636 protein-coding genes, 27 tRNA genes, 11 rRNA genes, 1 other RNA gene, 8 pseudogenes, 1 CRISPR repeat array, 9 riboswitches and 2 other annotated features (2 of these 695 running past the window's edge) are annotated in these 743,115 nt (G+C 38.1%); of the genes and pseudogenes, 489 read left to right on the forward strand and 194 right to left on the reverse strand.

Going from position 1 to position 743,115, the window contains the following annotated elements; translation table 11 throughout:
• The 3 genes from MHH70_RS14110 to MHH70_RS14120 all read left to right on the forward strand — a co-directional run.
• A protein-coding gene (locus MHH70_RS14110; protein ID WP_066169116.1) for a DEAD/DEAH box helicase crosses the window boundary here: on the forward strand, window positions 1-968 show its 3' portion. It extends 538 nt beyond the left edge of the window; 968 of the gene's 1,506 nt are visible here — the last part of the coding sequence; the start codon falls outside the window, past its left edge; it ends in the stop codon at window positions 966-968.
• A gap of 118 nt (window positions 969-1,086) precedes the next feature.
• Complete coding sequence (locus MHH70_RS14115; protein ID WP_066169114.1) at window positions 1,087-1,566, forward strand: PH domain-containing protein; 480 nt, start codon at window positions 1,087-1,089, stop codon at window positions 1,564-1,566.
• Window positions 1,559-3,007, forward strand: a complete 1,449-nt coding sequence (locus MHH70_RS14120; protein ID WP_342471794.1) for a PH domain-containing protein — start codon at window positions 1,559-1,561, stop codon at window positions 3,005-3,007. Before MHH70_RS14115 ends, MHH70_RS14120 begins: the two co-directional genes overlap by 8 nt.
• A 111-nt stretch (window positions 3,008-3,118) precedes the next feature.
• Here MHH70_RS14120 and MHH70_RS14125 read toward each other — a convergent pair whose 3' ends face one another.
• Window positions 3,119-3,721 (reverse strand): rhomboid family intramembrane serine protease, encoded by a 603-nt coding sequence (locus MHH70_RS14125; protein WP_107943336.1) that lies wholly within the window; start codon window positions 3,719-3,721, stop codon window positions 3,119-3,121.
• A 62-nt stretch (window positions 3,722-3,783) separates the two neighbouring features.
• On the opposite strand from MHH70_RS14125, the gene acpS reads away from it, so the two are divergent.
• The 32 genes from acpS to MHH70_RS14285 all read left to right on the forward strand — a co-directional run bounded on the left by acpS (window position 3,784) and on the right by MHH70_RS14285 (window position 28,343).
• Entirely contained in the window at window positions 3,784-4,137 is a 354-nt protein-coding gene (gene acpS / locus MHH70_RS14130) for a holo-ACP synthase (protein WP_066169110.1), read from the forward strand.
• 90 nt (window positions 4,138-4,227) lie between these two features.
• Entirely contained in the window at window positions 4,228-5,211 is a 984-nt protein-coding gene (locus tag MHH70_RS14135; RefSeq protein ID WP_066169108.1) for an outer membrane lipoprotein carrier protein LolA, read from the forward strand.
• 162 nt (window positions 5,212-5,373) lie between these two features.
• Window positions 5,374-6,492, forward strand: coding sequence for an alanine racemase (gene alr / locus MHH70_RS14140; RefSeq protein ID WP_066169106.1), 1,119 nt, complete (start codon window positions 5,374-5,376; stop codon window positions 6,490-6,492).
• 198 nt (window positions 6,493-6,690) lie between these two features.
• The gene (locus MHH70_RS14145; RefSeq protein WP_235616079.1) at window positions 6,691-6,912 is read left to right on the forward strand and encodes a hypothetical protein; all 222 of its coding nucleotides are present in this window, start codon (window positions 6,691-6,693) and stop codon (window positions 6,910-6,912) included.
• Window positions 6,913-6,916: 4 nt separating this feature from the next.
• Window positions 6,917-7,267 (forward strand): type II toxin-antitoxin system PemK/MazF family toxin, encoded by a 351-nt coding sequence (locus MHH70_RS14150; RefSeq protein WP_042476940.1) that lies wholly within the window; start codon window positions 6,917-6,919, stop codon window positions 7,265-7,267.
• 656 nt (window positions 7,268-7,923) lie between these two features.
• Window positions 7,924-8,316, forward strand: a complete 393-nt coding sequence (locus MHH70_RS14155) for an anti-sigma regulatory factor (protein ID WP_066169105.1) — start codon at window positions 7,924-7,926, stop codon at window positions 8,314-8,316.
• 13 nt (window positions 8,317-8,329) lie between these two features.
• A complete protein-coding gene (locus MHH70_RS14160) occupies window positions 8,330-9,325 on the forward strand; it encodes a PP2C family protein-serine/threonine phosphatase (protein WP_066169103.1) in 996 nt (331 codons plus the stop codon).
• Between the two features lie 73 nt (window positions 9,326-9,398).
• Window positions 9,399-9,743, forward strand: a complete 345-nt coding sequence (locus MHH70_RS14165) for an STAS domain-containing protein (RefSeq protein WP_066169101.1) — start codon at window positions 9,399-9,401, stop codon at window positions 9,741-9,743.
• Window positions 9,730-10,200 (forward strand): anti-sigma B factor RsbW, encoded by a 471-nt coding sequence (rsbW, locus tag MHH70_RS14170; protein WP_066169099.1) that lies wholly within the window; start codon window positions 9,730-9,732, stop codon window positions 10,198-10,200. Before MHH70_RS14165 ends, rsbW begins: the two co-directional genes overlap by 14 nt.
• The gene (gene sigB / locus MHH70_RS14175; RefSeq protein ID WP_066169097.1) at window positions 10,178-10,957 is read left to right on the forward strand and encodes an RNA polymerase sigma factor SigB; all 780 of its coding nucleotides are present in this window, start codon (window positions 10,178-10,180) and stop codon (window positions 10,955-10,957) included. The genes rsbW and sigB overlap by 23 nt, the downstream gene beginning before the upstream one ends.
• Window positions 10,958-11,180: 223 nt before the next feature.
• Window positions 11,181-13,352 (forward strand): Tex family protein, encoded by a 2,172-nt coding sequence (locus tag MHH70_RS14180; RefSeq protein WP_342471795.1) that lies wholly within the window; start codon window positions 11,181-11,183, stop codon window positions 13,350-13,352.
• A gap of 297 nt (window positions 13,353-13,649) precedes the next feature.
• The gene (locus MHH70_RS14185) at window positions 13,650-14,099 is read left to right on the forward strand and encodes a SprT family protein (protein WP_342471796.1); all 450 of its coding nucleotides are present in this window, start codon (window positions 13,650-13,652) and stop codon (window positions 14,097-14,099) included.
• Between the two features lie 194 nt (window positions 14,100-14,293).
• A tRNA-Asn gene (locus tag MHH70_RS14190) sits at window positions 14,294-14,368 on the forward strand.
• Between the two features lie 2 nt (window positions 14,369-14,370).
• Window positions 14,371-14,445, forward strand: a tRNA-Glu gene (locus tag MHH70_RS14195).
• 27 nt (window positions 14,446-14,472) lie between these two features.
• Window positions 14,473-14,548: transfer RNA gene (locus tag MHH70_RS14200), tRNA-Asp, on the forward strand.
• 6 nt (window positions 14,549-14,554) lie between these two features.
• Window positions 14,555-14,629 (forward strand) — tRNA-Gln (locus tag MHH70_RS14205).
• A gap of 6 nt (window positions 14,630-14,635) precedes the next feature.
• Window positions 14,636-14,711, forward strand: a tRNA-Lys gene (locus MHH70_RS14210).
• A gap of 45 nt (window positions 14,712-14,756) precedes the next feature.
• Window positions 14,757-14,842 (forward strand) — tRNA-Leu (locus MHH70_RS14215).
• Between the two features lie 17 nt (window positions 14,843-14,859).
• A tRNA-Arg gene (locus MHH70_RS14220) sits at window positions 14,860-14,936 on the forward strand.
• A 9-nt stretch (window positions 14,937-14,945) separates the two neighbouring features.
• Window positions 14,946-15,019, forward strand: a tRNA-Gly gene (locus MHH70_RS14225).
• A 232-nt stretch (window positions 15,020-15,251) separates the two neighbouring features.
• Window positions 15,252-16,806, forward strand: a 16S ribosomal RNA gene (locus MHH70_RS14230).
• Between the two features lie 516 nt (window positions 16,807-17,322).
• Window positions 17,323-20,250 (forward strand): 23S ribosomal RNA (locus tag MHH70_RS14235).
• 250 nt (window positions 20,251-20,500) lie between these two features.
• Window positions 20,501-20,616, forward strand: a 5S ribosomal RNA gene (gene rrf, locus MHH70_RS14240).
• The 16S, 23S and 5S rRNA genes sit together here with 8 tRNA genes alongside, the layout of an rRNA operon.
• Window positions 20,617-21,765: 1,149 nt before the next feature.
• Window positions 21,766-22,347, forward strand: a complete 582-nt coding sequence (locus MHH70_RS14245; protein WP_066165686.1) for a 50S ribosomal protein L25/general stress protein Ctc — start codon at window positions 21,766-21,768, stop codon at window positions 22,345-22,347.
• Between the two features lie 275 nt (window positions 22,348-22,622).
• Window positions 22,623-23,519 carry a patatin-like phospholipase family protein gene (locus MHH70_RS14250; protein WP_066165690.1) on the forward strand — a complete coding sequence of 299 codons (897 nt, stop codon included), beginning with the start codon at window positions 22,623-22,625 and terminating at the stop codon, window positions 23,517-23,519.
• A gap of 89 nt (window positions 23,520-23,608) precedes the next feature.
• Window positions 23,609-23,684 (forward strand) — tRNA-Asp (locus MHH70_RS14255).
• A 138-nt stretch (window positions 23,685-23,822) separates the two neighbouring features.
• Window positions 23,823-24,152, forward strand: a complete 330-nt coding sequence (locus MHH70_RS14260) for a hypothetical protein (RefSeq protein WP_066165693.1) — start codon at window positions 23,823-23,825, stop codon at window positions 24,150-24,152.
• A 331-nt stretch (window positions 24,153-24,483) separates the two neighbouring features.
• Window positions 24,484-24,936: a tRNA (adenosine(37)-N6)-threonylcarbamoyltransferase complex ATPase subunit type 1 TsaE gene (gene tsaE / locus MHH70_RS14265; RefSeq protein WP_107943723.1), complete on the forward strand. Its 453-nt coding sequence runs from the start codon at window positions 24,484-24,486 to the stop codon at window positions 24,934-24,936.
• Entirely contained in the window at window positions 24,933-25,634 is a 702-nt protein-coding gene (gene tsaB, locus MHH70_RS14270) for a tRNA (adenosine(37)-N6)-threonylcarbamoyltransferase complex dimerization subunit type 1 TsaB (RefSeq protein ID WP_342471797.1), read from the forward strand. Before tsaE ends, tsaB begins: the two co-directional genes overlap by 4 nt.
• Window positions 25,635-25,637: 3 nt before the next feature.
• Window positions 25,638-26,078, forward strand: coding sequence for a ribosomal protein S18-alanine N-acetyltransferase (gene rimI, locus MHH70_RS14275; RefSeq protein ID WP_342471798.1), 441 nt, complete (start codon window positions 25,638-25,640; stop codon window positions 26,076-26,078).
• Window positions 26,079-27,095, forward strand: coding sequence for a tRNA (adenosine(37)-N6)-threonylcarbamoyltransferase complex transferase subunit TsaD (gene tsaD / locus MHH70_RS14280; RefSeq protein WP_342471799.1), 1,017 nt, complete (start codon window positions 26,079-26,081; stop codon window positions 27,093-27,095). It abuts the gene before it with no gap.
• Between the two features lie 876 nt (window positions 27,096-27,971).
• Complete coding sequence (locus MHH70_RS14285) at window positions 27,972-28,343, forward strand: hypothetical protein (RefSeq protein WP_342471800.1); 372 nt, start codon at window positions 27,972-27,974, stop codon at window positions 28,341-28,343.
• Window positions 28,344-28,488: 145 nt separating this feature from the next.
• Here the strand turns inward: MHH70_RS14285 and MHH70_RS14290 are convergent, their stop codons facing one another.
• Window positions 28,489-30,420 carry an ABC-F family ATP-binding cassette domain-containing protein gene (locus MHH70_RS14290; RefSeq protein ID WP_066165713.1) on the reverse strand — a complete coding sequence of 644 codons (1,932 nt, stop codon included), beginning with the start codon at window positions 30,418-30,420 and terminating at the stop codon, window positions 28,489-28,491.
• A 129-nt stretch (window positions 30,421-30,549) separates the two neighbouring features.
• Here MHH70_RS14290 and MHH70_RS14295 point away from each other — a divergent pair, with 129 nt between their 5' ends.
• The 3 genes from MHH70_RS14295 to tatC all read left to right on the forward strand — a co-directional run bounded on the left by MHH70_RS14295 (window position 30,550) and on the right by tatC (window position 32,306).
• Window positions 30,550-31,176, forward strand: coding sequence for a redox-sensing transcriptional repressor Rex (locus tag MHH70_RS14295; RefSeq protein WP_066165716.1), 627 nt, complete (start codon window positions 30,550-30,552; stop codon window positions 31,174-31,176).
• A gap of 77 nt (window positions 31,177-31,253) precedes the next feature.
• Window positions 31,254-31,466, forward strand: coding sequence for a twin-arginine translocase TatA/TatE family subunit (locus MHH70_RS14300; RefSeq protein ID WP_042479204.1), 213 nt, complete (start codon window positions 31,254-31,256; stop codon window positions 31,464-31,466).
• Window positions 31,467-31,484: 18 nt separating this feature from the next.
• Window positions 31,485-32,306, forward strand: a complete 822-nt coding sequence (gene tatC, locus MHH70_RS14305; protein WP_066165719.1) for a twin-arginine translocase subunit TatC — start codon at window positions 31,485-31,487, stop codon at window positions 32,304-32,306.
• A 367-nt stretch (window positions 32,307-32,673) separates the two neighbouring features.
• Here tatC and MHH70_RS14310 read toward each other — a convergent pair whose 3' ends face one another.
• Window positions 32,674-33,423, reverse strand: a complete 750-nt coding sequence (locus MHH70_RS14310; RefSeq protein ID WP_342471801.1) for a type II CAAX endopeptidase family protein — start codon at window positions 33,421-33,423, stop codon at window positions 32,674-32,676.
• 194 nt (window positions 33,424-33,617) lie between these two features.
• Between MHH70_RS14310 and groES the strand changes: the two genes are divergently transcribed.
• From groES to MHH70_RS14325, 3 genes are all read left to right on the forward strand, one after another.
• Complete coding sequence (groES, locus tag MHH70_RS14315; protein WP_066165722.1) at window positions 33,618-33,902, forward strand: co-chaperone GroES; 285 nt, start codon at window positions 33,618-33,620, stop codon at window positions 33,900-33,902.
• A gap of 130 nt (window positions 33,903-34,032) precedes the next feature.
• A complete protein-coding gene (groL, locus tag MHH70_RS14320) occupies window positions 34,033-35,673 on the forward strand; it encodes a chaperonin GroEL (protein WP_066165724.1) in 1,641 nt (546 codons plus the stop codon).
• Between the two features lie 141 nt (window positions 35,674-35,814).
• A complete protein-coding gene (locus tag MHH70_RS14325; protein ID WP_342471802.1) occupies window positions 35,815-36,366 on the forward strand; it encodes a GNAT family N-acetyltransferase in 552 nt (183 codons plus the stop codon).
• A gap of 77 nt (window positions 36,367-36,443) precedes the next feature.
• On the opposite strand, the gene MHH70_RS14330 is transcribed toward MHH70_RS14325, so the two are convergent.
• The gene (locus MHH70_RS14330; RefSeq protein ID WP_342471803.1) at window positions 36,444-37,244 is read right to left on the reverse strand and encodes a YwqG family protein; all 801 of its coding nucleotides are present in this window, start codon (window positions 37,242-37,244) and stop codon (window positions 36,444-36,446) included.
• 229 nt (window positions 37,245-37,473) lie between these two features.
• On the reverse strand, window positions 37,474-37,938 hold the full coding sequence (locus MHH70_RS14335; RefSeq protein ID WP_107943729.1) for a YusW family protein: 465 nt from the start codon (window positions 37,936-37,938) through the stop codon (window positions 37,474-37,476).
• Window positions 37,939-38,392: 454 nt separating this feature from the next.
• Here MHH70_RS14335 and MHH70_RS14340 point away from each other — a divergent pair, with 454 nt between their 5' ends.
• A complete protein-coding gene (locus MHH70_RS14340; RefSeq protein ID WP_066165856.1) occupies window positions 38,393-39,682 on the forward strand; it encodes a glycoside hydrolase family 18 protein in 1,290 nt (429 codons plus the stop codon).
• 252 nt (window positions 39,683-39,934) lie between these two features.
• Complete coding sequence (locus MHH70_RS14345; protein ID WP_066165859.1) at window positions 39,935-41,287, forward strand: S-layer homology domain-containing protein; 1,353 nt, start codon at window positions 39,935-39,937, stop codon at window positions 41,285-41,287.
• Between the two features lie 155 nt (window positions 41,288-41,442).
• Here MHH70_RS14345 and MHH70_RS14350 read toward each other — a convergent pair whose 3' ends face one another.
• A complete protein-coding gene (locus MHH70_RS14350; RefSeq protein WP_066165759.1) occupies window positions 41,443-42,189 on the reverse strand; it encodes an alpha/beta fold hydrolase in 747 nt (248 codons plus the stop codon).
• A gap of 187 nt (window positions 42,190-42,376) precedes the next feature.
• Between MHH70_RS14350 and MHH70_RS14355 the strand changes: the two genes are divergently transcribed.
• From MHH70_RS14355 to MHH70_RS14400, 10 genes are all read left to right on the forward strand, one after another.
• The gene (locus MHH70_RS14355; protein WP_066165762.1) at window positions 42,377-43,273 is read left to right on the forward strand and encodes a LysR family transcriptional regulator; all 897 of its coding nucleotides are present in this window, start codon (window positions 42,377-42,379) and stop codon (window positions 43,271-43,273) included.
• A gap of 10 nt (window positions 43,274-43,283) precedes the next feature.
• Window positions 43,284-44,111 carry a tetratricopeptide repeat protein gene (locus MHH70_RS14360; RefSeq protein ID WP_066165765.1) on the forward strand — a complete coding sequence of 276 codons (828 nt, stop codon included), beginning with the start codon at window positions 43,284-43,286 and terminating at the stop codon, window positions 44,109-44,111.
• 285 nt (window positions 44,112-44,396) lie between these two features.
• Window positions 44,397-44,879 (forward strand): hypothetical protein, encoded by a 483-nt coding sequence (locus MHH70_RS14365; RefSeq protein WP_066165767.1) that lies wholly within the window; start codon window positions 44,397-44,399, stop codon window positions 44,877-44,879.
• Between the two features lie 17 nt (window positions 44,880-44,896).
• Window positions 44,897-46,186 carry a globin-coupled sensor protein gene (locus tag MHH70_RS14370; protein ID WP_066165770.1) on the forward strand — a complete coding sequence of 430 codons (1,290 nt, stop codon included), beginning with the start codon at window positions 44,897-44,899 and terminating at the stop codon, window positions 46,184-46,186.
• Between the two features lie 291 nt (window positions 46,187-46,477).
• Window positions 46,478-47,875, forward strand: coding sequence for a protoporphyrinogen oxidase (gene hemG / locus MHH70_RS14375; protein WP_342471804.1), 1,398 nt, complete (start codon window positions 46,478-46,480; stop codon window positions 47,873-47,875).
• A gap of 99 nt (window positions 47,876-47,974) precedes the next feature.
• Window positions 47,975-48,075: riboswitch (SAM riboswitch) on the forward strand.
• Window positions 48,076-48,215: 140 nt separating this feature from the next.
• Window positions 48,216-50,060 (forward strand): bifunctional homocysteine S-methyltransferase/methylenetetrahydrofolate reductase, encoded by a 1,845-nt coding sequence (locus MHH70_RS14380; RefSeq protein WP_342471805.1) that lies wholly within the window; start codon window positions 48,216-48,218, stop codon window positions 50,058-50,060.
• Window positions 50,053-53,484 carry a methionine synthase gene (gene metH / locus MHH70_RS14385; RefSeq protein ID WP_107943738.1) on the forward strand — a complete coding sequence of 1,144 codons (3,432 nt, stop codon included), beginning with the start codon at window positions 50,053-50,055 and terminating at the stop codon, window positions 53,482-53,484. The genes MHH70_RS14380 and metH overlap by 8 nt, the downstream gene beginning before the upstream one ends.
• Before the next feature lie 340 nt (window positions 53,485-53,824).
• Window positions 53,825-54,790, forward strand: a complete 966-nt coding sequence (locus tag MHH70_RS14390; RefSeq protein WP_342473212.1) for a fatty acid desaturase — start codon at window positions 53,825-53,827, stop codon at window positions 54,788-54,790.
• Between the two features lie 246 nt (window positions 54,791-55,036).
• Window positions 55,037-56,170, forward strand: coding sequence for a sensor histidine kinase (locus MHH70_RS14395; protein ID WP_342471806.1), 1,134 nt, complete (start codon window positions 55,037-55,039; stop codon window positions 56,168-56,170).
• Window positions 56,167-56,772, forward strand: a complete 606-nt coding sequence (locus tag MHH70_RS14400; protein WP_066165783.1) for a response regulator transcription factor — start codon at window positions 56,167-56,169, stop codon at window positions 56,770-56,772. Before MHH70_RS14395 ends, MHH70_RS14400 begins: the two co-directional genes overlap by 4 nt.
• Before the next feature lie 202 nt (window positions 56,773-56,974).
• On the opposite strand, the gene MHH70_RS14405 is transcribed toward MHH70_RS14400, so the two are convergent.
• The 3 genes from MHH70_RS14405 to MHH70_RS14415 form a co-directional block, all read right to left on the reverse strand.
• Window positions 56,975-57,949 carry a proline dehydrogenase family protein gene (locus MHH70_RS14405; protein WP_066165786.1) on the reverse strand — a complete coding sequence of 325 codons (975 nt, stop codon included), beginning with the start codon at window positions 57,947-57,949 and terminating at the stop codon, window positions 56,975-56,977.
• 86 nt (window positions 57,950-58,035) lie between these two features.
• On the reverse strand, window positions 58,036-58,794 hold the full coding sequence (gene fetB / locus MHH70_RS14410; protein ID WP_066165788.1) for an iron export ABC transporter permease subunit FetB: 759 nt from the start codon (window positions 58,792-58,794) through the stop codon (window positions 58,036-58,038).
• Window positions 58,791-59,513, reverse strand: a complete 723-nt coding sequence (locus tag MHH70_RS14415; RefSeq protein ID WP_107943742.1) for a phosphate ABC transporter ATP-binding protein — start codon at window positions 59,511-59,513, stop codon at window positions 58,791-58,793. Before MHH70_RS14415 ends, fetB begins: the two co-directional genes overlap by 4 nt.
• A 124-nt stretch (window positions 59,514-59,637) precedes the next feature.
• Here MHH70_RS14415 and MHH70_RS14420 point away from each other — a divergent pair, with 124 nt between their 5' ends.
• The 16 genes from MHH70_RS14420 to MHH70_RS14495 all read left to right on the forward strand — a co-directional run bounded on the left by MHH70_RS14420 (window position 59,638) and on the right by MHH70_RS14495 (window position 80,780).
• On the forward strand, window positions 59,638-61,107 hold the full coding sequence (locus MHH70_RS14420) for a nicotinate phosphoribosyltransferase (RefSeq protein ID WP_066165793.1): 1,470 nt from the start codon (window positions 59,638-59,640) through the stop codon (window positions 61,105-61,107).
• A 13-nt stretch (window positions 61,108-61,120) separates the two neighbouring features.
• Window positions 61,121-61,945: an ammonia-dependent NAD(+) synthetase gene (gene nadE, locus MHH70_RS14425; protein WP_066165796.1), complete on the forward strand. Its 825-nt coding sequence runs from the start codon at window positions 61,121-61,123 to the stop codon at window positions 61,943-61,945.
• A gap of 152 nt (window positions 61,946-62,097) precedes the next feature.
• Window positions 62,098-62,430, forward strand: coding sequence for a hypothetical protein (locus MHH70_RS14430; protein ID WP_066165799.1), 333 nt, complete (start codon window positions 62,098-62,100; stop codon window positions 62,428-62,430).
• A gap of 401 nt (window positions 62,431-62,831) precedes the next feature.
• Window positions 62,832-63,776, forward strand: coding sequence for a MoxR family ATPase (locus MHH70_RS14435; RefSeq protein ID WP_342471807.1), 945 nt, complete (start codon window positions 62,832-62,834; stop codon window positions 63,774-63,776).
• Window positions 63,773-64,960, forward strand: coding sequence for a DUF58 domain-containing protein (locus MHH70_RS14440; protein WP_107943744.1), 1,188 nt, complete (start codon window positions 63,773-63,775; stop codon window positions 64,958-64,960). The genes MHH70_RS14435 and MHH70_RS14440 overlap by 4 nt, the downstream gene beginning before the upstream one ends.
• Entirely contained in the window at window positions 64,957-67,113 is a 2,157-nt protein-coding gene (locus MHH70_RS14445) for a transglutaminaseTgpA domain-containing protein (protein ID WP_342471808.1), read from the forward strand. Before MHH70_RS14440 ends, MHH70_RS14445 begins: the two co-directional genes overlap by 4 nt.
• Window positions 67,114-67,399: 286 nt before the next feature.
• Complete coding sequence (guaA, locus tag MHH70_RS14450; protein WP_107943746.1) at window positions 67,400-68,704, forward strand: glutamine-hydrolyzing GMP synthase; 1,305 nt, start codon at window positions 67,400-67,402, stop codon at window positions 68,702-68,704.
• A 23-nt stretch (window positions 68,705-68,727) separates the two neighbouring features.
• Complete coding sequence (locus MHH70_RS14455) at window positions 68,728-69,051, forward strand: WYL domain-containing protein (protein WP_107943747.1); 324 nt, start codon at window positions 68,728-68,730, stop codon at window positions 69,049-69,051.
• Window positions 69,052-69,445: 394 nt separating this feature from the next.
• The gene (guaA, locus tag MHH70_RS14460) at window positions 69,446-70,999 is read left to right on the forward strand and encodes a glutamine-hydrolyzing GMP synthase (RefSeq protein WP_342473213.1); all 1,554 of its coding nucleotides are present in this window, start codon (window positions 69,446-69,448) and stop codon (window positions 70,997-70,999) included.
• Between the two features lie 866 nt (window positions 71,000-71,865).
• A complete protein-coding gene (locus tag MHH70_RS14465; protein ID WP_342471809.1) occupies window positions 71,866-72,558 on the forward strand; it encodes a response regulator transcription factor in 693 nt (230 codons plus the stop codon).
• A 242-nt stretch (window positions 72,559-72,800) separates the two neighbouring features.
• Window positions 72,801-73,862 (forward strand): siderophore ABC transporter substrate-binding protein, encoded by a 1,062-nt coding sequence (locus MHH70_RS14470; protein ID WP_342471810.1) that lies wholly within the window; start codon window positions 72,801-72,803, stop codon window positions 73,860-73,862.
• A 19-nt stretch (window positions 73,863-73,881) separates the two neighbouring features.
• Window positions 73,882-74,901 (forward strand): iron chelate uptake ABC transporter family permease subunit, encoded by a 1,020-nt coding sequence (locus tag MHH70_RS14475; RefSeq protein ID WP_342471811.1) that lies wholly within the window; start codon window positions 73,882-73,884, stop codon window positions 74,899-74,901.
• Window positions 74,898-75,962 carry an iron chelate uptake ABC transporter family permease subunit gene (locus tag MHH70_RS14480; RefSeq protein WP_107943751.1) on the forward strand — a complete coding sequence of 355 codons (1,065 nt, stop codon included), beginning with the start codon at window positions 74,898-74,900 and terminating at the stop codon, window positions 75,960-75,962. Before MHH70_RS14475 ends, MHH70_RS14480 begins: the two co-directional genes overlap by 4 nt.
• Window positions 75,959-76,711 carry an ATP-binding cassette domain-containing protein gene (locus tag MHH70_RS14485; protein ID WP_066165835.1) on the forward strand — a complete coding sequence of 251 codons (753 nt, stop codon included), beginning with the start codon at window positions 75,959-75,961 and terminating at the stop codon, window positions 76,709-76,711. Before MHH70_RS14480 ends, MHH70_RS14485 begins: the two co-directional genes overlap by 4 nt.
• 306 nt (window positions 76,712-77,017) lie before the next feature.
• A complete protein-coding gene (locus tag MHH70_RS14490) occupies window positions 77,018-77,554 on the forward strand; it encodes a DUF420 domain-containing protein (protein ID WP_066165837.1) in 537 nt (178 codons plus the stop codon).
• A gap of 157 nt (window positions 77,555-77,711) precedes the next feature.
• Window positions 77,712-80,780, forward strand: coding sequence for an ATP-binding protein (locus tag MHH70_RS14495; RefSeq protein ID WP_342471812.1), 3,069 nt, complete (start codon window positions 77,712-77,714; stop codon window positions 80,778-80,780).
• A 218-nt stretch (window positions 80,781-80,998) separates the two neighbouring features.
• Here the strand turns inward: MHH70_RS14495 and MHH70_RS14500 are convergent, their stop codons facing one another.
• From MHH70_RS14500 to MHH70_RS14510, 3 genes are all read right to left on the reverse strand, one after another.
• Window positions 80,999-82,255: an MFS transporter gene (locus MHH70_RS14500; RefSeq protein WP_107943754.1), complete on the reverse strand. Its 1,257-nt coding sequence runs from the start codon at window positions 82,253-82,255 to the stop codon at window positions 80,999-81,001.
• A gap of 23 nt (window positions 82,256-82,278) precedes the next feature.
• A complete protein-coding gene (locus MHH70_RS14505) occupies window positions 82,279-82,929 on the reverse strand; it encodes a metalloregulator ArsR/SmtB family transcription factor (RefSeq protein WP_107943755.1) in 651 nt (216 codons plus the stop codon).
• Window positions 82,930-83,260: 331 nt separating this feature from the next.
• Window positions 83,261-84,415: an alanine--glyoxylate aminotransferase family protein gene (locus MHH70_RS14510; protein WP_107943756.1), complete on the reverse strand. Its 1,155-nt coding sequence runs from the start codon at window positions 84,413-84,415 to the stop codon at window positions 83,261-83,263.
• A 305-nt stretch (window positions 84,416-84,720) separates the two neighbouring features.
• Window positions 84,721-84,821: riboswitch (purine riboswitch) on the forward strand.
• Window positions 84,822-84,934: 113 nt separating this feature from the next.
• Here MHH70_RS14510 and MHH70_RS14515 point away from each other — a divergent pair.
• The 5 genes from MHH70_RS14515 to rrf (MHH70_RS14535) all read left to right on the forward strand — a co-directional run bounded on the left by MHH70_RS14515 (window position 84,935) and on the right by rrf (MHH70_RS14535) (window position 92,321).
• Window positions 84,935-86,266: an NCS2 family permease gene (locus MHH70_RS14515; RefSeq protein ID WP_107943757.1), complete on the forward strand. Its 1,332-nt coding sequence runs from the start codon at window positions 84,935-84,937 to the stop codon at window positions 86,264-86,266.
• 120 nt (window positions 86,267-86,386) lie between these two features.
• Window positions 86,387-86,680 carry a DUF5316 family protein gene (locus MHH70_RS14520; RefSeq protein WP_342471813.1) on the forward strand — a complete coding sequence of 98 codons (294 nt, stop codon included), beginning with the start codon at window positions 86,387-86,389 and terminating at the stop codon, window positions 86,678-86,680.
• 530 nt (window positions 86,681-87,210) lie between these two features.
• Window positions 87,211-88,765, forward strand: a 16S ribosomal RNA gene (locus MHH70_RS14525).
• 392 nt (window positions 88,766-89,157) lie between these two features.
• Window positions 89,158-92,085: ribosomal RNA gene (locus tag MHH70_RS14530) — 23S ribosomal RNA — on the forward strand.
• Window positions 92,086-92,205: 120 nt separating this feature from the next.
• Window positions 92,206-92,321 (forward strand): 5S ribosomal RNA (gene rrf, locus MHH70_RS14535).
• 1,031 nt (window positions 92,322-93,352) lie between these two features.
• Here rrf (MHH70_RS14535) and MHH70_RS14540 read toward each other — a convergent pair.
• Together MHH70_RS14540 and MHH70_RS14545 are read right to left on the reverse strand one after the other, a co-directional pair.
• On the reverse strand, window positions 93,353-95,419 hold the full coding sequence (locus MHH70_RS14540) for a catalase (protein ID WP_107943584.1): 2,067 nt from the start codon (window positions 95,417-95,419) through the stop codon (window positions 93,353-93,355).
• A 469-nt stretch (window positions 95,420-95,888) separates the two neighbouring features.
• On the reverse strand, window positions 95,889-96,818 hold the full coding sequence (locus tag MHH70_RS14545; RefSeq protein ID WP_342471814.1) for an LCP family protein: 930 nt from the start codon (window positions 96,816-96,818) through the stop codon (window positions 95,889-95,891).
• 124 nt (window positions 96,819-96,942) lie between these two features.
• Here MHH70_RS14545 and MHH70_RS14550 point away from each other — a divergent pair, with 124 nt between their 5' ends.
• The 12 genes from MHH70_RS14550 to purD all read left to right on the forward strand — a co-directional run bounded on the left by MHH70_RS14550 (window position 96,943) and on the right by purD (window position 109,294).
• Complete coding sequence (locus tag MHH70_RS14550) at window positions 96,943-97,353, forward strand: hypothetical protein (RefSeq protein ID WP_342471815.1); 411 nt, start codon at window positions 96,943-96,945, stop codon at window positions 97,351-97,353.
• Window positions 97,354-97,419: 66 nt separating this feature from the next.
• Window positions 97,420-97,608: an NETI motif-containing protein gene (locus tag MHH70_RS14555; protein ID WP_066164536.1), complete on the forward strand. Its 189-nt coding sequence runs from the start codon at window positions 97,420-97,422 to the stop codon at window positions 97,606-97,608.
• 86 nt (window positions 97,609-97,694) lie between these two features.
• Window positions 97,695-97,794: riboswitch (purine riboswitch) on the forward strand.
• A 125-nt stretch (window positions 97,795-97,919) separates the two neighbouring features.
• Complete coding sequence (gene purE, locus MHH70_RS14560; RefSeq protein ID WP_066164539.1) at window positions 97,920-98,408, forward strand: 5-(carboxyamino)imidazole ribonucleotide mutase; 489 nt, start codon at window positions 97,920-97,922, stop codon at window positions 98,406-98,408.
• Entirely contained in the window at window positions 98,405-99,535 is a 1,131-nt protein-coding gene (gene purK / locus MHH70_RS14565) for a 5-(carboxyamino)imidazole ribonucleotide synthase (RefSeq protein ID WP_342471816.1), read from the forward strand. The genes purE and purK overlap by 4 nt, the downstream gene beginning before the upstream one ends.
• Window positions 99,536-99,592: 57 nt before the next feature.
• On the forward strand, window positions 99,593-99,838 hold the full coding sequence (purS, locus tag MHH70_RS14570) for a phosphoribosylformylglycinamidine synthase subunit PurS (protein WP_066164545.1): 246 nt from the start codon (window positions 99,593-99,595) through the stop codon (window positions 99,836-99,838).
• Window positions 99,839-99,841: 3 nt separating this feature from the next.
• Window positions 99,842-100,525, forward strand: coding sequence for a phosphoribosylformylglycinamidine synthase subunit PurQ (gene purQ, locus MHH70_RS14575; protein WP_342471817.1), 684 nt, complete (start codon window positions 99,842-99,844; stop codon window positions 100,523-100,525).
• On the forward strand, window positions 100,512-102,743 hold the full coding sequence (gene purL / locus MHH70_RS14580) for a phosphoribosylformylglycinamidine synthase subunit PurL (protein ID WP_342471818.1): 2,232 nt from the start codon (window positions 100,512-100,514) through the stop codon (window positions 102,741-102,743). The genes purQ and purL overlap by 14 nt, the downstream gene beginning before the upstream one ends.
• The gene (gene purF / locus MHH70_RS14585; RefSeq protein WP_066164946.1) at window positions 102,719-104,143 is read left to right on the forward strand and encodes an amidophosphoribosyltransferase; all 1,425 of its coding nucleotides are present in this window, start codon (window positions 102,719-102,721) and stop codon (window positions 104,141-104,143) included. The genes purL and purF overlap by 25 nt, the downstream gene beginning before the upstream one ends.
• Before the next feature lie 158 nt (window positions 104,144-104,301).
• Window positions 104,302-105,357: a phosphoribosylformylglycinamidine cyclo-ligase gene (gene purM / locus MHH70_RS14590; RefSeq protein ID WP_342471819.1), complete on the forward strand. Its 1,056-nt coding sequence runs from the start codon at window positions 104,302-104,304 to the stop codon at window positions 105,355-105,357.
• A complete protein-coding gene (gene purN / locus MHH70_RS14595; protein ID WP_066164556.1) occupies window positions 105,357-105,914 on the forward strand; it encodes a phosphoribosylglycinamide formyltransferase in 558 nt (185 codons plus the stop codon). The genes purM and purN overlap by 1 nt, the downstream gene beginning before the upstream one ends.
• A gap of 220 nt (window positions 105,915-106,134) precedes the next feature.
• Window positions 106,135-107,661, forward strand: a complete 1,527-nt coding sequence (gene purH / locus MHH70_RS14600; RefSeq protein WP_107943588.1) for a bifunctional phosphoribosylaminoimidazolecarboxamide formyltransferase/IMP cyclohydrolase — start codon at window positions 106,135-106,137, stop codon at window positions 107,659-107,661.
• Window positions 107,662-108,037: 376 nt separating this feature from the next.
• A complete protein-coding gene (gene purD / locus MHH70_RS14605; protein WP_342471820.1) occupies window positions 108,038-109,294 on the forward strand; it encodes a phosphoribosylamine--glycine ligase in 1,257 nt (418 codons plus the stop codon).
• A gap of 175 nt (window positions 109,295-109,469) precedes the next feature.
• Here purD and MHH70_RS14610 read toward each other — a convergent pair whose 3' ends face one another.
• Window positions 109,470-109,685, reverse strand: a complete 216-nt coding sequence (locus MHH70_RS14610; RefSeq protein ID WP_066164566.1) for a DUF2892 domain-containing protein — start codon at window positions 109,683-109,685, stop codon at window positions 109,470-109,472.
• 205 nt (window positions 109,686-109,890) lie between these two features.
• On the opposite strand from MHH70_RS14610, the gene MHH70_RS14615 reads away from it, so the two are divergent.
• The 17 genes from MHH70_RS14615 to MHH70_RS14695 all read left to right on the forward strand — a co-directional run bounded on the left by MHH70_RS14615 (window position 109,891) and on the right by MHH70_RS14695 (window position 131,118).
• Window positions 109,891-111,621, forward strand: coding sequence for an adenine deaminase C-terminal domain-containing protein (locus MHH70_RS14615; protein ID WP_107943590.1), 1,731 nt, complete (start codon window positions 109,891-109,893; stop codon window positions 111,619-111,621).
• Between the two features lie 14 nt (window positions 111,622-111,635).
• Window positions 111,636-112,706, forward strand: a complete 1,071-nt coding sequence (locus tag MHH70_RS14620; RefSeq protein ID WP_342471822.1) for a DUF3048 domain-containing protein — start codon at window positions 111,636-111,638, stop codon at window positions 112,704-112,706.
• A gap of 18 nt (window positions 112,707-112,724) precedes the next feature.
• Window positions 112,725-113,039 (forward strand): YerC/YecD family TrpR-related protein, encoded by a 315-nt coding sequence (locus tag MHH70_RS14625; protein WP_066164574.1) that lies wholly within the window; start codon window positions 112,725-112,727, stop codon window positions 113,037-113,039.
• Between the two features lie 667 nt (window positions 113,040-113,706).
• Window positions 113,707-114,399 (forward strand): heptaprenylglyceryl phosphate synthase, encoded by a 693-nt coding sequence (locus MHH70_RS14630; RefSeq protein WP_107943591.1) that lies wholly within the window; start codon window positions 113,707-113,709, stop codon window positions 114,397-114,399.
• A gap of 32 nt (window positions 114,400-114,431) precedes the next feature.
• Window positions 114,432-116,678: a DNA helicase PcrA gene (gene pcrA, locus MHH70_RS14635; protein ID WP_342471823.1), complete on the forward strand. Its 2,247-nt coding sequence runs from the start codon at window positions 114,432-114,434 to the stop codon at window positions 116,676-116,678.
• Between the two features lie 11 nt (window positions 116,679-116,689).
• Window positions 116,690-118,687 carry an NAD-dependent DNA ligase LigA gene (ligA, locus tag MHH70_RS14640; RefSeq protein ID WP_107943593.1) on the forward strand — a complete coding sequence of 666 codons (1,998 nt, stop codon included), beginning with the start codon at window positions 116,690-116,692 and terminating at the stop codon, window positions 118,685-118,687.
• 16 nt (window positions 118,688-118,703) lie between these two features.
• Window positions 118,704-119,876, forward strand: a complete 1,173-nt coding sequence (locus tag MHH70_RS14645) for a CamS family sex pheromone protein (RefSeq protein WP_342471824.1) — start codon at window positions 118,704-118,706, stop codon at window positions 119,874-119,876.
• A 68-nt stretch (window positions 119,877-119,944) separates the two neighbouring features.
• Window positions 119,945-120,235, forward strand: a complete 291-nt coding sequence (gatC, locus tag MHH70_RS14650) for an Asp-tRNA(Asn)/Glu-tRNA(Gln) amidotransferase subunit GatC (protein ID WP_066164584.1) — start codon at window positions 119,945-119,947, stop codon at window positions 120,233-120,235.
• A 39-nt stretch (window positions 120,236-120,274) separates the two neighbouring features.
• Complete coding sequence (gene gatA / locus MHH70_RS14655) at window positions 120,275-121,738, forward strand: Asp-tRNA(Asn)/Glu-tRNA(Gln) amidotransferase subunit GatA (RefSeq protein WP_342471825.1); 1,464 nt, start codon at window positions 120,275-120,277, stop codon at window positions 121,736-121,738.
• Between the two features lies 1 nt (window position 121,739).
• Window positions 121,740-123,167 (forward strand): Asp-tRNA(Asn)/Glu-tRNA(Gln) amidotransferase subunit GatB, encoded by a 1,428-nt coding sequence (gatB, locus tag MHH70_RS14660; RefSeq protein ID WP_066164590.1) that lies wholly within the window; start codon window positions 121,740-121,742, stop codon window positions 123,165-123,167.
• Window positions 123,168-123,641: 474 nt separating this feature from the next.
• A complete protein-coding gene (locus MHH70_RS14665) occupies window positions 123,642-124,277 on the forward strand; it encodes a hypothetical protein (protein WP_342471826.1) in 636 nt (211 codons plus the stop codon).
• 721 nt (window positions 124,278-124,998) lie between these two features.
• On the forward strand, window positions 124,999-125,553 hold the full coding sequence (locus MHH70_RS14670; protein WP_066164618.1) for a thioredoxin family protein: 555 nt from the start codon (window positions 124,999-125,001) through the stop codon (window positions 125,551-125,553).
• A 70-nt stretch (window positions 125,554-125,623) separates the two neighbouring features.
• Window positions 125,624-126,538 carry a diacylglycerol kinase gene (locus MHH70_RS14675; RefSeq protein ID WP_066164622.1) on the forward strand — a complete coding sequence of 305 codons (915 nt, stop codon included), beginning with the start codon at window positions 125,624-125,626 and terminating at the stop codon, window positions 126,536-126,538.
• A gap of 175 nt (window positions 126,539-126,713) precedes the next feature.
• Entirely contained in the window at window positions 126,714-127,742 is a 1,029-nt protein-coding gene (locus MHH70_RS14680) for a TFIIB-type zinc ribbon-containing protein (RefSeq protein WP_066164625.1), read from the forward strand.
• The gene (locus MHH70_RS14685) at window positions 127,739-128,506 is read left to right on the forward strand and encodes a TPM domain-containing protein (protein ID WP_342471827.1); all 768 of its coding nucleotides are present in this window, start codon (window positions 127,739-127,741) and stop codon (window positions 128,504-128,506) included. The genes MHH70_RS14680 and MHH70_RS14685 overlap by 4 nt, the downstream gene beginning before the upstream one ends.
• 630 nt (window positions 128,507-129,136) lie before the next feature.
• The gene (gene tnpB / locus MHH70_RS14690; protein WP_342471828.1) at window positions 129,137-129,490 is read left to right on the forward strand and encodes an IS66 family insertion sequence element accessory protein TnpB; all 354 of its coding nucleotides are present in this window, start codon (window positions 129,137-129,139) and stop codon (window positions 129,488-129,490) included.
• Window positions 129,491-129,552: 62 nt separating this feature from the next.
• Window positions 129,553-131,118 (forward strand): IS66 family transposase, encoded by a 1,566-nt coding sequence (locus MHH70_RS14695; protein ID WP_342471829.1) that lies wholly within the window; start codon window positions 129,553-129,555, stop codon window positions 131,116-131,118.
• Window positions 131,119-131,298: 180 nt separating this feature from the next.
• On the opposite strand, the gene MHH70_RS14700 is transcribed toward MHH70_RS14695, so the two are convergent.
• The 4 genes from MHH70_RS14700 to MHH70_RS14715 are packed head-to-tail and all read right to left on the reverse strand — an operon-like array spanning window position 131,299 to window position 134,970.
• Window positions 131,299-131,685, reverse strand: a complete 387-nt coding sequence (locus tag MHH70_RS14700) for an STAS domain-containing protein (protein ID WP_066164628.1) — start codon at window positions 131,683-131,685, stop codon at window positions 131,299-131,301.
• A 17-nt stretch (window positions 131,686-131,702) separates the two neighbouring features.
• Window positions 131,703-133,397, reverse strand: a complete 1,695-nt coding sequence (locus MHH70_RS14705; RefSeq protein ID WP_107943601.1) for a methyl-accepting chemotaxis protein — start codon at window positions 133,395-133,397, stop codon at window positions 131,703-131,705.
• Between the two features lie 22 nt (window positions 133,398-133,419).
• The gene (locus MHH70_RS14710; protein ID WP_107943602.1) at window positions 133,420-133,833 is read right to left on the reverse strand and encodes an ATP-binding protein; all 414 of its coding nucleotides are present in this window, start codon (window positions 133,831-133,833) and stop codon (window positions 133,420-133,422) included.
• 15 nt (window positions 133,834-133,848) lie between these two features.
• Window positions 133,849-134,970, reverse strand: coding sequence for a SpoIIE family protein phosphatase (locus MHH70_RS14715; protein ID WP_107943603.1), 1,122 nt, complete (start codon window positions 134,968-134,970; stop codon window positions 133,849-133,851).
• A 166-nt stretch (window positions 134,971-135,136) separates the two neighbouring features.
• On the opposite strand from MHH70_RS14715, the gene rlmD (MHH70_RS14720) reads away from it, so the two are divergent.
• Entirely contained in the window at window positions 135,137-136,504 is a 1,368-nt protein-coding gene (rlmD, locus tag MHH70_RS14720; RefSeq protein ID WP_342471831.1) for a 23S rRNA (uracil(1939)-C(5))-methyltransferase RlmD, read from the forward strand.
• A gap of 197 nt (window positions 136,505-136,701) precedes the next feature.
• On the opposite strand, the gene MHH70_RS14725 is transcribed toward rlmD (MHH70_RS14720), so the two are convergent.
• The 6 genes from MHH70_RS14725 to MHH70_RS14750 are packed head-to-tail and all read right to left on the reverse strand — an operon-like array spanning window position 136,702 to window position 145,004.
• Window positions 136,702-139,212, reverse strand: coding sequence for a DEAD/DEAH box helicase family protein (locus MHH70_RS14725; protein WP_342471832.1), 2,511 nt, complete (start codon window positions 139,210-139,212; stop codon window positions 136,702-136,704).
• Window positions 139,213-141,663 (reverse strand): site-specific DNA-methyltransferase, encoded by a 2,451-nt coding sequence (locus MHH70_RS14730; protein WP_342471833.1) that lies wholly within the window; start codon window positions 141,661-141,663, stop codon window positions 139,213-139,215.
• A 19-nt stretch (window positions 141,664-141,682) separates the two neighbouring features.
• Window positions 141,683-143,323 carry a DUF2326 domain-containing protein gene (locus tag MHH70_RS14735; RefSeq protein ID WP_342471834.1) on the reverse strand — a complete coding sequence of 547 codons (1,641 nt, stop codon included), beginning with the start codon at window positions 143,321-143,323 and terminating at the stop codon, window positions 141,683-141,685.
• Window positions 143,301-143,540: an ABC-three component system middle component 7 gene (locus MHH70_RS14740; RefSeq protein ID WP_342471835.1), complete on the reverse strand. Its 240-nt coding sequence runs from the start codon at window positions 143,538-143,540 to the stop codon at window positions 143,301-143,303. Before MHH70_RS14740 ends, MHH70_RS14735 begins: the two co-directional genes overlap by 23 nt.
• Window positions 143,524-144,762: an ABC-three component system protein gene (locus MHH70_RS14745; protein WP_342471836.1), complete on the reverse strand. Its 1,239-nt coding sequence runs from the start codon at window positions 144,760-144,762 to the stop codon at window positions 143,524-143,526. Before MHH70_RS14745 ends, MHH70_RS14740 begins: the two co-directional genes overlap by 17 nt.
• A gap of 23 nt (window positions 144,763-144,785) precedes the next feature.
• The gene (locus tag MHH70_RS14750) at window positions 144,786-145,004 is read right to left on the reverse strand and encodes a helix-turn-helix transcriptional regulator (RefSeq protein ID WP_188497529.1); all 219 of its coding nucleotides are present in this window, start codon (window positions 145,002-145,004) and stop codon (window positions 144,786-144,788) included.
• Window positions 145,005-145,494: 490 nt separating this feature from the next.
• Here MHH70_RS14750 and MHH70_RS14755 point away from each other — a divergent pair, with 490 nt between their 5' ends.
• The 6 genes from MHH70_RS14755 to MHH70_RS14780 all read left to right on the forward strand — a co-directional run bounded on the left by MHH70_RS14755 (window position 145,495) and on the right by MHH70_RS14780 (window position 150,281).
• Window positions 145,495-146,028, forward strand: a complete 534-nt coding sequence (locus MHH70_RS14755; RefSeq protein ID WP_342471837.1) for a sigma-70 family RNA polymerase sigma factor — start codon at window positions 145,495-145,497, stop codon at window positions 146,026-146,028.
• 47 nt (window positions 146,029-146,075) lie between these two features.
• Window positions 146,076-146,294: a hypothetical protein gene (locus tag MHH70_RS14760; protein ID WP_063442190.1), complete on the forward strand. Its 219-nt coding sequence runs from the start codon at window positions 146,076-146,078 to the stop codon at window positions 146,292-146,294.
• Entirely contained in the window at window positions 146,269-146,592 is a 324-nt protein-coding gene (locus tag MHH70_RS14765) for an rRNA biogenesis protein rrp5 (RefSeq protein WP_342471838.1), read from the forward strand. Before MHH70_RS14760 ends, MHH70_RS14765 begins: the two co-directional genes overlap by 26 nt.
• A complete protein-coding gene (locus tag MHH70_RS14770) occupies window positions 146,585-147,721 on the forward strand; it encodes a DUF2800 domain-containing protein (protein ID WP_342471839.1) in 1,137 nt (378 codons plus the stop codon). Before MHH70_RS14765 ends, MHH70_RS14770 begins: the two co-directional genes overlap by 8 nt.
• Window positions 147,722-147,725: 4 nt before the next feature.
• Window positions 147,726-148,274: a DUF2815 family protein gene (locus MHH70_RS14775; RefSeq protein ID WP_342471840.1), complete on the forward strand. Its 549-nt coding sequence runs from the start codon at window positions 147,726-147,728 to the stop codon at window positions 148,272-148,274.
• 72 nt (window positions 148,275-148,346) lie between these two features.
• Window positions 148,347-150,281 (forward strand): DNA polymerase, encoded by a 1,935-nt coding sequence (locus tag MHH70_RS14780; RefSeq protein WP_342471841.1) that lies wholly within the window; start codon window positions 148,347-148,349, stop codon window positions 150,279-150,281.
• A gap of 284 nt (window positions 150,282-150,565) precedes the next feature.
• Here the strand turns inward: MHH70_RS14780 and MHH70_RS14785 are convergent, their stop codons facing one another.
• On the reverse strand, window positions 150,566-151,165 hold the full coding sequence (locus MHH70_RS14785) for a TetR/AcrR family transcriptional regulator (protein WP_015926218.1): 600 nt from the start codon (window positions 151,163-151,165) through the stop codon (window positions 150,566-150,568).
• A gap of 103 nt (window positions 151,166-151,268) precedes the next feature.
• On the opposite strand from MHH70_RS14785, the gene MHH70_RS14790 reads away from it, so the two are divergent.
• The 12 genes and pseudogenes from MHH70_RS14790 (at window position 151,269) to MHH70_RS14845 (ending at window position 161,827) form a co-directional block, all read left to right on the forward strand.
• Window positions 151,269-151,982, forward strand: a complete 714-nt coding sequence (locus MHH70_RS14790) for a GAP family protein (protein WP_015926217.1) — start codon at window positions 151,269-151,271, stop codon at window positions 151,980-151,982.
• A 25-nt stretch (window positions 151,983-152,007) separates the two neighbouring features.
• On the forward strand, window positions 152,008-152,226 hold the full coding sequence (locus MHH70_RS14795; RefSeq protein WP_000658732.1) for a hypothetical protein: 219 nt from the start codon (window positions 152,008-152,010) through the stop codon (window positions 152,224-152,226).
• Between the two features lie 384 nt (window positions 152,227-152,610).
• Entirely contained in the window at window positions 152,611-153,363 is a 753-nt protein-coding gene (locus MHH70_RS14800) for a phage antirepressor Ant (protein WP_000344037.1), read from the forward strand.
• Window positions 153,363-153,797: a DUF4406 domain-containing protein gene (locus MHH70_RS14805; protein WP_342471842.1), complete on the forward strand. Its 435-nt coding sequence runs from the start codon at window positions 153,363-153,365 to the stop codon at window positions 153,795-153,797. The genes MHH70_RS14800 and MHH70_RS14805 overlap by 1 nt, the downstream gene beginning before the upstream one ends.
• On the forward strand, window positions 153,794-154,882 hold the full coding sequence (locus MHH70_RS14810; protein WP_342471843.1) for a virulence-associated E family protein: 1,089 nt from the start codon (window positions 153,794-153,796) through the stop codon (window positions 154,880-154,882). The genes MHH70_RS14805 and MHH70_RS14810 overlap by 4 nt, the downstream gene beginning before the upstream one ends.
• A 37-nt stretch (window positions 154,883-154,919) precedes the next feature.
• Window positions 154,920-155,186: a zinc ribbon domain-containing protein gene (locus MHH70_RS14815; protein ID WP_342473214.1), complete on the forward strand. Its 267-nt coding sequence runs from the start codon at window positions 154,920-154,922 to the stop codon at window positions 155,184-155,186.
• Window positions 155,187-155,382: 196 nt separating this feature from the next.
• Window positions 155,383-155,685, forward strand: a pseudogene (locus MHH70_RS14820) (recombinase family protein); the annotation flags it as partial.
• Window positions 155,686-155,799: 114 nt separating this feature from the next.
• A complete protein-coding gene (locus MHH70_RS14825) occupies window positions 155,800-157,005 on the forward strand; it encodes a hypothetical protein (protein WP_342471844.1) in 1,206 nt (401 codons plus the stop codon).
• A 93-nt stretch (window positions 157,006-157,098) separates the two neighbouring features.
• Window positions 157,099-158,022 carry a hypothetical protein gene (locus MHH70_RS14830; RefSeq protein WP_342471845.1) on the forward strand — a complete coding sequence of 308 codons (924 nt, stop codon included), beginning with the start codon at window positions 157,099-157,101 and terminating at the stop codon, window positions 158,020-158,022.
• A 72-nt stretch (window positions 158,023-158,094) separates the two neighbouring features.
• Window positions 158,095-159,000: a hypothetical protein gene (locus tag MHH70_RS14835; RefSeq protein WP_191708030.1), complete on the forward strand. Its 906-nt coding sequence runs from the start codon at window positions 158,095-158,097 to the stop codon at window positions 158,998-159,000.
• A 290-nt stretch (window positions 159,001-159,290) separates the two neighbouring features.
• Window positions 159,291-160,730: a hypothetical protein gene (locus MHH70_RS14840; RefSeq protein ID WP_342471846.1), complete on the forward strand. Its 1,440-nt coding sequence runs from the start codon at window positions 159,291-159,293 to the stop codon at window positions 160,728-160,730.
• On the forward strand, window positions 160,727-161,827 hold the full coding sequence (locus tag MHH70_RS14845; protein ID WP_342471848.1) for a hypothetical protein: 1,101 nt from the start codon (window positions 160,727-160,729) through the stop codon (window positions 161,825-161,827). The genes MHH70_RS14840 and MHH70_RS14845 overlap by 4 nt, the downstream gene beginning before the upstream one ends.
• A 615-nt stretch (window positions 161,828-162,442) precedes the next feature.
• Here MHH70_RS14845 and MHH70_RS14850 read toward each other — a convergent pair.
• Window positions 162,443-163,681 carry an IS110 family transposase gene (locus MHH70_RS14850; protein ID WP_342471849.1) on the reverse strand — a complete coding sequence of 413 codons (1,239 nt, stop codon included), beginning with the start codon at window positions 163,679-163,681 and terminating at the stop codon, window positions 162,443-162,445.
• A gap of 922 nt (window positions 163,682-164,603) precedes the next feature.
• Here MHH70_RS14850 and MHH70_RS14855 point away from each other — a divergent pair.
• From MHH70_RS14855 to MHH70_RS14875, 5 genes are all read left to right on the forward strand, one after another.
• Window positions 164,604-164,750: a hypothetical protein gene (locus tag MHH70_RS14855; RefSeq protein ID WP_161956447.1), complete on the forward strand. Its 147-nt coding sequence runs from the start codon at window positions 164,604-164,606 to the stop codon at window positions 164,748-164,750.
• 163 nt (window positions 164,751-164,913) lie between these two features.
• Window positions 164,914-165,150 carry a thioredoxin family protein gene (locus tag MHH70_RS14860; RefSeq protein ID WP_066164642.1) on the forward strand — a complete coding sequence of 79 codons (237 nt, stop codon included), beginning with the start codon at window positions 164,914-164,916 and terminating at the stop codon, window positions 165,148-165,150.
• A 391-nt stretch (window positions 165,151-165,541) separates the two neighbouring features.
• Window positions 165,542-166,789 (forward strand): serine hydroxymethyltransferase, encoded by a 1,248-nt coding sequence (gene glyA, locus MHH70_RS14865; RefSeq protein WP_342471850.1) that lies wholly within the window; start codon window positions 165,542-165,544, stop codon window positions 166,787-166,789.
• Window positions 166,790-166,801: 12 nt separating this feature from the next.
• Window positions 166,802-168,109, forward strand: a complete 1,308-nt coding sequence (gene hemL / locus MHH70_RS14870; RefSeq protein WP_342471851.1) for a glutamate-1-semialdehyde 2,1-aminomutase — start codon at window positions 166,802-166,804, stop codon at window positions 168,107-168,109.
• 9 nt (window positions 168,110-168,118) lie between these two features.
• Entirely contained in the window at window positions 168,119-169,336 is a 1,218-nt protein-coding gene (locus MHH70_RS14875) for a cysteine desulfurase (RefSeq protein ID WP_107943607.1), read from the forward strand.
• A 591-nt stretch (window positions 169,337-169,927) separates the two neighbouring features.
• Here MHH70_RS14875 and MHH70_RS14880 read toward each other — a convergent pair.
• Window positions 169,928-170,824: a LysR substrate-binding domain-containing protein gene (locus MHH70_RS14880; protein WP_342471852.1), complete on the reverse strand. Its 897-nt coding sequence runs from the start codon at window positions 170,822-170,824 to the stop codon at window positions 169,928-169,930.
• Window positions 170,825-171,300: 476 nt separating this feature from the next.
• Here MHH70_RS14880 and MHH70_RS14885 point away from each other — a divergent pair, with 476 nt between their 5' ends.
• A complete protein-coding gene (locus MHH70_RS14885) occupies window positions 171,301-171,843 on the forward strand; it encodes a DoxX family protein (protein WP_107943608.1) in 543 nt (180 codons plus the stop codon).
• Between the two features lie 84 nt (window positions 171,844-171,927).
• Here MHH70_RS14885 and MHH70_RS14890 read toward each other — a convergent pair whose 3' ends face one another.
• Window positions 171,928-173,109: a GTP-binding protein gene (locus MHH70_RS14890; RefSeq protein ID WP_066164664.1), complete on the reverse strand. Its 1,182-nt coding sequence runs from the start codon at window positions 173,107-173,109 to the stop codon at window positions 171,928-171,930.
• Window positions 173,110-173,279: 170 nt separating this feature from the next.
• Between MHH70_RS14890 and MHH70_RS14895 the strand changes: the two genes are divergently transcribed.
• The 4 genes from MHH70_RS14895 to MHH70_RS14910 all read left to right on the forward strand — a co-directional run bounded on the left by MHH70_RS14895 (window position 173,280) and on the right by MHH70_RS14910 (window position 177,768).
• The gene (locus MHH70_RS14895; RefSeq protein ID WP_107943610.1) at window positions 173,280-173,972 is read left to right on the forward strand and encodes a metal-binding protein ZinT; all 693 of its coding nucleotides are present in this window, start codon (window positions 173,280-173,282) and stop codon (window positions 173,970-173,972) included.
• Between the two features lie 598 nt (window positions 173,973-174,570).
• Window positions 174,571-175,695: a serine hydrolase gene (locus tag MHH70_RS14900; protein WP_342471853.1), complete on the forward strand. Its 1,125-nt coding sequence runs from the start codon at window positions 174,571-174,573 to the stop codon at window positions 175,693-175,695.
• A 90-nt stretch (window positions 175,696-175,785) separates the two neighbouring features.
• The gene (locus MHH70_RS14905; protein WP_066164675.1) at window positions 175,786-176,283 is read left to right on the forward strand and encodes a DUF1456 family protein; all 498 of its coding nucleotides are present in this window, start codon (window positions 175,786-175,788) and stop codon (window positions 176,281-176,283) included.
• Between the two features lie 258 nt (window positions 176,284-176,541).
• Window positions 176,542-177,768 carry an IS110 family transposase gene (locus MHH70_RS14910; RefSeq protein ID WP_342473200.1) on the forward strand — a complete coding sequence of 409 codons (1,227 nt, stop codon included), beginning with the start codon at window positions 176,542-176,544 and terminating at the stop codon, window positions 177,766-177,768.
• Between the two features lie 259 nt (window positions 177,769-178,027).
• On the opposite strand, the gene MHH70_RS14915 is transcribed toward MHH70_RS14910, so the two are convergent.
• The gene (locus MHH70_RS14915) at window positions 178,028-178,423 is read right to left on the reverse strand and encodes a helix-turn-helix transcriptional regulator (protein ID WP_066164679.1); all 396 of its coding nucleotides are present in this window, start codon (window positions 178,421-178,423) and stop codon (window positions 178,028-178,030) included.
• 142 nt (window positions 178,424-178,565) lie between these two features.
• Between MHH70_RS14915 and MHH70_RS14920 the strand changes: the two genes are divergently transcribed.
• From MHH70_RS14920 to MHH70_RS14930, 3 genes are all read left to right on the forward strand, one after another.
• Window positions 178,566-179,174 carry a restriction endonuclease subunit S gene (locus MHH70_RS14920; RefSeq protein ID WP_066164681.1) on the forward strand — a complete coding sequence of 203 codons (609 nt, stop codon included), beginning with the start codon at window positions 178,566-178,568 and terminating at the stop codon, window positions 179,172-179,174.
• A gap of 172 nt (window positions 179,175-179,346) precedes the next feature.
• The gene (locus MHH70_RS14925) at window positions 179,347-180,459 is read left to right on the forward strand and encodes a GGDEF domain-containing protein (RefSeq protein ID WP_342471854.1); all 1,113 of its coding nucleotides are present in this window, start codon (window positions 179,347-179,349) and stop codon (window positions 180,457-180,459) included.
• Between the two features lie 69 nt (window positions 180,460-180,528).
• Complete coding sequence (locus tag MHH70_RS14930; protein WP_342473216.1) at window positions 180,529-182,424, forward strand: PrkA family serine protein kinase; 1,896 nt, start codon at window positions 180,529-180,531, stop codon at window positions 182,422-182,424.
• Window positions 182,425-182,600: 176 nt separating this feature from the next.
• On the opposite strand, the gene MHH70_RS14935 is transcribed toward MHH70_RS14930, so the two are convergent.
• Window positions 182,601-183,437 carry an alpha/beta hydrolase gene (locus MHH70_RS14935; protein WP_342471855.1) on the reverse strand — a complete coding sequence of 279 codons (837 nt, stop codon included), beginning with the start codon at window positions 183,435-183,437 and terminating at the stop codon, window positions 182,601-182,603.
• A 528-nt stretch (window positions 183,438-183,965) separates the two neighbouring features.
• Between MHH70_RS14935 and yhbH the strand changes: the two genes are divergently transcribed.
• The 3 genes from yhbH (at window position 183,966) to MHH70_RS14950 (ending at window position 186,874) form a co-directional block, all read left to right on the forward strand.
• A complete protein-coding gene (gene yhbH / locus MHH70_RS14940) occupies window positions 183,966-185,117 on the forward strand; it encodes a sporulation protein YhbH (RefSeq protein WP_342473217.1) in 1,152 nt (383 codons plus the stop codon).
• Window positions 185,117-186,481: a SpoVR family protein gene (locus MHH70_RS14945; RefSeq protein WP_342471856.1), complete on the forward strand. Its 1,365-nt coding sequence runs from the start codon at window positions 185,117-185,119 to the stop codon at window positions 186,479-186,481. Before yhbH ends, MHH70_RS14945 begins: the two co-directional genes overlap by 1 nt.
• A 90-nt stretch (window positions 186,482-186,571) precedes the next feature.
• Complete coding sequence (locus MHH70_RS14950) at window positions 186,572-186,874, forward strand: DUF1805 domain-containing protein (protein WP_066164960.1); 303 nt, start codon at window positions 186,572-186,574, stop codon at window positions 186,872-186,874.
• 336 nt (window positions 186,875-187,210) lie between these two features.
• Here the strand turns inward: MHH70_RS14950 and MHH70_RS14955 are convergent, their stop codons facing one another.
• On the reverse strand, window positions 187,211-188,869 hold the full coding sequence (locus MHH70_RS14955; RefSeq protein WP_342473218.1) for a ribonuclease J: 1,659 nt from the start codon (window positions 188,867-188,869) through the stop codon (window positions 187,211-187,213).
• A gap of 153 nt (window positions 188,870-189,022) precedes the next feature.
• On the opposite strand from MHH70_RS14955, the gene MHH70_RS14960 reads away from it, so the two are divergent.
• Together MHH70_RS14960 and MHH70_RS14965 are read left to right on the forward strand one after the other, a co-directional pair.
• Entirely contained in the window at window positions 189,023-189,895 is an 873-nt protein-coding gene (locus MHH70_RS14960) for a radical SAM/SPASM domain-containing protein (protein ID WP_107943616.1), read from the forward strand.
• A gap of 70 nt (window positions 189,896-189,965) precedes the next feature.
• Window positions 189,966-191,717, forward strand: coding sequence for a methyl-accepting chemotaxis protein (locus MHH70_RS14965; RefSeq protein WP_342471857.1), 1,752 nt, complete (start codon window positions 189,966-189,968; stop codon window positions 191,715-191,717).
• A gap of 648 nt (window positions 191,718-192,365) precedes the next feature.
• On the opposite strand, the gene MHH70_RS14970 is transcribed toward MHH70_RS14965, so the two are convergent.
• Window positions 192,366-192,941: a metallophosphoesterase family protein gene (locus MHH70_RS14970; RefSeq protein WP_342471858.1), complete on the reverse strand. Its 576-nt coding sequence runs from the start codon at window positions 192,939-192,941 to the stop codon at window positions 192,366-192,368.
• Window positions 192,942-193,570: 629 nt separating this feature from the next.
• Entirely contained in the window at window positions 193,571-196,630 is a 3,060-nt protein-coding gene (locus MHH70_RS14975; protein ID WP_342471859.1) for an ATP-binding protein, read from the reverse strand.
• Between the two features lie 186 nt (window positions 196,631-196,816).
• On the opposite strand from MHH70_RS14975, the gene MHH70_RS14980 reads away from it, so the two are divergent.
• The gene (locus tag MHH70_RS14980) at window positions 196,817-197,971 is read left to right on the forward strand and encodes a response regulator (protein WP_342471860.1); all 1,155 of its coding nucleotides are present in this window, start codon (window positions 196,817-196,819) and stop codon (window positions 197,969-197,971) included.
• A gap of 562 nt (window positions 197,972-198,533) precedes the next feature.
• On the opposite strand, the gene MHH70_RS14985 is transcribed toward MHH70_RS14980, so the two are convergent.
• Window positions 198,534-201,596, reverse strand: a complete 3,063-nt coding sequence (locus MHH70_RS14985; protein WP_342471861.1) for an ATP-binding protein — start codon at window positions 201,594-201,596, stop codon at window positions 198,534-198,536.
• Between the two features lie 348 nt (window positions 201,597-201,944).
• On the opposite strand from MHH70_RS14985, the gene MHH70_RS14990 reads away from it, so the two are divergent.
• Window positions 201,945-203,093, forward strand: a complete 1,149-nt coding sequence (locus MHH70_RS14990) for a response regulator (protein ID WP_342471862.1) — start codon at window positions 201,945-201,947, stop codon at window positions 203,091-203,093.
• Window positions 203,094-203,245: 152 nt separating this feature from the next.
• Here MHH70_RS14990 and MHH70_RS14995 read toward each other — a convergent pair whose 3' ends face one another.
• Window positions 203,246-203,590 carry a hypothetical protein gene (locus MHH70_RS14995; protein WP_342471863.1) on the reverse strand — a complete coding sequence of 115 codons (345 nt, stop codon included), beginning with the start codon at window positions 203,588-203,590 and terminating at the stop codon, window positions 203,246-203,248.
• A 512-nt stretch (window positions 203,591-204,102) separates the two neighbouring features.
• On the opposite strand from MHH70_RS14995, the gene MHH70_RS15000 reads away from it, so the two are divergent.
• The 5 genes from MHH70_RS15000 (at window position 204,103) to MHH70_RS15020 (ending at window position 209,369) form a co-directional block, all read left to right on the forward strand.
• On the forward strand, window positions 204,103-205,323 hold the full coding sequence (locus MHH70_RS15000; RefSeq protein ID WP_342471864.1) for an ATP-grasp domain-containing protein: 1,221 nt from the start codon (window positions 204,103-204,105) through the stop codon (window positions 205,321-205,323).
• Window positions 205,324-206,022, forward strand: a complete 699-nt coding sequence (locus MHH70_RS15005) for an amino acid racemase (protein ID WP_342471865.1) — start codon at window positions 205,324-205,326, stop codon at window positions 206,020-206,022.
• Between the two features lie 144 nt (window positions 206,023-206,166).
• Window positions 206,167-207,303: a DEAD/DEAH box helicase gene (locus tag MHH70_RS15010; protein ID WP_066164724.1), complete on the forward strand. Its 1,137-nt coding sequence runs from the start codon at window positions 206,167-206,169 to the stop codon at window positions 207,301-207,303.
• Between the two features lie 14 nt (window positions 207,304-207,317).
• A complete protein-coding gene (locus MHH70_RS15015) occupies window positions 207,318-208,547 on the forward strand; it encodes an aminopeptidase (RefSeq protein ID WP_342471866.1) in 1,230 nt (409 codons plus the stop codon).
• Between the two features lie 12 nt (window positions 208,548-208,559).
• Window positions 208,560-209,369, forward strand: a complete 810-nt coding sequence (locus MHH70_RS15020) for an SGNH/GDSL hydrolase family protein (protein ID WP_342471867.1) — start codon at window positions 208,560-208,562, stop codon at window positions 209,367-209,369.
• Window positions 209,370-209,460: 91 nt separating this feature from the next.
• Here the strand turns inward: MHH70_RS15020 and MHH70_RS15025 are convergent, their stop codons facing one another.
• Complete coding sequence (locus MHH70_RS15025) at window positions 209,461-211,095, reverse strand: glutathione ABC transporter substrate-binding protein (protein ID WP_342471868.1); 1,635 nt, start codon at window positions 211,093-211,095, stop codon at window positions 209,461-209,463.
• A gap of 656 nt (window positions 211,096-211,751) precedes the next feature.
• Between MHH70_RS15025 and nikC (MHH70_RS15030) the strand changes: the two genes are divergently transcribed.
• The 6 genes from nikC (MHH70_RS15030) to MHH70_RS15055 all read left to right on the forward strand — a co-directional run bounded on the left by nikC (MHH70_RS15030) (window position 211,752) and on the right by MHH70_RS15055 (window position 219,988).
• A complete protein-coding gene (gene nikC / locus MHH70_RS15030; protein ID WP_107943628.1) occupies window positions 211,752-212,642 on the forward strand; it encodes a nickel transporter permease in 891 nt (296 codons plus the stop codon).
• Window positions 212,643-212,655: 13 nt separating this feature from the next.
• On the forward strand, window positions 212,656-213,621 hold the full coding sequence (locus MHH70_RS15035) for an ABC transporter permease (RefSeq protein WP_066164738.1): 966 nt from the start codon (window positions 212,656-212,658) through the stop codon (window positions 213,619-213,621).
• 26 nt (window positions 213,622-213,647) lie between these two features.
• Entirely contained in the window at window positions 213,648-214,682 is a 1,035-nt protein-coding gene (locus MHH70_RS15040) for an ABC transporter ATP-binding protein (RefSeq protein WP_107943629.1), read from the forward strand.
• Window positions 214,654-215,667, forward strand: coding sequence for a dipeptide ABC transporter ATP-binding protein (locus tag MHH70_RS15045; RefSeq protein WP_107943630.1), 1,014 nt, complete (start codon window positions 214,654-214,656; stop codon window positions 215,665-215,667). The genes MHH70_RS15040 and MHH70_RS15045 overlap by 29 nt, the downstream gene beginning before the upstream one ends.
• Before the next feature lie 80 nt (window positions 215,668-215,747).
• On the forward strand, window positions 215,748-216,908 hold the full coding sequence (locus tag MHH70_RS15050) for an exonuclease SbcCD subunit D (protein WP_342471869.1): 1,161 nt from the start codon (window positions 215,748-215,750) through the stop codon (window positions 216,906-216,908).
• Window positions 216,905-219,988: an SMC family ATPase gene (locus tag MHH70_RS15055; protein WP_342471870.1), complete on the forward strand. Its 3,084-nt coding sequence runs from the start codon at window positions 216,905-216,907 to the stop codon at window positions 219,986-219,988. Before MHH70_RS15050 ends, MHH70_RS15055 begins: the two co-directional genes overlap by 4 nt.
• A 100-nt stretch (window positions 219,989-220,088) precedes the next feature.
• On the opposite strand, the gene MHH70_RS15060 is transcribed toward MHH70_RS15055, so the two are convergent.
• Both MHH70_RS15060 and MHH70_RS15065 read right to left on the reverse strand, forming a co-directional pair.
• Window positions 220,089-220,199, reverse strand: a complete 111-nt coding sequence (locus tag MHH70_RS15060; RefSeq protein ID WP_235616092.1) for a hypothetical protein — start codon at window positions 220,197-220,199, stop codon at window positions 220,089-220,091.
• Window positions 220,200-220,276: 77 nt separating this feature from the next.
• Window positions 220,277-220,603, reverse strand: a complete 327-nt coding sequence (locus MHH70_RS15065; RefSeq protein WP_066164752.1) for a DUF4870 domain-containing protein — start codon at window positions 220,601-220,603, stop codon at window positions 220,277-220,279.
• 182 nt (window positions 220,604-220,785) lie between these two features.
• On the opposite strand from MHH70_RS15065, the gene MHH70_RS15070 reads away from it, so the two are divergent.
• From MHH70_RS15070 to thiT, 4 genes are all read left to right on the forward strand, one after another.
• Complete coding sequence (locus MHH70_RS15070) at window positions 220,786-221,538, forward strand: DeoR/GlpR family DNA-binding transcription regulator (RefSeq protein ID WP_342471871.1); 753 nt, start codon at window positions 220,786-220,788, stop codon at window positions 221,536-221,538.
• Window positions 221,535-222,446, forward strand: a complete 912-nt coding sequence (pfkB, locus tag MHH70_RS15075; RefSeq protein WP_342471872.1) for a 1-phosphofructokinase — start codon at window positions 221,535-221,537, stop codon at window positions 222,444-222,446. The genes MHH70_RS15070 and pfkB overlap by 4 nt, the downstream gene beginning before the upstream one ends.
• Before the next feature lie 13 nt (window positions 222,447-222,459).
• Entirely contained in the window at window positions 222,460-224,331 is a 1,872-nt protein-coding gene (locus MHH70_RS15080; RefSeq protein ID WP_342471873.1) for a fructose-specific PTS transporter subunit EIIC, read from the forward strand.
• Between the two features lie 102 nt (window positions 224,332-224,433).
• Window positions 224,434-224,541, forward strand: a riboswitch (TPP riboswitch).
• A 91-nt stretch (window positions 224,542-224,632) separates the two neighbouring features.
• On the forward strand, window positions 224,633-225,187 hold the full coding sequence (thiT, locus tag MHH70_RS15085; protein WP_342471874.1) for an energy-coupled thiamine transporter ThiT: 555 nt from the start codon (window positions 224,633-224,635) through the stop codon (window positions 225,185-225,187).
• 1,112 nt (window positions 225,188-226,299) lie between these two features.
• Here the strand turns inward: thiT and MHH70_RS15090 are convergent.
• On the reverse strand, window positions 226,300-226,764 hold the full coding sequence (locus MHH70_RS15090) for a hypothetical protein (RefSeq protein ID WP_342471875.1): 465 nt from the start codon (window positions 226,762-226,764) through the stop codon (window positions 226,300-226,302).
• 147 nt (window positions 226,765-226,911) lie between these two features.
• Between MHH70_RS15090 and map the strand changes: the two genes are divergently transcribed.
• Both map and MHH70_RS15100 read left to right on the forward strand, forming a co-directional pair.
• Complete coding sequence (gene map / locus MHH70_RS15095; protein WP_066164776.1) at window positions 226,912-227,664, forward strand: type I methionyl aminopeptidase; 753 nt, start codon at window positions 226,912-226,914, stop codon at window positions 227,662-227,664.
• 128 nt (window positions 227,665-227,792) lie between these two features.
• Complete coding sequence (locus MHH70_RS15100) at window positions 227,793-227,999, forward strand: hypothetical protein (protein ID WP_107943638.1); 207 nt, start codon at window positions 227,793-227,795, stop codon at window positions 227,997-227,999.
• A 17-nt stretch (window positions 228,000-228,016) separates the two neighbouring features.
• Here MHH70_RS15100 and MHH70_RS15105 read toward each other — a convergent pair whose 3' ends face one another.
• The gene (locus MHH70_RS15105) at window positions 228,017-228,718 is read right to left on the reverse strand and encodes a hypothetical protein (protein ID WP_342471876.1); all 702 of its coding nucleotides are present in this window, start codon (window positions 228,716-228,718) and stop codon (window positions 228,017-228,019) included.
• A 249-nt stretch (window positions 228,719-228,967) separates the two neighbouring features.
• On the opposite strand from MHH70_RS15105, the gene MHH70_RS15110 reads away from it, so the two are divergent.
• Together MHH70_RS15110 and MHH70_RS15115 are read left to right on the forward strand one after the other, a co-directional pair.
• Window positions 228,968-229,786 (forward strand): polyphosphate kinase, encoded by an 819-nt coding sequence (locus MHH70_RS15110; RefSeq protein WP_066164969.1) that lies wholly within the window; start codon window positions 228,968-228,970, stop codon window positions 229,784-229,786.
• Window positions 229,787-230,444: 658 nt separating this feature from the next.
• Window positions 230,445-231,053 (forward strand): GNAT family protein, encoded by a 609-nt coding sequence (locus MHH70_RS15115; RefSeq protein WP_342471877.1) that lies wholly within the window; start codon window positions 230,445-230,447, stop codon window positions 231,051-231,053.
• A 158-nt stretch (window positions 231,054-231,211) separates the two neighbouring features.
• Here MHH70_RS15115 and MHH70_RS15120 read toward each other — a convergent pair whose 3' ends face one another.
• The 3 genes from MHH70_RS15120 to MHH70_RS15130 form a co-directional block, all read right to left on the reverse strand.
• Window positions 231,212-231,778, reverse strand: coding sequence for a carbonic anhydrase (locus MHH70_RS15120; protein ID WP_066164779.1), 567 nt, complete (start codon window positions 231,776-231,778; stop codon window positions 231,212-231,214).
• A gap of 742 nt (window positions 231,779-232,520) precedes the next feature.
• Window positions 232,521-232,679: a hypothetical protein gene (locus MHH70_RS15125; RefSeq protein ID WP_201261965.1), complete on the reverse strand. Its 159-nt coding sequence runs from the start codon at window positions 232,677-232,679 to the stop codon at window positions 232,521-232,523.
• 130 nt (window positions 232,680-232,809) lie between these two features.
• Window positions 232,810-234,045, reverse strand: coding sequence for an aminopeptidase (locus tag MHH70_RS15130; protein WP_066164781.1), 1,236 nt, complete (start codon window positions 234,043-234,045; stop codon window positions 232,810-232,812).
• Window positions 234,046-234,226: 181 nt separating this feature from the next.
• Here MHH70_RS15130 and motA point away from each other — a divergent pair, with 181 nt between their 5' ends.
• From motA to MHH70_RS15150, 4 genes are all read left to right on the forward strand, one after another.
• Window positions 234,227-235,027, forward strand: a complete 801-nt coding sequence (gene motA / locus MHH70_RS15135; protein ID WP_066164783.1) for a flagellar motor stator protein MotA — start codon at window positions 234,227-234,229, stop codon at window positions 235,025-235,027.
• Window positions 235,011-235,778, forward strand: coding sequence for a flagellar motor protein MotB (motB, locus tag MHH70_RS15140; protein WP_066164786.1), 768 nt, complete (start codon window positions 235,011-235,013; stop codon window positions 235,776-235,778). Before motA ends, motB begins: the two co-directional genes overlap by 17 nt.
• Before the next feature lie 125 nt (window positions 235,779-235,903).
• Window positions 235,904-236,992 carry a carbohydrate kinase gene (locus tag MHH70_RS15145; RefSeq protein ID WP_066164789.1) on the forward strand — a complete coding sequence of 363 codons (1,089 nt, stop codon included), beginning with the start codon at window positions 235,904-235,906 and terminating at the stop codon, window positions 236,990-236,992.
• Window positions 236,989-237,900, forward strand: coding sequence for a pseudouridine-5'-phosphate glycosidase (locus MHH70_RS15150; RefSeq protein ID WP_066164793.1), 912 nt, complete (start codon window positions 236,989-236,991; stop codon window positions 237,898-237,900). The genes MHH70_RS15145 and MHH70_RS15150 overlap by 4 nt, the downstream gene beginning before the upstream one ends.
• Before the next feature lie 134 nt (window positions 237,901-238,034).
• Here MHH70_RS15150 and MHH70_RS15155 read toward each other — a convergent pair whose 3' ends face one another.
• Together MHH70_RS15155 and MHH70_RS15160 are read right to left on the reverse strand one after the other, a co-directional pair.
• Window positions 238,035-238,724: a response regulator transcription factor gene (locus MHH70_RS15155; RefSeq protein ID WP_066164796.1), complete on the reverse strand. Its 690-nt coding sequence runs from the start codon at window positions 238,722-238,724 to the stop codon at window positions 238,035-238,037.
• Window positions 238,725-238,730: 6 nt separating this feature from the next.
• Window positions 238,731-241,751 carry an ATP-binding protein gene (locus MHH70_RS15160; RefSeq protein WP_342471878.1) on the reverse strand — a complete coding sequence of 1,007 codons (3,021 nt, stop codon included), beginning with the start codon at window positions 241,749-241,751 and terminating at the stop codon, window positions 238,731-238,733.
• A 198-nt stretch (window positions 241,752-241,949) separates the two neighbouring features.
• On the opposite strand from MHH70_RS15160, the gene MHH70_RS15165 reads away from it, so the two are divergent.
• A complete protein-coding gene (locus MHH70_RS15165) occupies window positions 241,950-244,877 on the forward strand; it encodes an S-layer homology domain-containing protein (protein WP_342471879.1) in 2,928 nt (975 codons plus the stop codon).
• A 144-nt stretch (window positions 244,878-245,021) separates the two neighbouring features.
• Window positions 245,022-249,485: a leucine-rich repeat protein gene (locus MHH70_RS15170; RefSeq protein WP_342471880.1), complete on the forward strand. Its 4,464-nt coding sequence runs from the start codon at window positions 245,022-245,024 to the stop codon at window positions 249,483-249,485.
• Window positions 249,486-249,960: 475 nt separating this feature from the next.
• On the opposite strand, the gene MHH70_RS15175 is transcribed toward MHH70_RS15170, so the two are convergent.
• The gene (locus MHH70_RS15175; RefSeq protein ID WP_066164815.1) at window positions 249,961-250,182 is read right to left on the reverse strand and encodes a DUF1128 domain-containing protein; all 222 of its coding nucleotides are present in this window, start codon (window positions 250,180-250,182) and stop codon (window positions 249,961-249,963) included.
• 177 nt (window positions 250,183-250,359) lie between these two features.
• Here MHH70_RS15175 and MHH70_RS15180 point away from each other — a divergent pair, with 177 nt between their 5' ends.
• Both MHH70_RS15180 and MHH70_RS15185 read left to right on the forward strand, forming a co-directional pair.
• Entirely contained in the window at window positions 250,360-250,680 is a 321-nt protein-coding gene (locus MHH70_RS15180; RefSeq protein ID WP_342471881.1) for a YtxH domain-containing protein, read from the forward strand.
• A gap of 26 nt (window positions 250,681-250,706) precedes the next feature.
• The gene (locus tag MHH70_RS15185; protein WP_066164821.1) at window positions 250,707-251,645 is read left to right on the forward strand and encodes a YihY/virulence factor BrkB family protein; all 939 of its coding nucleotides are present in this window, start codon (window positions 250,707-250,709) and stop codon (window positions 251,643-251,645) included.
• 78 nt (window positions 251,646-251,723) lie between these two features.
• On the opposite strand, the gene MHH70_RS15190 is transcribed toward MHH70_RS15185, so the two are convergent.
• The 3 genes from MHH70_RS15190 to MHH70_RS15200 all read right to left on the reverse strand — a co-directional run bounded on the left by MHH70_RS15190 (window position 251,724) and on the right by MHH70_RS15200 (window position 256,550).
• Window positions 251,724-253,622 carry a heavy metal translocating P-type ATPase gene (locus MHH70_RS15190; RefSeq protein WP_107943644.1) on the reverse strand — a complete coding sequence of 633 codons (1,899 nt, stop codon included), beginning with the start codon at window positions 253,620-253,622 and terminating at the stop codon, window positions 251,724-251,726.
• A gap of 804 nt (window positions 253,623-254,426) precedes the next feature.
• Entirely contained in the window at window positions 254,427-255,974 is a 1,548-nt protein-coding gene (locus tag MHH70_RS15195; protein WP_342471882.1) for a fumarate hydratase, read from the reverse strand.
• 381 nt (window positions 255,975-256,355) lie between these two features.
• Window positions 256,356-256,550 carry an SE1561 family protein gene (locus MHH70_RS15200; RefSeq protein ID WP_201261966.1) on the reverse strand — a complete coding sequence of 65 codons (195 nt, stop codon included), beginning with the start codon at window positions 256,548-256,550 and terminating at the stop codon, window positions 256,356-256,358.
• A gap of 387 nt (window positions 256,551-256,937) precedes the next feature.
• On the opposite strand from MHH70_RS15200, the gene MHH70_RS15205 reads away from it, so the two are divergent.
• The 3 genes from MHH70_RS15205 (at window position 256,938) to nagZ (ending at window position 261,657) form a co-directional block, all read left to right on the forward strand.
• Window positions 256,938-258,125 (forward strand): MFS transporter, encoded by a 1,188-nt coding sequence (locus tag MHH70_RS15205; RefSeq protein ID WP_342471883.1) that lies wholly within the window; start codon window positions 256,938-256,940, stop codon window positions 258,123-258,125.
• Entirely contained in the window at window positions 258,119-259,834 is a 1,716-nt protein-coding gene (locus MHH70_RS15210) for an ABC transporter ATP-binding protein (RefSeq protein WP_342471884.1), read from the forward strand. Before MHH70_RS15205 ends, MHH70_RS15210 begins: the two co-directional genes overlap by 7 nt.
• Window positions 259,835-260,061: 227 nt before the next feature.
• Window positions 260,062-261,657: a beta-N-acetylhexosaminidase gene (gene nagZ / locus MHH70_RS15215; protein ID WP_342471885.1), complete on the forward strand. Its 1,596-nt coding sequence runs from the start codon at window positions 260,062-260,064 to the stop codon at window positions 261,655-261,657.
• A 418-nt stretch (window positions 261,658-262,075) separates the two neighbouring features.
• Here nagZ and MHH70_RS15220 read toward each other — a convergent pair whose 3' ends face one another.
• The 15 genes from MHH70_RS15220 to MHH70_RS15290 all read right to left on the reverse strand — a co-directional run bounded on the left by MHH70_RS15220 (window position 262,076) and on the right by MHH70_RS15290 (window position 277,218).
• A complete protein-coding gene (locus tag MHH70_RS15220; RefSeq protein WP_342471886.1) occupies window positions 262,076-262,771 on the reverse strand; it encodes a transglutaminase-like domain-containing protein in 696 nt (231 codons plus the stop codon).
• Between the two features lie 46 nt (window positions 262,772-262,817).
• On the reverse strand, window positions 262,818-263,570 hold the full coding sequence (locus MHH70_RS15225) for a helix-turn-helix domain-containing protein (protein ID WP_342471887.1): 753 nt from the start codon (window positions 263,568-263,570) through the stop codon (window positions 262,818-262,820).
• A 26-nt stretch (window positions 263,571-263,596) separates the two neighbouring features.
• Window positions 263,597-264,049, reverse strand: coding sequence for an NUDIX hydrolase (locus MHH70_RS15230; RefSeq protein WP_342471888.1), 453 nt, complete (start codon window positions 264,047-264,049; stop codon window positions 263,597-263,599).
• Entirely contained in the window at window positions 264,042-264,668 is a 627-nt protein-coding gene (locus tag MHH70_RS15235) for a histidine phosphatase family protein (RefSeq protein ID WP_066164850.1), read from the reverse strand. The genes MHH70_RS15230 and MHH70_RS15235 overlap by 8 nt, the downstream gene beginning before the upstream one ends.
• A 34-nt stretch (window positions 264,669-264,702) precedes the next feature.
• Complete coding sequence (locus MHH70_RS15240; RefSeq protein ID WP_107943653.1) at window positions 264,703-264,939, reverse strand: hypothetical protein; 237 nt, start codon at window positions 264,937-264,939, stop codon at window positions 264,703-264,705.
• A gap of 71 nt (window positions 264,940-265,010) precedes the next feature.
• Window positions 265,011-265,322: a hypothetical protein gene (locus MHH70_RS15245; RefSeq protein WP_342471889.1), complete on the reverse strand. Its 312-nt coding sequence runs from the start codon at window positions 265,320-265,322 to the stop codon at window positions 265,011-265,013.
• Window positions 265,323-265,619: 297 nt separating this feature from the next.
• The gene (locus tag MHH70_RS15250; RefSeq protein ID WP_107943656.1) at window positions 265,620-266,495 is read right to left on the reverse strand and encodes an ABC transporter permease; all 876 of its coding nucleotides are present in this window, start codon (window positions 266,493-266,495) and stop codon (window positions 265,620-265,622) included.
• Window positions 266,464-267,420: an ABC transporter ATP-binding protein gene (locus MHH70_RS15255; RefSeq protein ID WP_201261967.1), complete on the reverse strand. Its 957-nt coding sequence runs from the start codon at window positions 267,418-267,420 to the stop codon at window positions 266,464-266,466. The genes MHH70_RS15250 and MHH70_RS15255 overlap by 32 nt, the downstream gene beginning before the upstream one ends.
• Entirely contained in the window at window positions 267,417-267,827 is a 411-nt protein-coding gene (locus MHH70_RS15260; protein WP_342471890.1) for a DUF3021 domain-containing protein, read from the reverse strand. Before MHH70_RS15260 ends, MHH70_RS15255 begins: the two co-directional genes overlap by 4 nt.
• A gap of 4 nt (window positions 267,828-267,831) precedes the next feature.
• A complete protein-coding gene (locus MHH70_RS15265) occupies window positions 267,832-268,287 on the reverse strand; it encodes a LytTR family DNA-binding domain-containing protein (protein ID WP_066164863.1) in 456 nt (151 codons plus the stop codon).
• Window positions 268,288-268,765: 478 nt separating this feature from the next.
• Window positions 268,766-269,620: a malate synthase gene (locus MHH70_RS15270; RefSeq protein WP_342471891.1), complete on the reverse strand. Its 855-nt coding sequence runs from the start codon at window positions 269,618-269,620 to the stop codon at window positions 268,766-268,768.
• A 647-nt stretch (window positions 269,621-270,267) separates the two neighbouring features.
• Window positions 270,268-273,378, reverse strand: a complete 3,111-nt coding sequence (locus MHH70_RS15275) for an ATP-binding protein (protein ID WP_342473219.1) — start codon at window positions 273,376-273,378, stop codon at window positions 270,268-270,270.
• 578 nt (window positions 273,379-273,956) lie between these two features.
• Window positions 273,957-275,330 carry a 23S rRNA (uracil(1939)-C(5))-methyltransferase RlmD gene (rlmD, locus tag MHH70_RS15280; RefSeq protein ID WP_342471892.1) on the reverse strand — a complete coding sequence of 458 codons (1,374 nt, stop codon included), beginning with the start codon at window positions 275,328-275,330 and terminating at the stop codon, window positions 273,957-273,959.
• A gap of 65 nt (window positions 275,331-275,395) precedes the next feature.
• Window positions 275,396-276,193, reverse strand: a complete 798-nt coding sequence (locus MHH70_RS15285) for a polysaccharide deacetylase family protein (protein ID WP_066164877.1) — start codon at window positions 276,191-276,193, stop codon at window positions 275,396-275,398.
• Between the two features lie 125 nt (window positions 276,194-276,318).
• Entirely contained in the window at window positions 276,319-277,218 is a 900-nt protein-coding gene (locus MHH70_RS15290; RefSeq protein WP_342471894.1) for a TIGR01777 family oxidoreductase, read from the reverse strand.
• A gap of 96 nt (window positions 277,219-277,314) precedes the next feature.
• Between MHH70_RS15290 and recX the strand changes: the two genes are divergently transcribed.
• From recX to MHH70_RS15305, 3 genes are read left to right on the forward strand one after another with little or no spacing between them, the layout of a single operon-like run.
• Window positions 277,315-278,118, forward strand: coding sequence for a recombination regulator RecX (gene recX / locus MHH70_RS15295; RefSeq protein WP_342471895.1), 804 nt, complete (start codon window positions 277,315-277,317; stop codon window positions 278,116-278,118).
• The gene (locus MHH70_RS15300) at window positions 278,118-278,444 is read left to right on the forward strand and encodes a YfhH family protein (RefSeq protein WP_066164886.1); all 327 of its coding nucleotides are present in this window, start codon (window positions 278,118-278,120) and stop codon (window positions 278,442-278,444) included. The genes recX and MHH70_RS15300 overlap by 1 nt, the downstream gene beginning before the upstream one ends.
• A gap of 1 nt (window position 278,445) precedes the next feature.
• Window positions 278,446-278,706, forward strand: coding sequence for a YfhJ family protein (locus tag MHH70_RS15305; RefSeq protein WP_107943665.1), 261 nt, complete (start codon window positions 278,446-278,448; stop codon window positions 278,704-278,706).
• Window positions 278,707-279,097: 391 nt separating this feature from the next.
• Here the strand turns inward: MHH70_RS15305 and MHH70_RS15310 are convergent, their stop codons facing one another.
• On the reverse strand, window positions 279,098-280,084 hold the full coding sequence (locus MHH70_RS15310; protein ID WP_342471896.1) for a metal-dependent hydrolase: 987 nt from the start codon (window positions 280,082-280,084) through the stop codon (window positions 279,098-279,100).
• Between the two features lie 247 nt (window positions 280,085-280,331).
• On the opposite strand from MHH70_RS15310, the gene mutY reads away from it, so the two are divergent.
• From mutY to nikC (MHH70_RS15355), 9 genes are all read left to right on the forward strand, one after another.
• On the forward strand, window positions 280,332-281,363 hold the full coding sequence (gene mutY, locus MHH70_RS15315) for an A/G-specific adenine glycosylase (protein ID WP_066164898.1): 1,032 nt from the start codon (window positions 280,332-280,334) through the stop codon (window positions 281,361-281,363).
• Between the two features lie 46 nt (window positions 281,364-281,409).
• On the forward strand, window positions 281,410-281,577 hold the full coding sequence (locus MHH70_RS15320; RefSeq protein WP_161485065.1) for a hypothetical protein: 168 nt from the start codon (window positions 281,410-281,412) through the stop codon (window positions 281,575-281,577).
• Window positions 281,578-281,813: 236 nt separating this feature from the next.
• Window positions 281,814-282,365 carry a DUF402 domain-containing protein gene (locus MHH70_RS15325; protein ID WP_066164901.1) on the forward strand — a complete coding sequence of 184 codons (552 nt, stop codon included), beginning with the start codon at window positions 281,814-281,816 and terminating at the stop codon, window positions 282,363-282,365.
• 346 nt (window positions 282,366-282,711) lie between these two features.
• Window positions 282,712-284,457 (forward strand): ABC transporter ATP-binding protein, encoded by a 1,746-nt coding sequence (locus tag MHH70_RS15330; protein ID WP_342471897.1) that lies wholly within the window; start codon window positions 282,712-282,714, stop codon window positions 284,455-284,457.
• Window positions 284,458-284,773: 316 nt separating this feature from the next.
• The gene (locus tag MHH70_RS15335) at window positions 284,774-285,817 is read left to right on the forward strand and encodes an ABC transporter ATP-binding protein (RefSeq protein ID WP_066164907.1); all 1,044 of its coding nucleotides are present in this window, start codon (window positions 284,774-284,776) and stop codon (window positions 285,815-285,817) included.
• Window positions 285,792-286,760 carry a dipeptide ABC transporter ATP-binding protein gene (locus MHH70_RS15340; protein ID WP_066164910.1) on the forward strand — a complete coding sequence of 323 codons (969 nt, stop codon included), beginning with the start codon at window positions 285,792-285,794 and terminating at the stop codon, window positions 286,758-286,760. The genes MHH70_RS15335 and MHH70_RS15340 overlap by 26 nt, the downstream gene beginning before the upstream one ends.
• 45 nt (window positions 286,761-286,805) lie before the next feature.
• On the forward strand, window positions 286,806-288,449 hold the full coding sequence (locus MHH70_RS15345) for an ABC transporter substrate-binding protein (protein ID WP_342471898.1): 1,644 nt from the start codon (window positions 286,806-286,808) through the stop codon (window positions 288,447-288,449).
• Between the two features lie 477 nt (window positions 288,450-288,926).
• Window positions 288,927-289,931, forward strand: coding sequence for an ABC transporter permease (locus MHH70_RS15350; RefSeq protein WP_066164916.1), 1,005 nt, complete (start codon window positions 288,927-288,929; stop codon window positions 289,929-289,931).
• Between the two features lie 14 nt (window positions 289,932-289,945).
• Window positions 289,946-290,839 (forward strand): nickel transporter permease, encoded by an 894-nt coding sequence (nikC, locus tag MHH70_RS15355; protein WP_342471899.1) that lies wholly within the window; start codon window positions 289,946-289,948, stop codon window positions 290,837-290,839.
• 178 nt (window positions 290,840-291,017) lie between these two features.
• Here the strand turns inward: nikC (MHH70_RS15355) and MHH70_RS15360 are convergent, their stop codons facing one another.
• Both MHH70_RS15360 and MHH70_RS15365 read right to left on the reverse strand, forming a co-directional pair.
• A complete protein-coding gene (locus tag MHH70_RS15360) occupies window positions 291,018-292,109 on the reverse strand; it encodes an aromatic acid exporter family protein (protein WP_066164921.1) in 1,092 nt (363 codons plus the stop codon).
• A gap of 228 nt (window positions 292,110-292,337) precedes the next feature.
• Window positions 292,338-293,624, reverse strand: coding sequence for a glutamate-1-semialdehyde 2,1-aminomutase (locus MHH70_RS15365; protein WP_342471900.1), 1,287 nt, complete (start codon window positions 293,622-293,624; stop codon window positions 292,338-292,340).
• 186 nt (window positions 293,625-293,810) lie between these two features.
• Here MHH70_RS15365 and bcp point away from each other — a divergent pair, with 186 nt between their 5' ends.
• From bcp to MHH70_RS15385, 4 genes are all read left to right on the forward strand, one after another.
• Window positions 293,811-294,281, forward strand: coding sequence for a thioredoxin-dependent thiol peroxidase (gene bcp / locus MHH70_RS15370; RefSeq protein ID WP_066164926.1), 471 nt, complete (start codon window positions 293,811-293,813; stop codon window positions 294,279-294,281).
• Window positions 294,281-295,225, forward strand: coding sequence for an NAD(P)-dependent oxidoreductase (locus tag MHH70_RS15375; RefSeq protein WP_342471901.1), 945 nt, complete (start codon window positions 294,281-294,283; stop codon window positions 295,223-295,225). Before bcp ends, MHH70_RS15375 begins: the two co-directional genes overlap by 1 nt.
• Window positions 295,226-295,526: 301 nt before the next feature.
• A complete protein-coding gene (perR, locus tag MHH70_RS15380; RefSeq protein WP_201261968.1) occupies window positions 295,527-295,973 on the forward strand; it encodes a peroxide-responsive transcriptional repressor PerR in 447 nt (148 codons plus the stop codon).
• Between the two features lie 283 nt (window positions 295,974-296,256).
• Window positions 296,257-296,493, forward strand: a binding site (T-box leader).
• Window positions 296,494-296,668: 175 nt separating this feature from the next.
• Window positions 296,669-298,240, forward strand: a complete 1,572-nt coding sequence (locus tag MHH70_RS15385; protein WP_342471902.1) for a 2-isopropylmalate synthase — start codon at window positions 296,669-296,671, stop codon at window positions 298,238-298,240.
• Window positions 298,241-298,305: 65 nt separating this feature from the next.
• Here the strand turns inward: MHH70_RS15385 and MHH70_RS15390 are convergent, their stop codons facing one another.
• Complete coding sequence (locus tag MHH70_RS15390) at window positions 298,306-298,653, reverse strand: YgzB family protein (RefSeq protein WP_066164938.1); 348 nt, start codon at window positions 298,651-298,653, stop codon at window positions 298,306-298,308.
• Between the two features lie 137 nt (window positions 298,654-298,790).
• On the opposite strand from MHH70_RS15390, the gene MHH70_RS15395 reads away from it, so the two are divergent.
• From MHH70_RS15395 to MHH70_RS15500, 22 genes are all read left to right on the forward strand, one after another.
• On the forward strand, window positions 298,791-299,693 hold the full coding sequence (locus MHH70_RS15395; RefSeq protein WP_066164941.1) for a nucleotidyltransferase-like protein: 903 nt from the start codon (window positions 298,791-298,793) through the stop codon (window positions 299,691-299,693).
• 478 nt (window positions 299,694-300,171) lie between these two features.
• Window positions 300,172-301,726, forward strand: a 16S ribosomal RNA gene (locus MHH70_RS15400).
• 516 nt (window positions 301,727-302,242) lie between these two features.
• A 23S ribosomal RNA gene (locus MHH70_RS15405) occupies window positions 302,243-305,170 on the forward strand.
• 108 nt (window positions 305,171-305,278) lie between these two features.
• Window positions 305,279-305,394: ribosomal RNA gene (gene rrf / locus MHH70_RS15410) — 5S ribosomal RNA — on the forward strand.
• 15 nt (window positions 305,395-305,409) lie between these two features.
• Window positions 305,410-305,484: transfer RNA gene (locus tag MHH70_RS15415), tRNA-Asn, on the forward strand.
• A gap of 7 nt (window positions 305,485-305,491) precedes the next feature.
• Window positions 305,492-305,583: transfer RNA gene (locus MHH70_RS15420), tRNA-Ser, on the forward strand.
• Between the two features lie 20 nt (window positions 305,584-305,603).
• Window positions 305,604-305,678, forward strand: a tRNA-Glu gene (locus tag MHH70_RS15425).
• Window positions 305,679-305,689: 11 nt separating this feature from the next.
• Window positions 305,690-305,765 (forward strand) — tRNA-Val (locus tag MHH70_RS15430).
• Between the two features lie 10 nt (window positions 305,766-305,775).
• Window positions 305,776-305,852, forward strand: a tRNA-Met gene (locus tag MHH70_RS15435).
• Between the two features lie 3 nt (window positions 305,853-305,855).
• Window positions 305,856-305,931, forward strand: a tRNA-Asp gene (locus MHH70_RS15440).
• 16 nt (window positions 305,932-305,947) lie between these two features.
• Window positions 305,948-306,023, forward strand: a tRNA-Phe gene (locus MHH70_RS15445).
• 13 nt (window positions 306,024-306,036) lie between these two features.
• Window positions 306,037-306,112 (forward strand) — tRNA-Thr (locus MHH70_RS15450).
• Window positions 306,113-306,115: 3 nt separating this feature from the next.
• Window positions 306,116-306,199, forward strand: a tRNA-Tyr gene (locus tag MHH70_RS15455).
• Window positions 306,200-306,210: 11 nt separating this feature from the next.
• A tRNA-Trp gene (locus MHH70_RS15460) sits at window positions 306,211-306,284 on the forward strand.
• A gap of 33 nt (window positions 306,285-306,317) precedes the next feature.
• Window positions 306,318-306,393 (forward strand) — tRNA-His (locus MHH70_RS15465).
• A 30-nt stretch (window positions 306,394-306,423) separates the two neighbouring features.
• Window positions 306,424-306,499, forward strand: a tRNA-His gene (locus tag MHH70_RS15470).
• Between the two features lie 18 nt (window positions 306,500-306,517).
• Window positions 306,518-306,592 (forward strand) — tRNA-Gln (locus MHH70_RS15475).
• A gap of 3 nt (window positions 306,593-306,595) precedes the next feature.
• Window positions 306,596-306,670 (forward strand) — tRNA-Gly (locus MHH70_RS15480).
• Between the two features lie 6 nt (window positions 306,671-306,676).
• Window positions 306,677-306,750: transfer RNA gene (locus tag MHH70_RS15485), tRNA-Cys, on the forward strand.
• Window positions 306,751-306,800: 50 nt separating this feature from the next.
• Window positions 306,801-306,875, forward strand: a tRNA-Gly gene (locus MHH70_RS15490).
• A 54-nt stretch (window positions 306,876-306,929) separates the two neighbouring features.
• A tRNA-Leu gene (locus tag MHH70_RS15495) sits at window positions 306,930-307,012 on the forward strand.
• Window positions 307,013-307,118: 106 nt separating this feature from the next.
• Window positions 307,119-308,021, forward strand: coding sequence for an LD-carboxypeptidase (locus MHH70_RS15500; protein WP_066167409.1), 903 nt, complete (start codon window positions 307,119-307,121; stop codon window positions 308,019-308,021).
• A gap of 216 nt (window positions 308,022-308,237) precedes the next feature.
• Here MHH70_RS15500 and MHH70_RS15505 read toward each other — a convergent pair whose 3' ends face one another.
• Both MHH70_RS15505 and MHH70_RS15510 read right to left on the reverse strand, forming a co-directional pair.
• Complete coding sequence (locus MHH70_RS15505; RefSeq protein ID WP_342471903.1) at window positions 308,238-308,744, reverse strand: hypothetical protein; 507 nt, start codon at window positions 308,742-308,744, stop codon at window positions 308,238-308,240.
• Window positions 308,728-309,426, reverse strand: coding sequence for a phenylalanine--tRNA ligase beta subunit-related protein (locus MHH70_RS15510; RefSeq protein ID WP_342471904.1), 699 nt, complete (start codon window positions 309,424-309,426; stop codon window positions 308,728-308,730). The genes MHH70_RS15505 and MHH70_RS15510 overlap by 17 nt, the downstream gene beginning before the upstream one ends.
• 62 nt (window positions 309,427-309,488) lie before the next feature.
• Between MHH70_RS15510 and queG the strand changes: the two genes are divergently transcribed.
• On the forward strand, window positions 309,489-310,628 hold the full coding sequence (gene queG, locus MHH70_RS15515) for a tRNA epoxyqueuosine(34) reductase QueG (RefSeq protein WP_342471905.1): 1,140 nt from the start codon (window positions 309,489-309,491) through the stop codon (window positions 310,626-310,628).
• 14 nt (window positions 310,629-310,642) lie between these two features.
• Entirely contained in the window at window positions 310,643-311,116 is a 474-nt protein-coding gene (gene trmL / locus MHH70_RS15520; RefSeq protein WP_107943799.1) for a tRNA (uridine(34)/cytosine(34)/5-carboxymethylaminomethyluridine(34)-2'-O)-methyltransferase TrmL, read from the forward strand.
• Window positions 311,117-311,235: 119 nt separating this feature from the next.
• On the opposite strand, the gene MHH70_RS15525 is transcribed toward trmL, so the two are convergent.
• Together MHH70_RS15525 and MHH70_RS15530 are read right to left on the reverse strand one after the other, a co-directional pair.
• Window positions 311,236-312,590 (reverse strand): IS3 family transposase gene (locus MHH70_RS15525; protein ID WP_342471680.1). Its coding sequence is split into 2 segments (ribosomal slippage): window positions 311,236-312,137 and window positions 312,137-312,590, totalling 1,356 coding nucleotides; the frame shifts between segments, so codons are not numbered across the junction.
• A gap of 47 nt (window positions 312,591-312,637) precedes the next feature.
• Window positions 312,638-313,522 (reverse strand): VOC family protein, encoded by an 885-nt coding sequence (locus MHH70_RS15530; protein WP_342471906.1) that lies wholly within the window; start codon window positions 313,520-313,522, stop codon window positions 312,638-312,640.
• Window positions 313,523-313,896: 374 nt separating this feature from the next.
• Between MHH70_RS15530 and MHH70_RS15535 the strand changes: the two genes are divergently transcribed.
• The 4 genes from MHH70_RS15535 (at window position 313,897) to MHH70_RS15550 (ending at window position 316,302) form a co-directional block, all read left to right on the forward strand.
• Window positions 313,897-314,061, forward strand: a complete 165-nt coding sequence (locus MHH70_RS15535) for a hypothetical protein (protein ID WP_066167365.1) — start codon at window positions 313,897-313,899, stop codon at window positions 314,059-314,061.
• Between the two features lie 273 nt (window positions 314,062-314,334).
• Window positions 314,335-315,165 (forward strand): aldo/keto reductase, encoded by an 831-nt coding sequence (locus tag MHH70_RS15540; RefSeq protein ID WP_342471907.1) that lies wholly within the window; start codon window positions 314,335-314,337, stop codon window positions 315,163-315,165.
• Between the two features lie 13 nt (window positions 315,166-315,178).
• Window positions 315,179-316,000 carry an aldo/keto reductase gene (locus tag MHH70_RS15545; RefSeq protein WP_342471908.1) on the forward strand — a complete coding sequence of 274 codons (822 nt, stop codon included), beginning with the start codon at window positions 315,179-315,181 and terminating at the stop codon, window positions 315,998-316,000.
• Between the two features lie 77 nt (window positions 316,001-316,077).
• Window positions 316,078-316,302: a phosphate-starvation-inducible protein PsiE gene (locus tag MHH70_RS15550; protein ID WP_066167356.1), complete on the forward strand. Its 225-nt coding sequence runs from the start codon at window positions 316,078-316,080 to the stop codon at window positions 316,300-316,302.
• 488 nt (window positions 316,303-316,790) lie between these two features.
• Here MHH70_RS15550 and MHH70_RS15555 read toward each other — a convergent pair whose 3' ends face one another.
• The 4 genes from MHH70_RS15555 to MHH70_RS15570 form a co-directional block, all read right to left on the reverse strand.
• Entirely contained in the window at window positions 316,791-317,411 is a 621-nt protein-coding gene (locus MHH70_RS15555) for a LysE family translocator (RefSeq protein ID WP_342471909.1), read from the reverse strand.
• A 68-nt stretch (window positions 317,412-317,479) separates the two neighbouring features.
• Window positions 317,480-318,316, reverse strand: a complete 837-nt coding sequence (locus tag MHH70_RS15560) for an RluA family pseudouridine synthase (protein ID WP_342471910.1) — start codon at window positions 318,314-318,316, stop codon at window positions 317,480-317,482.
• Between the two features lie 312 nt (window positions 318,317-318,628).
• The gene (locus tag MHH70_RS15565; protein WP_342471911.1) at window positions 318,629-319,099 is read right to left on the reverse strand and encodes a thioredoxin family protein; all 471 of its coding nucleotides are present in this window, start codon (window positions 319,097-319,099) and stop codon (window positions 318,629-318,631) included.
• 1 nt (window position 319,100) lies between these two features.
• Window positions 319,101-319,526 (reverse strand): disulfide oxidoreductase, encoded by a 426-nt coding sequence (locus tag MHH70_RS15570; RefSeq protein WP_066167345.1) that lies wholly within the window; start codon window positions 319,524-319,526, stop codon window positions 319,101-319,103.
• Window positions 319,527-319,725: 199 nt separating this feature from the next.
• On the opposite strand from MHH70_RS15570, the gene MHH70_RS15575 reads away from it, so the two are divergent.
• Together MHH70_RS15575 and MHH70_RS15580 are read left to right on the forward strand one after the other, a co-directional pair.
• Window positions 319,726-320,838, forward strand: coding sequence for a GAF domain-containing sensor histidine kinase (locus tag MHH70_RS15575; RefSeq protein WP_066167342.1), 1,113 nt, complete (start codon window positions 319,726-319,728; stop codon window positions 320,836-320,838).
• Between the two features lie 11 nt (window positions 320,839-320,849).
• The gene (locus MHH70_RS15580; RefSeq protein ID WP_342471912.1) at window positions 320,850-321,500 is read left to right on the forward strand and encodes a response regulator transcription factor; all 651 of its coding nucleotides are present in this window, start codon (window positions 320,850-320,852) and stop codon (window positions 321,498-321,500) included.
• A gap of 636 nt (window positions 321,501-322,136) precedes the next feature.
• Here the strand turns inward: MHH70_RS15580 and MHH70_RS15585 are convergent.
• Together MHH70_RS15585 and MHH70_RS15590 are read right to left on the reverse strand one after the other, a co-directional pair.
• Window positions 322,137-323,036: a cation diffusion facilitator family transporter gene (locus tag MHH70_RS15585; protein ID WP_342471913.1), complete on the reverse strand. Its 900-nt coding sequence runs from the start codon at window positions 323,034-323,036 to the stop codon at window positions 322,137-322,139.
• Between the two features lie 245 nt (window positions 323,037-323,281).
• The gene (locus tag MHH70_RS15590) at window positions 323,282-324,634 is read right to left on the reverse strand and encodes a hemolysin family protein (protein WP_066167323.1); all 1,353 of its coding nucleotides are present in this window, start codon (window positions 324,632-324,634) and stop codon (window positions 323,282-323,284) included.
• A gap of 266 nt (window positions 324,635-324,900) precedes the next feature.
• Between MHH70_RS15590 and MHH70_RS15595 the strand changes: the two genes are divergently transcribed.
• The 5 genes from MHH70_RS15595 to MHH70_RS15615 all read left to right on the forward strand — a co-directional run bounded on the left by MHH70_RS15595 (window position 324,901) and on the right by MHH70_RS15615 (window position 331,736).
• Window positions 324,901-325,341, forward strand: a complete 441-nt coding sequence (locus tag MHH70_RS15595) for a DUF4871 domain-containing protein (protein WP_342471914.1) — start codon at window positions 324,901-324,903, stop codon at window positions 325,339-325,341.
• 421 nt (window positions 325,342-325,762) lie between these two features.
• Window positions 325,763-327,505, forward strand: coding sequence for an ABC transporter ATP-binding protein (locus MHH70_RS15600; protein WP_066167318.1), 1,743 nt, complete (start codon window positions 325,763-325,765; stop codon window positions 327,503-327,505).
• Complete coding sequence (locus tag MHH70_RS15605; protein WP_066167315.1) at window positions 327,502-329,238, forward strand: ABC transporter ATP-binding protein; 1,737 nt, start codon at window positions 327,502-327,504, stop codon at window positions 329,236-329,238. The genes MHH70_RS15600 and MHH70_RS15605 overlap by 4 nt, the downstream gene beginning before the upstream one ends.
• 270 nt (window positions 329,239-329,508) lie before the next feature.
• The gene (locus tag MHH70_RS15610; RefSeq protein ID WP_342471915.1) at window positions 329,509-330,789 is read left to right on the forward strand and encodes an MFS transporter; all 1,281 of its coding nucleotides are present in this window, start codon (window positions 329,509-329,511) and stop codon (window positions 330,787-330,789) included.
• A gap of 671 nt (window positions 330,790-331,460) precedes the next feature.
• On the forward strand, window positions 331,461-331,736 hold the full coding sequence (locus MHH70_RS15615) for an IS3 family transposase (RefSeq protein WP_342471916.1): 276 nt from the start codon (window positions 331,461-331,463) through the stop codon (window positions 331,734-331,736).
• A 281-nt stretch (window positions 331,737-332,017) separates the two neighbouring features.
• Here MHH70_RS15615 and MHH70_RS15620 read toward each other — a convergent pair.
• From MHH70_RS15620 to MHH70_RS15630, 3 genes and pseudogenes are all read right to left on the reverse strand, one after another.
• Window positions 332,018-333,281: pseudogene (locus MHH70_RS15620) on the reverse strand (IS3 family transposase).
• 101 nt (window positions 333,282-333,382) lie between these two features.
• On the reverse strand, window positions 333,383-333,739 hold the full coding sequence (locus MHH70_RS15625; RefSeq protein WP_342471917.1) for a hypothetical protein: 357 nt from the start codon (window positions 333,737-333,739) through the stop codon (window positions 333,383-333,385).
• A 75-nt stretch (window positions 333,740-333,814) separates the two neighbouring features.
• Window positions 333,815-334,303, reverse strand: a complete 489-nt coding sequence (locus tag MHH70_RS15630; protein WP_107943314.1) for a hypothetical protein — start codon at window positions 334,301-334,303, stop codon at window positions 333,815-333,817.
• Window positions 334,304-334,628: 325 nt separating this feature from the next.
• On the opposite strand from MHH70_RS15630, the gene MHH70_RS15635 reads away from it, so the two are divergent.
• Window positions 334,629-335,018, forward strand: a complete 390-nt coding sequence (locus tag MHH70_RS15635) for a hypothetical protein (protein WP_107943313.1) — start codon at window positions 334,629-334,631, stop codon at window positions 335,016-335,018.
• A 127-nt stretch (window positions 335,019-335,145) separates the two neighbouring features.
• Here the strand turns inward: MHH70_RS15635 and MHH70_RS15640 are convergent, their stop codons facing one another.
• From MHH70_RS15640 to MHH70_RS15650, 3 genes are all read right to left on the reverse strand, one after another.
• Window positions 335,146-335,706, reverse strand: coding sequence for a manganese efflux pump (locus MHH70_RS15640; protein WP_066167307.1), 561 nt, complete (start codon window positions 335,704-335,706; stop codon window positions 335,146-335,148).
• Between the two features lie 116 nt (window positions 335,707-335,822).
• Complete coding sequence (locus MHH70_RS15645) at window positions 335,823-336,566, reverse strand: DUF475 domain-containing protein (protein ID WP_066167304.1); 744 nt, start codon at window positions 336,564-336,566, stop codon at window positions 335,823-335,825.
• A 153-nt stretch (window positions 336,567-336,719) separates the two neighbouring features.
• The gene (locus MHH70_RS15650) at window positions 336,720-336,929 is read right to left on the reverse strand and encodes a YheE family protein (protein ID WP_107943311.1); all 210 of its coding nucleotides are present in this window, start codon (window positions 336,927-336,929) and stop codon (window positions 336,720-336,722) included.
• A gap of 123 nt (window positions 336,930-337,052) precedes the next feature.
• Here MHH70_RS15650 and MHH70_RS15655 point away from each other — a divergent pair, with 123 nt between their 5' ends.
• From MHH70_RS15655 to MHH70_RS15690, 8 genes are all read left to right on the forward strand, one after another.
• Window positions 337,053-338,198: a DUF445 family protein gene (locus MHH70_RS15655; protein ID WP_342471918.1), complete on the forward strand. Its 1,146-nt coding sequence runs from the start codon at window positions 337,053-337,055 to the stop codon at window positions 338,196-338,198.
• An 18-nt stretch (window positions 338,199-338,216) separates the two neighbouring features.
• Window positions 338,217-338,561: a YlbF family regulator gene (locus MHH70_RS15660; protein WP_066167297.1), complete on the forward strand. Its 345-nt coding sequence runs from the start codon at window positions 338,217-338,219 to the stop codon at window positions 338,559-338,561.
• Between the two features lie 303 nt (window positions 338,562-338,864).
• Window positions 338,865-340,376 carry a coproporphyrinogen III oxidase gene (locus MHH70_RS15665; protein WP_342471919.1) on the forward strand — a complete coding sequence of 504 codons (1,512 nt, stop codon included), beginning with the start codon at window positions 338,865-338,867 and terminating at the stop codon, window positions 340,374-340,376.
• A gap of 119 nt (window positions 340,377-340,495) precedes the next feature.
• On the forward strand, window positions 340,496-341,920 hold the full coding sequence (locus tag MHH70_RS15670) for a GGDEF domain-containing protein (RefSeq protein ID WP_342471920.1): 1,425 nt from the start codon (window positions 340,496-340,498) through the stop codon (window positions 341,918-341,920).
• A gap of 19 nt (window positions 341,921-341,939) precedes the next feature.
• Window positions 341,940-343,124, forward strand: coding sequence for an MBL fold metallo-hydrolase (locus MHH70_RS15675; RefSeq protein WP_107943307.1), 1,185 nt, complete (start codon window positions 341,940-341,942; stop codon window positions 343,122-343,124).
• The gene (locus tag MHH70_RS15680; protein ID WP_066167285.1) at window positions 343,111-343,359 is read left to right on the forward strand and encodes a DUF3006 domain-containing protein; all 249 of its coding nucleotides are present in this window, start codon (window positions 343,111-343,113) and stop codon (window positions 343,357-343,359) included. Before MHH70_RS15675 ends, MHH70_RS15680 begins: the two co-directional genes overlap by 14 nt.
• 258 nt (window positions 343,360-343,617) lie before the next feature.
• Window positions 343,618-344,406 carry an HAD family hydrolase gene (locus MHH70_RS15685; protein WP_342471921.1) on the forward strand — a complete coding sequence of 263 codons (789 nt, stop codon included), beginning with the start codon at window positions 343,618-343,620 and terminating at the stop codon, window positions 344,404-344,406.
• A 1,100-nt stretch (window positions 344,407-345,506) separates the two neighbouring features.
• Complete coding sequence (locus MHH70_RS15690; RefSeq protein ID WP_107943305.1) at window positions 345,507-345,845, forward strand: DNA polymerase III subunit delta; 339 nt, start codon at window positions 345,507-345,509, stop codon at window positions 345,843-345,845.
• Between the two features lie 139 nt (window positions 345,846-345,984).
• Here MHH70_RS15690 and MHH70_RS15695 read toward each other — a convergent pair whose 3' ends face one another.
• Both MHH70_RS15695 and serA read right to left on the reverse strand, forming a co-directional pair.
• Window positions 345,985-347,244 carry a polysaccharide deacetylase family protein gene (locus MHH70_RS15695; RefSeq protein ID WP_342471922.1) on the reverse strand — a complete coding sequence of 420 codons (1,260 nt, stop codon included), beginning with the start codon at window positions 347,242-347,244 and terminating at the stop codon, window positions 345,985-345,987.
• A 215-nt stretch (window positions 347,245-347,459) separates the two neighbouring features.
• Window positions 347,460-349,082: a phosphoglycerate dehydrogenase gene (gene serA / locus MHH70_RS15700; RefSeq protein WP_066167273.1), complete on the reverse strand. Its 1,623-nt coding sequence runs from the start codon at window positions 349,080-349,082 to the stop codon at window positions 347,460-347,462.
• Between the two features lie 238 nt (window positions 349,083-349,320).
• Window positions 349,321-349,565 (reverse strand) — a binding site (T-box leader).
• A 348-nt stretch (window positions 349,566-349,913) separates the two neighbouring features.
• On the opposite strand from serA, the gene MHH70_RS15705 reads away from it, so the two are divergent.
• Window positions 349,914-350,696, forward strand: coding sequence for an enoyl-CoA hydratase (locus MHH70_RS15705; protein WP_342471923.1), 783 nt, complete (start codon window positions 349,914-349,916; stop codon window positions 350,694-350,696).
• Between the two features lie 444 nt (window positions 350,697-351,140).
• A complete protein-coding gene (locus MHH70_RS15710) occupies window positions 351,141-352,319 on the forward strand; it encodes a hypothetical protein (RefSeq protein ID WP_342471924.1) in 1,179 nt (392 codons plus the stop codon).
• A gap of 256 nt (window positions 352,320-352,575) precedes the next feature.
• Here the strand turns inward: MHH70_RS15710 and MHH70_RS15715 are convergent, their stop codons facing one another.
• Window positions 352,576-352,761: a YhzD family protein gene (locus tag MHH70_RS15715; protein WP_066167266.1), complete on the reverse strand. Its 186-nt coding sequence runs from the start codon at window positions 352,759-352,761 to the stop codon at window positions 352,576-352,578.
• A gap of 185 nt (window positions 352,762-352,946) precedes the next feature.
• Between MHH70_RS15715 and yhaM the strand changes: the two genes are divergently transcribed.
• Entirely contained in the window at window positions 352,947-353,882 is a 936-nt protein-coding gene (gene yhaM / locus MHH70_RS15720; RefSeq protein WP_066167263.1) for a 3'-5' exoribonuclease YhaM, read from the forward strand.
• 208 nt (window positions 353,883-354,090) lie between these two features.
• Here the strand turns inward: yhaM and serC are convergent, their stop codons facing one another.
• Window positions 354,091-355,182 (reverse strand): 3-phosphoserine/phosphohydroxythreonine transaminase, encoded by a 1,092-nt coding sequence (gene serC / locus MHH70_RS15725; protein ID WP_342471925.1) that lies wholly within the window; start codon window positions 355,180-355,182, stop codon window positions 354,091-354,093.
• Between the two features lie 224 nt (window positions 355,183-355,406).
• On the opposite strand from serC, the gene MHH70_RS15730 reads away from it, so the two are divergent.
• Window positions 355,407-355,745, forward strand: a complete 339-nt coding sequence (locus MHH70_RS15730) for a zinc ribbon domain-containing protein YjdM (RefSeq protein ID WP_066167254.1) — start codon at window positions 355,407-355,409, stop codon at window positions 355,743-355,745.
• Between the two features lie 105 nt (window positions 355,746-355,850).
• On the opposite strand, the gene MHH70_RS15735 is transcribed toward MHH70_RS15730, so the two are convergent.
• The gene (locus tag MHH70_RS15735) at window positions 355,851-356,693 is read right to left on the reverse strand and encodes a peptidylprolyl isomerase (protein WP_107943300.1); all 843 of its coding nucleotides are present in this window, start codon (window positions 356,691-356,693) and stop codon (window positions 355,851-355,853) included.
• A gap of 151 nt (window positions 356,694-356,844) precedes the next feature.
• Here MHH70_RS15735 and MHH70_RS15740 point away from each other — a divergent pair, with 151 nt between their 5' ends.
• On the forward strand, window positions 356,845-356,949 hold the full coding sequence (locus MHH70_RS15740) for a YjcZ family sporulation protein (protein WP_082799037.1): 105 nt from the start codon (window positions 356,845-356,847) through the stop codon (window positions 356,947-356,949).
• A gap of 120 nt (window positions 356,950-357,069) precedes the next feature.
• Here MHH70_RS15740 and MHH70_RS15745 read toward each other — a convergent pair whose 3' ends face one another.
• The 6 genes from MHH70_RS15745 to MHH70_RS15770 form a co-directional block, all read right to left on the reverse strand.
• A complete protein-coding gene (locus MHH70_RS15745; protein WP_066167248.1) occupies window positions 357,070-357,255 on the reverse strand; it encodes a hypothetical protein in 186 nt (61 codons plus the stop codon).
• A gap of 69 nt (window positions 357,256-357,324) precedes the next feature.
• On the reverse strand, window positions 357,325-357,867 hold the full coding sequence (locus MHH70_RS15750) for a DUF3267 domain-containing protein (protein WP_342471926.1): 543 nt from the start codon (window positions 357,865-357,867) through the stop codon (window positions 357,325-357,327).
• Between the two features lie 545 nt (window positions 357,868-358,412).
• Window positions 358,413-358,961 carry an HTH-type transcriptional regulator Hpr gene (locus MHH70_RS15755; protein WP_066167242.1) on the reverse strand — a complete coding sequence of 183 codons (549 nt, stop codon included), beginning with the start codon at window positions 358,959-358,961 and terminating at the stop codon, window positions 358,413-358,415.
• A 161-nt stretch (window positions 358,962-359,122) separates the two neighbouring features.
• Entirely contained in the window at window positions 359,123-359,509 is a 387-nt protein-coding gene (locus MHH70_RS15760) for a YtxH domain-containing protein (protein ID WP_066167239.1), read from the reverse strand.
• A gap of 254 nt (window positions 359,510-359,763) precedes the next feature.
• Window positions 359,764-360,291, reverse strand: a complete 528-nt coding sequence (locus MHH70_RS15765; RefSeq protein ID WP_066167236.1) for a tryptophan transporter — start codon at window positions 360,289-360,291, stop codon at window positions 359,764-359,766.
• A gap of 320 nt (window positions 360,292-360,611) precedes the next feature.
• A complete protein-coding gene (locus MHH70_RS15770; RefSeq protein ID WP_066167233.1) occupies window positions 360,612-361,025 on the reverse strand; it encodes an HIT family protein in 414 nt (137 codons plus the stop codon).
• A gap of 116 nt (window positions 361,026-361,141) precedes the next feature.
• On the opposite strand from MHH70_RS15770, the gene MHH70_RS15775 reads away from it, so the two are divergent.
• Both MHH70_RS15775 and MHH70_RS15780 read left to right on the forward strand, forming a co-directional pair.
• Window positions 361,142-361,891, forward strand: coding sequence for an ABC transporter ATP-binding protein (locus tag MHH70_RS15775; RefSeq protein ID WP_342471928.1), 750 nt, complete (start codon window positions 361,142-361,144; stop codon window positions 361,889-361,891).
• The gene (locus MHH70_RS15780; RefSeq protein WP_342471929.1) at window positions 361,875-363,059 is read left to right on the forward strand and encodes an ABC transporter permease; all 1,185 of its coding nucleotides are present in this window, start codon (window positions 361,875-361,877) and stop codon (window positions 363,057-363,059) included. The genes MHH70_RS15775 and MHH70_RS15780 overlap by 17 nt, the downstream gene beginning before the upstream one ends.
• A 308-nt stretch (window positions 363,060-363,367) precedes the next feature.
• On the opposite strand, the gene MHH70_RS15785 is transcribed toward MHH70_RS15780, so the two are convergent.
• Entirely contained in the window at window positions 363,368-363,874 is a 507-nt protein-coding gene (locus MHH70_RS15785; RefSeq protein ID WP_066167224.1) for an antibiotic biosynthesis monooxygenase, read from the reverse strand.
• 206 nt (window positions 363,875-364,080) lie between these two features.
• On the opposite strand from MHH70_RS15785, the gene hemE reads away from it, so the two are divergent.
• The 3 genes from hemE (at window position 364,081) to hemY (ending at window position 368,080) form a co-directional block, all read left to right on the forward strand.
• Window positions 364,081-365,130, forward strand: a complete 1,050-nt coding sequence (gene hemE / locus MHH70_RS15790; protein ID WP_066167221.1) for a uroporphyrinogen decarboxylase — start codon at window positions 364,081-364,083, stop codon at window positions 365,128-365,130.
• A gap of 181 nt (window positions 365,131-365,311) precedes the next feature.
• Window positions 365,312-366,241 (forward strand): ferrochelatase, encoded by a 930-nt coding sequence (gene hemH, locus MHH70_RS15795; RefSeq protein ID WP_107943295.1) that lies wholly within the window; start codon window positions 365,312-365,314, stop codon window positions 366,239-366,241.
• Window positions 366,242-366,646: 405 nt separating this feature from the next.
• Window positions 366,647-368,080, forward strand: coding sequence for a protoporphyrinogen oxidase (hemY, locus tag MHH70_RS15800; protein WP_107943294.1), 1,434 nt, complete (start codon window positions 366,647-366,649; stop codon window positions 368,078-368,080).
• A 232-nt stretch (window positions 368,081-368,312) separates the two neighbouring features.
• Here hemY and MHH70_RS15805 read toward each other — a convergent pair whose 3' ends face one another.
• On the reverse strand, window positions 368,313-368,678 hold the full coding sequence (locus MHH70_RS15805; protein ID WP_107943293.1) for a hypothetical protein: 366 nt from the start codon (window positions 368,676-368,678) through the stop codon (window positions 368,313-368,315).
• A 136-nt stretch (window positions 368,679-368,814) separates the two neighbouring features.
• On the opposite strand from MHH70_RS15805, the gene MHH70_RS15810 reads away from it, so the two are divergent.
• From MHH70_RS15810 to MHH70_RS15845, 8 genes are all read left to right on the forward strand, one after another.
• Window positions 368,815-369,819, forward strand: a complete 1,005-nt coding sequence (locus MHH70_RS15810; RefSeq protein WP_342471930.1) for a permease — start codon at window positions 368,815-368,817, stop codon at window positions 369,817-369,819.
• Window positions 369,820-369,829: 10 nt separating this feature from the next.
• Window positions 369,830-370,732, forward strand: a complete 903-nt coding sequence (locus MHH70_RS15815; protein WP_107943292.1) for a TIGR03943 family protein — start codon at window positions 369,830-369,832, stop codon at window positions 370,730-370,732.
• Window positions 370,733-371,045: 313 nt separating this feature from the next.
• On the forward strand, window positions 371,046-371,993 hold the full coding sequence (locus MHH70_RS15820) for a YncE family protein (protein WP_342471932.1): 948 nt from the start codon (window positions 371,046-371,048) through the stop codon (window positions 371,991-371,993).
• Entirely contained in the window at window positions 371,994-372,686 is a 693-nt protein-coding gene (locus MHH70_RS15825; protein WP_066167196.1) for a response regulator transcription factor, read from the forward strand.
• Entirely contained in the window at window positions 372,683-374,071 is a 1,389-nt protein-coding gene (locus MHH70_RS15830) for a HAMP domain-containing sensor histidine kinase (RefSeq protein ID WP_342471933.1), read from the forward strand. Before MHH70_RS15825 ends, MHH70_RS15830 begins: the two co-directional genes overlap by 4 nt.
• A gap of 3 nt (window positions 374,072-374,074) precedes the next feature.
• Window positions 374,075-374,572, forward strand: coding sequence for a FixH family protein (locus MHH70_RS15835; protein ID WP_066167191.1), 498 nt, complete (start codon window positions 374,075-374,077; stop codon window positions 374,570-374,572).
• A 166-nt stretch (window positions 374,573-374,738) separates the two neighbouring features.
• A complete protein-coding gene (locus MHH70_RS15840; RefSeq protein WP_066167188.1) occupies window positions 374,739-375,308 on the forward strand; it encodes a TetR/AcrR family transcriptional regulator in 570 nt (189 codons plus the stop codon).
• Window positions 375,309-375,573: 265 nt separating this feature from the next.
• Window positions 375,574-377,754 carry a YhgE/Pip domain-containing protein gene (locus MHH70_RS15845; RefSeq protein WP_342471934.1) on the forward strand — a complete coding sequence of 727 codons (2,181 nt, stop codon included), beginning with the start codon at window positions 375,574-375,576 and terminating at the stop codon, window positions 377,752-377,754.
• 310 nt (window positions 377,755-378,064) lie between these two features.
• On the opposite strand, the gene yhfH is transcribed toward MHH70_RS15845, so the two are convergent.
• The gene (yhfH, locus tag MHH70_RS15850; protein ID WP_082799036.1) at window positions 378,065-378,190 is read right to left on the reverse strand and encodes a protein YhfH; all 126 of its coding nucleotides are present in this window, start codon (window positions 378,188-378,190) and stop codon (window positions 378,065-378,067) included.
• A 143-nt stretch (window positions 378,191-378,333) separates the two neighbouring features.
• Between yhfH and MHH70_RS15855 the strand changes: the two genes are divergently transcribed.
• The 9 genes from MHH70_RS15855 to MHH70_RS15895 all read left to right on the forward strand — a co-directional run bounded on the left by MHH70_RS15855 (window position 378,334) and on the right by MHH70_RS15895 (window position 389,355).
• Complete coding sequence (locus tag MHH70_RS15855) at window positions 378,334-379,326, forward strand: lipoate--protein ligase (RefSeq protein WP_342471936.1); 993 nt, start codon at window positions 378,334-378,336, stop codon at window positions 379,324-379,326.
• A 313-nt stretch (window positions 379,327-379,639) separates the two neighbouring features.
• Window positions 379,640-380,344 (forward strand): response regulator transcription factor, encoded by a 705-nt coding sequence (locus MHH70_RS15860; RefSeq protein ID WP_342471937.1) that lies wholly within the window; start codon window positions 379,640-379,642, stop codon window positions 380,342-380,344.
• Window positions 380,344-381,342, forward strand: coding sequence for a sensor histidine kinase (locus MHH70_RS15865; RefSeq protein ID WP_066167175.1), 999 nt, complete (start codon window positions 380,344-380,346; stop codon window positions 381,340-381,342). Before MHH70_RS15860 ends, MHH70_RS15865 begins: the two co-directional genes overlap by 1 nt.
• A 2-nt stretch (window positions 381,343-381,344) precedes the next feature.
• Window positions 381,345-382,118 (forward strand): ABC transporter ATP-binding protein, encoded by a 774-nt coding sequence (locus MHH70_RS15870; protein ID WP_107943286.1) that lies wholly within the window; start codon window positions 381,345-381,347, stop codon window positions 382,116-382,118.
• Window positions 382,090-384,021 carry an ABC transporter permease gene (locus tag MHH70_RS15875; RefSeq protein WP_066167168.1) on the forward strand — a complete coding sequence of 644 codons (1,932 nt, stop codon included), beginning with the start codon at window positions 382,090-382,092 and terminating at the stop codon, window positions 384,019-384,021. Before MHH70_RS15870 ends, MHH70_RS15875 begins: the two co-directional genes overlap by 29 nt.
• A 192-nt stretch (window positions 384,022-384,213) precedes the next feature.
• Window positions 384,214-385,764 (forward strand): fatty acid--CoA ligase family protein, encoded by a 1,551-nt coding sequence (locus MHH70_RS15880; RefSeq protein WP_107943331.1) that lies wholly within the window; start codon window positions 384,214-384,216, stop codon window positions 385,762-385,764.
• A gap of 286 nt (window positions 385,765-386,050) precedes the next feature.
• Window positions 386,051-388,030 (forward strand): S9 family peptidase, encoded by a 1,980-nt coding sequence (locus MHH70_RS15885; protein ID WP_066167162.1) that lies wholly within the window; start codon window positions 386,051-386,053, stop codon window positions 388,028-388,030.
• Between the two features lie 202 nt (window positions 388,031-388,232).
• Window positions 388,233-388,880, forward strand: coding sequence for a DedA family protein (locus tag MHH70_RS15890; protein WP_342471938.1), 648 nt, complete (start codon window positions 388,233-388,235; stop codon window positions 388,878-388,880).
• Between the two features lie 10 nt (window positions 388,881-388,890).
• Window positions 388,891-389,355 carry an S-ribosylhomocysteine lyase gene (locus MHH70_RS15895; protein WP_342471939.1) on the forward strand — a complete coding sequence of 155 codons (465 nt, stop codon included), beginning with the start codon at window positions 388,891-388,893 and terminating at the stop codon, window positions 389,353-389,355.
• 67 nt (window positions 389,356-389,422) lie between these two features.
• On the opposite strand, the gene MHH70_RS15900 is transcribed toward MHH70_RS15895, so the two are convergent.
• On the reverse strand, window positions 389,423-390,199 hold the full coding sequence (locus tag MHH70_RS15900) for an enoyl-CoA hydratase-related protein (RefSeq protein WP_342471940.1): 777 nt from the start codon (window positions 390,197-390,199) through the stop codon (window positions 389,423-389,425).
• A 416-nt stretch (window positions 390,200-390,615) separates the two neighbouring features.
• Between MHH70_RS15900 and MHH70_RS15905 the strand changes: the two genes are divergently transcribed.
• The 22 genes from MHH70_RS15905 (at window position 390,616) to MHH70_RS16010 (ending at window position 409,632) form a co-directional block, all read left to right on the forward strand.
• Window positions 390,616-391,854 (forward strand): HDOD domain-containing protein, encoded by a 1,239-nt coding sequence (locus tag MHH70_RS15905; RefSeq protein WP_066167150.1) that lies wholly within the window; start codon window positions 390,616-390,618, stop codon window positions 391,852-391,854.
• Between the two features lie 48 nt (window positions 391,855-391,902).
• On the forward strand, window positions 391,903-392,757 hold the full coding sequence (locus MHH70_RS15910; protein WP_066167147.1) for a YitT family protein: 855 nt from the start codon (window positions 391,903-391,905) through the stop codon (window positions 392,755-392,757).
• Between the two features lie 43 nt (window positions 392,758-392,800).
• Window positions 392,801-393,115: a cytochrome c gene (locus MHH70_RS15915; protein ID WP_066167144.1), complete on the forward strand. Its 315-nt coding sequence runs from the start codon at window positions 392,801-392,803 to the stop codon at window positions 393,113-393,115.
• A gap of 319 nt (window positions 393,116-393,434) precedes the next feature.
• Window positions 393,435-394,376 carry an HPr(Ser) kinase/phosphatase gene (gene hprK / locus MHH70_RS15920; RefSeq protein ID WP_066167141.1) on the forward strand — a complete coding sequence of 314 codons (942 nt, stop codon included), beginning with the start codon at window positions 393,435-393,437 and terminating at the stop codon, window positions 394,374-394,376.
• Window positions 394,377-394,391: 15 nt separating this feature from the next.
• Window positions 394,392-395,210 carry a prolipoprotein diacylglyceryl transferase gene (gene lgt / locus MHH70_RS15925; protein ID WP_066167139.1) on the forward strand — a complete coding sequence of 273 codons (819 nt, stop codon included), beginning with the start codon at window positions 394,392-394,394 and terminating at the stop codon, window positions 395,208-395,210.
• A 10-nt stretch (window positions 395,211-395,220) separates the two neighbouring features.
• Complete coding sequence (gene ppaX, locus MHH70_RS15930) at window positions 395,221-395,868, forward strand: pyrophosphatase PpaX (protein ID WP_342471941.1); 648 nt, start codon at window positions 395,221-395,223, stop codon at window positions 395,866-395,868.
• The gene (locus MHH70_RS15935; protein ID WP_342471942.1) at window positions 395,865-396,401 is read left to right on the forward strand and encodes an acyltransferase; all 537 of its coding nucleotides are present in this window, start codon (window positions 395,865-395,867) and stop codon (window positions 396,399-396,401) included. The genes ppaX and MHH70_RS15935 overlap by 4 nt, the downstream gene beginning before the upstream one ends.
• Window positions 396,402-396,728: 327 nt before the next feature.
• A complete protein-coding gene (locus MHH70_RS15940) occupies window positions 396,729-397,886 on the forward strand; it encodes an ATP phosphoribosyltransferase regulatory subunit (RefSeq protein WP_342471943.1) in 1,158 nt (385 codons plus the stop codon).
• Entirely contained in the window at window positions 397,886-398,509 is a 624-nt protein-coding gene (gene hisG / locus MHH70_RS15945) for an ATP phosphoribosyltransferase (RefSeq protein WP_066167126.1), read from the forward strand. Before MHH70_RS15940 ends, hisG begins: the two co-directional genes overlap by 1 nt.
• Before the next feature lie 16 nt (window positions 398,510-398,525).
• A complete protein-coding gene (hisD, locus tag MHH70_RS15950) occupies window positions 398,526-399,806 on the forward strand; it encodes a histidinol dehydrogenase (RefSeq protein WP_342471944.1) in 1,281 nt (426 codons plus the stop codon).
• 1 nt (window position 399,807) lies between these two features.
• Complete coding sequence (gene hisB, locus MHH70_RS15955) at window positions 399,808-400,398, forward strand: imidazoleglycerol-phosphate dehydratase HisB (RefSeq protein WP_107943277.1); 591 nt, start codon at window positions 399,808-399,810, stop codon at window positions 400,396-400,398.
• Entirely contained in the window at window positions 400,395-401,003 is a 609-nt protein-coding gene (hisH, locus tag MHH70_RS15960) for an imidazole glycerol phosphate synthase subunit HisH (RefSeq protein ID WP_342471945.1), read from the forward strand. Before hisB ends, hisH begins: the two co-directional genes overlap by 4 nt.
• On the forward strand, window positions 400,997-401,755 hold the full coding sequence (gene hisF, locus MHH70_RS15965; protein WP_066167114.1) for an imidazole glycerol phosphate synthase subunit HisF: 759 nt from the start codon (window positions 400,997-400,999) through the stop codon (window positions 401,753-401,755). The genes hisH and hisF overlap by 7 nt, the downstream gene beginning before the upstream one ends.
• A complete protein-coding gene (gene hisIE / locus MHH70_RS15970; protein WP_066167111.1) occupies window positions 401,752-402,369 on the forward strand; it encodes a bifunctional phosphoribosyl-AMP cyclohydrolase/phosphoribosyl-ATP diphosphatase HisIE in 618 nt (205 codons plus the stop codon). The genes hisF and hisIE overlap by 4 nt, the downstream gene beginning before the upstream one ends.
• 150 nt (window positions 402,370-402,519) lie before the next feature.
• Window positions 402,520-404,040 (forward strand): tetratricopeptide repeat protein, encoded by a 1,521-nt coding sequence (locus MHH70_RS15975; protein WP_342471946.1) that lies wholly within the window; start codon window positions 402,520-402,522, stop codon window positions 404,038-404,040.
• Between the two features lie 78 nt (window positions 404,041-404,118).
• On the forward strand, window positions 404,119-405,063 hold the full coding sequence (gene trxB, locus MHH70_RS15980) for a thioredoxin-disulfide reductase (protein WP_066167105.1): 945 nt from the start codon (window positions 404,119-404,121) through the stop codon (window positions 405,061-405,063).
• A 414-nt stretch (window positions 405,064-405,477) separates the two neighbouring features.
• Window positions 405,478-405,942: an 8-oxo-dGTP diphosphatase gene (locus tag MHH70_RS15985; RefSeq protein ID WP_066167102.1), complete on the forward strand. Its 465-nt coding sequence runs from the start codon at window positions 405,478-405,480 to the stop codon at window positions 405,940-405,942.
• Window positions 405,943-405,966: 24 nt separating this feature from the next.
• Complete coding sequence (rapZ, locus tag MHH70_RS15990; protein ID WP_342471947.1) at window positions 405,967-406,848, forward strand: RNase adapter RapZ; 882 nt, start codon at window positions 405,967-405,969, stop codon at window positions 406,846-406,848.
• 4 nt (window positions 406,849-406,852) lie between these two features.
• Window positions 406,853-407,830: a YvcK family protein gene (locus MHH70_RS15995; protein ID WP_066167096.1), complete on the forward strand. Its 978-nt coding sequence runs from the start codon at window positions 406,853-406,855 to the stop codon at window positions 407,828-407,830.
• A 41-nt stretch (window positions 407,831-407,871) separates the two neighbouring features.
• The gene (gene whiA, locus MHH70_RS16000) at window positions 407,872-408,813 is read left to right on the forward strand and encodes a DNA-binding protein WhiA (RefSeq protein ID WP_066167093.1); all 942 of its coding nucleotides are present in this window, start codon (window positions 407,872-407,874) and stop codon (window positions 408,811-408,813) included.
• A gap of 126 nt (window positions 408,814-408,939) precedes the next feature.
• Window positions 408,940-409,197 carry an HPr family phosphocarrier protein gene (locus MHH70_RS16005; RefSeq protein WP_107943273.1) on the forward strand — a complete coding sequence of 86 codons (258 nt, stop codon included), beginning with the start codon at window positions 408,940-408,942 and terminating at the stop codon, window positions 409,195-409,197.
• 24 nt (window positions 409,198-409,221) lie between these two features.
• Window positions 409,222-409,632: a GNAT family N-acetyltransferase gene (locus MHH70_RS16010; RefSeq protein WP_066167088.1), complete on the forward strand. Its 411-nt coding sequence runs from the start codon at window positions 409,222-409,224 to the stop codon at window positions 409,630-409,632.
• Between the two features lie 345 nt (window positions 409,633-409,977).
• Here MHH70_RS16010 and MHH70_RS16015 read toward each other — a convergent pair.
• A tRNA-Arg gene (locus tag MHH70_RS16015) sits at window positions 409,978-410,052 on the reverse strand.
• A 227-nt stretch (window positions 410,053-410,279) separates the two neighbouring features.
• Between MHH70_RS16015 and clpP the strand changes: the two genes are divergently transcribed.
• Window positions 410,280-410,870, forward strand: coding sequence for an ATP-dependent Clp endopeptidase proteolytic subunit ClpP (gene clpP, locus MHH70_RS16020; protein ID WP_066167087.1), 591 nt, complete (start codon window positions 410,280-410,282; stop codon window positions 410,868-410,870).
• Here the strand turns inward: clpP and MHH70_RS16025 are convergent.
• A complete protein-coding gene (locus tag MHH70_RS16025; RefSeq protein WP_066167083.1) occupies window positions 410,832-411,053 on the reverse strand; it encodes a hypothetical protein in 222 nt (73 codons plus the stop codon). The genes clpP and MHH70_RS16025 overlap by 39 nt on opposite strands.
• 344 nt (window positions 411,054-411,397) lie before the next feature.
• Window positions 411,398-412,015 (reverse strand): spore coat protein, encoded by a 618-nt coding sequence (locus MHH70_RS16030; RefSeq protein ID WP_201261942.1) that lies wholly within the window; start codon window positions 412,013-412,015, stop codon window positions 411,398-411,400.
• A gap of 89 nt (window positions 412,016-412,104) precedes the next feature.
• Here MHH70_RS16030 and MHH70_RS16035 point away from each other — a divergent pair, with 89 nt between their 5' ends.
• From MHH70_RS16035 to MHH70_RS16075, 9 genes and pseudogenes are all read left to right on the forward strand, one after another.
• The gene (locus MHH70_RS16035) at window positions 412,105-412,341 is read left to right on the forward strand and encodes a glutaredoxin family protein (RefSeq protein WP_342471948.1); all 237 of its coding nucleotides are present in this window, start codon (window positions 412,105-412,107) and stop codon (window positions 412,339-412,341) included.
• Window positions 412,342-412,552: 211 nt separating this feature from the next.
• Window positions 412,553-413,590, forward strand: coding sequence for a sugar-binding domain-containing protein (locus MHH70_RS16040; RefSeq protein ID WP_066167072.1), 1,038 nt, complete (start codon window positions 412,553-412,555; stop codon window positions 413,588-413,590).
• Between the two features lie 44 nt (window positions 413,591-413,634).
• A complete protein-coding gene (gene gap, locus MHH70_RS16045; protein WP_066167068.1) occupies window positions 413,635-414,648 on the forward strand; it encodes a type I glyceraldehyde-3-phosphate dehydrogenase in 1,014 nt (337 codons plus the stop codon).
• Between the two features lie 534 nt (window positions 414,649-415,182).
• Entirely contained in the window at window positions 415,183-416,364 is a 1,182-nt protein-coding gene (locus MHH70_RS16050) for a phosphoglycerate kinase (protein WP_201261945.1), read from the forward strand.
• Window positions 416,365-416,391: 27 nt separating this feature from the next.
• Complete coding sequence (tpiA, locus tag MHH70_RS16055; RefSeq protein WP_066167061.1) at window positions 416,392-417,153, forward strand: triose-phosphate isomerase; 762 nt, start codon at window positions 416,392-416,394, stop codon at window positions 417,151-417,153.
• Window positions 417,146-418,684: a 2,3-bisphosphoglycerate-independent phosphoglycerate mutase gene (gene gpmI / locus MHH70_RS16060; RefSeq protein WP_342471949.1), complete on the forward strand. Its 1,539-nt coding sequence runs from the start codon at window positions 417,146-417,148 to the stop codon at window positions 418,682-418,684. The genes tpiA and gpmI overlap by 8 nt, the downstream gene beginning before the upstream one ends.
• A gap of 25 nt (window positions 418,685-418,709) precedes the next feature.
• Entirely contained in the window at window positions 418,710-420,002 is a 1,293-nt protein-coding gene (gene eno, locus MHH70_RS16065) for a phosphopyruvate hydratase (RefSeq protein ID WP_107943267.1), read from the forward strand.
• A gap of 106 nt (window positions 420,003-420,108) precedes the next feature.
• The gene (locus MHH70_RS16070; RefSeq protein WP_342471950.1) at window positions 420,109-420,411 is read left to right on the forward strand and encodes a hypothetical protein; all 303 of its coding nucleotides are present in this window, start codon (window positions 420,109-420,111) and stop codon (window positions 420,409-420,411) included.
• A 160-nt stretch (window positions 420,412-420,571) separates the two neighbouring features.
• Window positions 420,572-420,655, forward strand: a pseudogene (locus MHH70_RS16075) (diadenosine tetraphosphate hydrolase); the annotation flags it as partial.
• A gap of 106 nt (window positions 420,656-420,761) precedes the next feature.
• On the opposite strand, the gene MHH70_RS16080 reads toward MHH70_RS16075, so the two are convergent.
• The 4 genes from MHH70_RS16080 to MHH70_RS16095 all read right to left on the reverse strand — a co-directional run bounded on the left by MHH70_RS16080 (window position 420,762) and on the right by MHH70_RS16095 (window position 424,198).
• On the reverse strand, window positions 420,762-421,511 hold the full coding sequence (locus tag MHH70_RS16080) for a PepSY domain-containing protein (protein WP_342471951.1): 750 nt from the start codon (window positions 421,509-421,511) through the stop codon (window positions 420,762-420,764).
• 90 nt (window positions 421,512-421,601) lie between these two features.
• Entirely contained in the window at window positions 421,602-422,183 is a 582-nt protein-coding gene (locus tag MHH70_RS16085; RefSeq protein WP_342471952.1) for a PepSY domain-containing protein, read from the reverse strand.
• Window positions 422,176-423,522 (reverse strand): ATP-binding protein, encoded by a 1,347-nt coding sequence (locus tag MHH70_RS16090; protein ID WP_342471953.1) that lies wholly within the window; start codon window positions 423,520-423,522, stop codon window positions 422,176-422,178. Before MHH70_RS16090 ends, MHH70_RS16085 begins: the two co-directional genes overlap by 8 nt.
• Window positions 423,509-424,198 (reverse strand): response regulator transcription factor, encoded by a 690-nt coding sequence (locus MHH70_RS16095; RefSeq protein ID WP_342473221.1) that lies wholly within the window; start codon window positions 424,196-424,198, stop codon window positions 423,509-423,511. The genes MHH70_RS16090 and MHH70_RS16095 overlap by 14 nt, the downstream gene beginning before the upstream one ends.
• A 430-nt stretch (window positions 424,199-424,628) precedes the next feature.
• Between MHH70_RS16095 and secG the strand changes: the two genes are divergently transcribed.
• From secG to MHH70_RS16145, 10 genes are all read left to right on the forward strand, one after another.
• Window positions 424,629-424,856, forward strand: coding sequence for a preprotein translocase subunit SecG (gene secG, locus MHH70_RS16100; protein ID WP_066167045.1), 228 nt, complete (start codon window positions 424,629-424,631; stop codon window positions 424,854-424,856).
• A gap of 241 nt (window positions 424,857-425,097) precedes the next feature.
• On the forward strand, window positions 425,098-425,847 hold the full coding sequence (locus MHH70_RS16105) for a carboxylesterase (RefSeq protein WP_342471954.1): 750 nt from the start codon (window positions 425,098-425,100) through the stop codon (window positions 425,845-425,847).
• Between the two features lie 37 nt (window positions 425,848-425,884).
• Window positions 425,885-428,275, forward strand: a complete 2,391-nt coding sequence (gene rnr, locus MHH70_RS16110) for a ribonuclease R (RefSeq protein WP_342473222.1) — start codon at window positions 425,885-425,887, stop codon at window positions 428,273-428,275.
• Between the two features lie 96 nt (window positions 428,276-428,371).
• Window positions 428,372-428,836 (forward strand): SsrA-binding protein SmpB, encoded by a 465-nt coding sequence (smpB, locus tag MHH70_RS16115; RefSeq protein WP_066167037.1) that lies wholly within the window; start codon window positions 428,372-428,374, stop codon window positions 428,834-428,836.
• A 347-nt stretch (window positions 428,837-429,183) separates the two neighbouring features.
• Window positions 429,184-429,541: a transfer-messenger RNA gene (gene ssrA, locus MHH70_RS16120) on the forward strand.
• A gap of 164 nt (window positions 429,542-429,705) precedes the next feature.
• Window positions 429,706-430,680 carry a site-specific integrase gene (locus MHH70_RS16125; RefSeq protein WP_342471955.1) on the forward strand — a complete coding sequence of 325 codons (975 nt, stop codon included), beginning with the start codon at window positions 429,706-429,708 and terminating at the stop codon, window positions 430,678-430,680.
• Window positions 430,681-430,691: 11 nt separating this feature from the next.
• A complete protein-coding gene (locus MHH70_RS16130; protein ID WP_342471956.1) occupies window positions 430,692-430,898 on the forward strand; it encodes a hypothetical protein in 207 nt (68 codons plus the stop codon).
• Between the two features lie 155 nt (window positions 430,899-431,053).
• Window positions 431,054-431,503: a hypothetical protein gene (locus MHH70_RS16135; RefSeq protein WP_342471957.1), complete on the forward strand. Its 450-nt coding sequence runs from the start codon at window positions 431,054-431,056 to the stop codon at window positions 431,501-431,503.
• A gap of 682 nt (window positions 431,504-432,185) precedes the next feature.
• Window positions 432,186-432,686, forward strand: a complete 501-nt coding sequence (locus MHH70_RS16140; RefSeq protein ID WP_342471958.1) for a hypothetical protein — start codon at window positions 432,186-432,188, stop codon at window positions 432,684-432,686.
• A gap of 71 nt (window positions 432,687-432,757) precedes the next feature.
• Window positions 432,758-436,600 carry an exonuclease domain-containing protein gene (locus MHH70_RS16145; RefSeq protein WP_342471959.1) on the forward strand — a complete coding sequence of 1,281 codons (3,843 nt, stop codon included), beginning with the start codon at window positions 432,758-432,760 and terminating at the stop codon, window positions 436,598-436,600.
• 80 nt (window positions 436,601-436,680) lie between these two features.
• Here the strand turns inward: MHH70_RS16145 and MHH70_RS16150 are convergent, their stop codons facing one another.
• Genes MHH70_RS16150 through MHH70_RS16160 form a run of 3 tightly spaced genes read right to left on the reverse strand, consistent with a single transcriptional unit; the run spans window position 436,681 to window position 438,839 of the window.
• Window positions 436,681-438,240 (reverse strand): IS66 family transposase, encoded by a 1,560-nt coding sequence (locus tag MHH70_RS16150; protein WP_342471960.1) that lies wholly within the window; start codon window positions 438,238-438,240, stop codon window positions 436,681-436,683.
• Window positions 438,241-438,294: 54 nt separating this feature from the next.
• Window positions 438,295-438,648, reverse strand: coding sequence for an IS66 family insertion sequence element accessory protein TnpB (gene tnpB, locus MHH70_RS16155; protein WP_342473160.1), 354 nt, complete (start codon window positions 438,646-438,648; stop codon window positions 438,295-438,297).
• Complete coding sequence (locus MHH70_RS16160) at window positions 438,648-438,839, reverse strand: hypothetical protein (protein ID WP_342471961.1); 192 nt, start codon at window positions 438,837-438,839, stop codon at window positions 438,648-438,650. Before MHH70_RS16160 ends, tnpB (MHH70_RS16155) begins: the two co-directional genes overlap by 1 nt.
• Window positions 438,840-438,956: 117 nt before the next feature.
• Between MHH70_RS16160 and MHH70_RS16165 the strand changes: the two genes are divergently transcribed.
• Window positions 438,957-439,181 (forward strand): hypothetical protein, encoded by a 225-nt coding sequence (locus MHH70_RS16165; protein ID WP_342471962.1) that lies wholly within the window; start codon window positions 438,957-438,959, stop codon window positions 439,179-439,181.
• Window positions 439,182-439,305: 124 nt separating this feature from the next.
• On the opposite strand, the gene MHH70_RS16170 is transcribed toward MHH70_RS16165, so the two are convergent.
• Both MHH70_RS16170 and MHH70_RS16175 read right to left on the reverse strand, forming a co-directional pair.
• The gene (locus tag MHH70_RS16170) at window positions 439,306-440,109 is read right to left on the reverse strand and encodes an alpha/beta hydrolase (protein ID WP_342471963.1); all 804 of its coding nucleotides are present in this window, start codon (window positions 440,107-440,109) and stop codon (window positions 439,306-439,308) included.
• Between the two features lie 186 nt (window positions 440,110-440,295).
• Complete coding sequence (locus tag MHH70_RS16175) at window positions 440,296-440,469, reverse strand: Arc family DNA-binding protein (protein WP_342471964.1); 174 nt, start codon at window positions 440,467-440,469, stop codon at window positions 440,296-440,298.
• Between the two features lie 502 nt (window positions 440,470-440,971).
• Here MHH70_RS16175 and MHH70_RS16180 point away from each other — a divergent pair.
• The 16 genes from MHH70_RS16180 (at window position 440,972) to MHH70_RS16255 (ending at window position 459,229) form a co-directional block, all read left to right on the forward strand.
• Window positions 440,972-442,312, forward strand: a complete 1,341-nt coding sequence (locus tag MHH70_RS16180) for an S-layer homology domain-containing protein (RefSeq protein ID WP_342471965.1) — start codon at window positions 440,972-440,974, stop codon at window positions 442,310-442,312.
• 191 nt (window positions 442,313-442,503) lie between these two features.
• Window positions 442,504-443,127 (forward strand): hypothetical protein, encoded by a 624-nt coding sequence (locus MHH70_RS16185; RefSeq protein WP_342471966.1) that lies wholly within the window; start codon window positions 442,504-442,506, stop codon window positions 443,125-443,127.
• Between the two features lie 421 nt (window positions 443,128-443,548).
• Window positions 443,549-443,953: a hypothetical protein gene (locus MHH70_RS16190; RefSeq protein WP_342471967.1), complete on the forward strand. Its 405-nt coding sequence runs from the start codon at window positions 443,549-443,551 to the stop codon at window positions 443,951-443,953.
• 109 nt (window positions 443,954-444,062) lie between these two features.
• Window positions 444,063-444,614 (forward strand): hypothetical protein, encoded by a 552-nt coding sequence (locus tag MHH70_RS16195; protein ID WP_342471968.1) that lies wholly within the window; start codon window positions 444,063-444,065, stop codon window positions 444,612-444,614.
• A 602-nt stretch (window positions 444,615-445,216) separates the two neighbouring features.
• Window positions 445,217-446,569, forward strand: a complete 1,353-nt coding sequence (locus MHH70_RS16200) for a hypothetical protein (protein WP_342471969.1) — start codon at window positions 445,217-445,219, stop codon at window positions 446,567-446,569.
• A gap of 136 nt (window positions 446,570-446,705) precedes the next feature.
• A complete protein-coding gene (locus tag MHH70_RS16205; RefSeq protein WP_342471970.1) occupies window positions 446,706-448,745 on the forward strand; it encodes a phage/plasmid primase, P4 family in 2,040 nt (679 codons plus the stop codon).
• A gap of 28 nt (window positions 448,746-448,773) precedes the next feature.
• Entirely contained in the window at window positions 448,774-449,334 is a 561-nt protein-coding gene (locus tag MHH70_RS16210) for a hypothetical protein (RefSeq protein WP_342471971.1), read from the forward strand.
• Window positions 449,335-449,425: 91 nt separating this feature from the next.
• Entirely contained in the window at window positions 449,426-449,674 is a 249-nt protein-coding gene (locus tag MHH70_RS16215) for a DUF4145 domain-containing protein (RefSeq protein ID WP_342471972.1), read from the forward strand.
• Window positions 449,675-449,998: 324 nt separating this feature from the next.
• A complete protein-coding gene (locus MHH70_RS16220) occupies window positions 449,999-450,271 on the forward strand; it encodes a hypothetical protein (RefSeq protein WP_342471973.1) in 273 nt (90 codons plus the stop codon).
• Entirely contained in the window at window positions 450,261-451,277 is a 1,017-nt protein-coding gene (locus MHH70_RS16225; RefSeq protein ID WP_342471974.1) for a reverse transcriptase family protein, read from the forward strand. The genes MHH70_RS16220 and MHH70_RS16225 overlap by 11 nt, the downstream gene beginning before the upstream one ends.
• Before the next feature lie 391 nt (window positions 451,278-451,668).
• On the forward strand, window positions 451,669-454,824 hold the full coding sequence (locus MHH70_RS16230) for a metallophosphoesterase (RefSeq protein WP_342471975.1): 3,156 nt from the start codon (window positions 451,669-451,671) through the stop codon (window positions 454,822-454,824).
• 256 nt (window positions 454,825-455,080) lie between these two features.
• Complete coding sequence (locus tag MHH70_RS16235) at window positions 455,081-455,662, forward strand: tyrosine-type recombinase/integrase (RefSeq protein WP_342471976.1); 582 nt, start codon at window positions 455,081-455,083, stop codon at window positions 455,660-455,662.
• Window positions 455,663-455,857: 195 nt separating this feature from the next.
• A complete protein-coding gene (locus MHH70_RS16240; protein ID WP_342471977.1) occupies window positions 455,858-456,277 on the forward strand; it encodes a YbjN domain-containing protein in 420 nt (139 codons plus the stop codon).
• A gap of 18 nt (window positions 456,278-456,295) precedes the next feature.
• Window positions 456,296-457,048, forward strand: coding sequence for a DUF3990 domain-containing protein (locus MHH70_RS16245; protein ID WP_342471978.1), 753 nt, complete (start codon window positions 456,296-456,298; stop codon window positions 457,046-457,048).
• Window positions 457,045-457,299: a hypothetical protein gene (locus MHH70_RS16250; protein ID WP_342471979.1), complete on the forward strand. Its 255-nt coding sequence runs from the start codon at window positions 457,045-457,047 to the stop codon at window positions 457,297-457,299. The genes MHH70_RS16245 and MHH70_RS16250 overlap by 4 nt, the downstream gene beginning before the upstream one ends.
• A gap of 424 nt (window positions 457,300-457,723) precedes the next feature.
• Complete coding sequence (locus MHH70_RS16255; protein ID WP_342471980.1) at window positions 457,724-459,229, forward strand: PIN-like domain-containing protein; 1,506 nt, start codon at window positions 457,724-457,726, stop codon at window positions 459,227-459,229.
• A gap of 44 nt (window positions 459,230-459,273) precedes the next feature.
• Here MHH70_RS16255 and MHH70_RS16260 read toward each other — a convergent pair whose 3' ends face one another.
• From MHH70_RS16260 to MHH70_RS16275, 4 genes are all read right to left on the reverse strand, one after another.
• Window positions 459,274-460,230: a site-specific integrase gene (locus tag MHH70_RS16260; RefSeq protein ID WP_342471981.1), complete on the reverse strand. Its 957-nt coding sequence runs from the start codon at window positions 460,228-460,230 to the stop codon at window positions 459,274-459,276.
• A 170-nt stretch (window positions 460,231-460,400) separates the two neighbouring features.
• The gene (locus MHH70_RS16265; RefSeq protein WP_342473200.1) at window positions 460,401-461,627 is read right to left on the reverse strand and encodes an IS110 family transposase; all 1,227 of its coding nucleotides are present in this window, start codon (window positions 461,625-461,627) and stop codon (window positions 460,401-460,403) included.
• Window positions 461,628-461,811: 184 nt separating this feature from the next.
• Window positions 461,812-462,072, reverse strand: a complete 261-nt coding sequence (locus MHH70_RS16270) for an Arm DNA-binding domain-containing protein (protein ID WP_342471982.1) — start codon at window positions 462,070-462,072, stop codon at window positions 461,812-461,814.
• A gap of 51 nt (window positions 462,073-462,123) precedes the next feature.
• A complete protein-coding gene (locus MHH70_RS16275; protein WP_342471983.1) occupies window positions 462,124-462,582 on the reverse strand; it encodes a helix-turn-helix transcriptional regulator in 459 nt (152 codons plus the stop codon).
• A gap of 124 nt (window positions 462,583-462,706) precedes the next feature.
• Between MHH70_RS16275 and MHH70_RS16280 the strand changes: the two genes are divergently transcribed.
• The gene (locus MHH70_RS16280) at window positions 462,707-462,991 is read left to right on the forward strand and encodes a helix-turn-helix domain-containing protein (protein ID WP_342471984.1); all 285 of its coding nucleotides are present in this window, start codon (window positions 462,707-462,709) and stop codon (window positions 462,989-462,991) included.
• 77 nt (window positions 462,992-463,068) lie between these two features.
• On the opposite strand, the gene MHH70_RS16285 is transcribed toward MHH70_RS16280, so the two are convergent.
• The 4 genes from MHH70_RS16285 to MHH70_RS16300 form a co-directional block, all read right to left on the reverse strand.
• Complete coding sequence (locus tag MHH70_RS16285; RefSeq protein WP_342471985.1) at window positions 463,069-463,659, reverse strand: hypothetical protein; 591 nt, start codon at window positions 463,657-463,659, stop codon at window positions 463,069-463,071.
• Window positions 463,660-464,116: 457 nt separating this feature from the next.
• Window positions 464,117-464,278: a helix-turn-helix domain-containing protein gene (locus tag MHH70_RS16290; protein WP_342471986.1), complete on the reverse strand. Its 162-nt coding sequence runs from the start codon at window positions 464,276-464,278 to the stop codon at window positions 464,117-464,119.
• 189 nt (window positions 464,279-464,467) lie between these two features.
• The gene (locus tag MHH70_RS16295) at window positions 464,468-465,100 is read right to left on the reverse strand and encodes a hypothetical protein (RefSeq protein ID WP_342471987.1); all 633 of its coding nucleotides are present in this window, start codon (window positions 465,098-465,100) and stop codon (window positions 464,468-464,470) included.
• Between the two features lie 15 nt (window positions 465,101-465,115).
• Window positions 465,116-465,946: a hypothetical protein gene (locus MHH70_RS16300; RefSeq protein ID WP_342471988.1), complete on the reverse strand. Its 831-nt coding sequence runs from the start codon at window positions 465,944-465,946 to the stop codon at window positions 465,116-465,118.
• A gap of 335 nt (window positions 465,947-466,281) precedes the next feature.
• Between MHH70_RS16300 and MHH70_RS16305 the strand changes: the two genes are divergently transcribed.
• The 5 genes from MHH70_RS16305 (at window position 466,282) to MHH70_RS16325 (ending at window position 475,176) form a co-directional block, all read left to right on the forward strand.
• Window positions 466,282-468,294 (forward strand): class I SAM-dependent DNA methyltransferase, encoded by a 2,013-nt coding sequence (locus MHH70_RS16305; protein WP_342471989.1) that lies wholly within the window; start codon window positions 466,282-466,284, stop codon window positions 468,292-468,294.
• Window positions 468,291-469,607, forward strand: coding sequence for a restriction endonuclease subunit S (locus tag MHH70_RS16310; protein WP_342471990.1), 1,317 nt, complete (start codon window positions 468,291-468,293; stop codon window positions 469,605-469,607). The genes MHH70_RS16305 and MHH70_RS16310 overlap by 4 nt, the downstream gene beginning before the upstream one ends.
• A gap of 14 nt (window positions 469,608-469,621) precedes the next feature.
• Window positions 469,622-472,609, forward strand: coding sequence for a type I restriction endonuclease (locus tag MHH70_RS16315; RefSeq protein ID WP_342471991.1), 2,988 nt, complete (start codon window positions 469,622-469,624; stop codon window positions 472,607-472,609).
• 120 nt (window positions 472,610-472,729) lie between these two features.
• Entirely contained in the window at window positions 472,730-473,428 is a 699-nt protein-coding gene (locus MHH70_RS16320) for a RusA family crossover junction endodeoxyribonuclease (RefSeq protein WP_342471992.1), read from the forward strand.
• 26 nt (window positions 473,429-473,454) lie between these two features.
• Complete coding sequence (locus MHH70_RS16325) at window positions 473,455-475,176, forward strand: hypothetical protein (protein ID WP_342471993.1); 1,722 nt, start codon at window positions 473,455-473,457, stop codon at window positions 475,174-475,176.
• Window positions 475,177-475,748: 572 nt separating this feature from the next.
• Here the strand turns inward: MHH70_RS16325 and MHH70_RS16330 are convergent.
• Window positions 475,749-476,081 carry a DUF5694 domain-containing protein gene (locus MHH70_RS16330; protein WP_342471994.1) on the reverse strand — a complete coding sequence of 111 codons (333 nt, stop codon included), beginning with the start codon at window positions 476,079-476,081 and terminating at the stop codon, window positions 475,749-475,751.
• Between the two features lie 833 nt (window positions 476,082-476,914).
• Here MHH70_RS16330 and MHH70_RS16335 point away from each other — a divergent pair.
• The 23 genes and pseudogenes from MHH70_RS16335 (at window position 476,915) to MHH70_RS16445 (ending at window position 503,519) form a co-directional block, all read left to right on the forward strand.
• Window positions 476,915-477,304 (forward strand): DUF2500 domain-containing protein, encoded by a 390-nt coding sequence (locus tag MHH70_RS16335; protein ID WP_342471995.1) that lies wholly within the window; start codon window positions 476,915-476,917, stop codon window positions 477,302-477,304.
• Window positions 477,305-478,472: 1,168 nt separating this feature from the next.
• Window positions 478,473-480,848, forward strand: a complete 2,376-nt coding sequence (gene cas3, locus MHH70_RS16340; protein WP_342471996.1) for a CRISPR-associated helicase Cas3' — start codon at window positions 478,473-478,475, stop codon at window positions 480,846-480,848.
• A 12-nt stretch (window positions 480,849-480,860) separates the two neighbouring features.
• A complete protein-coding gene (cas5c, locus tag MHH70_RS16345) occupies window positions 480,861-481,586 on the forward strand; it encodes a type I-C CRISPR-associated protein Cas5c (protein ID WP_342471997.1) in 726 nt (241 codons plus the stop codon).
• Window positions 481,583-483,496, forward strand: coding sequence for a type I-C CRISPR-associated protein Cas8c/Csd1 (gene cas8c, locus MHH70_RS16350; protein ID WP_342471998.1), 1,914 nt, complete (start codon window positions 481,583-481,585; stop codon window positions 483,494-483,496). Before cas5c ends, cas8c begins: the two co-directional genes overlap by 4 nt.
• Window positions 483,493-484,326 (forward strand): type I-C CRISPR-associated protein Cas7/Csd2, encoded by an 834-nt coding sequence (gene cas7c / locus MHH70_RS16355; protein ID WP_342471999.1) that lies wholly within the window; start codon window positions 483,493-483,495, stop codon window positions 484,324-484,326. The genes cas8c and cas7c overlap by 4 nt, the downstream gene beginning before the upstream one ends.
• Window positions 484,316-484,969 carry a CRISPR-associated protein Cas4 gene (gene cas4, locus MHH70_RS16360; protein WP_342473223.1) on the forward strand — a complete coding sequence of 218 codons (654 nt, stop codon included), beginning with the start codon at window positions 484,316-484,318 and terminating at the stop codon, window positions 484,967-484,969. Before cas7c ends, cas4 begins: the two co-directional genes overlap by 11 nt.
• Window positions 484,966-485,997: a type I-C CRISPR-associated endonuclease Cas1c gene (gene cas1c / locus MHH70_RS16365; RefSeq protein WP_342472000.1), complete on the forward strand. Its 1,032-nt coding sequence runs from the start codon at window positions 484,966-484,968 to the stop codon at window positions 485,995-485,997. The genes cas4 and cas1c overlap by 4 nt, the downstream gene beginning before the upstream one ends.
• A 9-nt stretch (window positions 485,998-486,006) precedes the next feature.
• Entirely contained in the window at window positions 486,007-486,297 is a 291-nt protein-coding gene (gene cas2, locus MHH70_RS16370) for a CRISPR-associated endonuclease Cas2 (RefSeq protein ID WP_342472001.1), read from the forward strand.
• A 163-nt stretch (window positions 486,298-486,460) separates the two neighbouring features.
• Window positions 486,461-488,486: direct repeats of the CRISPR family, unit length 33 nt; unit sequence GTCTCTCTCTGTATGGAGAGAGTGGATTGAAAT.
• Between the two features lie 849 nt (window positions 488,487-489,335).
• Window positions 489,336-490,766, forward strand: a complete 1,431-nt coding sequence (locus MHH70_RS16375) for a PTS mannitol transporter subunit IICBA (RefSeq protein WP_066166975.1) — start codon at window positions 489,336-489,338, stop codon at window positions 490,764-490,766.
• Window positions 490,767-490,903: 137 nt separating this feature from the next.
• On the forward strand, window positions 490,904-493,006 hold the full coding sequence (locus MHH70_RS16380; RefSeq protein ID WP_342472002.1) for a BglG family transcription antiterminator: 2,103 nt from the start codon (window positions 490,904-490,906) through the stop codon (window positions 493,004-493,006).
• A gap of 15 nt (window positions 493,007-493,021) precedes the next feature.
• Entirely contained in the window at window positions 493,022-493,459 is a 438-nt protein-coding gene (locus MHH70_RS16385) for a PTS sugar transporter subunit IIA (protein WP_066166969.1), read from the forward strand.
• A 1-nt stretch (window position 493,460) separates the two neighbouring features.
• Window positions 493,461-494,621, forward strand: coding sequence for a mannitol-1-phosphate 5-dehydrogenase (locus tag MHH70_RS16390; RefSeq protein WP_342472003.1), 1,161 nt, complete (start codon window positions 493,461-493,463; stop codon window positions 494,619-494,621).
• Between the two features lie 23 nt (window positions 494,622-494,644).
• On the forward strand, window positions 494,645-494,914 hold the full coding sequence (locus MHH70_RS16395; protein ID WP_107943236.1) for a phosphocarrier protein HPr: 270 nt from the start codon (window positions 494,645-494,647) through the stop codon (window positions 494,912-494,914).
• Window positions 494,911-496,629, forward strand: a complete 1,719-nt coding sequence (ptsP, locus tag MHH70_RS16400) for a phosphoenolpyruvate--protein phosphotransferase (protein WP_342472004.1) — start codon at window positions 494,911-494,913, stop codon at window positions 496,627-496,629. The genes MHH70_RS16395 and ptsP overlap by 4 nt, the downstream gene beginning before the upstream one ends.
• 606 nt (window positions 496,630-497,235) lie before the next feature.
• Window positions 497,236-497,469, forward strand: a complete 234-nt coding sequence (locus MHH70_RS16405) for a glutaredoxin family protein (protein ID WP_066166957.1) — start codon at window positions 497,236-497,238, stop codon at window positions 497,467-497,469.
• A 120-nt stretch (window positions 497,470-497,589) separates the two neighbouring features.
• Entirely contained in the window at window positions 497,590-498,195 is a 606-nt protein-coding gene (locus tag MHH70_RS16410) for a carboxymuconolactone decarboxylase family protein (RefSeq protein WP_342472005.1), read from the forward strand.
• Between the two features lie 244 nt (window positions 498,196-498,439).
• Window positions 498,440-498,853: an OsmC family protein gene (locus MHH70_RS16415; protein ID WP_342472006.1), complete on the forward strand. Its 414-nt coding sequence runs from the start codon at window positions 498,440-498,442 to the stop codon at window positions 498,851-498,853.
• Window positions 498,846-499,481, forward strand: coding sequence for a TlpA disulfide reductase family protein (locus MHH70_RS16420; RefSeq protein WP_342472007.1), 636 nt, complete (start codon window positions 498,846-498,848; stop codon window positions 499,479-499,481). The genes MHH70_RS16415 and MHH70_RS16420 overlap by 8 nt, the downstream gene beginning before the upstream one ends.
• Before the next feature lie 82 nt (window positions 499,482-499,563).
• Window positions 499,564-500,199, forward strand: coding sequence for a hypothetical protein (locus MHH70_RS16425; RefSeq protein WP_342472008.1), 636 nt, complete (start codon window positions 499,564-499,566; stop codon window positions 500,197-500,199).
• A gap of 4 nt (window positions 500,200-500,203) precedes the next feature.
• Window positions 500,204-500,959: a cytochrome c biogenesis protein CcdA gene (locus tag MHH70_RS16430; RefSeq protein ID WP_342472009.1), complete on the forward strand. Its 756-nt coding sequence runs from the start codon at window positions 500,204-500,206 to the stop codon at window positions 500,957-500,959.
• A 16-nt stretch (window positions 500,960-500,975) separates the two neighbouring features.
• Window positions 500,976-501,545 carry a TlpA disulfide reductase family protein gene (locus tag MHH70_RS16435; protein WP_342472010.1) on the forward strand — a complete coding sequence of 190 codons (570 nt, stop codon included), beginning with the start codon at window positions 500,976-500,978 and terminating at the stop codon, window positions 501,543-501,545.
• Between the two features lie 14 nt (window positions 501,546-501,559).
• A pseudogene (locus tag MHH70_RS16440) lies at window positions 501,560-502,243 on the forward strand (response regulator transcription factor).
• 359 nt (window positions 502,244-502,602) lie between these two features.
• A riboswitch (SAM riboswitch) is annotated at window positions 502,603-502,706 on the forward strand.
• 75 nt (window positions 502,707-502,781) lie between these two features.
• Window positions 502,782-503,519 (forward strand): cyclase family protein, encoded by a 738-nt coding sequence (locus MHH70_RS16445; protein ID WP_342472011.1) that lies wholly within the window; start codon window positions 502,782-502,784, stop codon window positions 503,517-503,519.
• A 286-nt stretch (window positions 503,520-503,805) separates the two neighbouring features.
• On the opposite strand, the gene MHH70_RS16450 is transcribed toward MHH70_RS16445, so the two are convergent.
• From MHH70_RS16450 to MHH70_RS16475, 6 genes are all read right to left on the reverse strand, one after another.
• Window positions 503,806-504,162, reverse strand: coding sequence for a helix-turn-helix transcriptional regulator (locus MHH70_RS16450; RefSeq protein ID WP_066166926.1), 357 nt, complete (start codon window positions 504,160-504,162; stop codon window positions 503,806-503,808).
• A gap of 694 nt (window positions 504,163-504,856) precedes the next feature.
• Window positions 504,857-505,636 (reverse strand): IclR family transcriptional regulator, encoded by a 780-nt coding sequence (locus MHH70_RS16455; RefSeq protein ID WP_342472012.1) that lies wholly within the window; start codon window positions 505,634-505,636, stop codon window positions 504,857-504,859.
• 26 nt (window positions 505,637-505,662) lie between these two features.
• Window positions 505,663-506,649 (reverse strand): ABC transporter ATP-binding protein, encoded by a 987-nt coding sequence (locus tag MHH70_RS16460; protein WP_342472013.1) that lies wholly within the window; start codon window positions 506,647-506,649, stop codon window positions 505,663-505,665.
• A gap of 33 nt (window positions 506,650-506,682) precedes the next feature.
• A complete protein-coding gene (locus MHH70_RS16465) occupies window positions 506,683-507,603 on the reverse strand; it encodes a glycine betaine ABC transporter substrate-binding protein (RefSeq protein ID WP_107943228.1) in 921 nt (306 codons plus the stop codon).
• A 22-nt stretch (window positions 507,604-507,625) separates the two neighbouring features.
• A complete protein-coding gene (locus MHH70_RS16470; protein ID WP_342472014.1) occupies window positions 507,626-508,261 on the reverse strand; it encodes an ABC transporter permease in 636 nt (211 codons plus the stop codon).
• A gap of 14 nt (window positions 508,262-508,275) precedes the next feature.
• Window positions 508,276-508,896: an ABC transporter permease gene (locus tag MHH70_RS16475; protein WP_107943227.1), complete on the reverse strand. Its 621-nt coding sequence runs from the start codon at window positions 508,894-508,896 to the stop codon at window positions 508,276-508,278.
• A 574-nt stretch (window positions 508,897-509,470) separates the two neighbouring features.
• On the opposite strand from MHH70_RS16475, the gene MHH70_RS16480 reads away from it, so the two are divergent.
• From MHH70_RS16480 to MHH70_RS16495, 4 genes are all read left to right on the forward strand, one after another.
• The gene (locus MHH70_RS16480) at window positions 509,471-510,262 is read left to right on the forward strand and encodes an SDR family NAD(P)-dependent oxidoreductase (RefSeq protein ID WP_342472015.1); all 792 of its coding nucleotides are present in this window, start codon (window positions 509,471-509,473) and stop codon (window positions 510,260-510,262) included.
• Between the two features lie 137 nt (window positions 510,263-510,399).
• Window positions 510,400-511,890 (forward strand): FAD-binding oxidoreductase, encoded by a 1,491-nt coding sequence (locus MHH70_RS16485; protein WP_342472016.1) that lies wholly within the window; start codon window positions 510,400-510,402, stop codon window positions 511,888-511,890.
• 12 nt (window positions 511,891-511,902) lie between these two features.
• A complete protein-coding gene (locus MHH70_RS16490) occupies window positions 511,903-513,333 on the forward strand; it encodes an FGGY family carbohydrate kinase (RefSeq protein WP_342472017.1) in 1,431 nt (476 codons plus the stop codon).
• Between the two features lie 205 nt (window positions 513,334-513,538).
• Window positions 513,539-514,738 (forward strand): iron-containing alcohol dehydrogenase, encoded by a 1,200-nt coding sequence (locus MHH70_RS16495; protein ID WP_342472018.1) that lies wholly within the window; start codon window positions 513,539-513,541, stop codon window positions 514,736-514,738.
• 153 nt (window positions 514,739-514,891) lie between these two features.
• On the opposite strand, the gene MHH70_RS16500 is transcribed toward MHH70_RS16495, so the two are convergent.
• Window positions 514,892-515,215, reverse strand: coding sequence for a helix-turn-helix domain-containing protein (locus MHH70_RS16500; RefSeq protein ID WP_342472019.1), 324 nt, complete (start codon window positions 515,213-515,215; stop codon window positions 514,892-514,894).
• 139 nt (window positions 515,216-515,354) lie between these two features.
• Here MHH70_RS16500 and MHH70_RS16505 point away from each other — a divergent pair, with 139 nt between their 5' ends.
• From MHH70_RS16505 to MHH70_RS16520, 4 genes are all read left to right on the forward strand, one after another.
• Window positions 515,355-515,753 (forward strand): DoxX family protein, encoded by a 399-nt coding sequence (locus tag MHH70_RS16505; protein ID WP_342472020.1) that lies wholly within the window; start codon window positions 515,355-515,357, stop codon window positions 515,751-515,753.
• Window positions 515,754-515,763: 10 nt separating this feature from the next.
• Window positions 515,764-516,612 carry a VOC family protein gene (locus tag MHH70_RS16510; protein WP_342472021.1) on the forward strand — a complete coding sequence of 283 codons (849 nt, stop codon included), beginning with the start codon at window positions 515,764-515,766 and terminating at the stop codon, window positions 516,610-516,612.
• A 266-nt stretch (window positions 516,613-516,878) separates the two neighbouring features.
• Entirely contained in the window at window positions 516,879-517,940 is a 1,062-nt protein-coding gene (locus tag MHH70_RS16515; protein WP_342472022.1) for an LLM class flavin-dependent oxidoreductase, read from the forward strand.
• 35 nt (window positions 517,941-517,975) lie between these two features.
• Entirely contained in the window at window positions 517,976-518,608 is a 633-nt protein-coding gene (locus MHH70_RS16520; protein ID WP_342472023.1) for an NAD(P)-dependent oxidoreductase, read from the forward strand.
• 843 nt (window positions 518,609-519,451) lie between these two features.
• Here the strand turns inward: MHH70_RS16520 and MHH70_RS16525 are convergent.
• Window positions 519,452-520,234, reverse strand: coding sequence for an SDR family oxidoreductase (locus tag MHH70_RS16525; RefSeq protein ID WP_342472024.1), 783 nt, complete (start codon window positions 520,232-520,234; stop codon window positions 519,452-519,454).
• Window positions 520,235-520,271: 37 nt separating this feature from the next.
• Window positions 520,272-521,045, reverse strand: coding sequence for a glucose 1-dehydrogenase (locus tag MHH70_RS16530; protein WP_066166896.1), 774 nt, complete (start codon window positions 521,043-521,045; stop codon window positions 520,272-520,274).
• A gap of 139 nt (window positions 521,046-521,184) precedes the next feature.
• On the opposite strand from MHH70_RS16530, the gene MHH70_RS16535 reads away from it, so the two are divergent.
• From MHH70_RS16535 to MHH70_RS16545, 3 genes are all read left to right on the forward strand, one after another.
• Window positions 521,185-521,802: a TetR/AcrR family transcriptional regulator gene (locus MHH70_RS16535; RefSeq protein ID WP_066166893.1), complete on the forward strand. Its 618-nt coding sequence runs from the start codon at window positions 521,185-521,187 to the stop codon at window positions 521,800-521,802.
• 338 nt (window positions 521,803-522,140) lie between these two features.
• Entirely contained in the window at window positions 522,141-522,338 is a 198-nt protein-coding gene (locus MHH70_RS16540) for a hypothetical protein (protein ID WP_342472025.1), read from the forward strand.
• A gap of 29 nt (window positions 522,339-522,367) precedes the next feature.
• The gene (locus tag MHH70_RS16545) at window positions 522,368-523,096 is read left to right on the forward strand and encodes an alpha/beta hydrolase-fold protein (protein ID WP_342472026.1); all 729 of its coding nucleotides are present in this window, start codon (window positions 522,368-522,370) and stop codon (window positions 523,094-523,096) included.
• Window positions 523,097-523,479: 383 nt separating this feature from the next.
• On the opposite strand, the gene MHH70_RS16550 is transcribed toward MHH70_RS16545, so the two are convergent.
• Both MHH70_RS16550 and MHH70_RS16555 read right to left on the reverse strand, forming a co-directional pair.
• Entirely contained in the window at window positions 523,480-524,133 is a 654-nt protein-coding gene (locus MHH70_RS16550) for a hypothetical protein (RefSeq protein WP_342472027.1), read from the reverse strand.
• A 19-nt stretch (window positions 524,134-524,152) separates the two neighbouring features.
• Window positions 524,153-525,055: an AraC family transcriptional regulator gene (locus MHH70_RS16555; protein ID WP_342472028.1), complete on the reverse strand. Its 903-nt coding sequence runs from the start codon at window positions 525,053-525,055 to the stop codon at window positions 524,153-524,155.
• 312 nt (window positions 525,056-525,367) lie between these two features.
• On the opposite strand from MHH70_RS16555, the gene MHH70_RS16560 reads away from it, so the two are divergent.
• Window positions 525,368-526,606, forward strand: coding sequence for a hydantoinase/carbamoylase family amidase (locus MHH70_RS16560; protein ID WP_342472029.1), 1,239 nt, complete (start codon window positions 525,368-525,370; stop codon window positions 526,604-526,606).
• Window positions 526,607-526,784: 178 nt separating this feature from the next.
• Here the strand turns inward: MHH70_RS16560 and MHH70_RS16565 are convergent, their stop codons facing one another.
• Window positions 526,785-528,023 carry an IS110 family transposase gene (locus MHH70_RS16565; RefSeq protein ID WP_342471849.1) on the reverse strand — a complete coding sequence of 413 codons (1,239 nt, stop codon included), beginning with the start codon at window positions 528,021-528,023 and terminating at the stop codon, window positions 526,785-526,787.
• A gap of 617 nt (window positions 528,024-528,640) precedes the next feature.
• Here MHH70_RS16565 and MHH70_RS16570 point away from each other — a divergent pair.
• Together MHH70_RS16570 and dpaL are read left to right on the forward strand one after the other, a co-directional pair.
• On the forward strand, window positions 528,641-529,807 hold the full coding sequence (locus tag MHH70_RS16570; protein ID WP_342472030.1) for a M20 aminoacylase family protein: 1,167 nt from the start codon (window positions 528,641-528,643) through the stop codon (window positions 529,805-529,807).
• On the forward strand, window positions 529,804-530,997 hold the full coding sequence (gene dpaL, locus MHH70_RS16575; protein WP_342472031.1) for a diaminopropionate ammonia-lyase: 1,194 nt from the start codon (window positions 529,804-529,806) through the stop codon (window positions 530,995-530,997). Before MHH70_RS16570 ends, dpaL begins: the two co-directional genes overlap by 4 nt.
• A 293-nt stretch (window positions 530,998-531,290) precedes the next feature.
• Here the strand turns inward: dpaL and MHH70_RS16580 are convergent, their stop codons facing one another.
• Window positions 531,291-533,216: a DUF2207 domain-containing protein gene (locus MHH70_RS16580; RefSeq protein WP_342472032.1), complete on the reverse strand. Its 1,926-nt coding sequence runs from the start codon at window positions 533,214-533,216 to the stop codon at window positions 531,291-531,293.
• A gap of 212 nt (window positions 533,217-533,428) precedes the next feature.
• Between MHH70_RS16580 and MHH70_RS16585 the strand changes: the two genes are divergently transcribed.
• The gene (locus MHH70_RS16585; RefSeq protein WP_066166863.1) at window positions 533,429-535,141 is read left to right on the forward strand and encodes a methyl-accepting chemotaxis protein; all 1,713 of its coding nucleotides are present in this window, start codon (window positions 533,429-533,431) and stop codon (window positions 535,139-535,141) included.
• 412 nt (window positions 535,142-535,553) lie between these two features.
• On the opposite strand, the gene MHH70_RS16590 is transcribed toward MHH70_RS16585, so the two are convergent.
• Window positions 535,554-536,831, reverse strand: coding sequence for a trypsin-like peptidase domain-containing protein (locus MHH70_RS16590; RefSeq protein ID WP_342472034.1), 1,278 nt, complete (start codon window positions 536,829-536,831; stop codon window positions 535,554-535,556).
• Between the two features lie 205 nt (window positions 536,832-537,036).
• On the opposite strand from MHH70_RS16590, the gene MHH70_RS16595 reads away from it, so the two are divergent.
• On the forward strand, window positions 537,037-538,359 hold the full coding sequence (locus MHH70_RS16595) for a transglutaminase domain-containing protein (RefSeq protein ID WP_342473224.1): 1,323 nt from the start codon (window positions 537,037-537,039) through the stop codon (window positions 538,357-538,359).
• Window positions 538,360-538,550: 191 nt separating this feature from the next.
• On the opposite strand, the pseudogene MHH70_RS16600 reads toward MHH70_RS16595, so the two are convergent.
• Window positions 538,551-539,018, reverse strand: a pseudogene (locus MHH70_RS16600) (transposase); the annotation flags it as partial.
• A 222-nt stretch (window positions 539,019-539,240) separates the two neighbouring features.
• Here MHH70_RS16600 and MHH70_RS16605 point away from each other — a divergent pair.
• The 6 genes from MHH70_RS16605 (at window position 539,241) to MHH70_RS16630 (ending at window position 547,187) form a co-directional block, all read left to right on the forward strand.
• Window positions 539,241-539,879, forward strand: a complete 639-nt coding sequence (locus MHH70_RS16605; RefSeq protein ID WP_107943205.1) for a hypothetical protein — start codon at window positions 539,241-539,243, stop codon at window positions 539,877-539,879.
• Window positions 539,880-540,398: 519 nt separating this feature from the next.
• A complete protein-coding gene (gene sstT / locus MHH70_RS16610; RefSeq protein ID WP_342472035.1) occupies window positions 540,399-541,610 on the forward strand; it encodes a serine/threonine transporter SstT in 1,212 nt (403 codons plus the stop codon).
• Between the two features lie 140 nt (window positions 541,611-541,750).
• Window positions 541,751-542,140, forward strand: a complete 390-nt coding sequence (locus MHH70_RS16615) for a MerR family transcriptional regulator (RefSeq protein ID WP_235616057.1) — start codon at window positions 541,751-541,753, stop codon at window positions 542,138-542,140.
• Complete coding sequence (locus MHH70_RS16620; protein WP_066166853.1) at window positions 542,133-543,623, forward strand: long-chain-fatty-acid--CoA ligase; 1,491 nt, start codon at window positions 542,133-542,135, stop codon at window positions 543,621-543,623. The genes MHH70_RS16615 and MHH70_RS16620 overlap by 8 nt, the downstream gene beginning before the upstream one ends.
• Window positions 543,624-543,636: 13 nt before the next feature.
• Window positions 543,637-545,307 carry an acyl-CoA dehydrogenase family protein gene (locus MHH70_RS16625; RefSeq protein WP_342472036.1) on the forward strand — a complete coding sequence of 557 codons (1,671 nt, stop codon included), beginning with the start codon at window positions 543,637-543,639 and terminating at the stop codon, window positions 545,305-545,307.
• A gap of 467 nt (window positions 545,308-545,774) precedes the next feature.
• Window positions 545,775-547,187, forward strand: a complete 1,413-nt coding sequence (locus MHH70_RS16630; protein WP_342472037.1) for a sugar phosphate isomerase — start codon at window positions 545,775-545,777, stop codon at window positions 547,185-547,187.
• A gap of 60 nt (window positions 547,188-547,247) precedes the next feature.
• Here the strand turns inward: MHH70_RS16630 and MHH70_RS16635 are convergent, their stop codons facing one another.
• Window positions 547,248-548,072, reverse strand: a complete 825-nt coding sequence (locus MHH70_RS16635; protein ID WP_066166844.1) for a methyl-accepting chemotaxis protein — start codon at window positions 548,070-548,072, stop codon at window positions 547,248-547,250.
• A gap of 313 nt (window positions 548,073-548,385) precedes the next feature.
• On the opposite strand from MHH70_RS16635, the gene MHH70_RS16640 reads away from it, so the two are divergent.
• From MHH70_RS16640 to MHH70_RS16655, 4 genes are all read left to right on the forward strand, one after another.
• Complete coding sequence (locus MHH70_RS16640; protein WP_066166839.1) at window positions 548,386-548,730, forward strand: DUF3307 domain-containing protein; 345 nt, start codon at window positions 548,386-548,388, stop codon at window positions 548,728-548,730.
• Window positions 548,731-548,739: 9 nt separating this feature from the next.
• Window positions 548,740-550,503: an adenylate/guanylate cyclase domain-containing protein gene (locus MHH70_RS16645; RefSeq protein WP_342472038.1), complete on the forward strand. Its 1,764-nt coding sequence runs from the start codon at window positions 548,740-548,742 to the stop codon at window positions 550,501-550,503.
• Window positions 550,500-551,966 carry a FecR family protein gene (locus MHH70_RS16650; protein ID WP_342472039.1) on the forward strand — a complete coding sequence of 489 codons (1,467 nt, stop codon included), beginning with the start codon at window positions 550,500-550,502 and terminating at the stop codon, window positions 551,964-551,966. Before MHH70_RS16645 ends, MHH70_RS16650 begins: the two co-directional genes overlap by 4 nt.
• 145 nt (window positions 551,967-552,111) lie before the next feature.
• Entirely contained in the window at window positions 552,112-553,968 is a 1,857-nt protein-coding gene (locus MHH70_RS16655) for a patatin-like phospholipase family protein (RefSeq protein ID WP_342472040.1), read from the forward strand.
• A 201-nt stretch (window positions 553,969-554,169) separates the two neighbouring features.
• Here the strand turns inward: MHH70_RS16655 and MHH70_RS16660 are convergent, their stop codons facing one another.
• The 5 genes from MHH70_RS16660 to MHH70_RS16680 form a co-directional block, all read right to left on the reverse strand.
• A complete protein-coding gene (locus MHH70_RS16660; RefSeq protein WP_066167432.1) occupies window positions 554,170-555,228 on the reverse strand; it encodes a hypothetical protein in 1,059 nt (352 codons plus the stop codon).
• A gap of 497 nt (window positions 555,229-555,725) precedes the next feature.
• Window positions 555,726-556,832: an o-succinylbenzoate synthase gene (gene menC / locus MHH70_RS16665; RefSeq protein WP_107943198.1), complete on the reverse strand. Its 1,107-nt coding sequence runs from the start codon at window positions 556,830-556,832 to the stop codon at window positions 555,726-555,728.
• Complete coding sequence (locus tag MHH70_RS16670; RefSeq protein ID WP_107943197.1) at window positions 556,833-557,642, reverse strand: GNAT family N-acetyltransferase; 810 nt, start codon at window positions 557,640-557,642, stop codon at window positions 556,833-556,835.
• Window positions 557,639-558,775, reverse strand: coding sequence for an amidohydrolase (locus MHH70_RS16675; protein WP_342472041.1), 1,137 nt, complete (start codon window positions 558,773-558,775; stop codon window positions 557,639-557,641). The genes MHH70_RS16670 and MHH70_RS16675 overlap by 4 nt, the downstream gene beginning before the upstream one ends.
• Window positions 558,776-558,780: 5 nt before the next feature.
• Window positions 558,781-559,635 carry a MurR/RpiR family transcriptional regulator gene (locus tag MHH70_RS16680; protein ID WP_107943195.1) on the reverse strand — a complete coding sequence of 285 codons (855 nt, stop codon included), beginning with the start codon at window positions 559,633-559,635 and terminating at the stop codon, window positions 558,781-558,783.
• A 173-nt stretch (window positions 559,636-559,808) separates the two neighbouring features.
• On the opposite strand from MHH70_RS16680, the gene pdxS reads away from it, so the two are divergent.
• The 12 genes from pdxS to MHH70_RS16740 all read left to right on the forward strand — a co-directional run bounded on the left by pdxS (window position 559,809) and on the right by MHH70_RS16740 (window position 572,302).
• Complete coding sequence (pdxS, locus tag MHH70_RS16685) at window positions 559,809-560,675, forward strand: pyridoxal 5'-phosphate synthase lyase subunit PdxS (protein ID WP_342473225.1); 867 nt, start codon at window positions 559,809-559,811, stop codon at window positions 560,673-560,675.
• 134 nt (window positions 560,676-560,809) lie between these two features.
• Complete coding sequence (locus MHH70_RS16690) at window positions 560,810-561,304, forward strand: LURP-one-related family protein (RefSeq protein ID WP_342472042.1); 495 nt, start codon at window positions 560,810-560,812, stop codon at window positions 561,302-561,304.
• A 350-nt stretch (window positions 561,305-561,654) separates the two neighbouring features.
• Complete coding sequence (locus tag MHH70_RS16695) at window positions 561,655-561,987, forward strand: DUF3870 domain-containing protein (RefSeq protein ID WP_066166812.1); 333 nt, start codon at window positions 561,655-561,657, stop codon at window positions 561,985-561,987.
• Window positions 561,988-562,320: 333 nt separating this feature from the next.
• Entirely contained in the window at window positions 562,321-563,406 is a 1,086-nt protein-coding gene (locus MHH70_RS16700) for a Xaa-Pro peptidase family protein (protein WP_342472043.1), read from the forward strand.
• A gap of 9 nt (window positions 563,407-563,415) precedes the next feature.
• Window positions 563,416-564,999, forward strand: coding sequence for an ABC transporter substrate-binding protein (locus MHH70_RS16705; RefSeq protein WP_082799030.1), 1,584 nt, complete (start codon window positions 563,416-563,418; stop codon window positions 564,997-564,999).
• 27 nt (window positions 565,000-565,026) lie between these two features.
• Entirely contained in the window at window positions 565,027-566,004 is a 978-nt protein-coding gene (locus MHH70_RS16710; protein ID WP_107943191.1) for an ABC transporter permease, read from the forward strand.
• A 14-nt stretch (window positions 566,005-566,018) separates the two neighbouring features.
• Window positions 566,019-566,855 carry a nickel transporter permease gene (gene nikC, locus MHH70_RS16715; protein ID WP_066166800.1) on the forward strand — a complete coding sequence of 279 codons (837 nt, stop codon included), beginning with the start codon at window positions 566,019-566,021 and terminating at the stop codon, window positions 566,853-566,855.
• 22 nt (window positions 566,856-566,877) lie between these two features.
• Entirely contained in the window at window positions 566,878-567,804 is a 927-nt protein-coding gene (locus tag MHH70_RS16720) for a M14 family metallopeptidase (RefSeq protein ID WP_107943190.1), read from the forward strand.
• On the forward strand, window positions 567,797-568,993 hold the full coding sequence (locus tag MHH70_RS16725) for a hypothetical protein (protein ID WP_107943189.1): 1,197 nt from the start codon (window positions 567,797-567,799) through the stop codon (window positions 568,991-568,993). The genes MHH70_RS16720 and MHH70_RS16725 overlap by 8 nt, the downstream gene beginning before the upstream one ends.
• A gap of 14 nt (window positions 568,994-569,007) precedes the next feature.
• A complete protein-coding gene (locus tag MHH70_RS16730; RefSeq protein ID WP_066166791.1) occupies window positions 569,008-570,315 on the forward strand; it encodes an aminotransferase class III-fold pyridoxal phosphate-dependent enzyme in 1,308 nt (435 codons plus the stop codon).
• 30 nt (window positions 570,316-570,345) lie between these two features.
• A complete protein-coding gene (locus MHH70_RS16735; RefSeq protein ID WP_066166789.1) occupies window positions 570,346-571,347 on the forward strand; it encodes an ABC transporter ATP-binding protein in 1,002 nt (333 codons plus the stop codon).
• The gene (locus MHH70_RS16740) at window positions 571,331-572,302 is read left to right on the forward strand and encodes a dipeptide ABC transporter ATP-binding protein (protein WP_066166786.1); all 972 of its coding nucleotides are present in this window, start codon (window positions 571,331-571,333) and stop codon (window positions 572,300-572,302) included. Before MHH70_RS16735 ends, MHH70_RS16740 begins: the two co-directional genes overlap by 17 nt.
• A 155-nt stretch (window positions 572,303-572,457) precedes the next feature.
• Here the strand turns inward: MHH70_RS16740 and MHH70_RS16745 are convergent, their stop codons facing one another.
• The 10 genes and pseudogenes from MHH70_RS16745 to MHH70_RS16790 all read right to left on the reverse strand — a co-directional run bounded on the left by MHH70_RS16745 (window position 572,458) and on the right by MHH70_RS16790 (window position 584,804).
• Window positions 572,458-572,733, reverse strand: coding sequence for a GNAT family N-acetyltransferase (locus MHH70_RS16745; RefSeq protein WP_082799043.1), 276 nt, complete (start codon window positions 572,731-572,733; stop codon window positions 572,458-572,460).
• A 30-nt stretch (window positions 572,734-572,763) separates the two neighbouring features.
• A pseudogene (locus tag MHH70_RS16750) lies at window positions 572,764-572,976 on the reverse strand ((4Fe-4S)-binding protein); the annotation flags it as partial.
• A gap of 379 nt (window positions 572,977-573,355) precedes the next feature.
• Window positions 573,356-573,640 (reverse strand): precorrin-6A/cobalt-precorrin-6A reductase, encoded by a 285-nt coding sequence (locus MHH70_RS16755; RefSeq protein WP_066166780.1) that lies wholly within the window; start codon window positions 573,638-573,640, stop codon window positions 573,356-573,358.
• 163 nt (window positions 573,641-573,803) lie between these two features.
• Window positions 573,804-573,988, reverse strand: a riboswitch (cobalamin riboswitch).
• Window positions 573,989-574,193: 205 nt separating this feature from the next.
• Window positions 574,194-574,895 carry an ECF transporter S component gene (locus tag MHH70_RS16760; protein ID WP_342472044.1) on the reverse strand — a complete coding sequence of 234 codons (702 nt, stop codon included), beginning with the start codon at window positions 574,893-574,895 and terminating at the stop codon, window positions 574,194-574,196.
• Complete coding sequence (locus tag MHH70_RS16765) at window positions 574,874-576,526, reverse strand: energy-coupling factor transporter ATPase (RefSeq protein WP_342472045.1); 1,653 nt, start codon at window positions 576,524-576,526, stop codon at window positions 574,874-574,876. Before MHH70_RS16765 ends, MHH70_RS16760 begins: the two co-directional genes overlap by 22 nt.
• Entirely contained in the window at window positions 576,499-577,380 is an 882-nt protein-coding gene (locus MHH70_RS16770; protein WP_066166773.1) for an energy-coupling factor transporter transmembrane component T, read from the reverse strand. Before MHH70_RS16770 ends, MHH70_RS16765 begins: the two co-directional genes overlap by 28 nt.
• Window positions 577,380-578,222, reverse strand: coding sequence for a DUF4430 domain-containing protein (locus MHH70_RS16775; protein ID WP_342472046.1), 843 nt, complete (start codon window positions 578,220-578,222; stop codon window positions 577,380-577,382). Before MHH70_RS16775 ends, MHH70_RS16770 begins: the two co-directional genes overlap by 1 nt.
• Window position 578,223: 1 nt before the next feature.
• Window positions 578,224-579,765, reverse strand: a complete 1,542-nt coding sequence (locus tag MHH70_RS16780) for an S-layer homology domain-containing protein (protein WP_342472047.1) — start codon at window positions 579,763-579,765, stop codon at window positions 578,224-578,226.
• A gap of 251 nt (window positions 579,766-580,016) precedes the next feature.
• Window positions 580,017-584,000: an S-layer homology domain-containing protein gene (locus MHH70_RS16785; protein WP_342472048.1), complete on the reverse strand. Its 3,984-nt coding sequence runs from the start codon at window positions 583,998-584,000 to the stop codon at window positions 580,017-580,019.
• A 78-nt stretch (window positions 584,001-584,078) separates the two neighbouring features.
• Window positions 584,079-584,804, reverse strand: coding sequence for a DUF4430 domain-containing protein (locus MHH70_RS16790; RefSeq protein WP_342472049.1), 726 nt, complete (start codon window positions 584,802-584,804; stop codon window positions 584,079-584,081).
• A 161-nt stretch (window positions 584,805-584,965) separates the two neighbouring features.
• Window positions 584,966-585,165, reverse strand: a riboswitch (cobalamin riboswitch).
• 321 nt (window positions 585,166-585,486) lie between these two features.
• On the opposite strand from MHH70_RS16790, the gene kynU reads away from it, so the two are divergent.
• From kynU to MHH70_RS16825, 7 genes are all read left to right on the forward strand, one after another.
• Entirely contained in the window at window positions 585,487-586,758 is a 1,272-nt protein-coding gene (kynU, locus tag MHH70_RS16795; protein WP_342472050.1) for a kynureninase, read from the forward strand.
• A complete protein-coding gene (locus MHH70_RS16800; protein ID WP_342472051.1) occupies window positions 586,758-587,381 on the forward strand; it encodes a cyclase family protein in 624 nt (207 codons plus the stop codon). The genes kynU and MHH70_RS16800 overlap by 1 nt, the downstream gene beginning before the upstream one ends.
• A complete protein-coding gene (gene kynA / locus MHH70_RS16805; RefSeq protein WP_342472052.1) occupies window positions 587,381-588,223 on the forward strand; it encodes a tryptophan 2,3-dioxygenase in 843 nt (280 codons plus the stop codon). The genes MHH70_RS16800 and kynA overlap by 1 nt, the downstream gene beginning before the upstream one ends.
• Window positions 588,224-588,882: 659 nt before the next feature.
• Complete coding sequence (locus MHH70_RS16810) at window positions 588,883-590,418, forward strand: hypothetical protein (RefSeq protein ID WP_107943181.1); 1,536 nt, start codon at window positions 588,883-588,885, stop codon at window positions 590,416-590,418.
• Between the two features lie 42 nt (window positions 590,419-590,460).
• Window positions 590,461-591,684 (forward strand): ABC transporter permease, encoded by a 1,224-nt coding sequence (locus tag MHH70_RS16815; RefSeq protein ID WP_342472053.1) that lies wholly within the window; start codon window positions 590,461-590,463, stop codon window positions 591,682-591,684.
• On the forward strand, window positions 591,681-592,787 hold the full coding sequence (locus MHH70_RS16820) for an ABC transporter permease (RefSeq protein ID WP_066166745.1): 1,107 nt from the start codon (window positions 591,681-591,683) through the stop codon (window positions 592,785-592,787). The genes MHH70_RS16815 and MHH70_RS16820 overlap by 4 nt, the downstream gene beginning before the upstream one ends.
• A complete protein-coding gene (locus MHH70_RS16825) occupies window positions 592,780-593,454 on the forward strand; it encodes an ABC transporter ATP-binding protein (RefSeq protein WP_066166742.1) in 675 nt (224 codons plus the stop codon). The genes MHH70_RS16820 and MHH70_RS16825 overlap by 8 nt, the downstream gene beginning before the upstream one ends.
• A 468-nt stretch (window positions 593,455-593,922) precedes the next feature.
• Here MHH70_RS16825 and MHH70_RS16830 read toward each other — a convergent pair whose 3' ends face one another.
• Entirely contained in the window at window positions 593,923-594,201 is a 279-nt protein-coding gene (locus MHH70_RS16830; protein ID WP_342472054.1) for an amphi-Trp domain-containing protein, read from the reverse strand.
• Window positions 594,202-594,330: 129 nt separating this feature from the next.
• Here MHH70_RS16830 and MHH70_RS16835 point away from each other — a divergent pair, with 129 nt between their 5' ends.
• The 4 genes from MHH70_RS16835 to MHH70_RS16850 are packed head-to-tail and all read left to right on the forward strand — an operon-like array spanning window position 594,331 to window position 598,369.
• A complete protein-coding gene (locus MHH70_RS16835) occupies window positions 594,331-595,098 on the forward strand; it encodes an NRDE family protein (RefSeq protein ID WP_161956408.1) in 768 nt (255 codons plus the stop codon).
• 51 nt (window positions 595,099-595,149) lie between these two features.
• Window positions 595,150-596,475, forward strand: a complete 1,326-nt coding sequence (locus tag MHH70_RS16840) for an AAA family ATPase (RefSeq protein ID WP_342472055.1) — start codon at window positions 595,150-595,152, stop codon at window positions 596,473-596,475.
• The gene (locus tag MHH70_RS16845; RefSeq protein WP_107943173.1) at window positions 596,468-597,196 is read left to right on the forward strand and encodes a hypothetical protein; all 729 of its coding nucleotides are present in this window, start codon (window positions 596,468-596,470) and stop codon (window positions 597,194-597,196) included. Before MHH70_RS16840 ends, MHH70_RS16845 begins: the two co-directional genes overlap by 8 nt.
• 24 nt (window positions 597,197-597,220) lie before the next feature.
• The gene (locus MHH70_RS16850; RefSeq protein WP_342472056.1) at window positions 597,221-598,369 is read left to right on the forward strand and encodes a thiolase family protein; all 1,149 of its coding nucleotides are present in this window, start codon (window positions 597,221-597,223) and stop codon (window positions 598,367-598,369) included.
• Window positions 598,370-598,575: 206 nt separating this feature from the next.
• On the opposite strand, the gene MHH70_RS16855 is transcribed toward MHH70_RS16850, so the two are convergent.
• Window positions 598,576-599,109, reverse strand: coding sequence for an N-acetyltransferase (locus MHH70_RS16855; protein WP_107943172.1), 534 nt, complete (start codon window positions 599,107-599,109; stop codon window positions 598,576-598,578).
• A gap of 165 nt (window positions 599,110-599,274) precedes the next feature.
• Here MHH70_RS16855 and MHH70_RS16860 point away from each other — a divergent pair, with 165 nt between their 5' ends.
• Genes MHH70_RS16860 through MHH70_RS16870 form a run of 3 tightly spaced genes read left to right on the forward strand, consistent with a single transcriptional unit; the run spans window position 599,275 to window position 604,150 of the window.
• Window positions 599,275-600,918, forward strand: a complete 1,644-nt coding sequence (locus MHH70_RS16860) for a diguanylate cyclase (RefSeq protein ID WP_342472057.1) — start codon at window positions 599,275-599,277, stop codon at window positions 600,916-600,918.
• 30 nt (window positions 600,919-600,948) lie between these two features.
• Window positions 600,949-601,314 carry a response regulator gene (locus tag MHH70_RS16865; protein ID WP_066166719.1) on the forward strand — a complete coding sequence of 122 codons (366 nt, stop codon included), beginning with the start codon at window positions 600,949-600,951 and terminating at the stop codon, window positions 601,312-601,314.
• Window positions 601,315-601,366: 52 nt separating this feature from the next.
• Window positions 601,367-604,150, forward strand: coding sequence for an ATP-binding protein (locus MHH70_RS16870; RefSeq protein ID WP_342472058.1), 2,784 nt, complete (start codon window positions 601,367-601,369; stop codon window positions 604,148-604,150).
• A gap of 65 nt (window positions 604,151-604,215) precedes the next feature.
• Here MHH70_RS16870 and MHH70_RS16875 read toward each other — a convergent pair whose 3' ends face one another.
• Window positions 604,216-605,001 carry a hypothetical protein gene (locus MHH70_RS16875; protein WP_342472059.1) on the reverse strand — a complete coding sequence of 262 codons (786 nt, stop codon included), beginning with the start codon at window positions 604,999-605,001 and terminating at the stop codon, window positions 604,216-604,218.
• A gap of 692 nt (window positions 605,002-605,693) precedes the next feature.
• Between MHH70_RS16875 and MHH70_RS16880 the strand changes: the two genes are divergently transcribed.
• A complete protein-coding gene (locus MHH70_RS16880) occupies window positions 605,694-606,035 on the forward strand; it encodes an S-Ena type endospore appendage (RefSeq protein WP_342473226.1) in 342 nt (113 codons plus the stop codon).
• Window positions 606,036-606,237: 202 nt separating this feature from the next.
• Window positions 606,238-606,573, forward strand: coding sequence for an S-Ena type endospore appendage (locus tag MHH70_RS16885; protein ID WP_342472060.1), 336 nt, complete (start codon window positions 606,238-606,240; stop codon window positions 606,571-606,573).
• Window positions 606,574-606,639: 66 nt separating this feature from the next.
• Here the strand turns inward: MHH70_RS16885 and MHH70_RS16890 are convergent, their stop codons facing one another.
• Window positions 606,640-607,692 (reverse strand): glycosyltransferase family 2 protein, encoded by a 1,053-nt coding sequence (locus MHH70_RS16890; protein ID WP_342472061.1) that lies wholly within the window; start codon window positions 607,690-607,692, stop codon window positions 606,640-606,642.
• Window positions 607,693-607,839: 147 nt separating this feature from the next.
• Between MHH70_RS16890 and MHH70_RS16895 the strand changes: the two genes are divergently transcribed.
• Window positions 607,840-608,547: a 3D domain-containing protein gene (locus tag MHH70_RS16895; RefSeq protein WP_342472062.1), complete on the forward strand. Its 708-nt coding sequence runs from the start codon at window positions 607,840-607,842 to the stop codon at window positions 608,545-608,547.
• A gap of 138 nt (window positions 608,548-608,685) precedes the next feature.
• Here MHH70_RS16895 and MHH70_RS16900 read toward each other — a convergent pair whose 3' ends face one another.
• Genes MHH70_RS16900 through MHH70_RS16910 form a run of 3 tightly spaced genes read right to left on the reverse strand, consistent with a single transcriptional unit; the run spans window position 608,686 to window position 612,347 of the window.
• A complete protein-coding gene (locus tag MHH70_RS16900; RefSeq protein ID WP_342472063.1) occupies window positions 608,686-609,780 on the reverse strand; it encodes a Ger(x)C family spore germination protein in 1,095 nt (364 codons plus the stop codon).
• On the reverse strand, window positions 609,777-610,856 hold the full coding sequence (locus MHH70_RS16905) for a GerAB/ArcD/ProY family transporter (RefSeq protein WP_342472064.1): 1,080 nt from the start codon (window positions 610,854-610,856) through the stop codon (window positions 609,777-609,779). The genes MHH70_RS16900 and MHH70_RS16905 overlap by 4 nt, the downstream gene beginning before the upstream one ends.
• A gap of 30 nt (window positions 610,857-610,886) precedes the next feature.
• Window positions 610,887-612,347, reverse strand: a complete 1,461-nt coding sequence (locus tag MHH70_RS16910; RefSeq protein WP_107943165.1) for a spore germination protein — start codon at window positions 612,345-612,347, stop codon at window positions 610,887-610,889.
• Between the two features lie 143 nt (window positions 612,348-612,490).
• On the opposite strand from MHH70_RS16910, the gene MHH70_RS16915 reads away from it, so the two are divergent.
• The 3 genes from MHH70_RS16915 to MHH70_RS16925 are packed head-to-tail and all read left to right on the forward strand — an operon-like array spanning window position 612,491 to window position 615,731.
• Entirely contained in the window at window positions 612,491-613,243 is a 753-nt protein-coding gene (locus MHH70_RS16915; protein WP_342472065.1) for a metallophosphoesterase family protein, read from the forward strand.
• Between the two features lie 43 nt (window positions 613,244-613,286).
• A complete protein-coding gene (locus MHH70_RS16920) occupies window positions 613,287-613,721 on the forward strand; it encodes an OsmC family protein (protein ID WP_107943164.1) in 435 nt (144 codons plus the stop codon).
• A gap of 12 nt (window positions 613,722-613,733) precedes the next feature.
• On the forward strand, window positions 613,734-615,731 hold the full coding sequence (locus MHH70_RS16925) for an AarF/UbiB family protein (RefSeq protein ID WP_342472066.1): 1,998 nt from the start codon (window positions 613,734-613,736) through the stop codon (window positions 615,729-615,731).
• 140 nt (window positions 615,732-615,871) lie between these two features.
• Here the strand turns inward: MHH70_RS16925 and MHH70_RS16930 are convergent, their stop codons facing one another.
• Window positions 615,872-617,158 carry an SPFH domain-containing protein gene (locus MHH70_RS16930; protein WP_066166680.1) on the reverse strand — a complete coding sequence of 429 codons (1,287 nt, stop codon included), beginning with the start codon at window positions 617,156-617,158 and terminating at the stop codon, window positions 615,872-615,874.
• 356 nt (window positions 617,159-617,514) lie between these two features.
• Between MHH70_RS16930 and hutH the strand changes: the two genes are divergently transcribed.
• From hutH to thiW, 4 genes and pseudogenes are all read left to right on the forward strand, one after another.
• On the forward strand, window positions 617,515-618,993 hold the full coding sequence (hutH, locus tag MHH70_RS16935; protein WP_342472067.1) for a histidine ammonia-lyase: 1,479 nt from the start codon (window positions 617,515-617,517) through the stop codon (window positions 618,991-618,993).
• Window positions 618,994-619,286: 293 nt separating this feature from the next.
• A pseudogene (locus MHH70_RS16940) lies at window positions 619,287-619,490 on the forward strand (MFS transporter); the annotation flags it as partial.
• Window positions 619,491-619,555: 65 nt separating this feature from the next.
• Window positions 619,556-620,434, forward strand: a complete 879-nt coding sequence (locus MHH70_RS16945; RefSeq protein ID WP_066166674.1) for a 5'-3' exonuclease — start codon at window positions 619,556-619,558, stop codon at window positions 620,432-620,434.
• A 47-nt stretch (window positions 620,435-620,481) separates the two neighbouring features.
• Window positions 620,482-620,589, forward strand: a riboswitch (TPP riboswitch).
• A 158-nt stretch (window positions 620,590-620,747) separates the two neighbouring features.
• Complete coding sequence (thiW, locus tag MHH70_RS16950) at window positions 620,748-621,242, forward strand: energy coupling factor transporter S component ThiW (RefSeq protein ID WP_342472068.1); 495 nt, start codon at window positions 620,748-620,750, stop codon at window positions 621,240-621,242.
• Between the two features lie 859 nt (window positions 621,243-622,101).
• Here the strand turns inward: thiW and MHH70_RS16955 are convergent.
• Window positions 622,102-622,614, reverse strand: a complete 513-nt coding sequence (locus MHH70_RS16955; RefSeq protein ID WP_342472069.1) for a C39 family peptidase — start codon at window positions 622,612-622,614, stop codon at window positions 622,102-622,104.
• A gap of 191 nt (window positions 622,615-622,805) precedes the next feature.
• Here MHH70_RS16955 and MHH70_RS16960 point away from each other — a divergent pair, with 191 nt between their 5' ends.
• The 4 genes from MHH70_RS16960 (at window position 622,806) to MHH70_RS16975 (ending at window position 628,996) form a co-directional block, all read left to right on the forward strand.
• Complete coding sequence (locus tag MHH70_RS16960) at window positions 622,806-623,321, forward strand: sigma-70 family RNA polymerase sigma factor (RefSeq protein ID WP_066166663.1); 516 nt, start codon at window positions 622,806-622,808, stop codon at window positions 623,319-623,321.
• On the forward strand, window positions 623,302-624,525 hold the full coding sequence (locus MHH70_RS16965) for a hypothetical protein (RefSeq protein WP_342472070.1): 1,224 nt from the start codon (window positions 623,302-623,304) through the stop codon (window positions 624,523-624,525). Before MHH70_RS16960 ends, MHH70_RS16965 begins: the two co-directional genes overlap by 20 nt.
• A 364-nt stretch (window positions 624,526-624,889) precedes the next feature.
• A complete protein-coding gene (locus MHH70_RS16970) occupies window positions 624,890-625,753 on the forward strand; it encodes an EamA family transporter (RefSeq protein ID WP_342472071.1) in 864 nt (287 codons plus the stop codon).
• Window positions 625,754-626,428: 675 nt separating this feature from the next.
• Window positions 626,429-628,996, forward strand: a complete 2,568-nt coding sequence (locus MHH70_RS16975; protein WP_342472072.1) for an EAL domain-containing protein — start codon at window positions 626,429-626,431, stop codon at window positions 628,994-628,996.
• A gap of 253 nt (window positions 628,997-629,249) precedes the next feature.
• On the opposite strand, the gene MHH70_RS16980 is transcribed toward MHH70_RS16975, so the two are convergent.
• Window positions 629,250-629,567, reverse strand: a complete 318-nt coding sequence (locus MHH70_RS16980) for a thioredoxin family protein (RefSeq protein WP_066166646.1) — start codon at window positions 629,565-629,567, stop codon at window positions 629,250-629,252.
• Between the two features lie 257 nt (window positions 629,568-629,824).
• On the opposite strand from MHH70_RS16980, the gene MHH70_RS16985 reads away from it, so the two are divergent.
• The 4 genes from MHH70_RS16985 to MHH70_RS17000 all read left to right on the forward strand — a co-directional run bounded on the left by MHH70_RS16985 (window position 629,825) and on the right by MHH70_RS17000 (window position 636,244).
• The gene (locus tag MHH70_RS16985; protein WP_342472073.1) at window positions 629,825-632,209 is read left to right on the forward strand and encodes a 3-hydroxyacyl-CoA dehydrogenase/enoyl-CoA hydratase family protein; all 2,385 of its coding nucleotides are present in this window, start codon (window positions 629,825-629,827) and stop codon (window positions 632,207-632,209) included.
• A gap of 32 nt (window positions 632,210-632,241) precedes the next feature.
• Window positions 632,242-633,414 carry an acetyl-CoA C-acetyltransferase gene (locus tag MHH70_RS16990; RefSeq protein WP_342473227.1) on the forward strand — a complete coding sequence of 391 codons (1,173 nt, stop codon included), beginning with the start codon at window positions 632,242-632,244 and terminating at the stop codon, window positions 633,412-633,414.
• A gap of 96 nt (window positions 633,415-633,510) precedes the next feature.
• A complete protein-coding gene (locus MHH70_RS16995; RefSeq protein ID WP_066166640.1) occupies window positions 633,511-635,283 on the forward strand; it encodes an acyl-CoA dehydrogenase family protein in 1,773 nt (590 codons plus the stop codon).
• Between the two features lie 67 nt (window positions 635,284-635,350).
• On the forward strand, window positions 635,351-636,244 hold the full coding sequence (locus MHH70_RS17000; protein WP_082799025.1) for a phosphotransferase: 894 nt from the start codon (window positions 635,351-635,353) through the stop codon (window positions 636,242-636,244).
• A 40-nt stretch (window positions 636,245-636,284) separates the two neighbouring features.
• Here MHH70_RS17000 and MHH70_RS17005 read toward each other — a convergent pair whose 3' ends face one another.
• Entirely contained in the window at window positions 636,285-636,734 is a 450-nt protein-coding gene (locus MHH70_RS17005; protein ID WP_066166634.1) for a GyrI-like domain-containing protein, read from the reverse strand.
• A gap of 125 nt (window positions 636,735-636,859) precedes the next feature.
• Here MHH70_RS17005 and MHH70_RS17010 point away from each other — a divergent pair, with 125 nt between their 5' ends.
• The 7 genes from MHH70_RS17010 to MHH70_RS17040 all read left to right on the forward strand — a co-directional run bounded on the left by MHH70_RS17010 (window position 636,860) and on the right by MHH70_RS17040 (window position 641,666).
• On the forward strand, window positions 636,860-637,216 hold the full coding sequence (locus tag MHH70_RS17010) for an arsenate reductase family protein (RefSeq protein ID WP_066166631.1): 357 nt from the start codon (window positions 636,860-636,862) through the stop codon (window positions 637,214-637,216).
• 77 nt (window positions 637,217-637,293) lie between these two features.
• Complete coding sequence (gene gcvH / locus MHH70_RS17015) at window positions 637,294-637,674, forward strand: glycine cleavage system protein GcvH (protein ID WP_342472074.1); 381 nt, start codon at window positions 637,294-637,296, stop codon at window positions 637,672-637,674.
• Between the two features lie 65 nt (window positions 637,675-637,739).
• On the forward strand, window positions 637,740-638,057 hold the full coding sequence (locus tag MHH70_RS17020; RefSeq protein ID WP_066166625.1) for a toprim domain-containing protein: 318 nt from the start codon (window positions 637,740-637,742) through the stop codon (window positions 638,055-638,057).
• Window positions 638,058-638,067: 10 nt separating this feature from the next.
• The gene (locus MHH70_RS17025) at window positions 638,068-638,373 is read left to right on the forward strand and encodes a thioredoxin family protein (protein WP_107943151.1); all 306 of its coding nucleotides are present in this window, start codon (window positions 638,068-638,070) and stop codon (window positions 638,371-638,373) included.
• Between the two features lie 59 nt (window positions 638,374-638,432).
• Window positions 638,433-638,538: riboswitch (SAM riboswitch) on the forward strand.
• Window positions 638,539-639,045: 507 nt separating this feature from the next.
• Complete coding sequence (locus tag MHH70_RS17030) at window positions 639,046-640,071, forward strand: methionine ABC transporter ATP-binding protein (protein ID WP_342472075.1); 1,026 nt, start codon at window positions 639,046-639,048, stop codon at window positions 640,069-640,071.
• Complete coding sequence (locus tag MHH70_RS17035; RefSeq protein ID WP_066166615.1) at window positions 640,064-640,732, forward strand: methionine ABC transporter permease; 669 nt, start codon at window positions 640,064-640,066, stop codon at window positions 640,730-640,732. Before MHH70_RS17030 ends, MHH70_RS17035 begins: the two co-directional genes overlap by 8 nt.
• 58 nt (window positions 640,733-640,790) lie before the next feature.
• Window positions 640,791-641,666: a MetQ/NlpA family ABC transporter substrate-binding protein gene (locus MHH70_RS17040; RefSeq protein ID WP_342472076.1), complete on the forward strand. Its 876-nt coding sequence runs from the start codon at window positions 640,791-640,793 to the stop codon at window positions 641,664-641,666.
• Between the two features lie 248 nt (window positions 641,667-641,914).
• Here the strand turns inward: MHH70_RS17040 and MHH70_RS17045 are convergent, their stop codons facing one another.
• On the reverse strand, window positions 641,915-642,817 hold the full coding sequence (locus tag MHH70_RS17045; protein ID WP_066166609.1) for a LysR family transcriptional regulator: 903 nt from the start codon (window positions 642,815-642,817) through the stop codon (window positions 641,915-641,917).
• Window positions 642,818-643,113: 296 nt separating this feature from the next.
• On the opposite strand from MHH70_RS17045, the gene sufC reads away from it, so the two are divergent.
• The 6 genes from sufC to MHH70_RS17075 all read left to right on the forward strand — a co-directional run bounded on the left by sufC (window position 643,114) and on the right by MHH70_RS17075 (window position 648,892).
• Window positions 643,114-643,893 (forward strand): Fe-S cluster assembly ATPase SufC, encoded by a 780-nt coding sequence (sufC, locus tag MHH70_RS17050; protein ID WP_107943146.1) that lies wholly within the window; start codon window positions 643,114-643,116, stop codon window positions 643,891-643,893.
• Window positions 643,894-643,912: 19 nt separating this feature from the next.
• Complete coding sequence (gene sufD / locus MHH70_RS17055; protein ID WP_342472077.1) at window positions 643,913-645,220, forward strand: Fe-S cluster assembly protein SufD; 1,308 nt, start codon at window positions 643,913-643,915, stop codon at window positions 645,218-645,220.
• Window positions 645,220-646,449, forward strand: coding sequence for a cysteine desulfurase (locus MHH70_RS17060; RefSeq protein ID WP_066166601.1), 1,230 nt, complete (start codon window positions 645,220-645,222; stop codon window positions 646,447-646,449). Before sufD ends, MHH70_RS17060 begins: the two co-directional genes overlap by 1 nt.
• Window positions 646,439-646,879, forward strand: coding sequence for a Fe-S cluster assembly sulfur transfer protein SufU (gene sufU / locus MHH70_RS17065; RefSeq protein WP_066166598.1), 441 nt, complete (start codon window positions 646,439-646,441; stop codon window positions 646,877-646,879). The genes MHH70_RS17060 and sufU overlap by 11 nt, the downstream gene beginning before the upstream one ends.
• Before the next feature lie 23 nt (window positions 646,880-646,902).
• Complete coding sequence (gene sufB / locus MHH70_RS17070) at window positions 646,903-648,300, forward strand: Fe-S cluster assembly protein SufB (protein ID WP_066166595.1); 1,398 nt, start codon at window positions 646,903-646,905, stop codon at window positions 648,298-648,300.
• A 157-nt stretch (window positions 648,301-648,457) separates the two neighbouring features.
• Window positions 648,458-648,892, forward strand: coding sequence for a VOC family protein (locus tag MHH70_RS17075; protein WP_066166592.1), 435 nt, complete (start codon window positions 648,458-648,460; stop codon window positions 648,890-648,892).
• 308 nt (window positions 648,893-649,200) lie between these two features.
• Here MHH70_RS17075 and MHH70_RS17080 read toward each other — a convergent pair whose 3' ends face one another.
• Both MHH70_RS17080 and MHH70_RS17085 read right to left on the reverse strand, forming a co-directional pair.
• Entirely contained in the window at window positions 649,201-650,001 is an 801-nt protein-coding gene (locus MHH70_RS17080; RefSeq protein WP_342472078.1) for a hypothetical protein, read from the reverse strand.
• A 430-nt stretch (window positions 650,002-650,431) separates the two neighbouring features.
• The gene (locus MHH70_RS17085; RefSeq protein ID WP_342472079.1) at window positions 650,432-651,541 is read right to left on the reverse strand and encodes a dipeptide epimerase; all 1,110 of its coding nucleotides are present in this window, start codon (window positions 651,539-651,541) and stop codon (window positions 650,432-650,434) included.
• A 37-nt stretch (window positions 651,542-651,578) separates the two neighbouring features.
• Between MHH70_RS17085 and MHH70_RS17090 the strand changes: the two genes are divergently transcribed.
• The 9 genes from MHH70_RS17090 (at window position 651,579) to MHH70_RS17130 (ending at window position 661,311) form a co-directional block, all read left to right on the forward strand.
• On the forward strand, window positions 651,579-652,805 hold the full coding sequence (locus MHH70_RS17090; RefSeq protein WP_342472080.1) for a helix-turn-helix domain-containing protein: 1,227 nt from the start codon (window positions 651,579-651,581) through the stop codon (window positions 652,803-652,805).
• Window positions 652,806-652,994: 189 nt separating this feature from the next.
• Window positions 652,995-654,092 (forward strand): amidohydrolase, encoded by a 1,098-nt coding sequence (locus tag MHH70_RS17095; protein WP_342472081.1) that lies wholly within the window; start codon window positions 652,995-652,997, stop codon window positions 654,090-654,092.
• Window positions 654,093-654,274: 182 nt separating this feature from the next.
• Window positions 654,275-655,132 (forward strand): DUF72 domain-containing protein, encoded by an 858-nt coding sequence (locus tag MHH70_RS17100; protein WP_107943142.1) that lies wholly within the window; start codon window positions 654,275-654,277, stop codon window positions 655,130-655,132.
• Window positions 655,132-655,953, forward strand: a complete 822-nt coding sequence (locus MHH70_RS17105; protein ID WP_066166576.1) for a sulfite exporter TauE/SafE family protein — start codon at window positions 655,132-655,134, stop codon at window positions 655,951-655,953. The genes MHH70_RS17100 and MHH70_RS17105 overlap by 1 nt, the downstream gene beginning before the upstream one ends.
• A gap of 65 nt (window positions 655,954-656,018) precedes the next feature.
• The gene (locus MHH70_RS17110) at window positions 656,019-657,380 is read left to right on the forward strand and encodes a bifunctional UDP-sugar hydrolase/5'-nucleotidase (protein WP_342472082.1); all 1,362 of its coding nucleotides are present in this window, start codon (window positions 656,019-656,021) and stop codon (window positions 657,378-657,380) included.
• A 492-nt stretch (window positions 657,381-657,872) separates the two neighbouring features.
• The gene (locus MHH70_RS17115) at window positions 657,873-658,973 is read left to right on the forward strand and encodes an HD-GYP domain-containing protein (RefSeq protein WP_342472083.1); all 1,101 of its coding nucleotides are present in this window, start codon (window positions 657,873-657,875) and stop codon (window positions 658,971-658,973) included.
• A gap of 63 nt (window positions 658,974-659,036) precedes the next feature.
• Window positions 659,037-659,783, forward strand: a complete 747-nt coding sequence (gene yunB, locus MHH70_RS17120; RefSeq protein WP_066166567.1) for a sporulation protein YunB — start codon at window positions 659,037-659,039, stop codon at window positions 659,781-659,783.
• A gap of 254 nt (window positions 659,784-660,037) precedes the next feature.
• On the forward strand, window positions 660,038-660,955 hold the full coding sequence (gene lipA / locus MHH70_RS17125) for a lipoyl synthase (protein WP_066166563.1): 918 nt from the start codon (window positions 660,038-660,040) through the stop codon (window positions 660,953-660,955).
• A gap of 29 nt (window positions 660,956-660,984) precedes the next feature.
• Complete coding sequence (locus MHH70_RS17130; RefSeq protein WP_066166560.1) at window positions 660,985-661,311, forward strand: YutD family protein; 327 nt, start codon at window positions 660,985-660,987, stop codon at window positions 661,309-661,311.
• A 205-nt stretch (window positions 661,312-661,516) separates the two neighbouring features.
• Here the strand turns inward: MHH70_RS17130 and MHH70_RS17135 are convergent, their stop codons facing one another.
• Window positions 661,517-661,783, reverse strand: coding sequence for a DUF3055 domain-containing protein (locus MHH70_RS17135; RefSeq protein WP_066166557.1), 267 nt, complete (start codon window positions 661,781-661,783; stop codon window positions 661,517-661,519).
• Window positions 661,784-661,874: 91 nt separating this feature from the next.
• Here MHH70_RS17135 and MHH70_RS17140 point away from each other — a divergent pair, with 91 nt between their 5' ends.
• From MHH70_RS17140 to MHH70_RS17170, 7 genes are all read left to right on the forward strand, one after another.
• Complete coding sequence (locus MHH70_RS17140) at window positions 661,875-662,324, forward strand: DUF86 domain-containing protein (RefSeq protein WP_107943141.1); 450 nt, start codon at window positions 661,875-661,877, stop codon at window positions 662,322-662,324.
• Complete coding sequence (locus tag MHH70_RS17145) at window positions 662,325-663,089, forward strand: TIGR01457 family HAD-type hydrolase (RefSeq protein ID WP_107943140.1); 765 nt, start codon at window positions 662,325-662,327, stop codon at window positions 663,087-663,089.
• A gap of 486 nt (window positions 663,090-663,575) precedes the next feature.
• Window positions 663,576-663,806, forward strand: coding sequence for a glutaredoxin (locus MHH70_RS17150; protein ID WP_066166549.1), 231 nt, complete (start codon window positions 663,576-663,578; stop codon window positions 663,804-663,806).
• Window positions 663,803-664,174 (forward strand): class Ib ribonucleoside-diphosphate reductase assembly flavoprotein NrdI, encoded by a 372-nt coding sequence (nrdI, locus tag MHH70_RS17155; protein WP_107943139.1) that lies wholly within the window; start codon window positions 663,803-663,805, stop codon window positions 664,172-664,174. Before MHH70_RS17150 ends, nrdI begins: the two co-directional genes overlap by 4 nt.
• Window positions 664,171-666,264: a class 1b ribonucleoside-diphosphate reductase subunit alpha gene (gene nrdE, locus MHH70_RS17160; protein ID WP_107943138.1), complete on the forward strand. Its 2,094-nt coding sequence runs from the start codon at window positions 664,171-664,173 to the stop codon at window positions 666,262-666,264. Before nrdI ends, nrdE begins: the two co-directional genes overlap by 4 nt.
• Entirely contained in the window at window positions 666,252-667,232 is a 981-nt protein-coding gene (gene nrdF, locus MHH70_RS17165) for a class 1b ribonucleoside-diphosphate reductase subunit beta (protein WP_342472084.1), read from the forward strand. Before nrdE ends, nrdF begins: the two co-directional genes overlap by 13 nt.
• A gap of 308 nt (window positions 667,233-667,540) precedes the next feature.
• Complete coding sequence (locus MHH70_RS17170; RefSeq protein WP_066166537.1) at window positions 667,541-668,056, forward strand: hypothetical protein; 516 nt, start codon at window positions 667,541-667,543, stop codon at window positions 668,054-668,056.
• A 177-nt stretch (window positions 668,057-668,233) separates the two neighbouring features.
• Here MHH70_RS17170 and MHH70_RS17175 read toward each other — a convergent pair whose 3' ends face one another.
• Window positions 668,234-668,470 carry a YuzB family protein gene (locus tag MHH70_RS17175; protein WP_066166534.1) on the reverse strand — a complete coding sequence of 79 codons (237 nt, stop codon included), beginning with the start codon at window positions 668,468-668,470 and terminating at the stop codon, window positions 668,234-668,236.
• 322 nt (window positions 668,471-668,792) lie between these two features.
• Here MHH70_RS17175 and MHH70_RS17180 point away from each other — a divergent pair, with 322 nt between their 5' ends.
• The gene (locus MHH70_RS17180) at window positions 668,793-669,860 is read left to right on the forward strand and encodes an NAD(P)/FAD-dependent oxidoreductase (RefSeq protein ID WP_066166531.1); all 1,068 of its coding nucleotides are present in this window, start codon (window positions 668,793-668,795) and stop codon (window positions 669,858-669,860) included.
• 566 nt (window positions 669,861-670,426) lie between these two features.
• On the opposite strand, the gene MHH70_RS17185 is transcribed toward MHH70_RS17180, so the two are convergent.
• Window positions 670,427-670,753 carry a YuzD family protein gene (locus tag MHH70_RS17185; RefSeq protein WP_066166528.1) on the reverse strand — a complete coding sequence of 109 codons (327 nt, stop codon included), beginning with the start codon at window positions 670,751-670,753 and terminating at the stop codon, window positions 670,427-670,429.
• Window positions 670,754-670,837: 84 nt separating this feature from the next.
• Between MHH70_RS17185 and MHH70_RS17190 the strand changes: the two genes are divergently transcribed.
• Together MHH70_RS17190 and MHH70_RS17195 are read left to right on the forward strand one after the other, a co-directional pair.
• Window positions 670,838-671,074, forward strand: a complete 237-nt coding sequence (locus MHH70_RS17190) for a NifU family protein (RefSeq protein ID WP_107943137.1) — start codon at window positions 670,838-670,840, stop codon at window positions 671,072-671,074.
• Between the two features lie 113 nt (window positions 671,075-671,187).
• Window positions 671,188-672,540 carry a sodium-dependent transporter gene (locus MHH70_RS17195; RefSeq protein WP_342472085.1) on the forward strand — a complete coding sequence of 451 codons (1,353 nt, stop codon included), beginning with the start codon at window positions 671,188-671,190 and terminating at the stop codon, window positions 672,538-672,540.
• Window positions 672,541-672,784: 244 nt separating this feature from the next.
• On the opposite strand, the gene MHH70_RS17200 is transcribed toward MHH70_RS17195, so the two are convergent.
• Complete coding sequence (locus MHH70_RS17200) at window positions 672,785-673,471, reverse strand: DUF2225 domain-containing protein (protein ID WP_066166521.1); 687 nt, start codon at window positions 673,469-673,471, stop codon at window positions 672,785-672,787.
• Window positions 673,472-673,620: 149 nt separating this feature from the next.
• Here MHH70_RS17200 and MHH70_RS17205 point away from each other — a divergent pair, with 149 nt between their 5' ends.
• The 3 genes from MHH70_RS17205 (at window position 673,621) to MHH70_RS17215 (ending at window position 676,969) form a co-directional block, all read left to right on the forward strand.
• Complete coding sequence (locus tag MHH70_RS17205) at window positions 673,621-673,992, forward strand: iron-sulfur cluster assembly accessory protein (protein WP_066166518.1); 372 nt, start codon at window positions 673,621-673,623, stop codon at window positions 673,990-673,992.
• 172 nt (window positions 673,993-674,164) lie between these two features.
• On the forward strand, window positions 674,165-675,190 hold the full coding sequence (locus MHH70_RS17210) for a tyrosine-type recombinase/integrase (protein ID WP_342472086.1): 1,026 nt from the start codon (window positions 674,165-674,167) through the stop codon (window positions 675,188-675,190).
• Between the two features lie 507 nt (window positions 675,191-675,697).
• Window positions 675,698-676,969 (forward strand): hypothetical protein, encoded by a 1,272-nt coding sequence (locus MHH70_RS17215; protein WP_342472087.1) that lies wholly within the window; start codon window positions 675,698-675,700, stop codon window positions 676,967-676,969.
• A gap of 604 nt (window positions 676,970-677,573) precedes the next feature.
• Here MHH70_RS17215 and MHH70_RS17220 read toward each other — a convergent pair.
• Window positions 677,574-677,906 (reverse strand): helix-turn-helix transcriptional regulator, encoded by a 333-nt coding sequence (locus MHH70_RS17220; protein WP_342472088.1) that lies wholly within the window; start codon window positions 677,904-677,906, stop codon window positions 677,574-677,576.
• Between the two features lie 138 nt (window positions 677,907-678,044).
• Between MHH70_RS17220 and MHH70_RS17225 the strand changes: the two genes are divergently transcribed.
• The 6 genes from MHH70_RS17225 to MHH70_RS17250 all read left to right on the forward strand — a co-directional run bounded on the left by MHH70_RS17225 (window position 678,045) and on the right by MHH70_RS17250 (window position 681,478).
• Window positions 678,045-678,209 carry a hypothetical protein gene (locus MHH70_RS17225; protein WP_342472089.1) on the forward strand — a complete coding sequence of 55 codons (165 nt, stop codon included), beginning with the start codon at window positions 678,045-678,047 and terminating at the stop codon, window positions 678,207-678,209.
• 6 nt (window positions 678,210-678,215) lie between these two features.
• On the forward strand, window positions 678,216-678,551 hold the full coding sequence (locus MHH70_RS17230) for a helix-turn-helix transcriptional regulator (RefSeq protein WP_342472090.1): 336 nt from the start codon (window positions 678,216-678,218) through the stop codon (window positions 678,549-678,551).
• A complete protein-coding gene (locus MHH70_RS17235; RefSeq protein WP_342472091.1) occupies window positions 678,548-678,904 on the forward strand; it encodes a hypothetical protein in 357 nt (118 codons plus the stop codon). The genes MHH70_RS17230 and MHH70_RS17235 overlap by 4 nt, the downstream gene beginning before the upstream one ends.
• Window positions 678,905-679,099: 195 nt before the next feature.
• The gene (locus MHH70_RS17240; RefSeq protein WP_342472092.1) at window positions 679,100-679,774 is read left to right on the forward strand and encodes a hypothetical protein; all 675 of its coding nucleotides are present in this window, start codon (window positions 679,100-679,102) and stop codon (window positions 679,772-679,774) included.
• 514 nt (window positions 679,775-680,288) lie between these two features.
• A complete protein-coding gene (locus tag MHH70_RS17245; protein WP_342472093.1) occupies window positions 680,289-680,495 on the forward strand; it encodes a hypothetical protein in 207 nt (68 codons plus the stop codon).
• 416 nt (window positions 680,496-680,911) lie between these two features.
• Window positions 680,912-681,478, forward strand: coding sequence for a hypothetical protein (locus MHH70_RS17250; protein WP_342472094.1), 567 nt, complete (start codon window positions 680,912-680,914; stop codon window positions 681,476-681,478).
• 165 nt (window positions 681,479-681,643) lie between these two features.
• Here MHH70_RS17250 and MHH70_RS17255 read toward each other — a convergent pair whose 3' ends face one another.
• Window positions 681,644-683,479, reverse strand: a complete 1,836-nt coding sequence (locus MHH70_RS17255) for a hypothetical protein (RefSeq protein ID WP_342472095.1) — start codon at window positions 683,477-683,479, stop codon at window positions 681,644-681,646.
• Window positions 683,480-683,902: 423 nt separating this feature from the next.
• Between MHH70_RS17255 and MHH70_RS17260 the strand changes: the two genes are divergently transcribed.
• From MHH70_RS17260 to MHH70_RS17270, 3 genes and pseudogenes are all read left to right on the forward strand, one after another.
• A complete protein-coding gene (locus MHH70_RS17260; RefSeq protein WP_342472096.1) occupies window positions 683,903-684,484 on the forward strand; it encodes a tyrosine-type recombinase/integrase in 582 nt (193 codons plus the stop codon).
• 103 nt (window positions 684,485-684,587) lie between these two features.
• Window positions 684,588-685,166 carry a hypothetical protein gene (locus MHH70_RS17265; protein WP_342472097.1) on the forward strand — a complete coding sequence of 193 codons (579 nt, stop codon included), beginning with the start codon at window positions 684,588-684,590 and terminating at the stop codon, window positions 685,164-685,166.
• Between the two features lie 471 nt (window positions 685,167-685,637).
• A pseudogene (locus tag MHH70_RS17270) lies at window positions 685,638-685,760 on the forward strand (iron-sulfur cluster assembly accessory protein); the annotation flags it as partial.
• Window positions 685,761-685,920: 160 nt separating this feature from the next.
• Here the strand turns inward: MHH70_RS17270 and MHH70_RS17275 are convergent.
• Together MHH70_RS17275 and MHH70_RS17280 are read right to left on the reverse strand one after the other, a co-directional pair.
• Entirely contained in the window at window positions 685,921-686,364 is a 444-nt protein-coding gene (locus MHH70_RS17275) for a GNAT family N-acetyltransferase (protein WP_342472098.1), read from the reverse strand.
• On the reverse strand, window positions 686,361-686,885 hold the full coding sequence (locus tag MHH70_RS17280) for an ATP-binding cassette domain-containing protein (RefSeq protein WP_107943134.1): 525 nt from the start codon (window positions 686,883-686,885) through the stop codon (window positions 686,361-686,363). The genes MHH70_RS17275 and MHH70_RS17280 overlap by 4 nt, the downstream gene beginning before the upstream one ends.
• 152 nt (window positions 686,886-687,037) lie before the next feature.
• Here MHH70_RS17280 and MHH70_RS17285 point away from each other — a divergent pair, with 152 nt between their 5' ends.
• From MHH70_RS17285 to MHH70_RS17300, 4 genes are read left to right on the forward strand one after another with little or no spacing between them, the layout of a single operon-like run.
• Window positions 687,038-688,048, forward strand: coding sequence for an ABC transporter substrate-binding protein (locus MHH70_RS17285; RefSeq protein WP_066166509.1), 1,011 nt, complete (start codon window positions 687,038-687,040; stop codon window positions 688,046-688,048).
• Between the two features lie 21 nt (window positions 688,049-688,069).
• Complete coding sequence (locus MHH70_RS17290; protein WP_066166506.1) at window positions 688,070-689,059, forward strand: iron ABC transporter permease; 990 nt, start codon at window positions 688,070-688,072, stop codon at window positions 689,057-689,059.
• On the forward strand, window positions 689,059-689,838 hold the full coding sequence (locus MHH70_RS17295; RefSeq protein WP_342472099.1) for an ABC transporter ATP-binding protein: 780 nt from the start codon (window positions 689,059-689,061) through the stop codon (window positions 689,836-689,838). Before MHH70_RS17290 ends, MHH70_RS17295 begins: the two co-directional genes overlap by 1 nt.
• 12 nt (window positions 689,839-689,850) lie before the next feature.
• A complete protein-coding gene (locus MHH70_RS17300) occupies window positions 689,851-690,342 on the forward strand; it encodes a pyridoxamine 5'-phosphate oxidase family protein (RefSeq protein ID WP_342472100.1) in 492 nt (163 codons plus the stop codon).
• A 185-nt stretch (window positions 690,343-690,527) separates the two neighbouring features.
• Here MHH70_RS17300 and MHH70_RS17305 read toward each other — a convergent pair whose 3' ends face one another.
• From MHH70_RS17305 to MHH70_RS17325, 5 genes are all read right to left on the reverse strand, one after another.
• Entirely contained in the window at window positions 690,528-690,845 is a 318-nt protein-coding gene (locus MHH70_RS17305) for a metalloregulator ArsR/SmtB family transcription factor (protein WP_342472101.1), read from the reverse strand.
• Complete coding sequence (locus MHH70_RS17310; RefSeq protein WP_107943131.1) at window positions 690,845-691,258, reverse strand: SRPBCC domain-containing protein; 414 nt, start codon at window positions 691,256-691,258, stop codon at window positions 690,845-690,847. Before MHH70_RS17310 ends, MHH70_RS17305 begins: the two co-directional genes overlap by 1 nt.
• 90 nt (window positions 691,259-691,348) lie before the next feature.
• On the reverse strand, window positions 691,349-691,729 hold the full coding sequence (locus MHH70_RS17315; RefSeq protein WP_342472102.1) for a VOC family protein: 381 nt from the start codon (window positions 691,727-691,729) through the stop codon (window positions 691,349-691,351).
• An 18-nt stretch (window positions 691,730-691,747) separates the two neighbouring features.
• Window positions 691,748-692,164: a hypothetical protein gene (locus MHH70_RS17320; RefSeq protein WP_342472103.1), complete on the reverse strand. Its 417-nt coding sequence runs from the start codon at window positions 692,162-692,164 to the stop codon at window positions 691,748-691,750.
• Between the two features lie 107 nt (window positions 692,165-692,271).
• A complete protein-coding gene (locus tag MHH70_RS17325) occupies window positions 692,272-693,591 on the reverse strand; it encodes a DUF3238 domain-containing protein (protein ID WP_342472104.1) in 1,320 nt (439 codons plus the stop codon).
• A 428-nt stretch (window positions 693,592-694,019) separates the two neighbouring features.
• On the opposite strand from MHH70_RS17325, the gene MHH70_RS17330 reads away from it, so the two are divergent.
• The 7 genes from MHH70_RS17330 (at window position 694,020) to MHH70_RS17360 (ending at window position 702,798) form a co-directional block, all read left to right on the forward strand.
• On the forward strand, window positions 694,020-695,216 hold the full coding sequence (locus tag MHH70_RS17330) for an EAL-associated domain-containing protein (RefSeq protein WP_066166489.1): 1,197 nt from the start codon (window positions 694,020-694,022) through the stop codon (window positions 695,214-695,216).
• Between the two features lie 196 nt (window positions 695,217-695,412).
• Complete coding sequence (locus tag MHH70_RS17335; RefSeq protein ID WP_066166487.1) at window positions 695,413-696,624, forward strand: NAD(P)/FAD-dependent oxidoreductase; 1,212 nt, start codon at window positions 695,413-695,415, stop codon at window positions 696,622-696,624.
• Between the two features lie 806 nt (window positions 696,625-697,430).
• Window positions 697,431-697,937 carry an NUDIX hydrolase gene (locus tag MHH70_RS17340; RefSeq protein WP_066166484.1) on the forward strand — a complete coding sequence of 169 codons (507 nt, stop codon included), beginning with the start codon at window positions 697,431-697,433 and terminating at the stop codon, window positions 697,935-697,937.
• The gene (locus MHH70_RS17345) at window positions 697,934-699,670 is read left to right on the forward strand and encodes a sensor histidine kinase (RefSeq protein WP_342472105.1); all 1,737 of its coding nucleotides are present in this window, start codon (window positions 697,934-697,936) and stop codon (window positions 699,668-699,670) included. Before MHH70_RS17340 ends, MHH70_RS17345 begins: the two co-directional genes overlap by 4 nt.
• A 9-nt stretch (window positions 699,671-699,679) precedes the next feature.
• Window positions 699,680-700,411: a LytTR family DNA-binding domain-containing protein gene (locus tag MHH70_RS17350; RefSeq protein ID WP_107943129.1), complete on the forward strand. Its 732-nt coding sequence runs from the start codon at window positions 699,680-699,682 to the stop codon at window positions 700,409-700,411.
• Between the two features lie 128 nt (window positions 700,412-700,539).
• Complete coding sequence (locus tag MHH70_RS17355) at window positions 700,540-702,342, forward strand: carbon starvation protein A (protein WP_342473228.1); 1,803 nt, start codon at window positions 700,540-700,542, stop codon at window positions 702,340-702,342.
• 126 nt (window positions 702,343-702,468) lie between these two features.
• Window positions 702,469-702,798, forward strand: coding sequence for a YuiB family protein (locus MHH70_RS17360; RefSeq protein ID WP_066166473.1), 330 nt, complete (start codon window positions 702,469-702,471; stop codon window positions 702,796-702,798).
• A 203-nt stretch (window positions 702,799-703,001) separates the two neighbouring features.
• Here the strand turns inward: MHH70_RS17360 and MHH70_RS17365 are convergent, their stop codons facing one another.
• Window positions 703,002-703,475: a divergent PAP2 family protein gene (locus MHH70_RS17365; RefSeq protein ID WP_082799023.1), complete on the reverse strand. Its 474-nt coding sequence runs from the start codon at window positions 703,473-703,475 to the stop codon at window positions 703,002-703,004.
• Between the two features lie 390 nt (window positions 703,476-703,865).
• Between MHH70_RS17365 and MHH70_RS17370 the strand changes: the two genes are divergently transcribed.
• A complete protein-coding gene (locus MHH70_RS17370) occupies window positions 703,866-705,365 on the forward strand; it encodes a leucyl aminopeptidase (protein ID WP_342472106.1) in 1,500 nt (499 codons plus the stop codon).
• Window positions 705,366-705,668: 303 nt separating this feature from the next.
• Window positions 705,669-705,872, forward strand: coding sequence for a hypothetical protein (locus tag MHH70_RS17375; RefSeq protein ID WP_066167421.1), 204 nt, complete (start codon window positions 705,669-705,671; stop codon window positions 705,870-705,872).
• Between the two features lie 116 nt (window positions 705,873-705,988).
• On the opposite strand, the gene mnhG is transcribed toward MHH70_RS17375, so the two are convergent.
• The 7 genes from mnhG to MHH70_RS17410 are packed head-to-tail and all read right to left on the reverse strand — an operon-like array spanning window position 705,989 to window position 711,784.
• The gene (mnhG, locus tag MHH70_RS17380; protein WP_066166467.1) at window positions 705,989-706,360 is read right to left on the reverse strand and encodes a monovalent cation/H(+) antiporter subunit G; all 372 of its coding nucleotides are present in this window, start codon (window positions 706,358-706,360) and stop codon (window positions 705,989-705,991) included.
• Window positions 706,344-706,625: a Na(+)/H(+) antiporter subunit F1 gene (locus MHH70_RS17385; RefSeq protein WP_066166464.1), complete on the reverse strand. Its 282-nt coding sequence runs from the start codon at window positions 706,623-706,625 to the stop codon at window positions 706,344-706,346. Before MHH70_RS17385 ends, mnhG begins: the two co-directional genes overlap by 17 nt.
• Window positions 706,622-707,101 carry a Na+/H+ antiporter subunit E gene (locus tag MHH70_RS17390; RefSeq protein WP_066166461.1) on the reverse strand — a complete coding sequence of 160 codons (480 nt, stop codon included), beginning with the start codon at window positions 707,099-707,101 and terminating at the stop codon, window positions 706,622-706,624. The genes MHH70_RS17385 and MHH70_RS17390 overlap by 4 nt, the downstream gene beginning before the upstream one ends.
• Window positions 707,101-708,591: a Na+/H+ antiporter subunit D gene (locus MHH70_RS17395; RefSeq protein ID WP_107943126.1), complete on the reverse strand. Its 1,491-nt coding sequence runs from the start codon at window positions 708,589-708,591 to the stop codon at window positions 707,101-707,103. The genes MHH70_RS17390 and MHH70_RS17395 overlap by 1 nt, the downstream gene beginning before the upstream one ends.
• Window positions 708,584-708,925 (reverse strand): Na(+)/H(+) antiporter subunit C, encoded by a 342-nt coding sequence (locus MHH70_RS17400; RefSeq protein WP_066166452.1) that lies wholly within the window; start codon window positions 708,923-708,925, stop codon window positions 708,584-708,586. The genes MHH70_RS17395 and MHH70_RS17400 overlap by 8 nt, the downstream gene beginning before the upstream one ends.
• Window positions 708,925-709,362: a Na(+)/H(+) antiporter subunit B gene (locus MHH70_RS17405; protein ID WP_066166449.1), complete on the reverse strand. Its 438-nt coding sequence runs from the start codon at window positions 709,360-709,362 to the stop codon at window positions 708,925-708,927. The genes MHH70_RS17400 and MHH70_RS17405 overlap by 1 nt, the downstream gene beginning before the upstream one ends.
• Window positions 709,349-711,784, reverse strand: a complete 2,436-nt coding sequence (locus MHH70_RS17410) for a Na+/H+ antiporter subunit A (protein WP_107943125.1) — start codon at window positions 711,782-711,784, stop codon at window positions 709,349-709,351. Before MHH70_RS17410 ends, MHH70_RS17405 begins: the two co-directional genes overlap by 14 nt.
• Before the next feature lie 170 nt (window positions 711,785-711,954).
• Between MHH70_RS17410 and MHH70_RS17415 the strand changes: the two genes are divergently transcribed.
• Window positions 711,955-712,518 (forward strand): DUF5366 family protein, encoded by a 564-nt coding sequence (locus MHH70_RS17415; RefSeq protein WP_342472107.1) that lies wholly within the window; start codon window positions 711,955-711,957, stop codon window positions 712,516-712,518.
• A 622-nt stretch (window positions 712,519-713,140) separates the two neighbouring features.
• Here the strand turns inward: MHH70_RS17415 and MHH70_RS17420 are convergent.
• Both MHH70_RS17420 and MHH70_RS17425 read right to left on the reverse strand, forming a co-directional pair.
• Entirely contained in the window at window positions 713,141-714,991 is a 1,851-nt protein-coding gene (locus MHH70_RS17420) for a transglycosylase domain-containing protein (RefSeq protein ID WP_342472108.1), read from the reverse strand.
• Between the two features lie 636 nt (window positions 714,992-715,627).
• Complete coding sequence (locus tag MHH70_RS17425) at window positions 715,628-716,845, reverse strand: MFS transporter (RefSeq protein WP_066166437.1); 1,218 nt, start codon at window positions 716,843-716,845, stop codon at window positions 715,628-715,630.
• A 213-nt stretch (window positions 716,846-717,058) separates the two neighbouring features.
• On the opposite strand from MHH70_RS17425, the gene MHH70_RS17430 reads away from it, so the two are divergent.
• Together MHH70_RS17430 and MHH70_RS17435 are read left to right on the forward strand one after the other, a co-directional pair.
• A complete protein-coding gene (locus MHH70_RS17430; RefSeq protein WP_066166434.1) occupies window positions 717,059-717,649 on the forward strand; it encodes a peptidylprolyl isomerase in 591 nt (196 codons plus the stop codon).
• 19 nt (window positions 717,650-717,668) lie between these two features.
• Window positions 717,669-717,890 carry a hypothetical protein gene (locus MHH70_RS17435; protein WP_066166431.1) on the forward strand — a complete coding sequence of 74 codons (222 nt, stop codon included), beginning with the start codon at window positions 717,669-717,671 and terminating at the stop codon, window positions 717,888-717,890.
• Between the two features lie 66 nt (window positions 717,891-717,956).
• Here MHH70_RS17435 and MHH70_RS17440 read toward each other — a convergent pair whose 3' ends face one another.
• Complete coding sequence (locus tag MHH70_RS17440; RefSeq protein ID WP_342472109.1) at window positions 717,957-719,132, reverse strand: MalY/PatB family protein; 1,176 nt, start codon at window positions 719,130-719,132, stop codon at window positions 717,957-717,959.
• 225 nt (window positions 719,133-719,357) lie between these two features.
• Here MHH70_RS17440 and MHH70_RS17445 point away from each other — a divergent pair, with 225 nt between their 5' ends.
• Entirely contained in the window at window positions 719,358-719,618 is a 261-nt protein-coding gene (locus tag MHH70_RS17445) for a DUF1871 family protein (RefSeq protein ID WP_201261934.1), read from the forward strand.
• A gap of 50 nt (window positions 719,619-719,668) precedes the next feature.
• On the opposite strand, the gene MHH70_RS17450 is transcribed toward MHH70_RS17445, so the two are convergent.
• Window positions 719,669-720,994: a sodium-dependent transporter gene (locus MHH70_RS17450; protein WP_066166425.1), complete on the reverse strand. Its 1,326-nt coding sequence runs from the start codon at window positions 720,992-720,994 to the stop codon at window positions 719,669-719,671.
• A gap of 427 nt (window positions 720,995-721,421) precedes the next feature.
• Here MHH70_RS17450 and yugI point away from each other — a divergent pair, with 427 nt between their 5' ends.
• Window positions 721,422-721,793 carry a S1 domain-containing post-transcriptional regulator GSP13 gene (yugI, locus tag MHH70_RS17455; protein ID WP_066167415.1) on the forward strand — a complete coding sequence of 124 codons (372 nt, stop codon included), beginning with the start codon at window positions 721,422-721,424 and terminating at the stop codon, window positions 721,791-721,793.
• 265 nt (window positions 721,794-722,058) lie between these two features.
• Here yugI and MHH70_RS17460 read toward each other — a convergent pair whose 3' ends face one another.
• Window positions 722,059-723,354 (reverse strand): sigma 54-interacting transcriptional regulator, encoded by a 1,296-nt coding sequence (locus tag MHH70_RS17460; protein ID WP_107943120.1) that lies wholly within the window; start codon window positions 723,352-723,354, stop codon window positions 722,059-722,061.
• A 159-nt stretch (window positions 723,355-723,513) separates the two neighbouring features.
• On the opposite strand from MHH70_RS17460, the gene pruA reads away from it, so the two are divergent.
• The 7 genes from pruA to MHH70_RS17495 all read left to right on the forward strand — a co-directional run bounded on the left by pruA (window position 723,514) and on the right by MHH70_RS17495 (window position 737,968).
• A complete protein-coding gene (pruA, locus tag MHH70_RS17465; protein WP_066166419.1) occupies window positions 723,514-725,058 on the forward strand; it encodes an L-glutamate gamma-semialdehyde dehydrogenase in 1,545 nt (514 codons plus the stop codon).
• Between the two features lie 505 nt (window positions 725,059-725,563).
• On the forward strand, window positions 725,564-726,808 hold the full coding sequence (locus MHH70_RS17470; protein WP_342472110.1) for a Glu/Leu/Phe/Val dehydrogenase: 1,245 nt from the start codon (window positions 725,564-725,566) through the stop codon (window positions 726,806-726,808).
• Window positions 726,809-727,025: 217 nt separating this feature from the next.
• Window positions 727,026-731,132: an S-layer homology domain-containing protein gene (locus tag MHH70_RS17475; RefSeq protein WP_342472111.1), complete on the forward strand. Its 4,107-nt coding sequence runs from the start codon at window positions 727,026-727,028 to the stop codon at window positions 731,130-731,132.
• A gap of 408 nt (window positions 731,133-731,540) precedes the next feature.
• Window positions 731,541-734,594 (forward strand): ATP-binding protein, encoded by a 3,054-nt coding sequence (locus MHH70_RS17480; protein WP_342472112.1) that lies wholly within the window; start codon window positions 731,541-731,543, stop codon window positions 734,592-734,594.
• A complete protein-coding gene (locus MHH70_RS17485; RefSeq protein WP_342472113.1) occupies window positions 734,591-735,709 on the forward strand; it encodes a response regulator in 1,119 nt (372 codons plus the stop codon). Before MHH70_RS17480 ends, MHH70_RS17485 begins: the two co-directional genes overlap by 4 nt.
• A gap of 330 nt (window positions 735,710-736,039) precedes the next feature.
• On the forward strand, window positions 736,040-736,684 hold the full coding sequence (locus MHH70_RS17490) for a hypothetical protein (protein WP_342472114.1): 645 nt from the start codon (window positions 736,040-736,042) through the stop codon (window positions 736,682-736,684).
• Window positions 736,685-736,804: 120 nt separating this feature from the next.
• On the forward strand, window positions 736,805-737,968 hold the full coding sequence (locus MHH70_RS17495) for an iron-containing alcohol dehydrogenase (RefSeq protein ID WP_342472115.1): 1,164 nt from the start codon (window positions 736,805-736,807) through the stop codon (window positions 737,966-737,968).
• Window positions 737,969-738,016: 48 nt separating this feature from the next.
• Here the strand turns inward: MHH70_RS17495 and MHH70_RS17500 are convergent, their stop codons facing one another.
• Together MHH70_RS17500 and MHH70_RS17505 are read right to left on the reverse strand one after the other, a co-directional pair.
• Window positions 738,017-738,994: a cation diffusion facilitator family transporter gene (locus MHH70_RS17500; protein ID WP_342472116.1), complete on the reverse strand. Its 978-nt coding sequence runs from the start codon at window positions 738,992-738,994 to the stop codon at window positions 738,017-738,019.
• Between the two features lie 20 nt (window positions 738,995-739,014).
• Entirely contained in the window at window positions 739,015-739,704 is a 690-nt protein-coding gene (locus MHH70_RS17505; protein ID WP_066167412.1) for an MgtC/SapB family protein, read from the reverse strand.
• 130 nt (window positions 739,705-739,834) lie between these two features.
• Between MHH70_RS17505 and MHH70_RS17510 the strand changes: the two genes are divergently transcribed.
• From MHH70_RS17510 to MHH70_RS17520, 3 genes are all read left to right on the forward strand, one after another.
• Window positions 739,835-740,740 carry a DMT family transporter gene (locus tag MHH70_RS17510; protein ID WP_066166394.1) on the forward strand — a complete coding sequence of 302 codons (906 nt, stop codon included), beginning with the start codon at window positions 739,835-739,837 and terminating at the stop codon, window positions 740,738-740,740.
• A 294-nt stretch (window positions 740,741-741,034) separates the two neighbouring features.
• Window positions 741,035-742,589: ribosomal RNA gene (locus MHH70_RS17515) — 16S ribosomal RNA — on the forward strand.
• 517 nt (window positions 742,590-743,106) lie between these two features.
• Window positions 743,107-743,115: ribosomal RNA gene (locus MHH70_RS17520) — 23S ribosomal RNA — on the forward strand; it runs 2,919 nt beyond the window's last position.

The raw sequence follows: 743,115 nt of genomic DNA on the forward strand, positions 1-743,115 counted from the left end.
TATTCTCAGCAACGATGCCTCCAGCGATTCGCAAAATTGCGGAAACATTCATGCAGGAGCCAGAAATCGTAAAAATTAAGGCAAAAGAATTAACGGTTGATAATATCGAGCAATATTTTGTAAAAGCACAAGAGCGTGAAAAATTCGATATTTTATGTCGCGTTATTAATGTGCACCAACCAGAATTAGCAATTATTTTTGGTCGTACAAAGCGTCGAGTTGATGAGTTAACGCAAGCATTAAACTTACGTGGTTATAATGCAGAAGGGATTCATGGTGATTTAAGCCAAGCGAAACGTATTTCTGTATTGCGTCAATTCAAAGAAAACCAAATCGATATTCTTGTGGCGACAGATGTTGCAGCGCGTGGTCTTGATATTTCAGGTGTAACGCATGTTTACAACTTTGATATTCCACAGGACCCAGAAAGCTATGTACACCGTATTGGTCGTACTGGTCGTGCTGGTAAGTCAGGTCTTGCTGTTACATTCGTCACACCGCGTGAGATGGGCTATTTACGCATCGTTGAAGAAACGACGAAAAAGCGTATGACACCATTAAAGCCACCTACAACGAGTGAAGCATTAGTAGGTCAACAACAGCAATCAGTTGAACACTTAGTGGAATTAGTGCAATCTGCTGAGCTTAGCGATTACCGCTTATTGGCGGAGGAACTATTAGAAAATTATAATGCAGTTGATTTAATCGCTGCGGCATTAAAATCTGTGACACGTGAGCCAGATGCAACACCTGTAACAATTACAGAAGAGCGTCCATTGCCGATGCGCCGTGAGCGTGGTTCACAACAAGGTCGTGGTGGCAGTGGTCGCAATGACCGCAACCGCCGTAATGACCGTGGTGGTAGCCGTGACCGTGGACGCGACCGCAATCGTCCATCGTCAGACCGCAACCGTGACCGCCGTCGTGAAAGCAGCGGAAGCCGCCGCCCACGCCGTCGCGAAGACTAGTCATTAGAGTGCCAGGCACAAAAACAATTCTGAATTGTTTGCGTGCCTGGCACTTTTAAATTTTTTTGAAACAAATATAGTATTCATACGTATAATGGAAGGGAGAGGAAGTGGAAAAATGAGAACGGAACCAAAATATCAAATTCCTAAAAAAGGATTAACCGTTTGGCGACTATACGGCATACTAGAAACACTAGTAGCTATTATCATTGCTGGAGCAGTTAGTTTTGCTACATACTATTTTGAATGGCCGAAATATATTTATTTTATAGCTGCGGCGATTGTTATTATAATCGCCTTATTAGAAATATGGATTTTTCCAAATATCCGTTGGCGTATTTGGCGTTATGAAGTGCGTGAGCAGGAGATTGAAATTCAAAGTGGCTTGTTTATTGTCAAACGTACACTAATACCAATGGTGCGTGTACAGCATGTAGATACAGGACAAGGTCCAATATTAAAAAAATATGATTTGGCGAATATTTCAATCTCCTCTGCTGCAACAACGCATGTGATTCCGATGTTAATTACGGCAGATGCAGACGAACTGCGTGCTAAAATTTCGGAACTGGCAAGGGTGGCGGAAGAAGATGTCTAAATATAAATTGCATCCTGTATCGGCTATTATTAACTGTGCAAAAGCTTTAAAGGACTCGTTAATTCCAATTGTTATCATTGTTGTAGCAAACGGCTTTAATTTTAGCTTGAATTTTCGTGACGAGCGCTTCTTTCAATCAATGATACCGCTTATCATCTTATCAGCTATTATTCTTTTCTCATTTTTCAATGGCATTATTAAATGGTGGACATTTACTTATTGGTTTGAGGATAATGAGCTGCGGGTTCAGCACGGCTTATTTATTAAAAAGAAGCGCTTTATCCCATATGACCGTATTCAAAGCTTAAATTATAAAGAAGGTATTTTTCACCGTATTTTTGGTTTAGTGCAGGTGTCGGTTGAAACAGCGGGTAATAAGTCTGGAAAGGCAGAGGCTGAGCTTACAGCTATTACACGCGAGGCTGCAGATTTTATTGAAAATGAAACAAAAAAAATAAAAATAGCGCAGCATGTTGTAGAAGGTGAGGAGTTACAGGCAACACGCCTCATTCATAAAATGTCACCAAAGGATTTAGTGGTTTTAGCAACTACTTCGAATAGTATTGGGGTTGTATTAGCTGGGGTATTGGCTGTTGTTTCGCAGTTTTCGGAGTTTATTCCGTATGATTGGATTTATGAAGAGATGGCGCAATTATTACGCTTTGGCTTTTTATTAATTGTTATACTTGCTATTTTTGGTTTATTAATTGCATGGCTAGTATCTGTAGTAATTACATTTATTAACTATTATAATTTTGAAGTATCTGAGGAAAATGAGCGTCTTATTATAACGCGTGGTTTATTAGAGAAAAAACGTATTACGATTCCTTTAAATCGTGTACAAGCAATTAAAATTGTTGAAAACCCATTTAGACAAATATTTGGCTTAGCGGCGGTGATTGTAGAAAGTGCTGGGGGTGGCTTTGGAGGAGAAAAAGATAAAACAGTTGTCTTATTTCCTTTAATTTCAAGAAAGAAAATGGCACAGCCATTGCAGCAGCTATTTCCTCATTTTGACTTGAATTTAGAGGAAGCGATACGACCACCAAAGCGTGCACGACCGTACTTTTATCGGATTGACTTTGTATGGCTTGTCCCGCTAATGGCTGCATTATCATACTTCTTTTTCCCGTACGGTATGCTGTCTTTATTATTAATAATACCTGTATTGCTGTTAGGGCTATGGCAATTTAAAACAGCTCGCTTTAAAATTTCAAGTGAGCAAATTACGATTATGTATAGAACGATTAGTCGCGTAACGTTTATTGCAGAAAAACGCCGCATTCAAATTGCGGAGCAACAGCAAAATTATTTCCAAAAGAGAAAAAGTGTTGCATCAACGAAAATTGTTGTGATGTCAGGTGCGACAGGGGCATCTGCGAAGGCTTATCATATGGATGAGCAATGCATTGATGAGTTAATGCGCTGGTATGAGCGTTAAGTTTTCCAGCTCATAATACGAAATAAAACGACTGTTAGAAGAGCTTGCATTTGCAATGCTCTTCTGACAGTCGTTTGTATGTCAAAAAAGAAATCAATTAGCAGCCGGGCATTATTGTCGCCAACGTAGCATATTTTTAGGCTTAAAATAAAATAGCCCTAGTGCAAAGCCTGTGACTAGTCCACCTAGGTGACTGGCGATATTAATATTTGGCTGTAAAAACGTCATGATTACACTAATGACGATGATTGGAAGAATAATTTGGCGAAGCTGTGGCATGACATGTCGCATATAGAATAAAAGTCCTCCGAACGCCCCGATAATACCAAAAATTGCCCCGCTAGCCCCAACGCTCGCATAGTCTGCATCCTGTGTTACGAATGTAACGATGCCTCCGAAAATGCCTGCAAGAAAATAAATTGTTAGAAAGCGCATTTTGCCAGCGATTTTTTCTAGCTCAGGCCCAAATAAAAAAAGTGAAAACATATTAAATAAAATATGCAAAAAGCCTGCATGCAAAAACATGGACGTAATCATCCGCCACCATTCTCCTGCAGCGATTAAGCCATTGTGGCTAACACCCGCATAAAAAAGCTCAGTGCCAAGACCGGGAATGCGTGTGACAAGATGAGCTATAATATTTAAAGCAATAATAGTTGAAACGACGGGATACATTTTAATATACTGTTGAAAACTTTCTCTACGAATAAACATTTTTCCACCTCGATGTTAATTATACATTGGTTAGGATAAATAATGAAAGGAATAACATGGCGATGATTAAAGGAATTGGATTAGACATCATTGAGCTAACACGCATTGAAAAAGCGATGCAACGCTCTGAAAAATTTATGCTACGTATTTTAACACCTCGTGAGCAAATGCTTTTTGCAAAGCTATCTACTGCAAGACAGGTAGAATTTTTGGCAGGGCGTTTTGCGGCAAAGGAGGCCTATGCAAAGGCCAATGGTACAGGCATTGGCAAAGGCTGTGAATTACAGCAAATTGAAATTTTAAAAAACAAGCAAGGTGCACCCGAATTATTTTTTGATGCTAAGCGTGTAAAGGGCTTTGTAACAATTACCCATACACAAACAGTAGCAGCTGCTCAAGTTGTCTTAATGGAATAAGACATATTTTGACGTAACACTCCATATGCTGAATTACTAGAGCGAAAGTGGAGAAAGGGTGGGATTGTGCACTACCGAAAAATCATTTTTATGATTGGCTGTTGTATTTTCCTTTTGGCGGCATGTGGTAAAGCATCGCAAGAGGACGTTGTGAAAAAAATTGGAGAAAAATGGGGAGAAACAAAGGGCTACGAATTAACTGCTTCAATGGAAATTAAGACTGGCAATGAGCCTCGTGCATATGATGTGAAAGTGTGGCATACCAAGCCTGACTTTTACAAAGTGGAAGTAACCGCGCAAAATGAGGATATTACACAAATGATTGTTCGAAATGAGGAAGGAGTATTCGTCGTTACACCAGCGCTATCGAAAACATATAAATTTCAAAGTGATTGGCCGAAGCAAAATAGCCAAGCGTACTTAATTGGCGCATTGGCAGAAGATATACAAGCCGATAAAGGGTTGCAAATGGAAAATGGCGAGGATACTTATATTTTTACCGCGGCGACACGTAACTCGGACAAAACAGGTATGTCAACACAGCTAGTAACGGTGGATAAAAAATCAATGCTCCCAAAAAGTGTAGCAATTTTAAATGAGGCAGGCGAGGAACAAATTTCAATTACTTTTAATGATGTTAAATTAGGCGTAACACATAAGGCAGAGGACTATGCTGTTGAAAAATTTCAAGAAAATAAAGAAAAAGAAGCAGCAAGTGCCGATATAACAAATAGTGAGGCGTTTCAAACGCATTATCCAATACTGCAATGGGATCATACGAAGTTAGTTGATTCACAAACGATTCGAGAAGATGGAATAGAGCGTGTTATTTTAACATTTGAAGGTGAAAAAGCATTCACATTGATGCAGCAGCCTGCTGTACCAATAGATTCGACTGTACCTGTCTTTGCTCCTGGAGATCCGGCTGATTTAGGGTTTGCTATTGGTGCAATTACAGATAATTCGATTAGCTGGGAACGTGACGGCATATCATTTTTCATTGCTTCTAGTAAGATGACAAGAGAAGAACTGATTGAAGTAGCAGCTTCTGTTACATCTGGTGAAATGAAGTAGATTAGTTGTTCAGTAATAGCCCTTATTTTAATTTAGTAGGTGGCAATACTACTTGTTGACGCGGTAATTATGTATGGATTTTTATATCTATACATAATTACGCTGAAAAAGGGCTATTACTACTTAAATGTTTAGAATTTGAGTAAAGAGGGTACAAAGCATATGGAAGAAATTCAATATTACCGTCCAACGAAAGCGATAATTGATTTACGAGCTATTCAAAAAAACATCACACAACTAAAAAAACACCTACAACCAGATGTGCAAATCATAGCTGTTATAAAAGCGAATGGCTATGGTCATGGGGATATAGCCGTTGCACAAGCTGCATTGCAGGCAGGCGCTACAATATTGGCGGTTGCTACACCTGAAGAGGCCGTTCATGTTCGTTCACATATAGCTACTGCTGACATATTAGTACTCGGAGCAAGCCCTGTTTCATTTGTTACTTATGCTGCTGAAAATAATATTTCTCTTACTGTTTTTTCGAAAGAGTGGGTCGAGCAAGCAGCACTATTCCACTTAACAAACAAATTAAAGCTACATATAAAAATTGACACAGGCATGGGGAGAATTGGTGTTACTTCTATACAGAAGCTGCAACTTTTGCAAGAAGCGATTGTCGCAGCAGGGCAAATGGAGATAGATGGAGTATTCACCCATTTCGCAACTGCCGATGAGGAAAATACAGGACATTTCGAACAGCAAGTAGAGCTGTTTCACGATATGTTGAAAGTGTTAGCTGTTAAGCCGCGCCTCATACATGTAGCTAATACTGCGACAGTATTAGTCAAAGACAAAGCGCTTCAATATGATGCGATAAGATTCGGTATTTCAATGTATGGCTTAGCACCCTCTCATTATGTAGCAAAATATCTACCATTCCCTTTGAAGCCTGCGCTGTCATTGGAAACAGAATTAGTACATGTTAAAGAGCTAGCGGCAGGACAAACTGTTGGATATGGCGCAACTTATACGGCAGAAGAGGATGTTTTTATCGGCACATTGCCGATAGGCTATGCAGATGGGCTACTTCGTAAATTAACAGGACAAACAGTATTAATTGACGGGCAGCGCGCTCCGATAGTTGGTCGAATTTGCATGGATCAATGTATGATTTTACTTCCAAAAGCATATACTGTTGGAGAGAAAGTGACATTAATAGGTACACAACAAAATGTAACGATCTCACTAGATGAATGGGCAAATAAGCTCGAGACAATCAATTATGAAATACCATGTATTATAACAAACCGAGTGCCGAGGATATATACTAGCTAAAATAATTGTACTTTCGACAAAAACCGCTTTTAAAACAGAGTTTGTCAGTTTTTTAGATTTCTTGTCTTTTCATTGCATGTATTCAGTGATAGAATGAAATTATGAAAAGCAGAAGTTTTGCGGTCTTTTGTGGAGGTGCTTGTTGTGTACACGAAAAATAGAGAGAATATAAATTCTTCAAACGGGCCATTACTAGGAATTGAACAAATATTTGCCCAAAGCGATTTCTATAATGGCGAAATGCTGTATGTTTCAACATCTAAACGAGTGAAGCAGACACAACCAAATCAAATACGGGAAGCTTTAGAAAAGGGCTATGTGGAAATGTCGCATATTAATCTGATGATTTGCAGCGAATGCCTGCATGCAGAATATGAAGCGGAACATATGGTGGAGCGGCGTCTCGTTAGCGGGGGATGACAATTTGAGCGTAAAACGTGGAGACGTTTTTTTTGCAGATCTATCACCTGTTATAGGCTCAGAGCAAGGTGGTACAAGACCTGTACTGATTATTCAAAATGATATTGGTAATAGATTTAGTCCAACTGTCATTATAGCTGCTATTACTGCGCAAATTCAAAAAGCAAAATTACCTACTCATGTCGAAATCGATGCCAAGAAGTATGGCTTTGAACGCGATTCGGTAATTTTGCTTGAGCAATTGCGTACTATTGATAAATCACGGTTAACAGACCGTATTACACAGCTTGATGATGAATTAATGGAAAAAGTTGATATGGCATTAGGTATTAGTTTAGGCCTCGTAAGTTTTTAATACATAATTACAAAACACCGTTGCGGTTGCAGCGGTGTTTTGTTTTGGAGAAAATCGCCTTCATATAAGGGAAGGTTAATTTTTATTAAAAAATCTGCTTAATTCCCCGTTTTTAAACTTCTAAAATGAGCAGATTTCTCTTTAAAATAGCTGTACTTTCAATGAGATTGATTATGAAATGTTCGAAAAGCAGTGCCTTCAAATGCTTCTACAAATAAATTTTACAAAATATGATTATACGGTATAGTTAAAATAGATATTCACTTCTTTCGGCGATGTTTTTGCGACGAGTAACCGTAGGGGCCAAATTCTTTTTGTATCGAAAGCGAAGCGCCAGATACAGGAGTCTCTCAGGTCTACAAGTAGCGAGTGAATACAAGCAATAGACCCATTTCAGCGGGTATCTAAACATCCGCTAACAAAGAGGAACTCAGTCTAAGACCATCGCATACTCAGGTAACGACTGAGTAATCAACATCGTGTTGGCTAGACTTGCAGCGGATGTTGCAGATTTTGAAGGGAGGCTTGCATGATGCAGGTCAGTTAATCATTGTCGCAGGACGTGACAATAATTAACTTCCACCAGTGAACTCAAAAAATTGGGACTAGAGTTAGCAGAGGCGTAATTGATAATGTGATTGAAGGGCAGTGAGTATATGAAATCAACAGTAAATATTACAACTGAATGGGATATTGTTACTGCACGTGAAATAGGGCGCAACGAAGCAAAACGAATAGGCTTTGATACTGTGAATCAAGCTCGTATTACGACAGTTATTAGCGAACTGGCACGCAATATTTATTTATATGCCAGTGTTGGAACGATTACAATAGAAAAAATAGAGGAAGATGGCAAAATTGGTTTAGCGATAACCGCAACTGACCAAGGACCGGGTATCGAGGACGTACGCACTGTAATGCAGGATGGCTTTTCAACATCAGGTAGCATTGGTGCAGGCTTACCAGGTGTTAAAAGATTAATGGATGATATAGAGATTCAATCACAATTAGAAGAAGGGACAACTGTTCGCGTAAAAAAATGGTTGTGATAGGGAACATTGTATGAGAGAACTAAAAATACAATATAAAAAAATTCTCACAGACTATATTGAAAATCAATCAGAGCGAAATTTGTATATTGGGCAAAGCTTTATTCGACAATTGATTCAAAAAAATATAGCACCAGAAGAAGTAATACATATGCATAAGCAAGTAATGGAAGAAATATTTCCAGAGCTGCCTGCGGTGAGTAAGGACGGCTATGATTTTTTAATCGAAATAATGGTTTATTTCGGCTTAACTTTAAAAGAGCATCAAATTTTACTAGAGCAACAGGAAGAAATGCGGATTGAAATGAATGTAGCGGCTAAAATTCAAAGCGTTCTATTAAAAACGACAGTACCGCAAATTGATGCCATCGATATTGGAATGATTTCTATCCCGATACGCAAAATGAACGGTGATTACGTTCATTTTTCAATAGATGAACAAAATTATGTAGGGGTAGCTGTAACGGACGTTGTTGGGAAAGGTGTGCCTGCTGCGCTTTGTATGTCGATGGTGAAGTATGGGCTCGACACGCTGGAGTATGCAGAAACTAACCCCGCCTATGTACTAGAAGTATTGAATCGCATTATTGAAAAAAGCGTAGATGACAGCATGTTCGTTTCAATGTTTTATGGGCGACTTGATTTAGTGCGAAGCATATTTACATATGGCTCGGCAGGGCATGAGCCAGCTATTTATTACAATGCTGCGGATAATGCATTCTATGGTTTAGGGGCAAAGGGGTTGCTGCTAGGTATTATGCCTGAAATGAAATATGAGCAAACTGAGATTCCTCTTTATGAAGGCGACTTTATTATTATGATGACAGATGGTGTCACAGAATTTCGCCATGATGAAGAAATCGATTCAAGAAAAATTATTGAGCGGTTAGCTCTTACGCATCGCCATTTAAGTGCGCAAGAAATGTGTGAAAAATTATATGAAGAATTGCAGGAATTGCAAGAGGATGGATTGGATGATGATTTTACTGTCGTCATTTTAAAAAAATAAATGCGCAAGTAACGTTTAAAATCTTGAGGAAAGGGAATCGTTGTATAGGTTATGACGGAGGTGCTTTAAAGGTATGAATATAAATGTGCAGTTTCAAAAGGATGGGCAAGTAATAAATGGATATATTGATGGTGAAATCGATACGTATACTGCCCCTATTTTACGTGAGGAACTAGAGGCTCTTGAGATTGAGAAAGACTCATTAGTCCAACTAGATTTATCGAAGGTTAGCTATTTAGACAGCACAGGTTTAGGGATTTTCGTTGCATTTTATAAAAGAGTAGTGAAAGAAAATGCGCATTTTAAACTAGTTGGCTTAACAGCTCGCCTAGTTCGTTTATTTGAAATTACTGGTTTAAGTGAGCTAATGGACATCGAAACGAATACAAAGGTGGAGTTTAATAATGAAAGCATTTGATTATATTGAAATAAGAGTTCCTGCTAAACCGCAATATGTCAGTGTTATTCGTTTAACGATTTCAGGTTTGGCGCTACGTCTCGGCTTTAGTTATGACGAAATTGAAGATTTGAAAATTGCGACAGGTGAAGCTGTTACAAATGTCGTTCATCATGCTTATCACGATGCAGAAGAGGGCGAAATTGTCATTGGTTGCGCATTATTCGACAATAAAATCGAAATCATGGTAGCGGATTATGGCAATAGCTTTAATTTTGAAGAAATTAAATCGAAAATCGGCCCGTACAATGAAAATGAAAAAGTATCGATGCTACGTGAAGGGGGCTTAGGACTCTATTTAATGCAAGCGTTAATGGATGAAGTAAAGGTGAACAATGAGGGCGGCGTCACTGTTTTCATGACAAAGTATGTCACAAGAGAGCAGGTGGAGGAATATGACGAGAGAATCATTACCTAATGAAACCTCAAATGAAGAGGTGCTTCGATGGATTGCGCAATATCAAGCCACAAAGGACGATACCGCCCAAACAGAACTAGTGCTTCATTATCAACAATTAGTAGAGGCGTTAGCGCGTAAATATGCTGCTGGCAAAACTTATTATGAGGATACTGTACAGGTTGGTATGCTTGGTTTACTTGGAGCGATGCAGCGCTTCGATACGACTGTGGGACGAAGCTTTGAGGCATTTGCAATACCTACTATTATCGGCGAAATTAAGCGTTTTTTACGCGATAAGACTTGGGATGTGCACGTACCGCGCCGCATTAAAGAATTAGGCCCACGTATCAAATCGACAGTGGAGCATTTAACGACAGAGCTTCAGCGCTCGCCTTCAATTCTAGAAATAGCTACCTATTTGGAGGTGGGGGAAGAGGAGGTGCTTGAAGCAATGGAAATGGGGCGCGGTTACCAAGCGCTTTCAATGGACCATGCGATAGAATCGGATTCAGATGGTAGCACAGTAACATTGTTCGATGTTGTTGGAAAAGAGGATTTGGAGTTCGAAACGGCAAATCGCCGAATCATTGTGTCTGAAATTATGCATGTTTTGAATGAGCGTGAGCAACAAGTAATCGAGCTTACATATTTAAAGCAGCTTAGTCAAAAAGAGGCGGGAGACCAACTGGGTATTTCGCAAATGCATGTGTCCAGAATTCAAAGAGCAGCGATAAAAAAATTACAAGATGCTGTTGCAACAGTCAATAATAGTTAAAATAAAATCAGCGTGTTAGAATAAAGTGATAGGGCAATCAATAGATTGTTAGCTCTCACGAATCATATTTGCATAGGCAGTTCATTGCCCACTTATAGCTTTGAAGTGGGGAGTCTTGTATCTGATGCTTTGCTATCGATAGGGACAAACTGTTCTTGTATGGTTCATTCTAGCGCGCTGATTTTTTGTTAGCGTGAATTTTGTAAGAAGGAACGTGATCAATTTGGACAACAAACAAATGTTTAAGCTAATTGCAGCAGACACAAACGTCTTACCACATCAAGTAGAAGCGGTTATCAAGTTACTTGAAGATAGCAATACCGTACCGTTTATTGCCCGTTACCGAAAGGAAGCAACTGGCTCTTTAGATGAAGTGGAAATTAAAGCAATTGACGACCGTTATCAATATATCCAACAGCTTGAAAAAAGAAAAGAAGAGGTATTACGCTTAATTGATGAACAAGGTAAGCTGACAGAAGAATTGCAGCATGCAATTCAAACTGCAACAGTTCTTCAACGTATAGAAGATTTATATCGACCATATAAACAAAAGCGCAGAACGAAGGCGACGATTGCTAAGGAGAGCGGCTTAGAACCACTTGCAGATTTGATGATGCAATTTACAAATAGCGATATAGAGGAACAAGCACAAAACTTTGTAAATGAAGAAAAGGCGGTGTTGACTGTTGAAGATGCTTTGGCAGGGGCCCGTGCAATTTTAGCGGAACGCTTTGCAGATGACGCGTCGATTCGAGAGCGTTTGCGCAAACTTTCATGGCGTGAGGGGAAAATTGAAACAGCAAGCAAAAACGAAGCTAAGGATGAAAAGCATGTTTTTGAAATGTATTACAGCTACGAGGAGCCAATTAATCGCATCGTTCCGCACCGTATTTTAGCGATTAATCGCGGGGAAAAAGAAGAGATATTAAAAGTATCGATTGTTGTGCCAGTAGAGCGTGCAACGCAAATAATGGAAAACGAATGGATTCCAAAGAATCGTTCATGTTCTTCTATCGCTCAAGTAAAGGAGGCGATTGCTGACAGCTATAAACGTTTAATTCAGCCCTCTATTGAAAGGGAGTTGCGCAATGAGCTTTCTGAAAAGGCGGAGGCGCAGGCGATTCATATTTTTGCAGAAAACTTGCGGAATTTATTGTTGCAGCCACCGATGCGCGGCAAAATGGTTCTTGGCGTTGACCCTGCTTATCGCACAGGCTGTAAGCTAGCAGTTGTAGATGAAACAGGAAAAATGTTAGAAGTGACAGTGATTTATCCACATCCGCCAAAGCCTGATGTTGCCAAATCGAAAAAAGTAGTTAATGAAATACTAGACCGTTATCCGATTGGGATTATTGCGATAGGAAACGGTACTGCCTCACGTGAAACAGAGCAATTCATTGCAGATGTAATAAAGGAGCGGGAGACAACAGATATAGCGTATGTTATTGTCAACGAGGCAGGCGCCTCGGTATACTCAGCATCTGATGTAGCACGTGCAGAATTCCCCGACTTACAAGTTGAGCAGCGCAGCGCGGTATCCATCGCACGCCGCTTACAAGACCCATTATCAGAGCTAGTGAAAATCGAACCAAAGGCAGTAGGAGTTGGACAATATCAGCATGATGTATCGCAAAAACAACTAGCGGAATCCTTAACATTTATAGTGGAGACAGCGGTAAACCAAGTAGGGGTAGACGTTAATACAGCGTCAGCATCCCTGTTGCAGTATGTGTCGGGCTTATCAAAAACGGTTGCAGAAAATATTGTAAATGCGCGTAGCGAAAGTGGGAAATTTACTTCACGTGCACAATTGAAGAAAATTCCTCGCCTCGGTGCTAAAACTTATGAGCAGGCAATCGGTTTTTTACGTATTGTAGATGCTAAAAACCCGCTTGATGCAACGGGCATCCATCCTGAAAGCTATGCGTTAGCAGAGCAAATTTTACAAATGGCAAACTTGACGAAGAAGGATGTAGGGACTGAAAAGGCTGAACATGCAATTTCAACGCTTTCGATTGAGGAAATAAGTGAAGCCTTAAATATCGGAGAAGTAACAGTAAAGGATTTAGTAGATACACTAATGAGGCCTACCCGTGATCCACGTGATGCATTCCCTCAGCCATTATTAAAAACAGATGTTTTACAAATGGAAGATTTAAAAGTAGGAATGGAATTACAAGGAACGGTACGAAATGTAGTTGATTTCGGTGCCTTTGTAGATATTGGTGTTAAGCAGGATGGTCTTGTACACATATCCAAATTGCAAAAACGCCGAATCAAACACCCGCTTGAAGTTGTTGCACTTGGGGATATTGTGACAGTTTGGGTAGAAAGGGTAGAAGTAGACAAGGGGCGCATTTCTTTAACAATGCTACCACCACAGCAAAGCATATAATAAACCGTTAGAAGAGAGCACCTAGAAAGTACACATCTGGCAATTATTCGTCACAGAAAACATGGCTAATGCACAGCTTTCTTGACAGTTCTTTTCATTGCTTAACTTCTTTCAGGAAAATATTTTGTAGCGACGGGTACAGAAATCTTCCACCTCAATAGGTGGCGAGCTGAAAGAAGTTAAAGCCTTCGGCGGATGCCATAAATTTCATGAGATGTGCTTAAAACGAAGTTAGTCAAATTCAAATACAATTACGCTAAGTTGACTTGATTATATGAATTTGTGGAGGTGATAAAGATGGAGGATTCACAATTGCAGCAATTAGTCGAGCAATTATCGCAGCAATATTTCCAAATGCCTTTTCAGCATAAAGCTTCTTTTAATTCACGCCTAAGAACGACAGGGGGGCGCTATATGCTACATAGTCATAATATCGAAATAAATAAACGTTATTATGAGTACTTTGGTATCGATGAGTTAACCGGGATTATTTTGCATGAGCTTTGTCACTATCATTTACATATCCAAGGTAAAGGCTATCAACATCGGGATGCAGATTTTCGTAACCTATTAAAACAAGTAGGGGCTCCTCGTTTTTGCTCCACAATTGAAAAGGAAGAAAACGGCAAAATAACTTATTATCATTATCGCTGTCTTGACTGTGGACAATTATATAGAAGAAAAAGAAAAGTCAATGTAAAATCCTATTGCTGTAGCAAATGTCGAGGCGCGATTTGCTTAACATAAATAATCTATACTGAGTAGCGGTGGCGAATGTGTTGATTAATTGCTAATTAATCGTTTATAATTGAAAAAAATTTATTACTTCAATCAAACAAAAAATTATTTTCGAAAAATATATAAAAAATGTTGACTATAAGAAATAAGGTGTCTATAATAGAAAAAGTCGGCAAGGTTATTGCTGATTGAATAACAATTAATCCGAAGTAGCTCAGTGGTAGAGCAACCGGCTGTTAACCGGTTGGTCGCAGGTTCGAGCCCTGCCTTCGGAGCCAATGGCCCGTTGGTCAAGTGGTTAAGACACCGCCCTTTCACGGCGGTAACACGGGTTCGAATCCCGTACGGGTCACCATTTGCATTTTACATTTGAATTATTTAAGGTCCCGTGGTGTAGCGGTTAACATGCCTGCCTGTCACGCAGGAGATCGCCGGTTCGATCCCGGTCGGGACCGCCATTTCGATGGGGTATAGCCAAGCGGTAAGGCAACGGATTTTGATTCCGTCATGCCTAGGTTCGAATCCTAGTACCCCAGCCATTTCACGAGCCATTAGCTCAGTCGGTAGAGCATCTGACTTTTAATCAGAGGGTCGAAGGTTCGAGTCCTTCATGGCTCACCATTTTCAACTTATTTATATAGAGTAAACTTAAATAGGAAGTTGAACGCGGTCGTGGCGGAATGGCAGACGCGCTAGGTTGAGGGCCTAGTGGGGGCAACCCCGTGGAGGTTCAAGTCCTCTCGGCCGCACCAAGTAAGATAATAATTTAGCGCCCGTAGCTCAATTGGATAGAGCGTCTGACTACGGATCAGAAGGTTATGGGTTCGACTCCTGTCGGGCGCGCCAAAAAAATATGCGGGTGTAGTTTAATGGTAAAACCTCAGCCTTCCAAGCTGATGTCGTGAGTTCGATTCTCATCACCCGCTCCAAAAAAAGTGTTGACAAATAAACGAACGATATGTTAAGATTTAATAACTGTCGGTAATGTTTGTGTCGATAGAGTAAAATGAACCTTGAAAACTGAACAAGCAAGACGTGAATGAATAAAGTTTCATTGAATAGATGAAACACAATTTTGGACATCGAATGAAGATGCCAGCAAATGTTTTAATGTATCGAAAGCGAAGCGACAGATACAAATTTGAGCTTACTCAAATTCTTTTTATGGAGAGTTTGATCCTGGCTCAGGACGAACGCTGGCGGCGTGCCTAATACATGCAAGTCGAGCGGGCGTTATTTTGGTGCTTGCACCGAAGTAACGCTAGCGGCGGACGGGTGAGTAACACGTGGGCAACCTGCCCTGTAGATGGGGATAACTCCGGGAAACCGGGGCTAATACCGAATGATACTTTGAAACCCATGTTTTAAAGTTGAAAGATGGTTCTGCTATCGCTACAGGATGGGCCCGCGGCGCATTAGCTAGTTGGTGAGGTAATGGCTCACCAAGGCAACGATGCGTAGCCGACCTGAGAGGGTGATCGGCCACACTGGGACTGAGACACGGCCCAGACTCCTACGGGAGGCAGCAGTAGGGAATCTTCCACAATGGGCGAAAGCCTGATGGAGCAACGCCGCGTGAGTGAAGAAGGTTTTCGGATCGTAAAACTCTGTTGTAAGGGAAGAACAAGTGCCGTAGTAACTGGCGGCACCTTGACGGTACCTTATTAGAAAGCCACGGCTAACTACGTGCCAGCAGCCGCGGTAATACGTAGGTGGCAAGCGTTGTCCGGAATTATTGGGCGTAAAGCGCGCGCAGGCGGTTTTTTAAGTCTGATGTGAAAGCCCCCGGCTCAACCGGGGAAGGTCATTGGAAACTGGGGAACTTGAGTGCAGAAGAGGAAAGTGGAATTCCAAGTGTAGCGGTGAAATGCGTAGAGATTTGGAGGAACACCAGTGGCGAAGGCGACTTTCTGGTCTGTAACTGACGCTGAGGCGCGAAAGCGTGGGGAGCAAACAGGATTAGATACCCTGGTAGTCCACGCCGTAAACGATGAGTGCTAAGTGTTAGGGGGTTTCCGCCCCTTAGTGCTGCAGCTAACGCATTAAGCACTCCGCCTGGGGAGTACGGTCGCAAGACTGAAACTCAAAGGAATTGACGGGGGCCCGCACAAGCGGTGGAGCATGTGGTTTAATTCGAAGCAACGCGAAGAACCTTACCAGGTCTTGACATCCCGTTGCCCACTATGGAGACATGGTTTTCCCTTCGGGGACAACGGTGACAGGTGGTGCATGGTTGTCGTCAGCTCGTGTCGTGAGATGTTGGGTTAAGTCCCGCAACGAGCGCAACCCTTGATCTTAGTTGCCATCATTCAGTTGGGCACTCTAAGGTGACTGCCGGTGACAAACCGGAGGAAGGTGGGGATGACGTCAAATCATCATGCCCCTTATGACCTGGGCTACACACGTGCTACAATGGACGGTACAACCGGTTGCCAACCCGCGAGGGGGAGCTAATCCGATAAAACCGTTCTCAGTTCGGATTGTAGGCTGCAACTCGCCTACATGAAGCCGGAATCGCTAGTAATCGCGGATCAGCATGCCGCGGTGAATACGTTCCCGGGCCTTGTACACACCGCCCGTCACACCACGAGAGTTTGTAACACCCGAAGTCGGTGAGGTAACCTTTTGGAGCCAGCCGCCGAAGGTGGGATAGATGATTGGGGTGAAGTCGTAACAAGGTAGCCGTATCGGAAGGTGCGGCTGGATCACCTCCTTTCTAAGGATATTTTCGGAATATCTCCTACGGAGATAACATTCACGGATTGCTGTTCAGTTTTGAAGGTTCATCAATGGATGAATACTTCTTATTGTGCACCTGCGGTTTTCCCTCGCAAATACGCGAGGAAGCAAATACAGGTAGCCTATTTGTTCTTTGAAAACTGGATAAAACGACATTGAAAGTAACAAGTTTTAAATAGATCAAGTAATTGATCGTGTAAGTTCTTAAATCTTATTTCTTTTATGAGATAAGTTGTAACTAACATGAAGGTTTCAAGACACGAGTAGGACAAGGAAGCGATTGAGCGATGGAAGGAGCGTACCTAAGTACGTGACTGACAGAGTGAATGAAGCTGACGCAGTCATACGATGTGTATTGAAAGCCGAAAATGAAGGTTTCGAGATACGAGCAAGCCAAGGAAGCAGCTTGAGTGAATGAAGGAGCGTACCTCTGTACGTGACTGAATGAGCGAAAGTAGCTGACGCAGGATGGCGATGTATATCGAAAGCTGAAGGTTAAGTTATTAAGGGCGCACGGTGGATGCCTTGGCACTAGGAGTCGATGAAGGACGGCACTAACACCGATATGCCTCGGGGAGCTGTAAGTAAGCTTTGATCCGGGGATTTCCGAATGGGGAAACCCACTATGTTTAATGGCATAGTATCCATACGTGAATTCATAGCGTATGGAAGACAGACGCAGGGAACTGAAACATCTAAGTACCTGCAGGAAGAGAAAGAAAATTCGATTCCCTGAGTAGCGGCGAGCGAAACGGGAAAAGCCCAAACCAAAGAGCTTGCTCTTTGGGGTTGTAGGACACTCTATACGGAGTTACAAAGGAATGAAGTAGATGAAGCGACTTGGAAAGGTCCGCCAGAGCAGGTAAAAGCCCTGTAGTCGAAAGTTCATTCCCTCCAGAGTGGATCCTGAGTACGGCGGAACACGTGAAATTCCGTCGGAATCCGGGAGGACCATCTCCCAAGGCTAAATACTCCCTAGTGACCGATAGTGAACCAGTACCGTGAGGGAAAGGTGAAAAGCACCCCGGGAGGGGAGTGAAAGAGAACCTGAAACCGTGTGCCTACAAGTAGTTAGAGCCCGTTAATGGGTGATAGCGTGCCTTTTGTAGAATGAACCGGCGAGTTACGATAACGTGCAAGGTTAAGCTGAGAAAGCGGAGCCGCAGCGAAAGCGAGTCTGAATAGGGCGAAGGAGTACGTTGTCGTAGACCCGAAACCAGGTGATCTACCCATGGCCAGGGTGAAGGTAAGGTAACACTTACTGGAGGCCCGAACCCACGTACGTTGAAAAGTGCGGGGATGAGCTGTGGGTAGCGGAGAAATTCCAATCGAACCTGGAGATAGCTGGTTCTCTCCGAAATAGCTTTAGGGCTAGCCTCGTGATGGAGAATACCGGAGGTAGAGCACTGTTTGGACTAGGGGGGCATCTCGCTTTACCGAATTCAGACAAACTCCGAATGCCGGATATTTATACACGGGAGTCAGACTGCGAGTGATAAGATCCGTAGTCAAGAGGGAAACAGCCCAGACCACCAGCTAAGGTCCCAAAGTAATCGTTAAGTGGAAAAGGATGTGGCGTTGCTTAGACAACCAGGATGTTGGCTTAGAAGCAGCCATCATTTAAAGAGTGCGTAATAGCTCACTGGTCGAGTGACACTGCGCCGAAAATGTATCGGGGCTAAACGATTCACCGAAGCTGTGGATTGACATCTACGATGTCAGTGGTAGGAGAGCGTTCTAAGTGCGTTGAAGTCAGACCGGAAGGACTGGTGGAGCGCTTAGAAGTGAGAATGCCGGTATGAGTAGCGAAAGACAGGTGAGAATCCTGTCCACCGTATGACTAAGGTTTCCTGAGGAAGGCTCGTCCGCTCAGGGTTAGTCGGGACCTAAGCCGAGGCCGATAGGCGTAGGCGATGGATAACAGGTTGATATTCCTGTACTACCTCCCCACCGTTTGAGCAATGGGGGGACGCAGGAGGGTAGGGTAAGCAGAGCGTTGGTTGTCTCTGTTCAAGCAGTAAGGCGTGTGTGTAGGCAAATCCGCACACTCTAACGCCAAGCTGTGATGACGAGTCCGTATGGACGAAGTTCCTGATCTCACACTGCCAAGAAAAGCCTCTAGCGAGGTGGGAGGTACCCGTACCGCAAACCGACACAGGTAGTCGAGGAGAGAATCCTAAGGTGTGCGAGAGAACTCTCGTTAAGGAACTCGGCAAAATGACCCCGTAACTTCGGGAGAAGGGGTGCTCTTGAGCGTGCAAGCGCATGAGAGCCGCAGTGAATAGGCCCAGGCGACTGTTTAGCAAAAACACAGGTCTCTGCAAAACCGTAAGGTGACGTATAGGGGCTGACGCCTGCCCGGTGCTGGAAGGTTAAGAGGAGTGGTTAGCGCAAGCGAAGCTATGAATTGAAGCCCCAGTAAACGGCGGCCGTAACTATAACGGTCCTAAGGTAGCGAAATTCCTTGTCGGGTAAGTTCCGACCCGCACGAAAGGCGTAACGATCTGGGCACTGTCTCAACGAGAGACTCGGTGAAATTATAGTACCTGTGAAGATGCAGGTTACCCGCGACAGGACGGAAAGACCCCGTGGAGCTTTACTGTAGCTTGATATTGAATTTTGGTACAACTTGTACAGGATAGGTAGGAGCCAGAGATCTCGGAGCGCCAGCTTCGAAGGAGGCGTCGGTGGGATACTACCCTGGTTGTATTGAAATTCTAACCCGTGCCCCTTAGCGGGGTAGGAGACAGTGTCAGGCGGACAGTTTGACTGGGGCGGTCGCCTCCTAAAAGGTAACGGAGGCGCCCAAAGGTTCCCTCAGAATGGTTGGAAATCATTCGTAGAGTGTAAAGGCACAAGGGAGCTTGACTGCGAGACCTACAAGTCGAGCAGGGTCGAAAGACGGGCTTAGTGATCCGGTGGTTCCGCATGGAAGGGCCATCGCTCAACGGATAAAAGCTACCCCGGGGATAACAGGCTTATCTCCCCCAAGAGTCCACATCGACGGGGAGGTTTGGCACCTCGATGTCGGCTCATCGCATCCTGGGGCTGTAGTCGGTCCCAAGGGTTGGGCTGTTCGCCCATTAAAGCGGTACGCGAGCTGGGTTCAGAACGTCGTGAGACAGTTCGGTCCCTATCCGTCGTGGGCGTAGGAAATTTGAGAGGAGCTGTCCTTAGTACGAGAGGACCGGGATGGACATACCGCTGGTGTACCAGTTGTCGTGCCAACGGCATCGCTGGGTAGCTATGTATGGACGGGATAAGTGCTGAAAGCATCTAAGCATGAAGCCCCCCTCAAGATGAGATTTCCCATTACGCAAGTAAGTAAGATCCCTCAAAGACGATGAGGTAGATAGGTTCGAGGTGGAAGTGTGGCGACACATGGAGCTGACGAATACTAATCGATCGAGGACTTAACCACAATTAAAACTTGTTTCAATGTTCGTTTATCCAGTTTTGAAAGAACAAACACTTTCTAAAAATAAGGATTTCAAGACACAAGCTAATCGAGGAAACAAAGGAGCGATTGAAGGAATGTACTAAAGTACATGACTGAATGAGCGAGTGCAGTTGACGAAGAGTAGCGCAGTAGATTGACAGCCGAGTAAGGAACGTCTACTAAAAGCACCACATCCTGTGGTAACGTAGACGCCAGCACACCCATGTGCAAGTGAAGTAATGATGGCAAAGAGGTCACACCCGTTCCCATACCGAACACGGAAGTTAAGCTCTTTAGCGCCGATGGTAGTTGGGGGCTTCCCCCTGTGAGAGTAGGACATTGCTTCGCAATCAAAACCACTGAGGAATCAGTGGTTTTTTTATATGGAAAAGAAGCCCCCAACTACCAAAGACCGAAGGTCGGCTCGGCGCGTAATCGGAGGCAAACAATGACTTAATTTTTCAATCGAATGTCAACTTGAAGCAGTGCAGAAGAGCAAGGAGTCCGAGGCGCCAAGGAGTGCGGAGCGAAATGTGCATCGCACATGAGCACCGCAAGCGACGCGGGCAACGAAGGAATCCGCGGCTCAGCTGTACTGCGTTGAAGCGTCGCTGGTAGTTGGGGGCGCCCCTGTGAGAGTAGGACATTGCTTCGCCACAAAAAATCACTGAGGAATCAGTGGTTTTTTTGTATGAAAAAAGGAAGTTACCAAGAAGAAAAAGGGCGAACATGGAATAAATCTCAGAAAACATGGAATAAAAGTTGAAAAACGTGGAATAAACTCATAAAAACATGGAATAAACTTCGAAAAACATGGAATAAACTTCGAAAAACATGGAATAACGAACCGCTGGGAGCCTATTATAAATAAATTTAAACTATCGGCTGTCACTTTTTATTAATAAAAGTTATCTGAAAGGCACACCTTTTATTTTAGGTGACGTATTGCAAGAAAATTTTTAGCATTTCACTTAGAAGAACTGTTGCTTTAGCAGACTTTTGCTAGGCAAACAACAATCATTAGCGTTCAAAATGCCGTAACTGCGCGGCTTTTCAGATGCTATTTTGGCGACTTACTGTTAGAGCTGCTAATGTTACTGATAGAACCACGAAACTTACTGATAGAATCTTAAAATACATTTATAAATGTAAAAGACTTGAAGAAGCATCTTTAAGGACAATCATTTTACTTAAATCCTGTTTTGGGGTACATAAAATATTCAATTACCTTATGTTTTTAGTCAGATAGATTGACTGGAAAGTTATAGGGAAAGCGGCAAGTTTGCTTTATACTAAAAATCGCCTATAATGGAAAGTGTAGTTTCTTTAATGCTTGCATAAATAAACTTTCACTTCTTTTTCCAGTAAAGATTACTGGGGTTGTTTCTTTTTTATTTGAGGTAAGGGTTTAGTATGTGATTGAAAAATCACATGCTCAAGTCGATTGATTGTTTAAAACAATTAGCCGAAAAATATATTGGAAGGAATTGAGGAAGTATGAGTATTGTTTTACAAGCTACAAAACGTAAGGTAGGATCTCAGGCTATTTTGCGTGAGATTCGAAAAAATGGCGGGGTGCCAGCAGTTGTCTATGGCTATCAAACAGAAACGACACCGATTTTTGTAGATGCAAAAAAGGTTTCGAAAATGATTGTTGGAAGTGGCTTAAATAATATTTTTAAGTTAGCGGTAGATGAACAAAGTATGAATGCTGTTATAAGTGAAGTACAGCGTTGCGCATTAAAGAATACTATTACTCACGTTGATTTCCAAGCAATTAATATGGATTATGAATTGGAAGTAGATGTACCAATCACATTAATAGGCGAATCTTCTGGCGTGAAAGAGGGAGGCATTTTAATGCAACCCAACTTAACGGTTAGAATATTTGTGAAGCCTGCTGATATTCCAGAATCTATCGAAATCGATATCTCACATTTAACTATTGGTAGTTCGATTGCAGTGGTAGATATTCGAGAGCAAGTCAACTTTAAAATACTCTCAGAAGATGATTATACACTTGTTACAGTTATGCCTCCGAAAGTAGAAGATGTGACTGAAGAGGAAGTTGAACAATAATAAAATAAAGATGATAGGAAAAGACGTGTCTGAAAAGCTATTTATAAGACACGTCTTTTGCGATGAGGACAGTGATAATTCATTGTGACTATCGAAGGAACAAATCTCTAATGGGGCTGTTCGTAAAGCTAAACCCTTTTCGAACAGCCCTATTTCTCACCAGCTTTTTAAATTTTATTAGGATAAGAGTGTTCTTTTAGCAAAACATCTCTGGTTTTTTTACATATAGTAATATTTTGAGATGAATGGACCTACAATAAGGTAGGAGGAGAATAATGCTAATTGATGGCGTTTTTTCTGGTGGAGGCTTGAAGGGCTTTGCTTTAGTTGGGGCATATCAAGTTTTAGAAGAGCAAAACTATCGCTTTAAACGGGTAGCGGGGACTAGTGCGGGGGCAATTATGGCGGCATTTATTGCAGCGGGCTATAGTGCCAAGGAAATAGAGCAGCTATTAGATGAATTAAATTTAACGTCGCTTTTAGATAGTCGCAGAACATTATTCAATTTTCCATTTTTAAAGTGGCTTAATGTATATCGACATCTCGGCATATATCGTGGAATTGCGTTAGAAAAATGGTTTTATAAAAAGCTAGCAAATCGCAATATTTATACATTTTCAGATTTGCCTCCAGGGTCATTGAAAGTAGTTGCTTCAGATTTGTCGAATGGGAAAATGATTGTGTTGCCAGATGATTTAATTAGCTATGGAATTGATGCTAACAGTTTTTCAGTGGCACGTGCTTTGCGAATGAGCTGTAGCATTCCATTCTTTTTTGAACCTGTAATTTTAAAAGTAAGGAATAATGAATCGGTTATAGTAGATGGTGGTGTGTTAAGTAATTTTCCTTTTTGGATATTTGATAATCGCAATGGGAAAAGAATACGGCCTTTACTAGGGATTAAACTTAGTTCAAGTGCAGAGCATCAACAGTCTAGAAAAATTAATAATGGGCTACAATTATTTGAGTCGCTTTTCGCCACAATGAAAGATGCACATGATCAGCGTTATATATCGAGAAGGCATGAACGAAATATTATTTTTATTCCGGTGGAGGAATATAGTGCCACACAGTTTACTATGGATGATGACATGAAAGAAGAGTTAATTGCAATTGGCAGAGCTCGGGCACAGCAATTTTTAATGGGTTGGCCAAAAATACGCCTCTTCTAAAATAAGAGGTGTATTTTTAGAACAAACGATTGAAAAAGATAATAAATAATGTTAATATATTAAATGTCGATAAAATAGATTAATAAATTGGTCCCGTGGTGTAGCGGTTAACATGCCTGCCTGTCACGCAGGAGATCGCCGGTTCGATCCCGGTCGGGACCGCCATTTATATAGTTTTTATAAGCAGCATAGGCTTATAAAGGCTTTTTTTATTTTATGAACCGCTCGAATTTTGTCGAAATATTTGTTTTTGAATTGTTCATAATGGGTATGTATTGTTATAGAGTGTCGGGGGTGAGGCGTATGCTAAAGAAATTTAGTGGCGTGTTGGCTATTGCGCTCGTTTTAAGCAGTTGTGCGGCCTATGAACAAGGAAAGCTAATTGATATAGAAGATTCTAATGCATATATATGGCAAAAATATATGAGTGAGCAGGAATTTAATCAGCTAGAGGAAGGCATGAGCTATCTCGATGTTGTAAATACAGCAAAAGGTATAGGTACACTTCAAAAAGAAGGTATATACATTTGGCAAGATGAAGATAGATTAACACAAGCTTACGAAATACATTTTCAAAATGACCGACTTGTTGAGAAAAAGGTACTTGAATTACGAGGGCATTCAACACGATGAAGGAGGTCGTCCGAAAAGTCATTTTGTGACGAGGATAGTGACAATTTCGCTAGGAACCAAATTATTTTTGTAACGACGGTAAGGCGACAGGTATAGAGTTATCTTACTTTCAGTGGATGTCACAGGACGTGATGCTTTTAGGTCAACTTCCACCAAACCAAACAGCCTCAAAAAAACTGAAATCAATTACACAGAGGCGTAATTGATTTTAGAAGCTGGGCTGTCTGAAAGGTACATCCTTTTCAGACAGCCCTTTAGCATGTAGAAATTTTGAACATTTTTTCGTATTCGAGTAAACTAAGGATAATGTATTTTCGGGAAGGATAATAATATGAAATTTGAAAAGCATATACAATCATTACATGAAACAGAGCAATTCGCACATGCATTATCACAACGATTAGAGCCACAATATACAATCACCTTAGAGGGCGACCTAGGAGCTGGTAAAACAACTTTTACACAGGCATTAGCAAAAGGGTTAGGTATAAAGAGGACAGTGAATAGCCCGACGTTTACAATTATGAAGCAATACGAGGGTCGATTGCCTTTAAACCACTTAGATGTTTATCGTTTAGCGGATAGCGATGAAGATTTAGGCTGGGAGGAAATTTTTTATGGCGATGCTGTCACAGTTGTAGAGTGGGCGCATTTAATCAAAGAGGATTTGCCGAAAGAGCGCTTAGCAATTACAATTAAGCGAATCGGGGAGCACGAAAGATTATTTATTTTGGAGCCGGTGGGTGCTCGTTATGTCGAGCTTTGTGAGGAGTTAATAAAATGATTTGGTTAGGAATTGAAACAGCAAATGCACCGTTATCAATTGCATTAGTACAAGATGGTAAAATACTAGCAGAAATAGTTCAGCATCTTAAAATAACACATTCGGCAGGTGCGATGCCTGCAATTGAGGAGCTCTGTGCTAAAGTATCCATTCAGCCTACAGCAATTGATGCAATCGCAGTATCTGAAGGACCAGGAGCGTATACAGGCGTACGTATCGGTGTGACGCTAGCAAAAACATTGGCATGGACAATGCAAAAGCCATTGGTTGGTGTATCAAGCTTACAAGTGCTAGCTACTAATGGGCGGCTATTTAATGGTATTGTATGTCCTTTGTTTGATGCAAGACGCCAGCATGTCTATGCAGCACTTTATCGTGGTCAAACATCCGAGGTGCTATTGGAGGATGGTCATTATTCTATCGAAAGCTTATTCGAGCAAGTAAAAAAATATAAGGAAAGCGTGCTATTTATCGGTGAGGATGTGGCTTTTTATAAGGAGCAAATTGAACAAGCTCTAGGAAAGCAAGCCATTTTTGCTCCATTTACTTTGCACTTGCCACGTGCATCAGAGCTCGTTGCATTAGCGATGGAAATGGAATTACCAGATATTTCAGCGACGCATTCCTTCGTACCGAAATATCGTCGTATTGCGGAGGCGGAGGCAAATTGGCTGAAAGAGCAAAAGGAGAGCAAATAGACAATGGTGCAATATCGCAAAATGACAATAGCAGATGTTGAAGCTGTGTATGCGATTGAGGTTGATGCATTTCCGACACCATGGACGTTAGATTCCTTTTACTACGAAATGACAGAAAATCAATTTGCTTATTACACAGTGGCTGAGGAAAATGGTGAGATTCTAGGCTTTTGTGGGAGTTGGCTTGTGATTGATGCAGCGCAGATTACAAATGTAGCGGTAGTTGAGTCAGCACGCGGAAGAAAAATTGGAGAAGGTTTAATGCGTGAGGCAATACGTGTGGCACGCGAAGCGAATATGGAAACAATGAGCTTGGAAGTGCGCGTGTCGAATATTGTAGCGCAAAATTTATATTATAAGCTAGGCTTCCAAGATGGGGGCCTGAGAAAAGGATATTATACTGATAATCAAGAGGATGCTCTTGTCATGTGGGTGAAATTATAAATGGAAAATCAATATATATTAGCAATTGAAACAAGCTGTGATGAAACGGCAGCCGCAATTATTAAAAATGGAACAGAAATTGTATCAAATATTGTAGCGTCGCAAATTGATAGCCATAAACGCTTCGGTGGCGTTGTACCTGAAATTGCTTCACGTCACCATGTCGAGCAAGTGACACTCGTTATTGAGGAAGCGTTACTGCAGGCTGATTTGCAACCAAGTGCACTAACAGCGGTCGCAATTACGGAAGGTCCTGGGCTTGTAGGGGCATTATTAATTGGCATTAATGCGGCGAAGGCATTTGCATGGGCACACCAGCTACCGATTGTAGGTGTTCATCACATTGCGGGACATATTTATGCGAATGCGTTAGTACAGCCAATGGAGTTCCCATTAATTGCACTCGTTGTGTCGGGTGGTCATACGGAACTTGTGTATATGAAGGAGCATGGTCATTTCGAGCTAATTGGTGAAACACGCGACGATGCAGCTGGTGAGGCATATGATAAAGTGGCACGTGTGCTGAATTTACCATATCCGGGTGGGCCACATATTGATCGTTTGGCACATGAAACAGAGGAAGCAGTATCCTTCCCACGTGTTTGGTTAGAGGAGGGGAGCTACGATTTTAGCTTTAGCGGGTTGAAATCTGCGGTTATTAACTATAAGCATAATATGAATCAACGCAATGAAGAGATTATAGCAGCCCATGTAGCAAAAGGCTTTCAAGATAGCGTAGTAGAAGTATTGACGACGAAAACATTGCGTGCAGCACGTGAATTTAATGTAAGACAAGTGATTGCGGCAGGTGGTGTTGCTGCCAACAACGGCTTGCGTTCTGCGCTTGAACAAGCCTTTAAGCAGGAAGGAATTCCGTTCTATGTGCCACCATTAAAGCTTTGTACAGATAATGCGGCAATGATTGGAGCAGCAGGTGCGAAAATGTATGAAGCTGGGGTGCGTGGAAACATGATGATGAACGGCCGTCCTGGTATGGAATTAAAAAGCTGGTTGTAAAATTAATTCAGTGTTAGCGCAATGATGTATAAATTCCGCTTTATGGGCAAGTTAGCCATTGTTGCACAATGCGACACCCTCCCTAATGAATCTGCTACAAGAAAGAGTTGTCCGGAAGCAGGCTAGCGTGCCGCTTTCAGACAACTTTTTTCTTTTGGATTGAAATACAAGCCATTTAGAAGAATTGTTTTATAGATTGGAAATACTAATTTTTTAGTTACCTTTAATTGGTCTTTCCTTCAAGTCATTTTTAACTGCATTTTAGCATAATGTAAAAGTATATTGTTTCTTGTTGTCGAATTGCTTAGAATGTAGCATTGTATAAAACGTTTAAGTTTTCTGAAAATTATCCACAGGCTGTAAGTGGAAAAATGCAAAATGTCAATAAGAACATTCGTACTTATGCACAATTTGTGGATAACTTGTGGGTAAGTTGTGATTTATCAATATATAGTATGTGGTTTTCCTCATAGTGATGTGGAAAAATTTAATTTTAATTGTGGACAATGTGGAAAAGTCTGTTGATATGTTGATATGACTACACTTTAAATGTGAATAAAATTGTGGGCAAATTTTATCGAAATTTGTATATTGACCAATATATATGTAATATCATAATATCAATTATGCTTTGGGTAATTACATTTAGTTTGAAATCTGTAATAACTGCAAGAGGCTTATTTTGATTTAGCAAATGTTAGTATATTTGTTGAGTTGAAAGTAAGTGAAACATTTACCTCACTATCTATAGGGGACAGGGGTTTCGCTACGCTTTAGGTACAAAAGAATTTAGCTCCTGCAATTACTTCGTCGCAGTAAACATTACTGAATCATGATAAAATAGAAAGCAAATGTGTAAATAGAGGGGGGAATCTATTGTCGAAGCAAAATAAACGTGCAATGATTATGCTGTTAATTTTTGGTGCGATTTTAGCAAGTGTTACCTTGTGGCTACTTAGTATCACTGTATTCGGTACTTATATTTTATATTCATTCTCAACCTTACTTATTTTTGTAGCAATTACTTGTTATCCTCTAGCGCTCGTTTATGGACGAAGTGATATTGAAAAATTGTTTGAGAGTATTCGTAATGGGAGCTACCGACTATTTCGTGCGAGAAAGCCTTATGCTAATATCTTGAATCTGCTAATTGCAGCAGCTATTACGCTATTTTTTGGCTGGGCATACGGCACGTACGGCGCTTATCGTGATTTAAAATATAGAAAGCCATTAAGAAGGGTAAAATAAAGGGGCTGTCCGAAAAGTGTACATGTTCTCGGATAGCCCTTACTTCTATATTAAATATTTGCTAAAACGTGGTAATAGCAATAAATTATCACTATCCACTTCGCAAAGATGTCGTCTCAAAATGACTTTTCAGACGACATCTTTTTTATAAATTTTCAAGCTCCTCACTGAGCTCAAGCCACTCCATTTCGAGCATTTCGTGATTTTCTTTTACAGCGTCTAACTCGGTTTGTACTTCAAGTGCCTTTTCATGGTCAGAAAAAATGGTAGGATCACATAGCTGTTCTTCTAAAGCAGCAATTTGTTCATCAAATGCTGCCATTTTACTTTCAAGTTCTTCTAATTGACGGCGGATTTGCCGCTCGCGTTTCTTTGCATCTTTATCAATTGTAGATGTCGAAATTTTTGTTGCAACTGCTACCTCCACTGTTGAGGATTCTTTCATTGCAGCAAGCTCAGCTAATTCTTGCTTTTTCTCAACATAGTAATCATAATCACCTAAGTATTCGAAAGAGCCTTCTGCTGATAGCTCAATGACCTTTGTCGCAATGCGATTAATAAAATAGCGGTCATGTGATACAAATAGCAAAGTGCCTGGGTAATCAATTAAAGCATTTTCTAAAATTTCTTTACTATCTAAATCTAAATGGTTTGTCGGCTCATCTAGCACAAGGAAGTTAGCTTTTTGCATCATTAGTTTGGCAAGGGCTAAGCGCGCTTTTTCGCCACCTGATAAAGCATTAACAGGTTTTCCTACATCATCTCCGCTAAATAAAAAGCGCCCAAGCACTGTACGAATATCCTTTTCGTTCATTAATGGCCATTCATCCCAAAGCTCCTGTAGCACCGTTTTATTGGAGTTTAGTTTTGCCTGCTCTTGGTCATAGTAGCCGATTTGGACGTTTGTACCGTAGCGAATTTCACCAGCAAGTGGCTGTAAATCTTCTACAACTGTTTTTAATAAAGTAGATTTACCGACACCATTTGGGCCAACAAGTGCGACGCGGTCTTCGCGGAACAAACGTAGCTGGTTATTACGAGAAATCAACTTGTTTTGATAGCCGACAGCAAGTGCATCCACTGCCAGTACATCATTGCCGCTTTGCTTATCAATTGTGAAGCCGAAACTAGCTGATTTTTCATCGCCATCGGGAGCTTCTAACCAATCTGTACGCTCTAGCATTTTACGACGGCTTTGTGCCATTTTCGTTGTAGATGCACGGGCGATATTTTTTTGGATAAACGCCTCCATCTTAGCTTTTTCATCTTGCTGTCGCTCATACATTTTCATATCACGCTCATAGTTTTTAGCTTTTTCATCTAAATATGCGCTGTAATTACCTGCGTATTTCGCCACGCGTGTACGCGATACTTCGTAAACAATGGAGACGACTTGGTCTAGGAAGTAACGGTCATGTGAAACGATTAAAATTGCACCATCATACCCTTTTAAGTAATTTTCAAGCCATGCTAGTGTTTCGATATCTAAGTGGTTTGTCGGCTCGTCCAAAATGAGCAAATCAGGCTTTGATAAAAGCAGCTTGGCTAAGGCTAAACGCGTACGCTGTCCACCTGATAAGGAGCGAATTGACTTCTGATAGTCCTCCGGATAAAACTGCATACCATGGAGAACAGAGCGTGTATCCGCCTCATATTGATAGCCACCAGCATCCTTAAAATCGTGCTGCAATTGGTCATATTCAGCTATTAGTTTTGCATAGGCTTCCTGATTTTCATAAACAGTTGGTTCAGCCATTTGCTGCTCCAAGGCGCGGAGCTTTTGTTCCATTTGCTGTAGTGTGGTGAAAATGGTCATCATTTCATCCCACATCGATAATTCTGAATCAAGACCAGCATGCTGCTCTAAATAGCCGATTTTAATATCCTTTGGAATAATGATTTCACCAGAGTCATAAGACATTTGCCCTGCGATAATTTTTAATAAAGTGGATTTGCCAGCACCGTTGCGTCCAACAAGTGCAACACGGTCACGATGCTGTACTTCTAGCTTAACGCCGCTTAATATTTCATCCGTAATAAATGATTTATATAGTTGATTTACTTGTAAAACAATCATAGTTACACCTCAGTTCATGCTTTTAGTGTAATAGATACGCATGCTTGGCGCAATGATGGATACTTTACTTATTCGTCCATGTCTAGTAAGATGAAAACGACTTCGAACTAGATTGCAGGAGGATTGTGTGTGAGCAAAGAAACGAAAATTCCACAAGCAACTACGAAGAGGCTTCCTTTATATTACCGATTTTTACAAAACTTTGCGAATGAAGGAAAACAACGCGTATCATCGCAAGAGCTTAGTGAAGCGATGAAAATAGATTCTGCAACGATACGCAGAGATTTTTCTTATTTTGGTGCACTTGGCAAAAAAGGCTATGGCTATGATGTTCAGCATTTATTGCAGTTTTTTAGAGAAACACTTGATCAAGATGAAGCAACGAATGTCGCATTAATCGGAGTAGGAAATTTAGGAAATGCCTTTTTAAAATATAATTTTCAAAAAAACCATAATACACGTATTGTTGTAGCCTTTGACTCAAAAGCGCCACAGGAGGGAACAGAAATTAGTGGTATTCCGGTATTTCACCCTGATCGCTTAGAGGAAATGTACGAGAAATATAATGCGGAATTAGCGATATTAACTGTATCGGCACGCTCTGCACAGGCAATGGCAGACCGTTTAGCACAAATGAATGCAAAAGGCATTTTAAATTTTACGCCGATACGATTAAATGTGCCCGAATCGATGAAATTAATGAATATTGATTTGTCCGTAGAATTGCAGGCACTCATTTATTTAATACGTAATTGACGCAAATAATTCACAAGTAATGTATTAGCAAAATGGGGCATAATACGTTAAAATGTACATATAGAGGAGGTGGCGTAATGGTAATCCATTTGAATGCGATTGGACCAGTAAGCCTTGTTATTATCGGTGTTGTTGCCATCCTAATTTTTGGACCGAAGAAGCTTCCAGAGCTTGGTAAGGCGATGGGCTCTACACTTCGCGAGTTCAGACAAGCAACTAAAGGCTTGGCAGACGATGATGACGATAAAAAGAAAGTTATTGAACATAAAGATAACGATAATGTTAAGTAAGTTAAGGATGTCTTATATATGAATCCAAAAGAACTGACTGTCATAGAGCATATTGAAGAATTAAGAAGTCGCCTTGTTGTTACGGCGTTCTTCTTTGTTTTGGCGCTTGTAGGTAGCTTTTTTTTAACAGAGCCCATTATTAAATTTATTCAAGCGAGCGATGAGGCAGCTCAATTTACATTAAATGCCTTTGCACCGACAGACCCGTTAGCGGTATTTTTAAAGGTGATGTTTATTGTGGCGTTTATTTTCACGTCACCTATCTTGCTTTATCAGCTATGGTCGTTTATTACACCCGGCTTGCTTGAAACGGAGCGCAAGGCGACGCTCAAATATATCCCTTATTCATTTCTCTTATTTTTGATAGGGATAGCCTTTGCTTATTTCGTGCTATTTCCGTATGTCATGCGTTTTATGATGAACTTATCGAATAGCTTAGAAATTCAGCCAACGTTAGGGATTGATAATTTTTTCTCTTTTTTATTAACACTGACTTTACCTTTTGGTGTTATTTTTCAATTGCCAGTTGTGACGTTATTTTTAGCGCGCATCGGTATTTTGAATCCAGCATTAATGGTGAAATTCCGTAAATACTCTTATTTTGTGCTGTTTGTCCTTGCAGCAATTTTAGCGCCACCTGATTTTATTTCGAATTTAATTGTTGCGATTCCATTATTTATTTTATATGAGGTGAGCATCGTCATTTCGAAAATAGGCTATAAGAAGTTTTTAGCAGCAGAGGAGCAGCGCCAACGCGAAGAGCAAGAGGCGACACAGCAAATACAAGTGGAGGCACTGTTAGCAGAACAGCGCCGACAAATGGAAGAGATGAATAAATGATAAGAGGAGAGCGTCCGAAAAGCAGATAAAGCACTGCTTTTCGGACGTTTTCTTATGATACTTCATCAAGGATATAGCTAATTAAAATGGGGAAGAGTTTCCTTGAAAACGTGATAAACACTAGCTATAGTGACTGTTTCTTAGCGTAAAGTGAAGGTTTTTCCATTATATTTAAAAGAGGAGCTGTTGTCTTGGATAGTTACAGGCAATTACACCAAGGCATAATTGATTATAAATCATACTTTTCCTTGTATTTAAAAAAGTCGATTTGTATTGAACTGCACCTCCAATTGTTAGTTGTGTCTAACAATTTGGGTGCAGTTCATATCACAGTTATTGTGACAAATCGACTTTTTAGTGTCTTCTTTTATTTTGGAAGAGAATCTGTCATTTGTTGTATTTTATCTATGTTTAATTGGGCTAGTGTAACTAAGCCGTTCATCGCCATATGTGCAATGATTGGTGCTAATAGGCGTTTTGTTTTATAGTATAAAAATGAAAAAATCAGCCCCATCACTGTGTATACTAATAGATGCGGTAAATCTCGATGAATAACAGCAAAAACAAGTGCACTAATTAATGCAGCAATCCAAAAGTTTTGTGTTTGGATGAGTGAGCCGAAAATGACACGTCGGAATATGAGCTCCTCTAAAATAGGGGCTAATAATACTGAAGTGATAATCATAACTGGCGCAATGCGAGTAATATCCATAATTAATGCTGTATTGTCAGAGCCTGCTTCAATGCCTAGCAAATAAACTTCAATTAGCGAAGCGACAATCTGGCCTAAAAATGCTAAAAAAACACCGATAACTCCCCATCCAATTGTGACACCAATTGAAGCGCGTTGTCCTTTAAAAATAGTAAAGAAATTTTTATCACGTCGAATTAGAAACATCATAATAACTAAAGCAATCAGAAAAGCGATTGTGTTCCACCAAGCGGCTAAAACAAAACTCTTATGTTCTGAAGCGGATACAAAACTTAGGAAAAAGTCTTTAGTACCTGGAATAAATAGAACAAGGCTTGATAATTGAGCAGCAATGTATACCAGCAATAAATAGAGTGCTGTTTTTTGTGTTTTGAATTTTGTTGAACGAATAGAAGTCACGTGCATAAAACCTACTTTCTGTAACTATAATACGGTATGCTTTCTTTATTGTAGAGGAAGTTCAAGAGAATTGAAAATTTTTTGTAGTTCTTACTTGCAAAAAATTTATAGATTATTTAATATAGTAAGTGTGTTAGCACTCCATATGAATGAGTGCTAATAAATCCAAAGATTTAATATTTTGTAGGAGGTTGTTTCACTTGTTAAAACCATTAGGTGATCGTATCATTATCGAACTAGTTGAGGTAGAGGAAAAAACGGCATTCGGTATCGTTTTACCAGACTCGGCAAAGGAAAAACCACAAACTGGTAAAGTAGTAGCAGTTGGGACAGGCCGTGTATTAGATAACGGTGCACGCGTTGAACTTGATGTGAAAGAGGGAGACGAAATTATCTTCTCAAAATTCTCAGGAACTGAAGTAAAATATGACGGTAAAGAGTACTTAATTTTACGCGAAAGTGACGTATTGGCTATTATTGGTTAATTAAAAACTGCTTTTAAAGAGAGTTAGGGGCGGGCAAGTGGATGCTTGCCTCGCATATGAATGAGTAATGAGCTGGCAAACAGCAGCATATAACACGAATGGATAATTATTTTCAGGAGGTTTTTTGATAATGGCAAAAGACATTAAATTCGCAGAAGAAGCACGTTCATTAATGCTTCAAGGTGTAGATAAATTAGCAAATGCAGTAAAGGTAACATTAGGGCCAAAAGGGCGTAATGTTGTATTGGAGAAAAAATTCGGCTCACCTTTAATTACAAATGACGGTGTTTCAATTGCAAAAGAAATCGAACTTGAAAATCCATATGAAAACATGGGTGCAAAGCTTGTAGCAGAAGTAGCATCAAAAACAAATGAAATTGCTGGTGATGGTACAACAACGGCAACAGTATTAGCGCAGGCGATGATTCGCGAAGGCTTGAAAAACGTAACGGCTGGTGCAAACCCTGTAGGTATTCGCAAAGGTATTGATAAAGCGGTAGCAGCAGCATTAACAGAGCTTCAATCAATTTCTCGTCCAGTAGAAAATAAAGAAGCGATTGCACAAGTAGCAGCAATTTCCTCATCAGATGAAGAAATTGGTCAATATATTGCTGATGCAATGGAACGTGTTGGTAACGATGGTGTTATTACAATCGAAGAATCAAAAGGCTTCACAACAGAGCTTGATGTTGTAGAGGGTATGCAATTTGACCGCGGCTACGCATCTCACTATATGGTAACAGACACAGACAAAATGGAAGCCGTATTAGATAATCCATTTATTTTAATTACTGATAAAAAAATCTCCAACATTCAAGAGATTTTACCTGTATTAGAGCAAGTAGTACAACAAGGTCGCCCGATGTTAATTATCGCGGAAGATGTTGAAGGTGAAGCATTAGCAACATTAGTATTAAATAAATTACGTGGTACATTTAATGTGGTAGCTGTTAAAGCACCGGGCTTTGGCGATCGTCGTAAAGCGATGCTAGAAGATATCGCGATTTTAACTGGCGCTCAAGTAATTACACAAGACTTAGGCTTAGACTTAAAATCAGCTGATATGACGTCTTTAGGTCGCGCGGCAAAAGTTGTTGTATCAAAAGATAACACAACAATCGTTGAGGGTGCAGGCGACTCTGCAGCAATCGAAGGACGCGTTGGTCAAATTCGTGCACAGCTTGTAGACACAACTTCAGAATTCGATAAAGAAAAACTACAAGAGCGTTTAGCAAAATTAGCTGGTGGTGTAGCAGTAATTAAAGTTGGTGCTGCAACAGAAACTGAATTAAAAGAGCGTAAACTACGTATCGAGGACGCATTAAACTCAACGCGTGCAGCAGTTGAAGAAGGTATTGTTTCTGGTGGAGGTACTGCATTATTAAATGTTTACAGCGCGGTTGAAAAAGTATTAGACGGAGTAGAAGGCGATGTAGCAACAGGCGTGAAAATCATCTTACGTGCATTAGAAGAACCAGTACGCCAAATTGCTGAAAACGCGGGCTTAGAAGGCTCAATTATTGTTGACCGTTTAAAACGCGAAGAAGTAGGCATCGGCTTCAACGCAGCAACAGGCGAGTGGGTAAACATGGTTGAAGCAGGCGTAGTAGACCCAGCAAAAGTAACGCGCTCAGCACTACAAAATGCAGCATCTGTAGCAGCTCTGTTCTTGACAACTGAAGCAGTAGTAGCAGATATTCCGGAGCCAGCAGGTGCAGGCGGTGGAATGCCTGATATGAGCGGTATGGGCGGAATGCCTGGCATGATGTAAGTGCCTGGCACGCAAACAATTCTGAAAACTTAATACAATTCAAAAACCATCCCTTATTTAATATTAAATAAGAGATGGTTTTTTTGTGCGTGAAAAGTTAGAATAGTCATACAGTTTGTGTCATGAATAGGGGGAATTTTAATGGAATACAATCGAGAAATGATGACAATAACAACAGATAGGCTTGTTCTGAGGTTATTTGACAAAACAGATGCGGAGCGTGTAGCGACCCTGTGCGATAATTATAATATTTATAAAAGCACCTTGTATTTGCCGCATCCATATAAGATAGAGGATGCGCTAACGTGGATTGAGTATCATTATGAGAATTTTGTAGAGGACCGATCTTACGAATTAGCGGTAACGGATAAGGAAACAAGGGAGTTATATGGAGCGATTGCTTTGTCGCATAATAAACATTTTAATCAAGGTGAGCTTGCTTATTGGATTGGCGAGCCGTATTGGGGAAAAGGCTATGCAACAGAGGCAGCACAGGCAATCGTGCAATTTGCATTTAAAGAAAAAAAGATGCACAAAGTGTTTGCGAGATATTTTGCAACAAATCCAGCTTCAGGGAAAGTAATGGAGAAGATTGGGATGAGGCAAGAAGGCATATTAAAGGACCATATTATAAAGGATGGGAAGTACGAGGATTTAGTATTTTACGGAATTATTAATAAATTATCATGCTAAAAGGCAAAACGCCTGCCGAAAAATGATACACGGCAGGCGAAATTGATTGTTAGGAAGGGATTAATGTTGGCTTGTTTTTAATGGCAGTCCCAATTATAAAGGACATTGCTAAAATCTTTACGCTGTAAATCAGCTTCTGTAATAAAGAAATTACCTACACCACAGTCTCCCCACATAATATCGTTACCAATACTATCTATTTGTAATAGCAAAATGGTAGAGTCAGTGTAATCACCATAAGCACGAGGATCTTCTTGTGTGAAAAAAGGGTAACCGCCCATTTTGTGTCCTGTACCGCTAAATGTTTCGTAAAATTTATCCTCTAATTCTCCGTCTTCTTCCACTTGTTGCTGGATTGCTGCATAAACCTCATTACTGCGAAAATCATCAATCATTAAAGGCTCGAAGCTTTCTTCGAATGATAATGCCATTTCCTTTTCGACAGGAAAATATAATTCCTCACCTTGTAGTTTAACAAAAGAAAAATCCTGCATTAATTGTGATTCGTCCTGAATAATTTGCTCGTGAAAAATAACGCGGAAGCCGGCTGGATTTTGTCCATTATCAAAATCCATTCCTAGTACATCATCATAGCCATCAATATAAAATTGGAGAATACCCTCGATTGGGAAATGTGGTAAGTGCTTTGGTACGTCTGCAAAGTTGATTTGAGCAAGTAATTTTAGTGGCTGCCCTTCGTTATTTGTAGGATATTTCATTGTTAAAGGGAAATAAGGATTGCCTTCAAATTTACTTTCATATAGTGATGTTTTACATTCAGTTGTGTTGATTTCAATAACGGGCTGCATCGTTTCTTCAATGATTGTGCGATATTGTTCAAAGTCCTTTGGTAGCTGTAAAGATGGCTTATTAGTCATATAAAGACCTCCCAGATTCAAGTTAATTTCATTTTAGAACAAATGTTCTTTATTGGGAATAGTCTAAATTGATTATATTATATAAAAAATGGCGATTTTGTATCCTACGCTAATAAAAGAAGTCTTAGTACTGCATATTAACAGGCTGTAAGACCTTATTTTAAAACATAATAAAGTTCTCGCAGCCCGTAAAAATCCGATTGGTGAAGTGGGGGATTGAAAGTTCACTTTATTGAGTCAGCTTAAACTCTTTTTCTGTGCCATCAGTAAAGCGTACCTCAAGTTCAAACTCTGTATAGTCTGTAGGCAATTCAAATACCGTTAATATTTCGGAAGCAATTGTGGCATTGTCCGTTGCTGCATCGAATGTTAGCGCTTGGAATAATGGCTCTAGCTTGGCAAAAGCATCATTGCCTTTTAGCTTTTCCCCGTTTATTTTGTCATCAATTTCTGCCTCAGTTCCCTTTTTATCAACCTCATAATCAACCTCGTATTTTTCTGTTAAACCGTAAGTTACCTCTAACGAAAATTGTGTAAAGGCAAAAGGCGAAGCAGCCGCAGGATTATTGCCATTTGCCGCATTATCTGGATTGCTAGGTGTTGTGACAGGTACTTCCGTTACTTTATCATTATTACAGGCGGTTAATAGGAAAATACTTAACGGAATAATCAACCATTTTGCTAATCTTTTCATATGATTTCCTCGCTTTCTTAATCAACTTACTATTATTAATTACCCAAATAAGAAAAAAATAATCCTGCTGAATTTACTTCCGTTTTGGCAGTGACTTTTCAATAAATAAATTTTGTTTAATTTTCGGTAGAACAAACCCCGGAAAACGTAGTATAAAATTGAGACTGTCTGAAAAGTCCCTTTTATTTTGTCAAAGCATTGAATGAAAGCTTCTCATTGCTTCTCTTTTATCGAAGGTAAACATCGTTGAAGCCCGTGTTTATCATATTTTTAAAGGAGGCGCTCTCTATTTTTTTGTAAAAGATAATCGCTACTATCCCAAAAGCCGGCTATGCACGGCTCTTGGGACAGCCTCACTTAAAAAATTCAATTGCAATTAATGATGTTTCCTCATGAAATCCCTTTCCAAATCATAAAATGCAGATAGCATAATTGATTGATAGGAGGAGCCGCGATTCAAATTCATGTGGTAAGAGCTGGGGAAAGTTTGTGGAGCATTGCACAAAGCTATGGTACGACGGTGGATGTAGTTGTTCAGGCCAATCAAATTCCAGAGCCAGATCAGCTTGTTGTAGGGCAGGCATTAGTCGTTCCAATATATGGACATTTTTATACTGTGCGTGCAGGGGACAGTCTATGGTCAATTGCTCAGAGGTTTCAAATGAACTATTTGACGTTAGCACAAATTAATGGCATTAATCCGTATCAAACATTGCCAGTTGGTTTACGATTGTATATCCCACCTAGAACGAAAAGCAATACAGAGGCATTAGCTTATATTGAGCCAAGGGGAGATACAGTTAGTGAGGCGGTACTTAATCAAGCGCGAGAGGCTAGCCCGTATTTGACATACTTAGCTCTTTTTAGCTATGAAGCACGTAGAGACGGTTCATTAAAGGTACCACCAGCAGGGCAAATTCCTGATATTGCACGCCAGTCAGAGGCAGTGATGTCGCTTGTTGTAACGAATTTAGAAGAAGGTAGTTTTAGTGGAGAGCTGGCACAGGATATTTTACAGAGCAGCGCTGTACAGGAGGTTTTGCTGAATAATATTTTGGATGAGGCAAGGCGTGTTGGAAATGTGAAGGATATTCATTTCGACTTTGAAGCATTACCAGCAAGTCAGCGCGAGGCTTATGTACAATTTTTACGACGGGCAACCGAAAAATTCCACCCAGCAGGCTATTTAGTATCGGCAGCCCTTGCGCCAAAAACAAGCGATGAAGCACAGGGACCATGGCAAATTGCACATGATTATGGTGCCATCGGGGGAGTTGTTGATTTCGTTGTACTTATGACGTATGAATGGGGCTATATTACAGGGCCACCAATGGCAGTATCACCTATTAACGAAGTGGAGCGCGTATTAAATTATGCTTTAACGAAAATGCCTGCAAGTAAAATTATGATGGGGCAAAATTTATATGGCTATGATTGGCCTTTACCATTCGTACAGGGGCAAACAAGAGCGACTGCACTGAGTCCACAAAGGGCAATTGAGCTAGCAAAGCGTTATCATGCAGCCATTCAATACGATACAACGGCACAAGCTCCTTACTTCCATTATGTTAACGAGGAGGGGCAATCGCATATTGTTTGGTTTGAAGATGCTAGGTCGATTCAAGCAAAGTTTGATTTAATGAAAAAGCTAAATGTTAGGGGAATTGCTTACTGGCGACTAGGCTTACCATTCCCACAAAATTGGCTATTGCTAGGGGATAATTTTAATATTCAAAAAAGGTAGAGGGCGTCCGAAAAGCGTGTAGAGCACTGCTTTTCGGACGTTTTAGTGATGTTTTGTTAAAAGAGTGAAAACACTGAATCTAGCAACTTCCTTTGAATTTAAAAAGAATAGACAAAACATTATATCAAAAATAAGGTGACCTTTTCGGACATCCCTAGTGTTCAAATATAATGAATATTGTATACTAGTAAAAACGTGGTCAAGCTGTTAAAACTTACGTTTGTGATTATGAATAAAGGGGAGATTATGGAAATGAAGGCATTTAAACTAGTTGCTATTTTATTTTTAGTACTACAATTGGCTTTACCGATATCTGTAAGTGCGCAAGAAGCAGAAAGCTTTGATTATTTAGCATTAGGTGATTCACTTGCAGCTGGTATTCAAGAAACAGGTGAGCTTGGGCTTAGTTATGCAGATTTTCTGGCATACAGTATGACAGAGGAGTATAATTTAAGCTCATATAATAAAGGATTTGCCTATCCTGGTTATACGACAGAGGATGTATTAAACGATATTAAAAACAATGTTACTAAGCCTATTTATAATGTAGATGGGCCACAAAGTGACTCGCTTGCAATACGAGATGCTATTGCGAATGCAGAAGTGATTACAATTAGCGCAGGCGCAAATGATATACTAAAGCATTTTGATAAGGAAACATTAGCGTTTGACTTGCAAAGTGTTTTTGAAGGAATTCAGCAAATGGGAAAAAACTATGAAGCCATTTTAAAGGAAATTGCAGCAATTAATCCTGAGGCAACTGTATTTATTATGGGCTACTATAATCCATTCCCTTATTTAGATGAAAGCTTACAAATTCAATTAGATACACTTGTATCAGCAATTAATAAAACAATTCAAGATGTGTCTTATAATGAATTAGCTATTTTTGTGAATACAGCTGACTATATTGCGGGTGATTTTAAAACATATTTGCCAAATCCGCAAAATATTCATTTAAGCGAAGCAGGCTATCAATTAGTGGCAGATTTATTTTTAACTGAAATTTATTATTCTTTATTTGCCTATGAGGATGATTTTGAAGAGTTTGAATATGTAACCTTTACTGATACGGAGGGACATTGGGCAGAGGAATATGCTTCTTTTGTTGCAACAACAGGCTTAATGAATGGCTATGAGGATGGCTCATTTAAGCCAGACCAAGCGTTGAAGCGTGTGCATATAGCATCTATTATTGCACGCATTATTAATACAGAGGCGACGGAAGCTGCACCTTTCAAAGATATTTCTAGCTATGCGGAAAAAACGCAGCAGGAAATTGCCGTAGTGTACGAAGCGGGCATTATGAAGGGGAATGGCAATTACTTAAAGCCAGAAGAAAAAATAACACGTGCACAAATGGCACTTATTATTGCGCGTCTATATGAATATATATTTGAAGAAACATATGAGCCAGAAAAAATAGCACCATTTAAAGATATTGTGAGCTACGATAGTGAAACACAAAAAGCAATTACATTGTTGTACGACATGGAAATTACACAAGGTGTTAGTGATGGCATGTTTGCGCCAAAGAATGATTTAACGCGTGCACAAGCAGCGAAAATAATTACAGAGTTTGTTTTTGCAACTTTGTTTGAGTGATTAAAGGGGCTGTAGGGAGAGTAGGTTGACACCTGTTTATCCCGACAGCCCCTCCGTATTTATTCAGGAAAAGGGAGGAGGGCTGTCCCGCAAGAGGCTCAGCCCGAATTGCTATATAAACGATTTCTTAAAAGTAGGTACAGCTAAACTATAAGCTATCCTTGCCATTTCAATCCTTCAAAGAAGCGATATACTTCTTCAAAAACGAGTTCGCGCTCTTGACCTAATGTTAAAATATGTCCAGAGTTGACAAATGTTTTGACTGATTTAATACGCGATTTGACAGAGCTATAAATTAGGTCTGCGCTTTCACAATAATATTCATCATCCTGTAAGCCGCGTAAAATATGGACAGGTGTTTGAATGCTTTCAAGTTTTGCACTTGTGTCGTTAATCATGCCTTGTAAATATTTAAGAGATGGCATTTTAACTGCATTTGCAATGCTTGAGCGATTATCAATTGCTTCATCAAATGTACCCGATAATTTCTTATAATTAATCGTATATTCAATTACGCGATTTTGCAGGCTATCTGTGCTTTTGGCAATGGCTGGTGCACTCATTGCAACAATTGCCTTTGTTGGGCGCTCTGCACCAAGCTTTAATGAGAAAATACCACCAAGCGAAACACCTGCTACAGCAATTTCCTCATAGCCAAGATTGCGCAATGTGTCATAGCCCTCAATTACGCTATCCCACCATTCTTTCGGGCTTGTTTGAATTAATGTTGTTGGGTCACTGCCATGTCCTTTATATAATGGTGCATGTACTGTATAGTTGCGGTCTGATAAATAACGACCAAGACGTTTTACATCATTCGTATTACCTGTAAAACCATGTAATAATAGTACTGCACGTTTACCTGCTTCAATTGTGAAAGGCTTTGGGGCAACAATTTTCATAATAAGTTCTCCTTTGTAGATTAGAATATGACAATTTTAAGAAAAATGTATTTTAATTCTTGTAATTTTATTTATTTTTTGTTATACGATGCTGTTATTACAGCTTATTATAGTAGTGAAAAAATATAAATACAATTTATTATTTCTATCATTTTGATTCCATTTGGTTATCAATAGGAGGGTTAAAATGGAAATTCAACAATTATATTATTTTAAAATAGTTGCAACATTGCAGCATATGACGCAGGCCGCAGAGAAACTGAGTATTTCCCAGCCTGCCTTAAGCAAGTCGATTGCTAATATAGAACAAGAATTAGGCGTCCCTTTGTTTGACCGACAAGGTCGCTCAATTTTTTTAAATCGTTATGGGGTATTATTTTTAGAAAGCGTAGATATTATTTTAGCTGAGCATAGTAAAGTAATGCAGGAGTTTGCTGAAATTACGAAACCGGGCTTTGGAGAGGTGTCCTTTGGCTTTATACATACGCTTGGTATGGAGGTTGTACCAGAGCTTATGGCGCAAACCTCAAAAAAATATCCGAATATGCAATTTACCTTAACACAATCAGCATCGCTACGTTTATTAAAGCTTTTAGAGGATGGGGATATTGATTTATGCTTATCGCAAAAAATTGAATCGAAACTTTTAGAAATTGATTGGGTAGAGCTTTGGACCGAGGAGCTTTTTGTTATTGTGCCAGAAAATCATCCTTTAGCAGAGCGGGACTTTATAAAGTTAATTGAAATTAAAGACGACCCATTTATTTCAATTAAACGAGGGAATTCGCTAAGACAAATGGTCGATACATTATTTCAATCGGTTGGAACTACTACAAATACAACTTTCTCTGCTGAAGAAATGCATACTGTTGCAGGATTTGTTGGCTCAGGGCTTGGTGTCTCATTAATTCCAAATGTGAAGGGACTTGACCAATTTAATGTAAAGAAAATACGAGTAAGTGAACCAGCATGTTATCGAAAAATAGGGCTTTCATGGGTGAAAAGTCGCTATCTTTCACCAGCGGCAAATGATTTTAAAAATTTTTTAATTGAATCATTATTACACGAGCAACAAGGCAAATGAGGTGACCAATTTGTTTCAGCAAGAGAAATTAATTACCAAACTACCTAAAGATGAGCAAGCTTTTTGGTTTAAGCAATTAGAGATGGCAAAGCGCGGTGAGCGGGAAGCCATTTATAAACTAGTGCAGCTTTATGGAGACAATGGCTGGCACAAAGAGAAAGTATTATGGCTACAGCAAATAGAAGATGAGGCAGAGGCACAATATGAGCTTGCCAATTATTATTTTGAAGGGCTTGGCGTAGAGGAAAACGAGCATAAAGCATTGAATTATTATAAAAAAGCAGCGTTGCAAAATCATGCTGATGCCGCCAATAACTTGGCGGATATGTATTTGAATGGGGAAGGTGTAGAAGTAGACGAACAATTGGCTTTCTACTGGTTTAGGAAGGCAGCTGAGGCGGGTGTAGTGGAGGCAATGTTTACGTTAGGCATAATGCATGAGCAGGGCTTAGCAACGAAAATAAACGAAGAACGTGCATTCCATTATTATTTAAGCTCCGCAAACGGTGGATATGTAGAGGCCCAGTACCGTGTTGGTATGGTTTATTTAGAAGGTTCGCTAGGACAGCAGTACAATTTACAAAAGGCTATTGCATTTTTTTTAAAGGCAGCTACAGTACATCATATCGATGCATTGTTTAATTTGGGCTATATTTTTGCGGAGCCACAGTTCGGCATGCAAGATGGAGTAAAAGCAATTCATTATTTTAAGCAAGCAGCACTACTCGGTGATACAGAGGCGAAGTTACAGCTAGCTCAGCATTACGAAAGTGGTATAATTGTTGCACGCAATGAACAAGAGGCACGAAGATGGCATCAAGCAGCAAAAGTGAAATAGTCAACATTACCTGTTTGGTAATTCAAAAGTCCTTTTTAAATATTTATATATAGATACTATAGAACTCTTGGTTAGTTTTTTGATAAGGGGTATAATATACTAAAAAATTATTGTAAATAAACATAGTAGGTAAAATGTTTAAAAAATCGATTTAACGTGAAATAGATTATAAAAGCATGTTTGGGCATAGTTAATTCAAGTAAGTGCAAACTTCTGCTCCCTGTCTAAAGTACTGTATTATTATACTTTAAATAAATGAAATTAAGACAGTCTGGATGTGATAATATGAGCGAGCAACTTTCAATACAAGATGTAGGGAATCAGGAAACACGTGATTTACAAAGAGTTTTATTGGAGCAGCAGGAGGATATTACAGCACTGTGTACAATTATGGAGCAGCTAAGGGTACCTGAACATAGTATTTATAGTAAAGATCAACAGCAACATAACGTCACGCTTCAACAAATGCAGGAAAGGCAACAGCAACGCTTTCATCATTTAGATCAAATGATTTTCACACATAAACGTCAGCTTAAAAAAGACCAAGCATCAACTGACGGTATTATTACATTCGGTAAAGAGGTGCGAAAAATGGAGGCGGGTATTCGCACTTTACGTTTATTTTGTGAGGATGTAGTAAAAATGACAGCAGTCGAGTATACAGGCCTAAATCGCGCAGCAGATAGAATCTATTATTTCGATAAGCGTTCAAAAGCTTTACAAGTGGAAATTCACACATTAAGAGAGGAAATCGATAAAAAACAATAATAGAAGTAGGTGTTGCTATGTTCTTGAGAAAAAAAGAGAAGAATGAACGTATGCATCTCAATCATTTTGCTGTTGAAATGCGTATAGACCAAGGTTCTAAAATCGCAAAGCAAATAAAAATGCTGCAAATGACAGACGATGATTTGAAGTTTTTAAAAGCGTTTCAGCCATATGTGGAGGAAAATATTGAGGCCATTGTTGATTATTTTTACGATGCCATCGGTATGGAGCCAAGCTTAACAAAAATTATTGATGATAATAGTTCTGTAGAAAGATTAAAAAAGACGTTGAAAAAACATATTCGCGAGATGTTTAGCGGTCAAATTGATGAGCAATTTTTTTTAAAGCGTCAACGAATTGCACAGGTACATGTGCATATCGGTTTGCCGACAAAGTACTATATAGGCGCATTTCAAAACTTATTTATTAATTTAATGGAAATTGTAGAACAAGAGGTTGAACATCCAAAAGACCAATTTGCTACATTGCGGGCAGTTTCAAAAATATTAAATTTTGAACAGCAAATTGTGTTAGAGGAGTTTGAAAACGTAGTTCAGCAAACTAAGATTAAACATGAGGAGCAAAAAGAATATATAAGCTGCCAAATTGTAGAGGCTACAGAAAATTTGGTAGCTGTTGCAGATCAAACTTCGGCTGCTGTTAGCCAGCTACATGAGCAATCTGAGGGGGTTGTGAATTATGCTGAGCAAGCATTGCAAATATCTAGTAATGCAACGAGTTGTGCTAATGATGGGAATGATCAAATTAACCGGTCACTGCAGCAAATGGAGAAAATTATTCAATCCGTCGATGAAATTGCGCTAGATATTCATGAGTTAGTCACGATTTCTAGGGAAATGGAAGGCATCATAGCGATTGTAACTAGCATAGCAGATCAAACTAATTTGCTTTCTTTAAACGCTGCAATAGAGGCTGCACGTGCAGGTGAGGCGGGAAAAGGCTTTAGCGTTGTAGCAGGCGAAGTGCGAAATTTGTCGGAGCAAACGAAGCTATCTACTAAGAATGTTGCGACTCTTTTACAAAGCTCTAATATTCAGACGGAAAAGCTTTTGTCATCTATGCAGCGCATTCAATCCGCAGTTGCTTTAGGCGAGCAAAGTCTGTCAGAAACTGCGCAGAGATTTACACAAATTTTAGTAGCAATGGAAGAGCAACAGCAAAAAAATAGTCTAGTAGGACGAGAAGTCCATACTATTGGACAAGTCATCGATGATTTAGGAGCTGCATTTAATGAGGTCTCACACTCCGTCGATTCGCTAGCAACAGTTGCGAAAGAGCTTGTATAAAAGTTAATTATTGTTAAAAGGTCGATTTGTTCCACAATTTGTGTGACGAATCGGCTTTTTTGCTTAGCTACATTGGGAAAATTTATGGGCAAATCAAGCATATTTGCAGGCAAAATCAGCAACGAATCTTGTGAATTTTTATAGTTTACGGGCGCAAATATTGGCTAGTCGGGTGAATTATAGCTTTTCGGCTAAACTTATCATTTTTGTCACAGAACGAATCTGAAATTTAACGTAAAAACAGCTATACTAAAAATAAGAGAAATTGACGTTTAGCAAGGAGAGACAACAATGAAAACGATTGTAGTTATTGGTGGCGGTATTACAGGGCTTTCTACAATGCATTACTTGGCACGACAGGTACAGGAGCAAAATATCGATGCAAGGCTTGTTCTTATAGAAGGAAATCAGGAATTAGGTGGAAAAATTCGCTCTCAGCAAATCGATGAGTTCATTATGGAAACAGGTGCGGATTCAATTGTGGCACGCCATCCGGGAGTGCTTGATTTAGTACGTGAAGTGCAGTTTGAGGATGAGCTTGTTTATAATGCGACAGGAATCTCATATATTCATACAAATAATGAGTTACATGCTATTCCAGCGGGCTCTACATTTGGTATTCCGATGAGCGAGGAGTCTTTAATGGCTAGTACATTATTGACAGATGATGAAAAACAGCGCGTTTTACAGGATGCGGAGATTGCAAATGACCGTTTTACAAAGGATAGCTCTATTGGTGAGTTTTTGGAATATTTTTTAGGTGAAGGCATCGTTAAAAAGCAAATTGCGCCCGTCTTAGCAGGGGTTTATTCAGGTAATTTATATGAATTGTCAATTGCCTCGACCTTGCCTTATTTAGTAGATTATAAAAATAATTACGGTAGTATTATGGCTGGCTTTAAAGCGCATCGCGAACAATTTGAAAAAGCAGCAGATAAAAAGTTTATTTCGTTCCAACGGGGGATGTCAGCTTTTATTTATCGCATAGAAGAAAGCTTACCACAGGTGGAGTTTATGAAAGGGGTAGCAGTGACATCGGTTGCGAGGCATGACGGGCATTATAAAATTATGCTAGATACTGGACAAATGATTGCTGCGGATATAGCTGTTTTAGCAGTACCGAATGAAACAGTGAGGCAATTGTTAACAAATGAGCAGTTGACATATCATTTAAAACAATTTACAAATGGCTCTGCTCTTACACTCTATGCTGGATTTAATGTGTCAGACTCTGTTTTACCTGCGGATGGAACGGGCTTTATTGTTTCGCATAATAGCGACTTGCAATGTAATGCCTCTACTTGGACGAGTCGTAAATGGGCACATACATCAGAGAACGGCAATTTACTAGTACGTTTATTTTATAAAGATAGCAATCCCCGCTATGAGGAGCTTGCAACTATGTCAGATGAGCAACTAACGGAAATTGCCCTACAGGATATTAAGCTGAGCTTAAATATTGATGACAAGCCGAGCGTAGTAAATATTACAAAATGGATTGATAAAATGCCACGCTATGACCTTGCACATCGAGATGCCCTAAAAGCGGTAGAGAAGGAAATGGCAGAACATTACCCAAACATGCTGCTTGCAGGCTGCTCTTATTATGGTGTAGGTATCGGCGCATGTATTCAAAACGGACGCCATACAGCAGCGAAGGTAATTGCTAGAATAAGCAAGAATAGATAGCGATATAGTAGGATATTTCGTATGTTTCGTAAAAAACACTTCTCAAATGCGATACACTACTCTATAATGAACAATAAGAATTTAATAAATATTCAAAATTTCTTATCGAGAGAAGCAGAGGGACTGGCCCAATGAAGCTTCAGCAACCAACAATGATGTCAGGTGCTAAATCCAGCAGGTGTTATACCGACAGATGAGAAGGAACGACGTGAACAAGTAGAGCCTTCTTTAAATATACATTTAGAGAAGGCTTTTTTGATTTTTGCAAATATACAAAACTATAGCCTTGAGTAGATGAAAATCTAGAATCAAGGTGAAATTAGGAAAGTGAGGATATAAAATGGGGCTACGTGAAGCATTACAAACTAGAGTATTAACGGCGGACGGTGCAATTGGTACGCTGCTTTATTCATATGGATTGGATTATTGTCATGAGGAAATGAATATTACAAGACCTGAAATTGTAGAAAAGATTCATAGTGAATATATTGCTGCTGGAGCAGATGTTATTCAAACGAATACGTACGGGGCAAACGCTATTAAATTAGCGCGTTATGGCTATGAGGACCGAGTGCAGGAATTTAATGAGGCAGCCGTGAAGCTAGCGAAGGCGGCTGTTGGTGCAGGTGAGCAATTTGTGCTTGGTACGATTGGTGGTGTGCGCGGTATTCGAAAAAGTGACGCGACATTAGAGGAGATTTTAGTGGCGGTTCAAGAGCAAGCGCAAAGTTTGTTAGCAGGTGGGGTAGATGGATTGCTGCTTGAAACGTACTATGACTTTGAGGAATTAGCAGCGACTGTTAATATGCTACGCCAATTAACTGATAAAGTGCTTATTGCCCAATTATCGATGCATGAGCCGGGTATCCTACAAAACGGAATGCGTTTGAATGATGCGTTGACACAGCTTGATGCACTTGGAGCAGATGTTGTCGGTATGAACTGTCGCTTAGGACCGTATCACTCCATTCAAGCGATGGAAACAGTGCAATTGCCAGAGCACGCCTTTCTTTCTGCTTATCCAAATGCTTCTCTACTAGATGTAGAGGATGGGCGCGTTGTGTATGAGTCGGAGGCAGATTATTTTGCACGTGCGGCTGTAGAGTTAGTTGGTCAAGGTGTTCGATTAATTGGTGGTTGCTGTGGTACGACGCCAAAGCATGTGGAGGCAGTGAAGAAGCGTTTAGCAGGTGTCACACCTTTGACTGAAAAAGAAATAAAACCTGTTAGTATAGAGTTTGTGCGTGTGCCAGAGCCGCCTGTCGAGGAGCCTTTACATATAAAAGTAAAGCGCGAACGTTCGGTTATTGTTGAATTGGATACGCCACGTCATTTAGAAATTGATGGTTTTGTTAAGGGGGCAAAGGAGCTCTATGAAGCTGGGGCAGATGTAGTGATGATGGCCGATAATTCCCTTGCTTCACCGCGTATTAGCAATATTGCGATGGCCTCTATTTTAAAATTGCAGCACGGGGTTCGTGCTTTGCCCCATTTGACATGTCGTGACCGCAATTTAATCGGGCTACAATCGCATTTGATGGGCTTAGATGCACTTGGCTTGCACGATATTTTAGCGGTGACAGGTGACCCGACAAAAGTTGGGGATTTCCCCGGGGCAACAAGCGTTTATGACGTATCATCAATGGAGCTAATTTCGTTGATTAAACAGTTAAACGAAGGAATTTCTTTCTCAGGGAAGCCATTGCGTAAACAGGCTAATTTTTCTGTCGCGGCAGCTTTTAATCCGAATGTGCGGGTGTTGGACCGTGCGGTAAGCCGTTTAGAGAAAAAAATCGAGCATGGGGCGGATTACTTTATTTCACAGCCTGTTTACACGAAGGAAAAAATTATTGAAATATACGAGGCGACAAAGCATTTAGAAGCGCCAATTTATATTGGTATTATGCCATTAACGAGCTTTAAGAGTGCGGAGTTTTTACATCATGAGGTACCAGGTATTAAATTATCTGATGAAGCGCTAGCGCGTATGGAAGCTTGCGGTGATGATAAGGCGAGAGCAACCGCTGAAGGTGTGGCGATTGCGCAGGAATTACTTGATACAGCCTGTGAATACTTCAACGGTATTTACTTAATTACACCGTTTTTACGCTATGATATGACACTACAATTAATGGATTATGTGAAACAAGTAGATGCACAAAAAGGAGTTAAAACAAATGTTTAATCATCCGATTGAGGAACAATTAGCAAAGCGCATTTTAATAATTGATGGTGCAATGGGCACAATGCTGCAAAATGAAAATTTAACATATGATGATTTTGGGGGCGAGGAGTTAGATGGCTGTAACGAAAATCTTGTTCTAACACGTCCGGATGTTTTGCACAAAATACACCGTGCTTATTTAGAAGCAGGGGCAGATATCATTAGTACGAATACATTTGGTGGTACGCCCCTCGTATTAAATGAATATGATTTAGGGCATAAGGCAACTGAAATTAATAAACGTGCTGTGGAAATTGCCAAAGAGGAAGCAGAAAAACTTTCTACACCTGAGTGGCCACGCTTCGTAGCAGGTGCAATCGGCCCAACGACGAAAACATTATCGGTTACAGGTGGTATTACCTTCGATGAGCTAGAAGAAAATTTTTATGTACAGGCACATGCACTTATCGAAGCAGGAGCAGATTTAATTTTATTAGAAACGAGCCAAGATATGCTCAACGTAAAGGCCGCAACAATCGGTATAAATCGCGCGTTTAAGGAACTTCAAAAAGAGCTCCCGATTATGATTTCTGGAACAATTGAGCCGATGGGTACAACGCTTGCAGGACAATCAATTGAAGCTTTTTATATTTCAATTGAGCATGTGAAGCCATTATCAGTTGGTCTGAATTGCGCAACAGGGCCAGAGTTTATGACAGACCATATTCGCTCATTATCAGAGTTAAGCACAAGCTATGTAAGCTGTTATCCGAATGCAGGCTTGCCTGATGAAAATGGCTGCTATCATGAAACACCTGAATCATTATCGAAAAAGCTGCAAGGCTTTGCGGAGAAGGGCTGGTTAAATATTGTCGGTGGTTGCTGTGGTACGACACCTGCACATATCGCAGCAATTCGCGAGGCGGTAGATGGTCACCCACCACGTCAGCCTCAGCAATCTATTGGAGGACATGCTGTGTCAGGCATTGAGCCATTGCAATACGACGAGTCAATGCGTCCATTATTTATCGGCGAGCGTACAAACGTTATTGGTTCACGTAAATTTAAAAATTTAATCATTGATGGGAAATTTGAGGAGGCCGCAGAAATTGCACGTGCACAAGTAAAAAGCGGGGCGCATGTAATTGATATTTGCTTGGCCAACCCTGACCGTGATGAGGTAGCGGATATGCGTGACTTTATGCAAGAGGTAGTGAAGAAAATAAAAGTGCCTCTTGTAATTGACTCGACAGATGAGAAGGTAATGGAGGAAGCGCTGAAGTTTTCGCAAGGGAAAGCGATTATCAACTCCATTAACTTAGAGGATGGAGAAGAACGCTTTGATGCAGTAATGCCGCTTGTGAAAAAATATGGGGCTTCCCTCGTAGTCGGTACTATTGATGAGCGAGGAATGGCTGTAACACGTGAGCGTAAATTGGAAGTGGCGGTGCGCTCTTATAAGCTGTTAACTGAAAAGTGGGGCCTTTCACCAGAGGATATTATTTTTGATCCATTAATGTTCCCTGTTGGTACAGGAGACGAGCAGTATATCGGAGCCGCTGAGGAAACGATTGAGGGTATTCGTCTGATTAAAGAAAAATTACCAGGCGTCTTAACAGTGCTAGGGGTAAGTAATGTTTCCTTTGGTTTACCTCCTGTTGGACGTGAAGTATTAAATGCAGTTTATTTATATCACTGTACGCAGGCTGGTCTTGATTATGCAATTGTTAACACTGAAAAACTGGAGCGATATGCATCAATTCCTGAAAATGAAATTAAGCTAGCGAATGATTTAATTTTCAATACGAATGATGAAACACTTGCGGTCTTTACTGATTTTTATCGCGATAAGAAAAAGGAAAAAACAGAGGCAGATATTCCAAAAACAGTGGAAGGTCGCTTAGCTTATTATATTTTAGAGGGTACGAAGGAAGGCTTAATTGCTGATTTAGATGCCGCAATGGAAATTTTCGAAACACCATTAGATATTATTAATGGACCTTTAATGGACGGCATGGCAGAAGTAGGTCGCCTCTTTAATGATAACCAATTAATTGTAGCAGAGGTACTGCAATCAGCAGGGGTGATGAAGGCTGCGGTTGCCCATTTAGAGCAATTCATGGAAAAGAACGATGAATCTGCAAGCAAAGGGAAATTAGTTTTAGCAACGGTAAAAGGTGATGTGCATGATATCGGGAAAAACCTCGTTGATATTATTTTAAGCAATAATGGCTATAAAGTAGTTGACCTAGGGATTAAAGTGACACCATCTGAATTAATTGAAGCAATTCGCAAAGAGCAGCCAGATTTTGTTGGTTTATCAGGCTTACTTGTAAAATCTGCTCAGCAAATGGTATTAACTGCACAGGACTTCAAAGGAGCTGGCATTGATATACCAATTTTAGTAGGTGGTGCTGCATTATCACGTCGCTTTACTGAAACGAAAATTGCCGCAGAATATGACGGACCTGTTATTTATTCAAAGGATGCAATGCAGGGCTTAGACTTTGCCAATCGATTAATGAATAAAGAGGAGCGCAAAGGGCTTTTAGAGGAAATTCGCGATGCGCGTGATAAGCGTATGGAGGCAGATGAAAAGCGCGCTGCTAAGCCAAAGCCAGAGCTACCGAAGAAGTTTGTACGCACGGTGGAGGATGCGTCCGTATTTGTACCAAAGGACTTGACGCGTCGCATTAAGCGTAATTATTCTGTCGCACATCTACAGCCTTACGTAAATTTGCGTACATTGATAGGACATCATCTTGGCTTAAAGGGCAATGTCGACAAATTTTTAGCTGAAGGTGATAGCCGTGCAGTTGAGTTACATGAGCTTGTAACAGGCTATTTACAAAGTGATACTTTCCAGCCATCGGGGATGTATCAGTTTTTCCCTGCTCAAGCAGATGGAGATGATGTAGTTATTTATAGTCCAGAGGATGCGAAAACTGAAATTGAGCGCTTCACTTTTCCGCGCCAGCAAGTAGAGCCATATTTATGTTTAGCTGATTTCTTGAAAACAGTTGATAGTGGTGAAATGGACTATATCGCATTAATGGTTGTCACGGCTGGTTACGGCGTAAGTGATAAGGCACGCGAGCTAAAGGAGCAAGGGCGTTTCTTAGAAAGTCACGCACTACAAGCAACAGCACTTGAGCTTGCAGAAGGCTTTGCAGAACGTATTCACCAAGAAATTCGCGACCAATGGGGCTTCCCAGATGCAACAGACTTTACAATGCGCGACCGTTTCGCTGCAAAATATCAAGGGCAGCGCTTTAGCTTCGGCTATCCCGCTTGTCCAAATTTAGAGGACCAAGAAAAGCTCTTCGGTTTGTTAAAGCCAGAAGAAATTGGTGTGCAGCTAACAGATGGCTTCATGATGGAACCTGAAGCAAGCGTATCTGCAATCGTTTTTGCACATCCAGATGCTCGCTATTTCAATGTCTAAGAGAGGGCGCAAAAAATGCCGTGCGGTTGCCGGCGTTTTTTGCGTTTTATTAACAGCAGTAATTAGTGAATGAACATGTCTGAAAAGGTGTTCCTATGTTTATTTGTCATAAAACAGTTGGCTAACGCATCGTCTTATAGATGATTCCATTACCAATTAGTACCTGGTCATATGACACTTGTCATAAAAAAGTTGTGATATTTATGTCTACTTATCTTTGGAGCGATTGTTTAATATAAAGTTAATAAATCGAACGAAGGTAGGGGTTCACTTGGCACTTACAGATGCTGAAAAAACAAAGCAGCTACGCAAGGAAGTAGCGCCGTTTGCAAAATCAGAAATGAGAAAAAGTATTCAACAACTATTCAATACTTTATTTCCATTAATAGCATTATGGGCACTTGCGTTTTATGTAATGCAATATTCACCTTGGCTAAGCGTAGTATGTAGCGCAATAGCAGCGGGCTTTCTTGTACGTACATTTATTATTTTCCATGATTGTACACATGGCTCATTTTTCAAAAGTAAAAAGGCAAATGACCGAGTAGGCTTTATTACAGGTGTGTTAACATCTTTCCCATATGAAAAATGGAAGCGAGAGCATACAATTCACCATGCGACAAGCTCAAATTTAGATAAGCGCGGAATCGGTGATATTGACATGCTAACAGTGGAAGAATATGTGGAGAAATCGAAGCTAGGTCGCTTTGGCTACCGCTTATATCGCAATCCAATTGTAATGTTTGGCTTAGGTCCACTTTATATGGTCTTAGTATTAAACCGTTTCAACCGTAGCGATGCTAAGAAGAAAGAGCGCATAAATACACATATTACAACACTTGTGTTAATTGCAATTTGTGCGACTTTAATATTCGTATTTGGCTGGGCAGCATTTTTACTTGTTTATGGTGTGACATTATTTATTGCAGGTTCTTTAGGGATTTGGTTATTCTATATCCAACATACGTATGAGGATTCTTATTTCGAATTCGAGGAAGACTGGGATTATGTAAAGGCGGCTGTAGAAGGAAGCTCGTACTATAAGCTCCCAAAAATTTTACAATGGATTACAGGGAATATTGGCTTCCACCACGTGCACCATTTAGCACCACGTATTCCAAACTACCATTTAGAGGCTGCACATGAAAATGTAAAACCGTTGCAGCATGCAACGACGATTACATTAAAAACAAGCTTAGAATCAATCCGTTACAAATTATATGACCCAGATAGCAAGAAGTTTGTAACATTTAAGGAAGCAAACGCACTTATTGCACTGCGCAATAAAAAACCTATACAGGCATAATTACCAAGGGGCTGTTCAGAAAGGCTATACTTTCTGAGCAGCTTTACCATTTGTCCGCATAAGACATAGGTGGGAGATTAACTGCCCGTAAAAGTACGAATGATTCAACTAACAATCAGTGGGGAGAGCTTTCACTGATTGAAGTTTCACTTTATCTAGATTTAAACACCTTTTTCAACTATATGGAAGAGCACTTTGGTATAATACATATTCAAGGAAGTTTATTTTCAGAGAAAGGAGGTTCTTATGCAAAGTTGGTATAGCATTATTCCTAAAAGCCCATGGTTAAGTATTTATATATGGATTATATTTTGCATTATGCCATTTTTCTTTATCGTTAGGTCTTTTTCTATTTGGCATATTTTATTAGGCACTTGTTTAATATTGCTCTATTTCGTATTTCATCGCTTTTCTTTTAAATCGAGGAGCGGGTTAGTGTATATGTGGCTCAGCTTTCAAATGGTACTTAACGTTATTATGACATTGGTCTTTGGCTATGTTTATTTATCGCTTTTCACCGCGTTTTTTATCGGTAATATAAGGCGACCTGTCGGGTTTTATATTATGTATGGTTTACATATTGGCTTTACTGTGCTATCCATAGTAGCGGGCTATTTTATTTATTTAGATATGTTTTTAGCACAGACACCGTTTATTATTTTAGCAGTTATTGGTGTTGTACTACTCCCATTTACACTTTATACACGCAATAAGCAGGAAAATTTAGAGGGTGAGCTTGAAACGGCTCGCGAGCGTATTTCAGAGCTTATTATTCATGAGGAACGTCAGCGTATTGCGCGAGATTTGCACGATACACTTGGGCAAAAGCTATCAATGATTGGTTTGAAAAGTGACTTAGCAATGCGTCTTGTGGAAAAGAAGCCTGAGCAGGCGATAGTTGAAATTAAAGATATCCGTCATACGGCATCAATTGCACTGAAGGAAGTGAGGGAGCTTGTTGCGGATATGCGAGCTGTCAGAATCGAAGAAGAATTGTATCGTATTGAGCAAATTTTGAAGGCAGCTGAAATTGAGTTTGTTCTTCACAATGAAGGGCTTGAGCTACAAATGCCTGTCTTGTCTGAAAATGTTGTAAGTATGGCGATGAAAGAGGCTGTCACAAATGTTGTCAAGCATAGTAAGGCATCGCGCTGTGATATTACAATTGCTCAAACAGATAATGAAGTGGTTATCGTTATAAAGGACAATGGAGTTGGTTTACCAGAGCGCTTTCATGCTGCTGGTAGTGGCTTAAAAGGGATGCAGGAACGATTGGAGTTTATCAATGGAACGGTTGAGCTAGTAAGTGATAATGGAACGCTGTTAACAATTCGCGTACCACTTACGATAACGCATCAAAAAGGGAGTGAGACGAAATGATACGAATAGTCATTGCTGAGGATCAAGGAATGTTACTAGGTGCGATGAAATCCTTGCTTAGCTTAGAGGAAGATATGGAAGTAGTAGGTCTTGCGAAAAACGGTGAAGAGGCGATTAAGCTTGTAACTGAACTACAGCCTGATATTTGTATTATGGACATTGAAATGCCTGTAAAAACCGGGCTTGATGCAGCAGAATTGCTACGAGAGCATGAATGTAAAATTATCATTTTAACAACATTCGCTCGCCCTGGTTATTTTGAACGTGCACGTAAAGCAGGAGTGCGCGGCTATTTATTAAAGGACAGCCCGATTGAGGAGCTTGTACATGCGATTCGCACAATTATGGATGGTCGTAAAATTTACGCACCGGAGCTTGTTGACTTCGTTTATGAGGATGATAGTGAAAATCCTTTAACAGAGCGTGAAAGCCAAGTGTTAGAGTTAGTGGCAGAAGGCAAAACCACCAAGGAAATTGCGGCTGAGCTTTATTTATCCGCAGGTACAGTGCGCAACTATATTTCCACGATTTTAGATAAGCTAGGCGTCAGCAACCGCATTGAAGCAATCGCTCGTTTTAAAGAAAAGGGCTGGAATAAATGAGATATGGAATAAATCCCAGAAAAATATGGTAAGTAAGTGAATTTTTCTAATAATTTTGCCCGAATGAGCATTAAACTATTAGTAATATAAATAAGGGTATGCAAAAAGAATCGTCTGAAAAGATATTTTTAGCGAATATTTATTATAAAAGCAGAGCCTGTCCGAAAAGATATACACTTTTCGGACAGGCCCTTTTTAAAATTTACTTTTTCTTTTTTGTTAAGCGACCTAATGCAAAAGCGCCTGCTGCGACAGCTAAAATTGTGTTTGTTTTTTTGTTAAATACTTGTTTCGTTACAAGATTTAAGTTTTGCGGACGCTCTGCAAGACGGCGCATGAAGTAGCCGTACCAGTCTTTGCCGAATGGTACATACGTACAGAAATTATAGCCTTCTTTTGCTAAAGTGACTTGCATTTCTTTACGGAAGCCGTATAGCATTTGGAATTCGAATTTATCATTTGGGATATTATGGTCTTTTACAAAGCGTTTCACATGTTCGATAACATTGTGGTCATGTGTAGCGATTGACGTAAATTTACCGTTTAGTAAATGATATTCGATTAATTCGATGTAGTTTAAGTCGATATCTAATTTATCTTGGTATGCAACAGACTCAGATTCCTTGTATGCACCTTTTACGATACGGAGGCGATAGTCCTTGAATTTTTCAATATCTTCTTTCGCACGGAAAAAGTATGCTTGGATTACTGTGCCGACATTATCATATGTTTTAGAAAGCTCTTCGACTAAATCGAAAGATACTTGTAAACGGTCATAGTTTTCCATATCAAAGTTAACAAAAATATCGTATTCAGCAGCTTTTGCCACGATTTCACGTAAATTGTCATAACAGAAATCAATATCGATATCTAGACCAAGCTGGGAAGGCTTTAATGAGATATGTGCATCTACACCTTCAGTATGAATCGCTTCAATGACAGCTAAAATTTGCTCTTTCGCTTTTGTAGCTTCAGATTTTTCGAAAACAAATTCACCTAAATTATCTACTGTACATGAAATGCCAAGTGCATTTAATTGTTTAATACTTTCGATTACTTCAGGGATATTCGTGCCTGCAACGACGCTTTGAGCTCCTAATTTTAAGCCATACTTTTGTGCTGCGCTATTTAAAAGCTGGTTTTCTGATAAGTGGATAAAAAAGTCACGTAATAGCATAAACTGTGCTCCTTTTATTTTTAGAATATAAATCTAAATTATTATAACATATTTAGGCGAATATGCTACCAAAGTATAGAACATCATCAATTAAAAGAATTTTTAATTAATTGCATACGTTCATTAAACAAAGAAGGATAGATTAAAAAGCCAAAAACAATGCTAGTTAATGTCGCGCATGTTAACAAAGCAAAGACGATTAAAATTTGAAATTGTACTGCCTGTATCGGGTCAGCGCCACCGATAATTTGTCCACTCATCATACCGGGTAACTGAACAAGACCGATTGTTTTTTGCGCTTCAATTGTTGGAATCATACTCGCTTTAATGGCCTTCGTTAAATGGCGATGCACTGCTTGCTTTGGCGTACCACCAAGCGATAAAATAAGCTCAATTTCATGCTCGTTTGCTTCAATTTCTGCCGAGAAGCGGTTTAAAAACAAAATAGCTAAAACCATTGAATTGCCAATTAGCATTCCGCTAATCGGAATAATATATTGGGCGGTTGGTGGAATAATATGAAAACCTACTAACACACCTTGTGTAATCACTTCAACAACAATTAATGTAACCGCTAATTTCCATGTAATACCCGGAATATTTTTCCCATTTTTACGTGCGTTAAGTGTCGCAACGGTAATCATCAATACAATCATCAGTAACAAATAAATGAAATGCTCGGTATCAAAAACGAATTTCAATACATAGCCGACGACAAGTAGCTGAATAATGGAGCGCACAGTGGCAATTACTGTATCCTTTTCAAGCCCTAAATTTAATGTCTTGGATAAAAGAAGTGGAATGAGGACAAAAATAAGTGTTAATGCTAATGCTGTATAGGTCATGTCGTCCTCCCAAGAAGAAATGCTACAATTCTAGGGTCAGTAGAGTTCATTATTTCTTTCGTTGCACCCGCAGCGACCAATTGACCCTTCATTAATACCCATGTCATATCCCCTAACTCCTGTGCTTGCCGAATACTATGCGTAATCCAAATAATTGTTACACCTCTTTGGCGCAGCTTTAAAATTAATTGCTCAATATCATAAACGGATTGTGGGTCTAAGGCGGATGTAATTTCATCTAACAATAGAATAGTAGAGTTGTTTAATAAAGTTCTAGCAATTGCTATTTTTTGTTTTTGCCCACCAGATAAATCAGTTGCCTGTTTTAGTAAGAAAGATTCATCTAGACCGACATCAATAAGTGCGTTCAAAGCCTCTTCATTTGTTAATATCTCGTGCTGAAGCCGTCTTGGCAATGCTAGATTTTCAAAGACAGTTGTTCGCAAAATAGGGGCCTGCTGTAAAACGATACCTACCTTTCTGCGAAGTGCGGTTGGTTCAAATGTGTCGATGGCTTGTCCTTCCACATAAATATTGCCATTTGTCGGACTAATAAGCGCATTGCATAATTTGAGCAACGTCGTTTTTCCTGCGCCTGATGGACCAATTAATGTAGTAATAGAGCCCTGCTGTACTCGCTGTGAAATATTCGATAAAATCATTTGTTTATTTATTTGGTAGCTAATATTTTCAAATTTGATTACGTGTGAAACGGTCATAGCAGTCTCCTTTTTTCTCATGATATTACGATAAAGTATATCATTAAGCACAAACATTCGAGCCGATTAAAATTCTAAAATAGTGTATACTATGACTAATATGTTTCGGAAGAAGGGATTTTGTATGGGAACGAAGTATCAAGATGATAGCTTAGCGTTACACACGGACTTATATCAAATCAATATGGCTGAAAGTTATTGGGCAGATAATGTGCATAATCGAAAGGCTGTGTTTGAGCTATATTTTAGAAAGTTACCATTTGGCAATGGCTATGCTGTTTTTGCAGGACTTGAGCGTGCGCTTGATTATTTAAAAAACTTCCACTTTACAGAAAGCGATATTGCTTACTTGCGTGAAGAGCTAGGCTATGGGGAAGATTTTTTAAGCTATTTACAAGATATTCGCTTTACAGGAACAGTCTATTCAATGGTAGAAGGGGAGCTTGCTTTTGGCAATGAGCCAATTATGCGCATTGAGGCACCGCTTATTGAAGCGCAGTTAGTTGAAACTGCCCTGCTGAATATCGTTAATTTCCAAACACTTATTGCAACAAAGGCAAGTCGTATTAAGCAAGTGATAAAAGATGAGGTAGGCATGGAGTTTGGAACAAGACGTGCACAGGAAATGGATGCTGCATTGTGGGGGGCAAGAGCTGCTGTAATTGGTGGCTTTGAATCAACATCAAATGTGCGCGCGGGGAAAAAGTTTAATATTCCTGTATCGGGCACGCATGCACATGCGCTTGTACAAGCATATAAAAATGATTATGACGCCTTTCATGCGTATGCGAAGCGACATCGCAATTGCGTCTTTTTAGTAGATACGTATAACACATTAAAATCAGGTGTCCCAAGTGCAATTAAAGTAGCAAAGGAACTTGGGGATAAAATTAATTTTGTCGGCATTCGTTTAGATAGCGGGGACATCGCCTTTTTATCAAAGGAAGCACGTCGTATGCTTGATGAGGCAGGGTTTCCAGATGCGAAAGTAATTGTGTCGAATGATTTAGATGAATATACAATTTTAAATTTAAAGGCACAAGGGGCAAAGGTGGATATGTGGGGGATTGGCACAAAGCTTATTACTGCATATGATCAGCCAGCGTTAGGAGCTGTTTATAAAATAGTAGCAATTGAAAATGAAAACGGTGTGATGGAGGATACAATTAAAATTTCTGCAAACGCTGAAAAAGTAACGACACCGGGCTTGAAAAAAGTCTATCGCATTATCGACCGCGCTACAGGCAAGTCAGAGGGAGATTATATTGCGATGGAGGACGAGCAGCCACAGGAGGAAAATCGCATTAAAATGTTCCATCCTGTGCATACATTTGTCTCAAAATTCGTCACGAATTTTGAAGCGAAAAACTTGCATGTAAAAGTAATTGAAGATGGGAAGATTATTTATCAAAACCCAGCACTTACAACTATTCGCCAATATGCAAAGGACAATTTAGAGCTGCTGTGGGATGAGTATAAGCGTTCATTAAATCCAGAGGAGTATCCTGTAGATTTAAGTCAAAAATGCTGGGATAATAAAATGCGCAATATTAATGAGGCGCGTGCAATGGTTGAAAAGTTGGAGCAATCATAAGGGGTGTTGACAAATGACATTGCAACAGCAAATTATTGAAGAGCTAAAGGTTTTACCAACGATTGACCCACAAGAGGAAGTTCGTAAAACAATTGATTTTCTCAAAAGCTATGCCGAGAAGCATAGTTTTATTAAAGGCTTTGTACTAGGGATTAGTGGAGGTCAGGATTCTACGCTTGCTGGCAAGCTAACCCAGCTAGCGGTAGATGAGCTAAATGCAGAGGCAGGCGAAAATAAATATGCATTTTGGGCAGTTCGCTTACCATACGGTAATCAGTTTGACGAACAAGATTGCCAAGATGCGTTAGAATTTATTCAGCCGACGCATATTTACACAATTAATATTAAAGCGGCAGTAGATGCAAGTGTACACACATTAACTGCTGCTGGTATCCAATTAAGCGATTTTGTGAAGGGCAATGAAAAGGCACGGGAGCGTATGAAAGCACAGTTTTCGATTGCTGCAATGCATAATGCAGTCGTGATTGGCACCGACCATGCGGCTGAAGCAATTACAGGGTTCTACACAAAATTTGGAGATGGTGGCGCAGACTTAATGCCGATTTTCCGTTTAAATAAGCGCCAAGGAAAGCAAATTTTAGCGCACTTAAATTGTCCAGCGCATTTATACGTTAAAGTGGCGACAGCGGATTTAGAGGAGAACCGTCCTGCACTACCTGATGAGGTAGCGCTTGGCATCACCTATGATTTAATTGATGATTATTTGGAAGGTAAAGAAATACCAGCAGATGCGCGCGCCATTTTAGAAGGGCACTATTTGCGTTCACAGCATAAACGACATATGCCAATTACGATTTTTGATGATTTTTGGAAATGAGAAAACAATAGAGCCGAACTATGAATGGAACGCTAAAAGGCACTCCTGAATAGCTCGGCCTTTCTATTTTTTACGCCAGCTTTATTTTTTACACAAAAATACGATATAAATAGTACAAGTAATTCTATTGAAATTGGAAGGAGGTATGTGTAATGCGCACGTCTAGAGTAAGTGCTACGCATAATAATATGTTTCGCGACACGCGCCATTATGTGCAGGCTAGCGATGCTTTTGGACAGGTGATGGATGAAAACAATCGCCCACCGTTTCAGCAGTCCAATCATGAATCTTTCCTAGCGAATAATAAAAAAAATAAGAAAAATAAAGGCATTATTTTAAAAAATAGCCCACGCCTTATTATTAAAGGCATGCAGTATAATGCAGACTCCGCGATGATTCGCAACCGTCTTATCGTAGCGTCTCAAGTGGTTAATTATACGAGCAATATCAAAAGTCGCCATTACACATACCGAAATTCAATTTAGAGTGCGTTTCACCAAACAGTGTAGTTCCCTGCTTGATGAAACGCTTTGTTGATGTTTTAGCAAAGAAACTACGGGATAAAAATCAGGTTTGTTGATTAGCTTTTATTTTACAAAGAATTTTAATAAAATGAAAGATGTAAAAAAGAACCATCTTCAGTGTGCAACAAGTCGGCAACTGTACTGCTCGTTGCATACCCTATCTCCTTTTAGTTGTGTTTAAAAGTGCTTTTAGCTATTCTTAAAGTATTAGCAGAAAGTTTCAACTCCCTGCTGATTAAAATCAAATGATTGGTGGACAACATAGGTTATATTGAAGGATTTTTCATGAAAGTCTAGATATAATTATGCTAATACATGTTTGATTATTCAAAAAATTGCTATTGCTGCAAGGGGGACATAGGATGCATCATCAAATAGAAGCGATTATAAAAAATATAGAAAAGGTCATGATAGGGAAGAAGGAGGTTGCCGAACTTAGCGTTGTTGCTCTGCTCGCTGGAGGACATGTGTTATTAGAGGACGTTCCCGGTGTAGGAAAAACAATGATGGTTCGTTCTTTGGCGAAATCAGTTAGTGCGGAATTCCGCAGAATTCAATTTACACCTGATTTATTGCCTTCGGATGTTGTAGGGGTTTCAGTTTATAATCCGAAAACATTGGAATTTGAATTCCGAGCAGGTCCAATTATCGGTAATATTATATTGGCAGACGAAATTAACAGAACATCGCCAAAAACGCAATCAGCCTTGCTTGAAGCGATGGAGGAGGCGTCTGTGACAATTGATGGTGAAACGCTTAAAATCGCAAAGCCATTTTTCGTTATGGCTACGCAAAATCCAATTGAATACGAGGGGACATACCCATTACCTGAGGCGCAGCTTGATCGCTTTTTATTAAAGATTAAAATGGGCTACCCGACAGTAGCTGAGGAGGTAGAAGTATTAAGAAGGGCACAGTACAAGCAACCAATTGAAGAGATTGAGGCGGTGCTTTCTTTAGAAGAGCTACTAGCATTGCAGCATGAGGTAAAGCAAGTTTATATCGAAGATAGCGTTAAAACGTATATTGTCGAATTAGCTAGCGCAACGCGTCGTGATGGACAAATTTATTTGGGTGTAAGCCCGCGTGCCTCACTTGCTTTAATGAAAGCAGCACAAGCCTACGCTTTATTAAAAGGAAGAGATTTTGTAACGCCTGATGATGTGCAATATTTAGCGCCATTTGTCTTTAGCCACCGTTTGATTTTGCAGCCAGAAGCACGTTATGAAGGGATTACAGCAGAACAGGTTATGGAGCGTATTGTTGAATGGGGCAGAGTACCTGTTCAAAGGTATGGTGAACAATGACGAATGTTTATACAATTATTCGAAATAATATTAAATTAGTAAGTATTGTAATACTCGCGATTGCCTTATTTTGCTATGCGATGTTTCAAGGTGGCTTTGTAAGTTGGTTTATTTTTTTTGTAATAAGCCCATTTTTGCTTTATGCAATCATGCTGTATATCGTACCGTTGAGATTTTCAATAACGGAGCGTAATATTTATCCATCTTACGCAAAGCATGGCGATGATTTGCAAATAACGGTAGGCTTTCGTAACAATACAAGAATTCCATTGGCTTTTTTGACTGTTCGCGAAATGGCGGAGGAGCATCATCTAAACGATAATAGTAAATTAATTTTTGTTGGCTTCAAACGATACTTTGAGTGGACATATGAAGTTAAAAATGTGACGCGTGGTGAATATCGCTTTCAAGGTTTGGCATTTACAGTGACCGATTTTTTCGGCTGGGCAATCCGTCAGAAAAATGTAGAAGCACCGCATGCAATTCTCGTTTATCCGAAAACCGTTGCAATCCCATTTTCTACAATGCAAATGCAGTATGATCAAGGGACAGTAGCCTCTAAATATACGATATTGAAAGATACAACAATGGCAACAGGTGTCCGAAATTATCAGCCAGGTGACCGATTTTCGTGGATTCATTGGAAATCCTTTGCGAAGGATGGGACACTGCGCACAAAGGAATTTGAAGACCGCCAAGCACAGCGTTTACTCGTTTGTATTCAGCAATCATCCGTCAAGCATTTTGAAGAGGCGGTTAGCTTAACTGCCTCTATTATGCAATCAATCGTGAAGCATAACGGGGAGGTCTCATTTGCTACAGCAGGAGAAAATCGATTGTATATGCCTGTTGTACGAACAGACGGACAGCTAGAAAAAGTGATGCGTCATTTAGCTATCGTTCAGGCAAGTGGAGAGGACACAGCGTCAACAATTGTACGTAGCAGATACCAAGGGTTGAATCAATCCATTTTAATTATCGTGACAGGTGAGTTTACGAAGGAATGTCAGCAATTATTATTAAGTAAAGCACAGCATGTACGTGCAATTATTTGCTTTGTTATTGTTACGAAAGATGAATTAAAAAGCATGACAAATACATACCGCACGATAGGACAAAACCGAGTGATTTATTTAACTGAGGATATGTTTAGTCAAGCATTCACGGAGGTGAATAGACCGTGAAAAAGGATGTAAGGTTTTATTTAGAATATGGTATTTATTATTTAATTATTTTCGTCATTTTACGAGAATGGTTGAATCCGATTATGGAGCTGACGAACACAGGATACGATTATTATTTTCTTCTTTTTATTGCTCTTTCACTAGCACTTGCTTTGCTAGGCTTACCACTTTTCATCACATGGTTTATTAAAATAGGCTATATCGCATTTTTTATTATAAGGGCGTATAGTGAGTTTTCATTTTTTTCAACTGAAGGGCTCCACTTTTTATATAGCGATTTGCAGTGGAATATGCTTCAGCTATTGCAAAGAAATTTCACTGAAGTGTCCAATCCATTTCGTACATTACTGTTTTTAATACTAATTTGGATGCTCGTTTATTTAATTCATCATTGGATTACTGTACATATGAGTGTCTTCTATTTCCTATTGTTAACAGTTTTTTTTATTGCAACACTTGATACATTTAGTGATTATGACGGGAAAGCCGCAATTGTAAAAGTTATGTTGCTCGGTTTAATGCTAACCGCCTTTCTTTTCTTGAAGCGTTCTACTACGACGATGGGGACATTGCTGCAAAGAAAATCTTATATGCATTATTTAATGCCTGTTATTGTATTTGTTTGTTTAGCTGGCTTTGTCGCTTTCTTGCTACCAAAAGCATCACCACAATGGTCAGATCCTGTTCCATTTATTAAAAGCCTAACAGGGCAAGGAAATGGGGGCGGAGCTGTAGAAGGAAAGGTCGGCTACGGTGAAAATGATGAGACCTTAGGCGGGGGCTTTTCACAGGATGATACAGTCGTCTTTCGAGCACATGCACAAAAAAGGCAATATTGGCGTGTAGAAACAAAGGATTTCTATACGACAAAAGGCTGGGTTGTGGACAATAGTTCCTATTTTGAAATGGAACTTCCATCTAATACGATATTGCCGCTTTCGATTCCGACTGGTGAGGAGCCAAAACAGGCAGAAATATTCCCGCTAGAGGAATTCCCATTTATTTTGCAGCCATACGGTTTACAACGAGTCGTGTTTGATGGATATACTATTTTAAATGGACAAACAGAAAAGTTGCAAACAGTTGTGCAAGATAATATTGTTGCACTCGACCATTATCAGCTTGTTTATAGTGAGCCTTCATATAGCTTCACCGCATTAAAGGATAAAAATATGCCGAGAATGGTAGTGGATGCGCGTTTTTTACAATTGCCACATAATTTACCGGAGCGTGTGCGTCAGCTAGCTGAGGAAATTACTAGCGATTACGGTACAACGTATGATAAGGCAAGAGCAATTGAGCGCTACTTCCAGCAAAATGATTTTAGCTATGACACGAAAAATATTGCATATCCTGCAGAAGACCAAGACTATGTAGACCAATTTTTGTTTGAAACAAAGCGAGGCTATTGTGACAATTTCTCTACAGCAATGGTTGTCATGCTTCGCGCTGTTGATATCCCGGCAAGATGGGTGAAAGGCTTCGTAGGGGGCGAGCAAGTTGGTCGTTCAGATGATGGGCTCTACATATATGAAGTGCAAAACAACGATGCCCATTCTTGGGTAGAGGTATATGTAGATGGTGTCGGCTGGATGCCGTTCGAGCCAACAATTGGCTTCTCTAGTCCAGCATCTATTGATTATGACGTAGAGCTAACAGAAAACGAAGATGAGCTCGTAACAGAGGAGCAAAGAGAGCTAGAGCAACAACAAAGAGAGGAATTGGAGCAAGCAACACAAAATGAAGAAACAAAAGAAACTACTTCAAGCATATTAAACGAGAAAAATAAAAAATGGTTGATTGTATTAATGATTGCTTTAGCTGCTGTAGGCTTCTTGTTGTATCGCCGCCGCCGTAAATGGTTGCCAACCGTATATGTACAAATGCAGCGCCAGAAAAAGCAGGATGCAGGGAATTTTGATTTATCTTATACGCGCTTATTGAAGCAATTAGAGCGTTATGGCTTTAAACGTCAAAGCAATCAAACATTGAAAAACTTTGCGCAGCAAGTAGACGAGCATTTCGGTACGAAGGATATGTCAATTTTAACAGAGGCTTATGAGCGCATGATTTATAGCGAAAAGGGTGAGGCACTAGATTATGAGCAGCTAAAAGAAAACTGGGCGTATTTAATTAACCGTACAAAGGGCTAGTGATTTACTATACAGATTTTCATCAATTAGCAAGTTCGTAAGGAACACTTCAAACAGCTTTCTGGAAAGTTGTACAGCAGCTACTTTTCAGAAAGCCTTAAAAAGAGTAGAATAAAGTGATACTTCAACCAGCAGGGGGTTTTATCTTGTTTGCTGGTTGTTACAATTTACTAATCAAGCTTTGACAGGTAGTAAACTTGAAAATTAGCGTCCTGTACCTAGCTTTCGAAAAAGATTACTGCCTGTTCATGCGGGGTAAATAGCATTAATAGGAGGTTGTGTCGGGATGAAGCAAGACAATATTTTAGTATTAGATTTAGGAAGCAGTGAAAACACAACGATTGCTCGTTGGATTCGTGATTTAGGTGTGTATAGTGAAATCCATCCACATGATATTACCGCTCAAAATATTCAAGATTTAAAAACGGTTAAAGGAATTATTTTAAATGGCGGTGAAAATAATATCGTTGATGGCGAAGCAATCGACGTATTAGATGAAATTTATAATTTAGACATTCCTGTTATTAGCGTAGACCACCCATCAACTAAAGCATCCAAAACATTAACTAAATGGCCGAACGAGGAAGAAACGAAAGCTTTTTTAAAGGAATTCGTTTTTGATACATGTAAAGCTGAGGCTAACTGGAATATGAAAAATTTCATTGAGGACCAAGTCGCTTTAATTCGTCAGCAGGTTGGCGATAAAAAGGTGCTTTTAGCCCTGTCAGGCGGTGTGGATTCATCTGTTGTAGCAGCATTACTTATTAAAGCAATTGGGAAACAATTAGTTTGCGTGCACGTAAACCATGGTTTAATGCGTAAAAATGAATCTGAGGGCGTTATCGCTATGTTTGAAAAGGACCTTGAAGAAAACCTTGTTTATGTAGATGCAAGCGAGCGTTTTTTAGGAAAATTGAAAGGTGTAAGTGAGCCGGAGGAAAAACGTAAAATTATCGGTAATGAATTTATTCGCGTCTTTGAAGAGGAAGCACGCAAGCTTGAAGGAATTGACTTCCTCGCACAAGGGACAATCTACCCAGATATCGTAGAATCAGGTACAAAAACGCATAAAGTTGTAAAATCGCATCATAATGTAGGTGGACTTCCAGAGGATTTACAATTTGAATTAGTGGAGCCATTATTCCAATTATTTAAGGATGAAGTGCGTGCATGTGGCGTTGAGCTTGGACTTCCTCATGATATGGTGTATCGCCAGCCATTCCCAGGACCGGGGCTTGGCGTGCGCGTGTTAGGTGAAATTGAACCTGAGCGCCTTGAAGCAGTACGTGAATCAGATGCCATTTTACGTGAAGAATTTGCGCTTGCAGGATTGGACCAAAAAGTATGGCAATACTTCACAGTCGTACCAAACTTTAAATCTGTTGGTGTGCGCAACAATGAGCGCACATACGAATATCCAGTCATTATTCGCGCAGTTAATACAGTAGATGCAATGACAGCAACTATTGAACAAATTGACTGGCCAATCCTATTAAAAATTACAGACCGTATCATTAATGAAGTAAAGCATGTCAATCGCGTATGCTACGACCTGTCTCCAAAGCCAGGCGGCACGATTGAGTGGGAGTAATTATAGGAGAGCTGTAAACCCTTTTGTGTCAAGGGTTTACAGCTCTTTTTTGTTTTTATTGCACTATTTTTATCTTTCGTCCTGATAATAAAATTAAAATAGAAATTCATTGTCAGGAGAGAGGTCTCAATATGCTAAAGAATCATCTTTGGGATAGTGTAACGATTTCTCCTATAAACGATAATATGTATCTCTTTGAAGCTTATGTGAATGAAAAGGATTTGAATTTTATTTCCTCTTTATTAAGTAAAATGGGTAAACATATTAAAGTAGTCTCACCAAAACCTTTAATACAGAGATTAATTAATGAGTTAGAGGAAATTTCAGCAATGTATCAGAATAGCTAGAATTTCTAATTTAAAGGTATATTCCTTTTTAAAAGCAGATATTATGTATTCCATTGGAAAATATCCCGGTTTTTATTTTGGGGATAGTGAGGGGATAGGTGCATTCTTTATCTCAATTACCTTTTTCAATTGATTTAAAATGATTAACTTTTTAAAAGATTAAAAGCACTGTTCTTTTGTTTCGATGGATTTTGGTTTTTTCGGAGAGTTTCCTTTAATAAAAAAAGAATATTTCATCAATTTTGCTAGCAGTTGATTTTCCTTTTATTAACGGTTAAAATTTAAAAAATAAAATGTGGTGTTACTACTTACTAGAAATGAACGCGTAGAAAGCATGACTTCCACGCGTTTTTCGTGATTGTAGACTGCATTAAATATACTAGAAGAGGTGAAAATTGTGGCAACTCCTTTAATAAAAGAGCAAGAAAAGATTGTCGTTCTCGATTTCGGAAGTCAGTTCAATCAATTAATTACGCGTCGTATTCGTGAATTCGGTGTTTTTTCGGAATTACATTCACATACAATTACAGCGCAAGAAATTAAAGAAATGAACGCGATAGGAATCGTATTTTCAGGCGGTCCAAATTCTGTTTACGATGATGAAGCGTTCAAAGTAGATTCGGCTATTTTCGATTTAGGCTTACCGATTTTGGGTATTTGCTATGGTATGCAATTAATCGCACATACACAAGGTGGTAAAGTAGAAAGCGCGGAAACTCGTGAATACGGTAAAGCAGAAATTAATATCGTGCAGGAGAACAAATTGTTCGGAAATTTACCAAAGGAGCAAATCGTCTGGATGAGCCACGGTGACCACGTAACAGAAGTACCGGCAGGCTTCGAAATAACGGCTACAAGCCCTGCATGCCCAATAGCTGCTATGGCAAATGTAGAGCGTCAGCTATATGCAGTTCAATTCCACCCAGAGGTACGTCACTCTGTTCATGGCAATGATTTATTGAAAAACTTCGTGTTTAATGTGTGTGGTGCGAAGGGCGACTGGTCGATGGCAAACTTTATCGATATTGAAATTGCTAAAATTCGCGAGCAAGTAGGCGACAAACAAGTACTTTGTGCATTATCAGGTGGTGTAGACTCTTCAGTTGTAGCAGTATTAATCCATAAAGCAATTGGCAATCAATTAACATGTATGTTCGTAGACCACAACTTAAACCGCAAAGGTGAAGTAGAGCAAGTAATGAAAACTTTCACAGAAGACTTTGAGATGAAAGTAATTAAAATTGACGCTCGGGAGCGCTTTATGAGCAAGCTAAAGGGTGTATCAGACCCAGAGCAAAAGCGCAAAATCATCGGTAACGAATTCATTTATGTATTTGACGAGGAATCAGCAAAGCTAGATAACATGGACTTTTTAGCGCAAGGCACGCTTTATACAGATATCATTGAATCAGGCACAGCGACAGCACAAACAATTAAATCTCACCATAATGTAGGGGGATTGCCAGAGGATATGAAGTTTAAGCTAATTGAGCCCCTTAATACATTATTCAAAGATGAGGTACGTGCATTAGGGTTGGAATTAGGTTTGCCGGAAGCAGTAGTATGGCGTCAACCATTCCCAGGCCCGGGTCTAGGTATCCGTGTGCTAGGTGAAGTAACAGAGGAAAAATTAGAAATTGTACGTGAAGCAGACTATATTTTACGTGAAGAAATTAAAAATGCAGGCCTTGAGCGCGATATTTGGCAATACTTCGCGGTACTACCAGATATTCGTTCTGTAGGCGTAATGGGCGACGGTCGCACATACGACTATGCAATCGGCATTCGCGGTGTAACCTCTATCGACGGGATGACATCGGACTGGGCACGCATCCCATATGATGTATTGGAGAAAATTTCTGTACGTATTGTCAATGAAGTAAAGCATGTTAACCGCGTGCTGTATGATATTACAAGTAAGCCACCTGCGACGATTGAGTGGGAATAGTAGTAGGAGAGTTAGAAACCCTTGATTATAAGGGTTCCTAACTCCTTTTTTGTTAATTCTTCGAGCTTCACTACTAAAATAGCGTTTGGTGGTAATTTGTTACAGTTTAGCGAATGACTTGATTGAAAGTTAATTTATTTTGACATTATCTTATAAGTTATAGAAGTATCAAAAATAACTATATTGCTTATAAAAATGCTTAGAGAATAATCATGAGAAGAGAAAGTACGCTTGCTTCTAAAAATAGAATAGAAGTAAAATATTTACTATAAACAAAAAACTCATTACAATATATATTGAATCAAAGCTTTAACAGTTACACGAACATAAGGGACCTTTTTGGCTAACATTAACTAGCCTTTTATAAGGTTTTCATAGGTGCTCGTCTTATCGTCTTAATAGTTTGAGAGTAAGAAATTGTTTCAGGTGTGTTGATTATGAAAATATTGGATATTGATGCGTGTGTTTTAATGCAGAGAATGCACTGTTAATAAAGGATTTACTTGTTGGTTGGAGTGAAGGTGGCGACTCCATCGGGACAAAGTGTAGGGAGGCTAAAACTGCCTCGTCCTGCGGCAACGCCTCCATGACCAACATCCTGTTGGCCTCGCGCTGAAAATCCATTTATTTCGGTGACAATCGAAATAAATTAGTTGAAGCCATGCCTGCGGAAAGCGTCCCCCGCAACGGAAATCAACAAATTTCCTAGGCACTTTTTGTAAAATAAAGGCTAATCAACACACCTGGTAATTTACATAAATCTATCTTAATAAGTTGTTATAATATTTTTTAGAAATTTAAGATTTATAAATCTGATATTCTTTTGAGATAAATTATTTTAGGTAGTGAAGTAGAGGTGACTGTAAATGAAGCGGGTGTTGGTAATCAAGAACGGGCGGTCTTTAGCAAAAAAAATCGTAAGTGGTTTAACACAAGAAGGTTATTTCGTCGTAACACTTCATAATGAAAATGAAGGTTTAAATATAGTATATGAGCAGGATTGGGATATTATCGTATTGGATTGGGATTCATTAAGTATATCTGGACCAGAAATTTGTAGACAAATAAGGGTGGTTAAAACGACACCAATAATTATTGTGACTGATAAGATATCTAGCAAGGACTGCATAGCAGGATTAAAAGCAGGGGCAGATGATTATATAAGAAAACCATTTGCCAAAGAAGAATTAGTGGCAAGAATAAAAGTTATATTAAGACGAGAGGATTGTATTCGGGCAAACGTGACCAATCTCTTTCAGTTTAAAGACCTTTTGGTTGATGAATCTCATAGCATTGTAACAAAAGGTGGTGAGAATCTTCCCCTCACTAAGCGCGAGTACGACTTACTTTTATTTTTAATCAAAAATAAAAATAAAATATTGAGTCGTGAAATGCTGTTAGATCAGGTTTGGGGATATGATGTAGCAGTCAATCAAAATGTAGTAGATTTATATATTGGGTATTTAAGAAAAAAGCTAAAGTGTGAGAAGAAAGACCGCTATATACAAACAATCCATGGCAGAGGCTATTCTATGATTGAAAAGTACGATAAAGGGTAGTTTACAATATTAAATAGATTTGAAAAACACGAGTATCAATGGCTTTAGCCAATGATACTCGTGTTTTATTATTTTGAGAAAATGTATCATTTTTAGTCATTCACAAGATTTTCACATAATTAATGATTATACTAATCCACAGAACGTTCAATTGAAAATGATTATCAATACCAATTACAATTAAACATAATCTATTGACTATATCATTTTCGCAATAAATTATAGGATGAAGGAGTATATGTATGAAGAAATCTATGTTTTCAAAATTAATGATTATGGTGGCAGTTTTAACATTAATGTTAGCTGCTTGCTCAACTTCGAACAATGAAGAAAGTAATCAAAGTAATGAAACGAACCAAAGCAGTGAAAGTAACCAAGGGTCAGAGTCTGCTAATGAGAGTGAAGAAGTTGCTGAGCCTACGACGGTTGAAATCACTGATGTTCATGGAACGGTTACTGTTCCTATAAATCCAAAGAATGTAATTGCTTTAGATAATAGAACTTTTGAAACTTTATCAGATTGGAATATTGAATTAGTTGCTGTGCCAAAGGATGTAATGCCTGCGGATTCACCATATGTAAAAGATGAATCGATTCAAAATATTGGAAATCACCGTGAGCCAAATCTTGAAATTATTGCTGCTGCAAACCCTGAGCTTGTCATCGTTGGTCAACGATTTGCTGGCTATTATGAAGACATCAAAAAATTAGTGCCAAACGCTGCTGTTATTGACCTTAATTTTGATGTTTCTGAGGAAGCAGCTACACCTGGTGCAAATTTAGTAAATGGACTGAAAGATGCTACAATCGCATTAGGACAAATTTTCGATAAAAATGAAGAAGCGAAACAATTAGTAGCTGATTTTGATAAAGCGATTGAAGATGCTAAATCTGCCTATAATGGAACAGATAAAGTAATGAGTGTGATTGTTTCTGGTGGTAATATTGGTTTCGCAGCTCCACATTCTGGACGTGTTTGGGGACCAATGTACGAAATCTTTGGATGGGCTCCAGCATTAGAGGTTGACAAATCTACTTCAGACCACCAAGGCGATGAAGTTTCTGTTGAGGCTATTGCACAAAGCAATCCGGATTGGATTTTCGTATTAGACCGTGATGCGGCAGTATCTGCTGAAAGTGGTTCTGTTCCTGCCAAGGACGTTATTGATAATTCACCTGCACTTCAAAATGTAACAGCTATTTCTAAAGGGCAAATTATTTATGCGCCAAATGACACTTATACAAATGAATCACTCCAAACGTATTTAGAGTTATTTGAAAACCTTGCAAACACTTTGAAATAGTGTAAAGGAGTATAACATAGTGCCGAAAAACATAATTGCCGGGGTTGAGAGTAATTCTCAGCCCCAGCTTTATAACCACAATAAAATATGGACAAAACCTTTTATACTAACGGTCATAGTTGTTATTATTTTAGGGATTATCTCACTGTTTACCGGAGTTTATGATATACGTGGACAAGAGGATGGAATGGAGATGTTTTTCATCACTCGCGTTCCGAGAACGGCCGCATTAATGCTTACGGGAGCCGCCATGGCAATGGCAGGGCTCGTTATGCAACTGATTACACAGAACCGTTTAGTTGAACCTACTACAACAGGAACGATTGAATGGGCAGGTTTAGGGCTTCTTTTTGTATACTTGTTATTCCCCGCACCAACGTTACTTTTAAGAATGACTGGTGCTATCATTTTTTCCTTTATAGGAACGACGATTTTCTTTTTATTTTTAAGAAGAGTTAAGCTGCGCTCGTCTTTAATTGTCCCAATCATTGGGCTGATGCTAGGCGCAGTTATTTCCGCTGTATCTACTTTCATCGGGCTTCTTTTTCAAGCGACGCAAAATATTGAAACATGGTTTGTCGGTTCTTTTGCGGCAGTCCAAGTTGGAAGATATGAATATTTATGGCTTATTGTCATTGTGACATTGCTTATTTTTATTTATGCTAATCGCTTAACTTTAGCTGGGCTAGGGGAAGATGTTGCGACAAGTCTTGGCGTGAATTACAATCGGATTGTTCTTTTAGGTACGGGTCTTATTTCTTTTGCAGTTGGTATTGTTGCCGCTGTTATTGGGAATTTACCTTTTTTAGGTTTAATTGTGCCGAATATTGTTTCAATGTTTAGAGGAGACGACCTGAGAAGTAATTTGCCTTGGGTATGTGTGATTGGGATGGGGACGATCACTGTTTGTGATATTATTTCTCGAACAATTATCAAGCCTTTCGAAGTACCTGTTTCTTTAATACTTGGCACAATCGGGGCAGTCGTATTTATTGCTATTTTATTGAGACAAAGAAAACCAAGGAGGCTAGAAAGATGAACGCGTTAGGTTATAGAAATAAAGAAAATGTTGAAATCGAATCTAGCCTACCTATTGAAAAAAGGTCAGCTCGAGCTTTTCGCTCTAAAAAAGAAGAAAAGCGCTATTGGATTTTGCTTATTACATTGATTGCTTTAGGCATTCTCGCCTCGTATGGGCTTTTAGTTTATAACAATCCTGTTCCAATAGATTCACCGTCCTTTATCCCTGTTGTTATGAGAAGGATTGTGGCGCTTGTGGCAATGATTATTGCGGCAGTTTGTCAGAGTTTATCCACTGTTGCTTTCCAATCGATTACTAATAATCGAATTATCACTCCTTCACTTTTAGGTTTTGAATCGCTTTATTCAACAATTCAGACGAGTACTATATTTTTCTTTGGTGCGAGTGCATTAATAAATTTTAGTGGTGTTGGGTCATTTTTCTTTCAAGTAATTGTGATGGTCTTGATGAGTTTAATTCTTTATGGATGGTTACTTTCTGGAAAGTACGGAAATTTACAACTTATGCTCTTAGTTGGAATTATTATTGGAACAGGGCTGAGTTCTATCTCAACTTTTATGAGAAGACTGTTAGCACCTTCTGAGTTTGATATTTTACAGGCAAGATTATTTGGTTCTGTTAATAATGCAGATGCTGAATATTTCCCAATCGTAATTCCAATGGTCATAATTGTAGCATTATTACTTCTTGCTAATTCTAAGAAGCTAAATGTACTGTCACTTGGGAGGGATGTATCAACTTCATTTGGCGTAAAGCATCAATCGAGTATCATTTATACGCTTATATTAGTTTCGATTTTGATGTCAATTTCAACGGCCTTGATTGGACCACTTACTTTCTATGGATTTTTAGTAGCAACTTTGAGTTATCAAGCAGCGCCAACTTACGACCATCGATATATTTTCCCAATGGCTCTTGCTATCGGATTTTTAGTAATAACGAGTGCATACTTTTTAATGTATCATGTATTCAATGCGCAAGGTGTAGTTTCAGTTATTATTGAACTATTAGGTGGAATCATATTTTTAACTGTTATTTTAAGGAAGAGGGCTCTATGATAAAAATTGATAATGCGAGAAAATTGTATACGGATAAAGTAAAAATAGGACCTTTGAATATTGAAATACCGAAAGCGGGTCTGACGTCATTGATTGGCCCAAATGGCGCGGGAAAGTCTACAACACTTTTAATGATTGGCAGACTTTTAAATATGGATGAAGGGCAAATTATGGTAGCGAATATGGATGTTTCTGCATCAAAATCAAAGGACTTAGCAAAGGTTTTAACGATTTTGCGACAAGAAAATCATTTTGTAACGCGACTTACTGTTAGACAACTAGCTGGATTTGGACGTTTTCCTTATTCAAAGGGGAGATTAACGAAAGAGGATGAGGCGATTATTTCTAAATATATTGATTTTTTAGATTTGACTGATTTGGAAAATCGGTATTTAGATGAGCTTTCGGGTGGGCAAAGACAGAGGGCATATGTCGCAATGGTTTTGTGTCAGGAGACGGAATATGTGCTTTTGGACGAGCCTCTAAACAATCTGGACGTGGCTCGTTCTGTTCAAATGATGGAGCATTTAAGACATGCTGCTATTGAATTCGGAAGAACAATTGTAACTGTAATGCATGATATAAATTTTGCAGCTAAATATTCTGATCGAATTTGTGCGATGAAAGATGGACAAATTGCCACTTTTGGAACGGTAGAAGAGGTAATGAATGCGGAAGTTTTGACCGATATTTTCGAAACGAAAATCGAGATTATCGAAGGTCCATATGGGCCGATAGCTATTTATTAGTAATAAAGTGAACCTTCAATTAGTGGGGGTCTTACAGCCTGCTCCTGCGGTTACTCGTCGCAAACAAATTTGTTAATACGGGATAAAATTGTTTACCGTAGCTCATATAGATTATAGCGGAAGTTGCTATCTGGATTTTACAGATGGCAGCTTTTTTACTGTTATTACATGGCTTTTTGAACGCTCTACTTCTAAGTTTCGCCACTAAATCGTGACAAATAATTCATTTCTTTTAGTTTAGATGTAGTATAATTTATTGTAATGATGCTAAAAAATTGGTTAGGCTATTTTAGGAGTTGAAAACAGATGAATAATGTAAAACAACGAAATTATAATCCGCTGATTTGGGTTTTATCTATTGTTGTAATAGGGGTTATTTTTGGGACATACTTTTTGCCAAAAAGTACGGACGGTACAATTTTGGGCATGCAATTAACGGTATTGCCGATGCTAAATGCGTTTTTGAATAGCTTTACATTTCTCTTTTTACTGATTGCTTTAATTATGATTAAAAAGAAAAATATTCAATTGCATCGAACATTTATTATTGCTGCATTTGTCTCTACATTTCTATTTTGTATTTCGTATTTAACGTATCATGCGATGGCTGAATCGACTAGCTATGGTGGAGACGGTATATTGATGTATATTTATTATTTTGTGCTACTTACACATATCGTTCTTGCAGCATTGATTGTACCACTAGCCTTAGTTACGCTAGGCAGAGGTTTGAATATGCAAAAAGAAAAGCACCGAAAAATTGCGCGCTGGACGATGCCGCTTTGGTTGTATGTTAGTTTTACAGGTGTGTTAGTATATATAATGATATCACCATATTATTAATGAAAAGAACCGATGTTCTTGAAAGTTTATTAATAAAAATCCATTTTGATGAATTTTTTCAAAATGGGTTTTTTGTATTTTCATATGAGGTTAATATATTTATGAGAGAAGTGGTCGGTAAGTAAGGGAATAAGTACATGAAGTGAGGATGAGCTATTTGTTAGTTAGGTATAAACGATATGTATTAGTATGTATAGCAGCCTTATTTTCAATTATGTTGATAGCTAGCTGTAGGGTTGCTGCGTCGGGGGTATTTGATTTCAGTGACCAGCTCCAAACGAAAGATTTTTATACAAATTTAGATGGTGAATGGCACTTTTTTGAAGAAAAATTATTAACGCCAGACGAAGTGAAATTGCAACGGGGGGAAGTCGTTACACTCCCAAGTTCATTTCAAACCCATATGGGAAATACCAATTCATTTGGGACATATAGTACAACAATTAAAATTCCTGAAGAATATGTGGGGCAAGCGTTAGCCATTTATATACCTTATCAATACAGTGCGTACACCTTTTTTGTAGACCAAGATGAAATCTCTAGAAATGGTGTAGTTGGGCAAGACGCATCTTCACATGCTTCGGAAATGTCACCGAGCATAGGCTATTTTTTTGCACAATCAGATGAGGTATTGCTCACGATTCAAGTATCTAGCTTTGAGCATATTCGTGGTGGACTTGAAAACTCGATTTATTTTGGGGAAGCATCAACTGTCTCGCGGAAGTTTAATATAAATACAATCGCCACTCTTTTTATTAACGGCAGTATTTTTATCATTGGTTTGTTTATGGTTCTTTTTTCTTTACATCGTAGACAAGAGCGGGCATTTTTTATATTTGGTATGTTTTCTATGCTTATTTCTGCGCGCGCTTTATTCGCGGTTCCGTTTTACTATACACTGATTTTTTCAGAAATGTCTTGGTTATGGGGGACTAGATTAGAATACATATTGACAGAGGCAAGTTCGCTATTCTATGTCATTTTATTATGGCATTGGCATAAAGAGGAGTTTTCAAAAAGGGTGCTTTACGTGCTAGCTATTGTACATACAGCGCTTATTGTTACAACTTTATTTACACAACCGGTATTTTTCCAAGCGCTCTTTTTCCAAGTCTTTTATTTAGCTGTTCCTACCTTTTTCTATTTAATTTATGTAATTTATAAGAGCATTCGTAATCAAAATAGAAATGCAAAAATCAATTTAATTGGAATGGGCATTATCTTTTTAGCCTTTTTTAATGATTTTGCAATCGGGAAAAATTGGTATCAATCATGGGAATTAATGCTGCCGGCTGTTGGTGTTTATGTATTGCTCAATGTCATCCTTATGAGCAAAGATTTTGCAGAGAGGACGCAGAAAACGGAGCAACAAAACAAGCAATTATTAGCATTAAATGCTTCGAATGAGGAGCTTGCTATTCAACTTCAAAAAGAGATTAAGCGAAAGGACGAATTTCTTGCGAATACATCGCATGAGCTTCGAAATCCATTACACGGAATCATTAATATTACACAGTCTATTTTACGAAATAAATCAAGACAGTTAGATGCTAAAATGCAGGACGATTTGGCTCTTCAACTAACAATTGGGCACCATATGTCAAGGACAATAGAAGATTTATTGGATATTACTCGTCTGAAGGAGCATCGAATTCAACTCCAACTAGAGAATATAGATATTAAAGCAATTTCCATAGGTGTTATCGATATGCTTAAAGTGCTTATCGAAAATAAAAACATTGAAATGGAAGTGAATATTTTAAATGACTTTCCTCATGTAATTGCAGATAAAAACCGTTTGATTCAGATTTTATTTAATCTTCTTCATAATGCCGTTAAATACACAGAGGAAGGTACAATTACTATTACTGCCGATACGAAGGACGGAATGGCCCATATTTATATTGCAGATACGGGCATTGGAATGGATGAACAAACACTCCAAGTTATTTTTGAACCATATGAACAAGGGGATTCTAGTATTACCGCTATTGGGGGTGGGCTCGGTCTTGGGTTAAGCATTTGCAGGCAGTTAGTGGAGCTACATAGGGGGTCATTGCGAGCGAGCTCTGTTTTAGGCGAGGGCTCAGTCTTTGCATTTACATTACCGTTAGCGGGAGGCTCAATTGAAAAGCCGATAGCAACGGCTTTACTTATAGATAAAGATGAGTCTCCTTTAAACGAAATTGCGAGTGCAGTGATTGAAACAGCTACTAAAAGTACATTATCGTCATATAGACCAAAAATTTTAGCAATTGACGATGACCCAGTGAATCTAAGGGTGTTAACAAATATTCTTTCAGAGGATGCATATGAGGTAGAAACTGTTACTAGCGGAAAAGAAGCGTTGAGAAGGCTTGAAGGGAATGACTGGGATTTAATTATTTCAGATGTAATGATGCCGAATATGTCTGGATATGAATTAACTCGTTTGATTCGTGAAAAATTTTCCATGGCTGAGCTTCCAATATTGCTTTTAACCGCTCGTGGACTTACGGAAGATATTTATACTGGATTTTTAGCAGGGGCAAATGATTATGTTGTCAAACCAGTTGATGCTATAGAGTTAAATGCGCGGGTGCATGCGCTAACTAATTTAAAAGTATCTATTAATGAGCGATTAAGAATGGAAGCGGCATGGTTGCAGGCTCAAATACGCCCACATTTTTTATTAAATACACTGAATGCAATTGTTACATTAAGCGAAACAGATATGTCGAGAATGATTCAGCTTCTCGATAAATTCACAATTTATTTGCAAAGTAGCTTCTATTTGAAAAATGTAGATAAACTTGTCTCTCTTGAATCTGAGCTTGAATTGATTGAATCCTATTTATATATTGAAAAGGAGCGGTTTAGGAACAAGTTATATGTAATATGGGAAATAGATGAAGTCGAAAATGTAATGATTCCACCTTTGTCAATTCAAACGTTAGTAGAGAATGCGGTCAACCATGGCATATTAAAGCGAATCGACGGAGGAACAATCATTATACGAATTCGCAAAAATGACAGCTATACGGAAATTTCTGTTATCGATAATGGTGTAGGGATGGATGAGGAACAGGTTAAGCAAATTTTCACGATTCAATCTGACCAAAAAAGAGGGATAGGGCTTGTTAATACTGAGCAACGTTTGAAGCAGTCTTACGGCAAAGGTTTAGAGCTTAAAAGTGCAGTGAATGTGGGGACTACGGTTACTTTTACTGTACCAAATCATATTTGATGTAACTTCCAGGTGCTGTTTAAAAAAGCAGCTCCTTTTTTTCACTCCAATAAAAATTTGATTTTCACATATTTTAATTCAAAGGAAAGCTACTAAACCAGTGCTTTAGAAATGTCTTTCTATTTTTCTTTGATGAAATATCACCGAAAGCGCCTCAAAAGCAGTGCATTGCCTGCTTTTAAGGCGCTTTCCTTAAATGAAAAGAGGGCGCTATAGCCTCATGTTTTGCGATACCATATGATAACAGGTATAAGTAATAATGATAAAATGCCACCGATTAAGGATAGGGTAGTAAAGCTAGAGTTCGCAACAATGATTCCTGAAAGTGCCCCACCCGACGCCCCTGCTAGTGCAATGAAAACATCGATTGTACCTTGTACTTTAGCGCGGGAGGAGGGTTCTGTGGAATCAACAATCTGGGCTGTTCCACTAATTAATCCGAAATTCCAGCCTAAACCTAATAATGAAAGGGCGACTATTAAAATAAACATCGAATCACTTGGTGCATAAGCAGCTAATAGACCTGCAAGTAATAATGTAATACCAGATGCAATACTCATAGCTGTTCTACCAACTTTATCTACTAGAACGCCTGTTACAAGTGAAGGGAGATACATTGCACCAATATGAAAGCCGATAACGATTCCTACTGCACCTAAGCTATGACCATGATGCTGCATATGAACAGGTGTCATTGTCATAATAGCGACCATGACAATTTGAGTAAGAATCATAACAACTGCACCAATAATAATTCCTTTTTTATTGCTGGAAGTAATAGCAGGGGCTATTCCATCAGATTGCTGCTGTTGATGAGCTTCAATTGCTTTAGCTAAGAGTAGGGGGTCTGGGCGAAGCATAATAAAAAGTATGCAGCCCGCCATAATATACGCAACAGCGGATAATATAAATGGCCCAGCTAATGAGGGAATATTAAAGAGCTGCGCGAATTTTCCCATAACTTCAACTAGATTTGGTCCTGCAACAGCACCGAATGTCGTCATAACCATCGTAGTACTTATTGCTTTAGCACGTTGCTTTTTATCTGCTAAGTCAGTTCCTGCATAACGAGCCTGCAAATTTGTCGCGGTTCCCGCGCCATATATGAAAAGCGATAAGAATAATAAAAAAACACTATTAATTAAAGTAGCTATAATAACGCCAATTGCTCCAAGTCCTCCAGCAATAAAGCCTGAAGTAAGACCTACACGCCGCCCATATCGCTGAGAAAGCCTCCCAACTATAAAAGCTGCACCTGCAGAGCCTAATGTAAAAAGGGCAGAGGGTAATCCAGCAAATGCGTCAGTTCCCAGCATTTGTTGGGCTAGCAGGGCACCTACAGTGACACCAGCAGCAAGACCTGCTCCACCAAAAATTTGTGATAAACTCACAACCATTAAAACTTTTTTGTACATCCTTTTTAATTTTTCAGGAGACTCTACATATTCCTTAATCAAATGATTTGTAGTATCCATGTAGGTTAACACCATCTTTCCGGCTAGTTAATTGCATTCATCCAATCTTGTACACTTTCTTGTAAGCGCATAGCATGGATTCCATTTGAATTTAAAATTTCTACAGCTTTAGCTGACATTAAACAATAAGGACCTCTACAGTAAGCAACGATTTCACAGTTTACTGGTAGAGACGAAAGATGTTCTTCGAGTTCTTCAATTGGGATTGAGATTGCGCCAGGAATATGCGCAGCTTCATATTCTTCCTTAGGACGTACATCTAAAAGAAGAACTTGACCAGATTCCATTTTCTCTTTTAATTCGGATAAAGAAATACCTTCTAAGCCTATTGTATTATTCAGGAACTCCTCTTTAATTTGTCTTACTTCTACATATTGCCTTTCAGATAATTGGAATAAAGAATCTAAAAAATGGGATATTTCTATACTAGCTAACTCGTATATCACATAATTGCCATCCTTCTTGAATTTTACTAATCTAGCTCCATATAGAACTTGTAAATGCTGCGAAACATTTGCAATAGACATTCCAGTTGTTTTTGATAAAGCTTCAACAGATTTTGGTCCTTGCTGCAAAAGGTCAAGAATTTCTAATCGTTTAGGACTAGAAACACATTTCCCGATTCTTGCAAACTCTTGATACAAGATATTTTTTAATTGTCGTTCATCAACCATTTAATCTTCCACCTCAACTATTCAATTAATTTATTGAATAGTTGAATTGTACTCTTACTCAAATCAAAATGCAAGTTGTTAATTTGATTGATAGCGAGAAATACAGCAACGAGGAAGGCAAGTTTCCCCGTTGAACTTAAATCTATATGCTTATCATATGAAGCAATCGAGAGCAGAAGTTGAAGTGTTGATTCTAGGGATGTGAATCTTGTACGGGGCTGCTTAAATTTTATAAGTTTGCAAGCCAAAACGAAGCAATATTATGTAGTTCATATTATCTTCAATTTCCTAACAAATAAAGGAGGAGCTAATAAAGCGCCTCCTTCATTTATTATTTTGCATTTTCTAAAAATACTTTTTGTGCGGCAAGTACGCCTGCGCCTGGTGTAAAGTCATATTTAAAGTCTTGTAGAGCAGCTTCGATTAATGAAACGGCTTGTAGCACATCACTAGGGAAGCAATAGCCCATGTGACCAAAACGGAAAATTTCGCCTTGTAACGGGCCCAACCCACCTGCAAAGTCAAGATGATACGTTGATTTCAAATGTGCTACAAGGTCACCTAATGCGATACCTTGAGGTGCTTTAATTGCTGTAATTGTTGGCGAAGCATAGCTGTCCTCTGTTAATAGCTCGATATTTAATGACATCATTGCAGCACGCACCATTTTTTTCATCACATGATGGCGTTTGGCAGTTTGTTCAATTCCACCTTCCTCTGCAATGAGCTTACATGCCTCGTTTAAGCCATATAATAGCGTAATAGCAGGCGTGTTCGGCGTCATATCTTTTTCAGCCCAGTTTTTATAGCTAAGTAAGTTTAAATAATAGGACTGTGTCTGGTTAGCCTCGATAACTTGCCATGCTCGCTTACTTACAGCTACTAATGATAAGCCGGGAGGTAACATCATCGCCTTTTGGGAGCCTGTTACTAAAATATCAATACCCCATTCATCCATTTTCACTGTCACGCCACCAATACAGCTTACTCCATCTACAATAACTAACGCATCTGTTTCTTCGCGTACAACTTTTGTTAATTCTTCAATTGGATTTAAAACCCCTGTAGATGTTTCGTTGTATGTTATAAAAACAGCCTTGACTTTCGGTATATGCTGTAAAAAGTCACGCAGCTCCTGGGCGTTACATGCTTCGCCCCAAGTTTTCTCTAGCTTATGTACTTGGAATTTATGCTGCTCACAAATAGAAACAAAATAATCACCGAATGCACCAACTGTTATGACAACAACATTTTCACCAGCTGAAACAGTATTCACAGCAGCAGCTTCAAGTGCCGCAGTACCACCAGATGGTAAAAATAATATTTCTTCTTTAGTGCCGAATACAGGCTTTACTAAGTTAACAGTTTCACGATAAAGTGCAACAAATTCTGGTGTTCGGTGACTAATAATGCTCTTGTTCATCGCCAACTCTACACGCTTTGGAATTGGTGTAGGGCCAGGGTGACGTAAAATATTTTCATACATAGCTTGCCATCTCCTTTAAAAAGCTGAATTTTCCAACTATATATTATAATAAGAAATATTTAAGAAAATAGACAGTGTTTTGCTATAAGTGGTGTAGCATAGGGCTTTCCTTACTATATAGTATGCAGGAAAATGCAGATTAAATAGTAAGAAAATAAAAATGAAAAGGGATTGTTCATTATTAATGTTTGAAATAATTGGATTTGAAAATAAAAATAATGCGTTTTCACGAACTTTATAAAGATAAATTGGGAAAATGTTCGGAAATGAGTTGAAAAATGAAAAATGAGATGATATATTATTGAATGTAAATTAAATAACGTCGTCGTATAATAGCGGGAATAGGCTCGCGAGTTTCTACCAAATCACCGTAAATGATTTGACTACGATGTAAGTAGATTTGTATTGTAATATACATATACTTTATTCGTAGACATGTCATTTTTGTGGAAATGGCATGTCTCTTTAGTTGGTTTTATTTCCAAGGATTATAGACGATTAACGGAGGCGCAATTCACAATGAAAAAATATTTCGAGTTTGATAAACTTGGAACAAACTACCGTAGAGAGATTCTTGGTGGGTTTACAACATTCTTGGCGATGGCTTATATTCTAATTGTCAATCCATTAACATTAACGCTTGATGATGTTCCAAATTTACCAGAAGCACTACGTATGGACTATGGGGCAGTATTCGTTGCTACAGCAGTTGCAGCAGCTATCGGTTCATTTATTATGGGGATTTTTGCAAGATATCCATTAGCATTGGCTCCGGGTCTTGGCTTAAATGCATTCTTCGCCTATACGGTAATTTTAACGAATGGTAGCCCATGGCAACATGCATTAGCTGCCGTATTTGTATCAGGTGTATTCTTCTTAATTTTAACATTAACAGGTTTGCGTGAAAAATTAATTAATGCTATTCCATTAGAGCTTAAATTAGCTGTTGGTGCAGGTATCGGTTTATTCATTGCATTCATAGGTTTAAAAAATGCTGGCATCGTAGTTGCTAATCCTGCAACATTTGTTGGGATTGGTAATTTAACAGACCCACAAGTTTTATTGGCGATTTTCGGTATTATCATTACGGTTGTTTTCTTGGTTCGTGGTATAAAAGCAGGCGTATTTTTAGGGATGGCCATCACTGCAATCGCAGGTATGATTTTTGGTTTAGTGGAGTTGCCATCAGGCATTCTAGCAGCACCTCCATCAATTGAGCCAACATTTGGAGCGTTATTCTCAGCGTTTGGTGATGCTGAATTTTACACATTATCAATGCTTTCAGTAATTTTAACATTCTTATTTGTAGATTTTTTTGATAACGCAGGTACATTAATGGCTGTAGCAAATCAAGCGGGCTTCGTAAAAGATAATAAATTGCCACGTGCTGGTAAAGCGTTAATTTCTGATTCAATTGCAACAATCATCGGTTCTATTTTCGGTACATCAACAATTACTTCATTCGTTGAATCTTCGTCTGGTGTTGCTGCGGGTGCTCGTACAGGCTTTGCTTCAATCGTAACAGGTGTACTATTCTTGTTATCTTTATTCTTTTTACCACTATTAAGTGTTGTCACTACTGCCGTAACAGCTCCTGCTTTAATTGTTGTAGGTGTTTTAATGGTTGCATCACTTGGTAAAATTGATTGGGAAAAATTCGAGGTGGCTGTACCAGCATTCTTTACGATGTTAATGATGCCTTTAACATTTTCTATCGCAACAGGTGTAGCGATTGGTTTCGTATTTTATCCATTAACAATGATTGTTAAAGGTCGAGCAAAAGATGTTCACCCATTAATGTATGTATTCGGTTTAATCTTCTTACTTTACCTTGCGACAGCGGCTCATTAATAATTAATACCTTAGCTACTCAGACGAATAATGCGTTTGGGTAGCTTTTTGCATCTAAAGGTGAAACCAAAATGTAGTTGTTTGCGTATAACATTAATAACAAAGAATGGAGGGATGAGGTTGAAAAGAAAGTACTTCTTTTACGGTGTTCTAATAGCTGTTGGTGCAGTAATTGTGGCACTTATTTCAGGAGGCACACAAAAGATAGTAGGGTTTGCTGGTGGAGTAGGATTAATTTTATTAATAATTAGTATGTTGTTATCAGGTGCATTTATTAGTGGCGATCGCATGCGAGCTAATCAAACAGCAGATACAAGGGAAAGAAGCAAGCAGCGTGATAATAGTATAGAAAATCTTTTAATCATGTCTTTCCCATCGTTAGTAATAGCTATTCTTTTTTATTGGCTGCTGTAGCTCGATTTATACAGAGGACTAATTTTGTATACAGCCAAATTAAAGTACGAAGGAATTTATGATAGATTTTGAAGATGCGTTTTCTAAATATATTAGAAATAATTGATGTAATCGTACCGAAGTCAAAGAATCAAACTGTACAGATTTGACAAGGGAAATTACTTTACTACGATTTATATAAATAGGAAGAAACTAAATATTTCTATCGGCATTAAAATCTGAATATTTTTTCTTTTAATAAATGGTTGCAATATAGAATGATATAGGTGTATATTAATAAACGTTGTTGCGAAACAAACGCATAACAAAAATAAAAAGTCGTTGACAAATAGATTTATTTGTTTTAATATATTAAGCAGTCGCTTAAAACGACACATGAACCTTGAAAACTGAACAAGCAAGACGTGAATGAATAAAGTTTCATTGAATAGATGAAACACAATTTTGGACATCGAATGAAGATGCCAGCAAATGTTTTAATGTATCGAAAGCGAAGCGACAGATACAAATTTGAGCTTACTCAAATTCTTTTTATGGAGAGTTTGATCCTGGCTCAGGACGAACGCTGGCGGCGTGCCTAATACATGCAAGTCGAGCGAGTGTTACTTTGGTGCTTGCACCGAAGTAACGCTAGCGGCGGACGGGTGAGTAACACGTGGGCAACCTGCCCTGTAGATGGGGATAACTCCGGGAAACCGGGGCTAATACCGAATGATACTTTGAGACCCATGTTTTAAAGTTGAAAGATGGCTCTGCTATCGCTACAGGATGGGCCCGCGGCGCATTAGCTAGTTGGTGAGGTAATGGCTCACCAAGGCAACGATGCGTAGCCGACCTGAGAGGGTGATCGGCCACACTGGGACTGAGACACGGCCCAGACTCCTACGGGAGGCAGCAGTAGGGAATCTTCCACAATGGGCGAAAGCCTGATGGAGCAACGCCGCGTGAGTGAAGAAGGTTTTCGGATCGTAAAACTCTGTTGTAAGGGAAGAACAAGTGCCGTAGTAACTGGCGGCACCTTGACGGTACCTTATTAGAAAGCCACGGCTAACTACGTGCCAGCAGCCGCGGTAATACGTAGGTGGCAAGCGTTGTCCGGAATTATTGGGCGTAAAGCGCGCGCAGGCGGTTTTTTAAGTCTGATGTGAAAGCCCCCGGCTCAACCGGGGAAGGTCATTGGAAACTGGGGAACTTGAGTGCAGAAGAGGAAAGTGGAATTCCAAGTGTAGCGGTGAAATGCGTAGAGATTTGGAGGAACACCAGTGGCGAAGGCGACTTTCTGGTCTGTAACTGACGCTGAGGCGCGAAAGCGTGGGGAGCAAACAGGATTAGATACCCTGGTAGTCCACGCCGTAAACGATGAGTGCTAAGTGTTAGGGGGTTTCCGCCCCTTAGTGCTGCAGCTAACGCATTAAGCACTCCGCCTGGGGAGTACGGTCGCAAGACTGAAACTCAAAGGAATTGACGGGGGCCCGCACAAGCGGTGGAGCATGTGGTTTAATTCGAAGCAACGCGAAGAACCTTACCAGGTCTTGACATCCCGTTGCCCACTATGGAGACATGGTTTTCCCTTCGGGGACAACGGTGACAGGTGGTGCATGGTTGTCGTCAGCTCGTGTCGTGAGATGTTGGGTTAAGTCCCGCAACGAGCGCAACCCTTGATCTTAGTTGCCATCATTCAGTTGGGCACTCTAAGGTGACTGCCGGTGACAAACCGGAGGAAGGTGGGGATGACGTCAAATCATCATGCCCCTTATGACCTGGGCTACACACGTGCTACAATGGACGGTACAACCGGTTGCCAACCCGCGAGGGGGAGCTAATCCGATAAAACCGTTCTCAGTTCGGATTGTAGGCTGCAACTCGCCTACATGAAGCCGGAATCGCTAGTAATCGCGGATCAGCATGCCGCGGTGAATACGTTCCCGGGCCTTGTACACACCGCCCGTCACACCACGAGAGTTTGTAACACCCGAAGTCGGTGAGGTAACCTTTTGGAGCCAGCCGCCGAAGGTGGGATAGATGATTGGGGTGAAGTCGTAACAAGGTAGCCGTATCGGAAGGTGCGGCTGGATCACCTCCTTTCTAAGGATATTTTCGGAATATCTCCTACGGAGATAACATTCACGGATTGCTGTTCAGTTTTGAAGGTTCATCAATGGATGAATACTTCTTATTGTGCTCCTGCGGTTACTCGTCGCAAATACGCGAGGAAGCAAATACAGGTAGCCTATTTGTTCTTTGAAAACTGGATAAAACGACATTGAAAGTAACAAGTTTTAAATAGATCAAGTAATTGATCGTGTAAGTTCTTAAATCTTATTTCTTTTATGAGATAAGTTGTAACTAACATGAGGGTTTCAAGACACGAGTAGGACAAGGAAGCGATTGAGCGATAGAAGGAGCGTACTTAAGTACGTGACTGACAGAGTGAATGAAGCTGACGCAGTCATACGATGTGTATTGAAAGCTGAATAGGTTAAGTTATTAAGGGCGCACGGTGGATGCCTTGGCACTAGGAGTCGATGAAGGACGGCACTAACACCGATATGCCTCGGGGAGCTGTAAGTAAGCTTTGATCCGGGGATTTCCGAATGGGGAAACCCACTATGTTTAATGGCATAGTATCCATACGTGAATTCATAGCGTATGGAAGACAGACGCAGGGAACTGAAACATCTAAGTACCTGCAGGAAGAGAAAGAAAATTCGATTCCCTGAGTAGCGGCGAGCGAAACGGGAAAAGCCCAAACCAAAGAGCTTGCTCTTTGGGGTTGTAGGACACTCTATACGGAGTTACAAAGGAATGAAGTAGATGAAGCGACTTGGAAAGGTCCGCCAGAGCAGGTAAAAGCCCTGTAGTCGAAAGTTCATTCCCTCCAGAGTGGATCCTGAGTACGGCGGAACACGTGAAATTCCGTCGGAATCCGGGAGGACCATCTCCCAAGGCTAAATACTCCCTAGTGACCGATAGTGAACCAGTACCGTGAGGGAAAGGTGAAAAGCACCCCGGGAGGGGAGTGAAAGAGAACCTGAAACCGTGTGCCTACAAGTAGTTAGAGCCCGTTAATGGGTGATAGCGTGCCTTTTGTAGAATGAACCGGCGAGTTACGATAACGTGCAAGGTTAAGCTGAGAAAGCGGAGCCGCAGCGAAAGCGAGTCTGAATAGGGCGAAGGAGTACGTTGTCGTAGACCCGAAACCAGGTGATCTACCCATGGCCAGGGTGAAGGTAAGGTAACACTTACTGGAGGCCCGAACCCACGTACGTTGAAAAGTGCGGGGATGAGCTGTGGGTAGCGGAGAAATTCCAATCGAACCTGGAGATAGCTGGTTCTCTCCGAAATAGCTTTAGGGCTAGCCTCGTGATTGAGAATACCGGAGGTAGAGCACTGTTTGGACTAGGGGGGCATCTCGCTTTACCGAATTCAGACAAACTCCGAATGCCGGATATTTATACACGGGAGTCAGACTGCGAGTGATAAGATCCGTAGTCAAGAGGGAAACAGCCCAGACCACCAGCTAAGGTCCCAAAGTAATCGTTAAGTGGAAAAGGATGTGGCGTTGCTTAGACAACCAGGATGTTGGCTTAGAAGCAGCCATCATTTAAAGAGTGCGTAATAGCTCACTGGTCGAGTGACACTGCGCCGAAAATGTATCGGGGCTAAACGATTCACCGAAGCTGTGGATTGACATCTACGATGTCAGTGGTAGGAGAGCGTTCTAAGTGCGTTGAAGTCAGACCGGAAGGACTGGTGGAGCGCTTAGAAGTGAGAATGCCGGTATGAGTAGCGAAAGACAGGTGAGAATCCTGTCCACCGTATGACTAAGGTTTCCTGAGGAAGGCTCGTCCGCTCAGGGTTAGTCGGGACCTAAGCCGAGGCCGATAGGCGTAGGCGATGGATAACAGGTTGATATTCCTGTACTACCTCCCCACCGTTTGAGCAATGGGGGGACGCAGGAGGGTAGGGTAAGCAGAGCGTTGGTTGTCTCTGTTCAAGCAGTAAGGCGTGTGTGTAGGCAAATCCGCACACTCTAACGCCAAGCTGTGATGACGAGTCCGTATGGACGAAGTTCCTGATCTCACACTGCCAAGAAAAGCCTCTAGCGAGGTGGGAGGTACCCGTACCGCAAACCGACACAGGTAGTCGAGGAGAGAATCCTAAGGTGTGCGAGAGAACTCTCGTTAAGGAACTCGGCAAAATGACCCCGTAACTTCGGGAGAAGGGGTGCTCTTGAGCGTGCAAGCGCATGAGAGCCGCAGTGAATAGGCCCAGGCGACTGTTTAGCAAAAACACAGGTCTCTGCAAAACCGTAAGGTGACGTATAGGGGCTGACGCCTGCCCGGTGCTGGAAGGTTAAGAGGAGTGGTTAGCGCAAGCGAAGCTATGAATTGAAGCCCCAGTAAACGGCGGCCGTAACTATAACGGTCCTAAGGTAGCGAAATTCCTTGTCGGGTAAGTTCCGACCCGCACGAAAGGCGTAACGATCTGGGCACTGTCTCAACGAGAGACTCGGTGAAATTATAGTACCTGTGAAGATGCAGGTTACCCGCGACAGGACGGAAAGACCCCGTGGAGCTTTACTGTAGCTTGATATTGAATTTTGGTACAACTTGTACAGGATAGGTAGGAGCCAGAGATCTCGGAGCGCCAGCTTCGAAGGAGGCGTCGGTGGGATACTACCCTGGTTGTATTGAAATTCTAACCCGTGCCCCTTAGCGGGGTAGGAGACAGTGTCAGGCGGACAGTTTGACTGGGGCGGTCGCCTCCTAAAAGGTAACGGAGGCGCCCAAAGGTTCCCTCAGAATGGTTGGAAATCATTCGTAGAGTGTAAAGGCACAAGGGAGCTTGACTGCGAGACCTACAAGTCGAGCAGGGTCGAAAGACGGGCTTAGTGATCCGGTGGTTCCGCATGGAAGGGCCATCGCTCAACGGATAAAAGCTACCCCGGGGATAACAGGCTTATCTCCCCCAAGAGTCCACATCGACGGGGAGGTTTGGCACCTCGATGTCGGCTCATCGCATCCTGGGGCTGTAGTCGGTCCCAAGGGTTGGGCTGTTCGCCCATTAAAGCGGTACGCGAGCTGGGTTCAGAACGTCGTGAGACAGTTCGGTCCCTATCCGTCGTGGGCGTAGGAAATTTGAGAGGAGCTGTCCTTAGTACGAGAGGACCGGGATGGACATACCGCTGGTGTACCAGTTGTCGTGCCAACGGCATCGCTGGGTAGCTATGTATGGACGGGATAAGTGCTGAAAGCATCTAAGCATGAAGCCCCCCTCAAGATGAGATTTCCCATTACGCAAGTAAGTAAGATCCCTCAAAGACGATGAGGTAGATAGGTTCGAGGTGGAAGTGTGGCGACACATGGAGCTGACGAATACTAATCGATCGAGGACTTAACCACAATTAAAACTTGTTTCAATGTTCGTTTATCCAGTTTTGAAAGAACAAACACTTTCAAGGAATGTCTACTAAAAGCACCACATCCTGTGGTAACGTAGACGCCAGCACATCCATGTGCAAGTGAAGTAATGATGGCAGAGAGGTCACACCCGTTCCCATACCGAACACGGAAGTTAAGCTCTTTAGCGCCGATGGTAGTTGGGGGCTTCCCCCTGTGAGAGTAGGACATTGCTTCGCAATCAAAACCACTGAGGAATCAGTGGTTTTTTTATATGGAAAAGAAGCCCCCAACTACCAAAGACCGAAGGTCAGCTCGGCGCGTAATCGGAGGCAAACAATTGCAAACACTTTTAATCGAATACAAGCTGAAGCAGTGCAGAAGAGCAAGGAGTCCGAGGCGCCAAGGAGCGCGGAGCGGAATGTGCATCGCACATGAGCACCGCAAGCGACGTGGGCAACGAAGGAATCCGCGGCTCAGCTGTGCTGCGTTGAAGTGCCGATGGTAGTTGGGGGTGCCCCTGTGAGAGTAGGACATTGCTTCACAAGACAAACCACTGATAACTTAGTAAATTTTTGTATGGAAAAGAGGAAGTCTTTAGGAAGAAAAAGAGCGAACATGGAATAAATTTTGGGAAACATGGAATAAACTTCGAAAAACGTGGAATAAACTTCGAAAAACGTGGAATAAACTTCGAAAAACGTGGAATAAACTTCGAAAAACGTGGAATAAATTTCGAAAAACATGGAATAACTAACTATCGTGCTTATCTATAAACTTAAAATATCTGCTTTTACTGTCTATTATCAAGCGATTGCTAAATAGTGACCTATTTTTAGCTACTTGCTGATAGCACATAAAAATGCATTGATAAAAAAACAAAACTTATTGATAGAATCTTAAAATACATTAATAATATATTCTTCATATATGAAATACTCTATAATAAAGAGAATTTCTCAATTAGCCTTTGAAGTATGCTGGATTTGTAAAAGAGCCAATTACTGTAATAATAATTATTAAGCTATAACCAAGCTATCTTTAAAAACAGGAGTGTCTCAAAAGTTGAATTTCTCCTCAGTGCATTGAAAATTAACTTTATGCTTATTCTATATTAAATTCAAAAGAAGTAGCTAAACCAAATATTTATATTATTTTCAAAAATATAGTTTCCCCTTTGCTGAAAGCGTCCCAAAAGCAGGTAATACACTGCTTTTAAGACGTCTTCTCTGTTATATCTAATAACAGCCTCTCTATTGATATAAGGTCATTATGTCCTATTCCAGAAGCGCTGGTGGGCGATAGCAGTGACAAACTCCCTTTCGAAATTTGGATTATTTGCGGCAAATACTACTCCAGCTAAATTATTATTTTTCGATGTTTGTATAAAAGTTTGCCCAGTCGTGGCAACACCAATTGGTTTATAGTGTTTATATGCTTCTTGAACAAAATCAGAAACGTCACGCATGAACTTTACTTGATATTCAGAGTTCCCACCGACGATATAAATTGAATCGACTAAATATGGGCTAGATGTGAGAAATGTTTTATTCACTTTAATTTTTGTTCCATCATTTCCAGTAACTGTACCAAGCTGCTCACTTATAATATCAAAGAAAACACCATTATTTTGTAGGAAGTTGAGCACGATTGTTACCTCTTGGCCATTAAATCCATTACCAATTAAAACTCCTACTTTTTGTGTATAGGCATATTTAGGTGTATTACTCTGACTTAGGGAGGGATAACTGGTTGAAACTGGCACTTGGGTTCCGCTTGGACGATTTACACCAACATTATCTGCAACAATATAAGCCATTTCTTGATCAACATTGACAAGCAAATCAACAACTTGCTGACGAACGGATGCTCTGATAACGCTACCAACTTGGTAACTTAATCCATCTATAGTATGCTGTTTTTCAATGGAGGTCAAACTATTCCAGAATATTCTCGGCTGTGTAAAGAAATCAAAAAACGACTCACTGCGCTGGCGTGTGACGTGTCCTTCTACTTTTTCTGGGTAATGGGCATAGCCGCCATCTTTAGGGGGAGTTGTGTATGGCGTGTTATTTGCTATTGAGTTTCTGTGGTAATTCACTTGATCCACATCAATACGATACCTCATATAACCATCTCGTTGATTATTATGAAACGGGCATAATGAACGATTTATAGGGAGATCCTGAAAATTCGCTCCCCCAAGTCGATGATATTGGGCACTTTGATAAGCAATTAATCTTCCTTGCAAAACGGGGTCATTAGAAAAATCAATTCCAGGTACTACATTTGCAGGATTAAATGCTACTTGTTCCACCTCTGCAAAAAAATTATCTACATTTTTATTTAAAGTCATTTTCCCGATAAGATGTACAGGAATAAGCTCCTCTGGCCAGAACTTGGAAGGATCTAAAATATCAAAATCGTACTTAAACTCATCCTCTGGTGCAATCATTTGAACACCCAATTCATATTCGGGATAAGCACCACGATTAATGGCCTCCCTCAGGTCACGGCGATGGAAATCTGGGTCGATACCCCCAATTTTCTGAGCCTCATCCATAAGCAGTGAGTGAACGCCAAGCACAGGCTTCCAAACAAATCTTACAAAGGTCTTTAATCCCTGTTCGTTGACAAATAGATACGTATTAATTGACCAAGATTCCATCATTCGATAACTTCTTAAAATCCCCCTAGGTGACATAACCCATAAAGTCATGTGAAGTGCCTCCGGGTTATTAGCTACATAATCCCAAAAATTATCGTGTGCACCGGCAGCTGTTGGGATGTCACTTCGCGGTTCGGGTTTGTATGCATGTATAACGTCTGGAAACTTCATCGGATCAGTGTTTATGAGTATAGGCATGGCAATTGTAGTTAAATCATAAACTCCCTCTTCTGTATAAAACTTAACACCCAAACATCGTAAATCCCTTGCAGTGTCCTTCGAGCCTCTACCACCTTGTACCGTCGAAAAACGAACAAAAAGAGGTGTTTTCTTTCCAGGTTCCTGCAAAAATCCTGCTTTTGTAAATGGCTTCATTGATTGATAACATTCAAATTCACCATGTGCTCCATATCCTCTTGCGTGAACAACCCTTTCAGGTATTCTTTCGCGAACGAAATGAGTCATTTTTTCGAAATAATGGAAGTCCTCCTGCAATGAAGGTCCGCGTTCACCGGCTGTTAAAATTTGTTCATCATTAGATACTTTCAGCCCTTCATTTGTCGTCATAGGCTTTCCTGTATTTTTTATACGAAACTGCTCCAATTGTATGTTTTTACTATTTTCATTAACGGGTTTATTATTTCCAGACGACGGTTTATTCATATCCATCTTAACATTCACCCCAAACATATAATAAATCAATCTCATTTATATGCTTATGCAACTTTTGATGAACTAGACCAAATTTATTTGGAAATTTCATTGGGTATTATTAATTAATATAATACGGGTCTTTGGTAATGTTGAGGCTAGATGGATTTGGAAATCAACTTAACTATTCCGTATATTATTTTTATGTATAATATTTAAAAAATTAATTAAGGTAAAATTTCAGTAATATTATTTCTTTCTTCGCAAAAGGGGGCGTCCAAAAAGCCGTGCATAGCCGGCATTTTGGACGCTAATGATGGTGTTTTGGCAAAATGTTTGCTCCTCTAAAATAGAGAGCTTTCTTTGAAAATGCTAGAAACACAGGGTTTAGCGGTGCTTCTCCAAAATGAAAGAGAAGTAGCAAAAGTCCTCCTTAACATGCGATTTCTAGACAAAACCCTCTTTTTAGACAGCCCCTTCTTTATAATTATTCAATCTCTAAATGCTGCTGTAGGCTACTGCTTATATCTATTAACTCCTGCTCATCAAATATATAGTACCAAAGCGTATCGATGCGCTGGCCGTCTCCTTTTTCAAATTGTAGCTGATCGATGTCTTTGTTTAAATTGGCATAAAGTTTCTGCAATTGGTATAAATTATTCATTGGAAAATTCATTTGTACATTATCGCCTAGTACATCAAAAATATCATTTAACTTAAATAAGGTAGAAGGGCTTGCTGCTTTTTCAGCAATCGCCTGAATTAATTGTTTTTGGCGTAATTGTCTGCCAAAATCACCACGTGGGTCCTCATAGCGGATGCGAGTGAAGATAAGTGCTTCCTCGCCATCCAATGTTACTTCACCTTTCGGGAAGCTGTATTGACGATGAGATAAATCCAAATCATTATTAACTGTGACTCCACCTAATACGTCAATAATTTGTAAAAAGCCTTCCATATTAACGGCGACATAATAATCAATCGGTATATTTAAAATGTTTTCTACTGTAGCAATTGACATTGGTATGCCACCGCGTGCGTAGGCATGATTAATTTTTTCGACCGTGTTGTTGCCAATAATTTCAACGCGTGCATCACGTGGTATGCTTAGCATTTTAACAGTTTTTTGCTCTGGGTTTACTGTGACGATAATCATCGTATCACTTCGCCCGACATCATACTCTCGTTCATCAATTCCTAACAATAAAACGGAAAAAGGGTCGATATGTGGGAGCTTATCTGAAATAATTGCTTCATTATTATTAGGATGCTCCTGTGCTTGCATTTTTTCAACAGCTTTTTGGAAGGAGAAATATGTGAATGCCCCGTAGCAAGCTGCTCCAGTTATTAAAAAGGCCATTAAAAATAATACAACCTTTTTCCAAGTTTTCATTTTAGGTTTTGTTCTTTTTTGCATAGTAAATCTCCATTTTCTTTAATGAATCATATAGACGTTATTCGTATGGATAAGTTCCTTAAAGTATTTCCATTTGAAACGAAATTTAATATTGCGCGTCAAATAGGAAAAGGAGGCGCTGAAAGTGAAAAGAAAAATAGTAGCGAGCTGTATACTACTTATATGTGTAGTTACTGTTATGATGGGTGTTTCTTATATTCCACAGAAGTTGTTAAAAGTTGAAGAAAAGGAAGTATTGAAAATCGAAATAACGAATGGATTTACTGGTGAAAAAACGGAAGTAATGAATGCGGCGCAAATTTCACAAATCCTTTTGAATTTAACTGATATTACAATTCAAAAAGAGCAGTCTGCCAAAGATTTAAAAGGGTATCATTACAGTATCACAATTTATACGGACAAAGGGCTAGCACAGCAGCTAGCAATTCATGATGAGGAGACAGTTATTTATAAAGATGCCCTCTATAAAACAAAGGGAAAATCAATTGATAAAGCATATATAGAGCATCTACTTAAAGAAGTGACAAACATTTGACAAAATTTCATGCTCATTCATGCTATAGTAGAGATAGTAGATGGACGATTGGAAGGATGAACAACATTGTCAAAAAAGCAGGTTTGGTATGAGGTGCAGGAAGGTGAAACGATTGAGCAATGCCTAGAGAGAATGGAGCGAGATGGCTATTCGATAGGTGGAAGGAAAGAAGAGCCAATGTTTCATTTAGTGGATGGGCAACCAACCTATTTGCGCCAAAAAATTCAATTTAAAGGTATACTACGAAACGAATAGTTGTTAATTCCGAACATTAATGTTTTCTGAAAATTTATCGTTCGCATTTTTGCGTTGATTTTATAGAAAAGGCTTGTTAAAATGTGAACAGGAAAACATTTTACCCGCATATATGCTAAAGGATATGGCTTTAGTGTTTCTACCCGGTACCGTAAATTCCGGACTATGTTGGGAAGCAACTATTCAATTTTAGAATGATATAAAAAGAAAGCAGATTCTTTTATTATTCGATCCTTGAGTAGTTTGCTTTCTAGTACATAGAAAGCAAACTATTCGAGGATTTTTTATTAAAATTTAAGGAGTGCGAGATGATGAGTCCAAAGATTGGCGTTATTATGGGAAGTTCTAGCGATTGGGAAACAATGAAGCATGCATGCGAAATATTGGATGAGCTACAAGTACCTTATGAAAAGCAGGTGGTGTCAGCACATCGCACACCAGATTTAATGTTTGAATATGCAGAGGCAGCCCGTGGACGAGGGATTCAAGTAATCATTGCTGGTGCTGGTGGTGCAGCGCATTTACCAGGAATGGTAGCTGCGAAAACAACATTACCAGTAATTGGTGTGCCAGTACAGTCGAAAGCATTAAATGGTCTTGATTCTTTATTATCAATTGTCCAGATGCCAGGTGGTGTACCGGTTGCAACTGTGGCGATTGGTAAAGCAGGGGCGACGAATGCTGGTCTACTTGCAGCGCAAATTTTATCAATAATAGATGCAGCGCTAGCAGAGCGTTTAGAAAAGCGCCGCGAAGTGATTAAAGAGCAGGTGCTAGAAAGCACAGGTGAATTACAGTGACAAAAGTTATTTATCCAGGGCAAACAATCGGTATTATTGGTGGCGGCCAATTAGGACGTATGATGGCTTTAGCGGCGAAGGAAGCAGGCTTTAAAATTGCTGTTTTAGAGCCAGCGATGGATTCACCTTGTGGACAAGTTGCTGATATTCGCATTGTGGCAGCTTATGACGACGAGGCGGCACTTGAGGAGTTAGCGGAAGTTAGTGATGTTATCACATACGAGTTTGAAAATATCGATTATGAAGGTTTAAAGCGATTAACACAAATTGCTTATGTACCACAAGGCGCTGAGCTTGTGCGTATTACGCAAAATCGCGTAACGGAAAAAGCAGCAATTGTAGAGGCAGGCTGTCCAGTGGCTCCTTATGTTGTTGCAGAGAGCTACGCTGAGCTCGTGGCGAAAATTGACGAAATTGGCTTTCCATGTATCGTGAAAACTGCTCGTGGAGGCTATGATGGGAAAGGTCAGCAGCTATTAAAATCGACTGCTGATTTACCATCAGCGGAAGAGTTATTCGAACATTCTGTTTGCATTGCAGAAGGTTTTGTCCCTTTTGAGAAAGAAATTTCTGTAATTGTGCAACGAAATGGACAAGGGCAAACATGTTGCTTGCCTGTTGGAGAAAATATTCACGTTAATCACATTTTACATGAAACAATTGTCCCTGCGCGTATTGCGCAAACAACTTATGAAAAAGCTACAGAGGCAGCTACAAAAATAGCAGATTCTCTAAATTTAGTTGGTACATTAGCTGTTGAAATGTTCGTTTTAGAAAATGGGGAGCTTGTTATTAACGAGCTAGCACCAAGACCGCATAACTCTGGGCATTATTCAATTGAGGCGTGTAATATTTCTCAATTTGCACAGCATATCCGAGCGGTATGTGGCTGGCCACTGCGTGAGCCGAAGCTATGGGCGCCAACAGTTTCTATTAATGTTTTAGGGCAGCATATTATTCCATTAACGAATTCAATAGCTAAATATCCAAACTGGTCTGTTCACCTTTATGGAAAGGCTGAAGCGAAGATTAATCGGAAAATGGGACATGTTACGATTATGACAGATGATATTGAGGTAACCTTACAAGAAATCAAAGGTGCAGAAATTTGGGCTGATGATGTGTAGTAAGCATTGCCAGCATAGGTAAATCATTATATTCAAGATAAATGGGAGGAAACAACAGTGAAAAAAGTGAAAATTTACGTAACGTTAAAGGAAAGTATTATTGAGCCACAGGGAACTGCAGCAAGCAATACTTTAAAGCAAATAGGCTATGAGGAAGTACAAAGTTTACGTGTAGGAAAATATTTAGAACTAACAATTGCTGATACGAACCGTGACATTGACACAATTGTGAAGGAAGCTTGTGAAAAGGTATTAGTAAATACGATTATGGAAAACTATCGCTACGAAGTCGAGGAGGCCTAATCTATGAAATTTGCAGTACTCGTATTTCCAGGTTCAAACTGTGATTTAGACATGTATCATGCGGTCAAGGATCAATTGGGGGAAGAAGTAGAGTATGTTTCTCATAAAGAAACATCATTGGCAGGCTTCGACGCTCTATTAATACCGGGTGGTGCGTCTTATGGCAACTACTTACGTCCAGGTGCACTAGCTGCTCATTCAAATATTATTCCGGCTTTAAAGGAATTTGTAGCACATGGTAAGCCGGTGCTAGGAGTAAGTAACGGGTTTCAAATTTTAACTGAGGCAGGCATTTTACCGGGAACTTTATTACGCAATAAAGGAATTAACTTTATTTGCCGTACAGTTCAATTAAAGGTTGAAAATAATAATACATTATTTACGAATGAATACGAAGCAGAAGAAATTATTTCAATTCCAATTGCACATGAAGATGGTAATTACTACTGTGATGAGGAAACGTTAGCGAAATTAAAAGAAAACAATCAAATTGTTTTCACTTATTCAGGTAATAATCCAGATGGCTCCTTAGCAAACATTGCGGGTATTGTAAACGAACGAGGAAATGTACTAGGGATGATGCCTTATCCGGAGCGTGCAGTAGAGCAAATTATCGGTGGTACAGATGGATTAAAATTATTCAAATCAATTGTAAAGCAGTGGAGGGAACAACATGTCAACAAATAATTTCGAGCCAACTCCAGAACAAATTAAAGAGCAGCGTATTTATGCAGACATGGGTATGACAGATGAGGAATACGATTTAGCTGTAGAAAAGCTTGGTCGTCAACCAAACTGGACAGAAATCGGTTTATTTTCTGTCATGTGGTCTGAGCACTGTTCTTATAAAAAATCAAAACCTGTATTGCGTAAATTCCCTACAACTGGCCCTCAAGTATTACAAGGTCCTGGTGAAGGAGCGGGAATTGTTGATATTGGTGACGGTCAAGGTGCTGTATTTAAAATGGAATCGCATAACTACCCATCTGCTATCGAACCTTACCAAGGAGCAGCAACAGGTGTAGGTGGGATTTTACGCGATGTTTTCTCAATGGGTGCACGACCAATCGCAGCAATCAATTCTTTACGCTTCGGTGAATTACAGTCAGAGCGTGTAAAATACTTATTTAAAGAGGCAGTAGCAGGTATTGCAGGCTATGGTAATAGCATTGGTGTGCCAACTGTAGGAGGGGAAGTACAGTTTGACCCTTGCTATGAAGGTAACCCACTTGTTAACGCAATGGTTGTCGGTTTAATTGACCATAAAGATATTCAGCGCGGTGTAGCAGCGGGTGTTGGTAACACAATTATGTATGCAGGCGCTCCAACTGGGCGTGATGGTATTCACGGTGCAACGGCTTCTTCCTCTGAATTAGCAGATGATTCAGCAGAAAAAAGCTCACCAGTACAAGCGGGTGACCCATTCGTAGAAAAGCTATTAATGGAAGCTTGCTTAGAGGCTGTAAAATCTGACGCTTTAGTCGGTATTCAAGATATGGGTGCAGCAGGTCTTACTTCTTCATCAGCAGAAATGGCTTCAAAAGCGGGTACTGGTGTTGAAATGAATTTAGATTTAGTGCCTCAGCGAGAAGAAAATATGACAGCATATGAAATGATGCTTTCAGAATCACAGGAGCGTATGCTACTTGTTGTTAAAGCCGGTCGTGAGGACGAAGTGAAGGAAATCTTCGGGCGTCATGATATAGAAGCTGTGGCAATTGGACGCGTGACAGATGATAAAATGCTGCGTTTATTACACAAAGGCGAGGTAGTAGCGGAGTTACAAGCAGATATTCTTGCCGAGGAGGCGCCAGTTTATTATATGCCAGATGCTGAGCCAGCGTATTTTGCTCAATATCAGGCGATGGAAAATGCTGAGCCTGCTGTAACAGATTATAAAGAAACATTAGTAAAATTATTAAAAGCTCCTACAATTGCTTCTAAGGAATGGGCATATAGTCAATTTGATTCTGAGGCACGTACTAGCACAGTTGTTGGACCGGGGTCGGATGCAGCAGTTGTACGTGTGCGCGGAACAAATAAAGGGTTAGCTATTACAGCGGATTGTAATTCTCGTTATATTTACTTAGACCCAGAAACAGGCGGTAAAATTGCGGTAGCGGAGGCTGGACGTAACATCGTATGTTCTGGTGGAGAGCCTCTTGCGATTACGGACTGCTTAAACTTTGGTAATCCAGAGAAACCTGAAGTATTTTGGCAGCTACAAAAGTCAGCAGATGGTATTGCCGCAGCATGTTTAGCGTTAGATGCACCTGTTATCGGCGGAAACGTGTCGATGTATAATGAGCGTTCAGGTGAGGCTATTTACCCGACACCAACAATTGGTATGGTCGGTTTAGTAAAAGATTTAGCGCATGTGACAACACAGGAAGTGAAGCAAGCGGGTGATATCGTTTACTTAATAGGTGAAACGAAAACTGAATTTGGTGGCTCTGAGCTACAAAAATTAGTTGAGGGCAAGATTTCAGGTAAGGCACCAGCAATTGATTTAAAAGTTGAGGCTGCCCGTCAAAAGGCATTATTAGAGGCGATTCGTGCCAATTTAGTACAGTCAGCGCACGACGTATCAGAAGGCGGCGTAGCTGTAGCACTGGCGGAGAAAACATTTGCCGCGCAAGGGCTTGGCGTGAATATAACATTACAAGGTTCAGCAACAACAGTATTATTCGCTGAATCACAATCACGTTTTATCGTGACAGTAAAAGCAGAAAATGCATCTAGCTTTGAAGCAGCAGTAGCAGATGCGAAGAAAATTGGTACAGTAACAAATGACGAAAAAATTACAATTAATGGAGAAACAGCCACTCTTGTGGAAGGGACAGTCGAAGAGTTCCGTTCTGCTTGGAAAGGAGCAATTCCATGCTTGCTGAAATCAGAGGCTTAAACGAAGAGTGTGGTGTATTCGGGATTTGGGGCAACTCAAATCCTGCTCACCTAAGCTATTACGGTTTACATGCCTTACAGCACCGCGGGCAAGAAGGTGCTGGTATCGTTGTAACAGATGGTGAAGGACTTCGTATTCAAAAAGGTGAAGGCTTAGTAAGCGAAGTATTCAATGAAGATAAATTAAAAAGAATAAATGGTAAGGCTGCAATTGCCCATGCGCGTTATGCTACGGGTGGCGCGCGCGGCATTGAAAATGTACAGCCATTATTATTTCATTCTTCTACTGGCAGTCTAGCAATTGCCCATAATGGCAACTTAGTAAATGCGAGTCATTTACAGCAATATTTAGAAAGACAAGGAAGTATTTTCCATTCTAGCTCTGACACAGAAGTCGTGGCTCACTTAATTAAGAAAAGCAAACTCTCTCCATTTCGCGCTAAAGTAAAAGAGGCTTTGAACCTATTAAAAGGTGCTTACTCATTGTTAATTATGACGAAGGAAGAAATGCTTGTTGCAAGAGACCCACATGGTTTGCGTCCATTATCTTTAGGGAAGCTTGGAGATGGTTGGGTTGTTGCTTCTGAAACATCTGCCTTTGATTTAATTGGTGCAGAGTTTGTTCGCTCAATTGAACCGGGGGAATTACTAATTATTAATGACCAAGGTATCACATCTGACCGTTTCGTTGAGATGCAAGGTCGTGCAATGTGTGCGATGGAGTATGTATATTTAGCGCGCCCGGATTCAGATATTGATGGTATTAATGTTCATATGGCACGTAAACGTATGGGCAAACAGCTAGCGCGAGAATGTGCTCATATTGAGGGCGATGTAGTGACAGGTGTGCCAGATTCAAGTATTTCTGCAGCGATTGGCTTTGCGGAAGAGAGTGGGATTCCATATGAGCTTGGTTTAATTAAAAATCGCTATGTAGGACGCACATTTATTCAGCCAACACAAGAATTGCGTGAGCGCGGGGTAAAAATGAAATTATCACCGGTTGTTCAAGTAGTGAAGGGCAAGCGTGTTGTCATGGTAGACGACTCGATTGTTCGTGGAACGACATCAAAACGCATTGTGAGAATGTTGAAGGAGGCAGGAGCAGCGGAGGTGCATGTTGTTATTTCATCACCACCAATGACAGACCCTTGCTTCTATGGTATCGACACATCGACACATGAAGAGCTTATCGCAGCAAGCCATAATGTGGAAGAAATTAGACAGGCTATCGAGGCAGATTCATTAACATTTTTATCTGCGCAGGGCATGATTGATTCTATCGCTCGCCCATTTGAAGATGAAAATGGCGGTTTATGTCTAGCTTGCTTTAGTGGGAAATACCCAACTGAAATTTTCCCTGATACACTTTTACCACATGAAAAAGAATTATTAAGTTAAAAAGAAATACGTATTTCCCTTTCAAATTTGGGCAACCACAAAGTCAGTCCTTTTTTGAATGGGAAATACGTCAATAAAATGCGGATGGAGCTGTTTGAGAAGTCATATAAAGACAGCTTTCAATCATCGGTTAATCCAACAAAGGAGGCGCTTTTCGCATGTCGAAAGCATATGAACAAGCAGGTGTAAATATAGAGGCTGGCTATGAAGCTGTAAAGCGTATGAAATCTCACGTTGAACGTACAAAACGGTTAGGTGTGATGGGCACGTTTGGTGGCTTTGGCGGTATGTTTGATTTGTCTACATTAAACTTGAAGGAGCCTGTATTAATTTCGGGTACTGATGGGGTCGGAACGAAGCTAAAGCTAGCTTTCATGGTTGATAAGCACGACACAATCGGTATCGACTGTGTTGCTATGTGTGTCAACGATATCGTTGCACAAGGCGCAGAGCCATTATATTTCCTAGACTATGTAGCTGTCGGCAAGGCGCAGCCAGCAAGAATTGAACAAATCGTAAAAGGTGTTGCAGATGGTTGTGTGCAATCAGGCGCAGCATTAATCGGTGGCGAAACAGCAGAAATGCCAGGTCTTTATGAGGAAGATGAATATGATTTAGCAGGTTTTGCAGTAGGTGCTTGTGAAAAGAGCGCTATTATTACAGGTGAAAAAATTGCTGAGGGCGATGTGCTTGTAGGGATAGCTTCAAGCGGTGTGCATTCTAATGGTTATTCATTAGTCCGCAAAATTGTTTTTGCAGACAATGGCTATGCAGTAGACCAAGTAATAGAAGGTTATGAGGCATTAGGTCCTATCGGTGAAGCCTTACTTGTGCCAACAAAGCTTTATGCGAAGCCTGTGTTAGCAGCAATTAAAGCAGCGGATGTACATGGGTGTGCACATGTTACAGGTGGTGGCTTCTATGAAAACTTGCCACGTATGATGCCAGAAGGGCTAGCTACAGAGGTTGATTTAGGCTCTTGGCCAGTATTGCCTGTATTTGAATTTTTAAAGGAAAAAGGTCAGTTAGCTGATAAGGATTTATATAATGTATTCAACATGGGTATTGGCTTTGTTATTGCTGTACCAGCAGCAGATGCTGACAAAGTGCTTACGGCTGTTGAAGCGAATGGCGAAAAAGCCTATGTAATCGGTCGCGTTGTAAAGGGTGAGGGCGTGATTTTTAACGGTGAGCATGACGGGAGTTTAGTGTAATGACGAAAATAGCAGTATTTGCGTCAGGCAGCGGTAGCAATTTTCAAGCTATTGCAGAAAGCATTCAGCGCGGTGAGCTAGATGCTAAAATTGAGCTAGTCATAACAGATAAACCAGGTGCCTTTGTAGTAACGCGTGCCAATGAGCTAGGCATCCCAGTGCTAGAGCTAGCACCGAAAACATTTCCTTCAAAGGCCCATTATGAGCAGGCGATTATTGATGCATTACAAGAAAAGAAGATTGAATGGATTGTTTTAGCAGGCTATATGCGCTTAATTGGGGAAACTTTATTAGCAGCGTTTCCTAACCGCATCGTTAATATTCACCCGTCTTTACTTCCATCTTTCCCGGGGAAAGATGCGATTGGACAAGCATTTGAACATGGCGTAAAAGTAACAGGTGTGACAGTCCATTTTGTAGATGCAGGCATGGATACAGGTCCAATCATCGCACAGATAGCAGTAGATATTGCCGAGTCACGCGAGGAAACAGAGGAGCGAATTCATAAAGCAGAGCACAAATTATACACCGCTACACTGCAACAGTTATTTCAATAAAAGACGGGGCTGCGCGGCAAGGTAGCCCCTACATTTTTATCGGCTATAGTAGGATACTTGCCACTAGAAAGGAACTCAGTCTAAAAGCATCACTCGTGCATAATGACTGGGTGGCCGACATCTTGTTGGCTAAACTTGCACGGATGTCGCAGGTCGGCTCGGGGAAATTTGGACGAGAGTTAGCCGAGGTATAATTGATTATAAATTGGAGGATTTTATCGTGGGTAAACGTGCACTTATTAGTGTTTCGAATAAAGAAGGTATTTTAGAATTTGCAAAAGAATTAGTTGCATTAGGTTATGAAATTTTATCAACTGGTGGTACAAAAAGCATGTTACAGGACAATCATGTACCTGTAACAGCAGTCGATGAAGTAACAAAGTTTCCAGAAATTTTGGATGGACGTGTAAAGACATTGAATCCGTTAATTCACGGAGGCCTTTTAGGAAAATTTGATGATGCTTCACACCAAGCGCAAATGAATGAGCATGGAATCGAGCCAATTGAGATTGTTTGTGTAAACTTATATCCTTTTGTTGAAACAATTTCAAAGCCTAATGTATCATTGGATGATGCGATTGAAAATATCGATATTGGTGGACCTACAATGTTACGTTCTGCTGCGAAAAATCATCAATATGTAACGGTAATTGTAGATGCAGCAGATTATGCGCAAGTATTGGAAGAACTTAAGGCAAATGGGGCAACGACGCATGAAACACGCCGCAAGCTTGCAGCAAAAGTATTCCGTCATACAGCAGCATACGACTCATACATTTCAAATTATTTAACAGAGGAAGATTTCCCAGAAAGCCTAACTTTAACTTATGAATTGAAGCAAAATTTACGCTATGGTGAAAACCCACATCAAAAGGCGGCGTTCTATCAAAAGCGTCTAGGCTCTGACTTTTCAATTGCATTTGCAGAACAATTGCACGGTAAAGAGCTTTCTTACAATAATATTCAAGATGCAAATGCGGCATTGCAAATTGTGAAGGAATTCGAGATGCCTGCTGCTGTCGCAGTTAAACATATGAACCCATGCGGTGTCGGCACTGGCGCAACGATTGAAGAAGCATTCAATAAAGCATATGAAGCAGACCCAACGTCTATTTTCGGTGGCATTATTGCATTAAACAAGGAAGTGGACGTAGCAACGGCTGAAAAGCTTGGCGGCATCTTCTTAGAAATTATTATTGCACCTTCATTTACAGAACAAGCATTGAACATTTTGACAGCGAAGAAAAATATCCGTCTAATGACAATTGATTTCTCACAAGCGAAGCAAGACCAATTCAATGTCGTATCCGTAGAGGGCGGCTTGCTTGTCCAAGAGCCAGACCGTTTCGGCTTTAATGATGCAACAATCGATGTAGTAACGGACCGTAAACCAACTGAGGAAGAATGGAATGCCTTAAAATTAGGCTGGGCTGTAGTGAAGCATGTGAAATCAAATGCAATTGTCGTTGCAGACAGCCAAATGACATTAGGTGTGGGTGCTGGTCAAATGAATCGTGTAGGCGCGGCGAAGATTGCTTTTGAGCAAGCAGGTGTGAAGGCACGAGGTGCAGCTTTAGCATCGGATGCCTTCTTCCCTATGGGCGACACAGTGGAGGCGGCACATGCAGCAGGTATTACTGCAATTATTCAACCAGGCGGCTCAATCAAGGACCAAGAATCAATTGACAAGGCAAATGAATATGGCATCACAATGGTATTCACAGGCGTACGCCACTTCAAGCACTAAAAAACAATAGCATAAGTAAAATAGAGCGGTTATAATAGAATAATGTTTCGTTGCTACTTTTGGTCGGAGAAGCAACAGAAGCGTTATGAAAAATGCCTTAGCTTTTAGGTGGGCATAAAAACAGCATGCCTTTGGCCGGACATGCTGTAAAAAAAGCTGCGATTAAATTATCCACTTTGGCCGGGGGAAATTAATCGCAAATTATCATATTTAAGCAACAGCACTATTTTGGTCGGGTACGTTTGTTGTGTAAATAATGATAAAAACGCTCGCTGCAATAGCGGGCGTTTTTTTGTAGGAAAAGAGAATTCACAGATAAGTCATAAAAACGAAAAATAAGTAAAGGCTATGATGATAAACGGGAGGTTAGAGAAAAATGAAAGTTCTTGTAATTGGCAGTGGGGGGCGTGAGCATGCAATTGCTAAGCAGTTTAGTGTTGCGCCATCAGTGGAGAAAGTATTTGTTGCACCTGGTAATGATGGGATGCGAGCGGATGCTGAAGTAGTAGCAATTGATGCAATGGATTTTGCTGCATTAGTAGCGTTTGCAAAGGAGCAAAGCATTGATTTAACATTTGTTGGACCTGAACAGCCATTGGCAGCAGGTATTGTAGATTATTTTCAGCAGGAGGGCTTGACGATTTTTGGTCCGACAAAGGCCGCAGCTCAAATTGAGGGCTCTAAATCCTACGCCAAGGAAATTATGCAAAAATACAATATTCCTACGGCTGCATATGCAACATTTACAGAAGCAGCGCCTGCTATTGTTTATATTAAGGAGCAGGGTGCACCAATCGTTGTAAAGGCGGACGGGCTAGCAGCAGGTAAAGGTGTAATTGTTGCGCTAACGGAGCAAGAGGCAATTGATGCGGTCAATGATATGATTGGCAATCAGCTTTTTGGTGACTCCTCTTCACGTGTTGTAATTGAAGAGTTTTTAGATGGTGAAGAATTTTCATTTATGTCTTTCGTACATAAAGGGCAAATTTATCCGATGGTTATCGCGCAAGACCATAAGCGCGCTTACGATGGGGATAAGGGACCGAACACAGGTGGTATGGGTGCTTATTCACCAGTACCTCAAATTCCACAAGAAGTTGTTTCAAAAGCTTATATTGAGATTGTAGAGCCAACTGTAAAAGCAATGGAGGAAGAAGGCGTATCTTTTACAGGTATTCTTTATGCAGGGCTTATTTTAACGGCAAAAGGTCCAAAAGTAATTGAGTTCAACGCACGTTTTGGAGACCCAGAAACACAGGTGGTACTGCCGCGCATGGCATCTGACTTTGGCTTGTTTATGCAAGCTTTAATGTCTGAAAAATATTTTGATTTACAATGGTCAAATGAAGCAATGTTAGGTGTAGTTATCGCAGCAGAAGGCTACCCTGGTGATGTAGAAAAAGGCAATGCATTACCGAATTTACAAACGATAAGTGAAAAATATGCCGTGTACCATGCTGGTACAAAGCTAGTAAATGGCACATATGTAGGAAATGGTGGTCGTGTCTTACTTGTAGCGGCAAAAGCGGATACATTGCTAGAGGCACAACAAAAAGTATATGCAGCAATTGAAACGGAAAGCTGGGATAAATTCTTCTTCCGCAAAGATATCGGCTGGCGTACATTGCAATAAAAAGAAAAGATGGGAAGTCGCTTTAAAGTTAGTGTTTTATGAATCGCTAAATGATTCATATTAAAGAATAGTGGCTGTCTAGAAAGTGGCGTGTTAGCCATGTTTTCTGCAACGAGTGATGGCAGAAGCATTTTTTCTAGACAGCCCTATCCGTTTAATCCCCTATTACCGACTGTTAGTGCATGTGCTCTTGTTTGCCTCCAAACATTGCTTTCATCGGGCAGTAATGGAAAATTCCTTCAGCAATTTTCATAGCACCTGCCGCAATTACAAGATGACCTGTCCAGCAATTAGGGCGATGAGCAATACGACCAACACCACAGGCTGTCATTGTGACACCACAAATTAGGCGCATAAAAGCGTTACGTTCTGAAATGTTTTCTTCTAACAAAAATAGTCAACTCCTTTTAATTTCTTTCAGCGGATGTCCAAACACCCGCTGAAAGAAATTAAAGTCTCCGGCGGATGTCACAGATTTTAACTTGTTCGCGCTTTGCTTTATGAAAGCGCTGTGATACGATAAAGGCGATGCGTTACGTAAATAGTATGCTTCGTTTTCTATAGAAAATGTATCAGAAAAAAGGGGGCGTTTTGCCATGCCGGAAATTAATTGGAAGATTAAAAATATTCGAGAGCAAGTTGCTGTTATTGATGGCAAGGTTGCACCGACGATAGTATTAAAAAATGCGCGCTATTTGCATAGTATATTTAAAAAATGGATGGAAGGTAATATTTGGATTTTAAATGACCGTATTGTCTATGTGGGAGAACGCATGCCAGTACTTGTAGAAGGAACAGAGATTATCGATGTAGCAGGAAAAACAATTGTACCCGGTTATATTGAGCCACATGTACATCCATTTCAACTATATAATCCACAATCTTTTGCTGATTTTGCCGCACAAACAGGCACGACGGCATTTATCTCGGATAATATGACGTTCGCCGCTTTAATGGACAACAAGAAAGCGTTTTCATTATTGGATCAATTGCGACAATTGCCGTTTTCATTTTATTGGTGGGCACGTTTTGATTCACAAACTGAAACAGAGCTTGAGGGGGAAATGTATTCGACAGCCTCTGTCTTGGAATGGCTAGACCAAGATTCTGTCTTACTTGGTGGGGAATTAACTGCTTGGCCAAAGTTACTGCGTGGTGATGACCAAATGCTACATTGGATTCAAGTGGCAAAGTTAAAAGGAAAGAAAATTGAGGGTCATTTTCCTGGAGCATCTGAAAGAACATTGGTACGTATGAAGCTGTTAGGAGCAGATGGTGACCATGAGGCAATGACGATTGAGGAAGTAGAAAGTCGTCTATTACATGGCTATGCTGTGACACTTCGCCATTCTTCAATTCGACCTGATTTACCGCAATTACTGAAGGATGCTGTTGCTAAGCAATTAAATGTATTTGATCATCTAATGATGACGACAGACGGTTCAACGCCAAGCTTTTATCAGGACGGAATTATGGATAAATGTATTCGAGAGGCACTGGAGGCAGGTGTAGCACCAATTGATGCATATAATATGGCAACATATAATATCGCGCGCTATTATAATATGTCAGGGTTACATGGCTTAGTTGCTACAGGTCGCTATGCATCACTTAATATTTTACAAGACGAATTTTCACCTACACCAGAGGCGGTGCTTTCAAAAGGAGTGTGGCTGAAGCGTGACAACCGTAAAGTATTGTCATTGCCAACGATTGATTGGTCTGCATTTGGTGAATTAAATATGGATTTTGACTTATGTGATGAAGATTTTCAGTTTTCGATGCCAGTCGGAATTGAAATGGTTAACGATGTTATCACAAAGCCATATAGCATTCCGCACCTCAATCACAATGCGGTGTTAGATTCGGCAAATGATGAAAGTTATTTAATGCTTATAGACCGCCAAGGAAAATGGCGCATTAACACAATGATTAAAGGTTTTGCATCAAGTGTACAAGGCTTTGCATCATCGTATTCTACGACAGGTGATATTATTTTAATAGGAAAGAGCATTGAAGAAATGAAGTTTGCCTTTAAGAAATTAAAGGAGCAAAATGGTGGAATTTTATTAACAGAGAATAAAAATATTATTGCATCAATTGACTTAGCGATTTCTGGCAGTCTATATGATGGGGATGTTGAAACGTTAATTGCTAAAGAAGTAGCGTTAAAGGAAGCCCTTAGTGAACGTGGCTATCATCATACGGATGCAATTTATACATTGCTATTTTTACAGTCAACACATTTACCATATATTCGTATTACACGTAAAGGGCTGTTTGATGTGTTAAAAAATCGAGTGCTACTTTCAGCAGTTATGCGTTAATAAGGAGAAAAATAATGGATATAAAATTAAAGCTACTTGCAAGCTTATGTGCAGTTTTCTTAATAGCAGGCTGCGGTAATAAAGCGGAAGAAAAAGAGCCAGAAGAAGTTATTGGTGAGGTAGAGGCTGAAGAAACAGATACGGAAGAGGAATCAACAGAGGAAGTTGCTGAGCTTCCTTTCACAACGCCATTTACGGGTGAGGGTGTTGCGGAGGAGATAGAGCAACGCCCGATTTTAGCAACAATTAATAATCATCCCGCCGCTAGACCACAATCGGGCTTAGCGTCGGCCGATGTTGTTTATGAGATGTTGGCTGAGGGAGATGTTACTCGCTTTTTAGCACTTTACCAATCGACAATACCAGAGCAAATCGGACCTATTCGAAGCGCCCGCTCTTATTTTATTGATATTGCAAAAGGTTTAGACGCATTTTATATAGCGCATGGTTATAGCCCTGAGGCTAAATCAATGCTAGCAAATGGTGTTGTTTCAAATATTAATGGAATGCATTATGATGGTACATATTTCAAGCGTTCATCTAATCGTCAAGCACCCCATAATTCCTATATTTCTGGTGAAAATGTATTAGCAGGAGCAGAAAAGCTTGGCGCTTCAATGATTTACAGTAAAAAAGTGTTTTATCCTTTTTATCGTGATGAAGATAATGTTAAAATAGGTGTTAGAGCAAATGAAGCGATGGTTCGTTATAGCCAAAATAGCTCTTTCAATAGCACATATGTGTATGATCAGGAAACGGGGCAGTATAAAAGATTTTCCGCTAATACTGTTACGACAGATTATTTAACAGGTGAAGAGATTCAGCTATCAAATATACTATTTTTTGAAATGCCGCATCGCGTAATTGACAGTGTTGGTCGTCGTGATATTGATATATCGGCAGGAGGAAATGCGTATATTTTCCAAAATGGTATGATGCGAGAAATCAAGTGGAAAAATAGTGACGGATTTTTAGTGCCACTAGAGGAAGATGGTAGTGAAGTTAAATTAGTGCAAGGGAAATCCTGGATTCACTTTGTTCCAACAACGCCGGGACTAGCATCTGCTGTAACGTATTCGGAATAAAGAGAGGGGGATAAATAGATGCAAATCGAAAAAATTCGTGGACATCAAACAGATCAGTTGTTTAAAGCTGTATTAGAGCTAAAAGATATTGAGGAATGTTATAAATTTTTCGATGACTTATGCACAATTAGTGAAATTCAATCCTTAGCGCAACGCTTTGAGGTAGCGCATTTACTAAGATTGAAAAAGACATATGAAACAATCAAGAAAGAAACGGGTGCTTCTACCGCTACAATTTCACGTGTGCGCCGATGTTTTGATTATGGTAACGATATGTATGATGAAATGTTAGGTCGTCTTTACCCTGATGAAAAACCATTTACACATAAATAAAATGCCATTTGCATCTGCGTACTAAATTGGTGTGCTATTTAAAGTTGAAGAGGCCTTTCAAGGTAAATCGCCTCTTTTTTATTATTAACATCTTTCTGCAACGTTTACTACGACGAATAACCGCAGGAGCACATGTTTTTTGTACCGAAAGCAAGGCGACAGGTATAGGTACAAAAGCCTCTCGTCTCTATAGGTGGCGAGATAGGATTGATTTCAGTAGGTGTCACAGATTTTTAAGGGCGAGGTCTGCATGACGCAGGTCGATTAACCGTTGTCACAGGACGTGACGGTTTTAGGTTAACTTCCACCCAACAACTTGAAAAAATCTGGTCACAATTACGCCGAGGCGTAATTGATTAAAAGAGGTGTTGAAAAAGCAGGTAGGCGATTGCTTTTTCAAAACACCTTTTTTGTTATTTATCCCGTATTAACGGGCAGTAAGCCTCACGCTCCAAGACTTAAGTAAAATCTGGCAAGAGGATAAACGGGAGACCAACTGCCCGTAAAAGCCCGAATGGTTCAGCTAACAATCAGTGGAGAAAAGAATCCACTGATTGAAGCTTCACTTTATCGAGAGTTAAAAAACAGATTAACGTCAGCCGAGGCGCAATTGACCTAATTGCGTTATACTTGTATCGATGAACTTTTAGAGAAAGGATGACATACTGTGGAACATAAAACATGGAGACATGTGTTTAAATTAGACCCAGCAAAATATATTTCTGATGAAGACTTAGAAAAAATATGTGAATCAGGTACAGATGTAATTTTAGTTGGTGGTACGGACGATGTAACATTAGACAGTGTGCTTGATTTATTAGTACGTGTACGTAGGTTTACTGTACCAATCGCACTTGAAATTTCGAATATTGAATCAGTTACACCAGGCTACGATTATTATTTTATTCCATCTGTTTTAAATAGTACAAATACTAAATGGGTAAAGGACTTACACCATGCTGCAATAAAGGAATATGGCGATATTATGGTTTGGGAAGAGCTTGTTGCTGAAGGGTACTGCGTGCTTAACCCAGATTGTAAAGTAGCATATGCAACAGAGGCGCAAACAGATTTGTCAATAGAGGATGTAGTTGCTTATGCACGTATGGCAGAAAATTATTTTAAGCTGCCAATTTTTTATTTAGAGTATAGCGGCATATATGGCGATGTAGAATTTGTGAAGGCAGCTAAAAATGTATTGACAAATACATCTTTATTTTATGGTGGCGGTATTACAACGGCAGAGCAAGCTGCTGAAATGGCTGCGATTGCGAATACGGTCGTTGTAGGCAATATAATTTATGATGATTTACAGGCAGCATTGAAAACGGTTGATGCTGTAAAAAGTGTTATGATATAATAGGAACAAACGTTCTGTAAGGTGGTGCAATAATGGAGCAAATTACAAAGAATTTGCTTGCTGGTATGAATCCGCAGCAGCAAGAGGCGGTAAAAAATACAGAGGGACCTCTGCTTATTATGGCAGGGGCAGGTTCAGGGAAAACACGTGTGTTAACGCATCGAATTGCCTATTTAGTAGTAGAGAAGGAAGTATACCCCTCAAAGATTTTAGCAATTACGTTCACAAATAAGGCTGCGCGCGAGATGCGCGAACGTATTGATAATCTACTTGGAAACGGCACTGGAGAGCGCATGTGGGTATCTACCTTTCACTCGATGTGTGTAAGAATATTGCGTCGTAATATAGATAAACTAGGCTATTCAAAAAGCTTTTCAATTTTAGATAGTGCAGACCAGTTAACAGTTGTAAAAAATGTTCTTAAAGAGCTTAATATAGACCCTAAGCAATACGATCCGCGCGCGGTATTGAATGCGATTAGCTCAGCGAAAAATGCTTGTATTACAGCAAGCGAATTTCAGGCAAATATGAATCCTCATAATCCTTTTGAAAAGGTCGCTGCGAAAGTATATGAGGGCTATGAAAAAAAATTGCGCATTAATCAATCACTTGACTTTGACGATTTGATTATGACGACAATTAAGCTCTTTGAAAGCGTACCAGAAGTATTAGAGTTTTATCAAAATAAATTTCAATATATACATGTGGATGAATATCAGGATACCAATAATTCCCAATACACATTAGTTCAACTGTTAGCAAAAAAATTCCGCAATATTTGTGTTGTTGGTGATTCAGACCAATCTATTTATCGTTGGCGCGGTGCGGATATTACAAATATTTTGTCGTTCGAGAAGGATTATCCTGATGCAAAGGTTATCATGCTTGAGCAAAATTACCGTTCAACGAAGCGCATTTTACAGGCGGCGAATGAAGTAATTGAAAACAATGAAAGCCGCTATAAAAAAACGTTGCGTACAGACAATGATGAGGGCGATAAAATTGTCGTGTACAAGGCATATAATGAAACGGATGAAGCACAATATGTTGTACAAACAATTCAGCAGCTTATTCGGAAGGAAAATCGCAGGCTAGATGATTTTGCTGTCTTATATCGAACGAATGCACAATCGCGTGCAATGGAAGATGTGCTGAAAAAATCGAGCATGAACTATCAAATTGTTGGCGGTACAAAATATTATGATCGTAAGGAAATTAAAGATTTGCTTGCCTATTTAAGATTAATTGCCAATAACGATGATGATATTTCACTTGCACGTATAATTAATGAGCCGAAACGGAATATAGGAGCTACCTCATTTGAAAAAATGGCATTTTATGCATTGGAGCAGGAGCGCTCTATTTTTAATGCAATGCAGGAGCTTGTATTTATGGGCTTAACAGGGCGAGCAGCAGCATCAGCCGAAAAATTTTATGAGATGATTCGAGATTTAACGAATAAGCAAGAGACACTTACAGTAACAGAACTTGTGGAGGAAGTAATTGAACGCTCTGGCTATCGACAAATGTTACAAGGTGAAAAAACGATTGAAGCGCAAAGTCGTTTGGAAAATATAGAGGAGTTTTTAACTGTTACAAAGGCATTTGAGGAGCGTAGTGAGGATAAATCGCTCATTGCTTTTTTAACGGATTTAGCACTTATTGCAGACATTGATTCATTAGATGAAGAAGAAAAGGCAAAAGGCACGATTATTTTAATGACGATGCATGCAGCGAAAGGATTGGAATTCCCTGTTGTCTTCATTATCGGGATGGAGGAAAATATTTTCCCTCATTCTCGAGCATTAGAAAATGCAGAAGAGATGGAGGAAGAGCGTCGCCTCGCTTATGTCGGCATTACAAGAGCGGAAGAAAAGCTGTACCTAACAAGCGCTAGCTCACGTACAATTTTCGGACGCTCTAGCTATAACCCTTCCTCTCGCTTTATCAATGAAATTTCAGAGGGGATATTAGAGCATACTAGTAAATCGGGAGGCTATACACAGACAGATGATTTGCCATTCCGCGCAAATCGTTATGACCGAGCACCGCAATACTCGGCTGCTCCAAAAAGGACCTCACGTATTACTCATCAGCAGGCGACTGGTGGTGACCAGCATGGCTGGAAGGCTGGAGATAAGGCGGTTCACGGTAAATGGGGGACAGGAACAGTAGTGAGTGTAAAAGGGACAGGAGAAAATACCGAGCTCGATATTGCCTTCCCACAAATAGGGATTAAACGATTGCTCGCCAAATTTGCCCCTATTACGAAAGCGTAGGAGGAAACAAGATGATGGATATTGAAAAACGAATTGCTGAGTTAAATACATTATTACATGATTATAATTATGCTTATCATGTGTTAGATAAGCCGGCTGTACCTGATGCTGTCTATGACCAGCTTTTACATGAGCTGATTGCATTAGAGGAAGCAAACCCTTCTCTTATATATCCTGATTCTCCTACACAACGAGTTGGGGGAACTGTGCTTGAGGGCTTTAAAAAAGTGACGCATAATTACCCGATGCTTAGTCTTTCAAATGCTTTTAATGAAGACGGGTTACGCGATTTTGACCGCAAAGTAAGACAAGCGATTGGAGAGCATTTTTCTTATATTTGTGAATTAAAAATAGATGGCTTAGCGATTGCTCTACGCTACGAAAATGGTGTTTTTGTGCAAGGAGCGACACGCGGAGACGGCACAGTTGGTGAAGATATTACAGCAAATTTAAAAACAATTCGTGCCATTCCACTTCGTTTAAAGGAGCCTGTAACAATTGAAGTGCGTGGAGAGGCATATATGCCGAAAAAATCCTTTGACGCTTTAAATAGGGCACGGGCAGAGAGAGGCGAGGAGCTATTTGCTAATCCAAGAAACGCAGCAGCAGGCTCTTTACGTCAGCTCGACCCCAAAATTGCAGCGAGTCGTCAATTGTCTACGTTTATTTATTCAGTTGGTGGTGACGGTGAAGTATACGGCTTAGATAGCCATGGTGAAATGCTTGATTATTTACAGCAATTAGGTTTTCCATCGAACCGAGAGCGTCAAGCGTGTGCAACAATAGAGGAAGTTTTATCGTTTATACAATTATGGACAGAAAAGCGCACTGAACTACCCTATGAAATAGACGGTATAGTTATAAAAGTAAATCGTTTTGCGCAGCAGGATGAGCTAGGCTTTACAGCAAAAAGTCCCCGCTGGGCAATTGCTTATAAATTCCCTGCCGAAGAAGTGGTGACGACACTGCTTGATATTGATTTAACAGTAGGACGTACAGGGGTTATTACGCCTACAGCAATTTTAGAGCCAGTACAAGTGGCTGGCACTACTGTAGGAAGAGCATCGTTGCACAATGAGGATTTAATTCGCGAAAAAGATATACGAATTGGCGATACAGTTATTATTCGGAAGGCAGGCGACATTATACCAGAAGTAGTAGGAGTAATATTAGAGCAACGCCCAGAGCATGCTGTACCTTATGTAATGCCAACAAATTGTATTGCTTGTGATAGTGAGCTTATCCGCATTGAGGGGGAGGTTGCCCTGCGCTGTGTGAATCCAACATGTCCAGCACAAATTGCAGAAGGAATTAAACATTTCGTTTCTCGTAATGCCATGAATGTAGATGGCTTAGGGGAAAAGGTTGTTGAGCAGTTGCTAAGGGAAGGGTATATTCAAAATGTAGCTGACTTATATTTATTACAAATTGATCAGTTAATTGAATTAGAGCGTATGGGGCAAAAATCAGCGAGCAATTTAGTAGAGGCGCTAGAGCGTTCTAAGGAAAATTCTTTAGAGCGTCTACTATTTGGATTAGGAATTCGTCATGTCGGTGAAAAGGCAGCTAAAATTTTAGCTGAGCAATATGAAACAATGGAAGCGCTGGTGGCTGCAACGTCAGAAGAGTTAATGGCAATTCATGAAATTGGTGACAAAATGGCGGATTCTGTTGTAAATTATTTTTCAAATGAGGATGTCCAGCTTCTTATTGCACGCCTAAAAGATGTAGGCGTAAATATGAGCTATAAAGGAAAAAAAGTGCAAATTGAAGCGGGAGCAAACCCATTCGCCGGAAAAACGATTGTTTTAACAGGGAAATTATCGCAATTGACACGAAACGAAGCAAAGGCGAAAATAGAAGAGTTAGGTGGCATTGTCTCAGGAAGTGTAAGTAAAAAAACAGATCTTGTAATCGTAGGGGAAGACGCAGGTTCAAAGCTTGAAAAAGCAGAAAGCCTAGGGATTGAGATTTGGGATGAGCAGCGCCTAATCGAACAATTTCAATAGTAAAGGAGCTTGACTGATGACTCGACTTCGCTGGGTATCGGCGCTCGTAGTAGCAATTATATTAGCTGGCTGTACACCTTCCTTCAAGCAGAATACGGAAGTTTTACAGCAAACAGAGGATGCAGAAGAAGTAGAAACAGCACATATTACAAGTAGACAATTAAGTGAAAACTATTATAGAACGCTTACACCTTATAAGGAAAGTGCGAGCCGTGGCTTAATTGTTTCAAATGTTTACACAAAGTATGATATTAAAGAAGTTGAAAATGGCTTAATGCGTATTTCACAAAATGTTTTTGATACGGAAAAGTACTTTTTTCAAGAAGGGCAAAACTTATCTGCAAATACAGTAAGCTATTGGCTGGCACGCGAAAATCAAACGACGAATCAGCGTGAGGACTTGCAGGGGTTGAATCCTTCTAGCTTAGATGCGAATGGAAAGGAGCTTGAACCAACTATTAAAGCGGTGGAAGCACCTGTATATTTATCGCATATTGTAGAGCAAAACTACTTAACAATGACAGATGATAATAAAGTAGGACTTGGCGGTATATCAATTGGACTTGCACTTAATTCGATTTACTACTACCAAAAAGAGCAGTACGGAGAATATTATGAGGAGCCAATTCCTAATGAAAAACTGGAAAAAGCTGCAATAAAAATTGCGGAAAAGGTCGTATCTCGATTAAGAGCACGCGCAGAGTTGGCAGATGTACCGATTGTCATTGGATTATTTAAGCAACAGCCACGCAATTCAATTGTACCGGGCACATATTTTGCTTATAGCGTTGTGGATAGCGGAAAAAACACTTTAGGTGAATGGCAAAAAATTAATGAGGCATATGTTACATTTCCGATGAGTTCACCTCCTGATATTTATCGTGATATGAATACAAGCTTCCAAAAATTTAAGCAGGATATTGATAAATATTTCTCGAACTTTACAAGCGTTATTGGGACAGGCTTTTATCAGAATAATCAGCTTCAAAATTTAGAAGTTGAAATTCCAATACAATTTTATGGAACAACTGAAATTATTGGGTTCACACAATATTTGACAGATGTTATGTTGAAGCAGTTGCCTAAAGATGTGGCAATAACAGTAAGTGTGACATCCGTAAATGGACCGGAAGTATTAATAAAAAAAGAGCGTGACAGCGATACGCCTTTTGTTCATATTTATGAATAAATTGTGATTTTTATAATAAAAAATGTTATGATAACTCGTATGGTTAACTTTATTCGGAGGTGTAAAAAATGGCGAAACTAACAAAAGAGGAAGTAAAGCATGTTGCTCATTTAGCACGACTTGCCATTACAGAAGAAGAAGCGGAAAAGTTTGCTGAGCAATTAGGTAAAATCACTGATTTTGCAGAGCAGCTAAACGAATTAGATACAACAAATGTGGAGCCGACGACACATGTCTTACCACTGGTAAACGTAATGCGTGAAGATGTAGCAGGGCAAGGTTTAGCACAGGAAAAAATGATGCTAAATGTTAAAGAACAAGAGGCGGGACAAGTAAAGGTACCGTCCATTTTAGACTAAAGAAAAGCGTGTAAACTAAAATGTAGGAGGACTATATAGATGACGTTATTTGAGCGATCAGCGGGAGAGCTGCAAGAAAGCTTACATAAAGGCGAAGTAACAATCGCTGACCTAACAAATGAAGCATATGCCCGCATTGAAGCATTAGATGGGGATGTACAATCATTTTTAGCATTAAATAAAGAGCAAGCAACTGCACAAGCGGCGGAGTTAGATAAAGTGCCATTTGAAGCACGAGGTCCATTGTTCGGTTTACCTATTGGGGTAAAGGATAATATCATAACAGAAGGCTTAGAAACAACATGTGCCTCTAAAATTTTAGAAGGCTTTATTCCAATTTATGATGCGACAGTTGTGAAAAAGCTACGCGAGGCGGGCATGGTAACAGTCGGGAAGTTAAATATGGACGAGTTTGCAATGGGCTCTTCCACTGAAAACTCTTATTACAAGGCGACAAAGAACCCTTGGAATGTTGAGCATGTGCCAGGAGGTTCATCAGGTGCATCTGCGGCAGCGGTTGCAGCAGGAGAGGTTCCTTTCTCACTGGGCTCTGACACAGGTGGCTCGATTCGTCAGCCGGCAGCTTATTGTGGTGTTGTAGGGATGAAACCAACATATGGTCGTGTGTCGCGCTACGGTTTAGTTGCATTTGCATCTTCGCTTGATCAAATTGGTCCTATTACGCGTAACGTACGTGATAATGCATTATTACTTGAGGCAATTTCTGGTGTAGACGAAAATGATTCGACATCAGCCAATGTCCCTGTACCAAATTATGTGTCTGCTTTAAACGGCGACATTAAAGGTTTACGCATCGCTGTACCAAAGGAGTTTTTGGGTGAAGGTGTGGGCGAAGCAGCGCGTAAATCCGTATTGGATGCATTGGAAGTATTAAAGGGCTTAGGTGCAACAGTGGAAGAAGTATCTTTACCACATTCAAAATACGCATTAGCAGCTTACTATATTTTATCATCATCAGAAGCGTCATCGAATCTTTCCCGCTTCGACGGTATCCGCTATGGCTTCCGTGCTGAAGGTGTAAAGAACTTAATGGAGCTATATAAAGAAACGCGTGCACAAGGTTTCGGTGATGAGGTAAAGCGCCGCATTATGCTTGGCACATACTCATTATCGGCAGGCACATACGATGCTTACTATAAAAAGGCGCAACAAGTGCGTACATTAATTAAAGCAGATTACGACAAAGTGTTCGAGAGCTTTGATGTAATTATTGGACCTACAACGCCTACAGCTGCATTTAAAATTGGTGAAAACGTCAATGACCCATTAACGATGTATGCAAATGATATTTTGACAATTCCAATCAACTTAGCAGGTGTACCAGCAATTTCAATACCATGTGGATTCGATAATGACCTGCCATTAGGCTTACAAATTATCGGAAAGCATTTCGATGAAGAAACAATTTATCGTACAGCTTATGCATATGAGCAAGCGACAGACTTCCATAAAAAAACACCTCAAATTTGGGAGGTAAAATAAAATGAACTTTGAAACAATTATTGGTTTAGAAGTACACGTTGAATTAAAAACAGAATCAAAAATTTTCTCAAGCTCACCAAACCATTTCGGTGCGGAACCCAATGCTAATACGTCAGTAATCGACCTAGGTTATCCGGGTGTATTACCTGTCTTAAATAAAAATGTTGTTGATTTTGCAATGCGTGCAGCACTTGCATTAAATATGGAAATCGAGCAGGAAACAAAGTTTGACCGCAAAAACTATTTCTATCCAGATAACCCGAAAGCGTATCAAATTTCACAATTTGATAAGCCAATTGGTAAAAATGGCTGGATTGAAATTGAAGTTGACGGCTATAAAAAACGCATTGGTATTACACGCCTTCATATGGAGGAGGATGCTGGTAAACTAACGCATGCTGATGGCTACTCTTTAGTAGACTTTAACCGTCAAGGAACGCCATTAGTTGAAATCGTTTCTGAGCCGGATATTCGCACACCGAATGAAGCTTACGCTTACTTAGAAAAGCTAAAATCAATTATTCAATATACAGGCGTATCAGATGTGCGTATGGAGGAAGGCTCACTGCGCTGTGATGCAAATATTTCATTACGTCCATACGGTCAAGAGAAATTTGGTACAAAAGCAGAGCTGAAAAACTTAAACTCATTCAACTTTGTGCGTAAAGGCTTAGAGCATGAGGAAGTACGTCAAGCAGAGGTGCTACGTGCTGGTGGAGAAATCGAGCAAGAAACACGCCGCTTTGACGAGAAGACAGGTAAAACAGTTTTAATGCGCGTAAAAGAAGGTGCAGACGATTACCGCTACTTCCCAGAGCCTGACCTAGTGCGCTTATCAATTGATGACGAATGGTTAGAGCGTGTTAAAGCTTCTATTCCAGAGCTGCCAGATGCACGCAAAGCACGCTATGAGTCAGAGCTAGGCTTAACAGCTTATGATGCGGCAGTGCTTGTAATTAACAAGGATATTTCTGATTTCTTTGATGCAACTGTAACAATTGGCGCTGATGCAAAGCTAGCAGCAAACTGGCTAATGGGCGATGTATCTGCGTACTTAAATGCAGAGCAAAAAGAATTAAAGGATACAGCCTTAACGCCAGAAAACTTAGCAGGCATGATTAAGCTTATTTCGGATGGTACAATTTCCTCAAAAATCGCTAAAAAAGTATTTACAGAGCTTGTAACAAACGGCGGTGATGCTGAGAAAATCGTCAAAGAAAAAGGCTTAGTACAAATTTCTGACCCAGCTGTTATTTTAGGCTTCGTAACAGAGGTTTTAGACAATGACCAAAAATCAGTAGAAGACTATAAAGCAGGTAAAGACCGCGCAATTAAAGCGATGTTAGGTCAAATAATGAAAGCATCAAAAGGCCAAGCAAACCCTCAATTAACAAACCAAATTTTATTAGAGGAGCTTGCAAAGCGTTAATCAGTTAAAACTTGTATGCTCCCTATTAGGTAGACAGATTAAATAAAAAATCTGTTGACTGAATGGGGAGTTTTTTTATGTCAAAAAAATTACTTTCATTCTGGTCAAATAATTTAAAACAGCTTTCAATTTGCCTTCTACACTAAATTTGGTTATAGGAAAACTATAACTTAATATATGAAACAATTGAGATGTAGTTCATATATTAGTGATAGCGTTTATTTGACATGCCTTCTCTTAGTGTTACTTGAGCAAATTAATAATCAATAGGTTGATGAATTAGCAAAATATTAGAATTTAATTGCTCCTGCTGCTACTGCTTTTTAATCTCAATTTTAGATGTAGAACTAAATATTCTTGAAAAAATAACTAATTAAAATGGATGGATTTTCAAAATTTCTATATCGTTTTATTGACAGAATATTGTAAAAAGTATATTATTTAATTATTCTAAAAATTGAGGAGAAGGATAAAATGGGAAATAAATCAATGGTAATTTACAAATTTTTCACAACTGTTTTTGCTATCACTTGCATTTTCTTTATCACAAACAATGGTAAAGTGTTAGCAGCTGAGTTAAGTCAAAAAGAAAAAGAAGAACTACATCAACAATATGTTGAAATTTTAAATGAAGTAAAATCCACAGTTCAATGGGGAGACAGTCTAGTAGATATTGAAGTTACTCCAATTAATGACTTCAGGGAAGAAGATTGGGTTTCACTAGAAATATTTAAACAAAGAGCAATCGATGCAACACAAGCTAACGCTGTTAACATTGAGAATCATTCAAATGAAATAATTCCATTCTCAACTTCTAATGCAGCACATACGATTGGTATTAACCATGGTTCAACGTCTGTTAATATAACAGTATCAGCATACTTTACAACACAATTATCTGGTAGTCGACAAGTATTTACGGGCTATGCTAGTTTAAGCAATACTGCTTCAAAAGGTACTTTTTCTAGAACAGGAGTAGATGCTCGAATCATTGATGCTGGTCGAACTTATACATTCACAATTGGTGGAAGTCTAAGTTACCTTGGTCTTACAAGTTATCACACATTAAATACAGATTTTATATGCAATGCAAATGGTGTAGTTTCCTGATAAATAGAAAATATGTTTTTTAATTTAAATATTAAACCAACATATAAAAACTGCACTCCAATTATTAGATGAGTCTAACAATGGGATTGCAGTTCGATATTGTTGCGATTTTTTGTTGCTGCTTGATGATCTTCATCTGGTATTCTAATTACTTCAATCATTGTTATCACCATTCACAATCTTCTAAAATAATTTAGTACCTTCCAGTTCCAATGAGCAATAATCGAATATGCATTTTCCTCCGCACCATCTGAATTCAACTGTTTATGTATCTCCTTCAGCAAGCCATCATATGAAATTATATATTACCGACTATAAGCAGCCTTCTGAATAATTTTGTTGATTATTTGTTAAAGAATAGAGAATATTCACTGGTTATTTTGCTGTTTTTGCACTGTTATAACTTATTTTTCCTTGTTTTACTTTTGTCACAAAGAATTATTCGTATACTATTATATTAACTATAAAGTAATAATATTTCTTTCTCAATCTTCAGTAGAGTACAAAATATCTTGAGATGTCGATTAGAATTATACATCTTTTAGATTAATATAGTTGATTTTTGGTATATTGTTCTTTATACCGTCAAAATAGCTATAATAATTGATATATCAATTATTCAAGTTGTTAAGAAATCTTATTATAGTGAGAATCAATTAGTTGTGAAATTTTAGCAAAAGATGCACAATAGAAAATAAAAGCACTAGGGAGGAATCTCAAAATGAAAACAGAACAACAATATTTTGAAGAGGCGGTTTCTATCCAGCAATACATGGACGAGATGTCGACATTGAAAGATGAAAGTTTTGCTATCTATGACAAATTTACTGTACCGAATGAAGCGTTTATTGAGCAATTAAAAAATAGCAATGTGCATATTTTAGCGATTACCGAGGACTGGTGTGGAGATGCCATGCTAAACAATCCGATTGTACGTAAAGTAGCGGAGGCGGCAGGCATAGAGATGCGTGCAACATTACGCGATGCAGATACAGATTTAATCGATAAATATTTAACGAACGGTGGTCGTGCCATTCCGATTTATTTACTGTTGAATGAAGCAGGGGAAGTGATTGGAAAGTGGGGGCCAAGAGCACCAGAGCTACAGCAATTTGTAATGGACGCTCGTGCACAATTGCCAGATAAGGAAGACCCAACATTTGAAGAGGTGCAAAAAGCGATGTATGTCAATATGCGTAATCAGTATGTAGAGGACAGCACAAATTGGACATATGTTTATGAAGATTTTAAAAAAGCAATTTCGACAATCCTATAGGCAACATTTATATTCAAAAAACGTTACAATGTTGTAGAAGAAAATATAAATTTGTAGGATGGTTAAAGAGATGAAGCGAGCTCGAATCATTTATAATCCAACTTCTGGTCGCGAGGCATTTAAAAAGCATTTACCAGAGGTATTAGAAAAACTAGAATTAGCAGGCTATGAAACTTCCTGTCATGCAACAACTTGTGAAGGGGATGCAACAGCAGCTGCTAAAGAGGCGGTTGAACGGGAGTTCGATATTGTCATCGCAGTAGGTGGCGATGGCACGTTAAATGAAGTGGTAGCGGGAATTAGTGGGTTTGACAAGCGCCCACGCCTCGGTTTAATTCCGATGGGGACAACAAACGATTTCGCACGTGCCATCCATATTCCGCGTAAAATTGACGAGGCTGTGGATATTATTATAAATGGCGATACATTGCCTGTAGATGTAGGCTTATTGAATAATGAGCGTTATTTTATCAACATTGCAGCAGGTGGTCGTATTACTGAGTTGACGTATGAGGTACCGAGCAAAATGAAAACGGTGCTTGGTCAGCTTGCCTATTATTTAAAAGGCATTGAAATGATTCCATCAATTAAAGCAACGCATATGAGAATCGAAATCGATGATGAAGTTTTCGACGGAAATGCGATGATGTTTTTATGTGGCTTAACGAATTCTGTTGGCGGCTTTGAAAAAATTGCACCAGATGCTTCTATTAACGATGGATTATTTACTGTAATGATATTGAAGGAGTGTTCAATTCCTGATTTTATTAAAATAGCCTCATTAGCATTGCGCGGTGAGCACTTAAATGACCCTCATGTTATTTATAGAAAAGCGAGCAGGGTAACTGTGTCATCTGATGAGGGAGTACATTTAAACTTAGATGGTGAATACGGTGGCGATGCGCCAGCTGTTTTCCAAAACTTGAAACGCCATATTGAAATATTTGTTCCAATCGAAGAAATTCGAGAAGAAGATCGCGTATAGTGAAATGCGGGAAAGTAGCTGCCTAAAAAGCAATTTTGAGGCAGCTCTTTTGCGTCAAGAAGGATGGCTGTTCAGAAAGCAGGACAATTCTATTTTTCTTTCAGCCCTCTATTTTTTTCTATGTATTGTAGATTATAATGACTAAAACAAGTAAATTTCAAAAGGGGGGAAGGTAGTGATTTTACATTACACATGCCCAAGCTGTGCTGGGAATATGAGCTTCGATGCAGATACAGGAAAACTTACGTGTCAAAGCTGCGGCAGAGAGGATACAATTGAAAATTATCCTGAGGAATTAATTAAGACAACCTTTGCGGAAGATGAGGCAAAGGAGTACCATTGCAATAACTGTGGGGCAGTGTTGATTACATTGGCAGAAACTACAGCAACGAACTGTAGCTTTTGTCAGTCAGCTGTAGTCATTGCGGATCGTTTATCGGGTAATTTAGCTCCGTCCAAAGTCATCCCCTTTAAAATAAGTGAAAAAGAGGCAGTAAAGGCTTTTAAAAAATGGTGTGGCAGGGGGTTACTAATGCCCAAGGAATTTGCCATGGCAGAGCGTGTAAAAACAATTACAGGGATGTACGTGCCATTTTGGCTTTATGATATAAATAGTCATGCAAAGGTGAAGGCGGTTGGCACAGTAGTACGTACATACTCTAAAGGTGATTATAATTATACGGAAACAAGCTATTTTGATGTTATGCGCGAAGTTAACTTGAATTATTCAAAAATTCCGGCAGATGCCTCGGAAAAAATGAATGATGAATTAATGGATAAAATTGAGCCATTCCCTTTTCATGAGCTGAAGGATTTTAAAACACCTTATTTAGCAGGTTATATTGCAGAGAAATATAATTATACAGATAAAGAGATGCTACCGCGTGTAGAAAAACGTGTTCAAGAATATGTAGATAACTATATTAAGAGCGATTTAAGAAATTATAGTACAGTCAGTTATAAAATGAAGGATATTAATATAAATCAAAAAAATAGCGCCTATGTGTTGTTGCCTGTATGGATGATTTACCATGACTATAATAATTCAGAATATATTTTTGCAATGAACGGTTATACAGGAAAAGTAGTAGGTAAGCCACCTATTAGTAAGGGGAAGGCTGCTGCTTGGTTTGGCGGAATTGCAGCGAGCACTTTCATTATATTGAAAGTGATTGCAACGTTGGTTGGGGAGGGCTATTTATGAGTATGTTAAAAAAATGTTTCGTATTTTTTATTTTACTAGTTACTTTGTGGCAGCCCTCTGCATTTGCTGAATCTACTAATCAAACGCAATACATTTTCGATTATGCCAATCTTTTAACAGCAGAGGAAAAGAAGGAATTAGAAAGCTTAGCTAAGGAGCTTAGCGCGGATTATAAAACCGCTTTTCTTATTTTAACGGTCGATGGGACAAATGGTAAAGGTATTAGGGGTTACATGGAAGACTTTTATGATAATGAAGCGCCAGGCTATAATAAGCCACATGGCAATACGGCGATGCTGTCCATTGATATGCAGGAGCGCGATGTTTTCCTATCAGGATTTAAAAAGGCTGAGGTTTATTTGGACGATGGGCGTTTATCGGTCATTCGTGAAGAATTAACACCGAGCTTGTCAAATGGCGATTATTATGGGGCATTCCGTCATTTTATTATTGCTTCACATGAATATATGGGCTACGGGCCAAATAGCATCCTCTTCCGTTGGTGGTTTCAATTGGGGGCAGCTATTTTACTAGCAGCTATTATCGTCGGTCTAATGGCTTATAGTTCAGGAGGAAGAATGACCACTACTGAGCGTGATTACTTTAATCCGAATGGCTCAGGCATTACGAAAAAACATGACCGCTTTTTACGCACAACCGTTACAAAAACGAAAAAACCTTCAAGTAATTCGGGAGGTGGAAGTGGTGGAGGTGGCACAACAGGCGGCGGTCACTCCTATAGCGGAAGCGGCGGGAAATTTTAGTTTTTTATTGAGGCCAGATCTGCTAGACCTTATATAAAGGAAAACTTAGCCTATCAACATAGTTTCCCACGGATGGGGGGCTGTCCAAAAAGCCGTGCATAGCCGGCATTTTGGACAGTAGTGATGATGTTTCATAAAATGTTGATTCCTATAAACAGAAAACGCCTCTTTTAAAAATGGGATGAACATTGGCTTTAGCGGTGTACTCCTTCAGTAAAAGGGAAGCGATGAAAACCTTGATTTCAATTCGGTGTCAAAACAAAATGGACTTTTCGGACAACTCCTAAGATGAACACCGCCAAAGCAGTGTTTCCTTCCGTTTTCAAAGAAAGCCCTTGCAATTCACTCAAAGTTGCTCCTTAAAAGTAAGCCCGTAATCAAAATACGCATATTTTTCGATCGCACCTCTCGGTACTATTAAAGTATCAAATCAAGGGAGGTGCATTCTTATGCCAACGAACAAAGTATCCATCGTTCCAGTTCATTTGGAACCAACTCCATCTAAACCTTCAACGGACCGAGCTCCGTTAAAACCAATCTGCGTCATTCAAGCCAATCAACTAAAAGTCTCCTTTTATCATGGCGTAAAGAATCACGTTATCCAAACCGTTATGCAGGAGCTGATGAAGAATGATTCATGGCTTCACCAAGGTAAAAAACATCTACATTATTTGCGGTCGAACGGACATGCGCAAAGGGATCGATGGATTAGCCTCGCTTGTCCAAGAGAACTTTAAACTGGATCCGTACAGTGAAGCGGTCTTTCTCTTTTCCGGTTGGAAGCGTGACCGCTATAAATGTCTGTATTTCGATGGGGATGGCTTTGCCTTACTGTATAAACGATTAGATCAAGGCCGACTTCAATGGCCAAAAGATGAAGAACAAGTACGAAACTTAACGCAACAGGAATTGCGCTGGCTGCTCGAAGGGTTATCCCTTTCGCAGCCAAAAGCGATCCAAAAATCGAAGAAAAGTGTCTTTTAATCACAGTATTTCCGGTGATATAATTATCTATAAATAAACTGAACGGAAATGGGGTGAGCGAAATGAACAATCCTTCTCAAGACAAGTTAATTCGATTATTAGAAGAACAATTAGCTTTTACAAAAGAACAAAATAAACAGTTAACAAATCAAATTGACGTGTTAACAGAACAAGTTCGTCAGCTCACAAAAATGATTTACGGCTCACGTTCTGAAAAGTCGAAATACCAAGCGCCAGATGGGCAGTGTTCACTTTTCGATGATGATTCGTCTTTTAGCGAACCTGAGCACACAGGATATGAAAGCACGGAAACGATTACTTACTCGGTAACGCGTTCTAAGAAAAAGAAAAAGCGCAACGATTCATTTAAAGAAGGTGTGATGGTCGAAGAGATTCATCATCACCCTTCTGATTTGACGTGCGTGTGCTGTCAAAGCGAACTGCACGAAATCGGTTCAACGCTTGCCCGTGAAGAAGCGAAATTTATTCCGGCCAAGCTGATTCGCGTGCAGCATTTTGAGCATGCCTATGAGTGCAAACATTGTAAAAAGGACACAGAACGTGCTGCTTTCATCGCCAAAGGGAAAGCTCCTGTAGCGGTGATTCCACGTAGTATCGCCAGTCCCGAGTTACTCGCAAAGATTGTAAGTGATAAATTCTCGTTGTATTTACCGCTTTATCGCCAGGTAAACGAACTGAAACGAATGGGGCTCGAAACGAATGATAGAAACCTATCCAATTGGGTGATTCGTGTAGCGGATGATTGGTTACGGCCAATTTATGAAGAAATGAAAAACGTACTTTCTGCAAAAACATTACTTCATATTGATGAAACAACCGCTCAAGTATTGAATCGCTCGGACGGTAAAAAGGCACAATCGAACGCGTATAATTGGGTATTCCGAACAGTGCCAACAGAAGGACCAGTCATCATCTTATTCCATCACGCTTTAACGAGAAGTCGTGAGGTGTTAAAGGAATATTTAATGGATTTTCAGGGTACTGTAATATGCGATGGCTATTCGGCTTATGATAAGCTGTCGAATATTCAATTCGCCAATTGTTGGTCACACGTTCGACGTTATTGGTTAAAAGTCGAGAGTGCCAATGGACGGAAAGGGCTCGCTTACTGCAATCAGTTGTATGAACTCGAGCGCCGTTTCAAAGGCTTACCACCGAAACAACGCCAAAAAATGCGTTGGAAGTATGCGCGAAAAATCATTCGTAAATTCTTTAAGTGGTTGGAAAAATCTCCATTCTACGGGAAGAATGCCTTAGCAACCACAACGGAGTATACTTTGAACCGGAAACACGCGCTCAAAGCATTTTTATACAACGGGCAGATTGAAATTGATAATAACCCAGCAGAAAACGCGATTCGTCCAAGTGTAGTTGGAAGAAAAAACTGGCTTTTCTCTGTCAGTGAAGCTGGTGCAAGAGCGAATGCGATCTGTTTAAGCTTAGTGGAAACCGCAAAAGCAAATGGCATCGATTTCTACCAGTATCTCGTCAAGCTTTTTACGGACTTGCCAAATTTATCGATTCATCAGCAACCAGAGCTTTTAAAAGATTACATGCCCTGGTCTGAAAAAATACAGGTCGCATGTGGGAAAAATTTAGCAGCATAAAAGCCGACTTTCTGAAAAACTTCAGAAAGTCGGCTACTTGTCGTGCGTGCCGTAAGGTGCGCTTTTTTTAATTGAATTCGGGCTTACCTTTTTTAATTGAATTCGGGCTTACCCTTAAAACAACACAACCGAAAGCGTCCCTTAAGTCGGCAACTGCACGGCTTAGGGGACGCCCTCATTTTAGTATTCGTTTATGGATAATTCGGTATCGCTAGAACCTTGGATGACCTTTAGCGCGGCATCCTCATTATCAACAATAGGGAATATTTTATCGCATTGTGAAATAGCAAAAAGTTTACGAACAAAGCTATCTACAACGATAATAACGATTTTTTGATTTTGTATTGAAACCTTTTTTGCGAAATTGACAATCATTCCAAAGCCTGTACTATCAATGTTTTTTACGTGACTCATATTTAAAATAAAGCCAAGCTCTGTTTGAAAGCTTTGTGATTGCAATTGTTTTTTGATGTCCTCAATTAAGCCGTATTCTAGACTTCCAGAAAATGCTATGGAAATATAGTGAGGCTTGCTCGTTATTTGCATTGTCGCTGCTTTTTGTTCCATCGTCCTTCATCCTCCTATTAAAACTGGAATTTATTCACTTCATCTCGTAAACGGTCAGCAATCGTTGCTAAATTTGCTGTGCTTTCAGCCATTTCAGCTACTGTTGCATATTGCTCTTCTGAAGCAGCTGCGATTTCCTCTGAAGCAGCCGCAGATTCTTCAATAATTCCAGATATATTATAAATGGCATCTTGGACATTGTGAGAATTAGTATTGACATTTGCAAAGGCATTTTTCATTTGTGCCACGCCAGTCTCTGTTGTACTTGTCTTCTCAACAATATCTTTCAAGGCTTCGCCACCTTTATTAATAATAACAACCTGCTCTTCTACGGCAGATAAATTACTTTCCATCGTGCGGACTGTTACTGCTGTTTCAGCCTGAATGTCTTTAATAAGCTCTGTGATTTGTTGCGCTGCTTCCTTCGACTGTTCGGCTAAAATACGTACTTCTGATGCAACAACCGCAAAGCCTTTTCCATGTTCGCCAGCTCTTGCTGCCTCAATTGCAGCATTTAGTGCCAACAAGTTCGTTTGCTCGGAAATATCAGTAATGACAGTAATAATCCCACCAATCTCCTCAGAACGCATACCAAGCTTTTGAATAGAATCTGTTGCATAGCTGACTGTTTCTGTTACAGTGCTTAAATGTTGAATTGCTTTGCTAATAGCCGCCTCGCCTTCATGGGCAATAACTGTTGATTCATGTGCATTAGCAAGACTTTGCTCAGCGCTCGTTAAGCTATTTTCTACTTGGTTAATTGTATCGCGCATCATGCTAACGATTTGCTCTGCCTGCTCGGATTGTGTTGTAATGCCTGCTGCTACTTCATTCATCGTTGTAGCAATTTGACTTGATGCCTCATTCGTTTGTTGAGATGATTCTGCTAAAGCAAGGGAGGAGTTTGCGATTTCATTGGCATTTTGCGCTACATTTGTGACAGTGTCTGTTAAACGCTCTTTCATATTGCTAAATGCCATCGCCAAATCGGCAATTTCATCATTGCCCTTTGCTTTTAATAGGTCGACCTTTAAATTTAAGTTTGCTAATTCATTAGCGTTATTGCGTAAAATATTGATTGGTGTAACAATAAGGCGCTGCATAATAAAGCCAATAACAATTGTGATGATTACGGCTACTACTAAAGAAATCACAATATTTTCAATGGCAGAGGTTGCAGCAATTTTTGTATACGGAGCAGTTGGGACGGCTACAGCCCAAATCCCAATTACTTCTCCATTTTTATTAAAAATCGGATCATATGCGGCTTGGAATGGTTCTCCTAAAACGGTAGCTGTACCAAGAAAACGTTCTTTTTTATTTAATACAACATCAGCAACGGCATCAGAAACTTTTGTGCCTAATGCACGTTCTCCGTTTTCAATAATATTCGTTGAGACACGTGTATCGTGTAGGAAAATAGACATTGCATTGCCGTTTGTTAGTTCACCAATTTGGTCAGGTACCTCGTAGTTTTCTTCCATGCTAACAGAGCCCTTGTAAAGGCTTCCATTTACGATGTCCCAATCGCCCGGAATGCTAGAATCGAGAGAGTAGTAGCTTAATTGAACGTCGGATACGAGCTTTTCATTGGCACTTTCTAATAGGTTTTTCTTTGTCACATAATAGTTCACCGCACCTAAAATGCAGGCCAATAATAAAATACAGGAAAAAATAACGATATTAACTTTATTACGAATTGACCACTTCATTATGTATAGCCCCCAGTAATATTTAATCTATTAAACTTTTTTTAATACCAACTAAAAATTGCGAAGAAGGTAATTGCTCAAACCATAATTTATCAACCATATGGATGATGAAGAAGAAACCCCGTCCACGGTCAGAAAAGCACATTTCTCCTAAATCTGGTTCAAGAATGGATTGCCATTGCTCCTGTGGTATCCCCTCCGCAAAATCAGCTACCGTAATTTTTATTTGCTCATCATTTGATAAAACGTGTAATTGAATATCCTCTTGCCTATTAGCTTTGTTCATCGCTTCCACTGCATTAATGACAAGCTCATGTGTGACAAAGCAAATATCGCGAGCATCTGAAATGTTATAGAGCTGCGTATAATTTTCCATTACTTGATCAATAAAAAAAATCGATTGCTGATTCGGTGCTATGCTAAGCATAAATTCCATTAAACATCACCACACCTATAATGTAATTGTAATTGAAACAACTGTTACATCGTCCTCGAATTGTTGGTCTGTTAATTCATATTTTTGAGCAAATTTTTGCAGTGCATAGCTATTATTTTGAGATGCGTAGGAATGGAAGAAGCTTAAATCGACCTCTTGGTCATCATGTAAAGTGAGTAGTCCATCCGTATATAAAATAATTCGATGCCAGCCCGTTAATCGCACTCGCTTTGCCTTTACTTGAATAGCAGGAAATAGCCCAAGAATAGGTGAGTTTGCTGCTAACGCAACGGTTTCTCCATATTTGCCGAATAATACACCTGCGGGATGAGAGGCATTAACATATTGCAATGTGCGATTTTTTTTATCAATTAACATATAAATTGCAGTTACTAAAAAATTGTCTAAATCATCTGTAGAAAATAATTCATAAATTTGAGCATTAAGCTCCTTCATCACCGACACGGGGTCTATTAGCTTCGTTATTATACCTTTTAATAAGGAGCGAATAGACATTGTAATAAGCGATGCTGCAATGCCATGTCCCATTACATCAAATAAAATAACGGCTGTTAAATCATCATTCAGCTCAAACCAACAATACATATCGCCACCAAGCGACTGCGAAGTAACATATATCCCGTCTAATTCAATATGAGGTAGAGTCAACGCTGGAGGTAAGGCATTTTTCTGCACATTTTTTGCAATTGCTAAATCTTTTGCTAATTTATATTGATGCTGTTTACGTAGCCTTGTCTCTGCGTAATATTTCAATGCTACATGAACACGTGTTTTAAAGTGAGTAAAGTCAAACGGCTTTAAAATAAAATCAAAAATGCCCACTTCAAACAATCTGTCAAGAATTATCGGCTTTTCATAGGAGGTAGAAAGTAGGATAGGCGCACCACTCCACTCCTTTAAAGCCTCAATTTTCTGACAGTGCTCTTCACAATTGTTTAAAGTTAACTTGGCATCATAAACGATTACTTGTATGTCATCTTTTAAGAACAGATGGTCAAATTGAATCGCAGCTTCAGCTGTTGTAAAGCAATGGATATTCATTAGTTCTATACGCTTGAAATATTTTTGTAGTCTAAGGACATCATTACTAAGGGAGCCGATTATTAATACAGCCATTTTACTCAATACTCCTTGGAAAGTTAATCTAAAGGTGCTATTTCTATTATACTATATTTCGGTGCCAGGCACGCAAACAATTTACACACAATTTAGCAATTTACACAATTCTTTTGTCGGAGTAGGTTGCATGCTACAATAAAGGCATTGAAATGGAGGATATATAATGACAGCACCAGTAAAGAAAAATGACCGTTTAACAGTTACGATAGAGGATTTGACACATGATGGAAATGGGGTAGCAAAGGTTGGGGGGTTCCCATTATTTATCGCAGGTGCATTGCCAGAGGAGCTTGTGCAAGTACATGTGCTGAAAGTATTGAAGAACTATGGTTTTGCGAAAGTGCTTGATATACTTGAACCTTCAACTGAGCGTGTGGCGGCCCCTTGTGATTATTTTGCACAATGTGGTGGCTGCCAACTTCAGCATTTGTCTTATGAGGGACAATTGAAATGGAAGCAGCGCATGGTTGAAAATGTGATGAAGCGCCTTGGCAAAATTGACGCCCCAGTATTACCTGTAAAAGGGATGAATGAGCCTTGGCATTATCGTAATAAATCGCAGATTCCTTTTGCTCAGGGGGAAACAATGCCTATCGCGGGCTTTTATAAAACGAAATCACATATGATTGTCGATATGGACCGTTGCCTGATTCAAACAGCTGAGGCGGATATCATAATGGCTGACTTTAAGGACGCATTAATCGCATTAGGAATTTCCCCTTATAATGAAGAAAAACATAAAGGAATGCTACGTCATGTGGTGATTCGTAAAGCGCGTGCAACAAATGAAGTAATGGTCGTACTCGTAACAATGGCACGTAAGTTTCCACAAGCGGAGGCAGCAGTCGCAAAAATTCGGGAGCTACTGCCAAATGTTACATCAATCGTCCAAAACATTAATCCAAATAAAACGAATGTTATTTTTGGCGATGTAACAACTACACTATGGGGTAAGGATGTAATTGAAGATACAATTGGAGATGTACGCTTCGAAATTTCAGCGCGCTCATTTTATCAAGTAAACCCGATTCAAACAGAGGTACTTTACAAGCAGGCGCTAGACTATGCACAGCTAACAGGCAATGAGCGTGTCATTGATGCATATTGTGGCATCGGAACAATCTCGCTATTTTTAGCAAAGCAGGCAAAGCAAGTTATGGGTGTAGAAATTGTGCCACAGGCGATTGAAGATGCTAAGCGCAATGCTGAGTTAAATGGTTTCACAAATACCTACTTCGAAGCAGGTCCAGCCGAGGAAATCATTCCACGCTGGTACAAGGAAGGCAAGGAGGCAGACGTGCTCGTTGTTGACCCACCACGCAAAGGCTGTGATGAAGCACTATTAAACACAATTATCGAACAAAAACCAAAGCGCGTTGTCTATGTATCATGCAACCCTGCCACTTTAGCCCGTGACTTGCGCATTTTAGAGGATGGCGGCTATAAAACACAGGAAGTTCAGCCTGTTGATATGTTTCCGCATAGTACTCACGTTGAGTGTGTTGTCTTGATGTCACGGGTGGAGAAATAGGACTTTTCAAAGCACTGATAAATAAAGGGTTTCCTGACATTGCATTTTTCTCACGGCAACTTTGCCGATGACGCTAATGTCTGGAAACCCTTATTTTTGTTCATTGAGTAAACATATCAACTACCCTGAAAGCGATAGGGTCGAGTTGACAGATTAGATTTTTTGTTGAGGTTGAGGAGACAGTATAGATGTATTATTTAATCTTCTCGTACAGCATCTGTATCGAAAATTCTATCAAGTTCCTCGTTTGATGTTATGCCACGAACTTTATTCCTAATCGTTGTTTTTCCCATATCTAGTCGATAGAAATGTTCACGACCATCTACACCTTTTTTGAGACGGATAAGCTGAATCCTGCCAAATATATCCCAGTGCTTCTCTGCGAATTTTGCTAAACCCACTGCCTTAGGGTAATTATCTTTGCGGCTGGGATCGTGTGGTTCTAGAATATCAAAAACATAACCTTGTGCATCAGATCTTACAATCACTAAATCAGGGAACATAGAAGTGGTAACACCGCTCACTTCGTAAGGGATTTCAAGTGACCACTTTTTGCGGTCAAGATTACGTAACCAGCATACAGCACTATTGTTAAGCTCTTCTGTAACAACTCCGCTTTCCCATGGATTCAGTGATGTTTCAAATGTGCCATCCTCAGAACAATAAAGGTGTTGCTCAAATTTACTGCTATTATCTGGTGTAGAAAAATCGATTGAATCTGGTAATATCCATGGTACAGATATCGGTTGTACAGAAGCATTAGTTAATCTTTCATAGACATTTTTACGTGCCTCATTTAGTCGTGAGATGGCTCTCTTGTTATTTTCATATAATGTAATGAATTCCTCCTCCGCAAATGTGTTTATCCGCTCCATTGCATCGGTATCATTTGTAAGAACGATAATTTCCTTTTTTACATCGATATGATCACGGGTACTATGGCGTATCCAATATTCTTTGTGTAATCCTTCTCCCAGCAATCTACCAGCTTGTTCAAAATGTCGTGAAATATCGAATTCAGATACGGTCATAGTCTGAGTTGCCTCATCAAATGAATAGGCGTTGTCTCCATACTCAAATATCAGTGTGCCAAGAGCAAATCCAGAAATAGACGCTCCTCGGGTGTCAAAGTCTCCACTTTCTTTTATCCGTGAAATCTCCTCGTCCATTTTTGACAACACTGTGTTTTTGACAATTTTCTGGGCTTCCAAGTCAATACCGTCCATGGTTAATGCACGGGAAATCTGTATTAACAATTTAAGTGGCGCCTGCTTACGGGCTGAATCTATTCGATAGGTGATGAGATTATCATTCATCGCATCAAAAACATCAGAATATTCTAGGTTTCGTCCGAGTGTAACAAGCTCCTTATTACTTCCTGTTTCTGTCGGCATAATCGCTTCACTGTCACGTAGAGCATTAACAACGTTCTTTACTGTTTCTTCATCAAAATATGGAAGAAATAGGCTAACACTGTTGAGTTCAGCATCAGAAGAAATCCGTCTTGCCAAAGGTGTACGTATCATACGTCCTAGCAACTGAGCAATATAAGTATAGTCTTGGGCACTGCGGAATGACATCATCGTTTCAGCTCGCGGGCAGTCCCAACCTGTGGAAAGATTCATTTTGAAAAACACGATCAGCACATTTTCTTCTTCTTGAATTCGGGAGGCTTCGATTTGCTGAATTTCAACGTCACGTACTTTAAGAGTACCACGGTCATTAAAAGTATGTACCGCTTCTCCAGGCTGTAATTTGCGTCCTAGCGTTTCTTCTAGTAAATCGATGCAAGCTCCCAAATCAGTGTGGGTTGCTACACGATCATTCCCATCTTCAACTTGAATAACAAGTATAGGGTTTACCATATTCTCATCTTCACGTTCACAGTAAGTCTTCCAGTGAGTGCATTTTTTACGCCAATTATCTACTGCACCTTTAAACATAGTCATATCTGCACTTAGCTGAATATCTGGATAGTGAATGATGATTCTATCTTTCAGAAGACCAGATTCTCGAACTTGTTCAGGAGGAACGATAACTTTTTGAACTGTTGATGTCGTTCCAGCAATCAAGCTATCAAATCTTTGGGGTGTTGCGGTCACACCGATAATTAAAGGCATGACAATAAGCCCGTCATCTTTACTTCCTTTGATAAATTTTTGCATAATTGACTGAGCTTTGTTTTCTGCTTGAACGGATGTATAAGTTCCTCTATGTGCCTCATCAATCACTACATAAAATTGCTTAGGGTTACGCTTTGCAGTATTAGTAAGTGTTTCCCATATGGAATACTGTCTCTTATCAGACGTTCCAGTCAGTAGCTTATCAGAACCAAGTTTTTGTGTATTTAGAAAATAAACGCAGCCGCCTTCGAAGTACTCAGCACTAAAGTTTGAATCAATAGTCACTAGGTCTCGCACAGGGATTTTATCTGACTTACCTTCGATTTTCAGCCTTGTCTGCTCATTAAGTTCTGGGGAATCGGAAAGCCAAACAAACACCGAATCTGGTTCACCGATCTTATCTTCACTTCCATATAAAATTTCTTCAAAAAGTTTCGTCATGATAATAGTTTTTCCTGAACCTGTAGGTGCGGAAAAGGAAATTACTTGCGGATCGCGTACACTCCACATCACATGTGCTTTGGTAATCTTCTCGTGCAATTCGGCAAGAGCCGTTTCCTGGAATGGAAATAATGTATCTCTCATTTATGAATCCCTCCTACTCCCCAATACAAAGTTATCGATGTAATCACGATATAGTTGGTACGTGTTACTTACTTTTATTCCTGCAGTCATTTCACGGAAAGCTTCCTCAGAGTTAGTTACGAAATAGACCACTTTAATGCGATCTTCTCCCGAAAGGATTTCTGCAAAATCTGCATATTTAGTTTCGTCAACTAGAACAGCAAAACCATTTTGCGGGAGTATCAGCATCTCTTGTTCCTCATTAGAATTTACTTCTGGACGATTGCCAATTGCTCCAGTTTTGAGCCAAAGGAGCGTCAATATTTCACTAAATTGGCGACCAAGTGAAACGCCATTTTTATCCAAAAACCCTAATTTAAAGTACTCTACATTGGCAGAGAATCCTTCATTAATGGGGCGCTTCACTTGTGATGTAATACTAATTGGCCCAAGCAAGTCGGTAATTTGTGCTTTGATTCGCCTGAATACTGCAGCTTCCTTTACCACTATGTAAAAGTCAGTGATATGTTCTTGATCTTCTAGTGAATCTAACCACTCATCGACCGCATTTACGTCAAAAAGAATCGATGCTGAATGTTTATCCGAAACAATAAATTTGCTATCCGTTATTACCAGCGTTTGTGGTAGTTGTGATTTTCCTTCTTTATCGCGAAGTAAGGCAATAAGCTGTTTTTTTGCAGTGCTTGTTAGTCCTGATGGGTTTTCCATAAAGGCAAGCTGATAGAACGAGCGACTTTCTTCTTTTGTGGTGGTTTTATTGGTAAAGTATTCTCCGGTGAGTGGAGAGCCATCTGCACGTTTTCCTGTTATACTATATTTTGTCCTCGGCCAAGTTACCGCACGGCAAATCCCATGTTTTTCCCATTCAGGATCGCCAGGCTGATAACCGTTTCTCCGTAAGTCTCGTGCCTCGTCAACTGAAACTTCATTGTTGGTGACCAGAATGCATCTTCTGTGACCACCATCCTCAGCGTTCAACAGATTAACGGCGTGAAGAGTTGTACCACTTCCAGCAAAAAAATCAATAATAAGTGCATTTTTATTATTTCGAACCACCGCATTGAGTGCATCCTTAGTAGAGTAAAGTGACTTAGGGAAGGAAAAGGCTCTTGACTGACCAACAATACTTGAAACTAAGTCAGAACCATAAGCGCCTGCGTCATGATAGGAGCGATGCCATACTGTTTTGATTACACGAGTATCGTCCCTAGCATATTCAATATTCACAACATTAGTAATTGGGTCTCGACCAACAATGCGAATACCACCACGTTCAATTTGTTGCTGATTAGGTTGGCTTATGTAGGAAATTCCCCAAGTTTTACGTTGCGAATCGTATTTACCACAAGCTACATATCCCTTTGAAATTAGATTATTTAACGTATCACTACCAACACTCCATCTTCCAAATGAACCATCTTTTCTAATAGGCCATGCAACTTCAAATCCTTCAATTTTTTCTCCTAGAACTGGTGATTCTGATAATGGTAGGTAATTACCTGCTTTTACAACAGCTTGTCGTTCGCTATCAATCAGCACAGGGTAAAACATACTTTCACGATCACTTCTATTTGCATCTGTTCCTGAACGAAGTAAACCTTTCCAGCGTGGTTTTCTGTTGGGAATAGGTGGGTTTAGCAGATTATCATCGCTATCAGCAACAAACGCGTTAGGAGCAAAACAATATACAATATATTCCTCCACCCTCGAAAAACGACCTTGCGTTACTCCCTTTGGGTTTATTACTGCAGTCACCATTTGTACATAGAAATTCGGAAATAACTCTTCTAATAGCACTCTCAGGTGATGCACTTCATGTTCATCTATAGTGATTATTAATACACCTGTATCGGGATTTAGAATTCGCTTCGCTAGCCGTAGTCGTTTTTGCATCATGGAAAGCCATTTGCTATGCCGCCAGTTGTCAGATGAATCCACATAATCGTTGTTGTATTTCCAATCTTTTGCTCCCGTATTGTATGGAGGGTCAATGTATATGCAATCTACCTGCTTTGGATATAGGTATTCCAGTAACTGGAGAGCGTGGTAGTTGTCCGCTTCGATGAGAGTATGCCACAAATTACTATCAGGAGCATTTTCTACAGAGGCGATAGGCTGGAGCATAGGAAATATAGGCTCACCAAACTGCGCAACCGAGACTAGCTCTGCAAATGGGATATTCGTTATATCGCCTGTTGATTTGTTATGACAAATGGCAGAATCACCATCTATCTTCAATACCGTATATACATCATTAATACGGCCGGTTTTTAATGAGACTGTCGAACCACGTTTAATAGGAACATCATAAAGAGGAGTAGATTCTGGGATATGCTCCTCAAATACAAGTCCAAATTTTTTATTTTTTGAAATGCGGGCAAATTCCTGTTCCAAGCGACTACGCAAGGAAGTGTCTGGAATTTGACGCAGTAAATCATCAATTGCAGCCATTTCTTTTGATCCTCCTATGTTAATAGTCATTCGATTCGTATTTACTCCACGAACGACCAAATAATTCATTTCCGTCAGATAAGCGTAAGATTGCTGTCGATTCTAAGATTTTATGAGCCTTTGTAGTTGTAGAGTCAGCTTTATCAAATGCAATAAAAACCTGACGTTTACTAGTCTGATAACGCTCCAATATGCGTTCCAGATGAACATCCTCGATACGCTTTAAAATATTTGAATCATGGATAAGTGCAGGGATAGGCCGTAATTCAAGTATGCTTAAATCGTACACAACAAGGCTTTTGTATGCTGTTCCCTCACTTGTATTGCTAGGTGTTTCAAAGATGATTCCCTTTTGGGGAGTGATATACAAAAGAGGAGCGGTCTCCTGTCTCTCAGTTACTACGCCATTTATTATTTCCATGCGCAGATTTATGTCATCTTGTATTTCCTCCAACTTTTCTGTTTGTTGCAACAACAGTTGTTCAAGTATTTGTTCCGATTCAGCTCGTGTTTCTTGAAGTTCCTTTTGATGAATTAACTCAGCTGTTTCTTCTTCAAGCTTATCGATACTTTTAGACACATTAACACACTGGGATAGTACCCTCTCAGACATCTCTTTCGCAAGACCAGATTCTTTGATTTTTAGATTAAGGCGCGCAATCTCTTTGTCATATTCACCGATTAGTGGTTGCAGTCGCTCGATTTCCTCATCCATTTCTTCGCTAAGAATTTCCCTAATTTTCTTATGAAAATATTCAATCTCTTCAAAAGCTTTTATATTAGTGTTTGGGAAAAAATGTACCAAGGAATCAAATTCACTTGCGGTGTCTACTTTGTTATCAGCAATATTGCTCTTTATAGCATTAAGCTGTGATTGGAGTCGATTACGCTTGCGAACAAAGCTATTCAACTCTTTTTGAATTGCTGATATTCTCTCAAACGTCTGAGTGTCGAATCCAAACAAGGCTAATTGAGCTTCTTCACTATTTTTCATTAGCTTTTGAAGTCTATTCCTTAACGACTCTATTGTTTTTTGGTTACTCTCGATTTTCTCTATGTCAACCTTTTGGCGCTGGCGAGATTTAAGTTGTGAAGACTTAATTCCGAGTTCTTCCTCCATACTTCTTATGGAAGCAAGAATTCTATAGTGCCCGAATAGCTTTAATAGAAAATCTACAGCCTTTTCATCCTGTTCACGAGGTCTTACAAGTAACGGATACTTTTCAAGTGTATTTTCACGGCCATAGATACGGAAAAAACGCTCGGTTATTTCTGAAAATGTAAGGGAAGGAATCCCAATTTTATATTCCTGAAACAGAAATTTCCGAAAATCTTCTAGCGATAATTTTGTAATGAAATGGCCCTCTTCATCACTCCGATATACATTTTTAGGATCATCCGTACTTCTATAGAAATAGTATGGCTGTTCATTAAACTCGAAAGTGAAATAGATGATATGCGAACCTATTTCCTTTTTTATATCATCAGTTAGGGAGTAGTAGCTTTCACCGCCGAATACATAATCTATAATCCATAGAAAGGTTGATTTTCCGATTGCATTGCTACCACCTGCGCTACCTAAAACTGTATTTAGGCCTGAATTAAACCGGATAACTCGATGATCCGGAGAAAATTTATCACATTGAATTTCCTTTAACATAGCGAAGCATCCTCCCTTCTTCAATTAATTCAATTTTACCTAATGCAAACAAGCAGTTTAAAGCACTTAGGAAATCAGCCAAGTCCTTTTTACCAAAGGTTGTTATTTCAAACAATTCTTTAGGGGACATGTCCTGTTGTGCCAATGCCTCTAAGATATCTGGGAAAAGAGCAATAACGCTATTAGTATAGGGAATTACTTTATTTGGTAATCTCATCGAACACCTCACACCTTTGTACGAAGTAGGAGATAATAATCCCACAAGCTTCTCTGTATTTGCGGCCTGTCTTTTCAAACAATGTTTCAACAAGCAGATAGTAAATGGTGCTTTGCGGTATATCAGATTCATTTGCATCTTCGTACATCCGTCTAACGCTTTTTGCAAATTTATCAACGTTCAATTTGTTTTCACCTGCTAGACGATATAATGAATCGTTTACCCCCTCATATAACTGCCGAACATCAAAAAGCACCCGATCCTTCAACCGTTTTTCGGTGATTTTATTCTCAACCTTAACAGGCTCGATTTTTAGCTGGGTATCATCGGTAACATCCATTAAATCGACTTCCCGAAGTACTTGTTCAATTTGTTTTTCCAGTGTATATCGTGAAGTAGCATCCCTTGCTATCATAAGGTTTTCCAAGTCACGCTTGTCCGAAAGCAAAGCCAATTTCTCTTCTTCGGATGCACTCTGGATTTCACGTTCACACTCAACACACAGAAGCACTTCATCAGTTTCTGAAAGGCGAACGACCTTAGCGTAGTTAATGTCGTTGCCTTCTTTTTTTATACCTAAAACTCTTCCGCACTTTTGGCATTTGCCCCCTGTTTCTGCAAGCAATACGAGAGAGTGGGCATCAATCGCAATTTCGTAAGCAGTCTCAGGATTCAAATTACTATATGTATTAATAAGGCTTATGTCTAATCTTTTATCTTCAAAGGACTGTATGTATTCATTTGTTATCTTGCGAACACTACTTTCACAATTTCGATTTTCGACGTTTAGCACTGTATAAAGTAGGATGCCTGCAAGCAAGTCCTCTAATACAAAGGCATTACGTTTTATGATATCTTCCTTTGTCATGCTGTTTACTAATTCAACAACTGTATCAGGCTTGATAGAGTCATCAGATGCAATAATGTCCTTCAAGGCTAAAACGATTAGGTTCCTCTTATTACTATCCAGCATCTGGAGAATGTTTTGCTTAAAGTAATCTGAGATAGCATGAGGGTCTGCACTAGGAGCGGTATCGGTTACTACAGGCGATAAATTTTTCTTACCTAACATTAAATCTGAAACGGTACCATCTTCACCGGTAATATCATAGGTAGGCGCAATAGAAAGCAGCACGGTACCACACAATCGTTTTTGTGAAATTCTTTTAGCCTTGCATCTCTTTAAAATTGTTGCAAAAGTACCAAAGCATAACTTTTTCATACATTGCGCCTCCTTCAATAGTTTTATTTCTTCGGAGTATCATCATCGATGTAGTCAACAATATCGCCTATGTTAACTTCAAGAGCCTTACATATTCTTCCTAACACATCCATGCTTACCGGTAAATCTTTACCCATTTTTGCTAACGTTGTTGAAGTTAAATTTGTTTTTTCCATCAAATCCTTTTTCAACATCTTTTTATCAATTAAAAGTTTCCATAGTTTATTATAACTAAATGCCATTTTTAACGCCCTCCAAGCACTATTGGATGGTTTTTATTAATGCGTATTTACTATTATAGCAATTTACTAAGCGTGTTTCAATCAATAATCTAAAAATACTAAGTATTTCTTTACGAATGCTTAGTTTTTTTGTCGTGGTGAAAATGAAAAAGATTTGCGGAGTATCAGCGGAGTATCAGCAGAGTGTCAGCTGAGGATTTCAGATGCCCAAATTAATAAAATTTAAATAGATGGTAAGACAAGCTTACTTTTAGCAAAAAAGAAAAACTCGTTCGCTTACCAGCTATAAAAAATATCAAATGCCTGATTTGCAATAAGGGCAAAGGATACATATTGCTACGTTTCAGTCCGTTTAGGATTGTTATGCGTTGCAATAGAAGTACCTTACCTTGTTGCGCTCATTTTCAGTACAAAGGGTCTGTGTACTTCGAGGCACAGACCTATTTTTGTATCCTTTGCCGCCAATGCAGTCCGGCGGAAAGGATGCAAAATGAAAATTAGAATTATGTACGACAACAAACCTACCTATTTGGAGGTACCAGACGAGGACTTTACCTTAATGATTGATGCAGATTACGAGGACAGGCTATCCTGTGCCGAGGATAAGGAAACGGTAACTCGCCGTTCGCCACAGGAGATTATGGACGAGCGTTTTAACAAGCCTGACTACAATAACTGGCACAAGTTTGATAGAAACAGAGGGATGCCAAAGAAGCCATTCCGTAAAGATGACCAAGCTGTAGATGAAACGGATCATATGGACTATTTCTCTGATAACACACATGAAGAGACTCGTGAGAAAAAAGAAGAGTATGAGTATTGCTGTGAGATTATTCGTTCTATTCTTAAGCCGAAACATTCAGAACCTTTTATTGCTGTATATCTTGATGGCATGACAATGACCGACTATGCAAAAAGTGTGGGTGTAAGTAAAAGTGCTATTTCACATCGCTTGGCTACCGCTAAGAAGAATTTAAAAAAAGTTTTTCCAGAATCCTCAACTTTCCCCTCTTGCCACGGCTAATAGATAGAGGGCAACACATAAACGCTCTCAAGAAAGAGGTGAAGAACATGAAACACAACTTGAAAATCAGTGTTTCAAAAACTCCACAATCTGGCGGAATTGTAACTTGCCGTAATGTCACTATAAGGGAGCGTTTCCTTCGTTTCTTACTTGGTGATAAGCAGAAACTTACTATTCTTGTTCCGGGTGACACCGTACAGGAACTCGCCATTAGTGAGATTAAGGAGGGAGGATCAAACCATGAGCAAAATCAAACTACTTCTTGATGTGGTTTCCGATATGCGCTCTTTGGCAGACAGTATACAAGCGGTTGCTGATGCAATGGCAGGCAATGAACCTGTCGAAGATAAAGAACCAACTACAACTGTAAAAGAGCCTAAGCCAAAGAAAAAGGAGATTACTCTGGAAGAAGTCAGAGCAAAACTCGCTGAGAAGAGTCAAGTCGGTCTTACTGCCCAAGTGAGAGAAATCATCCAAAAATACGGTGGCTCTAAATTAAGTGAAGTTGACCCGAAACATTATGCAGATATGTTGAAAGATGCGGAGGTACTAGGTAATGAGTGATCACGCAGTACTTTCCGCATCGGGGTCCCATAGGTGGCTGAATTGCCTTCCATCTGCAAGATTGGAACTAGAATTTGAAAATAACGAATCCAATGCAGCTGCTGAAGGCACCGCCGCCCATGCTCTTTGTGAACATAAACTTAAAAAAGCACTTCACATGAGGAGTAAGCGCCCTGTCTCGGCTTATAACACCGATGAGATGGAAGAACACAGCGATGCCTATGTGGAATTTGTAGTGGAGCAGTTTGAACTGGCAAAACAAAGCTGTACAGACCCGTTAATACTTATTGAGCAACGGCTAGATTTTTCCCGCTATGTACCACAGGGGTTCGGAACTGGTGACTGCATCATCATTGGCGATAAAAAGCTTCATATTATCGATTTTAAGTACGGCATGGGTGTATTGGTAGATGCAGTGGAAAACCCGCAGATGAAATTATATGCCCTTGGTGCTTTGGAAATCTACGATAGCTTGTATGACATCGAGGAGATTTCCATGACCATCTTCCAGCCACGCAGGGAAAATGTCAGCACATGGACAATCCCAGTAAAGGAATTAAAAGACTGGGCAGAAAACGAACTGAGACCAAAGGCCAAAAAAGCTTATGAAGGTGAAGGTGATTACCTTCCAGGTGAATGGTGTACATTCTGCCGAGCGGCTGTTAAATGCCGTGCAAGAGCAGAAGAAAAGCTGAAATTAGCGCAGATGGAATTTAAACTGCCACCGCTGCTTACAGATTCTGAAATTGAGGAAGTTCTCTCTAAATTGTCCGACCTTACAAAGTGGGCCAATGAAATCATTGCTTATGCCACGGATGCTGCCGTTAATCACGGGAAAGAGTGGCATGGTTTTAAGGTAGTCGAGGGCAGGTCTGTCCGCAAATATAAGGACGAAGAAGCTGTAACTGAAGCAGCGAAAGCAAGCGGATATAAGGATATCTATCGTCAGAGTCTCATTACCCTAACGGAAATGCAGAAGCTGATGGGCAAAAAGAAATTTGAGCAAATTCTCGGTGGTCTCATACATAAACCACCAGGCAAGCCAACGCTGGTTCTAAATTCGGATAAGCGGCCAGCTATGAAACTATCAAACGTAAAAAACGAATTTAACGAGATAACGGAGGAATAGGAATATGAATAATCAAAACAGAACGAAGGTTGTTACAAGCGTCAACACACGTCTTAGTTACTTTCACGGCTGGGAGCCGGTATCCATCAATGGCGGAGCGGAAAAGTACAGCGTATCCGTATTGATTCCCAAAACAGATAAGGAAACCATCAATGCTATCAATGCAGCAGTAGATGCAGCCATTGAAGAGGGCCTTGTAAAGTTTGGTGGTAAAAAGCCTAATAAGGCTACTATCAAACTGCCACTTCGAGACGGTGACGTAGAACGTGATGACGAGGCTTATAAAGGGCATTATTTTGTAAATGCCAACAGCAAGACCCCACCCCAAATAGTAGATAAAGCAGTCAGACCTATCCTGGATCGCAACGAGGTTTACAGTGGTTGTTATGCAAGAGTATCCCTGAATTTCTATGCTTTTAACTCTAATGGCAATAAGGGTGTAGCGTGTGGTCTTGGCAACATCCAGAAGATAAGAGATGGAGAGCCTTTAGGCGGAAGAACCAATGCGGCCGATGACTTCACAACGATTGAAGATGATGATTTTCTAGCATAAAAAATAAATACAAACGAGGTGGTGGAGGTTGTTCTTCTGCCACCTCGTTTGCATTGGAAAGGACGGTTATACATGAATTCTATTTCTATTGATATTGAAACGTTTAGTAGTGCCAATCTTCAAAAGTCTGGGGTTTACCGTTATGCCGAAAGTGATGATTTTGAAATTCTACTATTTGGCTATTCGGTGGACGGTGGCGAAGTACAAGTTGTTGACCTTGCCAGTGGGGAGGAAATCCCAGATGAAATTATAAACGCACTTATGGATGATTCCGTTACCAAGTGGGCTTTCAATGCAATGTTTGAGCGTGTGTGTCTATCAAAGTGGCTTAACCTTATTGAATATCTTGACCCCTTATCCTGGAAATGCTCCATGATATGGACGGCATATATGGGACTTCCGCTTTCGCTAGAGGGGGTCGGTGCAGTTTTAGGTTTAGAAAAGCAAAAATTGACTGAAGGTAAAGACCTTATTAAATATTTCTGTACTCCCTGCTCCCCTACTAAATCAAATGGCGGTCGAGTTCGTAATCTGCCGGAACATGACGTGGAAAAATGGGAGCGGTTTAAAGCATATAACCTTCGTGATGTGGAAACTGAGATGTCAATACAGCAGAGATTATCCAAGTTTCCGATGCCTGGGACCATTTGGGAGGAATATCATATCGACCAGGAAATCAATGATCGCGGCATTGCCATTGACATGACTTTCGTAAAACAGGCTGTCGAGATGGATGAGCATTCCCGTGAAAAGCTGATGGCTTTAATGCAGGATATAACCAATTTAGAGAATCCAAACTCTGTGCAACAAATGAAAGATTGGCTTGCCGACAATGGGCTAGAAACAGAGTCCCTAGGTAAAAAAGCTGTTGCTGAGATGTTAAAAACAGCACCTGAACCACTAGGCACTGTTTTAGAACTTCGTCAGCAACTTGCGAAATCATCGTTGAAAAAATACACAGCAATGGAGAACGCAGTATGTAGTGACGGTCGTGCAAGAGGAATGTTTCAGTTTTACGGAGCCAACAGAACAGGAAGATTCTCTGGCAGGCTGATTCAACTGCAAAATCTCCCACAAAACCATATGCCCGATTTGGAACAGACTCGTGCTTTAGTTCGAAGCGGAAACTTTGATGCTCTTACTTTACTCTATGATTCTATCCCAGAGGCACTATCAGAGCTTATTCGTACTGCTTTTATACCTCGAGAGGGCATGAAGTTCATCGTTGCAGATTTTTCAGCGATTGAGGCTCGCGTCATTGCCTGGCTTGCAGGCGAAAAATGGAGAATAGAAGTATTCCAAAATGGTGGTGACATCTACTGTGCCAGTGCTTCTCAAATGTTTAGTGTACCTGTTGAAAAGCATGGTTTGAATGGCCATCTTCGTCAGAAAGGAAAAATCGCTGAACTTGCCCTCGGTTACGGCGGATCTGTTGGAGCATTAAAATCAATGGGTGCTTTGGAGATGGGAATTGAAGAAGAGGAACTACAACCGCTTGTAACGGCTTGGAGACAGTCCAATCCCAATATCACAAAACTCTGGTGGGATGTTGACCGGGCAGTAAAAACTTGTGTTAAGCAAAAAACTCCCACAGAGACACACGGCATTAAATTTATCTATCAAAGCGGGATGCTCTTCATTGTCCTCCCTTCTGGCAGACGGCTTGCCTATGTGAAACCTCGTATGGGAGAGAATATGTTTGGCGGTGAGTCGGTTACTTATGAAGGGGTCGGTGGGACGAAAAAATGGGATAGAATCGAAAGCTATGGACCAAAATTTGTAGAGAATATTGTTCAGGCAATCAGTCGTGACATCTTGTGTCATGCCATGCAGACATTAAAGAATTGTTCCATTGTGGCTCATGTACACGATGAAATTATCATCGAGGCAGATATGGGGACGTCACTTTCCGCTATCTGTGAACAGATGGCTAAGATACCAACATGGGCAAATGGCCTGTTGCTTAGTGCTGATGGTTATGAGTGTCAGTTTTATCAAAAAGATTAAATTAATTGGTAATCGGATAATCGTGTGGGAGGAGGTTAAAAGACCTTCAATTTTTAAATAATGAAAACAGGATAGCACTTATTTTATGACCGGTACGTGCTATCTTGTTTGTTTAATAAACGCTCCATTTTTGTGGAATAAAGGGTTAAAATTCGAATCTTGAAGAAATATAGTGAAAGAACCGATTTTGACTCCTCTCTCTATAAAGTTAATAATAAATCAAGGGGTAAGACTAAATCTATTAAAAACAAATGGGACAATAATTGATACATCGACCGATTAGCTTAATTGATTTTATTGCAGAGTGTCTCTAAATGATAACGAATAACTTCCTTCACCTTTTCTGGAGAGTATACATCAGGTCTTAATAAAGCATGAATCGACAATCCCTCTATTAATGCCGTTAACCTACTCTTTTCTAATTCTGCATTCATTGAATCTGATAATACGCCTTTTAGAGCTAAGATTTCAATCATTGAATTTGCTAATTCATATGTACCGTCCGTCATTTCATCTTTTTTGTCCTTTATTGTATCACTTGTAAGTGAACGTAATGCAAGAATCCACCAAACACTCGTTTCAATTTTCTTTTCTTCATCTATTGGTACTAGCTCTAATAAAACTTCTTCTACTGCCTGCACTGGGTTTTCTGACCATTCTTTATTTTGAGAACGTTTTTTCCCTTCTTCTAAGTAGTAATTCATAATAAATAATAACATTTCATCTTGAGTTGAAAAATAATGTCTTAACGCACCAGAAGACATCCCTGCCTCAGCTGCAACTCTTCGTATAGACGCTTTCTCAACCCCTTCTTTCCTAATAATATTCCATGCAGCCTCAGCAATTTGTTTGCGCTTTTCATCATGATCAACAATTTTTGGCATTATAAAAATCACTTCCTTTATTTAGCACAGTGTGTTATTATCTTTTTATAGCACGGTGTGTTAAATAGATAATACCACAACATTTAAAGGAGGACTAGTTTGTTTGATCGAAACTATTGAAGCATTGATGCCTTCTTCATCATTAGACATTTCTTCAGCATTAATGATTATTTCTTTGTGTGCTTTAATTGATATTTTAAGTCCCGGTGTACTGACTGTAACAGCCTATTTATTACTGACACAACCGAATCAGTTATCTTCTCGTTTATTTGTGTTTTTATTCATCACGCAGTTAGGCTATTTCATCACGGGTTTATTACTCTACTTTGGTGGAAATTCATTATTGAAGAGAATAGAACAATTGTCTCAGTTTGACTTTATCAATTGGTTTTATATCCTACTTGGAGCAGTTCTTGTTCTAATAAGCTTCAGTAAACCAAAAGAGACTACAAAAAAACGTTTAATTTCATTTATCCCCAAAAATACAACAATTAAAGGGATGATTATACTAGGAATCATTGTTTTCCTAATTGAATTTGTAACGGCATTGCCTTACTTTTATTCAATCTTTTTAATGAATCATCAAACAATTGAGACTACACCTGCTATCTTAATAATAATTGGATACAATCTAGTAATGGTGCTTCCTTCTCTATTACTGTTAGGGGTTAATATTATATTTAAAGAAAGATTGCAACAATTTCTTATTAAAATCAGGTCAAAATTAAATGAAGCTCCAATCTCTTCGCTCTTGGTAGCGACAGGAGTCATAGGTGCAGTTTTTTTTAATATCGGTCTTAGAGGCATTTTAAATTAGAAAAAATATTAAAGAGGTGTTCATCATGAAAGAAATTATCAGTGGTCTCAGTCTACTTTTTATTATTCAGGGAATAGGCGGATTAATCAATCATTTGACTAATGGGGGAAAAAGTTGGTTTTTAGTAAATTATATTGATGCGTTTCAAGGGTTTGAAATCGTTTTGGACATTGTATTTATTGCAGTTGGTGGAATCATAGCTTTAGCCACTCGTAAAATAACATCAAGTAAAAGCAATAAGTGAATGATGTAAAATAAAAAATACAGAGTGAGAATTTCTCGCTCTGTATTTTTTATTTTAATTGATTCTCCTCGAGGCTCTACCAACCTTACTCATCCAGGTCATAGATAAAATATGATACCAAAATGATTGTTTTCCTCTTCTCTTATTAGCTCCAAATCCTATAGGCCTATTACAGTTTACGTTACCATTTTTTGTTCATCAATCTAGTCCGTTTGTAAAAGTAGAAAATTACTGAATCAGCTTTTAAATCTATTTTACATACACAAATTTCGAACAAAAATCCGGATGTATAATTTATTTTTTCAAAATCCTCAACAATCATTACCTCCTGTGGCTATTAGGTAGAGGAACTTTCCTCTGACTAGATTGCAGGAGGTAATTCGTATGGACGAATTAGTAAAAATCAATTATGAAAATCAACGACCAACCGTACTCGGTCGTGATTTACATGAAGCCTTGGAAGTAAAGACCGCTTATAAAGATTGGTTTCCAAGAATGTGTGAGTACGGATTTGAGGAAGGATCAGACTTTAGCTCATTTTTGAGCGAAAGTACTGGAGGCAGACCAAGCATTGACCATCAGTTAACAATTGACATGGCAAAAGAGCTATGCATGATACAGCGTACTCCAAAAGGGAAAGAGTGTCGCCAATACTTTCTTGAAATAGAAAGAAGATGGAATTCCCCAGAAGCAATCATGGCAAGGGCACTTCAGATTGCCAATCAACAGCTAACTCAAGTAAGGAAACAAAATAAAGTGCTTGAAGGTACGATTGCCGTTCAGAATCAGCAAATTGCAGAAATGAAACCGAAAGTCTCCTATTACGATGTAGTTTTAAATTGCAAAGACCTCATTTCCACCTCAGCAATTGCCAAAGATTACGGCAAGTCAGCTATTTGGATGAATCGCTATCTTAATAAAAAGGGTGTCCAGTTTAAACAAGGCGGCATCTGGCTTTTATATCAGAAGTATGCGGAAAAAGGCTACACCAGCACCAAGACACATAGCTATCTTGGCAGTAACGGCCAGCAACATACAAAGGTCCATACATACTGGACTCAAAAAGGTAGACTCTTCATTTACGAACTGATGAAGGCGGATGGTATTTTGCCGCAGATAGAAATGGAGGGTGTGTAATGGGAATCAACAAATTCAATCACGAAGGATACCATGACCCAACTCCCCATGAAGCACTGACCAACATAATGAAAAAGGAAAAGGCAGAGAAAAAATCTGCCTTTAAGCCATTTGTATATATCTGTTCTCCCTATTCCGGTGATGTAGAAGGAAACATTAAAAAGGCTCGCAGTTTTTGCAGGTTTGCCTTAGACCAAAACTGTATTCCGATTGCTCCCCATCTTATGTTTCCACAGTTTATGGATGATGAAAACCCAGAGGAACGAGAGCTTGCCATATTTATGGACATCGTGCTTATGGGCAAATGCTCCGAGGTGTGGGTGCTGGGCAATACCATCTCAAGCGGTATGGCGAGGGAAATTGAAGTAGCCAAGAAACGCAAACAAATGGTCAGGTATTTTAGTCCGGAGCATGAGGAGGTTGATAGCTTATGAAAATTGCAGTAGGCAATAGCCGAATGGATAGAAAATGGAAAAAAAGATATATCCTGGAGGATTTTTGTTCCCGTGTAAAGACAACTCAACGTACTACAGAAACGGTAGAAGAATATCGGAAACTTAAAAAAGGTCAACAAGATGATATCAAAGACGTGGGCGGCTTTGTCGGGGGACATTTAAAAGAAGGAAGGCGAAAGAAGGGCAATGTTCTGTGTCGTTCTTTGCTTACCCTTGATATGGATTACGGTAGACCGGATATCTGGGAACAAATCAGTATGCTTTTCGATTTCAAATGTTGTCTTTACTCCACCCATAAGCACACACCGGAAAATCCGAGACTCAGACTTATCGTTCCTCTTGTTCGTGAGATCAGTGAAGAAGAATATGCAGCTGTTGGACATATGGTGGCAAAAGAGATTGGTATTGACCTTTTCGATGATACGACATATGAAGCCCATCGCCTTATGTATTGGCCATCCACTTCCTCTAATGGTGAATTTGTCTATGAAGAACAGGATGGAGCATTACTTGACCCGGATGTTTATCTTTCAAAATATGAAAACTGGCACGATACATCAACTTGGCCAGTATCAATCAGGCAGTCTGAGGTTATTAATCGCAGTCTTAAAGAACAAGCAGATCCGCTTTTAAAAGAAGGTGTGGTAGGAACTTTCTGTCGTGTTTACTCCGTTCATGAAGCAATTGAGAAATTCTTAGGTTCCGTTTATACACCATCTGCTATGGAAGGGCGCTATGACTATATTCCAGCTGACAGTAGTGCGGGTGTAATTATCTATGATGATAAATTTGCATACAGCCACCATGCCACCGATCCAGCAAGCGGCCTGCTCCTTAATGCCTTTGACCTTGTTCGTATTCATAAATTCGGCTCTTTAGATGATAGAGCTTCCACGACTACGGCTCCTGGTAGGATGCCGTCTTTTGTGGCAATGTGCGAGTTTGCTATAAAAGATGAAGCGGTAAAAGCTGAGTTTGCAAAGGAAAGACAGGCTCAGGCTGAAGATGAGTTTAGTGATGAGGATTGGCAGACAGGTTTGGAACTAGATAAGCAAGGTCGGTAAAAAGAGAGTATACAGCAGTAAGTATGCTTTATCGAGTATCGTTTACTGCGGACAGTGCGGTGATATTTATCGGCGGGTACACTGGAATAACCGAGGCTACAAGTCAATTGTTTGGCGATGCGTCAGCCGTTTGGAGGAAAAGGACTCTGAATGCACTGCCCCTACCATAAATGAGGAAACATTGCAGACAGCAGTGGTCAAGGCTATTAACGACCTTTTGGCTAAAAAAGAACCCTTCCTCTCAACGTTACAGAAAAATATAGCTACTATATTTAATGAAGAAAATGATAATGGGGCTGTCTAAAAAGAGGGTTTTGTCTAGAAATCGCATGTGGAGGAGGACTTTTGCTACTTCTCTTTCATTTTGGAGAAGCACCGCTAAACCTTGTGTTTCTAGTATTTTCAAAGAAAGCTCTGTATTTTAGAGGCGTAAACATTTTGCCAAAACACCATCATTCGCGTCCAAAATGCCGGCTATGCACGGCTTTTTGGACGCCCCCAAATTGGAAGAATTGCAACAACAGCTTCTAATACAAGCAAAGTCAAAGAATGACTATGAAGATGTGGCTGATGAAATTTACCGCCTTCGAGAATTGAAGCAAAATGCACTAGTTGAAAATGCAGAGCGAGAAGAGAAAAGGCAACGAATCGCTGAAATGACTGATTTCTTGAATGAGCAATCCTGCGAGCTGGAGGAATATGATGAGCAGTTAGTAAGACGGCTTATTGAGAAAGTAACAATTTACAATAGCGATTTAACTATTGAATTTAAATCAGGAATTGAGAGACAAATAGAAATGTGAAATATAAATCTACCCAAGCCCATGTTAATGCATACATGGGCTTATTTGAGTATCAAATTGACCGAAAACTTTTGTAGATATAAAATGAAGCAAAGGATAAAGAGAGGGAAAATCATGCTATCAATCTCGAGAAAAGATTTATATGAAAAGCTATGGACTATTGGTACCACTAAAACAGCTAAAGAGTTAAATGTACCCTATAATAAATTGAAAAATACATGTGCTAGCAATGATATTCCATTACCTACAGCATCTTATTGGAGCAGTTTACATATGGGGAATAAGAAGCCAGTCCAACCACCACTACCAAATCCAAATGATAACCGAATAGTTGTCATTGAAACAGCTAAAAAACAAATTGCAAAGGTACCTAAAAAAATAACAGTTGCAGTAAATAAAGAAAAGTCCAGTAGCCCTCCTACAGAAAAGAGCGTCGCTTCACCTACAAAGAAGATAGAAAAGGAAAAACCGTCCTATTTTCCTGACCTAGAATCTGACCAGGAAAAGTTAACTAAAATATACAACTCATTAAAGGTTAATAAGACTTTATCCAATAAACCCCATAAAGAAATAGTGGGATACCGTAGAAAAACGCAATCATATAGAGAGGATAAATTAAGAATTAATTCTGCTTCGGGTGAAATCATTCCAGAAGTTTTACCTTTCATTGATAGCTTATTTAAAGCGCTTGAAATGGCTGGAGCAAAAATCGTTAGTAAATATGATGAAACACAAGTATTGTATAAAAAGTATACATTCAGTTTGAAATTTAGACTTCCTTGTAAAAAAGTCACATTATCCCCAGAGGATAAAGACTATTCACGTTACAACACATTTAAATATGAAACAATAGGAAAAATAAATGTTGAAGTAGGTTATAAGTTGTATTGGCGTAAATGGGGCAAGCATGAAAAATTAATAAAACAAACGCAAGCTATGACAACTGAAGATTTATTAAGAAAGGTGTTCTTATACATATTTTCGCTTCCGCCAATTATGGATGAAGAAGAAAAGGCGCATATCCTAGAGGAAGAAAAAAGATTGATAGAAGAACGGGAGAGGGAATTACTTAGAGAACGGAGAGAAAAAGAGCGTAAAAAAACTGAGGATTTGTTGATTAACTCGATAAACTATTTTTACTCGAAACTAATAAAGGAATACATTTCTGCCGAGCTGGATGAAACAACAGATGAATATGAATGGGCTATGGATAAGGCTAATTGGATTCAGGATTCTAGTAAACATCCGGATGATTTGTTAACAGAAAAAGACAAAGAAGAATTATTTAACATAAAAACGACGAATAAATACTTTTTATAAAAGAAGATCAGACCACATGTAGTTCTACTGGGCGCAGGTGCGAGTTGTGCGGCTATCCCAAACGGCGATAACAATGGTAGGAAAATATCCGCAATGAATGGTTTCATTGAAAAACTTGGATTGACAGATATACTAGAAAAAATAACGCTACATACTTCTTCTGACAATTTAGAAGATATTTATATGGAACTTGATGAGCGCAGTAAAGTAGAACCCAATTGCATGGATGCCAAGCAAAAGTTAGAGGCGGTCATCCGTGACTACATGTTAAACTTCAAGTTACCTGATAGTCCTACGGTTTATGATTATTTGATTATGGGACTAACTTCAAAGGATTTAATTGCTACCTTTAATTGGGATCCACTATTAGTGCAGGCTTATGCACGTGCTATGGCTTATACTACCAATTTGCCACAGTTAGCTTTTTTACATGGAAATGTTGCAGTGGGATATTGTTCAGAGGATAATGTCATGGGTAATGTAGGAATGCCGTGTAGATGTGGTGAACCCCTCGCTCCCACAAAACTCTTATTTCCAATAAAGAATAAAGATTATGCTAGTGATACAGCTATATCAAAGTCATGGAAATCATTAAATAATGCTTTAGAGGTAGCATATATGGTTACTATTTTTGGATATAGCGCACCAAAGAGTGATGCAGAAGCTATTGGGATGTTGAATAAAGCATGGGGTGCGGTGAAAGACAGAAATCTTGAAGAAATAGAAATAGTTGATTTGCGTGATGAAGATGAGGTTATCCAATCGTGGGATGATTTTATTCATACGCATCATTATTCATACCATTCCAATCTTTTCACAACAACAATAGGGAGATGTCCAAGAAGAAGTTGTGAAGCAACGTTTGACAGATTGATGATGAATCATTGGTTAAAACCAGATAAAGGGTTTAAACCAGATATGGATTTTAGTGATATAGATAAATTGACTTGTGATTTAATAATTGATGAGGAAAATAAAAAAGGGACAAAGAAACTCCTTTTAGACCCATATGTGTAGATGATGTATTAAATCGCGAAATAAAAGTTACCTATTTAATAAATGGTAAATAGGAATTTAAGGAGATGGCTTATGAAATTATATTCTGAAAGACATGGTATAAGAGCACCACTGGAAAAGACATATTCTATTAACAGGGATATGTATTCATTACTTTTAGATTGCTGCAAAAGATATCAAAAAAACTTAACGCATATTTTCATTCTAAATTGTCATCATGACTTTACAGATAGTGACTATGTTGCATTTGATGAAAAAGGATTTATAACTAGAATTAAAATAAGAATCCCTTCTCTATTTCGGGATGAGTACGATAGAATTTGTGCCCCTGCATATGACGATGAATATGACCAGTATGCACTTTTAGACCTTATTGAGTTTTTTGCACAAAATATTAAGGATATCTCAGAACGATGGAATAATGAGAGATACCGAAACTATAAAACGATAGATTGCCATAACTCTTCAGATGTATTTGAAAATTTCCAGGAGGCAATAAATGAAATATTTACTGAGTCGGGGCTACTTTATGAACTTACAGATGAAAAAATTATAGAAAGAATTGTTGAAAACAGTCCACTTACAACGGAAATTGAAAATACTTTTGCAGCGGTACATGAGGTAGGCACAAGAGAGTTGTTGAAAGATGCTGTTGCATTATATAAGACACCAAATCCAACAGCACGACAAGATTCAGTGGAAAAGATATGGGATGCGTTAGAACGTCTAAAAACTTACTATACAACATTAGATAAGAAACATTCATCCAAAAAAATAGTAAATGATATGGCAAACGGAAATGATGATTTTGCCGATTTGTTTAATAATGAATTTAAGGTGTTGACGGACATTGGAAATAAATATCGCATACGGCATCATGAAACTGATAGGATTGATATTACTGATGTCCGTTATTACGACTATTTTTTCAATCGTTGTTTATCACTAATTGCACTTGCCATACAATATTTGAGGTAAAAGAAATACTGATTATGTACTATTCCTTTGAAAAAGGAAAATTCGGCAAAAAAACGTAGATGTGTTGTTAGGCTGAAATGAAAATCAAACTACATATTCTTACATTTACAATGTGATGACAATTGAATAAAGAAGCAGAAACCGTAATTGGAAAAATGAAAAGTGATTTAAAATGTCGGGTCTATTGACTTTCTCGGCTTTACCCTCAAGGAGATTGATAACCTAAAAATAAGATTCAACCAGATATTCGGATATAACGCAAACTAAAAAAAGGGAGGGAGTATAACAGCATGAATCAAGCAGAAGGAACAGACCGATTCGTTCTTAGAATGAGTGTTGCTGACGATGGGTTTAGCTTTTCATCTTCCATCGAAACAGCATTAATATCTGCGGAAACTGAAATTCAGAGTCTGAAAGAGACAATCATGTCAGTTGAGAGTCTCAGACCGAACTGTGATAAGTTGGATTATGCGTTGGCTGCAAGTTCAGGAGTTCTCTGTGGCATCATTGATATTTTCCTGGTTGGAAAACCTGGAGAGTCACCGGCTGGAGATGTTACTGATAAGTGGTTTGTAAATCGGACAACTGATTTCGCTAAACTTTGCGGATGGGAAGGCAAAGGAAATGATTCACTGTCATCAGCAATTGGCTTTCTTGAGAAGAAATTTAAAATTCCATATGACCAGCGCGGAGCCGGTGATGCTGGAAGTATAGTATTTGACTTGAATCCTTCAAATCATCATTTCAAATCACTTGGCCATAATCCGACTTTGCTTGGTTTGTTTTTTTCGATATTAGATCAGTTTACAAATCAATCGCACTTTGTTTCCGGTGGAGAACTGATATCTTTACAGAATGCTGATGGAAAATTTGAACTTCGCGGCTGTAATGTTCCAGAAAAATTATTTTGTGGGTTCGTCAACTGGTTTGGCCATTTGATTTCCGATATATCTGGATCATCCAGCAGTAAAGGTCGAGGTATGGGAATACCTTCTCCGTTTTGGGCATGGACGAATGATATTATTGCAATAAAGAGAAAACTGAACATTCCCGTTTCACAGTTTGACAACACAATAAATGAGTTGGCTCTGAGCATATACAAAGAAGGATACGATATCCGCTTTCAAGCCACCCAAGTCATTCCAGTCTTTATCAATGAAATCATTGTCAGGTTGGTATATGCGATAAGGCGATTGGTAAAATATTTCGTAACAACAGGGAAAGAAGAACGTTCGGCATCCGCTATGTGGATAGCTTGTGAGCCATTCTCAAATCCCACCGTAAAAAGAATGCTTACAATAGCGCACGGCACCTTCTGCATGATGGATCTCGGCGATGCAACCATACGGGCTTTCATAACCGGAGGTGGTACCTTCAATGCGACTGAATTTTTCCTTCGGCTTAACATAGTGGGGGTGGGCCGTTTCACGATTTCATTGTATGGCGAAGCAAAGCGGGTTGTTGTAATACGAAAAGCTGAGTCCGAAGCTCAGTTTGCAAGAAGAGAAATAACCATCGTAGAAAACTATCTGAACGGACTCTCATTATTATCGGAATTATACGATGATAAGGATCTTGTAGATTTTATTGATGACTTTAAGAATAGCGATATGTATGTTCAGGCATTCCAAAAATCTGTCCGATTGGCAGAACTCAGAAAGGTCCCTGATAATAATATACTCAGAACAAAATCCGATATAGATTTATATTTTGGGGGTAACAGACAATGAGCAAGAAAAAATCGAGGTTAAAACTTGCCCAAGAGCAGGCAGAATCGGCTATCAAGAAAACAAATGATAAAATTGGCGAGTTGGGCACACTCACAAGCCAGCTTTATGATGGATTGAACACCATACAAAAACTCTTTGACGAAATTAGAAATGTTCCAGGCGAGAAGCGATTAGAGTATGAAAAACTGAAAAAAATCCGTCTGAACTGGAAGCAGCAAGCAGAAAAGATTGAATCAGATTACAAAAATGCCGTCGCAAAAAATGCTGGAAAAGGTGCTGCTGGTCTAGGTGCCGGAATCGCAGTTGCGGCTCTTGGCCCTACTGCCGCAATGGGAATTGCGACAACATTCGGTATTGCTTCAACAGGAACAGCCATATCTACATTGAGTGGCGCGGCAGCTACCAACGCGGCATTAGCTTGGTTGGGCGGAGGTGCGCTTGCGGCCGGTGGTGGAGGAATGGCTGCTGGAAATGCATTCCTGGCCCTTGCCGGACCTGTTGGTTGGGCGATTGCCGGAGTTGCACTTGTGGGCAGCGGGTTTCTGCTATGGAAAGGGAAAAGTGATCAGAACCGTCTTGAGGAGATTTTCACCCTCATCAGCAAGCGTGATGTTAAATCATACGAACTTGCTATTGTAGAAATTAATGAGCGAATAAGCCGCATTAAAGATGAAAGCCAAAAACTAAATTGTGCAAGTGAAAGAACAAGAGCATTTGGCTTGGACTACAACTTAATGACAGAGGCACAGCAATATGAATTGGGTTCTTATGTAAATCTGATGAATTCCTCTACTCAATTGTTGGTTAATCCGATAACTGGATTGCAACCAAAATACGACATAGGTGATCTGAAGGAATACATAGCTTTCAGTAAAAAGAAGTTTGATGATAAGCAGAAATCTTTGATTGTTTCTCTCTCCAATCTCTTGTTTAAGATAAATTTTGATGAAAAAGATAAGACACTATTATGGAAGTCTTTCAAAGGAAACAAGAAGTTCTTGTCTTCGATAGAAATGTCAAAGCGGGATTTTGAATTTTCAATTATTGAAACAGTAACTGATGCTCTTAAGCATAAGTATCGTTCAGAAAAAGGTTGATAGCAATATTCAGATACTGAGAAAATACTTGCCTATAAATGTTTGGAGTGAGCCATTTAAATCGACAGAGCAGTAGTGAACATCCTTTATATTTTACGAGTGTAATGGATATGTTCCCGTCTACCGATAGTGACAAAAAAGCAGTGGATATGTTTCCGAGAACGGACACATTCAAATGACATTCATTCTGTCCTCTCGAGCCATGTGGAGTGTGTATCGTTGCTACAAAGAGAAACTATATAGAAATCCTTAGTTTTAAACACTTTCACAAGCATTTCGTGTTTGTAGGAGAAGGTGAAAAAACGAGAAATAAAGTACTGAAAAACCACATTACCGTTTCAGTGGTAATTAATCTGGGGTGTGGGAACACAATAGAATAAAAACATTGTAAGGCGTTCAAATAAAATGAACGTCTTTTTTTTACGCCTAAAAATGGAGAAAAGCACAGTGGTGTAATGTCAACCATTAAAAACAGTAAAATTGGAAATTCTTAAGTGCTGTAACTGCTAAATGACCATTTTTAGGCGCACTCAAATAAACCTCGCGTTTTCCAACTAAAAATAGTTAAAAAATGGAAGTTTGGAAAACGGCTAAAGAAAAGTGAGAAATTGTTGGTTATTCTCTCCTTTCTTCTTTCGGAATGTACAACTGTTTCGTGCGTAGTAGCGAATGCACGAGTCGTACAAGTTTTCTAGCGGTTAAGACGAGAGCGCGTTTGTGTTGATGCTTGGTTACTTCATGGTATTTCTTTTGATAAAAGGCTTTATATTCGGTGTCATGTTTTCGTATGGCGTCTGATGCTTGCACAAGATAATAGCGTAAATACTTATTACCGGTTCGCATTCGGCTGGTATCCTCGGCTTCATACTCGCCTGACTGATACTGTGTCCATACTAAACCTGCATATTTCGCTAAAGCGTGATGATCATCAAAACGATGAATATCCCCAATCTCAGCGATTAAGCCCGCTGCGTACACGGGACCGATGCCTTTTACCGATGTTAATGTTTGTGGAATGCCTTTCATAATGCGCTCGATTTCCTTATCAAGACGCTTCACTTGGCTTTCGATGTGTTGAATGGTGCTTAAAATCACGGATAAAGAGAGATTAACCGGATCGGCCATCACTTTATCTAAACGGTACGAATTACGTGCGAGCTGCTTGAGATATTTCGCAATCTCTTCCGGCTCTGCAAAACGATTTTTGCCTTTCTCTTGAAGGAATTCGACCAGTTCCTCCAAAGGCATATCGGCAATGATGCCAGGGTCCAGTTCTTCAATGACCGCAATGCTTGTCGCACCGAATGTATCGGAGAACGGATTGTCTTGGCGTAAGCCACTAAATTTTAAGTACAGTTGATTTAACATGTACGTTTTATTACGCGCAATTTCATGGACTAAATGGAATCGTGTGCGTGTTAAACGACGCAGTGCATCATAGATTAAGGTTTCTTGCATTTCATGTGGCAATCGTCCAAAGCGTAGATGATCCGCAATAACCCAGGCGTCTACTTTGTCGTTCTTCGGTAACGTATCATAGCCCTTCTTAAAACGAGCTACTTTACGGGCGTTGAGCATATAAATCGCTGTTTGAAGATGGGGTAAGACTTTCTTACATTGTGCTTTTAAGTAATGGGCAAGGTGCCAACTATATTGATCCGTGGCTTCCATCCCAATTTTTAATTGATCTGTTTGATTTTTTTCCGCTGTTCGTACAATTTTATGAATCAAGGTGTCCGCACCTATAACATCATTTTGAACAGAAAAATCAGCGAGTGTGTGTCCCTCTCCATGCATGAAATGGACATGATGGGAGCGCAAACTCACGTCAATACCGACTAGCATTTGTGACATGCCAATCACCTCCTAAGGGGGAATTAATCAAGATACACTCAGACCTGGGTGCCCACCCGAATCATCGATGTCTGCCTCGTTATCAGCAATCGCAAGCAGAAGACCATAAATGAGCGCTACACTCTCTTCTAAACCTTGCGTCGCAGCCAGTGGTTAGACCTTCAATAATGAACGATGGGTAGCAGGCTTATTAAGCAGTACAATGGATGTCTGCAAGGAGGGAAAGCTATTTCCTGCGAATACCTTGTCTGTTCCATTGTCGCATGGACACAGGGCTGAGTGAACTATTTTGGATGAATAAAAAAGGACGAAGTACTGAAATGGAGCTTCCTCCATCCTTCGCCCATGTGCTATAAAATTAGGTTAAAAAAGTGTATGACAAATAAACAGGTAAGCACCTGTAGGCAATACTTAAAATAGTATTTAACAAAAAATGATGATTTCCTTTTGGCTCCCTCGGTAAAGCAGGGGTCAAACAGGTAAAACATAAAACAAGAGTGAGGGAGCCAATCGGCGACCACTTCCTATAGGAAATCCAACAGATCCCCCAGCTGTCCGGATCAACTGGAAATTCTATCGGAAAGAGCTCTTACTACTAATATACGAGGGGGTGGAATATGAAGAAACTAACTTTAGGAAGTTTATTTGATAGTATCGGGGTATTTCCATTTTACAATTTGGTATGAAGGAGAGGAAAAAGAATGATTTATTCGTCAACTTGCTCCATTTCAAAAGTCTTAAAGCCTATAGGAAAATAAAGATTTTTATATAAAATGATTTCCATATTTTGGTTGGATCAAACTAAATTTAGAATAAGCAGTGATTCACAATGAATACTTTTTTCCTCTCGCTCCCGTCCTTTTATTGGATTCAAGCCGCTTTGTATAAGTTAAAACAAATTTATAATGAAAAGAAGTTGCTAATGATGGAACTAAAATATGTCATTCCAAACATGGAAAAACGTCGGGAAATGTTTTTGCCAAATGAAGATGGTACGGTGACAACGGAAGGAAAAGAACGCACTTTTAATAACAATCTATTCAGTCTTCTTAATTTTTTAGATTTTTAAATAATAAAGAACTTTGATAAAAATTGGACAATGTTACTAAAGAATTCAATTAGTTTTACCTATGGATACCATAGGTAATTTGAGATTGTTTACTTTTAGGCCTCTTTCTATAATTTGAATTAAGTAGCAATGCTACGAAAAAGTTATAGGGAGATGAATATATATGACAAAAGCAATTTTTTATCATGCGGGGTGTCCAGTTTGTGTAGAGGCGGAGCAAATGATTCTTGATTATCTTGACAAATCAAAGACTACTACAGAAGTTGTGCATCTTGGCACTGACCAGAATCGTATAGAAGAAGCAGAAAAGGCTGGTGTAAAATCAGTGCCAGCATTGGTAATCGGTGAAGCTGTATATCATATCAATTTTGGTGCAAGTTTAGCTGATGTTAAGGGATAAATACTAAAAGAAGGTGCTTCTTGGGCACCTTCCCCTAGTTTCAAAAAGGTTTTTTAAAACATACATTTAATAAGCTAAATTTGAAAAGGGATGAAATGTTACGATGTTTAATCCTCAATATCAAAGAATGAGAGATTAATTTAATAAGAGGTTAACTAGCATTATTTAATATCCAACAAATAAAATTTTCAAGATGTCACTCTCGTTGTTAAGAATAACAATGAGATTTTTTAATCAATCTTGCGATAAAAAAGTACAGAATATTAAATCATATATGTTGAACTTGCAAATTAAGATTCCAATTAAAAGAATAAATAAAGAATTTGAATTCTAAATTCATATGTAAAAAAATCATTTTGTAATAAATCCATACATAAGGGAGGAAATATAAATGGAGAATTTGCTTAAAGAAGATCCAGCTATAGCAAAAGCAATTCAGCAGGAGCTATATCGGCAGCGCGATAAAATTGAATTGATTGCTTCAGAAAACTTTGTTAGTGAAGCTGTTATGGAAGCGATGGGTACAGTCCTCACAAATAAATATGCGGAAGGATATCCTGGACAAAGATATTATGGAGGTTGCGAGTATGTTGACATTGTAGAAGAATTGGCTAGAGAAAGAGTTAAAGAATTATTTGATGCAGAACACGTCAATGTACAGCCGCACTCAGGTTCGCAGGCTAATGCAGCAGTTTATTTTGCAGCTGTAAATCCAGGAGATACGATTTTGGGCATGAATTTATCACATGGTGGTCATTTAACACATGGAAGTCCCGTTAACTTTTCTGGTCAGCTATATCATTTTGTTTCTTATGGCGTCGACGAACAAACTCACCTAATAAACTATGATGAAGTGAGGAAACTTGCCCATGAACATAAACCTCGAATGATTGTAGTGGGAGCAAGTGCTTATCCACGTACAATTGATTTCAAAGCTTTTTCTGAAATTGCTAAAGAGGTAGATGCGTTATTTCTTGTAGATATGGCGCATATTGCAGGTATTATTGCAGCTGGTTTACATCCAAACCCTGTACCATATGCTGATTTTGTAACAACGACAACGCATAAAACCCTACGAGGTCCAAGGGGAGGAGTCATCATATGTAAGAAATCCTGGGCACAAGCAATTGATAAAGCAGTCTTTCCAGTTATTCAGGGTGGTCCGCTTATGCATATGATTGCTGCCAAAGCGATAGCATTTAAAGAAAATTGCTCCTCTGAATTTAAAGAATATATGAAACATGTACTACAGAATGCAAAAGTATTAGCTCAAGCGCTAATAGCAGAGGGTTTAAACGTTGTATCGGGAGGTACTGACAATCATCTTATCCTCTTAGATCTTCGCAATATCGACATTACTGGAATGGATGCGCAGCTACTCCTTGATGAGATTGGCATCACGGTAAACAAAAACGCCATTCCATTTGATACGGCAAGTCCACAAATAACGAGTGGAATACGCATTGGTACACCAGCCGTAACTACAAGAGGAATGGGACCAGATGAGATGATAGAGATAGCAAGTATTATTTCACGAGCATTGAAAAACCCACAAGATTCAAAATTAATTAAACAGCTTAGTGATGAGGTCAAGAAAATAACTTCGAGGTTCACCTTATATGAACAGAAGATTCACTGAGAGGGGAAATAAATGAATATAAAAAGAGTGGATTCTTATTCCAAAGCATTATTCGAACAAGCAAAAAATGTGATTCCTGGAGGAGTAAACAGCCCGGTACGTGCATTTTCATTAGTTGACTCTCTTCCTGTTTTCATTAAAAAGGGTCAAGGATCTCACATAGTTGATGTTGATGGAAATAAGTATATTGATTATATATGTTCATGGGGACCTTTGATACTTGGGCATACCCATCCGGCAGTGGAGAAAGAGATACAGAAAGCAGTAAGCGATGGATCAAGTTTTGGATTGTCTACTGAAATTGAAGTGAAAATGGCTAGATTAATATGTGAAATTGTTCCATCTATTGAAATGGTACGAATGGTTAACTCTGGAACAGAGGCTGTAATGAGTGCATTACGTTTGGCAAGGGGATATACGAAGAGGCAAAAAATTGTTAAATTTCAAGGTGGTTACCATGGACATGCAGATGCTTTGCTAATCAAAGCTGGTTCAGGTGTCGCTACATTAGGATTGCCTGATAGTCCGGGGGTATCCAATAACGTCGCTGCTGATACTATTACATTACCTTATAACGATATGGAGAGTATTCATCATATTTTTGAACAATTCGGAGAACAAATTTCAGCCGTTATTGTCGAGCCAGTTGCCGGAAATATGGGAGTCGTGCCGCCAAAACCTGGATTTCTTCAATTGTTACGTGAAATTACTAAACAGTACGGTAGCTTGCTTATCTTTGATGAAGTAATGACTGGTTTTCGCGTAGACTATCATGGGGCACAGAGCCTGTACGGAGTCATTCCTGATATTACTTGTTTGGGAAAAATCATCGGAGGAGGATTACCTGTAGGCGCTTATGGAGGCAAACGCGAAATCATGGAGCAGATAGCCCCTGTCGGACCGATTTATCAAGCAGGAACATTATCGGGGAATCCACTTGCCATGTCAGCTGGATATAAAACCCTTCAGTTATTGGAGAAGAGTGAAATCTATGATGAGTTGGAAAGAAAAGCAGCAAGATTAGAAGAAGGTTTCAAACAAAACGCGGAATTGACAAATATGCCATTAAAGATTAATAGGGTAGGCTCTATGCTTTCTACCTTTTTTACAGAACAAGAGGTTGTTGATTATGAAACAGCTAAGAGTTCAGATATGCAAGTTTTTAAAAAATATTATACGAGTATGCTGAATTTGGGGATTTTGACTGCCCCTACACCCTATGAGGTGATGTTCATATCGGCAGCACATTCCGATGAAGATATTGAAGATACAATCAAGGCTCATTATCAAGCACTTAGTAACGTCAAAAGTATAGGGTGAGGAATAATAATGGAATCAATCAATATACGAAAACAGTTCCCGATATTGAATCAAAAGATTCATGGGCATCCGCTAGTTTATTTGGATAACGCAGCGACAACACAGAAACCGCTCCAAGTCATTGAATCATTGCGACAATACTATGTACAAGATAATGCTAATGTACACAGAGGAGTGCATACATTAAGTTCACGTGCTACAGATGCTTATGAAGGAGCACGTAGAATAGTAGCCAATTTTCTTAATGCAAAGACGGAAAAAGAAGTTATCTTCACTCGTGGCACGACATCCTCTATAAATCTAGTAGCTAGTAGTTATGCGCGGGCTGTCTGCAAGGAAGGGGATGAAATTGTGATTTCCGAAATGGAACATCACAGTAATTTGCTACCTTGGCTACAAGTAGCAAAAGCAACGAAAGCTAAGTTGAAATATATCCCACTACAAAATGACGGAACATTTTCTATTGGAGATGCCGAGAAAGTAATTACATCCCATACGAAAGTTGTAGCCGTTTCGCATGTTTCTAATGTATTGGGAATTGCTAACCCAGTGAAACAAATGGCTGCAATTGCTCATAAACATGGTGCTGTCCTCATAGTGGATGGTGCACAAAGTGTCCCTCATATTAAGGTGGATGTTCAGGATTTGGGCTGCGATTTCTATGCCTTTTCAGGTCATAAGATGTGTGGACCAACTGGTATTGGAGTGTTGTATGGTAAAAAGAAATTGCTTGAGAAGATGGAACCAATTGAATTTGGAGGAGAGATGATTGATTATGTTGATTTATATAATGCATCTTGGAAAGAATCGCCGTGGAAATTTGAAGGAGGAACTCCAATTATCGCAGGTGCAATTGGTTTAGCTGCAGCTATTGACTTTCTAGAAGGAATAGGAATAGATGCGATAGAAAAGCATGATAAACAATTAACTAGCTATGCGGTGGGACAAATGAAACAAATTGAAGATGTGACAATGTATGGACCTGATGATGGGCGTTTAGGGTTGGTTACGTTTAATTTAGGAAATGTACATTCGCATGATTTAGCTACGGTTCTTGATACTTATGGTATAGCAATACGCGCTGGGCATCATTGCTGCCAACCGTTAATGCGACACTTTGGAGCTAGTGCTACTGCACGTGCCAGCTTTTACTTATACAATACGGAAGAAGATGTCGACCGCTTCATTTTAGCACTAAAGAAAACAAAAGAGTTTTTTAAAAGGTAATTTTATTTAAATAGCAGCGTAAATATACTCTATTTCGATGGATGGGTAAACGCTTGGTCACAAATGAAAGGCAAAGAAAATTTAGATTTATAAACAACAGGGGATTTGATTATATGTGGGTGCCTAGAACTTTTCAATAGCGGGTTCTGAGGCAAGGGGAGGTGCTGGGATTTAAGCTAATTTAAAAACTTTCTAGGAAAAATGGGTGCTTGGTCTAAGCTCTACCACTAGTATAGTTGTGCACCATCCATATACGACGCAAAATATATTTCTTATACAATTAAATGATATTGAAGCACAGGTATATACAGCGCTTGGGAGATAAGTATTGTAGTGTTTGCCAGACCAATTCGGCACTTACATGATATAAGAGGGCTTGATTTCTTAATTGGTATTGAATGCCAAGAAGCGATTGCCTCAATAATTCAAAAGTTGCTGCAACAACGACAATTAGTGATAACTAAGAGAACCTATGTAATCATCCTGGCATCAAGTTTATTAATTATGAAAGAAGAAATTGACCAAGCCGTTAATCCCATTAAATTTGTACTAAAAAATATTGAAAACATAAAAATTATTCCTGATAATTTTCTAGTTAAAGCGTTCATCTTTAATTGTGTTAATCAATTGTTCCATAAAAACACGACTAGCAGCACATAAATGTTTGTTCTTGCGATAGGCGATGCCAATCTGTGTAGTGATTACCGGATCTTGAATAGGAATCGTTTTAATATGAATATTATCAATATAATCTAGGTAAGCCTTTGGTAGTATCGTAACGCCAACGCCTTTACTTACCATTTGAATGATAGATTCCATTGTCGTCATTTCAAGCACAGTTTTGGGTGTGAAATTCATTAAGCGGCACTGTTCGTTCACAACTTGTCGTAGAAAATAGGTTTCAGGCAATAAAATAGATGGTATCTCCTTTAAAACTTGAAGTGATACACATTGCTCTTTTGCAATGAAATGATCTATAGGTGCAGCAAAAGCAAGATTTTCTTGATAGAGAGGAATACCTTCTAGGTCTTCATGTTCCAATGGTAAAAAAACGATACCCAAATCCAATTCATTTTGTAAAAGTCCTTTGTAAATATCTCCGGTCCGTAGTCCTTGTACAGAAAGCTCTATATTAGGATAAGCATTGTGAAACCTGATAACTGTTGGGGGCAGCAAGTAATTAACAACTGTGAGTAGAGAGCCAATTTTGAGTGTTCCCCTCTCCAATCCCTGAAGTTCGCTAATTGCAGCACGTGCCTGCGAAATTTCATGAAAAACATTGTAGCTGTGATGGAGCAATGTTTTGCCTGCATCAGTAAGTATATTTTTTTTGCCAATGCGATCAAATAAAGGCATCCCTACTTCATGTTCTAACAAGCTAATTTGCTGACTAAGAGAAGGTTGGGCGATCCCCAGTTTCTCAGCCGCACGTGTAAAATGCAGTTCTTGACATAATACGATAAAGTATTCCAATTGTCTTAGTTCCATCGAACTTCCTCCCAATTATTTATATTCAAAATGATAGGTTTTAACTATAATTATATATTAATCCATTATGTATTTCTAAAAGAAATTAATCATGAATATTTTTATTGGTGTGAAATATATACAAAAGAACGATTTTCTATTCCATTAAGCCGTGGAGAAAAGGTAGTTATTGATTATATTTTACCAGTGAAATCAAAATTAAACGAAACAAAATTTTAGGGAATTGATTTTTGACAAAGAAAAAACATAGAAAATTATTAAGCATTCATTGAAAATAATAGTGACATGATAGTGAATATAAATCTCGCAAAGAATTTATTATTCTCCTACATATAGATTAATGAATATAACAAAAGATTACTGATAAATAATGGGTATTTTAATATATTTAGTCTTGCAATATCATTATTTACAGAACTCTATAGAAAGTTTTACTATTAAAATATATAATGAATCTATAAGGAGAGGAAAAATTTATGAGAAATAAAACTACTATTTATATCCCTGAAAATCCAGTTTCAAGCTTTTTGTTTAGTGATACCCGCTCTGCAATTATTTGGTTAATTATTCGTCTTTATGTCGGGTATATATGGCTGACAGCAGGTTGGGGGAAAATCCAGAACGATGCATGGGTTGGTGAAAATGGAGGGAAGGCACTTGAAGGATTTGTAATGGGGGCACTTTCCAAATCACAAGAAACAGCAGATGTAACAGGATGGTATGCATCTTTTTTAGAAAACAGTGTGCTACCGAATGCAAAACTACTTTCGTTCGTTGTTGCGTACGGAGAGCTTTTAGTAGGTCTAGGATTGATTTTTGGCTTATTAACTGGGATTGCAGCCTTTTTTGGCGCATTTATGAATGTGAGTTTCTTATTTGCAGGAACTTTAAGTAGCAATCCATTGCTATTTATCCTTGCAACATGGCTAGTGCTTGCATGGAAGGTTGCCGGATGGTATGGACTGGACCGTTGGGCTTTACCGAAATTAGGCACACCTTGGAATAAAAAACTACAATGACTACCAATTAAATATGTTCATAAGCGCAGTTCAAATTTGAACTGCGCTTATTTTATGGTTTTGTAGTTACTCCCTAGCGACAAATTAAATACTTGCAACAAAAGGGGGTAATGGGTCAATAAACTGCAGCCAATTTTGCTGCATTTCATTATCAGTTAACAAGCATTCATCTAATTGCTGCGTAATTTTTGAAGCATCTAAATCGATACCAATAAAGACGATTTCATTTTGTTTATCACCGAATTGCTCATGCCAACGTAGCTGTAATTCGGGGTCCTGTTCAAAAGCTATTTTTTGCATATGCTTTGGTAAATCCACAAGCCATTGCCCAGCAGCCTGAAATTGAATTGATGCTCCTGCTTGGGAAACTAATCCAGCAAGATTGCGGCCAGCAAGCCAGAAAAAACCTTTAGAGCGGATAATTTCACTTGGGAAGCTAGCTAACCAATCATGCCAGCGTTCAGGGTGAAACGGACGTTGACGTCGATAAACAAAGGAAGATATGCCGTATTCCTCGGTTTCGGGGATATGTTCATTATTAAGCTCTTTAATCCAGCCAGCGCTCATGCTCGCATTTTCAAAATCAAATAATTTACGATTTAGTATATCATTTAATGGGACTTGTCCGTTCATAGCAGTAATAACTTCAGCATCTGGATTGAGCTTTTTTAACAGTTCCTTCAGCGCGCCAATATATGATGGATTGACAATATCTGCTTTGGAAATAATAAGAATATTAGCGAATTCTATTTGATCAATAAGTAAATCAGAAACATCACGTTGGTCCAATTTGTCATCTGTTTGAGCTCGCTCTAACAATGTTTCACCGCTTTCATAGTCATCCATAAAACGTGCTGCGTCCACGACTGTTATCATGGCATCAATATAGCAACGATTATTCAATGTAATATTGAGAGAATCATCAGCTATCGTTAAAGTTTGTGCTACAGGTAATGGCTCTGAAATACCTGTTGATTCAATTATTATTCCATCTAACTCTTGATTTTGCAGCAATTTATCTACTTCAATTAATAAATCTTCACGTAAAGTGCAGCAAATACAGCCATTTGTTAATTCAATAAAGCTCTCCTCTGTGCGAGAAAATCCACCATCTTCAATGAGCTGTGCATCGATATTAATCTCACTCATATCGTTGACAATAACAGCAAGTTTGCGCCCCTCCCGATTAGCTAAAATATAATTTAATAATGTCGTTTTGCCAGCTCCTAAATAACCGCTTAGTACAGTAACAGGAATTTTTTTCATTAATGAACACCCCTAAAAAGTAATGATTACGATTTATAATATATAATTTATTTAGGATATTTGTCAATATAAATAGTAATGATTACGTTTTGTGAATAAAATTGTTTACAAATAGTAATGATTACTATATAGTTTTAAATCGTAGTCATTACGATTTAAGGAGGAGTATTATGAATAAAAGATGGTTAATGCCATTTGCGGCTGCTACAATGGCTTTTACTTTAGTTGCATGTCAAGAGGAGGCAAAGGAGGATAGGGAAGTAGGCTCTGAGGCTACAGACCATAGCCATGACCATAATCATGACCACGGGGAACAAACAGAGCAAGACAAACAAATTGCTAAAGGCTATTTTGAAGATAGTGATATTACAAATCGTCCATTAACAAATTGGCAAGGTGAGTGGCAGTCGGTTTATCCATATTTACAAGATGGCACACTTGATAAGGTCTTTGAGCATAAAGCATTACATGGAGATAAAACGGCAGAAGAATATAAGGAATATTACACAATTGGTTATCAAACAGATGTCACGCATATTGATATTACTAATAAGACTATGACATTTCATAAAGATGGGGAAATGCTGACAGGGACATATGAGTACGATGGATATGAAATTTTAACATACGAAAAAGGGAATCGTGGCGTTCGTTATATATTTAAGCAAATTGACAATGATTCCAAAGCACCGAAATATGTTCAGTTCAGCGATCATATTATTTCTGATAAAGTATCAGGACATTTCCATATTTACTTTGGCGAGGATCGTGCAAAATTATTAGAAGAAATGGAAAATTGGCCAACATACTATCCAAAAGCATTAACTAGAGAAGAAATTGTTGAAGAAATGAATGCCCATTAATAAAATTTTGTAAACACTTTAGGCAAAGAAAATGAAGGCGTCTGAAAAGCGTGCAAAGCACTGTTTTTCAGATGCTTCTTTTGCTTTTTATCAGGCGTGTTGATTATAAAAAGGATATGGATGCGTGTGTTTTAAGGTAGAGAATGCACTGTTAATAAAGGATTTACTTGTTGATTGGAGTGAAGGGGGGCGAGTGCTCCTGCGATTACTCGTCGCAAAGCAAAGCCTTCCAGCAGGACAAAGTGTAGGGAGGCTAAAACCGCCGCGTCCTGCGGCAACGCCTCCATGACCAACATCCTGTTGACCTCGAGCTGAAAATCCATTTATTTCGGTGATAACCGAAATAAATTAGTTGAGGTCGTGCCTGCGGAAAGCGTCCCCCGCAACGGAAATCAACAAATTTCCTAGGCTCTTTTTGTAAAATAAAGGCTAATCAACACATCTGGCTCTTTATTAAAATAATACCTATTTTCCCCATTGCTTTTAAGCTACCTCGTGCCCCGTTTATTTTTTTCAACAAACTGACAGCGATAGCATGAAACTTTAAAAGAGATAAAACGTAAAGGTATTAATTAGAAATAAAGGGAGGGGCACTCAATTGAAAATAGTTATATGGAGCATTGTAAGTATCGTCATTGTGCTTGTTCTAATAGTCGGCATAGGGATGTATATGTTCGATAAAGAAATAAAAGCTGAACAACCTGAATATATCATTGATTTTCTAAAAGAAAATGCAGCGAAAGGTAATGTTGCCATGGTGATTAATTACAATGATGAGCATTGGGTTAATATTAATGAGAAGGAGCCATTACCTTTAGCAAGTACGGTAAAAATTATTGTTGCAATTGAGTATGCACAGCAGGCAGCTGACGGGAAAATTGACCCGAATCAAATCATCAGCTTAGAGGAGCTGGATAGATTTTATATTGCTAAAACAGATGGGGGGGCACATGAGGCTTGGCTAACCGAGGTGCAAAAGGAATATGAGAAAGAGGGAGTTCCATTGTATGAGGTAGCAAATGGAATGATTGCCTATAGCTCAAATGCCAATACGGATTATTTAATCTATCGATTAGGCTTGGAAAATTTGAATGAAACATTAAAGAAATTAGAGCTAGTTCATCATGATGAGATTTATCCATTAACAAGTCCGTTATACATACCATTTCAGTTAATGAGCGAGCAAAGCTTGTCTAGTAAGGAATTGCTAGTAGCGATGCAAGAGATGGATATGGATGAGTACCGACAACGAGCAACTGCTATTCATAAAAATTGGCTTACAGAGCCATTGACTGAGCAAGAGAAGGAACAAGTACAAAAAACATTGACAATGGATATTCAAAAGGTTTGGTCAGACCGACTACATCGTTCTACAACAAAGGACTATGCTGCGATTATGAAAAAGCTAAATGATAAATCTTATTTTAGCGAAGAGGTTTATAAATATCTTGATCCGGTCATGGAGCAATTAATGCAACGACCGAGTAATAGTGAGTTATTTGCACAGCTAGGGCAAAAGGGCGGTTCAACAGCATTTGTTTTAACAATTGCTATGTATGCAACAGATAAGGAACAAAACAGGACAGAGTTAGCCTTCTTTGCAAATGATTTATCAATATGGGAGCAAACAAAGTTAGCTAAAAACTTGAATAGCTTTCAATTAGCCTTTTTAACAGAAGAACAGTTTCGTGTAAAGGTGAGAAGTGAACTAGTTGGGCTTTGAGAAACCTTTGTTGTTTACTAATGCTAACGAATATCAAATTTTTTTGATACAATAAGGTGAAACTTCAAGCAGTAAGGAGACATATATTTTATGACAAACAACGATATTTTAATTCGCCTACGCTATGCGTTTGATATTAAAAATATAGATATGATAGAAATTTTTAGGCTTGGTGGTATAGGAGTCACAAAGGATGATGTGATGAATATGCTAATTAAGGTGAAAGAAGATGATGAAGCACCTGAAAATTATAAAAAATGTAATAATAAAATGCTTGAAGCATTTTTGAATGGTTTTATTACATTTAAACGGGGCCCTCAGCTTACGGCTGAAGGGGAACCAGTAGCACCACCAAAAGCGACAGGTCAGGAAAGCTCGAATAATATACTATTTAAAAAAGTGAAAATCGCCTTGGCATTAACGAGCGAAGATGTTATTGCGCTAATCGATGATGGTGGAGGTATTAAAGTGTCGAAGGGTGAGATTGGGGCAATTTTACGCAATCCAAGTCATAAAAATTATAAAGAATGTGGCGATAGCTTTGCACGTTACTTTTTAAGAGGGCTAACAAATAAATATCGCGCATAGTATTGCATCATAAAAAACATACTAACATTAGTAGTACAAACCAAGGCCATGGTTTGTGCTACTATTTTTTTATAGTAGAAGTGAAGGAAAGTCGAACAGCTCTTGGGATCATTTTAGAATCCGTATTAAAAACCGACTGACTTCACACCCTTATTTGAATCAGTTTAGTATGTTGGGTCCAAGAGATCGTGTAGAAGAAAATGGAATCGGTAAGGCACTGTGAAGACTTCTATGATTGGCTAAAAAGGAGAAAGTATGATGAAACATGTGGTTGCGTTAGATGTGAGTAAAGGAAAAAGTACCATTGCGATTTATAATCCGTATCGTCAATGTGAATTTGAAGGTGAACTGAATCATACACGTATGGACTTTGAACAATTACATAAGCGAATGAAAGAAATAGCGGAGCGTGACGGTCAAGCACCTGAAATCGTTTTTGAAGCGACAGGTGTTTATTCAAAACCATTGGAAACGTTTCTAATCGATTATGGCTACACCTATTGTCGGATGAATCCACTTGAAGCGAATCTACAAATGGCTTCGATGCGTCGAAATAAAACCGATAGTAGTGATGCGCATGAGTTAGCGAAAACCCATTTTAAAATGGAGCGTGAGCCGACCTATGTGCAGGATGATTATTATGAACAGATGCGTGGACTTACACGTTATTATGATGAGATTGATGAAGAAATCACGCGATTAAAAAGTCGAATGCATGCGTTATTACATTTGAGTTTTCCGGAGTTGGAAGCACTCATTACACCAAGTTCGGCCCTGTTTTTAAATATTGTTCAGCTCTATCCACATCCAGCCCTGTTACTGGCGCATTCGAAAACAGTCATTAAAAATCGGTTAAAAGCCAATACACGAAAAAACCTATCATTCGCACGTGCTAAGGCAAAAGCAGAATGTTTACTAGAGGCTGCTCAAAATAGTTATCCAGCCATTAAAGCTACCGATATTCGTTGTGATCAAATTCGTGACTACGCAGCTCGTATCATGGATTTAGTTGAGAAGAAGGAAACACTTGTGAAACAAATGGTGGAGATGTCACAGGAACGCAAAGAATACCAAGTGCTTCGTTCGATTCCGGGCGTTGGCGATACAACAGCTTGCCGATTAATCGGTGAATTAGGGGATATTCGCCGCTTTCAGAATGCGAAACAACTAAATGCGTATGTAGGTATTGATATTATGCGTTATCAATCGGGTAACACGCAGTATCGTGATCGTATCAATAAAAGAGGAAATAAGAAGCTACGAAAGATTTTATTTTTTATGATTTGTACGATGATTACGTTACGGAAAAAGACTAACAATCACCTGGTAGATTATTACGATAAATTAAAAACGCAACCTCAGAGAAAGCCTCATAAGGTTGCGATTGTCGCCTGTATCAATAAGTTTCTGAAAATGACGTTTCAGTTAATGACACAAGGCATTCTGTACGATTATGAGTCCGCACTACCAGCTCAGAAATCGTAACCAAAGTAAATTAACTATAGCACAATGACCTTTCGAAAAAAAGAAAATTCGTGAGGTCTCTTTGGCATGCGCAATTTTTTTGTGAGGGTGGGGGTACCCCCACCCTCACAAAAAAGTCTTTTCAAAACTTTAATTATTTTCTTAAAAACTATTGACTGGAGGTAAGAAGAAAGGGCTGTCCGAAAGTTTTTTTCGGGCAGCCTTTAAATATTTGCTAAAAATTATTACTTCTGCGATTACCAGCCGTAAAGGGAGTGCCTCAAAATGGCTTGTCTGACACACCCTTCTTTTTTATTTGGGCATCCATCGTATCTAAAAAATCCTTAGTAATGCGAACGACATATTTTACTTCGTCTAAGTTACGGTCTCTAAGAAGTGAATGATGGATGCTCAACATTAAATTTTTCTCTTCGATATCTGCAACATTTGCTAAAGTTTGAAAATTAAAAAGTTCATCTGGTGCAATATCTAATGCATGCATTAAGCTTTCTAGCGTGCTTAATGTAATATTTGATTGCCCATTTTCGATATTGGAAATACGTCCTTTACTAAAGCCAATTTTACCTGTTCTTTCTGCTACTTCCTCTTGACTCAATCCCTTTGCAATTCGAATTGCACGAAGCTGTTCTCCCACTAGCTTTAAAAAATCTGACATATCATTTCACCTCTAAGTTAAAAGCTAGTGAAAAACATTTTAAATGGAGATACCTTTAAAATAGTACATTAAGTAAAAGTTATATTATAATGGTACAAATGAAGTAGGATATATTAATTATATAAATAGGAGGAGTATTTCAATGCAACAATATAAATTGGGGGATATTGTAAAGGTTGTAGCAGGAACAGCTATACCACCTACATGTTTTTTCAATAATGAGGGCATATCGTTAATAAATAGTAAAAATTGGGGACTGCTGGCAAGTATGCAACACTTACCGAAAATTCAGCCTGATGCGAAACAGGATATGTATTTAACGAAAGTGCCGGCAGGAGCAATTTTAATATATCCAGTGCAAGGCGCATATCATATTTGCCAGCAGGAGCTCTACATTGGAGAAAATATTATGGCTATTATCCCAAACGAATCAATTATTTTAAGTGAATATTTATTTTATTATTTACAGGCACAATCATTGGAATTTGAAGAGTTTGAGCAGCAAATTATAGAGCTTCCTACAATTGAAACGCAGCAGGAGATTATCACTCACTTAGTGAGATGGCAAGCTATTTCTGAGCAAGTACAAACTATACTTACAGCATTGCCGCAATTAGAGCAATATATGCTAACAGAAAATCTATATTGGCTACGACTACAAAAAGAACAGCAAGAATTAACAGAGAAATTTAATTGGATGGGCGATATACATAAAATATTACTGTATACGATGCGAAAACAGGTAAATTGAATATTTAATTTCTTTCAGCGGGCATCCCGACACTCGCTGAAAAAGAGAAACTCAATCTTCGAATGCATCGATTGAGTGACCGACCTCATGTTGACCAGAGTTTTTAAAAAGGAAATCCGCTGAATCAAAACTAAAGTTAACCTGATAATTTCTGTATAGGGGGAGGAGTGTAATGGAAATCGCCATACAACAAATTAATAAAAAATTTACAATGCAAAATATGTATCGTGCTAAATATTTTGCTTGGATAGCCATTATATTTGAGTCGCTATTAATTGTAATAAACGTTGTGCAAAGTAAAGTTACTTGGAATATTTATTTGTTTTTTTATTTGCTTTTGCTTGTATGCTCTATTTTATTTCTTTTGTTGTTAAATACAATAGATAAAAAACTACATCATTATCGGTTAATCAAATACACTATGTGGGGTTATTATTGCTTTACACTGATGTGGGGAGCCACAATTACTTTGTTAGACCAAAATTCTTACGGGCAAGTAACTGCCTATTTAATTAATTTATTTGGTGTCGCAATTATGTACCATGTACGTCTAAAATATTTTATTTTTCTCCAAAGCATTCCTACGCTCTACTTGCTAGGTGGCTTAGCTATTACACAGCTTGATAAAGCAGTTGTATTTGCGCATATGATTAATATTGTATTATTTATTGTTATTAGTGCGGTAGGCTCTTATTTCATTTATCAAGGCTATTATAAGCTGTTTGAGCAGGAGCAACTATTATTACAAGCAAATAATCAATTGGCAGGGATGAATGGTGATTTGCAATTATTAGCTACACATGACGAGCTAACAGAGATGCCCAATCGCCGTGGCTTATATGATTATGTAGAGGCTACAATGGGCACTGGGCCACGCCATGTAACAGCGATGTTATTGGATATCGATGCCTTCAAGCATTTTAATGACTATTATGGCCATTTAGAGGGGGATAAGGTATTGCGGGAAGTTGCCGCGATTTTGAAGGAGCTTGCGGGGGAAGGTTATTTCGTAGGACGCTTTGGCGGAGAGGAATTCATTTATTTAATGTTTGATATGGAACGTAAAACGGCGCTACATTTTGCGAATAAAATATGCAAAGTGGTTGAGCGACAGCGTATTCAACATAAGGCTTCACCAATTTTGCCATATGTGACCGTTAGTATTGGGATTGCTGTGAATCCCCTTTGCACAAAGGATGATTTGCATCAATTATTTCAGGATGCGGATGCTGCATTATATAGCGCTAAAAAAGCTGGACGTAATCGCGCGGAGCTATCTATATAGAATAATTGGTAATCAACAACCGGCCACGTTCATACGATGTAAAATAAAGGCTTGAATGGAGGAAAAGCGATTAGCATTTTAAATAAAATTAAAAATTACAGGGAAGAAGAAAATCGCCTGAAGTGGGAAGGTAGCTTTGCGGATTATTTGGAAATTATTAAAGAGCGACCAGAAGTTGCACAAACTGCTCATTCACGTGTTTATAATATGTTAAAAACTGCAGGTGTCGAGGAGCAGGATGGACAAAAGATGTATCATTTTTTTGGCCACGAAATATTTGGATTAGAGACGGCTCTTGAACGATTGGTAGAGGAATATTTCCACCCTGCTGCAAAACGACTCGATGTGCGCAAGCGAATTTTATTGTTGATGGGGCCTGTGAGTGGCGGGAAATCCACGATTGTGACGATGCTAAAACGAGGCTTGGAGCGCTTTACACGTACAGAGAGCGGAGCGGTTTATGCCATTAAAGGCTGTCCAATGCATGAGGACCCATTACATTTAATTCCCCATCATTTGCGAGATGCTTTTTATGAGGAGTACGGGATTCGGATTGAAGGAAGCTTGTCACCATTAAATACGATGCGCCTTGAGCAGGAATATGGCGGACGCATTGAGGAAGTGCGAGTGGAGCGTATTTTCTTTTCGGAGGATCGCAGAGTAGGAATAGGTACATTTACCCCATCTGATCCAAAATCGCAGGATATTGCCGATTTAACGGGGAGCATCGATTTTTCGACGATTGCCGAATATGGCTCGGAGTCTGACCCGCGTGCTTATCGCTTCGATGGGGAGCTGAATAAAGCAAATCGAGGTATGATGGAGTTTCAGGAGATGCTTAAGCTCGATGAAAAGTTTTTATGGCATTTATTATCATTAACGCAGGAGGGCAATTTTAAAGCAGGACGCTTTGCTTTAATTAGCGCGGATGAATTGATTGTTGCCCACACAAATGAAACCGAATACCGCACATTTATCGCCAATAAAAAGAATGAGGCTTTACATTCACGTATTATCGTTATGCCGATTCCTTATAATTTAAAGGTGAGCCAAGAGGAGCGTATTTATGAAAAAATGATTCATGACAGCGATATGGCACATGTACATATCGCACCACATGCGCTCAAAGTTGCTGCGATTTTTTCTGTTTTAACGAGATTAGAAGTGCCGAAAAAACAAGGTGTCGATGTTGTTAAAAAGATGCGTCTTTATAACGGGGAGAGCATCGAAGGTTATAACGAGGTCGATATCGAGGAATTGAAAAAGGAATATCCAAATGAAGGAATGCAAGGCATTGACCCACGCTATGTAATTAATCGGATTTCCTCCGCTATTATTCGTAAGGAAGTACCATCAATCAATGCATTAGATGTGCTACGTGCCTTGAAGGACGGCTTAGACCAGCATGCCTCTATTTCAGAGGAGGACCGTAAAAAATATATGAATTATATTGCGGTCGCTCGTCGAGAGTATGATGAAATCGCGAAAAAGGAAGTGCAAAAAGCCTTTGTTTATTCCTACGAGGAATCTGCTAAAACATTATTGAACAACTATCTTGATAATGTCGAGGCATTTTGCAATAAAAACAAGCTGCGAGACCCATTAACAGGTGAAGAAATGAATCCAGATGAAAAGCTAATGCGCTCAATTGAGGAGCAAATCGGTGTATCTGAAAACGCGAAAAAGGCATTTCGCGAGGAAATTTTAATTCGCTTATCCGCCTTTGCAAGAAAGGGCAAGCGCTTCGATTATTATTCGCATGACCGCCTACGTGAAGCGATTCAGAAAAAGTTATTCGCTGATTTGAAGGACGTCGTAAAAATTACAACCTCCTCACAAACACCAGACGAGGCACAATTGAAAAAAATCAACGAGGTTGTCGCAACGCTCGTCGATGAGCACGGCTACAACACAACCTCAGCCAACGAGCTACTGCGCTACGTAGGCAGTTTATTGAATCGTTAAGGAAAGGGAGCGCCCAAAAGGTTGTGCAGTTGCCGACTTAATCCAAATTTTAAGAACGTGGAATAAATCTAAAAAAACGTGGAATAAAGGCTCGGAAACGTGGAATAAAACCTTAAAAACATGGAATAGAAACCAAAAAGAGCAGTGTGGGAAGCGATTTTCCCATACTGCTCTTTTTACTTAAAAGTCGTTGCTATAAATTGATGGAATTCTTTTTCTTCTTCGATGAAAGGCGAGTGATTACTCTGTCTAAAGGTTTGCAGTGTAGCATTCGGCATAAGTTCGGCTGCCTCTGCAGAAAATTCATACGGGCATTGTGCATCGTGCAAACCGCAGTAAATATAGGCTTTCGTAACAGTATCCGGCAATTCAGGTCGCAGGTCATATGTAGGTAGCTCTTCATATGAAAAGTAATCAAGCCGTTTTGATACGGTTTTTCCACTATTAGGACGGCTTAACATCGTGTCATAATGCTTTTCATGATAGAGGGACATTAAAGCCCATTCTTTGTTACCAGCACGTCTTTCTTCAAGTGTCGATTGTGGATTTCTAAGCATCGCAATAATTTCCTTAATGCGCGGATTATTAGAGTTAGTTGGGCAATAGATACTGCTAGGATGTCGCATATATTCAGAAGAAGCACATAACCCTCCAGCAACAATATGTACAAGACTATTTGGATACATCGTGGCGTATTTTAATGCCAGCATTCCCCCAGTTGAGTGCCCAGCAAATATCCATTTCTCCAATCTAAGCGCCAGACGAATTGCTTCTAAATCATCAACTGTATGTCCCATGCTATAGTTAAACTTAGAAAGGTCATCTGTAGAATTGCCACAGCCTCTTAAATTAACTAAATAGACTGTCGCATGCTCCGTGAACAAATCTGCAAATATATTACCTCGTACATCATATTCACTATATAGATGTGTAACACATACTGGTTGTCCATGCCCTTTTTTAAACACCTCAAAAGTGCCACGCACTGTTTCAATCATACATTGCTCCCACATTTGCAATACCTTCTTTCTAGTTTTCTCTATTTCTATTATACAGCGATTAACGTCTTTCAACACTGTTTTCTGGAACGAGTAACCGCAGGAGCAAACTCTTTTTGTATCGACAGCGAAGTATCGAATGCAGAAATTGCCATCTTCATAGATGGCAGTTAAAATGCATCTATTAGGCTATTTTTCAGCAGGTGTTCAAACATTTGTTGAAAAATAGGAACCCAGTCTAAGGTCATTACAAACTAAAATAACGGCTGAGTAATCAACATCGTGTTGGCTAGACTTCTGGCGAATATCACAGATTGGTCTGCACGGCGTAGGTCAATTATTGTGGCGGCGTTAGGTTAGCCTTCTCCCCATTTGCTCGAAAAGAGTTTGGACAAGAGCTAGCTGGAGCGTAGTTGATTTTAATCATAACTGATTTATTTCAAGAATAAAGTTCAAAATTTGGTCAAGGGTGCATAGTATAAAGTGAAACTTCAATCAGTAAGAGGTTTCAAAAAAGCGAATTTGCAGATGGGTGTGGATAAAATGAGTGACAAGCAGCAACATCAGTTCATTATCTCAAAAGAAAATTGGTCCCTCCATCGTAAAGGATATCAGGACCAAGAACGCCATCGACAGAAAATTGACGAGGCAATTAAAAATAATTTACCAGAGTTAATTAGTGAGGAAAGCATTATTTTGTCTAAGGGGCGAGAGGTGATTAAAATTCCAATTCGTTCTTTAGATGAATATAAAATTCGTTACAATACAGATAAATCAAAGCATGTTGGGCAAGGACAGGGGGAGAGCCAAGTTGGCGATGTCGTTGCGCGGGATGGTAAAGCACAGCAAGGACAAGGAAAAGAGGCAGGCAAGGAAGCGGGAAAAGACTATTACGAGGCAGAGGTGCGGCTGGAGGATGTGGAGGAAATATTATTTCAACAGCTAGCCTTGCCTAATTTACAACAGAAAGAAGTAGCAAATATAGCGACAAATAAAATTGAGTTTAACGATATTCGTAAAAAGGGTCTAATGGGCAATATCGATAAAAAGCGGACTATTTTAACGGCAATTAAACGTAATGCGATGAAAGGAAAGCCGGCAATTAACCCTATTCACCAAGATGATTTACGCTTTAAAACATGGGATGAGGTTGTGAAACCAGAATCGCGTGCAGTTGTATTAGCAATGATGGATACAAGTGGTTCGATGGGGATTTTTGAAAAGACTTGTGCACGAAATTTTTTCTTTTGGATGACGCGTTTTTTACGTACGAAATATAGTGCTGTTGATATTGAATTTATCGCCCACCATACAGAGGCGAAAGTTGTAACGGAAGAGGAGTTTTTCACGAAAGGTGAAAGCGGCGGCACGATTTGCTCCTCAGCCTATGCTAAAGCATTGCAATTAATAAATGAAAAATACCCACCATCACGCTACAATATTTATCCGGTTCATTTTTCAGATGGAGAAAATCTATCATCAGATAACGAGCGCTGTCTACAATTAATAGAGCAATTAATGGGAATTTCTAGCATGTTTGGTTATGGCGAGGTGAATGCCTATAGTAGAACATCTGCACTAATGTCCGCTTATAGTAAAATTGAGCATCCGAAGTTTCGCCATTATATTATTAAGCGAAAATCAGAGGTTTACGATGCGCTAAAAAGCATTTTTAAAAAAGAAGGAGTGCAGTAATGGAAAAGGCGCTGCAAAAAGCGATTGACGAAATTACTGAGGTGGCAACTGGTTTTGGCTTAGATTTTTTCCCGATGCGCTATGAAATTTGCCCTGCAGATATTATTTATACATTTGGTGCTTACGGTATGCCTACACGTTTTACGCATTGGAGCTTTGGCAAGCAATTTCATCGCATGAAGCTACAATATGATTTAGGCTTAAGTCAAATTTACGAACTTGTTATTAATTCAAATCCTTGCTATGCATTTCTCCTTGATACGAATACATTAACGCAAAATAAATTAATTATTGCACATGTGCTAGCGCATTGCGATTTTTTCAAAAATAATGTGCGTTTTTCCAACACGCGCCGCGACATGGTGGAAAGTATGACCGCAACAGCAGAGCGCATTGCTAAGTATGAGCTGTTGTACGGTAAAGATGAGGTGGAACAGTTTTTAGATGCAGTGCTAGCGATTCAAGAGCATATTGACCCAGCTATTATCCGTCCGCAAATCGTAGAGGAAGAAAAACAGGAAGCCCCAAATATTCGCTATACGCCATACGATGATTTATGGCATATCGACGAGCCACGTCAAAAGCCCGAGTCGCCACAAAAAAAGAAAGCATTCCCACCAGAGCCAGAAAAGGATTTGCTTATTTTTATTGAACAGCATAGTCGAGAGCTTGAGGATTGGCAGCGTGATATATTGACGATGATGCGGGAGGAAATGCTTTATTTTTGGCCACAGCTTGAAACGAAAATTATGAATGAGGGCTGGGCAACCTATTGGCATCAACGTATATTAAGAGAGCTAGATTTAACAACGGCGGAAACGCTAGATTATGCAAAATTGAATGCGGGCGTCGTACAGCCATCAAAAACATCGATTAATCCATACTACCTCGGTCTGAAAATTTTTGAGGATATTGAGGAGCGCTATAATAAACCGACAAAGGAGATGCAAAAGCGCGGTATTAAGCCGAACTCAGGACGGGAGAAAATATTTGAAGTGCGAGAAATCGACTCAGACACATCCTTTCTGCGCAATTATTTAACAAAGGAGCTTGTGGAGCGAGAGGATTTATACGTATTTGCGAAAGAGGGCAACGAATATCGCATTACCGATAAAGAATATGAATCTATAAGCAATCAATTAGTATCGATGCGTGTCAACGGTGGCTTCCCATATATTGTTGTGGTGGATGGAGATTTTAAACGAGGTGGCGAGCTCTATTTAAAGCATTGTTATGAAGGGATGGAGCTAGACCAGCAATATTTAGAGGAAGTGCTACGTTATATTTATAAATTATGGGGGCGCCCAGTGCATTTAGAAACGTATGTTGATGGTGAGATTGTGATGTTCTCATGTAGAAAATAGTGCCAGGCACTCACACAATTTACACACAATTTCGTAGGCACATCTTTTCACTTGTTGCCATATGTATACAACAAGAGAGGAGAGGTGCATATCGTCGCAATTGAAGCTTTGCATATTAAGGGACATTCTTTTACAGCAGTCACGGTTTATTTGCCAAACACAACTTTATTAACCGTGTCGAATGATCAGGGCTATATAATGTGTGGTGCGCTTGATATTACGTTATTAAATGAGCGTTTAGCCGAACGTAAAATTATTGCTGGACGCGCGGTCGGGGTAAAAACAATTGATCAATTGTTAAAGGCGCCCCTCGAATCCGTCACATATGAAGCAGAAAAACAGGGGATTGTACCCGGAATGACGGGAGAGGAAGCGCTACTAAAGATGATTTAACTTCTTTCAACAATATTTACTGCGACGAGTAATCGCAGGAGCCGATGTTTACTACGACAACAATAGTGACAATACCGCAGAAACAAAATTATTTTTATAGTGAAAGGGAGATTTCCGTTTCTTCGCTTTCATTTAGAGAGGGGCTGTCCAAAAAGGCAACCCCGTCTTTTCAATTTTCATTTATTCACTTTCATTCGAAGGGAAATCTGCTAAATCGAGTGATTCTCCTATTTTCAAAGAATCCACTTGCTATTTTATCCGAGTGAATTCTTTCAAGAAACACTACCAACAGCGTGCAAAAAGCTGGCAACTGCACGATTTTTTGCACGCCCTTTTTCAAACGGCAATAATAATTGGCAAAATCATTGGTTTTTTACGTGTTACAGTGAAAAGGTATTGACCAACTGATTTTTTGATGGCGTGCTGCATACCTCTAATATTTATATCTTTAAATGGCTGAATAGATGCGAGGACGAGGTCGTTTATTTCCAACAGTAGGCCCTCTGCATTTTTTGCATAAACAAAGCCTCGTGAAATCGTGTCAGGGGCAGCTAGTGGTTGTCCGTTTTCTTGATCAAGAGTTAAGACGATAACGAGCATGCCATCTTCAGCTAGCTGCTGACGATCGCGCAGGACGATATTTTCAACCTCTCCAGTGCCTACTCCATCCACATATGTTTCTCCAGCGTGAACAAGGCGTGTTTGCTGCGCGGTGGAGTGTATAAAATCGACAACCTCTCCGTTTTTCAAAATGAAAATGTTTTCAGCCTCTACACCAACCGATTGCGCTAACTGTCGGTGTTTGTAAAGCATGCGATATTCCCCGTGTATCGGAATTAAATATTTAGGCTTCATAAGTGTCAGCATGAGCTTTAAATCTTCTTGATAGCCGTGTCCAGAAACGTGCATGCCTGTTGTGCTAGCTGAGCCGTAAATAACATTTGCACCGAGATAAAATAAATCGTCGATAATTTTAGAAACATTTTTTTCATTTCCCGGTATAGGTGAAGTTGCAAAAATAACTGTATCGTTTTGGTGCACTTGCAAGTCGCGCTGTCGCCCATTAGCTAAACGGGCAAGTGCAGCAAGTGGCTCGCCCTGACTCCCAGTACATAAAACGACAATTTGCTCTGGAGCAAGGTGCTGGGCCTCGCGTACATCGACTAATAAGCGATGTGGAATGCGTAAATAACCTCGCTCAATGGCGACAGATACGACATTTACCATACTGCGCCCGAGTAAGACAAGCCTGCGATTTGTGTCAATCGTTGCTTCAACGATTTGCTGTATCCGATTGACGTTGGAGGCAAAGGTCGTCACGAAAATTTTATTTGTCGCCTTCGTGAAAGCATCTTTTAGATTTTCACCTACAAGCTGCTCGGATGGTGTCATACCAGGGCGCTCTGCATTGGTGCTTTCAGAAATAAGCGCCAGTACTCCTTGTTCTCCAATAGCCGCCATTTTATGAATATCAGACGCTTTATCGTTGACGGGCGTGAAATCAAATTTAAAATCTCCCGTATGCACAATATTTCCTTGTGCTGTCTGAAAAACAACGCCTAAGCAATCGGGTATACTATGGTTTATGTTAAAAAAGCTAATTGTTGCTGATGAAAATTGCAGGCTTGCATTTTCATCAATTTCGATTAACTGTGTGTCCCGTAAAAGCTTATGCTCCTTCAATTTCAATTCAATTAAGCCAAGTGTAAAACGACTTGCATAAATAGGCACATTCAATCTTTGTAAAACATATGGAATTCCACCAATATGATCCTCGTGCCCATGAGTTACAATCAGTGCACGAATACGGGCATGCTGCTGCTGTAAATAAGTGATATCTGGAACGATTAAATCCACGCCTAACAAATTATTATTCGCAAATTTAGCGCCGCAATCAATAATAAAAATATCTTCCTCACATTCAATTACATACATGTTTTTGCCAATTTCATTCATACCGCCTAAAGCATAAATTGCTAGTGTATTTTCAGTCATAGTCAAGATACATTCCTCCTCTTCTTAAATATGGCTACGAAAGAGAGGAAATATACAGGAAAGTTGCGTTTGCCAGTGAAGCATTTCACATGCAAAGAAATAAAAATTTGATAAGATAGAGTAGGCGAATAATTTTGAAATGGTGATTTATATATGAAAACATTTAAAAAAGTGTATATCGAAATAACAAGCGTTTGCAATTTAGCCTGTAGCTTTTGCCCACCAACTGCAAGAGCAAAAGGCTTAATTAAATTAGAGCAATTTAATAAAATATTAGATGAAATTAGGCCACATACAAAATATATCTATTTACATGTAAAGGGAGAGCCATTACTTCACCCACGCATTGATCAGTTGCTTGATGCCGCACATGAAAAAGGCTTTAAAGTTAACATTACAACGAATGGCACACTCATTAAAAAAAATTTCCACAAGCTATTAGGGAAGCCTGCTTTGCGCCAAATTAATTTTTCCCTCCACAGTTTTGACGGTCATGAAGGTTCTGAAAATCGAGAAAAATATTTAGGTGATATTTTACATTTTGTACGTGAGGTTCAACAGCATAATGTCATCATCTCCTATCGATTATGGAATTTACAGAAAAATGAGGTTCCCGATATTGTGGCAAGAAGAAACCGAGAAACGTTAGAAATGCTTGAACGCGAATATCATTTAGACTATTTGATTGAGGAGCGTGTGGAGCCGGGGAAGGGTATAAAAATTGCACGCAATATTTATTTAAACCAAGACCATGAATTTAGGTGGCCAAGCCTTCTAGCACCAGAGGATGACGGCAAAGGCTTTTGCCATGCACTTCGTAGCCATGCTGCTATTTTAGTAGATGGGACAGTAGTTCCTTGTTGTCTAGACGGAGAGGGCGTTATTGATTTAGGAAATATCCATGAAACATCGTTTAGCGATATTGTCGATAGTGAGCGGGCGAATCGCATCGTAGAGGGTTTTTCTCGCCGTGAGGCAGTAGAGGAATTATGTAAGAAATGCGGTTATCGTCAAAAATTCGGTTGATTGTCCATTAGCAAATTGTTTAAGTTTCGTCTAGAGGAAAAATATCTGGCAGAAGGGAAATGAATAAGCTATGTTTGGTAGAAAAAAAGGCATTGAACAGTACGATTACTTTCACCAGCAGCAATATTCAGATATTAAAACAAACGAACGTTTTCAGGAAAAGCTAGATTTTCTAGCTGTTTCTCAAATTCGACGAGAATCCGTAAAAAGGATAGCTGATATTTATCATCAGCATCACCAGTATATATTAGATAATTTTTATAGTCGTTTGTTGGATATTGAAGAGTTCAATCAAATTATCCATCAGCATACTTCTATAGAGCGTTTAAAGAAAGTTTTTGACCAACATTTTAAAAGCTTGTTTGAAGATGAACTAAATATTGATTATGTTTTTAAACGTAGGCAAATTGCTTATACACATGCACGGATAGGCGTATTGCCAAACTGGATGATTTCAGCCTACACATTAATTAATCAATTAATCATTCCACTTATTGTGAAAGAATATCGGAATAATCCTGTGCAAATGCTAGATATTATTTTAGCCTACGATAGTTTAGTAACAATTGACCAACAAATTATTGTCGAAACATATATTGAAATACAGGGTAGCTCGGTAGTAAATGGTTTAGGAGAAATTATTCAATACAACACAGAGCTTGAGCAAATTAAGGAGTTAGTAGATTTTCAAGGCACGCAGCAGCAGGACATTATTTCGACAAGTGACTTAATGGGCGAGCTAGACGCAAGTATTGAGGAAGTATCCGCCTCTATTGAGGAAATATCACAAAGCACCCAGCATTCGCTAGGCAAATTAGGTGAGGATATAACTGCGTTAGAGGACATTACTGCTATGCTGCAACAAACGGACAGAGGACAACAGCAGGTGCAGCAAGATGTTGGGCAGTTAATGGAGCGTGTGACACGGGTTACACAATTAATCACATTAATTAAAGGCATTGCTGACCAAACAAATTTACTAGCATTAAATGCGTCAATTGAGGCAGCACGTGCAGGAGAGGCGGGCAAAGGCTTTGCTGTAGTAGCGGATGAAATCAGAAAGCTAGCGGACGATACTAAACAATCTGTAGAAGCAATTAACACTGATATTCAAGAGCTTTTACATATTACGAATAATATTGAACTACTTACAAAGCAATCTGCACAGGATTTACATGAAGGTGTATCCGATGTGCTTCGTATTTCACAAACCTTGTCAGCATTAAATCAAAGCTTACAGGAGCAGGGAGCTCATTTTACTGAGATTGCGACAGCTACGCAGCATCAAGCAACAGTCGCTTCAGATATTTCGACGCGCAATCATAATCTTCGAGACAGCACAGTTCACAGCAAGGACATTACTTTCGATACGGGGGCAGCGATTTATAAGCTTAGCAAAATGATTGAGGAATATCGTTCGACGACAATTGCGAAAAACTTTATTCTCAGCCAAGAGGATATTATCGCACTCAATATTACCGACCATCTTTTATGGCGCTGGCGCATTTATAATTTAATGCTTGGCTTCGAGCAAATGACTGAAAGCGATATTAAATCACCAAAAGAATCACGATTAGGTATATGGTATTACGGTATTGGCAAGGAATTATTAGCAAATGAACGAGCATATAAAGAGTTAGAGCAACCCCATATTGAAGTACATGATATTGCCAAAAAAGCAATCAGAGCCTATCATCAGGGCGACAGAAAATTAGCAGAAAATTATTTAGACGAGCTAACAGTAGTATCCAATATTGTAATTGAGAAATTACAGGAACTACAGGCTATATTCATTAATGAAAAGAAAAAATATATAAAGTAAATCACCGAATACCCGGTTAATAGCGGAAAAGAGGAAGTGGGCTGTCTCAAAGTGGAATTTTTTCTTGACACAGTTAAAAAACGGCTTTCCCCTTATTTTCTTTTAAAATTAAAAGAAAGCTGCGAAGTTCTATTTTATCTATATAATTCTTTGATGAAACATCAGCAAAAGGAGTTGTCCGAAAAGTTCATTTTTTTGACACCGCATTGAAATAAATGTTTTCATCGCTTCCCTTTTACTGAAGGATAACACTGCTAAAACCAATGTTTATCACATTTTTAAAAGAGGCGTTTTCTGTTTATCGCGTATTAACAAATTTTGTTTGCGACGAGTAACCGCAGGAGCAGGCTGTAATACCCCCACTTCAAAACAGCAGATAAAAACAAGATGTTTAAGTGGGGGATCAAACAGCCTGTAAAAACTAAGAATGAGGCCAACACGATGTTGGTCACACAAGCGTTTTCGCAGGATGCGAAGATCCTAGCTTGTGTACCTCTATCACCAATCAGTGGGGGGCAAAGCCCCCACTGATTGAAGGTTCACTTTATATGAATCAACATTTTGTGAAACATCATCGCTATTATCCAAAATGCTGGCTATGCACGGCTTTTTGGACAGCCCCACCTGCTTCTTCCACTTTCTAATCAATTACGTTACCCGCATAAATGTAACAGTCATTGCTTCGCTATCATACAAGCACCAATCCAGTGTTTCAACAACAGCTCCCACATTAATTACATAATGCCTGTCCCCGACAAAGAGGGGTTGATGATAGGGAACTGCTGTGCGTGTACCATCAATATAAATAGCTGCTCGATGGCTATGACCAAAAAAGACTAATGGGGTATTAAATTGTGGGAAGGTCGGCTCAAATTGCTCATTCCACTCAAATTGATGCCCATGAATAAGCATAGCATTCTCTATATAAAGCTTTTCCTCATATTGTAAAAAAGACTGTGAGCCTGTTACAAGCGCGATACGCTCTTCTTGATTGCCAATAACAGAAGGAAAGGTTAGTAACCTCTCAAACTCCTTTTTAATAATTGCCGCTTCCTTTAAAGGAATACTGCGAGCTGTTAATGCCTTGCGCTTGCCTATTATGCACTCATATAAATCGCCTAGAGCGAGCAACGCAGCATCTGGCGCAACCTCCTGTATATGCTGTAAGACAAGCTCTGTATGCTTTTTATGTGAATGTAAATCTCCAAAAATTGCATATTGCAATGAAATCACCTCATTCTTCATCTTAGTTTTTTAAGCCCTTAACGGCAAGGGGCAATATCCCTTGAGATATAGGGTGCTAAGAAGCATTCAAAATATTAAACAGACCTCAAAGGAGGCGTCTCAAATGCCGTGTATAGTTAACATTTTGGATGCTGCCGATGGTGCTTTAGAAAAAGGACTGCGAGAGGGCTTTCTTTGAAAATGAGTAAAACAAAGGATTGAGCGGTGTTTCCCGTAAGTGAAAGAGAAGAAGAAAAAATCCCACTTTCAATGCGAATCCTTCTTGGACAGCTTCGTGTATATTGTGAGGAGAAATTAAAAATGATTGTATTTTGAATGAAAGAAAGTTTGGATTATGGAGGAACTAAAATTTTTCTATAAAAAAGTATCGGGTTAGGGAGTTGCCCGAAAAGTCCATTTTGTTTTGACACTCCATTGAAATCAATGTTTTCATCGCTTCCCTTTTACTGGAGGATAACGCTGCTAAAGCCAATGTTCATCCCATTTTTAAAAGAGGCATTTTCTGTTTATATGAATCAACATTTTGCGAAACATCATCGCTACTGTCCAAAATGCCGGCTATGCACGGCTTTTTGGACAGTCTCTTGCCCGACACTTTATTTTAGCATTTATTTAATTAAAGAGGTGTGGGATTTGGGGATGATAAATGTAACTGTTGTTCCAACTCCAACTATACTTTCTATAACTAGCTCTGTGCCGAAAATTTGTTTTATGCGCTGTTCGGTATTAATGAGACCAACACCGCCTTGCTTGCGAGGACCAGATGTATTAAAGCCAGCTCCGTTATCAATAACCTTTACTTTATATTCCTCGACAGATTCCGTAATACGGATCGTAATCGTACCGCCTTCCCGCTGTGGTGAAATGCCGTGACGGATTGCGTTTTCTACTAATGTTTGAATAGAGAGTGGTGGCACATTTAATATTAAGCCTTTAGGTATATCCCATATAATTTGAATCCTATCCCCAAAGCGAATTTGTTCAATTTCTAAATAAGAGCGTACAAGCTTTAACTCATACTCAATTGGGACAACTAAATCTACATTTTGAAAGTCGAAGCTCATTTGTAAATAATTACCGAATGCAAGTAATAGCTTCTCCATCTTGTTATTATCCACACCGTGCAAGGAAATAATTGCATTTAATGTGTTGAAGAAGAAGTGCGGCTGAATTTGTGCTTGTAGCCATGCAGCCTCAAAGCGCAATCGCTCCTCACTTGACTGCTTTACTTGAATAAGTGCATCGACACGTGATTTGAGCTCAATATATTCAATTGGTTTTTTCACATAGTCATTTGCACCATTTAAGAAAGCAAGTCGAATATCTTCACTTTGTTGACGCGCGGTTAAGAATAAAATAGGTAATTCTGAAATTGAAAATTGCTCGCGAATTTGTTTGGCTAATTCATAGCCTGACATATGTGGCAACATAATATCTGAAATCACTAAATCATAGCTATGTTCACAAATTTTTTCAAGGGCTTCTGTACCATTTAAGGCTGTATCAATTTTATAGGAAGCTGTTGATAACACTTTCAATAATACTTGTAAGCTTAAAGGGTCTGCATCCACAATTAAAATATTTGCCAAGCTAACTGGGGGAGCAGCTTTATCCTCTGTGGAAGCCAGTTCCTGCTCCACAACGGTTAAATCATCCTGTAAAAAAATATACTTCGATAATGTACTGCTAGTAGTAGCCTCAACCCGACTTACTGTTAAGCCCTTTGCAATTGGTAAAGAAAATGTAAAGGAAGAACCTTCATTAATTACAGAAGTCACAGTAAGAGAGCCATCATGTAAGTCTATAATTTCTTTGCAAATGCTTAATCCGAGCCCCAATCCTATATGGCGAGAGGATTTAACATTTGCGTCAGCTTGCTCATACGGTTCAAATATAAGTGCTTGCTTGCTCTTTTCAATTCCAATCCCTGTGTCTGTAATAGAAATAGATAGCTGATTGCCTATCGCTTTGGCATGAATTGTTATAGTGCCTTGTTCGGTAAATTTAATGGCATTATGAATTAAGTTAATAAACACTTGAATAAGTCGATTTTCATCAGCCAGCACTGGTGGTAAATCTGGCGGTAAGTCAATAATGAGCTTTATCGGTTTCCCTTTAATTGTAAGCTGGAACATATCGCAAACGCTTGCCGCAATATGTTGTATGTTAATTGGCTTAATTTGCAAATTAAGCGTTCGTTCTTTTAGATGAATCAAATCTAGTAGGCCGTCCAGCATAAACGACATATGATGACCGATTGTCACTAACAGTCTTAAATCATGCTGCTCTTTTTTTGCTAACAGCGATTGCGCAATACTTAGCATATGCTGGAGCGGTGTACGTAGCTCATGAGATGTATTAGCGAGAAAATCATCCTTGCGATACATCTCTTGTTGAAGCTTAATGGAAAGCTGCTTTGATTGAACAGATATATGGAAATAACGCATAAACCAAAAACCAGATAAAGCTGTAATCGCAATGAGCAAATCAAAAGGATAATGACTATATGGTGTTGTTAATGATCGATTAATAATAATAAATAATGAGTTATTAATAATCGCTGTAGCTGTTAAAAGCAGTATGATTGTGCCTCTCTGCCTAGATATCGCTACTTTATAAATAATCATTGCTAGAATGATAGGTGAAATGAAAAATAATAAATAAAAAATTATTTCTGTATAGAAAATATAGTCAATAGGTGCAACCGCAATAAATAATAAGTAAATAAAGCAGAAGGCGATAACTATATTCAGTAGTTTTGTATTCATAAAGTTTTTTATTAACTCATTTAAAAATAAAATAAACCAAAGCATCGTCATAATATATGAAAAGAAAAACAGCTTCGTCGACGAAATCCAATCGAGCGGTACATACCATAAAAGTAACTTATTGCTAGATACAACAATCGTAACAAATGTTGATAGAACAAGTAATGAAAAATAGAGCAACACAGTTTCTCGTATACCAATAATAAAAAGTAAAATCGTATAAAGTAGATAAAACAGAAAAATGGCACAAACAATAATTTGTGTAACAGCAGAATACCACTTTAAATTTTCGATAGAATGCAAATCACCAAAAACAAGTGATTTTGTTAAACCGCCAGATGTATGCTCATTTGTGTGAAAGCCAGCAATAATAATTTCATTATCTTCAGGTTGTAGTGAAAAATAATAAGTAACAGGTCTAGTATCCGTGCCAGTTTTTCTTAAATTAACCAAGTTACCGTATCCACCAACTTGTGTATTATTAACAGAAAGTGTATAGGAGGATAGGGTAGCAGGTATTGTTAGACCGTAAAGTGTGTCTGAATCTGGTGCGTTGGTAATTTTTAAATAGTATGAGCCATGAGGAGTCGTAGCAGGCTTGCGTTTTATGTACGTATCCCATGTTTCGGGTAAATTTGAGTATAGAGGAGTGGAATTTTTATTTTTTTTCGTAACAAGTATAGTATCAGGGAAAAACTCCCACTCTCCATCAAGATACACTTTGAAGCTTTTGCTGTTATTAATTTGCTCAAAATCCATAACCCCTTGTTGAATTTCGACTTCGTCTGCGAATGAAAAATAGTTGACCCAACTTAAGCGCATAAAAAAAAGCAGTAAAAAAAATAGCAAAGTAATAGCAATGATTTTTAATTTGTAATAATAATCCTGTTTTTTTATCATAATTAATAGAACTCCATATTTTCTTTTAATTTCCAATTAAATGTTGACGAATTAGTACGATATAAAAATATGTTACACTAAATAGAGAGCTTAACCAATAGTTATTATTGTAATAAGTTAGTAGAATTATAAAGAGGTGCCAATTTATTTAACATATTAGTAAAAAACAGGAAAGGGGTACACTTGTTGAGAGTAGTATTAATAGATGACGAGAAATTACCAATATCTCTGTTGAAAAAATCATTATTGGAAAATGAGTTACTGAAAATTGATATCGTTGGAGAATACAATGATCCAATCGAAGCATATGAAAATATTAAAAGCTTGCAGCCTGATGTCATATTTTCAGATATTGAAATGCCTGTTTTAAACGGATTGGAGCTTGCTGAAAAAATTCAAGAAATACAGCCGTCTGTTGAAATTGTATTTATTACTGGATTTGATCGTTATGCGATAGATGCATTTAATATTCATGCAATTGATTATATGTTGAAGCCTGTACAGAAGGAGCGAGTGCATAGAACGCTGGCGAGACTCCAAACAATCCTTAGTGATAAGCAGATGCAGAAGAGCAATAGTACTTCTCTTCAACTTTTTGGAGGGCTTAAGGTTGTAACCTCGGACGGTCAAGAGCAATCAATGAAGTGGCGTACAGCAAAGGCAAAGGAAATCTTTTCTTATATATTATCTCGACATGAAAAATCTATATCAAGGGATATGTTACTCGAATTATTTTGGTCTGAAGTAGATATAGAGAAATCGATAAAGCAGCTCTATACAACGATTTATACTATTAGAAAAACATTAAAGCAATACGGTTTAGATGTGCAAATATCCAGTTTATTGCTTGATTCAGGTTATCAATTACAGCTTGGTAGTGTACTTGTCGATGTAGATGAATGGATAAAGCAGTTGAAGGCACTTCCGAATTTGACAAAGGATACATACGAGGAGCACGAGCGTGTATTTAATGCGTATAAAAATCATTTTTTAATGGATTGTGATTATATTTGGGCTGAAAGTGAGCGAGAGCGCTTGAAGAAAATGTGGCGTCAGCATGCCTCACAGCTCAGTGAATTCTATATACAGGAGCAAATGTATGAACGAGCAATTGCCGTTGAAAAAAAACTGCAATTACTTGATGTAGATGAGGAGTTACAGTACTTCACGTTAATGAAGCTATATGACATATTAAATAACGCTGAGGCAGTCGAAGAGCAATATACATTATTAAAGCAAGTATTAGAGGAGCAATTAGCAATAGAGCCAAGCAAGGAAGTAACGAGCTGGTATCAGCAATGGCAAAATAGACGAAAAAAGAAGTTACAAAATCGAATATAAGGGTAAAGCAGGCTTGTTTTGAGTATTCAAGCTTGCTTTAAATAAATACTTCAATATAGTGAAACTTCAATCAGTGGATGCTTTTCCCCACTGATTGTTAGTTGAACCAATCGGGCATTTACGGGCAGTGGACCTCGGACCTATTCTGAAACTGATTTTCACTTAAGTTTTTTACTGCTCGTTAATGCGGGGTAAAGTGAAACTTCAATCAGTGGATGCTTTTCCTCACTGATTGTTAGTTGAACCAATCGGGCATTTACGGGCAGTGGACCTCGGACCTATTCTGAAACTGATTTTCACTTAAGTCTTTTACTGCCCGTTAATGCGGGGTAAAGTGAAACTTCAATCAGTGGATGCTTTTCCTCACTGATTGTTAGTTGAACCAATCGGGCATTTACGGGCAGTGGACCTCGGACTTATTCTAAAGCTGATTTTCACTTAAGTCTTTTACTGCCCGTTACTGCGGGGTAAAGGTGCAAACGGTTGTCGGTAAATAGAAGTGACGGCTAGCTGCATTCTATTGAAGTATTTGAAAATCTTTGCAGTCCAATTGAAAATAAGTTTAATGATTGTCTTTCGGAATCGGGAAGGAAATTGTTGTCCCTTTTCCGACAACACTATCAATGGTGAGCGTTACGCCAAATAATTGCTTTAAGCGTTGCTCCGTATTAGTAAGTCCAACACTTTCTTTTGGGTCAATTAACTTTTTCTCAAAGCCAACGCCATCGTCGATAATTTCGACTAGATAATGTTCGGCATGTTCTATAATTCGCAGTGTAACTGTACCACCTTCTGGACGGCTTAATAGACCATGGCGCACCGCGTTTTCGACAAGTGTTTGCAGCGCTAAAGGCGGGACAGAAAATGCAATATTATCTGGAATATCCCATACGATTGCAATTCGATTATCAAAACGAATTTGTTCAATTGCCATGTAAGAGCGCACAAGTCTTAATTCATAGTCAATAGGCACGAGTAAGTCAACATTTTCGAAATTAAAGCTCATTTGTAAATAGTCGTTGAAGGCGAGTAATAGCTCCTCCATTTTTTCATTGTCGACATTATGCAATGAAATAATTGCGTTAAGTGTGTTGAAGAAAAAATGTGGCTGAATTTGTGCCTGTAACCATGCAGCCTCGAAGCGTAATCGCTCCTCACTAGATTGTTTTACTTGAATAAGCGCATCGACGCGAGATTTCAACTCAACATATTCAATTGGTTTTTTCACATAGTCATTTGCGCCGTTTAAAAAGGCAAGTCGAATATCTTCACTTTGCTGGCGCGCCGTTAAAAATAAAATAGGTAGCTCTGAAATAGAGAAACTTTGACGAATTTGCTTTGCCAATTCATAGCCTGACATTTGTGGCAATACCGTATCTGAAATTACTAAGTCAAAGCTATGTTTTTTAATTTTAGCAAGTGCATCTATCCCGTTCATTGCTGTTTCGATTTGGTAAAACTCAGTTGTTAAAGCTTTTAATAATACTTGTAAGCTCAAAGGGTCTGCATCGACAAGCAAAATATGGGCTGGGTTAGCTGTTGCTACATGCTCACTAGCTGAAACGGCGAGCTCCTGCACAATTTCAGTTAAATCATTTTGTAAAAAGATATATTTTGATAAATTATTGCTTTGTTCAAGTGAAGACTCACTTTGTCCAAGTTTTAACCCTTTTGCGATTGGTAGAGAAAATGTAAAGGTAGAGCCAATCCCAAATATTGATGTCACATCAAGAGAGCCACCATGCAATTCAATAATTTCTTTACTAATGCTTAGACCGAGCCCTAAGCCAATATGAGCCTGTGAGGTGATATTCGCGTCAACTTGCTCGTAGGGTTCAAAAATTAGAGATTGCTTGCTCTTCTCAATTCCAATCCCAGTATCTATAACAGAAATATAAAGCTGATTGCCTAACACCTTGGCATGAATTGTAATAGAGCCTTCATCAGTAAATTTAATCGCGTTATGAATTAAATTAATGAATACTTGAATAAGGCGATTTTCGTCTGCTAGCACTGGCGGTAAATCTGCTGGTAAATCAATAAGCAGCTTTAGCGGCTTGTCTTTAATGGCTAGTTGGAACATATCACAAACACTCGTTACAATCTGGTTAATATTAACAGGGGTAATTTCCAGTTCAATTGTTTGTTCTTTCAGGTGAATCAAATCTAGTAAACCATCCAACATAAAGGACATATGCTGACCAATTGTTACTAATAGCCTTAGGTCATGCTGTTCTTTTTGGGCTAATAAAGATTGGGCGATACTTAACATATGCTGTAAAGGTGTACGCAGCTCATTGGACGTATTGGCAAGAAAATCATCCTTCCTATACATCTCTTGTTGGAGATTGCTAGCAAGTTGCTCCGATTTAGATGATTTATAAAAATAGCTAATAAACCAAAAGGCTAAGAAAGCTGTTACAACAATTAGTAAATCAAATGGATAATAAGTATAAGATGTCGTTACAAAATGATTCAGGATTAAAAATACACTATGATTAATGAGTGCCGCAGCTATTAAAAGCAACATTATATAGCCTTTGCGCTGAAGTAAAGCAATTTTATAAATAAAAACTGTTAGCAAAATTGCTGTGATAACGAAAAGCATATAAAATATAAATTCCATATAGTAAATAAAATCAATTGGCATTGTTGCAATCAACAATAAATAAACAAAGCAAATGAAAGCAAAAATGTTTAATATTTTAGTTTTAATGTATTTTTTTGTTAATTCATTAAAAAACAATATAAGCCAAAGTAACATCATGGCATAGGAAAACTGTAATATTTTCGCTGATGATACCCAGTCGATTTTTACATACGAAAGAAGAAGCTTATCGCTGGAAAGAATAATAGTCATAAACAAGGAAGTAATTAAAAGTAAAAAATAGCCGACAGCACTTCTCTTTACTCCTAAAATTAATAGTAAAATAGCACATAGGGCATAAAAAACAATAAATGCGCAAACGATTATTTGTGCAATAATTGAATACCATTTTATTTGATCGATAGAATACGAATCGCCAAAAATAAGTGATGTTGTTAATCCACCTGGTAGATGCTGATTCATATGAAAGCCAGAAATAATAATTTCATTATCGCCGGGCTCCAATTGAAAATGATAAGTAGCTGGTCTAGGGTCCTCAGATGGTTTTTTAGGATTCAATGTATGCTTTCCATGGCTACCGGTATATTTTTCGTTCACATAAAGAGTGTAAGGTGAAAGGCTCGCTGGAATGGTTAAGCTATAAATAATAGGCAAGTCAGGCACATTAATTATTTTTAAATAATACGAACCATAAGGCACATGACCTGGCTTTTGCTCAATGTACGGATCCCATGTTTCTGGTAAATGGGAATAAAGGGATGTACCAGATTGCATTGCATCTTTTGAAATAAGTAAAATGTTAGGGAACAAAACCCAATCACCATCTAAATGCATTTTAAACTCTCTAGTGTTTTGGATTTGTTCGAAATCTAATACGCCTTTGTTAATCTCAGCTTCATTGGAAAAGGAAAAGTAATGCAACCAGCTAAAGCGTAAAGAAAAAAGTAATACAATAAATAGTGAAAAAATTATTGTAATTTGTAGTACTCGTTTATATTTTCGATTTCTAGTAAGCATAGAATATCGCTCCATTTTTTATTGAAATACTTTTATTTACGAATAAAATATTTATTAAACATCCGATATATAAGTATGTTACATCAAATATTAGACTTTACCAAGAGTATAATATGATGTACTAAAGTGTAAAAGCCATTTTAAAATGGATTATGATTGGGCTAACTCTTTTCGCGCTAATTACTCGAAGTTAGCTCAAAATGGTACTATACGCGCCAATGATTAACTGACTTATATCACTCTTGAGCTGCAAGGAAGTTTTTATTTGTTTCACAAGGGTGTTTCCTTTAATTTTTGAATTAAGGTCAATATTGTAAAGGTGATAATTGGAAGGAGGAAGGATGTACCTTGAGGGTAATACTTGTAGATGATGAAATTTTACCAATACAACGTTTAAAGAAACTATTAATCAATTGCGAAATACAGCCGATTGAGATTGTCGGTGAATTTACAAATCCATTAGAGGTTTTGGAAAATATAAATGAACTGAAGCCTGATATTATCTTTGCAGATATTGAAATGCCTGTTTTAAACGGCTTAGAGCTTGCCGAGAAAATTCAAGAAATTCAACCGGATGTGGAAGTTGTTTTTATTACGGGATATGATCGTTATGCAATTGATGCGTTTAATGTACATGCGATTGACTATATGCTAAAGCCTGTACGAAAAGAGCGATTGCATAAGACGATGACTAGATTGCAATCAATCTATAGCAATAAGCTAATAACTAAAAACAATAGCACCTTACTTCAACTTTTTGGTGGACTTAAAGTTGTTCTAGCAGACGGGCAAGTGCAGGCAATGAAGTGGCGCACAGCGAAGGCAAAGGAAGTTTTTGCTTATATGGTATCTAATCATGAAAAAACAATTTTGAGAGATGCATTACTAGAAATGTTTTGGGAAGGTGTGGACGTTAATAAGGCTGTAAATCACCTATACACAACAATTTCTACCATTCGCCAAACATTAAAAAAATATAATTTGCACGATATTTCAATCTCTAGCCCGTTATTTGATTCAGGCTATCAGCTGCAATTAGGAAATGTCCTTGTCGATGTTCATGAATGGAGAAAGCAGCTTAAAGCATTACCAGCTCTTTCAAATGCTACATATGAAAAGCATGAGGAGGCTGTAAATGCTTATAAGGAGCACTTTTTAAATGATTGTGATTATATTTGGGCAGAAAGTGAGCGGGAGCATTTAAAACGATTGTGGCTCCAACACGCACTAGAGTTGAGTGAATTTTATATAAAAGAACAAAAATTTGAACGTGCAATTGCAATTGAAAAGAGGTTACAAAAGTTAAATATAGAGGAGGAATCGCATTATTTCACATTGATGAAGCTCTATGATGCAATAGGGAATAAGAGTGCGGTTGAGGGGCAGTATGTATTGTTAGAGAAAATGCTCAAAGAACAGCTTGCGATAGAGCCTGATGTAGAGATAATAAGCTGGTTTCAGCAATGGAAAAATAAACAATATGAGCTGAAAAACTAGGAGCTGTCCCAAAAGTTATTTTGGGCAGCTCCTTTTCTGACGATTTTAGCCTTCAAATTCAATATTCGCTAAAAAACCTATGTGCCTGTCGCTTTACTTTTGGCATAAAGCTCCTGCGGTTACTTGTTGCAAAGGGGGATGAAGATGTCAGCCTAGAACATTTGTGGCAAAAACTCTTTTCTAAAAAGTTGATTTTTACGGAGCCATATTTTCAGGATCATGCGGTGTGTTAGAAGCTTACGCCTTTTGTGCGGCTTTGATTTTGCTTCTTGCAAGCTTTGTAGGAGGAGACATGTTTCAGTCGCGTAGGCTTGTGGCTCGACAAGTATGTTTAATTGATAATCTATCAAGCTAGCCTCCTGTACTTTTGCTAGTAATTTAGCAAAGGCTATATTCATTTCAGCATGCTTTTCCTCTATTGCTAAATGGATTAGCATGTCTAATGTCTGTATAATTTCTAATTCTAGCGCTTGTAGCTGTTCAGCAGTTTGTTGCATCGTATCACTTCCTTCTCTGTATTTATTATGTGGAAAACTAACGCTTGTTTTATTAAATTATAAAAACTCTAGTTGGTCTAGACATAGCAATGAGTAATCAATTACGCCTTGATTAACTCTAGTCCAGATTTTTCCGAGCTGTTTAGTGGAAGTTCACATAAAACCGTCACATCCTGTAGCAATGTTTAACCGGTCTGCATCACGCAGTCCTCTCTGCAAAATTTATGACATCCACCGCAAGTCAGGTTAGCACAATGTTAGTCACTCAGTCGTTATCTTAGCACGCACTTGTTTTAGGCTGAGTTCTTCTATATCAGCGGGTGTCCAAACATCCGCTGAAAGAAGTTGAAAATACAGATTTAAGCTAGGGAAGGTGAATCCACATTTTTGCTATAAATATAATAGCCTGTTTTTATGTTTTTGTCTTTTTGTAAAGAGTTTTTGCGTAAGAAATGGCTAAAATATGATACACTAAAGCCTATAAAACAAAATAAAGAGAGTTGAAAAAATCAATGGAACAACCATTTTTACCAATATTATTAGGATCAGATATGAACGCTTATGGTATGGCTCGTTCTTTTTTTGAGGCATACGGTATTCGCCCGCTTGTACTAGGGCGCTCACATTTAACAGCCACGCAAGATAGCAGTATTTTAAACTTCCAAGCAATTGACCGTTTAAATGAAGATGATGTATTTTTACCTGCCTTAGAAAAAATCGCACAGCAATATGAGGGGAAAAAACTGTTACTATTAGCCTGTGGTGATGATTATGCAAAATTAATTATTAAAAATAAACCAGCACTACAAAACTATTTCACCGTGCCGTGTATCGATGAAGAGCTAATGGATCAAATTTTATTGAAGGAAAACTTCTATAAAATGTGTGATAAATATGGCTTTAAATATCCGGGCACAACAACCGTGACAGTGGAAAACTATGAGCATTTTGAGCCCCCTTTTAGCTACCCAATTATTATTAAAGCCTCGAACTCGGTAGCTTATTGGGCCTGCTCATTCCCAGGAAAAAAGAAAGTATTCGTAGCGCATGATGAGGCTGAGCAAAAGGCTATTTTAAAGGCAATTTATCAATCGAGCTATCAGGATACATTAATTATTCAGGAGTTTATTCCCGGCGATGATTCGTATATGCGTGTACTTAATGCGTATGTAGGGAAGGATGGAAAAGTGAAGCTAATGTGCTTAGGCAACCCAATTTTAGAGGAGCATTCACCCGAAGGTATTGGGAGCTATGCAGCGATTATTACGACGTATGATAAGGAGTTAATGGACCAAGTACGCTTCTTTTTAGAGGATATTGGCTACACAGGCTTTGCTAACTTTGATATGAAATACGATACGCGTGATGGACAGTATAAGCTATTTGAAATCAATTTACGTAACGGTCGCTCTAGCTATTATGTAACAGCGGCTGGCTATAATTTAATGAAATATGTCGCGGATGATTATATGTTAAATATTAAGCAGCAGTTAACATATGGCGACAACCCTCATTTATGGATGATTATTCCGAAAGGCGTATTGTTCAAATATGCTTCCAATGAAAAAATGAAAATGGAAGCGAAAAGCTTAATTCGTCAAGGGAAATTTACTAACTCCTTATTTTATAGCAAGGATATGAATATGAAGCGTTGGGCAAAGCTTACACTCAACAGCTTAAATTACTATCGAAAATATAAGAAATACTTTAACAATAAAGGTTTGACTGAATAGATGAAAAAAACACTAGGTATTATTGGCGGTGTAGGTCCGCTTGCAACAATGTTTATCGGCGAAATGATTGTGCGCCGAACGCTAGCAAATAAAGACCAAGAGCATATACACACAATCATCGATAATGACACAACAATTCCTGATCGCACGGCTTATATTTTAGATAGAACAAAAGAAAACCCTGTACCATACTTGCAGCGAGATGCACAAAAGCTTGCTGCATATGGTGCTGATATTATTTGTATCCCATGCAATACGGCGCATACTTTTTATGACGATATGCAGGAAGCTTGTCCTGTGCCGATTTTGCATATGATTCGAGAGACGGCTAAACGTGCAAGTAAGCATAGGGCAAAGAGAGTAGGGGTTTTAGCGACAGATGGCACTTTAGCGGCAGGCGTATATCAACAAGCATTGCAAGAGGTAGATATTGAGCCAGTTTTGCTAAAAAAGGCAATGCAGCAACAGTTAATGACTGTTATTTATGATTATGTGAAAGCAGGCAAAGATGTGAGTAGGGAATTGTGGCAACCAATTGAAGAGGAATTGTGGCAGCAGCAATGCGATTTTATTGTGTTAGGCTGTACGGAGCTATCAATCGTTAATAAGGAGCTGCGTTTAGGGGCAGGCTATATTGACTCACTACTCGTTCTTGCAGAAGCAGCGATTATTGTATGTGGCTATGAAGTAAATAATTAAAGGCGTGTAGTAACTCTTTTAAAAGGCAAATCACCGATAGCGTCCCAAATGTCAGCAACCGCGAGCATTTGGGACGCTATCGTTTATATGAAAAAATGTGATACACTAACTAATACAATAAGTAAGATGAAGGTGGGTATAATCATGTCGGCGATTCAATTATTAAATGAAACATTACAAAAAAAGTGGACATTTGAGCAAGAAATGAAAATTCAGCAGGAAATGATTCCAGCAATGCTAGATGGGAAAGATATCGTAGCAGAATCACCAACTGGTTCAGGAAAAACATTAGCATATGTACTTCCGATTTTAAATAAAGTAAACGGTAGCAAAAAACAGACACAGGCACTTATCGTTGCACCATCGCAAGAGCTAGCAATGCAAATTGTAAATGTCATACGTGAGTGGACTGAAGGGTCAGAAATTACCGTCCAGCAATTAATTGGTGGAGCAAATGCAGCCCGTCAAATTGAAAAGCTGAAAAAAAAGCCGACAATTGTTGTAGGTACGCCAGGGCGCTTAAATGAGCTAGCCCGTTCGGGAAAGCTAAAATTAAAAGAAATTGAAACGGTTGTACTTGATGAGTGTGATCAGCTATTAAGCCGTGAATATCGCGTTGTTGTAAAGTCATTTATAGATGGGGCAGCATATGGGCGCCAAGTTGTTGTCGTGTCGGCGACAATTACAGAGGAAATTGAAATTGTAGCAGAACGACTAATGTTTGAGCCAGTAAATATTAAAATTAAGCCTGAAGATATGGTCAAGGTCGGTAAGATTGTTCATTCATTTATAAAGGTGGATGAGCGAGATAAAACAGATTTGCTACGTCGCTTAGCAAATATTTCGGGTGTGCGTGCATTAGCATTTGCTAATAATATTGATCAAGTGCTAATGAAGCAAAGTAAATTATCCTATAAAGAAGCACCGATAGTTGCGCTTCATTCTGATATGAAAAAGGAAGAGCGCAAGAAAACATTAGATGCATTTCGCAAAGGCGAAGCTCGCATTTTAATTGCTACAGATATTGCCGCACGAGGATTAGATATTACCGGATTAACACATGTTATACATGTAGATGTTCCCCGTACAATTGAGCAGTATACGCACCGCTCTGGTCGAACAGGGCGTGCTGGTGCAGATGGTGAAGTGTTGACATTGCTATCATATCGCGATGAAAAAACATATAAGAAATGGCTGCGTGAACTAGGACTTAAAGCGATTCAAAAGATATGGCATAAAGGTGAGCTAATCGAAGGAAACTCAAAAACAATTAACAAATAAAGGGGAAATTTACTATGACATTTGAGGAGAAATTAGCTGAGTACGCGGAGCTAGCTGTGCGCGTAGGGGTAAACATTCAACAGGGGCAGTATTTATTAATTAATACATCGACAGATACGTTAGATTTTACACGCTTAGTTGTAGAAAAAGCATATGAGGCAGGTGCAGGGCGTGTACATGTTAATTTAACGGATGCAGTATTTGAGCGCGCATTTTTTGAGCATGCAACAACAGAGGAGATTGACAAGTTTCCACAGTGGATTGTTGCACAGCGTGAGGAATTAATTGCACGTCAAGGAGCATTATTATGGATTGATGCTGAGGACCCAGACTTATTAGCAGGTATTGATGTAGCAAAACTTGCCACACAGCAAAAGGCAGCAGGAAGTGCGCTTGTGAATTATCGAAAAGCGGTAATGAATGATGATATTGCATGGTCGATTATTGCTGTACCATCTACAAAATGGGCGGCAAAAGTATTTCCAAGCTTGGCTGCAGATAAGCAAGTAAACGCTTTATGGGAGGCAATTTTTGCAACGGTGCATATTGGGCAAGGAAATGCTGTGGCGCAATGGCAAAACCATATTGCAAATCTGGAGGCGAGAGCCGAAAAGTTAAATAGTAAAAAATATAAAAAGCTACATTACAAAGCATCTGGTACAAATTTAACAATCGAGCTACCGGAGAAGCATATTTGGCAATGCGGTAGTAGTAAAACCCCACAAGGAACAATTTTTATTGCTAATATGCCAACGGAGGAAGTATACACGCTGCCAGCGAAATATGGTGTAAACGGCACAGTATCAAATACGAAGCCCCTAGTTTATAAAGGGAACATCATTGACCAATTTACGTTGACGTTTGAGGCGGGGAAAATTACCGCTGCGAAGGCAGAGGTTGGTAATGAACTGTTGCAGGAATTAATTCATGCGGACGAAGGCTCGTGCTATTTAGGCGAAGTTGCTTTAGTACCACATGAATCGCCGATTTCAGCTTCAAATATTTTGTATTACAACACATTGTTTGATGAAAATGCATCAAATCATTTAGCGATTGGTGAAGCATATCCGACCTGCTACGAAGGTGGACGTGAGCTTGAACAAGCTCAGCTTGAATCGTTAGGTATCAACACATCTATTACACATGAGGACTTTATGATTGGTAGTGGTGAGATGGATATTGACGGTGAATTAGAGGATGGCACATATGAGCCAATTTTCCGTCAAGGAAGCTGGGCACTTTAAGCAGGTGAGGCAATGAAAAAATGGCTCATTGTTACATTGCTGTTTGTTGGTGCTACAACAGTGCAGGCGCAAGAAGTATATATTCCGCTAGGAGATTCGCTAGCTGCTGGGCAAACCCCTTACCGACAAATTGATACAGGATACACTGATTTAATTGCGATGCAGCTCGCATTGACGAACGAGCTGCAATATTACTCAAAGGAATTAACATTTCCAGGCTACACAGTAGCGAATGTTTTACAACGTATAGAACAGCCAGATGCGCAAGCGTTGTTGGCAAAGGCGACAGTCATTACAATATCAGCAGGAGCGAATGATTTATTGCAAATTGTACAGCATCGCCCGCAGGCAGGTACATTGAGCTTTTCGCAGCTAACAGCCGATTTTTCTTTGAATCAAGTACGCCAAAATATAGGAGTACTTTTAGAGAAGCTAGAGCAATATGCACCACATGCTACAATCTATGTAATGGGCTATTACTTCCCATACCCGCATGTACATCCTACACAAATGGAAGGCACACAGCAGCAGCTACGTATGTTAAACCAAATTTTACAGCAGCAAGCTGAGCAGTATGGCGCATATTTTATTGCCGTTGAACAAGTCTTTGCAGCAAATGCCAAAGCGTACTTGCCAAATATTTCAGATGTCCATCCGACAATGGAAGGCTATTTAGTGATGGCGAATGCATTTTTACAAAAATTTAATCAGACACTATTAACAAAAAAGCAGTTACCACAGCCAAACCCATTGTCATTTGAAAGTTTGCTACAAATAGAAAAAATAACAACAGAATTGGATATGCGAATGAGCCCGTTTTAGGGAAGTGAATTGTTTAAATACGGAAATAAAAAGCTACCTTGGAAAATCGCCTAGCGATTTCCGAGGTAGCTTTTTCGGTTATTATTAGCGATTATTGGCTAATTTTAACGTCTTTTAAGTGGTAAATGCTGTCAGAAGTTACGCGGAAGCCAGTAACTTTGTCAGACACACCTGTTAAAACTGATGGGTGTAAAACGAATGCCATTGGCGCTTCGTCTGAAATCATCTTAATTGCGTCATTGTAGATACCTTGACGAGCATCTTGGTCTGCTTCACGACGACCAGCATCTAATAACTGATCAACTTCAGTGCTTGTGAAGAATGAACGGTTACCCGGGTCACCATGTTGAGAAGAATGGAATAATGCATATAGACCGTAGTCAGCATCACCAGTAGCATTTGACCATCCTAGGATGAACATATCATGCTCTCCAGCAGCTGTTTTTTCTAAATATGCGCCCCACTCCATTACTTCGATGTTTACATCAATGTTTAACTCTTTTAAAGCCTGTTGTAGAACGATTGCTACGTTTTGACGAGCTGGGTTATCATTCGTCCAAATTGTAGTTTTGAAGCCATCAGGATAGCCTGCTTCAGCTAGTAAAGCTTTTGCACCTTCAAGGTCAAATTCAGTTGGTGTTACATCTTCAGTATAGCCAAAAACGCCTGGTGAAATAGGGCTAATAGCTGGAATACCGAAACCTTCATAAATCCCATCAATTAGAGTTTGACGGTCAATTGCTTTTGAAATTGCTTGACGAACAAGCTTGTTATCAAATGGTGCTTTTTGTGTATTGAAACCGATATAAGTTAAAGATGTTGATGGTGTTTCATCAACAGTTGCAACGCCTGAAGCGTTTACGTTTGCCACTTGGTTAGGCTCAACAGTACCGATAATATGAGCATTGCCTGATTGTAGCTCAGCAACACGTGTAGCCATTTCTGGAACTACTTTAATTGTTACAGTGTCAACATGTGCTGGTGTATCCCAGTATTCTGCAAATTTCTCTAATTTAATTTCATTACCTGGTGCCCAAGAAACAAATTTGAATGGACCAGTACCAACTGGGTTTGTACCGATTACAGAACCTGCTGCTGTATCACCTGTCATTGCAGCGTAGTCAGCATCAATTGATTTTGGAGAAATGATGCCACCACCGTTATGCGTTAAATGAGCAAGTAATGGTGAGAATGGGTATTCTGTAATAAATTGTACAGTTGTTTCATCAACTACTTTTACTTCTGTAACCATTTCGTATAAGAATGCACGTGGAGAACCAACTTCTGGGTCTAATACGCGATCAAAGTTCTTCTTAACAGCATCAGCATTGAATGCTTCGCCATCGTGGAAAGTGATACCAGAGCGTAATTTGAATTCCCAAGTTAAATCATCAACTTGTGTCCAAGACTCAGCTAAACCAGGTGCTAAATCACCGTTAGCATCACGTACTACTAAAGTTTCATAAATATTACTTTGAACGTTTGAAGATGACACATCATTTGAACCGTGTGGATCTAAAGATTGAGCATCAGATAATTCAGCAATAATTAAATCGCCACCAGCTTCAGTTGCTGTTTCGCTTCCTTCCGATTGTGATCCTTCGTTGTTGTTTGAAGTACCACCGTTGTCTGTCTCTTCTTTCTTATCGCCACCACAAGCTGCTAAAACAAGTGTTAGCGTTAAAGTTAAGAAGAGTAACCATAGTGACTTTTTTGAAAATGTCATATGGAAAATCCCCCTTCAAAAAAATTATTCTAGAATATTACGTTTTTGTAACATCTGGTTAGAATATACCATACCTTTTTATTAACAGGCAATCAATTGTTTAAAAATAAAGATTTTTCTCTGAATTCAATTAGCAGATAAGCGTTTACAACTTAAAAAAACTTTTATGAAAACCCTTTCAAAGCGCGTGTTTTCATAAGGTCTTATAGTGAAAAATATCGAATTTTGTCAAACTAATTATTCACCAAAAAGTAATTTTATATTTCAAACAATCAAAAAAACTATTGAAAAGGCACTATATTCATATATATACTGTTATTCATACTGATTAAATTTTATCTTCATTCAGCAAATGTTTTTTGGTGTAAAAAAGCGTCAGCATATACTTCTTCTGTTGTACAAATCACCGTAACTATGTGGACTAAAGGGTGTTGCACCAGCAAGTAAGTATAGTAGTTGTGTGCTATGTTTACAGCAATAAGACAAATATTTAATATTTAAGAGGAGAAAGCTCCCGCTGCATGGTAAGATAAGTATTTGGCGGATGTAACAGATTTTTGTATATTCACTTAAATGGTCTGAATGCATTTTAAGCCGAGGTATCTAACGATAAATGCAATTATCTGAACAGTTTGATTAATGAAAGGGTGATCACAATGAGCGTGCAAACTGAAAAGGTTTCAAGCGCAACAAGAAGTAATCCACGAGTAGAGGCTTTTAAAACCTTCTCAAAGAGATTGCTGAAAAATAAGGCTGCAGTAGTTGGGGGCTTAATTATTTTATTCATTATACTAGTCGGTATATTTGGTCCAATGTTTTTGAAAACAGATCCAAATGCGCAAAATTTAGTGAATAAACTTCAACCACCATCAAAGGACCATTGGTTTGGAACTGATAATTTTGGACGAGATATATTTACTCGTATTATTTTCGGTACACAACTCACATTGAAGGTAGGGTTTTTATCAGTATTTATCGGTGGAGTTATCGGTGTAGTATTAGGAATCGTTGCTGGTTATTATGGTGGACTAGTTGATACGATTACGATGCGCCTTATGGATATTCTGCTTGCTTTCCCAGGTATTTTATTAGCATTAGCAATTGTATCTGTATTAGGTGGTAGCTTAACAAATGTAATTATTGCGGTAGGTATTTTCTCTGTGCCAGCATTTGCCCGAATTGTTCGGGGATCTACGCTGCAAGTGAAAAAATTGGAATATATAGATGCTGTAAAGGCACTCGGTGCAAGTGATGGGCGTATTATTTTCCTACATATTTTACCTAATATTATGTCACCAATTATTGTTCAAGCAACAATGCGTATTGCAACAGCTATTTTAACTGCCTCTGGTTTAGCTTTCCTAGGTTTAGGTGCACAGCCGCCAGAGCCTGAATGGGGCGCAATGTTAAACGAAGGGCGTACTTATATGCATAATGCAAGTCATATGGTAATGTTCCCGGGTATGATGATTGTTATTGTTGTATTAGCATTTAATATATTCGGAGACGGTCTACGTGATGCACTAGATCCAAAAATGAAGCAATAAAGGAGGGGCAGCTATGACAAAATATATTATTCGTCGTTTGTTACAAACGATTCCAGTATTACTTGGGGTATCGATTTTAGTATTTTCATTGATGTTCCTTATTCCTGGGGATCCTGCACGCGTAATGGCTGGTGAAGGAGCTTCAGAGCAAACAATTGAAAATCTACGTGAGAAATTAGGGTTAAATGACCCAGCATATGTACAGTATGGTCGCTTTCTGACAAGTGCGGTAAAAGGGGACTTAGGAAACTCAGTTCGTAGTGGTCGCCCTGTAATGGATGAAATTTCAGCTCGCTTTTGGATTACGGTAGAATTAGCAGTATATTCAACGGTTTTGGCTGTGTTTATTGGCTTAATTGCAGGTATTGTTTCTGCTGTACGCCATTACACATTAACAGATATTTTCATAATGATTATCGCCTTATTCGGTTTATCTATGCCGAACTTCTGGCTCGGTTTAGTATTAATTCAATGGTTCGCATTAGGGAATTTACCATTCGGTATACCTATGCCTGAATGGCTCTTCGAAATTGTTCAAATGCGACCTTCTGGTTGGGGTGAGTCATGGCGACAAATGGTGCTGCCAGTTATTACGTTAGGTACTGGTGGAGCAGCTATTATCGCTCGTATGACCCGTTCCTCTATGCTTGAAGTAATCGGACAAGATTATATTCGTACAGCTCGTGCAAAAGGGGTTTCAGAGCGTATTGTTATTTATCGACATGCACTTAAAAATGCTTTAATTCCTGTAGTAACAGTAATTGGACTTGAATTTGGTGGCTTCTTAGGTGGAGCGGTCTTAACAGAAACGATTTTTGCAATTAACGGTATGGGACGTCTAACAATCGATGCGATTAGGCAGCGGGATTTCCCAATTGTGCAAGGAACCGTACTAGTTATTTCGGTCATTTTCGTACTAGTAAACTTACTTGTAGATATTTCATATAAATTCTTAAATAAACGAATCGACTTGAATTAGTTTAAGGTGAAATGAGGTGAATCATTGTGACACAACAATTAGAAAATATTTTAGAAGTGAATGACTTACAAACTGTTTTTTCAACTGACGGTGGTGAGGTACGTGCGGTTGATGGTGTCAGCTTTGTCGTACCAAAAGGAAAAACAATTGGTATTGTGGGGGAATCTGGTTCAGGTAAAAGTATTACATCTTTATCAATTCTTCGCCTTTTAGCGAAAAACGGGAAGATTAAAGATGGCGAGATTCTTTTCAAAGGAAAAGATTTACTGAAGCTATCGGATAAACAAATGCGTGATATTCGAGGAAATCAAATTTCAATGATTTTCCAGGAGCCGATGACTTCGTTAAACCCTGTTTATACAGTAGGACAACAAATAAGTGAAACACTTATTATTCATAAAAAGATTTCCAAGCAAGAGGCAATGAAGCAATCGGTAGATATGCTGAAACTTGTAGGAATTCCTTCTCCTGAAAAGCGTGTAAAACAGTATCCGCATGAGCTTTCAGGGGGGATGCGTCAACGTGTTATGATTGCCATGGCATTGGCGTGTGACCCAGAAATTTTAATTGCGGATGAACCAACAACTGCTCTTGACGTAACAATTCAAGCGCAAATTTTAGAGCTTATTCGTGATTTACAAAATCGCTTAGGCATGTCTGTAATTATGATTACACATGACCTAGGTGTAGTAGCAGAAACATGTGACTATGTAGCTGTTATGTATGCAGGTCAGGTAGTAGAATATTCGGATGTACGTACGTTATTTAAAAATCCGAAGCATCCATATACACTGGGGCTACTAAACTCTTTACCGCGTCACGATGTGGATCAAGAAAAGCTTATTCCGATTAAAGGAATGGTGCCAAGCCCACACGAAATGCCTATAGGCTGTCGTTTTGCACCACGTTGCCCAGTGGCTACAGAGGGTTGTCATACTAAGCCACCTGTGCTTGAAAAGAAGGGCAATAACGAGCAAATTCGTTGCTGGATGTACTCAGAAGAGTGGGATGGCGATTCGGAGGTGACGCTATATGGCGAAAAAAGAACTGTTAAAGGTTGAGGGATTAAAGCAATACTTCCCGATTAAAGGTGGCTTTCTTGGTCGTACAGTGAACCACGTAAAAGCACTGGATGGTGTTTCATTTACAGTTTATGAAGGTGAAACTGTAAGTATTGTAGGAGAATCAGGTTGCGGTAAATCAACAACTGGCCGTGCTATTTTAAGATTGGAGGAGCCTACAGAAGGTGTTGTAGAGTTCCAAGGTACAGATTTAACTAAGATTTCTAAAGGAGAAATGCGTAAGTTCCGCAAAGATTTACAAATTATTTTTCAGGACCCTTACGCTTCGATAAATCCGCGTCAAACAGTAGCGTCTGTTCTGAACGAGGCGATGCAAATTCAAAATGTATTGCCAACCAATCAGCGACGTGCGCGCATCGAGGAGCTTTTGGAAACGGTAGGTTTACGTCCATATCAAGCGGACCGTTATCCACATGAATTCTCTGGTGGTCAGCGTCAACGTATTGGTATTGCGCGTGCGCTTTCTGTAAATCCAAAGCTAATTATTTGTGATGAGGCGGTATCTGCACTAGACGTATCGATTCAGGCACAGGTTTTAAACTTATTAGAGGAATTACAAAATGAATATGGCTTAACATATTTATTTATCTCGCATGATTTAGGGGTAGTACGACATATTTCAGACCGTATTATCGTTATGTATTTAGGGAAAATTGTAGAGATTGCAGATAAGGTTAGCTTGTTTGAAAATCCACAGCACCCATATACGAAAGCATTACTATCAGCAATTCCTGTTCCAGATCCAGATGCTAAAAAAGAGCGGGTTATTTTAAAAGGTGATGTACCATCACCAATCGACCCGCCAAACGGCTGTCGTTTCCATACGCGCTGTCCATTTGCGACAGATAAATGTCGTACAGAGGAGCCAGTGTTACGTACATCTGACTTGATGAAAGAAGGCCATCAAGCGGCATGTCACTATATGGAAGACATCACAAAAGGTGCATTGACGCCAAATTATTAGTAGTATAAGGGGTGTTTGAAAAGTCGGTGTGTATTGACTTTTCAAACACCCCTATTGATTTTTTATAAGGAGTTGCTATCATGAAAATTTTTCATACGGCAGACTGGCATTTAGGAAAGCTTGTACAAGGTGTATATATGACAGACGAGCAGCGCTTTATTTTAGAGCAGTTTATTGCAGCGATTGATGAAGAACAGCCGGATGCTGTTATTATCGCTGGTGATTTGTATGACCGTGCCATACCTCCAGTAGAGGCAGTGGATTTATTAGATGATATATTAAGTAAAATTGCATTGCAGCGAAAAATTCCTGTTCTAGCTATTGCGGGCAATCATGATAGTCCTACTCGCTTACAGTTTGGACGTCAGTTAATGGAACGAGCAGGCTTACATATCGCTGGAGAGATAAATGCTATATGGCAGCCAGTCATTTTAAATGATGAACATGGTGAAGTTCATTTTCACTTCATTCCATTTACGGAGCCAGCAATAGTAAAGACCATATTGCAGGATGATAGCATCACTACATACGATGAAGCGATGAAAAAAGTGATTGAGCAAATTATGCCAACTTTAAATTCGGATGCACGCCATATAGCTATTGCCCATGCCTTCGTAACACCAAATGGTGATAAGCAAGAGAATACAAGCGACTCAGAGCGACCGTTGGTTATCGGTGGCTCAGAATGTGTCGATGCCCATTATTTTGCACCATTTCATTATACGGCGTTAGGGCATTTACATCGCGCACATTATGTGCTGAATGAAACGATACGTTATGCAGGCTCACCTCTTAAGTATTCAGCATCAGAAGCTAATCATGAAAAAGGCTTCCTAATTATAGACTTAGCCGCTGATGGTACAGTTACCGTAACGAAACGCCCACTTATTCCTCGCAAAGATTTACGTATTGTAGAGGGTACTTTGCAGGAAATTTTACGCCATCAAGAAAGTGAGGACTATGTTTTTGTTCGTCTAATTGATACGACACCAGTAATTGGTGCAATGGAACAAATACGTACAGTTTATAAAAATGCATTGCATGTGGAGAGAAAAGCAATGTTTTTGGAACGTGATGAAGAGCAAATACCAATGCGTGACCAACTAGATGAACGTACATTATTTCAAGGCTTTATGAAGGAAATGACAGGCGAGGAACCCTCAGCTATTGCATGCAAATTATTTGATGAAGCTTTACAGGAGCTTTTAAAGGAAGAACGTGAGGAGGAAAAAGTGAAATGAAGCCAATTCGTTTGACTCTTCAAGCATTCGGGCCATATAAGCATAAGGAGGTAATCGATTTTAGTGAGCTACAAAAACATCGTTTATTTGTGATATCTGGACAAACAGGTGCAGGCAAGACGACTATTTTTGATGGTATTACCTTTGCTTTATATGGTGCGGCAAGTGGACAAGATCGTAAAGAAAATAAATCGATGCGCAGTGATTTTGCTGAGGATGATGTGCATACAGCAGTAGAGCTTGTTTTTGAGGTGCGCGGTACTACGTATCGTGTAAAGCGTCAATTAGCGCATATAAAAAAGGGACGTAAGGCAGCGACAGGCGAAGCATATGAATTTATGCGATTACAAGAAAATGGGGTAGAACAACCCGCTGTTGAGCGACAAAAAGTAACGGATATTAATAAAAAAATTGAGGAATTAATTGGCTTATCCTACGACCAATTTAGCCAGATTATTATGTTACCACAAGGTGAATTTCGCAAGCTGCTCACCTCACAATCAGATAATAAAGAGGCAATTTTACGAAAAATCTTCAAGACGGAGCGCTATGGAGAAATTGCTAAAAAACTTGAACAGAAAAAGCAACAGGCTGAGCAGCAGCAAAAAATGGCTATTGCGCGCAGTGAAAGCTATGTAGAACAACTTGTAGGAGCGTTACCGAAACGCGATTCATTGCTTTTTGAGCGTTTGCAAGATGAGTCTAATTTATATCAAATTGATGAGGCTTTAGAGCAGGAGCTACACTACTATGAATTGAAGGCAGATGCTGATGTTAAGCATTATCAAGAAGCATTTGCACAACATGAGAAGCAGCAAAGAATCGTTTTAGAATGGCAGCGACTGAATGAGCGAATCGAGAATTTTGAGCAAAAGAAGCGGGAACTTGCAGCTAAAAAGCTAGAGCAGGCATTATTTGAAAATAAGAAAAGGCAATATGAGGCGGCTACGAAGGCACAGCAGCTTATTCCAATAGCTGAACAATGTACACAGCTACAGCAGGAAGAGGCTAATAAAGCGGCTATGTTAACGACATTATTGGCAAAAAAAGAGCAGTTACAACAAGAGCGGCAACAAGCATATGCCATATTACAAACAGAAAAAGAACGAGATAATGAACGATTAACATATCAGCAGGAGCTGAAGGAGCTAGAAAAAATCAAACCGCTTTATGAGGAAATCGCATTGCTAGCCAGCGCTGTTGAAAAGCAGCAGCAACAGCTCCATTTACAGCAAAAAAATATTCATCATGCTAATGAGCAGATTGAAAAATTGAAGCAACAAATGAATGAACAGCAAAATTCGATTGAAAAGCAAGAAGAGCAAGTGGCAAGGCTACCGAAATTATTAGAACAGCAGCAATATCTGAAGGAAGTGGTAGCCCTATTTAAAAACTTAGGAGATACAACTGCAAAGGAGCAGAAATTGGCTGAGCAGCTCACAAATATAAATCAGCAATATGAGGAAGCTCAGCAACATTATGAACGAGAAATGGAGCGTTGGTTAGCAAATCAAGCGCATATGCTGGCACTTGAGCTAGTATCTGGTGAACCGTGCCCGGTTTGTGGCAGTACGGAGCATCCTGCGATTAATGACAGTGCAACTGAGCAAGTGGAGCAACAACAATTACAGTTATTTAAAGAGCGAGCTGACAAGCTACACAAGCAATGTATGCAGCTTACAACAGAGTATCAATTGGTATTGCAAGGGCAAGAGCAGCTACAACAGCAGCTTCAGCAATTAGATGCTGAAATTGCTGAGGAGTCCACCTATTTAACGCGTTATCAGCAGGGCAAGAATGAAATCATACAATTGCAACATGTAGTAGGAAATTTAGTAGACTGTCGTCAAAAGCTAAAGGATATGCAGCTTACAATTATTCAGCATGAACAAGAGCAAAAACACAATGAGCAACAGCTACAGCAAGTTCAACATGGATTTATTCATCAGCAAACGGTACTAGAGCAAAAACGTTTAAGTATGCCATCAGCGATTAGTAGCATCAAGCAGCTAGAGAATACATATCAGCAAAAGCAACAGCAGCTCTTTGTATTACAGCAAGCATTAAGTAATGCGCAGAAGCATTATGATGAATCCTATGCTAGCTATTTAAAAATAACAGAAACGTACACGCTATCAATTACACATCATGAAGAATTACAGCAAAAGCTTGTATTAGTGACGGAGCAATTCAACAAGAAACTACAAGAATTAGGATTTACGACAGAGGAAGAGTTTGTCAGCTCATGTCGTACAGAGCAGCAAATACAGCAATTACAACAGGAATATATGAACTATACAAATGAGCTACATGCTTTAACGTTGTTTGTCGAGCAAGAAAAGCAGCAATTAGCTAATGCAGAAAAGGTAGATATAACAGCTGCACAGGAACAGCTACAAGCATATAAGGAGGCATATGAGGAGGCGTTACGAACTGCCAATACCTCAAAAAATTACAAGCAACTTTGTTTAGAATATAAAGACAAGCTATTGCAAATAGCGGATGAAATTCATTCGTTAACACAAACGGCGAATGAAGTAATCATGCTTTATAATGTGTTGCGCGGGCAAAATCAGCGGAAAATTTCCTTCGAACGTTATGTACAAATGGGCTATTTAGAGCAAATTACTGAGGCGGCGAATCACCGCCTAAAACATTTATCGAATGGGCAGTATCAATTAGTATGCTCTGACCGCCAAGAATCGCATGGACGACAAAGTGGGCTAAGCTTAGACGTATATGATAGCTATACAGGGCAAACTCGCGATGTTAAATCATTGTCCGGTGGAGAGAAATTTAATGCCTCTCTATGTTTAGCGTTAGGCATGGCTGATATTATTCAAAGCTTTCAGGGCAATGTGCAAATTGATACGATGTTTATTGACGAAGGCTTCGGGTCTCTTGATGAAGAATCATTAATGCGTGCGATTGATACTTTAATCGACTTGCAAAAATCAGGTCGCATGATTGGCGTTATTTCTCATGTAGCTGAGCTAAAGGCAGCCATTTCGACTGTTTTGCATGTTGAGAAATTGAAGGAAGGCTATAGTCGCACCATGATTAAAGTGCCAAGTGTATAGCATAAAAAAAACGGCTGTCTAGAAGTTGTAGATTTTTTGCGACGAATTATCGCGGAACTACATTACTTTCCAGACAGCCGTTATTGATGAAAGAGTTACATTATTTGCGGCGAACGGTAGGCTGTTTCTTATCGTTAAGTATTTTTTTGATGATTGGATAAGCAACTGGTGCCCATTTTATAGCTGTTTTTACAATTTTACCGAGTTTCATAATATATTCGCTCCTTCTATTTTGATTCAGAGAAAGCTTTCAATTAGTGCTTTTATTATACCCTACCAACTCTGCCGTTAAACATTACGGAATACTAGCACCGCTTGGACGATATTCCAAATGACGAATGCTAAATAAATTAATCCATAAAGCAGCATCCCACCAAAGCCTGCAAAAAATAAAGTCGCATCTTCCTGTGCCCCACCAAATATCGTAGTGAAGATAAAGAAAACACCTACAGCAATCCCTATGACAATAGGAATAACATGTGAAATCAGTGCGCGTTTTGCATGGTAGCGAACCTCTTCATCCTTCGATACTAGCCATACAATAATTGGCGCTATAAATGGTGCAAAGAAGATACTCAAATAACTAAGTGCACTTAAAATTTTACGGTCCTCCATGAAATCATCCCCTATAAAAATTTTACTTTAATCTAATTTTATCTACGTATGAAGACAAATAGAAGTTTCAAAAAGATTTTGTGAAGAAATATGAATTTTTTTGAATGAATTTGAAATAAAGTTGTTGATTAATCTTATAATTCTAATTATTATATAGCTAATAGTATGTTGGGGGTGGAACGATGCTAACAGTTGAGCGACAGCATTTAATTCGTGAGCTTTTAAAACAACAAGAGATTGTAACGATGCAAGAATTAATTGAAATAACGAAAGCGTCCGAATCAACAATCCGCAGAGATTTAATTCAATTAGAGCGCGCTAAAATATTAAAGCGCATTCATGGAGGCGCTTCAAGATTGCAAGGCAAATTAATTGAGCCAAGTATTTCTGAAAAATCCTTCAAAAACCTTCAGGAGAAAAAAGCACTTGCTGCTTATGCAGCGAGCTTTGTAGATGATGGTGATTGCATTTATTTAGATGCTGGAACGACGGTTTATGAAATGATTCCTTATTTACAGCAGAAAGAAGTAGTTGTTGTCACAAACAGTGTGCATCATCTTGATTTATTAATAGAAAATAATATTAAAACTTATTTAATCGGTGGTGCAATTAAGCATAAAACAAAGGCAATGATTGGACGTGGTGCGCTAATTAGCCTTGAGCAATATCGTTTTGATAAATGCTTTATTGGGGCAAATGGTGTACACCTTGAATATGGCTATACAACGCCAGATCCAGAAGAAGCGATGCTTAAAAAAGCAGCTATACAATTAGCGCGGGAAGCATATGTGCTAGTAGATGCTTCGAAATTCGAGGAAGTATATTTTGCTAAAATAGCTGACTTGCAGGAAGCGATAATTATTACAAATGAAATTAAAAATAATATGCAAAAAACATTGCATGCAAAAACTAAAGTAAAGGTGGTCGAAGCATGATTTACACGATGACATTAAATCCATCTATTGATTATATCGTGGAAGTAACACCTTTTCAGCTAGGTGCACTCAATCTTATTCAAAAAGAAGCAAAATTTCCAGGGGGCAAAGGAATAAATGTATCGCAAGTGTTGAAGCGATTAGGGACAGATAGCAAGGCATTAGGATTTGTAGGAGGCTTTACAGGTAATTATATTGTGAATGCCTTACAGCAAAAGGGAATAGCGACGGATTTTGTTCATGTTCAAGAGGATACGCGCATTAATATTAAGCTTAAGACGGGACAGGAGACGGAAGTCAATGGACGTGGACCGACAATTCAAGAGCTGGAGCTAGCAAATTTATTGAATAAAATTAATCGATTGGCTGATGGGGATGTACTTGTATTAGCAGGAAGTATTCCACAGTGTCTGCCAGCAACAATTTATGAAACAATGGCAGCGACAGTGACGCAAAAAGGTGCGAAGGTAGTTGTTGATACAACAGGCGAAGTATTATTAAATGTTTTGCCAAATAGCCCATTTTTAATTAAGCCGAACCATCATGAGCTTGGTGAGTTATTTAATGTCACGATAGAAACTATAGAAGAGGCAATTCCTTATGGGAAGCGACTTGTTGAAATGGGCGCACAGCATGTGATTGTTTCAATGGCTGGTGCTGGTGCTTTGTTATTCAGCAAGGAGTTGGCGCTTTATGCAAATGTACCGAAGGGTGTACTGAAAAATTCAGTAGGTGCAGGCGACTCTGTCGTGGCAGGGTTTTTGAGTTGTTATTTTCGCATGGGAGATGTGCAGCAGGCATTTCGGTATGGGGTGGCTTCTGGTAGTGCTACGGCCTTTTCATTAGAGCTATGTACGCAAGCAGAAGTAGAGGAGCTACTGCCGCAAATTCAATTAATTCACGTATAAGGGGGAGAGAAGGATGAGGATTACTGAGCTGTTGAAAAAAGATACGATGATTTTAAATTTAGCTTCAACATCTAAAGAGGCGGTGATTGATGAGCTAGTATCGAAATTAGATGTGGCTAATAGATTAGTAGATGCTAAAGCCTTTAAAGAAGCTATTTTAACACGCGAAGCACAAAGTACGACAGGTATCGGGGAAGGGGTGGCGATACCACATGCTAAAACAAACGCAGTGCGCACGCCAGCACTCGCTTTTGGACGCTCACAGGCGGGTGTTGATTTTGAGGCATTAGACGGTCAGCCAAGTCATTTGTTTTTTATGATAGCTGCCTCAGAGGGGGCGAACAATACGCATTTAGAAACATTATCGCGCTTATCGATGTTATTAATGGATGCGGCATTCCGTGAGCAGTTATTGAAGGCACAATCAGAGGATGAAATTTTAGCACTTATTGATAGTCAGGATCATGAGGATGAAGAACAACCAATAGTGTCAGCAAAGTCAGTAGCTTCACCCGGGGCAAAAATTTTAGCTGTAACTGCGTGCCCAACAGGTATTGCTCATACGTATATGGCTGCTGATGCACTTAAAACAAAGGCTGCTGAAATGGGTGTGGATATTAAAGTTGAAACGAATGGCTCAACAGGTGTGAAAAATGCGCTAACGGCAGAGGAGATTGCGGAAGCGACGACTATTATTGTAGCGGCAGATAAACAGGTTGAGATGGCACGCTTTGCTGGGAAGCATGTGATTCAAGTGCCAGTAGCAGATGGCATTCGAAAAACGCAGCAGTTAATTGAGCGTGCGTTAGAGCAAGATGCACCTATTCATACAGCAACAGGAAAACAGGAAGGAACAGAAAAGGAGAAGCGCTCAGGCTTTTACAAGCACTTAATGAATGGTGTATCAAATATGCTTCCGTTTGTTGTTGGTGGCGGTATTTTAATCGCAATATCGTTTATGTTTGGAATTAAAGCATTTGACCCGACAGATCCTTCTTATCATCCAATTGCCGAAGCATTGAACACAATCGGTGGTGGTAATGCATTTGGTTTAATGATTCCAGTATTAGCGGCATTTATCGCGATGAGTATTGCAGACCGACCAGGCTTTGCACCGGGGATGGTTGGTGGCTTCATGGCAGCAACAGGTGGGGCAGGTTTTTTAGGTGGTTTGATTGCAGGGTTTTTAGCGGGTTATTTAGTGCTTGGTCTGAAAAAAGTATTTGATAAATTGCCTACGTCACTAGAAGGAATTAAGCCTGTACTGCTTTATCCTCTATTTGGCATTTTATTTACAGGACTTATTATGATGTACATTATAATTGAGCCTGTAAAAGGGGTAAATGAGGCAATTACATCGTGGTTATCTAGCCTCGGGACAGGAAACTTAGTTATGCTTGGTTTATTGCTCGGTGGTATGATGGCAGTTGATATGGGTGGACCGATTAATAAAGCGGCCTTTACATTCGGTATCGCTATGATTGATGCGGGAAATTTTGCACCACATGCAGCAGTAATGGCAGGGGGTATGGTGCCACCATTAGGTTTAGCACTTGCGACAACATTTTTCAAACGCAAATTTTCCAAAAGGGAAAGAGATGCAGGGAAAACATGCTATATTATGGGCGCATCTTTCATTACAGAGGGCGCAATTCCATTTGCAGCAGCAGACCCAGTCCGAGTGATTCCAGCTTCAATTATAGGTGCAGCAGTAGCAGGGGCATTAACGATGATATTTGGTATTGGACTTCCTGCGCCACATGGTGGTGTATTCGTTTTCCCTGTTGTTGAAGGAAACCCAATCCTATACTTGCTAGCAGTAATAGTAGGTTCCATTGTCACAGCGCTTATTGTTGGCTTATTGAAAAAGCCAGTAGCTGAATAACTAGATATGCATTAGTTAACTACTTTCAGTAATCCACTAAAACGTATTGAAATACAAAGCGATATTCAGTACAATGAAACTGTTCTAACAAATAAATCATCATATGACCACAAGGGGAGCCGATTAAGTCGGCTGAGATTGTACACTCGTTGTACTGACTCTTTGAACCTGTAAGTTAAAGCTTGCGTAGGGATGTGGATAGAAACCGACTTCTAAGCGATGTTAGGCTCTGTCCTAACATTGCTTTTTTGTTTTCTATTCTTCCTCTTGGTTCCAATGAACAAAAGAAAGGAGACTTGTTATGAACAATAAAAATTTAGTAATTTTAATGGAAATCGCGATTATGGCAGGACTTAGCTTTATTTTAGGCAAGCTGGCATTTAGTCTTCCACAGGGCGGCTCAATAAGCTTTGGCATGCTACCAATTGTATTAGTAGCGTTTAGACATGGTGTACTTGCTGGTATGGCAACAGGATTTCTTGAGGGTATAATCAGTGCGATGATGGGCGGCTATATTTTGCATTGGTTTCAGGCCGTTTTAGATTTTGGGCTAGCCTCAACGGTAGTTGGTTTGGCAGCAGTAATGCGCAAGCCACTATTAAATGCGCTTCATGAAAAAAATAAAAAAGCGATTACACAATATATGACGATAGGCGTTTTGCTCGGTGCTACTCTTTCGTTTATTACGCATGTGTTATCAGGTGTTGTGTTCTTCTCTCAATATGCAGGAGACCAAAACCCATGGATTTACTCAATTATTTATAATGCAACACATATGATTCCGTCTGCTATTTTAACAATAATTGTAGGCTCTTTATTGTTTTCAACTGCGCCAAGATTATTAAAGGTAGCATAAAGTAAAATATCAAGAGGTTATCTGAAAAATCATTTTGAGACGACCACTTTGTACCGAAAGCGAAGCGATAGGTACAAGCATTTTAGCGAATATTTGATATAGAGTTAGGGAGGCTGTCCAAAAAGCCGTGCATAGCGGGCATTTTGGACAGTAGCGATGATGTTTCACAAAATGTTGATTCATATAAAGTGAACCTTCAATTAGTGGGGGCTTTGCCCCCCACTGATTGGTGATAGAGGAACACAAGCTAGGATCTTCGCATCCTGCGAAAACGCTTGTGTGACCAACATCGTGTTGGCCTCATTCTTAGTTTTTACAGGCTGTTTGATCCCCCACTTAAACATCCTGTTTTTATCTGCTGTTTTGAAGTGGGGGTCTTACAGCCTGCTTCTGCGGTTACTCGTCGCAAACAAATTTGTTAATACGCGATAAACAGAAAACGCCTCTTTTAAAAATGGGATGGACATTGGTTTTAGCTGCGCTATCCTTCAGTAAAAGGGAAGCGATGAAAACATCGATTTCAATGCGGTGTCAAAATAAAATAGACTTTTCGGACAACTCCCTTTGGTAGTTGATGAAAATGAATGAAATTTTCAGCCAAGAGCTATAGCAATAAGCAGTCCAAAGGATATTGAGCAAATTAGGATAATTGGGACTAATAGAAGACCTATATATCTTAATAATCTACTCCCTGTTTTCATTTTGAAGCCTAAAACCCCCACTACAAAGCTCAAGATAAAACAAAGCAGTCCTACGCCACAAAATATATAAAACAAGGTTACCTCCCAAGTAGTAAGAGGCGGTGGTCCTCCAGGCGTAGCTATACTTCTATTCCACCCTACTGACACACTTGAAAGAATAAAAAATAGCATGCCTAAAACTGCAAGAATTATTGAATATATGGAAAGCCTATTCATAAAAAACCCTCCTAATCAAACCATTTATAATTGATGATTTTAGCAAAGAAGAAAGGGCTGTCTCAAAAATCGAGCTTCTCCTCAGTACAATGAAAAATTAGCTTTATGCTTATTTTAAATTTTACGCCTTGGCATAATTGATTTGAATAAGCAATACCAAAAACGACCAAAATACCGACTTAGCACGGTTGCCTCCTAAAGCGTTTCTTTTAATAATGCTTTAATACGTCGTTTATCCGCATACATACTTTGATAAATCCAAAGACCTTGCTTATAAAAAATATCAGCAGATAAATGAAAGCCTAAAGAAAGGGCAATTACGTGAAATAATACGGGCATGTAAAAAAGAATATCGATTAACCAACTTGTTTGAAGGTGGCAATATTTCACTAGTAATACATACATTAAATGCAAAAGAGTAGAAAGGAAAACTAAAATACCCAAACCCATTACTATCGATATATAAAATGGGACGTATTGAAATGAGGAGGTATAACGTAAAAAGCCTCCCAATAATACAAAGCAAAAACTTAGTAACGCAATACCTAATAACCTTGTTTCTGTCATTTTAAAATTATTAAGTAATAACTTAACAATGATAGATGTTAAAATGAAAATAGGGATGATAAATAATACTAAATAAATAGCTAAGCTTGTCATTGCATCACCTCATGCGTTTGAGTAAATGCTTAATTATTGTAATTTTCGGAAAATTTATAATTTTGTTAATGGAAGTCCATTATACAATTTATTTGTACATTTGTGGTATAGTAATTAAAGATTTTCTTTAAAGGAAGGGCGTTTAAGATGATTGTAACTACTCAAGAAGAATTAGATGCGTTTAAAAAGATTGGTCGTATCGTCGCGGAAATCCGTGAGGCGATGAAATCTGCTACGAAGCCAGGTGTTACAACAAAAGAACTAGATGAAATAGCTGGACGCATGTTTGAGGAGGCAGGTGCGCTGTCTGGACCTAAAGGAGAGTATGATTTTCCGGGGTATACTTGCATTAGTGTGAATCACGAGGTTGCACATGGTATCCCTGGTGATAAAGTAATTCAAGAGGGCGATTTAGTCAATATTGATGTATCAGGCTCCTACAACGGCTATTTTGCAGATACAGGCATCTCTTTCGTTGTTGGTGAAGGCTATGCCGATAAGGAAAAATTGTGTACTGTAGCAAAATCTGCTTTTGAACGTGCAATGACGAAAGTAAAAGCAGGTTCAAAATTGAATCAAATCGGAAAAGCGGTTGAGCGTGAGGCCAATGCAAATGGGCTAACAGTCATTATGAATTTAACAGGACATGGTTTAGGGCGTTCACTGCACGAAGCACCTGACCATATTTTAAATTACTATGATGCGTGGGATTCAACAATTATGACAGAGGGTATGGTGCTTGCTGTTGAGCCTTTTATCTCAGCGAAGGCAGAGCATATCGTTGAAGCAGGTGATGGTTGGACATTTATTACTCCAGATAAATCACTTGTTGCACAAATTGAGCATTCTATTATTGTGACAAAGAATAAACCAATAATTTTAACAGAGCTAGAAGATTAAAGAAATAGGGGCTGTATGAAAAGCGTATGAATAAACCGCTTATCATACAGCTCTTTGCTGTTTTGTTGAAAACATTAAGAAGCTCCCTCTATGCTAACCACATAATTAACATCTAGGACCAATGTTTTTTGCGACGAGTAACCGTAGGAGCACATGTTTTTTATACCGATAACAAGGCGACAGATATAGAAGTTTCCAAACCCTACAGCTGGCGAGATAATACCTTTGTTAAGCTCATTTCAGCAGGTGTTCAAACATCTGCTGATAAAGAGGAATTCAGTCTTTGTCACTGGACGGCTAAACAGCTTGAAAAAATCAATTATACCGAGGTGTAATTGATTTTTTTACAGCATTAATTATTCTTGCTTTTCGAAAAAATAAGAGAGGCAACGAGCACAGCGCTTAAAAATAGCGCCGCAGCTGTTACAAATAGCTCTTCAAACCCATTATGCCATGCAATACCTAAATAGCCCCAAATAAATATGGAAGGTAGTAGCCTATCAAAATAACGATAACGAAAATGAAGTGCCATTGCAGCCCCGATAGTTAATAAAATAACAGCCCATAAAGCATTACTTAACCCTAAGCCATGCCAATTATTATAAACCATCGTATATGAGAAAAAGACATATGTTAAAAATAGCATCCAGCCAAAAAATAATGAGATTGCTACACGCCCTTGGCGCGGCTTCCTCTTTAAGGAATATGTCCGATAAAGCATAAAGAGCGAAAGAAGCTGTATCATTAATAGTAAAAGCGCGATAATATGATGCTCCGCATGCCAACTGACGAAAAAGCTAATGAGAAAAATATAAGCTAATAGAAGCAATGACAGTTGTATAGAAGTTTGATGGCGTTTGCGTAGAGAGTATATTATTAATCCTATAAAAACAGCTAGCCAATATAAATAAACATAACTAGCGGGAGAAAATAATAGGGGTAAACGATTGATGCTGTCCAATGTTGAAAACCCGAATAAATGACGCCAAAATGTATGTATTGTAAAAAGTATTGTTAAAATTGTAGAGCTGAACAAAAATGTAGTTCGAGCCATATAGCCCTCCCCTTTCCGTAAAAAATTATATATCTTTTATTTCGCTCCCACAACTAAAAGACAGGATAGACGTCCAAAATATCATACAGTAGTTGGCACTTTGGACACTGACTATTTTTTATAGTTTTTTAAATACTTCCACCGCTTACCTATATGCTTGTCGTTCTAAATAGGATAGAATAATAATAATTTACTGATTAAGGAGTGGGAAAATTGAAAAAGTTAAGCGATTTAGATTTAACATTAAGCATGGATAAAAAAATGTATAAAAAGAAACTTAAAGTGCTGCAATATGAAATGCTCAATGCACAACAGTTTTTATTTAATAATAAAATCGGCTTAATTTTTGTATTTGAAGGAATGGATGCTGCTGGCAAAGGTGGCGCAATTAAGCGATTAACAGAGCGTATAGACCCTCGAGGATTAGTCGTGCATCCAATTTCTGCTCCTCAGCCACATGAGCTACGTTATAATTATTTACATCGTTTTTGGCGTAAATTACCACAGCATGGGCAAATTGCGATATTTGACCGTTCCTGGTATGGGCGGGTGCTTGTTGAGCGCCTAGAAGGCTTTGCTACAAAAGACGAGTGGAGTAGGGCATATGAAGAAATAAATAACTTCGAGAAGCTCCTAACGGACGGTGAATATATCGTTATTAAGTTTTGGCTACATATCGATGAGGATGAACAGTTAAAACGTTTTACTGAACGGGCAGAGGATCCTTATAAAGCTTGGAAGCTAACAGATGAGGATTGGCGCAATCGAGAAAAATTTAAAGATTACACAGCAGCCGCAGATGATATATTCGCTAAAACTGATAGCAAGCGAGCTCCTTGGGTTTTAATACCTGGAAATGATAAATTATATGCACGTGTGCAAGTATTAAAGGAAACGCTAGCTCATATAGAGAAGGAAGCGGAAAGAAGAGGCTTGCATTTAGTCAATCAATTGGACAATATCCCGCAACAATTTGAGGAAGAGGCAATTGTAGCAGAGGAGCAGGTAAAAGAAACTGTCACTAAGCCGAAAAATGTTGTAAAAAGTAAAAGGCGAAAGTATAAATAAGTAAGGAGTTGTCCGAAAAGTCCATTTTGTTTTGCCAGCGCATTGAAATCGATGTTTTCATCGCTTCCCTTTTACTGAAGGATAACGCTGCTAAAGTCAATGTTCATCCCATTTTTAAAAGAGGCGTTCTCTGTTTATCGCGTATTAACAAATTTGTTTGCGACGAGTAACCGCAGAAGCAGGCTGTAATACCCCCACTTCAAAACAGCAGATAAAAACAGGATGTTTAAGTGGGGGATCAAACAGCCTGTAAAAACTAAGAATGAGGCCAACACGATGTTGGTCACACAAGCGTTTTCGCAGGATGCGAAGATTCTAGCTTGTGTTCCTCTATCACCAATCAGTGGGGGGCAAAGCCCCCACTGATTGAAGGTTCACTTTATAGGAATCAACATTTTGTGAAACATCATCGCTACTGTCCAAAATGCCCGCTATGCACGGCATTTTGGACAGCCCCATCGGCTAAAATTTTGTGTACCTACCGTTTCGCTTTCGGAACAAAGAAGCCGTTTCAAAATGACTTTTCAGGTGGCTCTATTAGATATTAGCCTCATAAAATTGATGCCTTACAGTCTGTCAATATGAGGTAAAGTATAATCTGTTTTTACTTACGAAAAAATTTTTAGGAGAAGGCGCTTTCTTTAGCGATGTATAAAAAATGTTAAAAGATTTTTTAAGCTTATTTCAAAAGAAAGGTGATACGGTGATTACTATTGCGTGTGAACGATGTGATTTACGAACTTTAGTAGAAGCGGACGCACCTAGTTTGGCTGTATTGTTAGCTGAAAATAAATATTTTTGGTCAACATATGAGCCACTACATCATCCTAATTTTTATACAGTGGAAACACAACGCAAAAAAATTATAGAAAGTTTATATTTGTTAGAGGAAAAGCGTGAGTTTTCTTTTGGGATATTTGTAAAAGGAACAAATCGTTTAATTGGGCACATTTCTTTATATGCAGTAAAACAACTTCCTTATTCAAGCGCTTTTATTGGTTATTCAATGGATCAGCATTTTGCTGGAAAAGGCATTGCGACAGAGGCTGCAAAAGCAGTTGTGAGATTTGCCTTTGAGCAAGTGGGAGTCCATCGTGTCGAGGCGTATGTAGCGCCGGCTAATACAGCTTCTATTCGCGTGTTAGAGAAGGCGGGGTTTGTTAAAGAGGGGCTATTACGTAAGCTATTATTTATTAACGGACAATGGGTAGACCACTATATGTATGCGTTATTGGTAGAGGATTCTAAAGAGCTGTATGAAAAATAAGCATTTTTCATACAGCTCTTGTTTTTTAAAGTAAGCTTTTGGCATTTGAGTAGCGTCTGGGCTAAACATGTGCTTTTCTTAAAGTATAGGCATTCTTTGAAAGTCTGAAAACATAGCCTTTAAACATTTCTCAAAAGTAGATTACACTTTCTTTCTTATTAAAGAAATTCGTGCCCATCCTGTACTAAGTCTAGGCGACCTGTACTTGGGTCGATGACAAGTCCATGAACAGGTATACCTTTAGGCATTAAAGGATGTGAACGGACGATGTCGACACTTTTTAAAACGCTTGTTGTTACATCTCCAAATCCACGTAGCCATTCACGCAAATCAACGCCAGAATAGCTAATAATATCAATCGTTTCTTGGCTAATACCACGTTCTTTCATGCTAGCAAGCACTTGATCTGGGTCAACAGCACTCATGCCACAATCATAGTGACCAATAATATAAATTTCATCTGCCTGTAGGGCATAAACAGCTACTAATAAGCTACGCATAATACCGCCAAATGGATGATTGACGATTGCCCCAGCGCTTTTTACAATTTTCACATCGCCATTGCGCAAATTCATCGCCTTTGGCAACAATTCAACGAGTCGTGTATCCATGCAAGAAAGGATAACGATTTTTTTATCAGGATATTTAGTCGTAATATAAGGCTCATATTGTTTATGTGCTACGAAAAATTCATTAAAATTTAAAATATCTTGTAATGAAGTCATATAGTTGCCCCTTTCCTTTACTACTAAATTGTAAAGCAAAATAGGAAGAATGCCAAATAGTAAAATTGCAGTCTTTTCCTTCAAAAATGACGACATCCACACAAAAAGAAGAGCATGTTAAAAAAGCCATTTTGAACATTCTCTTTGCAATGAAAGAAATAACAATACCGCAGGAGCAATTGTTTTGTATGCTGAAGATGAAGCAATAGGTACAGAAATTTCCTCCTTTCGAAAGATGTGGAATACACGTTGAAAAAGTTAAATAGGGGCTGACCAAAAAGCCGTGCATAGCCGGCGTTTTGGTCAGTAGCGATGATGTTTCACAAAATGTTGATTCCTATAAACAGAGAACGCCTCTTTTAAAAATGGGATGAACATTGACTTTAGCAACGTTATCCTTCAGTAAAAGAGAAGCGATGAAAACATTGATTTCAATGCGCTGGCAAAACAAAATGGACTTTTCGGACAACTCTAATTGTATATAGGAAATATTAAATGTTAAATTTCATTGAGGTATACCTATCGGCTGTATATCTTTATAAAGGGGGAAGGAGGTGTGCATCGCCTGCCTTTGATGATGTTTCAGCAAAAAAGCTATGGTTGGAGAGCTTCTTTGAAAATAGGAGTCATATTAGGTTTAGCAGCCTTTTTTCGGAGGTTAAAGTATGTAGGTAAAAATCAATTTTTTTAGTGCACTTACAAAACGAGGCTGTCTTTTGAGACAGCCCCGTAGTTCATTTTATTATTTTTTACTATCAATACGAGTAGAATCAGCTGAATTTAAGCCTACACGTAAGTAATGAATAAAGAACCATACAGAAATTAAAAGAACTACTGTAAAGCCAAGTACTGTTGTTAAGTACGTGGATGCAAGTGGATGATGATGATTAAAAATAAACATTACTTTATATCTCCCTTCATACAATCATTATTTAATATTATACATGAAAGCATGCTATCAAAGTAGAGCTAATTCATATTATTCGAATTTAATAGCTGAACTTATGTCAACATTTTGAAGGCAATTTCGACTAAAACGCCCAATTTCCATTGCGGAATATTGGCTCTTTTTCACCGTCAGCATTAATACCATCGATATTCATTTCACCTGAGCCAACCATAAAGTCAACATGTGTAATGCTCTGGTTTAAGCCATTTGCTAATAAATCCTCCTGTGACATTGTTTTGCCACCTTCTAGGCAGAATGCGTAGGCGCTGCCGATAGCGAAATGGTTTGAGGCATTTTCATCAAATAAAGTATTAAAGAATAATAGACCTGATGCTGAAATTGGGGATTGATGTGGAACAAGTGCCACCTCCCCTAAATAGTGCGAGCCCTCATCTGTTTCTACTAATTGCTTTAATATTTCTTCACCTTGCTCTGCCTCGACACCAACGATTCGACCATTTTCAAAAGTTAATTTAAAGTTGTCGATAATATTACCGCCATAGCTTAATGGCTTTGTGCTAGAAACATAACCATTTACACCTGTTTTATGCGGTACAGTAAATACTTCTTCCGTTGGCATATTTGCCATAAATTCGTGACCACGCTCGTTAACGCTACCTGCACCACACCATAAATGTCCGTTCGGCAAGTCAATTGTTAAATCTGTGCCGGGAGCTGTATAGTGTAGCTTTTCATATTTTTTAGCGTTTAAATAATCCACTTTTGCATGTAGTGTATTATCATGATTCTTCCATGCTTCAACTGGATTTTCTAAGTCAGCACGAGTCGCTTTGAAAATTGCCTCCCATAGCTCGTCCACTTGCTTATCTGCTGAGAGCTCTGGGAATACTTTAGCAGCCCACTCTTTAGAAGCTGCGGCAATTACCGTCCAACTAATTTTGTCTGATTGCACATATTGGCGATATTTATTTAAAGCCATGCCTGCTGCTTTTTGATTTGCCGCAATACGCTTCGTGTCAATACCTTTTAATAAATCTGGGCTTTGCGAAACAATGGACATAAATGCGGCCCCTTGTTCAGCTAACGATTCGCGTTCAAGTTTTTTCCATTCTGGGAAGAAATCAAAGGAATCCTCTGGCGCCAGCTCATAGCGCAAACGTGCGATTTCATCATCTGTAAAATCAACAAATACTTGACGTGCACCATTTTCGTAAGCTACTTTTGTAATTAAACGAACAAATGGCGCTACCTCTGTAGAAGCTTGAATAAAGAGATATTGATCCTTTTGGATATTTACTCCTATTTTTACAGCGAGTTCAGCATATTTTAATAAATTTTCTTCAAAGACTGTGCTCATTTTCTCATGTCCTCCAATATTTATATGATAAAAATCAAATGTATTGATACCATCTAATCAAATATACCGAAATTTGCAGAAAAATGCATTAATGCATCGAAAAAAAATGCAAATAAGATTATACTAAATGATAGAATACAATTATTAAATAAAAAGTATGGGTTATTGGAGGTTATACATAATGGATCTTTCCTCGTTAATAGGTATAATTTTGGCATTTGTTTCACTACTGACGGGTATGATATTAAAAGGGGTAAGCTTAGGTGCACTAGCAAATCCAGCTGCCATTTTAATCATTATTTTTGGTACAATATCCGCAGTAGTAATTGCCTTTCCTATGAAGGAATTAAAGCGAGTACCAAAACTATTTAAAGTGCTATTTACAGAAACAAAGTTAACAGGTGATATAGAAATCATTAAAATGTTTTCTCAATGGGCTGATTTAGCTCGTCGAGAAGGGTTGCTTGCCCTTGAAAGCAAAGCAGCGGAGATTGAAGACCCATTTCTAAAAAATGGCTTAACGCTTGCTATCGATGGACAAAATGCAGATTATATTCGCGATGTACTATCAGAGGAAGTAGAGGCGATGGAGGATCGCCATGCTAGTGGAGCCGCAATTTTTTCACAAGCGGGTACATATGCACCAACATTAGGGGTATTAGGGGCTGTAGTAGGTTTAATTGCTGCCTTGCGAGATTTAAGTGATATAGATGGATTAGGATATGCTATTTCAGCCGCCTTCGTTGCGACATTATTAGGGATTTTCACAGGTTATGTATTATGGCATCCATTTGCTAACAAATTGAAGCGAAAATCCTCTGTAGAAGCGAAGCAAAAGCGCATGATGATTGAAGGGATTTTATCTGTTCTTGAAGGAGAGGCACCACGTGTAATTGAACAAAAGCTGGCTTCTTACTTACCTTTAGAAGAACGTAAGCAAATCATGGAAAGCGGGGCGGGTGGCCTTGGCAAAGAGGCATAAAAAACATAAAAAGCATGAGGAACATATTGATGAGTCATGGTTAGTTCCATACGCTGATATATTAACACTGTTATTAGCTCTATTTATTGTTCTTTTTGCTTCTAGTTCAGTAGACCAGGAGAAGCTAGAAAGAATGTCGCAAGTATTCGGTCAAATATTTGATGGTGGGGCCGGAGTATTGGATAATCCGTCTATTCCAGATCATCCAGATGCAATAAGTGGTGAAATCACAGAACAAACAGTAAAGTATTTAAGAGACCAAGAAGAGCTGCAGCAAATTCAAGGGCGAATTGATGAATTCATTGCTATTAATGAACTAGAAGAGCAGTTTGAAACGAGCAGGACAGAAGAGGGCGGTGTGCTCATTCGAATTCGCGATAGCGTGCTTTTCGACCCGGGTAAAGCAGATGTCAAGCCAGAATATGCAGCAATTGCACAGGAGCTATCAAAAATTTTACAGTTGGACACACCGCGAAGTATTATTGTCACAGGGCATACAGACAATGTTCCTCATTACAGTGCAGAGTTTAAGTCCAATTGGGAGCTATCTGTCATGCGCGCAGTTAATTTCCTGAAAAATGTAATCGACAGCAATCCCGAGCTAGACTCAGAGCAGTTTAGTATTAGAGGCTTTGGTGAATTCAAGCCGATTGCTAACAACGATACAGTAGATGGGCGTGCCCAAAATCGCCGTGTTGAAGTATTAATCCAGCCATTAATATTAGAGGACGGCAGTGAGATTCATGAATAATTGAAGAAAAAGAGCTATGTGTAAGACTGAAAAAATTAATTTCGTCTTTTATAGCTCTTTTTTTTTGACATTCAATAAACAAAAGTTTATAATTTAAACAAAAGTTTGAGAGGAGGAAAGTTGCAATGAATGACAAGGAGAAACTTGTATTACAGTTAGTCCAAGAAAACCCTTATTTATCGCAGCAGGAAATGGCAGAAGTGTTAAATATGTCACGTCCAGCTCTCGCAAATATTATTTCAGGATTGATAAAAAAAGGCGAAATTATTGGTCGGGCATATGTTTTGCCGGTCAAGCAATCCATTGTTGCTATTGGTGGAGCAAATGTCGACCGCAAATTGCATATTACAAATAAAGTACAGCTAGAGACGTCCAACCCCGTAACAGCAAACGAAAGCGTTGGTGGCGTAGCACGTAATATTGCAGAAAATCTTGGGCGCTTAGGCAATCAAGTGAAATTGTTAACGACACTTGGGCATGATGCCGATGCGCAAATGATTGAACAAGCTAGTCGTGCTTTTATTGAGCTCGATATCATTGAAAAGTTAGAAAAGGAGCAAACCGGCTCTTATACAGCGGTATTAGATAAAGACGGTGATTTAGTTATTGCCTTAGCAAATATGGCTATTTACGAAGCGCTGACACCTAGCCTACTTGACAAGCATATGGCAACATTAATAAATGCTTCAGCTATAATTATTGATTTAAACTGTCCAAAGGAAACGGTAATGTATGTTCAGCAACTTGCCAAGGAGCGTAATATTCCACTAGCAATCGTTCCTGTTTCATCACCTAAAATGAATCGCATGCCAGATGATTTACAAGGTGTGACTTATTTTATTTGCAATAGAGATGAGGCAGAAACATACTTACACATGACTTTAAAGGATGAGGCAAGTTACGAAGAGGCTGTAAGGGCATTGCTGGAAAAAGGTGCAGAGCATGTTGTGCTCACTTTAGGTGGAAAAGGTGTGCTAGTTGGAGAAGGGGATAAGATCCAGCATTATAGTGCATATAAAATTAATGATATTAAGGATGTAACAGGTGCAGGTGATGCCTTTGTAAGTGCTTGTTTACACGGTGTGATGCAAGGTGATACTTTACACGAAGCGGCGCAATTTGCACTGTATCATGCAGCAAAAACATTACAAGCCAATACAACAGTACGCCTAGTAAAACAAAATGAATATAAAAATTGGAGGAATTTAAAATGAAACAATACTTATCTTATTCACAAGAAGTGTTAGAAGCAAAGGAAAAAGGATTACCGATTGTTGCATTAGAATCAACAATTATTTCTCATGGCATGCCTTATCCTCAAAACGTGCAAACTGCGCGTGAAGTGGAGCAAATTATTCGTGATAATGGAGCAGTACCTGCAACAATCGCTTTAATTGACGGGCAAATTAAAATTGGTTTATCCGATGAAGAGCTTGAGATGTTCGGTAATGCGCAAGGTGTAGCGAAAGCGTCACGCCGTGATTTAGGCTATTTAATCGCAACGAAAAAACTAGGTGCAACGACGGTTGCAGCTACAATGATTTGTGCAGAGCTTGCTGGCATTGAGTTATTCGTAACAGGAGGTATCGGTGGTGTACACCGCGGTGCTGAAACGACAATGGATATTTCAGCGGACCTAGAGGAGCTTGCAATGACAAAGGTAGCAGTTGTGTGTGCAGGCGCAAAATCTATTTTAGATATCGGTTTAACATTAGAATATTTAGAAACAAAAGGTGTACCTGTTATCGGCTACGAAACAGATGTATTACCAGCATTCTTTACGAGAGAAAGCGAATTTGCAGTAAATTTCCGTGCTGATTCTGCTGAGGAAGTAGCGGCAATGATGCGCGCGAAATGGGATTTAGGTTTACGCGGTGGTGCAATCGTTGCAAACCCGATTCCTGTCGAACATTCAATGGAAGCCAGCTTTATTAACGGCATTATAACAGGTGCATTAAAAGAAGCAACAGAAAAGGGCATCGCTGGTAAGGATGTTACGCCATTTTTACTAGGTAAAGTAAAAGAGCTAACAGAAGGAAAATCATTAGATGCAAATATCGCATTAGTGAAGCATAACGCAAAAGTTGGCGCAGGAATCGCTGTAGCCTTAATGCAAAAATAATCAATATTATGCTAAAAATAAAAAAGCCTAAATAATTTTGGAAGATGGTGCAGCATCGGACACTTAATTGTTTAGGCTTTTTTTACAAGAGGGCTAGGAATTAATTTACCATGATAATAAGCGATATAGCGTCTCTACTGGAAAGTAAGACGGTAACCTTGTCCTCGCTCCATTACAATTTGTGTATGGTGGCCTGGAATCGCTTCTAGCTTCCTTCTCAAATTGCTAATGTGCACTCGTAAAGCCTGTGTTTGACCGATGCTATCCTCATCCCAAATAAGTTGATAGAGCTCGGATGCTGGGAAAGTTAGCCCAGCGTGCTGGGCTAAAAAGAATAAGATTTGAAATTCCTTTGTTGCTAGCGATAGCATCGTATTGTTAATCGATACTTTTCCCGAGTGTATATGGAAATGAAGAGCACCAATAATTGTAGGCTCTGTAGAATGCTCTATATTGCTTGTTTTTCGACGCTGTTGGATTCTATCAATGGCTTTTAACAATCTACTTTTATCAAGCGGCTTTAAAATATAATCTGCTGCTTGAACATTGAAGGCCTCGAGGGCATAATGCTCATAGGCTGTTACGAAAACAATATCAATTCGCTGTGTTGCATATTCAAATGTACTGGCAAGCTCAATCCCATTCATATCTGCCATATCAATATCTAAAAATAAAATATCGGGCTGCAAAATAGGGATTTGCTCCAACGCTTCTATTGGATTCAAAAATTTCCCGACAATCTGTACAAGCTGACCTTCATGCAAAAGTGCCTCCAATAAATTTATAGCTAATATTTCATCATCAACAATTAAAGCCTTTAACAATAGGAATCACTCCTTTAAGCTATATAAAATAGGGAATCTAATGATAACAGTAGTGCCCTGATTCACTGTACTGTTAATGGTAATAGAGGCGTGCTCGTATTTTTTTAAACGCTTTGCAATATTGCGTAAAGCAACACTTTGACTACGCATCGCATCCTCTGTAAAAATATGCTCTAGTTGCTCTTGCTCAATCCCAATACCGTTATCACTTATTGTAAATATAATTTGCTGCTGTTGCTTTTCGATATGAATTGATAGCTTACCGTCTTCCTTTTTTTTCTTCAAGCCATGGATTAATGCGTTCTCTACTAAAGGCTGTAGTAGCAATGGTGGGATTAAGCTACTTGTTATCTCTTCATCTACTTGTATATCAAGCTGGAGCTGTGCAGGAAATCTCGTTTGATGAATATTGACATAAGCTTGAATAAGGTCTAGCTCTTTTTTTAGCGGCACGAGACTATTCGTATTTTCAAATGAGAAGCTGCTACGTAAAAATATAGCAAAATTTGTAATCATAGCACGTGCCTGCTCTAAATCTAAATAGCTAAGTGATAAAATTGAATTTAATACATTGTAAACGAAATGTGGTTTAATTTGTGCTTGTAAAAATGCGGATTCCATTGTAATTGCTGCTTCAGCAGAATCCTTTAATAAAATTAAATTGCGCACACGTGTCTTTAGCTCGATGATGTCGAGTGGCTTGTGCAAAAAATCATTTGCGCCCGATTGGAAGGCTGCTACCATATCCTCTGGACGAAGAGCGGCAGTCAGCATTAAAATAGGTAGCTCTGTTGATGTGTAGTTTTTTCTAATATGTTGGCAAATTTCGTAGCCAGAAATATTGGGCATCATAATATCTAAAATTAATAAATCAATATCAGGATATTGTGTTAAATAATTAAAAACTTGCTGTCCATCATCAATCGCTATAATGGAGTAGTTTTCCTGTGTAAGAATATCAAGAAGCACCTTCAGATTGACAGCATCGTCATCCACAATGAGAATTCTTTTCATACCTGTTTTTTCAACAATTTGCGGAAATGATAAAAAAGGCTGTTCGTATATTTGTGGAGAGCGCATTGGAAGCTCTTCACTTGACGATTGTCCCTTTGGTAAAGTCACAAAAAAACTAGTGCCTTTTCCAACAGTAGATTCAACATCAATTTTCCCACCCTGTCGCTCAACAAGCTCTTTAGTTACATGCAAGCCTAATCCTGTACCAGCAACAGAATGCTCTAATTGCTGAAAGGACTTAAAGATTACCTTTAAATCTTCTGGAGCGATGCCGCATCCTGTATCCTTCACTTGAATCGTAACGAATGATTGCTCCTCGTAACAGCTAATTTCGATTTGCCCTTTATTTGTATATTTCACTGCATTGTGAAGTAAGTTATATAAAATTTGTCTAAGTCGGTCCTCATCTGCTTGTACAAAATGTCCACGCTTAATACGATTGATAATTTTTACATCCTTACTGAGTGTGTAGGACAACACACCGACTATCATATGAGTAACAGCAAATAAATCGACAGTCGTTATCCGCAATGTCAGCTCATTCTCCTTTAGTTTAGAGAAGTCTAATATATCGTTGACTAAATGTGATAGACGCTCTGAAATATTAAACATAAGTGACACTTGCTCCTTTTGTTCAACTGTTAAGGAGGCTTTCTTCGTACTCGTCAACATAGACTGTGAAATCGCCATTATCCCATGTAAAGGTGTTCGGAATTCGTGAGAGGTTTTAGCAAGAAATTCATCCTTTAATTTATCTACACGTATAAGTGCTTCAGTCAGCTTACCTTTTTCTAAGTAAGAATCAGCAAAGCGATGGGAAATATATAAAGAGAGCATCGTCAAACAAATAAACGGTAGCAATGGTGGTAAAGCATTTAATTCTAAGCTGATATGTGTGTTAAAAGTCGCTACGATAAAATAAAGGAAAATCGCTACTGAGCTTAGCGTCAAATACATAACCCCCGTAGCATGCTTATAAATCGCCATAATTTGCGCATAGAAAATATAAACGATATTCGCAAATATATATAATGAGTTGATGCTTTGTAAATAAGAATTGATTGATGCAGGTAGCATTGCGATAAGCATAAGTGCAACACCTATTATACTTAGGATTCTTACTATTTGACGATTCATATATTTAGGTAGGGCACGATAAAAATATAATAAGATAAAGAACCCTACAAATACGCTTGAAATCATTTGTAAGTTTTGAAATGGAGCATAGCCCATATCGATTAGAGTTAATAAAAGCTTTTCACCATGTGTAAGGGTGTAAAGTGCACCAGCAAAGCAAAAGAGGGCAAAATAAAGCTGCTCAATGCCTAGCCTAGAATAAAGGTAGGAGCCTAAAAAATAAATAAACATTGTTAAAAATGCTGCCATTGTGACAAGGTCATAGAAAAGCGCCGCTTCACGCAGCTTCATAATGCTCATCTGGCCTCCTAAAAACAGCGAACTGACAATCCCTCCACCTGGTACATAATCAAAATTGGCTACATGTAAAAGCAATTCGAGTTCCTGTTGATTAGGTGAAAAATAGGCTGTGTACGGTGTGTTATGTGGTATATAGCCGCTATCTTCCGCAGGCTCTCCGCTTTGCCCAATGCGTTTCCCATTTATATAGAGTGTGTTCGACATGCGGATGGTGCTTGTTTTAACTCCTAAAATTTCCTCATAATCACTAATTAAAATTTTAAGTCGAAAAGTCCCGCTTGCAAAAGACGGTAATTCCTGCCCATCAACAGTATAGTTAGTCCAAATAGAAGGGACATCAACTACATAGCTTTCATACGTATCAAACATGGAGCTATCGACTAATTGATTAGGAATAAATTCCCACTCCCCGTCTAGCTTTATAGGCGCATTATCGCGAAATGTATAATGTCGCAAGTCCATCACACCTTTAGTCGCTTGAGGTCCGTCCGTATTTGGCTGGGTAAATAAATAGACAACACTAGCTATTCCTAGTAAAGCAATAACAATAGCAAATAACAACAATATTTTTTTCATCTTGAAAATCCTTTCAGCATTGAATTTTCTCACTGATTGAACACTGTTTTAGTTGGATTATACTAGATAGCTCGACCTATTAAAACAAGATTTCTTCTAAAAATCTAAGATGAATGTTAAGAAATCTTAACGCTACAAAAATACATGATTCTTTTATACTAGATAGAACGAGACATAATAAAGAGAGGAGAATGGTAGATGATAAAAAAATGGGGCAGCATTTTTATAATTACAATACTTATTTGGTCGCAGTTGGGGGGAGTATCTCCGAAGGCTGCAGATGGATTCGAAATAATAACAAATCCTGATGATACATTAATTATTGTAGGATACGCAGGCCAACTACCTTCGGAGGATTTGGTTATTCCATCTGTATTGGATGGTAAAACGGTAGTAGAAATATATGATGGTGCATTTGCTGGTAGAGCGTTGCAGACATTAGTTATTCCGTCTACAGTAAAAAAAATAGGGAATGGTGCTTTTGGAGTTAATCAAATAACCTCTTTAACTTTTGAGCCAGAATCTGAACTAGAGGAAATAGGGATTGAGGCTTTTCAACAAAATGCACTAACAAATATCACAATTCCTTCTTCTGTTAAAAAGATAGGTAATACGGCATTTGGAAATAATAAATTGGAGAAGATTGGATTTAACGCATCGTCAACTTCGCCAATAGCTATTGATTTTGGAGTATTCAATAATCAATTAGGAAAATTAGATAGTACTTGGTATATAAACGGAAAAGCAAATGAGCCTTGGGATTCTACATTGGCTACAACAATCGATACAGCGATGGTAGTTTATTCTACACCGCAAATATCAGCGACAAAGCCATCTCCGCCAACAATACTCATTGCAACAGCAGGAATTGAAACGGCAACGATATTGTTCCAACCATCAGTAAATGATGGAGGAAGTGCCATTACAGGGTACAAAGTAAAGGTCTATGAAAATGGTATAGAGAAGCCAGCTCTAGAAACAACAACAACTAATCTTACGCCAAATATAGCAAATACATTAATGGTGACAGTGCCAAATTTAACAAATGGTCAATCCTATACTTTTAGAATGGTAGCAACGAACATCATAGGGGATAGTGTGGAATCAGCAGGGTCTAATCCTCCTGTTATACCATCAATGCCAATAACTCCACCCCCAATAACAACAGTGCCATTTGCACCGTATGGTATAATAGCATCTGCTGGGAATGGAAAAGCAAGCGTAAGCTTTGGAGTTCCTATGTATAATGGAGGAAGTCCAATTTTAGGTTACAAAGTGAAGGTTTATGTAGATGGTATAGAGAAGCCAGCCTTACAAACAAATGGTTCATTGAGTCCAATCACAGTGCCAGGCTTAACAAACGGAACAGAATATACTTTTAAAGTAGTAGCAACAAATGCTATAGGAGATAGTGCAAACTCAGGAGAATCCAATACAGTGACCCCAAATGCTGACACATTGACAGATGAACAAGCTGTGACACAAGCTATTTTTGCGTTAGCAGTTGGCTACGCCACAGGAGATAGTTCAGCACATGTTACAAAAGATTTACAATTGCTGACGAGTGGACTGTTTGGTACGACAGTCAGTTGGTCATCTAACCAGCCGCTAATTGTGAAGCCAAATGGTAATGTGATACGCCCATCAGTGGAGGATAATATAGTTATCCTAAAAGCAACAATTGCAAAAGGTAACACAAGTGGAACGAAAACATTTACAGTGACAGTAAAAGGTGTTAGCGCACCAACAACTCCCAATGTAACGCCACCACCGTCAACTGGTGGAGGAACAACAAATAATAACAACGAGACTGGTAATAATAGCAATACGAATTCAACAAGTGAGCAGTTAGTGATCGATGTTCAGGCTGGAGATGGGCATGATGTAGCAAAAACTATCGTTAATCGCACAACCAATTCAGATGGTACAATACAAGACCGTGTTACATTGACTGCACAAAGCACAACAGAGGCATTGGCAAAATTGCAAGAACAGCGTTCAGATACAATGCGTATTATCTTACCGACAGATAATCGCGCCCAGCAAACAGATGTTGTTGTGCCACCGGCAGTATTAACAATGTTAAAAGAAGGGGAAGTGCTGCTAGAAATCGTAGCGACTGACACAAAAATTACGATTCCCCAAAGCTCGCTTCAATCCTTTGAGCAAGAGCTATATTTCCGTGTAGTACCGGTTAAAACAGTCGACGCAAAACAACAGCTAGAAGAACGTGCAAAAACAGGGCAAGCAGTACAACAACTTGCAGGTAACACAATAGTGACATTGCTTGGTCAACCAATGACGATTGAAACAAATATGCAAAACCGTCCTGTGACATTAACATTGCCATTACCAAATGATGTGACACAGGAGCAGCTAGATAATTTAGCGGTGTATATCGAGCATAGTGATGGTACGAAGGAAGTAGTACGCGGACAAATCGTAGCATTTAAAGAAGGTGTGCGCGGCATTCAATTTGAAGTAACGAAGTTCTCAACATTCTCGATTTTATATATGCCACAAGAACAAATAGACGAACAGCCAAATGAGGAGCAATTTGTTTCAAAACCATATATTCGAGGCTATGCAGATGGAACATTCCGTCCGAATGCACCTGTAACACGAGCGCAAATAGCAAGTATGTTAGCGCGCTACTTAACAAATAATGAAATTCCGGAAGTACAAGCAAGCTTCAGAGATACGACAAAGCACGGTGCAAAGGATGCCATTGAATATGTAAAAGAAAAAGAATTGTTCCAAGGTACAACAGCTACAACATTTAATCCAAATGGAACAATTACGCGCGCGCAAATGGCAGCAGTAGTAGTACGCTGGATGGAACAGCAAGGTGAAGAATTAGCGTCTAATACAACTTTGTCATTCACAGATGTTAAAGCAAATCACTGGGCAACTGAACAGATTGCTAAAGTGAATGCATTAGGCATTATGACAGGTACAAGCGATACAACCTTTAACCCTGAAGGTGCCTTAACAAGAGCACAAGCAGTTAAAGTATTGAATCAATTGTTTGAACGTGAAGTACAAACAAGCACTCAATCGCCATTATTCATAGATGTGACACCAGTACATTGGGCGTTTGACGATATTCAAGCAGCAGCACAATAGTAATAGATAAATAAAAGTTCACCAACTGGGAATAAAGGTTGGTGGACTTTTTTTCTTACATGAACATTAAGAAATCTTAACGCCAAGAGTATTCATACTTCTTTTATACTAAATATAACAACATATGTAATGGAGGTTAGCTAAATGAAAAAGATGGGCTTGATTGTATTAATGGTGATGCTTATATTAACTCAATTGCCTGCAGCACCAGCAAAAGCCGATAACAGCTTATTTGTATTTGATAGAAATGAAGGAATGATTACAGGGTATAATGGTACTCCACCAGCCAATCTTTTAATACCTGATGCTTTGGAGGGGGTAGCAGTTACAGGAATCGCTGCTCACGCTTTCGCCGATAAACAATTAACATTCGTACATATTCCTTATACAGTGGAGTATATTGGGGAGGAAGCATTTGCAGGTAATAATTTGAGAATGGTTAGATTTGATTGGGTGACAGCAACAATTGGCACTGACGCATTTAGTAGTCAAGTAATAGACGGGGGCTTTGAGGGATGGTTTACCAACCTTGAACTAACAAATCCATGGAATGGAGATGTGCCGCCTGGAGACTTTACGATTTATTCCACAACACCTGCAACCTTTACCGTTCATTTTGAATCGAATGGCGGTAGTTCATTTTCATCCGTAACTTTTTTGGAAAATGATTTTTTAAATATTTGGCAAAGACCAGAGAAACCAGGCTTAGCATTTGATGGGTGGTATAAAAATCCAGAATTAACAGACAAATTAGATTTTATAGATATGATAACAGGGGACATGACGTTATATGCAAAATGGACGAACCCTTTTACGACAGTCAAAAATAGCGACGATGCATGGACAATAACAGGTTATCAGGGGGATCTACCGACAGATTTAATAATTCCTGAGGAAATTGATGGAATCAATGTTACAAGAATAGGCAACGAAGCATTTAGGAACGGAAATTTGCAGAGTGTTGTATTGCCAAGTACGCTTGAATGGATTAGCGAGAAAGCTTTTTGGGGAAATCAACTAACGAATATAGTGATTCCCGATAATGTAAGCTATATAGGGCAATTTGCATTTTCAGATAATAATCTGCAAAATGTCACATGGCCAAGCGCTCTTGAGTCAATTGCTGACTATGTTTTCAATGGAAATCAGCTAACGAATATAGTGATTCCAGATAGTGTCACATATATCGGCTATGCAGCGTTTGCTGGCAATGCATTGACAAACTTAACGATTTCCGATAGCGTGCAAGCTATAGGAGGCTTTGCCTTTCAGGATAATCAATTAACATCACTTATTATCCCAGATAATGTGAGAGATATAGGTATGTTTGCTTTTGAGAATAATAAATTAACAAACTTAAGATTGTCTGAAAATATGACAATAATTAATTATAGTTCTTTTTCAAGAAATAAATTAACAGAAATAACAATTCCAAATAGCATCACATATATTGATGAATTTGCTTTTTATGAAAATAAATTAGTGAATGTCACGTTACCAGAAAGTATTACGAATATTGAAGCTTTGGCGTTTGGGGATAATCAATTGACCGATATCGCTTTACCGAACAGCGTGGAATCTATCGGAATCGGTGCGTTTATGGATAATAAACTAACGAATATTGTCATACCTGAAAAAGTGACGGTTATTGAGGATTCCGCATTTGAAAATAATAAATTAAATAGTGTCACAATGCCAGAAGGAATAACAGAAATCAAAGGCTTAGCGTTTAAAAGAAATGATTTGACAAGCGTCCAGATACCATCCACTGTAACGCAGATAGGAAAAGAGGCATTTCAACGAAATAAATTAACAAATTTAACGATACCAAATAGTGTCACTTTTATGGGGGAGTGGGCATTTAGTGACAATCAATTGACAAGTGTTCATTTACCTGATGGCATAACAAAAATCGAGGATTATACATTTTTTAATAATAAGCTAACAGAGATTACCCTGCCAGAAAGTGTGACACAAATTGGAGAATTTGCATTTGACGGCAGTAATTTGACAAATGTACTTATTTCGAAAAACGTAACGTCTATTGGGCAAGGGGCCTTTTTAGAGAATAAATTGGAAAAAGTCGTGTTTCAAGGAGCAGTCGATACAATAGGTATTATGGCATTTGGGCAACAAAATTTAAGTAATCCTAAATTTAAAGGCTGGTTTACAGATTATGCTTTAACAGAGCGATGGAATGAAAGTGTTCCACAGGCGATGTCGATGTATTCTGTTGCACCAACTACTTATACAGTACTATTTGAAACAAATGGAGGAAGTCCGATTGCAGCTAAAATAATTGCTGAGGGAGAAAAATTGCCAAGCTTAGAAATATCGACAAAAATAGACTATACATTTGCTGGTTGGTACAAGGATAAGAATTTACAAATTCCTTGGGATATTATGACCGATACAGTAACAGAAGATGTGACATTATATGCGAAATGGGTAGATAACAGTCTATTTACTACATCTGATAATGGCGATGGAACGATAGCTATTACAGGATTTAAAGGTAAAGTTCCTGCTGAGCTAGTAATCCCTCATATGATTTATGGAAAAAACGTTACAGCGATTGCAGCTAATGCTTTTAAAAACAAGCATGAATTGCAACAAGTGACATTACCAGAGAACTTACAAAAAATTGGGAAGTATGCTTTTGCTGAAACGAGTCTTTCAGGCATTACAATTCCTTCCACTGTAACAGTTATAGAAAGTTATGCTTTTAATAACAGTAAGCTGCAAACAGTAATGCTGAACGAGGGACTACAAATAATCGGAACTGATGCGTTTTTAGGTAACGAAATCTCTAATATTAGCATTCCTTCGACCGTTAAAAAAATCAATGATAGAAGCTTTTATGATAATAAAATTGTGAAAATTGAATTTAAAGGCGCAATCCCTACTTTAGGGAATGAACTATTTGATATGCAATTTAACAACACTGTTTTGGCGTGGTATGTAGACGGGCAAATTAGTCAGGTATGGGATAAAACAGTACCACAGGCGATGACACTTTATTTAAAACCATTACTAGAGCTTTACACAGTTACCTTTAACACAAATGGTGGTAGTGCTGTAATATCTAAAACTGTATCGCAAAATGACGTTATAACAGCGCCAGCTGCTCCGACAAAGGCTAATCATACATTTGCGGGCTGGTACAAAGAGCCGACATTCCAAACGGCTTGGAATTTTGCAACAGACAAAGTGACAGCAAATATAACACTTTATGCAAAGTGGAATGTTGCATCACCAAATGTAACAGCGCCATCTACACCAAGTACTACACCAGCGCCATCTACATCAAACCAAATTACGGTAAATGTAGTCGATGCGAGCAACCCAGATGAGGTACTTGTGCAAACGGTGATTAATCGTGATAGCAGTGGGGATGTAGTAAAAGATACAGTGAAATTTACAGCGACAAATGCTAGTGAGTCAATTGAAAAATTAGCGAATCGAGAAAACAAGAAATCACGTATTGTCATTCCAGATGAGCAGCAACAAGTGAGTGAAACAACAATTGATATTGAAAAAGAAGCAGCGCAATTACTTGCACAGGGACAAACAGGATTAGAAATTGATATGGAAACAGTAAAGCTAGCTATTCCTGCAACTTCTTTAGCAGATTTTAATGAAGACCTTTATTTCCGCATTGTGCCAGTTAAATCAAGAGAAAGACAGGAACAGCTAGAAGAACGAGCAGCAAAAGAGGAAGTAGTGCAACAATTAGCGGGTAATGCAGCGGTAACATTGCTTGGTCAACCAATGACAATCGAAACAAATATACAAAACCGTCCTGTGACATTAACATTGCCATTACCAAATGATGTGACACAGGAGCAGCTAGATAATTTAGCGGTGTATATTGAGCATAGTGATGGTACGAAGGAAGTAGTACGCGGACAAATCGTAGCATTTAAAGAAGGTGTGCGCGGCATTCAATTTGAAGTAACGAAGTTTTCGACATTTTCAATTTTATATATGCCGAAAGCAGAGGAAATTGTAGAAGAAAAAATATCGGTACCATATATTCGGGGCTATGCAGATGGAACATTCCGTCCGAATGCACCTGTCACACGAGCGCAAATGGCAAGTATGTTAGCGCGCTACTTAACAAATAATGAAATTCCAGAAGTACAAGCAAGCTTCACAGATACGACAAAGCACGGTGCAAAGGATGCAATTGAGTATGTGAGGGCACAGGGCTTGTTCCAAGGGACAAGTGCAACAACATTCAATCCGAATGGTTCTATTACAAGAGCACAAATGGCAGCAGTAGCTGTGCGTTGGATTGAACAGCACTGTGCAGAGGATAGTACAGTGGCATACTGTGTGACATCAAATGCAGCAATGACGTTTACAGATGTGGCTCCAAACCATTGGGCTGCTTCGGCGATTGCGAAGATAAATGCACTTAATCTTATGACTGGTACGAGTGCAACAACATTCAATCCTGAAGGTGATTTAACACGTGCACAAGCGGTGAAGGTATTAAATCAATTGTTTGAACAACAACTACAAACAGATGTACATGCACCATTATTTACAGATGTTCAACCAGCGCATTGGGCGTTTGAGGAGATTCAAGCAGCCGCGCAGTAATACACGAAGTTCAGTAGAGTTAAATGTGAAAAAAAGGAGGGGCTGTCCAAAAAGCCGCGCATAGCCGGCATTTTGGACAGTAGCGATGATGTTTCACAAAATGTTTATTCCTATAAACAGAGAACGCCCCTTTTAAAAATAAGATAAACATTGGCTTTGGAAGCGTTATCCTTCAGTAAAAGGGAAGCGATGAAAATATTGATTTCAATGCGGTGGCAAAACAAAATGAACTTTTTGGACAACTCCGTCCCTTGTGATTCTTGCAGAGCAACGCTTTTTAGTATTGAAGGTGAAGTGAGTTTGAAAAGCTGATATTTGTTTATTCATTTTAAATGCAACATGAAAGCCGCTTGATTTACTGTTTATAACTTTTTAAAAACAGCTATTTATTTTTTGAATTACTCATTATTTCTATAAGACACAAATATAAGCGTCCCAAAAGCAGGCAACCGCACTGCTTTTGGGACGCTCCTATTTATTTACGCAAAGAGCCTAGCTCAGCGACAATCGCATTCATTTCACTAGGACTGAAAGTATCGCGCTTCATCACCATTTCGTACAAATAGCATAAATCTTCATAGTGCTTTTCATTGAAATGCTCAGATTTCATTGCATCGACATTTACCATGCGTAGTTTTTCTTTAATTTGTTCAACCATATAAATAACATTCTCTTTAGATGGGATTGTTAAGTCCATTGTTAGCCTACCTTTCAAAATAAATGGATTAATCCGACCTATTATAACATATTTTTATGAATAACGGCGAATGTAGGGATGCTTTCAAAAATAGAGAAATTTAGTTACAATAACAGTAAGTAACGTTTTACTTTGAAAAGAATTGGGAATAATACACGAAAGAGCGGAGGAAAAGTAATGAAAAGTAAACTAGTACCAGCTATCATTTTCGGTGCATTGGCGGGAGCAGCACTTAGCATGTTAGATAAACAAACGCGCCAGCATACAATAGAAACATCTAAAAAGGTTAAGGAAACGGTTTCTTATTATTCGCAAAATCGTGATGAATTGCAGGAGTTAATTGAAACGAAAATGGAGCAGGCTCAGTCACTATATGCGGATGTAACAAACAATATCGCCTCTATTATTGAGCATGTAGATGATGCGAAAACATTACCAAATACAGTAAAGAGCTTGGTAACTGAAACGAAGGATGCTTTTTCAAAGAGTAATGCATAGTAAGGAGCAGAGGGAGGGAGAGCTTGATGAAAGAGTTTAAAAAGAATGCATCAGGCACTATTGCCTTCTGGAAATCCTTTATTGCGCCCACAGAGGCTAATATTGATGTCACAACACCAAAAGGTTTTTTTCAAGATATGTTTGCACGTGTGAAACGTGCTGATATATCAGGAATGGGTGCACAACTTGCCTACTTTTTCCTGTTATCATTTTTTCCTTTACTTATATTTTTAGTTACATTGCTACCGTATTTGAACCTACAGCGTCATCAAGTGTTTGAGTTTATGGCAGATATTATGCCCGAGGAAGTATATGTATTGACAGAAAATATAGTTGGTGAGATTTTAACGACGACGAATGGCGGGCTATTATCGCTCGGGATTATCGGTACAGTTTGGTCGGCCTCACGCGGCATTGATGCATTAATTAAAGGCTTGAATCGTGCTTATGATGTAGAAGGAAAATCAGGTGTAGTCAATCGCTTATGGGCGCTTCTTTTTACATTAGCTTTTATAGGCATTATATTAATCGCACTAGTCTTTCCTGTTTTCGGTAAGCAGATTGGTAGCTTTATATTTTCTTATATTGGGATAGAAAGCTCATTTGAATCCACTTGGACATTGCTTCGCTGGATTATGCCAAACATCATTATTTTCGCGGTATTAATATTAATGTATTGGGTTGTGCCAAATACTGACCCGCGTCTTTCATTAATTAGCATTATTCCAGGGGCAGCTTTTGCTACTTTAGGCTGGTTAGCTTTAACATATGGCTTTTCATTTTATGTTAGTAGCTTTAGCAACTTCGGTGCTACATATGGTAGTATCGCAGGGGTGATTGTGCTCATGCTATGGCTCTATTTAACGGGGATGATTTTAATTTTAGGCGGCTTATTAAATGCAGCTTTGCAAAACCTCTTTTTAGCCAAGAAAGCGAAGGAGAATAAGGGAACATTTCTTGTTTGATAAATTTTAACCTTTCAATAAACATAGAAGGAGTTGTCTGTAAGCGGCGCGCTAGCCTGCTTGCAGACAACTCCTCTTCTATATATTTTTTAACATGCGCAAGCCATTTAAAATAACTAAAATGGTGCTTCCTTCATGGCCAAGAACGCCAAGAGGTAAATCAATTACTTGGAAAAAGTTTGATGCAATTAATAAAACGATAACACTTAATGAAAAGATAATGTTTTGCTTTACAATACGTTGCATTTTACGTGATAGCTTAACAGCGTAGGCAATTTTCGATAAATCATTTTTCATTAGTACAACATCGGCTGTTTCAAGGGCAACGTCTGTACCGCCTCCCATTGCAATACCTACTGTAGCAGTAGCAAGCGCTGGAGCATCGTTGATACCGTCACCAACCATCGCGACTGTTTTATATTTTGTAAGATATTCTTTAATATACTGTACTTTCACCTCTGGCAAACATTCAGCAACATACGCATCGACACCAGACTGTGCGGCTATTGCTTTAGCCGTTTTTTCATTATCCCCAGTGAGCATTGTAACATTAATATTGAGCTCTTGCAGTAGCGCAACAGCTTGTTTTGCTTCTTCTCGTACGATGTCCTGCATCGCAACGAGCGCTACAATACCTTCCTCATCTTTTAAAAAGATAACCGTTTTCCCTTGTGAAGCAAGCTTTTCCGCAGCCCCATTTGCGAAGTTTTGTGAAGCCTCGTAACCAACGAAATCAGGCTTTCCTACAATATATTGCTTGTTGTGGATAACTGCTTTGATTCCAAAGCCCGGCACATCCTCAATAGCTGCTTCTATTTTTTCCACGCGTTGCTCATGAGCATATGCGGTAATCGCATGTGCGAGAGGATGATTTGAGTGTTTTTCGATGGCAGCTAAAATCGCTAATGTATGCATGCGTTGTTCTTCATTACGGACGATGAAATCCGTTACAGCAGGTGTACCTTGAGTTAATGTACCTGTTTTATCTACTGCCAAAGCGCGTAATACACTTAAATGCTCTAAGTGTAAACCACCTTTGAATAAAATACCGTGCCTTGCTCCATTTGAAATCGCTGCTAGTGTAGCAGGCATAATCGCAGCAACTAAAGCACACGGTGAAGCAACTACAAGCAGCACCATCGCGCGATAAAATGTTGTCGTCCAATCCCAGCCTAATAAAAAATGAGGTAGGAACATCATTAATGCGACAACTGTCAACACACCTTTTACATATACTCCCTCGAAGCGCTCGATAAATTGTTGAGAGGGAGATTTCTCGCTTTGCGCAGACTGTACAAGCGTAATGATTTTTTGAAATAAAGATTCCGAACTAAGTGTTGATACTTTAATCGTTAACACACCATTTAAGTTAACTGTACCAGCAAAAACTGTATCCTCTATATTTTTTGTTATCGGCATAGATTCCCCAGTGATAGCAGCCTCGTCAACAGTAGATACCCCTTTAAAGACAGTACCGTCAGCAGGTATGCGCTCCCCGGGCTTTACTAAAATATGATCTCCGACTTTTAGTGAGGCAACAGGAACGCTAATTGGTTCAAACCCACCTCTCACTAGCCATGCTTCCTCAGGCTGTAATGCCATGAGTGCAGAAATTTCCTTATGGCTTTTATTCATCGCATAAGTTTCTAACGCTCCACTTACTGCGAAAATAAAAATTAATATCGCTCCTTCTGTCCAATAACCGATAATTGCTGAACCGATAGCAGCTAAAATCATTAAAATTTCCACATTCAATGCTTTATTTTCAATTGTATCTTCTATACCTTCCTTTGCCTTTGCATAGCCACCAATTACGAAGGCGGTTAAGTAAGCGATAATGGCAGCTGTTGATTGACCACTGCTATCCATACGCCAAGCAAGAACGATAATGAAGCCTGCAACAAGTGCAGCAATCAATTCTTTATGCTCTGCTATTTTCTCATTTATTGATAATTTTTCTCGATTAGTAATATCCATATGAACACTCCTTGATAATGAAATTCACTTTCATTTAACAAACTATTAGCTATTTGATAATGTTTTTCATTTAGATTAGTCTAATTTCTAAATTAGAATTATTATAATTAAAGTATATGAGTAATTATAAAAAAAAGCAATAAAAATAATCATGCTGAAGTATAAATGAATATGAAAGGGATAGTGGTAACGGATGAGGAGCGGAGAATAGAGGGCTTAAACGGACATCTGGAAAGGCTAAATATAAATTTAAAATTGACACGCTATTATATGACAAATTAAAAGCAAAAAAGAAGCTGCCCAAAAAGCCGTACATAGCCGGCATTTTGGGCAGTAGCGACGATGCTTCGCAAAATGTTGATTCCTATAAAGTGAACCTTCGATCAGTGGGGGCTTTGCCCCCCACTGATTGGTGATAGAGGAACACAAGCTAGAATCTTCGCATCCTGCGAAAACGCTTGTGTGACCAACATCGTGTTGGCCTCATTCTTAGTTTTTACAGGCTGTTTGATCCCCCACTTAAACATCTTGTTTTTATCTGCTGTTTTGAAGTGGTGGTATTACAGCCTGCTCCTGCGGTTACTCGTCGCAAACAAAATTTGTTAATACGCGATAAACAGAGAAAGTCTCTTTTAAAAATGGAATGAACATTGGCTTTAGCATCGTTATCCTTCAGTAAAAGGGAAGCGATGACAACATTGATTTCAATGCGGTGTCAAAACAAAATAGACTTTTCGGGGAATATTGAATATAGAAGCTAAGGCTGTCCAAAAAGGAATTTCTTTTTGGACAGCCTAATTTTTTTTAGAATATACGCTCAGCGTGTTGTGCTAGCTTCTCAAGTGAAGATTTTTCAACGTCAGCGTGTAACGAGTTTCCATGTGAATCCATTGTAACAACTGCTGTGAAACCATCAACATTTAAGTGCCACATAGCTTCTGGAATGCCAAATTCCATTAAATCAACGCCATCTACGGATTTAATACAATCAGCATAGTACTGAGCAGCGCCTCCGATAGCATTTAAGTAAACGCCACCATGTTCTTGCAATGCTTTTAATGTTTTTGGGCCCATGCCGCCTTTACCCATAACAGCGCGGATACCGAATTTTTTCATAATATCGCCTTGGTATGGTTCCTCGCGAATTGATGTTGTAGGACCTGCTGCTTTAACTACCCAGTTACCTTCGTCGTCTTTTGCCATAACTGGACCACAGTGGTAAATAATTTGACCGTTTAAATCTACAGGAGCCTCCACACCGTCACCAATTAAGTGATGGTGGATGGCATCACGCCCTGTGTACATGCGACCAGAAATTTTTACAACGTCGCCCACTTTAAGAGAACGTATTTTTTCTTCTGTAATTGGTGCGACTAATTCAACAACTTGGCTGTCATTGTCAGTAGTTGCCGCTGTTTGCTCTTCTTCTTTGAATGTGATTTTTTCACCTTCTTGGTAGTGCCAATTGATGATTTCACCAGTTGCTGGATTAATATCAATTGCCATGCGACGGTATGCCCAGCAATTATAAGCTACTGATACGAAGAATGAAGCAGGTAAGCGATCCATTACACCGATTTTACAGCCTAATAATGTTGCTTCGCCACCGAAGCCCATCGTACCTACGCCAAATGTGTTAGATGTTTTTACAATATAATCTTCTAACTTTGCTAAATCTTCGATTGGATTGACATCGTCCACATGACGGAATAATTGTTCTTTTGCTAAGTCATAGCCTGCTGAACGGTCGCCGCCGATAGCTACACCGATAAAGCCAGCTGAACAACCTTGACCTTGTGCTTGCCAAACAGCATGTAAAATACATTTACGAATGCCATCTAAATCGCGTCCTGCACGACCTAAGCCTTCCAATTCGGCAGGTAAGGAATATTGGATATTTTTATTTTCACAGCCGCCACCTTTTAAAATGAGCTTCACTGTAATGTAGTCATTTTCCCATTGCTCGAATTTTACTACTGGGAGGCCAGCGCCAATATTTGTTCCAGAGTTTTTCCCAGTTAATGAATCCACTGAGTTTGGACGTAATTTCGCATCAGCTGTTGCCGCAGCAATCGCCGTTTCGATTGCCTTTCTAATTTCGATTTGGTTTACGCCTACAGGAGTATATACTTTGAATGTTGGTAAACCTGTATCCTGACAAATTGGAGAGACATTATCTTCTGCCATGACAATATTTGTTGTAATCGTATCTAAACTCATTGCAGCACGTGTACCAGCGTTTTCGGCCTCTTTTGCCATTTTAATCGCACGGCGCACGTCTTTTGGTAAGTTTGTAGATGTTTCTGTTACTAAATTGTACAGGCTTTTCTCCAAAGTTTCTAAATATGACATGTTATTTTTCCCCCCGAAAAATAGTAATGAAATGTGTTATTTTCAAATAGTAATAATTTTACTAGATGAAGTGTCCAACATCATTATACTCCTTTCAGACCACTAAAAAAAGGGGAGCGTCTTAAGTGACGATATTCCCCCTTTAACTTCTTTTAGCGCCCGCTGATGAAGAAGAACTCAGTTTAAAACTAGCGTATCCTGCGGCAACGACTGAGTGACCAACATCGTGTTGACCTAAACTCTCACGGATTTTGGAGAGAGGCCTGCGCGATGCAGGTCAGTTAAGCGTTGTCACAGGACGTAACGGCTTTAGGGTAACTTCCACCAAACAGCTCGAAAAATCTGAACGCAATTATGCTGAGGCGTAATTGATTTAGATAATTATTCTTCTATGTCAGTTCGTTGGTGGAATTGCTCCATTTTATCCTCTAAATCATCCATCATTTGAATAAGGCGATCGATATCGTCAAGCTCTGTCGTTTCTGGGTCAATGGCATCTAGCACTTCAAGGAAAATTTCTAGGCGCTCTTTTAAATAGGTAACTTGCTGCTCTTTATTTGTAATAGGCTTCATCATATGCCCCCTTTCTGAATAAGATATCAGCTCTATTATACATATGTTTAGGAAAAGTTTTTTTAAAATTCTTTGTTCAGAATATTTACATTATTCTAACTTTGTGTTAATGTAATCTTAATAAATGAAAGAAAGGGTTGATCGGAAAAAACATGTAGCCAAAATATACGATGAATGGGAGGGAGTTTAAACATTTTCTAGTAAGAAGCTAGGGAATAGTTTATACAAAAATTAGTGGATATAAGTGAAATTTAAAACCCTAGTAAACTTTTAGAGATAAAGTTTGCTAGGGTTTTGTTTTGTTTTCATTCAAACTTTACTTCGACTTCCGTAGAAAAAATGGTACAATATTTTAATAGATGAAAAGAGAATTTTTCGGAGGCAACATGGATGGCAGCAACATATGAAAAGCAACGATTTTGGATTTTAGTAGCCATTGTCTCCATTTCAGGATTTTCGCAAGGAATGCTTCTGCCATTAATTGCGGTAATTTTTGAACAAGATGGTGTCGCTACAACATTAAATGGCTTGAATGCAACAGGCTTATACATAGGCACTTTGCTAATTTCTCCTTTTATTGAAAAGCCGCTACGCAAATTTGGCTATAAGCCGACGATTATAGTCGGGGGAGCGCTTGTTTTTATTTCACTTGCGACATTTCCATTATGGAAGAATATAATGTTTTGGTTTTTCCTTCGGTTGCTTATAGGTATTGGTGATCATGCATTACATTTTGCGACACAAACATGGCTAACGGCCTCTACACCTCAGCATAAATTAGGGCGTAGCATGGCAATATATGGCTTGTCATTTAGCGTTGGTTTCGCTTTAGGCCCGTTCTTTGTTCCTTTAATTAAAATTTCACAGGCGTTGCCGTTTGTTGTATCATCAGTGCTTTGTTTATTGGCTTGGTCACTTGTCTTTTTCTTAGCGAATGAGCATCCTGAAGCTTTAAAGGGGGATACAAAGCAGGCAAGTAGCATGACACGTTATAAGCTGGTATTTCGCTATGCGTGGGTAGCATTTTTACCGCCTTTTATCTATGGATTTTTAGAGTCTTCATTAAATGCTATTTTTCCGGTGTATGCTTTGCGCAAAGGCTTTGAAGTGTCGATGGTTTCCTTTGTGCTTGCAGCATTTTCTATAGGTACAATCGCTTTGCAGCTTCCTTTAGGGATGCTTGGAGATAGAATTGGGCGACGAAAGGTGATTTTAGGTGGTTTACTCAGTGGAGCTGTAATCTTTGCCACATGTAGTTTCGTCGAGCATTCGCAATGGGGTGTCGTCATGTTTTTTGCACTTGCCGGAATGTGTGTCGGCACGATGTTTTCGCTCGGTATAACGTATATGACAGATTTAACACCGAAGGAATTATTGCCAAATGGCAATTTACTATGTGGTATTTTCTTTAGCTTAGGTAGCTTAAGTGGTCCATTTCTCGGTGGGGGCTATTTACAATTAGTAGATAGTATGAGTTTCTTGTTATTCATTGCTGCTATGCTAGCAGCCATATTTATTATCATTTTCTATTTTGGACGTAAATTACCGTTAACACAAGAAAGGACAAAACAATGCTAGGAAAATTTTTCTCGTATTACAAACCGCATAAACGTCTGTTTATGGTCGATTTTTCGAGCGCTATTATCGTTGCGATTTTAGAGCTTGCTTTTCCGCTTGCTGTGCAATGGTTTATTGATAAATTGCTACCGACGGGCGAGTGGGGAATGATTGTAAAAATTAGCGTACTATTATTACTCGTATATATTTTAAGTACGTTCTTGAATTTCATCGTTAACTATTTAGGGCATAAGCTTGGAATTAATATCGAAACAGATATGCGTCAAGAGCTATTTAATCATGTGCAAAGGCAATCATTCCGTTTCTTTGATAATACAAAAACAGGACATATTATGAGCCGTATTACAAATGATTTATTTGATATCGGTGAATTTGCACACCATGGCCCAGAGGATTTCTTTATTGCAATTATGACGTTTATCGGGGCATTTACGATTATGTTCAACATCAATCCGACATTAGCGTTTATTGCACTTGTAATGGTGCCATTTTTAACATGGCTCGTAACGTTTAGTAATATTAAAATGAACAAAGCATGGAAAAAGATGTACGGTGAAATCGCCGATGTTAACGCACGTGTTGAGGATAGTGTATCTGGTGTGCGTGTTGTCAAATCTTTTACAAATGAAGATTTTGAAATGTCTCGCTTCCGCAAGCAAAACGGACTGTTCCGCTCTGCAAAATTATATGCTTATAAAGTGATGGCTGGCACACATTCAGGTATTTATATGATGACTCGACTTTTGACACTTGTCGTACTCGTTGTCGGCGCATGGTTGACTTATAATGAACTGTTAACAGCGGGGGAATTAGTGAGCTTTGTTTTATATACAAATGTCTTAATTAAGCCAATCGATAAAATTAGTGCATTACTTGAGCTTTATCCAAAAGGTATGGCAGGCTTCAAGCGCTTCCGCGATTTAATTGAGCAGGAGCCTGAAGTGTTGGACAAGCCAAATGCGATTGATGTGACGTCATTGCGCGGTGATATTACGTTTGAGCATGTGAGCTTTAACTATGACCAGACGAAGCAGGTGCTAAAAGATATTTCGTTTTCCTTAAATGCTGGTGAAACAATTGCCTTTGTTGGTCCGAGTGGTGCGGGGAAAACGACGATTTGCTCATTAATTCCACGCTTCTATGATATAAGTGATGGGGCAATTACTATTGATGGCTTGGATGTGCGCGATATGACACAAAAATCATTACGCGAGCAAATCGGTATCGTGCAGCAGGATGTTTTCCTATTCACAGGGACGATTCGGGAAAATATTGAGTATGGAAAGCTTGGTGCTTCCTTTGAGGAAATAAAAGCTGCTGCTGATCGTGCCCATTTGAAGGAATTTATTGAAGGCTTACCCGATGGTTACGAAACACAAATTGGCGAGCGCGGCTTGAAACTATCAGGCGGCCAAAAACAGCGTCTAGCGATTGCGCGAATGTTCTTGAAAAACCCACCAATTTTAATTTTGGATGAAGCGACATCCGCTTTAGACACTGAGACAGAAATGATTATTCAAAAATCTCTAGCAGAGCTAGCAGAAAATCGTACAACGCTTGTTATCGCACACCGCCTTGCAACAATTCGCAATGCAGATAAGGTTTTCGTTGTAACTCAGAAGGGTATTGAGGAACAAGGAACATATGATGAGCTTGTAGCAGCAGGTGGCGTTTTTGCGAACTTGCATCATATTCAGTTCAAAAAATAAGGTGCCAGGCACGCACACAATTCTCACACAATTCAGCAAAGAATATAAAAATTTCTAATGTAAATACTAACATTCGTATAAATGAATGTTAGTATTTTTCATCATCCTTTAGCATTATGCTGGATAAGGAGGTTTGCGGTATGTGGAAAAAAAGATGGGGTATACTCCTAGTTCTCATAATAGTTCTAACCGGAGTGCTTTTGTTTATTGGTATGAAGAGAGGGTCAATGCCAGAAAAGGCTGATGATTCTAAACCTACTCCAACTCCAATTCAAGAGGAGGAATCTGAAAATTTGGAGACAATTATTCAGCGTATTATTGATTCTGCGCAAGAGGGCAAAGTGCCAAATGTGTCATTCGTTGTTGGAGAGACAGATAGGCAAGAGGTTCAGCAGGAGTGGGGGAAGCCGCAGCAAGTAGCCGATATAGCAGATGGAATATATGAGGATTATTTACAGAAGGCTGTGACAATCGGCTATCAAGATGCGCAAGCTTTTGATATCCGTTCCTTTCATGCAAATATACAGAAAATTCATTTAGCCGATATTAAAAATAGTATGGGTGAACCAACTGAAGTTCGTTATTACCAGGATCAGACGGCCAATCAGATTATTTTAGTTTACCAAGTAAACCCGGCATATCAACTAAAATGGGTACTACCGAAACCGACAGAAATCGATATCAATCCTAGTGTTCATCATATTTCGGTTTATACAAAACTAAAGGATGAAGTGGCTGAAATGATTGAGCAAATGTCATTGGATGAAAAAATTGGCCAAATGATGTTTGCCGGGGTTTCAGGCATAAAACTTCAACAGGAAACAACAAGCTTGATTCAGGATTTCAAGATTGGAGGAGTGATTCTTTATGCTAATAATCTAGAAACACCCCACCAATCAGTAACGCTTATTAATGACTTGATGAGAGCAAATGTGGATAACCGTCTACCGATTTTTATTGGAACCGATCAGGAGGGAGGCACAGTAGTCCGACTGCCGGGACCACTGAAAAATTTCCCATCGAACAATACAATTGGAAATGTCAACCAACCTGAATTTTCATTTGAAGTTGGTAAATTATTAGGGCAGCAATTAAAAGCATTTGGCTTCAATCTTAACTTTTCGCCAGTGCTAGATGTCAATAGTAATCCAAATAATCCGGTTATCGGTAATCGCTCATTTTCAGATAATCCGGATATTGTTAGTCAATTAGGGGTTCAAACGATGAAAGGGCTAGAATCTCAGCAGGTAATCCCTGTTATTAAGCATTTTCCTGGGCATGGGGACACCACTGTAGATTCCCATTTAGAATTACCGAAGGTGACAAAAAGCTTAGATGATTTGAATAAGCTAGAGCTAATTCCGTTTAAAACGGCAATTGAAAATGGGGCAGATGTAGTTATGGTAGCTCACATTTTATTACCAATGATTGATCAGAAATATCCTTCATCGATGTCAAAGGAAATAATTACAAATATTTTAAGGGAGCAAATTGGATTCGATGGCGTTGTTATGACGGATGATATGACAATGAAAGCTATCACCAATCATTATGATATTGGGCAAGCTGCCGTAGATTCTGTAAAGGCTGGCAATGATATTATTTTAATTGCCCATGGTTTTTCTAGTGTAACATCAGCAATAAAAGAAATTAAGGCGGCAGTGAATAATGGAGAAATAGCTGAAGCTAGAATTAATGATAGCGTCCGCAGAATTATTCAGCTAAAACAGAAATATAAAATCGAAAATATCGAAGTAACAACAGTGGATATCGACAAACTAAATAACGATATTGAAAAAGCATTGAATACCTATATGAAATAACCACAAATTGTGTTGAAGTTAGAAAAGGGCTGCCCAAAAAGTCGGGCTTCTTCTCAGCACACTGAAAAATGAGCTTTATGCTTGTTTTGAAAATTCAAAGGAGTTGTCCGAAAAGTCCATTTTGTTTTGACACTGCATTGAAATCAATGTTTTCATCACTTCCCTTTTACTGAAGGATAACACTGCTAAAGTCAATGTTCATCCCATTTTTAAAAGAGGCGTTCCCTGTTTATAGGAATCAACATTTTGCGAAACATCATCGCCACTGTCCAAACTGCCGTCTATGCACGGCTTTTTGGACAGCCCCATCTTATTTTTCTCTACTTTATCTAATGATTCATTTGATGAGAAAGCATCCCAAAAGCAGCAATGCACTACTTTTGGGATGCCCCTTCTCTAATATCCAAACGACTATAATTCAATTGCGAATTTTATCTACATTGCGGTTCATCAATTTGCGTATAATAGTTTGATAAATCCATTTTTTAAAAGGTGACAGCCGCTGTCGATGTTTTTTGAAAAAATCATCAGGTGAATTAAATACGCCAAAGTCATTATTAATGCCTTCTTTTTGAATATAAGTATCATTCGCATCCCAGTCTATCTGTGGATTTTGAAGATTATTAGTAGCTGCACCGTAGCCACAAAAACTAGTTTCGCAATCAGCGAACTTTTCTTGAAGCTTTTTTAAATAGCTACTATCCAATATAAAGCCCTCGATGTTATACCAATGTCCGTCGTACTGCACCTCCACCCAGCTGTGTACAATATTTTGTGGTGCGAGCTGGTAAATTAGGCCTGTCATAGCCCCTTTTTGCAGTTTTTTATCAATGGTAAAGCCATGAATTCGACAAGGTATTCCAACTGCTCTCAATAATGTCATAAATAATATTCCTTTTGTGTTGCACTGCCCATATCTATCTTTTAAAATTTCTGAAGCGGGAATAGCATCGTCTTTGTTATATCCAAAGGCAATATCGTCGCGCACAAAATTGTATATTTTTTTGATTTTCTGAAAATCACTCTCGTTTGCCCACTGCATAGCTTCTATTAATTTTTGTATTGAGCTATGGGAAAAATTCAGTAATGGGGTTTCTTGCAAGTACTTATTCATTGTGTAATCCTCCTTCTAGTTTGATTACACTTTATCAAAGTACTTATTAGTAAACTTTCAAAAACTCGCTATTTTTAATGATATTTGTTGCAGACATTCCAGTCATCATTTTATTCGTATATGCAAGATGAGATGGGCTATTGAAACCAGCGTCAAGCGCGGCTGTTGTCAGGCTATCTCCATTAAAAATGGCTTCGTATGCTATTTGAAGTTTATGCAAAACAGTATAGCTTTTTAGTGGAATACCTGTTTCTTCTTTAAATAAATGTGCTAATCGACTTTCAGAAAGCCCTGTTTTTTGGGAAAAGTATTTTATTTGATGAAATTCATCTTCATGTGGACAGTTATCCAAAAGAGACAATACTTTCATAACACGACTATCAAAATTCTTCATATGGTGATAATCGAATTGAGCCATGATGTTCTTAACAAAGGAAATAATAGTAGTATGACTTTTTTGTTCAAGAGCATTTTGAAAAGCTTGCTGCATAGTGATGGTGTTTTCGTTTGGGAAAATATAATAGGGCTGCTCTAATAACTTCCTCCTAAGTACACGCCCAAGCTCTGTCGTAGGGTCACTCAGCATCGTAAAATGAGCTTCTCCTTCAGCGTCAAATAAATGAGGTGTATCCATATTTACAATAATGGCACTGCAAGAAATAAGCTGCCCATTCACTTCAATATTAAAATCTTTTTGACTACTTAGAAATATTTGGAGTAGCCAGTGCTTATGGTAATCTGCTTCTATATTATTTGAAATCGCCATAAAATTTCTACCATGTTTTATAATATAGTTCATTGTATCACCTACGATTACTACATATTTTATATGATTAATGTTTTCAGAGCTTTTTCAAAAAACAATTTGGTGTCTTGATGTGTTAATTTGGCAAGTGTTTCATTAGGGCTAAAAAATTCAATGGCTCTAATTTCATTGTCTTGTGGCATTAAATCGGAGCGGTCCCCCGTGTATTCAATGACAAACATCGTTGTTTCTTGCATTTTGTAGCCTGTTTTGTGCGTAAATTCTTCAGCAAAATGAAAAATAATTTTCTCGTCTAATTGTTCCAACACTTTATATTTGACAGAACCTGTTTCTTCTATAAGCTCTCTGAACAGAGCAGCCTCTAAATTTTTATCGTTATGCTCAATACCGCCCTTTGGAAAATCCCACTCACCTTGTATTTGCATATCTCGAATTGTACTTATTTTTACTTTATGTACTAATAATATTTCAGCTTGGTGAAATATGATAGCACCGACAGCCTGCCTAATCATTGAGCAATTCCCTACTTCGATGGTGTATATCGCCTTCCATTATGATATTGATATGCCCATTGGAAATCACAATAACAGATAAGCTTGTATCATGTATATAAGGAGGGGTCCATAATTGTTCAATAGATTGCTTTTTACAATACACTAATAACATTTTAATAAATACAGTATGTGTAACAATTAAAATATTTCCAGCACTATGTTGCGAGATTAGTTGATTTAAAAAGTCTGTGACCCTTGCTTGCAGTTGTTCAAAGCTTTCGCCAGATGTCGGGTTGTACAAGTGGGGCGCATGCCAAAACGCATGATATTCTTCTGGCTGCTGTCTTTCTACATCCTCATGTGTCTGACCTTCCCAATCACCTAAAAAGATTTCTCTCAAGTTTGGCTCTTCAATAATTAGTTGGTTTCGATTGCCTTTAATAAGAGTAGCAGTTTTTGTTGCTCGCTTACTAGGGCTACTATAAATGGCATCAAATTTTACGTCTTTTAAACGATTGCCTAGGGCGAGAGCATTATTAACACCGCTTTCCATTAAGTCAGAATCTTGCCAGCCTTGTAGCCTTCCTTCGGTATTCCATACGGTTTCGCCGTGTCTAGTAATATAAAGCTTTAACAAATCATCAACTCCCTACTTATTTCATTAGCTCTTTTTAAAATATTATTTTTCGCTCAAGTAATTTAGTAGCACCATATGCTAAGCATGCTGCAATAATTGGTGTTACTACATAGCTTGTCCCTGTAACACCAAAGGAAACCTCTGATGATAAAGGAGCTGTTATTAAATCGAGTGTTGGTTTATAAAGCAATGTTAAAAGCATACCTGAAGCGATTTGTAGTGCGATATAAGCTGCTATGAAAATACCGATAAAACTTATAAATTTCTTCAATTAAATCCCTCCTCTAGTTGCTATACGAATGGAGATAAGCAAAGTTTCAGAATATTGTACAATGAAATTCCTTATTTTTTACAATCCAAAATAAACATTGAAGCATCCTGTGCCATAAAGATTTTTTCGCCATAATAAAAAGTTTTAGATTGAATATTGTTATAACCAATTTTAGCCAAAAGTTCTGCTAGCCTTTTTTGCTCAAAGCCATTGTGTACCATGTCTGAAGCGATATTTCCATTTTTATCAAAATCAACGATGAACAAATGCCCATCTGCCTTTAACATTTCATATTGTCTTTTTCTATTAATGTATTTATTAGTTAATGTAAAAGGGAAGCCGATTATTTCTATTATATGTTTAGTCCATTTATCAAATTTCAAGTAAATCATCCTTCCTTGTATGAGGAAAATAGTACCATGAATTATGAGAGGGAAGCTAGAGATTTGCTAGGCCTTTATATTTTATACAGATTATTTATCACGCCTATTAATTATATAAATATTGGGATTGTCAAGGTTATCTCTTAGCTTATCGAAGCGGAGGTGATATGGTTACATGTCGCAAAGTAAATCTTCCGACAGGAAAAGCGCAGGGGATAAATGCACTTTTAGTAAGTTCAGAAGTATGAGTTGGAGCCCTTGCGTGTGGAAAGAGCGCCAACCGTAATGGCAATTAGATTATTTATGCCTTAATTTAAAAATCGAAATAGACACCCCTGTAAGTATAATAGTAGTAAATATAATAATCATATAGCTTGTTGATTGATTAAGCACAGTGCCATGCAGTTCATAGGATACGCCGTAAATTAATTTGTACTGCTCTATTGCTTCAGTAGGTGCTTCTGCAAATACTTTAATTAGTGAGTTTTCCATAAAGGCATTGCGCAATAGTAAAGTAGTATGACTAACGGGGAAGTACATAATGATATTTTGTGCAAAGCTTGGTAGTGCACCAATGGGGACATAGACACCGCATAAAAAACCGATAAGTGTCCCAATGATAGTGCCCAAGGCTGCAAAGGAATTTTGTGTGTTAATAAAAAGTACAAAGAAAAAATTCATTATACTAGCTAGTAGGACAGATAAAATTAATAGTCCGCTAACTTTTAGAAAAGAGGAGATGCTTAACAAAGTACCGCCTGCGGCTACAATAAATATCTCACAAATAATAAAGGCAATGAAAGTGAAAAACAAGCCAATAATAAATGCATTGAGCACATAGCTCATTTGAATTGTCGCGCGGGAAACAGGTGCTGTTAGAAAATCGGCTGTTGCCTTGGATTCAACATCCTTTATTGCAATCCCAAATGCTGCAAGTGTGGATGAAATCGCAATAATTGATAGCAATCCCGCTACAAACCATTCATTCACCATTGTAATAAGCTCGGGCGTTGCTTCTGTTGTTTGTTGAAGTGAATCAATTTGTGTTTTTTGTAAAAATAATGCGTAAAGACTAATAACGATAATAACTGATAATAATGAGAAAAAAACGGCTGCTTTATCACGTCTAAATACTTTATTATTACGTCCAACTAGGCTTAATAGCGCTTCCATTATAAGGTTCCTCCTGTTCCATAATACGTACAAAGACATCGTCCATCGTACCTTTTATTACTTCAAAGGATGCAATGAGAGGCTCTAATCGATTTAATAATGCTAATGCATCTAATGTAGATTGGACTCGAATTGTAAAAATGCCTTGTTTTTCTATATAACTAATACTATTTTCTCTAAGCCATGTCATCCCGTCTGAAAATTCATGGAAGGAAATTGCGAGCTGGTCATAGGCATATTTCACTTTTAAAGCGTCAGGAGTCCCTTCAGCGACAATTTCACCTTGTTTAAGCACAATTACTTTATGAGCCATTGCAGCCTCTTCCATATAATGTGTTGTTAAAAAAACAGTCATATTAGTTTGTTCCTGTAGTTGTTTAATTGTTTGCCAGACAAATTGGCGCGTTTGTGGGTCAAGTCCGGTCGTAGGCTCATCTAAAAACAAAATAGTAGGGCGATGGATGAGTGCTTTCGCAATATCCACTCGCCTTTTTTGCCCACCAGATAATGTGCCATATTTTTGTTTTTCAATATCTTTTAAATTTAAGTAATTCAAAACAAACTGATAGTTTTCGAGTAGCTGTATTTTTGACAGTCCGTACATTTTTCCTCGATGCATTAGGTTTTCATATACTGTCAAACGCTCATCTAACAGACTTTGTTGAAAGACAACACCAATCGACTTGCGAATTTCAGCATTGCTAGAGCTATTATCGAGAGTATGACCATTAATCGTTACTACACCACTAGATTTTTTTAATAAGGTACATAAAATTTCAATTGTTGTTGATTTACCCGCCCCATTTGTACCAAGAAAGGCGAAAAATGTGCCTTGTTCAACCGAAAATGAAATGCCTTTTACAGCTTCCTTTTTAGCATAGGACTTACGTAAGTTTTCAACTTGGATAACGGTTTTCACTTTCATTGCCCCCTTCGCTTTTGAATCATTTTATTAATTTGTTCGATATCCTTCTTCTGTAGTAAATACATCATCGTCCAAACGATAAAATAAATAATTGCCTCTGAGATGAGTACATTGACGATTCCAAAATGAGTAAACCATTCACCGAAATAACCAGCAACTACTACGAAAAGGGTTACGCTAATTAAGTGAGAGAGAAGCTGTGATGCAAAAGGTATACGTTCAGCCTCAAAAAGCAGAGATAGCGGTCCAATGGCAGCACCTAAAACTGTAGCAATAATGATTTGTTGAAGTAGTGCTTCACCTGATATAAGCGTGTTTGAATCAGAAAGTACACTAATTGTTACTAAAATATAAGAGCTACTAAGTGCAATCAGTATGCCGATAACAATCATGCGTAAAATTTTCATTCTATCAATCCTTTCCAATGCCGAGATGGCGCTTCAAGTCTTTTAAATATTTGCGGCTTACAGGAATGCTCGTAGCGTTTTCGAGCAAAAGCTGGGTTGTTCCAATCTTAGCCATTTGGATTGAGGAAATTTTGTGAATATTGACGAGTGTCGATTTATTTACTCTGACAAAATCCTTCGCTAATTGTTTTTCTAGCTCGTATAATTTTCGCTTCGCTTCATATTCTTGCTCATCTGTTTGCAAGTAAATTTTCGAATCTTCGGCATAGATAGAAAAAATATCAGTGATTTTGAGCAAATGAATTTCTTGCTGTAAATAACCATCAATTACACCTGCATGCACAGTATTGGCAGCTTTTAATTGCTTCATCAACTGCTCAATTTGTTCATTATATTCTTTTGCATATATATGAATCTCTGTTTGTTCTAAGGCACTGTTAATTGTTAATTGAATTTTCAATTGGGGGCCTCCTTATTACCTCAAATCGAATTCGCTATAATTAATGTAGCATAGAAAAATTTGCATATGCGAAATTTTCGGATAAGTGGTTAGATTTTCGATATAAGGGGCAGATTTTGGAGAGTAAAATACACGATAGGCTTTAACTTCTTTCAGCAGGGTATAGTGCGATGAGTAACCGCAGGAGCAAATTATTTTGTATCGATAGGAAGGCAACAGGTACAGAAGCCTTCGTGATGAGGTCAGTTAACTTTGGCGTAATTATTAATTAGCTTCACCAAACACTCCATATGTTGAGGGGGGATATGGTAATACAATATGAGGGGGGACAATTTAGTTTAAATATTAACTTATATTACTGGATAGTGTCAGTTACTATCGCTTGAATGTTTATTTACACACTTAATAGCAAACAGAGACAAGCACTGTTTGCTATTAGTAAAGTTTCCTGTTATTCTTATTATCTTTGGGCTAACGTCTAAATACGCATTAATGCACCATCAGGTTTTGATAACTCCTGTTCTGTTATCTGATTCATTTTACAAAAGTGTTTTAAAAACTGTTGTGCTAGCTCTCGTTCCGTTGGGTCACTTTTCAATGAGACTATATCGTGCAAAATTTGAGCCATCCATAAATTGTCGAAATATCGGTATTTGCCTGTTTTCCATGTCATATTCTGCGGAGATTTTTCGTTTACATAGTATTTCCAAAATAGCATCTGATTTGCTTCTTGTTCTGTAAGTTGGAGTTTGTATTTTGAATGAGCAGGAATATAGCCATCTTCACAAAGTTTACCGATAAAATCTTCATTCACCATATAGACACCTAAAATACGTCTGTCTTTTTCAGGCATGTTGGAATCTATTGCCGTTAACAGGACAGCGCTATTTTGATGCAAGCGAATCGGTTTGTTTGGTTTCCCTTTGTTAGTACCGCTTTTTATTGCACCCGAAAAAACCTTCCACTCTGAAAAAGAACTACTCTGTTCTTCTATGTCACACCAAAAAACCATTTGTGATTTGGGATGAAGTTTATGGTTATTCATAAGCTTTTCATATTCCAAGCGGAGCTCCTGTTTTTTTCGTTGAAGTTTTTTTTCTTCTTCCTTCTTCTGTTCTTCCTTTTTTTGTTCTATTTCTCTTTGCTGTATAATTTTTTCAAGTGAATTAGCAGCACTTTCATCATGCAGTTTTAGGTGTTTTCCAAATACATCAGGGAAAATGAACTTTTTACTTTCCGTTGCGAAATGTATTTCGATAGTGGAGTCATTATGTTTAACTATACTCCCTGTGCCAAAACGTTTGTGTGTAACTTTCTTATTGATTAGATTCATTATTTTAGCCCTCCTTATAGAATAAAAAAATCGGTTACTATTAGTTAATAATTAGTGATTTTATCCAACTAACTTCTTTTGAAACCCATACAATTGCTTGAACTTTTCTTCCATAAAAAAGAGATATAAAAAAACGCATCCATAATTCTATCTACAAAAGTACAGCGGAATTAGGAATACGATTGAAAAAACAATTGTAAAATTATTATAACATTTTTCTGAAAAATTCACAAATTTATTATTGACAATGCGCTTTATCGTGAGGTAAAATGAAATTTTGTTCCTTGGAATGAAGGTTGCGATGATTGTTTGAATTGCATCTTGAATTGGTAGATGTGTCTAACAATTGAGGTGTAGCTCACTTTTTAATTATACTAATCTAACCATGCGACAACTTCACGATATGTGAAGTGTATGTGGAAACACAGGGATAATCCCTCTATATATAAAGTACAAAAAACGAAATTGCATGTCGCAACTTCGTTTTTTTGAATAGACTGAAACTAATTATGTCCCTGCTTCTTCTTTTAAATTGATACGTGCATGTGAACACAATTCATTTCAATACAAATATCTTTTTGAATAAAGATACATCATGTTAGTCAAGTATAAAAGAATCGTTGCATATGATTGATTACCATCGGACACTAGATTTTCACAACAAAGGATACTACTGTCCCTTGATTTGGTGCACTTTTAATTTGAAGACCTGTACCAAAAAGTCTCATTAATCGTTGATTCGTATTAATTAAACCAATGCTCGTCTGGTTATCATTCTTTCTTTCCAATAAGCTTTGTAATTGAGTATCATCCATACCAACACCATCATCTTCAATTGAAATCTCAACATAATCTTCATGAACAGATACTCTAATAACGATTTTCCCACCACTGATACGCTTCATAATTCCATGTCTTACGGCATTTTCTACTAAGGGTTGAATTGTCAGGAAAGGAATCTTGAGATCTTTATATTCATCCATTTTCCAAACAACCTGTAATCTATCGCCGAAACGCACTTGTTCAATATTCAGATAAGATCGCACAATATTTAATTCTTCTTCTATTGGGATTAACCCTTCAATATTTTGAAATTGAAATTTACTTCTTAAAAAATCGCTCAAATTATTTAGCATATCATTCATTTTATCTAAGTCGGTGGAACTTAATGCAATGACTGAATTTAATGTATTGAATAGAAAGTGGGGCTGAATTTGAGCTTGTAACCATGCAGCCTCTAATTGTAATTGTTCGCGAACTACTTTTTTTATAGTTGTGAGCGCCTTAACTCTCGATCTAAACTCCAACATTTCAACAGGCTTTGTCACATAATCGTTAGCACCAGCTAAAAAACCAGCTTGTATATTATTTGGCTCACTCCTAGCGGTAAGTAGTAAGATAGGGAGCTCTGTAGGTGAATAACGATTACGAATCTTCTTGGTTAACTCATAGCCAGACATCTGTGGCATCATGATATCAGAAATAACTAAACTAAATTCCTTTCCATCTAATTTCTCAAGAGCTTCTTTTCCACTCGTCGCGATAGTGATTTCATATTGTTCAACTGATAAAATCGATTGAAGCACTTGTAGATTAATCGGATCATCATCAACAATTAATATGGATGGCTGCGCGGACTTTGCCTCCATTAATGTCGTTTGATCTGTAGCAACTGATGTTTCTAGATTCGCCAAGTCGATGGAAGTTTCAATTACATGACTCTCAGACTTTCTTTGAAATGTGGTGTACTGACCTTTCATGGATGAAATATTTTTATTTTTTTCATACTCATCCAACGGGGCCAACTTTAGTGAGAAGGTGAACTTTGACCCTTTTCCAATTGTTGACGATACTTCTAGTTGTCCGTCATGCAGTTCAACTAATTGTTTACTTATATTCAAACCTAATCCAAGGCCGCCTTCATTCATTGCTTCATCTGCCGCTTGCTCATAAGGTTGAAACAAACGTTCCATAAAATTCTCGTTCATTCCTATCCCTGTGTCGGATATCATAATAAACGCTTTTTTATCCTCTACCTTAGCTTGAATGCAAATTTCACCTTCATTCGTGTATTTCACAGCATTGTGAAGTAAATTATAGATAATTTGATTGACCCGATTCTCGTCTGCAATCACAGGTGGAAAATCCTCTGGAATTTGATTAACAATTTTTACTGGCTTGACTTCAACAAGGAATTGCAGCATGTCGATTACACCAGTGACAATGGGCTGAATCGTAATATTTTTTTTCTGTAGACGCGGATACCCCTCCCTAAGGCTTGCGGCATCAAGTAAATCATTTAATAACAATGACATCCGCCGACCGACCGCTAAAATTGTTTCAAGTTCATGGACACTTCTGTTCTTTAATAGATGTCTTTCTCTATTTAATATTGATTGAGACATGTTAATCATCCCATGAAGTGGATTCTTAAACTCATGGGAGGTGTTCGCTAAAAATTCGTCTTTATGCTCATTCATTTTTTGTAATCTTAATGCAAGTTTCTCTGTTTCAGCATGCATTTTAAGATAATCCTTGAACCAAATGGAGGCAAAACAACCAATAGAAATAATCAAATCGAATGGGTAATGAACAATACTTATGCCCGCTTCTCTCCAATAGATACCCCAAATAAAATGGTGAATGGCTGCTGTAAAGGAAAGTAATAATAAAACGTTACCTGTGATATCTATATAAATTTTTTTAATTATCGCAAATAGCGCGACCGCAACTGCAAATCCTGCCAATAGATAATAAACAGGAAACAACATCATAATTTGAGTCGGAGATAAAAACAAAGTAATGATGGCCATCCCGATGCAGACAATCGAGTATATGTATGTCATAATCCGCCTATAAGACAGCTTAGAATGGTCTATGCACTGTAACAACGCAAAGGAAGCAATCGGAATTGTCACATTTGCTAAACGAAAATCCCACTCATATCCAACATTAAATAGTAGGTGAAATAATTTTTCATCATTGCTTATTAAATTCATTAACGTTATACATAACAAAAGCAAAGAAAAGGATAGCAGCTTTTTCTCACGATTTCCTAAAAAATATAGAACAAAGGCATAAACCGAGTGGATTAAGAATATTACTGAAGCTAATACTTGCATGGATAAAGACAAGTTTCTTTCAGTAGACATGGCCGCTTCTGAACCAAATTTTATCGATCGAATCATACCGCTTCGTCGAACATCTTTAAAATTTGCTGCTTGAATAACAATTTCAATTACACCATTTTCATCTGCTGTGAAGGTTGCTGAATAGGGCAAATTTTTTGCTTTGTATTCATCTTCAGTTTTACCTACTTGTCCTGACCCGGCCAAGTGTCGCCCATTAATATATAATTCAGAAGAACTACGTACACTTGGTACGTATAGACTGTAATTCATCCTCTCAGTCGGATTTACAATTATACGTAAGCGATAGGAACCATATCCATAAGGAGTTGATGCTCCATCATAAAGGCCCTCATTCCACCTACCTGGTACTTGAACAAGCTTCCTCTGTTGATTGCTTGAATTAGTTTGCGGTTCATCATCTATCAACCATTGTGACGGGTAAAACTCCCACTCCCCGTCAAGCAACAGAACTTCCTCCTCCTGCGTATTCCAATCCAGCAAATCCAATTGTCCATTCTCTATTTGCGTATGTGAGAGGTTTTGAAACGTAGCCTCCCATAAAATACGAGAGCCTGATAATATGAGTATAAATAATCCTATCATTATGAAAATATGTCTATTTTTCATATATGTTTTCGCAGAATCAACTCTGCCTCCCCTCTCTATCCAACTATCTTGGTTATTTACATGAAGCATTACTTGACCTAGTTTATTAATTAAAAATATTAATCAGTTTAAGCAATTACATTATATTATATTTTACTCAAATTCCATATAACAAGGAGTTGTCCAAGAAGCCTATTTTATTTTGACACCGCATTGAAATCAATGTTTTCATCGCTTCCCTTTTACTGAAGGATAGCGCTGCTAAAGCGAATGTTCATCAAATTTTTAAAAGAGGCGTTCTCTGTTTATCCCGTATTAACAAATTTGTTTGCGACGAGTAACCGCAGGAGCACAGACCCCCACTTCAAAATAGCAGATAAAATCAAGATGTTTAAGTGGGGAATCAAACAGCCTGTAAAAACTAAGAATGAGGCCAACACGATGTTGGTCACACAAGCGTTTTCGCAGGATGCGAAAACCCCCACTGATTGAAGGTTCACTTTATAGGAATCAACATTTTGCGAAACACCATCGCTACTGTCCGAAATGCTGGCTATGCACGGCTTTTTGGACAGCCACTTTGCAACATACATTTTATTTTACTTGCGTAATTCCATGTTACAAACAACCTCAACTTGTGCAGTCTGTGGGAACATATCAACAGGCTGCAAATATTCCACCTCATACAGCTTCGTTAATTGCTGTAAGTCCTTCGCTAATGTGGAAGGGTTGCAAGACGTGTAGACAAGACGCTTCGGCTTAATTTTTAAAACAGATTGGATGAAGCTTGCGTCCAACCCTGTACGCGGTGGGTCTACTGTAATAACATCTGGCGTGAAGCCTTCGCGACGCCAGCGGGCAAGCAAGTCTTCTGCTTTACCTACATAATAACGCGCGTGTTTGAAGCCGTGATTACGGGCGTTGCGCTTTGCGTCAGTTATGCTCTCTGGTACGATATCCATGCCGCGTACTTCCTTTGCATCACGTGCTAGCCATAAGCCAATCGTACCGACACCGCAGTAAGCGTCGACGATTGTTTCATTCCCAGTTAATGCTGCTGCTTTTTTTATTTCATTATATAAGTGCACTGTTTGCTTGGGATTAAGCTGGAAAAAGGCACGTGAAGATAAATCGAATGCTAATTCACCAAGCTCCTCGTGAATTGTTTCTTTCCCATCTAAAATAATTGTTTCATCCCCGAAAATAAGTGATGTTTTCTCACGATTAATATTTTGAGTAATTGATACAATAGATGGATCTAGCTTTTTCATACGTTCGATTAATTCCGCTTTATGTGGAAGCTCATTGCGTGTAGTTACAAGGCATACTTGTGTTTCACCTGTTCGAATACCTGTACGCACAACGATTGTACGTACTAATCCATTTAATGTTTTGCCATCATAAATAGAGATGCCGAGCTTTTGTAAAATTTTACGAGTGCCGACCGTAACTTTCGATGTGGCAGGGTGCTGCACGAGGCAATCATTAATATTAAGGAGCTTGTTGGAGCCTTCTGCGAAGAGTCCAGCATATACGCGCTTGCCTTCTTTTCGCACTTGAAATTGGCTTTTATTGCGGTAATGCCAAGGGTTATCCATACCGATTGTTGGGCGAATATTAGCGTTTGCTGCTACTTGCGGCACATATTTTTCGAGTGCTTGTATGACGATATCACGTTTATTTTTTAGCTGTGCCTCATAATTCATATGCTGAAGCTGGCAGCCCCCACATTCATCATAAACAGGGCAAGGAGCCTCTTGTCTATCAGTGCTTTTTTTACGAATTGCTAAAACTTCCGCCTCGGCAAAATTGCGTTGCAGCTTTGTTACTTTTACCGTTACTTCTTCCCCAGGTAATGCGCCTTTGACAAACACAACATTACGCTTGAAAAAGCCAACGCCCTCTCCATTAATGCCAAGTCTTTTAATTGTTAAAGGGAATTTTTGCCCAAGTGTCATTGTTATTTGGTTCATTGCTTTCACATCCTTATACGAGTTCATCCCACCATTATAACGCATGGTGGGATGAAAAAAAAAGATTAAGGTAATGTGACACCTTCATATTCAAGAACGAGGTCATCTAATGATTGAAATGTGTAGCCTTGAGCCTTTGCATCCTGTATAAATTTGGGCAATGCCTCGGCATTATCCTGTGCGACTGTATGCATTAAAATAACTGCGCCAGGATGTAGCTGCTGCATTAGGGCATCATAGGCATATTTATAGCCGCGGCGCTCATCCTTCAGCCAATCCTTAAAGGCAACAGACCAGAAAATATGACGATAGCCATACTCATTGCCTACCTTTAATAGCTGTTCATTAAATATTCCTTCTGGTGGTCGGGCATAATAAGTACGTTCAATACCTGTTAGCTCCTTTAACTTCTGATCAAACTTTTGCCATTCAGCGACCATTTCGCTATCAGAAAGTCGTGCCATATTTGGATGTCCATAAGAATGATTGCCAATTGTATGACCATCCGCCACCATGCGTTTTACTAAATCCGTGGCGCTCGTTAAATAATGCCCTGTTAAGAAAAAGGTTGCTGGGACATTTTCGGTAGCTAATGTGTCTAAAATACTTTCAGTAAAGCCGTTTTCGTAGCCGTTATCAAAGCTTAAATAAGCAATTTTTTCGTCAGGCTTTCCTTTGTAAATAGCCCCATATTTGTCAAGCAGTGCATCGAGCTGTGCGCCAGCCTGTGCGGGCTCGTTATTTGTTGAACGCTTAAAGCCCCAATGATATTCAGCTGCCTGTGCAGTAGAGTTTGTTGATAGCATAAATGTAACGATTGTTGCGCAAATAAGCATGATGCCTAAAAAATGATGTTTCCACATAGTCGTGCAAGCCTCCCTTTTCAATGTAGCATTTACAGGCTGTGCGCTAATAGCCTGTAAATGCCCGAACTAACAATCAGTAGTGCTGATTGAAGTTTCACTTTCTAAGTAGGTTGCACAAAAAGCTAAGACTTATACAAATCACGAAGTGCTTCTTCAAGTGTAGGGAATTGGAAAGTAAAGCCTGCTGCAACTAGCTTATCGGGCACAACATGTTGACCCTCTAGGACGAGCACACTTTTTTCACCAAGTGCAAGTTGGAGTGCAAAGCTTGGCACAGGTAACCAATGCGGTCTATTTAAAACGCGTCCTACTGTTTTTCCAAAGCTTTTCATCCGCTGTGCATGTGGTGCTGTAAAATTAATCGGACCTTCAAGTGAAGATGTTTCAATCAAATATAAAATAGCTCGTGCCGCATCATTGACATGAATCCATGACAGCCATTGCTTGCCAGAACCAATCGTACCACCAACAAACATTTTATAAGGCATAACGACTAATGGCAGTGCACCGGCGGTTTTATCTAAAATAACACCAAAACGAGCTAAACATGTGCGAATACCTAATTGTTTTGCAAGAAGTGCCTTCTGTTCCCAATCTGCCACTGTTTTTCCTAAAAAATCCTGTGCCCGTTGTGTTGATATTTCATTATATGTAGCCGTTGTAGAAATAGGATAAATACCGACAGCGCTCGCATTTACAATAACTTGAGGAGGTGCTCCTAGCTGCGTCACAATGCGTAGCATCTCTTCGGTAGCGGTCATGCGGCTATTATAAATTGCTTCTTTTTGTTCAGCGGTCCAACGTCCATCATTTAGAGAAACACCTGCTAAATTGACAAACGCCTCAATGCCTTCAAGCTGCTCAAGGGGCAATACACCATTTAACCATTGAACATAGTGTACGCCCTTTTCAAGCTTTGGCTGTCCACGAGTTAAAATGATGACTTCATGCCCTTGTTGTTGTAGCAAAGTTGTAAGTGTATGACCAACTAAGCCTGTACCACCTGCAATTGCAATTTTCATCGTAATCTCCTCCTTTTGCCTTTCATACTGTATTCGTGAAAGGTTGCAAAAAAACCTGTATACTAAAGATAATTCGTAGAAGAAAGGAAAGAAGGCATGTTTATTATTACGAAAATAGGGCGTCAAAAAAACAATGCAGAGCGCTATAATATTTATTTGAATGAAAAATATGCCTTTGCTGTAGACGAGGGAACGCTAATTCAATTTGGATTGACAAAAGGCAAGGTGCTTGAGCAATTTGATATAGATGAAATTACGTATGAGGATGAAATTGCTAAGGCGTTTAGCAAGGCATTGCATTTTTTAAGCTTTCAAATGCGTAGCGAATATGAAGTGAAAAAAAAATTGCTTGATGCAGGGCATGGGGAGGCTGTTGTTTTAGAGGCTGTTCGCAAGCTAGAACGGCTAGGGTTTTTAAACGATGAAACCTATTCGAAAGCCTTGCTAGAAACGAAGAAAAAAACAGCAAGTAAGGGGCCACGTGCAATCAAGCAGGATTTAATGAAAAAAGGGATTGATAAAAAGCTTCAAGAGCAGGTGTTACAAACGTTTACACATGAGGATCAGCTACAACTTGCCCTACAGCTAGCAGAAAAGGAAGTACGTGGAGGCAAAGGGCGAACGCCAGCTCAAATAAAGCAAAAAATACAAGATGTACTTGTACGCAAAGGATATTCGTTTACAATTGTACAAGAAGTGCTTGAACAAATAACGATTGAGCGACAAGATGAGGAGTGGCAGCATTTAATTGAAGAGCAGGGCGATAAAATTTGGCGTAAATATGCAGCGAAGCTCCAAGGCAGTGAGCTACATATGAAAGTGAAGCAGACACTTTATCAAAAAGGCTTTCCAATTGAAATTATTAATAGCTATATAAATCGTAAGGAGTATGAAGAGTAATGGAAAAAAATTATGCAGCTATGACAGAGCAGGAGTTGCGAGTAGAAATTGCGGCATTGAGAGAAAAGGCACGCAAGGCAGAGCAGCTAGGCATTATGAATGAGTTTGCCGTTTATGACCGAAAAGCAATTATGGCAGCATCTTATTTAGTGGATTTAGATAAAATCGTGCTCGGTGAAATGTACCGTATTGACGGTGCGCCGGGAGAGTTTTTTAAAGTTGACCGCTTAAAAGGACGCTTTGCTTGGGGGCATCGTCTAGGCAGTGAGCGCTATGAGGAAGCGTTGCCTGTAGCCATGTTATTGCCGATGAAGGTAGGGAAATAACATGGAGCAGCATATTGAAAAGTTAACAGCGCATTTGCTGAAAAAAAATCCAGCACTATCAAAAGGGCGTGCACGCACATGGGTCGAGTTGCTGTGGAGTGATTTTGAGGCAACTTCCGCAAAAGCGGGTTATGCGTTTCGGGGAGCCGACTATACGGCAAACCTTGTAAAGCAACTAATAGAGAGCTACGGTGACAAGCTACATGAATTTGCGGGCAAAAATCCAAAATATGCACATTTATTAGATAATAGTGATGAGTAAGGGTGACCCAAATGCCGGCAACTACACGGCATTTGGGTCGCTAGTGGTAGTATTTTTGTAAAATGTTTGGTTATGAAAATAGCGAGTGATTTCTTTGAAAAAGAGAGGAATCTGACTTTTGCAGTGTTTTCCTTAGTAAAAGGAGAGAGATAAAATTTTTTTGCAATGCTTTGCTAAAAAATTGTATTATTGGCATTTCCCCTAAGTGAAAAAAGGAGGACACTGTACACTATCAAAACAAATTGTTCTAGACTCTCACTTTAACAACAGGAGAAACATCGCTAGTCCCTATGTTTCTTTTATTTTCAAAGAAAGCTATAAGCAAACAGTTTCTCAAAGCACTACCGACAGTGTTCGAGAAGCCGACAATTGCACGACTTCTCGAACACCTTTAATCACTTGCCCCAATTTGTAGCTTCCTTTGCAGCTTATCCTCTGTGAAAATCCATCCAGTATATGATGTGATGATGTCTAAATCATTATTTAAGTGTGCTACAGCAACAAATGGATAGCGGTTATTGCTGCGATAGCGCAAATCAATTAGTCGCACCTCTGTTAAGTCATTGTCAAGCTCGGAAATTTCCCATCGATAAAGAGGGGAGAAAGAGACAAAGGCTGCTAAATTGGAATCGCTCAAAGCTTTTTCTATAAGCGGTGTTTTAGGTAGTGGATGAATTTCAAATTTATCATAAATATTGACTGTTCGTCCGTAAGCTTTTCCTACATAATAATGCGTTTTAGAGGCAGCTGCTACGCGCCAATTGAAAAAGCGCATTGTCGGTGCAACAATAACATATTCCTCATCCTGAATTGTCGCATGGACGGCTTTTTTAACGGCATTTTGCACGAAAAAGCGTAGAATATAGTATAGAAAAATAATAAAGTACATGATGCTGAACATTAAAACTGGGTTTGCCCCGAAGGCCCATAGCAAAAGACCAATACAATGAATTGTAAAAATAAATGGGTCAAATGTGTTGATAACACCTAATGCCACCCATTTTTTCGAGAATGGGCGTAATGCTTGTGTGCCGTAAGCGTTAAAAATATCAACGAAAACATGAAGAAAGACAGCAAGTTGAATCCAGAGCCATAAGTGAAAACTGTTGGCATCTTGGAAAATTAACGATAAAATAGCCGTTATGAGGAGAGGCCATAATAAAGTAGCGGGAATAGAATGAGTAATTCCTCGATGATGACGTATATATATAGCGTTATTACGCATTTTTAACACAGTATCAATATCGGGTGCTTGTGAACCGATAATTGTACCTACCATTACTGCAGTAAATGTGATGGAATGGTTTGCAACGACGGGGTCAGCTAGCGCTAAGCCGCCAAGTGCAATGCCCATAACTAAATGTGTACCAGAATCCAAAATTTATCATCTCCTTTTATTCCGCATTAACGGGCAGTAAAACTCCCACTTCAAGACTTAAGTGAAAATCGGCTTAAGGATAAGTGAGAGATCAACTGCCCGTAAAAGCCCGATTGGTTCAACTAACAATCAGTGGGATGAGGAAAACCTCCACTGATTGAAGTTTCACTTTATCTAAGGACATCTTATTACTTCTATCATATACCCTTTTTCAATGAAAGAAAATCTAAAATAAGCGGAGGAAACTGTGAATTACGAATATAAGCAACAATTTCGACACGCCTTAGTCGAATGGTTTAATAAAGAAAAAAGAGACTTACCTTGGCGACAGACGACAGAGCCTTACCATATATGGGTATCAGAGGTCATGCTACAACAAACACGTGTAGATACCGTTATTCCTTATTACAATCGTTTTATTGAGCGCTTTCCAACTGCCGAGACGCTTGCCTATGCACCCGAGCAGGAGCTTTTAAAAATGTGGGAAGGGCTAGGTTATTACTCACGTGCTCGCAATTTACAGGCAGGTGTACGTGAAGTTGTTGAAACTTATAATAGCGTTGTACCCGATAACCGAGCAGATATTTCCAAGCTAAAAGGTGTTGGTCCTTATACAGCAGGTGCCATTCTTAGTATTGCTTATGGCAAGCCAGAACATGCAGTCGACGGTAATGTAATGCGTGTTTTAAGCAGGGTATTACATATAAAAGAGGATATCGCTTTACAAAAAACGCGCAAAGTCTTTGAGGAGGCAGTTGATTTTTTAATTGACCCAGAAAATGCATCCTCCTTTAATCAAGGATTGATGGAGCTAGGCGCATTAATTTGTACACCGACTTCTCCTAAATGCTTATTATGCCCTGTACGCGAATATTGTATAGCATTTGAAGCAGGTGATGCAGCAGAGCTGCCTGTGAAAACGAAGAAAGTGAAAATGAAAGAACTTAATTATGATGTAATTGTTATTGAAAACAATGAGGGTAGCTATTTATTAGAGAGGCGACCAGAAAAGGGATTACTTGCTGATATGTGGCAATTTCCGATGTTGGAGCGAGGTAAAGAAAATATAACAGAAAAATATGGGGTGGAAATAGGTGAACAAAAGCCTATACTCCAGTTCAAGCATGTTTTTTCACATTTAACATGGCATATCGATAGCTATTACACAGTAGCAACAGCTATTTTATCTGAAAATAGGGAGTGGTTTACAAAGGAGCAAATAGCAAATTTGCCGATGCCCGTCCCAATGTTAAAAATTTGGTCAAAAATGGATGTATAAATCACTTTATCGCGCGCACAATAATGAGCACGGAGGTGATTTGAAGATGAAACGCAATCGTCAAAACAATGAGCAAGGGCAAAATCAAAACCCTACGCAACGCGAGGAGTTTGCAACAGAGCCAGATTTCCGCGAGATGGAAAAAAATAATCAATATGCTGGTAAACAGCAGCCGAAGAAAAGCTTTGGCAACCAAAACGAAGAAACGAAATAGTTATAAAAGAGGGGTGTCGGGAAAACAAAACTTTCCCGACGCCCTTCTTGCTTGTTTGGCCAATTTGTTGTTTTTAATAATTTTGTGTTTTCTCACTACACGTTTATCTGAACGATTGCTATAATAAAATATGAATGTTACATTATAATATAAATATTTATCTCGATTCAGAAGAAAATAGTCAGTAGGAGTCGAGGCAGAATTGCTTAATGGTGGACAAAAAGGTGGGCTTTGATATGGCATTACCAGTAGAAGGAGAAACGATACAAATACATAGCTACAAACACAATGGTCGCATTCATCGTATCTGGCAGGAGACGATGGTGCTAAAGGGAACTAAAAATGTCGTTATTGGCGCAAATGAAAAGACCCTTGTAACAGAATCAGATGGGCGAACTTGGTTGACGAGAGAGCCGTCGATTTGTTATTTTCATGCAGAGCATTGGTTTAATATTATTTGTATGCTACGCGAAGATGGTGTGTACTATTATTGCAATATGAGTTCACCATTTGTATATGACAGCAATTCCCTTAAATACATCGATTACGATTTAGATGTAAAGGTTTTCCCGGATATGTCATACACATTACTAGATGAGGACGAGTATGAAGAGCATAAAACAGCAATGGCTTATCCTGAAGTAATTGATAAAATTTTAAAGCGTAATGTAGCCAAGCTAATAAGCTGGATTCAACAGCGCAGAGGTCCATTTGCACCTGATTTTATCGAAGTATGGACAAATCGCTATCATCTAAACCGTGAAATTCAAGGGGAAAATAGGTCATAATAGGCGTCCGAAAAGCGTGCTAAAGCACTGCTTTTCGGACGTTTCGTTTGTATTTTATCCCGCATTAACGGGCAGTAAGCCTCCCACTTCAAGACTTGAGTGAAATCGGGTTAATAATAAGTTGGAGAATAACTGCCGGTAAAAGCCCGAATGGTTCAACTAACAATCAGTGGGGAGAACACCCACTGATAGAAATTTCACTTTATCTTGATTTAGCAAATCTTCAACCGCAGGAGCAAGCGTCTTTTAGTACTGAAAGCGAATCGCCAGATACAGATTTTCTTTTAAATTTGTTATAATCAATATTTAGACAATCGAAGTATTAAAAAAGGAAGTGGAGAAGCACTTGGACAGTATGAAAAGATATATGCGCTTTGTGAAGCCATATACTTTGGAATTGATATTAACAATTATTATTGGTGTTTTAAAATTTGCAATCCCATTATTCATTCCGTTGCTTATACAAATTGTGATTGATGATATTATTGGCTCGGATACACTAACAAGGGCGGAAATGACGAAGCAGCTTGTTTATTGGCTAGGTGGAACATTAATTGTGTTCTTTATTATTCGCCCACCAATTGAATATTATCGTCAATATTTTGCACAAAATATTAGCAATAAGGTGTTATTTGATATTCGTAAGGAATTGTATACACATTTGCAAAAATTAAGCTTAAAGTATTATTCAAATACACGAGCAGGGGAAGTTATTTCGCGAGTTATTAATGATGTTGAGCAGACAAAAAACTTTGTGATGATTGGCTTAATGAATTTATGGCTTGACTTGGTAACGATTTTGATTGCCGTAGCGATTATGCTAACGATGGATGTGAAGCTTACATTAGTCGCACTTATTTCCTTCCCACTTTATGCGTTCAGTGTGAAATACTTTTTCGGTAAATTACGTGATTTAACACGTAAACGTTCGCAGGCACTAGCAGGTGTACAAAGTTATTTGCATGAACGTGTAGCAGGAATTAGCATTATTAAAAGCTTTACTTTAGAGCGCCATGAGCAAAAAATATTTGATGAGACGAATGGAGAGTTTTTAAATAAAGCGCTAGACCACTCAAAATGGAATGCAAAATCATTCGCAGTCGTTAATACGATTACAGATATTGCACCGCTATTAGTCATTGCTTATGCAGGCTATCAAGTAATACATGAAAACCTATCGCTCGGTGTGATGGTCGCATTCATCGCTTATATTGAACGTCTATATGGTCCGTTGCGCCGACTTGTAAGCTCTTCAACTACATTAACACAATCGATTGCATCGATGGATCGTGTATTCGAATTGTTTGATGAAAAATATGATATTGTCGATAAAGAGCTCGCTCAGCCTTTAAAAAAGGTAGCGGGGGAAGTGGCATTTAAAGATGTTATTTTCCGCTATGAAGATGAGGGGCAAAACGTTTTACGAAATATCAATTTTACAATTAAAGCTGGTGAAACAGCAGCCTTTGTAGGAATGAGCGGTGGAGGGAAATCAACGATTGTTAGCTTGATTCCAAGGTTTTACGATGTGAAATCGGGTGCTGTAGTAATCGATGGTATGAATGTGCAAGATGTGACACTTGAATCACTACGCTCGCAAATTGGTATTGTATTGCAGGATAATATTTTATTCAGCGACTCTGTTAAGCATAACATTTTAATGGGGAAACCAGATGCTACAGAGGAAGAAATTATTGCGGCAGCTCAGGCGGCAAACGCTCATGACTTCATCATGAATTTGCCAAATGGCTATGATACGCAAGTCGGTGAGCGCGGCGTCAAGCTATCTGGTGGGCAGAAGCAACGTATTGCCATTGCTCGTGTATTTTTGAAAAACCCTCCGATTCTTATATTGGATGAGGCGACATCCGCGCTTGACTTAGAAAGTGAAGCATTAATCCAAGAATCGCTAGAGCGTCTAGCACATAATCGCACAACGATTATTATCGCTCATCGCCTTTCAACAATTACACATGCAAATAAAATTTACGTTATTGAGCATGGACAACTTGTCGAAGAAGGTAATCATGAGCAATTGATGCAGCAGCAGGGCGCTTATTATAGTTTGTTTCAAGTGCAAAAACTTGAATAATAGCTACATAGCATATAGCTAGACATAAAATTCGTGTGAGAAAAACCTTACACGAATTTTTGTTTTAAGGATGATATATAGTAAGTTGAATATGTATATACCTCGCAATTATAGGGATTTGCACGGAGCACGAAATTCTAAAAAGGATTTCGTATTTTTTTGTAGAATAATAGTTACAGAATTTTCTGTACAATGAAGGTGAAATAGAATATTATGAAATAACTAACTATTCGAAAAAATGAATAATTTAATTAAGTTTTCAAAATAGATGGTTTACATACTATTTTATGTATTTTATGAATAAGGGGGCAGCTAGATGAGCCGAAAGCAAATTCTTGAGGTGAAAGATTTAGAGACGAGTTTCTTTACAGACGATGGAAGGATTGCCGCCGTCGATCACATTAGCTTTTCTGTAGAGGAAGGTGAAATTCTAGCTATAGTGGGGGAATCAGGCTGTGGTAAAAGTGTTACCTCATTATCGATTATGGGGTTAGTGCCAAGCCCGCCGGGGAAAATTACAAACGGTGAAATATTACTTGATGGTAAAAATTTAGCGACACTTTCTGAAAAAGAAATGCGAAAAATTAGAGGAAGAGATGTTGCAATGATATTTCAGGAGCCCATGACATCGCTAAATCCGCTATTTACAATTGGCAATCAAATGATTGAAGCGATACGTATTCATAATAAAAAATGGACGAAAAAACAAGTTAAAGATAGAGCGATAGAAATGCTGAAGTTAGTTGGCTTACCACGTGCAGAAGAGCTGCTAAGCTCATACCCGCATCAGCTATCCGGGGGGATGCGTCAAAGGGTTATGATTGCTATGGCGCTTGTTTGTGACCCAAAGGTATTGATAGCGGATGAGCCTACAACAGCTTTAGATGTAACAATTCAAGCGCAAATTTTAAAGCTCATGAGAGATTTGAATAGAAGATTGCAAACGGCTGTTTTATTAATTACGCATGATTTAGGAGTTGTGGCAGAAACATGTGAACGCGTTATTGTCATGTACGCAGGACAAATTGTAGAGCAAGCACCTGTTCAAGAAATTTTTAATAATCCACAGCACCCATATACGAAAGGGCTAATTCAGTCAGTGCCAGATATGCGCTATAAAAAGGATGCATTGTATTCCATTCCTGGCAATGTGCCAAAACCTGGCTCTATTGAACAAGGCTGTCGTTTTGCACCGCGCTGCGCCTACGCCTTCCCACGTTGTAGTGTCGAAAATCCAGAACTTTATAGTAAAAAGAAAGCGCATACAGCGCGCTGCTTTTTACTAGATTCAGAGCATGAAGCAGTGCTTCAGCCAGAGGTGGGGGGACATGTCAATGACGAACGTATTATTGAAAGTTGAGAATTTAACGAAATATTTTCCGATTCGTGCAGGTATGTTAGCACGAAAAGTTGGAGATGTGAAAGCAGTTGATGACATATCATTTGAAGTATACGAAGGTGAAACATTAGGGATTGTGGGAGAATCAGGATGTGGAAAGTCGACAACAGGGCGCGTGATTATGCGGCTGCATGAGCCGACAGGTGGGAAAGTCACTTTTGATGGGGTGGAGTTAACCTCCCTTTCAGGTGAGGAGATGCGAAAGGCTAGGCGCGATATTCAAATGGTATTTCAAGACCCATACGCTTCGCTAAATCCACGTCATACGATAGAGAAAATTTTGGAAGAGCCTTTAATTGTTCATGGTATCGGAAATGCAGAAGAACGTAGGCGTAAAGTAATCGAATACTTAGAAGTAGTAGGCTTAAGCGCATACCATGCGAAACGCTACCCGCATCAATTCAGTGGAGGGCAGCGCCAGCGTATTGGTATTGCCAGAGCACTAATGACAAATCCGAAACTCATCATTGCAGATGAGCCAGTATCGGCACTCGATGTATCAATTCAGGCACAAGTATTAAATTTAATGCAAAAGCTGCAAGAAGATTTAAAACTAACATATATTTTTATTGCACATGATTTAGGTGTTGTCCGCCATATTAGTGATCGTGTGGGAGTAATGTATCTTGGCAGAATGGTGGAGCTAGCAAATAGTGAAGATTTATATGCAGAGCCGCTACATCCTTATTCACAAGCATTGCTCTCCGCTGTGCCGATACCAGATCCTAGCTATGAGCGTGAGCAGGTTATTTTAACAGGGGACATCCCGAGTCCGTCTAATCCACCGACGGGCTGTGCTTTCCATACACGCTGTCCTATGGCGATGGATATTTGTAAGCAAGAAATTCCACAATTTAAGCAAGTTAAATCTGGTCATTCTGTTGCCTGTCATTTATATAAATGATAGATAACGATGATAATAGATATAAAAAATTTAGGAGGGGTTCATTTGAAAAAGAATTTTTGGCTACTTGGTTTATTGTTATTAGTACTTTCTATCTTTTTAGTAGCTTGCGGTGCTGACAAAACAGATGGAGACAATAGCTCGTCATCAAATACTGACAATACAGATAATACGGATAACACAGATGATGGCAATGAAGAAACTTCATCGAAGCCTCAAATTTTAGTATTTGGTCGCGGGGGAGATTCTGTTTCTTTAGATCCAGCAATCGTAACAGATGGTGAATCATTTAAAGTAACACAAAATCTTTTTGAAACATTGTTAAACTTTGGTGAGCAAGATACGACAATTCACCCGGGTTTAGCAACGAAGTGGGATATTAGTGATGATGGTTTAACATACACATTTGAGTTACAGCAAGGTGTTAAATTCCACGATGGGACAGATTTCAATGCAGAAGCAGTCGTGAAAAATGTTAATCGCTGGAAAGGTGGAACAGAGGAAGATTTCTACTATTTCAACTCGATGTTTAAAGCAGAGGGGCAAGATATTATTACAGATGTAAAGGCGGAGGGCGATTATACAGTTGTATTCACACTATCACGTCCACAAGCGCCATTCTTGAAAAATCTTGCGATGAGTCCATTTGGTATCGCCTCACCAACTGCATTTGAGGCGTCGGGCGATAAATTTGGCGATGACCCAGTAGGAACAGGTCCATTTAAGTTTGTAGAATGGAAGCGCAATGATTCTATTACAATTGAAAAATTTGCAGATTACTGGCAAGACGGGCTACCGAAGCTTGATAAAGTTATTTTCCGTTCAATTCCAGATAATTCAGCGCGCTTGAATGCTTTAACAGCAAATGAAATCGATTTAGCAGATGGTATTAATCCATCAGATGGTGCAAATATTGAATCGAATGCAAACTTACAATTAATTGAGCGACCATCTATGAATATTGGTTACTTAGGATTAACAAGCACACGTAAGCCTTTTGATAATAAATTAGTACGTCAAGCAGTAAACTATGCGATTGATAAGCAAGGTATTGTCGATGCGTTCTTTGAAGGGCGTGCACAAGTGGCGAAAAATCCAATGCCACCTTCAATTAGTGGCTATAACGACGATATTGAAGGATATCCATATGACCCAGAAAAAGCGAAAGCATTATTAGCTGAAGCAGGCTATGATGGAACACCGATTGAACTATGGGCGATGCCTGTACCACGTCCATACATGCCTGATGGTGCAAAAGTAGCTGAAGTTATCCAAAAAAATCTTGCGGATATCGGTATGCCAGCGAAAATCGTCACATATGAATGGGCTACGTATTTAGATAAAGCAAAAGATGGGGAAGCAGATGCATTTATGTTGGGATGGACTGGTGATAATGGGGATGCTGATAACTTCATTTATACATTACTAGATGAAGACAATATCGGTAGCAACAACTATTCATACTTCAAAAATGCAGAAACACATAAATTATTAATTCAAGCACAATCTGAAACAGATGAAGATGTGCGTATTGAGCTATACAAAAAAGCACAGGAAATTATTCATGATGAAGCACCTTGGGTTCCGTTAGCGCACTCGACGCCATTACTTGCTGCGAAAGCAGAAGTAAAAGGCTTCTTACCGCATCCAACAGGCTCTGACAAATTATTAAATGTATCAATTGAGTAGTGAGATAGGGGGGCTGACCAAAAAGCCGTGCATAGCCGGCATTTTGGTCAGTAGCGATGATGTTTTATAAAATCTTGACACCTATAAATAGAGAACGCCTCTTTTAAATTGAGATGAACACTGGCTTTAACAGTGTTTGTCTCCAGTAAAGTGGAGTGATGAAAACCTTTATTTTAATGCGGTGTCAAAACAAAATGGAATTTTCAGACGCCCCGATTTTCTAGATGCATCTGCATGAAAACGAAATACTATCAACCTTGCAGAAAAATTGTAAAAAAAGTTGAAATTACTTTTAAACAATTTAAGTTAAAATTAAAAGTAAATTATTCAGTGTTAACTTTTCAAAGGGTGTATTCATTTTTCTAAATGGTGAATGTTTTAATGCAATTACAACTTGATGTCTGAAAAGTGGTACACCAGTCTGCTTTTCGGACAACTGTATATAGACAACAAGATTTTATAGAGGGGTGAAGAATCATGCTTCACTACATTGGCAAACGCTTATTGCATTTAATTCCGGTTCTTCTTGGAATGACGTTTATTGTATTTTTAATTATTCGAGCGATTCCTGGTGACCCAGCCCAAGTAATTTTAGGACAGCAGGCAACGGCTGAAGCAATTGCAGCATTGCGTGAGAAACTAGGTTTAAATAATCCTTGGTACATACAATACTTTGATTATTTAAAAGGTATTTTAACAGGTGATTTAGGTGAATCATTAAGAACTAGACAGGAGATTGTATCGGAAGTATGGCCCTATTTAGCGGCGACATTTGAGCTTGCTATTTTTGCAATGATTATTGCTGTTATTGTCGGAATGAATGCAGGGATTATTTCAGCATGGTTTCAAAATTCATGGTTCGATTATATTGCGATGGTTGTAGCGCTAATTGGCGTATCTATGCCAATTTTCTGGCTAGGTTTAATGGAACAATGGATTTTTAGTATTAATTTAGGATGGCTACCAACATCCGGGCGAGAGGAAGTACGTGATCCTGTATCGGCAATTACGCATTTATATTTAATTGATACGTTGTTGCAAGGTCGCTTTGATCAATTTGTCGTATCGTTAAAACATTTAATTTTACCTGGTGCCGCACTGGCGACAATTCCGACTGCTATTATTGCACGTATGACGAGAGCTTCAATGTTAGAAGTAATGCGCTCAGATTTTGTGCGAACTGCACGTGCAAAAGGACAAAAAATGTTTGTTGTTATTTATAAACATGCATTGAAAAATGCACTAATTCCAGTGCTGACGATTGTCGGACTCCAAACAGGGATGCTATTAGGTGGGGCAATTTTGACAGAAACCATTTTTAGTTGGCCAGGTATAGGACGCTATATTTACGAGGCGATTGGCTACCGTGATTATCCTGTTATCCAGTCAGGGATTTTAATCGTAGCATTTTTATTTATCATGATTAATTTAATCGTTGATATTTTGTATACAGTGATTGATTCAAGGATTAAATACAACTAGGAGGAGGGGAAAATATGTCTGAAATTGCATCGAAAAGCAATGTTACTATGGTACAACAAGATAAGGTAGCTGGACCTTGGAAAGAGGCATGGCGCAGTTTTCGTAAAAGTAAATCGGCGCTAATTGGAACAGCTATCGTCATATTTTTCGTCCTTCTAGCAATTTTGGGTCCATTCATTGCACCGCAAGGGATTAATGATCAAAATTTATCACAACGTTTATTGGCCCCATCGGCTGAGCATTGGTTTGGTACAGACGATTTAGGGCGGGATATTTTTTCACGTATTTTACATGGTGCACGCATTTCTTTAACTGTTGGTTTTTTTGCTGTAATTATATCAGCAACAGTGGGGAGTTTTTTAGGGATTATTGCGGGCTATTATGGAAGATGGGTGGATACAATTATTTCGCGCCTTTTCGATATTATGCTAGCATTTCCTAGTATTTTATTAGCAATTGCAGTTGTATCGATTTTAGGGCCATCTTTGCGCAATGCTTTAATTGCTATTGCGATTATTAATGTACCGAATTTTGGTCGTTTAATTCGGTCACGCGTGCTATCTATTAAAGAGGAGGAATATATCCACGCAGCTAAGGCGATTGGAATGAAAAATTCACGTATTTTATGGCGGCATATTTTGCCGAACTCGATGACCCCTGTTATTGTCCAAGGAACGTTAGCTATTGCAACAGCAATTATCGAAGCGGCAGCATTAGGTTTTTTAGGGCTAGGCGCTGAAGCACCGCAACCTGAATGGGGCAAAATGCTTGCAGATGCACGTATTTTTCTGTTGAATGCACCGTGGGCAATGGTCTTCCCTGGTTTAGCAATTATGCTTACTGTTATTGGCTTTAATTTAATGGGAGATGGCTTGCGAGATGCCCTAGACCCGAAGATGAAGAATTAGATAGCGAGCGTTCAAAACAGCCGGGCAGTTGCCGGCATTTTGAACGCTTTTGTTTGTATTTGCTTTGAAAATATGAAAAACAGGGAGCTTAGCGCTATTTTCCAAGAATGAACTCTTTAAATAAACGCCATCACGAGCATTCCCAAGTCAGTAACTATACAGCTTGGGAAACGCCCTTCTAATAAAACTCTGTCTCTAAATCAATATTTGCTTCTTTGCTGTGATAGTTTCGATAAGACATAATTAATTTATCAAGATGCTCTAAGTTTTCTTCGTAATCTAAAATGCGCGATAAAATGTAAAGGAGGTGGTAGCTTGAAAATTCCTCTTCACTCTCAGACTCCTTTGCTATCGTAATTTGTTTAATAAATAAATCCATAACCTCTGTACGCTGTAAATGCTCCTCCTGCCGCACCCATGTAGAATGGTCTGCGCGCAATTTACCAGTAAATTTTAACAATAACTGCTCGTGATACGTTAATAACAAATCAACACGCTCTTGAATAATAATTAGCAAGGCATCAGGTAAATTTGATAGTTCATTTTCATGTTTATGCAGACGTTGTAATAATTCTAGGCTTTTTTTAGATGCCGTAATCATTTGGCGATAAACAACAAGCTTCCGTGCCTTGACATATTTTTGGTTTTTTAAATATCTACGTTCCTCTTTATAAAGTTCATACAATACATCGATTTGCGATAGACGCGATTTTAATTTTGTTAATGCGATTTTTGTAGATGTATGCTCGCTTGCTTGACGCACAGCGAGACGGCTCCAGCGAATAATATCATCTTGCATAGAATTAATGTTTTTAAATAGTTTTATTTCGTAGCGCGGTGGTAAGAAAACTAAATTTACGATAAATGCTGCAAAAACACCAACCATTACTGTAGTAAATCGGATAAGTGCGAAGGTTAAAAAGTCATCCCCCTGAAATTCCATAATAGCTACAACTGTAACAAGTGCAAGTGTTAATGATTTTTCTAACTTTAGCTTCATGGTAATCCCGATAACTAATATTGCTGCGATTCCGATAGCAACTAAGTGATGACCGAACAACAGCCCGAATACTACAGCAACAATAGCGCCAATTAAATTGCCCTGTACCTGCTCTAAAATAGTTAAATAAGAGCGGTAAATAGATGGTTGAATCGCAAAAATAGCAGCAATCCCAGCGAATACAGGCGATGGCAAATTAAATAATTCAGCTAAAAACAGCGCGAAAACAATAGCAACACCAGTTTTTAAAATTCGAGCACCGAATTTCATAATAGCGATCCCCTTTTCTTTTAGTAAAGCAGGGCTATCCAGAAAGTCAAAACCCACTCTGTGATTACAGAAAATATGGTTTTACATATTCACTTTCATGTCCATACAAAGGCGTTGAATTGAGTGTTTTCAACATTAGAGAGTTTTTCTGAATGAGATACATTTCAATAAAACAACATTTGAAAAGTGGCACGTTAAACCACTTTTCGGACACCCCGGTTTACCTATTTATAGTTGTGAAAAAGCATAATCAACTGCAGCGATTGTTTCAATAATATCTTCTTCTGTATGCTCAGTAGTTAGGAACCATGCCTCATATTTTGAAGGAGCCAAGTTGATGCCTTGTGAAAGCATAAGCTTGAAGAAGCGACCGAAAGTTTCACCATCAGACATTTCTGCTTGTTCATAATTTTCTACTTTTTCGCTTGTAAAGTAAATAGTTAATGCACCCTTTAGACGATTCACTGTAATTGTTACATGATGCTTTTTAGCTGCTTCTAAAATGCCTTTTTCTAAAATAGCCCCTAGCTGGTCCATCTTATCGTAAATAGCAGGCTGTCTTAGTACTTCTAAACATGCGATGCCTGCTTGCATTGATGCTGGGTTCCCAGCCATTGTTCCTGCTTGGTATGCAGGTCCTAATGGCGCAACTGTATCCATAATTTCTTTTTTGCCACCGTAAGCACCTATTGGTAAACCGCCACCAATTACTTTTCCGAGCGCCACTAAATCTGGTGTTAGACCAAGCATCGTATGTGCTGCGCCATAATGGAAGCGGAATGCAGTAATAATTTCATCATGAATAGTCAATGCACCATATTGTTGTGCTATTTCATGAACGAGCTCTAAAAATCCAGGCTTTGGTTCCACGATACCAAAATTACCAACGATTGGCTCAATTAAAATACCAGCTACTTGCTCACCCCACCGTACCATTGCCTGCTTAAATGCCTCTGGGTCATTGAATGGAACTGTAATTACTTCTGTCGCAACACTTTCGGGAACCCCTGCTGAGTCAGGTGAGCCTAATGTTGCCGGACCGGAACCAGCAGCAACCAATACTTGGTCAAAATGACCGTGGTAACAGCCTGCAAATTTAATCATTTTTGTACGCCCTGTATAGGCACGAGCAATACGAACTGTTGTCATCACTGCCTCTGTACCAGAATTGTTAAAACGAACTTTGTCTAATGTTGGAATTGCTTCTTTCAGCATTTTCGCAAACTTTACTTCGTGCTCTGTCGCTGTACCGAAAAGCACGCCTGTTTCTGCTGCATGGGCAATTGCTTTTGCAATATGTGGATGTCCATGTCCTGTAACGATAGGTCCGTATGCTGCTAAATAATCGATATAACGATTGCCATCTATGTCATAAAAATAGGCTCCTTTTCCGTATGCCATCGCAACAGGTGCTCCACCACCCACCGCTTTATAAGAACGTGATGGACTGTTAACGCCACCCACGATATATTGTAATGCTTCCTCATGTAAAGCTTCTGATTTTGCGTATCTCATTTTTTATTCCTCCAAATAGTTTGATTCACTTCTATTGTAGACCGAATTTTCATTTCATGCCAAAGAATTTGAAAGGATGGACATAGTTCGGTACGATAGAAAATGAGTAAAGGTTAACATTGCGCATATGAAATTTCTGAGCAAAGTTAATCAAGGCGCAAATATACTGAAAAGGAGCGGATAAAGATGACATTGTTACATAAGCAGGCACCACAATTTTCACTAGAAAATGAACAGGGACAGCCTGTGCACTTAAACGATTTTTTAGGCAAGAATGTTGTGCTATATTTTTACCCTAAAGATATGACACCAGGCTGTACGACAGAAGCATGTGATTTTCGTGATGCCTACAAAGATTTTTCAGAGTTAAATGCAATCATATTAGGGATCAGTGCAGATGATGCTAAAAAGCATACGAAATTTATTGAGAAATATAATTTACCGTTTTCATTATTAGTCGATAGTGACCATTCTGTTGCAGAAGCATATGGGGTATGGGTGTTGAAAAAAATGTACGGACGTGAATTTATGGGGATAGAGCGCTCCACTTTTTTAATCGATGAAAACGGAGTGGTAGTAAAGGAATGGCGCAAAGTGCGTGTTAAAAATCATATTGAGGATGTTTTAACTTTTTTACGTGAAGGGAGTAATGTGTAATGCATGTTTATTTTACGTTTGAACCGAGAGAGGATTTACAAAAGCCGCTAGTAGCTGAATTCCCAGAGGTAAACTTTGTGTTTGATGCGAAGCTGCGTGAGGAACAGCTGGCAGAGGCGGATATTGTTGTGACATATGGAGAGGATTTAACGGCGGCAAATATTGCACTAGCAAATAAATTACAATGGATTTTTGTGGCGTCTGCTGGTGTAGAAAAAATGCCTGCACAAGCAATTGCTGAACGAGGAATCTTTGTTTCAAATGTACGAGGAATTCATAAGAAACCAATGACCGAATCCGTGTTAGCGCATATTTTAGCGTTAAAACGCGGACTGCCATTTATTTATGAGCAGCAGAAAAAAGGAGAATGGAATAAAAAAACAAGTCTATCAGAGCTAAATGGCTCTACTGCGCTTATCATCGGCCCTGGAGCAATCGGTGCAGAAATCGGGCGCATTTTACAGGCTTTTGGTGTGCACACAATTGGCTGTAATCGCAGTGGGAAATCAATTGAATCAATGGATGAAACATACGCAATTCTTGACTTGAAAGCGCATTTGCAAAAGGCGGATATTGTTATTTCGATGCTACCAAGCACAGAGGAAACGAAGCATTTATTAACATACGAGCATTTTGAGTTGATGAAGGAAAATGCAATTTTTATGAATTTTGGTCGTGGCAATGTAGTAAAAGAGGCGGAGCTAGTACGCGTTCTTCAAAATAAGCTAATAGGGCATGCCGTTTTAGATGTATTTGAAGTGGAGCCATTGCCAAAGGATAGCGAACTATGGAAGCTGGATAATGTAACGATTTCGCCACATTTCTCGAGTCACTCATCCCGCTATGTAGAACGGGCTCTTGAAATTTTTGAGCCAAGCTTAAAAAAATGGCTACAGGGCGAGCGTAATTTAGAAAATAAAATCGATTTATTACGTGGTTATTAAGCCTAATTGAGAATATAATATTTTTAAATGAGAATAAATATTTTTTTGCGTTATAATTCTTAAGACTGCCTCTTTTTTCTTTATTAATTTAATAGTGCCTACTTCAATTTTCTCAAGCTAACGAGAAAATTTTGGAATAATTTGTAGAAGCGTTTGCTGAGATATTATGTGAATATTCGCTTTTTTGAATGAACTTCTACTTAATTAGGGGAAGCAATTGTTGACAGAGTGTAGTTGTATTCGATACACTAATTGTAACAATTATAAATTAATAATTATGTATGAAAAGAGGTGCATGGCGATGTCTAAAATGCATTTAAACAATGCGCTAGACACGTTAAAGGCTACTGGTGTAAGGATTACTCCACAACGTCATGCGATTTTAGAGTATTTAATTCAGTCAATGAATCACCCGACGGCAGATGATATATATAAAGCGCTTGAAGATAGGTTTCCCAATATGAGTGTCGCAACAGTTTATAATAATTTGCGCGTATTTCGAGAAGTAGGTCTTGTAAAGGAACTTACTTATGGAGATGCAGCAAGTCGATTTGATTTTGCAACAGGCGACCACTATCATATGATTTGTGAAACTTGTGGTAAAATTGTGGATTTCCATTACCCAGGCTTAAACGAAGTGGAGCATTTTGCTTCACATGTAACAGGTTTTACAGTGAATTCACATCGTTTGGAAGTGTACGGAACTTGCCCAAACTGTGTTCAAAGCCAAGGTCAAAAAGCATTATAAAGCAGAGCGCCCAGCAGAAGTGCTTGGGCGCTTTTACTATGCATAGAAAACATAGTTATTAGCAAGATTTTCAAAGGGCATATCTATACACCTAAAAAATTTAAAAGGCAGTATATTAGTTTTGATATTAGAATTTATAGATTATCTAGAGGAAAACGTAGATAAATCCTGAAAAATCACAGTTAGCATATGAAAAAATCTATAAAAATGCCGAAAAAATAAAATTTTCAAAATATTATTGACAAATTATTTTCAGTCATATACTATGCTATTTAACAATAAATTTTAAGCATTGATTGGAAATAGTAAAAATGATTGTGTACTTTTAGAGAGCTGATGGTTGGTGAAAATCAGTAGGCGCACATTTTGAACTCGTCCATGAGCTATTCCCTGAACAAATAGTAAGGGTAATCGGTTTCCTCCGTTATTGGGATAAACAGTGTTAGCTGTTGATGAAGCGGGCTTTTCATGAATGGGAAGCCAACTAGAGTGGTACCGCGAGCATAAACTCGTCTCTATTTAATTAGAGACGGGTTTTTTTGTTTTAATTCAGCCATGTTTTTTGCAACGAGCTGAATGCTTTATCAACAATGGATTCAGTAAGGGTTTTTCGAGTAAGCTCGAAAAAACTGAAAGTAATTAAACCGAGCTGTAATTGATTTTCAAAAAATACATGAGAAGAAGGAGTGCTGGAAATGAGCAGAAAAATTTGGGTGTTTGACACGACATTACGTGACGGGGAGCAAGTACCGGGGGCAAAATTGAATTTATTTGAAAAAGTAGAGATTGCGCAACAGCTAAAAAAATTAGGTGTTGATATTATTGAAGCAGGTTTCCCAGCATCTTCCCAAGGAGATTTTGATGCTGTTAAGGCGGTTGCTGAAAAGGTGGGAAATACAAGTGATATTATGGTTACAGCATTAGCACGTGCTGTTAAAGCAGATATAGACTCGGTTTATAACGCGGTGAAATATGCAGAAAATCCAATGATTCATATGGTGCTTGGTACTTCAGATATTCATGTTGAGAAAAAGTTTAGCAAATCAAAGGATCAAATATTACAAATTGGTATTGATGCTGTTAAGTATGCAAAAACGTTACTACCACAAGTACAATATTCAACAGAAGATGCCTCACGCTCAGATTTTGAATATTTATGGAAAACAATCGAGGCAGTTATGAAGGCTGGCGCGACAATGATTAATGTACCTGATACAGTAGGCTATGCTGAGCCAGAGCAATGGGGAGAAATGATTGGCAAACTTGCCTATCGGATGAAAAATACAGATGATTCAGTGTTATTATCCGTGCATTGTCATAATGATTTAGGTATGGCAACGGCAAATACTTTGGCGGCAATTAAAAACGGGGCAGATAAAGTAGAATGTACGATAAACGGCATCGGTGAACGTGCAGGGAATGCAGCTTTGGAAGAAGTCGTAATGGCGATTAAAACACGGGGCGATGTATATGATGTGCATACAAATATTCAGACCAAAGAAATTATGAATACATCTCGTCTTGTATCGAGCTTTATGGGATTGGATGTTCAAGTAAATAAGGCGATTACAGGAGACAATGCTTTCGCTCATTCATCAGGTATTCATCAGGATGGCCTATTAAAATCGCGCGATGCCTATGAAATTGTTCATCCTGAGGATGTTGGGCTAGAGGATATGGAATTGGTATTAACAGCACGCTCTGGTCGACATGCTGTAAAAAATGCACTCGAAAAATTAGGATTCTCCAGTCTTTCGACAAATGAATTTGAAGGTGTTTTTGAAGGTTTTTTAAAGCTAGCAGATGCTAAAAAAGAAGTATATGACCATGATTTATATGTAATTGTGGAAGAATATTATGAAAAACACGATGCAAATCATATAAATGCAACACATTATAGCGAGCAATTTTTCAGCTTCGATGACTTACAAGTTATTAGCAACACAAGCTTTCCTTCAGCTAGTGTGAAAATACGGAAAGGTGATAAAGTGTTTAAGTCAAGCGCTGTTGGTTCTGGTCCTATTGATGCACTTTATTCTGCAATTGCAAGCATTACAAATATTGATGTCAAGCTTGTTGAGTATAATATTAACAGTGTATCTCGCGGACAAGAAGCTTTAGGGAAAGTAAAGATTACTGTAGAGCATAAGGGTGAAAAGTTTATTGCAAAGGCTGCGGATACAGATATTTTAAAAGCCAGCGCGTTAGCATATATGAATGCGATTAATAGCATTATTGTTTCTAAATTAGTTCTTGTTGCAAATTAAGGGATTAATAAATGGCTGTTGGGCAGTGTAGGTATCCACCTAACTTCCCGACAGCCGATTCTGTTTTACTTTCTTTTAGTATTGTATGTTTGATCAAACTCTTTGCCTTCTAATGAAGGGTCTAAAGTCAATGGCTCGTTGCAATACATACACATATCTACTCGACCTAATACTTTTGTATGCTTGCCACATCCAGGGCAAACGACTTGTACCGCGCGTGTTGATAATAATCCAATCCAACCATAAACTACAGTACTTCCAATGATACAAAGCAAGCCAAGCGTCATAAAAATAATGACTAAAATTTGATTTTCTCTAAAGAAAATAGCACCGTACATTATAACAAATCCGATGAAGATTAGTGCTAATGCAAACGAGCGAATTTTATTTATTTTATTTTGATATTTTTTCATAGTAATTTGCCTCCCTAATTACTATAACATACAATGAAATTATTTTAGAATGAGAATATGGAAAATTGAAAGGGTTTCTTTCAATTGTTGTCGAAAGAACATTAACAGATAACAATAAATTGTTTGGGGGGAGTATTATGGAGCAAATTTTACGTCCAATTTATCAAGAACGGGCGAGTCACCCTGATACACTAGGGATTATTTTAATAAATCGAAAAGAAGATGCACTAAATATTACAAATACATTTGATTCCGTACTACTTATTATTGTGAAAAATCAAGAAACCTCTATATTCACAAAGCACTATATGTATGGCGATAAAAAAATGGTTATGCATATATTAACGGAGAAACGTTTAAAAAAATGGTTGTTTGTAGGCTCGCATAAACGATTAGTAGATTGGTTATTTTTCGGGAAAATTATGTTTGACCGCAATGAATTTTTATATAAGCTTCGGTCGGAATTACAGGAGTTTCCTTTTTTTGGACGGAAAATTAAAACGGGTATTCAATTTAGCAAGCTTATTCGTCGTTATTTAGAAGGAAAAGAGTTTTTCGAGAGTGGCAATTATTTAGATTCTTATAGCCATGTGGTTGATTCGTTGCACCATTTAGGGAGATTGTCAATTATTGATAACGGTCTATATCCAGAGGTAACAGTTTGGTCACAGGTGAAAAAAATTGAGCCAGCCATTTATAAATTATATGAAGAATTAGTAATGAGTGATGAAAGCTTAGAGAAACGTTTAGAGTTACTATTTTTAGCGATTGAATTTTTAATCAATTCACGAACGCAGGATGCGGCCCAGCATATTTTAGAAATAATGTTGACGCAACCGTCGTGGACGATACAACAACTGCATGAACATGAGGAACTTTGCTTATATTCTACAGAGCTAGAAGTATTTATAGAATATTTAGTAGATAAGGAATATATTTTAGTGGACCCGACTTCCGCAAAAAGCGAATCAGTGTTCCATCGCAATTATATGGTTGACCGTCAATTTGTAAAAAACAAATATAACTTAGATAAAATATAAGAGATGTCTAGAGGAGTTGTCCTGAAAGGTATTGCCTTTCTGAACAGCTCCTTAAATGTTAGTAGGGTTAGAAAAAAATTTTACCTGATTTGAAATTATATATAGGAAGTTACTCACTATTTTATAAAGCACTATATACAAGAATTATATTCATTTAAAATTTTTCGCGAAAAGTGTTGACTTCTTTTGAATATATAATGTATTATATTATATGTCGCTAAGACATAGCATTTGAGATTTGAAGGAATGAAAAACTTTAAAAAAATGTTGACAAACTAAAGCTCAAATGTTAAATTAAAGAAGTCGCCTCAAAAGACGACGGAATGAACCTTGAAAACTGAACAAGCAAGACGTGAATGAATAAAGTTTCATTGAATAGATGAAACACAATTTTGGACATCGAATGAAGATGCCAGCAAATGTTTTAATGTATCGAAAGCGAAGCGACAGATACAAATTTGAGCTTACTCAAATTCTTTTTATGGAGAGTTTGATCCTGGCTCAGGACGAACGCTGGCGGCGTGCCTAATACATGCAAGTCGAGCGGGCGTTATTTTGGTGCTTGCACCGAAGTAACGCTAGCGGCGGACGGGTGAGTAACACGTGGGCAACCTGCCCTGTAGATGGGGATAACTCCGGGAAACCGGGGCTAATACCGAATGATACTTTGAGACACATGTTTTAAAGTTGAAAGATGGTTCTGCTATCGCTACAGGATGGGCCCGCGGCGCATTAGCTAGTTGGTGAGGTAATGGCTCACCAAGGCAACGATGCGTAGCCGACCTGAGAGGGTGATCGGCCACACTGGGACTGAGACACGGCCCAGACTCCTACGGGAGGCAGCAGTAGGGAATCTTCCACAATGGGCGAAAGCCTGATGGAGCAACGCCGCGTGAGTGAAGAAGGTTTTCGGATCGTAAAACTCTGTTGTAAGGGAAGAACAAGTGCCGTAGTAACTGGCGGCACCTTGACGGTACCTTATTAGAAAGCCACGGCTAACTACGTGCCAGCAGCCGCGGTAATACGTAGGTGGCAAGCGTTGTCCGGAATTATTGGGCGTAAAGCGCGCGCAGGCGGTTTTTTAAGTCTGATGTGAAAGCCCCCGGCTCAACCGGGGAAGGTCATTGGAAACTGGGGAACTTGAGTGCAGAAGAGGAAAGTGGAATTCCAAGTGTAGCGGTGAAATGCGTAGAGATTTGGAGGAACACCAGTGGCGAAGGCGACTTTCTGGTCTGTAACTGACGCTGAGGCGCGAAAGCGTGGGGAGCAAACAGGATTAGATACCCTGGTAGTCCACGCCGTAAACGATGAGTGCTAAGTGTTAGGGGGTTTCCGCCCCTTAGTGCTGCAGCTAACGCATTAAGCACTCCGCCTGGGGAGTACGGTCGCAAGACTGAAACTCAAAGGAATTGACGGGGGCCCGCACAAGCGGTGGAGCATGTGGTTTAATTCGAAGCAACGCGAAGAACCTTACCAGGTCTTGACATCCCGTTGCCCACTATGGAGACATGGTTTTCCCTTCGGGGACAACGGTGACAGGTGGTGCATGGTTGTCGTCAGCTCGTGTCGTGAGATGTTGGGTTAAGTCCCGCAACGAGCGCAACCCTTGATCTTAGTTGCCATCATTCAGTTGGGCACTCTAAGGTGACTGCCGGTGACAAACCGGAGGAAGGTGGGGATGACGTCAAATCATCATGCCCCTTATGACCTGGGCTACACACGTGCTACAATGGACGGTACAACCGGTTGCCAACCCGCGAGGGGGAGCTAATCCGATAAAACCGTTCTCAGTTCGGATTGTAGGCTGCAACTCGCCTACATGAAGCCGGAATCGCTAGTAATCGCGGATCAGCATGCCGCGGTGAATACGTTCCCGGGCCTTGTACACACCGCCCGTCACACCACGAGAGTTTGTAACACCCGAAGTCGGTGAGGTAACCTTTTGGAGCCAGCCGCCGAAGGTGGGATAGATGATTGGGGTGAAGTCGTAACAAGGTAGCCGTATCGGAAGGTGCGGCTGGATCACCTCCTTTCTAAGGATATTTTCGGAATATCTCCTACGGAGATAACATTCACGGATTGCTGTTCAGTTTTGAAGGTTCATCAATGGATGAATACTTCTTATTGTGCACCTGCGGTTACTCCTCGCAAATACGCGAGGAAGCAAATACAGGTAGCCTATTTGTTCTTTGAAAACTGGATAAAACGACATTGAAAGTAACAAGTTTTAAATAGATCAAGTAATTGATCGTGTAAGTTCTTAAATCTTATTTCTTTTATGAGATAAGTTGTAACTAACATGAGGGTTTCAAGACACGAGTAGGACAAGAAAGCGATTGAACGATGGAAGGAGCGTACTTAAGTACGTGACTGACAGAGTGAATGAAGCTGACGCAGTCATACGATGTGTATTGGAAGCCGAAAATGAAGGTTTCGAGATACGAGCAAGCCAAGGAAGCAGCTTGAGCGAATGAAGGAGCGTACCTCTGTACGTGACTGAATGAGCGAAAGTAGCTGACGCAGGATGGCGATGTATATCGAAAGCTGAAGGTTAAGTTATTAAGGGCGCACGGTGGATGCCTTGGCACTAGGAGTCGATGAAGGACGGCACTAACACCGATATGCCTCGGGGAGCTGTAAGTAAGCTTTGATCCGGGGATTTCCGAATGGGGAAACCCACTATGTTTAATAGCATAGTATCCATACGTGAATTCATAGCGTATGGAAGACAGACGCAGGGAACTGAAACATCTAAGTACCTGCAGGAAGAGAAAGAAAATTCGATTCCCTGAGTAGCGGCGAGCGAAACGGGAAAAGCCCAAACCAAAGAGCTTGCTCTTTGGGGTTGTAGGACACTCTATACGGAGTTACAAAGGAATGAAGTAGATGAAGCGACTTGGAAAGGTCCGCCAGAGCAGGTAAAAGCCCTGTAGTCGAAAGTTCATTCCCTCCAGAGTGGATCCTGAGTACGGCGGAACACGTGAAATTCCGTCGGAATCCGGGAGGACCATCTCCCAAGGCTAAATACTCCCTAGTGACCGATAGTGAACCAGTACCGTGAGGGAAAGGTGAAAAGCACCCCGGGAGGGGAGTGAAAGAGAACCTGAAACCGTGTGCCTACAAGTAGTTAGAGCCCGTTAATGGGTGATAGCGTGCCTTTTGTAGAATGAACCGGCGAGTTACGATAACGTGCAAGGTTAAGCTGAGAAAGCGGAGCCGCAGCGAAAGCGAGTCTGAATAGGGCGAAGGAGTACGTTGTCGTAGACCCGAAACCAGGTGATCTACCCATGGCCAGGGTGAAGGTAAGGTAACACTTACTGGAGGCCCGAACCCACGTACGTTGAAAAGTGCGGGGATGAGCTGTGGGTAGCGGAGAAATTCCAATCGAACCTGGAGATAGCTGGTTCTCTCCGAAATAGCTTTAGGGCTAGCCTCGTGATGGAGAATACCGGAGGTAGAGCACTGTTTGGACTAGGGGGGCATCTCGCTTTACCGAATTCAGACAAACTCCGAATGCCGGATATTTATACACGGGAGTCAGACTGCGAGTGATAAGATCCGTAGTCAAGAGGGAAACAGCCCAGACCACCAGCTAAGGTCCCAAAGTAATCGTTAAGTGGAAAAGGATGTGGCGTTGCTTAGACAACCAGGATGTTGGCTTAGAAGCAGCCATCATTTAAAGAGTGCGTAATAGCTCACTGGTCGAGTGACACTGCGCCGAAAATGTATCGGGGCTAAACGATTCACCGAAGCTGTGGATTGACATCTACGATGTCAGTGGTAGGAGAGCGTTCTAAGTGCGTTGAAGTCAGACCGGAAGGACTGGTGGAGCGCTTAGAAGTGAGAATGCCGGTATGAGTAGCGAAAGACAGGTGAGAATCCTGTCCACCGTATGACTAAGGTTTCCTGAGGAAGGCTCGTCCGCTCAGGGTTAGTCGGGACCTAAGCCGAGGCCGATAGGCGTAGGCGATGGATAACAGGTTGATATTCCTGTACTACCTCCCCACCGTTTGAGCAATGGGGGGACGCAGGAGGGTAGGGTAAGCAGAGCGTTGGTTGTCTCTGTTCAAGCAGTAAGGCGTGTGTGTAGGCAAATCCGCACACTCTAACGCCAAGCTGTGATGACGAGTCCGTATGGACGAAGTTCCTGATCTCACACTGCCAAGAAAAGCCTCTAGCGAGGTGGGAGGTACCCGTACCGCAAACCGACACAGGTAGTCGAGGAGAGAATCCTAAGGTGTGCGAGAGAACTCTCGTTAAGGAACTCGGCAAAATGACCCCGTAACTTCGGGAGAAGGGGTGCTCTTGAGCGTGCAAGCGCATGAGAGCCGCAGTGAATAGGCCCAGGCGACTGTTTAGCAAAAACACAGGTCTCTGCAAAACCGTAAGGTGACGTATAGGGGCTGACGCCTGCCCGGTGCTGGAAGGTTAAGAGGAGTGGTTAGCGCAAGCGAAGCTATGAATTGAAGCCCCAGTAAACGGCGGCCGTAACTATAACGGTCCTAAGGTAGCGAAATTCCTTGTCGGGTAAGTTCCGACCCGCACGAAAGGCGTAACGATCTGGGCACTGTCTCAACGAGAGACTCGGTGAAATTATAGTACCTGTGAAGATGCAGGTTACCCGCGACAGGACGGAAAGACCCCGTGGAGCTTTACTGTAGCTTGATATTGAATTTTGGTACAACTTGTACAGGATAGGTAGGAGCCAGAGATCTCGGAGCGCCAGCTTCGAAGGAGGCGTCGGTGGGATACTACCCTGGTTGTATTGAAATTCTAACCCGTGCCCCTTAGCGGGGTAGGAGACAGTGTCAGGCGGACAGTTTGACTGGGGCGGTCGCCTCCTAAAAGGTAACGGAGGCGCCCAAAGGTTCCCTCAGAATGGTTGGAAATCATTCGTAGAGTGTAAAGGCACAAGGGAGCTTGACTGCGAGACCTACAAGTCGAGCAGGGTCGAAAGACGGGCTTAGTGATCCGGTGGTTCCGCATGGAAGGGCCATCGCTCAACGGATAAAAGCTACCCCGGGGATAACAGGCTTATCTCCCCCAAGAGTCCACATCGACGGGGAGGTTTGGCACCTCGATGTCGGCTCATCGCATCCTGGGGCTGTAGTCGGTCCCAAGGGTTGGGCTGTTCGCCCATTAAAGCGGTACGCGAGCTGGGTTCAGAACGTCGTGAGACAGTTCGGTCCCTATCCGTCGTGGGCGTAGGAAATTTGAGAGGAGCTGTCCTTAGTACGAGAGGACCGGGATGGACATACCGCTGGTGTACCAGTTGTCGTGCCAACGGCATCGCTGGGTAGCTATGTATGGACGGGATAAGTGCTGAAAGCATCTAAGCATGAAGCCCCCCTCAAGATGAGATTTCCCATTACGCAAGTAAGTAAGATCCCTCAAAGACGATGAGGTAGATAGGTTCGAGGTGGAAGTGTGGCGACACATGAAGCTGACGAATACTAATCGATCGAGGACTTAACCACAATTAAAACTTGTTTCAATGTTCATTTATCCAGTTTTGAAAGAACAAGAAGATACATACTTGACTTTAATATAAAAGATGTTATAATAATTCTTGTCTTTGAAAATAGTCTAGTGATGATGGCAAAGAGGTCACACCCGTTTCCATACCGAACACGGAAGTTAAGCTCTTTAGCGCCGATGGTAGTTGGGGGCTTCCCCCTGTGAGAGTAGGACATCGCTAGGCTAACCTTGATATTGTTCCGAAGTAGCTCAGTGGTAGAGCAACCGGCTGTTAACCGGTTGGTCGCAGGTTCGAGCCCTGCCTTCGGAGCCATCTTCTTGGAGAGTTGTCCGAGAGGTCGAAGGAGCACGATTGGAAATCGTGTAGGCGGTTAACACTGTCTCAAGGGTTCAAATCCCTTACTCTCCGCCAACCTTTAAACAACGTTTATTGGCCCGTTGGTCAAGTGGTTAAGACACCGCCCTTTCACGGCGGTAACACGGGTTCGAATCCCGTACGGGTCACCACTATTGAATATGGAGGATTAGCTCAGCTGGGAGAGCACCTGCCTTACAAGCAGGGGGTCGGCGGTTCGAACCCGTCATCCTCCACCATTATTATTATCGCGGGGTGGAGCAGTTCGGTAGCTCGTCGGGCTCATAACCCGAAGGTCACAGGTTCAAATCCTGTCCCCGCAACCAAAAGGTCCCGTGGTGTAGCGGTTAACATGCCTGCCTGTCACGCAGGAGATCGCCGGTTCGATCCCGGTCGGGACCGCCATTTTAATATAAAAAGTGGGTCAGTAGCTCAGTTGGTAGAGCATTAGACTGAAGCTCTAAGTGTCGGCGGTTCGATTCCGTCCTGACCCACCATTTATTCCTAAATGCCGGTGTAGCTCAGTTGGTAGAGCAACTGACTTGTAATCAGTAGGTCGTGGGTTCGACTCCTATCGCCGGCACCACTTGGTGGGGTAGCGAAGTGGCTAAACGCGGCGGACTGTAAATCCGCTCCTTAGGGTTCGGCGGTTCGAATCCGTCCCCCACCACCATTTATCTGAATAGGGGCATAGTTCAACGGTAGAATAGAGGTCTCCAAAACCTTTGGTGTGGGTTCGATTCCTACTGCCCCTGCCAGATTTTTTTGTTATGAACAGAACATAAATAATGGCGATTGTGGCGAAGTGGTTAACGCATCGGATTGTGGTTCCGACACTCGTGGGTTCGATTCCCATCAGTCGCCCCATTAATAATCTAAAGTAAATTTTATATAATGGCGATTGTGGCGAAGTGGTTAACGCATCGGATTGTGGTTCCGACATTCGTGGGTTCGATTCCCATCAGTCGCCCCATTTAATAATAAAAGTTGTTGGGGTATAGCCAAGCGGTAAGGCAACGGATTTTGATTCCGTCATGCCTAGGTTCGAATCCTAGTACCCCAGCCATTTGCGGAAGTAGTTCAGTGGTAGAACACCACCTTGCCAAGGTGGGGGTCGCGGGTTCGAACCCCGTCTTCCGCTCCATTTTACGGCGGCATAGCCAAGTGGTAAGGCACAGGTCTGCAACACCTTTATCACCGGTTCAAATCCGGTTGCCGCCTCCAATTTAGTATAAATTGGGGATTTTTTTTCCTCTTTTTTAAATGAATATTTTGCGGAAGTAGTTCAGTGGTAGAACACCACCTTGCCAAGGTGGGGGTCGCGGGTTCGAACCCCGTCTTCCGCTCCAAATCTTTTGTAAGTATGAGAAAATTGATTTATCATACTGGAAAAATACTATAATGCCTGAGTGGTGGAATGGCAGACACGTCGGACTCAAAATCCGATGCCAGCGATGGCGTGTGGGTTCGAGTCCCACCTCAGGTATCATCTAAACTTCAACTTCGGTTGGAGTTTTTTATTTTGCTTATAAGAAATATGCCTCATACCTTTGGCAATGTTATAATACAATTGATTGAAAGAGGTGGAAGATTTGAATATTAGGCCAAAAAAATTAACACAAGGCGATACGGTAGGTGTTTTAGCACTGAGTAGTCCATTAAAGATGGAGCAGCTACCGATTAAGCTTGAATTTCTTGAAAAATTAGGGTTGAAGTATAAACTAGGACAGACGATTGCGGAGTATGAAGGGTTTTTGGCTGGCAGTGATGAGGAACGTCTTGCGGATTTATATGCAATGATAGCGGATGATGAAATTAAGGCTATATTTTGTGTGCGTGGTGGCTATGGTATTGGAAGATTGCTAGATAAAATCGATTATCAGCTATTGCAGGAGCACCCTAAAATTATTTGGGGTTTCTCTGATGTAACGAGCTTGCATTTAGCTGTTAATCAATATGCTAATTTAGTTACTTTCCACGGACCGATGTTAAGTGAGAGTAGCGACATTTTAGATGAGCTGTCAGAGAAAATGTTTCAGCAATTATTTGCACCGATTGAAATTCATTATGATGAACGGATTTCAAAGCTTGAAACGGTTGTCTCAGGCGTGGCTCGTGGCGAATTGATTGGTGGTAATTTGAATCGCTTAGTGAGCACACTTGCGACGAAATTTGAGATAGATTTCTCTAATAAAATTGTCATACTAGAAGATATTCATGAATCGCTTGACCGCATTGATGGTATGTTTAATCAATTGCGTTTAGCTCGCAAGCTAGAGCAAGCGGCTGGCTATATTATTGGTGATTTTAATGGTGTTGATGAGGCTGAGCTACTAAAGATTGTTTCCCACTATTTAAAGCCATTAAATAAGCCTGTATTAGCTGGCTTTAAAATTGGACATTGCAGACCGAATATTGGTCTTCCATTAGGAGTAGAGGCGATAATCGATGCGGATGCAAAAGTGTTAAGGGTATTGCCAGGTGTAGAAGAATAAAAGAAGCTGCACTGTAGGCAAATTGCTTACGGGCAGCTTCTTTTCGTAGCGAGCGTTTAGAAATCAATTCTGCGTTTGTCTGTCCTATTACTTCTAGTTGGTCATTGGTAATTAGTAATCTAGTGACAGGTGAAGTGTAATTGGTTTTTCGTTTAGTTAATCCTAAAAGGAGAAAACGCTCGTTACGACTTGGTTTGGAGTCTCACCGCACCAAGATTAGAAATAGGCTGAATCATCGAATTCAATTTCTACTTGATAGTTTTTTGCATTAATGGCATTCGATAAACGGTGTGCCTGTTTTTCTAGTTCATTCGCACGTGTACGATATGCAGCTGGATCATAAAGAGCAACATTGTATAAAATTGTTTCGCCGATACTTTGCATAAAGCTTTCCTTTTCAGACATGCCAAGTACCTTAGCCTGCTCGGCTTCAGCCCGTAGCTGGGTAGCAAGCTCAATGGCTTCGACTATAGCAAGCTTTTCACCATTATACTCTATGAAATTATCAATATTCGCACGGTAAATAAGACGGTCTAGTGTACGCGCATCTTTACGCACGACAGCAAGCTCTGTTTCTACTTGCTGCAATGTACGGATAGGTGCTTTTGGTTCTTCCCCCTTTTCAACGATTGTATGTGAGACAGAAGAAATTTCCATAGAAAGCTCTCGAATTTTTTTGTTTAATACACTTTTTAATTTAATTGCTTCAGCTAATGAAATCATTTATATCCACCTTTTTTAAAGTATTCGTTAGTAAAGCTGTTGTGAAATCGCCACCGTTTACTTGTGTAAACATTTTGCCAGCAGCAGCTAAAAGCTCCTTGCAATCTTCAGCTGATTGCGAAGGGCGCAAATAGAAGATTTGTAATGCTGATGTTGTTTGCTCGGTCACTGCTGTGCGCTTAGAGTCAACAAAGGGGCTGCCAAATGGACCAAGCTTATCATGTGTATAAAGAATATTTTTTAATGAGTTATGGCGGCCATTAAGTCCCTCATAGCCAGTCTCTTCGTTACCAAGAGCTACCTCAATATCCCCTTGTAGCTTGTCTATATCATAAATACCGATTGGTACTTCATATTGCAAGGAGAAGAAGTTATTTAAGTCGACTGCTGAATGGAATGGAGTTAAATAATTTTGCTTTGAAATGCGGCGCATTAGGCTTTCGGCTGAATGACGATAGCGGTTTGGGTCTGCGCCGAGTGTCTTCCAAAGCTTTCGCCATTCAGCAATACCTGCTCTTTCTGTTACAGATATATCCTGCATTTCTAAAAATAAATTTTCCTGATAAAGTTGTATGCGTCCTTTAATCATTTGAGGAGAATCTGACACGACAATTTTGTTATAATAAATAATGCCGATTTTTAAATTATATGTAGAAAGCGAATCGTGCAATGAAATATTCATAAAATCACCTGCTATATTAAATTTGATATATATATTGTAGCAATAAGGAGAGAAAAAGAAAAATGAATGTCACTGATTTACAGACAGAGTTAATTCTGTATGCTAAATCGATTGGTGTCGATAAAATAGGGTTTACGACAGCTTCTCCATTTCTCGAATTAAAAAATCGTTTGCGTCGTCAACAGCAACTAGGCTATCAGTCAGGTTTTGAAGAACAGGATATTGATAAGAGGACAGAGCCTTTACGCTTATTAGACCAAGCGGAGAGCATTATTGCCATCGCGCTTGCCTATCCTTCAAAAATGAAGGATGCTCCTTTAGGAAAAAAAGGTGAGCGACGGGGAATTTTTTGTCGAGCTTCTTGGGGAATTGATTATCATGTTGCTGTGCGTGAGCGTTTGCAGTTAATTGAGGAGTGGCTAAGGAAACATGTGCCAGATGTAAAAATAAAATCTATGGTAGATACAGGGGAGCTAGTCGACCGCGCAGTTGCAGAGCGTGCAGGAATTGGCTGGAGCGGGAAAAATTGCTCAATTATTACACCAGAGTTTGGCTCTTACGTTTATTTAGGAGAGCTCATTACCAATATCCCATTTGCACCAGATCAGCCGATGGAGGATGAGTGCGGGGAGTGCAGGCTTTGTATTGATGTTTGTCCAACGGGGGCGATAGTAGAAGGCGGACAGTTAAATGCGCAGCGTTGTATTGCTTTTTTAACACAAACGAAAGGGTTTTTACCTGATGAGTTTCGTGGGAAAATTGGCAATCGTTTATATGGATGTGATACATGTCAGACAGTCTGTCCGAAAAATAAAGGTAAGGCTAATTGGATTCATGAGGAGTTTATGCCTAACCCAGAATTGGCAAAGCCATTATTGGAGCCTCTACTAACGATTTCAAATAAGGAGTTTAAAGCGAGGTTTGGACATGTATCTGGCTCGTGGCGTGGCAAAAAGCCAATTCAGCGCAATGCGATTTTAGCTTTGGCTCATTTTAAAGAGCAGCAAGCAGTACCTGAGCTATTGCAAGTAATGAAAAAGGATGAGCGACCCGTTATTCGCGGTACAGCCGCATGGGCTCTTGGAAAAATCGGAGGACAAGGCGTACAAGAAGAATTATTAGCTGCAAAAGAGCGAGAGCAGGATGCAGAGGTGCTAGCAGAAATCGATAAAGGGCTAGCATTATTAACAGAAATTGATTGAGAGAAGGGTTTATTGTGCCATTGCATATCGTTTTATATCAACCAGAAATTCCAGCTAATACAGGAAATATTGCACGGACATGTGCAGGAACGAATACAAGCTTACATCTAATCCGTCCTTTAGGCTTTTCAACTGACGATAAAATGCTAAAGCGCGCAGGCCTTGATTATTGGGAGCATGTTCATGTTGTGTACCATGATTCTTTGGAGGATTTTATTGCTTATAGTGAGGATGGCGATGTGTATTTAATAGAAACATATAGTGACGAGCCATTTACAACACATGATTTTAGCAATCATGAACGCGATATTTATTTTATGTTTGGCAAGGAAACGACAGGCTTACCAAAGGATTTTGCTTATGAGCGTAGAGATATGTGTTTACGAATTCCACAAAGTAACCATATTCGTTCATTAAATTTATCGAACACAGCAGCAATTGTCATTTATGAGGCACTTAGACAGCAAGGCTATCCAGGATTAAAGTAAGAAGGCTTTGAAGCAAGCTAGTGTTGAAAAATACGTATTGTATTTTTCAACGCTTTTTGGATAAATGAAAACCCCCCGCATATGAAGTGACCCCTAAAAGTTAGACACGGTTATTTCGTTTAGGCAGCTTGGGTAAAATGAGTTCGGTACTGCACCGGACTCATTTTTAATTTTGCCTTCATACGTTTCGTGTTGTAATAGTTTATATAGTTTTCAAGTTCCTTTTTAAAATGCTCGACACTTTCAAATTCCTTTAAATAGAGAAATTCCGACTTCATGATGCCAAAGAAATTCTCCATGACAGAATTGTCGTAACAGTTGCCTTTACGCGACATACTCTGCACAATCCCTCTTGATTGAAGGGCGTGGCGATATGGTTTCATTTGATAATGCCAGCCTTGATCAGAATGCAGGAGGAGCTGATGTTCTTCTGGCAACCGCTCTAAAGCCTTTTCTACCATCTCTGAAACTAATGAATATGTAGGTCTAGAGCCAATTGTATACGTAATAATTTCGCCATTAAATAAGTCTAAAACAGGCGATAAATAAAGCTTTTCACCAAATAACTTAAACTCTGTAATATCTGTTACCCATTTCTCATTAGGCGCTTTTGCTGTAAAATGGCGATCTAAAATGTTAGGCGCAATTTTACCAACTGTCCCTTTATATGACTTATATTTTTTCATACGAACGATGCACTTTAAGCTTAGCGCTTTCATCAGGCGTTGCACTTTCTTATGATTCACTTTTTGCCCACGATTCGCTAGCTCATCACGAAGGCGACGATAGCCATAACGGCCTTCATGTTCCTTATAGATTTCTTGAATTTTGGCCTTTAACTCGGCATCTGGATCGGGACGATTCATCTTCTTTACTAAATCATAGTACGTGCTACGTGGAATTTCTGCGAACGCTACAAGCGCCTTCACCGAGTATTTATGCCTTAATTCATAGATGACTTTTACTTTGTCCTCTTTGGTGATTTTTTCTTGGCTTGAACTAAGGCGTTCAACTTTTTTAAATACTCGTTTTCCATACGTAGACGATTGATTTCTGCTTGAAGTGCTTCTGGTGAGCCTTCTACTGGTGCTTGTTTTGGCTGTTTATTTGTTTCTTTTTTCATGGATGGACGCCCCTTTCTCTTTGATTGAAGGGCATCGAATCCTTTTGTTTCAAATTGTTTTTTCCAAACACGAAGTGTAGAAGGAGTAGCTATATGAAAGATAGCTGCCGTTTCAAGTAAGGACGTACCGTTTTCAATCATATAGTTTAGTACGTCTAGTTTAAACTGTGCCGAATAATTTGTATATCGTTTTATAAATGTTTCTACGCCGTTATACTCATATTGTTTTGCCCAATTAAGAATAGCTTTGTGATCTGTTCCCATTGAGTTAGCAATTTCATGTGAACTTTCTTTGCCTTCTAAGTAGCGTAGGACTGCTTGTAATTTTTCTTCTGATGTATATTTAGCCATATAAAAACTGCTCCAATAATTTTGGAACAGTTTTAAAGATAATGAAGTTACTCATCATTTATAGTAAATAATATACGAATGCCATTAGGGTCTTCTACTGAAAAAAATTGAGCGCCGCCATAAGTTGGAGCATTTTCAAAATGCTCTACAGTGAAGCCTGCTGCTGTTAATTTTTCACGAACTCGCTGTGCTACCACATCATTTTCTAAAACAATTGTGAATGATTGTAGTCCAACATGATTTGGTGAAGGCTTCATACCATTCTCACTGTGCCAAGTATTTAAGCCAATATGGTGATGATAGCCGCCTGTTGAAATGAAGAGCGCTTGTTTGCCATAACGTGAAACGACATTGAAATCAAGTACATTTGTATAAAATTGCTCAGATTTTTCTAAATCAGCAACGGATAAATGAATGTGTCCGATAATGGTGTCTTTAGGTAAACCGTTCCATTGCCCATCAGCCGCAGTTAGAATAGGGTTAAAATTTAGCTGCTCTGTAACCATTTTGACTTGATTATCACGCCATTGCCAGTTGCTTGCAGGACGGTCAATATAGATTTCGATACCGTTACCGTCTGGGTCATTTAAGTACAATGCTTCGCTTACATAGTGGTCTGCTGCACCGATACGAATATTGCGCTGTACAAAATGCTGCACAATATTGCCCAAATCTTTGCGGTTAGGTAATAATAGCGCAATATGATACAGCCCTGTTAGCCCGTTGCCTAGAGGAAGGGCATTCTCAACTTCAATTAATGATAAGATGCTTGTCATGCCATCGACAGTTAAATAGGCATTTTGCTCATCTTGCTGTAAAATTTGAAAGCCGATAAGTGATGTATAATAGTCAAGTGATTGCTGTAAATTTGAAACTTTTAATTGTAAATGTGATGCATACATATTTGGTTTTTGGTGAAAGTTTATTGTCATATGGAAGCTCCTCTATGATTAGGATACTTAACTAAGTTACTTTAAGTAAGTTTAAATGTTAAAAGAAAAAAATACAAGAAAAAAACACCCGAAATATATCCGAGTGTTTTGTAGTCGCCTAATAAATAAAGGCTTAAAAATTAGTCCTTTTTAGCAAATGGCTTTCCTTCGTAACCGCCAGTGAAAATTGCAATTAGAAAAGATGCACAAACGCCAAGAATTAATAATAATTTCATGGAAGTATCCTCCTCATGTATATAAACTCTTTTATAAGTATAGCCTATATATATAAACTTTACTATGGTTATTTTGTGTCTAAATAGGTTAAAAACAGACATTATCGGGAATAGAAAATAAAAAAGGAGGGGTCTAAAATGGAGAAAGAGAATAAACAACCAACAAGCGGGCATATGGTGAACAATATGGAGGATTTAAAACAACTAGGTAAGCAAATGGAAAATATGAGAGATGGTCAGCAATTGGAGGAGGATGAGCGCATCGTAGACCCACAACAATTCGATAAAACAGAGGAGAATTAAACAAGCGCTAATAACATTTTGAATTTGCTTATAAACTATGGCAAGCCGCAAATAGAGCTAGAATGTCACAAATCAATGGTAATATTCGAGAATAGGATTAAATAGTATGATTACGTGCAGGATTCACTATTGGAATTAAAGGCGTGTCTGAACATCATTTTTGGACACGCTTTTTGTGATGCAACCTCGTAATTTTTCGTATGAAGATTCGTTTCTCGAAAGAATGGTCGATTAAGTATATAATAAAATTAGAATGCAGAAGGAGGGATGAAAATGCACTTGCAAAGTACAAAAAGACTGGAAAATGGTGTTGAAATGCCGCTTTTTGGTTTAGGTGTGTATAAAATGACAGACCGTGATGAAACAATTTCTTCCATTACGAAAGCATTACAGGTTGGATACCGCGCGATTGATACGGCTTCACTTTATTTCAACGAGGTCGAGGTAGGTGAAGCGATTCGGCATTCGAATGTGCCGCGCGAGGAAATCTTCGTTACGACAAAGGTTTGGAATACAGACCAAGGCTATGACAATACATTGCGGGCTTTCGAAGCATCATTGAAAAAATTAGCGATGGAATATGTTGATTTATATTTAACACATTGGCCAGTGGCGGATAAATTCGTTGATACATATCGAGCAATTGAACGCCTCTATGATGAGAAATTAATACGTGTGCCGGGTGTGTCGAATCATCATTCACATCATTTGGAGCAAATTTTTACTAAGGCAAATACAGCTCCAGCTGTTAATCAAGTAGAAATGCATCCGTATTTATCGCAACAAGATTTGCGTGCATTTTGCGCGGAGCACAATATTGCTGTAACAGCATGGTCACCATTAGGGCGCGGTGGGGTGCTAACGGATGACACGATTCAAGCACTTGCGGTAAAGCATGGAAAAACACCAGCGCAAATTGTGCTGCGCTGGCATTTACAGCATGGCATTATCGTCATACCGAAATCAGTAAAGTCACATCGAATTGAAGAAAACGCGCAAATTTTTGATTTTGAATTATCGGCGCAAGATATGCTGACACTTGATGCATTAAATCAAAATAAACGCTTTGGGAAAGATCCAGATAATTTTACATTTGATATATAAGGGGGACTCATCCATGACAATTTCAAAAACTATAACATTAGCAAATGGTGTGGAAATGCCACGCGTTGGCTACGGTGTATTCCGAATGAAGGAGCATGAAGTCGCATTTAATGGCGTGATTGAGGCATTAAATGCTGGCTATCGTGCTATTGATACAGCAGCGATTTATCAAAATGAAGAAGCAGTTGGGGAAGCAATTAAAGCATCAGGAGTGGAGCGTTCGGAATTATTTATTACGACGAAGGTTTGGAATGCGGATCAAGGCTTTGATAATACTTTACGTGCTTTTGAAACATCCTTAAAAAAATTAAATTTGGAATATATTGATTTATATTTGACGCATTGGCCAAAGCCAACATTGGCAGAAACATATAAAGCAATAGAGCGCCTTTACGAGGAAAAGCTAATTCGTGTGCCAGGCGTTTCTAACCATCATCAACATCATTTGGAGGAAGTATTTGCAGTAGCGAATGTTAAGCCGATGGTGAATCAAGTAGAATGTCACCCATCTTTAGCACAGCATGACTTACGTGCATTTTGTGCACAGCATAATATTGCGGTAACAGCATGGGCTCCACTAGGGACAGGTATTGTCTTCACACATCCTATCGTAAAAGGTTTAGCTGAGAAATATAGTAAAACACCTGCACAAATCGTGCTACGTTGGCATTTAGAGGTAGGTAATATCGTAATTCCAAAATCTATAACACCACAGCGCGTCAAAGAAAATTTAGAGGTATTTGACTTCGCTTTAGCTGTTGATGAAGTTGCAGCAATTTCAGCATTAAATACATTCCATCGTACAGGTGCTGACCCTGATAATTTTGACTTTTAACTGTGAAAGACGCCAAATGAACGACAATCTATGATAAAATATGAATGTATATCTATATAAATAGGGAGGATTTTCCGATGGCATCAGTATCACATGCAAATGCAAAGATTACACCAGAGCGTTTAGAGGAAGCTTTAGCAGTACGTGACCGCTTAATCATTGAATTATTAGTACAAGTACTTGATGAGCAATTAGTTATCGAGCGTCCAATTTTACGTGAGCGCGTAGGTAACCTAGTACAACTATCTGATAGCGATGATGAACTAAAAGAAACAATCTTTGCGCTTATTAACAAACTATAAGAAGTGGGGAAGGCGTTCAAAAAACCGTGCAGTTGCCGGCGTTTTGAACGCTTTTGTTGTTGTAAAATGTCAGTTATCTGTGAAAGTGGAGGAAGCACTAACTTTAGCGATTTACTTTTAAATGCAAAATAACTGTAACGCGAGTTTTCATTGATTCGACTTTCAGATGCCCTATTTTCATGTTAATGAGCGAATTCAGCCGATTTATGAGCAAATCGACACTTTCTGCCTATTAATTTTGAAAGAAAGCTTTTCATTAAATAATAAAGAAGGGGCTGTCCAAAAAGCCGTGCATAGCCGGCATTTTGGACAGTAGCGATGATGTTTCACAAAATATTGATTCCTATAAACAGAAAACGCCTCTTTTAAAAATGTGATAGACATTGGCTTGAGCAGTGTACCCCTTCAATAAAAGGGAAGCGATGAAAACATTGATTTCAATGCGAAGGCAAAACAAAATGGACTTTTAGGACACCCGCTTCTTACTGTCAGCCCTTCTCAAAAGCTAGTTTGACGCCAAAAAGAATGAGTATAGCTCCTGTTGCCCCCTCCATCCATTTTTGTGTGGACGGTTTGTTCATAAATGCTCGAATTTGGTGAAGCAAGTATACATAGCCGACAAACCAAATGGCGGTTAAAGCGGTATATGTAACCCCCATAATGAAAAATGGCAATAATGGCTCTGTATTCGATGCTAAAAATTGCGGTAAAAAAGTTAAGAAAAAAACGGCTACTTTCGGATTGAGCAAGTTTGTTAAAAAGCCTTGCATAAAGCTCGATTTGCTGTCATTTTTATGTGGCACTGCATCCGCAAGCTGTGGCTTTCGTCTCGTCATAGCGACCAATGTTTTAATTCCAAGATAAAGTAAATAAATAGCGCCGATATATTTAATAATAGAAAAGACAACTGCAGATTTCACAATAATTGCTGATAAACCAAGTACAGCAGCAGACGTATGAATCATTAACGCACATAATGTCCCAGCCATTGTTTGCAAGCCAGCCTTTTTACTTGTGAGCAATGTATTTTTCGTAACAATTGCAGTATCGGGTCCTGGTAAAATAATGAGCATTATACACATAAATATGTAGAACAGAAAATTTTCCATGTACATCCTCTTTTCTCATAAATGATATTGCTCAATATTTTAGCAGAAATAATTGAAAATTCATAATACTATTTATCAATTATTAGTATATGTTCATGTGTGAATGGATGATGAAATTCAAGCTGTATAGCGTGTAATTCATAGTCATTCGACGCTGTTTGACGTGCATTATATAATGTATCGCCGACTATTGGATGCCCTAAATGCGCCATATGAACACGTATTTGATGTGTGCGACCTGTCTCTAGCACTACATGTACAATACAGCTATTTTTAAAGCGCTGCACGACTTCGTAGTGAGTCACGGCATGCTGACCAGATGCGGAAACGACGCGGCGCGTATTATGGTGGCGGTCTTTGCCAATCGGTGCAGTAATAACACCGCTGTCTGTGCGAAGATTACCTTGTACTTCAGCCGCATATTTGCGAATAATCGTTTTCTCTTCAATCATACGGTCGAATACAGATTTCGCAATCGGGTGCTTGGCAACAAGGAGCAAACCTTTTGTACCTTGGTCAAGGCGATGTACATGTTCAGCATAACTACCGCCATTTTGTTGAATATGTGTCATGACGTGATTCATACAAGTATAATTATCCTTCACATCATTTGGATGTGTCGCCATCCCTTTTGGCTTCGAAACAATTAAACAATGAGCATCCTCATAGCGAATATTTAATTCACATTGCGACAAGGTGTTATAGCTCGATGGCTGATTCGTAAAATTAAATGTTAGCGCTGTCCCAGCAGCGAGCGGCTCCTTCCATAATGGAGCGGTCCCGTCCTGTAGCGTAATTGCCTTTGCCATGCGTAATTCATGCACGATTTTTTTGCCTAGACGCCAATCCTCACGTAAAAGCTCCTCAATTGTAAGACCGTCCTGTTGAACTGTATAGGTAAACATATATATCCTCCTAAAAAATAAGAGGCGGTCGGATAAATCCAAACACGCCTTTGAAAATAAATTTTATCTCTCATTAAAAGCCCGATTGATTCAACTAACAATGAGATTGTCTGACAAGTCTATTTTATTTTGATCTCGCATTAAAAAAAGGTTTTCATCGCTCCACTTTTATTGAAAATCAACACTGCTAAAGCGAATGTTTAGCCAATTTTTAAAAGATGCCATCTCTATTTAGTTGAGCTTCTCTTTTATCAAACATCATCACTGCTGTCCAAAATGCCGGCTAAGCAAGGCTTTTTGGACAGGGCGATTTTATTGTGCACTAACACTTTTGAAAAAGCTATTGATTGTATCTACATCATGGTCACCAGTCATGCGTGTTACTTCCTGACCTTCATTGAAGTAAATAAGCGTAGGTGTAGCCTCTAAATTATAAAGACTCCATTGCTCAGGGAATTCTAACACATTTAATTGGTCAATATGAATACCTGCATCATCAGCAGCTGGCATTAATTTAGGTGTCATTTGCTGACAGTATACACATTCTGGGCTGAATATATAAGCATAAACAGGCTCACCTGAAGCGATTTTTTGCTCCAATGCATCTGGTAAAATAATGTTTTGATAGTTTTTGTCACTTAATTGGTCAATTGTAGATTGTCTTAAGTTTGTTTTACCGTAAGGGTTATTTTCTAATTTACTGCTGTTTGACATATTTGTTAAAATAATAATCGCTGCGAATAATACAACGATAATTCCACCAAAAATAGCAAGCTTCTTCATATTATTTTTCCTCCTTCAAAACACGTAACATATAAAAGCTAATTGCTGCAATGATAATAAATGCTGTTAATGCTAAAAATGGAATAGTAATAAATCCAAGCCAATTAATATATTGTCCTGTACAAGGAACTAGACCGCATGCAGGGGCAGATTCCTGTAAAAAATCCAGCTTCTGAATGCCATAATGATACAGGGAAATACTCCCACCTATACAAGCAAATACAGCAGTTGTTAGTGCGATACGCGCATTTTTTTGAATGTAAGCAATCGTTGTCATAATTACAATTGGATACATAAGAATTCGCTGATACCAGCACATTTCACAAGGCGTGTATTGCCTAATTTCCGAGAAATAAAGCGAGCCCAGTGTTGCAACTAGCGACACCACCCAAATCGCAAGTAAGCTGTTTTCTAATTTTTTATTCATAGCTAATCTCCTACACGTCAAAATGAATGATACGTACTGCTTATTATAGAGAAAGCGTTAATAGAAGTAAATTGTCTAGTTTCTGAATAATTTGTGAGATGGATTTCACAATTGATTTCAGCCAAAAGTATGAGTGTCATGTGCATGCACTCGACCTCTATTCAATGATATGATAATGGAAAGAAATTAGAGGTGAATCATGGGCTTAAATCATTCAAACATTACAATATTAAAAGAAATTGCAGAACTGTTAAATGAAGAAACCGAAATGATTCCAATGTTGCGAGGAGCTTTATCAAAATTTTTAAACGGTACGCAGTTTGATACAGGGTGGATTTTTTTTATTGATGCTAAAGGGAAATCCACATTAGTTGCACATGAAAATTTGCCACAAGCACTTGCAAAAAATGATTGTAAACATCTAAATAAAGGTGGCTGCTGGTGTGTGTCGCGCTATCGTAATAATGAGCTGATGAAGGCTTCGAATATTATTGAATGTCAGCGTATTGAAAGTGCAATGGGGGATAGTGATGATGATACAGGGGGGATTACACATCACGCAACAGTGCCACTGCAATCTGGACAGGAGCGCTTCGGTATTTTAAATGTCGCATCGAAAAATACGGTAAGCTTTACTGAGGAGGAGCTTGAGCTATTAGAGTCAGTTGCTTTTCAAATGGGCTCCGCAATAAAAAGAATCCATTTAACGAACGAGCAACAGGAAATTGCATTAGTACAGGAGCGTAATCGACTAGCGCGGGATTTACACGATTCTGTCAATCAGTTGTTATTTTCAGTGACATTAACATCGCGAGCTGGTATTGAAATGAGCGACCAACCTGAAATAAAGGAAACATTTAAAGAAATTCAAGAGCTAACACAGGAAGCTTTAACGGAAATGCGCGCACTAATTTGGCAGTTGCGCCCTAGGGGACTTGAAAGTGGATTAATTGAGGCGATTAAAGTATACGCTGAGATGCTTGGTCTAAAGCTAATTGTCAATGTTTCAGGTGTCATTCAACTTCCTTCACGCATTGAAGAAACGTTATTCCGTATTGCACAAGAAGGTTTAAATAATATACGTCGTCATGCTGGTGTTAAAATTGCCGAGTTGTATGTTACGGTGACACCAACAGATATTTTGCTCGTAATGAAAGATGAAGGGAGAGGCTTTGTTATCGATCCAAAGGCTAAAATACCTTCACTTGGTATTCAATCAATTAAAGATAGAGCGCATGCAATTGGCGGTACAGCCGATTGGGTGAGTGAAATTGGCAAAGGGACGGAATTATTAATCCGTCTGCCGTATTAGGGGGGAGTAACATGATACGTGTCTTAATTGCGGATGACCACCATGTAGTAAGAAGAGGTTTGCTCTTTTTTTTAAAAACACAAAAGGATATTGAGGTCGTGGGGGAAGCAAAAAACGGTGCTGAAGCTGTTCAATTAGTGAAAGAGGTACAGCCGGATATCGTCCTAATGGATTTAGTCATGCCTGAAATGGACGGTATTCAAGCAACAAAACGTATTAAAACGTTGTACCCAGCAATTAAAGTGCTGATGCTCACGAGCTTTGCAGACCGAGACCATGTGTTACCAGCCATTGATGCGGGCGCATCGGGCTATCAGCTAAAGGATATCGAGCCGGATGATTTAGTGCATACAATCCGCCAAATTATGCGCGGAGAAAATATGCTGCACCCAGAAGCAACAACTCAGCTAGAGGAAGGCTTGCGTGAGGAGGAGCAAAAGCTTCATATCGCCAACCCGTTAACACCACGCGAACAAGACGTGCTAGCAGAGCTAACGAAGGGCAAAAGCAACCGAGAAATCGCCTCCTCTTTATTCGTAACAGAAAAAACAGTAAAAACACATATTTCTAATATTTTTGCCAAACTACAAGTGCAAGACCGCACACAGGCAGCCCTATATGCAGTAAAGCATGGGCTGACAGAGGGTAGCGGGCAAATGTGAAAAGAGGTATCAGGGAGCATTCATGCTCTCTGGTACCTCTTTATAATAAAGCCCGAGATGCGTATAATAGATAGCTTAGATATGGAGGGGATTGGTATGTCAATATTTATAAGCTCTGCAATCCTAATTCTATTTATATTAGGTTGTTATTATCTTTTTAATTTTATTTTACTGTATATGAAAAAGGTAACTACTGATTTTTTTATACAAATTCTTCCGGGTTGGTTTTTTATATTGTTGATTAGTATTGTTGCATTATATATGTATCCAGATAATTTGCACGGTGTACAATTATTGGTGATAGTTTTTTATATCTCGTTCGTTTTGTGTATAGTCATGGCGATTGCAATTGTGATACTGAGACCATTTTATCCATTAGCATATCATGCGTTTATTCAAAAAGTGAAAACAGATAGACAGATACGTTAAAGCCATCTGGGAGATTTCCATTTTAGTTGGTTTACTTACAACTATGGTGACATGATTTGTTCTAACGACTTACTGTAAGCTCGAAAAACAACTCGAATCAATGTTTATTGAGTTTTCAAAGAAAGCATTCTCTTTGTTCAACAAGCTAATTTCATCGCTAGCGTTAGAGAAGTCGGCAACTGACGGTTTCTCTAACGCCACTCTCCTTTAAAAATGATAATCATCCTCTTTCGGAGCTGGTATTTCATGTGGTTCAATATGCACAAGCACTACACAATATGGATTGAATTTTTTAATCGTATTTTCTATTTGCTCTGTGATTTCATGGCTTTCCCATACATTCAAATAAGGATTAACTGTTACGGTTACATCGACAAATGACATATTGCCATGGGAGCGCCCTTTAAAATCAACTAAGTCGCTTACACCATCCACTTTCCGAATAAGCTCACAAAGTGCCTCCGTATCTTCCGTATTAAAACCATCCGTTAATGTATGCACAGCTTCCCAAAATATTTCTATACCTGTTTTGACAATAATAATGCCGACAAGTAACGCTGTAATGACATCAATAATTGGAAAGCCGATAATAGCTGCACCAATACCGATAGCTGTGCCAATACTAACGAGGGCATCTGAGCGATTATCGTAGGCGGCTGCTTTAACAGCACTGCTATTGATTTTATTCGCTAGCGCAATATTGTAGCGGTAAACACCGTACATAATAACAGCACTAATTAGTGCAATAATTGCTGTTAACATAGAAGGTGTAGTGTGTGTAGGATTCCAAATGTTTTTAATAGAAGATATGAGTACTTGGATACCTACTGCAATCATAATAAATGCTGCGATTAGTGAAGCTACTGTTTCCGCGCGCAAATGCCCGTATTGATGGTTATCATCTGCTGGTTTTTGAGAAATACGTAAACCAACTAATACGGCGATAGAAGCAATAATATCCGTTGTGTTATTTAAGCCATCTGCTTTTAATGCGGCTGAGCTCCCGAGATAGCCGACAATCAATTTCATCGCGCTTAATGCAACATATGTACCAATTGATAACCATGCACCTTTTTCACCCGCACGTAAATTTGTATATAGCTCCACAATGTTTCCTCCTAGAAAGATTTTTAGGCATACTAAAGGGCGTGTCTGAAAAGTTATTTTCAGACACGCCCTAATGGTGACATATGTTTATGTGACCATCGTAGTATTAATAAATAATGTTTAGAAAGTTAAAACTTATTGTAAATCAAAAGTATCGAATCAAGTGTTTTCAATAAGATATAATCTAATAAAACAGCTATCATTGTCCGAAAAGCGTTATGTTAGACCACTTTTCGGATAACTCCTTAAACTTCTTCAATTAAATTATTTTCGGTTACTTCAATCTCTTCTAGCTTTTTGATTTCGAGATATAAAATATGATGACCGTCGGATTCCTTAATTGTAAATTGATAACCGTAAGCTTCGAATGTATCACCTTCGACTACATCAAAATGCTGTGTCATTACCCAGCCACCGATTGTATCAATATCTTCATCTTCAATTGCAATTCCTAAAATATCATTGACATTTTCTAAAAGCATTTTTGCATCAATAATATAATGATTTTCGCTTATTTCCTGTATTTCTGGTATTTCGTCAGCATCGAATTCGTCTTGAATATCACCGACAATTTCCTCGATAATATCTTCAATTGTTACTAAACCAGATGTACCACCGTATTCATCCAATAAAATAGCCAAATGGATGCGTTCTTGCTGGAACTTTAATAATAAGTCACTAATCGGAATTGTGTCAATTACACGAATAACAGGTTGCATATAATCTTCTACTTTTGTTTCCCCATTTACAGGGTCTTTAATGTAAGCAGTTAATAAATGCTTCATGTTGACTAAGCCGACAACATGGTCTTTGTCGCCATCGGTAATTGGATAACGCGTATATTGTTCAACGCCCATTACTTCAAATACTTCTCGTAATGTTTGGTCTTTTTCAATGCTAATAATTTCAGTACGGGGTACCATAATTTCTTTTGCGATTCGATCAGAAAACTCGAAAATGCTATTTACATATTCGTATTCAGAGTGATTAATTTCTCCACCCTTTAAGCTATCTGATAAAATCATGCGAAGCTCTTCCTCGGAGTGGGCTGCTTCTGATTCAGAAACCAATTTTAAACCAAAAAGTCCTGTTAACGCACGAGCTGAGCCGTTTAATGCGCGAATGAAAGGATACATAATGTTATGGAATAAAATAAGTGGTCCTGCTAAATTTAATGTGACAGCCTCCGCTTTTTGAATAGCTAATGTTTTCGGCGCTAATTCCCCTACGACAACGTGTAAAAATGTCACAAGTGAAAAGGCAATAATAAATGAAAGAAGCGATGTAATGCGACCTTCTAAGCCAAATAACTCAAATAACGGATGTAAAATAAACGCAAATGTCGGCTCACCTAGCCATCCTAATCCGAGTGCGGTAATTGTAATACCGAGCTGACAGGCTGACAAATATTCATCTAAATTTGAAATTACTTTTTTCGCCTTCAACGCCTTTTTGTTACCTTCCGCTACAAGCTGGTCGATACGTGTAGCCCTTATTTTTACTATGGCAAACTCACTAGCAACAAAAAATGCCGTAGCAGCAATTAATAGAGCAAATGCTACAAGCCTTATGGTTAGCTCTCCTATATCTCCGTCCAAATAATTCCTTTATTTGCGGCCCAGATGAGGGTGGCAAATAAAGAGTACACCTCCTATAATAGAAAAATTTTTTGAATACTTTTATCATAAAAGATTTCTCACTAAAAAACAATTTTTGCTGACGATTTTTTTCAACTCTGTTTAAAATGGCAAGTAAGGCTTGGTATGTGACGAGCAATAGTAAGGATAACCTTAATTCGAGTGAATATTCCGTTAATTTGTATTATCATATAATTAACTATAAATAAAAAGAGAGGGGACATGGCATGAATGCGAAAATGTGGTTGCTAGTATTTAGCGTATTACTGCTTTTAGTAGCTTGTACAGGTAATAAGAAAGAAGCTTGGCAGGAAAGCGAATTTTTTGAATCAGGAAGTTATCGAATGATTGGAATCAAAGATAAAGCTGGCTTTATTTACAATAAAGAAACGATACCATTTACTGCAAATGAACCGAATAAATATATGTGGCATTTTTGGGGTGATGAGGATGAGTTAAAAGGCGATATTAAAGTAATTGGGATATTTGAAGACGAGCCAGACGAAAAAATTGAAGTTTTACACGAAAAAATTAACTATTTAAGTGCTCACAACGGTGCAGATTATCATATACCTAGTTTGATGGAGTTGCCGAAAGCTGGTATGTGGAAGCTAGAAGTTTATATAGATGATAAAATTTTTGAAACGATTTATGTTGAGGTGGCATAATTTTATTAACGACAGAATTCACAAAAACATTTAATTTTTCAAAAAATATTGACTTAGTAAATTTCTGTATGCTAATCTTAAGGGGCACTAAATAATTTAAGGAAATGGAGGTAAGGATTATGATGATTTTATTAAACAGCACAATAACTAAACATTTTAATCCGGACCTGTAGCATGTTCTTTTTATTATTTGCTTGAACGCGCATAATAACAAGATGATACAGGCACGTCCCTGTATCTCTTATTTTAGGCATGTATCCTAATATAATGGGGATATATGTCTTTTTTTGTGCCTAAGGCGTGCGAAAATAGATGAAGGAGGACATCCGTATGTTCAAACAGTTTCAAGTGAAAATTTTAAAAAGAGAATCGCTAGATAGTGGATAGTGTAACTTTACAGTGAAGGTAGGTAAAAAAGAATATGTTTGATGTATTAGGAAAATTAACATGGTTTTTTAAGCAATATTGGAGGCGTTACACAATTGCGATTGTGCTGCTGATTTTAGCGAGTATCGTTGAAGTACTTCCGCCATGGGTACTCGGTCAGGCAATTGATGAGATGACGGAAGGTATAATGACAAAGGAATTGCTTAGCTTTTATTTAATAGGCATGCTTGTCATTATTGTACTCAGTTATTTAATGAATTTCGTGTGGCAATATCAATTATTCGGCGGTGCGATTACATTGGAGCGGATTTTACGTAAACGATTAATGCACCAATTTTTAAAAATGACGCCAACATTTTATGAGAAAAATCGTACAGGTGATTTAATGGCTCGTGCGACGAACGATTTAAACGCGGTGTCATTAACGGCTGGCTTTGGTATTATGACGTTGATTGATTCGACGGTTTATATGGGTGCAATTATTTTAGCGATGGGCTTTTTCATTTCATGGAAATTAACATTTTTTGCAATGCTACCTGTGCCAATCATGGCGATTTTAATTCAATACTTAGGGAAAATCGTTCATGAGCGTTATATGACTGCGCAAGAGGCGTTTGGTGAGCTCAATGACGATGTATTAGAATCAGTCGCTGGTGTACGTGTTATTCGCGCTTACGTACAAGAAACGAGAGATCAAAAGCACTTTGCTAATAAAAGTGAGGATGTATTCCAAAAAAATATGCATGTAGCAAAAATTAATGCATTATTTGGACCAATTACAAAAGCAGGTACGGCCATTTGTTATGTTGTAGCATTAGGGTACGGGGCTGTCTTAGTATCGAACAACGAATTGACAGTAGGTCAGCTTGTAACGTTTAACGTTTATCTAGGGTTGGCAGTATGGCCAATGTTCGCCATTGGCGAGTTGATTAACGTCATGCAGCAGGGGAATGCCTCGCTTGACCGTGTACAAGAAACACTTGATTACGAGGCAGATGTACAAAATCCAACACAAGCTGTGGCATTACAAGCGCCAACAGCCATTGGTTTTAATAATTTTACATTCCAATATCCTTTATCGCAGGTGAAAAACCTGCAGCAAATTTCAGTTGCCTTAAAGCAAGGGCAAACTTTAGGAATTGTCGGAAAAACAGGCGCGGGTAAAACAACATTTGTTAAGCAACTATTACGAGAATATCCAATTGGTAATGGTCAATTAACAATTGCTGACATTGATTTAGCACAGCAAACGAAGGAGCAAGTGCTCGATTGGATTGGCTACGTGCCACAAGACCATGTCTTATTCTCAAGGACAATTCGTGAAAACATTTTATTTGGTAAAGAAGATGCAACAGAGGCGCAAATTGCAGATGCGATTCGACTTGCGCATTTTGAGCAAGATTTAAAAAACTTGCCGATGGGCATTGAAACGCTCGTAGGAGAGAAGGGTGTTTCACTATCGGGTGGACAAAAGCAGCGTGTATCAATTGCGCGTGCACTCATTAAAAATCCTGAAATATTAATTTTGGACGATTCATTGTCAGCAGTTGACGCAAAAACAGAGGCAAAAATTATTGACAATATTCAAAATGAACGTAGTGGTAAAACGACGATTATTACGACACACCGTTTATCAGGCATCCAACACGCAGACCACATTATCGTGTTAGATGATGGGATGATTACAGAGCAAGGTACACATGAGGAGCTTCTTGCACAGAATGGCTGGTATAAAGAGCAATTTGACCGCCAGCAGCTAGAGGGGGGATCTGAATGAGTACAAGTAAACGTTTGTATCATTACGCTTTAACATTTAAAAAGCCAATTTTAGTCGGTTTGACTTTATTAACATTAGCTGTTTTTGCAGAGCTAGCCGGGCCATTTATCGCAAAACATATAATTGATAATTATATGACGCCGGGGACAATAGCTGTTAAACCATTGACTGGACTATTAGCGGTGTTCTTCGGGCTATCTATAGCGACAGCGATTTTACGTTATTTTATGTATATTTATTTGCAAATCGGGGCGAATCGCGTTGTGCAACAAATGCGCCGAGATGTTTTTGGTCATATTCAAACATTGCCGATTCATTACTTTGACAATTTACCAGCCGGAAAAGTAGTGGCACGTGTGACGAATGATACAGAGGCTGTGCGCAATTTATATGTGCAAGTGCTCTCACAGTTTGCAACAAGCATTATTTCCATTGCAGGGGTTTATATTGCTTTATTTATTTTAGATGTGAAATTGGGGCTAATCGCTTTAATCGTTATTCCACTTGTTTATGGCTGGATGATTGGTTATCGCAAATTTGCCGCAAAGTATAATCATGTTATCCGAACAAAAATCGCAGATATTAATGCGATGATTAATGAGTCGATTAACGGAATGACAATTATTCAGGCATTCCGTCGCGAAAACCAAATGAAAAAGGAGTTCGCGGAGATGAATGATGAGCATTATGAATATAATCGCAAGCTGTTATTTTTAGATTCAGCTACATCATTCAACTTAGTAAACGTCTTTCGATTATTAATGTTTATGGTTTTCATTTATTACTTTGGTACGCAATCAATGACGATGCCAGAGGCAATAACAGCGGGGACATTATACGCACTTGTCGACTATTTGACACGTCTGTTCAACCCAATTGTTAACTTTGTAAACCAGTTCTCACAGCTTGAGCGCTCATTAGTAGCAGGCTCTCGCGTATTTGAGCTATTAGATCAACAGGGTGAACCAGTGAGTGAGCACCGTATCGAGCGTTATGAGGGCAATGTTGTGTTTGAAAATGTTTCATTTGCCTATAAAAATGATGAGTATGTGCTGAAAAATTTAAATTTCGAAGCGAAAAAGGGCGAAACAGTCGCACTTGTTGGGCATACAGGGTCAGGAAAAAGCTCGATTATGAACCTATTATTCCGCTTCTACGACCCACAAAAAGGGTGCATTACAATTGATGGGCAGGATATTACAAGCTTGCCTCGTCAATCAATACGCGACCATATGGGCATTGTACTACAAGACCCGTATTTATTTACAGGGACAATCGCCTCCAATGTCAGCTTAAACGACGAGCGTATTTCACGCGAAACAGTGGAAAAGGCACTAGCTGCTGTTGGCGGTGAACGCGTATTAGCGAATTTAGAAAAAGGACTGGATGAGCCGGTAATCGAAAAAGGAAGCACGCTGTCCTCAGGGCAGCGCCAATTAATTTCCTTCGCCCGCGCACTTGCCTTTAATCCAGCGATATTAATTTTAGATGAGGCTACATCGAATATTGATACAGAAACAGAGGAAATTATTCAGCATGCGATGGAAGTCCTAAAACAGGGACGCACAACATTTATTATCGCTCACCGTCTATCAACAATAAAAAATGCTGATAAAATTCTTGTATTAGACCGTGGCGAAATTGTCGAGCAAGGTACGCATGAGGAGCTATTAGCATTAGGCGGTCGCTACGAAACAATGTATCAGCTACAGGCAAATTCATTAAATGGATAAGGTGCCTGGCACGCAAACAATTCTGACAATTCACTACAATTTAAGGCGCTAACAAATTTTGTTAGCGCCTTATTTTTATCTATTTAAATACTACCTAAAATGCATTTTACCATAATTAAAATAAACCGAGTTTTGTAGTCTTGAAGACAAGATGAATCTTGCGAGCAATGGTGTTGTTTTGATTTTTGTTGTTAAGTATGTTGCTTATTTACTACGAAGAACGTATATTTAGATTATCGAATTAATTGTCTAAAAAACGAGGTGCGACAAGTGAAAAAATGGCTTCATGAGTGGGGCAGAAGCTTAAAATCTTTTAATCGAAATATACGCTTATTTATTTTATCAAATGTGCTTATTCAAATAGGGATGGGCGTATTTAGTGTTATGTACAATTTATATATCCGAGAGCTCGGCTTGCCAGAGTCAGTGAATGGTAGTGTCATTTCTATGACTTCACTGGCGACGGCGCTAATGCTTATACCTGCTGGGCTATTGAGTGATAAAATTGGGCGCAAATGGCTCTTGATTATTGGCTCAACTTTAACGGCTATTTTGCTTGTAGGACGCAGTGTTGTGATTGCTGAGCAGCCAATGCTAATGCTTGCTTTCGGTATGGGGATTGTTTGGGCGCTAGCACAAGTTTCTGGTGTTCCATTTCTAGCTGAAAATTCGAGCCCGCGTGAGCGAATGCAATTGTTCAGTATTCATTTCGCACTTGTAACGGTATCCAATGTTGTCGGTAATTTATTAGGCGGTATTATTGCAGATAGCTTACAATGGCTAGCAAAAATGGGAGAGGTCGAGAGCATTCAAGTTTCACTACTGACTGGCTGTGTTATTTTCTTCTGTGGTTTATTCCCGTTATTCAAGCTAAAGCCTATGGCAACAAATGCACAGAAAGCAAAGGAAGAGTCACAAGAGGCGACATCTGAAATGAGCAAGGAAGTAGGCTGGTCATTTAATTTAAAAATGATTTTATTTTTCGGTACAGCAAATTTACTAGTTGGCTTTGGGGCAGGCTTAGTCATTCCATACTTAAATTTATATTTTGCAAATCGCTTTGATGCTTCTAACTCTTATATTGGATTTATTTTAGCGCTAGGCTCTGCGATGACAACTGTTGCAATGTTAATCGGTCCAATGCTAGTAAAGCGTGTTGGAAAAGTGAGGGCGCTTGTTTTATTCCAGCTCATGTCCATTCCGTTTTTGTTTTTAACGGCTTTTACCAACTCCTTGCTTCTAGCATCTATCGGCTTTTTAATGCGTCAGGCGTTAATGAATGCAGGTAATCCGATTCAAAGTGCGATTGCTATGGAAGTTGTTCATGATAAATATAAAGGGTTAGCCAACTCGGTTAATCAAATGGTCTTTAATTTAGGCTGGGCGGTTATGGGCTTGCCAGCTGCATGGCTTGTTACGACATATGGCTCTTACTGGGGCTATGCCTATGCCTTCACGATTACGGGTGGTCTTTATTTAATCGCCTCTACATTTTTCTATATTACATTTGGACGAAGGTACGTGTTGAGGGAAGAAACCGCAATAAAATAAAGAACCTCCTAAAGTGCTGCATCCCAAAACTTAGAGTAAAAACTAACTTTTGGGGTGATTTTTTTATGGTCAAATATAACGAAGAATTTAAGTTGAAAGTTGTCCAAGATTATTTAACGGGACATTAGGTTTTACTTTAATTACAAGGAAATATTTTATCTTTGATAAAACAGTCGTCATACGCTGGGTACGTGTTTATAAAGCATTTGGTCGAAATGGCTTGACAGTGAAGAAAAAGAAGCAGTTTTATTCTATTCAACTCAAATTAGATTTATTACACTTTATGAAACAAACAGGTGCTTCTTATCTAGATACAGCGATTCGGTGTAAGATGAATAATCCTTCTGTCATCGCCAAATGGAACAGTACATTTCTAAAAGAAGGAATAGGGGCCTGCAAGAAAAAGTGAAGGGGCGCCCGTCTATGTCTAAAAAATCAAAATCAATCTCTCAGGCAAGAAAAAGAAATGTCACGTGAGGAGCAGTTAGAGCGCGAAAATGAACTACTTCGTCTAGAGGTTGCGTACCTAAAAAAGTTGAAGGCGTTTCGAGAGAATTTGGATGCCTTCCTCGAAAAGCAAAAGCAGCGATTGCCTTTGAACTCAAAGAAGAAGGATTCCGATTAAAAGATGTCTTAGTACGTGTGGACATTCAAGAGGCTACGTATAGCAAATGCACCAGAAAGATCCAGATAAAGATTGGAAAACGTTAATTTTAGAGACGTTTAAAAAACATGAAGGTCGATATGGCTACCGTCGTATTCATGTAGAATTGATAGCGCAAGGCTACACAATTGATCATAAAAAAGTACAGCGTATTATGCAGGAATTGGATTTGAAATGTGAGAAATTCGTCCGCAAATCACGCTATAAATCGTATAAAGGCACAGTTGGAAAAGTGGCGAAAAATCGTTTAAATGGCCGTTTCAATACACCTTATGCCCTTTAAAAAGTGGTAACCGACGTAATAGAATTCAAATGTACAAATGATGAAAAATTGTATTTGAGCCCAATTATGGATTTATACAACGGTGAGATTATTGGATTTAGTATGTCTAAACGACTGACACTAGATTTTGTGCTAGATTCTTTGAAACAAGCCCTTCCAATTATTCAAGAACGTGCAGAATATCGAACAACGATTCATTCCAATCAAGGTTGGCACTATCAACAGAACAAATGGGTGAAAAAACTGAAGTGACCCCTTAAAGTTAGACACGGTTATTTCGTTTAGGCAATTTGGGTAAAATAAGTTCGGTACTGCACCGGACTCATTTTTAATTTTGCCTTCATACGTTTCGTGTTGTAATAGTTTATATAGTTTTCAAGTTCCTTTTTAAAATGCTCGACACTTTCAAATTCCTTTAAATAGAGAAATTTCGACTTCATGATGCCAAAGAAATTCTCCATGACAGAATTGTCGTAACAGTTTCCTTTACGCGACATACTCTGCACAATCCCTCTAAAGCCTTTTCTACCATCTCTGAAACTAATGAATATGTAGGTCTAGAGCCAATTGTATACGTAATAATTTCGCCATTAAATAAGTCTAAAACAGGCGATAAATAAAGCTTTTCACCAAATAACTTAAACTCTGTAATATCTGTTACCCATTTCTCATTAGGCGCTTTTGCTGTAAAATGGCGATCTAAAATGTTAGGCGCAATTTTACCAACTGTCCCTTTATATGACTTATATTTTTTCATACGAACGATGCACTTTAAGCTTAGCGCTTTCATCAGGCGTTGCACTTTCTTATGATTCACTTTTTGCCCACGATTCGCTAGCTCATTACGAATGCGACGATAGCCATAACGGCCTTCATGTTCCTTATAGATTTCTTGAATTTTGGCCTTTAACTCGGCATCTGGATCGGGACGATTCATCTTCTTTACTAAATCATAGTACGTGCTACGTGGAATTTCTGCGAACGCTACAAGCGCCTTCACCGAGTATTTATGCCTTAATTCATAGATGACTTTTACTTTGTCCTCTTTGGTGATTTTTTCTTGGCTTGAACTAAGGCGTTCAACTTTTTTAAATACTCGTTTTCCATACGTAGACGATTGATTTCTGCTTGAAGTGCTTCTGGTGAGCCTTCTACTGGTGCTTGTTTTGGCTGTTTATTTGTTTCTTTTTTCATGGATGGACGCCCCTTTCTCTTTGATTGAAGGGCATCGAATCCTTTTGTTTCAAATTGTTTTTTCCAAACACGAAGTGTAGAAGGAGTAGCTATATGAAAGATAGCTGCCGTTTCAAGTAAGGACGTACCGTTTTCAATCATATAGTTTAGTACGTCTAGTTTAAACTGTGCCGAATAATTTGTATATCGTTTTATAAATGTTTCTACGCCGTTATACTCATATTGTTTTGCCCAATTAAGAATTGCTTTGTGATCTGTTCCCATTGATTTAGCAATTTCATGTGAACTTTCTTTGCCTTCTAAGTAGCGTAGGACTGCTTGTAATTTTTCTTCTGATGTATATTTAGCCATATAAAAACTGCTCCTCCAATTGTTAGACGTGTCTAACAATTGGGGAGCAGTTCACTACCGTTTTTAGGGGGGGAATATACTAGATGCTCATGTATAATAAACTATTTATTAACAAGATAAGAAAAAACTCCATCTTCAGTTAAACTAGAAACAATAGCAATATACATATCATCTTGTTGATATTTTATTGTAATTAAATCTTCATTTGCAGAATTTTGATGATAAGCTATTTCATATATTTTATCATTATATTGTTTTTTTATGAATTGATGCTCATCTAAACTATTAAAGATAACAGGTGTTTTTTGTTGGATGATAGACAACACATCATTAGACTCAGTTTGTAAATATTGATCTACTAATACATTATCTAATTTAATACTAGAATTAGATTTTTTGAAGTCCTCTTGTAGACTAGATTCTAAATTTAAAGAGTTAACAATTAAATTTTCTGCCATCTCAGTATATTGAGGTGAAGCCTGGTAATTATTTTCTACTTGGTAGCCTTGATAGCCTCCGACAACCCATGTTTGCTATACTTCTGTTCCACAAGCATATGTTGACGAATCAAGACCAGAAATCGTTGATACACCGACTGCTGCAGAACGATTTAGTGAACCTAGTGGTATATTTCGATTCCAACTAACATTGTGGGTAATACCTTGATCAAGTCGTCGTCCAAAAAGCGAGCTATCATAAACTACTGTAGCAGAACTTTCCGTATTATAAGATGTAGACATGCCACCCCGTACAGCACCTTTGGAAATAGATGTAACAAGTACTGTGTGGCTATTTAAATTAAACGAGCTAGTACTGTATGCTCCAGCGCTAAAATGTAAACGTGCATCATAAACGCCGTTACAATTTTCAGCTAATAGCCCCGTTACTGAATATGTTCTAGCAACATAGGAAGCTGGTCCAGAGCTAGGGAGATAAGTAGCCCAACTATAAGCTAATGATTTACTAGGAGATAAACTTAATAATAAAATTAATACTGTTAGAAATGTAAATATTCTTTTCATTAATAACTCCTCCATTTAAAAATAACTTGTTAATAATTATCCTCTATCAAGCATATATTAAAATATAAAAGTAGAAATTCATAAAATTATATTTTATGAAGGGTATAATTTGACTTTTATAGCTCCTTTTTATAGTATTAAATTACCTGATAGAGATAAATATGGGTATTATTGTAATATAAAACACTTATATTGTCAATTTAGGATTTATTAATCGTATAAACTATTTTATATTTCAATAAAATATTCGATATTGATAAATATTAAAACGATTGAATGTTCTGTAAACTCATGTTGAAATAAGGAATTAACAGGAGGCGATAAAATGAAAAAACAAATTCACTTTATATTGTTATTTATCTTACTGTTAACAGGCTGTGCCAACCAATTAGCGAGACTAGAAGATGCCTTATCAGAGTCTGGGATTGAAAATGTAGATAAAATAATTATTATGGATGTGCCGACGAAAGAAAAACGTATTATAGATAATCCGCAGCTGTTGGAGGAGTTTATTAGTAAGATGGAAGGTACACGAATCATGCCGCAAGAAAAGGAGAAAGAAGAAAATGCTCAGTATGTAGTAGAGTTTTATGAGCAGGAAAATTCGTTTAAATATTATACACCTTTAACGTCAAGAGAGCGTGGCGATTACACAAATACAAATCCGATATCGATTGTAGAAGCCTATTTTAAAAAGGCAGATGCGATGGAGTAATGCTAGTAGAAATTTCGAAGAAATATTACGGTGCGCATCCTACAAGCCAGTAATGGCACTGCTTGTAGGACGCTTTTAAAATTGTAGTGAATTGTCAGAATTGTTTGCGTGCCAGGCACACACTCAATTAAGCAAAGATTTCAAAAATACCAATCGCGATAAGTAACCAGCCTGAAATAGCTGTAGAGTACTGTCCGATAAATGTTTTGGTTAATAAAATACCAAAATGGCTACCAATAGCTACTGTAATAAAGGAAAAAACACCAATGGAAATGACCATCCATATTGTCGAAATGTCATTTGCACCAATTGCGATACCTGTAGCTAAGCAATTGGCAGAGAGCACAAACCCTAAGGGAATCGCTTCTTTTAAAGAAAGGATGGAATTTTTATCTTTATCAAATGATTTCACACGATTTGTTTTAATCAATCGATGTGATAACAATGTCCATACGCCAATAACACATAGTAAAAGGCTACCTAACAAATTGGCAAGATATACTGAAATATAGTCAATCAATGCTACACCGACTGTGACTGCTACATATGTTATAATCATGGACAATATCGCAATTGTAGCGTTTGATACTAGAGGGATTTTTATTCGTTTCATCCCATATGCTAGGCTTATCCCCAAATTATCTAAATTTACTGCTATACCTACAAGAATGATAGTAATCCACTGCATCGAATCCTCCTCGAAACTGCTAATCCATTTTTCCTCCATATTATATGAGTAAAATGCTATTTGGTTCGACACAGTGCTAAACATGGATTAATTTCAGGAAAGATAAAAATGAAAGATTAAGCCACCCTAAGCTTCTTTTTAAAATGAATTACGAAAGTAATGATAAAGACAATGATTAAAACAAGGAAAAACATATGGTGTGGAACATGTATGCCAATTATACTAACGAGCATTTTTAGTGCAACGATGCCAATAATGAGAAAGGCTGCTTCTTCTAATTCAGGTATTTTTTCAATGACGGTTAAAAATAAACCCGCAATTGTTCTCATCATTAAAATGCCTAACATTCCTCCAATCATTAATATCCAAACTTCACTGGATATTGCAAACGCAGCAAATATGGCATCAAGTGAAAAAGCGATATCCATTAACTCTATCATAATGACAGTCGCCCAAAAGCTTCCGAAAATGCGAACTAATAACCCTGATTTTTTAACCTCTTTGACACTGTCTTCTTGCCCTATTTGAGCGAAATGAGCAACACACAGCCACCCCAAATACAAGGCACCTAGCAATTTGATAAACCAAAATTCCACTAAATAAACGCCAATGCCTATAAATAAAAATCGAAAAAAATAAGCACCCATCATCCCATACATCAATGCTCGCTTCCGTTGCTTGTTCGGCAAATGCTTCACTAACACCGCCAAGACAAGCGCATTATCTGCTGAGAGTAAACCTTCAATAATAATGAGTGTAGATATTAATCCCCATGATACAGGGTCCGTTAAAACGTCCTTCCACATATTCCAGTCGAAAAATTGCATATATATAGATAAAATTCCTTGAATAATTTCCAAAGCGTCCCCCCTACTAGCACGATGCTAGTCTAGTATATGCACAATCGTCACTGTTATGAGAAGGGGGATAGCAATGAAAATAAGGCACTAACAAATTTTGTTAGTACCCTAAGTTGTAGTGAATTGTCAGAATTGTTTGCGTGCCAGGCACCTTTAGTCGTACACATGAAATAACATCAGCTCATGTATCATCTTCTCAACAATCACCAAATCCTCCTCGGTTGGTTTTGCGCCGATAAAGCGAATGCTACCATCTTTATGGTACTCTGCTTGATAGCGCTGCTGTTTATAAAAAAAACTAATTAACCAGCCGGGTAGCTGCTTGTTTTCAAATAATGGCTTAAAATTAAAATGTTGAATCATGAAACCACTCCTTCCTATTTATCGTACTAAATAAGTGAAAGCTTATGCAATAGCGATTGTTTTGTAATATGGCATTTCTGTTATACAATATGAGCGTAATTGATATAGAAACGAGAGGATACAATGGATAGTTTATTTGGACTATTAATTTTACTTGCGGGTGTTGGAGCAATTGTTGGAGCGGCGACAAATTATATGGCGATTAAAATGCTGTTTCGTCCGTATAAGCCGATTTATTTTATGCGCTGGCGCCTGCCGTTAACGCCGGGACTTATTCCGAAAAGACGTGATGTGCTAGCAATTCAGTTAGGGAAAACGGTAGCTGATTATTTATTAACACCAGATACGATTAAAAAGAAATTTTTATCGCAAGATGTGCGGGATAATGTACTTGAGTTTGCTCGTCAAAAAGTAGCAGCAGAGGTATTCACACAGGACAGAACGATTAATGACTGGTTAAAGCTTGCGAATTTGCAGCATACTCCGGCTCTATTAGAGCAAAAAGTTGATGCAGTCATTGCCAATCAATTTATATCCGTAAAAAATGTGCTGGCAACAAAAACAATTCAGCAGTTAATGCCTGAGGATTTAGAGCCTGTACTAGATAAAAAAATTGGCGATGCTGTCGAGCAAATTTTGGATAAGGGAGTGGCTTACTTCCAATCGCCTGAGGGTGCAAAAACGATTAAAAATTTATTAGATGACTTTTTAAATTCAAAAGGTTCCTTTGGTGGCATGATTTCAATGTTTATGGGTGATTCTATGTCGCTCGTTGAAAAGGTACAGCGCGAACTAATCCGCTTTTTACAAGCGCCAGGTACAAGCGCTCTTTTATATCGCATTTTTTCAGCAGAATGGGAAAAAATTAAACAACGTCCTGCAATGGACTTTATGAAAGATATAAACTTTGATACGATTGAACAGAGCATTCAAGCATATGCGAAAGAGCAGCTTGCCATTGAAACGCGTCTAGACAAAACAATTAATGATTATTGGCCACAGGGGCAAAACTGGACAAATGACGAGCTGTTACCAAAAGTGATGGATAAAGCATTCCAAGCAGCAGAAGGTAAAATTGAAGATGTATTAAAACGTCTAAACTTAGCGGAAGTTGTGCGTCAACAAGTGGACTCATTCCCGATTGCTAAGCTTGAAGAGCTTGTGTTAGGCATAATTAGCCGCGAACTGCGTATGATTACATGGCTAGGTGGCATTATTGGTGGTATCGTTGGTATTGTGCAAGCGATTATTGTCTTTATGACAAATTAAAAGGAAAGTAGGAATACGATGATTAACATTTATGAGGATATTAACAGATTAGAAGCGACATTTCGCAAAACAGATGAATTTAAGTTATTGCAAGAAACTGTTGAAGCTGTGCGTAACGATGATGAAGCGAAAAACTTATTTACAAATTTCCGCGATATTCAAATGAAGCTACAACAAAAGCAAATGTCTGGGGAAGAGCTACTAGAGGATGAGCTTGCTTATGCACAAAAGGCAGCACAGCTTGCTCAGCAAAATATAAAAATTCTTGCAATGCTTGAAGCCGAAATGGGTTTAAGTCGTGTAATCGAAGAAGTGAACCGTATTTTAACAAAACCAGTTCAAACGCTTTATGATGGGCTATAAAAATAAACGAGGTTGCCTGAAAAGCAGTGCGTTCGCACGCTTTTCAGGCAACCTTGTTTTTTGGTACAATAATAGTTGTATGTTAATTTGGGCGGTGCGTCGTAGAAAGCATGCCTTAATGCTTATAACAGTTGAATGAGACTTTTAAAAAAGACAAGATGATTTTTATTTATAGAAAAAAGTGTTAGATTCCCTGTTTAAAGCCTTTTAAAATAAAACAAACAGAGTATCTGAAAAGTAATGCTTTGCACGCTTTTCAGAGGCCCCCTATACACCAATTTATAATGAGGTAGAGAAAAAACAATGAAAACGATAAAAATAAATGAACAATTTAAAGAAGATTGGAATCGAGTATTAAATCATATTGCTAATCTTTTTTATGAGGATTCTGTTATACAATTTACACAAGATGGTGCGGACATGGAAATTGTCTTTCAGCATCGCGTCGAGGCTGATTTTACAATTCATACAGCAGCACAGCTTACAGTTGATGGAAAGAACTATACAAGTGATTATGCCATTCGTTATACAACGGAAGGAACGGAAAAGGAGCAAAATATTCGTATAAAGCGTGCGTTATCACATGTAATGCTGGATGTGCTTGAACAATACACAGGTATGACGCAGCAATGGGGTATTTTAACAGGAGTTCGTCCAACAAAGCTGTATCATAAGTATCGTAAAGCGGGCATGCATGAGGAAGAAATTTTTGCGGTGCTAAAAAAGGATTATCGTCTATCGGATGCTAAAATTTCTTTAATGAAGGAAATTGTAGCGAGACAGCTACAAATTATTCCTGATTTAGATGAGCTAGGGCAGGAAATTTCAATTTATATTGGCGTGCCATTTTGTCCGACGATGTGTGCTTATTGCACATTTCCCGCATATGCCATTCAAAGCAACCGCAAGCAAGGGCGCGTAGATAAATTTATTGACGGCTTGCATATTGAATTGCGTGAAATGGGTAAATGGTTGACGGAAAAGAATATGCGTATAACATCGATTTATTGGGGCGGTGGAACACCTACTTCAATTGAAGCGGATGAAATGGACGCACTTTATAAAACGATGTTTGAATCGTTCCCAAACCCACAAACGATTCGCGAAATTACAGTAGAGGCTGGGCGTCCTGATACAATTACTCCGGAAAAACTAGAAGTGCTTAAAAAATGGGGAATCGACCGTATTTCTGTCAATCCACAGTCCTATACGCAAGAAACTTTAAAAGCGATTGGTCGTCATCATACAGTGCAAGAAACGATTGATAAGTTTTGGCTATCACGCGAGCATGGGATGAATAATATTAATATGGACTTAATTATCGGGTTGCCGAACGAAGGTATTACTGAATTCGAGCATTCTTTAAATGAATCAGCGAAGATGTTGCCGGAATCTCTTACAGTCCATACGTTAAGCTTTAAGCGCGCATCAGAAATGACACGCAATAAAGACAAGTACCGTGTAGCAGACCGTAATACAGTGAGTCAGATGATGCAAATGGCAACGGACTGGACAAAAGAAAATGGTTATGTCCCATATTATTTATATCGACAAAAAAATATTTTAGGTAATTTAGAAAATGTCGGTTATTGTAAACCGGGCGAGGAGTCTATTTACAATATCGTAATTATGGAGGAAGTGCAGACAATTTTAGGAATCGGCTGTGGTGCTTCATCAAAATTTGTACATCCTGAAACAGGAAAAATAACACAATTCCACAATCCTAAAGACCCGGCAGCGTATATCGTGACTTTTGAAGAATCAATTAAGAAAAAAATTGAAATTTTAAATGATTTATACGTAAAAATTAGGTAAAATAGCAGGGAGTAGCATATTTATTATATGTTATTTCCTGTTTTATTATTTATATTAACTGCGACTATAGCATTATATAACTCCCCTGCTTTTTGGGGGATATTCTGGGAGGTGCACTGATGAATAAAGGTACACTAAAAGAGCTTGCGGGAACAATTAGACACCTACGTGTGGAAGAGCGCTATGAAGAAATAATTATAGCGAGTGATGAAATTGCAAATACATTATTCAAATTAAATGAAGTTGATGACATACTCGATATATTGAAAAATAGGATTGTTGCCTATGTATATACAGGCAACTATGAAGAAGCTTTCGCTGCGCTCTTTCAAGTAGAGCAAATTTGTAGCAACCATCCATCGAACGAGCATTATAGCTTGTACTACGGACTAGCGGGTATTTTATACACAGTGTTAAATCATACAGAAATGGCGAAAGAAGCGATGTTCAAGGCAGAGGTGCTCGCCCGCGAGCAAGAGAAGCATCGGCAACTTTGCCACACATACTCAAATTTATCTAATCTTTACTATGATTTAAAGGATTATGAGCAGGCAAAGGAGTATGCTGTGAAGGCACTTGAGAAATTATCATACTTTGATTATGAGAAAATTGACTTATTGCCAATCATAGGAAATTCAATAATTGCCTTTGCTTATGTTGGAGATGTAGAAGCTGCCAAAGAGCTATATAAGGAAATGCTGGAAATCCAAAATGTATATGGGCAGGACCGTGATGATCGCAATAAAGCATTATTGTATAATGCGGAAATGGCACTTGAATTTTCCAAAGGGTGTATGGAGCGAGCAATTGAAGCTGCTGAAAAAGCGAAGCAGATCTTTATTAGGCAAGGCGATCTTTATATGGTAAAAGTGGTGCAACGAGCCCTTATCGATTATTATAAAAAGAGTAATAAAACGGAGAAGCTTGTTAGCGCCCAAGAGGAATATATTGAATTGCTAGAAAAGCACGAGCAAGAGGCCTATAATCGTGCATTATTGAAATTTCAATTAGATGAAAAGAAGCGTAAATATAAAATGGCATCATTTATTGACCCATTAACGAAAATTTACAATCGGGGTTATATGGAGCATCAAGCTCCTAAGCATCTTTTAGACGCTGCCTACCATAAGCATTATGTTGGCTGTATTATTTTTGATATCGATTATTTTAAGCAAGTAAATGATCGGTATGGTCATTTAATAGGTGATGAAATTATAAAATTCGTTGCAACAAGTGCAGCGCAGCTGTTTGCACAATACGATGCTATTTTTGCACGTTATGGTGGTGATGAATTTATCGCTTGTGTGCGCACCGAAAATGTGCAGCAATTTGAAGAAATTATTAAGACGCTCTATTCGTTTTTTAAGACACAATCTATTTTAATGAAAGACGAGCGTTTGCAAATTAGCATAAGTATAGGTGCTTATATAATAAATGCTACAAAGGTTGGAAATTTCACTGAGCTTTTAAAAACAGCAGATGAAGAATTATATGCAGTGAAACGCAATGGGCGTGATGACTTTAAAATCACTTATGCGAAATAGGAGAAAAGAAGAGGTATAAATGAAAAAATTAATTTTTAGTTTACTGGCTGTTGTTTTTTTACTTATTGGTTGTACATTTGACATTCAACAACCCGAACAGCAGCCGATTTCTGGTCATGAAATGAAGGTGCATTTTATTGATGTAGGACAGGGCGATTCGATATTGATTCAATCGCCAAATGGTAAAACAATGCTGATAGACGGAGGAATAAAAGGAGCTGGGAAAACAGTTGTCGCCTATTTACGAGAGCAAGGTGTAAAAAGATTAGATTATGTTGTAGCTACACATCCTGATGCAGACCATATCGGGGGGCTAATTGCTGTTTTAAACTCCATTTCCATCGGACACTTTCTAGATTCAGGAAAAGTACATACATCGCAAACACTAGAGGAAATGCTCACATTAATATCCGATAAGAACATTTCCTATAGCGTGCCAGAAAAAGGGGAAGTTATCGATTTTGATAAGGAATTAAGCGTAGAAGCAATTTATGCCGATGAAGATGCTTCGGATAATAATGATGCATCCATCGTTTTAAAAATTACATATGGAGAAGTATCATTTTTACTAACAGGGGACGCAGGCATCAATATCGAAAAGCAATTAGTAAAGGAAAATATTAAAGCAACTGTGTTAAAGGCGGGGCATCATGGCTCAAACACAAGTAGCTCATTAGAGTTTATGCAGGCAGTGCGCCCAGAGGCTGTTGTGCTAAGCTACGGACAAGACAATAAATATGGACATCCACATGCTGAAGTAATTGATAATGCACTTGCTGTTCAAAGTAAGCTATACGGCACTGCTGAGGCTGGGACGATTGTTTTTACAACGGATGGGACAAGCTATAATACAACAGCAGAAGAGTGGACAGGCATTGGTGCAACAAGCTCTATTCGTACATCTAAAGCAACTGTTGAATTAATTAGTAAAGATTTAGTAAATGAGGTTGTTGTCATTCAAAATACGGGAAATGAGCCTGTTTCCTTACAAGGCTGGAAGCTTGTATCGGTAGAAGGAAACCAAGTTTTTAACTTTCCGAATATAACGCTTCAACAAAACGCTAAATTATCAATTACGAGTGGGCCTGATGCAAAGGATAGCAAAGGCACACTAAAGTGGACTTCAAAGCAAATATGGGCGAATAGTGGAGATGCAGCACAGCTTATAAATGCAAAGGGAGAGATTGTAAGTGAGCTTGAATAACTATACATTGGATCGCTTTGAAGGAGAGTACGCAATTTTTTTAAAGCGACCAGAGGAGACAGAACAGCTAATTATTCATTGCAGTGAATATAGCGAGCTGTTATCTGAAGGGGATATCGTAGCAATTAGCTATGATAATGGCGTCTATACGATACAGCGACTCGCTGAAGAAACGAACGCACAACAAACAAAAATTGAACAAATGATGCGAGCATTACGTAAAAAGCGCAAATAAGAGAGCGTCCGAAAAGCAGTGCTTTAGCATGCTTTTCGGACGTTTCGTATATGTTTAAAAGCGAACTTTTCTTTGAATGATATATCAGAAGGTTTTGGGGACGTAGAATACCTCCCTAAAAATATGCGGAGCTGATATATTCAAAAAGACCTGTGTATTCGATGAAAGAATGTTCTGAAAGGTTTGATGTATCGACACGAAATAATGACTACAAATATGGTAGGATAATAGAATAATACATAAGTTAGGGAGTGCCTTATGACAATTCAGACGATTATTTTTGATTTGGATGATACATTATTATGGGACAAAAAATCTGTGCAAACAGCATTTGACCATACTTGCGCTTATGCAAGTGAGCGTCACTCGGTTGATGCTAAGCAGTTGGAGCAAGCGGTGCGTGAAAGTGCGAGGGAACTTTACGAGTCATATGAAACATATGATTATACAGTGCTAATTGGCATTAATCCATTTGAGGGATTATGGGGAACATTCGATGACCCGACAGAAATGTTTCAAAAAATGAAGGAACTTGTACCAGCATATCGTGCGCAAGCTTGGACTGGAGGTTTGGCAAAGCTTGGGATAGCGGATGCTACGTTTGGCGCAGAGCTTGGGGAGCGCTTTGTAGAGGAACGTAAAAAAAGTCCTTTTTTATATGAGGATACATTCGCAGTGTTGGACGAGCTAAAGGGAAAATATCAGCTCATTTTGCTAACAAATGGTGCACCAAGCTTACAAAATTTAAAACTTGAAATAACACCAGAGCTAGTACCATATTTTGACCATATTATTATTTCAGGTGATTTCGGAAAAGGAAAGCCAGATGCATCGATTTTTGAATATGTGCTAGAAAAAGCTAGTGCAACTGTCGAAAAGTCTATCATGGTTGGGGATAATTTAATGACAGATATATTAGGTTCATCGCGTATTGGTATGAAAAATGTTTGGATTAATCGAGAAAATAAAGAGCCGCATCCAGATGTGAAGCCTACATATGAAGTAGAATCATTAACGCAACTTTTAAAGCTTATCAAAAAATTGTAGGTCGAGGTGGGGCTGTCTAAAAAGCCGAGCATAACCGGCTTTTTGGACAGTAGCGATGATGTTTCGCAAAATGTTGATTCATATAAACAGCGAACGCCTCTTTTAAAAATGGGATGAACATTGGCTTTAGCAGCGTTATCCTTTAGTAAAAGGGAAACGATGAAAATATTTATTTCAATGCGGTGTCAAAACAAAATAGACTTTTCGCACAACTCCGTTTTTTGTTTATCCCGCAATAACGGGCAGTAAGCCGCTCACTTCCAGACTTAAGTGAAAATCGGCTGAAGGATAAGTGAGAGGTCAACTGCCCGTAAAAGCCCGACTGGTTCAACTAACAATCCGTGGAGAAAAGCCTCCACAGATTGAAGTTTCACTTTATCCCGCAATAACGGGCAGTAAGCCGCTCACTTCCAGACTTAAGTGAAAATCGGCTGAAGGATAAGTGAGAGGTCAACTGCCCGTAAAAGCCCGACTGGTTCAACTAACAATCCGTGGGGAAAAGCCTCCACAGATTGAAGATTCACTTTATCCCGCAATAACGGACAGTAAGCCGCCCACTTCCAGACTTAAGTGAAAAGTAGCTGAAGGATAAGGTAGAGGTCAACTGCCCGTAAAAGCCCGACTGGTTCAACTAACAATCCGTGGAGAAAAGCCTCCACGGATTGAAGATTCACTTTATCCCGCATTAACGGACAGTAAGCCGCCCACTTCCAGACTTAAGTGAAAAGTAGCTGAAGGATAAGGTAGAGGTCAACTGCCCGTAAAAGCTTGACTGGTTCAACTAACAATCCGTGGGGAAAAGCCTCCACGGATTGAAGATTCACTTTATCCCGCAATAACGGGCAGTAAGCCGCTCACTTCCAGACTTAAGTGAAAATCGGCTGAAGGATAAGTGGGAGGTCAACTGCCCGTAAAAGCCCGACTGGTTCAACTAACAATCCGTGGGGAAAAGCCTCCACGGATTGAAGATTCACTTTATTAAAATAATAGTCGTTTAAACAGATTATTATAGCCACTTTTTAAGTATTTACCATTCAAAATATTGAATTTTCTAATTTTTTAGATATAATAGAATATAGCGAATGGAGAGGAAAATGCTTATGAAAATGAATTGTTGTGAAAATTGTGGACGTGTAGCCGGCATAGTAGAAATAAATCAATTATCGATTGAAGGGCATGTGGCAGAGCTTTGTTTGGCATGTCATTATGTGTTGGCACAAGAAAGCCAACGAGCGCGTTTTTTCACTTTAGTACGCAGCAAAGATAAGCAAACCTCGAATAGTGAAATGCAAAAAGTTCATCGCAATTTATCATTTCTTATTGCTACAGGTGTATTTGCAATTGCCTGTTTATCAGGGATAGTCATCGCAGATAATTTAGACTTACTACAAACAGCTTCAGCTCAGAACTATTTGACCTTTGCAGAGTTGAATCGATAAAAATAGAATGGCTGTCAGAAAGTAGCGCATTAGCCTTACTTTCTAACAGCCATTTTTTATTTAGAAAACGATAGGCATTCTTTAATAGATTGAAGCTCCACTACTGAGGAAGCAAAATCGTTGCTTAGAGATGCAGTCTTCATTTAATTGGTGTAATTAGCTCTGATACCGTAACAAACTCATAGCCTTGCTTCGTTAAATAGCTCAGTATGCTGTCTAAAGCGTCGGCCGTCGTTTGGTGAATATCATGCATTAAAATAATGCTGCCATTATATGCACCAGTTTGTACAGCCTTTAATGTTTTTGATGGAGTGCGGTGCTGCCAATCAAGCGTGTCAACAGACCACATAATTAAGGGAACGGATAGTGAGCCTAAAATCTCTTTATTATATGCGCCATATGGTGGTCTGAATAAAGTAGGCTCTTGCCCGATAATTGACTCAACCGTTTTATTTGTTTCATTAATTTGTGCCTTTGCCTGTTCAAAAGATACGGTCGTCAACTTAGGGTGACTCCATGTATGGTTGCCAATCTCATGCCCAGCCTCGTATATTTCCTTTAATACTTTAGGGCTTTTATTGACGCGATGTCCTGTCACAAAAAATGTTGCTTTAGCATCATATTTTTCCAATGTTTTTAATACTTGTGCTGTAACGGTAGGGTGGGGTCCGTCATCGAAAGTTAAGGCAATACGCTTTGTTTTTGTGACAGTCCCTTGACTGTACTTACCTAGTTTAGGAATAGGGATTTCTTTTAAACCGTTTGCCAGTACATAGCCTTGAATATTTTTCTCTGTTACAACATATGCCCAGCCTTGAATGTTTGTATATACGTCCACTTTTGTATTTGTAGGGATGCTAGTGAGATTCGCTCCAGATTTACTAGCAATATTGCGTACAACAAGCCCCTCTTGCTTCTGTACGAGCATTTTTTGAGAAGTAGGCGCTTTAAGTGCTGTCGCGATGATATAGCCAGTTAAATGACCATACTGGACAAAATACCAATTATCTTCATTTGTTGCATAGGCTTGCACGATACTATCTATAGGAACGTTGCCTAAATGCTTCGTTTGCCCTTCTGTTGTTTCTCGTACAATCGGAGGATTTTTTGCCGATGCGAGCATTAAGGTTGGTTGAGCAGATTTTAACGTAACAGAAGGTACATAGCCTTGCTGTCCCTTATATTCAATATGTGCCCACCCTGCATGGACATTATGTAAAATTACAATTGCCCTCGGTGCTAGCGATGCGAGTGGAGTAACGTAGTCATCTGACAATAAGTATGTTTCTTCTACCACTGTTCGAATCGCAATCTCGTCTTGTGCAGCCATTATTTCTATATCAAAAAAAGCTACACTAATGAATAATAAAGCAAGCAAACTATAGACCCATTTTTTCATGAAAAACTCCTCCTTTAGCTAATGGGACTGTCTAAAAAAATCATGCCCGCCTAAATAATTAACGCTTCAAAAGGCATTAACAGCTCTCTACATGGAAATTGTATACATACAATTATATGCTACAAATAACAAAAAAGTAAAAGAGGAAGTTTGAAAAAGTGGTAAGGCTACTGAGAAATGGAGATACTTACCTCAGTAGCCCATCATAAAAAGCACTATAGCGTAATAGCCTTCACTTCATCAATGTTTTCAAGCTGTGCTACATAGACTAAGTCTTCTGCTGTTACAATATTGTCGATTGCTAGCATCATTACTGCTGAGCCACCGACCATATCGCGTCCCACTTGCATTGTTGCGATATTAATATCTTTTTCAGCCAATTTTGTGGCTACGCGACCGATAGCTCCAGGTTTATCTGTATTTTTAATATACAATAGATTGCCTGTTGGAATAACGTCAACAACGAAGCCTTCTACTTTGACGATGCGTGGGCCTAAGCCATTTAACAAAGTTCCCGCTACAGTATGTGTTTCATTGGCTGTTTTAATTTCAACTGTAATTAAGTTTGTGAAGCCTTTTGCAGTCGTTGTTTTATGTTCATTAATGCTTATACCTATACGCTCTGCAAGATAGCGGGCATTGACATTATTAACATGTGTTCCATGATTTGTTGAAAGCAGTCCTTTAATAGCATTAGCTGTTAAAGGGCGTACATCAAAGTTTGCTACGTCGCCAGCATATGAAATGTTTAATTCTTTTATAGATTCATCAGTTACTTGGATAAGGAATTTTCCGAGCTTTTCAACAAGTTCGAAAAACGGTTCGATTTGTGCAAACTTTTCTTTTGAAATTGATGGCATATTAACAGGATTTGTAACAGTGCCTGTTTTGAAAAACTTAATAATATCATTAGATACATCGACAGCAACAGATTCCTGTGCTTCTATAGTAGACGCACCTAAATGCGGTGTAGCAATCACTTCAGGTAGTGTTAATAGCTTATGGTCTGTTGCAGGCTCTGTTATGAAAACATCGAGTGCAGCACCAGCTACTTTTTTAGCAACAATCGCATCGTATAAATCGTCCTCATTAATAATGCCGCCACGTGCACAGTTAATGATACGTACCCCATCTTTCATTATGGCGAAACGCTCTTTATTAATAAGATTACGCGTTTCCGGCAAGAGAGGTGTATGCACTGTAATAAAGTCTGCCACAGCACATACTTCATCGACAGTGCCTTTCGTAATGCCTAGCTCCTTTGCGCGTTCCTCTGTCAAAAATGGATCATAGGCGATAACTTTCATGCGTTGTCCTCTTGCGCGATACGCTACTTCAGCTCCAATGCGCCCCATACCAATAACACCTAATGTTTTATTTTTTAGCTCCACTCCAACATATGATTTGCGGTCCCATACGCCATTTTTTAATGTATTAAATGCTTGTGGAATGTAACGTGCTAAAGCCGTCATCATAGCAATAGTATGCTCAGCCGCAGAATTTGTATTACCATCTGGCGCATTTACAACAATAATGCCGTGCTCAGTAGCCGCTGTTAAATCAATATTATCGACACCAACACCAGCGCGACCAATTAGCTTTAAATTTTTAGCCGCTTGAATTACCTCACGTGTAACAGTAGTTTGAGAGCGAACTAATAACACATCAATATCTGTAATTTTGTTAATTAATTGCTCCTGTGATAAACCTGTATCCACAATAATATTTAATTCTAATTCACCTTCTTGGATTAACGGATAAATACCATCCTCACTTAATGGGTCAGCGATAAACACCGTAATTATTTTTGTTGCTTTTTCTAATGTTTTTGTTGTCATGGTTTATTCTCTCCTTTATTTTAAAAATCAATTACGTATTGGCGTAATTGCGTCTAAACTTTTTCCAAGCCTACTTGAAAAACTCTTCTTCATAATTTGTGACATTCAGCGGAGGCTTTATTTTGATTTAGTTGATGTTTGAGTACTCACTAAACCATGGAGTGGACAAGCGTTTTACTCTCCTCCCACGTAAGGGAGTGAATCAAAATAAAAAACCTTCCGTCCCTCACATTAAAATGTAAGGGGCGAAAGGCTATAATGAACATAGTTACGCGGTACCACCCTTATTCATTGCAAAAATATTCCGAAAATTATAATTGCAATCTTTAAGATGCGTAACGCGCATGATACGGATAAGTTTACTATAATTTTCCACTTATCTATTCAGGAGTGGAACTACATTCGCCTTCTTCACTGATTTGCACCAACCATCAGCTCTCTTAAGAATAAGTACGACGAGCATGTCTCCATCAAAATATTTTGCATAATTAAATTTGATAACATCATAAGCCGAGAATAAATCTTTGTCAACGCCTTTTTCCGAAAAAATAAAAAGAATTTCATAATAAACTGAAATTAATTCACCGAAAGGCGAATGAAATGATAATTTATAACTATGAATGTTCGTGTTTTGGAAGCGTTCTCATTTTATTGGAATGCTTGCTATAGCTGAGATTGCGGAATATTAAGATAATTAAGTTACGCTACTTTAAATGTTTGATTTTTGATAAATTATTTTCGTTCAAAAATTTGTTGAATAAAAAAGGAATTTGAAAAGAAAAGTAGAATTATAAAAGTGAATGGTTATTCATTATTTAAGGGGGATTTTTCATGGGCTATACGACAATTAATTTAGAAATATTAGAACGCAAGGCAATTTTAACATTGAATCGACCACAGGCAATGAACGCGATGGATATTACAATGATGCAGGAATTAGCTGATTGTATGGAGGAGCTACATCAACAGCCGGAAGTCCAAGTTTTAATTGTTAAAGGGGAGGGACGTGCATTTTCAGCAGGTGGCGATATAAAGATGATGCTTGGAGCAAATGAAGCGATTGATTTCGAAACGATTATGTCGTATATTACGCGCTTTGCAATAGGCTATTACACACTACCAATGCTAACGATTGCCCAAATTCATGGTGCAGCAGCTGGCTTAGCCTTTAGTCTAGCGCTAGCAAGTGATGTTATTGTTGCAGAGGATTCCACAAAGCTAGCAATGAATTTTATTAGCATTGGGCTTGTACCTGATGGTGGCGGGCATTTCTTTATGAAGGAGCGTCTAGGTGTAGCAAAGGCGAAGCAGCTTATTTGGGAAGGTAAAGTAATGGAAGCAAAGGAGGCATTTGACCAGCAATTAATTGATTATGTTGTTCCTGACGGCGCTGCAGCGGCAACGGTTGATCAAATTGTCGGTAAAGTGTTAGCATCACCAATTGCCTCTATGCTTGCAACTAAAGAAATTTTACACAAAGAAAAACTACCCGAGCTTGAGCGCATCCTACAAGCTGAAGCAATAGCCCAGGCAAAAATGCGTCAAACAAAAGACCATCAAGAAGGCATTACAGCTTTTGTAGAAAAGCGTCAACCTAATTTTATAGGAGAGTAGCTAGAAGTTTAAAATAAGTTGTTGTGATGTAAAATCTCAACATCTTATTTTTTTAGCTATTATATTTTGAAGCTCGTCGCACAATGCATATAAAAAGAGGGCTAACTGTATTGAAAAATAGTAGTTTCGCAAAGGAGTTGTCCGAAAAGTCCATTTTGTTTTGACACTGCATTGGAATCAATGTTTTCATCGCTTCCCTTTTACTAAAGGATAACGCTGCTAAAGCCAATGTTCATCCCATTTTTAAAAGAGGCGTTCTCTGCTTATATGAATCAACATTTTACGAAACATCATCGCTACTGTCCAAAATGCCGGCTATGCACGGCTTTTGGACAGACCCTTATTCTACTTAAAAAAGGACAAATTTGTTATTCAAATAAAATTCACTGTACAACTTAGCTAAAGATGATTATTATAGAATGGATAAAATCGGGGGAAACATATATGGAATCCAAATATAATACATCTAAGAGCGTAAATGTGTATTGCCCTATAGCGGAACATACGGTAGAAGTTTGTCTACAGTACATAACAAATAGTGAGCGCTTATTGCTAGAAGTTCCATTTGAGCAATATGAGGCAATTGTTGAAGCGATTAGGCAACGAGAAAATGGGGCAAAAAATTTAACACAGATGATTAGAAAAGGTGCATTTACTTATGCACAAATAAAACATATGACAGTTGCGAGAAACATCCATGGCTTAATGATGGATGAAGAGGGACGTATTAATTTCATCAATGATGCAATTAGTATAAGTGCTGTTATAGCTTATGCACAAAGCAAGTGGAACGGGGCTTCACGTAAAGTCGCAATAGGAAATGGGATTCGTACAGGATTAGCCGTTTTAGGAGAAACATTTGCTGAGGAAGTAATTGCATCGCAATTATACAATCATCATGACGTTACAGCTGATTTTAACTTGAATCCAGATATAGCTGGTGCTCTGAAAACAGGCGGTGTGAAAATGGCTTCAAAAAAGATGGCTGCTACTATTACTAAAAAGGCAATGATTGGCTCTATTGCAACAAAAAAAGGCATGATGTTATTGAATGCGAATACTGTGACAGGTGCACTTGTAACGGGGAGGATGTCGGCAGAAGATATCGCCCGTACAGTAAAAGGAAAAATGTCCTCGCAACAATTATTTAAAAATGTTGCGAAAACAGCCGCAATTGTGGCTGGCGGCATTACGGGAACTATAATAGGTAGCGCGGTTGGCCTAACGATTCCAAATGTGAGCACAGCAATTGTTAGCCTAATTGGAGGTATTATTGGGCTGATTATTGGTAGTAGCTCGGCAAGTAAAATAACAAAGCGTGTGTTAGATTTTTTTATACGTGACGATGCTTTGCAAATGCTAGATATTTTTAATGAGCGTTTGATGATACTAGCTGAGGAATATTTGTTAAATAAAGAAGAGTTAGAGCAAGCTTTACTTGATTTTGAAGCATTGCATAATATGTCGAAAACATTGAAAGAAATGTATTTAGCAAACAATCAGCAACAATTTGCAGATAACTTAATTCATCGTGAGCTAACACGTATTATTAAATTGCGCATGTATTTGCATGTACCAACAAACGAAGAAATATACGAAATACTCGAGCCATTAGCGTCATAACGTAGGATTTAGTAAATAGAAAGGGCATACCTCAGCTTTTGAGGCATGCCCTTTTTTTAAAGACTGCGGGAGCTTTTAACAAATAAATCTGAGAAAGTCGCAAATAAATAAAATAAGCTTCTCGAGACCACGTGAGATGTCTGAAAAGCATGTTTTTACGGTTAAAGAGTGTATATATCCTATTATCGTAGTACACTGCTTTTCAAACAACTGTTTGTTTTAATGACAAATAGTTTTAGCGTTTGCCCTTAGCAATTTAGACGTGGAATAAAATAAGTTTGCCTGCCGAATTTACAAGTCGATGTGTTTTATCGGATAGCCCTTTTTCATCGATTTGTTTTTGCCCTTCGATTTTTGCAGCCTCATCATTATCAAATGACCATACTTCATCAAATAATGTTTCTCCTGTTTTTTCAAATGCTGTAAACCGGTAATTTTCCATAGAATTTCCCACCCTTTGTATTGTCATAAATATATTATGAATGAACATTCATTTTCTGTCTATTGTTTTCTTCTATTTTACTCATCCGTGGATAGTTATTAATATTATTTAATCGAATCATGGTACAATAAGAGCAGTGAATCGTACTGTAAACGATGAATGTCAAGAAAAGGAGTGATTTCGTAGTGGAAGGAATTACTAAACTTCAAGTTGGAGAGCCCGTTGACCAATTTTTATTAATTAAGCAGGCTACAAAGGGCGTAACGACAGTAGGGAAGCCTTTTATGTCACTTATTTTACAAGATAAAAGCGGTGATATTGAGGCGAAGCTATGGGATACAAATGAAGAGCATGAAAATATGTATAAAGCTGAAACGATAGTCCGTGTAGGTGGAGAAATCCATGACTACCGAGGTAAAAATCAACTACGTATAAAACAAATTCGTGTAGCACGTCCAGAGGAAGGAATACAAGTTAGCGACTTAGTACCATCAGCAGCTATTCCAAAAGAACAGTTAATGGAGGAGCTAACGCAATTTTTCTTTGAAATTAAAAACCCAAGCATTTCACGCATTACACGTCATTTAATTAAAAAGCATCAGCCTAGTCTCCTTGTGCACCCTGCGGCAACGAAAAATCATCATGACTATGTATCAGGTTTACTTGACCATGTTGTGTCGATGTTGCGCTTAGGAAAGGCGATTGCTGAATTATATCCAACCTTGAATACTGATTTACTGTATGCAGGAATTATTTTACACGATATTGGAAAAGTAGCTGAATTAACAGGGCCAATTGCAACAGCTTATACGATAGAGGGCAATTTGCTTGGCCATATTTCAATTATGGTAAACGAAATTGGACAGGCAGCCGTAGAGCTAGGAATTGAGGGTGAAGAGGTAATGCTGCTCCAACATCTCGTATTATCACATCATGGGAAAGAGGAGTGGGGTAGCCCGAAAAAACCAATGATTCAAGAAGCAGAAATTTTGCATTATATTGATAATATTGATGCGAAAATGAATATGCTGAAGCGTGCATTGGATAAAACAAAGCCGGGCGAATTCACAGAGAGACTGTTTCCACTAGATAACCGCTCATTTTATAAGCCGACAATTTAATTCAAAAACCGCCTTCAAATGTGAGCGTTAATATTAAAAAAATTAGCTTATGCTTATTTGAAATTCAAAAGAAAACAGCTAAGTCCAGTGTTTCTCCTATTTTCAAAGAAACTCTTCTTTATTTTATTTAGAGGTTTCTATGATGAAACATCATCGAAAGCGCCCCAAAAGCAGGAAATATATTGCTTTTGGGGCGCCTCTTTTTTGATTAATGTTTAGCCTGAAAAGCGTGCATAAAGTCTGCCAACGCTTTACATGTTTCATATGGGACCGCGTTATATGTCGATGCGCGGCAGCCGCCAACTGAGCGATGGCCGTTTAAGCCGACGAAGCCTGCTGCCTTTGCCTCAGCTAAAAATTGCTTTTCTAGCTCCTCGTCTGCTAGACGGAACGTGATGTTCATTAGTGAGCGACTTTCTTTTTCAGCATGTCCAATATAGAAGCCGTTAGAGCCATCAATGGCATCGTAAATTAGCTTTGCCTTTGCTTCGTTATGTGTAGCAATTTTTTCTAAGCCACCTTGCTTTTCTACCCATTTCAATACTTCGCCAAGCATATAAATACCGAATGTTGGCGGTGTATTGTATAGGGAATTATTTTCTGTAAACGTTGAGTATTTTAGCGTTGTAGGAATATTATTATGGGCCTTTTCTAGTAAATCCTTGCGAATTATTACAACTGTCACACCTGAAGGACCAAGATTTTTTTGTGCTCCAGCATAAATAAGAGCAAATTTACTCACATCGATAGGCTTCGATAAAATATCGCTCGACATATCAGCGATTAATGGAGCAATTGTTGTCGGAAAGTCCTTCCATTGCGTACCGTAAATTGTGTTATTTGATGTAAGATGAACGTAAGCAGCCGCATCATTAAAATTTATTTGATGTACAGATGGGATATTTTTATAGTGATTATCCTTTGTAGAGGCAACTGCAACAGGAGCTCCAAATAGCTTTGCTTCAGCTAATGCCTTTTCAGACCAAACTCCCGTTAAAATATAATCAGCTTGTTCACCTGACTGTAAAAAGTTCATTGGAATCATTGAAAACTGTAAGCTTGCGCCACCTTGTAAAAAAATTACTTCATAATTATCCGGTACAGCATAAAGCTGACGAAGACGTGCAATAGCCTCATTATGTACTTGCTCAAAATCTTTACTGCGGTGGCTAAGCTCCATAACAGACATACCTGTGTTGTTAAAATTGATTAATTGCTTCTCTGCTATTTGTAATACTTCTAATGGTAAAGCAGATGGACCAGCATTAAAATTAAATGCGCGTTGATTAGTTGTACTCACGTTGACACACTCCTTTTTTCTTTTCAAGCTTAAGTATATAATATACTGTTCTCTTAATATTATGGCAAAATTCTTAAAATTCCTGCTGTAAAATGAAAAAAAGAGTGAATTTTTTGTGTAAAACACGAATATTTCATTGTTAATCACTAGTAATATTTGTGCTTAGCTTGAATTTATTGAGTGAATATGCCAGTATAGAGGGGATTAGTAAAGGAGGAATTTTAATGGAAAATTTACCAAATTGCCCACAGTGTAACTCGGCGTATACATATGAGGATGGGACGTTATATATTTGCCCAGAATGTGCTCATGAATGGACAGCAGCAGAGGAAGCCGCTGTAGAGGAAGGCTTAGTAGTTCGCGATGCCAACGGCAATTTATTAGCCGATGGAGATACTGTCATAGTAGTGAAAGATTTAAAAGTAAAGGGAAGCTCCTCTACATTAAAAATCGGAACACGTGTAAAAAACATCCGCTTAGTAGAAGGCGACCATAATATCGATTGTAAGATTGACGGCTTTGGTCCGATGAAGTTAAAATCGGAATTCGTTAAGAAAAACTAAAAAACATACTATCCAGAGCATTAAGACATAACCGAAAATGGGTTGAAAAAACAAAAGGTGTATAAAAGGTGACCTAACAAATCACTTTTCATACACCTCTTCATTTTATTTTGTTGAATATTTGTCGAATGTGCCTTTTAACTCAGCATCCTTCACTTCTACTTCAGCATCTTTTAATAATTTTGCAATTACATCATCCATGCTATATTGTGCAAGAAGCTCTTCACGAATTTCGTCTTTTTTCTCTTCGAATGTACCATAATCTTCAACATCACGTTTTTCAGTTACTTCAATTACATGGTAACCAAATTGTGATTTTACAGGCTCACTAATTGTGTTTAATTCAAGTGCATATGCTGCGTCATTAAACTCTTTCACCATCATACCTACTGAGAACCAGCCTAAATCGCCACCGTTTGCTGCCGAGCCATCAGATGACATTTCTTCAGCAACAGTTGCAAAATCTTCTCCGCCTTTAATACGCTCAATAGCTTCTTTTGCAGTTTCTTCATCACTCACTAAAATATGGCGAGCTTTTAATTCTTGGCTAGCTTGGTCGTAATACTTTTGAATATCTTCATCCGATACTTCCATATCTTCCAAAGCTTTTTGACTTAATAAGTTGAAGCGAATATTTTCCTTTAAAGCTTCTTCTGATAAATTATTTTGTAGAAGTAATGCTTCAAATTGCTCACCAGCAGATTCTTTTACTGTAGTCAATTCTGCTTCAATTTCCTCATTTGTTACTTTGTATTTGTTAAGTAGGATTTTTTCAACCATAATTTGCTGTAATAATTGTTCGCCAGCTAAGCTTTTTACTTCTTTATAAAATTCGTCTTGTGTTAAATCCCCTACATTTGAAGTAACGATTACTTCTTTTCCGGGGTTACTGCATGCCGCTAAACCTAGGGAGGCTGCAAGCGTTATTGCTAAAAATGTTTTTTTCATGTGAAATTTACGCTCCTAACTTTCTTTTAAATGCAATAGTTACTATAACATAAACGAAAAAAAAACAAAATGGTTGCATACCAAAAGTGCCTAAGATTTAAGTTGAAGAGTGCATACGATAGATGATAGAAAGGTGAAAGGAGGGAGCACAATGGGCGGTGGAGGCTACAATGGCGGCGGTTACGGTTCAGGTTTCGCGCTGATTGTTGTATTATTCATTTTACTTATCATTGTCGGTGCTGCATATCTTTACTAGTTAAAAAAAAGGCTGTAGAAAAAGTATGCTATTGCATGTCTTTTTCTACAGCCTGTTTTATTTTTGCTACAAAGTGAAAGGAGCCGTCTCAAAATGGCTTTTCGAGACGTCACTTCACTGTTAAACAGTAAACAATACTTCCATATAAAAAGAAACTAATAAAATCGTTATGAGAACATTAATCGTACGAAAGATTTTCGGTTGCTTTTCTTCTGGAATTTCTTTGCGTATACAAAGAGCATAGGTCATGCGGTTTATTTGGAATAAGTAAAATACAGAGAATAGTATGATTACTACTAATAGCAAGCCTATTCCTCCTCTCTTTCGATTCATCGTCAAGCATACCAAATATATAACTAGTAAGACAAGTTATTGCTACACGCCAGCAGGCACTAATATTTCATAGCCTTTCGGCGTTTCCTCAATCAATGAATTAGCAGGTGCATGCCACAAATTTTTGACGTTTAATAAATCAATTAAACATATGCTACTATGAAAGCCTAGTAGTAAGCAAGCATAGTGTGAGTATGGTGGAAAAAATATCGCAACTGCTAAAAATGCGCTATTTAGCAAGAGAAAAGGCGTCAGCAACGCGAGTACATAACGATTTTTAGGAATAGGCTCCTTCAAACGTAAGCGCATGATAGGAACGATGCGAAAAATGATTTTCCAGCGAAATTTTATTTTTTTTCGATATTTTAATAATGCTAGATAATGAATTGCTTTATGAACTGGATATAAAAGAAGAACAGCTATAAAAAAGAAAAGCAAATATTTATCTGTATGCGGGGCACGTAATTGTAAGCTTGTCATCACATAGGACGTGCAAAAAACAGAGACAAAAGTTAGGACAGCTAATAATGTTAATCGCACGATGCCATATTCAGATACAGTATTAATTGTTTTCCAACAATGCATAGTACACCTTCTTTCTTAATTATCCTGCAAATATAGTATTACTATTGTAAAGAAAAAGTAAGTAAATTGCTATTTTTTTCAGCTTAAAGCATAGATGAAGCTAGCCCTCCTTAATCAATTATGCTTACGCTTTGGCGCGATTGATTAAGAGAGGGCTAAATAGGAATAATAAAGTGAAACTTCCATCAGCGGGGGTTTTCCTCATCCCCCCACTGATTGTTAGTTGAACGAATCGGGCATTTACGGGCAGTTGATTTCCCACTTATCCTTAAGCAGATTTCATTCAAGTCTTGAAGTGGGCGTCTTATTGCCCGTTAATGCGGGATAAAGTGAACCTTCAATCAGTGGGGGTTTTCTTCATCCCCCACTGATTGAAGGTTCACCAATCGGGTTTTTACAGGCTGTTGGATCCCCCACTTAAACATCTTGATTTTATCTGTTGTTTTGAAGTGGGGGTCTTACAGCCTGTTAATACGGGATAAAATTGCAAAACTGTCTGATAAGCGTGCAAATGCACCACCCTTCAGACAGCCTCGTATTATTTATTATTGCTGGGAAGATGAATGTACTTGGTCAAAATTTTCTTTAAAATTTTTAAAAGAGCGTTCAAAAATTTTAATAAAATCCTCGCCGTAAATATTGCGAATAACCGCCATAACATCTAAAAACTCTGGGAATCTACCATATATTTCGCGCAAAGGTAGAGAGCCATCTAAAATGCAGTGTGGTGTGTCGTGATAGTGTTCATTCATTGAAATGATTAACTGTGAACCGGCTTCTGTTAACTCCACATATGTATTGCGCTTATCATCATCGCGCTTTGAAAATTTCAATAAGCCACGCTCTTCTAATTTTTTTGAAAAATTAAAAGCTGTAGAAACGTGCATTACACCAAATTTTGCAACATCTGAAATAGATGCGCCTTGTAAATGAAACGAAATCCATAAAATATGGTGTTCGTTTATATTTAAGTCATATGGTTTAATCCAAAGTTGCCAATCCTTTTCCACAGCCTTCCATAAAGCTTTAGATAGCTGGGCAGTTCTTTGGCTATAAAGCATTGCTTCTTTCGTTGTATATAATTGTTCAGACAAAATCTTCACCTTCTTCTTTCGTTGCAATTTTAAAATATTATAGCAATAAAAGAAAAAAGTTTAAAGTTTGAAAAATAAAATAATTACATTCATCAAGAGAAACATCTAAAATTATTAAAAATAATAATAAAATGAATATCTTTCTTCGGTCGGATGGTTCTTTATACCTGTTTTTGTTTCTCGTCTTTTTCAGTGAATTGCGATAGATTTTGCTCGATTTCGCCGATAGATTTCTGTAATCCTTCGATTTCTTGTTTTAATAGAGCCGTTTCTGGTTCAATTTGCTGTTTGAAGCTTGTGAATGATTGCGATAATTCTTTTATTATTTGAGGAATATTGTTTTTTACTTCATTTGATAAATTACTAAAAGATTGCTTGACATTTTTTGTTTGAAAATTAACGTCGTTTAAGCGTTCCTTCGTACTCGTTGAAAAGCTTGTAATATTCGTTCGCAGCTCTTTGCCTGATTGTGGGGCGGATAAAATCGTGGCAATCGCACCACCGACGATTCCAGCAGTTAACCCAATTAAAAATGGCTTGGCCTTCATAAAACATCTCTCCTTAATTCTTTTATATTTATATTAAACCATTTCGTGTATTGATTATACAAACGATAGGGGGATGGGGCGTCCGAAAAGCGTGCCGAGCCACTGCTTTTGCAACATTTCAATCGTGTTTCTTGAAAGTAAGAAGCAGCGAGAATATGATAGGCTTGGGATTCGGAGGCTTTTCCTTTCATTAAAACAAATAAAGCATCCAATAAGCGGTGTTTTGCACGCTTTTCGGATGCTTCTTTTTTATTTTACGCATGTGATACGGACGTTTTGAAGTTTGAACGCTTTAGTAATTTGCTGACAATCGGGAAAATGATTGCAAAAGCAATTGCGTTTAAGGCAGTTGCTGGTAATACGACTGTTGCAAATAACACTGAAAAATCAATTGGTACTTCTGTTAATAGCAGCGCCATTGTTAAAAATGTTGTGCCAGAAATAATTGTTCCAGTAGCTACTATGATAATGGATACGGCTGCTTTTTGAACGCTATGACGTAAAATCAGTACGATGATTAAAAAGACAAAGCCTGTTACTGCTTTATCAATAATGTTAGGTACGAAGCCACCTGGGAAAGTTGAAAATAGCCCAGATAGAACGCCAGTTGCGAGCGATAATAAAAATGTTTCCTTCAATGTTGGGAATAGTATAATTCCGATAAACATCATTGTTAGCATAAAGTCAGGCTTCATGCCACCATTAAAACCCGGGATAATCACATAAAGTGTGGCACCAATCCCAACTAACAGCGCCATTAATACTAAATTTTTTGTATTCATTTGTCTCTTCTCCTCTAAGCTATGCTCATTTAATTTGGCATTTTCCTAATATGCACTCGTTGCTATTAGCGAAAACTTACATTTTATTGTACGAATAATTTTATAAAAAAGCAAGAAAGAAAATTAATTACGCTTCTGTTAACTCTCGTCCAGATTTTTTCGAGCTAATTGTAAAATCGTCGCGTCCTGTGCCAACGGTTAACTAACCTACGGCTTGCAGCCTTCCTTTAAATTCTGTGACATCCGCCGGGCTCTCTTTTTTTATTATTTTCTTGCACATCCCGCCTTAGAGAGAAATGGGGGACTTCGGCTCAATCGAATTAGATGAATTCACGTATCGCTTCAGCAGCCTCTGCTAGCTCTTCTTTAGAAGGCTGTGTTGTTGTCCAAACTAAGCGTAAGCCATCCGTCTCATCGTAGCGTGGAATGAAGTGCAGGTGATAATGGAAAACAGTTTGTCCAGCAGCAGCTCCGTTATTGTTTACTGTGTTTAAACCGATAGGATTGAAGGCTGATTGAATTGCTTTTGCTACTTTCGGTGCCGCTGCGTATAAGTGGCTAGCAACATCTTCAGGCATTTCAAATAAATCACGGCAATGCTTTTTCGGAATTAATAATGTATGACCTTTTGTTAAAGGCATAATGTCCATAAAAGCGTATACATGCTCGTCCTCATATACTTTTATACTTGGGATAGACCCGTCAATAATTTTACAAAATAGGCACTCACTCATTGTTTTTGCACTCCTTCATATAAAATAATCAAATTGTACATATATTTTAGCATATATGAACTGCTTGTTCTGCTTATTTTTGTTAAACTAAACTGAAGAGATAGGAGTGACATTTCATGACAATTTTACAAGTGACGAACGTAACAGGTGGCTATACGCGTAAGCCTGTTATTAAAAATTTATCTTTTACAATTGAAAAAGGAGAGCTAGTGGGCTTAATCGGGCTCAATGGCGCGGGCAAAAGTACAACAATCAAACATATTATCGGCACGCTTTTACCGCAGGCAGGAGAAATTCGCCTGAATGGTGTGACGCTAAAACAAAATATGGATGAGTACCGAAAAGCTTTTTCCTATATTCCTGAAACGCCAATTTTATATGATGAGCTGACATTGAAGGAGCATTTAGAGCTTACTGCGATGGCTTATGGCTTGGATGAAAAAACATTAAAGGAGCGCTCTGCCTATTTATTGAAGGAATTTAGAATGGAGAAGCGTTTAAATTGGTTTCCTGCGCATTTTTCAAAGGGGATGCGGCAGAAGGTGATGATTATGTGTGCCTTTTTAATTAACCCGGCACTTTATATTGTTGATGAGCCATTTGTTGGATTAGACCCGCTCGGTATTCAATCTCTTTTAGAGCAAATGGATGCGAAGAAGCGAGAGGGTGCTTCCATTTTAATGTCAACTCATATTTTATCAACGGCAGAAAAGTATTGTGACCGAATTATTTTATTACATGAGGGACATGTGCGTGCACAAGGGACGATGAATGATTTACGCGCGGCGTTTAACATGCCAAATGCGAGCCTAGACGATTTATATATTGCAATGACAAAGGAGCAAGACAATGAACAACATGCATAATATATGGAAGGTGCGCTTCGGGCATTTTGTTAATGAAGTGCAGAAATATATGCGCTTTATTGTGACGGGTCATATTGCAATTGTTTTCGTTTTCGTTGCAGGAGCAGCAGGCTATCAATATAGTGAATGGCTGAAGGTAGCCCCAGCTAGCTTCCCTGCCGAATGGTTAGTAGCTGCCACTGTTGGCATTTTACTTGCATTTAGCCGCCCGACAACGCTTATAAAGGAACCAGACCAAGTTTATTTATTGCCGCTAGAAACACAGATGCCCGTCTATTTTAAAAAGGCTGTCAATTGGACGTTTTGGTCCCAGCTCATTATCCCTGCTGTTGTGTATATTGTTACGATACCACTTTTAAAAACGGTGACGGAACTATCGTCATTGCAAATTTGGCTAGGTCTAGCCTTTATCATTGCTTTAAAGTATTTGAATGTCGTGATTGAGTTCAATTATCGCTTTGCTAACCGTGGACAGGCCATTGTGGTGGATCGTTTAGCAAGGGGGTTATTATCAATCTTAGCCATTGAAACAGCACTCACATCGAGCGTATATTTGGCAGCAATTTATCTAGTCATATTTTTTGCTTATAAAATGTCGCTACAAAAGAGAGTAATAGGGCAGCCTGTACCGTACGAGCATTTTGTGCATTTGGAGCAAAATCGGATGTTGCGCTTTTACCGTTTTGCTAACTACTTTACAGATGTACCTCATTTACGTGGTACAATTCGTCGACATGCTTGGTTGGATAGTGCCTATAAATGGATTGCATTTTCGAGTAAAAACACACAGCTTTATTTAGTATTCCGTACATTTATTCGGATGGACGACCATTTTTATTTATGGCTACGCCTAACTGCGATTGCCGCAGTAATTACAGCTTTTGTTGATATCGCAATCGTGGCATGGATTGTTGTGGCAGCACTTGCCTTTGCGACAACATTGCAATTAAAGGTAGCGCTGCTATCGAATGGCGAGTTTCGCATGGATATGTTATTCCCAATTGCTCCAACACAGCGTTTGAAAGCTGTAGAAAAGCTATTGCGTATAACGAGTGTAGTGCAGTCCATTATTGTAACACTCTGTGCAATCGCTCAACCGCATTTTTATATGATTCCAATTATTATCATTGTCGTAAGTGAATTAACGCTACGATTATCGAAAAAATAGCGAATTTGCGGAAATGTACAATAAAACTTGTAAAACGCAAAATAAATGAATAGTAGGCGCGGGTTGCTGAGTTTCACGGAATTAAGGAGCAAGGAGTTGTCCGAAAAGTCCATTTTGCTTTGCCCTCGCATTGAAATCAATGTTTTCATCGCTTTCCTTTTACAGAGGGATAACGCTGCTAAAGCCAATGTTCATCCCATTTTTCAAAGAGGCATTTTCTGTTTATAGGAATCTACCTTTTGTGAAACATCATCGCTACTGTCCAAAATGCCGGCTATGCACGGCTTTTTGGACAGCCCCCGCTATTCTTATTCTTCGTCAAGGGGAGCAGCGTATTTTGTTACATAGCTTGCGCCGCTAAAGATGTTTTGGGCAGGCGAAGTGGCTGGGCGTTCGCTATGGGCTTTTTTAAAGGCCTGCGAGGATTGCCATGCTTCAAAGGACGCGGGGCCAGCCCATTGTGTGAGAACGATGTACGTATCAGAATCTAATGGTCGTAGTAGCCTAAATGCAATAAAGCCGGGTTCCTGTTCGATTGCGCCAGCGCGATTTAAAAAGCGGTGCTCGAAAACAGGACGACCTTCATCGGAGACAGGGATATTGTTCATAACGAAGTAACCCTTTTGGTGTAATTCTCCCACTGCATCAAGCACCTCATATTTGCGCGGTACTGCAAATACCGATTTTTTCTTATCACTTTCTTGAATGAGCACAGTATTGCCTTCACCGTGCATAATGAAAATGGCTTCATCGGCATGCTTCGCTCGTACTTTCTCCATAAAATCTGCTGTGCCAGAAGTAAAGTAAATATACATATTGAATCGCCTCCGTTTTACATGATTACCTCCATTTAAAGCTATTGAAACAATATTTGTCAAAACAATGCTTATAGAAACAACATTTTTATGACATTTTAATAAGAAAACTATACAATAGACTGTGGACAGCTTACTATTGATAATGGGTATCAATGGATTGAGTCAACAGTAATAAAATTGAGGGGAAAGGAAATTAAGTAAATATGAAAACATTTAATGATACATTGCTAAGAGCAGCGCGCGGGGAACGTACAGAACACACGCCAGTATGGTATATGCGACAAGCAGGGCGTTCGCAGCCAGAGTACCGAGAAATTAAAGAAAAATATTCGCTTGAAGAAATTACAATGCAGCCAGAGCTATGTGCTTACGTAACTCGTTTACCTGTAGAGCAGTATGATGTGGATGCTGCTATTCTTTATAAAGATATTGTCACGCCATTACCAGGAATCGGTGTGGATGTGAAAATTAAAGCGGGTGTTGGACCAGTCATTTCTAATCCCATTCGTTCTGTGCAAGATGTTGAAAAGCTAGGGGAGTTTAATGCACAGGAGCACACACCTTACGTATTAGAAACAATTAAAATGCTGACACAAGAGCAATTGAGCGTACCGTTAATCGGTTTCGGTGGTGCACCGTTTACATTAGCAAGTTATATGATTGAAGGAGGCCCTTCACGCAATTACGCAAAAACAAAATCTTTCATGGTATCAGAGCCGCAAGCTTGGTTCACTTTAATGGACAAGTTGGCAGATATGATTATTGTTGATATTACTGCGCAAGTCGAAGCGGGTGCGAAGGCTATTCAAATTTTTGATTCGTGGGTAGGCGCATTGAATGTAGCTGATTATCGAATCTTTATCAAGCCTGTTATGACGCGTATTTTTAGTGAGCTACGCAAATTAAATGTACCACTTATTCAATTTGGTGTAGGCGCTAGTCATTTAGTAAATGAATGGCATGACTTACCGATTGACGTAGTAGGCTTGGATTGGCGCTTATCCATTCAAGAGGCGCGCGCGAAAGGTATTACAAAGCCAGTACAAGGAAATTTAGACCCAACAATGCTAGTAGCAAGCTGGGATGTACTTGAAGCGAGAGCGAAGGAAATTATCGATCAAGGTTTAGAGGCATCTGGCCATATTTTCAACTTAGGCCATGGCGTATTCCCAGACGTTGAGCCAGCAGTTTTGAAGCGTCTAACTGCGTTTATTCACGAATATAGCCGCGAGCAAATTGCGAAGCGCGGATAAAGTGAAACTTCAATTAGTGGGGGTTTTTCTCATCCCCTACTGATTGTTAGTTGAACCAATTAGGCATTTACGGGCAGTTGATTTCCCACTTATCCTTATGCTGATTTCACTTAAGTCTTGAAGTGGGCGTCTTACTGCCCGTTAATGCGGGATAAATTAATCTATTGAAGAGGTGACACGCATGAAACAAGTACGAGGATTATTAGTAATGGCATACGGTACGCCATATAAGGAAGAAGATATTGAACGCTATTATACACATATCCGCCATGGACGTAAGCCAGCACAAGAGGATATTGATGATTTAGCAGAGCGCTATCGTGCAATTGGTGGTATTTCACCATTAGCAAAAATGACGGAGGCACAAGCTAATGCATTATGTGCACGCTTGAACGAAGTGCAGGACGAAGTAGAATATAAAGTATTTATCGGCTTAAAGCACATCGAGCCATTCGTGGAAGATGCAGTAGAAGCGATGGTAAAAGAAGGTATTACGGATGCTGTTTCAATCGTATTAGCACCGCACTTCTCTACATTTTCTATTAAATCCTATAATGGACGTGCACAGGAAGCGGCTGAAAAACTAGGCGGTACTTTAACAATTAAATCAGTGGAAGCTTGGTATGATGAGCCGAAATTTATTAAATATTGGCAGCAAGCAGTCGATGGTGAACTAGCAAAAATGTCTGAGGAAGAGCGAGCAAACTGCTGTTTAATCGTTTCAAACCATTCCCTGCCTGAGAAAATTAAACTTGCTGGCGATCCGTATGAAGAGCAGTTAATTGAAACAGCACGTTTAATTAAAGAGGCGTCAGCAATTGAAAATATTGCAGTAGGCTGGCAGTCAGAAGGAAAAACCCCAGAACCTTGGTTAGGACCTGACGTACAAGATTTAACACGTGATTTATTTAAAGAGCATGGCTATAAAGCATTCATTTATGCTCCAGTTGGATTTGTTACAGAGCATTTAGAGGTGCTATATGACAATGACTTCGAATGTAAAGTAGTGTGTGATGAGCTAGGCGTAGGCTATTATCGACCAACAATGCCAAATACACATACATTATTTATTGATGCAATGGTAGATGCCATTAATAAAAAATTAGCATAAAAAAATGTGGCTGTCTGAAAAGTAGGTTACTGCCTACCTTTCAGACAGTTGTTTGCACTTTGAATGGTGAGATGCCATTTAAAAAGGCTTACGCACTTGATAAAGGTCTGTAATTTAATTCTAGTGTGGCTACTAGTCACTATTTAGAAATCAATTATGCCTTGGCTAATTTTTGCTAAGATTTTTGGTTATTCCTGACAAGCATAGCTAAATTAAGCTATTAGCCAATTAATACCTTGTAAAATTTGAAGCATTTGCCAGAGGCCTTATCTTGATTCAGCAGGAGTTTGCACGCCTGCGAAAGTGAGTGTTAACGAACATTCATTTTGTCATCTATAGAATTAGAAATCTTCTTCTGAATCAAGATAAAGGATAGTAAAATGCGATACTTATAATAAGAGAGTGATGATAGTGACGAATAGAAAAAAACGGAGGATTGTTGTTGTTGGTGGAGGCATCACTGGATTATCCGCAGCCTTTTATTTGCAGCAAGAAGCGAAAAAAAATAATTTACCAATAGAAATTACAGTAATTGAAGCATCATTGCGCCTTGGGGGAAAAATTCAAACATTGCGTAAAGATGGTTTTATAATTGAGCGAGGTCCCGAATCGTTTTTCGACCAATCTGGTAGCGTGCGTAATTTGGCTGCTGATTTAGGTATTGAGGATGAAATTGTTCGCCATAATACGGGACAAGCCTATGTCGCAGTTGGGGGCGAGTTATACCCTATTCCGAGTGGTATTTTACTTGGGGGAGCGCCCGAGGTATCTTCGTTTATAACATCCGGTTTAATTTCGCTTACAGGTAAAATCCGAGCGATTGGTGATTTATTATTACCGAAATCGCCTGAAAAAGAAGATGAGCCAATTGGCGATTTTTTTAGACGCCGCTTTGGCAAAGAAGTAGTTGAAAATTTAGTAGAGCCATTATTAGCAGGAACATTTGCAGGAGATATCGACCATTTAAGTATTCAGGCGATGTTTCCGCAGTTTTTTCAGTTGGAAAAGGAGCATCGTAGCTTATTACTAGGGTTAAAGAAAAACGGCAAGCATTTGTACCCGCATGTAATCGGCGAGGAAGCTTATTATGAATCATTTCAAAATGGTTTGGAAACGTTAATAGAAGTATTAGAGGAGCAATTAGCAACGTGCAGAATTTTAAAAGGTGTGCGTGTAGAATCGATAGATAAAGCTTTAGATGGCACTATGACTGTACATGTAAACAATGGTGAGCCAATTCAAGCAGATTCCATTATTATGACTTCACCCTTTAATGTTGCGAAAGAAGCCTTTAAAGCACATAATTTAATGCAACATTTGCCGAATATGAATTATGCGACAATTGCTACTGTAACGATGGCATTTAAGCGCGAGCAAATTGAAAAATACAAGGATGCGATGAGCTTTTTCGTATCTAGAAACAGCGATTTTGTTATTACTTCTTGTACGTGGAGTAACCGCAAATGGGATAATGTAGCGCCAGATGGTTATGATTTATTGCGCATTTATATCGGACGTGTTGGGGATGAGGCGGTCGTAGAGCTATCTGATACAGAAATTGAAAAGACAGTATTACAAGATTTATGTCGCTTATTAGGCATTAAAGATAAGCCTCTAACAACTGTTGTAACACGCTGGAAGCAAGGGATGCCGCAATATACAGTTGGACATGAAAAGCGGCTTCATACAATGCAAGAGGAATTAATGCAGCAATTTCCGTACGTTCAATTGGCTGGAAGCTCCTATGAGGGTATCAGTGTCCCAGAATGTGTTGCCCAAGGGAAAGAAGCGGCAGAGAGCATGCTTACAAAGTTGTTTGAATATAAAGAGGGACAGTAGCGATGATGTTTCGCAAAATGTTGATTCATATAAACAGAGAACGCCTCTTTTAAAAATGGGTGAACATTGACTTTAGCAGCGTTATCCTTCTGTAAAAGGGAAGCGATGAAAACATTTATTTCAATGCAGTGTCAAAACAAAATGGACTTTTCGGACAACTCCTGAATAATAGCAGGAGTATATCTGTTTTTTTATAAAGCTGTTTGAAAGGGTAATACTTTTTCAAACAGCTTTATTTATTTAAATGGATTGTAGTTACTTTATCTTCCCACTGAATCGTGATTTCAACCGTAGAACCCTCTGTTGCATATGTGCAGCCCTTTGTAAAGTGAAATATACCATTGTCGTCTAATGTTGGTGTGTCAGTTGTTTCAAATCCATGGTTAATTGTATATTCGATTTTCTCAGGTATAGGCTCATTGCCGATATAGCGAATATACCCTGAAAACTCAACGCATTGCTCCTTCTTTATTTTATCATTTGTCACCTCGAAAATGACTTCCCAATTCTCGTTTTCTCCTGCAAATGTCACTATTTTTGGTATGCAGGCAGATAAAAATAGTACAACAATTATAATAATAAAAAAACGAAATTTCATAATGAACCTCCCTCCAATATTCAAGTGGTAAAAATTTTGTTGATAAAAGTATACAGTAATTATAAGAATATCTAAATGCTATTTTTCATAAATTACTTTACTTTGCAATATACATCCACGAGTCATGGAGGTAATTATGGAAAAAAACGCTTTTATGTCAAAGGGGTTATTGATTACTTGGGGAATATTTATTTTATTATTGTTGTTTCTGATTTCGCCAATAGTAAACCATCTAACGTCCTTTAGCACAACAACTGCTTCGTTATTAAATCTAAATACAATTTTTTTGAGTATTTTAATAGAAGCCCTGCCTTTTGTATTAATAGGGGTATTAATTGCAGGCTTTATTTCAATATTTTTGACAGAGGAGCATATTCAAAGATGGATTCCGAAAAGTAAATGGCTGTCAGTCTTGATGGGCTGCGTTGTAGGAGCATTGTTTCCTGCTTGTGAATGCGGCATAGTGCCAATAGTGAGGAGACTTATTACAAAAGGAGTGCCTATACACGCAGCTATTGGATTTATGCTGACAGGGCCTCTTATTAATCCTATTGTCATTATTTCAACTTACATGGCCTTCGGGAATGATATGAAAATAGCAGGGTTACGAATGATTCTAGGCTTTGCTATAGCGATGGTTATTGCGCTAATTATTAGTATATTATTTAAAGGTAATCAATTTAAAAAAGAGATATTACATGACAACAACGCTATAAAAACAGATAAAGAGCCTTTTTTAAAAAAATTAAACAACATGCTAAAACATGCGGTAGATGAGTTCTTTGATATGGGCAAGTATTTAATTATTGGTGCATTTTTAGCTGCTTTTGTACAAACTTATATGTCTACGAAGGCATTAGTTTCAATTGGAAATGACTTATCTTCCTCGTTATTAGTAATGATGGGACTAGCATTTATCCTTTCTCTTTGTTCTGAGGCAGATGCATTTATAGGTGCATCCTTGAGTTCAATATTTTCTACTCCAGCAATCCTATCATTTTTAATTTTCGGCCCAATGATTGATTTAAAAAATACAATGATGCTGTTAGGTGTTTTTAGAGTGAAATTTGTTATTTGGTTATTCATTTTTATCGCGTCAGTAGTTTATTTTAGTTTATTCGTATTGGCAAATTATATATAGGGGGGACAACGTGAAAATTAGCTATCGACAAGCTTTTAAAGCCTGCATTTTACTGTCATTTTCTGCGATGCTTTTTAGCCTGCATTGGACTGGTGAAATAAAAAAACTTATCAATCCTAAATACGGCAATTTAAGTATAGTAGCGGCAGTTTTATTTTTTATTTTATTTTTAGTACAGTTAACTAGAATTGCCGAAAAAAAGCACCATCATGACAAGCATTGCTGTTCTACACATGACCATGAAAACACGTCCTTCACTACGAGAAAAGCTCTTTCCTACACAATTATTATTATACCGATACTTACAGGCTTCCTTTTGCCAGCTCAAATATTAGGCTCTACAATTGCTGATAAAAAAGGAGGGGTGATGATGCTGACAAAACAGCAGCAAGCTAATATAGGAGATTATGTTAGCTCAAATAAACCGATTGTCGAAAACATATATGACCATGAGCCTGACCCAGCATTAATAGAGGGTAGAAAGGAAATGCAAGAAAATGAATATGAGCTTTTGAAGAAGGAGCTTTTTAAAAAATCAAAAATCAATATGGCTGCAGAAGACTATATTATTTATTATGACGAAATAAATAATAATGTATCGGAATATATAGGAAGAAGAATTCAATTAAATGGTTTTATTTTGAAAGAAGAGGAATTCGCTCAAAATCAAATGGTCATATCAAGATTTTTTATTACACATTGCATTGCAGATGCTAATATAGTAGGTTTCCTTTCTGATTTCCCTGAAGCAACTTCTCTTGCTGAGGATACATGGGTTGAGGTAATTGGAACACTAGATATAACGGAGTTTGACGGGGCATATTTGCCAATTATTAAAATAGAGCAATGGGTAGAAATTCAAGAGCCTGAAACACCTTATTTATATCCTATCGATGTTTACAGCACTTCATAAATTGAGGCGTCCAAAAAGCCGTGCAGTAGCCGGCGTTTTGGACGCTTTATTTAGTGTTTCGGTAAAATATTGCCTCATTAAAATAGAGAAAACTTTCTTTCAATGCGTCGTCGAAATAAAAAGGTCTTATTAGACAGCACTAGTTCAAGCTTCTCAACTAGAGTTAGCCTCGGTGTAATTGATTTAAAATGAGCTTAAGTAGAATTCAATGCACTTACTTAGCTGTTAGAAGATATAATGTTCATAAATTTACCGTAAGTTTTTCATCATTATTTCACAATTATCCAGTACGATGGAGTGGGAGGGTGAGTAGATGAAGTATCAACTAACATGCATGATTGCTTTTGTATTGTTATTAGTTGGCTGTACAGGTGAACGCTATGCGAGCATTAATCCACATCAATCGTTCGTTGCAGCAGTGAATATTTTAGAGCCTTCAATTACTTTTTATGATAAACATGGTGAACTACTCACAACTTGGGCGTTTGAAAAAGCATATACAGGTGCAATATTACTTCAACAAGATCGAGTTTTATTATATGGTCATCAATTGACAGAGGCTGATATTTATGAGCTATCCTCGGGAAAAAAGCTCGCGACAATGGAAACGGGTATTGGAACAACGAATGCCTATTATGCGAAGGACGAGCAAATGATTTTTTTAACGAATAGCCGGACGAATAGTTTAATGCGCTATAATTTATATGGTGAACCGGATGGAGAGCTTGCTTTACGCAACTATCCAATGTCGATGATTGCGCATGAAGGCTTGTTATATGTTGTCAATTACAAAGATACTACTTTATCTGTTGTTTCAATGGAAGATTTAGAGTTGCAGGCAGAATGGCCGATTGAAAAATCATCACATGGCTTTGCGATAATTGATAACACGTTATTCATCGGAGGACATGGTGAAGGTATACGTCCAAATGAGGCGATAAAAGCGCTTGATTTAGCGACAGGTACTGAGCTCTATAGGCGAACAATGCCCATTATGCCTGTGGGCTTTGCACAAAAAGAGGACGAGCTTGCGATTGTCAGTCATGGTAGCAATATGCTTTATGTGGCAGAACCGACAGGTGAAATTAAATGGAAATTAGAGGTGGGAGCAAATCCATTTGCAGTTGCTTATTTTAATAATTATATTATCGTTGCAGGCTACGATGATAATAAATTATATTTTATCAAGCAAGGTCAAATAGATGAAACGATTTCAACAGAAAAAGGGCCGTTTCAACTGCTGGTAAGGGGGGATTCCTAAATGACAACTGTATTAATTGTAGATGATGAGCGGGATATGCGAAATTTGTTAGAAGTCGTTTTGCGCAAGGAGAGCATACAAACTATTACAGCGGCAAACGGCTACGAGGCATATGAGCAATTAAATAAACATTCCATTGACCTCATTTTACTAGATATTATGATGCCAGAACTTGACGGCTTTACTGTCTGCAAAACAATTCGACAAACTTCCAATGTGCCCATTATTTTTTTAACCGCGAAAGATGCGAATGAGGATAAAGTAAACGGCTTAACGATGGGCGCTGATGATTATATTGTCAAACCTTTTACTGCAAGTGAGGTTATTGCTAGAATTTTTGCTGTCCTAAGACGTTCAGAAACAGTGGATTTACAAGCAGGACAAAAGCTGCTCGTATATGGTGTGATTAAAATAGATGAAGTGTCGAGAAAAGTTTTCGTTCAAGATGTAGCAGTGCCATTAACATTAAAGGAATATGAAATACTTTATTTGTTTATGCAAAATCCTAATATCGTTTATTCGCGCGAGCAGTTGCTAGAGCGCATTTGGAATATGGATTATGCGGGGGGGACGCGCACAGTCGACACGCATATTAAAACATTGCGTTTAAAGCTTGGCAAACAATTAAAAGAGGCGAGTGAGTATATCCAAACGGTTTGGGGAATTGGCTATCGATTCGGAGAACCATTATGAAAAAGCTGACGACAAAAATATGGGTATTAATGTGCAGCTTACTTATCGCGACAATTGCTTTTATGTATATTTTATCAAACTTCATTTATGAAGAGCTTTATGTTTCTGATATGGAGCAGTCGATGGTAGAAGTAGGAGAAAAGCTGCAAACGATGTATCGTGGTGGGAAAGTGGACGATGCATTGATAGCACGCGTTGAGGACTTCAATGCGTATTCTCATTTTCAAATATTTGCGGTGCGTAATCCACGTGAACTAAGTGCTTGTGTACCGTTTGACATAGATTATGATACGCTCATTGGGCCGAGTGAGCGCGAGCAATTACTGCAAGGGGAGACGGTGACGAAGGTAGGCTATGAAAAGCGCTTCGACCGCCCTATTATTTCCGTCATACTGCCTTTTACTGAGTACAATCGCTTAGAAGGCATTATTTATTTATATTATCCACTAACAAAAATTAGCGAGTTAGCTAATACTGAAATTGGCTTCTTAATTGGTGGGGCTGCACTGTTTTCCTTATGTGTAGCTTTCTTTATAGCACAGGGGCTACGCCGTATTATGCGACCGCTTCATGAGGTGCAACAGGCAGCGGAAAAAATGACAGAAGGTAATTATGAGACAAGAGTGAATGTAGCATCAAAGGATGAGGTAGGTCAGCTTGCAGAGGCCTTTAATCAAATGGCATATGCTATCCAGCAGGAGGACGGGCAGCAAAAAACCTTTTTAGCGACTGTTTCCCATGAGCTCCGAACGCCTATTAGCTATGTTAAAGGCTATAGCGAGGCGATTGGTCAAAATTATATGACTGAGGAAGAACAGCGTGAAGCCATCCAACTTATTACCCGCGAGGCTAGTCGTATGGAGCGTTTAACGAATGAACTTTTGCAATTAGCGCGTACGACACAGGAGCAAGAGGAACTAGAGCTTTACCCGATTGCCCTAGCAGAAACAGTGCGTGAGGTGACGGCTATTTTACACGCTTCCGCACAGATAAAACAAATTGAACTACGTGAAACACTTGATGAGGAATTAATTGTTTTAGGTGATGAGGAAAAGTTAAAGCAAATTTTTATCAATATTTTAGAAAATGCAATTCGCTATTCTTCGGTAGGTTCAAAGGTGGAAATTACAACAGCTATTGCTGAGCGCTATGCACTAATTTCGATAAAGGATGCCGGTATTGGTATTCCAAAAGAGGATTTACCGCATATAACAGAGCGTTTTTATCGGGTGAATAAGGCAAGAAGTCGGTCTGATGGTGGCAGTGGACTAGGTCTATCAATTGTTGAGCAGCTTATTAAGCAGCACAAAGGACAGTTAACGATAGAAAGTGAATTAAGCATAGGCACATGTGTGCATGTGAAAATACCATTAATGGAGGAATAAATAATGAAAAAGTGGTTTTTAAGTTTATTAGCAGTACCAATGTTTTTAGTAGGCTGTAATGACGAGCCAGAAGTAGATACTTTAGACAACGGCGTTATGCCCCAGGAAATTGTAGTAGAAATTCAAACACCAGAAGCTGTCGCAGTGAATGAGGAAATCGACTTAATCGCTTATGTCACACAAGGAGAAGAGAATGTAGATGATGCAGTTGTTCAATTCGAGGTATGGGAATCGGGCTTAAGAGATGAAGGACATATGATAGATGGCAAGTTAGATAAAGATGGCGTTTATAAAGCGAAATTTAATTTTGAGCATGATGGTGTTTATTATATGTTTGCACATACAACAGCACGAAGCATTCATGTTATGCCGAAACAGCAAATTATTGCTGGTAGTCCAGATATGAGTAAAGTAATAGAAGATAATAGCGATAATTCGATGAACCATGGTGAGCATGGTGACGATGAGGACCATGGAGAAGATGATGAAGGTGGCCATTAATAAAGCATTCATCTCATCGTCTTATAGGGAAGGAAATTTTTTTACTGAAACAAGATAAATACTTGCAAATTTTTTTGAGGCGTGTATAATAATGACCAGATGACCGAAATGGTTTTCTGGTCATTTTATTTTAAAAGATATTCTTTATGAAAAAGGGGGGAATGAATTGGATCGCAGACAGGAAATTTTAGAAGCAGCTACTAAGTCATTTTCTTTATTCGGTTATAAGGGAACGACAATGGAGCAAGTAGCTAAAATTGCAAACGTCGGAAAAGGAACGATTTATACATTTTTCTCTAATAAAGAAGAAATTTTAAAAGAAGTTGTCTTGTCGCTTATTAAAGAAATGAAAATCGCGATGGATGCAACAATTGATACAAATAAATCATTTACTGAAAATGGTCATAGTGTATTAATGAAAATGCTGGAATTTAGAGAGCGCCATGTCCTTTTTGCAAAATTGATTGAGGAAGAAAAGGAATTACGTACACCAGCAGTTAAGCAAATGCTTCAAGATATTGAAAGTGAGGGAGTTTCTTATATTGCTAGTCGCATTGAAATCGGCATTAACAAAGGTGAAGTGCATGATTGCAATGCGCCACTCGTCGCGTATTTATTGTTTAAATCTTATTTAGCATTCGTTGTAGATTGGCAGCAAATACATGATGAGCCAATGAGTGAAGACCAAATTTTGGCTATTTTTAAGCAAACGATTTTCAGAGGCTTACAGAGGTAATCGAAAAATCAGGGGACGTCCGAAAAGCATGCAAAGCACTGCTTTTCAGACGATTCATTTATCCTTTATTAAAATAATGACCGTTTTAAAAGGTTATAAACAGTGAATCTAACGTCTTTTCCTTTGACTTTAAAATGGCTAAGTACAATCAACTTTTTGTTGTATCAAAGATGAGTCAGCTTTTCGGACAGAACTTTGATTTTTTATTACTCTAAAATGACCGTATGACGATTTCGGTCAATTCGTAAAAAGAAAGGTGATAACAGTGTTTAAATCTGAATGGTTGCAAATTTTCAAGACACGCAAAATGTTCATATCAATCATTGCAGTACTATTCATTCCAGTACTGTATAGCGGGATGTTTTTATGGGCATTTTGGAATCCTTATGCACAATTAACGAATTTACCTGTTGCGATTGTAAACGAGGATACTGGTGCAACATTTGAAGGGGAAACGATGCAGCTTGGTGAGGAGCTGACGGATAAGCTTGTTTCAAGTGAGCAATTTAAGTTTGAAGAAATAACAGCGGAGGATGCGGAGGAGCAACTTCAGGATCGTAATTACTATATGCTTATCCGCATTCCAGAAAACTTCTCTCAACACGCAACAACATTGCTTGACGAACAGCCATCAAAATTAGTAATTGACTATATTCCAAACGAGGGCTTTAACTTTTTAAGTGCTCAAATTGGTGAGACAGCCATGGAAAAGATTAAAATTGAAGTCAATTCGCAAGTAGCAAAAACCTATGCTGAAAAATTATTTACTTCCATTACGCAACTAGGCGATGGCTTTGCTGAGGCGGCTGATGGTGCATCTAAATTAGATGAGGGCGCTAAGGAAATTATGAATGGCGCTAATGATTTACAAGGCTATTTAGAGCAGTTAGCATCGAGCACAATTGAGCTTGCTGATGGTACGAGTGAGTTAAAGCAAGGCGCGCAAAAGGCAGCAACAGGAGCAACAAGCTTAGCTGATGGTGTAGCAAAGCTCGCACAAGGTAGCTCACAGCTCGCAGCAGGTGCAGATGAATTATCGACTGGCGCAAAGCAACTCGCACAAGGGATAAATAATTATACGGATGGCGCGGCACAAATTGCGGACAGCCAAAAAACATTAGTAGAAAAACAGCAGTCATTTAATGAAGGATTAGGCTCTTTAACAGAAAGCACAGGCAATTTGCAGGCTGGTGCCAATCAATTAAGTGATAGTGCAACAAAATTAAATGCAGGAATTGACTCGTTATCAGAGCAAATGCAACAAATTTTAGCGACACTACCTGCTGAAAAGGCAGAGAGCTTGCAGGCGACATTAACACAACTAAATGAAGGTAGTACACAATTGGTTGATGGCTTAAACAATTTAACAGTAAGCTCCAACTCATTGCAGCAAGGCGTTTCACAGTTAAATGAAAGCAGCAATCAATTACTTGCAGGTCAACAACAAATTACAGAAGGTGCAAATAATCTTGTAGCAAGTAGCGATGCTTTAAGTAGCGGAATTCATACAATTGTTGATGGTAATGCAGCGATTGCTGAAAAATTAAATGAATTAACAGAAGGTGCTAATGCAGCAAAAACTGGCGCTAACGAATTAGCAGCAGGCTTAAATACGGTCGTTTCTGGTACAGGTAAATTAAACGATGGCACATCGCTACTTGCTGAAAAATCTGGTGAATTAGCTGATGGCTCTACTACTTTAGCAGAAGGTACGAAGGAACTTGCTGAAGGTGCGACAACATTAACGTCTAAATTACAAGAAGCAAGCGAAGAGGCTAATATTGACTCTAGTGATGCGAACTATGAAATGGTCGCACAGCCAGTAGATGTAGAGAAAACTGTAGTAAACCATGTACCTAACTATGGAACTGGTTTCGCACCATACTTTATTTCACTAGGATTATTCGTAGGTGCTCTATTAATTTCGATTGTGTTCCCATTTGTAGAACCCGCAGCTCGCCCGACAAATGCGGTTACGTGGTTCTTCAGTAAAGTTTCTGTACTAGCAGTGGTTGGTATAATCCAATCAGCGATTATAGTTGCAATTGTCGTTGGTATTTTAGGGCTACAGGTAGAAAGTTTGCCGTGGTTTATGTTAACAACAGTATTAACAAGCTTCACATTTTTAGCGATTATTCAAATGCTTGTATCAATTATGGGTGACCCGGGACGCTTTGTAGCTATCCTCATTTTAATCATCCAATTAACAACAAGTGCGGGTACATTCCCATTAGAATTAGTGCCAATGCCATTGCGCGCATTTAACCCATTCTTCCCAATGACGTACTCTGTGCAAGCATTTAAAGTAGCCATCTCCACAGGTGACGCAGCCTTCTTAGGCTTCAACTTTGCCGTATTAGCGGGCTTTGCAGTTGTAAGCTTAGCAATTACGCTTGGCTACTTCGCATTAATTTTTACGCGTCGCTATTCGAAGCAAGAGGCATAATGGAAAGGGTACACCTTTTCAACCATAGCTTTTATAAAAGATATTTGCTGTAAATATGCGGGTGGTGACAATAAATTGTCACTATCTGCTATGGACAGTCCCTAGTCTAGAGGTGATGAATAAAAAGAAAAACAAAGAGAATTACTTGAATAAAAAATAGGTCTAAGATGATTATTTTCCGGTTTTATCCTCATCATGAATATAAAATTGCAAAAGGCAGCAAGAGGGCGAATGAATATTTGCCTTCTTGTTGCCTTTTATGTGTAAGCAGTTCATTTATAGAATCATCATAGGGATGCGATTCACGTGATTAGATTTTATTGCAGTTTTCACAAGCATGGCTGTAGCATTCGCTTTGCTCTTCCATCTTTTTACCGCATTGTATACAAGTTTTCTCTGGTAAGTTTCTGAAAAATTCCACTACGTTTTCTAACATAAGCATTTTCCCTCCCTTGAGTTAACTGTTATAATACTGATTTATTTATATGTATTGTATTATAACAGTGTGCATTCGTCAACACAAAATGCCTAATTTAAGTTAAAATAAAATATGAACATTTGATGAAGGGAAGATACAACATGTATTTTATTGATAATAAAGGCATTACAGACCCGCGTATTAATTTAGCGATTGAGGAGTACATCTTGCGCAATATGGATATTGAGCAAGATGATTTTCTGCTGTTCTATATTAACCAGCCTTCCATTATTATTGGCAAAAACCAAAATACAATTGAAGAAATTAATACAGATTATGTAGAGGATAATAATATTATTGTTGTGCGTCGTTTATCAGGCGGTGGTGCTGTTTATCATGATTTAGGCAATTTGAATTTTAGCTTCTTAACGAAGGATGATGGCGATAGCTTCCACAACTATAAAAAATTCACGCAGCCTGTAGTCGATGCACTTGCAAAATTAGGTGTCAATGCAGAGTTGTCAGGGCGCAATGATATTTTGGCGGAAGGTCGTAAAGTATCGGGCAATGCGCAATATACTACACGTGGTCGCATGTTTAGCCATGGTACATTGATGTTTGATACAGATATTGATCAAGTTGTATCTGCACTAAAAGTAAAGAAGGACAAAATTGAGTCAAAAGGTATTAAATCTGTACGCTCACGTGTTGCCAATATCTCAGAGTTTTTAACAGAAAAAATTTCTGTAGAGCAGTTCCGTATGGAAATTTTAAAATCAATCTTCGATGGTGAGGAAAATATTCGCTATTATGAGTTAACTGATGAGGATTGGAAAAAAATCCATGAACTATCGGCGGAGCGCTATCAAAAATGGGAGTGGAATTACGGCAAATCACCACGCTTCAATATTCAAAAAACACATCGTTTCCCATCTGGCGGCATCGATATCCGCTTAGAGGTAAATCGCGGCATTATTGAAGAAATAAAAATTTATGGGGACTTCTTCGGTGTTGGTGATGTAGCGGAAGTAGAGCAGCTTTTAAAAGGCTGTAAATATGACCGTGCAGCAATCAATGAGGCATTAAAGGAAATTGATATTGCAAAATATTTCGGCGGTATTACAATCGAAGACTTTTTACAGTTAATCTATTAATGAGTGAGAGGGCATCCAAAAAGCCGTGCAGTAGCCGGTGTGTATGGACGCCTTCGTTGTTTTTGCAGAAAGCTTGCCTATTAAGACGGAGAGGATTTCCTTAAAAACGAGAGAAACAAAGGGATTGGCAGCATTTCACCTCAGTGAAAGAGAAGCAATAAACATCTTCCTTTCATTGTGCTTTCAATTTTGATATGAAATCATGTAAGCTTAAGGGAGGGAGTTCACGAAACTTCTCGGTTGCGGGTGCGTCTACGTAAATTGTGTGAGAATTGTGTGAGTGCCTGGCACCTGGAAAAAGGAGGTTTTTTTCATGGAAAAGCATCGGATTTTTATTGTAGAAGACGATAAAAAAATCGCTTCTTTGCTTGCAGAAACGCTACGCAAATATCAATATGAAGTAGCGACAGTACAAGATTTTGATGCGTTAATTGATGAGTTTTTAGCATTTGCACCGCATATGGTGCTACTTGATATAAATTTGCCTGCTTACGATGGTTATTATTGGTGTCGTCAGCTAAGGCAACATACGACATGTCCGATTTTATTTATTTCAGCGCGTTCGGGAGAAATGGATCAAATCTTTGCGCTTGAAAATGGCGGAGATGATTTTATTACGAAGCCATTCAATTATGAAATTGTGTTGGCAAAAATTCGTAGTCATTTACGTCGTACATATGGAGAGTATGCGGTAAGGCAGGAGGAGCGCACAGTAAAGCAAGGTGTGCTTACACTGTATTTAGAAAGCATGGAGCTGCATGTCAAGGATAGTGTTATTCCTTTGCAAAAAAAGGAATGTATCATTTTAGATTTACTTCTCGGACAAGCGCCGAAAGTGGTTTCGCGTGATGCGCTGCTTGAGCAACTATGGGATGACCAAGCATTTGTTGATGAAAATACGCTGAATGTCAATATGACGCGCGTACGTAAGAAGCTGGCGGATTATCATGTGAAATCAATAATCGAAACGGTACGTGGCGCGGGGTATCGTTTCGTGCTTAGTGCGGAGGAAATGTAATGGGGTTAAAGCTTTTTTTACAAGAACACATTTCCTACATTATTTTTCAATTACTGCTCGTGCTATTTGTTTTACTGCTGTACTTTCTAGATGGCTTTCGCAATTTTGAAACAGCACTTTATAGCATTATTATTAGCGCAATATTGATTACATCCTTTTTAGCAGTGCGCTATATGCTACGCCGTCGCTATTTAAGTAAAATTACACAATTGCCCACTACGATGGAGGAGGCGCTTCAAAAAAACGCTAAAACAACGGAATATATGCAGACGGAAAAGTACATGCAACAGCTTTATTATGTTTATCAAAACGAGGTGCAATCTTTGTATGCAAAGCAAACGCGTCAATATAAATTTATGAATCAATGGATCCATCAAATGAAAACGCCGATTGCTGTTTTAGAGCTGTTGTTACAGGAGGAAACCTCGTTAGATAAAAAAAGTGTGCAGGAGGAAGTGGAGCGTCTAAAGCGTGGTCTAGATATGGTGTTAATGAGTGCCCGTATCGATAGCTTTGAGGATGATATGCAAGTGGAGCAAGTGCCATTAAAGTCCATTGTCACGACTGTAGTAAATGAGCATAAGCGCTTATTTATTACAAATCGTGTTTTTCCAGAAGTTCATATAGATGATGAGTTAGTCGTTGCAAGTGATTCGAAATCGTTACAATTTGCCCTTGGGCAATTTATTACTAATGCTGTGAAATATACATTTGAACCGAATAAAAAAATACTAATTTATGCACAGCAACGGGAAGGAAGCATTACTTTGAAGATTAAGGATGAAGGAATCGGTATACCTAAATCAGATTTATCGCGCATAACAAAGGCTTTCTTCACAGGAGAAAACGGACGAAAAACAGGTGAATCTACTGGAATGGGACTTTATTTAGCAAATGAAATATGCGAAAAGCTGGGGCACCAGCTTATTATTACATCAACGGTCGGTGTTGGTACAACCGTCAATATAACATTTTCAAGCGAGCGAAACGGGGGATAATCGTGGCGATATTACAAATTAATGAAGTAACAAAAGTATATGAAGGAAAAGTAACACATCGCGCGCTCAATCAGCTAAGCTTTGAAGTGGAAAAAGGTGAGTTTTTAGCGATTATGGGACCATCTGGTAGCGGCAAAACGACGTTGTTAAATATTATTTCAACAATCGATTATCCGACATCCGGTGAAATTACTTTGGAAAAAATAAAGCCACAAAGCTTAAATAAAACAGAGCTTGCCTATTTTAGGCGTCGTCAGCTCGGCTTTGTTTTCCAAGACTTTAACTTATTACCGATGCTAACAGTAGAGGAAAATATCGTCTTGCCATTAACGCTGGATAATCAGCCACTGCAAGTAATGGAAAAGCGACTTGCTGTTTTAGCTGAGAAATTGGGCATAGAATCGATTTTGGAAAAGCGCCCGAATGAAATTTCAGGGGGACAAGCACAGCGCACAGCTATTGCTAGGGCATTAATCCATCAGCCCTCTATCATACTAGCCGATGAGCCAACAGGAAATCTTGATTCGCATGCATCGCGAGAAGTGCTTGAGCTATTAAGCAAAATTAATGAGGAGCGACAGGCGACAATTGTGATGGTAACACATGACCCGATTGCTGCTAGCTATTGTGATCGTGTGCTGTTTATTAAAGATGGTGAGTTTTTTAACGAAATTTATCGAGATGATCGCCGCCAAACATTTTTCCAGCGTATTTTAAATGTTTTAAGTTTATTAGGAGGGCAAGTGGGTGACCTTTCAACAATTCGCTTACCGTAATGTGTTTCGCAATTTTCGCATCTATGCCGCTTTTTTTATGGCAAGCTTTTTCTCTGTTTTTGTTTTTTTTATTTACTCAATGTTAATGTTTCATCCAGCGAGTGAGCATGGCTTTTTAGGCAATGTTTCCTTGTTAGGAATGGTTGTGGCAGAAGTGATTTTAATGCTATTTTCCTGGTTTTTTATTTTTTACTCGATGAAGGCTTTTTTGGAGGCACGCTCAAAGGAATTTGCCGTTTTACTGCATCTTGGGATGGAAAAAAGGCAATTAAGCAAGCTCGTCTTTTTAGAAACGATGTTAATTGGTGTTATTTCCTGTGTTTTTGGCATCGCATTCGGCTACGCGTTTTCAAAATTTTTCTTTATGATTGTGCGCGAGATTTTATATTTAGATGAGCTACCTTTGTATTTTTCATGGGAGCCATTCGTTTTAACGCTTACTGTATTTTTAAGTGCCTTTGTTGTTATTTCCTTTATCAGTGTGTTAATGACGCGGGAAACAAAGCTGATTGATTTATTAAAAGGACATCAATATATCGATGTCTCCAATTCATACTCAAAAATAGGTGCATTTTTAGGTGTTTTTCTAATTGGTCTTGGTTATACATTAGCAATCATTACAACATTTTTTACATTGCCAATTTTTTTATTAATCATCCCAATTATCGTGACAATCGGTACGTATTTTTTGTTTACTGATACGATACAAGCCTTTATCGAGCGAGTAAAGAGGCGCAAAAAGGTCTATTGGCGAAAAACACGTATGCTATCGCTTGCTGAGCAAGGACATATTATGTATAGCAATCGAAAAATGTTTTTTGTTGTAACACTTGTTTCAACATTAGCCTTTTTATGTGTAGGTGTATTGTCTGCTTTATCATCCTACACGTCTCAATACGATAAGCTAAACCCTTTAGGCATTATTTATAAAGGGAATGTAGACAATGAGTATGAAGTGGCGCATATTTCATCATTAATTTACGAGCTAGAAGAAGCAGGGCTATCGTATAATTTAACGCGCTTTGTTGTGAAAAGACAAACATCTACCCATACTTCCAATCCTGTTGAAGTGTTCAGTGTAACAAATATTAACCATTTGCTATTTTCATATGGCTATTCAATGGTGCGGCTTGAGCCGGGTGAAGCGATGTTTATTGCTTACTCAGACGATTCGATAAAAGAGCTTGGAGATATGACTGTACGTACAACACTAAAAGAAAGCGAGGTTGACCTTGTTATCAACAGTGTTTATCCAGAGCTTATTTTCCCTGACGCGATTATTAGCCGCAATGCCATTATTGTTAGTGATGAAGATTTTGAAAAAATCACACAACCGTTTGAGCGTGCAGATGTTGTTGAATCAAGCTATCATCTTCTAGCATTCGATATCGCTAATTGGGTAGAAGCGGCAAATATCGGTCTAGATTTGCATCATGCTGTTGCAGAGGAATATTTAAAAGAGAATTATACACTGCCATTTTATTTTGAAAATGCAGGGTTAAATTATTCTTATATATTAGCTGCCTATTCCTTGTTTATGTTAGTTGGTCTGCTCGTTGTAGCGGTATTTTTATTAGCTGCTGGGAGCTTTATTTATTTCAAGCTATATACAAGCTTGGAGCGTGAAAAGAAGCAATTTGACGTATTAAAGCGCATGGGTCTAACAGATAGTGAACAAAAAAACTTAATTACGCGTTATTTATTTCCACAATTTTTCCTTCCTTGGGGACTAGCACTTGTGCATAGTGTATTTGCTTTCTTTGTGTTACAAGCTATTTTAAAAAATGTTATGCATGTCTCATTAGGGAAAGAAATTGTTTTGGCGTTTGGCTTTATTGTCCTTATTCAGGTCGTTTATTTTTATTTGATTAGATGGCGTTATATCGCGCATGTACGCTTGTAAAAACGAGCATAAAATGACATGAACGACAGAATTTTTGCACAATCACTTGAAAGCTATTGTCATATTCAGATTTTTATTTTACAATAATATAAAATGAATGATAATTCATTTTATATTGGTTTAGTAGATGTCTGAGCTTCCGCTGAATCAATAGGCGCTTTTGACGGAATTGATATAAGGGGGATGGGTGTATTGAATTTAGTTGAAAAGGTAAGACAGCAAGCTCTCGAACAGCCAGAAAAAACGGCTTATCATTTTATGGGGAAAAATACAAGCTATCACGAGTTTGAGCAGACGGTAAGCCGCTTTGCAAAAGCTTTGCAAGATATGGGGGTAGAAAAGGGAGACCATGTGGCATTGTTGCTTGGCAACACACCTCATTTTTTAATTTCTCTTTATAGTGCGATGCGTATCGGTGCAACAGTAATTCCGATTAATCCAATTTATACGCCAGATGAGATTTCATATATTATCCAAAATGGTGATGTTAAAGTAGTTGTTGCGCTGGACATGTTGCTACCGCTTGTAGATAAAGGGGTACAAGTATTTACGAAAGTGGAGAAATATATTATTTGCGAAACAGCAGCAGACACAGGGGAGAAGGTCGCTGCATTAAGCGAAGGTGCAAAAGCAAAAACAGTTCTGTTTACAGCTTTATTGCAAGCGGCAGAAGGAATAGCTGAGCCAGTAGCATTGGAAACGGATGATAATGCAGTTATTTTATATACATCAGGTACAACTGGTTATCCTAAAGGGGCTATTTTAACGCATGGTAATTTATATTCTAATGCGCGTGATGTTGGCGCTTATTTGAAAATATCTGCTACGGATCGTGTGATTGCAACATTGCCAGTATTCCATGTTTTTGCATTGACAGTTGTCGTCAATGCTCCTTTAGTACAAGGAGCTACAATTCTACTAGCGCCACGTTTTAGCCCAGCTGAAATTTTTGAGCTGGCTAAGGCGCAAGAGGCAACGGTCTTCGCAGGAGTACCGACAATGTATAATTTCCTTTATCAGTTTGCTGAAGGCGATGTAGCTGCATTTAAAACATTGCGGTTAGCTATTTCAGGCGGTGCATCATTACCTGTATCGCTATTGCATAATTTTGAGCAAAAGTTTAATGTACGTATTTCAGAAGGCTACGGATTATCGGAGGCATCGCCAGTAACATGCTTTAATCCACTAGATAAAGAGCGCAAACCAGGCTCAATCGGTCAGTCGATTGTCAATGTTGAAAATAAAGTTGTTGACCCAGAGGGCAATGAAGTACCTGTCGGCGAGGTTGGCGAACTCATTGTGCGTGGACCAAATGTGATGAAAGGCTATTATAAAATGCCTGAAGAAACGGCTGTGACAATCCAAGATGGCTGGCTTTACACAGGCGATTTAGCGCGCAAGGACGAGGAAGATTACTTCTATATCGTTGATCGCAAAAAAGATATGATTATCGTTGGGGGCTATAATGTTTATCCGCGTGAAGTGGAGGAAGTGCTTTATGCACACCCGAATGTTGTGGAGGCTGCAGTTATCGGTTTACCAGATTTAGATTTTGGAGAAGCGGTATATGCATATGTCGTGTTAAAGGATAAGAGCATGAGTGCCGAGGAATTACAGCAATATTGTGCAGAGCATATTGTGAAATATAAAGTACCAAAAGTCATTGAAATTATCGATGAGCTTCCTAAAAATACAACAGGTAAAATTTTACGTCGCTCATTAAAGGAGCAGGCAACGAAATAGAGGGGCGTTCAAAAGACCATGCAGTAGCTGGTCTTTTGAACGCTTTTAATCATGTTTTTTTAGGGTTTACTAGAGAAAATGCAGGATGGGCTTTGAAAGGTGAGGAAACACATGGATTAGCGGTGCTTTACCTACCACTAACCTAAGTAAATAAAAAAATGAGCACCACTAGCAACACGGCTGATTTCATGCCTAAAAAGTTATTAGAATATTGACACATATTTGTGGCGTGGTAAACTTAATATTACGAAGTTCGAAATAACAATAAGGAAGTAGGGATTATGGAATGACAGCATTTTTAACGAAAGAGCATTTATTCACATTGCAATCTGTAACAGCCCCAGTACTAGCACCGAATGAGCAGGAGGCTGTATTTGTACGCACATTAATTGATAAAGAGGATAATAAATATTATGCACATCTATTCCATGTGGAGCTTGCTAACGAAGAAGTAGCGCAATGGACATTTGGCAAGGAGCGTGTCAGCAGCCCGAAATGGTCGCCAAATGGTAAGCAAGTTGCTTTTTTGTCAAATCGCGAAGAGAAAAATCAGCTTTATATTTTAAATCGTAGCGGTGGTGAAGCTAAAAAAGTAGCGAATTTCCCATACGGTGTTAGCTCATTTATTTGGAGCCCATGTGGTGAAAAGCTGTGGGTAACAGCAAGCTTAAAGAACGGCACAGCGTTTACCGATGCCGTAGAAAAGGAAGAGAAAAAGCTTCCAGAGGCATATGTCGTTGATAGAATGAAGCATAAAATGGATGGTGTAGGTGGTAATGGCTTACGTAAGCAAGGAATGAGTACTCATGTTGCTGAAGTAACGCTTGATGGTACGATTACACAGTTTACAGAGGGGAATCATGACCATACATTAAACAACATTTCTCATGATGGTAAAAAGCTTGTCATTGGTGTCAATCGCTCAGAAAATCAAGATTTTGAATTCCGTCAGCCACTATACATAGTAGATGTTGTGACGAAGGAAGAAACGATTTTAGTAGAGCAGGATGGCTATTATGGCGGAGCTACTTATTCGTTTGATAACCGCTATATTGCTTATGTTGGTAGCGATGCATCATTTAAAAATGCGACGCATGCGAAAGTTTATGTGTATGATACAGAAACAGCAAGCACGATTACTTTAACAGAGGGCTTAGATGCACCTGTTGGCGATTATGCTGTTGCTGATTTCCAGCAAGGGGCAGCAGCACCAGCAGTTGTTTGGACAGAAGCCAATGCACTTTATTTCCAAGTATCCACAATGGGCGATATTCGCCTATACTATGCAACATTGGAAGGGGAGCTTTATCCTGCGACACCGGAAAATGAGCATGTTTATGGCTATGCGCTAGCAAAAAGCGGTAATGAGGCAATACTTGCTGTTTCAAATCCTACATTCCCTGGTGAGCTATTTAAACATAATATTACGACAGGGGAGCGTAAGCAGTTAACGCATTTCAATGATGTATTCCTACGAGAAGTCACTTTATCAACACCAGAGTCTATTGTTTTTAAAGGGGCGAAGGACTGGGATGTGCACGGCTGGATTATGAAGCCGGCTAGCTATGTAGAAGGGGAAAAATATCCACTTATTGTAGAAGTTCATGGTGGCCCTCACACATTATATGCAAATACGTTTTTCCATGAAATGCAGCTTCTTGCTGCAGAGGGCTATGGTGTACTATATATTAACCCGCGCGGAAGCCATGGCTATAGTCAAGCATTTGTAGATGCTGTTCGCAATGATTATGGCGGTGGAGATTTTGAGGATATTATGAAAGCGACAGACTATGCGCTAGAAACATATAATTGGATTGACGAAACACGTCTTGGTCTAACAGGCGGTAGCTACGGTGGTTTTATGACAAACTGGGCTGTCGGGCATACAAACCGCTTTAAAGCAGCAGTGACGCAGCGCTCAATTTCAAACTGGATTAGCTTCTTCGGCGTATCGGATATCGGTTACTATTTCACAGACTGGCAAATTGGCAGCGACATGTTAGACGTAGAAAAATTATGGCATCATTCGCCATTAAAATATGCGAAAAACGTTGAAACACCTCTACTCATTTTGCATAGCGAAAAGGATTTCCGCTGTCCAATCGAGCAAGCAGAGCAGTTTTACATTACGTTAAAATCTATGGGCAAAGAGGTAGGCTTCGTTCGATTCCCTGACTGCGACCATAACCTATCGCGCACAGGTACACCAAACCTACGTATCCAGCGTCTAGAGCAAATTGTTGGCTGGTTTGAGAAGTATATTTAATGAGGGTGGCGTTCAGCTAACCGTGCAGTTGCCGGCTAGCTGAACGCCCCTTTCGATATCCTTTTAATTTATCCATCAAAATACCCCTTTTTTACGCAACATGTTAAAAAATTTTTCGTTCTAATTAATGTTATCAACCGCATAGTAAATGATAGTATGCTAAAATAAGAAAGTAAAAATTAATTAGAAAGAGAGCACAAGGATGGCAATTATTCAAGGCTTAATTGATTTTATTTTGCATATTGATGAGCACTTAGTAGAAATAATCCAACAATTTGGCGCATGGTCTTATGGGATTTTATTTTCGATTGTGTTCGTTGAAACAGGCGTAGTTATTATGCCGTTTTTACCTGGAGATTCCCTGCTATTTGCAGCGGGTACACTTGCCGCATTAGGGGCATTTAACTTACCGTTATTAATGACAGTTTTTATCGCGGCTGCTATTATAGGGGATACGGTTAACTATCATATTGGGAAGACTGTAGGTCTTTCTATTCCTCCTAATAGTTTTTTAGGCAAGGTGATTAATAAAGAGCGAATGGAAGCAGCACAGCGATTTTTCAATAAGCATGGTGGTAAAACAATTGTCATTGCGCGCTTCATGCCATTTATTCGGACGTTTATTCCGTTTGTGGCGGGGGCTAGCCGTATGAATTACAAGTATTTTATCGTCTATAATGTTGTAGGAGCACTTGCTTGGGTATTCATCTGTACATTGCTCGGTTATTTCTTCGGCAATATCCCAATTATTAAAGAAAACTTCTCAACGGTATTATTATTAATTATTTTCATTTCTGTATTACCAGCAATTATTAGTGCAATTAATGCACATTGTAAAAAAAATAAGTGAGGTAATGAACATGACAAAAATGAATGTAGAAAGCTTTAATTTGGATCACACAAAGGTAGTGGCACCATATGTGCGTTTAGCTGGGCTAAAGGAAGGAAAAAACGGAGATGTTGTACATAAGTATGATATTCGCTTCAAACAGCCAAATAAAGCATATATGAAAATGGATGCACTTCATTCAATTGAGCATTTAATGGCTGAAAATATTCGCAATCATAGCGAACATGTTGTTGACCTTAGTCCAATGGGTTGCCAAACAGGCTTCTATTTATCGGTAATTAATCATGATAATTATGATGAGATTTTGGACATTTTAGAGAAAACGCTACAGGATGTAGTAAGCGCGACAGAAGTGCCTGCTTGCAATGAGGTTCAATGTGGCTGGGCTGCAAACCATAGTTTAGAAGGCGCGCAACAATTAGCACGTGAAATGCTTGAAAAGCGCGCGGAGTGGTCAACAGTTTTTGCACAATAAAAGGCTGTTCGGAATATAGGCTAATACCTATATTTCGAACAGTCTTATTTTATTTTAGCAATTAATATTATTTACCTTTGAATTGTGGTGCTCTTTTTTCGACGAAAGCATTCAGGGCCTCAAGGCGGTCTTCTGTCGGTAATGTAATTTCGTATGCTTTACGCTCAATTTGCAAACCTGTTTGTAAATCGACCTTCATCCCTTGCTTTACAGCAAATTTTGCTTGCTGCAAGGCGATAGGTGCATTTTGCAAAATGGTATTTGCGAAATTTTCAACTACCTGCATTAAATCTTCTTGCTCTGCTACTTGCGTAAATAATCCGCAAGCTAGCGCTTCCTCACTTGATATTTTTTTTGCTGTTAAAATGTATTCTAATGCTTTTGCCTCCCCGATTAAGCGCGGTAATCGCTGTGTTCCACCCGCACCTGGGATAATCCCTAGCTTTGTTTCTGTTAGTCCAACTACCGCATTTTTTGTCGCAATGCGGAAATCGCAGGAGAGGGCTAATTCAAGGCCACCGCCAAAGGCATATCCATTTAGCGCGCAAATAGTTGGCTGCGGCAATCCTTCAATCGCATTGAACACCTCAGCAAATTTATGTAGATTTCGCTTTACCAATGGTTCAGGCAATGTTTGACGCTCCTTTAAATCAGCACCAACTGAAAAGGCTTTATCACCTGCACCTGTAATAATAACAAGTCGAATATCGGGATGTATACGAATGGATTCTATAATTGCTTGAAGCTCTGATAACATTTCGAAATTAAAAGCATTTAAGACATCAGGTCGATTTAGTTTTACATAGGCAATAGACTGTCGTTGTTCATATTCAATGATGTTCATAAATAAAAAGCTCCCCCTTAAATGTGCTATAGTATTATATTACCTCTCTCGAAATATATAGGCAATTAGCAATTGAACAATAGGCGAAGTATAGGTATGCTATAAGTAAGAAATTCTTTATCGTTAAATAGAAATAGCATTGAAATATCTTGAAAAATTTTGCTGAAAAATAACTGTTAATTTGCTATTATTTGTACATTAGCGCGTATTTTAGTTAAATTGAACGGATTTTTAATTACATCATGATGTAATGGATACGAAATAATCTTTTTAAAAGTTTAAAAAGATTAAATTAAAAGAGCGAATCAAATATGCCTGGAACTGTATACATATTTCCGTAGTCACCCTCTAGTTATTAGGATAGCTTTAGCTATGATGAAAAAAATTATGAAGAAATATAAAGTGAGGAGTTTAACGTGGAAGTTTTTATTGGAAGGCAACCGATTTTTAATGAAAAGGAACAAATAGTGTCTTACGAATTATTGTATCGAAGTAAAAATATAAATGCATTTCCTCTAGACGGAATAGATGCAGATGCTGCGACAATCGATGTTATTATTAATTCCTTTTTAACAATTGGTATAGATAAAGTAACAGATGGTGCACTAGCATTTATTAATTTTACGGAGAAGCTATTATTTAGTCCCTTGATAGATTATATTAATCCGAAAGAAGTCGTTATTGAAATTTTGGAGGATGTTATTATAACACCGAAACTTATTCAACGTGTAAAAGAGTTGAAGGGGAAGGGGTTTAAAATAGCACTTGATGACTTTATTTTAAAAGATGGAGTAACCGTTTATAATGAGCTGTTCAATTATGTAGATTATATAAAGGTTGACTTTTTAATTACCCCTTTAACAAAGCGTATGGAAATTGAGTATAAAGTAAAATCAAAGTTTCCGCATATCAAGCTTTTGGCTGAGAAAGTTGAAACGCGTGAGCAATATGAGATTGCAATGCATTCTGGCTATGTATTATTTCAAGGCTACTTCTTTGAAAAACCACAAATAATGAAGGCAATTGATATACCAGCAAATATTATAAATTATTTTCAAATCATTTCGATTTTAAAAGATGAGGAACCAGATATAAATATTTTGGCTACAAATATTGAAAGGGAAATTTCAATTTCTTATAAGCTATTGCAACTGATTAATAGCTCAAAAAATCGCCCGAAATCTAAGGTGCGTTCAATTAAACAAGCAATTGTACTATTGGGCATAACAGAGTTGCGGAAGCTTGTTTATTTATTGGCAATGCGCGAATTAAATAATTATGAAAAAACAGATGCTTTTAATGAATTAGTTGCCGCATCGTTATTCCGTGCAAAAGCATGTGAAAAGGTTGCGAAGTTAAATTATAAAAAGAACTTCTCGGAATACTTTTTAATTGGGCTATTGTCGTTAATTGATGCCTTGTTAAAACGTCCAATGTATCTGATATTAAGAAAGATGCCATTATCGGAGGAAATTGTTGAAACAATTAACGGCGTGGAAACAGAAATGACGCCTTATTTACAATTTAGTGAAGCGCTTTATAAATTAGATTGGGATAGGTTAGATGAATTGTCACTGCAATTAGGCTTGAATCAGGATGTGGTATTCCAAATTTATGATGAAGCGGAGCAGTGGGCACGAGAGGTTATTAGTTAACAACTTTTGTAGAAATGATGAAAATTGAATGAAGAAAGAGGAAGTCTTGTGAACAATAGTGAACAGTTGACAGTGAAAGATACAATTAGCGAATATCTATTTGTCATTGTAGGAGCTGCGATAATTGCCATTGGCTTTAATGTCTTTTTATTACCAAACCAAGTTGCTTCAGGTGGGGTAAGTGGTATTAGTACAATTTTAAATGGTTTATTTGGTTGGAATGCAGGGCTTGTTCAATACGCATTTAATATCCCTTTATTTATTGCGGGAGTTTTAATTTTAGGAAAGAAATTTGGTGTTAAGTCATTTATTGGAACGATTACTTTACCTGCCCTTGTTATCTTCACAAGTGACTGGGGTCCGTGGACATTAAATCCGCTACTTGGTGCAATTTTTGGTGGAATTGTAGTTGGCTCGGGGCTCGGTCTTGTTTTTAAAGGAAAGGCGTCAACAGGTGGTACGGATTTATTAGCACAAATTATTACGAAATTCACAGGTCTTACTTTAGGGACAAGTGTGTTACTTATAGATGGTGTTATTGCTGTTAGTGCTGCACTTGTGTTTGATTTAGAAAAGGGCTTGTATGCAATAATTGGTTTGTATGTAACAACGAAAACGATTGATATCATTCAGCTTGGCTTTAGTCAATCGAAAATGGCCTATATTATTACAACGAGAGAGGAAGAAATGCGTGACGCGATATACAGAGAAGTGAATCGTGGCGTAACAAAGCTTCCAGCTTTCGGCGGTTATACGGGGGAAGAAAAAACGTTTCTAATGGTCGTTGTTTATCAGACTGAATTCACTAAATTGAAACAAGTTGTCAAGATGGTTGACCCAACAGCCTTCGTTGTTGTCTCAGATGCTTATGAGGTACTTGGCGAAGGTTTCAAACGAGCCTAAGTTTGCTATACTGAAGTAGAGTAATTTGTTGGAGGAGAACAGTATGAAAAAAATAGTATTAACAGTTGCTTTCAGTTCAGCTTTACTGTTAGCTGCATGTGGTGGGGATGAGAAGGAAAGTAACGCGACACCACAACCAGAGGGCGAAAAAATTGTGATGAAAAGCTGTGCGAACTGCCACGGTGGCCAATTGCAAGGCATGCGTAATACTCCTGCATTAAATGATGTTGGTGGTCGCTATTCAGAGGAAGAAATTTTAGATATTATTTTAAATGGTACAAAAAGTGGTATGCCTGCAGGCTTACTTAAAGGGGAAGAAGCTGAAAAAGCTGCCGCATGGCTTGCAGAGCAAAAATAATGAATAGAAATGGCTCTTTTACGACAAGTAACCGCAGGAGCAAATCATTCACTGCGACGAGTAACCGCAGGAGCAATTTCTAATGTGTCGGAAGGCTTGTTAACAAATAGCAGAGCTAGGGCTGTTCGAAAGGATATTACCTTTTCGGGCAGCCTTGTTTGTGCTTCTATCATCATAAAAAAGCGAGCTGAAAAAATGATTTGCCATAAAAATTGTAAAACACTCTTTTTTATTTGAATGGGTGAGGATACATTTTCCGTAAAATGAATGGAACATGTTACAATAAAGGGAGACTAAAAAGAATCGAGAGGTTGTGCCAATGGTTCAAGTTACGACAAAGGATGTTATCGAAAAATTTAATTTGCAAATTGTTAGTGGTCATGAAGGGATTGGGCGTTTTATTACGACGAGTGATATATCAAGACCGGGGCTAGAGATGGCTGGTTATTTTACACATTATCCAGCGAATCGAGTGCAGTTGCTTGGAAAAACAGAGCTCTCTTTTTTTGAAATGCTGCCAGAAAGCGTGAAAAAAGAGCGGATGCGCTTATTATGTGCCCGCAATACTCCGGCTATTATTATTTCAAGAAATTTGGAAGTGCCACAAGAATTAATTGAGGCATCGAATGAAAATCATGTACCTGTGTTAACTTCAAAACAAACGACAACTCATTTTTCAAGTCGGCTAACAAATTACTTAGAAAGTGAACTAGCACCGACAACGGCGATTCACGGCGTGCTTGTTGATATTTATGGAATTGGTGTACTTATTCTTGGGAAGAGCGGTGTAGGGAAAAGTGAAACAGCGTTAGAGCTTGTGAAAAAGGGGCATCGCTTAGTCGCAGATGATTCTGTAGAAATTCGTCAAGAATCTGAAAATATGATTATCGGAAGCCCGCCACCACTATTAGAGCATTTATTAGAAATTCGAGGAATTGGCATTATTAATATAATGACGCTTTTTGGTGCGAGTGCGATTAGACCGTATAAACGAATTACGCTTGTAGTAGAGTTGGAAAACTGGGACCCTGAAAAAGTATATGATCGTTTAGGGCTTGATGAAGAGAAAATGAAAATTATTGATACAGAGCTAACGAAGCTAACGATTCCTGTACAGCCTGGACGCAATGTATCCGTTATTATTGAAGTAGCTGCAATGAATTACCGATTGAAAAAAATGGGTGTTAACGCAGCGGAGGAATTTTCGCGTCGTTTAGATGCAGTTATTGCGTCTAATGGGGAAATGGACGATTTTAAATAGAGAAGGAGTAAAAAGATGGAATTTTTTATAATGAAGATTAATCCAATTGCATTTTCAATTGGACCAATTGATGTTCGATGGTATGGAATTTTAATTGCACTGGGCATTGTTCTAGCCTATTTTTTAGCACAGCGAGAGGCAGTTCGACTTGGTATTCATCAAGAGTTTATTGCGGACATGCTTATTTGGGCAGTGCCAATCGCTATTATTAGTGCACGTATTTATTATGTAGGGATGGAATGGGATGTTTATAAGACCAATCCAATAAAAGCGATTCAAATATGGAATGGTGGGATTGCCATTCATGGTGCTTTAATTGGTGCGTTTATTACAGCTTATATATTTACGAAAAGGCGTAATATAAGCTTCTTGCGAATTGCAGATATTGCAGCACCAAGCATTTTAGTAGGACAAATTATTGGACGCTGGGGCAATTTCATTAATCAAGAGGCACATGGTGGAGAGGTATCGCGCAGCTTTTTAGAAAAGCTATTTTTACCTGATTGGCTAATTGAGCAAATGTATATTGAAAGACTCGGCTCCTACGTCCATCCAACATTTTTATATGAGTCACTATGGAATATAGTAGGCTTTATTATTTTAATCATTGCACGTAAATTCAATTGGCGTCGTGGGGAAATGTTTTTCTTTTATATTATATGGTATTCGATAGGGCGCTTCTTTATCGAATCAATGCGTACAGACAGCTTATATTTAATTGGCGACTTGCGCTCAGCACAGCTTGTGTCGATTATTGGTATCGTAGTAGGCTTAGCACTCATTATTTATCGTCGAATGACAGTGAAGCCAGTTGTACGTTATTTAGATAAATAAGGAGTGATGAATGATGGTAAAGGCATTGTTATTTGATTTTGATGGTACTTTATTAAACACAAATGAATTAATTATTGAATCATTTATGCATGTATTGGAAGACAAATTTCCCGGGCAATATTCGCCAAAAGATTGCATAAAATTTCTCGGCCCTTCATTGCGAGAAACATTTGTTGAAATTGCTCCAGATGCTGTGGATGAAATGATTGATAGTTATCGACAGTGGAATATCCAACATCATGACCAGCTTGTCACACAATATGATGGGGTAGTTTCTACTTTGGAGGAGCTATATGCACAAGAGATAAGGTTAGCCATCGTTTCAACAAAGCGCAGTGAAATGATAGAGCAAGGTTTAAATGTGCTAGGTGTGAGGCATTTATTTGAGCATATTATTGGGTTTGACCATGTTCAGCATGTTAAGCCACATCCAGAGCCGATTTTATTAGCATTGGAGAAAATGCAATTGGCAAAAGAGGATGTTATTATGATTGGTGATAATTCGCACGATATTGAGGCTGGACATAATGCGGGTGTAAAAACGGCTGGTGTAGCTTGGGCTTTTAAAGGAGAGGACTATTTACAGCAATTTTCACCGACATATATGCTTCAGCATATGACGGATTTATTAACGATTGTGAAAGGGCAAAGTTTATGAGAAGAACAGAGCGCTATAAAGTAGATGGTGCGAATTCGCTTTGGCATGTTTATAAAACGGTATCCTTTTGGAAGGTAATGAAATGCTTTATTTTTATTCAAATCGGGCGCATTACACCGTCCATGGCGATGAAAAATTGGCTTTATCGTACTTTTCTTCATATGGACATTGGAGATAAAGCATCATTAGCCTTAATGGTGATGCCTGATACAATGTTTCCAGAGCGTATTTCAATTGGCGCAAATTCGATAATAGGCTTTAATACAACGATTTTAGCACACGAATACTTAATAGATGAGTATCGCTTAGGTGATGTGAAAATAGGAAACAATGTAATGGTCGGTGCAAATACAACGATTTTGCCGGGAGTAGAAATTGGCGATGGTGCGATTGTATCGGCGGCAACGCTCGTACATAAAGATGTGCCAGCGGGAAGCATGGTTGGTGGCAATCCGATGCGCATTATTTTCAGCGCGGAGGAAATGGCTGCACGAAAAAATAATGATAGGGACAAGGCGTCCCAACAGCCGTGAAGTTGCCGGCTGTTGGGACGCCTTTATTGGTGTTTTGGCAAAGTGTTTGCTCATTAAAATAGCGAGGGTTTTCTTTGAAAATGATAGAAACATTCAATTTAGCGGTGTTTGTCCTAAACGAAAGAGAAGGATTGAAAATCTCCTTTCAATGTGCGAACAAAATAAATTCAGGTAATTCGCAAATACATCAATAAAACTGACCGAAATCGCAGCATAATTAAAAATAAAATAATTTTCAATAAAGCTAAAGTAACTCAAGACTTGACAATATTTATGCTTTATTATACTATCACACTAGTGAACTAAAGTGTATTGAGGTGTATGACTATGTCTACGATTAAATTATTTGAAAAACCACTTGGAATGCGTGATACATTTCCGCAAACATATGAGAAGTTAGAGGCAATTCGTGCAAAAGGACGACATTTTTTATACGCGCATGGCTATGATTTTATAAAAACGCCATCAGTGGAGTATTACGATACAGTAGGAAAAGCTTCAGCTATTGAGGATGCTTCTCTTTTTAAGCTAGTAGATAATCAGGGCAATATGCTCGTATTGCGTCCTGATATGACAACGCCAATCGCACGTATTGCAACAGCAAAACTGCTGAAGGAAAAAATTCCGCAGCGCCTTGCTTATTTTGCTAGTGTGTTTCGTGCACAGCAAACAGAGGGAGGACGCCCTGCTGAATTTGAGCAAATGGGAATTGAGTTTATAGGGGATTCTTCTGTTTTTGCGGATGTAGAAGTGATAATACTCGCAATTCAATTGCTTCAACAATTGGGTGTTGAGTCCTTTACGGTGACAATCGGACACGCACATGTATTACAGGCAATTTTGCAGCAATATACAATGAGCGGTGAGCAAGCGAATAGTTTGCGTCAATTATTAGTAGAGCGCAATTATGTAGGCTTTGAAGAAACGGTAAAATCATTTGACTTACAAAGAGAAAATAGCGAGATTTTACTGCAATTTATTGAAGAAGCAGCGAATGCTAAAAGTATTTTTAATATAGAGAAATATGTTGTCGATGAAAACACGCTGACATATATATACGAGCTAGAACGATTGTTAAAGCAGGCAAATGTAATGGACTATATTACATTTGATTTTACGTTGGCGAGCTCGATGAATTATTATACGGGAATGCTGTTTGAAGTATTTGCAGTAGGCAGTGGCTTCCCCCTTGGAAATGGCGGACGCTATGATGGATTGTTAGCCCAATTTGGGTCAGAGGTAGGAGCGACAGGCTTTGGCTTCCGTGTCGACCGATTGTTAGAAGTTGTGCAAACGAATGAACCTACAGTAGCAACAACATTGCTATTATTCGAGCCGCATTTATATAAAGAGGCATTGCAGCATGCGACAAAATTGCGGGCAGTTAGTCGCCGTGTGACGCTACAGGCGATTAGTAGCTTAACAAATGTAACTGCATATAAAGCGCAATTTAGCGAGGTTGTATACGTACAGGAGGAAGAATAATGACGGTGTTAACAATTGCTATGCCGAAGGGTCGCATTTTCACTGAGGCATGTAAAATATTAGAAAGTGCCAACTTTCGATTACCTAAAGATATGGAAGATACGAGAAAGCTAATGATTGAAATTCCTGAGGAAAATATTCGATTTATTTTAGCGAAGCCAATGGACGTACCTGTTTATGTAGAGCACGGTGTAGCAGATATAGGCATTGCGGGAAAGGATGTTTTACTTGAACAGCAGCGCACAATCCATGAACTTTTAGATTTGAAAATTAGTACATGCTATATCGCGGCTGCCGGTTTGCCCAATACAGGGATGAATGAAGTGGCGCCACGCATCGCTACAAAATATCCGCGCATCGCGACAAAGTATTATAAAGAAATTGGCGAGCAAGTTGAGATTATTGAATTAAATGGCTCCATTGAACTTGCACCGATGATAGGGCTAGCTGATAGAATTGTCGATATCGTTTCAACAGGTCGTACACTAAAGGAAAATGGACTTGTTGAATATGAGCGTATCGCGGACATCTCATCACGTCTAATTGCCAATCCTGTAAGCTATCGACTGAAAAGTGCACGCATTCAAGATTTAGTAAGTCGCTTAAGAAAATGTGTTGGATAGGAAGAAGGGCTGAATCATGCAAATTACAACATTAACAGATGATATTTCGTTAAAGCGCCCATTAGAGGGGGGCAATGAGCAACAGCTAGCAGTAGTGCGTGAAGTGTTAGCAAATGTGAAGACACAAGGTGATGCTGCTGTTCGTGCATATAGTGAAAAGTGGGACGGCGTAATGCTAAATGATTTTCGCGTTTCACAGCAGGAAATCGACGAGGCTGTAGCAAATTTCGATAAAACACTTTTAGCAGATTTAATCGAGGCGGCGGATAATATCCGTCTTTACCATAAAGAGCAGCGCCGCACAGGCTATAAGCTCCCTTTAGAGAATGACTCTTATTTAGCACAGCGTATTATTCCATTGGAGGCAGTAGGGCTTTACGTGCCAGGGGGCTCAGCAGCATATCCTTCATCGGTATTAATGAATGTTATTCCTGCACAGGTGGCAGGCGTGAAGCGCATCGTTCTTACTTCCCCAGCTAGTAAAGATGGTAAATTACCAGATGCAGTGCTTGTTGCCGCATCGATTTTAGGTATTTCGGAAATGTATAAAATAGGTGGTGCACAAGCAATCGCTGCATTAGCTTACGGAACAGAGACGATTGCCTCAGTAGATAAAATTACAGGTCCCGGTAATATTTATGTGGCACTAGCTAAGCGCGAGGTGTTTGGTGAAGTGGCAATTGATATGATTGCAGGACCGAGCGAAATTGCGATATTAGCAGATGAAACAGCCTATGCGGATGAGGTAGCAGCCGACTTATTATCACAGGCGGAGCATGATGTATTGGCATGTGCGATTTTAATTACGACATGTGAATCGCTCGCAGAAAGGGTTGCGGTGGAAATCGAACGTCAGCTGACAATATTGCCAAGAGAAAGCATTGCGCGTCAGGCAATTGAGCGCTTTGGTCATATTTATATAGCAGAGACGATGGACATGGCGATTGCTGCTGTCAATTCTTTAGCACCAGAGCATTTAGAAATTATGACAGCTGACGCAGAGACAGATGCACAAAAAGTGACGCATGCGGGTGCAATTTTTATTGGACGCTATAGCTCGGAGCCGGTTGGTGATTATTTTGCAGGGACAAACCATGTGCTACCAACAAACAGCACCGCACGTTTTGCAAGTGGGTTGAATGTAGATGATTTTATTAAGCGCACAAGCGTTGTTTATTATAGTGAAAAGACATGGGCACAAAATGCGCCTAAAATTGCACGTCTTGCAAGATTAGAAGGCTTAGAGGGACATGCCAGAGCGGTAGAAGCGCGCGGCTGGAAAAAAGGAGAGGTATAGCATGAGGTACGCAAAAATAGAACGCAACACAAATGAAACGAAAATTGCAGTGGAATTAAACTTAGATGGAGAAGGACAAGCTAAAATCGCAACAGGCGTACCTTTTATGGACCATATGCTTGATTTATTTATAAAGCATGGCTTATTTGATGGCACAATCACAGCAGACGGTGATACGTATATCGATGCACATCATACAACAGAGGATATCGGCATTGTTTTAGGGCAGGTAGTACGCGAGGCGTTAGGTGATAAAAAAGGGATTAAGCGCTACGGCAATGCCTTTGTACCTATGGATGATGCGCTTGCACAAGTAATTGTTGATTGCTCCAACCGTCCACACTTAGAGTATCGAGTAGCACCGATACTAACCGAAAAAGTAGGAACATTTGATACGGAGCTTGTGCATGAGTTTTTATGGAAATTTGCATTAGAGGCGCGCATGAATGTCCATGTCATCGTACCTTATGGGCATAATACGCACCATATTATAGAGGCGATTTTCAAGGCATTGGCAAGAGCGCTAGACGATGCGATTCAAATTGACTCGCGCGTGAAGGGTGTGCCGTCAACGAAGGGGCTACTAACGTGAAAATCGGCATAATCGATTATGGAATGGGTAATTTATTGAGCGTTGAGCAAGCGTTAAAACGGCTTGAGGTAGAGGTTGTGATTACCGCTAATAAAGAGCAATTGCAATTGATGGATGCGCTTATTCTACCGGGGGTTGGAGCATTTCCTGATGCGATGAAAAAATTACAGCAGGCTGGGCTTACTTCCTTTATTCAAGCGACTACAAAGCCTTTGCTTGGCATTTGCCTAGGCATGCAATTGTTATTTGAGGAAAGCGATGAAGTAACAGCGACAAAAGGGCTCGGTGTTTTTTCAGGACGCATTACAAAGTTTACAAATATACCGCGCATTCCACATATGGGCTGGAATGACTTACAGTTTGTTTATAAGCCAAGCTGGTTGACTGCATTACAACAAGAACGCTTCGTTTATTTTGTGCATTCTTTTTATGTAAGTGATATGAAGCAGAAGGAGCTTGTGGCATTTGCTAATTACTACGATGTGCAAGTACCGGGTATTGTAGTGAAAAATAACTTTACCGGCATGCAATTTCATCCAGAAAAATCAGGACAGTTCGGCTTATTTTTATTGCAGCAATGGTTGGAAGGGGTAAAAAAATGTTAACAAAACGAATTATTCCATGCTTAGATGTAAAGGATGGGCGTGTTGTGAAAGGTGTACAATTCGAGTCATTACGCGATGCAGGTGACCCTGTAGAGCTTGCGACATTTTATGATGAGCAAGGGGCAGATGAGCTTGTCTTTTTAGATATTTCAGCCTCCTATGAGGGGCGGGCTACAATGGAGGATGTCGTGCGGCAAACAGCGGCGAAGCTAGCGATTCCTTTTACGGTTGGTGGAGGCATTCGTACATTGGATGATATGAAGCGCATTTTGCGAGCAGGTGCAGATAAAGTGTCTATTAATACTTCAGCATTGGAGCGACCAGCGCTTATCCAGGAAGGTGCAGCTTATTTTGGTTCACAATGCATCGTTGTGGCAATTGATGCGCGTTTTTGTGATGAAGATGATACATGGATGGTTTATACGCACGGTGGGCGCAATAAAACCTCGTGGCAGGCAGTTGAATGGGCACAGGAGGCAGTACGCTTAGGAGCTGGAGAAATTTTATTGACAAGCATGGACCGTGATGGTGAAAAATCAGGCTTTGATTTAGCGTTAACGAAAGCAATTCGAGATGCTGTAACAGTGCCTATTATAGCGAGTGGCGGTGCTGGCAATGCTGAGCATTTTGTGGAAGTATTACAGAAGGCTGATGCGGATGCAGCATTAGCAGCCTCCATTTTCCACTATAAAGAAACGAGTGTAGCTGCCATTAAAGCGTATTTGCACAATAAAGGAGTTTGTGTACGATGATTGATGTAAAATTTAATGAAAAAGGCTTAGTAACAGCTGTCATTCAGCATGCAAAAACAAAGGAAGTGCTAACGGTTGCTTACATGAACGAGGAATCTTTAGCGAAAACGATTGAAACAAATGAAACATGGTTCTTTTCACGCTCGCGCAATGAACTATGGCATAAAGGGGCGACAAGCGGCAATACGCAAAAGGTCGTTTCCATTATGGCAGATTGTGACCGCGATGCTTTAGTTGTAGAGGTACTACCAGCAGGTCCAGCATGTCACACTGGTACAAACTCTTGCTTTACAGAAGCGATTGTGAAAAACGAAGAGGTCGGCTCAGTTAGTATGCTGTCCAAGCTAAGCGAGCTTATTAAAGAGCGAGAGAGTGAATTGCCAGAGGGAGCCTATACAACCTATTTATTTGACAAGGGCATTGATAAAATCGGCAAAAAAATTGGCGAAGAGGCGATGGAAGTGGTTATTGCTGCTAAAAACCGCGATGCTGCAGAGGTAAAGTGGGAAGCTGCTGATTTAATTTACCACTTACTCGTTTTATTACAGGAGCAGAAAGTAGATATATATGAGGTGTTAAAGGTGCTAGAGGAAAGGCATCAAAAGAAGCAATAAGCTTATGCTGTAAATTTTCCTTCTAAAACAAAAATTATGTGCAGATATGGATAAATCAATGACTATTAAATTGTTTGTGCTATAATAATAGATATTATATGAGGAACGTAATTTACGTTCCTTATTTTTCTTGTTTCGGAGGAAATATTGTTGGAAAATAAAGAACAAAAAAAAGAAAATATCGTCTCCTTTGTGCCAACAGGTGATTATTATTATGAAAAAGCAATAAAGGCACTGGAAAGGGACCAATTTGAAAAAGCATATAAATATTTAAAGCGTGCAGAGGAATTGAGCCCAGACGATATACGCGTTTTAACTCAATATGGTTTATTAGAAATAGAGGCTCAAAATTACGAGCATGCTTACGAATTGATTCATACAGCACATAGCTTGGAACCAAGCAATGCGGAAATCCTTTTTTTATTAGCAGATGTTTCAGGCTGTTTAGGCTTGATACATGATGCTAAAAAATATGCAGAGCAATACCTAGAGCAGGAGCCAGAAGGTATGTATGCGCTTGATGCATATGAAATTTTGGATTTTGTGGAGTTTGAGCAAAATCTCACGGAAGATGTCGATGAGCAAGAGGCAGAAAAATTAATTGGGCAGGAAAAAGCTCGACGTTTTATGGAGCAAGGTGCATTTCCAAAAGCGATTGAAGTGCTAGAGCAGCTCATAGAAAAATTTCCTGACGCATGGCCGGCTTATAATAACCTCTCACTCGCCTATTTTTATGTAGGGGAAGCAGAGCAAGCACACGCGTTATTAAACCAAGTGCTACGTGAAAATCATGGCAATCTACACGCTCTATGTAATTTGGCTGTTTTTGCCTATTATGAAAGAGCTGAAGCTGAGCTTGAAAAGCTAACAGCATTGCTCAAAAAAATTCAGCCCTATGATTGGGAAAATCGTTATAAGCTAGGCGCTACTTTAGCTTTAATTGGTGAGTATGAGACAGCCTATAAATGGCTTCGCTCTATGCATAAAAGAGGCTATGAGGGCGACCCCGGCTTTTATTATTGGCTAGCACAATCCGCTTATTTTTCACAGCAAGAGGAAATAGCGAAAGCTGCTTGGCAATCCTTGCTCGTTTTAGATCCTGCAAAGGAAGGGCTTGAGCCATGGCATATGAGCTCATTAGCGGATGAGGAGCAATCATTAGAAAAAAACCGCGAGTTAATTATTGAGAAAATTAATAGTAAATATCCAGCAGACCGCCTTTTTGGGCTTTTTATATTAAAGCATTCGCCACATAAGCAAGAAATTATTGCGCACCCAAAATGGATTGATATTGAAAAGTACAATGAAGTAGAAAAGCTGACTTTAGCATACTCGCTTGGACATGATTTTCAAATGACAACAGAATCTGAAAAAAGCTTTATTCGCTTTTTAGAAGTAGCTGAAAAATTAATAGAGGTATACGGCAAGCTGAATTTTACTGCAACTTCAGCATTGCAACTTTGGTTTTCAATTGGAGAGCTCGCACTGCGCTCCAGCTACTCCTTTAAAAATCCTGCCGCCATTGCCGCAGCAGTAGACTATATGCTGCAATCTGCAATGGGGGACAATATTACCAAAAAAAATTGTGCGGAAAATTATAATATTAGTGTTGCGACATTAACGAAATATGTTAATGAATTGTTAGCATTTGTACCGACTGAGTTTGAATAGGCATTTTATTTGAATATAGCTTTTGAATTGTATACGATGAATGCAGTCTAGTAGTCAAGTTTTGAGGAGGATTTTTTGATGACAGAGGAAAAAATTTATGATGTAGTCATTATTGGTGCTGGGCCAGCGGGCATGACAGCAGCGGTTTACGCATCTCGTGCTAACTTATCTACGTTAATGATTGAGCGCGGTATTCCAGGTGGTCAAATGGCCAACACAGAGGAAGTTGAAAACTATCCAGGTTTTGATCATATTTTAGGGCCAGAATTATCAACAAAAATGTTTGAGCATGCCAAAAAGTTTGGTGCAGAGTATGCTTATGGGGATGTTACAGAAATTACTGACGGGGAACAATATAAAACGATTGTTTCTGGTAAGAAGGAATATAAAACTCGTTCTATTATTATTGCAACGGGTGCAGAATATAAAAAAATGGGTGTACCGGGGGAGCAAGAGCTTGGTGGACGTGGCGTGAGCTACTGTGCAGTATGTGACGGAGCATTCTTCAAACAAAAGAACTTAATCGTTGTTGGTGGGGGAGACTCTGCCGTTGAAGAAGGTGTTTATTTAACGCGCTTTGCAGAAAAAGTAACGATTGTACATCGCCGTGATAAGTTACGCGCACAAAAAATTCTACAGGATCGTGCATTTGCTAATGATAAGGTAGATTTTATTTGGAATGCAACCGTAAAAGAAATTAATGAGGATAATGGTAAAGTAGGTAGCGTTACATTAACATCTACGGTAGATGGCACTGAAACGGATGTAAAAACAGATGGTGTATTCGTTTATATCGGTATGGTTCCGTTAACTGCACCATTTACACACTTAAATATTTTAAATGAAGCAGGCTATGTTGTAACGAATGAAAAAATGGAAACAGCTGTGCCAGGTATTTTCGCGGCTGGAGATGTGCGTGATAAAATGCTACGTCAAATCGTAACAGCGACAGGAGACGGTAGTATCGCTGCACAATCAGCGCAGCATTTTGTTGAAGAATTAAAGGAAAAACATAATCTTTAATTGAACTTTAATAATGCTGTAACTTTCTTGCAACAATAAAAGGGTATACTAAGGTTATTAGTGAATCTCCCTTTTTGAAATTTTTGTTTAGGTTGTTTCTGCTTATTTGCAGAAGCAACCTCTTTTTGTGCTTTCATCTTTACTACTTACAAAAAATTATTAGGCGTGTTGTTAGCTAAGCGCCCTGTTAAACTTCTTTCAGCAAAAATCTCCAGCAAATGTCACAGATTTTGAAGGGAGGCCTGCATGATGCAAGTCAGTTAACCGTCGTCACAGGACGTGACGGTTTTAGGTTAACTTCCACCAAATAGCTTGAAAAAATCTGGATACAATTACGCTAAGGTGTAATTGATAATGTATAATGAAGTAAAAGGTGAATGATAAAATAATTGCAATTGATTTGGGGTGAAATGTATGCAAAGAATTGCCAATTTACTAGCAATACAAGATGGGAAGGTATTGTTACTGCAAAAGCCAAGACGCGGCTGGTATGTCGCGCCGGGTGGCAAGATGGAAAGTGGTGAGTCGATTTATGAAGCGGCTATTCGTGAATTCCAAGAAGAAACGAATGCAACACCGCAAAATGTCCATTTAAAAGGTGTTTATACGATGGTGATTAAACGGGAGCAAGAAATCGTTAATGAGTGGATGCTTTACACTTTTGTCGCACATGGTATAGAAGGTATACCTTATGAGGAAACGAGGGAAGGCATACTTGGCTGGTTCGATATTGACCAATTGCACCATTTACCAATGGCTGAAGGAGACCGAACAAATTTGTTGTTTGTTGCATCAAATAAAGGGATGCAATATGGGACATTTGAGTATACAGAGCAATTTGAGCTATTAAGTGAAACAATACAAAATTCACAAGAGTAAATAAGCGAAGGGAGAACTGTCGATATGAGTAATCAAACATATGCACAGGAGCTAGTAATTATTTCAGGGATGTCTGGGGCTGGAAAGACGGTAGCGGTGCAAAGCTTTGAAGATTTAGGTTTTTATTGCGTCGATAATATCCCACCAGAACTTTTGACGACATTTTTAGCATTAATGCGTGATTCAGAGAGGAAAATTTCACGTATAGCTGTTGTAATGGATTTGCGTGGGTATCAGTTTTTTGAATCAGTATCGGCTGTTCTGAATGAGCTAGCCAATCAGGAAGATATTCAGGGCAATATTTTATTCTTAGATGCCGATGATGAGGCACTCGTAAGACGCTATAAAGAAACGCGACGCTCACATCCTTTGGCGCCAGCAGGTCTACTTTTAGATGGGATTAAATTAGAGCGTCAATTACTTGAGGAAATTAAAAGTCAGGCAAAAACAATTATTAATACATCGACGCTAAAGCCAAGGGAGCTACGTGAGATTATTACGAGTAAATTTGCGCATTCTAATAAGCCAATTTTTTCAGTAAATGTCATGTCCTTTGGCTTTAAACATGGCATGCCGATTGATGCTGACTTAGTATTCGATGTGCGATTTTTGAAAAATCCTTATTATGTTGAAGAACTCCGCCAAAAAACAGGTTTGCAAACGGAGGTTTCCTCCTATGTTTTGGCGACAGAAGAAACACAGCAACTTATCGTAAAGCTAACGGATTTATTGCAATTCATGGTTCCGCTCTACAAAAAAGAAGGTAAATCGCAGCTAGTCATTGCATTTGGCTGTACAGGTGGTCAGCATCGCTCTGTAACATTAGCAGAATATTTTGGAAAGCTGCTTAGTCAAAAGGAGCATACAATTGTGACGCACCGAGATATTAAACGTAGAAAGGCTTGATGGGATGGAAAAACTCAATAAAAAAGTCGTAGTCATCGGTGGCGGAACAGGGCTTTCCACTGTAATACGTGGTTTAAAAAAGAAGCCCTTTGATATTACAGCTATCGTAACTGTGGCAGATGATGGTGGGTCTTCAGGACGCCTTCGTGATGACTACGATATTCCACCGCCAGGCGATATACGCAATGTAATTGCTGCGCTCTCCGATGTAGAGCCTTTAGTTGAGAAGATGTTTCAATATCGCTTTTCGAACTCGGACGATTTAGGTGGTCATTCATTAGGAAATTTAATGCTTACAGCACTAACGGATATTACAGGTGATTTTAGCCACGCCATTGCTGAAATAAGCAAAGTGCTGAATGTACATGGCAAAGTATTACCTGCCTCTAATAAAAAAGTCACGCTGCATGCGGAGCTAGTTGACGGAACCTATATTGAGGGAGAGTCGCGTATACCGCAAGCTCAATCAGCAATTAAGCGAGTTTTTTTATCCCCGGGCGATGTAGCTCCTTTACCGGCAGCTATTCGTGCGATACATAGCGCAGACTATATTTTAATTGGCCCAGGTAGCCTATATACGAGCATTATTCCCAATTTATTAGTTGAAGAATTAGGGACTGCTGTTATTCGTTCCAAAGCTGAGAAAATATACATTTGCAATTTAATGACACAAAAAGGTGAAACGCTAAACTATAGTGTAGCAGACCATATTGAAGCCATTCATGCGCATATGAAAACACCATTTATTCAAAAGGTGCTAGTCAATGATTTTATAATGCCGCAACCTGTTATTGATAGCTATCAAACTGAAAATGCTAAGCCGGTTGCTGTAGATATTGAACGTATCGAAAAAATGGGAATTGAAGTAATTCAAAAGGAAATTGCGCTCATTAAAAACAATACTGTACGTCACCATGCACTGAATGTAGCACAGTGGCTAGAAGAATGTAGCGAACAAAAGCAGCGAAAAAAGAAATGCTAATAGCGGGACTTTATTCCTTGTAAAGAAAGGGGGAGACATCGATGTCGTTTGCATCAGAAACAAAAAAAGAGCTGACACAAATAGAGGCGGATGATATGAACTTAAAGGCGGAAGTTTCTGCACTCATTCGAATGAATGGCTCATTATCATTTACAAATCGCCAACTTAGCTTAGATGTCCAGACAGAAAATGCTGCAATTGCCAGAAGACTTTATACGATTGTTAAAAAGCTTTATCCATATAATGTAGAGCTACTTGTTCGTAAAAAAATGCGCTTAAAGAAAAATAATGTGTATATTTGCCGGGTGCGTGAAGGTGCTCGTGAATTGTTAACAGATTTGCAAATTATTTCGGATGAATTTCAATTTAACCATACAATTGCCGAATCACTTGTTCAAAAAAATAATCATAAGAGAGCGTATTTGCGTGGCGCTTTTTTAGCAGGGGGTTCTGTTAATAACCCTGAAACATCCTCCTACCATTTGGAAATTTATTCGCTATATAAAGAGCATGGTGAAGCATTGGCGGAGCTAATGAATACGTTCCAGCTAAATGCCAAAACGATTGAGCGAAAAAAAGGCTTTGTAACTTATTTAAAAGAAGCAGAAAAAATTTCTGATTTCTTAAGCCTAGTAGGCGCACATCAAGCAATGTTGAAATTTGAAGATGTACGAATTTTAAGGGATATGCGCAACAGTGTAAATCGCATTGTGAATTGTGAAACAGCGAATTTGAATAAAACGATTGGTGCTGCATTGCGCCAAGTTGAAAATATACGTTATATTGATAATGCCATTGGGCTTGATCAACTGCCTGAAAAGCTGCGTGAAATTGCACGTCTGCGTGTAGAGTATCAAGATGTGACATTGAAGGAGCTAGGCGAAATGGTATCGACGGGTGTTGTAAGTAAGTCAGGTGTCAACCATCGTTTACGTAAAATCGATGAAATTGCAGAGGCAATTAGACGCGGAGAAAAAATTTAAGCTAATAGTAGAAAAATTTTGAAAACGAATACAAAATACGATGCGTATACATTGTTCTTTTCCTATCAATTCGATAAGATAAGGTTACAATAATAGATGAGCGGTAATGGAAAGGGAGAAAAGGGAATGACTGAAAATCAAGTAGAAGTCAAATTAAAATCAGGATTGCAGGCTAGGCAGGCAGCGCTTTTTGTACAGCAAGCAAATCGCTATAAATCTGATGTCTTTTTACAAAAGGACAATAAAAAAGTAAATGCCAAATCGATTATGGGAATTATGAGTTTGGCAATTGCGAGAGGCACACAAGTAACCCTAATAGCTACTGGTGAAGACGCAGAAAAAGCAGTTGCCGCACTGACGGAATTTATTGAGCAAGAAGACTAAGCAACTGTAAGTAGGAGAAAAAATATGTATAAATGTAGAGAAGCATCAAATGAAGAAGTTCAATTTGTTGAGGAGGAATTAACGAAATATAATTTACGAAAAAAGCCGCTATTACAAGAAAAAGAGTTCATTTCTTTTAAGCATGTAGTGGAGGACGATGGCAAAATAATCGGTGGTGTATTTGGTTATTCTTCCTACTATAAAATTGGCTATATTGATACATTGTGGGTTGATGAAAATTATCGTCATAAAGGAATCGGGACAGTGCTTTTAAAAGCAATTGAAGCGGATTTATATGATTTTGGTTGCAAGGTCATTCGTCTTGAAACTTTTGATTTTCAAGGACCTGCATTTTATAAAAAGAATGGTTATGAGGAATTTGGGTCGCTCTATTACCCAAATGCAAATCTTTATGAAATCTTTTTAAAAAAATAAGGAAATATTGTTGCGGTCAGATTGCATTTGCCAACTGACCGTTTTTTAGCGAGAAAGAATGAGGCTGTCCGAAAAGATGTGCACTTTTCGGACAGCCCCGTCCCTTTTCTTTATTCATAAAACCGATAAACCTCTATTGCTCGCTAATTTATATTCAAATGATAGTTGTCATGAATTAAATAAGTCTGTCATAAGTAGTTTAAAGAGAGGTGGATAAGGCTCAATCGGTACAGTGTGATATCGCCTTTATCCATCAACTCCCTCTTATGAGTCAATTAGGCTGCTAAACTAATTGGCTCATAAATCAGGTCTTGCTATACAAAATATTATATTGAAACAGTAAAATGGTGCCCTCGGAGGGAATCGAACCCCCAGCGGAAGAACCGGAATCTTCAGTGTTATCCATTACACCACGAGGACAAGTGCAAAAATTGTGCAAAGCTCTGAATGGTGATAAAATCATCGTATATGCAAAAATTAACGACTTTTCAATTATACAAACGACAGCTGAATATTTCAAGATAAATTTTCGGAGTTTATATTTGACCTTTCTTGACTATTGCGTGTATGATAAGAATACAGTTGAAGGAGCTTAGCTTTTCAACAATGAGCATATGAATTTACCTTTTATAAAGGAGGATTTTTCAATGAATTTAATTCCTACAGTTATTGAACAAACAAACCGTGGTGAGCGAGCTTACGATATTTATTCACGCTTACTAAAAGACCGTATTATTTTATTAGGCAGTGCAATTGATGATAATGTAGCAAACTCAATTGTAGCGCAGTTATTATTTTTAGAGGCAGAAGACCCAGATAAAGATATTTCTTTATACATTAACTCTCCTGGTGGTTCAATTACAGCAGGTATGGCTATTTACGATACAATGAACTTCATTAAACCGAAAGTACAAACAATTTGTATCGGTATGGCTGCGTCGATGGGGGCGTTTTTATTAGCTGCTGGTGAGCCAGGGAAACGTATGGCATTACCAAACGCAGAAGTAATGATTCACCAACCACTTGGCGGTGCACAAGGGCAAGCAACTGAAATTGAAATTGCCGCAAAACGTATTTTACACTTACGTGAAAAATTAAACACAATTATGGCTGAGAAAACAGGTCAAGATTATGCAACAATTTCTCGCGATACAGACCGCGATAACTTCATGACGGCTGAGCAAGCAAAAGCATACGGCTTAATTGATGAAATTATTGAGCGCAACCAAGTGAAATAATAGAGGCGTCCAAAAAAGCCGTGCGATTGCCGGCGTTTTGGACGCTTTTGTTAATGTTTCTTCAAAGGGTTCACACAGGGAGAAACGCAAGAAGATTTTATCACGATTCAGCAGGAAACTCCCACCTCCACAGGCGCAAGATGAATCCTGATTCAGTAGGTGTTCAAATACCTGCTGAATCATGATAAGGCCTCCAGCAGATGTCACAGATTTTGAAGAGGAGCTTTTCGAGCAAGCTCGAAAAAATCTGGACGCAATTACGCCTCGGCGTAATTGATGAAAATCGGAAAAACACTAGATTTAGCAGATTGTTTTCGAGTGAAGGTGAAAAGCAAATTTTCATGGTATATGTAAGAGCCATTGCTTTTTTATCGAAAAATCCTAATTCACCCATCTTCACTTAGAAGAAACACTGTTACTCTCACTATTAAAGATAGTCTTCTTTATTTCCATAAGCATATCTTTTAAAAAGCATCCTCAAAAAACGTCCCACAAGCAGGCGAAAGCACTGCTTGTGGGACGCTCTTTTAGTTTGGCATGTTTTTTGCCATTTGACCTTGACCATACATATTAAGCATCGCTTGCATATCAGGGCCTGACAATTGAGGCACTTGATAATTGCCTTTTTTGTTTTGATAAATAGATATTTCATAGGCCATTTCAATACAGTTTGGTACAGAATCCTGTAGGACACGGCGTAACACAGGGTTACACGTTTCGAGTGCAGCCTTTGTTTTGCCTGTAGCACCAACTTTATGAACGCTTAATAAGCAGCCAGCGATGATAGCATCATCTAGCTCGTTAGCAGCTTGCATTGGTTTTTTTGGTTCACCTGGTGTGATACCATATTTGAAATCATTTCCTGTTTGCATATTGTATGTGCGTGTAGGATGCTGTGGGTCGTGCCCCGTTTTGTATGCTTCGACAGTAATATTATATTCATCGAGCATAAAAGCATATTGCTTGTCCATAATAGAAAGTAGCTCTGGGTCTTGCACATGGTCACGCAGCAAAACGCATTGATTTAAGCCACCAATCATTGCGCTTAAAACTTCATGCACATCAAATAACTCATGTCCGCCATGATTTGTCGAAAGTGGTCCCATTGCTTGTTCCTGCTGTTGCTGTTGAAAATCACCTGTCATTAATTTTTCCTCCTATCGAAATGTCGTACATTTTATAGGTTGCCTAACTTGTGTTATTTTATACATAGTGAATTGAAAGAGGGATGCAAATGAAAACAGTTAATTTTTACTTAAGACCTGATTGTCAGTTATGTGAGGAAGGCTTGCTGACACTAAAGCTTGTACAAGAGGATTATGCATTTGAGCTCACTGTTATTAACATTGAAGAAAACGAGGCACTACATGAGAAGTATATGCTGATGATTCCAGTTGTTACTTGTGATGAGCAGATTCTTCAATACGGTCAGCTTGATTATGTAACACTGTTTGAAGCACTGCACGAGTAACGGTGCTTCAAGTAGTCGTTATTATAATTGATTCGAAATTTTTAGACAAAATAATTTGCTAAAAAATATAGATGTGTATATAATATAGTCGAAAGGTAATTTTTTTTACTCTAAGTGGGACGATTTTTTATTGGTGGGACAAAAAATGACCCGAAGATATACCTACTTATATTAAGCAACAATTGATTGAGGCTTCACTTTATGGAAGGTGATGTTGTTGAACGGTAATTCTTTATATGAAATGCAGCGCAAATTGGTGCCGGAAATGGATGATTTGCTGACGAAGCGCTTTCGATTATTGCAGGCAATTGCATTACAAAGCCCTATCGGAAGAAGAGCTTTAGCTGATATTTTACAGCTTACAGAACGCGATGTTCGTAAAGAGACGCAAATTTTAAATGACCAGCAATTAATTCAAATTCAGGTCAAAGGCATGGTTTGCACAGAACTTGGGTATACCGTTTTAGAGCAATTAAAAACATTGTTTAACGAGTTAATGGGTATTTCCAAAAAAGAGCAACAGCTTCAGACTGCGCTTCAAATTAGCAAAGTTATTATCGTCCCAAGTGATATTGAGCAAGATGTGAGCACTTATTCTTTAATAGGAAAAGAGGCTGCAACACTTGTTATGCAAAAAGCACAGCCGAACTGCAAAATAGCGGTGACAGGAGGTAGCTCAGTTGGCTCGATTGGGCCATATCTACAACCTTCTAAAGCTTTGCAAAGTGCACAATTTATTGCTGCACGAGGTGGGATTGGTGATGAAATGACAATGCAAGCGAACACGCTCGTTGCACAATTTGCCGAGCGGTGTCACGCAACGTATCGCACGCTATTTTTACCAGAGCATTTAAGCGAACAAGCATACAGTGCTATGAAAGATGAACCAATTGTTAAGGAAATGATTGAACTTTACGACAATATTAATATCGTAATTCATGGCATAGGTGATGCAATGGAAATGGCTGACCGCAGGCAAAGTACAGAACAAGACAAACAATTATTGCTGAACAAAGGCGCGATTGGTGAAGCATTTGGCTATTATTTCGACGAACAAGGGCAAATTGTGCACCATATTCGCACAATCGGAATTCAGCTAGAACAAGTGCAGCAAAGTGATTTAATTATCGCGATTGCAGCGGGAGCAAGTAAGGCAAAATCGGTACAGGCATATTTTAAAAATGCAGTAAAAAATACAATTTTCATTACCGATGAAAGTGCAGCAAATGCAATTTTAGAAAATCTATAATGGGCAAATAAGCTCTTATAAATAAATTTTTGGAGGAATTTCACATGGCAGTAAAATTAGCAATTAATGGATTCGGACGTATTGGACGCAAAGTATTTCGTGAAGCAATGAATAACAGTGAAGTGGAAGTAGTTGCAATCAACGACTTAACAGATGCTGGTCAGCTTGCACACTTATTAAAGTATGACTCAGTACACGGTATCTATGATGCTGATGTGAAAGCAGGGGAAAATTCTTTCACTGTTAACGGTACAGAAATTAAAGTATATGCAGAAAAAGACCCAACACAATTACCTTGGGGCGAATTAGGTGTAGACATTGTACTTGAATGTACAGGTATTTTTAACAATAAAGAAAAGTTAAGCTATCATTTACAAGCAGGTGCGAAAAAAGCGATTCTTTCAGCTCCGGCAAAAGGTGATGTACCAACATATGTAATGGGTGTAAACCACGAAGATTACAATCCAGAAACAGATGATGTATTATCGAATGCTTCTTGTACAACAAACTGTCTTGCACCATTGGCAAAAGTATTAGACGAAAAATTTGGTATCGAGCGCGGATTAATGACAACAATCCACTCTTATACAAATGACCAACGCATTCTTGACTTACCACACCCTGACTTACGTCGTGCGCGTGCTGGTGCGTTATCAATGATTCCAACTACAACGGGTGCAGCAGTAGCAGTATCAAAAGTATTACCTCAGTTAAAAGGTAAATTAGATGGCTTCTCAATGCGTGTACCAACACCAAACGTATCTTGTGTAGACTTAGTTGCAACATTAAAAAAAGACGTAACAGTTGAAGAAGTAAATGCAGCATTAAAAGAAGCAGCAGAAGGCGAATTAAAAGGTATTTTAGATTACAATGAGCTACCATTAGTATCAACTGATTACAATGGCAACGTAAGCTCTTCAACAATCGACGGACTATCTACAATGGTGCTAGAAAATAAACTAGTAAAAGTTATTTCATGGTATGATAACGAAAGTGGTTACTCTGCACGTTTATTAGATCTTGCACTATATGTAGCAAGCAAAGGTTTCAAAAAATAATATAGCCTGAGTCAACAAGAAGAAAGGGGTCGTCTGAAAAATCATTTTGAGACGGCCCTTTTGCGACGAGGATAATGACAATTTATCATGAAACTCCCATCTTCATAGGTGGCGAGAGGAATGCTTATCTTGCATTTTATTCAGTGGGTGTTCAAACACCTGCTGAATCATGATAAAGCCTCCCGCGGATGTCACAGATTTTTTTCGAGCTTGCTCGAAAAAAATCTGGACGCAATTACGCCTCGGCGTAATTGATTGTGACTACTGCAGGTGTTTTTTTGTACTAATAGCTTAGTGACAGGTACAATTGTTTCGGCACTGTATTAAAAGAAAGCCCTCTTTATTTTAATGAGCAAACATTTTACCAAAACACTACCTGCCAGCGTTCAAAATGCCGGCAACTGCACGGCTTTTTGGACGCTAGCCGAATTTTCATTTTTCGTTCATATTTAGTTCGTAAATGGCAAGACATTGAATGTAACTTTTGCTACTATAAAACTAAGTGCGCTAAAAGTTGAAGGGAGCTTTTTTATGTTGAGTAAAAAGACGATGAAGGATATTAATATAAAAGGGAAGCGTGTCTTTGTACGTGTTGATTTTAACGTGCCTATGGAAGATAGTCGCATTACAGATGATACGCGTATTCGCGCGGCATTACCGACAATTCAATATTTAGTTGAGCAAGGTGCAAAAGTTATTTTAGCATCGCATTTAGGTCGCCCTAAAGGGGAGATAAATGAGGAAATGCGTCTAACAGCAGTAGGAACACGCCTAGCACAATTAATTGAGCGTCCTGTAACAAAATTAGACGAATCAATCGGTGAAACGGTAGAAGCGGCGATTGCTAAAATGCAAGAGGGTGATATCGTATTATTAGAAAATGTTCGCTTCCATAAAGGCGAGGAGAAGAACGACCCAGAGTTGGCACAAAGCTTTGCTAAACTAGCTGATGTTTATGTAAATGACGCATTTGGTGCAGCGCACCGTGCACACGCAACGACAGAAGGGATTGCTAAATATATCCCTGCAGTATCAGGTTTTCTAATGGAAAAGGAACTGGATGTCTTAGGGAAGGCTTTATCGAATCCAGAGCGTCCATTTACAGCAATTATCGGCGGTGCGAAGGTAAAGGATAAAATCGGTGTAATCGAAAATTTATTAGAAAAAGTAGACCACTTAATTATTGGTGGCGGTCTATCGTTTACATTTATTAAAGCTCTAGGGCATGATATCGGAAACTCTTTACTAGAAGAAGATAAAATCGAGCTAGCGAAAAGCTTTATTGATAAGGCGAAGGAAAAAGGCGTGCAATTACATATGCCGATTGATGCTGTTGTAGCAGATGCATTTTCAAAGGATGCAGCTACTCAGGTAGTAGATATTGATGCAATTCCAGCAGGCTGGATGGGACTTGATATTGGACCAAAAACAGCGGCAAGCTACGCAGATGTTATTGCAAATTCAAAACTAATTATTTGGAATGGGCCAATGGGCGTATTCGAAATGGAAAAATTCGCAAACGGTACAAAAACAGTTGCAAACGCAATGGCTGCAACAGAGGGCTACACTGTAATTGGTGGCGGCGATTCGGCAGCAGCTGTTGAAAAATTCGAAGTAGCAAGCCAGATGAATCATATTTCAACAGGTGGCGGTGCAAGCTTAGAGTTGATGGAAGGTAAGGAACTTCCAGGTATCGTCGCGTTAAATGATAAATAAAATAACTTATTTATTGGAGGCAAAAAGATGCGTAAACCAATTATTGCAGGAAACTGGAAAATGTATAAAACATTTGATGAAGCAGTTGAATTTGTAGAAGCACTACAAGATAAAATTCCATCAAGTGATAAAGTGGACGCAGTCGTTTGTGCACCGGCTCTTTATTTGCCAATACTTGTGCAAATTCAGGCTGAGTCAGAGCTAGCAATTGGCGCACAAAATATGCACTTCGAAAATGAAGGTGCATTTACTGGGGAAATAAGCCCAGCACAGCTAGCGAGTGTAGGTGTGGACTATGTAATTTTAGGTCACTCAGAGCGCCGTGAAATGTTTAATGAAACAGACGAAGCAGTTAATAAAAAGGCGCGTGCAGCTCTAGAGCATAGCATTGTACCAATTATTTGCTGTGGTGAAACGCTAGAGGAGCGAGAAGCGGGGCAAACGACAGCGAAAGTGTCAGCACAAATTCGTGCGGCATTGCAAGGCTTTACAGGCGAAGAAGTGGCACATATGGTTATTGCCTATGAGCCAATTTGGGCAATTGGTACAGGGAAAACAGCAACTGCTGATGATGCCAATGAGACATGTGGCGCTATTCGCGCAGTTGTAGAGGAGCTATATGGAAACAACGTAGCGGAGGCAATTCGCATTCAATACGGTGGCTCTGTAAAACCAGATAATATTGTCGAGCTACTTTCTAAGGAACATATCGATGGTGCATTAGTTGGCGGCGCAAGCTTACAGCCCGAATCATATTTAAAATTATTGGAGGCGGGGGCAAATGCCTAAAAAGCCAGTAGCATTAATTATTTTAGACGGCTTTGCGCTACGTGACGAAGTAAAAGGAAACGCAGTGGCGCAGGCAAACAAACCAAACTTTGACCGTTACTGGAACGTCTATCCGCATACGACATTAACAGCAAGTGGTGAGGCGGTAGGCCTGCCAGATGGTCAAATGGGTAATTCAGAGGTTGGACATTTAAACATCGGTGCAGGTCGAATCGTTTATCAAAGCTTAACGCGTATTAATAAGTCTATCCGTGAAGGTGATTTTTTCCGCAATGAGGCACTTTTGCAAGCGGTAGAACATGTGAAAAAGCATGGCTCAAAGTTGCATTTAATGGGGCTTTTATCTGACGGTGGTGTCCATAGCCATTATGAGCATCTTTTTGCATTGCTCAATTTAGCGAAGGCAAATGGAGCCGAGGATGTATACGTGCACGGCTTTTTAGACGGACGTGATGTTGGTCCAACGACTGCGTTAGAATATATTGAGGAAACAGAAAAGCAAATGGCTGAAATCGGCATCGGTTCATTTGCAACAATTCACGGTCGCTATTATGCGATGGACCGTGACAAACGCTGGGAACGTGTGGAACTATCCTATAAAGCATTAGTAGACGGTGTTGGTCAAACAGCGGCAACTGCAAAGGAGGGTGTGTCGTCCTCCTATACGCGTGAAGTTGTTGATGAATTTGTTGTGCCGTTTGTCATTACGAAAGAAGGGCAACCGACTGCGACAGTTGATACGAATGATGCGATTATCTTTTTCAACTTCCGACCAGACCGTGCAATTCAGCTTTCGACAGTATTTACAAATCCAGCATTTAACGGATTTGAGCAATCAGAAAAGCATCCTGAAAATGTGATGTTCGTATCATTCACACATTATAGTGATGAGGTGAATGCACTCGTTGCTTATGAAAACGATAATTTAGTGAATACTGTAGGGGAAGTAATTGCAGCAAATGGCTTAACGCAGCTTCGCATCGCTGAAACTGAAAAATATCCACATGTAACATTTTTCATGAGCGGTGGACGTGAGGACAAATTCCCTGGCGAGGAGCGTATTTTAATTGCTTCTCCGAAAGTAGCAACATATGACTTAAAGCCAGAGATGAGCGCATATGAAGTAACAGATGCCCTGCTTTCCGCAATAGAAGAGGAGCGCTTTGATGCTATCCTATTAAACTTTGCAAATCCGGATATGGTTGGACATAGCGGCTTGCTAGAGCCAACGATAAAGGCAATTGAAGCAGTTGATGAATGCCTCGGTAAAATTGTTGATGCAATTCTTGCAAAAGGTGGCGCAGCAATTATTACGGCTGACCACGGTAATTCAGATGAGGTAATTACACTGAATGATTTACCGATGACAGCTCATACAACAAATCCTGTTCCAGTTATTGTGACACAGAGAGATATAGTGCTTGAGCAAAACGGCATTTTAGCAGACCTTGCGCCAACAATGCTAGCGCTTCTCGAAGTGGAGCAACCAGCTGAAATGACAGGGAAGTCATTAATGATGACAACAAAATAAGTTTATCCAAAAAGGAGAATGAAACATGCCATTTATTACACAAGTTTATGCTCGCGAAGTATTAGATTCACGCGGTAACCCAACAGTTGAGGTAGAAGTATTTACAGAGTCAGGCGCATTTGGTCGTGCAATCGTACCATCTGGTGCATCAACTGGTGAACATGAGGCAGTTGAATTACGCGACGGCGACACAACACGCTATTTAGGTAAAGGTGTACTAAAAGCGGTTGAAAACGTCAATACAATTATTGCGGAAGCATTAGAGGACAATTTCTCTGTACTAGACCAAGTAGTAGTAGACAAAGCATTAATCGAGCTTGATGGTACAGCAAACAAAGGGAAACTAGGCGCTAACGCTATTTTAGGTGTATCGATGGCGGTTGCTCATGCAGCAGCAAACTATTTAGATATGCCATTATACCAATACTTAGGCGGCTTCAACGCGAAACAATTACCAGTGCCAATGATGAATATTTTAAACGGTGGAGCACACGCGGATAACAACGTCGATATTCAAGAATTTATGGTAATGCCTGTCGGTGCAGAGTCATTCACACATGCACTGCGCATCGGCACTGAAATCTTCCATAGCTTAAAAGCGGTATTAAAAGCAAAAGGCTATAATACGGCTGTTGGTGACGAAGGAGGCTTCGCTCCAAACTTAGGCTCAAACGAAGAAGCAATTACAGTTATTTTAGAAGCTATTGAAAAAGCAGGCTACAAGCCGGGTGAAGAAGTGCGCCTAGCAATGGACGTTGCCTCTTCAGAGCTATTCAATAAAGAAGACGGCAAATATCACTTAGATGGAGAAGGCGTCGTTAAAACATCGGAAGAAATGGTTGACTGGTACGAGGAATTAACAGCAAAATACCCAATCATCTCAATTGAAGACGGCTTAGACGAAAACGACTGGGCTGGTCATAAATTATTAACAGAGCGCATCGGCAACCGCGTACAGCTTGTAGGTGACGATTTATTCGTAACAAACACAGAAAAGCTTTCTCGCGGTATCGAGGAAGGCGTAGGCAACTCTATTTTAATTAAAGTAAACCAAATCGGTACGTTAACAGAAACATTTGATGCAATCGAAATGGCAAAACGCGCAGGCTACACAGCAGTTATCTCTCACCGTTCTGGTGAATCAGAGGATGCAACAATTGCAGACATCGCTGTTGCAACAAACGCTGGTCAAATTAAAACAGGTGCACCATCTCGTACAGACCGCGTAGCAAAATACAACCAATTACTACGCATCGAAGACCAACTAGATGCAACTGCACAATATTTAGGCTTAGATACGTTTTATAATTTAAAATAAAATGAAAAGGGCGGTCGAGAAAGCGGGGAACACCTGCATTTCCCGACTGCCCTGTTTTGTATTTATAGAAAAATTCAGCTCAATTGCAGTAGGAAGGGAAATGCCGATGAAGAAGATTACTTTATCAAATGGAAAAATAGTTGAAGTCGAATGTTTAAGCTGCGCATTAACAAGCGGGGCCGTTAAGCCAGATGGAGGAACTGTAATTGAAACAGCATATTTTCATGCTCATCAAGATGTCGCGTATCCAATAAAAGGATTAATTATAGTAGTCTCTAAAAGACATATAAAGTGTTTTGATGAATTGACTGAGGATGAAAAGGTTGATTATATAAATATTTTGACAAAAATCAGAGCGGCGCAAAGGAAGGTTTTAACGTCTTTCAGCAGAAGCCTTCCACCTCTTTAGATGGTGAGATGAATGCAAGTATAAGACCGATTTCAGCGGGTGCCAAACACTCGCTGAAAGAAGTTAAAGCCTCCGGCGGATGTCAGGGATTTTGAAAGGAGTCAATCGTCCAAGTACAATTCAAAATCCCGACACAATTACGCCGAGGCGTAATTGATATATAGAACATGTGTATTATTTCTACAATGAAGATACAACACATCATTTCCATACATGGATGGTACCTCGCTATGAATGGATGCAATTCAGAAACTAACAAAAGAACTTCAAATTCTATAGAAGAACAAATTTTTAAAAAGGAGCTATCAGGAAGGTAAAACCCTCCCGACAGCTCCTTTATATATGAAATGTTAATCATCAATGCTATATTCTAAAATTTTCCCAGTTTGAGCATCAATTTCGAACTCATGCTCAATATGACCATCTCTAATTTCGATTTCATATACGTACAGACCATCATCTTTATCGAGCTTAGTTTTTATTACGCGACCGGATGCTTGCTTTTGTGCAATCGCAATAGCTTGCTCTGATGAAATCAAGTTGCCTGGCTTAGCATACGAATAATCATCATTGTCATTTTTATAAGAAATGTTTTTATTATCCCATTTCGTATGATTTAAAATTGCGCCTGTTTGTGCATCAATATTAAATTCGTTTGCGATGCTACCATCACGAACGATAATTTCATAAACACCATCGTCTAGCTTCGCTTTTGTGACGTTACCAGAAGCTTGCTTTAGCGCAATATCCATTGCCTGCTGCTTTGTCATTATATTTGCAGAAGTTTTACTAGTTTGTTGTTTTACTGTATTTAATGTTTCACGCTCAACAACAGTTAATGAGCCTGTTTTCGCATTTACTTCAAGTTCTAGCTTTTCCGTCGCTGTTTTGATTTCGATTTCATAATGTGGGATATTATCGTCATTGTCATAATCAAAATCAATAATTTGACCATCAAATTGCTTTAAGGCGATATTTTTAGCTTCCTGTGCTGTAATAGCATTTGATTTTTCTGCTGAGCCTGTTAAATCCTTTTGAGCAAAAAGATAGCCAACTAATATTCCCGCAAATACAGTCGGGATAATCCAATATTTTTTCATTTCAAGTTCACTCCTCAAATTAGTTATAGCTTAATTATAAAAAGTGAAAATGAGATGACTATTAGAGAAAGATTAGAATTTGATGAGAATTTAATCATCAAACTCTACAGATAGAATTTTTCCTGTAATTGCATGAATAATAAATGTCGTTTCATAATCACCATGCTCAATATCGATTTCATATATGCCCCCATCATCGGTCTTTTTAAAATCAACATTATCTACGACACCAGCCTGTTCCTTTAAGGCAATTTGGATAGCCTGCTGCTCGGAAATTAGGTAGTTTTTATTCTGATTATTATTTTGCTCAGGCTTTGCCACTTGCTGCTCCGAAGGTTTTGACTCGCTTTCTTCCTCTGCTAAATTCTCTTGGGCAACCTCTTTATCATCAGTTTGTCCTACAAATTGATGTACTATTGCTAAATTAGAAGGACGACTATTTTCTAAGTTGATATTTACCTGATAGATGCCCTCTTGTGTTGCAAAGGAAACAACTGCAATATCCTCCTGCATGACAATTGATTTCACTTCACCCGCATAGAGCTTGTCGATATGAGCCTGCACATCCGCCTCACTTAACGGTTGCTTTTGGTTAACACTATTTAACCGAGTAAATAATACGTAACTAATGATACATGTAGCAATCAGTATTACAATCATTTTCTTATTCACGTATTATCACTTCCTTAGCTGAAATTGTAATAGTTGTACCAACACCAACTGTACTGTTAACTTCTATATCAAGATTGAGTAAATCTGCAAGCTCTTTGGCAATTGCTAAGCCGAGCCCCGTACCACCAGTTTTGCGACTACGTGCTTTATCAACACGATAAAAGCGTTCGAATAAATGTGGCAAATCTTTTTTGGGGATGCCTTGACCCTCATCTTGAATAATTATTTGCTTTGTAGGCTTCATCGTAATTATTATTGGCTGCTCACTATATTTTCGGGCATTATCAACGAAAATATAGAGAAGCTGTTTTAATTTTACTGCATCTGTTGTCAATATAAAGTTCTGTCCCTGTATGCGAACTTCACGTGCATAAGCCTGCTGCATCGTCGCTGTGATTTCCTGTAACAGTGGCTCTATATGTGTAGTAGCTAAATTAATCTCGATAGTTTCATTGACAGAGGCAAGCTGTAGCATTTGTGTAATCATATCCTGCATATTCGCAGTTTCCTTTGTAATCGCAGTTAAAGCCTCATAAGCAACTTGCTCATTTTGAAAGCCACGACGTTGTAACAGCTTTGCGTAGCTTTCGATAACAGTTAGCGGTGTTTTCAGCTCATGCGAGGCATTGCCAACAAATTGTTGCTGCTTCATATAGTTGTCCTCTAAACGATGCATCAAGGCATTATAGGTAGTCGTCATTTCAGCAATCTCATCTTTTTTATTTTCCTTTAAAGGTAGCTGCTCATAGCGATTTGTCTTAATATTTTGTTGCATCGTTGTCGTTAGCTGCTGAATAGGCTTGGCAATCACTCCCGCTAAGACAGAGCTTGCTAAATAAATAGGTACAATGGCGATAAGTGCCATCGCGATTAAAATCCATTTTAACAACGCGATATTTTGCGCAATACCGTATAATGGTTCAACCAATTCTAGTGTAACAATCTCCCCGGTTGGCCAAAGTAGAGGGTAGTTCATCGAAATAACAGGCGTATCTTTCCAAGAGGAAATGGTATAATCAGCGCCCTTTTCTAATGTGAAAGGGATGCGCTCCACTGTTGTCGTTGCCTGCATATAAATAAGCTGCTTGTCGTTTTCATCGACAATGCGCAAAGCACCATTAGATGGGATATAAGCACGTAGAAAGGAGCTAATATCTATGCTTGTATCCACTTTACTAATCGTACTCATTAATTCATCAGCACGATTTTGTAGCTGTGTATATTCCGTTTGAAAGGCGAACTGCTTGTAAACAAGAAAAATACTAGTAAAGCTCGTTGCCATAATAAGTAGCGTCAGCAATGTCGAAAATAAATTAATTTTCGTTTTAAGCTTCATCATTTACTACCTTCAATACATAGCCCACACCGCGTACAGTATGTATAAGCGATGTGCCAGTCGCATCGATTTTTTGGCGCAAATATCGAACATAGACATCAACAACATTTGTATCACCATAATATTCATAGCCCCATACGGCATTTAAAATTTGCTCTCTACTTTGTACGTGCTGGGGATGCTTCAAAAAATGTACTAATAAATCGTATTCGCGCGGTGTTAAATGAATCGCTTGTCCTGCACGTATCACTTCTCGCGTTTGTTCATTCAGCGACAAATCCGCAAAGCATAGCTCATCCTGCTGCATTTGTGCCATAGGAGATACCCTTAACGCCGCCCGAATACGAGCGAGTAGTTCCTCGAAATCAAAGGGCTTTGTCACATAATCATTCGCACCTAAATCAAGACCCGTCACTTTATCTTGTACAAGCCCTTTTGCTGTTAATAAAATTACAGGTGTAATGTCCTTTTTACGAATGCGTTGTAACACTTCGAAGCCATTCATCTCTGGTAGCATGACATCAAGTAGTACTAAATCCCAATGCTCCTCGCGATACGCAATTAATCCTTCAGTTCCTGTATAAGCGGCTTTCGTTACGTAGCCTTCAAATTCAAGCTCCAGTTGCAGAACTCGTGCAATTTGCGGCTCATCCTCTATAATTAAAATTTTTTGCACGATTAGGACCTCCAATCTTATCATTATCCTAGTAGATAAAAAACATAGATGCAAGTAGGTTAAAATATTAGGTGTGTTGATTATGTAAATAATGTATATTAATTAGCGTATTTTATAGGGGAAATGCTTTTTTCATAGGCATACGCTCGTTGATTGGAGTGGAGGGGGCGACTCCATCGGGACAAAAGTGTAGGGAGGCTAAGGTCGCCACGTCCTGTGGCAACGCCTCCATGACCAACATCGTGTTGGCTCCAAGCTGAAAATCCATTTATTTCGGCGAATGCCGAAATAAATTAGTTGAAGCCACACCCCGAGGAAAGCGTCCCCCGCAACGGAAATCAACACGCCTGTTAAAATATTTCACATTGTCATACAGTGAAGCATTTGGTATAATGTAGTTTGTTGCAATGTTTGGGATGCAGGAGGTGGACGTATGCATACGTTATTATTAACTTTACTTATTATCGTTTCGATTGCTTTAATTGCTGCTGTATTATTACAATCAGGTAAAAGTGCAGGTTTATCAGGGGCCATCTCTGGTGGAGCAGAGCAACTTTTCGGCAAACAAAAAGCGCGTGGGATGGATTTAATTTTACATCGCACAACAATCGTTTTAGCTGTAATTTTCTTTCTTTTAGCATTAGCGATTACAAAAATTTAATTAGTATAAGACAAAACTGCCCTATAAGTGTGAAAGCTTATGAGGCAGTTTTTTTATTTCATTTGAGCAATTGAAAAGCCGATTGAATAGGGCAAGCGTCAATAAAATATGAGAAATCGCCAATAGAATCAAAAAAACTGTAAACAATAAAAGAAAAACTCGATTTTTCGCCATCATTGGTTGTTTTACTTTATAATGTAAAATAGACGGGTAATTGTTGAAAAGTATGGAGGTAAGACAAATGAAATTAACACAGCCAAAACCATTTTTCTTTCAAGCAGGGAAGCGAGCTGTATTGCTATTACATGGCTTTACTGGTACTTCCGCTGATGTACGCATGCTTGGGCGCTTTTTAGAAAAAAGAGGCTACACTTCTCATGCGCCACATTATAGAGGGCATGGTGTGCCACCAGAGGAGCTACTCGTTTCGAATCCAAAGCAGTGGTGGCAGGATGTGCAGGACGGCTATCAATTTTTAAAGGAACAGGGCTATGAAGAAATAGCGGTTGCGGGACTATCCCTTGGAGGTGTTTTTTCATTAAAGCTGGCGATGAGCTTCCCAGTAAAAGGTATCGTGACAATGTGTTCACCGATGACGATGCGCACATTAGATATTATGTTTGATGGTGTGCTAGACTATGCAAAACAATATAAAAAATATGAAGGAAAAGCTGACGAGCAAATCGAAATAGAATTGCAAGCAATTCGTCATCAGGGCATGCCGTCTTTAAAGGATTTGCAAGGGCTCGTTGACGATGTGTACCGCGAAATTGATATGATTTATGCACCGATTTTCGTCGTGCAAGCAACAAAAGATGACGTAATTAATCCAGATTCCGCGAATATGATTTACGAAGGTGTGGAATCCTTAAAGAAATCGATTAAATGGTATGACAATTCAGGACATGTCATTACGCTAGATAAAGAAAAGGAGCAACTGCATGAGGATGTGTACGCCTTTTTACAATCACTTGATTGGCATGTTGAATAATGGAAATAGAGATGTTTGTTAGTAGGGAGGGACAATGATGACGCAAAATAATGATTTACAACAGCGCTTGCTAGAGCTGATGAAAAAGTCTGAGTACAAGCCAATGACTGTTTCAGAAATTGAAGACACCTTTGAAATGATTGAAGCAGATGAATTTAAAGAGCTTGTAAAAACTTTAGTCAAAATGGAAGCACAGGGCTATATAGTGCGCTCGCGCTCCAATCGCTACGGTTTACCTGAGCGCATGAATTTATTACGCGGTCGCTTTATCGGACATGCAAAAGGTTTCGGCTTTGTAACGCCAGAGGAAGAAGGCATGGATGATATTTTTATCCCGCCATATGAAATTAATGGCGCGTTAAATGGCGATACCGTATTAGTTCGTGTGTTAAATGAATCAGCGGGAGACCGCCGTGAAGGAACGGTAACTAAAATTGTTGAGCGTAGCAAAACGACTTTTGTCGGCACATACCAAGCGAACCGTGGCTTTGGCTTCGTCATACCTGACGATAAAAAATTAAATATGGACATTTATGTTGCAAAAGAGGATACACTCGGCGCAGTAGATGGACATAAAGTCGTGGTGGAAGTAACATCATGGCCAGATGAAATCAAATCAGCTTCAGGCATGATTACGAAAATATTAGGCCATAAAAACGACCCAGGTGTCGATATTTTATCAATTCTTTATAAATATGATATTCCACCTGAATTTCCACGCGAAGTAGTAGATGCAGCAGGACAAGTACCTGACGAAGTGGTGGAGCAGGATTTAATTGGACGTCGCGACCTGCGCAATGAAACAATTGTAACGATTGATGGAGCGGATGCGAAGGATTTAGATGATGCCGTAACGGTAACGAAAAATGCGGATGGCACATACAAGCTAGGCGTACACATTGCCGATGTCAGTCATTATGTAACAGAGGGCTCACTTTTAGACCAAGAGGCATATGACCGTGCGACCTCTGTTTATTTAACAGACCGTGTTATTCCGATGATTCCGCACCGTCTATCAAATGGCATTTGCTCGCTTAACCCACAAGTAGACCGCTTAACGCTGTCTTGTGAAATGATTATTGATGGTAGCGGTCAAGTTGTGCAACATGAAATTTTCCAGAGCGTAATTAACACGACCGAGCGTATGACTTATTCTGACGTTTATAAAATATTAGAGGAGCCAGATGAGCATCCAGAAGTAGTGACACGCTATGAGCAGCTTGTGCCGATGTTCCAGCAAATGGCGGAGCTTGCATCGATTTTACGCAGAAAACGCATGGGGCGCGGAGCTATCGACTTTGATTTCAAGGAGTCAAAGGTGCTAGTGGACGAGGAAGGCTGGCCAACTGATATTGTGTTACGTGAGCGCACAGTGGCGGAGCGCTTAATCGAGGAATTTATGCTTGCGGCAAACGAAACGATTGCAGAGCATTTCCACTGGATGGAGTTACCTTTCCTTTATCGTATACATGAGGACCCTAAGCCTGAAAAATTACAGCGCTTCTTCGAGTTTGTAACGAATTTTGGGTTAGTTGTTAAAGGAACAGGTAATTCAGTACATCCGAAGGCATTACAGGAAATTATTCGCTCAATTGAAGGTATGCCTGAGGAGCCTGTTATTTCAACGATGCTATTGCGCTCGTTACAGCAGGCAAAATATTATCCAGAATCGCTAGGGCATTTCGGCTTATCGACAGATTATTATACGCACTTCACATCGCCGATTCGCCGCTACCCAGATTTAATTGTGCATCGCTTAATTCGCACATACTTAATTAATGGCGATACATCGAAGGAAACGATATTGAAATGGCAGCAGGCAATGGATGAAATTGCTGACCATACGTCAGAGCGTGAGCGCCGTGCTGTTGAGGCAGAGCGCGACACCGACTCGCTGAAAAAGGCACAATTTATGTCTGATAAAATTGGTGAGGAATTTGTTGGTATGGTATCATCGTTAACAAACTTCGGCATGTTTGTGGAGCTACCAAATACGGTAGAGGGACTTGTCCATATTAGCAATATGACCGATGATTATTACCGTTTCGATGACCGCCATATGGTATTAATCGGTGAGCGCACAGGGCGTGGCTTCCATATTGGTGATGAAATAACAGTGCGTGTGGCAAACGTAGTCATCGAAGAATCCTCCATCGACTTTGAAGTTGTTGGCATGGTGACATCCTATGGTGGACGCTCACGCAAAGTTGTACCAAAGGTTATCCATGCAGGGCGCAGCGAAAAGAAACGTGGCGAACGCTCAGAACGACGCGACAACAGAAAGCGTAGCGACGAACGTCCAAGTCGCAGAAAAGGGAAAACAGATGAGCGTGACCCGCGCGGTCGCCGTAAAGACGGCAAAACAAAGGACAAACCAAAATTCTACGAGGGCATCGCCAAAAAAGGCAAAAAGAAAAAGAAAAGATAATAAAGGGGACCGCTAGCCGCGCTCACAATGCCGGCTAGCACAACCTGAGATGAGAAGGAGCTGCTTATTCGAGTAGCTCGCTGTGAGGTGTAACAAATGGCAAAAGGAACAGGCAAAGTCCTAGCCCAAAACAAAAAAGCAGGACATGATTATTTTATTGAAGAAACATACGAAGCAGGTCTTGTCCTAACAGGCACAGAAATCAAATCAATCCGTGCAGGCAAAGTCCAGCTAAAGGATTCACATATCCGCGTAAGGGGCGGCGAAGCATGGGTATACAACATGCATATCAGCCCATTCGACCAAGGCAACCGCTTCAACCACGACCCACTACGCAACCGCAAGCTATTATTGCACAAAAGGCAAATTAACCAGCTAGTAGGCGCAGTCAAACGCGACGGCTACACAATCGTACCACTAAAAATGTACATTAAAGACGGCTACGCCAAACTGCTAATCGGTCTAGGCAAAGGGAAAAAAGACCACGACAAACGCGACGACCTCCGTAAAAAAGAAGCAAAGCGCGAAATGGAACGCGTCTTCAAGGACCGTCAGCGCTAGAAGGAAGCGTCCAAAATGCCGTGCAACTACACGGCATTTTGGACGCTGTCGGTGGTGCTTTTTTATAGGGTTTATTTTGAATAGTGCGAAGGCTGGTTTTTGAAAGTGGGGGGAAACAGTGAGAATGGCGGGGGAGTTTGATGAAAGTTTTAGCCGGAAAGAAAACGCTGCATCTAGATGTAAAATTAGGCAGCAAAAAAATCAACGCTATCGCTTGCTGTTTGACTATCTTTGTCTTATAATAGGACTACAATGCCAGCGGGCAACTACTCATACGTTGCTCATTTTACAGCCTGCAACCAATTGCAAAGCTGTCCGTACACGGTTTACAAACCGAATAATTATTCGGGGGCGTTACGGATTCGACAGGGGTGGTTCAAGCTCTGGTCGCGCGTCGGAGGTCTCGGCTCCGTCATCAACGGAAGTTATATAATAACTGGCAAACAACAAAACTTAGCTTTCGCAGCGTAAGCTCGTAGGCGCTCTGCCTGTCCATCGCCCATGTGGACTACGTAGGGCTCAACTTTCAGTGGGATACGGTCTGGTGGTGCCGCTTGAGTCACCGACAAGAGATTCCCAAGCTAGCGTGCAGGACGCCTGTCTGTCGGCATAATGCCATGCGAACCGCAAATAGACAAACTACACGCGTAGAAGCCGGCGTATTGGAGCTTCTGGACGCGGGTTCGACTCCCGCCGTCTCCATTTTTTACCAGCCTATAAACGGCGGTATATCAACGATTTTCGAGATTAGGGATATTGAACGGGAGTTGAACTTTTGGGCAATATCCCTATTTTCATCCCTATGGAAAAATAACATATTTGAACGATTCTTAGACCTTCTAATTAAAATAATTGGGAGGTTTTTTTGTATGTCCAGAAGTAGAAAACATGGCGTATTTGCAGTAAGTGGTGATGTAGTAGTTATATCGAGCAAGCAAAAAGAGCTAAGAAAAGACGATAAAGAAATTCAAAAAGCACTTGAAACAGTCTTTCATCAAATGCGTATTGCTGGTAATAGACCACGCACAATTGAAAGCTATGCGTACATTTTTAATCAATTTGTAGAAGTGTGCCATATCGAATATGTAGAGGATATTAATATTGATAAGCTATATCACTATTTGGATGTTTTAGAGGTTACGCCAGCTACTAAATTAATTCGATTAAAATCCATTAAAGCCGTACTAAGTAAATTCTATAACAATGGTTGGATTAAAGACCGTTTTTGGAGCAATATTCAAATTAAAATTGATAAAGAAGTGAAAAAAGGAGCAAAGGAATCAGATATAGATAGACTTCTCCAATTGATTGACCAAACAACATTCATTGGTTTTAGAGATGCTTGTGCAATTAAGTTGATGTACAAATCAGGTATTCGGATTCGCACATTGGGGGAGCTTAGAGAGCGCCATATTGACTTTGAAAATATGTGCTTAAATCTCGATGGCTCAATATTAAAAAATCACAAATTCCTAAAGTTGCCTATTGATATGGAAGTCGTTGAAATGCTTAAAATGTTGATTGAGCTTAATAAAGGCATTCGTACTCATTTCGGCACAGATAATCGCAATGTCTTTATTACACAAAATGGCACATCAATGAATACAAGTAAATCATCAAATTGTGCTATATCTAAGCAGCTTAATAAATATGCGAAGCGATATAATTTAGAAAATATCAATGCTCATGCTATTAGAAGAGCCTATGCAAAGAATTTACATGATAAAGGTGCAAGCATAGCTTTAATCAGCAAAGCACTTGGACATAGTGATTTAGCTGTTACAACGCAATATTTAGACTTAGATGTTGAAGAAGTAGCAAAAGATTTAAGAGATTATTTATAGGAGCTACGCATATGACAATAATCATTAGCACAGAGATAAGTGGGTTTCATGAGATAAGAGCTACCTATAATGAAGAAGCTAAAACAGTTACATTTGAAACATTTATCAATTTATCCATTGGTAAGTCGATTAAGATAGGAGAGGTTACACTATCAAAACAAGAGATATTCATGATGTTAAAGTATTTTTATGATGCAGAGGATAGATTGTCTTTATAGGATGATTGTATAGTTAGATTTTAAATGTTTATGAATTAAATGATGTTAAGGTGTTGGTTGTAAAATCAGCATCTTTTTTTGTTTTTTGATTGGAATTCTTAATTGTTTAATTTACAATATAATTAACTAATGATATGTAATAAGGAGATGGTTTTGTGAATTGGAAAGATAATAAAAATGATAAAAGCAGATATTATGGTGCTGGGAATAAATATATGTTCTTAAAAATCGGAAAACAAGTATATAATGATACAGGTAGAGAGTTTACAAGGTTAACTACGTCAAAAATTTTAAAGGAATATTTAGACGAACATCAATTAGGTTTCTTCAAATTTGGTGTTGATAAAAAAGGCAATAAAACAAAGTTATTTATCTTATTCAGCAATGAGGAAGATACTTTTTATGGTCTTAGAAATGCAGAGGGCGGTCATAAAACAACCGTTAGTATTAATCAAATTGTGGATGATTTAAAAGTGGATGGCATTGACTTACCGCTTGAACGTCTGAAAATAGAGGCTGTTCCTGAAGCAGATAAAGAAAAATTAGGCGTAGATAAAGAAGCGCATTTGTTTGAGGTGATTCTTCCTACAACAGAGAAGGCATAATATGGCTTTCTAAGGCTGTTTTAGTAATAACTACACATAAGTAATAAACCATAATATCATAGGTCATAGATGTAGCCATGCGAGTATAAACGCATGGTTTTTTTACGTTCATGGATTCTATTTATGCGGTTACATCGGTTACACCAGTTACAGCTTTTTTGACTAAAAGGTTTATTAGGATTTTTTTCTTCTCTACATAAAAAAAATAAATTTATATCTTAACTCTAAAAATAGTGTAACCAGTGTAACCGTAATAGATAAATTAATTATATTAAAATTAAGGTAGTAGTTATAAACATTGATATATCAATGTTTATGAAGGGTTTATGTGCTATTTTTAATGAAAAATTAGCGGTTTTTATGTGTAACCAGCATAGCTATTTTTGTAACTGAGAGGGGTAAAAATGTAACCCATGATAGTAAAAATGTAACTGATGCATAATAAAAATTTGAAACTGCGTAAAATTTGGTTGATGGAATTAATAGTTATGTAATAATATGTGTTTGTAAGATTGAAAGAAAGGATGATGATATGGTTAATTTGAATGATTTGGTAAATATAAAAAATTAGAAAGGTGGTTTATTAAAAGATGATGTATATGATTTACTTATAGAAAATATTGAATGTGAATCAGATAAAATAGATAAAAACCAAAATCGGTATGAAATGTGGAAATTCAAATTGCGCTTAATAGATAGAGATTATAGATTAACAAAAAATGTATTAGTCTATGATGAGGCAAGTGTAAATGATATAGGAAAAAATCAGTTAATGTATTTAATAGGATTGCTTGATATTGATTTTGATAATTTGGCAATAAAAGAGTCAGAATTAAAAGATTTTTTAATGGGAAAGTTAAAGGAATTGAAAGTTGTTAGCACCGTCTACACAAAGAATGGGAGGAATGAAGTTGGGTGGCTGTATGGCATGGAAGATAAAGAAAAAGCGTTAGAAAATTTTCATAGAAGGAATCAAGAATTTAAGAAACTTGATAAAGCTGTTGAAAAAATCGAGAAAATTGATGGGGTAGTAAGCGAAATTGAGAAAGTTGATGAGGTTTCACCAAATGAAGCACATCAAGTTTTGGAAAATGAAGTAAAAGTAAATGAGGAGAAAAGCACACAAGCTAATGTAAATGGAACAGATGATATTAATTATACTGATTTTATCAAGTTTGATTAAATATGTTCATGCGAGTGGAGTGTAAGTGCTTCACTCGCTTTATTTTTCTATAAAATTGAGGAGGTAGAAAGATGGGTAAATATTATAAAGAAAAAAGGATTAATAAAATAGTCGAAGAAAATGAATTTGTAAGTGTCAGTGGAAAAATGGTCAGTGATGTAACGGTTAAGGCATGGAGTAGTGGCGAAGGTGAGAATCTCATTTTTGTTTTAAATGATGGTGACAGCAATTTAAAGTGTATCATCTTTGTGAGGTACGAAGACCATGACAAAAATAATATAGAAACAATTAAAAACTTTTTTGTTAAAGGGCATTTTTACGAATTAAAAGGCAGAACGAGCTTAGACGAAACGTACACAAATTTTAGTGTAACATCTGCTCATATAGGTAATATCAATGCGCCTACTATGCAATTGCAAGTAGATATAGAAGACTGTAAAGATACAACAAATGATATTGGAAAAAGAATAGATACAGATGAAATGGGGCGAGTTGAATTTAAAACGATTAGTCAATATTCCACCATGCAAAGTATCGTAAAAGAAGCAACCGCTATAGAGATGACCAATAGATTTAATTATCAAGGCTTAGGCTTTGTGGAAAAAGGAACGGTAAGAGGCTTTCCTTTGATAGAGCAACAATTGAAGCAATACAAAAAAGTGATAGCGGAGGAATATAAGAACAATCCAAGCAAAGAGAATCAAAAACGCTTAGAGAATATTGAAAAATTAAAGATGTTTTATGGTGTAGATTTTTTAGTTAATCAAAATCGGCATCTGCATTACCTAGTAAATAGTGAGAAATTGCATGAGAAAAACAGTGAGATAACCGATGAGAAATTTTTGAGAAATGTTAAATATCTAGTATTTGATATAGAAACAACAGGTATTTTCCCACTTTTTCATGAAATGATTGAAATAGGAGCAATAATTGTTGAAAACGGTGAGGTCATAAAGGAATTTCATGAGCTGATTAAGCCCACGAATAAAATTAATCAAAAAATCAGCAAACTCACCAATATTACAAATAAAGTGGTAGCTCATGGTGTAGATGAAGAAACTGCACTAAGACGGTTCTATGAATTTATTGGTGATGAGAAATATATATTAGTCGGACATAATGCTAGAGATTTTGATTTAAATTTTATCAATGTAAGAAGCAGAATGTATAAGCTGGATGAGAAATTAAATGATTTTGCCTTAATTGACACCCTATATTTAAGTAAATTTGTGGAGGAAGAAGTATTAGCGAAACAGAGAAAGCGTAAGAATTATAGCTTAAAAGACATGTTAAAAAAATATGGAATCAAGATTGAAAATCATCATAGAGCTGTTTCAGATAGCTTGCATACATTTAAATTGTTCCAAAAGTTGTTAGAGGATATGGAGGCTCACAATAAAGATTTAGTAGCGTGTAATGAACCTTTAAAAACTCAATTGGATATGCGTTTTCCACAAATGGTCACGCTATACGCTTTAAATAGAGAAGGCTTAACCTTTATTAATCAATTAAGTAGCAAGGTTCATACTGATACAGAGAATAGGGTTTTAGGCTGGAATGATATAGATGTTGAAGGGCATCGAGAAAATATTTTAGTTGTAAGCAATGGCTTCTATTGCAAAGACATCTTTGAAAGTCTACTAAACGGTAAATTTAATGAGTGTGTTTTAGATAATTATGATGTGATTGGATTAAATAGCCCATATAGTAATCATCATTATGAAGATATACCAGTAGCCACATTAAAGCAATTAACCAAAATTATTGATGGGATATGTCAAAAGCAAAATAAAATGGCTATCAGTTTGGGGGAAGTGTTGTGTCTTCATAAATATGAAGAGCAATATTTAGACATGTTGTGGTTCGATAATCGAGTAAAGATATTTTTAGATAAGAATGTCACCATCATTCGAGAATTTTTTGATAATAAAATTCAAAAAGAACTAGCTTTTACTGATACTGAACAAGAGATATATAACAAGTTTATTCAAGGTGAATTAATAGGCGATGATTTATTAAATGTTGATATTAAAGGATTAAAACTAAAGGTAGAGGGTGGAAGGTTTCATTCATATATACAAAGTAAGGAATTAGCACGAACAAATGTTTATTATAAATCAACTGAGGAATTATTAAATGAATTTGATTTTTTAGGTAAAAAAAGAGCGAGAGAAATCGTTTCTACAAATACCATCAAATTATTAGATAAATTTTCTCCCTATGAGGTAGTACCAACGCATCCACTAGTAAAGCCGTCTATGTTAGGCGGTAATGAGAAGGAGAAAATGCTTGAGGTCGTAGAAAGAAGGCTTAGAGAGCTATATGGTGAGCATGTTGATAAGGTAATTCAAGAAAGGTTAAATAAAGAGCTAGAAATGGTCTTTAAAGGCGGCTATGAGGTTGTCTTTTATGGCAGTTATTTATTAGTAGAGGAAAGCAAACGCAAAGGCTATTTAGTAGGTAGTCGTGGGAGCGTTGGGAGTATGTTGCTCGCTTATATAATGGGTATAAGTGAGGTCAATCCATTACCACCACATTATCAATGTGATACATGTAAAGAAGTAGAGTTTTGTGGAGATGAAAACGTAGTGTGCGGCTTTGATTTGCCTGTTAAGCAATGTACTTGTGGTGGGTCTTTAAAAGGAAATGGTTTTGGTATTCATTGGAGTAGTTTTATGGGCTATGGCGGTGAAAAAACGCCTGACGTAGACTTGAATTTTAGTAGTGAGATTCAAAAGCATATGATTGATTTTATCACCAGCTTATTTGGTGAGCGCAATATTGTACGAGCTGGCACAATTAGTACACTTGCCGAGGGGAAAAGTAAGAAAATCATTTGGGAATACCATAAAGCGAAGGGCAATATCATTGTTGAAACATTAAGAGAACGATATAACAATGATGTTAGTGATTTTTATGAATTAGATGATGAGGGAAATTTACATCCAATTGATTACATTCATTTTGATAAAAATAATCGCAATATTATTTATATAGAAAAATTAAAACAAGAGGATAATGGTGAGCCATTAGTAGAGATATTAACATTTAATTTCGATAGCTTGGTATTAGAAGAAACACTCGATTTTTTAAATGAAGTAGCATTTAGTAGTGGTCAACATGCTGGAGGAATGTTGGTAATTCCAGAGGAGTTAGATGTACATTATTACAGTGGTATTACCTATAGTAAAGATGGCTATGATGCCAGCCATGTTACCTTGCAATCAGAATATAAGCCATATGAGGATGCAATTTTAAAGTTTGATATTTTGAGCCAAGATGATAGTACAAGGCTATATTACTTGGAAAAAGAAACAGGCATTAGTATTGCTGATATTGATATGTATGATAGTGATGTGATACAAGAATTTGCATTAGGGCACACTGAAATGATTAGTGAATTTAATACAAACTATTCTACCAATGTCACCATGCAAGTAAGCCCTCAAAAATTTAGCGACTTAGTAGCGATTAGCGGTTTAACACACGGTAAGGGCTTATGGGATGGTAATGCGAATGTATTGCTAAAGAACGGCAAGGCAATTGATGAACTAATTACAAGTCGAGAGAACTTTAAAAGGCTTCTCATTCAATATGGCATCGAAGAAACATTAAGTAATCAAATTGTGGAATTCATTCGCAAAGGAAAATTGCATAATAAAAAGAATAGCGCTACCAATTTGATTGAGTGGAAAAAATATGAAGAGGTTTTAAGAGAGTACCATGTAGATGAATGGTTTATCCAAAGCATCAAAAAGGTTAAATATTTATTTCCTCTAGCTCACGCTGCTGCTTATGTCATCAATGCTTATAGATTAGCGTGGTTCAAAAATTATTATCCAATTGCCTTTGCAAAGGTCATGATAAATCAGTCTTTATTAGATAAAGATGTAGATAAGCGTATCTTTTTGTAAGCCCGTAATATAAAAATAGCGCACCTTTACGGTACGCACGACGAACGGCCAACTAGCTGAGAATTTTTTCGGCTAGTTGGCTATTTTGCACATGTGGCTTGAATATTTTCCGACCAAGGTAGGTAATTATGTAAAATTTTAGGCTGTTGATGAAACGGTAAATTTGGTAACTCCGTCATCAACTTCACCAGGTACTGATAAAAATCAATTCCGTTTGCTTTGGCCGTTTCAGCTAAGCTTAAACAAATGGCATTTGCTTTTGCACCAGCTTCACTTACAGAGAAAAGCCAGTTTTTTCGACCAATGACATTTGGACGAATCGCGTTTTCAGCTGGATTATTATCGATGGCAACGTTTCCGTTTTCAAGAAACACCATTAACTCTTCTTTACGGCTTAATGTATATTCAGATGCTTTCGCAATGGCATTTTTACCGAAGAAAGGCGAGCGATCAATCCATTCGAAAAACTCATCGACAATCGGCTTTGCCTCTTGTTGACGAACTTGCACACGCTCTTCTAGTGAAAGATGTTTAATTTTACGCTCAATATGAAACAACTGATCGCAATATTCCACACCGATTCGTCCGTTTTTACTGTCGGCTTTCAGCCAATAACGGCGTACGTGCGCCCAGCAGTTGGCGAACTGTACATAGGGTAATTGCCCATAAGCGGAATACCCATCACAGATGACAGTACCTTTAAAACCCTTGATTAAATCTTCCAAGATTGCCCGTCCACGAGAAAGAGCGCTCTTAAATAAAACGATAATAGGGCCTTCGCTTTGGACACTGCGACATACCCAATTATAAGCGTTTGATTGAGCTGGCTTTCCATCAGAACGTTTGATAATTTGTGCATAGGTTTCATCTATATGAAGCACAGATTTTGCCGTTAATAGTTGCTTCATCAAATTGTAAAGTGGTTGAAGCCAATCTTCTGCCACACGTATTACCCAATTGGACAAATTTTTATCGTTTGTCTGTAAGCCATGGCGTTCCCATTCATTTACCTGACGGTATAGAGGCAAGTACTGGATAAACTTATCGTAAATAAGTTTCGCCAAAACAGTGGGACCGGCAATACTTCTTTGAATCGCGCCCTGCGGGGCTTTGCCACGTTTAATTTGTGCTTTTTGGAGGGCATCTTTTTTACATGCCTTACACTCGTATACATGTTCAAAATGCTGCACACGTTTCATCGTAGCTGGAATGAACTTTGCTTCTTCACGTACCAGTATCGAACTGAACTCTACCATCTCTCCACGACAACAGTCGCAAGCTAAGTTAGATGGGTGATGATGAATTTCTTCCACTTCAATATCCTCACGAAACGAATCATTTCGTTTTTTATTTGTCTTTTTACGAGTCACAGTATAACTAACCGTTTCTGTGCTTTGTTCTCCTGTCTGCTCAGGTTCGCTAAAAGATGGGTCATCTTCAAATAAAGACCCTTGTCCATTTGGTGCTTGATATTTCGATTTCTCTGACTTAGAACCATATAATGCTTTCGTTAATTGACGAACTTGTTCCGTCAACGCTTCTATTTGTCGATTTGATTGAGCTAACTGCTCCTCCAGTAATCGAATGATTCGTTCATTTTGTTCTTCTTGCTTTTGATTAACAGGCGTCAAATCGTTCACCACATTTCCGTTCAAGTTTATATGTGGTTGATTATATCATTTAATATACGATGATTAAAAGATACCTTTTGCAGATTTTGCAATGGCTTTTGGCTGTTGGAGGGATAGTCCTTCCAACAACCAACGAAGTTCTTGTTGCGAAAGATTATGTACTTCATTTTCGTCTTTTGGCCATTGTAATTTTCCATTATCTAATCGTTTATAAAGCACGGCGAAGCCATCCCCGTCAAAATACAAGCATTTATAACGGTCCTTGCTCCATCCAGAAAACAGAAAGATCGAATCACTATAAGGATCCAACTCGAAAGAATCTTGAATGAGCGTTGCGAGACCATCAATGCCTTTACGCATATCAGTCTTGCCACATATTATGTAGATGTTTTGCACGCTCGTAAAATCCTGTTTCATCAACCATGCAGCTCCTTTATAATGGTTTGGATAATGCGCTCATCTACACCATTGAAGAAGGAGATTTCAGCCGCAGCTGTTTTAATGACACAACTTGGCTCAGCAGTGCATTGGCTAGAATGGAACGAAGAAATTTCGATTGGAAGGGGATCGAGTTTGACGGGAACAATAGTTAATTTGTTTGTTGGCATAAGAATGGCACCTCCTTTGATTGATATGTTTATCGTACCGGAGGTGCCGGGTTATTTATATGCGTTATTTGATTACGGGCTTACATCTTTTTAAAGGATAGGGAGCAAATTGAGGCATTGATTAAAAAATATGAAAATCCTAAAATGTTTTATACGCTACCTAAAAAAATAAGAAAAAGTTCGACTCAGATTTATTTTATGCGTTGGTTGTTTGATAATGGTATCGAGCTATTAGGGGTAGATGAAGATAAAACAGAGGATAAGATAGCAATGATAGAAGGAAAGAATATACGTTTACCTTATATGCTGAAACGATTTAGCCTAACAGAAGTGAATAAATAGCGTTTGCACTAGATAACATGATTGCCCATTCAAGACCACAATAATATTGTTGGTCAAAAATGGGCTTTTATTCATTTCATCAACTAACTAGTTAATATAACAGTAAACTCATATTTGCGAAAAGTTATAAAATCTTGAAATTTTCTAACTCAAGTCTATCTAACCAATTATGCACTAATGTGTTAAATACATCAGTTTGTTCGATTTGTAGGTTGTGACCAGCCATATCAAGTACTGAAAAAGTTGCTCTAGGGTAATCTTCAATTAGTCGCCATGCATCGTGGTATCCAACTACATTATCTTGACGACCTGTGATAATCAGTGTGGGATACTCAAGTTTAGATGAAGTATCAAAGGTAAAGCCGTATCCATTTTGACGAATGTGGTTTATGAATTCATAATTTGTTTGTTTAGAAGGAAGTAAAATTTCATTTTGAAACCTCTCCCATTCAGTTTGACCTTGTACTACCGCCATAGAGCAAAATTCATCAGCTTCCTCTGGAGATAATTGTGAAATCAAGTTGCTATCTCTTTTTAGAACTGTTTGCGGTGGTACTATCCTTTCATCGTATTCGGGTATAGTTAATGGTGCTATCAGCAGTAATCCACGAACCATGTCCTGGCGTGAATGGACTATACCTCTGGCAATGTATCCTCCAAATGAATTCCCACAAACAATAAACTGTTGATTGGGGATAATCTCATCCAAAAGACGCAATATCGCTTCTAAAATATCATCAGAGTTCTGAATAGATGGTTGTGATTCAGAATGCCCCATACCTGGTAAGTCTATGTATATTCTCTTCCAACCGCTTCGTTTCTCGAATAACGGCTCTAGTGCATGTAACATTACTTGATGGTCAAGTGTCCAACCATGCAACATAACGATGGGATATCCATCTCCAATTATTTTATAGTAAATCGACATGTATTTGTTTCCCCTTCCCTGTAGACCAAATGTATCGAAATGAATATTTAATCCTTTCATACATATATCACAAACTCAATAAACTCCCTTGTTCAACTGAAATCTGTAAGTTGAACAAGGGTTACAGATTGAATTCTGACAATCAAAAACTGTCTTATCAAATACAAATCATTTTGAATGAATATATCAATCTTCAAAAGTAATTGTACCGTGTTTTTTTTCAAAGTTGGCTACGTGTTCCTTTATTAACACTTCTACTTCACGATTAGCAGAACGAGCATTATGTTCGGCTACATAACGAATTTTCTTTAAAAGTTCAGGTTCAATGCGAATAGTGAATTGAGGTAGCTTAGAAGCCATCGTACCTCTCCTTTCTTGTGTTGTCTATATGGTGTCATTATAGCAACAAAAAAAGTTTTAGAAATACATTGACAACAAAGTGACAACACTTTATGATAATTTCAAGAGGTGATGCTAAGGTGACAACACAAAAGGTGAGAACAGGTTTAAGGTTGCCTTGTGATTTAAACACAAAACTTATTTTAGAGGCAAAGCGTGTAGGCATTTCTAAAAACGCTCTTATCCTCCAAATTTTGTGGGAATGGTCGGAGAAGCGTTAAAAGATGTTAGTTAATGTTCAAATAATTCCACCATGAATTATGGAATGTAAATGGATTTATCAACATGTATCTCAATGGCTATTCCAAGAATGCTTGTATTGAAATTATGTTCATCATTGAAAGGGCTATCTTCATTAATACTTTAGAAATAGCCTTCTTTTTTACGATGGAAACAGGTCAATAGGTCTATGCGTATTTTGAAAATGAACTATAAAACTATCATTTTTTTAGGAGGAGTAAGTATGAGGAACAAAATAAAATTAAGTATGTGTAGTGCATTATTAGTGAGTAGTTTAGTAGGTGGAACTCTAGGTACAAGTGATGTAGTAGTACATGCATCAAGCCATGTAGCGCAACAAATAGGTAATCCGTTTAAAGATGTGAGTAAAAAGGATGCTGCTTATGAAGCCATTCTATGGGCAAGTAAAGAAGGGATTGTTAGCGGCTATAAGGATGGTACATTTAAGCCAAATGATAAAGTCACAGAGGCTCAATTTGCAAAAATGTTAGTGAATTACTTTAAGCTGGATGCTGCAAAAGGCACGTTAATGAGAAATAGTGGGGAACGGCATTGGGCTGATGATTTTTATGACAAATTAGCAAGCTATAGTGTGCCATTAAACGGTTATGTCAACGAGGTACAACGTTTTGAGCCTGTTAAGCGTGGTGTTGTAGCCGAAGCACTCGCTTATCTTGCAAAGGATGAGATGACGTTAAAAGATAGCATTCAATTTTTATACGATAATAAGGTATCAAGCGGTCAAAATCCAACAGAGAAGTTGATTGAGCAACATTTTGGTTATGCCAATCATGTCACTCGTTCACAAGTGGTTATCTTCTTTTATAAGCTACATTTAGCAAATATCAGGTCAGTACAGGGCAAACAAGCACTTAGTCAATATGCTTCTAGTGAGGACATCGAGAAATTAGCAAAGCAAGGTACTGCTTATCTGTTCTATCTCTTAACGAAAGGCAGTATACATGTGGATTTAGAAAGAGCAGCAATTCGTCAAGAAGAAACCGAGGACTATAATAAACGATACAAAGCGTTATTTGAATCAGGTACATTTAAGTTTGCGGAACGTGTAAAAAATAAAAGTGCTGGTCATGAGTTATTTGATTTTAAAGCATTGGACAAATTGGAGAAGGAATTAACACCTGAAACAATTCAATATTTGAATCAACATTATGTAGTGGATGGCGCAACAAGTGGTGATGACCATTATTTAATATTTTTTGTCGATAAAAATAATCACTATTTAACGATTACCTATTCACCAAACGATTTTTATCCAGTGTTATATGGAAAACGTGATTATAGAATCACAGCTACAGGAAATACACCTACTACTAAACAAGCATTGGCGATGGTCGCAAGTGATATTACAGGCACAAAACGAACACTTGCTGAAATCAATTCCTATCAAACGTGGATTGATAAAAAGCAAAATCTAACACATGAATATGGTTTTGATGATAAACGTACAGTACGCTTTGGCATGAAAATTTATTTATCGGGTTTCTCTTATGAAGGTGGAGATTTTACATTCGTCTATTTCCCCGATAAAACAAGAAATGAGTAAAAATAATTATTTAAGAAGCTAATAGATTAATTTACTATATGACAACTTTGCATAACAGAACAATTGATAGCACGAGGCAAAGTTACTGTTCATGCAAAGTTGTGGTTTTAGTAGCGGTTATCTATCTGTATCAATAAAAATCACTGTAAAAAGGAGTGGCACTTTTGAAAAAGAATATCTTTCTATTATTCATGATAACAATACTATTAGTTGGATGTAGCAGTGGAAAAGGGGGGACTAAAACAACTGAAAAAGACGTTGTTCAAGCAACCGAAGATACATATAAAGATTACTATGGTACATATTACAAAGTACAAGCAGGACAGTTAGATGGTCATTATTTTGATGATTATGAAACGGTTCCGCTAGAAGATTTTCATGATAACGATACGATTCAGTTAAAGAGTGACGGCACATATATTACTAAATATGATAGCTATACACAAGACGGTATTCTATTTAGTAAAACTACGAGCAAATATGAGTATCAATTTGATGGCTTTAATGTGGTTCGTAACAGAAATATTAATGAAAATAATTTTAAATCCCAAAAAAGTATTTTACTATATGATGGGGCGCATTATTTTAAAGAATCAGTCTTACAAGAATATGTAGATGCTGGTGCTACAGTTCTGAAAGAAGATGAAGATTCAATCGTCTATGATATTACAAAATGGAGAATAGAAAATAATGAGCGAGATGGTGAGGAAAATCATTTAGAGAATGACTTTGTGACAATTGATGGACTGTTAATTAGTGTCAATTATTATTATGACAGTGACGAAACAAAAGTATCCGTTTATGAAAAAAGATAATAACGTAGTAAAGAAAACATTGATTTCCATTGGGATGATTGATGTTTTTTTGAATTTACAAATACATTGAGATTCAACAGACTACACTTTTGATTAACTAAAACTAAATAATTAATAAATTTACGTTATTTGTATTTTATATGTTTGTACATGATATATTAGTTACGGTTAAAGCAATTTTGAGAGGTGTTAAGAATGTCATTTTTAGAGCTTCAAGTAACCAGTACAAGTAGCAATCATAACCGCTTCTATAGGAGCAATAACACTGTTTTTAAATACTCTACTTGGGAAGTTAAATCTTACTAGTCTAAAACAGAGGCGATATATTGATACTGTCAGTAAAGAGAGAATTGAGTGGTTAAATAAACTTCGAGAGAGTTTTGTTGAATATACAATGGTCATCTCAGAAGTGAGTATGTTTGTGACTTTATTTAATTTGAAAGAAATAACTGTAGAAGATGAGAAAGGAAAAGAATATTTTGATAAGTTATTCCGATTAGAGAAAGTGAAACAAAAACTCTATTTGTTACTAAATCCAACAGAAATTTATTCTGAAAAACTCAATGTACTTTCTAATGAAGTAATCAAATTGTTATTGAGGTATGATGAAAATCCAATAGATGATAAGTATGATGAATTAGGTAATCTAAATGCCAATATAAATTTTATCCAACAAGTAATTTTAAAAGCAGAATGGAAACGAATCGTTATAGAAATAGAGAAGGGGAAAAAATTAGAATCTAAAGAAGTAAGTAAAATTTTTCAAGAAGTTGCTGAAAATATTAATAAGGAGCGAAATGAAAAACTTTTTTCTAAAACCTCATAACAGTTCTATTTATGTATAGTAATTATTATTTGTTAAAAACAACGGAATTTTATCGAAGGAAAACATCTCCTTTTGTCGAATTTAGTAGATGGAAGGATGGGGATGTATTATGACTGATAAGCAAAAAGCAATTGACACTATATCAAATTTTTTAAATGATATAGATAAAAGAATAATGTTAGTAAGAGGTTATGATAACGAAGCTAAGTTAAGAGTGACACTTTCTTGTTTGAATCAAGTATTTGATAAGGGAATTATAAGAACGGGTTCTATGTCTGATATGTCATATCATATTAATAGAGCATTTAAAAAAGATTTGCTACCTAATTCAATTAAATCAACAGCTATTTATAAATTGGGTAAAATGAGTGTGAATTTTAGTAGTTATGCAACTCATACACAAAATAATCCAAAAGGCAATGAAGATACTTTTACTTTGTTTTATCCAGTCGAATCGGTACTTAAAAATTCAAAAAGATACAATAAGTTTTTGGATGAAATAAAACGCACACAATCTAAAAAAATCATACTAGTTACTACCAATGAATGGGGTATAGAGGAATGGGATATTGAAAATCATGTAGACGAAAGCTTCTTCTATAGTGTTGAGAATGATAATCCTCAAATTATGAAAAACTTAAGAAGTAACGGGGCGATATAAGTCTTATTTTTAGCAATCTCATAAGGAGATGTTTTAGACTCGATTACAGATTAAAAATCTCATATAAATGTTCAATAAACGCTACTCATATCGAGTAGCGTATTTTATTGCAAAATTTTATATGTAATTGTATGGAACGCTATGAATTAAAGGCACATATAGACATACCGAGTTACATTTTTAAGGGTGCTGGTTACATATTTCCCCTATGTTGGTTACACTTTTAGCCTTGCTGGTTACATCCATTTTTGCACGAAATTTTAATTATGAAATACATACTTAATTTATAAAAGGGCTTAAAAACGTTGATATATCAAGGTTTATAGCACTAGGAGCTTTATAGAATACTACATAATATTACTTACAATAGAGAATAAATAGATATGGGTTACACCAGTTACACTATTTTGATAGTTATGATATACATATATTTTTTTTCTTTTAAAAATAAATTTTGTAATACATCTTTTATGTAGAAAAGGTGTAACCAGTGTAACTGATGTAACCGATTTTTTAGAAAGTGCGTAAAACTTTATAGACGATACCTAAATGTTTATTTTATGATTTGATTGTAAAAATAAATGTTTAGGAGGTTTTATGGATTGATAGATAGTATGAATGGTTTTTTAGAATATTTATATCCTAGTGATGTTAAATATAAAGGTAAGTTTTTGTTATTCAATATAGATACAAAGATGAGTACATTTATTGATACACATGATAAAGATAGTGTAGTGGATTACATTCAAGCAGAATCAGCTAAAGGGTATACGATTCAGCTTAATTTAGCCTTGCAACTCGAAAAAGAAGCAAAACTAAAAAAAGTAAAAGAGGATAACACCAAACATGAAATAGTAACAACACTCTATAAAAAGTACATCAATCAAAGGTATGGCTACCAAGCCACACAAGCGGAGCGAGCGTTGCGTAATGTTGAGCCAAAGGAAAGAGAGCTAGGTATCAACTTAAATAAAATGAAAGCTGACTTACAAAAGGATTTAGTTAGCTATGATACCATGCGTCAAAAGTTAAATGAGTATAGTCATCATGATTTTCATGGTTATTTTAAACAGGATATTGAGGCACTTACTCAAAATATTTTAAAGCGTGTGAAAGGTACTTTAGAAACCATTAGCGAGGTATTTGGGTTATGGCTAGATGTTGATGTTCAGGTAGATGGACATCATAACGAGCAACACAATCAATATTTTGATAGCTTCCAGCAAGCAACTGATTTCATTACAGCGTTACCTATTAAGCCTACTATGATTGTAAATAGTGGAGGCGGTCTACATGTGTACTACAAATTTGATGAGGTATTAAGGCTTGAAACAATTGAGGAACGCAAGGAAATCAATTTGATTTATAGGCTATTTAGCGAGTATGTCAATCAAGAGGCTAACAAGATAGGGAAGAAAATTGATAAGTCCAATGTGTTAAAAATGATGCGTGTACCATTCACTTATAACCTTAAAAATAAAGACAAACCGAAGCTGGTTACGATTGAATATTTTCAGGATGTTAATCAATTAAAATATGAGGATGTAAAAGGATTTTTAAAAGAAGCAATTGAAAAGGAACAGCGCAAGATAGTTCATGGCAAGCAACAAAGCTTCTATTCATCTAATAAAAAGGCTGATGGTGATTTAATTTATGAGCGCTGTAATTGGGTACGACACAAGGTTGATAAACAGCACGAATGTAGCTATGAGGAATGGAATCTATTGCTGATGTTGTGCGCCAATATAAAGGATGGTTTTGAGAAGGCGCATGAGTGGAGTAGGGATGATGCTAGGTATAATTCGCTTGAAGTTACGAGAAAATATCAAACACTCGTTGAAGAAAAAATGAAGCCGTTCCTTTGTCATAAAGTAAGTAGAAGTAGTTTATGTAAAGGTTGTAGTTTATTTAATCAAGGTAAATCACCTATTGGTTTAGGTTATGATGGTAAGTGAGAAAGATGATGTATTTATATGATTGATTTGATTTTAAAATAAAATTCAAAATGTACGAAAATTGGTTGATGAGAATGATGTTGATATTATAAGATGAAATAGCAGTAAAAATAATATAAATTGGAGGAATGATATTTTGGATTTAAAAGAAAAGATGAAAGTGATGGAGATATTTATAGAAAGGATGGTGAATAAAGGAATTGGTAATTTGAACAATGATGAAATGAAAGAATTGCTTGCAATGGAAAATGAATTAGCTTCATTGCAACAACAAGTAAATGGTGGATTGGCTAGTGAAGAAGTAGACAATAGCTATAGAAAAGACTTTTTCATCAATTTACAACATGTTGATGATGGAGTAGAGAAGGTTTGGGAGATAAAAGATATTTGTTTAAAAATTGAGAAGGAAATAGCTGCTTTAAAACAATTGAAGTCTTCTGTAAATCTTGGTGAAGATGAGCTATTCAATTATTATTTGCTCAGTTTGTTGTATGCGGTGGAGCGAGAGAGTGGCTACGCTCATTATTTTATAAGATATAAAAATAAAATTTTGAGAGAGTTGGATGTGAAAGCGAAGGATTTTGATATAGTCTATCAATCTATCAGTAAGTTATTAGCGGATTATTATAAAAATTTGAAGGATAGCAATATGGAAACAATCAACGCTGAAAAAAATAGAATGAAAAAATATTTGATTGATAATCGGTTAAATTATTGGCTTGTAGCGGAGGAACTGCTAAAAGAAGAGCATTTTATGCGAGAGGGTAATGCGAATTATATCTATGATAAAGGCGTTTATGTGGATTATCACAAGATAATGAATAAGAAAATTAAAGATAAATTAGGCGTGTTGTATAGTGACATTAAGAATAGTAGAGAAGTGCTAAATCAACTGGACATTGAATTAACACAATATGATGATACCGAAAAACATACAAATTATCAATATAAAAATCAACTTGCTACAACAATTAATTTTAGGAATGGATTATATGATTTAAAAACAAATGAGCTAAAGCCTCATACACCTGCTTTTTTATCAAAAAATCAAATTCCCTTCAATTATAGTGAGCAGTATGATGAGCAATCTATGGAGATTTTGATGAATATTCTCCATACGATTGTAGAAGAGGAATCCATTCCTGTTTTATTAGAGTATATTGGCATGTGTATGACAGTGGGGATATTGCATCAACAATTTGTTATTTTGTATGGTGAGGGTGGTAATGGTAAGAGTACATTATTAAGTCTTATCACCAATTTATTAGGTGCAACAAATGTAAGTAACGTGAGCTTAGAGGATTTATCCAATGATAAAAGTTTCACGCTCGGTTTGCTAGAAGGAAAGTTAGCGAATATTGGTGGTGAGCTAGGCAAGAATGGTATGGTGGATATGAAAAATCTAAAGCTATTGACAGGCGAAGATAAAGTACGAATGGAAAAGAAATTTAAAGATAGCGAATTTAAAAGCAGCTACGCAAAGTTGATTTTCTCATGTAACTTCCTCCCACCATTTAATGAGAGTGGTGAGGCAATTAAAAGGCGATTAAGAATTGTTAATTGTCCATATAAAGTTGCTGAAAAAGCTGTTTATAATAGCGAGGAAATAGCTATGTATGTAGCAGATGAAAAGGTTATTCAATGTTTAATACATTTGAGCGTCAAGGCTTATAGCAATGTTATCAATCATACAAAGCAATTAACTGTTACACCAACAATGGAAAGGCTCATTGAGGAGTATCTTAATTCTTTAAAAGTTGTCAAGAAATTTATGATGGAAAATGTCACGCTGCTGGATTATGAAATGCGTCATGGGAAGCATGAATTGATGACGGAATTGACGTATAAAAATCAGCAGAATGAAATAGAGGTATTGAAGCTATTAGAAAGCGATTATCTAACGCTGGACGAGCTATATGAATTATATGTTGAATGGTGTAAAAATAATAATTATCGAGCAAAAAATAAAGGGAATTTTGAATTAGATTTGTTTGCGGATATAGAAGGATTTGAAGAGCGAGTTGTAAAGAAGCCCATTAAGAAAAATGGGAAATCCAAGCGTGTGCAACAATGTTTTGGTGTAATTAAAGGTGAGCTGGAGGATTTTATAGAAAATAAAGTGGAGCAAGGTCATACGAATGGCAATGTGGTCAATTTAAAGGATTTAATGGGATAAGCATAATTAAATAGGAAGGAGCTATTTGATGAAAAATGATAAAAATAAAGTGATTCAAGTGGATTTTGCGAAGAAAGGTCAAGAACAGGATGAGAGCATTTTTATTGGGGAATTCAATGAATGGCTTGGAATGAGCAGTGATGAGATTGATTTAGAAGGCTTTTCATGTGACTATGAGGTATTTATAGAGCGTGATTTTCAGGTATCTTTAGAAGCGTATTATCAAAATGTAGCAGAAGAAAAAGGTGCATTAGAAAAAATTGTTGAAAGAGAAGCAGGCGTAGTTTGGCATTATATTAATAATGCCAATGGCTTGCTAAAAGTAAGCGATTTTTACAACATTAAAGAAAAAATCAATGATACGTTTTTATTTGCACAAATAGCACTTGATAGAGCTGTAGAGATAGAAGGTTTCATTGTCCTAGTATTTAAAGAGTGTGAAATTGATGAGGGGATTTTTACTGATGAGGTTGAAGGTATTTGTACAGTAGAAGAAATGAAGGAATATTTTAATGCTGAGGTTTTTAATAGCTTAAGTGAAGAGCGACAAAAATATTTAAGAGGTATCTTTGGAGATACGGAGGAATAAGGAGAGTGAATGGAATGAATATAGTTCCATTCGCTTTTTGTTATATTTGTATAGTGAGGCATGTTAAAGGAGAAAACGAGGTCAAGTTGTATTGAGGCAAAACTTAGAAGGTAAAATAAATGGACTGTTTACTGGAGGAATATTAACTAAAAATCAAACAGATATTTTGCATTCTATTAGGGATATTGGAAATGAAAGTGCTCATGAGTTAGTTGCCCCTTCAAAAAGTACATTGGAAAAAGTTTTAGAATTAATTGAATTTATGTTTATAACTATCTATGAATTAAAAAATATGAAAAACTTTAATGGAAAGATGGAATGTGAAATAAACTATCTATGATATGGTAAATAAATATGATATAATAATGTGGAATAGTTGCCTATAATTCCTTGCAAATTTAATTTGTTGGTGTATGCCAACGGGAAATATAAACCCCTCCACGACAATGCTGTAGCATATCGCCATCGTATATCATGTATATGTCATTCATATAACATCGTACATTCTATATATGTAATTCGATAACTAATGCAAGGGGGATGGCTATTTTAGCCAGTTATGAAGAGTAGAAATCTTTATTAGACGGTTTCAACCTTTAAAAATCCTAGTAAGTATACGCAAGGGGGAGGCGAAAGCCTTAATACTTATAGGAGGTAAAGTTAAATGAATTACATTAAACGCAAAGCTATTCAGTTGAAATCTTGGGTATCGGAAAGTATGCGAGGAGAAGATGGAAAAATTAGCCGTGTCAAGACTTTCTATTTCTTGTTAGGCTGGTTTGGAGCACCTGATTTTCTTGCTTTTTTGCTTGAAAAAATTGTTTGGGTTCTAAAAGCTCTTTACTACATTATTCCTTACGTTATCCACTTCATTGAAGGTCTAATTTCTGCTCTTTCTTATTCATTAAATAAGAAGGGGTTTTTTTATGGAGTTTAACAGTAGTAAGCTATATAGGCTATCCAACAAGAAATTATTAGCAGATATTTTAAATGTAGACAGAAAGAGCTTGAAAAATGTTTCAATTGAGTTTGTACCATTTAAACTCCCACCAGAATATTCAACTATCAATGGGAAGCAACGTGATTTATATAACCCTAATGACAAACATAAAAAAGCTTTAAGAAAATTAGTGAAATTATTGATGCAGGTCAATTTACCTTCCTATGTGTTTGGGGGCATTCAAGAGAAAAGTCATATACAAAATGCTTTTGTTCATAAAGAAAATAAATATATAATGCTTTTAGATATTCAGAATTTTTTTCCTTCTACTTCGGATTCATATGTTTATGATTTATTTAAAAGGAAATTTCAAATGGAAGATGATTTAGCAAAAATATTAACGGATTTCGTTACAATTCAATGCGAAAGAAAAGCGGGAAGATATCTTCCTCAAGGTTTTCCTACCAGTCCCATTTTAAGTTATTTAGCGTATGTAGACATGTATAATGAATTAGAGGATTTGGCAGTAAAAAATGGTCTAAGCTTTAGCTGCTATTATGATGATTTGACTTTTTCTTCTAATAAATTTATTGATAAATCTGTGAAGCGTAAGTGTGCTCAAATAATAGAAAAATATCAATTTAAAATTCATCCTACAAAATCAAAATTAATAGTTAAGAAGGGTGTAGAAGTAACTGGGGTATTTTTAGATGCGTTAGGAAATTTAAAAGCTCCTAAAAAATTATTAAATAAACTACAAAAATCTTACGAAAAGGTTAAAGAGATGGATGAAAATCCTAGTGAATTTACTAAAATTCAATTTGTAGATGAATTAAATCGACTACAAGGTTTAATAGCAGCAGTTAAGAGTGTAGAAAGCAGTAGAAAAGTCGATTTATTTTTAAATGAGTTAAAGTGCATAAGGAGAAAGTATAATGTACCTTATAGAAAAAGGGATATGAAAAAATGCTTTAAGACGGAATATGCCTTGTTGATAAGATAAGTTTATTAATTCTAAAATTAAGCTTTAAAAATGGTATTAACTTTACATTAATTAAGAAAAATCTCTGTAAATGTTATAGGGGTTTTTGTTTATATAATTTGATATACAATTATTTAATTATAAAAAATATAGACATGCAAAATCATTATTTTTTAATAGCAATTATAATTGTTAATAAGTATATCAAATGGTACTATTGAGCAAAAGATACAATAATTTTAGTGGTAGTATGTTTTTTGAGATTTTTCATTGTAATAATGGAGAAGCATAGGAAGCAGTATTTATAGCAATTTTGTAGAATGTATTGAATTTGTCAGAAAATTTATTTTACTTAAACTAATTGAAAAAATACTTAGAGCGTTTAAATTTATTTTTTAGGAGGGTGTTAAATGTGAGAATTTTACATTTATCGGATATGCATTATACAAATGATAGCGACAATAACTTTGAAATGAATTTATTAAATCCCATGTTAGAAGATTTAAAAAAAATAGCAGATGAAAAAGTTTTTGATTTGATAATTTATTCAGGTGATTTAGTAGATAAAGCTGGGAAAAGTTTTGAAAATGATTTGACTCTAGGATTAATGGAATTTGAACAAAATGTTATAGAGCCCTTATTAAATACACTAAATTTAGATAAGAGCAGATTCATTATTGTTCCTGGAAATCATGATATTGAAAGAAATCTAGATAGTAATTTGATAGAAAAAGGTCTATTAGGGGAATTAAATACATATAAGACAGTAGCAGATTTTATGGCTGAAAGAAGAAAAAGTGATAATTGGGAAGGAATTAAACGAATTAAAACTTTTAAGGAATTTGAAAAAGATTTTTACAATCTTAATGAAATTTCTAAATTTGAAACAATTCATATTTGTGAAATGGAAGGAAATAAAGTTGGTATAGCAGCTTTAAATACTAGTTGGCGTTGTTATGATAGTAAATTTGATAAAGGCAATATAATTTTAGGAGAATCGCAAATTGATAACGCATTAAAAGAATTTAAAGATAACTCATGTAATTTAAAAATTGCTGTACTACATCATCCAATTGATGAGCTTCATCCATTTGAGGCTAAAGAGATTGAAAATAAAATTTATAGGGAGTTTGATATTGTATTTAGTGGTCATGTACATTTCTCAGAATCTCATGTAACACATGATTTGCATGGCAAAACATTAATAATTAAGTCGCCTGCTAATTGGAGTGGGAACGTAAAATCAATAGATGTAAATTATTTAAATGGATATTCAATACTTGATTATAATCCAAAAGAGGAGATTGTATTAATGTATAGAAAATATTCGAACTTTAAAAATGCATTTATAGCAAACAATGACCGTGGAGATGAGAATGGTAAAGTGTTTTATGGGTTACCTAGTCTTACCCAATTAGGTAGTGTTGAAAAAAAAACGAAAATTTTTAATGTAATAAAAGAATATAATTTGGAAGAAATTGATAATCACTTATTAACTTTTAATACTGATACATTTGCACCCAAAACATTGAATGATTTATTTGTTTTGCCCAAATTAACTTATAAAAAAGAAGTGGATGTAGAAGTAGAGTTTAAGAGAGTAAAAGATGAAGAAGTAAAATTTAATGAACTATTAGTTTCAGAAGAAAATTATATAATTTTCGGGACAAAAGAATCGGGGAAGACAATATTATTGGATAAGCTATTACTGGAGTTTTCTGAGGAAAATTCCAAATATAATACTATTCCAATTTATTTTAGTTTTAAGGACATTCACCAAAATAATAATATAGACTCTTTAATTTCCAAATATTTGCACGAACCTATTAAAGATATAAGAAATGGCTCTTTAGATGAATATAAAAAGGTTCTTTTAATAGATAATATGGATTTTAATGACAATGCAGGTGTCATTAAGTTAAAGAAATTCTTAGATAGCAATGCAAATTATAGGTATATTGCTACTTCTTATGCTACTGGGGAACACGAAATACCTGTAAGTGCATTAAAATCAATGCTAACAGAAAATAGTAAGACAATATTTATAAATCAATTTCAAACTAAGGAAATTAAAGAGCTTTTTAAAAAATGGTTTAGTAATAGAGATGATATTATCCCAAACGAAAAAAGTTTAGACAAGATTTTAGAAACTTTTAAATCTTTAAATTTACCTAGAACCCCTATGGCTGTTTCTATGTTTTTATGGATAATTGAAAAACAAGAAAACTATGTTCCAATTAACAATGCTCAAATGTTAGAAAACTTTTTAGAAAAAGTATTTTCTAAATCCGATATTACGGAGGTCAAATCATCAGATTTTAACTATAAAAATAAAGAGACTTTATTAACAGAAATTGCTTATTTTATGTATGAAAAAAATGATATTTTTTATAGAGTAGAGCAAGCAGAATTGATTGATTTTATATCTAAACGATTAAAAGCCAGAATGTATCCCTTTGATGAAATTGAAATATTAGCTGATTTTGTTAACAAAGGTATTTTTTCTAAACAGCGTGATAATCAAAAAAATTATATTAGATTTAAATTTAGTTGTTTTTATCATTATTATTTAATGAAAAATATTAATCGTAAACCTGATTTTAAAAAATATATATTATCAGAAGAAAATATGATTTTTTTCATGGAAGAGATAGAATATTATACAGGATTAAATATGGAAGATACAGAAGTATTTGAAACCATAATTAATAAAATGAATGAAAAATTCAAACACGTAGCAAAAGAGTATTCAAGTTTAGATTCTTACTATGAAACAAATCAAAATTTTATAGAATATATAGAAAAAAAAGAATTAAATAATTGGTTAAAAGAGTCTAAAGAAACTGAAAAAGATTATGAGGAAAGTAACAATAAATTATTGGAAGAATCCTCTAATAATGAAATTGTTAACAAATCAATTGAATTGAGCCCTTTGGAGAAGTATGAAAGATATTGGGTGTTAGCTGCAAAAGTTATAAAAAATAGTGAGGAAATTGAAGAGGCTGAACTTAGAATAAAAGCAATTGAATCTACAGTAAGCTGTGCTATTTTATATATGACAATGTATAAAATCTTATTACAGCTATTAGAGAAGGAAATGCTTATGTTTACTGACGAAGAATTTAAAGAACAATTTTTTGTGGTAAACAGGTTATTACCTGTATTCCAGCAAATTATTGTCACGCAAACAATTGGAACAGGTAAATTAACAATTCCGATTGAACACCTATTGAAGGAAGTTATAAACAGCCAAGAAAAGAGTGAAATTGAGAAATTTGTATATTTATTTCTTTATAGTGATTTGAAAGGTGAAGGATATAAAGAATATATAAACTTATTTATGGATAGTTTTAAATCATGGTATATGAGGGATATGATATTTACTAAACTTTTTGAATATTATATTAGGAAAGATACCCCTAAAGAAGATGAAAAATATTTAACAAATCATATGGCTACATTGGTGGAGGGAAAATCAAATGGAAAAAGAAGGGGCTTTAACAAAAAAGGAAATATAATATCGAAGTTAGAAGATATTAAAATCGAAGCAAATTTAAAGTCTGGTTAAATTGAAATTAATAATTTATTTTTCAAATGAAAATCATGATTTAGATATGAATTGTAAAAGTCTCTGTGAATATTGCAGAGATTTTTTGTTTGTACAAATTATTTATTGCTGAGATGAAGTATTGTAATAAATGTATGCTTTTATAAAAAAGGATACATAAAAAATGTTGATTTAATAGGGTTTCGTTGTTGAAGTAACCTATAATGTATGGTATTATTTCTTTGGTGATAAAAGGATACATTCGTAGGGGGAAATAATGGCTAATACTAATGTGAAAAAGGGAATGTTAATTGATGTTCAACCGCTAAAGTCTAAACAGGAAGTGAATGAGCTAATAGAAGCACTAGGAATGAGTACAAATGGTTTACGAGACCAATTACTCTTTAAGTTAGGTATCTCTACAGGCTTACGTTGTTGTGACTTAGTAGCCCTAAAGGTTGAACAGGTGAAGGGGAAAAGCTCTTTCAAGATTCGTGAGGGTAAAACAAAGAAGGAACGTACAGTTTACCTCAATAGTTTAATGGCTGATATAGCGGATTACATTGATACATTGCCTGTAGGAACAGTTTATCTATTCCCAAGCCGTAAAGGAGACAGTCATGTATCAACTACACAGGCATACCGTATAATTGCTAAAGCGGGGAAAATGATAGGGAATAGCTCTATCGGTACTCATACAATGCGTAAAACGTTTGGATACACGTACTATCAAGCTACAAAAGACGTAGCTACGCTTATGGAGATATTCAACCATAGTTCACAGAAAATCACGCTTAGATACATCGGTATTACAGAAGAATCAATAGAAAATAGCATAAAGAGTATTTCGTTTTTTTAATATGATTTTATACCGATTTCTCAAGTGGAAAATAGAGGTTAATTTCAGTCTTAAGAGTATTTTCAATTGATAACAGATATACGAACTGTTACGATGGGAATAAGAAGTTTTCTGTAATTAAAATATATCTAGAGTTAAGAGTCTAGTAAAAAAGATTAAAAATTATAGTTGAAAGTAATAAGGGGAGAAATAAGGATGGTAAAAGAGAAGAATTTTGAATTGTTAAAAGAAGAAATGGCTAATATTGGATTAAAATATTCTGTTGAAGAAAATGAAGAATATTATGGAATTAAATCTGGTATAAATCTTGAAGATTTAAAAGTCCCTTTTTTTATTACAGTTGATAATACAGATGTTAGTTTAATTGCAGAATTGCCAATAAAAGTTAATGAGCAGACTCTTGAAAGTAGCTTAAGAAATGTTAATAAAATAAATTCTGAAAATCTAAAGTATGGTAAATATGAATTAGATTTGGAGGATAATACAATTTATTTTACAAACTATATATATTCTAAAAATATTGAACTTCCAGTAGAATCAATTAGAAACATTTTGATGGCAGGAATATATGCACTTAGTAAATATGCGATTGAATTGCAAAAAGATTTATTATGATGGAAGTGAATTGTCATTATGGGGAATTTAGGTAAAGATAACGTAGATAAATTATTAGAACTCAAAACGATTATTCAACAAGAACAAAATCCATATAGCTTAGAATCTTTAAGTGAATTGGAAGGTAAGTCACTATACCATGGTACTATTGCAGAGTTTGAAGATGTCTTTTTAAAGAAAGACAAGGTTGATGTCTTTTATGGAAAAAAGGGCACAAAAGATAACGGGTTTGGATTTTATTTAACTTTAAATAAGGAACAAGCTTTTGAACAAGGAAAGAGAAAACAAGCTGAATATAACTTAAAAAATAAAATTAAAAAAAACAATATCAATACAGAGATTATGGTTGTTGAAAAAAAGATTGACTTGCATGAAGTGGAAAAATTTTTCAAAAACCATCAGGATAAGAGTTATTTGTTGCATAAAACATTAGAAATTGATGAAGACTATGGTAAGTTTATTATTAATAACAGGTTGGGGGAAGAACAATTAGCATTAATTATCGGAGAGATGCATAATATTGATAATAAGTATGCATTAATATATGGCGGAATGGCAGATGGAAAGGTGGGTAATTTAATCCAAAAATATTCTGATACTATCACTGCACTAACAGATGACAATGCTAAAAGCGACTACCAACAAAAGTTTCTTGAAGATTTTTTAATAGAAGTGAATAAACCGTTAAAAACGGGTAAAGGAAGTCAACTTTCTATCCATGATAATGAGTTATTTAATTTGGCTATAGATGTAAAGGACATTTTGAAATGACATTAATTCTTGATGGTTCTGTGTATGTCAAAAATAGTGGTGATTATATTATGAATTTTAATATTAGAGATGATGAAAAATATTACTTAGAAAAAATTAAAGAAAAATTAATTGTTAAGTATCATTTAAATGATATAGATGCATTAGAGAAATTAAAAGAATATGATTATTTAAGTGAAATTATTGAATTTGATACAGATTATTTTTTTTATCAGTCTCCAGAATACTGGGCAGATTATTTGATGGAATAATTTGTTTTTTTGTTTTTTCGCGAAGTACTTTTATTTGATAATTAATTTAGATAGAATGGTTTTAGTATGGTCTTTGAACCAAGTTCGTAAATATGTAATACTCCCTAGTGGATAAAAATAGTTGAAATGAGCGCGGCTTTAAAGTTTGCAATCCCTTGTCGTTCTAAGTGTCGGCATAATGCCACGTGAACTGCAAATAGACAAACTACACGCGTAGAAGCCGGCGTATTGGAGCTTCTGGACGCGGGTTCGACTCCCGCCGTCTCCATACATACGATTTCACAGGAAATCAATGAAGGTCAAAACACTTGATATATCAGGGTTTTGACCTTTTTCTTTTATCATCTAATTTCATCTGATAGCATTTAGTCGTAGTTAAAACCGTAGTTAATTTATTTCTTAATATCGAAGGGAAGTTTGTTAAATGACATTCATTAAAGACGGAATTATAGTTTTAGAAGATTTAAAAGAATTTATCGATAAGGGTAAATACATAGTGGTTGTAGATAGTTGTATATTGTTAGATTTTTATAGATACAATTCAAAAACAGCTCAAGAGATTTTAAATAACTTAGAATATTTAGGTGATAAAGTTTGGATTCCTAATCAAGTATATATTGAATTTAAAAGGAATTTTGCTAGCATTCTGGGCCCTAATCATAACAAATATAAAAATATCCCCAAGAGTATTGCCTCTAACGTAAAGGACTTTGAAAATAAGCTTAATAAATTGATTAAAGCTTACGATAAATATAATTTTCCTAAGGTTAATGAGCTTGGTGAAAAAATAAAACAACATTTGGTTAGTATTGAAGGAGAAGCAAATCAATATAAAGAAGAAATAAAAAATGAAATGGAATTGATGAGTGAGTTATTACGTACCAATAAAATATTAGAATATGTAGAAAACTTAAAGAATCAAGGTCAGGTAGGCACTCCATTTCCACCCAAACAAATTTTATCAATAGTTGATGAGGGGCGAAAGCGCTTTGACCTAAATATACCACCTGGATACAAAGATATAAACAAAAGTGAAATAGTAAAAGAGGATTTAAAAGTAGTGGATCCTCTAGCTCCGTTTGGAGATTTAATAGTATGGAAAGCACTTATTGCCAAGGCAAAAGCAGATAAAGTTAATGTATTATTTACAACTTCAGATAGTAAATCTGATTGGTGGGAACTAGACAGTAATAAAAATATAGTTTCACCTAGAGAAGAATTATTAGCTGAGTTTATTGAAGAAACTGAGGGTGAAGTTGAACTTTTAATGCTTCCAATGAAAGAATTTATAAATAAGTTTTCAACGATTAGTAACATTTCATCATTATATTCTAGTGTTGAACTTAGCGCTAATGAAATATTACAGGAAAGATTATGGGAATCTGGAGAAGAAATAAAAGATATATTAATCGACAATGCATATCACGCTCATCTCGGAAATATAGAAGATGTAGAAGATTTTGAAATAGTAGGTGTGAAAATAGAAGATACTGATGTTGAATTTGATGATGAAAAAGTAAGCCTTATCACACAATTTCAAGTTGAAGCAGCAGGTTATTTTATTGAATACATTAGTAGGGAGTATTCTGAATCAACACAGATAACTATGACATTAAAAGGAACTTATTCAGTAGAAATCGAATTAGATATAGAAAATCAAGACTATACTATTGATGATTGGGAAATAAGTGATTTAACTATCTCAAACTCCAAAATTCATTGTGAGGAAGATTATTATGATCCACAACCGTGGGAATACTGTGTAGTTTGTTTGAAAAATTTTGGGGAACATGAATTGCATCCTGATGACAGAATTTGCAATAGTTGTTCTCAAAATAGTAACTATATGTTATGTACAAATTGTGGGACTTTTTATAAACAGGAAGATTATGATGGCGATGGACAATATTGTGGTAGATGTCAAGATTAAATATAACCATGGTGAGAGGTAGAATATGCCTCTCACCGTGGTTATTAAATCATATAAGTTTCAAACTTCTGTATAGCATCCTCTTTCGCATTTGCCGTAACATGTGCATATACATCCATCGTTGTCTTTATATCGGAATGCCCCATGCGATCTTGTACAGACTTTATACTTGCTCCAGCTTCAAATAATAATGAGCAATGTGTGTGTCTAAAAGCATGCGTTGATACATACGGAAGATCACTATTACGCAAAATAGACTTAACCCAGTCATTTGTTTTTGTCGGTTGAATATAGCTGTTACGAGTGTTGCTAAATACTAACTGTTCTTCAGATAGTGTATCGTAACCAAGCATTAAATACGCTTGTTGTTGCTTCTTACGCCATTCCTTTAAAATCACCATCGTAGCCTCGTCCATTTTAATTTTACGGGGCTTTCCTGTTTTAGGTGGCTTAGGATATAGCTTTTGTCCTTTGCCTTGTCCTAGCGCTTTATTAATGTCGATTTCATTGTTTTTGAAATCAATATCAGTCCAAGTTAAAGCCAGTGCCTCACTCTTACGCATGCCAGAGTAAGCAAGTAAACGGAAGAACGCATAAATTTTATAGTTAGGATGTTTTTCAGCAAGTGCTAAAAATTCTTTTAGCTGCTCTTTCGTGTAAAATTTATCTTTATCAGTATGTGCAACACGGCGCTTATTTTTGTGAGGAAGGTCTACTAAATCAAATGGATCTGTTGTAATATATCCACGCTTTTGTGCCTCACGCATTACTAATGAAGCATAGCTTTTTACTTTATCCCCATTCACTAGCTTTTCCATCCATTCATCTACATGGCGCTGGCAAATATCGAGATTTATTTTGTCGATTTTATAATCACCCATAGCAGGTAAAATGTGATTGCGGAATAAGCCATCTGTTTTTACGAATGTACTTTCTTCAACTGTTTTTTCATAGCGCTTAACCCATAGCTCATAAACTTCACGATATGTTTCAGCCTGCACCTTTCTTACCTCCAGTCAATAGTTTTTAAGAAAATAATTAAAGTTTTGAAAAGACTTTTTTGTGAGGGTGGGGGTACCCCCACCCTCACAAAAAAATTGCGCATGCCAAAGAGACCTCACGAATTTTCTTTTTTTCGAAAGGTCATTGTGCTATAGTTAATTTACTTTGGTTACGATTTCTGAGCTGGTAGTGCGGACTCATAATCGTACAGAATGCCTTGTGTCATTAACTGAAACGTCATTTTCAGAAACTTATTGATACAGGCGACAATCGCAACCTTATGAGGCTTTCTCTGAGGTTGCGTTTTTAATTTATCGTAATAATCTACCAGGTGATTGTTAGTCTTTTTCCGTAACGTAATCATCGTACAAATCATAAAAAATAAAATCTTTCGTAGCTTCTTATTTCCTCTTTTATTGATACGATCACGATACTGCGTGTTACCCGATTGATAACGCATAATATCAATACCTACATACGCATTTAGTTGTTTCGCATTCTGAAAGCGGCGAATATCCCCTAATTCACCGATTAATCGGCAAGCTGTTGTATCGCCAACGCCCGGAATCGAACGAAGCACTTGGTATTCTTTGCGTTCCTGTGACATCTCCACCATTTGTTTCACAAGTGTTTCCTTCTTCTCAACTAAATCCATGATACGAGCTGCGTAGTCACGAATTTGATCACAACGAATATCGGTAGCTTTAATGGCTGGATAACTATTTTGAGCAGCCTCTAGTAAACATTCTGCTTTTGCCTTAGCACGTGCGAATGATAGGTTTTTTCGTGTATTGGCTTTTAACCGATTTTTAATGACTGTTTTCGAATGCGCCAGTAACAGGGCTGGATGTGGATAGAGCTGAACAATATTTAAAAACAGGGCCGAACTTGGTGTAATGAGTGCTTCCAACTCCGGAAAACTCAAATGTAATAACGCATGCATTCGACTTTTTAATCGCGTGATTTCTTCATCAATCTCATCATAATAACGTGTAAGTCCACGCATCTGTTCATAATAATCATCCTGCACATAGGTCGGCTCACGCTCCATTTTAAAATGGGTTTTCGCTAACTCATGCGCATCACTACTATCGGTTTTATTTCGACGCATCGAAGCCATTTGTAGATTCGCTTCAAGTGGATTCATCCGACAATAGGTGTAGCCATAATCGATTAGAAACGTTTCCAATGGTTTTGAATAAACACCTGTCGCTTCAAAAACGATTTCAGGTGCTTGACCGTCACGCTCCGCTATTTCTTTCATTCGCTTATGTAATTGTTCAAAGTCCATACGTGTATGATTCAGTTCACCTTCAAATTCACATTGACGATACGGATTATAAATCGCAATGGTACTTTTTCCTTTACTCACATCTAACGCAACCACATGTTTCATCATACTTTCTCCTTTTTAGCCAATCATAGAAGTCTTCACAGTGCCTTACCGATTCCATTTTCTTCTACACGATCTCTTGGACCCAACATACTAAACTGATTCAAATAAGGGTGTGAAGTCAGTCGGTTTTTAATACGGATTCTAAAATGATCCCAGGAGCTTGTTCGACTTTCCTTCACTTCTACTATAAAAAAATAGTAGCACAAACCATGGCCTTGGTTTGTACTACTAATGTTAGTATGTTTTTATACTGCCCATTAGCAATTTCAAGCTTTAAGCGAGCTAATACAAGTTCTGCTTCCTTCTTCGTTTTAAACTTACTACGTGTAGTGCGTAGTTCTTTCCCTGTTAATGGGTCTAACCCAATATAAATTTGAAAGCGATAGCGCTTTTCACCATTTTTTAGCGTATAGCTCTCAATTGATCCTGTTTTACTTTTTGCCATACTCTCAGCCTCCTAATTGTAGGGACAATCGAAGGAGCTATTACAGGCAAATCAGTTTTTTTGTTCTTTGTAATGCGGAAATAAAATATATAGCATCGCTAATGCACGTTCAGCTTCTTCAGCTGTTAGCTCATGTCCATTAAATGTTGGTTTAAGATTTTCAGCCTTTAACGAAAGGTTAGTTTGCTCTAAAAGAACCTTTATATCTGTTGCAGCATGTAATAGTTCAGACGACGATTGACTCTCTGAATCCATTTGTTTTGCCAGATAAAGCTCAAATAGGTCATTGTGGCCCGCGATTTTTAATAAATCGAAATAAGATACGTCCACCGCTTCCGCTATTTTCCCTAATAGCTTTGTGGAAGCCTCGCGCTTGGCAGTTTCTATTTGAGATAAATAGGAATAAGATACACCAACTAAGTCAGCGAATTCACGTATTGAAAGCCCTTTTTCGGTTCTCAACTGCTTCAGCGCTATGCCTAGGTCACGTTTATTAGAAATGATAATCACCTCCTACTGATTAGTATATAATTTTGTTTTACTTTTGTAAACGTATTTGTTTTTGTTATCGAAAAGTAAAACGATGTGTGTTAAATTCTAATCAAATATATTTAACTTAGCAGGAGGTGATATTATGGAATTCGTTAATGAGAAGGTTAATTTACAAGAGCTTGTAAAATTAGTTGGTGAAGAATTAGCACAAAAGTTAGTAGACTCAATTCGCTCAGAGCTTTTTAAAGAGAAACAATTACTCTCTAAAGAATGGCTTACATTAAAAGAAGCAGCGGAATATATCGGTGTTTCCCCTAACACTTTAGCGAAGTTCCGTCTAATGGGCTTAGAAGTTTGTGAAGTAGATGGGGTTAAACGTATATCAAAAAGTGACATAGATCGCTTTATGAAGGAACATAGTTTTTAAAATACTATATGGGATGTCTATTAAATGTATAGTTATAGAAGCAGGAGCTGAAATAAATTAGCTCCTGCATCATGCCGTCAATGAATAATTAAATCATTGTAAGGGATATAAATATAACGGTAATTGCTCAAGTTGAAATTTGTAAACGGCGAAGTATTTGGATTATTATAAAACGTAATTAAATCTGTTAAATCAACATAAGGTAAATCGGAATAATATTTACCAGCTCTAATATAATCAATAAATTTTTCAATTAATGTAGCAGGAAGCTCGATAAGGAATAAACAAGCCTTGTCACCAATTTCGCCATCAAAACGAATGTTGATAGAATCATTTGTTAGGCAATCGGTTTGTTGTGAAGCCAGACTATTAAGTTCATTCAACAAATTCTTTCGATATAAAACCATCTCTCGATCAGATGCGATGTTAAGCAAATAAGAATTATAGCGTTCATCGATAGTTCTTACAAATTCGGCTGTACTTAAAGCACTTAATCGCCAATGCTCTTGAATATCTTTTCTAGCATTGACTTGTGCAGCAGATCGTCCGAAAAGTTCTTTTGCAGGTATTCTTAGTGTTGTCGATGAAAAGTACCGTTGTTTGAAAATATTTTGTACATTGTCATAGGTAAAAAGTTCATGCTTTAAAGGGTTAATAAATGTTGTCATAATGACACCTCCAGTTAATATGATGACAGATGGCTCTGTCTTTCAGCAAGATGTGATTTTATATTTTTAATATTGTATATTCATACTGCATTATTTGTTTTATTAGTTATATATCTGAATATATATGCGTTTGAACCCATATAATGTATTTCAAGAGATTGTTTATTCTGAAAAATGATTATGTGATGAAATTTATACTCCTATATAGGTGAAAAAATTATAAAAAATTGCGCGAGGGGGTACCTTCCTTTCGAGGCAATCGGTTAATGGCGTTAGTCGCCCCCAGGGGTAAAATATACGTTCTACACTTGAGTGAAAACAATGCAAAAGAAAACACGTATACGCCGATTTTAATGGCTTGTATACGTGTTTTTTTGTTGGAATTATGCAATGGTTTTAACGTGAAAGATTTGTTTAGCTACGAGAGCATCAGCTAGTTGTTTGGACCGTTTAACCATTATAAAAATGATTGCTTTGGGATTTTAATGAGAGGGCCTATACGAATGGTATGGAAGGCACCTGATTTCGCTAGTTCGTATGCTTTTGATGTGCCAATGCCTAAGATTGATTGGATATCTTTGACGCTTAACACATCGGGATAGTGTTGTAAATTATTCATCTTAATCACCTCTGTTAAATATTGTTCCTTCGGCTTTTGTATTACATGTATATGTTTATTTTAAAGCGAGAGTAAATAGAAAGCGAACTCACTCACATCGCGTAAATAGTGATTCTATCTGAATAAAGGCGATTATCTCTGATCCTATAGAGCTAGTGCTAGTTTTAATCGTAAATATTCAAGATAACTTCAAATGTTTACATATTCATATGCATATATTTTGCCATAATACGGGTCGAAGAACTGGTAAGTATGTTCCCAATCACAATTACGAATATCGTCTTTATCAAGATAAGCAAATGCTTTACCGTTATACAGGGTCTTCGGCTGTTGTAAGTTATTCATGAACATGTAGTCGCTATAGCCAGTTTTTACAGATTGTAATCCGAGTGTATAAGCGGCTAATAAATCTTCAAAAGGTGTAATGTCCCAAGTAACTGTATTTCCCCAAAGTGCACTTAATTCATCTATAGTATGACCTGAAGATTGGTTTGTAATTAAATGTACTTTTGCAAGTGGTAGGTTATTTGGGAATGGTGTGATATCTAATAATGCCAAATACGTACAATCCTCTCCACCGAAATATTCAATGAAATCTTCAACACGCTCTTTAATTTTTGAAGAAGCTTCATCCAATGTAATTGTTAAAGTGTAATGTGCGACTAAATATTCGTCGATAAAGTTTGTGAGTAGTAAACGTTGAAGTATCGTTTCGTCATTTTCAATTGCAAGAGTTTGAAGCTTAGTATCTGTTTGAGCGAAGTAGGCAAATGTAATACGGCTGCAACCTACTACTTTAATTTTTGGAAAGTTATTTGTCATACATAATCCCTCTTTCTAAATAAATGTTTGCTGTATATTTTCAAGCTTTTCTAATAGCTCTACAGTGAGTTCTTCATCTTGGGCTTCCGCAAAGCTTTCTAGCTCGTCAATGGCAGCATCTGTTACAAGAACAGTTTGTGTAAATCCATATGGGCTTTCAAAGCTGTTAAGGATTTTACCGTTGCGTTGTAAAAGGAAATCCATAATTTTGCGGCTTTTAAATTTTAAGCGTACTGGACGTTCCAATCCATATCCGCCGAGATAACGTTTCTTCCCTCGTGGAAGACGTTTGTCATAAATACCTTTACTTAAATAGGACGCAATTTTCATATTGTCTTCGGCTGTACCATATTGTTCGCGGTAATATAATCCACCATGCGTCCATTTAGATTTAAGGAAGCTTATAAATTGTTTGGGTATTCGGCATAAGATGTGGAAGTGGATATGATCATTTCCTTGAAATTCAGTTACACCTACATAGCGTAAATCTATACCGTTTAACCTTTTACAACGCTTCAGCTTTTTCCAAAATGAGTTGAACTTTTCTCGACATGTGGCGAAGTCTGTAATATCAAACTCACATCTAGGGCTAAATGTTAGCGTTAGCATGCAAAAATTGCTGAAATAATTCGCATTAATAATACCTTTTAAGGTGCGCTTACTATTAGCAACTGAGCAACGTCTTGTTTCTTCAGCCTGCTCATGTTGTTTTAAAGTATAATATTCTTGTCCCTTTGGCTTGCGACCACGATTTTGCTGGTATTTATTTTCTGATGGTACGTATCTTTCTACGACACGTGTAACAGTTGGTGAATGTGTTACATGCACTTCTAATTTATGTGTCATAATCAACCCTCCCTCTATAAATGTTGACTCGTATGGTTCTAATGTTAGTCAAACCCTTGTTATATAAGGGCTTGTAGTAGTTTGATAGAAAGAAAAATGTCCAAAAACAATTACTATTAATAAAGTGGTGTTAAGGCCTTAATTCTTTGTGCATATGCTAGTATTGGGTGTTATCTTTTGTTATTCGAACAGTTATAATTGTAAGTAGAAACAAGTAATTTGACGAATTGGGTATGAGGTAGTTATGAGTTATTCATCGAAAACAATCTGCAAATTCCTCAATTTTGCTCAATTTATCGTAGAATTCAAATAAATTTTAAAATGAGGTATATAAGATGATCAATTTCCAAGATAAAGTAAGCTTCATTTGGTCAATCGCAGAGATTTTGCGTGGACCATATAAGCCAGAGGACTACGGTAAAATCGTATTACCGTTAGCTGTTTTACGTCGTTTTGACTGTGTATTAGAAAGTACAAAAGAAGAAGTATTAGCGAAGGCAGAGCAGTTTGCTTCGATGTCAGAAGAAGCACGTGAGCCGATTTTAAACCGTGTGTCAAAACAAAACTTTCATAATACAAGTAAATATGATTTCAACAAGCTACTAAGCGATTCAGATAATATCGCTGATAACTTACGTGACTACATAAATGGCTTCTCAAAAGTTGCACGTGACATTATGGAGCACTTTGAGTTCGACCGCCAAATCGATAAGTTGGATCAAAACAACTTATTGTACTTAACGATTAAACGTTTCAGTGAGATTGACTTACATCCTGAAACAGTTTCAAATATCGAAATGGGTTATATTTTCGAGGAATTAATCCGTCGCTTTAACGAGAATGCAGAGGCAGGGGATCACTACACGCCACGTGAGGTGATTCGTTTAATGACGCACTTGTTATTCTTACACGACGATGCGAGCATTTTAACGAAGCCAGGCTTAACACAAACGCTATATGACGCTGCGGCGGGTACGGGCGGTATGGGTTCTGTTGCACAAGAATATTTATCGAAAGTAAATCCAACAGCGCATTTAGAGTTTTTCGGACAAGAAATCAACCCAGAGTCGTATGCGATTTGTAAAGCAGATTTACTTATTAAAGGTGAAGATGCACGTAATATTCGTTTAGGGAACACATTATCAAATGACCAATTCCCACGTGATAAATTCGACTATTTAATTTCAAATCCGCCTTATGGTGTTGACTGGAAATCATATCAAAAGCCAATTATTGATGAGCATGAAAAGCTAGGCTTTGATGGTCGTTTCGGCCCTGGTACACCACGTTCAAGTGACGGGCAACTATTATTCTTACTGCACTTAATTTCAAAAATGAAGCCAGTAACAGCTGAAAATCCACAAGGCTCACGCTTAGCAATTATTATGAACGGTTCACCATTATTTACAGGTGATGCTGGCTCAGGTGAAAGTGAAATTCGTCGTTACGTGCTTGAAAATGATTTAGTAGAAGGCATCGTTGCATTGCCGAACGATTTATTTTATAACACAGGCATCGCCACATATATTTGGATTTTAACGAACAATAAAACGCCACTTGCAAAAGGCAAAGTACGTTTAGTGAATGCAGTAGACTTCTCTAAAAAGATGAAGAAAAGCATGGGCAGCAAGCGTAACGAAATTACAGAGGACCAGCTAGCAGAAATCGTTCGTTTATACGGCGCAGCACAGCCGAATGAGTACGTGAAGATTTTTGATAACGAGGACTTCGGCTACTCAAAAATTACAGTTGAGCGTCCGTTACGTTTAAACTTCCAAGTAAGTGAGGAACGTCTTACACTTGTTGTAGAGGAAAAAGGCTTTGCGAACTTAGCAACATCAAAGAAAAAAGGTGATGCTGGTCACACTGAGATTGAAGCGGGTAAAGAGCTGCAAGCACAAATTATTGAAACGCTACGCACATTGCAAAGCGATGAGGTATATAAAAACCGTGAAGCATTTACGAAAGTCGTAAAAGATGCATTAAAAGAAGCTGGTGTTACAGTTGGAGCACCTGTATTAAAAGCGATTTTAGCGGGTCTTTCTGAAAAAGATGAAACAGCAGACGTATGTATGAAAAACAAAACAGACATCGAACCAGATGCCGATTTACGTGATACAGAAAGCGTACCGTTAAAAGAAAGCATCGAGGACTACTTCGCACGTGAAGTATTGCCGCACGTACCAGATGCATGGATTGATGAAACAAAAACAAAGGTCGGCTATGAAATTCCATTCACACGCCAATTCTACAAATACACAGCACTACGCAGCTCAGCAGAAATTATGGACGAAATTCGTGCGTTAGAAGTGGAGATTGCTGAGCAGTTGAAGAAGGTGATGGGATGAGAGCGTACAGCCAATATAAAAATAGTGAAATAGAGTGGTTAGGTGATATACCTAAAGAGTGGAATATAAAAAAAATAAAGTGGATGACTTCTATTAAACGAGGGGCTTCACCACGTCCGATAGATGATCCGAAATATTTTGATGATAATGGCGAATATGCATGGGTACGAATTGCTGATGTTTCAAGTGCAGGAATGTATTTAGAAAAAACTACTCAAAGGGTGTCTGATTTGGGGGCATCTTTAAGTGTTAAAAGAGAACCAGGCGACATTTTTGTTAGTATAGCTGGTACGGTAGGTAAGCCGTGTATCACTAATATTAAATGCTGTATTCATGATGGATTCGTATATTTTCCAGATTATAGTGGAGATAAGAAGTATCTTTATTATGTTTTTGCCTCTGGTGAACCATATAAAGGGTTGGGAAAAATGGGTACCCAATTAAATTTAAACACCGAAACAATAGGTTCAATAAAAATTCCAGATATTCCACTAATGCTTCAATATAAAATTGCATCGTTTTTAGACAAAAAAACGGAGGAAATTGATGCATTATTAATTCTGAAGAATAAACAAATTGAAATGTTAGAACAACAACGCCAATCCATCATCACAGAAGCAGTAACAAAAGGTTTAAATTCGAATGTGAAAATGAAAGATTCAGGTGTTGAGTGGATTGGTGAGATTCCTGAGGATTGGAAGTTAACAAAAATCAAATATGTATCATCATTGTTGAATGGTGACAGGGGCGAAAATTATCCATCGGGGAATGATTTTGTTGATGAAGGGGTGCCGTTTATTACTTCACATAACTTAAACAGTCGATATGTTGATGAATTGACTCTGAAATATATATCTAAAGAAAGATATAATTTATTGAGAGGTATTAAAATCAAAAAAAATGACATTATTTATTGTTTGAGAGGCAGTGTAGGTAAAAACGCTTTAGTAACAAATGATGGGGGAACAATAGCATCCTCATTAATGGGAATTCGAGCTAATAAAAAGGTAAATGCTGAGTTTTTATCATATATATTAAACTCGAAGATGGAAGTTTGGAATAGAAGTATGTTAACTACAGGGTCTGTTTCTGATAACCTTTCAGCTGAAAATGTAGGGACATATTTATTCACCTTGCCAGACCTAAATGAGCAATTAGATATCGTTAATTATTTAAATGAAGAAATGCTGAAATTAGAAAAATTAATGCTGATTATAAATCGCCAAATAGAGAAATTAAAAGAATACCGCCAAGCCCTAATCTACGAGGCAGTGACAGGCAAAATCGATGTACGTGATATAGAACTTGATTAGTGAGGTGAGTTGTGATGGCAGTGGATACTTCAGAAAAAGGCTTTGAAATGAATATTGAGGCAGCATTAATTGCAAATGGTTATAAAAAGCGTGTGCTTGAAGGTGATGCGAGTAGTGCGTTTAAGCAGCATGCAATTGATGTAGAGGAGCTTTTTGCGTTTTTTGAGGATACGCAGGAAAAACGTATGCGTACGCTTGAGAAGTCGTATGGACCATCTTATAAGGAAGAAGTGCTGCGTCGTATTAAAGACCAGCTACATAAGCAAGGGTTAGTCGAATGTTTACGTAAAGGCATTAAAGATCGTGGTGTGACGTTACAGCTTGCGTTTAATAAGCCGCCGACGGATATGAATAAGACATTAAATAAGCAGTATGCGAAAAATCGTTTTAATGTGTCTCGCCAAGTGTATTACAGCGACAAGCATAACAATAGCTTAGATATGGTGCTGTTTTTAAACGGCTTACCTATCGTTGTCATGGAGCTGAAAAACCCGCTGACGAATCAAACGGTGGAGCATGCGATGAAGCAGCTGAAAAACGACCGTGATCCACGTGAGCAGCTGTTTAAGTTTAATGAGCGTGTGGCGGTGTACTTTGCGGTAGACCCTGATGAAGTGTTTATGGCGACGAAACTTGATAAAGGGAAAACATATTTCCTACCATTTAATAAAGGCAACAATGGTGGCAAAGGCAATCCGTTAGTGTATGACAATTACCGTACGCACTATTTATGGGACGAGATTTTAACGCCTGATAGCTTGCTCGATATTTTATACCGTTTCATCTTTATTAAGAAGGATGATATAAAAGATTCAAACGGTGAAACGATTGGCGAGCGTCAAATGCTCATTTTCCCCCGTTTCCACCAATTAGACGTTGTACGTAAGCTAGAAGCAGATGTGAATGTGAAGCAAGTTGGCCAAAACTATTTAATTCAGCACTCAGCAGGTTCGGGCAAAACGAACTCGATTTCATGGCTCGCACACCGTTTAGCGAAGCTGCATACAGATGACAATGAATCGGTGTTTAGTAGCGTGATTGTTATTACCGATCGCCGTGTACTCGATAAGCAATTGCAAGATGCAGTGTATCAGCTAGAGCATAAAGCGGGCATGGTGGAGCGTATTAACCAAGACTCTGACCAACTAGCAAAGGCAATTAATAATGAAACACGCATCATTATTACGACGCTGCAAAAGTTCCCGTACATTTTAGAAAAAGTGGCGGGCTTAGATCGTAAAAAGTATGCGGTCATTATTGATGAGGCCCATTCATCACAAGGTGGTAAAGCATCGACAGCATTAACGAATGTATTATCAGATAAGACGTTAGAATCTGCCTACGAGGAAGACCGAATTGCAGAGGAAAACTTAGATGATGTAGATGAAAAAATCGTTGAAGCCATTATGAAAAGCGGTAAGCAAGATAATGTATCGTTCTTTGCATTTACGGCAACACCGAAGCCAAAGACACTTGAGAAGTTTGGTACGATGGGTATTGATGGTAAGCCGACGGCATTCCATCATTACACAATGCGCCAAGCAATTGAAGAAGGCTTTATTTTAGACGTGCTACAAAACTACACGACGTATAAAACGTTTTGGAAAATTGCCAAGACGGTTGATGATGACCCTGAAGTATCACAGAAGCAAGCAACAAAAAAACTGGCACAATATGTATCACTGCATCCGCATAGCATTGCACAAAAGACGGAAATCATCATCGAGCATTATCGTAATTTCGTGCAACGTAAAATTGGTGGGCGTGCAAAAGCTATGGTTGTTACAGCAAGCCGTTTACATGCGGTGCGCTATAAAATTGCGTTTGATAAATACATTAATGACATGGGCCACACTGATATGAAAACGGTTGTTGCTTTCTCAGGAACGGTGAAGGATGGCGAGATTGGTTATACGGAGCCAGACATGAATAAGTTCTCTGACAAAGAGCTACCTGAGAAGTTCCATTCGGACGAGTATAAGGTGCTGTTAGTAGCGGAGAAATACCAAACAGGTTTCGATGAGCCGCTGCTGCACACAATGTATGTTGACAAGCCACTGAGCGGCATTAAAGCGGTACAAACATTATCTCGTTTAAACCGTACGTGCCCAGGCAAGGAAGATACATTTGTGCTCGACTTTATTAATGATCCCGAAGACATTAAGGAATCATTCCAGCCTTACTATGAGTCAACGAATTTATCGGAAGTAACGGACCCGAATATTTTATATGACCTGCAAGCTGAAATTGAACCATATCAAGTGTTTACAGAAGATGAAGTACAACGAGTAAGCGAACTAGAAGTAACAGATGGTGTGAAGAAGTCGGTAAAAGCACAAACAGAATTAAATGCTGTTCTTGATCAAGGTGTTGAGCGCTACAAGAAGCTGTCAGAAGAAGAGCAAGAAGCATTCAAACAAGCAACGACGAAGTTCACACGTACGTATGGCTTCGTACTGCAAATCGTCACGTTCATTGATATCGACTTGCACAAGCAGTACATTTACTTAACTTATTTACTACGCAAGCTCCCACGCTCAGCAGGAGACAAAGATGTGTACTTAGCGGACGATGTAGCACTTGAATACTATCGCAACCAAAAAGTATTCGAAGGTAACATTGAGTTAGAGCAAACAGGTGGTGTGGACCTTGATCCACAAAAGCATGGTGCAGGTGGCTTGGTAGAGGATGAAAAGGTACGCCTATCGAGCATTTTAGATAAACTAAATGAACGCTTCGGTACTCAGTTCTCTGAAACGGACTTCCTTTCTCGTGAGCAAGTAAAAGAGGACATGCTGAATAGCGATGAACTCCGCCAAAAAGCAAAAAACAACACAAAAGAAAATTTCAAATTCGCTTTCGAAAAAACATTCATGGATTTCGTCATCGACCGCATGAGTAGCAACCAGGAGTTCTTTATGAAAATACTGGAGAACGATGAGTTTAAATCGTACATCATGGAAGATATGATGAATGAGGTTTATGGGGAAGTGAATCAGTAATTTCAAAGACAGATTTCAATTTATTCGTTGAAATCTGCCTTTTTAAATTTAAATATGAAATATTTATATTTATTTGGTAATATGATTCGTAAGTATCTATTTATAATGGAAGGCTAATATTTGAAAGATGAATTAACGCCGTATGAATACGAGCAACAACAATATGAAAAGGGATTAAACCCGTTCTTCGGTGAATATCGCCAAACTTTCAACATCCCACCTATACCATATGGTAATAGAAATAAAAAGCAATTTAAGGTTGCTGTGCAAGAGTATTTTAAAGATATTCATTATTATTTTTATGATGAAGTAAAAGTAGAAATTGAACTTTATTTAAATGAACGAAGAAGATATGAGACACCTGATTCAGGAGATTTAGATAATTATGCGAAATTAATTTGTGATGCAATAAAAGGTAAGGATGGCATCTTGATTGATGATATACAGATTCAACGTTTAAGTATAGGGTGGATTGATACAGTAGGCGAAGAATATTTTGATATGCGTATTTTTTCACGGCCAGATGATTTTATTATGAAAGACATCGAATTTTATGAGATGCCAAATGGAATGTATTATCCCATTAGTAATAAAATATGGACTTTAAACGGAATTAAAGAGTTAACAGGAACAGACAAAGAGGCTATTCAAAAGTTATTATTCAAAAGGTTAAAAAATGTAAGTGTTTTGCGGCATGAGTTACATAAAAGTGGTTTGCAAGGAGAAAAAGCATATTATGAATATATGAAAGCTCATCCTATTTTAAGGGGGTATAATAAAAATCGTTTATTAGAGAGCGGCTTCAATATTTATAGATGAAAATATAAAAGAGGTGAATTACAAAAATGATAAAATTTTTAATGGTGAATCCTACTAATGAAATTGAACGGGTTGAACCATATCTGGATTTAATAAATGAAAAATTAAATTTAGAAACTCAAATTTTACGTGAAAGTTCAATCTATGAAACAGAAGAAAACTTACGAAGAATAAAATTAAAATGCGTAGATAATCATAAGTATTTTTTAGAATTGAAAATACAGACATATAATGGGGCTAAGCATTTATTTGTAGATTTAGAGCCTCAAAAGCTAACATCTAGTTTTGACAAAAGTTTATACAACATAAAATTTGTGGTAAGAACATTACTTAAAAATGATTGGAAAGATTGTATCTGGCTTTCTGATATACAGTCAAGTAATTATGCTAATGAATTATATTTAGAAATACATAATGTAGAAAATAGATTAAGGCAGTTTATTAATTTAGTAATGATTAATCATTTAGGCGTAAAATGGTGGGATACGTATGCACCTAAAAAAGTTAAAGAAAAGTATTCAGCTCGACAAGTGGCATATAAAAGAGTAGCTCCTTCTTATGCAAATGTGAGCGATAAACTCCTATCGATTGATACAGAAGATTTACTTTCTTTAATGACTTATGAAATAAAAAAAATAAACAATAATTCGCTTCAAACGATTAACACATTAATAGATTCAATAAAAGAAACGGGAAATATTAGAATGGTAGCTGCGGAATATGAAAAGTTCGTTGAAGCTATAAAAAAAGAGTGTGAAGTAGAATATAGTATTTGGAAGGAAATATTCAATAAATATTTTCCAGAAGAATTCATCAATGATTGGGAGGATTTTTCAAAAAATCGCAATCATATAGCTCATAACAAATTAATAGATACAGCAGCTTATAAAACAATAAAAAAGAGTATAGATATTGTAGCAAATAGAATCGACACAGCTGAAAAAACATTTGAAAATAGCGTATTATCTGATGAAGAAAAAGAGAAAATTAAAGAGTTAGAAGCTATTTTAGAATTCGATACTAGTACGGTGGAAAAGGATATTATGGAAGCTGAAACTGGAGTATCAATAAATAATATTGAGGAAATTGAAGATATCTTAAATGAAAATATAATGAATATGATATCTGATTTGAAAGATAGTATTTATTTTAGGAATGATTTAAATGTAGAAATAACTGATTTTTCAGTTATAGTTAGTAGTGGAACAATAATAGAAGTATCTAGTGTATTTAATGACTCTAAAGTTAAAATTGATATTGTAAAAGATTTAGATGATAGCCCAGGTTCCGAAAGTAAAGTTTATCTGAAATTGGATGTTGATTCAGAAACAATTGAAGAAGCACAAATTATTTATCAAAATGGAGAAGCAAATTTTGAAGAAGAGTTAGGATATTATATGCCTGTGCATCAAAATGAATTATATGATATTCAAAAGGATCAACTTACTAATAGATTTATAAAAGAAGTTAATGAAATCTTCCCTAATTTAGTTGAAGAGGCTGAGCATGCGAAATATATTGCGGTAAAGGATGGGGGTAACCATCCAGTAGCTGACTTCTCTTGTGACGAATGCGGTGAAGACTATGTTTGCATTGATGAAGATATTGCTGAAATAGGGATGTGTTTGAGTTGTGGTTACAAGCACTCAGTAAACAGTTGTGCACGTTGTGAAAATTATTACAATGAGGATTGGGACGGTAATAGTGAATATTGTCAGTCTTGCATAGATTGGTTTAAAGATCAATAAAATATGTGCATCGTAGTTAAATCCGTAATTAAGGTTGTCTATGGTAGGCTAAAAAACCTTATAAACACCGCTATTACAGCATCTAGCGGTGGTGCTCCCAGAAGCCCCGCCGTCTCCATACATAGGAATCAATAGATTTCAAAACATACTAACTTAGTGTACTCTATTCATTAGAAGGTGGGGAGTATTGGCGCTTACAGTTCGAATGTGAAGAAAACATAACTTTACCGAGATACTCCCACCGAAAATGGCGGTAAGTTTATCCGAATAATGGATTTTTAGTTTAACTTTACCTAGAGTTTTGTATGTATATACAACAATTTAGCTTTTTTAGCTGTTTATCACCGTTGCAACTCAATATTAAGATTCTCTTATATGGGTTATAGATGATGTTTTAGTTAACGCCTAGTTTTGATTAGATACAGCATTGAAATAAAGGTTTTAACCGCTCCTCTTTTACTAAAGAGAAATACTGCTAAAGCCAGTGTTTCCCCATTTTTAAAAAGGGGCTTCTTATTTATTAGAAGGGAAAATATTTTGTAAAACACAATCACAGCTGTCCCAAAAGCCGGCTACGCACGGCTTTTGGGACAGCTGCCATATTGAATCACTGTAATTGATGGATCATCCTCTAATTGTTGCTTTAACAAATAGTTATGTCCAGCGCCATATAAAATAATCGCTCGCTTTGTTTTTGGCTTAAGTGATTTTTTAATATTATGGGCGATTCGTAAGTTGCGGTAATACCAATATTTTGATACCCATTCAAAGGCAATTTCATCGTCTAATTGCATTAAATCTAAATATATTTTATGGTCATTTACTATGTACTCAGGTGAGTTAATGAATTTGTATAGCTTGATTATGTCACCTTGTTGAATAATGGAAGTTAGTTGTTCAATCATGAAATTGACACGGTCCCTTATTTTTTATAAGCTTCCTTTGATTTTCCTTTTGCAATAAGTCCTAAATCAATCGAGTCGTCTGGTTGCTCATTCCAATCAACGGCGTAAATGGTATTGTGCTTAAGCATTTTGGCTAATCGAAAGCTAATTTGGTAAATTTCATTTTCCTTAAAGTCTGTATTCCAATCAGTTGAGTGATAAATTGTATTTAATTGTTTCTGTAAATCAATCGGATATTCTACAAAAATTTGATCTGCTTGAAATTTTGCAATATCCGTTGCTAATTATTCAAAATGAATATTGCTATATTTATTTGTATCGTCTTTAGATAAAGTGTTGATGTCCGTTGTGTAACCTAAGTGAATAGTTCCAACCAATAACATTTCCAACTTAAATCCCCTTCGCTGTATGTAATTTCGCTAATCGATTCCAACATAATAAATTAATTATATAACATTTGTGAATAATTAAAGATACTATTATTCCAATTGAGTGATTTTTACATATGATAAAAGCTAGACTTGCTTTGCATAGTCCCCAAAAATTGATAAGGAAATAGAGCTTGTCAAACCGAGTGCTCTCAAGAAAAAAAGGAGATTATCGAAGCAATCTGAGGATTTTTTGGTAAATAATTTGGCAATTGCCGAAATAAAAGATGAAATACGTCTCAAAAGCCATGAAGCTACTGGCATTTTTGGCGCTTTTTATTATTTTCAAAAGAGAGCTTCTGAGAGTTTTTCGCTGAATGCTATTTTGCTATAATCAGTAATAAAGTGAAACTATACCTTCGCCTAAAGCGTAGACAATAGTAAAAACAATAGGGAGGTTAATAGATGTACTTTGATGAAGATCCTTTTGGGAATATGATGTTTACAATTGGTCCTATATTTATTTTCGTCGTTTTTATTATCATTATTGGGATGTTTATTTTTACTGCTGTGAAAGGTGTTTCTCAGTGGAATGCAAACAACAATTCTCCAAAGCTTACGGTTCCAGCTTTAGTTGTGACGAAAAGAACAGATGTGTCGAGAAATCGTCATCATACAAATGATCATACACATACCACATCCTCAACGTGGTATTATGTGACCTTTCAATTTGAAAGTGGTGATCGCACGGAATTTTCCTTAACTGGCACGCAGTATGGCATGTTGGCTGAGGGGGATTTAGGAAAGCTCACTTTCCAAGGGACACGTTATCTTGGGTTTGAACGTAGGGAATAAAATAGGAGGTGGAGCAGCTTTTGCGTTCAATTTCTCAATTTGTTGGTTATGATGAGCGACTCCATCAGTAATTGGCACAGCTTGTCAAATAGGATAATTTATTGGCATCACAATATATGACGAATGCGCTGACGATTGATGAATATAAAAAAGCATTTTCGCTATCAACAGAAGTCCTATACGATTGAGATTGAGCGATTGTTAGAGGCGTTGTAAAAGCTAGAGACAGCACCGAATCATCCTAAGCAGTGTATGCAAACAGAGCCATTTTTAATTTATAATGCCTAGTTTACAAATTATTTAAGAGATTTTATTATGTCCTTACCAAAAGTCTACCCAATAATCAATTTGAAAGACTTCTCATTTTTGCACAGCGAACAACAGGCAACCTACATGCTTTTAACGCTGACCGATTAGCAAAGCTAGAGCAAGTTACCATTATTCCAAATGTTGTGAGACAAATCATTCAATGTAAACAGGCATCGTATCAGGAAGCCCGGTTGGAGCTGATGTTGGCGGATGTTAGGGCGCATTCGGACTGAGCGATGGAGCCTCTCACATATAATATCGACATAAGAAAAGGAGCGCTTTAAAAGCAGTATTTTACCTGCTTTTGAAGCGCTCTTTTCAACATTAATTAGCTAATTCGCTAATTGAATTAGACAATTACATTTATACTAAAATAGTTTTCAATCCACGCATTGTTGCGACATTAAAATATATGCATCTATATTTTACATTATTCTTGATAAGTGACATAAAGTGAAATCAAATATTCCCTTTCCTATTATAGAAAAAATGAATAAAAGATAATAATCGTGCATATACTTTTAAAGAGACAGGGAGGTGGAACCATAAAATTTAAAATCAATTTTAAAATTCCAAGACTATTTAACATCAAAATTTTTCTACGGCTAAGTTAGAGTTAGTTTAAGGCGGTACGCACAACATCGTAAAGGGGCACCGAAAAATAGTTTCAGATGCCCCTTTACTTAACCATATACAATTTGGCCTAACCTAAAACATTTTTCAATCCTCGTATTAAAAAATACGACATATTTAGTATAACAATTAAATCATTTAAAATAGTGGGGGATTTACCAAAAATAGTTTACTTTGAAAAAAACCCTGTTAAAATAAATCTAAAGTCTAATAGGGAGGTAGGTAAATGTACATTGCACATGTAAGAAAATCAGATGGTGTGGAGCAATTACTAAAGGACCATTTATGTGAAGTGCAGCAAATATGCGAAGCGATTGGTGAGAAATTTCAGATGCCAAAGGTTTTTGGTTTGGCAGGATTATTACATGATGCGGGGAAGTATAGCGATGATTTTCAAATATACTTACGTGATGCGATAGCAAATCCTGAGGAGCCACCTAGACGAGGAAGTGTCAATCATTCAACTGCTGGTGGAAGGTTGTTGATGGAGAAGTTCCATAAAGGACCGCGCTTCATGCCTGTTATGATTGAAATGGTTGCCAATGCTATTTATTCGCATCATGGGCAGTTGCATGATTTTATTGATAGTGAAGGGAATTCTTCTCCCTTTTTAAATCGAGCTGATAATGAAAAAATACCGATGTCGCAAATTAGAGAGCGATTTTTTAATGAAGTTATGTCTGAAGAACAATTTGATCAATACGTGATGCAGGCTGCTTCAGAGTTTCAAAGCTTTCTACAAAAACATTTTCAAAAAGATGAGTTACAGCAAATTTTATATAAATTCTCTCCATTATTAACGATGACCATTTATAGTAGTTTAATTGACGCGGACCGAACGAATTCACGTGAGTTTGATGAAAATAGTCAGATAGCCTCCCAACAACCCATTCAAGAAAAGTTCAAGCAATATTTAATAGAATTAGAGAGTAGCTTTAAAAAGATGCAAGAGGAAGCAATTCCAAATGAAATTACTAAACTGCGCCAAGAAATGTCGGAAAATTGTGCGAATAAGGCAGATTTACCTACTGGCATTTATTCTTTATCTATCCCAACAGGCGGTGGGAAAACGCTCGCAAGCTTACGTTTTGCATTAGAACATGCGATAAAGCACGGAAAAGAACGCATTATTTATATTATTCCATTTACAACCATTATCGAGCAGAACGCGCAGGCTGTCCGCGAGCTACTGAAAACAGATGAAGTATTGGAGCATCATAGCAATGTGGTAGACGATGTGGGTCTTGCAAAAACATATGAAGAAATGCTGCTGCAACGTAAGCTTAATCAAGCAAAGGATAATTGGGATTCTCCGATTGTTTTTACAACGATGGTGCAATACTTAAACAGTTTTTATAGCGGAAAGAGTCGTAATTTAAGGCGGATGCATAATTTGGCGAATGCAGTGCTAATTTTTGATGAAGTGCAGTCGGTACCTGTCAAATGCGTATCACTTTTCAATGAAACGATTAATTTTTTGTCAAAATACGCAAAATCAACGGTGTTACTGTGCACGGCAACGCAACCGGCATTGCAATATGTCGAGCAGCGAATCGAGGTTAATGAAGAAATCATTGACAATTTGCCTAGGATTGAAAAGGCTTTTAAGCGCACAAATATTGTCCGAATGGATGAGCATTTGGAATGGAATACCGAACAGCTTGCCGACTTTATCGAAAAGAAGCTAGAGGACGTAAAAAGTATTTTAATCATTTCTAACAATAAAAAAACAACAAAAAATTTATATGAGAAATTTAAAGATTTACCTTATGTCTATCATTTGAGTACGGGCATGTGTCCAGCTCATCGAAAAGAAAAGCTAAAACAAATGACTAAGAACTTAAAGGCAGGGAAGCAAGTGCTTTGTATGAGCACCCAATTAATAGAAGCCGGCGTAGACGTAAGTTTTGAATGTGTTATGCGTTCATTAGCAGGTGTAGATTCCATCGCACAAGCTGCCGGTCGCTGTAATCGCAATGGGGAGGTGCAGCAGCGTGATGTCTATGTATTCAAGCATGCGGAGGAAGTGTTGTCGAAGCTTCCGACCATTGAAAAGGGACAGCGCTGTGCTAGTCATTTACTGCGGGATATTGAGGAAAGAAATTTATTTGAAGGTGAACTATTATCCTCCCCCGCGATTGAATTTTATTTTAAACAGTATTATGAAAACCTTGCACTAGAGCTAGATTTTCCAGTGCGAAATTTAGATAAAACTTTACATCAATTATTGTTTACGAACGATGTAAAGCGATTAAGGAAATTAGACGTTGTTTTATCACAAAGCTTCGATACTGCTGCAAAGCATTTTGAAGTGATTGAAGCGAATACAGAAGCTATTGTTGTACCATATGGCGAAGGTGCGGAGTTAATTGCTCAGTTGGCAAGTCACGAGCCAGTTGATTATAAAGTATTTTTAAAGAAAGCGCAGCAATTTTCGGTCAATGTTTTCCCGCATGAGTTTAGAGCGCTTCAACAGGAACAGCTTATTCGCCCGGTAGACTTTGGCACATTTAAAATTTGGCTTGCGATGGAAAATGCCTATGATGAAGAATATGGTCTTTCAGTCAGTGGAGAAGCAGGCTTAAATATATTAACACTTTGAGGAGGTGAGCAAATGACAAAAGTTCGAAATCAAATCGAGTATGTTGTTAGAGGGGATTATGCATTATTTACAGATCCATTAATGAAGCTTGGTGGCGAAAAAATGACGACGCAAATACCGACGTATCAGGCACTTGTTGGAATAACAGAGTCGATTTACTGGAAGCCATCCATTATTTGGATTATTGATGAGGTGCGCGTTATGAAGGCGATTCGCATGGAGTCAAAAGGTGTGCGCCCAATTAACTTATCAGGTGGCAATACACTTGCTAACTATAGCTATTTACGTGATGTTGAGTACCAAGTGAGGGCACATTTTATTTTTAATGAGCAACGCCAAGATTTGAAGGAAGATTTTAATGAATTTAAGCATCATAATATTGCGAAGCGCTGTGTTAATGCAGGGGGACGTAGAGATATTTTTCTTGGTACGAGGGAATGTCAAGGCTATGTAGAGCCATGCGAATTTAATTCTGAGGAAGGCTTTTATGATGGTATTGACGAGATGCATTTTGGACTGATGGTGCACGGTTTAAACTATCCAGATGAAACGGGCAGAAATCAATTGGAAACGAGGCTATGGCATCCAGTTATGAAAAAGGGGATTATTCAATTTATTAAACCCGAAGCATGTCCATATGTCCGTCCATTACATGCGATGGAGCCGAAATCTTTCAAATTAGGTGAATCGATGGAATCAGTCGATTTATTGGCACAGCAATTGGAGGTGAAAGAATGAGTTATTTACAAGCTTTGTATAGGACATACGATGAGAATTTAGATGAAGTTGGGAAGCCACAGCGAAAGGATTTCCGCAACGGGCAATCTGCGGAATATATGCTGCTACCGATTTCACACACGACACAAACGGCGCATATTGAAGTGTTAGTTGATTTAGAAGGAAACTTTTATGATGCCTACGTGCTTGATAAAGAAAGCACGGTGCTTCCTTTCACAGAGGAATCTGGCTCAAGATCGGGCCAAAACTATGTTCCGCATTTTCTGCATGACAAGCTAATGTTTGTGGCGGGAGATTATAAAAAATTTGTCGAGGCTGATGAGAAGAAAGCGGCCGCTTATGATGCATATATTACGCAGCTTGCGGGCTGGTGCACTTCATCTTATAGCCATCCATATATTGAAGCAATTTATCGTTATGTTAAAAAAGAAACGGTTATTGAGGATTTAGTAAGGGCAGGAGTTTTGCATACAGATAGTCAAGGTTTGCTAATGAAAAAGTGGACAGGAGAGCAAAGTGAGCGCCCGAAAATTTTTAGTGTGGTTGCTTCTGAGCAAGAAGCTGCATTTGTTCGTTTCAATGTGCATATACCGGGCGAGATTGTCATTCCAATTTGGCGCAATCAGGAAATTTTCTCATTGTTTATTCATTATTATAATACGCTACTGAAAGAAAAAGATTTATGTTATGTAACAGGTGAGCAAATACCGCGGATTGAACGTCATCCGAATAAATTGCGTAATTCAGGTGATAAAGCGAAGCTAATTTCTGCGAATGATGCAGCGGGCTTTACATATCGTGGAAGGTTCACTTCAAGTTTGGAAGCCGCGAATATAAGCTATGATGCATCGCAAAAAGCACATAATGCGCTGAAATGGCTTATTGAAAAACAGGGGAAAACGATTGACGGCCGTGTGTTTTTAGTATGGGGGACGGCACAGTTAGATATCCCAGTTATGTCGGATGATTTATTTGAACAGGAAATTGATTGGACGAAGGATTTTGATTTATTTGAAGCAGTAGAAAATAAGGATATATTAAAGACGCAATTAGCGAAGCAATATGAGGCATTGCTTGCAGGGCTTTCACGTAATATCCAGCTAGAGGAAAGTAAAGGGGAAAAAGTGTATATTTTAACAATTGATGCAGCTACGCCCGGGCGACTGGCTGTGCTTTATTATCGAGAATACGATATTCAGTTATATTTCGACCGATTGGCAGATTGGCATACTAAAGCGAGCTGGCGTCAAACACGTAAAAAGGATAATGAATGGATTCATTTTTACGGTGCACCATCCTTTTATACAATTGCACATGCAGCCTATGGACCACGCCCAAGCGATAAGGTTGTCAAAGGTGTTATGGAGCGCTTAATTCCATGTGTGTTGGATGATCGAAAGATTCCAATTGACATTGTGCGCAGTGCGATTGTACGGGCGTCTAATCCACAGTTTTATAGTGAGAGCTGGGAATGGGAGCAAGCGCTGACCGTTGCATGTTCTTTAACGAGAAAAACATATGAACAGGAGGGCTTTACAGTGGCATTAGATACAAATTGCAAGGATCGTGATTATTTGTTTGGTCGGATGTTGGCGGTTGCTGATGTGCTCGAGCGTCGTGCATTAGGAAAAGAGGAGAACAGGGCGACAAATGCGCTGCGTTATTTAAGTGCTTTTCAAGCGAATCCATTGCGCACGTGGCTGACAATTCAGAAAAATCTTCAGCCATACCAAATGAAGCTGCGAGACAAGGCAAATTATTATACAAGCTTAATCGATAAAATTGCATCGGAAATTCCATTGGAGCAATTTAATGATAATGCGTTAAGCGGACGCTATTTACTAGGTTACTATAGTCAACGTCAAGACTTATACACGAAAAAGGATAAGGAAGGGGAAATGACAGAATGACTACATTAGATCGTAAAATTGATTTTGCCGTTATTTTTTCAGTAACAAATGCCAATCCAAATGGAGACCCTTTAAACGGGAATCGTCCACGTCAAAATTTTGAGGGCTATGGAGAGGTTTCAGATGTGGCGATAAAGCGTAAAATTCGCAATCGTTTACAAGATATGGGCGAAGCTATTTTTGTTCAATCGGATGACCGTGCCAATGATGGGTTTAAATCGCTAAATGATCGCGCAGAATCTGTGGCAGAATTACAAAAAATTAAAAAAGATAAAAAAGGGAATGCAGATACATTCGCATTAATCGCTGCTCAAACTTGGTATGATGTACGTGCTTTTGGACAAGTGTTTGCATTCAAGGGAGATTCATTATCTGTTGGGGTACGTGGTCCTGTCTCGATTCATCCAGCTATTAGTATTGAGCCTATCACTATTACAAGTATGCAAATTACGAAATCAGTGAACTCTGTAACGGGTGATAAAAAAGGCTCCGATACGATGGGGATGAAGCATCGAGTTGACCATGGTATATATAAATTCGTTGGTAGTATTAATACACAGCTCGCTGAAAAAACAGGATTTACGTATGAGGACGCTCAGAAGTTAAAAGAAGCGCTCATCTCATTATTTGAAAACGACGCATCTTCCGCACGACCAGAAGGCTCTTTAGAAGTAATAAAGGTCATTTGGTGGGAGCATAATTCAAAGCTCGGTCAATATTCCGCAGCAAAAGTGCATAATTCTGTTAAGGTGACTGTCGAGGCATCAAAACCTGTAATTGAAATAGCGACGTTAGAAGGGTTAGAGCCATTTGTCTTCGATGGGCATTAATGAAGAAGATTATTTGATGCTATCGGGCATTCAGCATTTTCGCTTTTGTGCGCGGCAATGGGCATTAATCCATGTCGAGCAACAATGGGCGGAAAATGTACGTACGATTGAAGGGCAATATGTTCATCAAAAGGTCGACCAACCTTTTATTCGCGAAAAGCGTCTCGATAAATTAATTGTGCGTGCAATGCCCGTAAAGTCACATGAATTAAGGACGACAGGTATTTGCGATGTGGTGGAATTTATTCAAGACCCAGCGGGCATCTCGCTTATAAATGAAGTCGGAAAGTTTCGTGTTGTACCAGTAGAGTATAAGCGTGGCAAGCCTAAAAAGGGAGAAGAGGATATTATGCAGCTCGTGGCACAAGCAATGTGCCTAGAAGAAATGCTCGCTTGTGAGGTACCTGTCGGCTATTTCTTTTATGATGAAATAAAGCGTCGTGAAGAAATTCAAATTACCGAGGCACATAAGGAGGAAGTACGCCAATTATTTAAACAAATGCATCATTATTTTACACGCCAGCATACGCCAAAAGTAAAGATGGGCAAGCATTGTAAAAGCTGCTCGCTCGAAAATTTATGCATGCCAATATTGAATGAAAAACAAGATGTGAAGTCATATATGAGAAGGTATCTAGTATGAGAAAACTACTGAATACATTGTTTATTACAACGTCTAATGTATATTTGACATTGAAAGGGGAAACAGTCGTAGTTTCCCAAGAGGAAGACGTTTTAGGACGAGTTCCGCTTCATAATTTGGAGGCAATCTGCACATTTGGTTATGCTGGTGCAAGCCCGATGTTAATGCATGCATGTGCGGAAAAAAATGTATCTCTGACATTTTTGAATGCGCACGGCAAGTTTTTAGCACGTGTCATAGGAGAAAGCAAGGGAAATGTAGTGCTGCGAAAGACACAATATCGAATATCAGATAGTGAAATCGCAAGTGCCAAAATTGCTCGAAATTTTATCTTCGCTAAAGTGGCCAATCAAAAGTGGATATTGGAGCGGGCGACACGTGATAACCCGCTACGAATTGACGTTCCAGCTTTCAAACATGTTTCAGAGCGCTTGTCGGAGGATTTAAAGAAAATATTAGCTTGTGAAGACTTGGAGTTATTGCGAGGTATAGAGGGGCAGGCAGCGAGTGCATATTTCGGATTATTCGACCAAATGATTTTACAACAAAAAGAAGCTTTTTATTTCAAAACGAGAAATCGACGCCCGCCAACAGATAATATAAATGCTTTATTATCATTTACTTATACTTTATTAGCAAAGGATGTTTCTGCTGCCCTTGAAACGGTAGGGCTCGATGCATATGTAGGCTTTTTACATCGAGACCGACCAGGTCGTGCATCTCTCGCACTCGATGTAATGGAGGAGTTGCGCGGTGTCATAGCTGATCGTTTCGTATTAAAGGTGATAAATAAGAAGATGTTAGATGAAAAAGATTTTATAAGAAAAGAAGATGGCGCTGTTCTACTTACAGATGAAGGTCGAAAAAAATTTTTACAGGCTTGGCAAGAACGGAAACAGGAAACATTAACACATCCTTTTTTGAAAGAAAAAATAAATTGGGGGCTAGTTCCGCATGCACAGGCTATGTTACTAGCCCGTCATTTGCGCGGTGATTTGGAAGAGTATCCACCGTTTTTATGGAAATGAGGGATTGGTTTGTTAATTTTAGTTACCTATGATGTTGTCACAAAAACAGCCTCAGGACGCAAGCGGTTGCGTAAAGTTGCAAAAGAATGCGAAAATTACGGTGTGCGAGTTCAAAATTCTGTTTTTGAATGTGTAGTAGATGCAACGCAGTTTAAACAACTGAAATTGCGTTTAGTTGATCTAATTGATGAAAATGAAGATAGCTTACGTTTTTATCAACTAGGCAATAATTATAAATCAAAAGTAGAACATATTGGCGCGAAGGAATCGATTGAAGTGGAAGATGTGCTAATATTATAGTTAAGTGCGAATGCCAAGCTCCCATGAAAACCCTGGGGGACTCGCACCAAATTGTAGTTTGATAATATGGTGTTTTGTTAAGTCGACTAGGAGTTTAGTTTTAGCTTATTTTTAGAAAAAGTACTTTTTTGCGAAGATGGATGATTTTTTGTTCATTTTCGCTGTCTCTCTCTGTATGGAGAGAGTGGATTGAAATAGGTGTACCTCGACCAACTGCCCCACCTCCTGGTCTCTCTCTGTATGGAGAGAGTGGATTGAAATGAAGCGCAAGGATGCACAGGTTTACCATGTCCTAGTCTCTCTCTGTATGGAGAGAGTGGATTGAAATCCGCATCTACAGCAGATTGAATATATCCACTACGGTCTCTCTCTGTATGGAGAGAGTGGATTGAAATCCTTATCAAGATGGCATGCGCGAAATCTCGGCAAATGTCTCTCTCTGTATGGAGAGAGTGGATTGAAATACTAATGGGATAGATGAAGTATATGAGGAAGTAGGTCTCTCTCTGTATGGAGAGAGTGGATTGAAATGCCCCATGTCTTTTGCTTAATTTTGCTCCACTGGTCTCTCTCTGTATGGAGAGAGTGGATTGAAATCCGCTTATCAAGCGAGTTATCGATGCCAGCCATTTGTCTCTCTCTGTATGGAGAGAGTGGATTGAAATATCTATCGCATTTTGTACTTCTGGGTAAAACCAGTCTCTCTCTGTATGGAGAGAGTGGATTGAAATGCATTATTTACCTCGTCAAAGCGCTCCTTCGGAGTCTCTCTCTGTATGGAGAGAGTGGATTGAAATAATCAATTTATGCGCATGCAGTGTACGAAAAAGGTCTCTCTCTGTATGGAGAGAGTGGATTGAAATAACCGCTAGTAGGGAGCCCGGCTCAAGTAAGATGTCTCTCTCTGTATGGAGAGAGTGGATTGAAATACCGCACTTTACGTAACGTGGGGCTCGATGTGTGTCTCTCTCTGTATGGAGAGAGTGGATTGAAATAGTCAGACAAAGAATGATGTAGCGCGATTATTCGTCTCTCTCTGTATGGAGAGAGTGGATTGAAATAATTTGTATAGCTGCAGCACGTGCGGCAGCTTTAGTCTCTCTCTGTATGGAGAGAGTGGATTGAAATGCTGTAATAGTAATATCTTTATGTCCCAATCTAGTCTCTCTCTGTATGGAGAGAGTGGATTGAAATTCTAAATTCATTTTCCATTCTCCTTTTCAGCCCCGTCTCTCTCTGTATGGAGAGAGTGGATTGAAATACAAGAAGAAATCGCCAATAAGATAGGCGTCGCTCGTCTCTCTCTGTATGGAGAGAGTGGATTGAAATACACCATGGATGACTTGGAAAAAGACATTCTCAGTCTCTCTCTGTATGGAGAGAGTGGATTGAAATCTGACTTCTCGCCTATCTGCGAGTTATTAATCAAGTCTCTCTCTGTATGGAGAGAGTGGATTGAAATACCTCCAATCTACCAATAGTTTAGCAGATTGGAGTCTCTCTCTGTATGGAGAGAGTGGATTGAAATGTTAGCAGGTAGCATGGTTGTGTTTTGTTTTGAGTCTCTCTCTGTATGGAGAGAGTGGATTGAAATTCTGACATTCGGAGCCGTTAACGTAACAAATATGTCTCTCTCTGTATGGAGAGAGTGGATTGAAATTTATAGCCTGCATTCATTCCTTTGACGTCCGTGTCTCTCTCTGTATGGAGAGAGTGGATTGAAATGAAACAGAATACAGCTATTGTTTGGCAAAAATTAGTCTCTCTCTGTATGGAGAGAGTGGATTGAAATTGATTTTAGTTTTTTAATGATACATATTTCTAAGTCTCTCTCTGTATGGAGAGAGTGGATTGAAATCATTAATTTTATTTGTGTAAACGAATATGCGGAAGTCTCTCTCTGTATGGAGAGAGTGGATTGAAATGCAAGCTCCCTCCGGGTCTGTTGGGTCTGTTGGTCTCTCTCTGTATGGAGAGAGTGGATTGAAATTAGTATATAATCATATGATTTTTTTAAATCGCCGTCTCTCTCTGTATGGAGAGAGTGGATTGAAATTAGTATATAATCATATGATTTTTTTAAATCGCGTCTCTCTCTGTATGGAGAGAGTGGATTGAAATATTGAATGACGCAGTAGAAGAGAATATCATTGAGAGTCTCTCTCTGTATGGAGAGAGTGGATTGAAATACGGGGCGTGTCACAAGCTCGCCTCAAATGGTGGTCCCTGCCTTAATTAGGGGAGTAATTTAAAATTTCATAAGGAAATTAAAAATGCGCATAAGAAATTCAGCAAAAGCAATAATAGTGAAGGACAAGAAATTATTGGCCATAAAGATACAAGAAAATGGTCTTTAATATAGCGTGTTTGAAATTTTAGATGCAAGTGAAGCATTAGATAAGTGAATAGAAATAACTATTATCAAAAATAAAGTGACAAACAATTAAAAAAATGACGGGTAAACTGTTTGAAATAGCTCATTCCCTGAAAGGTGATTTTATTTAATTTACTTTCGAGGGATGAGGCATACTTGAGTTAATAAAAGTGAATTGTAAAATAACTGATTTTTATGGCTATACTAATGGCATTGCTAAAGTGTAGTTAGAAAATACTGTTGTGTGTCCACCACTATTAAAAGTCCTCATTTCGCACAAAAATCAAGCGAATGGCCTCCCTTCATAATTAGCGTAGAAATATTCCTCCATTAAATGAAAGTTGTATTTTTGGGAAGCTGCTAGGGTACGAATTGAATTACCACAAACAATTATTGAATTATCCAAAGTAAGAAAGATTCACTAAGTAAACAATCAATTACAGAGAAATCTATTCCTCCTCATTCATAAAAACCCGAGCACCTAATCCCACGGAAATACAAAGTAAAACCCTTAATTCTCATGCATTTTCAACTCCACAACTTCAATTTTGTCGTAATTAAAGATGACATGATAGCGTTTTCATTTTATTGAATAATCAATGTAAACGCTTTAATATGTTAGACAACAAGACAATGTTAAAAAATCAAAAGGGGAGGTTCAAAAATGAGTACAGAACAACAAGAGCGTTCGGGATTCAAGGTGAAAGTACAACGTTTTGGTAGTTTTTTAAGTGGTATGATTATGCCGAATATCGGTGCGTTTATTGCATGGGGACTTATAACTGCTTTATTTATTGAAACGGGATGGGCTCCGAATGCAGATTTTGCTGAGCTAGTCGGTCCAATGATTAATTATTTACTGCCAATTTTAATAGGGTTTACTGGTGGTAGACTTGTTCATGGTTTGCGAGGAGGAGTAGTCGGAGCTACCGTAACGATGGGGGTAATCGTTGGGGCAGATATTCCGATGTTCCTTGGTGCGATGATTGTCGGTCCTTTAGGTGGATGGGCGATTAAGCAGTTTGATAAGTTAGTTGAAGGGAAAATTAAAGCAGGCTTTGAAATGCTTGTTAATAACTTTTCCGCTGGTATTATCGGTGGTATTTTAACGCTAATTGCCTACAAATTAATCGGTCCGGCTGTTAATGCATTAACTAATTTCCTTGCGGCTGGCGTACAATTTATTTTCGATGCAGGATTCTTGCCACTTGCGAGTATTTTCATAGAACCAGCAAAGGTATTATTCTTAAATAATGCGATTAACCACGGAATATTAGGACCACTTGGAATTGAACAAGCTTCAGAGGCAGGGAAGTCCATTCTATTCTTATTAGAGGCAAACCCGGGACCTGGTCTTGGGATATTACTAGCATTTATGTTCTTTGGAAAAGGGACAGCAAAACAAACTGCACCTGGGGCAGCGATTATTCACTTCCTAGGTGGGATTCATGAAATTTATTTCCCTTATATTTTAATGAAGCCGTACTTACTTTTAGCGGCAATCGCTGGTGGAGCATCAGGTGTCTTCACATTGCAATTATTCAATGCAGGTCTTGTTGCAGCACCGTCACCAGGAAGTATATTCTCGATATTGGCATTAACGCCAAAAGGCAATCATATTGGCGTTTTATTAGGTGTAATCGTTGCAACTGCAGTTTCCTTCTTGATTGCTTCACTTATTCTGAAAGCATCTAAAGATGTAGAGGATGGCGATTTACAAAAGGCAACAGAAAAAACTTCTGCACTCAAAGGAAAAGAGAGCAGAGCGGCAGAGCTTATTCAGCCGACAACTGGTGCTGTTCAGGAAATTTCTCTTGCTAATACAAAACATGTAATCTTTGCTTGTGATGCAGGCATGGGGTCAAGTGCGATGGGAGCATCTATTTTAAGAAATAAAATGAAAAAAGAGGGTCTAGATGTAACAGTAACGAATACGTCTGTTAGTAACCTTCCAGCAGATGCAGAAGTAGTTATCACGCATAAGGATTTGACACATCGTGCGAAAGAACAAGTGCCAAATGCACACCATATTTCTGTTGAGAATTTCTTAAATAGCCCGAAATATGATGAGCTAATAGAACAATTAAAAAAGTAAAGACATATTTGCGGGAGGGGGGTGTCCGAAAAGCAGTGCTTTGCACGCTTTTTGGACGTTCCCATTCTTTGCATTTCATCATAACGGAGCCGTTTCCGCTCCTTTACCAATGATATTGGATTGTTAGAAATGAGGTGTTGATTACGTTTATTTCGAGCAGAGAAAAAATGATTATTGAAGCATTGATTGTGGAACAAGAGGAAATAACGATTAAAGAATTATCGGAAAAAATTGATGTGAGCTCACGAACAATCCAACGAGATTTAAGTAATATTCAAAGCATTTTAGATTCCTATCAGCTTAAACTAATTAGAAAATCAGGGGTTGGGGTTCAAATCATTGGGAAAGAACAAAAAAAGCAAGAATTGGCGCAGCAGCTTAAAAAATTCACGCAACGGGAATATACATTAGAGGAAAGATTAACACTAATCCTCTGTATTTTGTATGAAGCGACAGAACCAGTTAAGCTCTATTCTCTTTCCAAAGATTTGGGCGTTTCCATTTCAACGGTTAGTGCAGATCTCACGAAACTAGAGGAGCAGCTACGTCCAGTACAGCTTTCTATATTGAAAAAAAGAGGGTATGGAGTAGAGCTATCAGGGACGGAAAATGCAAAGCGCAGGGCAATTAGTTACGCATTATCCAAAACCTTAAAGGAAGAGGGCTTATTTTCCTTAATAAAAGAAAAAATCCATCAAAAATCAGATACGTATGAGGACCCTATTTCGGAAAGACTCATACAGCTTGTTGATAGGGAGAAATTAGGCATAATTGAAGAAGCGATGAAGGATTTATATCCAGATTTTGCTTTGTCTATGACAGATAGTGCCTATGTGGGGCTAATTGTTCATCTCGCCTTAGCAATTGAACGTATATTGCAGGGCGAAAATATTACGATTGATAAGGCATATTTAAAGCAAATAGCACTTGAACCAGAGTACCCTATCGCTAAAAGCATTATTAATATGCTAGAGGATTGTTTCCAAGTAGATATACCAGAGGCGGAAGTTGGGTATATTATGATGCATCTTCAAGGCTCTAAGCTACGTCAGCAAGAAGGGGGACTAGTTGCCACTACTAATATCGAATTGTATAGGCAGACAAAAAAGCTTATAGAGGAGATGGAGGGGCAAACAGGCTTCCATTTATCTAATCATACATCCCTTTTGGAAGGATTAGTAACACATTTAAAGCCTGCAATCCACCGTATTGAACAAAATATGGGGATAGTAAATCCTTTACTAGAAGAAATTCAATCGAATTATAGTGATTTGTTTGTTCAAGTTGAGATAGCTGTGAAAAAGGTGTTTCCGAAATTACAAGTTCCTAAAGAGGAGATTGGCTATTTGGTTATGCATTTTGGGTCTGTTTTAATCGAGGTATTAAGCAAGGGAGATTTAAAGGCTTATGTAATATGTTCAAGTGGAATAGGAACCTCTAAATTATTGGCATCTCGGCTATTACGTGAAATTCCAGAGATAACGGAGGTCTCTAATATTTCTATATTCGAGTTAAATAAACTAGCAACGACCATTACAGATAGAGACCTTATTATTTCGACGATTTACTTGCAGGATTTCCACAGAGAATATATTATGGTGAACCCATTTTTAACTGCCGAGGAAATTGACCAAGTCCAGCTGTATGCAAGAAGGAAAATGCTTGTCCAAAAAGCTCCTTCGATCGTAAAGGAAAGTCCAGTAACTGTAGATGCATTAACAGAAAAAATGCAAAGGCTAGGTGGATATTCTGAAGTAATACTAACCGTTTTAAGCGATTTTCAGTTTTCGGTGTTAAAAGAGCAGACGACAGCGCGCTGCTATATACAAGAAATTTGTGCACTGCTGGAGGAGCGCCAAGTGATTGCAGAAAAAGATATGATTGTAGGCGCATTGCTGGAAAGGGAAAAGAATGGTGGCATCGGTATCCCCGGTACGAGACTTGCATTATATCATACACGTAGCAAATATGTTCACAAACCATCGTTTACTGTTCATAAACTTGAATCCGCTATTTGGATAAAAGGAATGGATGGAAATGACGTGAAGGTGGACACACTACTAATATTACTTTCACCTGAAACCTTTGGGAAGGCTGGTTTAGAGGTACTAAGTTTCATCAGTACATTAATCATTCAAAATGAACAAAGCACACAATTATTTGAAACAGGTGAACAATCTGAAATTCATTCATTTTTGGCAACAGAATTTGAACGATTCATCAGGGAAAACATCAATTAATGGAGGCGTTTTATAATGGCATTATCAATTTTAGTAGAAGAAAATATTTTACTTAATCAACAATTAGCAACAAAGGAGGAGGCAATTCGTTTAGCAGGGCAAATTTTAGTAGATCGTGGCTATGTAGGAACAGACTATATCGAAAAAATGTTAGAAAGAGAAGAATCACTATCCACGTTTATGGGCAATTTTGTAGCAATTCCACATGGTACAGATGATGCTAAAAAAGAAGTGAAGGAATCGGGCATTTCAATTATTCAAGTGCCAGAAGGTGTAGATTTTGGGGATGGTAACATCGTGAAATTGATTTTTGGTATTGCTGGTAAAGGCGATGACCATTTAGATATTTTATCGAATATCGCAATTGCTGTTTCGGAAGTAGAGAATGTAGAGAAGATTGTGAGCGCTACTTCAGCGAAGGACATCCTTTCCTTTTTCGAAGGAGTGAACTAATATGAAGGCTGTTCATTTTGGTGCTGGAAATATCGGGAGAGGCTTTATCGGCTTATTGCTACATCAATCAGGCTATAAAACTTGCTTTGTAGACGTGAATGAAGAGATTGTTGATTTATTAAATAATAAGCATCAATATACTGTAAAGCTTGCAGAAGCTTCAGGGGACGAGCTACTAGTCGAAAATGTTCATGCGATTAATAGTTTAAAAAACCCTGAGCTTGTCGTTGATGAGATTGCGAATGCAGATATTGTCACTGCTGCGGTAGGAGCTAACATTCTTCCATTAATTGCAGGATTAATTGCGAAGGGCTTAAAAAAACGCCTTACGCAATATAAAACACCTTTAACAATCATTGCATGTGAAAATATGATTGGTGGTAGTGCTTTTTTAAAGGAAAAGGTATATGAAGGGTTGACGAATGACGAAAAAGTCCAATTCGACATATACTTTAGCTTTCCAAATGCGGCAGTGGACCGAATTGTTCCAAACCAAACAAATGCAGATAAGCTAGCAGTAACAGTAGAGCCGTTCTATGAGTGGGTTGTGGATGAGTCCGAGATAAATGGAGCTACTCCTCAAATTCAAGGAGTTACATTTGTTCAAGACTTAGAGCCATTTATCGAGCGTAAATTGTTCACTGTCAATACAGGACATGCTGTTGTGGCTTATTTTGGTTATTTAGCTGGGATTCGCAATATGCATGAGGCGCTTGCAAATGCTGAAATAAGAGAAATCATTGAACGTGTTTTGCAGGAAACAGGCAGATATTTGATTGCAGCCTACTCCTTTGATGAAAAGGTGCATGCGGCATATGTACAAAAGATTATCGGTCGTTTCGCTAACCCATATATTTCGGATGACACGACAAGGGTAGGGCGTTCACCAATGCGTAAGCTTAAAAACAATGACAGACTTGTACGTCCTGCAATTAAATATGTAGAAATGTTCGACGATATTCCAGAGTATTTAACGAAAGGAATAGCCGCAGCCTTACATTATGATTTTAAAGAAGATGCAGAGGCGAATGAAATACAGGAAATGATTGAACAAAAGGGTATCGAATTTGCAATTGAAAAAGCTACGAGTTTACAGCCAGATACAGGGCTTTTTAAAATGATTCACAAACAGTATGATGACATGTCTTTTAAGAAAAATTAAACGATTTAAGGGAGCGGATACTTATGGCAAATCACACATACACAGTAATAGCGGAATCAGGAATTCACGCTAGACCAGCATCAGGAATTGTTCAAATCGCTTCAAAATATGTTTCAGATATTTTCATGGAGTATAAAGAGAAAAAAGTGAATTTAAAATCGATTCTTGGTGTTATGTCTCTTGGTATAGGGCAAGGAGCAAGCATTTCTATATTTGCCGAAGGAACTGACCAGCAGGAAGCAGTAGAGGCAATAGAAAGCTACCTTAAATCAGAAGGAATTATTGAGCTATGATAGGAAATTTAAAAGGAATTGCTGCATCTGGTGGCGTTGCTATCGGTAAAGCATTTTTAATGATAGAACCAGATTTAACGATTACGAAAACGACTATAGGAAGTAAAGAAGCTGAGGTCACTAAATTTTATGAGGCAGTAAATGCAGCAAAATTAGAGTTAGAAAAAATTCGTAAGCGGGCGGAAATTGATTTAGGGTCCGAAAACGCTGCTATTTTTGATGCACATTTACTCGTGCTTAGTGACCCTGAATTATTAGGAGCTGTTGAAGGGAAAATAAACGACGAAGCAATGAATGCAGAAGCGGCTTTGCAGGAAACTGCCGATACATTTATCATTATGTTTGAACAGCTTGACAACGAGTATATGCGTGAGCGAGCGGCGGATATTCGCGATGTTACAAAGCGAGTAATCGCCAAGCTGTTAAATGTAGAAATTCCGAATCTTGGATTAATGGATGAGGAAGTCATTATCGTTGCGGAAGATTTAGCACCATCGGACACAGCACAGCTAAATAGAGCATTCGCCAAAGGGTTCACAACAAATATGGGCGGGCGCACATCACATTCCGCGATTATGGCTCGCTCTTTAGAAATCCCTGCGGTTGTTGGCACAAAAAGTGTAACAGCTACTATTAAGCAAGGGGATTTAATAATTGTCGATGGAGATAATGGCGAGGTCATCATTAATCCTGACGCTGATATGATTGAGCGCTACAAAGCGAAAAGAAGCGAGCAAGAAGCTGAGAAGCAGGCGCTTTTATTGCTTAAAAATAAGCAAACAATTACACAGGATGGCATACATGTTGAAGTAGCGGCAAACATCGGGACGCCAAAAGATGTAGCAGGCGTACTTGAAAACGGCGGAGAAGGAATCGGACTGTATCGTACGGAGTTTTTGTATATGGAGCGAGATTCATTGCCAACTGAGGAAGAGCAATTTCAAGCATATAAACAAGTGCTTGAACAAATGGGAGATAAGCCAGTTGTTGTTCGGACATTGGATATTGGGGGAGATAAACATCTTCCATATTTAGATTTACCTGAGGAAATGAATCCATTTCTTGGTTTTCGAGCAATTCGACTTTGTCTAGAGGAACAGACGATTTTCAGAACGCAACTACGTGCATTATTGCGTGCAAGTAATTTTGGAAATTTGAAAATCATGTTCCCAATGATTGCAACTTTAGAGGAATTTAGAGAGGCAAAGGGGCTACTACAAGAAGAAAAAGAACTGCTTCACCAAGAAGGAATATTCGTATCAGAGGATATAGAAATTGGCATTATGGTAGAAATCCCTTCGACAGCAGTATTAGCAGACCAATTTGCACAGGAAGTGGACTTTTTCAGTGTTGGCACAAATGATTTAATTCAATATACGATGGCTGCAGACAGAATGAACGAGTCTGTTGCCCATTTATATCAGCCGTATCATCCGGCTATTTTGAGATTAGTTAAAATGGTCATCGATGCGGCACATGCTCATAAAAAATGGGCAGGCATGTGTGGAGAAATGGCTGGGGATTCAATTGCTATTCCGTTATTGCTTGGATTGGGATTAGATGAATTTTCGATGAGTGCACCGTCCATGCTAAAAGCAAGAAAGCAAATCAATCAGCTTTCGCAAGCGAAAATGAAGCAACTTGTAGAAACGGCTTTGACAATGCAAACTTCCGAGCAAGTGAAACAATATGTTAAAGAAACGTTAAAAATATAATTAATTATAAGAAAGGGGACGTCTTAACAGTCATTTTGAGGCGTCCCCTTTGCGGTAGGGGTAGTGACAATTGCAAAGCGATAGGTACAATGGTTTTAGCGAGTATTTAATAGTGAAGCGATGGTTGCCTAAAATGTGCATACTTTTTTGAGAGCGCAATGAAAATTTACTTTTTTACTTTGACTCGGAAGAAAATCCTCTAAACTCATTGTTTTTTTGCATTTTCAAAGAACCCTCTTGTTATTTTAATTGAAGAAACACTACCAGTGGCGTCTAAAATGTTAGCTATGCAGAGCTTTGGGGCGCTACTTTTTGCGTTGTATGTGTAATTCTTATTTGCTCCTGCTACACCTTTAGAAGTACAAGCAATAAGCCATTAATTTCCCTGTAAAAAGTAGATAAGTTTTTTCAGTTGACATATATTTTTTTATCAACTAATATACTGGTAGGGGTATAGATAAAGTAAATAATACCCACTTTAATAAATGGAGTTTCTATTTATTTTTTTAGTAATTTTTATACCCCTATAGGTATGTTGTAGACATAGGAAACCAATTAATTTTTGGTGTGAAAATGGCTACAAATATTAGTTGAGGAGAGATGAAATTGAATACAGTAACGGTTTATACAACAACAAGATGTCCGTATTGTGTTATGTTAAAAAACTTTTTGTCTGAACAAAATATTGCATTTGAAGAGGTGAATGTTGAGACGAAACCCGACATTGTGCAAAAGCTTTTAAACACAACAGGACAAATGGGTGTACCTCAGACGGAAGTGAATGGTCAATGGTTTGTAGGCTATGACCCAAATAATATTATGAAGGCATTAAAAAATTAATCTTAGTATAGGTCGTAATCGGTAAACAACAACTAAAATGATTGAAAAATTCAACTTTATTCAGTTGAGAAAATTAACTCGACTGAATAGGGTTGATTTTAATCTTTTATATAGGAGGAGATGAAAATAGTAGAACAGGAACTTTATAAAAAAATTTATGACGTGAATGAATTTTATACTGCTCTTTATAAAGGACTAAGAACATTCAAATATATGAAAAAGAATAAAAAGAACAATGAGCTGTCCTCACATTTTATTGAAAGGATTATGCTGGCTGTAACAGAAGTGAATGGCTGTGAGATTTGTTCATATGCACATACAAAATATGCTTTAGAACAAGGTATGAGCAATACAGAAATAAAAATGCTTCTTTCAGGGGATACGGATGGGATTTCTGAACAGGAAATGACGGCGATTATTTTTGCGCAGCATTATGCAGATACGAGAGGGAATCCTACTAGGGAAGCATGGAATCATCTAGTGAAAGTCTATGGAACAGATAAGGCATTAGGCATTTTGGGAGCAATTCGTGCAATAATGGCTGGGAATATATACGGAATTGCAATAAGCGCATTTAGAAGTCGTATGAAAGGGAAAAAGATTGAAAAGACCAATTTATTATATGAAATAAAAATGCTGATGAGCATTATTATTTTTTTACCTATTGCTGTAATTCATGGATACATATCAAATCTATTTAAGGCTCCTGTTATTAATTTTAAATAACTTCCTTTATTACAGTAGACATATGAATTTATGACATGCGGGAGTGTTTGGACACCTGCTGAAATGGATTTAAGGAATGCAGTCATCTTACTACCTATAGAGTGGGGGAAACTTCGCCTTACTACCAGAAAAAAATATGTGCTCCTGCGATTACTCGTCGCAAAAAAATATTGCTGAGAGAAGTTAGATTTTAACGAAATTTTCACATTTCCATTCCATACTACAGAAGAAGGGAGATGTGAAAATGAAATTTAGCTTTGAAAATGATTGTTTAGTAGGGTATTTAAAATTTGGTAATTTATATGCGTCGCCAAATAGTTTGAAGGGGTATAAGCCTTATGAATTAATGTTAACATCTTTAGTTACGTGCAGTGGTGCATTACTTGTAAAATTACTTCAAAAAAAACGGATAGCATTTACAGATGTGTCTTTTATAGCAGAAGGAAATCGAGATCCTGATATAGCAAATCGAATTGAGTCCATTAAAATTACAGCATATATTACATTTGAAAATGTTATTGCAAAGGAACAATTAGAGAAAATTGAACAGCTAGTAATAAAAAATTGCGGGATGCTGCAAACGATTATTGATTCTGTAAATGTTACTTATAGCATTCAAACTAAGCCGGCTTATGGAGAGGGGGATGCTTATGATTAAAAAGTATTTCCCTCTCGTAATCATAGTATTATTAGGTTGCTATGCAATTTTCGACTTTTTATTAAAAGAAGAGATGCTGGAAACTGAAGTATCGAGTGAACAAGAAATCTTGGATGAGCCTTCTAAAGATACATCTGATGATTTGGCTGAAGCTAGCTTTATAGAATCTAGCCAAACTACACCCAAAATTGAAGTTGCCCCAAGCTTTGAATTATCAGATTTGACTGGAGCAACTATTAATCTTTCCGACTTCAAAGGAAAAATCGTGATTTTAAACTTCTGGGCCAGTTGGTGTCCGCCATGTAGGGAAGAAATGCCGCATATGCAAAGTTTTTATGAAAAAAATAAAGAGAATAACATAGAAATAATTGCTGTTAACCTTACGAATCTTGATTCGGGACAACAAGCGATTGAACAATTTGTGCAAGATTATGGATTAACATTTCCTGTATTACTAGACGAGAAAGGGAATGTCGGGTTAATGTACGAAATTATGACGATACCGACGAGCTATATTTTAGATGCTGAAGGACGAATTTTCCAAAAAATAATTGGCTCAATGGATGAACAAATAATGGATGATATAGTTAATGCAATTCGAATGTACGACCAAGAACACGGGGAATAGAAATTACCCCGTGTTTTCCTTTTTGAGGGGCATTCATCAAATTTTCATATTTATATATTAACGTATAGGCTGGAGGTGACAAATGGCTATCTTTGTAAAGCTTATTTCTATAGCTACTATTTTCTTTAGCGTTGTTGTAGGTCTAATTCTTTATTATTGGCTAAGTTCATCTAATAAAGAGGAAAAGAAACAACAATCGGAGGAAGTTATTAATTTTTTGATGAATTTTATTATTTTTATGTGGATAGGAAAAATAATAATGAATTTCCCACTTTTTATAAAAGACCCCCTTGCTGTTTTGGCCTATCCAGCTGATTCAACTTCGTTTTATTTTGCAATTATAGGAAGCATTTTACGATTAGTTTATCAACGAAAAAAGATACAGCTTCCAATTTTTATAGCTGCCCTGCTTCCTGTTATTTTAGCCGCATCATTTATGTTTGAGTTTATTCAATTTTTGCAGGATAGCAATTTATACTCTTTAGTGAATATGATTTTTTATATGTTTCTCTTAAGCATTTTTTATTACTTAAATGAACGTATGCCAGCGTTAATTTTATTTTTAATTCTTTTAATGAGTTGGTTTGTTGGAACAATGATGATGTTCTTTACACAGCCATACGTATTGTTCTTAGGGTATTTATTATCTTTGCCGTTTATTTTAATATTCTTTTTATTCAATGTTGGTGTCCTGATTTATATAAAAATAAAGAGGTGACGAAATGATTATAGAGACAGATACAGTCCTTTTAATAGGAATTTTTTTAGCATTTGGGGCGGGGGCCATTTCTTTTTTATCACCATGTGTATTACCTTTATTTCCTGCCTATTTATCCTACATTACAGGAATTAGTGTGATGGAAATTCAAGCAGAACAAACTGTTGCCATTCGAAAAAAACTATTAAGCCATTCTGTTATTTTTTTAATTGGAATTGGCGTTGTTTTTATTAGTTTAGGTGCCAGTGCTTCTTATTTAGGACAGTGGTTACAACAGTTATTCGTAGGAAATATTGCGTTACTTATACAGCGACTTGCTGGGATATTTATAATCTTTATGGGGTTAGTCGTTGCGGGATGGTTAACAATACCAACCTTCATGAAGGAAAGAAAACTCCACTATACAAAAAAATCAACGAGCTATTTAGGGACATTCTTTGTTGGATTAGGTTTTGCAGCAGGCTGGACACCCTGCATCGGTCCGATTTTCGCATCGATTTTGCTGTTAGCTGCAACAAATCCAAGTCATGGTCTTCTCTATACGTTTATGTATGTAATTGGTTTTGCAGTGCCGTTTATTGTTTTAACATTTTTCATCGGTTCATCCAAATGGATTGTAGGCAAAACGGGAATCATTATGAAAGTGGGAGGGATTATGATGATTCTTATGGGCATCCTTTTATTCTTCGGGCTAATGCCTCGTTTAAGCGCTTTTTTATTAAGGTTAATTGATGGAACATGGCTATCTAATTTAGGATAGGAGGGAGCATATAGTAGTGAAAAAAGTAGTATTAAGCTTATTTTTAATTGCAATGGTTGTTTATGCATTAGTTGAATATATATCAGCTCATTCTAGTCGAGTAAGTACAAATACACCTGTTATTTCTTCTAATACTGATATGGAAATTACAGAGACAAATAATGTAGGTATTAGACGTGGGAATATTGCGCCTAATTTTACGTTGGAAACACTGGAAGGTGAGACTCTTTCACTTTCAGAATTTAAGGGGAAAAAGGTATTCCTAAATTTTTGGGCTACTTGGTGTCCACCTTGTCGAGCAGAGATGCCGGATATACAAAAATTTTCTGAAGACGAGGATGTGCTCGTTTTCGCTATTAATTTAACGCATACAGAAGATTCTTTAATAACTGTTAATAATTTCATTCAAGATAAAGGGTTCACTTCTCCAGTTTTAATTGATAAAAATGGAGAAGTCGCTGAACTGTTTCGGGTTCAGGCCTATCCGACATCTTATATGATTGATTCAAACGGGAGAATTCAGTACGTGGCATTAGGCGCACTGAATTACGATTTGATGGTTAAAGAGTTTAGGAAGTTAAAGTAATTGGGGGTGTCATTTTGAAACAAAAGATTTTAGTAGTTGAAGATGACCAAATGATTCGTAATTTAATTAAGATTTATTTACAAAAAGAAGGATATGAAGTGGTGGAAGCAACGGATGGAGAAATGGCGAAGCATGTATTTCTAACTGAGCATCCATGCTTAATTATTTTGGATTTAATGCTTCCAAAAATCAGTGGAGAACAATTATGTGAGTGGATTAAAGAGCAAGAAAGAAATGAAGTATCTATTATTATGTTAAGCGCAAAAGTACAAACTGCCGATAAAATTCATGGGCTTCGATTAGGTGCAGATGGTTATATAACAAAGCCGTTTGACCCAGAAGAATTGCTTGCTCATGTAGAAGCGATATTAAGGAGAACAGGTCAATTTTGTCAAAAAATTTCATACGGTGGGTTATGCATTAAACCAAGAAAGGGGGAGGTTGTTTTATATAATTAAAAAATTCACCTAACAAAACACGAATTCCAATTACTGTATTATTTTATGGAGAATCCGAACATTGTCATACCGCGTGAAAACTTGTTGGAGCACTTATATCCACATCTTGAAAAAGAGGTGATGGAAAGAACCATTGATGCACATATAAAAAAACTTCGCGAAAAGATTGAAGAGAATTCTAGTAAGCCAAAAAGGATTCAAACAGTTCGTGGAATGGGGTATAAATTTGTTACGGAATAAACTGACGTTGTTTTTTGCCAAAGAAGTTTTATGGCGCTTAACTTTAGCGAATAGTTTCATAATCATTGCTTTTATTCTAGATAGGTTCAAGCAATGGAAATATTTGTTTTTACATAGTAGTAATATATAGGGTACAAAAGAATGATTATCTCGAGAGATAATAGGAGTATTTTATATAAAATATGCCGAATTTAGCATATAAAAAGGCATAAGAGGGAATTTGCCCAATTATTGTAGTAGCGATAATTTATCCTTTATCTATGCAAGCACCCTGAGAGTAAGAGGAATAAATTAAAAAATTAATTCATATAAAACTTGTAGGATAAGAAGGGATATGCTACAATAAAAAATAATTTCATAGCTTATCGAGAGAGATTGAGGGATTTGGCCCGATGACGTCTCAGCAACCAGCTACATGTAGTATGGTGCTAATTCCAATGGGCGATAGCCTTAAAGATGAGCGTAAACGATTAATAGGAATCGAAGCTCTCTTTGTAAAAAGGGGGCTTTTTTATTTTAAAGAAAGCAGGGATGTACAATGACAAATGATTTACTACAGGCAATTGAAGTATTAAAGGGGAAGAAATGGGTGGATTTAACACATACATTCGGGCCAGATTCCCCTCATTTTTTCATGTTTGAGGATGCGAAGTTTGAAACGCTGTTTTCACATGATGAAGGCTTTTTTGCGCAGCAATTTTCATTCCCAGGTCAATATGGTACACATATTGACCCACCGATTCATTTCGTGCGTGATACACGCTACTTAGATGAGTTAAATTTGAAGGAGCTTGTGCTACCACTCGTTGTTGTTGATAAGTCAAAGGAAGCGAAGGAGGATAATGATTTCACTTTAAGTGTACAGGATATTTTAGCGTTCGAGGCTGAGCATGGTGAAATTGAAGCAGGTACATTTGTTGCCTTGCGCACAGATTGGAGTAAGCGCTGGCCGGATAAAGAAGCATTTAATAACAAAGATAAGGAAGGGAATAATCATATTCCAGGCTGGGGTTTAGAGGCACTACAGTTTTTATTTAAAGAGCGTAAAGTGAGTGCTGTTGGACATGAAACATTTGATACTGATTCTGCTGCAGATTTCCTCAGAAATGGTAAGCTTGAGGGAGAATATTTTGTACTTGAGCAAGATACGTATCAAATCGAGCTATTAACCAATTTAGATCAGCTTCCAGCAAAGGGAGCCGTTATTTTTAATATCGTACCAAAGCCGGAAAAAGCATCTGGCTTCCCAGTGCGCTCATTTGCAATTTTACCTTAAATAAGGGAGGAGGGCTAAGAAGTTGTCCGAAAAGTCCATTTTGTTTTGCCACCGCATTGAAATCAGTGTTTTCATCGCTTCCCTTTTACTGAAGGATAACACTGCTAAAGCCAATGTTCATCCCATTTTTAAAAGAGGAGTTTTCTATTTATATGAATCAGCATTTTGCGAAGCATCATCGCTACTGTCCAAAATGCCGGCTATGCACGGCTTTTTGGACAGTCCCACGCTACCTCTCCTTTTTAAGAATGCACACGTAAAATAGTAATTCTTCTTGAAATAGCCGTTATTTTTTCTCGTTTAGAGTGGCTATAAATTCTTTTGTTGTGTTGTAAATGTATTGGATTTCTTTAGTGGAAAGCCCCTTTAATAGCTCTTGCTGATAATATATCAACGTTTCCTTTGTTTCAATATCTGGTGATTTCGCTACATCCCCAAAATTGAAAAGTTCGTGTAAATCAATTTCTAAAGCATTAAGTATATTTTCTAAAGTGCTAATTGTTAAATTAGCAACTCCTCGTTCTATTTCAGAAATACGTGGTCGTGTTATACCCGCCCTCTCACCTAATTGCTCCTGAGTAAGGTTTTTACGTTTTCGATAGCGTTTTATTTGAGTTCCCAGTAAAATATTCAGTTTGGACATAGTGTTCACCTCTCCTAGTACTAAGATTAGTGAACTTGTACCAGAAAATATGTACTAATATAGTGTCCTTAATAATATTATGTATACTATAATGGTTCATTTATGATGAAAGGGTATTTTAATGATTAGTTTTTAGCAAAAAGTAAGATTTATTTAGTCGATTAATAAGACTTATAAACGAGAAAATTACGATAAAATCATTTTCCATTTGTAATTTTAACTGCTATTAGCAAAGTTATTTGCGACGAGTAACCGCAGGAGTATATTATTTTTATACCGATAGCTACAGAAATCTCCCACTTCTATAAGTGACAAGATGAATGCAAGCATTAGACTTGTTTCAGTGGCTCTTCAAACACCCGCTGATAATGAGGAGCTAAGTACGTCCCGTAACAGGAACTAAGTGTCTAACATCGTGTAGGTCTAAGCGCCAGTGGATGTTACAGATTTTGAAGGGAGCTTTGCATGATGCAGGTCAGTTAACCGCTGGTGCATGTCGTGATGGTTTTAATTCAACTTCCTTGAAATAATCTGGAAGAGAGGCGTAATTGATAATAGCAAGAAACGGTTTGAAAATCCATGTTTGCAATCTTTTATAACGGCATATGATTTACTATATGTTAGCTCTTTCGATAAAAACAAAAAGTGTCTGAAAAGCAGTGCGTTCGCATGTTTTTCAGACACCTCTCTATAATTATGGGAGATTAAGACTTTTTGAAATTTCATTTGCTTCATGGACGGCACGAACACCGGCAGACATAACTTTGTCTCGGGTAAAACGGAAGCCCGGTCCAGCGATTGAAAGAAAGGCAATCATATTACCTTCCGGGTCGAAAATGGGCGAGGAGATGCCATTTTCATTTTCATCGAGTTCGCCAAAGGTTGTTCCGAAGCCGCGTTCACGAATGATTTGCAGCTCTTTTTTGAGCTCCTGTGGGTCTGTCATTGTAAATGGTGTCACTTGTTTTAATGGTTTTTCTAAGTAAATATTTAATTCTTCTTCTGACCAGCTGCTTAAAAATAACTTTCCATTAGAAGAAGAGTGTAGTGGTGACATTTCATTTACATAATCTGCAATACGAATACTATGGGATGGATTAATTTGTTCAACCGTCAGTATTTGTGATGACTTAGGAACACCTAACAAGACAGATTCTTGGAAGAAATCACGTAATCGCTCCATACTAGGTAATGCACGGCGGATTAAATGACTATAATTATCCGTGTTTGCCGCTAATCGAATGATTTCATAGCCTATTTGATAGCCTTTCGTTAAAGGGTCTCTTTCGATTAGGTTATGGCTTTCTAGTGTTGATAGCATGCGCCAAACTGTAGTACGATTCATGCCTGTTGCACTAACTAAATCTGCTAATTGAATAGGAGAGCGATTATTTGCAATAATTTTTAGTAAAGAAATTGCTCGATCCACTGCCTGTACTGTAGGGCCTTCGATTTTATTCATACGATTATTCATAACAAATTTGCTTCCCACCTTTTATTTCATAGTAGTGAAGGTGATTGACTCTCATCAAGTGTTAAAGCCTTTAATAATTGATCAAAAGAAATCGTATCAATTTTTGTATTCGTATCATCATAAATAGTAAACTCTTTTTTACCTGTTTCTACAAACCTTGCGAAAACGTCTTTAACAGAAGTATTTATATGGAATCCATCCTCGAAAAATACGGAGCTTAACTCACTACTGCTCGAATAATTTATTATATCACATAAACGAAGAAGATTCATACGTCGGTAAATATCGCGATCGCCAACTAATTTTTTGACAAATTCAGTTCGGGGATTTGTAATGATTTCATACGGTGTATCGAATTGTACAATTTCCCCTTTTTCCATAATAATGATTCGGTCTGCTAATCTAATTGCTTCATCTACATCATGAGTGACAAATAGAATCGTTTGCTTCAATTGACGCTGAATTTTATGCAGTTCATCTTGCAGGCTAGTTCGTGTAATCGCATCAATTGCTCCAAACGGCTCATCCATTAGTAAAATCGAAGGATTAGCGGCCATTGCGCGGGCAATACCTACACGTTGCTGCTGACCTCCCGAAAGCTGGCTTGGATAGCGCTTTCTAAATTGACTAGGGTCGAGATGAACTAATGTTAAAAGCTCGTCTACCCGTTTCGTTATTGCTTCTTGTTCCCATTTTAATAATTGTGGGACAACTGAAATATTTTGTTCTATCGTCATATGAGGAAATAAGCCATTCTGTTGAATAACGTATCCAATTTGTCGGCGAAGCTCCTCTGGCTTAAATTTCATTACATCTTGTCCATTTATTTCAATAGAGCCTGAAGTCAGTTCATAAATTCGATTCGTCATTTTTAATAATGTTGTTTTTCCACAACCAGAAGGACCTAAAAATACGATGAATTCGCCCTCATTAATCGTTAAATTAATATTATTTACGGCAGGAGCTTGTGCATTTGGATATTGTTTGCACAAATTTTTATAGACGATACTCATTTTGAACCTCCATTCATATCAAATAGATTGACGTTAATTATTTTTTAATAAGTTATGTTCTTTTAAAAATGCTGTTGCTACATCTTCTACTTCTTCCTTTGCATCGCCATCAATTTGCCAGTTCATTTTTTGAACCGCTTCATCTGTTAATAATGGAGCAAGTTCGTCTAAGCGCTGTTGGATGGATGGATAAGCTTTTAAAATATCTTCGCGAATCAATGGGGCAACATTGTATGCAGGGAAGAAGTCTTGTTCATCTGCAAGTAGCTTTAAATCGTAACCGCTAATTTGGCCATCTGTACCAATGACTACTGTTACATCAGATTCATCTTCTAGTAATGGTTGGTAGCGTAAGTTATAGTCGATTTGGAATTGCTTTTTAAAAGTGAAGCCACCTTGGTCAGCATATAGTTTTTGAAGACCTAATAAGCCATCCTCGCGTAAATCGAATTCTTGTGGGAAAGATAATATTAAGCTATTTGCATTGTCAGCTAAATCACTAAATGTTTCGATTCCGAGCTGTGATGCTAAGTCCTTTTTCATTGCAAAGCCATATGTGCTGTTGTGTGCTGCGGGCTCTAAGTACTCTAAGCCGATTTTTTTGAATTCTTCACGTACATAATTTAAAACCTTTTCTTGGTCACGCTCCACTGGCTGTTGGAACATCACTGTTAATGCTGTCCCTGTATATTCAGGATAGATGCTTAAATCTCCTTTTTTCAGCGCTTCATATGTTGGATTTGTACCACCTAAAAACAATTTACGCTCTACTTTGATGCCCTCATCTTCTAATATTTGCGCATACATTTCACCCATCAGTTGATTTTCCGTGTTGTCTTTTGAACCGACAATAACTGTTGGTTGGTCTGAATCACCTGATTTAGAAGAGCAAGCAGATAAAACTGAAATAGTCATTACTGTGATAAATATTAGAATAAGCTTTTTAAATTTCATAATAGTAAATCCTCCTAAAATATTAGTTGTAGAATACGAGCTTTTTTTGAATAAAACTTAAAATAAACTCACTTGATATGGCTAAAATTGCTACCGGGACAGCACCTAGTAATAAAATACTTTGGCTCATCATCCCTACACCACTAATAATATAGTTTCCTAAACCACCACCTCCAATCATGACAGCTAATGTAGCACTTGCTATAACTTCAACATTTGCCGTACGAATACCCGTTAATACAATGGGGAGCGCTAGCGGTAATTCAATTTTTAAAATCGTTTGGAGTTTAGTCATTCCCATTCCATACGCTGCTTCTCGAATATTCGGATTAATATCACGGAAAGCAATATAAGTATTAATGATAATCGGTGGACACGCTAAAATTGTAAGCGCTAACACAGCGGGTTTAAAACCAACACCTAAAATAGGAAGTGCTAGTGCTAGTATAGCGAGGCTAGGAACAACGCGAATCATATTAATAATATCTATTACAAAAGGTGCTATATTTACTTTCCTTGAAATCCAAATGCCGAGAGGTACGCAAATAACAATAGCAATTAAAATGGCGGTTAAACTTAGCAGAACATGTGAACCTAAATTTGTATAAAATGTTGTTGAATTTGTTGCAAAATAATTTTTTATTTCGGTAAATAGCAAATTATTCACCCCCTTTAACTAATCTTTGGTCTAAACGCTTTATCAAGCATTCTGAAAATAATATCTGCAAGGATAGCTAGTAAAGCAATTGAGATTGTACCTGCAATAATTTTCTCTGTATGCTGTGAGCGCAAGCCTTGGAAAATTAAAGAGCCGAGACCGCCAGCACCAATCCAAGCAGCTATAGATGCGATAGAAATAATAGAAACAGTTGCAACTCGAATACCAGCTAGTACGACAGGGACGGCAAGTGGTACTTCGATTCTTCTTAAAATCTGCCATTTAGTCATGCCCATCCCTTTTGCAGATTCAATAATTAATGGGTCAATTCCATCGATCGCAGCAACAATATTACGTACTAAAATCATTTGACTATAGGCAACAAGCCCAATAATGGCAGTTGTTTTTCCTAATCCTGTATAAGGAATTAATGTTGCAAACAAAGCTAAGCTAGGGATTGTGTAAATTAATCCTAAGAGCGATGTAATAGGTGTGTGGAAGCGTCGGTATTTCAAAACTAAAACGCCTATTGGAATCGCGACAATAAGTGCAATGCCTAAACTAGCAAAGGTTAAAAATAGGTGCTCGCCTAACAGCTTCAATATACTGTTCAAATTGTTGAATAAATAGCCCATACATACCTCCTAATAATTATAATATTCAGAATAATAAGTTCGCATAATGAACTGGTTATTCGTATTTTGCAACTTTACAAAAGTATAAACTGTATAATTTATCTTCGTCAATCTATTTTTTTCTTTATTTTTTGGCTTTTTTCTATATTGACAGTATTTACGAAATAGTCTTATAATTTCATCAATAATCAAATTGCGAAAAATATGTTCATATTACGAACTTATTTTACTTGATTTAAGAAGTGGAGGATAAGACATGGGCATGATGGCTTGAGAAATAGAAAAGCTATTAATCATTGAAAGGTAAATTAGATGAATTATAAGGATATTGAATTTTGTCATGCTAGTAGTTTGCAAATTTATCCCGCATTAACGGGCAGTAAGCCTCCCATTTTCAGACTTAAGTGAAAAACGGCTAAAGGATAAGTGGGAGAACAACTGCCCGTAAAAGCCCGATTGGTTCAACTAACAATCCGTGGAGAAAGGCATCCACGGATTGGAGATTCACATTATGGATTGCGATAAATAGCTAGTGAATAGATGAAAAAGTAACAGCAAATTAAAAGTGAAGGAGATGAAAAAATTGAGTACTATCACACAGTTTTCAATGGATTATTTTAATTTAAAAGGAAAGGTCGCAATTGTCACAGGAGGAAATTCAGGTATTGGTCAAGCATTAGCACTTGCTTTAGCGAAGGCTGGTGCGAATATTTTTGTGGTTAGTGTCGCGGATGACAATGGTGAAACGAAGACATTGATTGAGGCAGAGGGAGTGCAATATCATGCGATGTTTGCTGATATTACTGCAGAGGGGGCTTGCGCGGAAGTTGCCAAATCTTGTGTTGAGCATTTTGGGAAAATTGATATTTTAATGAACAATGCTGGCATTTGTATTAATGAGCCGGATGTCACAAAATTTACGCGTGTGCAATGGGATAAAATGATTGCCCTTAATTTAACGGCTAGCTTTGAATTAGCACATGAAGTAGCGAAATATTTTATACCTCAAAAGTCAGGGAAAATTATTAATACATGCTCTTTATTTTCTTATTTAGGTGGACAATGGTCCCCAGCATATGCAGCAAGTAAGCATGGTTTAGCTGGCTTTACTAAAGCATATTGTGACGAACTCGCTCAGTTTAATATTCAAGTAAACGGTATTGCCCCGGGTTATTTTGCAACCGCTGTCACAGCAGATACTCGTGCAAATGCAGAAGCGAATCAGCGCGTATTAAACCATATTCCTGCCAATCGTTGGGGTGAGTTGAAAGATTTAATGGGGGCGGCTGTATTTTTAGCCTCGGAAGCATCGAATTATGTAAATGGAACTTTATTAAATGTTGATGGTGGTTATCTAGTTAGATAGATGAATGTTGCTTTATCCTGCATTAACGGGCAGTAAGCCCCACTGATTGAAGTTTCGCTTTATCAAATGGGTGTAACACCTATGATTAGCGGCTTGTTAATTATACACATAGTAAAAAATAAAGGAGCGAATGGACGATGACACAGGAAATTTTACAAAAGAAAGAGCATTTACTTGATGCATTGCGTCAGGTGATTGCATCAGAGCGAATTAATGCAGAGGAAGAAGCTTTATATGATGCTTCAGCAGACCGTTATAAAAAATATGCGAAGGCAAAAAAGGCGTTAGATACCCCCCTTCCAATTGCGATTGTTTACCCAATAAATGCGCAGGAAGTACAAGCATTACTTACGTTTTGTAATGAGCATTTTATTAATGTTATCCCACGTAGCGGTAAAACATCGACAGAGGGAGGGTTAGAGAACTGGAAGGATTTAACGATTGTAATTGATTGCTCTAAAATGAATCAAATTATTAAAATCGACCCTTATAATATGCAAGCAACAGTACAAGCAGGTGTACCATTACAAATATTAGAAGATGAATTAAGAAAAATTGGCTACACAACTGGGCATTCCCCGCAATCTAAACCGGTCGCACAGTATGGTGGATTGCTAGCAACACGTAGTATTGGTCAATTTTCAACGCTTTACGGTGCTATCGAGGATATGGTTGTTGGTCTAGAATGTGTTTTCCCAACAGGGCATATTTCCAAAATTAAAAATGTCTCACGCCGAGCTGGTGGTCCAGATATTCGCCATATTGTCATCGGAAATGAAGGAGCATTATGCGTTATTACAGAGGTAACGATTAAAATTTTTAAATATTACCCAAGCAATCATGTATTCCAAAGCTATTTAGTTAAAGATATTGAAACGGGAATCAAAATTTTGCGTGAGGTCATCGTCAATGGCTTCCGCCCATCAGTAGCAAGAGTTTATTCAGAGGAAGATGCAAGGCAGCATTTTGCTCATTTCTATAAAGAAAAATGCGTGCTCATCTTTATGTCTGAAGGACCGAAAAGTATTGTAGAGGCAACAAGTATAGCAATTGAAGAGGCAGTGGAGCAGTTCAAAGACGATGTCATTGAGGAAGTAGAGCCTATACTAATTGAAAAATGGTTCAATCAATTAAACTGGACACAGGAAAATTTAGATGCAGAATTTGAGCGTATGGTGAAATTAAGTGAGCATGATGGCTTTACAACAGAAATTTCAGGTGATTGGGAAACGATTCCTAAAATATACAATAACGTAATTCAGCGCATTCGTACGGAATTCCCTCACGCAAAGGATTTAACGATGCTTGGTGGGCATTCTTCTCATAGCTATCTAAATGGGACAAATATGTACTTTGTTTATAACTACAATATTAATTGCGAGCCTGATGAGGAAATGATTACGTATCATCATCCGCTTCAAACAATTATTGTGGAAGAGACGTTGAAACTTGGGGGCTCGATGTGTCATCATCACGGTATTGGTAAATATCGCTCGGAATGGACAAAAGAAGAGCATGGCTCAGCATACTATATGTTGGAGCAATTAAAGGCTGCCTTTGACCCGAATGGTATTATGAATCATGGTACGATTTTCCCTCAAAAAGAAATTAACAAGTTCATTAAATAATGAGGTGGCTGTTTGAAAAAATATATTTTAGCTATTGATAATGGTTCACAAAGCACAAAGGTAGCTTTATATGATTTGGAAGGGAATGAGGCTTCATATGGCTCGTTTCCGCTACGTGAACCTTTAACACCAGCACCAGGTGTTGTTGAGCATCCAGATGATGATTTATGGCATAGTGTGACGAAGGCGATTGAACAATGCTTAAAGAATTTCCAAGGTGATTTGGAGCATATTATTGGCATTGGTCTTTGTACGATCCGTTGTTGCCGAGTGTTATTAAACGAACAATTTCAATTAGCTTCTCCTGTCATGAGCTGGATGGATGCGCGGCTAAATGCGCCTTATCGACATGAGGACGAGCATGTACATTATGTAACGACGACTTCGGGTTATATTAATTTTCGCTTAACTGGCGAAATAAAAGATAGTGCAGCAAATTATGAGGTTCATTGGCCATTAGATTATAGGACATTAAATTGGTTTGAAGATGAGGCGAAAATTGCAGCTTTTGGTTTGAAGCGTAGCATGTTATTTGAGCTTGTGAAACCAGGAGAGAAATTAGGTAATTTACGTAAAGAACTAGCAGAGAAGTGGGGGCTACCCTCTGCGATTCCGGTAGTAGCAACTGCTAACGATAAAGCGGTAGATGTGCTCGGCTCTGGTATCCATGATGAATCCACGATGATGATTTCATTAGGTACATTTATTTCAGCAATGACGCTAAGCGATTATTATTTTGATAATGCCAAGAGTTTTTTTCCGACGCTTGCTAGCATCCCGTTTAAATATGTGTATGAAACAAATGGGATTAGGCGGGGGATGTGGACAGTTAGTTGGTTTAAAAAATTAATTGGTGAAAATCTATTGCTACAATCAAATAAAAATTCGATGAGCGAAGAAGGTTATTTGAATAAAATGGCAGAAGGCATACCTGTAGGGAGTGATGGTTTAATTACAATACTGGATTGGCTACCACCACCATCAGCACCTTATAGAAAAGGAATTATGCTTGGTTTTGACCAAAGGCATACGGCATTTCATATTTATCGTTCTATTTTAGAGGCAATTGCGTTTAATATAAAAAATAATGTAGATGAAATGCTTGATGAAACGGACGGGAAAATGGAACGAATCATTATTAATGGCGGCGGAGCTAAAAGCGATGTGCTTGCGCAAATTATTGCAGATCTATTTAATTTACCTGTGATGCGCCGTAAAGGCAGTAGCAGTGCATGCTTAGGAGCAGCAATTTGTACAGCCAAGTATTTAAGTATTTATGAAACCTTTAGCGCTGCTAGTGAGGCAATGATTCGAACAGAAAAAATTTTTTATCCAAATAGTAATAACCATGTACTTTATAATCGAATCAATGAGCAAGTGATTAAAAAAGTTCGGCAGCATACGGATGAAATATTAAAGCTTTCCTATCCTATTTTTCAATAAATAAATTTATGTAAGAGGAACCTTCTAATCAACTATGAGATGGAAGGTTCTTTTTGGACAGTAGCGATGATGTTTGACAAAATGTGAACTCCCCTAAATAGAGAACATCTCTTTTAAAAATAGACTTTTCAGACAACTCTATTTCCTTCCCATCGGAATTCCATTAAACTAAATTTAGATGTTACATTGAAGGGATGGGGTTGCTATGAAGGAAACGTATTTTCGTGCTTATCAAATGGTTCATAAGCAAGCTTTGAAAGTGATGAAGTGGCGAAAGCCTGTTTTAATCGAAGGGGAGAATGCCTTACTGAGATTACCGCAAATCATTACCGACAATGATATTAAGAGGGTTTTGATTGTGACAGACAAAGGTATTGTTAAGGCAGGATTGATGAAGCATTTATTAGTCGCATTCGATAAAGTTGGCATTGAATATACAATTTATCAGGATACTGTGCCAAATCCGACGATTGATAATATTGAGGACGCTTTAGCGCTTTATAAGGCACAGCGTTGTCAGGGGATTATTGCATTTGGTGGAGGTTCACCGATGGATTGTGCGAAGGGTGTTGGCGCAAGAGTGGCACGCCCAAATAAAACGATAGAGCAATTAAAGGGGCAGCTAAAAGTGAATAAAGCAATTCCACTACTTTTTGCGATTCCAACGACTGCGGGTACAGGGAGTGAAACGACATTGGCGGCAGTTGTCTCGAATAGCCGTACACATGAAAAATATGCGCTTATGGACTTGTCGCTCATTCCTCATTTTGCGGTGCTTGACCCCGTGTTAACGCTAAATTTACCAAAGCATATAACTGCTACAACAGGGATGGATGCTTTAACACATGCGATTGAGGCTTATATTGGTCGCAGTAATACGAGTGAAACGAAAATGTGTAGCGAGGAGGCAGTGCGGCTTATTTTTAGCAATCTTTTAACGGCTTATGAAGATGGACAAAATATAGCAGCACGTAAAAATATGCAGAAAGCCTCGTTTTTAGCGGGTGTAGCCTTTACGAGGGCATTTGTCGGCTATGTACATGCGATTGCTCATACATTAGGCGGTTTTTATAAAACGCCTCATGGCTTAGCTAATGCTGTGATTTTACCTTATGTTTTAGATTATTATGGGGACGCAGTTTATGACCAGTTAGCTAAACTATCCGACGTTATAGGATTATCAAATAAAGAATATAGTAATGAAGCAAAGGCAAAGCAGCTCATAAGTAAAATTCGGGAATTAAATGCCAAGATGGGAATTCCAGAAAAAATCCAAGATATTGAAGAAAAGGACATTCCGTTAATGGTAGAGCGCGCATATCGAGAGGCGAATCCGTTATACCCCGTACCAAAAATTTTAGATAAGCATCAATTAACTGAGCTTTATTATTTAATTAAAGGGTAAAAACTCCCGAATCGCTCATAAGAAGTATAAATTCGCTCATAAAACATCCGGATTCGCTCGTAAAACGGCAATTTTCGCTCATAACATGTGCATTAATGGAAAAAATCGAAGGCTGTTCGAAAAAGTACGTTTTCGAACAGCCTCTTTTTACGCCTACTGTTTTGATTCGGAGACGACCCATTGCTGTGACCAGTTTTCGATTGTTCTTAAAATCGGCTCTATGGAATGGCCTTTTTCTGTTAATGAATATTCAATGACTACTGGTGTTTCTGGTATAACCTCACGTTTAACGACCTCTTGCTGTTCTAATTCCTTCAAACGCTCAGACAATACTTTGCCGCTAATGCCGATAGCAGATTGAATTTCACTGAATCGTTGCGAGCCTGATAGTAATTGATAAATAACTAATGCAGTCCATCTTTGACTTATTAATGAGATGGCTTTTTCAAATTTGGGGCAAATTGTTGGCTGTTTCATATTTTCATTACACCTCGCTTAATTAGATTATAACACAAAATAATAAATTAATTACAAAACGAAATTAAGTTACTTGACAAAATATAATTACGTAATTAAACTAAGTTACATAAAGTAAGTTGAAAAGGAGAAAACAGTAATGAATGCTAATGAAATAGGGAAAGTTATTTTAAGAGCCGTACTAGGCCTTACGTTTTTTATTCACGGTTTTTCAAAGTTTCAAGGTGGAATTGCCAATACCGCAGGGTTTTTCGATAGCATAGGTGTTCCAGGATTCATGGCGTATGTTGTAGCAGTAATTGAATTGGTAGGTGGCATTATTTTGATTCTCGGTTTAGGAACACGAGTTGTTTCGATGCTACTTGCAGTTATTATGATAGGTGCCATTTTTACTGTGAAGCTTTCAGCCGGTTTTCTTGGTGATGGTCAAATGGCAGGCTACGAGCTAGAATTGCTTTTACTAGCGATGTCTGTTTATTTCATTTTTACAAATCAATCAAAAATTTCTTTAGACCAAAAATTTTCAATTAATGATTAGGGGGATTACGATGAGATTTCATACGAAGCCAACAACATTTGTAGGACATGTCAAAATTAAAGTAACAAATTTAGAGCAATCAATACAGTTTTACCGAGATATTCTTGGATTCGATATTTTAGAGCAAACAGCTTCAGCAGTAAAGCTTACGACAGATGGGAAAACAAGTATTTTATCACTTGAGCAACCTGAAAATGTGATTGCGAAGCAGGGAAGAACAACGGGGCTTTATCATTTTGCACTGCTGTTACCAGAAAAATCAGATTTAGCAAATATTGTTGTACATTTAGTGGAACACGGCATTCGCTTTGGTTCATCAGACCATCTTGTAAGTGAGGCATTGTATTTGAATGACCCTGATGGCAACCAAATTGAAATTTATATAGATAGAGCACCTTCTGAATGGGCTTGGCTAGAGGGAGAGGTAGCAATGACAGTCGACCCATTAGATTTTGAGCGATTGTTGAAAAACGTAACAGCAAATAAATGGGAAGGTATGCCTGAAAAAACAGTAATGGGTCATATTCATTTACATGTTGCAGAATTAAAAGAAGTAGAAGAATTTTATGTGAAAGGTCTCGGATTGGATGTTGTAAATCGCTATGGCGGGCAGGCATTATTCCTTTCAGATGCTAAATATCATCACCATGTTGCGGTCAATGTGTGGAATGGCGTAGGAGCACCAAAGCCAGCTAAAAATAGCGTAGGTCTTGAGTTCTTTACACTTGTTTACGCAAATGAAGAAGCACGTCAAGAGGTAGTTCGTAATTTACAACAAATCGGAAGTGGCGTTGTGGAAGAAAATAATCGCATTATAGCACAAGACCCTTCAGGAAATTCAATTATATTAGCTGTTTAACTCCTCTGGGCAATATTTACGGCGACGAGTAGCCACAGGAGCACATGTTTTTATACCGAAAACGTTAGCGGGAGATACAGAACTTTTACCTCTATAGATGAGAGAGGAGTGTCAGCATTAGACCAGTTTCAGTAGGTAATCAAACACCCGCTGAATCACAGGAACTCAGTCTAAGAACATCGCTTTCTACGATAATGACTGAGTGACCAACATTTGTGAGGGCTTCCGCTTCCGGTGGATGTCACAGATTTTGAATGGAGGAAACTATGGGCCAAGAAAAGAATAGCAACTTTGAAATTGGTATTTATACACTTGCGGATATGGGACCTGACCCATTTACTGGTCATACAGTAAATGCTAAGCAGAGAGTTAATGAGATTATAAAGGCTGCACAGCTCGCTGATGAAGCTGGACTAGATGTTTTTGGGGTCGGAGAGCATCATCGTTTAGACTATGCTGTCTCATCTCCAGCCGTAATACTGGCTGCGATTGCAAGGGAGACGCAGCAAATTAAGCTAACGAGTACGACAAGTGTGCTAAGTACACTTGACCCAGTACGCTTATTTGAGGATTTTGCAACATTGGATTTACTTTCAAATGGTCGTGCTGAAATTTTAGCTGGGCGCGGAGCCTTTATCGAATCATTCCCACTTTTCGGATATAGTACAAACGATTATGATGAATTGTTTACAGAGCATATGGATTTGCTTTTACAATTAAATAATAATAAGACGGTCACTTGGTCGGGCAATTTCCGCTCGCCATTAAAAGATGCAGAAATAGCGCCACGCCCTTTGCAAGAACAGCTACCAATATGGATTGGCGTCGGAGGCACTCCTGAAAGTGCGGTACGTGCTGGGAAGTTTGGTGTTGGCATGGCTTTAGCTATTTTAGGTGGTGACCCAAATCGTTTCAAACCACTTGTGGAGCTTTACCGCCAAGCGGGTAAGGAGGCGGGACATTTGCCTGAAGCTTTGCAAGTTGCTGTAACGGGCCATACGTATATCGCTGAAACGAGCCAGCAAGCAAAGAATGAATTTTATCCGTATTATTCTAATTATTGGTACTATGTAAATCGTCAACGTGGATTTGGTACGAAAATGACGAGGAATGAATTTGAGCAAATGGCAAGCCCCAATACGGCGCTGTTTGTAGGGAGCCCAGAGCAAATAGTTGAAAAGATACTTCGTCAATATGAGCTATTTGGTCATAGACGCTTTTTAGCACAAGTCGATATCGGTGGATTGCCTTTCGAGAAGGTTGAAAAAAACATCGAGCTGCTCTCAACAGAAGTAGCACCGAGAATCCGTAAAATACTAGGTAATTAGCAACAGCATTCAGCACAAAATTGGAGGGAAAGAAAATGAAAATTGCAGTAATTGGAGCAAGTGGAAAAGCAGGAAATCTTATTTTAAAAGAAGCAGCTAGCCGTGGGCATGAAGTGACTGCTATCGTAAGAGATAAAGTAAAATTACAAGATAATAATACAGCAGTTATCGAAAAAGATGTTCTTAAGCTGACAGCAGCAGATTTAACTTCATTTGAAGTAGTTGTCAATGCTTTTGGTGCGCCACTTGGCGAAGAACAAGCGCATATAAATGTAGGACGCACATTAATAGAGGCGTTAAAAGGTTCAGCAACGCGACTAATCGTTGTCGGTGGTGCGGGTAGCTTATATGTCGATGAAAATAAAACGCTAAAGCTAATCGATACAGAGGAATTTCCAGAAGTAGTGAAGCCAACAGCAAAAGGACAAGGGCGCAATTTAGAAGAATTACAGCAAACAACTGATTTAACATGGACATTTATTAGCCCATCTGCTTTTTTTGATGCAGAAGGAAAAAGAACAGGAGCATATCAATTAGGCAAAGATCGTCTCCTTGTAAATTCAAAGGGCGAGAGCTATATTAGCTATGCAGACTATGCCATTGCAGTAGTTGATGAAGTTGAAAATGCCCAACACTTAAAGCAACGTTTTACTGTTGTCGCGGAATAATTAAAGGCTAGCTGTCCAAAATGCCGTGCGTAGCCGGCATTTTGGACAGTGGCAATAATGTTTGAGTAAAATATTAGCTTTAACAGTGATCACCAAAAGCGCTAAACAAGCCAGCAACCGCACGGCATGGTGGACGCCCCAATATGAAAAGAGTTTCACATCGCCTAACTTTTAATAAAAATAAATCCCGTTAAAACCAGTGTCCATCAAGTTTTTCAAAGAAAGCCCTCGCCATCCCGCAAAGCCCTCATTTTATAAAAACACCAACAAAAGCGCTAAACAAGCCAGCAACCGCACGGCATGGTGGACGCCCCAATATGAAAAGAGCTTCACATCGCCTAACTTTTAATAAAAATAAATCCCGTTAAAACCAGTGTCCATCAAGTTTTTCAAAGAAAGCCCTCGCCATCCTGCAATGCCCTCATTTTATAAAAACACCAACAAAAGCGCTAAACAAGCCAGCAACCGCATGGCATGGTGGACGCCCCAATATGAAAAGAGTTTCACATCGTCTAACTTTTAATAAAAATAAATCCCGTTAAAACCAGTGTCCATCAAGTTTTTCAAAGAAAGCCCTCGCCATCCCGCAAAGCCCTCATTTTATAAAAACACCATCAAAAGCGCTAAACAAGCCGGCAACCGCATGGCATGGTGGACGCCCCAATATGAAAAGAGTTTCACATCGTCTAACTTTTAATAAAAATAAATCCCGTTAAAACCAGTGTCCATCAAGTTTTTCAAAGAAAGCCCTCGCCATCCCGCAAAGCCCTCATTTTATAAAAACACCATCAAAAGCGCTAAACAAGCCGGCAACCGCACGGCTTGTTTAGCGCCACACCCATTTTAGTATTTATATGATTGACCGCCGTCGATTGGAACAACAACACCGTTGATAAAATCCGCTTGATTCGATAATAGGAATGCTACAAGATAGCCAACTTCCTCTGGTTTACCGAAACGTCTCATTGGATTTGGTTTTACAAATTCCTTTCCAACCTCTTCCCAATTATCTCCACCTATTTGACGGAGTGAGCCCTCTACCATTGGTGTCATGATTGCTCCCGGCGCAATTGCTTTAATTGAAATTCCGTACTGTCCATATTCAACACCTGAGTTACGTGTTAAACCAACAACTCCATGCTTACTTGCAGCATAGCCAGATTGATTACCAACACCGCGAATACCCCCAACTGAAGCCGTGTTAACAATGGAGCCGAAACCTTGCTCCTTCATTACTTTTAGTACGTATTTCATTCCGTAAAACACGCCATTCAAATTAATGGAAACTACTTTTTGGAATTCTTCAATGCCAAAATCCTCTGTTAAATTTTGCTTGCCTTCTATGCCGGCATTGTTAAAGAAGCCATCGATTTTGCCGAATTTGTCGACAGTTGCTTGTACATATCCTTCGACCGCTTTTTCATCGGCTACGTTTGCTGTTAATAATAATGTTTCAGTACTTGGCTCGACTTCAGCAATTTTTGCTTGTGTCTCCTTTAAGCCAGCTTCATTTAAGTCAACTAATACAAGTTTTGCACCTTCTAAAGCTAGCTGTAATGCAGAAGCTTGACCTAAACCAGAGCCCCCACCTGTAATAATAATTACTTTATCTTCAAATCGTTTCATTGTCATTTTCCCCCTTAATTATTTCCGTATAGAATGATTAAACGTTATATAATGCACCATCAACAGTGTAAGATGAAGAGCTTACATATGATGATTCATCTGATAATAAGAAGGCTACAACATTCGCTACTTCTTCTGGCTCTCCGTAGCGTTTCAAAGGTACGGCATCATTATAAGCAGCACGTGCTGCCTCACTTGCGCCTGGGGCAACTTTTTCTTCAATATGACGCATCATTTGCGTATTGATAACTCCAGGGTTTACTGTATTTACACGGACATTAAATGGCGCTGCCTCAATAGCTGCCACTTTATTAATTCCCATTAATGCATGTTTTGAGGAGTTATAAAGTAGCATATTTGGTGAACCAATTAAGCCTGCTACTGAAGCCGTATTCACGATTGAGCCTTGCTTTTGTTGCTTCATAACAGGAAGTACATATTTAATGCCGAAAAATGCACCCTTTACATTAATGCTATAAACAAAGTCAAAATCTTGCTCTGTAAGCTCTTCGAGAGGTTTTGCTGGACCTTCAACACCTGCGTTATTAGCAAAGCCATCAATTTTGCCAAATTTCGCTAGAGTTTGCTCAACATAATTTTTAACATCTGCTTCTTTTGATACATCCGCTTTTACTAAAAGTGTTTTATCCTCTGGAAGCTCTAGCTCTGTCATCACTTCATGTAATGCACCTTCGTTTAAATCGACAAGCGCTAATTTTGCACCTTCACCAGCTAATTTACGGGCGATTTCTTTTCCGATTCCGCCAGCAGCCCCTGTAATGATGACTACTTTATCTTCAAATCGTTTCACTTAATCTCCTCGTTTCTGTTATATAATTGTTACAATTTCATTGTAGGCAATCAAATTACTTTCACCAATCATTAATACCCTTTAAAATGTAAAGAAATACTACATTTTTAGAAAAAGTGTCGATTTTGAGGTGAATTATTTGAAAACGCATTCAGTTCAAGCAGAAAGAACAAAGCAGTTTTTGAAAAAATCATTTATTAAAATGGTTCACGAAAAAGGCTACAATGCTGTAACAGTGAAGGATATTGTGACAGATGCCGGTTATAATCGAACAACCTTTTATTTGCATTATCAGGATAAGCAAGATTTAGTAGAAGAGTTAATGCAGGAGATGTCTGAGCTAATCCAGCACTATAGTATGTGCAAATATAAAAGAGACATTCCGATTGATGTCATGAAAATGAGTAATTTATCTTTTGATTTGTTTTATTTTATTTATGATTATCGCGATTATTTTTCCTTGCTATTAGTGGAAGATACTTTGCCAAGCATTCATCGCCAATTACCTGATAAAATATATCATATGTTAATACGTCATTTTCAATTTAAGTACAATGATGCCAATACCGACGACCAATATCAAAAGCGCTATATGGCATTTGGTACTGCAGGTATGATTCAAGATTGGATTGAAGGTGGATTTATGAGTAGTCCAGCCGAAATGACAATGAAGATAACATCAATTTTAGGTACTTTTGCAAAGTATTTTACGATTCACTACGACGATACTCAGTGCACACATAGCTCAGAATATTAAGTCGACTTCGAATTATATAGGAAAAATAGGATTGTTTGAAAGAGTGCGAACGCACTTTTCAGATGGTCCTATTTTATTTTGCTATTATGTGATGCGTGTCACAGAAAAGAATATTTGATAATGATTATCATTATTGATAAAATTATGCGATAGAGATGTTGTCTATGCTGTGATGTGCATTACAAAAAAGAGAATTTTAAGAGGTGTTTATAGTGACTTGTTCGAGAACATATTGTTTTTCACATATACCTATTTTTCAAAATTTGAAGTCAAAGGAATTCGAAAAAACTTCTAAAAGGATTACATGCCATGTATTTAAAAGAGGCGAGTATATATTATTGGCAGGAGGTATTAAAAAGGGTATTCGCAAAGGACTAGTGAAAGTCGTCAAGCTTTTGCCAAATGATGTGTTAAAACAGGTATTCAATATTGATGCACATATTTTATATGATGAGCAGGGGACGCCAGTTTGTTTTTCTTATAAGCTAATCAGGGGAATACTTGAAAATACGAAAAAAGAAAAGGTGCTCGCATAGCTTTACTAATTTAAGACGGAGGTATATTCATGTATTCAACTTATTGTAAGTATGATTATCCAATCGAAGTATTTGTACCAGAAACACCTGCTCCAGAGGGTGGCTTTCCTGTCATTTTTGTATTAGATGGACAGCGCTATGCACAGATGATGTTTATTGCGATGGAAAATCAAATGCTTATGAGCGAGAAAACAGAGGTTCAGCCAAATATTATTGTAAGTGTCGGACATAATCAGGATGGAGATAGGAATCGTCGATTTTATGATTTCACTGCACCGGCTGAGCAATATCATTTTCCTACGTATAAAGGAAAGAAAATAGAGCCAGTTCCTGTAGGAGGTGCAGCAGATTTTAAGCAGTTTTTTATTGAGGAGTTAATCCCATATATTTGTGCTAATTATAATGTGAATCGTGCACACTTTTCTTTATATGGGCATTCATTAGGTGGTTTATTTTCACTTTGGTGCTATTTAACAGAATCTAATTTTTTTGAAAAATATGTAGCTGTAAGCCCTTCAATTTGGTGGAATAACCATGAGTTATTGCAAATTTTACATGAAACAACAGAAAATAGATTAACACCTATTGCAATTTTCGTTGGCGGAGAGGAAGGTGAAATGGTGGATGACGCCATGACCTTCTATAATAATCGCCATAGTGCTAGTTTACCAGCCCAATTTTATGTCGCACTAGAAGAAAACCATGCCTCAGTAGTGCCAACAACATTAAGTAAGGCACTGCGCTTTATAAGTAGTTAAACTTGAGAGGAGGGGGGCTGTCCAAAAAGCCGTGCATAGCCGGCATTTTGGACAGGAGCGATGATGTTTCATAAAATGTTGATTCATATAAACAGAGAACCCCCTCTTTTAAAAATGGGATGAACATTGGCTTTAGCAGCGTTATTCTTCAATAAAAGGGAAGCGATGAAAACATTTATTTCACTGCGATGTCAAAACAAAATGGACTCTTCGGACAACTCCTTTAGATTAGTATTCTACAAAAGCACGCTCCCATAAAGTGCATTGAACTCTTTTTATCTAAAAAACAATCCCGCTTTTCAAAGAAAGCCCAATCTTCTCCACTTAAGTACCACTTTATAAAAACGCTAACAACAGCGTATCATAAGCTGGCAACGCACCGCTTATGATACGTCACCCTCTAAATCAACGATTACTTTAATTGAATCTTTCGCAGCAATGGCCGTATCAAAAGCTGCTTGAATTTCACTCAGCGGATACGTATGTGTAATCATCGTCGCAATCGAAGTTTTTCTATTGTTTAAATGATTAGATTGTACCCACATAATAATTGTGCCGAGTAAAGCAGAGACACCGTACCAAGCAACTACCAATCGGTTAACACCAACACCCGGAAAATCAAAGCGTGATAATTCGTCCGTATGCTGTGTCAGCTTTTGCTGAAAAAAACTTAATAAAGCTTGATTAAATTCTGGAATATGAGGCGAAGTAAATAATACTGTGTATGTCGTCCCATGCTCTTGAATAAATGAAAATAAATCGGATAATGCCTGCTGTTCAAAGCCCCTTGTATATGGTTGATAATTTAGAGGCCTCATAAATTCATAGATGGTTAAAATATGATGCTCGATAAATTGCGAATGGAAGTTGGCAAAGTTTTGATAATGCTTATAAAAAGTAACTCGATTAATTTGCGCTTTGCCTGCAAGAATTTGTACTGTGACGTCATTGGAGTCTGTTGTTTTTAAAATATCAATATAGGCATCGAATAATTTTTGTCGAGTTTTTTGTATACGAATATCTTCTTTTACCGTCAAAGTAACGCCTCCCTAGAAATTAAATATTTGTTTGTACTCGATATTTATTGCGGTATTGAAGTGGCGCAAGATGATAATTTTTACGGAATAGCTCTACAAAATAGCTTACTTGGTTAAAGCCAACCTCCTCGCTAATTGCAGAAATTGATTTATTTGTATGAAGAATCAAATCTTGCGCTATATAAAGTCGGTGTTTGTTAATAAATTTTATTGGTGGTAAACGTGTGTATTTTTGAAATAGCCGCGTGCAAGTATTTTTATTAATTAATGCACAGCTTGTTAAGTCATTGATTGTAATAGTATTTCTGTAATTTTTCTGGATGTATTGCAGCATTTGATTGAAAACAGCTATTTCATTTTCCTCATTATTTTTCGTTGCAGCATCATAATGTGTGAGTAAATGTTCTATCAACATTGTTAAAAAAGCGATAACTGAAAAGAGTGCTGGTTTTTGGCTGTCTATCCATTCAGCTAGCTTAACCTTTTGTTCAAGCGATAATGGTAGCAAATAATAGGCAAACGGATTTTTCTCGAAAAATGGCTCCACATGTGCTGTTAGCAGCCTTGGATGAAAAAAGTTTAAATCGAAATTAATGCATAGTACATTGGCGTTTTGGTCAATCGTTTTAGAGCTATGGAGCTGCTTATTATTAATAAGTAAAAGTGAATTTTCTGTTATCGTAATAACTTTATTATTAATTTGATACTCAAGTGAGCCTTGATACACCCAAATCATTTGTAGCGCATTATGCCAATGGATAGGAATATAATCTGAACGTAAATGATGATAATCCTGCGTAAATATAGCAATTGCATAGTCCTCAAAATGATAATTAATTTGTTCCTCTAAATCCTCTGTTAACTTAATTTCAAAGATTGTACCGTCTATAATATTTTGCGCAATTGGTTTTGAGCTCGTCATCTGTTATCCATTCCTTTCATCATTAGATTTTACATAAAATGAAAATTTAATATGCAAGTCGTTATCGAATTTTTATAGATTACGAATATAGGATAAATCTGATAAAAATAATTGTAAAATTTATAGAAAGAATATTCAGACTGTAGTTATAGTAGTTGTAATAGCAATATTTTAACGTATTGGGAGGCAGACGTTAAATATTTAGTGTGTTATTAAATGTGATAAATATTTAGTCTATAGTTTTTTATTTTCGATGGATTGTTAGCCTTATGGACTGAATTGTTAATACAGGAAAAAGAAAGGGGAAGGACGATGGAATATAGCTTAAATGAAGGTGCAATGCGTGTCATTCAAGATTTAAAGGAGCTTGCTGCACTCTCATCAAATGAGCATGGGGCACAGCGCGTAGCATGGACAGTGCTCTGGCAAACGTCACGTGATTGGTACCGCCAAAAGGCTGAAGCGCTCGGAGCAGAGACTTCGATGGATAGCGCAGGCAATATTTGGACGAAGATTGAAGGAGAGAGCACCGAGGCTATTGTTATTGGCAGTCATTTAGATAGTGTACCGAATGGTGGCTGGCTCGATGGGGCGCTTGGTGTATTGGTAGGGCTTGAAGCGTTAAGACGTTACACAATTGATGGCAAGAAGCCTAAAAAAACAATTTATGTTGTAGATTGGGCAGATGAGGAGGGGGCACGCTACGGCTATAGCTGCTTAGGCTCTTCAGCAGCAAGTGGTTCTTTAAATATTAATGAATTAATAGGTCGTGTTGATTTAAGTGGTATAGCTTTTGAAAAGGCAGTAACTGAATTTCAAGTTACACCAGAGAAAATGCTGCAAGCACAGCAGGAGTTTTTAATAAAAAATATTCAAAGCTATTTAGAGCTGCATATCGAGCAAGGTCCTATTTTAGAAAAAGAGCAAAAGGATGTTGCCTGCGTATTTGGAGCCGCAGGAGTAGAGCGTCATTATATTGATTTTTCAGGACAGGCAGCACATGCAGGCTCATTTCCAGTACCTATGCGCCGAGATGCATTTTTAGCAGCGGCTGAGGCTGCATTAGCGTTTAGAAAAATTGCATTAAAATATAATGCGGTTTGCACAGTAGGTCAAGTGCAGGTACAGCCAGATGTTGTAACAATTGTGCCCGGAAAATGTACTATCTCCTTAGATATGCGAACGATTGATGTCAAGGATTTGCAAAAAATGTACGAGGAAGCGCAAGCTACTACTGAAAAAATAGCGAGTACGAATGGTGTTTCTGTCGAATGGCGAAAAGTTTATTCAGTTGCACCACAATTATTTGATAATCAATTGATTCGTTTATGTGAGCAAGCAGTAGAGGAGGAAACAGGTGAGGCAACGAAGATGTATTCAGGCCCTCTACACGATGCAGTTGAAATGGCAAAAGTAGTACCAACCGTAATGATGTTTATAATGTCCGAAGGCGGTTTATCGCACACGAAAGAGGAGCATACACCTGAACCGAAGCTGCAAGTAGGCATTCGTGCATTTTTAAGATTAATTCATTACGTGGTAGAACATTGATGTAAGCACAGTGGTGTAATGTCAACCATTAAAAACAGTAAAATTGGAAATTCTTAAGTGCTGTAACTGCTAAATGACCATTTTTAGGCGCACTCAAATAAACCTCGCGTTTTCCAACTAAAAATAGTTAAAAAATGGAAGTTTGGAAAACGGCTAAAGAAAAGTGAGAAATTGTTGGTTATTCTCTCCTTTCTTCTTTCGGAATGTACAACTGTTTCGTGCGTAGTAGCGAATGCACGAGTCGTACAAGTTTTCTAGCGGTTAAGACGAGAGCGCGTTTGTGTTGATGCTTGGTTACTTCATGGTATTTCTTTTGATAAAAGGCTTTATATTCGGTGTCATGTTTTCGTATGGCGTCTGATGCTTGCACAAGATAATAGCGTAAATACTTATTACCGGTTCGCATTCGGCTGGTATCCTCGGCTTCATACTCGCCTGACTGATACTGTGTCCATACTAAACCTGCATATTTCGCTAAAGCGTGATGATCATCAAAACGATGAATATCCCCAATCTCAGCGATTAAGCCCGCTGCGTACACGGGACCGATGCCTTTTACCGATGTTAATGTTTGTGGAATGCCTTTCATAATGCGCTCGATTTCCTTATCAAGACGCTTCACTTGGCTTTCGATGTGTTGAATGGTGCTTAAAATCACGGATAAAGAGAGATTAACCGGATCGGCCATCACTTTATCTAAACGGTACGAATTACGTGCGAGCTGCTTGAGATATTTCGCAATCTCTTCCGGCTCTGCAAAACGATTTTTGCCTTTCTCTTGAAGGAATTCGACCAGTTCCTCCAAAGGCATATCGGCAATGATGCCAGGGTCCAGTTCTTCAATGACCGCAATGCTTGTCGCACCGAATGTATCGGAGAACGGATTGTCTTGGCGTAAGCCACTAAATTTTAAGTACAGTTGATTTAACATGTACGTTTTATTACGCGCAATTTCATGGACTAAATGGAATCGTGTGCGTGTTAAACGACGCAGTGCATCATAGATTAAGGTTTCTTGCATTTCATGTGGCAATCGTCCAAAGCGTAGATGATCCGCAATAACCCAGGCGTCTACTTTGTCGTTCTTCGGTAACGTATCATAGCCCTTCTTAAAACGAGCTACTTTACGGGCGTTGAGCATATAAATCGCTGTTTGAAGATGGGGTAAGACTTTCTTACATTGTGCTTTTAAGTAATGGGCAAGGTGCCAACTATATTGATCCGTGGCTTCCATCCCAATTTTTAATTGATCTGTTTGATTTTTTTCCGCTGTTCGTACAATTTTATGAATCAAGGTGTCCGCACCTATAACATCATTTTGAACAGAAAAATCAGCGAGTGTGTGTCCCTCTCCATGCATGAAATGGACATGATGGGAGCGCAAACTCACGTCAATACCGACTAGCATTTGTGACATGCCAATCACCTCCTAAGGGGGAATTAATCAAGATACACTCAGACCTGGGTGCCCACCCGAATCATCGATGTCTGCCTCGTTATCAGCAATCGCAAGCAGAAGACCATAAATGAGCGCTACACTCTCTTCTAAACCTTGCGTCGCAGCCAGTGGTTAGACCTTCAATAATGAACGATGGGTAGCAGGCTTATTAAGCAGTACAATGGATGTCTGCAAGGAGGGAAAGCTATTTCCTGCGAATACCTTGTCTGTTCCATTGTCGCATGGACACAGGGCTGAGTGAACTATTTTGGATGAATAAAAAAGGACGAAGTACTGAAATGGAGCTTCCTCCATCCTTCGCCCATGTGCTATAAAATTAGGTTAAAAAAGTGTATGACAAATAAACAGGTAAGCACCTGTAGGCAATACTTAAAATAGTATTTAACAAAAAATGATGATTTCCTTTTGGCTCCCTCGGTAAAGCAGGGGTCAAACAGGTAAAACATAAAACAAGAGTGAGGGAGCCAATCGGCGACCACTTCCTATAGGAAATCCAACAGATCCCCCAGCTGTCCGGATCAACTGGAAATTCTATCGGAAAGAGCTCTTACTACTAATATACGAGGAGGATAAAAATGAACAAAAATGAATTGCAAAAGCAGCTTATACAATGGCGACATCATTTGCATCAATACCCTGAAACGGCGTTTGAGGAAGTTAAAACTTCAGCCTATATTGCACAGGAGCTGAAAAAAATGGAGTTGGACGTTCACGAAAATATCGGTGGTACGGGTATTGTGGCAAGCCTAACTGTCGGCAATGGAAAGAAAATAATTGGTTTGCGAGCAGATATGGATGCATTGAATTTAACGGAAGTGAGGGAGCTTTCTTATCGCTCTAAGCATCATGGGAAAATGCATGCATGTGGGCATGATGGGCATATGACAACATTATTAGGGGCTGCTAAATTACTTACTACTAGGAAGAATTTTAATGGCACTGTTCGTTTCATTTTCCAGCCTGCTGAAGAAATTGGTAAAGGTGCACAGGCGATGATGGACGACCAGCTATTCGAACGCTTTCCAGTAGATGAAATCTATGGTTTACACAATATGCCGGGGCTTCCCGCGGGCACAATACAAACCCGACCGGGCCCCATTATGGCGAGTGAGGATAATTTTATTATTCGTATTAAAGGAAAGGGCTCTCACGCATCAAGTCCACATATGGGAATTGACCCGTTAGTAATTGCCGCAGAAATTATTATTGCACTGCAAACGATTGTTGCCCGTAATGTCAATCCAAATGATACGGCAGTCATTTCTTGCACAGAAATATGGACAGACGGGATTCGCAATGCAATTCCCTCAAATGTAGAAATTAAAGGGGATACGCGTAGCTTCACACCAAAAGTGCAGCAGCTACTAGAACAAAGAATGAGAAGCATTTGTGAGGGAATTTGTGCGATGCATGGCGCTACCTGTGAATTTCAATATACACATGAATTTTCACCGACAATTAATGAGGAAGGCTGCACGGAAACAGCCATCAAAGCAGCTACCAATATCGTAGGAAATGAAAATATCAATGCAAGTTGTGAGCCATTTATGGCATCAGAGGATTTTGGTAAATTTTTAGAAAAGATTCCAGGTTGCTTCGTATTTCTAGGGAGCAGGGTATCGAACGAGGAAATTATACCGCTCCACAATGCTCTATATAATTATAACGATGCTATATTAGCAACAGGTGCAGAATTTTTTGCAGAAATCGTTAAACTTCGTCTAGGAGGGGATTGGGAATGAAATTAGTAAAACATAATCGCAAAACAAAGCCGGGCACAAGCATTGATTTTTTAGGGCTAAAGGAAGCGGAAAAAGTACAGGCATTTCATAGAAGCTTTCCGCAATATGAAGCAACTCCTTTAGCTGTTTTAGATAATTTAGCTAAAGAATTGAATGTTAGTAAATTATTTGTTAAGGATGAATCGTACAGATTTGGTTTAAACGCATTTAAAGCATTAGGTGGTTCGTATGCCATTGGGTTATATTTAGCTAAAAAATTAAATATAAAGCCAGCCGAATTAACTTACGACAAGCTTGTTTCGTCAGAAGTGAAGGAGCAACTGGGCGAATTAACCTTTATTACTGCAACAGATGGTAACCATGGGAGAGGCGTTGCATGGACAGCACAGCAACTAAGGCAAAAATCAGTTGTTTATATGCCGAAAGGCTCTTCGGAAGAAAGGTTGAACCATATTAAAAACTTAGGCTCAAAGGCCTCTATTACAAATGTCAATTATGATGATACAGTTCGATTAGCAGCTGAGCATGCTGAACAAAATAATTGGGTGCTCGTACAAGATACAACGTGGGAAAATTATGAGGAAATTCCGAAAAACATTATGCAAGGCTATATGACGATGGCTATAGAAGCCTATGAGCAGTTAAAGCAATTAGATGAAAAGCCTACCCATATTTTTATACAAGCAGGCGTTGGCTCAATGGCCGCAGCTGTTCAAGGTTTTTTTGCAGATGTTTATGGGGAAGAACGACCAATTACCATTGTTGTAGAACCCGATAAGGCGGATTGCCTATTTAAAACAGCCGAAGCAAACGATGGTCAGCTTCATTATGTTAAAGGTGATATGGATACGATTATGGCAGGGCTAGCATGTGGCGAGCCAAGCACATTAGGCTGGCAAATTTTAAATGATTATGCCGATGCGTTTTTATCTTGCCCTGATTATATTGCTGCGCAGGGGATGAGGATTTTAGCAGCACCTATTAAAGGTGATGTACAAGTAATTTCTGGGGAATCAGGAGCTGTTGGTATAGGAGCATTGAGTGAAATGTTAAGGAAAAGTGAGTACATGCATTTAAAGGAGCAGTTAAATATTAATGGCAGTTCAAAAATATTGTTCTTTAGCACAGAAGGCGATACTGACGCAAAGCATTATCAGAAGGTAGTATGGGACGGGGCTTATCCGGTTTGAGTTTTAAAGAAAAGTAGAATTACTGAGGCTATCTCCAAATTCAAATTTCTCCTCAGTATAGTGAAAAATTAACTCTATCTTTATCTTAAATTTAAAAGTAAGTCGCTAAACTCGGTCTTTCTCCTGTTTTCGAAGAAATATTTTAGCTGAGCCTTTACTAATTTCGGCTGAGGAATAATGGATGAAAACGCGATAAAATAATGCAAGGGGGTACCCAAAAATCATTTGGAATCCCCCCTTACAGTCCCATTCATATTTCAAAACCCAACGAGATGAAAAGGTTTGGGGTTTTTTTAGTCTGCACCAGCACCGCCCCCACCATCGCCGCTCCCCCCTCCACCTCCGCTATATCCTCCTCCATCAGAATAACTGCTGCTACTTGATTTGTCGGAGGACATAAAAGCGAATGGTGGGTTACTTAATTTCCATGTTGTTAGTAGATAGTCAAAAGGGTCGCCATTTGTCAAAATAAATGTGGCTAGCGGTGTCTCGTCAATTTTATCTTTATGAATTGCGATTTTCTCCGTTTTTAAAAGAAGTGCTAGTGCTAACTGTTCATCTAGTGTGATGACAGATGAAATGGGAAAAGGAGCTACCTTTTTAAAAGCGTTAATATGCCTGCGTATTTTTATTGCTTCTTTTGATAAAAAAAACGGTGGAAGTGCAGTGAAAAGAAGAGCACTTGCCAATATAAAAAAGCTATAAGAAAGACGTAATGGGCTATCTATAAAAAAGTAAGAAATAATAAAGGAAATTGCAAAAAATAGATACATTGGCTTTCGGTTATATGTGACATTTCCTTTTCTCAAACAATAGACTGCACTAATAATATAAAATGTTAGTGCCAGGCCTGAAAGGGCTTCAGCAAAACTAGCAAAAATAATGCTAATAAGTACGATGGCTAAAAGTATTTTGCTTATTAATTTGCTCATGCTATTGCTCATTATGCCTGCTTCTTTCATTTCTTTGACAACATCGGTATACCAAATTTGCTCCTTTTGCATAAAACGGGAACGGCGGATATAGTGACCATGCATATCTTTCTTTTCTTTTTTCTCTTGCAATGTCGCACCATAAATATTGCTTATTGAAAAGATGCGAGAGCCACCTTTAACTTTTCGTGTAAAAAGCCAGTCAACTAAGGTCATTTCACTACTCGAAAGGGTTGTATCCCCCTTTTTTAAAGTGAATTTCAACGTTTTTGCCGGTGCGTCCTCATCATGTGCAAAGCGTACAGGTGTAGTCGTCTCACTTATCGTAACGAGTCCCTTTCTGACAAGCGCTAATATCCCAGCGAAAAAAGCATAGTTATCTTTTTGACCAACGCGGTCAATCATATAAAGTTGCAATGGGTCGTGCATCAATATGGTATCGTCAAATGGAGTACTACGTGCTATACGTTGTGGTATTAATCGTAATAGAAAAGCAGCACTTAAACATAAAATAGCGATTATGAATATAAAATGAGCCATTTTCAATAAAAATTGTGCATCCTCAAGTTTCATTTGCTGCAATTGCTGTTCTTCTTTGAGCGCCTGCTGTAAAGACATTGGAGCAGGCTGTTTTGACTGTGCAATCATAATGTTCGAAGGGTACAACAAACGTGCTTCCGTGTATTGTCTTTTTGCTGAGAGAGGAATAAAAAATCGAACAACTTCCTCTGTTTGTCCTGTAATTTCTCCGTCTGCTCCATGAAGGAATGGGTAATAATTTTGCATTGCCTGTGGGAAAACGAAATCGATTGTCACATTATGCAAATCATCTGAATGATTGCTTCCCATGCCAAAGAAAGGGATTGTCAAATCACTATATGTGTCATAGGAGCGAACGGCGTTTTTTAGTTTATATAGGAAAAAAACCGTTATCTTTTCATCATTACTAGGAAGCTCAGCATTGTATGTATTGCCTTCTAAATCAACATTTAAGGGCTGTAGTTGGTCCTTCCCAATAAAGCCAGGTTCCGCATTATGATTTTGCAATAAATGAGCTTCAAAAAATTCAACACCATCATGGCCATCTGCTTGAATGGAACGTTGGATTTTTTTGTATTGCCCAGAAAAAGAATAATTAAAAACTTCATTAATGAGCACATCTCCATTTGGTTCAATCCATGCTTTAATATGTACACGGTCAATTGAAAAAGAACGTGCATCTACATAATGAGCAGTGCTCAAAAAAATAATAAAAGTAAACAGTATAATCATATATTCTTTCTTCAAAAACACACCTCCTTTCTTTATTATATACATACTATTTCTATTATTGTAGAGATTAGTAATAATATGATACGAGAGGGAATTAGAACTATGGGGAGCGGCGTGCTAAATTAAAAGGAAATAGCGATTTTCAAATGCTTTTAAAAAGATTCTTTTGAAATACATCTTTTTTATAGTATGATTGCTTCATACGAATAAAAAAGGAGAAATATATTATGAATCTGCGAAATTCATTGACTTTCCAACTTGGTACAATCATTGCTGGTATTTTAGTCGTGATGTTAAGCATTAGTTCATTTGCTACATATATCACAGCTTATAATAAAATATATGAGGCTGCAGGAATAGAAGCTTATGGCTGTGCTAATATTACGACAGGTTTAATTGCTGCTGCTGATGTTGAGCAAGCTTTAAATGGTAACGATGCGAAAAAGCAAGAAATGAGCGATGCTTTGAATTGGACAACAGCACATAAAAATATTTTTCAAACACAGTATATTTTAACGCTTGAAGGAACACTGCTAGCACTTGACCAGCATCTCGTGCAGGACGGTTTTAAAATTGGCGATGCATTTTATGTTGATGAGAAAGCTGTAAGCGCTTTATTACAGGACAAGCACCCAACATATTCTGAAATATACACTTATGGTGGGATGGAGCGTTTATCAGGCTATGCACCTATTTTCAAAGACCATGACCCAACGAAAGAAATTATTGCTATTAGCGTAATCGATTTTGATGCAAATATTGTTAAAGAGCGTACTTGGGATGTTGTACGCAATGGTATTTTAATAAGCATTTTCCCAATGTTTTTAGCGTCGGTAATTACAGGCTTCTTAATTCGTCGTAAAGTAAAGCCAATTAGCATTTTAATTAATCAAGCGAAAGAAATTGCAAATGGTAATTTAGCCGTTGATAAAACAATGATTAAAAACCATGATGAAGTAGGCGATTTAGCTTTAACTTTAAATCAAATGATAGACAATTTGCAAAGCATGATTTTATCAATGCGCCAGACATCACATACGCTATCTAGTAATGCGGAAAAGTCAGCAAGTACGTTGAACAGCATGACAGATACAATGAAGAGCGTAGCTGACAACATTAGTGAGGTTACAGGCTCAATTACTGGTGGGATGCACAATGCAGAAAAAGCGAGCGATGCACTTGCTGATTTAGCAAAAGAATTGCAGATAATGAAAACGAAGGCAGACCATACTGTAGAAAATTCTCACACGACATTGAAAATTGCACGAGATGGGGAGCAGCGTGCATTAGACATTAACAATGATATTGCCCTTATTCAAAAAGGCTCTGATGAAGTCAGCCAGACAGTTGAAAATTTAGTTGCATCTGCAACAAAAATTCAAGCAATTACGACAACGATTTCAGAGATTGCTGCGCAAACGAATTTGTTAGCACTCAATGCATCAATTGAATCGGCTAGAGCAGGTGAGCATGGCAAAGGCTTTGCTGTTGTGGCAGAGGAAGTACGGAAGCTAGCAGAGCAATCAAATCGTGAAGTGTCACAGGTGGAAACATTGGTGCAGGACATTATGGTCAATATTGAGCATGTGATTGCATCATCTAAGGACAATACGAAATATATCGAAAAAGGAACAGAAACTGTAAAGCTTACGACTGAATCTTTACATGCCATTTCGCAGGCAGTAACAGAAACAGTAGAAGAGATTATTGGTATTTCCTCAATGATGACAGCAGAGGCAGAAAAATCGGAGCATGTCGTACAAATGATTCAACATCTAACGATTGCGATTGGGGAAATTGAAACAGCGATGAACAGTCTAACGAGCGCTACTCTACAAACGACAGATAGCATCGACGAAGTAGCACAAAGCTCTAACGAAACAAACGAAATGGCCCATACATTAAACGAGCACGTGAAAGTATTTACATTGAAGGAATAAAAATTAATTATAGGATGCATCTGTGGCAAGGTTAAATCCCATTAGCTGGAGTGGCAATATAGCAAAATGATGGTTTTTAAAATTTGAGAAAACAGGTAAAGGGATAACGTTGTCTGAGCCTAAGGTGCAGATTTGGAAATGCTGAATAAATAGTAGGGTTGGAGGGGCGTCCCAAAAGCAGGCAATGCACTGCTTTTGAGACGCCTTTTGCGCTGTATTTTCAAAGGAATCACTAAATAAAATAGGGTGTAAGCGCCAATTTTAAAATGATATTTTTCAGCTGTGCGAAAGGGAAGTTCATTCTAAATACATTACACACAAGCAATGATTACGTGATGTATATATTATGTTGCTCATAGCTTCCGATAAATATAGGTTCGTATAATGCACCTGATAATTTCATTGTTCAAAATTAATGAATTGAAATATTAGAAATTTTAAATGCTTCATTTTGATCAATGATGACGGTGTAGGTTTTGTATCGGTCAAAATATTCATAATCGCCAGTGGCACTATAGAAATCAAAGGTTTCATTTGTCTGAACAAGGTATTTTCCACTTTCATATGTGACATTTAAAATATCATTACTAAGGAAGTGGAAAAAATGCCCCTCATAGGAGATATCATTAACATAATCTTCTAGCTCTTCATAAGCAACGCCTGTTACCATGTCTGCAATCCAATAAAAATTACTGTCGTTTAATGCATATTCATAGTACATGCGGAAAGACTGAACGAATTGACCAGCCAATAGGGCATCATAATCCTCTTCATAATACACCTCATTATCGCTCTCTCCATATGAATAATAATTATATATACCAGCTGTAGCCAATATATTTTCGCGTGTCATTGGCTGTGCAATCCATTCATCAAAATAGGACGTCATACTATAAAGAGGAATTGAAAAAGCAAAGTTCATGCTTGTTTCAGATGTATATACTAATGAATTAATACCAACAACCTTACCAGAGGTCGCATCAACTAAAGGTCCTCCGCTACTACCTTTGTCTATTTGAGCATCTACTTGATAAATTTGCTTGTAAATAAAGCGGTCAACTTGCTCATCTCGATTTTGCCCTGTAATATAGCCAGGGGAAGCTGTGTTTTCAAAGCCTTGGGGGCTACCAAATGCAATGACTTCTAAACCAATGGGAGACTCTTTACTTTCAACTGCAAGTGGCTCCTCATTTTCGTAGTCAGGGACATGTAATAGAGCAATATCAAAATGCTCAGAAATACCAATGACTTTTGCTGCATATTCTTGCCCATTAGAATTTCGCACGCTAACATCAATTTCGCCATCTACTACATGCGCATTTGTTGCAACATAACCACCTTTAGCATAAAGGAATCCAGAGCCAAGAGAATTAGAGGTGATAATCGTAAATACTTTTTGTTGAACATTTTTAATAAGCGTAACACGGTCTGTTGAATCAGAAACTTGTTCAATTATTTTATCGTTAGCAATCGGCTGCATGTTAATAACTGCTTTTTGAGAGTGGTTGTTTTCTTGTGTAAGTTTATAAACCTCCCAAACTCCATAGCCAAGCCCTCCAACAGCTAAAATTAACACTACTAAAAAAACTTGCATCCATACCGGCATTTTTGCCTTTTTTAAATCTGCTCCACAGGAAGAACAAAAATTAGCCTGCTCTTCATTTTGAGAATTACACTTTCTACATGTCATTTAACGTCCCTCCTTTATAGTACAAAATATTTATATACTTCTATAATAATATACCTACTTATAAAAATACTCTATATTTCTTGGAAAAGGTAGAACAATCAAAATTAAAAAAGAAAGTACGGAGTGTTGTTTCAATAATTTTAGTTGAAGGTTTCAATAAGTATTTTCCAGCCTATCCTTTATAATAGGAGATAAGAAAGGGGTGATGAGGATACTTGATGAACTGAGTAATTTAATCATATTTGCGGGAATTTGCTTCATCGCTACTTTGCTATTTATTTTTTCATTGAAATCATTTTTTTCTCAAATGGGCGTGCGGCGTCATTTGAAGAGGGAGCTGCGGCGAAATCGTGCAGAACTTCGACAGGCGAAGGGGAACAGGACGCAACGCTTTGAGGTATATAAGCGCGTATATAATAGTGCGATTTATAGTGGGCGTCGCTTTAGGAGGGCGCGGAGGCAAAGGAAGTATGAGCAACGTGTTAATGATGAGCTGAATTTGATGATTAAAAATCCGTTTACAGCACTATTTTCTTGGTTAAAGTCAATTATATTTGGATTTGCTACGCTGTTTTTATTGCTTAGTAGCTTATTATTTGGCTCGATTGCTGTGGATGAATTTAAGGCATCCTCTTTAACATTACCAACAGTTAATCCACAAATCGCATTAAAGCTAGACAGCGATTTTAATTTTGATTTTGAAAGGCAGTTTAATCAGCTTTTTAATATGTTTACGGAGCGTTCAAATTTTACTATTGAGAAGGTTGCAACGACGAATATTACACCTGTTTATAAGGAACAGGATTATCCAGAGGCTGTGACGAATGCAGAGCAGCTAGGGCAAGCGATGGCGTTTTATATGGGACAATTTGAAAATGCTTTTAAGATTGATTATTACGGGGTAGCACCTAATTTACAGCAAGTCGTGGACGATGCGATGCAATGGCTTGGAGAGCATGAGCCTTATTTATCTCGTTTGCGTAGAGAGTTAACTTGGCGGGCTAAAGATTATCGCAACGGATATATCGAATTTCAAGTCGAAACGACATACGATATGACAGCCGAGCAAAATGCACTTGTAAAGGGAATGGTGAAGGAAATTGTGAATGCTATGCCAAGCGATTTATCCGCTGTAAATAAGGTTAAATATGTAAACGATTATATTGTAACGAATACAGTGTACAATTTGAATAGTGAGGCGAGTCCATATACACCATACTCCATTTTAGTGAATGGTGAAGGTGTATGTGAGGGCTATGCATTAACTGCATTGCTTTTATTAGAGGAGCTTGAGATAGAAACAAAATATATTTCGGGTGAGGTTATTTCAGGTGAGCTACATGCTTGGAATTTAGTAAAGCTTGATGGTGAATGGTATCACTTAGATGTTACATGGAATGACCCAGTGCCTGACCAAGGTAATAAAGTGTTTTATAATTATTTTTTAATTTCCGACCAGCAAATTTCAAAAGACCATTTTTGGGATGTTTCTGCATTCCCTGCTACTGCAAAGGAAGGATATATGTAGCGGGGAGCCTTCTAACTAAAAAGATGGATAAAGCTATCCATCAAACATTAAAGAAAAAGAAAATAACTACAATTTTTAAAAGTGCCAAGCCAACAGCTTGGCCACTGAAAAACTTATAAGTGAATGTAATGTTAAAAAGGAGTTAATTCGTTCAAATTTGAACGAATTAACTCCTTTTTCAGTGGTATTTCTTACTCTGCTTCCTTCATTAAAGTTATAATTCTTTTGAGATTCACGGCGAATATGGTTGTTGCCCCTTGTATCTGCATACCAAATAGACCCGCGGAATTGGCTGTTTCATACACGTGTCTATGTTTCAACTCACTATTTTTCGCCTCAATTTTATAGCGCGATGTTGCTTTTTCTTTAAATTCATCGCTATTTTGAAACGCTTCCTGCTCTTCATGTTCTGTTGATTTAATCGTTACGGAATAGGTTTTACTTTTCGCACCTTCCTTGTAACAACCTTCACGTAACGGGCAAACCTTACATTTTTCAATATCAAAGTAGTAAGTTTGTGCTTGGTTTTGCCCTTGGTTTTTCTTTCTTGTCCGTGCTGTTCGAATAGCCATATGCCCTGCTTTACAAACATACATCCCTGCATCTTTATTGAATTCAAACTCATTTTCTTTAGCACGACTTCCATGTGTGATTCGCGGGACAGGTGAGACCCCGCAGTGGAGCGAAGCGACCGAGGAGGCTCACCGCCCGCTCCACGGAAAGCGTGCGCTCGGAACGGAAATCAACCGTTTTAGCGTAATTCCGATTCATGGGGACTTTTTCAGTGGCCTCGCCAACAGCTTGGCGCTTTTTTGCTTACACAAAAAAATTTCTAACAACATATGATGATATAAAGTTTTGTAAGAGAAGGGGGAAATGGATTGCTGAAAGTAGTGAGTGAGGCATTTTTTAAGCACTATATAGACCGAGAATTTTATATAAAAGGTATAAAATGGTATGTATGGATATGCTCATTAAGTCTAATTATGCTTATGATGTTTTTCATACTTTATGCATATCCAAACACACAAAAATTTAGATATATCATCGGTAGTATAGTATGTGGTATTGCTTCAGTAATTTATTTTAAGCATGAGAAAAATAAGAACAGTCACACTCAACTAGGGAATGAAAAGGAAACGTTTCAGGGAAATATCCAATTAATGAGGAAGGTATTAATAGAAAATAATATTATTAAACTTGAGCAACTTAATATGTTAATAAACTTAGCGGAGGCAGAGCTGACAGGTCTACGATTAAGCGAAAAATTGAGAAAATGGCTATACGGTATTATTTCGACCATTCTTATCCCGAGCACTGCCTTTGTATCGACATTAATCGGTAATTATGAGCAAACAATTAACTATGTATTACAGGTTTTTTCACTTGTTTTAATGCTATTAGTTATTTATCAGCCAATTAAATATTTATTGTATTGGTCACTTGATACAGAATTTCATCAAATGCTCATTTTGAAGCGTCATCTCGAGGATGTGAAGATGTTGGATTATGTAAGATAAAGTATCTAAATATACCCCTATAATTTTATATAATGTCAAGCGTGTTGAATATATAAATATTGTTTATAAATTAGCGTGTTTTATTAAGGGAAAATGCCTTTTATTAGGCATACACTCATTGATTGGAGACTAAAGGTAGAGAGGCTAATATCGCCATGTCCTGTGGCAACGCCTCTATAATCAATATCGTGTAGATTTCGAGCTAAAAATCCATTTATTTCAGCGAATGCAGAAATAAATTAGTTGAAGCCGTCCTCCGTAACGAAAATCAATGAATTACTAGGCATTATCTGTAAAATAAAAGATAATCAACACGCTTGATACAATGTAGTAGTATTTTGTTAACAATATTATAATCTTATCTATAATAAATCTACGAATAAATGCTTTTTATTTCATCTCAAAAATACAAAGAAATCACCTTTATGTGCATTTCAAAAATACAGTTGTGTTATTTCAATATAAAATGTATGATTATTTTACAAAAAAAATCACAACTTAGATTGACGGGGGAAAGAAATGAAAACATTGTTCGACAAATGGAATCGTATTAACCTTGTAAGCAGAATTGTTGTCGGTATTATTATCGGTATTGCTTTAGCGTTAGTGGTTCCAGAGACTGTAAGTGGTATTTCGATTTTAGGTACGTTATTTGTTGGTGCATTAAAGGCTGTTGCACCTATCCTTGTGTTTATATTAGTAATTAATGCCCTTTCCTCGCATGTTAGCGGTAAGGCAACAAATATGAAGACGGTTATTGTGCTTTATGCAATTAGTACATTTTTAGCTGGATTTGTAGCAGTAATTGTGAGCTTTATTTTCCCAACAGCGCTGACATTAAAAACAGGAGCTCAGGAAATTGCTCCGCCAAGCGGCGTTATGGAAGTATTGCAATCATTATTATTTAATATCGTGACAAATCCAGTGAGTGCAATTATGAATGCCAATTATCTTGGCATCCTAGCATGGGCTGTCTTACTCGGTATTGCGTTAAAGGTATCAAGCGATTCGACAAAGACTGTATTGGCAAATTTATCAGATGCCGTGACAAAAATTGTGCAATGGATTATTAGCTTAGCGCCAATTGGTATTATGGGGATTGTCTTTGATATTGTTTCAACAACAGGTTTATCGGCATTACAGGAGTATGGTCGATTAATTGTTATTTTAGTCGCAACAATGTTTTTCATAGCGTTAGTTATTAATCCACTAATCGTTTTTATTGTGACGCGTCGCAATCCATATCCACTTGTTTTAACATGTTTAAAAGAGAGTGGTATTACAGCATTCTTTACACGTAGCTCAGCAGCTAATATCCCAGTGAATATGGCATTAGCTGAAAAATTAAAGCTAGATAAAGATACGTATGCGATATCAATTCCGCTAGGGGCAACAATCAATATGGCGGGAGCAGCCGTTACCATTTCCGTTTTAACGATGGCAACAGCACATACATTGGGCATAGAGGTAGATATTTTCACAGCAGTTATTTTAATGGCCTTAGCAGCAGTTTCGGCTGCTGGTGCATCAGGTGTCCCGGGTGGCTCTCTATTATTAATCCCACTAGCATGTAGCCTATTAGGAATTTCAGATGATATTGCTATGCAAGTCGTAGCAATCGGCTTTATCATCGGGGTTGTACAGGATTCCTGTGAAACAGCATTAAACTCATCGTCAGATATTGTATTTACAGCAGCTGCGGAGTATGCGAAAGAGCGCAAGCAATTATAATTGATTCATAGTGTTTTGAAAGGTCAAGCCTTTCAAGGCACTTTTTTTGCGTATAAATTTCAGTTAATTCAGAAAATTATATTGAAGTTTACGTAAACGTCAATGCTATACTAATGAAAAAGTGGTGGGAGGAGATGATTTTGCAGACGATTCAAGAGGTAGCAAAGTTATTTAATGTATCGACAAGGACGCTTCGTTATTATGAAGAGCTCGGGCTACTTCATCCCGAGCGTTCCACAGGCAATCAACGAACCTTTTCTAAAAAGGAGCTAGCAAAGCTCAAGCTTATTTTTCGAGGGAAACGCTATGGGTTTTCGCTAGAGGAAATTAAAGAGATGGTGCTGCTCTTTGATATGGACCGCACAGGTATTCAACAGCTAGAGCGTACAGTTGAATACGGTACATTAAAAATGCAGGAAATTGATAAAAAAATAAAAGAGCTCACCCAAATGAAAGAAGAATTGCAGCAATTGCATAATATGTTCAGTACAAAATTGGCGAATTTAAAGGGAGAGATGGAAGATGAATAGTTCAAATTTATTAGCGCGTAATGCAAGAAAGTATCCAACAAATGAAGCGGTAGTTTGTTTAGGCAAGCGTTTGACGTATCAAGAGTTGGATGAGCAGGCGACGCGATTAGCTAATGCCTTATTAGCACAAGGGGTTCAACAAGGGGAAAAGGTTATTATTTTTATGCCTAATGTACCTGAGTTTGTTGTAAGTTATTTTGCGATTCAACGTATTGGAGCTATTGTTGTTCCAGTTAATGCGAAATTTATGCTCCAGGATGTGGAATATGTAGCGAATCATTCTGAGGCAAAGGCAATAATAGCACATGAGGCAATTTTTGCTGCTATTGAAAATATAGAGGATATAGCTGTAAAAATTAAAACAGGTCAGGATACAGAAGGCTGGCTTCATTATGATACATTGCTGAAACAAGCGAGTAGTGAGGCGATTGAGTGTCAATTGAAGGAGGATGACCCGTCCACAATTTTATATACATCAGGTACAACAGGGAAACCAAAGGGCGTACTATTTAGCTATCGTAACATTTTAGCAGTTGCACATATGATTGCGATTGAGATGGAAGTAAAGCCCGAAAGCCGAATATTGTTAATGATGCCATTAACACATTCAGCGCCATTACATTTATTTTTAATGGCTGGTGTACTAGTAGGCTCAACAAACGTGCTCACACCGACATTTACACCAGATTTATTTATTGATTCTATCGAACAGGAAAAAACAACACATTTCTTTGGAGCACCAGTTGCCTACTTATTAACAGCAGGGCTACCAAGATTACAGGAGGCTGATTTATCCTCAATGCAGTGGTGGGTTTACGGCGGTGCACCACTATCACAAAATGAAGTTCACTTCGTACAAAAAGCATTCCGTACTAACAATTTAACATGTGTCTATGGCTTAACAGAGGCTGGTCCTAGCGGCTCGCTCTTATTTGGTTATGAGCATGCGGAGAAGGCAGGCAGTATTGGACGACGTGCGCCATTTGGGACGGAGCTGCGCATTGTCAATGAAAATGGGGAAGATGTAGTCACTGGTGAAATTGGCGAAATTGTTTTATATGGTGAGGGCAATATGCTTGGCTATTACAAAGATGAGGCGGCAACGAAGGCGACATTTGTTAATGGTTGGCTGAAATCGGGTGATTTAGCAACTGTTGATGAGGATGGCTATATATGGATTGTTGACCGTAAAAAGGATGTCATTATTTCAGGTGGTATCAATATTTATCCAAAGGAAGTGGAGGATTGTCTATTAAGCTACGAAGGAATTTTTGAGGTAGCAGTGATTGGCATTCCGCATCCGCAATGGGGAGAAACGGTGAAGGCAGTTTACGCTGCGAAAACGGAAATTGACGAAGAAGCATTAAAGGCTTATTTAGAAAAGCATCTTACAAAATATAAAATTCCACGAATTTACGAGCGAGTGGAAGCGCTTCCACGCAATGCATCGGGGAAAATATTAAAGCAAACTTTAAAAAGCTAAGAGGTGAAAGCATATGAAGGTTTTACAGCAAGATGTAGCGAAAACAACTAATTTTTTTGAGGATGATGATACTTTACTAAAGGTACTGGAAAATATGCTGGATACAGAATTTTTAGCATATGCAACAAAGGAGCTTTCTCATTTTGGTGTGCTTTGTGCAGGTGAAATTGATGAGCGTGCAACGTTTACAGACCGTCAAGGGGAACCAAGATTACAAAGGTATAATGCCTATGGTGAAGAAGTATCAGAAGTTTTAGTCAATGATGGCTACAAAAAGACACTCGAGCAAACATATAAAACAGGTATTGTTGGCTACGTTCATAAAGCTATTCCCGAGCTCGGTAGAAAGGGGAATTATGTGTACAGCTTTGCTCAGGGTTATTTATTATCTCAAACGGAGCCTGGCTTTTATTGTCCAGTAACATTGACGATGGCGACAGCCTATTTATTAGACCATTATGCAAATGAAGAGGTGAAGGCTCGCTTTTTACCGCATGTTTGTGCAACGGGTGATACAGAGTTATATGAGGGGGCTACATTTTTGACAGAGCGTCAAGGTGGCTCAGATGTTGGGGCAAATATTGTGGAGGCTAGACAGGAGGGAGAGTGTTTCCGTCTATATGGTGAAAAATATTTTGCCTCCAATGCAGGGATGTGTGGTGTGGCGATGGTGCTTGCGCGGCTGGAGGGCGCACCAACAGGCTCAAAAGGCTTAACATTATTTGCAGTACCATGGCGCCAAGAAAATGGGCAGCTCAATCATCTACGCATTCGTCGACTAAAAGATAAGCTAGGTGTAAGAGCGGTGCCTTCGGGGGAAGTGGAATTTGACGGTGCGTACGCTTATATTGTGGGGGAGCAAAATAAAGGAATCTATTATATGCTAGAGGCTTTAAATTTATCAAGAATTTGCAATGCGGTTGCATCGATTGGCATTATGCGACGAGGCTTTATCGAAGCGAAGCATTATGTAACAAATCGCTATGCCTTTGGGAAGCCATTAACGCAATATCCGATGATACAAGATTCACTTAGCAAATATGCAGCGAAATTACATGTTGAGACCGCGACAGTTTTTGATCTTATTCAGCTTTATGATAAGGTGACGAGCGGGCATTGTACGGAGCAGGATATTATTATGAATCGCTTAAACATTGCGGTAATGAAAAAAGAAACAGCGGAGCAGGCTGTTCATTATGCAAGTGAAGCAATCGAACTACATGGTGGCAACGGCTATATTGAGGACTTTGTCACACCGCGTTTATTAAGGGATGCGCAGGTGCTTACTGTCTGGGAGGGAACAGCCAATATTTTGGCATTAGAGCTTATTCGCTTAGTTGATAAATTTAAGGGGCATGAATTATTTGTGAACGTGATGCGTGAGCGTTTGGCACAGCTACTGGCGAATGAATTAACACAAATTGTGGCGGAGCAATTAGATAAACTAGAGGTGATGTTGCAAACATTTAGTTCATTAGATGAGGCAACAAAAACCTTTGAAGCAAAGCAAGTAGCAGAAAAAATGGCGCAGCTTTATGAAAGTGTTGTAGCAGTTGAATGGGCACAGAAATTCGGCGGTAAATATGAAAAGCTAGCCATTATTTATTTACAGCAAGCTTGGGAATTACGTGAATTTGGCACTGCGATGACAACGGTGCAGTATTTCGAGGAGATTATTGGATAATAAATTTACAAGGCTGGGGCTGTCTAAAAGCCGAGCATAGCGGGCATTTTGGACAGTAGTGATGATGTTTCAATTCCTATAAACAGAAAACACCTCTTTTAAAAATGGGATGAACATTGGCTTTAGCAGTGTTAACCTTCAGTCAAAGGAAAGCGATGAAAGCATTTATTTCAGTGCGGTGTCAAAATAAAATGGACTTTTTGGACAATTCCAGCCTAAGTTTTTGCTAAAAAGCTTCGCTTCTGCGTTAGTCATATGAGAAGAGATAATACGTTCTATTTAATGCGATACGCGCGTATGAAAAATACTTTACTGAAAAGGTGTAAAAAAGTCGCCACTTTATTCTGTAAGAGCTCGATTGGTTCAACTAACAATTAGTGGGGGGAGGAAAAACCTCACTGATTGAAGTTTCACTTTATGTTAGTTTTTTGAGCTATTTGGCTATATAACAGTAGGAGGCGACTTTTATGGTATGCGACAATACACATTTTATTTTTTATTACCCTTTCAATTATAGGCAATATGATTTTCGCCGATTTGAGAAAAAGTTGAAGGAGCAGCAATATTATCACTTCAAAATGCAGAACGACCCAGAAAGTCAAAAATATTACGGAAAAAATGTTGATGATTCGAGGGAAGCGTTAAAGCAATTTTTTTATCCTTTTATCGAAGAAAAATTATTAAATGAGCAAACTTCCATTATATATTTTAATCGCTATACAAAATTATTTCAGTTGGATGGAGAAATGATAACAGGCTTTGAAAATATTAAGTATACAATTCATAGTGTAGATATAATGCTATGTCCTTTTAGTGTTGGTATTATGTCTATTCGAATACAACTGCATAATGTAAAAGACATTCAGAGTGCTTTATCATTTGCTCATTATTTTCGTGTACTGAACCCGAAAGTCGAAGAGGATTGCGGAGCAAGTTTACAGTTGGATAAATGGTCTTTTGAAAATACAGAACAAATGATTTTTCAATTACTTGCTCCATTTTTAAATGATTTTTTTGTCGATTATACACATTTGCAGACGACAATTCCCTTTTTCGAGGATGAGCGTATGTATGTAAGTGCATTTATTCAGCTAGAAGAAGGGGAGGAAATCAGTGAGGAATTTTTGTTTAGGGCAGGACAATTAAATGGATATGATAAGAATGGTCAACAATATATGTTTACTAGTAACCATGACTATATTCAACGATTTGTGAAAAAGCATAGCTATGATAGGTATGCACCTCATTATTATATGCTAACAACATTACAGAGTCACATGCATATTTCAAATCAAAATAGTCAATTTACGAAACAAATGATAGCGCAATTTCACAGTATTATTTACTATATTGTCATCATTCATTATTTTTATAAATTAACGCTTCTGAAATTAACTTTTGAAAATAGTGAGTTAAAGTATTCAAGAAATAAACATATCGTTGAACAATTAATTGAGCAAATTACGAAATTTGCTTCTCGCTATTATTTTACAGAAGTATCTATGCGCGCAGAAGGTCATGAACTAACTCATTATTTTCGTGAGGTCTTTCGCATCGACATACAGTATCGTGAAATTAAAGAAACATTGGAAGAGCTCTATCGTGTACAGGAGGATCGTGCAGCAGATAGACTAAATCAATTATTATTTATTTTAACGATTTTTAGTATGATTTCAGGCATTTATGGGATGAATTTAGTTATTGAAGAATTAGACGAGCCGCTTAAATGGTCTAGTATTTTAGGCTTTACATTATTTGAATGGATGGCGTTTATTTTAGCCATTGGTGGTATTGCAATTAGTGTCTTTTTAATATTTGGACAAATCTTTCACATTGCAAGAAGTTTTGTTCAAAAAAGAAACACCCGAAAAAAATCATAACGAGTGAATAAAAAAAGCGGCTAATCACCTTGGAACAAGGGGACAGTCGCTTTTCGTTTATTATTTAAACGTACTTTGCATAAATGCTTTCATATCGTGGCTGAGAACGGTTAATTCTTCGATAATTTCGCTGAAATCATGGACTAACTGAGCCTGTTCATTTGTTGCCTCATTTACTTGTCCCATGTTTTGCTTTAAATTTTCTAAATTGCGGTTAATATTTTTTAATGAACCTTCAATATTTTCAGTTGCACTTGATGTTTCTTGCGACATTTTACGAACTTCTTGCGCTACAATATTAAAGCCAGCACCGTGTTGACCTGCGCGCGCTGCTTCGATTGAGGCATTTAAGCCAAGCAAGTTTGTTTGACGCGAAATATTTTTGATTAAGTCTGTAATTGTATTTGTCTTTTCAGCATCCTCTAATGCGTGCTGAGCTTGACGATTAATCTCCTCACTTGTTGCAGCCAATTCCTCAGAGTGAGAAGCGATTGTATGTACTTTGTCCTGCAACCCCGAAACAATGCTATTCATTTGCTCCATATATTTCTCAAGCTTAATGGCATTTGCAATAGGCAAGCCGAAAGCAAGCGCTCCTACTACTTTATTATTTTCATGAATTGGGAATGAAAAAGCATTTACCGCAACACCATATACATCCTCCGGAATAATGACGTTTGCATTTTTTCCATTGAAGGCGATAAATACATTTTCATCATTCGGGTTAATTTGATCTCCGTCTTTATAACCAGTGTCCACTTGCTTACCAGCTAAATATTTAATAATTTTGTTATCTTCTTTTCGACAAACAGCTACAATTGCTTCTTCTTTTAGTGCAAGGTGGATATAAGGTGCTGACATTGCAAGTGCTTCGATTATTTTCATAATAATTCCCCCAGGTCTAATTAATACAATGGCAATAATTACTTTTACTTTAACATAACAGCGAATAATTCAAAATCATTAATTCAAAAAAATAGCATTTAACTTTGTTAGAGTGTGGTTTACATAGATTAGATGACGAAAATATTCCTCAACTTTTAAAAAAAATTCTAATAATCATTTTTTTTAACCTAATTTTAACCTTGTGAAGTTATATTAATTTTGATGACTTACTTTTTGACTAAATAGAGGGCTTAGAATGTTGCTAGCAAGTAGAATAGCACAGGTAAGAAGCCATAATAGTTGGAGGTGTGTGTTGGACTTTTTAATATTAGTATTTGCACATTTATTAGCTGACTACCCTCTGCAAGGGGAATTTCTAGCGACGATGAAAGGCAAAAACTTTATTGTTTTATGTAGCCATGCAGGTATTTGGACTGGAACGGTTTTAATTGCCGCATATTTAATAGGTTATTCAGTGGAACTTTCAGATGTATTTATTTTATTTACTGTACATGCTGTAGCAGACTTTTTAAAGGCAAGGTCAATTGGAGTTTATAAAAATCTAGACCCAATGAGGATGGGATTATTTATAGACCAATTGATTCATATTTTACAACTTGTTATTTTTATGCTTTTTATGTCAGAAAAAATTTCATAGGAGATGGAGATGAAAATAAAATTAAGTTATATCATAATAGCCATCACGGTTATATTAAGTTTTTTGCTTTATAAAGAAAGTTTAAAAGATCTTGAACTAAAGCTACAAGATATATGGTTGCAGGATGGAAGAGCTGTTGATTCACGTATTTCTATTATTGCTATTGACGATGCCAGCTTGCAGCAAATTGGACATTGGCCTTGGAAACGTGATGTTCATGCGCGATTAGTACAGATTTTAAATGAAGGAAATGTAGCGGTGATTGGCTTTGATATTACCTTCCCCTCACCAGCAAATGATGCTAAAGAGGACGAGCGTCTTATTGAAGAAATTACCGCAAAGAATAATGTCGTGCTCGCTCGTTATGGGCAGTTTGATAACTATGCGACAACAGGCATGATAGAAAGCGTTGCACTAGCAGAGCCCTTTCCTGCATTAAAGGAAGCAGCTAGTGGCTTAGGACATTTAAATACGATTCCAGACCAAGATGGGGTTGTTCGAAAGGCGTTATTACAATTTTCTTATCAAGGGGAAATTATACCGAGTTTTTCGGCAGTGATTGCAAAAAAATATTTAGAGCAGCAAAATCAAGCTTTAGTCATTGATGATAAAGCATTAAATGAGTTTCAACAATTTCATATTGAGTATGCAGGAAAGCCAAATGAATTCGAAGTAATCCCTTATACAATGGTGTTAAATGGGGATGTTCCTCCAGCTTACTTTGAAAATCGTATCGCTTTAATTGGTCCATATACAGTTGGCATTAAGGATGATTTTTTAACGCCAATGAGTCAAAAACAGCATATGTACGGTGTGGAGATTCATGCCAATATTATTCAAAATTTATTGGAAGGTAATTTCAAAAAAGAGTTTGCTTGGCAATGGAATATGGCGCTATTATTCATAGCGGCTAGTCTCGCCTACATTATTTGCAAAATACGCTCCTCACTATTGTCGTTGCTATTATTCGTTTTAACCACAGGGATTGTGTTGTTCAGTGGTAAAATTTTATATGACAAAGGCTGGATTATCTCTCTTGTTTATATTTTAATGTTGTTCATTATTGCCTATATTAGCTCAGTTGGCTTTAATTATTTTACTGAGCAAATGGAACGCAAGCGCATTACATCTATTTTTGGTCGCTATGTCGCACCACAAGTAGTTTCAGAAATTTTAGAGAGTGGGGAAGATGGCCTAAAATTAGGTGGAAGTAGAAAGGATATTACTGTTATTTTCGTTGATATTCGAGGCTTTACAACATTGTCTGAAAGCGTTGAGCCAGAAGAGATTGTCGGAATTTTGAATGAATATTTAAACTTAACTGCGAACTGTATTTTTGACTATGGTGGCACACTAGATAAATTTATTGGTGATGCGACAATGGCCATTTTTAATGCACCTTTACCATTGGAAAATCATGAGTTACAGGCTGTGAAAACAGCATGGGCAATGAAAGAGGGTGCAGCAGTCCTTGAGGATAAGCTAATGGAGCGCTATGGAAAAAGTGTAAAGTTTGGTATCGGCATTCATACAGGGCCCGCAGTTGTCGGCAATATCGGCTCAAAAACGCGCATGGATTATACAGCAATTGGCGATACAGTCAACACGGCTGCCCGTCTTGAAAGCAATGCGAAGTCTGGTCAAATTATTATGAGTGATAAAGTATATGAACAAGTGAAGGAACAAGTTGTAGTGAAACCATTAGGTGAAATTCATGTAAAAGGAAAGATGGAAGGTATTACTATTTATGAGCTAGTGGAGGTAAAGGGATGAATAAAAAAATGGTGATTATCGTTGTTGCAGTTACCAGTATTGTTTTCCTTTCACTATTTGCCTATCTATTTGTTAATAAAGAAACAAAAGTAGTTGGGAAAGTTTTGTCAATCAGTGGGTTAGTTGAAGTGAAAAAAGAGACGGAAGATAAAATATTGAAGGTGTTTGCGAATATGGCCTTTACCGAGGGAGACACGCTCATGACTGGCGTCGATGGACGTGCGGAATTAGCTATTGATAACAATAAGGAAATTTCAATTGCACCAAGCACTGATATTTCTTTTACGCAGCTTGTGACAAGCTTGAATGCTGGAGCTGGTAAAACTTATTTATATTTGCGAGAAGGAAAAGTAAAAATTAAAATCAACGAAAAATTAAAGGGAGACTCCAGATTTAATATTGAGACACCGAATGCCATTATGGGTGTAATGGGTACTGAATTTTTCGTTTATTATGATTCGACTGGCACATGGGTTGGTGTATTGGAAGGTCAGGTTGAAGTGGTAACTGGTGAAAATCGCATTTTATTAGTGCCACTTAATAAAAGTGTATTTATCGGCTATGATGGGGAAATTGAGATTGTCGATTTAGACATGGAGCAAGTTCAGAAGTTTGATATGGAAATTATAAGTAGTGCTAATGAAGATATACAAATTGTGGCTGCACAATTGCCAGTACAAAGTAATGAAAATACGACAAGTCAACAAGAGAATAGTTCACAAACGTTTATCAATAGCGCTCCTGTTCGAGGGAGTGTACAAAATAATAGCTTGTCAGAACAAAACAGCCTATTTAATGTGCAGGCTGTAGGGGAGCAAGCATTACCTTTATTAGACGAAGAGCTGTCGTCAAATGAAGAAGAATCGCCATTGAATGAGGAAGAGCTTCCATTAGTAGAAGAGAATCTGCCGATTGAAGAACAACCGCTAGTAGAAGAACAATTGCCAAATGAGGAACAGCATACAAGCGAGGAGGATTTACCGCTAGTAGAGGGAGAACCATCATCATATGAAGAAGAACTAACGTACGAGGAGGACCCTCCGTACAAAGAAGATCCTCCAAATGAGGAAGAAGACCCTCCGTACGAGCAAGATCCTCCAAATGAGGAAGAGGACCCCCCGTACGAAGAAAATCCTCCATATGAAGAAGAAGACCCTTCGTATGAGGAAGAGTCACCAAATGAGGAGGAAGACCCTCCGTATGAAGAAGAGCCACCAAATGAGGAGGAAGACCCTCCGTATGAAGAAGAGCCACCAAATGAGGAGGAAGACCCTCCGTATGAAGAAGAGCCACCAAATGAGGAGGAAGCCCCTCCATACGAAGAAAATCCTCCAAATGAGGAAGAGGACCCTCCGTATGAAGAAGAACCACCAAATGAGGAGGAAGGTCCTCCGTATGAAGAAGAACCACCATATGAGGAGCAACCACCAGGAGAGAATATCCCACCACCACAGGGAGTGTGATGGCACATAGGATAAATGAAAAGCAAAGGTCCTTTGATTGGGCTGTCCAGAAAGCGCAATATTTTCTAGATAACTTTGCTTTTATGTTCCTATGGGCGGAACGTCAGAAAATAATTATTGAAATAGCTAGTTAGGGGGGAATAATTTGTTATCAGAAGAAATACATCCATTAATTAATGAAGAAATAATGAGGAAACTAGAGCAATCGAACCTTGACTTGCAGAGGAATATTTTTTTAAAAGGGCAACTAATTTTAGAAAAAGGGCAAGTATCTCAGGTGATTCATATTATCGTTTCAGGAAAAGTACGTGTTTTTATTGCACAGGAAAGAAAGATTGAGCTTGCTATTTTAAGTGAGGGCCAATTTTTTGGTGAAATGTCTTGTTTAACGAACGACCCTGTCAGTGCACATGTTGAAGCGATAGATGAGGTACAAACTGTGAGTTTAAATCGTGACGGAATGATGTTGTTAATGGACCAAAATGCTGCATTTAGACTGCAAATTATTGAATCTATGGTAACGCGTATTCAAAATTCTAATGAGCGTGTTGTGGAGGAACATACGAAAAGTTTATTGCTACTTAAGCATCATGAGCATGAGGTGCAGGAGAAATATGATGCATTGATTGGGGAAACGGATTTAATGGTGAAGCTACGCAAAAAAATTATTGCTGCTTCGCAGCAAACAATGCCGGTCATATGTATAGGTGAGCCTGGAACAGAAAAATTAAGTGTTGCTAAACATTTACATGATTTATCAACATATAGGAATTATCCGTTTATTTTAATTGATGCGCAGCATTTCACATTGAAAGAATGGCGGGAAAAATCTCGACTGGCGCAGGGAGGAACACTTGTAGTTGAAAATGCAGAAATACTCGATAGTAATGCAATAAAGGAATTGACTAAGCTTGAGCAACAAACAAGGATTGTTTTTATATCAACGAAAAAGCTAATACTACGCACGGCAATAGAAATTGCTATTCCACCTTTACGTAATCGAGTGGGGGATATTCCATTACTAGCCAAATATTATGCAGAGAAAATGGGCGTTAATCGAGAATATTCGATTTCAGAAGAGGCAATTCGTCTGTTAAAGCTATATCCGTTTGTGCGCAACAATGTGGAAGAATTAAAAGCGGTAATACAAAAAGCATTTGTATTAAGTGAGGGAAGAACAATTTATAGTAAGCATCTGCGTTTTGCTACAAATCGTAAACCAGGAGAAAGACCGAAAATTGGGGTGGCCTTAGGAAGTGGCGCTGCAAGAGGGCAAGCGCATATCGGTGTATTGCAAGTGCTAGAAGAAGCTGGGATACCTATTGATATTATAGCTGGAACGAGCGTTGGGGCGATTGTAGGGGGAGGATATGCAGCAGGAGCCTCTGTGGCAGATATGAAAAAGATTTTGTCAAAGGTGACATGGGGACAATTAGTACGTCCGGCGATGTCGCTACGCTCCTTTGTTGACAATACACCCGTAATTCAATTTATTGAGCAGCATATCGGGCAGCGAATGATTGAAGATTTGCCTATTCCATTTGCTGCTGTTGCCTCAGATGCCTTAACTGGAGAGGCACATATTATGAAAAAAGGCTCTTTAGCCCATGCGTTAAGAGCGAGCTCTTGTATTCCAGCAGTGATGCGACCTGTTCAATATGAAGGTAGAATACTGGTAGATGGTGCAGTTGTTCATCCTGTCCCAGCTGCACTTGTTAAAAGTATGGGGGCAGATATTGTGATTGGTGTCAACATTTGCGCAGAATCCTTTGCTAAAGGGACGTCAAGACATATTGTTGATTCATTGATGAATACGATTGATATGATGAGTGCCAAGCTTGTAAAAGAGGAGCTACAATTAGCGGATGTTATTATTCGCCCAGACCTAGGCTTTAATCAAATAAGATTTGGTAAGGAATTAGCCTTTTGTATATCTGCTGGAAAATCTGCAGCACGTCATTCGATTAATCAGATTCATCAAATAATAGAGGCGAAGAGCTGATAGAGGAAAGTCCAAATAAATCAGGACAAGCCGCAAATAAAACGAGAAGCTACTGAAAAGATAGCTTCTTGTTTTGTAAGTTTAATTGTACTTTTATGCTATTTTACTTTACTTTGCTTATGTATCATCGAAAACGTCCGAAGAGCAGTGCATTACCTGCTTCCCAGACGCCCCTCCACCCCTTCTCGAATTAATCTATTTTTAATTTGCTAGACCCTTCCTATCTTTCCGTAACCATGCAAAAATAATGACAAGAATAAGGACGAATCCTAGATAGCCCATTGTAGCATATACTTTACTTACTAAGTTTGTAAAACCAATAAAGCTTGCCACAAAGCCGGCAGTACCAACAAGAACAACTGCTGGTTTAAACATTTGATGGTCAGGTGCAATAAAGCGCACTGTAAATGCATAAAACATACCGACAGCAGTGTTATACATCATGCCCAGTAGTGCGACTGCCATTAAGATACCGATAAATGGATGGATTTGTTTCGCTAATGCTAGTGTGGGCATATCAACACCTGCAACAATGTCTATTTTCACAAACATAGTGACATTAATTAAAATAATTAGAAAGCCGAGCATAATACCACCTAAAATCCCGCCCATTCCCGCCACTTTACGGTCTTTGACAGTACCACCCATAACGATTAACATAGCAGCACCTGCCGCAAGATTATATGAAACGTATAGCAATGCGCTGACAAACCAATTGGAGCTCGCAGATGCTTGTTCCTTTGCTATTTGATTTGCTTCTGACAAAGATAGGTCCATCGTAAATAAAGAGTAGATTAAAATAATGAAAATAACAGCCATTAAATAAGGAGTTAAAATGGCAATAACATTAATGATATTTTTAACATTTAATAGCAACGTAGCGATTGTCAATACAACCATAATAATGCTACCAATGGCTGTAGGGATGCCAAACATTTGCTGGAATGTTGCTCCAGAGCCAGCAAACATAACAACGGCTACACCAAATAAAAAGAAGGTAATTAAAAAATCAAGTGCAAGCCCAATATAGCGCCCGCCCATATAGTAAATAACACCTTTATGTGAGGTAGTTTGAAGCTGTGAGCCAAGCTGAGCCAATGTCATACCTAAAAATGAAAAGGCAAAAGTGGCGAGTAGTGCCCCCACAATCCCAACTAAGCCAAAGCTCGTAAAAAATTGCATAATTTCTTGCCCTGAGGCAAAGCCTGCACCAACAATTAAGCCAACGAATGCGCCACCAATTTGTAAACTTTTTCTCATTTTTTCACCTTCACTTATATTTTTTAAAAATTCCGACTTTTCATATGCCATATAAAGTGAATCAACAGCGAATAGGAATTTTCACAGATTGCTAGTTTCACTAAATGGATTTTTTATAGGCTGTTTGGAAAGTAAAAAACCTTCCTAAGCTAACAAAATACAGTTTTGCTTATACGATTGTATGTTAAAGCAAAGTCTTTATACGGAGTATTTTCAACCTGATAAAAAATTTATTTGTTTTCGAAATAAGACATATTTCAATAAACAATAGCGGGAGCTGTCCGAAAAGTTTATTTTGTTTTGCCACCGCATTGAAATCAATGTTTTCATCGCTTCCCTTTTACTGAAGGATAGCGCTGCTAAAGCCAATGTTCATCCCATTTTTAAAAGAGGCGTTTTCTGTTTATAGGAATCAACATTTTGCGAAGCATCATCGCTACTGTCCAAAATGCCAGCTATGCACGGCTTTTTGGACAGCTCCCTTTCACAATGAATAGTTAACGGTAAATTTTTGACGCTATCGTGTAAGCATCCACTGTTTCTCTATTTACCTCATAACCAATACCTACTGTTTGAGGTATTTGGATATAGCCGTTTTCAGCGACAACCTCGGGTTCAATAATATCCTTTTCCCAATAGCGGCTTGAGCTTGCTGTGTCACCAGGCAGGGTGAAGTTCGAAAGTGCTGTTAGAGCCACATTATGTGCGCGACCTACGCCAGATTCTAGCATGCCACCACACCATACAGGAATGCCTGCCGTTGCGCAATAATCATGAATTTTTTTGGCTTCTGTTAAGCCGCCAACACGACCGATTTTTATGTTGATAATTTTAGTAGAGCCTAGTTCCACAGCTTTACGTGCATCTTCAAGTGAATGAATGCTTTCATCTAAGCAAATTGGTGTTGTTAGTTGCTCCTGTAATTTCGCATGGTCAATAATATCATCTGAAGCTAAAGGTTGCTCAATCATTGTTAAATTGAATTCATCCAGTTGCTTTAATAATTCAGCATCCTCTAAACGATATGCTGAGTTGGCATCAGCCATAATTGCCACATGGGGGAATGTTTCGCGCAAAGTACGCATTACCTCTACATCCCAGCCTGGTTTCACCTTCACTTTAATCCGCTTATAACCTTCCTTCACGTAGCCGTCTACTAATTCAACAAGTTCTTCAATTGAATTTTGAATGCCGATACTGATGCCCACTTCGATTTTATCTCTCGTACCACCAAGAGCCTGTGCTAATGATTGTTTTGTTTGCTGTGCGTAAATATCCCAAACAGCACCTTCAATCGTCGATTTTGCCATATTGTTTTTACGGATTGGTGCAAAAATTTCACTGACTTCATCTGGGTGAGCGATGTCTTTATTTAAAATTAGAGGAATTAAAAAATCCTCTAGCATATGCCAATTCGTTTTAAGCGTCTCTTCGTTATACCAAGGGGAGTCGAAGGCAACAGATTCACCCCAACCGATTGTACCCGCCTCATCCTTAGCCTCTAAAAGTAAAAAGTTTTTCGTTGTAAATGTGCCAAAACTCGTTGTAAACGGTGATTTTAATTCCATTTGTAAATGGCGTATCGTCATTTCAATAATCTTCATTTATGCTTCCTCCAGTGCTAAAGTTGCTTTTTTTACGAAAATGTATTCATTCCATTTTGGCTGTTTTTCTATGCGAACTGCCGTATAGCCTGCCGCAAATAAACCTTGAAATATTTTGCGTGTGGCGAGTCGCCAATGCAATGCAAGCTCGTTGCTTTGCTTTTTTAACATTTGAAAATCCTGTGGGACAGGTAAAGAATAACTCACAGCATCATAATGTCCTAGCTCAATCACTTGTAATGCTGGCAACCTATGTTCATCAATTAAGATTTCGCCAAGAGGAATAGTTTCCAGCACTAAAGGTTGATGCTTCTCCACTACATAATTGCTCGTTAAATGCCAATGCACCTCGAAACGGTCAGAGGGCAATCCTTTATTAAAGCCATCCTGCATTTCACCATAGCAATTTTCAATATACGTATCGCAAATACCGTTAAGCTTCGATAAATTTAAAAAGCCATTACGTGTTTCAAGAGGATCGTATGTCCAAGTCATTAAATCATAGCCTTTTTTGATAGCTATCTCACGCTGTGCTAGCTTTAGACGCTCACCAATTTGCTGAGAGCGATAGGCATCATCAATGCCGAGCATATGTGAGCATAAATAGCTTTTCCCATTTTTCATACCTGCAAAGCCATAGCTAAAGCCAATTAATCGCTCCATATCAAAAGCCCCAACGATAATCCCTCCATTTTTAACAGCTGTAAATGTTTGGTGTGTTGGAATAGGGGAGATTCCCCATACTTTATACTCTAGCTGCTGGACGAGCTCCATTTCTTCAATCGTTGTTAATTCTTTAATCAAAATCATGATTGTCCGCTTCTTTCTACTTGCTGTAAGGCTAATAATAAAGCTTTCGTAATAATTTCGGCTCCCACATATAGACGTTCTTTATTAAAGGTCATGAGCGGATGGTGGAGACCAGGCGTCACACCACAGCCCAAGCCAAGCATTGTTGTTTTTAAATGCGGCTGCTTGTAAGCGTAATAATGGAAATCCTCACCGCCGGGCGTAATAACATCGCTAGCGCAATTTTCTTCACCAACTGTTTTGATAATTGCTTGCTTCATAATCGCTTTCGCCTCATCGTTCACTTGTGCTGCAACGATATGAGCGGCACAGTTTGTTTCAATTTTTGCGCCATAAAGTGTGCTGATTGCTGTGACAGCTTTATTGAAGCCATCTGTCAGTGCCTCCATTGTGTCATTGGTTTGCGCCCGCGCATCAATACTAAATGTTGCAGTACCAGGAATAATGTTTGCTGATGAACCGCCTGCTTGAAGCTGTGTCATTTTAATTGATGCTGATTGTGTAGGACTAATCCAATGACGCTTAATTGCATCGACAAGAGCAGCCGCTACCTCGATTGCGTTAATCCCTTGCTCGGGGCGAGCACCATGTGCTTCAATACCTGTAATTGTGCCTGTAAACATTTTGGCAGCCCCGTGATAAAGTGCTGGTGCATGAACACCATCTGGAATTTCAACTAATGGTCTTACATGTGTGCCGAATAAATATTGAAGAGGCTCGGTAATTCCTTGTTCTATTATCGCTTTGGCTCCTTGTCCTTTCTCCTCAGCAGGTTGGAAGATGATACGAACTGCGCTAGGTAAAGTGTCTTTTAGCTTGTTTAATAATAATGCTACGCCAATAGCTATCGTCATATGACCGTCATGTCCACAAGAATGATTTGCTTTAAACTCGCCGTTAACCTCCTGCCAAAGAGCATCTATGTCGGTGCGAAAGCCGACTCTAGGAATGCCTTGACCAATGTCAACATAAAGTCCCGTCATATTATCGAAGGTTTGTGGCTGTAAGCCTTCTTCTGTTAAAAACTGTGCTATGTAAGCAGTTGTTTCAACTTCTTGCCAGCTAATTTCTGGATTTGCATGTAAATGAATAAATACTTTTTCCATTTGTTCTGTAATTGTTTGTACTGTCATAGTAATCAACTCCATCTATTTGCTAAAAAGCTATTTTGAAAATCATCATAATTGACTCGTTGCTGATTATAGTATGGTATATCGTGAGACATCATGCCAGCAACTAGCGTATTGAGAAATGCCATCAGCACAGGCATTAAATCAATTGTCGAAAGCTCTACCTGTTGTAAAACAAATGCATCATGTACATATTGATGAATCGGTGCGACGTTCGTATCAGTAATAGCCACTATATAAGCACCTCGTTTCTGAAACTGCTCGGCAATTTGGAGGGGCTCTTTATAATAACGGTGTAAGGAAATAACGATGGCAATTGCTGTTTCATCGACTTCCTGCAATGTTCGAATAAGTGTACTCGTATCAGTTTGAACGAGCTTCACATTTGGGCGTAGCATATTGAGTGTGAACTGTAGCCATTGGGCAGCGAAGGCAGAGGCACCAGCCCCAATTAAATAAATAGTATTAGCTTCATGAATTTTTTTGGTTGCTTCGTGGAATTGCTGAGGGTCAATTTCGTTAGCGACATTTGCAATTTGCTTGCTTATTTGTCCCATCACTTTCTCACAAAGCTGCTCATTCACAAGTGCCTCTTTAGATGTTACATAATTGCCTAATGTACTATTCGTCTTATGTTCAAGTAAATATTTTGTCCATTCTTTTTGGAGCTGTACATAGCCATCAAGACCAAGTGAATAGCAAAAACGTATTACGGTTGTTTCGCTTGCACCAGCCTTTTTTCCAACTTCGGCTGCAGAATGCATACTAATGAAAGTAGGGTTATTTAGTACGAAATTTGCCACTTTTTGCTGTGATTTTGATAATGCATTAAAATGCTGCTCAATTCTCTTTTTAATTGACATCGAAAGAAGTCACTCCTTCATTTTCAATAAACTGAAGTATAGACTTCAATTTAACATAAACAATAAGAGAGTGCAATGAGTTTTCTGAAAGTTCTTTCAAATGATTTTTTCCTGACACTATAAAAAAATACAAAACTGGATATTTTGAAGTGGTCAAAATATGCTAACCTAAAATTAGGAAAAGGAGGAAGATAAAAATGATGAAATATAGTGGTGTAATTATGGATGTTATAAATGCGGAGCAAGCGAAAATTGCAGAAGCTTCCGGAGCTGTAGCCGTTATGGCTTTAGAGCGTGTACCATCAGATATTCGTGCAGCTGGTGGTGTTGCACGTATGGCAGACCCACGCATTGTAGAGGAGGTGCAGGCTGCTGTTTCCATTCCCGTTATGGCAAAGGTACGCATCGGTCATATTACGGAGGCGCGTGTACTAGAGGCGATGAATATTGATTTTATCGATGAAAGTGAAGTTCTAACACCAGCAGATGAAGAGTTTCATTTATTAAAAAGTGAATTTAAAGTACCATTCGTTTGTGGTGCACGCAATCTTGGGGAGGCAGCAAGACGTATCGGTGAAGGGGCAAAAATGCTACGAACAAAAGGTGAACCGGGTACAGGAAATATTGTTGAAGCAGTACGCCATTTACGTGAAGTAAATGCACAAATGCAAAAAATAATTCATATGGACCGAGCAGAATTAATGACAGAGGCTAGAAAGCTTGGTGCTCCTTATGAGGTGTTGCTTGCAATTAAAGAGGCGAAGCGTTTGCCTGTAATAAATTATGCAGCAGGTGGTATAGCAACACCGGCAGACGCAGCACTCATGATGGAGCTAGGTGCAGATGGTGTATTTGTTGGCTCAGGAATTTTTAAGTCAGAGAAGCCAGAGCTCATTGCAAAGGCAATCGTGCAAGCAACGGCTAATTTTCGAGATTACGACCTGATTGCTCGCTTATCAAAAGATTTAGGTACACCGATGAAGGGGATTGATTTATCCACATTACCAGATTGCGAAAGAATGGCTACGCGCAGTTTATAAATGCTGCTTATAGCTGTTGAAAAACGGAAGCATGCTTGTTTTTCAACAGCTTACATATGATAGAGTAAATGAATGAATCTATTGGAAGACGAAAAACGTATATATTAGTTAATACGGAACAGGGGGGAACAGATATGAACCAGCTCTATATTAAACAAAAAGTATTTAGCTTGAGTGGGAAGTTTACAGTGAAAAATGCACAGGGAGAAGATGTGTACTTTGTTGAGGGAAGCTTTCTCCAAATTCCAAAAACGTTTACGATATTTAATTCATCACGAGCTGAGGTAGCAATTATTACGAAAAAGGTTTTTAGCTTTTTACCAACATTTTTTGTTGAAGTAGATGGACGAGAAATGGTGCGAATTAAAAAAGAATTCAGTTTTTTAAAAGCACGTTATTCCATTGTAGCGGAAGGAATTGAGGTGCGGGGCAATTGGTTCGATATGAATTTTTCTATATTTAAGCATGGAGAAGTTGTTGGAAAAGTGAATAAAGAATGGTTTACATGGGGGGATAGCTATAAGGTGGAAGTTTTAGATGAGCAATTGGAGAAGTTAATCATTGCGCTCGTTGTAGCGATTGATTGTGTAAAGGCAGATAATGCAGCGGCTGCATCTGCAGCAACATAAAGCTATTGGAAAAGAACGTATGGCAAAGAGGAAGAAGAATTTTAATTCATATTTCAAAGGCGATATCGTTTATCCCGTATTAACAAATTTGTTTGCGACGAGTAACCGCAGGAGCACAGACCCCCACTTCAAAACAGCAGATAAAATCGAGATGTTTAAGTGGGGGACGTGCGAAACCCCCCTCTGATTGAAGGTTCACTTTATTCGAAGGTGAATTTTACCTTAATAACGTAAGTTTTAATGTACAAATAAATTATGGTAACTCGGTTATATTTAGGATTTCCCGACTGATTGACTTTTCAGAATATTGTTATTAAAATATATTGAAATAGTTAGAGAGGGGAAGGAGTATGCGATCTACAACGATTATTTGTACAGGCTATGCTCGTTTACCGGAGGGAATGGCTGCTAAGAATTTATACGGAGTAATGGGAATTGGCTTTGAAATTGATTCAGAAACTGATCGTATAATAAATGTTTCTTCCACATTTGTCACTTCCATGTGCTCCGATTTTCTTCAATCCATATTTGTTGGGCATGATATGAAATTAGGTTTAGAGGAACAAATCGAACAATTTGAAAATCGCTATTTTGCCCTAGGAAAGAAAGCGGTTTCGGTAGCGATTCGAGATGCATATAATCAATTTTTAATTTATAAAAATAAAATAAAAGTTGACAATTAATTGAGTTCAGACTATTCTGATATTATAAAGTGAAACTTCAATCAGTCGGGGCGTTTCTCATCCCGCACGGATTGTTAGTTGAACCAATCGGGCTTTTACGGGCAGTTGAACTGCCACTTAGCCTTTAACCTATTTTCACTTAAGTTTTTAAGTGGGAGGCTTAATGCGAGTTAAAATTAAATACAGCTATTTCGATTTGCTTGGAAAACCTTCTAGAAGTAACCCTTCTATGAATTCATTTTTCAAACCCAAACAGAAATAATATTCGTATCGTTATGATTATTTAATGGTGCGTATATTAATTCTGTTTTTTTTATTTTAAAGGAGGATGTTATGAGACACGAAATTAGAATGAATCAAATTTATGAAAAGCTTATATTTTCTAAAACTTGCACCATCGTTTGTTCAGCCGAAAATATCCAATATCTTACGGGTGAAGATATGTCTTTTTCTTCAAGACCCTATTATTTGTTGTTAAAGCCGGATGATACGTTTGAGTTATTTATTAATGAGCTGTATAAACAACATCCGCTAAAAATAAGCAATATAAATATTATTTATTACTTAGATAGTGAGGAGGGAGTTGAGCAGTTAAGCAAGCATATATCATTAAATCAAAAAGTGTTTTTTGATTGTGGTCTTAGCTTACATGATTATTTATATTTGCAGACTAAACGCTCTGATTTACAACTATCCATTACTAGCTACATTGAGGATATGAGAATTATTAAGGATGAAAAAGAAATTGATTGTTTAAGCCAAGCGACTTTAATAACGGATGCTGTTTTTTGTCAATTGCAGGAGCTTATTCATTTACCTGCAACTGAACTATCTATTAAGCATCAAATTATTACTTTATTTGCACAATCAAATGTTCATCAGTTAAATTTCAATCCGATTGTAGCAACAGGGAGAAATACGGTAAATCCGCATCACCTGTCAAGGGAAGTAGGGATTCAAGAAGGGGAATCTATTTTGATTGATATTGGCTGCAAATATAATGGGTACCGTTCAGATATGACGAGGATGATGAAATGTGGTGAGTTGTTAGATGCTAAAATAACGGAATATTTCGATATTTTGAAGGAGATACAATCTACGGTGATTGACATGATAAAGCCGGGTTTAGGCATTAAAGAAGTAGATTTATTTGTTAGAGGAGAGTTAAAAAAGAGAAATTTGCTAGATTATTATACGCATAATCTAGGGCATGGAATTGGTCTAGCAGCGTATGAGTACCCATATATTAATCACTTTTCAAATGATGTATTTCAAGAGGGAATGGTTGTAACAATTGGCCCAGGTATTTATATTGAAGGGCAGTTCGGACTGCGAATTGAAGACGTTGTACACGTTCAACATGAAAGAGCAAAAAAACTAAGCAATCTTTCGAATGAATGGCTAAATATTAATTATTAAGGGGGAAAAATGATGAAAGAGAAAGTTAAATTATTGTTTGTGATGTTATTTGCAGTTGCTGTATTAGCAGCATGTAGCTTTAGTAATCCTGAAGAAAATACTTCTTCAGAAAATGGGGGAACTAGCTTTAAAAATGAAATAAAAATTGGTTTAGATGTCGATGCAACAAAATTAGATACTAGATTAGCAAGCGACTCATCTAGTAAGCGTGTAACTGAAGTTGTATATAACGGTTTAATTCGTCTGAATACAAATTTAGAGCCAACACCAGATTTAGCTGAAAGTTGGGAAAATCCTGATGAGCTAACATGGATTTTTAATTTAAGAGAAGGCGTGAAGTTCCATGATGGTGAAGTATTAACAGCCGAAGATGTGAAATATACATTTGATACAATTCTTGACCCAGCCTTCCAATCAAATTCTTTAGCGTTATTTTCACCGATTAAATCAGTTGAAATAGTAGATGATTATAAGGTGCAATTTAATTTATCACAAGCCTACGCACCATTACTTAGTTATTTAGAAATAGGCATTGTGCCAAAACATATTGCTGAAGTGGATAGTGAATCATTAATTACGAAGCCTATTGGTACAGGTCCATATAAATTCGATAGCTGGGATAAAAATAGCAAAATTGTTTTAACAGCGAATAAAGAATATTACGCTGGCACACCTAAAACAGAAAAATTAACTTACTTTATTATTCCTGATAACTCTACTCGAGTAGCCTCACTAGAATCGGGGGATATAGATTTTATTCACTCGCCGCTTTCAGCATCCGATGTCGAGCGCATGAGAGGGAATAATGATTTCATTACTGAAGAAAAAGAAGGCGTTGGCTACACTTATTTAAACTTTAATATGAAAAATGAAAAAACAGCTGATTTGAAAGTTAGACAAGCTATCTCACATCTTATTGATAAAGAAACGATTTCATCGGCGATTTATCGTGGAATGGACAAGCCTGCAAAATCACCATTAGTGCCATCATCTTGGGCATATAGCGATGATGTACCCGATTTTGAATATAGCCCGGAAAAAGCGAAGGAATTATTAAAAGAAGCGGGTTATGAGGATACAAATGGTGATGGCATTGTTGATAAAAATGGCGTTAATTTAGAAATTGAGCTTGCTACGCATACGGAGGACCCAAATCGAATTCAAGTAGTGGAGTATTTGCAAAATGAATTTTCTAAAAACGGCATTAAAACAAGGGTAACAACTACAGAATGGTCAACATTTAGCAATAATATGATGGAAGGTAAATATGAAGTTGCTTTATTAGGTTGGTTAAATTTATTTGACCCTGACCGTGCTACGTACAATCAATTCCATTCATCAAGTGGTAACAACTATGGGAAATATAATAATCCTAAAGTCGATGCATTACTAGAAGAAGGTCGAGAAAATAGCGAGCAAGCGAAACGAAAAGAGATTTATAAAGAAGTCGCAACAATTGTTAATGAAGAAGTAGCTTATAACGTTTTACTATATCAAGGCTATGTTGTTATTCATTCGAAGAAATTAATTGGCTTTGAATCTTCACCAAATGGAAGCTTCTATAGCATGGTTAATGTACAAGTTGAAAATTAATTTTACTGCAGAGGAGAGGGAATAAATATGAAAAAAATAATGAACAAGCTTCTGCAGCTTATTTTAGTACTACTAGGTATAACAATTTTAGTATTTTCCCTGCTTTATTTAATTCCCGGTGACCCAGCTGTTACTTTATTAGGACAAGATGCGACACAAGAGGAAATTAATCGTTTTAAAGAACAAATGGGGCTCAATGCTAGCTATTTAGAGCAGCTAACGAAGTATATAGCTGGCGTTGTTCAAGGGGATTTAGGAAAATCCTATATTCAAAATGAGTCGGTAGTGGACATTGTTTTATCTACCCTTCCTGCAACGTTAGAACTAGCGATAGTAGCGTTAATTATAGCGCTACTTATCGCAATACCGATAGGAATTTTATCAGCAGTGAAAAGGGGCACTTGGATTGATTATTTAGGAATGATTTTCGCTCAAATCGGAGTGTCGATGCCGGTGTTTTGGCTAGGTTTATTATTGATATTAGGCTTTTCTATTCACCTGAATATACTTCCTTCGTTCGGCAGGGGGGACCCAGTTGTTGAGGCATTGCTAAAAACAATAACGACGGGCAATTTATATTATATTTTTGAAAGCTTGAAGTATTTAATTTTACCTGCTCTCGCACTTGGCTTAATGAGCGCTGCTTTTATTACTAGGATGGTGCGAGCTGCGATGCTGGAAGTATTACAGATGGACTATGTTCGCACCGCAGATGCAAAAGGGGTTTCAGACAGCATTATTATTTTAAAACATGCATTTAGAAACGCTTTAATCCCTATTGTCACAATTATTGGCTTACAATTTGGTAATTTGCTAGGGGGCGCAATCGTAACAGAAACGATTTTTGCATGGCCAGGGGTAGGACGGCTTATTATTACAGCGATAAGTCAACGAGATTTTACGGTCGTACAAGGCGGTGTATTGGTCATTGCGTTTTTATTCGCAATTATTAACTTAATCGTAGATGTACTTTATACCCTAATCAATCCTCGGATCCGTTCATAAAGGAGGGAACAATTTTGAATGGCGTTGACATAAAGAGAATTTTAAAAAATAAGTCCATAGTAATTGGGGGCACAATCGTTATATTGCTAGTGCTATGTGCAATTTTTGCTCCTTTGATAGCTACACATGATCCATATGAAATGAATATGAATGAAATATTATTGAAGCCAGGAGAAAAAGGTCATCTTCTTGGAACAGATCAATATGGCAGAGATTTATTAACACGAATTATTTACGGTGCGAGAGTATCATTAATCGTTGGCATAAGTTCAGTAGCTATTTCGATGCTAATTGGAGTAGCGATTGGCTTGATAGCAGGTTATTATGGTGGCTGGATTGATGCCTTCTTTATGAGAATTGTTGATATTTTCCTGTCGTTTCCTGTAGTGCTTTTAGCAATTGCATTAGTCGCTGCATTAGGACCAGGTATTGAAAACGTAATTATAGCAATTGGACTCGTTTATTGGACAAATTATGCTCGAGTTGTGAGGGGGAATGTCCTCTCGATTAAAGAAGAAGAATTTGTACAGGCTGCTAAAACAATTGGGTCATCCAATTTTAGAATTATTTTTTACAATATTTTACCTAATACAATGTCATCAATTATTGTAATAGCTACTTTAGGCTTAGGTGTTGCTATTGTATCTGAAGCTACTCTTAGTTTTTTAGGTTTAGGTATAGAACCACCTGAAGCCAGCTGGGGTTGGACGTTGGCATTTGGAATGAAATATATTCGCGAAACAGCCCATCTGTCATTGTATCCGGGATTAGCTATTATCATTACAGTGTTAGGCTTCAACCTATTAGGTGATGGCATTCGCGATTTAACTGACAATAAACTAGAAAAATAACAAATGGAAGAGGAGAATAGCAATGAAAAAAACATATGAAGAAATCGAAATCACACATTTATCAAATGGTGAGAAGGTGACATTTGGAGTTCATAAATATAAAGGTACAGTTGAAGGCCCAATTGTTGCTATTTCTGGTGCTGTGCATGGAGATGAGTTAATTGGTGCAGAAATCATTCGCCGTGTAGCAAAGGAGTTAGAGAACTATGAGCTAAAGGGGCAAGTATGGCTTATCCCAATCGTTAACCAACTTGCATTTGAAAGTGTTACACGCAATACACCACTCGATATGAATAATTTAAATCGTGTTTTCCCTGGTGATGAAAAAGGCTGGATTACAGACCAACTTGCTTTTAAGTTTACAAAGGAAATATTAGAAAAAATAGATGCATTTATTGATATTCATGCTGGTGGTAAAATCCCGATTGTCGATTATGTCTACATTCATAATGATGAAGGTTTATCAAAAGCCTTTTTATCTCCTTATTTATATAGACCAGCAGTAAGCTATGAAGGCACAACTGCTACCGTAACGACAGAATTAAATATACCTTCTGTCACAATTGAAATTGGTGGGGGACCTAACTACGAAAAGGATATTGCACGTGGTGTAGAAGGAATTATTAATCAATTAGTTTATTTAAAAGTAATAGATGGGGAATTGAAAACAGTAGAAAATCAAGTTGTATTAACTGAAATTGCTAGTATCCGACCAACTCAGGGAGGGATGCTAGTACCCGCTTTTGATTTTAGCTATGTAAATAAAATTATCGAAGGGCAGCAAACAATTGCAGAAATTTATAACCCTAAAACATTTGAGCTACTAGAAACGATTAAAGCACCATTTGAAAAAAATGTGATGATATTAATGCGTGGCTATGTTGGAACGGTTAATTCGGGTGATTATGGATGGATGCTTGGGAATATGGAGTCGAAGGAAAATGACTAAAATGACCATCACTTATTGCGACGAGGATTTTGAATTATCAGAGGAATTCGTGAAAATCACATTAGGTCTAGATGAGTTTTATAAAAAAACACAAAACAGTAGCCAAAATGGTTTTTTGAAAACAGAGGGGCTAGTACCTGTACAGCTTGTTGAATCACAAGTCTATCAATACGGCAGCTTTGCACATATTTTAGAGGATTATAGGTCGCTTTATAGTCGATTGAATAATATTCAAAATGAATTAAGACGTGAATATATGGCAAAGCAAATAAATGGAATGATGTACTATATTCGCTATTTAGAGGGCAAGGCGCATTCATTTCGTAACATAGTAAGAAACTTATTATTTGTAGACTCAAATCCTGTAGCAGGGTGGAAAATAAATAGAATTCAGCAAAGGCTTGAAGCCCAATTGAAAGCAGCAGGCTATAGCGGCACAGTGCAGCAAATGTATAAAAAATGGTTTGAAGACAGAAAAGTTGAAACAGATGATATGCTAGCTGTTTTAACAAATTTAATACAAACCGCCAAAGAGGATGTAAGTCGCAAAATGTTCGATGATATTCATAGCATTGAAGCAAAGCCAAAGCTTGTAAAAGATGTACCATTTTCCGCATATGCAGATTATAAATCACGCGAAATGCTTATTAATGCTGACTATCACTACACATATGAGGATTTAAAGCATTTAGTGACGCATGAAGTGTTTCCAGGGCATTTCACACATATGTATAAAAGAGAACAGGCTGTCAAATGCGGAAAAATCCCATTAGATGCTAGCTTAGTTATTACAAACTCTGCATCCAGCCCTATTTTTGAAGGAATTGCAGATTGTGGTCAAATCTTTTTAGGCTGGGATGAAAATGAACATGATGAAATTGCAAAAACAGCTCAGCAATTAAAGATGTGTACGACATTAAATGCAAGCTATCTATTAAATGAATTACAGCTAGATAAATCAGAGGTTGCTAATTATTTAGCCAGCCAAGCTTTTGGACAAGAAAATTGGATTAAATCGAGAATATCGTTTATTGAGGATTTTATTAGAGGGCCTTTTATTTATTCTTATTATCGAGGGTTAGAAAGTCTACTACCTATCGTACAAAGTGTTCCAATAGAGGAAAAACAAGATTTTTATCATTTACTATATGAAAACATGCTAACTGCTGATGAGTTAAAAATATTTTGATAGGAGAGATTTTGATGAGCTTACAATTATCGCGTAAAATGTACGAGGAAATGAGGAATTATTCACCAAGTGGCGTGAATTCAAACAGCCGTTTTGTTGCACCACATCCTACATATTATAAAAAGGGAAATGGTGCATACTTAACGGATTTAGATGGCAATGAATACCTAGATATTGTGTTAGGCAATGGTGCAATTATTTTAGGGCATAATCATAAAAAATTTATGGAGAAATATCATGCCAATTTAGAATCTGGCATTATTACAGGGGTTGAAACACCATTATCAGTAAAGGTAGCTAAAAAGTTTTTAGAGTTTGTGCCAACTGCTGAGCAAGTTAGATTTTCAAATACAGGTACGGAGGCAGTGCTACATGCAATTATGATGGCTCGCTCTTATACAAATAAGCAAGATGTAGCTGTTGTGGAAGGTGCGTATAATGGTTGGAGTGATGTAGTCAATGTCAGCACTTGGGCAGATTTATCACAGGCGGGAGAAGCAGATAAACCAAATCCGTTACCAGGCTCGACAGGCTTAAATCAAAAAATTGTAGAAAGTACAGTTGTGATTCCTTTTAATAATATTGAAGCAACACAAAAAATTATTGAGGAAAATCATGAGCGTTTAGCTGCGCTTGTGTTAGAGCCAACATTAATTGATATAGGCTATATATCTGGAAATATTGAATTTTTAAAGGCTGTAAGAGAACTATGTACAAAATACAATATTGTTCTTATTTTCGATGAGCTATTAACAGGCTTTAGGGAATCAGAAGGCGGCTATCAAAAAAGAATTGGTGTGACGCCTGATTTATCAACTTTTGGTAAAGCAATTGCAAATGGTTTTCCATTATCAGCGGTAGCTGGTAAAAAAGAAATTATGCAAATTGCGGAGGCGAAACCAGGCGGTTATGCGTTTGTTGGAACATACAATGGTCATCAATCTTCTTTAGCAGCAGCTTTAGCATTTTTCGAAGTATATGAAGAAGAAAATGTATTACAAAAATTGGATGAACGTACAGAAAGATTAATCAAATTCTTTAATTCTAAGGCAAGCGAGCTAAACATTGATGCGCATATGGTTGGAAAGGGTGGGCATATTCATTGGTATTTTACAAAAGAGAAGCCAACAAATTATCGTGAGGCTGCACATGGGAATGCAGAGCAATACATCGCTTTTATTCAATCAATGCAGGGCGACCAATTGTACTGCTTAGCAAAGCCATTGTCTCATCATGCTATTTCATTGGCACATGAGGACAAGGAGTTAACGATACTTGAGGCGGCAATGGAAAAGGCATTGAAACAAGTAGCAAAAATTTAAACAGTGCTATGAAGGTGAGGAGGGATTCAATTGACACAAAAAGTATTAGAGGTAAATAATTTGTCAACTTCATTTCATAAAGAGAAGGACAAAGTGAATATTGTTGATGGGATTTCATTTGATATATATGAACGAGAATCGATAGGCATTGTTGGTGAGAGTGGATGTGGTAAGTCATTAACAGCGCTTTCGATTATGGGTTTAATAAAAAAACCGCTAACAATACAGGCTGATACATTATGCTTTGCGGAGCAATATGATTTAAGCCAATTAACACGAAAAGAATATAAAAAAATACGAGCTGTTGAGTTGTCGATGATCTTCCAAGAACCTATGACTGCTTTAAATCCTGTAATGAAAATAGGGAAACAAATCGAAGAAGTATTAAAAATTCATACGAAATTAAATAAATCAGAGCGAAAAGAAGAAATTATTCAATTAATTAAACAAGTCGGCATATCAAGACCTGAAGAAATCGTAAAAAACTATCCTCACCAGTTATCAGGCGGTATGCGTCAAAGAATTATGATTGCTATGGCAATTATATGCAAGCCTAAATTACTTATAGCAGATGAACCGACTACCGCTTTAGATGTTACGATACAAGCACAAATTATAGATTTAATTAAAGAAATTCAGGCAAATAATAATATGGCATTGATGTTAATCACACATGATTTAGGTGTTGTACATGAATCCTGTGATCGTGTAGCGGTTATGTATGCTGGGCGCATTGTAGAAATAGGTAAGGTTAAGGATGTATTGCATAAGCCTTTACATCCTTATACACAAGGATTATTAGCATCTTTACCAACAACAGCAGCTGGACAAGCACGATTATCGTATATTAAAGGAAACGTGCCAAGACCGGGAAATTGGTCTAAAGGCTGTAGATTTGCGGATCGTTGTCCACAAGCAATGAAAAAATGTCATGAAGTACCACCTGAATTAATAACTCAAGAAAATCAGACGAGCGTTGCTTGTTGGTTATATGAAAACGAGGCGGTGAGTACGAATGGAAATCAAGGATGAAGTAATACTAAATGTAAAAGAGCTCAAAAAATATTATCCGATGAAAAAAAACAAAGCGGGTGCTACAGTTGTAAAGGCTGTTGATAATGTCGATTTTCATATTAAAAAAGGCGAAACATTAGGGATTGTTGGTGAAAGTGGCTGCGGAAAATCAACTTTAGCTAAAGTCATTATTCAATTATTAGAAGCTACAACAGGTGATATTTTGCTTGAGGGCAAGTCTTTAATGAATTGCAAAGGACCAAAATTAAAGGAAGTACGTCGCAGTATGCAAATGATTTTCCAAGACCCTTACGCAAGCTTAAATCCTAGATGGACGATTGAGAGAACCTTATTAGAGCCATTAATTGTTCATAAAATTGGAACAAAGCAGGAACGGCAAAAAATTATTAAAAACATTATGAAAGATGTGGGGTTAGACGAATCCTATTTATCGCGATACCCACATGAATTCAGTGGCGGTCAACGTCAGCGTATCGGGATAGCTAGAGCGCTTGTCTTAAATCCGAAGTTAATTATTGCAGATGAACCTGTCTCAGCACTCGATATATCTGTCCAAGCTCAAATATTGAATTTACTGAAGGATTTACAAGAGGAATATGATTTAACCTATATGTTTATCACGCATGACCTTTCTGTTGTTCAATATATAGCAGACCGAATAATGGTTATGTATTTAGGGAGAATTGTAGAAATTGGCGATACGGAAACGATATTTTCCAAACCTTTACATCCTTATACAGAGGCGCTTATCTCAGCAGTACCTCAAGTAACAGAGGAAAAAAGTAAAGAGCGCATCATTATAAAAGGAGATTTGCCAAGTCCAACATCACCACCAACTGGCTGCCACTTTCATACTCGCTGCCCATTTGCAATGGAAAAATGCAAAACGGAGCAGCCACAACTACAATTTACAAATGACTCAAGGGCAGTAGCGTGTCACTTACATTCTTGATAATAAAGTGAGCCTATAATCAATGGAATTTTATATACAGAAAGAGGGTGTTTGAAAAGCTATTTTGAGACACCTTCTTTTTGTCGTGGAAAGCAATATCACTTTGCTACGGCTTCGCATTCTTCACAGAAGAAGCATGGGGAGCCGTTACTACATTAAGAATGCAAGACATCCGCATAGCTCTCGTGATTTTTTTCAAACTCAGCTTTAGCGAATGGGCATAATGGAAGTATCTTTATATTGTTTGTGCGTGCATGTTCAACAAATGCCTGTACCATTTTTTTACCGACACCTAACCCACGTGCAGCATCATAAACACCCGTATGGTCAATAATATAAAACTTATCGTTGGAATTGACGAATGTCATCTCGCCAAGTTCTACACCATCTTTTGTAGCGATAACTCGTTTTTCTTCAATAGTAATTTCCATAATTGCTTCCTTCCTAAAGACATATTGCAACGCCTTTGTTGGGCATGTGTCAATAATACGAGCTACCTCATCAGCAGATTTAGCATCTACTAGTACCCACGGTTTTCTTTTTGGATTGAACACATCAATGCTCCCTTTAACACAGTTCCCAACATGCTCACATAAATCCTTTGAGTAAAAAACGTCGATTTTTTCTCCACTATATTTACGATAACCAGCGTTTAATAATTGTTGTTCACTCATTTTCACCCATCCTCCCTCATAATGTAATATGAAAGCTTGTTTTTATCTTACTTAAAACATTAAAAGATGGCAATGAAAAATATCACTTATAGTTTGTCCCGCATTAACGGGCAGTAAGACGCCCACTTCAAAACTTATGTGAAAATATGCTAAGGATAAGTGGGAGATTAACTGCCCGTAAATGCCCGAGTGGTTCAACTAACAATCCGTGGAGAAAAGCATCCACGGATTGAAGGTTCACTTTATCCCGCATTAACGGGCAGTAAGACGGCCACTGCAAGATTTAAGTGAAAATACGCTAAAGGATAAGTGAGAGATTAACTACCCGTAAAAGCCCGATTGGTTCAACTAACAATCAATTGCGTCACATTGTAATTGATTACATAAGCAATTGAGGTTGTTCATAACGCACATAGGATACTCCACAATTGATAGCAGCTTCCATAGCTGTTTTTGATGCTTCTTCAGCAAAGGGATGACTAGCATCGACAACACAAGTAATCTCGTGTTGTGTAATCATATCAACTATTTCATTAACTGATAAATCGCTAATTAAAAAGGTGCCAGCCAGGCAAGTACCTTTTGTGATAAGAGTGTGCCCTTGTTGTTGTAAAGTGACAGCTAATTCTCGAGTTTCATTTATTCCTTCTATAAATAAAATCATATGAGCCCTCCTCATGGTCTAACGTGCTTAAAAATAAAAAAGCTGTATCTCTAAAAGTGAAGAGATACAGGCTATGAGATTCCATGTTTAAAAAGTGCGTATATATTCGTATATACACATTCCTTACATTTGATGTCTCGCCTATACTTCTCCCTCCGAAAAGCAAGTGACTAATTAAACGAGCAGGTTTCCTGGCTCGTGCTTCTTTTTACTTTCACATCTTCCCATTCGCTTGAACAGTGATTTTCGTGATTTCATCTGCACTTACAGTAGCGGGGGCTGCATTAGCTTCTCACTAATTTCCCTTTTACCTCAGCATTGCTAAGCACTCATTTAACCATCATATTCGATTATGATTTTACGATAACATATTTTATGCAAATTTCAACTGTTTTATTTTAAGAATGTGCTTAATAGAGCGCTGATTTCCATTGCGGTTGGCGCATTTCCTCCAACTAATGTATTTTCGTTAGAAGGTTTACGGGGGCACTTGTCACTTCTATTTCAACTAGCATGAAAGCAAGCCTAACTCATTCTCATTTTTCAATTGGGCTTATTTGGAAGCCAATACGCCATATTTATTTTTAATACGCTCGAGTTTTTCCCTTATAGGCTTTTCTAATAATAATAAAAAAATCACATTGGAAACAGCATAAACAATCATAAATGGTACAGCGGAAGTTAACGCAAGTACATAAGCTTCCCAGCTGAAAACACCGTACATGGAAATCGTTCCCCAAATGTCCATACCGAAGGAAAAGAAAACGCCTGCAAAAATACCGAATAAAATAAGAGGAATTTTTTTATGCATGATACCTGTTTTACCGAGCAAACCTGCTATAAAGCCAATCATTCCCCACATAAACATTTGAAATGGCGTCCAAGGACCCTGTCCAAAAAACATATTTGATACTAATGCAGAAATGGCTCCTGTTAAAAAACCTGCCTCCGCTCCAAGTGAAAAACCTGTAATCGCTGTGATTGCAGCGACCGGCTTGAAGCCGGGGGTAATGACAAATAACGCTCGACCCGCCACTGAAATAGCAGACATTACGGCTATTACTAAAATTTCGCGCGGCTGAGGCTTTCTCCGTTCAAATGACAGGAAAAAGGGAACAGATGCTAAAATTATAATGACAATTGAAATAAAATAATATTTCCTATCAGCAAATAATGTAATACCCGCATATAAAGTAAGAGGAATTAACACTAAGATGACAAATAGAGAGATGATTAAACGAATGTTTTTTGACATAAAGTAACGACATCCTCACATGTAATGGCATTGCTCAATTGTTCTCTTGTTATTCGATGGGCAGCCGTTGTATAAAAGCTGTTTCCACTATAAAACGCGCGAGGCTCATCCTCTGATACGATATTGCCATCAAAAAACAAGGCACATCTACTGCTATATTGGGCTGAAAATTCAATATCATGTGTCACCATAATAATGGTCATACCTTTTACTTGTAAATCCTTTATTATTTTCGCGAGTTCTTCTTTTGCATGTGCATCTAGTCCTTTTGTCGGTTCATCTAGTAGCAGAATTTTAGGTTCCATTAATAAAAGCTTTGCAAGTGCTAATTTTTGCTGTTCCCCACCGCTTAAATCATACGGATGTCGATGAAGCAAATGTGTTAAGTTAAATAATTGAATCGTCTCTTGTATTTTTCTATCTTCTATTTTATGTAAATAAGCCATATCATCTAGCTCTTGGCGAACTGTTTTTTGTACAAATAATGATTTTGGGTCCTGCGGTAATAAAGTTAAATATTGCTGATACAATTCTTTGTTGCTGTAGCTTTTTAAAGCTTTATTAAATAATAATAATTTGCCACGATAAGGCTTTTGGAGTCCTGCTAAAATAGCAAGCACTGTAGATTTCCCAGTGCCATTACCACCGATAATTGTTAAAAACTCACATTCCCTTACTTGTAGATTAAAATGCTGAACAATATCTAAACCATTTTTTTCGTAGCGAAAGGCAACATCCTTTGCCTCTAATACAATATTTGCTGTATTTTTTTCTGTTGTTGCTAGCATATGCGATGAGGCAGCGTTGAATTGCTGGTTGCTAAGCCAGCGTTGTCCCTCGCGGATTGTAAGAGGGACGGGCCCTACTCCGTTCAGTAGATGGAAAATCTTCATTGCGGTCGGCAGTGCTGTCAGCATCGCATGATTCGCTGGTAGCTTCTTTAAAATTGCCTTTGGTGGACCGTCGAATAAAATGCTGCCCTCATCCATAATAAATACTCGGTCGGCAAGTGGTAACACTTCTTCTAAACGGTGCTCAATTAAAATAATTGTAATGCCTAATTCTTTATTTAAGCGATGCAATGTTTGAATAAATTCCAAGGCAGCTATTGGGTCTAATTGTGATGTTGGCTCATCAAGCAGCAATAATTTTGGCTGCATGACCATAATTGATGCTAAGTTTAAGAGCTGTTTTTGCCCCCCAGAGAGCGCTGTTGTTTTTTGATGAAACCATTTATGGATGCCGAAAAAATTAGCCATCTCAGCTACTCTACGACGAATTGTTGGTGAGTCGAGGCCGAGGCTCTCTAATCCAAAGGCAAGTTCATGCCATACTTTATCTGTCACAATTTGATTATCGGGATGCTGGAACACATAGCCAATATCAGTAGCAGCAACTTCTGCATCTAGCTGCTGTATATCACAGCCTTTGTAGAAAATAGTTCCTGTCTTATTTCCGTGTGGGCGCAACTCTCGCTTAAAATGGCGCAGTAATGTACTTTTTCCGCAGCCTGATTGACCGATAAGTACTATAAATTCTCCTTGCTCAATTGTTAGATTAATATTTTTTAATACAGAATGTGCTTCATTAGGGTATGTAAAGCTCATATTGTCGATTTTAATGAACGCCATTTTAATGCCCCCCAGATTTCGATTGCTAATGGAATGGAAAGTAGAAGGAAATAGCTACTATAAAATAAAATACTTCCACTATCCCATTTAATTGCTCCAAATGTTGGATAAAAATAAAAAGATGTTGTGCCGATGAAGCTTGCGGCTAGATTACTCAGAAAAAGCAATAGAATAAGTGCCAAGACGAAGCCATCGCGCCGTTCAAAAATAAAAAGTGAAAAGGCAGTTCGCTTTTTTATTCCGTAGCCACGCGCCTTCATAGAATCAGCAGTATCAATAGCATTATCCAATGCCCAAGTAATTAAAATAGATATTATACGCACAGTACATTTGATGCGATGCCAAAATGAGCCAGCCGTATAGTCCATGCCAATAACTTTTTGCGCTTGTACGATTTGTGCTAGCTGATGGCGAAAACGCGGAACTAGGCGTAATGAAATCGACAGTGTGAGAGATAAGGCTGGCGCCACTTTTCCGAACAAATAAATAAACTTGTCAGATGTAATCACTGCATTATAGCAACTAAACCAAAGCATAACCGCTACAATCATAGTGGCAATGGCAATCCCATACATAATGGCCTCTACTGTAAGTGCATTGCCATTTATATAGAGTAGGACGAGCTGCCCATTATGGCTAATTAAAGGATTGATAATAGCCATTAAAAAAAATAGAGGGACGTAGAGCTTCCAATCTTTAAAAAAAAGCTGTCTCCGTAAAGCAATATTTAAGCTAATGGCTGAAAAAATAGTTATCGCTAAATAGATTGGGTGCATAAAAAACATAGATAAGCCAATGGCAGCGACAAAAAAGGAAAAGAGGACGATTGGATGAAATGTTTCAAATGCCTTCATCAATTACCATCCCAATAATGCCCTAAGTCGCGTCCTAAATCGACTGTATAATTCCATTCAATCACATCTCCATCCTTTAATACATATTGGCTACATCCATAATTTGGATAGACACCATTTACTTGATACATCCAGCCACTTAATTCGCCAGCGCTAAATTCATATAAATGGTTAATGCCTTCTACATAGACACTGCTATAAATGTTTTCGTTAGCTCCTTGGTATTCCATTTGAATTTTATGCTCCTTTGTTGCACGCTTTAGCACGTCCCAAACAGTATCCTTCTCAGATAACAGCTCATATGTAGTTTGCTTTAAAATGATGCCATCTTTCGGAACGTATTGCTCACTTTGGAGGGCTGGGTCTAACATATCCCAATGCTTTAGCAATGTATCCACTCGAATGGCGATTGTGACAGTGCGCTTTTGAGGCACCGGCTTCTGTTGCTGCTCTGTTTCTTGTTGCTTTGGTTTTTCTGTTGGTGTAGTTGCTGTGTTAGCTGTTGGTTTAGTATCAACTTTTTGCTGCTCACTTTTAGGTGTTGTAGGTTTTATGATTTCCTGTTGTTTTTCAATTTCTTGCTTCGTTTCAATCTCTTGTTTGGTTCCAACTTCCTGCTGTCCAATTGCCTCTGTTTCTTGCTGTGTTGCTAGCTCCTCGTTTTGTGGTGAAGGCTCTTCTTCTGACTGCGGAGCTGGCTCCTGTTTTTCAACCGGAGCAGGGGAATCAACGCTCCGCTCCTGCTCCTGCATCTGCTCGAATTGCTCCACTGTTTGAATATTACAAGCTATTAAAATAAAAGCTAGCAATGATACGAGTATGAATTGTAACGTTTTTTTCATATTAATCATTCACTACCTTTAAGAAATTGACATACATTTTTGCTGCATGTGCACGAGTAATAAAATTAGCAGGATTAAACGAACCATCTGCACCCTGTGCAATTTCAAAATCATATAAAAACGTAATTGCCTGCTGTGATTCCTTTTGTAATTTTGCAATATCACTTAAAGGTGCGATATTTGTAGCTAAATAAGCTTTGCCATTTTGATGTGTATAAGCATTTGCTAGCATTACGGCTAATTCCTCGCGCGAAATAGGGGAGGAGGGTGAAAATTTATTTGACTTGCCTACTAATAAATTGGCCTCATAGGCTGCTGCAATTTCTCGCTTTGTCTCATCACTGTATGAGCTAATATCTGTGAAAGGAGCATTGCTTGTGCTTGTTAAATTGAGTGCTCGAACTAAAATGGATACAGCTTGTACACGTGTTAAATTATTATTTGGCTTAAATGTGTTGTCCTCGTAACCCTTTAGCAAGCCTTGTGCTACTGCCGCCTCAATATCTGATTTTGCCCAATGTGACTCGATATCCTTAAAGCTTACTTTCTGAGGAGGAGCTGTTGGCTGGCTTGGTTGCTCTGGTGTCGACGCATTATTCGGCTTTGTATCTGACATATCATAAAGCTTTGTTTTGCCTGCAAGCAGTCGATTATAAGCGGCTAATGTATAAGCAGCCTGTTCTGTTGCCATTCCATTTGCTGTGGATTCTGCCAATACATGTTTAAAGCCACCATCCTTTGCGTGATAGAACGTGAAAAAGCTTGTAAATAGTCTATTAAAACGCTGTTCCTTATTGGCATCAATATTTAAGCTTGCAAGCGCTGTAATGACTTGTGCTACACTTTCTAAATTAGTTGTGCCCCAGCTTTGGTAGCTCCCATTTTTATCTTGCAAATTTTGTAATGCGTTAAGAGCCTTATCAATGGATGCTTTAACTTCCGTTTTCTCCTTATATGTTGAAAGGGCTTGAATGGCCATCGCTGTCATATCAGGGTCTGCCTTTGTTCCTGATAAATCCCAGCCCCCATCAGGCAATTGCTTCTTTATAATATGCTCGATTAGTTTTGCACGTGTTGTTGTTGCTGTTTTAGGAAGTTCAAAATTCCATGTATCTAAAGCGATAAGTGCAAAATAAGCCCCATTAGGACCTTGCCATACGACTTTTTCAAAATCGGCTAATTTGTCAACTAAATTATACCCACCTACATTTGTCGGGTCTTTTCCGATGGCAGTGAGGGCAATAATTAAACGTGAATACTCCGTATATTTGCGGCTATGTAGTTCACCTTTGACCGCCTGTACATGCTTTACGACATTGTCATAGTATTTATCGTAATAACCTTTTGGGACAGCATATTCACCGCGTGCCAGCGCAATAATAAACCACTCATCCCCAAAAGAGGGATTTGGCGCTTTCGTCACCATAAATTGCCCAGTTGTTTTATAAGCATCTATCGTCGAAGCGTTTTGTGCAGAAACGGGTGCTACAATTAGCATTAGAGCAAGTAACATCATAAATAACATAGATAATTTTTGCTTCATTTAATCGACCTCCATCTTAAAAGGGCCATCCAAAAAGGATATACCTTTTGGACAGCCCTAGCTTCTATGTTGTCACAACAAGGCTGTATGAAAAGTTTGACTTGTCTTTGATACAATGAAAAATTGATTTTTACTTATTCATTTTAATTTAAAAGAAAAGGTGTTCAATTCAGTATTTACAACCTTTTAAATGGTCGTATGAATCGTTTGAAAATCAATGCTTTCAAGGTTCCTCTTTTTTACGGAGAAAATTACATCATATCTATAATCATTAATGTACGTTTTAAAATTTTGGCTGTTTGATCACGTGTTAATGAAGATTTTGGGTCAAACGAGCCATCAGGCTTACCTGTCATAATATCAAGGCTATTTAATAGCTCGATATACGATTGGTATTCAGAGCTAATTAAATTTTGGTCATTGTAATTTGTATCGCTAGCTGTCTGTGTCTGATAGTTCACATATTCAAGTACACGAGCCATTAGGGCAGCAGCTTGTTCACGTGTAATATGCGCTTCTGGGTCAAATGTTGAAGTAGTCGTCCCATTTGTAATACCTGCTTCAAACAAAGCTTGAACATCTCGTTCATACCATTTGCCATCAGTATCGCTAAATGGATTTTCACCTGTTAGCTGTAAGCCAAGTGCGCGACTGACCAATGCTGCAAATTGTGCACGAGTAATCGGTTTATTCGGTTCAAATGTATCAGGTGTTACACCTTGAATAACAAGACGACTTGCTAAATACTCAATTTCCTCTTTGTTTGCTAGATGGGCAATATCATTAAATGTAACTGAGCTTTCCGTAACAACGAATGTACCGCTTGTTTTCGTTAATACAATAATTTGACCATCCACGATTTTATGTGGTACTGCTTTATATTGACCACCAACAAGTTGTAAAACAACTGTCTTTGGCGAAATATCACTAGAAGGAATCGTTACTTTTAAGTAATCTTGCTTTGTTGAAAGTGGTTTTAATCTGCCATCAGCGGTTTCGATTCCAAAGTTGACAGTGAATTGATTATTTTCAGGCTGCTTAGTGACTGAAATTACTACGTTTTCATCTTCCGCAAGTTGAATTCCTGCAAATGTAGCTGTCGGAACTTCTACTTTGAAGTTATTTTCACTTTGAACGATAAGCGTTTGAATATTCTTTTCAAGATATTCTTGAATATTTTCCGATGTAATGACTGCTTTGTTGCTGCCAGCTTCAACTGTAATTTCAGTAACTGCACTGTCCACTACAGTTGTTTCCCCAACATTTTCAGCTTGTTCAGTTTCACAATCTTCCACGCTTTCAGGACATTGCTTTTCTTTGCATTCCTCATCATCCTCAGCGCAGACAGTACCACCAGCGCCGCCACTTTCAATTCCGTCAACATAACCACCAACATCTTTTCCTAAATCAGTTGTATAAAGCCATTCAACAGAATCATTTGCAGAGAGAACGTAATTGGCAGCAGAGTATGAAGGGAAATGACCATTTACTCGATACATCCAACCACTTAAAGCCCCGCGGTCGAATTCATAAAGACCTGCGATACCATCAATATATACGCCATACTCTGTTTGGCGATAGCTTAGTGCAATGCCATTTTCCTCAGTTACACGTCTTAAAACATCAAAAGCCGTTTCTCCAGCAAATAATTTAGTTGCTGTTGCTCTTAACGGTACTTCATTGGAAGAAATTCGAATAGATACCGTTGCATAGCCAATTTCCTCTTTTTCAGAAGGAACAGTTGGTGGATTTCCATTATTATCAGGAGGGGAAGGCTCCTCCTCATCGCTATCATCCCCGTCGTCAGGCTTAGATGGATTATCTTTCGTATCTGACATATCGTATAGCGTTGTTTGTCCACTTAGTAAACGGTTGTAGGCTGCTAATGTATAACCAACCTGCACTGTTGCCATGCCATTTGCATTTGTTTGGCTATGAACATGTTTAAAGCCACCGTCAGTTGATTGATATGTCATTATATTAGAAATGACTTTGTTAAATCGTTCATCCTTATTTACATCAATCCCTAAGCTTACAAGTGCTGTTACAACTTGGGCAGCACTTTCAGGGTTTTCAGAACCTTTGAATGAAGAAAAATCTGCTGATTTATAGCCACCATTAGGTAATTGTATTATTGCTAATTTAGCAATTGCTCGATCAATTACTTCTTTTACTTTTATATTACTTTGATAATATGGTGCAAGTGCTTGTAGTGTCATCCCTGTTACGTCTGCGTCATCATTACTACCACTTAATGCAAAGCCACCAACACCTTTAATTTCCTTCGATAAAATATAATCTATTAATTTATCTCGCGTTGTTGTTGCTGTTTCTGGCAAATCGAATGCCCAAGTATCAAGGGCAATCAATGAATAGACTGCGGAGTTTATGCCAGGACTTATAGCAAAATTATAATCTGTTAACTTTTCTACAAGATTGTAACCACCAACATCTCTAGGATCTTTACCAATTGCAGTAAGTGCAATAATTACTCGAGACCAATCTGTTGATTGGCTACCTATTTTCCCATTTGTTGCTTTTACATGTTTTACGAGATTGCTATAATATTGCTCATAATAATCTTTATATTTATCAGAATTGTCACCACGAGCTAATGTTAAAATTGTCCATTCTGAGCCATAAGTAGGTATAGCTGAGCTTGATAATAAATAATTGGCAACAGCATGATAGGCATCGACTGTAGGAGGTTGCAATTCTATTAAACGTTTTTGTAAAGCCTCTAATATTGCATAGTTTGTGACACGAGTTTTGAATTCATCTAGCAATTGGTCATAGGCCAGCTGTGCCTCAATTACTTTCGATCTGTCAGCCCAAACTAGTGTTTCTACAGAAGGAAGCGCATCAATTTTAGAGATAACTAGATTGATATCACCTTCTGCATTCAGTATTTTTTCTTTTTCTAACAAAGTATTATAGTTGCCTATGCGACTTTGCCAGTTTCCAGGGTCTGTTATACGTAATAAGCTTTGATACGCATCTTTAGCTGCTTTTAATTGCTCAAAAGCGAATGGGCTAGTTACATCAATGGCATCAATTAACAATGCTACATATTTTGCTTCCTTGGCAAAAAGCTCTTGTTTGTTTGTGACGTCATCTTTAAACGGTTGATTTACAGGGGGTAAACTAGGGACCCATGGATTAGGCACTGTTCGGACGCTAGTTATGCCATTATACTTTTTTCTAGCATAGTCTAGAGATTCTTTTATTATCGGATTTACTGTTAAATCTTCTATTTCTGGAAGTGCGTCAATAGCAAGAATTGCATATTTAACTTCTTTTTCAGCTAACGCATGATCAAGAGCTTCTAATGTTGAATCAGTCGGCTTCCATCGACCGCTAATGTTGAAAAGAGATGTATATACTTTACGTATTTCTTCAAGCTGAGCACTAAGATTTGCATCTAAAGTCGTTATTTGCTCAACAGGAGGTGTCGCATTAGTTGGATCGGTCATATAGTTGATGGCGAAGTTAGCTTCTTTTTGACGTAACAGTTGTTGATAAGGCGTCGTATCGAATATATTTCGTATGCCTAACTGTTGTAATTTAGCTTCTTTTTCTCTAATTGCAAGTAGTTGTTGATAAATCGCTTCGGTTGGTTCTAATTCATCAGGCAATGCGATAATTAAATCGCTTATTTCCTTTACTGCCTCTGGAACAACCTGAACTTTAACAGTTTTAGATATTGTATCTACGGTAGCAGTAATCTCTGTATCTCCAATGCCGACAGCTGTTATGAGCCCATCGGCATCAACTGCTGCAACTTCAGGATTACTCGAAGTCCATGTAATTATGGCGCTATCATCTGTAGTTGGGATAGAAGCAGTAAGTTGAGCTGTATCACCCGATTTTAATAATAAAGGTCCCTCTGGATTCAGCTGGATAGCATTAATTAAAAGCGGTGTAAATTCCATAAAAGGAGCTAATCCATCTGAATCACCTAATGGTATCTGTTGCCCAAGCTCGCTTTCAGATTTTAATACATTATCTTGCTCTGTTGAATCTTCCAATTCTATTTCATTATTAGGCTCTATAGCATTATCTTGTTCTATTAAATTATCAAGATTACTATCGCTGATTTCATTAGTATTTTCAATGTTTAGCTCGTTTATTTCTCCTTCTAAATGCTGTGCTTTAATTACACTAACTGGAGAGAATAGTGATAATACTAAAATAAAGACAAGTGCTATATGCAGTTGTTTTTTCCATATAGTCAATTCAAAATCACACCTTTATAAATAGTTAAATACTGACAAGGAAAGAGTGTATCACCTTGTCAGTATTAGTTGACTTAGCTATTGTACTTCGATTTCAAGAGGATCACTTGCTAAACCGCCAAGTAATGCACTAGCAGAGGCCGTAATGATAATAGTGCCTGCATTTGCTTGACCTGCAAATGTAATGACAGCTTGTTGATTTGTATTCACAGTAATCGACTGCGCTGTTAATGCAGTTGTACCTGTATTAATTGTCCAATTTGCTAAATTAGAAGCCGCCACAGTATTAAATAAATCACCAGTTAAATTTACTGTAACAGATGGATTTACATCATCGACAGCAACTGTATTTGTAGTCTTTAATTGAGCCCAAGTTGTGTAATACACACGAACTACATCATTAGCAGATAATACATAAGCGTCTAATCCAACAGTGGGACTGTTACCATTTACTGTATATACCCAGCCATCCCAGCCACCTAGGCTACCAGCTGCTAGTCCTTCGATTGACTCAAGATATGGACCAAAAGTAGGGTGAACTGTTACGACATAAGACTTGTTTTGAGCTGTTAATACTTGCTCTAAAAATGATAATGCAGTTGTACTAGCAGTAACATCTTGAGTTGTAGAAGTAACAATAGGTGTGCCATATAATCCATCAACAGATAAGGAAACATTTGACACTGTTGCTCGTTGTACCTCATTTACCGGCTGTAATACCGCCGCACTTGCTGCTGGTGATACGAGCGAAACTGCCAAAAGCAGGGCAAACGCTAGATGCCACCATTTTTTGAATTGAACCATTTACAAAACCTCCTATTTTTTATTTCGTGAATGTTTTGCAGTTAACTCAAAAATAAAAAGATGCTCCTCCAAAAAGGGGAAGCATCTCATGGAAAACAGAAAATAGGCATAGTGTGCCTGTCCGTCTATTTGCCGTAAGTTCTCCTAGCTTCCGAAGAGAGTTAATACGATGAAATAAAGGCAGGTCTCCTGGCTCGTGTATCCTAGTTCAGAACCTTCCCATCTACTAGAGGCATTTTTCCTCGTTGGACAGTGGTATACTCTGTAGTCATCTACACTTACAGTTGCGGAAACAGCTTCGGTTTTGCACCGAATTCCCTATTAAGCTCATAAATTGAGCACCTTTATTCTGCAATTACTATTCACTTATTGGTAAGTGTAGCATAATTCTCTGGTTTTCGAAATAGTTAGAAAAAGAGAAAAGACCATCTGAAATAATAAACGTTTCAGATGACCTCCTTTAAATTTAAAATATTACATCATATTTGCAATTTGTAGCGTTCTTTTTAGTATTTTTGCCGTTTGTCCACGAGTTAATGGAACTTTTGGCTCAAAATTTCCATTCTCTTTTCCTGTCATAATATTAAGGCTATTTAATAGCTCAATATAAAGGTTTTCTCATATCCCTATGAATGTTACTATCAATTTGAGTGTTAAAAATAAGAAGAGGGGTGGCTGACGCATGACAGCAAACACATGGGCATATGCCAAACGCTTAGATGAAACATATGAAATTGCCTCAATGCGGGAGGAGTTTTATATGCAAGAGGGGCGTATTTATTTCGATGGCAATTCATTAGGGCTGATGTCAAAGCGTGCAGAAAAGACGTTACACAGCTTGATGAATTCATGGAAAGAATACGGTATTGATGGTTGGACAAAGGGCGAGCATGCTTGGTTTTTCCTTGCTGAGAAGCTTGGTGCACAAATGGCACAAATTGTAGGCGCACAAAAGGAAGAGGTAGTTGTCACTGGCTCGACAACGAGCAATTTACATCAGCTCGTTGCGACATTTTACAAGCCAGAGGGAAAGAGAACGAAGATTTTAGCGGATGAATTAAATTTCCCCTCTGATATTTATGCTTTAAAATCACAACTAGCATTAAAGGGTTATGATGAGTCACATTTAATTCGTGTGGCATCACGAGATGGGCAAATGCTAGATGAAGAAGATATTATTGCGGCAATGACAGATGAAGTAGCATTAATTGTTTTACCGGGTGTGCTTTATCGCAGTGGGCAAATTTTAAATATGGAGCAATTAACGAAGGCAGCACATGAACGTGGTATTATAATTGGCTTTGATTTATGTCATTCAGTTGGCTCAGTTGTACATCATTTACATGACTGGAATGTGGATTTTGCTTTTTGGTGCACGTATAAGCATTTGAATGGCGGACCGGGTAGTACAGGGGCTCTTTTTGTGCATGAGAAGCATTTTGGGACAGCACCGGGCTTAGCTGGCTGGTTTGGCTCAAATAAAGAAAAGCAATTTACGATGAGTCATACATTTGAGCCAGCATTTGAGGCTGGGGGCTTTCAGGTAGGAACACCAAATGTGTTGAGTATGGCGCCATTGTTAGGAGCGCTTGGGTTGTTTAATGAAATGGGCATTGATAATGTGCGAAAGCGTTCGTTGGCATTATCAGATTACATGCTGCAATGCGTGGAGGATATGCTTGGTGAATATAGCTTTAAAGTGTGTAGCCCAGTAGAGCATGAAAGGCGTGGTGGTCATATTTATCTAGAGCATCCAGATGCCGCACGCATTTGCAAGGCATTGAAGGAGCGCGGTGTTATTCCTGATTTCCGTGCACCACAGGGGATTCGCTTAGCGGCAGTTGCAATGTATAACACATTTGAAGAAGTGTATAAATGTTTTGAAATTTTAAAGGATATTATGGAAACGAAAGTATATGAGAAATTTACGAATGAAAGAGAGATTGTAGCGTAATGGGGTGGATTGATATAACACAGCCGTTGAACAAAAATATCGCGACATGGGCAGGCGATACAAAATTTATCTATGAAACGGTTGCAACAAAGGAGCATACAGGCTCTGTCAATGTCGGTATGCTACAGATGAGCCTTCACTCAGGCACGCATATGGACGCACCATTTCATTTTGATAACAATGGACAGACATTTGAGCAGCTTGATTTAGAGCGCTGTATCGGAAAAGTGGTCGTTGTGGAATGCTTGGATAGTGAATTTATTGAAATGTCGCATGTTGCAGGGAAAATTACAGGAGTAAATGCTGTATTTTTTAAAACAAAAACGCTAGCTAACGCACATATTTTTCCTCAGGAAGTACCTACACTAACAATAGAAACTGTAGCGTATTTAAAAGAAAGCGACATTAATTTAATTGGAGTGGATGTGCCATCAGTTGATAAAGTAACTTCAAAGGAGCTACCAATACACCATGCGCTAGTAGAGAGTGATATTTATATAGTAGAAAACTTATTGCTTGAGCATATCAAAGCAGGGCGCTATGAGATGATTATTTTACCTCTATTAATAGAAGGAGCAGATGGTAGTCCTGTAAGAGCAGTCATCAAAGAGGAGGAGCAATAATGTCGAACAATTACAAGCCATTTGAAGATGAGAAAAAAATCGTTACGGATTTCAAAGACCGTATGACCTATACAGATTATTTACATTTAAACGAGGTTTTAGCTTGTCAAAAGCCGCTAACAGATGAGCATGATGAAATGCTTTTTATCGTTGTCCATCATGTCAGTGAGCTTTGGATGAAGCAGATTTTACATGAAGTCAAATCGGCAACGCTTGATATTCATAATGGGCGCTTACCTGAATCATTTAAAAAGCTAGCGCGTGTTTCACAAGTGCAAAACCAGCTAAAAAACGTATGGGATGTGCTTGCAACATTAACGCCTGCTGATTACTTAAATTTCCGAGACCAACTCGGGAATTCATCAGGTTTTCAATCCTATCAAAATCGTTTACTAGAGTTTTATTTTGGCTATAAAACACCGCATATTTTGCAAATTTATGCACATGATGAAAAAATATTAGCAATGCTTCAAGAAGCTTATAATGCGCCTAGCCTATATGATGAAGCGATTCGCACGCTGGCAAAGCGCGGATTTATCATTGATGAGGAAGTATTATCACGCGATGTAACAGCAAAGTATGAGGCAAATGACAGTGTGAAAGAGGCATGGAAGGCTGTTTATCGCGAGCCTGAGAAATATTTTGATTTATATGAGCTTGCTGAGGAGCTTGTCGACATTGAGGACTTATTCCAGCAGTGGCGTTTCCGCCATATGAAAACGGTTGAGCGCATTATTGGCTTTAAAATGGGAACAGGTGGCTCAGGTGGTGTTAGCTATTTGAAAAAAGTGTTAGACCAATATTTCTTCCCAGAGCTATGGCAGCTACGCACAGAGCTTTGATAGGAGTAAGTTTAGTTACGTAAAAATTAGCTTGATTAAATAAAGTGAAACTTCAAGCAGTGGAGGTTTTTCTCATCCCCACTGATTGTTAGTTAAACCAATCGGGCTTTTACGGGCAGTATCATTTTCACTTAAGTCTTGAAGTGGAAGCCCTACTGCCTGTTAATGCGTGATAAACCGCTTCTATATACCTAGATAATAATTGAGAAAAATTTAAAAAGAATTTTATAGCTAGTATTTGAAGGTTTTAATATCTTAAGCCCTTATTAAAATACAATTAAATACAAAGGTAGAGCTAAAAACAGGTCTTATAGTTTAGTTCTGTTTTTAGCCTTTTATATACATGTGGACCTAATGTATGATAAATAAACAAATTTTGCTATAACTTTTACGCCATTTTTTGTATACTAGAACTATTCTGTTTTTCAGACATAACTTTTGACATAGAAATTAGAAATATTTCGACAAAAAATACAGTACATACTTGTCTGATTCAGAATGCATTATTTTAATACTCGCTAATAGAGGGAAATTCAGTTCAAGTTAATCCGAAGCCTTTCGTGGAAGTCATAAGCTTTATGGCGTTTTTTTGCATGAACTTGGAGAAATCTGGATTAGAGTTAGTCGAGGCGTATTAATACAGAGAAAGGTGAGAATGTATGGAAGTGCAAGAACAAAAAGTAGCGAGTGGTTCAAAAAAGAAATGGCTAATCGGCGGAGGTGTAGCAGCACTTGTTTTAGCAGGAGGGGTTGGTGCAGGAGCGTTATTTATGAAATCTCCGAAAGCCGCATATCTTGCTGCTGAATCTGAAACTGCTAGTGAAATGGTTGCTTTCTTTGAAGATAAGTATAAAGAAGAATTGAAATGGTCCGAATTAGCAAAAACGGCTGTTATCCAAAATGACCTAAAAATTACTGGTGAAATTCAAAGTGATTATGAGGAAAGTCCAATATTCGATATTATTAACTCTTCAGCAATTAATATTTCGGCAACATCAGATGTGAAAAATAAAAAGTTTGCATTCGGTTTAGGTGGGGAGATTGCAGATGTCAAAGTAGATAATTTTGAATTGTTCGCGACACAGGAGGAATATGTATTCAATGCACCGTTTTTAACAGAGGCAATATCTGTTTCAGCAGAAAAGTTAAATGAACTAGCCGATGGCGAACTAAGCTGTGGGCAAGATGTTTTATTTGAAACAGAAATTATGACGAAGGAGCAACAAGAATATATTAAGAAAAACTTAGCTACTACTATTTTCAAAGAGTTACCGGAAGAAGCTTTTACAAAAGAGAAAAATAAAATTGTTATGGATTTATCAAAGCAAGATGTGAAAAAAGTGATGGAAGCCATTGCAAAAAAGCTAGAAACAGACCCTGAACTTGAGACAATTTTAAAGCAAGTTATGGCAACACAAGGTGTTTGTGATGATGAAACCGTTACAGAAATGAAAAAGCAATTGATTGATGGATTGGGTGAAATTGAGTTCGGCTTTGTTTCAACAATTTGGGTTGAAAAGGGTAAAATTATTGAACGAGAATTGAAATTTAAAGAAACAGATGATTTTGTCATTACTGGAAAGCAAACATTTGGTAATGAGTTTACATTTGACTATCAATTGAAAGGTGCTGAAGAGCAGGTTTCCATTGATGGGAAATTCCAAAAAAGTGATAAAGCATCTGACCGTGTTCAATTAGCTTTAGAAGATGTGAAAATTGTTTATGAGTCAGAGGAAAATAAGGAAAAAAATCAGCACAACTTCGAACGTAAATTTATTTTTGAAGGTGCAGGCGAGTCAGTTACGTTAAATTGGGATGGTACATCGGAGTATAGGGCAGATAGCGTAAATGGGGAGCATACAATCTACATTGAAATGGCTGGTCTTGGTAAAATAGCTATAACAATTGAGCAGGACAGTAAAAAAGTGAAGGCTATCGAATTACCAGCTAAAATAAAGGATGTAAGTAATTTATCAGAGGAAGAGCTTTCTGATTATATGGCTACAGTTCTTGAAAATGCTTTAGTTTGGGCAGAAAACTTTATGGAAGAAACAGGCTTTAATGATTACTTCTATGATGACTATTATTATGATGATTACTACTATGATGAAGATTTCGATTTTGATGAATATTACGGGGAAGATTATGACTTCGAGTTTGATGAAGACTATGAAGAAAATCAAGATGATTATTAAAGAGATAGATTATTTGCGCTAGGCGAGTAAGGGGTATATTACATGAAAGTACTGAAAAATATATTCTTTTTTACAACGCAAAATGTACGTTATTTAAAGAAGAAGTGGTCCTCACTTCTTCTTCTTTTTATCATGCCGATTTGCATGATTTCTTTAATTATTCTACTCATATTACAATTCATGATGCCTAGTGAACAACAGAAATCTACACTAGCGATTGTTGACAATGACCGCACTGAAGAAACGAAGGTGTTAACACAATTGCTTGTGATGGCGCTCAAAGGCAATGACTATATTGAGATAGAGCGCATGTCTGAGAAGGAAGCGCAGCAAGCAATGAAAGAGCGACGAATAACAAGCTATGTGCAATTTCCCACAGGTTTAACAAATGATTTATATGCGGGGAATCCAATTGCTTTACCGCTTGTTGGTAATCCAAACAAGCCGGTAGAAAATGCGATGATTAAAAACTTGCTTCACAGTATGTCTTCTTATATAGAATCAGCCCAAGCGAGTATTTTGACGGTATATGAATATGCGCAAGAAACGTCGATAAGCAAAGAGAAATATAGGCAGTTACAAGAAGAAATATTTATTGAATACGCTATTTTTACATTAGGAAAAAATAATTTACTTGTTCAAAATACAATCAATAACATTGCCACAAGTAAGCCTGTTTATTATTACACAATTTCAACATTATTCATTTGTCTAACAGTTTGGCTAGTGGGCTTTCATATGCTTTTAATGAAAGAGGAAACGCTTAGTATTCAGAAGCGTTTACAAATGTTTGGTGTGACGGTTGCACAAGGTTTTATTGCTAAGGGGATTGTTGCAATAGTCGGCTCGCTAGTATTTTTAATTGTGCTTTATAGCGTGGCAAATTACTGGCTGGAGCTAGCGCTTTATCCGCTTGATTATATGCGGCTTTTATTGTTCGTGTTATTTTATTGTATTTGCTTTACTTATTTATTAGGGCTTGTAGAGCTTATTTGTCATGATGCTAAAGCGAGGCTTATGCTTCAAATTGCTTTAGTAGTGTTTGTTATTCTGATAAGTGGAGCCGTGTTGCCGATTATTTATTTTCCATACGCACTACAGCACTTTATTACATATACATTTCCTTATGAAGCTTTTTCATGGATGATTGATATTGCACTTGAAAATCGCAACTATGCGAACTATAGTAGTCTAGCTATTTTTGCGGCTGTGAGTGCCATACTTTATCATCTACTGGCACGGCTTCTGGAGAGGAGACAACGATGAAAAGAGCTATTTATTTGCGAATATTGCAATTAAAATATGAATGGAAGTCAACAATCGTATGGCTGTTATTTCCCTTTATAGCGACAATCGTTATTTACAACTTGATGCTTTCTCTTTTAGATGACAGCAAAATACCGATAGGTGTTGCGTTAGAGGATGATTCTACTTATGCAGCGGAAGTAGTTGAGCACTTACAGCAAGTAGAGTATTTAGATGTACGCATTATGAAAAAGTCTGAGATGCTACGTCTTTTAGAGCAGCACGAGCTTGATAGTGTTTTTGTCATTCGTGGCAAGTACGAGGAAAATATGAAATTAGGTAGAAAAAAAATCGTTGAAGCGTATGCCTCGAATCGCTCTTATGCATATGAGGCGGCAAAGGAAATCGTTAGCTCGATTGTAATGGAGCAGGCACTTCGTTCAAAGGTAGTACGTGATGTTGAGCAGCTATTGCAAGATAATGATTTAATGCATTTATTTGATGAACAAATAATTGAGGGGAAAGTAAGTGCTCGCCAAGATGGAACCGATTTAATCTCCATTCCTTTTTCCTTTTTTCAGATGGAACAAGATGATATGGAGAAATCGCCGTTTATATCAGCTTGGGTTATTTGGTCTAGCTTCACCATATTGTCAACCTTCTTTTTATTTGATTGGCTAGTGAAGGAGCGGAAGGAACCGTCAATGCTACGTTGGTCACTAAGTGCACAGTCCTATAAAAAATACGTCTTTTTCTTATCTGTAATTTATTTCAGTTTTTTTTATATGATGGATTTATTAGCACTTTTACTATTTAGTTATGAAATATCCGCCTGGGCAATAATGGCACTTTTATTGTTCCGATTGACGTTAAATGGTTACGTTTTTGTTCTCGCACACTTATGTAAAAATGTATTAACCTATTATATTTTATCAATTTTATTTACTTTGCTATTTACTTTAACAAGCAGTGGTATTGTACCGATTCGAGATAGCGGCATAATCCATCAATTACTCAGTGCGACACAGCCTCTTTATGCTTTATTGAAGCAGGAAGTGCCATTGTTAGGATTAGCCTTTTGCAGTATATCTCTTCTTTTGTTTAGGAGGTTAAAAGATGCTTGAGGTGCAAACAATTAATAAGAGTTACAAAAAGAAAAGCGTTTTAGAAAATATTTCATTAACTATTGAACGTGGGGAAATCGTTGGGCTTGTCGGTGAGAATGGTGCTGGAAAGTCAACATTACTGCATATTTTATCCACATTAATGCGACCAGATGCGGGTGAAATATATTGGAACGGATTATCATACCGTCAGCACTATCAAGAGATTAAGCAAAAGATTGGCTTTGTTCCTCAGGATTTAGCAATTTGGGAGCATTTTTCAGTTGAAGATAATATGCGCTATTTTGAGCAATTAAGCTGGAAAAATATCGGTATTGAAGCTTGCAAAAAAATTTGTGAAGAAATGCAGCTTATGCAATGGAAGGAGCCAGTTTCTAGCCTTTCAGGTGGAATGAAGCGCAAATTAAATTTAGCAATTAGTCTTATTCATCAGCCAGAGCTACTGCTATTAGATGAACCAACTGTCGGTATTGATATGCGCTCGAAGCAAGAAATTGGGCGTTTTTTGCAGTTGCTTGCTAAAACACAAGGAACTACGATAATTTATACTTCTCACGATATGAGTGAAATAGAGCAATTTACAGACAGAGTGCTATTAATAGGAAAGGATTATTACTATCAAAACTTACTGTCAGCTAGGGGAATCCATGTTGATTGTTTATCTTGATTCAATTAATTATGCCCCAGCTAACTTTAGTCCAGAAATTCAAGTGTACAATCATCCGCCGATAGTGTGACAGTACGCTTTACTAATCCGCAAATTTTAGGCTATTACCTCGGCGCTACAGCCGCAGATAAAAGTGTTAGCATTAGCAATACAGATTTTATCTCTGTTTTTGAATTCGTTATGAAATTCCAAGAGATATTAGATGATTATAACCAAAAATATAATAAGCATACATTAAATTTATTTTAGGAAAAATGGAGTTTTCCGAAAAGTCCATTTTGTTTTGACACCGCACTGAAATCAATGTTTTCATCGCTTCCCTTTTACTGAAGCGTAACACTGCTAAAGCCAATGTTCATTCCATTTTTAAAAGAGGGGATTATGAATCAACATTTTGCGAAACATCATCGCTACTGTCCAAAATGCCGGCTATGCACGGCTTTTTGGACAGCCCTAGCCCTCAATCAACTATTCAATCGTTATTTTCTTTAATGCTTCGTTACCTGTGTACCAATCAAACTCAATTTCAAATGAATGCTTGTCACCTTTTTTCGTATAGGAGTATTCGATTTTGAGTTGCTCTGATGGGCGGACAGTTGTTGGTTCAGTTCCTCGGACAAATGTAAACTCCCCATTTTCCTTAAGCTTTTGAGCAATTGCTTCAAGCGTTGTGGCAAATTCTTCTACGTTTTGTTGTTCCTTATGCTTAATTAAAACTTCTGTAACGGGCTTGTTCGGCTTTTGCATCAAAATCCCTCCTCATTCTATTATTATTTCTATTATATCATATTTTCTCCACTTATTTGTAAGCGCTGTCAATTGCGTATAGATGTAATCTATTTTATACTTCTCTCAAGTAGTAGAGGGGGATTTTTTATGTGTATTATCGTATTAGGTTATAAAGTGCATCCAGCGCATTCGTTAATTGTAGCTGCGAATCGAGATGAGTTTTACAGACGACCAGCACAAGCAATGCAAAATTGGTTAGATGCACCGCATATTTGGGCTGGTAGAGATTTGGAAAAAATGGGTACATGGCTTGCTGTAAGTAATAATGGACGCTTTGCAGCAGTGACAAATTACCGTGACCCACGCTTACCGCTTACTGGAGAAAAGTCGAGGGGGGAAGTACCTGTCGATTTTATGAATACGCCGCTAAGCGCCCTACAGTTTGCACAGCAGCTACAGAAGGAGCGACATTTGTATGGAGCATTTAATGTATTGCTTTATGATGAAGAAAATTTAGTGCATTACAACACGGTGATGGATGAGCTAATGATTGTTCCACCAGGTATTCATTGTATATCAAATGCGACGCTTAATACACCATGGCCAAAAGTGATGCGTTTAAAGAATGCTTTTAATGAAACAATTGAAACAACTACGGAAGATGAGGCATTATTTGCAATTTTAAAGGACACAATAAGAGCAGAGAATCGGGATTTACCTGCCACAGGCGTGCCGTTTGAAATGGAACAAAAGCTTTCATCTATTTTCATCCATTTTGATGGCTACGGTACGCGAGCTTCTAGCATCGTGAAGAACACTAATAATGGCTGGGATATCGCAGAGCGCAGCTTTATAAATGGACAATTTGCTGGGGATGTGCGATTTGAGATAACAAAACAGCATAGTGAAGTATAATTCCTTTCTATAAAAGGGAATTTACAGATATTAATTGTTGGGGGTATAAAATTGGAAACAATTATAAGAATTAATCATGTAACAATTCAATGCTTAAAAAATGTAAAACACGGCATATTTAAAACGAATTCTACTTTTAATCTAGATGGGGCTGATATCATCGGGTTTTATGGTCAAAATGGCTCTGGAAAAACGGCTGTTGTTGAAGCATTTAGTCTTTTAAAAACATTGCTACAAGCAAAAGCATTGCCTGATAATAGAAAAAAGCTTATTTATTTTAAAGAAAAAAGCATTGAATTACACATTGAATTTCTTATAACCAACCAATTAGGACAATATTTTGTTAAATATTTTGTGGAATTGCAAGAGGGGTACGAAACATTAAAGGTTTTGAAGGAGACTTTATCCTATAAGGAAAATAAAAGTGGAAAACGCTATAAAGAGCTAATATCGAAGCAGGATAACAAAATTTCAATTCGTAATAAAACAATGGAATTGTTTCGCGAAAAGCAAAGAGTTAGCTTGCTAGTAGCCAATCATTTAGCGGATGAAAATGCAACATCCTTTATTTTTAGGGAAGAATTAGCGTGCGTGTTGGCATCGTTTTGTAATGAAGCAGAAAATGAAATAATTAAAAATCTAAAGCAAGATTTTACTGATAATTTCCATGTAATTGATGCGATTCATTACGGTTTACTTGTCGCAAATCTCGTTATGCCTTTTCGTATTCATGTGGAAGGTATAAGAGGAAACATACCGTATGAATTAAGGGATACAATGCTTTTACCTAGAGAAATGTTTACAACGATTGAAAAAGTTGTGGAACAAACAAATATGGTATTAACAACAATTATTCCAGGGCTTTTTATAAAAGTACGTGAAATAAATATTGAAAAAATGAGTAGTGGACAAGATGGTGTTCGTTTTGAATTTTTGTCGGTAAAGGAGGACATTGAGCTTCCTTTACGTAGCGAATCACAAGGGATATTGAAAATTATTTCCATTTTAAGCACATTAATCGCTGTATATAATAATCCAAATGCTTGTGTTGTGATTGATGAATTAGATGCGGGTATTTTTGAATACTTATTAGGAGAAATGCTAGAAGTTCTTAGTGAAAGTGGGAAAGGTCAATTATTTTTCACGTCGCATAATTTGAGAATTTTAGAGGTGCTCCCAATTCAAAATTTATGGTTTACAACATTAAATGAGGAACAGCGTTATATGCAGCTAAAAGGTGTGAAAAAATTAAGCAATGCGCGTGATATTTATTTGAGAGCGATTCAATTAGGCGGGCAAGATGAGGCTATCTATAATGAAACGAATATGTACGATATTAAAAAGTCTTTTAGGAAAGCAGGTAAAATAATTGGCTAGGGCACAAAAAAAGGTTGTTATTTTATTAGTCGAAGGTGACACTGATGAATTACTACTAATTGAGCGTTTAAGACAGTTATTTAAAGAGAAGGAAATTCGCTTTGAGCCACAAAATGGCGATATCTTCTATCAAAGAGAGAAAAAAGAGTTGGCTATTAAAGAAGTAATCGGAGACAGAGTAAAAGAAATATTAATGAAGCGGAAATTTAAAGCTTCCAATATATTAGCAGTGCTGCATATACTTGATACAGATGGCTGTTTTATAGCGCCAGAGCATATTATAGTCGATACGGAGCAAGGCGTTTTGACACAGTATAATAAAGATTGTATAACGGTTAATTCCGAGGAACAAAAGAGCAGAATTGAGGAGCGCAATGAAATTAGGTCGCGCAATGTCCATATAATGAGTTCAGCAACTCATATTGCGCAATATGCCTATCAAGCTTATTATTTTTCGCGCCATTTAGAGCATGTTGCGTTTAATGAAATGAATCCATGTAAAGAGGATAAGGTAGAAAAGATAGAAGATTTTTTAGAACAGCTAGAAATACCAATTGAGCAATTTCTAGCACAGTATATGCCATTTGAGCAGAATGAGGATTATAGCACGTTATATGCAAAAAGCTGGGAGTTTATTATGGACAACATTAATTCGCTTGAGCAGTATACGAACGCTTCGTTAATGTTTCAGTTTTTAGAAAATGATTCGCAGCATATATAATTTAAACAAAGGGGGATTTTTAATATGCGTGAAGTAGTCATTGTAGCCGCAACTCGAACGGCGGTTGGAAAACGTAAAGGGGCACTTAGTCAAATGCGGGCAGATGATTTAGCCGCAGTAGTTTTGGAAGAGGTTGTGAAGCGAGCTGGTATTCAGAAGGCAGATGTAGAGGATGTTATTTTAGGCTGTGTGACGCAAAGCGCGGAGCAGGCAGGGAATATTGCACGGACCGCACTATTAATCGCAGGCTTTCCCGTCCATGTACCTGGCGTGACAATTGACCGTCAATGTGGCTCTAGTCAGCAGGCAGTTCATTTTGCGGCACAGGCCATTTTAGCAGGCGATATGGATATTGTTATTGCTGGTGGTGTGGAAAGTATGACACGTATGATGATGGGCTCAAATTATATGGGAGTAGCACCTAGTGAGCAGCTAACAAAGCAGCATGAAATTATTCACCAAGGCTTATCAGCGGAGCGTATTGCGGAGAAGTGGAGGCTGAGTGCAAAGCAATTAAATAACTATGCTGTGATGAGTCATCAGCGTGCATTAAAGGCAATTGCTGAAGGGAAATTTATAGAGGAAATTATTCCTATTGAAGTGCAAAATGAAACAGGTGAGACCGTTATTTTTAATACGGATGAAGGACCAAGAAAAGATACGACGCTGGAAAGCTTGAGCAGCTTAAAAGCTGTTTTTCAAGAGGATGGCGTTATTACAGCGGGCAATGCAAGCCAAATGAGTGATGGTGCATCGGCAGTTTTACTAATGTCACGTGAGAGAGCAGAGGCGCTAGGCATTAAGCCATTAGCCCGCATTGTTGCCCGTGCAGTCGTAGGCTCTGACCCGACACTCATGCTTACAGGTCCAATGGCAGCAACAGAAAAAGTATTGTTAAAAGCAGGTTTATCTTTAGCTGATATGGATACATATGAGGTGAACGAAGCCTTTGCACCAGTGCCTCTTGCTTGGGCAAGGGATACAGGAGCAAGCATTGACAAATTAAATGTAGACGGTGGTGCAATTGCTTTAGGGCATCCACTTGGTGCAACAGGTACAAAGCTACTGACGACAATGCTTTACCGCATGCAAAGAGAACAGCAACGCTACGGTTTACTAGCAATTTGTGAAGGTATGGGCATGGCGAATGCAACGATTATTGAAAGGCTTTAGTGGGACGTTTGGGACGCTGGCAGCTGTGTTTTAAAAAAATAGCTTACTAAGGTAGGAGAGCAAAAAGGTTTTTGGGAAATGAAGGAAACATTAGATTTAAAGGAGGGGGCTGCCTTTTCGGGCAGCCCTTGACTTAAAAAAAGTATTTTCTTTAGAACAAGGAAGTAAAAGGTATTCATAGGAAATTTGTTTTTGATATGCTTAAGTTAGCTATCGAATGCCTCCGAATAACGCACAGTACCCTGCACATTTTGTAGTGCATCTGGCACTAATTCAAGTGCCATGAAAATCTCGCTTGGTACTTCAAATGGAGCAAAAATATTCCACCCTCGCGCTTGACGGAAGCCGAATTTCGGATAGTATGCCGCATGGCCTAGTACGATAACCGATTGCTGACCGATTTCGGCTGCTTTTTGCAATACCTCCTGTATCAATTGACTACCGACTCCTTTATTTTGACATGCCGGTAAAACCGAGACAGGTGCAAGTGCTAAAGAATCAATAGATTTCTCGCCATCTTCAATCGTAATTTTCGATAGTAAAATGTGACCGATTATTTTATCTTCACTATCAACTGCGACTAACGAAAGCTCCGGTAAAAAAGCGGATGATTGACGAATACGCTGTACAAGGAAATGCTCCTTTTGATTGCTCATATCCTCATCTAAAAAAGCTTGACGTATTACATCCTCAGTAATTTCATAATCTGACGGACGCTCTTGTCGAATTGAAAAGTTCATATATAAATCTCCTTAATAAAATTCTCTCTATTAATTATGCACTATAATTGATTATACATCTATAATATCCAATGAAAATATATAATTTGTTCATTAAATCAACTATCTTTTTCATAGCAATGCGATATACTTTACACAAGATTATGTTGATTGGAGAGTTTGACAATGGGAGCAGAGAAATACCAGCAAATGATGTATCAACGCATGCGCGAAAAATTTCAAAAATGGGCTAAGGCAGACTCCATTATAGAAAAAGAAATATATTCTTTTTTACATATGTTAAAAGGAACTGCTGGCTCAGTTGGATTAAATGAGCTAACGATAATCGCTACTGACAAGCTGGTAAATCTTAATGATACGAGTGAGAAGGAATGGGGAAAGCGCGAGTGGACATTTTATTTAAGTCCGCTAATTGAAGCTCTTTCATTTTATGAAACGAATAATCCTTCACAAGAAATAAAGGAAACATCATTAAACCTTGTGACGAGTGGTATAACAAAAGAGTTTATATTAATTGTTGATGATGATATGGTGTTTATTTCTTATTTAAAAAATATTTTAGAGGAAAAAGGTTTTTCAGTGATGATTGCTCATAATGGCAAGCGTGGAATTGAGTTAATTTATGAGTTACAGCCTGCCATCGTCTTTTTAGACATTATGTTACCAGATATAGATGGCTTCTCTATTTTAAATAATATTAAAAAAATCAAAAAAGACCGCACATTTATTGCAATTATGAGCAGTCATCATAGCAAGGAAAATCGAATTAAAGCGTTTGAGCTAGGTGCAATGGATTTCGTTGCTAAGCCGATTGATGAAGATGTTTTGCTCGCATATGTGACGAATCGTCTAGCTTATAGAAAAGAGCTTGAATATGCCATTGTCATTGATGAATTAACACAAGTGTATAATCGAAAATATTTTGAAAGCCAATTAAAAATGTTAATTCAGCAATACGAGAGAATGAAAGAAGTATTTACGATTGCCATTCTTGATTTAGATTATTTTAAAAAAGTAAATGACACTTATGGACATTTAGTTGGGGATGAAGTGTTAAGGGGCTTTGCAGCGCTCGTAAAGGAATTGAAGAGGGAGCATGATGTGTTCTGTCGCTACGGTGGAGAGGAATTTGTTTTATTAATGCCGAAGACGACAGTTGAGGAAGGCTACAGGCTCGTTGAAAAAGTACGTCAAGCAATGGAAAAGAGGGCTTTTACAGCAAATAATACCGTTTTTCATGTAACATTTTCTTCAGGTATGATGACAGTGGGCCCAAATTATAAGCATGAAAAGAAATTACTAGAGGCAGCAGACCACGCGCTTTATTCAGCAAAGGAAGCGGGGAGAAATTGCGTTGTTTTGTTCGACCATTCAATTATCGATATGAAAAAATCTGAAAAAATTAAAGTCATTGTCATTGATGATGTTTACATTATTCGCGATATAATCGCAAAGCATTTTGAAGGGCTCGTAACAAGCGGCGAAACAATTATCGAAGTAGCTACATATGGTGATGGGCTTGAATTTTTACAATCAAGCTGGTATGACCCGAACTACAAATATGTAATTTTATTAGATTGGATGCTACCGAATATGAGTGGGATTGAGGTATTAAAAGAAATCAGGGCAAATTATAGCTCAAAGGAAGTTATCGTTTCCATGTTGACAGGGCGAATTGGGGAAACGTATGTATTAGAAGCTTTTAAAAATGGTGCAGATGACTATATTCGTAAGCCATTCCAAATTGCTGATGTATCATCACGTATATTACATTTAGCAGAACGTATTTTTAAAGGCAGCAAAGGATAGAAAAAGAAGCTGCTAGAAGGAGGTATGATGATGGCAAGAGTTTTAGTAGTTGATGATGAGGAAATTTTGCGTATGCTTATTCGCGATACGCTAGAGGATATGGGGTATGAAATTGAAGAAGCAGAGAATGGGCAGGAAGCGTTAGAAAGAGTGACACAAGAGCATTATGATTTAATGATTTTAGATTATATGATGCCACATGTTACAGGCATTGAAGTAATTGAACGCTTACCTGCACAAATAAAGGCTAATCTACCAATATTAATGCTGACTGCTAAATCGCAGGAGGAGGATCGCCAAAAGGTGTTTGAAAAAGGGGTGGATTACTTTATGTCAAAGCCATTTAGTCCAGTGAAGTTAATGGAAGTCGTCGAGGATATTTTAAATGGTCAATGACAAGCTGTTATTTAGGAAAAATATACGTAGTCGTTTTTTTAGAAAGCTGCTTTTGATAGCAAGCCTTTTTTTGCTGCTAATTGCTGTACTTTACTTTTATATGAATGAACGCAATAAAAGTTTAGAAAAAGAACAGAGGCTGCTCGTAGAGAAAACAGTCATCGTAGATTCTTTAACTGAAACGTATAAGGATGCTTTTTTTCAAGCGCGAGGGTATTTTGCCTATAAAAACGAGCAATATTTACAGCAAGCATATGCTGATTTAACGGAAATTGACCAACAACTCCAACAATTTGCAACGATGGAGCTAACGTTTGAAGAGCAAGAGCTTTATCAGGAGCTGATGAATTATTTGCTTATTTATCAAGATGATATATTACCAGAGGCTGTTTCCTATGTAGAAAAAGTGGATTATGAGTCTTTACGAACGCTCTCGAATGACCGAATGAATGTTGTTGTTGCTAGAGTAATTAATCTCACCAACGAATATAAAGAAAAAACAGATAAGGAATTAGATGACCTATTTGAAAAAAATATTGGCTATGGGCAAAGTTCTGCAGCTTTATCACTTCTTGTTAGCGTTTTAATTGTGCTACTCATAAGCTTTATTGTGAGAAGGCTGCTCGATAATTTAATTCGACCAATTGAGCAGCTAACGATTGCAACAAATGCGTTTGCTCTTGGACAATCCTTCGATACGAAAGATTTGGAGAAAATGGACGATGAATTAGGTATTTTAGCAAATGCCTTCGTCAATATGACTTTATCCATTCAGGATAAGGAAGAAGAGCTAACGACACAAAATGAAGAATTATTAATGCAGCAGGATGAGTTGCAGGGAAATCAATTGCAGCTACAGCATTCGTTAAATCAGCTTGAAAAATATAATCAGCTTAATCATGCATTAACATTTACGTTAGATAAGCAGCAACTGATTAACAATTTGCATGATTATCTAAATGATATTTATCAATTTGATACGAGCATTTTAACTTGGCTTGAGGGCGATGTTCATGCAATGAAGGGGCTTAGCATTGAGTTTGCTACTAATCTAATGCAGCATTTAGACAGCAATAAGCTTATGCGCCTTGAGCAGGAAGGTTTCTTTGTTATAAAGCGGGAAGTAGCAGCGGGAGAGCGCGGTATAGCACAGGAGCCATATTATGTCTATGACTTATATTCATCCATTTTAAATGCACAAGGCAAGCTTGTCGCAATATTAATGGCGACACGAGAAGGACATGCTTTTTTAGCGGAGGAACAAAGTGGACTAAATGGTTTGTTAAAGCGTGTATCGATTGCCTTTGACCGCATATTAATGTATGAGGAAGTAGAGCGCTCAAGACAATTAAATAAAAATATTATCGAAACGATTAATGAAGGCTTGCAGCTCGTTTCAAGCGCAGGTGATATCGTGTTAATTAACCGTGCCTTTGCACAAATGACGCAAATGCAATCAGCACTAAATACGCAGTTAACTGCCAAAAAGGTGTGGCTAAGCCACTTTGAATCATTTAGCAAAGAGCCAGATGATTTGCGTGCGTTTTTTGAAAAGGCAATTGAGGAAAGCTTCAAGCATACACGCAAACTACGTTACTCTATTTCAACAGAACAGGAAACATTCATCGAAGTATATGCTACATGCTTATTTGAAGGTGCTGAAAAACTAGGGACAATTTTTGTTCATCGTGATATTACGCGTGAATACGAGATTGATAAAATGAAATCTGAGCTTGTCAGCACAGTGAGTCATGAATTGCGTACACCACTTTCGAGTGTGCTTGGCTTTACAGAGCTACTGCTAACAAAAACATTAAAGCCTGAGCGTCAACAAAAATATGTAGAAACCATTCATAAAGAGGCTCAGCGTTTAACAAATTTAATTAATGACTTCCTTGATTTGCAACGGATGGAATCTGGTAGACAGCAATACATGATGAAGCCCTTGCAAGTAAATGAGATTGTTATGGATGTCATTAATCGTTTTCGCCACGAAAAAAAACATCATATCCAATTAATTGATAAAGCACGTGCTATTATGGTGAAGGCAGATGAAGAACGGCTAATTCAAGTATTTGTAAATATTATTAGCAATGCCATTAAGTTTTCACCGAATGGTGGCAATGTAATGATTACACTCGAAAATAAAGGACAAATGCTGCAAGTGGGTGTACAAGATGAAGGAATTGGCATTGCAAAAGAAGATGTTTCACAGTTATTCCAAAAGTTTAAACGGATTGATAATAGTGCTAGACGTAAAATTGGAGGAACTGGGCTTGGCCTAGCAATTTGTCGTGAAATCATTTTGATGCATAACGGTGATATTTGGATTGAATCCGAGGAAGGGCAAGGTACGATAGTTTACTTTACACTACCTCTAGAAAACGAGCATGAGAGCATGATAGATGAGCAATCCCATTTATTGCTATCACAAGGTGCAAATGTCATGCTTGTTGAGGACGATTCTAGCTTAGCTTTACTATTATCTGAGGAATTAAAAAGTAAAGGCTTTACTGTTATTTACCATAATGACCCGCAAAAGGCATATACAGAAGCGTTAAGCACACCATTCATCGGTATCATTGTTGATTTAATGTTAAGTGATGATATGAGTGGATGGGAATTAATTCAGCAATTAAAGGAAACAGAGCAAACAAGCAAAATACCAATTGTTATTTCTTCCGCACTAGATGAAGCGCAGGAATTAGTAGCGAAATATAAGGTGGAAAAATATTTAACAAAGCCTTATCCACCAGAGGAAATATCAAAAGCGCTTGTACCGTTTTTAATATCTCATGAAAATAGGGGAGGCATCCTCTTCCCAAAGCAAGATTAAAAATGAATTTTAGCGCTATCGGGAAATGTAGGCATTCGCATATTTTCCCGATAGCCGCTTTTTGATTAAGCAATGCGATGACAAGACCATACCATACCTGCAGAGTTGACACCTCCTAAATTTAAACCAATTGTTAAACCACTTGCCTCATAATATAAATCAATTGTATCGCCTGCATTTAACAATAAATCCCCAGCGAGTGTGACTGTACCGTTTCCTAAAATAGCACGCAATGTTAGTAAAGTGACTGACACGTTTAACAATGGAAACAATCCACTAATTACATTGCTAGAACCATTTCGACGAAGATAAAATGCAGGGTTGATGCCACTACCTAAAGATAAACTAATCGTTGCAGTTGTCGAATAATTAAGCGTAGCAGCAAAGGCATATTTTCCAGTTGTAGGCACTGTAAAGACGCCTGATGTCGCATTAAAGCCTGCTGTTGTGTAATAAGGAGCGGAAACTGTCCAGTTTGTAATAACAGTTGAGCCAGTTGTTATTAATGAGGGTTTAAAGGCTGAGAATCCCTCGGTAAAAGCAGGCCCAGTGGCTCCAGTAGCGCCAATTTCTCCGGTAGGCCCAGTGGCTCCAGTAGCGCCAGCTTCCCCAGTAGGTCCAGTGGCTCCAGTAGCACCAGCTTCTCCGGTAGGCCCAGTGGCTCCAGTAGCGCCAGTTTCTCCGGTAGGTCCAGTAGGTCCAGTAGCACCAGCTTCTCCGGTAGGCCCAGTGGCTCCAGTAGCGCCAGTTTCCCCGGTAGGTCCGGTAGCTCCGGTGACCCCTTTGCAACCTAAGGGACGGTTGCAATTACAATTTTTTGAAGCGCATTTTTTACAATTTTGTATTTCCATCAATTTTCCTCCTTTCTAGCATATTTCAATTTCTTTCAGCAAATTTTTTTACGACGAGTAAGCGCAGGAGCACATGTTTTTATACTGATAGCAAGGTGATAGGTGTAGAAATCATTCTCTCTATAGGCGATAAAATGAATACAGAGAGAAGCTATCTAAAAAACTGTCTTGTTTTGCAAATACTATGCAATTTTAGTTTTCGTTACTTCATTTTAATTTGTGAGAAACACGGCTAAACTATTTGTTTCTCACGTTTCCAAAGAAAGCTCTAAGTAAATTTTTTGCTAAAGTATCATTGCCAACGCCCAAAATTCTGGGTACGTATGGCTTTTTGGACACTCTATGTTAACTTATTCTCCTTATTTGATTAATGGACGGACAAAAAACTATATTTCCTAAAAAGTGTTCCATAAACTATAAAAAATGCAGTGAAAACGGGGGGAGGGGCAATGCATGGACATGACCAAAATAGAAAAGGGGCGACCATTTATATTATTAGGTGAAAATGGTCAGCCTTTAACAGTTGTAGGATTTTCACAAAACTGTCCGTTTATTTCGCGTTTTTTTCATTAATTGCTGTCATAGAAAATGGTCAGTGTGCCATACTTGAAATCCTTTTCCCTTGCTGTTGTCAAAAAAAGCTTGTTCGCACTAAACAGAGGATTATTGTCGATTTGAATTGCTTTTATTGTATGCCAGTTTGTTTCCATATTTATGATAGTTACGTATGTAACAGCGCTGTACAAACAAAAATCTGCACAACAATTTCAGGCAATCCAGAAGGAAAGCCTAGTTTTTCATGGATAAATAATATGCATAATTTAGATAATACCGTAACCTTAAATGTTCATACGGAACAACCCCTTGAATTAAAGCTCTATAAGCGAGGAGGAGCTATTACTATTGTTACAATAGATAAAACATGTAAAGCATTCACCTTACACAATATGAAAGCAATAGAAATCAAAGCACAGGCTAATAGCACAATTGAATTAACGATAACAGCAAAGAAGTTACAAGAGATTTACCTTTAGTAGTTCGGTTGACCAATGCTTCATAATCACTGACACATATACTAGCTATGATTTTATCCTGATTCAGCTCTTGAAATTACAAGGTCTCTTTTGGGTCAGGATAAAGCTTTTGGCAAATAGCATAGATTTTGAAGGCGGACTCCGTCAAAAATCTAGCTATCTATATGCCAAGCTTTCATTGCTTAGAAAAGGAGGTGAGAATATGGCGAAATTAGGAAGCTGTTGCGGTAGTAAAACAAGTGTCCATGATTCTGTATGTCAAGACTTAACATTAACTGATGAGACAGCAGTTACAGTATGGGAGAATTCCACGCCTTTCGCGATTAATGGCACAATTTTAGTGGAAAACGCAAGCTCATCAACAGAAGATGTTACACTAACAGTTACAAGTAGCCCTGCAACACCAGCAATTCCCCCAATTACTCCTGGTAATTCTATATCAATAACGGCAAATAATATTGCGGATATTCAATTAGCAGGTACGGCTGCTTCAGTAGCTAATGTGAAAATTTCATATTCTTTAAATTATAATTTCTAAATATTCAAGGCTATTGGGAAAGCAGAGTTATCTCTGTTTTTTTCAATAGCCTAATTAAATTTTCTATTATCGTTCAGGAAAGAGCTGCTGAAAATACTGTTCGTTATGAAGTATTTGAGGATGCGTTGGATAAAAGCTTTTTGCCTGTATATGATGTTCATAAGCGAGCTCATATTGCTGTAAACGATCATACAGTACACAGAGCTGTAAATGGGGGAGCCATGTTGTAAAAATGTGATTGCGGAATGGTGTATGACTAGGCTCCTTTATAGTGAGTGCCTGCTCATACCAATAAATTGCCTGCTGATTTTTATGCTGCTCCATAAAATAAAAACCGAAGCGACAGCAAGCCTCTGGGCGTGGTGAATCAAATGTGAGACTTCTAGTAATTGATTGGATTGCACGTTTTTCGTTTTGTAAAGCGCTGTAGCAATCAGCCATTTTAAAGCAGGCTTGTATACAATCTTCTACCCAGCCCTGCTCTGTTGCTAAAAACTGTTCGTAGAACGATATTGCTTTTTCATATTGCCTGTGGTCTTTAAGCTCATTCGCATAATAATAAAGGTCGCGCGTTGAAAATCCTTCTCCAGCAGTAAGCAATCGCTCATAAATAGCTAGATTGCGCGAAGCATCGCGGCTTAATGGCTGATGCGATATGGCAATATCGCTATGAATGATTGTGCCATCCACTGCTAAATATTCATGTACTGCACCAATCCATTGAAATTGCCGCTGTCTTCTTACAAGCCGATTACGTCTCAGTGAGTAGGTGACATTTCCTTCTGTATCAAAGTTGAGGTGATAATGCATTGAGACAGCATCAACAGTAGGAGAGAGCGTCAATTTTAAATGTTGCAATTTGACCAGCTCTTCATTTGTGATAATGTCGTCCGCATCAAGCCATAAAATATAATCCTTTGTCGCCTGCTGAAAGGAGAAATTTCGCGCTGCTGCAAAATGATGAATCCATTGAAAATCGAAAATTCGAGAAGTATATTTTGCGGCAATGCTTTTTGTTGCGTCTGTGGAGCCTGTATCAATAATGTTAATTTCATCAACAGCTGCTTTAATTGAATCAAGACATCGAGCAAGCACCGCTTCCTCGTTTTTTACAATCATACATAAGCTAATTGTAATGTCGATATGTCCTCCTTTTTGTAAGAAAACCCAAATAAATAATCAAATTTGAGAAAAAATGTTTATTTTTATTTATATGCGGCAACACTAACTGAAAATTCATAGCATCCATAAAGGAGGAGCATTGTTTTGAAATACAAACTAGCAGTAATTAGTTTAGTGTTGTCGTTTTTGTTTAATATAGCAGCAATATCGCCAATGGCGGCTATTCCATTGCCTATAAGCGATCATTTATTTGATGACTACAGCATTCACGCATGGGACGCATTAAATATTGAGGAATTACAGGAAGATGAAACGACCACATACACAGTTGTAGAAGGAGATAATTTATACCGTATAGCATTAAAATACGGCGTCTCACTTAATTCCTTAATGGCATGGAACGGTGTTACAAATACACTAATTTTCCCGGGAGACCAGTTGACGATTTATAATGATGGGGACGAGTCTGCTACTACCTATGAGGAAAAAGTCGTAGCTACAACGCCCGCTACACCACCGAATAATCCAGTACAAAATACAGAAGTATTTGAGCAACAGCAAGGTGACGAAATGGTCGTGACCGCAACTGCATATACAGCTTATTGTAAAGGCTGTTCAGGAACAACAGCTTATGGCATTGATTTACGCGCAAATCCAAATCAAAAAGTAATTGCCGTTGACCCAAGGGTAATTCCGCTTGGAACAAAGGTATGGGTAGAGGGCTATGGAGAGGCAATTGCAGGTGATACAGGAGGCGCGATTAAAGGGCATAAAATTGACGTCTTTATCCCTGAATATGAGAATGCAATGCAATGGGGAGTAAAAAAAGTGAAAATTAAAGTTTTAAATTAAAAGGTTATCTGAAAGCAGTGCGCTAGCATGCTTTCAGATAACCTTTTTGCTATTTGATTGAAATATTTGCTACTTAGAAAAATGCATGGTTTTTTAAAAGGGAAAATGCTGCTTTCTATGTCGTTACTCCCTACGTTTTTACTTTAGTGTCCCTGTACTAACAATAATTGTTTTTACATGAATGTCTACTTCTAATTTATCTAGTATTTCATCTGTCATTTCGCGTGTCCATTTGCCATGTGTATATTTACGGAAATATTCACTTAAACCAATTGGGTCGACTTGTTTTTTATTTATATTTTCTATAAATGCTTTAATATCCTTCTCCAATTGTTGATTAATTGATTTTTCTAAGTCACTGACTTCTTTCCATGAATTTAATTTTTCTATATCTTTAATACTGTATTCACTTAAGGTTGCCTTTACTTCTAAATGAATAGTAAGCTTTGGATAATTTCTATCTTTATTGCTTTCAATTTTGCTTTTGCTTTTAACAAGATTTAGCAATACTTTTGTATCATCATGTATATTAATTAAAAGTGGTGCAAGATTTTTTCTACCTTGTAACGCCTGGATAAAGATTGCTTCATCTGGGGGGATGGTGTCTACCATAACATCATCCTTAAATAATGCGATATTTGCTATTTCAATTCTATCACCAAGTAGCTCAAGATATGGGGCGGAAGCGTCCTTTGTCGTATTTGTCGTACCATAAATAAAATCATGAATATTAGTATTTGGATTAAAGGCTGTATTAAGACTAGGTAGTAGCAAATCGTTTAAATAAAAATTTATATTTGGCTTATCTGAATATTCTGCATAAAGAACGTCCTCTGCGCGGTCTTTTACAACAGCAATTAATGCTTTATTACCCACTTCTGCATCGCGATAAATATGCTCAATTACTGTTTTGACCTGCCCTTTGCGAGCAAACTCTTCACTGACTAAAATAACACGAAGCTGGTTTAAGACAACTTTACGATCAGAAGAAGCTTCGATTTTGACGATACCTTGAGTTACTAAATCGGTTTCAGTAGAAAGTATTTTCGTGTCTTTTTTAGCGTCTGGTGAATATTGCGGAATCGCGACAGTGAGCTTTTTTGTTTTTTCGTCAACATAATCAAATGCCATAATCCCAATCATATCTACTTCTTCAATTGGAATTTTCTTCTCTTGCTCAGAGCACCCAGTGACAAATAACAAAAGGAAAATAAGAAGTAATCTATTTTTCATTGCTGCACCTGCTTTTTTCTGAAAAAATAGATGATGGATAAAAAAATCGGCCAAAGCAGTAATAAATATAATATATAGTTATTAATTGTAAATATTTTTTCCTTCAAGTGCTGTGAAAGAGGTATTATAAGCGCAATGAAGATGGCAATTACTAAAATATATAAATGGATTTGAGATTTCGCAAAAATAAGTGATTTAAAGCCCTCATTTGCTGCCCATAAATATAAAGCGACAGTGGAATAAACTAAGAAAATCCAAAGCGTCATTCCGATAATATCAATGCGCTCAATAAAGGAATATTCCCCAGCCTTAAAAATATTTAAAACAGCAAATTCAATATTGCTTAATTGCCATTCAGAAAAATACATAACGCTCACACCTGTCGTAATCAGCATTAAAACACCAGATATCCAAATACCGATTGTTGCATATTTAAAGGCACTTTTCTGCTGAATAATAAACGGATAGTAAAACAAAATAAGCTCATAACCTAAAAAAGATAAATAGCCGTTTTTAGTCGCCTCGTAAAACTCTTGGAATGTGAAATTAAACAAAGGAAAAAAATGACTAAACTCTCCTTTTTGTATAGCCCATTTTGTGAATAAAACCATCGGAATCGTTATAAAGAATGTCAAAATTGAAAAACGAGCAATGGCAAAAATACCACCTCTAACTAAATAAACAAGCAGTGCCAAAAAACAAATAACAGGTAGAGTAATCGTTTGCTCAGGTAATGCAGTGCTTTGAATTAATAGCATATAGCTACTTATAGAATCTATACAAATAATGGTGAATAATAGAACGAGTAAAAAATTAAAAAATTTACCGATTATTTTCCCTAATAAAATTTCATTTATTTGAAATAAATTGTTAGTTGGAAATTTAGAGTTAAGCAATATCATGGGCCATAAAGTAATGGTAGCAATGATGCTGAATAAAATCGGCATAAATGCTTGGCTATAGCCCATGGAACTTAATTTTTGAGGCAGCTGTAATATCCCTGTTCCAATTAAACAACTTTGTACTAAAAACAGTACATGCACTTTAGTTAATACTTTCTTTTGTGTTGACCTCATATTTTTTTCATCCTCATTTTCGTAAATACATTAGCTTTTTTGGCTTTTGGATATACCCATTCGATGTTTTAAAAAAGCCATTGGAAAGCGAATGACACTGTTCAATAAATCTGTCCATTTACGTGGGATAAAAGGAGCCATATAAGGTTCTCCTAAAGAGCGGATGCGTAATAAATGGATGAAAAGCCAAACAAAAACAAGCATTTGCCCAAATAAGCCGAAGCAACCCGCGGCAATAATAAAGAAATAACGTACTAATCGACTTGTGTTACTCATTATAAAAGTAGGAGGCAAAAAGGATAGTAACGCTGATGTTGCAACGAGTACAATTAAAATATTACTAATTAATCCTGCTTCAACAGCCGCTGTTCCGATAACGATACCACCAACAATACCGATTGTTTGTCCAACTTTCGCAGGCATTCGTGAACCAGCCTCTCGCAGGACTTCTATAATTAATTCGATAAATAATACTTCGAATAATGGTGGAAAGGGTACTTTACTTCTAGATTCCTGCAAGTTTAGCAATAGCTCATATGGCAATAAATCCGGGTGAAAGGTCAATGCTGATATATACGTTGGCGTAATCATTATTGTTAAAAAAAAGCCGAAAAAGCGTAAAGAACGAAGTAATGTAGCAGTTGTCCAACGATTATAATAATCCTCAATGCTCGTAAACATTTCGAAAAATGATGTAGGGCATACGATAACGGTTTGGCTATTGTTTATTAAAAGTGCAATTCGACCGTCTAATAAATAATGTGCAATAGTATCTGGTCGCACGCTCATATAATATTGTGGAAAGGGGGAAAATGGATTATCCTCAATTAGCTGCTTCAGCATAGCGGTATCTAATAGTGATGTTGGATTCACGTGCTGAAGGCGCTTTTTCAGTTTCCTTAGCAACTTTTTGTTAACGATATTATCAATATACATAATGGACACTTGATATTGCTTATTACTGCTAAGATACATACTTTCATTTTTTAATAAATGACTTCGAATACGACGTCGAATAAGTGAAATATTTGTTTCTAATGATTCTGTAAAAGAGTCTTGTGGGCCAATCACAGTCGATTCGATTTCTGTATTTGTAATGGCGCGAATAGGTGCGCTATATGTGTCTAATGCTAAATATTGCTGCGTTTCATGAAAATATAAGATAGTATTGCCCGCATTAATTTTTTGCTCAAGTGCAGCGATTTGCTTAAAGTGTATTGGCTCTGCCGTTTGATAAATTTGATAAATTGAATGCGAGAGCGGCACAAGCACAACTGCTTGTAGCGTCATTTTCTCTACAAGAGAGCTTGAATAAATAATTGTTACAAACCCTTCACTTGTTTGTTTTTTTTGGAAAATTATATCATTTGAATTGTCGGATAGAAGATGTAAGAGCTGTAAAGTATATTGTGCGTTAGGGCTATATTTTGTATTAATTTTCTTGAGCCATTTAGCAGATGAAGTTCGAATTATAATTTTCACAAATATCATTCGCCTTTCCTTCTTGATTATCATAGTTTAGACTGTTTATATGAGTTGTATACGAGAATAAATAGAGAATTTGCCGATGATTTGAAGGCGGTAATGATAGAACGCATACATAAACTAGTTATAAAGGTGTTGATAAGGTAAAAATGGAAAAGGTATTTGTCATAGCAGATATACATGGTCACTATAATCGTTTAGAAAAATTATTGACGTTTTGGCGACCGAAGGAGGAACAACTCATTTTTTTAGGAGATTATATAGACCGAGGAAAAGAAAGTTTAGCTGTTTTGAAGAAAGTGAAGGCATTGACAGAACAAGGAGCTATTGCCTTAACAGGTAATCATGAGCGCTTATTTTTAAAATGGTTGGCAGAACCAGAATGGGCACATTACCTAGGAAATAATATAGGGGGAACGGCTACACTTGCTAGCTTACAGCAACCAGAATGGAATGCAAATACGCCTGAAGAAATAGCAAGTTGTATTATAAAATATTATGCTGAGCTACTGGAGTGGATGGATGCATTGCCATTATTTCACCAATGGGATAAATACTTTTTTGTACATGGTGGCATTGATCCAGAAAAAGAGGATGCAGCACAAACAGAGCCACGTGATTTCATATGGATTCGCGAAAAATTCCATCATACACCACATTTAGCAAAAGAGACCGTTGTATTTGGGCATACACCAACGCCTTATTTGAATAACAGTGGCACAGGGGAGTTGTGGATTTCCCCATGTGGGAAAAAAATAGGTCTTGATGGTGGTGTCATCCTAAAGGATGGTCAACTAAATGGAATTGTCCTGACAAAGGGGACGGACGAAGTTATCATTCATTCTATTTCAGAAAATAGTGTTGTAACAGAAACTAAAACTCTGCCAGCAACATCTTATTAAGTAATTGTTCCAGAAAATCTAAAATAATAATAAGGGAGGATAAATGATGCATCATACATTTTTGTTACAAACAAGATGGGACGGAGGGAGAAATGCAGTTGGCACTTTACAGGCTGAGCGTTTATCTACACAGATTTCGATTCCTCCTGAAATGGATGGACCAGGCATCGGAACAAATCCCGATGAAATGTTGCTAGGGGCAGCAGCTACATGCTATATTATTTCGCTTGCTGCAATGCTTGAAAGAACGGGCATTGAAGCAAATTTAAACATGCAATCAGAGGGCATCGTAGATGTGACAAATGGCGTCTTTACATATAAGCAAATTATTCATAATTTAACGATACAGCTTGCTGACAGCACTGAAAAAAATAAAGTGATGGCAGAACGGTTAGCATTAAAAGCTGAATCTACTTGTATGATTAGTAAAGCAATAAGAGGCAATGTGGAAGTATTGGTACAATTGACTATAGCGTAAGGGGAGAAGAGGATGAACGGTCTACAATTTATCGGACAAGTCGTATTATTTTCCATCGTTATATTTTTTCTTAGTGGACGGTTGATTGGTTCACAGGTTAATTTATTTCGCCGTATATTATCCGTTGTATTAAGCGTTATTTTAACCACATTTGTCTTTTGGTACACTTATGTTCGTGATACGGACTATTTAATGGGTGACGTGATGCAAAACGTCATGAATATTGCTACATTGCTATGGGTTGGTAGCATGCTTCTGCTTTCTATGTTATTTTATTTGCTATTTGAGCTATTTGACCCTATTGCTATTGATGAAAATGGTGCGCGCATGACAGATAGAAAATCCTTCATTATGCGTATTATTCAACAATGGCGAAGACAAAAGCGCCTCCGACAAGTAGTACAAATTGCTGTAACAAACGGCATTACGCGCACTGTCAAGTATGCACGTAACCGAGATAATGATCGTGAGTTAGCGATTGCATTGCGTGACACATTAGAGCAATGTGGCGGCATTTTTATTAAATTCGGACAGGTTTTATCGACACGCAAGGAATTATTTTCACCGGTTTTTATTGATGAGCTTGAAAAGCTACAGCAAAATGTACGCCCCTTAACAGCAGAGCAAGTAAATGAAGTGTTGCAGGCAAATTTAACGCAGCCTGTTGAAGAAGTATTTTCATATTTTAGCGAGGAGCCTCTTGCGGCCGCATCGATTGGACAAGTTCATAAGGCTGTGCTGCGTGCAACAAATGAGCAAGTAGCAGTAAAGCTATTGCGTCCCGATGTGAAAGAAATCATGCGTGATGACTTGAGCATTTTAGTAGAATTTGCACAGTGGGTTTCGAGTAAGTCGGTATGGGCAGAAAATCTAGGATTTCGCGATTTAGCGATTGGTTTTGCTGCTTCACTTATGGAGGAAATTGACTTTCAAATTGAAGCACGTAACACCCAGCAAGTAGCGAATGTACTTCGTGCTAGCGCTGATAAGGTGCATATACCTCGCATTTATACACATTATAGTAATGCTAATATTTTAGTGATGGAGTATATTGATGGTAAGTCGGTAGCAGTCGCTGATGAAGTGTATGAGCAGTTTCAAATAAATCGTCATCAATTTGCTCAAAACTTATTCAACAGCTTTTTGGAGCAGGCATTAATTTCAGGTATTTTTCATGCAGACCCTCATCCAGGCAATATTTATATTGCAAAACGTACAGGGATGATGACGCTGTTAGACTTTGGAGCTGTTGGGCGACTGGCTGCGAAGCAACAGGACGGATTAAAGCAATTTTTAATTGGGATTGCATTAAATGACGCAAGTGTTGTCTATGAAGGGGTTGCGGAATTAGTTGAAAATGCAGCAGAAGTCGATCAAGAAGAGATGGAGCAGGCAATTGGGCAAGTATTGCTAAAAATTTCATATACAGAAACTGTACAAACAGATGAGCTTATTTATTCAATTTTCTCCATTGCACGGGAGTTTGGGCTTCATTTTTATCCATCTGTCAGCACCGCATTACGTGCGCTTGTAACATTGGATGGCACGCTTCATACAATCGACCCGAATTTCGACATTTTCCAAGAAGCAAGGGCATTTTCTAGCCATTATATTCAAGCGGCAATGAAACGTCCATTTAAAGAGCCACTAACGACGAAAAAATACTTGGAGGAAGAGTTAGCGCTCATTTTACCAGCAATTCGAAAAATTCCACGTCGCATGAATCAACTTTTTAAAAAAGTAGAGAGTGGTAAAATTATTTTACATCACGATGTCTTTTCAGATAAGCATAATGCTATGTTTGTAACACAATTATTTTCTCGCTTTGTGTTGTTATTTGTCGGCATTACGTTCGGCTTAATTTCGGTAGCACTATTAGCAATTTCTCAATTTATGCATACTGCTTACGCAATTTATCTAAATACAGTTGCTTATGTCGGCTTATTTTTATGTGCTATTTTACTTGTTCGTTTATCAATTCAAGCGATTCGCGATATGAAGCGTACTTAAAAAACGTATCCATTTTAAAACTTAGAAAAAATGCCCTTTAAAGAATGCTTATATTTTTTCTGAATGATTAATATTTTTGTAAAATGGAAAAGGGTTGTCTGAAAGCAGGTTAGCGCACCGCTTTCAGACAACCCCATTATTTATGCGCGGTCATTATCATCAAATACATCACCACATTCTGGACAGAACTTAGGAACCGCTCCTTCTGGCTGCCAGCCGCATTTATCACATTTGAAGCTTGCAGGCTTTGCCGACCCACATTCCTTACAAAACTTTCCTTCATTTTGTGTACCACATGAACAAACCCAGCCACTTTGAGGTTGAGGCTTCCCACATTCTACACAGAATTTTCCACTATTTGCAGCACCACATGAGCAAGTCCAACCTTGTGCTCCGTTTGCCGTAGACGGCGTTGGCGTTTGCTGTCCCATTTTAAATAAGTCTTGTGCATTCACCCCACCCGCCTGAGCAGCCATATTCATACCTGCAAAGCCAACGAAAGCGCCCGCCTCATTTTGGGCAGCCATTTTCATCGCATCGCTTTGGGCACCAATCATTGTGGCAGCAGCCATGTTTGGATTACGCAATACCGCATTTTTTTGTAAATCCTTAATCATCTTTTCATCTTCTTCAGATGCTTTCACCGTATTTACACCGAACGAGATAATTGAAATACCACGTAAATTACCCCATTTTTCAGATAGCACATCGTTTAAAGCTTGTGATAGCTCCATCGTACGTCCTGGTAAAGAGCTATAACGAATACCCATATCTGAAATTTTAGCAAAGGCAGGCTGCAGAGCTGTTAATAACTCAGAGCGCAGTTGGCTGTCAATTGTTTCGCGACGAAACTCTGTTTGCACATTACCAGAAACATTCGTATAGAACAAAATAGGGTCTACAATTTTGAACGAATATTCACCATTACAGCGAATTGAAATATCGATATCTAGCCCGATATTTGTGTCAATAACACGAAACGGAACGGGGGTCGGAGTTCCATATTTATTGCCTGTAATTTCTTTTGTATTGAAAAAATAAACGCGTTGGTCCTTTGGAGCCTGACCACCAAATGCTACACGTTTTCCAAATGATTTAAAAGATTCAATAATGCTCTCTTTTAAATCGCCGTAAAAGATGCTCGGCTCTGTTGATGTATCGTAAACAAATTCGCCAGCTTCAGCACAAAATTCTACGATTTGTCCTTGGTCGACAATAATCATTGCCTGTCCTTCGTTAATCGCAATTATAGAGCCGTTGCTAATAATATTATCGCTGCCTTTAAAGTTAAAGCCGCGTTTGCCTCGTTTATTTATGCCTTTTGTAATAAGGACATCTGCTGGGATAGACTCGCAGTAAAAGTATTCTCTCCATTGGTCTGCTAAAACTCCCTGTGCTGCACCAATACCTGCTTTTAATAAGCCCATAAAAAAACCCCTCTCTTTTCGTTGTATATGAATAGTATACTTTCTTTTCCGCTAAAAAGATTCATTTTTTGAGAACTTCTTTTCGCAAAATACTCCACGTAAATGAAAAAATTTATTGTTGAGAGGAAAATATCACTTTGCTTTAGTAGATAATCAAAGGTTGTAGCCGTATTCAAGCTTTATATCTCTTTGTGCGGTAAATTTGCTTATAATTATTTATAGTAAAATTATATTAATATAAAATATTGCTTTCTTACTCTATTGTAATGAAGGGGTTTTTGAAAAAAATAACTAGAAAAATATTATTTTTTAGCTAATAATATAAAGGGAGAGATAATGACAAAGGGGACGGGAAAATGATTATTTTAAATGGTAGTGACCTAACGATTGAACAAATGAAAGCGATTTTATATAAAGGGGAAAAAATCGCCATCGATGAAGCAGCAAAACAGCGCGTATTAAAAAGCCGTGAGCATGTGGAGCGCATCGTTGCCGACGATAAAACAGTGTATGGTATTAACACAGGCTTCGGCAAGTTTAGTGACGTGAAAATTGCCGAAGCTGAGGTCGGCGCATTACAAATTAATTTAATTCGTTCACATGCTTGTGGCTTTGGCGAACTATTTCCTGAAACGGTGACACGAGCGATGACAGTGTTACGCTTAAATGCTCTATTAAAAGGATTTTCAGGCATTCGCTATGAAGTATTGGAACGTTTGGCGATGATGGTCAATGAACAAATTCATCCAGCCATTCCACAGCAAGGCTCACTTGGGGCATCAGGCGATTTAGCTCCATTATCTCATTTAGTCTTAACGTTAATTGGAGAAGGCGAAGTTTTGCGAGATGGTACAGTGCTTGCAGCGAGTGAAGTTTGGAATAAATACGATGTAGAGCCAATCGTCTTGCAAGCAAAGGAAGGTCTTGCACTTATTAATGGAACACAAGCAATGACAGCACAGGGTGTTGTAAACTATATTGAAGCTGAAAAGTTAGCCTACGCGAGCGAGTGGATTAGCGGCTTAACATTGGAGAGTTTACGAGGTATTAAAGATGCTTTCCATCCTACTGTTCATGAGGTGCGCGGCTTTAAAGAACAAAGCGCTGTAGCAGCTCGTATGCGCGATTGGTTTGAAGGCAGCGAGCTCATGACAACGCAAGGTGAATTGCGTGTACAAGACCCTTATTCTTTACGCTGCATTCCACAAATTCATGGGGCAAGCTGGCAAGTTTTAAACTACGTAAAGGAAAAGCTAGAAATTGAAATGAATGCGGCGACAGATAATCCATTAATTTTTGATGAAGAGGACTGCGTTATTTCAGGAGGGAATTTCCACGGTCAGCCAATTGCTTTTGCGATGGATTTCTTAAAAATTGGTGTTGCTGAATTAGCGAATGTTTCTGAGCGTCGTATCGAGCGTCTTGTCAATCCAGCTCTAAGCGAAGGGTTACCAGCATTTTTAAGTGCACACCAAGGCTTGCAATCGGGAGCGATGATTTTACAATATGCAGCAGCAAGCCTCGTATCAGAAAATAAAACACTTGCACATCCAGCATCTGTTGATTCTATTCCATCTTCTGCAAATCAAGAGGACCATGTTAGCATGGGGACAACAGGCGCGCGCCATGCCTATAATATAATTGCGAATACACGACGTGTTTTAGCTATTGAAGCATTTTGTGCTGCGACAGCTGTTGAATATCGAGATGTGAAGAAAATGGCTCCAAAGTTATATGAAAAATGGCAAGAAATCCGTGAAATTGCGGCAGGTATTACAGAGGACCGTGTATTCAATAAAGATGTAGAGAAAATTGCACAATATTTAATGCCTTAATTTTTGGGGCAAATGCTTTCTGTACCGATAGTTAAGCGACAGATACAGAGGTCACCTACCTTTAAAGATGGGGAGGTGAATGTAAGCATTTGACCGATTTCAGCGGGTAGCTAAACACTCGTTAATAAAGAGAAGTTTTTAAGCAAGCTTAAGAAAATCTAGATTATAGTTAGCTGAAGCGTTATTGATTATTAACGAAGCTGTTTACCGAAAATCCTTTGGATAAGTAGGTAAGCAGCTTTTTTCGATTTCTCTTAGAAAAAGCATTGACAATTGTTTGTGATAATCATTTTTTAACAACCTATTTAACCTTTGTATTGCCGAGCGCTAATCGTAGCATACTGCTTGGTCTATTTATTGCGACAGCAGACTTAGGTATTACTTTAGGAGGGGGAGTGATGGGATCAGTCGCAGATTTACTACCTTATTCACAAATGTATTTAGTTTGTGCTGCACTAGGTGTAGGCATGACTCTTTTCGCCTATGTAAGACGCTAGAAGCAGGCGCAAAATGACTTTTTCGCTAGCGTCATGTTATGCTAAGGGGGAATGGAGGAATACATATGGAAAAACCACATTTACTTATTGTTGATGGCATGGCACTACTATTTCGTTCATTTTTCGCCTCCGCTGCGATGAAACAATATATTCGTTTAGAGGATGGCACGCCAACAAATGGAGTACAAGGCTTTGCCCGTCATGTTTTAACAGCTCAAAACTTGATGAAGCCGACACATTTAGCTGTTTGTTGGGATATGGGCATGCATACATTCCGCAATGATTTATTCGAGGGATATAAAGCAAACCGCCCTGCACCACCAGAAGAAATGCTGCCACAGTTTGATATGGTGAAGGATGTATCAGAAATGATGGGCTGGAAAAACTTCGGCATTAGCGGCTTGGAGGCAGACGATTTAATCGGCTCCATGATTGAGAAATGGAAAGACGATGCGGAGATTACTGTCATTAGCGGTGACCGCGACTTATTACAATTATTAAATGATAAGACAACAATCGCTTTTACTAAAAAGGGTTATACAGAATATGATACGTACACAGAGCAGCGCTTTCGCGAAGAATATGGCATCGCCCCAAAGCAATTTGCTGAGGTGAAGGCGTTTATGGGGGATGCGAGCGATGGCTATCCGGGTGTCAAAGGAATTGGTCCTAAAACAGCACTGCAACTCATTCAAACCTATCATTCAATTGAGGGAGTGCTAGCAGCACTTGACCAACTAAAGCCTGCGCAGCGTACTAAAATCCATGAAAGTATGGACATGCTAAAGCTCTCGCATCAGCTCGCGACAATTAATTGCGATGCAGCCATTGAAGCGGAGCTGAATGACTTAGTAGTTCCTGCGTTTAATGAGGCGGTTGCATCACAGCTGGATAATAAAGGCTTGCGCTTAATTATCCGCCACGCACGTTCGCTTGGTCTATAAAGACATTGACGAATAACAAAATTACCGTAATAATAGAAGAAAATTGCTTGCACCACTAGGGGAGCCTTTTGAAAGGCTGAGATGTATATGTACTATGCAGACCCTTTGAACCTGATCTAGCTCACACTAGCGTAGGGAAGTGGCGACATTGATTGAATTTGCTCACTCTATGCCGCTCCCTTTCTACAATGGGTGCGGCATTTTTAAATTTATTTTTAGGAGGAAAATTTGCTTGGAAAGAAATGTGCAAATAATTTGCGCAAATCCGCTGATAAGTAATGCTCAAAAATAACAATTAAAAGAGGTGTTGTTTATGTCAGTTCGTAAATTAACTGTTATGGCGCTGTTTGTGGCCATTGCAGTGGCAGGTTCAATGTTTGTAGCGATTCCTACAGGTATTGCGCGTGCATATCCTATTCAACATGCTGTCAATGTTGTGAGTGCTATATTGTTAGGACCTGTGCCAGCTGTAGTAATTGCTTTCGTTACAGCATTAGTTCGTATTTTTACGGGAACAGGCTCGTTACTTGCGATTCCGGGTAGTGTCATCGGGGCTTTTTTAGCGGCTATAGCTTATAAATATAGCCATAAAGTATGGCTGGCGGGTATTGGTGAAGTGATTGGTACAGGTGTGATTGCATCATTAGTAGCTGTCCCATATGCAAAAATATTAATGGGTACATCTGTTACGGCACTTGCTTTTATGCCAGCCTTCTTCGTGTCAAGTGCAATTGGTGCGGTGCTAGGGGTTATTATTGCAGTAAGTTTGCGCAACACTGTATTTGCAAAGCGTTTTGAAACGATATAGAAAATAAGGTTACTCGTCGCAAAAAATTACATGGCATAGCTTCTGTATCATAAAGTGAAACTTCAATCAGTGGGGATGTTTCTCATCCCAGCTGATTGTTAGTTGAACCACTCGGGCATTTACGGGCAGTTGATCTCCCACTTATCCTTAGCATATTTTCACATAAGTTTTGAAGTGGGCGTCTTACTGCCCGTTAATGCGGGATAAAGTGAACCTTCAATCCGTGGATGCTTTTCTCCACGGATTGTTAGTTGAACCACTCGGGCATTTACGGGCAGTTAATCTCCCACTTATCCTTAGCATATTTTCACATAAGTTTTGAAGTGGGCGTCTTACTGCCCGTTAATGCGGGATAAAGTGAACCTTCAATCCGTGGATGCTTTTCTCCACGGATTGTTAGTTGAACCACTCGGGCATTTACGGGCAGTTAATCTCCCACTTATCCTTAGCATATTTTCACATAAGTTTTGAAGTGGGCGTCTTACTGCCCGTTAATGCGGGATAAAGTGAACCTTCAATCCGTGGATGCTTTTCTCCACGGATTGTTAGTTGAACCACTCGGGCATTTACGGGCAGTTAATCTCCCACTTATCCTTAGCATATTTTCACATAAGTTTTAAAGTGGGCGTCTTACTGCCCGTTAATGCGGGATAAAGTGAACCTTCAATCCGTGGATGCTTTTCTCCACGGATTGTTAGTTGAACCACTCGGGCATTTACGGGCAGTTAATCTCCCACTTATCCTTAGCATATTTTCACATAAGTTTTAAAGTGGGCGTCTTACTGCCCGTTAATGCGGGATAAACGGAGCAGCAGGTTCTAGCGCTATATGGAAAGGCAGTTGCTTTTTCATATAGCCCTTATGTATTTTTCTGCTCTATTTTTACAAAGCTTAACACATGCTTATTGTCCTCATAGCAAAATGAACGTATTTGGCTGTTTCGGCCTCGTCCACCGTTATCATGGATGATTAAATATAATTCCCCGTCTTTTCTTTCATAGCCAATGAGTGGAACCCAATGATATTTGAATAGAGGCTTCTTTTTTGACCGCCACTGTAGGTTAAAATATTGGTCGAATTTCAATGCCACAGGATTTCCTTGTTCAAGCTGTGCCAATGCTTCTGCAAGCGAGCAACCTTGAATAGTAAAATTAGCACCGAACAACTTGCGCATTCTTTTGATGAGACGCCATTGAAATAAGCCGATTTTTGTTGTACCTAGCTGTTTATATAAATCATTAATTTCTTTGGCTATGTGAAAATACTTTAAAATAACGTGTAGCGTTGTTGGACCACATGCAGAATTTTGGTAATTTGGCTGAACGCTCGCATCGTATTGTGAAGTTCCTTTGATTTCTAGCAGTACACGCATTGCCATCCCTCCATTTGTAAAATCCCAAATTTTAACCGTTCTTTTATCATCAATTTCATAGAAGTATGTGAGAGCCTTTATGGACTGGGGGTTCACTTTATTATACGCTGTAAATAAAACATAGTTTCAAAATTTGAAACCAAATGAGCAGGTGCTCCGTCTAACGTGAAACGAAAAAGGGGGGATAGCGGTTGTCACAGCTAGAGCAATTTATTCGTGAGCATGGTGAGGAACTGTTGCGGCTCGCCTTTACATATGTGAAAAGCAAGGAAGTAGCAGAGGATATCGTTCAAGATGTCCTGTTAAAAGCTTTTGAAAAACAGCAGGATTTTCGAGGCAATGCTAGTTATCGTACATATTTATACCGTATGACTATTAATCGCAGCTACGACTATTTACGAAGTTGGAGCTATAAAAACACTGTACTATCAATGAAAATTCAAACAATCTTTCAAGGGGCAAATTCCGCAGAAAAACAAGCGATTATGAATAGCGAACAGCAACAAATTGGTCATGCGGTGTTAGCGTTACCAATCAAATATCGTGAAGTTATCGTGCTTCATTATTATAAGGACATGAAAGTCGAAACGATTGCGGAAATTTTAAATTGCTCTGTCAATACGGTGAAAACACGACTTCGTAGAGGACGAGAAAAGCTTAAAAATTGTTTGGAGGGGAGTGGGCTTGATGAGCGGTTCACAAATTAAAAAGGGAATTGACGCAGTCATTGGTGAGAAGCATTGGTTAACAGAGGACAAGGTGAAACAATTAGCAACAAAACCTAAAAAGCATCGACCTTTAGGCTTCATTCAGCCACTTTTTGCTGTTCTAGCAATAACATGCCTAGCCTTTATTATTTATTTGCTCCCTCCTGCTAATGAGCAAGTGCAACCGGCAAGTGAGCTAATTACAAAGCAGTTTGAAAAATTGCTTCCAGAGCAAGCTGCTGATGCTGCGATTAAATATTTCCAAGCAATCGAACGGAAGGATTATGCTTTAATAGAAGAAGTTTCAACGACAGAGGTAGTGGCTTCGAATAAAGAGCTTTTTTTAAAGTACAACGCTATTGATTTTAGTACATTGAAAATAATTAAGATGATTCCACATACTGAGGAGCAGATGTATAAATTATATATTACACATAATGATGTGACACAGGAGCAGACATATATTCATCCTTTGTTTGTGAAGCAATTAGAGGATGGTAATTTTACAATATATGAAAATATTTATGAGGAATGGTCGGTTTTTGAGCCATTTTTAGCACCAGAGCAATTAGAGCTAGTACCGAGAGAGGCACCGGCAGCACAAATTGTACAAATAAATGATTATATAACAGCTACAGTTAACGTCCAATCACCTCAAAAATTAAATCATTCAGCTACGATTGTTCATTTTATGAAAAAACGCTCTCTTGAGAAGGACAATCGTGTTAACGAAATTTATTTAATATTGGAAAAAGAAGGGCAGTTTTATGAAATAGGTACGTTAAAAGATAACCCTCAGGCAGAATATTATATTTTAGAGGATAAGCGTGCAATTCATATAACGACTAACTATTTTGAGGGTGCAGAATATTATGTTATTTACTATAATGAGCATATGAATAATTTTCAATATGCAAAAGGAGCACTCAGCGAATTAAGTGGGACTAATTCTTATCAAACGCAATTGACAGAGGAAGTTTTATATACTTTCGATGGGAAGGGTACGAATATCGCCTTCATTCAGGATGGCACATTCATGCAAATTGCTATTTTGGATGAGGTAGATAGCCCTGCATGGCTGACAGATTTTTTATTTGTGCGCATGATTGGTGGGAACGCCTTTTATTTACAATATCAAGAAAAATATTTCCAAGCGTCAACTTTTTATCATTTGCAATCATTAGAAAAAGCGCTAAGCCAATAAGGAGGGGGAATTCAATGCTTTGGAAGCCATTATTTGAGCAGGATGTACCAGCAAACCTTCGCTAAAAAGAATTATCTAGATTTAGTAATGCTTATTTGTACTAAAAGCAAGTTATCAGGTACAGATATTGAGAACGTCCATTGCTACAGGTAGTGAGACAAATCCTTTATCTTGCAAGGATGTACAAACACTCACTGAATCTAGATAGAGCCTCCGGCGGATGTCACAGATTTTGAAAGGAGGCCTGCACGACGCAGGTCAGTTAACCGTTGGACAGTTTTAGGTTAACTTTCAGTAAAGAGCTGGAGAAATTTGGATGTGATTACGCGGAGGCGTAATTGATACTTAGACGGAGGGAATAGCTATGAATTTACTACCATATATCGCAGTGTTATTAGCTGCTGTTTTATGGGGAACGACAGGTACAACTCAAACTTTTTTACAAGGAAGCATTTCACCTTTTGCGGTTGCATGCATACGCTCGGCAATCGGAGGGGGCATACTACTTATTTTTGTCCTTTTTGCACGAGCAATTCAGTGGAAAACATGGCCTTGGAAATGGAATATACTTGCGGCATTATCGATTGCCCTGTTCCAATGCTTATTTTTCTCATCCATCCGATATACAGGTGTAGCGATTGGTACAGTTGTAACAATTGGTAGTGCTCCTATTTTTGCAGGGATTATTGAATGGCTTTTTTGGAAAGTAAAGCCGACACGCATTTGGGCAATATCGACGAGCTTTGCGATTGTCGGCTGCATATTGCTATTTGCAATTGGCGGAGACGCAACGGTGAATAGCTTTGGTGTCATGTTAGCCCTACTTGGTGGCTGTATGTTTGCTTTTTACACGAATGTCAGCAAACGTTTAACAGAGCGGGTAGCGACATTACCAGCTGTGGCGATGACGTTTTCGTTATGTGCGCTATTTTTAATACCGCTTGCCTGGTCAGATGGTGTTAGCTGGCTAGCAATGCCATCGAATGCTTTAGCGATGCTTTATATGGGCATCATGGCGACGAGTGTTGCCTATGTGTTATTTTTGAATGGCTTGCGCGCGGTACCCTCTTCGGCTGCGGTAACATTGAGCTTAGCAGAACCATTGACGGCTGCGCTATTAGGGGCGTTTTTCTTAAACGAATATTTAGCGTGGACATCATGGCTAGGTATTATAATGATTTTTGCAGGGATTATTGTTTTGACATTAGGAAATAGAAGGAAAGCTTAACTTCTCTCGGCAGAAGTCTCCCACCTCTATAGATGACGAGATGAATGCAAGTATTAGGCTATTTTCAGTGGGGGTCCAAACACCCGCTGAATCATAGGGACTCAGTCTAAGAACATCGCCTCCTGCGATAACGACTGGGCAACTAGCATCGTGCGGCGGATATTACAGATTTTGAAGGGAGGCATGCACGACGCAGGTCAGTTAACCGTTAGCTCGTGTCATGACGTTTTAGGTTAACTTCTACCAAGTAGCTTGAAAAATCTGGACGCAATTACGTCGAGGCGTAATTAATAAATGCGTAAGCTGTGCGAAAAGTGTTCATCTGTTCGCACAGCTTTTGCTTCTATATTGAATATTTACTAAAAATGCTTGATTCTGCGATTAATCATCGCGAGGGACGTCTCAAAATGACTTTTTGGATGTCCCTTTTTCAATTGGTTACAGCAAAACTTTACTGATAGGAAAAGTTAGTTGAGTCATAATTAATTAAAATGATAGGTTAAAATAACTATCTAAATTGAACTCTAATGATTTTAAGCTTGCAAATATCCGTTTTTTTTCGTGTTTTTTGGTAACTTTTTCTCAAATTAGTCTATTGTACTTATTAAAGAAAAAGTCCTTTTATACTATAATGGATATTGAAAGAGCATGCTTTTTCATTTGGAGGGATATACTATGAAAACACCAAGCCAAAAAAGCCGTTTTTTTAATGTATTTTCTAAGAGAAAAAGTAATGATAACAGCTCGACATATGTAATGGAAACCACTCACGAAGATTTACTACAGTTTTATACTTCACTGGTAACAAATGACCCGGAAATTGTCTTTGTCTTTTCACGACAAGGAGAATTGTATGCAGCAAGCCGAGAGAAGATGGAAGCATTTTTCGGCACAGAAATCACTTCAACAAATGACTTTCGTAAATTTACTTCGCCTGAAACACTTAAACAATTAAAAATAAGCTTTATCAACGCATTAAAAGGAATAACAAATCAAGTCGACATTACAGTTCGCAATAAGCAACTTGAAGAACTTCCGCTTACTTTATCGTTTGTGCCGATTAAGGAAGGGGATAGAATAACAAGTGTGTATGTGAAGGTTAGCAGCAACATAGAAAAGCATATGCTAGAATACCAGTATATTTTTGACCATTTGACCTCGGGGATTTGGATGCGTGAATCAATGGACGGTCCCTTTATTTACACATCGAAGGGATTGGAGGAAATATTATGCCTTCCAACAAAAACGCTTTATTTGAATGATAATGCTTGGTTTGAGCTTATTAATGAAGAATATATAAATAGTATTAATCAAGCAAAGACACGTGTTGTTGCAGGTGAAAAAGTACAAGAAATTTATTCAATTACTTGTCTAAATGGTCAAAAAAAGTGGTTGCTTGAACAAATCATACCTCGTTTTAACCAAAGTGGCGACGTAACGAATGTATTTGGACTTGTGCTTGATATTACGAGAGAAATTGAAATGGAGCAAGAGCTATTGTATTTGGCACAATATGATGCGCTAACAGGCCTCCCAAATCAAGCAAAAATGAGAAAAACATTAGGGCAATTTACGAAAAATAAAGAGCCATTTGCAGTTTTACACATTGATATTGACCGCTTCCACATAATAAACAATTCATTAGGCTACACAATTGGTAATGAGGCTTTAAAAATACTAGCGCAAAAACTGAAAAATATGACACCATCTGATGGTGAAATTGCTCGAATGGGTAATAATAGCTTTATGATTCTCGCACATAATCATGCGAATAAAAACAACATACTAAAGTTAGCTGAAGACATTTTAAAAAATATTCAACAGCCATTTACAATTCAAGAATTTGAGTTAAGCGTCACGACAAGCATCGGTATTTCGTTTTACCCAGAGGAAGCTTTAGATGAGAGAACACTGCTTGAAAAAGCACATAATGCCCTGCAGGAGGCAAAGAAAAAAGGAAAGAATAATTATCAGCTTTCGTCGCATGTTGCAAGCATCTCTACTTTCAAGCAATATATATTAGAACGAGATATGCGAAAAGCGATTATTGAAAAGCAATTTGCCGTATTTTATCAGCCTCAAGTCGACCCTAGAAAGGGATTACTTACAGGGGCAAGGGCTTTTATTCGCTGGAATCATCCAGACTGGGGACTTGTTATGCCTGAGGAATTTATTTCTCTAGCTGAAGAGAATCATTTAATCAATCCAATAACAGATTGGCTGTTAGAAAAAGTGCTTCAATCTATGCAAGTATGGCAAAGTGAGCAAATTCCATTAAAACCGATTACAATTATAATTCCAGTGCTACGTTTACTGAAGAAAGGCTTTTATGATTCGGTCTCAAATTTATTAGAGCGATATGAAATCAATCCAGCTTTATTGCGTTTTGAAATTAGCCAAAGCATGTTCTTACATGAGGAAATAATTATTAGTGAATCCATTGAAAGATTTAAGCAACTTGGAATTCGAATTGTCGTTGACGATTTCGGCAAGGGCTATTCCTCACTAGATTATATCCGAAAAATAAGACCGAATATTTTGAAAGTGGATAAAATTTTTGTGCAAAATTTATTCGAAGAAAATAGCATTGATGACGTAATTATTAAATCGACAATTCATTTAGCAAAATCACTCGGGATGGAAGTTGTAGCAGAGGGAGTAGAAACAGTAGAGCAGCTAGAATTTTTGAAGCAAATAGAATGTGATTCTGTGCAAGGCTATATTTTTTCAAAGCCTGCAAAAGAATCAACATTCAAAGCGATATTAAAAACTGGCTATGTTATACCGAAAAGCAAATATAATAAAGCTGTAACTGTGGAAAGGCGGCAGTACTATCGCTATCGTTTCCCATATCCAATACTAGGCTTTTTAACAATTGTTGAGTTTAATGGACATGCAGTAACGGTTGGGAAATCCCCCGTTTTAATTGAGAATATAAGCTTAGGCGGGATGAAGATATTATCTAACCTAAAACTGCCTATTAATCAGGATATGAAGTTTAATGTAACATTTGATATTATGAACGAGCATTTTGAAATTGCCGGTGAGCTCAGATGGTGGGAAGAGAAGAGTGCAGATGTATTTGGCTACGGTATCCGTTTTAATATGAATACAAATATTGAAAATAGACTGGCGTCAAATATAAATAAATTGAGTGGATACGAGCGAAAGAGCGAAAATATCCCGAATATGACATTTGTGTATAAAGAACCACATAAATATTTCAGAGAATTAAAGAAATAAAGAGCAATATGCATTTCTAAAATGAAAAGTGAGGGACTATTCGAAAAGCGTATATCTTTTCGGATAGTCCCTGCTTCTATATTAAATAATTGCTAAAAATACTTGTACTTGTTGCTTCGCTGTCAGCACAGAAAATAATTACTCGCCACAAGGGGACGTCTCAAAATGAATTTTCAGATGACCCCCTAGCTTTGACGACTTTTAACTTCTTTCTAAGAAATGGTATGATAGTCTATTTTTCAGAAAGGTTAATTTATGCCTGAGCATCTAAAAATTCAGTTACTTGTGCTGGTGATTTTGCATTTGCACTATGTAAATGCGCTAATTTTTCACCATTTTTGAAGATTAATAATGATGGGATACCCATTACTTGATATTTTTCCGCCAGTTCAGGGAAATCATCACGATTAATTGAATACCATTGATATTGGCTGTATTCCTCAATAATTGGGTCGATAAACATATCCATGCGCGTACAGTCTGGGCACCAGCCGGCGAAAAATTTCATAATGACTGCTTGCTCCGTAGAAATCAGCTCATTAAAGCGTTCTAATGTCGTTATTTGTTCCATTGTTATATCACTCCTTTTACGAATAGTGTACACATTTTCACAAAGTAACGGAAGAAATTTAGCTTAATGCGGCGAGGGAGGTGCTTCTTTTTCAATTTTTTGAAAATAATGCGAAAAAAATATTGCTTTAATAAAAGAAATAAACTACACTAAAGACAGAAAATATGTTTTAAAAAATAATATCGTAGTGAGCTATTTTTTTTCACTACAAAATGAATGACTGTTCATTCAAAAGATTGCACAAGGGGGAATTGCTCGTGGCTTACAGCATAAAAAAAGCAGCCGTTTTAGGCTCAGGGGTTATGGGTTCAGGTATTGCAGCGCATTTAGCGAATATCGGTATTCCGACATTATTGTTGGATATTGCACCGAAGGAATTAACAGCAGAGGAGCAGGCGAAGGGGTTAACGCTTGAGCATCCAGCAGTACGCAATCGCTTTGCACAAGGCGCAATGCAAAAATTATTGAAGCAAAAGCCAGCACCGCTTTCATCAAAGCAAAATCTAGCTTTAATTACAGCGGGGAACTTCGAGGATGATTTAGAAAAATTAAAAGATGTGGACTGGATTATTGAAGTAGTCGTTGAAAATTTAGATATAAAAAAGAGCTTATATGAAAAAATTGATGCAGTTAGACAGCCAGGCACAATTATTACATCAAATACATCTGGCATTAGCATTAATGCGATGGCAGAGGGGCGCTCAGAGGATTTTAAAAAGCATTTCCTTGGAACGCATTTCTTCAATCCACCGCGCTACTTAAAGCTATTAGAAGTGATTCCAGCAGAAACAACTGCGCCAGAGGTTGTGGCGTTTATGCGTGACTTTGGTGAGGATGTGCTTGGGAAAGGCGTCGTAATAGCGAAGGATACGCCGAACTTTATCGCTAATCGTATCGGTACATATGGTCTACTTGTGACGATGCGTGAAATGCAGGAGCGCGGCTTTTCAATTGGTGAGGTGGATTCCGTAACAGGACCTTTAATCGGTCGTCCGAAATCCGCAACATTCCGCACGCTAGATGTTGTAGGCTTAGACACGTTTGCACATGTAGCAAAAAATGTTTACGACAATACGACAGGTGAAGAGCAGCAAGTGTTTACAGAATCACCAGTGATGGAAAAAATGATTGCCAATGGCTGGCTCGGTGCAAAATCAGGGCAAGGCTTCTTCTTAAAGCAAGGAAAGGAAATTCTTGAATTAAACCTACAAACATTCGAATACGAGCCAGTGAAAAAATTGAAAACACCATCGATGGAAATGGCAAAGCAAGTGAAGGGCTTAGCAAATAAGGTGAAGACGCTTGTTTATGCGAATGACCGTGTTGGTGAGCTATTATGGAATGTTTTTGCACCAACATTAATTTATTCCGCACAGCTCCATGGCGAAATTGCAGATGATATCGTCGCAATCGACAATGCGATGAAATGGGGCTTCGGTTGGACACAAGGACCATTTGAAACATGGGATGCAATTGGTGTAAAAGATTCCGTTGCGAAAATGGAAGCGGAAGGGCTTGAAGTGCCTGCCTTTGTCAAAGGTTTATTAGAAAAGGGCTTTGACAAATTCTACTCAGAAATCGATGGCGATTTAGCCTTTTATAACGGTACAGCATATGAAAAAGTACCAGTAAATCCGAAAGTAATTGATTTAAAGCGCTATAAGAAAAAGCATGGTGTCATTAAATCAAATACAGGTGCGAGCTTAATTGATTTAGGCGATGGGATTGCCTTATTGGAATTCCACTCACAATCCAATGCGATTGGCTTAGATATTATTCAAATGCTTAACTTTGCCATTGATGAAGTGGAAGCGAACTATAAGGGCTTAGTCATTGGCAACCAAGGTAAAAACTTCTGTGTTGGCGCAAACTTAGGCATGATTTTAATGGAAGCACAGGATGATAATATTTTCGAGCTAGATTACGTGGTGCGTGCATTCCAAAATGCAATGCGTCGCATTAAATATTGTCAAAAGCCTGTCGTTGCAGCGCCTTTCCAAATGGCGTTAGGTGGTGGTGCGGAGGTGTGCTTACCAGCAGCGCATATCCAAGCATCGGCTGAAACATATATGGGGCTTGTGGAAGTGGGCGTCGGCTTAATTCCAGGTGGCGGCGGTAATATCGGACTCTACCAAAAGCTATTAAAAGGGCTGCCGAATGGTGTAGAAATTGACTATCAAGCAATCGCTACGAAGGTGTTTGAAACAATTGCAATGGCAAAAGTATCGACTTCTGGTGAAGAAGCGCGTGAAAACAATTTCTTAAACTTCGCAGATGGCATTTCTGTCAACGCAGATCATCAATTATACGATGCAAAACAGGCGGCATTAGCACTTTATGAAGCAGGCTATACAGCACCGTTAAAACAGAAAGTAAAGGTTGTTGGTGCACCCGGCTATGCTACGTTACTTCTCGGAGCGCAAGGCATGTTCCAGTCAGGTTATATTAGCGAGCATGATTTGAAAATTGCTAAAAAGCTAGCTTATGTTATTGCGGGTGGTTTAGTGCCATATGGAACAGAGGTAACTGAGGAATATTTATTAAATTTAGAAAAAGAGGCATTTTTACATTTAGTTGCTGATCCAAAATCGCAAATGCGTATGCAGCACATGCTTGTAAAAGGGAAGCCATTACGTAACTAATAAAAGCTTGTAGTAAAAGGGGGAGAATAATGATGCGTGAAGCCGTCATTGTAGCAGGTGCTCGTACACCAATTGGAAAAGCGAAAAAGGGGTCACTTGCAACAGTTCGTCCAGATGATTTCGGTGCACTTGTAGTAAAGGAAACATTGAATCGTGCAGGTTATACAGGGCCAATTGATGATTTAATTATGGGCTGTGCGATGCCAGAGGCGGAGCAGGGGATGAATGTAGCACGTAATATTGGCGCATTAGCTGGCTTGCCAGATACAACGCCAGCATTAACTGTTAATCGTTTCTGCTCATCAGGCTTACAAACAATTGCATACGCTGCCGAGCGCATTATGCTTGGGCACTCAAAGGCGATACTAGCCGGCGGTGTTGAGTCGATGAGTATGATTCCGATGACAGGAAATACGATTCGTTTAAATCCAAAGCTTGCTGAGGAAGCGCCGCAATATTATATGAGTATGGGTCATACAGCGGAAGAAGTAGCCAAGCGTTATGAAGTAAGTCGTGAAGACCAAGATAAATTTGCAGTACGCTCTCACGAATTGGCAGAAAAGGCGATTAAAGAAGGCAAATTCAAGGATGAAATCGTACCTGTCGAAGTTGTACAGCATTATGTAGATGCCAATAATAAGCTACAGGAAAAGAAGTTTATTTTCGATACGGATGAGGGTGTGCGTCCAGGCACTTCAGTTGAAGGTTTAGCCAAATTACGCCCTGCATTTAACATTCAAGGCTCTGTTACAGCAGGGAATTCTTCGCAAACTTCAGATGGCGCAGCAGCTGTTCTTGTAATGGAACGCGAGGAAGCGAAAGCACAGGGCTTAAAGCCGCTTGCTAAATTTTTAGGCTTTGCAGTTGGTGGAGTAGCTCCAGAAGTAATGGGGATTGGACCGATTGTAGCCGTACCAAAAGCGTTAGAAATTGCAGGATTAACGCAGGAGCAAATTGATTTATGGGAAATCAATGAAGCGTTCGCATCACAATCACTACAAGTAGTGCGTCATTTAGGCATTGATGAAAGCAAAGTGAATGTGAATGGTGGAGCAATTGCATTAGGTCACCCACTTGGTGCAACTGGAACGATTTTAACTTTGAAATTAATCCATGAATTAAAGCGTCGCGGCGGCAAATACGGCGTTGTGACAATGTGTATCGGTGGCGGTATGGGCGCTGCTGGCGTGTTTGAAGTACTTTAAACCATAAGGCTAGATGATGAAGTGGAGTAGTCATCTAGCTACTTTATAATTTTTTACTGAATGAATGTTCATATATATTTCAAGGGGGAATTTGTTATGACAAATATTATTAAAGGCGGAAGCTTTTTAGTAGAAGAAGTAGATATTAATCGTGTAATTACACCAGAGGATTTCACTGATGAGCAAAAAATGATTGCGAAAACAACTGAGGAGTATGTAGCGAACGAAGTACTACCAGTTGTAGAACATTTAGAAAACCATGAGTTCGAGCATTCTGTTCGTTTACTTAAAACAGCTGGGGAGCTAGGGCTTTTAGCAGCTGACGTACCAGAAGAATACGAAGGATTAGAATTGGATAAAATCTCCTCTGCATTAATCGCAGAAAAAATGTCTGTAGCAGGTGGCTTCTCGATTACACATGGTGCACATGTTGGTATCGGTTCATTACCAATCGTATTATTCGGTAACCATGAGCAAAAATCAAAATACTTACCAAAGCTTGCTTCAGGTGAATTAATTGCGGCTTATGCATTAACAGAGCCAGGCTCAGGTTCTGATGCATTGGGTGCAAAAACAACAGCAAAATTAAATGCTGCTGGTACACACTATGTATTAAATGGTGAAAAGCAATGGATTACAAACGCTGGTTTTGCAGATGTATTTGTAGTGTATGCTAAAATTGATGGCGATAAATTCTCTGCATTCATCGTAGAACGCTCATATCCAGGCGTTTCTGTAGGCCCAGAGGAGAAGAAAATGGGGATTAAATCTTCTTCAACACGTACATTAATTTTAGAAGATGCAGAAGTTCCAGTAGAAAATTTATTAGGTGAAGTTGGACGTGGTCATATTATCGCCTTCAACATTTTAAATATCGGTCGCTATAAATTAGGTGTAGGTACAGTTGGTGGCTCAAAGCGTGCATTTGAGCTAGCTGTGCAATATGCAAATCAACGTAAGCAATTTAATACGCCAATTTCAAGCTTTAACTTAACAAAGGAAAAGCTTGCAACAATGGCTTCTCATATTTACGCATCTGAATCATTAAACTACCGTACAGTAGGCTATTTCGAGGATCGCTTAAGCCAATTGTCAGCTGAAGAGCAAAAGGATGGAAAAGCGATTGCTGGCGCTGTGGCAGAGTACGCAATTGAGTGCTCGATTGCTAAAGTATTCGGTTCTGAAACATTAGACTATGTAGCGGATGAGGCGGTTCAATTACATGGTGGCTATGGCTTTATGGCTGAATATGAAGTGGAGCGCATTTACCGTGACTCTCGTATTAACCGTATTTTCGAAGGAACAAATGAAATTAATCGCATGATTGTACCAGGTACATTTATGAAAAAAGCATTAAAAGGTGAATTACCGCTATTACAAGTAGCGCAAAACCTACAATCTGAGCTGTTAATGATGATGCCTGAAGAAGTAGGCGATGAGCCATTAGCGCAAGAGTTATACTTAGTGAAAAACGCGAAGAAAATCGCAGTATTAGCAGCGGGCGCAGCAGCTCAACGCTTCGGTGTAAAATTAGAAGCAGAGCAAGAAGTTTTAGTGAACATTGCCAACATTGCGAACCAGCTTTATGCAATGGAATCGGCTGTTATTCGTACACAAAAAGCAATCGAGCGCGACGGTGCAGAAAAAGCTGCACAAAAGCTGCTATACACGCAAATCTTCTGCCAAGAAGCATTTGCTGAAATTGAAAAAGAAGCAAAAGACACGCTACTTGCTTCAGTTGAAGGCGACGCAGGCCGCATGACTTTATCAGCACTACGTAAATTAACACGTAACAATCCATATAACTTAATTACGAAAAAACGTGAAGCTGCTGACAAGTTAATTGAAGCAGAGAAGTATATCGTTTAATATTTACTATAAAAGCACCTGATTTTATAAATGAATCAGGTGCTTTTTCAATCTAAAGGAGGCGATAATGATGGATTTTTTAGCCCAGTTAATGGAGGAATACGGGATTGATTCCATTATCCATAGCGAAAAAATAACAAAGGGGCAATCTGCGACAACATATTTAATTACGACAGAAACCCAGCACAAATATATTGTGAAAACGATAAAATCAACTTCAAAGGCACAGTTTGAATATGATTTACTTACACATATTAGAAGGACAGAACCCGCAATTGTAGCAGAAATTTTACGTACCGCATCAAATAAGCCCTTTATCCAAATTGAAGAAAGCATCTATCAAGTACAGCTATATATAGAAAATCATCAACAACCGATATCATTATCTAAACTACTAACAGCTTATCAAGGTTTACAAAAAAGTATGCAGCATTTTCAGACAGATTATATCAATGAAAATCGCTTTTTATTAGCGAGATTATGGAATCAAAATAAGCAGCTTTTAAAGCAATATTATCCACATATATTTCAAGCATTCAACACGAATATAGACAGTTTCATACAATTAGATGAACAGAAGGATGTTTGGATTCATGGAGATTTAGGGCGCTGGAATGTTTTATGTCAATTAAACGGGCAGGCACTATTTATAGATTTTAGCGAAGCTCGTCAAGGCACAAAATATTTTGATTTAGTCGCACTTTTCACGTCTTATTTACCAGAGGATGAAATATTACAGAATTATATAGAGGAATTTTTTACGCTTTATGAGAGAGAAATAGATTTTCCTATGTTTAGCCGAACTATTGGCCTGTGGTATTTGAAAGGAATTTTAATGTTAGTGCAAAAGGATGCACAAGCAATGAAGCAAGCTATTGATTATTTTTATCATAAGGCACAGCAGCTTGATAAATTGTTGCAAGCTTTATGCAATTGTGAGTGTGTTAGGAAAGACCAGTAACAAATAGGTCTGTCCTAACAACATTTATTTAACTCTCTTGTTACTGAATAGGAACTAGTATTTCACATAAATGGTTCTCGATCATTTGTGCAGTATACCTCTCAATAATTGGCGTTTCTCTTATTAACAAGTTATTCTTTTCTATCTCAGAAAAAATATTGCCCCAAAATTCACTAACGGCTTCTTTAGTATGGTCAAGTAAGAAAACGGCGTATTTCCCACCTGAAAATTGCCCAACCTGAGCGGGTTCTGCCACATGGAAGTCTTCGTTTACAATAACGCAAACATCATAACGACATGCCTCTTTAGGAGTAACTGCTGGATTATCCTGTGGTATACCTAAAATTGTAGAATGCTCAAAAACATTATTCAATTTTGCCCATTCTTTACAAGATGCCATTAATGCTTGATTTTGTTCTCCACCATATTCGCCAACATTTCGGAAATAGGCAATTCGTGATTCAAGTAATACTTCAATGGTTATTTTCATATTTTCAGCCACCTTTCATAGGTAAGGTAATATGATATAAAATGTTTTTCAAGCGCTTTTTAAAAGAATTTTCTATGATTTATGATATTATTGCTTAATAAGCAATGAAAAGGAGCGACTGATAAATGACAATTTCAATTTTTCAATATCCAAAATGCTCAACATGTAAAAAAGCACAAAAATGGCTGGACGATCATAATATAACATATGAATCGATACATATTGTGGAGGAGACGCCAACAAAAGAGCAGTTACAAGCAATTTATGAGACGAGTGGGCTACCATTAAAAAAATTTTTCAATACGTCTGGGATGAAGTATAAGGAGCTTGGTTTAAAGGATAAGCTACAGGATATGACGGAGGAAGAGCAGCTAGAATTGCTTGCATCTGATGGAATGCTGATTAAACGACCGCTTGTAACAGATGGCAAAAAAGTGACATTAGGTTTCAAGGAGTCTGACTTCTTAGAATCGTGGAAATAACGTGAATAGTAACTTGTTTTTAAGCAAGAAATATGGCAAACTGAAGTTGAATGTATTACATATTTGGAGGGGTTTTCATGAGCACACCAACAGAATTACGTTATTCTAAAGAGCACGAATGGGTAAAACTTGAAGATGGTAAGGTTCGTATCGGTATTACGCATTTTGCACAAAATGAACTAGGTGATATCGTATTCGTTGAACTACCAGAAGTAGGCGACGAACTACAAATTAATGAGCCATTTGGTAGCGTTGAGTCAGTTAAAACTGTATCAGAGCTATATGCGCCAGTATCGGGGAAAGTGGTAGAAGTAAACGAAGAGCTAGGTGATAACCCAGAATTCGTAAACGAATCTCCATACGAACAAGCATGGATGGTAGTTGTTGAGCTAGCAAACCCATCTGAATTAGATGAGTTAATGACTGCTGAGCAATACGATGGAATGACTGCAGAATAAAACATAAAAACACCAAAGTCCATGCTGGATTTTGGTGTTTTATCATATTGGAAGGAGAAGTTTCGATGATTTGTATGGTTGTGGAAGGGCGTTCGGATAAATTAAAGCTCGAGCAAGTACTTGCTGAAGAGGCGATTATTTTATGTACAAACGGAACGATGAGTGAAGACAGTTTACTTGAACTTTTAGCACCATATGAGTATCTTAGTCTTTATACGCTTTTTGATGCAGATTTATCGGGGCAAAAAATGCGCAAGCTAATGAGGCGCATTTACTCAGAGGCGGTGCAACTTGAAATACCTGCACAGTATAAAGAGGTAGCAAAAACACCAGCAACGGTATTAGCTGCGCTCCTGAAAAAAGTAAATATACGAACAAAGTAGGACAATGAGAATGGAAGAATGGACAATTGAGCAATGGCAACAACAGTTGACGAAAAACGATATAGTTACACTATATTTATATACACCAATTTGTGGAACTTGCGCTGTAGCATCTAAAATGATGAATGTAGTAGAACAGCTATTACCTACTATGCCTATTGGAAAAATGAATCTAAATTATTCTGAAAAGCTAGCGGTTGAATTGCAAGTCGAAAGTGTCCCTTGCCTAGTTATTTCAAGAGGTGAAGGTGTTTTTGAAAAAATTTATGCCTTTCAATCCGTACTAAATTTATATGAAATATTAAAAAGTAGTTGACTCCCTTTTTATATCATGATAAAGTACATTCATACTAAAACTACAAATTAAATAAAGTACTCTTATAAAGAGCGGCGGAGGGAAGTGCCCTATGAAGCCCGGCAACCATCACATATGTGAAAAGGTGCCAAGTCACGCAAAGTATAACACTTTGAAAGATGAGAGAACGGTTCAACATATGTTTTGTTATGTAAGCCTTTCTGCTTGTTCAAAGTAGAAGGGCTTTTTGCTTTTTCTTAATTTCTTATCTTTCTAAACGGTAACAAAACACGAATGAAAACGGGGTTGTCTGAAAGGCTTAATTCATCTTGGATGTAGTGAAAAATTTGCTTTTCACTTAATTAATTTCAAAATCAGTTACTTATTTTTTATACATGGTAATTAATTTTAATGTCTTTCAGCAGTAGTCTTCCACCTCTATAGGTGTCGAGATGGATGCAAGCATTAGACCTATTTCAGCGGGTATCCAAACACTTGCTGAATCATAGGAACTCAGTCTAAGAACATCGCCTCCGGCGGATGTCACAGATTTTAAAGGGGAGTTTTCAAGCGAGCTTGAAAAAATCTGGACGCAATTATGCCAAGGCGTAATTGATTAAAATACAACTGAATCGTCTAAAAAGCGGCGTATTGCACGCTTTTCAGACGCCCCACCCTTAAAGGAGTATGACGATGATTCAATTAACTAATATAACGAAGATTTATAAAACGAAAAATGGCGAATTGACTGCTGTGCGTGATGTTAATTTAACGATACAGCAAGGTGAAATATTCGGTATTATCGGCTATAGTGGCGCTGGTAAAAGTACCCTTATTCGCCTGTTAAATGGTTTGGAAAAGCCGACAGCAGGTGAGGTTATTGTTAGTGGCGAGGATATAGCGAAAATTTCTGGCACTAAGCTTCGCCAAGCGCGCCAAAAAATTAGTATGATTTTCCAACACTTTAATTTACTTTGGTCACGTACAGTGGAGGAGAATATTGCATTTCCTTTAGAAATTGCAGGTATTCGTAAAAGTGAGCGAGCTATACGTGTGCAAGAGTTAATCAAGCTTGTCGGTTTGGAAGGAAGGGAAAAGGCCTATCCTTCACAATTATCAGGTGGGCAAAAGCAACGTGTCGGTATTGCACGAGCATTAGCTAATAATCCTGAAGTATTGCTTTGTGATGAGGCAACTTCAGCACTTGATCCAGAAACAACAGAGTCAATTTTAGAGTTGCTCCTCGATATTAATAAAAAGCTTGGATTGACAATCGTCTTAATTACACATGAAATGCATGTTATTCGCAAAATTTGTCATCGCGTTGCGGTAATGGAAGCGGGACAAGTAGTAGAGCAGGGCAAGGTATTAGAGGTGTTTCAAAGCCCACAGGCCACGATTACGAAAAACTTCGTATCACAAGTGTCCGATTCGAGCGAAACGAAGGAATCCATCGAGCAAATTATCGCAAACTATCCAACTGGGAAAATTGTGCGTATTACATTTGTTGGACAAGCGACAAAGGAGCCGATTATGTCGCAGTTAATAAAGCAATTCGACGTAGAGATAAACATCGTACACGGAGCTATATCGCATACAGCAAATGGTCCTTACGGTACGTTAATTGTGCATATTGATGGGGCACAGGAAAATATAGAAGGTGCTCTGCAATTGCTAGCAACAAACAATATTCAAGCGGAGGTGATTGAGCGTGGTTGAACAATTATTTCCGAACGTCAATTGGGATAAAATGTGGCAGGCAGCGTATGAAACAATTTATATGACTGCTGTTTCTACAGTAATTACATTTATATTAGGGCTAGCGATTGGTATTTTACTATTTTTAACGAGTCCGTATCAGCTTTGGGCGAATAAAATCGTTCATTTTATAACAGGCTCCATCGTCAATATTTTCCGTTCGATTCCGTTTATCGTTTTGATTATTTTATTAGTTCCATTTACTTTATTTCTCGTTGGAACGATTCGCGGAACGAATGCAGCACTGCCTGCTTTAATTGTCGGTGCAGCGCCATTTTATGCGCGTATGGTGCTTATTGCGCTACGAGAAATTGATAAAGGGGTAATCGAGGCAGCTCGTTCGATGGGGGCAAAAACATCGACGATTATTTTTAAAGTGCTTATTCCTGAAGCATTACCCGCGTTGATTTCGGGTATTACAGTGACAGCTGTTGCGCTTGTTGGTTATACAGCGATGGCGGGCATTATAGGTGCAGGAGGTTTAGGGCAATTAGCTTATATCGATGGCTTTCAGCGCAGTCGCAGTGATGTGACGCAAATGGCAACAATATTAATTGTCATTATCGTTTTTGTTTTTCAGTGGATTGGCGATATGATGACGAAAAAAGTGGATAAGCGTTAGGTCTTTACAAGGTAACTTGTTGACATATAGAAAGTTAAAAAAGAGAGGAAGAAAAAGAATGAAAAAATGGTTATCAGTCTTATTATTATCAACACTTGTGCTAGTGCTAGCAGCTTGTGGCGCAAAGGATGACAGTAATGAAGAAGCAAATACAGGCAGTAACACAGAAAGCGATAATGGTACTACAGAAACAGCCGAGCCGACAAAATTAGTTATCGGTGCATCATACGGCTTACACGATATTATTTTAGAGCAAGCAAAGCCGATTTTAGCTGAGCAAGGGGTAGAAATTGAAGTTCGCCCATATCAAGAATATGTAATGCCAAACCAAGATTTAGATTCTGGTGAATTAGATGCAAACTATTTCCAAACGATTCCGTATTTCGAGAATGAAATGAAAGAAAAGGGCTATGATTTTGCCAATGCAGGTGGTATTCATATCGAGCCAATCGGTGTTTATTCACAAAAATATAAATCACTTGATGAGCTACCTGATGGGGCAACAGTTATTATTTCCAACTCTGTTACAGAGCAAGGTCGTATTTTAACATTATTTGAAAGCTTAGGCTTAATTACGCTAAAAGAAGGCGTAGTAAAATCAGAGGCTAGATTAGAGGATATTGTTGATAATCCGAAAAACTTAAATATCGATGCAAACTCTGCACCAGAAATGTTAGTAACGTATTACAACAATGGTGAAGGTGATGTTGTTGTTATCAACTCAAACTTCGCAATCGATGCAGGGATTAGCCCGATTAATGATTCAATTGCTATCGAAAGCTCGGATTCGCCATATGTGAATATCATTGCGACACGTAGCGGTGATGAAAACAATGAGGCGATTCAAAAATTAGTGGAAGTATTATTATCGAAAGAAATTCAAGACTTTATTTTAAAAGAATGGGATGGCGCTGTCGTACCAGTTAAAAAATAATAGATAACTTTCTAAATCGCTTACAACTATTTTGAAAGTTCTCCCTTATAGCTAAAAAGCTCGTACCACTTTATGTTGTGTAAAATGGTACGGGCTTTGTTTTACATATATGAACGAACCGTGAAGAGGATTACTCTTTGGGCAGGCAATGCCCTTTAATTCAGTCGGAGAGTAGTGCGCTGCTGAACTATTTTTTGCACTGATTAACCGCAAACTTAAGCTTTTCGAATAAAGCACGTCGTAGTAAATTACTGAAACTGTGTTAAACGAGAGAAAAAGTCGCTAACAAACGACAAGAAAATTTGCTCGGAAGGGGCTAAATCTCGCGTTGTTGGATAAATGATGCCTACTGTCCGGCGGATAACAGGCATCGCAATAGGGATTTTTACTGTGAGGCGTGGTGTGGAATCATAGAGCGAGCTTTCAGGCAATAGCGTAACACCAATGCCAGCTGCTACAAGGCCTTTTAAAGCATCCATATCCTCTCCCTCAGAGGTAATATTTGGTGCAAAACCTAAAGAGCGACAAGCATCCATTACGACCTTATGTAAAATATAGCCTTCAGGAAACATCACAAAATCATCATTTCGCAAATCGATTAAATTGATTGTTTCGTTTTTAGTTAATGGATGTGATAGAGGAAGCAAGGCATACATATTTTCACTAAATAGTACATTCACATTTAGCGATTCATCCTTTGGTGGAATAGGGCCTAACAGCGCCAAATTCAGCTCTCGATTTTTCACAGCCTCAATTAAATACTTATATGAGCCTTGGCGCAATTGAAAGGCCACATCAGGATATTCGCGCTTAAAGGCTGAAATAACAGTCGGTAATACATAGCTCGCTAAGCTCGTTGGGAAACCAACTTTAATGACTCCTTTTTTCGGGTCTAAATATTCCTCTACTTGTTTTGTAGCGAAATCAATTGCCTCCAATGCCGTAATGCTATGTTCGAGGAAAATTTTCCCGACAGGTGTGAGCTTGACATTGCGACCGATGCGTTCGAAGAGCGGCGTGCCTAGCTCTTCTTCCAAGTTAGCTATTTGCCTGCTGACAGCGGATTGTGCAACATGTAAATGTTCTGCCGCTTCTGAAATATGTTCACGTTCCGCAACTGCAACAAAATAGCGTAATTGACGTAGCTCCAATATAATCACCTCTATTTTTATTATACAGGGTGCCAGGCACTCAAACAATTCTGAATTTTTAATTGAAATCCATTCTCAATTAAATCATTCTTATTGAAAATCTCCTAATTGATAAGCATTTCAAGTTATTCTTAGGAAATTATGCATAGTATAGAAGCTCTTAATAAACTTTCTTACATCATTTAATTAAAATTATTCTAAACTATTTGCAACGATACTCCTTTTCAGTTAAGATTGTACATGACAATAATTATGCAATGGGATACCCATGCAATGAACATTATGGAGGTAATTTAATGGCAACTTTAGAAATTAAAGATCTTCACGTTGAAATCGACGGAAAAGAGATTTTAAAAGGTGTAAACCTAACAATCAACACAAACGAAGTGCACGCAATTATGGGGCCTAACGGTACAGGTAAGTCAACGTTAGCATCTGCAATTATGGGGCATCCTAAATATGAAGTAACACAAGGTCAAGTGTTATTAGATGGGGAAGATGTATTGGAAATGGAAGTAGACGAGCGTGCGAAAGCTGGTTTATTCCTTGCTATGCAGTATCCATCGGAAATCGCTGGTGTGACAAACGCGGACTTCTTACGCTCAGCAATTAATGCGCGTCGTGAAGAGGGCGATGAAATTTCGTTAATGAAATTTATCCGTGAATTAGATAAAACAATGGAATTTTTAGAAATGCCAGAGGAAATGGGTCAACGTTATTTAAACGAAGGCTTCTCTGGTGGTGAGAAAAAGCGTAATGAAATTTTACAATTAATGATGATTAAGCCAGCAATCGCTATTCTTGATGAAATCGACTCAGGTCTTGATATCGACGCATTGAAAGTTGTATCAAAAGGAATCAACGAGATGCGCGGTGAAGGCTTCGGCTGCTTAATGATTACGCACTATCAACGTTTATTAAACTACATCACACCAGACCATGTGCACGTAATGATGCAAGGAAAAGTTGTAAAATCTGGTGGTGCAGAGCTTGCTCAGCGCTTAGAAGCAGAAGGTTACGACTGGATTAAGCAAGAATTAGGTATTGAAGAAGAAACTGTAGAAGCAGATCTATAAGTAGAGGAGGACGAACAAGATGACGGTTGACACAAAATTGGCGTTATCAGCAGAAGAAGTACGCTCGTTCTCACAAAGCAATAATGAGCCAGCTTGGTTTGCTGATTTCCGTGTGGCAGCACTTGCACAAGCGGCTGAACTAGCATTACCAACGCCTGATAAAACAAATATTACAAAATGGAATTTCACTGAATTTCCTAAACATACAGTAGAAAGCGCACCGTACACATCATTAGATAGCTTATCCGCAGAGGTAGCGGCTTTAATCGATGTAGAGGGTCAGCAAAATCTTTATATTCAACGTAATAACACACCAGCATTCATTAAAGTATCAGAAGAGCTTCAAGCAAAAGGTGTTATTTTCACAGATATTCAAACAGCAGTTCGCGAGCATAGCGACTTAGTACAAAAATATTTCATGACAACAGCTGTTAAAGTAGATGAGCATAAATTAGCGGCTTATCATGCAGCACTTGTGAACGGTGGGGTATTTGTTTACGTGCCACGCAACGTTATCGTAGAAGAGCCATTACAAGTTGTTTTCGTTAACGATGATGCAGAGGCTTCATTATTCAACCACGTATTAGTTGTAGCTGAAGAATCTTCAAGCGTGACGTATGTTGAAACATATGTATCAACAATTGAGGAATCAAAAGGGCAAGCAAATATCATTGCTGAGGTTGTTGTAAAAGACAATGCGCAAGTAGTGTTCGGTGCTGTAGATGTTCTTGCAAAAGGCTTTACAACATATGTAAATCGCCGTGCTAACGTTGCACGTGATGGCAAAATCGAGTGGGCACTAGGTTTAATGAATGATTCAGATACAATTTCTGAAAATATTTCACATCTAATTGGTGACGGTTCGGTTGCTGATACGAAAACAGTCGTTGTAGGTCGCGGTACACAAAAGCAAAACTTTACAACAGAAGTACGCCATTGGGGTAAAAACTCTGATGGACAAATTTTAAAGCACGGTGTAATGAAAGACGGTGCACAATCTATTTTCAATGGTATCGGTAAAATTGAACATGGTGCAACAAAAGCAAATGCAGAGCAAGAATCTCGCGTGTTAATGCTTTCTGACAAAGCACGTGGCGATGCCAACCCAATTCTTTTAATTGATGAAGACGATGTAACAGCAGGACACGCGGCATCTGTTGGGCGTGTTGACCCGATTCAGCTTTATTACTTAATGAGTCGTGGCATTTCGAAAGCAGAGGCAGAGCGTCTTGTAATTCACGGATTCCTTGCGCCAGTTGTTACAAACTTGCCAATTGAAGGCGTTAAAAAGCAGCTGACGGAGGTTATCGAAAGGAAAGTTCGATAATGAATATAAAAGACATTAAAAATTATTTCCCTGTACTCAATCAAGAAATAAACGGGCATCCGCTCGTTTATCTCGATAGTGCAGCAACGTCGCAAAAGCCTATTCAAGTAATTGAAGCAGTAAAAAAATATTATGAGTTAGATAATTCCAATGTTCACCGTGGTGTACATACTTTAGGTAACCGTGCAACAGATTCATACGAAGGAGCACGTGAAAAAGTACGCCAATTTATTAATGCTCGTTCTACAAAGGAAGTTATTTTTACTCGTGGTACGACAACAGCTTTAAACACAGTTGCAGCAGGCTATGGTCGTCAAACGCTTCAAGAAGGTGATGAAATTGTCATTACGTATATGGAGCATCATTCCAATATTATTCCTTGGCAGCAGCTTGCAAAAGAAAAGGGCGCTGTTTTGAAATATATTGATTTACAAGAGGATGGCACTATTTCTTTAGACGCAGTACGTGCAACAATTACAAACAAAACGAAAATTGTTGCGATGATGTATGTATCGAATGTTTTAGGAACGATTAATCCAATTAAGGACATTGCTAAAATTGCACATGAAAATGGAGCGATTATGGTCGTTGACGCAGCGCAGGCGGCACCGCATGTGAATGTGGATGTGCAAGAATTAGATTGTGATTTTTTAACGTTTTCCGGGCATAAAATGTGTGCACCAACAGGTATTGGTGTACTATATGGGAAAGAGGCGCTTTTAGACAAGATGGAGCCGATTGAATTTGGCGGCGAAATGATTGATTTCGTAGGTCTTTATGATTCAACATGGAAAGAGCTACCGTGGAAATTTGAAGGTGGTACACCAATCATTGCAGGCGCAATTGGTTTAGGTGCAGCAATTGACTTTTTAAATGAGATTGGCTTAGACAATATCACTGCACATGAGCATAAATTAGCAGCCTATGCAATGGATGAGCTAGAGAAAATCGAAGGCTTACAAATTTTTGGCCCTCGCGACCCAATGCAACGTTGCGGACTTGTTACATTTAATTTAGATGATGTACATCCACATGATGTTGCGACAGTATTAGATATGAATGGAATCGCAGTAAGAGCTGGCCACCATTGTGCTCAACCGTTAATGAAATGGCTTCAAGTTACTGCAACAGCGCGCGCAAGCTTCTATCTATACAATGATGAAGCAGATATTGACCGTTTAGTTGCAGGACTGCGCAGAGCGAAGGAGTATTTCAACGATGTCTTTTAATAATTTAGACCAACTATATCGTTCTGTTATTATGGAACATTATAAAAACCCTCGTAACAAGGGAATTTTGGAAGAAAATAACGTCACAATTGATATGAACAACCCTACATGTGGTGACCGTATTCATTTAACATTAAAATTGACTGACGGTATTGTAGAAGATGCGAAATTTGACGGCGAAGGCTGCTCGATTTCAATGTCTTCTGCATCGATGATGACACAAATCATCAAAGGGAAAAAACTTGAAGAAGCGTTAGAGCTAGCAGATATTTTCTCGAAAATGATGCTTGGCGAGGAATACGACCTAGATAAATACGATTTAGGTGATGTAGAAGCGTTACAAGGCGTATCACAATTCCCAGCCCGCATTAAATGTGCGACATTAGCTTGGAAGGCAATGGAAAAAGGCGTGAAAAGCGAAGCACAATAATTAGACTGAACGGAGGAGAAAAAATGGCTAAAAAGATGCCTGATATTGGCGATTACAAATATGGCTTCCACGATAAGGACGTATCAGTTTTCCGTTCTGAGCGTGGTTTAACAGAGGAAATCGTTCGTGAAATCTCAAATATGAAAGAAGAGCCAAAGTGGATGCTTGATTACCGCTTGAAAGCTCTTGAGCAATTTTATAAAATGCCAATGCCTCAATGGGGTGGCGACCTTTCAGCGTTAAACTTCGATGAAATTACTTATTACGTAAAGCCATCTGAAGCAACACAGCGCTCATGGGATGAAGTACCAGAAGAAATTAAAGCAACATTTGATAAATTAGGTATTCCTGAAGCGGAGCAAAAATACCTTGCTGGTGTATCTGCTCAGTACGAATCTGAAGTAGTTTACCACAATATGAAAAAGGATTTAGAAGACCTAGGCATTATTTTCAAGGATACAGACTCAGCATTAAAAGAAAATGAAGATATTTTCAAGCAATACTGGGGCACAGTTATTCCTTATGCAGACAATAAATTCTCTGCTTTAAACTCAGCAGTTTGGTCAGGTGGTTCATTCATTTACGTGCCACCAGGTGTTAAAGTTGAAACACCATTACAAGCGTACTTCCGTATTAACTCTGAAAACATGGGTCAATTCGAGCGTACTTTGATTATCGTAGATGAAGGTGCACATGTACACTATGTAGAAGGCTGTACAGCCCCTGTTTACACAACAAACTCGCTACACTCAGCAGTAGTAGAAATTATCGTTAAAAAAGATGCATACTGCCGTTACACGACGATTCAAAACTGGGCAAACAACGTCTATAATCTTGTAACGAAGCGTACAGTAGTTGACGCTAATGGTACGATGGAATGGATTGATGGCAACATTGGCTCGAAATTAACGATGAAATATCCATCATGTATTTTACGCGGTGAAGGTGCGCGTGGTATGACATTATCAATTGCATTAGCAGGTAAAGGTCAGCACCAAGATGCAGGCGCAAAAATGATTCACCTTGCACCAAATACATCTTCAACAATCGTGTCAAAATCGATTGCGCACCACGGTGGTAAAGTTTCTTACCGCGGTATCGTACGCTTCGGTCCTAAAGCGACTGGCGCACGCGCAAACATCGAATGTGATACATTAATTATGGATAACGAGTCAACTTCAGACACAATTCCATACAATGAAATTTTAAACGACAACGTGTCACTAGAGCACGAAGCAAAAGTTTCAAAAGTATCCGAAGAACAATTATTCTACCTAATGAGCCGTGGTATTTCTGAGCTTGAAGCAACAGAAATGATTGTAATGGGCTTCATCGAGCCATTCACAAAAGAATTACCAATGGAATACGCAGTAGAAATGAACCGATTAATCAACTACGAAATGGAAGGTTCTATCGGTTAATAGATTACTCAGGGCGTCCAAAAAGCATGCAAAGCACTGCTTTTCGGACGTCTTTTTTTTGCATATCGCAATAACTCGAATGTGAATGATGTAATAATTAACGGTCATTGTGGTACTCTAATAATAGGATTTCATTAAAATTAAAGGAGTGTCTAAAATGGTTGGTGTAGAAATCGATATGGTTGTAACGGATAGTTTGAAGGCATTAGCATTATATGAGAAAATTTTTGATATAGAGCGTGTGGAAGTAACAGATTTCCCTGTTGGCAAAAATGAAGCAGTTTTTAAATTATATGATGTCAGGTTTCATTTATTAGATGAAAATCCTGAATATCAAATGATTGCACCGAAGCCTAATGACCCAAAGCCAATTTGGTTTAATATTTTAGTGCCAAATATTGCAGACACATATGAAAAAGCAATGAAAGCAGGCTGTAAGGAAGTACAAGCAGTTACTGAACTGCCTGATTTTGGCGTATCAAATGCTGTATTCAGTGATGAATTCGGCTATCTTTGGATGCTGCATGAGATGCATAGGGTAGTTAGCTTTGAGGAGCGTGTACAAATTTTAGAGGATAATGAAGCGAATTAGTTCGAAATATTCGTTTCAGAAAATGCTTCCAAATATTTTGTTTTAGTATTTTTAAAAGCGGAAATTAATTAATGACTAATAAACGTCTGAAAGACCGTGCTTTAACACGCTTTTCAGACGTTTTTGGCTAGCTTGAAGTATTTTTAAATTAAGTAGTTTGAACTGTCAAGATTTGTTTTTTACTAGAGGTAATTGTACTTGCCATTTAGGCGGCAGTTTGATTTTTGGCCTTATGATTGCTACAAGCTGAAATGAATAAAGTACATACTAAAAAATAAGCAAACTTTTTTCATAATGCTAAGCTCCTATTATTCAGGGCTTGGAATATGGACAGGTCCTCCCCATTGGGTAAAGGTATTGCTCGTTGTCTCAGACACTTCACCAATTGTTGCTGTTGCAATGTAATAGGCACCTAAATAATTATTCGTTACCCAAAGCTGTACATCTGTGAGTGTAGTGCCAAGAAGATTAATCGGTTCTTCTGGGACTAAATGCCATGCTGTATCAACGAAAGCATCGGCATCGGGTACAGAGGCCTGTTCGACAACATGCCATGTAGGTGCTTGTGCAAAGTTTTCAGCGATGATAAGTGGGTGTCCTAAAACACGAGTTAGTTTTATAACATTTGATGCAATGACTTGCTCACCTGTCCTCGGTTCGTCTGTTTCCTCTACCCAGCCTACGTCGGGCATATTCATCCAACCTGTGTCGCCATCAACAATAACAGACATGTCTTGGCTTTTGACATGCATTGAAAAATCAGGATTCCATTGAAAATCGACCATTGTAGTGCCGGTTGATGAAATCGCTTTATGCGAGCCAGTGCCTGCTGCTATCATCGCATCTGCCATACATGCAGCTAGTTGCTTGCCTTCAATCGTTTTCCCTACCTCAAATAAAATACCTTCACAAGAGGCTAGGGAGCTTAAGCTAGCAGCGGCTTCTTCGTCCGCTTCCACTTCGGTTTCTACTTCTTCGTTCTCATTTTCAGAAGCAGCAGCTTCTTTATTTTCTGTTTCGCTATGATCTGTCGAGCTTTCTTCTGGTGTATTATTGCCACACGCGGCTAATAGCAACATTAAAAAAAGCAGTCCTAGCAATTTTTTCACTATAAAATATCCTCCTTGTATTAAATGTTCAGAAAATTTACCTATCCAAAGTAATAGTAATTCATTATAGGATTCGTTACAAGAGTGCCAAAATAAGGTTTAAATATACAATAAATGTATTTGAATGGAGATATTTATCTACTTGCCTAGGCAATAATAACAAATCCTATAATTTACTTAAGAAACTGTTTTTTCTTGTTTATCGAATTTAGCCATAAAAAATTGCACCTTCGATTCTAGTTATGTCTAACAATCGGGGTGCAATTCAATCGATTTTTTTAGTACGTAAGAGGACTGTCCGCTAAGGTAATTTTGTATGGCAATCACATGTTTCTTTATTAATTTGCTGCTAAACTTGTGCGCTCACGCAATAGTCATAATAAATTGTCACTATCGCATGGGGCTCATATTGGCTTTTCGGACGACTAACTTAGCTTATAACACTTTGTTTTACTGTTAGCTTCGCAAGCTTAATTTCATCCACATCAATACCTAGACCCGGTTTGTCACTTAAACGAATAAATGGAATATCGAATTGCAGATTGCCTACATCCTCGCTATATTTTAGTGGACCTGTTAATTCAACGCTAGTCATTGATTTTTTAGAGAAGGCCACGTGATAGCCTGCTGCTGAGCCAATTGATGATTCGACCATGGAGCCTACTTGACATTCAATATTGGCCATTTCAGCCATAATAGCGAGCTTATTTGCCTTATAAATACCGCCACATTTCATCAGCTTAATATTCACTTTATGCGCGGCCTGCTTTTGGATAATTGTGCGCATTTCTGTCATGCTAACAAGTCCCTCATCAATCATTACAGGTGTAGCAGTCTTCTGTTTAATTTCGACCATGCCGTCAATATCATGTGCTACAATGGGCTGTTCAATCCAGTCGAGATGACAGTTTTCAAGGAGTGCAAGTGCTTGTAATGCGGTTGCGCTATTTTTCCACCCTTGGTTAACATCAACGCGAATGGCGATTTCAGGGCCGACTGCTTCTCTTACTGCTTGAATACGCTTAACGTCCTCTACCATTTTTTCACCAACTTTTAGTTTGAATGAACGATAGCCTTCTTCTATTTTACCCATTGCTTCTTGTGCCATTACTGAAGGGTCTTGAATGCTTAAAACGTGGGTAATTGGAAATGCCTCATGGAAGCGTCCACCTAGTAAATCATAGACAGGAATGTTCAATGATTTTGCAGCGGCATCGTAGCACGCAATATCAAGTGCAGCCTTCGCTGTAGGAGCTGCCAATATTGCAGCATCCATGACATCATGAATGGCTTCCATATTCAGCGGATTTAGACCAATTAAGCGAGGGGCTAAAATTTTCTCGATAATTTCAAATGCGCCGTACATGCTTTCCCCTGTTACGTGCTCATCTGCAACGCCTTCGCCATAGCCGATAACACCATTATCTAAAGTCACTTTGACGATTAAGGAAGGCATCGTATAATAGGTAGCATAGCTAATAATAAATGGTTCCTTTAATGGGAGCTCAATAGCAAATAGTTCGATTTTTTTAATTTTCATATTGTACATCCTTTCTGATTTGGAGGTTTTCTTTTTTATGATGACAATTGCTTTAATTGGTTCAGCAAGCTTTTGCAAGCAAGCACAAGCACTCGCTGAATCGGATTCTTCTTATCAACTGAAATGTTATGCATATAAAGAGCCAGCTGAAGCACCTGAGCTAGTAAAAATGCTTGAGCATTGTGATGTATTAATGTTTTCAGGTTCGCTGCCCTATGCTTTTGCCAAGCAGCAAGTAGAGCAGCTACAAATACCTGTTGTTTATTTACGTCAAGATGTACAAGCTTTAGCAATTACTTTATTAAAGGCTGTTCAATTAGGCTACAATTTAACACGTATTTCTCTTGATTATCGCGATGAGGAAGAGTGGCGAAACTTATGTAACGACCTGCATACTCCACCTACTGTTCATACATTATGTTTGCAAAATGCCCAGCCATCACAGCCTGTAGTCGCCTTTCATCGCAAAGCACTAGCTAGTGGCCAAGTAGATTTTGCGATTACGAGCATTCATGCAGTATATGACCAATTATGTGAGGAAGGTTATCCAGCTATCCACATTGTTGATACGGACAATGACATACTTCATACGCTAGCCAAGGCAAAAGAACAGGCATTATTAGCGAAGGCTGAAGCTGCTCAGGTTGTGGTTGGACTCATTCAAGAGCAGTATTGTTTGCCTGAGGAGCTAGCTACTTTTGCTCAGTTACTAGATGCGACATTAACGAAGAAGGAGCATGGCACCGTTGTCTATTCGACAGTTGGTAAAATCAAATCGGTTATTGCGCACCCTTTGTTCGAAAAATGGCATGGCGCTTTAAATGCTAATGTGCGAATTGCTTTCGGCAGTGGGCATTCAATGGAAGCTGCTTATAATAATGCACTTGTAGCAAGCTCCTTTACACAATCAAAGCAGTTTTATTTTATGGATGCTAAACAAACATTACATGGACCTTACCCGATTATAGAAAAACAAACTGCATTTTCTGTAAAGCATCCACAGCTTACAGCATTGGCACAAGAAGTCCGCTTAAGCCCACAAAATATATCGCGTATTTTTGCATATGCGGCATTGCAAACTAGTGAGCCCTTTACAGCGGCACAGTTAGCGAAATTTTTACAAGTAACAAGAAGAACGGCTGAGCGCATGTTGAAAAAATTACATGATGCCAGCTATGTAACGATTATCGGGGAGCAATCTGCGCACCAAAAAGGTCGTCCCTCAGCACTTTACCGCTTACAGCTTCCAACATTAGTGAAATAACGTGATGCACTACTTTGTTGTCGGAAAATTTCTTGCATATGACAGCAATCTTTTTTACAATAAAACCATGTCGCTAAATGGTCGTTAATTGTATCGTACAAAGCAAAAGTGATGAAGTCAAGAACAAACTAAAAGATTATAGGATGAACGTATAGACAAACGACAATGCATTATGTGAGGAGTTTTTTTATGAAAGAAAAAATGTTGAATATTTTCAGCCATTTACACGCACATGGTGAAATAAGCTTTAAGGAAGTTGAAACGACTAATTATCTCGTTGCATTATTTGAAGCAGCTGGTTTTCAGCCAAAAAGATTTAAAAATATACCTGGTTTTTCTGTTGAAATTGGTTCGGGCTCACCGAAAATAGGGTTGCGCGCAGATATGGATGCACTATGGCAGGAAGTGGATGGAGAAATGAAGGCAAATCATTCATGTGGGCATGATGCACATATGACGATTGTGACAGGCGTTATGCATCGACTAAAGGAAGTAGGTGAATTCAACGGAACAGTACGCGCTATTTTCCAACCAGCAGAGGAGCTTGGCAATGGTTCTTTAAGCGTCATTCAAGAAGGTGTGATTGATGATTTAGATTATTTCTACGGCGTTCATTTACGACCATTTGATGAAATTGCTTTTCCAAATTGTGCAGCAGGCATTCAGCATGGCTCATGTGCCTTTGTAAAAGGGCAAATTGGTGGCGTGGATCATCACGGTGCGCGCCCGCATAAAGGGGTCAATGCAATTGAAGTAGCTGCTTCTATTGTGCATCATTTAGGGTTAACCTACACAGACCCACATATAGCGGCGACTGCAAAAATGACCAATTTATATGCAGGCTCTGAAAATTTTAATATTATACCCGGCAAAGCAACATTTGGTTTAGATTTACGTGCACAAACGAATGCGATAATGGAGGAATTACAGCAGAAGGTAAAAACAATATGTACGCAATTAAGTGCGTTGCATCAAGTACCCATTACAATTGAGTTTTTTGATTATGTTCCAGCAGCAGTTGTGCATGACGAGGCGGCAGCACTTTTAGCGCAGTCAATTGAGCATGTGTTAGAAAGACCTGCCTTCCCAACGATTATTACGCCAGGTGCAGATGATTTTCATTTTTACACGATTGAAAGGCCGCATTTAAAGGCGACGATGCTTGCTCTAGGGGCAGATGTAATGCCCGGGTTGCATGACCCACATATGCAATTTAATCATCAAGCCATTGTCAATGGGATTGAGATACTAACAGATGTCTGCTTACGCACAATGCAACAAGGGTAATGATGTAGTTAGGATAAAGATTGTTACATAAGCTTTGAGTGAACGTAACAGCAGTTTTACAATCGGCATGTATAATATTTTGAAGCCATAATATTCTTCAAGCAGCGGTTAAGTATTGTCCTCACTGAGTGAAGTTTTACTTTATGTTATGATAAAGGGGCATATAGGAGGGGGGAGAGGAAATGATTTCGATTGGGCTAACAGGCTGGGGAGATCATCCTGCTCTATATTCAACGGTGACGACGGCACGTGATAAACTATTTGATTATAGTGGACATTTTCCAATTGTTGAAGTAGATACATCTTTTTATGCCATTCCAGCCAATCAAAATGTCGAAAAATGGTGCCAGGATACACCTGATAATTTTCAATTTATATTAAAGGCTTATCAAGGAATTACAGGACATTTGCGTGATGAGTTACCATATGAGACGCGGAATGATATGTTTCAAGCCTTTTTAGAATGTGCACATACATTTCAGCGCTTAAATAAGCTAGCGATGGTGCTTGTACAATTTCCTCCTTGGTTTGATTGCACAACGAAAAATGTTAATTATATACGCTATGTCAAACAGCAATTACCGAATTTGCCATTAGCGATAGAATTTCGCAATCAAACTTGGTATGCTCCGCAAATGAGGGAGAAAACATTGCACTTTTTACAGGAGCACAACTTTATTCATACTGTTTGTGATGAACCGCAGGCAGGGACGGGCTCTGTTCCGCTCGTACCTGTTGCGACAGCAGATAAGGTGCTATTTCGTATTCATGGTCGCAATGTGCATGGCTGGCGCAATAGTGGCAATGCACATAATTGGCGCAAAGTTCGTTTTCTATATGATTATAATGAAGATGAGCTACAATCAATAGCATCCTATGTAAGGCAATTGCGGCAGCAGGCGCAGGGAGTTTATGTACTGTTTAATAATAACTCTGATTATCATGCCGCGCCAAACGCACAGCGCCTAAAGGAAATACTGGGCTTGCACTTTGAAAATTTATCACCAAAACAACTAAATATTTTTGAAGGGGAATTTTAATGGAATTTATATTGTTATTTATTATTGCGATGACCTCCGGTATTATAGGGGCGCTTGTTGGATTAGGTGGGGGAGTTATTTTAGTACCTGCTACGCTATTTATAGGTATTAATTTAGGGCTGATTCCAGATATTACACCACAAACGGTTGTTGGTCTATCTGTTGTGATGATGATTTTTACAGGTCTCGCCTCAACAGTAACACAAATGAAGTCAAAAACGGTTGATTATAAAACAGGCTTTATTTTCTTTGCGGGTAGTGTACCAGGGACGATGCTTGGTGCATGGATTAATAAAGGGTTAGATTTGCCATCATTTAATTTATATTTTGGTATTTTATTAATTATTCTATCGATTATTTTATTAGTACGTGATAAATTAAAGCCTGTTTATTGGTTTGTCGAGCATGGAAAGAAGCAAACATATATAGATAGTGAAGGCAAGGAATATGTGTATGGTTACCCCATTTGGTTTGCCTTTTTATTAACATTTGCAGTCGGCTGTATGTCGGGGCTGTTTGGCATCGGTGGTGGCTCGATGATAGTTCCGGCAATGCTGATTTTATTCTTATTCCCACCGCATGTGGCTATTGCTACATCGATGTTTTTAGTATTTTTAACATCGATTGTCAACTCTGCTTCGCATATTTATTTAGGAAATGTCCCGTGGTTATATACATTACCGGTTATTCCGGGAGCATATATTGGAGCAAAATATGGTGCAAAATTAAATAAAAAGTTAAAATCAGAAACATTGGTACTTGTATTGCGAATCATTCTATTGTTGTTAGGTGTTCGTTCTATTATAGATGGGCTATTTTGATGCTAAAATAACAGATGGAGCCTCAGGCGAATATTATCGATTTTTAAAGAAAGCTGGTGTGCATTGTGCAAGAAAGAATTCATTTTTTTCATACGAACGATTTACATAGTCATTTTGAATTTTGGATGCGTACGCAGAATTATATTCATGCACAACGTACATTATTAGCTGCACAAGGTGAGCCTAGCTTTTTACTAGATATTGGCGACCATATTGACCGTTCAAATATTTATACGGAGGCAACGAAAGGCAAAGGCAATGTTCAACTATTGAACGAGGCACAATATGATGTTGTGACGCTTGGCAACAATGAGGGAATTACATTTGCTACTGAAGACTTAGAAGCACTATACGAAGATGCACAGTTTGAAGTTGTTGTTGCTAATTTATATGCATCAAAAGGGAAGCAGCCTGCATGGCTTAAGCCGTATACTATTTTAACGACGAAATATGGAACGAAAATTGGGGTTGTAGGTGCAACTGCACAATTCGAAGCATTTTATCGTTCGTTAAGCTGGCAAGTAACGGAGCCGAGAATTGCGATTATCCAGATTGTCGAGCAGTTAAAGGAGCAGGTGGACATTCTCATTTGCTTATCTCATTTAGGAAAGACAGAGGATGAGCTACTTGCAGATGAATGCCCTGAAATCGACGTAATTTTTGGGTCACATACACATCATCTATTCGAGACAGGAAAATTCATTGGAGAGGTGCTGCTAACTGGCTGTGGAAAATTCGGTCAATATGTAGGGCATTTAACCATTGACTTTGACCATCAAACGAAAAGGATAACGAAGCAAGAAAAGGTCATCGAGTGTGCATTGCTCCCTAGCCCGAAAGAGGAGCCAGCATTTTTGCAAGGTTTAATGCAAGAAGCGCAGGAAAAGCTAGATAAACCGATTTTTACAGCACCAAAAACGTATAATAAAGAATGGTTTCATTATTCACAGCTTTCCAATTTATTTGCAGAGGCAATGATTCAATATTCAAGTGCAGATTGTGCCCTTTTCAATGCGGGTATTTTTTTAGAGGACTTGCAAAAAGGCTATGTATCAGCATACGACCTTCATCGGATTTTCCCTCATCCAATTAACTTATGTGCGATTGAGCTTACTGGTACGGAGCTGAAGGAAATTTATATGCAATCAATGAACGAGGAATGGCCACAACTCCAATTTAAAGGGCTGGGCTTTAGAGGAATTGTATTTGGCAAGCTGTTAACCTATCATTTTGATTTGAATGCCCAGCGTGAGCTAATTATTAATGGTGAAGTGGCAGATTTGCAACGCACATATAAATTGGTGACGCTTGATTTATTTACATTTGGTTATTTTTTCCCAAGCTTTAAATATGCCAAAAAACATTATTACCTCCCTTTATTTTTACGAGATATATTAAAACTTTATGGGCAAAATAAATTTAAGTGATGAAAGAGGTCGTCGGAAAAGCTATTTTGAGACGAACCCTTTGCGACGAGTAACCGCAGGTACAAGTATTTTTAGTCAATATTTAATATAGAAGAAGGGCTGTCCGAAAAGATGTACACTTTTCGGACAGCCCCTTCCAAATTTTTTGAGCTAATTAGTTGAAGTTAACCTAAAATTGTCACGCCCTGTGACAACGACCTAATTCCTCTTTATCAGCAAGTGTATAGACATTCGCTGAAAGAAATTAAATTATCATGTATGTTGATTTCTTTTTAATTTGAGAGTATTGTTTTACTTGGATTATGAAGGAGCTATCATTTTTTTGCTGAGGCACTTCTATGTGAGTATGAAAAACTGCGGCAAATATGAGTCGAAATGTTGTTGGCTCAATCAATATGCATGATTTTTTTCATTTGTACATCTATCTTATTTTGTTTATTACTTATATAATAAAAATAATGTATATAGTAGAATTGGGGTTAAATTATAAATATGCGATTAATATCATTAAATGTTGTGAAAGAAGGCATGGTCATTGGGAAGACGATATGGAATGAAGCGGGTCATCCACTCTTGCACCAAGGCGTTGTCATCAATCACCGAATCATTGAAAGATTGCAACAATTAAACATTCGATATATTTATATAGATGATTTAATATCTGACGGCATACAAATTGAGGAAACAGTCGACCCAATTGTTCGTCATAGAGTAGTTAAAGAAATTACAAAGACATTTGAAACGGTTAGAAACCTTAAAGGGGCACAGGCTTCGTATATTATCGAGCAACAGTCAAAGGCTATTAATGGGATTGTAGAGGGGCTACTTGATACGATTGTTGATAGCCATGAATTTTTAACTATTTTATCAGATGCATATTTATACGATCAATACTTATATCATCACTCTTTCCAAGTTACATTATATTCAATTGCCATTGCGAAGGAATTAGGATATTCCTACGAAGAGTTGCGCTTAATTGGCGTTGGTGCAATCTTGCATGATATTGGAAAGTTATTAGTACCAGCTGAAATTTTAAAAAAACCAGGTGCTCTTACAGAGGACGAATATAATGAAATGAAATTGCATGCTCGTTATGGCTTCGATTTGCTACGTAATCTACATTCCATCTCACTCTTGGTAGCACACTGTGCCTTCCAACATCATGAACGCTTAGACGGAAGCGGCTACCCTAGAGGTCTAGTCGAATTTGAAATACACCCATTTGCTAAAATTATTGCTGTAGCAGATGTATTTGATGCTGTTACATCGAATCGTGTTTATCGTGAAAAAGTACTGCCTTCAGAAGGTATTGCCGTTCTAGAAAAAGATGCTGGGACATTATACGATGCAAAAGTTGTCGAAGCATTGAAAAAATGCGTTGTTCATTATCCGAATGGAACCGTACTTACTTTATCAGACGGACGTCGAGGTATTGTTTCACGACAAAATGAGTTACACCCATCTCTGCCATACATAAGAATTTTTGAGGAAAACAGCGAGATGCTTGTAGCTACATATGAAATCAATTTAGCAAATACATTCAATATTACTATTGAAAAAATAGAAACAGAATTTATCCCTTCTGAATAGTTCCCCCTCCTTGCTCATACGAATAGAGCAAGGGGGATTTTTCTGCTTCTACAACGAAGAAAAATGCGATTCAGGCAACATAAAAAACGAGGAAATACAGCCGTTTTTGTCATTTTGACACTTATCGTTGTCATTATATTATTTTTATATTGGATGAATGCTCGTTTAATGCCAACCTATTTACAATATGCAGAAGTGCAAACGAATAAAGTGGCTTCTTTTGTTGTCAATAAAGCGATTAATGCACGCACTTCTAGCGTATTAGATGTGAATGATATTATTGAGAATTTACCGTCGGGCTCAAGTGAAATGATTACGACAAAGTTTAATACGGAAATCATTAATCGTGTTCGCGCAGAAACACAGGCTTTGGTGAAAGAATATTTAGAGCAAGCGGAAAATGGAGATTTAACACATTTACCAAACTTAGAAAATGTCGAATACGATGTCGGGAAAATGGAAGCGGGCGATGGTATCGTTTTTTTTGTACCACTCGGGCAAGCTGCTAATCTTCCTTTACTCGGAAATTTAGGACCAAAAATACCGATTCGATTTCATATTATAGGGAATGTACATAGTGATGTACAATCCACTATTAGAGAATTTGGTATAAATAATGCCTATGTTGAGGTAAGTATTCATTTAGAGGTGAATGTACAAATTATTGTGCCGTTTGCTACGAAATCATCGACAGTAGAGCAGTATATTCCTGTAGCAATTGGCTTAGTGCAAGGTTCGGTTCCACATATTTATACGAATGGTGGAGAAGGCATACAGCCATCGTTAGAGGTACCTGTCCCTTATGATTAACCAAACGTTCGAAAAACAGTACCTAAGCACGCTTTTTGAATGCCCCGCTATAAATAAAGTTGTTGTAGCGCATGGAATATGGTACATTGACTAAAAGTACTAAAGTTTTATTTTGACTTGCGCGGATGTTCAGCTTCTCGCGCAAATCAAAATAAAGCCTCCGGCAAATATCACAGATTTTGAAGAAGCTTTCCTGTGCATGCTTGAAAAAGCTAGCCGAGGCGTAATTGATTTTATGATAGGGGCGAAATTGGATGACATCTTGTAAACCTACAGCAAAAGAAGAGCACATACGCAAGCCAGACTGGTTGAAAATTAAATTAAATACAAATGAACAATATAAAGGCTTAAAAAAATTAATGCGCGATAACAACTTGCATACAGTTTGTGAGGAAGCGCGTTGTCCAAATATTCATGAGTGTTGGGGAGAGCGTCGTACGGCAACGATGATGATTTTAGGTTCAGTATGCACGCGTGCATGCCGTTTTTGTGCGGTTAAAACAGGTTTACCGACAGAGCTCGATTTAGCAGAGCCAGAGCGCGTAGCAGACTCAGTAAAAATTATGGATTTAAAGCATGTTGTTATTACAATGGTAGCACGTGATGATTTAAAGGATGGTGGCGCGGGCGTATTAGCGGAAACAATTCGTGCGATTCGTCGTAAAAGTCCAGCGACATCTGTTGAAGTATTGCCATCTGATTTAGGTGGGATAGAAGAAAATTTACAGATGGTTATGGATGCGAAACCGGATATTTTAAATCATAATATCGAAACGGTGCGTCGCTTAACACCGAGAGTTCGTGCACGAGCAAAATATGATCGCTCTTTAGAGTTTTTACGTCGCTCAAAGGAAATGCAGCCAGATATCCCGACAAAATCCTCATTAATGATTGGTCTAGGCGAAACATGGGATGAAATTTTAGAAGTGATGGATGATTTGCGTGCAAATAATGTAGATATAATGACAATTGGTCAATATTTGCAGCCGACGAAAAAGCATTTGTCAGTTAAAAAGTATTATTCTCCGCTAGAATTCGGGAAGCTTCGCAAAATTGCAATGGAAAAAGGCTTTAGTCACTGCGAGGCAGGTCCATTAGTGCGCAGTAGCTACCATGCAGATGAGCAAGTAAATGCAGCAACAAAAGAACGTCAGGCACAGGCGAAAGCATAGCCATGTGCAAATAGATAGGTGGTATTTCAATGATTGTTGCAGAAGGTTATATTTATGAAGTAATCGAAAATGTGCGAGAAGGCTTTAATGAAGAAGTATTTTTAGAGCGATTCTCAGATATTTTGACGAAATATGATTATATCGTAGGAGATTGGGGATATGGCCAGCTTCGTCTAAAAGGATTTTTTGATGATCGCAATCACAAATCTACCTTTGATACAAAAATCAGTACATTTGAGGATTATTTATTTGAATACTGTAATTTTGGCTGCGCTTATTTTATCGTTCAAAAAATAGGGCGAGCACCACAGCAGGAAGTTGCAGTTGATACAGAGGAATTGATAGAAGAACTATAAAGTGACTAAGTTTCACAGTCTAAAAAATAAGGCTGTCCAAAAGGGTATTCCTTTTCGGACAGCCTTATTTTTTACATTAAATACTTGCGCCTGCGGTTACTCGTCGCAGAAAATACTTGCTCCTGCGGTAGTCACAATAAATTGTCATTAACTTTGTCTCAAAAAAGCTTTTCAAACACGCCCTTTTAGCATGCTGCGTGAGTCCTTAGCTTAGTAGCTCTGTCAAATACGCACGCAAATCAGCTGTCTCTTCCTCGGTGCGATTGTAGACGTGCTCTAAATAGCCCGGCTCCTCTACATCGTCGGGACCGATAATCGCAAAGCGACCGAACTGAATATCTAAAACAAGTACTTTACCAAAAAAGCGTCCACTTTGTAATATCGCTAAATCATAACGCTGTGTTTTGCCTGCGAAGCTAACGAAGCGCGTTTTCGTATCCTCTACATCATCATATAAGAAAAATCTTTCCATTTGAATTTCTATCTCCTTTTCGTATCTCTAGAATATGTTACTATAGATAAGAAAACACTATCAACTATTTAGGTACTAGGAGGCGTTTTGAATGTATTTCGTAGATCGAAATAAAATTTCATTAAACTTACAACATTTAGATACATTGCTGGCGATTTTTGAAGAGCAAGAAAATTGGCTTGAAAATGATATGACAAAGCTAGCACTTGAGCGTATCGGTCATAATGTAATGGAATCGATGATGGACGTTGGTAATTTAATGATTGATGGCTTTATTATGCGCGACCCGGGCAGTTATGAAGATATTATCGATATATTAGTAGATGAGAAAGTCATTTCACCAGATATGGACGCGTCTCTAAAAGCTGTTGTAGGCTTGCGTAAAATGCTTGTACGCGAATTTATTCAAGTGGATGATGAAGAAGTCATAAAAGTGCTTTCAGGCTCGTTAGGGGCCTTAAAACAGTTTTCAGGCAAAGTGCAAGATTATTTAACGAATGAGCTTGGACCTGTTTCCGCATTTTTGCCTGAGGATAAATAAATGAAGCGCTATAAAGCATATTGTTTTGATTTAGACGGAACGGTTTATCGTGGAAACAAAGGGATTGACAGTGCCATTACCTTTATTCATAAATTGCAACAGGAGGGCATTGAACCGTTTTATGTAACGAATAACTCTTCAAAAACGCCTGTGCAATTGCAGCAAAAATTAGCGGCATTAGGCATTGCTGCGCCTTTAGAGCATATTTATTCGAGCGCAGTCGTGACGGCGACATATATAAGTGAGCGATTTCCCCAGCAAAAAGTGCAGCTTATTGGCTCGGATGGTATTCGAGAGGCCCTGCAATCCCAAGGGATACATATTACAGATGAAGCGGATGCAAAGGTTTTTGTGATGGGGATTGATCGAGAGGTAAATTATTCAAAGCTAGTAAATGCCTGCTTGGCTGTGCAGAATGGTGCACATTTAATTGCTACAAATGAAGATGTTAAATTTCCAACAGAGCAAGGCTTCGTGCCTGGCAATGGCTCCTTTGTAAGGCTTGTAGCAAGCGTAGGAGGTGTAGAGCCTGTCTTCATTGGCAAGCCATCACCAATTATGTTAGAAGCGATTGCCTCAACACATCATTATTGTAAAAATGAAATGGTATTGATTGGCGATAATTATCAAACGGATATTTTATGCGGCATTCGCTTTGGCTGTGATACGGTTCATGTGAATACAGGTGTTACTCCTACAGAGCAAGCCCAATTGCAGAAAGAACGACCTACTTATTGCTTGAGCTCGTTGGAAGAGTGGCTGTAAAACAGAAGAATAAAAGCTATATCAAAATTATTTTGATATAGCTTTTTGTTGTTTATTCAAAATTGTTGACTCATAAATTAAATGCAATAGGTATTTATGATGATTTTCAAAATGGAATATATGTTTTCATGAAAATAAAAAAATTGCAAGAGTTGTTTTTTTAAAATCGAGTATGATACAATAAATGCAGTTCAAAATAAACACTATATATAGTGTTGTTTTTCTGAAAAACGCACTACATATAGGAAATATAGCGAGGATGGCTATATAAAGGGCTTTCCTCATACATCTAGCGCGTTACCTTGTTCAGATTTTGTATAGATTATAAGTATACATGGCGAGAAAAAAATGGAAAATTAAAATTTAGTTTTCTAGCAATAAGAATTGTTCGCAATAATTATGCTAATACATAATCGTTTCACTTGTATATGTGGCAAAGCACAATGGTACATGCTATGAAAAAATAAATGGAAAGAGGTTATCGTAATGATCTTGTACACAAAAACAGTTTGTCCAAAATGTATGTTTGTTAAATCGGAGTTAAATGAAGCTGGTTTAGAGGGGCGCTACGAAACAGTTAATATAGATTTAGATGCTGCGGCAAAAGAGAAAATCGTCAATGCAGGTTTCTTAACGGTTCCGATTTTAGAAATCGACGGTCAGCTAATCCATGATTTTTCACAAATTAACGAAGAGATTAGCAAGCTAGTTGGATGATTGTCTTTGCAAGCAGGACAGGAAATGTGCGCTTTATCATCAATCAGCTCCAATTACCGAACATTGAGATGACGAAGGGGCTCAAGCTTTCTGAGCCCTATTTATTATTTACTTATACGGATGGACTTGGTACAGTGCCACAAATAGTAGAGGAATTTTTGCAAGAAAACGCTACGTTTTGTAAAGGTGTGATTGCAAGCGGCAATTCCAATTTTGGGCACAATGTTTTTTGCGGCTCCGCCGATAAAATAAATGCCACTTATCAAATACCGATTGTTCGCAAACTAGAGCTTCGGGGATTTGCACACGATTATGAAGCAATTCGAGAATATTATCAAACTGTTATTGAAGGTGGGGAAAAGATTTGAAAGAGTATTTAAAGCTCAATAATGATTTATTGAATAGTTATAGCTCGACAGGCATTTTAGATTTGGACAAGGATAAAGAAGCGACACGTAAGTATTTTTTAGAAAATGTCAATGTGAAAATGCGTTATTATATAGACTTGGAAGAAAAGCTTAAATATTTAATCGATGAAGGATACTATGAAAGAGATTTTTTAGAAATGTATCCGATGGAATTTATTAAAAGGTTATTCAAAATAGCTTATTCTTATAAATTCCGTTTTCCATCCTTTATGAGTGCCAGCAAATTTTATGAAAGCTACGCAATGAAAAGCCGTGACGGTCAAGAGATTTTAGAGAAATATGAGGATCGCATTACGATTATTTCGTTATATTTAGCACAGGGAGACCAAAGCCTTGCAGAGCGTGCTGTACGCAGTATTATGGAGGCATATCAGCCCGCGACACCAACGGCACTAAACAGCGGTAAAAAGGCGCGTGGTGAGCTAGTAAGCTGCTTTAAATTGACGGTTGATGATACGATGAATTCCATCGCAGAAAATATCGGTTATTGCCTAGAGCTTTCTCGTTTAGGGGGAGGCGTAGGAACATTGTTAACGGATTTACGCCCATTAGGCGACCCGATTAAAGGGATTTTAAATCGTGCTAGCGGCGTTATGCCTGTTGCTAAGCTATTAGAAAACTCTTTCTCCTATTCCAACCAGCTAGGGCAGCGCAATGGCTCAGGCGTTGTCTATTTGAATATTTTCCACGGTGATATTGAAGAATTTATTTCATCGAAAAAGCCTAACGCTGACGAAAAAATTCGCTTAGCGACATTATCGACAGGGGTTATTATCCCATCGATTTTCTTTGAGCTAATGAAGCGTGACAAAGATATTATTTTATTTAGCCCATACGATATTTATCGTGAATATGGCAAGCGCATGTCCGAAATTAGCATGACGGAAATGTATTATGAATTGCTTGATAATCCGAACATTCGAAAACTAAAGCGCATTAATGCACGTAAGCTTTATACGGAAATTAAAAAGACACAATTTGAATCGGGCTACCCATTCGAGGTGTTTGATGATAATGTCAACGAAAATCACGCATTAAAAGGCCTAGGCCGAGTGAAAATGTCGAATTTGTGTACAGAAATTTTACAAGTACAAACGACGAGTGATATTACAGATATGGATCAGCCAAATGTTTACGGCTTAGATGTATCGTGTAACTTAGGCTCTATCGACATTTACCGCGCAACAAAAAGCGAAAACTTTGAAGAGCTTATTACGACAAGTATGCAGCTCTTAACGAATGTATCATTAATGACAAATATTAAAAATGTGCCATCTGTAGCGAAGGCGAATAAATTAATGCATTCTGTTGGTCTTGGGGTAATGAACCTTCATGGTCATTTAGTGCAATCGAATATTTTATATGGTTCACCAGAGTCAATTGAATTTGTCGATTACTTTATGGAAGCATTAAATTACTATTCATTACAAGCATCTATGCAAATTGCCAAAGAGAAGGGTGAAACATTCTATCGTTATGAGGAGAGCGAATACGCCAACGGTAATTACTTTGACTCTTATATAGCAAAAGAAGAGAGAGAGCCATCGAAAGCGGTTAAAGAAGCATTAGGTAATGTGCCGCTAATTACTGCTGCAATGTGGCAGGAGCTAAAAGAGCAGGTAGCTGAGCATGGCGTATTTAACGCCTACCGCCTAGCTGTTGCACCGACAGGCAGTATTTCCTATATTCGCAGCAGCACAGCATCACTTGCACCATGTACAGAGCGCGTGGAAATTCGAGACTATGCAGATAGTCGTACAATTTATCCGATGCCGTTTTTAAATAATGATAATCGTCATTTATATGTGGAAGCATATGAAGTTGATCCATATAAATTAATCGACCTATATGTAGCAGCACAAAAGCATGTCGATCAAGGAATTTCAATGACATTATATGTAACTGATCGTTGGACAACAGAACAATTAGCGAAAGTGTATATTTATGCTTGGATGAAGGGCATTAAAACAGTATATTACGTGCGTCAACGATTACAAACTTTAGAGGAGTGTGTATCATGCTCAATTTAAAACCATATGAGGCGGTTAACTGGAATAAGCCGACAAGCGATTTGGCGAAAGTATTTTGGGACCAGCAATGGAAGCAAATGTGGCAGCCAGAGGAGATTGCTGTATCAAAGGATATTAAACAGTGGAAAGACTTTGAGCACCAAGATACGTACAAAAAAGTATTCGGTGGCTTAACATTGTTAGATACGGTGCAAACGAATATCGGCATGAACGAAATTGCGAAATATAATAATGATTTGCAGGAAAAAGCCGTATTAACTGTTTTCGGCTCTTTTGAAGCGATTCATGCAAAATCCTATTCGTATATTTTTACAACGTTATGTAATAACGATGAAATTGATGCGGTCTTCGAGTGGGTTAAGAAAAACGAATTTTTACAATATAAGGCGAAACGCATTAGCGATGTTTATTTAGCAATTAAAGAAAACGATGATGAGTCATTATGGAAAGCGATGTTTGCTTCTGTTATGCTAGAAAGCTTTTTATTCTACTCCGGCTTTTTCTACCCGCTTTATTTAGGTGGGCAAGGTACTTTGCGTAATAGCGCGGAAGTTATTTCCCTCATTTTACGTGACGAATCAATTCATGGTGTAGCAATTGGCTTCTTTGCACAAAATATTTTCCGTAAATTCTCTCCAGAAAAGCAAGACGAGCTAAAAGTATGGGGCTATGAGCTATTGTTAGACCTGTACCAAAATGAAATGAAGTATACGGAAGATATCTATGCTGAAACAGGGCTTTCCCCAGAAGTAAAAGCTTATGTGCGCTTCAATGCAAATAAAGCGTTAATGAACTTGGGCTTAGATACGATGTTCCCTGAGGAGGAAGTAAACCCAATTGTTATGAATGGTATTCGTAACGAAGGTTCAACATACGATTTCTTCTCTCAAAAAGGCTCAACATATGCACTAGCAAAAGTTCAGCCAATTACAGATGAAACGTTTAATTTTGATTTTTTTGAGAAGTAATTTGATGAAAAAGAAGCGTCCAAAAACAGTGCATTGCTATGTTTTGGACGCTTTTTGTGATGCTTAAGCAAAGGAATCATAAAGAAGAGCTTTTTGAAAATGGGCTAAACTCAGAGCTTAGCTGCTTTCTTTTGAATTTAAAATAAAATAAGGGCACAGCTAACCTTTCACTGCACTGAGGAGAAGTTCGACTTTTGAAATAGTCCCCTTGTTCACATAGCCTAAATTTTAAATTGGCACATAAGGTTCCTCTTTGGATATAGTTCGTGTATGATTAGAATTATATTGAAAGAGGAGTAGAAGTTTTTATGAAACAATTTGCAAACAAATTACAAAATCATGTTCGCGACTTTCATATCGCGTTTAAACACCCTGCACCAGAGCAGCTTGTGCCAATGGAGCGAGAGCGAGCAATTAACCGTAGCGTTTGGACAGCCGAGGAGGCGATTGAGTTTATTGCAGCTTCTTGTTCAACGAAGGAGGAGTTTGCGGCAAGCTACGAGTATTTTTTAGCTGGTATTCAAAAGGCATATGAAAAATCATTAAATGGCGAGTTTCCTCAAAGCACTGAAGAAAAAGTAATTGCCCAAGCAGATGCTTTAGCAGACCAATTATATTTTTCATTCGGTTCGGCAGTAGAAATCGGAGTAGATATTGAGCCCGTTTTTGATATTGTACAAGGCGCAAATATGTCGAAGCTTTTCACAGATGAGAATGGCAATAAATACGCGAAATGTCGTGAAGATGGAAAGATTATTAAGTCACCAGACTTTTATAGTCCAGAGCCATTTATTAAAGAAGAAGTGTTAAAACAGATGAAATAATAAAGAGCGTCCAAAAAGCGTGCATAGCACTGCTTTTTGGACGTTTTGTTTGTGTTTTATTGAAAGAATAGCCATTTTAAAATAAATAAATAAAGTCCATACCTCCATAACCACAAAGACACCTCAGTGTTTTCGAACAGCATCATTAAAAACACTGAATTTTAGGCCTCTTATTTATTACCAAAGAGGGTTTTCTTCAATATAAGCATATATTTTTTGAGTCAACTCGCTAGGTGTGTCAGCCTCAACAAGCTCTCCATTGACAAGCGCATAAAAGCATTCAGAGCATTTTGTGCAAAAGCTTAGGCAGCCATATTCAAGAACATCAATATTGGGGTCTTTTTCAAGCACCTCAAATGTTTCTTGTGCGCCGTTTGCTAAATTGCTAATACAAAATTCAACCATTGGATTCACTACAAGTCACCTCACAATTGTATGCTACTTTTTTTTAGTAATTACGTCAAACAACATATTTTGTGAAATGTTTCACAAAATGTTTCGGAACATATTGTGAAACATATCACAATGAGCTATACTCTTATTGAATAGTTAATCTTATATCAATTTCGCCTCGGCTAACATTTTTGAAAAATTTGTGACAACTGCCAGAGGCATTCTTTTAGTTCAGTAGGTATTTGGGCATTTGCTGGATGAAGGAAAGGGGGCACGCCATTTCTACTGAGGGGGAGAAATGGGTACTCTGTTTTAATGAAAATAAGTAAAAGGAGCTCAGCATATGAGAAAATTAGTACTATTAGGTGGGGGCTATGGAAATATGCGTATACTGCTACGCCTATTACCGAATAATTTCCCACAAGATACCGAAATTACTTTAATTGACCGCACATCATTCCACAGCTTAAAAACAGAATTTTATGCACTTGCAGCAGGGACTTCGACGGATAAAGAGATTCGTGTAGCCTTCCCAGAGCATCCGCGCTTAAAAACTATTTTTGGTGAAGTTATTCGCATTGACCGAGAGGATAAAACGGTTTATTTGGAGGGCGGTCAAGAAGTAAAATATGATGATTTAGTAATTGGGCTTGGCTGTGAAGATAAATATCACGGAGTACCTGGTGCCAAGGAGCACACATTCAGCATTCAAACAATTGCTAAATCGCGAACAACATTTGAAAAGCTATGTGGTTTACCACCAGGCTCAACGGTAGCTATAGTAGGCGCAGGTTTGTCAGGTATTGAATTAGCTAGTGAACTACGTGAAAGCCGTGCAGACTTAAATATTAAATTATTTGACCGTTCAACACGTATTTTACGAGATTTTCCTGAAAAGCTAAGTAATTATGTGAAATCATGGTTTATTAAACATAATGTTGAAGTAATCGCTGAATCGAATATTACAAAGGTTGAAGAAAATCATCTTTATAATCATGATCAAGTAATCGAAGTAGATGCTGTTGTTTGGACAGCAGGGGTGCAGCCTGTAAAAATTGTACGAGACATGGAAGTGGAGAAAGACAAATTCGGTCGCCCAATTGTCACAAACTACTTTACATTACTAAATGATGAACATGTTTTTGTTGTTGGAGACTGCGCTTCATCTGATTTACCGCCAACAGCACAACTTGCAGAGGAGCAAGGAGAGCGTATTGTAAAGGTATTACGCCATCGTTGGAATAATGAGCCGCTACCAGCAACGATGCCAGAAATTAAACTAAAGGGCTTTATGGGCTCGCTAGGGAAGAAACAAGGCTTTGTTCATTTAGCAGATACAACAGTAACCGGGCGTATTGCTCGTTTAATGAAATCAGGCTTGCTTTGGATGTATAAGCGTCAAAACAATTAAGGTAAAAAGGAAAGCAGGCTGGCGCATCGCTTTCCATTTTGCTGTTAGTTTGAAGGGAGGATGGTTGAAAAAGGGCTTGCTTCTTTTTGAGAAGCTAAAAACAGTTGATTCAAAGTCTTTTGTTGTGGTAACGCATTAAAAGAAGGTTTTCATCGTATCTTCCTTACTTAAGGTAAGCATAGTTAAAGCCAGTGTTTATCACACTTTCAAAGGAAGTCTTGCTAAGTCAATATTTTATCCCGTATTAACAGGCTGTAAGACCCCCACTTCAAAACAACAGATAAAATCAAGATGTTTAAGTGGGGGATCCAACAGCCTGTAAAAACCCGATTGGTGAAACTACCAATCAGTGGGGGATGAAGAAAACCCCCACTGATTGAAGGTTCACTTTATCCCGCATTAACGGGCAGTAAGACTCTCACTTCAAGACTTAAGTGAAAATCGGCTTAAGGATAAGTGGGAGATCAACTGCCCGTAAAAACCCGATTGATTGAAGCTTCACTTTATTTCAATACCGATAAAAGCGTTTAACTAGCTGGCAACTGTACGACTGAACATCTAAACTTTTATTCCGATGTGTAGCCTAGTTTTTCGAGTGCGGCGTAAACAGGCTTAATTTGGATATAGCCTTCGCCAACGACTTCGTCATTAATTAAAACGAGCGGATAGAAAAATTCATCCTCTTGAATGCGATTTGCATAGTCGATATCACGTTTATCGCCTAAATCGCCTTCAATATCAATATAGCGAATTGTAAATGGTTGATTCGGATATTTGCGATCAATAGCTGCTTGTAGCCACTCATATGTGTCTTTAGAAGAAGGTGCATTGACACAGCTCGCACAAATAATATCTGCTCCGTATATTTCGATTACTGCTTTAGATGCTGTCATATAAAATCCAACCTTTCGTAATACAATATTGGCTTTTTTCTCTCCTTCACATTATAATGATTTTAATGAAAGGAGTCGAGAAAAATGACAGAATTAGAACAACGCGAACAAGTACAGGAAGTTTTAGATAAATTACGCCCGTTCTTATTACGTGACGGTGGGGATTGTGAATTAGTAGATATTGAAGAAGGTATCGTAAAATTACGTTTACTAGGTGCATGCGGTAGCTGTCCAAGTTCTACAATTACATTAAAAGCTGGTATTGAACGTGCATTATTAGAGGAAGTACCGGGAATTGTTGAAGTAGAGCAAGTATTCTAATATAGCTTACCTGAAAAAGTGGCATTGGAAGCAATTTGCATCCAAATGCCACTTTTTTTGTTTGAATATCATGTATAATAAGTAGGTATGTTTTTTTATAAAGGAGTTTATTTATGGGTCAACAGCAAGAACAATGGACATCAAGACTAGGATTTATTTTAGCAACTGCCGGCTCTGCAATAGGGCTGGGAGCTATTTGGAAATTCCCTTATATCGCTGGAGTTTCCGGTGGAGGAGCATTTTTCCTCATTTTTTTAATTTTTACGCTTTTCGTTGGGCTGCCAATCCTATTAGCGGAGTTTGCCATTGGTCGTGGCTCGCAAAGGGATGCAGTTTCAGCTTATTTAACATTTGCACCTAATTCAAAATGGCATTTTGTTGGAATACTCGGCATGATTACATGCTTTATTTTGCTATCATTTTATAGTGTTGTTGGTGGTTGGATTATTCTTTACATGGTTCAAGCGGTAATTGGAAATTTATCTGGACTTTCTGAAACTGCATATGCGCCGCTATTTAATGATTTTATTGCGAATCCTCTCTACGCAATTTTATTCCAATTTATTTTTATGGCAATTACCATTTTCGTCGTGGCAAAAGGGGTTCAACAAGGAATTGAGCGAGCAGGTAAAATTATGATGCCTGCATTATTTATTTCTTTCCTTATTTTAATTATTCGCTCGTTAACATTAGATGGTGTTGGAGAAGGTCTTCACTTTTTCTTATATCCAGATTTTTCAAATATGAGCTCGAAAACAATTTTATTTGCACTTGGGCAATCGTTTTTCTCAATTAGTGTGGGTGTTTCTGTAATGGTAACGTATAGCTCTTATTTGTCGAAAAACGAGGACTTACCAAAATCAGCATTAACAATCGTGCTGATGAATTTATTTATTTCACTATTAGCAGGGCTTGCTATTTTCCCGGCTGTCTTTTCCTTTGGCTTTGAGCCGACTGAGGGGCCTGGTTTATTATTCGTCGTGCTACCAGCTGTTTTCAATCAAATGCCGTTTGGGGCATTTTTCTTATTAGTCTTTTTAATTCTTTTCCTATTTGCTACACTAACTTCTGCATTTTCGATGCTAGAAATTATTGTGGCAGCAGTAACAAAGCAAGATAGAAAAAAACGAAAAAGCACGGCATGGATTACAGGTCTGCTGATTTTTATCGTTGGTATTCCTTCAGCGTTATCCTACGGTATGCTAAGTGATTTTACGATTTTTGATAAGACAATATTCGATGCAGCGGATTATCTTGTCTCCAATATTTTAATGCCATTAGGGGCGTTATTAATTGCTATTTTCGCGGGTTTTGCTATACCTCGAAACACATTGCTAGCAGAAATTAGTGATGGGGCAAGCTATGCCAAGAGGTTATTTGCCATATGGCTCATAGCGATTAAATATGTAGCACCAATTGCTATTATTATTGTCTTTTTAGATGCAATCGGTATATTAAATTTTTAACGGCTTTATTATGCGGAAAATATAAATAGTTCTTTAAAATTGAAAAGGGTTTAGATTGTCTCGACAGCGCTATGTTTGCGCTGTCGCTAATTCATAAGAAAGGGGCTGTACGAAAAGTGTATATCTTTTCGTACAGCCCCTGCTTCTATCTTAAATGCTTGTACCTGTCGCTTCGCTTTCAGCACTAAACTCGGTTACACGTCGCAAAGAAGTCGTCTCAAAAATGACTTTTCAGACGACCCCTTTACTGTTTTGCTCGCTCCTCGCGAATAATCTCCCATTGCTCCTTAGCCATGTCAACAAGCCTTGCTTCACCACCAACACGTTGGCTTTCAATAACCTTTGAAAAGAAGCGTGTTGCCATTTCGAAATCACCTATTCGGCGTGACAGCTCACCAACCATATACATAATTCTTACGCCAGACATTTGTGTATTGGCATAATCCTCAGTAGAATAAGATTCCATATACTGATCGCGTGCCACATGTAAAAAGCGCTCTTCTTGCTCTTTATTGTTTAATGACCGGTAGAGCCAAGCTAAACGAAGTGTCAGCCCAGCTACTGTGACAAAGCGCTCTTTTTTGATTGTAGCACTAAGCCAAGCAAGCTTATATGCTTGAATTGCTTGAAAAACAGTGCGTTCGCCTTTAAAGGATTGGTGTACCCATTTACTTGATATTTGTTCATTTATTTGCTCAGACACACCCGGTGCAAAGTACTTTGAATAGTCTTCTGTAAAGGAAAATCCACAATGCTCACAAACAAAAACATTATAGTAAAGCGCATTTACATTGTCATCCTCATAAATAGGCTGAAAGTCGGATTCAGTTGATTTGACTTTAATAAATTTCGTTCGTATTTTAAAAGTAGGAAAACTTTTTTTACAATGCAAACAATCTACTTTTTTTTCGTAAAAAGGTGAGATTTCCATCAAATATTCACGCCCCTCATTTATATACATAGTATTATTATAACACTTTTATTTAAGAAGAAAGTATGAAATAAGTCGAAATACAAACAGTTTTGTTGGCACATTGAGGCGCTCTTGATATGATAGGAGTAAGAAAGAAGGTGACTGTGATGAGTACAAAACAAGTTGTTGAATTGACAGAGGCGGCAGCGTTTCAGGTGAAGGAAATGATGACACATAATGAGGAAGAAGGCTCTTATTTGCGCGTCGCGGTTAAAGGTGGCGGTTGTAGCGGCCTTTCATACGGAATGGCCTTTGATACAGAACAGCATGAGGACGATTTTTTAGATGAGCAATATGGCTTACAAATCGTCGTATCAAAGGAAGATGCAGGCATTTTACAAGGAACGAAAATCGATTTTAAACAATCACTTATGGGTGGTGGCTTCACCATCGATAATCCAAACGCCCTTGCATCATGCGGCTGTGGCACATCTTTCCGTGCAGCAGGGCGCGAGAGCACGCCTGAGGTTTGTGAGTGATTTGTGCATTTAGGAATGTTGAAGTAGGATTGTGAATCACAGATAAAAATTGAATGTACACAATCCCGATTATATGTAAACACAACCCTAAAACAGTACATTTAGGGTTGGGAATACCAAGCCTTTTTGATTTGTATGTTGCAAAACATTACGAATTGAGGAGGCTTTTTCTATGGTTTTAAAAAAGAAAAAACGAACGGCAATAGGTAAGATGGCAATGGAGAAAGAATTTCCAAAGATTACTTTTGAGCAAGCAATTGACCTTGTAGTATCTGCTAAAAGTGCTGAGGGGTTACGCCCAAGAACCTTAAAAGACTATCGTAAAGATTGGGGCTACTTTGTCAAATGGCTAGAGCAAAACTATGAGATTGAAACAGTTGATGAATTAACACCACAAATTTTTCGTGATTATATCAACTATCTTAAGTATGATGCGAAAAAGTATGAAGGGCATAAATTTATTAAAGAAGAACAAGGACTAGGGTTGGCTGATACAACAATCAACATTCGATTACGAGTTTATAAAGCTATGTTCAACCATTTAGAGCGTGAGGAGCTAATAGCATTTAATCCTTTAGAATCTGTAAGGCTGATAAAGCAAGATATAGACCTGACAAATTGCTTTACCGATGAAGAAGTGAGAGAGCTTTTCAAACAGCCTGAGAAGCGTGATTACGTTGGCTTTCGTGATTATGTTGCTATGACACTTCTATTAGATTGTGGGCTTAGAGCAAATGAATTATTGAGCCTAAGAGTGGCTGATATAGACTTTCAGACACGCTTTATAACGCTGAAAGCTGAGGTAAATAAGAATCGAAAGCCTCGTATTGTACCAATGTCAGGTCATACGGTGAAGTTGCTCATACAGCTCATAGGAGAGAATAAGAAACACTTCACAACAGATAGAATCTTTTTATCGCAGTGGGGAGAGCCTTTAGGGCAGAACCATTTCAATAAGCGTTTGAAGTTTTATGCTGAAAAAGCAGGGATTAAAGGTAAAAAGGTTACCGCTCACGTTTATCGTCATACATGGGCAAAGAAGATGACACTCAACGGCTGTGATTCATTTACACTTCAAAAAATGGGTGGTTGGAGTGATATTCGTACAATGAGAAGATACATTCAGATGGATACAGATGATTTACGGAAAACACATGATAATTATTCACCTGTTACAAATCTATTGAAGAAGAAATAATAATATTACACTTGTATAAGGACTTGGTAAATTAAGTCATCTATATATTGAGGAGTGCAAAAAGTTTAAATATTACTATGGACGAAACAACCTAAGGAAAGGGGTTACATTAGTCTTGCTTAAATATTTAGATGAACTTATAAAATTAATCTACTAAAATATTGTCTGACAAAAATAAAACTGTTTCTTCATATCTTCTGGAAAAAAGCAAAGAAATAGTGTATACTATATGCAAATAATAATTTTAGGCACTAACAGCAAACACTCCTTTTTAAAAACGTGTCTAGTATAAAACTAAATTACGGAAAATCGCCCTAACATAAGGGTTATTAGTAATGCGTATTTATACTAGAACTTTCTCAAATGAGTGTGTGTCTGTTTAAATAGAACGACAACAATGAGAAAGCACTTTTAAGCCACGGTTTAAAGGTGTTTTTTGTGTTATTTACGTATGTTTAATAATCCTTTTGTTAAAGTGGCGGTTTAACAAAAGGAGAAGATTGTAAAGTGAACAATGCTGTTGTTTTAACTGCTAGGGAAAAATCTGCTATGAAATTATTAGATGTTGTACATGGGGATAATAAGTTATTTGCACAATTGTTTCAATTAAAAGGTAAAGAGAAGCCTATTTGTAAAAGTTATAACGGAAAGAACTTAAGTAAAAATATCCCTAACAGTCAATGGATAGGAGAAGATGTCTACTTCTCTCTTAATACATTTAAAGACATGAAAAGGCGCTCAGAGGGCTGTGTAAGACTGAATGCCCTTTATACAGACTTAGATTGTTATAAAGTAGGAATCGAAGCTTTTGAGGCTCGTGAGATGATTGATAAAATGATTGCTGATGAAAAAATTTTAACACCAAATATCATTATTTATAGTGGACGTGGATTACAACTGATTTGGTTAATGGAGTTTATGTCTTATAAAAATTACTTGAAGTTGTGGGAGAGAATGCAAGAAGAAATTTATAAACGCTTTCACCATTTGAATGCAGATAGGCAAGCCAAATCCGTAACACAATTATTTCGTTTAGCTGGTAGCATTTCTTCAAGGACACAATACATCGTTCTTGTCGAATACTTAAAGCATAATCGTTATTCAATTGAAGAGATGAAAGGTTTTTTGTTACCTGAAATCCCTCCAAAAGAGAAATGCACAGAAGTGACACCAACACCCAAAAGACAAAAGAAGAAGCAAAGCCAAAACCAGCCAATTCTCACAAGGTATAGTTTGAATGAAGCACGATTAAAAGACTTTGAACAACTTCTTGAAATTCAACCTGTGGTGAATCGAAAGAGCTTTTTATTCAACTATGCAATTTGTGCTAAAGCGTTGGGAAGGGGAGATAATTTAATTGAGCAACAGCTTCAACATATTAATAGCAGATTTTCTCAACCTCTACCTAAATCAAGAATACAAGGAGCGATTCGTTCGGCAAACTTGTATAAAGAAGGGTATAAAAAAAGAAATGACACATTAATAGATGAATTAAATATTACGTTAGAGGAACAAAGACAACTCACAACGATTATTAGTAAGCAAGTTAAAAAGGAACGAGAACAGAAGCAGAAAGAAGCGAAAAGACGAGCAAACGGTGTTCGACCAACAGTAGAATATCAAGCAGACCGCAGAAAGCTTCATGATGAACGAGTGCTAATATTGGCAGGTCTATTGGAAAATAAGCCGAAATTGAAGAATAAGGAGTTAGCAGCATTGTTAAACGTGTCGGAAAGTACGATAAAGAGAATGAAAGCAGAAATCAAAAGTAGCTCATAATCATTCTACTTATATGTTTAGTATTACTATCTCTTGCAATGCCCTTAAGCACGAAGTGCTTTAATGGGCATCTGCATATTTAAACTAGAAACTAGATTATAGGGAACATACGCTCATACTAACTTGAAATTTACACAACAGGAAAAACAATTGACAAAATATATTTTTTGCTTTATTCTAATACCATTGGTTAGTTAGATGCTAACCTCCCTCATTACATTGTTAAATTAAAATATTATCGTGGATTGGTACAAAAACTTGAATATTTAATTATCGGAATATTTGCGCTTGCGAGTATACGGTATTTTCATTATTCCTATAAAAGGGAAATTCATGTTTTATTAGATGATATATAAATTAATTTAACTGTAATTGATATAAAGTGCCTATTAATAGCTGTTATCAATTAACTTTGATAACGGCTTTTTTGCGTTATCAATTAGTTTAAAATAGATTAATTACTATATAAATCCGATAAGGCTAGTTTTATTAAATGAAATAGAGGAGCGATATGCTAATTGTTAATAATGCAGCGAGAGACTACAAGCTGTCTAATAGGCATTCAATCAAACAAATAAAATAGGACTACCAATGAATGATAATCCTATTTCTTATTTTGAATTTCTAATAATGAATCAATTTGCTTTAACACAAAATCTTGATACTCAGGTTTTAATTCTTTAAAAAAGGTCATAGCTATTTCAAATTTGTTATCATTAAGGCTGGTAAACATATCACCTTCACCCGTTTTTAACCAATGTTCATTTACATTGAAAGTAGAACAAACAAGTTTGATTATACGCTCATTTACTTTTCTATGACCGAGTTCTATGCCAGCTATATAACCGTTTGATATGGAGATAGCAGTGGCAAATTTCGCTTGCGATAAATGAAGTTCTGTTCGGACCTGTTTAATACGTTGATTTATAGAAGACAATGTATCACCTCTTTGTTGTTAAATTCAAAATAGCATATTTTCGCTCACAATGAAAGTGATTGAAATATAAATATGGTTGAAATACTCACATAGTAAATATATAATACTTTCATAGAGAGTTTTTGGAGGAGGAGTTTTGTGGGAAATAGGGGACAATATAAACAATTTGAAGAAAGATTTGAAAAACTAAATGATGAAGGAAAGCGTTATATACTAGCTGTTTTACAAGCTTTAGAATTTGCACAATTTAATGAAAATGTTGATATACAAGATGAAGAAGAAAGAGGGATGGATAGGGAGTGATTTATTTTGTGTGAAAAATTGGGGAATTATTTAGATAAACTAATTACAAAAAATGAAGTTATTTATATGAATGAAGGTAAAACTAAAGGAAAAAGAAAATTATCTAGGAACTATATAGCGAAAGAAGTTTTAGGAGTTTCTAACACATGGTTTAGTGGTGTTGTAAATGGAGAAAATGAACCTTCTGATGAAATATTGATTAAGCTAGGTAATTATTTTGAATTAGATGAAAGGTACCTATTTTATATATCTGGGCGTATTCATCCTCAAGACTTAGAGAGCTTTAAAGAAATGTATTTAGAAAATCTAAAAGGGAGATTTTCAAAGGGGGAAAAGTTATGAGTGATAATCGACATCATTTAGAGCGTTACAAAGATGAAAGAAGAATATTAAGTGAATTAAATGATAATTGCAATAATTCAAACACTATTTTCTCCAGTTCTATTAAACATAAAGAAGAGGAAGAAAATATTGAGGAAGATAAGTTTGCGGAATTTAAAAGTAATTTTAAATCAAGATACGACAAACCGAGATACCAATGGACAGAACAAGATTGGACAGACCATTGGAATAGTCACAGTAGGTTTCGTCAATTTTATTATAATGTGATGGGAATGCCATTGACGGATAAAATGATTTTGTATTTTTGGATTGCTATGATAATTGTGACACTATTAAGTTTTGTTTTAACTTAGTTAGATAAATTATCCTAAATTATTAATAAATTGTATTTTATTAAATTTATATTAATTGAATATATGGATTCAAAAGAAGAATATGAATATATGACAAGTAAGTATGGCATGTTTCAAAAAAAGCTAAAAATAGTGTTAATGGTAAAAGTAGAGTAAACATATTAAAAATATAGAAATGGAAGAGGGGAATTTTTTGTGAGAAGTATATTTATGGTGATTTTTGTATTGATATTTATTCTCAGCGGATGTCAAAGTGAAGCTGAAAAACAAGCTGAATTACAACTTGAACAAGAACGCCAATTAAATGAACAAATAGCCACATTAACACAGCATGCTCAAGAATATGAGAGAGAAGGGGATTTATTAAAAATTCGTGATATATATGAGGAAATAGTGTCGTTAAAGCCAAGTTCAAAAAATAGAAAAATGTTGGATGACGTTGAAACAGAAATCTATAATGCTAAACAAACTAAAGTGTTTTTTGATGGGTTATACGATATTGAGAAAAACAGGCTTCGGAGCGGTATTTCTGTGTCAGCCATAGAACTAGACTATATATCAAAAGATATAAGACAGCTTATGAATGAATTTCAACGGCTTGACACTACTGCTGATAATGATATTAATCTATTTATTGAAAAAATTAAAAATGATAAGTCATATGTTGGCTATAGTTGGTTGAAAGAATATACAGACCCTGAATTATATGAAAATAGTAGTACAATTGATATGTTAGGGGAGATAGACCCTGCTTTAGGTATGCAATCTACTATGTTATACGCTTTATATAGAGAAAATATTTTGGATGGTATTGACGCAGTTTTATCTAAAAAAATCCCAAGTAGGTATAGTAAAGTCGTTAATGAGTGAGAAAATATACTGTAGAGAGAATGAAAAGTGTATAAATTGTATAACCCAAATATAAATTAAAATGGAGTGTATTATGTTGAAAAACGTAAAGTTGAAAGTAGTAATCTGCTTGTTGTTTACATTATTAATCACTGTAAATTATGAGTATGTCGAGGCATCGGACAATATCTCAGAAACAAAAGTAACTAAGCAAAGCATCAATCAGACAAAATATATAAAATCAAAGGGGGATTAATTTTAAGAGAAGAAGCAAATTCTAACGGTGTTAAAGTAAGTATGTTGAAAGATGGCTCCAAAGTTTTGTTTATTCCACGTATATAAATCGCTGGTCATACATCAAACAAGGTAATTTGAGAGGGTATGTAAAAGATTCGTATTTAATAGAAATTGAACAAGATTCACATAGTAGTAAGAAAAATAAAAGTCGTATAATTGATTTTTCAATGACAATGGCTCAAGTACAAAAAGCCGAAATTGCTCGGTAAATGAGAAATTTCAAGGTGAGGGGCTAGCTATGTTACGGTATTATGAAACTAAGTATGGTTATCCGACAGAATTGATATATTATTTTGAGAATGGAAATTTAGATATGGTTTCGTTCGATTTCTTCCCAAATAGAAATAGTTATCATACTTGGTCAGAGTTAGAAACGATACACGTGTGTTTTGCAACGAAAAAATACATAGTATTGCAACTGCAATTACACAATGTTGCAACTTGACATGGAGCCTCTACGAGCATGAATTCAAAGCTATGAAGCCAGCTATATCAAGGGCTGGCTTTGCCAAATGGAGGCTATCATACTCGCCTCTCCATGTAAAGCAGCAACGCCAAGTCATGCTGCAATACTCTGCACTTTCATTTTGCAAAACACAACACGATATTCTTTACCGTGGGGCTGTTAAAAAGTTCGGGAAGGAAACATATACATCTACACGTTCCCTATCTAATCTGTGGGGAAAAAATACGTATGATGTTACATTAAGTGTTAATGATAATAAATTGTATACGAGTGCTACATTAACATATTTCAAAAAATAATTAGTTGTTGATATTGAAGTCGAATTTATTAAATAATGAGCATATCATAATAGATAAAATTCCAATTTTATTGCTATTGATAGGGAGAGTTAAATTATGAATAATAACTTAAAAGATACAGTATCAATACACAATAAACCAAGATGGGAGTGGACATCTGAGGATTGGGATAAACATCGGAATAAGACAGATATTTCACATCGAATAATGTTAAAGAGTGAAAGAGATAGATTTAATTCCAAAAAGGAGGATATAATTATGCAAAATATAATTGCAGACCTGTTAAAGAGGGATATAATTATGCAAAATACAGTTGCAGACCTGTTAAAAAAGATTGGATATGGAATTTTTATTATCGGATTTGTTGGAGGGATTTCATTAGCAAATACTGAATTTTTTATTTCTTTGTTTGATTCAAAATTTGTTTGGACAATTGCAATAGTTATTTGGATTAATTCTTTCATTGTTGGTATGCTATTTATTGGATTTGCTGAATTAATTAAGATTCAAGATAATCAAAGTTTAATGAATAGTAATATAAATAAAAAAATACTAAATGAGTTGCAAAAATTAAATTCTTTATTAGAAGAAAGTCAAAAAGAAAATGTTTTAAACAGTAATATAAATAATAAACAGATTAATGAAACATTTGGTGATTCTTAAATCACTCATGGCGAACAATTACTAAAGAAGACGAAAATAATAACTTGGCTGATGTGAACGATGATACTTATTTATCTACACAATAAGCCAGAATTAGATTAGATAAAACTCCAATCTTATTGCTATTAACTAAGCAATAGAATTGGAGTTTTTGTTTTAAATGTCTTAACTAATAGAGCCTTTGAGTACAATTATTTTAGGGAAACTAGATTTTGATAGGGCAGTTTCAGCAATATTTAAAGCCAACTTTCTTTCCTTTGTTAATTGAATCCATTCTAAATCATAACTATCTAATATTTCTTTAATAACGATTTTGAAAATATCGACTTTTTGAGTTACAGTCATTTTTTTGTTCAGCTTAATACCATTAACAACTTCTTTTTGAGTGGTCCAGCCTTTCATCTCAATCTGTTTACATATGAATTTAGCATAATCTACAGCATGCTCGTTATGAACAGAATGAATTTCTTTGTTCATATCTTGAGGGAAAATTTTATTAGCTTCGTCTTGCCCGAAGTTTCTTAGAACTCCCTCGTAAGTTAGGGAATTAAGTGTCAACTTATTTTCTAAATAAACCTTTGCTCGTTGATTTGCCAATGTCAATAATTCAACCCCTAGTATATCTATAACGTACACATTGCTTCTATATTTATATTTTTTCTTTGTTTGACTTTGATTTAAAGAAGCTAGTAACTCCTGTTCTATAGAATCATTGTCTAACTTTTTTATAAATCCTAAAAAATTAAATAGATTCATTTTTTTGCCGAGTTGCTGTTTACTAGCGTTTAATTTTCTACTTAAAGTATCTAATGAATTAAAGAATTCTATTTGTGTACCATTTTCATTAATGCTATCTCTTGACAATGAAAGTAACGCCCTTAGTATATGTAAAGAATTACTTTTATGGAGTACCAAGTATAAATCTGGATAGTCATTTTCCAATTGGTCACTATCTATATATTCTAAATAACGTTCATATTGGCAAGAGAAATTATTTATCGCTGTTTGATTTTTAATTTTCACTCGAAAAACTTGCGTGAGAAAATCGATAGCTTCCTGTTTTGAGCATTTTTGTAATTGCATTGTTACTTCAATAATCGAACCACTAAAAGGCATACTCTCTGAAAAACATTTATATAGCCAATGTCCATTTCCTTGTGGGCTTAGATAAATAGAGGCACTCGGATTATCTTCGTCATGGAATATATCATAAAATGATTTATGGTTCGATATTCCTAAATACGTATATAATGGTATCTCCTTTAAGTAATCTACAACTTGACGCTTACTTAAAGTAATCTCAGTGATTGCTAATATATCTTGAAGTGTTTGGATGTCCCCCTTCTGAATAGCTTCGATAATTACAGGGTGGTGAGAAAGCTGTTTTGAGCGTAAGCGAGATGCAGGGGTTGAGGGGGATATATTTAGATTCTTTTTTTTGTCCCCTCTAAGGGATTTATCAATGATTTCATCAACATCCAACCTATTTTCTTTATTTATCCAATGCACTTCTTTACCGCCAAAAAACAGTCTAGCTTTATCTTTACATGCTTTATCTGCTTGTGGAATATTTTCAAACAGCCAATTCATTACACTATCAAAATCTCTTGAGGAATTTACCAATCTATTTGCCGCAAATATAATTCTAAATTTATGATGCTGTTCGGTGTGACTAAAAGTTGTATGCAAAAAAGTAGCATTGGAGCGAATAAATTCATGCTCCAATGCTACTTGCAATGTCATACCTTCATCAATATCTAAAACAAATAAATTTTGGCTTTCCCAATTTGCTCCTTTTCTTTCTGTCCCATCTTTTAATTTACAGGGTAGATAACTTTGCCCTTCTTCAATACTTTTAGCTAATTGTTCTAGGGTTAGTCTTTGGGGGTTATTACTAATTCGCTTGCTGATTCCGCCGATTGTCCAACTGCTTGGTTTAGCAGTATATTTCTCCTTATCAATGGCTACTTCAAAAACTTCTGATGAAAATAATTCTTTCATAATTTCGATAATCTCCTTTTAATTCCTAAATACAAATGGCGAGTGAACGTTAAATAAGTTGTATCGAAACAAATTTAATTTTTCGCTCGCTTCTCATCTGCTCACTATTTAAAGTGATTTCTAAAGGAGGAATTATTCATTTTCGACCGAAATGGTGTATCGTATCGTAAAAATTTTTTTTGCTTCCTTGCTAGATAGGTGGGTAGGAGTGATTTTTGAGTTCGTAATGAGGTATGACCTGTAAAATATCCCCCCTGTAGTATGGGTAGGAGCGCTAAGTAATTTCAATTATGAATGTATGCTTTTTATAGAAAGGATACATAAAGAATGTTGATTTAATAGGGTTTCATTGTTGAAGCAATCTATAATGTATGGTATTGTATTTATAATTTTAAAAGGATACATTCTTAGGGGAGGTAAATAATGGCTAATACTAATGAGAAAAAGGGAATGTTAATTGATGTTCAACCGCTAAAGTCTAAACAGGAAGTGAATGAGCTAATAGAAGCACTAGGAATGAGTACGAATGGTTTACGAGACCAATTACTCTTTAAGTTAGGTATCTCTACAGGGTTAAGATGTAGCGACTTGGTGGCTCTTACAGTGGAGCAAGTGAAGGGGAAAAGTTCGTTTAAAATTCGTGAGGGTAAAACAAAGAAGGAGCGTACAGTTTACCTCAATAGTTTAATGGCTGATATAGCGGATTACATTGATACATTGCCTATAGGAACAGTTTATCTATTCCCAAGCCGTAAAGGAGACAGCCATGTATCAACTACACAGGCATACCGTATAATCGCTAAAGCGGGGGAAATGATAGGAAATAGCTCTATCGGTACTCATACAATGCGTAAAACGTTTGGATACACGTACTACCAAGCTACTAAAGACGTAGCTACACTTATGGAGATATTCAACCATTCCTCACAGAAAATCACGCTTAGATACATAGGGATTACAGAGGAATCAATAGAGAATAGCATAAAAAGCATTTCATTCTTTTAAGAGTATGGAACAGTAGGAGCATATTATTTATGATATGCTCTTTTCTATATAGTAGGTGATTACAGTATAATATAGGGACAAATGGAAAAAGAGGTGTGGGGAATTGCAACGATTAGATATGTATTATAAGGCTGTCCAAATGGGCAATGAAAACCTAAGCAATGCTACAGATGATAAAGAACGAGTTTTAGAAGAAGTAAGAAACGAAAGCCTCCTTCAAGTTACATTAAGGGTTCATTTGTACATTGAACGTGAGTTAAACACGATGTTAAACGAATTGAATTTAGATTATAAGGGTATTCATAACAATAGGTTCAAGACAAAGTTAGACATTATCTATAAGTTAAGCATGATTGATAAAAATCTATATGACGTGCTTGCAAAGCTCAATTCGATTAGAAACGACTTTGCTCATCAAATTGATACTAAAGAAGATGAGGAGCTTTATAAACAATTGTTAAATGGAGCTTCTGGGTTTGTATTAGAGAATCATAAAATTGATGTGAAAATGAAAGAGTTATTGAACAAGGAAGAACTGTCTACAAGCCAGAAGATTAAAATGCTATTAGTGAATATTTGGATTACATTGAAATTTACTTCTACTAATATGAATAAAGTGAAATTAGATATGGCTAAACGACTAGAAGATGAAGTACAACAAAAGATAAATGAATTAGAATAAGTGTTATTTAATTACTAAATGATATACACTGCTTTTAGTAAGGATAGTGTCAAGATGCATTGAGACATAAAGGTTTTAATACCGATTCTGAAAATCATTATGCTAGAGGTTCTTTTTTGTATCTGAGGGGGATTGCAGGTCGTGACAGTGTTTCTATGAATTTCAGAATGGAAATTTGTCAGTGAAAAGGCAGGGAGTTAGTGATTGTCGTAAGGATTTGAAACGTACTAGAGGGTAGTCCCTATTTTCCGATAGTAAAGTAGGGTTCTCCCTATATATAGGCTACCTGTATCAACCACACAAATTGAGGTTGCTAACGAAACGACTCACCACATTTAGTAATGGTTTTTCTACGTAAGTTAGGGTACAATCTAATCAGTGATATACATAATCATAGAGGCATGGGATATACAATCCACACTGTGATTTACAATCCATCAAAACAACGACAAACGTTGATATAACAGCATTTTTAAACAATCACTTATGGGTGGTGGCTTCACCATCGATAATCCAAACGCCCTTGCATCATGCGGCTGTGGCACATCTTTCCGTGCAGCAGGGCGCGAGAGCACGCCTGAGGTTTGTGAGTGACAAAGTAGGATTGTGAATTGAGTATACACAATCCAAATAATATATAAACACAACCTTAAATTAGCCTATTTAGGGTTGTGTTTTATCGAGCCCTCTTGATTTGTGTGTTACAGAACATCACAAATTGAGGTGGCTTTTTTGTATATTTACGGAAAATAAGTTAAATAAGCGTTTTCACCATTGTGTAGTAGACGCTTCCAGGGGGATAATCTTTAATTTCACCAACAACTTGATAGCCTTTCATTTCATAAAATGTGCGCGCTTGAAATTCAAAAGTGGTTAAAAGTACTTTCGTTGCCCCCATCTCTTTCGCGATTTCCTCGGCTTGGGAAAGAAGGTTTCCGCCTAAGCCCTCGCCTCTATAATTTTCATGAAACCAAAAATTATTAATTTCTAACCAATTCCAATAAACCTCTGCATTTAAACCACCAATCCAATTCTTATCGACGTCTGATACGATAATATTAAGTGGCTGTATCGCTTCTTTTTTTCTTATTGCTTTATGGTGTACGGAATGCTGATTATTAAATTCTCTAATTTTCTCCTGTAAAAAGGTTGAAAATTTTTCGTTCTTCTTCAATGAAATTGCTATATGATAATTCATCCTACTACTCCCTCTAGTTGATATATAAACCTTTCCATCTCCTTTTGTGATTTTACCGTTACAACTTTATCGTGAAATGGCTGTAATTGCTCTTTAATTTTCCACTGACCTGTTTTTTCATACGATTTATTCCACTTATACATATTGCGTAGGATGCTCAACGTAGGTTTATAATTCGATTTTTCTAGCCTTAAAACTTGCTTGAAAAATCGTTTATGAATGCGCCATAGCCTTGTAAAATAAGGGGGCTGTAAGTGAATAATATAGTCTGCCTGTCCGAAAAGCGGTGTTACCCAATGCTGATAATGTGCGCCTTCTGTAACCCATTTATTTTGACTCGCCACTTGCTGAATTAGTTGAGAAATTGCTTCATTTGAGCGGCGTATATCCCCATCAGGATGGCGCTCCCACACGATATTATCTAGCTCGATATAGCACATATCATATTTGCTTGCCAGCAGCCTTGCCAAAGTTGATTTTCCGCTTCCGACACTACCGATAATATGGATTTTTTTCTTCATTTATTTCATTCCTTTATTGCTTTGCGTAAAGTCATTTTAGCATAGGGGAGCGTTCGTAAAAAATATTCTTTTTAAAATTCATATTGACAATCATACGTTTTGAAATATAATTGATAATGATTTTCATTATTAATTAAGTGGGGGATTTTGAGTTGAAAAAAATAATGGTTGTATTTATGTTTGCCGTACTTTTATTAGTCGCATGTGCTGAAAAAGAGGTAGAGCCAGTTGAAAAGGAGGATGCTGTAGCAAATGAGCAAGAACAAGCAGCGACTGAAACAGAGAATGAGGAGCAGGTTGAAGATGAAGGGCTAACGTTAGAAAATGACGGGGTTGATGAGGCGAAATTCCAAGAGCTATTAGCAGCTTTACCAGCAGAAAAGCCCGAGCGCATTGTCGTAACATCTGTGCCGTTAACTGAAATGCTACACCTGTTAGATGTAGAGCCAGTTGGCGTACCAACTTCTACAAATCCAATTCCAGAAGCATTTAATCATATAGCACAAATCGGTTCACCGATGGCGCCAGATTTAGAGGTAATTACGAATTTAGAAACAGATTTATTAATTGGTGCGAAATCATTGCAATCTTCGCTAGATAAAAGCTTAGAGGGGCTTAATTTAACGACAGCCTACTTGCCGACAGATTCATTTGAGGATTTGAAATTAAGTTTTAAGGTATTAGGCACATACTTAGGGCAAGAGGAGAAAATGAATGAAGTACTTAGCTCCATTCTTGATAAGGAAAATGAATTAATGAAACTAGCAGAAGGTAAGGAGTTACCTCGCGTATTATTAATGATTGGTACATCTGATTCGTTTATGGTGATGAGTGAAAATTCTTATTTAGGTAGCTTAGTAAAACGTTTAGGTGCAGAGAATATTGCAACAACAGAATTAAAAGTAGAATCGACATATTCGGCTGTCAACTTAGAAGATATTGTTGTATATGACCCAGATGTTATTTTAGTATTAGCTTCTGGCGACCATGGGGCTAGTGAGGAAATGTTCAAGGAAGAAGTAGCGAAAAATGATGCTTGGACAAAGCTATCCGCTTATAAAAATGAGCAAATTCATATTTTAGATTACAGCATATTCGGTGTAACTTCGATTATGAATGTAGAAAATGCATTAACGAAAGTGGCAGATTATTTTGTTAAATAAGTAAAAGGAGTTTGAGGCAACATGGTAAGTACAGCCAAAAGTCGTGCGATTATTATCATTACCTTGTGCTGCTTACTGCTTTTTGCCGTAATTGCAATCGGTTTAGGTAGTGTACGAATAGCAGTACCAGATATATTATCAACATTATTTACAACATCAGGTGAAGCAAAATATCATACGATTATTTTTGATATTCGTTTACCACGTGTATTACTAGCATTAATTATAGGTGCTAATATTGCGATTTCAGGTGCATTGCTACAAGCGGTGATGGGAAATCCACTAGCAGACCCTGGATTAACAGGTGTAACGGCAGGTGCGGCAGCCTGTGTACTAGTCATTATGCTCGTTTATCCAGAATATACATACTTAGTTCCGATTGCTGCCTTTATTGGTGGTGTCATTGCTGCTTTTATTGTTTATTTATTAGCGTGGCGTCGTACAGGCATCACACCAATTACCATCATTTTATCAGGTGTAGCAGTGAATGCTTTATGTGGGGGAATTGTCGGCTTTCTTTCTATTATATATAGTGATAGATTGCCGTCTGCAGTGCAATGGTTAAATGGTAGCTTAGCAGCTAAAGGCAATGGCGCCTTGCTGATGATTTATCCATATGCCTTAGTAGGCTGGATTTTATCCATTTTTGCCATTCGTAAAGCGAATATTATCCGCTTGGGTGACCAAGTAGCAATCAATTTAGGGGAAAATGTCACACGTATCCGCATCGTATTATCATTGCTGGCTGTTTTTTTAGCTGCCATTTCTGTAGCAGCTATTGGGATGATAGGCTTTGTTGGGCTAATCGTGCCACATATGGCTCGTATCCTTGTTGGCTCAGATTATAAATATATGTTACCGATGAGTATGCTGTTAGGGGCACTTGTCTTGCTATTAGCTGATACTGGCGGACGCACATTATTTGCCCCTTTAGATATTCCAGCCGGTATTTTAATGGCAGTAATTGGCGGTCCATATTTCTTATATTTAATGCGTAGGAGGGCGTTCTAATGCTAGCAGTTGATAATGTATGCATTCGTTATGAGCAAAAGCAGGTAGTAAAAGATTTTTCCTTTCAAGTAACAGACGGGGAAATTGTCTCCATTATCGGACCGAATGGGTCAGGGAAGTCGACGTTGTTAAAATCGATTGCGCGCATGCATCCATATGACCAAGGACAGATTACATTAAATAATACAAATATGAAATCGATGAGCTCAAAGGAAATAGCTAAAAAACTATGTATGCTTAGTCAGCGAAACCAAGCACCGAATGATATTACAGTTGAAAATTTAGTAAGCTATGGGCGTTACCCGCATAAAAAATGGTTTGAGCGTTTAAACGATGAGGATATGCAAATTGTGCACTGGTCTTTAGAGAAGACGCATCTATTGCATTATAAAGATCGTCCGATTTCTGCACTATCAGGCGGTGAATCACAGCGAGCTTGGATTGCGATGGCTTTAGCACAAAGACCTCAAATACTATTGCTTGATGAGCCAACAACTTATTTAGATATTTCGCATCAGCATGAAGTATTACAGCTTGTGCGTGAATTAAATCAAGATATGGGGATGACGGTTGTTATGGTATTGCATGATTTAAACCAGGCCGCGGCTTATAGCGATAAAATTATTGTTATACAAGAGGGCTGCTGTAAATGTATCGGCAACCCAAAGGAAGTTATGACAACTTGCATGATACGTGAAGTATACAAAATGGAATCAGAAGTAGAGTATGTTGCTTGGGATCAAGCGCCGCGCATTCATTTAGTAAGCGCTGTCAAATAAGGAGGAATAAAAATGAAGCCAATTAATATTGAAAAGGAAAAAGAAAACTATCTACATTTTATTGAAGGCAGAAAAACTTGTGTCATGAGCATGTTAAATGACGAGGGCGAGCCTTTTATTAGTAATTCACCTGTCGTGAAAATAGGCGATACTTTCTATATTTATATTAGTCGTATAGCAGACCACTATCGCTTTATTGAAAATAGTAAAGTTGTCGATATGCTGCTAATTGCAGATGAAGCTAGTACACATAATCATTTTGCAACAGAGCGATTACGCTTTAAGTGTACGCCAGAAAATTTAGGAAATGAAGGGCATGAGACCATTTTTGAAGCCTTTTCAAATACGCATGGCAATCAAATTATGTCCCTCCTAAAAACATTAGACTTCTCACTGTTCTCTTTGACACCGGTAGAAGGGCGTTACGTTGTTGGTTTTGGTAAAGCATTTGATGTCAACCCTTCAGGCACGAAGTTTGAGCACGTTGTAGTGGATAAAAAATAGCGATAGGGGAGCGTTAAAAGAGCCGTGCAGTCGCCAGCTCTTTTAACGTTTAAAATGGTGCTTTGGTAAAATATTTGTAAGAGTTTTCTTTGAAAATGTGAGAAGCACTAAGTTTAGCCGCCCTCCTTTGAAATTAAAATACGGGAAAGTGAATTGCTCGCTTTCCATTTTAAAGACAGCTCTAATTATTCTTCTACTAGACGCTGCAGTTGCAGTAGTTTATTATCCCAAAACAGCTCAAAGTATTGTAGCCAATCCTCGACTTCCTTTAAGCCCTCTACATGAAGCGTATATATTTTTTCTCGTCCTTTTTTTTCGGCAGCTACGAGCTGTGCTTGCTCAAGTACAGTTAAATGTTTTACAACGGCTGTGCGGCTTATGGCAAATTGTGCGGAAATATTAGTAATCGGCTGGTTACCATGCGCCAGCAATTGCAAAATTTGACGTCTTGTTGGGTCTGCAATGGCTTGGAATACATCATATTTCTCGGCAGTTTGTGCCATTAAGCCTCTACTACCTCTTTTAATTTTTTACCAACAATCGCTGTCCAGCCACCATCCATATTCTTCCGCACTGCATCAACAGGTAAATTCGCCTTTGGAATAATATGACCGCCTTCTTTCCAACCGCCATGTGTTAACGTAAATTCAGTTTGCCCATCAACTTCTTTCAGCTCAAATATTACATACCAGCCATCCTCATCCCAAGCAAATCGCAAAAAATGTGGGGCTTCCACTTTTTCTACTTTACATGGTGAAGGACCGAAGGGGGATTGAATTGTAAAATGATACCCTTCAATAGCTTGAAAATCATTTGGCATGAACCATGCGCTAATACCTTCAGAGGTCGATACAATATCCCATACTTTCGTAATTGGTGCGTTTAGTAAAACCGTTTTAACAATATCCTTTGTCATTATTCTAACTCCTTTTTTAAAAAAGTATAACCAAAAGGTGTTATAAATATATAACACCTTTTGGTTACATGTCAATCATCAAGGGGGAGTTTATAACGCTTTTTCAATTAGGGCAAAATAATTATTTTCATCATCTGCAAAATTAAATAATTTGCCTGCTGGAATGGTAATTAAATCACCAACGGTAATTCCTTTAGCTTTAAATTCCTCGTACAATGCCTCAACATCTGTTGCATAAAACATAATGGAAGGTGTACCTAAGTTTAACTCAGGCTGCATTTGCGCAATCATAGCTTTATTATGCAAAACGAAAGATGTTTGTACATCTTTTGCAGGGGCAATCTCAATTATGCGCATCCCGTGGTTTTCTTCATCCTTTACTAAAACAAAGCCTATTTTTTCTGTCCAAAACCTTGCTGCTACCTCTTGGTCATTTACATAAAGCATAATTTGTCCAATTTGATGAATCATAAAACTCCTCCGCTCACATTATTTTTTTCGCCTTCGTAATAATATCGCTTGTACACTATAAAATATACCCCCTGCGCTAACACCTATTACAAAGATGCCAAGTAGTTCAGCTAAATCTGTCTGTATTCCTGATAATAAAGAAAAAATAGTGATTATTAGCCCGCCTAAAATACCATGTAAAAACAAGCTGTACCATGTATTAGATGTCCTCTGCTCAATTAAAAAAGATATGCCTATGCCAACTGTCATATAAATGACAAATACATAAATACTATACCACACAAATAGCTCAATAAAACTTGCGTAATATGTTTGCTGCTGAGCCATTAATTCTTTTGGACGGTACATGATACTTGCCAAAGCAAACGAGGTAAGTATTGTTGAAAAAAATGCAGTTAATATTTTATCGATAAATGGTCTTAATATAGTGCTCATCCCCAACGTATCAAATTTTAAGGCAACAATATTAAAATATTTTCTAATAGGAAATTTAACGTATTCTATAAATTAACCTTAGATCAAGCCGTTAATTAATTTAGAAATCAATATGATATTTTAAAAGTGGCATTGGGATATATAGGAAATAGATACTCGAATCCTTTATTTGTCGCTTGTATCAAGGTTCTAGACCATATATCATTAGTTGGGCTATATACATAAAATTCATGATTGGGTGCTTGGTCACGAGAGCCTTCAACTACAAAACTTCCACCACGATTCATTGTTACTGTATACTTATAATTAATTTCCGGAGCATTTCCAAATGGAATTGCAACACCATGGGTTAAAGTATATGAAAGTTGATTATATGATTTGGTGATATTTGAATATACAATCCCTGAATTACTTGCTCTTCGTGATTCAACTAATGTCCCGCTTCCATTGTACAAATATGTCCAACCTACAAACCTTCCAGTTGTATCTAACGAACTTCCCGTTCCTGTAAAGCTAATTGGTGATTCTACATAAGTGCGATACTTTTCTGTTTCATTAAACGAAAATCCTCTACAATCTCCTCCAAATTGATAGCCTGCTAGTCCTTGGACAATTGATAAAGCACTTACCATACAATCAGGAATAAAAGTTTTATATCTAAAAACATACAGTGGAGTAGCAGATACTAATGGTTCTAAAGTTAATTGCTCTATTGTTTCATCCAGGCTACTTGGAACATTAACTACACGAATCATTTCATATGGTTTTTGATAAAGTTCTTTTAATTGAATTGCATCTATTATAATATTATGTTCTTTTATATATTTTTGAACTTCTTCTTTTTCTACATCACTGCGCTCTTTTTTACCTATAATCTTATAAGTATAGGTTTGTTTCTCCATTACATTTGTATCAATTAATTTTTTATTGTCCAACGAACCTATATAAATATCATCACGATATACCTCATAAATGCCATCGTCATCTGGAATGGATCCTTTTAATTCTAATTGTACATAATTATTACTCATAATTACATCTAAATTGACATTAGATAATTCGCTAATTTCATCTACTCTTATTAAAGAATCAATATATGGGGTATTTCTTTTTTCTGAATTAGTTTGGAATTTAACTATAGCCATATCTATAGGGATAGTCTCATTATATGCAATAAGAGTTAGAGAATAATTATCTTTAGTTAGCTTTTTCATAACAAAGGTAGTTTCATCGCCAAACCATATTTCCTCATTATCATCATATATTGCATATGATTTTCCTAAATCGTCCCAAGTAAATATTACACTGTCTTCGCCTATGTCATATTTAAGATTCAATGCTATTTTTTTTGTTTCTTTTGCATATATCGTATCACCAATTATTAAGCTAAACATAAAGATTAAAATATAGAAAAACGATTTTTTCATAATCTATAAACACCTCTTGATTTTAATTCGGTACCGATAATTGAATTATAAAATGTGTAATTACCAAAATCAACACTAAATTGGTTTTTAATTGTAATTCTTTAATCGGTAGAGGGTTTCCTTAATTACTTCAATCAATACAATTTTCATATTGAAAAATATGTTGTTTGGTAGTAGATAAAAATAGCGATTGAAGGTGCCAAAAGTGTAATATAGAGAAGTGTTTTTCAGTTATTTCGTTTGTGTTTTATTAAAATAATTACTATATTAAAAAATGTATAATTTGTTTTAAAAGACCTTAAATACTGAATTTAAAAGGTAACGAAGATACCTCAGCTTTTTCTGATAGATTTACACATAGCAGACCTTTGAACAAAGAAGTGAGATAGATTATGATAAGAGCAGAGATTAAATAGGGAGGCTTGGCAATGGATGTATTAAATGTGTTAGATAAACTCGATCAAATTGAAATATTGTTTGAGCCTATTTATAGCGCAGATGAGCATAGTGTGGCTGCATATGAGGTGCTGGGACAGTTGGATGAAAATATCAATTTAACTATGTTTTCAGCTAGTGAAGAAATTCCAGAGGAAATTCGTGCCGAAATTGAGCAGCTCATTATTCGCGAATCACTGCAAATCGTAGGGGATAAAATAAATGATGTGGATTTATATATACCGTGTAATCCAAACTTATTAATGCTTGATTTTGGAGAGAGTTATTTTACATTATTAAAAGAAATGCTGCCAGAGCAGTTATTGTCAAAACTTGTTCTTGTTATTAGCGAGCACCATTATAAAGGGAATATCGAGCAATTACACCATGTCGTAAAATATATGAAAACATACGGAATTAAAATAGCGCTTGATGATATAGGAGCGCATAGCAACTTGAATCACATCCTATTATTAGAGCCCTATGTATTAAAGATGAAAGTGGAGCAATTAGATTACAATCATTGGAGCGCGCAAAACCATGTATTCTCCACGCTTCGCGCATTAGCTTTAAAAATTGGCGCATCTTTACTAGTAAGCAATGTAGATGCGGTTTATCAACTACAGCATGGCTGGAAAAATGGAGCACGCTATTATAAAGGCGTTTATTTAGAGCCACCTTTAAAGGAATTTATCGCAAGAGATACGCTAAAATCTCGCTTCCATGATGAATGTAAGCAGTTCATTATGACGGAAAAGAAGCTATTAGAGCAAAAATATGAAGCAACGAAAATGTTGGAAAGGAAAATTATTGCAGCAGTTGAACAAGTCGAGCCGACAAGCACAAATATTGATAGCTTATTACAATTAGCCGAAAAGCTACGTCCGTATATTTTTAGACTCTATATTTGTGATGGGGAAGGGTTTCAAACAACACCAAATATTATGCTAATAGAAGGAAATTGGCGAATTCAGCAGGATGCCATTCATAAAAATTGGAGCTGGCGACCATACTTTTTACAAAATTTAATTAAAATGCGACATGACGGTCAAAGCAAGTTTTCCGAAACATATAGCGATATTGAAACAGCAGAGCTGACAAGAACATATTCAATGGCATTGCCTCAAAATGAATATTTGTTTATGGATGTATCGTACGATTATTTATATGAAAATAACATTGTGAGCTAGTGGGAAAACAACAATATATCAAATGAAAATACTTTGCTTTTAAGGTGTTGAAATTGTAGCATAAAAGGGCTAATATAGTAGGGAGAGATTTTTGTCGAAAATATGTCGACCTAGCGTAAGTATTAGTGAAGTATTTCGTACTTCTTTTTTATTTGCCTTGCGCTAGTATAATACAATTAAAGGGGTTTTGATTTCAGTGAAAAGACCGACAATTTTAGTATTAGGCGCGGGCTATGGCGGATTAACAACAGCTGTTAATCTTCAAAAAATGGTTAGTGGTGAGCAAGCAGAAATTATTTTAGTGAACAAAAATGATTACCACTATGAAACAACTTGGTTACACGAAGTAGGAGCAGGTACAATTTCACCTGACGCTGCACGTTATCCAATTGCAAATGTACTTAACAACAATGTTCGCTTTGTACAAGCATCTGTAGAAAGCATTGATGTTAATGAACGCAAAGTGCAAACAACTGCTGGTGAAATGACGTATGATTATTTAGTTTTAGGCTTAGGATTCGAAGGTGAGACTTTCGGCATTCCAGGTTTAGATAAATATGCTTTATCATTAGCAAACTTAAATGCTGCGCGCCAAATTCGCGAGCATATTGAATATCAATTTGCTTCATGGTCATTAGATGAAGTGAAGGATGATAGCAAGCTAACAATTATCGTTGGTGGAGCAGGGTTTACAGGTATTGAGCTTTTAGGTGAGCTTGGTAACCGTGTACCAGAGCTTTGCAAAGAGTTTGATATTCCACAAGAAAAAGTGCGCGTACTATGTGTCGAAGCAGCACCAATGGTTTTACCAGGCTTTGATCCAAACTTAGTAGAATATGCAAAAGCACAATTAGCGAAAAAAGGTATCGAGTTTTCAATCGGTACACCTGTTGTTGAAGCAACAGAAGAAGGCGTTAATATTAAAAAAGGTGAAGATGAGTTTGAATTCATTAAAGCAGGTACAGTAATTTGGGCTGCTGGTGTACGTGGAAACAAGCTTGTTGAAACATCTGGCATCGAATCAAATCGTGCGCGTATCGCTGTACGTAAAGATATGCGTGCACCGGGCTTTGATGATGTATTCGTAGTAGGTGACTGTGCCTTCCTATTAAATGAAGAGGCTGGACGTCCATACCCACCAACTGCACAAATTGCAATGCAGCAGGCTGTTACAATTGCTAAAAACATTAAGCATTTGATGAATGGTGAAGAAACAGAAACATTTGTTTATGATGACAAAGGCGCTGTTTGTTCTCTAGGGCATGATGATGCGATTGCTGATGCTGTAGGTCGCAAGCTTACTGGTAAAACGGCATCTGCATTGAAGAAAATTGTAGATAACCGCGCACTATACTTAGTAGGTGGCGTAGGCTTAACAGTGAAAAAAGGGAAGTTTAAATTTATCTAATTTATTTCAGCGGAGGTCATAGATTTTGAAGAAGCGTTTTCGAGCGAGCTCGAAAAAATCTGGACTAAAGTTAGACGAGACGTAATTATTTTAAGACAGCGGCTGTTTGAAAAGTGAGCTAACGCACAACTTTTCAGATAGCCATTTTTTTATCCCGCATTAACGGGCAGTAGACCAACTGCCCGTAAAAGCCCGATTGGTTCAACTAACAATCAGTCGGAAAAACTCCGACTGATAGCCGTTTCACTTTATCCCGCATTAACGGGCAGTAAACCAACTGCCCGTAAAAGCCCGATTGGTTCAACTAATAATCAGTCGGAAAACCTCCGACTGATTAAAGTTTCACTTTATCCCGCATTAACGGGCAGTAAACCAACTGCTCGTAAAAGCCCGATTGGTTCAACTAATAATCAGTCGGAAAAACCCCGACTGATAGAAGTTTCACTTTATCCCGCATTAACGGGCAGTAAACCAACTGCCCGTAAAAGCCCGATTGGTTCAACTAATAATCAGTCGGAAAAAACCCCGACTGATTAAAGTTTCACTTTATCCCGCATTAACAGGCAGTAAACCAACTGCCCGTAAAAGCCCGATTGGTTCAACTAATAATCAGTCGGAAAAACTCCGACTGATTAAAGTTTCACTTTATCCCGCATTAACGGGCAGTAGACCAACTGCCCGTAAAAGCCCGATTGGTTCAACTAATAATCAGTCGGAAAACCTCCGACTGATTAAAGTTTCACTTTATATGCTTTTCTTATTGAAAGCGGCATGCTTATAATAGTACATAGGAAAGGGGAATGAGTATGTCAAAAGAGCGTGGGAAAGTATGGCTAGGCGTCGCAGCCGTTATTGAAAACAGGGATGGGGAATGGCTTGTAGTGGAGAAATCGTACGGTGGCTTAAAAGGCTGTTGGTCTTTACCTGCTGGCTTTGTGCAACAGGCTGAAACAGCAGATATGGCTGCACGGCGCGAAGTAAAGGAAGAGACGGGCATTGATTGCACGATACAGGGACTTATTGGCTTTCGAACAGGTGTTATTCGTGAGGATATAAGCGATAATATGGCGATATTTTATGGCAAAGCAACAACTGAGCATATACAAATACAGGAGGGGGAGATTGTGGCAGCCTATTGGATTGCGCCAGAGAAGTTGGCGCAAGATCCGAAATCATCTGTAATGCTAGCAGAAATGTCTACATATCATGTAAAACAGCACCAGTTAGGTTTATGGACAGATATTGACCCCGGAAAAGTATTTGGCTATACAGCTTATCATTTATTTTTTAACAATTATGAGGACCATAAATGATTGAATTATCCGTCTATATGTTGGAGCGTATTGGAATCATTGTCATATTTGCATTCTTAATCTCCAAATGGCGACCGTTCCAAAGCATATTGTATCGGGAGCAAAATACTTCATCGAAGCTCATACTTATTGTAGTATTCGGCGCATTAGGTATAATAAGCAGTTATTTAGGTATTCGCATTGACAATGGGAATATTAGTGCAAACATTGTAAGAATACAGGTTGAAGAAACAGCAGCTATTGCCAATACAAGATTAGTAGGAGTCGCAATTGCAGGAATTTTCGGCGGACCAGCAGTCGGCATAGGCGCTGGTTTAATCGCTGGTGTCCATCGTATTTTTCTAGGAGGTTATACAGCAATTGCTTGTGGTATTTCAACGATTTTAGCGGGAATTATTACAGGGTTTTTAGGGCGCAAGCTTCATGTCGAAAAAACATTTTCCTACCGACACGCGATGGGCATTGGGATATTGGCGGAGTGCCTGCAAATGCTTGTCATTTTGCTAATTGCCCGACCTTTTGAAATGGCATTGAATTTAGTGCAAATTATCGCAGTGCCGATGATTTTTATGAATGCATTTGGAATTTTTTTATTTTGTCTTATTATTAAAACATCGATTGCTGAGGAGCGACGTACGAAGGCGACACAAACACATGAGGCGTTTCAAATTGCACAAAAAACAGTTATCCATTTTAGGCAAGGATTAAATGAGGAATCGTGCTATCAGGCTGCGGAAATCATTAAGCAAGCTACAGGTGTAGTCGCAGTTGCCATTACAGACCAGCATGGTATTTTAGCGCATGTTGGCGAAGGGGCAGACCATCACCTAACGAAACAAAAAATTATGACGAAGCTAACATATGATGTGCTAAAACATGGCAAAATTATTAAGGCAACGAAAAAGGGAGAAATTAGTTGCCCTCATAAAGATTGTAAATTACAGGCGGCCCTCGTCCTGCCTTTACAAGTGCACCAGCAAACGGTAGGGACGTTAAAAATGTATTTTACAGATGGAGCCCATATTACTGCGGTAGAGGAGGAGCTAGCTGAAGGTCTAAGTAAATTATTTTCTACACAGCTTGAATATGCAGAAGTGGAAAAACAGCGAAAATTATTAAAGGATGCTGAAATTAAAGCGCTACAAGCACAAATTCATCCGCATTTTTTCTTTAATAGCATTAATGCGATATCGAGTTTAATCCGTACAGACCAGGAGCAGGCACGTCATTTACTTTTACAGCTTGCCTCTTTTTTCAGAAGCAATATGCAAGGTGCGCGGCAAATGCGCATACCTTTAGAAAAAGAAATAGAACATATCGAAGCCTATTTAACGATTGAACAGGCGCGCTTCCCAAATAAATATGCGGTGAAATTTGATATAGATGAACGCTTATTAAAAGTGCTTGTACCGCCTTTTACGTTACAGCCACTCGTTGAAAATGCGATACATCATGGCTTTAAAAAGCTTAAAAATGGTGAAATCAGCATTACCGCGAGAAAAAATGTAGGGATGCTTGAAATTATTGTGGCTGATAACGGCTGCGGTATAGAAAAGACGAAATTAATTTTATTGGGCAATCAAGTGATAGATTCGCCTAATGGAACGGGTACAGCATTATGGAATATATCAGAGCGTTTAAAAGAAATATATAATTACCGTGGAAAGGTAGAGTTTAAAAGTAAAGAAAATAGAGGGACAACGGTAAAGATTTTTGTTCCGATAGATGACTAGGTGATAAAAATGTATAAAGTATTCATTATTGATGACGAACCTCTAGCACGTGATGAACTGAAATATTTATTATCGCAATTTTCTGAAATTGAAGTGGTAGGGGAATCCGAGGATTTACAGCAAGTGCTAGAGGGCAACTTAATAGAAGAAATCGATTGTTTATTTTTAGATATAGAGCTTTCTGATAAAAATGGCATTGAGCAAGCGAAGGAATTGCTACAGCGAGAGGACAAGCCTTTAATTGTATTTGCTACTGCATATGACGATTATGCAATTGATGCTTTTAATATGAATGCCTTTGATTATATTTTAAAGCCCTTTGAGCAGCAGCGAATCGAGCAAACCATCCTCAAATTAATGACAATGACAAAGAAAAGCGAGCGCAAGGAACCAGCGGTGAAAGAAAAAATAAAGCAAATGGGGAAAATAGCTGTTTCTAATGAGGATAGAATTGCACTAATTAAATTGCAAGATGTACTGTATTTCACTTCAGAGGGCAGTAAAACAAAAGTAATTACAGAGCAAAAATGCTATAGCAGCGCAGAATCATTAATTATGTTAGAAAAAAAACTTACCCCTAATTTTATACGCATTCATCGCGCGTTTTTAATTAACTTAGAGCATTTGCAGGAGCTTGAATCATGGGGCACGTCCAAATACAATGTCATTTTACAAGGAGGACATAGTGTGCCTGTGAGCCGTATGTATGTAAAGGAAATTCGAAAAATATTTGAAACTTAATATGCATTTGAACAGTAAAATTTGACGCTTTAACAGATTATTCTGACATTTTAATGTGATTTTATCCAATTTTCTAATCTTTTTGCTACTCTTGTAAAAAAGAAAGAATAAGGGGGATGAAAGTTAAGATGAATGCAATTTCAATTGTTATAGGGGCAATCTGTATTTTAGTTATAGCGTATCGTCTTTATGGTTATTTCTTTACAAAAAAAGTTTTAAAAATCAATGATAACGAGCCTACGCCAGCGCATAAGCTGAATGATGGGCAAGATTATGTACCCACCAACAAATGGGTCGCTTTTGGGCACCATTTTGCGGCGATTGCGGCGGCTGGTCCGTTAGTTGGTCCCGTTTTAGCAGCACAGTTTGGTTATTTACCGGGGCTTCTATGGCTGTTAATTGGAGCGGTAATAGGGGGTGCTGTACATGATGCAGTCGTCTTATTTGCTTCGATGCGACGCGGTGGTAAATCATTATCTGAAGTAATGAAAGAGGAGCTTGGGCCTGTAGCTGGATTTTGTACAGGGCTGGCAATGTTGTTCATTATTACGATTACGATGGCCGGCTTATCAATGGTTGTACTAGGCGCACTGGAAAGAAACCCTTGGGGGACATTTGCGGTAGCCATTACGGTTCCGATTGCCATGCTTGTAGGAATTGCCTATAAGAAAACAGGCAATTTACTCATGACATCAGCAGTTGGCTTTATATTATTAATGATTGGTGTTTTCATAGGACCGAGTATTCAAGGCACTTGGCTAGGTGATTTATTAACATTAGACCGTCAAACATTAGCACTTATTTTACCGATTTATGCCTTCTTTGCGGCGGCATTGCCTGTTTGGCTATTGCTTGCACCACGTGATTATTTAAGTAGCTTTATGAAAATCGGTGTATTTATTGCATTAATTATTGGTGTTTTTATCGTTAATCCGGCAATTCAATTCCCAGCGATTATTCCTGATTTCTTAGGTGGGGGAGGTCCTGTTGTAGCAGGTCCCGTTTGGCCATTCGTATCTATTACAATAGCCTGTGGTGCTATTTCTGGCTTCCATGCCTTTGTCGGCTCAGGTACTACGCCTAAAATGATTGATAAATGGGAAGATATTCGCGTTGTTGGCTTTGGAGCGATGCTAGTAGAATGTTTAGTTGGTATTATGGCGTTAATCGCTGCGACGGCTTTACATCCTGGTGACTATTTTGCTATTAACTCTGCACCAGCAGTATTTGCAACGCTTGGTATGGATACGGTCAATTTAACGATGCTATCTGAGCAAATCGGTATGGATTTAGAAGGACGTACGGGCGGAGCTGTTACATTAGCGGTCGGCATGACGTATATTTTCACAGGTATTAAATGGTTCTCCGAGTTAACTTCATATTTCTATCAATTCGTCATTATGTTTGAGGCTGTGTTTATTTTAACAGCGATTGATGCTGGAACACGTGTGGCACGTTACTTAATACAGGATTTCTTAGGGCAAGCTTATAAGCCATTGAAGAAAACGGATTGGCTACCGGGGAATATTTTTGCTTCGGCACTGGCCTGCTTTATGTGGGGCTATCTTCTTTACTCAGGTGATATTAGCTCAGTTTGGGCATTATTCGGTGTATCGAATCAGCTGATGGCTTCTATTGGTCTAGTATGTGGTGCGACAATTATTTTGAAAATGGCAGACAAACGTATTTACGTTTTGACTTGTATGATACCATTGGCGTATTTATATGTTACCGTCAACGTAGCCGCATACTGGATGGTGAAAAATGTGTATTGGAACTCGGCGGCAGGTGGCTATAGCGTATTAAACGGTATTTTATCGATTATTATGGTGATTTTAGGATTGATTATCGTTGTGACGGCAGCGCGTAAATGGAAGGACCTATGGAACAGTCCACGCTTCGTTAAAGGCAAGGCGGTTGATGCTATATAATCGTGAACAAGCTGTGTCAAAATGATTTTGATTTTGACACGGCTTTTTGCTGTGTGAGGACTTAACATTGAAAGCCTTTCTTTAATCATGTAAACTTGATGGAGAGAATATCGGAGGGTTTACATAATGACAGTTTCAATTCCAGAATTAATTATTTCAACACTATTGTTTTTAGTGATGTTTTTCGGCATCGGCTTTTTATTAAATATGTTATTACGCATGACATGGTTGATGGCAATCGTGTATCCGGTTATCGTTGTCTTTATTATTGATGCGGATGAAATTAGCTTTTTAGATTATATTTTCAACGCTGGCACAGCTTATCCATCATTGGTCGATAAATTTTTCGCACTACAGCTAGCGGATATTATTATTTTATCAGGTGGCTTTGTCGGGGCAATTATTGCAGGGATTGTCATGATTTTATTACGCAAAAATGGCTATCGCATGTTTTAAATGCCAGCTTAAATTCAACTGTTTCCAACCTTTCAACTTCTGACAGCGGATGTCACAGATTTTGAAAGGAGTTTTCAAGCAAGCTTGAAAAAACTGAACGTAATTACACTTCGGTGTAATTGATAATGAGCTACTTACTTTTAATCAAATATCAACAAAACGCCCAAAAAGCAGTGCTCTAGCACGCTTTTTAGGCGTCTTTTTTACAGAAATTGATAAACAATGACACTCAGTATAATACCAGACAGTGCTCCAATCGCTACCTCGCTTTTTTTATGGCCGAGTAATGTTTTCAAATCTTCAATTTTTTGTTCCTCGTTTAATTCCGGCCAGCGCTTAATTTCACGAAAAAAATGTTGTAAATCATGGCGAATTTCATTTAATGCAGCGGCATGTCGTCCAGCTTGGAAACGCACGTGGCTTGCATCGTACATAACGATACCAGCAAGCATTGCTGCTACGGCAAAAATAGGTGAGTTGAAGCCTGTTTCATAGCCTACTGCGGTTGCGATACTTGCCACAGCGGCAGAGTGCGAGCTTGGCATTCCACCTGTTGATGTGAGCAAGCTCCAATTAACTTTTTTCGTCGCAAGAAAATAAATCGGGACTTTTAAAAATTGCGCCAGTAAAATAGCAAAAATACCGATTATAAGCGGGGTGTTTTGTAAAAGCTCCATCCTTCACCGTACCTCTCCAATTATCTAATATCTAAAGTATAGCATATTTACCCCGCATTAATGGGCAGTAAAAATCCTACTTCACAAGTTAAATGAAAACCAGCCTAAGGATAAGTAGGAGCTGAACTGTCCATAAAAGCCCGATTGGTTCAACTAATAATCAGCAGGAAAGCTTCCGCTGATTGAAGTTTTACTTTATAAATTTTAAAAAAGCAAATATTTCGCTATTCGAATAATTATGATATTGTATAATAGAGCTATATAGTTGAAACTGCAATCAGTAAATGCTCTTGTAGCATATGGATTGTTAGCTTTTGCAAATTAGACATTTTCAGGCAACAGTGCTTTTAGCCTGTTAATGCAAGAGAAAATAATTGGAGGATGTATGCAATGAATATCGCAAAACAATCGACAACATTAGAGCAAGTGACGACAGACGTATTAATCGTTGGTGTACAAAAGCACCGTGAGCAAATGAACAATTGGTCAGCATTACCGAGTGCTTTTGGAGACCATATTGACGAGTGGTTGAGTAGTGGGGAAATTTCATCTGAGGCGAAAGCGATTACAAAGCTACCTATCGCTGGAAAAGCAGTAAAGCATATTTTATTTGTTGGTCTTGGGGAAGGAAAAAGCTTAACAGCAGAAGTATTACGTAACGCATTTGGTTCAATTGGTAAACAATTAAAAGCGTCAAAAAAGACTGCTTATACAATTTGGCTAGAGTCCTTTACAACAGAAAATATTACGGAAGAAGAAGTAGCATTTTTAGCTGGAGAGGGCATTGGCTTAGGCTTCTACAAAGTAAAACACTACAAAACAACATCAAATGAAGCAGATACATATTTAGAGGATGTTCATTTTGTAGCAGCTAGCCCAGCGGAGGAAGTTGCTGCTAGCTACGAGGTAGGGCATATTTATGCGGAGGCAACAAATGAGGCACGCACGTTAGTAAATACGCCGCCAAATTTATTAACGGCGACAGACTTAGCGGATTATGCGGAGGAGCTTGGCAAGCAATACGGCTTTGAAGTAGAAATTTTAAATAAAGCGCAGATGGAAGAGCTAGGTATGGGTGCTATTTTAAGTGTTAATAAAGGGTCTGTGCAAGAGCCACGCATGATTACATTAAAGTATAAGGCAAAGGATACTTGGGAAGATGTAATTGGCTTAGTAGGAAAAGGTGTAACATATGATACAGGTGGCTATTCACTAAAGCCTCGCGAAAGCATGGTTGGTATGAAGGGCGATATGGGTGGTGCAGCTGCTGTTTTAGGCGCAATGAAAATTATCGGTGAAACACGACCGAATAAAAATGTAATGGCCGTAGTTGGGGCTACAGATAATATGGTTTCTGGTGAAGCGTTAAAGCCAGACGATGTTATTACAACATTAAGCGGAAAGACGGTAGAAGTGCTTAATACCGATGCAGAAGGTCGTCTTGTTTTAGCAGATGCAGTAACATACGCAAAGCAGCAGGGTGCTAATTATTTAATTGATGTTGCTACTTTAACAGGCGGTGTAATCGTTGCCTTAGGAAAGGATAAGACAGGCGCATTAACAAATAATGAGGCATTTTTCGAGGAGTTTATGGAAGCGACTGTAGATACGAATGAATTTGTATGGCGTTTACCGCTTACAGAAAGCGATAAAAAACGCATTCGTAACTCTGAATTAGCAGATTTAAACAACTCACCTGGTCGCGATGGCCATATGATTTTCGGTGGTGGCTTTATCGGTGAATTCGCAGAGGATACACCATGGATTCACTTAGATATTGCAGGCACTTCAGATGCTGGCACGGCGTATGACCTTGGACCAAAGGGCGGTACAGGTGTAATGGTACGAACTTTAGCAAGCTTTATTGAGCAATTAGCTGAGGAAAAATAAAAAGCTTAGAGGCCTTTAAGGGTAGCTCTTTGCTTTACTATATTTACTACTTTAATTAAACACTAACGAAATGGGGCTGTCCAAAAAGCCGTGCATAGCCGGCATTTTGGACAGTAGCGATGATGTTTCGCAAAATGTTGATTCCTATAAACAGAGAACGCCTCTTTTAAAAATGGGATGAAAATTCGCTTTAGCAGTGTACTCCTTCAGTAAAAGGGAAGCGATGAAAACCTTTATTTCAATGTGGTGGCAAAACAAAATGGACTTTTCGGACAACTCCATCCTATTTTGTCACCATTTCCTATGCTTTTGTCATATAGTAAAGCAAAGGAGGGGTTTTTCATGTTTCCGTGGTTTACTTTTGGTGCGCCTTTTTTAGGTGGCTTTCTCGGTGGATTTTTAGGTAATCAATTTTATCCTCAACGCTATCCCTATTATCCGCCATACCGACCATACCCGCCATACCCACCGTATAGACGCCCATTTTACGGACCATATTATCGATGATAGTAGGTCAAAAGTAATGATTCGCTCGTAAACAGCTAAAATTCGCTCATAACACACCGTGATTCGCTCACAAAATAAAAGTGTATGAAATCGAAGCTTCGATTTCATACACTTTTTTAGTCTTGTACGTTTTGCTCTTTTTTCATGCGTTCAATTTCAGGCTTTAAGTCGTCACGGACAGTGCCTGACCATGGTTTGACACCTGCAATATAAGAGGAGCGGCTCATAATATGTCCACCTACAGGGCCGGTCATAAAAATAAACAAAATGCCGAGTAATATGCGTGGATTGAAGTGGTCTTCAATTAACCAGAAGTGAAAAAAAACGCCGATTAACACACTCATAACACCTAATGTAGCGCTTTTTGAAGCAGCATGCGCGCGCGTATATAAATCTGGTAGTCGGAATAAACCGATAGCTGCAACTGCGATAAAAATAACGCCTATCGAGATAAAGAGAACAATTAAAATATTAGCGAGAACTGTCACGTTCAATAATGTCTCCTTTCTCAATAAATTTCGAAAATGCTACTGTGCCGATAAATGATAAAATCGCGAGCAATAAAATAATTTCTAAATAAAAGCTCGTCTCCACCATTATCGAAAACATTCCGATTAATGCAATAAGAGAAACCCCTATTGAGTCGAGCGCAACAACACGATCTGAAGGATTTGGTCCTTTAATTAAGCGATAAATAACTAAAATCATCGATAGCATGACAATGACAATCGAACCCCAAATAAAATAGCTCATGAACGGCTCACCTCCAAAATCGCTTTTTCAAAGGAGTTACGAATGGAATCAATCGTCTCATCCACATCCTTTGCATCAATTGCATGAATATATAAGCTTTTCGCATCGTCTGATACGTGGACAACAACGGTGCCCGGTGTTAAAGTAATTAAGCTAGATAAAAGCGTAATTTCCCATTCTTCTGTTAATGTCGTATCATATTTGAAAAATGCTGGCTGCATATCAAGATTAGGCTTTAGTACAACTCGCAGTACAGCGACATTAGCTAATATTAGCTCTTTTAAAAATAAAAACGTTAATTTAATGAAAGCCCAAACACGCTCTGTATATAGGCGACCATTAAAGAAGCGGCGCATTAAAAGCACAGCGGCTAAACCAAGTAAGTAGCCGATAATAAAACCGCTAGCTGTAAAATTATCCCCAAGGAACATCCATAATAGGGCAAGTGAAAAATTTAATAATATTTGAAATGCCATTAAGGTTGCGCTCCTTTCATGACCGCTTCAATATAGACAGAAGGGTCTGTTAATACATGGGCAGCCGCATCCATAAATGGTGTTACCCATTCTGCTCCAACACCGTAAACAATTGAAATAACAACTAAAATCACAGTTGGATAGTACAGTTGCTTATACGTCTTTTCTTGAATTTGTACAGTTTGTCCTTCTTTACCCCAAAATGCATAAAGAAAAATGCGAATGACTGATAGTAAAACAATTAAGCTTGATGCCAAAATGAAAATGCTAGTTCCTGTATTGCCAGCAGCAAAGCCACCTTGTACAATTAATAATTTCCCAATAAAGCCACTTAAAGGTGGAATACCTGCTAAGCCAAATGCTGCAATTAAATAAAACCAGCCAAGCGAAGGATATTTTTTCATCAAGCCGCCCATTTTACGCAAATCGCTTGTGCCAGTAATATAAATAATAATACCGACAAGCATAAAGAGCGCAGCTTTAATAATCATATCGTGGATTAAATAAAACATCGCACCCTCTAATCCATCAAAATTCATTTGTGCAGCACCAAATAAAATGACACCAACTGCGATGACGATATTATAAATAATAATTTGCTTTACATCGAAATGTGCCAAAGCACCGATACAGCCTGCAATAATTGTTAATACTGCAAAAATCAATAGCAATTGATGTGTAAAGGCAATATCATGAACGAAAAACAGCGTATATGTACGCATAATTGCATAAACCCCAACCTTTGTTAATAGAGCACCAAATAATGCCAAAACAGGAATTGGTGGCGCAGCATAGGAGCTAGGTAGCCAGAAGTAAAGTGGGAAAATGGCTGCTTTTAAGCCAAATACCACTAAAAATAGCACTGCAATTGTTGTAATAATACCAGGTTGATTAATTTCTGCAATTTTCACTGAAATATCGGCCATGCTTAATGTACCAACAACAGAGTACAAATAAGCTACAGTAATAACAAACAAGGCGGAGGAAATAATATTTACTAAAAGATATTGAATTGACTCACGTAATTGCTTCTTCTCTCCACCAAGCACAATAAGCAAATAAGAGGACATTAATAATACCTCAAAAAATACGAACATATTAAAAATATCACCTGTTGTAAAAGCGCCATTGACACCAGTTAAAATAAACATAATACCTGGATAGTAAAAGAAATGCTCACGCTCTTTACCGATAGAGCCGAAGCTATACCAAATAAGGAAAAATGCTAGCAATAAAGAGGTAAAAACGAGCAATGTTGATACACCATCAGCAACCATTGTAATACCGTAGGGTACAGGCCAATTACCGAAAGTGACAGACTGAATGCCCTCGCGTTGCACTTGTAACATAACTAAAAAGGCGCAGATTGTTGCGGTAGCTAACGAAATTAATGAAATGCTACGCTGCATAAAAATATTCTTCTGGAAGAAAATCAGAATCATTCCAGTGAAGAATGTAATTAATATAGGAAAGAGAAGGAAGTTAATCATCTATGCCACTCCCTTTCATTGCCGTCGTATCGTCCGTTTGAAGCTCCTGATATGCACGATAGGCAAGCACTAAAATAAATGCTGTTACCCCAAAAGCAATTACGATTGCCGTTAAAATAAGAGCTTGTGGGATTGGGTCAGCAAAATCTGTGACACCTTCAGCCAAAACAGGGGGAGCAGTACCACCGAGACCACCCATTGTTAAAATAAGCAAATGAGCCCCGTGGCTAAGCAAGCCTGTCCCAATAATAATGCGCAGCAAGCTACGCGATAAAATTAAATAAATGGCAGCCATAAATAAAAAGCCACATACAAATGCCATGACAATCTCCATTATTCATCCTCCCCAATCGTTTGAATAATGGTCATCGTTACACCGACAACAACCAAAAATACACCTAAATCAAATAATGCGGCTGTATGTAAAGAGGTTTTACCAAACAGCGGCAAATCGAAATAATCGAAAAAATGCGTAAAAAACGGTTTGCCAACGAATATTGGAAATGCAGCTGTAGCTAAAGCTAAAATGAGCCCAGTTGCTGTCATATACATATAGTTAATTGGCAAGATTTTACGCACCGTTTTTAAATCGAACGCAATGACTAGCAGTACGATGGCGCTGGACGTTAATAGACCGCCGACGAACCCACCGCCTGGTGTATAGTGCCCTGCAAAGAAAATATGGATAGAGAAGAAGAAAATAATGAAAAAGACGATTTTTGCTGTAAACTGCAAAATAAGGTCATTCGTTTTAAGTTTATTCGCTTTCATTTGTTTTCTCCTTTCTGCTTAAACGCAATTTGATCATTGCATAAATGCCCATACCTGCAATACCAAGCACTGTAATTTCAAACAATGTATCGAAGCCACGGTAATCTACTAAAATGACGTTGACGATATTTCCACCGCCTGCCAAAGAATAGACAGTGTCCTTATAATACTGATTAATAGAGTCTACTAGCTTTTGTGAATGTGCAGATAAAGCGACAAGTGTGACCATTGCACCAATTCCGATAGAAACTGCTAAACGTCTAAAGCGGAAAGGTGTATATTCTTGGACTTTACCTAAACGTGGTAAATGATAAAAGACAAGTAAAAATAGCGCAACTGAAATCGTTTCAATAACAAGCTGTGTTAATGCTAAATCTGGCGCGTTGAACATAACGAAAAACAGCGCAACTGTATAGCCAACAGCTCCTAATCCAACAATTGCCGTAATACGTGACCTCGCAATTAAAGTGGTCAATGTACCTAACACGAGCACGATAATTAGTATTAATTGATATAATTCGATTGGTGCAGCACCTTCAAAGGATATTTTGAATGCATCTTTATAAAATAAAGTACCTATAACGATGAAGCAAATTGCTGCAAACATATACATCAAATAATGGCGCATAGAACCATGCATAACACGCTTTGATACATTCACCATTGTGCGATTTAAAACGCCATCCATCACAAAATCATAAAATGTATTTAATGAAAGCTTCGCAGGCTGGATACGGTACAGTTTCTGCCATTTTCCGAGCGTTGTAAAAAGAAGTGCGCCAACAATGACAATGCAAACTGTTAGCCATAATTCAGGTGCTGTAAAGCCGTGCCATGCCTTCACTGTAATATCAATACCTGCTGGCGTAAATTGTAAAAATGGGTCTTGATATAAAAATGGTTGAATCGCAAAAACAGCGGGCTTAATAAATACCTCACCGATTAAATTTGGAATAAAGAAAATAATAACAACGAGTGCTGCTAAAATCATCGGTGCTACGAGCATGCCAATTGGTGCTTCATGCGGTTTTTGTGGTAGCTCCGAAGCTTGTAATTTTCCTGTAAACGTTTTAAAAACAAAATAAAAGCTATAGACAAATGTAAAAATACTTGCAATTACTGCTATCACAAGAAGCAAAATGCCCCAAGTACTGAATTCGAATAATTCAAAATCTTTAAGCGTGAGCATAGCTGTTAAAAACATCTCTTTACTTAAAAAGCCATTAAACGGTGGCAAACCTGCCATAGATAAACTGCTAATTAAAGCAACAGTAAAGCTAAGTGGCATAATGCTCATCAATCCGCCAAGCTTTCGTATATCACGCGTTCCAGTTTCATGGTCAACAATACCGGCAATCATAAATAAGCTACCTTTAAATGTTGCATGGTTGATTAAATGAAAAATTGCTGCAAATGCTGCATATTTAAACACTGTATTTGCTGCATCCTCTACATGAAAGGCGATGGCACTAGCCCCTAATAAAGCCATAATTAAGCCTAGTTGACTAACTGTTGAAAAGGCTAATATGCCTTTTAAATCCGTCTGCTTTACTGCAAATAATGAGCCCCAGAAAAGGGTTAGTAAACCGATGCCTGTTACAAGCCAAATCCAAACTTCTGATGCGGCGAAAATCGGTGTAAAGCGTGCTACTAAGTAGATTCCTGCCTTTACCATTGTGGCAGAGTGTAAATAAGCACTTACGGGTGTTGGCGCCTCCATAGCATCTGGTAGCCAAATATAAAATGGGAACTGTGCTGATTTTGTAAAGGCTCCAAATAAAATAAGCACAAGTGCTAGAACAAAATAAGATTCGTTGACAAGCTGTGGTGCCTGAGCAACAAGCTCGCGAATGGAATAAGTACCGCCCATTAAAGCTAAAAGCACAAAGCCCCCGAGCATTAGTAAACCGCCTGCTACTGTTATCATCATTGATTTTAAAGCACCAAAACGTGATTTATCACGCTGGAACCAATAAGCGATTAATAAAAATGAAGAAATCGATGTTAGCTCCCAAAATAAGTACAAAGTAATCATATGATCAGACTGTACAACACCAAGCATAGCTGTCATAAACATTAATAAATAAATATAAAAATTATGTAGCTGCTCCTTCGTTTTGTCTAAATAAAAAATTGAATATAGTACAACGAGTGCACCAATCCCTGTTATTAATAAAGAAAATAATAAGCTAAGTCCATCTAAATACGAGATGAAGGAAATATTTAAAGATGGAATCCAATTAAAAGAAGCAAGAACATCATTTCCATTCATTACCCGGGAAATAAATGTTGCATAATAGCCAACAAGTAGAATTGGCACAATAAGTACAAACCAACCTGTATGTATAGTTCGAACATTACGGAATAAAAACGGAATAAAGATGGCAGCTAATAAAGGAATAAAAATCGCTAAAACTTGCATCTATCAAAATCCTCCTTTCATAACGGTGTAAAAATGCTAACAAAATTCATTATAACTGATTTTTCATGCAATTGCATGCGCTCTAGGGTATTTATCCTCTTGCAGTCTGACCTATTTGTTCGCTATTATAAATAGGAAAGAATAACGAAATTTGAGGGTAAAAAATTTTTATGAAAAATCCATATTTGTACGGTTATTTACCGTTGTTCACCATTTTATTATTTAGTTTGACATTCGGTATTTTTACCGTCACACAATCGATTGAGTTTTTTAAAGTGATTGGCGTCTATACTGGAATGCGTGAATTTTTATCCGATATAGAGCTGCGTATGTTTTTGTTAATTGTTTTTGCACTTATTTTTTTTATGATGTTTTCCGCTTTTAAGCTAATCGGTGAAACAATTCATGAGTTAGGGATGTTGTTTTTTTCCAGTGATAAAGCTGGAGAAATGATGAATGCAGCACGTGGAGGCTATGTTATTTTCTTTTTCGGTGCATTGTTATCCGCATTCGGTATACAATCCTTCGTCATATTACTCGTCATCTTTTTGCTGACAATTTTCATATACTTCATTTATACGGTATATAAGATGAGTAATTTTATGTCCATTGGTGGGATGATTGGTTTAATATTCTTTGAAATTATAGTTTGGGCATTATTTATTATTTTAATCTTTTATGTTGTCATGAAGCTTTACAATGGTGTGTTAGCAAGTTTGCCATTTGCGAATTAAAGGGAAGGGGCAGATGTGTTGATTCGCCTTCTTCCCCTCTATCAACAAGAAAGTGCCTAATAAAAAGCGTTTCCCTACCAAACACGCACCACTTACATAATCAATACACCTATAGTTATAAATTTTTTAGTCAGCCTTTGTTTCATAAAGAATACCTAACAATTCGTTGATTTCCGTTCGGAGGAGCGCTTCAACTAACGCCTACTAAATAGCAATAAAAAAGTCGACTTTCCACAATATACGGTGTAAATCGACTTCCTCATGCCACTCTATTTTACTTAGGGGAAACATTGCTAGCCTCCATGTTTCTTTCATTTTCAAAGGAAGCCCTCGCTATTTCCATGAGCAAATATTTTATCCTGCATTAACGGGCAGGAAAACCTCCCACTGATTGAAGTTCACTTTATCCCGTATTAACAGGCTGTAAGACCCCACTTCAAAACAACAGATAAAATCAAGATGTTTAAGTGGGGGATCCAACAGCCTGTAAAAACCCGATTGGTGAAACTACCAATCAGTGGGGGATGAAGAAAACCCCCACTGATTGAAGGTTCACTTTATCAAAGCACTAGCAAAAGCGTGAAAAATACCGGCAATTGCACGGCTCTTTTCACGCCCAACTTCAGTCGACAATCGCATTGAAAATGGCAAAATGGATTTGGTAGCGTTCGAGTGCCTCCATAGAGCGGGGCGTGTCGTAGCCAATCCAAACAGCAGCTGTTTCTGTATCTGTTAAGCCAGCTAGCCAAAAATCTTTAAAATCATTGGTTGTACCTGTTTTTGCTCCGATATAATTTGTTGTTGTGTAAAGTCCAATTCCTGTTCCGTTTGTGACAACTTCTGTTAACATTTGGCGCATGTAACGCACAGTCTTTGGCGACCAGATAACGGTGCGCTCAGTCGGCCATTTATAAAGAACATTACCCTCTGTGTCCGTTATTTTGCGAATGGCATGGACTTGAGAATAAGAGCCATCGATAAAGCTTGTATAAGCATCCGCCATTTCAAGTGCTGTGACACCGTATGTTAATCCACCCAGTGCTGCAGCATATGTTTTGTCCTTCGAATCGAGAGAGCGGAAATGAAATTTATCTAAATAATGAAAGGCTGCATCGATACCAATTGTATTATAAAGACGCAATGCACTCGTATTGTAGCTGTAACGAAAAGCTGTTGATAACGACACTTGACCATAAAGCCCTCCACCATAATTTTGCGGACAAAACGTACCAATACAATATGCTCCGCCGCTTACAGTAGAGCTAGGTGCGTAATCTGTTATTTCGAAATACGGTGCGTAAACGATTAACGGTTTAAAAGCAGAACCCGGCTGACGTGGTGCTTGGTAGGCACGATGTAAATCAAACTTTTTGTAATTTTTGCCGCCATAAATGCTTGTAATTTCTCGTGTGGCATTATCAATGCTAATGGCGCTCGCTTGTAGCTCTGGTATTGATAGGATGTTATTAATCGCATGCTCATCAGCTAGTTGCTTCGTAGGATTGAGCGCAGTATGTACAACAGCACCTTGCTGAAGCAGTGCTTGCACTTTATCCTGTAACTGTGTTTGTAGCTGCTGTTTTTCCTGTTCTGTCGTCGCATTGGCTATTAAAATATCTAATCCTTCGTTTTGAGCGATGAGCCATTTCAATTCTTGCAAGACGTATGTACTATATGCGGGATATGCCTGAATTTTTTGCTTAACATTTAGCTGAATTGGTAAGCTTTTTTGCGTTTCCGCTTCTGCATTTGTAATTATATGATGCTCAGCTAATGTTTGAAGTAAACGTTCCTGCCGTGCCTTTGTTTGCTCGAAATTTTTTAATGGGTCGTATAGTGACGGATTATTGGGAATAGCAGAAATAAAGGCAATTTCCGCTAATGAAAGTTCATTTAGTGGTTTGCCAAAATAATAAGTGGCTGCACTAGCGATGCCATATACTTGATTGCTAAAATAAATTTCGTTTAAATACATATTTAAAATTTCTTTTTTACTATAACGTTTTTCGAGCTCATAAGAATAAAATATTTCCATTAATTTTCGTTCGTATGTTTTTTCCTCAGATAGATAGCGCATTCTCACGAGTTGCTGTGTAATCGTACTACCGCCTTGTTGAACAGATTGTTCATTCGTATTAATAACAAATGCACGAACAATCGCACTTAAATCAAAGCCGATATGCTCGTAAAAATCACTATCCTCACTAGCGATGAAAATATCCTTGACGATTTGAGGGATATTTTCAAGCGGCATTGGCTGCCGCCATTCTACATATTCCTCACTATATACATTATTATCCTTATCTAATAATGTAATAGGTAGGGCAGAAGTGATAGTCGGTAATTCGATAGATTGCTTCATTTGATTTTCAAACGCTTTTGCTGCTTCAATTTCCTGAAATATTTCGCCGCTTAAATAAAACAAAAGAGGAAAGCAGCTAAGAATAATAAGAAAGCCAAAAAAATTTTTCATAAATGATGCCTCCGATAATGACTTATCATAGCAGGTGTGTTTATTAGCCTTTATTTTAGAAAGCCTAGCAATTAGTTGATTTCCGTTGCGGGGGACGGCTTCAACTAATTTATTTCGGCATTCGCCGAAATAAATGGATTTTCAGCTCGAGGTCCGCAGGATGTTGGTCATGGAGGCGTTGCCGCAGGACGCGGCAGTTTTAGCCTCCCTACACTTTGTCACGATGGAGTCGCCCCCTACAATCAACGAGCGTATGCCTAATAAAAAGCATTTCCGCCTATAAGACACGCTAATTAATATACATTATTTACATAATCAATACGCCTGTTATCATAGCATAATTTGGGTTTTTCGGGAATGACTAAAGGTTAATAAAATAGCCATCTAAAAAGAACGAGCTATCTTTGATACATAGAAAATTAATTTTTATCCCGCATTAACGGGCAGTAAGCCTCCCACTTCAAGAATAAAGTGAAATCGACTTAAGGATAAGTGAGAAATCAACTGCCCGTAAAAGCCCGAATGGTTCAACTAACAATCAGTGGGGAAGAGCGTCCACTGAATGAAGTTTCACTTTATAAAAACCAAGCTAAACGCCCGAAAAACAGTGCTTTAGCATGTTTTCAGGCGCTTCTCCTAGGCATGCTCCTTTAGCATGTCATCCATATATTGTTTTGGTGCTTTTTGGATAAAGTATAAAATAACGAAGGCTATAAGGAATAAAGAACCTGTTACAAAAAAAACAGATGGAATATTAAGTAATCCACTTACAACTCCACCAAGTACAGGACCAATAATATTCCCTAAAAAGCGGAAGCTCTGACTATAGCCCATTACTTCTCCTTGAACAGCAACAGGTGCATCACGGCGAATAAGTGCTGATGTAATTGGAATTAAGCCACCTGCTACAATGCCGAATAAAAGCCGCAATAAAATAAGCTGCCAAAGTGAAGTAACAAAAGCTTGCGGTACGACAAAAAGAACGCAGCAAATTAATAAGCCAGTCAGCACACGCTCGTAGCCAATTTGGTCGCTTAAATGACCCCAAAAGCGTGCAAATAATATATTGCCTAAGCCAGCCGCACTAAATGCAACACCTGCAAGCATTGCAACATTGGTGGCTGAGGTTAAATGGGTCACATACAAGGAAAGTAATGGCTGGATGCTAAAATTGCCAATTTGAATTAAGCTAGTGACAATCATCACGCTAAACATAAGGCGGTGGTGGAAAATAGCCCACAAAACATTTTTGCGTGAATAAATTGCACTTTTTTTCTTTTTGATAATTTCAGGTTCCTTAATACCGAAAATAATAATAATGCCCGAAAGAACGATAGCAGCTGCGGTAAATAAAAATGTATACGTAAAGCCAAAAGTGTCCGCAAGTAAGCCCCCGATAACCGGACCGAATAGAGTTCCACCAACGCTGCCCATTTGTAATGTGCCGAGCGTTTTTCCTGCGATTTCTTTTGGCGTATGTCTACTAATAAATGCGATAGATGTAGGAATAAATCCTGTCACAACACCCATAAATAAGCGCAATACAAAAAACTGCCCAACATCTTGCACATAGCCCATTAAAAAGATGCTTATTGCAATACCGAAGCAGTTAATAATCATAATAGGCTTATAACCGTATTTATCCGCAATCCGCCCCCATATTGGTGACATTAAAAATGCTGTAATAAAGGTCGCAGCAAAAATAAGACCAGCCCATCTTTGCACATAGCTTTCAGAAAAATTACCGAGCGTATCAATGTATAGTGAAAGGAATGGCATAATCATTGTTGTGGATCCTGCAACGATAAAGTTTGCGATTAAAATAATAATAAAATTGTGTTTCCGATTTTTCATTGTGCGTCACTTTCTTTCCAACTTAGTAATAATACTCAGCAGAAGTTCGAGACAACTAAACATATAGGGGAATTAGCTGAGAAAAGATATTGACATACAGTATAACTTATTTCGTAACACGAAGGAAGCAACTTGATTGCTAAAAGCGGAAAAGTAAAAAGAAATATGTTAGAATAGGAAAGATTAATGATTAAATTTAAAGGAGAGACATGCATGTTTCCACAATTAACGACAGAGCTAAATGCAGGCGAAATTTTAGTAGAAATGAACACAACAATGGGTTCAATTAAAATTAAATTATTCCCAGAGCATGCACCAAAAACAGTTGAAAACTTTTTAGGTCATGCGAAATCAGGGTATTATAACGGGATTGTTTTTCATCGTGTAATTACTGATTTTATGATTCAGGGCGGTGACCCAACTGGTACAGGTATGGGCGGCGAATCAATTTGGGGCGGTTCCTTTGAAGATGAATTCCACCATGACTTATTTAACTTCCGCGGAGCACTATCAATGGCGAATGCTGGTCCAAATACAAATGGCTCACAATTTTTCATCGTGCAAATGCCTCATATTCCAAGCGATATGATTCGTCAAATGGAGCAAGCAAGCTTCCCGAAAGAAGCAATTGAGTATTATGCTGAACATGGCGGTACACCATGGTTAGACCATAAACATACAGTATTTGGTCATGTAGTTGAGGGTATGGATATTGTCGATAAAATTGCAGGTGTGAAAAAGGATATGCGTGATAAGCCACTTGAAGATATTAAAATCGAATCAATTACGGTATTAAATAATTAATTGAAAGAAGTGTGAAAAAATGGCTTCATTCATTTTAAATTTTAGTTTTATTCAATTCCCAGAGGATAAGTCCTCCTACTTGCCGGCTGCCATCGAAGTCCTTCTCTTAATGGTGTTTTGCGTATTTGTCGTTAAACTTATACGTAAATTTTCGAAAAAGCAAGAGCTTGCGGCGAAGGAACTCGAAGCGCGTGCATTAGCAGAGCGTGACGAACGCATGAAACAAGAAAATCAACAATAAAAAGTAAGGGTTTGTCTGAAAGCGGCGCGCTAGCCTACTTTCGGACAAACCCTTATTGTACAAAGCTTAATTAGTAGCAAGTGCCTTTTTAAAGCGGGCAACGCCATCTTCAACGACAGAGAATGGGCAAGCGACATTCATACGTAAGAAGCCTCGTCCTGCCTCGCTATATTTTGTGCCGGGCTCTAAAGCAAGTTTACCAATTGTTAATAATCGTTGCATCATTTCTTTTTCAGATAAGCCTGTGCCTCTATAATCAATCCACATTAAGTAAGTACCTTCAGGTTTAGCAACAGAAATACCATCAAGCGCATTTAATTCCTTGCTGACGTAATCCATATTTACTGATAAATAATCAATTAATTCATCCAACCATGTATCGCCATATGTGTAAGCAGCTTGTACAGCAGCGGAAGCAAATGCATTTAAGTCCATTTTGCCATGTGCGGCAGCATTTTCCTCTAGCTGCTTGCGTAAATCTTCATTTGGAACAACCATCATAGCTGCCTGAATACCAGCTAAATTGAACGTTTTTGTAGGGGCAATACACGAAATTATTTTCGCTTGCTCGCTACCTGCAACAGATAATGCAGGTACGAATTTTGCACCAGGTAACACCACATCTGCATGAATTTCATCTGCTAATAAATAAACATCATACTTAATGCATAGTGCTACTAGCTCCTCTAATTGCGCCCGGCTCCAAACAACACCTGCTGGATTATGAGGATTACATAGTATGTATAGCTTCACTCCTTGCTTAAATAGCTCTTCAAGCTGTGCAAAATCATACGTATAAGAGCCATTTACCTCTACTAAATCACAAAAAACAAGCTCACGACCTTGATTTTTTGGAACGCTCGAAAATGGCGGATAGACAGGTGTTGAAATCGCCACTTTATCATTCGGAGCTGTAAATGTTTCAATGATACTTGCGATTGCTGGAACAACACCGTGATGGAATAAAATTGTTTCAGGAAGAATCGTCCATTGATGACGGCGCTCATACCAGTTAACAACCGCTTCTTTACAGCCATCACAGACATATGAATAACCAAATATCGGGTGCTTTAAACGTTCTTCAATTGCCTCAATTACTTCCTTTGGAGCTGCGAAATCCATATCTGCAATCCACATTGGTAAAATATCGCTAGCATCTTCAATATTAAAAATTTGCTCAATGCGGTCCCATTTGTAAGAACGGGATTTACGGCGATCGATAGTTGCATTAAAATTTGACATACATACTCACTCTTTTCTTTGGAATAATTTGATTTTGCATAAACTAAAAAAGCTATAGATGATGAAATGTAAAAGCACATCACAATCGATTTAGACTCGCATTAACTATCCATGCTTTTTTAATAATCATCGAAGATTAAGTATTTCCTCGTTGATTTTAGTTTGACTTTATTATATGTTATCATACGAATCATATAAACATAATAATTTAGGGGACTAGGAAAATTGGAAAATATCGAAATGAATCAAAAGGCTGTTAAAGTGCTTGAGGAGTGGGACCCATTTCAGTTAGGTGCTGATAGCTATGACACAGAAACTGCAGATGTAGTTGCAGCTTTGCAGGGGATAGATGATCCGAGCGACTTAGCAAAGGTTATTCAAACTGTTTATGAACACTCTTATGAACAATGGATTCCATTTGAGCATTGTGTGGAAATGGCCTATAAATTAATTGCAATTAAATTTGAAGCGAAATGCATAATATAAAAAAGCATAGACAAAGTGCGAACTGAACTGCGCCACTTTGTCTATGCTTTTTAATTTATAATTCCACGAATTAAAATAACAGCAATTACAATTGGGGCGATGTAGCGCACGATTGTATACCAAACTGTAAATAGTACTGGTGTTGCTTGAAGCTCCTGCTGTGCAATTGGCTTTCGGTAGTGATAGCCGACAAATAATGAAATTAATATTGCGCCAATTGGCATAGCAATGCTATTCGTTAAATAATCAATAAAATTAAAAATTGATTTATTAAAAATTGTTATATTCGACAATACCCCAAAAGATAGGGCACTTGGAATGCCAATGATAAAAATAATGGCAGCGAATAACCAAGAGGCCTTTTTACGCAAATGGAGTCGTTCGCCAATGCTGTTTGAAATAACAACCTCAAGCAATGAAATCGCAGATGTTATTGTAGCGAATAATAGTAAAATAAAGAAAATGATGAGCAGAACCTGACCAAAAGGGAGCTGTTCAAAAACGGCGGGAATCATCATGAAAACAAGACCTGGTCCCTCTGTTGGCGAATAGCCTAATGCAAATACCGCTGGGAAAATAACGAGTCCTGCAAGTAAAGAAATAATAATATTCATCGTTGCCACATTAATGCCTGAGCTTACGATGTTTTCTTCCTTCGGTAAATATGAAGCATATGTAATCATGATACAAATTCCAACGCTTAGTGAGAAAAATGCTTGGCCGAGCGCCAATAAAAATGTTTCGCCATTGAAATAGGACCAATCTGGTACGAACATAAAGCGCACGCCCTCCATCGCACCATCCAACGTTAGCGAGCGAATACAAAGCAAAATAAAAAAGATAAATAACAGCGGCATCATCCATTTGCTCGCTAGCTCAATCCCATCTTTAATACCAGCCTGCACAATTAATAATGTTAGAAGCATAAATGCACCTTGCGCAATGATTATTTCAATGGGGTTTTCAATGATTTGCTGAAATAGTTGTGAAAAATCGGTACCTTGACCGGATAAACTAAATGTTAGTGCGCGCAGCAAATAGCTTAAAATCCAGCCACCAACAACGCTATAAAACGATAAAATTAAACCGCTTGTAATCACGCCGAGCCATCCAACTAAAAACCATGGACGATTTGGTGCTTGTTTTTTAAATGATTGAATGGCGCTTGCTTGCCCACGACGCCCAATCATAAATTCAGCAATTAGAATAGGGAGCCCTATTAATAATGTGCAAATAATAAATAATAAAATAAAAACACTGCCTCCGTTTGTTCCGACCATATACGGAAATTTCCATATCGCGCCAATACCGATAGCGCTACCGGCTGCAGCTAAAATAAAACCAATCTTTGATGCAAAATGCTCTCTAGAAGCCAATAAAAACCCTCCTTAATATTTAAAACAAGTACCTATTCTACAATACTTTTTACAGAAATAAAACTATATTCGCAATTATGTAACAAAGAGATGTCTGGAAAGTCATTTTGGGATGCCCCTTTTGCAGGAGCACATGTTTTTTGTTTCGAAAGCGAAGCGACAGCTACAAGTATTTTTAACGAATATGGAAGGAGGAGCTGTTCGAAAAGTCCTGCGTTTTGTTCGTCTTTCATTGAAGTAAAAACTACTTAAAAATAGTAAAAGATTTCTTTTGAAAGAGGCAACTGTTTTTCGGACAGCCTTTTAAGATTTTGTAAATCATGTAAAACCCCTCTTTCCTTGGGGTGTTCCTTTGTTCTGTGTAGTGCATTATGTTATAATTTAACATGACATTTTCGTATATAGACACAGAAGGTAGGAACGTATGATGGAAAAACAATACAAAGTAGGTGACGTGCTAACTGGAAAAGTAACTGGAATTCAACCATACGGAGCATTCGTGGCGTTAGATGAGCAAACTCAAGGACTTGTTCACATCTCAGAAATTACGTATGGATTTGTAAAGGATGTTAGTCACTTCTTAAAAGTTGGCGATGAAATTACTGTGAAGATTTTGGAAATTGAATCCGAATCCCAAAAAATAAGCTTATCCATTCGTGCGTTGCAAGAAGAGCCTACCCATCTGAAAAAGGAGCAGCGCAAAACATTGCAGGAGCGACTTGATGAGGATGACGCAGCAGGCTTTCAGCCATTAAAAGATAAGCTACAGGAATGGATTGAACAATCAGGACAAAAATAACAAAGTGAAGAAGGCGCCCAAAAAGCCGTGCATAATCGGCTTTTTGGGCGTTTTTGATGATGTTTTTTGCTACAGAAAAAAATTACGAGCGAATTAAGGGTGTTTATGAGCGAATTCAACTGTAAACCGAGCGAACTTTACACGCTTATGAGCGAATTTTACATGTTTACGAGCGAATTGTGACTTTTTAACTAGACGTAATATAAAAAGGAGCTGACCGAACAAGATTTATCTTTTCAGCCAGCACGGTCATCATAAAGTGGTCTCAATCAAGCTGCTTCCATTTACGCAGACGATATTGCAAGTTTTGTCTGCTCATACCAAGTGCGGCAGCGGCTTTTGTGACATTGCCGTTATGCATTTTCAACACATTTTGCACGTAAAATATTTCGGCATCACGCAAATATTCATCAAGCGGTAGCAATTGCTCATCATTCAAAATCAAACTTGACGGCGTACCAGATTGCTGTACCTTAAAGCGGAAATGGAGTGGCAACATTTCAAATGTGACTATTTCCTCATTCGTTATAACTGCTGCAATTTCATCAAGTAATAGCTCTAATTCCTTCAAATTCCCCGGCCAATCATGGCTCATAAAAAGCCTCATTACTTCAGGTGATAAACCTTGGATAGAGGAAGCAAAACGTGCGCGATGGCGAGCGAAATAATCTGATACAAATGGCTCAATATCCTCCTTACGCTCGCATAAGGGCGGAATAGAAATGACTAAATTGGCGAAAAAATAATAAAGCTCTTTCAATAATTGACCTTCGCTAATTAAGTCAATAGGGTCGCTGCCTATACTGCCAATAATCATATGCTTTGTCACGGATAGCTCCTTTAAAATTTGGAGTAGCTGCTCCTGCATTTCAATCGACAAAAATTCAATGCGCTCAAAAAAGAAAGTAAAGTTGCCGCCAGCTTGCAAATGATTGCGAATTTTTTCGACAATCCGCTCATCACGTCTGCTGAAAAATGTAATAAAATCATCATTATTTGGCAATAATGCATTGTGGATGCTTTCAGCAACTAAATCTTTTCCAGTACCAGAATCACCGATTAGTAACACAGGAATACGTGCATGGGCAGCTTTTTTTGCATGTGTCATTACTTGCTGCATTGCATCGGAAACAGCTGTAATTGTCTCAAATGTCAGCGGCTCACCGTATCTTCTTAAAGGTTGATAAATCAGCTTCTCAAGTGATGTAATATCGCGTGCAAATTCAATCGCACCGATAAGTTTATCTTGATCAAAAATCGGGAAAGTATCGTTTAGTGTTGTAATTTCATGCCCATCTTTATTGCGATATGTTTGTTTCACATTCATTTCTTTGCGCCCGGTTTGTATAACGCGCCACAATGTACTATCTTTTTTGCGGAATGCAAAAAGCTCAAAAAGGGAATGGCTAGTCATTTCTTCAAATGCATAGCCTTCAATTTCTTTCATTTTTGCATTATAAAGTAATGTTTTCCCCTCAGTATCAATCGCGTGAATCCCTACAGAAATATGCTCAATCGCATGTATGTAAAAGGGAATGAGCTGTCTTTGCTGTTCAAACAATGCAAGCACCTCAAATTTTCTTAAAATTTTTTAAAAGATTATACTTGAAAAAAGCAATAATCTTTTGCATTATTATAAATATAAAGTGTGATTGAGTGCAAATTTTTTTTGCGTGAAATTACATTTAATAATTAAAAAAATTATTTAGGAGGATTTTTCATGATTCCATATAAGCACGAGCCATTCACTGATTTCGCACAACAAGAAAACAAAGATGCATATTTAGCAGGCTTAAAATTAGTCGACAGCTATTTAGGTCAAGACTATCCATTAATTATTGGTGGCGAGCGCATCACAACAGAAGACAAGATTGTTTCTTACAACCCAGCAAAGAAAACAGAAGTGATTGGTCGCGTATCAAAAGCTTCACGTGAGCTTGCTGAAAAAGCAATGAAAATTGCAGATGAAACATTCAAAACATGGAAAAAAGTTGATCCTGCCATTCGCGCAGACGTATTATTCAAAGCAGCTGCTATTATCCGTCGCCGCAAATTCGAATTCTCAGCTTTATTAACAAAAGAAGCGGGTAAACCATGGAATGAGGCAGATGCAGATACTGCTGAAGCGATTGACTTCCTAGAATATTATGGCCGTCAAATGCTACGCATTAAAAATGGTCAACCAGTAGAAAGCCGTCCAGGCGAATACAACCGTTATGACTACATTCCATTAGGAGTGGGAATTGTTATTTCTCCATGGAACTTCCCATTCGCTATTATGGCTGGTACAACGGTAGCGGCAGTTGTTACAGGTAATACAGTATTATTAAAACCAGCTTCAACAACACCAGTTGTTGCTTATAAATTTATCGAGGTATTAGAAGAAGCAGGCTTACCAGCAGGCGTTGTGAACTATGTGCCAGGTAGCGGTGCAGAAGTTGGGGACTACTTAGTAGACCACCCACGTACACGTTTCATCAGCTTTACAGGTTCACGTGATGTAGGTTTACGTATTAACGAACGTGCATCGAAATTAAACGAAGGTCAAATTTGGATTAAACGTGTCATCGCAGAAATGGGCGGTAAAGATACAATCGTTGTAGATAAAGAGGCTGATTTAGAATTAGCAGCTCAATCAATCGTGAAATCAGCATTTGGTTTCTCTGGTCAAAAATGTTCAGCATGTTCACGTGCGGTTATCGTAGAAGATGTTTACGATCAAGTTGTGAATCGTGTAGAAGAATTAACAAAAGCGTTAACAATCGGTGACCCAGCAGACCCATCGAACTTCATGGCAACAGTAATTGACCAAGCAGCATTCAATAAAGTAACAGAGTACATTGAAATTGGTAAAGGCGAAGGCCGTTTAGTTGCTGGCGGTACAGCAGATGATTCTGTAGGTTACTTCGTACATCCAACTGTATTTGCAGATGTAGATCCGTCTGCACGTATTATGAAAGAAGAAATCTTTGGTCCAGTTGTTGCAATTGCAAAAGCAAAAGATTTCGATCAAGCAATCGAAATTGCGAATGATACGGAATACGGTTTGACAGGTGCAGTTATTACAAATAATCGCCTTAACCTAGAAAAAGCACGTGAGGATTTCCACGTAGGAAACCTTTACTTCAACCGTGGCTGTACAGGTGCAATTGTAGGTTACCAACCATTTGGTGGTTTCAACATGTCAGGAACAGACTCAAAAGCAGGTGGTCCAGACTACTTACAATTACACATGCAAGCGAAAACAACTTCAGAAATGCTTTAATTTTTTCCAAGAAAAATCCTCCATTTTTTCAAATGTGGGATGAATATAATTTAGCGGGTGTTCAAATGTCCGTTGAAAAAGAGGAACTCAGTCTAAGAGCGTCACATTCTGTGGCGACGACTGAGTGACCAACCAACAACGTGTCGGCGGATGTCGCAGATTAGTTAACTGTTATCACAGGACGTGATGGTTTTAGGTTAACTTCCACTGACAAGCTCGAAAAAATCTGGACGCAATAACGCCGAGGCGTTATTGATTAGAAAAATGGCGGGTAGACAATGGTATGCCCGCTATTTTCAGTGTTTAAAAGTAAAGCTCAATTTCGAAGTTTTGTAGTGAAATTAGTGAATTTTGCGTAAAATTCATAGGTCATGTTTGCGAATACGTAAAATTCCTTGAAGACTTTTTAAAATGTGACAATTTTATAAACAAATTTATGTTGAAATATGTTACAATGTTGGCGATATCAAAAAACAATTAAAAATGTTAAAGAGGCGAATTAATAATGGCTGAAAATTTAAACCTATTTACATCAACACAGGATGTCATTCAAGAAGCGTTACAAAAACTTGGTTATGATGAAGCGATGTATGAATTACTAAAGGAACCACTTCGTATGTTAGAAGTACGCATCCCTGTTAAAATGGATGATGGTACGACGAAAGTGTTCACAGGTTATCGTGCACAGCATAATGACGCAGTAGGACCAACTAAAGGTGGCGTACGTTTCCACCCAGCTGTTACTGACGAGGAAGTTAAAGCGCTTTCAATGTGGATGACATTGAAATGTGGAATTGTAGATTTACCGTATGGTGGAGGTAAAGGTGGGGTTATTTGTGACCCACGTCAAATGTCAATGGGCGAAATCGAACGCTTAAGTCGTGGTTATGTGCGTGCAGTAAGTCAAATCGTTGGACCAACAAAAGATATTCCAGCGCCAGACGTATTTACAAACGCTCAAATTATGGCATGGATGATGGACGAGTATAGCCGCATGGACGAATTTAACTCACCAGGCTTCATCACTGGTAAGCCGCTTGTACTTGGTGGTTCGCAAGGACGTGACCGTGCAACAGCGGAAGGTGTAACAATTGTTATTAAAGAAGCAGCAAAAAAACGTGGTATTGATATTGAAGGAGCGCGTGTTGTTATCCAAGGTTTCGGTAACGCAGGTAGCTTCCTAGCAAAATTCATGAGCGATTTAGGTGCAAAAATTATTGGTATCTCTGATGCCTATGGTGCATTACATGATCCTAACGGTTTAGATATCGACTATTTATTAGATCGCCGCGACTCATTCGGTACTGTAACAACTCTATTTGAAAATACGATTACAAACAAAGAGCTATTAGAGTTAGAATGTGATATTTTAGTACCTGCAGCTATTGAAAATCAAATTACTGCAGATAATGCACAAGATATTAAAGCAAACATTGTTGTAGAAGCTGCTAACGGACCAACGACTGCAGAAGCAACAAAAATTTTAACAGAGCGTGGTATTCTTTTAGTGCCAGACGTACTAGCATCTGCTGGTGGTGTAACTGTATCTTACTTCGAATGGGTACAAAACAACCAAGGCTACTACTGGACAGAAGAAGAAGTACGTGAAAAATTAATTCGCAAAATGGTAGATGCATTTGACAGCGTCTACACAACAGCTACGAATCGCAACATTAATATGCGCTTAGCTGCATACATGGTAGGTGTTCGCCGCACTGCCGAAGCATCTCGCTTCCGTGGTTGGGTGTAATATAATAGAAGAAAGACTGCTGGCTAGAGAATTCTCTGCCAGCAGTTTTTTGTGTTTTTTAAGGTAATTCTTTCAGTAGTGAAACTATGAGAGAGTGCTCTCATTTTTCAGATTTTGTTCAGTCACTTTATAGTAATGTCGGAGAAGGTCGGGGATAAAAAATGAAGGGGAGGGACGTAAATACAACTGAATATAGAAAAAGGTAGGAGTGATAAAAATGGAAACATACAAAGAACGAAAAAGTTGGTGGCAAAAAGCACTTCCGACAGCGCTTTCCGTTATGCTTGTCGCTAGCAGCCTTTCAGTAGCAGTACCGACTAGTGAAGTAAAGGCGGCTGACAATGTACTTGCACCAGGAGGGGTAAGTAATGGCTTAATCTCTTGGATAGATGTGGAGCGTAGTGCAGAGCTTGAAGGAAATGACGTGACTGCGGTAACAGATTTAGCTGATAATGAACCTTGGGTAAGAGAAGCGCTCACTTCTTATAATGAAAATGGTATGAATTTTAATGGTGGACTTCAAACAAACAAAGTAATGTATACTCGTTCTGCAAGTGAATTTAATGTAAATGATTCAGCGCGTGAAGTATTTTCTGTACAAGCAAGTGAAAATTATACAGGATTTCCTTGGGAGCTCGGTGGAAAAGGATCGACAGCTAGATATGGTACAGGAAATAGCATAGCAACATATTTTGGTAGAGAAGATAGTTTAACTATTAATGTTGATAATTACGACTTGAAAAACGGGGCAATGTTAAACATATGGAGTGCGCAGGATGATTGGACACTTTCACTAAATGGAAGTAAATTGCATGAAGAAAAAGATAATACACCGAGTTTTACTACTAGTACTTCTGGAAGTCGATACTATATTGGTGCAGGTCATTCCAGCCGTTTTAATGGCATGATTGCCGAAGTAATTCTCTTTAATCGTCAATTAGAAGTCGATGAACGAATGAGAGTTAACAGCTATCTGGCTTTAAAATATGGTCTTACATTAAAGGACGATAATGATAGTTTAATAGATTATCTTGCTAGCGATAGCTCACCAATGTGGGAGGCTACTAGTAACATTGGTTACGGCAACCGAATCACAGGCATTGGACGTGACGATAATGGAGCATTGAATCAAAAGCAATCGAAAGCTCAAATTGACGACGCGAATGTCACAATTGCATTAGGTAGCGAGATTAAGGAAACAAATGCTAAAAATCAAAATACGATAGCAAATGACAAATCTTTCTTCATATTCAGTGATAATGGTGCTGAAGCTAATTTTGTTACTTCGTTAAAGAAAGATGAAGAAAAGCTAAAGCATATTGCGCGTATTTACAAAGTTCAAAAGACGAATTGGCATGATACAACTATCACTTTGGCAGTAGATAAAGTACAGGATGCAACAAAGTATCCGTTATATTTAGTTGTAAGTTCAGACAATCAGTTTGATGAAAATGATTTATTCTATCCATTAATAGATGGGGAAATTACACTAAACAGTAGCCTACTTACTGATGGAACATTCTTTACGATTGCTGCACCAGTACCTGAAGTTGAAAGTGCGCACCTTGAGCAAGTAACAGCTGAAGGCAACCAAATTATTTTAACATTTGATCAAGAGGTTCAACTAACGGATGGTGAAGAAGGCTTTACAGTAGAAATCGACGGTCAACAAATTACATTAGACGCTAATGCAATTGAGGTTGACCCAGACGATGCAACAAAAGTCATTATCACATTGCCTAATGGTACAGACGTGACCGATAAAGAAATCATTGTTGATTATGATGACAGTCAAGGAAATATACAAGGAACAAATGGTGTAGCTGTTGAAAACTTCAAAAAAACAATTGACAATAAACAGCTAGCTTTAAATGTGGAAAAACCAGCTGGCAACACAGTTACAACAGCGAAACCGGAATTTTCAGGAACAGCAACCCCTGGTGCAAAGGTGACTGTGAAAATTTCTGATGAGATTACGTTAGAAGTAACAGCGGGGAGCGACGGAAAATGGAGCGTTACACCAGATACAGACCTTCCTGACGGTGATTACAATGTAGAAATTATAGCTGAGAAAGATGGTAAAACATCTACACCAGTGACAAAAACATTGAAGATAGATACTATCACACCAGTTTCCTATGAAGATGCACTAACTATTACACAACCTGCTGAAATAATAAATAATTCAAAGCCAACAATCAGCGGTACAGTGCAGACATCAATAACGACACCATCAACAGTTACAATTGAATTAAAGGATGCGGGTGGTCGTATAATCGCAACGGCCGATTCAGCCTCAGTCATTGTGAATTCGGACGGTACTTGGGAATTTACACCACCGACAGATTTGCCAGACGGTACGTACACAATTATTGCGGCAGCAACAGACGGTACAAATACGGCAATAAAAGAGCATACATTTACAATTATTACGGTAGACAAAACGGCATTACAAAACAAAGTAGATGAAAGCACTCGTTTAAATGCTAGTGAGTACACACCAAATACTTGGACAAACTATCAAGCGGCCTTATTGCAAGCGCAAAATGTGTTAGACAATCCACATGCAACACAGGATGAAGTTAATCTAGCATTAGCAGAGTTGGCAGCAGCACAAAATGCACTTGTCCCTGTGACAACAGTGGGGCAAGGGTTAAATAGTTTAACACCTTCAACAGGAGGTATATTAAGCCCGAGCTTCCAAACAGATGTCACAGATTATATGATGAATGTAGGAAATTCAACGACTGTTATTGGTTTTGACGCAATACCAGTACAAGCGGGTGCTACAGTGACGACAACGGTGAATGGTCAGCCAGGTACATTAGGGCAAATTCCATTACAAGTTGGGGCGAATACAATTGTTATTACAGTGACCGATGCCAATGGCTTCGTGAAGCGCTATACAATCATTGTATATCGTGCTGCTTATACGGGTGGTGGAGGTACATCAACGCCAACACCAACACCAAGCCTAGAAGCACCAGTAGAAACAAAAACAATTATTCATGTTGATTTAGAAGTGGATGGTGAAAATCCACTGGAAAAAACAACAGTGGAAATTGAGCGCACGACACATCCAGATGGACGGATTACAGATTTTGTGAATTTAACGCCAGAACAAGCTTTAGAAGCGGTAGAGAAAGCGAAACAAATTGGCAATACAATTGCACGTATCGTAATTCCGGATGTACAGGATGTAGTTGCCCAAACGACAGTTGAAGTACCAAAAGATGCATTGCGTATTTTACGTGACAATGGCTTAGACCTAGAAATTTCTACAGATAATGCACATATTGCAATACCAAACAGCTCTATGGAAGGGGTAGAGGACAACTTCTACTTCCGTTTAGTGCCTGTGAAAAAGGAAGATGAGCGTCAAGCAATTGAAGCCCGTGCTCGTGCGGAGCGTGTTGTACGTGAAGCTTTACAAAGCAACAACGTACATGTAGTTGCTCGTCCGATGACGATTGAAACAAATCTACCTTCCCGCCCAGTGATTGTAACATTGCCGTTACGTGGTATCACATTACCAACAGCAGATGCAGAGCGCCAGGCGTATCTAAATAGCTTAGCTGTATTTATCGAACATACGGATGGCGAAAAGAAAGTAGTTCAGCCAGAAGTCGTGACGATGCATGACGGCAACATTGGATTACGCTTTACAGTAGAGAAATTCAGTACATTTACAATTATTCAAGTAAGTGAAGAAGGAACGCATACTGCCTATATTCGTGGCTTTGAGGACGGTACATTCCGCCCAGAGGAAAATATTACACGTGCACAAGTGGCGCGTATGATTGCTCGTATTTTAGGCTATGAAGAAGATACAGTGATAAATGTAGCACCATTCAAAGACATCCCAAGCACGCATTTTGCGGCAAGTGAAATTGCCTTTGTTAAAGCAGCAGGAATTATGGATGGTGATGAAAAAGGGAACTTTAATGCATCGAACAATATTACACGTGCACAAATGGCGAAAGTCGTGGCAAATTTCAAAAAGCTACATGTAGAAGAGAACATTCCATTAACATTTAGCGATACAAAAAATCATTGGGCACAGTGGATTATTGAGGCAAATCGCGATGCGGGTATTATTAGCGGTTATCCAGATGGACGCTTTGCACCAAATGAAGCCATTACACGTGTACAAGCAGTGCGTATGATGAATCGCATGTTAGAGCGAGGACCGTTATACGGTGTACAAAATGCAAGTTTCTCTGATGTACCAGAAACACATCGTGCATTTATGGATATTGAGGAAGCAGCACGTAAGCATTCTTATATTGTAGATGAAAATAAGCATGAGCTATTTGTTAAATAATATAAATCCCGACAAGAGTTAGACGAGGCATAGTTGGTTATAAAAGTTAGGGCTGTCTGAAAAGGAATATCTTTTCGGACAGCCCCTTCTTGGTAGCTACTTATATTGTTAACTAATTAACTTGTCTAGTTTTTGTCAAGAAAATATGTGTAGTATACATAATAAAAGGGTTTGTTTATGATGATAATAATTACGTTATGCATAGGTTGCGCAGTCTTGAGCTGGCTAATATACAAGCAGAAGCAAAAAGCATTACGACGTGAAAAGAAGAAGGTGATGATACAGCGTCTGGATATTTTATTAAAATCCAATCCGCCCAAAACATCATCTGAAAATCCAAAGAAAGATACTGCTTTATAGGAAACAACCGCTATACTGAAAGGGAGTAAATATACGGAGAAGGAAGGCATGATGATGAAAAAATATATTTTAATTGCGGTAAGTATTATCATGCTATTTGTGCTTGTCTTTTTTATTGGCAATCAACAATATTTTTGGGATGACAAAAAAATAACTGTAGAAAACGGTGCTGCTTCAATAACGACTGAGCAATTAAAAAGGACGACAAAGCTTGAGGGGGAATGGTCTTTTTATCCGAATGAACTGATTGCACCGAATGAATCGCTAGAAAACTATGCAAATAACCGCATAACTGTTAGGGTACCAAGCGATTTAAGTAGTTATATGGAGCCAAATAAAGAGGGATTAGCTGTTGGGACGTACTATGTAAAAGTAGAAGTACCGGCTGATGGTCAGTATGGCTTATATATTAATACGATTCGTCAAGCTAATCGTATATTTATTAATGGTGTGGATGTAGGCGGCAAAGGGTTGCCTGCACGTAATTTACAAGAATATAAAGCTGAAAGTGGAGATAAATACATTGTTTTTGCACAGAGTGAGAAAAAAGAGTTACATATTTTAATACAGGTTAGCGTTTATAACTACCCACAAGCCGGTATATTATATCCAGTGGAATTTGGCACTGCTGACAAGGTGCAAACATTTTATTGGAAAAAATTAATATTAAGTGCATTTGTTAGTTTAGGCTATATTGTGCTAGGAATAATTTATAGCATTGCCTATTTACTACATCGCAGACGGAAAGAGGAGCTGTTTTTCGGTCTATTTGCGATTTTATGTGGAATATATATGTCCTTTATTAATGACAAAATATTTTTCTTACTTACATCCATTGATTCTTTAGCTCTTGAAATGAAATTACAGCTAGGAATTATCCCGTTAGCCCTTATATGCTTGACATTATTTATTCATAATATGTACCCACAAATGACGAAAAAACCAATCCTTTATTTATTGCTTCTTTTGCTGTGCATTGCTTTTGTAAAATACGGTATTTATGATCCGTTTTACAAAGGGAGAGCTACGACAGGGGCGGAGTTGAATTCTAGAAAGCTTCAATACATTGCTCTTTTAGCTCCTACCTTTATATATAATGCTATTATTTTAATACGTGTACTTATCCAACGATTAGAGGAGGCTAAATATGTATTAATTGTTGTGATGGCTGTAGGGTGTTACAGTTTTTTATTGGCTCTCAATTTTATCACGGATTTTCCGTTTGATTATAGTGAATTTGTGCTATTCATTGTAGTGCTAATTAGTTTTTCTTTATTGTTAAATTATCGAGCAAATGCCGCATTAATAAAAGTTGAAAATTTAACGAAGGAGCTCGTTTTACATAATCAAATGAAGGATGAATTTTTACTAAAAACGTCCCATGAGTTACGGACGCCGTTAAATGGCATATTGAACTTATCAAAGTCTTTAATGGAGGGCTTGGAGGGTCCATTAAAGCGGGAGCAACAGGAGCAAGCGATTTTAATTCATAATGTGACGAATCGTTTAGGGCATTTAGTAGATGATTTATTGTTCTCATCACATCATATGACAGGGGAAATAAAAATTACACCGACCGTAGTGTCTGTCAAAGTAATAAATGAGGTGGTAGAAGAAATCAAAAGTGTCATGCCGAACAATTCACATGTGCAAATGCTAGCGGCAATTGATGCGACACTACCCTCTATGTGGACAGATGAGCTACGCTTTAAGCAAGTATTATATAATTTACTACACAATGCTATCCAGCATACAAAAGAAGGAGAAATTGCAGTTACTGCCTTTCTTCAGGGGCAGCAACTAGCTATTCGAGTGAGTGATACAGGTGCTGGGATTGCAGAACAAAATATTGAGCATATATTTAATGCGTTTTATCAAGCGCCAAATGAATCAAAGGCAGAGGGATTAGGCTTAGGCTTAAGTATTGCGAAAAATATTGTGGAGAAATTAAATGGTGAAATTTATGTGGAAAGCAAGGTAGGGCAAGGAACCACATTTACTTTTACAATGCCTTTTGCAAAAGGGGGGCAGCATTCTTTAATGGTTACAACGGCATTAACAACAAGACATGCAGCTTTACCACAATTACAATTACCACTAATCCATAAAGGGAACGATAAAACCATTCTGATTGTTGATGATGACCACACAAATATTAAAGTACTGTTTGATGCATGTGTAGCAAAAGGTTATTCTGCTATTGCAGTAGATAACGGCTTTGATGCATTGCACTATATTGAGAAAAACAAAGTAGGGTGCGTGCTGACAGATTTATTAATGAAGGATATGTCCGGCTATGAACTTTGCAAGCAAGTACGCAAGCGATACGATATGCTAGAATTGCCGATTATCGTACTAACGGCAATTATGAAGCAAACCGACTTGTTAATGACATTGCAAGTTGGCGCAAACGATTATTTACAAAAGCCAATCGTAATGGATGAATTATTTGTTCGCATTGAGTCACTATTGGCAATACGCCAATCTTCTATTGATGCAATAGAAACGGAAATGAATTATTTATATGCACAAGTAACACCGCATTTTGTTTACAATACACTGAATACGATTATCGGTTTAAGCTATACAAATATAGAGAATACGAGAGAAGCGCTCTACTGCTTAGCGACCTACTTCCGCGCAAAATTAAATGTCCACTATCGCAATAGCAAAGTGCCATTAGAAGAGGAAATTGAGCTAGTAAAAGCTTATTTATATATTGAAAAAATGCGCTTTGGCGAGCGGCTTACTGTACATTATGATATTGATGAATCGATTCATTTAATGATTCCTGCTCTATCGCTTCAGCCTTTAATAGAAAATGCAGTTGTCCACGGTATTTCAAAGAAAAAAGAAGGCGGTATTATTGAGCTGAGTGTAAAGCGTGAGGGTCAATTTGTCCGCATTAAAGTATCGGATAATGGAGCGGGAATGTCGGAGAAAAAGCTTCAGCAATTATTAAGTGGGAAAGGCTCGCGTATTGGTTTTACAAACCCATGGAAAAAATTCGATTTGATAAAAAATGTAAGTTTGAATTTGCACAGTAAGGAAGGGCATGGAACAACGATTATTATTTTATTACCGAAGGAGGAAGGGCTATGAATATTGCTATAATCGATGATGAGCAGATGGCGATTGATGTATTGCAAATTATGCTGAAAAATATTCATTCACTCCCAATTTCAATAAAAGGTGCCTTTACAAATGTTAGCGATGCTATCAAACTTTTCGAACGGGAGCCAATAGATGTTGTTTTACTTGATATGGAGATGGTTGATATGCATGGTTTGCAAGTAGCAAAACAGCTACTTGCAAAGCAGCCGTCAATTTCAATTATTTTTGTGACGGCACATATGCAATTTGCTGTAGATGCCTTTGAAATAGAGGCAACCGATTATTTATTAAAGCCTGTACATGAAAAAAGATTGCTCAAAGCTTTAACGAAAGCAAAGGAGAAAAGAGAATTACAGCAAAAGGTAAAAATTATAGATGAGCAGCCTGTATTTTATGTACAAACCTTCGATAGTTTTCAATTATTAGACCAAAACAACCAGACGATAAAATGGCGCACGAAAAAAGTAAAGGAATTGTTTATCTATTTATGGTTGAACCAGCAAAAGCCTAACTTAAATGTCTTGATTATCGAAATTTTATGGCCTAATAGCGAATATGACAAAGGCTCCGCCAATTTATATACGACAGTCTACCAACTGCGAAAACTATTTAAAGACAAGGGAGTTGAAAACCCAATAGAACTTGTCAACAACCATTATCAATTAAATCTTCAAGTAAAGAGTGATTATGAGAATTTACAAAGTATATTAAATAAAGAGAATCATAATGAACTAGAGATACAGCGAATATTAAATATTTATCAAAGTGATTTTTTAGAAAATGAAGATTATGATTGGGCAATAAAGATTAAAAATGATATGAAGCAGCAGGTTTTACATGCCTTAGAGTGTTATGTGGAGAATACGGTTTCAGAAAACACATTGTTAAAGCTGAGTTGCCTACAAAAAATGTTGCTTTTAGATGAATATAATGAACGATTTATGTTTAAAATTTTACAATTTTTAGTGCAGAACAATCGGAAAATGGAATGCATGAAATTTTATCATGAAATAAAAGCGAAACTAGAAGTGGATTTGAAGGTTTCTGTACCAGAAGAAATTGAAAAATTATATGAAGGCTATATGAAAAAACAGCAGCTTTGAGCTTTATAGAAAAGCTCATATAAAATAGCCATAAATACGTGCGGTAGTAGGATATCCGAAAAGTTTGACACCGCATTGAAATAAAGATTTTGATTGCTCCACTTTTATTGAAGGAGAATACTGCTAAAGCCAATGTTCATCACATTTTTAAACTCTATTCAGGTGAGTTCACTTTTGTCAAATATCATCGCCACTGTCCAAAATGCCGGCTATGCACGGCTTTTTGGACAGTTTCTTTTTGACGAAAAAAAGCGGAATTTGTTGAATTTTGTTCAGTATTTGTCTAGTTGGACTTTTTATACTGAGAGAAAAAGGCTGGAGGAATGAAAAATGTTGAAAAGCTTATTGCAGGAAAGGGTTGCTCATTTTCAAAACAATGTAAAGGAGCTTGTTAATAATCAAGATGTATTTGGTATTCAAGCAACTTCATTAACTGTGTTAGATAGGGACGTCGTTGTAGGTTATATCGTAGATAAAAAAATTTATTTGAAAGCTGTATGTCCCGGAACAACAACAATTAAATTGGCAGAGGGTGATAAGAAAGCGTTTATAAAGCTTACTGTGCAAAACACGGGAACTATAATAACGGAAATTACACCTTATCTAAAAAATAAACAAGTTGTACCTGTCTTTTTTAGGACTATATTAGGTGAAACAGCAGTTGCGGTTGATTTGAAGGGGGCGCTAGCAAATTACTTAATTACCGAAGGGAAAATAAATGAAGGCAGTTTAATTGAAGAAGTTCACTATGAATCAATGCATCCAAATGTTATCGGCCATTCTATTGATGGAAAGTTCATTTTAGGCTGTCATATTAACGGCTTGCCTTTAACAAATAGACAAGAATATGCGCTAGCTAATCGCATTGTGACATTAAAGTTTTCTAAAATAAATTATCGTTCTAACGGTTTAAAGGCAGTGTTAGATGAAGATATAACGATTACTTTTAGCATAACAAGTCAAATTTTATCTTGATTTTCCATCTTGAATCATTGCTAACAAGGCATTCGCTAAATACTACGGATAAAGGTTTCTTTCTTTGCTCTTTTGATAAAACATGAGACAATATAAAGAGCTTTGAAAGGAGAGAAAACAATGAATCCATTTACATTTTATAACCCTGTAACGCTTCATTTTGGAAACGATGCAATGGAAAAATTGCCACAGGAGCTAGCGAAACATGGTGACAAGGTTCTCGTTGTCTACGGTGGTGGTAGCATTAAGAGCAACGGTGTTTACGATGATGTGCTAACAATATTGAAGCAAGCTAATAAGGAAGTATTTGAATTAGCAGGTGTGGAGCCAAATCCACGCGTTGAAACAGCGCGCCGCGGTGCAGAAATTTGTAAAACAGAAGGTATTGACCTCGTATTAGCAGTAGGAGGTGGCTCGGTTATTGATTGTTCGAAATTAATCGTTGCGGCTGCGAAATACGATGGCGATGCATGGGATTTGGTTATCAAAAAGGCGGTTGCGGAGCAAGCATTGCCATTAGGTGTTGTGCTAACTTTAGCTGCGACAGGCTCTGAAATGAATTCGGGCTCTGTTATTACGAATATTGAAACAGAAGAGAAATTCGGCTGGGGCAGTCCAACAGTATTCCCGAAATTTTCAATTTTAAATCCTAAGTATACTGTAACTGTGCCAAAAAACCATACAATATACGGAATTGTTGATATGATGTCGCATATATTCGAGCAATATTTCCACAATGCTACAAACACACCTGTAACGGATGGTATGTGTGAAGGGGTATTGCGTGCCATTATGGAGGCAGCGCCAAAATTAGTGGAGGATTTGGATAATATTGCACTACGCGAAACGATTTTATTAGCTGGAACAATCGGCTTAAACAATTTCTTATCAATGGGTTCACGCGGAGATTGGGCTACACATAATATCGAGCATGCCGTATCAGCGGTGTACGATATACCGCACGCAGGTGGGCTCGCTATTCTTCAACCGCACTGGATGCGCCATGCAGTGACGGAAAATCCGGAGCGCTTTGCAAGGCTAGCAGTTCGCGTCTTTGATGTTGAGGCAAATGGAAAATCAGCTGAGGAGATTGCCCACGAAGGAATCAATCGCTTAGCTGCTTTTTGGACTTCTATAGGAGCACCAAATAAATTAGCAGACTACAATATTGATAGCACTCATTTTGATAAAATAATTGAGCACACAATGTTTAATGGTCCATTTGGCAACTTTAAAAAGCTTGAAGCGCAAGATGTGCGTATAATTTTAGAAAATGCATTATAAAAAACAGACTAGCAAGTACAGTGCTTGCTAGTCTGTTTTTAACATCTATTAGGAAGTAGGCTTTTCATCGATGTGCTGCCAGCTAACTTGCCCGTCATCCTCGTCAAATAAAATGACGACTTCCGTAACACTTTTTTGACTTAAAATAAGATGTGTTAAATAATCTCGGACGTCATCTAAATAAGCAAGGGAGAGTTTCGGGTCTGCCTCTGCTTCAAGCTCTACATGTAAAAACTCTCCTTCCTTAATAACTTCTAGACGAACAATGTCTTTTACATTTGGCTCTGCCATTACTAAATGGGCTATATGATTAAGCATTTCTTGGTCTGTTTCTCCAATCACACCTCTCGCATTGTCTAAAAATACACGACCAACTACGTAGAACATCATAAAGCCTATTATCATCGAAACAAGTCCCTCAAGTCGATAAAAACCTGTAAAGTAAGCAATTAAAATAGCGCTAAATGCAAGAACATTCCCGCTAGTAGCTACTAAATCCTCCATCCACACAAGCTTTGTAGCAGGTTTGGCACGCTTTAAATATTTTACTGATTTTGGAATTGAGGCGAATCCACCATCTTCGGCACCGATTTCATGCAGCACTTCCTTCGCTGCTTTATGCAATACTATCAGCTCCATTACACCACCTATTGCTAATACGCCAAGTGCAATGAACATGCCATTTGATTCTGTGGCTGGAGATAAAAAGTGATGCCAGCCTTCTTTTACTGTTTCGTAAGATAAAATACCAACGATTAAGACCGCTCCTAGACAAACTAAATTAATAAGACGACCAAACCCATTAGGAAATTGTGCTGTAGGTGATTTTTTCGCTAGAGCAGATCCAATGAAAACGAAAAATTGATTTGCCGCATCACCTAAGGAGTGCATCATTTCAGCAAACATTGCAACATTTCCTGTAAAGAAAAAAGCAATTCCTTTAATAATGCCTAAAAATGCATTGACAATTGCGGCTAGCAAGGAAGGTTTATTACCACTTTTAAGTAGTGTGAAAATTTCTCGCATAAGCGTCTCCTTTTAATTATTTAAGATAGTAACTCAATTTCGATTTTTTCTATATAATGTTGCGTATGCAAATCTTTGTAGAGCGTTATTGTATTTTGCTGGACTGTAGTAAAGCGTATGGCAACCTCATGTTCAGTTGTATCATTTGCTACTAACTTGTCACTTATACGAACATTTTCAATATACATTTCATGTTGTTGCATATAGGTGAGGAGCATCGAAATATCATCGTAGTTTTTCAATTGTACTTTCAATGAAAATTCATGCGCCCGTAAACGTTTAGGTCCGATCTTAGTTAGAAATGGTGCGAGTAGCTCAATGCCGAGAACAACTATTAGCACTGTCATAAAGGCTTCGGCATAAAAACCTGCCCCGACAGCAATCCCAATTCCCGCTGCTCCCCAAATCATAGCGGCAGTTGTTAGCCCTGTAATGCTATCATTCCCTTTTCGTAAAATGACTCCGGCTCCTAAAAAACCAATTCCACTAACAACCTGCGCCGCTAGCCGTAGCGGATCCATCGTAATATTAATATCGTCACGAGCAGGTGTCGTATAAGCAGTTTCAATAGAAATAATCGTTAACAAACAGCTAAATGTCGCAATAACTAAACTTGTTTTTAATCCAACCGGTTTCTTTTTTAGTTCCCTTTCAATCCCTATAATTAAACTTAATCCAGCAGCAATAGCTAGTTTAATTAGAGTTTCCATTGAAAAGGCTTCGGTGAGAATGGATAACAATCGTTGTCCTCCTTCTAAACAAAATCATCTATTGATAATGCGTTATATTACTGTAAAATGGATGGATGTACAAGAAAAATTTTAGCGAGGATTACCATCTATGAATAAACCAATTATTAATCCTTATATTCCAATTGTTATTGGCGTTATATCGGTATCATTATCAGCGATTCTAGTAAAATTAGCGAGCGCGGATGCAGGCGTCATAGCCTTTTATCGTATGTTGTTTTCAGTTATACTTATGCTCCCAATCTTTTTATGGAAGTATACAGCTGAAATAAAATTATTAACGAAAAAGGATTGGCTATTTTCTTGCATCGCAGGTATTTTTTTAGCGTTTCATTTTATTTTATGGTTTGAATCATTAAATTACACATCTGTAGCAAGCTCAACAGTTCTTGTGACAATGCAACCTTTATTTGCTTTTGTAGGGACGTATTTTTTCTTTGGAGAAAAAATCTCATTGAAAACGATTGTTGCTGCAGCAATCGCTATTACGGGTAGCATTTTAATTAGTTGGGGTGACTTTCAAATTAGCGGTACAGCCTTGTATGGAGATGTCTTGGCATTAATTGCTTGTGCGCTAGTAACTGGCTACTTATTATTTGGCCAAGATGTTCGAAAAAGAATTTCACTTGTTACATATACAATGGTTGTTTATATGAGTAGCACAGTCTGTCTGTTCTTTTATGTCCTATTTAAGGGAGAATCGTTCGGTCCGTATCCGGGAATGGAGTGGATGTGGTTTTTATTGCTAGCCATTATTCCTAATTTACTTGGACATACCTTATTTAATTGGTCATTAAAGTTTGTCAGCACAAATGTATTATCGATTGCTATTTTATTTGAGCCAATCGGTGCGGCTATATTGGCGTATTATATTTTTAAAGAATATTTAATTGCGACTCAAATTATTGGTGGCATTGTTGTCCTATTAGGAATACTGCTGTTTGTAATGGATTTTAAAAAAATTAAAAGTTTTTTTAGAAAAACTATTGATTTATAATTTTGTATAGTATATATTATTACTTGTCCTTAACGACAGAATGAAATGAAAACAACACAATAAAGTTTTTGTTGACAGCCAGTTAAGGATGAGTTATAGTATAAAAGTCGCTACCAAAAAGCGATGCGATGATAGTAAAATGAACCTTGAAAACTGAACAAGCAAGACGTGAATGAATAAAGTTTCATTGAATAGATGAAACACAATTTTGGACATCGAATGAAGATGCCAGCAAATGTTTTAATGTATCGAAAGCGAAGCGACAGATACAAATTTGAGCTTACTCAAATTCTTTTTATGGAGAGTTTGATCCTGGCTCAGGACGAACGCTGGCGGCGTGCCTAATACATGCAAGTCGAGCGGGCGTTATTTTGGTGCTTGCACCGAAGTAACGCTAGCGGCGGACGGGTGAGTAACACGTGGGCAACCTGCCCTGTAGATGGGGATAACTCCGGGAAACCGGGGCTAATACCGAATAATACTTTGAAACCCATGTTTTAAAGTTGAAAGATGGTTCTGCTATCGCTACAGGATGGGCCCGCGGCGCATTAGCTAGTTGGTGAGGTAATGGCTCACCAAGGCAACGATGCGTAGCCGACCTGAGAGGGTGATCGGCCACACTGGGACTGAGACACGGCCCAGACTCCTACGGGAGGCAGCAGTAGGGAATCTTCCACAATGGGCGAAAGCCTGATGGAGCAACGCCGCGTGAGTGAAGAAGGTTTTCGGATCGTAAAACTCTGTTGTAAGGGAAGAACAAGTGCCGTAGTAACTGGCGGCACCTTGACGGTACCTTATTAGAAAGCCACGGCTAACTACGTGCCAGCAGCCGCGGTAATACGTAGGTGGCAAGCGTTGTCCGGAATTATTGGGCGTAAAGCGCGCGCAGGCGGTTTTTTAAGTCTGATGTGAAAGCCCCCGGCTCAACCGGGGAAGGTCATTGGAAACTGGGGAACTTGAGTGCAGAAGAGGAAAGTGGAATTCCAAGTGTAGCGGTGAAATGCGTAGAGATTTGGAGGAACACCAGTGGCGAAGGCGACTTTCTGGTCTGTAACTGACGCTGAGGCGCGAAAGCGTGGGGAGCAAACAGGATTAGATACCCTGGTAGTCCACGCCGTAAACGATGAGTGCTAAGTGTTAGGGGGTTTCCGCCCCTTAGTGCTGCAGCTAACGCATTAAGCACTCCGCCTGGGGAGTACGGTCGCAAGACTGAAACTCAAAGGAATTGACGGGGGCCCGCACAAGCGGTGGAGCATGTGGTTTAATTCGAAGCAACGCGAAGAACCTTACCAGGTCTTGACATCCCGTTGCCCACTATGGAGACATGGTTTTCCCTTCGGGGACAACGGTGACAGGTGGTGCATGGTTGTCGTCAGCTCGTGTCGTGAGATGTTGGGTTAAGTCCCGCAACGAGCGCAACCCTTGATCTTAGTTGCCATCATTCAGTTGGGCACTCTAAGGTGACTGCCGGTGACAAACCGGAGGAAGGTGGGGATGACGTCAAATCATCATGCCCCTTATGACCTGGGCTACACACGTGCTACAATGGACGGTACAACCGGTTGCCAACCCGCGAGGGGGAGCTAATCCGATAAAACCGTTCTCAGTTCGGATTGTAGGCTGCAACTCGCCTACATGAAGCCGGAATCGCTAGTAATCGCGGATCAGCATGCCGCGGTGAATACGTTCCCGGGCCTTGTACACACCGCCCGTCACACCACGAGAGTTTGTAACACCCGAAGTCGGTGAGGTAACCTTTTGGAGCCAGCCGCCGAAGGTGGGATAGATGATTGGGGTGAAGTCGTAACAAGGTAGCCGTATCGGAAGGTGCGGCTGGATCACCTCCTTTCTAAGGATATTTTCGGAATATCTCCTACGGAGATAACATTCACGGATTGCTGTTCAGTTTTGAAGGTTCATCAATGGATGAATACTTCTTATTGTGCTCCTGCGGTTACTCTTCGCAAATACGCGAGGGAAGCAAATACAGGTAGCCTATTTGTTCTTTGAAAACTGGATAAAACGACATTGAAAGTAACAAGTTTTAAATAGATCAAGTAATTGATCGTGTAAGTTCTTAAATCTTATTTCTTTTATGAGATAAGTTGTAACTAACATGAGGGTTTCAAGACACGAGTAGGACAAGGAAGCGATTGAGCGATAGAAGGAGCGTACTTAAGTACGTGACTGACAGAGTGAATGAAGCTGACGCAGTCATACGATGTGTATTGAAAGCTGAAAATGAAGGTTTCGAGATACGAGCAAGCCAAGGAAGCAGCTTGAGCGAATGAAGGAGCGTACCTCTGTACGTGACTGAATGAGTGAAAGTAGCTGACGCAGGATGGCGATGTATATCGAAAGCTGAAGGTTAAGTT

It is taken from the genome of Metasolibacillus sp. FSL H7-0170 (genome assembly GCF_038593115.1).
Classification (GTDB): domain Bacteria; phylum Bacillota; class Bacilli; order Bacillales_A; family Planococcaceae; genus Metasolibacillus; species Metasolibacillus fluoroglycofenilyticus.

What these genes read in the sequence shown, in the direction of transcription:
- MHH70_RS14115 (WP_066169114.1), top strand. Translation starts at nt 1,087, where the DNA reads ATGAGAACGGAACCAAAATATCAAATTCCTAAAAAAGGATTAACCGTT.
- MHH70_RS14120 (WP_342471794.1), top strand. Translation starts at nt 1,559, where the DNA reads ATGTCTAAATATAAATTGCATCCTGTATCGGCTATTATTAACTGTGCA.
- MHH70_RS14125 (WP_107943336.1), bottom strand. Translation starts at nt 3,721, where the DNA reads ATGTTTATTCGTAGAGAAAGTTTTCAACAGTATATTAAAATGTATCCC.
- acpS (WP_066169110.1), top strand. Translation starts at nt 3,784, where the DNA reads ATGATTAAAGGAATTGGATTAGACATCATTGAGCTAACACGCATTGAA.
- MHH70_RS14135 (WP_066169108.1), top strand. Translation starts at nt 4,228, where the DNA reads ATGATTGGCTGTTGTATTTTCCTTTTGGCGGCATGTGGTAAAGCATCG.
- alr (WP_066169106.1), top strand. Translation starts at nt 5,374, where the DNA reads ATGGAAGAAATTCAATATTACCGTCCAACGAAAGCGATAATTGATTTA.
- MHH70_RS14155 (WP_066169105.1), top strand. Translation starts at nt 7,924, where the DNA reads ATGAAATCAACAGTAAATATTACAACTGAATGGGATATTGTTACTGCA.
- MHH70_RS14160 (WP_066169103.1), top strand. Translation starts at nt 8,330, where the DNA reads ATGAGAGAACTAAAAATACAATATAAAAAAATTCTCACAGACTATATT.
- MHH70_RS14165 (WP_066169101.1), top strand. Translation starts at nt 9,399, where the DNA reads ATGAATATAAATGTGCAGTTTCAAAAGGATGGGCAAGTAATAAATGGA.
- rsbW (WP_066169099.1), top strand. Translation starts at nt 9,730, where the DNA reads ATGAAAGCATTTGATTATATTGAAATAAGAGTTCCTGCTAAACCGCAA.
- sigB (WP_066169097.1), top strand. Translation starts at nt 10,178, where the DNA reads ATGACGAGAGAATCATTACCTAATGAAACCTCAAATGAAGAGGTGCTT.
- MHH70_RS14185 (WP_342471796.1), top strand. Translation starts at nt 13,650, where the DNA reads ATGGAGGATTCACAATTGCAGCAATTAGTCGAGCAATTATCGCAGCAA.
- MHH70_RS14245 (WP_066165686.1), top strand. Translation starts at nt 21,766, where the DNA reads ATGAGTATTGTTTTACAAGCTACAAAACGTAAGGTAGGATCTCAGGCT.
- MHH70_RS14250 (WP_066165690.1), top strand. Translation starts at nt 22,623, where the DNA reads ATGCTAATTGATGGCGTTTTTTCTGGTGGAGGCTTGAAGGGCTTTGCT.
- MHH70_RS14260 (WP_066165693.1), top strand. Translation starts at nt 23,823, where the DNA reads ATGCTAAAGAAATTTAGTGGCGTGTTGGCTATTGCGCTCGTTTTAAGC.
- tsaE (WP_107943723.1), top strand. Translation starts at nt 24,484, where the DNA reads ATGAAATTTGAAAAGCATATACAATCATTACATGAAACAGAGCAATTC.
- tsaB (WP_342471797.1), top strand. Translation starts at nt 24,933, where the DNA reads ATGATTTGGTTAGGAATTGAAACAGCAAATGCACCGTTATCAATTGCA.
- rimI (WP_342471798.1), top strand. Translation starts at nt 25,638, where the DNA reads ATGGTGCAATATCGCAAAATGACAATAGCAGATGTTGAAGCTGTGTAT.
- tsaD (WP_342471799.1), top strand. Translation starts at nt 26,079, where the DNA reads ATGGAAAATCAATATATATTAGCAATTGAAACAAGCTGTGATGAAACG.
- MHH70_RS14290 (WP_066165713.1), bottom strand. Translation starts at nt 30,420, where the DNA reads ATGATTGTTTTACAAGTAAATCAACTATATAAATCATTTATTACGGAT.
- MHH70_RS14300 (WP_042479204.1), top strand. Translation starts at nt 31,254, where the DNA reads ATGGTAATCCATTTGAATGCGATTGGACCAGTAAGCCTTGTTATTATC.
- tatC (WP_066165719.1), top strand. Translation starts at nt 31,485, where the DNA reads ATGAATCCAAAAGAACTGACTGTCATAGAGCATATTGAAGAATTAAGA.
- MHH70_RS14310 (WP_342471801.1), bottom strand. Translation starts at nt 33,423, where the DNA reads ATGCACGTGACTTCTATTCGTTCAACAAAATTCAAAACACAAAAAACA.
- groL (WP_066165724.1), top strand. Translation starts at nt 34,033, where the DNA reads ATGGCAAAAGACATTAAATTCGCAGAAGAAGCACGTTCATTAATGCTT.
- MHH70_RS14325 (WP_342471802.1), top strand. Translation starts at nt 35,815, where the DNA reads ATGGAATACAATCGAGAAATGATGACAATAACAACAGATAGGCTTGTT.
- MHH70_RS14330 (WP_342471803.1), bottom strand. Translation starts at nt 37,244, where the DNA reads ATGACTAATAAGCCATCTTTACAGCTACCAAAGGACTTTGAACAATAT.
- MHH70_RS14335 (WP_107943729.1), bottom strand. Translation starts at nt 37,938, where the DNA reads ATGAAAAGATTAGCAAAATGGTTGATTATTCCGTTAAGTATTTTCCTA.
- MHH70_RS14345 (WP_066165859.1), top strand. Translation starts at nt 39,935, where the DNA reads ATGAAGGCATTTAAACTAGTTGCTATTTTATTTTTAGTACTACAATTG.
- MHH70_RS14350 (WP_066165759.1), bottom strand. Translation starts at nt 42,189, where the DNA reads ATGAAAATTGTTGCCCCAAAGCCTTTCACAATTGAAGCAGGTAAACGT.
- MHH70_RS14355 (WP_066165762.1), top strand. Translation starts at nt 42,377, where the DNA reads ATGGAAATTCAACAATTATATTATTTTAAAATAGTTGCAACATTGCAG.
- MHH70_RS14365 (WP_066165767.1), top strand. Translation starts at nt 44,397, where the DNA reads ATGAGCGAGCAACTTTCAATACAAGATGTAGGGAATCAGGAAACACGT.
- MHH70_RS14370 (WP_066165770.1), top strand. Translation starts at nt 44,897, where the DNA reads ATGTTCTTGAGAAAAAAAGAGAAGAATGAACGTATGCATCTCAATCAT.
- hemG (WP_342471804.1), top strand. Translation starts at nt 46,478, where the DNA reads ATGAAAACGATTGTAGTTATTGGTGGCGGTATTACAGGGCTTTCTACA.
- MHH70_RS14380 (WP_342471805.1), top strand. Translation starts at nt 48,216, where the DNA reads ATGGGGCTACGTGAAGCATTACAAACTAGAGTATTAACGGCGGACGGT.
- metH (WP_107943738.1), top strand. Translation starts at nt 50,053, where the DNA reads ATGTTTAATCATCCGATTGAGGAACAATTAGCAAAGCGCATTTTAATA.
- MHH70_RS14390 (WP_342473212.1), top strand. Translation starts at nt 53,825, where the DNA reads ATGAGAAAAAGTATTCAACAACTATTCAATACTTTATTTCCATTAATA.
- MHH70_RS14395 (WP_342471806.1), top strand. Translation starts at nt 55,037, where the DNA reads ATGCAAAGTTGGTATAGCATTATTCCTAAAAGCCCATGGTTAAGTATT.
- MHH70_RS14400 (WP_066165783.1), top strand. Translation starts at nt 56,167, where the DNA reads ATGATACGAATAGTCATTGCTGAGGATCAAGGAATGTTACTAGGTGCG.
- MHH70_RS14405 (WP_066165786.1), bottom strand. Translation starts at nt 57,949, where the DNA reads ATGCTATTACGTGACTTTTTTATCCACTTATCAGAAAACCAGCTTTTA.
- fetB (WP_066165788.1), bottom strand. Translation starts at nt 58,794, where the DNA reads ATGACCTATACAGCATTAGCATTAACACTTATTTTTGTCCTCATTCCA.
- MHH70_RS14415 (WP_107943742.1), bottom strand. Translation starts at nt 59,513, where the DNA reads ATGACCGTTTCACACGTAATCAAATTTGAAAATATTAGCTACCAAATA.
- MHH70_RS14420 (WP_066165793.1), top strand. Translation starts at nt 59,638, where the DNA reads ATGGGAACGAAGTATCAAGATGATAGCTTAGCGTTACACACGGACTTA.
- nadE (WP_066165796.1), top strand. Translation starts at nt 61,121, where the DNA reads ATGACATTGCAACAGCAAATTATTGAAGAGCTAAAGGTTTTACCAACG.
- MHH70_RS14430 (WP_066165799.1), top strand. Translation starts at nt 62,098, where the DNA reads ATGCGCACGTCTAGAGTAAGTGCTACGCATAATAATATGTTTCGCGAC.
- MHH70_RS14435 (WP_342471807.1), top strand. Translation starts at nt 62,832, where the DNA reads ATGCATCATCAAATAGAAGCGATTATAAAAAATATAGAAAAGGTCATG.
- MHH70_RS14440 (WP_107943744.1), top strand. Translation starts at nt 63,773, where the DNA reads ATGACGAATGTTTATACAATTATTCGAAATAATATTAAATTAGTAAGT.
- guaA (WP_107943746.1), top strand. Translation starts at nt 67,400, where the DNA reads ATGAAGCAAGACAATATTTTAGTATTAGATTTAGGAAGCAGTGAAAAC.
- MHH70_RS14465 (WP_342471809.1), top strand. Translation starts at nt 71,866, where the DNA reads ATGAAGCGGGTGTTGGTAATCAAGAACGGGCGGTCTTTAGCAAAAAAA.
- MHH70_RS14470 (WP_342471810.1), top strand. Translation starts at nt 72,801, where the DNA reads ATGAAGAAATCTATGTTTTCAAAATTAATGATTATGGTGGCAGTTTTA.
- MHH70_RS14480 (WP_107943751.1), top strand. Translation starts at nt 74,898, where the DNA reads ATGAACGCGTTAGGTTATAGAAATAAAGAAAATGTTGAAATCGAATCT.
- MHH70_RS14485 (WP_066165835.1), top strand. Translation starts at nt 75,959, where the DNA reads ATGATAAAAATTGATAATGCGAGAAAATTGTATACGGATAAAGTAAAA.
- MHH70_RS14490 (WP_066165837.1), top strand. Translation starts at nt 77,018, where the DNA reads ATGAATAATGTAAAACAACGAAATTATAATCCGCTGATTTGGGTTTTA.
- MHH70_RS14500 (WP_107943754.1), bottom strand. Translation starts at nt 82,255, where the DNA reads ATGGATACTACAAATCATTTGATTAAGGAATATGTAGAGTCTCCTGAA.
- MHH70_RS14505 (WP_107943755.1), bottom strand. Translation starts at nt 82,929, where the DNA reads ATGGTTGATGAACGACAATTAAAAAATATCTTGTATCAAGAGTTTGCA.
- MHH70_RS14510 (WP_107943756.1), bottom strand. Translation starts at nt 84,415, where the DNA reads ATGTATGAAAATATTTTACGTCACCCTGGCCCTACACCAATTCCAAAG.
- MHH70_RS14515 (WP_107943757.1), top strand. Translation starts at nt 84,935, where the DNA reads ATGAAAAAATATTTCGAGTTTGATAAACTTGGAACAAACTACCGTAGA.
- MHH70_RS14540 (WP_107943584.1), bottom strand. Translation starts at nt 95,419, where the DNA reads ATGGATATGAATAAACCGTCGTCTGGAAATAATAAACCCGTTAATGAA.
- MHH70_RS14545 (WP_342471814.1), bottom strand. Translation starts at nt 96,818, where the DNA reads ATGCAAAAAAGAACAAAACCTAAAATGAAAACTTGGAAAAAGGTTGTA.
- purE (WP_066164539.1), top strand. Translation starts at nt 97,920, where the DNA reads ATGAGTCCAAAGATTGGCGTTATTATGGGAAGTTCTAGCGATTGGGAA.
- purQ (WP_342471817.1), top strand. Translation starts at nt 99,842, where the DNA reads ATGAAATTTGCAGTACTCGTATTTCCAGGTTCAAACTGTGATTTAGAC.
- purL (WP_342471818.1), top strand. Translation starts at nt 100,512, where the DNA reads ATGTCAACAAATAATTTCGAGCCAACTCCAGAACAAATTAAAGAGCAG.
- purF (WP_066164946.1), top strand. Translation starts at nt 102,719, where the DNA reads ATGCTTGCTGAAATCAGAGGCTTAAACGAAGAGTGTGGTGTATTCGGG.
- purM (WP_342471819.1), top strand. Translation starts at nt 104,302, where the DNA reads ATGTCGAAAGCATATGAACAAGCAGGTGTAAATATAGAGGCTGGCTAT.
- purN (WP_066164556.1), top strand. Translation starts at nt 105,357, where the DNA reads ATGACGAAAATAGCAGTATTTGCGTCAGGCAGCGGTAGCAATTTTCAA.
- purD (WP_342471820.1), top strand. Translation starts at nt 108,038, where the DNA reads ATGAAAGTTCTTGTAATTGGCAGTGGGGGGCGTGAGCATGCAATTGCT.
- MHH70_RS14615 (WP_107943590.1), top strand. Translation starts at nt 109,891, where the DNA reads ATGCCGGAAATTAATTGGAAGATTAAAAATATTCGAGAGCAAGTTGCT.
- MHH70_RS14620 (WP_342471822.1), top strand. Translation starts at nt 111,636, where the DNA reads ATGGATATAAAATTAAAGCTACTTGCAAGCTTATGTGCAGTTTTCTTA.
- MHH70_RS14625 (WP_066164574.1), top strand. Translation starts at nt 112,725, where the DNA reads ATGCAAATCGAAAAAATTCGTGGACATCAAACAGATCAGTTGTTTAAA.
- pcrA (WP_342471823.1), top strand. Translation starts at nt 114,432, where the DNA reads ATGGAGCAAATTACAAAGAATTTGCTTGCTGGTATGAATCCGCAGCAG.
- ligA (WP_107943593.1), top strand. Translation starts at nt 116,690, where the DNA reads ATGATGGATATTGAAAAACGAATTGCTGAGTTAAATACATTATTACAT.
- MHH70_RS14645 (WP_342471824.1), top strand. Translation starts at nt 118,704, where the DNA reads ATGACTCGACTTCGCTGGGTATCGGCGCTCGTAGTAGCAATTATATTA.
- gatC (WP_066164584.1), top strand. Translation starts at nt 119,945, where the DNA reads ATGGCGAAACTAACAAAAGAGGAAGTAAAGCATGTTGCTCATTTAGCA.
- gatA (WP_342471825.1), top strand. Translation starts at nt 120,275, where the DNA reads ATGACGTTATTTGAGCGATCAGCGGGAGAGCTGCAAGAAAGCTTACAT.
- gatB (WP_066164590.1), top strand. Translation starts at nt 121,740, where the DNA reads ATGAACTTTGAAACAATTATTGGTTTAGAAGTACACGTTGAATTAAAA.
- MHH70_RS14665 (WP_342471826.1), top strand. Translation starts at nt 123,642, where the DNA reads ATGGGAAATAAATCAATGGTAATTTACAAATTTTTCACAACTGTTTTT.
- MHH70_RS14670 (WP_066164618.1), top strand. Translation starts at nt 124,999, where the DNA reads ATGAAAACAGAACAACAATATTTTGAAGAGGCGGTTTCTATCCAGCAA.
- MHH70_RS14675 (WP_066164622.1), top strand. Translation starts at nt 125,624, where the DNA reads ATGAAGCGAGCTCGAATCATTTATAATCCAACTTCTGGTCGCGAGGCA.
- MHH70_RS14685 (WP_342471827.1), top strand. Translation starts at nt 127,739, where the DNA reads ATGAGTATGTTAAAAAAATGTTTCGTATTTTTTATTTTACTAGTTACT.
- tnpB (WP_342471828.1), top strand. Translation starts at nt 129,137, where the DNA reads ATGATTCATGGCTTCACCAAGGTAAAAAACATCTACATTATTTGCGGT.
- MHH70_RS14695 (WP_342471829.1), top strand. Translation starts at nt 129,553, where the DNA reads ATGAACAATCCTTCTCAAGACAAGTTAATTCGATTATTAGAAGAACAA.
- MHH70_RS14700 (WP_066164628.1), bottom strand. Translation starts at nt 131,685, where the DNA reads ATGGAACAAAAAGCAGCGACAATGCAAATAACGAGCAAGCCTCACTAT.
- MHH70_RS14705 (WP_107943601.1), bottom strand. Translation starts at nt 133,397, where the DNA reads ATGAAGTGGTCAATTCGTAATAAAGTTAATATCGTTATTTTTTCCTGT.
- MHH70_RS14710 (WP_107943602.1), bottom strand. Translation starts at nt 133,833, where the DNA reads ATGGAATTTATGCTTAGCATAGCACCGAATCAGCAATCGATTTTTTTT.
- MHH70_RS14715 (WP_107943603.1), bottom strand. Translation starts at nt 134,970, where the DNA reads ATGGCTGTATTAATAATCGGCTCCCTTAGTAATGATGTCCTTAGACTA.
- rlmD (WP_342471831.1), top strand. Translation starts at nt 135,137, where the DNA reads ATGACAGCACCAGTAAAGAAAAATGACCGTTTAACAGTTACGATAGAG.
- MHH70_RS14725 (WP_342471832.1), bottom strand. Translation starts at nt 139,212, where the DNA reads ATGAGAGATACATTATTTCCATTCCAGGAAACGGCTCTTGCCGAATTG.
- MHH70_RS14730 (WP_342471833.1), bottom strand. Translation starts at nt 141,663, where the DNA reads ATGGCTGCAATTGATGATTTACTGCGTCAAATTCCAGACACTTCCTTG.
- MHH70_RS14735 (WP_342471834.1), bottom strand. Translation starts at nt 143,323, where the DNA reads ATGTTAAAGGAAATTCAATGTGATAAATTTTCTCCGGATCATCGAGTT.
- MHH70_RS14740 (WP_342471835.1), bottom strand. Translation starts at nt 143,540, where the DNA reads ATGAGATTACCAAATAAAGTAATTCCCTATACTAATAGCGTTATTGCT.
- MHH70_RS14745 (WP_342471836.1), bottom strand. Translation starts at nt 144,762, where the DNA reads ATGAAAAAGTTATGCTTTGGTACTTTTGCAACAATTTTAAAGAGATGC.
- MHH70_RS14750 (WP_188497529.1), bottom strand. Translation starts at nt 145,004, where the DNA reads ATGGCATTTAGTTATAATAAACTATGGAAACTTTTAATTGATAAAAAG.
- MHH70_RS14755 (WP_342471837.1), top strand. Translation starts at nt 145,495, where the DNA reads ATGAAAATTAGAATTATGTACGACAACAAACCTACCTATTTGGAGGTA.
- MHH70_RS14760 (WP_063442190.1), top strand. Translation starts at nt 146,076, where the DNA reads ATGAAACACAACTTGAAAATCAGTGTTTCAAAAACTCCACAATCTGGC.
- MHH70_RS14765 (WP_342471838.1), top strand. Translation starts at nt 146,269, where the DNA reads ATGAGCAAAATCAAACTACTTCTTGATGTGGTTTCCGATATGCGCTCT.
- MHH70_RS14770 (WP_342471839.1), top strand. Translation starts at nt 146,585, where the DNA reads ATGAGTGATCACGCAGTACTTTCCGCATCGGGGTCCCATAGGTGGCTG.
- MHH70_RS14775 (WP_342471840.1), top strand. Translation starts at nt 147,726, where the DNA reads ATGAATAATCAAAACAGAACGAAGGTTGTTACAAGCGTCAACACACGT.
- MHH70_RS14780 (WP_342471841.1), top strand. Translation starts at nt 148,347, where the DNA reads ATGAATTCTATTTCTATTGATATTGAAACGTTTAGTAGTGCCAATCTT.
- MHH70_RS14785 (WP_015926218.1), bottom strand. Translation starts at nt 151,165, where the DNA reads ATGCCAAAAATTGTTGATCATGATGAAAAGCGCAAACAAATTGCTGAG.
- MHH70_RS14795 (WP_000658732.1), top strand. Translation starts at nt 152,008, where the DNA reads ATGAAAGAAATTATCAGTGGTCTCAGTCTACTTTTTATTATTCAGGGA.
- MHH70_RS14800 (WP_000344037.1), top strand. Translation starts at nt 152,611, where the DNA reads ATGGACGAATTAGTAAAAATCAATTATGAAAATCAACGACCAACCGTA.
- MHH70_RS14805 (WP_342471842.1), top strand. Translation starts at nt 153,363, where the DNA reads ATGGGAATCAACAAATTCAATCACGAAGGATACCATGACCCAACTCCC.
- MHH70_RS14810 (WP_342471843.1), top strand. Translation starts at nt 153,794, where the DNA reads ATGAAAATTGCAGTAGGCAATAGCCGAATGGATAGAAAATGGAAAAAA.
- MHH70_RS14825 (WP_342471844.1), top strand. Translation starts at nt 155,800, where the DNA reads ATGCTATCAATCTCGAGAAAAGATTTATATGAAAAGCTATGGACTATT.
- MHH70_RS14830 (WP_342471845.1), top strand. Translation starts at nt 157,099, where the DNA reads ATGAATGGTTTCATTGAAAAACTTGGATTGACAGATATACTAGAAAAA.
- MHH70_RS14835 (WP_191708030.1), top strand. Translation starts at nt 158,095, where the DNA reads ATGAAATTATATTCTGAAAGACATGGTATAAGAGCACCACTGGAAAAG.
- MHH70_RS14840 (WP_342471846.1), top strand. Translation starts at nt 159,291, where the DNA reads ATGAATCAAGCAGAAGGAACAGACCGATTCGTTCTTAGAATGAGTGTT.
- MHH70_RS14845 (WP_342471848.1), top strand. Translation starts at nt 160,727, where the DNA reads ATGAGCAAGAAAAAATCGAGGTTAAAACTTGCCCAAGAGCAGGCAGAA.
- MHH70_RS14850 (WP_342471849.1), bottom strand. Translation starts at nt 163,681, where the DNA reads ATGTCACAAATGCTAGTCGGTATTGACGTGAGTTTGCGCTCCCATCAT.
- MHH70_RS14855 (WP_161956447.1), top strand. Translation starts at nt 164,604, where the DNA reads ATGATGGAACTAAAATATGTCATTCCAAACATGGAAAAACGTCGGGAA.
- MHH70_RS14860 (WP_066164642.1), top strand. Translation starts at nt 164,914, where the DNA reads ATGACAAAAGCAATTTTTTATCATGCGGGGTGTCCAGTTTGTGTAGAG.
- glyA (WP_342471850.1), top strand. Translation starts at nt 165,542, where the DNA reads ATGGAGAATTTGCTTAAAGAAGATCCAGCTATAGCAAAAGCAATTCAG.
- hemL (WP_342471851.1), top strand. Translation starts at nt 166,802, where the DNA reads ATGAATATAAAAAGAGTGGATTCTTATTCCAAAGCATTATTCGAACAA.
- MHH70_RS14875 (WP_107943607.1), top strand. Translation starts at nt 168,119, where the DNA reads ATGGAATCAATCAATATACGAAAACAGTTCCCGATATTGAATCAAAAG.
- MHH70_RS14880 (WP_342471852.1), bottom strand. Translation starts at nt 170,824, where the DNA reads ATGGAACTAAGACAATTGGAATACTTTATCGTATTATGTCAAGAACTG.
- MHH70_RS14885 (WP_107943608.1), top strand. Translation starts at nt 171,301, where the DNA reads ATGAGAAATAAAACTACTATTTATATCCCTGAAAATCCAGTTTCAAGC.
- MHH70_RS14890 (WP_066164664.1), bottom strand. Translation starts at nt 173,109, where the DNA reads ATGAAAAAAATTCCTGTTACTGTACTAAGCGGTTATTTAGGAGCTGGC.
- MHH70_RS14895 (WP_107943610.1), top strand. Translation starts at nt 173,280, where the DNA reads ATGAATAAAAGATGGTTAATGCCATTTGCGGCTGCTACAATGGCTTTT.
- MHH70_RS14905 (WP_066164675.1), top strand. Translation starts at nt 175,786, where the DNA reads ATGACAAACAACGATATTTTAATTCGCCTACGCTATGCGTTTGATATT.
- MHH70_RS14910 (WP_342473200.1), top strand. Translation starts at nt 176,542, where the DNA reads ATGAAACATGTGGTTGCGTTAGATGTGAGTAAAGGAAAAAGTACCATT.
- MHH70_RS14915 (WP_066164679.1), bottom strand. Translation starts at nt 178,423, where the DNA reads ATGTCAGATTTTTTAAAGCTAGTGGGAGAACAGCTTCGTGCAATTCGA.
- MHH70_RS14920 (WP_066164681.1), top strand. Translation starts at nt 178,566, where the DNA reads ATGCAACAATATAAATTGGGGGATATTGTAAAGGTTGTAGCAGGAACA.
- MHH70_RS14925 (WP_342471854.1), top strand. Translation starts at nt 179,347, where the DNA reads ATGGAAATCGCCATACAACAAATTAATAAAAAATTTACAATGCAAAAT.
- MHH70_RS14935 (WP_342471855.1), bottom strand. Translation starts at nt 183,437, where the DNA reads ATGTGGGAGCAATGTATGATTGAAACAGTGCGTGGCACTTTTGAGGTG.
- yhbH (WP_342473217.1), top strand. Translation starts at nt 183,966, where the DNA reads ATGAGTGACAAGCAGCAACATCAGTTCATTATCTCAAAAGAAAATTGG.
- MHH70_RS14945 (WP_342471856.1), top strand. Translation starts at nt 185,117, where the DNA reads ATGGAAAAGGCGCTGCAAAAAGCGATTGACGAAATTACTGAGGTGGCA.
- MHH70_RS14955 (WP_342473218.1), bottom strand. Translation starts at nt 188,869, where the DNA reads ATGACTGAAAATACACTAGCAATTTATGCTTTAGGCGGTATGAATGAA.
- MHH70_RS14960 (WP_107943616.1), top strand. Translation starts at nt 189,023, where the DNA reads ATGAAAACATTTAAAAAAGTGTATATCGAAATAACAAGCGTTTGCAAT.
- MHH70_RS14965 (WP_342471857.1), top strand. Translation starts at nt 189,966, where the DNA reads ATGTTTGGTAGAAAAAAAGGCATTGAACAGTACGATTACTTTCACCAG.
- MHH70_RS14975 (WP_342471859.1), bottom strand. Translation starts at nt 196,630, where the DNA reads ATGATAAAAAAACAGGATTATTATTACAAATTAAAAATCATTGCTATT.
- MHH70_RS14985 (WP_342471861.1), bottom strand. Translation starts at nt 201,596, where the DNA reads ATGCTTACTAGAAATCGAAAATATAAACGAGTACTACAAATTACAATA.
- MHH70_RS14995 (WP_342471863.1), bottom strand. Translation starts at nt 203,590, where the DNA reads ATGCAACAAACTGCTGAACAGCTACAAGCGCTAGAATTAGAAATTATA.
- MHH70_RS15000 (WP_342471864.1), top strand. Translation starts at nt 204,103, where the DNA reads ATGGAACAACCATTTTTACCAATATTATTAGGATCAGATATGAACGCT.
- MHH70_RS15005 (WP_342471865.1), top strand. Translation starts at nt 205,324, where the DNA reads ATGAAAAAAACACTAGGTATTATTGGCGGTGTAGGTCCGCTTGCAACA.
- MHH70_RS15010 (WP_066164724.1), top strand. Translation starts at nt 206,167, where the DNA reads ATGTCGGCGATTCAATTATTAAATGAAACATTACAAAAAAAGTGGACA.
- MHH70_RS15015 (WP_342471866.1), top strand. Translation starts at nt 207,318, where the DNA reads ATGACATTTGAGGAGAAATTAGCTGAGTACGCGGAGCTAGCTGTGCGC.
- MHH70_RS15020 (WP_342471867.1), top strand. Translation starts at nt 208,560, where the DNA reads ATGAAAAAATGGCTCATTGTTACATTGCTGTTTGTTGGTGCTACAACA.
- MHH70_RS15025 (WP_342471868.1), bottom strand. Translation starts at nt 211,095, where the DNA reads ATGACATTTTCAAAAAAGTCACTATGGTTACTCTTCTTAACTTTAACG.
- nikC (WP_107943628.1), top strand. Translation starts at nt 211,752, where the DNA reads ATGAGCGTGCAAACTGAAAAGGTTTCAAGCGCAACAAGAAGTAATCCA.
- MHH70_RS15035 (WP_066164738.1), top strand. Translation starts at nt 212,656, where the DNA reads ATGACAAAATATATTATTCGTCGTTTGTTACAAACGATTCCAGTATTA.
- MHH70_RS15045 (WP_107943630.1), top strand. Translation starts at nt 214,654, where the DNA reads ATGGCGAAAAAAGAACTGTTAAAGGTTGAGGGATTAAAGCAATACTTC.
- MHH70_RS15050 (WP_342471869.1), top strand. Translation starts at nt 215,748, where the DNA reads ATGAAAATTTTTCATACGGCAGACTGGCATTTAGGAAAGCTTGTACAA.
- MHH70_RS15055 (WP_342471870.1), top strand. Translation starts at nt 216,905, where the DNA reads ATGAAGCCAATTCGTTTGACTCTTCAAGCATTCGGGCCATATAAGCAT.
- MHH70_RS15060 (WP_235616092.1), bottom strand. Translation starts at nt 220,199, where the DNA reads ATGAAACTCGGTAAAATTGTAAAAACAGCTATAAAATGGGCACCAGTT.
- MHH70_RS15065 (WP_066164752.1), bottom strand. Translation starts at nt 220,603, where the DNA reads ATGGAGGACCGTAAAATTTTAAGTGCACTTAGTTATTTGAGTATCTTC.
- MHH70_RS15070 (WP_342471871.1), top strand. Translation starts at nt 220,786, where the DNA reads ATGCTAACAGTTGAGCGACAGCATTTAATTCGTGAGCTTTTAAAACAA.
- pfkB (WP_342471872.1), top strand. Translation starts at nt 221,535, where the DNA reads ATGATTTACACGATGACATTAAATCCATCTATTGATTATATCGTGGAA.
- MHH70_RS15080 (WP_342471873.1), top strand. Translation starts at nt 222,460, where the DNA reads ATGAGGATTACTGAGCTGTTGAAAAAAGATACGATGATTTTAAATTTA.
- thiT (WP_342471874.1), top strand. Translation starts at nt 224,633, where the DNA reads ATGAACAATAAAAATTTAGTAATTTTAATGGAAATCGCGATTATGGCA.
- MHH70_RS15090 (WP_342471875.1), bottom strand. Translation starts at nt 226,764, where the DNA reads ATGACAAGCTTAGCTATTTATTTAGTATTATTTATCATCCCTATTTTC.
- map (WP_066164776.1), top strand. Translation starts at nt 226,912, where the DNA reads ATGATTGTAACTACTCAAGAAGAATTAGATGCGTTTAAAAAGATTGGT.
- MHH70_RS15105 (WP_342471876.1), bottom strand. Translation starts at nt 228,718, where the DNA reads ATGGCTCGAACTACATTTTTGTTCAGCTCTACAATTTTAACAATACTT.
- MHH70_RS15110 (WP_066164969.1), top strand. Translation starts at nt 228,968, where the DNA reads ATGGATAAAAAAATGTATAAAAAGAAACTTAAAGTGCTGCAATATGAA.
- MHH70_RS15115 (WP_342471877.1), top strand. Translation starts at nt 230,445, where the DNA reads ATGTTAAAAGATTTTTTAAGCTTATTTCAAAAGAAAGGTGATACGGTG.
- MHH70_RS15120 (WP_066164779.1), bottom strand. Translation starts at nt 231,778, where the DNA reads ATGACTTCATTACAAGATATTTTAAATTTTAATGAATTTTTCGTAGCA.
- MHH70_RS15125 (WP_201261965.1), bottom strand. Translation starts at nt 232,679, where the DNA reads ATGTTTATTTTTAATCATCATCATCCACTTGCATCCACGTACTTAACA.
- MHH70_RS15130 (WP_066164781.1), bottom strand. Translation starts at nt 234,045, where the DNA reads ATGAGCACAGTCTTTGAAGAAAATTTATTAAAATATGCTGAACTCGCT.
- motA (WP_066164783.1), top strand. Translation starts at nt 234,227, where the DNA reads ATGGATCTTTCCTCGTTAATAGGTATAATTTTGGCATTTGTTTCACTA.
- MHH70_RS15145 (WP_066164789.1), top strand. Translation starts at nt 235,904, where the DNA reads ATGAATGACAAGGAGAAACTTGTATTACAGTTAGTCCAAGAAAACCCT.
- MHH70_RS15150 (WP_066164793.1), top strand. Translation starts at nt 236,989, where the DNA reads ATGAAACAATACTTATCTTATTCACAAGAAGTGTTAGAAGCAAAGGAA.
- MHH70_RS15160 (WP_342471878.1), bottom strand. Translation starts at nt 241,751, where the DNA reads ATGAAAAAAATATTGTTGTTATTTGCTATTGTTATTGCTTTACTAGGA.
- MHH70_RS15165 (WP_342471879.1), top strand. Translation starts at nt 241,950, where the DNA reads ATGATAAAAAAATGGGGCAGCATTTTTATAATTACAATACTTATTTGG.
- MHH70_RS15170 (WP_342471880.1), top strand. Translation starts at nt 245,022, where the DNA reads ATGAAAAAGATGGGCTTGATTGTATTAATGGTGATGCTTATATTAACT.
- MHH70_RS15175 (WP_066164815.1), bottom strand. Translation starts at nt 250,182, where the DNA reads ATGGACTTAACAATCCCATCTAAAGAGAATGTTATTTATATGGTTGAA.
- MHH70_RS15180 (WP_342471881.1), top strand. Translation starts at nt 250,360, where the DNA reads ATGAAAAGTAAACTAGTACCAGCTATCATTTTCGGTGCATTGGCGGGA.
- MHH70_RS15185 (WP_066164821.1), top strand. Translation starts at nt 250,707, where the DNA reads ATGAAAGAGTTTAAAAAGAATGCATCAGGCACTATTGCCTTCTGGAAA.
- MHH70_RS15190 (WP_107943644.1), bottom strand. Translation starts at nt 253,622, where the DNA reads ATGGATATTACTAATCGAGAAAAATTATCAATAAATGAGAAAATAGCA.
- MHH70_RS15195 (WP_342471882.1), bottom strand. Translation starts at nt 255,974, where the DNA reads ATGTCATATTTAGAAACTTTGGAGAAAAGCCTGTACAATTTAGTAACA.
- MHH70_RS15200 (WP_201261966.1), bottom strand. Translation starts at nt 256,550, where the DNA reads ATGATGAAGCCTATTACAAATAAAGAGCAGCAAGTTACCTATTTAAAA.
- MHH70_RS15205 (WP_342471883.1), top strand. Translation starts at nt 256,938, where the DNA reads ATGGCAGCAACATATGAAAAGCAACGATTTTGGATTTTAGTAGCCATT.
- MHH70_RS15210 (WP_342471884.1), top strand. Translation starts at nt 258,119, where the DNA reads ATGCTAGGAAAATTTTTCTCGTATTACAAACCGCATAAACGTCTGTTT.
- nagZ (WP_342471885.1), top strand. Translation starts at nt 260,062, where the DNA reads ATGCCAGAAAAGGCTGATGATTCTAAACCTACTCCAACTCCAATTCAA.
- MHH70_RS15220 (WP_342471886.1), bottom strand. Translation starts at nt 262,771, where the DNA reads ATGAATAAGTACTTGCAAGAAACCCCATTACTGAATTTTTCCCATAGC.
- MHH70_RS15225 (WP_342471887.1), bottom strand. Translation starts at nt 263,570, where the DNA reads ATGAACTATATTATAAAACATGGTAGAAATTTTATGGCGATTTCAAAT.
- MHH70_RS15230 (WP_342471888.1), bottom strand. Translation starts at nt 264,049, where the DNA reads ATGATTAGGCAGGCTGTCGGTGCTATCATATTTCACCAAGCTGAAATA.
- MHH70_RS15250 (WP_107943656.1), bottom strand. Translation starts at nt 266,495, where the DNA reads ATGGAAGCGCTATTAAGCCTAGTTGGACGTAATAATAAAGTATTTAGA.
- MHH70_RS15255 (WP_201261967.1), bottom strand. Translation starts at nt 267,420, where the DNA reads ATGAAAGTGAAAACCGTTATCCAAGTTGAAAACTTACGTAAGTCCTAT.
- MHH70_RS15260 (WP_342471890.1), bottom strand. Translation starts at nt 267,827, where the DNA reads ATGAAAATTTTACGCATGATTGTTATCGGCATACTGATTGCACTTAGT.
- MHH70_RS15270 (WP_342471891.1), bottom strand. Translation starts at nt 269,620, where the DNA reads ATGAATCTAATCAATAAGAAAGTTACACACAAACGTTTTGGCACAGGG.
- MHH70_RS15275 (WP_342473219.1), bottom strand. Translation starts at nt 273,378, where the DNA reads ATGAAAAATAGACATATTTTCATAATGATAGGATTATTTATACTCATA.
- rlmD (WP_342471892.1), bottom strand. Translation starts at nt 275,330, where the DNA reads ATGAACCAAATAACAATGACACTTGGGCAAAAATTCCCTTTAACAATT.
- MHH70_RS15285 (WP_066164877.1), bottom strand. Translation starts at nt 276,193, where the DNA reads ATGTGGAAACATCATTTTTTAGGCATCATGCTTATTTGCGCAACAATC.
- MHH70_RS15290 (WP_342471894.1), bottom strand. Translation starts at nt 277,218, where the DNA reads ATGAAAATTGCAATTGCAGGTGGTACAGGCTTAGTTGGTCATACACTT.
- recX (WP_342471895.1), top strand. Translation starts at nt 277,315, where the DNA reads ATGTTTATTATTACGAAAATAGGGCGTCAAAAAAACAATGCAGAGCGC.
- MHH70_RS15300 (WP_066164886.1), top strand. Translation starts at nt 278,118, where the DNA reads ATGGAAAAAAATTATGCAGCTATGACAGAGCAGGAGTTGCGAGTAGAA.
- MHH70_RS15305 (WP_107943665.1), top strand. Translation starts at nt 278,446, where the DNA reads ATGGAGCAGCATATTGAAAAGTTAACAGCGCATTTGCTGAAAAAAAAT.
- MHH70_RS15320 (WP_161485065.1), top strand. Translation starts at nt 281,410, where the DNA reads ATGAAACGCAATCGTCAAAACAATGAGCAAGGGCAAAATCAAAACCCT.
- MHH70_RS15325 (WP_066164901.1), top strand. Translation starts at nt 281,814, where the DNA reads ATGGCATTACCAGTAGAAGGAGAAACGATACAAATACATAGCTACAAA.
- MHH70_RS15335 (WP_066164907.1), top strand. Translation starts at nt 284,774, where the DNA reads ATGAGCCGAAAGCAAATTCTTGAGGTGAAAGATTTAGAGACGAGTTTC.
- MHH70_RS15340 (WP_066164910.1), top strand. Translation starts at nt 285,792, where the DNA reads ATGACGAACGTATTATTGAAAGTTGAGAATTTAACGAAATATTTTCCG.
- MHH70_RS15350 (WP_066164916.1), top strand. Translation starts at nt 288,927, where the DNA reads ATGCTTCACTACATTGGCAAACGCTTATTGCATTTAATTCCGGTTCTT.
- nikC (WP_342471899.1), top strand. Translation starts at nt 289,946, where the DNA reads ATGTCTGAAATTGCATCGAAAAGCAATGTTACTATGGTACAACAAGAT.
- MHH70_RS15360 (WP_066164921.1), bottom strand. Translation starts at nt 292,109, where the DNA reads ATGAAATTCGGTGCTCGAATTTTAAAAACTGGTGTTGCTATTGTTTTC.
- MHH70_RS15365 (WP_342471900.1), bottom strand. Translation starts at nt 293,624, where the DNA reads ATGAGATACGCAAAATCAGAAGCTTTACATGAGGAAGCATTACAATAT.
- bcp (WP_066164926.1), top strand. Translation starts at nt 293,811, where the DNA reads ATGACATTGTTACATAAGCAGGCACCACAATTTTCACTAGAAAATGAA.
- MHH70_RS15375 (WP_342471901.1), top strand. Translation starts at nt 294,281, where the DNA reads ATGCATGTTTATTTTACGTTTGAACCGAGAGAGGATTTACAAAAGCCG.
- perR (WP_201261968.1), top strand. Translation starts at nt 295,527, where the DNA reads ATGTCTAAAATGCATTTAAACAATGCGCTAGACACGTTAAAGGCTACT.
- MHH70_RS15385 (WP_342471902.1), top strand. Translation starts at nt 296,669, where the DNA reads ATGAGCAGAAAAATTTGGGTGTTTGACACGACATTACGTGACGGGGAG.
- MHH70_RS15390 (WP_066164938.1), bottom strand. Translation starts at nt 298,653, where the DNA reads ATGAAAAAATATCAAAATAAAATAAATAAAATTCGCTCGTTTGCATTA.
- MHH70_RS15395 (WP_066164941.1), top strand. Translation starts at nt 298,791, where the DNA reads ATGGAGCAAATTTTACGTCCAATTTATCAAGAACGGGCGAGTCACCCT.
- MHH70_RS15505 (WP_342471903.1), bottom strand. Translation starts at nt 308,744, where the DNA reads ATGATTTCATTAGCTGAAGCAATTAAATTAAAAAGTGTATTAAACAAA.
- MHH70_RS15510 (WP_342471904.1), bottom strand. Translation starts at nt 309,426, where the DNA reads ATGAATATTTCATTGCACGATTCGCTTTCTACATATAATTTAAAAATC.
- queG (WP_342471905.1), top strand. Translation starts at nt 309,489, where the DNA reads ATGAATGTCACTGATTTACAGACAGAGTTAATTCTGTATGCTAAATCG.
- MHH70_RS15530 (WP_342471906.1), bottom strand. Translation starts at nt 313,522, where the DNA reads ATGACAATAAACTTTCACCAAAAACCAAATATGTATGCATCACATTTA.
- MHH70_RS15535 (WP_066167365.1), top strand. Translation starts at nt 313,897, where the DNA reads ATGGAGAAAGAGAATAAACAACCAACAAGCGGGCATATGGTGAACAAT.
- MHH70_RS15540 (WP_342471907.1), top strand. Translation starts at nt 314,335, where the DNA reads ATGCACTTGCAAAGTACAAAAAGACTGGAAAATGGTGTTGAAATGCCG.
- MHH70_RS15545 (WP_342471908.1), top strand. Translation starts at nt 315,179, where the DNA reads ATGACAATTTCAAAAACTATAACATTAGCAAATGGTGTGGAAATGCCA.
- MHH70_RS15550 (WP_066167356.1), top strand. Translation starts at nt 316,078, where the DNA reads ATGGCATCAGTATCACATGCAAATGCAAAGATTACACCAGAGCGTTTA.
- MHH70_RS15555 (WP_342471909.1), bottom strand. Translation starts at nt 317,411, where the DNA reads ATGGAAAATTTTCTGTTCTACATATTTATGTGTATAATGCTCATTATT.
- MHH70_RS15560 (WP_342471910.1), bottom strand. Translation starts at nt 318,316, where the DNA reads ATGTTTACCTATACAGTTCAACAGGACGGTCTTACAATTGAGGAGCTT.
- MHH70_RS15565 (WP_342471911.1), bottom strand. Translation starts at nt 319,099, where the DNA reads ATGAAGAAGCTTGCTATTTTTGGTGGAATTATCGTTGTATTATTCGCA.
- MHH70_RS15570 (WP_066167345.1), bottom strand. Translation starts at nt 319,526, where the DNA reads ATGAATAAAAAATTAGAAAACAGCTTACTTGCGATTTGGGTGGTGTCG.
- MHH70_RS15575 (WP_066167342.1), top strand. Translation starts at nt 319,726, where the DNA reads ATGGGCTTAAATCATTCAAACATTACAATATTAAAAGAAATTGCAGAA.
- MHH70_RS15580 (WP_342471912.1), top strand. Translation starts at nt 320,850, where the DNA reads ATGATACGTGTCTTAATTGCGGATGACCACCATGTAGTAAGAAGAGGT.
- MHH70_RS15595 (WP_342471914.1), top strand. Translation starts at nt 324,901, where the DNA reads ATGAATGCGAAAATGTGGTTGCTAGTATTTAGCGTATTACTGCTTTTA.
- MHH70_RS15600 (WP_066167318.1), top strand. Translation starts at nt 325,763, where the DNA reads ATGTTTGATGTATTAGGAAAATTAACATGGTTTTTTAAGCAATATTGG.
- MHH70_RS15605 (WP_066167315.1), top strand. Translation starts at nt 327,502, where the DNA reads ATGAGTACAAGTAAACGTTTGTATCATTACGCTTTAACATTTAAAAAG.
- MHH70_RS15615 (WP_342471916.1), top strand. Translation starts at nt 331,461, where the DNA reads ATGCACCAGAAAGATCCAGATAAAGATTGGAAAACGTTAATTTTAGAG.
- MHH70_RS15625 (WP_342471917.1), bottom strand. Translation starts at nt 333,739, where the DNA reads ATGGCAGAAAATTTAATTGTTAACTCTTTAAATTTAGAATCTAGTCTA.
- MHH70_RS15630 (WP_107943314.1), bottom strand. Translation starts at nt 334,303, where the DNA reads ATGAAAAGAATATTTACATTTCTAACAGTATTAATTTTATTATTAAGT.
- MHH70_RS15635 (WP_107943313.1), top strand. Translation starts at nt 334,629, where the DNA reads ATGAAAAAACAAATTCACTTTATATTGTTATTTATCTTACTGTTAACA.
- MHH70_RS15640 (WP_066167307.1), bottom strand. Translation starts at nt 335,706, where the DNA reads ATGCAGTGGATTACTATCATTCTTGTAGGTATAGCAGTAAATTTAGAT.
- MHH70_RS15650 (WP_107943311.1), bottom strand. Translation starts at nt 336,929, where the DNA reads ATGATTCAACATTTTAATTTTAAGCCATTATTTGAAAACAAGCAGCTA.
- MHH70_RS15655 (WP_342471918.1), top strand. Translation starts at nt 337,053, where the DNA reads ATGGATAGTTTATTTGGACTATTAATTTTACTTGCGGGTGTTGGAGCA.
- MHH70_RS15660 (WP_066167297.1), top strand. Translation starts at nt 338,217, where the DNA reads ATGATTAACATTTATGAGGATATTAACAGATTAGAAGCGACATTTCGC.
- MHH70_RS15665 (WP_342471919.1), top strand. Translation starts at nt 338,865, where the DNA reads ATGAAAACGATAAAAATAAATGAACAATTTAAAGAAGATTGGAATCGA.
- MHH70_RS15670 (WP_342471920.1), top strand. Translation starts at nt 340,496, where the DNA reads ATGAATAAAGGTACACTAAAAGAGCTTGCGGGAACAATTAGACACCTA.
- MHH70_RS15675 (WP_107943307.1), top strand. Translation starts at nt 341,940, where the DNA reads ATGAAAAAATTAATTTTTAGTTTACTGGCTGTTGTTTTTTTACTTATT.
- MHH70_RS15685 (WP_342471921.1), top strand. Translation starts at nt 343,618, where the DNA reads ATGACAATTCAGACGATTATTTTTGATTTGGATGATACATTATTATGG.
- MHH70_RS15690 (WP_107943305.1), top strand. Translation starts at nt 345,507, where the DNA reads ATGAAAATGAATTGTTGTGAAAATTGTGGACGTGTAGCCGGCATAGTA.
- MHH70_RS15695 (WP_342471922.1), bottom strand. Translation starts at nt 347,244, where the DNA reads ATGAAAAAATGGGTCTATAGTTTGCTTGCTTTATTATTCATTAGTGTA.
- serA (WP_066167273.1), bottom strand. Translation starts at nt 349,082, where the DNA reads ATGACAACAAAAACATTAGAAAAAGCAACAAAAATAATTACGGTGTTT.
- MHH70_RS15705 (WP_342471923.1), top strand. Translation starts at nt 349,914, where the DNA reads ATGGGCTATACGACAATTAATTTAGAAATATTAGAACGCAAGGCAATT.
- MHH70_RS15710 (WP_342471924.1), top strand. Translation starts at nt 351,141, where the DNA reads ATGGAATCCAAATATAATACATCTAAGAGCGTAAATGTGTATTGCCCT.
- MHH70_RS15715 (WP_066167266.1), bottom strand. Translation starts at nt 352,761, where the DNA reads ATGGAAAATTACCGGTTTACAGCATTTGAAAAAACAGGAGAAACATTA.
- MHH70_RS15730 (WP_066167254.1), top strand. Translation starts at nt 355,407, where the DNA reads ATGGAAAATTTACCAAATTGCCCACAGTGTAACTCGGCGTATACATAT.
- MHH70_RS15735 (WP_107943300.1), bottom strand. Translation starts at nt 356,693, where the DNA reads ATGAAAAAAACATTTTTAGCAATAACGCTTGCAGCCTCCCTAGGTTTA.
- MHH70_RS15740 (WP_082799037.1), top strand. Translation starts at nt 356,845, where the DNA reads ATGGGCGGTGGAGGCTACAATGGCGGCGGTTACGGTTCAGGTTTCGCG.
- MHH70_RS15750 (WP_342471926.1), bottom strand. Translation starts at nt 357,867, where the DNA reads ATGCATTGTTGGAAAACAATTAATACTGTATCTGAATATGGCATCGTG.
- MHH70_RS15760 (WP_066167239.1), bottom strand. Translation starts at nt 359,509, where the DNA reads ATGAAGGCCAAGCCATTTTTAATTGGGTTAACTGCTGGAATCGTCGGT.
- MHH70_RS15765 (WP_066167236.1), bottom strand. Translation starts at nt 360,291, where the DNA reads ATGAATACAAAAAATTTAGTATTAATGGCGCTGTTAGTTGGGATTGGT.
- MHH70_RS15770 (WP_066167233.1), bottom strand. Translation starts at nt 361,025, where the DNA reads ATGAGTGAGTGCCTATTTTGTAAAATTATTGACGGGTCTATCCCAAGT.
- MHH70_RS15775 (WP_342471928.1), top strand. Translation starts at nt 361,142, where the DNA reads ATGACAATTTTACAAGTGACGAACGTAACAGGTGGCTATACGCGTAAG.
- MHH70_RS15780 (WP_342471929.1), top strand. Translation starts at nt 361,875, where the DNA reads ATGAACAACATGCATAATATATGGAAGGTGCGCTTCGGGCATTTTGTT.
- MHH70_RS15785 (WP_066167224.1), bottom strand. Translation starts at nt 363,874, where the DNA reads ATGTATATTTACTTTACTTCTGGCACAGCAGATTTTATGGAGAAAGTA.
- hemE (WP_066167221.1), top strand. Translation starts at nt 364,081, where the DNA reads ATGAAAACATTTAATGATACATTGCTAAGAGCAGCGCGCGGGGAACGT.
- hemH (WP_107943295.1), top strand. Translation starts at nt 365,312, where the DNA reads ATGAAACAAGTACGAGGATTATTAGTAATGGCATACGGTACGCCATAT.
- hemY (WP_107943294.1), top strand. Translation starts at nt 366,647, where the DNA reads ATGATAGTGACGAATAGAAAAAAACGGAGGATTGTTGTTGTTGGTGGA.
- MHH70_RS15805 (WP_107943293.1), bottom strand. Translation starts at nt 368,678, where the DNA reads ATGAAATTTCGTTTTTTTATTATTATAATTGTTGTACTATTTTTATCT.
- MHH70_RS15810 (WP_342471930.1), top strand. Translation starts at nt 368,815, where the DNA reads ATGGAAAAAAACGCTTTTATGTCAAAGGGGTTATTGATTACTTGGGGA.
- MHH70_RS15820 (WP_342471932.1), top strand. Translation starts at nt 371,046, where the DNA reads ATGAAGTATCAACTAACATGCATGATTGCTTTTGTATTGTTATTAGTT.
- MHH70_RS15825 (WP_066167196.1), top strand. Translation starts at nt 371,994, where the DNA reads ATGACAACTGTATTAATTGTAGATGATGAGCGGGATATGCGAAATTTG.
- MHH70_RS15830 (WP_342471933.1), top strand. Translation starts at nt 372,683, where the DNA reads ATGAAAAAGCTGACGACAAAAATATGGGTATTAATGTGCAGCTTACTT.
- MHH70_RS15835 (WP_066167191.1), top strand. Translation starts at nt 374,075, where the DNA reads ATGAAAAAGTGGTTTTTAAGTTTATTAGCAGTACCAATGTTTTTAGTA.
- yhfH (WP_082799036.1), bottom strand. Translation starts at nt 378,190, where the DNA reads ATGTTAGAAAACGTAGTGGAATTTTTCAGAAACTTACCAGAGAAAACT.
- MHH70_RS15855 (WP_342471936.1), top strand. Translation starts at nt 378,334, where the DNA reads ATGTATTTTATTGATAATAAAGGCATTACAGACCCGCGTATTAATTTA.
- MHH70_RS15860 (WP_342471937.1), top strand. Translation starts at nt 379,640, where the DNA reads ATGGAAAAGCATCGGATTTTTATTGTAGAAGACGATAAAAAAATCGCT.
- MHH70_RS15865 (WP_066167175.1), top strand. Translation starts at nt 380,344, where the DNA reads ATGGGGTTAAAGCTTTTTTTACAAGAACACATTTCCTACATTATTTTT.
- MHH70_RS15885 (WP_066167162.1), top strand. Translation starts at nt 386,051, where the DNA reads ATGACAGCATTTTTAACGAAAGAGCATTTATTCACATTGCAATCTGTA.
- MHH70_RS15890 (WP_342471938.1), top strand. Translation starts at nt 388,233, where the DNA reads ATGGCAATTATTCAAGGCTTAATTGATTTTATTTTGCATATTGATGAG.
- MHH70_RS15895 (WP_342471939.1), top strand. Translation starts at nt 388,891, where the DNA reads ATGACAAAAATGAATGTAGAAAGCTTTAATTTGGATCACACAAAGGTA.
- MHH70_RS15900 (WP_342471940.1), bottom strand. Translation starts at nt 390,199, where the DNA reads ATGAACATCATTGAATATGAACAACGACAGTCTATTGCCTATGTAAAA.
- MHH70_RS15915 (WP_066167144.1), top strand. Translation starts at nt 392,801, where the DNA reads ATGAAAAAAATAGTATTAACAGTTGCTTTCAGTTCAGCTTTACTGTTA.
- hprK (WP_066167141.1), top strand. Translation starts at nt 393,435, where the DNA reads ATGGTTCAAGTTACGACAAAGGATGTTATCGAAAAATTTAATTTGCAA.
- lgt (WP_066167139.1), top strand. Translation starts at nt 394,392, where the DNA reads ATGGAATTTTTTATAATGAAGATTAATCCAATTGCATTTTCAATTGGA.
- ppaX (WP_342471941.1), top strand. Translation starts at nt 395,221, where the DNA reads ATGATGGTAAAGGCATTGTTATTTGATTTTGATGGTACTTTATTAAAC.
- MHH70_RS15935 (WP_342471942.1), top strand. Translation starts at nt 395,865, where the DNA reads ATGAGAAGAACAGAGCGCTATAAAGTAGATGGTGCGAATTCGCTTTGG.
- MHH70_RS15940 (WP_342471943.1), top strand. Translation starts at nt 396,729, where the DNA reads ATGTCTACGATTAAATTATTTGAAAAACCACTTGGAATGCGTGATACA.
- hisG (WP_066167126.1), top strand. Translation starts at nt 397,886, where the DNA reads ATGACGGTGTTAACAATTGCTATGCCGAAGGGTCGCATTTTCACTGAG.
- hisD (WP_342471944.1), top strand. Translation starts at nt 398,526, where the DNA reads ATGCAAATTACAACATTAACAGATGATATTTCGTTAAAGCGCCCATTA.
- hisB (WP_107943277.1), top strand. Translation starts at nt 399,808, where the DNA reads ATGAGGTACGCAAAAATAGAACGCAACACAAATGAAACGAAAATTGCA.
- hisF (WP_066167114.1), top strand. Translation starts at nt 400,997, where the DNA reads ATGTTAACAAAACGAATTATTCCATGCTTAGATGTAAAGGATGGGCGT.
- hisIE (WP_066167111.1), top strand. Translation starts at nt 401,752, where the DNA reads ATGATTGATGTAAAATTTAATGAAAAAGGCTTAGTAACAGCTGTCATT.
- trxB (WP_066167105.1), top strand. Translation starts at nt 404,119, where the DNA reads ATGACAGAGGAAAAAATTTATGATGTAGTCATTATTGGTGCTGGGCCA.
- MHH70_RS15985 (WP_066167102.1), top strand. Translation starts at nt 405,478, where the DNA reads ATGCAAAGAATTGCCAATTTACTAGCAATACAAGATGGGAAGGTATTG.
- rapZ (WP_342471947.1), top strand. Translation starts at nt 405,967, where the DNA reads ATGAGTAATCAAACATATGCACAGGAGCTAGTAATTATTTCAGGGATG.
- MHH70_RS15995 (WP_066167096.1), top strand. Translation starts at nt 406,853, where the DNA reads ATGGAAAAACTCAATAAAAAAGTCGTAGTCATCGGTGGCGGAACAGGG.
- whiA (WP_066167093.1), top strand. Translation starts at nt 407,872, where the DNA reads ATGTCGTTTGCATCAGAAACAAAAAAAGAGCTGACACAAATAGAGGCG.
- MHH70_RS16005 (WP_107943273.1), top strand. Translation starts at nt 408,940, where the DNA reads ATGACTGAAAATCAAGTAGAAGTCAAATTAAAATCAGGATTGCAGGCT.
- MHH70_RS16010 (WP_066167088.1), top strand. Translation starts at nt 409,222, where the DNA reads ATGTATAAATGTAGAGAAGCATCAAATGAAGAAGTTCAATTTGTTGAG.
- clpP (WP_066167087.1), top strand. Translation starts at nt 410,280, where the DNA reads ATGAATTTAATTCCTACAGTTATTGAACAAACAAACCGTGGTGAGCGA.
- MHH70_RS16025 (WP_066167083.1), bottom strand. Translation starts at nt 411,053, where the DNA reads ATGATTCAGCAGGTATTTGAACACCTACTGAATCAGGATTCATCTTGC.
- MHH70_RS16030 (WP_201261942.1), bottom strand. Translation starts at nt 412,015, where the DNA reads ATGACAGGTGATTTTCAACAGCAACAGCAGGAACAAGCAATGGGACCA.
- MHH70_RS16035 (WP_342471948.1), top strand. Translation starts at nt 412,105, where the DNA reads ATGAAAACAGTTAATTTTTACTTAAGACCTGATTGTCAGTTATGTGAG.
- MHH70_RS16040 (WP_066167072.1), top strand. Translation starts at nt 412,553, where the DNA reads ATGTTGTTGAACGGTAATTCTTTATATGAAATGCAGCGCAAATTGGTG.
- gap (WP_066167068.1), top strand. Translation starts at nt 413,635, where the DNA reads ATGGCAGTAAAATTAGCAATTAATGGATTCGGACGTATTGGACGCAAA.
- tpiA (WP_066167061.1), top strand. Translation starts at nt 416,392, where the DNA reads ATGCGTAAACCAATTATTGCAGGAAACTGGAAAATGTATAAAACATTT.
- gpmI (WP_342471949.1), top strand. Translation starts at nt 417,146, where the DNA reads ATGCCTAAAAAGCCAGTAGCATTAATTATTTTAGACGGCTTTGCGCTA.
- eno (WP_107943267.1), top strand. Translation starts at nt 418,710, where the DNA reads ATGCCATTTATTACACAAGTTTATGCTCGCGAAGTATTAGATTCACGC.
- MHH70_RS16070 (WP_342471950.1), top strand. Translation starts at nt 420,109, where the DNA reads ATGAAGAAGATTACTTTATCAAATGGAAAAATAGTTGAAGTCGAATGT.
- MHH70_RS16080 (WP_342471951.1), bottom strand. Translation starts at nt 421,511, where the DNA reads ATGAAAAAATATTGGATTATCCCGACTGTATTTGCGGGAATATTAGTT.
- MHH70_RS16090 (WP_342471953.1), bottom strand. Translation starts at nt 423,522, where the DNA reads ATGATGAAGCTTAAAACGAAAATTAATTTATTTTCGACATTGCTGACG.
- secG (WP_066167045.1), top strand. Translation starts at nt 424,629, where the DNA reads ATGCATACGTTATTATTAACTTTACTTATTATCGTTTCGATTGCTTTA.
- MHH70_RS16105 (WP_342471954.1), top strand. Translation starts at nt 425,098, where the DNA reads ATGAAATTAACACAGCCAAAACCATTTTTCTTTCAAGCAGGGAAGCGA.
- rnr (WP_342473222.1), top strand. Translation starts at nt 425,885, where the DNA reads ATGACGCAAAATAATGATTTACAACAGCGCTTGCTAGAGCTGATGAAA.
- smpB (WP_066167037.1), top strand. Translation starts at nt 428,372, where the DNA reads ATGGCAAAAGGAACAGGCAAAGTCCTAGCCCAAAACAAAAAAGCAGGA.
- MHH70_RS16125 (WP_342471955.1), top strand. Translation starts at nt 429,706, where the DNA reads ATGTCCAGAAGTAGAAAACATGGCGTATTTGCAGTAAGTGGTGATGTA.
- MHH70_RS16130 (WP_342471956.1), top strand. Translation starts at nt 430,692, where the DNA reads ATGACAATAATCATTAGCACAGAGATAAGTGGGTTTCATGAGATAAGA.
- MHH70_RS16145 (WP_342471959.1), top strand. Translation starts at nt 432,758, where the DNA reads ATGGGTAAATATTATAAAGAAAAAAGGATTAATAAAATAGTCGAAGAA.
- tnpB (WP_342473160.1), bottom strand. Translation starts at nt 438,648, where the DNA reads ATGAAACAGGATTTTACGAGCGTGCAAAACATCTACATAATATGTGGC.
- MHH70_RS16160 (WP_342471961.1), bottom strand. Translation starts at nt 438,839, where the DNA reads ATGCCAACAAACAAATTAACTATTGTTCCCGTCAAACTCGATCCCCTT.
- MHH70_RS16170 (WP_342471963.1), bottom strand. Translation starts at nt 440,109, where the DNA reads ATGTCGATTTACTATAAAATAATTGGAGATGGATATCCCATCGTTATG.
- MHH70_RS16175 (WP_342471964.1), bottom strand. Translation starts at nt 440,469, where the DNA reads ATGGCTTCTAAGCTACCTCAATTCACTATTCGCATTGAACCTGAACTT.
- MHH70_RS16180 (WP_342471965.1), top strand. Translation starts at nt 440,972, where the DNA reads ATGAGGAACAAAATAAAATTAAGTATGTGTAGTGCATTATTAGTGAGT.
- MHH70_RS16185 (WP_342471966.1), top strand. Translation starts at nt 442,504, where the DNA reads ATGATAACAATACTATTAGTTGGATGTAGCAGTGGAAAAGGGGGGACT.
- MHH70_RS16195 (WP_342471968.1), top strand. Translation starts at nt 444,063, where the DNA reads ATGACTGATAAGCAAAAAGCAATTGACACTATATCAAATTTTTTAAAT.
- MHH70_RS16210 (WP_342471971.1), top strand. Translation starts at nt 448,774, where the DNA reads ATGAAAAATGATAAAAATAAAGTGATTCAAGTGGATTTTGCGAAGAAA.
- MHH70_RS16220 (WP_342471973.1), top strand. Translation starts at nt 449,999, where the DNA reads ATGAATTACATTAAACGCAAAGCTATTCAGTTGAAATCTTGGGTATCG.
- MHH70_RS16225 (WP_342471974.1), top strand. Translation starts at nt 450,261, where the DNA reads ATGGAGTTTAACAGTAGTAAGCTATATAGGCTATCCAACAAGAAATTA.
- MHH70_RS16235 (WP_342471976.1), top strand. Translation starts at nt 455,081, where the DNA reads ATGGCTAATACTAATGTGAAAAAGGGAATGTTAATTGATGTTCAACCG.
- MHH70_RS16240 (WP_342471977.1), top strand. Translation starts at nt 455,858, where the DNA reads ATGGTAAAAGAGAAGAATTTTGAATTGTTAAAAGAAGAAATGGCTAAT.
- MHH70_RS16245 (WP_342471978.1), top strand. Translation starts at nt 456,296, where the DNA reads ATGGGGAATTTAGGTAAAGATAACGTAGATAAATTATTAGAACTCAAA.
- MHH70_RS16250 (WP_342471979.1), top strand. Translation starts at nt 457,045, where the DNA reads ATGACATTAATTCTTGATGGTTCTGTGTATGTCAAAAATAGTGGTGAT.
- MHH70_RS16255 (WP_342471980.1), top strand. Translation starts at nt 457,724, where the DNA reads ATGACATTCATTAAAGACGGAATTATAGTTTTAGAAGATTTAAAAGAA.
- MHH70_RS16265 (WP_342473200.1), bottom strand. Translation starts at nt 461,627, where the DNA reads ATGAAACATGTGGTTGCGTTAGATGTGAGTAAAGGAAAAAGTACCATT.
- MHH70_RS16270 (WP_342471982.1), bottom strand. Translation starts at nt 462,072, where the DNA reads ATGGCAAAAAGTAAAACAGGATCAATTGAGAGCTATACGCTAAAAAAT.
- MHH70_RS16280 (WP_342471984.1), top strand. Translation starts at nt 462,707, where the DNA reads ATGGAATTCGTTAATGAGAAGGTTAATTTACAAGAGCTTGTAAAATTA.
- MHH70_RS16285 (WP_342471985.1), bottom strand. Translation starts at nt 463,659, where the DNA reads ATGACAACATTTATTAACCCTTTAAAGCATGAACTTTTTACCTATGAC.
- MHH70_RS16290 (WP_342471986.1), bottom strand. Translation starts at nt 464,278, where the DNA reads ATGAATAATTTACAACACTATCCCGATGTGTTAAGCGTCAAAGATATC.
- MHH70_RS16295 (WP_342471987.1), bottom strand. Translation starts at nt 465,100, where the DNA reads ATGACAAATAACTTTCCAAAAATTAAAGTAGTAGGTTGCAGCCGTATT.
- MHH70_RS16300 (WP_342471988.1), bottom strand. Translation starts at nt 465,946, where the DNA reads ATGACACATAAATTAGAAGTGCATGTAACACATTCACCAACTGTTACA.
- MHH70_RS16305 (WP_342471989.1), top strand. Translation starts at nt 466,282, where the DNA reads ATGATCAATTTCCAAGATAAAGTAAGCTTCATTTGGTCAATCGCAGAG.
- MHH70_RS16310 (WP_342471990.1), top strand. Translation starts at nt 468,291, where the DNA reads ATGAGAGCGTACAGCCAATATAAAAATAGTGAAATAGAGTGGTTAGGT.
- MHH70_RS16315 (WP_342471991.1), top strand. Translation starts at nt 469,622, where the DNA reads ATGGCAGTGGATACTTCAGAAAAAGGCTTTGAAATGAATATTGAGGCA.
- MHH70_RS16325 (WP_342471993.1), top strand. Translation starts at nt 473,455, where the DNA reads ATGATAAAATTTTTAATGGTGAATCCTACTAATGAAATTGAACGGGTT.
- MHH70_RS16330 (WP_342471994.1), bottom strand. Translation starts at nt 476,081, where the DNA reads ATGATTGAACAACTAACTTCCATTATTCAACAAGGTGACATAATCAAG.
- MHH70_RS16335 (WP_342471995.1), top strand. Translation starts at nt 476,915, where the DNA reads ATGTACTTTGATGAAGATCCTTTTGGGAATATGATGTTTACAATTGGT.
- cas3 (WP_342471996.1), top strand. Translation starts at nt 478,473, where the DNA reads ATGTACATTGCACATGTAAGAAAATCAGATGGTGTGGAGCAATTACTA.
- cas5c (WP_342471997.1), top strand. Translation starts at nt 480,861, where the DNA reads ATGACAAAAGTTCGAAATCAAATCGAGTATGTTGTTAGAGGGGATTAT.
- cas8c (WP_342471998.1), top strand. Translation starts at nt 481,583, where the DNA reads ATGAGTTATTTACAAGCTTTGTATAGGACATACGATGAGAATTTAGAT.
- cas7c (WP_342471999.1), top strand. Translation starts at nt 483,493, where the DNA reads ATGACTACATTAGATCGTAAAATTGATTTTGCCGTTATTTTTTCAGTA.
- cas4 (WP_342473223.1), top strand. Translation starts at nt 484,316, where the DNA reads ATGGGCATTAATGAAGAAGATTATTTGATGCTATCGGGCATTCAGCAT.
- cas1c (WP_342472000.1), top strand. Translation starts at nt 484,966, where the DNA reads ATGAGAAAACTACTGAATACATTGTTTATTACAACGTCTAATGTATAT.
- MHH70_RS16375 (WP_066166975.1), top strand. Translation starts at nt 489,336, where the DNA reads ATGAGTACAGAACAACAAGAGCGTTCGGGATTCAAGGTGAAAGTACAA.
- MHH70_RS16385 (WP_066166969.1), top strand. Translation starts at nt 493,022, where the DNA reads ATGGCATTATCAATTTTAGTAGAAGAAAATATTTTACTTAATCAACAA.
- MHH70_RS16390 (WP_342472003.1), top strand. Translation starts at nt 493,461, where the DNA reads ATGAAGGCTGTTCATTTTGGTGCTGGAAATATCGGGAGAGGCTTTATC.
- MHH70_RS16395 (WP_107943236.1), top strand. Translation starts at nt 494,645, where the DNA reads ATGGCAAATCACACATACACAGTAATAGCGGAATCAGGAATTCACGCT.
- ptsP (WP_342472004.1), top strand. Translation starts at nt 494,911, where the DNA reads ATGATAGGAAATTTAAAAGGAATTGCTGCATCTGGTGGCGTTGCTATC.
- MHH70_RS16410 (WP_342472005.1), top strand. Translation starts at nt 497,590, where the DNA reads ATGAAAATAGTAGAACAGGAACTTTATAAAAAAATTTATGACGTGAAT.
- MHH70_RS16415 (WP_342472006.1), top strand. Translation starts at nt 498,440, where the DNA reads ATGAAATTTAGCTTTGAAAATGATTGTTTAGTAGGGTATTTAAAATTT.
- MHH70_RS16420 (WP_342472007.1), top strand. Translation starts at nt 498,846, where the DNA reads ATGATTAAAAAGTATTTCCCTCTCGTAATCATAGTATTATTAGGTTGC.
- MHH70_RS16425 (WP_342472008.1), top strand. Translation starts at nt 499,564, where the DNA reads ATGGCTATCTTTGTAAAGCTTATTTCTATAGCTACTATTTTCTTTAGC.
- MHH70_RS16430 (WP_342472009.1), top strand. Translation starts at nt 500,204, where the DNA reads ATGATTATAGAGACAGATACAGTCCTTTTAATAGGAATTTTTTTAGCA.
- MHH70_RS16445 (WP_342472011.1), top strand. Translation starts at nt 502,782, where the DNA reads ATGACAAATGATTTACTACAGGCAATTGAAGTATTAAAGGGGAAGAAA.
- MHH70_RS16450 (WP_066166926.1), bottom strand. Translation starts at nt 504,162, where the DNA reads ATGTCCAAACTGAATATTTTACTGGGAACTCAAATAAAACGCTATCGA.
- MHH70_RS16455 (WP_342472012.1), bottom strand. Translation starts at nt 505,636, where the DNA reads ATGAATAATCGTATGAATAAAATCGAAGGCCCTACAGTACAGGCAGTG.
- MHH70_RS16460 (WP_342472013.1), bottom strand. Translation starts at nt 506,649, where the DNA reads ATGAGTATCGTCTATAAAAATTTGTGCAAACAATATCCAAATGCACAA.
- MHH70_RS16465 (WP_107943228.1), bottom strand. Translation starts at nt 507,603, where the DNA reads ATGAAATTTAAAAAGCTTATTCTAATATTTATCACAGTAATGACTATT.
- MHH70_RS16475 (WP_107943227.1), bottom strand. Translation starts at nt 508,896, where the DNA reads ATGGGCTATTTATTCAACAATTTGAACAGTATATTGAAGCTGTTAGGC.
- MHH70_RS16480 (WP_342472015.1), top strand. Translation starts at nt 509,471, where the DNA reads ATGAAAAAATTGAGTACTATCACACAGTTTTCAATGGATTATTTTAAT.
- MHH70_RS16485 (WP_342472016.1), top strand. Translation starts at nt 510,400, where the DNA reads ATGACACAGGAAATTTTACAAAAGAAAGAGCATTTACTTGATGCATTG.
- MHH70_RS16495 (WP_342472018.1), top strand. Translation starts at nt 513,539, where the DNA reads ATGAAGGAAACGTATTTTCGTGCTTATCAAATGGTTCATAAGCAAGCT.
- MHH70_RS16500 (WP_342472019.1), bottom strand. Translation starts at nt 515,215, where the DNA reads ATGAAACAGCCAACAATTTGCCCCAAATTTGAAAAAGCCATCTCATTA.
- MHH70_RS16505 (WP_342472020.1), top strand. Translation starts at nt 515,355, where the DNA reads ATGAATGCTAATGAAATAGGGAAAGTTATTTTAAGAGCCGTACTAGGC.
- MHH70_RS16510 (WP_342472021.1), top strand. Translation starts at nt 515,764, where the DNA reads ATGAGATTTCATACGAAGCCAACAACATTTGTAGGACATGTCAAAATT.
- MHH70_RS16515 (WP_342472022.1), top strand. Translation starts at nt 516,879, where the DNA reads ATGGGCCAAGAAAAGAATAGCAACTTTGAAATTGGTATTTATACACTT.
- MHH70_RS16520 (WP_342472023.1), top strand. Translation starts at nt 517,976, where the DNA reads ATGAAAATTGCAGTAATTGGAGCAAGTGGAAAAGCAGGAAATCTTATT.
- MHH70_RS16525 (WP_342472024.1), bottom strand. Translation starts at nt 520,234, where the DNA reads ATGAAACGATTTGAAGATAAAGTAATTATTATTACAGGTGGGGGCTCT.
- MHH70_RS16545 (WP_342472026.1), top strand. Translation starts at nt 522,368, where the DNA reads ATGTATTCAACTTATTGTAAGTATGATTATCCAATCGAAGTATTTGTA.
- MHH70_RS16555 (WP_342472028.1), bottom strand. Translation starts at nt 525,055, where the DNA reads ATGACGAGCTCAAAACCAATTGCGCAAAATATTATAGACGGTACAATC.
- MHH70_RS16560 (WP_342472029.1), top strand. Translation starts at nt 525,368, where the DNA reads ATGGAATATAGCTTAAATGAAGGTGCAATGCGTGTCATTCAAGATTTA.
- MHH70_RS16565 (WP_342471849.1), bottom strand. Translation starts at nt 528,023, where the DNA reads ATGTCACAAATGCTAGTCGGTATTGACGTGAGTTTGCGCTCCCATCAT.
- MHH70_RS16570 (WP_342472030.1), top strand. Translation starts at nt 528,641, where the DNA reads ATGAACAAAAATGAATTGCAAAAGCAGCTTATACAATGGCGACATCAT.
- dpaL (WP_342472031.1), top strand. Translation starts at nt 529,804, where the DNA reads ATGAAATTAGTAAAACATAATCGCAAAACAAAGCCGGGCACAAGCATT.
- MHH70_RS16585 (WP_066166863.1), top strand. Translation starts at nt 533,429, where the DNA reads ATGAATCTGCGAAATTCATTGACTTTCCAACTTGGTACAATCATTGCT.
- MHH70_RS16590 (WP_342472034.1), bottom strand. Translation starts at nt 536,831, where the DNA reads ATGACATGTAGAAAGTGTAATTCTCAAAATGAAGAGCAGGCTAATTTT.
- MHH70_RS16595 (WP_342473224.1), top strand. Translation starts at nt 537,037, where the DNA reads ATGAGGATACTTGATGAACTGAGTAATTTAATCATATTTGCGGGAATT.
- sstT (WP_342472035.1), top strand. Translation starts at nt 540,399, where the DNA reads ATGAAAACATTGTTCGACAAATGGAATCGTATTAACCTTGTAAGCAGA.
- MHH70_RS16620 (WP_066166853.1), top strand. Translation starts at nt 542,133, where the DNA reads ATGAATAGTTCAAATTTATTAGCGCGTAATGCAAGAAAGTATCCAACA.
- MHH70_RS16625 (WP_342472036.1), top strand. Translation starts at nt 543,637, where the DNA reads ATGAAGGTTTTACAGCAAGATGTAGCGAAAACAACTAATTTTTTTGAG.
- MHH70_RS16630 (WP_342472037.1), top strand. Translation starts at nt 545,775, where the DNA reads ATGGTATGCGACAATACACATTTTATTTTTTATTACCCTTTCAATTAT.
- MHH70_RS16635 (WP_066166844.1), bottom strand. Translation starts at nt 548,072, where the DNA reads ATGAAAATAATCGAAGCACTTGCAATGTCAGCACCTTATATCCACCTT.
- MHH70_RS16645 (WP_342472038.1), top strand. Translation starts at nt 548,740, where the DNA reads ATGAAAATAAAATTAAGTTATATCATAATAGCCATCACGGTTATATTA.
- MHH70_RS16650 (WP_342472039.1), top strand. Translation starts at nt 550,500, where the DNA reads ATGAATAAAAAAATGGTGATTATCGTTGTTGCAGTTACCAGTATTGTT.
- MHH70_RS16660 (WP_066167432.1), bottom strand. Translation starts at nt 555,228, where the DNA reads ATGAGAAAAAGTTTACAAATTGGTGGCGCATTCGTTGGCTTAATTGTT.
- menC (WP_107943198.1), bottom strand. Translation starts at nt 556,832, where the DNA reads ATGAAGATTATTGAAATGACGATACGCCATTTACAAATGGAATTAAAA.
- MHH70_RS16670 (WP_107943197.1), bottom strand. Translation starts at nt 557,642, where the DNA reads ATGATTTTGATTAAAGAATTAACAACGATTGAAGAAATGGAGCTCGTC.
- MHH70_RS16675 (WP_342472041.1), bottom strand. Translation starts at nt 558,775, where the DNA reads ATGACAGTACAAACAATTACAGAACAAATGGAAAAAGTATTTATTCAT.
- MHH70_RS16680 (WP_107943195.1), bottom strand. Translation starts at nt 559,635, where the DNA reads ATGTCAATTAAAAAGAGAATTGAGCAGCATTTTAATGCATTATCAAAA.
- MHH70_RS16690 (WP_342472042.1), top strand. Translation starts at nt 560,810, where the DNA reads ATGAACCAGCTCTATATTAAACAAAAAGTATTTAGCTTGAGTGGGAAG.
- MHH70_RS16695 (WP_066166812.1), top strand. Translation starts at nt 561,655, where the DNA reads ATGCGATCTACAACGATTATTTGTACAGGCTATGCTCGTTTACCGGAG.
- MHH70_RS16700 (WP_342472043.1), top strand. Translation starts at nt 562,321, where the DNA reads ATGAGACACGAAATTAGAATGAATCAAATTTATGAAAAGCTTATATTT.
- MHH70_RS16705 (WP_082799030.1), top strand. Translation starts at nt 563,416, where the DNA reads ATGATGAAAGAGAAAGTTAAATTATTGTTTGTGATGTTATTTGCAGTT.
- MHH70_RS16710 (WP_107943191.1), top strand. Translation starts at nt 565,027, where the DNA reads ATGAAAAAAATAATGAACAAGCTTCTGCAGCTTATTTTAGTACTACTA.
- MHH70_RS16720 (WP_107943190.1), top strand. Translation starts at nt 566,878, where the DNA reads ATGAAAAAAACATATGAAGAAATCGAAATCACACATTTATCAAATGGT.
- MHH70_RS16725 (WP_107943189.1), top strand. Translation starts at nt 567,797, where the DNA reads ATGACTAAAATGACCATCACTTATTGCGACGAGGATTTTGAATTATCA.
- MHH70_RS16730 (WP_066166791.1), top strand. Translation starts at nt 569,008, where the DNA reads ATGAGCTTACAATTATCGCGTAAAATGTACGAGGAAATGAGGAATTAT.
- MHH70_RS16740 (WP_066166786.1), top strand. Translation starts at nt 571,331, where the DNA reads ATGGAAATCAAGGATGAAGTAATACTAAATGTAAAAGAGCTCAAAAAA.
- MHH70_RS16745 (WP_082799043.1), bottom strand. Translation starts at nt 572,733, where the DNA reads ATGGAAATTACTATTGAAGAAAAACGAGTTATCGCTACAAAAGATGGT.
- MHH70_RS16755 (WP_066166780.1), bottom strand. Translation starts at nt 573,640, where the DNA reads ATGATTTTATTTATAGAAGGAATAAATGAAACTCGAGAATTAGCTGTC.
- MHH70_RS16760 (WP_342472044.1), bottom strand. Translation starts at nt 574,895, where the DNA reads ATGTCAAAAAACATTCGTTTAATCATCTCTCTATTTGTCATCTTAGTG.
- MHH70_RS16765 (WP_342472045.1), bottom strand. Translation starts at nt 576,526, where the DNA reads ATGGCGTTCATTAAAATCGACAATATGAGCTTTACATACCCTAATGAA.
- MHH70_RS16770 (WP_066166773.1), bottom strand. Translation starts at nt 577,380, where the DNA reads ATGAAGGCATTTGAAACATTTCATCCAATCGTCCTCTTTTCCTTTTTT.
- MHH70_RS16775 (WP_342472046.1), bottom strand. Translation starts at nt 578,222, where the DNA reads ATGAAAAAAACGTTACAATTCATACTCGTATCATTGCTAGCTTTTATT.
- MHH70_RS16780 (WP_342472047.1), bottom strand. Translation starts at nt 579,765, where the DNA reads ATGAAGCAAAAATTATCTATGTTATTTATGATGTTACTTGCTCTAATG.
- MHH70_RS16790 (WP_342472049.1), bottom strand. Translation starts at nt 584,804, where the DNA reads ATGGTTCAATTCAAAAAATGGTGGCATCTAGCGTTTGCCCTGCTTTTG.
- kynU (WP_342472050.1), top strand. Translation starts at nt 585,487, where the DNA reads ATGACAGCAAACACATGGGCATATGCCAAACGCTTAGATGAAACATAT.
- MHH70_RS16800 (WP_342472051.1), top strand. Translation starts at nt 586,758, where the DNA reads ATGGGGTGGATTGATATAACACAGCCGTTGAACAAAAATATCGCGACA.
- kynA (WP_342472052.1), top strand. Translation starts at nt 587,381, where the DNA reads ATGTCGAACAATTACAAGCCATTTGAAGATGAGAAAAAAATCGTTACG.
- MHH70_RS16810 (WP_107943181.1), top strand. Translation starts at nt 588,883, where the DNA reads ATGGAAGTGCAAGAACAAAAAGTAGCGAGTGGTTCAAAAAAGAAATGG.
- MHH70_RS16815 (WP_342472053.1), top strand. Translation starts at nt 590,461, where the DNA reads ATGAAAGTACTGAAAAATATATTCTTTTTTACAACGCAAAATGTACGT.
- MHH70_RS16820 (WP_066166745.1), top strand. Translation starts at nt 591,681, where the DNA reads ATGAAAAGAGCTATTTATTTGCGAATATTGCAATTAAAATATGAATGG.
- MHH70_RS16825 (WP_066166742.1), top strand. Translation starts at nt 592,780, where the DNA reads ATGCTTGAGGTGCAAACAATTAATAAGAGTTACAAAAAGAAAAGCGTT.
- MHH70_RS16830 (WP_342472054.1), bottom strand. Translation starts at nt 594,201, where the DNA reads ATGCAAAAGCCGAACAAGCCCGTTACAGAAGTTTTAATTAAGCATAAG.
- MHH70_RS16835 (WP_161956408.1), top strand. Translation starts at nt 594,331, where the DNA reads ATGTGTATTATCGTATTAGGTTATAAAGTGCATCCAGCGCATTCGTTA.
- MHH70_RS16850 (WP_342472056.1), top strand. Translation starts at nt 597,221, where the DNA reads ATGCGTGAAGTAGTCATTGTAGCCGCAACTCGAACGGCGGTTGGAAAA.
- MHH70_RS16855 (WP_107943172.1), bottom strand. Translation starts at nt 599,109, where the DNA reads ATGAACTTTTCAATTCGACAAGAGCGTCCGTCAGATTATGAAATTACT.
- MHH70_RS16860 (WP_342472057.1), top strand. Translation starts at nt 599,275, where the DNA reads ATGGGAGCAGAGAAATACCAGCAAATGATGTATCAACGCATGCGCGAA.
- MHH70_RS16865 (WP_066166719.1), top strand. Translation starts at nt 600,949, where the DNA reads ATGGCAAGAGTTTTAGTAGTTGATGATGAGGAAATTTTGCGTATGCTT.
- MHH70_RS16875 (WP_342472059.1), bottom strand. Translation starts at nt 605,001, where the DNA reads ATGGAAATACAAAATTGTAAAAAATGCGCTTCAAAAAATTGTAATTGC.
- MHH70_RS16880 (WP_342473226.1), top strand. Translation starts at nt 605,694, where the DNA reads ATGCCAGTTTGTTTCCATATTTATGATAGTTACGTATGTAACAGCGCT.
- MHH70_RS16885 (WP_342472060.1), top strand. Translation starts at nt 606,238, where the DNA reads ATGGCGAAATTAGGAAGCTGTTGCGGTAGTAAAACAAGTGTCCATGAT.
- MHH70_RS16890 (WP_342472061.1), bottom strand. Translation starts at nt 607,692, where the DNA reads ATGATTGTAAAAAACGAGGAAGCGGTGCTTGCTCGATGTCTTGATTCA.
- MHH70_RS16900 (WP_342472063.1), bottom strand. Translation starts at nt 609,780, where the DNA reads ATGAAAAATAGATTACTTCTTATTTTCCTTTTGTTATTTGTCACTGGG.
- MHH70_RS16905 (WP_342472064.1), bottom strand. Translation starts at nt 610,856, where the DNA reads ATGAGGTCAACACAAAAGAAAGTATTAACTAAAGTGCATGTACTGTTT.
- MHH70_RS16910 (WP_107943165.1), bottom strand. Translation starts at nt 612,347, where the DNA reads ATGATATTTGTGAAAATTATAATTCGAACTTCATCTGCTAAATGGCTC.
- MHH70_RS16915 (WP_342472065.1), top strand. Translation starts at nt 612,491, where the DNA reads ATGGAAAAGGTATTTGTCATAGCAGATATACATGGTCACTATAATCGT.
- MHH70_RS16920 (WP_107943164.1), top strand. Translation starts at nt 613,287, where the DNA reads ATGATGCATCATACATTTTTGTTACAAACAAGATGGGACGGAGGGAGA.
- MHH70_RS16925 (WP_342472066.1), top strand. Translation starts at nt 613,734, where the DNA reads ATGAACGGTCTACAATTTATCGGACAAGTCGTATTATTTTCCATCGTT.
- MHH70_RS16930 (WP_066166680.1), bottom strand. Translation starts at nt 617,158, where the DNA reads ATGGGCTTATTAAAAGCAGGTATTGGTGCAGCACAGGGAGTTTTAGCA.
- hutH (WP_342472067.1), top strand. Translation starts at nt 617,515, where the DNA reads ATGATTATTTTAAATGGTAGTGACCTAACGATTGAACAAATGAAAGCG.
- MHH70_RS16945 (WP_066166674.1), top strand. Translation starts at nt 619,556, where the DNA reads ATGGAAAAACCACATTTACTTATTGTTGATGGCATGGCACTACTATTT.
- thiW (WP_342472068.1), top strand. Translation starts at nt 620,748, where the DNA reads ATGTCAGTTCGTAAATTAACTGTTATGGCGCTGTTTGTGGCCATTGCA.
- MHH70_RS16955 (WP_342472069.1), bottom strand. Translation starts at nt 622,614, where the DNA reads ATGCGTGTACTGCTAGAAATCAAAGGAACTTCACAATACGATGCGAGC.
- MHH70_RS16965 (WP_342472070.1), top strand. Translation starts at nt 623,302, where the DNA reads ATGAGCGGTTCACAAATTAAAAAGGGAATTGACGCAGTCATTGGTGAG.
- MHH70_RS16970 (WP_342472071.1), top strand. Translation starts at nt 624,890, where the DNA reads ATGAATTTACTACCATATATCGCAGTGTTATTAGCTGCTGTTTTATGG.
- MHH70_RS16975 (WP_342472072.1), top strand. Translation starts at nt 626,429, where the DNA reads ATGAAAACACCAAGCCAAAAAAGCCGTTTTTTTAATGTATTTTCTAAG.
- MHH70_RS16980 (WP_066166646.1), bottom strand. Translation starts at nt 629,567, where the DNA reads ATGGAACAAATAACGACATTAGAACGCTTTAATGAGCTGATTTCTACG.
- MHH70_RS16990 (WP_342473227.1), top strand. Translation starts at nt 632,242, where the DNA reads ATGCGTGAAGCCGTCATTGTAGCAGGTGCTCGTACACCAATTGGAAAA.
- MHH70_RS16995 (WP_066166640.1), top strand. Translation starts at nt 633,511, where the DNA reads ATGACAAATATTATTAAAGGCGGAAGCTTTTTAGTAGAAGAAGTAGAT.
- MHH70_RS17000 (WP_082799025.1), top strand. Translation starts at nt 635,351, where the DNA reads ATGATGGATTTTTTAGCCCAGTTAATGGAGGAATACGGGATTGATTCC.
- MHH70_RS17005 (WP_066166634.1), bottom strand. Translation starts at nt 636,734, where the DNA reads ATGAAAATAACCATTGAAGTATTACTTGAATCACGAATTGCCTATTTC.
- MHH70_RS17010 (WP_066166631.1), top strand. Translation starts at nt 636,860, where the DNA reads ATGACAATTTCAATTTTTCAATATCCAAAATGCTCAACATGTAAAAAA.
- gcvH (WP_342472074.1), top strand. Translation starts at nt 637,294, where the DNA reads ATGAGCACACCAACAGAATTACGTTATTCTAAAGAGCACGAATGGGTA.
- MHH70_RS17020 (WP_066166625.1), top strand. Translation starts at nt 637,740, where the DNA reads ATGATTTGTATGGTTGTGGAAGGGCGTTCGGATAAATTAAAGCTCGAG.
- MHH70_RS17025 (WP_107943151.1), top strand. Translation starts at nt 638,068, where the DNA reads ATGGAAGAATGGACAATTGAGCAATGGCAACAACAGTTGACGAAAAAC.
- MHH70_RS17030 (WP_342472075.1), top strand. Translation starts at nt 639,046, where the DNA reads ATGATTCAATTAACTAATATAACGAAGATTTATAAAACGAAAAATGGC.
- MHH70_RS17040 (WP_342472076.1), top strand. Translation starts at nt 640,791, where the DNA reads ATGAAAAAATGGTTATCAGTCTTATTATTATCAACACTTGTGCTAGTG.
- sufC (WP_107943146.1), top strand. Translation starts at nt 643,114, where the DNA reads ATGGCAACTTTAGAAATTAAAGATCTTCACGTTGAAATCGACGGAAAA.
- sufD (WP_342472077.1), top strand. Translation starts at nt 643,913, where the DNA reads ATGACGGTTGACACAAAATTGGCGTTATCAGCAGAAGAAGTACGCTCG.
- MHH70_RS17060 (WP_066166601.1), top strand. Translation starts at nt 645,220, where the DNA reads ATGAATATAAAAGACATTAAAAATTATTTCCCTGTACTCAATCAAGAA.
- sufU (WP_066166598.1), top strand. Translation starts at nt 646,439, where the DNA reads ATGTCTTTTAATAATTTAGACCAACTATATCGTTCTGTTATTATGGAA.
- sufB (WP_066166595.1), top strand. Translation starts at nt 646,903, where the DNA reads ATGGCTAAAAAGATGCCTGATATTGGCGATTACAAATATGGCTTCCAC.
- MHH70_RS17075 (WP_066166592.1), top strand. Translation starts at nt 648,458, where the DNA reads ATGGTTGGTGTAGAAATCGATATGGTTGTAACGGATAGTTTGAAGGCA.
- MHH70_RS17085 (WP_342472079.1), bottom strand. Translation starts at nt 651,541, where the DNA reads ATGAAAATTAAAAAAATCGAACTATTTGCTATTGAGCTCCCATTAAAG.
- MHH70_RS17090 (WP_342472080.1), top strand. Translation starts at nt 651,579, where the DNA reads ATGATGACAATTGCTTTAATTGGTTCAGCAAGCTTTTGCAAGCAAGCA.
- MHH70_RS17095 (WP_342472081.1), top strand. Translation starts at nt 652,995, where the DNA reads ATGAAAGAAAAAATGTTGAATATTTTCAGCCATTTACACGCACATGGT.
- MHH70_RS17100 (WP_107943142.1), top strand. Translation starts at nt 654,275, where the DNA reads ATGATTTCGATTGGGCTAACAGGCTGGGGAGATCATCCTGCTCTATAT.
- MHH70_RS17105 (WP_066166576.1), top strand. Translation starts at nt 655,132, where the DNA reads ATGGAATTTATATTGTTATTTATTATTGCGATGACCTCCGGTATTATA.
- MHH70_RS17115 (WP_342472083.1), top strand. Translation starts at nt 657,873, where the DNA reads ATGCGATTAATATCATTAAATGTTGTGAAAGAAGGCATGGTCATTGGG.
- yunB (WP_066166567.1), top strand. Translation starts at nt 659,037, where the DNA reads ATGCGATTCAGGCAACATAAAAAACGAGGAAATACAGCCGTTTTTGTC.
- lipA (WP_066166563.1), top strand. Translation starts at nt 660,038, where the DNA reads ATGACATCTTGTAAACCTACAGCAAAAGAAGAGCACATACGCAAGCCA.
- MHH70_RS17130 (WP_066166560.1), top strand. Translation starts at nt 660,985, where the DNA reads ATGATTGTTGCAGAAGGTTATATTTATGAAGTAATCGAAAATGTGCGA.
- MHH70_RS17135 (WP_066166557.1), bottom strand. Translation starts at nt 661,783, where the DNA reads ATGGAAAGATTTTTCTTATATGATGATGTAGAGGATACGAAAACGCGC.
- MHH70_RS17140 (WP_107943141.1), top strand. Translation starts at nt 661,875, where the DNA reads ATGTATTTCGTAGATCGAAATAAAATTTCATTAAACTTACAACATTTA.
- MHH70_RS17145 (WP_107943140.1), top strand. Translation starts at nt 662,325, where the DNA reads ATGAAGCGCTATAAAGCATATTGTTTTGATTTAGACGGAACGGTTTAT.
- MHH70_RS17150 (WP_066166549.1), top strand. Translation starts at nt 663,576, where the DNA reads ATGATCTTGTACACAAAAACAGTTTGTCCAAAATGTATGTTTGTTAAA.
- nrdI (WP_107943139.1), top strand. Translation starts at nt 663,803, where the DNA reads ATGATTGTCTTTGCAAGCAGGACAGGAAATGTGCGCTTTATCATCAAT.
- nrdF (WP_342472084.1), top strand. Translation starts at nt 666,252, where the DNA reads ATGCTCAATTTAAAACCATATGAGGCGGTTAACTGGAATAAGCCGACA.
- MHH70_RS17170 (WP_066166537.1), top strand. Translation starts at nt 667,541, where the DNA reads ATGAAACAATTTGCAAACAAATTACAAAATCATGTTCGCGACTTTCAT.
- MHH70_RS17180 (WP_066166531.1), top strand. Translation starts at nt 668,793, where the DNA reads ATGAGAAAATTAGTACTATTAGGTGGGGGCTATGGAAATATGCGTATA.
- MHH70_RS17185 (WP_066166528.1), bottom strand. Translation starts at nt 670,753, where the DNA reads ATGACAGCATCTAAAGCAGTAATCGAAATATACGGAGCAGATATTATT.
- MHH70_RS17190 (WP_107943137.1), top strand. Translation starts at nt 670,838, where the DNA reads ATGACAGAATTAGAACAACGCGAACAAGTACAGGAAGTTTTAGATAAA.
- MHH70_RS17195 (WP_342472085.1), top strand. Translation starts at nt 671,188, where the DNA reads ATGGGTCAACAGCAAGAACAATGGACATCAAGACTAGGATTTATTTTA.
- MHH70_RS17200 (WP_066166521.1), bottom strand. Translation starts at nt 673,471, where the DNA reads ATGGAAATCTCACCTTTTTACGAAAAAAAAGTAGATTGTTTGCATTGT.
- MHH70_RS17205 (WP_066166518.1), top strand. Translation starts at nt 673,621, where the DNA reads ATGAGTACAAAACAAGTTGTTGAATTGACAGAGGCGGCAGCGTTTCAG.
- MHH70_RS17210 (WP_342472086.1), top strand. Translation starts at nt 674,165, where the DNA reads ATGGTTTTAAAAAAGAAAAAACGAACGGCAATAGGTAAGATGGCAATG.
- MHH70_RS17235 (WP_342472091.1), top strand. Translation starts at nt 678,548, where the DNA reads ATGAGTGATAATCGACATCATTTAGAGCGTTACAAAGATGAAAGAAGA.
- MHH70_RS17245 (WP_342472093.1), top strand. Translation starts at nt 680,289, where the DNA reads ATGTTACGGTATTATGAAACTAAGTATGGTTATCCGACAGAATTGATA.
- MHH70_RS17250 (WP_342472094.1), top strand. Translation starts at nt 680,912, where the DNA reads ATGAATAATAACTTAAAAGATACAGTATCAATACACAATAAACCAAGA.
- MHH70_RS17255 (WP_342472095.1), bottom strand. Translation starts at nt 683,479, where the DNA reads ATGAAAGAATTATTTTCATCAGAAGTTTTTGAAGTAGCCATTGATAAG.
- MHH70_RS17260 (WP_342472096.1), top strand. Translation starts at nt 683,903, where the DNA reads ATGGCTAATACTAATGAGAAAAAGGGAATGTTAATTGATGTTCAACCG.
- MHH70_RS17275 (WP_342472098.1), bottom strand. Translation starts at nt 686,364, where the DNA reads ATGAATTATCATATAGCAATTTCATTGAAGAAGAACGAAAAATTTTCA.
- MHH70_RS17280 (WP_107943134.1), bottom strand. Translation starts at nt 686,885, where the DNA reads ATGAAGAAAAAAATCCATATTATCGGTAGTGTCGGAAGCGGAAAATCA.
- MHH70_RS17290 (WP_066166506.1), top strand. Translation starts at nt 688,070, where the DNA reads ATGGTAAGTACAGCCAAAAGTCGTGCGATTATTATCATTACCTTGTGC.
- MHH70_RS17295 (WP_342472099.1), top strand. Translation starts at nt 689,059, where the DNA reads ATGCTAGCAGTTGATAATGTATGCATTCGTTATGAGCAAAAGCAGGTA.
- MHH70_RS17300 (WP_342472100.1), top strand. Translation starts at nt 689,851, where the DNA reads ATGAAGCCAATTAATATTGAAAAGGAAAAAGAAAACTATCTACATTTT.
- MHH70_RS17305 (WP_342472101.1), bottom strand. Translation starts at nt 690,845, where the DNA reads ATGGCACAAACTGCCGAGAAATATGATGTATTCCAAGCCATTGCAGAC.
- MHH70_RS17310 (WP_107943131.1), bottom strand. Translation starts at nt 691,258, where the DNA reads ATGACAAAGGATATTGTTAAAACGGTTTTACTAAACGCACCAATTACG.
- MHH70_RS17315 (WP_342472102.1), bottom strand. Translation starts at nt 691,729, where the DNA reads ATGATTCATCAAATTGGACAAATTATGCTTTATGTAAATGACCAAGAG.
- MHH70_RS17320 (WP_342472103.1), bottom strand. Translation starts at nt 692,164, where the DNA reads ATGAGCACTATATTAAGACCATTTATCGATAAAATATTAACTGCATTT.
- MHH70_RS17325 (WP_342472104.1), bottom strand. Translation starts at nt 693,591, where the DNA reads ATGAAAAAATCGTTTTTCTATATTTTAATCTTTATGTTTAGCTTAATA.
- MHH70_RS17330 (WP_066166489.1), top strand. Translation starts at nt 694,020, where the DNA reads ATGGATGTATTAAATGTGTTAGATAAACTCGATCAAATTGAAATATTG.
- MHH70_RS17340 (WP_066166484.1), top strand. Translation starts at nt 697,431, where the DNA reads ATGTCAAAAGAGCGTGGGAAAGTATGGCTAGGCGTCGCAGCCGTTATT.
- MHH70_RS17345 (WP_342472105.1), top strand. Translation starts at nt 697,934, where the DNA reads ATGATTGAATTATCCGTCTATATGTTGGAGCGTATTGGAATCATTGTC.
- MHH70_RS17350 (WP_107943129.1), top strand. Translation starts at nt 699,680, where the DNA reads ATGTATAAAGTATTCATTATTGATGACGAACCTCTAGCACGTGATGAA.
- MHH70_RS17355 (WP_342473228.1), top strand. Translation starts at nt 700,540, where the DNA reads ATGAATGCAATTTCAATTGTTATAGGGGCAATCTGTATTTTAGTTATA.
- MHH70_RS17360 (WP_066166473.1), top strand. Translation starts at nt 702,469, where the DNA reads ATGACAGTTTCAATTCCAGAATTAATTATTTCAACACTATTGTTTTTA.
- MHH70_RS17365 (WP_082799023.1), bottom strand. Translation starts at nt 703,475, where the DNA reads ATGGAGCTTTTACAAAACACCCCGCTTATAATCGGTATTTTTGCTATT.
- MHH70_RS17370 (WP_342472106.1), top strand. Translation starts at nt 703,866, where the DNA reads ATGAATATCGCAAAACAATCGACAACATTAGAGCAAGTGACGACAGAC.
- MHH70_RS17375 (WP_066167421.1), top strand. Translation starts at nt 705,669, where the DNA reads ATGCTTTTGTCATATAGTAAAGCAAAGGAGGGGTTTTTCATGTTTCCG.
- MHH70_RS17385 (WP_066166464.1), bottom strand. Translation starts at nt 706,625, where the DNA reads ATGAGCTATTTTATTTGGGGTTCGATTGTCATTGTCATGCTATCGATG.
- MHH70_RS17390 (WP_066166461.1), bottom strand. Translation starts at nt 707,101, where the DNA reads ATGGCATTTCAAATATTATTAAATTTTTCACTTGCCCTATTATGGATG.
- MHH70_RS17395 (WP_107943126.1), bottom strand. Translation starts at nt 708,591, where the DNA reads ATGATTAACTTCCTTCTCTTTCCTATATTAATTACATTCTTCACTGGA.
- MHH70_RS17400 (WP_066166452.1), bottom strand. Translation starts at nt 708,925, where the DNA reads ATGGAGATTGTCATGGCATTTGTATGTGGCTTTTTATTTATGGCTGCC.
- MHH70_RS17405 (WP_066166449.1), bottom strand. Translation starts at nt 709,362, where the DNA reads ATGAAAGCGAATAAACTTAAAACGAATGACCTTATTTTGCAGTTTACA.
- MHH70_RS17410 (WP_107943125.1), bottom strand. Translation starts at nt 711,784, where the DNA reads ATGCAAGTTTTAGCGATTTTTATTCCTTTATTAGCTGCCATCTTTATT.
- MHH70_RS17415 (WP_342472107.1), top strand. Translation starts at nt 711,955, where the DNA reads ATGAAAAATCCATATTTGTACGGTTATTTACCGTTGTTCACCATTTTA.
- MHH70_RS17420 (WP_342472108.1), bottom strand. Translation starts at nt 714,991, where the DNA reads ATGAAAAATTTTTTTGGCTTTCTTATTATTCTTAGCTGCTTTCCTCTT.
- MHH70_RS17425 (WP_066166437.1), bottom strand. Translation starts at nt 716,845, where the DNA reads ATGAAAAATCGGAAACACAATTTTATTATTATTTTAATCGCAAACTTT.
- MHH70_RS17430 (WP_066166434.1), top strand. Translation starts at nt 717,059, where the DNA reads ATGTTTCCACAATTAACGACAGAGCTAAATGCAGGCGAAATTTTAGTA.
- MHH70_RS17435 (WP_066166431.1), top strand. Translation starts at nt 717,669, where the DNA reads ATGGCTTCATTCATTTTAAATTTTAGTTTTATTCAATTCCCAGAGGAT.
- MHH70_RS17440 (WP_342472109.1), bottom strand. Translation starts at nt 719,132, where the DNA reads ATGTCAAATTTTAATGCAACTATCGATCGCCGTAAATCCCGTTCTTAC.
- yugI (WP_066167415.1), top strand. Translation starts at nt 721,422, where the DNA reads ATGGAAAAACAATACAAAGTAGGTGACGTGCTAACTGGAAAAGTAACT.
- pruA (WP_066166419.1), top strand. Translation starts at nt 723,514, where the DNA reads ATGATTCCATATAAGCACGAGCCATTCACTGATTTCGCACAACAAGAA.
- MHH70_RS17470 (WP_342472110.1), top strand. Translation starts at nt 725,564, where the DNA reads ATGGCTGAAAATTTAAACCTATTTACATCAACACAGGATGTCATTCAA.
- MHH70_RS17475 (WP_342472111.1), top strand. Translation starts at nt 727,026, where the DNA reads ATGGAAACATACAAAGAACGAAAAAGTTGGTGGCAAAAAGCACTTCCG.
- MHH70_RS17480 (WP_342472112.1), top strand. Translation starts at nt 731,541, where the DNA reads ATGATGATGAAAAAATATATTTTAATTGCGGTAAGTATTATCATGCTA.
- MHH70_RS17485 (WP_342472113.1), top strand. Translation starts at nt 734,591, where the DNA reads ATGAATATTGCTATAATCGATGATGAGCAGATGGCGATTGATGTATTG.
- MHH70_RS17490 (WP_342472114.1), top strand. Translation starts at nt 736,040, where the DNA reads ATGTTGAAAAGCTTATTGCAGGAAAGGGTTGCTCATTTTCAAAACAAT.
- MHH70_RS17495 (WP_342472115.1), top strand. Translation starts at nt 736,805, where the DNA reads ATGAATCCATTTACATTTTATAACCCTGTAACGCTTCATTTTGGAAAC.
- MHH70_RS17500 (WP_342472116.1), bottom strand. Translation starts at nt 738,994, where the DNA reads ATGCGAGAAATTTTCACACTACTTAAAAGTGGTAATAAACCTTCCTTG.
- MHH70_RS17505 (WP_066167412.1), bottom strand. Translation starts at nt 739,704, where the DNA reads ATGGAAACTCTAATTAAACTAGCTATTGCTGCTGGATTAAGTTTAATT.
- MHH70_RS17510 (WP_066166394.1), top strand. Translation starts at nt 739,835, where the DNA reads ATGAATAAACCAATTATTAATCCTTATATTCCAATTGTTATTGGCGTT.